Genomic DNA, 914,355 nt, shown 5'->3' on the forward strand with positions numbered 1-914,355 from the left:
GACCCGGTTCTCCCGCAGCCGGGGAAAGCCGGTCGTCTTGGGACCGTCGGACAGGGCGATCAGGGCGGGCGAACCGCCCTTCGCGGCGGCGCCGCGCTCGTCCAGCTCCCTGACCCCGTCGCGGCTGCTGCGGGCGTCGACGGTGACCTGGGAACCCGCGCAGTCCTTCTCGTACTTGGCCGCCAGTTCCTCGGCGACCGGCGCGAAGGCGGTCGATCCGGTGATGGTCAGGGTGCCCCGCGCACAGCCCATCGGCGGCGGGGAGTCGTCCCGCACGACGATGATCGACGCGAGGATGACCACGCACACGGTCAGCAGCACGGTGATCATGCTGGAGGCCCGGCTGAACAGCGGCGGGGTGTCGTCGGGCGTGGTGCTGCGGTTCAGGGCAACGTTCCCGTCCCGGAGCCCTCCCGCGACCCGGATCGGGTCGCCGACCGCCCCGCCGGTGAGCAGGACGAGCAGTTTGAAGTGCCGGCCCCGGTTGAGGGGGACGCGCGGGAGGTAGACGGTGTCGTCGGCGTGCCGCAGCCCGGCGGCCGGGGTGAAGTGGTCCAGCAGGTGTTCCTCGCCCGGCGGGGTGGTGACCGCCAGGCCGTGGATCGTCCGGGAGGTGAACACCGCGGTCAGGCCGTGCGGCTCCCGCCCGGTGTAGTCGCCGTCGCCGATGCTCTGCGAGCCGTCGTTCTCGATGCGCAGCAGGACGAGGGTGGCGTCGGACAGGTGCGGGTTGTCCTGGAAGAACCCGAGCCGTACGCCGGCCCGGCCGGTGCGCTCGGCGCTGCTGACCGGGGTGTCGAGCTGGATGCGGTAGCCGATGCGCCGGTGGGCGGGGACGCGGCGCTCGAACCAGAGGACGCCCAGTGAGGCGAGGATGCCGAGCAGCGCCGTGCCGAGGGCGACGACGTTCTCCGTACTGAGCCACTCCACGGTCCCCAGGCCCCCCTGAACACGCGACCCGCACACCCCGCCGGTCCGGATCGTCCGGTCACCGTACGGGGGGCGGGGGCGGCGGACGGCCGGTTTCACCGGCGCGTGCGCAGCTGTTCGTCCAGGGTTCAACAGCCGGGGCGGGGCCGGGCGCGGCGGGGGTCGTGCGGGGCGGTCAGAACTCCTCGTGGTGGTCCGGGTCGCCGCCGATCCTGTGACGCGGGCCGGACTGGATCCGGGCGATCTCGTCCTCGGTCAGCTCGAACCCGAAGAGGTCGAGGTTCTGTCGCCGGCGCTCGGGACTGCCCGACTTGGGGATCGGTACGGCGCCCAGCTGGAGGTGCCAGCGGAGCACGACCTGTCCCGGTGTGACCCCATGCGCCTCGGCGATCGCGCCGATCGCGGGGTCGTCGAGCAGGCCGGTGCCGTGGCCGAGCGGGGTCCAGCTCTCCGTACGGATCCCCTTGGCCTCGTGCACGGCGCGCAACTCCTCCTGCGGGAGCAGGGGATGCATCTCGATCTGGTTGACCGAGGGCAGGACGCCCGTCTCCGCCTCCAGGCGGTCGAGGTGCGCGGCGGTGAAGTTGGAGACGCCGATGGAGGCCACCAGCCCGTCGTCGCGGAGTTTGATCATCGCCTTCCAGGAGGCGACGTACTGGTCCACGCGCGGCAGCGGCCAGTGGATGAGGTACAGGCCGACGCGGTCCAGGCCCAGGGCGCGGCGCGACTCCTCGAACGAGCGGAGCGTCTCCTCGTAGCCCTGGTGGCGGCCCGGGAGCTTGGTCGTGACGACGATGTCCCCGACGGGTACGCCGGACCGCGCGATGCCCCGCCCGACGCTCGCCTCGTTGCCGTAGTTGACCGCCGTGTCGACCAGCCGGTAGCCCAGCTCCAGGGCTCCGGCGACAGCCGTCTCCGCCTCGCCGTCCTTGAGCGGATAGGTCCCGAGGCCGACGGCGGGCAGTTCGGTGCCGTCGTTGAGGGTGTGCGCCGGGGCGGTGCCGATACCTGTCACTGGCTTTCCCTTCGTCCTGCCGGGGGCGGGTCCTGCGGTGCGTCCGCCGCGCCCCGGGCGGTGTCCGCCAGGACCTCGCGGGCCGCGCGGGCCCCCGAGGCCAGGGCACCTTGTACGGAGCCGGTGGCCCGGTGGTCACCGCACACGTACCGCCCGGGGCCGGTCCTGGCCGGCCGGGACAGCGGCCAGGGCGGGGGCATGGCGGGCAGGGCGTCCTCGATCGTGTAGGTGGCGAGTGGTTCCCACTCGTCGGTGTGTTCACCGTACGCGTCGGCCAGAGCGGCGCGGAGCGCGGTCTCCCGTCCGGGGAGGTCGGGCCCGAGGACGGAGCTGGAGACCAGGGACCGGCCGGCGGGCGCGTAACCGGGCACGGCCTCACTGATCACACAGGTGTTGAGGAAGCGGCGGCGGGTGTCGACCACGAGGGTCGCCTCGCGCAGGGGCGGGGCGAGGGCCGCGTGGTAGTAGGTGGTGACCGTGCGGGTGTCGGGCACGTCGAGGCCCGGCAGGAGGCGCGCCGCCGCGCGGGGGCCCGTCGCCACCACGACGGCGCCGGCCGGCCACTCCGTACCGTCCTCGCAGCGGACGCCGTCGTCCGTCAGCTCGGCGACCGGCGTCTCCAGGCGGACGGTGTCCGGCGGCAGGCCGTCCGCGAGCTGGGCGGGTACGGCCCCGATGCCGTCGCCGGGCAGGCAGAGCGTGCCGCGCAGCATGCTGCGCCAGACGAGGTGGAAGAAGCGCGAGGAGGTCTCCAGCTCGTCCTCCAGGAACACACCGGAGAGGAAGGGGCGGAAGAACCGCTCGACGAGTTCGGGCGAGATGCCCGCGTCGGCGAGGGCCGTGAGGGTCGTGCGGTCCGGCTGCCGTTTCAGTCCGGCGACGGGCCCGAGCATGTCACGGGCGGTCAGGAGGCCGAGCGCCAGCAGGTCACGGCCGGGGGCGAGCCGCCCCGCCAGCAGGCCGGCCGCCGCGCCGGGCTGCCGGGTGGGGTCGGTGAAGCGCAGGACGCTGTCCTCGGTCCGTACGAGCGCGCCCGGGGTGAACGGCCGCAGGCGCAGGCCGCGCAGGTCGATGCGGCGTTTCACCTGGGGGTAGGCGGTGTTGAACACCTGGAAGCCGCGGTCGAGGAGGAAGCCGTCGTGCCGGTCGGTGCGCATCCGGCCGCCCACGGCGTCGGCGGCCTCCAGGACGCGCACCGTCCGGCCCGCCCCGATCAGGTCGGCGGCGCAGGCCAGGCCCGCCATCCCGGCTCCGATCACCACCACGTCGGTCCGGCGCCGCTGGTTGTCCGGCACGTGAGTCCCGCCCTTCGTTCCGCGTCTCGTCCGCGTCTCCCGCCCGGCGGGCTCGCGCTGTCGCCGGGCGCCGTCCGTCCCGATGGTGTCAGGCGGGAGCGGGGGCGGCGGCGCGCCGCGTGGGGCCGGACGGGTGGCGGTGGCGCGTGGCCGGGGCGGGGCGCGTCCGGTCCCGGACGCGCCGCCGCCGGGCGGCCCGTGGATCGGGCCGCCCGGCGGCGGGGGAACAGGTGGTGCGTGCGTGGTGCGGTCAGCGGTGGCGGTACGAGTTCACGTAGCCGCCCGCCGGGGTGCCGACGCCCGTCACGTCGTCGTAGCCGACGACGGCGGACAGCGAGCTGTCCTTGCCGAGGCTGCGGAGCGAGGTGAGGATGCCGTCACCGCTGTCGGTGCTGTTGGCGAAGTCGTTCCGCACGACGGCCAGTCCACGCCCCTGGCCCAGCGGGGTGTCGGTCACGTCGTGGTAGGCGGACGTGCCGTACCGCTGGTAGATGGCCGGGTTGGCGAAGCCGATCGGGACGCCGTGCCTGGCCTGCTGGGCGAGGGCCTGGACACCCGCGATGACGGGGGCGGCCAGGGACGTACCGCCGATGCGGTACTGGTCGTAGCCCTGGGTGCCGTCGGGCAGGGTCTGGGTCTGGCCCACCAGGAAGCCGGTGTTCGGGTCGGCGACCGCCGCGATGTCGGGGATGGTCCGCATCGGGGTGGTGCTGTTGGCCTTGGCGAGCGCGCCCGGGACGACACCCCGCTGGTAGAACGGCTGCGGCACGGTCACGCTGGTGCCGCCGCCGGCGCCGGAGGTGTAGGCGCCGGGGAAGTCCGTCCAGCTCTTGCCGTCGGCGGACAGGCTCGCCTTGTAGGTGCCCCAGCCCGTCTCCCACTGGTAGTTGTTCTTCTTGCCGACGGCCAGCGACGTACCGCCGACGGCCGTCACCCACGCCGAGTTGACGGGCATGTCGACCTGCTTCGTACCGGTCGAGACGACGTTGTCGCCGTCGTCACCGGAGGAGAAGTAGAAGCCGATGCCCTCGACGGCGCCCGTCTGGAACACCTGGTCGTAGGCGGCGGCCGACGCCGTGGTCTCGTTGGACTCCAGGTCGCCCCAGGAGTTGGAGACGATGTCGGCGAGCCGGCCGTCGACCACCTTGCCGAGCGAGTCCAGGAGGTCGTCGTCGAGGCAGGAGGCGCCGCCGACGTAGACGATGTCCGCGTCGGGCGCGACCGCGTGCACGGCCTCGACGTCGAGGGTCTCCTCGCCGTACCAGCCCGCCGCGTCGCACTCGACCGTGCTGTTGTAGTCGGCCGGGAGCACCTGGGACAGCTGCCCCTTGCCGTACTTCTTGTCGCCGTTGCGCTTGGCGTACGTGGCCGCGTCCTGGGCGATCGTCGGCGAGGCGTACGCGTCGGTGATGGCGACGGTCACGCCCTTGCCGGTGAAGTCCTTCGCGCCGTAGGCCGCACGCAGCTGGGTGCCGGTGTAGCCCTTGATCGCGTACGAGGCCTTCGAACCGTACGCCGACGGCAGCGACTTGTTCGTGTTCGACCCGAAGTAGGTCGAGAACGGACCGGCGTTGCGGAACACGGCGTCCGGGGGCGGCAGCGTGTCGTCGTGGCTCGCCTTGTGGGGCGCGTTGTCGAGCCCGGTGACGGTGAGGACCGCGCCGTCCAGCGAGTCGGGCACCGAGGGGGTGGCGTCCGGGGCGCGGTAGGTGTGGCCGCCCTTGGCGTAGTTGTGGAGCTGCGTGGAGAAGGCCTTCTCCACGGCGGCGGTGTCGCCGGTGACCGTGAGGTAGTGCGCGTTGGCGCCCGTCACCTTGAGCCCGGCGGACCTGAGCCAGGCGGTGACGCGCGCGACCTGGTCCGCGGTCGGGCCGAAGCGCGCGGCGGCCTGCTTCGCGCTGAGGTACTTCCCGTACGAGGCGGAGGAGGGGTCGGACACCTCCTGGGCGAGCCGGGCGAGGCCCGCGCTGTCCCGTCCCGCGAGGTACACGCGGGCGGTGACCTTGTTCGCGTCGGGGGTGCTCCCCCGGTCCGCCTTCTGCGTCGCCCAGAGCGGCTTGGTGCCGTGGAGCGTGTCCCGTCCGGCGGGGCCGGTGTCGGCACCCGCGGACTGGACGCCGAGTGCGAGAGCGCCGGCGACGAGCGGCAGAGTCGCCGCCCAGGCGAGTCCGGCGCGCAGGCGCGGTCGGCTGGATCTCATGTAACCCCCTGCGTTGTGGGTGGACGCGTGCGGCGGATCCGATAGATGGCCACCACACGCACAAGGAGTCACTCTTCCTATCAACTGTTCATCGGAGGGACATGCGTTGGCCAAGGCCCGATCAAGCCCGGACCATGTACAGCTCAACCCGGGGACGGGGGCGCGCACCGGACGCCGTGCGCGGGACCGGACGCGGCGGCACCGGACGACCCGTGGGGGGCCGCCCGGTGCCGTACGACGCGCGGAACGCGAACAGGGGCCGCTACGAGGCCGGGTGGAGGGTGCCCGAGCGGGTCAGGCGCCCGTACCAGTGCGCGCTGGACTTGGGGATCCGGCGCTGCGTCGCGTAGTCCACGTACACCATGCCGAAGCGCTTGCCGTAGCCGTACGACCATTCGAAGTTGTCGAGCAGCGACCAGAGGAAGTAGCCGCGGACGTCCGCGCCCGCCTCGATCGCGCGGTGCGCGGCCGCCAGGTGCGCGCGCAGGTAGGCGATCCGCTCCGGGTCGCGGACCTCGCCGTCGGGGCCCGCGTAGTCGTCGAAGGCCGCGCCGTTCTCGGTGATCATCATCGGCAGGCCGGGGTGCTCGCGCTGGACGCGCAGGAGCAGTTCGTACAGGCCCTCGGGGTCGATGGTCCAGCCCATGGCGGTCCGCTCCCCCGGCGTCTGGTGGAAGGCGACCTCGTCCGCGCCGGGCCAGGGGCTGTGCTCGCTGACGCCGTGGCCGTCGGACCGGTGGGCGGCGGGGCCCGTGTGGTGAGAGACCAGGGTCGGGGAGTAGTAGTTGACGCCCAGGAAGTCGAGCGGCTGGTGGATCAGCTCGGTGTCGCCGTCGTGGACGAACGACCAGTCGGTGACGGAGGCGGTGTCCGCCAGGACGTCGGCCGGGTAGGCCCCTTCGAGCATCGGCCCGGTGAAGACCCGGTTCGCGATGCCGTCGATCCGGCGGGCCGCGTCGGTGTCCGCCGGGCTGTCGGTCAGCGGCCGGACGTGGTGCAGGTTCAGGGTGACGGACACCTGGGCGGTGGCGGGGAGGCGCTCGCGCAGGGCCCGGACCGCGAGGCCGTGGCCGAGGTTGAGGTGGTGGGCGGCGCGCAGGGCGTCGGCGGGGTCGGTACGGCCGGGGGCGTGCACGCCGGATCCGTACCCGAGGAACGCGCTGCACCAGGGCTCGTTGAGCGTGGTCCAGGTCCCCACCCGGTCCCCGAGGGCGTCGGCGACGAGGCCCGCGTACTCGGCGAAGCGGTGGGCGGTGTCGCGCTCGGGCCAGCCGCCGGCGTCCTCCAACTCCTGTGGCAGGTCCCAGTGGTAGAGCGTGACAACGGGCCGGATCCCCTTGTCCAGCAGCCCGTCGGCCAGTTCGCGGTAGAAGTCCAGCCCCTTCGCGGAGGCGGGGCCGCGGCCGCCCGGCTGGACGCGGGACCAGGACACCGAGAAGCGGTAGGCGCCGACCCCGAGGCCGGCCATGATTTCGATGTCCTCGCGCCAGCGGTGGTAGTGGTCGGTCGCGATGTCACCGGTGTCGCCGTTGCGCACCTTGCCCGGCGTGCGGGAGTAGACGTCCCAGATGGAGGGTGTCCGGCCGTCGTCCTGCGCGGCGCCCTCGATCTGGTAGGCGGCGGTGGCGGTGCCCCAGAGGAAACCGGCCGGGAAGGTCAGGGGAGCCGCTGTTTCCAGGGCTCGCCCGGTGGTGGGTGCTGAGGTGGCCACAAGGGTCCTTCCGCGTGAAGGGGAGTCGGGCGTGTCGAACGGTCAGGAGTAGAAGGAGAAAGGGAGTGCGGTGTCCGGGCGGGGCGGGGGCGTCGTCAGCCCTTGACGGCGCCCTGCATGATGCCGCCGACTATCTGGCGGCCGAACACGAGGAACATCGCCAGCAGCGGCAGGGTGCCGAGCAGCGCGCCCGCCATGATCACCGACTGGTCCCGTACGTATCCCGCGCTGAGCTGGGTGAGAGCGACGGGGACGGTCGGGTTGGTCATGTCGAGGGCGATGAAGGGCCAGAAGAAGTCGTTCCAGGCGTGCACGAACGTGATCATGAAGAGCACGGCCATCGGCGGCCTGGCGATGGGCAGGACGATGCTCCAGAAGATGCGCAGCGAGTGCGCGCCGTCCAGGCGGCCCGCCTCGATGAGTTCGTCCGGCAGCGCCTCCGTCAGGTACTGCCGCATGAAGAACACACCGACCGCGCTGACCAGGGTCGGGAAGATCACGGAGGGCAGCGACTGCCCCCAGCCGAGGTCGGCCATCATCATGAACAGCGGTACGACTCCGAGCTGCGGCGGCACCAGCATGGTGCCGATGACCAGCAACAGCAGGATGTTACGGCCCTTGAAGCGCAGTTTCGCGAACGCGAAGCCCGCCAGTGTGGCGAAGAAGACCGTCGACAGGGCGATGACCCCGGCGACGATGAGGCTGTTGAGCATCGCCTTGCCCAGCGCGGCGTCCTGCCAGGCCGTGGCGAGGTTCTTGAACAGGTTGGGTCCTGGCAGGAACGGCGGCGGGGTCTGCGAGACCCGGGTGTTGTCGGTGGAGGCGGCCACCATCGTCCAGTAGAGGGGGAAGAGGGAGACCAGCGCGGCGAATCCGAGCAGGACGTAGGCGACGGGCCCGGCGTGGTGCTGGCGTCCGGCGCCGGGGCGCAGGACCCGGCGGAACCCGCTCCGCCGGTCGGGCGCGGTGGGGGTGGTCCGGCCGTGCGCGTCCGCCAGGACCGGTGCGATGTCGGTGGTCATGGGGCTGTTGCTCCCTGGTCAGGAGGTACGGGACGGACGGGCGCGGCGGGGCGCCTTCGCGGGGCGCGGGGTGCGGGACAGCACCCGGGCGAGGACACGCTGGAGCACGAAGACGAGAATGAGGATGAGGAACATGGCCCAGGCGATGGCCGAGGCCCGGCCCATCTGGTAGTTCTTCCAGCCCTCTTCGTAGAGCAGCAGCCCGAGAGTCTGGTACTGGTTGTCGGCGCCGCCGCTGATGCCGTTGGGGCCCTGGCCGAAGATGAGCGGCTCGCCGAAGAGCTGGGTCGCGCCGATGGTGGAGAGCACGATGGTGAAGACGATCGTCGCGCTGATCCCGGGGACGGTGACGGTACGGAACTGCTGCCAGCGGGAGGCGCCGTCGATGGCGGCGGCCTCGTACAGGTCCCTGGGGATCGCCTGCATGGCCGCGAGGTAGAGCAGCGCGTTGTAGCCGGTCCAGCGCCAGATGACGATGGTGGAGATGGCGAACTGGGCGGGCCACTTCTGGCTCTCCCAGTCGAGGTTGTCGACGCCGAAGAAGCCGAGCACCCAGTTGATCATGCCGAAGTCGCGCTCGAAGAGCATGGTGAAGACGAGGGCGGCGGCGGCCACGGAGGTCGCGTACGGGGTCAGGACGGCCACCCGGAAGAAGACCGAGCCGCGCAGGCGGTAGTTCAGCAGGTGGGCCAGGCCGAGGGCCATGAGGAGCTGCGGGACGGTGGAGAGGACGCCGATGGTGAAGGTGTTGCTCAGCGCGTTCCAGAAGCGGTCGTCCTCGAACAGCTCGGTGAAGTTGGCGAGACCTCGCCATTCCATGGTGTCCAGCGAGGAGAGCTCGACGCGGTGGAGCGAGATCCAGAAGGTGTAGAGCAGCGGGTAGAGGCCGAAGGCGCCGAAGATCAGGAAGAACGGGGCGATGAAGGCGTACGGAACCGCTCCGAGGTCCAGGCGGTGGAGGATGGTGCGCCGCGACTGCCGGGGATCGATGGAGGTGGCCACGCGGGCTTCCTTCCGTGGGGTGGGGGCGAAGTGGGGTGGGGTGGACGGTGATCGGCGGCCGCCGGACGGACGGTTCGGCCCGTCCGGCGGCCGGTGCGCGGGGCGCCGGGTCAGCGGGTGAGCTTCTGGATCCGTTCGTCCGTCGTCTTCCACGCCGCGTCGGGGCTCTTGCCCTGCGCCTCGATCAGCTGGAGGCCCAGGGAGAAGGTGTCCTTGATCGTGCCGTCCTTGCGGCCGAGGACCTGCTTCGCCGGGATCTCCTTCGCGGCGGCGCCGAAGATCTGGCCGATCGGCGCGTCGCTGAAGTACGGGGAGGTGCCGTTGGCGACCGCGGGCATGTCGAGCGCCGTCTTCGAGGAGGGGAAGTTACCGAGCTTCTCGAAGATGTACGCCTGCTGCTCGGGCGCGGTCAGCCAGGCGACGAGCTTCTCCGCCTGCTTCTTGACCGGGCTGTCCTCCATCACGCCGAGGAACGAGCCGCCCCAGTTGGCGCCCTTGGGGGCCTTGGCGACGTCCCACTTGCCCTTGTTCGCGGGGCCGGCCTTCTCGCTGATGTGGGCGAGCATCCAGGCCGGGCAGACGGCGGTGGCGAAGGTGCCGTTGGCCAGGCCGGGGTCCCAACCGGGCTGGAACTGGCGGAGCTTGGCGGTGAGCCCGGACGTGGCCGCGTCGGAGGCGAGCTTCCAGGCGTCCTTCACCACCGGGTTGTCCTGGTAGATCAGCTTGCCGTCCTCGTCGTAGAACTGCTTGTCCTCGCCGTAGATCATCGCGTTGAACAGTCCGGTGGAGGTGTCCATGTACGCGACCTTGGGGTTCTTCGTCCCCTGCTTGAAGGTGCGGCCGACGTCGACGTACTTCGCCCAGTCGCCCTCCCAGAGCTTCGCCACCTCCGCCCGGTCGGTGGGCAGTCCGGCCTGCTCGAACAGGTCCTTGCGGTAACAGACCGCCATGGGGCCGATGTCCGTGCCGAGGCCGATCACCTTGCCGTCGCCGGTGGTGACCTGGGACGACTTCCAGGGCAGGAAGTGGTCCGTGCCCGGGGTCTTCCCTAGGTCGGCGAACTTGTCGGCCTGGGTGTCGACCAGCTCCTTCGCCCGGCCGATCTCTATGCCCTGGATGTCCTTGAGCCCGCTGCCGGCGGCGAGGTGCGTCTGGAGCGCGGTGTAGTAGGTCTGCTCGTCCCCGGCCACGTCGGTCTCGATCGTGACGTCGGGGTTCTCCTTCATGTAGCGGTCGAGGAGATCGGTCTCCTTGTAGCCCATGACTCCGAAGAGGCCGAGGCTGATGACGGTCTTTCCGTCCTTGGTGCGCGCCTTGCCCCCGTCGTCGCCGCTTCCGCAGCCGGCGACGAGGACCAGGGACACCGCGAGGGCGGTGGCGGAAACGAAGGTGGATCCGAAGCGCTTGCGGGCAGTGCCCATGTGCTTCCTCCTAGCAGCGGCGCCCAGGCGCGCGCCTGCTGCGGCTCACGGTCGACTGGATCGGAGAGCTGTTCCCGGGATAAACTGGGAGCGCTCCCAAACGGTTGTGGAAGACTCTCGGGAGACGCCGGGCCGTGTCAAGGGCCGAAGTCGGTTCCGTTGCGCGAATGTGTCCGGACACCGCCTCCGCGCGGCCGTCGTCCGCACCACCGAGCACAATCACCACGTGAGCGCTTCGGCGCACCACCGGAGCGAGAGTCAGGAGACGTGATGAGCAGCCGCGACCCGCGAGGTCAGAGGCCGACCCTTGAAGCCGTGGCGGCACTGGCGGGCGTCGGCAGGGGGACGGTCTCCCGGGTCGTGAACGGCGCCCCCGGCGTGAGCGCCAAGGCCCGCGCGGCCGTGGAGGCGGCGATCGCGGAGCTGCACTACGTACCGAATCCGGCCGCGAGGAGCCTGGTCACCAGCCGGACCGACAGCATCGCGCTGGTGATACCGGAGTCGGAGAGCCGGCTGGCGGCGGAGCCGTACTTCAACGCGGTCATCCGGGGGGTCAGTACCGAACTGGCCGACACCGACATGCAGTTGCTGCTGATCCTGGTACGGAACCCGCGCGAGCTGGACCGGCTGACGCGGTTCGTGGAGGCGCGGCGGGTGGACGGCGTCCTGCTGGTCGCGGTGCACCAGGACGACCCGCTGGTCGCGTTCCTGGAGAAGACGCAGATGCCGACGGTGCTGGCCGGACGGCGCTCCCCCGACGAGTCGCTCAGCCATGTGCACTCCGACAACGTGGGCGGGGCGGCGCAGGCCGTACGGCATCTGCTCGGCCAGGGGCGTACCACCGTCGCCACGATCGCCGGACCGCTCGACATGGACGTGGGCCGCGGCCGTCTCCAGGGGTGGCGGGACGCCCACGCCGGGCACGGCACTCCCCCGGACGAGTCGCTGGCGGTCTCCGCCGACTTCACCGAGGAGGGCGGGCGGGCCGCGATGGGCGAGCTGCTGGACCGTCACCCCGGGCTCGACGCCGTCTTCGTCGCGTCCGACGTGATGGCGGCCGGCGCGCTGACCGAGCTGCGCGAGCGGGGGCGGCGGGTGCCCGAGGACGTGGCGGTCATCGGCTTCGACGACTCGATCGTGGCCCGGCACACCGTCCCGCCGCTGACGAGCGTCAACCAGGCCAGCGAGGACATCGGACGGGCCATCACGCGGCTGCTGCTGGAGGAGATCAACGATCCGGCCGCGCCCCGGCAGTACCTCACGCTCCCCACGACGCTCACGCATCGCAGGACCACCTGACGCCCCGTCCCGAGTCGGTAACAGGCGTCCGCGCCCGCGCAACCCCGGCCCCTTCCCGGCGCTCTTCCCAGGTGACGCCTGACCGGCGTCGACCTGGCCGGCGCCGTCGGCCGGGTCCGGCACGCGGGGAGCGGCGGGCGGCGGGCATCCGGCCGTCCGGCGCACGGAGAAAACGGGGGAACGACATGAGGTTCGGCATCAGCAGACGCGCGGCGGCCGTCGGGGCACTGGCGGCCGCGCTGGTCGGCGGTACGGCCCTGACGGCTCCGCCGGCGGGCGCGGCGGTGACGCAGGCGAAGTACAACGGGGTCTGCGGGCCCGCGTACCGGGTCGTGGACTCGGCGCCGGTGGGGACCCTGGGCACGGTGTTCCTGACCGTGGACCCGGCGCGGGGGACGCACTGCGTGGTCACGGTCCGCAGCAAGCCGGGGGCCAGGATGTACATGGCCGCGTACGTCAACACGAGCATGGACCCCGACCCGATCGACGACACCGGCGAGTTCACGACGTACGCCGGGCCCGTGTACGCCGGCTCGACGACGGACTGCGTCGGGTGGTGGGGGTGGATCGGGGCCACGCACGGGGAGGGGCCGGTCACCACGGGCTGCGAGTAGGCGGCGGGGCGCGGGGGTGCCGTACCTGGGTGGGGTTGGGGTACGGCACCCCGGGACCGCCGTGTCCTGGCGAGCTGTCAGCCGGTCGGGGACGGCGTTATGGCACCGCGTCCTGACGGGCTGCCACTCGGCCCGGGGCGTGGTTCAGGCCGTTGTCACGAACGCGTCGACTCCGGTCAGTTCGGCCGAGAGCGCCCACAGGCGCGCCGCCTGCTCGGGGTCGGTCGCGTAGGCCCGTACCCCGCCCGTGAACTCACCGTCACCCGCCGGCTCGGCGATGTCGCAGTCCTCGCAGTACACCCCGCCCCGGTCCGCCAGCAGGGGGGAGGTCGCCGCCCACACCTGCGTCGAGGCGCCCTGCTCGGGTGTCTTGAACGACGGGTTGATCAGGTTGCCGTCGGTGTCGATCCAGCCCGCGGCGACCATCTCCTCCTGGGCCAGGTGGCGTTGCAGCGGGGTGAGGATCCCGCCGGGGTGCAGGGAGAAGGCCCGTACGCCGGACTCCTCGCCCAGCTTGTCGAGGTGCACGGCGAACAGCGCGTTGGCCGTCTTCGCCTGCCCGTACGCCTGCCACTTGTCGTACCCCCGCAGGAAATGCGGGTCGTCCCAGCGGACCGGCGAGTTGCGGTGGCCGGCCGAGGAGACGGAGATCACCCGGGCCCGGCCGCGTACGAGCGCCGGCCAGAGCCGGTTGACCAGGGCGAAGTGGCCGAGGTGGTTGGTCGCGAACTGCATCTCCCAGCCGGGACCGACGCGGGTCTCCGGACTCGCCATGACGGCCGCGTTGTTGATGATCAGGTCGACGGCCCGGTCCGAGGCGAGGAAGCGCTCCGCGAAGGCGCGGACGCTGCCGAGGTCGGCGAGGTCCAGCTCGTCGACCTCGGTGCCGTCGATGCCGTGCAGCGCCTCGCGCGCCGCCGCCGGCCGCCTGGCGGGGACGACGACGTGGGCGCCGGCGCCGGCCAGGGCGCGGGTGGTCTCCAGGCCGAGGCCGGAGTAGCCGCCGGTCACGATCGCGAGCTTCCCGGTGAGGTCGATCCCCCGCAGGACCTCCTGTGCGGTGCTCCGGGCTCCGAACCCGGACCCGATCTTGTGCTGAGGCGTAGTCATGCGCCGAGGCTACGAATTGGAGCGCACTCGAAGTCAAGGGGATCCCCGCCGCCGTCCCGCCGCCGCCCCCGCTCGATCCGGACCGTGCGCCGGAGGGCGCGGAGGGCGCCGCGCGCCCCTGTCACCGGTCCTGCTGAGCGAGATTCGAATGGACCAGCGGACCGGGAGGCGCGAACCGCCCACGATCGGGTCAGTGATGTCCGGTCGGGGCGGGCCAACTGCTAGGCAGGGACGTTGTTGTCCGTTCCGGAGCTCTGGAGTCACCCATGTCCATCGACGCCGTCCTCGCCCAGGACCAGGAATCGCCCCGTGCTCGCCCGCTGATCCCGGGGCAGGCGGTGGACGGTCGCGGGGCCGGGACGACCGGCCGGGTCGAGGAGCGGGACCTCACGTTCGACGGCTTCCGCTACACGTGCCGCGTCGTCCATCACGACGACCCGGTGACGGAGCCGGTGCTGGTGCTGGGCGGCTCGTCCCAGGACCGCAACTCCTGGGTGCGGCACGAGAAATGGCTCGGTCCGCTGGGGCAGGTGATCACGGTGGACCTGCCGGGGTACGGGACCGCGGACTTCCTTCCCGCGATGTACGGGGTCGACTTCCTCGCCGCGACCGTCCGGCACCTGCTCGGCGAACTGGGGGTGCCGCGCGTCAACCTGGTGGCCGCCTGTTACGGCGGGGCGGTGGGGTTGCGGTTCACGCAGCACTACCCGGACCTCGTGGCGCGGCTGCTGCTGGTCGGCATGACCACCCGTATCCCGGCGGACTACGCGGCGGCGATGGAGCGTTGGGCCGTGATGATCGAGCGGGGCGAGACCGAGACGATCGCGCGTGAGCTGGCCGACCGCTTCATGTCCCCGCCCGGCACGGGTCACGTCCGCAAGCACGCGGCCGTGTCCCGTCTGGTGTACCAGCAGATCGCCGGCCAGGACCCGGAACAGTTGGGCAAGTCGGCGGAGCACAACACCCGGTTGATGCGGCACGAGTGGTACCGCCCGGAGCCGGTGCCGGCCCTGCCGAGCCTGGTGGTGACCGGGGAGCACGACACGCTCTGCACGCCCGCCATGGGGCGCGAGGTGGCGGCGCAGCTCCCGGAGGCGCGGTTCCTGACGATCGACGAGACCGACCACCTGGCGCCGGTGGAGCGGATCGCGGACTTCGCGGACCTGATGGCGCGCTTCTGCACGGACCGCCCGCTGGAGGGGCTGCCGTACGCGAGTGAGCCGGAGACGCTGGGGACGCGGGTGGCGGGGGCGGGTGGCGTCGTGGCGGTGGGGCCGGTGGAGTCCGTGGTTCCTGGGCTGGGTGGCGCTGTGGTGGCCGGGGCGGGTGTGGCTGCGGCTGCGGGGGCGGTGGGCCCTACGACGGCGGGGTTGGGGGCGTGTGCGCTTCCGGGGGTGGGCGTCGTGGGGGTCGACGTACCGTGAGCCGGTGCGCGGGTCCGTTCCGGCCGCTCCCGGGCGGGCCTGGTCTTCGGGGCAGGCCCCGGGGCGTGGGGTTCCCGGCCCGGGAGCGGCGGTCCTCGTGCGGGGCGCGGGGGTCAGCCGCCGAGCGGGCGCAGCGCCGCCAGTTGTTCGGTGCGGCGCTTCGTCACCTCGGCGGCGAGTTTCTTCGCCTCCGGGGCGCCGCCCGCGCTCTGTTCGCCCCGCGAGACGAGCACGCTCTGCTCCAGGTGCTCTCGGAGGTAGGTCAGGGAGAGGTCGTCGAACGCCGCGCCGCGCTTCGCGGTGATCGCGCGCAGTTCGTCGTCGGTCACCATCCCCTTCATGTCGTGGCCCTCGTGCGGATTGGCCCCGTCCGCCCCGGTCTTCCGCAGGATCGCGCGGAGACCGGTGAGTTCCGCCCGGTGCGTGACCGTCGTACGCCGGGCGAGGTCGGCCAGTCCCGCGTCGCTCGCGCGGTCGGCGATCAGGTCGAGCAGGAGCAGCGTCCGCTCGTCCATGGCCGCCATCAACTGGGCCCAGCCCCGGTCGGTGTCGTTGAACCCGACCGCCGCGACCGCCGACGCGGACGGCGCGGGAGCGGCCTGTGCGCCCCGTTCCGCCACCGCGGCCGTGCGCCGGGGGGTCGTGTCGGACGGTGCCGGCGAGGCACCGCAGCCGAGCGGCCCGAGGACCGCCAGGGCCAGCAGGACCGCGGGCAGTACGGAACCGCGACGGGGCGGCGGTCCGCCGGGATGCGGCCGGCCGCCGCCCCGCGGCATCACGAGGGGATTCCGTTGGCGCCGCACTTGATGATCGGCCGGATGCAGTCACGCACCCGGCGGTCCATCTCGGCGACGGGCCAGGCGTTGAAGAAGTCGCCGTGCATGGTGTACCCGGGTCCGGAGGCCAGTCTGAAGCCGGCCGGGTTGCCGTTCACCGGGTAGCGCAGGACCTGACGCAGCTTCGGGACCGGCACCGGGTGGCTCGCCGGGCACGTTCCGTCGACCGGGTAGGACATGTGGCTCTTGTGGTCGGCCGAGTCGAGGTCCCTGCCGTTCCAGCACTGCGGGAAGTCGAGGTACGACTCCAGCATCGTGCCGGCCGGGCAGTTGACGAAGTCCGTCGACGGGTTCACCTGTCCGGCGTGCAGGCAGGACCAGCGCGCCCGGGTGTTGTCGTTCGGACCGGTGGCCTTGGCGTTGCCCGCCACGATCTTGAGGCCCTCGGGTATGGGCTGGGTACGGGCGATGACGTCGTCACGTACCCCTTCACCCAGGTAGTAGAACGTCGTGCCGGTGGGCTCGACGGGCTGGTTGTTCACGTACAGAGTCGGCACCCAGTACGACGAGAGGTCGACCTGCGGGTCGCAGGTGGTGGCCGCCGTCTTCAGGTCCCCGAGGTTCGTGTACGCGTTGGTCGCGTGGCTCCCGAAGAAGCTGTGCATGTGCGAGCCGCCGGGGATGCCGGGCACGACGATGGGGTCGTCGGGCAGGCGGTGGCTGAAATTGCACTCGGCGAGGAACTCCGCCACGCGCACGACCTGCGCGCCGGCCGGTTGGGCCGCGGCCTTCTGGGGGACGCCGGTGGGCCCGAGCACGAGCTGGGCGGCGACCGCCAACGCCGCGATCAATCCCGCGAGAAGGGCCTTGCGGCGTCCCCCGCGGACGGGGCGGCCGTTCTCGGACCGCGTTGATCTCATGGGCGCTCCAAAGGGAGTCGTGGATCGCGCGCCCGGCACGCTCCGGCGGCGGGCCGGGGCACCGGCCGGACGGGAGATCCGGTGGTGGGGGGGAGAGGTTCCGTATCGGAGCCCCTGAGTGCCGGACGTTAGGGCTGCGTAAAGGGGGCGTCAAGGTGCTGCGTCAAGTTCCGGAACTGACGGACCGTCAGTTATTTAACACAAAGGAGACATTGGGGAGCGCCGCAGACCGGCCGGGAGGGAGAGCGCTCTCCCTGGTGGGAGGCTTCCGGCGGGGGTGCGGGCAGGGTGGTGTCCGCGCAGGTGGGAGGGGGTTTCGGCGGTGTGTACGGAGGCCCTTGCGCGAGCGCCGGAATCGGGGTCCGGGGTGGCCCTGCGAGGGCGTCGGGCGCCCTTACGGGCGGTCAGGAAAAAACCTCATGGCCCTTCAGTTGATGAACGCGGTCGGCCGCGTGGTCGTGGGCTCACTTCGACAAGCGAATTCCGGCCGTCCGCGAGGCGCCTTCCTGGGGCCCGCTCCAGGCGGCCGGTGAGATTCCGCTTGTGGGTCCGGTACCGGTTCCGGGACCGGTTTCACCTCCGGGGCGGAATCCGCGCCCCGATGAGCGTGATGTCGTCGCGCGTGTCGCCCAGGTGCCGGGCCAGGTCGACGCACAACCGGTCGAGCGGCTGGGTGTGATGGGCGGCGGCGTACCGGCGCAGCCGCAGCAGGCCGCTGTCGATGTCCTGGGTCCGGGACTCGATGAGCCCGTCGGTGTAGAGCAGGAGCGTGGAGCCCGGGGGCAGTTCGGTCGTGACCGTGGGCCGGGAGGTGCCCGGCAGCAGGCCGATGAGCATCGCGTGCGCCTCGTCGAGATAGCGGGTCGCGCCGTCGGCCGTGACGATCAGCGGCGGTGGATGGCCGGCGGTGGACCAACTGAGCCGCCAGGCACCGTCCTCGGCGGCCCGCAGGCGGGCGAGGACGACCGTGGCGGAGTCGGCGAGCCGGAGGTGCGCCTGGGCGCGGTCCAGGCGCCGGAGGATGCCGCCGGGATCCTCCTCGGGCCGGTCGACGGCCAACGCCCGCAGCATGTTGCGCAGTTCGCTCATCCGGGCGGCGGCCTGGATGTCGTGTCCCGCGACGTCGCCGACCACCAGGGCGAGATCGCCGTCCGGCAGCGGGAAGGCGTCGTACCAGTCCCCGCCGACCTCGGCGGTGTGCTCCGCCGGCTGGTAGTGCGCGGCCAGCTCCAGCGTCTCGACGAGGGGCAGGTCGGTGAGGAGGGCGCGTTGGAGGGTCGCGGCGATGTCGGCCTGCTGGGCGTGGAGGCGGGCGTTCTCCAGCGCGAGGGCGGTGCGGCGGGCGACCTCCTCGGCGAGCACCCGGTCGGCGTCGTCGAAGGGCGGGGTGGTGGCGGACCGGGTGAGGGTGAGCGCGCCGAAGGTGCTGTCGCGGAGGCGGAGCGGCACGATGAGGGCCTGGGCGGCACCGAGGCCGGTCAGCATCGCCGTGGTGGCCCGCCCGAGGGCGTCGGCGGGGAGCGGCGCGGGGGCGGAGGGGGGCGTGCCGGAGAGGCCCGTACGGAAGGGCGCGTTCAAGTGCTGGGTGGGGCCGCCCCGTAGGACCTTCGCCAGGGGGGCCGGCGAGGTGTCGCCGAAGAGGGGCGGATCGGCGTCCAGAACCCCCGCGGACACCTGGTCCGGTTCGCGGTGGGTCCACGCGGTCCTGCGGACCCGGCCGCGGTCGGCGATGAGGTCGATCACCGCCCCGTCGGCGAGCCGGGGCACCAGGAGCCGGGCGAGGTGCGCGAGCCCCTCCTCCGCCTCCAGCGTGCTCACCAGCGCCAGGGTCAGGTCACCGAGCCAGGTCGCCTCCGCGAGGTCGAACTCGGCCTGTTCCCGGGCGGTCTCGCTGTGCGCGTAGCGGTCGGAACGGCGTTTGTTGTGCTCCCCCTCGGCCCCGGTGTCGTGGAAGACCACGACCGTGCCCCGTCCGGGGAGCGGCGCGGACGTCCACCAGACGGGCAGCGGGGTGCCGTCGGCGCGGAGCAGGACGGCACGCTCGGCGCGCCCGGTGCTGTCGTGCGACGCGTGCAGGAGGCGCGTCGCGTCGCGGCCGGTGAGGCCGCCCGGGCGGTGGCCGAGGATCTGTTCCGCCCAGGGGTTGCAGGCCACGACCCGGCCGGCGCCGTCCACGGCGTACATCCCTGCGGTGGCATGGGCGAACAGCGCGGACAGCAGCTCGCCATCCGTCGTCCCGGTCCGTGCCGGGGCCCCTTCGGACATGCTTTCTCCCAGACAGTGCGCGCCGGACATCGGCGTCGAGTTCTCGATGTGGTGCGCGGTGCGGCGATCGCCGAGCCGGGTCTCACGGCCGGGGCCGGGGCCGGGTCGCCAGGACGGGAGCGGCTGCCCTCACCGTACGCGACCGTGGAGAGCACGCGCGGGGTCCGGGGGCATCCGGCTGGTGCGCGCGGTGCGCGGCGCCGCGGCCGGGCGCGAGCTGTCTCACGCGGGGCGGCGGAATGCTCCGTACCACTGGTTGGCGGCCAGTTCGTGAGCCACGGTCGCGTCGCGGTCGGGGTCGCCCGCGACGGCCTGTTGGGCGATCACGCGGAAGCCGCCGATCACGATGACCTGGCTGGCGGTCACCGGGTCGACGTCCGCGGCCGTCCGGCCCTGCGCCTGGGCCGTCCTGATCCAGTGCCGGCAGAGCTCCTGGAAGGGATCGAGTTCGTCGGCCCAGATTCGGCCCATCTCCGGATCACGGTCCGCCGATTCCAGCGTGGCGCGCAGCAGGTGACGGCGGCGCCGGTAGTAGGCGATGACGTCGCGGATGGTGTCGCTCAGGCGGTCGAGGGCGTCCGGCCCGTCCGGCGACCAGCTGCTCATCAGTTGATACGAGCCGTCCTTGAGGCCAGAGGACAGGCGGATCAGCAGGGCGTTCTTCTCCCTGAAGTAGAGGTACAGCGTCGACCTGGCGACGCCGGCCTCGTCCGCGATGCGCTGCATCGACAACCCGGAGTACGGGGTGCCGGCGGCCAGGAGCCGTTCGACCGCGGCCAGGGCCCCCGCCTCGATCACGGCGGCCCGGTCGTCGGCGGCGCGCACGTCGGTCACACCTCAGTCTATGCGGGCGGCCGGTGTGATCTGGGCAACGGGCCGACTCGACGGATCGTGCGCGGTGCTAGCGTGGCAGACCGCTTCGGACGCTGCGTCCGAAAGATACAAAAGCGGAGGAAAGATACATGGCTACGTACGTAATGATCCCGGGCGCCTGGCACGGTGGCTGGTCGTGGGTACCGGTCGCGAAGCGCCTGCGGGCCGCCGGCCACCAGGCGGTCACCCTGACGCTGCCGGGCCTGGGCGAGGGCGACGATCCGCGTGATCGCCGCCTGGACGCGGCGGCCGATCACATCGTGCGCGTGGTCGAGGACCGTGATCTGAGCGACGTGGTCCTGGTCGCCCACAGCTGGGGCGGCTATCCGGCCAACGGCGCGGCCGGCCGGCTCGGGGGCAGGCTCGCCGGCATCGTCTACTACGCGGCGCAGGTCCCGGTGGTCGGGCGCTCCCTCATCGAGGACAACCCGGCCGAGTCGCAGGCCATGCTCCAGGGCATGATCGACTCCTCGCCGACCCGGTCCATCGCGCCGGCGCTCGAATTCGTACAGCACATCTTCATGCAGGACGCCGCGCCGGAGGTACAGCAACTGGTCTCCGACCTCCTGACGCCCATGCCCGGCGACTACTTCCTCGATCCGGCGCAGGGGCCCGACGTCACGACCCTGGGCGTCCCCCTGCACTACCTGCTCGGCGACGAGGACCGTGCGCTGCCGCACCCGGGGGAAGTCTTCGCCGAGCGTGCCGGGCTGAAGCCGGTGAGCGTACCGGGGACGCACAACGGCCTTCTCACGCATCCCGACGACATCGCCCGGGCGATCCTCGCGGCCGGCTGAACCGAGCCCCAACCCGCCGGCGGTCCGCCCACAGGGCACCGGGAGGAATGGGCCGGCGGAATCGGCGCCGGCCCATTCCGGGCATGGCGTGGTCGAAATTTTACCGGGACCTGCCGAACGTTTTCATAAGTGGTGCGATCGATCCTCGGTGACGTGGAATGTGAACTTTCCTTTGCGCTCGATCGTGAATCATTCGAGGGGCGGTGCTCGCCCCGATCGAGTCCCCCGCCCTGTTCGAGCGGGCCGGCGCCGAGACAAAAGGAGAAGGGCATGACATCCGCATCGCTTGATTTCGCCACTTCCGTCTTCGACAAGGAAACCATCACTCTCGGAGGTCGTCGTGAGGCGATCGTCCGGGGTGGGCGTCATCTGTTCGACCGGCTGCCCGCCGCCTTCGAGGGAGTGAACCAGATCGGAGTTGTCGGCTGGGGCTCGCAGGGGCCGGCCCAGGCCCAGAACCTGCGTGACTCGCTCGGCGGCGCGGTCAAGGTCGTGGTGGGGCTGCGGGCGGGCTCCTCGTCCGTCTCCGCCGCCCGGGCGGCCGGTTTCCGTGAGGAGGACGGCACGCTCGGTGAGATGTACGAGGTCATCGCCGCCTCGGACATGGTGCTCCTGCTGATCTCCGACGCGGCTCAGGCCGAGTACCACCGCGAGCTGCTGGCCGCGCTCCGTCCCGGCGCGACCCTGGGGCTCTCGCACGGATTCCTGCTGGGCCACCTGACGGGCATCGGCGAGGAGTTCCGTTCCGACGTCGATGTCATCGCGGTGTGCCCGAAGGGAATGGGGCCCTCGGTGCGCGCCCTCTACGTGCAGGGCGCCACGGTCAACGGAGCCGGCATCAACGCGAGCTTCGCCGTGCACCAGGACGTCACCGGTCGCGCGACGGACCGCGCCCTCGGATGGTCGGTCGCGCTGGGCGCTCCTTTCACGTTCCAGACGACTCTTGAGTCGGAGTATCTGTCGGACCTCACCGGGGAACGCTCGATGCTCCTGGCGGGCGTCCACGGAATCGTCGAGAGCCTGTACCGGCGTTACCGTGACCACGGAATGAGCGAGGCGGACGCGTTCCGGAACTCCGTGGAGTGTGTCACCGGGCCGATATCGAAGACGATTTCCACCCGGGGGCTGATCGGCGTCTACGAGGAACTCGACGCCGACGCGAAGAACGTGTTCGCCGAGGCGTACGCGGCTGCCTACCCGATCGGTCTCGAACTGACCTCGGAGATCTACGACGAGGTGGCTTCCGGCAACGAGATCCGCAGCGTCATCCTCGCCGGGCAGCGCCTCGGCCGCTTCCCGATGGGGAAGATCGACCAGGCCGCCATGTGGCGGGTCGGCCAGGCGGTGCGCGCCGACCGGGAGGGCCACGAGGTACCGCTCAACCCGTTCACCGCCGGGGTCTTCTGCGGGGTGATGATGGCCCAGGTCGACGTCCTCCTGGAACGGGGCCACCCCTACTCGGAGATCGCGAACGAGTCCGTCATCGAGGCCGTCGACTCGCTCAACCCGTACATGCACGCCCGCGGTGTCGCCCACATGGTCGACAACTGCTCCACCACCGCGCGCCTGGGCTCCCGCAAGTGGGCGCCGCGCTTCGACTACCTGCTCAGCCAGATCTCGTACCCCGACGTCGATGCCGACACCGTCGACCGGACCCCGTTCAAGTCCTTCGAGGACCACGTGATTCACGACGTCCTGCGGGTCTGCTCCGAGATGCGTCCTTCGGTCGACATCTTCGTCGAGTAGCTCCCGGTGGCTCCCGGCCGGGCCGGATGGATCGGCGTCGCGGCGGTGAACCGGCCGGGCGGTAGGGTCGGTTCACCGTAGGCGCCGATCAGGGGGACGCATGGCCACGACGGGGACGCCGCCGATTGTCTTCGTACACGGGACACGTTTCAGCGCGGGTCAGTGGAGTCCGCAACTCGCCGCGCTGGAGCCGGACTTCGCGGTGGCCGCCGTCGACCTGCCGGGCCACGGCGCCCGCACGGCCGAACCCTGGGGTCTGGCCGCGGCGACGGAGATCATCGCCGCCGCGGTGGACTCCCTGGACCGGGGTCCCGCGCTGGTCGTCGGGCACTCGCTCGGGGGGTACGCCTCGCTGGAGTTCGCGCGGCGTACCCCGGAGCGGTTGCGGGGGCTGGTCCTCGCCGGGGCCAGCGCCTCGACCTCCGGCCCGTGGGCGACGCCCTACCGGTGGGTGGCCGGGCTCGTCCCCCGCCTGCCGGCGGACCGGCTGGCCCGGTGGAACGACCGGTTGCTGCGCCGGCTCTACCCGCCCGACGTGGTGGAGGCGACCATCCGGTCCGGCTACGCGTTCCACACCCTGCCCGCCGCCTGGGGCGAGGTGCTGGGCCGCTTCGACGCCGGTGCGATGCGCCATGTGGACGCTCCGGTGCTCGTCCTGAACGGCGAGAAGGACACCGTCTTCCGTTCCGGCGAGCGCGCGTTCGTCCGCGCGCACCCCCGCGCCCGCCTCGAACTGATCCCGCGTGCGGGGCATCTCGCGAACTTCGACGATCCGGACGCCTTCACCGCCGCCGTCCGCCGCTTCGCCCAGCAACTGCCCGCCCGCCCGTGACCGGCCGTTGCCTCCCAGGCAACGGCCAACGCGTCCGCGGGGCAGCTGAGTTACGGTGTCGCCGATGTTCCGGACCCACCTCGGGAGCGCAGCGAAACGTGATGGACGAATCACTCCGGGAAGGTTGTTCCGTGTCGATGGGATCGGCCGTCGGCACCGCCCGTCCGCCGGGGAAGCACCGCCGCCACCGCCCGGGCTTCCACTGGCAGACCCCAGGGGTCCTGGCCCCCCACGTGGTGTACGCGCCCCTGCCCTGGGACGGGGAGGTCGACGGGGCCGAGTCGGGCTTTCTCAGCGCCGACAATCCGGGATTCCGGGTGATCACCGGCAGACTCGGCCGCGACGGCCGCACGCCCGTCGAGCATCTGGACGTCCTCCTGCACCTGGACGCCATGGCTCCGTGGCCCCGGACGGAACTGGGCCTGCCCTCGGGCGAATCCCTGGTGAGTGTCACGGCCGGCGGCGCTCCCCTTCTGCGGCATTGCACGGTGCGGAAGGGAGCGCTGTCGATCGCCGACAGCGGCGACGGCCCGCGCGTCACCTGGGAGCCGGGGACGACGCTTCTCGTGGAGGACCTGCCGCGTACCTCCGTCGACCGCCTTCCCCCTTCCTGGTACTCCCCCTCTCGTTCCAGCGACGACGATCCGGCCGACACGCTCCGCAGGGAGGCCTTCTGCCTGCTGGGCACCAGGTACCACAGCGACATCCCGCCGGCCCCTCGCGACGCACGATCCGCGGACTTCACCGGGCAGGACCGGCGCGGCCACGAGCACGTACCGAGCGAGTACCCGGGATGGGCGGACAGCGCCGAGGTGTTCCTGGACGAGCGGGAGGCGGCGGTGGTCGTCCGGCGGTTCGGGTCCGCCGGGCACGGAACGCAGTACGTACTGCCCGCCACCGCCGACCGCCTCGACCTCATCCGCAGGATGCGCGAGGAGTACCTGTACTCGGCCTCCGCCTACGCCTCCGTGGGTGCCGACCCCGGCGCCGCCGACACCTTGGCGGGAACCCCGTGGAACCCGGTGGCCCTGCGGCGGCTCCTACCGGTCATGGCGGTCAGGACCGCCGCGGACGCCGCGTGTCTGATCTCCCGGACGCCGGACACGTGGCGCCGTCAGGGGTGGCCTGTCGACGCGACGGATGATTCCGGGCCAGGTCGCGACGTGCCGCCCGGCGGCGCCGCCCGGGACGCGGAGCCGGAGAACGCCTGGCGGGCGGGGCAGGCCGAGGCTCTCGCCGCGGCGGGCATCACGGCCGAGCGGGCCTACGAACTGAGGTCCGCCGGATTCCTGTCGGTCCGGGCCGCGATCTCCGCCCACGCGACGCGGCCGACCGCCGCCGCCCGGGACGCGGAGGAACTGGTCGGTACGTCGGAGACTCCCGTCCCCGCCAGGATCGCCGCGGAACTCGCGCGCGCCCGCGCTCACGACGCCGAGGAGGTGAGGTCCTGGGGGCGCGACCACCACGAGAGTTGCAGCATCGAAGGATGGGGGGTCTGGGTGACGCTGACCCGGCATCGTTTCGTGTTGCCGGGCGGCGACGTGCGCACGGTGTGGGACGTCACGAACGGGTGGTGGGCGATCAGCGACGAAGGGGACGAGGGCCGGAGCCGCTGCCTGTTCACCGATGCGAGGCAGGCGATGAGCGCCTGGCGGACAACGCGGGCCGAACTCCAGGCGTACGAGGCCCGGTTCTTGGAGGAGCGGCGCGCCTCGTCCGTGTGAGCGCCCGTCGTTTCCGGGCCCTCGGCGACACGGCGTCCCCGCTCATGTCCTTCAGGTATCACAGGGGTCGAAGTCGGTATTGGACGCTCCGGATTCCTCTCGCCACCATGGAAAGCGCCAGAATCCCAAGGATCGTCCCGGGAGCCCGCAGTGAGCGACTTCGCCCCTTCCCACCCGCCCCTCGACGACCGGGCCGTGCTGTGGTCCGTACCCGAGGGCAGGCGCGCCGGTCGGCCCCTGCTGGTGGCGATGCACGGGTGGAGCTACGACGAGGCGCATCTGTTCCGGCTCACCCGGTCCCTCCACGGCGAGTTGGTCGTCGCGTCGGTCCGCGGGCCCTTCGCGGAAGCCGGTGGATACGCCTGGTTCCCCAGCCGGGGAAACCCCATCGGGAACCCGCGGCCGTCCCTGGCGAACGCCATGGCCGACGCGGTCCTCACCTGGCTGGACGCCCAGCCCTCGTTCTCCTCGGTGGGGCTGATCGGGTTCTCCCAAGGCGGGGCGATGGCGCTCCAGATGGTGCGGCGGGATCCGTCACGCTTCTCGTACGCGGTCCAGCTGGGCGGGTTCGTCGTCGGTGACAGCCTGCCCGGGGACGCGGAGCTCGCGCGTACCAGGCCGCCGGTCTTCTGGGGTCGGGGCGGCCTGGACGGGGTGATCCCCCAGGACGCGGTGGCGCGGACCGACGCTTGGACGCGAAGGCACGCGGCCGCGGACATCCGGGTCTATCCGGAACTGGGCCACGACGTCGCGGGCCGGGAGGTGGACGACCTGACGGAATTCGTACGCCGTCGGATCGCCTGAGGCCCGCCGCTCCTTTCCGGTGCGGCCGGGCTGCGATCCGTTGCCCGGTGGAGGCTATAACGGAGCCATGATCTATCACGTGGTGTCGCTGGACGAATGGCAGAGCGTTCAGGACCGGCCCTACTCCCCCGCGTCCCTCGCGACGGACGGATTTGTCCACTGTTCCGGCGACGAGCCGACCACCCTGGCCGTGGTCAACGCCTTCTACCGGGACCTGCCGGGCACCCTCCTCGCGTTGGTCGTCGACGAGCGCAAGCTGCGCGCCGAGGTCCGCTGGGAGGCCGCCGACCCCGCTCCGCCTCCCGGAGTGGCGCCCGGCACGCTGTTCCCCCACGTCTTCGGAACCATCGACCGCGCGGCCGTCGAGAGGACGCTGCGGGTGGTACGGGACCAGGACGGCCGCGCGACCAGGCTGACGCCCCTGACCTGACCTTCGCGAACGGGACGCGGCGGGCTCGGACTTTCGTGGTTCGCTCACCGAACTGCGTGCTACGTTACTCCAGTTCACTGACTGAACTTGGCGCGTACGGACGCGAGGGTGACAAGAAGCCATGGGTGAGAAGGCGAACGCGGGTGCCGGGCTCGTTCGACTGGCGTTGTCCGCCGCGGGCGGTGCCGAGCGGTGGAGCCGGACCCGCACGGTGCGCGGCCGGCTCCGCATGCGGGGCCCGACCTGGGACCGCGTCGGGCAGCCCGGCATCCTGGACGGCGTCGGCGTCGAGGTCGACCTGCGCCAACAGCGCACGGTGTTCACCGGGTTCACCGGTCCGGCACGGCGTGGCGTCTACACCCCGGACAGGGTGACCGTCGAACAGGCGGACGGCACGGCCCTGCTGACGCGGGACCAGCCCCGGAAGGCCTACCCGGTCTTCGAGGCGCACGCGCGATGGGACGCGCTGCACGCCCTTCACTTCGCCGGATACGGCCTGTGGAACTACCTCACCGCGCCCCTCCTGTTGACCGTGCCCGGAGTCGGGACCGAGGAACTGGACCCGGTGGAAGTGAACGGCGAGCGTTGGCGCCGGCTCCGGGTGACGTTCCCGGAGAGCGTCGTGACCCACAGCTCGCCGCAGACCTGGTACTTCGGCGAGGACGGAACGCAGCGCCGGCTCGACTACGCGCCCCACGCCCTGGGCGGTCTGCCCGCCGCGCACCTCACGGAGGCGCACCGCTCCGTCTCCGGCCTGGTCTTCCCGACGCACCGTTACGTCCTGCCCCGGCCACCGGGCGGTCCTCTCGGTTCCACCCCGGTCATCACCGTGGACCTCGACGACCTCACCGTCGAGTTCGACGACGTCACGGCTCCGCCCGTCCAGGAGGAAGAATGAGCACCCGTCCCTACGCCGACAAGAAGTTCGCGGACATCAACGGCGTACGGATGGCCTACATCGACGAGGGCGAAGGGCTCCCGATCCTCTTCCAGCACGGCAACCCGACCTCCTCCTACCTGTGGCGGAACGTGATGCCGCACCTGGCGGGACTGGGCCGGCTGATCGCCTGCGATCTCGTGGGGATGGGGGACTCGGGACGCCTCGCGCCGTCAGGCCCGGACCGGTACACCTACCAGGAGCAGCGGGAGCACCTGTTCGCCCTGTGGGAGCACCTGGATCTCGGCGACGAGGTGGTGCTGGTCCTTCACGACTGGGGTTCCGCGCTCGGTTTCGACTGGGCGTACCAGCACCAGGACCGGGTCGCGGGAATCGCCTACATGGAGTCGATCGTGGCACCGATGAGCTGGGAGGACTGGAAGGAAGCCCCTCGCCGCACCTTCCGCGGCTTCCGCTCGCCCGCGGGCGAGTCCATGGTGCTGGACGACAACCTGTTCGTGGAGCGGGTGTTGCCGGCGGGGGTCCTGCGGGATCTGGACGAGGAGGAGATGGCGGTCTACCGCGCGCCGTACCTCGTCCCGGGCGAGAGCCGCCGCCCCACGCTCAGCTGGCCCCGGCATCTGCCGATCGCCGGCGAACCCGCCGAGGTGGTACGGATCGTCACGGACTACGGCGCGTGGCTGGCCCGGTCCCCCGTGCCCAAGCTCTTCCTCGACGCGGACCCCGGCGCGATTCTGGTCGGGGGTCCCCGCGCGTTCTGCCGGACGTGGCCCAACCAGGTCGAGGTGACCGTTCCGGGCGTGCACTTCGTCCAGGAGGACAGCCCGGACCTGATCGGCACCACTCTGGCGCAGTTCGTCCGGGGCCTGCGCGACCTCTGAACGACGGGGGGCGGCGTCGCCGCGGCCTTCCGAGAATCACGCCCCGTCATCCGTCATCGTCACCCGTCATCGAAAGGAGGTCGGCGGACATGTCGTCACGTCGCACCCTCGTGGAGCTCTTGGCCTCCGGGCTCACCGAGCGGTCGTTGCTTTCCGCCGCCGTCCCGGAGGCGGTGTGGGAGAGCGCGCTGACCGACCACCCGGGCCTGACCGGCCGGCAGGCGGCGCGACTGATCGCGGCGGAGGGGGCCGCGGTCCGGAAGGGTGAGATCACGGAGCACTTCGTGAGCGAGGGCCGGGAAGGTGTGCTGCGGTCGGGGGAGATCGAGGGGGAGCCCGTCGACCACCTGCTGCTGGCCACGTACGACGCCCAGGGGAGGCTGACCGGGCTCAAGAGCTTCCTCAACCGGATGTACGCCTTCACGCTGGTACGCGACCAGGTCAGGCGAAGCCTGCCGGACCTGCCGGTGGAGGTGTGGAACGTACCCGAACTCAGCCCCGACACCGGCGAGTTCCACGCCAAGCCCTCGCACGACTACAGTCCCTCGCTGCGCTTCCACAGCCCGGTTCTGCGCAGGAGCGTGTCCCCGGAGCCGATGTCCCGGAAGCTCCTCGGACACGCCAGCTCGGTCTACGGAGACAGGCAGTGGAGCGATCTCGCGCTGAACCGCGGCGACCAGCGCATGGCGCTCTTCGCCGGTGACATCAAGGGCCGGCCGATCGAAATCGCCGCCGTCCTGCGCTTCGACACCGACGGCCTCGCCGACATCAAGGCCTGCTCACGGCCCTGGGCCGCGTCGCTCGCCGTCTACTCCCGGATCAAGGCGAGAGTGGGCGACGAGCTGGGTCCCGCGTACTTCTGGGACGAACAGCCGGACTACACCTCCTATCGGTGAGCCCCGCCACCGCGGACGGGACACGACGAACTCAGGGAGAACGCCAGCCGTTCACGAAGTCGCGGAGCGCCCGCAGTTGGGCCGCGAGTTCGGGGCTGTCGGGGGCCGCGCGCGCGACGGTGAGGGTTCCCAGCAAGGCCGCGGTCATCAGGTTCGCGGTGGTGACCGGGTCCCGCACGTTCTCACCCAGGTCGCGGGCGCGTTCGGCGACGGCGCGGAACGCCGCCCTGATCCGTTCGCGATAACGCTCGGTCGCGGTCACGACGTACTCGTCGGCAGGTGCCGTCATCGCGGTGGTGGCCATGCATCCGAAGCGTCCGTACGCGCTGTCGAGTACGTCCGCGACGCGTGTGAGGGTCTCCAGGACGTCTTCCCGTCCTCGGACGCCGTCTTCGAGAGGTTCGAGGACCGCCCGCATCCGGAGCAGGTAGTCGTCCATCGCCTCCCGGTAGATCTCGGCCTTCGTACCGAACGTGTTGTACAGGCTGGAGGTCGACAGGCCGGTCGCGGCGGCCATCTGCTGCTGGGTGACCCGTTCGAAACCGGTCTCCCAGAACAGTGTCATCAGGCGGGTGAGGGCTTCGCTCCGGTCGAAGCCCAAGGGGCGGCCGGACCGGGCGGATTCCGAGGTCGCTTTCACCGGTTCAGTGTCGCCCCCGATCGCCCTCGATCCCGTCCGATCCCGTCCACCGGTGACCCGGAGTCCTGCCCCGGGACGCACGGGCGCCGGGTCATCGTCCGGTGGCGAGGCGGGCGTGGCGCAGCAGTGCCTCCACGGCGCGGTCGACGTCGTCCTCGTCTGTCGCCCAGTCCGAGACGGAGATCCGCATGAGGCGTTCGCCGCGGTAGGTGGTGCCGGTGAAGAACGCGGTGCCTTCGGCGCGTACACCGGCCATGACGGTGTCGGCCAGGCGTCCGTGGTCGCCGTCGGGTGCCTCCCAGCGCACCAGGACCTGGTTCGAGACGACGTCGTTGACGATCCGGGCGTATCCGCTGCCGCCGAGCGCGTCGGCGAAACGCCGGGCCAGGTGGGTGGTGCGCTCGACCAGTTCGGCGACGCCCTGGCGGCCGAGGGAGCGCAGGGTGGCGTAGACCGGGACCCCGCGGGCTCGGCGGGAGAAGTCCGGGCCCCAGTCGAGGGGGTCGCGGGCGGCGTTGTCCTGTTCCAGGTAGGCGGCCTGCACGCTCATCGCGGCCCGGTGGGCGGCGGCGTTACGGGAGATGGCGATGCCGCAGTCGTAGGCGACGTTCAGGAGTTTGTGGCCGTCGGTGGACCAGGAGTCGAGCCGGTCCAGCCCCTTCACCCGGTCGGCCATGGCGGGCGACGCGGCGGCCAGCAGCATGACGGCGCCGTCGACGTGCACCCAGGTCGGGTGGCCCGCCGCCCGGTGGGCCCGCGCCAGGTCGGCCACCGCGTCGAAGTCGTCGAAGGCCCCGGTGTTGACGTTCCCGCACTCCACGACCACGATCGTCGGCCCCTGGATGGTGGCCAGCGCTTCCTGGAGTGCGTCGGGCCGTATCCGGTCCTGGTCGTCGCAGGCCACGCTGACCACGGCCTGTTCGCCCAGGCCGAGGAACCGCAGGGCCCGCAGTACGGTGGCGTGGGCCCCCGACTTGACCACGACGGTCAGGGGCGGTGCCCCGGGCAGGCCGCGTGCCTCGACGTCCCAGCCCACTTCCCGCAGCACCTCGTGCCTGGCCGCGGCCAGGCAGGTGAAGGTGGCCATCTGTCCGCCGGTGACAAATCCGACGGAGCTCTGGGAGGGCAGGCCGACGAGGTCCACCAGCCAGCGCGCGGCGAGTTCCTCGGCGACCGAGACCCCTGGGGCGCCGGCGAACATCGGTGCGTTCTGGTCCCACGCCGAGACGAGAACGTCGGCTCCCAGCGCCGCCGGGTGCAGTCCGCCGACGACAAATCCGAAGTAGCGTCCGCCGGCCTGGGCGGTGATGTACGGCTCCAGATCGCGGGCGAGTTCGCCCACCACCCGCGCGGCGTCGACGCCTTCGCGCGTCAGCGGGCGGTCCAGCACGGAACGGATCGCCTCGTGATCCGCCGACGCCGGGAGGACCGGGCGGTCGGGCAGGGCCTCCAGGTGTTCGAGGGCCGCCCGGGCCGCCGCGTCCAGAACCGATTTCCAGTCCGACTGTCGCATCGAATCTCCCTAGCTCTCCGCGCACCGAACGTGCGGCCCCACGTCGCGTGGACCACTCAGGTCGGGGACTCACGTCGACAGCGCGATTCTGATTCGGTGGACTCAGAAAGTCAATCGCGGGCACCTTCGGATCGTCGCGCCGGGGCCTCGTCGGGGACGAACTCCGGTTTCAGGTACCACGCTTCGTCGGGTACGGAGTACATCTATGGCCGTCCGGCGGAGGGCGCCTGTCGGGGTGGTGGTCGGCAGGTGCCCTCCGTGGTGGGCGGGGGGATGGGGGGGACCCCGTTCCTGTGGGGTCCAGGGGTCTACGGCCTCGGCAGGAAGCCGGTGTCGTGGAAGTAGGTCAGGTAGCGGGTGAGGACCTCGTCGGTCAGGGGCGGGAGGTGGGCGCCGAGGGTCGCCGCCGCCTTGGCCGTCTGGGCCGAGTCGAAGTGGCGGTGGTCCGTCGTCCCGTGGTGGGGGTGGGCCTCGTCGCCCAGGAAGAGCTGGGCGGCGTTGTCGGGTCGGGCCGCGACGAGGGTCTGCCAGTCCGGGGCGGGGACCGTCCGCAGTACGTGGCCGAGGCGGGCCGCGGTGTCGAAGACACGGTCCAGGCCGGGGGCGTCCGGGTTCGTGAGGTGGTACGTCTCCGCCCCGGTCTGGCCCGCCGCGGACAGCGCCACGATCGCGGCGCTGACGTGGTCCACGGGCACCCAGTCGGTCGACCCGTACGGCAGGTCCGGTACGGCTCCCGCCTGGAGGCACCCCTTGATGAGCTGCCACAGCAGGTCCCGGTCCTGGCAGGCGCCGGTGGTGGTGTCGCCGCTGATACGGCCGGGGCGGTAGACGGTCACCGGCAGGCCGCGTTCGCGGGCCAGGCCGATCAGCCCCTCCGCGACCCACTTGCTGCGCGCGTACCCGTCGGGCAGGTCGGCGGCCGGGCCCGCCGGGGTCGACTCCGTGATGGTGACGGGGTCGGGGCCGGGCGCCGGCGCGTGGACGCCCGTGGTCGAGATGTAGTGCATCCCGGGTGAGGCGGAGTCGGCGAGCAGGCGCAGCAGTTCCTCGGTGCCGCCGACGTTCGGGGCGCGAAGATCACCGTACGGGGCGGCGAAGTTGACGCGCGCGCCGTTGTGCAGGACGGGGCCGAGGCGGCGGACCAGCGCGGTCCGGTCCGCCGGGGAGAGGCCGAGGCCCGGGGCGGCCAGGTCGCCGGGGACGGGGTGGATCAGGGTCTCGTACCGGGGGCGCCACAGGCCGTACCGCTCCAGGTTGCCCCGCAGCCGCTCCCCCGCGCTCCGCTCGTCCCGGGCCCGTACGAGGCAGTCGACCGGCCCGCCGGTGGTGTCGAGGAGGTCGCGCAGGAGGAACGCGCCGAGGAAGCCCGACGCGCCGGTCAGCAGGGGACGAGCGGTGGGGCGGGAGGCGGGGCGGGAGGGTCCGTGGGAGGCGGGCGCGGGGGCCGTGCGGCGGACGTCGCGGCCCGCGCCCGTGATGTCCGGGGCGAGGCGCACCTCCGCGGTCAGGTCCGGGGCGGCGGCGAGGTCGGGCGCGGCGGTGGGTGTCTCGGCCGCGGGATCGCACGCCTTACGCCCCAGGAGACGGTCGACGCCCTCGACGGTGGGAGCGGCGAACAGGGCGCGCAGGGAGACCCGGTGTCCGCACCGCTCCTCGATCCGCTGGACCAGCGTCACCGCCAGCAGGGAGTGGCCGCCCAGGACGAAGAAGTCGTCCGTGACGCCGACCTCGGGCCGGCCCAGTGTCCGCGCGAACACCTCGCACAGGGCGCGTTCCCGGTCGGTGCGGGGCGCTCGCCCGCCGGCCGTCACGGCCAGGTCGGGCGCGGGCAGGGCGCGCCGGTCGGTCTTGCCGTTGGGCGTGACGGGCAGGGCGTCGAGCCGTACGAACGCGGCGGGCACGAGGTGGGCGGGCAGCGTCGCGGTGAGGTGGGACCGCAGCGCGGCCTCGTCCGGCCCCGCCGTCCCGGCCTCGGGCACGGTGTACGCGACGAGGCGCCGGTCCCCCGGCCGGTCCTCGCGGACGACGGCGCAGGCCGCGCCGACGCCGGGCAGCGCGGTGAGTACGGCCTCGATCTCGCCCAACTCGATGCGGAAGCCGCGCAGTTTGACCTGGTCGTCGACGCGCGACACGTACACGAGTTGGCCGTCGGCGGTCCAGCGGACCAGATCGCCGGTGCGGTACATCCGGCCCCCCGGAGGTCCGAACGGGGCGGCCACGAACCGGGACGCGGTCAGGGCCGCCCTGCCGTGGTAGCCGCGGGCCAACCCGGCGCCGGACACGTAGAGTTCGCCGACGACGCCGGGCGGTACGGGTGCGAGCCGGTCGTCCAGGACGTGGACCCGGGTACCGTCGACGGGTACGCCGACGGGCACGGTCCGGTCGGGGGCGAGCGGCCCGTCCGCGTGCTGGAAGGCGCTCATGGTGGCGCAGACGGTCGTCTCGGTGGGGCCGTACGCGTTGGTGAGGAACCGGTCGCGGGCCCAGGTGTGCACGAGGGCGGGCGAGCAGGCCTCACCGGCGAGGACCATCGTGGTCCCGGCGGGCAGCGAGTCGGGCGGCATCACCGCGAGGGCGGCGGGCGGCAGGGTGAGGTGGGTGACGCCGCGGGCCCGGACGAGGGCGGCGAGGGTGGGCCCGGGGAGCAGGGCGTCGCGCTCGTCGATCTCCAGGCAGGCCCCGGAGAGCAGCCCCATGCACAGCTCCCAGAACGCGGCGTCGAAGCTCACGGACGCCAGGTGGAGCACCCGGCTCCCGGGGCCGACGCGCAGGCGCTCGCTCTGGGTCCTGGCCATCGCGCCGATGCCCCGGTGGGTGACCACGACGCCCTTGGGGCGGCCGGTGGAGCCGGAGGTGTAGATGACGTAGGCGGGATGGGCCGGGAGGAGGGACGGGGCGGGGGCGGGGCGGTCGGTGGGCGGGTCCCCCGCGTCCGCGGGGCCGGGGCGGGGTGCGTCCCCGAGGTCGTCGGCGTACAGGCACGGCACCGGGGAGTCCGGGAGCTCGCGGTGGACGGCGCGGGTGGTGAGGAGCAGCCGGGGCCGGGCGTCGTCGAGCATGTACGAGAGACGGGCGGCCGGGTAGGCGGGGTCCAGCGGGACGTACGCCGCCCCGGCCTTGAGGATGCCGAGGAGCGCCACGACGAGGTCGCGGGTACGGGGCAGGGCGACGGCCACCCGGTCCTCGGGGCCGATGCCCCGCGCGGTGAGGTGCCGGGCGAGCGCGTCGGCGCGGTGGTCCAGTTGGGCGTACGTGAGGGTGGCGTCGGCGTCGCGGACCGCCGGGGCGTCCGGGGTGCGCCGGGCCCAGCGGGCGAAGAGCTCGGGGACCGTCGCCGCGGGCCCGTCCTCGGCGGGGCCGGTCCCCCAGGCGGCGAGGCGGGCGCGCTCGGCGGCGGTGAGCACGTCGTAGGCGCGCAGCGGGCGCTCGGGGTCGGTCGTGACCGCGTCGAGCAGCAGGACGAGCCGTTCGGCGAGGCCGCGGACGGTGGCCGCGTCGAAGAGTTCCGTCGCGTAGTCGACGGAGGCGCCCATGCCGTTGCGCGTACCGGCCGCGTCGTACGTCTCGGTGAAGGTGAACGACAGGTCGAACTTGCTGACCCCGAGGTCGGCCGGTACGCCGGTGACGGTGAGGCCGGGCAGGTCGGCGGGGGCGGTGGGGGTGTGGTTCTGGAGGACGAGCGCGGTCTGGAAGAGCGGGTGGTGGTTCTGCGAGCGGGCGGGGTTGAGCAGTTCGACGAGACGCTCGAAGGGGACGTCCTGGTGGGCGTGGGCGGAGAGGTCGAACTCCTTGACCCGGTCGAGGAGTTCGAGGAATGTCGGGTCGCCCGTCAGGTCCGTGCGCAGGACGAGTGTGTTCACGAAGAAGCCGACGAGGTCCGAGGTGGCTTCGTCGGTGCGGCCGGCGACCACCGTGCCCAGGGGGATGTCGTCGCCCGCGCCGTGCCGGGAGAGGGTCATCGACAGGGCGGCCTGGAGCACCATGAAGACGCTGCATCCGCTGCCGCGGGCGAGGTCCGCGATCCGCCGGGCGGTGTCGGCGGGGAGGGCGAAGGCGTGGGTGGCGCCGGTGTGCCGGGGGGCCGCGGGGCGCGGCCGGTCCCACGGCAGGTCGATCATCTCCGGCAGTCCGCCCAACGCCTCTTTCCAATGCGCGAGTTGGCGGGCGACGAGGCTGTCCGGGTCGTTCTCGTCGCCGAGCAGCCGGCGCTGCCAGAGGGTGTAGTCGGCGTAGTCGACGGGCAGCGGGGCCCACCGGGGTCTCCCCGCCCGGGTTCTCGCGCGGTAGGCGACGCCGAGGTCCCGGGTGAGGGGGGCGAGGGACGAGCCGTCGGCGGCGATGTGGTGGACGACCAGGACCAGGACGTGCGCGTCGTCGGACAGGCGCAGCAGGGTGGCACGGAGCGGGAGTTGGTGTTCGATGTCGATCGGTTCGGTGACAGCCGATCCGATCCGGCCGGGGAGATCGCCCGGAGCGGCGGATTCGACGGCGAACGGGAGGCGGACGTCGTCCGGTGCGGTGACGTGCTGGCGCGGTCCGCCGCCGTCGCCGGGGAAGACGGTGCGCAGCGCCGGGTGCCGGGTGACGAGGTCGTGGAGGGCCCGGCGCAGGGCGTCCGTGTCGAGCGGTCCGTCCAGGCGCAGGACGAGGGGGATGTTGTACGTCGCGGACGGGCCGTCGAGCCGGTGGAGGAACCACAGGCGCTGCTGCGCGTAGGACAGCGGGAGCACGGCGGGGCGTTCCCCCGGGACCAGGGCGGGGCGGGCGGGCCGGGCGGCGTCCTGGAGGGCGGCGGCGAAGGTGGCGACGGTGGGGTTCTCGAAGAGGGTGCGGATCTCGCTCTCGGTGCCGAGGGCGGTACGGACGCGGCCGACGAGCCGGGTGGCGAGGAGGGAGTGCCCGCCGAGGGCGAAAAAGCTGTCGTCGACGCCGACGCGGGGCACGCCGAGGACGTCGGCGAACAGCCCGGCGAGGATCTCCTCGTGGGCGCCGCGCGGTGCCCGGCCCGCGACGCCGGGGGCGGTGGCGGGCGCGGGCAGGGCGGCGCGGTCGAGCTTGCCGTTCGGGGTCAGGGGCAGCGCGTCGAGCGGCTGGATCGCGGCGGGCACCAGGTAGGCGGGCAGGTGGTGGCCGACGTGCGCGGCGAGCCGGTCCGGGTCCGGGGTGTGTCCGGGCGCGGGGACGACGTACGCGGTGAGGGTGCGGTCGCCCGGCAGGTCCTCGCGGACGAGGACGCAGGCGGCGCGCACGGACGGGTCGGTGCGCAGGACCGCCTCGATCTCGCCGGGTTCGACGCGGTGGCCGCGCAGTTTGATCTGCTGGTCGGCCCGCGCCACGTGGTGCAGGGCCCCGCCGGTGTCCCGGCGCACGAGGTCGCCGGTGCGGTACATGCGGCTTCCGTCGGCGGCGAACGGGTCGGGGACGAAGCGGTCGGCGGTGAGGGCGGGGCGGCCCAGGTAGCCGCGTGCGACGCCGGGTCCCGCGACGTACAACTCGCCCTCGGCGCCGGGTGGTACGAGCCGCAGCGCGGCGTCCAGGACGTAGCCGCGCGTGCCGTCGAGCGGCCGTCCGATCGGCGGCACCCGGCCGGGGGTGTCACCGGCGCGGACGTGGTGCAGGGTGGCGAAGGTGGTGGTCTCGGTGGGGCCGTAGGCGTTGAGGAACACGGTGCCGGGGTGGGCGGCGGCGAGGCGCTGGAGCACGCCGGGCGCGGCGGCCTCGCCGCCCGAGGCGGCCAGGCGCAGCAGGCCGAGGGCGCCGGGGTCGGTCTCGGCGACGACGTTGAACAGGGCCGTGGTGAGGAAGGCAGCCGTGACGCCGTACAGGGCGGTGAGGTCGCGGAGCACGGCGGGTTGGAGGGTGCCTTCGGGGGCGACGACGACGCGGCCGCCGTTGAGGAGCGGGACCCAGATCTCGAAGGTGGAGGCGTCGAAGACGTACGCCGAGTGCAGCAGGACGGCGTCGGCCGCGCCGCCGCCCCAGGTCCGCTCCGCGGCGAGGGCGGTGATGTCGGCGTGGGTGACGCCGACGCCCTTGGGCAGGCCGGTGGAGCCCGAGGTGAACATCACGTAGGCGAGCCGGGTGCCGCCCGGGACGGCGGGGAGGGTTCCGGGAGCGGCGGGGCCCCCGTGCCGTACCCTTCCGGCGGCGTCGACGGTGACCACGGGGACGTCCGGGCCCAGCCGGTCCACCCAGGGGTGCGCGCGGGTGGACTCGTCGACGACCAGGGCGCGTACGGCGGCCACGCCGGCGACGCGGGCGAGGCGTTCGGCGGGCCAGCGCGGGTCGAGGGGCACGTAGGCCGCGCCCGCGCGCAGGGTCCCGAGGGAGCCGGTGACCAGGGCGGCGGAGCGGCCGAGGAGGATGCCGACCCCGTCCTCGGCGCCGATGCCGAGGCCGGTGAGGGTCCGGGCCAGCTCGTCGGACACCTCGGTCAGTTGACGGTACGTCAGCTCCTCGGCCGCGCCCGTCACGGCCACCGCGTCGGGGTGGCGGAGGGCGTGCCGGGCGACGGCGTCGGGAACGCCCAGGTCCAGGTCGGTGCCGGTGAGGTCAGCGCCCCGGCCGTGGGCGAGCAGGGTGTCGCGCTCGCCGTCGAGGAGGACGGGGACGGCGTCGGCGCGGGTGTCGAGCCCGTCCGCCATCACGGTGAGCAGACGGCGCAGGCGGGCGACGGTACGGGCCACCTCGGCGCGGTCGAGGACGGCGGCCCGGTAGCCGAACGTGATGCTCAGGGTGTCGCCGGGGGCGATGGTGAGGGTGAGCGGGTAGTGGGCGGCGTCGGTGCCGCTGAACCCGGTGACGGCGAGATCGGGCAGCCCCTGCTGGGCGGTGCGCAGGGCCTCGGCGTCCAGCGGGTAGTTCTCGAACACCGCGAGGGTGTCGAAGAGTTCGTCCAGCCCGGTGAGGCCGCGTATCTCGGTCAGGCCCACGAACTGGCTGCCGAGGAGCCGGCCCTGCTCCTCCTGGAGCCGGGTCAGGAGCGCGGCCAGGGTCTCGCCGGGTGCCGGGCGGAGCCGTACCGGCACGGTGTTGATGAACAGGCCGACCATCGACTCGACACCGGGGATCTCCGGCGGGCGGCCGGAGACGGTCGTGCCGAACAGGACGTCACGGCGTCCGGTGAGGTGCGCGAGTAACAGCCCCCAGGCCCCCTGGACCAGGGTGTTGAGGGTCAGCCGTTGGGCGCGGGCCGTCTCCCGCAGCCGCAGTGTGGTGGCCGGGTCCAGGTCGAGGACGAGCGTCTCGGGCAGTTCGCCGGCGTCCGGCACGTCGGCGCCCCGGCGCCCGGCGAGGAGGGTCGGTGCCTCGACCCCGGCCAGGGCGGAGCGCCAGGTGTCCAGGGCGGCGGTACGGTCCTGCTGGGCCAGCCACGCGAGGTAGGTGCGGTAGGGGGCCACGCGCGGCAGGGCGCTGTCGTCGCCCCGGCTCGCGTACAGCTCGAACAGCTCCCGGACGAGCACGGGCATCGACCAGCCGTCGAGCAGGATGTGATGGCTCGTCATGACGAGCCGGTGGCGCCTCGGCGCGGTGCGCACCAGGGTGAAGCGCAGGAGGGGCGGGGTGGTGAGGTCGAAGCGGCGGGTGCGGTCGGCGGCGAGGAACGCGGCGACGCGTTCCCCGGACGTTCCCGTCGCGTCCGCCCCGGACAGGTCCAACTCCTCCAGGGGGACGGCTACTTCGGCGGCGACGGCCTGCACGGGCTCGTCCAGGTCCTCGTGGAGGAAGCCGACCCGCAGGTTGGCGTGCCGGCGCAGCAGGCCGGCGATCGCGGCGCGCAGCGTGGGGACGCTGACGGAGCCTTCGAGGTCGAAGACGAACTGCGCGGTGTAGACGTCCACGGCGTGGGAGTCGTACAGCGCGTGGAAGTGCATGCCTGCCTGCAACGGCGTCAGCGGCAGTACGTCTTCCAGTTGGAACCCGGTCACTTGCGTCCACCCCACTTGTTCTGAAGTCGGTCGATCTGGGCCTGGTCGAGCGAGACCAGGGGAAGGTCGGACGGCGTCCAGCCGCCCGCGTCGGGTCGTTCGGTGTGTTCGGCGAGGGCCCGCAGGGCGCGGCCGAAGGTGTCGGACAGGGCCTCCACGTCCTCCTCCTTGAGGAGGTCGGTGGGCCAGGTCCAGCGGATCACCAGGCGCGGCCCTTCCGGCAGGTCCTCGGTGTGCGCGTTGATGTCGAGGACGTGGTGGACGGGCATGTCCGGGTCCTGGCTGCGCGGGCCGCCGCCGTCGAGCAGCACGTCCCAGTCGGCGGCCGCTCCCCCGTGCCCGTCGGCGTCGCCCGTGCCGGCCGGGTCGGACGGGGCGGCGTACCGGCCCAGGTAGTTGAAGCCGATCTGCGGTTCGGGCGCGGCGGCGAGCCGGGCGCGGGTGGCCGGGTTGAGGTGGCGCAGCATCCCGTAGCCGACGCCGTGGTCGGGGACGGTCCGCAGCTGTTCCTTGACGCGTTTGAGCGCGCGTCCGACGACGGCGTCGTCGAAGTGCCGGGGATCGCGGGCGTCGCCGGGGCCGGGGTCGAGCCGGACGGGGTAGAGGCTGGTGAACCAGCCGACCGTACGGGACAGGTCGAGGTGGTCGGCGAGCTGCTCGCGGCCGTGGCTCTCCAGGTCGAGGAGGACGCCGGTGTCGGCGGGACGGTGTTCGCCGCGGGCGGCGGCGCGTTCCGCGCGCCAGGAGCGGACGGCGAGGGCGAAGCCGGTGAGCAGGACGTCGTCCACCCCGGCGTGGAAGGCGGCGGGGACGGTGGTGAGCAGGGGCGCCGTCCAGGTGGTGGGCAGGTGGGTGGTCAGGGTGCGGGTCCGGTCGGCGGTGTCCAGGTGGGGGTCGAGCGGCCGGTATCCGAGCTGGGGGTCGGGGGCGCTCAACACCTCCTCCCACAGCGGTAGTTCGGCCTCGCGGTTGGCGCCGCGCGCCTGGGTGGCGAGGAGCTGCGCCCAGCGCCGGTAGGACGTGGTGACGGGCGGCAGGGGCGCGGGGACGCCGTCGGCGACGGCACGCCAGGCGGTGGCCAGGTCGGCGGCGAGGACGCGCCAGGAGACGGCGTCGACAGCAAGGTGGTGCACGACGAGGAGCAGGCGCCCGCGGGCGTGCGGTCCGGCGTCGGCCCAGACGGCTCGAACGACCTCCCCCTCGGCGGGCCGCAGCCGTCTGCGGGCCTGTTCGCCGGCCTCCGTGAGGGCGGCGCGGGTCGCGTCGGGGCCGAGGCCCGTGACGTCGACACGGGTGAGGCGGTGGCGGGCCGACACGGCGTCCGGCGGCAGGGCCTCCAGGACGGGTCCTCCCCCGGCGGGGCGGGTGACCCGCAGCCGCAGCATCGCGTGGTGGTCGAACAGGAGTTGGAGGGCGGCGGCGAGGGTGTCCTCGTCGGCCCCGGCGGGGGTGCGCAGCACCCCGGACTGGTTGTAGCCGTCCATGGCGCCCGGCCGCTCCAGGAGCCATGCGACGATGGGCGTGGGCGGCAGCTCGCCGATGCCCGGATCGGCCGGGGCGGCGGTCTGCTGGTCGAGCGCGGTGGCGGCGGCCGCGAGGGCTTCCGGCGTGCGGTGGGCGAAGACGTCGCGCGGGGTGACACCGAGGCCGGCGGCGCGCAGGCGGCTGACGAGCTGGATGGAGAGGATGCTGTCCCCGCCGAGCGCGAAGAAGTCGTCGTCGGTACGCACCGCCGGGGCGCGCAGGACGGACGCGAACACCTCGCACAGGACCTGTTCCCGGGCGGTACGGGGCTCTCCGCCCGGCCGGGTGGCGGCGGGGCGCTCCGGGACGGGCAGGGACCGGCGGTCGGTCTTGCCGTTGGGGAGCAGCGGCAGCGCGTCGAGGGTGACGAACACGGCGGGCACCATGTAAGGCGGCAGGACCGACGCCAGGCGGGCCCTCAGCTCCCGTTCGCCGGGCGGCGCGTCGCCGCTCCGGCTGCCGGGGACGGTGTAGGCGACGAGGCGCCGCTCGCCCGGCCGGTCCTCGCGGACGAGGGCGCAGGCTCCGGCGACGCCGTCGAGCGCGGTGAGGGCGGCCTCGATCTCGCCCAGTTCGATGCGGAAGCCGTGCAGCTTGACCTGGTCGTCGGCGCGGGAGACGTACGTGAGCAGGCCGTCGGCGTCCCGGCGGACGAGGTCGCCCGTACGGTACATGCGGCTCCCGGCGGGGCCGAACGGGTCGGCGACGAACCGGGACGCGGTGAGGCCGGGGCGGCCCAGGTAGCCGCGCGCGAGGCCGTCGCCCGCCACGTAGAGCTCGCCGGTGACGCCCGGCGGCACCGGGCGCAGCCCGGCGTCCAGGACGTGGGCGCGGGTGTTGTCGACCGGGCGGCCGAGCGGCACGCCGCCCTCCCGCGCGGGGCTGTCCGTCTCCCCGGCCCGGTGGTGGTGGGCGGTGGCGTCGATGGTCGTCTCGGTGGGCCCGTACAGGTTGTGCACCTCGACCCGCCAGGCGCGCCCGACGCGCTGCGCGAGGGACCGGGACAGCGGTTCGCCGCCGCACAGGACGGCCCGCAGGGTCGCGGGCGCGTCGTCGGCGCCGGTCTCGGTGAGGACGAGCGACAGGTGAGAGGGCACGAACTGGGCGACGGTCACGCCCGCGTCGCGCATCCGGGCCAGCAGTCCCGCCGGGTCGTGGTTGGCGCCGGGCGGCACCGGGCAGGTGGAGCCGCCGTGCAGGAGCGGCAGCCAGGTCTCCCAGACCGAGGCGTCGAAGCTCGGTGAGGTACGGGCGAGGACCCGGTCGTCCCCGGTGAGGCCGAGGTGCCCGGCCATCCACGCCATGTGGTTGGTCAGGGAGGCGTGGGTGACGACGACGCCCTTGGGGCGGCCGGTGGAGCCCGAGGTGTAGATGACGTACGCCGCGTCGCGCGGGTCCGGCGCGGTGCCGGGCGGCGCGGCGCGCCCGGTGGACCACGCGGCCCGGTCGTCCAGCGCGAGGCTGGGCAGGGACAGGCCGTGGCGTGCGGCGCGGTCGGCGCCGTGGGTCAGGAGCAGCGCCGGGCGGGCGTCGTCCAGCATGTGGGCGATCCGCGCCGCCGGGTACTCCAGGTCGACGGGCAGGTAGGCGGCGCCGGCCTTGGTGACCGCGAGCATCGCCACGACGTGGTCGGCGGTGCCTTCGAGGGCGAGCGCGACGAGGTCGCCGCGGCCGATGCCCCTGTCGTGCAGGTGGTGCGCCAAGTCGTCGGAGAGCCCGTCGAGTTCGCGGAAGGTGAGGCGGAGCGATCCGTCGCGTACGGCGATCGCGGCGGGCGTCCTGGCGCACTGCGCGCGGAACGCCTCGGGCGCCGTGGCCGGTGTCCGGGGCCGGACGGGGCCGTGGGCGGTACGTTCCAGGCTCCGCCGCTCGTCCATGTCGAGCACGTCGACGGTGTGGACGCGCCGGCCGGGGTCGGCGGCGAGCGTGCCGAGCAGCCGAGTGAGCCGGTCGGCCAGGGTGCGGGCGGTGGCGGGGGTGAAGAGTTCGGTGGAGAACTCCAGGACCCCGTCGAGGCCGGCGGGCCGGCCCGTGCCGTCGTGCCGCTCGGCGAAGGTGAAGGTCAGGTCGAACTTGCTGATGCCGGTGCGCACGGCCTGTTCCGTGACCGTGAGGCCCGGCAGGTCGACGGAGGCGTCCGCCTGGTTCTGGAGGACGAGCATGGTCTGGAAGAGCGGGTGGTGGTTCTGGGCCCGGACCGGGCTCAGGGAGTCCACCAGCCGTTCGAAGGGCACGTCCTGGTGGGCGTAGGCGGCGAGGTCGAACTCCCGTACCCGGTCCAGCACTTCCCCGAAGGTGAGGTCGCCGGTCAGGTCGGCGCGCAGGACCAGGGTGTTGACGAAGAAGCCCACCAGGTCGTCCAGGGCCTCGTCGGTGCGTCCGGCGACGGCGGTGCCGAGCGGGATGTCCTCCCCGGCGCCGTGCCGGGACAGCAGCACCGACAGGGCGGCCTGGAGCACCATGAAGAGGCTGCATCCGCGGGCCCGGGCGAGGTCCGCGAGGGCCCGGTGGGTGTCGGCGCCGACCGGGAAGGCGAAGGCGTCGCCGCCGTACGCCGTGACGGCGGGTCTCGGGTGGTCGCAGGGCAGTTCGAGCAGGTCGGGGGCGCCGGCCAGGGCGGTGCGCCAGAAGTCCAGCTGGCGGGCGGCCCTGCTGTCCGGATCGTCCTCGTCGCCGAGCAGGGCGCGCTGCCACAGGGCGTAGTCGGCGTACTGCACGCCCAGTTCGGTCCAGCCGGGCTCCTCCCCCTCGGCGCGCGCCCGGTAGGCGACGCCCAGATCGCGGGCGAGCGGAACGAGGGACCAGCCGTCCCCGGCGATGTGGTGCACGACGAGCACGAGGACGTGCGCCTCGGCGCCGAGCCGTACCAGCCGTGCCCGTACGGGGAGTTCGGCGCCCACGTCGAAGGCGTGGGCCACCTCGGCGGACAGCACCTCGCCGAGGCGGGCCGCGTCGGTGTCGCGGGGCGACAGGTCGATGTCGGCGTCATGGGCGTCCCGCACGAGCTGGCGGGCCACGCCGTCGGCGTCGGGGAAGACGGTGCGCAGGCTCTCGTGGCGTCCGACGACGTCCACGAGGGCGCTCTCCAGGGCGTCCGGGTCGAGAGGGCCGTCCAGGCGCAGCACGAGCGGCACGTTGTAGGTGGCGCTGGGGCCCTCGAACCGGTTGAGGAACCACAGGCGTTGCTGCGCGAAGGACAGGGGCAGCGGGTCAGGGCGGTCGGGGACGCGCTCCAGGCGGGTCCTGGCCTTCTCGGCGCCGTCCAGCGCGGCGGCGAGCGCGGCCGGGGTGGGGTGCTCGAAGAGGGTCTTGACCTGGGCCTCCACCCCGAGGATGGTGCGGATGCGCGCGGTGAGACGGGTGGCGAGCAGCGAATGGCCGCCGAGGGTGAAGAAGTTGTCGTCGACCCCGGCCGCGTCGAGTCCGAGGACGTCGGCGAAGAGTCCGCGGAGGATCTCCTCGCGGGCGGTGCGGGGGGCGCGTCCCGCGCCCGGCGCCCGGAGCGCGGGCGGTGCGGGGAGCGCGCGCCGGTCCACCTTGCCGTTGACGGTCAGCGGCAGCGCGTCGAGCGGGACGACGGCGGAGGGCACCATGTAGGCGGGCAGCGACCGGCCCACGGCCCGGGCCAGCTCCGCGGGGTCGGGGCTCGCGCCGGCGGCGGGCACCACGTACGCGACGAGCCGCCGGTCGCCCGGGGTGTCCTCGCGGATGACGGCGAAGGAGTCGGCGACCCCCTCGCAGCCGGCCAGCACGCCTTCGATCTCGCCGAGTTCGATGCGGTAGCCGCGCAGTTTCACCTGGCCGTCGGCGCGGGTGACGTAGGCGAGGTGCCCGTCGCGGGTCCAGCGGACCAGGTCGCCGGTGCGGTACATGCGCCCGCCCGCGGAGTCGAACGGGTCGGCCACGAACCGCGTCGCGGTGAGGGCGGGAAGGCCGGTGTACCCGCGGGCGACGCCCCGTCCGGCGAGGTACAACTCGCCCACGACGCCGGGCGGTACGGGGCCGAGGGAGGCGTCCAGGACGTACAGACGCATGCCGTCCAGCGGGCGCCCGACGGGCGGCGGGCCCGACGGCAGGTCGGCCGTCACCTGGTGGCGGGTGGCGAAGGTGGTGGTCTCGGTGGGCCCGTAGACATGCAGGACCCGGGTGTCCGGCGCGGTCCCGGCGACCCGCTGCATGGCGTCCGGGGAGGCCAACTCCCCGCCCGCGCAGACGAGTCGGAGTCCGGCGAAGGCGCCGGGATCGGTCTCGGCGATCACGTTGAACAGGGCGGTCGTCAGGAAGACGGCGGTCACTCCGTGCTCCTGGACGGCGACATCGAGGGTGCGCGCCTCCAGGACGCCGTCCGGTGCGACGACCACCCGGCCACCGTTCAGGAGCGGGGCCCAGATCTCGAACGTGGAGGCGTCGAAGACGTACGCCGAGTGCATCAGCACCGCGTCGGCGGCCCCGTCCCGCCAGGCGGAATCGGCGGCCAGCGCGATCACGTCCGCGTGGCTGACCCCCACGCCCTTGGGCAGACCGGTCGACCCGGAGGTGAACATCACGTACGCGAGGGCGTCCGGGCCCGGCACCCGGACCGGGTCGCCGGGCCGTTCGGGCGCGCCCCGCAGGACACGGCCGAGGCGGTCGACCACCAGGACCGGTATGTGGGCGGCTCTCGCGCGCACCCAGGGGGCGTCCGCGGTGTCCTCGCCGACGACGAGGACCCGTACGCCCGCCACGTCGGCGACCTGGTCGAGCCGCTCCCCGGGCCAGCGCGCGTCCAGCGGTACGTACGCCCCGGCCGCGCGGACCGCGCCGAGGGACGCGGACACCACGGCGGGCGAGCGGCCGAGCACGACGCCGACCCCGTCCTCGGGGCCGACGCCCAGGCCCGCCAGGGCGAGGGCGAGATCGGCGGAGATGCCGTCGAGTTCCGCGTACGTGAGGGTGGTGTCCTCGCCGGTGACGGCGACGGCGCCGGGCGTGCGCAGTGCCTGGGCCGCGAAGAGCGCGGGCAGGGTGGCGGTGTCCGGGGTGTCGGCGGGCAGGCCGCGGCCGGTGCCCCAGCGCGCCACCCGGGCGCGCTCGCCGGGGGTCATCAGGCCGTGGCCCGCGACGGGCCGGTCGGGGTCGGCGGCCACCTGCTCCAGGAGGCCGACCAGGCGGGCCGCGAAGCCCTCCACGGTGGTCCGGTCGAACAGCGCGGTGGCGTACTCGATCCCGGCGCCGATGCCGCCCTCGCGCGGCTCCTCGGTGAAGGCGAAGGTGAGGTCGAACTTGCTCAGGCCGTTGTGGACGAGCCGGTCCTCGACGGTGAGCCCCGGCAGGTCGGGGCGGGCGGTCTCCTGGTTCTGGAGGACCAGCATGGTCTGGAACAGCGGGTGGTGGTTGCGCGCCCGGACCGGGTTGAGGCTCTCCACGAGCCGCTCGAACGGCACGTCCTGGTGCCCGTAGGCGGCCAGGTCGAACTCCCGCACCCGTACGAGCAGTTCACGGAAGGTCGGATTGCCGGACAGGTCCGTGCGCAGGACGAGCGTGTTGACGAAGAACCCGACCAGGTCCTCCAGCCCCTCGTCGGTACGTCCGGCGACGGGTGAGCCGAGCGGGATGTCGTCCCCCGCGCCGTGCCGGTGCAGCAGGGTCGCGACCGCGGCCTGGAGCACCATGAACAGGCTGCTGCCCGACTCCCTCGCCAGGCCGAGGAGTCGTGCGTGCAGGGACGGTGGGACGTCGAAGGCGTGGACGGCGCCTCGGGGGTCGGTGGTCGCGGGGCGCGGCCGGTCCAGCGGCAGGTCGATCAGCCCGGGCAGCCCGGCGAGGGCGGTGTGCCAGTGGTCGAGCTGCCGCCGCAGCAGGCTCGGGGCACCGTCGCCGCCGTGCTCCGAGGCCGGGTCGGCGTCGCCCAGGGTCGCGCGCTGCCAGAGCGTGTAGTCGGCGTACTGGAGCGGTGTGCCGGCCGGTGGCTCGGGCGCCCGGCCCGCGAGACGGGCGCGGTAGGCCTCCCCGAGGTGGCGGGCCAGCGGCGCGAGGGACCAGCCGTCGCCCGCGATGTGGTGCAGGACCAGCACGAGGACGTGGTGGGCGGGCGCCGAGCGCAGGAGCAGGGCGCGCAGCGGCGGGTCCGTGACGACGTCGAACGGCTCCCGCACGGCGGCCAGGACGGCTGCCTCCAGGTCGCCGGGCGCGGTGCCGACGACCGGCAGCGGAGGTGTGGCGGTGTCGGCGGGCAGGACCAACTGGTACGGGACGCCGTCCCGTTCGGGGAACAGCGTGCGCAGCGCCTCGTGCCGTGCCACGACGTCGGCGAGGGCCGCGCGCAGGGCGTCGGGGTCGAGCCGCCCGCCCAGTTCCAGGACGAGCGGGATGTGGTAGGCGGAGCTGGGGCCTTCGAGCCGGTCGAGGAACCACAGGCGCTGCTGCGCGAAGGACAGCGGCAGGGGGTCGGGCCGCGACGCGGCGGGCAGCACGGGCGGGCGGGCCGGGCCGGGTGTGTCGAGGACGCGGGCGAGGCCGGCGACGGTGGGGTGTTCGAAGAGGGTGCGTACGGCGGTCTCGGCGCCCAGGACGGAACGGACGCGGCTGACGACCCGCATGGCGAGCAGCGAGTGGCCGCCGAGGTCGAAGAAGCTGTCGTGCGGGCCCACCGAGGGCACGTCCAGCACGTCGGCGAAGATCCCGGCGAGCAGGTCCTCGTGGAGGGTGCGCCGCCCGGCGGCGGCCGGGGTGTCGGGGCCCTGGGCGGGCGCGGGCAGGGCGCGCCGGTCCACCTTGCCGTTGGGCAGGAGCGGGAGGTCGTCCAGGAGGACGACACCGCCGGGGACCATGTAGTGGGGCAGGGTCTCGGCGAGGTCGTCGCGCAGGGCGGCGGGGCGGGGGGCCGGGTCGCCGGTGACCGCGTAGGCGACGAGGACGCGCCGGCCCGGCTGGTCCTCGCGGATCACGGCGCAGGCGGCCGTGACGCCGGGGCGGGCCAGCAGGGCCGCCTCGACCTCGCCCAACTCGATGCGGAAACCGCGGAGTTTGACCTGGTCGTCGGCGCGGGACACGTAGTCGAGCAGGCCGTGGGCGTTCCACCGTACGAGGTCGCCCGTCCGGTACATGCGGGCGCCGGGGGCGTCGAACGGGTCGGCGACGAAGCGTGCCGCGGTCAGGCCCGGGCGGTGCAGGTAGCCGCGGGCGAGGTTGGGGCCCGACAGGTACAACTCGCCGGTGACGCCGGGGGGTACGGGGCGCAGTGCGTCGTCCAGGACGTAGGCGCGCATGGTGTCGACGGGACGGCCGATCGGCACGGTCTCGGACGCGGTGCCGGGTCCTTCGGTGCCGGCGGCTTCGGTGCCGGGTCCTTCGGTGCTGGGGGCTTCGGCGCCGGGGGCGGCGACGCGGTGGGCGGTCGCGTCGACCGTCGCCTCCGTCGGCCCGTACAGGTTGTGCGCCTCCGCGTGCCACAGTCCGGTGATGTCGGCGGCGAGGGAGCGCGGCAGCGGTTCGCCGCCGCACAGGACGGCGCGCAGGCGGGGCAGTGGGGCGGCGTGCGCCGCCTCGGTGAGGACGAGCGTGAGGTGGGCGGGCACGAACTGGGCGACGGTGACGTCGAACCGGCTCATCCAGGAGACCAGGGCGTGGGGGTCCCGGTTGGCGTCGTCCGGCAGGACACAGACCGCGGCGCCGTTCATCAGCGGGAGCCACAGCTCCCACACGGAGGCGTCGAAGCTGGTGGAGGTACGGGCGAGGACCCGGTCGTCCGGGGTGAGGTCCAGATAACGGGCCATCCAGGCCATGTGGTTGGCGAGGGCGCCGTGCGGCACGACCACGCCCTTGGGGCGGCCGGTGGAGCCGGAGGTGTAGATGACGTAGGCGGGGTCCGCCAGGTGGGGGGTGTCCTCGCCCGGGCCGGTGGGGCCGGTGGGCCGGGCGGCCGGGTCGTCGAGGGCGAGCCACGGCACGTCGTGGGCGGGCAGGCCGGCCTGCACGTCCGTGGTGGTGAGCAGCAGCACGGGCCGGGCGTCGTCCAGCATGTGCCGGACGCGCGCGGCAGGGTAGCGCGGGTCGACGGGCAGGTAGGCGGCGCCGGCCCGCAGCACGGCCAGCAGGGCGACGAGGGTGTCGGCGGACGGCGGCACGGCGAGGGCCACCAGGTCCTCGCGGCCCGCGCCCCGCTCGCGCAGGACCTGGGCCAACGCGTCGGCGCGGGAGTCGAGTTCGGCGTACGTGAGGCTGGTGCGCGCGTCGCGTACGGCGACCGCGTGGGGGGTGCGTACGGCCCACTCGCGCACCGCTTCGGGGGCGGTACGGGCGGGTCGTGGCCGCTCCGTACCGCGTCCCCGGCCGAGGAGGGCGTCCCGCTCGCCCGGCACGAGCGGGTCGAGGTCGGCGACGGGCCGGTCGGGGTCGGTGACGGCCTGGGTGAGGACGTGGGCGAAGCGGTCGCAGAGGGCGCGGGCGGTGGCGGCGTCGAAGAGGTCGGTGGCGTACTCCAGGTAGCCGGCGAGGTGGGCGCGGCTCTCGGCGGCGGGGGCGCCCGGCGCGGGGAGCCCCACGCCTTCGGCGGATCCCACGACCTCGGTGAGGGAGAACGTCAGGTCGAACTTGCTGATCCCGGTGTGCCGGGAGCGGTCGTGGACGGTGACGCCGGGCAGGTCGAGGCCGGCCCGCTCCTGGTTCTGGAGGACCAGCATGGTCTGGAACAGCGGGTGGTGGTCGCCGGACCGCTCGGGGTTGACCGCCTCCACGACCCGTTCGAAGGGCACGTCGCCGTGGCCGAGGGCGGTGATGTCGAACTCCTTGACCCGGTCCAGCAGTTCGCGGAAGGTCGGGTCGCCGGACAGGTCCGTGCGCAGGACGAGCGTGTTGACGAAGAACCCGACCAGGTCGTCGAGAGCCTCGTCGGTGCGTCCGGCCACGGCGGTGCCGAGCGGGATGTCGTCCCCGGCGCCGTGGGCGCGCAGGGTCACGGCGAGGGCCGCCTGGAGCACCATGAAGGGCGTGCACCCGGCGGCGCGGGCGAGCCGGGTGAGCGCGGCGTGCGCGGGGGCGGGCAGCGCGAAGGGGACGGTGGCGCCCCGGTGGCTGGGCACGGCGGGCCGCGGCCGGTCGAGCGGCAGGTCGAGCAGGTCGGGGGCGCCCCGCAACGCCTCCTGCCAGAAGGCGAGCTGACGGGCCGCCAGGCTGTCCGGGTCGGCGTCGTCGCCGAGCAGCCGGTGCTGCCAGAGGGTGTAGTCGGCGTACTGCACCCGGGGGGCGGGCCGCGCGGGCACCGTCGTGGCAGAACCGGCGTCCTCGGTCCTGGCCCGGTAGGCGGCGCCGAGGTCACGGCTCAGCGGGGCGAGGGACCAGCCGTCGGCGACGACGTGGTGGAGCACGAGGACCAGGACGTGGCGGGCGGGGTCCAGCCGGAGCAGCCGGGCCCGGACGGCGATGTCCCCGGCCAGGTCGAAGGGGACGGCGGTCAGCCGGTCCACCGTGGCCTCGGCCCAGGCGTCGGCGGACTCCCCCGCCGGGGGCGCCTCGACGACCAGCGGGACGAGCGACGCGGCGTCGCCCGCGTCCAGGATCTCCTGGCGCGCGACCCCGTCGGTCTCGGCGAAGACGGTACGCAGACTCTCGTGCCGCGCGACCACGTCGGCCAGCGCGCCCCGCAGGGCGTCCTCGTCCAGAGGTCCGTCCAGTCCCAGCACGAGCGGGACGTTGTAGGTGGCGCCGGGCCCTTCGAGCCGGTTGAGGAACCACAGGCGCCGCTGCGCGAAGGACAGCGGCACCGCGTCGGGCCGGTCCTGGGGGACGAGGGGCGGCCGGGCCGCCCCGGAGGTGTCGAGGACGGCGGCGAGGGACGCGACCGTGGGGTGGTCGAAGAGGGTACGGAGCTCCACCTCGGCGCCCAGGGCAGTACGGACGCGGCCGATGAGGCGGGTGGCGAGGAGGGAATGGCCGCCGAGGGCGAAGAAGTTGTCGTCCACCCCGACGGTGGTCATGCCGAGGACGTCGGCGAACAGGCCCGCCAGGACTTCCTCGTAGGCGGTACGGGGGACTCCGCCCGTGGTGACAGCGGCGCGCGGCACGGGCAGCGCGCGGCGGTCGACCTTGCCGTTGGCGTTCAGCGGCAGCGCGTCGAGCGGGACGAACACGGAGGGCACCAGGTACGCGGGCAGGGTGCGGGCCAGGCCGCGGGCCAGGGCGGTGTCGTCCAGGCGCGCGCCCGGGGCGGGGACGACGTAGGCGACGAGCCGCCGGTCGCCGGCTATGTCCTCGCGGACGAGGACGCAGGCGGCGCGCACCTCCGGGTCGGTGACGAGGGCGTGCTCGATCTCGGCGGGTTCGATGCGGAAGCCGCGGAGTTTGACCTGTCCGTCCGCGCGCCCGACGTACTCGATGTCGCCGCGCGCGGTCCAGCGCACGAGGTCGCCGGTGCGGTACATGCGGCCGCCGCGCCCGTCGTACGGGTCGGCGACGAACCGGCCGGCGGTCAGCGCGGGGCAGCCCTGGTAGCCGCGGGCGACGCCCCGGCCGCTCACGTACAGCTCGCCGACGACGCCGGGCGGCACCAGGGCCAGGTTGCCGTCGAGCACGTACAGGCGCATGCCGTCGAGGGGCCGGCCGATGGGCGGCAGGCCGGCCGTGTCGGCGTCGACCTCGTGGCGGGTGGCGAAGGTGGTGGTCTCGGTGGGCCCGTACACGTGCACGACCCGCGTGGCGGGCGCGGCGGCGGCCACGCGGCGCATGACGCCCGGCGTGGCGCTCTCGCCGCCCGCGGCGACCAGGCGCAGCCCGGCGAACGCGGCCGGGTCGGTCTCGGCGACAACGTTGAACAGCGCGGTCGTGAGGAACAGCGCGGTGACGCCGTGCCGTTCCACCAGCGCTTCGAGGGTGCGCGCCTCCAGGACGCCGTCCGGTGCGACGACCACCCGGCCGCCGTTCAGGAGCGGGGCCCAGATCTCGAACGTGGAAGCGTCGAAGACGTACGCCGAGTGCATCAGCACCGCGTCCGAGGCCCCGTCCTGCCACGCGGAGTCGGCGGCCAGCGCGATCACGTCCGCGTGGCTGACACCGACCCCCTTGGGCAGACCGGTGGACCCGGAGGTGAACATCACGTACGCGAGGCGGTCGCCGTGGGTCACGGTCGGCAGGGGGCCGGGTCGCGGCGGGGCGCCGCGCAGGACGCCGCCGAGGGCGTCGACGACGATCACCGGCAGGGTGGCGGCCCTCTCCCGTACCCAGGGCTCGTCGGCCCGGGCCGCGTCGACCACCAGCGCGCGGACGCGGGCGACGGCGGCGACCCGGTCGAGGCGGTCGGCGGGCCAGGCCGCGTCCATCGGGACGTACGCGGCGCCCGCGCCGACCACGCCCAGCGTGGCGGGGATCAGGGCGGCCGAGCGGCCCACGAGGAGGCCGACGCCGTCCTCGGCCCCGACACCCCGGCCGGCCAGGGCCGCGGCGAGGGCGTCCGCCGACGCGGCCACCTCCCGGTACGAGAGCGTGGCGGCGCCGTCGACCACCGCGGGGGCGTCCGGCGTCGCCCGTACCCGCGCACGGAACGCCTCGGGCAGGGTGGCTCCGGTGGTCCACTCCGCCGGCTGGGCGCCCCGGCCCCGCGCCAACAGCGCCTCGGCGCCCGCGTCGTCGACGAAGGGCAGGTCGCGGAGGCGGACGTCGGCGTCCGCGCCGGCCAGCGCCGACAGGAAGGAGACGACGGCTCCCTGGTGCAGCCGGACGTCCTCGGCCCGGTACAGCTCCGGGTTGGTGTCGAAGCCGATCAACGGGTCCTCGCCCTCGGCCCGTTCGGAGACGAAGAGGGACAGGTCGTCGACGGGACCGAGGGACAGGAGCCGGGAGGGGGCGGGGGTCCCTGCCAGGTCGAGGTCGTAGTTGTAGCCCATGATGTTGACGACGATGTCGCTCAGGCGTGCGGCGGTGTCCGTCATCCGCAGCTCACGGGCGAGCTGTTCGCGGGAGAAGCGGCGGTGGCGCAGGGCGCCGCGCATCTCGGCGGCGACGGTACGGACGAGGGCGCCGACGGTCATGTCCCCGGTGACGGTCAGGCGCAGCGGCAGGACGTTGGAGGTCATGCCGACGATGTGGCGCAGCCCGCCGTGGCGGCCGTTGGAGGCGAGGCCCACGGTGACGTCGTGGTTCCCGGTGACGCGGGCCACGTAGGCGGCGACGGCGCTCACGAAGACGGCGGACCAGGTGGTGCGGTGGCCCGCGGCGAGGCGGCGCAGGTCGTCGAAGACGGCGAAGGGCAGTGTCTCGCGGGTGTGCAACCCGCCGGGTGTGCCGGAGAGTTCGTCCGCCGTCGGGGCGTCGGTCCGGCGGCGGATCAGCTCCGTGCCGTCACGCCCGGCTGTGGCGTCCGCCGTACCGGCGGTGTCCGTGCCGTCGCCTGCGGCCAGGTCGGTGAACTTGCCCGTCCAGTAGGCGCGGTCCGCGTCGTACTGGTCCGAGTCCCGGTAGGCCACTTCCCCGGCCACCAGGTCGCGCAGGGGCGCGGCGGGCAGTTCGACGGTGTCCAGGTCCTCGCCCCGTACGGCGCGGGTGTAGAGGTCGGCGACGGTACGGGTGAAGACAGCGCCGCTGAGGCCGTCGAGCGCGATGTGGTGGAAGCGGAGGTACCAGTAGTGCAGCCGGGGGGCGAGGCGCAGGAGCGCGAAGTGGTGGTGCGGGGCGTCGAGGCGGTCGACGGTGGCCATGTCGTCCGCCATGTAGCGCTCGGCGGCGGCGACGGGATCGCCGGCGCCGGACAGGTCGACCGTGCGGAGGCGGCCGGTCCGGGGCGGGTCGGGGCGGGTGACGCGCTGGCGAACCGTTCCGTCCCGGGTGACGATCTCGATGTTGAGGCTGTCACAGAGCGCGACGGCCCGGTCGAGCGCGGCGGCCAGTAACGCGCCGTCCAGGTCGCCGCGGATCTCGATGCATTCCCCGATATTGCACTTCGGGCTGTCCGGGTCGACGAGTTGCCCGTACCACATTCCCTGCTGGGCCGTGGTCAGTTCGAAAGTCTCTTCTGTCTCTTCGGGAGACACTTCTGACGAGAGGGGACTGTTTTCACGCATGCCGATCGACACCTTCGGGAAGATTATGAGGAACGGCGAGAAAGGCATGGCGAAACCAGCCTCGCCGTCGCACCCGTCGTTCATGACGGGCCGGTGAAAGCCATGAGGAATGCGCCGCGCCTTCACGCATGGCGGCGCGGCGGCCTCGTCGTACGCGCGTTACGGTCGTACGCGCGTTACGGACGGCGGCAGAGCGGGCCGCCGATGAATTATGGACAGCGCATGAAGGCGGGATGTCCTACGGACCGGACGCGACTGATCTTCGATCACCCCTGATCGATTTCGCTCGGAAAAGAGCAAAGCCAAGGAAGAAGTCGTTCCGGTGCCGCGTCGGCCGGGTCGGGTGGGGCCGGCCGCCGTCGGCGGCCCGGCCCCACCCGGCCCCGGGGGACGCCCGGCCGTCCGGCTACCCGGCCTCGCCCTCCATCGCCCGCACCAGGCCGGCGGGCCGCATGTCACTCCAGGCGCCCTCGATCAGGTCCAGGCATTCCTGTCGCGACTGCTCCGGCCCCTCGGCGCGCCAGCCACCCGGAATGTCGAGCCGCGCGGGCCACAGCGAGTACTGCCCCTCGGCGTTCACCAGCACCACGAACCGCTCGGATTCGTCGTCGAAAGGATTGGTCACGGTTTTCCCCCCACCTGTTCTCTGTCTTTCCACGGCGTGTTCATCACCCTTGTCCCCCGTACGCCGATTACGGCGTCGCCTCTCGGCGACACCGTTCGGCACTCGGCACCGCGCGGCCGGATCACGGCCACCCGGAACGGCGATAACACCCCCATACCGGCATGCACGGCAGACCGGGTACAAGTACCCCGCCTTCACCCGTTCACGCCAGTCACCTTAGAGGATCGCGGACACTCAAAGACGAACATTTGCGCCGTTACTGACAAGTACTTGGCGGGCGGCGATAAACAGGCTCGCCGAGGTCATATGCCAATCGGCACCCGGGGGTGCGTACCGGCCGAACACCGCCCGTTTTCGCCGGGTATCAACAAATGTGAAGGAGCCATTCCGGCCACCCCGCGCATTCACGAGTTCACATCATTCTTGAATGCGCCGGGCGCGCGCCCCTCCCCCCTCGTGCCTCCGTTGAACGCGGGCAGTAACCGGACAGAGCACGCCCGGAGGCGTGCTCTGTCGGTCATGGCCCGGCCCGGGCGGTGTCGGCCGCTGCGTCACTCCCCCGTCCGCGACGGAAGGCTCACGGGCACGGCGAACGCGCCGTTGTGGTGGACGAGGGCGTCCCCCTCGCCGTGGCCGCCGCCCGCGTCGATCTCGCCGACGACGAGGAGGTGGTCCCCCACGCGCTGGCGGAGCGTCACCCGGGCGCTGAGCCAGGCCGGGACACCGTCGAGCACGGGCAGCCCGTCGGCCTCCTCCGACCACGGGACCCCGTCGAAGCGGTCGATGCCGCTGCGCGCGAACTGCCGGGCCAGCGTGGTGTTCCCGGCGCCCAGCACGTGCACCGCGAAGCGGTCGGCGCGCTGCACGGCGGGGAACGTCGACGCCGTGAGACCGAGGCAGAAGGAGACGAGGGCGGGCTCCAGGGAGACGGACGTGAACGAGGTGGCGGTGAAACCGGCCAGCCCGGGGACCGTGATCACGGTGACCCCGGCCGCGTGCCGGCGCAGGGTGCGCCGGAGTATCTCGTCGGGGGTGCCGGGCACCGGCCCCCGGGTGATTCCGGCTGCGCGTTCGATGGACACGGTCATGCCGCTTCCCTTCCTCCGTGGTGGTGGTTCACGAACGCGCGCCTTCCGCGCCTTCTTCGACCTGTTCCGCTGCTTCCGGTTCCGCCGGTTCCTCGACGGTGAGGATCGGGCGCCCGGTGGGATCCGCGCGCAAGCGCTCCAGCCACAGGACGACCACCGCCGCCGTGGTGCGGTGCGAGGCGTCGTTGAGGACGTCGTGCAGCCCGTCGCGCACCACCCCGAGCGTGGCGCGCGGGAGCCGGGCCGCCAGCTCGCGCGCCTGCCCCAGGGGCGTGACCGGGTCGGCCGCGCCGTGCAGGACGAGGGCGGGCACGGCGGGCCGCGCCTCGGACCGCAGCCGGTCCGGTACGGCGGCGTCGAGGCTCCCCCGTACGAACGCGACGTCCTCGGTGAGCCGTTTGCGGTGCGCCGGGCAGGCGGTACGGGCCGCCAGCTCGGCCTGCCAGGGCCCCGCCGCGTCCTGCGGCGCCCCGGCTTCCCGGGCGGCCGTGGTCGGGGCGGCACCGGTAGCCGCGTCCGTCGTCGGGGCGGCACCCGCCACGACGATGCCCGCGACGGTCAGCCGGGGGTCGGCGTCGGCGGCCGTGTGGAGGGCCTGGAGGGCGCCCGTGTCGCTGCCGACGAGGATCACCGGGGCGACGGGATCGCGCCCCGCGGCCTCGGCCGCCCGGGCGAGGACGTCCTCGGTCCGGTCGCCGGGCGTGGTCGCGAGGGCGTGGACCTGGTAGCCGTCGGCGGCGAGCCGGCGCCCGAACCGCTCGTACACCAGCGGGTGTTCGCCCCGGCCCGGCAGTACGAGCAGCGTGCCGCGCGGGTCGATGCCCTCGGGCTGCCGCCAACTGCGCCCGAGGGTCGGGGTGCTGGGGGCCGGGGCGGTGAACAGGCCGGTCATCGGGCGCTTCCGGCGGGGGCGAGGGCGGGCCCGTCCGACACGGAGGCGGCCGCGGCGGCCTTCCGGTGGGCGAGTTCCTGGCGGACGAGCGGGAGGAGGTGGCGGCCGTAGTCGATGGCGTCGTCGAGCGGGTCGTACCCCCGGATGAGGAGGGTCGTCACACCGATGTCGACGTAGTCGAGCAGTGCCTGGGCGACGGTCTCCGGAGTGCCCACGAGCGCCGTGGTGTTGCCTCCCGCGCCGGTCGCGGAGGCGGTCGGCGTCCACAGCGCGCGGTCGTGCAGGTCGCCCTTCGCGGCGGCCGCGAGGAGCCGCTGCGAGCCGGTGTTCTGCGGCCCCTCGGGGCCCTGGTGGCGGCGCGACTCGGCGAAGAAGGGCTTGCCCGCACCGGACTTGATGGTGTCCAGGATGCGATGGGCGCGTTCCCAGGCCAGTTCCTCGGTGGGCGCCAGGATCGGCCGGAACGACACGCTGATTCCCGGGAGTTCGGTACGGCCCGCCGCGACGGCCGCCGCGCGGACGGACGCGATCTGCTCGGCCGTCTCGGCGAGCGGCTCGCCCCACAGGGCGAAGGTGTCGGCGTGCTTGCCGCCCACGCGGTAGGCGGCCTCGGAGGAACCGCCGAAGTAGAGCGGGATACCGGACGCGTGGACGGGCAGCACCTGGGAGCCGTAGTCCTCGAAACGGTAGTGGCGGCCCTGGTGGCTGAACGGTTCGCCGGAGGACCAGGCCCGGCGCAGGACGGAAAGATACTCGTCGGTGCGGTCGTAGCGCTCCTCCTTGTCCAGGTAGTCGCCGTCCCTGCGCTGCTCGGCGTCGTGGCCGCCGGTGATGGTGTGCACGGCGACGCGCCCGCCGGTGAACTGGTCCAGCGTGGCGAAGCTGCGGGCGGCGAGCGTCGGCGCGATGAAGCCGGGGCGGTGGGCGACCAGCAGGCCGAGCCGTTCGGTGTGCGCGGCGACGTACGCGGCGACCTGGGCGCCGTCGGGCCGGCCCGAGCTGTAGCCGATGAGGATCCGGTCGAAGCCGGCGTCCTCGTGGGCGCGGGCGAAGCGGGCGGTGTAGGCCCGGTCGATCTGGGGGCCGCTCGGGGGCCTGGTCTCCGAGGAGTCCTGCGTACCGATCATGCCGATGAACTCGACGGAGTGCGGGGCGCGGGCGGCGGAGGAGTGCTGCTCGGTCATGGTTCAGGTGCCTTTCGGTGCGGACCGGCGGTCGTGCGACCGGGGGTCGGGAGTGGAGGGGACGGACGGGCCGGGGACGGGGGCGGGCGCTGCGTGCCCGGCATCGGACTCGGGGTCGGCGCGGTCGGTGCTTGTTTCGTGGTCGGCACCGGTTTCGAGCGCCCGGGCGAGTGCGTCACGGCCGGCGGTGAGGAGCACCGAGTCGTCCTGCGGGGTGTGGACCCGGCTGCACAGGACGTCCCGGTAGTGCCGCTGGAGGGAGTTGGCGCGGGTCAGCCCGTGGTTGCCGGTCAGGGCCACCGCCTGTTCGACGGCGCCGATGGCGGCCCGGGTGGCGAGGACCTTGACGGCGCCCGCCTGTCCGGCCGCCGTACGGTCCCCCGCGTCGACCCGGGCGGCGAGCGTGTCCACGAGGGTGTCCGCGCCGAACAGCGCGGTCTCGATCTCGCCGACGGCGCTCTGGAAGCGGGGCAGGGTGGCCAGCGGCGCGCCGAGGGACGTCGGGACCCGCTCGTGGAGGAAGCGCGTGAGCCAGTCGCGGGCCGCCCCCGCCACGCCGAGGTACAGCGCGGACAGCCCGAGCGCGTTCCACGCGCCGGTCTCGGGATCGGGCCGGGCGCCGGGGGTCGAGCCCGCCTCGGCGAGGCCGAGGACGTCGCCGAGCGGTACGGGCACGGAGTCGAGGACGACGTCGTCGCTGCGGCTCGCGCGCAGGCCGACGTGGTCCCAGGTCGGCTCGATCGCCAGGCCCGGGCTGCCCGCGCGGACGACGAACGAACCGACGCGCACCGGGTCCTCGTCGGTCCGTGCGAAGACCAGCAGCCGGCTGAGGCCGACGGCCCCGGTCGAGTAGATCTTCCGGCCGGTGAGCAGCCACCGGTCGCCGTCGCGCCGGGCGGTGGTGGCGGGCAGGCCGCCCCGTACCGGACTGCCCAACTCGGGCTCCACACGCAGGGCGTTGACGAGGGCAGGGCCCTTCGCCGAGTGGTCCAGGAGGTCCGCGTAGAGGGCGGGCGGCCAGCCGCCGGGCGTACGGGCCTCGGCCGCGTGGGTGAACAGGGTCATCGCCGTGACGAGGGCGGCGGCGGGGTCGCCCGCGCCGAGCGCGCGCAGGATCCGGGCGGTGTCGGCGAGGCCCGCGCCGGGGCCGCCGTGGCGGGCGGCGACGGTGGCGGTGAGCAGGCCCGCCCCGTGCAGGAGGGGGAAGGCCTCGGCGGGGAAGGACGCGTCGCGGTCGTGCTCGGCCGCGCGGGCGGCGAGGCTCTCGGTGACGGCGGGCAGCAGGTCGAGGCGCAGGGGTGGCAGGGCAGGCAGAGGCGGGAGAGACGGCAGGGTGCGGTCCTGGTCCGCTGTCCGGTGGGTGGGGGTCACGGGGTCTCCGGCCGGTCGGGGTGCGGGTGGACGGTGGGGCGGTGGCGGTGTCGGTGGCGGGGCACGGTCGCCCCGTCGAGCAGGGGCGGCGGTCGCCGGACCGTCACGGGTGGCGGGTCGCCGGTGTACCTCTCCACCTCGACCAGCGCGTGCTGGCCGGTGCAGCCCTGGGTGAGGCGGGAGGTGGGGACGTCGGCCGTGAGGGTGTTGGGGTTGCCGTGCGCGCACAACGGCGGCTCTCGCGGGTCTTGTTGCGGTACGGGGTCGAACCACGCGCCGGTCGGCAGGCGCAGCACCCCGGGCCGTACGCCGTCGGTGAGGACGGCCCCGGCGAGCACGGCCCCGCGGTCGTTGAAGATCCTGACGACGTCGCCGTCCCGGATCGCGCGGGCCGCCGCGTCGGCGGGGTGCAGCTGGACGGCCTCGCGTCCGGCGACCTTGGCGTCCAGGCTCAGGGCGCCGACATCGAACTGGCTGTGGAGGCGGGTGGCCGGCTGGTTGGCGATCAGCAGGAGGGGGTGGCGGCCGGCCGCGGGGCCGCCGGTCCACTCGTCGGGTTCGAGCCAGACCGGGTGGCCGGGGCAGTCGGCCAGGCCCAGGGCGGCGACGGGCCCGGACGTGATCTCGATGCGCCCGCTGGGGGTGTCCAGCGGGTGCCGCACGGGATCGCGCCTGAAGTCCTCGAAGAGCGTGAAGTCCGCTCGTTCCGAGGGGAGTTCGTAGTCGCCCGCGGTCCAGAAGTCTTCGAACTCCGGTACGTCCGTGCCGTCGGCGCGCAGTTCCTCGCGCCAGGATCCGTAGAGGTGCTCCAGCCAGGCGCGCGGGGTCCGGCCCTCGGTGAAGCGCTCGCCGAAGCCGAGCCGGCCGGCGAGCCCGGCGAGGATGGCGTGGTCGTCCCTGGCCTCGCCGACGGGGTCGACGGCGCGGTGCATGGCGATGAGGTGGGTGTCTCGGCGTCCGCCGCCGAGGTCCTCGCGTTCCAGTGTGGTGGTGGCCGGGAGGACGATGTCGGCGTGCCGGGCGGTGGCGGTCCAGTGCGGTTCGTGGACGATCACGGTGTCGGGCCGGCCGAAGGCGCGGCGGAGCCGGCCGAGGTCCTGGTGGTGGTGGAACGGGTTGCCGCCGGCCCAGTGGACGAGCCTGATGTCGGGGTACGTACGGGTCTCGCCGTCGTACTCGTAGGTCCCGCCGGGGTGGAGCAGCAGGTCGGCGATCCGGGCGCAGGGGATGAACTCCCCCACCGGGTTGGGTCCTTGGGGCAGGTACGGCAGGCGCAGTTGGGGGCCGTGGTCGCCGACGTCGCCCATCGAGCCGTAACCGTGCCCGAACCCGCCGCCGGGCAGGCCGATCTGGCCGAGCATCGCGGCGAGCGCGAGGGCGGCCCAGACGGGTTGTTCGCCGTGCTGGATCCGCTGGAGGGACCAGGTGACGGTGACCAGGGTGCGGGAGGCGGCCATGCGGCGGGCGAGCGTGCGGATCCGGGAGGCGTCGAGGCCGCAGATCGCGGCGGCCCACTCGGCGCTCCTGGGGGTGCCGTCGGCGCGGCCGTCGAGGTAGTGGGCGAAGGTGTCGAAGCCGGTGGTGCAGCGGTCGAGGAAGGCGCGGTCGTGCAGGTTCTCGGTGAGGAGGGTGTGGGCGAGGCCGAGCATCAGGGCCGTGTCGGTGGCGGGGACGATGGCGTGCCAGTCGGTGTCGAGGCCTTCGGGCAGGTCGGCGCGGAGCGGGCTGATCAGGGCGACGCGGGTGCCGGCGGCGGCGAGGGCGTCGAGGTGCCCCGGGGTGCGGTGGCGGGTGACGCCGCCCGGGGTGACGTGGACGTTCTTGGCGGGGATGCCGCCGAACGCGACGATCAGCTCGGTGTGCGCGACCAGGGTGGGCCAGCTGGAGGCGGCGCGCAGCACGGCCTGGGCGCCGGCCGCTCCGACGAGGTGGGGCAGGAGGACGAGCGAGGCGCCGAGGCTGTAGGAGTTGCGGGAGGCGGTGTAGCCGCCGAACTGGGCGAGGAAGCGGTGCAGTTGGCTCTGGGCGTGGTGGAACCGGCCGGCCGAGGCCCAGCCGTACGAGCCGCCGAAGACGGCTGTCGGGCCGTGCTCGTCCCTGACCCGGGCGAGTTCGGCGGCCGTGAGGTCCAGCGCCTCGTCCCAGCCGATCTCGACGAACGGCTCCCGGCCGCGCCGGTCGGTGGGCCCGGGGCCGTGTTCGAGCCAGCCGCGGCGCACGGCGGGGCGGCGTACCCGGGTGGGGTGGCGCAGTGCCCCGTCGATGTTGCGCAGGAGCGGGGAGGGCGAGGGGTCGGCCGGGTGCGGCCGGATGCCGAGGTCCCCGTGGGGCGCGCCGCCGGGGCCGCCCCGGGCGCCCGTGCCGGGGCGCACGCTGTACGCGCCCCAGTGCGAGGTCGTCGGCAGGGAGCCCGGCGGGGAGGCGGGACCCGGCGCGGGCGGGGAGGTCATGCGGGGACCTGGAGGCGGCCGGCTCCGGTGCGTTCGGCGCCGGCGCGGACGAGGTCGATGAGCGTGCCGTAGTCGCGGGCGTCGGCGAGGGGCGAGAAGCCGCGGATGAGGAGGGTGGACACGCCGAGGGAGACGTAGTCGAGGAGGGATTCGGCGACCTGTTCGTAACTGCCGACCAGGGCGGTGGAGTTGCCCGCCGCGCCGGTGGTCCGGGCGATGGCGGTCCACAGCCGCTTGTCGTGGACGTCGCCCTGGGCGGCGTACTCCAGCAGCCGTTGGGAGCCGCGTTGGGTGGAGTGGTCGAGGTGGAAGGCCCTGGAGGTCTCGCCGACCCGTTCCTCGGTGAGCCGCAGGATCTCCGTGGCCCGTTCCCAGGCCTGCTCCTCGGTGGCGGCGGGGATGGGGCGCAGGCTCACGCTGAAGCGCGGTTCGCGGCCGTACGGCGCGGCGGCGGCCCGTACCTCGCGGATGCGCTCGGCGATCCCGGCGAGCGGTTCGCCCCAGAAGGCGTAGACGTCGGCGTGCTTGCCGCCGACGCGGACGGCGTCCGCGGACGCGCCTCCGAAGTAGACGGGGATGGGGGCGGCGGGGCGTACGGCGGAGAAGCCGCCCTTCACGCGGTAGAACTCCCCCTCGTGGTCGAAGGGTTCGGTGGAGTCCCACTCCTTGCGGACGACGTCGAGGAAGTCGTCGGTGCGGCGGTAGCGGGTGGGCTTGTCGCTGAAGTCGCCGTCGCGTGCCTGGTCGGCGTCGTCGCCTCCGGTGATGACGTGGAGGGCGACGCGGCCGGGGTGGAACGCGTCGAGGGTGGCGTACTTGCGGGCGGCGAGGGTCGGGGAGACGAAGCCGGGGCGGTGGGCGAGCAGGACGCCGAGCCGGTCGGTGTGGGTGAGGATCTGGTCGGCGACGGTGAAGCCGTCGGGGCTCGCGGAGGAGTGGGCGACGAGGACGCGGTCGAAGCCGGACTCCTCGTGGGCGCGGGCCAGTTCCCGGAGGTAGCCGGGCTGGACGACAGGGCCGGCGGCCTGTCCGGTCTCGGTCTGGGTGGAGACCCCGTCGCGGCCGGCGACGGGGGTGCGGGAGCCGCTCTCGCTGGTCTCCTGGGTGGCGGCGATGCCGATGAATTCGAGGGCCATGGCGGTGGGTTCTCCTGTTCAGCCGAGACCGCCGCGCCAGGTGGCGGCGTGGTGGCAGGCGACGGTGTGGTGCGGCCTGGACGGGTCGGGTCCCCCTGCGGGGGAAGGTAGTCGCGTCGCGGTGGGTCGAGCGGTGGCCCGGGCGGCGGTTTCGGGGGCGGTTCGCGCGGCGGTTTCGACGGGGGTCGGCGCGGCGGTTCCGGAGGCGGGGACGGGGATGGGGACGGGGACGGGGACGGCGGCCGGCTCCTCCCGGCACGCCGGGCCGGCGAAGCGGCAGCGGGGCGCGAAGACGCAGCCCTCGTCGTCGGGCCACGGCGTCCGTCCCGCCGCGAGGACCGGGTCGGGGCGCAACTGCGCGGGAAGCAGCCGGTGTTCGCGGCGCACGCTCGGCGCGGAGGCGGTGAGCAGGGCGGTGTACGGGTGCCTGGGGTGTTCCAGGACCTCGCTGATGGGGCCCTGTTCCACGAGCCGGCCGCGGTAGAGGACGGCGACCCGGTCGGCGATGCCCGCGAGTGAGCTGAGGTCGTGCGAGATGACGACGACGGCGAGGTCCAGTTCGCGGCGGAGCCGGTCGAGCAGGCTCAGAACGAGGTTGCGGTTGGAGGCGTCGAGGGCGCTGACCGGCTCGTCGCTGAGCAGCAGCCGGGGGCGGGTGACGATGGCGCGGGCCAGCGAGACGCGCTGGCGCTGGCCGCCGGAGAGCTGGGCCGGGGTGCGCGGGCCGAGCGCCCCGGCGTCGAGGCCGACGAGAGTCAGGGCCTCGTCGGCCCGCCGCGCGCGCTCCTGGCGGGTGGCGGCGCCGACCGACGCGAGGGGCTCCGCGACGACCTGACGTACCGTCAACTCCGGGTCCTGGGACCGGAGCGGGTCCTGGAACATGTACTGGACGCGTCCGGTGCGGCGGAAGCCCCGCAGGTCCCGGCGGCTCAGCCGGGTGACGTCGCGGCCCTCGAAGCCGATCTCCCCCGCGTCGGGGCGCACCAGGCCGACGGTGGCGCGGGCCAGGGTCGTCTTGCCCGAGCCGGTCTCGCCGATGATCCCGAGGATCTCCCCCGCCCGGACCGTGAGGTCGACCCCCGAAAGGACGCGGGTGCTGCCCGCCCGGCGCAGGGCGGTGGCGCGGCGGCCGTACGAGACGGTCAGTCCGCTGATCTCCAGCAGCGGGGCCCGGTTCTCCGGGGCGGGGGCGGAGGGGTTCTCGTCGGTGCGGACGGCGGTCATACGGCGGCTCCGGAGGCGGCGGGGCGCAGGCAGCGGGCGCGGCGCCCGTCACCCAGCTCGTGCAGGGCGACGGGTCCCGCGGTGCACTGCGGGGTGACGTGGGCGCAGCGGTCGGCGAAGCGGCAGCCGGGCAGGTCCGCGCCGGCCTCCGGCGGGCGGCCCGGGATGATGTCGAGCTCGCGGCGGCCCCACACCCCGAGGGACGCGACCCGCAGGAGGGCCTCGGTGTAGGGGTGGGAGGGCGCGGCGAGCACCTCGGCGGTGGGGCCGTCCTCGACGATCTCGCCGGCGTACATGACGAGGATGCGGTCGCAGCTCTCGGCGACGACGGCGAGGTCGTGGGTGACGAGGAGCAGCGCGAGGCCGCGCTCCGCCCGGAGCCGGGCGAGCAGTTCGAGGATCTCGGCCTGGATGACGACGTCCAGGGCGGTGGTGGCCTCGTCGGCGATGAGCAGTTCGGGCTCGCAGGAGACGGCGATCGCGATCAGGACCCGCTGGAGCATGCCGCCGGACAGTTCGTGCGGGAACTGGTGGAACACCTCGTCGGGGCGGTGCAGTCCGACGGCGCCGAACAGTTCGACGGCGCGCGTGTGGGCGGCGGACCTGGCGAGTCCGCGGCCGACGCGGAGCTGTTCGGCGAGCTGGCGGCCGACGGTGAGGGAGGGGTTGAGATACGAGGCGGGGTCCTGGAACACGGCGCCTACGCGGCTGCCGCGGACGGCGTTCCATTGCTTGCGGGTGAGGGAGCTGAGCTCGGTGGAGGTGGAGCCGTTGGCTCCGGTGGACGTGGAGCCGGTGGCTGCGGTGGCCTCCAAGGTGATACGTCCCGCCGTGACTTCGCAGCCCGCGGGCAGCACGCCGAGGGCGGAACGGCAGGTCAGGCTCTTGCCGCTGCCGGACTCCCCGACGAGGCCGACGGCCTCGCCGCGGCCGAGCGTGAACGACACGTCCCGCACGGCGCGCGCGCCGCCCGACACGGTGACGTCGAGCCCGTCGACGGTCAGGACGGCCCGCCGCAAGGTCTCAGCCGGTGCTGACATGACGCTCCACCTCCGCACGCTGTTCGCCGCCGACCGGTACAGCACCGGCCTCGTCGTACGACACCCCGCCCCGCTCCCGGACGCCCCCGCCGTCCCCGTCCCCGACGGACACGGACGCCTCCCCACCGGACGGAAGCGACCCCGACTCCGCAACCCTGGCCCCCTCCGGGACCACTGACCCGCCCTGGTCCTCGCGCCCCCGCGGCCCTGGGCTCCGAGCCGAATCCGGGGCCGGGGCCTGTGGCGACGTGCCCGCAGCAGCGCCGGGCCCCGTCGGTGCTGCTGCCGGGGCCACCCGCTGCCCGCGACGTGCCCTCAGCAGTGGTGTCCTCCTCGGGCGGTCGGCGGCGGTCCCGCCGCTGTCGCGTACCGCGTCTGCCAGGATGTTCAGGGCGCCGACCGTGAGCATGATGGCCGCGCCCGGGATCAGCGGGGCCCAGGGCTGCTGGGACAGGTAGGCCAGGTCCGAGGCGAGCATGCCGCCCCACGTCGGGGCGGGCGGCTGGACGCCCAGGCCCAGGAAGGTGAGCGAGGCGACCACCAGGAGCGCCTGGCCCACCGCCTGGGCCGTCGTCACCGCGACCGTCGGCAGGATCTTGCCCCAGACGTGGACCCGCAGGATCCACCACCGCGACGCGCCCATCAGCTCGGCGGCCTCGACGTACTGCGCCTGCTTGAGGCCCAGCGCCGCGGCCCGCGTCACGCGGAAGTACAGCGGGGCGAAGAGCACGCCCAGCGCCAGCATGGCCTGGTGCATGCCGTTGCCCAGCGCGCCGACGACGGCGATCGCGAAGACCGTGAAGGGCATGATCATCAACGTGTCGGCGGCGCGCTGCGCCGTCCATTCGACGGTACGGCCGAGCCACACCGAGGCGATGCCCGGCACGATGCCGAGCAGCATCGCGGCGCCGACGGCCTCCAGCGCGCCCACCACCGACCGCCCGGTGCCCGCCAGGAGGCGGCTGAGGACGTCGCGTCCCAGGTAGTCCGTGCCGAGCAGGTGCCCGGCGCTCGGGCCGTGGAGCATGTCCGCGGGACTCTGCGCCAGCGGATCGTGCGGCGCCACCGCGCCCCCGGCGACCGCGAGGAGGGCGACGACGGCGAGCACGGCCAGGGCGAGCCGGGCGGAACGCAGCTGCCACGTACGGCGGAGGGTCCTCATGACGCGCCCCCGTCCGCGGCGGGCCGGCGGCCGGCCGCCGCGCCTCTGCGCGCCGCCGGATTCAGCGCCGCGAGCGCCGCGTTGACCGCGATGTTGGCGATCAGCACCACCACGACCGTGACGAGCAGCGTCCCCTGGATGACCGGGATGTCGTGCTGTTCGGCCGACTGGAGCGCGAGCTGCGCGATGCCCGGCAGGTTGAAGATCTTCTCGGTGACGACCGCGCCGCCCAGGATCACCGGCACGCTCAGCCCGAGCACGCTCAGCGCTGGCCCGGCGGCGTTGCGCAGCACGTGTCCGAACAGCACCCGGCGCGAGGAGAACCCGCGCATCTCCGCCCCGGTCACGTAGTTCTCGCGCAGCGCGCCGACCAGCGACGTCCGCAACTGCCGTGCGATGGACGCCGCGGCGTCCAGGCTGAGCGCGAACGCGGGCAGGATCGCGTACCGCAGCCACTCCCCCGGGCTCTGGCCGAGCGGGACGTACCCGCCTGTCGGCAGCGCGCCGAGCTGCACCGCGAAGACGACGATCAGCACGATGCCGATGAGGAACGGCGGCAGCGTGGCGAGCACCGAGCAGACGAGCGTGACGGCCCGGTCGAACCGCCCGCCGTTGTTCAGCGCGGCCCCGATCCCGGCCCCGCCGCCGAGCAGCACGGCCAGGAGCAGCGCGAGACCGGCGATGGACAGGTCCACCGGCAGCGCCTGGGAGATGCTGTCGGCCACCGGCACGCTGGTGAACCAGGACACCCCGAGGTCCCCGGAGAGCGCGTGGCCGAGCCAGCTCAGGTACTGCGCGTACAGCGGCCGGTCGAGGCCGAACTGCGCCTGCATGCGGGCGATGTCGGCCGGGGTGGCCTGGTCGCCGAGCACGGCGGCGGCCGGGTTGGCGTCGGACAGCGCGCCGAGCGCGAAGGTCAGGAGCGACGCCAGGACGAACACGGTGGCGGTGACGGCGAGCACCCGGCCCGCCGAGCGCGGCGCCCCGGACAGCTTGCGCCGCAGCGGCGGGAGCCAGGACGGCCGGATGCCCTCGGGCGGTGACGGCCGGGCCGCCGGGGTCAGGACGGGGGCGGTCATGCGACGGTCACCCCCTCGAAGCGCTGGACGACGGTGTACGCGGGGATCTGGGACACCTTGGTGTTGCGGGCGAGGATCCGTGGCACGGTGTAGAGGAAGACGTTCGGCATGGTCCGTACGGCGATGCCGGTGGCCTTCTGAAGCACGGCCGGGTACTCGGCGGAGTCGAGCGGGGTGCGGCGGACCACGTCGAGGGCCTTCTCCAGCTCGGGTGACGTGGTGCGGCCCGGGTTCATCAGGCCCTCCTTGCCGAAGAGCACCTGGAAGGCCTGGGTCGCGGAGTCACGGCCGGCGAACTGGTCGACGAAGAGCGCCTTGCTCCGCTGGATGTAGACGAGTTGGGTCGCCTGGGCCTGCGGGACGGTGTCGATCCTGACGTTGATGCCGACCTTCTTGAGCTGGGCCTGGATCAGTTCCGGCACGCCCTCGGGGGTGGACGTGGAGAGGGTCAGGTCGAGCCCGCCGGCGTGGCCGGCCTTCGCGAGCAACTGCCGTGCCTTGTCGGGGTCGTACGGGAAGAGCTTGTCGAGCGCGTCGTCGTGACCGGCGTACCCCTGCGGGAAGGGCTGGACGGTGACCTCGCCGTGCCCGAAGGCCGCGGTCTTGAGCAACTCCTTCCGGTCGATCGCGTACTTGATGGCCAGCGCGACGTCCGGGTCGTCGTCGAACGGCGCCTTGCCGAGGTTGAGGTCGAGGACGGCGACCACCATGGAGGGGATGACCTGGACCTCCAGGCCGGCGGCCTTGGCGGCCTCGACCTGACTGCCTGGAATCTGGGCGACGTTGTACTGCCCGGAGGTGAGCGCGGCGACCACCGTGGACGCCTCGGGAAGCGGGTAGACCTCGAAGTTCTCGATCTTGATGTGGCTCGCGTCCCAGTACGTGGGGTTGCGGCGGAGCACGGCCTTGGCGTTCTGGACGTACGAGACCAGGGTGTACGGCCCTGATCCGGCGGGCTTGGTGGCGATGCCCGCCGCGTCGCCCTCGAAGGCCTTGGGGTTGACGATCATGCCGGTCTTGCCGGCGAGAAGGGCGGGGATCTGGAAGTCCGGCGCGGCAAGGGTCAGCCGGACGGTTCCGGCGTCGAAGGCGGTGACGTCCTTGACGCCGACGAGCTGGGAGGCGACCAGCGACTTGGCGTCGTCCCGGCCGCGTTCGATGCTCTTCTTCACGGCGGTGGCGTCGATGGGGGCGCCGTCGCTGAACTTCTGGCCCTCGCGGAGGGTGAAGGTGACGACCGTGCCGTCCGCGTTGTACTTCCAAGAGGTGGCGAGCGCCGGGACGGCCTGGCCGGTGAGGTCGAGTTTGGTCAGTCCGGCGTAGACGAGCGAGAGGGCGTGCACGTCCCACCCCGCGGACGAGGTGACCGGGTCCCACGAAGTGGGCAGCGCCCAGCCCCACTTGAGGGTGGCGGCCTGGCCTCCCGCGGTGGAGGCGGACCCGCCGCCGCAGGCGGCGAGGGTCAGCGCCGCGCCGGCGCCGAGCGAGAGCCCGAGGAAGGACCGCCGCCCGAGACCGGGGCGGGACGGGGTTCCGGGCAGCGAAGGGGCGGTGCTGCTGGTGGAGGGGCGGAGGATCGGCATGGGAGCGCCACCTTTCTCGGCCGTACCGGAGCGTTCGGGTACGCGGGCGGGCCTGGACGCCCGGTCGGGCGGCCCGGACAGAACGGGACATGGACACAGAAGAACGCGGAGCGGGGACGTCGGGAGCGACCGGCAAGGACGTCGGGACCTGCCGGAGGCACGCGTCAACAACGGTGTGGGCGCGGGATGTCGGCGTGGAGTTTCGGCGCGGGACGCCGGGAGCGGGCGGCCCCGGCCAGGAGCGCGGGAGGTTGCCCAGGAGGTACGGCGCCGGCCACCACGGCAGTGGGGCGGGGCGGCGCCGGGAGCTCCGGTCGCGCGGGAGCGGCGGGCGGGCCGAGATCACTTCCGCCGGGTACGGCCCCCGGGGGCACCGCCGTGGCGGTGCGGGGAACGGGCCGCGGCTGTCCGGCGGTCGCGCCGCGGGATCAGCTCACGGGCCGGTCCGCCGGACGGGTCCCGGCCCGGGGCGGGGCCGGGAGGCCGAAGTGCCGCGGCGGGTGGGCCGGTTCGGCGGTCGGGTCAGCGACAGAGGGCGCTGGAAGTGCGCCGGTAATCCACGTAGCGGCAGACCACACCGGGGTGCATCGAATGCATGCCCGTATCCTCACGGCCCGGCGCCCGACTGTCAATGGACACCTTTAGGTGTCTCATTGGACGAGACCCTGGCGACCTGCGGTTTCGTCGGCCGCGAGGGCGCTTTCCGCAGGATGCAGCCACAGCGGGCCGTGGCCCGTGTCGACGCGTACGGCGTCCGCCGGGGGCGCCGACTCCCGGGTGAGCAGGGCGACTTCGGGACCGGTCAGGGTGCGCCACCGCTCCAGGGCCTCCCGGGCGGGCAGCCGTACGGGAGGGGCCTGCGCCGCCGTCCCGGCCGCGGTGCGGGCCGCCTCCAGATAGGTCTCCAAGGGACGCCACCCCGGCACGCACACACGGCCCCCGGGGCCGTCGAGGAGGAGGGTCGGCAGGGCGTAACGGCGGTGGTCCCCGGCCTCCTTGGCGCGGCCCGGGTGCGGTCCCGGCGCTTCCAGGTCCACCACCTCGGGCAGCGGGCGCCGCGTCTCGGCCCAGTCGGCCCGGACCGCGTCCCGGGTCGCCGGGGCGGCCGCGTCCTCGCGCAGGCGGTGCACGTCGAGTCCGGGGACGCCCCGCACGGCCGCGAGGATGCCCTCCGGTGTGTCGGCGGGCCTGCCGAGGACGAACATGGTCTCGCGCAGGCGCCGCAGGACCCGTTCGGCGACCTCGGGCCCCTGCGCCTGCGCGGCCTTGGCGGCGAGTGAGGCCGGCCAGCTGCTGCGGGCCACCCGGTGCAGCCGCGGCGCGTAGGGCGCCCCGGTGTGGGAGCCGACGTCGTGGGTGAACCGTTCGTACCACCGCGCCTCGGCGTCCGGGTCGGGCGCGGGGTCCTCGTCGTCGTCGAAGAGGATGCCGAAGACCCGGCGCCACCGCACGGCGTCGCCCAGCTGGCGCCCGAGCCGCAGCCTGAGCAGGCGGAAGACAGGCTCGGAGCCCCAGGCCCAGGGACACACCGGATCGGTGTACTCGGTGATGTCCAGGGCCGGCCGGTACGTGCCCCGCGCCTCGGCCGGGGTCATGCCGGAACGGCCTCGGCCCGGGCCGACGGCGTCTCGCGCGCCGCCCCGGCCGCGAGCTGGGCGATCGTTGCGCTGCCCAGCACGGCCTGCGCGGCGGCCTCGGCGGCGCGCCACAGGTCCGGCAGCGACCCGGCGGCGCCCGGGTACCTGAGGTCGCCGGGGCGTTCGCCGCGCACGGTGAGGAACTCCCCGTCGACCGCCGTCATCACCTCGGCCACACTGATCGCGGCCGCGTCCCTGCCGATCCAGTAGCCGCCCTCGCAGCCGCGCTGGCTGCGCACCAGACCCGCCTGACGCAGGTCGCGGAAGACGGACTTGAGGAAGCGGAACGGGATGTCCTGGGAGGACGCGATCGACTCACAGGTGAGGGGCCGCCCGCTGTCGGCCGCGAGCTCCACGAGCGCCCGCACCGCGTAGTCCGCCTTCGCCGATATCTGCATCCGTACCGTCTCCCCGTAGCGTGCCGAGTCCAGCGAGCGCCGTCCGAGACGCGTCCGGAAACCGGTGAGGGCCGGCTCGGCGGCAATGGACACATCTTGACATCCATTCGCCGCGCTCTCTACGTTCGGTCCCGGTCACCCCCGTCCGCAGCCCCAGGAGCAGGAGTTCCATGGACGCGTTCCATCCCGATCTCCCCGGTCACGACCACGGTCCCGACCCCCGGGAGAGCGCGCTGCCGCTCCGCGCCCGCCTCCACCACGTCCGCGCCGACGCGCTCGACGGCGACACCGCGCAGACCGGCGGGATGCGCAGGTTCGCCGCCATCAGCGGCGGCAGTGTCGGCTCGGAGCGGATCTGGATGGGGCAGACCCACGTCGCTCCGGAGACCGCGTCCTCGAACCACCATCACGGCGAGTCGGAGACGGCGATCCATGTGGTGAAGGGGCACCCGGAGTTCGTGTTCCTCGACAACTCGGGCGGTACGGCGGAGGAGGTCCGGATCCGCACCTCGCCGGGCGACTACATCTTCGTACCGCCGTACGTCCCGCACCGCGAGGAGAATCCCAGCCCCGACGACGAGGCCGTCGTGGTGATCGCCCGCAGCACGCAGGAGGCGATCGTGGTCAACCTGCCCGAGCTGTACGTGCTGCGCGACGCGCCCGGGCCCGGCGCCGGCTGAACGGCCCTGCGGCGCGGGCCCGTTCGCCGCACCCGTCAGCGGGCGAGTTCGCGAACCGTCGCCATGTCGCTGAACGGCAGGAGCTGTTCGCCGACGATCTGGTACGGCTCGCTGCCCTTGCCCGCGATCAGCACGACGTCCCCGGGGCCCGCGGCGGCCAGCGCGTGGGCGATGGCGGCGCGGCGGTCGGCGAGCCGCTCGAAGGGCGTGCCCGTGGCGGCGAGGCCCGGCGCGATCTGGTCGAGGATGGCCTCGGGGTCCTCGTGGCGGGGGTTGTCCGAGGTGAGGACGCACAGGTCGGAGTAGGTCCCGGCGATCCCGCCCATCTCGGCCCGCTTGGTGATGTCACGGTCGCCGCCGCAGCCGAAGACGGTGACGATCCGGCCCTTGGCGTAGCCGCGGATGGTGGTGAGCACCTTCTCCAGCGAGTCGGGAGAGTGCGCGTAGTCCACGACGACCGAGGTGCCCGCGGGGGTCTCGAAGCGCTCGAAGCGGCCGGGGATCGGCGGCATCCGGTCGAGGGCGGCGACGAGTCCGCCCAGGTCGTGCCCGAGGAGGTGGCAGGCGGCCACGGTGGCCAGCGCGTTGGCGACCGAGTAGCGGCCGGGCACGGGGATGGCCGCCGGGTACTTGCGTCCCTCGTGGTGCAGGGTGAAGCGGGTACCGAAGGCGTCCACGGTGAGGTCGGTGGCGCGGAAGTCCGCGTCGGTGTCGAGGGCGTACGTCGTGACGGCCCCGGGCATCAGGGCGACGATCCCGGCGCCCACGGCGTCGTCGGCGTTGACGACCGCGCGGCGGCAGAGCCCCTGGAACAGCCGGAGTTTGGCGTCCCGGTAGTTCTCCATCGTGCCGTGGTCGTCGAGGTGGTCCTGCGTCAGGTTGGTGAAGACGCCTACGTCGATGAAGGAGTGGTCGACGCGGTGCGTCAACAGCCCCATGGACGTGGCCTCCAGGACGACCGTACCGACCTCGCGGTCCCGCATGCGGCCCAGCAGGTACTGGAAGTCCGGCGACTCGGGGGTGGTCAGCACGGACCTCGGCATGGGGATCAGCTCGTCGCCGATCCGGCTGCCGGCCGTCCCGATGACCCCGACCGTGGCGCCCTCGGCGAGCCGCAGCACCGACTCGACCATGTACGACACCGACGTCTTGCCGTTGGTGCCGGTGATGGCGACCATGTCCATGTCGCGCCCGGGCTCGCCGTAGTAGCGGGAGGCGACCACGGCGGCCGTCGTACGGGTGTCCCGGACGCGCACCACACAGACGTCGGTGTCCGCCCGCACGGAGGCGGGCAGGTCGGGGGCGCCCGCGTCGACCAGCACGGCGACCGCGCCCCGGGCGAGCGCGGGCCCGACGGACTCGGGGCCGCCCTCGCGGTGTCCCGGCACCGCGATGAACAGCGATCCGGGTGACACCCGGTGGGCGTCGAAGGCGGTTCCCGCGGTGATCACCGTCTCCGGGTCGCCCTGAAGGATCTCGTGGTCGTGCCCGGCGAGCAGTTCGCTCAACTTCACAGGGGTCCTCTCGAAGGCGCGGCGCGGCCGGTTCGCCGGGGCGCCGGGGAGGCGCCCGCGGGTCGCGGTGGCGTCGCGTGACTGGGGTGGTGCGGGCGGTGACGGTGTACGGGGCGGCCCGGACCCCGCGGGGCCGGTCCGGCGGGGCGGCGCTCCGCGGTGCGAGGCGGTGTGTCCGGGGGTGCTGATGTGCCCGGGGTGCGGGTGCGTCCGGGAGTGCGGGTGCGGCCGCGGGTGCGAGGTGGGGGACGTCCCGTGCGGCGGGCGGGGCGGGCGCGTGCGGCGTGGCGCGGGGAGAACTCAGGCGGGCGCGAAAGGAGTTCGCGGTCGCCCGGCGACGGCCGGGCAGGCGGGTCGGCGGTGCGGGCGGGGTGTTAGCCGTGACCGTGCAGGGCGCGGCAACCGGCCTCCGGCGCGGACGCCGGGCCGGGGCGCGAGGACGCCGCGTCGGCGGCGTCCGAGCACAGTGCGCAGGCGGCCTGTCGCAGGCACTCCCTCATCACACGTGTGCAACCCATGGGGCGAGTGTACGGCCAGAGGGGCGCTCCCGGCTCCGTCGTGCGCGGGCCGGCCGCCGCCCCCGGACACGACGACGCCGGGCGGACCGGTTCCGGTCCGCCCGGCGTTCGCGTGCGGGAGTGCGGCGCGGGCCGCGGGGGGTGCGCGGGCCGCGGGGGGTGCGTGGGTCGCGCGGGGTGCACGGGTGGGACGGAGAGGGTCAGACGCCCTGTCCGGTGCCGGTGCCGCCGCCCGCCGCCTTCTTGATCCCCTTGGTGATGTCGTCCATGACGGTCAGCTTCGGCGCCTTGCTGTTGACGTCGAACCCCGACCGTACGAGCACCATCAGCTCCGGGGTGGCCGGGGACGGGAAGGCCAGCGACTGGACGTACCCGTCGTCGCCCTTGCTCGTCACGACCTTCCAGCGCACCAGGTAGCCCTTCTGGCCCGCGACGGTCACCGCCTCGGCCTTGAGCTGCTCGTGCGAGGAGATCTTCCCGTACGAGGCACCGCCGTAGGACTCGGTGGCGTTGACCTCGATGTCTTTCTCCGCGGCCTCCTTGGCCGTCTTCGCGTTGTTCTTCAGCGCGGCGGCCGGGGCCGAGGACACCCCGCCGAGGACACAGGTCTGCGACGTCTGGCCTGGGCACGGGTAGTCCCCGGTCGTCACGCCGGCGCCGATCGGTCCCGACTCGCCCTTCCAGCCCGCCGGCACCGGAATGCTGATGCCGCTGGCGCCGTCGGTGGCGAAGCCGGCCTCGGTCTGCGGCTGGGGCAGGGAGGGACCGCCGTCCTCACCGCCACCCCCGCCGCCCTCACCGTCACGCGGCGGCGCGTCGGGGCTCTGGCCGCGCTCCCCCGGCCCGGGCTCGCCGGGTACGCCGGGCAGCGAGGGGGCCGCGGAGGAACCGTCGCTCGCCACGGTGTTGTTGTCGGTGGTGTCCGCCGTACCGCGCCCGAGGAGGAAACCGCCGCTCGCGACGGCCAGCACCACCACGGCGGCGATCGCCCCGAGGGTGATCCGGCGCTTGCGGTTCCGCGGGGCGGGCGCCGTGCCCACCGGGTACGGCGGGAAGTACGGCTGTCCCCAGCCCGTGCCGGGGGGCGGCGCGGGCGGTCCGCCCCAGCCCGCCCCGGCGGCGGCTGCCGGCACGGGGGCGGGGAGGGGGGTCGTGACCGTGGCGGGATGGCTGTGCGCCGGGTCCGGAACGGGTTCGGGAGCCGGGTCCTTGACCAGGTCGGCGCCCTGGGGCCGGTCGGCGCCGCCGTCGGCGTGGGTCCCGTCGGACGGGTCCGCCTCCTTCGCGGGTGCCGCGCCCTGCGTCGGCGCGGCGTCCTGGCCCGGTTCCGGGGTCTGGGCCGGTGTCCCGTCCTGGTCCCGGTCCTGCTCCCGGTCCGGCGTGGCGGAACGGAGTTCGTCGGTCCAGGCCGATCCGTCCCACCATCGTTCGCGGCGGGGGCCGTCGCCTGTGTGCCCTGGATCGGGATGCCAGCCGGGCGGAGTCGTGTAAGTCACGCGCCCCAGCCTAAGCATTTCATCTGAAAAGCCGGTGAGAGGGCCATGAGAATTGGCGCCGGGCGGACGCCGTTCACGGCACGATCCCGCGGATCGCGCCCAGCTCCAACAGATCCTGCGGCCGCAGCCCGAGCTGGTCGGCCGTCGTACCCGCCTCCTCCGGGGCGCGCTTGAGGATCGCCGCGGCGAGTTCTGGCGCGATGACGGAGAAGTAACTGTCCTTCGTGGCCCAGGTGTTGTCCGGCGCCGACAGGGCCAGCACACCGCCCGAACCGCCCTCGCCGATCAGCAGCGTGGTGAGCGGCACCCGGGCGGTCGCCATCGCCGCGAAGACGTCGGCGATCGCCGCCCCCGCTCCCGCACGTTCGGCCTCGGCGTCGTTGGCCGCGCCCGGGGTGTCCACCAGGGTGAGGACGGGGACGCCCAGCCGGTCGGCGAGCCGGATCAGCCGCGCCGCGGTGCGGTAGCCCGCCGGGAGCGTGGCCGTGCCGCACTGCGCCACGTAGGCGTACGTACGGCCCGCCCGGTGCCCGAACCCGCAGCGCGTGCCGGGGTCCGTACCGCCGCAGCGGTCGCCGGTGATCTCCTCCCGGTGGCTGAAGTAGGCGTCCAGGTACGCCCCGGCGCGCGGGCGCGCGGCGGACCGGGCGCGCCGGACCGCCTCGCGGCCGGTGGCGGGCAGCGGGGTGTCGCCGAGACCGCCGGGCGGCGGGGCCGCGTCCGCGCGTACCCCTCCGGTGAGCAGCGCCAGCCACCTGCCGACCGTGGCGCCCAGCTCCTCCCGCCGCACCACCGCGTCGATCTGACCGGCCGTCAACTGTCCCTGGGCGGTGTACGCATGGGGATCGGCGTCCGGGGGCCGTACCCGCGATCCCGCGAAGCCGATCTGGGCGTCCGGCAGGGCCAGGACCACGTCGGCCCCCGCGCCCAGGGTGGCCCACCCGCCGCCGGTGGTCGGGTCGCGGACGACGGCCACCTGGGGCAGCCCGGCTTCCCGGGTGAGCGCGGACTGCCGTGCCACGCGCTGGAGTTGGAGCAAGGCGCGCATGCCCTCCTGCATCCGGCTGCCGCCGGTGGCGATCAGCGAGACGACGGGCAGCCCCTCCTCCCGCGCCCGGGTGTGGGCGGCCTCGATCCGGTCGCCGGTCGCCTCGCCCAACGAGCCCCCGAGGAAGCCGAATTCGAAGGAGATCAGTACGGCACGGGTGGCGCCGACCCACGCGGTCCCGCAGACGACGGACTCGGCCTCGCCGGTGACCCGGCGGGCCCGCCGCCGCTGGTCGCCGTACCCCGCCCAGGCCAGCGGGCCGTCCGGCGCGGAGATGTCCTGGGGCGCGGGCAGTTCGGCGAAGTCACCGCCGCCGGTCACCAGGGCGACGGCCTCCCGGGCGCTCGTCCGGTCAGACACCGAGGGACCTCTTCATGACCTTGCCCATGTCGTTGCGGGGCAGGGCGTCCAGGTAGCGCACCACGCGCGGCCGCTTGTGGGCGGCGAGCTGGCCCGCGACATGGTCCGCCAACTCCGCCGCGGACGGCGGGAGCCCGGGGTCCCGCGGCACGATCCACGCCACGATCCGCTCGCCGAGGTCCGCGTCGGGCTCGCCGGTCACGGCGGCCTCCCGTACGCCGGGATGCTCCAGCAGGACGTTCTCGATCTCCCCGGCGCCGATCTTGAAACCGCCGCTCTTGATCAGGTCGGTGGCCTTGCGGCCGACGATCCGGACGTAGCCGTCGGGATCGCGGACCGCCATGTCGCCGGTGCGGAACCAGCCGTCGGTGAAGGCCGCCTCCGTGGCGTCCGGCCGGTTGAGGTAGGCGGTGAAGAGGTTCGGGCCGCGCACCTGGATCTCGCCCACCGTCTCGCCGTCGTACGCCTCGACCGGGTCGCCCGACTCCTCGACCAGCCGCAGTTCGACGCCGCGCAGCGGCAGGCCGACGGTCCCGGCGCGCGGTTCGCCGTCCGCGCGCACGCTCGTGTTCATCAGGGTCTCCGTCATGCCGTACCGCTCGACGACGGCGCGCCCGGTGGCGGCGGTGATCCGCCGGTGGTCGTGCACGGGCAGCGCGGCGGACCCGGACACCAGGAGCCGCGCCCCGGCCAAAGCCTTCACCAGGGCCGGGTCACCGGCCAGCGCCTCGGCGATCCGGTGGTACATCGTCGGGACGCCGAAGAGCATGGTGGCCCCGGAGGACAGCTCCCGTGTCACCCCGTCGGTGTCGAACCTGCCCAGGTGGCGCACGGACCCGCCCCTGCGCAGCGGCCCGAGGACGCCGAGGATCAATCCGTGGACGTGGAAGAGCGGCAGCGCGTGGACGAGGACGTCGTCGGCGGTCCACCGCCAGGCGTCCTCCAGCGCGTCCAGCGTGGCGGTCAGGGCCCGGCGCGGCAGGACGGCCCCCTTGGGCGGCCCGGTGGTGCCCGAGGTGTAGACGATCAGCGCGGGTGCCTCGGGGGACGGCTCGGGCGGCAGCGCCACGGGGGCGCCTGCGGTGGCGTGGTCCGTCCCGATGTCCACCCGTTCGAGTGCGGCCAGTGCGGGGGGCAGTACGGCGCCCGCCTCCGCCAGGACGAGGTCGGGGGCGCTGTCAATGACGATGTGGGCGAGTTCGCGTGCGCCGCTCCTCGGGTTGACGGGGACGACGGGCACCCCGGCGAGCAGGCCGGCCACCACGCCCACCGCCGTGGCCAGGGTGGGCGTGGCCCAGACCGCGACCCGCCGCGCGCCGGCGATCCGAACGGCCGGCGCGCCCGCCGCGTCGGCGAGTCCGGCGTAGGTCAGGGCCCGCTCGCCGAACCGGAGCGCGGGCCGGTCCGCACGCGCGGCAAGGGCGGGGAAGAGAGGGGTCACGCGTCGTTCTCCTTGACGTCGACACAGCCGGGAAGGACGGGGCACCAGTGTGCCCGCCCCCGCGGCCGGCGGGGAGTGTCAGACCCCTGCCCTAGAGTGCGGAGATGGCGGCCTCACCGGTCCTCACCTGGGACGTCGGCGGGAGCAAGGGGGTTCCTGACCGACCGGGTGACGCGGGGGCCGTCCCGGCGCCCGTGGCCGGGCCGTCGGCAGGATGCCGGAGCCATCCGGGACACGGACCGCCCGTCCGGCCACCGACGCACAGAGCCACCGCGCCCCAGGGAGAAACCAGTGCCCACCGCAGACGAACTCATCAGCCCCGCCGCGGCCGCCGGCCTGGTCCGCAGCCTGTCCGCCGTGGCCCCCGGGCCCGGGCTGCCCGCGCTGCACCGGGCCGCCGCGTCGCTCGCGGGGGTCGGGCTGCGGGCCCGCAACGACCTGCTGAGGGAGGCCCTGCTCGCCGATCTGCCCGCCTCGTACGCCGACTTCGACCGGACCGTGCGGTCGGCCATGGAGGACCCGGACTTCACGGGGTGGATGATCTGGCCGGTGACCGACGCGGCCGCGGTCCGGGCGCTCGCCTCGGACGACCCGCGCGCGTTCGACGACGCCTTGGCGCTGCTGGCCGACCTCACCCCCCGGCTGACCGCGGAGTTCGCCCTGCGCCGGCTGCTGAACGCCGACCTCGACCGCGCCCTCGCGGACATCCAGGGGTGGACCGCGCACCCGGACGCGCATGTACGGCGGCTGGCCAGCGAGGGGACCCGGCCGCGCCTGCCCTGGGCCGTACGGGTCAAGCCGCTGGCCGACCGGCCGGAGGCGACGGTGCCGATCCTCGACGCGCTGTACCGGGACCCGTCCGACTACGTGCGGCGGTCGGTCGCCAACCACCTCAACGACCTGAGCCACACCGCGCCGGAGCTGGCGGTGCGCGTCGCGACGGCGTGGGTGGCGGATCCCGACGACAACACCCTGAAGGTCGTCCGCCACGCCCTGCGGACCCTCGTCAAGCAGGGCCATCCCGGGGCGCTCGCGCTGCTGGGCTTCCCGCCGCCGGCGGCCCTCACGGTCGCGGGACCGGTCCTCGGCGCGACCTCGCTGTCGGTGGGGGACGAGCTGCCGTTCGAGGTGACGCTGACGAACGACTCGGCGGCGGAGACCCGGCTGGCGGTCGACTACGTGGTCCATTACCGCAAGGCCAACGGGAGCACGGCCCCGAAGGTCTTCAAGCTCACCACCGTGACCCTCGCCCCCGGGGAGACGGTCACGCTCGCCCGCCGCCGGTCCTTCAGGCCCATCAGCACCCGGACGTTCCATCCCGGGGAACACGCGCTGGAGGTCCAGGTCAACGGGGTGGCGCGGGGCAGGGCCGTGTTCCGGCTCCAGGTACCGCGGGAGGCATGAGGAAGGCCCCGGCCGGTTCGGGGGATGCCGGCCAGGGCCCTCATGTGTATGAACGCTCAACCACACCGGCGCGTTCCGTACGACCGGTCCCGGGCGGTGTGAAGTGTGCCACCCGGCCGGGGACCGGGGCGGTCAGCTGAAGGTGTCGGGATCGGGGCCCGTCCGCAGGCCCCGGTCGAGCGCCGCGATCGCGGCCAGGTCGCCGTCCGACAGCTCGAAGCCGAACACGTCGATGTTCTCGGCGATCCGGGCCGGGGTCACGGACTTGGGGATCACCACGTTGCCCAGCTGGAGGTGCCAGCGCAGGACGACCTGGGCCGGGGACTTCCCGTGGCGGCGCGCGATCCCGGTGATCGTGTCGTCCGTGAGCAGCGCGCCCTGGGCCAGCGGGCTCCAGGCCTCGGTGGCGATGCCGTGCTCGGCGTGGAACGCCCGCAGCCCGGCCTGCTGGAGGCCGGGATGCAGCTCGACCTGGTTGACGACGGGCACCACGCCGCTGTCCTCGATCAGCCGCCGCAGGTGCGCGGGCCGGAAGTTGGACACGCCGATGGAGCGGGTCCGTCCGTCGGCCAGCAGCTTCTGGAGCGCGCGCCAGGTCTCCAGGTAGAGACCGCGGGCCGGGGCGGGCCAGTGGATCAGGTACAGGTCCACGTGGTCGAGGCCGAGCTTGTCCAGGCTCGTGTCGAACGCCGAGAGGGTGGCGTCGTACCCCTGGTCGTCGTTCCACAGCTTGGTGGTGACGTACAGCTCGTCCCTGGGCACGCCCGAGGCGGCGAGCGCGCGGCCGACGCCGGCCTCGTTGCCGTACACGGCGGCGGTGTCGACGCTGCGGTAGCCGGCCGCGAGGGCGGCGAGGACCGCGTCGGTGGTCTGCTCGTCGCCGACCTGGAACACGCCGAAGCCGAGCTGCGGGATGCGCGCGCCGTCGTGGAGGGCGATGCGGGGGACGGGAACCATGAGGTGCCTTTCCTGGAAGAGGGTGAACGTGAGGGTGACGAGGGAGGTGGTGGGACGCGAGGTGGTGGGACGGGAGGAGTCGGGCTCAGGGGTGGGTCGCGGTGACCCGTCCACCGGTCGCTTCCGGCGCGCCGCCCGGCGCGGGCGCGCCCTTCGCCGCCACGACCCGGCCCGTACGGGGTGTCCCGCGGTCCAGCGCGCCGGACACGAGCGCCACGACGAGCGCGGATCCGGCCAGCGCGGCGCCCACCCAGTTGGCCGCGGTGTATCCGGAGCCGCCCGCGATGACCAGACCGCCGAGCCAGGCGGCCAGCGCGTTCCCGAGGTTGAAGGCACCGATGTTGACGGCGGAGGCGAGCGTGGGCGCCGCGGACGCCTGGTCGAGGACCCGCTTCTGGAGCGGCGGTACGGTCGCGAAGCCCAGCGCGCCGATCAGCGTGATCGTCACCGCGGCGGCGGCCTTGTGGTGGGCGGTGAGCGTGAACAGCGCCAGGACGACGGCGAGGGAGCCGAGTGTCACGTACAGCAGGGGCATGAGACGGCGGTCGGCGAACTTCCCGCCCAGGAGGTTCCCGCCGACCATGCCGAGGCCGAACAGGACAAGCAGCCAGGTCACCGACGAGTCGGCGAAGCCGGCCGTCCGCGTCATCATCGGGGTGATGTAGGTGATCGCGGCGAAGACCCCGCCGAAGCCGAGCACCGTCATCGCCATGGCGAGCAGCACCTGTACGTTCCGGAACGCGGCCAGTTCGTGGCGCAGCCGTACCCCTCGCGGCCTCGGCTGCTCGGGGACGAGGGCGGCGACCCCGGCCAGCCCCACGACGCCGAGTCCGGCGACGACGAGGAAGGTGACGCGCCAGCCGGCGTTCTGGCCGATGAAGGTGCCGAGGGGAACGCCCACGACGTTGGCGACGGTGAGGCCGGTGAACATCATGGCGATGGCTCCGGCCTTCTTGTGCGGGGCGACCAGGCCGGCGGCGACCACGGAGCCGATGCCGAAGAAGGCGCCGTGCGCGAGGGAGGCGATGACCCGGCCGGTGAGCATCAGGCCGAAGGTGGGGGCGAGGGCGGAGATCACGTTGCCCGCCACGAAGAGCCCCATCAGCAGCATCAGCATCCGCTTGCGGGAGATCCGGGTGCCGAGGACGGTCATCAGCGGCGCGCCCAGGACCACGCCCAGGGCGTAGCCGGTGACCAGGAAGCCCGCGGTGGGGATGGTGACGCCGAACTCGGCCGCCACCTCCGGCAGGAGTCCCATGATCACGAACTCGGTGGTGCCGATGCCGAACGCCCCGATGGCCAGGGCGAGGAGCGCGAGAGGCATGGGTGGGGACCTTCCCTGGAGATTGCGCGAGCGCCTTACGAGCGTCGACAATACTTGTGCACGCCTCTTACTTGCAAACGCGCTATATTGCAGACACGTCACATTCGGCATGTCGCCACGCGGCGGCGCACGCAAAAGCCGGCCCCCACCCGGTGCGGGTGGGGGCCGGCTTCGGTCTCCGAGAGGAGAGGTCGGACCGGTCAGTCCGTGGGATTCTCGCGCTTGCCGTAGCGGCGCTCGAAGCGCTCCACTCGGCCGGCGGTGTCCACGACACGGCCACGCCCGGTGTAGAAGGGGTGGCTCGCGGACGAGATCTCCACGTCGATGACGGGGTAGGTGTTGCCGTCCTCCCACTCCACGCGCTGGTCCGAGTCGGCGGTCGAACGCGTGAGGAAGGCGGCTCCGCCGGCACGGTCCCGGAAGACGACCGGACGGGAGACGGGGTGGATACGAGGCTTCATGCGGATTCCTTCCTCGGTACGGGTGGAGGGGGCGGCGCGTGTGGTGCGGTACGGCGCCGCGCGGTCAGCGCTCTTCGCGAAACGTGACGTGCCGGCCGGCGACGGCGTCGTACTTGCGCAGGACGAGCCGGTCGGGATCGTTCCGACGGTTCTTGCGCGTCACGTACGCCTGGCCGGTGCCCGCCGTCGACCGGAGGGTGACGACCGGGCGGGTCTCGCTGCGTGCCATGGGGGCTCCAGACTCTCGATATCGCTTCCATCGAGCGGTACGTCTCTGTAACACACCTCCCCCGTGTCACATTCCCGCCATGTCCCGCCCCTCCCGGCCCCCGCGACAGGGGAGACTGTGGTGACGGGCGACAGGATCCGCCGTGGAATGCGTCCACCGGCGGTCGGGTTCTCCCCTTCGGACCGGGGCGCGAGCCCGGGGCCTGGGGCCGCCGGGGACCACTCCGGACGGCAGGAGCGCGGACAGCAGGAAGCAGGCGTCAGTCATGGGTGAGTTGATCCTCGTACGGCACGGCGAGACGGCCTGGTCGCAGTCCGGGCAGCACACCGGGTCCACCGACCTGCCGATGACGGCCCACGGCGAGGACGAGGCCCGCGCGGTCGCACCGCTGCTGCGGGAGCGTCACATCGGGCTCGTGCTGGTCAGCCCGCTGGCGCGGGCCCGCCGCACGGCGGAACTGGCCGGCCTGGAGGCGACGCGCATCACCCCCGACCTGCACGAGTGGGACTACGGCGCCTACGAGGGCATCACCACCGCGGACATCCACAAGACCCGGCCGGACTGGAGCCTGTGGACCGACGGCGTGCCCCCGGGCCCGGCCGACCACCCCGGCGAGCAGCCCGGCGACGTCGGGGCCCGCGCCGACCGCGTGCTGGACGAGATCATGGACATCCTGCGGACGGGCGACGACGACGTCGCGCTCGTGTCGCACGGCCATTTCCTGCGGGTGCTGACCGCGCGTTATCTCGGACTGAGCCCGGCGGCCGGCGCGCTTTTCCAACTGGCCACGGGAACGGTGTCACGACTCGGCCTGGAACACGGCAATCCCGTCATCACGGCCTGGAATCTCACCGTTCCCGCCAGCAGCTTCCGAGCCGCTTCGCAGGGAACGGAAGACCTGTCCTCACGTTCAGCGGGCTGAATCCCGACCTCTTTCCGGGCTCAACTCCTGGGCCGTTCCGGGGCATTCACCCCTTACGTGCGTTCACGTTCCTGAACTTCGTCGACTTCCGCTGAATCCCTTGTCGGTCACCGCGCGCGCTCCTACTCTGTCGCCCAAGTCACTGGGGAATGGAGACGTGAGACGTGTCCCGGAAAACCCGTATCGTCACTGTCCTTTCCGCCACTTGCGCGCTTCTCGTGGCGGCTCCGGCCGCCCGCGCGGAAGTCGAACCGGGAGGGTGGAACGCGACGTCCCCCTCCTTCACCGTCCAGGAACGGGGCTGCGGCCAGGTCGACAACCTGACCTTCACGCTGACCTGTTCGACCGCGAGCGGCGACCAGCGCGCCGAACGGAGGTACGCCACCTACACCGGCGGCACCCGTCAGTTCGAGGGCTACTTCCGGATAGCCGCCATGGGCGGCACCCGGATCAGCCTGAAGCAGACGTTCAACGAGTCCGCCTCGGGGCCGTACTTCATGCTGGCGGCCGAGCGCGGCGGCCGGCTGTACGCGGTGCACGGCGGCACCACGCTCTCGACCGCGGGCACCGTCGGCGCCACCGTCCGGGTCAACACCGTGCACCAGGTGGGCACCTCGCACCGTACGTACGTCAACGGCTCGCTGAAGCACACCTACAGCAGTCCGGGCGGCAGCTTCTACGACAAGTTCGGCGCGTACCGCACCGACAGCGGCAGCGGTCCCGCCACCGTCGTGTGGAGCAACGTGAAGTTCTGGAGCAAGTAGCGCGCCCCGCGCCGGTGCCCCCGGGGCGTACCGGTATCCCGGCCCGGGCGGACACCGGCGCGGACCATCTCTCCCCCCACACGCCGAGAGGACCTCCTCCGTGCTTCCCCGACCGCGCCCCGCCGCCCTGGTGGTGCTCGTCCTCGCCCTCGCGGGCTGCACCGCGTCGCCCGGCGCGGCACCCGACCGTGCGAGGGCCGCGCGGCCGGCCCCGCACGCCGGCGGTCCCGTGCTGACCGGGAAGCTGGACTCCCCGGTGGACGTCACCCTGCGCTGGACGGGCGACGAGCCGGGAGCGGCCGGCCGCGTGCTGGAGTTCGCGACCGAGTCCACGGGCCCCTACACCGTGCTGGAGTTCCTGGCCCCCGGCCGGACGGACTTCGAGCACCCGGACCTCATGCCGCACACGCCCTTCTTCTACCGGCTGCGGCCCTACTTCGGCCCCGCGTCGGCGCCGGTCGAGGTCACCCTCCCGCCGGGCGAGCCCACCGCGAAGGACCAGGAGGACGACCACACCTGGACGGCGCCGCGCACCCTCGACGGGCCGCCGGTCACCACCCACCCGGTCGTGGACACGTCCGGCGGCCCGCTCTCGGCGGGGCGGACGCGGGCGGTGGACGCCGCCGCGCCCGGCGGCCTCCGGGCGACGGTCATGCACGCGGCGGGCATCAGGTTCACCTGGACCGACCACGCCGCGGACGAGGACGGCTTCCTGCTGGAGGCCAGGCCGTCGGGGAGCGGGACGTACCACCCGGTGGCCGTCCTCGACCCCGACATCAACTCCTTCGGCCTGATCACCCTCCCCGAGGAGAAGCGGGCGTCCTACCGCGTCCGGGCCTTCGTGTACGGGGAGCAGTCCAACGTCGTGCGCCTGGAGACCGGCTCCGACGGCCGGTGACCTCCGGTCCGCCCCGTCACGTCCCGTCCGGTGCCGGATCCCCCGCCCCGAGCCGCGCCGGCATCTCGTCCAGGGAGACGCGCATCAGTTCCTCGGCGCGGGTGAACCAGTCGACCAGGACGGCGATCTCCTCGGGCGCGTACCCGGCGAACAGTCCGTTGAGCCGGTCGTAGAGAGGGCCGTAGACCGCGTACAGCCGGGCGGCGGTGGACGGGTCGGCCACGACCCTGATCCGCCGCCGGTCGGCCGGGTCCGGTTCGCGGTGCGCGTACCCGGCCCGTTCGAGCCGGTTGAGGACACCGGTCACCCCGCCGGTGGTCAGGTTGGCCAGGGCGGCGAGTTCCCCGGCGCCGATCGGCGTCTCCCCCGCCCCGAGGATGTGCCCGAGGCAGGTCAGGTCGGTGATGTTGATGCCCAGCCGCTGGGCCACCCGATGCTGGCCGACGGAACTCAGCGCCATGACCCGGTCCATCCCCGCCAGCGCTTCTGCGGGGGTCGCCGACGGCCGGGGGTTGCCCTTGCCCACCATTCTCCTTAGCATCTAAGTTACTTAGCACGTGAGATACCTTCCCCACGGGGGAAGTCTAGGCGCGGCACGGGTGTGCCGCGTTCCTGGGACGCGTGCACGGACACACCTTCCGAGGAAGAGAGGAAGCCCATGAGCGCGCACGGCGATGTCGACCTGGGCCACACCGTCGCGGGATGGACGGGCACGGTGGTCGCGTGCGCCGGGACGGCCGGCGCGGGAGCCGCGCTGTGTGCCGCGTGGGTGCCCGGCATCTGGCTGGGGCTCGGGGTGGTGGCCGCCGGCGCGCTGGCCACCTGGGTCCTGCACCTCACCGGCTGGGGGAAGCCGCCGGGGCCGCGTACCGCCGACCAGTGGGACTGGCGGGTCCGTGACGTGACGGCGGCCGGGGGCCACGGCGCCTGCGTCGGCTGCCGGCTGGCCCTGCGCGGCACGGGCGGCGGGGAGTTGGGCCGTACGAGGGAGCCGCGGCCGGCGCCGACGGCCTGAGCCGCGCGGCCGGGCCCGCGGAACGGAGCGGGCGCCGGTCCGGCGGGGAGAACCCGTCGGACCGGCGCCCTGTCGTCCGTGCCCTCGCGGGCGGGCGGAACGGCTGCCCTTAGGCGGGGAGGATGTTCTCCGCCTGGGGGCCCTTCTGGCCCTGGGTGACGTCGAAGGTCACCTTCTGGCCTTCCTGGAGCTCACGGAAGCCGGAGGTCGCGATGTTCGAGTAGTGCGCGAACACGTCGGGGCCACCGCCGTCCTGCGCGATGAAGCCGAAGCCCTTTTCCGAGTTGAACCACTTCACTGTTCCACTGGCCATGCTGAATCTCCGTATCCGGGACGCATGGTCCCCCGCACGGTACGGGGAACCGGAGGTGATCGCCTTGGTCCGCAGAGACGCTGAACAGCACAAACGCCCGTGACGGTGCGTCACGGGCGAGCGGTACTTCGGAACCACGACAGCTGATCAAGACGCTACATGGCGCAACGCGATACAGCCACAGAAACGACCAACTCTTGCAGCCGTGCCGCACCCTGGCGCGGCAATCGGCCCACGATCATCCCGTTTTATCTCCCGATCAACGTGATTCCACCGCGTGCGGAGCCGGTGCCTACCAGCGCCCGTGGACCGAGGCGCGCAGCCGCCGGTCGTACAGGTCACGGACGGCGGCCAGGGTCGCCTCCGGCAGGGCGGGCAGCCCGGCGGCGGCGCCGTTGCTCCGGGCCTGCTCGACGGAACGGGCGCCGGGGATGACGGTCGTGACGCCGGGCTGCTGGACGATCCAGCGCAGGGCCGTCTGGGCCGGCGTGGCGCCCTCGGGGGCCAGTTCGCCGAACTCGACCGCCGCGGCGAGGCCGGTCTCGTAGTCGATGCCGGAGAAGGTCTCGCCCTGGTCGAACGCCTCGCCGTGACGGTTGTACGTGCGGTGGTCGTCGGCGGCGAAGACCGTGTCCTTCGTGTACTTCCCGGACAGCAGGCCGGAGGCCAGGGGCACCCGGGCGACGATGCCGACGCCCGCCTCGCGGGCGGCCGGCAGCACCTCTTCGAGCGGCTTGAGCCGGAACGCGTTGAGGATGATCTGCACGCTCGCGACGCCGGGCCTGGCGATGGCGGCCAGCGCCTCGGCGCAGGTCTCGACGCTCACCGCGTAGGCCGCGATCCGCCGCTCGTCCACCAGCGTGTCGAGCGCGTCGTAGACGGCGTCCGACGCGATGACGGCCGACGGCGGGCAGTGCAGCTGGACCAGGTCGAGGGTGTCGGTGCCGAGATTCGCCCGGGAGCGGTCGTTCCACGCCCGGAAGTTGTCCAGGGTGTAGTTCTCCGGGAGCTGCTCGGCCCGCCGGCCCATCTTCGTCGCGACGAAGACCCCGGCGTCCGGCCGGTCCTTGAGGTAGCGGCCGATCAGCTGCTCGCTGCGGCCGTCCCCGTACACGTCCGCGGTGTCGAAGAAGGTCACGCCCGACTCGACCGCCGCGTCGAGGACGGCGAACGCGTCCGACTCGGTCACGTCCCCCCAGTCCGCGCCCAGCTGCCAAGTTCCCAGTCCTACGACGGAGACGTCTCGTCCCGTCCTGCCCAGTACACGCTGCTCCATACGGGCGATGCTACGCGCTCCGGAGAGCGCTCCCCCGCCCCCTCCCCACCGCTCCCCGCCATCCCTCCCCCGATGAGACCGCGGTCACATCGGCATCTTATTGAACATGATTTTCATTCCTTATAGCTTTGGCATGTCCACTTCTCCTACCAGGAGGTCCGATGACCACCACCCTGACGCGCGCCGCACTCTTCACCGGAGCGGCCGCCGCCTCGCTCGCGCTGGCGGCCGCACCGGCGCAGGCCGCTCCGATCACGCTCTCCGCGGGGCATGTCGACGTCGTCGACATCGCCTACGAGGACGGCGCCCTGGAGCTGGGGCTGCACGACGAGACCACCGGTACGCCGGTGGAACGCGACCCGGCGGAGGTCACCCTGCGCGTGAAGCCGGAAGCCAGGACGCAGGTTCCGGCCAACCGCGCCTACGCGTTCCTCGGCGCCGCGGGCGCGCCCGTCTGGATCCTGCCGCAGACCAGCAATCCCAACCTGCTGTTCGCGGGCTGGGCCGCCCACGAGGTCCCGACGGGGGTGTTCCAGAACAACTCCGTGCGGCTGACGCTGGCTTCGGTCAGCGGGCCGGCCGACGTGAGCGTGTACGACGTCACCCTCGGCACGCCCGTGAAGAAGTTCGACAGCGGCGACGGCCTGCCCGACACGGTGGTCGCGACCGCCGGTGAACACCACCACACCAACTGGGCGTTCGAGGCCGCGGGCACCTACACGCTCACCTTCCGGGCCTCCGGAACCCTCACCGACGGCACGACGGTCACCTCGGCCCCGGTCGCGTACCACTTCACCGTCGGCTGAGCCGGGAGCCGGCCGGGCCCGGGCCCGGCGGCGCCCCCATGGAAGGGCGGGTGGCCCCTGAGACGTCAGGGGCCACCCGCCCGTTCACACGTCACGCGCACACCCGCGCGCGCCACCCTGCCTCAGTGGTCGTCCCAGTGCCCGTCGTGGCCGGCGTGCCGGTGGCCGTCGTGCACGTAGTCGACGTGGTCGCGGTGGGGCACCGCGACGTGGCCGCAGCCCTCGCCGTGCTGGTGACCGTGGTCGCCGTGCGTCGCGTGGGCCGCGGCCTCGCACTCGTCCACGTGGTCGCCGTGCACCTGGTGGAGGTGGCCGTCGTGCGCGTAGTCCACGTGGTCGCCGTGCGGGACGGCGACGTGGCCGCAGCCCTCGCCGTGGCGGTGGGTGTGGTCGGGGTGGGGGGCGTGAGCAGTGGTCATGTTCTCTCCGGTCGTCCGTCGGAGACCGGCCGGCGTCCGGCTTCCCGCACACCACCCGGCCTGATTCGCCTCCCCAACGACGCTCCGGGGATCACGTCACCTCGCGTGCGGCATTCGGAGTACGACCATAACCTCGTAATGGAATCCATTTTCATGTAGCGTGCGGAGTCACCCCGCAGCCGCGTATTCAGGAGGAAGCGCCATGGCCGTACCGAAGCGGAAGATGTCCCGCAGCAACACCCGTCACCGCCGCGCCCAGTGGAAGGCCAGCACCCCCGCCCTGGTCCCCGTCACGATCGACGGCACGGTCCATCTCGTACCGCAGCGGCTGGTCAGGGCGTACGAACGCGGGCTGCTCAGCCCGGAGAGCCGATAGCCGGGAGCGGTGGGACCGAGATCCGCGAACGGAGAGCGAGAATGCCCGGCATGACGTCGGAACGACTGCCCGTGACGGTCCTGTCCGGGTTCCTGGGGGCGGGCAAGACCACCCTGCTCAACCATGTCCTGACCAACCGCGAAGGCCTGCGCGTCGCGGTCATCGTCAACGACATGAGCGAGATCAACATCGACGCGGCGCTCGTGCGGGGCGGCGAGGCCGCGCTGTCGCGCACCGAGGAGCGCCTGGTCGAGATGACCAACGGGTGCATCTGCTGCACCCTGCGGGACGATCTGCTGGAGGAGGTCGACCGGCTGGCCAGGGAGGGCCGGTTCGACTACCTGCTGATCGAGTCCAGCGGTATCTCGGAACCGATGCCGGTCGCCGCCACCTTCGCGTTCCCGCGCGACGACGGGGCGACGCTCGGCGACCTCGCCCGGCTGGACACGATGGTCACCGTCGTGGACGCCGTGAACCTGCTGCCCGAGCTGGAGCGGGGGGACGGGCTGGCCGAGCGGGGGCTCGCCCCGTACGAGGACGACGACCGTACGGTCAGTGACCTGCTCGTCGACCAGATCGAGTTCGCCGACGTCATCGTCCTCAACAAGCTCGACCTCGTGGACACGGCGGCGGCGGACCGGCTGACGGCGACGCTGCTGCGGCTCAACCCGGTCGCGCGGATCGTGCCGGCCGTCCGGGGGCGGGTGAACGTGCGCGACGTCCTCGGCACGCACCTGTTCGACCTGGAGCGGGCGCAGCAGGCGCCGGGCTGGGTACGGGAGTTGAACGGCGACCATGTGCCGGAGACGGAGGAGTACGGCATCTCCAGCACGGTCTTCCGCGCCGAACGGGCCTTCCACCCGGGCCGGTTGTGGGACTTCGTCACGCGGCGGCTCGACAGCGGCGACTTCGGGGAGGTTCTCCGGTCGAAGGGCTTCTTCTGGCTGGCGGGCCGGCCGCACGTGACCGGTCTGTGGTCGCAGGCCGGGTCCGTGGCCCGCTTCGAGCCGTCGGGCGCGCGCGGCCCCGACACCGCGCAGGGCCAGGAACTGGTCTTCATCGGTACGGGACTTCGGGCCGAGGCGCTGCGGAGCGCGCTCGACGGGTGCCTGCTGGCCGACGGCGAGGGCGTACCCGCGTCGGATCCGTTCCCCGCGTGGGACACGTACGGCATCGACGACGCGTGCGAGCACGAGCACGCCGGACCGGCCGCCGCGCACGTGTGACCTGCGGCCGAGCGCCGGGCAGGGCCTGACGGCCTGCCCGGCGCTCCCGCGTGCGTGCGGTGCGCTCAGGGGCGGGCGGGCGCCTTCGTTCCGACGACCACCGTCGCGTACAGCTCGTCGGAGGTGGCCGTGCGCGCGAGGAGGCCGTCCCCGGTCACGGTGGCCACGGCGCGGGCGGCCTGGCGTTCGCTCGTCTCGAACAGCAGGCTGCCGCCGGATGCCAGCCAGCGCGCGGCCCCGGCGGTCACCCGCCGCAGGACGTCCAGGCCGTCCGCTCCCCCGTCGAGCGCCACCCGCGCCTCGTGCAGCCGGGCCTCGGCGGGGAGCAGGGGTATCTCGCCGGTGGGGACGTACGGGACGTTCGCGAGCAGGACGTCGACGCGGCCGGCCAGCCCGGCGGGCAGCGGCTCGTACAGATCGCCCTCGTACACCCGGCCGCCCGCGGCGGCGACGTTGGTCCTGGCGCACCGGACGGCGGCGGGGTCGATGTCGGACGCGTACAGCTCCACCCCGGCCAGCTCGGCGGCCAGCGCCGCGCCGAGGGCCCCCGTACCGCAGCACAGGTCGACGACCACGGCGCCGGGGCCCGCGAGCGCCAGCGCCTGGTCGACGAGGAACTCGGTGCGCCGGCGCGGGACGAACACCCCGGGATCGACGGTGATGCGGCGGCCCCTGAACTCCGCCCAGCCCAGGACGTGTTCGAGGGGAAGCCCGTCGACCCGGCGGTCCACCATGGCGGTGAGTTCGGCGGGGGTGCGGGCGGTGGAGAGGATCAGCCGCGCCTCGTCCTCGGCGAAGACACAGCCGGCAGCGCGGAGCGTGGTGACCACGGTGGGGAAGGTGAGAGGGGACGGTGGAACCGGCATGGGAGCCTTTCGGGAACGCCTACGGGCGCTCCCGCGGTCACCTGGGTCGGTCGGACCGCACGGCCGTGAGGGGGAGCACCCGGCCTGATACAGCGGTAATGGGGTCCACCTCCTCGGTCGGTCACTGCTGAAGGACGACCTCACTGTACCCGAGGCGGCGGCGACCCGACGCGATCAGGCCATGCCGGGGCGCGAACAGCCAGCACAGCACGAAGACGCCGGTCACGACGAGCACGATCAGGCCACCCGCGGCGAGGTTGTACGCGTACGACAGGTAGAGCCCGGCCGTCGCGGACGCGGCGCCGATCGCGGGGGCGAGGACCATCATCACGCCGATGCGGTCCGTGAGGAGCCGGGCGCAGGCGGCCGGGGTGATCAGCAGGGCGAGGACGAGGATGTTCCCGACCGCCTGGAGCGAGATCACCACGGTGACGGTGACCAGCGCGTACAGGACGACGTCGAGCGCGAGGACGGGCAGCCCGGCGGCCCGGGCCGTCTCGCGGTCCAGGCTGACGGTGACCAGTTCCCGGTGCACGGCCCCGGACACCAGGAGCAGGACCAGGCCGGTGACGGCGACGGTGAGGACGTCGGAGTCGCTGATGCCGAGGATCTGCCCGAAGAGGAACGACTCCAGGGAGCCGCTGTAGCCGGGGGCCGTGCTGAGGACGACGATGCCCAGGCCGAACGCGGCGGCGAAGAAGACCCCGATGACGCTGTCCTCCTTGAGCCGCCGGTTCTGCGAGAAGACCGCCACGGCGAGGGCGGTGAGCAGTCCGGCGGCGGCCCCGCCGAGAACGAGGTCGAGGTGGAGGACGAAGGCGATCGCCACGCCGGGGAAGACCGCGTGCGAGACGGCGTCCCCGATGAACGCCATTCCGCGCAGGACCACATGGCTGCCGACCACGCCGGAGACGATCCCGCACATGACGGCGACCGCGAACGCCCGCTGCATGAAGACGTGTTCCCAGGGGGCGGTGAGGAAGTCGAGGGTCGCGTTCATCGGGTGACTCCCAGGGAGGTCAGCAGCTGGTCGGAGGAGGTCACGCCGAAGGCGCGCAGCCAGACCGCCGGGTCGCGCAGTTCCCCGGGCGGCCCGTCGGCGACGACGGTCCTGTTGAGCAGGCAGAGCCGGCCTGCCATGCCGGCGGCGGCGGGCAGGTCGTGCGTCGTCATCAGCAACGCCTTGTTCTCCTGGCGCAGTTGGTGGAAGAGGGAGGTGAGCAGTTCTTGGGTGGGGACGTCGAGTCCGGTGAACGGTTCGTCGAGGAGGAGCAGCGAGGGGCGCAGGGCGAGGGCGCGGGCCACCAGGACCCGCTGGCGCTGGCCGCCGGAGAGTTCCCCGATGGGGCGGCGGCGCAGCGCGGTGAGGGCGACCCGTTCGATCGCCTCGGCCACGGCGGCGCGGTCGGCGGGGCCGGGGCGGCGCAGGAGGCCGATGCGGCGGGTGCGTCCGGTGAGGACGGCCTGTTCCACGGAGAGGGGGAAGTCCCAGGCGAACTCGTGCCGTTGAGGTACGTATCCCACGGAGCCGCGCCTGCGTTCCACCGGGCGTCCGTCGATCCGCACGCTGCCGGTGTGCGGGGTGAGCAGGCCGAGGATCGCGCGCAGGAGGGTGGTCTTGCCGGCGCCGTTGGGGCCGATCAGGCCGACCAGTTCACCGGCGCGGACGGTGAGGCCGACGTCGCTGAGGGCGAGCCTGCCGCCCAGTTCCACCGAGAGGGAGGACACCTCCAGGACCGGCGGGGCGGACGAGGTGGGCGGGGTCGTGTCCGGGGTCATGTCCGGGGTCATGTCCGGGTTCCTTCCTGGCGGCGGGACCGGTCGCGGAGCCGGCGCCGTACGAGCGGGGTCACCACGGCGGCCACGACGGCCAGCGCGCCGCCGGCTCCCCACCGGAGGAGCGCGGCGGAGCCGTCGGCCGGGCCGGCGGACGGTGGCGGGGCGAACGCCCGCCGCGGGTCCTGCGGGCCGACGGAGAACCGCAGGGTGCTGCTGTCCTCGTAGTGGGTGCCGTCCTTGTCCTCGGCGGTCATCCGTACGTCGAGGAGGTACGTGCCCGGCCTGGTGAAGGCCCAGTTGCCGTGCACGTGGCTGTTCAGCTCGATCCCGGTCTCCTGCGGCAGGGGCTTCCGCCCGTCGAAGAGGACCGTCGGGGTGCCGAAACTGCCGTTGAGGAAGAGGACGAAGTCGCCGGGGCCCCGCACACCGGTGAGCTGCCAGGTGACCTCGCGGTCGACGGTCGCCGCGACCTCCGGGTCCTGGCTGTTCCAGCCGGGCCACAGCACGCCCTCCCGCTGGACCTGCGGGAGGAGCCAGACGCGCGCGCCCGGCTCGCCGAGGAAGGCGAACGCCCGGTCGTCGGGAACGGTGATCCGGGCCGCGTCCCCGACCTGGAGCACCACGTCGTCGGGGGCCCGCCAGGTGGCGGGGTCGGCGGTGTCGTCGCGGATCTCCACGGCCCAGCGGCCCCGGTCGAAGCGGGGTCCCAGGTCGACGTGGCCGTCACCGACGACCGTACGGTCCCCGGGCGCCGCGACCCCCACCCGGTCGGCCGCGGTGCCGGGCGCGGCGGGGCCGAGGAGGAGCGCGAGAACCGAGGCGGCGACGACCGGGACGGCGGCGACGGAGCGCCGCGAGGTGGGGCGGCGTATGGCGGACCTGTGCGGGGTGAAGGTGGTCACCGGGTGCCTCCGAGGCAGGTGCTGAGCTCGTCGGCGTTGTGCCGCATCATGTCGGTGTAGTGGCGGACGTTCGCGTCGAAGGCGTCGCCGTACAGCGTGCAGACGTCGACGTGCTGGTCCTCCGCGACCTGGGTGAGCACCGTGGCGCGCCGGGCCAGGTTGGGTTCCATGAAGACGGCGGGGACCTTGAGGTTCTTGATGGTCCTGGTCAGCTTCTCCACGTCGTCCGCGCTCGGCTCCTGGGCGGGGTTGGGGACGACGAAGCCCGCGACGGTCATGCCGTAGGCCTCGGCGAGATAGCCGAACGCGTCGTGCGTGGTGATCAACTGCCGCCTTCCCGGCGGGATATGGGCGATGCGGTCGCGTACGTACGTGTCGAGGGAGTCGAGTTCGTTCTCGTACCGGCGGCTGTTCGCCGTGTAGGCGGCCGCGCCCGCCGGGTCGCGATCGCGCAGCGTGTCGCGGATCAGCTGGGTGTACGCCTTGGCGTTCCGCACGTCCTGCCACAGGTGCGGGTCGATCTCGCCGTGCACGTGTTTGCCGAGCACGGCCTGCGGGAGCTGGTGGATCTCCGTACCGCCCCTGCCCAGGAACGAGAAGCGGGGGTCGTCCGGGACCTTCACCAGGGTCCGGTTCGGGACCTCGACGACGACCTCGCCGGGCGGGATCTCCTCCTGGGTCCTGCCGTGGGTGCGGAGATCGGTGAAGGCGGAGAGCCGGCCGTTGTCGATGTTGACCGTCAGGTCGGTGTGCCCGCGGTCCAGGATCGTCGTCCCCGGTCCCGCCACGGTGTGCGGGTCGACCCCGACCGCGAGGGTGAAGGTGCCCCTGCCGACCGGGCGTGATGCTCCGTGGGCGTTCTTGAGCTTCGCCTCCAGGGTGAGGCGGTAGACGCCCGGCTCGGTGAAGGCCCAGTTGAGGTGGGTGTGCGCGGCGGGCGGCAGGCTCGTCGTGTCCTTGGCCGTGAGGCCGTCGCGCGAGTCGAAGAGGACGAGCGGCTGTCCGAGGGACTCCGTCAGGTACGCCACCAGCTTGCCCGGCCCCTGGACGTCGGTGGCGGAGAGCAGCACGTCGGAGGAGCGGGTCGCGCCGCGCGCGGCGCCGTCACCGCGGACCCGCAGGCCGAGCCAGAGCACGTCCAGGCCGATGTCCTCGACCAGGGGGATGACGTGCGCGCCGTACGTCTCGGACGCCTCGGCGAGGGACACGTTGGGCGTGCCCTTCCTGGCGTTGGCGTCGACGGCCTTGATGAGGGCGTGCTCCTCCAGCAGCAGGTGGTTGGTGAAGGTGACGTCGGCCCGGGACACGGTGTCCGCGTCGCGCGGGGTGGGTTCGTACGCGTGCGGGTCCGCGCCGGGCGGCACGATCGAGTCGACCTGGACGCGGTCCCCGCCGACCTGCCGGACGAGGTCGGCGAGGATCTCGGTGGTGGTGACGACCCGCAGGGCGGCGCCCGGGCGGTCCGTGTCGGCGCCGGGGCGGGCGTGTCCCGTGCACCCGGACAGGGCGAGGGCCAGGACGGCGGTGGTGACCAGCGCCCGCGGGGCGGGTCCGGGCATGCGCATGATGAGGGGACTCCAGGAGGCAGAGGGGGGCCGGCGCCGGTTGCATGGGGGAGGACCGGCGCCGGCCGGGGAAGGGGTGTGCGCGACCCCAGGCGTGGTCGCGGATCCCCGGGCGGAGAGGGCGGCCGGGGTCCGCCGGCCGTGGGGGGCCGGCGGGTCCATCGGTCCGTCGGTGGGTCAGGGGCGGGCGGTACGGCGCCGGGCGCGGGTGGCGGTGATCGCGGCGCCGCCGACGACGACGAGGACGCCGGCGCCGAGCGCCAGGGGCAGGGCGGGGCCGCCGCCGGTGTGCGCGAGACTGCCGCCGGGCGCCGCCTCGTCCGGGCCGGCCGGACCGCCCTTCCCCGTACCGGAGCCGGAGCCCGCGGGAGGAGTCGCGGTGGCACCCGGCCGCGCGCCGGGACCGCTCTTGCCGCCGCCGTCGCCGTCGCCGGTGGCGGTTCCGGGGGTGACGGCGTTCGGGTCGACGTCGCCGACCGCGAAGGTGTACGTACGGGTGTCGGTGGCGGACGCGCCCGACGCCAGGCGCCCGGCGAGCTGGAAGGTGACGCGGTAGACGCCCTCCTCGGCGAAGCCCCAGTTGGCGTGGGCGTGCACCCCGAGGTTGACCTTCCGGCCGTCCGGCAGTCCGTCGGCGCTGTTGTAGAGGACCTGGGCGCCGCCCAGCCCGGCCGTCTCCCAGATCGCGAGGGGGCCGGGCCCCGCGACCTTGGTCAGACGCAGGTCGACCGGGCCTTCGAGCGCGCTGCCGCGCAGCGACTCGGTGTTCCAGCCGGCCCACACCACGCCCGGCTTCTGCACCTGGGGGATGAGCCAGAAGGCTTTGCCCGCCGTGCCGAGGAACGCGTAGGCGCGGTCGGCCGGCACCTTCTCCTTCGCGGCGGGGTTGACGTGGAGGATCACCGAGGACGGTTCGCGCCAGACCACGTGGGCGGGGTCGCGGCTGTCCTTGAAGAGGGTCCGCAGGGTGCCGTTCACCATCTTCCCGGCGATGGCGTCGACGTGTCCGTCGTCGATGACCGTCCTGCCGGTGGCGATCGCGTCCGAGCCGGAAGGGGCGTCGGCGCTCGCCGCTCTGCCGGCCGCGGAGTGGGTGGTGGACTTCCGGGCCAGGAGCGGGGCGCCGGGCGGATCGGCCGGCGGGGACTGGGGGGTCCGTCCCGGGAGGAGCGCCGTGGGTGGGCCGGCGCTCGGGGACGGCAGGGGGGTGGTGGGGGCGTCGGGGCCGACGGGGGTACGGGCGGGCGCCGCCGCGACCCGTACCGTCCACTCCGTCTCCGCCGTGGCCGTCCCGCCGCCGGGCAGGAGGGCCGTGGCGCGGGAGGTCAGGCGGTACTCCCCCGGCCGGGTGAAGGCCCACCGCGTGTCGCCCTCGGTGGTGGCGGGCAGGTGCCACACGTCGGGCAGCCCGTCGGTGCTGTCGAACCGCACGGGCGGGGCGTCCGGGCCGTCGGCGGCCTCCGAGACGGTCAGGTCCCCCGGGCCCTCGATGCCGGTCAGGGCCCAGTCGACCGGGGTGCCGGCGGGTATGCCGGACGTGTCCCACGCGGGTGAGCCGGTGCCGTCCTGGCCGATCTCCAGGTCCGCCGGGACGGTGGTGTCCTGGGAGGCCGTGCTGTCCGGTGCGGACCTGAGGTCCAGCGCCAGGCGGTCGCCTTCGAGGGACAGGGCCATCCGCGGGGGCACGGCACCGTCCGGGGTGCCGGCGACCGCCGCGGGCGCGAGGCCCGCGCCCAGCGCGACGGAACCGATGACTCCGGCGGCGGCCCACCGCGCTGTCCTGGGTGTTGCCATGAGGTGTGTACTCCGTCTTCCGGCGAGTGGGGGTCGGACGCGTGGGGTCGGGCGACTGGGGGCTCAGAGGCGGGCGGCGCGGGCCGCGCGGCGGCGGAGGTGGACGACGGTGGCCGTGCCCGCGCCGAGGAGGAGCACGCTGCTCGCGCCGAGGGGGACGGTGACTCCCGAACCCGTCGCGGCGAGGGCGCCCGAGGGCGCGGCGGCGCCGCCGGACGCGAGGGGGCCGTCCGGCTCCCCGCCCGTCGCGGGCACCACACCGGCGCCGGAGGTGCCTTCGCCCTCGTCGCCGACCGCCGCGCCGGAGCCGGTACCGCCTGCCGCCGGACCTGAACCGGAGCCCGACGCCGAGCCGGAGCCCGAACCGGATGTCGTACCGGCCGTCGTACCGCCGGTGCCGCCGCCCGATGTTGTGCCGCCGTCGGCCGAACCACCGCCCGTGGCGCCGCTGTTGGAGCCACCCGGCTGGGCGCCGCCCGCGGCCGTACCGCCGTCGGCGCCACCGGGGTCGCCCTGCCCACCCGGATCGCCCGGATCGCCCGGATCGCCAGGCTCACCGGGATCGCCGGGACCGCCCGGGTCGGGGTCCCCCGGCAGGGTCACCTCCGCCGGGTCCACGTCACCGACGGCCATGGTGAAGACCTGGCTGTCCGAGACGTCCTCCCCGGAGGCCAGCCTCGCCCGGAAGGTGAACGTCATCCGGTAGACGCCCTCGTGGGTGAACACCCAGTTCGCGTGCTCGTGGGTGCGCGCGGGCACGTCGTACGCGTCGGGCAGCCCGTCCCTGCTGTCGAACCGCATCAGTGGTTCGCCGAACGGCGACCAGGCGAAGACCAACAGGCCGCCCGGGCCCTCGACCTTGTCGAGCGACAGGCCGAACTGCCCCTGGACGTCGGTGTCCTGGAACTCCTCGGTGTTCCATCCCGCCCACAGCACGTCCGGGTCCTGGGTCTGCGGAATCGTGTAGTACGTGTCACCCGCCTCGCCCAGGAAGGCCAGGCCGTCGGCGGGGTCGGGGACCGTCTCGCGGCCCTTGGAGGTCAGATGCATGACAACCGAGGTGGGTTCGTGCCAGGTGACGTCGTCCGTCCTGCTGTCCTTGAACAGCGTCCGGAACCTGCCGTTCACCATGCGCGCGGCGATCGCGTCGACATGACCGCTGTCGACGACGAGGCGCTGGTCCGCCACCTCGTCCGCCCCCTCGCCGGCCGCGCTGCCCGCCGGCGGAACCGCCGGTCCGGACAGCGAGACAACCGGCGGCGCCGACGCTCCCGTACCCCCGTCGCCGGCGGCCGCCCCGCCGGACAGCAGTCCGGCGGCGGCCAGCGCCAGCGCCCCCACCACACGCGCGGATCGCGCAGTCGAACCCATCGCCCCTCACCCACTGTTGACGTCACTCGCGACGCCACCCTAGGCGAGATGGTAATCATTTTCAATAACTGCCCGACCGTGCGCCCCGCGGAGGGGTGCGGACAGCGAAGCGCCCGCCCTTCCCCGGGAGCCGATCGGGAAGGACGGGCGCGACACCTGCGGCCTGACGGCGCCGCTGAGGGGGGCTCAGACGGCGCCCGGGCGCAGCGGGGAGGTCGTCCCGCGCCCGTGCAGCACCAGGGCGCGGGCGAGGAAACCCAGCGCCGCGGTGCAGACCAGGGTCCGCACGATGTTGGTGGCCACCCAGGTGTCCTTGAACTTGTCGACGATCGAGAAGTCGGTGATCTTCGCCGGGTCCCCGGCGGCGGCCAGCTCGTTGTTGAGCGGGATGTTGACGCTGAACGTGATGACGAGGGCGACCAGGTAGAGCGCCGCGGCGGCGGCGATCCAGAGCGCGGCGGACCGGCGGCCCTGGCGGTGTTCCAGGAAGACCGCGATGCCGGTGGCCAGGAGCGCCCCGACGAAGACCATGCCGAAGAGTCCGCTGCCGTCGATGAGCGCGTTGAAGTTCTGCATCGCGGCGACGTAGGTGCGGTCGTCGCCCTTCGCCAGGCCGGGCATGACGGAGACGTCGAAGGCGAAGAACAGGCCGGCCATGAGGCCCATGGTGATGGTCGCGATCATCAGCAGGGGGCCGGCCGCTCTGCTGCGGCGCACCGCCGGCGCGCCCACGGGGGGCGAGGGGTGGGCGACGTAGGGCTGGGGGGTGCCGGTCGGGAAGTGGCTCATGGGAGTTCCTTGTCTGACGTCCGCCTCATGGGACCAGTCAAGTGCACGGCGCTGAGACGGTACATGGTTGTAAAGCTCAGGTGCATGTCCCTGCGTCCAAGTCGGTGTCGCGGCGCGGGAATCGGACGGGCCGCCGCGGGTTCAGCGCGGGGCGGCGGCCGGTACGCGGGGCTCCCGCGCGGCCACCCCGAGGTTCTGGTGGATCTCCAGCGTGGCCGTGGACCGGTTCAGGGTGATGTAGTGCAGACCGGGGGCGCCCTCGGCGAGCAGCCGCTCGGCCATGGCCGTGGCGTGCTCGACCCCGATGCGGTGGCCGTCGGCCGGGCTGTCCCTGGCGGCTTCGAGGCGCCGGGCCAGGTGGTCGGGGAAGCGGGCGTCGCTGAGTTCGGCGAAGCGGCGGATCTGCCGTACGTCGGTGGCGGGCATGATCTCCGGGATGATCGGCGTCGTGCAGCCCGCGGCGGTGAGCCGGTCGCGCAGCCTGAGGTAGTCGTCGACGTCGAAGAACATCTGGGTGATGGCGTAGTCGGCGCCCGCGCGGCACTTGGCGACGAAGTGGCGGATGTCGGTGTCCCAGTCGGCGGAGCGCGGGTGGCGCTCGGGGAAGGCGGCCACGCCGACCGTGAAGTCGCCCAAATCCCTGATGAGGGAGACCAGTTCGCTCGCCTGGGCGAAGCCCTCGGGGTGGCGGACCCATTCGCCGCGCGGGTCGCCCGGCGGGTCGCCGCGCAGCGCGAGGACGTCCCGGATGCCGGCATCCGCGTACTGGCCGATGATGTGGCGCAGTTCGGCGACGGAGTGGCCGACGGCCGTCAGGTGGGCGACCGGGGTGAGGGTGGTCTCGGCGGCGATGCGCTTGGTGACCTCGACGGTGCGGTCGCGCGAGGAGCCGCCCGCGCCGTACGTCACGGAGACGAAGGTGGGGGCGAGCGGTTCGATGCGGCGGATCGCGTTCCAGAGGGTGCGTTCGCCCGCTTCGGTCTTCGGCGGGAAGAACTCGAAGGAGAACGAGCGCCGCCCCTCCGACCATCCCGACAGAAGGCCACGGGGGCCGGACGGGGAGTACGGCGGACGGTCTGCGGTCTCTGCCGCCATGGCGGAGGTCCTTCCTGTAGTCGGTCCCGGACAGGCCCGAGGCGCCTGTGGGTTCGCACAGTAGCCGTCGCGTGGCGCTGCGTTCCGCCGTGGCCACATCGTGATCACCCGCGCGGGGCCGCGCCCGCGGCCGTCAGCGCGTGCCGCCCGCCCGGCGGCGGAGCAGGCATTCCTCCAGGAACGCCACCGTCCTGAGGTGGTGGGTGGGGGCCGCGTACCCGAGGCTGATGTTGTGGCCCGCGGCGGGCAGCCGCTCCACCGTGACGTGCGGGGCGGCGGTGAGGAGGGCCGTCATCGCGGCCAGGTCGTCGTCGCCGAGCCGCCACCACAGTTCGTGTTCGGCGAACGTCAGCCGTACGGGGTTGGTGATCCGGCCCGCCAGGCGCGGGTACTGTCCGGGCCAGGAGGCGGTCTGGGCGGCCTCGTGCCGGGGGACGCGCTGGAGGAGGGTGCGGCTCGCCCGGAACGTACCGGGCGGATAGAGGTGCAGCGGGCCCCAGTTGAGGCGGGACGCGCCGCCGCCGAGGGTGTCGGGGAAGTGGCGGGCCTCCGGGTTGTACTGCCAGCCGCAGCCGTTGACGTCCACGCCGAGGAACGACCCGCCGGCCTCGGCGGCCGCCATGTGAAGGGCGACCTTGCCGCCGTCGGAGTGTGCGGCGAGGAAGAGGCCGGCCCCGGTGGGGTGGGTGAGGGCGAAGGCGGCGAGCGCGGTGTTCAGGACGTCGGCCTGCTCGCCGAGGGAGAGGCCGTCGGGGAGTTGGCGCGCGGACAGCCCGTACCCGGGGCGGTCCAGGGCCAGGACGGTGTGGCCGAGCCTCGCGCCCAGCGTGAGCAGGGAGTTGACCGGGTCGGCCAGGCCGTTGAAGTAGTCGGCGCACATGCCGCGGCCGTGGATCGCGACGACGACGGCGCGGGGTGCGCCGCCCTCGGCGACGGCGGCCGGCTCGGCGAGCAGACCGGACACCTGGACGCCGTCGGCGTCCAGGACGACGGGCCGGACGGCGGGGGCGGAATCGGGAGCGGGGCCGAGGGCGGGGCCGGGCGGCGGGGTGGTGTCGGCCGGGGCGGTCATGGGTGGTGGTCTCCAGGGGCGGTACGGGACGGGGTCAGGGCGTGCGGGCCGACGGCCGGGCCCTGGCGCGGTCCAGGTCCTCCAGCCAGGCGGCCGCGCTGTCGGTGCGCAGCAGCGACGTGCCCACCAGCAGACCCGCGTAGCCCGCGTCGAGGAGGCGCGCGGCGGCCGCGGGGCTGTCGATGGCACTGGCGCTCACCGGACACCGGGTACCGGACGCGCGGAGGGCGGGCAGCAGGGCCAGGCTCCTGTCCAGGTCTCCGCGATCCCTCTCCTTGGTCTTGATGTCCTTGTTGTTGACCGCGATCACGCACTCGTCGGCGTGCGGCAGCCCGTCGAGTTCGGCTTCCTGGGTCACCTCCACGAAGGGGGTGAGCCCCTCGGAGAGGCAGCCGGTGATCAGGGTGCGCATGCTCGACCTGGGGAGGAGGGCGGCGGTGAGGAGGACGGCCGACGCGCCCAGTTCCCTGGCGGCCGTCAGCTGGTCCTTGCGGGTGATGAAGTCCTTCTGGAGGAGGGGCAGGTCGGTGAGGGCGGCGACGTCGCGCAGCAGGGCCGTCGTCCCGCCGAACCAGCGGCCGGTCACCACCGAGACGCAGGGCGCGCCCGCTTTCTCGTACGACTCCACGATCGCGGCCGGGGTGCGGCCGCCGAGCAGGTCGTAGCCGTGCGCGTCGCGCCGTTTGACCTCCATGACCAGCGGGCGTTCCGCGGCCAGCAGGGCTTCCAGGAAACGGGCGGTCATCTGGTCTCCTCCAGGGGGTGTGTCGTCCGCCAGGCGCGGGCCAGGGCGGTGACGGCCGGCGCCGCCAGGCGGCCGTGGCCGTCGCGGGCCGCCGTGTCGACGTCGACCCCGCGGAAGCCGGGGTGGCTCACGACGGGGGCGAGGCCGGGGCGGTGGTCGGGGGTGATGCCCCCGGCGAGCAGGAACGGCCGGGTGAGGCGCGGCAGGAGGTCGAGCGCGTCCCGCGCGCGGGGGGCCTGTCCGGTGCTGCCGACACGGCCGTCCTCGGTGGTGGTGTCGAGGAGGAAGAGGTCGGTGCCGGCCCGTTCGTAGGCGCCGATCAGCGGGCGTTCCGGGCAGCCGCCCGCGCGCAGGTGGAGCACCTTGACCAGGACCGCGTCGGGCAGGGCGGCCCGCAGCGCCCTGACCACGCCGGGCGGTTGGTAGGCGTGGAGCTGGAGCCAGCGGAGCCCGGTGCGGCGGGCGAGCGCGGCGAGGGCCTCGGGGTCGCCGAGGAAGGTGACGAGGACCGGTTCGAGGCGGCCGGTGGCGTGGGCGGCGGAGACCAGGTCGGACAGCCGGTCCTCGGGCAGGTCGGCGTGGCCGCCGGGCACCCCGTGCCAGAGACCGACGTGGCTGGCCCCGTGGGTGGCGAGCAGGTCGATGTCGGCCTCTTCGGTGGCTCCGCAGATCTTGAGCACGGCGGCCGGCCCGCTCATGTGCCGAGGCCCATCATCGAGGCGATGCGGTTGTACTGGATCTCGCTGGTGCCCGAGTAGATGGTGCCCGCGACGGCGTTGCGTACGTCCTTCTCGAGGCCGTACTCGGTCATGTAGCCGTGTCCGCCGAAGAGTTGGACGGCGGTGAGGCTGGTGGCGAGGTTGGATTCGCTGGTGAGGAGTTTGGCGATGGCGAGGTCGGTGGTGACGTTCTCGCCGGCCGCGAGGCGTTCGCCGGTGTCGTACAGCCACTTGGCCGCCGTCTCCAGCCGGATCTTCGCGTCGACGATCTTGTTGGCGACGGCCTGGTAGGAGCCGATGGTCCGCCCGAAGGAGCGGCGGGTCCTCGCGTGGGCGACGCAGCGGTCCAGGCGGTGCCGCATCTCCCCCACATTGACGACGAAGGAGTAGAGGATCTCCCGCTTCATCACGTGGTCGAGGACGAGGAACCCGCCGCCGACGCGGCCGAGGACCTGGGTGGCGGGCACGCGGCAGCCGTCGAAGTAGAGCTCGCTGATGGGTGAGGTGCGCAGGCCCATCTTCTTGGTGGGCTTCCCGATGACCAGTCCCGGGGTGTCCCGGTCGACGAGGAACGCGGTGACGCCGAGGGCGCCGCCGTCCGGGCGGGTACGCGCGTAGACGACGAACACGTCGGCGATGGGCCCGTTGCTGACGAAGATCTTGCCGCCGTCGAGGACGAAGTGGTCGCCGTCGCGGACGGCCCGGGTGGTCATCGCCATGGCGTCCGAGCCGCTCTCCGACTCGGTGATCGCGTGGGCGCCGATGGCCTCGCCGGAACAGATCCGGGTGAGGTACGTGTCCTTCTGGGCGGCCGTGCCGAACTGCTCGACGGGGACGCCCGTGCTGGCCATGGTGGTGGTGACCGAGAAACTCAGCCCGGAGTCACGGCAGTTCTCGCCCAGGCCTTCGAGCACGTGCATGGTGGTGAGCAGGGACTGGCCGAGGCCGCCCCACTCCTCCCCGAAGGGCAGTCCGAGGATGCCGGTCTCCCGGATCAGTTTCCACTTGTCCCAGGAGAACGTGGCGTGTTCGTCCTGTTCTATGTGGCCGGCGCTGAGGGCCTCGCCCCACCGTGCCAGGCCCTCGCGCAGGTCGGTCTGATCGGCGTTCCAGCGGATCACGGTGAGCCTTTCGATGTACGTACGGACCGTGCGGGGTCTGGGGTGGATCAGTAGGCGGAGGAGCTGTGTTCGTCGAGCTGGTGGACCTCGTCGCCCTGGAGGGCCGGCGAGAAGACGCACACCAGGCGCAGGTCCTCGTGCGGGCTCGCCACGAGGTAGTGGGGGTCGTTCTCGTTCAGTGCGTAGAGGACGCCGGGCCGGAGCGGGTGGGACGTGCCGTCGAGCTCGACCACCTCGCCGGAGCCCTCGATGCAGTAGCAGGTCTCCAGGTGGTTGCGGTACTGGAGGCGGGACTTGGTGCCGGCGCGCACGGTGGTGTCGGTGACGCTGTAGTCGAGGCCGTCCGCGGCCGTGAGGAAGCGACGGCTCAGGCCGTTGCCCCATTCGACGGTCTTGACGTTCTCCAGGTCACGGATAATCATGTTCAACTCCCTGTTTTCGCGATGGTGTTGGTCGGGATGGGAGAGACGGACCGGACGAAGTCGCGGAAGGCGCGGACGAGGTCGTCGCCCTGGTCGAGTGCCTGCTCGATCGTGGCGACGCCCGCGGAACCGATGATCACTCCGTCGGCTCCGCAGGCGCGTACGGCCTCCACGTCCTGTCTGGTCCTGACCCCGAAGCCGACGGCTATCGGGGACGTCGTGTGCGCCCGGAGCGCGCTGACCGTGCCGGCCAGGTCCGCGTGGCCGGTGGCCGGCGCGGTGCCGCTGCGTCCGTAGTGGGCGACGAGATAGAGGTAGGCGGTGGCGTGGGCCGCCGCCTCCGCCCGAGTGGCGGGCGGGCTCTGCTGGTAGCAGGTGGTGACGACGGGCAGCCCCGCCTCGCGGGCGGCGGCGAGGTGGGCGTCGCGCAGCCGGGGCGGCAGCGCGTGGACGAGCAGGCCGTCCGCGCCCGAGTCGGCGACGGCGCGGGTGGTGGCCGCGAGGTCCCGGTGCTTGAGCGAGTGACTCCAGTCGGCGAGCAGGGCGATCCGCAGGGTGCGCAGTCCGGGGCGGACGGCGGCGATGAACTCCAGGACCTCGTCCAGGCCCACGCCGCGGGCGAGCGCGCGGTCCGCCGAACGGCGGATCACGGGTCCGTCGGTGACCGAGTCCGGGAAGGGCACCGCGAGTTCGAGGCAGTCGACGCCCTCGTCGTCCAGCATCCGCACGAGGTCGGCGAGGACGTCGAGCGGCGGGTCCCCGGCGTTGAGGAACAGCGCGAGGCCGGGCCCCTCACCGGTCGTCCTGGCGCGGGTGAAGAAGTCAGACACGGGCCGCTCCGCCCGTACGGGCCGGTGGCCGCGCCTGGTCGGCGCGGACGCGTTCGGCCAGGGCGCGGGCGGCGCCGCCGCGCACCGCTTCGCCGGCCGCCGCGACGGCCTGGGCCCAGTCGGCGAGGTGGCCGCTCGCGACGGCCAGGGCCGCGGCGTTGAGGCAGATCGTGCGGGTGGCCACCTCACCGGCGGCGCCGTCGAGGACGGACAGGAAGTGGTCGGCGGCCGAGGCGGGGTCGGCGGCCGGGCCGATGTCCTCGAACCCTCCGTCGGACGGCACCAGTTCACCGGCCTTGAGGGTCAACTCGCCGCCGTCGCCGGTGTGGACGGTGTTGTCGGTGAAGGGGAGCAGTTCGTCGGCCCCCCGGTCGTTGACGGTCAGCCACAGCGCGCGGTCGGTCACGGTCCCGGCGAGGGCGCGGAGTTCGGCGAGCGGCGCGCCCGCCGAGACCCCGGTGACCTGCGCCGTGACGGGCAGGTCGGCGAGGAAGGGGCCCAGCGCGTTCAGGAAGCGGCCGAAGGGCTTCATGCTCAGCGGCGCGACGGTCCTGGCGAGCCGGGTCAGCTGCGCGGGGTAGACGAACGGTCCGGCGAAGGCGATGCCGTACCGCTCCAAGGTCGCGCCCGTCTGCTCGTACGACGACGTGGGCCGGATCCCGAGCCGCTCCAGGAGGTCGACGGAGCCGAGACCGCTGGAGTACGCGCGTGAGCCGGTCTTGACGACCCGGACGCCCGCCGCGGCGGCGACGAACGCCGACGCGGTGGAGATGTTGAAGGTCCGGGGACCGCCTCCGGTGCCCACCACGTTGACCGTGCCGGGCCAACGCGCCGCCGAGCGGGCCGGCCGCCGTTCGGCGAGCGAGTCCAGCAGGTGCCGCAGGGTCTCGTGGTCGGGGAGCCGGGTGGCCAGGGAGGTCAGCAGGGCGACGGCCTGCGTACGGTCGAGGCCGCCGTCGCCGAGCTGGTCCCAGAACGACCGCCAGGTCTCGCGCCCCACCGGGGCGCGCTGTTCGAGCAGGCCGAGGATCGCGAGGTGCACGTCAGTTTCCCGCGACCTCTGGCCGGCGCGCGCCCGAGACGAACGCGTCGATCGCGGCGACACTGCGGAAGTTGTCCGGGTCGAGGTCCTCGTCGCCGATGGCGACCTCGAACCGGTCCTCGACCCAGGCGATCAGCTTCAGCACGCCTAGGCTGTCGATGACGCCGTCGGAGAGCAGGTCGTGGTCGTCGGCCAGCTCCTCCGCGCGGACGTCGGGCAGGAACTCCTCGATGACGAACTGCTTGATGGTGCCGACGTGGCTCATGACGTTCTTCCTTTCGCTGGTGACAGGGGGTGGAGCCGGTCGAGCGCCCTGCGGTCGACCTTTCCGGTGGCGGTCTTGGGCAGCGGTTCGTCGACGATCCGCAGCTGGGCGGGGACGGCGGCCCGGGGCAGGCCCTGGGCGCAGTGCCTGCGCAGTTCGAGGGTGCTCACGCCGCTGCCGGGCGCGCGCTGCACGGCGGCGATCAGGACGCGTCCCTCGATGGGGTCGGGCACGGCGGCCACGCCCGCTTCGAGCACGGCGGGGTGGTCGAGCAGGACCCGTTCCACCTCGGCGGTGTTCACCGCCACGCCCCGGACCTTGACCTGGTGGTCGCCGCGGCCGGTGAGGTGGAGCCGCCCCTCGGTGTCGCGCCGTACGAGGTCACCGGTACGGAACCAGGGCCGGTCGTCGTGCCCGAGGGGGTGGCCGGTGAAGACGCCGGCGTGCCGGGTCCTGTCGAGGTAGCCGGCCGACTGGAACGGCGTCGACACGTACAGCTCGCCGGAGCCGGGGCCGGTGACCGGCCGCCCGTCCGGGTCCAGGACCAGGGCCTCGACCCCGGGGAGGGGGACGCCGATCGGCACGGGTGCGGCGGTGGTGGCGGTCACCTCGTGGACGAAGCTGTCGTTGGTCTCGGTGCAGCCGTAGATGTTGTGGATCCGCGCCGAGGGGAACAGCCCGGGCAGCGCGGCGAGGGTGCGGTCGGGGATGACGTCACCGGTGAACATCGCGTGGCGGACGGCGGGCAGGGTCAGCCCGCGCCGCTCGGCCGCGTCGAGGAGCAGGCCGTAGAACATCGGCACCGCCTGGACGACCTGGACGTCGTGGCGCACGAGCAGGTCGAGGAGGTGTCCGCCGCGGGCGGCGAGGGCGGGGTCGACGAGGACGACCCGGCCGCCGTGGGCCAGGGTGGTCCACACGTCCAGCAGGCAGAGGTCGAAGTTGAGCGGGGCGTAGTTGAGGACCGTCGTGCCCGGGGTGATCGAGAAGGCGGGTCCGGCCCAGGCGGCGAAGCGGTTCACGGCGTCGCGGCCCAGCGGGACGATCTTGGGCAGGCTGGTGGAGCCCGAGGTGGTGAGCATGAACGACACCTCGGCGGCCTCGCGGGGCGAGAGCGGCTGCGGGGTGACGTCCGGGTTGGGGACGACGCCCGGGTCCCCGGCGCCGGGGGTGATCACCCGGCGGCAGCCCGCCTGGGCGAACAGGTCCGCGAGCAGGGCGGGGGCGAGGGCCGGGGACGGCAGGAGGAAGGGGCGCCGGGCGAGGAGGCAGGCCAGGACCAGGGCCACGGCGGCGGGCGACTTGGTGGCGAGGACGCCGACGGGCTCGCCGGGGGTGAGCCCGAGGCCCTCCAGCCGTTCGCGCTGCCGGCCCGCCTGTTCGTAGAGCTCGCGGTACGAGGTCTCCTCGCCGTTCCAGACGAGCGCGGGCGCGTCGGGGCGCTCGCGGACCTGGCGGAGGAATCCGCCGACGAGTCCGCCGGGGCCGGGGCTGTCACCGCTCATGGCTGCCTCCGGTGGCTGCGGCCCCGGAATCGGTGCCGGAATCGGTGCCGGGGCCGGCGAGCTGGACCCAGCCGCTCTTGACCGCGGGTCCGGCCGGGGTACGGCCGGTGAAGCGCACCACCCGGCCCGCGGCGTCCGGCTGGAGTTCGAGGCGCAGCGGCTCGCCGGGCGCCACGGGGGACGAGAAGCGGGCGCCGATGCCCCGTACCCGCGCCGGGTCGCCCTCGGCGTACCGGTCGGTGATCTCCTCGACGGCCAGGGCCACCACGCTCATGCCGTGGGCGATGACGGAGGCGAAGCCGGCCGCGCGGGCGGCGTCCCGGTCGAGGTGGATCGGGTTGAGGTCGCCGGAGGCGCGGGCGTAGCGGGCGATCCACTCCTCGGTCACCTCGTGGGTGGCGACGGCCGGTTCGCCGGTCCCCGCGGGTTTCGGGGCGGGGGCTCCGGCCGAGATGTCGCCGAAGGGGTCGAGTGCGGTGGCGCCGACGAGCAGGGCGCTGGTGAGCAGTTCGGCGAAGGGTTCCGCTCCCCCGTCGGCGTCCCCGGTGAGCCGGGAGCGCAGGGCGACGCGGGTGCCGCGCGGCTCGCGGCGGGCGCCGAGCACGTCGAGCCGTACCGTCACCCGCTCGCCGGGGGCGACGAGCCGCAGGCAGCGGATGTCCTGGCCGAGGTGGACGACGGAGACGGGTCCCGTCTCGGCGGCGGTCAGGGCGGTGACGGTCTGCTCGGCGACGGCGTGGGCGAGGACAAACGCGTGGACGGGCGAGGCGAGCCGGGCCGCCGGGATGTCGGTCGCGGGGAGCGCGGAGCGTACGGCGTCCCGGTAGGCGGCGAGGTGCGCCGCGGTGACGGTGGAGGCCGCGGCGGGGGCGAGTGCCTCGGCCGGGGTCGTCGCGGCGGTCGGGGTGGTGGTCATGCCGGCGTCACCACCAGCGTGGAGTTGTGGCCGCCGAAGCCGAAGGAGTTCGACAGCGCGGGGCCGGAGGCCACGGGGCGCGGGGCGCCGTGGACCACGTCGATTTCCATGCCTGGCTCCAGGTGTTCGTGGTTGGCGGTGGGCGGGACCTCGCACCGGCGCATCGCCTCGACGGTGGCGATCAGCTCGACGGCTCCCGCGGCGCCGAGAAGGTGGCCGATGACGCTCTTGGGCGCGGTGACCGGCGGTCCGCCGGCGCCGAACACCTTGGTGAGCGCGGCCGCTTCGGCGCGGTCGTTGTGCGGGGTGGAGGTGCCGTGGGCGTTGACGTGGACGATGTCGGAGGGGATCAGGCCGGCGTCGGCGATCGCCCCGGTCATCGCGTCGATGGCACCGGAGCCGTCGGGCAGCGGCATCGCGAGGTGGTACGCGTCGGAGGTCGCCGCGTATCCGGCGACGGTGGCGTACGTGCGCGCGCCGCGGGCCCGTGCGTCGTCGAGGCGTTCCAGGACGACGAACCCGCCGCCCTCGCCCATCACGAAGCCGTCGCGGTCGGTGTCGAAGGGCCGGGAGGCGTGCTCCGGGTCGTCGTTGCGCAGCGACACGGCGTTGAGGTTGCCGAACGCGGCGAGGGTGACCGGGGTGAGGGTGGCCTCGCAGCCGCCCGCGAGGACGACGTCGGCGCGGTGGGTCTGGAGCAGCATCAGCGCGTGGCCGACGGCGTCGGCGCCGCTGGCGCAGGTGGTGGCGATGGTCAGGGCGGGGCCCTGCCAGCCGAGCCTGATCGCGATCTGCGCGGCGGCGGCGTTGGGCATCGTCATCAGCGGCATGAGCGGGTTGACCCGGTGGGGCCCCGACTCGGTGAAGAGGCGGGACTGCTCGTCGCTGACGGTCCGGCCGCCGACGGCGTTGCCGACGACGATGGCGGTACGGCCGGGGTCGACGGTGGGCGAACCGGCGTCGCGGTGGGCGGCGAGCGCGGCGGTCGTCCCGTACAGCGCGAAGGGGTCCATCCGCCGGGCGTCCTTCTCGGGGACCAGTCCGACGGCATCGAGCCCGCGGACCCGGCAGCCGATCCTGAGCCGGTGTCGGGACAGGTCGAGGTGGGTGAGCGCGGCGGCGGTCGAGCGGCCGGCGCGCAGGGTGTCCCACAGGTCGTCGGGGGTGCTGCCGCCCGGTGTGACGACGCCCATGCCGGTGATCGCGACAGGCGCTGTGAGCGGTGCGTGCCTCGGTGAGGTTGGCATCTCGGATCCCGTATCCCGTGCGAGCGGCGGACGGCCGTCCGGCCGTTGTGGTGGTGGGTGGTGGCGGGCGGGCGCGCGTGCCGACCGGTGGTGGTACGGGTCGGTCACGTGCGCCGGCGGCCGCCGGCGCCGGCCCCGCTCCCGTCTGCCGGCATCGGCAGGGCGTCGGCCGTGCTTCTGCCGTGCGTCGGGGAGGGGCCGGGCCGGGGAGGGGTCAGGCGGGGATGAGCCCGCACTCCGCCGCGGCCTTGAGGAAGGCCTCCGCGGCGAAGTCGAGGTCGGCCTTGGTGTGGCGGGCGGTGATGGCGATCCGCAGCCGCGCCAGGTCGTTGGGGACCGCGGGGGTGACCACCGGCAGTCCGATCACCCCGGCCGCGCGGCACGCGGTCGCGTAGTCGTAGGCGGCCTCGTCGGAGCCCGCGATGACCGGCACCACGGCCGTCTCGCTGTCGCCCGTGCGCATGCCCCCGTCGTTCAGGGTGCGGCGGAAGCGGGCGGACTCCTCCTGGATGTGGGTGACCCGTTCGGGCTCCTGCTGGAGGATGCGCAGCGACTCCAGCGCGGCGCCGGTCTGGGCGGGACCGAGGGCGGCGGAGAAGAGGAACGGCCGGGCCGCGTACTTGAGATGGCCGATCAGTTCCTCGGGCCCCGCGACCCAGCCCCCCATGGAGGGGATGGCCTTGGACAGGGTGCCGAGCTTGACGTCGACCTTCGCCGTGTAGCCGAAGTGCTCCTCGATGCCCTTGCCGGTGGCGCCGATGACACCGAGCGCGTGGGCCTCGTCCACCATCAGCAGCGCGTCGTGCGCGTCGCAGACGCGGCGCAGCTCGGGCAGCGGGGCGATGTCGCCGTCCATGGAGTACACACTGTCGACGATGACGAGGCGGATGCCGTCGGGGCTCGCGGCGGCGAGCCGCCGGTCGAGGTGGTCGACGTCGTTGTGGCGGAAGCGGGTGACGGTGGCGCCGCTGAGGCGGCAGCCGTCGACGATGCTGGCGTGGTCGTACTTGTCGATCAGTACGGTGTCGCCCGCGCCGACCAGGGCGCCGACCGTGCCGACGTTGGCGGCGTAGCCGGAGCCGAAGACCAGGGCCCGGTCGCGGCCGGCGAACCGGGCGACCTCCGCCTCCAGTTCCTCGTGCAGCGGGATCGAGCCGGCCAGTGCGCGCACCCCGTGGTTGCCGGTGCCGTACAGCTCGACGGCGGCCTGCGCGGCGCGGACCACGCGCTCGTCACCGGCCAGCCCGAGGTAGCTGTAGCCGGACATCATCAGGAGGCGGCGGCCGTCGAGGTCGGCGTACGCGGAGTCCCGCTCGACCGTGTACGTGACGAAGCTGTTGCGGCGGGCGGGCTCCCATTCGAGGGACCGCACGCGACGGCGTGTCGCGTCCAGTTTCGGCGCGAGCCGTTCCCAGCCTCCGGATGCGTTCACGGACGTCTCCTCATCCACGTTTCGGACAATTACCGGAGTCCTCTCAACCCTGGACCCGAAGTACGTCGCAATTCAACGACCAGGCGCGCAAGGCGGGCGCAACACGCTTGTGAGATGGGGGAATTGGGCTCGCGCAACAAGAACGCGACACCGCGCGGCAATCGGAACTCAAGGCTCCAGCCATTCGCGTGGATTGTTCCCCGGCCACTGTTGACACACCGAGAAGGGTGGCCGGTATCGTCCCATTCCTGTGCGGGGGGCACACCCGAGACATGTCCCGCCTTCCCTTCACCAGGACGAGCGGGACGGCCCCCTGGCGCGTTCTCGACCCACCGTCGCCGGCGGTAGCCGGCGACGGAACTCCCGGCCCCAGGCCGACCGCTCAGGGAGTACAGCTTGCTCATCAGACTCGCTGGTCTCGTCACCATCGAACCCGACGGGACTGCCCCACAGCACCTGTCCAGCGCTCAGGCACAGGTGGCCTTCGCCCGGCTCGTCCTCGAACGCTCCGGGGGCACCAGCCGTGACCAACTCGCCGACACCGTCTGGCCCGACGGCCTCCCCGACACGTGGGCGTCCGCGCTCCGCAGTGTGGTCAGCCGGGTCCGTACGTTCGTCGGCTCCCCGGCGGACCGTCCCGACGTCACACCGCTCGTCGCCCAGGGCGGCCGCTACTTGCTGCACCTGCCCGCGGAGGCACTGGTCGACGTCGAGTGCGCGGAGGAGGCGGCCACCGAGGCGGCCGAGGCGTTCACGAACGGCTCGTACGGTGTCGCGCAGAAACTCGCGGCCGCCGCCGTGTCACATCTACGCGGGTCATTCCTGCCGGCCCACGAGGGCGAGTGGGTCAACAGCACCCGCGAACGGCTCGACGAGCTGCGGCTGTCCGCGCTGGAGACGGCGAGCCTCGCCTCGTCGGCCCTCGGCGACGAGCACCACGCGCTGCGCTACGCCGAGGAGGCCGTACGGCGCGCCCCGTTCCGGGAGAGCGCGTACCGGTGCCGGATGGCGGCGCACCGGACCGCCGGCAACCGCGCCGAGGCGCTGCGGACGTACCAGCAGTTGCGGGAGGTCCTCGCCGAGGAGCTGGGCATCGATCCGGCGCCCGAGAGCGAGGCCGCGTACCTGGAGCTGCTGCGGACGCCCGACCCGCGGCGGCGGCCCGAGCCGCGGGCGGTCACCCAGCTGGACCCGGTGCTGATGGGCATGTTCGAGGCGCCGTACCCGCGTCCGGCGGCGCCCCGCCCGCTCGCACCGCGCCGGCGTGTCGCGTAGGTCCTTCGACGGGGGACACCGGAAGGACATGGGGAAGAGGCGGCCCGGAGGATTCCGGACCGCCTCTTTCCGCGCGGGCGGTGTCAGGTGATGGAGACACCGCTGTCGATGCTGATGACCTGGCCCGTCATGCAGTCCTGGTCCAGGAAGAGCGCCGCGCTGCGCGCCACCTCCTCGACCGTGACGAACCGCGGGATGGGGGCCTTGTCCTCCATCCCCTCGATCACCCGGTCGGACAGGTTCTTCGTCATACCGGTGATCATGAAGCCGGGCGACAGGGCGTTGACGGTCACGCCGCGCCGGCCGCACTCGGCGGCCAGGGTGCGGGTGAAGCCGATGAGCCCCGCCTTCGACGCGGAGTACGCCGTCTGGCCCGCGGTCGCGATCAGGCCCGAGGGCGAGACCACGTTGATGATCCGTCCCCACCGCTGCCTGAGCATGTACGGCACGGCCGCCCTGGTCGTGTGGAACGAGCCGACCAGGTTGGTCTGGATCACCTGCGCCCAGTCCGCCGGGGACTGCATCGCCATCAGCGAGTCCTTGCGGATCGCGCCGTTGTTGACCAGCACGTCGACGGGTCCGAGGCGCTCGCTGATCTCCGCGTACAGGGCGGTGACGGCCTCCCAGGAGCCCACGTCGCCGGTCACCACGACCGAGTCGTTGGACAGCTTGTCCTGGACGGCCCTCGCCTGGGCCTCCGCGCTGTTGTAGTGGACGGCGACCCGGCAGCCGAGCGCGTCCAGTTCCAGTGCCAGCGCCTGGCCGAGGCCGCCGGACGCCCCCGTGACGAGGGCGACCGGCTGCTCCGGGCGGCTGCCCGGTGTGTTGTTACGGCTCATTTCTCCCCGCCCCACTCCAGGAGCATCGATCCCCAGGTCATGCCGGCGCCGAAGCCCGCGAGCAGGACCTGGTCGCCGCCGCGGATCCGGCCGCTGTCGAGCGCCTCGGTGAGGGCGATCGGGATGGACGCGGACGCGGTGTTGCCGTACCGCTCCAGGTTGGTGACCAGGGCCTCCTGGCGCAGGCCGGTGTGGCTGAGGATCGAGTTGATGATCCGGATGTTGGCCTGGTGCGGGATGACGTGGTCGACGTCGGCGGCGTCGACCTTGGCGCTCTCCAGCGTCTCCCGGACCGTACGGACCGTGTAGCGCACGGCGTTGAGGTAGATCTCGTTGCCGTTGATCTGGGCGTAGTGCAGACCGGCGCGCACGGTCTCCTCGGTGGTCGGCATCCTGCTGCCGCCCGCCAGTACCTTGAGGCTGCCCGCGCACGAGCCGTCCGCGCCGAGGTTCCACGCCTTGACCCGGTTCTCGGGTCCCGGCGTCAGGACCACGGCGCCCGCGCCGTCGCCGACGAGGATGGACAGGTCACGGTCGTCGGGGTTGGCCGTCAGGGTGTGGGTGTCGGAGCCGATCAGGAGGATCGGCCGGGGGTCGATGGCGATGAGCGCCATCGCCGACACCAGTCCGTAGACGAATCCCGCGCACTCCGAGTTGACGTCGTGCGCGCTGCCCGCGATGCCGAGGTCGTGGTGGACGAACGCGGACGTCGCGGGCGAGGGCTGCTCCGGGGTGGCGGTGGCGACGATCAGATGGGCGATGTCGGCACCGGTCAGCCCGGCCTTCTCCAGCGCGCGCCGGCCGGCCTCGACCGCCAGTGAGGCGGTTGTCTGGCCGGGACCCACGGCCCGGCGCTCCTGGATTCCGCACCGGCTGACGATCCAGTTCTCGTCCACACCGAAGCGCTCCGCGAGCTCCGCGCTGGTGACCTTGCGCTCGGGTACGGACATGCCCCACCCGGTGATGTCGAAGCCGTTCACGGGGCGCTCTCGCTACGCCTGCGCCGGCTGCGGCACGAGCGCGAGGATCCGCTCGTACACGTGGCGCAGCGTGGTGGTGTCGTCGAGGTCGGCGAACAGCGACTCGTCGGCGGGGATGTGCGGGTACTGGTTCTGGAACCCGTACAGCCACTCCATCAGGTCCAGCGAGTCGACGTCCGCGATGTGCTGGAGCGGTGCATCGGGGCTGACCTCCTGGGCGCCCGACACGGCCTCGAGCTGGCTCGCCAGTTCTTCGATGGTGGGCAGCGTCATGAGCTTCGGTCCTCTCTCGCGGTGCATCCGGTTTCGAGAGGCATGCAAGCGCGGCCCGCGCAACCGGCGCGCAACACCGGTGCCGTACGGCCGTGTTGCGCGTCTGTTGCGAGCCAACCGCTTTCCTCGTGACCGGATCGCAGGACCGGACCGCCCGGCGGGACCGGCGGCCGGCCCGGCTGTCGCACCGGCGGTCGGAACGAGCGGATCGCGGAACCAACACCAGGAAAGAGGTCGAGGATGACAACGGTCGCCCCCAGATCCGTGGACCCCGAGGTCGACGCGGTCAGGCACCACTACGAGGTGAGCAACGAGTTCTACGCTCTCCTGCTGGGCCCCTCCATGATGTACTCTGGCGGCTACTGGGACCCGGAGGAGACGCTCACCGGGGCGCTGGACGAGGCGCAGTTCCGCAAGCTCGACCTGTTCGCCGAGCTGGCCGGCGCCAAGGACGCGGCCCGGGTGCTGGACATCGGTTGCGGCTGGGGCACCATGCTCAACCGGCTGACGACGGAGCACGGGGTGCGCGAGGCCGTCGGGCTGACCCTGAGCCGTACCCAGGAGGCGTTCATCACCGGCCTGGACAACCCGCGGATCACCACGCGGGTGGAGAGCTGGGCGGACCACACCACGGACGAGAAGTACGACGCGGCGTTCTGCATCAACGCGCTGGAGCACTTCGTCTCCTCGAACCTGCCGCCGCGTGAGCGCACCAAGCGCTACCGCTTCTTCTTCAACCAGGTCGCCAAGGCGCTCAACCCGGGGGCGAAGTTCGTCCTGCACACGATGACCGCCGAGGCGCAGCCGATGAGCCGGGAGCTGCTCGCGGACCTCAAGTTCCTCCAGCGCAGCGAGTTCGAGGGGATGCACATCCCGCATCTGCACGAGCTGACGGCGGCCGCGGAGGGCCTGTTCGAGGTCGTGGAGATCGTCAACGAGCGCGAGTCCTTCGCCCAGGCGTGCCGCGCCTGGCTGGAGCGGCTGGCCGCGGAGCGCGACCGCGCCGTCGCCCTGGAGGGCGAGGAGGTCGTGGCCCGCTTCGAGCGCTACCTCGACATCTTCGCGTACACGCTCGAGGACAAGTTCTTCAACAACTTCCGCGTCACCATCGCGCGCAGGGGCTGAGGAGGCCACCGTGACGAGCATTCTCGAACCCGCCCACGGCGGCGGAGTGAGCGGTGAGGCGTCGGAGCCCGGCGGCCGGGGACCGACCCGTCACCTGCGGGTCGCGGTCATCGGCAGCGGCTTCTCCGGTCTGGGGACGGCCATCCGCCTGCTCCAGCAGGGCATCGACGACTTCCTGGTCTTCGAGCGGGCCGACGAGGTGGGCGGCACCTGGCGCGACAACTCCTACCCGGGGTGCGCCTGTGACGTGATGTCCCACCTGTACTCGTTCTCGTTCGCGCAGAACCCGCACTGGAAGAGCACGTTCGGCAAGCGCGACGAGCTGTACGCGTACCTGCGGGACTGCGCCGACCGGTTCGGGGTACGGCCGCACATCCGCTTCGGCCACGAGCTGATCGCCGCCCGCTGGGACGACGCGACCCGCCACTGGCACATCGAGACCTCCGGCGGCGAGTACACCGCGCAGGTCCTCGTCACCGGCACCGGGTACCTGAGCGAGCCGGCGCTGCCGGACATCCCGGGGCTCGCGGACTTCGAGGGGAAGGTCTTCCACTCCTCCCGCTGGGACCACGACCACGACCTGGCGGGCCGGCGCGTCGCCGTCATCGGTACGGGCGCCTCCGCCATCCAGTTCGTGCCGAAGATCCAGCCCGAGGTGGGGCAGCTGGACCTCTACCAGCGCACTCCCCCGTGGGTCGGCCCCAAGAACGACAAGGCCACCAGCCCGCTCCAGGCGAAGCTGCTGCGCGGACTGCCCGGCTACCAGAACTTCCGGCGCAACTTCAACATGTGGGGCCGCGAGATCCTGGCCTTCGTGATGGCGCGCCCGAAGGTCGCCGGGAAGATGCAAAAGATGGCGTCGGACCATCTGAGGAAGAGTGTCGAGGACCCGGCGCTGCGCGAGCGGCTGACGCCCGACTACGTCATGGCGTGCAAGCGGCTGCTGTTCTCGAACACCTGGTACCCGGCGATCCAGCAGCCCAACGTCGAGCTGGTCACCGACGGGATCGACCACATCAGGGCCAAGTCGGTGGTGGGCAAGGACGGCCAGGAGCGCGAGGTCGACACCATCATCCTCGGTACGGGCTTCAAGGCCGTGGACCGGCCGGTCGCGGCGCGGATCTGGGGCCGGGACGGCGTCCAGCTGCGGGAGGCGTGGAGCGGCGGCATGTCCGCGCACCGCGGCACCACCGTGGCCGGCTTCCCCAACCTGTTCATGCTGCTCGGCCCCAACACGACGCTCGGGCACTCCTCGCAGGTCGTGATGATCGAGGCCCAGATCGCCTACGTGCTCAGCGCGTTGAAGCAGATGGACCGGCGGGGCCTGTCCAGCGTCGAGGTCCGCCAGGAGGCCCAGACCGCGTACAACGCGGCGCTCGACGAGCGGCTCGACGGCACGGTGTGGAACGCCGGCAACTGCAAGAGCTGGTACCTCGACAGCAGCGGCCGCAACCCGTCGATCTGGCCGACGTACACCTGGCGGTTCCGCCGCCAGACCAAGCACTTCGATCTGGGCGAGTACCAGCTCGCGACCACGGTCGGCGCCGGAAGACCGGCTGTGAAACACGGATGACGACGAACGGGAGAACGGACCAGATGAGCAACAGCACCCCTTCTCGGCGCAGGGTCCTGGGCGGGATCGCCGCCACCGCGGCCACCGTGGTGGGCTGGAACGCCACCACCCAGACGTGGGCGACCGCGGCGGAGTCCGGCCGCGGCCACGGCGGCCACGGCGGCGGCCAGGTGGCGCCCGTGCCGACGCTGGACGGGACGCTGAAGACGTCCGGCGCCGAACTGGCCCCGTTCGGGCAGGACTTCGGCCGGCTCGTGACGGACGCCCTGCCGTGGGCCGTGCTGGTGCCGGGCTCGGACCGGGACGTCGTCGCGATGGTGAACTACGCCAGGGCGAACAACCTCAAGATCGCGGTCAACGGGCGCAGCGGCACCGGTGACGACATCGAGTCGCACTCCAGCTACGGCCAGGCCTCGGTCCGGGGCGGCATCTCGATCGACGCGCGCGGCCTGGCGAAGATCCACAGCATCGGTTCGACCACCGCGACGGTGGGCGCCGGTGTCACCTGGGGCCAGCTGACGGACGCGGCGGCGCCGAAGGGCAAGATGCCGCCGGCGGTGCCGGACTACCTGCACCTGTCGATCGGCGGCACGCTGAGCGTCGGCGGGATCGGCGGTACGGCGGGCAAGTACGGGCTGCTGGTCGACACCGTCCGGTCGCTCGACGTCGTCACCGGCGCGGGCCAGCTGGTCACCACCTCGCCGACGGTACGCCCCGACCTGTTCAACGCGGTCCTGGGCGGCGGCGGCCAGGTGGCGATCATCCTGCGCGCCACGGTGGACGTCATCCCGCTCAAGGAGCGGGCGGTCATCTTCAGCCTGTACTACAACGACGTGGCGACCTACATGGCCGACTCGGAGAAGGTCCTCGCGGACGGCCGGTTCGAGGTCCAGGCGGGCGAGTTGCAGCGCACCCCGGACGACACGGGCTGGCGCTACAAGCTGGAGGTCGGGGCCGTCTACAACGGCACCGCGGCCCCGGACCGCGCGGCGCTGCTCGCGGGGCTGCGGGACAACCGGGCGGACGCCGTCATCGAGGACATGACCTACCGGGACTACAACTTCCGCCTCGACGCGGCGGAGGCGTTCCTCAAGGAGACGGGGTACTGGTTCCAGCCGAAGCCCTGGCTGTCCATGTTCCTGCCCGCCTCCAAGGCCAAGCAGTTCCTGAAGATCGCCGAGGCCGAGCTGACGGCGAACGACCTGGGCGCCGGCTTCCTGCTGACGTACCCGTACCGCACGTCGAAGCTCAAGCGCCCGCTGGCCGTCCAGCCGAACGAGCCGGTCGCCTACCTCTTCGACCTGCTGCGCTTCCCCCACCCGGGGGAGCCGAACATCCAGGGGATGCTGGAGCAGAACCGCCGGCTGTACGACAAGGCCGTGTCGCTGGGCGCCAAGCGGTACCTGGTCGGGGCCGTCCCGCGGATGACGGAGACGGACTGGCGGCGGCACTTCGGCAACCGGTACGCCGAGTTCTGCAACGCCAAGCGGCGCTACGACCCGGCGGGCATCCTCACCCCGGGCCAGGGCTTCTTCGGCTGACCGGCCAGGGGGCGGGGTCTCTCCGCGGCCCCGCCCCCGCCGGCCCACCAGCCCGCCCGCCCGCTCCTCCCCGCTCCACCCCGACCCCGTACCGCTCCCCCATCCGCAGGACCGCACAGGGAGATCCCATGACCGGATACGACATCATCGACGAGGCGGTGGTCGGCGCCCCCGCCGACGCCGTCTGGGACGCGCTCGTCGCCGAGTTCCGCGGCGCCGCGGCCTGGTGGGTCCCGGCGAACACCTTCGAGACCGTGACCGGCGCGCCCGACGTCGTGGGGGGCGAGGTCGCGGTGACCGTCCACACCAAGGGCGTCGACAAGGGCGGGCTCAAGCTCCGCTTCACCTCGCGCACGCTGTCCGTGGACCCGGGCCGCCGGCTGGCGGTCGAGTACGTCGACGGGGTCTTCCGCGGTCCTGCCACGTTCGTCCTGGAACCACTGGACGGCGGGGCCCGTACCCGGGTCCGCATGCACTTCCGGGGCCGGCCGCACGGCAAGCTCAAGGTGATCTCCAAGCTGGCCGACATCGGCGCCGAGCACTCGAAGGCGACCCAGGCCGCCTTCGCGGCGCTGGACCGGCGGCTGGCCGGGGCGCGGGACGGCGCGTCGCGATGAGCGCTCCCACGCGGGTCCCGGTGGGCTCGTCCACCGGGGAGACGACGGTCCGCACCGACGACGGCGCCGCCCTCGCCGTCACCGTCCTCCGCCCCCTGCGCCCCGGCGCCGGCAGCGGCACCACGGTCGTGCTGGCGCACGGCTGGGCCGCGGGGCGCCGGGTCTGGGGCACGGTCGCCGACCGGCTGATCAGGGACGGCCACCGGGTGGTGCTGTACGACCACCGCGGGCACGGCGCGTCCGGCCTCGGCGCCGAACCGATCTCGGTCCGGCGGCTCGGCGCGGACCTGTCGGCCGTGCTGGGCGAGACCGGCTCGCGGGACGCGGTGCTGGTCGGCCACTCGGGCGGTGGTTTCGCGGCCATGGAGTACGCCACCGCCGAGCCCGCCCTCGCGCGGCGGCTGCGCGGACTGGTGCTGCTGGCGACCGCCGCGCACGACCAGGACACCCCGGACAGCGAGGTCCGCATGATGGGCAGCGCGCTGTTCTCCCGGGCCCTGAACCGGCCCGCGCTCGGCCGCAAGCTGCTCGGCCAGACCATGGGCAAGCGTGTCGACCCGTACGCCCTGGAGGTCAACCGGCAGATGTTCGCGGCGACGTCGCCACGGGTGCGCGCGGACTGCTTCCGCTGCTCGCGCGGCATGGACCTGCGGGCGAAGCTCGCGGCCGTCCCCACGCCCGCCGTGGTGCTGGCCGGCGACGGCGACCGGGTCATCGCGCCCGCGCTGGGCAAGGCGGTGGCGGCGGCGCTGCCCGAGGCGCGGTTCGAACAGCTGCCGGGCGCGGGGCACATGCTGCCACTGGAGCGTCCCGGCGACGTCGTACGGGCCGTGGCCGGGCTGTCGGCCCGTCCCCGGCCGTGACGCCGTCCACGATGATCGACGAGATCCTGCCTCCGGGCGTCAGGTCGGCCGAAGCGTTCGACGACCTGGCGCCCGCGCCGCTGTTCCCCGAGGAGGCCGCGCTGATGGCCGGCCGGTGGGAGCGGCGGCAGCGGCAGTTCGCGACCGCCCGCGCCTGTGCGCGCCGCGCGCAGGCCGAACTGGGCCTGGAACCGGGCCCGTTGCTGCCGGGGGCGGGCGGTGCGCCGCGGTGGCCGGACGGGGTGGTGGGGAGCATCACCCACTGCGACGGCTACCGGGCCGCGGTGGTGGCGCGCACCACCGACGTCGCGGCGCTGGGCATCGACGCGGAGCGCGCCGGGCCGCTGCCGCGCGGGGTGCTCGGCCTGGTGGCGTCGGACGGCGAGCGCGCGGTGGTGGAGCGGCTGGCCGCCGGGCGGCCCGGCGTGCCGTGGGACCGGCTGCTGTTCTCGGCGAAGGAAGCGGTGTACAAGGCGTGGTTCCCGGCGACGGGCCGGTGGCTCGGCTTCGCGGACGCCCGGGTCGAGCCGGCCGCCGACGGTACGTTCGAGGCGTGGCTGCATCCGGAGGACCCGCCCGCGGGCGCCCCGACCCACTACGCGGGGCGCTGGATGGTGCGGGGGGAACTGCTGTTGACGGCGGTGGCCCCGCGCGCGGTACGACCGGCGCGGCCGCTCCCGGCGCGCTCCCCCGCCTGCCCGGCCGGTACTACCCCGGCCGGTACCACCCAGGTCAGCGGTCCAGTACGACCGTACCGGCCGGGGCGCCCTGCCGCTGCGCCGACGGGGACCCGCCGCCCTTCCTGAACTGCTGCGGGCTCACGCCCCTCACCCGCTTGAAGGCCGCGCTCAGCGCGAACGCCCCGCTGTAGCCCACCCGGCGCGCCACCGTCGCCACCGTCGCGTCCGGCTCCCGCAGCAGGTCCGCGGCGAGGGTGAGGCGCCAGCCCGTCAGATACGCCATCGGGGGCTCCCCCACGAGCTGGGTGAAGTGCCGGGCGAGGCCCGCGCGCGAGACACCGACGGTGTCGGCGAGCGACGCCACCGTCCAGGCCTTCCCGGGCTGTTCGTGGAGCAGCCGCAGCGCGGGACCCACCACGGGGTCGCTCTGCGCGCGGTACCACCCGGGCGCGCCGGACTCGGGGACGGCGAGCCAGGTGCGCAGCACACTGACGAGCAGCAGGTCCAACAGCCGGTCGAGGACCAGCTCCTGGCCGATCTCGTCCTTGCCGATCTCGTCGGCGAGCAGGTGCACGAGCGGGTTGGGGCCGGCCTCGGCGGGCCGTACGAGCAGGACGGGCAGCGCGGCCAGCAGGCGCCTGCCGATCTCGCTGGGCGCCTGGTAGGTGCCGCTGAGCATGACGGAGGAGCCGGCCCTGCTGTCGTCGCCCCAGGTGCGCACGCCGAGGGCCATCGTCTCCGTGACGTCCTCGCCCTCGGTGGTGTTGCAGCGCTGTTCCGGGCCGACGACGATCTGGAGGGGTGTGTCCAGGTCGTCGGCGATGGTGTACGCGTCGGGGCCGCGCATGACGGCGACGTCGCCGGGGCACAGCAGGACCGGGTTCCCGTTGTCGGGGATCACCCAGGCGTCGCCGCGCACCATGGTGACCACGGAGATCGGGGCCCGGTCCTCGACCCGCAGCGACCAGGGCGGGTTGAAGACGGACTTGAGGAGGAACGCGCCGCGGGCCTTGGGACCTTCGAGGAGACCGGTCAGTGTGTCCATGTCATCACCTTAGACGACGCCGTATGAAATGGCACCGGTCCGGCAAGATCCGTCTCAACCCGGGGCGTTCGACCGGCCCGCGGCGGGTGGCGTGGTGTGCCGAGCGGTGTGCGGGTGGTGTGCGGGTGGTGTGCGCCCGCCCTCCCCGCGGGGGAACGAGAAGGAGGGCGGGCGCAGTTCCGGGGAGGGCGGGTGCCTCAGGCGCCGTGCGCGGCGCCCCGGCCGTGCAGGACCAGCGCGCGCCCGAGAGCGCCCAGGGCCGCCGTACAGGCCAGGGTGCGCGCGACGTTGGCGGACCGCCACGGCCGGTCGAAGGCCTTCCGTACGGCCGCGAGGTCGGCGCCGGTGGGTGAACCGGCCCGCGCCAGCCGCCTGTTGAGCGGGAGGTTGACGCAGACCGTGACGGCGACCGAGAACGCGTAGAGGGCGGTGGCCGCTCCGGTCCAGCGCGCCGCCTCCGGCCGTTCGCGGCGCCGCTGGAGGACGGCGGCGAGCCCGGTCGCCAGGAACACCCCGAGGAAGAGGAGGCCGAACAGCCCGCTGTTGTCGAGGACCCCGTTGACGCGGCGCATCGCGGTCACGTACGCCTCGTCGTCCCGCCGGGCGAGGCGCGGCATGACCGACACGTCGAAGGCGAGGTAGAGACCGGCCATCAGTCCGGTGCCGATGGTGGCGGCGACGAGCACGGGGCGGGTCGCCAGGTCGCGGGGGGCGACGGCCGCCAGCGCGCCGGCGGCCTCGGGGCGAAGGGAGTGCATCGGGCTTCCTCTCAGGACGGGCGGGTGACCCCGGTGAGGGTCCGTTCGTAGCGCCGGCGCAGCACGGTGTTGCCGATGACCCGGACGGGCGGTGGGATGGTCGCGGCGACCTGGGCCACCGACCGCTTGTCCGCCCCGTCGAACATCCAGGGCTGGAGCGCCGTCATGACCTTGAGGGGGGCGCTGGCGATCACCTTCCGCTCGACCGCGAGGTACTCCTCGGGCGAGAGCCGCGCGAAGACGGGGAAGGAGACCGCCTCCTCGTCCTTGAGGTGGTCCCTCAGCACGGAGTCGAAGCGGGTGGCGGCCTGTTCCACGGCGGCGGGGTCGCCGCCGGTCCGCAGTACGGCCGAGACCGCCGCCATGGCCCGGTCGAGCACCGCGTGGTCCTCGCCGAGCAGCCGTGCCTCGGCGGCGAACTGCGGCGCCCTGCTGAGCAGTCCGGGCCACAGGACGTCGTCCTCGCTGCGGTGGTGCCAGTCGATGATGTCGCGCAGCTGCTGCCACCAGGCGCCGGCCGGGCCGAGTCCGGCGCGGGTCAGCAGGGGCGCGGCGGCCAGCAGCCGCCGGGCGTCGCGGCGCATCGCGATGTGCATCAGCGCGAAGCCGTGGAAGTGACCGGGCAGGGAACCGAGCCCGTGCTCGCTCGACATGGGGGTACTCATGGCCGCCTCCTCGTGGCTGACACGACTCGTCAGGCGCGTCTCGTCAGGTACGTCTCGTCGTGGGGGTCGTCACGGGCCGGTGCGCGGGGTCCACGGACGCGGCCCGCCCGTGGCGGGGCCGCGTCCGTGGCGCGGGGTCCGTGACGTGGTGTCGGACGTTCTGACGTGGTGTCAGACGTTCCAGACGCCGGTGGCGGCGGCGTCCCGCGCGTAGTCGGAGAAGTCGCGCGCCTTGCGGCCGAGCGCCTCCTCCACACCGTTCACCACGTGCGCGTTGCGGCCATCGAGGATGAGGCCGAAGAGGTCGGCGAACTCGACCGGCAGCCCGTTCTCGGCCAGCACGGCGCGGTAGTCGTCGAGGGCGACGGGGATGTACGTGATCTGCCGCCCGGTGGCCTTGGACAGCTCCTCGGCGACGTCCTGGAAGCTCAGCAGCCGGGGGCCGGAGAGTTCGTAGGTCTTGCCGATGTGCTTGGGGTCGGTCAGGGCGGCGGTGACCACGTCCGCGATGTCGTCGGCGTCCGTGAACGGCTCGACGGCGTCACCGGTCGGAAGGGCCAGTTCACCGGAGAGGACGGGGTCCAGGAAGAAGCTCTCGCTGAAGTTCTGGTTGAACCAGCTCGACCGGACGATCGTCCAGTCCGCGCCGGATTCCTTCAGCTTGTCCTCGCTGACCTGCGCGCCCTCCTCGCCGCGCCCGGAGAGCAGCACCAGCCGGCGCGCGCCGCGCGAGACGGCGAACCGGGAGAAGGCCTCGACGGCCTCGGCCGCGCCGGGGAACGCGAGGTCCGGGTAGTACGTGACGTAGACGGCTCCCACGCCCTCCAGCGCGCCCTCCCAGGTGGCCGGGTCCTCCCACACGAAGGGGCGGTCCGCGTTGCGCGAGCCGACGCGTACGGGAAGATCCAGCGCGGCGAGCCGCTCGGCGACCCTGCGGCCGGTCTTGCCGGTACCGCCGATGACGAGTGTCGTCTTCTTGTCTGCCTGGGTGTCCTGCGGGGTCTGTGTCATGACTCCAGTCAAGTCCACCCGGCTGAGACGGTACATAGCCGCGAAGCTCAGTTCCATACGCGTGCGTCCAAGGATCCGCGGTCAGGAGCTGCCCAGGCCCCCGCAGACGTTGATCGCCTGGCCGGTGACGGACGCGGCTCCGACGCTCGCGAGATACCCGACGAGGCTCGCCACCTCCTCCGCCGTGGTGTAGCGGCCGAGCGGGATCTTCGCCTCGAACTGCTCCTGGACGAACTCCTCGGTGGTGTCCCAGGCGGCCGCGTACCCCTGTCTGACCTGCTCGGCCATCGGGGTCTCGACATAGCCGGGACAGACCGCGTTCACGGTCACCCCGGCCGGCGCCAGTTCCTTGCCGAGCGACCTGGTGAAGCCGATCACACCGTGCTTGGACGCGGAGTACGGGGAGCCCAGTAAGACGCCCTGTTTCCCCGCGACCGAGGCGATGTTGATGACGCGGCCGTGACCGGCCTCCAACAGGCCGCCGCTGCGCAGGACTTCACGGGTGAGCAGGAAGACCCCGTTGAGATTGGTGTCGATCACGTCGTACCAGAGGTCGTCGGTCATCTCGGCGAGCGGTCCCCCGCCGCCGCGGCCCGCGTTGTTCACCAGGACGTTGACCGGGCCGAACTCCCGTACCACCGCGGCCACCAGAGCCGCCACCGACCTCGGGTCCCGTACGTCGGCCGCCGCGCCCTCGGCCCGCAGCCCGCCCGCGCGCAGGTCCTCGACCGTCTGCTTGACGTGCTGCGCGGTGCGGGCGCAGACGAAGACACGATGTCCGCGCCGGCCCAGTTCCCGCGCTATGGCCAGACCTATCCCCCGGGTCGCGCCGGTGATCAGAGCGACCGGACGATCCGACTCCGCCATCGGCCCCGTCCGGTGCTCGACGGCCCCCCGTACCTGACTTTCCACGGTTTCCCTCCGTGTCGTCGCATCCCCGTCGGACAACCGCTCGTCGACTCGGAGACGTTATCCGCGCACGGAACGCTTTCCTTGAATTCTTGAGTACCTGTCGAGCACACCTCCACGCCCGCGGCCCGTGTCCGGGCCGGGTACGAAGGCGGTGTTCACCACCGGGGCGAGCGGGCCGGAGCGCGGTCAGCTCACCCGGACGAGCGGTTCGCGGGAGATCTCCGCGGCGGCGGACTCGGGGCCCGCCATCAGGATCGAACGCTGGAGCCGGCGCACCGCGGCGGACGGTTCCAGACCGAGCTCCTTCACCAGCGTGGAGCGCAGCCGCTGGTAGACGCTGAGCGCCTCGCCGCGCCGGCCCGAGCGGTGGAGGGCGAGCATGAACTGGCCGTGCAGGTTCTCGTGGGTGCGGTAGCGGCTGACGAGCACGGTCAGTTCGGCGAGCAGTTCGCGGTGCCGGCCCAGCCGCAGATCCGCCTCGATGCGCTGGTCGAGCGCGCACAGGCGCGACTCCTCCAGGCGCCTGATCTCCATGTCGAGCTGCGCCCCGCCCTGGACGTCGGCGAAGGCCGGCCCCGTCCACAGGGCGAGCGCCTCCCTCAACTGCCGTGCCGCGCGCGGGTAGTCACCGGCGTCCGCGGCCCGGTAGCCGAGCCCGGCGAGCCGGTCGAACTCCTTGACGTCGCTGGTGCCGCCGCCGGTGTCGAGCCGGTAGCCGCCGGGGAGGGTGATCAAGATGTCCTTCGCGGTACGCTGCTCCGCGCTCCCGGGCTCGCTCCCGAGCGCGGCCGCGATCAGGGAGCGCAGCTGGAGGACGTACGTCTGGAGGGTCGTCCGGGCGCTGCGCGGGGGCTCGCCCGCCCACAGTTCCTCGATCAGCGCGGCCACCGGCACGACCTGGTCCGCGTGGAGGGCCAGGACGGCGAGCACCTGGCGGGGCTTGGGCGCCGTCGGAGTGATCGACTTCCCGTTGTGTCTCACAGCCAATGCGCCCAGTACGTCGATGTCCACGCGTCTCCCCTATCCCTGCAAGGTGAAGTCAGTGCCGTTCGAGGCCGCTCACGGGGTGCGATTGCTGCGCATGGATTCAAAAACAGGACAGACGGTTTGTCAATATCAAACCGTCCAGACTGTTTTTTGTTAACACCGTGTACACCAATCCCACCCCTTCGTCACCGTACGGGCGCGAATCGGTCAGCGGGGACCCGTCAGACGGGCTCTTCGACCGGCACCTCGGGCACACCGACGACACAGCGGGAGCCGCAGGTCACCACGGTGTCCAGCGCGTCCCGCGCCGCCAGTCTCGGCAGCATCAGTTCCCAGAACCCGGTCAGCGTACGCCGAGAGATCCAGTCCTTGTCGCCCCTTGCGCCAAGTACCTGGAAACCGACCGTGGCGGCCAGGATCGCGCTCGCCGCATCGGCATATGACACTCCGTCGGCCAGTGCTCCCTGAGCCGCCGCCCGCTGTAGTACGGTCTCGATCCAGCACCGCCATTCACCCCGCAGGTCGACGCCGGTGACGCGGGAGAGGTCGCCGCTCAGCTCGAATCCGGCGCGTACGACCACGTCGTCGGCGAGTCCGCGCATCAGCGCGTGTGTGCTGTCCACGAGGAGCTGGAGCGCCGGGGGGCCGTCGGCGCCGGCCAGGACGGTGAGCCGCCGCACCCGCCGCGCGGCCTCCTCCTCCACTCCGCACGCCAGGCCGTTCTTGCTGTCGAAGTGGAAGTGCAGCGCCCCGTTGCTGACCCCGGCCCGGCGGCTGATCGCGGTGAGCGAGGCGGACACGAACCCCTCCTCCGCGAAGACCTCCGCGGCGGCGAGGATCAACGAACGCCGGGTACGGGCGGCGCGCTCCTGCTTGACCATCAACATCTCCAAGGTGTCGGGAGGACCGGCAGCGACGCGCAGGTTGCCGCACGAGATTAACAAACCGCCGAGGCGGTTTGTATATGGAATACACGACTCCACCGGTCGGGGGCATCCTCGGCCAACCAGCCGCTCAAGACCCGCTCGAGATTGGCCGGAGAACGTCTGGAGATTCGCTCGACCGGATGAACCACATCCGGACACCTGCACCGCAGTGACACGTGTGTTCACGTGCTCACTCGGCGTGGTGACCCAGTATTTACGCGGAAGCCGCCCAGAAGCCTGTCGACTATACCGGTCGGTATGTATATTTTCCGCTCCGAGGGAGATGCACCGCTCTCGTCCGTCACCCGTGATCCGTGCTCCTTGGGGAGGCCCCATGTCCGAAACGACCTTCCGGATGAACGACACGCCCGGCTCCGCCGGTCTCCACGGCCCGTCCTGCCCGTCCTTCCCGGCGGCGACGCCGCTGACCTGCACGGTCCCGAAGGAGTTCGTGCACCGCGCGGCGGTGGCGGAGGTCCTGCTCACCGGCTGGCGCCGCGTCGACGCCACCCACTTCACCGTGACGGCCCAGTGGCCCCGGCTGCACGGCTTCTACAGCGCCGTCCAGGGCCGGCACGACCCCCTGCTCACGGCCGAAACCATTCGCCAGGCGGGCGCCCTGCTGTCGCACGCCGAGTTCGGTGTGCCTCTCGGGCATCAGTTCCTCATGCGGGACCTGTCGTTCACCGTGGACCCGCGGCACCTCGCGGTGACGGGCGTCCCCGCGGACCTCGAACTCGACATCCGCTGCTCCGACATACGCAGACGCGGCTCCGAACTGGCCTCGATGCGCTACGAGGCCGTCCTCCACCGGGACGGCCAGATCGTCGCCACCGGAGGCGCCTCCTTCGCGTGCGCCTCCCCCGCCGTGTACCGGCGGGTGCGCGGGGAGCGCGCCGGTGTCAAATCGTCCGCGCACCGGCCCCCCATGGGGCCGCCCGTACCACCGCCGGACGTCGGCCGCGCCGCCGCGTCCGACGTGGTGCTCTCCCCCACCGACGACGCCCACGCCTGGCGGCTGCGCACCGACACCACCCACCCGGTGCTCTTCGACCACCCGGTCGACCACATACCGGGCATGCTGCTGATCGAGGCGGCCCGCCAGGCCGCCCTGGTGACCCTCGGCTCGGGGGACCACGTCCTGACGAGCTTCACCAGTTCGTTCGACCTCTTCGCCGAGCTGGACCTCCCGTGCCGCGTCGAGGCCGGGATCCTGCCCGAGGACTTCGCGGGCCTCTCCTCGGTCCTGGTGACCGGCCGTCAGGGCGACGCGCAGGTCTTCAGCTGCGTCGTGAACGCGCCCCGGGACCAGGGCCTGCCCGGGTAGCGGCGTTCGGCCGCCGGACCGTCACGGGACCCGGTCCGGCACGGGGCGCACCGCCGCGTGCTCCTCCACCTCGTCCAGGTACAGGACGGCCCGGGCCGCCGCGTCCTCGCGCTGCGCGGGAGGCACACCGCGCAGCGCGCGCCGGCGCGAGCCCCGGGTGAGCAGGGCCGGGGACAGGTCCGTCCCCGGCGACAGCAGGAAGGCGCGGGCCCGGGCCCGTACCCCGCGCCGCAGGGTGAGGTAGAAGCCCAGCGCGACCAGGAAGTTCAGCACCGCCTTGCCCGCGATGCCCGCGACGGACTCCAGGAAGGGCGAGTCGAAGAACCAGTGCATGGCCATCGCCGTCAGCAGGCAGAGCAGGGCCGCGAGATGGCGGCGCGGGGCCGGCGGGGAGCGGTGGGCGAGCAGGATCCCCACGCCGGTGCCCGCCACGGCGGTCATGGCCCAGTGCGAGCCCACCCCGGTGAGCACCACCCGCGTGGTGAAGGACTGGCCGACGGCCGCGCCCCCGTCGATCCCTCCGGCGACCACCAGCCCGTTCATCGCGAAGGTCCAGTTCTCCACGACCTGGAAGCCCAGGCCGGTGAAGGCGCCGAGGAAGAAGCCGTCCAGCGGACCGCGGACCAGCCGCCGCGAGCCGAGCGCGATGAGCAGCACCCCGGACACCTTGAGGAGTTCCTCGTTCAGCGGGGCGGTGAGGGCCGCGCCCCACCGGGTGCCGAAGTCGATCCCGGCGGTCTTGAACCAGACCCCCTGGAGCCCGGTGTTGGCGACGATCGCGCTGCCCGTCGCCGCGGTGCCGCCCCAGAGGACGGCGCTCCAGGCCCAGGGGCGGGGCGGCGGCCGCAGGGGACGTACCTGTTCCAGGATCCCCACCCCCACGAGGACGGTGAGCAGGAGCAGCACCGCGGCCAGCAGGGCGGACCCGGGGAAGACCCGGATCAGGCCCGAGAACTCGTAGACGATCAGCGCCGCGCCGGCCAGGCAGAGGAACGCCCACGTCAGGCCCACGACCCGGCGCCCGGCGGACGCGCGGAGGGTGGCCACCGGGGCCGGGGTCACAGGACGGCTCCGGGGAAGGCGACCTCGCGGGACTGCGCGAGCCCGTCGGAGAGGGCGCCGGGGTCGGCGTCCGGCTCGGCCAGTACGGTGATCTCCACGGCGTAGTCCTGCCCGGGCGACACCCACACGGCGGCCCGGCCCGCGCGCCCGTCCCTGCGCAGTGTGCCGGTCGCGCCGGGCGCTCCCCCGGCGCTGGTGGCCGTGGTCGGCGGGCCCAGCACACTGTCGCTGTCCACCGCCGACTGGATCCGGCGCAGCCCCGGCCACAGCTCTCCGGCGTCGGCGGTGGTGGTGAGCGGGACGGCGACGTAACTGGCGGTGAAGTCGACGCCGTCGCGGGAGAGGGACAGGCCGCTGCCGGTGTCGCTCCCGGCCTTGCTCAGCTGCCAGCCCTCGCCCACCACCCGCAGGACGAGGGTGTCGTCGCCGGGACCCAGGACCAGTTCGGTGTTGTCGCGGACGGGTTCGTCGTCGTCCAGGGCGCCGTCGGCCAGCGACCAGCCGACGGTCAGCGCCAGCACGACGAGGAGGATGCCCGCGACGGCCCACCGCGTCGACCGGGACGGCGGCGCCGGCGGGCGTCGTGTGACGGGTGCGTCGACCATGACCCTGTGCCCGTGCCCGTCCCCTTACTTCCCCGCTTCCTCCCGGGCGTCGTGCCGCAGGGGGGTGAGCTGCTGGATGTCGTAGCGCACGCGCAGCTCGGCGATGGCGCCCGGGTCGGGCGCGCCGTCCTCCTTGAGGATGTCGAGCAGTTCCTCGAAGTACCGCTCGTGGTCGGTGGGCGGGGACGACTGGAAGAACATGCGCGCGGGGTCCTCGCCCCGGTTGGCGAAGGCATGCGGGCATCCGGGCGGGACGACGATGACGGTGCCCGCCGTCGCCCGTACGACCTTGAGGCCGGAGGCGGACTCCCAGTGCCGCCAGTCGTCGCTGAGCACGCGCGGTTCAAAGGCGAGGACGTCCAGCTCGCCGTCGAGGACGTAGAACAGTTCCTCGCTGTGGGCGTGCCGGTGGGCGCCCACGTCGAAGCCGGGCGGGACGACGACCTCGAAGCTGGAGGACACCCGGGAGTGTTCGCCGGTGACCTTGAAGGTCACTTCCTGGGAGGCGGTACGGACGGTCGTTCCGCCGCCGGGCGGGACGACCAGGCCTTCGGTGCGCGCGAGCCCGGCCCGCTCGGTCAGTCGGGTCATGCGGATCCTCCGGGAGGAGACGGGACAAGAGGACGGCTGAGGAGGGAAGGGGGAAGGGGGAAAGGGGGAGAGACGGTGCGGGTCGGGCCGCTCACCAGAGGACGGGCAGCGCCTCGGGACCGCGGAGCAGGCCCCCGCGCCGCGGGCGCAGCGCGTCCGGCGGCACGGCGAGCCGCAGCCGCGGCAGCCGGTCCAGCAGGCTCGCGCCCATGGCCGTGGACCCCAGCCGGGCGAGCACCGGGCCGATGAGGTGGTGCGGTCCGGGGTCCGGGGCCCCGTCGTCGGTGGGGTACGGGACGTAGACGGCTTCGCCGGCCCGGATCCGTACCCCCCGGACCGTCACGTCCTCGGCGGCGATCCGGTCGAGGCGCACACGCTCGCGGTACGGGACGAGGCACAGCAGTTCCTCGACGGCCCCCGGCAGCAGCCCGGGCTCCGCGCGCAGGCGCGCCATGTGGTCGGGGTGGGTGAGCAGCGCGTGGAGGAGGGTGGCGCCGTGGGCGGTGACCGCGTGGGTGGCGCTGATCTGCACGAGGACGGCGGCCGCGGCCGCCTCCTCGGACGTCAGCTCGTCCGTCTCCACCGCGCGGGCCAGGACCGCCACGAGATCGTCGCCCTGCGTGCGGCGCCGGGCGAGGACGCCGGTGAAGTAGGCGTCGATCTCGGCCCTGGCCCGGTCGCGCGGGGCGCGGTGCGGGGCGGTCAGGAGGATGCCGGTCCACCGGTGCGTCAGGAGCCGGTCGTGCGGGGGCACGCCCGTGATCCCGCCGACCACGGCCGACGCCAGCGGCCCGTTGATCCGCTCCGTCAGGTCGGCGGGGCCGCCCGCCCGGAGCATGGCGTCGACGAGGTCGTCCATGATCCGCCGGGCGCGCTCCTCGGCGCGGGCGAGGGCCGGCGCGGAGAGCGCCTCGGCGAGCGGGCGGCGCAGCCGCTCGGGGGCGGGCGGGCCGGCGGGGCCCAGGGCCGCGTCGAGGGGGACGAAGTGCGGGGGTGTCCGGGTGTCGTCGTGTCCGGTACGGGCCCGGCGGCCGGGGTGCGCGTCGCCGGTGACGAGCGCGGCGTCCTCGTGCCGGGTGATCAGCCAGGCGCGTCCCGCGCCGTCCGGGAGCTCGATCGGGCCGACGGGGTCCTCGCGCAGGCGTTCGACGGGGACGGGGTCGAGGTCCGGTCCGGAGGGATGCGGCACCGACCAGAAGCGGACGGGGCGCGGGTCCTCCCGCGCGGCCGGCCCCGACCACGGCGGCCCGGTGTCGGGGGTGTCCCGCGGGTGGGCCGCCGTCTCGGGTGTGTCGGTGCTCATCTCAGCTCACCGGTTCCGTCGCGGACTCCCGGCCGGCGTGGGCCGGGGTGGTCAGGACGTGCCGCGCGGACAGGGCGGGCCCGGCGAGGGAGTCGGTGGACCAGCGTCCGAGGGCCATCTCGGCGGTGATGCCGGGGCCGAAGCCCGCGATGATCCCGGTGGCGCCGTCCTCGACGCCGCCCTCGTCGAACAGCCTGCGGACCGCGTCGAGGACCACGGCGCTGGCGATGTTGCCGTACTCGGTGAGGGTGGCGCGGCTGAACCGGAACGCCTCGGGCGGGACCTCCAGGAAGTGGCTGAGGTCGTCCAGGATGCGGGGGCCGCCCGCGTGGATGATGTAGAAGTCGAGGGCCGCCGCGTCCCAGCCGTGCTGGACGGCCATCGCGCGGAGCGCGGGGGCGAGGGGTTCCATGGTGCCGGGCACCCGCTTGTCCAGCAGGAAGTGGAAGCCGGTCGCCCGGACGCTGTAGGCGATCCAGTCGGTCGTGTCGGGCACGAGGTGCGAGCCGTTGCGCTCCAGCGCGATGCCGGTGCCACCCTTGCCGCGGACGACGGCGGCGGCCACGGCGTCGCCGAAGAGGCCGTTGGAGAGCAGCGAGCCGACCCCGAGATCGGTGGGCTGGTAGCAGAGCGAACAGAATTCGCACGCCACGATGAGCACGTTCGCGTCCGGGTACGCCTGGCAGAAGTCGTGCGCCCGGTTGACGGCGGCGCCGCCCGCCGCGCAGCCGAGCTGGGCGATCGGCAACTGCCGCGTGTGGCTGGGGAAGTCCATGGTGTTGATCAGCCAGGCGGTCAGCGACGGCATCATGAAGCCCGTGCACGAGACGTAGATGATCAGGTCGATGTCGGAGGCGCGCAGTTCCGCGTGGTCCAGGGCCCGGTTCACCACCGCGGGCACCCGCGCCTTCGCCTCGGCCTCGTACGTCCGGTTGCGGTCCTCGAAGCCGGGGTGGCGGAGGGTCTCCTCGATGGGCCGGACGAGGTGGCGTTTGGCCACGCCGGTGTTCTCGATCAGCCGGAGCGCCAGGGGTAGTTGCGGGTGGTCGGCGTGGAGCGACCGCGCCAGGGCGAGGGTGTCCTCCATGGTAATCACATGCTCGGGAACCGACACATCGGGCTTACACAGAGTCGCCACGACGCGCTCTCCTTCGTTGGTGTTCGCTGGGAACTGCGGCCCACACTCTGTGGTGGTCCACCACCCCGCAACCCGGGAAACAGCCGGGAATCGGCTGCCGGGAGCAGCGTCAGGGAAGCGAGGGGGCGGGATCCGAAGGACCGTCAGGGATCTTACCTATGACTACGGAACGTAAGCGCGAAATCGGCGCATCGTCCGTTCGTGGGCGCGGCGCCCCGGCCTCGGCCCTGGTCGTCACGCGCCGGGCGGGCCGGATGCCGAAAACCGGCCATCGCGCTCCGGTGACACCATGGGGTCCAGGGATCGCGGAGACCTCTCCCCGTCCCGACGATTTGGCGCGGGGGAGACATTCGGCGAGTCGTTGAGCCCTATAGTACGGGCTGGGCGGTTTGTTTTGTGCTGGTCAACGGGGCTGCGCGGAAGGGTCTTTCATGGCAACACAGGAGCGCGCCATCCGGACGCGCATGGCGATTCTGGAGGCGGCCGGCGCGGTCTTCGACGAGTACGGCTACTCCTCCACGACCCTCACCATGGTGCTGGAGCGCGCTCAGGTCACCAAGGGCGCCCTGTACTTCCACTTCCAGTCGAAGGAAGCCCTGGCCCAGGCGGTCCTGGACGAGCAGGTGCAGCTCGGCACCGTACCCCCGCAGGCCTGCAAGCTCCAGGAGGTCATCGACATGACCTTCGCGGTGGCCCACCGGCTCCTGGACAACGCGCTGCTCCGGGGCAGTGTCCGGCTCACCGTCGACCAGAGCGCCCCTCCCGGTGTCGACCACAGCGGCCCCTTCCGCCAGTGGCCCGTCCACCTGGTGTCGTTGATGGAAGAGGCACGCGCGCAGGGTGAGTTGCTCCCCAGCGTGCGCCCGCAGGAGACGGTGGAGCTGCTGGTGGGCGCGTTCGCCGGGATCCAGCTGATGTCCCGCGCGCTGACGGACCGCGAGGACCTCGGGCGGCGCATATCGATCCTGTGGGGGCACATCCTGCCGAGTCTCGCGGTGCCCGGCCTGATGCCGAGCATCGACACCGCGCCCGACCGCGGGGCGCGGGTGACCGCGGCGATGGTCGCGGTCTGACCCGTCCCGTACCGCTCCCGGGCGGGTACGCACCGTCACCGCCAGGGGCGCTCCGGCGGGCGCGCGGCACCCCTCCCGGAATAGGAGAGGGGCTCCCGGCGCTTCAGTTAAGGGCTTAGGGTGGCGAGTGCAGTTGGTTCGCCCTGTCAGCCAGGCAGCGGCGTCGTAAGAGGGAACCCGGTGCGAATCCGGGACTGCCCCGCAGCGGTGAGTGGGAACGACCGCCGTCATGAGCACTGGATCCGACCGGGTCCGGGAAGCGACGGCCAGTAGGTGTCTCGTCCGACGAGACGTGCCCGCGAGTCCGAAGACCTGCCACTGCCCGCGTACGAACACCGTGCGCGGAGATCCCGGTGACCTCGTGGGCGGGTCGGCGTACATATCAGGCGGTCGCGTGTTCCCGTACAGCCATGGGACGTGACCCGCCCGATCTGTGGCTCCTCTCGCGCCCTCGACCGTCCCCGGGACGGCAGAGAACCGCTCGCGAAGGAGAGTTCTGTGACAGACAAGTCCGCAGCCGCGGCAGCACGGGCGACCGTGCACGGCTACCCCCGCCAGGGCCTGAACCGCGAACTCAAGAAGGCCGTCGAGGGCTACTGGAAAGGCACCGTCGACGCCGGCGCGTTGCGCGCGACGGCGGCCGGACTGCGCCGGGCGAACTGGCGCCGGCTGGCCGACGCCGGGATCCACGAGGTGCCGACCGGCGACTTCTCGTTCTACGACCACGTCCTCGACACCAGCGTGATGGTCGGCGCGATCCCCGCCCGCCACCGCGAGGCCGTCACGGCCGACGCGCTCGACGGGTACTTCGCGATGGCGCGCGGCACGCAGCAGGTCGCGCCGCTGGAGATGACCAAGTGGTTCGACACGAACTACCACTACCTGGTGCCCGAGCTGGGCCCCGACACCGTGTTCACCGCCGACTCCGCCGAGCAGGTCGCCCAGCTGAGGGAAGCCGTCGCGCTGGGCCTCACGGCGCGCCCCGTGCTCGTGGGTCCGGTCACCTACCTGCTGCTGGCCAAGCCCGCGCCCGGTGTCGCCCCGGACTTCGAGCCGCTGACGCTGCTCGACCGGCTGCTGCCGGTGTACGCGGAGGTGCTGGCCGACCTGCGGGCGGCCGGCGCCGACTGGGTGCAGCTCGACGAGCCCGCGCTCGTCGAGGACAGGACCCCGGCCGAGCTGAACGCCACCGCCCGCGCCTACCGGGACCTCGGGGCGCTCACCGACCGGCCGAAGCTGCTGGTCGCGTCGTACTTCGACCGGCTCGGCAAGGCCCTGCCGGTCCTCGCCAAGGCGCCCGTCGAGGGGCTCGCCCTCGACTTCACCGGCCCGGCGGCCGCCAACCTCGACGCCCTCGCGGCCGTCGGGGGCCTGCCCGGCAAGCGCCTGGTCGCGGGGGTCGTCAACGGCCGCAACATCTGGATCAACGACTTCGCGAAGTCCCTGTCGGTGCTCGGCACGCTCCTCGGGCTCGCCGACCGGGTCGACGTGTCGTCCTCCTGCTCCCTCCTGCACGTCCCGCTGGACGTCACGGCGGAGCGGGACATCGATCCGCGGATCCTGCGCTGGCTCGCCTTCGCGCGCCAGAAGACGGAGGAGATCGTCACGCTGGCCCGGGGCCTTGCCCAGGGCACGGACACGATCGCCGCCGAACTCGCCGCGAACCGCGCCGACCTGGCCTCGCGCGCCGGATCCGCGCTCACCAACGACCCGGCGGTCCGCGCCCGCGCGACGGCCGTCACGGACGCGGACGGGCGCCGCGCCGCCCCGTACCCGGAGCGGGCCGCGGCCCAACGCGCCCACCTCGGGCTGCCGTTGCTGCCGACCACCACCATCGGTTCGTTCCCGCAGACGAACGAGCTGCGCGCGGCGCGCGCCGACCTGCGCGCCGGACGCATCGGCACCACCGGGTACGACGAGCGCATCGAGGCCGAGATCCGGGAGGTCCTCGCCTTCCAGGAGAAGGCCGGCATCGACGTGCTGGTGCACGGCGAGCCCGAACGCAACGACATGGTGCAGTACTTCGCCGAACAGCTCACCGGCTACCTCGCCACCCGGCAGGGATGGGTGCAGTCGTACGGCACCCGCTACGTCCGCCCGCCGATCCTGGCCGGGGACATCTCGCGTCCCGAGCCGATGACGGTCCGCTGGACCACGTACGCCCAGTCGGTCACCGACCGGCCGGTCAAGGGCATGCTCACCGGTCCCGTCACCATGCTGGCCTGGTCGTTCGTCCGTGACGACCAGCCGCTCGGCGACACCGCGCGGCAGGTCGCCCTCGCGCTGCGCGACGAGGTGGCCGACTTGGAGGCGGCCGGCACCCCGGTCATCCAGGTGGACGAGCCGGCGCTGCGCGAGACGCTGCCGCTGCGCGCCGAGGACCGCGCGGCCTACCTGGACTGGGCGACCGAGTCGTTCCGTATCACCACCAGCGGGGTCCGGCCGGCCACCCAGATCCACACGCACATGTGCTACGCGGAGTTCGGCGACATCGTGCAGGCCATCGAGGACCTGGACGCCGACGTGATCAGCCTGGAGGCGGCGCGGTCGCACATGCAGGTCGCCGACGAACTGGCGGCGGCCGGCTATCCGCGCGAGGTGGGACCCGGGGTCTACGACATCCACTCCCCCCGCGTGCCCTCCGCCCAGGAGGCGGCGGCCCTGCTGCGCAAGGGACTTGAGGCCGTGCCCGCGGAACGGCTGTGGGTCAACCCGGACTGCGGGCTGAAGACCCGCGGCTGGACGGAGGTGCGCGCCTCGCTGGAGAACCTGGTCGAGGCCGCCCGTGAGGTACGGGGCACCCTGCCCGCCACGGCCTCCTGACCCGGCGGCGGCCGGGGCGGACAGAGCGGATGTTTCCCGACATCCGGTCAACTGCTCCGCCCCGGCCGCCGTCAGGCGCTGTGGCGATCCCCGTCGACAGGCGGTACGGTCGCGTGGACATGACGACGGTGTGACGGAAGTCCGGTGAGAATCCGGCACGGTCGCGCCACTGTGTACCCGTACCTCTGCGGGAAGTCAGACCCGGCACCTTCGTCTCAGGCACCACGATCGGGACGCGTGTTCCCCAGGAGGTTCGGCCATGGCACACTCCGCCGCCCCCGCGACAGCCGCAACACCGGCTCTCACTCCCCTCTCGCTCAAGGAGATAGCCCCCTGGGCGCTCTTCTTCGGCGTGCTGATGCTCGTCCTGCTCTACTTCGTCGGCGCGGAACAGGGCGCCCTGTCGGTCATCTCCGGTGAGAGCGTGCACGAGTGGGTCCACGACGGACGCCACCTGCTCGGCTTCCCCTGCCACTGACCGGCCGGGAGACCTCCGCCCATGAACTCCATATCCGTCCGCGCCCTGCTCGTGCGCGGCATGCTCGCCGGGCTCGGCGCCGGTGTGCTCGCCCTGATCGTCGCCTACCTGCTCGGTGAGCCCTCCGTCGACGCGGCCATCGCGTTCGAGGAGAGCCACAGCCACGAGCACGGCGGCGAGGAACTCGTCAGCCGTTCCCTCCAGTCCACCGCGGGCCTCGCCACCGGTGTGCTGATCTTCGGCATCGCGGTCGGCGGCATCGCCGCCCTCGCGTTCTGCTACGCCCTGGGCCGCGTCGGCCGGTTCGGACCGCGGGCGACCGCCCTCCTGCTGTCCGTCGGCGCGCTGCTCACGGTGTACGTCGTGCCGTTCCTCAAGTACCCGGCCAACCCGCCCGCCGTCGGCAACGGCGACACCATCGGGAAGCGGACGACGCTGTACTTCCTGATGATCGTGCTCAGTGTCCTGCTCGCGGCCGCCGCGCTCCTGCTCGGCCGCCGTCTCGCCCCGCGTCTGGGCAACTGGAACGCCACCGTGGCGGCGGGGGCGGCCTTCGTCGCCGCCGTCGGACTGGCCTACGGCTTCCTGCCGACGATCAACGAGGTGCCCAAGGACTTCCCGGCCACCCTGGTCTGGGAGTTCCGGCTGTCCTCGCTGGCCGTCCAGGTCACCCTGTGGACCACGTTCGGCCTGCTCTTCGGCCACCTCGCCGAGCGGCTCCTCGTCCCGAGGACCGACCGGGTCACCGTGCCCGCCGGTACGCCGGCGGTGGAACCGAAGGCCACCGCCACGGCGGGCTGACCAGCGCCGCACCGACACGCCGATGCCCCCGGGAGTCATACCCTGGGGGCATCGGGCGTTTCGCCCTGTTCGGCCCGTCCGGCCCGTTCGACCTGGGAGAACCGTGGACGTCGATCTGAGGAAGCTCCGCTACTTCGTGGCGGTCGCCGAGGAACTGCACTTCGGGCGCGCCGCCGAGCGGCTGCACATCGCCCAGCCGGTCCTCTCCCGCCAGATCCGCGCGCTGGAGGAGGAGCTGCGGGTCCAGCTCCTCACCCGGGACCGGCGCTCGACCGCCCTCACCCCGGCCGGCACGCAGGTGCACCGGGACGCGGTGTCGTTGCTGGCCGCCGCCGAGGGCCTGCTGCGCCGGGCGCGGCGGGCCGCGGGCGGCACGGACCGGCTGACGGTCGGATTCATGCCCGGCATCACGGTCACCACCGCCGTCCAGGCCCTCACCGCCCGCCACCCGGGCCTGACGGTGGACGTCCTGCGGACGTCCTGGGAGGACCAGACGCAGGCGGTACGCGACGGGCGGGTCGACGTCAGTTTCGTACGGATGCCCGCCGACCGCTCCGACCTGAGCCTGCGCCCGCTGTTCAGCGAGCCCAGGGTGGCGGTCCTGCCGCGCGGACACCGGCTCGCGGGGAAGCAGTCCGTCGACATCGCCGACCTGGCGGGTGAGCGGCTGCTCCAGGACCCCGACGCGGTCCCCGAGTGGCGGGACCTGCCCCACCGGGTGCCCGACGAGGACCCCCGGCCGGTCCCCGCCGTCCGCACCGTCGAGGAGAAGCTCGAGTACGTGGCCGCCCTCCAGGGAGTGGTCGTGCTGCCCCGGTCCACCGCGCTGTACTACACCCGCCCCGACCTCTGCCAGATCACCGTCGCGGACATCGAGCCCGGTCAGGTCTGCCTGGCCTGGAGCGACCGGCACCCGGGGGCGCTGACCCTGGAGTTCGCGGACCTGGCCGCCGGGATCTACGCGGACGGTCCCTGAGCCCCCGTACCGCCGGACGCCCTTTACCTCCGGCGTAATCGACCCCGCCGGGGAGGCGAGGCAGGCTTGGACGCACCGGGTCCCGGGCGGCGCACTCCGCCCGGGGCCCGGGTCCCCGACCCACCGCACCTCGCCGGAGGCTGATCCGCCATGTCCGTGAACCCGTACGAGACCGCCGTCACCCGTTACTTCGAGGCCTGGAACGCGCCGTCCGCCGAGGCGCGGGCCAAGGCGGTGGCCGCCGCCTGGACCGAGGACGGCGGGTACACCGATCCGCTGGCGGACGTCAGCGGGCAGGAGGCGGTCACGGCCGTCGTCGCCGGGGCCCGGGAGCAGTTCCCCGGGTTCACGTTCCGGTTGGCGGGCGCGGTCGACGGCCACCACGGTGTCGCGCGCTTCGGCTGGGAGCTGGTCTCGGACGCGGACGGTTCGGTGCCGGTCACGGGCTCCGACGTCCTCACGCTGGCCGACGACGGCCGGATCGACCGGGTGTACGGCTTCCTGGACCGGGTGCCGGCCGGGGCGTGACCGGCACGTGACCCCGGGGGCTAGGGGGCGGGTACGGCGGGGGTGGCGGGGAGTCCGGCCCGGAGGCTTGTGAGAGCGCTCCCAGGGCGTCAGCATGCTCCGTATGAACGTGCCCGCCGCCACCCCGGCCCCCTCCTCCGCCGCCCCGTCCCCCTACGTCCGCGCGTACTGCCCCGGGGATCTCCCGGCGGTGTACGACATCTGCGTGCGGACCGCGCACGAGGGCCGGGACTCACGCCACCTGTACCCGGACCCGGAGCTGATGCCGAGCATCTTCGCCGCGCCCTACGCGGCGCTGGAACCCGAGCTGGCGTTCGTCCTCGACGACGGGCACGGCCGGGCCGCCGGGTACATCCTCGGCACGGCGGACACGCCCGCCTTCGCGCGGGCGTTCCGTTCCGTCTGGCTGCCGACGCTGACCGGCCGCTATCCGGCGCCGGCCGGGCCGCCCCGGACACCGAGCGAGGAGATGATCGCGCTCATGCACGATCCGGAACGGATGGTGCTGCCCGAGCTGGCCGCGTACCCCGCCCATCTCCACATCGACCTGCTGCCCGACCAGCAGCGGAAGGGACACGGGCGGGCGCTCGTGGTCCGGTTCCTCGGGGCCCTGCGGGAGCGGGGGGTCGGGGCGGCCCATCTCGCGATGGTCACCGCGAACACCTCGGCCCGGGCCTTCTACGACCGGCTGGGCTTCCGGCCGATCGCGGTGCCCGACCCGGGCCCGATCACGTACCTGGGGCGCTCGACGGCGGTGGACTAGGGGCACGCGACCGGTGCCGCCGGTCCCCACGTGCTCAGTGGCGGTGACCCGCCGCGCTGCCGTGCGGCGCCACCTCCTCGATCGACGCCAGGTCGTCGGCCGTCAGGTCGATGTCCGCCGCGCGGGCGTTCTCCTCCAGGTACGCGCGCCGCTTGGTGCCCGGGATCGGGACGACGTTACGGGCGATCAGCCAGGCCAGCGCCAACTGCGTCACCGTGACGCCCTTGGCCTCGGCCAGGGCGGCGATCCGGTCGGCCAGCGCGGCGTTCTCGGCGATGTTCTCCTCCGAGAAGCGCTCCAGGCCGCGCCGGGCGTCGTCCGGCGCCAGGTCCTCGCGGCGGGTGATCCCGCCGCCCAGGAAGCCCCGCCCGAGCGGGGAGAACGCGACGAAGCCGATGCCCAGCTCCCGTACGGTGTCCAGCACGTCGTTCTGCTCGACGTCCCGGCTGAACAGGGAGTACTCCGACTGGAGCGCGGTCAGGGGGTGGACCGCGTGGGCCCGGCGGATCTGGTCGGGGGTCGCCTCCGACAGGCCGAGGTAACGGACCTTCCCGGCCCTGACCATCTCGGCCATCGCGCCCACGGTCTCCTCGACCGGCACGTCGGGGTCCACGCGGTGCAGGTAGTAGAGGTCGATGACGTCCGTGCCGAGGTGCTTCAGCGAACGGTCCACCGCCCGGTGGGCGTACCCGGGACTGCCGTTCGGCCCGTGCGCCGTGCCGTCGTCGTCGAACTCCGTGGCGAACTTCGTCGCGAGGGTGATCTCGTCCCGGCGGGCGCCGAGGGCGCGCCCGACCAGTCTCTCGTTCTCGAACGGCCCGTACGCCTCCGCGGTGTCGATGTGGGTGACACCGAGGTCGACGGCCCGGTTGAGCGTGGCGACGGCCTCCCGCTCGTCGCGGGGGCCGTACCAGACGCTCATGCCCATCGCGCCCAGCCCTTCGGCGGAGACGGTCAGGCCCTGGGATCCGAGGTTCACGGTCTTCATCGGGAGGTGGTGCCCTTTCGGTAGTAGGCGATCTTGCGCTCGATGGCGGCCAGATGACCGCGGGTCTCCGCGAGCTGGTCGAGGACGCGCTCGCGGTGTTGCTCCAGGACGGCCAGCCGGGCGGCTTCGGTGCCTTCCGTGCGGCAGATCTCGGTGAAGGCCCGGATGGCGCGGATGGGCATGCCGGTCCCGCGCAGCATGACGACGCCCGAGATCCAGCCCAGGTCCCGAGCGTGGTACCGGCGCTGCCCGGAGGGCGCGCGGTCGGCGGGGGACGCCGTCAGGCCTTCGCGTTCGTAGTAGCGGAGCGTGTCGATGGTGAGGCCGGACACCGCCGCCGCCTCGCCGATCGTCAGCCCGTCGTCGGGGATCTCCACTTCCGGCGCCTGCCGGGGAACCGCTGCGTTCATGCGTCCAGCGTCCACCCTGGAGTGCGCTCCAGGGCAAATCCCCCGTGTGAGGCTCGCCGCACGGGCGGGGTGGCGCGGCCGGGTCCGTCAGCCGCGGAAAGGATCTGTTCTCTCGGCGTGTCGGGCCACTTCGTGGCAGGGTGTGTGCCGATCACGGACGCGAGGAGGCCCCATGGGCGAGAGCACCACCGGCACGGAAGCATGTCTGGGCTTCGACGACTGGACGTGGCTGAACCCGCCCGCCCGCTGGGCCCCGTACGACGACGCGCTCGACGTCACGACCGATCCGGACACCGACTTCTGGGTGACCACGCACTACGACTTCGTCCGGGACACGGGGCACGCGCTGCTGCGGCCGGTGCCCGCGCGGTTCCGGCTGCGGGCGACGTTCAGTGGTGATTACCACGAACAGTACGACCAGGCGGGGCTGTTGCTCCGGATCGACGAGAAGAACTGGATCAAGACCGGCATCGAGTACGTCGACGGCAGGCAGCAGTTGAGCGCGGTGGTGACGCGCGAGGTGTCCGACTGGAACGTCGTACCGCTCGCGTATCTCACCGACGCCCCGGGGCCGGTGACCGTCGAACTGCGGCGCGAGGGCGACACGGTGACGATCCTGTACGGCGTCGGCGGCGCCCCGGAGACGATGCTGCGCCTCGCGTACTTCCCGCCGGAGGTGCCCGCGCAGGCCGGGCCGATGTGCGCGTCGCCCGACGGGAAGGGCTTCACGGCGCGGTTCACCGCGCTGCGTCTCGACGCGCTCACCTGAGGTGACGTGAGGTGAGGTGGCTCCGGCCGCGGGAGGCCCTCTGGTGCCTGCCGCGGCCGGGCGCTTTGCTGGTGGGTGTCCCCCGTCGTCCGACCGCGAGGACCCGCCATGACGCAGCCGACCGAACCCGCCGGACCCGCCCCACTGCCGGCATCCGCCCCACTGGCAACATCCGCCCCGCCGCCCGTACCCGGACCGCGCCAGGTGCCCCTCCTCGGGAACCTGCCCGCGTTCGCCCGCGACCCGCTGGGCTTCTTCACCCGGTTACGGGGGCTCGGCGACCTCGTCGAGTGGAAACTCGGCCCGCAGCGTGCCCTGTTCCTCTCCCGGCCCGAGCACATCGGGGAGTTGCTCACGGGCGTCGAGACGCGCTACCGCCACCCCGAACTCGGCTGGGCGTTCAAGCTGGTGCTCGGCGACGGGGTGGTCACCTCGGAGGGGCCCGCCTGGCGCCGCAAGCGCGCGCTGGTGCAGCCCGCGGTACGTCCCCGCCGGGTCAGGGCCCACGCGGGCACGATGACGGACTGCGCGGCCGCGCTGGCGGCCGGCTGGCGGCCGGGCCGGCGCGTCGACGTCCGGCGGGAGATGCTCGGCCTCACCCAGCGCATCGCGGTACAGACCCTGTTCGGCGCCGACACGGCGGGGCGCGAGAGCGCGATCGGTCCGGCGATGGACGTCGCGCAGCGGGAGATCGGGAGTGAGTTCCGGGGGCTGACCCTCTTCCTGCCGCCGTGGGTGCCCACGCCGGGCCGCCACCGGCTCAAGAAGGCCGTGGCGGTCATCGACCGCGAGGTCGCGCGGGTCACCGACCACCGCAGGCGCGCCGGGGACGGGGAGGCCAGGGACGACCTGCTCAGCCGGCTGCTCGCGGCCCGGGACGAGGAGGGCGAGCCGCTCGGCGACAAGGAGATCCGCGACGAGGCGGTGACGCTCTACATCGGCGGCCACGAGACGACGGGCACGACGCTGACCTGGGCGTGGTACCTCCTGTCCCGCAATCCCGGGGCGCGGGCGCTGCTGGACCGGGAGCTGGCGGACGTCCTCGCCGGCCGGCCGCCGGGGCACGACGACGTCAAGGATCTGCCGTGGACCGAGCGGATCGTGAAGGAGACCCTGCGGCTCTACCCGCCGGTCTGGCTGATGACCGCGATCGCCAAGGAGGGTTCGACGCTGGCGGGGCGGCCGGTGGCGGAGGGCACGGTCCTGTGGTCCAGCCAGTGGAGCGCCCACCGTGACCCCCGTTGGTTCCCCGACCCCGAGGCGTTCCGCCCGGAGCGGTGGGACCCGGACGCCTCCCCCGCCGTACCGGACCACGCGTGGTTCCCGTTCGGGGGCGGCGCGCGGGCGTGTCTGGGCGCGCGGTTCGCGATGGTCGAGGCGGTGCTCGTGCTGGCGACGCTGGCGCAGCGTTTCCACATCGAGGTGGAGGGGGGCGAGAACCCGCCGAGGACGGGCCTCACACTCCAGCCGTCGCTGCCGGTACGGGGGACGCTGCGCGCGGCCGTCCCGCCCGGCGCCGTACCCCGGCAGGCGTGAACGGGCCGCGCGGGGCCGTCCACCGACCCGGCCCCGCGCGGGAGTTGTGGGGCCTGTCGGAGCGGCTCACGTCAGCGGCGTTTCCCCTCCTGGTCCCCTGAGGACAGGACGGCGCCGCGCCCGGCCGCGTCCGCCGCCGCGCCCATGGCGAGGCCCGCGACGACGAGGATCACCGACACGTAGATCTCGTAGCCGTCGAAGGCGTCGAGCCTGGCCACCAGGGACCAGATGCTGAACCGCCCGCCGGTCAGCTCGTGCAGGAGGCCGCCCACCCCCTGGGACAGCAGGACGAAGCAGAGGAAACCGAAGAAGGTCTTCACCTCTCCGAGGCTAGGGACGGCGGCGGGGCGCGGCCATAGGCCATCGGCAGCGGCCGCCGCGACCAAAGTCGCGGGCGGCCCGCCGGCCGGCCTACCGAAGTCTGCCCCGCGTCACCCCGTCCCCGTCCGGACGGCGGCCGGGACCGCCGGGTCCGCCGTCGCCTCGACGACCGTCCGGGCCGTGCGGGTCACGCCGTTGACCGTCACCGCGAGCGTCACCGTCCCGGGCCGCAGCGCGGTGAGCGTGCCCGTGGCCGGGTCGAAGAACGCCACGTGCCGGTCCCGTACCCCGCGCCGCCCGTCCCCGATCAGCACGCCGGGCGAGCCGGTCCAGTCCGCGCTGAGCGGGAAGGCCACCGGCACCCGCCTGCCGCCCTGGGTGACCTCCGCCGTCACGTGCGCCCGGTGTCCCGGGGCCAGCGCCGCCGGGGCGTCCAGGGCCAGCGCGTCGGTGTGCGCGCGGGTCCGGACCGAGATCCAGTCGGGGCCGCCCGTCCAGGGCGCCCGCCGGGCGGCGGTCCGGTCGCCCGGGGAGACCCGGTCCACGCCGATCAGGGACCACCCGGTGAAGCCGCCCTCGGCGGGCGGGGCGGCGGGCGCCTTACCCGCGTTGCCGTTGACGAGATACGGCACCCCGTCCACCCGCGAGGCGTCGAAGACCCCGACGTGGCCGCCGATCAGCGCGGCGCCCTTGCCGGTCGTACGGCGGAAGTCGGCGAGCCACCCTTCGAGGAGCGCGGCCTCCTTGCGGTCGCCGAGCTGGCTCGCCTTCTGGACGGTCGGGTCGCGGGGCGGTACGTGCTCGATCACCACGACCGAGCCCACGCGGTCGTCGCGCGCCGCCGCGTCCAACTGCGCGCGTGCCGCCACGATCTGGGCGAGGCCGCCGCCGCGCAGCGACAGGCTGGACGTGTCGAGGGTGAGGAACCGGGTCCCCCGGTGGTCGAACACCCGCTGGGCGGACCCGAATTGGGCGGTGAAGTGCTCGATGCTCCCGCCCATCACCTCGTGGTTGCCCGGCACGTAGTACCAGGGCAGCGTGTCCCCCAGCTCCTCGGTCAGCACCCGGCGCGCGAACGCCAGGTCCTCGGGCGCCCCCTCGTCCACCAGGTCCCCGTTGATCACGAGGAAGTCGGGCCGGGCCGCCTTGATCTCGCGCAGGGTGCGGCGGGCCTGTGCCACGAGCGCGCTGTCGGGGTCGCGGGCGACGAACTGGGCGTCCGACATCACCGCGAACCGCCAGTCCCGGCCTTCCGTACGGGCGGCGGTGGCGATCAACGGGTCGGCCCGGCGCGGCTGTTCGGGCAGGTCCACGGTGGGCGGCAGCCGTACCGTCAGGTCGTCCAGCACGACCTCCCCGGTGTACTGCTTCGTCGCCGCGGTCTCGGCGAGGTAGAAGCGGTACACGCTCAGCGGGGCCGCGGCGCCCTCGGGCACGGCGAAGGTCACCTGCCGCCAGCCGGTCCAGGTGACGTAGGGGCCGCGCAGCAACTGGTCGGAGCCCGCCGCGTCCTTGAGGTGCAGCGTGGGCCAGGCGCCCCGGCCGTCCCCCTTGATCCAGAGCGCGAAGGACTGCGGGCGGCCGGGGACCTGGACCGGCGCGGGCGGCAGCGCGTAGGCGGCGCGGGTCGCCGTCGACCGCGTGAAGTCGTAGCCGAGACGCAGGGCGGTGCCGGTACGGCCGTCCGGCACCGCGCCGACCGAGCCGTCCGCCCGCGCCTGGGCGAAGGTCCAGGACGCGGCGTCGTCGAAGCCGGTGACCGGCCGCTCCTCCAGTCCGACGGTGACGGCGAGCGCGGTGGTGACCCCGCCGGCGGTGACCGTGATCCGGCCGGCCCCCGCGCCCGTCAGGGAGCGGACGGTGAAGTTCCCGGCGCCGTCGTCGGTGACGGCGAACAGCGAGCGGTCGAAGTCCAGGGTGACGTCACGGGGTTCGACCGGGGCACTGGTGCCGTGGGCGTCGAACCCGACGATCCCGAAGGTGCCGGAGGCCGCCGCGTCCGCGAGTCCGACCCGCCGGGTCGTGGGGCTGATCCGGTCGAGCCGGTCGAGGACGGTCAGCTCCGTACCGCCGCCGGCCCGGCCGCGCTCGGCCCTCACCTCGGTCGTGCCGCTCGCGCGGGCGGTGAACAGGCCGTGCGCGTCGACCCGGCCGACGGCGGAGCGTACGGCCCGCCAGTGCGGGGTGCCGGCGGCCGGCCCGTACGTCTCGTCGTGACCGGCGGCGGTCAGTTGCCGGGTCAGGCCGGGGAAGACGCGCTCGGGGTGGCCGCCCCTGACGGGGTCGGCGGTCGGCGCGCCGCCCGCGGGGGTACGGGTTCCGACCCAGAAGCCGTCGAGCCGCCCGCTACCCTCCGGGGCGGTGAGGGCGAGGCCGTTGGGGACGGCGCGCTCGCTGCCGTCGGAGGGGCTGTTCTCCACGCGCAGGCCGTCCTGACCGGGGACGCGGGCGAGCAGCGTCGAGGAGCCGCCGCCGTCGAGGTTGAGCGCGCTGTACGAACCGGCGCGGCGCATCATCTCGCCGAGCCGGGTGAGCGTGACCCCGCCGCTGTCGGCCTGGCGGCCGTCGACGGTGAGGATCTGCATCACGGACCCGTCGCGCGAGAAGCCGACGGCGGTACGCGGGGCGGCGGAGTTGTTGCCCTCGCCGTCGTGGTTCTGCGCGACCCCGCCGACGACGAGCTGTTCCCGGCCGCCGACCGCGGTACGGGGCACCGGCCCGCCGTCGTCGGTGCGCGGGCGGTACTCGACCGTCACCGGGTCGCCCGGGCGCAGCGCCCGGAGCGCCTCGGCGCCCGCTTCCCGGCCGACCAGGACGGTGGTGCCGGGGGCGACGGGCCCGGCGCCGGGGCGGTCCGCCACGGAGACGACCCGGCCGTCGCGGACGACGGCCTCCGCGACGGGCGCCGCCCGGTCGACGGTCAGGGCGCGGTCGGCGCCGCCCCAGCCGGGTGTGTAGAGGCCGAGGGCGCCGGGCGGCACGTTCGCGGCGTTGTAGGCGGCCAGCGGGCGCGTTCCCGAGGGCAGGGTCACGGTCCCGTCGAAGTAGAGGCGGAGGATCCGGCCGGCGTTCCCGGGGCCGATCCCGGCGGCCCGCTCGGCGCCGGCCGCCGGGGAGTGGTCGACCTCGCCGTTCCTGATGCCGGGGCCCTGCGGCGCGCCCGTCTCGTTGATGTCGAAGAAGTCCGCGTTGATCGCGGCGACGGTACGGCGCCCGGCGCCCGGGTCGTGGAGCGCGGCCAGTTCGGAGACCGTACGCCGGCCGGAGACCTGGCCGGAGGACAGGTAGTCGGCCCGCGCCCCGGCGCCGAGGTCCACGGAGAGCGCGTCGACCCTCAGCCAGGCGGCCGCTTCGAGGCGGTCGTACGAGGTGAGCGTGACGCCGGGGGCGACGGGGCGGGAGGAGCGCGCCGTCTCCAGGCCTTCCGCGTCGCCGCCGGCGCTCGCCGTCACGGGTGGGCCGCCGGGCGCGCTCGCCGGCGGGGGCGCGACCGGCCGCAGGATCTCGGCGGCGGTCAGCGGCCGGGGGTCGGGGGTGGAGTCGGCGAAGGACGGGGAGACCGCCCCGGCCGTCAGGGCGGTCGCCGCCGTGAAGAGCACGACGGACCGCCAGGCGTTGCCTGGGCCCACAACTTCTCCTGGAGGACGGTGGATTGGCATGGGTGAGGACTCTCGGCGACCAGCATTGCCGTGCACACACCAATGAACCAGGGGTTCGGGGAAACGCCGGGGAGAACACGCGAGGGCGGAAACTTTCGGTGCGGTGTCGATCGCGGGGTCTCCCGTTCGACGTAAGGATGAGAGGCGGGACAAGCCCCGCCCCGGACCGAGGAGTCACCATGCCGCGCTTCCTGACGATGATCCGCGTCGACGAGCGGAACCCCCCGACCGATCCGCCGGGACCCGAGTTCGAGGAGCGCATGGGCGCGCTGCTGGAGGAGATCACCAAGGCGGGGGTCATGCTCGACACGGCCGGTCTGACGCCGACGTCCGAGGGCACCCGGGTCACCTGGGCCGACGGCAAGGTCCGCTACACGGACGGGCCCTTCACCGAGACCAAGGAAGTCATCGGCGGGTACTCGCTGATCCAGGCCAGGGACAAGGCCGAGGCCCTGGAGTGGGCCCGGCGTTTCCTGGAGATCCACCCGGCCCACTGGAGCATCACCGCGGAGGTCCGGGAGATCACCGAGGGCTGAGCGGTCCGGTGGCGCGGACGGGGCCCGGCGCCCCGTCCGCGCCCCGCGCCGCGTTCACAGGGGTCCCGCCGGGGGCGCCTACCGGGTCCGGCGGGGACGCGCCGCGCGCCGGGACCGCCCGTCCCGGACGTCCCGGCGCAGGAGCAGCAGCGCCATGTCGTCACCGCCGCCCTGGGTCCCCAGCCGGTCGAACAGCATGTCGGCGAGGTCCGGCAGCTCCTCCGGGCCCGTCCTGACCGCCTCCGCGAGCACGTTCATCCGCTCCCCGAGGTCCGTGCCCGGCTCCTCCACCAGCCCGTCCGTGCAGAGCACCAGCGTGTCGCCGGGCCCCAGCGTCCCCGTGGTGACCGGGTAGTCGATCCCGCCGTCCCCGGCGAACTCGGCGGCGAGGCCGAGCGGCAGCCCGCCGGTCGTGGTGATCCAGGCGCAGGTCCCGTCGGTCCCCCGCACCATCGGGTCGAGATGCCCGGCCCGTACGATCTGGAGGCCTCCCGTCGCCAGGTCGACCTCGACGTACGTGCAGGTCGCGAACCGGTCGGTGTCCAGCTCGTGCAGGAACGCCGCCGCGCGCGCCATGGCCGTGGCGGGCGGGTGGCCCTCGGCGGCGTACGCCCAGAGCACCATCCGGAGCTGCCCCATGACCACGGCGGCCTCCGTGTCGTGGCCCTGGACGTCGCCGATGGTCAGCCCCACCCGGCCGCCGGGCAGCGGGAGCACGTCGTACCAGTCGCCCCCGACGCTCCGCCCGATCCGCGCGGGCCGGTAGCGGACGGCCGTCAGCGCGCCCGGGATGTCGGGGATGCGGCGCGGGAGCATCGCCTGCTGGAGGCCGTCGGCGAGGTCGTGCTCCTGGTCGTACAGCATGGCCCGCTGGAGGCTCTGCGCGATGCTGCTGCCGAGCGCGACCAGCAGGGCGCGCTCCGAGTCGCTGAAGTCGCCGTGCCGGGGGTAGAGCATCGCGAGCACGCCGATGGGCCTGGACTGGGCGATCAGCGGCAGATACGCCCCCGAGGACACCACCAGGGGCTCGATGTGCGGCCAGAGCCGCGGGTACGCCGTGCGGAACTCCTCGCGTGAGGTGACGAAGCGGGGCCGCTCGGTGCGCACCGCCTCGCCCATCGGGAACCGCTCGTCGATCCGGGTGTACTGGAGCTCCGGCGCGAAGGGCCCGTTGCGCCCCTGCGCGACCAGCCTGATCCGTGTCCCCTCGACCACCCCGAGCGACACGCTCTCCGCCCTGAGGTGCCCGAGCGCCTCCTCGTCCTCCAGGACCTCGATGACGTCCTGGACGGTCTCGGCGGTGGAGAGCAGGGCGGTGGTGCGCTCCACCATGTCCGTCAGCCGGCGGCGGCCCTCGTCCAGCTCGCTCCTGGCGGCGGCGTCGGCGCGGTCGCGGTTCGCGATCCGGACGATGCCGATGACCCGCACGGCCTCGCCCCGCTCGTCGCGGCGGATGCGGGCCTGGGAGTGCGTCCACCGCTTCGACCCGTCGCGGCAGCGGATCCGGAAGTACAGGGCGTAGCGGTCGGTGCCGGTCTCGACGGCCCGCCTGACCACACGGTCGACCCGTTCCGCCTCCTCGGGAGGGATACGGGAGAGCAGTGACTCGCCCCGGCCGTCGAACTCGTCCTCGCGCAGGTCGAACACCTCGAGGGCGGGTCCGTCCAGATGGAGCGCTCCGCCGACGAGGTCCCAGTCGAAACCGCCCATGCGGTTGAGGGCGAGTCCCACCGCCGGATCGGCGGGCCAGTCGTCCGGCGGCGACACGGCGCCCGGCCGGGCGCCCTGATCAGCCATGCAGCCACCCTCTCACCGTTCGCCATTTCGCACGCGCCGAGCCCGGGGGGCGGGGACGGGCGTCCCGCCCTCGCCGGGTCTCCGGCGTGCCCACCCCCGACCGAGTGTCCCGCTTCGCGTCCACGGTCCGGAAACCGCTTCCGGTCCGGGGGCCGTCCGGAGGAGACTGCGGCCGCGCGCCGAGCGTGTACGACCGCCGCCGAAAGGGACTCCGCCCTCCATGCAGAAACCCGAAGCCGCTCCCCGTCCCGGTCCGCTGGACCACCACTACTCGGGGGAGCATCCGCTCCGTACCCTCGCCTACCTCTTCCGTCCCGACCGCGCGAGGCTCCTCCTCGTCGTCGCGGTGTTCACCGTCAAGCACATCCCGGTCTGGCTGCTCCCGCTGATCACGGCCAACATCATCGACGTGGTGGTGGAGCACCGGCCCGTGTCCGAGCTGTGGTTCAACGCCGGGGCGCTCGTCCTGGTCCTCGCCCTCAACTTCCCGATGGCGCTGCTCTACGCGCGCCTGATGAGCACCAGCATCCGTCGTATGGGGCGTGAACTGCGCTCCGCGCTCTGCCGCCGGATGCAGTACCTGTCCCTCGGCTACCACGCCCGGGTGAGCGCCGGTGTCCTCCAGACCAAGGTGGTCCGGGACGTCGAGGCCGTCGAGCAGATGACCCAGCAGAGCGGTGACCTCGGGCTCGGCGCGATCATGACGCTGCTCGGCGGACTGGTGGTGATCGGGTTCCGTACCCCGGTGGTGCTGCCGGTGTTCCTGGTGGTGGTGCCGCTGGCGGCGCTGCTGGTACGGCGGCTGCGCTCGCGGATCCGTACGAACAACGAGGAGTTCCGGCTGGAGATCGAGCGGCTGTCCTCGCGTGTCGGCGAGATGACCACGCTGATCCCCATCACCCGCGCGCACGGCCTGGAGCGTACGGCGCTGCACCGCGTCGACCGGACGCTGGAGCGGGTGCTGACCGCCGGTTTCCGCCTCGACGTGCTCAACGGGCGCTTCGGGTCGCTGTCCTGGATCCTGCTCAACACCCTGGCGGTCGGCTGCCTGACGGGCTCGGCGGTGGTCGCGTACTACGGGTGGATGGGGATCTCGGCGGGCGACGTCGTCATGATCAGTACGTTCTTCACCGCGCTGACCGCCTCGCTGATGACCCTGATGAACCTGACGCCGGTCATCTCGAAGGGGCTGGAGTCGGTGCGCTCGATCGGCGAGGTGCTCCAGGCGCCGGACCTGGAGAGCAACGAGGGCAAGACCTCCGTGGAGCGGGTCGAGGGGCGGATCGACTTCGAGGGGATGGGCTACCGCTACCCGGAGGCGGGCGAGCCGTCGGTGCGCGGCTTCGACCTGTCGGTGCGGCCCGGGGAGACGATAGCCCTGGTCGGCGCGTCGGGCGCGGGCAAGTCGACGCTGCTGAACCTGCTGATCGGCTTCATCCGGCCGACCGAGGGGCGCATCCTGCTGGACGGCGCGGACATGGCCTCGCTCGACCTGCGCACGTACCGGCGCTTCCTCTCGGTCGTGCCGCAGGAGTCGATCCTCTTCGAGGGGACGATCCGGGAGAACGTGACGTACGGCCTGGCGGGCGGCGAGGACGAGGCCGCGCTGCGGCACGCCCTGGACGCGGCGAACGCGACGGAGTTCGTCGACCGGCTGCCGGACGGGCTGGACACGGTGGTGGGGCAGCGGGGGGCGCGGCTGTCGGGCGGCCAGAAGCAGCGGCTCGCGATCGCCAGGGCCCTGATCAGGGATCCGCGGATCCTGGTGCTGGACGAGGCGACCTCCGCGCTGGACAACCGGTCGGAGGCGCTGATCCAGGACGCGCTGGCGCGGCTGGTGGCGGGCCGGACGGTGTTCGTCGTGGCGCACCGGCTGTCCACGATCCGCAACGCGGACCGGATCGTGGTGATGGAGCACGGGCGGATCGTCGAGACGGGCAGCCACCAGGAGCTGCTGGCGCGGGGCGGGGCGTACGCGACGACGCTCCAGCCGCGGCGGTCGGGGTGAGGGCGTTCACCCCTGGTGCGGCTCCGGGGGCTCCGACGTCATCCGGTCCACCTGGCCGGTGTCGAGGGGCGGCCGGCTGAAGGCGATGTACGGGGTACGCAGCCCGGCCATGACGAGGTCGAGGTGGCGCTGCCAGGCGTCGGGGGCGGCTGTTCCCGTCGTCTCCACGACCCCGCGGATCCCCCACACGACCATCGCGATGTCGGTGACGGTGACCTGCTCGTTGACCACGCCGGCCCGGCGCGCCTCGGCCAGCAGGCCGTCGGTGATCCCGCGCAGGTGGCCCACCTGGGCGGGGCGGGCCAGTTCCCCCCAGGCGCCGGGGAGGTAGCCCCGGCTGCCGGCGATGAGCCGGCCGACGGTACGGAGGAACAGGTCGAGGCCCTCGCCGGGCGGCTGCCGCGTGGCCTCCTCGGCGAGGGCGACGAGCCGGTCGTAGAAGACCTCGACCAGCTCGGCGACGAGGGCGTCCTTGGTGGGGAAGCGGCGGTAGAGCGTAGCCGGGCCCACGCCGGCGAGGCGGGCGATGTCCTCCATGCCGGCGCCGGGACCCTGCTCGGCGAAGGCCCGGCGCGCCGCGTCGATCATGCGGGCGCGGTTCTCGGCGGCGTCGCGGCGCAGGGCCGGGCGGCGCGGTCGAGGTCCGGGAGGCGGCGGGCTGTCGCCGTCGGGGCTCGGGGCCCCGGCCGTGCCCATCGCCCGTCAGCCCGTCGCGCCGGCCGCGGCGGGGAACGCCGTCGACCTGCTGACCTCGGCCCATTCGCGGGTCTCGCGGATCCGGGCCGCGGTCGACCTCTCCACGGCGTCGACCGCGTCCGCCCCGAGCAGCAGCCGCAGCGGTGGTTCCGCCAGCCGTACCGCGTCCAGGATGACCCGGGCGCCGCGGGCCGGGTCGCCCTCCTGTACGCCGTCGGTGCCGTCGCGGTAGCGGTGGATCGCGCCCACGCTGGCCTCGTAGTCGGGGCCGACCTCGGCGCGCCGCATGGTCGTGCTCTGCCAGTCGGTGCGGAAGGCGCCGGGTTCGACGATGACGACCCGTACGCCGAACGGCCTGACCTCGTTGTTGAGCACCTCGGAGAAGCCTTCGACGCCGAACTTGGCGGTCTGGTACGGGGCCAGGCCCGGGGAACCGCCGACCCGTCCGCCGACGGAGGAGAACTGGACGAAGCGGCCGGACCGCTGCTCGCGCAGCACCGGCAGCGCCGCCTTCGTGACGTTGATGACGCCGAAGAGGTTCGTCTCGATCTGGGCGCGGAACTCGTCCTCGGAGGTGTCCTCGATGGGGGCGGAGTTGGCGTACCCGGCGTTGTTCACGACCACGTCGAGCCGGCCGAAGGCGTCGAGCGCGAGCTGTACGGCGGCGCGGGCGGCGGCCGGGTCGGTGACGTCGAGCGCGGTGGTCCGCACCCGGTCGCCGTACGCGCGCACCAGGTCGTCGAGCTGCGCGGGGCGGCGCGCCGTGGCAACGACGTGGTCGCCGGACTCCAGCGCCGCGAGGGCCAGCTCCCGGCCGAATCCGCGGGAGCTTCCGGTGATGAGCCAGGTCTGTGACATGTCGGCTCCTAGGGGGGCGAGGGACGCGGGTGACGGTGACAAGCAAGCGATAAGCGAGAGACCGCCTCTCACTTCACGCTAACACGGCGACCCGGTCAGCGCGGCGCCCTGCTCGATGAGGGGGGCGCGGACCGCGCCGGGGCCTCGCCCGGAGCCGGGTCGATGCGGCGTGGCCTGACGTGCTCGTACGCCAGCGTCGTCTGGACGTCGGCGACCTCGCGGCGCTCGGTGAGCCGGTCGATGACAAAGGCGTAGACACCGTTGACGTCCGGGACGGCGATGTGGAGCAGGAAGTCGTGGGCGCCGGAGGTCACGAACAGGCCGATCACCTCGGGCAGCCGCGCCGCCCACTCCCGGAACCCCTCGATGACCGGACGGGCCGGCGGGCGGATGCGGACCGAGATCAGCGCCTGGACCGGGCGGCCGATCGCGTCGAGGTCGACGGCCGCGTGGTAGCCGGTGACGACGCCGTGCTCGCGCAGGAGCCTCACCCGCTCCAGCGAGGTGGACGGGGAGACGCCGGTCTTGGCCGCGAGGTCGCGGTTGGTCTGCCGTGCGTCGTTCTGGAGTTCCCGCAGCAGGGCCAGGTCGACCGCATCAAGTTTCATGGAACACCTTTCACGCCGCACGACGTACGGAAGGCGGCGACAGAACCGGGACGTGTGCCTAGCGTATCGGGATGTCCGTACACGAACGAGTAGCGACCAGCAGGAGCACCATGTCCCTCCCCCGGCTGACCGGCGACGACCTGACCACCCACCGGCCCACGCGGCAGGCCCGGCTCAAGTGGGTGATCGTCGTCGATCAGAGCCTCCCGGCGGGCCGGGCGGCCAACGCCGCTGCCTGCATGGCCGCCGCCGTCGGCAAGGCCCTGCCCGATCTCCTCGGACCCGGAGGCGAGGACGCGTCGGGCGTCGCGCACGCGGGTCTGCCGTGGGCCGGGTGCAGTGTGCTGGCCGCGGACGGGGAGGCGCTGCGCGCGCTGCGGGCGAGGGCGGCCGCGAAGGAGGACATCCTGATCGTGGACATGCCCGAGGCGGCGCAGACCGCACGGGTGTACGACGAGTACCTCGGGGTGCTCGCCGCGACCGGGCAGGACACCCTCGGTTACTGCGCCGTCAGCCTGGTCGGACCGCGCAACCGGGTGGACAAACTGGTCGGCGGACTCGCTCTGCTGCGCTGACCGGGGGGTTGATCCGGTGGATTCCACATCCGTTGGGCCACTATCCGTTACCCAGCGTGAGTCGCGGCGTTGAACGTGCGTGAAGGCCGCACAACGTGCGGCTGTGCTCGAAACGTTCAAGGAGAAACTTGATGTCGCGTATCGCGAAGGCAGCTGCTGTTCTCGCCGGCACGGGCGCCGTGCTGGCCGGTGGCGCCGGAATGGCCGCTGCCGACGCCGGTGCCGAGGCCGCGGCCGTCGGCTCGCCCGGTGTCCTGTCCGGCAACCTGCTCCAGGTGCCCGTGCACGTCCCGGTCAACGTCTGCGGCAACACCGTCAACGTGATCGGCCTGCTCAACCCGGCGTTCGGCAACACGTGCGCCAACATCTCGGGCCACCACGGCGGCGGCTACGGCGGCTGAACACGGACTGACGTGCCTGGCCCCCGGGCCACGCGTTCCCGTTGAACGACGGTGACAGGACGGCCTCCCGCGCTTCGGCGCGGGAGGCCGTCGTCCGGTCGGGGCGCCCGGCGGACACCGTGCCGCCGGGACGCCCGCCGTGTCAGGTGGCGTACCGGTAGATCGTGCGGTGGTCGAGCAGCGTGGACGGCTTGACGTTCCACGGCGGCAGCGGTTCCTCCAGGCTGATCGCCCGGCCGCTCTGCGGATCCCCCGCGGGCAGCTTCTTCCGCGGCAGGTAGGTCGCCTTCGGGTGCTTCTGCTGCCAGCGGTCCCACAGCAGGTCGACGAAGGCGTGGTGCAGCCAGAAGGCCGGGTCGTTGGGCGAGGCCGCGCCGAGCATGGCGCCGCCGATCCAGCGGTGCACGCGGTTGTGGTTGCGCCAGCGTTCGCTCCCCCCGGACGTCCAGCCTTCGAGGCGGTTGCGGAATCCGGAGGTGGCGGTCGAGTCCCAGGGGGCCGCGTCGTAGACCTTCTCGTTCATCGCCGTGGCCAGTTCCGCCTTGCTCGGCAGGGCGATCGGCGAGGAGGGGCGGCCCAGGTCCCGGGTGAGGAAGCGGTCGTCGGTCACCCCGCCCTTGATCGTCCAGTTCCCGGCGCTGTAGGCGAAGGGGCCGGTCATCACCTGCTGGTCCCTCTCCCGTCCCGTACCGCCGAGGAAGTCGTCACGCCACAGGGCGGCGGCGGGGGTGTTGTCGGTCGTCCAGTCCCAGTACGGGATCGTCACGGTGGCGTCGATCTTGCGCAGTTCGCGTTCGAAGTCGAGCAGGTAGCGCCGGTGCCAGGGCAGGAACGAGGGAGCCATGTGCCCGGCGCGTACCCCGCCCTCCGCGTCGGAGACGTAGTACCGGCTGTGCAGGCGGACGAACTCCTCGTACGTGCCTCGGCGTTTGAGCTCCAGGACGGCGCCGACAAATCTCTTCTTCTCGGCGCCGGTGAGATTCCGCTGGTTCTTTCTGGTGTACACCGGTGAAGGCCCTCCCGTGGTCGCTGGTGATGGAGGCCGGCCATGGCACGGGCCGGCGGTGACGGCCGCCGGGGACGGGCGGCGGCCGGCGGCGGCCGTCAGACGTGGTGGACCGGCCCCGAGAGTGACAACTGGGCGCCGCGGAGGTCGTCGACGGCCGCGCGGGCGGCATCGAGCAGCGTCGGGAACGACTCGTAGTGGTTGACCGCGCTCAGGTAGCTGCCGTCGGCGCGCCGCATGACGTGCAGGGGGCGGCCGTCGATCCGGATGTCGAAGGCGGAAGCGCCGGACGCGGCCGCGGCGGTGACGGCGCCGGTCCCCGCCGGACCCGCGCCCAGCCGGCCCGGGCCTCTGCCGACCTCGATCCGCCGTCCCTGGTACAGCTCCTCGAAGGCCCGGCCCGCCGCGTCCTGGGCGGCGCGGGCCGCCTCGGCCCCGGGAGCCGCCGCGCCGGGCGCGGGGTTGCCGGCCCTGACGACAGGGGCCAGGACCGCGGCGGTGCCGCCGACCACGCCCAGCGTGAAGAGCGACCGCAGGAAGTCGCGGCGGGTACGGCCGCGGCGGGTGGCCCCGCCCTGCGGCGGCGCCTGCGGTAAGGGGCTGCGCCCGGCCTGGGTTCCACGTGGCATGAAGGACCTCCGCTCGTCGGTGAGGGCGCGGCAGAAGACGGGCCACGGCCCCGCCCGGACAACGAGACGGGGACCAAACGGTTATCCGGCGCCGCCCGCGCCGGATCAACGCCCTTGTCCCGCACGGGGGTTCACGCCGTGCCCGTACGGCCGTTCGGCCCCCTGGCGGTCACCCCGGCAGGGATCCCGTCAGCTGTCCCCGCCCGCCGGGCGCTGCCGGGCCGGGAACGGGGTACACGGGTGGCAGCGGGGTCCGGGTCCGGCGACGCACCGCCGGGACCGCCGGGGCCGGACCGGGTGACAGGGCAGGATGTGCCGGGACCGGCACACGACGGTCGTACCGTACGAAAGCAGGAGGCAGCGTGCCCGCCGAGGAACCCGCACCGACGGCAGGCCGGTTCTGCCGCGCCCTGCGGAGAACGCCGCTCGCGATGTGGCACGACGACGCCACCGACACGGCCGCCGCCCTGACGTACTACGCGGTGCTCGCCATCTTCCCGGCGCTCCTCGTGACGGTCTGTTCGATCGGCCTGGCCGGACCGGACGCGGGCGGCACGCTCACCGCCCAGGTGGCCTCGCTCGTACCGGCGCAGTCCCGGGTCCTGGTGGGCGACGCGCTGCGGGAGATGGCCGAGCAGCGCTCGGCGGCCTGGCTGCTCGCGTCCTTCGGGACCGTCGGCGCGCTGTGGTCGGCGTCCAGTTACCTGGGTGTGTTCCGGCGGGCCCTGCACGCGATGCACGGGGCGGTGGACCACCGGCCGCCGTGGCGGACCGCGCCCCGGATCGCCCTGACCGCCTGCGCCTTGCTGGCCTTGCTCGTGACCAGCGCCTTCACGCTGGTGCTGACCGGGGAGGCGGCGGCCGCGCTCGGCCGGATCCTGGGGATGCGGGGGGCGGTGGACGCGGTGTGGGGCGGGTTGAAGTGGCCGCTGCTGCTGGCGCTCGCCGCGGTCCTGGTGCTGCTGGTGTTCCGTACCGGCCCGCCCGGCACCCGCCGGCTGCGGCGCGCGCTGCCGGGCGGGATCCTGGCGGTGGTGCTCTGGCTGCTGACGTCGGCGGGGTTCGCGCTCTACACGGCCCACGCCGGGACGTACAACCGGCTCTACGGCTCGCTCGCCGGGGTCATCGTGTTCCTCGTCTGGCTGTGGGTCACGAATCTCTCGCTCCTGGCGGGCGCCCGGTTCAACGCGGAGCTGGCCGGGGCCGGGGCGGGGCCACGCGCGAAGGCCGGCCCGACGGATTCGTCGGACCGGCCCGGTTCACCGGATGCGGACACCCGGCACGCGCTGTCAGGGGTTCAGCAGCTGAGGTTGGATCCCGCCGTGGTGCCGAGGATGCCGACGAAGCGCTGGTAGAGGTTGATCCGGCTCTGCACCTGGGCGGGGTTGCCGCCGTTGCACTCGATGCTGCCGTTGATGCTGCGGATGGTCTCGCCGAAGCCGCGGCCGTTGACCATCGCGTTGTGGGGCGTCATGGTGCCGGGGCCGTTCTGGGTGTTCCAGTACCAGAGACCGGTCTTCCAGGCGACGGCCGCGTCGGTCTGCACCAGGTTGGGGTTGCGGAGCAGGTCGATGCCGAGGGCGTCACCCGCGGCCTTGTAGTTGAAGTTCCAGCTCAGCTGGATCGGGCCGCGGCCGTAGTACGAGGCCTGGCCGGCCGGGCAGCCGTAGGACTGGCTGGTGTCGCAGTAGTGCGGGTAGTTCGCCGTGTTCTGCTCCACGATGTAGACCAGGCCACCGGTCTCGTGGCTGACGTTGGCGAGGAAGGCGGCGGCCTCCTGGCGCTTGACCGTGTCGGAACCGGTCTTCGCGAAGCCCGGGTAGGCGCTCAGCGCGGCGGTCAGGCCGCTGTAGGTGTAGAAGGAGTTCCGGCTCGGGAACATCTGGTTGAACTGGGCCTCGCTGACCACGAATCCCGACGGGTTGGTCGGCGGCGGGGTCGTGGTGCCACCACAGGTGCCCTGGTCGGCCCAGACATCGGTGGTGCCGGGGATCTCGCCCTGTGTCCACCACTTCGCCGACCAGTTGTGGCCGTTGTACGAGGCGCCGGTGCCACCGACGTAGACCTGGGAGGCGCTCCAGCCGGCGGCGCAGGCCGCGGCGGACGCGGAGGTGGCGGGGAGGAAGACCGCGAGGGCGAGGGCCGAGACCATCGCCGTGAGCAGTGCCAAGACGCGTTGCTTCAAGGGACTCACTCCTATCCACGGCGGGGCGGCGGAAGCCGTCCGGCCGTCATGGGGGGTGAGGGAACCAAAGCGGAAGGGCGTGCACCCTGTCAAGGTCTAGACCAAGGTGGACAGTTGGCCGGGCGACCGGCCCGAGGGAAGCGCGCAGGTCAGGCGGGGTGGGCCGACGCCCCACGGATCCGCCCCCGGCGACGGAGGCGTCCTTTGCCGGTCGAGCACGGCCAACGGGCCCCGGCGCTGGGGGTGTTCGCGAATCCCGCCGCTCGCGGCCGACGGCTCACGGGTTGGCCGATTAAAGAGCTGGCATGGCTGGTTTAAAGAGCAGGTCAACAAAGCCCCAATGTCAACCAATGGCCAACGATGTCACGGATAGTCTCCGGCCGTGATGTTCACCAGACATACGAAATCAGCCCCCGCCCCCCAGAACGCCACGCGCCGCAGCGTCCTGCGCGCGGCCGTCGCGGGCACCGCGGCCACCGGCGCCGCGGCTCTGGCCGCGCCCGCGGCTCTGGCCGCGCCCGTCGCGCGCCCCCGTCCCGAAGAGCCCCGCCCCACCACCCCCGCCGAAGCCCTCCGGGAGCTCAACGCGGGCAACCACCGCTGGCGCACCTTCCGGGAGCAGCACCCGCACGAGACCGAGGTCGTCCGCCGGACGCTCGTCACGGGCCAGCACCCGTTCGCCATCGTGCTCGGGTGCATCGACTCGCGGGTCGCGCCCGAACTCGTCTTCGACCAGGGCCTCGGCGACCTGATGACCGTACGGACCGCCGGCGAGGTCCTGGACGAGGCCGTCCGCGGCAGCATCGCGTACGGCGTCCTGGAGCTGGGCATCCCGCTCGTTGTCGTGCTCGGCCACCAGTCCTGCGGCGCCGTTTCAGCGGCGGTCGACGCGGACGCGTCCGGCTCGCTGCTCCCCGCCCACATCCAGTACCTGGCGGACGAGATCAAGCCCGCGATCGACCGCACCAAGACGGGCGACGCGCGCAAGGACGCCACGATCAACGCGAACGTCTCGCTGATCCGCGGCCGCCTCGCCGCCGATCCCGACCTCGCGGCGAAGATAGCCGACGGTTCCCTGGCCATCGTCGGTGCCCGGTACGAGCTGAACACCCAGCTGGTCCACCAGATCTGACCGTGTCCGCACCGGCCACGGCGTCCCCGCCGTGGCCGGGCGGCGGCCCGTGCGGTCAGGCCACCCCACCCGACGCCGCGTCAGGTCAGGTCAGGTCAGGGGACAATCGAGTCGATGTACCCGCCGTCGACCCGGACCGCCGCGCCGGTGGTCGCCGACGCGAGCGGCGAGCTGAGGTAGACGACCATGTGCGCGATCTCCTCGGGTTCGATCAACCGCTGGAGCAGCGACTGCGGCCGGTGCTCCCGCATGAAGACCCGCTGGGCCTCGTCCCAGGGCAGCGAGCGATCCACCAGCTCGTAGACGAAGTCCTCGACGCCGCCCGTGTGGGTCGGCCCCGCCAGGACGGAGTTGACGGTCACGCCGCTGCCGGCCGCCGCCTTGGCGAAGCCGCGGGAGACCGCGAGCAGCGAGGTCTTCGAGACCCCGTAGTGGATCATCTCGGCGGGGACAACAACCGCGGAGTCGCTGCCGATGTACTGGATCCGCCCCCACGAGCGCTCCATCATGCCGCCCAGGTAGGCACGGGTCAGCCGGATCGCGGCCAGGACGTTGACCTCGAAGTACCTCCGCCATTCGTCGTCGCCGATCTCCAGCGCGGGCCGGGACTCGTAGACGCCGAGGTTGTTGACGAGGATGTCCACCGACGGCAGGACACCGAGCACCCGCTCCGCGCCCTCCTCGGTCGCCAGGTCACCGGGCGCGGCCACGAACTCGGCGCCCGGCACCCGCGCGCGCATCCCTTCCAGCGCCTTGTCCACGGACTCCGCGCTCCGCCCGTTGACCGCGACCCGGGCCCCGGAGCCGGCGAGTCCGGCCGCAATGGCCGCGCCGATCCCCTGGGTGGACCCCGTCACGAGAGCCGTCCTGCCGGTCAGGTCGATCCGCACACTCCACATCCTTCCTCGCGCCCACGGTGAGCACGTCATTGTGCGTCAGGCCCCTACCCCCGCCCGGCGAGAGGATTCCGGCGGTGTGTCGCGACGGAGCCAGGGGGAGGAACCGGGCAGCCGACCGGCTTTGTGCGCCTGCCTCTTGATGTGGACCCGACACCTGTGTCATATATGTCTAGACCATTCCCCACGGATGGAGGACAGGCATGCAGGACAGGGCCCTGAGCAGAATCTTCCGCGTCGCCGCGCTCTCGTCCGTGGCCGCTCTCGGCCTCACCGCGTGCGGCTCCGACGACGCCCCGCCCGCCGCCCCGTCCGGGGTGACCGCCCAGGCCGGTACCGCCACCTCCGTCCACGTCATGTGGCGCCAGGCTCCGGAGAGTTCCGGCATCACCGCCTACGAGGTCTACCGGGGCAAGACCAAGGTCAAGGACGTCCCGGCGGACCAGAGCATGGTCGACATCACCGGCCTCGACCCGTCGACCCCGTACACCTTCACGGTCCGGGCCAAGGACGGTGACGGTACCTACTCCCCGCACAGCGCCGCCCGGTCCGCGACCACCCCCGCCGCCGTCCCCGAGGACAAGAAGGCACCCTCCCGCCCGGCGGGGCTGACCGCCAAGAGCGACGGCCCGCGCGGCGCCCTGCTGACCTGGACCGGGCTCCCCGGGGACGAGGGCGTCACGTCCTACGACATCTACCAGGGCGGCTCGAAGATCCACAGTGTGGCCGGGGGCGCGACCTCCGCGCGGATCACCTGGCTGCGGCCGGGAACCCACTACTCCTTCACCCTCGCCGCCCGCGACGCGGCCGACAACACCTCGCCCGTCAGCCGCTCCGTCGAGGTCACCACCCCGAAGGGCCCGGGCGACGACCCCGACACCGCTCCGACGGCGTTCCGCGCCGAGACCCACGCCGCCGGCGGCGCCTACTACGTCGACCTGTCGTGGGTGGCCCCCGAGACGGGCGCCGAGGTGACCACGTACGAGATCTATCTCGACGGTACGTTCGCCACCACCCTCATCTGGGGCGGCGAACCCCCGAAGGGCCGCGCCACGTACAGCGTGTTCGTGGGCAAGAAGGCGGGCGACGCGTATCGGGTGAAGCTCCGCGCCAAGCTGCCCGACGGCAAGTGGGGCCGGTTCTCCGAGGAGCGCTCCGTCGTCACCGGCAAGGCCTCCTGAGCCCCGGTCAGGAGGCCGGGGCGGGAACGTGCGTGTCCTCCCGCCCCCTCTCCTTCCTGAGGCGCAGCCGGGTGAGCAGCCCCTTCCCGGAGCCCCGCCGCAGCGGCTCGCCCGGGTCCGGGCGCGGCGCCGGACGCGCACGTCTTGCCTCGTCGAGCAGCGCGGCGAGACTGGCGCGGTGCCAGCGGATCTCGTCGGGGTGGTCGGCCAGCAGCAGCGGGCGCATCGCCGCCCGCGCGGCGTCCGAATCGGAGCGGCCGTGGGCGAGGGCGGGCTCCAGTCTGCCCAGGTAGGCCCGCTCGTAGGGATCGGGCACCAACTCGGCACGCTGCACCGGGTCCAGCACCGACCCGGTGATCGCCGCCCGCTCCCAGGGGTCCTCGCTCAGGTGCAGGAGGTGGCCGATGCGCCGCCCGCGCCAGTTCCGCGGCCGTACGTCCTCGTCCGGGTCGCGGCCGGCCGTGAGCGTCCTCGGGAACCGGCCCGCGAGGAGGGCCGCCTCCTCGGCGGCGAACGTCCGCAGCTCGTCGGCCAGATAGAGCCACACCACCGCCCGGTAGCGGTTCAAATAGAACTTGACCGGGGTCAGATACCCGGCCTTCGCGAGCCGGGTGAAGCGGCCGGGGCTGATGGCCAGGAGATCCGCCCCCTCGGCCGTGCCCACCGTCCGCACCCGCTCCCGCAACACGTCCGGGAACCCGTCGGCGGATCGCAGCCGCTCGATCTCCCGCCACTCGACCTCGCGCCGGGCTGCCACGCGCCGCCCCCCGCTCGCCGCCACCGTCGTGCGGATGTGTCCCAGCTGGGCCGCCAGCTCGAACTCGCCCCGCCTCAGCGCCAACTCCCGCGCGGCCCGCCCGAGGGCCACGGTCTCCGGCGGCCGCTCCGGCACGCTCCCCGGCGCCACGTCCGGCGCACTCCCCCGCGCCCTCTCCCCTGCCACCGCGGCCACGGCCGTCTCCGCCGACGCCCCGTGCCCGGTGAACCCAACGATGTCCATGACGGTCCTCCCCCGTGAGTCATCATTACTCTCGGTGACGACCGTAGCGCGACCCGGGCCCCTCCCGCTCAGCCTGTGGAAAACTCTCTTACGTACCAGGTCAGAGGCCACTCAGCGGAACAGGGCCCGGCTGCCTGGCGGCCACCCCGAGGCGTGCCCCGACCCGGTTGACGAGCAGTGTCATCTCGTACGCGACCTGCCCGACGTCGGCCTCGGCCGAGGCCAGGACGCACAGACAGCTGCCCTCACCGGCCGCCGTGACCACCATCAGCGCCTCGTCGAACTCCACCATCGTCTGCCGGGCGCCGCCCGCGCCGAAATGACGCCCCGATCCCCTCGCCAGGCTCTGCAACCCCGAGGAGACCGCCGCCAGATGCTCCGCGTCCTCCCGCGCCAGACCCGAACTGGCGCCCGTCACCAGACCGTCGTCGGACAGCACCAGCGCGTGCCGTACGTGGTCCACCCGCTCGGTCAGCTCGCTCAGCAGTCCGTCGAGTTCCTCGTCCAGCGGCATTGCCGGTCCTCCGCGCTCCTGTGATCCCATCCCGTGCTACGCCCGTAGCCTTCCTCACCCACCGCGCCCGGGCAAGCGATCGGCACACCTCCGGGGCGTCGCCGCGCCCCGGGCGCCCCGACGGCCGAAACTGACCTCATGGCATCTCACATGAGCAAGGACCAATGGCACGCGTTCGTCGGCGAGGGCACCCGGACGGCCAAGCTGTCCACCGTGCGGGCCGACGGCAGTCCGCACATCGCGCCCGTCTGGTTCCTCCTGGACGGCGACGACCTGATCTTCAACACCGGCAAGGAGTCGGTGAAGGGCCGTAACCTGCGGCGCGACAACCGCGTCGCGCTGTGCGTGGACGACGAGCGGCCCCCGTTCTCCTTCGTCGTGATCGAGGGCCGGGCCGAACTGAGCGAGGACCCGGAGCAGCTCCTGGCGTGGGCGGTCCGGCTCGGCGGGCGGTACATGGGCGAGGACCTCGCCCAGCAGGTCGGCGAGCGCAATGCCGGGCCCGGGGAGCTGCTCGTGCGCGTGCGGGTCGACAAGGTCGTGAGCCTGGCGGAGATCGCGGGCTGACCTGGGGGCTTTCGTCGGACCGCCGGCGCCACCGGCACCTCACACCGCGGGACCGGCCGTGTCCTCGCCACGTCCCCGACCGGGCGAGGACACACGGCCGGCCGCCTGGAGCTCCGCCGGCGGCTGCCGCATCCGCACCGTGAACGGCGGGCCCTGTACGGCGCAGGCCGCCGCGTGGCCCGGGATCGTGGGCACGTCGACGACGGTCCAGCCTGCGGGCAGCGCCGCCCGCCCCGTCGTCCCGAGGTAGTCGGCGGCCAGGTCGCGCCCCAGACCCGTACCGATGCCCTTGAGGTAGGCCTCCTTGCGGGTCCACACGCGGGTGAATCCGGCCGGCCGGCCGTCGGCGGGAAGCTCCGCCAACTCGGCCTGCTCGGCGGGGTGCAGGACGGCGGCGAGATCGCCGACCGCGCGCCGCAGGGCGACGGGCTCGACGTCGACGCCGATGGCCTCGGACGCGACACCGATCATGACCAGATCACCGCCGTGGGACAGCGAGAAGTGCACCGGGAAGGGCGGATCGGCCAGCACGGGCCTGCCGTGCGGGCCCCCGCAGCAGGGGCAGGTGTCCCTGCCCAGCTCGATCGCCTCCGGCGCGCGCCCCACGCACGCCCCGAGCACACGGCGCAACGCGGTGTGCGCGACGGCGTACCGGATCCGGTCGCGGCCGTGCACGAAGGCGGCCACCCGCCGGCGCTCCTCCGCGTCCAGTACCGACAGGTCGAGGGTCTCCTCCGTCTGCCGCGAGACGTCCAGCAGCCAGAGGTCCACCACTCCCGGGCGCGGCGCGCCGGGCCGCCCGGCGGGTGGTGCGTCGCGGCGCTGGATCTCGGACAGGACGGTCTCCCGGGACGTGCGGGTCGGTGGAACGCCCAGCGTAACCGCATCGGCCGCGCGACCGGCGCCCCGCGGCGCGGCCTGGGGGATCATGGGGCCATGGCCCATGACCACACGCATGTACAGCAGTTCTTCGGCGCGAGGGCGGCGGACTGGGACAGCCGCTTCCCCGACGACGGCCCCGCCTACGCGGCGGCCGTCGCGGACCTCGGCCTCCGGGCCGGCGACGCGGTGCTGGACGCCGGATGCGGGACCGGCCGCGCCCTGCCGGCCCTGCGGGAGGCGGTGGGTCCGGCGGGTGCGGTGCTGGGCGTCGACCTGACGGCCGCGATGCTCGACGCGGCCGTACGGGCGGGCCGCGACCGCAGCGGCCGGCTGGTGCGCGCCGACGTGGCCGTACTCCCGGTCAAGGACGGGGCGCTGGACGCGGTGTTCGCCGCCGGGCTGATCGCGCACCTGCCGCAACCGGCGCGGGGGCTGGCGGAGTTGGCCCGGGTCGTGCGGCCCGGCGGGCAGTTGGCGCTGTTCCATCCCATCGGCCGCGCCGCGCTCGCCACCCGGCAGAACCGGGTGATCACGGAGGACGACCTGCGCGCCGAGCCCAACCTCCGGCCACTGCTGGCCGGTTCGGGATGGCGGCTGGAGTCGTACGTGGACGAGGAGGCCCGCTTCCTCGCGCTGGCGGTCCGTCAGGACTGATTCCCCCACGGGACGCGGGCGGGCGGGGACGGCCTCTTCTGCCCGGGGCCCGGGGACCTTAGGTTGGAACGCCAGGCAGCGCCCGTCAGCAGGGAAGGTGGACCCGGTGTTCGACCGACTGCGCAGGATCTTCGCCTCGGACCACGCCATCGCACCGTCCGGATCGCGGCCCCCGGGAGGGCGGGGGGATACCCGGGGACGACAGCACAACCTCTTCGAGGCGGCGGCCACGTACGTGGCGGCGTGCGCGGAGGACGACCAGGGGCGGATCGACGAGGCCGCCGGGTGGGTCTCCCCGGAGGCGCTCTCGTTCGGTGTCAGCGAGCTGGCGTGCCGCGCCGTGATCGCCCTGGCCCGGGAGCGGGACGAGTCGCCGCAGACCGTGGCCCGCAGCCTCATGGGGCTGCCCGCGGCGTAAGGACGGCGGGTCCCCGCAGCGACCGCGGGGATATCGGGTCGTAGCGGACTCTCGACGTCCGGGTGGTCGACTGGCTAGGGTGCGCCGACAACCGGTCGAATCGGGAGGTGTCGTGACCGTGGCGGACGATTCCATCGATGAGGACACCATCGACGATGACACCCTGTATGTGCTCACTGCCGCTCTGTTGACCCCGGCGCGCTTCCCGGGCGTCCTCGGCGACGACTACCCGGAGGCATGTGCGGCGCTCGGGCTGGATCCCTGGGCGCGGGGCTACGGGCTGGTCCTGGGCCAGGACGGCGAGGGGGCGCGCTGGACGGTGGCGGTGGACGACGTGTCGCTCGTGGCCGTCGCGATCTCGTCGTGGGACTGCGGCATGGCGTACGACCTCTCGCCGGAGGAGCGGAGCGTGGTCTGCGCGCTGCCCGGCTGGCCGCTGGACGTGGCCGTGGCGGCGCCCGGCGTGCCCGCCCCTCACGACCCGGAGCCGGATCCGGACCTGGAGGTGGGTGCGGCGGCACGCGGCCCGGACGGTCGGAGCGACACCTGGACGCCGCTCACGCCGCCCGACACGACGGTCTGGGGCCCGGCACAGCGCCGGCTGGGCGCGGACGAGGTCGCGGCCGACTGGGCGGGCTGGCGGGAGCGCTACGACGCCGCCACGGCGGACGGACCGGAGGCGGGGGAGCCGCTGCCCGAGGTGCGGCGGGTGATCACGGAGCTGCGCGGTTACGTGGAGAGGACGCCGCCCCTGGGCCGGGTACGTTCCGGCTTCGCGCCCGGCGGCGCCCGGACGCTGCGCGCGGACGGCCCCGGCTGGTCCTTCGTCGCCAGGACCGACGACATGGCCTTCGTCCTGCTGGACGAGGAGCCCAACGAAGTGCTTCCGCTCGCCCGCGGCCCCGAGCTCCCGGCGCTGCTCGCGGCCCTCGACGCCATGGCCGTACGTCCCGCGTGAACCGTGGCGCCGCGGACACGGCAGAGCTGACCGGGGGGACCCGGTGGTCCCTCCGGTCAGCTGTCCGGCCCGGTCAGCGGCCGATCTGCTTGCGGTTGATCCGGCGCAGCCTGCGGCGCTGCGACGGGTCGAGCATCAGGTAGGTGGCTGCCGGCACACCCACCACGATCAACAGGGCCACCCAGAACGGTACGAACGCCCAGAGGATGAGGCCGACGGCCACTCCCCCGACGGCGATCTTTGCTTGTGTCGACATCCCGACGCCTCCTTCGCGGCCACGGGCCGCTCACTGCTCGGTGAACGCGTAGGAGCGTCCGCCAGTTCCACTATGCGCCTGTACGGAGCGGTTCGCCGACGTCGTGGAGGTGACCGAGGGCCTGGCGGTACGAGTCGATCAGTCCGGTCTCGGCGTAGGAGACGCCCAGCGCCTGGCAGTGCGCGCGCACCAGCGGCTGGGCGAGCCGCAGGTGGGGGCGGGGCATGCTGGGGAAGAGGTGGTGCTCGATCTGGTAGTTCAGCCCGCCGAGGAACCAGTCGGTGAACACACCGCCGCGGATGTTGCGCGACGTCAGGACCTGGCGGCGCAGGTGGCCCCAGTCGGCGCCGTTCTCGGCGTCGGGCATCTCCATGCCCTTGTGGTTCGGCGCGAAGGCCATGCCCAGGTGCAGGCCCAGGAGCATCTGGTGGATGAGCGCGAAGACGACGGCCTGGCCGACGGTCAGTGTGGTGAGCAGCAGGGTGACGTACGCGGCGACGTGGGCGGCCAGGAGCAGGCCCTCGACCACGCGGCGGCGGCCGGGCATGCGGGTGTCGTTCCGGCGCGAGAAGACGGCCTGGAAGCCGTACACCTTGAGGGCGATGCCCTCCAGGGTCGTCAGCGGGAAGAACATCCAGGCCTGGTGGCGGGTGAGCCAGCCCTTGAATCCCGTACGGCCGGCCGTCTGTCCCTGGGTGAAGACGAAGATGTCGGCGGCGACGTCCGGGTCCTTGTCGACGTGGTTGGGGTTGGCGTGGTGCCGGTTGTGCTTGTCGTTCCACCACTCCTGGCTCATCCCGAGCAGCAGGTTGGCGTGGACGAGCTGGATGACGCGGCCCTTGGCGCGGTCACCGGTGATCTGGGAGTGCCCCGCGTCGTGGCCGACGAACGCGATGCGGGCCGAGAGGAGCGCCAGCGGGGGCGCGAGGAGCATCGTCCACCAGGTGGGGCCGAGGAGTGCCATGGCGGTGACCACGGCGGCGACGAGAACCAGGTTGACCGTGATGCCCCGGGCGTACCAGGCGACCCGGCGCTCGAGGAGCCCCTGTTCCTTGACCGTCCGCAGCAATGGCGCGAAGTCGCTGCCCGCGCCGCGGCCGGTGGCCGGTTCGGATATGGGCTCCACGGCGGGGGGTGCGGTGGTGGCCTGGGGCATGTCGGTCTCCGGTCTGTCGGCCGATGTGCGGAAGAAGGGTCGCGCCGTCTGCGCTGACCTGGGGAAAAACGTACGGGCCCGGCGAAGGTGGCGACCATGGCGCCACCCCCCGGAAACGGGGGAGGCTTCCCGGGGGTCGGCAGTGGTGCTGGCTACACCCCGCCGCTTCGGTGTGAGCCGCGTCATGGAAACTCCGGGACCGCGTGGCTTCGCGGTCGGGTACCATCGGCGGCTCACCCGCAGTAGTCAAAGTTGAGGAATGCGTCTTCGCTGTGCACACGCTCCCCGCGGCAACGCTCTCCCGGGTCTCCGAACTCGCCCGCTGTTCCACGGTCTTTCTCCCGGGGGACCCGGCTCGCACCGGCCGGATCGCCTACTGGCATCCCGACGGCGCGGAACCGCCGTCCGCGCCGGGCTCCGTGGAGGAGCTGGCCGTCGTCGACACCGAGGCCCACCCTCTCATGGTCAGGGCGCTGCTGGTGCCCCTACGGGACGCTCTTCCGTGGCTGACCAGGGCCCGTGTGGCGGAGAATGTGTCCCCGTCCGCCGCCTTCTGGGGCGCGGCGACGCTGCTCGCCCTGCAACTGGCCTCCCGTGGACGGATGTTGCCCGGTCTCACCGGGACCGGGCACGACGCGTGGCGGGCGGGGCCGCTGACGGCCGAGGACCTGGAGGAGGTACGTACGCTCGCCGCCTCCATGCCGCCCTGCGCCCATGCCGTTCCGCTCGCCGGGACCACGCTTCTGCCCGAGCAGGAAGGGTTGTTGCGCGACTTCCTCGACGCGGTGGCCGACACGCTGCCGCGTACCCCGGCCGCGCCGCTCGCCGCCGGTGGTCCCGCCTTCGCCGCCGTGCCCGCCCGGCGTTTCCCCGAACTCCGGTCCTGGGCGGGCGATGTGGCCGCGGGTCATGACGCGGGGGTACGGCTCTCCCTGCGCGTCGAGGTGACGGGGCTGCCCGACGCGGACGACCCGGTCCTGGACGAGGAGGCACCCGGTCCCGTCTTCCGGGCCGTGGTGCAGATGCACAGTGTCAGCGACCCGGCCGTGGTGGCCGACGCGGCGGAGTTCTGGGCGGCTCCCGCGGACCGGGGCTCCCCGGGAGGAGCCGGGGCGGCCTTCGGGCCGCGCGCGCGGATGGACGCCCTGCTGGCGCTGCGCAGGGCGGCGCGCGCCTGGCCCCCGCTGGCGCCGCTGCTCGACGCGGCCGTGCCGGACGCCGTGGAGCTGGCCGACGACGAGATCGCCGAGCTGCTCGGCGAGGCCTCCGGGGCGCTCGCCGCGACCGGTGTCCAGGTGCACTGGCCCCGGGAGTTGGCGCGGACGCTCACGGCCCGCGCCGTGATCGGCCCGCGGCCGGCCGGGGACGGCGGAGAGGACGGCGGGGACGGTGCCGGCGGGACCGGCCGCGGGCGGAGCGGGAGCGACCTGCCCTCCTTCCTCTCGGCGGACGCGCTCCTCGCGTTCAACTGGCGCTTCGCGCTGGGCGATCAGCAGCTCACCCGCGCCGAACTGGACCAACTCGCCGAGGCGGGGCGCCCGGTGGTCCGGCTGCGGGACCGGTGGGTGCTCATCGACCCCGCCGAGGCGCGGCGCGCGCTGGAGAGCCGGGACCGCGAGGTCACCCCGCTGGACGCGCTCGGCGCCGTACTGACCGGCTCCACCGAGGTCGACGGACGCCGGTTCGACGTCGTCGCGTCGGGGTGGCTCGCCGCGCTGCGCGACCGGCTGGCCGATCCCGAGTCCGCCGGGGCCGACCAGGTGGTCCCCCAGCCCGCCGGACTCGACGCGACGCTCAGGGACTACCAGCTGCGCGGCTTCAACTGGCTGCACCGCATGACCTCGCTCGGCCTCGGCGCCTGTCTCGCCGACGACATGGGGCTCGGCAAGACCATCACGCTCATCGCCCTCCACGTGCACCGGCAGACCGACCCGTCCGCCGCGGGCCCCACCCTGGTGGTCTGCCCCGCCTCGCTGATGGGCAACTGGCAGCGCGAGGTGGAGCGGTTCGCGCCCGGCACACCCGTACGCCGCTTCCACGGCGCGTCCCGCGGCCTGGAGGACCTGCGGGACGGCGAGTTCGTCCTCACCACCTACGGCACGATGCGGCTGGACGCGGCACGCCTCGCCGACGCCGGCTGGGGCCTCGTGGTCGCGGACGAGGCCCAGCACGTCAAGAATCCCTACTCGGCGACGGCCAAGCAGCTGCGGACGATCGGGGCCAAGGCGCGGGTGGCCCTCTCGGGGACGCCGGTGGAGAACAACCTCTCGGAGCTCTGGGCGATCCTGGACTGGACCACCCCGGGGCTGCTCGGGCGCCTCGGGACGTTCCGTACCCGCTACGCGCAGGCGATCGAGAGCGGCGGTGACCCGGCGGCCGCCGAACGGCTCGCCGCGCTGGTCCGCCCGTTCCTGCTGCGCCGCCGCAAGTCCGATCCCGGCATCGCGCCGGAGCTGCCGCCGAAGACCGAGACCGACCGGGCCGTCTCCCTCACCCCGGAGCAGGCGGGCCTGTACGAAGCGGTGGTACGGGAGACGCTCGCGGCGATCGCCGGGGCCGACGGCATGGAACGGCGGGGCCTGGTCGTGAAGTTGCTGACCGGGCTCAAGCAGATCTGCAACCACCCGGCGCAGTTCCTCAAGGAGACCGCACCCCGCCTCGCGGACCGCTCGGGAAAGCTGGAGCTGCTCGACGAACTGCTCGACACCATCCTCGCGGAGGGCGCGAGCGTGCTGGTCTTCACCCAGTACGTGCAGATGGCGCGGTTGCTGGAGGCGCATCTCGCGGCGCGCGGGACCCCGACCCAGTTCCTGCACGGCGGCACACCGATCCCCGAGCGCGAGGTAATGGTCGACCGCTTCCAGAACGGTGAAGTGCCGGTCTTCCTGCTGTCGTTGAAGGCGGCGGGCACCGGGCTCAACCTCACCAGGGCGGAACACGTCGTGCACTACGACCGCTGGTGGAACCCCGCCGTCGAGGCGCAGGCCACGGACCGCGCGTACCGCATCGGGCAGAACCGTCCCGTCCAGGTGCACCGGATGATCACCGAGGGCACGATCGAGGACCGCATCGCGGGAATGCTGGCGCGCAAGCAGAAGCTGGCGGACTCGGTGCTCGCCGCGGGCGAGTCCGCGCTGACCGAACTGACCGACGCCGAACTGGCGGATCTGGTGGAGCTGCGAGGGAGTGCCCGATGAGCGGGAACACGTACGACGACGACCTCGACGCCAAGGGCACGGACGGCGACGGCGACACCGGCACCGATCGTGAGGAGCGGGTCTTCGCGGCGCTCCCGCCCGCCCAGGGCCGGGGCTTCGCCCGGTCGTGGTGGGGCCTGGCCTGGCTGAAGGCGCTGGAGGACACGGTCCTGGAGGGCGATCAGCTGCGGAAGGGACGCGTGCACGCCCGCCAGGGGGCCGTCGGGGCGGTGTCCGTCCAGCCGGGCCGGATCACGGCGGTCGTACGGGGGAAGGACGGGACGGCGCAGCGCAGCGACGTGCTGTGGCAGGCGCTGAGCGACGAGGAGTGGGACCGCTTCCTCGACATGGCGGTCGAGCGGGCGGGGCACATCGCCGCGCTGCTGGACCGGGAGATGCCGCCGCACCTGGTGGAGGACGCGGCGGGCGCGGGGGTCGAACTGCTCCCGGGCATCGGTGACCTGGAGCCGCGCTGCGGCTGCGAGGCCTGGGACCACTGTCCGCACACGGCGGCGCTCTGCTACCAGATGGCGCGGCTGCTGGACCAGGATCCGTTCGTGCTGCTGCTGATGCGGGGGCGGGGCGAGCGGCGGCTGCTGGACGAGTTGCAGCGGCGGAGCGCGGCGCGAGCGGCCGCCGGGGACGAGCCGGGCGGGGAGGCCGGGGACGGTGCCCCGGGGCGGCCGGGGGTGCCAGCCGGCGAGGCCTTCGCCGCGCGGGACATCCTGCCGCCGCTGCCCTCTCCCCCACCGCCGCCGCCCGCGCCGGGCCGGCCGCCGGCGCTCGACACCGACACACCGCCGCCCCCGGGCGTCGACGCCCGCGCGGTGGAGTTCCTGGCCGCCGACGCGGCGGCGCGGGCGTTGCGGATACTGTCGGACGCGCTGGCGCCGGGGCATGGACAGCAGCCTCCGGAGGCAGAGTTGACGTCACGTCAGGACGCTGTGCGGCTGGCGGTGTCCGCCGACGACGAGCGGCTCTCGGCACGGCTCGCGCAGGGCTCCGGCCGGCCGCGCGCCGAGCTGGACCTCGCCGTGCGGGCGTGGCGGTACGGGGGCGCGCCCGCGCTCGCCGCGCTGGAGGAGGAGTGGACCCCGGAGCCGGGGACGCTGGCCCGCGCCAGGGCCGCGCTGGACGGGGCGTGGGAGGACGGCGAGCGGCCCCGGCTGCGGTCCGGCGGATCCGCGCGCTGGACGGTGGAGGGCGCGGCGGCGCAGCTGCGCCTGGGGGCCGACGGGCGGTGGTGGCCCTTCCGCAAGGAGCGCGGCCGGTGGGCGCCGGCGGGGCCCGGGGACCCGGACCCGGCGGCGGCCCTGGCCGGCGCGCTCGGCGACGGGTGAGCCGGGCGGGCCCCCGGCCCGGCGAACCCGGACGTGTCCCGCGGCCCGGCGACGGGTGACCCGGACGAGTCTTCCGCCCGGCGGTGGGCGCGCCGTACGGTGATCGCCGGTGCGGATGCCGCGGCCCGGCCGGGGCGGGGGCACGTACACCCGTACCTCCGCATGTCCGATCGAGGGAGAGGCGCGCGCCCATGAGTGACCCGAGGATCCTGACCGTACGGCCGGAGAAGGGCGAGTACGCCTGGACGTTCGGCGGCGTCGCGCCCGTCGCGCGCATCACCCCGGGCACGGTCCTGGACCTGTTCACGGAGGACTGCTTCGCCGGGCGCGTGCGGTCCGTGAACGACCTGGTCTCCGAGGTGTGCGAGTTCCCGTTCCTCAACCCGCAGACCGGGCCGTTCTACGTCGAGGGCGCGGAGCCCGGCGACACGCTCGCGGTGCACTTCGTGTCGATCCGGCCCGCGCGGGACTGGGCGGCGTCCTCCACCGTGCCGCTCTTCGGCGCGCTGACGTCCACCACCACGACGGCGACCCTCCAGCCGCCGCTGCCGGAAGTGGTGTGGATGTGGCAGCTCGACCGGGAGCGCGGCACGTGTCTGTTCAGCGCGCGCGACAGCGACATCCGGATCGAGCTGCCGATGGATCCGATGCACGGCACGGTCGGGGTGGCACCGGCGAATCTGGAGGTACGGTCCGCGCTGGTGCCCGACGCGCACGGCGGCAACATGAACACGCCCGAGATGCGTGCCGGTGTGACCTGCTACCTCGGGGTGAACGTGGAGGGCGCGCTGCTGAGCCTCGGCGACGGGCACGCGCGGCAGGGGGAGGGCGAGACGTGCGGGGTGGCCGTCGAGTGCGCCATGAACACCGTGGTGATCGTGGAGCTGCTGAAGGGTGTGGCGACGCCCTGGCCGCGCATCGAGTCCGACACGCACATCATCTCGACGGGGTCGGCGCGCCCGCTGGAGGACGCGTTCCGCATCTCCCAGCTGGACCTGGTCCGTTGGCTGGCCCGCGACTACGGGCTGTCCGAGCTGGACGCGTACCAGCTGGTCACGCAGGCCGGTGAGGCGCCGCTGGCGAACGTGTGCGACACCAACTACACGTGTGTGGCGAAGATCCGCAAGGAGTGGCTGCCCGCGGGCGACCCGCACGGCGGCCTGCACCGCCACCTGCGCGAGACGGCGGCGATCCTGCCCACCGGGTGACCGCCGCCGCGGCCGCCCGCGGCGTGACCGCGCCGCGGCCGCCTTCCGGGTGATTCGGGGCGTGTCCCGCGGACGGTGCCGGGCGGGAGCCCGCGGGACCACCGGGGCGCTCCCGTGGGCTTCCTGACGGCCGCTCAGGTCTCCCGCCGCGCTCTGCCCGGCTGCGGACACGACCGGATCTCCCTACTGTCGGTCCGTGGGGCACCGCGCGGTGTGCCCGGCATGAGCGCGCGTTCGGACGACCGGACGTCCGAACCGGAGGAGTCACCATGCCGGAGCTGTTCATCGGCGGCCGGTGGACCGCCGCCCGCGACGGGCGGACCCGCGAGATCCGCTGCCCGGCGGACGGCTCCCTGGTCGCGACCGTCGACGAGGGCGGTGCGGAGGACGCCGCCGCGGCGATCGGCGCGGCCCGTGACGCGTACGACCGCGGGCCCTGGCCCGGCACCCCAGCCGCCGAGCGGGGCCGGCTGCTGCTGCGGGTGGCCGGTCTGCTGGAGCGCGAGAAGCACGTGCTCGCCCGCGCCGAGTCGCTGGACACCGGGAAGCGGCTGGTGGAGAGCGAGTTCGACATGGACGACGTCGCGAGCTGCTTCCGCTACCACGGCAACCTGGTGGCGGCGGGCGGCCGGGGCCGGATCGTGGAGACGGGCCGTCCGGAGGTCGACAGCCGGGTGGTACGGGAGCCGGTGGGCGTGTGCGCGCTGATCACCCCGTGGAGCTACCCGCTCCTGCGGACCGCGTGGAAGGTCGCCCCCGCCCTCGGCGCGGGCAACACGTGCGTCCTGAAGCCCAGTGAGCTGACTCCGCACACCGCGATCCTGCTGATGCGGCTGCTGACCGAGGCGGGTCTGCCCGACGGCGCGGCGAATCTGCTGCTCGGCGCGGGGGCCGCCGCCGGGGCGCCGCTGTGCGAGGACCCGCGGGTGGACCTGGTGTCGTTCACCGGCAGCCTGGTCACCGGGCGGCGGGTCATGGCCGCCGCCGCGCCCACGGTGAAGCGGCTCACCCTCGAACTCGGCGGCAAGAACCCCCACATCGTCTTCGCCGACGCCGACTACGAGACGGCGGTGGACCACGCGCTGACGGCCGCGTTCCTCAACTCGGGGCAGGCCTGCTCCGCCGGGACGCGGCTGCTGGTCCAGGACGAGCTGCACGACGGCTTCGTGGAGGACGTGGTGGCGCGGGCGCGCGCGATCCGGCTCGGCGGTCCTTTCGACGGCCACGCCCGGACGGGCCCGCTGATCTCCGCCGCGCACCGGGAGCGGGTCGAGGCGTACGTGGCGGCCGGCGTCGCCGAGGGCGCGGTGCTGCGGTGCGGGGGCGAGCGGCCCGACGACCCGGAGTTGAGCGCGGGCTTCTACTACCTGCCGACCGTGCTGGACGAGTGCGCCCCCGGGATGTCGGTGGTGCGCGACGAGTCGTTCGGGCCCGTGCTGACGGTCGAGCGGTTCCGCGACGAGCAGGAGGCGGTGGCCCTCGCCAACGACACCGTGTACGGGCTTGCCGGGGCGGTGTGGTCGCAGGACGTCGGCCGCGCCCACCGGGTGGCGTCGGGGCTGCGTACCGGAACGGTGTGGATCAACGACTTCGGATCGTCCGTACCGCAGGCGGAGTGGGGCGGGACGAGACAGTCGGGCTTCGGGCGGGAGTCGGGGCCCTCGGGGCTGGCGGAGTTCCAGCAGGTGAAGCACGTCTGGCACCACCTCGATCCCCGGCCGCTCGGCTGGTTCGAGTGACCGCGGGCCTCGCGGAGTGACCGCCGGGGGCGGCGTCCGGGACACGCGTCGTCCCGGGCGCGCCGCCGGACGGCCGGGGTCAGGGCCGCAGCTCGCCCACCACGTTGGCGGTGGCGGAGATGCCCTCCGCGATGCTCGGCGCCATGCTCGTGCCCGCCAGGAAGAATCCGAGCAGGACACAGGTCACGGCGTGTGACATCTTCAGTCCGCCGGTGCGGACGAAGATCACCGCGAGGACCACCAGCAGCAGCACCAGTGAGATCGAAATAGCCATGGCCAACCTCCTCCGCCGCAGCGCGATTGCGGCATTCGGCCGCCAGTGTGGCGGAGGAGGGGGTCCGGGCGGCCGACCGGCATGTCCGCCGAACGGGTGATTGACCGCGGGTGACCGTGATTACGTACGGTTGCTCCTGAGGAAGTGCTCGAGTCCCGCGAGATCGTCCGTGTTGAGGTGGTCGACGCCGGCGGACAGCAGTTCGGCCCACACCGCGTCGCGGGCCGGTCCCGGCAGGTCGGGCGTGCTCCAGAAGCGGACCCGCTGCCCGCGCCGGTGCGCGGAGTCCACGAGGGCGCGGAGGGTGGCGCGTTCGGCGGTGGGGATCGGGCCCACGCCGGTCCAGCCGAACGTCTGTGTCCAGTTGGCGCTGATGAGCGGGACGAAGTCGGCGCCGGCGGCCGTCCCGAGGTCGTCGAGGCGGCCGTCGTAGAAGGCGTGGCGCACGCGCTGCGCCTCCATCGGGACCCGCGCGGCCCGGTCGCCCGAGACGACGGGGGTGACCGCGCCGGGGCGTACCGCACCGTGCGCGTAGGTGGTCAACCACGATCGGTGCGCGGTGAGTTGGCGGTGCAGTTCGGCGTAGGCGGCGGCGCCGTCCGTCTTGATGTCGACGAGGAGCTGGACGGGACGGTGGTAACCCCGGTACACGAAGCCGTGGTTGGCCCGGACGCGGGAGCGCAGCGGGTCCAGGTAGAGCGCGCGGAGCGTACGGGTGGGGTCGAGGTCCGCGGCCTCGTGGGCGACGAGCAGGTCGCCGCCGACGAGGAAGACGTCGGCCTCGACGCTGGTGAAGCCGTGGTCCAGCGCGTCGTGGAGGGGGCGGGGGTGGAGGTAGTCGTTGTGCGCGTGGGCCTGGGGCAACGGCCGTGGTCCTGGGCCGGTCCGGGGGGTGTCGCCCTGCGCGGCGGTGGGTGCGGCGTGCGCGTACGAGGGGGCCGCGACCGCCGCCGTGAGGGCGGCGGCGAACGTGCTGACGGCTCTGCGGCGCGTGGGGAGGGGCATGGGGGGCTCCGTGGGGACGCGGTGGGGCGGTCCCGGTGAGTATCGGCACCGGCGGCGGTGCGGAAAACGCGGAGCGTGAAGTGTTCGGCCGCCCGACAACTGCCCGTCGCGCGCCCGTCGGTCGGGGTCGTGACGGGCCGACGGGGTGGCGAGGCGCGGGGGTACGCGTCGGAGCGCGGAGCCGGGTCGGAGCGCGGGGCCGGGTGGGGCGGCCGCCGCGCTCCGACCGGGGTGTCAGTGGGGTGCCGGGAGGTTGATCAGCCGCGACAGGGTCCGCTTGTGGTGGCCGGGGGTGCCGAAGGCGATCTCGTCGGACTTCGCCCGCTTGAGGTAGAGGTGGGCGGGGTGCTCCCACGTCATGCCCGTACCGCCGTGCAACTGGACGCACTCCTCGGCCGCGTGGACGGCGACCCGCCCGGAGTACGCCTGCGCGACGGCGACGGCGAGGGGTGCCTCGGCGCTCCCGGTGGCGAGGGCGTCGGCCGCGTTGCGGGCGGCGGCGCGGGCCGACACGACCTGGAGCCACACCTGTGCCATCCGGTGCTTGAGCGCCTGGAAGGAGCCGACGGGGCGGTTGAACTGGTGGCGTTCCCGGGTGTGCCTGACGGTTTCCTCCAGGCACCACTCGGCGATCCCGAGCTGTTCGGAGGCGAGCAGTCCGGCTCCCGCCGACAGGCCCCGGCGCGCGGCGGCTTCGGCCGTCGCCGCGTCGGCGATGCGGGTCCCCGTGCCGGGGGCGACGGTGACGGTGGCGAGCGGGCGGGTCAGGTCGAGGGGGGTGAGGGGGGCGACCGTGACCCCGGGCGCGTCCGTGTCGACGGCGTACAGGCCGTCGTCCCGCAGGACGAGCAGGACGTCGGCGCGCGCCGCCTCCGCGACGCCGCCGACCGGTCCGGTGCCGGTGGGCAGCGGCGCGTCGGGCGCGGTGGCGAGGGGTACGGCGAGCACCGCGACCCGGGCGCCGGTGGCGAGGGATCCCAGCAGGCCGGCGACGGCCGCGTCGCCGGTGTCGCAGGCGAGGAGCGTCTCGGTGGCCACCACGGCGCTGGTCAGGAAGGGCGCGGCGGTGACGTGGCGGCCCAGCTCCTCCAGGACGACGGCCGCCTCACGGTGGCTCGCCCCCTGGCCGCCGAGCGCCTCGGGGATCAGCAGGCCCGCGGCGCCGATCCCGCCGGCGAGCGCCGTCCACAGCCCGCTGTCGTACGGGTCCCCGGCCTCCGCGCGCACCAGCCCGGCCGGTACGTCGGCGCGGTCGGTGAGCAGGGAGCGTACGGCCGCGCGCAGGTCGTCCTCGGCCTCGGAGTACAGCAGGTCGGGTGCGGTGCCGGTCGTCCCGGTCGTGCTCGTGCCGGTCATGCGCGTCCCGGTCTCGGTCGTCTCGGCTTCGGTCGTCGGGGTCTCGGTCGTCGGGGTCATCGGGCGAGGTCCTTCCAGGCGACGTCCTTGTCGTTGCGCGGCTCGACGGGCAGGCCGAGGACACGTTCGGCGACGATGTTGAGCAGGACCTCGCTCGTGCCGCCCTCGATGGAGTTCCCCTTCGAGCGCAGGTAGCGGTATCCGGCGTCGCGTCCGGTGAAGTCGACCAGCTCGGGCCTGCGCAGGGTCCAGTCGGAGTACAACAGGCCCTCGTCGCCGAGGAGTTCGACCTCCAGGCCGCTGATCTCCTGGTTGAGCCGGGCGAAGGCGAGCTTCATGCCGCCGCCCTCGGGTCCCGGTTCGCCCGCGACGAGTTGCTGGCGCAGCCGCTCCCCGGTGAGCCGGGCCACCTCCGCCTCCACCCAGAGGGTCAGGAGGCGCTGGTGCAGGTCGTGGGTGCGCAGCTCGGGCCGCTCGCGCCAGGTCCGGGCGACCGGGCCGATCATGCCGCCCTCGCGGGGCAGCCGGGCGCCGCCGATGGAGACCCGCTCGTTCATCAGGGTCGTCCGGGCGACCTTCCAGCCCTCGCCGACACCCCCGAGGCGGTGGGCGTCGGGGATCCGTACCCCGGTCAGGAAGACCTCGTTGAACTCGGCCTCGCCGGTGATCTGGCGCAACGGCCGCACCTCGACACCGGGATCGGTCATGTCGCAGATGAAGTAGCTGATGCCCAGGTGCTTGGGCAGGGCGGGATCGGTACGGGCGATGAGGATGGCCCAGCGGGCCAGGTGCGCGCTGGAGGTCCACACCTTCTGCCCGTCGACGACCCAGTCTCCGTCGTCCGCGCGGACCGCGCGGGTGGCGAGCGCCGCGAGGTCGGAGCCCGCGCCCGGCTCGCTGAACAGCTGGCACCACACCTCCTCGCCGACCCAGAGGGGCCGCAGGAAGCGCCGCTTCTGCTCGTCGGTGCCGTACCGCAGGATCGTGGGCGCGGCCATGCCGAGGCCGATGCCGATACGCCTGGGGTCGTTGCCGGGCGCCCCCGCGGCCGCCAACTCGGCGTCCACGACGGCCTGGAGGGAGCGCGGCGCGTCGGCGCCGCCGAGCCCGGCCGGGTAGTGCACCCAGGCGAGCCCCGCGTCGAAGCGGGCCTTGAGGAAGTCGGTCCTGTCGGTGGTGGCCGGGGGATGCGCGGCGAGCAACTCGCGGGTACGGGACAGGAGTCCGGCGGCATCGGTCATCGGGTGGTGCTCCCTTCGGGGACCGCGTCCGGCGCGGTGTCCTGGGCCGTCCCGGGGACGACCACGATCCGTCCGGTGGTGACGCCGTCGGCGACCCGCTGGACGGCGTCCGCCGCGGCCTTCATCGGGACGCGCTCGCTGATGAGCGGCTTGATCGCGCCCCGCGCGGCGAGCGCGGTCAGTTCGTCGTGGCAGCGCAGGACCGCGGCCGGGTCCTTGGTGTTGTACAGGCCCCAGTGGAGACCCAGGATCGCGTAGTTCTTCACCAGCGCGTGGTTGAGGGCGGGGGCGGGGACCTCGCCGCCCGCGAAGCCCACCACCACGATCCGGCCCTCGAAGGCCACGCACCGGGCGGACGCGGTGTAGGCGTCGCCGCCCACCGGGTCGAACACGACGTCCGCGCCCCGGCCGCCGGTGGCTTCCTTGACCGCGGCGGCGATGTCCTCCGTACGGCGGTCGACGACGGTGTCGCAGCCCAGTTCCCGGGCGACGCGCGCCTTGTCCGGGCCGCCGACGACACCGATGACGGTCGCCCCGGCGGCCTTCCCCAACTGGACGGCGGCGCTGCCGACCCCGCCGGCCGCCGCGTGGACCAGCAGGGTCTCGCCCGGCTGGAGCCGCGCGCGGCGGTGCAGGGCGAACCAGCCGGTCTGGTAGCCGATGTGGAGGGCGGCCGTCTCCGCGTCGTCCAGCGCCCCGGGCGCGGGCAGGACGCCCGCGGCGTCCACGGCGGCGTACTCGGCGAAGCCTCCGGACGACGCCCCGGGGTCCAGGGTCGCGATCACCCGGCGCCCGTCCGGTGTCTCGCCGCATATCTCGATGCCGGGAGTGAAGGGCAGCGGCGGACGGACCTGGTAGTGGCCCCGGCAGAGCAGCGCGTCGGGGAAGTTGACGTTCGCCGCCAGGACCCGGAGCAGGACCTGCCCCTCACCGGGCACCGGCGGCTCCACCTCGTCGAGCCGCATCACCTCGCGCGGCTCACCGTTCCGGTGCACTCGCCATGCCTGCATACCAGGGCCTCCACACGATGGGCAGTAGCACTACGCCCCGCATACTAAGCGGTCGCTTGCCCACCTGGGAACCGTCCTTCGCCGGCCGCCCCGCACCGGCCCGCGCCTACGACGCCTTCGGCTTGGCCCGTACGTGCATCCGCTCGCCCTGCGGCCCGAACAGGCTGAGGAACTCGACCGGTTCGTCCGCGGCGGGCCCGAACCAGTGGGGTACGCGGGTGTCGAACTCCGCCGCCTCCCCCGCCCCCAGCACCACGTCGTGCTCGCCGAGCATCAGCCGCAGCCGGCCCGCGAGGACGTAGAGCCACTCGTACCCCTCGTGGACCCGCGTCTCGGGCACCTCGCCGTCGGCCCGGTGCACCACCTTGTACGCCTGGAGGCCGCCGGGCCGCCGGGTGAGCGGCAGCATGGTCCGGCCGCCGCGCACGATCGCCTCGGCCCGGACACGGGGGTCGCCGACACGCGGCGCGCCGACCAGTTCGTCCAGCGGGACCTGGTGGGCGCGGGCCAGCGGCAGCAGCAGTTCCAGGCTGGGGCGGCGCAGGCCCGACTCCAGCCGCGACAGGGTGCTCACGGAGATCCCGGTGGTGGCGGAGAGGCTGTTCAGGGTGGCCCCGCGCTCGCGCCTGATGCGGCGCAGCCGGGGTCCCACTTCGTTCAGTACGGCATCGAGGCCCGCGTCGTCGTCCATGCCCCCATTGCAGAAACAGCAAGCGCGTTTGTCAATCGCCGCTCAGTCGCGCACGCCCGGGGTGACGCTCTCCGCGCCCTCGGGGAAGATCGGGACGGGCTTGATACGGCGCAGGTACGCCTCCGCCTTGATGATCGCCTCGCGTGCCGTGCGCTGGCCCATCAGCACGCACAACGTGTAGGCGACGTCCTCGAACCGGCCACGTGTGGTCGTGTCCAGCGGGTCGGCGAGGACCAGCCGTTCCCACGCCCGGTAACGGCTCAGCAGATCGGCGACCAGATGCCTGTCCGGCAGCAGCATGTCGACCACTTCCAGCATCGGAGTCCGGTGGGTTCCACGGGGTGCGCGGGGCCGCTTCACGCACAGCGGTGCTCGCGCCCCCGGCTTCCATTCTCCACCCGCCGGCGCACATCCGCCCGGCGGCGGCGAAGGGGATCCGGCCGGGAATACGGTCCGCGCCCCGGCCGCTCGCACATGTATGAGCACTCTTGGACTGATCGGCAGTGGACACATCGGCAGCACCCTCGCCCGGCTCGGCGTGGCGGCGGGTCTCGATGTGGTCCTGAGCAACTCGCGGGGTCCGGAAACCCTCAAGGATCTGGTGGCCGAGCTGGGACCGCACGCACGCGCCGCGACGGCGCGGGAGGCGGCGGAGGCGGGTGACTGGGTGGTGGTGACGGTCCCGTTGAAGCACTACGACCAGGTGCCGGTGACACCCCTGGCCGGGAAGGTCGTCATCGACACCAACAACTACTACCCGCAGCGTGACGGGGCGATCGCGGAGCTGGACGAGGAGCGGACCACCACGAGCGAGCTGCTCCAGGGCCACTTGCCGCAGTCGTACGTGGTCAAGGCGTTCAACAACATCATGTACACGCACCTGGCGTCCCTCGCCCGGCCCGCGGGCGCGCCGGACCGGTCGGTCCTGCCGATCGCCGGTGACAACGCCGACGCCAAGGCGACGGCGGCGCGTCTGATCGACCAGTTGGGGTACGACACCTTCGACACGGGTGTGCTCGCCGACAGCTGGCGCTTCCAGCGCGACACCCCGGCCTATGTCGTCCCGTACGCGAAGAACCCGCTGGGTCTCGGCGCCTCCGGGGACGACCCGGGCGCGCCCTTCGACGTGGCGGGCCTGAAGGTGGCGCTGGACGCGGCGAAGCGGCCCGGCAGCTGAGCGGGAGTCCTCGGCCGGGCAGCTGAGGGGGCGTCCTCCGCCGGGCAGCTGAGCGGGCGTCCTCGGATCTCGTCAGATCTCGTTCCGGGTGAGGGCGAGCAGGCGGTCGAGGACTCGTGGGCCGCTGGTACGGACGCCGTCGTGCTCGTACTCGTCGGTGACCCAGGTGCGCAGGCCCCGGATCGCCCGCGCCGTGCGCAGCGAGTGTTCCGTGTCGACGTACATGTCGTCGTGGTAGACGGCGGCGGCGACCGGTACCTCGTTGGCGGCGAGGCGGTCGGTGTCGTACAGCGGCCGCCAGTCGGTGCCGGCGGCGAGCAGGTGGGCCGTCTCGCGCAGCGGGCGCAGCGCGGGGTCGCTCTCGAAGGTCCACGGGTGGACGCTCTCGCCGGTGAAGTACAGCGGTCCGTCGCCGGCCAGGGTGGTGGTGGCGTCGAAGCGCGCGAACTCGCCGCGGGTGCGTTCGGCGGCCCAGTCGGTGGGCTCGCCGCCCTGGGCGTAGATGGCCTCGTGGAGCAGCGCGTACAGCGGGTGCGCGGCGTACGAGAGGGCCGCGGCGGCGCCCTCCTGGAAGGCGTCGGAGAGCACCTGGCCGCCGGGCGCCCGGACGAAGGCGTTCTCCAGGAGGTAGTGGAGCTGGTGGCTGCCGTCCCCGCGGCCGAGCACGGTGCCGAGGGACTGGAAGGCCTCGGGGGTCAGGGTGTACCCGGTGGGCAGGACGACGGGGCTGTGCTCGGCGAGGTGTTCGGCGATGCGCCGGGCGCGGCCGATGTCCTGCGGGTAGCGCGCGTAGTGGGCCTCGACCTTGCGTGCGATCCGGGGGTACGCGGCGCGGTAGACCTCGTCGGCCGTCGCGTCCAGGGAGGGCAGGCCGCCGGTGATGAGGACGGTGCGCAGGCCTTCGGGCGCGGCGGAGAGGTAGTGGGTGGCGCAGAATCCGCCGAAGCTCTGGCCGAGGACGGTCCAGGGCGCGTCGCCGGTGAGCCGGGGGCGGATGGCCTCGCAGTCCCGGACGATCGAGTCGGCCCTGAAGTGGGCGAGGTAGTCGGCCTGTTCCCGGGGGCCGCCGCGCAGGGGCAGGGTCTGGCGGTTGGCGGGGGTGGACAGGCCGGTGCCGCGCTGGTCGAGGAGGAGCACCCGGAATTCCTGGAGCGCCCGGCCGAGCCAGGCCTGCCGGCCGGTGAACCGGCGGGCGCCGAAGCCGGGGCCGCCTTCCAGGTACACGAGCCAGGGCAGGTTCTCGCCGGTCTTCGCGCCGGCGACCACTTCGCGGGCGAAGAGCTCGATCCGCTCGCCCGACGGGTCGCCGTGGTCCAGCGGGACCGTGAAGCGGTGGTCGGTGAGGACAACTCCGGGCTGGGTGTAGCTGGTCACGGACGCTCCTGTTTCTCGGTCGCCCCCGCCGGGGCGCGCACGCCGGGACAGTACCGGGCCCCGGGCCGTGCGCGTACGGCCGGCCGCCGTCGCGCGTCCCGGCGGACCGGGTGGCCGGTCTTCAACCGCTGCCCGGTTGGTCGTACGGTGTGATCACCGGTTTCCCGACCAAGGTGGTCCGTATGTCCCTGTTCGACCTGCCGCTCGACGAGTTGCGCGACTATCGCAGCGCGTCCGCGGAGCCCGAGGACTTCGACGAGTTCTGGGCGAAGACCCTCACCGAGGCGCGCGGTCACACCCTCGACGCCCGTTTCGAACCCGTACCGACGGGGCTGACGACGCTCGACGTCTTCGATGTGACCTTCGCCGGTTTCGGCGGCCACCCGGTCAAGGGCTGGTTCGTGCTGCCTGCGGGGACGAGCGAGCCGCTGCCCGTCGTGGTGCAGTACCTCGGGTACGGCGGCGGCCGCGGCCTGCCGCACCTCCACCGGCTCTGGGCGTCGGCCGGTTTCGCGCACTTCGTGATGGACACCCGGGGCCAGGGCAGCGGCTGGAACGGCGGCGACACCCCCGACCCCGTGGGCAGCGCCTCCTCCTTCCCGGGCTTCCTCACCCGGGGGATCGAGGATCCCCACGACTTCTACTACCGGCGCGTCTTCACCGACGCCGTGCGGGCCGTGGAGGCGGCCCGCTCGCACCCGCTGGTGGACGCCTCGCGCACGGCGGTGGTGGGCAGCAGCCAGGGCGGCGGGATCTCGCTCGCGGTCGGCGGTCTGGTGCCGGACCTGGCGGCGGTGGCGCCGGACGTGCCGTTCCTCTGCGACTTCCCCCGGGCGACGACCTTCACCGACCGCGACCCGTACCGCGAGGTGGGCAACTACCTCAAGACGTACCGGGGCAGGACCGAACAGGTGGGCCGGACGCTCGCCTACTTCGACGGGGTCCACTTCGCGGCGCGCGGGCGCGCGCCGGCGCTGTTCTCGGTGGCGCTGGAGGACCGTACGTGCCCGCCGTCGACGGTCTTCGGTGCCTTCAACGTCTACGGGGGCGAGGACAGGACGATCGAGGTGTACGACTTCAACGACCACGAGGGCGGCGGCCCGTTCCAGGAGGCCGTCCAGCTGGACTGGCTGCCGCGGCGCCTGTCGGCCTGACGGTGTGAAGGTGTGACGGCCGCCGGTCCCGCCGCGTGTGCGAGGGGGGCTCATAAGGTGGGCGGGTGACTTCGAGCGCGGCCTCCCTCGTCCCGGTCAACCTGACCCTCGGCATCCTGCTCGCCGTCCTGCTCCTGGTGGCGGCGGGAGTCGCGGCCGTCACCCACCTCACCGCCGACGCGGGCCGGAGCCGGTCCCGGGAGATCCTGGTCGCCGGGGTGCGGGCGGCGGTCCAGCTCACCGCGGTCTCGTTCGTGATCGTCTGGGTGGTGAAGTCGGTCCCGGCGCTGGTGGCGTTCCTGGTCCTGATGTTCGCCGTGGCCGTACGGACGGCGGGCCGGCGCATCACCCCGAATCACACGTGGTGGCTGACCGCCGCGCCCCTCGCCGCCGGGGTGGTGCCGGTGGTCGCGGCTCTCCTGCTGACCGGGCTCGTGCCGCTCAAGGGCATCGCGCTGATCCCGATCACGGGGATCCTCATCGGGGGCGCGCTCACCGTGACCGTGCTGGCGGGGCGCCGGTCGCTGGACGAGCTGGCCCTGCGCCACGGCGAGGTGGAGGCCGCGATGGCGCTGGGGCTCACGGACCGGGACGCGCGGCTGGAGGTGGTCCGGCCGGCCGCGTCGGACGCCCTGCTGCCGGGCCTCGACCAGACCCGTACGGTCGGGCTCGTGACGCTCCCCGGCGCGTTCGTCGGGGTGCTCCTGGGCGGCGCGAGCCCGCTGGTCGCCGGGGCGGTGCAGTTGTTCGTCCTGATCGCCCTGATGGCCGTGCAGTCGGTCGCGGTCGCGGTGACGATCGAGCTGGTCGCCCGTCACCACCTGCACCGTCCGGAGCGCGGGGCCGGGGACGGGCCGTCGGCGGGGACGCGCGGGCCGGCGGGGCGCCGGCCGCGCGCCGCCGGGATCAGGCGCAGGCGCTCCCGTGGTCCCGGTGCCTCCTGAGGTCCTTCCGCAGGGTCAGGACGTCGCACGGGGTCGCGAGACGCCCCTCCGTGCACGGCCCGGACCCGCCGGGCGGGTCCACCGGGACCTCGCGGTAGCCGATCTCGCGGTAGCCCCTCCGGGTGTACCACTCGAAGAGGAAGTCCTTCGACGGGTGGGACCAGGTCCGGGGGACGAGCAGCTCGACCTCCATCACGGCGAGGCCGGTCCGCCGGGCCTCCGCCTCGGCGAAGGTGACCAGATCGCGCCCCACCCCGACCCCCCGGTGGCCCGTGGAGGCGGCGAGCAGACCGAATTCGCCGGTCCTTCCGGAGATCCGCCGCACCCGGACGCAGCCGACGACGCGGCCGTCCATCCGGGCGACCGCGATCTCACCGGCCGCGATCATTCCTGATACCTCCCGGGTGGTGGTCCGCGCGGTGTTCTCCGCCCACAAGCCGATTTCCGCCGCCGCGTGGACGTCGTTGATCAATGCGGTCAGATCGGCGACCAGACGGCGGTTGCCGCCCGCCTCGGCGGGCAACAGATCCGTTTCGATCTCCGGGGCGCACCTCTCGAATCCGCCCAGGAAGTGAATCGCGAGCAGCGGATCACTGATCGCGGAATTCTTCTCGCGGGCGGTGGCGGTCCGTTTCGCACCGGGGCGTGGATACGCAGTCACCTGGGAAGTGTGCGCCGACGGCAGTGCCGGTGTGGTGCCGAATGTCTGCCGATCCGGTGTCCGCGGCCGTTCGCGGCGGAAAAGGCCGTGCGCGAGGTCGTGACGGTCCGCGATGTGGAGCGCATACTCAACTGCTGGGACCGTACACCCCATGCCACCCGCGGCCGTGCGACGGAAGGGTGCGATGTCATCGCAGGACGAGTTGGCAGCTGTCAGGAAACGTCTGGACGACCTCATTCGTACGGTGGAACGGTTGGAGCGCGGTCTCGCCGAACTGCGCGACCAACGCTCCCCGTCCCCCGCGCCGAGCCGCGTGCCCGACCTCATCCCGATCCCCGACACTCCGTACGACAGCGCCCTCTGGACGGACTCGGACGACGAGGGGCTGGGCGCGAGCCACCGCCGGGCCCCCTGACCAGGCCTGCCTCCTGATCAGGTCTGCCCTCTGATCAGGCCTGAACGACCCGGCGTTTCCCTCCCCCTCGCTGTCGGCGGCGTCCTTCTCCCGAGGAGATCCTGTTGGCCACCGGTACGGAACCTCCCTCACTCGGCACGGGCGTGCGCGGCGCGGGACGTGCCGCCATCGCCGCCCGGCACCTGCGGACCGACCGCTGGTGGCTCGCGCCCGCCGCGACCGCGGCCGGCCTGTTCCTCTTCGTCGTGTACTCGACCTGGCGGGCCTTCGCCGACTCCCATTACTACGCGGCTCCTTACGTCTCGCCGTTCTACTCGCCGTGCCTCGCGGACAACTGCCTGACGATGCGCCAGGGCCCCAACTGGGAGCTTTTCGGCACCTGGTGGGGAATCTCCCCGGCGCTGCTGATCCTGGTCTTCCCGCTCGGCTTCCGGATGACCTGCTACTACTACCGCAAGGCGTACTACCGGAGTTTCTGGGCCTCTCCCCCGGCCTGCGCGGTCGCCGAGCCGCACGCGGCGTACAGCGGGGAGACGCGCTTTCCGCTGATCCTCCAGAACCTCCACCGGTACTTCTTCTACGCCGCCCTGCTGGTCGCCGGGATTCTCACGTACGACGCGGTGCTCTCCTTCCGGGACGAGGATTACGCCTGGGGCCACATGGGGCTCGGAAGTGTGATCTTCGTGGTGAACGTGGCACTGATCTGGGCGTACACGTTGTCCTGCCATTCGTGCCGCCATGTCGTCGGCGGACGGCTGCGGCATTTCTCGAAGCATCCGGTGCGCTATCGGCTGTGGGGCTGGGCCGGACGGCTGAATCACCGTCATATGCAGCTCGCCTGGGCGTCGTTGATCAGTGTCGCCGCGGCCGACTTCTACGTCTATCTGCTCGCCTCCGGAGCCTTCGCCGATCCGCGCTTCTTCTAGGTATCAAGGACAGGGAGAGCTTTCACCCATGACGCAACTCGAACGCCGTCAGTGGGACGTCGTCGTGGTCGGCGCGGGCGGCGCGGGGCTGCGGGCCGCCGTCGAGGCGCGCGAGCGGGGCGCCAGGACCGCCGTCATCTGCAAGTCGCTGTTCGGCAAGGCCCATACGGTGATGGCCGAGGGCGGGATCGCCGCCTCCCTCGGCAACGTGAACTCCGGCGACAACTGGCAGGTGCACTTCCGCGACACGCTGCGCGGCGGCAAGTTCCTCAACCAGTGGCGCATGGCCGAGCTGCACGCCCGGGAAGCACCGGACCGGGTCTGGGAGTTGGAGACCTGGGGCGCGCTGTTCGACCGTACGCCCGACGGCAGGATCTCCCAGCGCAACTTCGGCGGGCACGAGTACCCCCGCCTCGCGCACGTCGGCGACCGGACCGGGCTGGAGCTGATCCGTACCCTCCAGCAGAAGATCGTCTCCCTCCAGCAGGAGGACTTCCGGGAGACCGGCGACCACGAGTCGCGGCTGAAGGTCTATCAGGAGTGCACGGTCACCCGGGTCCTCAAGGACGGCGAACGGGTGGCGGGCACCTTCTGCTACGACCGGGAGACCGGGCGCTTCTTCGTGCTGGAGGCGCCCGCCGTGGTGCTCGCGACGGGCGGCATCGGGAAGTCGTTCAAGGTGACCTCGAACTCCTGGGAGTACACCGGCGACGGCCACGCCCTGGCGCTGCTGGCGGGGGCGCCGCTGCTGAACATGGAGTTCGTGCAGTTCCATCCGACCGGGATGATCTGGCCGCCGTCGGTCAAGGGGCTGCTCGTCACCGAGTCGGTGCGCGGGGACGGCGGGGTGCTGCGCAACTCCGAGGGCAAGCGCTTCATGTTCGACTACATCCCCGACGTCTTCAAGGAGAAGTACGCCGACTCCGAGGAGGAGGGCGACCGTTGGTACCACGATCCGGACCACAACCTGCGGCCGCCCGAGCTGCTGCCCCGTGACGAGGTGGCCCGGGCCATCAACGCGGAGGTGAAGGCGGGGCGCGGCTCACCGCACGGCGGGGTGTTCCTCGACGTGTCGACCCGGATGCCCGCGGAGGCGATCAAGCGCCGGCTGCCGTCGATGTACCACCAGTTCAAGGAGCTGGCGGACGTGGACATCACGGCGGAGGCGATGGAGGTCGGCCCCACCTGCCACTACGTGATGGGCGGGATCGCGGTCGACTCGGAGACCGCCGCCGCACCGGGGGTGACCGGGCTGTACGCCGCGGGTGAGGTCGCGGGCGGGATGCACGGCTCCAACCGGCTCGGCGGCAACTCCCTGTCCGACCTGCTGGTCTTCGGCCGCCGGGCGGGACTGCACGCGGCGGCGTACGTCGCGGGGCTCGACGCGCGGCCGGCCGTGGACGAGGCGCAGATCGACGCGGCGGCGGCCGAGGCGCTGCGCCCGTTCAGCGCCGAGGACGCGGGGACGGGGGCGCCGCCGGAGAACCCGTACACGCTCCATCAGGAGCTCCAGCAGGCGATGAACGACCTGGTGGGCATCATCCGGCGGCAGGACGAGATGGAGGAGGCGCTGGAGAAGCTGGCCGGCCTGCGGGTACGGGCCCGGCGGGCCGGGGTCGAGGGGCACCGGCAGTTCAACCCCGGCTGGCACCTCGCGCTCGACCTGCGCAACATGCTGCTGGTCAGCGAGTGTGTCGCGCGCGCCGCCCTGGAGCGCACCGAGAGCCGGGGCGGGCACACCCGGGACGACTGGCCGGGGATGGATCCCGCCTGGCGCCGGGTCAACCTGCACTGCCGCCTGGCCGGCCCGCCGGGCGCTCCAGGACCGGAGGCCGGAGCCGCCGGCCACCCGGCGGGAAGGATCACGCTGTCGCGGCACACGACCGAGCCCATCCGTCCGGACCTGCTCGCCCTGTTCGACAAGGAAGAGCTGGTCAAGTACCTGGCCGAAGAGGAGCTGCACGAGTGAGCCCGGATGTGAGCCGCGAGGCGGACCCTGAGGTGTCGACGGTGTACGAGGCGGCGTTCCGCGTGTGGCGCGGCGACGCGGCGGGCGGCGGGCTGACCGACTTCGCCGTGGAGGTGCACGACGGGGAGGTGGTCCTCGACGTCGTGCACCGGATCCAGGCCACCGTGGCCAACGATCTGGCGGTGCGCTGGAACTGCAAGGCGGGCAAGTGCGGTTCGTGCAGCGCGGAGGTCAACGGGCGGCCGCGGCTGCTGTGCATGACGCGGATGTCCGTGTTCTCGCGCGAGGAGACGATCACGATCACTCCGCTGCGGGCGTTCCCGGTGATCCGCGACCTGGTGACGGACGTGTCCTTCAACTACGCGAAGGCGCGGGAGGTGGCGTCGTTCGTACCGCCGCCGGGGGTGGCGGCCGGTGCGTACCGGATGCGGCAGGAGGACGTGGAGCGCTCGCAGGAGTTCCGCAAGTGCATCGAGTGCTTCCTCTGCCAGGACACCTGTCACGTGGTGCGGGACCACGAGGAGAACAAGACCGCGTTCGCGGGGCCCCGGTTCCTGATGCGGGTGGCGGAGCTGGACATGCACCCGCTGGACGCGGCCGCGGAGACGGGCGTCGAGCGGAGTGTCACGGCGCAGGACGACCACGGGCTCGGCTACTGCAACATCACCAAGTGCTGCACGGAGGTGTGCCCGGAGCACATCCGGATCACGGACAACGCCCTGATCCCGCTCAAGGAGCGGGCCGTGGACCGGAAGTACGACCCGCTGGTGTGGCTCGGGAGCAGGATCAGGCGGCGGGGCGCGTAGCGGGGGCGGCGCGCAGCCCGTGCTGGTCCGCCCAGGCGGAGAGGGCGGCGGCGATCTCCTCGGGGCGGTCCTCGGGGGCGTGGTGTCCCGCCGTGCCGCAGGCGACGGTCTCCAGCGAGGCGATGTGGGTCGCGCACCAGCCGGCCAGTTCCTCGCCGATGAGCAGGGTGGGTGAGCCCTCGAAGGTCAGGAGGAGCTTGGGTACGGAGGCGCTGGTGGCGAGCCAGGCGTCGTACGCCTCGATGCGGGCGACCAGTTCGGCCGGCTCGCCGCCGACGGGCATCTGGCGTGCCCAGGCGAGGAGGGGGCGGCGGCTGTCACGGGTCGGGTACGGGGCGAGGTACACGGCGAGGTCCTCCTCGGCCACCGGGGTGAGCACGCCTCCGGTGAACGCCTGCCGGACGAGCTGGTCCTGATCGAGCGCCAGCTCCTCGCCGACTCCGGGCGTGCGGAGCCGCTCGAAGCGGGCACGCGCCTGCGGGGTCAGGTCGTCCCGGTCCAGCGGCTTGACGAAGGTCTCCAGGAACGCGAGGCCGGCGACCCGGTCCGGGTGCCGGGCGGCCCGGTCGAAGGCGAGCGCGCCGCCCCAGTCGTGGCCGACGAGGACGACCTGGTCGAGGCCGAGGGCGTCGAACCAGGCGTCGAGGTAACGGGCGTGGTCGGCGAAGCGGTAGGGCAGGTCGGGCTTGCCGGAACGGCCCATCCCGACGAGGTCGGGCGCGAGGAGCCGTCCTTCGCCGACGCGGGGCAGGACGTGGCGCCACGTGTGGGAGGAGCCGGGGTTGCCGTGGAGGAACACGAAGGGGGTTCCGCTTCCGGAGTCCTCGTAGTGGAGGGTCGAGTCGAGCACGGGTATCGAGGGCATGGCCGTTGGTCCTTCCGCCGGTTGCCGGTACGGAGGTTCGCGTGGTCGGTACGGAGGTGTGTCGGTGCGGACGTCAGTGAGGAGGGTCGAGCGGAGCGTCGAGGAGAGCGGTCAGGTCGCGGACCAGCGCGGCCGTACGGAAGTCGTCGCGACCGCCCAGGGGGGCCAGGAGGCGGTCCATGAGCACCTGGACGGTGGCCATGGCCGGGCGGACGGCCTCGTCCCCGCTCTCCGTGAGGGTGAGCCGCACCGCGCGGGAGTCCTGGGGGTCACGGACCCGCTCGACGAGGCCGTCCGCCTCCAATGCGCGGGCCAACTTGGAGACGTACAGCGCCTCCAGGCCCGTGTGGTCGGCCAACTCACGCTGGCTGGGGTGCAGTCCGGCGTGCCGCATGCCGTACAGCGAGGACAGCACGGCGTACTGGGCGTGCGTCAGCCCGAGCGGCGCGAGGGCCCGGTCGACGGCGACCCGCCACTTGGTGGAGAGCCGCCAGACCAGGTAGCCGGGCGTGGGCCGGTGCGGCGCGTCGCTGCTCATGAAAAATAGCGTACATGGCTACTATCGCCATGGCTATGAGTTTCTGCCGGACAACCAGGAGGGTCAGTCGCCGGACAGTTCCGCGCCACTGGCTCCGAGCAGCTGTCGGCGCAGCGCCATCTCGGTCTCGGTGAGGGGGACTTCGGGGCACAGCCGCTCGGGGTGACCCGGCGCCGGGCCCGTCAGCTCGTGCGGGCCGGGCGGCGCGGGGGGACTCTGCGGCGTCTGTGCGGCGGGGGAACGGGGCAGCGGGGGGACGTAGACCCAGAGGTGCCCGAAAGCGACCAGCGCGTTAACCGCGGACCGCAGGCACCGGGCCAGGAGGAGACGCATACGGGGAGGATGCCCCCGGTCACGGATACCACGCCAGGGGTCCGGCACGACTGTTCGGGTGAGGTCGCGGGGCCGGCCGCGAACGGGCCCCGCCCTCGGGGAGGGTGAGGCCCGTCCTGGAGTACCCGCGTCCTGGGGCCTACCGCGCGCCGAGCCGTTCGTGGGGGATCTTCTCGCCTGCCTCGACCGCGACCGGCAGGCGGTTCTCCGCCGGGGGCAGCGGGCACGTGGCCAGGTCGGTGTACGCGCAGGGCAGGTTCGTCGCCCGGTTGAAGTCGAGGCGCACCCGGCCCTCGGCGTCGGGGGCCCCGACGGCCAGGGTCCGGTTCGCCGCGTAGGTCGTGACACCGGACGTGGCGTCGGTGAAGAGCACCAACAGGCTGCCGGGGGCGCTGCCGTTGAAGGCGGTCAGCCGGTGCGTCGCGCCGTCCACCTCGAACTCGACCTGTCCCGGCGCGTCGTACACGTGCTGGAGCCCTTCCACCGCCGCCCCCACCGTCACCGCGCGGGGAGTCCCGTACGGCAGGTAGCGCCCGGTACGGACCCAGCGCGGGTCGGGTTCGTACGCCGGGGCGGGCACGTGGGCGGCGAGCAGCGCGCTGTCGGGGTGGCGGGGGCGCACGATGTGGTGGCCGCCGCGCTTGGCGACCTCGATCACCGCGTCGCCCGCCCCCGCGTACACGCTGGCGCGCTCGGCGAGGATCCCGAAGCGGTACGTGCCGTGGACGGCCACGCCGTCGACGGTCAGTTCCTCGCCCTCGTCCAGCCGGACCTGCACGCCGTCCGCCGTGGCGGACCAGGCGCCGGGGGCGTCGGGGAACCGGGCCGGCTCGGCGTCGAGCCAGCGCAGGCTCGTGACGGCGAGGAAGCCGTGCGGGTCCGCGAGGCGCCGCTCGTGGTCGTCGCGCCACCGGCGCCACTCCTCGGCGAAGCCCGCCCGGTCGGCCTGGTAGTGGTCCTGGACCGTCACAGCGATTCCCTCACGTTCTCCTCTAGGCGCCGGAATCCCCCGGCGTGGAAGACCAGCGGGGGCACCCGGTGGTCGGCGTCCAGCTCGTGGATCCGGAGCAGGACGATGTCGTGGTCACCGGCTTCGACGTGCCGCTCCACGGTGCAGTCGAACCACGCGCTCGCGTCGTCGACCAGCACCGCCCCGTCGGGCGTGGCACGCCAGTCGAGGCCGGCGAACCGGTCGCCGTCGCGGGCGGCGAGCCGTCGGCAGGCCCGTTCCTGGTGGGCGCCGAGCACGGAGACCCCGAGCCGCGCCCGGTCACGCAGCACCGGCCAGGTGGTGGAGCTGTGGGCGACGCACACCGAGATCAGCGGCGGGTCGAGGGACACGGACGTGAACGAGCTGGCGGCGAGGCCCACCGGCCGGCCGTCCACGAGCGCCGCGACGGCCGTGACGCCGGTGGGGAAGGTCCCGAAGACCTTCCGCAGGTCGGCCGGGCGCAGGCTGGGGCGCTCCGGGCGCTGTTCGAGGCAGGGTGTACGGCTGATGCTCATCGTCGGCCCCATTCGCCGGCCAGCAGCTCGTAGCTGCGGACCCGGTCCGCGTGGTCGTGGGTGAGGGTGGTGACGATCAACTCGTCGGCCCCGGTGGCGTCGCGCAGGATCTCCAGCTGGTCGGCGACCTGCCGCGGCGATCCCACGAACTGGGTTTCGAGCCGGTCGGCGACCAGGGCCCTGTCCGCGTCGGACCACACATGGGCCCGGGCCTCGTCGGGTGTCGGGAACGGGATGGCGCCCTCCCCGCTGCGGATGCTCCGCACCCACAGGCCGTAGCCCGTCGCGCGTTCACGCGCGGTCGCCTCGTCCTCGGCGACGACGACGTCGGCGGAGACGCTGACGTAGGGCCGGTCCAGTTCTGCGGAGGGCTTGAACGCGGCGCGGTAGCCCTCGGTCGCGTCCAGCACGCTGGACGGGCTGACGTGGTAATTCGCCGCGAACCGCAGGCCGTTGGCGCCCGCGGCCTGCGCGCTGACGCCCGCGCTGGAGCCGAGGATCCAGACCTGGAGATCGGCGCCCTCGCCGGGCACGACGTGCGCCTCGACGCCGCCGTCCGTGGTGTAGGTGCCGCCGAGCAGGGCGAGGATGTCGGCTATCTGCTCGTCGTACGGCTGGGATTCGGCGCCCGGCTGCTGGAGCAGCCTCCGGTGCAGGGCGAAGAGCGGGGAGCGCAGGAGGTGTTCGAAGGAGAACGGGGCGGGGATCCGCAGCCCGCCGGGAGTGCGGCCGTCGACGACGGGGGTCGCGCCGGCCGGCGGGACGTCCTTGCCGGGGAGGGCGCCTCTGCCGCCGGAGCGGCCGAGGCCGAGGTCGAAGCGCCCCGGGTGGACGGCGTCGAGCAGTCCGAACTCCTCGACGGCGGACAGGGCGGTGCGGTGCCCGAGCTGGACGGCGCCCGACCCGAGCCGGATGGTGGAGGTCGCGGCGGCGGTGAGGGCGAGGAGGACGGCCGGGGAGGTGCCCGCGACCCCGGGGTTGAGGTGGTGCTCGGCGAACCAGTAGCGGGCGTAGCCGAGGCGTTCGGCGTGCCGGGCGAGGTCGACGCTGTTGCGCAGCGCCTGGGCGGCGGTGGACCCCGAGGAGATCGGGACGAGGTCCAGGACCGCCAGGGGCGTGCGGGGGGAGGCCATGATGATCGCTCCTTTCAGCGCGGGGCGGGTACGGGCGCGGCGGTGTCGTGCGTGCCGGTGGCGGACGGGTCCGTGGGCGCCGGGCCCTCGCCGGCCGCGTTGTCGTCGGCGGGCGCGACCGGTCCCCAGGTCCAGGGCGGGTCGGGGAGGTCACGGCGCAGGGTGGGGGCGACCTCGGCCTGGAACAGTTCCAGGCTCGCCCGGTGCTGGGCCGTGGTGAGGCCGGACGCGTCGGCCTGGAGGTGCAGCACGCTGTGGCCGAACCGCTCGTGGTAGCGGTACACCTTCTCGATGATCTGCTGGGGGCTGCCGACGAGGGCGGAGCTGCGGGCGACGAAGTCCTCCAGGGTGGGGAAGACCGGTTCAAGTCCGAGCCGCTTCTGGAACGCCAACTGCCCCTCGAAGACGGGCCGGTAGGCCGCCAGGGCCTCCTGCGAGGTGCGGGCCGCGTAGAACCCGGCCGAGCCGGCGCCGACGGTGGCGAGCGCCGGGTCGTGGCCGTAGTGCTCCCACCGCTCGCGGTAGTGGCGGACCAGTTCGGCGTACGGCTCGATCGGGTTGGTCACGTTGGCGGAGAACAGCGGGTCGCCGTAGCGGGCGGCGAGGTCCACCGATTCCCGGCTGGTCGCGCTGCCGTGCCAGACGCGGACGGGGTGCTGGTAGGGCCGCGGCCAGACCTCGGCGTCCTTCAACGCGCCGCGGAACACGGGCGAGGCGGTGACCTTGTCGTCGCGCCAGATCCGCCGGAACAGTTCGTACGACTCGGCGTTGCGCTCCCACTGGTCCTCGGGGGTGACGTGGTACAGCTCGCGCTGGGCGGCCCCGTTGCCCTTGCCGATGATCAGTTCGAGGCGGCCGTTCGACAGGTGGTCGAGCGTCGCGTAGTCCTCGTACGCCCGGACGGGGTCGAGCAGGCTCAGGGTGGTGACCGCCGTGAACAGCCGGATCCGCCGGGTGAGCGCGGCGAGGTGGCTCAGGACGACGGGGGGCGACGAGGAGATGAAGGGGCGCTCGTGGCGCTCCCCCACGCCGAAGCCGTCGAAGCCCAGTTCCTCGGCGAGCAGGGCGTTGTCGATCACCTCCCGGAAGCGTTCGTGGGTCGACTTCCTGACCCCGGTGACCGGGTCGGGCGCGTGCACGATCAGGGTGATGGCGAGGAACTTCATGACGCGGCCTTCCTGTCGGCGGCTCCGGCCCGGTCGTCCCGTACCGCACGGGCCGCGCCGAGCCCCAGGTGCTCGCGCAGGGTGTCGCCTTCGTACTCGGTCCGGAAGACGCCCTTCTCCTGGAGCAGGGGTACGACGGTGTCGGCGAAGTCGTCCAGGCCGCCGGGGGTCAGGTGCGGGGTGAGGATGAATCCGTCGCTCGCGTCGGACTGGACGAAGTGGTCGAGCGCGTCGGCGACGGTGGCCGGGGTGCCGATGAAGGACTGCCGTCCGGTGACGGCGATGATCAGCTCCCGGATCGAGAGGTGCTTCTCCTCGGCCAGGGCGCGCCAGCGGGCGGCGGTGGCGGTCGGGTCGCGGTGCATCCGTACGGAGGCCCGGCCGCGGGCGACGGTGTTCTCGCCGACGAGCGGGTCGACGTCGGGCAGCGGACCGTCCGGGTCGTACGCGCTCAGGTCGCGGTTCCAGAGCTGTTCGAGCAGCTTGATCGCGGTGGGGCCGCTGACCTGCTGGTGGCGGATGACGTCCGCCTTCTCCCGGGCGTCGGCGTCGGTGTCGCCGAGCACGAAGGTGACGCCGGGCAGGATCTTCAGCTCGTCGGGGGCGCGGCCGTACCGGGCGAGGCGCCGCTTGACGTCGGCGTAGAACGCCTGGCCGTCCTCCAGGGTGCCGTGGCGGGTGAAGATGGCGTCCGCGCCCGAGGCCGCGAACTCCCTGCCCTCCTCGGAGTCACCCGCCTGGAAGATGACGGGGCGGCCCTGGGGGCTGCGGGGCACGTTGAAGTGGCCGCTGATGTCGAACTGGTCGACGTGGTGGTCGAAGCGGCCGGGCGCGGGATCGGTGAGGAAGACCCCGGTGTCCTGGTCGGCGGTGATCTCGTCGCCGCGCCAGGAGTCGAACAGCTCCCACGTGGCGGCGAGGAACTGCCGGGCGCGCAGGTAGCGGTCCTCCTGGGCCAGGAAGCCGCCGCGCCGGAAGTTCTGTCCGGTGAACTCGTCCCAGGAGGTGACCACGTTCCAGGCGGCCCGGCCCGCGGAGAGGTGGTCGAGCGTGGCGAACTGCCGGGCCACTTCGTACGGTTCGTTGAAGGTGGAGTTGATCGTCCCGGCGAGTCCGAGCTTGTCGGTGACGGCGGCCAGGGCGGTCAGGACGGTGAAGGTGTCGGGGCGGCCGACGACGTCGAGGTCGTAGATCTCCCCGTTCTGCTCGCGCAGCCGCAGCCCCTCGGCGAGGAACAGGAAGTCGAACTTGGCGCGCTCCGCCGTCCTGGCGAGGTGCACGAAGGAGCTGAAGTCGATCTGGCTGCCGGCGGCGGGGTCGCTCCACACCGTGCTGTTGTTCACGCCGGGGAAGTGGGCGGCGAGGTGGATCTGCTTGACGGGCTTGCTCATGCGGGGTGTGTCCTCACGTGTCTTCGGAGCTCTCTTCGGAGCGGGCGAGGCCGGGGCGCGCTCAGAGCGCGGCGTACCGGTTCGCGGGCCGGGGCAGGCCGAGCAGGCCGCGCAGGGTGGCCGCCTCGTAGGCGGTACGGAACGCTCCGCGCCGCTGGAGTTCCGGCACCAGGCCCCGGGTGATCCGCTCCAGGTCGTGCGGCAGGACGGCGGGCCGCAGGCGGAAGCCGGTCAGCCCGGCCTCCTGGCCTTCGAGGAGCAGGTCGGCCAGCTCGGCGGGCGTACCGGCGAAGACCCGGGCGTCGCTGGTGTACGGGGCGCCCGCGCGCTCCTCCAGGCGCGCCCTGCGGTCGGCGGCGGCGCCGGGTTCGTCGTCGAGAAGGACGACCAGGTCGCCGAAGACGTGGACCGTCTCGTCGGCGCGGCCCGCGGTGGCCTGCGCCGCCCGGATCCGGGCCAGGATCGCCCGGGTGTCGGCGGTGTCCTGCGGGGTGACGAAGCCGACGTCCGCGGAGGCCGCGACCAGGCGGAACGGTTCTTCACGGTGGGCGAGGGCGGTGACGACCGGCTGTCCCTGCGGCGGGCGCGGGGTGATGGAGGGGCCCTTGACGCTGAACCGCTCGCCCGTGAAGTCGATGTAGTGGAGCTTGTCGCGGTCGATGAACCGGCCGGTGGCGGCGTCGCGGATCTCGGCGTCGTCCTCCCAGCTGTCCCAGAGCCGGCGCAGCACCTCGACGTAGTCGCCCGCCTCGTCGAACAGCTCCTTGAGCGCGGCCAGGCCCGCGGGCGAGTCCAGCTCGTCGGGACGGAACCGGATCGCGGGCCTGCGGCCGAAGTGCGGGGCCTCGTCGGCGCGTCCGGACACCTTGACCTGGACGCCGGCCCGTCCGGTGCTGACGAAGTCCAGGGTGGCGACGGCCTTCGAGACGTGGAACGGCTCGGTGTGGGTGACGACGGCGGTGGGGATCAGCCCGATGTGCCGGGTCAGGGGCGCGACCCGGGCGGCGACCAGCAGGGCGTCGAGCCGGCCCCGTACCTGATCGGTACGGCCGTCGGGACCGGCGAAGGACGAGGACTGGAGGCTCAGGGAGTCCTCGATGGTCACGAAGTCCAGCAGGCCCCGCTCGGCCTCGGTCACCAGGTCGGTCCAGTACCGCGCGGTGAACAGTTCGCGGGGCCGGGCGCCCGGCTCGCGCCAGGCGGCGGGATGCCAGCCCGCCGCGTCGAGGGCGACGGCGAGATGGAGGGGTGAGGGTGCTGAAGGCATGGCGGTATCGCTTCCCGCTCGGAAATCTCGTGGATTCGAGGTCACGTGGACGCGGAACTCCCCTGGCCGGGAGAGCTCCTGGACATGCCGAGTGCCTTCCGCGCCGGGTCCGTTCCCGGGCGGAAGTGTCGGCGGACGTGCGTCGGAGGGCGCTGTACGTCGGGGCCGTGCGGCGGAGAAGGTGCCGCTACGGGGTGTGCCGCGGCGCGGCGTTCACGTGACCCGGACACAGGGCGCCGGCGACACGCTGGAGATCGATGTGGCGCCGGGAGAACATGCCGACGGCGCGGGGGTGGCTCGTGACGGCGAAGGCCGTACGCGTGCCGGAGCGTCCTCGCACTGCCTTCACCTCCGCCTCGACCGGTCGTGCCGGTCCGAGCTCTCGCGCTTGCGCTGCCGTCATTGGCTCCGCCGGGTCGTCACCTGGAGCACCCCGCCGCGTCAGGAGGGTTGCCGGTCAGCAAACCCAGGGCTTGTCGCTGACTCTCATAACCTGCGTGAACGGTAACTCCGCACCGGCGTCCGGCACAATCCCCACTCGACGCGCCCGCGTGCCGGGCGACTTGTAACGGGAAGATCATCGGGACGCTGCGCCGGATTGCCGAATCGTGACGGCGTACGGACAGAACGTAACGCCCCATGTCGGGGTCATGTCATCTCCCGGAAACCGTTGTCCCGCCGGACCGGGCCGGTGCATCGTCACTGGGCGGCGTACGAACACCCGTACCCCACACCCCACTTGAGGCGCGCACACCAGCTCGCGCCACTGACGCGAAGGACCCCCCATGTCAGCAGTGCGTACGAACAAGCGGCGCTTCGCCACCGCGATCGCCACCGCGGCGACCGTGGTCGCGATCATCGGAGCGGGCACGGCCCTGCCGGCCCAGGCCGCCCCGGCCGAAGGCAGAGTCCTGCACGCCGGCGCCGCCGACGCCGTCAGCGGCAGCTACATCGTCACGCTCAAGAAGACGGCCGGTTTCTCGGCGCGGGCCACCCAGGGCAAGCAGCTCATCGCCGAGTACGGCGGCAAGGTGAAGCGGACGTACTCCTCCGCGCTCAACGGGTACGCCGCCACGCTCAGCGGCACCGAGGCGGCGCGGCTGGCCGCGGACCCCGCCGTCGAGTCGGTCGAGCAGGACCAGAAGGTCTACGCGACGGCCACGCAGACCAACGCCCCCTGGGGCCTGGACCGCATCGACCAGGCGAACCTCCCGCTGAACGGCACGTACACCTACCCGGATTCCGCGGGCGCCAACACGACCGTCTACGTCCTGGACACGGGCGTGCGCATCACCCACCAGCAGATCGCGGGCCGCGCCTCCTACGGATACGACTTCATCGACAACGACGCCACCGCGCAGGACGGTTACGGCCACGGCACGCACGTCGCCACCACCGTCGCGGGCTCCACCTACGGCGTGGCCAAGAAGGCGAAGATCGTCGCGGTCCGGGTCCTCGGCAACGACGGTTCCGGCACCACGGCCGGCGTCATCGCGGGCGTGGACTGGATCACCGCCAACCACGTGGCGTCCTCCGTCGCGAACGCCTCGCTCGGCGGCGGCGTCAGCACCGCCCTCGACAACGCGGTGAAGAACTCGATCGCCTCGGGCGTGACGTGGGCCGTCGCGGCGGGCAACGCCAACGTGCCGGCCACCAACTCCTCCCCCGCCCGGGTGCCCGCCGCCCTCACGGTCGGCGCCACCACCAGGACGGACGCGAGGGCCTCGTACTCCAACTACGGCTCGGCCGTGGACATCTTCGCCCCCGGCTCCGCGATCACGGCGGGCTGGAACTCCTCCGACACCGCCACCTACACCGGTGACGGCACCTCGTTCGCCGCCCCGCACGTCGCGGGCGCGGCCGCGATCTACCTGACCAACCACCCGGGCGCCTCGCCGGCGACCGTGGCCGCCGCGCTGGTGAACGGCGCGACGTCCAACGTCCTGACCGGCATAGGCACGGGCTCGCCGAACAAGCTCCTCCGGCTCGTCCCGTAACACCTGTCATCCCCGCGGCACCACCCGTAACGCCCGGCGGACACCGCCGACACGTGTGAGTCCCGCCGCCCGGACCCCGGGCGGCGGGACTTCGGCGCGCGGCGCGCGGGCGGCACGACGCCCCGGACGGAACCTACTCGCTGCTCCCCCGCCCGCTGGACGCCTCGTGCGTCGCCCGGGTGAGCGTCGGCGGCCGCGGCTGGAGTTCGCCGTCCAGGTACAGGTCGACCCGCTCGTTGTAGAAGGCGACCAGCCCGGCGATCGGCGTGAGCTGACGCGTCGGGAAGTCGTACGCCCACACCACGTCGTCGTGGACACCCGCGGGGGTCTCGACCGACCAGTAGCCGCTCGTCTTCCCCTTGTACGGGCAGGAGGTCACCGTGTCCGTGGGCAGCAGGAGGGTGAAGTCGACGTTCAGCCGGTCGAGGTAGTAGCGGGTGGGCAGGCCCGTCTCGAACACCATGACGGAGGAGTCCGCCTCGGCCAGCACGACCCCGTCCAGCTCGACCCGGATCTCACGCCCGGAGCGCAGGGCGTCGACCCGGGTGTACGGGCTCCTCGGGTGGACGAAGACCTGCTCGTCCTCCTCGTACCACGCGTCGAGCGCCTCCCACCGGAACCTGACCGTCCCCTCCAGGCCCTCCGACGCCCCCTCCGCCCACAGCCACCCCGCGTCGGGCACCACGGTCTCCCCCGCCTTCAGCCCCTGGCGGCGCGCGGGACCGGGGGCGAGCTTGAGTACGCGGTCCTCGTCCACCAGCTCGCAGTCGACCAGGTCGGCGACGGGGACCGAGTACTGCGGATAGCCGGGCCACTCCCACACGTACCGCGCCCGCAGGGTGTCCACGACGGCGCGCCCGCCCAGGAAGCCCCGGATGCGCCGGGGAACCGGCTCGACGTGGCCCGCCGGTGTGATCATCTTTGGCTGGTTCGGCACCGATTCGGTCATGATCCCCATTGTCCACCGGGGCCCGACCGCCCGCATCCGTCAGGCCGTGTGCAGGGTCAGCCCGTACCGGCTCAGCACCGGATTGATCGGCTGGTAGAACGACTGGCCGCCGCTGGTGCAGTTGCCCGAACCGCCCGAGGTGATGCCCTGGGCCTGGTCGCCGCTGATGTACGAGCCTCCCGAGTCACCGCCCTCGACGCAGACGCTCGTCCCGGTCATCGCGTACACCGCGCCCTGGCTGTAGTTGACGGTGATGTTCTTGCCCTGGATGACACCGCAGCGCCAGTGTGTCGTGGAGCCCGACCGGCAGATCGACGCGCCGACCGGCGCCTCGTTGGAGCCCCGGACCAGCTGGTCGGAGACCGTGCCCCAGCCGAGGACCACCGGGACGGTCCACCAGCCGCTGCCGACGTTCACCCACGCGTAGTCGTTGCCGGGGAACGTCGATCCCTGGAAGTTGCCGATGTACGAGCGGTCCCAGCCGTACACCGCGGCGCCCGTGCCGCCGCAGTGACCGGCCGTCACGAACCCGCCGTACACGGAGAAGCCGATGGAACAGCGGACGTTGCCGGTGTAGTACGGGTCGCCGCCGACCGTGCCCGCGGCCGTCGTACGGGGCGCCTCGGCGGTCTCCTCGACCGTGACGGGCCCGGTCGTGAGCGCCTTCGCGACAAAGGCGCGGACATCGTTGTCGTCCGCGTGCTCGGCGACCACGTTCACGACGACCCGGTTGGTCCTGGGGTCGACCTGCCAGCTGCTGACACCGGCCGGCGCGGAGAGCGCGTCGATCCGCTTCTTCGCCGCGTCGAGCTGCCGCTCGCTGTGGCGCACCAGGCGGACGGCCGCCCCGGTGGCCCGTACGGCGGCGGCCTTCCCGTCACCGGCGAGCGCGACGGTCAGGATGCCGTCGGCCGGGTCGAACCACGAGCCTCCGTAGGAGGATCCCGCCGCGCGGCGCGCCCGCGCGTCGACGGCCGTCGCCGTCCTCTCGGCGGCGAGGCGCGCGGTGGCCTGTTCCTCCGTCAGCCCGAGGTCCTTGCGGAGCGCGGACAGCAGACCCGCGGAGGCGGGAGCCTCGGCGGCGGGCGCGGACGGGGCGGCGGGGGCGGCGGCGGCCGGGGCGAGCCCGGCCGCCGACCAGGCGCCGAGCAGGAGGAGGGCGGACAGGCCGGTACGTAGGACGGTGTGACGTCGCATGGGAGGTGGCCCTTCTGTGTTCCAGAGATGTGGGGGTGGAACAGCAGGCGTCTGAGAGCGCTCTCAGGCGTGCCAGGCGGAGCCTAGTGGAGGTTCATGGTCAGGTCCATGCCAAGTTCAGGACTCGACCGATCCGGTCGCTTTCCCGCCGGGCGCTCGTCGTCGCCGTACGCTCACGCCCCGCCCGTCCGCGCCCTCCCGGCCCGCTCGCTCCCCCGCCCCCCGCCGCTCACTCCTCGCCCGCTCACCCTCGCTCCTCGCCCGCTCACTCCCCGGCGTGCGGGCGGAGCGGGTCGACCGAGCGCAGGGAGCCGTTCGCCAGCGTCACGATCGCACCGCCCGTCCGCATCGGAACCACCCCCTGCTGCATCCCCGAGGTGCTCGTCCCCATCGCGGCCGTCTGCCAGCGCTTGCGCCCCGTCCGCAGGTCGAGCGCCACCAACCGCCCGGTGTAGCTGGACAGGTAGAGCGCGCCCTCCCGCTCGGACGCCGTCGGCGGTCCCAGCAGGTCCACGCCGGTCTCCCGGCTCCACACCTGGTCACCGGTGCGCGGATCGACCATCGTGACCCGCCCGGTCTCCTGGACGAACACGACGTGGCGGCCCACCGCCGACGGCCTGCCCTCGGGACGCGAGGGCAGCTTCACCGTCCGCTTCCCGCCCGTACGGACGTCGACGTCCACGACGGAGGTGTACGCCGCCTCCGGGCCGCCCGCCGTCATCAGGAGGCGCAGGACGCCGCCCACGATGCCCGTCGAGTGGGTGACCCCCTTCACCTCGGCCACCTGCTCCGGCGTGCCCTTCGCCGGGTCCAGCCGCAGCAACGTCGTCCGCCGGCCGTCGGGGCCCACCGAGCACAGGGCGTACGGCACGTCGCCGGACACCAGGGGCTCGCAGTCCGCCCCTTCGGGCACCGGGGTCGACCACAGCCGGTCGCCGGTCGCGGCGTCACGCGCCACGAGCGAACCGGCGTAGAAGTCGTCGTGGGTCAGCACCGCGTCACCGAAGAACAGGGCCGCCCGGTTGGCCACCCGTTTCGTCCAGAGGAGTTTCCCGGATTCCCGCTCCAGGACGATCAGGTCGGCCCGCAACCCGTCGCCCGAGGCCGGTCCGACCACGAGCACCTGCCCCGACCGTACGTCGATCGCGCCGGGCGACCCCACGCCGGTGTACGGGACCCGCCAGACCACCTTGCCCGAGGCGGCGTCGAGGCGGGCGGCGGTGAAGCCGTCGCCGTGGCAGTAGAGCGCGAGCCCGTGCGCCCGGCAGCCCTCGACGGCGGCGAAGGAGGCGTTGCCGTTGGAGCTCGGCAGCGTGAGTTTCCACGGCTTCCACCCTGCGGGCAGGGCCGCCTCCCGCGAGGGGACGGACGTCGCCGGCGGCGCCGGCGGGCCGCCGGACGCGGCCGGCTCCTTGCCCGAGCCGTCGGTCAGCAGAGCCGCCCCGACCCCGAGGCCGGCCACGGTGACGGCGGCCGCGGCAGCAAGCGAGATCCGCCGCCGAAGCGCCCGCCGAGACCGCACCCCGCCCCCCAACGCGGAAGCACCCCCCGGCCCGGACGCACCCACGGCCCCCGCCCCTACTCCCGGGCTACCCGCCACCCCAGCGTCCACCACGGCCCCGACACCCTTGCCCGCCGACCCGGGCTCCACCACGGACCCGCCCGCCCCGGCCCCGGGGTCGCCCCCATCCCCGACGCCGACCGCCGGTCCGTCACCAACCCCAGCCCCAGAACCCGCCGCAGACATGACGCCAACCGCAACCGAAGGCCCACCACCCACCGCAACCCCGGAAACGGGCGCCGACCCAGAACCGGGCCCAGCGTCACCCGCAGCCCCAACACCCGCCCCAGGCCCCGAAACGGACGCAGCCCCAACACCCACCGCCGATCCGGCGCCACCCGCAGACCTGACCCCGGCCTCGGCCGCAGGCCCAAGATCAGTCGCAAGCCCAGCGTCAACCGCAGACCCACCGCCGACCCCGAGCCCCGGAACGGACGCAGCCCCAACACCCGCCGCCGGTCCGGTACCACCCGTAGCCCCGGCCCCGATCCCGACCGCAGGCGCGGGCGCAGGCCCAGAGCCCCCCACCGTTCCGGCTCCAACCGCAGACCCAGAACCTGCCGCCGGCTCAGCGTCTGCCGCGGGCCTGACGCCAGCCGCATCCCCGAGCTCAACCGGCGGCTCACCACCCGCCGCAAGGCCCGAAGGGGGCACAGACCCAGGGCCAGCCGCGAGCCCGGCCCCAGCCGCAGCATCCGCCGCACGCCCGGGCTCGGAACCAGAACCGGGCGCAGCCCCAGAGCCCCCCGCAAGCTCGGCGCCAACCGCGGACCCAACCCCGGTCGCAAGCCCGGGAACGGGCACAGGCCCAGAACCCGCCGCCGGTCCCACATCAACGGCAGACCCTCCGCCGGCGGCAGACCCAGGTTCCGGCACAGCCCCAACGCCCGCCGCAAGCCCCGCATCCCCGGCGGTTCCGCTGTCAACCGCAGCCGCAAGCCCGGAAGCGGGCACAGGCCCAAGACCAGCCGCAAGCCCAGCGCCAACCGAAGAGGCACCGCCCGCCGCAGGCCCCGGAACGGACTCAAACCCCACACCCGCCGCCGATCCGGCGTCACCCGCAGACCCAACCCCGACCCCGGCCGCAGGCCCAGGGTCGGGCGCAGACCCAGGTTCCCGCACTGGCCCAACGCCCGCCGTAAGCCCGGCATCCCCGGCGGTTCCGGCGTCAACCGCAGCCGCAAGCCCGGAGGCGGGCACAGGCCCAGGACCAGCTGTAAGCCCAGCGCCAGCCGTAGAGCCAACACCTGCCCCAGGCCCCGGAACGGACGCAGCCCCAACACCCGCCGCCGGTCCGCCGCCGCCCACAGACCCGATCCCGGCCGCAGGCTCAGGAACCGGCGTGGGCCCAAGACCAGCCGCAAGCCCGGCCTCAATCGCAGAGCCAACACCCGCGCCAGGCCCCGGAACGGACGGAGACCCCGCACCCACCGCCGATGCGGCATCAGCCGCAGACTCGACCCCGGCCGCAGGCCCAGGAACGGGCACGGGCCCAAGTCCAGCTCCAAGCCCAGCGGCAACCGCAGAGCCACCGCCCGCCGCGAACCCAGCAGCCGGCGCATGCCCAAGATCGGCCGTCCGCGGCGAGGCGGGTGGCGCGGCGGGCGCAGGAGTCGGGGCAGCCGTCTCGACGGACAAACCGGCCTCCCCGACAAATCCGCCCGCAAGGGCGGACCCCCCGTCCTCCGGCAGCTCCTCCAGCATCTTGGCCAGGTCGTCCAGCCCCGGCCGCCCCGACGGGTCCTTCGCCAGGCAGCGTTCGACGATCGCGCGCAGCGGCGGTGCCACGGCGTCCAGCTCGGGCCGCTCGTGCACTACCCGGTACATCGTGAGGTAGGGGTTCTCGTCGTCGAAGGGCCCCCGCCCGGTGGCCGCGTAGCTGAGCAGCGCGCCCAGCGAGAAGATGTCCGAGGCGGCGGTCACCTCGCGGGGGCGGCTCAGTTGCTCCGGCGACATGAACGGCGGGGTGCCGAGGACCCGTCCGGTCGTCGTGTACGACTGGTGGTCGGCCGCGCGGGAGATGCCGAAGTCGATGACCCGTGGCCCGTCCCCCGCCATCAGCACGTTCGCCGGTTTGAGGTCGCGGTGCACCACGTCGGCGCGGTGGATGTCGTCGAGCGCCTCCACCAGCCCCAGGGCCAGCCGCCGTAACTCCGCGGGCGGCAGCGGGCCTTCCCCGCCCACCCGGTGCGACAGCGTGGGGCCCGGCATGTAGAGCGTCGCCATCCAGGGCTGTACGGCGTCGGGATCGGCGTCCACCACGGACGCGGTGAAGGCTCCGCTGACCCGCTTGACGGCGGCGATCTCCTGCTTGAACCGGGTCCGGAACTCCTCGTCCCCGGCCAGTTGGGCGTGCACCACCTTGACCGCCACCCGCATGCCGGAGGCCGAACGCGCCAGATAGACCACGCCCATGCCCCCGGAGCCCAGCCGGTCCAGCAGCCGGTAGCCGCCGATCGACTCCGGATCCACCGCGTTCAGCGGCACCCGCCCACGCCCTTCCCCCACCGACTCGGCCCACCGACGCCACCCACCCGCCGCACCCTCGCGGCCGGCCGACGCCCGGGGCTGTCCCGCCCCATGCCCGACCGATGCCCCGCCGACGTCCGGCCGATTCCCGGCCAGCGTTCGACCAACGTCCGGCCGACGTCGGCCGATCCCCGGCGGGCGCGCGGCAACTCCTGGGCAGCAGTCTGCCGGGCGCCGCGATCTCCGTCACGTCGGCGGCCACATTTCCCGTCGTGTCCCTCGCGCCGACCCACCGGCCGACCCACCCCCCGCCCCGCCCACCACCTCGGTTCATCACGTCGGAATCGCCCCGACTCTTGACAGAAACGGCGGCGGATTACAGCCTATGGCAACGTTGTCAGGCGAGCTGAGCCAGGTCGCCTGCTCCTGCGGGCCCACCTGGAATGGACGTCTTGCACATGTCGAATCAGTCGCCACACCCCTCCCGTCGGTCTGTCGTCGCCACGGGATCGACCCTGCTCGCGGGCCTCGGCCTCGGGGTCGCGCTTCCCGGGACCAGCCGCGCCGCGACCTCCGCGGCCGGCGGCGCCACCGCCGCGCGCGGTGAACTCGCCGCCTACCGCCCAGTCTCCGTGTCCTCCACCGACTACGCGCCGACCCCGGCCGAGTTCGTCGTGGACAAGCTCAACTCCGGGGGTGTGCGCGGCACCGGCTGGCGCGCCGCGGCCGGCGACCCGCAGTGGATATCCGTCGACCTCCAGGCCGACTGCACGGTGGACTCCATCACGCTCACGTTCGAAGGGACGTCGGCGGACCCGGTCTTCGTGCCTCCCACGAGCGGCAACCCGCGCACCGACACCACCGGCCAGGAGATCCTGTCCAGCTACGCGGTCGACTTCGTGGTCGAGACGTCCCGTGACCAGCGCACCTGGACCACCGTCCAGCGCGTCACCTCGGGCAAGGGCGGGCTCGTGGAGATCAAGCCGGCCAAGCCGGTGCTCGCCCGGTACGTACGGCTCACGGTCAGCAAGCGCTCCAACGCCAACCCGCTCGGCCTCAACGGCTTCGAGGTGTACGGCACGGCCAAGGGCCACCGCCCCGCCGCGACCGGCTGGACCGACTGGGGCACCCACACCCACAAGGCCCCCGCGCTGGAGGTGGCCGACGACGGCACCGTACCGCTGGAGTCGGGGTGGACCCTGACCATGGACGACTGGGCCGGTGGCGAGGGCGCCGACCTGTCGCGTACGGCGGTGGACACGAGCCGCTGGCTGCCCGCGACGGTCCCCGGCACCGTGCTGGCGACGCTGGTCGACCAGGGCCATCTGCCCGACCCGGTGGCCGGCCTGAACAACCTGCACGTCCCCGAGGCCCTGTCCCGCCACTCCTGGTGGTACCGGCGCGGCTTCAGCCTGCCGAAGGGGCTGCGCACCGGCGCGGGGCGCCACGTCTGGCTGGAGTTCGACGGCGTCAACCACAAGGCGGACGTGTGGCTCAACGGCAAGCAGGTCGGCGGGGTGACCTTCCCCTTCGCCCGCTCCGCGCACGACGTGACGAGCCTGCTGGTGAGCGGCGAGCAGGCGCTCGCCGTGAAGATCTCGCCGATGCCCTTCCCCGGCAGCCCCGGCGACAAGGGGCCGGCCGGCGAGTCCTGGGTCGACGCGGGCGCCAACATGATGAACCGCAACTCGCCGACGTACCTCGCCTCCTCGGGCTGGGACTGGATGCCGGCCGTACGTGACCGCGTCTCGGGCATCTGGAACCACGTACGGCTCCGCTCGACCGGCCACGCCGTCATCGGCGACCCCCGGGTGGACACCAAGCTGCCCGACCTGCCGGACACGAGCAGCGCCGAGGTGACGATCGTCGTCCCGGTGCGCAACGCCGACTCCACCGACCGGCAGGTCACCGTCACCGCCTCGTTCGACAAGGTGAAGGTCTCCAAGAGCGTCACGGTGGCCGCAGGCGCCACGGCCGATGTCACCTTCGCCCCGGCCGACTACAGCCAACTGCGGCTGCGCAACCCGAAGTTGTGGTGGCCGAACGGCTACGGCGAGCCGAACCTGCACGACCTGACCCTGGTCGCGTCGGTCGGCGGCGCGGAGAGCGACCGGCGCACCACCCGCTTCGGCATCCGCCAGTTCGGCTACGACTTCGAGATCAAGCTGCCCTTCACCGGGGGCAGCGACGCGTACACGCAGTCCGTCGACCTGGGCAGCCGCAAGGCGCAGTACGTCCGGATCAAGTGTCTGACGCGCGCCACGAGTTGGGGCAACTCGCTGTGGACCCTTTCGGTCTTCGACAGCAGTGTGCCCGGTACGGACCTGGCCAAGGGGAAGACGGCCACCGCCTCGTCGGTGGACGACCCGGGGAACCCGGCGTCCCACGCCACCGACGGTGACCCGTCGACCCGGTGGTCCTCGTCCTTCGACGACAACCAGTGGATCCAGGTCGACCTGGGCGCGTCCGTCTCCTTCGACCGGGTGGACCTCACCTGGGAGCAGGCGTACGCGAAGACGTACGTGGTGCAGGTCTCCGCCGACGGCGAGACCTGGACGGACGCGAAGTCCGTCGACAACTCGGCCGTACCGCTGCCGTTCCAGAGCGGCGACGCGAGCCTCCAGACGGTCGACTTCACCTCCAGGACCGGTCGTTACGTCCGGATCAACGGCGGCGCCCGCGCGACCAGTTGGGGCAACTCGCTGTGGACGCTGTCGGTGATCGACACCGCCGCTCCCGGCACCGACCTCGCCCTGCACAAGGCGGTCACCGCGTCGTCGGAGGACGGGTCGAACAAGGCCGCGAACGCCACCGACGGCAATTCCGGGTCCCGTTGGTCCTCGGCCTACGAGGACAACCAGTGGATCCAGGTCGACCTGGGTTCGTCGGTCCCGTTCAACCGCGTGGTCGTGGTGTGGGAGGCGGCCTACCCGAAGACGTACACGATCCAGGTCTCGGACGACGGGAAGACGTGGACGGACATCACGTCCATCGACAACACTCCCGACCCGCTGAAGATCAGCGTGAACGGGGTACGGGTCTTCTGCCGGGGCGGCAACTGGGGCTGGGACGAGCTGCTGCGCCGCATGCCCGCCGCCCGGATGGACGCGGCGGTGCGGATGCACCGCGACATGAACTTCACGATGATCCGCAACTGGGTGGGGTCGGTCAACCGCGAGGAGTTCTTCGCGAGTTGTGACGAGCACGGGCTGCTCGTCTGGAACGACTTCCCCAACGCCTGGGCGATGGACCCGCCGGACCACGACGCGTTCAACACCCTGGCGCGGGACACCGTCCTGCGCTACCGCATCCACCCCAGCGTGGTCGTCTGGTGCGGCGCCAACGAGGGCAACCCGCCCGCGGCGATCGACAACGGGATGCGGGACGCCGTCGAGTCCCAGGCGCCCGGCATCTTCTACCAGAACAACTCCGCGGGCGGCATCGTCACCGGCGGCGGCCCCTACGGCTGGGTCGAGCACGAGCGCTACTTCTCGCCGTCCACGTACGGCAGCGGCAGCTTCGGTTTCCACACCGAGATCGGCATGCCCGTGGTGTCGACGGCGGAGAGCACGCGGAACATGGTCGGCGACGAGCCCGAGTGGCCCATCGGCGGCGCGTGGTTCTACCACGACTGGAGCACGCGCGGGAATCAGGCGCCGCAGAACTACCAGGCCGCCATCGAGACGCGCCTCGACACGGCACACGACCTGGACGACTTCGCGCGCAAGGCGCAGTTCGTCAACTACGAGAACACCCGCGCGATGTTCGAGGCGTGGAACGCCAACCTGTGGAAGGACGCCAGCGGCCTGATGCTGTGGATGTCCCACCCGGCGTGGCACAGCACGGTGTGGCAGACGTACGACTACGACTTCGACGTCAACGGCACCTACTACGGGGCGCGGTCGGCGTGCGAGGCCGTGCACGTCCAGGCCGATCCGCAGAGCTGGCAGGTCATCGCCGTCAACCACACGCCCGAGGCACTGAAGGGCGCGACGGTCTCGGCGCGGTACTTCGACCTGTCGGGGCGGCAGCTCGGCGCGACCCGCAAGGCGCGGGTCGACGTGTCCTCGTCGACGACGACGGACGCGTTCACCGCCGCCTGGTCGGCGGACCAGCCGGACTTCCACCTGCTGCGGCTGACCCTGGAGGACAGCCGGGGCAGGACGCTGTCGGAGAACACGTACTGGCGCTACCGCCAGGCCGCCGACATGAAGGCGCTCAACCGCGCGAAGGCCGTCAAGGTCTCCGCCGACCTCGGCCGGGTGACCAAGGCGGGGGCGCGCCGCGAGCTGACCGCGACCGTCCACAACCGCGGGTCCGCGGTGGCCGCGATGGTGCGGCTGTCGCTCCTGGACGCGACCAGCGGGGAGCGGGTGCTGCCGACGCTGTACAGCGACAACTACGTGTGGCTGCTGCCCGGTGAGTCGCGGCGGGTCACGCTCTCCTGGCCCGCCGAGGCGCTGCCGTCGGGCCGGCCGGCCCTGCGGACCGAGGGCTGCAACGCGGCGCGGGCGGTGACGCGCGCCTGATCTCCCACGCGATGTGAGAAGGGCCGGGAGCGAGCGCTCCCGGCCCTTCTCATCTTCAGGTCGCGGTCCGGCTCAGGCGCCGGTGCCCGCCGCGAACACACCGACGCGGGGGACGGACGCCTTGCCGGTGTTGGTCACCGGGCCGCCGGTCCAGGCGGCCTTCAGCGCGTCCTTCTCGTCGGGCGGGGTGATGAGCACCGACGCCGGGGTGACCGTCGTGACCCCGGTGATCTCGGGGTTCCCGAAGGTCATGGGCGCCCAGGCGCTGCGGCCGGGGGCGAGCTTGACGAGCGTGCCGGTCACACTGGTGCGCTCGGGGTCCACCGAGACCTGCTGTCCGGCCTTGTTGAGGAAGGCGAGCCCGGGGAAGCCGTCGACGGTGCAGGTGTGTCCGGACTTGTTGGTCAGGACGAGCGCGAAGTTCTCCTGCCCCGCTCCGGGCTCGTTGGGGCCGACGGACGCCTTGAGCTCCGAGGTGTGGCAGCGCTCGGTGCCCGCCGATCCGCTCGTGGCGCCGCCGCGCGTGGGCGTGCCGGTGGTGCCGGTGGTCTTCGTGGCCGAGCCGGTCGAGGTGGTGCCGGAGGTGGTCGTTCCCGCGTCGGGCGTCGGTGTGGCCGACGCGTCGCCGCTCACGGGGACGGCCGCGCCGCCGACGGTGTGCGGGGCCGAGGCGGCCGGGGTGTCCTTGCTCCCGCAGCCCGTCACCAGGGCGGCGACCGCGACCACCAGGGCGCCGCCCGCCGCGAGCCGCGTGCTCCGCCGGTGCCGCGCGAGCGCGGACCGCTGTCGTACGGGGAACGTCTCCTCGTTCTCGGTCATGTCTGCCGTCACTCCTTCTCCGTACGAGGTCCTTCCGGACCGTCATCCCCGCACCACCCCGTGCCCGGGCGCCTGTGGCCCGGTGCGGTGGTGCTCCACAACCGGTTCGATGACGGGCCCGGCCGGAAAGTTCACGGCTGTCGCGGGAAACTTCCGGCGGCCCCCGTACAGGGTCCTGGTCGTGCCTTTCGGATCCCGCCTACCCCGAGACGCGTAGGCTGTGCAGGATCCGGTCGGTCGGGTCGTCGCCGCCCGTACCGCGTCTGATCTGGACGTACGCCTGCGGGGCGCCGTCCCGTACCGGTGTGAGCCCGATCTCCTCCAGGGACCGGCCGGCCGTGCCGCAGGACGACCACGTCCGTACCCGGCCGCGCCAGGAGGCGTCCGTGTACGTACGGCTGCCCTCGTACCGGCAGGCGCGGTGGCCGATCGTACCGACCCGGTCCACCAGGCCGCGGTCCGCGCCGAGGCCCACGAACACCCCGCTGACCCCGCTGCCGAGGTCGGGCCAGCGTGCCACATCCCCGGCCACGGTCAGCCCCGCCGCGTGGTGGTCGGGCAGGCCGAGCGCCTCGGGCGTCCATCCCGACCCGGCCAACTGGCCTGCCCACGCCGTCGGTACGTCGACGTGGATACGGCCTGTGGCGTCGCTCACGCGCTCCACTGCGGGCGGCGCGGGATCGGCCTGCCACCGTACGGCGGCGACCGTGCCGAGCGCGACCACGGCGAGGGCGGTCAGCGCGGCGACCAGCCGCGCGGGGCCGATCCGGCGGCGTCGGCGACCCGCCTCGGACCCGGCCTGCCCGGCCAGCCGTTCCAGTTCGAGCGCGAACGCCGCCGCGGTCGGCCAGCGCCGCTCGCGGTCGCTCTCCAGCGCGCGCAGGACGGCCCGCCGGATCTCCGGGGGCAGCCCGGGGCGCAGCCGGTCCGGCGGCAGGATCTTCCCGGGCGGGCCGGGGACCACCCCGGTCAGCAGGTGGTAGAGCAGCGCGCCGAGGCTGTAGACGTCGGCGCGGGCGTCGATGCCGTCGCTCTGGTCGAGCTGTTCGGGCGCGGCGTAGCCGGCGGACCCGACGGTGAGGGTGAGCCCGGACGCCTGGGCCAGGCTCTTGGCGAGGCCGAGGTCCGCGACGAGGACCCGTTCCCCGCCGTCGGGGGCGGTCGCGACCAGGACGTTCGACGGCTTGATGTCCCGGTGGACGGCGCCGGCCCGGTGCAGGGCCGCCGCTCCCCTGGTCGCCGCCGCGGTGAGCCGCAGGGCCTCCGCCACGGGCAGCGGCCCGGCGGTGAGCCGGTCCTCCAGCGTGCCGCGGTCGGCGTACTCCATGACGAAGTAGGGCCGGTCCTCGGAGTGCTCGCCGATGTCGAAGACCTGGACGAGCCCGTCGGAGGCGGCGCGGCGCAGCAGCCGCGCCTCCGACAGGAAACGCTCCCGGATGTCGAGCCGGTAGGCCCAGTTCTCCGCCATGACCTTGATGGCGACGGGCGCCTGGAGCCGGTCGTCGTGGGCCAGCCACACCACGCCGAAGGCGCCCGTGCCCAGGCGTCGCTCGACGCGGTATCGACCGATCCACTGAGATGAGGACATGTGATTATCATGCCTGGGTGATTTCACTCTGCACGCACACCCCATGAGCGGGCCCCCCGACACCGAGGCGCTGGCGCGGCGCGCCGCGGCCGGTGACGCGGCGGCCCTGGACCAGCTCCTGCGGGAGATCTGGCCCGAGACCGTCCGGCGGTGCGGGCGCTTCCTGCTCTTCCGGGAGGACGCGGAGGAGGCGGCGCAGGACGTGCTGCTCCAGGTCTCGCGCAACATCCACCGCTTCGAGGGCCGCAGCCGGTTCAGCACGTGGCTCTACACGGTGGTGGCCAACTGCGCCCGGCAGAAGTACCGCGAGCTGAAGCGCCGGGCCGGCGAGATGCCCCTGTCGTCCGAGGTGACCGGCCGCGCCGATCCGCGGACGACCAGTGTGATCGCCGGGTCCCGCGTGGACCTGCTGGAGGCGCTGGAGCGGCTGGAACGGGACAGCCCGCACCTGGTGGAGCCGCTGGTCTACCGCGACATCTGTCAGATGGAGTACGCGGAGATCGTGGAGCGGATGGGGATCCCGCTGGGCACGGTGAAGTCCCGCCTGCACCACGCCCGCCGCCAGGTCAGACCCTGGCTGGCCGGGAACTAGGGCACCTCACCGCCGGGCCGCCGCCCGCCCCTCAGTGGATCCCCGCCGCGTCCAGCAGGGCGGTGGCGGTGGTCAGGGTGATGCCGTCCAGCTTCTCGCCTGCCGCGCCCGCGAGCGTGGCGCCGCCGTCGTACAGCATGATCAACTGCCGGGCGAGGGTTTCGGGGTCGGCCGCGCCGCCGCGCGCCGCCTCGTCGCGGAAGAAGTCGCGCATCCGGTTCTTGGCCGCCGCCGCCGCGCGGCTCGCGGGGTGCTCGGGGTCCTTCAGCTCGACCTGCACGGACAGGAAGGGGCAGCCCCGGTAGCCGGGCGTGGTGGCGAGCCGCTCCAGCTGTTCGAAGAGGTGGAGGATCCGCGCGCGGGGCTCGTCGGGCGCGCCGGTGCGCGGGATCAGGATGTCCAGCAGGCCCGGCGTCGCCTGTTCCACGGCGGCGGTGAGCAGCTCGTCCTTGCTCGCGAACAGCTCGTACATCGAGCGCTTGGAGACGCCTGCGGCCTTCGCCAGCGCCTGGATCCCGATGCCCACGCCCTCCTGGTAGAAGAGCTCGGCCGCGGTATCGAGCAGGCGCTCACGGGTCGCGTCCCCGGGGACGGGGCGGGCTCCGGTCCGTGATGCGGTCATGTGAGGAAGGTTACTACTCGGCATTGGACGCACAAAACCGATCGGTTTACACTCGGGCCCGAGAGAGATAAAACCGATCGGTTTTGGGCGTGCGCGGTGATGTGCGCGCACCCCGGACCCCTTCACAAGAAGGTTTCCCATGACTGTTCACGGCTCCGTGGCCCTCGTTACCGGCAGCAACCGCGGCTTCGGTGACAAACTCGTCCGCGCTCTGCTGGACACGGGAGCGAGCAAGGTCTACGCGACCGCCCGCGATCCGAAGAAGGTGACCATCGAGGGCGCCGTCCCCCTCGCCCTCGACGTGACCGACCCGGACTCCGTCCGTGCCGCCGCCGAGCAGGCGCAGGACGTCACCCTGCTGATAAACAACGCGGGCACCGACGCGCGCGCCTCGGTGCTGGAGGGCGACCTCGCCGACTTCCGGAACGACTACGAGACGAACGTGCTCGGTACGCTCAGCGTGACCAGGCAGTTCGCTCCGATCCTTGCCCGCAACGGCGGCGGCGCGGTCCTCAATGTCCTGTCCGCGGTGTCCTGGCTGACCTTTCCGGACGTGGCGTCGTACACGGCGTCCAGGGCGGCCTCCTGGTCGGTGACGAACTCCCTGCGACTCGCGCTGCGCGAGCAGGGCACCCTGGTGAGCGCGCTGCACGTCGCGTTCATGGACACCGACTTCACCAGCCACCTTCCCGACGTCCCCAAGTCGGACCCGGCGGACGTCGCACGGCTCGCGCTCAAGGCGCTGGACGAGGGAAGCCACGAGATACTCGCCGACGAGATCACCAAGCAGATCAAGTCCGGCCTGTCGCAGGATCTCTCCGCCCTCTATCCGGAGCTCGCACAGCACTGAGCGCGGCGGGCCCTCGCGGGCGCGGCGGGCGGCCCGGTCCCCGGTGGCCGTGGAACCGTTCGCCGCCCCGGGGGCCCGGCGGTCCGTCAGGAGACCGGGACGGGGTCGAGCGCCAGGTAGTAGTTCCCCACCTCCGACAGGTACGCGACGTCCGTCGTCTCGCTGTCCCTGGCGAACCGGGGCGCCGCCTTGATCTCCTCCCGGGCCCGCCCGACGATCACCCGCCGGGAGTCGGAGTCGATGCCGGTGATGAGGCCGGCGGGGATCAGGAGACTCGTCCCGAACACCCACATCCCGGTGTCCACGACCAGGTGCCGCATGCCGTCGTGGTCCGTCTGCCGCTCCACCTGCCCGACCACCCCGTCGGTCGCCTCCACCTCGAAGCCCACCAGGGACCGGTCCTCGCCGTAGCCGCAGTCCGCCGCGTACGCCCAGATGTTGTCCATGTCGTTCTCGCCCCTCGTCTCGTACAGGCTCGTACAGGCCCGATACCGCTGCCATCGCGTGACCGACACGTACCCCGCTCACAGACGATCATGAGCAGATTCACCCCGATGCCGAGCACGGATTCCGGCCGCGCCCCCGGCGAAGGGGGTCCGCGGGCACGGACCCGGTGAACGGCCCGGGCGCCCCGGCCGTAATGGACAGCACACTGTTACGCGCAGGGCCCCCGGGCCCGCCGAGGGAGCCCGTCCTGATGATCCGTCACCGCACCTCCGCAGCGGCCGCCTTCGCGGGCGCCGTCACGTTCCTGCTGGCGGGCTCGACGCTGCTGGCCGCAGCCCCCGCGTACGCGCACGGCGCGCCGACCGACCCGGTGAGCCGGGTCGCCGCGTGCGGCCTGGCGTCGGAAGGGCTCGCGGGAACGCCCGCGTGCCGGGCGGCCGTCGCCGCCAACGGTGGCCAGCCGCTGGGCAGTTGGGACAACCTGCGGGTCGCGGGGGTCAACGGCAGGGACCGGCAGGTGATCCCGGACGGGAAGCTGTGCAGCGGGGGAATCGCCGCGTACGCCGGGCTCGACCTCTCCCGCTCCGACTGGCCCGCCACGAAGTTGGCCCCCGGGGCCCCTTTCACCCTCACCTACCGGTCCTCCATCCCGCACGAGGGGACGTTCAGCCTCTACCTCACCCGGCAGGGCTACTCCCCGGACGCGCCGCTGACGTGGGACGACCTGGCTCCGGAGCCTTTCCTGACCGTCAAGGACCCGGCGCTGCGGAACGGCGCCTACCGCATCCCGGCCCGTCTCCCCGAGGGCCGGACCGGCCGCCACGTGCTGTACACGGTGTGGCGCAACACCAGCACACCGGACACCTACTACTCGTGCTCCGACGTCGTCCTCCCCGGCGGGAGTACGGACCGGGCCGAGGCCGCGACCACACCGCCCGCCCGCGCCGCCGTACCGCCGCCGCCCAAGGCGCCGACCAAGGCCCCGGAGCGCGCCCCGAAGCCCGCGGCCGCCTCCCCCTCGGCGTCTCCGTCCGCCGCCCCGTCCTCCCCCTCCCCCGCACCGGCGTCCGCGGCGGCCGAGTCCGCGAACACCGCCCCCGTCGCGGACACCGGGTCCCCGCTGACCCCGACCACCGCCGCCCTCGCCGGGGCCGCCGCGCTGGCGGTGGCGGCGCTGGGCACCGTCCTGCTGCGGAGGCGGCGGACGGCCACCGCCGGGCGGCCGCACCGCAGGCACCGTCGCTGACGCGTCCGCCCGCATGCGCCCCCAACACCGTTGACCTGCAAGCTTTCTGACGACTGATCACCACCAGCCCGGCCCACGCCGAGGCCGACCTCCCGTCGGCCTCGGCGTCGTCGCGTCACCCCCACGTAAACGATAGGAAACTTTACTAACCAACACCTTGTCGAGGTCATGACGGCGCGGCTAACTTCCCCACAACCCCCCTACCTCGGAGGCCCGATGTCCCGCAGTCGCCGTGCGAGATGCGCAGCAGCCCTGTCCGCCACCGCCGTCCTCACCACCTGCGTGTGGACCGGACTCACCCCGGCCGCCGGTGCGGCCGACGGCCCGGCCGTCCCCTTCGGCAGTCATTCCTTCGCCTACGCGGCCGGCACCCTGGCGCCCAGCGGCGGCCAGGCCGCCGCGGACCGCGCCGTGATCGACTTCTACACGAAGTGGAAGTCGAACTTCATCAAGCAGAACTGTGGCAACGGTTGGTACGAGGTGTACGCGGCGGACGCGGACCACCCGTACGTCGCCGAGGCCCAGGGCTACGGCCTGGTCATCACGGCGCTGATGGCGGGCGCCGACGCGGACGCCAAGAAGATCTTCGACGGCATCCTCAAGTACGTCCTGGCCCACCCCTCCGTCAACAACCCCGACCTGCACGCGGCCGAGCAGGACACGGGGTGCAGGAGCGTCAACGGGAGCGACTCCGCCACCGACGGCGACCTGGACATCGCGTACGGACTGCTCCTCGCCCACAAGCAGTGGGGCAGCGGCGGCACGTACAACTACCAGAGCCTGGCGAACCGCCGGATCAACGCGATCAAGGCGAGCGAGGTGCACAGCGGCTCCAAGCTGATGAAGCTCGGTGACTGGTCGTCCGGCAGCTACGACCAGATCTCGCGCACGTCGGACTGGATCCCCGGACACTTCAAGGCGTTCCGCAAGGCCACCGGCGACAGCACCTGGGACGCGGTCCTGACCAAGACCCAGTCGGTGATCGGCAGTCTCCAGTCCAAGCACGCGTCCGCCACCGGGCTGCTGCCGGACTTCGTCGTCAACACGACGACCACGCCGAAGCCGGCGGCGGGCGAGGTCCTGGAGGACGCGCACGACGGCGACTACAACTGGAACGCCTGCCGGGACCCGTGGCGCCTGGGCACGGACGCGGTCGTCAACAACGACAGCGCGTCCCGCACCGCCGTACGGAAGATGAACTCCTGGATCAAGACCAAGGCCGCGAACGACCCGGCCAAGATCCGGGACGGGTACAAGCTCAACGGCACCAGCTTCGGCACCGGCAACGAGCCCGCGTTCTTCGCGCCCTTCGCGGTCGCGGCCATGACCGACCCGGCCAGTCAGGCGTGGCTGGACGCGCTGTGGCAGAAGATGCTCGCCACCACGCCCAGCGGCACCGACTACTACTCCACCAGTGTGCAGTTGCAGACGATGCTCGTCGTCACGCACAACTACTGGACTCCCTGACCGCGCGTCACTCGGACCCCCACCTGAGGAGAACCAGCGACATGACGTCCTCGTACCACTCCATGCTCCAGCGGCGCCCCCGCCTTCTGGCGGTCTCCGCGGCCCTGTCCCTGGCGGCCACCGCCGCCCTGTCCGCGGCCACCACCGCGACCGCGACCGACGGCGGCGCGCCCGCCGCCAAGGCCGCGGCGGCCGCGCCGGTCGGGCTCAACGCCCCCTACCTGTACCTGGGTTGGGGCAGTCCCCAGAGCGCCACGTCGGTCATGAGCGCGACCGGCGTCAAGCAGTTCACGATGGCGTTCATCCTCTCCGACGGCGGCTGCAACCCCAAGTGGGACGGGAACAGGGCGCTGACGGGCGGGAACGACCAGTCCACGATCAACGCGATACGCGCCGCCGGCGGTGACGTGACCGTCTCCATCGGCGGCTGGTCCGGCAACAAGCTCGGTGAGAAGTGTTCGTCCGCCACCGCCCTCGCGGGGGCGTACCAGAAGACCATCGACGCGCTGAAGCTGAAGTCCATCGACATCGACATCGAGGACACCGAGTTCACCAACGCCACGGTCCGCGAGCGGGTGGTGGACGCGCTGAAGATCGTCAAGACCAACAACCCCGGGGTGGCCGTGTACGTCACCTTCGGCACCACCAGGACGGGCCCGGACGCGACCGGCCTCGACCTGATCAAGCGGGGGGCGAACAACAAGCTGGACATCGAGGGCTGGGCGGTCATGCCGTTCGACTTCGACGAGGGCACCATCGACATGGTGGCCGCCACCAAGGGCGCGGTGGACGGCCTCAAGAACGCGGTGGCCTCGGCGTACGGGCTCTCCTCGGACGCCGCGTACCGCAAGGTCGGCTTCTCCTCGATGAACGGCAAGTCGGACGTGCCGGGCGAGACCGTGTCCGTGGCCAACTTCAAGTCGATGGTGAGCTACGCGACCAGCAAGCACCTGTCCCGGGTGAGCTTCTGGGCGGTCAACCGGGACCGCTCCTGCGGGGGCGGCACCACGGACGCCGGCGCGGACTGCAGTGGTGTGAGCCAGAGCGCGCTCGACTTCACCAAGGCACTGGCCGCGTACACCGGCTGATCACCCCGCACACTCCGTACGAGCCCACGCGTCCGTACGGACTCCGTACGACAGGAGCGGCGCGGGGGACGGGGTCGGTCCCGTTCCCCGCGCCGCTCCGGCGTGTCAGCGGCTCAGCGGCGCGCGGTGTCGTTCGAGGAGGCGAGGGTGGTACGGAGGCGGTATCTCTCGCCGCTGTACTCCACCGTCGAGGCCAGCAGGGGCCGTTGGTCCGGGGCGTGGATCGTCTGGTCCAGGACCAGGACGGGCGCCCCTGGCTCGATCTCCAGCCGGACCGCCAGTTCGTCGTCGGCGCTGCGGGCCTCGATCGTGGCCATCGACCTGCTCAGCTCGATGCCCTGTTCGCGCAGCGCCTCGAACAGGGACGCGGTGCCGAAGTCGGTGGTGGTGAGGGACGGGACGAGGTCGGCGGCGATGATGGTGCGGTCGACCGCGATCCGTACGCCGTTGAGGAGCCGTACCCGCTCCAGGTGCAGCAGGGGGGTGCCGGCGGGAACCCCGAGCCGGTCCGCCTCGTCGAGCGAGGCCGCCTCCACCGCCTGGCGCAGGACGAGCGAGCTGGGCCGCATGTGCTTGCGGTGCGCGGTGGTGGTGAACGACTCCAGGTCGTTGGGCCACTCGCGGGCCGCCACCGGCTGCGCGACGAACCAGCCGCGGCCGTGCGACGCGGTCAGGACCCCCTGGTCCACCAGGTGCGAGAGCGCCTTGCGGAGGGTCACCCGCGAGATGTCGAGCTGGGCGCAGAGTTCCCGCTCGGGTGGCAGCTTCGCGCCGGCCGTCAGTTCCTGGCTCTCGATCTGTTCGAGGATCGAGTCGGCAGCCTGTGACCACAGCGGGTCGGAACTGCGTTCGCGCCGCGGAGCGCGGATCGAGACGGCGTCGATGCCCATCGGTGAACCTCCAGCAATCACCGGAAAGATACCACTATTGACCACTTGCCTTCCACTGCATACCTTGTCCGGGAACGGCGGCCGGACGGCCGCGGACCCCCACCGACGGAAGGCGCGGTGCTCACAGGTGATCTCCAGGGACGACACGCGTGCCAGGCCGACGATCCTGGCCGACCACCTCGGGTACGGCCTGGGCGGCGCCCCCGCCGTGGTGCTCGCCCTGCCCGGCGGGACGGCGCCGGCCGCGGTCGGCCTGCGGGCGGAGGACGGCTCGGCGCCGGAGCGCCCGCTCGTGCCCGGCCCGGTCGAGGCCGTCCCCGGCTGGAGCGCCGGGCCCTTCGCCCGGGTCGCGCTGCCCCCGGATCTGCCGCCCGGCCGGTACGTGGTGCGCGTCGTGGAGAGCGACGGCCGCGTCACCGTGTCGGAGCCGTTCGCGCGCTCCGCCGACCGCCTCCAGCGCGCGACGATGTCCGACGTGCTCAGCTACTTCAAGGCCATGCGGTCGAGCGGCGAGATCGACCGCAAGGACCGGCGGGCCGCGCTGTGGGGCGACACCACGGGACGGCACGTCGACGCGCGGGGCGGCTGGCTCGACGCGAGCGGTGACACCAGCAAGTTCCTGAGCCACCTCACGTACACCCGCACGATGAGCCCGCAGCAGATCCCGCTGTGCGCGTGGGCCATGCTCGCCGCCCGTGACGTGCTCGCCGCCCAACACCCCGCGCTGGTCGGGTCGTTGAGCGCCCGGCTGCGTGACGAGGCCCTGTGGGGAGCCGACTTCCTGGTGCGCTTCCGGGCGCCCGAGGGCTACTTCTACACGGGGATCTTCGACGCCCTGACCAAGCGGCTGGAGGAGCGGGTGGTGACGGCCCCGCTGCCCGAGTGCGTCCGCACCGACCGCTACCAGGCCGCCTACCGCCACGGCGGCGGCCTCGCGATCGCGGCGCTGGCCCGCGCCTCGCACGCCGACGACGAGGGCGAGTTCTCCCGGGAGACCTACTTCGGCGCGGCGCTCGACGGCTTCACCCACCTGGAGAAGCACAACACCGCGTACCTGGAAGACGGTACGGAGAACGTCCTGGACGACTACACCGCCCTGCTCGCCGCCGCCGAACTGGTCGCGGCGGGCGCCGATCCCGAGCACGGGGCGCACGACGCCGCGCGGCGCCGGGCCCGGTCGCTCCTGGAGCGGTACGTCCGGCCGGGCGACGGTCCCGGCTGGTTCGTCGCGGACGCCGAGGGCCGGCCCTTCTTCCACGCCGTCGAGGCCGGCCTGCCCGTCCTGGCCCTCCTGCGCTTCGCCGAGACCCTGCCCGGGGCGCCCGAAGCGGCCCCCGCGCGGGCGCTGGCGGTCGAGGCGATGCTCGACACCGTCGACCGCACCCACGCCGTACCGAACCCGTTCGGCTACCCGCGCCAGCGGGTGCGGCCCCTCGGCGGGACCGACCGGGACGCGTTCTTCTTCCCGCACGCCAACGAGACCGGCTACTGGTGGCAGGGCGAGAACGCCACCATCGCCTCGCTGTCCGCGGCGGCCTCGGCGTGCGCCACCGCCGACGGCGTGACGGAGGAGGGGCGCCGCCGGCTGACCGCGTTCGCCGACGACCAGCTGGCCTGGATCACCGGGCGCAACCCGTTCGACGCGTCCATGCTCCAGGGGCGGGGCCGGGGCAACGTCGACTACGCCTCGGACTTCCCCAACCTGCCCGGCGGCATCGTCAACGGCGTCACCTCGGGCTGGACCGACGAGGACGACATCGCGTTCCGCCCCCAGGACGCGCCGGAGGACGAGTCCTGGCGGTGGGCCGAGCAGTGGATCCCGCACACCGGCTGGTTCCTGCTGGCCGTCGCGTACGCCCGCTGACCCGTACGCCTCCCGACCCCGTACGCCCGCGCCTCACGGGCCGGGAGGCCGTTCGGTCAGCCCCGTCCCGGCCGCTTCACCGCGCGCCCCACCAGGATCGTCTCCGTCCGCGTGATGGAACGGCCCGTCAGCTCCTCCGTGAGGAAGCGGTAGAGGGCCCGCGCGTCGCGCAGCCACACCGCCACGCAGAGGTTGGCCGTACCCGAGGTGGCGAGGGCGCCGTGGACGGCGGGGTGCCGGGCCAGGGCGCGGCCCGCGGCGTCCAGGTGGTCGGGCGGCACCTCCATCCAGACGTTCGCGTCGATGCCCATGCCGAGGCGCCGGGGGTCGACCACCACCTGGGTGAGGAGGCGGCGGCCGGAGAGGAGCGCGGCCAGCCGGCGCCGTACCGTCGACTCCGCGAGCCCGGTCCGCGCGGCCACGGCCGCCGCCGTGAGCCGTCCGTCGCCCTCCAGCGCGGTGACGATGGCCTCGTCGGGCCCGTCGAGGGGTGACGGGTAGGCCGCCGGCCCGGACTCCGGTGTCAGGGCGGTGCGTTCGTCGTCCGTGAGGACGTCGAGGCGCCAGTCGGTGGCGTCGGAGAAGACGTGCAGCACGGTCTGCGCGGAGACGGACGTCACGGCGCCGGTGGCCGGCAGCTGTTCGAGGACAAGGCGGTTCCCGGGCCCGGCCCCGGGGAGCAGTACGGCCGAGATCTCGTCGCCGCTCGCCGACACGTCGATCAGGGGGATGTCGTCCCGGGCCGCGAGCGCGGACGTGATCGCCTCGATCCGGCCCCGCAGGACGCGGACGCGGAGCATCATCGCGCCGGCGGCGTCGTCGCGGGGGCGGCTGCCGAGGACCTGTACGCTCCCGTCGCCCAGCAGCTTCTTGAGGCTGCGGTGGACGTCGCGGGGACCGAGGCCGAGGACGGCGGCGGCGCGCTCGGCGGTGACCCTGCCGTCGCACTGGAGGGCCGCGATCACCCGCTGTTCCCGGACGGGGAGCGGCTCGGGCGTCCCGGGCAGGGGCATCGCGTCACCTTCTCGTTCTCGCCGGTGTCTGTGGAGGTACCTGTCGCGGATGCCTGTCGGGGGTGCCTGTCGCGGGTGCCACGAAACACCGCGATCGGGGCATGATCAGCCATCGAGTATGCCATCCCTGCCGGTTCCGCTCGGATTTACGGGTCTTCGGGGCCGTGATCGTCCGCCGGGTCCGAGGCTGGTGCGTGTCCGACCCACCCACGCACGGAGGCACCCGATGTCCGACCACGACCTGCTCCGCACGATGACCACCGCCGCCCGGACCGTCGGCAGACTGGTGGCCGCCACTCCCGTGCGGACGCCCGCCGCCACCTCGTGGGCGGAGTTCAGGGAGCGCTTCGAGCCGCTCGACCAGGACGCGACGGCGCTGTTCAAGGACCAGCTGGCGGGGCTGCGCCCGGACGCCGTGTGGGCCGGGGAACTCGGCGCGCACACGCCCGGGACCGGCGAGGTGTGGGTGGCGGACCCCGTGGACGGCGCCGTGCAGTTCCTCCAGGACATGCCGTACTGGTCCGTCAGCCTGACGCTCGTACGGGACCGCAGGCCGGTGGCGACCGTCCTGCACGCTCCGCTGCGCGGGGAGACCGTCACCGCCCTGGCGGGCCACGGCGCGTTCCGGGACGGCGTACCCCTGCGTCCGTCGCTCAAGACCGACCTGACGCTGGCGCTGCTCGGGACCAGCCAGCCGCCCCTGGTGGCCTCGCAGCCGTCGGCGGTACGGGAGGCCGGCCGCTCGCTGTCCGCGGTGCTCCCGCACGTCGGCGCCGTCCGGAACCTCGGCCCGACGTCCTGGCAGGTCGCCGACACCGCGGCCGGGCGGCTCGACGCCTTCTGGGAGTACGGGACGGACGACACCAACCTCGTCGGCGGGGCGCTCGTCGCCGCGGAGGCCGGGCTGCGGGTGACCGACCTCGGCGGGCGGCCCTGGAGCATCGGCGCCACCAGCTTCCTCGCCGCGCCCGCCCAGCTCCACGGCCGGCTGCTCGATCTGCTCGAAGCGCCGGCCGGTTGAACAGACCGGGCGGCCGACGGGAAAGTTCCCGCGGCCGGAGAGTGGGAACGGTCCTGCGCGAGCAGACTGTAGGTGTCGGTGGAAACGCGCCACCGGCCGTACGACCAGGTCACACGGTGTACGGAGGGCGCGTGACGCCGCCGGTGCCCGGTCGAGGAGGCGGCATGCGCCCAGACGACGAACCCCCCGCGGTGCCAGGGATCCGCCCCGGCCCCGTGGCGGCGGCGGTCGTGGATCACGCGGGCGTCGTGGTCCGCTGGTCGTCCGCCGCGCGGTCCCTGGTGGGACGCGGCGCGGAGGAGGTCTGCGGCCGGTCCCTGGGGCGCCTGCTCGTCCCCCCGCTGCCGCCGCCCTTCGGGTCCGGGCGGGGCGGCGGGGACCGGACGGAACGGGGTGCCGCGCTGCTGCGGCATTCCTCGGGACGGACCGTCGAGGTCGCCTACGAGGCCGTCCCGCTCGCCGGCGCGGACGAGTACCTGGTTACGGCTGTCCCGGCGGCCGACGCGGCGGAGTGGGCGCGGGGGGCGTCCCTGATGCGGGCCCTGTTCGCGCAGTCCCGCGTGGGTATCGGCATCCACGACACGGACCTGAACGTCGTACGGACCAACATCACGCCCGAGATGTTCGGCGGCCCGCCCCTGCCCGTCGGCAGCCGGCTGGGGGACGTGTTGGACGCCGAGGACGCGGAGGCCGTGGAACGGGTGCTGCGCGACGTGCTGGAGACCGGGGAGCCCGCGGTCCGGAGCAGCCACCTGGTCCGGGCGCGGAACGCCGCCGGGCAGAAGTGGGTCATGTCCCTGACGGCCTTCCAGCTCCAGGACGCGCGCGGGCGCCCGGACGGGGTGGTCGTCGCGGTGAACGACACCACCGCGCAGGAGAAGCTCCGCGACCAGATCGACCTGCTCCACACGTCCGCCAACCGGATCGGCTCCTCGCTCGACGTGGTGCGGACCGCGCAGGACCTGGCGGACGTCGTCGTCCCCGACCTCGGCGACGTCGTCACGGTGGACCTGTCGGAGTCCGTGCCCTCCGGGGAGGAGCCGCCGCCCGTCTTCGGCGGCGGCCGCCAGCACCTGACGCGCGCCGCGGTCGCGACGAGCGCCGGCGGGTGGCAGGCCGGCCTGCTCGGGCCGGGCGAGCCGTACCCTCCGCTGCCGGACAGCCGGGCCCTGCGCGGCCTCCAGGAGGCCGGCACCCTGCTGACGGACCGCGACGCGGTGATCGGCGCCCTGGGCGGTGACGACGACCTGATCCGGTTGCTGGTCCCCGAGCGGGCGCACTCCGTCCTGGTCGCGGTTCTGCGGGCCCGCGGACGGATCCTCGGGACGGTCTCGGTCTGGCGCACGGACCGGCGGCCCGAGCCGTTCGACGAATCCGACCGGCGCCTCCTGGCGGAGATCGCCTCGCGGGCCGCCCTCGGCGTGGAGAACGCCCGCCGCTACACCCATGAGCACCGCGCGGCGGTGGCGCTCCAGGAGCAGTTGCTCCCCCGGCCCACGACCGATCTGCCGGCCGTGGAGACCGCGGGCAGCTACCGCCCGGCGGAGGGCGAGATGAGCATCAGCGGCGACTGGTTCGACGTCATCGCGCTGCCTTCGTCGCGGGTGGCGCTGGTCATCGGGGACGTCATCGGCCACGGCCTCCACGCGACGGCGACGATGGGCCGGCTCCGTACGGCGATCCAGGCGTTCGGCGGGATGGAGCTGCCGCCCGAGGAGGTCCTCGGGCAGGTCGACGACCTCGTCCAGCGGCTGGCGGCCGAGGCGCCGCCGGGGCGGCGGGACGTGGTCGGCGCCACCTGCCTGTACGCCCTGTACGACCCGGTGTCGGGCCTGTGCACCTTCGCCAGTGCCGGCCAGCCGCCGCCCGTCCTGGTCCGGCCGGGCAGCGGGGCGGAGTTCCTCGACGTCCCGCCGGGGCCACCGCTGGGGGTCGGCGGGGTGCCCTTCGAGTCCGTGACCGTGGAGCTGGAGCCGGACACCGTGCTGGCGCTCTACACCGACGGCCTGTTCGGGCTGGAGGGCTTCGACGTCGAGCGGGCGATGGCGAGGATCAAGCACCGCCTGGACACCATGTACCGGCCGGGGGCCGCGCTCGACGAGGTCGGCCGGTCGCTGCTGTCGGGCGTCGGCGACGAGCCTCCCGCGGACGATCTCGCCGTCCTCCTCGCCCGTACCCGAACGCTGTCGTCCCACGATGTCGCCAGCTGGGAGTTCCCCGCGGGGCCCGCGTCCGTCGCCGTCGCGCGGGCGGCGGCGGTGCGGCAGCTATCGGCGTGGGGCCTGGACGAGCTCGCGCTGACGACCGAACTGGTCGTCAGCGAGCTGGTGACCAACGCGGTCCGTTACGCCGGCGGCCCGGTGGGCTTGCGGCTCATCCGGGAGAACGTGCTCATCTGCGAGGTGACCGACCCCAGCAACACCCAACCGCGCCTCCTGCGGGCCGCCGACCTGGACGAAGGGGGCCGGGGTCTGTTCATCGTCGCCAACTGCACGACACGGTGGGGCAGCCGGTACGGCAGGAGCGGGAAGACGATCTGGACCGAGCAGCCCTTCCGGCCCCGGCCCGCGGACGAGCCGGCGCTGCTCCCGCTCGCGGGGTGAGGGGCCGCCCGGGGCCGCGGGTGCGGACGGCGTCCCGGGGCCGGGCGGTCTTCGGTCGGTCGGCGTCAGTCGGCGTCCTCGGGCGCGAGGTCGGGGCGCAGCCGGTGCCAGGACGGCTGGCGCAGGAGGCCGGCGCGGGTACGGGTGCTGTACGTGACCTCGCCGACGAGGCGGGGCAGGACCCAGTGCGCCCCCGCGACGCGGGGCACCTGGTCGAAGGGGCAGTCGTCGATCCGCGCGGCGTGCAGCAGCCGGGCGAGCGTGGCGCGTTCGCGGTCGCTCCATCCGGTGCCGACGCTCCCCATGTACCGCAGGGCGCCCCCCTCCCGGCGTCCGACGAGGACGGCCCCGGGGAGCCCGCCGAGCTGGCCGCGCCCCGGGACCCAGCCGCCGACGATGGCGTCCACCGTCCGTACGTTACGGATCTTGATCCAGGCGCGGGAGCGCACGCCGGGCTCGTACACGGAGGTCAGGCGCTTGCGGATGATGCCCTCCAGGCCGTGCTCGCGGGTGGTCGCCAGGGCCGCGGCGCTGTGCCCGACGATCGCGGCCGGTGTCGACCAGGACGGCCCGGCGAGGCCGAGCGCGTCCAGCTCGTGGCGGCGGTCGGCGTACGCGACGCGGACGAGCGGGCGCCCGCCGACGTGGAGCGCGTCGAAGAGCATGAGGTGGGCCGGGACGGTACGGGCCAGGCTCGCGGCCTTGGCGGGTGATCCGGCCAGTCCCATCCTGGCCTGGAGGCGTTCGAAGTCCGGGCGGCCCCGGTCGTCGAGCGCGACGATCTCCCCGTCCAGCACCGCCGGCACCCCGGTGGGCAGGGCGGTGGCCAGGGCCCGCAGCTCGGGGTAGGCGGGGGTGATGTCGGCGCCCGACCTGGACCGCAGCAGGACGGAACCGTCGCCCGGCAGGTAGATCAGCGCGCGCTGGCCGTCGTGCTTGGTCTCCGCGGACCACAGCCGTTCCTCGGCCGCCGGGGGCAGGCCGCCCGGTGTGGCGAGCATGGGGGCGAATCGGGGCAGGGTCATGGCCCTACCCTCGACGGGCCGGGGAGCCTCCACACGCGCGCCGCGGGGAACTCCCCCGAACGGTGGCGCGTCCTCGCCGTGCGGCCCCGCGGTCTCTCCCGCCACCGGCTTCCCGGCGGTTCCCCACCGGCTTTCCGCTGGTCAGCGCCCTATGCCGAGCCCCCGGGCCGGTTCCGGGCCCCGGACTACACTGGAAAAACCGGAGGTCACATGGAACACGACAGGAACCCGACACCGGGCACTACGTCGTCCGACGCACTCGAAGCCGACCTTCGGGCAGAGCTGTCGATGGCCCTGGAGTGGAACGGCATCGGCGGATTCGCCTGGGACCTCGCCTCCGACCGGGTCCTGCTCGATTCCAGCGCCCTTTCCATCTTCGGCCTGGAGGCGGACGAGTTCGACGGACTCATGTCGACGCTCGCCGCGCGGATCATGCCGGAGGAACTGGACGAGCTGCGACAGCGGGCGGCCGAGGTCTTCGCGGACCCCCGCTACTCGATGAGCTACGGCAGCTACTTCCGGGTCCGCCACCCGGACGACAGCGTCCGATGGGTCCACACCCAGGCCGCCATCCGGCGGGACACCGAGGGGAAGGCGGTCCGCGCGGTCGGGGTGATCCGCACCGAGCTCCAGTACGCGGAGCGCAAGGCCATCCTGGAGTCCGACCGGCGGCACCACGCCGGCGTCGTCCGGGCGACGACCACCGCGCTGTCGCAGGCGCTCAGCGTGCAGGACGTGCTGGGGGCCCTGACGAGCAACGAGATCCTCGGTCCGGTGGGCGCCGTGGGGATCTCGCTCACGGTCATGGAGCAGAACAGGCTGCGCCGGCTGGCCGCCGCCGGGATGCCCCCCGACTACGTCCGCGACCTGGAGTTCGGCCGTATCGACGACGAGCGGCCCATCGCCGCCGTGTTCCAGAACAAGAATCCGCTGTTCATCACGCGGGCGGAGATCGAGGCCTCGTACCCGATGTTGTGGCCGTACATCAAGAAGACGGACTTCACGGCCTCCGCGGTGCTGCCCCTCATGGCGCAGGCCCGGCTCACCGGCGTCCTGGCGATCCTGTACGAGGAGAAGGAGGGCTTCTCCCCCGAGGAGCAGTACCTGCTGGTGGCCCTCTCGGCGACCGTCGCCCAGTCGCTCCAGCGGGCCCTGCTCTACGACGAGGAGCACGCGATGGCCGTCGGGCTCCAGGAGGCGATGCTCCCCGCGAGGATCGAGGACGTGGCGGGGCTGCGGGTCGCGGCGCGGTACCGGCCGGCGCGCGCCGGTCACCAGGTGGGGGGCGATTGGTACGACGTCCTGCCGCTGCCCGGCGGGCGGGTCGGGCTGGTGGTGGGGGACGTGCAGGGGCACGACATCCAGGCCGCCGCCGTCATGGGGCAGCTGCGGACGGTGTTCCGGGCCTACGCGGCCGAGGGGCACGCGCCCGCGGCGCTGATGTCGCGCACGTCGTCGTTCCTGCACGGCCTCGACACCGAGCGGCTCGCCACCTGTCTGTACGTCAGTCTCGACCCCGCGACCGGGGAAGCGGAGGCCGTCCGCGCCGGGCACCCGTGCCCGCACGTCAGGACGGCCGGGAAGAGCTCCCTGTTCGAGGTGGCGGGCGGCCTGCCCCTCGGGCTGTCGGACCTGAGCGCCGGGCCGTACCCCACCACGCGCTTCCACCTGGGCGCCGAGGAGACGCTCCTGCTGTGCACCGACGGGCTGCTGGAGTTCCACGACGCCGACATGGAGTCGGGGGAGCGCCAGATCCAGGCACTCCTGGACACCGGTCCCCTGGACCTGGACGCCATGGCCGAGCACATCGTCGCGAGCATCGAGGACCGGCAGGGCCAGGAGGACGACGTCGCCCTCCTCCTGGCCACGCGGGCGGGGGCGGGACCGGCTCGGTGAGAGGCGGTCGGTAGGGCGGAGGGTCAGGCGGGTCAGTAGGGCAGCGGGCGACCCGACGGAGTCCGCAGGTCGAGGGGCGGGGGCTGCTGAGGGCGCGGGGCACGGGGGGTGATTCTGATCCGCGTCATCGGTCGTCTCCTCGTCCTGGGAAAGCCTGATGGCGTGTGCGCCGCCGCCGGGCGGTGCGTGCCGGTGCACGCTTATTACCCAACGGGCGGGCGGGCAACCGGACCTGGCGGATCTCTCTCCCCCGCCGCTCCGTCAGAGCGTCCCGCGGCTCCACTCGGGGGCGATCCGGTCCCACTCCTCCGACCAGCGCCGCATCCGCTGCCGGTACAGCCGCTGCCGGGCCAGGGCGCCGAAGCAGAGGACCGTACCGCCGCTCACGAGGGCGGCCAGGCCGCCGAGGAGCGTCGCGTGGAAGTCCGCCTCGTCCGGTGTGGCGGGCGGCGGTACGGGCCTCCCGCGGGCGTCGACCCAGATCCGTACCGTGCTGCCGGCGCGCTGCCCGCCGGGCACGGAGATCCGGGCGGTTCGCGCGGCCCCGTCGGGTGCCGTCCAGCGCACCCGGGCCGGGACGTCGCCGTCCGCCCGGCCCGCCGACGCGGGCCCGACCGGGGTGTCGGCGAGGACCACGGCGCGGGTGCTGTGCCGCTGCGCCCGCTGCCCGTCGGCCGCGGCCCGTACCCCCTGGGACGCGAGCAGCCCGCCCAGTACCGCGATGGTCAGGGCGAGTGCCCCCACCACCGGCAGCATCCAGGCCTCGACCGCGTCACTGCGCCGCCGGAGCGGATTGCGCCGCCAGCGCCACCACAGTCCCGGCCCTGGGCGAAGGACTCTCATCATCCGCGCGTACCCACCTCTCCCCACTCCATGGCTCGTCCCCGACGCGGCGGGGCGCCGTGACGGGTGGCGGACCGGGCGCGTGTGGGCCGTTTGTCCCCCTTCCTTCGTAACACGTGAATGTTGCGGGCACGATCCACCGGCCGGGGGCTCGAAGGAATCTCACGGTACGAAACACAGCACGCCGGCGCGGAATCCGTTCACGGAGTGGGCTGACGCGCCCTCAGGCCAGGAAGGCCGCCGTGGTCGCCACGAACGCGCCGGGGTCGTCGAGCCAGGGGTAGTGGCCCGCTCCCGGCTGCAGGGCGTGGGTGGCGGCGGGGAAGAGCGCGGCGTACTCCGCCACCGCCGAGGGAGGCGTGTTCATGTCGAACTCCCCCGCGAGCAGCAGGACAGGGCCCGCGTGGGCGGCGAGCGCCGTGCGCGTGGCCTGCGGGGTGAAGGCGCCCTCCGACCCGAAGACGGCGACGGCCTCCTGGTTGGCCGGCCGGCTCCCGGCCTGGTGGCGCCGCGCGGCCTCGTCCCACCGGCCGGAGAAGAAGGGGGCGACGGCGTCCCAGTCGCCGCCGGTGCCCTCGGTGATCGCCTCCAGGGCGGCGTACGCCGACGGGAACCAGGGTTCGTCCTTACGGAGTCGCGCGAGCGCGCGGCGCGTCTCACCCGTGACGGTGATGCCGACGGCGGCGGGTCCGGGGGTGATCAGGGCCAGCCTGCCGGTGTGCTCCGGGTGGCGGGCCGCGTACTGCGCGGCGATGTTCGCGCCGCCGGAGTGCGCGAGGAGGTCGGGCCGGGTGAGTCCGAGGTGGGCGCGCAGGGCCTCGACGTCGTCGACGAGGCGGTCGCAGCGGTACGAGGAGGTGTCCTCGGGCTTCGCCGAGCCACCCGTGCCCCGGAGGTCCAGGAGGATCAGGCGCCTGTGGGCGGCCAGGCCACCGAGATCGCCGAGGTACGCGGAGTCGGTGGGGCCGCCGGGGACGCAGAGGACCGGCTCGCCGTCCCCGATCGTGCGGTAGGCGAGCAGGGTTCCGTCGGGCGCGGGGAAGGTGGGCATGCCGGCGATCCTCCCAACGAGGCCGGGCCGGAACAACCGGAATACGGGGGCGGGGTGGGGTTCGGGCGCGGGCTCGGTGGGCGCTGCGGGACCCGGGCGGTCTGGGCGCTGGGGTGGGGGGTCGGTTGGCTGCCTCGTGGGATCGGCGGCGGGGTGGGTGGGCTGTGGTGTCAGGTTGGGGTGGTCAGGGGGCGGTGTTCGCGCAGCCACTTGCTCGCGTACATGACCGCTTCCGCCAGGGGGAACAGGCGTGACTCCGCCGCGCCGACCCGGCCTCGTACCACCGGGTGGTCCCGCTCGAAGGCCGCCCCAAGATCCGCGAAGCCGTCGCTGGTGATCGCGACGTCGCGCACGGTGCTCCAGCGGCGGCCCCCGGGGGTCGTGACCGCGAAGGAGTTGTCGACCCGCGGGGCCGGTACGCGGTACTCGGCCAGGTGGAACGCCGTACAGGTGTCGAAGCCCGTGCCCAGCAGGAGGATCCGCGCCCCGGCCTCCTCCAGCCGCGCGAGCGGGCTGCGCTCCCCCAGCTGGCAGTCCAGGGCGTGGCCGGCCACGATCCCGCCGGCGCGCGGGCCGAGGGCCGCGAACGACGTCTGCGGGTGGGCGCTGCGGAGGGCGCCGGGCCAGTTCCGTACCGTCTCCGGGATCACACCGACCCCCCGCGTGGGGGTGAGGCGGGGGTCGTACGGCGGCATGGACGCGCGGATCGCCGCCCACCAGGCCTCGGGAACGGGCGGGTTGTTCCAGTCGGCGGGGTCGGAGTTGCCGCCGGAGTGCGCCGGCACCACCAGGGTCCCGTCCGCGCCCAGGGTGTCCAGCAGCGCCCGCACGACCGTCACCGCGCCGCCGCAGACCCAGCCGAGCGCGCTGAGGGAGGAGTGGACGAGGACGGTCTCGCCGGGGCGCAGGCCCAGGTCACGCAGTGCGGCGGTGATCGAGTCGCGGGTGCACAGCGGTCCGGCCCGAGGCGGTGGGGACATACCTCCCGAGTGTGCACGGACGGACGGTGGCGCACCACCCGCGCCCGGGCTCCCGCCGGGCGGGTCGGTCGCTCAGTCGCTCATCATGTCGCGGACCAGCGGCGCCACGCGGGTACCGAAGAGTTCGATGGCGCGCATCAACTGCCCGTGCGGCAGGCCGTTCATCCCGTACTTGAGGTCGAAGCGCGAGGCGTCCACCGCCTTGAGCGTGGCGCAGATCTTGCGTGCCACGGTCTCGGGTGATCCGACGTGGAGCGCGCCTCCGGGCCCGACGTCCCGCGTGAAGTGCTCGAACGTCGGGACGCGGAAGCCGCGCTGCCGGGCGACCATCGCCATGGTCGCCCGGTAGTACGGCCAGAACTCCGCCACCGCCTGCTCGTCCGTCGCGGCCACGTGGCCGGGCGCGTGCACGCCCACCGGGCGGTCGGGGTGGCCGAACCCGGCGAGTTCGCGCCGGAACAGCCGGGAGAACGGGGCGAACCGCGCGGTCTCCCCGCCGATGATCGCGAGCATCAGCGAGAAGCCGTGGCGTGCGGTCCGTACCACCGACTCGGGGCTGCCGCCCACGCCGATCCAGGTGGGGATCGCGCCCGATTCGCTGTGCGGGTACACCGGCATCTCCTTGAGCGCCGGGCGTACCGTGCCGGACCAGGTGACCGGCTCCTCCTTGAGCAGCTCGGCGAACAGCTCGACCTTCTCCTCGAAGAGCCGCTCGTAGTCGGCGAGGTCGTATCCGAAGAGCGGGAAGGACTCGACGCTCGAACCGCGCCCGAGGATGATCTCGGCGCGGCCGCCGGAGACGGCGTCCAGGGTCGCGAACCGCTGGAAGACCCGGACGGGGTCGTCGGAGCTGATGACGGTCACCCCTGATCCGAGGCGGATCCGGGACGTACGGGCGGCGATCGCGGCCAGCACGACGTCGGCCGCGGACAGCGGCATCCAGTCGGTGTGATGCTCCCCGATCGCGAAGTGGTCGACGCCCGTCTGATCCGCGAGCACCCCTTCCTCGACCAGTCCGCGGATCGTCCGTCCGTGCGACAGCGGATTCCCCGCGTCGTCGTTGGTCACGTCGCCGAAGGTGTCGAGACCGAGCGTGATCGGGTGTCCGCCGGGGGACGCCGCCGGGGTGTTCGTCATGATCGTGTTCCTCGTTTCGTTGCGCTTGCCGAAGCCCCTAGGACCTGTGTCAGGCGGAGGGGGCGATGGACCGCAGCGCGGCGGTCAGTCGGGCGAGGTCGGCGCCCTCCAGGTGGTCCAGGACGTGCCGTCGGACGCTGGCCAGGTGGGCCGGCCAGGCCTGCTCCAGCCGGGCGAGGCCGGCGTCCGTGAGGACGGCGTTCCACCCCCGGGCGTCCCCGTCGCACCGGACCCGCCGGACCAGGCCGGACCCTTCCAGGCGGGTGACCACCCGGGTCATCCCGCTGACCGAGAGGTTGCAGGCCGCCGCCAGCTCGCTCATCCGCATGAGCCGGTCCGGCGCCTCGGACAGGTGCATCAGCGTCGTGTACTCGCTGATCGGGATCTGCCGCTCGCGGATCATGTCGGCGTCGACGGCGCGGGGCAGGACGGACATCACCCGACCCAGCTCGCGGATGAGCGCTTCCTCGTCGGGATCCAGGGGCGGGAGCGGCGGTGTCTTGTCGGCGGTCATGCTCCCATCATAGTTGCTTGACGAAGCAAGTACCAAGGTGTTTGCTTGACGAAGCAAGGACCTGGCGGCACGCCGGGGACCGAGCACGGAAGCAGGACCAGCACCGAGCCAAGAAGGCAGGACCAGCAATGACCAGGATCGGGATCATCCTCGGCAGCACCCGCCCCGGACGTAACGGGGAGGCCGTGGCCCGCTGGGCGCACGAGGTGGCCGCACAGCGCTCGGACGCGGAGTTCGAGCTGGTGGACCTGCTCGACTTCGCGCTCCCCCATCTGGACGAGGCGTATCCGCCGGCGATGGGCCAGTACTCCCAGCCGCACACCCTGGCGTGGGCGGAGAAGATCGCCTCGTTCGACGGGTTCGTGATGGTGACGCCGGAGTACAACCACTCCACCTCCGGGGCGCTGAAGAACGCCATCGACTTCCTGTACGCGGAGTGGAACAACAAGGCGGTGGGCTTCGTGAGCTACGGCTCCGCCGGCGGCACCCGCGCCGTGGAGCACCTGCGCCTGATAGCCGGCGAACTCCAGATGGCGGACGTGCGCGCGCAGGTGGCCTTGTCCCTGTTCACCGACTTCGAGAACTTCAGCGTCTTCAAGCCCACCGATGTCCAGCGCCAGGCCCTCACGACCACGCTCGACCAGGTCGTCGCCTGGAGCGAGGCACTCGCGCCGCTGCGCAAGCGCTGAGGCCCGGCGGGGCGGCGGCCCGGGGGGTACGACCCTCCCGGGCGCCCCGCTCCTCCCGGGAACAGGCGCGACCCGTGGTTACGATGCCGCCATGGCTGTCCTCGGACTGGGTTTGGCGGCGCTGGGTCGCCCGGAGTACCTGACGGTCGGTCATGGTGGCTCCCTCGGCGCCGACCGCTCGGTCGGCGCCCTCCGCGCGCGCTGCGAGCAGGTCTGCGACGCGGCGTGGGCGGGCGGGATCCGGTGGTTCGACGCCGCCCGCTCGTACGGGCTGGCCGAGCGGTTCCTGTCCGGCTGGCTGACCGGACGCGGGGTGACCGCCGACCGGGTCACCGTGTCGTCCAAGTGGGGCTACGCCTACACCGCCGACTGGCAGGCGAACGCGGAGGTCCAGGAGGTCAAGGACCACTCGGCCGCCGCCCTGGGCCGCCAGTGGCCGCAGTCGAAGGCGCTGCTCGGGCCCTGGCTGCGCCTCTACCAGATCCACTCGGCGACGCTCGAATCGGGCGTCCTCGACGACAAGGGCGTCCTGCGCGGACTCGCCGCCCTCGGTGTGCCCGTGGGCCTCAGCCTCAGCGGTCCCGGCCAGGCCGACACCCTGCGCCGCGCCCTGACGGTCGAGGTGGACGGGGCGCCGCTCTTCTCCGCCGTACAGGCGACGTGGAACCTCCTGGAGCCCTCCGCCGACGCCGCGCTCGGCGAGGCCAAGGCGGCCGGGTGGACCGTGATCGTCAAGGAGCCGCTGGCCAACGGCCTGCTCGCGGGGCGGGGCCCCGCGACCCGGGCGCTCGGGGAGCGCCCCGACGTCACGGCGCTGGCCGCCGCCCTGGCCCGGCCCTGGGCGGACGTCGTCCTGTCCGGCGCCACCACGGTCAGGCAGATGCACTCGAACCTGGCGGCGGCCACCGCCCCGGCCCCCGATCCCGACCGCCTCGCGGCGCTCGCGGTCGACCCGGAGACGTACTGGAGCAGGCGGTCGGCCCTGCCCTGGACGTAGCCACCGCCCCGCTCCCCCCACGGATCCGCACCGGAACCACCTGCCACAATTGGCGCAGCACTGGTGTGTGACAGAGCATGCCGCGGACCACGGAGGATCCTGTGCCGCTGACTTCGGAGCCGCTGCGGAAGCTGGGCTTCCTGACCATCGGGCTCTTCGACGACGCCGACCCGCGCCGGGGCCACGAATCGACCCTGGAGATCATCGAGCTGGGCGAGCGGCTCGGCTTCGACAGCGCGTGGATGCGCCACCGCCACCTCCAGTACGGCATCTCCTCCCCCGTCGCGGTCCTGGCGGCCGCCTCGCAGCGCACCAGCCGTATCGAACTGGGCACCGCGGTCATCCCGTTGGGCTGGGAGAACCCGCTGCGGCTGGCCGAGGACCTGGCGACCGTCGACATCCTGTCGGGGGGCCGCCTCAACCCGGGCATCAGTGTCGGCCCGCCGATGCACTACGACCGGGTGAAGGAGGCGCTCTACCCGGACACCGCCGACGTCGAGGACTTCAGCTACGCCCGCGTGGAACGGCTGCTGGCCTTCGTACGGGGCGAGGCGGCCAGCGACTTCAGCGGCACCGAGGGCTTCGAGGTGTTCTCCGACCGTGTCCAGCCGCACGCCGCCGGGCTGGGCCGCCGCATGTGGTACGGCGGGGGCAGCCTGCGGTCCGCCCGGTGGGCCGGTGAGCACGGGATGAACTACCTGACCAGCAGCGTCGTGAAGGCGGAGGAGTCCGAGGACTTCGCCGAGATCCAGCTGTCGCACATCCGGACCTTCCGCGCCCACCACCCCGACGGGGAGCGCGCCCGCGTCTCGCAGGGGCTCGTGGTGATCCCCACCGACAGCGCCTCGGCCGGACAGCGCGCCAAGTACGAGGAGTTCGTGGCGAAGCGGACGCCGCGCACGACCACGCCGCAGGGGCCCGCGCGCATGCTGTTCGCGCGCGACCTGGTCGGTACGTCGGCGGAGATCGCCGAACAGCTGTACTCCGACGCCGCGTTCCGGGAGATCGACGAGGTCGCGTTCGCCCTGCCGTTCACCTTCGACCACGACGACTACGTGCAGATCCTCACCGACATCGCGACGAAGCTCGGCCCGGCGCTGGGCTGGCGGCCGCCGGTCGCGGACTGACGGGCGGTCGGAAAGACCGCCCGCCGACCGAACCGGCAGCCCCTCGCGGAACGTCCTCCCCGGTGACCGCACGACACACCGCACGACACACCGGACGTCACGCCGGAGACACTCCGGACTGTCTCCGGACCGGAGGGGAAGAGGGATCTTGGGTTCGAAAGAGGGAACAGCCTTGTCCCGCCGCCTGATGCTGGCGGCGGGCGCCGGGACCGCACTGGCGGGCGTCGTGCCCCTGGGCACCTCGGCGTACGCGTCCACGCCGCGCCACACCGCGCTCACCCGGCGGTTGCGCAACCTCGAAAGGGAACGGTCGGCCCGCCTGGGCGTGTTCGCCCAGGACATGGCGACGGGCAGGACCGTCGTCCATCGCGGGCACGAACTCTTCCCGGTCTGCTCGGTGTTCAAGACCCTGGCCGTCGCGGCCGTCCTGCGGGACTTGGACACGGACGGGACGTACCTGTCGCGGCGGATCCGGTACACGAAGCAGGACGTCGTACGGTCCGGGCACGCCCCGATCACCGGCCTGCCGGAGAACCTCGCCCGCGGCATGACGGTCGAGGCGCTGTGCGCGGCGACGATCACCCACAGCGACAACACCGCCGCGAACCTCCTGCTGGCGAAGCTCGGGGGCCCGTCGTCGGTCACCCGCTTCTGCCGCTCCGTCGGGGACTTCGTGACCCGGCTCGACCGGTGGGAGCCGGACCTCAACTCGGCCGAACCGGACCGGACGACGGACACGACCAGCCCGTACGCCGTCGGCCGGACCAACGCCCGGCTGATCCTGGGCGACGCGCTCGATCCGGCGGACCGCGACCGGCTGGCCGGCTGGCTGCTCGCCAACACGACGGGCGGCAAGCGGCTGCGCGCGGGCGTTCCCGGCGACTGGTCGGTCGCCGAGAAGACCGGGACGGGCGCCTACGGCACCACGAACGACGTGGGGGTGGCGTGGCGGCCCGGCCGGGGCTCCGTCGTCCTGTCGGTGCTGTCCACGACACAGGACCCCGACGCCCCGGCGGACGACGAACTGATCGCCCGTGCGGCCGCGTTGATCGCCGCCGAACTCACCTGACGGCCGCCCGCCGGTCGTGGTCACCGCGACCGGCGGGCGTCGCGTTCGGCGGCGGCGTGCCACCAGCCCGGCGGGGAGGGACCGGTGACCACCGAGGCCGGCTGGTCCGGGTGCAGTCCTAGGGGCTGCAGGTCGGCGGCGGGGACGCGTACGTCGAACCCGCCGTGCCAACGCCCGTCAGGGCCGGGGCCGCAGGCGAGGTCCACCCGGATCCGGGCCGGGTCGAGGGGCATCCAGTCGATGCCCCGGTCGCGCAGTCAAGCGCGAACGGCCGCGAGGGGCGGCGGACAGCCCCGGACGTTCTCATAGGCGGCGACGGTGACCCACGCGGCGCTGGACTCGTTCATGAGGTCCATGATGCCCGAGCGCCGCGGACCCCGCCGACCCCGCCGACCGTCGCGCGATAGCCTCGGGCCATGCCCGAGACATCCGTGGCGCGCTTCTACGACGAACTGGCCGACGACTACGACCGGATCTACGCGGACTGGGACGCGAGCGTCCGCCTCCAGGGCAGCGCCCTGGACGCCCTGATCGGCCAGGAGGGCGCGGCGGTCCTCGACTGTTCCTGCGGTATCGGCACCCAGGCCATCGGCCTGGCGCTGCACGGCCACCGGGTCACCGGGACCGACCTCAGCCCCCGCGCCGCCGCCCGCGCCGCCCGTGAGGCCGCCCGCCGGAACCTGACCCTGCGCACGGCCGCCGCCGACATGCGGCGCCTCCCCTTTCCCGACGGCCGGTTCGACGCGGTCGTCTGCGCCGACAACTCGCTGCCCCACCTGCTGACGGAAGGGGACGTGGTCGCCGCCCTGGCCGAGATGCGCCGCGTGCTGCGACCCGGAGGCCTGCTGCTGGTCAGCACCCGCCCGTACGACGAGCTGCTGCGCGACCGCCCGGTCTCGACCCGACCCCAGGTCCACGGCGACGCGGACCGCGACGGCGACGGGGAACGGACCGTCACCTTCCAGCTCTGGCACTGGCACGACGACGGAGAGCGTTACGACCTGGAGCACTTCCAGCTCCACCCGGCCGACGGGCAGTGGCGCGCCCAGGTCCGCCGTACCACCTACTGGGCCCTGGGCCAGGACCGGCTGACCGGCCTCGCGACCGACGCCGGCTTCGCCGCCCCCACGTGGCGGACGCCGCGGGAGACGGGCTTCTTCCAGCCCCTGCTGGTGGCCCGCTCCGGCGCGTAGAGGACCCCGCGACCCTGGTCGCGAACGGGCGTCGGACGTTCATCCGCATCACATACGTAACGTCCTACAGTGCGTATATGGAAAAGATCGCATTTCTGGGAACCGGCTCGATGGGCCTGCCCATGGCCCGGCGCCTGCTCGAAGCCGGATTCCCGCTGACCGTGTGGAACCGTACGCCCGCCCGCGCCGAACCGCTCGTCTCGGGCGGTGCCACCGCCGCCGCCTCCCCCGCCGACGCCGTGCGGGACGCGGACGTGGTCGTCACGATGCTGTCCGACCCGGCGGCCGTACGTGACGTCGTCGGCGCGTTCGCGTCGGCGCTGCGTCCCGGCGTCACGCTGGTCGAGGCCTCGACCATCGGCCCCGAGGCGCTGCGGGAGCTACGGGGCCTGCTGCCCGAAGGCGTCGCGCTCGTCGACGCGCCCGTCATGGGCAGTGCCGACCGTGCCGCGTCCGGCGAGCTGATGGTGCTGGCCGGGGGCGACGTGGCGAAGGTCCGGCACGTACTCGACGTGTTCGGCTCGGTGATTCCCTGCGGCCCGGAGGGAAGCGGCGCCGCCCTCAAGGTCGTGCTGATCAGCGCGGTGATCGCCGGAGTGACGGTGGTGGGCGAGGCGATGGCCCTCGCCGACGGGTACGGCATTCCGGAGGAGCAGGTGAAGCAGGCCCTCTCGCGCCTGCCGCTGGCCGGGCTGGCCGGCCGGGCCTTCGGCCAGGGCAGCACCTTCGCGCTGCGGCTGGCCGCCAAGGACGTGGCGCTGGCCACCGCGTCCGCGGACCTCCCGGTGGCCGAGGCGGTCCACGGGTGGCTCACCTCCTTCCCCGGCGCCGGCGACGAGGACCTCGGCCGCATCGTCCACCACATCCGCGAAGAACGCCGGGCCTGACGCCCTCTCAGGTACCGCGCACATCAGGGGAGTTACTGCCCGGGACGCCGAAGCGTCCCGGGCAGCGTCGTTTCCCGTCGGGACAATCGGCGCTTTTCCCGACCACCGCGCCGCCATCGGGAATTCATTTCCGCGGATCACGCGGTTCGTCCGCCGCAATGGTGCCGGTTTCCAGGGACAACCTTTACTTGCAACTCGCCACGCCCCGGGCTAATTTTACGCCGCGTCACACAGACGGCGCATCCCCCCGCACCCGCATGAGTCGTTAAGGCTGGTACGCACAGCATGCTGTTCTTTGCGAAGAAATCCGAGAACTCCGCTCCCCGCCCCGGACGTTCGAGGAGACTGCGCCGCTCCGCGCTCGTCAGCGGTCTCAGCGCCTTGGCGCTGGTCGTAGCCATTCCGGGCAGCGCGAACGCGAACGTCCTCCCCCTCCTCCCGCAGAACGCCGACGGGCTGGAGCAGACCTTCTCCCCCGCGTACGACTACGACAAGGACGGCTGCTACGCGACCGCGGCCATCGGCAGCGACGGCACCCTCAACCCCGGCCTGAGCCTGGGCGGAGACGTGAACGGCCACTGCCGTGACGCGGCCCAGCTCAACAACGCCAACACGTACTCGCGCGAGAAGTGCAACAACGACTGGTGCGCCATCGTGTACGCGAGCTACTTCGAGAAGGACCAGGCCACCCTGGGCCCCGCGGCCATCGGGCACCGCCACGACTGGGAGCACGTAGTGGTGTGGGTCAAGGACAACGTGCCCCAGTACGTGTCGGTGTCGCAGCACAGCGGCTACCAGGTGGCCGACCGGTCGGCCATACGCTTCGACGGGACCCACCCCAAGATCGTCTATCACAAGGACGGCGCCTCCACCCACGACTTCCGCTTCGCCAACAGCAACGACGAACCGGCGGAGAATTTCACCGGCAACTGGTTCTTCCCGCGTCTCGTCGGCTGGGAGGGTTACCCGCCCGGATTCCGCGACAAGCTCCTGAGCGCGGATTTCGGCGCCGCCACGATCAAAATCAAGGACGGCGACTTCGAATACGCGCTGGCACATTCCATGCCGGCCGGGATCTCCTTCGATCCGAACGCCTGACACAACGTCGCGGGGTGACGGTCACGCCCCGGTGGTCGAGCCAGGACGGACGATCATCAGGACCGTGACCGTCGCCCAGAGCAGGTTGAAGACACCGGTCAGCATCGCCAGCCGCGCGGTCGTGGCACGCTCGACCGCCGGCTGCCCGGGACCGGCGCCCGCGAGGGTGTCGAGGACGCTCTCCTGGGAGGGCAGGATCAGCAGGCCCAGGACACCCGCCGCCACCGCGGTGAGCACCATCGACGTGATCAGCCAGGGGCTGCCGAGGACGCCCATGGACCGGGCCGTCGCGAAGCCGAACAGCGGTACGGCGAGGCCCACTCCCGCGTAGACGCGGCACACGCGGTGCAACACCCGTACGGTGGCCAGGCCCTCCCCCGCACCCAGGCTCTCCCCCATACTCATGCCCTCTCCGGCACCCGCGCTCTCCCCCGTGCCGGGGACGGAGGCCGGGGCGGGAACCGCCCGGCGGGCCGCCGCGGGGAACATGCTGGCCGCGACGGTCACCGGACCGATGGCGACGATGGCGGCCAGCACGTGGACGGACAGCAGGAACGTGGTCATTCGTGTCTCTTTCCGGAGGGGTGGCCGGGATCGTCGGGGGCCACCTCGCTCACGCTAGGGCCGGCGCATCGCCTCCCCCATGGCCGGGAGCGACAGATGTCGACGGATTCTCGCCACGCTCGCCGTACCCCTCGGCGTACCGGTGGAAGCCGCTCGTCGTCCACGTGGAGCCGTCGGCGGTGATCGCGAAGGCCTCCGTGTCGGGCAGGGCCTCCAGCCAGTCGCGGGCCCGCCCGCCCATGGCGTACGCGGCGGTCGCCCGTACGTCCGCGACGGTCAGCCCCTCCCGGCAGACCACCGTGATCGACGCGAGTCCGCCGACCGGCGCCTCGCCCGTACGCGGATCGATGATGTGGCACCCGCGCTCGGCGGGCCCCGAGGTGGCCACGCCCAGGTCGTCCGCCGCCTCGACCACCAGGGCCAGCGCGCCCGGTCGCAGCGGGTCGGCGATGCCCACCCGCCAGGGCCCGCCCAGCAGTTGGACGTCCCCGCCGCCGTTGAGGCAGACCGCGCCCGCGCCGGCCCCGGCGACCGTCCTGGCCGCCCGCTCCACGGCCCACCCCTTCACCAGGCCGGTCGGGTCGAGTCCGCCCGCGTAGCGGGTCGTGAACCAGCCCTCGCTCTCCCGCTCGGCCTCGGCGCACAGCGCCAGCACCTCGCCGACCTCGGCGGCGCAGTCGGCCGCCGTCAGTTCGCCCCGGGCGAGCCGGGTGATCTCGCTGTCCTGGCGGTACGTCGAGAAGATCGCGTCGGCGCGGTGGAGCGAGGCGACGGCGGCGCGCAGCGCGGTCCGGACCCGGCGCTCGTCGCGCACGTCCCGTACGTCGAAGGAGAAGACCGTCCCCATCGACTCCTCGACGTGGCGCAGGCGTTGGCCTTCCTCCGGCATCAGGCCCCTGCCTTGTCGAGGGCGCTCTGGAGGGAGTCCTGGTAGCCCTTGCTGGTGTAGCTGGCACCGGAGACGGCGTCGATCCGCGCGCTCTGCGCGGTGACGGCCGCCTGGTTGAGCTTCGGTACGGCGTTGGCGGTGACGGACTTGCTCTGCGCGTCGGATCCGGGCGCCTGGACCGCCGCCGCGCTGACGATCCGCGTGCCGCTGAGGGTCAACCGCACCTGGACCGGCCCGTACTGGGTGTCGACGGCGTCGCCGAGCACCGTCCGCTCACGCGGCGGCGCGGCCTTCGTCGGCCGGTTCGCGGCGGGGGCCTTCGAAGCGGGGGCGCCGGAGGTGTCGGCACCGGCCTCGTCGGCGGCGGAGTCGTCCGGAGCACCCGCCGCCGGGGCGTCGGCGGCCGGTACGTCGGCGGCCGGGGCGCCCTCCGACGGGGCACCGCCCGCCGTTCGCGGAGCCGCCGCCCCCGGAGCGGCCGCCCCGCCGGGCGGCACGGTGGCCACGGCCACCGACGACCCGCTGGGCTGCTTCAGCGCGAGCAGCAGGACAACGCCCGACGCCGTCGCGGCGACACCGATCATGATCCGCCGCAGCGGATGTCTCCTCTTCACGGGGTGTGCCTCACATCTCGAAGGATTCGTGGTGGATGCGGCGGGCGGGCACGCCCGCCGCGCGCAGGGCCTCGTAGGACTGGCTGGCCAGCCCGGGGGGACCGCAGACGTAGACGTCGTGATCGTCGATGTCCGGCAGCAGTTCGCGCAGCCGCTGCGGGGTGATCTCGGGCCGGACGCCGTCGGGTCCGTTGACCGCGTACAGGAGCCGCGCGCCGCGCGCGGACGCGATCCGCCGCAACTCGCCCCAGAGCGCGAGGTCTTCGGTCTTGCCGGCCCGGTAGAGCAGGGTCAGGTCGCCGGGTTCGCCGGGCAGGGTCTCGAACAGCGCCCGCATCGGGGTGATCCCGGCACCGCCCGCGATCATCAGCACCTTCTCCTGGCTGCGCCGGGCCGCCGTCATCGCGCCGTACGGACCCTCCGCCCAGACCCGGGTGCCGGGCCGCAGTCCGGCCACGGCCTCGCTGTGCTCGCCGTTGGCCTTGACGGTGATGCGCAGCAGGTCGGGGCGCGGCGGCGCGGACAGCGAGTACGGGTTGGAGCTCCAGCGCAGTCCGTCCGTGAGGAACCGCCAGCGGAAGAACTGGCCCGGCTGGGCGCCGAGCCGGTGCAGCCGCCGCCCCGTGATCAGCACGGAGACCACGCCGGGTGATTCGTACACGGTCTTCTCGACCCTCATGCGGTGGCGCCGGTTGAGCCGGATCGGCGCGAGGACGCGGTACCAGAGCAGCAGCAGGCCGGCCGCGCCGTAGAGCACGTACCAGGCGGTACGGGCCATCGGGTTCGCCACGAACTCGGCGCCGGCGGCCAGTTGGTGCCAGAAGGTCAGGTAGACCGCCACGTAGGTGAGGAGGTGCAGGTAGTACCAGGTCTCGTAGCGCATCCTGCGCCGTACCGCCCGCGCCGAGACGAAGCCGATCAGGAGGAGGATCGCGGTGCCGATGGTCGCCTCGACCATGCGCGGGAAGTCGAGGACGACGATGACGGTCTGTTCCACGAAGCCCGTGTTGGCCTGGACGGAGTAGCCGCCGATGGTCAGCAGGAGGTGGGCGAGGACCAGACTGACCGCGTACCGGCCGCTCATCGCGTGCCAGCGGGTCACCCGGTCGGAGCCCACGCGCCGTTCCAGCGCGGGAACGCGGGCCATCAGCAGGATCACAATGGCGATCGTGTAGCCGCCGAGCAGTCCGGTGAGCCGGCCCGCTCCGATCAGCCACTCGGCCAGATCCACGTGGACGACCGGGGTGTTCTGCCACCACAGCGCCATGACGGCCACGGCCCCGGCCCAGCACACCGCCAACAGGGTTCGCGCGCCCGACCGTTGAGGGCGTATCGCGCGCATGGTCTGCCGTCGCGCGGCCCGGCCGTTGTGCATCATCGCCAAGGGAGTGCTCCTCGATTCGCCCGTGTGCCCGCCCATACGGATGTGAGGGGCGGCGAGTTCAATCGGAGCGCGCCCGGGGGCGGCGACCTGCCCGCCGGGCCGTTCTTCTGACGGCACCTGTACGGATATGCGGCCGTACGTTCTCCCGCGACGATCGACGGCGGCCGACAGCGGCAACGCGACGCGCGGGCGCGGGCGCGGTCCCCACCGTGGCGGCCGACACCCCGGTCAACCGGGGACAGCGGAAAGCCCCGGACTCGAAGGACGAGTCCGGGGCTTCCCGGTGGAGCGCTGGGCAGGCCTTGCACCTGCATTTCCCCGCAGGAAGCGGGGCGTCTTTCCTTGGACGACCAACGCCGGGCCCGTTGACCGGAGTTCCGGTCGCGAGCACATGATCAATATAACGTACGGACCCGGCGCTCCGCACCTCGGCGGCGGCCCCGCCGACGCCTCCGCCGCACCCCGCACCGAGGTCCGGAATCGGCCAACTCCCCCACATCGGGACAGAAGTGATCCGCGCGGGCCGGTGGATACGGGACAGTATGAGCCGTGATCACTAGGGGTGTCCGTCCGCACACGGAGGGACGTCATCAGGGGAGGACCGCAGTCGTGGAAGGCGCTTTCGGGGCCGCGTTGAAGAAGCGGCGTGAGGCGAGGGGGCTGACGCTCCGGGAGCTCTCCGCTCTCGTGTCGTACAGCGCCGGGTGGCTGAGCAGGATCCAGGCCGGGAAGGCGATGCCGACGGCGGCGCTCGCGCGGGCGTGCGACGAGGCGCTGGAGACGTCGGGCGAGCTGGTCGCGCTGGCGCGGACGGAGCTGGACGGCGTTCCGCGTCCGGAGCAACTGCCCATGACCACCACGGGGTTCACCGGGCGGGAGGCGGCGCTCGCCGCGCTGGACGGGACACTGCGGCGCGCCAGGGCGGCGGGCGCGCCGCTGGCGGTCGCGGTGGACGGCTCGCCCGGGGTGGGGAAGACGGCCCTGGTGGTGCACTGGGCGAGGAGCATCGCCGGGCGGTTCCCCGACGGCACGCTCTTCGCGGACCTGCGGGGCCACTCCGACCGCGAACCGGCCGATCCGCGGCTGGTACTGGGCGCGTTCCTGGCGGCGCTCGGCGCGGAGGGCTTCCCGGAGAGCGTGGAGGACCGGGCGGGGCTGTTCCGTACGGTGGTCGCGCAGCGGTCCCTGCTGATCGTCCTCGACAACGCGCGGGACCTGCGGCAGATCGAGTCGTTGCTGCCGGGGGCCGCGTCCTGCGGGCTGATCGTCACCAGCAGGCGCCGGCTGACGGGCCTGTCGGTGGTGACCGGCGCGGAGCGGGTCTCGCTGGAGCCGATGACACCGGCGGAGTCGGCGGGTCTGTTGCGCGCGGTGGTGGGCGAGCGGCGGATGGCGGCGGAACCGGACTCGGCGCGGGCGCTCGCCGAGCGGTGCGCCCACCTTCCGCTGGCGCTGCGGCTGGCCGCCGAGCAGCTGGCGACGCATCCGCACCGGCCGCTCGCGCAGACCGTGGAGGAGCTGGCGGAGGCGCCCCTCAGCGCGCTGGCCGACCACGACCGGTCGCCGCTGGCGGTCCGCCGGGCCTTCGACCTGTCCTACGACGGGCTGGGCCCGGAGACCGCGGGGATGTTCCGGCTGCTGGCGATGGCGCCGGGGGCCCGGATCAGCGGGGCGATGATGGCCGCGGTGTCGGGGTACTCACGGGCGCGCACGCGGCGGCTCCTGGACGAGCTGGTGGCGCTGCACCTGCTCCAGGAGACCGGGCCCGACCTGTACTGGACCCACGATCTGCTGCGCGAGTACGCGGCCGAGCAGGCGGAGGCGCACCAGCTGCCGGGCGAGGTCCGGGCGGCCGCGGACCGGCTGACCTCCTGGTACCTGCACACGGCCGACGCGGCGAACGCGGCGCTCGCGCCGTACCGGTGGGTGCCCTCCCTGGGCAGTCCGCCGGCCGGGGTGGAGCCGCTGGTCTTCGCCGGCCCCGGCGCCGCGGCGGCCGCCGCGCGGTGGCTGGACGGCCTCGGCCGCCAGGACCTGGTGGCGGTGGTGGAGCTGGCCGAGGCGCACCGGCTCCCGGCGGCGTGGCAGGTGTGCGTACGGATGTGGAACTGGCTGCTCCTGCGCAAGCCGTGGGACATCTGGATCGCGAGCCATCTGGCGGGGCTGCGGGCGGCGACGGCGTACGGGAACCGGGACGACAAGGCGTGGGTGTCCGTCAACCTCGGCGACGCCTACCGCCAGCGGGGCGACTTCGCGCTCGCGCGCCGCCATACGACGAACGCGCTCGAACTGCGGCAGCGGGCCGGCGACACGCTCGGGGAGGCGTGGGCGTACGCGTCCCTGGGGCTGACCGCCGCCGACCAGGACGATCCGGACGCCTACCACCACTTCGCGGACGCCCTGATCCGGTTCCGCGAGGCGAAGGACGCGCACGGCGAGGCGGTGGCCCTCTGCAACGGGGCCGCGGCGGCGGGGCGCCTCGGCAGGAACGCCGAGTGCGACGACGGGTTCCGCGAGAGCCTGGCGATCTTCCGGGCGCTGGGCGACCTGTACGGGGAGGGCATGCTCTGGGACCGGCGGGCGGCGCTCGCCCTGCACCGGGGGGACCCCGAGCAGGCGGCGGGCTATCTCCAGGTGGCGGTCACCCGGCACCGCGACGGCGGCAACCTCTGGCCGGAGGCGGACACCCTGCACCGGTACGCCGACCTCCTGACCCGTACGGACCGCCACGAGGAGGCCGCCGCGGCCCGTCAGCGGGCCGGTGACCTGTTCCGGGACCTGGGCGACCCCCGCGCGCACACGCTGCTCCCCGAGGCCGGGCGGCGCGGCGCCGTACCGGAAGGGCGATGACACCGGGCCTCGCGGCGGCGGAGGTACGAGGGGGCGGAGGTACGGGGGCCGCCCTCCGGCCGGGAGCACGGTACCGGCGGTTCCGCAGTTGAGGTCGGGGCGTCCAGGCAGCACCCTTGGCGTATGGACCATGGTGGCGCCGCCGCGATCATCGATCCCCACGGCACCGTGACCGGGTGGAGCGAGGGGGCGCGGTCGCTCACGGGCTATTCGGCCCAGGAGGCCGTGGGGCGGCCCGCCAGGGAGCTGCTCGCGCAGGACGCTCCGGCGGCCGTGGTGGCCGCGCTGACCGGCCGTGTCGTCCTGCGCCACCGGGACGGTCACGCGCTGCCACTGACCCTCACCGCCTCCCCCGTGACCGGCGCGGCCGGGGAACCGCTGGGATTCCTCGTCGGGGGCGCGCCGGCGGGCGGTCCCGAGCCCCCACTGGCCGTCGGTACCGTCGAGCAGGCGTCCGTCATCATCACCGTGTTCGACAGGGATCAGCGCTACGTCCTCGCGAACGCCACGGCCTGCCGGATCCTGGGGGTCCCCGAGCACGAGGTGGTGGGGCGCCTCGCCGCCGACGTCATACCGGAGGACGGGGGCGGCAGGGAGCTGACAGAGCACCTGGCCGAGGTGATCCGTACCGGCGAGCCGGACCAGTACGACGTCGAAGTCCCCGCGCCGGCCGACGGGCGGGAGCGGGCCTGGACGATCTACCTGTGGCCGGTCCTGGACGCCGACGGCCGGGTGTCGGTGGTGGGCCTGGTCGCGTTCGACCGCACCGAGCAGCGCGGGCTGCGCCGGCGGGTGTCCCTGCTGAACGAGGCGGCGACCCGGATCGGCACCACCCTGGACGTGGTGCGCACCGCCGAGGAGCTGACGACGCTGGTGGTGCCCCGGTTCGCGGACTTCGCCAGCGTGGACCTGCTGCACTGGGTGCTCGGCCCGGGCGATCCGTCGTCGCCGGCCGCCGACGGGGTGACGCTGCGGCGCGCCGCGTACACGTCGAGTGTGAGGAACGCGCCGCCGCCGGGCCTCAAGCTGGGTGCGCCGAGCGTGCACCCCGCGTTCTCCCCCACGGCGCGGGCGATCGCGGAGGGGCGGGTGACGCGGGTGAACGCGGGGGATCCGGAGTTCGCCCGGTGGATCGCGGACAGCGACCGGCGCTACCCGAGCGGGAGCGACTTCCGCGCCCGGATCCGCTCGCTGCTGGCCGTGCCCCTGCGGGCCCGGGGCACCACGCTGGGCGTCGCGATCTTCTCCCGCCTCACCCACCCCGACGAGTACACCGACGGCGACATGGGCCTCGCGGAGGAGCTGGCGAGCCGGGCGGCGCTCAGCGTGGACAACGCGCTGCGCTACTCCCGGGAGCGCGCGACCGCCCTGACCCTCCAGCAGAGCCTGCTCCCCAAGGCGCCGCGCGCCCAGGCGGCGGTCACGGTCGCGCACCGCTATCTGCCCTCCCGGTCCGCGGCGGGCATCGGCGGCGACTGGTTCGACGTCATCCCGCTCTCCGGGAGCCGGGTCGCCCTGGTCGTCGGTGACGTCGTCGGGCACGGGATCCAGTCCTCCGCGACGATGGGGCGCCTGCGCACCGCCGTACGGACCCTCGCGGACGTCGACCTGCCGCCGGACGAGCTGCTCACCCATCTCGACGACCTCGTCACCCACCTGGCCGCCGACGAGCACAACGCCGAGATCGCCGAGCTGGGCGCGACCTGCCTCTACGCCGTCTACGACCCGGTGGCCCGGCGTCTGACCATGGCCTCGGCGGGGCATCCGCCGCCCGTCGTCGTGCGGCCGGGCCGCGCCGGACGCGTCGTCCAGGTCGCGACGGGCCCTCCCCTCGGCATCGGCGGCCTGCCGTTCGAGTCGACGGAACTGCTCCTTCCCGAGGGCTCGCTCCTCGCCCTGTACACGGACGGGCTCATCGAGGGCCCCGACCGTGACATCGACGAGGCCACCGCCCAGCTGTCGGCGGCGCTGTCGGCCCCGGCCGACGACCTGGACGCCGTCTGCGACACCGTCCTGCGCACCGTGCTACCCGAGCGGCCCGGCGACGACGTGGTCGTACTCCTGGCCAGGACGCATGCGCTGGGTACGGACCGGGTCGCGACCTGGGAGATCCCGGCCGAGCCCGCCAGCGTGGCGACGGCCCGGCAGGCGGCGACCGAGCAGCTGGCCGCCTGGGGGCTGACCGCGGCCTCCTTCATCACCGAGCTGGTGGTCAGCGAACTGGTCACGAACGCCATCCGCTACGGCGAACCGCCCATCCGGCTGCGGCTCATCCGGGACCACACCCTCATCTGCGAGGTGTCCGACGCCAGTTCGACGTCGCCGCATCTGCGGCGCGCCCACGCCTACGACGAGGGCGGCCGGGGGCTGCTGCTGGTCGCGCAGCTGACGCGGCGGTGGGGCAGCCGGCAGACGGGCGGCGGCAAGACCATCTGGGCGGAACAGGTGCTGCCGCCTCCCGACTGAACGCGGTGTGCCCGTCGAGCGGTGTGTCCGTCGAGCGGTGTGTCCGTCGAGCGGTGTGTCCGTACGGCGCGGCGGCCCGGCGGCCCGTACGGTCAGCGGCCCAGGTACCGGGTCGAGCCGCGTACCACCAGCTCCGGCCGGAGCACGACGGACCGGTGGGTGTGGGGGCCCCGGTCCGGCTCGGTCTCGTCGAGCAGCATCTCCGCGGCGGTACGGCCCATCCGCTCGGCCGGCTGCCGTACGGAGGTGAGCGGGACCACCGCGGCCGCCGCGAACTCGATGTCGTCGTACCCCACGATCGAGACGTCGCCCGGGACGTTGACCCCCGCCCCGTACATCGCCTGGAGCACCCCCAGCGCCAGCAGGTCGTTGGCGCAGAACACGGCGGTCGGCCGCGCCGCGAGCCCCAGCAGCCGCGCCCCCGCGTCGATCCCCGACGCCACGTCGAGGCGGGCCGTCTCCAGATGGCCCAACGCCGCCTCGGGCAGGCCCGCTTCACGCAGGGCGGCGAGCGCGCCGGTGCGGCGGTCCCGGCACTGCGGGAGGTCCATGGGGCCGCTGACGTACGTCACCGAGCGGTGGCCGGCGGCCAGCAGGTGCCGGACCGCGAGCGCCCCGCCGGTCACGTCGTCGACCGAGACCGAACAGCCCTCGGCGGTCGGCACGGCGCGGTCGACGTGCACGAACGGGATGTTCTGGCGGGCGAAGTCCCTTACGTTGCGCCCGGTGGCGTCGGCCGGGGTCAGCAGCACCCCGCGCACCCGCTGCTCGGCGAAGAGCGACAGGTACTCCGCCTCCTCGGAGGCGCTGCCCGCGCTGTTGCAGAGCATCACCCCGAGCCCCGCCTCCCGCGCGGCGCGCTCCGCGCCCTTGGCGACGGCGACGAAGAACGGGTTGGCCATGTCGAGCACGAGGACCGCCAGTATCCGGCTGGTCCCGACCCTGAGCTGCCGGGCGGTCTCGCTGCGGACGAAGCCGAGTTCGTCGATGACCGCCCGGACCCGTACCCGGGTCGGTTCCGACACCTTCTCGGGCCGGTTGAGGACGTTCGACACCGTACCGACCGAGACCCCGGCCCGCCGGGCCACGTCCTTGATGCCTACGGTCCGGTCCACGTGTCCTGTCCTGTGCGTCTCGTCGGAACCCGGCCGTGTCCCGTCGGAACCCCGGCCGGACCTCGCATCCTATGTCGCGGGAATGTGCCGCTCCGCGCCGAGGAAGCGCCGGGCCGCGCTCTCCCAGGCCGCCCGGTCGCCGGACGGCTCGTACCGCCGGAGTTCGAGCGTGCCCCGGAGCAGCGCGCGCAGGTCGGCGAGGTCGCCGCGCACGGCGCCGGCGGTACGCGCCTGCACCAGTACGTTGCCGAGGGCGGCGGCCTCGGCGGGGCCCGCGACGACGGGCAGTCCGCAGGCGTCCGCGGTGAGTTGGCACAGCAGTGTGTTGTGCGCGCCGCCCCCGACGACGTGCGCCGTGCGCACGGTACGGCCCGCGAGCCGCTGGGCGTCGTCGAGGGCGCGCCGGTGGGCGTGGGCGAGGGAGTCGAGCACGCAGCGGGTGGTCTCGGCCGGGGTCACCGGGACGGGGGCGCCCGCCCGGCGGCAGGCGTCGGCGATGCGGCGGGGCATGTCACCGGGGGCGAGGAACGCGGGGTCGCCGGCGTCCACGAGCGTGCGCAGGCCGGGCACGTCGGCCGCCTCGCGCAGGAGGCGGTCCAGCCGCTGCGGCGCTCCCTGGGCCTCCCAGGCGCGCAGGCATTCCTGGAGCAGCCAGAGCCCCATGATGTTGCGGAGGTAGCGGACCGTGCCGTCGACGCCCAACTCGTTGGTGAAGTTGGCCTCCCGGCTCTCCTCGGTGAGCACGGGAGCGCGCAGCTCCAGGCCCGCGAGCGACCAGGTGCCGGTGGCGATGTACGCGAAGTCCTCGCCGGACGCGGGCACGGCGACGACGGCGGACGCGGTGTCGTGGGAGCCGACGGCGGTCACCGGTACGGGGCCCGCGAGGCCGGTCTCGGCGAGGACGTGGGGCAGCAACTCCCCGGCCGGGTCGCCTGGTTCGCGCAGGGGCGCGAAGAGCGTCAGGTCGATGCCGGCCGCGTCGGCGACCTGCCGGGACCAGTACCGGGTGAGGGGGTCGAGGAGTTGGGTGGTGGAGGCGTTGGTGAGTTCGGTGCCGGCGACGCCGGTGAGCCAGTGGGCGATGAGGTCGGGGACGAGGAGCAGGCGGTGCGCGGCTTCGAGCGCGGCGCTGCCGCGGGCGGCGGTGAGTTGGTAGAGGGTGTTGAACGGCAGGTGCTGGAGGCCGGTGGCCGCGTACAGGTCGCGGGGCGGGAGGACGGCCGCCAGTTTCGCCGCCTCGCCCTCCGTGCGCGGGTCGCGGTAGTGGACGGGGTTGCCGAGCAGCGCGCCGGACGCGTCGAGCAGGCCGTAGTCCACGGCCCAGGAGTCGATGCCGACGCTCGCGAGGGGTCCTGACGTGTGCGCGCCCGCGGCCCGCAGGCCGTCGAGCACGCCCCCGTACAGGGACAGGATGTCCCAGTGCAGTGTGTCCCCCGTCCGCACGGGGCGGTTGGGGAAGCGGTGGGCCTCGTGGAGGCGCAGGGTGCCCGCGCCGCGGTCGGAGGCCTGGGCGGCCATGACCCGGCCGCTGGAGGCGCCGAGGTCGACGGCCGCGAAGGTGGGGAGTTCGGGGAGGGACACGGGCGTACCTCGTCGGTCGGCGGGGTGGGTCAGGGGTGTCGCTCCCCGCGCGTCACCGCAGGAAGGCCGCCGCGACCCCGGCGTCGACCGGGATGTGCAGCCCCGTGGTGAGGCTCAGGTCGCCGCCGGTGAGGACGAAGACGGCGCCGGCCACGTGCTCGGGCAGGACTTCGCGCTTGAGCAGGGTGCGCTGGGCGTAGAACTCGCCGAGCTTGTCCTCCGCCACGCCGTAGACGGCGGCGCGCTGGGCGCCCCAGCCGCCCGCGAAGATGCCCGAACCGCGCACGACACCGTCGGGGTTGACTCCGTTGACGCGGATGCCCAGTCCGCCCAGTTCGGCGGCGAGCAGCCGGACCTGGTGGGCCTGGTCGGCCTTGGTGGCGGAGTAGGCGATGTTGTTGGGTCCGGCGAAGACCGCGTTCTTGGAGGTGATGTAGACGATGTCGCCGCCGAGGCGCTGTTCCGTCATCAGCCGGGCCGCCTCGCGCGAGACGAGGAACGAGCCGCGGGCCATGATGTCGTGCTGGAGGTCCCAGTCGGCGGCGGTGGTCTCCAGCAGGGGCTTGGAGAGGGAGATGCCGGCGTTGTTGACGACGAGGTCCACCCCGCCGAAGGCGAGCGCGGCGGCGGCGAACGCCGCCTTGATCTGCTCCTCGTCGGTGACGTCGACCGTGACGGCGACGGCCCGGTCCGCGCCGCCCAGCTCCTCGGCGACGGTCGCGGCGCCCTCCGCGTCGCGGTCGGCGACGACCACGCAGGCGCCTTCGGCCACCAGCCGGTGGGCGACGGCCCGTCCGATGCCCGAACCGGCGCCGGTGACCAGGGCGACCCGGGTGGCGAGGGGCTTCGGCGCGGGCATCCGGCGCAGCTTGGCCTCTTCCAACTCCCAGTACTCGATGCGGAACTTCTCGGACTCCTCGATGGGCGCGTACGAGGACACGGCCTCGGCGCCGCGCATCACGTTGATGGCGTTGACGTAGAACTCCCCGGCGACGCGGGCGGTCTGCTTGTCCTTCCCGAAGGAGAACATGCCGACGCCGGGCACCAGGACGATCGCCGGGTCGGCGCCGCGCAGGGGCGGCGAGTCCGGGGTCGCGTGCCGTTCGTAGTAGGCCCGGTACTCCGCGCGGTAGGCCTCGTGCAGGGCGGTCAGCCGCTCCTTCACCTGTTCGGGCGGTGCGGTGGGGGGCAGGTCGAGGACGAGCGGGCGGACCTTGGTGCGCAGGAAGTGGTCGGGGCAGGAGGTGCCGAGGGCCGCGAGCCGGGGGTGCGCGGCGCGCGCGAGGAAGTCGAGGACGGTGTCCGTCGCCGTCCAGTGGCCGACCTGCGGCCGGTCGGTGGAGGCCAAGCCCCTGAGCTGCGGGGCGAGTTCAGCGGCTCGCGCGCGCCTCTCGTCCTCGGGCAGCGGCTCGTACCCGTCGAGTACGGGTCCGAAGGGCTCGGCGACGCCCTGGGCGGCGAGGAAGGCCTCGGCGGTGCGGATGATGTGGAGGGAGTTGTTCTCGCACTCCTCCGAGGTGTCGCCCCAGGCCGTGATGCCGTGGCCGCCGAGGACACAGCCGATCGCGCGCGGGTTGGCCTCCTTGACGGCGGCGATGTCGAGGCCGAGTTGGAAGCCGGGGCGCCGCCAGGGGACCCAGACGACGGTGTCGCCGAAGCACGCGGCGGTCAGCTTCTCGCCGTCGGCGGCGCAGGCGAGGGCGATCCCGGAGTCGGGGTGGAGGTGGTCCACGTGGGCGGCGTCGACCAGCCCGTGCATCGCGGTGTCGATGGACGGGGCGGCGCCGCCCCTGCCGTGGAGGCAGTGGTCGAAGGCGGCGACCATCCCGTCCTCGCGCTCGACCCCCGGGTAGGCGCCGACCAGTTGGCGGAGCCGGTCGACCCGCAGGGCGGCCAGTCCCCCGGCGGTGAGGGTGCCCAGGTCGCCGCCGGAGCCCTTGACCCACATCAGTTCGACGGCGTCGCCGGTCACGGGGTCGGGGGCGGATCCCTTGGCCGAGGTGTTGCCGCCCGCGTAGTTGGTGTTCCTCGGGTCCGCGCCGAGGCGGTGCGAGCGGGCGATCAACTCGGCTGCCGCGGGGTGGAGTGGGGGCTGGTCGGTCATCATGTCCCTCGGTGGGTGGGCCACTGCGGTGTACGGGGGTCGGGGGCGGGCCGGGTCGCTCAGGCGCCCCAGCCGGCCGCGGTGCCGCCGACCCGCTCGGCGACGATCTTCTCCCCGTACCCGGAGGCGTGGTAGGCGGCCACCGGGTCGGCGTCCGCGCCCAGTTCGGTCCGTACCTCCGCCACCAGGGGGCGTACGTCGGTGTTGAAGGCGTCCATGAGCACGGCGTGGGCGGCCAGGACGTCACCGGCGCGCTGCGCCGCGGCCAGCGCCTCCGCGTCCACCAACAGGGCCTTGGCGGTGGCCTCCTGGACGTTCATCACCGAGCGGATGACCGCGGGGATCTTCTCCTCGATGTTGTGGCACTGGTCGAGCATGAAGGCGGTGTCGGGGGTGAAGCCGCCGCCGCGGATGACCTCGTACATGATCCGGAAGAGCTGGAACGGGTCGGCCGCCCCGGCCATCAGGTCGTCGTCCGCGTAGAAGCGGGAGTTGAAGTCGAAGCCGCCGAGCTTCTTCTCCCGGAGGAGGACGGCGACGATGAACTCGATGTTGGTGCCCGGCGCGTGGTGGCCGGTGTCGACGACCACCTGGGCCCGGGGGCCCAGTCGCAGGCAGTGGGCGTACGCGGTGCCCCAGTCAGGGACGTCCATCGTGTAGAAGGACGGCTCGAACAGCTTGTACTCCAGCAGCATCCGCTGATCGTCGCCGAGCCGCTCGTACACCGCCGACAGCGCTTCGGCCAGGCGGCCCTGGCGCGCCGAGATGTCGTCCTGGCCCGGGTAGTTGGTGCCGTCGGAGAACCAGAGCTTGAGGTCACGCGAGCCGGTGGCGTCCATGACGTCCACGCAGTCCAGCAGGTGCGCCAGCGCCTTGCGGCGTACCGCCGGGTCCGGATGCGTCACGGACCCCAGCTTGTAGTCGTCGTCCTGGAAGACGTTGGAGTTGATCACACCGACCCGTACGCCCAGGTCCCGGGCGTGCGCGCCGAGCGCGGCGTAGTCGTCGACCCGGTCCCAGGGGATGTGCAGTGCCACCGAGGGGGCCACGCCCGTGTGGGCGTGCACCCGGGCGGCGTCCGCGAGCTTCTCCTGCGGGGTGCGCGGCACGCCGCGCTGCGCGAACACCTTGAACCGCGTGCCCGAGTTCCCGAACGCCCAGGACGGCGTCTCGACGGCCTGCGACTTCAGCGCCGCCTTCACAGCGGACACGGCGGATCGACCCGTCATCTCTCAGCGCTCCCGTGGTGCGGACGTGTGGTGCGAGTCCCGGCGCCCCCCGGCGTGCGAGCCGGGAGGTGCCGTGAATCGTTTCATCGCGGCGAAGCTATGGGAGGGGTGAGGGTGTGTCAACCCTCCTCGCGGCGGGTTGCGCACACCGGACGGCAACTCACCGGACGGCCCGTCGTACGGCGCGAGATTGCGGGGCGCGCGCCCATTGACGCCGCTCCCCCGCGCCGTCTAGCTTCCCAACAACCTCGTTGAAACCTTTCACCGAGGAGCGCGCGACCGGTCCCCGCCGCGGAGCCGTCCTGCGTGTCGCACCGGCCGTACGGCGCGTCTGCCCTGCCATCGTCGTTCCTGCCGCCGCCGACCCCGGGCCCGGTCCACCACGCCGAAGGAGCCGCCATGACCGTCCGTACCCCCGCTGTCGCCCGCAAGCCCCGGATCGGGCTCGTCGCGGGCGGACTCGGCGCGTACTGGCCGCAGTTCCCCGACCTCCTCCCCCAACTCCGGCGCTCCGCCGCCCGGGTCACCGAACGCATGCGGGAGTTCGACGCCGAGGTCGTCGACGTCGGTTTCATCTCCGACGCGCGGGAGGGCGCCGAGGCGGCGGAGAAACTCCGGGCGGCCGACTGCGACTTGATCGTCGGCTTCCTCACGACGTACATGACGGCGAGCATGCTCGTACCCGTCGCCCGCCGCGCCGACGCGCCCGTCCTGCTCATCAACCTCCAGCCCGCCCCGTCCATGGACCACGCCTCGTTCGACACCGGTCAGTGGCTGGCGTACTGCGGGGCCTGCCCGCTGCCCGAGATGGCCAACGCCTTCGAGCGGGTGGGGGTGCCGTTCCGCTCGGTGTCCGGGTACCTGGAGGACGAGCGGGCGTGGCGGCGCATCGGCCGGTGGATCCGGGCGGCGGGCGTACGGTCCGTGCTGCGCCACGGGCGGCACGGCCTGATGGGGCACCTGTATCCGGGGATGTACGACGTCTCGACCGACCTCACGATGGTCACCGGGAATCTCGGGGGCCACATGGAGGTCCTGGAGTTCGACGACCTGAGGGTCAGGGTGGAGGGGGTCGGGGACGGCGAGCTGGCGGCGAAGCTGGACGAGACCCGCGCGGTGTTCGAGCTGGCCGACTCGGTGGTCGAGGAGGACCTGCGCTGGGCCGCGAAGGTGGCGGTCGGGCTGGACCGGCTGGTCGAGGACTTCGACCTCGACTCGCTCGCGTACTACCACCGCGGCCTGGACGCCGAGATCCACGAACGGCTCGGCGCGGGGATGATCCTCGGCGCGTCGCTGCTGACCGCGCGCGGGGTCCCGGCGTGCGGGGAGTACGAACTCCGCACCTCGCTGGCCATGTTGATCGCCGACCGGCTCGGCGCGGGCGGCTCGTTCACCGAACTCCAGGCGCTCGACTTCACCGCGGGGGTGGTGGAGATGGGCCACGACGGGCCGGGGCACCTGGCGATCAGCGAGCACAGGCCGCTGCTGCGGGGACTCGGCGTGTACCACGGGAAGCGCGGCTGGGGGGTGTCGGTCGAGTTCGACGTACGGCACGGGCCGGTGACGCTGGTGGGCCTGGGGCAGACCCGTGACGGGCGCTACCGGCTGGTCGCGGCCGAGGGCGAGGTGGTGCCTGGGCCGCTGCTGGAGATCGGCAACACCACGTCGCGGGTCGACTTCGGGTGCGACCCGGGCGAGTGGACGGACGCGTGGAGCGGGAGCGGCGTCGGGCACCACTGGGCGCTGGCGACGGACGGCCTGCTGGCGGAGCTGCGGTGTGTGGCGGGGCTGACGGGGCTGGAGCTGGTGGAGGTGGCGGTCTGAGGGAGGGCGGGGTCGGGGGCGGTCCGCTGTCCGCTGTCCGCGCGGGGCGGTCAGGGCAGTACGGCGGTGGTGGCCCGTACCGCCTGCACGGACCGCCTCGGCTTTGCCGGCCCCACCGGCTCCCCTGGTCCCACCGCCTCGCCCGACCGCGCCGACCTGCGTAGCCGGGCGGCGTCCTGGCTGGGCGGGGCGCCGAACTGGCGTCGGTACTCCCGGCTGAACTGCGAGGAGTTGTCGTAACCGACCCGCTGTCCCACCCCGGTGACGTCGTTGGGGTGGGTGGCCAGCAGCAGCCGGGCCTCCTGGAGCCGGATCTGCTTCTGGAACTGGATGGGGCTCATCGCCGTCACCACCTGGAAGTTGCGGTAGAAGGCGGAGACGCTCATGCCGGACAGCCGCGCCACGTCCTCGACGCGGAACGGCTGGGTGTAGTGCTCCCGGATCCAGCGCACCGCCCGCGCGACGTGGCTCAGGCTGCTGTCGGCCAGGCCGAGTTGACGGACGATGCCGCCCTGCTCGCCGGTGATCAGGCGCCACAGGATCTCGCGCTTGACGAGGGGCGCGAGCACCGCGCGGTCGCGCGGCTCGTCGATCAGGCGCACCAGCCGGATCACGGCGTCGAGCAGGTCGTCCGGCGCGTCGTTGACGGCGATGCCGGGCAGCGCGCTCCCGCCGGCCCGGGGGATGTCACCCGGGCCGGCCAGCAACAGCAGCTCGGCGACGGCGGACGGCTCCAGCGTGAGCCCGAAGCCCACGGCCGGGTGCTCGGGGCTCGCGCCGACGAAGTGGCCGGTGACGGGCAGGTCGACGGACGTGACGAGGTACTGGCCGGCGCCGTAGTCGTAGACCCGCTCGCCCAGCGCGAGGCGTTTCGAGCCCTGGGCGACGACGGCCAGGACCGTGCCGGACATCGACACCGACGGCGGGTCCGACCGCTCGACCTTCGAGATGAGTACGCCGTCGATGGGCGTGGTCCAGTCGGGCCGCGCGTGCCGGAGCAGCAGGGTGCGGAGCTCGTCGAGGTGCATGCCTCCATTGCAGCACAACAGTCGCCTCGCTCTCCTGCGAAGGAGAGGATCGTGCAAGCCGTTGAGAGGATCTCTCTATCATCTGCGCAGCTCACAGCGCTTCAATGGAGTCACCACCTCACCACTCCTCCCCTCCGGAAGTAGGACCCTGTGATCGCCACCTACGGATTCAACGCCACCTTGACCGCCAGGCCCGGCAGGGGCGACGAGCTGGTCGACGTCCTGCTGACCGGCCTGGACGAGGGCAGCCCCGGCGCGAGCGAGCACTGCGTCGTCTACCTCGTCTGCCGTTCGGCGGCCGACCCGGACGTCGTGCACGTCACCGAGGGGTGGACCAGCGAGGAGGACCACCACCGGGCCTTCGCCGGGGAGGCCGCGCAGGCCATCGTGGCGCGGATCGCGGGCATGCTGGCCGGGGAGTCCGCGTACACGGACTACGTACCGGTACGCGGCAAGGCCGCCTTCTGACCCCGCCGCCCACCTCGCCCGACTCCCGTCCTTCTCGCCCCGCTCCTGTCCGCCTCGCCCCACCTCCGTCCGCCTCAGGCCACTCCCACGCAAGGAACCCGCCATGACGCTCCCCCGCCCCGACATCGATCCCGAACTGCGCACGCTGATGGCGGACATGCCCCTCATGTCCGAGCTCACCCCGGAACTGCTGCGGCAGTTCCCCTCGGCCCCGGTCGACGCGCTCCTCGAAGGCCGGAAGGTCGAGCGGCGCGAGGTCACCGCGCCGGGCGGGGACGGTACCCGGATCCCCCTGTCGGTCTTCACCCCGACCGGTCCCGCCTCCACCCCCGTCGCCCCGCCCACCGGGGCGCCGTGTGTCTACTGGGTGCACGGCGGCGGGATGGTCATGGGGGACCGCTTCGCCCAGCTCGACATCCCGCTGGAGTGGCTGGACCTGTTCGGCGCGGTTGTTGTCTCCGTGGAGTACCGGCTGGCACCCGAGGCCACCGGCACGGCCCTGGTGGACGACTGCTACGACGGCCTGCTCTGGGTGGTCGAACACACCGAGGAGCTGGGTGTGGACCCCGCCAGGATCGTCGTCGCGGGCGCCAGTGCCGGTGGGGGCCTCGCCGCCGGGCTCACGCTGATGGCCCGCGACCGGGGGACCCCGGCGATCGCCGCCCAGATGCTGATCTACCCGATGCTCGACCACCGCAACGTCACCACGTCCAGCCGCCAGTACGCGGGCGGGCCCGGGGTCTGGACCCGCGAGATGAACGCGTTCGGGTGGCGGTCCGTCCTCGCCGGCCTCCCCGACGAGGAGGTGCCGGGTTACGTCTCCCCCGCCTGCGCGGACGACCTGTCCCGCTTGCCGACGACGTACATCGACGCCGGCTCGGCCGAGGTGTTCCGCGACGAGGACGTCGCGTACGCGGGCCGCATCTGGGCGGCGGGGGGCCAGGCGGAACTGCACGTGTGGGCGGGCGGGTTCCACGGGTTCGACGCGCTGTACCCGAAGGCCCAGGTCGCGGAGGCGGCCCGGCGCGCTCGTACCCACTGGCTCACCCGCGTGCTCGACGCGTCGTCCGACGCATAGCCGTCGTCCGACGTACAGCGGCGACCACCGCGGCCCGAGAACCCCGCTTGCCTCGCACAGGGACAGGGACTAGCCTGAACTAGTCACTGAAACTGACTATCCATTCCGGTGACCACCCGGGACGGCGAAGCGATGCGCACCCTTCGAGGAGAAGCAGACATGTCCGACAGGTCGAAGTTCCTGGAGTTCCTCACGGCCGACAACGCGGCCGTCGTCATGGTCGACCATCAGGTCGGCCTCTACAGCGGCGTGCGGGACACCGGGCTCCTGGAGCTGAAGCACAACGTGAGCGCCCTGGCCCGGGCGGCTCGGGCGCTCGGGGTCCCGATCGTGGTCACCACGACCGCGGCCGACAGCATGTGGGGCCCGCTCGTCCCCGAACTGGCCGACGCGCTGCCGGAGGGGACGGACGTCATCGACCGGAGTTCGGTCAACGCCTGGCGCGACAGCCGGGTCCGGGCCCGGATCGAGGCGACCGGCCGCCGGAAGCTGATCTTCACCGGCATCTCGCTGGAGGTCTGCGCCGCACTGCCCGCCCTCGCCGCCACGGCCGACGGTTACGACACGTACGTGGCCGTCGACGCCTCGGGGACGTTCTCGCAGACCAAGCGGGAGGCCGGCATCGCACGCCTCCAGCAGGCCGGGGTGATCGTCAGCGACTACGCGACCCTGATGGTCGAGATCCTCGACGACAACGCGTCGCCCGCCGCCGGTGAGGTCTACGCGGCCTTGGACATGCCGTTCGCCGTACTGGTGGGCCAGATGTCGGCCGCGTACGCCAAAAACACCTGACACCGGCCCGGCCGGTCTACCCGGCCGCGCCGGAATCGGCGTCCCGCGCCGCACGCTCCAGCCGGCCCCGGTAGTCCTGCCACCACGCCTTGTCGCCGGGCGGCATGCCGGCGTTCCCCGCCGACATCCCGACGGCTCCGTCGACAAGCTCCCGGACGATGTCGGCATGGCCCGCGTGCCGTTGGCTGTCGGCGATCACACGCACGCAAACCTGGTGCAGCGTCACCCGCGCGCGCTCCTCGGGCCACCACCGCACGTGCCCGACGGCGTCGAGCGGCAGCGTGGCGATCGTGCTGTCCGAGTGCTTCCACACGTCGCGGTAGAGCCCCACGATCTGCTCGCGGGACTCGTCGGCGGTGGCCCACATGTCCGCGCCCGGCTCGGCCCCTTCCGCGTACCAGGACGGCGGCCGCTCGAAGAACGGCCGTCCGAACGTCTCGCCGAAGTAGCCCGCTTCCACGCCGGCGACGTGCTTCACGAGCCCCAACAGGTTCGTTCCGGTCGGGGTCAGCGGGCGGCGGATGTCGTACTCGGAGAGCCCGTCGAGCTTCCACAGCAAGGCTTCGCGGGCGGCTCGCAGATAGTGGAGGAGGTCGTCCTTGGCGCTCGACTCGATCATGCGGACCAGTCTCGCACCCGCCACTGACAACGGGCCGGGAGCGCGACCGCCGCCCCTGTGCGACCGGCCGGCGACCTCGCCGCTCCTAGGAGGCGTCGGGGCGCGGATGGCTCCTCTGGTGCTCCGTCACATCGGCCAGGACGGCCTTGAACTGGGCGAAGGCCTCATGGCCGACGCGGTCGGCGTGCCGTTCCTGGAGGTCGGCCATGATCTGGTCGGCGGCGCGCATCTGGCTCAGGCCGCGCTCGGTGGGAGAGATGAGCTTGGCGCGGCGGTCGGCGGGGTCGGGGCGCCGTTCGACGTAGCCGAGGCCTTCGAGTTCGTCGATCATCGTGCCGATCACCTGCTTGTGCTGACCGGACAGCCGGGACAGCTCGGTGGCCCGCACCCCGCCGGCATCGAGGTAGGCGAGCACGGCGCCGTGCCGGGGGTGCAGATCGTCGAACCCCCGCGCCGCGAGGGTCGCGAAGAGCTCACGCTGCACCGCGAACAACAGCCGCCCGGCGAGGACCCCGAGGTCCGGGTCCAGCCGGTTCCTCTGCTCACGAGTGACCACCGGAAGATCCCCTCGTCACGCTCGGGCCACCGCTGACGGCGGCGGCCCTCCACTGCTATTCCACGGTTGATAAGAAACGTAGATTATCACGAGCATTGACTACTCGGAAGGTCGGGAAGGTGATGCGAACGATCAGGTCAGGACGATCGGGTTGGAGAGCGCGGCCGCGTGCCCGTCGGGGTGGCGGATCTCGACGCGCACGAAGGACGAGTCCTCCGCCCTGGTCCCCCACCGGACCTCACCCCGCGTGCCGCCCGGGAGAGACGCACGGTGGGCCTTCCCCCGATCCGTGTGGAAGCTGACGCTCCCGCTCGGCACCCCGCTCACCGCCACCTTCACGTCGACCCGCCCACCCCGGGTCGCGAGCCGCTCCCCCACCCCGGCGACGCGACCGCCGGCCTCGGCCGTGAACAACAGATCCACGTCCGCCGACCCGGCGATCCAACTGCGCCCCGACCGGATTCCGGCCAGGATCGCCTCCGTACCCAACTCCTCGGCGAAGACAACGGTGTGAGGAATGCCGATCTGCCCCTCCAGGTGCGTGTCACTGTTCCCCATCGCCGCCCGCCACGAGCCCGTCCGGACACCGGCCGCGAGACCCCGCCCCCACTCCGCCAGGGCGGCCTCGTTGTCGGCGTTCCAGGGGCGGTCCGAGGTCCACGCTCCGTTCCACACCTCCACCACGTCGAAGTCCCCGAACGGGAACATGAAGTCGCCCGACGGATACGGCGCATGCGGATGCGCGGCCACGCACAGGCCCCCCACCCGGTGGACCTGCTCCACGTACCGTCCCACCGACGCATCCCTGACCTGGTGGTTCCAGTCGACGACCTGGCCGGGTTCGATGCCGAGCGCGAGCCAGTGGCCGGTCTTCGTGGTCACCTCCTCACCGAGGACGATCAAGAAGTCGTCGGCGGCGAGATGCCCCCACGAGCCGGGCGCCGCGGGCGAGTTGTGCTCCGTCGTCGCCATGAAGTCGAGCCCGGCGGCGCGGGCCCGGACGGCCAGCTCCGCAGGGTCGAGTTCCCCGTCCGAGTGGACGGAATGGACGTGGCAGTCACCGCGGTACCAGGCCGCTCCGCGCCCCACGGCCCGTACCGGCGGAAAGCTCGAACTCGACAAGGTCATCCCCTCCAAGCCCCGTGGACCCTGTGGACCGCGTGGAACCGAGGCGCTCGTACGACGCCGTCCCCATCGTCCCCCGCGCGCACGGAAACCTGTTGCGGTGGCTTGGGGTGGGCCGTTAGCTTCCGGCTGGTCGCGGGGCGGTGCGGGAAGCAGCAGACGAAGGGAGTCCGGCGTGGAGATCGGGGGCGTACGGACCGATCGTTTGGGGCTGTTGCTCGGTCAGTTCGACCAGGCCAGGGAGATGGCCCAGGTACGGCTGGCCGGGCTCGGCGACGAGGAGTACCTGTGGGAGCCGGTAGCCGGGTGCTGGTCGATCCGGCGTCGCGGCGAGGCTGTGACGCCCAGGGCGTTCGGGCCGGGTGAGTGGGTGCTCGACAAGGGGGCCCCGGAGATCCCGGCGAGCGAGTACGCGGAGGTGGCCCGGCAGGCCGCCGGTGGGATGTCGGTCGCCAAAATCGCCGATGACTGGAGTGTGAGTGTCGAGCGGGTCGAGGAGGTCCTCGCGCACACCGGTGAGCCGGAGCCCGACGACGTACCGGTCACCACCATCGCGTGGCGGCTGGCCCACCTGCACGTCAACTTCGCGGGCCAATGGGAGTGGACCTTCGGCGAACGACGCGCGGATCCGAGGCAGTTGGTGGACTTCACCCCTTCCCCGCCTTGGCCCTCGACCGGTTCTGGGCGGTGATCGACCGCTGGCGCGAGAGTGTCGGCGCGGTCACCGAGGAACAGCTCGACACGGTGGGCTTCTCGCGGTACCCGTACGGCTCCGACCCCGACGACCCGTACGCGGCCGTGCTGGCGGGGGCCAACCTGGAGTTCATCCACCACATGTCCGAGATCGCCCTGCTCCGCGACCTGTGGAGGACCCGCGCGGGCGCCGTGGGGTAGACGCGGGCGACAGCGACGGTGAACGGCGAGGACCCGCTGAACGTGATCCCCGTCTTGAACAGCCCTGCCACGGAGGCTCGTTGAGGGTACCGGTGAGAACGGCTGCCTCTACGACCGACAGGCGGCCTTCACCGCGTGGTGGCGGGCTCGTCGAGGAAGCCGAGCAGCACCGCGGCTTCCGCCCGCAGGCGCGCCGCCCGGTCGGCGTGGGCCGGGGCCGTCAACTGCGCCGCGGCTTCGAGCCGTTCGGCCGCCTCCGCCCGTACGATGTCCACCACACCGCCCTCGCTCAGCTCCTGCCGGGCCACCTCCGCCGCGCCCGCGCCGACCGGGGACTGCTCGATGGCCATACCGCGGAGTTGAGACTCATCCGCCGGTACGGCCTCGGCGTTGTCCAGCACGCCGAGTGTCGCGCGCAGGGCGCTCACCGCGGCCTTGTCACGGGCGCGCATCGCTTCCGGCAGAGCCTGGCGCATGCGAAGACGTAGAGACATGCCGGTGACCCTATGACGGCGCTTCCGGACCCCACAACACGGTTTCCCCGCAGCAGGCAGCGAGGTGGGGCGGGACCGAGGCCGGGTCCGGCCGCGTATGACCCAACTCGACATTAGCGGCCGCATTCTGCCCGCGTTTCCCGCATGAAAACCTCCTCATTTCCGAGGCGTTTCCAGGTGTGGGACGAACAAGCCCGGGCACCCGCTTCTCCGAAGGGCAATCACCGAACACGATGACGCTCTTGCAAGGTATGTACCGCCGATCGAGGAGCCTTTTATGAGCGACAACATGTGGGGATACCAGCCGACGGTCGGCCACACCGCGGGCAACACCCTGACCGGTTACAAGGTCGAGGCGAGCGACGGAAGCATCGGCAAGGTCGACAAGCACTCCGACGAGGTCGGCTCGTCCTACCTGGTCGTCGACACAGGTGTCTGGATCTTCGGCAAGCACGTCCTGCTGCCGGCCAGCACCGTCACGCGGATCGACACCGCGGAAGAGACCGTCTATGTCGACCGGACGAAGGCGGAGATCAAGGACGCCCCCGAGTTCGACAAGGACAAGCACCTCGGCGATTCCGCTTATCACGAGCAGGTCGGCGGGCACTACGGCAAGCACCGCCGCGTCTGACACTTCGACTCCCGACGGGGGCCGCCCGGAGCCTATTCGCTCCGGGCGGCCCCCGTCCGCGTGCGCGATTAATGATTTCGGGCGCCCATTCGGAATCAATGGCACGTTGCACGCGACAATTGACGCAGGGCAGGCACAGGCAGCCTGTGCAGATCAGACTGTACAACCCAGCCTGCATGTTCTAGTGTCCCTTACATGAATCAGAGCCCGCGCCTCTCCCCCTCCGCGGTCCAGGCGTCACGCGAGGTGCGTACGGTCATCGGCCGCCTCCGCCGCCGCATCCTCAGAGCCGCCGGGGCCGAGGACGTCACGTTCGGGCAGGCGTCCGTCCTGGGCCGTCTGTCCGACAAGCCCGGCGTCACGGCCAGTGAGCTCGCGGCGGCCGAGGGCGTACGGCACCAGTCGATGACCACGACCGTCACGTCGCTGGCCGCGCTGGGGCTGGTGGAGCGGCATCCCGACCCCGAGGACGGGCGCCGGCTGCTGATCGCGCTGACCCCCGAGGGGCAGCGGCGGGTCGAGGTGGGGCGGCAGGCCCGGCAGGAATGGCTCGCCGGTGAGCTCCAGGACCGCTGCACCGAGGAGGAACGGCGGGCGGTGATCGCCGCCATGACCGTACTGGAGCGCCTGACGCATGACTGAGCAGAAGACAGTGGGGCCCGCCAGGACGGCGGGGGCGGGCTTCGACCGCCGGCTGCTGCCGCCGATGATGCTGGGCTCGATCCTCAACCCGATCAACTCGACGATCATCGCCGTCACCCTCATCCCGATCGGGGACGCCCTGGGCGCCCCGCCCGCGCAGACCGCGTGGCTGGTCTCGGCCCTCTATCTGGCCACCGCCCTCGGACAGCCCGTCGTGGGCCGGCTCATCGACATCTTCGGGCCGCGCAGGCTCTTCCTCGTCAGCACGAGCCTGGTCGGCGTGGCCGGTGTGATCGGCACCCTGGCGCCGAATCTGGGGGTGCTGATCGGGTCGCGGGTCCTGCTCGGGTTCGGCACCTGCGCCGGGTACCCCGCCGCGATGGCGCTGCTGCGCAGCGAGGCGAGACGTACCGGGCAGGACAGTCCCGGCGGCGTACTGACCGCCCTGGCCGTCACCAACCAGACCATCGCCGTGATCGGCCCGCTGCTGGGCGGTCTGCTGGTCGGGCTCGGCGGGTGGCGCTCGACGTTCGCGTTGAACGTGCCGCTGGCCGTCGCGGCCGTACTGCTGGGACTGTTCCGGCTGCCCAAGGAGACCGCCGCCGCGCGGTCCTCGGAACGCGGGCGCCTCGCCGAGCGGCTCGATCTGCCCGGCATGGCGCTGTTCGCCGCGATGCTGGTGTCGTTGCTGTTGTTCCTGATGAACCTGCATCTGCGTGACTGGTACCTGCTGGCGATCGCCGCGGCGGCGAGTGTCGCTTTCGGGGTACGGGAGTTCCGGGCCGCCACCCCGTTCATCGACCTGCGGGTGCTGGGCGGCAACACCCCGCTGCTGGTCACCTACGGGCGGGCGCTGGTCGCGTACGTCGTCTCGTACTCCTTCCTCTACGGGTTCACGCAATGGACCGAGGAAGGCTTCGGGCTGTCGCCCTTCCACGCCGGGCTGGTGCAGATCCCGATGTTCCTGGTGGCCATCGGGGTCTCGATCCTCTCCGGGCGGCGCGAGGGCGTGCGCGGGAAGCTGCTCGTCGGCGGGGTCGGGCAGGTGATCGCGTGCCTGGTGATGCTGACGCTGACCGGGAGCAGCCCCGTGTGGATGCTGGTACTGGTCGCCCTGATCTTCGGCCTCCCCCAGGGGCTGAACAGCCTCGCCCTCCAGAACTCCGTCTACTTCCAGGCCGATCCCGAGCGCACCGCGTCGTCGGCCGGCCTGCTGCGCACCTTCGCGTACGTGGGCTCGATGGTCGCCTCCTCCACCACGGCAGCGTCCTTCGGGCAGCGCGCGGACACGGGCGGCATGCACCACCTCGCCTGGATCATGCTCGGCGCGGGCGCGATCTACCTCCTCCTGACGCTCTTCGACCGCGCGCTGGGCCGTTCCTTCGGCGATGCGTGAACCGGCGGTGCGTGGGTTCTCGGGCGGCGGGGCGAGGTCACGACGGTCGAGGGGTGGGGGTGTGGCCGTGGGCGTGATCGTGCGGGTGGCCGTCCGTGCTCCCGTCGCGCAACCAGTGGTCGAGCGCGACGAAGTCCGTGTCGGTGAGGCCGATCATGGCATCGACCCGGTGGAGGAGGGCGCGCCCCGGGTGGTGCCCGGCCACCCACGCACGATCGAGGTCGGTGATCTCGTCGTCGACCCAGACGAACGCGCGTCCGGCCGCCAGTTCGACAAGCGCCCGGGTCTTCCAGTGCAGCCGACCCACCTCGTCCTCCTCCGGCGCGTCCGGCAGTTCCACGACGGGCAGTTGGGGCAGCCCGAGCAACGGGGCGATCACTACGTTGGCGTCGGTCATCCAGGCCGTGGCCCACATCAGCGCACAGGGCAGCGCGAGCAGGCGCGGCCCGTGCGCGCGGTCGATCTTCGCCAGCTGGGGATTCCCCGTGTCCTGCCACTCGTCCCATCCGTCGGGGCTCGCCGGAAGCCGCGCTCCGCCGTACGGCAGGAGCGTGCCGTCGACGTCCAGGAAAAGGAGTGGGGACTCGGACTCCCTGTCGTCAGTCATGAAGGCACACTAACGGCGCGTTAACCGGATCGAACATCGTCGTGGGGAGCGCGCGGAGGCCGCATGCCCGGTCCCTGGCCTGGGAAGCGACGTTCACGAACTGCCCGCGATCGGCCGTGACGGGACCTGGTCCGGCGCGTTTCGTGGGTACCCGCCTCGTACACCGGAAGAGAAGGCATCCACGTGACACCTGTCCCCGTGCCCGCCCTGCCCGCGCGATCCGATGTCCGCGCGCTTGTCGAGGACTACCTCGCGCGCCACCCGGCCGAGCGGGTCCCTCTTCGGCCCCTTCTCGCCGTGCTCGACGCGGCGGCCGAGCCCACGAGCCGCGCGACGCTGCCGGGGCACGTGACGTGCAGCGCCGTGGTGGTGGACCGGAACCGGCGGATCCTGCACGTCCGCCGCCGGGCCACCGGCCTGGTGCTGCCCCCGGGAGGCCACGCGGAGCCGGGCGATCGCACCCTCCTCGCCACGGTCCTGCGCGAGGTGGCCGAGGAGACCGGAATCAGGCCCGGAGCCCTGTGCCTGACGGCGCGGTACCTGGGTACGCCGATCGACATCGACGTCCAGGAGGCCGCCCCCGACCCGCTTCGCGGCGAGAGCGCCCACCGGCACTACGACGTCCGCTTCGTCCTCTGCCTGGCCGACGACGAACCGCAGCCTCTCGCGCTGGACGACGCGGGGGTCCCCCACGCCCAGTGGCGCGCCTTCGCGGACGTCACCTCCCCGAGCCTGCGCGCGAAGCTCCTGGCCGCCGAGGACCACGGGATCGACGGGGTCGACAGAGGCGACGCGGGTGACGGCCTCGACGGACTGCCCCGACCGGTCAACGCCTCCGCCCTGATCCACGACAACTCGGGCCGCTACCTGCTCCACCTGCGCGACAACTACCCCCACATCTGGGAGCCGGGCGCCTTCGCCCTGCTCGGAGGCGGCCGGGAGCCGGACGACAAGTCGCTGGAGGAGACGCTCCTGCGCGAACTCGCCGAGGAGGTACCGGAGTTGCGCCTGTCCGACCTGACGCCGTTCGCCGTGGAAAGGGCGACGGGCGTCGACGGCCTGTGCCTCCCGGTCCAGGTCTTCGCCGGTCGCTGGAACGGCGACCCGGACAGCCTCACCCTCAACGAGGGCGTCCTGCTCCGCTGGTTCGCGCCCGACATGCTGCACCGGCTGCGCCTGCACCCCTCGACGATCGCCCTCGTGCACCGACACGCGGCCCAGACGGACCCGCCCGAACGGCCCATCGACGCCTAGACGGTACGCGACCTCGTCCAACGTGACCGAGAAGGTCCACCGGGTCTGCCCTGGTGCACTCCCCCGGATACCGTGAGGGTGAACGTGGACGGTCAGGTGGAGGGGTGGGGGTTGTTGTGGCCGAGTTCGAGGTGCCTGGGCCGGAGCCGGACTGGAAGAGTGCTCCGTCGTACCAGGGCGGCAATCGCAATCCCGCGTTCCAGGCGAGCGTGTGGAGGTACGCGGCCGACTCATTCCGTCTGGTGGCGGGGCTGAGGCCGCCGTTGGGGGCACTTGCGGCCCGTTTGCGGCTGACGTCGAGCGTGGCTGGGAAGACCTGGGCTATGTCGATGCCGCCATGTTCCGCATCCGGCGTGTGGACTTCGCCCTCAGCCGGCTTGAGGGGAGCCCCGATCCGAGTACGTTCGTGTGGGTGGGGCGGTCGGAACAGGACGTCGACGCGGCGCTGGGCATCCTGCTCGACGCGCTCGGCATCGGCCGTGACGCGCTGAGTTTCCGCTGTGACGAGGAGACCGGCTTCCACTACTTCGACGGCTCGCCGCTGTAGGCGGCCCTGTCGGAGCCGGGTGCTAGCTTTCGGCGGAATGCACCGGGCTGGTACGCCAGGCCGGTCTGCCGGGCCGATCTGTGGGGAGAGTCGTGGGCGTGCGTGCGGTGGAGCGGGTTCTGTCGGAGGAGTGGCAGGGCTACGTCACGGATACGGACCACGACCCCGAGGACGTGGCCGAGGCCGTCGCCCCGTTCGGCCTGGAATGGCCGGGGCTCGCGCCCGTCGTGCCCGGGCCGTGGGCCGATGCCGACGCGCCGGCGCTGAAGGTGCTGGCGGAGGTGGTGGAGTGGCAGCGGCGTCAGCACGCGGAGTGCGCGGGTGACGAGGCGCGCGGTGTCTTCGGCGGCCAGGAGGAGTTCGCCCTGCGCCGTCCGTACCGCAGCGCCGAGATACCCGCCCTGTTCGAGGAGCGCGGCCCGGGGTTCGCCTTCCCCTACGACGCCTCCGACCTGGTCGCCGTCCTGGCCTCCTGGGAGGAGCGCTTCGGCACCCGTCTGGTGGGCCTCGCCCCCCACCGCCTGATCGTCTCGGTGGCGGCGCGGGTGCGGACGATCGCGGAGGCGGAGCGTATCGCCGTCGAGCACTTCGCCTTCTCGCCCGACACCATCGTCCAGGACGACGACGAGGTCCTGTCCGCCCACGCGGCCAACCAGGTCCTGGGCCGCGACGTCTGGTCCTTCTGGTGGGACTGAACCCGGCCCGCGCGACCGCGTCCCCGCCGCCGTCCCTCCTCGGCGTGTTCGCCCACCCCGACGACGAGTCGCTCCTCTCCGGCGGAGTCCTCGCCCAGCACGCGGCGGGCGGCGCGCGTACGGGAGTTGTCACCACCACCTGGGCCCCCACCGGTCACCGGTCCGCCGAACTCGCCGACGCCCTCGGCGTCCTCGGCGCGGGCGCACCCCGCATGCTCGGATACGGGGACGCACGCGACAACGCGTCGGCCCCAGGACGCCCGCGGCTCCTCGACGCCCCGCTGGACGAGGTCATCGCCCGACTGGTCGCGCAGGTACGGGAGTTCCGCCCCGCCGTCGTGATCACCCATGACGCTCTGGGGCAGTTGACCGGCCACCCCGACCACCGGCACACCCACCGGGTGGCCCTGCTCGCGGTGGAGGCCGCCGCGTACGCGCACCTCTACCCGGAGGCCGGCGCGCCCTGGCAGACCGGCGCCCTCTACTCGGCCACCCACCCGCACTCCGGGGTCGGTGGTCTCGGGCCGCTGCTGACCAGGGTCGGCAAGGCCGTGCTGAGCACTCCCGACGCGTACGCCACCGTGACCGTCGACGTGGCGGCGTGGCTCGACCGGAAGTGGGCGGCGATCCGGGCGCATCGCAGTCAGGTGGCGGGAGAGCGGCCCCTGCCCGGGATCCTGTCCCGCCTCGGGCAGGAGGCGCGGGACAGGATTCTCGGTACGGAGTACTACACCCGCCCGAGCCTCACCCCTCCCCCGGCCGGTACGGGGCAGGGGCGGTTGACGGCCTGAGTCAGCGGACCTTGACGAAGACCGGGTTCGAGTAGAACCACAGGTCGTCCCACGGGCTCTCCTTGCCGTCCGCGAGCGGTTCGGCCTCGTCCGTGCTCGTGCCGCGCACGCGGGCGTAGAGGTCGGCCTCCACGTCGCGCAGGGTGTGCCGGATGACGTACTCCTTGCCCTCCCTGCGCCAGTCGCGCGGGCCGAACCGCGCCACCACCTTGGTTGTCGGGTTGGTGTCGGTGTCGAGGCTGGCGCTCGGGCCCGTGACGCGGCCCGTGATCAGGTCGACGCGGCGGACCTCCGGGCGGTCGCCGTTGGCGTTCTTGCCCTCCAGGGGGCGGAACCTGATCTCGATCTCCACGTCCGTACGGTTGCGGCGGCTCACGGTGAGCGTCTCGCCCACCGACGCCTCGTTGCCGCGGTTGCTCGCGCTGACGTCGAGGCTGGTGATCAGGTCGCCGGTGCCCACCCAGATCCGCCCGTTGCGCAGGCCGTCCATGATGTCGGCGTAGTCCTGCCTGGCCAGCACGTGGGTCTTGCTGTACTCGCCCGGCCAGAAGTCGGAGCCGCCGCGCGTCCAGTGCACGTGCGAGTCGGAGGTCGCGGTGATCCACCAGTGGCGGCCCTCACCGAGCAGCGAGTCCCAGACGCCGCCGAGGCGCGCCGTCATCTGGTCGAAGCCGCCGTGGGTCGGGTAGTTGCCGTACCCGCCACGCGCGCCCCCGTTGAGCGGCCCCGCCTGGTGGCCCGGGGCTCCCTCGAAGCCGACGTAGATGTCCGGCGCGGCGTTGTTGCCGTTACGGAACTCGCGCGGCGTGTCCTGTCCGTACACGCCGAGGCCGGTCGCCGACCGCGAGGTGTGGTGGGCGATCACCAGCGGCTTGCGCCGCATGTCCTTCGCGGCCTTCAGGAACTCGACCATCTTGGCCTCGGTGTCGCGGCCCGGGTCGGCGGGGAAGGGGTCGTTCTTCGCGAAGCGGCTCTCCAGCTCGTACAACTGCTGTGCCTCGTCGGCGTGGTGAGGGATCATCAGCGTGTGGTGGTCGAGCGCGGGCGCGTCGAACTCCATGCCCCAGAACTGGAGCACACCGGGCACCAGCAGGCGGGACCGCAGCAGGTCGGGGTAGGCCTGCTCCAGGTTCACCTTGGAGTGCGTCGGGCCGCCGTGGTCGGTGCACATCACCCAGCTGAGGCCGAAGTGCTTCGCCATGATCGCGTTGGTGACGATCGGGTAGACGGCGTCGCCGCCCTTGATGAACTTCGGCGGGTTGGTCGACGTGTCGAACGAACCGCTGTACTCGGAGTGCACGTGGTGGTCGCCGGCCCGCCACACCCGCTTGCCGGAGTCGCCGTGCCCGCCCTGGTCGCGGCTGTTGTCGTCGGCCGCGGCCGGCCCGGCGGCCGCGAGCGGGCTCGCCGCCGCCAGCGTTGCCCCGACGCCGGCGTACTTGACCAACCGGCGGCGCGAGATCGCCGAGAACTCCGGGTCCTGGCCGTTCCTGTTCTTCACGATGAGGCCTCTCGTTCAACTACTGGGGGGCAACACTGGGGGGCAACGAGGAGTCTCGGGTGGCCAATCGAACGGAACATGAACAACGTTCGCGTCGATCGAGAACAACACCTCCCGGTCCGTGCTTGGGGCACCGTTGAACTGTGCTTTACCTCCGGGGGCGCTCCCGGGCACGCCCCCGCCGACCCGACCGGCGACACAAGGTAACGTGAGCGTCACTGTGCGAAGTCGGTCGGAGCATCTCCGTGAGTACGGCACCTGGGTGGTCACCCTGGTGCTGGCGGCTCTGGCCGCCGTGTTGCTGGGCGCGTGCGACAGCGGCGGCCATCACCGGCTGCTCGACCCGCCCGTCGCCCGTACGACCGTCTCGGCGTCGGACGGGTCAGCGTCGGACGCCTCGGACTTCCGGTCGGGGTGCGGCGACCCGGATCCGTCCTGCGCGCCCGTGGTGGAGCACCATCTCGCCGCCCAGCCGGACCAGTTCCGCCCCCTCGCGGCGCTCCCCCCGACGGTCGGCGGCCGGTGGTCCGGGACCACGGTCCCCTGGTGTGCCGGAACCCCACGGCGCGGGCCACCCGACGGCGGAGGTCGGGACGTGCTGAGCCGGGTGTGCGTGTCGAGGACGTGACCGGGCCGGACCGCTCCGTCGTACGGCGGTCTCCCGCCGCCCGGCGAGCGGTCGGCCGTCCCCGAACGCTCCTCCCCCGGGGCCGCCGTCGTGCCCCGGGCCGCACGAAAGACATCCGCCCGATGACCGGACTCTCCCTGCCCGTCCCGCCCCTCACTCCGATCAGCACCACCGCTCCCACCACCCCTCCCCCGCGCAGCGTCCTGGGCGCCGTCGGCAACACGCCCGTCCTGTGGGTCGACGAACCCTTCGCGGCCTCCCCCGCCGGGTTCTGGGCGAAGCTCGAAGGGTTCAACCCCGGCGGCATCAAGGACCGCGCCGCCCTGTACATGGTCGACCGCGCCCGGGAGCGCGGTGACCTCCTCCCCGGCGCGCCCGTCGTGGAGTCGACCTCCGGGACGCTCGGCCTCGGCCTGGCACTGGCCGGGGTCCTCCTCGGCCATCCGGTGCACCTGGTCACCGATCCCGGCATGGAACCCCTCATGCGGCGGATGCTCACCGCCCACGGAGCCACGCTGTACGTCGTCGACCGGCCCCACCCGGAGGGCGGTTGGCAGGAAGCGCGCCGCCGGAAGGTCGCCGCGCTCCTGTCCGCGCACCCCGGGGCATGGAGCCCGGACCAGTACCACAACCCGGACAACGTGGCCGCGTACGCCGGACTCGCCGACGAACTGGCCGGTCAACTGGACCACATCGACGTACTGGTGTGCGCGGTAGGCACCGGCGGCCACTCCGCCGGGATCGCCCGGGGCCTGCGCGAGCGGATGCCCGCGATGCGGCTGGTCGGGGTCGACACCATCGGCTCGACGATCTTCGGCCAGCCCGCCAGGACCCGGCTGATGCGCGGCCTCGGCTCGTCCATCCACCCCCGCAACGTCGACTACGGCGCCTTCAGCGAGGTCCACTGGGTCGCCCCGGCCGAGGCGGTCTGGTGCGCCCGGCGCCTGGCCGCGCGGCAGTTCGCCACCGGCGGATGGAGCGTGGGCGCGGTCGCGCTGGTGGCCGGCTGGCTGGCCCGTACACAGCCGGAAGGGACCCGGATCGCCGCCGTCTTCCCCGACGGGCCGCACCGCTACTTCGACACCGTCTTCAACGACGACTACTGCCGCGCCCACGGTCTCCTCCTCACCGAGGAACCCACCGGCCCGCGCACACTCGCCAGTCCCGATGAGGCCGAGGTGTCGGCGTGGGCCCGATGCGGTACGGTCACCGACCCCTTGGCGGCCCCCGGGAGCACCCGGGCGACTCCGACGGTGAGGGGAGACCGGCCGTGAACTCCCTCTGGCGCCAGGCGCGTTCCTTCGACACCACGGTCCAACTCCTGCTGGTGAACCAGCTCGCCATCAACCTGGGCTTCTACATGCTCATGCCCTATCTGGCCGTTCACCTGTCGGGCACCCTGGTCCTCGGTGCCTGGGCGGTCGGGCTGGTCCTGGGCCTGCGCAACCTGTCCCAGCAGGGCATGTTCCTCGTCGGCGGCCTGCTCGCCGACCGGTTCGGCTACCGCCCGCTGATCGTCGCGGGGTGCGCGCTGCGTACGGTCGGCTTCGCCGCGCTCGGCGTCGTCGACAGCCTGCCCGGCCTCCTGGCGGCGTCGGCCGCCACGGGTCTGGCCGGCGCCCTGTTCAACCCGGCCGTCCGCGCCTATCTCGCCGCCGGGGCCGGGGAGCGCCGGGTGGAGGCGTTCGCGCTCTTCCACGTCTTCTACCAGACCGGGATCCTGCTCGGTCCGCTCGTCGGACTGGCCCTGACGGCCGTGTCGTTCCCGGTCACGTGTGCCGTGGCGGCGGTGCTCTTCGGCCTGCTGACGCTGCTTCAACTGCGGTGGCTACCCGCCAGGAAGGGGGCGGCGGACCCGGCCGGGGCGACCTGGCGGGAGCAGGCCGGCGCGGTCCTGCGCAACCGGCCCTTCTGGCTGTTCGCCGCCGCGATGACCGGCTCGTACGTCCTGTCCTTCCAGATCTACCTGGCGCTGCCGCTGGAGACGACGCGCCTGGTGGGCGACGGTACGTACGGCACCGCGGCCACCAGTGCGCTGTTCGTCGTCTCGGGCCTGGTCGCGCTCGCGGGACAGATGCGCATCACCGCGTGGTGCGGGCGTACGTGGACGCCCCACCGCTGCCTGGTCGCCGGACTCGCCCTGATGGCGGCGGCGTTCCTGCCGCCGGCCCTCACGGCGGGCGCGGTGCCGGTGCGAGGCGGCTGGGAGGCCGCGCTCGCGCTCGTGCCGCTCCTGGCCTGCGCCGGGCTGCTGGCGGTGGCGACGGCGGTGCTGTACCCGTACGAGATGGACACGATCGTCGCCCTGTCCGGCGGCCGGTGGGTCGCGACCCACTACGGCCTGTACAACACCGTCTGCGGGGTGGGCATCACCGTGGGGAACCTGGCCACCGGGGCGGTCCTCGACGCGGGGCGCGACGCCGGTGCGGCCGCCCTGCCGTGGCTGGTGCTGGTTCTCGTCGGGGCGGGGTGCGCGGGCGCGGTGGCCGCCCTGGCCCGTAGCGGGAACCTCGGTGTGACCGCGGGGGCGGCGGTACGGGCGTGAAGGAGGGGGTTGGTACGCGGCGACCGTCGCGTACCAACCCCCTTGCTGCTGGCCCTGGTTACGGTCGCATCCGGCCCCGGCGCGCTGAACGGGTGCCCGGCGGCATCCGTATCCCTTCACGCATTCGGACTCCGCCGATCTCACGACTCGTAAGGGGACAACCGGTGACCGCCCACCGCCCGCACCACGCCTGCGGCGCCCTGCTCGTGGCCGTGCTCGCTCTCGCCTCGCTGACCACGGCCTGCTCGGCCGACGGGAAGGCCGCGCGGCCTTCCGCGTCGCGGGCCGGCGGGATACCGGCGGCCGCCCCGGCGGACATCGAGAGGATCGCGGCGCTGACCGATTGCGAGGCCGACATCCGCACCGACGCGGACGAACTCAGGGAAGGCGTGTGCGTCACGCCCAAGGGAAGCTGGACCGTGACGACCTTCCCCGCCGAGAAGTTCAAGCGGACCTGGCTGGACGCGGCCGCCATGTACGGCGGGACCTACCTGGTCGGACCGCGCTGGGCCATCGGCGGCACACCGGAACTGCTCGCGGAGCTGCGGAAGAAGGTGGGCGGCGACCTCCGGAAGCTGCGCGACATGAACGCGCCGCCCGTCACGGCCCCCGGCTCGACCCCCTGACCGCAGGAAGCGCTACGGGCGCGGCAGGGTCGCCGTGTCGAGGAAGAAGGCGTCGATGCCCTGCACGGCGGTGATGAACTCGTCCAGGTTGACCGGCTTGGCGACGTACGCGTTGGCGTGCTGGCGGTAGGCGCCCTCGATGTCGTCGGGCGCGGCGGACGTGGTGAGGACCACCACCGGGATGGGGCCGAGGGCCGGGTCGTCCTTGAGGACCGCGAGGAGCTCCCTGCCGTTCATCCGCGGCATGTTCAGGTCCAGGACGATCAGGTCGGGGCGCTCCGTTTCGGGGTCGCGCAGGTGCTCCAGGGCGGCGATGCCGTCGGTGACCTGCGTGATCGTACGAGCCATGCCGCGCGCGACGAGCGCCTCCTCGACGAGCAGCGCGTCGGCGAGGTCGTCCTCGACGAGGAGCACGCTGTAGGGGCGGTCGATCGAGAAGGGGTTCACGGCTGTGCTCCTGTGCTGGGTGGAGGGAAGGGGGCGCGAGGCGGGCTGGGCGGTGAAGACGAGTCCGGGCCAGCGGCGGCGGGCGCCCTGCCGGGTGATGCCCCACGCGTCGCCGAGCTGGGGGTAGTTCGCGCCGGCCTGCGCCGCGGCGGCGGCCTGGTCCCGCGCGCACCGCTCCACGGCCCGGCTCAGGTAGGACAGCGCGCGCAGCCGGTCCAGCTCCGTCAACGCCTCGGGGGCGGGTTCGCCGGTCGCCGTCGCGATGCCGTCGGTCCCTCCCTCTCCGTCCGGGGCCCCTCGGGCCTGTGCCGCCAGCTGGTGCGCCAACGCCCTCACCGCTTCCTCGGCGAGGCCGGTCAGCACATGGTCGTCGGACACGGGGGCAACGTCGGGGACCATGGGAGAACCTTAACCAGGTGCCGCTCTCGACAACAGTTGTTGTCGGGCAACGGTACGCTGCCCGCGCCCGGCGCCGCCCGCCGGGGGTGCCCCGGCGGGCGGCCGACCGGGCGGAACCGCCCGGCCGGCGCCCCGGGACCGGGTCAGAGCGCGACGATGCCCTCGCCGCCGACCCCGTCGGGAACCACGGTCGTGCCGATCTTGGTGAGCCCGCCGTCCCTGCCGATACGGAAGGCGTCGACGGCGCCCGCGCCACCGGTCTGCACGTAGAGGTAGCGGCCGTCAGGAGTGACGGCCGAGTCGACGGTGCCGGCGCCGGTGGGGGTGTTCCCCAGCGGTTCGAGCGCGGCGCGGCGCGTCTGGCGGAAGGCGGAGAGGGTGTTGCTGCCCGCGTTGGAGACGTAGAAGTGGTCGCCGACGCGGACGACCCAGCAGCTCGCCTGCTGGCCGGTCGGGGCGTCGTCGACGAGTTCGGCGTCGCCGTCCTCGCGCAGGCGGAACGTCAGGAGGCTGTTCTCCGCGCCGTCGGCGACCACGAGGCGGTGGCGGGCGTCGAAGGTCAGCCCGAACGGCTGGGACCCTTCCTTGCTGTTCACGACCGGCTCGGGGGCGGGCGCGCCCGAAGGGCCGAAGGGGAAGACCGCGATGCTGTTGCCGCCCAGCTTGGTCGTGACGACGAGCTGGGAGCCGTCCGGGGTGAACGCCACCTGGCCCGGGGTGTGGGTGAACTCGGGTGCGGTGGTCGTGTCCAGACCCAGTTCGCGGTGCCAGGCCGCGACCCGGTGCAGTCGTCCGTCCGCCAGCCGGTAGCCCTGGACGGAGCCGCCCTCACGTGCGTTGAGCACGTACACCCGGTCCCCGTGCGCGGCGACGCTGACGGGGAACACCCCGCCGGAGGTGATGATCTGCTCGCGGTGGAGGCGGTCGCCGTCGACCGAGAAGACGGTGAGGGTGTTGCTGCCCGCGTTGACCGCGTACAGCAGCTTGTGGTGGGGCTCGTACGTCAGCGAGCCCTGTGAGGCCAGGTGGTCGACGACGGAGCCGGCGAGGACGCCGCCCTTGCCGCCGGTGCCGTAGACGGTGCGCCCGTGCAGCGACCCGTCGGCGGCGCGCCGGTAGGCGATGACCTGGTTTCCCGCGACACGGTCGTTCTGGACGAACACGGCCCTGCCGTGGTCATGGGCAGACGGGGTCGACGGGGCGGAGACCGCGGGGGTCGCGAACGCGGTGGCCGCGAGGGCCACGGTCACGGCGGCCTTGAGGGTGCGGGCGAATCGGCGGGGAGGGGTCGGCATCTGTCTTCTCCTGAGTACGGCCGGCCGCGCGACTCCTGGGTAAGGCATGCGTCGGGGGCCGGCAGAGAGCGTCGTTCCGCCGTCATCCTGGAGCGGGGTACGCCCGGAGCGGGGCGCCCCGCTCCGGGCGTACCTCGTTAGGATGATCGGTTGGCGGCGAACGGTCGCAGGTGTCGCGTCCCGGCCCGTTCGACGCCTCCCAGGCCCGCTCCCGGCCGCCGCACCTCCCCCTCCCCCTGCCCCCGCCGCCGTCTACGCCGGTGCCGTCCGGGCGAGTCCGTACGCCGTCGCTTCGAGCAGGTGGCGGAGTTTCGGGGCGAAGTCGAGGGCGACGTGGGCCCAGCGCGGCTCCTGCTCGTACAGGGCGGCGAGTGTCGGGGTCGGGTGCGACACCTGCCAGAAGGTGGCCGCGAGGGACAGTGCCGTGGTCAGCAGGCCCTCGATCTGCGGGAGCGTCATGCTGCCCGCACCGGCCAGCGCACTCGCCATCTCGTCGTAGGCGGCGAAGGAGTTGGTCTTGTAGCGGCGGGCCCGCTCGATGTCGACATCGCCTTCGAGGGACAGCGGGACATGGGTCAGCAGGTCGCAGAAGACCGGCAGCGAGACCAGCGTCTCGGTGAGGACCTCGGCGACCTGGGCAGGACCGAGGTCGGTACGGTCGCCGACCTCGTCCTTGACCGCGCCGCGCCACCTGCCCCACCCCCGCTCGGCCAGCTCCAGGAGCAGTTCCTCCTTGCTGGCGTAGTAGCGCCGTACGCCGGTGCGGTGCAGCCCCGCGCGTTCGGTGACCGGCGCCAGGGTGAGGTGGCGGACGCCGCCCAGCTCCAGGGCGAGCGCCTCGGCCGCCGCCAGCAGGTCTTCGGAGCGACGCGTCTTGTCCTCGGTCGATCGGGCTCTGCGGTGCATACGGGAACTATAACGCTCGCGAGGTGCGCTAAGACGCCTCCCGTGTTACGTTCGTCGTAACGCATCACAAGGAGCGTTATGACCTCGGCTTCGACCCTCAAGAGGAAACAGCGATGAAAGCCATTCACGTCACCCGCTTCGGCGACCCCTCGGTGCTGGAAGCCGTCGACCTGCCCGACCCCCGGCCGGGCCCCGGACAGCTCACGATCGACGTCACCCACGCGGCCGTCGGACTCATCGACGTCTACTTCCGCCAGGGGCTGTTCAAGGACCACGAAGGCCTGCCCCGGCCGCCGTTCGTCCCCGGCCTGGAGGTCGCGGGTACCGTGCGCGCGCTCGGCGAGGGGGTGACCGGGTTCGCGGTGGGCGAGCGGGTGGTGACGCTCTCCGCCACCGGCACGGGCGGCTACGCGTCGGTGCTCGTCAGCGACCAGGCGTACGTCGTGTCCACGGAGGGGTACGACATCGACCCCGCGCTCGCCGTGGCGATGGTCCCCAACGCCGCGATGGCCCACATGGCCCTGACCGGCGTCGCCCGCCTGGCCCCGGGCGAGAGCGTCCTCGTCCACGGCGCCCTGGGCGGCTTCGCGTCCGCCGTTCCGGGTGTCGCACGACAGCTCGGCGCTTCGCGGGTGGTCGGTTCGGTCCGCGCGGGCAAGCTGGGGGTGGCCGCCGCCAGCCGGCTGCCGTACGACACGATCGTCGACTCCGCCGAACTGCCCGAGGCCCTCGACGGGCAGCTGTTCGACGTCGTCATCGACCCCGTGGGAGGGGCGCTGCGCACCCGGAGCCTCGACCTGCTGGCCCCGTCCGGGCGCCTCCTGCTGGTGGGGAACGCCAGTGGCGACTGGGACAGCGTGATCGACAGCAACCGGGTCTGGGTGAGCAGCGTGACGGTCTCCGGCTTCTCGGCGGGCGTGTACGTCCCGAACCACCTGGACGAACTGCGCCCCGCCGCCGAGGCCGCGCTGAGGGCGGTGTCGGACGGGCTGGCGCACACCGAGGTGGACGTGCTCCCGCTGGCCGACGCCGTGACCGCGCACGAGCGGATGGAGAACCGGTCGGTCGACGGCCGTATCGTCCTGGCCCTCTGAGCCACCACTCCGACCCTCGCCAAGTGTGCTGTGGACAGGCCGGATTGACGACCCGTCAGTGTGACTGCGGGGCCGGCCCCGTGGACTCCCGCACCACGAGGCGCGGTACGAGGGTCTCCTGCCGCCGGGGCGCCCCGGGATCGGCGAGGCGCGCGGCGAGGATGTCCACCGCGCGTTCGCCCAGCTCCTTCTTCGGCGGCGAGACCGCCGTCAGCGGGACCTCGCACAGATCGGCGATCTCGTCGTCGTAGCCGATCACCGACAGGTCCTCGGGCACGCGCACCCCCCGCCGCCGCGCGGCGGCGACCAGCAAGGTCGCCTCGTGGTCGGCGAAACAGATCACGGCCGTCACCCCGCTCTCCACCGCCCGCCCGACGACGGCCTCCGCGTCATGAGCGGTCCAGCGCGGCAGCGACACCGTGATCACCGGATCCGCGGGCAGGCCGGCCCGCTCCAGCGCCGCGGCCAGCCCCGAGCGGATCTGCGGCGCGGTGTGCGGGGCCGTCCGCTCCAGGTAACCGATGCGCGTGTGCCCGAGGGCCAGGAGATGCTCGACCGCGAGCAGCGCGCCTGCGGCGTGGTGGGAACGGACGAACTCGTCGAGGATCGGGGGGAGATGGGTTCCCCGCTCCACGAGCACGGCCGGCGGGCCGAGGGGGGCCAGGTCCGCGTTCCCGGGCCGGGAACCGTCGTCGTCGAGCGTCGGCACGAGGACCAGACCCGCCGCGCCCGCCGCGACCAGCTCGTCCACGGCCTGCCGCTCCCGCGCGGTGTCCCAGTCGGTCGAGCGCAGCAGCATCCGGCAGCCGCGCCGGGCCAGTTCGCCCTCGATGCCCGCGACGACGCGCGGGTAGTAGTACGTCAGCGACGGCACGACGACGCCGACCGCGTAGCCGGTGCGGGTGGCCGGCGTGTCGGAGACGTAGGTCCCCGATCCCTGCCTGCGGTAGACCAGGCCCTCCTGGACGAGCAGGTCGACCGCCCGCCGCACGGTGTTGAGGCTGACCCCCTGGTCGCGCGCCAACTGCTGCTCGGTAGGGAGTCTCCCGGCCGGCCAGCGCAGTTCGGCGATGCCCCGGCGCAGTTCGTCGGCCAGGTGGCGGGTCTTCCGGCCTCGCGCCACCGAGCCGGCCGGCCCCACAGGATCCGCCGGCCCCGCCGGGCCCGCGGCCCCCTCCGGCTCTGCCGGAACGCGCGGCGAACCCATCCACATCCCCCTTCGGTCCGCGTCCGTGATGACGCGTCGGACCACCCTACTGGCGGCCCGTTCGGCCCGAAGGGGCGGCCGGACACCGGGGAGGAATTCATTCCAATGAATCTGTTGACGCGCGGTACGGCGTGGCCCACACTCCTGGCAGGCGGATCACCGCCCACCCCCAATTCCCCCCACAAAGCCGAGGTTTGTCGTGATCGTCCCGGCCCGTCCGTCGCCCGCCAGGAGGAACCGCCGCGTCGCGCTCCTCACCTGCGCCCTCCTCGTCATCGGCCTCCAGACCGGGCGCACGGCGTCCGAAGCAGCCGCCGCGCCCGCCGTCTACTACGTGGATCCCGCGACCGGCTCCGCGAGCAATCCCGGTACGGCGGACCGGCCCTGGCGTACCCTCCAGGAGGTCTTCGCCTCGGGCCGCACGTTCGCCGCGGGTGACACCGTCTACCTGCGCAGCGGGAACCACGGCAGCCCGGTCGTCACCGGCGGCGCCACGGGCGCGCGGACCATCAAGGCCGCCCCCGGCGCGACACCCCGCATGAAGACACTGCGCTTCGCCTCCGGGGCCACCCGCTGGACGGTCGACGGAGTTGTCGTGTCACCCCAGGAGGCCGACGGTACGTACACCACCGGCGACCTCGTGCGGTTCGACGCGGGCGCCACCCAGAACATCCTGCGGAACTCACAGGTCCGGGCCGCGAGCGACGCCGCGGCCGACACCTGGTACAACAACGACTGGGTCAACCGCAGCGGCACCGCCGTCGTGGTCGTCGGCAGCGACAACCAGGTGCTGGACAACCAGATCCGCAACGTCCGCAACGGTGTGATGGCCGAGCGGACCTCCCAGGCCGGCGCCGGCGCCACGGGTGTGGTGATCCGGGGCAACAGCATCAACCACTTCTGGGAGGACGCCTTCCGCTGCAAGGTCAGCGGCTGCCTGGTCGAGTACAACTCCGCGGTGAACAGCTACGCCGTCGTGCCGCCCGGCACGGAGAACGACCCGCCGCACCGCGACATGTTCCAGAGCTACCGCGGCGACGGCAGCTTCACCCCGGTGTCGAACGTGGTCCTGCGCGGCAACGTCTTCATCAGCCGCACCGGCACGCGCTACGCGAAGATCCCGTTCCAGTACAACGGCAAGTACACCATCCAGGGCATCGGCGCCTTCGACGGCCCGTACAACAACTGGACCATCGAGAACAACGCCGTCCAGGTCGAAGTCGGCCTCGCCATGGGCCTGTACGGCATGAACAACAGCCGGATCGTCAACAACACCGTCGTGCCGCGCTCCCCCGCCAACGACAGCGAGATCCGCCTCACCAACCAGAAGGACGGCACCCCCTCGAACGGCAACATCGTCCGCAACAACCTGGCACGGACCTTCAACACCGGCGCCGGGACCAACACCCAGCACTCCAACAACATCACCGTGGGCACCGCCTACTCCACGTACTTCGTCAACTACCCCGCCGGGGACCTCCACCTGAAGTCCGGATCCCCCGCCATCGGCGCCGGAACCAACAGGGACGCGCCCACCACCGACGCCGACCGCAAGCCCCGCTCCACCACGTTCGACGTGGGCGCCTACGAGTTCTGAGCCTCCCGGCCGAGAAGGCGGCGGCCCGGAGCGGTGGCCTTCGTCATGCGGGGTAGTCGACCCCGCATGACGAAAGGAGGTCGCACATGCCGGACGACACGTCATTGAGAGCGGTGGGCTGGGCCCGGTCCTTTCCCGTATCGGGTGGGGTCCGGGCCGGCCGCACGTGGGCGCGCGGACACCTGGACTCGCTGGGATGGTGCACGGACGCGCCCGACACCGTGGACTCGGTGCTGCTCACCGTCTCGGAGCTGATCACCAACGCCCACGTGCACGCCCGGAGCACCGCCCAGCTGGTACTGACCTGGGACAGCGTCTGCCTGCACGTGAGCGTGCACGATTCCGGGCAGGGCACGCCCGTGGCGCGCGAGGCCGGTGATTCCGAGCCCTCCGGGCGCGGCCTCGCCATCGTGAACGCGCTGGCCGACAGCTGCGAGACGCGGAACCAGGCCGACGGCAAGACCGTCATCGCCTGCTTCCATCCCCCTGGCGGGCCGGTACGGCACCACCACGGCAGCTGACACGTCCCGGGTCCGGACCTCGCGTCCCCGGCGCGGCGCCGGATTCCCCGACAGGACCGATGAGCGATTCGACGGCAAAATAACCGTTCTGATCGGAAATGTCGGCCATCATGTCGGGAAGAGGAACAGGAACAGCGGTTCCCGGCGTGCGTGCGGCGCGGGGCGCGGCCGGGTGGTACGGCCCGGTGTCCATCTCGCACGAAGCTTCATCCAAGGAGAGCACGGCATGGCGAATGAGCGATCCCAGTCCCGCGGCCCGGCGGGCCGCGCATCCGAACTGGCCCTGCCCGTGGCGGGCGGGGCCGGGTGGGACACCGTGGACGTACGGGCCGTGGACACCGTACGGGTGCTGGCGGCGGACGCGGTCCAGAAGGTCGGCAACGGCCACCCCGGCACCGCGATGAGCCTGGCCCCGCTCGCGTACCTGCTGTTCCAGAACGTCATGCGGCACGATCCGGCCGACGACCAGTGGCTGGGCCGGGACCGCTTCGTCCTCTCGTGCGGCCATTCGAGCCTGACCCTCTACATCCAGCTGTACCTGGCGGGGTACGGGCTCGAACTGGACGACCTGCGGCAGCTCAGGACGTGGGGCTCGGCGACGCCAGGGCACCCGGAGTACCGGCACACGCGCGGGGTCGAGATCACGACGGGCCCGCTGGGCCAGGGCCTCGCGAGCGCCGTCGGGATGGCCATGGCCGCCCGCCGGGAGCGCGGCCTGCTGGACCCCGACGCGGCCCCGGGAAGCAGCCCGTTCGACCACCACGTGTTCGTGGTGGCGTCGGACGGCGACATGATGGAGGGCGTGACCGCCGAGGCCGCGTCCCTGGCCGGCCATCAGGAGCTGGGCAACCTGGTCGTCTTCTACGACTCGAACCACATCTCCATTGAGGACGACACCGACATCTCCTTCAGCGAGGACGTGGTCGCGCGCTACGCGGCGTACGGGTGGCACGTGCAGTCGGTGGACTGGACCCGTACGGGTGACTACGTCGAGGACGTCGACGCGCTGCTGACGGCGGTGAAGGCCGCCAAGGCGGAGACGTCCCGGCCCTCGTTCATCCAGCTGCGCACGATCATCGGCTGGCCCGCGCCCACCAAGCGCAACACCGGCAAGGCGCACGGCTCCGCGCTCGGCGACGAGGAGGTCGCGGCGACCAAGTCCCTCCTCGGCTTCGACCCCGACGTGACGTTCGCCGTCGAGGACGACGTCCTGGCCAGGACCCGCGCGGTGGGCGAGCGGGGCCGGGAGGCGCGCGCCGCCTGGCAGTCCGCGTACGACGCGTGGCGCGGGGCCAACCCGGAGCGCGCCGCGCTCCTGGACCGGCTCCAGGCCCAGCGGCTGCCCGACGGCTGGACGCGGGCGCTGCCCTCGTTCCCGGCCGACCCCAAGGGCATGGCCACCCGCAAGGCGTCCGGCGAGGTCCTCACCGCGCTCGCGCCGGTGCTGCCCGAACTGTGGGGCGGTTCCGCCGACCTGGCGGGGAGCAACAACACCACGATGGAGGGGGAGCCGTCGTTCGTGCCCGCCGAGCGGCAGACGTCGGAGTTCCCCGGCGGCCCCTACGGGCGGACGCTGCACTTCGGCATCCGTGAGCACGCCATGGGCTCGATCCTCAACGGCATCGCGCTCCAGAGCCTGACCAGGCCCTACGGCGGTACGTTCCTGACGTTCAGCGACTACATGCGGCCCGCCGTCCGGCTCGCGGCGCTGATGAAGCTGCCCGCCACGTACGTGTGGACGCACGACTCCATCGGGCTCGGCGAGGACGGCCCCACCCACCAGCCGGTCGAGCACCTGGCCGCGCTGCGCGCCATCCCCGGCCTGGACGTCGTACGGCCCGGGGACGCCAACGAGACCACCGTGTGCTGGCGGACGATCCTGGAGCACACCGACCGGCCCGCCGGGCTGGTCCTGACCCGACAGAACCTCCCCGTGCTCGACCGGGCCTCGGACGGCGGCGCGCCGGCGACCGGGGCGAGCGGCCCGTACGCCCCGGCCGAGGGCGCGGCCCGCGGGGGTTACGTCCTGGCCGACGGGTCCGGGGACGTACCCGACGTCATCCTGGTCGCGACCGGGTCCGAGGTGCAGATCGCCCTGGACGCGCGCACCCGGCTGGAGGGCGAGGGCCTGTCCGTACGGGTGGTGTCGATGCCGTGCCGGGAGTGGTTCGCGGCGCAGCCCGTGGCGTACCAGGACGAGGTGCTGCCGCCGTCCGTGCGGGCCCGGGTGAGTGTCGAGGCCGCCGTGGGTCAGGGCTGGCGGGACGTGGTCGGCGACGCCGGTCGTATCGTCAGCCTGGAGCACTACGGGGCCTCCGCCGACTACGAGCGCCTCTACCAGGAGTTCGGCATCACCCCGGAGGCGGTCGCCGCGGCGGCGCACGACAGCATCCGGGACGCGGCGGCCCCTCCGTACCCCGGCGGCCACCAGCGGATCTCCGCCCCCTCGGAGGGGAGCACGGGCGACCTGCCGTCCTGACCCGCGCACCCGCCGTACCGCCCCCGCCCCCGCCCTGCGCCCGCAGGCGGGGGCGGGGGCGGTACGGTGTTGACTTCCCCATCTGGTGCAGATTCACTAGTCGACGACTGGTGTCCACGCACTAAACAGAGGTCATGATGCGACAGGTGACGGCGTGGGCGTGGCCCGCGGGGTGGGCCACGCCGTGAACGCTCCTCCGCCCTTCACGGTGTCGCGCGCCGTCACGCGGGCGGGAGACGCGCACGTCGCGCTCGCCGGCGAACTCGACCACACCACCGCCCCGCAGGTCAGGGAAGCGGTGGCGGCCTGCATGGCGGAACGGCCGAAGAGCCTGCGCCTCGAACTGAGCGGTGTCGAGTTCTGCGACTGCTCCGGGCTCGGCGTCCTGCTGGAGACGCGGCTGTGCGTCCTGCTGGCCGGCGCGGATCTCGTGGTGGCGGGCATCGGGACGCAGTTGGCGCGGCTGATCTCCCTGATCGGAGCCGGGGATATCCTGGCCGAGGGGTACGTGAGGGCGGACTCGATCCTGGCCCGCAGCGAATGAGGACCGCCGGTCGTCGCGGCCCGGCCCCCTCCGTCCTGACCGTACGGCCCTCCACCAGCAAGGACGCCGCCATGCCCGCACCGCAGGACCGACCGGTCCGGGTCCTCCTGGTGGAGGACCACGACATGGTGGCCGAGGCGATAGGCCTGGCCCTGGAGCGTTCCCCCGGTCTGGAGATCGTGGGCCGCTCGGCGTCACTGGCCGCGGCGCTGGCCGATACGGAACGGCTCCGGCCCGACGTCGTCCTGCTGGACCGGCGGCTGCCGGACGGCGACGGCCTCGGCGCCATCCCCCGCCTGGAGGCGCTCGTTCCCGGTGTGCGCGTGCTCGTCCTGACCGGTGACGGCAGCGCGTCGGTGGCGGCGCGCGTGGCGGAGGCGGGCGGGGCCGGCCTGCTGTTGAAGACCAGCGGCCTGGGTGAGCTGGAGGACGCGGTACGGCGGGTGGCGGCCGGCGAGGTCGTGTTCGGCCAGGACCTGCTGGGCGGCGTGCTGGACCGGCTCAGCGGCCGGACGCCGGCGCTCGGCGCCACACTGACCCGGCGTGAGCGGGAGACGCTCGACCTGCTCGGCGAGGGCTTCACCACCTCGGACATCAGCGTCCGGCTGGGGGTCGCGCTCAACACGGGGCGCAATCACGTCCAGCGCGTCCTGGAGAAGCTGGGCGCGCGGTCCCAGCTGGAGGCCGTGACGATCGCGCGCCGCGAAGGGCTCCTCACGTGACGCCGCTGCCGCCCCTGCCGGAGCAGCCCCGGAAGCAGGCGGCTCCGCTGGCGGACGCCGCGTTCTCGCTGCTCGTCCAGGGCGTGCTCGACTACGGCATCTTCATGCTCGACCCGCAGGGGTACGTGATCAGCTGGAACGCGGGAGCGGAACGGATCAAGGGGTACTCCGCCGCGGAGATCGTGGGGAACCACTTCTCGGTCTTCTACCCGGAGGAGGACAAGGCGGCGGGCAAGCCGGGGTGGGAGCTGGAGACCGCCGTGGCGGACGGCCGGCTGGAGGACGAGGGCTGGCGCATCCGCAAGGACGGCTCCCGGTTCTGGGCGAACGTGGTCATCACCGCGCTGTGGGACGACACGGGCCGGCTGGCCGGGTTCGGCAAGGTCACCCGCGACATGTCGGAACGGCGGGCGGCGCAGAACGCGCTCAGCGAGCGCCGGCGGCTGTTCGACCACCTCGTCCAGGCCCAGGAGACGGAACGCCGCCGCATCGCGTGGGACGTCCACGACGACTCCATCCAGGCCATGGTCGCCGTGGGGATGCGCCTGCAACTGCTGGCGGAGCGCGTACCGGAGCCGTACGCACCGGAGCTGGAACGTCTCGACCTGTCGGTGCGCGGCGCGATCGGCCGGCTCCGGAACCTGACCTTCCGCCTGCACCCGCCGGGGATCGACCGCAGCGGGCTGGTCGAGGCGCTCTCCAACCACCTGACCGAGGTGACGCGTTCCTGGGGGATGACCCCGACGTTCGAGCACCGGCTCGACCGGGAGCCCGGACCCGAGACGGCCGTCACCATCTTCCGTATCGTCCAGGAGGCGCTGCTGAACGTGTACAAGCACGCCGGCGCGCGTTCCGTCGAGGTACGGGTCGAGTCGTCCGACGGGGGCATCGTGACGAGCGTCGCCGACGACGGCAACGGGGAGCCCATGGCGCGGGACGCGGGACGCGAACACTTCGGGATCGTCGAGATGCGGGAGCGGGCCGAGACGGCGGGGGGCTGGTGGTCCATCCGCAGCCGACCCGGGACGGGGACGACGGTCGAGTTCTGGGTGCCGAACCCGCCGCCCGCGGTGGCGGCGGAATCCGCGGCACCCGGCCCGCCGTGACAGCGGCCGGCCCCGGCGGGGACGCGCCGCTGCGCGTGCTCCTCTGCGACGACAACACTCTGCTGCTCGACGTCCTGTGCGAGGTCGTGGACGCGGAGCCGGACATGCGGGTGGTGGGCACGGCGACGGACCCCGGTACGGCGATCGAGCTCGTCCTGCGTCATGGGCCGGACGTGGTGGTCCTGGACGTCCGCTTTCCCGGCGGCGGCCACCGGGTCGCCCGGGAGATCGCGCGCCGCGCGCCGGACAGCCGCGTCGTCGCGTTCTCCGCGTACGGGGACCAGGGCTCGGTCGACGGAATGAAGCGCGCCGGGGTCTTCGCGTACGTCCTCAAAGGGGTGACGAACCGCGAGTTCCTCGACGCGCTGCGCCGCGCGGGACACCGCTCCGACGCCCCGCGCTGACCGCCGGCCCGGACGGGAGACCCCTCGGCCGTCTGGCGGGGCCGATCGGGGGTAGGGGCAGGAGATCGCAGCGACGCGCCGGCTCGCGCCGGACGGCACAGGGGGAGATTCACATGCACCGGGTTCACGACACAGCAGACAGCCACCGGGCCGTGACACGGGCCCCCCGGCGCGGCGCGGCCTTCGACGGGGAGCCGGGGATGATCGCGGACGCGCGCCGGCTGGCCCGCGAGTTCCTGGCCCAGGTGCAGGGGGAGTACGGCGTCCCGGTGTCGGTCCGGCTGCTCGGTGACACGCAGCTGGTGGTGAGCGAGCTGGTGACCAACGCGCGCAAGTACGCGCCGGGCCCGTGCCTGGTGGACCTCGAACTGCTCACCGACGCGGTCGAGATCACCGTGTGGGACAGCGAGTCCGCGCTGCCGATCGCTCGGGCGGCCGAGCCCGGCCGTATCGGACAGCACGGCATCGAGATCGTGCTGGCGCTGTGCGAGGGATTCGACGTCCGGCGCGAGCCTCTCGGCAAGCGGATCAAGGTGCGGCTCGCCCTGACGGACGGGCTCCGCTGACCGGCGAAGGTCTCGGAAGAACACGTGGACGAGGACGGGGTCATGAGCGGGATGCTCGCCGGGTTGCGGCGGTACGACCACCGGCTGACCCGGCGGATCGCGGCGTGGGACCACCCGTGGATCCGGACGGCGCTGCCGACCGCGCAGGACGCGGCGGAACACACCCTGCTGTGGTGGGGCGCGGCCGCGGCCGTGGCGGCCACGGGCGGACGGCGGGGCCGCGTCGCGGCGGGGGCGGGGCTGGCCGCGATGGGACTGGCGGAGGTGCTGTCGAACACGGTGGGCAAGCAGCTCGTGGAGCGTCGCCGTCCTCCCAAGGAGTGGATTCCGAACGAGGAGGTGGAGGACCGGCCGACCAGCTCCTCCTTCCCCTCCGGTCACACGGCGGCGGCCGTCGCCTTCGCCGCGACGGTCGCCGTCGTGTCGCCGCGTGCCGGTGCCCTCTGCGCGCCCGCGGCACTGGCCGTGGCGCTGGGGCGGGTCCACAGCGGGGCCCACTACCCCTCGGACATCGCCGCAGGGGGCCTCATCGGCCTGGCGGCCACGGCCCTGGTCCTCACCGGCCGGCACCGGGCCACGAGGCGTTGGCGGTAGCTCCGGGGGCGGCGGATCCTCCCCGTACCCGGCCGGTTACGCGACGGGTGCCGGCCACGCGGGCGTCGGCCTCGGCCTGGCCATCGTCCGGACGATCGCCGAGGCGCACGGCGGAATGCTCACCCTCGTTCCGCGCCCTGCGGGCGGGATCCGGGTCACCGTGGAACTGCCGGCGGGACCGTCCCCGTAACGGAGAACGGGAGAACGTGAAGGCAGGGAGCCGGGAGGACGGGCGGACGCGAGAACGGGAGGATCGCGCACGTGACGGAGAGGATCGTTCTTTCCGCCCGCCCGGCGCGGCGGTTGTCTGGGAGTAACAGATTCCGCACGGAGTTCCCGGACTCCGCAGGCCCAGGAGGCACCCATGGACGTGGCCGTCGTCACCGGCGCGAGCTCAGGCATCGGTCAGAGCGCGGCGCTCCGGATCGCCCGGCGGGGCACCGGCGTCATCCTGACGTACAGCTCGAACGCGGACGGGGCCGGGGACACGGTCGCGCGGATCGAGCGGCAGGGCGGCACGGCCGTGGCACTGCGCCTGGACCTCGCCGACACCGCGGGATTCCCGGCCTTCGTGGCGCAGGTGCGGAGCGCGTTGCGCGACACCTTCGAGCGGGACTCCTTCGACCACCTGGTCAACAACGCCGGGTTCGCCGGCATGGCGATGATCGAGGACACCCGGGAGGAGGACTTCGACCGGCTCACCCGCGGCCTGTTCAAGGGCCCCTTCTTCCTCACGCAGGCCCTGCTGCCGCTGCTGGCCGACGGCGGAGCGGTCGTCAACCTGACCAGCAACTCCACGCTGCCCCAGGTGACCGCGCCGGGCTACTCCGTCTACGCGGCGCTCAAGGGCGCCGTGGTGGTGCTGACCCGCTACATGGCGAAGGAGTTCAGCGCCCGCGGCATCCGCGTCAACTCGGTGGCCCCGGGGGCGACGGTCACGCGTTTCGCCGACGACGCCTTCGCGAAGAACCCCGAGATCATCCCGGAGATGGCGAAGTCGTTCGCGCTCGGACGGGTCGGCGAGCCCGACGACATCGGCATGGTCGTGGCCATGCTGGTATCCGAGGAGGGCCGGTGGATCACCGGCCAGGACATCGAGGTCTCCGGCGGCCAGAACCTCTGACCCGGCGCCGGGGCGAGCGTCGCCGGCTTCTCCGGCGTCCCGCAGGCGAACCGCGCCGGCGCCCCCCGCTTTGTCAAGATCGCGTTCCGAGTGATCGGGTGCGGTCTCAGGGATGTCTCAGGCCTGTCATCGGGTGAGCAGGGCCGGGGAGCCGGGCCGTGTTGAGGGGGACGGACCGCGCGACAGTCGCGGTCGCACCATCCGAGAGGCCGCAACAACCATGAACACCAAGCGTTTTGGCATCATCGCCGCGTCCGCCGTCGCCGGCGCGCTCCTGCTCACCGCGTGCAATGGTGACGACACGGCGACCGGGCCCGGCGCGAGCACGGCGGCCGGCAGCCCCACCGCCGCAGGACACGCGTCGGGCGGCACCGAGCACGCCGCCGGGGGCGCGGCGGCGCAGACGGCCGGCCGGTGGGACAAGAACGCGTCGGACGCCGCCTTCTTCGGGTCGGTCCTCAGCGGCGCGAACGAGGTACCGGTCGCGGGCGGGCCCGCCACGGGCGACAAGGACGGGCACGCGCTCGCCCTCATGCGGATCCAGGGCGACCAGGTGTCGTACGCGTTCACCTTCACCGGGGTCGGGACGCCGACCCTCGCCCACCTCCACAAGGGGGTCAAGGGTGTCAACGGGGACGTGAAGATCCCGTTCTTCACCGAGAAGCTGGCGGACGGGACGAAGTTCGCGTACGGCACCGTCACGGTCGCCGACCACGACCTGCTGGAGGGCATCAAGGCCAACCCGCAGAACTGGTACTTCAACCTCCACACCGCCGAGTTCCCCGGCGGCGCGGTCCGCGGCCAGGGGTACAAGCTGCCCGCCGGTGTCCACGTCCCCGACACCATGACGGAGGACACCCTCAACTCCGTCGTCAAGAACACCAAGTAGACCGGCCGCCCCGCCGGCCCGACGACCTCGGCTCCCTCCTCCCCGCGCGCGGGGAGGAGGGAGCCGTCCGTGCGTCCGGGCGTGCGGGCGTCCGCCGGGGCCAACGGATAGGTTGAGCCCGCGACCTGAGGACCGGTGGGGGTGAGCGGGGTGGCGGAGCAGTCGCGGGACTGGGTCCGCGTGCCGGTGGGGGACGAGGCGAGCCGGTGGTCCACCCGGGGGCGCTGCCGGCGTGTGCTGCTCGTCATGCACAACGTCACGTCCGCGACGCGTCTCCTGGACGTGCTCCCCCTGTTCCGTGACGACCTGCGGGTCCAGTTGCTCGCGACCTGCACCGGCTCCTCCCCGTTCCAGAGCGGCGTGACCGAGCTGCTGGACGCGGTCGGGGTGCCGGTACTGCCCTGGGAACAAGCCGTGAGCACACCGGTGGATCTCGCCATCTCCGCCAGCCTGGGCGGCCAACTCGACCGGATAACGGGCGCGTTAGTCGTGGTCTCCCACGGCGTCGGCTACAACAAGACGCTGCGGTCGGCGGCCAGTGACGCGTCGGCGGGCAATCCGCCGTTCGGGCTCGCCCCGGAATGGCTGCTGGCCGACGGCGTGCCCGTCGCCGACGCGATGGTCTTCTCGCATCCCGAGCAGATCGCGCGGTTGGCCAGCTCCTGCCCCGCCGCCGTCCCCACCGCCGTGCTGGGCGGCGACCCGTGCTTCGACCGGATCCTGGCCGCCCGGCACCACCGCGAGCGGTACCGCAGGGCGCTCGGGGTACGGCCGGGCCAGCGTCTGGTGCTCCTGAACTCGACCTGGAACCCGGACTCGTTGTTCGGTGACAGCGGATCGGACGACGTACTGCCCCTGCTGCTGCGGAGGGTGGCGTCGGACCTGCCCGTGGACGAGTACCGGGCCGCGGCCGTCCTTCATCCGAACATCCGGGCCGCGCACGGCCCGGGCCAGGTACGGCTGTGGCTGGACCGGGCCGCGCGGGCGGGCCTGGCGCTCGTGGACCCGCTGGACGGCTGGCGGCAGGCGCTGATCGCCGCCGACCTGGTGATCGGCGACTTCGGCTCGGTCAGTTACTACGCAGCGGCCCTGGGCACGCCCGTCCTGCTCGGCTCGGCTTCCCTGGACAGTCTCGGGCCCACCTCGCCCGTCGCCGACTTCGTCCGTACCGCACCGCGCCTCGATCCGTACGCGCCCCTGTTGCCGCAGGTGGAACACCACCTGGCCACCCACCGGCCGCTCGCGGCGCCGGCCGAGATGACCACGTCGTCCCCGGGTGGATCGGCGGTCCTGCTGAGGGACCTTTTCTACGGCCTGATCGGCATCCCGGAGCCGTCCGGACCCGCGCTGCTCGACCCGCTGCCCCTGCCCCCGTACGAACCCGCCCCGTACACCGCGCCTCTGCGGGTCGTGACCCGGGTCGGCGAGGACGGCACGATCGAGGTCCGCCGGTTCTCCGACCCCGTGGCCGAGCCCGACGGACCCGGTGACGGGCACCTGGCGGTGCACGAGGACACCCTCGATCCCGGCATGCTGCACCTCGCCGACCTCATCTGGCGGCACGGCGCCCCGTACGACCCCCGCCTCGGAACCCCCCACCAGTGGGCGGCCGAGGTCCTCGACCGCTACCCGGGCTGCGCCCTGGCCGCCTACGTCACCGGCCCCCACACCTGTACGGTCCGCCACCGCGACGGCCTGACACGCGAACTGACCGCCCACCCGGACGCCGACCCCGCCCTGTACGCATCGGCCTTCCTCGCCCACCTGGCCACCGGCGCAACCGGCGACGTCAGGGTCCGCACCGGGACGGGCCGGTGACGGCGGAAGGTGGTCGGCCAAAGCCGCCCGTCCGGTGCGCAGTTGTCGGGGGCGCCGGGCGTGGCACGGTGCCGCTCACCCGGTTAGGGTGGGAAGGGTATGGAATGTGGAGAATGGGGGGTTCAGGGGCGAAACGGGGAAGGTGCGGGGCGCCTCGGGGATTCGAGACGAGGAGGGACCAACAGTGACCGGGACCGTGCGGGACCATTCCCCGAGCACACCGACGTACGAGAATCTCCTGATCTGCGCCGTCGACCACCGGGCGAGTCTGGAGAGCGACCTCTACGGATTGACCGCCCCTCCCACTCCCGCGCAGGCCGCGAAGATCGCCGGTGACAAACTGCTGGTCTACGAAGGCGTGGTCGACGCGCTGCCGCAACTGCCCGGATCGACCCGCGCGGGCCTTCTCATCGATGAGCACTACGGGGCGACGGCGGCCGAGCTGGCGAGTCTGACCGGGCGGATCGATCTGGCCATGCCGGTCGAGGAGAGCGGACAGGAGTGGTTCCACTTCGAGTACGGGGAGGACTGGCGGCGGCATGCCGAATACTTTCCGGCCGCGTTCTCGAAGATTCTCGTGCGGGACAATCCGCGCTTCGGGGATTCCGACCGGAACGCGCAGGCCGCGAAGCTCTCCCAGGTGATCTCCTGGAGCCGGGAGGTCGGCAGGCCCGTCATTCTCGAACTGCTCGTGCCGGCCACACCGGCCGACCTGGCGACGGTGGACGGCTCGGCCGACCGGTACGACCGGGAGGTGCGCGGCGCGGCCACGGTGCGGGTGATGGAGTACTTGCAGGACCGGGGCGTGGAGCCGGCGATCTGGAAGGTGGAGGGCCTGGAGAGCCGCGCGGACGCCGAGGCCGTCGCCCGGACCGCGCGGCGTGGCGGACGGGCGGGGCGTTGCGTGGTGCTGGGCCGTCACGCCCCCAGGGAGAAGCTGGATCGCTGGCTGGCGATCGCCGCGCCCGTGGAGGGGTTCGTGGGCTTCGCCATCGGCCGGAGCATCTGGTGGGAGGCCCTCGACCACTACGTCCGCGGGCGGACGGGACGTGACGAGGCGCGCGCCGCGGTCACGGAGGCGTACGTCGGGTACGCGCGCTACTACGTGCGGGCGCGCGCGGGTGAGGTGAACGTGCCTGCCTGAGAACGCCGATGACGGCGCTTGGGGCCTAACGGGGCGGCTCCGGGGGGATGTTGTGGTTCACCCGCAGCATGTTCTCCGGGTCGTAGGCCGCCTTGAGCGCCCGCAGCCGTGCATAGAGGCCCGGCTCGTACACGGGCCTCGTCCCGTCCACCGTGGCGTCGGCCGGCCCGACGAAGCCGGGATGCTTCCCGGAGTGGAGCCAGGGGGCGAGCGCCTCGACGAGTTCCCTGCCGGAGTCGGCGTGGTCGGCCACGGCCTCACCGGGCGGTACGACGGTGAGGCCGAAGAACGCGTAGGCGGCGTCCCGCGCCCCCACCGCGTTCCCGGTCGCCGGCGGGTGGGCGTAGGCACCGCCGAGGTGGCGGATGTCGACGAGGTTGACCGAGCTGCCCGACCCGGGCCCGACCGTGCCGAGGAGGGCGTCGACCGTGCCGGGCGCCATCTCGTCCAGCAGGCCGAAGTGCTCGACCGCGGCGGCCGGATCGGTGGGGTCCATGGAGATGGCGGCGAACTCCGAGAAGGGCATCTCGCCCACCGTGTCCATCAGGACGGGCGCCGCGTCGCGGAGAGGCGCGACAAGCCGCTCCCCCTCGTCGGGCGGCCCCGCGAAGGACACCCGTACAGTCAGCGCCAACTTCCCCTGGAGGAAGGGCGGAAGCGACGGCAGGGGCGGGAAGTTGAGCAGGGCGAGGCCCGAACTCATCGCGTCGGGCGCCGATCCGGTGAACCGCCGGTACGCCTCCAGTACGGCGCGGGCGTCCTCCCCCGCGAAGAACAGCGCTCCCGCGTAGAGCCGCGCCACCGGGAAGAGCGTGAACTCCATGGCGGTCACCACACCGAAGTTGCTCTTCCCGCCCAGGAGCGCGCCGAAGAGCTCCGCCTCGCTGTCCGGGGACACGTGGTGCGTCTCGCCGTCGGCCGTCACCACGTCCATGGCGGTGACGTGGTCCGAGGCCCAGCCGTACAGGCGGCCCAGCGTCGGACTGGCCCCGCCGCCGAGGGTGTAGCCGACCACCCCGACCCCGGGGGACGATCCGGCCAGGGGGGCGAGCCCGTGCCGGGCGGTCTCCTCGACCAGCGGCCCGAAGCGGACGCCCGCCTGGACCCGGGCGGTACGGCGCTCCGCGTCGATCACGATGTCCGTCATGCGGCGCGTGGTGATGAGCAGCGTCTCGTCCGTGGCGCCGAGGGACGGGCCGTGGCCGGTGTTGAGGACGGCCACGGCGAGCCCCTGGGCCCGGGCGTAGCGCACGGCGGCGGACACGTCCCCCGGGCTTGCCGCTCCGACGACCAGGGCGGGGTGGTGGGCGACGGACTGGTTGTAGACCGCCACTTCCTCCTCGTATCCGGGCGCTCCTGGGGTCAGTACGGGCCCGTCGAGGCTCCGCTGGAAGGTGTCCAGGTCACGGTTCATGGACGGCCTGCTTTCTCTGCGTACGGAGGTGGTCACGCTCCCGGATCACGCTCCGGATCACGCTCCGGGTCCCGCTTCCGGATCCAGTCACTTTCCATTATAGTCAAGATTACTTACTACATCTGGGAGGATGCCGTGCCCACCGTCGAACTCACCCGTTTCCGCGTGGAACCCCCTCGTGTCCCCGCCCTGCTGCGCGCCCGCACCGCGATGCTCGCGGACTTCCGTGCCGACCGCGTCGGATTCCTCGACGCCCGTCTCGTCCGGCTCCCGGACGACCAGTGGCTCGACATCGTGACCTGGGCGAGGCCCGAGGACTTCGCCGCGTCCCGGGCCAAGGGCGCGAACCTCCCGGGGATCGCCGCCTTCTTCGCGGAGATCGCCGAGCTGGTCGGCGCCGAGGAGGGCACCGAGCCCCCGATCGGGGAGGCCGGATGATCCGCCGGGCCGCTGATGCGGTGCCGTAGGACCTGTTGTTCCATGGAAGGCAGGACTTCTCGCTCCGTCAAACGGAACGAGTGTGCAGGGCGAGTACGGCGCGGTCCGCGCACCCGCGGCGCCACCGCGACGCGGAAAGGGCGATCCCGGTGACGGTTCCCGCTTCCACCCCAGACCCCTCCCCCGGCCTCCCCGCCGAGGACATCGCGGCCCTGAGGGCCGCTGTCGCCGGCGAGGTCTTCCGCCCCGGCGACGCCGGGTACGCGCACGAGTGCGCCACGTTCAACCTCGCGGTCCCGCAGCGGCCGGCGGTGGCGGTGGGCGCCGCCCGGCCCGCGGACGTACAGGCGGCGGTGGCCTTCGCGAGCGCCCACGGGCTCCCCGCCGCCGTGCTCTCCACCGGCCACCAGTCCATGGTTCCCTCGGACGGGGCCCTGCTGATCACCACCGGGCGGATGTCGGACGTGACCCTCGGCCGCGACGCCCGCACGGCGGTGGTACGGGCGGGGGCGCGCGCCCAGCAGGTGATGGACGCGGCGGCCCCGTTCGGCGTGACACCGACGGTGGGCTCGTCCCCGACGGTCGGCGTCGTGGGGTTCACACTCGGCGGCGGCCTCAGCCCCACCTTCGGCAGGCCGTTCGGATGGGCCGCCGACTACGTGCGCGCGATCGACGTGGTCACCGCCGACGGGCGCCTGCGGCACACCACCGCGGACGAGGAGCCCGACCTGTTCTGGGCCCTGCGCGGGAGCAGGAGCAACATGGGCGTGGTCACCGCGCTGGAGGTGGAACTCCACGACGTGACACGGCTGTACGGCGGCGGGCTGTTCTTCCGGGGCGAGGACACCGAAGCCGTCCTGCGCGCCTATCTGCGGCTCACGGCCACCGCCCCCGAGGAGCTGACCTCCTCGATCGCCCTGCTGCGCCTGCCGGACGTCCCGGCCGTGCCCGACGTCCTGCGCGGCGGGTTCATGGTGCACGTACGGATCGCCTACCTCGGGACGCCCGCGGAGGGCGCGGACCTTCTCCTGCCGCTCCGGCAGGCCGCCACGCCGGTACGCGACACGGTCGGCGACATGCCGCTGACGGACTTCGCGTCCATCCACCTGGACCCCGTCGACCCCATGTTCTTCCGTGAATGGACCGCGATGCTGGCCGAGTTCCCCCCGGAGGCCGCCGACGTGATGACCGCACTCGCCGGGCCGGGGGCGGAACACCCGGTGGAGTTCGTGGAGTTGCGCCACCTCGGCGGCGCCCTGGGGCGGCGGAACGGCCCGCCGAGCGCGGTGGGGAACCGCGACGCCGCGTTCGCCCTCTGGATCATGTCCATGGGCCCACCCGCCGAGGGCGACCCGCAGACCGCCTACGCGGAACGGGTGTTGGCGGGACTCGAACCGTGGAGCACCGGGCACACCTACCTCAACTTCTCGTCGTCCGAGCCGACCGCGGCGCGGGTGAAGGAGGGCTACGGCCCGGAGACGTACGCCCGGCTGCGCGCGGTCAAGGCGGCCTACGACCCGGAGAACCTGTTCCGCCTCAACCAGAACGTCCCGCCGGAGGTCACTTCCGCGGCCGGGCGAGAACGACCAGCATCGCCGTGACGAGGGCGGCCGTGACGAGCCCCGTCACCAGGACGGGGTCGGACGCGAAGGTGGCCGCGAGGATGCCCAGGACGGCCACCACCCACAGGGCGTCCAGGGCGCGGGACGGGTCCGGGTTCCGGCGGAGCAGCCTGAGCACCGTCACGTAGATCGCGACGGGCACCGTGTACACCGCCGCCGCAGTGGTGGCGCCGATGTGGGTGTGGTGGCCCGTCTGGGCGACGTTCACGGCGAGGCCCGCGCCGACCGCCGCCGCGGAGGTGAACACGGCGTAGTGCCCGTATCCCCAGCGCAACGAGGCGGCCAGGGAGTCCAGTTGGCTGGGCGTCTCGTCGTTGAAGTACAGCCACCACATGGCGAAGACCGTCAGGATCCCACCGACCGCGAGCGGAATGATGCTGCCGTACGAGGCGTCGGCGGCGAGCGCGGTCTGCACGGCCGCCGTGGCGGCGGTCACGGTCTCCCCCAGCACGATGAGGGTGAACAGGCCGAACCGCTCGGCGATGTGGCTCGGGTGCCAGATGGTGTGCACGGCGCGCTCCGCCCAAGGGGGCACGGCCAGTTCGACCACGACGAGGACCCCGAAGGACCACCAGCCGGCCTGCTCGTCGAACCCGAGGCGGACCACCCAGCCGACCTGCGCGACGAGGATCCCCGCCACGTAACGGAGGCAACACCGCCGGCGCTCGGGGTCGGAGTGGGCGGCGCGCAGCCACTGGCCGACCATGGCCAGCCGCATGATCACGTATCCCAGTGTGATCACGGTGAAGTCGGCGTGCTCCAGGGCTCTCGGCGCCCCGGCCGCCAGGGTGAGCGCGCCGGCGATCTGGATCAGGGTCAGCAGCCGGTAGGGGACGTCGTCGGTGTCGTACGCGGAGGCGAACCAGGTGAAGTTCATCCACGCCCACCACACCGAGAAGAACACCGCCGTATAGCCGGCCAGCCCGTTGCCGACACGTCCGGCGGCGACCTCGTGCTCGAACGCGGCGGCCGCCTGGGACACGGCGACGACGAAGCACAGGTCGAAGAAGAGTTCCAGGGCGGTGGAGGTGCGATGCCGCTCGTCGGCACTGCGCGCCCGCATCGGCCGGTACCAGCTCCGGTTCCGAGGCTCGGGAAGGGGCTGACTCACTGGGGGTGCGCTCCTGCCGGTTTGAACGGATTCGCCCCGACTTTATGCCACCCCGGCGATCACACGGCGCAGGCACCGGCCGGGCCGGGCCCGATCCGATACAGCCCGATACGGCCCGACAGCAGGCTGCCCCCGAGCGGGTCGCTCGGGGGCGGCGTACGAAGGAACGAGGCGTACGTTCAGTTGTTGACGTCCTGCTTGTAGTCGTCCGCGCACCGGTCCTTCTCGGACTGGCTGTTCGCGTGGCGCACGCAGTCGTTGAAGTCCTTGAACTCGTCGGAGTTCAGCAGCGACACACCGATGGTGACGATCACCGCCGACACGATCAGCCCCAGGCCGCCCAGCACCGCGCCGACGATGGCCATCGTGCGGCGGGGCGCCCGGCCGCCACGGGCCCGGCGGGCGCCGAGGATGCCGAGCACGACCGCGGCCAGGCCCAGCACGATGCCGCCGACGACCGTCCAGAAGAACACACAGGCGGCGATCCCCAGGACGAGGGCCGCGATCGCGAGGTTGTTGCCGCGCGCGGGGGCCGGATCGGTGTGCGGGACCGGTCCGGTGTGGGGCTGTCCCTCGGGGGCCGACTGCTGCGGGTAGTGGGGCATGGACATCGGTCTCACACTCGTCTCTTCGGCTCGACCTGTTCGGGTCTCCCCCGTCTGCCCCCCAACGGGCGGCGCACGCATGCCCGTTCACCGGCCGTCCCGTATGCCCGTTCACCGGGCCGGGCGCGTACGTCCGCTCACCGGACCGGGCGCACGCGTCCGCTCAGGCGCCGAAATGGGTGAACGATCCCCAGGCGGTGGGACGGGCCCCCTCGGCCGCGGCGCGTGTCACGGCGTGGCCGAGCGCGGCGGACGGCAGGACCCCGCGGTGGAGTTCCTCGTGGAGGGAGGCCATCAGCTCGATGGTCTGCTCCGAGTCGGGTACGGCCCAGAGCGCGGCGATCACGGAGCTCGCGCCCATCGCCAACAGGGCTGCAGGGAAGCCGAGTTGTTCGCCGGGGAGCCGGACCCCGATGCCGGCGAGGTGGCAGGCGGACAGCACGACGGTCGTGCCGCGCCGCAGGTCGTGTCCGAGGAGCGAGGACAGGGGCAGGGGCCCGCCCAGGAGGATGGTGGACTCCAGCGGGCGGTGCGCGTCGAGGGATCCGTGACCGGCCAGGTGGATGAGGTTGGCCGACGTCATCCGGCGGGCCAGGTCCACCGGCGCGAGGCCGGGGCGCCGGGTGACACCGCCGGAGGACCGGCCCAGTCCGCGCACGCGCTCGGGTCCCCCGGGGTCGGCGGCGGCCGTGTTCTGCTCCCGGAGGATCGTGGGCGCCACACCGTGGACGGCCGCGACCCTGCGGGCCTCGGGCACGGTGCAGGGGATAGGTCTCCCGCCGGCCCCGTCGTGGTACCAGGGGTCCGCCACGACCAGCGGGTCGACGCGGGAGGGCCGGGGCCATGCCGCCGCGAACATGAGGGCGTTGCCGGAGGGGACGACGGTGAGGTCGAGGAGTCCGCACACCGGGATGCCGTCCACCGGCGCGGTGTACAGCGGCAGCAGGGCGCTCTGCCCCAGCGGTACGAGGGCGACACGGCCTCCCAGGAGGTCCGGCCAGGCGTCGAGTACGGGCTTCCACACCGCGTCGGTGACGGCGGCGTGCGCCGTACGGACCGCCCGGTCACGGGCCTTGACCAGCGGCGGTTCCGACGCGAGGGATCCGCGTAACGTGTCGAGACAGGCCTGGACCTCGCGGAGTCCCAGGCCGGGCAGGGCGATGCTCTCGCACAACCGCCGGCCGCTCTCCGGCCCCTCCAGGCGTATCACCGTGCCGCCCTCGACCCCCGGCGCGAGGTAGAGGACCGAGCGCGCCGTCCTGTCCGCGGCGAGCACGCCGGACACCGTACGGGCGCCGGAGTGGAGTCCGTCCCCGCTCGCCAGCTCCTCGATCGTCCGGTCCAGCTCCTGGACCATCATCAGGTCCGCCTGGGCCCGCAGGGCGACGACGGTGTCGACCGCGTCGGGCAGGTCGGCCATCCGCCCGGCCGCGGCCCGCACACTGCGGCGCAGCCCGCGGAGGCGGCGTACGGCGTCCTCGCCGCCCAGGAATTCGGACAGTTCGCGGGCGATGGTCCGGTCACCCATCTGACGGCCCGTCAGCCCTTCTGCGACCAGGTAGCCGGCCAGTGGCACACCGGCGCGGTGTGCCACGTCCACGGACAGGTCCGCCATCACCTGGATGTCGGGCAGCGCGTCCTCGGGGAAGTCCACGCCGTTCTTGGTGTTCTGCGCGTCGATGACGGCCACCGCGCCGGTGAACAACAGGCTGGACACGGACGCGAAGAACCACTGGCCCAGTTCGGCGTGCACACCGAAGGAGATGCGGGCCGTCCGGAAGACGAGCCGGGCGAACGCGGGGTCGCCCTGGACCATCAGGTCCACGCAGTGCCGCATGAGCCGCCAGACGTCGTCCGCCACGGCGGCGGGGCCGTCGCGCCTGCCCCGTACCCGGATCGCTTCGACGGCCTGTTGGATCCGGTCGAACTCGGCCTCCTGCGGCGACGCGGACCGCCTCATCACTCGGCCGTACGGGACGGGGGGTTCGCAGGCGGGGCGTTCATCGCGGACACGACGGCGCCGGTGAGTGCCGCCGTGTCGAGGACGGGCCGCCCGTCGGGTCCGGGCGTGGAGCGGATCTCGATACGGGTCTCGGCGCCGCCCGCGCCGGTGATCGTGAACACCAGCGTCGGCGGAGGGCCGTCGGCCGGGGCGCGGAAGCCGAACCAGGCGGCGGCCCCCTGGACAAATTCCTTGATCCGGTCCCGGGCCAGGTAGACCCCCACCACGTTGGCCGTGACGGCCAGCCCCTCGTTCCCGACGGACACCACGGCCTGCGCCACCGACGCCCAATGATCGGCCGAGCGCGACCGGACGTCCACCTCGTCGAAGTCGGCCCGGTCGAGCAACTCCCAGAAATCATCCGGTACGTGCACAAACATGTGGTCGCCCATGAGCCGAGCGTAACCCTCCACTCACCACCGGGAGGGGCTTTGCGCGAACCGCTCCGGCACCGGCCCGTCCGGACTCGCCCCCACCGCGAAGGCGACCACACGAGAGCGGAGGACATACCCGCCCGATGCGGCCGAATCGGGCGCGTTGTAGCATCGCCGTACCGCGCCCCGGGTGGAGGAACAGGCCTCGAGCGAGCGGGTCCCGAACGAACAGGACGAGTGACATCGACACGCAAGACACCTCGCTCCGGCGGTTCTGCCGGGAGCTGCCGAAGGCCGAACTCCACGTCCACCTCGAAGGCTGCCTGGAGCCCGGCCTGCTGCTGGACCTCGCCCGGCGCAACGAGGTCGACGTCCCGTGGCGGACCGAGGACGAGCTGCGCGCGGCCTACCGGTTCCGTGACCTCGCGTCCTTCCTGGACCTGTACTTCGCCGGCTGCCGGGTCCTGCGGAAGCGGCAGGACTTCTACGACCTCACCACCGCCCATCTCGACCGGGCGCACCAGGACGGTGTCGCCCACACCGAGCTGTTCTTCGGACCCCAGACCTTCACCGAACAGGGCATCGCACTGGAAACCGTCCTGGACGGCGTCCTGGACGCGATCGCCGACGCGGGCGAGCGCACCGGCATCAGCGCCTCCCTCCTGGTCAGCGCCCACCGCCACCGCGGCGAGGACGAGGCGTTCGCCCTGCTGGACAGCGTCCTGCCCTGGGCCGACCGCGTCGCCGGCTTCGGCATGGGAGGCGCCGAGACCGGCAACCCGCCGGAGAAGTTCGTGAGGTACTACGCCGAACTGCGCCGCCAGGGGTTCCGTACCTGCGTCCACGCAGGCGAGGAGGGCCCGGCCGCCTACGTACGCCAGGCCTTCGAACTCCTGGCGCCCGACCGTATCGACCACGGCATCACGATCCTCGACGACCCCGGCCTGGTCCGCGAGATCGCCGCCGCGGGCACACCGCTCACGGTGTGCCCGGTCTCCAACGTCCGCCTCCGGGCGGTCCCGTCCCTGCGGGAACACCCCCTGCCCAGGATGCTCGACGCGGGCCTCAACGTCTCCCTCCACTCCGACGACCCCGCCTACTTCGAGAGCGGCCTCGCCGACACCTTCGCCACGACCGCCCACGACCTCGGCCTGGACCGGCCGACCCTCACCGCCCTCGCCCGCAACGGCGTCCGCTCCTCCTTCCTGCCACCCACCGCCCGACACGCCCTGCTGACCCGCATCGACACCTTCACCGCCCCGCCCCCCGAACCGGGGGCTGCTGGGGGACGGTGACCGCGTCGAGCGGTACCTCACCCTGGTCGAGAGGGACGGGCGCCGGGGCCGGGGCCGGTTCGCCGGAGAGCACGGACTTCGCGACGGCGACGTCCAGGGCTCCTTCCCACTTGGCGACCACGAAGACCGCGACGCAGTTGCCCAGCAGGTTGGTCACGACCCGCATCGAGTCCATGATCCGGTCGACGCCCAGCAGCAGCGCCACGGCGCCGGCCGGGATGACACCGAGCGTGGACGCGGTGGCGGAGAGCGCGAGGAAGGCCGAACCGGGCACGCCCGCCATCCCCTTGCTGGTGAGCATGAGAACGAGCACGACGGTGATCTGCTGACTCAGGCTCAGGTCCACCCCGGTGGCCTGGGCGATGAAGAGGGTGCCGACGGAGAGGTAGATCGAGGCTCCGTCGAGGTTGAAGGAATACCCGGTGGGCAGGACGAGCCCCACGGCGTCGTCGCGCGCGCCGGCCGCCCGCAGCTTCTCCATCATGCGCGGCATGACGGTCTCGGACGACGCGGTGCCGAGCGCGAGCAGCAGCTCCTCGCGGGTGTGGCGGACGAAGGCCCACAGGCTCAGGCCGGTCAGCAGCCGCAGGGCGACCGCGAGCAGCCCCAGGAAGAGCAGGGCGACGGCGTAGCAGACCGCGATGAGCTTGCCGTAGGTTGTGATGACGTGCAGACCGTACTGGCCGACGAGGTGGGCGGCGGCGCCGAAGACCGCGATCGGGGCGAGCCGCATCACGTACCCCACGACGGCGAAGACGACGTGCTGGACCTGCTCGATCGCGGGGAGGACGGCGGGCGCCTTGGTGTGGCCGATGTGCAGGAGCGCGGCGCCCACCAGGCAGGCGAGCACGAGCACTTGGAGGATCGCGTTGTCGGCGAACGCGCCGACCGCGCTGGTGGGCAGCGCCTCCAGGATGAACTGCGAGGTGGACAGCAGGTGCCCGCCGCCGGTCTTGGCGTCCACGGCGGCCGGGTCGAGCTGGGACGGGTCGGCGTGCATCCCCTTGCCCGGCCCGACGGCGTTGGCCGCGAGCAGGCCGAGGACCAGCGCGAGGGTGCTCGCGACCTCGAACCAGACGAGCGCCTTCACCCCGATCCTGCCGAACGCCCTGAGGTTCCCGGCCTGCGCGATGCCGGTGACGACAACGCAGAACACGAGCGGCGCGATCAGCGTCTTGATGAGACGGGTGAAGCCGTCGCCGAGCGGTTGGAGCGACGTACTGACATCGGGCCAGAGCTTGCCGACGAGAATTCCCAGCACCAGCGCGACGGCGACCTGGGTGAACAGCGAGGTGCGCAGCAGCGCGGCGGCACGACGTACGAGCACGGGCGTTTCCCCTCCGAGTCTTTCCGTGAAACGGAATATGAATTTCACAGTTCCGCTGCGCGCACTCTGCCGAAGAGACGTTGCGGCCGGGAAGCCGCACGTTACGATCATGAAAACTCAGCCGGGCCGACTGCCAGAATGGGTGGCATGACAACGATCTACGGTGAGGCGGCGGCCGGGTTCGAGGCCGTCGGGGAAGCGTTCGCGGCGAACTTCGACAAGAACGGGGACGTCGGCGCCTCCGTATGCGTGTACCAGGACGGCCGCCCGGTGGTGGACCTGTGGGGCGGTGTCGCCGATCCCGGGACCGGGCGGCCATGGGCGCACGACACACTGCAACTGGTGTACTCGGCGACGAAGGGCGTGACCGCGACCGCGGCCCACCTCCTCGTCCAGCGCGGCGCCCTGGACCTGGACGCGCCTGTCGCCCGCTACTGGCCCGAGTTCGCCGCTCACGGCAAGGCCGACATTCCCGTGCGCTGGTTGCTGTCCCATCAGGCCGGCCTCGCCGCCCTGGACCGGCCGGTGCCGCTGGCGGAGGCGTTGGCCTGGCATCCGATGGCGGCCGCCCTGGCGGCGCAGCGTCCGCTGTGGACTCCGGGGACCGCGCACGGCTACCACGGCCGGACCTGGGGCTGGCTGGCGGGCGAGGTGATCCGCCGGGTGTCGGGCCGCACGGTGGGGCGGTTCTTCGCCGAGGAGATCGCCGCGCCGCTGGCCCTGGACTTCTACATCGGGCTTCCGGACGACCGGCGCGAGCGGGTCAGCCGCATGGTCTATCCGCAGCCGGACGTCGATCTCGGCGCCGTACCGCTGGAGGCGCTTCCCGAGGAGATCCGGCCCCTGGTCGCGGCCATGCGTGACCCGGACTCGCTCACCAACAGGGCCTTCGCCGTCACCGATCCGGTCGAGATCGACTTCAACTCCCCCGACGTGCAGGCCGCGGAGATCCCGGCCTCGAACGGCATCGGCACCGCCCAGGCCCTGGCGCGCATGTACGCCGCGCTGATCGGCGAGGTGGACGGCGTGCGCCTCCTCAGCCAGGACACCGTGGCGGCCGCGACCGAGGAACAGGCCGCGGGCATGGACCGGGTGATGATGATGCCGACCCGCTTCAGCGCGGGATACATGCTGCCGACCGAGGCCACCCCCCTGACCTCCCCGCACGCCTTCGGTCACCCCGGCCGGGGCGGTTCCCTCGCCTTCGCCGATCCCGAGCACGGCATCGCCTTCGGGTACGTCATGAACAGCGTCGTCGAGGGCGCGAACGACGTGCGGGCGACGTCGCTGGTGGAGGCGCTGCGGGACTCGCTGGGCTAGGACACCGCGACCTCCCGCGCGGCGGCGAGGTAGGCGAGCACCAGGGCGCGTGTGTCGTCCCAGTGGGCGGCCACGGCCAGTTGGGACGGGGAGATGCCCCGTACCGGCACCGCGATCATGCCGTCCCGGACGACCAGCGGAGCGTTACGGCTCGCCGGCAGCGCCACCCTCTGGCCGCCGACGACCGCCTCGTGGGTCTCCTCGGGGTCGGACGTGGCCCGCGCCGCCAGGGGGTGTCCGTCCGGCAGCGCGACCCACCGCGGCTCGCGGGCAGCAGCCCGCGGCCCGGGCTGGTGGACAGCGGTTTCGGGCGGGCCATCGCGGAGGCCGCGGTCGCCGCCGGTGACACGGTGATCGGCACCGCCCGGCGGACCGGAGCCCTGGCCCGCTACGGCAGGGTGTCCGTGCTGGTGAACAACGCCGGCCGGACGCAGGTGGAGGCGTTCGAGGAGACCACCGACCGGGAGCTGCGCGACCTGTTCGAACTCCACGTGTTCGGCCCGGCGCGGCTGACCCGGGCGCTGCTGCCGCAGATGAGGGAACGGCGCGGTGGGTCGGTCGTGAACATCAGCAGCTTCGGCGGGCAGCTGTCGTTCGCCGGGTTCTCCGCGTACAGCGCGACCAAGGCGGCACTGGAGCAGCTGTCGGAGGGCCTGGCCGACGAGGTGGCGCCGTTCGGCATCAAGGTGCTGATCGTGGTGCCCGGCGCGTTCCGTACCAACCTGTTCGGCAAGGGCGCGGCGTACTTCTCCGTGGAGAACCCGGCGTACACAGAGAAGGTCAGCGCGACCCGGCGGACGGTACGGGGCGGCGACGCGGTCGACTTCCTGACCGCACACCTGGAGTCCGTGCGGGCCGAACTCACCGAGTGGGAGGGGGTCTCCCGGGGGACGGACTTCGACACGGAGTGACGGCCTAACGGACGCCCCGGGGCAGAGAGCGATCCGCGCCCGTCGGCCGCCGACTGATCCGCTGTGGTACGCGGGAGCGGCCCGCACCGGTGGTGCGGGCCGTCCCTGTGCGTCCCGTCTCACCGGGAGGGGCGTCCGCGCAGTGCCGCGACGGCCCAGATGGCGAAGCCCAGCGAGGCCATGGCCGTACCGAGCACGGTGACGCCGGACCAGCCCCTCTCGTCGTAAGCGAGGCCGCTGAGGCCGGAGCCGGTCGCGCCGCCCACGAACACCGTCGTCATGAACACCGTCGTCACACGAGCGCGCGCGTCCGGGCGGAGCGTGTAGATCTCGCGCTGGCTGAGCACGATGTGGCACTGCACCGCGATGTCGAGGAGGACCGCCGCCACGGCGAGGAGTACGAGGTTTCCCGCCCAGATGCCGGCCAGCACCATGGACACGGCGGCCAGCGCGAGGGCGATCCCGCTCGCGGACCGGCCGAGACCGCGGTCGCCGAGGCGCCCGGCGACGGGAGCGCCGATCGCCCCCGCGGCGCCCACGAGCGCGAACAGCCCGATGCCGACCTGACCCAGGTGTTCCCGGTGATCCAACTGCACGGCGACCGAGGTCCAGAAGGCGCTGAACGCACCGAAGACCAGGGCCTGGGTGATCGCGCGCCGCCGCAGGACGGACTCCTCGCGCGCGAGCCGGACGATCGAGGCCAGCAGCGCCGGATAGCTTCCACCGCTGCTCGGACCGCGCCGGGGAAGAATCCTCGCGAGTACGACGGCGAGCGCGGCCAGCAGGCCGGCCGAGATGAGGTAGATCGCGCGCCACCCCCACGCCGCCGCCACCAGGCTGGACACGGTGCGGGCCAGCAGGATGCCGAGGAGCAGACCGGTCATCACGTTGCCGACCACGGCTCCGCGTTCGCCGGCCGACGACGTGTTGGCCACGAAGGCGATGAGAATCTGGGCGACGACCGAGGTCATGCCCAGGACCACCGCGGCCGCGAGGAACGGCCCGAACCCCGGGGACAGGCCCGCGGCCAGCGCGGCGAGCGCCGTGACGAGCAGCATGCGCGGGACGAGCCGGCGATTCTCCACGAGGTCCCCGAGGGGAAGCAGGAGGGCCAGGCCGAGCGCGTACCCGATCTGGCCCAGGGTGATCGCGAGCGCCGTGCGCCCCTCGCTGACCCCGAAGGCGGCCGCGATCGGGGTCACCAGAGGCTGGGCGTAGTAGATGTTCGCCACGGCGATGCCACAGGCCAGTGCGAGGACGAGGATCAGGCCTCGGGGCCGCGCGACCGGCGTAACCGGGGCGTGCGACCGCGGCGGGTCCGGTGCGACGCCGGCCTCCACCGTGGCGCCCACGGGGGATGTGTCCCTGTCAGACATGACTTCCTTCTTCGGTCGTCCCCGTCCGGCACTCCCGCTCACGGAGCGCGGAGAACCAGGCGCGGTGGGTCCCGCTCTCATCGGAGGGTGGTGGCGACGTACTTGGTCTCCAGGTACTCGTCGATGCCGGTCGGGCCACCCTCTCGACCGAGTCCGGACTGCTTGACACCGCCGAACGGCGCCGCCGGGTTCGCCACCACGCCCTGGTTCAGGCCGACCATGCCGGTCTCCAGGCGTTCCGAGACGCGCAGCGCACGGTTCAGGTCGCTGGTGTACAGGTAGGCCACGAGGCCGAACTCGGTGTCGTTCGCCTCCCGTACCGCCTCGTCCTCGGTGTCGAAGACGGTGATGGGCGCGACGGGGCCGAAGATCTCCTCGGCCAGCAGGCGTGTGCCGGGAGGTACGTCGGTGAGCACCGTGGCGGGGTAGAAGTGGCCGGGCCCCGGCTCCGGGGCTCCGCCCGTCAGGACCCGCGCGCCGCGGCGTACGGCTTCGGACACCAGGCCGTCGACCTTCTCCACGGCAACCGCGCTGATCAGGGGTCCCAGCCTGACGTCGTCCCGCGTGCCACGGCCCAGCGGCAGGGCGGCGGCCCGGGCGCTGAGGCGGCTCGCGAACTCGTCCGCGACACCGCGCTGGACGAGGAAGCGGTTGGCCGAGACACATGCCTCGCCCGCGTTGCGCATCTTGGCCAGGAGCGCGCCTTCGACGGCCTCGTCGAGATCGGCGTCGTCGAAGACCACGAAAGGCGCGTTGCCCCCCAGTTCCATCGAGGTGCGCAGCACGTGCTCCGCGCATTGCCTCAGCAGGCGGCGGCCGACGGCCGTGGAGCCGGTGAAGGACAGCTTGCGCGCCCGCCCGTCCAGGATGAGGGGTTCGACGACGGCTCCGGCGGCGGTCGTGGTGATCACGTTCAGGACGCCGGCGGGCACTCCGGCGTCGGCGAGCACCTGCGTGAGCGCCAGGGCGGTCAGCGGTGTCTGGTCGGCGGGTTTGAGGACCACCGTGCAGCCGGCGGCCAACGCGGGGCCGATCTTGCGGGTCGCCATGGCCAGCGGGAAGTTCCACGGTGTGATGAGCAGTACGGGTCCGACGGGCTGGCGCATGACCAGGACGCGGCCTCCGTTGCCGGCCGGCGCGGTCCCGTACCCGCCGTCGACGCGCACGGCCTCCTCGGAGAACCAGCGCAGGAACTCGGCGGCGTAGGCCACTTCGCCGCGCGACTCCGCCAACGGCCGGCCCATCTCCAGGGTCATGAGCAGCGCCAGTTCCTCGGTGCGGTCGACCAGACCCTGGTACGCGCGGCGCAGGATCTCGCCCCGCTCGCGGGGAGCCGTGGCCGCCCAGGCCGGCTGGGCCCGCGCCGCGGCGTCCAGTGCGGCCAGTCCGTCGGAGGGCGACGCGTCGGCAACCCGGGCCAGCTCCTTCCCGGTGGCCGGGTCCTCCACGCCGAAGGTGCGGCCGCCGGCGGCGGTCAGCCAACGCCCGTCGAGGTACAGGTCCTTGGCGACGGCGGCGATGACGCTCTGCTCGGTGACGATGCTCATGGTGTCTCCGTTTCCGTGCTCGACGCCGCCGTCAGCGGTTGGTGTTCAGGCGTTCGGTGTTCAGGCGCTCGGTGTTCAGGTGCTTGGCGAGGAAGTCGGCGGCGGCCGAGGAAGCGGCCTCGAACTGCTTGACGTACGGGTCGAAGTGGCCGCCGGGGATGAGGCGCAGCTCCTTGGGCTCCCGGGCCCTGCCGTACGCCTCGAGCTGGAGGTCGGTGCCGGACAGGGTGTCGTCGTCCCCCACGATCATCAGGAGCGGACGCGGGCTGACCATCTCGATGTACGAACCGGCGTTGTAGGCGCGGCTCCACTCCCCGGAACGTACGGTCACCTCGTTCCGGTACGAGGGGGCGACGGCGGTGTCGTTCAGGAAGAACTCCAGCGCGTCCGGGGCGGTGTAGACGGGGCCCTCCGACGGGTCGCCCGCGACCGGGCGCGTCCGGGCGGGCTCGCCGCTCATCCGGGCCAGGCGCTCGGCGGCGAAGGCGCGTCCCAGGTCGCCGATCTGCGCCATCGGCGTACGCCGCCACCCCGTTTCGACGCCGTTCATCGCCGGGACCTGGGCCACGACCGCTTTCACCCGCAGGTCGGTGGCGCCCACCACGACGGCGTGCGCCCCGCTGTAGCTGGTGCCCCACACCCCGAGGCGGTCCGCGTCCACCTCCGGCAGCGTCGACAGGAACGTCAGCGCGTGCCGGTAGTCCTCGATCTGACGCCAGGGGTCGATCTCCTGACGGGGCGTGCCGTCGCTGGCCCCGAAGTTGCGGTGGTCGTAGAGGAGCACGGAGAGCCCCGACGCGGCGAAGCGCTCGGCGAAACGGTCGAGGTAGACCTCCTTGACCAGGGAGAAGCCGTGGGTCATCACGACCGCGGGCCCGGGGGCGCCCTGGCGGTCGGCGGCCGGGTAGAACCAGCCGCGCAACGTCGTTCCGTCGGCGTCGAACGCGACGTCCCGACGCTCGGTGCCGGCGGTGGGGTCAGTCATGGGGCTCTCCTCGAAGCTGAAGGCGCGGCACCGGTTTCCGGGCCACACACCCAGCCTCGGGCCGCCCGCGCGATAAGGCAAAGACCGTTTCCGTCTAGGACGAATAAGGGAAACTGATAGCTTTGCGGTATGGAACTTCGGACGTTGGGATACTTCGTCGCCGTCGCGGAGGAGGAGTCCTTCAGCCGCGCCGCCGAGCGGTGCCGGGTCGCGCAGCCCGCCGTGAGCCAGCAGATCCGCAGCCTTGAGCGGGAGCTGGGCGAGCAGCTGTTCGAGCGGCGGCCGCGGTCGGTGGTGCTCACCCCGGCCGGCCGCGTCCTCATGCCCTACGCGAGGGACGCGCTGGCCGCCGTCGCTTCGGCCAAGGCGGAGTTCGCCGCCCGTGAGGGCGTGCTGACCGGTGACCTGACCCTCGGGAGTGTCGACGGCGTCGAGATCACTCCCCTGCCCCGCATGCTCGGCACCTTCCGGAGCCGCTATCCCGACGTGACCGTACGTCTCGTGGGCGGCACCAGCTCCGCGCTGCTCGACCAGGTCCGCCACGGCGCGCTCGACGCCGCCGCCATCGCTCATCCGCTCCAGCCGCTGGAGGACTCCCTCGGCCATCGCACGCTCCTGCGCGACGAGATCGTCGCCGTCGTGCGGCGCGACCGCCGGGAGGCCCGCCAGACCTCGATCACGCTGCAGGAACTGGCCGGCACGGCGCTGATCAGTTACGGGCCGGACAACGGCCTGCACCCGGCCATCGACGAGGCCTTCCGGCGCGCGGATCTGAGGTTCGCCCCGGCGTACGCCACGAACGACGTCGCGCTCCTGGTGGCCCTGGCCGTGGAGGGGGTGGGGATCGCGGTCGCGGCGGGGGCCGACCCGGAGGTGCACCTCGACCCGCGGGTGATCGCCGTTCCCGTCACGCCGCGCATCCCGTACCGGAAGGTGCTGGTGTGGCGCCGCGTACCTGCTCCGGCCGCCCCGCTGCGCGCGCTGCTGGCGCTGTCGGAACCGTACCTGGCGGAGTGAACCGCCCGGGCGGGTGACGCGCGGTTCGTTGGAGTAGTCTCTAATGAATAGAGGAGCATACTCTGACGAGAAGGGAAATCTCGCATGAAGACAGGCATGGGGCTGCCCAATTCGGTGCGCAACGTCCGGGCAGAAACGATTCCCCGATGGGCCGCACAGGCCGAGGCGGCGGGGTTCTCCTCGGTGGGAACCACCGGTCGCTTCACCTACCCCGGGGTCATGGACCTCGCCGCGCTCGCGGTGGCCGCCGGCGCGACCAGCACCGTGGGTCTCATCTCCACCGTCCTGGTCGCTCCCGCGTGGCCGGCCGCCCTCCTCGCCAAACACGTCGCGGGCATCAACGAGATGTCCGGCGGCCGCCTCACCCTGGGAATCGGCGTCGGCAGCCGCCCGGACGACTTCATGGTCGAGGGGCTCGGCACGGAAGGACGGGGGGCGCGACTCGAACGTGACATCGCCGTCTACCGGGACATCTGGAGCGGCGAGCCGAGCGACGGGACGGACGGGCCGGCGGTCCCCTCGGGCACCCGGCAGGTCCCGTTGCTCTTCGGCGGATACTCCGCCAAGACCTTCAGCCGCATGGCACGCTTCGGCGACGGCTACATAGGCTCCGTCACCCCTGAGCGCGTCGCCGCGGCCTTTGAGTCCGCCAGGTCCGCCTGGCGGGACGCAGGCCGGGCCGGGGCGCCGCGGCTCGTGGCGGTCACCTATTTCGGCTTCGAGGAGTACGCCGACGAAGCCCGCGCCAACACCCTCGACTACTACCGGTCGGCCGGAGCCGACATCGCGAAGAGGGCGGCGGACTCCATGGCCACCTCCGACCACGCCATCCGCGCGACCCGGGACGCCTACGAGGCGGCGGGAGCGGACGAACTGATCTTCTTCCCGGCCGTCGACAGGATCGATCAGGTCGCGCGCCTCGCGGACCTCGTGCTCTGATCCGGTCCTCCGCTGCCCGAGCGGCCCGGAAGGCTACGCGAGGATGGCCCGCTTGGCCGACGCCGCGAGCCATTCCTCCGCGCGCCCGAACTCCCAGCCGCGTTCCCCGACCAGAGCGAACCACGCGCCCTGACCGAGGTAGAACCAGAGCAGGTCGACAACGTCCCCGGGCCCCAGATCGGACCGGACACCCGTCAGGGACACCAAGCGGTCCGCCACCTTCTCCAGAGCGAGGAGGTAGGCGGACATCCCTTTGTCCAGGACCGCGCCGGCGGAGGGTTCGGCCGGGCCCCGATGCAGCAGACCGTAAAGGACGGTCCAATGCTGCTCATGGGCCATCCGCGTGCCGGCCGCCACGATATCGATGATCTCGGACGGATCTTCGCTTTCGCTCACCGCGAGCAAGGACTGCCGCGCGACGGAACCCTGGATGGCGGGCGCGATGATCGCCCCCAGAATGGCCGACTTGCCGCCCGCACTGCTGTACACGGTCTGTGGGGCGACCCCCGCGGCCCTGGCGATATCACTGACCGTCACATCGTCATAGCCTCGGGAGAGGAAGAGTTCGGTCGCCGCCTGGATGATGGCGGCATGAGTGGCGGCGGCCCCCTCGGCCCTGCGGGGAGATTTGTAGGCTTTCAATCCCTCTACCTTTTCCTGTGGAATGCCGGCTCCACCCACGTGGCCGCCGCACGCGTCCGCAGGTCAGGGACGTCCAAGTGTAGCCACGGGTACGGGACCCGCTGTCGCGACGTTCCCGGGAGTACGTACGGCGCCGAGTGGCGGAATCCGTCACACCCCTTTGCGTCAGCACACAAACCCTGGCGCCGCTGGGCCGCGGACACCAAATTGATGCCAGGCAACGGCCGGGCAACCCTCCGGCCGGCCCCTCCCACAACGCGCGAACTCCGTTGTCGCCGCCCGCGTCTACGTCTGCCTGGGCACGAAGTCGCCCGGTACCTCCGGCGCCCGCTGCGCGTCCGCCTCCGCGTCGGCCTGACCCGGCGGACGCGTCCAAGTCCCGTACCCCATCCGCGCACGGACCCCGAGGAGAACCAGCACCATGAACGTACGCCGCCTCGTCGCCACCGCCGCCGCGACGACCGCCCTGGTCGCCGGCAGTGTGATGCTCGCTCCCGCCTCGCAGGCCACCGTCGCCTCCTGCTACGGCGACGCCAGCAGCTACAGCAAGCCCGCCGGCACCTTCTGGCTGCCCGCCGGCCGCACCTTCACCACGTCCAGCTCCTGCACGGACATCAACATCAGGTCCAACACCAACCGGTACGTGAAGGTGTGCTTCGAGACCAACGGGTCCTTGAACTGCCAGGCCAACTACACCCTCACCACCGCCGGTCAGTGGACGACCGTCGCCACCAACGTGAATGACGGGGTGCAGTTCGCCTTCGAATTCCGGTCGGACGCCCTCTCCAACGGAAGCTGGGCAGCCTGACCCACCCCGCGGAAGCACCGGACACCTGCCCGGCGGCGAAAGCCGCCGCGCAGGTGTTTCCACGTGGTCACCATGTCTCGGGCATCGCTGCCGCCGTCGAGCTTCGTCGCCGGGACGTCGGTGGAGGCCCGCACCCTCATCCCGCTCCTGCCCTCTCGCGGCGGCCACCCCGTCCGCGAAACACGCCGGACCTGACAACCTTTCAAGAGCCGCCGATGGCGTCGTAGCTCTCCTTGACGAGCGAGAAGGAGCGCGGGCGGTCTGCGAGCACAGCGGCTTCAAGGGCGAGGGGGATGAACGGGGGTCAGCGAAGCCTGACGGGCCCGGCGTCGATGGGCAGACGGACCAGGAGGTACGGCTTCTGGCGGAGGTCCTGGCGCCCCGGGCTTCGGCAATGGTGCGGTACGAGCCGTCCGTGTTCCTGCGCCAGATCGAGTTGTGCTCCTGGTCGCCGCCGTAGAGCCGGCCCTTGGTGTCGCTCTCCAGGCCGTCGGCCATGGGCTTGAACCCGAGGCTCTTCACGGTCGAGGCGACCTGGGCGTTGGTGGCGCGCGGATCGGAGAGGGCGTCGACGGACACACTGGCGAGGCGCCGGCTGGAGAGCGGCGAGCAGAAGAGGCGTTCCCCGTCGGGGCTCATGGCGATCCCGTCGGAGCCGAACTCACTGGCGAGGGGCTTGCCGTCGAGGATGGAGACGAAGTCCTTGTCCGGGACCGTCGAGGGGTCCCCGGCCAGGCGGCGCCAGGATCGGCCCGTGGCGAGGTCGACCGTGATGATGCCGAAGGGGCCGCCCGGTCGGTGATGTACACCTTGCCCGCCTTGCCGCGGCGCAGGTCGAAGCGCATGTCGTTGATGTAGCTGTCCGCGGGCACCACGGAGGTCGGGAAGACGATCCTCCGAACGATCTTGTTGGTACGCAGATCGATCGCCACGATCTTGGGGCCGCCGTAGGAGGAACCGGCGAATCCCGGGATTCCGGTGTCGAGGACCCACAGCCGGTCGGCGGGATCGACGATGACGCCCTGGACCGACTGGAAGTGTCCGGGCAGGTCGGCGGGGTCCTGGCGGTCACTTCGGCGTTCGGGTACGGGACGGGCTTGCCGTCCCGCAGCTCCGCGACGGTGAACGGCACGTTGTCGCCCAGGCGGGGGAAGCACACGAACTTCCGGCCGTGGCGTGAGACGGTGACACCGGTCGGCATCGCGCCGAAGAATAGGTCGACGACCTCGTACCCCCGCCCGTGGACCGTTCGGTGCCGGGCCCGCCTGCCGTGGCCCGCCCGGGTGTCGCCGAGGCGGAGCCGGTGAGTTGGGCGGCGGCCAGCGACGCCGCGGCCACCGCGAGGGCGGCCGCACGGAAGAGTCTGCCGTGTCTCATGTCGGGGTCTCCTGCTGAGGTCGATCGCCGTGATGCGCGGCGCATAGCCGCCGAGGGCGCACGGGGCACTGCCCCACATCCGGTGACCTCGGTTGATCCGATCGGCGCAGTCCGTGTTCAGCAGGCGGGAAGTGCTTCGCAGCGGCGACTCGTCACGCCTTCGCGGCGGCGCCGCTTTCGACATTCCCCTTCATGAGCCACCTCGGGCCTTCGGCATAAGTGCTCACTTCGGCGAAGAAAGCACCGAAGTACGGGCCCTCGGCGTGCTTGTTGAAAGCAGCGAGGTCCGCGTACGCCTCGTTCAGATAGAGAAGATTCTGGTTCTCCTCATCGGTGAGGACCTCGAACCGGAGGGAGCCCGCCTCGTTGGCGAGAGAGTGACGACCGGTTGTCTGTGCCGCATGGATGAAGTCCGTGCGGTGTTCGGGCTGGACGTTGAAGGAAACGAGGAACTGATACATGGCAAAGCCCTTCCCTCGATCGCACAAAGTTCAGTTCACTGACAGAACCAATCAATCCAAAAATAACATGGCGCGGTTCAGTCAGCGAACCGGTGCGGGTTACGCTCGTCCTATGACCCTTCCGAGTGCTTACGCGGACCGCGACTGCTCGATCGCCCGGGCCCTGGAGGTGGTCGGGGAACGATGGACGCTGCTCATCGTCCGCGACGCGTTCTACGGGGTACGGAGGTTCGGGGACTTCGCCACACAGCTCAAGATCCCGCGAGCCGTGCTGGCCGGCAGGTTGAAGCTCCTGGTCAGGGAAGGTGTGCTCAGCCGGGAGGAACGAGGGCCGGGCGGGATCGAGTACCTGCTGACGGCCAAGGGCGTCGGATTGTGGCCGGCCGTCCGGGCGCTGATGAACTGGGGGGACGAGTACTACTCCCCGGACGGCGCGCCCCGCGCCCTGCGGCATGCGCGGGACGGGGGCGTCCTCGACCGAGAGGGACGTTGCGCGGAGTGCGGCCTGGCGGTCCCGGTCCGGGACATCCGTATCGAACCGGGCCCCGGATTCGGCGGGACACCGCAGGCCGCCGACCCCGTGTCCCGCGCGATCAACACCCCGCAAAGGCTCCTCGAACCGCTGACCGGACCCGCGTGACGTCCGTAGGCACGGGTGAAAGTTCCGCGTCGTAACAGCAGGCTCGACCGAAGGGAGGTAATGAGATGGCCAAATCCGCGGCCTCGAGCAATGGCATGACGATAGCGATGGTCACAGTGGGCTCGGGTGGCACCATCACGGGATGGACGGATGGTGCCGAAGGGCTTCTTGGTTACCGGGCGACAGAAGTCGTCGGCCGGTCGCTCGGACTCCTTTTCGGTCCGGATTTCGTGACCCGGTGCCTGGAGCATTGGTCGGGGAGGGCTCGGCTGCGGAAAGCGTGGGCGGGCACCGCGGAAGTCAGGCACCGGGACGGGCCCGGGATCCAGGTCTTCTTCCAGGCGTTTCCCCGTGACGGCGACGAACCCGACTGGGTGGTGACGGCCGCCGCGACCCCTTGCGGGGAAGAGGTCCCTGCCCGGCGTCGAACGTCGCTGACGGCGGCACTGCTGGCCCGGGCACCGGTCGCGGTGTCCATCTGCGACGGCGACGGCCGTTACATCTGGGGAAACGAGGAGGCCGAGCGCAGGCGCCGGATCAGGGAGGTCCTCCAGACGGACAAGGAGCTCACGGAGTTCTGGTCCGGCAGCGAGTGCGGGAGTACCGCGGCCCTGGTCAGGCGGGTGTTCGAAACGGGTGAACCGGTGGTCGAGCACGAGCAGAGGTGGTCCCTGCCCGGCTCGGACGAGGAGTTCACGCTGTCCTCGACGTACTTCCGCCTCGACGACGCGCAGGGCTCGCCGCTGGGCGTGTGCCGCATGACCACGGACGTCAGCGGGGCCGACAGCCGGACACACCTCCTCGTGCTGAACGAGGCCGGGAAGAGCATCGGCACGACCCTCGATGTCATCCAGACCGCGCAGGAGCTTGCCGACTTCGCCGTCCCGCGGCTCGCCGACTACGTCACGATCGACCTCGCGGAATCGGTTCCGCTCGGAGGCGAGCCCCTCCAGCGCCTTCCCGCCTCGATGGAGCGGGTGCCGGTGTTCCGCCGTGCGGGAGCGGCCTCGATCCATCCGGAGATGCCGGAGTCGCTGTGGGACATAGGCGATGTGGTGTACGCCCTTCCCTCGTCGCCCTTCACACGTGCTGTCCACTCGGGACAGACACACTACGAACCGGTCATCGACACCTCTCCGGGCACCTGGCTCGACCGGGACCCGGAGCGTTTGAACACCATCCGTAAGACCGGGATGCACTCCCTGATCATCGTCCCGCTCCGGGCCCGCGGCACGCTCCTGGGCGAGGCGGTGTTCGTCCGCACCGACAACCCCCGGCCCTTCAGCCGGAACGAACTGCTCCTGTGCGAGGAAATCGCCGCCCGGGCCTCGCTGAGTCTGGACAACGCCCGCCGGTTCACCCGGGAACGGGCCGCCGCCCTGACCCTCCAGCAGAACCTGCTCCCGCAGAACGTGAGGGGTGGCAAGGCGCTGGAGGTCGCCTCGCGGTACCTGCCCGCCGATACCCACGAGGGGGTCGGAGGCGACTGGTTCGACGTCATCGCGCTTCCCGGCAACCGCACCGCACTGGTCGTCGGCGACGTCGTCGGCCACGGCATCAACGCCGCCGCCCGCATGGGGCAGTTCCGGACCATCGTCCGCACCCTCGCCGAACTCGACCTCCCGCCCGACGAACTCCTCACCAAACTCGACCACCTGGTCGCCCGGCTCGCCGAACAGGACAACCCGGAGAACGCCGGGCACCCTTTTCCCTCGCAGGCTCTGGGCGGCACCTGCGTCTACGCCGTCTACGACCCGGCCTCCCGGATCTGCACCCTGGCACGAGCCGGACACCCACCGCCCGCGGTCCTGCACCCCGACGGCACGGTCACCTTTCCCGATCTTCCCGCCGGAACACCGATCGGTGTCGGCCTGGGCTCGTACGAGTCCGTGGAGATGGAGCTGTCCGAGGACAGCATCCTCGCCCTGTACACGGACGGACTCATCGAGTCCCGCGAGAGCGACCTGGACGAAGGACTGAGCCGGCTCGCCTCGGCCTTGCAGAACAGCGGGATCCCGCTGGAGGACCTCTGCGAACACGTGACCAAGACGATGTCGTCCAAACCCCGGCAGAGTCCTGATGCCGCTTACCGGGACGTCAGGACACCGCCGCCCCTGGACGACGACATCGCCCTTCTCCTGGCGCGCCCACGCGGCCCGTCCGTCGAGGGGAGCCGACCCCACCCGTCGCGGGCGAACTCAGCCACCGCTGAGCCGACTTACCCGTAGTCACGGACAGCGTCCCCGGCGCACGCGAGGCTGCTCCAGGCGCTCGTTCGACGAGGCTGCGGTCCGTTGACGACATGGTTCGGGCGCCGTCCCTGTCCATTGGGCGCGTCCAGGAACTGGGCTGCCGGAGCGGCCGGATACGGATGCTGGGGCGCCGGCCGGTACTCCACGCCCACCTAAGCCCCCGGGAGTGCGATCCTGTCGTCAGGTCCGCGGGGTGACCCTGTTGTTCGCGACCTGGAGTCGGACGCGTGCCGCGTTGAGCAGCGGGGCCGGGACGTTGTGGTTCTCGGCTCGGAGAGCGAGGTCGTCCAGGATGTCGATCTCCGCCGGCCGCCCGGCCACCAGATCGCGGTAGAGGGATGGTGCGAAACGTGAGGACGGATCACTCAAGGCGGAGCCCAGGGCTTGGAGTGCCCGCTCAGGCAGAACCACGTCCTCGGTGGCCGTGATTCCGCGCACTTCGCCGAGAACCGCCCGCGCAAGTTCCGGGCCTGTGGGCGTTGCGGCGATCTCGTCGATCCGGCCGTCGCCGATGATCGTCACAACCGCGGTGCCGACGATGAAGACCCATTTCAACCACATGGCCGTCACGATGTCCGCTCGCACCTCGACGTCGAGGCCGGGAACGCGCAGTTCGTCGGCGAAGCGGTCAACTCCGTCGCCGTACCGCAGAGGGCCGATCTCCAGCCCGGCCCCCGGCGCCAGGACCTGCACCGTGCCATCAGGGTGCTGGGTGGCAGCGAGCCGGATCGCGCCGCCGAGAACCCTGCGGCTGCCGAACGTCCGCTCCAGCACGTCGAGGTGCGCCATCCCGTTGAGCAGCGGCAGGAGACGGGTCTCGGCACCGACCGCGCCGTTGTCGACCAGGGTTCGTACGACCGAGGGAAGCGCTGAGGCCCGGGGGGCGAGGATGACCAGGTCGTAGGGTTCTTCCGTGCTGCCCTCCAGTACGGCGACGCTTTCCTGGTGGAGCGTTCCGTCGGCGGTGCGTACCTTCAGGCCTTCGTTCCGCAGGCGCTGCGCCGACGCCGGACGGGCGAGGAAGGTCACGTCACGGCGGGCACCCTGGAGCAGGTGCCCTACATAACCGCCGACCGCTCCGGATCCCGCGATGAGAATGTCCATGACTGCCTCCTTGGACGCGCTGTCCAGGCGGCCGCAGCCGCGGGAAGCACGAGGGTCGTACGTCAGTTGTGGTGCCGCTGGGTGGTGAGGTCGGCCAGCGTGGTGAGGTCCTGGACGCTGTACGTGATCGTGGCCTTGAAGCCGGCGTCGACGCTGATCGGCGCGAGCGCGGACGTCTCGTTCCCGGGTGCGTCCGGCAGGCTGAACTCGGCTGTGCCGGCCCAGGCGTTGACGACCTGGAGGTCGTGGAGGTCGGCCCGTACCAACTCGTCCACGGCGGATTCCTGGTGGTGCCCCGCCGCGAGCCGGGGGAAGTAGCGGCGGTTCACGAGGGGCCGCCCCACCAGCGCCGCCGGGAACGAGCGGGTCTGGTGGATCGTCCCCATCTTCTTGGGGAACCCCTGGACCCACCCGCGGGCGAGGGAGGCGTCGTTGTCGACGTAGATGTACGGGCACCAACTCACCGGCGTCCCCTGCCACGTGGCGTCGACGAGGAGCAGGAACTCCCGGTACTGGCTCACGGGATCCAGGTACGTCTGGTCCTCGGAGGAGAACTGCCAGTCCATGAACAACGCCGTGGCCCCGCCCGGACTGTCCGGATCGACGGCCAGCCCGGGCGGCAGCGTGGCCGCCGCGGCGTCCGGGTCGGCCCGGAAGCGGATCCCGAGCGCGTCACCGGCGTAGTGCCAGGGTGGCGCGGACACCAGACCCGACTTCCCCGACGGACTCAGCGGAGGAAAATATCCTTGAAGCATGACGGAAGCCCTTTCACGCGTGCTCGTGCTCGATTGACCGATCGCGCTGTTGCGGGCGGACCGCTCCGGGGGCGAGCGGCCCGATGACGCTCCGGCTCCGGAGTGAACGTCAGGGGCCGCTCATCGAGGACGATGCTCAGCCGATGGGGTTGACCGCGAGCAGGATCTTGCCGACTCCCCGGTTCAGGTGCTCCAGCGCGGCGCCGATCTCGTCCAGCGAGTAGACGCCCGCCACCGGAACGCTCAGCTTCCCTGCCGCGATGAGCGGGGCCGCCTCGCGGATCGCGGGCGCCGTCTTGGTGGCGTAGTCCCACCCGCCGGCGAAGAAGCCGCGTACCGTCAGCTGCTTCCCGGTCAGGTCGAAGTACGGCACCGACAGCGGCGATCCGGACTCGGCCGAGTACGCGATCAGCGCGCCGCCACCGGTCAGCAGGGCCGTCAGGTTCTCCGTGGACCGGCCTCCGAGAGCGTCGATCGCGACCCGCACGGGCGCGTCACCGATGAACTCGCGGGCCACGGCGACCGATTCGGGCCGGTCGGGCAGCACCAGATCGGCACCGGCCGCGGTCAGCTCCGCGTACGTGGCCTCGTTGCGGGCGAAGTTGACCGTCCGCAGCCCGCGCGCGTGCGCCAGGGCGATCATCGAACGCCCCACCCCCGAGTTCGCGGCGTCCTGCACCACGAACGAGCCGGGCGGCACCTCCACGAACTCGTCCAGCGCGAGCACCGCGGTGGGCGGGTTGCTGCCGATCATCGCCAGCTGCTGCGCGTTCGCGTCCGGCAGCGGGAACATGCCCTCCGCCGGGACCACCAGCTGCTCGCGCCACGTACCGCTCATGAGCGGCAGCGCGACCCGGTCGCCGGCGGATACCTCCCCCACGCCGTCGCCGACGGCGGCGACGATGCCCGTGCCCTCGTTGCCGGGGACCCACGGCGGGGGCGGTACCGGCAGGTAACCACCGATCGCGAGCAGATCGTGCCTGTTCAGCGGGGCGTACTCGACATGGACCAGAACCTCGCCGGCCGCGGGCGGACCCGGCGGCTCGAGGTCGACCACACGAAGAACCTCCCGCGCGTCGCCACGGGCCACAGCCTGTACAGCTTTCATGACGTACTCCTGGTGTCTCGTCGGAAGGACGGCCAGGGGGCACCCCCCGGGCAGGACGATCCCCGCCACCTCCTGATGCCGCTCGGGTCGCTCGCTCACCGGGCGGATACGGCTACGCCGGGGCGCCGACCTGCGGGTAGAGGGCTTCGATGCCGAGGGAGAGGCCGTCCTTGATCTGCTGGGTGAAGCCGTCGGCGATGATCTCCAGCCGACCCTTCTCGACGCCCTCCAGAGCGATCCTGGCGATGTCGGCCGGATCGGCGGCCCCCTCGATGCCCTTGCCCGCGATCATGTCGGTGTCCATGCGGCCCATGTGCAGGGCGGACACCTGCGTCCCCTGCCCGGCCAGCTCGACGCGCAGGGCGTTGGTGAAGGACCACTGGGCGGCCTTGGCCGCGCCGTACCCCGCCTCGGTCGGGAGCGACGCCCAGGACAGGACCGACAGGACGTTGAGGATCGCACCGCCCCCGTTGCGGCCCAGGACGGGCGCGAAGGCCCGCGTCACGTCAAGAGTCCCCAGCGCGTTGGTCTCGAACTCCCGCCGGACGTCGTCGAGTTCGCCACCCAGGATGGTGGTGAACCGGTGAATGCCCGCGTTGTTGACCAGCAGCGTGACGTCCCGCGCCTGTTCGGCGGCGGCGACGACGGAGGCGTGGTCGGTGACGTCGAGCCGGATCGGTACGGCGCCCTCGGCGACGGTGCGGGGGTCGCGGGCCGCCGCGTACACCTTGCTCGCACCCGCCTCCAGGAGGGCACGGACGAGCTGAGCGCCGAGGCCGCGATTACCACCGGTCACGAAGGCCACCGAGCCGTTGATGTTCATGATCCTCAACCTCTTCCCAACTGGACGGACGAATCGGCATGAGATCAGAAACCACATGGTTTCTGAACCCTCGTTCCTACCGTAAACCCACCAGTTTCCCCTGTCCACCCGGCAAGGTACCCGCGGGCGTTACCGCCTTGCCCGAGTTCCCGGCGGAAATGGTGGGACTCGTCGGAGAAGGCTGAACACCTCGGACGAGAGCGGCATCCCACCTGCGCGGCCGGCGTATCGGGCGCCGACCGCGTACCGGTGGGTGTGGACGACGCCGGGAATGACCGGTACGAACCCCCCGATCACCGCGACGTCAGAATTCAGGGCGTACGTGGCTGAATCAGGAGGGGCCCGTATTCGTCGAGTGCGCGATCCATGGAGACCATGACATGGGTGCAGGCGGTCTCGACGTCGCGCCAGACGCGCTCGACCGGGTTGCTCGTCGCCATCCCGTAACCGCCGAAGACGGTGAGAGTGCCACGGACCGCATCGCGGAGGTCCGCCGCCGCGAGGGCGACCAGCATCCGGACGCGGCCGCGGAACAGCGCGTCGGCCGGTTGCTGTGCTTCGTGGCTCCGTTCGACGTCGGTCAGGAGGCTGTCCAGGATCCTGTGCGCCCTGTCCACGCGGGAGGAGGCGTCCGCGAGAGCGTTCAGCACCGCGGAGGACGTGGCGCGCTGGTTCCCCTCGCCGGCTCGTCCCCGCAGCCACTCGCGGGATTGCTCGACCGCGAATTCGGCCATCCCCAGGAGTGGTGCGGCCACCCCCACCAGTGCCGCGGGGAGGAACGAAGGCGCGGTGCGGGCGGGGTGAGCGGGGTCGCGGACTCCGGTTATGAGCGATTGCATGGGCAATACGCGGCGTCGGGGGACGAAGACATCGTCGAGGACGAGGGTGTCGCTTCTCGTGGCGCGCAGTCCCGTTGTCGCCCACGTGGGTTCCACCACCCCCGCCTCTACCGGCACCACCGCCAGTACCGGCGAGTCGCCGGCCCGCGAGGCGGCGACCACCGCCCACCGCGACTGGTGCACTCCCGAGGCGGGGAACCACCGGCCCGTGACCGTCACCCCTTGGGGAGACTCGACTGCTGTGCCGGTGAGGGGAAGACAACTACAGACACCGGCGAGCGGATCGGTGCCCCACAGCTCCTGGCGCGCCTCTTCGCCCAGTTGGGAGGCGATGAGGGAACTCCCGGAGAGGATCATGGCAACCCAGGCAGCCGATCCGCATCCGTGGGCGAGATTCCGGTGAACCTCGAACGCGATACGCAGATCGGCTTCCGGCCCACCGTTGACCGCGGGCACACGGAGGGACAGAAGCCCGGCCTTCCTCATCGCCGTGATGACGGTCTCCGACAGTCTCCCGGTGCGGTCGGCCTCGGCGGCGTGCTCGCGCAGCAGGGGTATCAGTTCCCGCGCGGAGCGCACCGGAGCGGGCAGTCGGGACGCATCATGTGCCCCGCTGGATACGACGACATCTGGCATATGAGGCTCCGGTTTCGTTCACAGCGTGTGCATGGGGGGAACCGCCTGTGTGGGACGGCCGCGGGGCCCCACTCAGGTCAGGGGAATCGTGTTCGGGAGATCGTGTTACGACAGCAATCGGTGGACCAGGTCGTCGATCTGGTCGTTCAAGTCGGGCCAGGGGAAGTCCGGTCGCACGGCGCGCAGGGTGACGATGCCGTGCAGTGATGTCCACAGCTGTGTCGCGGCCAGGTCGGCGTCGACCGTGCCGTCCAAGGCAGCGGCGACGTCGTCGCGGACGACCCGGTACACGGACAGCCCCGCCATCTCCGTGTCGTACGACTGGTAGTCCGGGACCTCGGCGGCGGAGAACATCGTCCGGTACTGCCCACCGTGGGCGAGTCCGTAGGCGACATAGGCCCGCGCCCGCGCGAGCACGACGTCGGCCGCCGTGCCCTGGACCGACGCCGCCGCCCGGTCGAGGACCGCCCCGAAATCGGCGAAGAAGCGCTTGCGGACGGTGTGGATCAACTCACCGAGTGAGGAGAAGTGCGGGTAGATCGATGTCGTGGCGACACCGACCGCTCGGGCGACGGCACGCAAGGACAGATCACCCGGGTCGGTGCCTTCCGCAAGGATCCGCTGTGCGGCCTCGAGGATCTCCTCACGCAGCCGCCCGCCTTCCCCGCGCCGGGACCTGCGGCGGCGAACCTGCTCCTGCACCGGATCTCTCCAGACTTACGGGCGTAGCGCTACGGGTGTACACCTAACTTACCCGAGGCTACACCCGTGACGAGCGGTCCGAGTCATGGCCGACATGGCGGGGCCAAGTCCCGGAGCGGAGAACTCCGCGCTCGGCTGTCCGCGGCGTTCGCCTATGCTGGCCGCGCTACGGCGGAACCTCCGGTGCGCGAAGGCGGTACTCGATGGCGAACGAACCGGCTGCTCAGGGCCTGACCGGCAACTGGTCGCAGGCGTTCGAGGGCAAAGGGCCCGGCGGCTTCGCCGCTCTGCTGGCGGAGAACGTGGTCCTGGAGGCGTCGGCGATCCGGAAACCCGCCGTCGGCCGTGAGGCCGTCCTGGCGATCATGGGGGCGGGCAGCCGCCTCTACCGCGAGATCACCTTCAGCGACCCGGCGACGGCGGGCGACAAGACGTACGCCGAATGGCACGCGATCTCCCAGGACGGTGACACCGCCTACGACGGCGTCACCGTCCTGACGACCGACAAGAACGGCGCCATCGTCCACGTCGCCGTCCATCACCGCCCGCTCGACGCGTTGCTGCGGTTCTCCGCGGAGATCGGACGCGCACTGGACGGCAAGCTGCCGGCCGCGCTCTTCCACGACGACGAGTAGCACTCACGCGGTGGGGTCGGCCGGGCGGCGGTAGACCCCGTACCACCAGATCCGGGCCATCTCCCGGGCGAACACCGGGTCGGTGGCCACCGGCCGGGTGGTGACGTGTCCGACGATGGCCTGTTCGCCCCCGGTGACGATCACCTGGGTGGCGCTGGGGAGGTCCATGTCCGGGGAGGTCCGCCCCTCCTCCTGCTCGGTGCGCAGCAGGGCGAGCGTCCAGTCCGTGAACTGCGTGATCTCTCGGTTCCAGAAGTCGCCCACCGCCGCTTCGTACGGGGCGATCTCGGAGAGCGCGCGCCGTACCGCGTAGTGCCGCCGATAGATCTCCAGCATGCGCTCGAAGGTCTCCGTGAGTGCTTCGAGACCGTCGGACGGCCGCCACGCCGAGGCTGCGTCGAAGGTCGGTGTCAGCAGGCGCGCGCCCAGGCGTACCAGCAGGTCGGCCTTGTCGCGGAAGTGGATGTAGAAGCTGGAGCGCGCGACGCCGGCCGCCGCGGTGATCTGCTGGACGCCGAGCGCGGTGAAGCTCGCCCCCTCGACCAGGAGTCTCTGCGTGGCGGCCAGGATGTCCGACTCGGCGGAGAGGGGCCGGCCGAGGGGGGCCTTGGGCCGCGGGGCGCGGGAAGTCATGGTCGGGGTCTCCGGGTCGTCGATCGGCGGCGACATCACCCTACGCCGCGGCGGCGTGTAGCCTACTTTTCGGACAGCGTGTTCAAAAAAGCGAACGGGCCCCGTACGGCACCCGATTGCCCCTGAGCGAGGAGTGACTGTGAAATATCGTCTGCTGGGCCGGACCGGGGTCTGGGTCTCCGAGATCTCCTTGGGCGCCATGACCTTCGGCGGCAAGGACCATCCCGTGTACGGCCCCCACGGAGCGCTGGGCCAGTCAGAGGTGGACCGGCTCGTCGGCACCGCGCTCGACGCCGGGATCAACTTCTTCGACACGGCCGACGTCTACGCCGACGGCGAGAGCGAGGAACTGCTCGGCCGGGCCATCGGGGACCGCAGGCAGGACGTCGTGCTCGCGACCAAGCTCTACGCGCCGGTCGGCCCGGGGCCCAACGATCAGGGGCTGACCCGGCGGCATGTGATGCGGGCCCTGGAGGACAGCCTGCGCCGGCTGGGCACCGACTACATCGATCTCTACCAGATCCACAACTGGGACCAGCTGACGCCGCTGGAGGAGACACTCGGCGCGCTCGACGACGCCGTCCGGATGGGCAAGGTGCGCTACATAGGCTGCTCGAACCTGGCGGCCTGGCAGGTCAGCAAGGCCCTGGGCCTGTCCGCGCTGCACGGCCGGTCGCAGTTCGTCGCCAACCAGATCACCTACTCGCTGGTGTCCCGCGACGCCGAGCGCGACCTGGTGCCGATGGCCGAGGACGCGGGACTGAGCCTGACCGTGTGGCAGCCCCTGGCGGGCGGGTTCCTCACCGGCAAGTTCGAACGCGGGGGCGTGACGACGGAGGAGGATTCGCGCCGGGCCCGTAACGGATTCGACTTCGTCCCCTTCGACGAGGAGAAGGGCTTCGACGTGGTGGACGTGCTCCGGGCCGTCGCCTCGCGGCACGAGGTGAGCCCGGCCAGGGTCGCACTGGCCTGGCTGCTCAGCAGGACCGCCGTCACCAGCGTCATCGTCGGCGCCCGGAAGCTGGACCAGCTGCAGGACAACATCGCCGCGAGCGGGCTGGCGCTGACCGAGAAGGACCTCGCGGAGCTCGACGAGGTCAGCGCCCCACCGGTCGCCTACCCCAACTGGATCCAGGCCGGGTTCTCCCCGATCCGCATCCCGGCGGCCAACCAGGTCTGACCTGAGGGGCGCCGGCCCGAAGGCACCGGCCACGGCTCGCCGGGGCCCTGGACCCGGCCCCCGTCGGTGGTCCTCCCGGCGCGGCGAAAGCCCGCCGCGCCGGGAGGGCGGTCAGTCGCTCGTCCAGGAATCGATCGCGAACCCGCCCGCGGCCTCGCGGATCCTCGCTCCTCTGCCGCCGTGGAAGTGACCGCCGAAGACCCAGGCGGAGGTGTCGGCCGCCCAGCCGAGGATCTTCACGCGGGACTGCCTCGCCGCGACCACGTCGTCGTCGAGCACGTCACGCTGCCGCGGGTCGAGGATCTGCATCGGATGGTGTATCAGGTCGCCCACGAGGGCGGCGCTCTCGCCGCCGGACGTGATGGTGAGGACGGAGGAGCCGGGTGAGTGGCCGGGGGCGGCGACCAGCTTCAGGGCGTCGTCGACGACGTGTTCGGTGCCGCTCCACACCTCCGTCCTCGCGTCGCGCAGGACCGGTACGACACTGTCCCGGAACGCGGGAACCAACCCGAGCGGATCCGGCCGGCCCGGGTCCTCCGCCATGGCCGACAGCAGGTCGACCTCCGTCCGGGGCAGCAGGTAGGTCGCGTTCGGGAAGGTGGGACGCCACGCGCCGTCCTCCCACATGGTGTTCCAGCCGATGTGGTCCGGGTGGAGGTGCGTGTTGATCACCAGGTCGACGTCCTCGGGCCGTACCCCCAGGGCTGCGAGGTGTTCGAGGTAGGGGGTGCTCAACCGGTCCAACGGCGGTACGTCCGGGTACGGCTTGCCGTTGCCCACGCCCGAGTCGACGAGGATCGTCCGCCCTCCGCCGCGCACGAGGAAGCTCCCGATGCACAGCAACGCCCGGTCCGAGTCCGGGGCCCACCAGAGGGGTTCGAGCCAGGGCCTCTCCTCCTCCCACGCCTCTCGCGAGGAGTCGGGCAGCAGTCCGGACCGGGTGAACAGGCTGCCCTCCCATTCCGGTACGTGTGCGACGGAGACGTCCCCGATGGATACGGGGCCCGTACGGTCGGTCCTCGGCATGTTCATCCCAGCTCCTTGCGGCGATGCGGCGGATGGTCTTCCGGTGGCGGGAGGCGTACGACCGCGCCCGGGGCGCGGGGTATCCAAATCAGGAGACCGGGGCGGCGGCGGCGCTCGGCGCGGCACCCGCGAGCGCCGCCCGGCCCGCGGCGAACGTCGCCGCCTGCGTGGCGATCCGCCTGCCCAGGTGCTCCGCGGTGGCGATGTCGGAGGGGTGAACCGTTTCGACGCTCCCGTCCGCGGGGGTCTGGGCCCCTGCGCCGGTGAAGAAGCCCAGGCGGTTCATGTCCTCCTCGCTCGCGGTGGTCTTGTTCCAGCCCGGAGAAAGACCGAGGCCGACCCAGATCATGTGGTGCTGCGCGGCGAACGCCGCCAGGAAGTTCAACGTGTTGAGCTTGTCGCCGCTCTTGGCCGACGAGTTCGTGAAGCCCGCGGCGAGCTTGTCCGCCCACGCCTTCCTGACGTACCGCCCCAGGGTGGCTTCGGCGAACCCGTGGAAGACGGACGAGGCGCCTCCCATGTAGGTGGGCGATCCGAAGACCACGGCGTCCGCCGCGTCGATCTGCTCCCACTGCTCCTCGGAGACGCCGCCGACCGGGACGAACGCGACGTCGGCTCCGGCCGCCTCGGCGCCGCGGCGGACGGCTTCCGCGAGGACCGCGGTGTGGCCCTGACCGGAGTGGAAGGCGACGGCGACGCGGGGCCGCGGGGTTATGGACTCGGACATGAGATGGCTCCTCATCGATATCTGGTAACTTTTGTAGACCATAACCCTGGAAGAGTTCAAGTGTGTCCTGGGGTAGCGGGCGTACGATGACTGGTATGTCACGTGAATCCTCGACACCGACAGCGACCGGGAACGAGCCGGTGATGGACGTCCTCCTGGCCGGGTGCCGCAGCAGGGACGTGTTCGTCGACCTTGCCGACAAGTGGTCGCTGCTGATCCTGCTGAGCCTGCTGAGGCAAGGTCCGCAGCGGTTCTCGGAGCTCCAGCGCTCGGTGGGGGGCATCAGCCGCAAGATGCTGTCGCAGACTCTGCGCACGCTCGAACGTGACGGGGTGCTCGTGCGCACGGTCCATCAGGACCGCACTCCCCCTCTGGTGATCTACGGGCTCTCCGAACTCGGGGCGGAGGTCGCCGAGGAGGCGCGGAGCCTGTGCTCCTGGGCCCAACGCCGGGCGCTGCGCGTACACGAGGCCCGCGCGGCGTTCGACGAAAGGATGCGCGCGTCCGAGAGCGCGACCGGCCGGGCGCTGCCGCAAGGCGTCGCGGCGCGATCGGAGTCCCCTGCCGGGTAGGACAAGGCCGGGAAGGACGAGAGCTGATACGGCGTCACAGTGTGCGCGGGCGCGCCCGGGCCTGCGGGCAGCCGGGGTCAGGGCAGCACAGACGCCTTGGGCGGTGCGGTCTTCGCGACGGGGAGCGGGCGGAGGGCGCCGAGCAGCGCCGTCATCGCCCGGTTGAGGGGCACGTCGATCCCGTGGCGCTCGGCCAGCGCGACCACGGCGCCGTTGAGCGTCTCGTACTCCAGCGGCCTGTCGGCCAGGCGGTCGTGCAGCATGGATGTCCCCCCGGTGGCGAATACCGAGGTGGACTCAAGCGTTCGCTGTACGTCCTCCTCCGTCAGGCGGGCGCCCTCCGCGACGCCCACCGCGGCGGTCTCGCGCATGAGCCCCAGCGCCAGTTCACGTATCCGTTCCTCCTCGAAGACCTCCATGGGGCGCAGGGTGAGCGTGGTCAGGGAGTTCGTGGCGACGTTGAGCATGAGCTTGAGCCACGCGGCGGTTGTCAGGTCCCGCCGCGGCCGGACCTCCACACCGCTGCCGTCGAACAGGGCCAGCACCCGTTCCGCCTCGCGGTCGGCGGGGATCTCGATGCCGTTGTTGTAGTTGAGTCGGACGCGGCCCGGGGACTCCCGCTCGGCCTGGATGTACACGAGCGCCGGCACGACGGTCGCGTACGGCACCATCCGACGGACGCGTTCGGCCCCGTCGATACCGTTCTGCAGGACAACGACCGTGGTGTCCTCGTCGCACAGAGCCGTGAGCCACTCCTTGGCACCCAGCGTGTGGAACGCCTTCACGGCGAACAGAACCCACCGGACCGGCCTGGCATAACAAGCGTCCGCGACGATCCGTACCGGGATCCGCTCTTCCAGAGGGCCCGCCATCACGACCAATTCGTCGAACGGTGACCGGACACAGAGCGACACGTCGTGGCCGGCCTTGGCCATCGCCCCGGCGAGCATGCCTCCGACGGCCCCGCCGCCGACGACCGCCACGGACGTACGAGGTCGTGTCCCACCGAGCGGGAAGAACGCGTCAGTCATGAAACCGGTTCCTTTCGGGCGTTTCCTCCTCCCAGCGTCGGACGACACCACCCATATGTCCAATACCGCACACACCAGCTATCGATAGGCTGCATATATGGATAGGCAGGTCGAAACACGCCATCTGCGGTACTTCCTGGCGGTGGCCGAGGAGCTGCACTTCGGCCGCGCCGCCCAGCGACTGCACATCGCCCAGCCCGCGCTCTCCCAGCAGATCCGGCAGCTCGAGAGGATCGCCGGGGTGGAGCTGTTCCGGCGGACTTCCCGAAGTGTCCGCCTCACCGAGGCGGGGGCGGTCTTCCAGCAGAGGGCCCACGATCTCCTGGCCCGCCTGGCGGCCGACCTCGACGAGGCCGGCCGTATCGGCCGGGGCGAGGCCGGCAATCTGAATGTCGCCTTCAGCGCGTCCGCCGCCACGATCGTCGGTGAGCGCCTCAGGGCGTTCTCCCGCCTTCGCCCCGATGTCCGGGTCACCTCGCACGACGGCCTGACCGCCGACGTCATGGAGACCCTGGAACGGGGCACGGCCGACGTCGCGATCGTGCGCGACGTACAGGAGCGGGAGAACGTCACCCTGACCCCGCTCACCTCCGAACGGCTTGTCGCGGTTGTCCCCGAAGGGCACCCGGCAGCGGGGAAGGACCGTGTCGAGGCAAGGGCGCTCGCCGCCGACCCACTGATCCTTTTCCCGCGTTCGGCGGCGGCTCACGCCTACGACGTCTACACCCGGCCGCTGCGCCACGCGGGCTTCGACGTCCACGTCGCGCAGGAATGCTCGAACTGGTACACCATCCTCACCTTCGTCGCCGCGGGCCTGGGCGTCAGCATCGCCCCCTACAGCGTCACGAGCCTGCTCCCCCCGGGCGCCCGAAGGGTCGAGCTCGCGGACCCGGTCACGGAAAGCAGGGTCAGCATGGCCACGCGCCGGGGTGACGACCGCCCCGTCGTACGGGCCTTCATCGCAGCGGTGGACGCACCCCCACCCACCGCCACACCGTGAGGGCCCTCACGCACACCGGACTTGCGACAACCGCGCTCCGCCGCCGCACCCTGCCCCCGCACCCTTCCGGACCAGTTCAGTGACTGAACTTGTCATGTTACGGTGAGCCGACCGAGTGAGTCGGATAAACGAACTCGCCCGGGCACCAGCGCCTTTGAGGCCTTTCGTGACGTATCGACAGCCCCAGAACCCGAGCCGGAACCGCCGCTCCGCTCCCCCACCGCCGGACGCCGCCCCGCGGCTCCCCGCCGGTGGCCGGTCCCGGCGGACCGCACAGCGATTGGACACCTCATGACCGAGACACGGGCCGCGCTCTTCCGCCGGATCGGCGCCCCTCTTTCGGTGGAGACCATCACCCTCGATCCCCCCGGCCCGACCGAGGTGCGGGTGCGGGTGCGGGCCGTCGGCCTGTGCCACACCGAACTGCACGTCCAGCGGGGCGAGCGCCCGGTCGGCATGCGGCCGATGGTCCTGGGCCACGAAGGCGCCGGCATCGTCGAGGAGATAGGCGCCCAGGTACGCGGCATCGGCGTCGGCGACCACGTCGGCATGACCTGGATCCCCGCCTGCGGTGTCTGCCGCTCGTGCGTGCGCGGTGAGCACCAGCGGTGCGCGCAGAGCGCCCGCATCGCACTCGGCCCGCAACTGGCGGGGGGCTTCCGCCGCCGCGACAGGGACGGGCAGGACGTCGGCTCGTTCTGTCTGATCGGGGCGTTCGCCGAGCGGACCGTCGTCGACCAGGCCAGTGTCGTGGTCGTCGAGGACAAGTCCCTGCCGTTCGCGGCGATCGCCCTGGCCACCTGCTCCGCCCCGGCGGCCGTCGGCGCGGTGACGACCGCCGCCCGCGTCCAGCCGACCGAGAGCGTCCTGGTCATCGGCACCGGCGGCACCGGGATGAACGTGGTCCAGGCCGCACGCAACGCCGGCGCCACCACGATCATCGCCGTCGACCCCCACCAGTGGAAGCTCGACCTCGCCCGGCGCCTGGGGGCCACCACCGTCATCCGGTCCCTGCCCGGGCTCGACCTTCCGGCGGCCGTCCTGGAACTCACCGGCGGCCTGGGAGTCGACCACGCTTTCGTCTGCGCCGACCCCGTCGCCATGGCCGGTCCCGCGATGCGCTCCACCGTCCCGGGCGGAGGCGTCGTGGTCACCGGCGCGGCGCCGGCCGACGCCGGCCCGATCGAAATCCCTCCGGCCGATCTCCTCGGCGGCCAGAAGAGGCTGACGGGCTCGGTGTTCGGCTCCTTCAGCCAGCTGCGCGGCGTGCCGCGCGTGCTCGGCCTGTACCGCGGCGGACAGCTCGACCTGGACGCACTGGTCACCCGGACCTACGGCCTGGACGAGATCAACCAGGGCTATACGGATCTCTCCGAAGGACGCATCCTGCGCGGCGTCCTCGTCCCCTCGTAGAGGGCTCGCGCGCCCGTCGGCCGCCGCCGTCCAGGAAGGCGGGATCAGCCGCCGACCGTGCCGGCCGCCCGGTCGGCACCGCGGGCGCCGGTGACATGGCGCTCGCCCCAACTGCGCAGGGCGTCCAGTACGGGGAACAGGGAGAGGCCGGCGTCAGTGAGCCAGTACTCGTCCCGAGGGGGATGCTCGCAGTAGCGCCGACGCTCGATTATCCCCTCGCCCTCCAGCTTCCGCAGCCGCACGGCGAGGGTCTCGCGCGGAACACCGGTGTTGACCTGGATGTCCTTGAAGCGACGCACCCCGGAGCCCAACTCCCGCACGACGAGCAGACTCCACCGCTCGCCGACCACCTGGAGCGCGTCCGCGATCGAGCACACGCGAGGAGCCCCGAGGTTGGTCGGTTCGTCTTCCCGCTTCACCTGAGCACCGTATCTCACGGTACGGAGACGGAAGAGGCCGCGAGCAAGGGGCGTACCGACCCCGCAGGGGTGACCGCCGCGGGACGGTCTCGGCGGCGATCGCCCGGCCAGGTCGGCAACTCCCTTACGGCGTGGGTGAGTTCGAATGCTAGAGTCACTCCGCATCAGTTCGCTGACCGAACTCACCTGACAGGCAGGAAGCCTCATGGGATCCATCGACATCGGAGATGTCAGCGTCACCCGTGTCTTCGAGTGGGCCGGCGACATCGCCACGCGGGAGCAGCTCATCCCCTCCAGCGACCGCCGCGACTGGGAGGCGAACGCCTCCCTCCTCGTCCCCGATTTCTGGGACCCCGCCACCGAGAGCGTCAAGTTGTGCGTCCAGACGTTCGTCGTGAAGAGCGGCGGCAGGACGATCCTCGTCGACACCGGCATCGGCAATGACAAGGAACGTCTCTGGTTCCCCACCCTCCGCACCGAGTTCCTCGACCTGCTGACGAAGGCCGGGGCCGCACCGGAAGAGGTCGATCTCGTGGTGGCCACCCATCTGCACACCGACCACGTCGGCTGGAACACCACTTTGACCGACGGCCGGTGGGTGCCCACCTTCCCCAACGCCACCTACCTCTTCCCCCAGGAGGACTTCGACTACTGGAACCCCGAAGGGGACGACGAACCACCGGGAGGTCCCGCGTACAGCGACGCGTTCAAGGACAGCGTCCTTCCCGTCGTCCACGCCGGTCAGGCCCAGTTCTTCAGCGGCGAACACGTCATCGACGGGAACGTGAGCATCACCCCCGCCCCGGGCCATTCCCCCGGATCCGCCGTCGTAGAGGTCACCTCACGAGGAGAGTCGGCACTCTTCACCGGCGACCTCGTCCACAGCCCCATGCAGATCCTCGGCCACGAACACGCCTCCTGCTTCGACGATGACCCCGCACGGGCGGCGACGTCCCGCGACCGCGTTCTCCACCGAGCGTCCGAAACGCGAGCCGCCGTATTCACCGCGCACTTCGACGTGGACAAGGCCGCCCGCATAGCCAGGCAGGGCGGGCGATACGTTGTGGACAGCTGGACAGAGCTCGACTGATCTCCGCTGTCGGACTCACGCCCCACACGCTCTCGCACCTCCCCACGCGCACCAAGGAATGGTAGGACCGGCGCGCGGCCCCGGCCCCCGTGCCCTCGCCGTCGGCCGCCAGGGGAGAGCCCGGCCGGATCACGTGCCCAGCCAGGGCCCGGACCGTCCTCACGTGCTGGCGCACGGCGTCCGACGCCCACCAGGATCTCCGGGCCCGGGTCGGCGAGTCGGCAAAGGGGCCGTGTCCGGCAGCATGAGGAGGCTTTCCGTGCCCGCCGGTACGTCGCGGTGAGCGCCCGCTGGGTGACGGAGGTTCCGGAGCCCAGCAACACGCAGCTCGCGTCGACCGTCGAGAACCTCGGGTTCAAGCCCATGAAGCCGTACCCTCTGGTTCGTCTGTCCATCGACGCCGGGCCCATCAGGCTTCGCTGACCCCCGTTCACCTCATTCAACGGATCCGCAGTAGGGCGCTCGGACCGGCAAGCTCACTCGTACAGGCGATCGATAGGGTGACTTCATGTCTGTCACCCCCCTCTCCGCCCTTGAAGTCGCTGTGCTCGAAGAAGGCGTTCCCCCGGCGAAGGTCCTGCACGACGTCGCGCCGTTCGCCGCTGAGTTGGAGAATCTGGGCTATCACCGGATCTGGTACGCCGAGCACCACCATTCACCCGCCATCGGATCGTTCCCGCCCGCGGTGCTGACGGCACACACCGCCGCCGTGACCTCGCGTATCCGTGTCGGCTCGGGAGGTGTGCTGGCGCCGAATCACGCGCCTCTCATGGTCGCCGAGCAGTTCGCGACGCTCGCCGCCCTGCACCCGGGCCGTATCGACCTCGGCATCGGCCGGGGGCCCGGTACCTTCGACGAGGCCACCGCGAAGGCGCTGCGCCGGGGAGCCGGGCCGGCCACCGACACGGAATACCGGAGCGACATCGCCGCGACCCTCTCCTTCCTGGCCGACGAGGTGGCGATGGGTGAGCTGCCGGAACCATGGCTCCTTGCCTCCAGCACCGCCGGCGCGGCTCTGGCGGCCGCGCTGGGCCTGCCGTTGGCCGTCGCCCACCACATCCGCCCGGACAACACCGCCGCGGTGGTCGCCGAGTACCGCGCCGCGTTCACCCCGTCGCGGTGGTGCGCGCGTCCAAGGGTGCTCCTGTGCGTCATGACGGTCTGCGCGGAAACGGAGGAGGAGGCACTGGCGCTCGCGGCCCCCATGGACGTCATCCACACCGGTCTGCTCAAGGGACAGGCCGAACTGCCCTTCCCCACACCCCGGAACGCCGCCGCCCATCACTTCACGGACGAGGAACGCCGGACCCTTGCCGCCATCCACGCACAACAGGCCGTGGGCACGCCGGCGACCGTCGCGGGCCGACTCGTACGCCTGGCCGAGGAGACGGGAGCCGAGGAGCTCATGCTGACAACCCCGGTCGCCGGCCTCGCAGACCGCCTGCGCTCCTTCTCGCTCGTCAAGGAGAGCTACGACGCCATCGGCGGCTGAACTCCCGAGCCGGTCACGCGAACGTCCGAGGACGGCGACTCCCATTCCCTGGCCGGAACGGAGAGATACCCGCTGAGCGTGTGGAACCGTGCGGCCGAGCGGACCAGGGCCTGGCCTCTCTACAGCCCGGCCGCGCTCATCGCCTCGGACCTCGGGCCACCCGGCCTCGCCAGGCGTCGCCACCTGCTGCACCTCGGCCGGGTTGCCGGAGGCGTGGTGCAGACCTGCGAGGGTGCGGCCGTCCGCGATTGCTACCGGTCGGCCTTGGGCTCCTCGGCGTTCCGCCAGATCGTGAAGTCGACCGTAACGTACCTGCTCGGGTCGGCGGCCCCCGATGTGCCGCGGTAGGTGGCCACCGCGATGTGGCCCGCGTCGCTGAGGAGGCAGATCTGCGAGCCGTCGCTGAGTTGGTCGAGGCGGATCTCTTCGGTGTAGCGGGTCTCGGAACGGCAGGTTTGCAGGGAGCCTTTACGCGCGTTGTTCAGCAGGACCATGGTGCCGTTCCTGGTGCGGATCTGGTCGCTCTCGACGACGTTGAGGGTCTTCGGCTCGAAGAACAGATCCGCGCTGTCCGTGATGCCGTCGGTCGGGCGGGGCGGGCTGTCCGCCAGCATGACGGAGTAGTTCTCGGGGATGTCGATCCCCTTGTAGGAGACGGGTTCGGGGTCCGTAAGGCCAGGTTTCCCGCCGGAGGCATCTCCGCCCGTACCCCTACTGGCGCTGCTGCCGGGCGACTTGGACTCGTCCCCGCCCGAGCGGTCGGTCAGCAGCGAGCCGACCACTCCGAGGACAACTACCGCGCCGACGATCGAGGCGCCGACGATCAGCCCGCGCCTCGCCCCGCGCGGCCGCGGCGGCACGTAGGGAGCGGGGCCGGCGGTGGGCTGGATCCGGTGGCCGGGTGGCGTCGGGTATCCCGGGGGCGGCAGCGTACCGGGGTTCCCGGGCCCGGTCTGTACCGGGTATCGCGGCGGAGGCGGCGTGTCGAAACGCCGCTGCCCGGTCTGCGTCGGCGCGGCGGCGTCGCCGTGGTGGGCACCCGGTGCCGGGTCCCATGGCCTCGGCGGCGCGTGGGGAGGAGAGACCTCGGTCGGCGTCGGCGTGACGGAGGGCGGGGGCACAGGTCCGGGCATCCGCAACCGCTCGGTGATCGAACCGGCCACTGCCCGCGGCAACCAGTCCTCGCCCTGGCGCAGGGCGACCGGTGAGATGGCGTGGCAGAGTTCGATGATCTCCGTCAGGCCCGGCCGGGCGGCCGGATCGCGGTGCAGGCAGCGCGACACCAGCGGCAGCAGTTCCGCCGGGACGCCCGTGAGGTCCGGATCCTCGTGCACGATCCGGTAGAGCACCGCGGGCGAGGACCCGTTCCCGTACGCCGGCGAGCCGAGTGCCGCGAAGGCGGCGATCTGACCCAGGGCGAAGACATCGGTGGCGGGGCTGACCGGGCCGGCCGAAGCCTGCTCGGGCGCCATGAACGCCGGTGTGCCCACGCTGACGCCGGTCCCGGTCAGGGAAGTGGCGTCGGCCGCGCGGGCGATCCCGAAGTCGATCACGCGGGGGCCGTCGGAGGCGAGCAGCACGTTGGCGGGCTTCAGATCCCGGTGGATGATGCCCGCCCCGTGGATGACGTGGAGGGCCTCCGCGACCCCGGCGGTCAGCAGCAGCACGGTGCGCAGCGGGAGCGCGCCGTGCCGGGCGACCGCCTCGGCCAGCGAGGGCCCCGGTACGTACGACGTCGCCAGCCACGGCTGCGTGGCCTCGGTGTCGAAGTCGATGACAGGCGCGGTGTACAGGCCCTGCACTCGCTGCGCGGACTGGACTTCCTGGTGGAAGCGCCGCCGGAACTCCGGATCCTCGCTGAACTCGGGCCGGATCACCTTGAGCGCGACGGGGCGGCCGCCGGGGGTGTACGAGAGGTACACCTTTCCCATGCCACCCGCACCGAGCACTGCTGCCAGGCGGTATCCGCCGACCACCGGCGGATCGCCCTCACCGAGTGGTTTGAAATGGGCGGCTGAAGGCGTATCGGTCATGATTCGGTCATCCCCCGTGAATCGTGAATGACGGCTGAGCCGCTGTCGGCACCGCATGGTCATCCGGGAGCTTATCCAGCGCCCGGCCCTCATGTGCCGTAGTCAGCGCGCTTCTTCGTCGGCCCCCGCGGTCGGGGACGCTTTGAGTGGGGACGCTTCGAGTGGGGACGCTTCGAGTGCGGATGCGCTCGCATTCCCCGCGTAGGCGGGGGCTCTCAAGCGGGGGTTACGCGTGCCTCGACCGCGGCGGGCAGGGAGTGGACGAGTTCGTCCCCCAGGCCTTCGAACACACGGCGCAATAAGGGGTCGGCGAGCTTGGCGAAACCGTTGAACGTGACGGTGGCCTCGTAGACCACCAAGGTTGTCGCTCCCTGGTCCTTGAAGGTGATGTCGTCGATGGAGGTCGCTGTGTCATTGGTGCCGACGAACGTCAGCCGGTTCGGGTCCATCCGGGTGAGCCGGTAGGTCAAGGAGGTGCGCCGGCCGCGTAGCTCGGAGACGTTGTGCCAGAGGGAGCCCACTTGCAGCGGACCTTGGTCCTGGCGCGTGCACTCACGCGTGCCCGGGTCCCATTCCAGGGCGTTGGAGAAGTCGGCGAGGTAGGCGACGACCGGGCCGAGCGGCCTGTTGACGGTCATCGAGCGTACGACGTGAACCATGGTGGGCACCTGTCTGTAGGGGGACCGGCTCTCGCGGCGGTCATCGCAAGTCAACGGATACCCGATCGACGCCTTCTGCATCGCCGGGAGAGAGCCTTTCCCCTTGATCTCCCGGGCCGACCTGCAATTCGCTGCCGGCATCTACGCGCTGTTCATGGCCTGTCGGGGCGTGCCCACCCGCTGAGGGAGTCAGCGTCAGGTCGAGGCGGGCATGGGGGCGACGCTCGGGATTCGTTCTCGGACAGCGGGGTCCTCTCCCGGGCCCTTTCGTACCTCACCTGGCTGCCCTCCACGCGCTTCGAGTTCGAGGCGCTGGTCAGAGGGAAGTTGGGGTCCGGGGCGGTCGAATCGATCGACTGGCGCAACCCGCGAGCCGTCCGCGTCGCCGCCGGGTTCCCCCATCGCGACAGGGTGGAGGCTGTGCGTCGGTCGGCTGACCTGCCCCCTTCGTACCACGAACGCCGAAGACTGGGCCGTAGGGACCCACCGCTACCGGTGGACCCCTACGGCCCGGTGCGCCCGGCACCCCCACCGTCGCCCCTGAGTCACAGCGCCGCGGCCCTGGCCCGGGCGTGGGCGACGTACCGGACGGTGAACAGCATCGGGACGGCGAACCCAGCGATCTGGATGAGCGTCGCGGTGATCGAGTGCGCGTTCCCGGCGTGCGCCACGAAGGCGAGCACGACGGCGCTCACGGCGAAGGCCGCGGTCCACACGGCGGTGATCACTACGTTGATCCGGACGAACGGAGCGAGCTCCCAGAACTCGCGCGGGGTGGTGCGCTTGGCTATGCCCAGCGTGAACGGCCTGCCGATGGCCAGTGAGAGACCGGCAATCACCGCCAACGTGCCTGACGACAGGGGCGAGGCGTAGTCGTGCACGGCCGAGTGCGGGTCGGCGAAGGCGATGGCGGCCAGGACCGCGAAGAAGGCCGCGGAGCCGAACTCGATGATCAGAGCGTCGGGTCCGGCACCGGCCCGTAGCTGCTGGACGATCACCGCCACCGCCACCACCAGCGCGATCAGCGCCGCCCACTGCCAGTTCCCCGAGGGAAGCACGGCGAAGACGATCCACGGGAGGAAGGTGCGCAGGTACGACATGAGGGCTCCGCTACTCGGCGTTTCACTTCTGACATGTCGAAAGTAGAAGGTCGCTCAATGACGTGTCAATACTGGAAGGTAGACTGAGCGCATGAGCCTTCGACACGCACTGCTCGGGCTCCTCTCTGAGCGCCCGGCCAGTGGCTACGACCTGCTGAAACTCTTCGAGACGTCGCTGGCCAACGCCTGGCCCGCGACCCAGAGTCAGATCTACACGGAGCTGACCAAACTGGCGGCCACCGGGCTGGTCACGGTGTCCGCCGAGGGCCCTCGGGGCCGCAAGGAGTACACCCTCACCCCCGAGGGACTGGCCGAACTGCGGCACTGGCTGACCGAGACCAAGCCGCAGCGAAACTCCCGCAGCGAAACTCTCCTGCGGGTTTTCTTCCTCGGGGTGCTGACACCGGATCAGGCGCGCGACTACCTCACCGAAATCGCCGAACGGGCCGACAAGGGCTACCAGGGCCTGCGTCTGCTGGAGGAGTCCGTCGACTGGACCGACGACGAACTCTCGGTCTACGGCCGGATCGCCCTGGAGTACGGCCTACGGTTCCACACCATGCACCGCGAGTGGGCCGAGTGGGCCTCCGATCAGATCTCCTGACGCCCGGCCCGCGCACTTCGCGCACCCTCAGCGGGTCTCCGTGAGGGCGCCCTGGATCGACATGGCCACTTCGACGCGCCCGATGATCAGCAACGTACGGGCGACCAAGGCCTTCGGACGCACTGCGAGGACGCCGGTCTCCGCTTGCTGCCTTGGCCGTGCCGTACGGGATGATGGATCCGGGAGACAGGACTCGTCGTAGTGGGTTCGGCCCTGCCGCTCGACGCGTTGATCACGACGCGAGGGTTCACCTCCGCCATGGTGGGCGTCCAGATTTGCCACCTCTCGCAGATCGAGGAGGCGCCACGAACTGGGGGAAGTAGTGCCCGGCTTCGTCGTGTACGTGGCGACGGCGGCGTGTCCCGCCGCTCTCGCCTGCCGGATCAGCTCGGACCCCAGGAAGCCGGACCCACCGACGATCAGAATGGTCATGCGCGCGTAACCGTAGCTCCGCGCGCCCCACGATGGCGGCGATCATCCGGTGAGGGCCGCCGGGAAGCTCGCGCGGCCGCCGCGCTGGCGCGCCGCGGCAAGTAGGCCCGCACGTGGGTCCCGGGGTACCGTACGTCCCGAGGTCTCGCACTGTCGGCGGCCGGGAGCGGCCGTGCCAACGGGGAACCACCCGGGGTCTTCTACCCGACCGCTCCTGCTACCCGCGACGCCCGAGCAGGCCGCGGTCCTCTTCGTCTCCGCTTCCGCCGCCTGCCGTTGGCGCAGTGCGCGCATCGACTCCATGCATCAGTACGGGGGCGCATGTCCGCAGGGTGCGCGCCCCTCCGAACGGGCTATGGCGGCCGAAAGCGAGCGGCTGGACAGTCATACAACAGGCAGGGCACGGGAGTCCCGGCCTCTTTCGTATCGGGGGAATCGCGTGCGTCTCATCCTGCGTACCGCACTCACCGCCGCGGCCGCGGTTGTCATGGCCGTCGCGTCCGCAACGTCCGCCGGCGCCGGCGCACAGGCCAAGGCCACCGGCACGTTCTACTACTCCGGCCTGATCACCGGCGCCGGTCAGATCAACAACCCCACCCTCGGCCCCTGCTACATCGTCGACGTGCTCTCCTTGAGCGGTTTCAACGACACAGACGCTGTCGCCACCGTCTACAGCGACCTCAGCTGTGTCCTCCAGGGCTTCCGAGTCGATCCCGGCAACAACGTGCCCTTCTTCCAGTACGCCTCGGTGAAGTTCAGCGCCAACTGACCCCACCATGCACCACGTCGAATCGGTGTCGATCGTGTCGAACAGGGGCCGGTGACGAAACTACCGCCACCGGCCCAGCTGCGGTGGGCACCGGTTCGGACGAGAGGCCGGACTTCGGCCCCAGCCCGGTGACGTGTCGGTCTGCGGCCGGATCGGCCGCGCCCTCCGGACGCCGAGGCTCGTTTTCGACGACGTTGACACCCACGCCACCAGATTCTTCGTTTCTGCGGACTGCTTGGCTCGTTTGCCAGATCATGCGCTCTCGCACGGTTGTGACCGTACTGACTCTCACCTCGGCTGTCACTGCAGGAGTCCTTCTGACCTCGTCTCCAGTCTTTGCCGGCGGGGTCGGCGATGTCCTTTCTCCTGCTTTCGGAACTGACTGCGCCAATCGCAATGTGGGCTCTCGGGCGGCAGGAGCCACCGTATCCGGCACCGGAACCGCGAGCAGCAATGTACTTGGGCTCCCCCTGACGAGCGCACTCAACCAGTGCGGGGGCGCCGACATGCCCATCGAATCGACATCTTTCCTGAAGAAGCTGCACGGGAATCTCGCGGGCACCCACTCAACCGTCAAGCTGAGCAACCTGTTCAACGGTGACAACGCGTTGGGGACTGCGACGCAACAGTTCCTGGCCGGTACGTAACTGAGCGTTTCGCCCTAACTCATCGCAGCTGTGAATCCCCTGGCCCCACGGGCGTGTGGGACGATTCCGAGGTCGATGCCGAGAGCGACGGCATGCTCGAAGAGGTGCTTGCGCAGCCGCCGTCGACCCAGACCTCGCGACCGGTGGGGTGATCGGCTGCGGCCTGCTCCAGGAGGGTGCGGCCAGCGGTGGAGTCCTGGACTCCGGCGGCGGCGACCAGCACCGCGAGCAACAGACCGTATTGCCTGCGTCGACGCCCTGCGTCAAGGCCGGGGCTGTTGCAGGTGCGGGAGGCCGGAGCGTACCCGGAGTGAAGAGGTACCTTCAGCTGCGGATCGCCGCTCGACTCGCCTAAGCCCAAGCTCGGGAAGCCGAGCCGGCCGCGCCTGATTTGAAGGTCAGGAACAGTCACTGAGCTTGTTGTTTAACTCCATCAGGGACTGAAGTAGTCGCCCCACCAGAAAGTTGCCACGTAGGCCCGTCCAAGTGCCTCTCCGCCGCGTCCGCCCCTGATATAGATTACGATCAATGCCAAGACCAACCAAGCGGTGAAGCATCCCGCGACAATCAAAGTCGCCCGAGGGCTCGCGACGATAGCAATGACGATCAAGGCAATGATTGTCACAGCCAGTCCTATGTGGCCGTCGCTGATATCCGTGCCGGGCTTGTTGTCGCCTGTCATGGGTGCTCCCGCTGAAGATCACGCCGTCCTGCGCCAGAGCAGCCTACGGGGCTCTGTCTGCACTTTCAGTACCCCTTGAACGACGGGGCTTGGTGCCCCTTTTGTGGTGAGCGGGGCGGCTGTACGCCTCGCCGGTCGTGAGGCCACGACCCACATCGCGACGGGTGGCCGGACGGCGGTTCCTCGAACCAAATGGCCTGCCTGGTAAGGGTGTTGAGGGTTGCGGCGCACTGGCCGGGGAGCCGGTCTTCGTGACGCCGCAGGAAGGACTGCCAGCAGCGGTCGACGTCCGCCGCGCCGGCGCCGGCGCCCGACCACCAAAGCCAGACCGGCTTGTTCACCCCGCCCGACGGCAGCTTCTCGACGGCGAGGCGGATGACGGTACTCTCGATGAGGGGCAGTGGTCCGTCGTACTCGATCCAGGCCGCCCGCCGGGTCAGCCTTGGGTGCAGCCTGTCCCACGCCTGCGCGGTCGCCTTGCCGTAGAGGCGGGTGTCGGTGACCGTCACGGCCTGCTCGATGCCCCAGGTAAAGGAGTCGCCGAAGACGAACTCGCCGCCGTGCTTGGGTGGCCGGCCGCCTTTTGGGGTTGGCCAGGGCGAACTCATTTCGGGAGGGGGCCAGACGCCGCATCACCCGATCTGAGCGCAGTCGGCCGAGGATCTCGACGGCCAAGCCGGCCAGCAGGTAGGCGATGCGGGGCGCGTCGTATCCGGCATCGAGCACGACCAAGACGTGCGGGTCCCCTGGCTTCACTGGCCAGGCGCGACGAGTTGCTCGACGACCTCGCGGAGCTGGACGGTGGTCACCGCGGCGACGCCCGCGCCGGGCTCCAGGCGGACCGCGTCCAGCACCGCCGTCCCCGACGTGCGGCCCGCATCCAGCGCGGCCACGATCGAATACGGCCAGCCGGGCACCATCTGATGCTTACCCTCACGCCGGCCGAACGTGTGGCAAAAGGACCGGTCACGACAGGTGTTGGCGTCCGGCCGCAGCCACGGCGAGACGTCTGCGGCCAGCACGATCCGACCGTCCGCAGCCCTCGGTAGCGGCGTCGACACAAGGTTCCGACGTAGCCGGGCGACGTCGATCTGCCCCTGGTTGAGACCGCCGTAGAGAGCGCCATGCCCGCGGCGGTGTTCCGGGGCCAGTGCCAGGTCGACGAGCGTCCGCACCCGCCGGTCCGTGCGCAACAGGGCGTCGCACAACTCGAACAGAGTCGCTCTGGGCGATCAGACACGCGAACAACTCCGTCCGGAAGCGCGACACTTCCGCGAACGCGTCCCGCAGAACACCTGGGTACTTCAGACTCACGACCACGGCCTTCGTACGGTTCCTCTGTCTCTGTGACGAAGCACAGGATCAGACGGAGGCCGCCCTCACATTCGCTGAACTGCGAAAACACCGACCAGGTTCGAGCCGCGTTCGACGCCGAACCCTGAATGACAAGCTCAAGCGGCTGGCCGAACGCGGGATCCTGATCGAGCCCGAGCAGGAGTTTTCCACCCAGCCACGGCCATAGCCACACGGAAAGGCCACCACCAGCCCGACAGCTCCAGCCGCAAGCGCGAAACAGGCAGCACGTTACTTACTGCCCTCTCAGGCTAATCAGCCCAATGGCGGCTTCCAAGCAGTCCTCAGCTGATCAATGCTGTTCTCTTGGACACGCCTCTCGGCGGGGCCAGGACATGACCCAGTACAAGGGAGCGGCATAATGGGATACATCCGCAAGACAGCCTCCGCACTCGTTTGCAGCGTTCTTGTTGGATTGGCCGGCTCGATGACGGGCGGGACGGCATCGGCCGCCACAGAGTCCTACGCCGTATCGGGGTGGCCAGGAGAGGCCTACTCGGCGGCATACGCCGAGTCCTACGCGGAATCATCCTCGTACGCGGAGGCATCGGCACACGCGGCGTCCTACGCCGAATCCTACGCGGAGTCCTACGCCGCATCCGAGTCGTCAGCAGAGTAGGACAGGGAGCCGCCGGGCCGTAAGGTAAGTGTCCGTCCGGTAAACGGCTGTTCTGCCTTGTTTAGTTGGTTACTGCGATTGAACTCGTGGTGTCGCCGCTCTTCAGCTGGGTCTGATTGTCAGGCCGGTCTCGGTGAGACAACCGTCGATGAGGTTGCTGTGGTACTGGATGTTCCGAGGCAGCGTCGAACACACTGGATGAGGTGTTCGGGGGGGGGAGGCGACGTTGGACAGCCAGCCCCGCCGCGGCAGTGACCAGATGCCTTCGGCTGGGTTGAGGTCGGGAGCGTAAGGCGGCAGGTAGTAGATGGTGAGCCAGTCCCGGGAGGCGGCGAACTTCCCGAGGCTGGCGGCCTTGTGGACGTTGAGGTTGTCCCGGACGAGGACGATCGGGCCGCCGAGTTGCTGGTGTGCGGCGGTCAGCAGGTCGCGGTAGTCGCGGCCAGGAGAAGCTTTTACGTCCGCCGCGGTTGCCGTCGTCGCGGCGGGGCCGGTTGATCAGCCGGGAGCGGTGGCCCGGTTTGTAGCAGGTCAGCGCAGCAATGGATATCCGTCTGCGGGATCGGCCACGGATTCTGACCACCGGAGTGTGTCCGCGCCTGCCCCAGGTCCTGGAGTGCGGGCGGCGTCGTGGAGAATCCGGCCTCGTCCTCGAAGACCAGCCAGGCTCCGCGGGCCGCCGCGAGGCTTCCGCGCGGGGCCGTACCTCCTTCACCCAGCCGGCGACCGCATCGTCGTCGCATTCCAGGGCCCGCCGGACATGCCGTCCGGGTACGTGTGTACGGCGAGGACGCGGTGGAGCGTCTGGCCTTCATCTCCTCGGTCAAGCTTGGGCCTGGCCCTGGAAAAGAAAGTTGCACGCCAAGCTGAGCCCAGCGGGAGACCGGGACACCCGTCGCCAGCGGACATCCCTGGGAGCGAGTGCGGTTCTCAGCCGGATGAGGACAGCACGATGCGCTGGCCTACAGCACGGTACGGCCGCTGCTCATAGTGGAGTTCCGTGCTGGTAACCGCCTTTCGACCACAGCCGTTACCGGCACCCGCTGCGCTTCCTGCGCGCCCAGCAACCTCACTGCGAACGACATCCCGGTCCTAACTACGAGCAGGCTGGCGCTCTGACCCGGCTGCTGGAATATCGGGGGGGGGGGGAGGGTCCCCCGCGGCGGCACTGCCGCAGCGCCGCCGCCAGGGGGACCCTCACTCGTCACGGCCCGAGACCCCCGGGACCTCCGCACCTCCGTGCCCCCGTCATGTGCGCCAGACGCGGGGGCGATGGCGACGACGCTCGCGAGGCCTCGCTGTGCGCGGTCAGCTGCCGGTCAAGGTCCCGACCACGCGGCCTGCGGTCTGGGCTACCTCCTGGGCGGTGTGGTCGATGACGTTGCCGTTGGTGCAGTTGTTGGTGTCGGTCGCCCACGAGCCGGCGACGGGTACGACCGCGAGTTCCTGGTAACAGACCGCGGCGGCGGTGAAGTTCCAGTTGTTCGCGGCGTTCACGCCGGGGCCGAAGTTGCTGTCGTTGTCGGCGAACGCCGTCGGAGCGGCTCCCGCCAGCGCGGCTGCGGCGAGCAGCCCGCTCGTGATGATCTTCTTCATGGCGGGTCCAACGAGCGCCAGGCCGAACGCGACACGGCCCTTCACCCTCGCGGACCGGCGCCGGCCGCTCCGTCGTGTCGCTACTGACCCTCGAAGCGAACCGAACGGTCGAGGGGCGCTCGGTGGCGGGTCGGCCACGCAGCCCTACTAGCCGGGCTGTCTCACGACCGGTCAAACGGTCCGCAAGCAACCCTGCCTGCACGACGCCCTCAACGCCAGTATCGCCCGCGACAAAACCGCCACCAGCCACCGGCTCCGCTCTTCGGACTGACGCAAGGGCGTGCGCTACCACCGATTTCCGGGCGGCCCAAACCCCGAGATCTGCGGATCCTCTCCCCACAAGCCCTAACCTGGGCACAGCGCTTCCTCCCGGGGTCCGTCTTGTAATCGCACGCCTTCATCGCGCCCGCAACACAGCCGGTCTGCTCGCCTACCTGTATGGCGGGCCGGGCGAACGCGGTGACCCCGCCTGATCCGCACCTTGTGGCCGTGGACGGCCACGGCGCCTCGTTCTTTCACACTGTCCAATGCCGACACACCGCCTGAGCTGGCGCAGTACCTGAACGAGCCTGTCCTCCGCCTGGGCTACCGGGCGCCCAAGCGGGCGGTTTGGGTCTGCTCGGTCCGCGCCGCCCCGCACCACCCCGATCTGGGCGACGGCCAGTGGGGCAAGGTTGCCCGCCGCCTCGTGGCCGCGACCGTCGCACCCGACGGCGACCGGGACGCCTGCCGCTGGATCGCCCTCCGTACCCGCCCCCGCCAGGTACGCATCGTGGCGACCCTCGTCCGCGAGGACGGCCGCCTCCACCACGCCCACCGCGAGGCCTTCCGGCTGCAGCGCGAGTGCCGCCTCATCGCCACCGAACTCGACCACCAGCCGGAACCCAACAGCCCGACCGCGCCGCCCCGTGCCCAGGAGTCTCCCGTGCCCCTCACCGTCACCATCACCCCTGAACCGAGCGGCAGCGTCGTCGCCCGCGGCGGCGACAGCCTCGCCCAGTCCCTCCTTACCCACGCCGGTTTCCCCTTCACCAGCGACTGGTACGGCCCCCGCCACCGCCTCCCCAGCTCCATGAGCAGCTTATTCGGTCCGTCGGTGACAACTACTGAGCCTCGACCGATTGATGGGCTTGTCGTCGGTAATGCTTGTCCGGGATCGGGCCTGGTGGCGGCGGCGCAGCTTCGTGGCCTTGGTGCCCCGGCCACGACCGGAGCGGACGAGGCGTTCCTCCGGGCGAGCGCGTAGAGAATCCCCTGCCGACCCGCTCGTTCGTGACCCTCGGCGTCGGGTGGCGGCGCTACCGGTTCTGCATCTTGTCGGGACTCAACAAGAGGGCGGGCCCGAGGGTGAGGGGCCACTCGAATCTCGGCGCGACCATGATCGCGATGCCTCCAGCGTCGAACGCCCACCTGCGGCCGGCCGTCCCGTTCACGGGCGGCCGAGACGTCCCTGGCTCCAGGAGCTGTTCGCGGGAGGCGCCTTGCTGGCTGACGGTCAGTCAGGAAAGTCAGCATTGAGTCAGCATTGGTCTGACTGGACCTGCCCGCACACGGCGAGACGTGCGACTCTCGGCACGCCCGGCGAGCCGGCTTCGGTAGGCGTCCGACTTGTCACGCGGGCCCGTCGGCCGGGAGGGTCGCCGCTCCGCACGGGACACCAGGTCAGCGGACTCGGCCTCGGGATTTCAGGGGGACCGGGGGGAGGGCGGGGGCGGGGAGTGGGGGGCCGTCGTAGCCTTTCACCTCGCCGAAGCGGGTGCCTGAGGTCCAGTCCGTGCGGGCCTGTTTGATCTCGTCGTTCGACCGCCCGATGAAGTTCCACCACATGACGATCTCTTCCTCGAACGGTTCGCCGCCCAGGAGCATCAGGCCCGCGTCCGAGTCCGCGCGGAGGGGGAGGTGGGTGCGGCCGCTGCCCAGGTAGAGCATCGAGCCGGGCAGGACCGGTACGCCGTCGACCTCGGCCGCGCCCGACATGGCGAGGATCGCGTACTCGAAGTCCGGGTCCAGGGGGAGGCGGGCTTCCGTGTCCGCCGTGAGGGCGATGTCGGCGCCGACCAGGGGGGTGTACGTCGTGCCCGGGGAGGTCGTGCCGTCCAGCGTGCCCAGGATGACCGTCGCCGTCAGGCCGGGGGCGGTGACCGCCGGGAGGTTCGCGTGGTGCTGGAAGTGCGGCTCGACGTTACGGTGCGCGTCGGGGAGCGCCACCCAGAGCTGGGCGCCGTGCAGGAAGCGGGCGTGGGGGCGGGGGCTCTCCTCCGAGTGGGAGATCGCCCGGCCCGAGGTCATCAGGCCCAGTTCGCGCGGACGGACGGTCTGGAGGCTGCCGAGGCTGTCGCGGTGCAGGACCTCGCCCTCGTGCAGCCAGCTGACGGTCTGGAGCCCCATGTGCGGGTGGGGCGGGACCTGCATCCCGGACTCGTCGGCGATGTCGTCGGGACCGTAGTGATCGACGAACGCCCACGCGCCGACCATGCGGCGGCCCAGGTTGGGCAGCAGCCTGCGGACCTCCGTGGACTCCCCCAGCTGGACCCGGCGCGGGCTCAGCAGCTCGCGCACCGGCTCCGCCACGACAAACCCGCGACCGCCGCAGACGGTGAGGGCGGCCTGACGATCAAGATTGCTCATGCCGCCCAACCTAATCCCGCGCGCGGACCGACACGCCCGCCCCGGCGAAAGAAGTGGTGGAATCTTCAACCACGCCGTGCTGTTACAGCGGACATGAACGAGGTCATGAACGAGACCGGCTACTACGAGTACGGGACGGCCGCCGAGCGCTGGGATCGTGCCCAGCTGTTCTTCGAGGCGAAGGAGTACGGCACCGCCGCGCGCATCCTCGGTTCGCTCGTCGAGGAGGTCCCGGAGCAGGTGGCGCCGCGCCTGCTGCTCGCCCGCGCCTACTACCACTCGGCGCGCCTCGCCAAGGCCGAGGCCGAGCTGCTGGCCGTCCTGGAGCGCGATCCCGTGGAGCACTACGCGCGGCTGATGCTCGGCCGCACGCTGGAGCGCCAGGGGCGGCCCGCCGACGCCGCCCCCCACCTGCGCCTCGCCGCCGCGTTGGGCGGGGAGTTCCCCGCCGGAGGGTGAGGCAGAAGGGGTAAGCGCCTCAGGGCTTCAGGGACTGGAGGAGTTTGCGGGCCGGGGTCAGGGACCTGCCGCGGGCCGGGACCTGCGACCACGGGCGCGTCCTCGCCTGGTCCAGGACGTCCCGTACCGTCCAGCGCCTCGCCGTCACCCGCGGGTCCGCCAGCTGGTCCCAGCTGATGGGGGTGGCGACCGGGGCGCCCTCCCGCGCCCGTACGGAGAACGGCGCCACCGCCGTCTGGGCGTATCCGTTGCGCTGGATGTCCAGGTACAGGCGGCCGCCGCGCGCCCCGGTCCGTACCTCCGTGGTCAGGTGGTCGGGGTCGCGGGCGGCCAGTGTCCGGGCGACGTCGCCGGCGAAGGCGCGCACCTCGTCGAAGCCGCTGCGGCCGTCCAGCGGGACGATCACGTGCAGTCCTCGGGAGCCGGTCGTCAACAGGGCGCTGGGCAGCCGCAGTTCGCCGAGGAGTTCGCCGAGCTGGGTGGCCGCGCGCCGGACGGGCTCGAAGGTGTCCTCCGCCGGGTCGAGGTCGAAGACCAGCCGGTCGGGGGCGTCGGGACGGTCGGCGCGGGACTGCCAGCGGTGGAAGGTCAGGCACGCCTGGTCGGCGAGGAAGACCAGGGTGGCGGTGTTGTCGCAGACGGGGTGGGTGACCGTCCCGCCCTTCTTGGCCAGTTCGGCCCTGCGCACCCACTCCGGATAGCCGTCCGGGGTGTTCTTCTGCATGAAGCGGGGGCCGTCGAGCCCGTCCGGGTGCCGCTCCAGCATGAGCGGCCTGCCCTTCAACTCCGGCAGCATGTACGGCGCGACGGACCGGTAGTACTCCACCAGATCGGCCTTCGTCAGGCCCGTGTCGTCGCCGGTGGCGGGGAACAGCACCTTCGCCGGGCGATGGATCGGTACGGTCCTGTTCCCCGCCCGTACGGAATCCGTCGCCCCCGAGTCCGTCGCCCCGGCGCCCTTCACCCCGACCACGTCCATTCCTCGACCTCCGGCAGGTCCGTGCCGTGTTCGCGGATCCAGGCGTGGTGCCTGGTCCGTACGTCCGCCATGGACTGGCGTACGGCGGCGGCGCGCACCGCCAGTCCCGGGACGCGGTCGATGACGTCCATGACCAGCCGGTACCGGTCGAGGTCGTTGCGTACCACCATGTCGAAGGGCGTGGTGGTCGTGCCCTCCTCCTTGTAGCCGCGCACGTGGAGGTTGGCGTGGCCGGTACGGCGGTAGGCGAGGCGGTGGATCAGCCAGGGGTAGCCGTGGTACGCGAAGATCACCGGCCGGTCGGTGGTGAACACCGCGTCGTACTCGGAGTCCGTCATCCCGTGCGGATGCTCGGTGTTGGGCAGCAGCCGGGCCATGTCGACCACGTTGACGACCCGCACGGTCAGCTCCGGCAGGTGCTGCCGCAGCAGGTCGGCGGCGGCCAGCGTCTCCTGCGTCGGTACGTCCCCGGCGCAGGCGAGCACCACGTCCGGCTCGCCGGTGCCGTCCTCCGTACCGGCCCACGGCCAGACCCCCGCGCCGCGCGCGCAGTGGGCGTTGGCCTCCTCCAGGGTGAGCCAGTCGAAGCTGGGCTGCTTGCCGGCGACGATGACGTTGACGTAGTCGCGGCTGCGCAGGGCGTGATCGGCCACGGAAAGCAGGGTGTTGGCGTCCGGCGGCAGGTAGACCCGTACCACTTCGGGGCTCTTGCTGAGGACGTGGTCGACGAAGCCGGGGTCCTGGTGGGAGAAGCCGTTGTGGTCCTGGCGCCAGACGTGCGACGTGAGCAGGTAGTTGAGGGACGCGACGGGGCGGCGCCAGGGCAGCCGGCGTGAGGTGCGCAGCCACTTGATGTGCTGGTTGACCATCGAGTCGACGATGTGCGCGAACGCCTCGTAGCTGGAGAACAGCCCGTGACGGCCCGTCAGGAGGTAGCCCTCCAGCCAGCCTTGGCACAGGTGCTCGGAGAGGACCTCCATCACCCGTCCGTCGTGCGCGAGGTTCTCGTCGGTGTCGAGCGTCCGCGCCTGCCAGGCCTTGCCGGTGGCCTCGTAGAGGGATTCGAGGCGGTTCGACGCGGTCTCGTCCGGACCGACGACCCGGAAGTTCCGGTGGGCGGCCGTGTCCTTCATGACGGCTCGGAGCAACCCGCCCAGGATCTTGGTGGGTTCGTGGAGCACGGTGCCGGGCTTGTCGACCCGTACCGCGTGTTCCTCCAGCGCCGGGATCGGCAACTCCCTCAGCAGCAGGCCTCCGTTGGCGTGCGGAGTGGCGCCGAGCCGCCGGGTGCCCTCCGGTACGAACTCCAGTACCTCGGGGCGGGGCGCGCCCGTCGCGTCGAACAGTTCCTCCGGGCGGTACGAGCGCAGCCACGCCTCCAGTTGGGCGAGGTGGGCCGGGTCGGTGCGGACGCCGGCGAGGGGGACCTGGTGCGCGCGCCACGTCCCCTCCACCGGCAGCCCGTCGACCTCGCGGGGCCCGGTCCAGCCCTTGGGCGTGCGGAGCACGATCATGGGCCAGCGGGGGCGCTCGGTGGAGCCGTTCTCGCGCGCGTCCCGCTGGATGTGGGCGATGCGGTCCAGGGCGCGGTCCATCGCCTCGGCCATGGCGCGGTGGACGGCGAGGGGCTCGTCACCGCCGACGTGGATCGGCTCGTGGCCGTATCCGCGCATCAGCTCGTCGAGTTCGGCCTCGGGGACGCGGGCGAGCACGGTGGGGTTGGCGATCTTGTAGCCGTTGAGGTGCAGGATCGGCAGGACGGCCCCGTCGTGGACGGGGTCCAGGAACTTGTTGGAGTGCCACGACCCGGCCAGCGGCCCGGTCTCCGCCTCGCCGTCGCCGATGACGCACGCGACCAACAGCTCCGGGTTGTCGAAGGCGGCTCCGTACGCGTGCGCCAGCGAGTACCCCAGCTCGCCGCCCTCGTGGATCGAGCCGGGCGTCTCCGGGGCCACATGGCTCGGCACCCCGCCGGGGAAGGAGAACTGCCGGAACAGCCGGTCCATGCCCGCCCGGTCCCGGCTCACGTCGGGGTACGTCTCCGAGTACGTGCCCTCCAGCCACGAGTTGGCCAGGACGGCGGGCCCGCCGTGCCCGGGACCCCACACGCACAGCGCCGACAGGTCCCGGTCCCTGATCACCCGGTTGAGGTGGGTGTGGACCAGGTTCAGCCCCGGGGACGTGCCCCAGTGCCCCAGCAGCCGCGGCTTGATGTGCTCGGGCGCCAGCGGCTCCTGGAGCAGGGGGTTGCCCATCAGGTAGATCTGCCCCACCGCGAGGTAGTTGGCCGCCCGCCAGTGCGCGTCGAGGGCCGCCACCTCCGCGGTGGTGGGAGCGGTGGGGCCCGCCCCGGTGGTCGCCTTGCGGAGCATGCTCGTTCTCCCTCGTCTCCCCGGCCGTGGAACCAGGGGTTCGCTTCCGGATCGGGCCCCTCGCACCCATCAGGCCATCAGGCCGAGTGCCACACCGTGGTGATGTTGCAGAACTCGCGGATCCCGTGGCCCGACAGCTCACGCCCGTACCCGGAGCGCTTCACACCGCCGAACGGCAGGGCCGGGTGCGAGGCGGTCATGCCGTTGAAGAAGACACCGCCCGCCTCCAGGTCCCGTTCGAAGCGGTCCACCTCGGCCGCGTCCTCGGTCCAGACGTTCGAACTGAGCCCGAACGGGGTGTCGTTGGCGAGCGCCACGGCCTCGTCCAGGTCCGACACCCGGTAGAGGGTGGCGACCGGGCCGAACGTCTCCTCGTGGTGGATCCGCATCGCCGCCGTGATGTCGGCGAGGACCGTCGGGGCGTAGAACCACCCGCCCTCGACCTCCGCCGGGCGCTGCCCCCCGCACAGGGCGGTCGCGCCCCGGCGCAGGGCGTCCTCGACCAGTTCCTCCAGGTCGGCGCGGCCCTGCTCGGTGGCGAGCGGTCCGACGTCGGTGGACTCGTCCAGCGGGTCCCCGACGGTCAGGTCGCGCATCCCGGCGGTGAAGCGGGCGGCGAAGGCGTCGTAGACGTCCTCGTGGACGATGAAGCGTTTCGCGGCGATGCAGGACTGGCCGTTGTTCTGCACCCGGGCGGTCACCGCCGTCCTCGCGGCCCGCTCGATGTCCGCCGACGGCATGACGATGTACGGGTCGCTGCCGCCCAGCTCCAGGACCGTGTGCTTGACCTCGTCACCCGCGACGGCGGCGACGGCGCGGCCCGCCGGCTCGCTGCCGGTGAGGGTCGCGGCGGCCACCCGGGGGTCGCGCAGGATGTCCTCGATCGCGCCGGAGCCGACCAGCAGCGTCTGGAAGCAGCCGGTGGGGAAGCCGGCCCTGCTGAACAGGTCCTCCAGGTACAGCGCGGTCTGCGGGACGTTCGAGGCGTGCTTGAGGAGGCCGACGTTGCCCGCCATGAGGGCCGGCGCGGCGAACCGTACGACCTGCCAGAGCGGGAAGTTCCACGGCATCACCGCGAGCACCACGCCGAGCGGGCGGTAGCGGACGTGGGCGCGGGACGCGCCGGAGTCCTTCACGTCGGCGTCGGACGGGTGCTCGTCGGCGAGCAGTTCCGGGGCGCGCTCCGCGTACCACCGCATCGACTTCGCGCACTTGAGCGCCTCCGCGCGGGCCGCCGCGACCGGCTTGCCCATCTCGGTCGTCATGGTGCGGGCGATGTCGGGCGCGTCCTGCTCCAGCAGGTCGGCGGCGCGGTTCAGGAGCCGGGCGCGTTCGTCGAATCCGGTCAGCCGGTACTGCCGGAAGGCGGCGTGGGCGGTGGCGAGACGCTGCTCGATCTCCTCGGCCCCCAGAGCGTCGAAGGTCTTGAGCGTCTCTCCGCTGGCGGGATTCACCGTCGCGATGGGCATGGGCGATTCCTCCTAGATTCGACAGTCCGACCCTTCCGCGACCTGCCCGCGCCCGCAACACGGGCCGCGGCGCCGCGCCGGGCGCGGGGCGGGCTCAGGGGCGGCGGGAGCGGCCGGGGCCCGACGGCTGGGTATTGCGGGCCGGGGCCACCTGGGGCATCCGGCGCCGGTCGCTCCTGCGCCGCAGCCGGCGCCGCTCCTCCTCGTCCGTACCGCCCCACACGCCGGAGGTACGGCCGGTCTCCAGCGCCCATTCGAGGCACTCGCGCTCGACGGGGCAGCGGTGGCAGACCTCCTTGGCGCGCCGGGCCTGTTCGGCGGCGGGGCCGGACTCCCCCACCGGGAAGAACAGCTCGGGGTCGGCGTCGACACAGGCCGCGTGTCGCAACCACGCCCAGGTGTCCGTATCGGGGCCGAGGCTCAGGTGTTCCGTGGGCAGCCGCACAGTCGCTCGTTCCTTTCGCTCGGTGGGGGTCTCTCTGTCTTCGCGTACCCCTCACCGCGCTGCGAAACGGAGACAGTGCTTCTGTTTCCGGATCAGGGCTTCGGTTTCCGGATCAGGGTGGTGGTCTCCGCGTGGAAACGCGGCTCAGGACGACCCGGGCGGTCCGCCCGGCACCTTGGCCAGCTCGGGGGACGACGATTCGAGCGGTACGGTCCAGGCCCTGACCAGGCCGAGCTGGACGCCCTGCCGCGGCAGGACCGCGTCGAGCAGCCAGTCGGCGGCGACGCGCACCCGGTTCCCCGGCATGGCGGCGAGGTGGTAGCCACGCGTCACGGCGCCCGCGAGGGGACCCGACAGGGGTACGCCGAGCGGGTTGGCCGCCGCCTTGACCCCGCCGAGGTCGACCACGAACCCCAGGTCGTGGTGGCTGTACGCCTCGGGCACGCCGTACCCGAGGGACGCGGCGACGTTGCGCCCCGCCACCTTCCCCTGGCGGCTCGCGTGCTGGGCCGTCATCGGGGTGTACTGCCCCGGCCTGGTCAGGTCGGGTACGGCGGCGGCGTCGCCGCACGCGAACACCTCGGGATGCCCCGGCACGTTGAGCTGCGGGTCGACCACCAGGCGGCCCCGCTCGACGGCCAGTCCGACCCCGGACACCAGCGGGTCGGGGCGCACCCCCACGCACCACACCAGCGTGCGCGTCTCGACGAACTCGCCGGTGTCCAGGGTGACCCCGGCCGTGGTGGCCTCCTTGACGGACGTCTTGGTCCGCACGTCCACACCGCGTTCGCGCAGGACGCGGCCGGCGGTGTCGGAGAGCCTGCGGTCGAGCTCCGGCAGGACCCGGGGCGCGACGTCCAGGAGCATCCAGCGCGGTTTCGCGGCCCGGCTCCACTTGCGCTGCTTGCTCATCAGGGCGTCCGTGAAGAGCTTGCCCTGGGCGGCGACCTCGGTACCGGTGTACCCGGCGCCGACCACGACGAAGGTCGAGCGGGCCGCCGCCTCCGCCGGGTCGGCGGTCGTCGCGGCCAGCTCGATCTGGCGGGTGATGTGGTCGCGCAGGTAGAGCGCTTCCGGCAGGCCCCGGAAGCCGTGCGCGTGCTCGGCGACACCGGGGATGGGCAGCAGCTTGTTCACACTGCCCACGGCGAGGACGAGCCGGTCGTACGGCAGCTCTCCCCGCTCGCCCTCCGGGCCGGTGTACCGGACCGTGCGGGCCTCCAGGTCCACGTGGTCGGCCTCGCCCAGGACGAGCCGCACCCGTGGCAGCGTGCCGGTGAGGGAGACCGTCACCCGGCGGGCCTCCAGGATGCCCGCGGCCACCTGGGGCAACAGCGGGAGGTAGAGGAAGTAGTCGGTGGGGTTCAGCAGGACGATGTCGGCGGCGCCCCGCACCTTGCGGCAGAGGGTGCGGGCGGCCTCGTAACCGGCGAACCCGGCTCCGACGATGACAATGCGTTCTCGGCTCACGTTCGACTCCGGACAGTCACATATCGGGTCGTACCGTCGGAACCGTCACGTGCCCGCCACCGGCGCCGACAAACACCGCGGGCGTCGCGGGACCCCTTCCCGGGGGCCGCTACAGGGCCTTTCACCTGCCGTTTGACACGGCGGTGATTGGTGGGAAGGTGGGGACAAGGACCGGCGTGGACGCCGACGGCGGTCCCGGCCGCCGCATCGGGCGGGGCGGGACGCACGTCAGGTGAAGGTGTCACGCCCAGTGCCGCTTGCCGAGGCTTCCGAGGGGTACGGGCACGGGGTCCCTGCCCGCCGGACAGGGACCGGATGTCCCCAGGGACGGCTACGGAGTGAGGGAGGCCGACGTGAGCGGCGACGGAGGCGAGAGCATGGGCGACGAGGTGTACCAGCCCAACCATGACGACGGTGACGGCGTGTTCGAGGACGAGGGCATCCTCGACCCCGAGGACACCTTGGTGGACCGCGGGTCCGACCCCTTCGACGAGGGCTGGTCGCCGCCCGAGCGGCCGCTCGGTGTGGAACACACCGGGACGACCGCCGCGGAACAGGTCGCGGGCGAGTCACTGGACGAGCGCCTCGCGGAGGAGATCCCGGAGCGCGCCGTCCCGTTCGGGGACGGCATCGGTGATCTGGCCTACGGCGAGGGCGAGTTGGTGGACGACGAGGTAGGTGACGACCGGTCGGGGCGCTTGGTGGCGCCGGACGAGGGCGCCCACGCGGATGCCGAGAAGGACATGATCGCGAGCGATGTCGGCATCGACGGCGCGGCCGCCTCGGCGGAGGAGGCCGCGGTGCACCTGGTGGCGGAGGACGACGAGGCCGACGCGTACGAGTAGGACCCTGGGGACGCGTACGAGACCCGCCCGGGACACGTACGGATAAGACCAGGGCGCGTACGAGTGAGGCCCGCCCGGGCCTCAGGCCACCGCGTCCGCGAGGGACTCCCGTGACGCGGCGGGCGCGCCGAACGGCAGCGGCCGCGGGTCCGGCTCCCGGCGCAGCTCCGCCGTCCCGATGCCGCCGACCGGGGCGCGGGGCACGCGGAAGAGGTCCTGCGGGGACTCGACGCTCCGGGTGAACCAGACGACCTTGCCCTCGGCCGTGGGGCAGGTCCCCCAGCTGTCGCTGAGCGCGGCGACGCGCGCGAGCCCCCCGCCGCCGGCGGTGAGCAGCCGGGGCAGCCGGGGGCCGTTGTCCTCCACCGAGGCCGTGAGGTGGCGGCCGCGCCACCGCAGCTCCACCACGCAGGTGGCGGCCTCGCCGACGTGCCGGTGGACGTTGGCCATGAGTTCGTCGAGGCCCTGGCGGACGGGGTCGACGTGCAGGTCGAGTCCCCAGTGCCTCAGGTGGGCGGCGACGATGCGCCGCAGCTGGGAGACGCGTTCCGGGGAGGGGTGCAATTCCACCGCGTACCGCCGGCCGTCGAGCCGGTCGAGTGGAACTGTCATGTCGGGGCTCCTCACAGAGAGGCCCTCATGCTTCACCACGTTGTACCAACGACCCCCCGGGTACGAAGCGTGAGCGGCGATCACTTCTGGGTCACCACCAGATTGCGGCCGGGGCGCCGGACGCGCAACACGAACGGGGGGCGGCCGTACGGGAAGAGGAGCGCGGCGTACGGGAGCGGGGCAGGCCGCGGGGCCGGTCCCCGCGCACCCGCGAGGGCCGGCCGTGTGCGCCGGAAAGCGGCCCTGGGGCGGCCGACTACCTGCTCTCCAGGCGGAGTTGGACTTCCTCCTCCTGGTCCCCCGAGGCCGTGCCGACCATCCGTACGGCGAAGGCGGCGGTCAGCGCCCGGCGCAGGCTGTCCACGGCGGTGTAACCCCCCTGGAGGGTGGCGGTGACGGGCGCGGAGAGCCGGGCGGCGGCCGGCTCGTCCCGTACGTCGTCCGCGTCGAACGTGGCCGTCCACACGGCCGGCCTGCCGCCGGACGCCGCCTGTGGTACGTCGTCGGCCGGGCGGTCGGACCCGAACGCCGTCCTGAGCGCGGAGAACACCGTGTGCGCGTCGTTCTGGTCCTGTCCGCTGAGTGCCACGACGACCTGCGCCGCCGGCCGGTCCGCTGTCTTCACCTGGAATCGCCTCTCTCCGTCCGTGCCCCCCGCCCTCTTCACCCCGTACCCAGGTGTCCCCGCTCAACCGCCGAACGCGGGCACGAAGGTGGCGTTGAACGCCTTGAGGTCGCCGGGGTTCCGGCTCGTGATGAGCGTGTTGGGGCCCGAGGTACAGACGTGGACCTGTTCGTCGACCCAGGTGGCCCCCGCGTTGCGGAGGTCCGTGCGGAGGCTGGGCCAGGACGTCAGCGTCCTGCCGCGCAGGACACCGGCCTCCACGAGCGTCCACGAGGCGTGGCAGATCGCGGCCACGGGCTTGCCCGCGTCGAAGAAGCTCTTCGCGAACGCGACGGCGCCGGCGTCCGTGCGCAGGTCGTCCGCGTTGGCGACGCCGCCGGGCAGGACCAGTCCGTCGTAGTCGGCGGCGGAGGCCTCGGCGACGGTCAGGTCGACGGGGAAGGACGCCGCCTTGTCGAGGTGGTCGAACGACTGGATCTCGCCGGGTTCCGTCGAGATGAGCACCCGCTCGCCGCCCGCGTCGCCGACGGCCTGCCAGGGTTCGGTGAGCTCCACCCGTTCCACGCCTTCGGGAGCCACCAGGAATGCCACACGCATGGGATACACGTCCCTTCGTCTTCAGCGGAGCGATGTGTCGCGCCTGCCCGCAGGCGCTCTCCTCACACAGGAGGCGCGGGCAGGCGCGGGGAACAGTCCCTCTGTCGAGTCTGGTGGACGCGGAGCGATCAGGCGCGTCGAGCGGCGGGCCGCGCCGAGGGGGCCGTGCGGTGGCCGGGCTGGAACGGCGGGAGGGCGGCGGCGGAGGGCCTGCGGGTGCCGTACGGGCCCGCGGACTGGGCCGGGAGCGGGAGGACGGGCAGGGGGCCGGGCACGGTGACGGGGACCGTCACGGGAGCGGTGGCCGGGGCCGTGGCCGGGGCGGCCAGCTGCGGGTCGACGGTGAGGGCGGTGACGCCGAGCGGCTCGGTGAGGTCGCGCACGGCGTGTTCCGAGAGCCTGATCCAGGACTGCTGGGGGCCCAGTGTCGCGGCGAGTCCGTTCGCGGTGGTGAAGGCCACCGCCGTCCTGGCACCGAGGGCGGTACGGAAGAGGCGGACGCTGAAGCCCGCCGGTCCCGGCCGGACCGGGACGAACAACGTTCCGGCCGGGGCCGGATGTGAAGGCTCCGGATCCTCGCTGTTCTGATGCTCCGACATGGTGTCGCTCCTGAGGACAGAATGACTGCCCCGGTCCGCGGGTCGCGAGCGGGGCATACCAGCGATGGTATGCCCGTACGGCACGCTCCGGTCCCGGGCGCTGACGCGTCCTTGATCCACCGCGCCCTTCCCCTGACGCGCGCTTGACGGACGCGGGGTCACTCCGGGCGGCGTGAGACCCGCGCCTCGACCCTGCCGCGCTCGACGGGACCGCCGCAGTGGCGGCACACGTGGTCGATGTCCAGCTCGTGCCCGCACTCGTGCAGGAGCGTCAACGCCGGCTCGTCCACGGCCCACTTGTCACCCCACCGGAAGAGCGAGAGCAGCACCGGGTACAGCTCCCGGCCCGCCTCGGTGAGGTGGTACTCGTAGCGCGGCGGATGCTCGCTGTACCGGCGCCGCTCGATCACGCCCACGGCTTCGAGCTTGCGCAGGCGGTCGGCCAGGATGTCGCGGGAGGCGCCGGTGTAGCCGGCGATGCGTCCGAAGCGGTGGACGCCGTATCCCATCTCGCGGATGGCCAGCAGCGACCAGCGCTCCCCGAGGACGTCCAGCGAGGCGGCGAGCGAGCAGGGCCGTACCCCGAGGGGGTGGCGCGCCATCACGGACAGGTCGACGACCGTCTCCCCGGCGGCCGCGGTCTCCGCGCCGCCCGTCCCGTTCCCGGGCCCCTGTCCCGGCCCCGGCCCTTCCTTCGTCTCCATGCGCCCACCATAACCGGTGGTTGGTTGTCTTTTCCAACCGACCGCTGTTAGCGTCCACCAGGTAAGTTGGAAATCACAACAGACTCTGTGAGGGTCCTCCATGTCCACTCCCCCGTCCGTCACCGACGAGCCGGCCGAGGCGAAACGCCATGCCCTGCGGGTGCTGGCCCTGGGCAGCCTCGGCGTGTTCGTGGTCTTCCTCGACACGACGATCGTGAACGTCGCCTTCGAGACGATCAGCCGCAGCTTCGACACCACGACCGGACACCTCGCGTGGGTCCTCAACGCCTACAGCCTGGTCTTCGCGGCCATGCTGATCCCGGCGGGACGCCTGGCCGACCGGTACGGACGCAAACGGGTCTTCCTCATAGGGCTCGCCGGGTTCGCCGCGATGAGCGCCCTGTGCGGTCTCGCGCCGAACGCCGGCTTCCTGATCGCCGCCCGGGCACTCCAGGCCGTCTTCGCGGCACTGGTGGTCCCGACGTCGATCGCGCTGATCCTGCCCGAGTTCCCCGCCGCCCGGCGGCACGTGGCGGTCGGCACCTGGGGCGCGATGGGCGCGGCCGCGGCCGCCCTCGGCCCCACCATCGGCGCGCTCCTCACCGAGTACGCGTCCTGGCGGTGGATCTTCCTGGTGAACGTGCCGATCTGCGCCGTCATGATCTTCTTCGGGGCCCGGCTGCTGCGCGAGTCCCGCGACCCGCAGGCCTCCGGCATCCCGGACCCGATCGGCGTGGTGCTGGTCGCGGCCGTCCCCGCGCTGCTCAGCTACGCCATCATCGAGGGACCGTCCCGGGGCTGGTCCGACCCCTGGGTGATCGCGGGCTTCGTCCTGGCGGCGGCCCTGCTGCCGGTCTTCGTCCGGCGCTCCGCCACCGCGGCGCGGCCGGTGATGGACCTGGCGCTCTTCAAGGTCAGGCAGTTCCGCCTGGTCAACGCGGCGACCCTGCTGTTCGCCACCGCGTTCTACGGCATGCTGCTCAGCAACATCATCTTCCTCCAGACCGAGTGGCACTACTCGGTGCTGCGGGCCGCGCTGGCCAGCACCCCGGGGCCGCTGGTCGTCACCCTGATCGCCCGTCCCGCCAGCAAGCTGGCCGACTCGATCGGGTACCGGCCCGTGCTGCTCGCCGGCGCCGTCAGCTGGGCCGCCGCCGCGGCCACCTTCGCGCTCGCCGTCACCTCGTCGCCCCACTGGGCCACGCACTGGCTGCCGGCCAGCGTGCTCCTGGGGATCGGCATCGGCCTGACCCTCCCGGTGCAGTCCGGGGCGGCCGTCGCCTCGCTCCCCCCGGCGCGGTACGGGCTCGGCTCGGCGGTCAACGCCAGCTTCCGCCAGCTCGGGGCGGTCCTCGGGATCAGTGTGTTCGTCGCCGTCCTCGGCACCCCGGGCGCGGACACGGCCGTCGGCGCCTTCCACCGGGTCTGGTGGGTGTTCGCCGCCATCGGGCTGGCGGCCGGCGCGGTCCTGCTCGCCCCCCGGCTCGGGCGCGGCGGGTCCGCCGAGGAGGCCCCGGCGGAGCCCGTACCCGCCGGGGCGCGCTGAACGGCGGCCGCGACGCCGAACGCGGCCGTCAGCTGCCGGACTTGGCGTCCTTCCGCCGGTCCGGCAGCGCGGGCGCGTCGGACGCGGTGGCCGTACGGAGGCGTCCGGCCAGCGCCGCGCTCTGCCGGCGCAGCCGTTGCAGGGGGGTGGGCGGCAGCTCGCGGGCCGCGCCGCGCGCGTAGTACCGCTCGACGTAGAACTGCCCGGCGGACAGCACACTGGTGACGGCGATGTACCAGATGGTCGCGACCATCAGCAGGGGGATGACCTGGTAGGTGCGGTTGTAGATCAGCTGGACGGAGAACAGCAGGTCCTGGACCGCGAGGACGCTGACGATGCTGGTGCCCTTGAGGGTGCCGATGAGCATGTTGCCCGCGGTGGGGACGATCGAGCGCATCGCCTGCGGCACGACGATCCGACGCAGCACCCGCCACCGGCCGAGCCCGAGGGAGGCGGCGGCCTCGGTCTGGCCGGAGTCGACGGACAGGATGCCGCCGCGCACCACCTCGGCGGCGTACGCGGCCTCGTGCAGGGTGAGGCCGATCAGGGCGGTGAGGCTGGCGCCGAACAGGTTCACGGTCTTGACGGTCAGGAACTCGGGGCCGAAGGGGATGCCGAGGCCCAGGGTCGGGTAGAGGGCGCCGATGTTGAACCAGAACAGCAGCTGCACGAGCAGCGGTGTGGAGCGGAAGATCCACACGTAGCCCCAACTGATCGTGCGCAGCACGGGGTTGGCGGACAGGCGCAGGACGGCGAACACCGTGCCGATGAGGAAGCCGAGGACCATCACGGCCGCGGTGAGCCAGAGGGTGAGCAGCAGGCCGTCCAGGACGGCCGGGGTGGTGAAGTACTCGCCCACCACGGACCACTGGAACCGGCGGTTGCGTACGACGGAGTTGACGACCATGGCGAGGGCCAGCAGGGCCACGACGGCCGACAACCAGCGGCCGACGTGGCGGCGGGGCACGATGCGGGTGGGATCGTCGGCGGACGGGGGGACATCCGCGCGGTGCGGCGAGGAGGCGCCGGCCGCGGGCAGGACGTCGGGAGAGACGGACATGGAGGGGCTCCCACGGGAGAGGTGGTCGGCGGTGGCAAGCGGGTGTCATCACGCGCACCGCGTCCCTCAACACGGCTGTCACGTCACGGTGTTTCCACCGATCCGTCATCCCTTCGATCGTACGTGCGGAAACGGGAGGTCTGTCAAGAAGTGCTTCCGGGCCCGCCCACAGTGCGAACGCCGGTTGACTTCCCCGTACGCGCCATGCTCAATTGGCTCCATGCAGAAGCAGCTGCCGTTGGTCACCCGCGGACACATCGACTTCGGTCGAGTGTGGTCCGCCTCTTGTTGCGCCTGACCCGGCAGCGGGCCGCCTGACCGGCCCCTCCCTCCCTCGGTGACCCCTTCGCGGGCCGAGACTCCTCTCCTCACCGGGCGCGCGCTGCCGTCGACCCCGTCTTCGCCCTGACGCTCGTCACGCCTCGTCACGTCATCACGTCGTCGCGCCTGCCCGGTCCCACCCTGTCGGGTCTCTCCCTGCCCCGGTCCGCGTCCCGCGGCCCTGTGGCATGACCACGACCGGTCTCTCCCTCGTTTCCCCGTACGCCGTCGTACGCGTTCCTCCCCTTCCTCACCCTCTCCTGCGCGAAAGGCCCGCCATGCCTGTGGAGTTCCTCGGGATAGCCGCCACCCACGACGGTTCGGAGACACATCCGCGCTCCGGTGCCTCGTTCGACAAGGAATACACACTCAAGCTCGCACGGGCCCACGAGGACCACGGCTGGGACCGGGTGCTGTTCGCGTACGGGTCGGGCTCCCCCGACCCGGCGCCGGCCGCCGCGTACATCGCCGCCCGCCTGGACAAGCTCCAACTCCTGCTGGCGCACCGGCCGAACGTGTCGTACCCGACGTTCGCGGCGAAGACGTTCGCCACGCTGGACCGGATCAGTGACGGCCGCCTGACGGTCCATTTCATCACCGGCGGCAGCGACCGGGAGCAGGGGCGCGAGGGGGACACGCTCACCAAGGACCAGCGGTACTCCCGCACCCGCGAGTACATCGAGATCGTGAAGCGGATCTGGACCACGCACGAGCCCTTCGACCACGAGGGCGAGCATTACCGGTTCCACGACTTCGTCAGCGACGTCTTCCCGGTCCAACAGCCGCGGCCGAACGTCTCGTTCGGCGGCTCCTCCGACGCGGCCTACGCCGCCGGCGGGGCCGAGGCGGACATCTACTGCCTGTGGGGCGAGCCGCTGGAGAGGACCGCCGAGCAGATCGAGGCGGTGAAGGCCGCGGCGCGCGCCGCCGGCCGTACGACCCCGCCCCGGATCCAGGTCGCGTTCCGGCCGATCATCGCTCCCACCGAGGAGCTCGCCTGGGAGAAGGCTCACCGCACGGTGGCCGCCATCAACGCCCGCAAGGAGCAAGGGGGTTCCGTGGCCGGGCGCGGCCGGGGGGCTCCGGAGAACACCGGCTCGCGGCGGCTGCTCGCGATCGCGGAGGCGGGCGAGCGGTACGACCGCGCGCTGTGGACGCCGACCGCCGCCGCGACGGGCGGCGCGGGCAACTCCAACGCGCTGGTGGGCACACCGGAGACGGTCGCCCAGGCGCTGCTCGACTACTACGACCTCGGGGTGGACATCCTCTCCGCGCGCGGCTACGACCTGCTGGGCGACGCCGTCGACTTCGGCCGCCACGTGATCCCGCTGGTCCGCGAGGAGGTCGCCAAGCGGGACGCCGCGCGTGCGGCCCTGGCCGTGGACGGCGCCGAGGACGGCGCGCGCAGACCGGTGGGGGCCGGACGATGACCTCCGTGGCCGAGCCGGGCGGGCTGACCTGGGTCACGGCCGCCGTGACGGACCCGCTGGCCGGGCCGATGCTGCGCGAACTGGGCGACGAGTACTCCGCGCGGTACGGGAAGGACGCGCACGCCGAGATGGCGCGCTACCCGGCCGAGGAGTTCGACGCGCCGCACGGGGTGCTGCTGCTGTTGCTGGAGCGCGGCGAGGCGGTCGCCGGAGGCGCGTTCCGCCGCTACGACCCCGGCACGGCGGAGCTGAAGCGCATCTGGACCCACTCCGCCCACCGGCGGCGCGGGCTGGCCCGGCGGGTGGTCGCCGAGCTGGAGCGGGTGGCCGCCGAGCGCGGCTACCGGCGGGTCTACCTCACCACCGGGCCGCGCCAGCCCGAGGCCAAGGGCCTTTATCTGCGCACCGGTTACACACCGCTGTTCGACACGACGGCCGACCCCGAGACCGTCGGGCCGCTCCCGTTCGAGAAACACCTCGCTGCGTCGAGGGGAAAGAGATGACACCCGTGCGCGCTCAGGTATCCGCCGTCCTCGCCGCCGTTCTCCTGCTGCCCGCCCTGGCCGCCTGCGGATCGGACGGAACGTCCGGCAAGGAGCCGGCCGGCGCCGCGTCCGCCGCGCCCTCGGGCGACGTGGTCGCCGCGCTCAAGAAGGACGAGGCGCTGGCGAAGCTGCTGCCCGCCGACGTCCGCGAGCGGGGCACACTCAAGATCGCCTCGTCGGTGGGAGCCGCTCCCAGCGCCTACTTCCCGGACGCCACGGGGAAGAAGCCGGTCGGCCTGGACATCGACCTCGCCGACGGTGTCGCCAAGGTCCTCGGGCTGCGGCTGGAGCGGGAGGAGGCCAGCTTCGAGGCGATCCTGCCCGCGCTCGGCAGTGGCAAGTACGACGTGGGCACCGGCAACTTCGGTGTCACGGACGTGCGTCGCAAGACGATCGACTTCGTCACGTACATCAACGACGGACAGGGCTTCGCGGTCAGCAAGAACGACACGACCACCAAGGAGGTGACCCGGCTCGACCAGCTCTGCGGCAAGACCGTCGGGGTCGGGGCGGGCACCACCTTCGAGGCGACCCTCGACGCGAACAAGTCCGTCTGCGCGAAGGCGGGCGAGAAGCCGTACACGGTGAAGGTCTACTCGGACAACGGCGCCATCCTCACCAGCCTCCAGCAGGGCCGCATCGACATCGTGATGTCGACCATCAACGGGCTGCGCTACCAGGCGGCCCAGCCGGCGGCCGGCGTCAAGTTCCTCGGCGAGTTCCACCGGCTCGACGTGGGATTCGCCTTCAAGAAGGGCTCTCCGCTGCTCAAGGCGTTCCAGGGCGCGGTCGACGAACTGATCGCCGACGGCACGTACCAGAAGATCCTCCAGCGGTGGGGCACGCAGGACTCCGCCATCAAGACGTCCGAGATCAGTCCCCCCGAGAAGAAGTAGCGGCAGGAGCGCCCACCATGGAAACCGCAACCGGCACCGCGCAGGCCGCGCCGCCGACAGGAACACCCGTACCGCCGGGCCCCGCCCAGGACGGCGGGGAGCCGGCCACCCTCAAGGTGGTGCCCGCCCGCCACTACTGGCGCTGGGCCGCCGGGGTCGCCGCCCTCGTGGTCGTCGCCCAGTTCGTCCACGGCCTGGTCACCAACCCGGGCTGGGACTGGCACACCTTCTCGCTCTACCTGACGGCCGACAGTGTGCTCAAGGCCGTCTGGGTGACCCTCCAACTCACCGCGTACGGGACGGTGCTGGGCTTCGCGCTCGGGATCGTCCTGGCCTTCATGCGGCTGTCGCGCAGTGCGATCCTCCAGACGGTCGCCTGGACGTACATCTGGGCCTTCCGGTCCATCCCGCTGATCGTGCAACTGCTGTTCTGGTTCAACCTGGCCTATCTGTACAAGGAGTTGGGCGTCGGGATCCCCTTCGGTCCGGTGCTGTGGAGCTTCGACACACTGAACCTGGTGGGCGCCCTCTCGGCCGCCGTCATCGGCCTGGCGCTGCACCAGGCCGCGTACGCCGCCGAGATCGTCCGCGGCGGGATCATCTCCGTGGACGGCGGACAGCTGGAGGCGGCCGCCGCACTGGGCATCCCCCGGCTGCGGCAACTGCGCCGGATCCTGCTGCCGCAGGCGATGCGCGGGATCCTGCCCAACGCCGCCAACGAGGTCATCTCCCTGTTCAAGGGCACGTCGATCGTGTCCGTGATGGCCATCGGCGAACTCTTCTACCAGGTACAGGTGATCTACGGCCGCAACGGGCGGGTGGTGCCCCTGCTGATGGTCGCCACCGCCTGGTACATCCTGCTCACCACCCTGCTGTCCGTCGTCCAGTACTACGTGGAGCGGCACTTCGCGCGGGGCGCCGAGCGCACTCCCCCGCCCACCCCGCTCCAGCGCGCCCGCACGTTCGTCCACAAGCTGCGGGCCACCGCCGCCACCGGAGGTTTCCCGCGATGAGCCACACCGACAGCAAGAGCCAGGGCCCGGACACCGGGAGGGGCACGGCCGCGGTCGCCGAGCGGTCCGGCGGCGGTCTGATGGTCGACGTGCGCGGGGTCCACAAGAACTTCGGCACCCTCGAAGTGCTGCGCGGGGTGGACCTACAGGTCCGCACCGGCGAGGTCACCGTGGTGCTCGGGCCGTCCGGCTCGGGGAAGTCGACGCTGCTGCGCAGCATCAACCACCTGGAGAAGCTCAACAAGGGCTACATCAGCATCGACGGCGAGCTGATCGGTTACCGCAGGGCCGGCAACAAGCTGCACGAGCTGAAGGAGCGCGAGGTGCTCAAGCAGCGCCTCCACATCGGTTTCGTCTTCCAGAACTTCAACCTCTTCCCCCACCTCACCGTGGTGGAGAACATCATCGAGGCGCCCGTCTCGGCGCTGCGGGTCCCGCGCAAGCGGGCCCTCGAACAGGCCCGGGTGCTGCTGGAACGGGTCGGCCTCGCCGACAAGGCCGACGTCTACCCGCGCCAGTTGTCCGGTGGCCAGCAGCAGCGGGTCGCCATCGCCCGCGCCCTGGCGCTGGAGCCGAAGGTGCTGCTCTTCGACGAGCCCACCTCGGCGCTCGACCCCGAGCTGGTCGGCGAGGTCCTCGACGTCATCAAGGACCTGGCGCGGTCGGGCACCACCATGATCGTCGTCACCCATGAGATCGGCTTCGCCCGCGAGGTCGCCGACACCGTCGTCTTCATGGACGGCGGAGTGATCGTCGAGCAGGGGACGCCCGCGGAGGTGCTCGACCGGCCGCGGCACGAGCGCACCAAGGCGTTCCTCTCCAAGGTCCTCTGACTGCTTCGGTACGTCCCGGACCACAGCCCCCGTCCCCTTCTCTTTCCCGTCACCGTCCCCGTCAAGGAGCCCCTCGTGTCGCCCCGTCGCGCCTTCCGCCCCGCCGCCGCCCTGCTCGGCCTCGTCACCGCCCTGACCCTCACCGCCTGCGGCGACCCCGCCGACGACACCGTCAGCAACGCCGCCCCGGCCGCTAAGGGCGCCAAGAAGGCCGAGTTCGACCTGAGTCCGAACCAGAAGCGGATCACCACGCCCAAGGTCGACGCGGTCGCCGCCCTCCTGCCCGCCGCCATCCGCGAGCGCGGCACGCTGGAGGTCGTCAACTCGGCGGGCTCCGCGCCGCCCCTCGACTTCTACGCCACCGACGACAAGACCGTGATCGGCGTGGAGACCGACATCTCCGCGCTGATCGCGAACGTGCTGGGGCTCAAGCTGGAGTCCAACACGGTCGACTGGGCGAACATCTTCGTCGGGCTCGACAGCGGCAAGTACGACCTCGGCCTCAGCAACATCACCGTCACCGAGGAGCGCAAGGAGAAGTACGACTTCGCCACCTACCGGCTCGACAACCTCGCGTTCGAGGCCAAGAAGGGCGCGGGCTGGAAGGTCAACGGCCCCAAGGACGTGGCGGGCAGGACGATCGGGGTGAGCTCCGGCACCAACCAGGAGAAGCTGCTGGTGACCTGGAGCGAGGAGAACGTGAAGAACGGCCTCAAGCCCACGGACATCAAGTACTACCAGAACGCCACCGACTACTACCTGGCGCTGGGCTCCGGACGCCTGGACGCCTACCTCGGCCCGAACCCGGTCGCCGCGTACCACTCCGCCTCCACCGGCCAGACGGAGATCATCGGCACCTACTCCGGTGGCGGTGCCGACGTCCAGGGCAAGATCGCGGCCACCACGAAGAAGGACAACGGGCTGATCAAGGCGGTGCACGAAGCCCTCAACACCGTCATCAAGAACGGCACTTACGGGAAGGTCCTGAAGCGCTGGGGCCTGTCCAACGAGGCCGTGACGTCCTCGGAGCTGAACCCGCCCGGGCTGCCGAAGACCAACCAGTGACGACGAACGAAAAGGTGTGGACCCGGCCGGTGACCCACCGACCGGCGCGGACCGGCCGGTAGACGCCGGCCGGTCCACGCACCGGCCTGCTCAGCCCAACTGCCCCTTGCCCGTGCCCGGCGAACCCGCCGGACACGGGCATCGCGCGTGGTACTTGGCGGCGACGGCCGCCAGGTCCAGGTGCGCGCCGAAGGCGGGCAGCGCCGCCAGCCGGCGCGCGTAGTCCCACAGGCGCGGGTAGTGCGAGACACACCGCGCCGCCACGGTGTCCAGATGGGGCCGGTGCACGGTGTCCAGCTGCACCAGCGTCACCCACAGCTGGACGTCGGCGGCGGTCGGCGCGGCGCCACCGAGCACGAACTGCCGTCCTTCGAGGCGTTGTTCGAGGTCGTCCAGCGCGGCGAAGAGGGTGTGCAGGGCGCGGTCCCCGGCCTCGGGCCCGGTGGCGGGCCGCCCCGCGATCTCCGCGTTGCCACTGATGTCCCGGGCGCACAGCAGGGCGAGGGCCCCGATCTCGTCCTCGGAGCCGCGGGGGCGCAGTTCGGGCCCCGCGCCGCCGAACCGTACGGACAGGTCGTGCAGGATGTCGGGGACGTACGTGCTGACGATCCGGCCCGTCCAGCCGTCGCTGAGCACGGGGGCCGCGGCCGGGCCCGGGTAGTGGTGCGAGGTGGCCTCGTACAGCGGGAGCAGCGCCGCGTACCCGCCGCCGGGGGCGTCGGGCACGGCGGGGAGCAGGGTCACGGGGAGGGTGTCGCCGAGGTCGAGCAGGCTGTGGGTGACGGCGATCTCCAGACAGGTGGGACAGGCCGGTGCCAGGTACAGGCGGTAGCGGCGCGGCACGGCGTAGTGGCCGCTGCGGGCGTCGCACCCGATCCTGCCGCGGATGGAGGACTCGACTGCCGGTGAGGTGAGGGACATGCGTCTCCCTGCGTGGATGCGTACGGACGGACGGACGCTCACGACACGCACAGGGGCAGCGCGGACCACGGGCCCGGCGGGGCACACGGGCGCGGTGACGGGAGAGCGCGACGCGTGGTGCCGGCCGGAGGAGGGCGTGCCTGTGCGGTGTCAGCTCGGAGGATTACGCGGCGCTGCAGACACGCAACAGGTCGATGTGGCGACGGGAGGTCAGCAGGGGCAGCGACCGGGCCGTACCGGCCCCGCGATCGATGTCCAGCCCCGAACGACCCATTTGTCCCTACCCGTTCGCTAGATGCCCACGGTCGAGTGTCCGGCCGTACGGAGGCCTCGTCAAGGGTGCCCGCGCTCCTCGGCCGGGCCGTCTCGCATGGTGAGAGCGGGGGCGGTGACCGGTGTGCGGGGCGCGCCGGGTGTGGCGGGCGGTGTGCCGCGTGTGAACGGCGCCCGTGTTGTGTTTCCGCACGATGTCGGATTCGTGGCCAGACCGGCCGGGCGCTTCCGCGTGCCGCACGGCTCTCCCTATCGTCCGTCACCAGGCCGGGGATTCTCTCGTCCCGCCTCTCCTTCTCCTTTTCGCCTTCCCTCACCACCGCCGCCCGACCCGAAACCGTGCGAGGCAAGCAATGAGTCAGCCCGTCGACTCCGTCACCGCGGGGCACACCCCCGAGGACCACTCCCGCCAGGAGCCCGCCGCGGCCTGGTCGTTCGAGACCAAGCAGATCCACTCGGGCGCCGCGCCCGACCCGGCGACCGGCGCCCGCGCGACGCCGATCTACCAGACGACGTCGTTCGTCTTCAAGGACACCCAGCACGCCGCGGACCTCTTCGCGCTGGCCGAGCCGGGCAACATCTACACCCGGCTCCACAACCCGACCCAGGACGTCCTGGAGCAGCGGATCGCCGCGCTGGAGGGCGGGGTGGCCGCCGTCGCCCTCGCGTCGGGCCAGGCCGCCGAGACCCTCGCGATCCTCACGCTGGCGAGCGCCGGGGACCACATCGTCTCCAGCACGTCGCTGTACGGCGGCACGTACAACCTGCTGCGCCACACGCTTCCGCGCTTCGGCATCGAGGTGTCCTTCGTCGACGACCCGGACGACCTCGACGCCTGGCGCGCGGCCGTCCGCCCGAACACCAAGGCCCTGTTCGCCGAGACGCTGGGCAACCCGCGCGGCAACGTCCTGGACATCCGGGGCGTGGCCGACGCGGCGCACGACGCCGGGGTGCCGCTGATCGTCGACAACACCGTGCCGACGCCGTACCTGCTGCGTCCGCTGGAGCACGGCGCCGACATCGTGGTCCACTCGGCGACGAAGTTCCTCGGCGGGCACGGCACCACGATCGGCGGTGTGGTGGTCGACGGCGGTACGTTCGACTTCGGCGCGCACGCCGAGCGGTTCCCGGACTTCAGCGAGCCGGACCCCAGTTACCACGGCCTCCGGTACTGGCCGGCGCTCGGCCCCGGCGCCTTCGCGATCAAGCTCCGGGTGCAGTTGCTGCGCGACCTCGGCCCGGCGCTCTCGCCGCACTCCGCGTTCCTGCTGCTCCAGGGGGTGGAGACGCTCAGCCTGCGCGTCGAGCGCCACACGTCCAACGCGCTGGAGCTGGCGCGGTGGCTGGAGCAGCGCGACGAGGTCTCGGCCGTCCACTACCCGGGGCTGGAGTCGAACCGGTGGTACGAGGCCGGGCAGCGCTACCTGCCGAAGGGCGCCGGCGCGGTCCTCGCCTTCGAGCTGCGGGACGGGGTGGAGGCGGGCAAGCGGTTCGTGGACGGCGTGGAGCTGTTCAGCCACCTCGCCAACATCGGTGACGTGCGCAGTCTGATCATCCACCCGGCGTCGACCACGCACAGCCAGCTCGACGAGGCGCAGTTGGTGGCCACCGGCACCGCTCCCGGCCTGGTGCGGCTCTCGGTCGGCCTGGAGAACATCGACGACCTCAGGGCCGACCTGGAGGCGGGTTTCCGCGCCGCGAAGGCGGCGTCCTGACGATGCGGGCCGAACCGGCCACGCGCCCCCTCCCGCCGGCCGCCGCCGGCTGGCAGGAGGGGGACCCGGCGGGCCGCCGCGCCTGGGTGTCGCTGGAGCGCCCTCTCGCGCTGGAGGCGGGCGGCTCGCTGCCCGGCGTACGACTCGCGTACGAGACGTGGGGGCGCCTCGCCCCCGACGCCTCGAACGCGGTGCTGGTCCTGCACGCGCTGACGGGAGACAGCCATGTCGCGGGACCGGCGGGGCCGGGGCATCCCACCGGCGGCTGGTGGGATGCCCTGGTCGGCCCGGGGCTGCCGTTCGACACCGACCGGTGGTTCGTGGTCGCGCCGAACGTCCTGGGCGGCTGCCAGGGTAGTACGGGTCCCTCCTCGGCCCGCCCGGGCCGTCCCGGCGAGCGGTGGGGGCCCGGCTTCCCGTACCTGACCCAGCGTGACCAGGTCGCCGCCGAGGCGGCGCTGGCCGACGCGCTGGGCATCGGCCGGTGGGCCGCCGTCGTCGGCGGCTCCATGGGCGGGATGCGGGCGCTCGAATGGGCGGTGAGCCGACCGGAGCGCACCGGCTCCCTGCTGGTCCTCGCGTGCCCCGCGGCCGCCTCCGCCGAGCAGATCGCCTGGGGCGCCGTCCAGATCGAGGCCATCAGGGCCGACCCGGGCTGGCGGGGCGGGCGTTACCACGACGCACCGGCCGGCGGCGGGCCGTACCGCGGCCTCGGGGTCGCCCGGCGGATCGCCCACGTCACGTACCGCAGCGAACCCGAGCTGGCGGCCCGCTTCGGCGGCACCCCGCAGCCGGGCGAGCACCCCTGGCGGGGCGGGCGCTACCAGGTCGAGTCGTACCTCGACCATCACGCGGCCAAGCTGGCGCACCGGTTCGACGCGGGCAGCTACGTGACGCTGACCGAGGCGATGAACGGCCACGACGTGGGCCGGGGCCGCGGTGGCACCGCCGCCGCGCTGCGCCGGGCCACGATGCCCGCGCTGGTGGCGGGCGTCGACTCCGACCGGCTGTACCCGCCGTCGCAGCAGGCGGAGCTGGCGGCCGGGCTGCCGGGCGCGGACGGGCTCCGAGTCGTCGAGTCGCCGTACGGGCACGACGGGTTCCTCATCGAGACGGAGCAGGTGGGGGCGCTGGTACGGGAGCTGCTGACGTGACCGGACCCGCCCCGGCAGGCCCGGGCCCTCACCGCGGCGGCGAGGCGCGGGCCGTACGCCCGGACGGGTGATCGGCCCCGCTGTCCGGGTGTCGCGCGCGGCGGGAGGGACCGGGGGCCACCCCAGCAGAAGAGACTCGCGCATGTGACGGACACAGAGGGTCAGGACGAACGGGGCAAGGAGAGCACCGGCGCACCGCACGGCATGGCCGGTGGCGCGGTGATCATGCCGAAGCTGGACGCCGAGCAGTCGGGGCTCCTGCGGCGGGTCGGCGAGGAGTGGGGGCGGGTGTCCGCGCCGCCCGAGGCGTGGCGCCGGGTCCTGCCGGTGGATCCCGACGTCGGCAGCTACCCGGAGCCGGGGCAGATCGTGCCGGCCCGGTTCGGACGGGTCGTCAGCGTGCCCACGCTCAGCGGCGGACCCACCACGGCCGAGGCCGGCGGGGGCGGCGGCGCGGAGGCGGCGACGGCCGCCGAATGGGAGCGGCCGGGCGGCCTGGCGCTCCGCCTCCGGCGCACCCTCCTCGGGGCTCCCCTCGCGAACACGGCGATCGTGCGGGAGCGGATGCGCAAGCTGGTGGCGCTGCCGGTGCTGTCGGCGGACGCCCTGTCGTCGGTGGCGTACGGTCCCGAGGCGCTGCTGCTGGTCCTGGTGCTCGCCGGGACCCCCGGGCTCAACGCGTCGGTGCCGGTGGCTCTCGCGATCGTGTTCCTGATGCTGGCCGTGGGGTTGTCGTACCGTCAGACGATCCGCGCGTACCCGCTCGGCGGGGGCTCGTACATCGTCGCGACGGACAACCTGGGCCGGATCCCGGGGCTGGTGGCGGCCGCGGGGCTGATGACGGACTACATCCTGACCGTGGCCGTCTCGGTCTCCTCCGGCATGGCGGCGGTCACCTCGGCGATCCCGAGCCTGTCCCCGGAGATCGTCCCGATCGGCGTGCTGGTCATCGCCGTGCTGCTGGCGGGCAACCTGCGCGGGGTACGGCAGGCGGGTGCCCTGTTCGCCGCGCCCACCTACGCGTTCATCGTCGCGATCCTCCTGCTGGTGGCCACCGGCCTGTACAACGCGGCGGGCCGGGACTTCACCCCCACACCGCACCCGGTCGTGAACGCGACCGAGGGGCTGGGCGTGCTGCTGGTGATGAAGGCGTTCGCCTCCGGGGCCACGGCGATGACGGGCATCGAGGCGATCTCCAACGCCGTCCCCGCCTTCAAGCCGGTCGCGTGGCGCAACGCGCGTACCACCCTGTCGTGGATGATCGTGCTGCTCGTCGTGCTGTTCGCCGGGGTGATCACACTGATCCACTACGAGGGCATCGTGCCCGAGACGCAGGAGACGGCGCTGTCCCAACTGGCCCACCGCAGCTACGGGTCGAACGGGTTCTACGTCTTCACCCAGGCGGCGACCGCGCTGGTGCTGCTGCTCGCCGCGAACACCGCGTACAACGACTTCCCCCGCGTCCTGTTCCTCCTGGCACGCGACGACCACGCGCCGCGGATCTTCCTGCGGCTCGGCGACCGGCTGGCGTTCTCCAACGGGATCATCGTGCTCTCGGTGGCCGCCGCGCTCGTCTACATCGCCTTCGAGGGCAAGACGGCGTCGCTGATCCCGCTGTACGCCGTCGGGGTGTTCCTGGCGTTCACCCTGTCGCAGTGGGGCATGGTCGTGCACTGGTGGCGCAAGCGCGACCGGCACTGGCGCAAGAGCCTGTGCTTCAACGCCACCGGCGCCGTGCTGTCGGCGGCCGTCTTCATCACGGCGGGGATCACCAAGTTCACGGCGGGGGCGTGGCTCGCCATCCTCGCGGTGGGCGCCTTCCTCCTGGTGACGACGCGGATCCACCGCCACTACGCGAGGGTGCGTCAGGCGCTGCGGCTGCACCCGCAGATGATCGAGATCCCCGGGCACTCGATCACGCCCCACCAGCGCCCCGACGCCGGTTCCGGCCGGTCCTCCGCGTCCCGCGGGCCCGTGCCGCCCGGTCCGGCCGCACCCGCGGAGGCGGATCCCACGGCCTCGGCGGGCCGGGAACGGGACGCGGAGACGGAGGACACGCCGGAGGAGATCCGGCACCTGTCGGTCGTGCCGATCGACGCGCTGCACCAGGCGAGCATGCGCGCCCTCGCCTACGCCGCCTCCCTCCAGCAGCCGGTGCTGGCGCTGCACGTCAGCCCGGGCGAGGAGGAGGCCGAGGTCTTCCGGGACGCGTGGCGGCTGTGGGGGGACCGGCTGCCGCTGGCGGTCGTCGTCTCGCCGTACCGCGCGATCGTGGCGCCGATGATCGGGTACATCGAGTCCCTGCACCGGCAGCGGCCCGATCTGACGATCACGGTGATCCTGCCGGAGATCGTCGTACGGCACTGGTACCACCGGATCCTGCACAGCTACCTCGGCGGGCGGCTGCGGCGCTCGCTGCGGCCGCTGCCGAAGATCGTGGTGACGACGGTCCCGTTCCATGTCTAGGGGCCTGTACGCGGGGCGGGGCGCGGGGCGCGCCCGTCGCCGGTCTCGCTGGTTCGGGATTGAACTTCCGTATTGAAGTATCAACTATCCGGCCAATTGGCCGATTTGCCCGACTATGCCTAGAGTTGACTGTGTCATTGCCGAACGGGCAATCGCGTCTACACCGAGGAGCTGACATGCTTTCTCAGACCATCAGGGCCGGAGAAATCACCCTTGACGGGCACGCGTTGGGGGTGGCCATGACCGAGCCCGAAGCCCCGCAGAGTGACGCGCCCGTCTACTCGCCGGAGGCCGCGGGCGGCCTTCTTCTCGGGCTGCTCATCTCGCCCAAGGAGCCGAAGGAACCCAAGGGCCGGTGATCCCGGACCGGTCGCGGACCGCATACCAGGAATCGGCGGCCGGCCTGGCACGGCGTGCCCTCGGTGCCCTACGGGGCACCGGGGGCACGGCCATGGTCGCCGAACACGTCGAACAGGCCGAGGACCCCGGAGCGGCACTGGCCGCCGTCCGGATCCTGGGCGCCGACACCTTCGCCCCGGTGCTGCTGACGGGCGAGGCCCTCCCTCCCCAGGACGCCGAGGCCGTCGCCCTGGCACTCACCGCCTTCCCGCCCGCGCGGGACGTGACCCCCGCGCCGCCCGAGGGCCCGGAAGGGCCGTGGGTGATGGCGTGGCGGGACTGGGGCACGGCGACGCTGCTGGCCCTGTTCGACGGCGGCGCCACGGGCGCCCCGCCGACGGCCCCGGCGCCACCGCCGCCCCCGGGGGCCGCACGGTCCGCCGCGTCCGGCGGCGCGGAGGACTGGGCCGGCTGGTCGGTACGGATGGGCCAGCTGTCCACGCTGGCGCTGCCGGCGCTGGACGGACCGGTTCACGACGCCGCCCGCGCCGCTCCCCTCGCGCTGGCGCGGGGCGCGACCCGCGCGGTGCTGCGCCGTGACTACCCGACCGCCGCGCGGATCACCCGCTGGCTGGCCTGGCTGCGGGCGGACGGGGTGTCCCTGGCGCTCGATCCGGTGCCTCTGGCCGAGCACATCGAGGTGATGGCGGGCGGGGACCGCGTCGCGCTCGACGCGGCGATCGCCCGACGGCTGATGGCCGGAGGCTGACGGCTGACGCCGGGCCCCGGATCGGTGGCCGGCCCGCCGGCCACGACCCCGGCCACCGGCCACCGCCGCCCGGCCACGACCCCGTCCCCGACCCGGATCCCGACCACCCCCGCCCGACCTCGACCGGATCGGACCGAGACCCCGATGGACCTGCCCGTCACCCACCTCGCCCACCAGGTCGCCTCCAAGGCCCTGACCTGGCTCCACACCCACCGGGAGCACGGCGCGCTGCCCCCGGACAGCACCGCCCAGCTGGCCGAGCCCGACAGCGTCTACAAGCCGCTCGGCGAGACCGCGCTCGCAGCCTCGCTCGTCGTCCGCGAGGCGGTGGCCGGGACCCAGGAGCTCAAACTCGCCCGCGAGCTCCTCGACTTCTGCTGGGAGCAGCTCGGCGAGGGCAGCATGCTCCACGAACGGCTGCTGCGGTACCCGCTGATGAGCGACCCGCTGGAGACGTACGCCCACTTCGCCCGGAGCGGCTACCGCCACCGCGCGCTGGAACGGCTCGTCGCACACACCACCTCGCTGCGCTCCGCGCGGGCGGTGGAGGTCCTGCCCAACCGGCGGCTGGCCGTGGCCAACGCCGCCCGGGTCGCCGGGCTCGACCAGGGGCCGGTGCCCTTCGACTGGGCCGCGCTGACCCGGGAGACCTGGCTCGGTTCCTTCCCCGAGCCGTGGCTCGTCGACTGGTCGACCGCGTACAACATGACGCACACCGTCTTCCACTGCACCGACTGGGCGCGGGTGCCCACCGGTCTCGCCGGCGACCTCACCGCGTACGTCGGCGACTGGCTGCCGGTGTGGACCGACATCTGGGCCGAGATCGGCGAGTGGGACCTGATGGGCGAGCTGATGATCGTGGGCAGCTGTCTCGACGAGCCGCGCTGCGACGCCGCGGACTGGGAGCGGCTGGCGTCGCTCCAGCACGAGGACGGCCTGTTCCCCCGCGACGCGCAGCCCGTCGCCGATGATCCCGCGGAACGCTTCTCCGACCAGCACCATCCGACGGTGGTCGCGGCGATCGCGGGCACCCTCGCCCTCTCCCGTACCCTCGGCTCCCGGGCATGACCCGGGGGCCGGCCGGGACCCGCGACACGCCGGGCACGGTCCGTCCGTACGAGACGGGCGCGCCGCCCGGCGCGCCCGGGGAGTGGGCTCTCGGTCCCGCGCGGCCGCTCGGCGCCGCCGCGCGGGGCGCGAGCGCCGTCGCGGTGGGGCTGCGGCAGGGGCACCGGCGGGCCGTCGTCACGTACGGACGGACCGCACGCGAGGGCGGGGCGCCGGTCACCGCCGACACCCGGTTCGAGATCGGCTCGCTGACGAAGTGTCTGACGGCGCTGCTGTTCGCCGAACGGGTGGCCCGCGGTGAGCTCGCGCACGACGACCCGCTGTCCCGGTTCCTGCCCCCGGAGGCCCTGCCGGAGCCGCGCGGCGGCCCGGTCACCCTCCTCCACCTGGCCACCCACACCTCCGGTCTGCCCCGGCTGCCCCCGGGGCTGTTCGCCGGCGCGACGGGGCACTGGTGGACCGACCCGTACGCCCGGTTCGGCGCGGACGACCTGCTGGACGCCCTCGCGAGGACCCGGCTCCGCTCCCGGCCCGGCGAGCGGGTGCGGTACTCGAACTTCGGGGTCGGGCTCCTCGGCCAGCTCCTCACCGGGACGGACCGCACGGCCGACGGCACGGGCCGGTACGGGGACGTCCTCGCCGCCCGGGTCCTCGGCCCCCTCGGCCTGCACGGCACCTCGTGCGTCCCCGGCCCTCCGGGGGCCATGGCCACCGGCTACGGGCACGGCCGCGCCCGCCCGCCGTGGGAGATCCCGGGCCTGCCGGGCGCGGGAGCCGTCCGCTCCACCGCGCGCGACGTCCTCGCCCTCCTCGACGCCTTGCTCGGAGCCCATCCGGACACGCCGCCCGGGATCCGCCCGGGATCCGTACCTCTCCCCCTGGGTACGGCACCGCTCCCCCTGGGTACGGCCCTGGCGGACGTCACCCGCCCGCGGCTCTCGGTACGGGGCGGCGCCGCGCGCATCGCGCTCGTGTGGAACATCCGGGTACGGCCCGGCGGCGCGGTGTACCACCACTCCGGTGGCACCAGCGGTTTCACCGCGTTCGCCGGATTCTGCCCGCGCCGGGGCACCGCGCTCGTCGCGCTCGCCAACACGGCGCCCGGCGCGGGACACGGCTTCGTCCAGAGCGCGTACGAATCCCTGCTGGCCCTGGGCGCGCCCGGCTGACGACCCGTGAGGGCGGTGTCGTACGGCCGGACGGCCGATGCGCGGTGGCCCCGTCGCGGGGGCTGTCCTCCACTGGGAAGGTGCGACCCCGATCGGACGGGTCGTCTGCTGCCCCGAGCGGGCGGCCCTCTCCCCAAGGAGCCCACCATGACACAGCGCCGCACCAGATTGCTCACCGCCGCCTCCGCCGTCGTCCTGCTCGCCGGGGCGGTCACCGCCTGTTCCGACAGCGGGAGCGGCGGCGGCAGTTCGACCCCGGACTCGGCCGCGACCACCGCCGCGACCGCGGCCGCCTCGGCGCCCATGGCGGAGGAGGCCGCGGTCCACGCGTCGCCCTCCCCCGCGCCGAAGCTGACCTCGGCCAAGGGGCCGCTCGGCACGATCCTCTTCGACCAGAAGGGCCGGACGCTCTACCTGTTCCTCAAGGACAAGACGTCCAAGTCCACCTGCACCGGGGCGTGCGCCACGGCGTGGCCGCCGTTCATCGTCACCAAGAAGCCGGCCGCGGGTCACGGGGTGAAGTCCAAGCTGATCTCGACCAGCACCCGCAGCGACGGCAAGAAGCAGGTCACCTACAACGGTCACCCGCTCTACCGCTTCGACGGCGACCAGAAGGCCGGCAACACCAACGGGCAGGGCGTCACCGCCTTCGGCGCCAAGTGGTGGGTCGTGGGCACCAACGGCAAGAAGATCACCAAGCAGGCGACGAACCCCACCGGCGGCTACTGATCCACGGCCCCCGCCCTCACGACCGATTCCCCGGAGACCTCCATGCCGTCCCGCCGCCCCGCACGCCTCGCCCTCGCGGTCGCCCTCCTCTGCCTCACCGCCGTGGCGGGTTGCTCCGACAGCGACAACAACAGCAGTTCGTCGGACTCCTCCTCGGCCCCGGCGACGTCCGCGCCCGCGTCCACGGCGCCCGCGTCCTCCTCCCCTCCGGCGTCGGCCTCGCCGTCCGGCAACGCCAAGACGAAGATCACCATCAACAACTTCAAGTTCATGCCGGACACGATCACCGTGGCGCCCGGCACGAAGATCACCGTGACCAACAACGACACCACCACCCACACGCTGACGGCCATCACGGACAAGGCCTGGAACACCGGTGACATCGCGCCCGGCAAGTCGGCGACGTTCACGGCGCCGACCAAGCCGGGCGCCTACAAGTACATGTGCACCATCCACCCCTTCATGAAGGGGACGCTCACCGTCCGCTGACCGGCCCGTCCGGTAAGGGGTCCGCCGGCCCCGGTGCACCTGGAGACGTCATGGCATCAGAACCCACCGCCGTACCCCGCCGTACCCGCCTGGTCACCCGGCTCGTCAGGGAGGCCGCGCGGCTGCTCGCCGCCGCCGGGCTGGCGCTGGACTCCTACCTGCACGCACACCTGGCCGACCGGTACGACCTCGTCAGCGCCGACATCAGCCAGGGGACCCTGTTCCGGATCGAGGCGGGCTTCGCCGCGGCGGCGGCGCTGCTGATCCTGGTGTGGCGGCGGTGGCCGGCCGAGCTGTTCGCCTGGTCGGTCGCCACCGGCGGGCTGACGCTCCTGCTGATCTACCGGTACGCGAACATCGGCGCGTGGGGGCCGTTCCCCAACATGTACGAGCCGATCTGGTACGGGGACAAGGACTTCACCGTCGTCGTCCAGGCGGTGGCCATCGTGGCCACGTCGTACCTGCTGATCACCAGTTTCCTCATGTGGTCCCGGGGCGGACGGCGGCGGGGGCGCGGGCGGCGGCGCGCCCACGCGGCCGGCAGCCACCGGTTCTGAGCCGGGCCCCGGGGCGACCCCGGGCCCGGACCCGGCGCGTTCAGTCGCCCGGCGCCAGGGCGGCACGCTGCCGGGCCGCCCGTACCGCCGCCGAGAGGTGGCCGATGTCGTACGCGCCCCGGTGGCGCCGCCCGTTGATGAAGAACGTCGGCGTCCCCGACACCCCGCTGAGGTCGGCCGAGTCCACGTCCTCGCCGACCCGCGCGGCGCCCTGGTGCCTGCGCAGGTGCTTGCGGAAGCGCTCGACGTCCAGGCCCAGGTCCTCGGCGTAGCGGTGCAGGTCCGGGGGGCGCAGCGCCTCCTGGTGGTCGAGCAGGACGTCGTGCATCTCCCAGAAGGCGCCCTGTTCGGCCGCCGCCTCGGCCGCCTCGGAGGCGAGCTGGGCCTGGGGGTGGACGTCGGTCAGCGGCAGGTGCCGCCAGACGTACCGGACGTCCCCGAAGTCGGCGAGGAGGTCCCGGATCACCGACTCGGCGCGGCCGCAGTACGGGCACTCGAAGTCGCCGTACTCGACCACCGTGACCGGCGCGTCCATCGGGCCGCGCACCTTGTCGCGTTCGGGATCGACGGGGACGGCGAGGTCGACGATCTGTTCGGAGGTGCCGAGCAGGGCGCGGTTGCGGCGCTGCCGGGGCAGCAGGCCGATGACGGCGGTGACCGCCCAGGCGACGAGGAAGGCGCAGATCAGGGCGGAGAGGGTGCCGATCTTCGCCTCCTCCAGCTGGTCCCCGTGGAACGCCAGGGTCGCGATGAGCAGGGACACGGTGAAGCCGGCCCCGGCGATCGTGCCGCCCGCCGCCGTGGCGCCCCAGCCGACCGGCGGGCGGAGCTTCCCGCCGCTGAGGCGGGTGGCCAGATAGGAGGCGGTGAGGATGGCGACCGGTTTGCCGACGACGAAGCCGAAGAGGATGCCGAGGGTGATCGGTGAGGTGAACGCCTGGGACAGCTCGTGCGGGGTGATCCGGATGCCGGCGTTGGCCAGGGCGAACAGCGGCACGATCACATAGCTGCTCCACGGGTGGTACATCCGCTGGAGCCGCTCGTTCGGCGAGATCGCCGAGGCGAGCCCGATGCGCGCGGAGCGCTCCAGCTCCGGGGTCGGCTGTTCGCGGAAGCGCCGGAAGAGACCGCTCGCGCGCTCCAGGTCGGAGCGGGACGCCGGGTAGGCGAAGGTGAGCAGCCCCACCACGAGGCCGGTGACGACCGGGTCGACGCCCGACTCGAAGAGGGCGATCCACACCCCCACGGCGAGGACCGCGTAGACCGGGCCCTTCCGCAGGCCCGTGGCACGGACGACGACGATGACGGCGAGCAGGCCGATCGCGGAGAGGAGCGCGGCCATGTCGACGTCCTCGCTGTAGGCGACGGCGATGACGGCCAGGGCCACGAAGTCGTCGACGACGGCGACGGAGAGGATGAAGGCCCGCAGCCCGCCGGGCAGGCGCCGGCCGAGCAGGGCGAGCATGCCGAGGGCGAACGCGGTGTCCGTGGACATGGCCGCGCCCCAGCCGTGGACGCTCGCGTGTCCGGCGTTGACGGCCAGGTAGATCACCACGGGGAGCGCCATGCCGCTGATCCCGGCCACCAGGGGCAGCGCGACGCGGCGCCGCTCCCGCAGTTCGCCCATGTCGAACTCGCGGCGCGCCTCCAGGCCGACGACGAAGAAGAAGATCGTCATCAGCCCGCTGTTGATCCACCCGCGCAGGTCCATCGACAGGCCGTAGGACCCGATCCGTACGGACAGTGTGTTGCGCCAGAAGGTCTCGTACCCAGGGAGGCTGATGTTCGCCCAGGTCAGGGCCGCGATCACGGCCGCCAGCAGGACCGCCGCGCTGCCGGTCTCGGTGCGCAGGAACGTTCTCCACGGGGTGCGCACCTCCGCGCACTCCGTCCGTCCCGCGTAGCCGGACTCCGCCGATGCTTCCGTCACGTCGCGATTCTCTCCTCCCGGTACGGTCATGGCGCGGCTGCGCCACGGACCGCACGGCGTGAAACTCACGCGGGTCGTGGCTCATTCCCGCCGGGTCCGGGCCGGGTCGCCGTCCGGGACCGGTCGGGTTCCCGCCGGACCGGTCGCCATACGGTCCAAAGCGTGGCAAATGCCGCTTCCCGGTCAGCTCGCCGAGGTCAGCGGGTAGGGGTGTGTCATGGCAATCGACACACACGGTCCCGCGCTGCCGGCCGCGCGCGGTGAGCTGTCCGCGGCGGTGATCGGCTTCCTGCGCGACGGGGGCGCCCTGCCGCCCCGGGAGGCGGCGCGCGCGGCGGATCCGTACGGGGACGACCTCCAGCTGGCCCTGTACGTCTGCTACGAACTGCACTACCGGGGCTTCGCCGGGGTGGACGCCTCCCTCGAATGGGACCCCGCCCTGCTGGCGGCGCGGGCCGGGCTGGAGGAACGTTTCCTGGAGGCCCTGCGCCGGGACGCCCCCCGGCACGACGATCCGGCCGAGGCGATGGCGGACCTGCTGGTCGAACCGGTACGGGACGGGGGGACCGGCGTGTCGCTGTTCCTCCAGGACGAGGGCGAGCTGTGGCACGTGCGGGAGTACACGGCGCACCGCTCGCTCTACCACCTCAAGGAGGCCGATCCGCACGCCTGGGTGCTGCCGAGGCTGTGGGGCCGGGCCAAGGCCGGGATGGCGGCCGTGGAGTTCGACGAGTTCGGCGGGGGCCGGGCGGAGCGGGTGCACGCGCGGCTGTTCGCCGAGCTGATGACCGACCTGGACCTGGATCCGGCCTACGGGCGCTATCTCGACGCGGCGTGCGCGGAGATGCTGGCCGTCGTCAACCTGATGTCGCTGCTGGGGCTGCACCGGGAGTCGCGGGGCGCGCTCGTGGGGCACTACGCGTGCGTCGAGATCACGTCGTCGCCCGGTTCCCGGCGGCTGGCGCTGGCGATGAAGCGGACGGGGGCCGGGCCGGCGGCGGAGTTCTTCCACACCGAGCACGTGGAGGCCGACGCCGTGCACGAGCAGGTGATGCGGCACGAGGTGGTCGGCGGGCTGCTGGAGGAGGAGCCGCATCTCGCGCCGGACGTCGCCTTCGGGATCGACGCGACGAACCACCTGGAGAACCGGTTGGGCGAGCGGCTGCTCGGCTGCTGGCGGGTGGGCGGCACGTCGTTGCGTACCGGCCCGGAGGAATCACGTACAGCCCCGGAGACGTCGCATGCCGGTCCGGCGGAAGGGACGGTGGCCGCCCGTGGCGCGCGATCCCGCTGAGGAGCCGGAACCGGGCCGCCTGCCCGACCGGCCGCCCGTCCGGCTCCGCGTCCAGCGCGACGGCCCCACGCTGGTCGACGGGCCGGTGACGGTGGAGCTGGACGACGGCACGACGGCGACCTCGGACCGGTTCCGGGTCGCGCTGTGCACCTGCCGCCGAAGCCGGCGCTTCCCCTGGTGCGACACCAGCCACCGGAGGCGCGGCCGCGCCTGACTCCCCGCCCGGCGGCTTTACTGCGACTTTGTTGCAGTTGCGGCCCGTGGGCCATTGGGTGGGTGTAGCGCACACGGACCGATGAAAGCAGCTCCATGACGATCACCTCCACCCCGCCGCGGCCCGCCACCGGATCGCGGGGGCGGCGCCTGCGCGCCTCGATGACCCGTGAGGAGTGGACCCGGCTCGGCGGGATGGGCGCGTTCATCCTGGCGCTGCACGTGATCGGCTGGTTCACGCTGGTGGCGATCGTGGCGCCCGAGCACCACAGCATCGGGACGAAGTCGTTCGGCGTCGGCATCGGGGTGACCGCGTACACGCTGGGCATGCGGCACGCCTTCGACGCCGACCATATCGCGGCCATCGACAACACGACGCGCAAGCTCATGAACGAGGACAAGCGCCCGCTGTCGGTGGGGTTCTGGTTCTCGCTCGGCCATTCCAGCGTCGTCTTCGTCCTGGCCTTCCTGCTGTCCCTGGGCGTCAAGGCCCTCGCCGGGCCGGTCAGCGACGACAGCAGCCAACTGCACGACACCACCGGCCTGATCGGGACGACGGTCTCCGGGGTCTTCCTCTATCTCATCGCCGGGATCAACATCCTGATCCTCGTGGGGATCTGGAAGGTCTTCCGCAAGATGCGGTCGGGGCACTTCGACGAGGCGGCGCTGGAGGAACACCTCGACAACCGGGGGCTGATGAACCGGCTCCTCGGGCGGCTGATGAAGTCGATCACCAAGCCGTGGCAGATGTACCCCCTGGGCCTGCTGTTCGGGCTGGGCTTCGACACGGCCACCGAGATCGCGCTGCTGGTGCTGGCCGGGTCCGGCGCCGCCTCCGGGCTGCCGTGGTACGCGATCCTCTGCCTGCCCGTGCTCTTCGCGGCCGGGATGTCCCTCCTGGACACCATCGACGGCTCGTTCATGAACTTCGCCTACGGGTGGGCCTTCTCCAAGCCGGTGCGCAAGGTCTACTACAACCTCACGATCACCGGCCTGTCGGTGGCCGTCGCGCTCATCATCGGGACCGTGGAACTGCTCGGCCTGCTCACCGAGAAACTGGACCTGCACGGGGCCTTCTGGGACTGGGTGGGCGGACTCGACCTCAACATCGTCGGATTCGTGATCGTCGGGCTCTTCTTCGCCACCTGGGTCGTCGCGATGGCGGTCTGGAAGTTCGGCCGGATCGAGGAGAAGTGGACGGCCGGACTCCACGGCGGCGACGAAGAGCCGGACGTCACTTCACCTCGTTGAGCCGGCCGCGCTTCACGTCGAGGACGAAGCCGCGGATGTCACGCTTGTGCGGCACGAACGGGCTGGCCCTGATACGGCGCACCGACTGCCGCACGTCACCCTCCTCGTCCCGGAACGCCTCCGGCGACCACGCGGGACGGATGCCGGTGTCCTCCTCGACCTGCTGCTTGAAGCCGTCGTCCGTGAAGGTGACCATGCCGCAGTCGGTGTGGTGGATCAGCAGGATGTCCGTGGTGCCGAGCAGCCGCTGACTGATCGTCAGGGAGCGGATGACGTCGTCGGTGACCACGCCGCCGGCGTTGCGGATGACGTGCGCGTCGCCCTCGCGCAGGCCGAGGACGCGGTACACGTCGATGCGCGCGTCCATGCAGGCGACCACCGCGAGGCGGCGGGCGGGCGGGAGGGCGAGCGGCCCGGCGAAGGCGGCCGCGTACGCGTCGTTGTTGGCCAGGTACTCGTCGGTGACGGACACGTCGGTCCCACTTCCTCTTGGTGGAGCCTTCACCGTAAAGCGCCCGAACGGGGCACAGGAGGCGCCGTTCCGCACGGCCACAGGAATGCAACACAGTGTCAACAATCGCGACATGTCCGACACCGAACCTCTGAGGTCGCTCAACTCCCTTGACGGTACGGCGGCTTCGGCGGCCACCATGGTCCACGGTCCGAGGACGGGGAGAACGCATGCGGCGGAACGTCAGAACGATCACGGGTGTCGCGGTGGCCACGGCGGCGCTTCTCGCGCTGTCGGGGTGCTCGAAGGAGTACAACGACGAGCGCGGCAAGGGGGACGCGCCTGTGCAGGGCCAGCAAGGGGACAACACGGCGGCGGAGGTGTTCAACTTCCCGGACGGGTTCGGGAACCTCGCCACCAAGTGCGTCGGCCACGGGAACCGGGCGTACGTCACCACCAACGCCACCGGCCCGTCCAACGTACAGATAGTCAAGGACGACACATGCGGGTGAGGCCGGCGGGGCGCGTCCCGGCCGCCGTCGCGCTCTGCGCGCTCCTCGCGCTCACGGTGGGCTGCTCCCGGGAGCACTACGAGGAGCGCGGCAAGGCGGACGCGCCGGTGCGGGGGAAGCAGGGGGACAACACGGCGGCGGAGGTCTACAACTTCCCCGACGGGTTCGGGAACCTCGCCACCAAGTGCGTCGGGGCGGGGCAGCGGGCCTACACGACCACCCGGTCCTTCCAGAACCAGGACGGCGACGACGAGATCGAGATCATCCCGGCCCATCAGGTGGTCGTGGCCGATCCCGAGTGCACGGGCGGTCCTTGAGGGAAGGCACGCCCTACAGCCGCCGGGCTGTACGAAGGTGCCGCCCCAACTGCCGATCCGGGGCGTTCCGCGGTCCTACCGTCGACTCCAGTACGTGTCACCCGACTTCATGGAGGAGACGAATGAACAACAACCTTCGTACGGCCGCGGCGGCCGTGGCGCTCGTGACCGGGCTCGTGACGGCGGGCGGCACGGCCTCCGCCGCCGCGGCCGAGCGGCCGGAGCGCATCACGTCGCAGGAGCAGCTCACGGCGAGCATCGCCAAGGCGGTCGCCGCGGAGCAGGAGAAGGGGGACGCCAACGGTGGTGTCATCACCGTCGGCATGATCTCCGAGGTCACGGCGAGCGTCCGCGCCCTTTCCTGCTGACGAGAGGGAGGTGAGCACCGTGGACAGCTCAGTGGACCGTGCTCAGGACGGGCGGGAGACCCCCGTCGCCTGGTGTCCGAGCGGTGAGGCGAACCGCCCGGAGAGTGTTGTCCTCGGCGTCCGGTCGGGGGACGGCGACCAGGTCGTGTACCTGGCCGACCCTGTGCCGGCGGCCGACGTGCTCGGCGGCATCCCGGAGGGAATCGCGCCCAGCCGGGTGCTCCGGTTCGCCTCGCACTGCGTGTCGGACTGCGCTAACCGGGTCGGTGAGGCCTGCGGGCTGATCGAGCGCATCAAGGTCGTGCCGGCCGGGACCGCCGCGAGCGCCGTGCCGCGGTGCCACCTCCGTCCGCACTGCAAGTGGTGGGGCCAGGCCGGTGTCGAGGCCTGCCACCGCTGCCCCGCCGTCTCCACCCTGAACTCCCGCGACGACGAACTCACCGTTCTGGTCGCGGACCCCGCCACCACCCGTGAACAACTCGAAAGTTGGGTAGCAGCGGGAGGGTGAGCGGGCCCGGTACCGGACCTGGACCGGGACCGACACCATGACGAGAGAAGGGATGTTGTGGACAACTGGACACAGTGCTTCCGGCCGGCTCCCGGAGCCCCGGCGCGGTTGCTGTGCTTCCCGCACGCGGGAGGCTCCGCGTCCGCCTACCTGCCGCTGTCGACCGCGGTCGGGGGGACGGCGGAAACACTGGTCGTGCAGTACCCCGGGCGGCACGACCGCTTCGCCGAGCCGTTCGCAGAGCGGCTCGGCGATGTCGTGGACGCCGTCGTGGCCGGACTCCCCGAGGACGGGGGCCGGCCGTTGGTGCTGTTCGGCCACAGCATGGGCGCGCTCCTCGCCTACGAGACCGCGCGCCGGCTCGAACGCGAGGGCCGCGGGCCCGTGGCGCTGTTCGTCTCGGGGCGCGAGGGCCCGGAGTTCCCCCTGCGGCTACGGCTGCCGGACCCGCCCAGCGACGACGACCTGGTCGCGGAGATGCGGCTGCTGTCCGGCACGGAGGACGAGTTGCTGAGCAACCCGGAGATCCTTCAGCTGGCGCTGCCCCCGCTGCGCGCCGACTACGCGATGCTCTTCGCCCACACCCACCGTCCGGGGCCCGCGCTGCGCTGCCCGGTCGTCGCGCTCACCGGGGACAGCGATCCCCGGGTGTCCGTCGAGCGCGTCCAGGCCTGGGAGCGGGAGACCGGGGGCCCGTTCGAGCGGCACGTGCTGCCCGGCGGGCACTTCTTCCTGGGCGACCACCTGCCGTACGTGGCGGACCTGGTCGCCGGGGTCCTGGCGCGTACGACACCGGGCACCGACCGCCGTACCGCCACCGGCACGTCCGTCTGAACCCCCCTCACGGGGGGGGGAGGGCGGCGGGGAACACACCGGAGCACACCGCGAAAGGCCTGGGGCCGGATCCCGAAAGGGATCCGGCCCCAGGCCTTTGGTGTGCCGCCTCTCACTCCGCCTCGAACTCCGCGAGCAGCGCGTCGAGGGAGTCGTCCCCGACGCGGGCGGCGGCGATCCGGCGGGCCATCTCGTGCAGGGTGAGCTGTTCCAGGAACAGGGTGATGGGGACGTCGATGTCGAAGTCGTCCCGCAGGCAGCCCACCAGGTGGACGGCGGTCAGCGAGTCGCCGCCCGCCGCGAAGTACGTCATCCCCGGGTCGTCCGCGTCCTCCAGGCCCAGGGCGTCGGCGAGCAGCGCGCGGACCGCCTGCTCCAGGCCGGCGCCGGACTCCCCCGCCTCGGCGGCCTGTTCCGGCACCTCGTCGCGGACCACGCGGGGCGTGAGGTCGTACGCGCCGAAGCTCTCGCCCGCGAAGGGGTAGGCCGGCAGGGAGACCCTCCGCCCGCCGCCCGCCTCGGGCGCGGGGCCGCCGCTGAGCCAGGTCTCGCCCAGCGGGTCGAGGCCGCCGGCGGTCCGTCCCGCTCCCCCGGCCAGTGCGGCGAGCCCGGCCGCCGCGCCCGCCGGGTCGGCCGCCCGCACGTACCCCCGGACGTCCATCGGGGCGCGCCCCACCCGCAGCGTGTGGGCGGTGTCGGCGAGGGACGGGGCGCCGGGCGCCCGCAGCGCGTCCGCCAGCCGTCCGGCGAGGGCGGCGAGATCCTCCGGCGTACGGGCGGACAGCAGCAGGACCTCCTGTACGGATCCCGCGTCCGGCTCCCCGGCGGCGGCGCGCCCCGGCGCCTGCTCCAGCACGACGTGCACGTTCGTGCCGCCGATGCCGACCGAGCTGACACCCGCCCGGCGCGGGCCGCGCTCGGGCTCGGTCCAGGCGGCGGCCCGGTCGACCACGTGGAACGGCGAGTCCTCGAAGGCCATGTCGGGGTGCGGGCGGCCCGCGTTGGCATTGGGCACCAGGGTCGCGTGCTCCAGCATGAGGACGGACTTGATGAGCGCGGCCACCCCCGCGGCGGCGTCCAGGTGCCCGATGTTGGACTTCACCGAGCCGATGCCGATCCGGCCGGTGCCCAGCGCCCCCTTGAAGGCGGCGGTCGCCGCCGCGGCCTCGACCCGGTCGCCCAGCGCCGTGGCCGTACCGTGCGCCTCCAGGTACTGGGCGTCGGCGGGGTCGAGCCCGGCGGCAGCCCACGCCTCGACGATCGCGGCGGTCTGCTGGTCGACGCCGGGCGCGGTGAAACCGACCTTGGTGGCGCCGTCGTTGGTGACGGCACTGCCCCGGATGACCGCGCGGATCGGGTCGTTGTCGGCGAGCGCGTCGGACAGCCGCCGCAGCACCACCACGCCGACGCCGTTGCCGGGTACGGTGCCGCCGGCCCGCTCGTCGAAGGGGCGGCAGCGGCCGTCGGGCGAGAAGATCCCGCCCTGGGTGTGGACGTAGCCGCGTTTGCGCAGGGTGTCGACGGCGACGCCGCCGGCCAGGGCCGTGTCGCACTCGCCGAGCAGCAGCGACTGGACCGCGAGGTGGACGGCGGTCAGCGAGGTCGAGCAGGCGGTCTGCACGGTGAGGCTCGGGCCCTCCAGACCGAGCCGGTACGAGATCCACGGGGCGAGGAACTCGCGGTCGGTGAGGATGCGGACCTGGAGCGCCCCGACCGACGCGGCGAGCCGGGGGTCGGTCGCGGCGGCCAGCATGTGTGCGGTGGAGCCGCCGCCGACGTACACGCCGGTGCGCGCGGAGCCGCCCCGCGGGTTGCGGCCGGCGTCCTCCAGGGCGGCCCAGGCGGTCTGGAGGAGCAGCCGGTGCTGGGGGTCGAGCACGGCGGCCTCGGTGCGGTTGAAGCCGAACAGTTCGGCGTCGAAGCGGTCCGCGTCGGCGAGGTGGCCCTTGGCCGGTACGTAGTCGCGGCCGCGCACCTCGCCGGGGTCGGCGCCGTCGGCGAGGAGTTCCTCCTCGGTGAAGTCGGTCACCGAGCAGACCCCGCCGAGGAGGTTGCTCCAGTAGGCGTCCAGGTCGGGGGCGCCGGGGAAGCGCCCGCTCATCCCGACGATCGCGATCGCGGACTCGGCCGGGGTGGTGTCGGTGGCTGCTGCGTTCTCGGTCATCGTGTGGAGCCTTTCCGGGAGCTGAGGCGGTGGGCGGCGGCGGTGCGGCGTGCGTGCCGGGCGACACCGCGCGCGGCGGCGGTCTCGGCGGGGTGGGCGGGGGCGGGGGCCGGCCCGGTGGGCGCGGCCTTCGCGCGGTCGAGGTGGGCGGCGAGGGCGACGACGGTGGGGTGGCGGAACAGGTCGACGAGGCTGAGGGCGCCGAGGTCGGGCCGCTCGCGCAGGGCGGACAGGACGCTGAGCATCCGTACCGAATTGCCGCCCAGGTCGAAGAAGTTGTCGTGGACGGCGACCCGGTCGAGGGTCAGGACGCGGGACCAGATCCCGGCCACCAGCCGCTCGGTGGGGGTGCCCGCGACGGCGGGCGGGCCGTCCTGCGGGGCCGGGAGGACGGCGGGTGCGGGGAGCCGGGCCCGGTCGATCTTGCCGTTGCGGCTGAGCGGCATCTCGTCGAGCCGGACGAACACCTCGGGCACCATGAAGCCGGGCAGCCGAGTGACGAGGTGGGCGCGCAGGGCGGCGTCCGGGGGCGCGGCGCCGTCCCGGCCGACGACGTACGCGACGAGGCGCTGCTCGGTGCCGGTGCCGTGGACGGCGGCCGCCGCGAGGGCGACGCCCGGTGTGGCGGCCAACAGGGTCTCGATCTCGCCGAGTTCGATGCGTACGCCGCGCAGCTTGACCTGGAGGTCGCTGCGGCCGAGGTAGTGGATGAGGCCGTGGGCGTCGATGCGGCCGAGATCGCCGCTGCGGTACATCCGGGTGCCGGGCCCGCCGTGCGGGTCGGCGACGAACCGTTCGGCGGTCATGCCGGGCTGTCCGATGTAGCCGCGTCCCAGGGAGGCGCCGGCGATGTAGATCTCGCCGGTGACGCCGGTGGGTACGGGCCTGAGCAGGTCGTCCAGGACGTAGATCCGGGCGCCGGCGACGGGGCCGCCGAGGACGACGGGCTCGCCGGGCTCCAGGTCGGCGGTGGTGGCGTAGACGGTGACCTCGCTGGGGCCGTACGCGTTGACGATCCGCCGTCCCGGGGCACTGAGCCGCTCGACCAGTTCGGGCGGGCAGGGCTCGCCGCCGACGCCGACGGTCCGCAGGTCGGGGAGGTGGCCGGTGAGGTCGGGCAGCAGCATCGCGGCGGACGGCGGGAGGAACACGTAGGTGATGCGGGAGTCCCGCAGCTTGTCGAGCAGGGCCTCGCCGATGCGTTCCTCCTCGCTCGGGATGTGCAGCTCGGCGCCCGCCACCCAGGGGAAGAAGAGGTCGGAGACGGCGACGTCGAAGCCGAACGACACGAATTGCAGGACCCGGTCCCCGGCGTCGACCGGGAAGGAGTGCCGGACGGCGCGGGTGAGGTTGACCAGGGCGCGGTGTTCGACGGCGACGCCTTTGGGCACGCCGGTGGAGCCAGAGGTGAACAGGACGTACGCGAGGTCCCCGGGGCCCGGTGGCGGGACCGGTCCGGTGGGGGCCGCGCCCGGCATGACCGGGTCCGTGACGGCCGGCCGGTCCAGGCGCAGGCACGGCACGTCCAGGCTCTCGCCCTTCTCGGCGGTCCCCCGGGAGGTCAGGAGCAGCCCGGTGCCGGAGCTCTCCACCATGTGGCGCAGCCGCGCGGACGGGTGGGCCTGGTCGAGGGGGACGTACGCGCCGCCCGCGCGCAGCACCGCGAGGGCGGCGATGCCCTGGTCGGCCGAGCGGGGCAGGAGCAGGCCGACGCGGAAGCCGGGGCGTACGCCCGCGGCGCGCAGCCGGGCGGCCAGGTCGTCGGCCCGGGCGAGCAGGTCGCGGTAGCTGAGCCGGAGGTCGCCGCTGACCAGGGCGGTGGCGTCGGGGCGCGCCGCCGCGACGTCGGCGATCAGGTCGGGCACCAGGCGGTCCGGCGGCGCCGCCTCGGCCACGCGGTCGGCGACGGCGAGGGTACGGCGGCGTTCGCCGGCCGGGACCAGGTCGACGGTGGACAGCGGGGCGGCCGGGTCGGCGAGCAGCGCGTCCAGCAGGGTCCGGAAGTTGACCGTCCAGCGGCGTACGGTCGCGGCGTCGAGGAGGTCGGCCCGGTAGATGAACTGGGCGGCCAGGTCGGCGCCCCAGCGCTCCACGAAGAGGAGGAAGTCGAACTTGGCGGTGTCCAGGGTGAGGGCGAGCCGCTCGGTGTCCGCGCCGGACAGGCGGAGCGCGACCTCCGCCTCGTCGTCGTAGGTGAGGGCCACCTGTACCACCGGGTCGTGGCTGGTCTCGCGGACCGGGGCGAGGGCGTCGACCACCGCCTCGAACGGGGCGTCCTGGTGCGGGCGGGCCGCCAGCAGCGCGGCGCGGACGCGGTCGGTGAGCCGGTCGAGGGACGGGTCGCCGGAGACGTCGACGCGCAGGGCGAGGGTGTTGGCCAGCATGCCGATCATGCCGCCCAGTTCGGGCCGGTCGCGGCCGGAACTGGGGTAGCCGACGACGAGGTCGTCACGGCCCGACATCCGGGCGAGGAACGCGGCGTACACCGCGAACATCGTCATGAACGGGGTGGCGCCCCGCTCGGCGGCGACCTCCGCCAGGCGTTCCCTGACCCCGGCGTCGAGCAGGAAGCGCTCGACACCGCCGGTGGCCGTACGGACCGGGGGGCGCGGGCGGTCCAGGGGCAGTTCGGCGACGGCGGGCGCGCCGCGCAGGCGGTCGGCCCAGTGCGCCACCGCGTCCTCGAACGCGCCGCCCGCCTGGCGTTCCCGCTGCCAGGCCGCGTAGTCGGCGAACTGGAGCGGGAGGTCGGCCGGCCGGTACGGGGCGCCGCCGGTCTCGTGCCCGTACGCGGCGGACAGCTCGTCCAGCATGAGGCCGAGCGACCAGCCGTCGCACACGAGGTGGTGGGCGACGAGCAGGACGCGGTGGGTGCCGTCGTCCACGGCGTACACGGTGCAGCGCAGCAGGGGTCCGGTGCCGGTGTCGAAGGGGCGGGCGGCCTCCGCGCGGACCAGCGCGTCGACCTGACCGGCCGGCACGTTCCGTACGACCGTGAGCCCGGCCTGCCCGGCGGCGGCGACGATCTGCGCCTGGGTGCCGTCGGCGGCGGTACGGAAGACGGTGCGCAGGGACTCGTGGCGGGCGACGAGCGTGTGGAGCGCGCGGCTGAACGCTGCGGTGTCGAAGGGGCCGCGGACGGCGAACGCGGCGGGGACGTTGTACTGGGCCGTGCCCGGGGCCATCTGGTCGAGCACGAGCAGGCGGCTCTGGGCGTCGGAGGCGGGGAACTCGTACTCCTCGCCCGCCCAGGCGTGGAGGTCGATGAGGTCTACGGCGTCGATGGTCATCGGTTCAGTCCCCTCGGAGGGCGGTTTCGAGGACCGCGGCGATCTCGGCCGCCGGGCCCGGGGTCAGGACGTGGCCGTGGCCGCAGTCCAGGTCGTGCACGTCGAGCGCGGCGGACACGCGGTGCCAGGCCGCCTTCTTCTCGGCCGGGGTGGGCCAGGTGTCGCGGGTGGCGGAGAAGAGCGTCACGCGTCCCTCGTAGGGGGTGGGGCTCCAGTTCCTGACGAGCCGGGTGTGGTGGGTGCCCGCGTCGACGAGGGTGTGCAGCAGGGGGTCGGTCAGGGCGTCGAGGCCGCCGCGGCGGACGGTGGCGAACACCCGGGCGCGGTCCAGCGGTCCCGGTGGCACGGGCAGGTCGGGGGCGTGGCTCTGGAGCAGGATGTGCAGCAGTTCGTCCTCGACGGCCACCGGGTCCAGCGGGGTGCCGAGGATGGTGTCCGGCATCGGCATGGCGTCCACCACGGCGAGCATCCCGACCTCCTCCCCCGCCCGGCGCAGCCGGACCGCCATCTCGTGGGCGAGCGCGCCGCCGAAGGACCGGCCGAGGAGCAGGTACGGCCCGTGCGGCCGGACCGCGCGCAGGCGTGCCACGTACAGGTCGGCCATCGCGCCCATGGAGGGCGGGAGCCGGTCCACCCCGGTCAGCAGGGCGGGGCTCTGGAGGGTGTGCACCGGCCGGGCCGGGTCCAGGTACGGGAGCAGGTTGGCGAACGACCAGCCGAGGCCGAGCCCCGGGTGCACGCAGAAGAGCGGGACGCGGTCGCCTCCCGCGCGGAGGGTGAGCACCGGCTCCAGGCTGTTCCCCGACGGGTCGTCGGATCCGGCGGCCGGCCCGGTGCGCCGCCGGGCGGAGCGCAGCGGGATCCTCGGGGCGCGGCCGGCCGCGGCGGGCGGTGCGTCGAGGCGGGCGGCGAGGGCGGCCGGGGTCGGCGCGTCGAACAGGACCGAGACCGGGATGCGTACGTCGAGGACCGTCTCGATCTTCGACCTCAGGCGCAGCGCGGTCAGCGAGTGGCCGCCGGCCGTGAAGAAGTCGGTGTCGGGGCCGACGGCGGGGAGGCCGAGCACCGTACCGAACAGGGCGCACAGCTCCCTCTCGCGTGCGGTGCGCGGGGCCCGTTCCGTCACCCGGCCGCCGGTGGGTCCCGGGGCGGGCAGGGCGGCGCGGTCGACCTTGTGGTGGCGGGTGAGCGGGATGTGGTCGACGCGCGCCCAGAGGGACGGGACGAGGTGGGCGGGCAGGTGCCGGGCGGCGTGCTCGCGGGCCCGGGCGAGGGTACGGTTCCACCGGTCGTCGCGGGTGTCGGCCTCGGCGCTCTCCGGGCCGGCCTCGTCCAACAGCAGCCAGGCGGCGAGGAGTTTGCCGCCGGCGGCGTCGCACCGGGCGCCGACCACGGCCCGTGCCACGCCGGGGCAGCCGGCCAACGCGACCTCCACCTCGGCGGGTTCGACGCGGAAGCCCCGTACCTTCACCTGGTCGTCGGCGCGGCCGGCGAACTCCAGGACTCCGCCGGCCGTGCGGCGGGCGAGGTCGCCGGTGCGGTACATGCGGCTGCCGGGCGGCCCGTACGGATCGGCGACGAACCGCTCGGCGGTGGCGGCGGGGCGGCCGAGGTAGCCGTGGGCGAGCCCGGTACCGGCGAGGTACAGCTCGCCGGTGGCGCCGGCGGGCATCGGGCGGAGCGCGGCGTCGAGGACGTGGGCGCGGGTGTTGTCGAGGGGGCGGCCGATGGGGACGGTGCCGGGGTCGGCAGGGGTGTCGGTGTGAACGGGGTCGGCGGTGGGGCGGGGGGCGTGCGCGGTGTGCGCGGTGTGAGTGAGGTACGCGGTGTGAGTGGGGTGAGTGGGGTGGGCGGTGTGTGCGGTGGCGAACACCGTTGTCTCGGTGGGGCCGTAGCCGTTGACCACCACGGCCCCCGGGCAGTGCTCCTGGACGCGCCGCACGGTGTCGGCCGCGAGGACGTCCCCGCCCGCCCAGACCTCGCTGAGCCCCGCGAGCGCGTCCGGCGCGATCTCCGCGACGGTACGCAGCAGTTCGGGCGTCAGCATCAGCGCGGTGACGCGCCGGTCGGGCACCACCCGCTTGAGCAGGTCGGGAGTGACGGCCTCGGCGGGCGCGACCACCACCGTCCCGCCGTTGAGGAGCGGGACCCACACCTCGTAGGTGGAGGCGTCGAACGTGTACGGGTTGTGGAACAGCACCCGCCGGTGCGCGCCGCCCGCGAAGCGGCCGTCGGCGGCCAGTTCGGTGATCGCGCGCTGCGGGACGACCACGCCCTTGGGCTCCCCGGTGGAGCCGGAGGTGTAGATCACGCAGGCGGCGGACTCCGGGTGGGCCGGGGGCCCCGCGAAGTCCCTGGGCACGGAACCGTCCTCCTCGATGTCCAGCACCGCGAGGTCCGCGGGCAGCCGGACCGAGGAGGCGCGCGGGGTGAGGGCGAGGACCGGCTCCGCCGCCTGCACCAGGCGGGCGAGCCGCTCCGGCGGCTGGCCCGGGTCGAGCGGCAGCCAGCAGGCCCCCGCCTTGAGGACCGCGAGCTGCGCGACGACCACGGCCGCCGAGCGGGGCAGCAGCAGGGCCACCGTGTCGCCCGGTGCCACGCCCGCCCGGACGAGCCGTCCCGCCAGCCGGTCCGACGCGGCGTCGAGCCGCGCGTAGCTGAGGATCTCGCCGTCCGCGTCGACGGCGGGCGCGTCCGGGGTACGGGCCGCCTGCGCGGCGAACCCGCCGGTCAGGGTGGTGGGTCCGGCGACGGTACGGGACGGGCCCGCGGCGAGCGCGAGCAGCCGGTCGTGCTCGGCCTCCGGGAGGGCGTCGATGTCCTCGGCCGACCGCCCCGGATCCGCGGCGAGTTGTTCCAGGACGCGCACGACACTCCGGGTGACCCCGGTGGCGGAGATGCCCCGGCGGCAGCTCACGGACAGCAGCAGCCGGTCCTCGGCGACGACGGCGAGGGTGACGGGGTAGTGGGTGGCGTCCCCCACGTCCACCAGGCGCACGGAGTCGGGGCCGTCCTGGCTCGCCGGGCTCTGCGGGAAGTTCTCGAAGGCGAGGATCGAGTCGAAGAGTTCTCCCGCCCCCGCGGCCCGCTGCACCTCGGCGACGCGGGCGTGGTGGTGGGCCAGCAGCCGGGACTGCTCGTCCTGGACGCGGCGGAGCAGTTCGCCGGCGCTCTCGCCGTCGCGCAGCCGCACCCGTACCGGCAGGGTGTTGATGAACAGGCCCACCATGGACTCGACGCCCGGCAGGTCGTGCGGGCGTCCGGAGACGACGGCGCCGAAGACCAGGTCGCGGGAGCCGGTGAGCCGGGCCAGCACCAGAGCCCAGGCGACCTGGACCAGGGTGTTGAGGGTGACGCCCTCCTCGGCGGCCCGTGCGGTGAGGGTGCCGGTGAGCGCGGTGGACAGCCGGATGCGGGTCCGGTCGGGCGCGGTGTCGGGACCGTCCGGGGCAAGCAGCGCGGGCCGCTCCAGGCCGTGGAGCGACTCGGCCCAGGCGGCGTCGGCCCGTCGCTGGTCCTGTCCGCCCAGCCACACCAGGTAGTCGCGGTAGGGCACGGGGGGCGGCAGCGGGCGGCCCGCGACGAGGGCCGCGAGGTCCCGTTCGAGGATCGGCAGGGACCAGCCGTCGAGCAGGATGTGGTGGAAGGACACGATCAGTTCGGCGCCGGTGTCGTGCCGCAGGAACGTGGCGCGGACCAGGGGCGGGCGGGCCAGGTCGAAGCGGAGTGCCGCGTCCTCGCGCAGCGCCTCCTCGGTTCGCGCGGTGACGTCGTCCAGGCCCAGGCCGGTCAGGTCGACCTCGGTCCAGGGCAGCCGGACGGCCTTCGGGACGACCTGGACGGGCCGGTCGAGGCGCTCGTGCCGGAAGCAGGCGCGCAGGTTGGGGTGGCGGTCGAGGAGGGCGGCCACTCCCGCCCGCAGCGCGTCGGCGGTGACGGCCGGGCCGATGAGGAAGCGGGCCTGCACCAGGTAGGGGTCGGGGCCGCCGGTGTCGCGGGCGGCGTGGAAGAGCAGTCCTTCCTGGACCGGGGAGAGCGGTAGTACGTCCGCGATGCGCGCGTTCATCGCCGTTCTCCTTCGTAGGCGGGGGTTACGGTGCCGTGGATGCCGGTGCCGGGGTCGTCGGCGTGTCCGAAGTCGCCGGATCCGTCGAAGTGGTCGGGGCCGTCGAAGTGGTCGGGGCCGTCGAAGGTGCCGAAGTCGTCGAAGTCGCCGGCGCCGTCCACGTCGAGCTCCTCGCCGAGGAGGTCGAGCTGGTCCCCGGTGAGGTCGACCAGCGGGAAGTCCGACGGGCTGTGGACCGCCCCGCCGCCCGGCCCGCACCGGTCCGCGAGGACGCCGAGCGCCTCGGACCAGGCGGCCGCCAGCGCCCGTACCTCGTCCTCGGTGAACACCTCGGCCGCGTAGGAGAAGGTCGCCTCCAGCAGGAGGGCGCCGTTCTCCTCGCGGGACAGCACGTCCACCTCCAGCGCGTGGCCGAGCGGTACGGCGTCGGGGCCGACGTCGAGCAGCCGCCCGCCCGCCGCGTCGGACTCGGCGAACCGGCCCAGGTAGTTGAAGCGGACGTCGGGGACGGTGAGCGCGGCGAGTGCCGGCCCCGCCGTGGGGTGGAGGTAGCGCAGGAGTCCCCAGCCGAGGCCGCCCGCGGGCACACCCCGCAGTTGCTCCTTGACGTTTTTGAGCGCCTCCCCCGGCCGGCCGCCGGACCGTACGGCGGCGGCGCCGAGGTCGAGCCGGACCGGGTACTGCGTGGTGAACCAGCCGACGGTGCCGGACACGTCCACCGGAGCGGAGATCACTTCGCGGCCGTGGCCCTCCAGGTGGACCAGCAGGGCGGATCCGCTCCCGCGCCGCTGGACGGCCGCCGCCGTGAGCGCGGTCAGCATCACCGCGTCCGGGCGGCAGTTGAAGACGCCCGGCAGGGTGACGAGGGCGCTCCTGGTGAGGTCGGGGCCCAGTTCGACGGTGAGGGTCCGCCGGTGCCCGCCGGTCCCCCGGCCGTCGGCGATCCGGGCCGTGTCGTCCGTCAGTTGTCTTTCCCACCAGGGCAGTTCGCCGATGCGCCGGTCCGCCTCCTGGGACAGCAGCCGGGACCAGCGGGTGAACGACGCGGTCCGCGCGGGCGCCGGGTCGCCGGCCGCGCCGGGGTGGCCGAGCGCCGGGGCGAGTTCCTGGCCGATGACCCGCCAGGACAGTCCGTCGACGGCCAGGTGGTGGACGGTGACGAGCAGGGCGCCGGGGCGGCCGGGGCCCGCGTCGAGCCACACGGCCCGCAGCATCTCGCCGTCCTCGGGGCGCAGGGCGGTGGTAACCGCCAACTTCCGCGCCCGCTTCAGGAGATCGGCGTCCGGGGGGACGGCCGTCCGGAGGGTGCGGGCGTTGCCCGGGGCCGCCTCGGCGGGCACCTCCAGCTCCCAGTCGGCGTCGTCGTGGCGCACCAGGCGCATCCGCAGCGCGGCGTGGCGCGCGGCCAGTGCGGTGACGGCCGCCGCGAGCGTGCCGACGTCGGTGCCCGCGGCCGCCGGGAAGACCATGGACTGGGTGAACGCCGAGGTGTCCGGGCCCTGTTCGCGCCACCAGCGCATCACGGGGGTGAGCGGCAGGCGGCCGTACCCGGTGTCCTCCTCCACGGGGAGGCCGTCGTCGGGGGTGCGGGCGAGCACGGCGAGCCGGGCGGGGGTGCGGACGGTGAACACGTCGTGGGGGGAGAGCACCAGACCGGCCGCCCTGGCCCGTACCGCGAGCTGGATGGCCATGATGCTGTCGCCGCCGAGCCGGAAGAAGTCGTCGTCCGGGCCCGCCTGTTCGAGGCCGAGGAGGCCGGCGAACAGGCCGCAGAGGATCTCCTCGCGGGCCGATCCGGGCGTCCGCACGGTGTCGTCGGCACGCTGCTCGGGCGCGGGCAGCGCCGCCCGGTCGAGCTTGCCGCTCGACAGCAGGGGCAGGGCGCCGAGCGCCACCACGGCGGCGGGGACCAGGGCCGCGGGCAGGCGCCCGGCGGCGTGGAGCAGCAGCGCGTCCGGGTCGATCTCCCGCCCGGGGGCGGGGACGACGTACGCGACGAGTTGCGCGGCGCCGGCGCGGCTGTCCCGTACGACGGCCACCGCCCGGTCGACGGTGGGGTGTTCGGTGAGCGCGGCGGCGATCTCGCCCGGCTCGATGCGCAGTCCGCGCAGCTTGACCTGCTCGTCGCCGCGCCCGAGGTAGTGGGTGGTGCCGGTGTGGTCGCGGTGGGCGAGGTCGCCGGTGCGGTACATGCGGCTGCCGGGCGGCCCGTAGGGGTCGGCGACGAACCGCTCGGCGGTGAGCGCGGCGCGCCCCAGGTAGCCGCGGGCGAGGGCGGGCCCCGCGAGGTACAGCTCGCCGCCCACCCCGGCGGGCACCGGGCGCAGCCGCGCGTCGAGGACGTAGGCGCCGGTGCCCGGCAGCGGGGTGCCGATGGGCGGGGTGGTGCCGTCGGCGGCGAGGGGGGCGGAGAGGGTGGAGACGACGGTGGTCTCGGTGGGCCCGTACGCGTTGAGGAGGCGGCGGCCCCCGGTGGCCCAGCGGGCGACCAGGTCCGGCGGGCAGGCCTCCGCGCCGACGAGGAGGGTGCGCAGCTCCGGGTGGGGGGCGAGGGGCACGGTCGCGAGCACCGACGGCGGGACGAAGGCGCAGGAGACACGGCGTGCGGTCAGGACGTCCCCGAGGGCGTCGCCGACGAGGGGGCCGCGGGGCGGCAGGACGAGGGTGCCGCCGGAGCCGAAGGCGAGGCACATCTCGCCGACGGAGATGTCGAAGGACGGCGGGCCGAGCTGGAGCACCCGGCTGTCGGCGCCGAGCGCCGCGCCCGCCACCAGGCCCTGGGCGAGGGCGGCCACCCCGGCGTGGGTGACGACGACGCCCTTGGGGGTGCCGGTGGAGCCGGAGGTGTGGATGACGTGGGCGGCGCCGGCGGGGTCGGGCCGGCCGGGCGGCAGTGGTGCGTCCGCCCAGGCGTCCGGGTCGAGGACCAGGGTCGGGAGGTCCGTCCCGGCGGGGGGTGCGGCGCCGGGTGCGGTGACCAGGAGGGCGGGCGCGGCCTCGGCGAGGAGGCGGCGCAGGCGCTCGGCGGGGTGCGCCGGGTCGACGGGCAGGTAGGCGGCGCCGGCCCGCTGGGCGGCGAGGGCGGCGACGGGCCAGTCGGTGCCGCGGTCGAGGGCGAGGGCGACGATCCGGCCGGGGCCGGCTCCGTACCGTGCCATCCTGGCGGCCAACCGGTCGACCCGGTCGGCGAGTTGGGCGTAGCTGAGGGTCCCGTCCGCGGTGTCGAGGGCGGGGGCGCCGGGGGTGCGGGCGGCCTGCCGGGCCACCAGTTCGGGGAGCGAGGCGGGGGCGGGCGCGGCGGGTCCCGCCGAGTCGGCGAGGAGCCGTACGCGCCGGGCGGCGGGCACGAGGTCGATGTCGCCGACGAGCGCGGTGGGGTCGGCGGTGATACGGCGGAGGAGTTCGACGTAGCACTCGGTCCAGTGGGCCACGGTCTCGGGGGCGAAGACGTCGGTGCGCAGCCCGAAGCTGCCCTCCATGCCGTCGTCGCAGTCCTTCACGACGCCGACGAGGTCGTGCTCGCCGCCGGTGTGGATGCGCTCGGGCTCCGCGAACTCCTTCATGACGGAGACGCTGGGCTGCTGCGTCAGGTGCATGAAGACCCACTGGTAGAGCGGGGCCCGGCCCGCGCTGCGCTCGGGGGCGGCGGCCGACACGATCCGGCCGACCGGTACGTCCGCGTTGGCCATCAACTCGGGGAAGTCGACGGCGAATCCGGCGAGGACGTCGGCGAAGGAGCGGTCGGGCCGCACCCGCCAGCGGGTCGGGACGGCGTTCATGACGTACCCGATGACCTGGTCGAGGCCCTTGGCGGCGCGGTTGGCGATGGGCGTGCCGAGGACCAGGTCGTCGGCGCCGCTGACCCGGTGCGCGAGGACGGCGAAGGCCGCCATGAGGACGACGTAGACGGAGGCCCCGCGCTCGCGGGCCAGGGCGCGTACGGCGGCGGCGGTCGGCGCGTCGATGTGGAAGGGGACCTGGGCGATGCCGTCCCCCTCGGTGACGGGGGTCCCGCCGCCGCCGGGCACGGTGAGGGGCCCGGGCGGGTCCGCGAGGTAGCGGCGCCAGAAGTCGAGGCGGGCCCCGAAGACCCCGGACTCCGCCAACTCGTCCTGCCAGGAGGAGAAGTCGGCGTACTGGACGGCGGGCCGCGTCAGCGGCGGCTCCTTGCCGTCGCGCAGGGCCCCGTACGCCTGGGCGAACTCGTTCTGGAGGACGTCGAACGACCACCAGTCGCTGATGGTGTGGTGCAGGCTGAGCATCAGGGTGGAGCGCCGCTCGTCGACCCGGACGAACCGGGCCCGGATCAGCTTGTCCCGGGCCAGGTCGAAGGGGCGGGCGCGGAAGGCCTCGAAGGCCGCGTCGATGGTCGTACCGGTGCCGCGGAGGTCCTCGCGCTCCAGGTCGAAGGGGCCGTCGTCGGGGAACTCGACCCGCAGCCCGCCTTCTTCGTCCGTCCTGATGCGGGTGCGCAGGACGTCGTGGTGACGCTGGATCAGTGTCAGCGCCGCCGCCAGGTGCTCCGGGTCGGCGGGGCTGTCGAAGTGGTAGGCGGAGCACAGGTTGAGGGCGGGGGTGCCGGGATAGAGCGAGTCGTACACCCACAGGTCGTGCTGGGCGGGGCTGAGGGGCACCGGCCTGCCGGGGTCGCGCGAGGGGATGACGGCGGGTATCTCGCGGGCGCGGCCGGCTTCCAGGAGGCGGCGCATCAGGCGGACCCGCTGCTCCCTGCCGAGGGCGCCGAACCGGTCGGCCATGGAGGGGGACGCCGCGGCGGGGGCGGCGCGGAGGACGGTGGGGGCACTCATCACAAGGTCTCTTTCAGTTCGGCCAGCCGGTGCAGTCCGGCCAGTACGTCGTCCCGTCCGATGCCGAAGTCGATGAAGCAGGCGACCTCGTCGACGCCCAGCTCGGCCAGATCGGCGAGCATCTTGGCGCAGTGGCCGGGCGAGCCGAGGAGACTGCCCCAGCTCAGGTAGCGCTCGAACGCGAACTCGGCGAGCATCGCGGCCTGTTCGTCGGTGAGCCGGGCGGTCGCGGCGTCCGCGGACCGGTTGGCGGCGGTCTGGCGGACGTACGAGGCGAGGTAGGCCCTGAGGGGCGCGCCGGCCTGGCGGCGTACCTCCGCGTCGTCGGTGCCGACGTAGGTGTGAGCCATCAGGGTGACCCGGCCGTGCGCGTCGGTGCCCCGCTGGTCGGGGGCCCCGGCGCAGGCGGCGCGGTAGCGGGCGATGCGGTCGGCGAGTTCGTCCCGGGTCTGTCCGACGGTCGCGCCGAGCACTCCGGCGCGCAGCCGTCCGGCGGCCTCCCAGGTCTCCGGGTTGCCGGAGGTGGTGACCCACAGCGGCAGGGTCTCCTGAACGGGCCGGGGCTGGGGCACGACGGAGACCGGGGTGCCCGTCCCGTCCGCGTACTCGGCGGGTTCGCCCGCCCACAGGGCGCGCAGCCGGGGGATGGTCTCCAGGGTGGCGCGCCTGCGGTCCTCGTACCGCTCGGGCGCGAGGGTGAAGTCCTTGGAGTGCCAGCCGGTGGCGACGGACAGGCCGGCCCTGCCGTGGGAGAGGTTGTCGACGACGGCCCAGTCCTCGGCGACCTTCAGCGGGTGGTGGAGGGGCAGGACGACGCTGCCGGCGCGGATCGCGATCCGCTCGGTGGCGACGGCGAGGGCCGCGCTGAGCACCGGCGGGCTGGGGAACACCTGTCCCACCTGCTGGAAGTGGCGTTCGGGGGTCCAGACGGCGTGGAACCCGAGCCGGTCCGCGGTCCTGGCCACGGTGAGGATGTCCTCGTACGTCTCGGCGTGCCGGGTCTCCCCGGCGGTGGTGCTGTCCGCACCGAAGAACATCACACTGAGGTCCACTGCCACTCCTCCTGGGGGGTGCCGGGCCGGCCGGGGGTCTGGTGCTGTCGTGCCGGGGTGGTGTGCTGTCGCGGCACCCGGGGGCGGCGCGTGATGGGGGCCGCCGCGGGTGCGGCCTGGGCGGCCGGGCGCGCCAGCTCGGCGGCGAGGGCGGCGACGGTGGGCGCGGCGAAGAGCTGGGCCGCGGTCACGGGGCGTTCCTCGGTGCTGAGGCGGGCGGCGACGCGGACCGCGCGCAGCGAATTGCCGCCGAGCGCGAAGAAGTTGTCGTGCGGTCCGGCCGCCGGCACGCCGAGGACGTCGCACCACACGGCGGCGGTCCGCCGCTCCAGGTCCGTCAGGGGGCGGGACCCGCCCTCCGGGGTCCTGGCGGGTGCGGCGACGGTGTCACCGACGCCGGCGCGCCGGGGCGGTGGGGTGAGGCCGAGGCGGGAGAGCGGGGTGGCGGGGGCGGCGGCCGCCGCTTCCAGGGCGTACGGGAGGGTGTCGGCGAGCCAGTCGACGAAGCCGGCGTCGAGGGTGTCCTCGCGGTACTCGAAGGTGAGTGTCAGTCCGTCCGGTGAGCCGTCGGGGCCGGTGGAGTCGGTGACGTCCACGAGGAGTTCGAAGCGGGCGGCGCCGGTACGGACGACCTCGACGCCCTGGTCGGCGCCGGGCAGGGTGACCTCGGCGCGCGCGTTGTTCTGGAGGGCGAGGACCACGTCGGTGAACGGCTGGCGGCCGGGTGTGCGGGGTGGGTTGAGGGCGCCGACCACGTCCTCGAACGGCACGTCCTGGTGGGCGAAGGCGGAGAGGTCGGTCTCCCTGACCCGGGCGAGCAGCTCCCCGGCGGTGGGGTCGCCGGACAGGTCGGTGCGCAGGACCAGCATGTTGACGAAGAACCCGACGACGTCCTCGACGCTGCCGTCGCCGGACCGGCCCGCGACCGGGGCGCCGATCGCGGTGTCCTCGTGGGCCCCGGCCCGTACCAGCACGGTGGCGAGCGCGGCGTGCAGGGCCATGAAGAGGGTGGCGCCCTGTGCGCGGGCGGCGTCGACCAGCCGGGCGTGGGCGGCCGCGCCGAGGCGGCGTACCACCACCCGGGCGGCGGGGCCGGGGACGGCGGGGCGGCCTGAACGGCGGGGCAGCAACGGCCCTTCGGTGGGCAGGCCGTCCAACTCCTTCCGCCAGTAGGTGAGTTGCCGGGCGGCGAGCGCGTGCGGGTCGGCGGGCGAGCCGAGCCGATCGAGCTGGTGGCGGGCGTGTTCCGCGTACGGGACGGGGAGCGGGGGCAGTACGGACGTGTCCTGGCCGCCCCCGGCCCGCGCGCGGTAGGCGCGGGACAGGTCACGGAACAGCGGGCGCAGCGACCAGCCGTCCCCGGCGATGTGGTGGACGAGCACCAGCAGCGCGTGCTCGTCGGGGCGCTCCCGGCTGGTGAACAGGGTGGCGCGCAGCGGGAGTTCGGTGCGCAGGTCGAAGCGGTGGGCGGCCTCGCGCCCGATCTCCCCGGCCAGGTCGGCGGCGGGCAGCCGGACGTGCTGGAAGGGCGGCCGCGCCTCCGTGCCGGTCCGTACGTCCCGTACGGGCGAGCCGTCCGCCTCGTCGAAGACGGTACGGAGCACCTCGTGCCGGCCGGCGACGTCCGCGAGGGCGTCGCTCAGCGCGTCCGGGTCGACGTCGCCCCGCAGGCGGACGAGCATCGGCAGGTTGTACGCGGCGCCCGCGCCGATCCGGTCCAGGAACCACAGGCGGTGCTGGGCGGGGGACACCGGGAGCGCGGCGGAGCCCGGTGCGCGGGCGGCGGTGGGCGTCGCGGGGAGGGTCCGGGGCGCCGTGTCGACGTAGGGCGCGAGCAGGGCGGGGGTGGGTGACCCGAAGAGGGTACGGAGGTCCAGCTCGGCGCCGAGGGTGGCGTGGATCCGGCCGAGCAGCCGGGCGGCGAGGAGGGAATGCCCGCCCAGGGAGAAGAAGTTGTCGTCCGGGCCGACCGGGCCGGTACGCAGGACCTGGGCGAAGAGGTCACGCAGGGCGGCCACCGTCCCGCCCGCTTCCTCGCCTCCCGGGGCGGCCGTCGTGCGGCCCGGCTCCGGGAGGGCGGCCCGGTCCAGCTTCCCGCTGGGGGTCAGCGGCAGCGCGTCCAGCGGGACGAACGCGGCCGGTACGAGGTACTCGGCCAGGACGGTACGGGCGTAGGCGCGCAGCTCGTCGGCGGAGGGCGCCCGCCGTCGTCCGCCGCGCGGGACGACGTACGCGGTGAGCTGCCGGTCGCCGGCCGGGTGCGCGTGGGCGACGACGGCCGCCCGGTCGATGTCCGGGTGGCGGGCCAGGACGCTCTCGATCTCGCCCGGCTCGACCCGGAAGCCCCGGATCTTCACCTGGCTGTCGGCCCGGCCCAGGTAGGCGAGGACCCCGTCGGGGCCGCGCCGTACGAGGTCGCCGGTGCGGTAGAGGCGCTCGCCGGAGGGGGCGGCCACGAAGCGTTCGGCGGTCAGCGCCGGCCGGCCCCGGTAGTCGCGGGCGACGCCCGCCCCGGCGGCGTACAGCTCACCGGTCTCCCCGTCCGGCACCGGCCGGAGGTGCTCGTCGAGGATGTGCAGGCGCTTGCCGGCCAGCGGACGGCCGATGGGGACCGGTCCGCCGTCGCGGACGTCCTCCGGGGTCACGGGGTGGACGGTCAGGAAGATCATGCACTCGACGGGGCCGTAGCCGTTGCTCAGCCGCAGGCCGGGGTGGCGCTCCAGGGCGCGGGCCGCGTGCGGCGCGGACAGCGCCTCGCCGCCCACGACGAGTTCGCGCAGTCCGTCGAGGGCCCGCGGGTACTCGTCGACGATGACGTTGAAGAAGGACGCCGAGAGGTACAGGGACGTGACGCCGTGCTCGGCGACGAGCCGTGCCATCACGAAGGGTTCGGGACGGCGTCCCGGGTGCAGGACGCAGGTCCCGCCGCCCAGGAGGGGGCCCCACAGTTCCAGGGCGAACGCGTCCCAGGACAGCGGCGCGCACTGGAGCCACACGGACCCCGGGCCGAAGGAGGCGAAGTCCTGTCCGGTGAGGGTGGCCGTCACGGCGTGGTGCGAGGCGGCGATGCCCTTGGGCCGTCCGGTCGATCCGGAGGTGAACATCACGCAGGCGATGTCGTCGGGGCGTACCGGGACCGCGCCGCGGGCCAGCGGGCGGGCGGAGGGGGCGTCCTCGACGTACACGCGGGGGACGCCGGGCACGCCGGGGTCGGCGTCGCGGGTCGACACCACCGCGGCGATCCCGGCGTCCGCCGCCATCGCGCGCAGCCGCTCCGCGGGGAAGGCGGGGTCGAGGATCACGTATCCGGCGCCGGCCTTGAGGACGCCGAGGACCGTCACCACCAGCGCGGCGGAGCGCTCCAGGAACACCCCGACCGTGTCACCGTGCCGGACGCCGCTCGCCATGAGCAGGCCGGCGAACCGGTCCGCGCGGGCGTCGAGTTCGGCGTAGCCGAGGCGCTCGTCGCCGTCGATCAGGGCCGTCGCGCCGGGGGTCCGTACCGCCTGTTCCTCGAACCGTTCATGCGTGCACTTCATCGCGCTCACCTCCTGGGTGGCTGCTCTCCGCGCGGGGCGCGGGGCGCGCCTCGGGCGACACGGACGCCTCGGCGTTCCCGGGTGCTCCGATCGCCGCGGACGCTCCGGTCGCTTCGGGTGCTTCGGGCGCGTCCGGGGCTCCGGGCGCGTCGTGGTCGAGCAGCAGGTCGTCGATGTCCCTGATGGAGCGGCTGGCGAGGCCCCACAGGGCGATCGCGGTCCCGCCGACGCCGGCGAGGAACAACATGGCCGCCATGCCACTGCCGGGCCCGTCGCCGACGAGCGGGCCGAGGACGGTGAAGATGCCGGAGCCGTCGGCGGCGGCCGGTTCGAAGACGTGGTCCGCGAGGGGCCCCGAGACCGCCATGGCCACGGGGACGGAGATCTGCGACAGGAACATGACCGCGCCGAAGACCCGGCCCTGCCACGCGTGGGGGACCTTGGTCTGCACGATCGCCTGCATCGACGCGTTGACCGTCGTCATGAGCAGGGCGCCGATCAGGATCGCCACGCACCAGCCGGCCACTCCGCCGGCCAGACCCATCGCGACCAGGCCGGACAGGCACATGCCGACCACGCCGAGCATCATGCCCCGGCCGCGGTTCCTGGGGCCGCCCCAGGCGGCCATCAGGAGCGCGCCGGCCACTCCGCCGACCCCGATCGCGCTGTTCACGGCGGCGAGCGCGCCGGTGTCGGCGCGCAGCAGCACCATCGGCGAGATGAGGGCGAAGCCGAAGACCATGACCAGGTTGACCAGGCAGAAGTTGACGATCAGGTCGCGCAGGCTCGGTACGCGGAACAGGTAGCGCAGCCCCTCGACGGCGTCGGCCGTGATCCGCCGCCTCGGCGCGCCGCCGGCGTCCTGGACGACCACGTCGCCCTTGAGCCGCACGAGGCGGATCCCGACGAGCGCGAAGGCGTAACTCGCCACGTCCACCAGGAGCGTGGGGCCGATCCCGAAGAGCGCGACGAGGAGGCCGCCCAGGGCGGGGCCGCCGATGCCGGCCGCGCTCTTGGCGCCGGCCAGCAGGCCGTTGGCGCGGCCGAGCTGGTCCTTGCGGACGAGGAGGGGAACCGCCGAGGACAGGGCCGGGAACTGGAACGCGGCGCACACCCCGAGCAGTACGGTGGCCGGATATATCTGCCAGGACTGGAGGGCCCCGAGGTAGTGGAGAAGAGCGAGGGAGCCGACGACGACCAGGCCGCCGGCGTCCGCCAGTTGGAGCGCGGTCCGCTTCGGCATCCGGTCGACGATCGCACCCGCAATCGGGCTGAACACCGCCTGGGGGAGCATCGCGCACAGGGAGAGGACGGTGACGGCCGTCGCCCGTTCGCCGCTCGACCACACCTCGACGATGAAGGCGAACCGGACCGCGGCGCTGCCCACCAGGGACACCGCCTGACCGGACCAGACGAGCATGAGCGGCCCCATCCCGGCGAGAGCACCGGGAATGTCCGCTGTTTTCCGGGCGGCCCTCACGATCCGGGCCCCCTGTCCACGGGGGCCGGGTACCTCGTACCGCGGCCTTCGAACGGTTTGATCGCCACGCCTCAATCCCCCAGGGTTGTCGCTGTCCACGCGGATCACCACGGATCCCGGCCTGAATCGAACGGGGTCAGCATGCGTCGGGGGATTACCTCCGCGTTCCCTTCGCGAACACCGGAACGGGAAGCGGGCGGGAACGGATCGGGAGGCCATCGGGACCCGGACCGGCCAGGGTCGTCACGTAGTTGTCTGCACAGAAGGAGTACTCCCGTGAAGAACCCCAGGGACCATTCGCCCGACGGGGCGGATCTGCGCCACGCCCTCCAGGACCTGACCACCGTGGAGCGGTGGGCCGAGCGCGTGGCGTCGGGCGGCCGTCCCGAGCCGTACGCCGCGCAGGAGTCCCTGGACGGGCCCCAGTTCAGTGTGGAGACCGAGACCGAGAACGGCATGCACACCGTCGCCGCGATCGTGGCGCTGCCGCCCGGCCAGGACGCCGGGGCCGGGGCATTGGGCGAGACGGACCGCGCGGTGCTCCGGTCGCTCGTGCGGTCGCTGCTCGACCTCGCCGGCCACGAGGCGGGCCCGGCCCGTACGCATGTGGTCCTGACCCCGGGAGGACCCCGGGTGGCGGCCTGCCAACTGGGGCCGCACCACCTGGTGTTGGACCGTTCCCGTAGCCGTTCCCCGGGCCGGTAACGGGGCGGGAACGGTCAGGGAACGCCCGCCAGCAACATCAGTGGTGTCGGGAAGCGGAACACCGCGAACCACCGGAAACACCACATCTTAGGGGCGGACCATGGGACGTAAGCTTGCTGGACTCTTCGGGATCATCGCGGCGACGCTGGCCTTCGGCTTCGGTACGGTGACCCAGGCGGCGCACTCGCAGGGCCCGCAGAGCACCCAGCAGGTTGTCGCCGACGACAAGGGCCCGACCATCGTCCCGGCGGACGACAAGGGTCCGACCGCGGTGCTCGCCGACGACAAGGGCCCGACCGTGATCGTCCGTACCTTCGACGACAAGGGCCCCACGTCCGCCGCTCTCTGAACCACTCCCCCGCCCCACCCGCACCACCCGCTCGACCCGAACAGCTGAGCCCCGTACCGGAGTTCCGGTACGGGGCTCGGTGTCGTACGGGTACGTGTCAGGTACGGCGGCGGTCCTCCGGGACCCCCATCCCGGCGAAGAGCTTCTCGGCCGCCGCCCGGTGCGCGGCGGCCTCCGCCGTGTCCCCCAGGGCGTCGGCCATGCCCACTAACGCGTAGGCCTCCTCGATGCGGTAGCTGATCGCCGCCGAGAGGTCGAAAGCGTGCTGGTGCAGGGCCAGCGCCGCCGCCGCGTCCCCCTGGCGCAGCCGCAGCCGGCCCACCGTGTTCTCCACCTTCGCGAGCCGCAGCGGCGAGGAGTTCGTCCGCATCAACTGAAGTGCGCCCTCCGCGTGGTCCGGCGTGCGGGGCGGCTTGCCGAGCCGGTCCTCCACGTCGGCGGACAGCGCCAGGGTCAGCGCCAGGTTCACCTGGTTCCCGGTGTCCCCGTACAGCGCGCGGGCCTCGGTCAGGCAGCGGTCCGCCTCCGCGTACTCACCGAGGCCGAGGTGGGCCAGGGCGAGATCGGTGAGGGCACCCGGCAGCCCCTCGTGCTGTCCGAGCTGGAGGCTCAGCTCCGCCGACCGCTGGGCGGCGTCCCGTGCCTCCTCGTACCGGCCCCACTGTTCGTAGAGCGTGCTGAGGATGGTGAGGCTCTCGGCCTCCGCGCGCGGGATGCCCAGCGAGCGTTCGTGGGCGATCGCGGTCTCCATGTGGCCGAGCGCCTCGGCGAAGTTGCCGAGGAGGCTGTTGAACTGGCCGAGGATGCTCTCGCTGTGCGCCTGGGTGTGCCGGTCGCCGAGGCGGATCGCGACGTCCCGGCTCTCCCGGGCCGCGTCGAGCCCCTCGGCGAAGCGGCCCAGTTTCCAGCAGGCGACGCCCAGGTTGGACAGGCTCACCCCGAGCAGCGCCAGGTCCTGCAACCGCTCGGCGGCGGCGACCGCGACGCGGCCCAGTTCGCCGAACTCCTCCAGGTGTCCACGCGCGTTGAGCTGGAAGACGAGGTTGCGGGCGAGGCACACGACGTACCGGTCGTGGCCCCTGCGTTCGGCGAGCGTGACGGCGGCGAGAAGCGCCGTCTGCTCGCGCAGGAACCACTCCTGGGCACGGTCGGCGGTGCTCAGGTCGGGCAGTTCCGCCGTACTGGGGAGCAGGCCGGTGGGGCGGTGGCGCCGCCCGGAGTAGAGGAGGTCGCACGCCACCTCGGTGGCGGTCAGGTAGTAGCAGAGCAAACGTTCCACCGCGACGGCGTCCTCACCCTCCGCCGACTCGCCGAGCTGGCTCTGCGCGAAGCTGCGGACCAAATCGTGGAAGGTGTAGAGGCCGATCTCGGGCTGCTGCACGAGATGGACGTCGAGCAGCATCTCAAGCAGGTCCTCCGCCTCGCGGGTGCCCGAGCCGAGCAGCGCGCCGGCCGCGTGGACGTCCATGTCGCCGCCCGGGTGGAGGGCCAGCGTCCGGAACGCGGTGCGGCACTCGTCGTCCAGGGCCTGGTAGGACAGCCGGAGGGTGGCGGAAACGCTGCGGGCGCCCGAGCTGAGCTCGTCGAGTCTTCGGGTCTCGTCGCGCAGGCGTTCCGCGAGGTACTGGAGGGTCCAGCGGGGGCGGTTGCGCAGCCGGGCGGTGGCGATGCGCAGGGCGAGGGGGAGGTGGCCGCAGAGGCGGGCGAGTTCGGCGGCGGCCTCCGGTTCGGCGGCGACCCGCTGGGCGCCGAGGGTCTCGGCGACCAGCGTGGCGCTCTCCTCGGGCGGCATCACGCCGATGGAGATCCACCGCGCGCCGTCCAGGTCGACCAGGCGGGCCCGGCTGGTGACGAGGACGAGGCAGCCCGCGGAGGCGGGCAGCAGCGGGCGGATGCCGGCCGCGTCGCCCGCGTTGTCAAGGAGGATCAGCAGCCGCCGGCCGACCAGGGTCGCGCGCCACAGGGCGGTGCGGGCCGGTACGTCGTCGGGGATGCGGTCGCCGGGGATCCCGAGGGCCCGCAGCAGGCTGTCGAGCGCGGTGCCGGCGGTCACCGGCTGGTCGCCGGGGGTGTAGCCGCGCAGGTCGATGTGGAGCTGGCCGTCCGGGTAGTCCGGGGCGAGGCGGTGCGCGGCCCGGACCGCGAGGGAGGTCTTGCCGCAGCCGCCCATGCCGTCGATGGCGACGATCCGGGGGCCCTGTTCGCCGGCTTCCCCGGCGCTGCCGAGGATCTCCGCCAGTTCCCGTTCGCGTCCCGTGAAGTCCGACAGGTCGTACGGGAGGGTGCTGGGCGGTTCCGCCGGCAGCGGTACGGGGGCGGCGGGCGCGGGCGCCGGTGCGGGGCCGGCCAGTTCGGGGCTCTCGCGCAGGATCCCCTCGTACAGCTTGGTCAGGTGGGGCCCCGGGTCGATGCCGAGTTCCTCGACGAGCAGCTCGCGGACCTTGCCGTACTCCTCCAGGGCCTCGGCCTGGCGTCCGGAGCGGTAGAGGGCGACCATCAACTGGCCGCGCAGGGTCTCCCGTAAGGGATGCTGCTGGACCAGGTCCTTGAGGTCCACGACCAGTTCGGCGGCCTCGCCGAGCGCGAGATGGAGCTCGAAGAGCTGTTCCGCGGCGGTGAGCCGGCGTTCCTCGATGGAGGTCGACGCCGCCTGGATGACCGGTCCGCCGCTGCCCGACAGGACCGGGCCGCGCCACAGGGCGAGGGCTCCGCGCAGGATCTCGGCCGCGTCGGCCGGGCGGCTCTCGGCGGCGGCGATCTTCGCCTTGCGCGTCAGCAGGCCAAATTCGGCCAGGTCGATCTCGCACTGTTCGAGGGCGACGCGATATCCGGGGCCGTCGGTGAGAAGGACCTCCGCGCCGCCCGGTATCCGCCGTCTCAGGTCCGCTATGGCCTTGCGCACTTGGTGGGAGGCCGTGGTCGGCGGCTCCTCGTCCCAGGCCGCCTCGACCAGTCGCGAAACGGGAAGCACCTTTCCCGGGTCCAGGAGCAAAGTGGCCAGAACTCGCTCCTGAATCACTCCTCCCAGTCGAAGTCGTGTCCCGTTCGACCAGCCCTCGATCGGGCCGAGAATGTTGAAACGCAGCCGATCCCCTGCCGCAGTTGTCATACGGCCTCCCTCCCCATCAGCTCTGCACAGACGCAGACCCTCCCCAGCGCGAAGCGATCGTAGCCCCTACCAGGAAAAGCGCGGTACTGCTCCGGGAAGAGTTCGGGAATGGCGCGTTGCAAGCTGTTGACCGACGGCGGGCCTTCGCCGCCGCGGAGGATACGGAGCGTGAGCAGACCGGGGAAACAGCGGTCCGGACCGGTGCGTTCGGGCAGTCCTGGGAGATCGCCCCACCGGCCATCGCATTTACCGAGATTTTGGGGACCAAGGAGAGAATGATGAATTCCCAGACGGCGCCCGGACTTGACGTACTGCTGCAGAATGCGCGCCGGCGGGCGGGGCTCACCCAGGAACAGCTGGCGGGTCTTTCCACCGTGAGCGTACGGGCCATTCGGGACCTGGAGTTGGGCCGCGTGCAACATCCCCGCAAAGAAACTCTCCGGCTCCTCGCCAATGCCATGCGCCTCACCGACGCGCGGCGCATCGAGCTGGAACTCGCCGTCGACGCCCAGGCCGCGGGGCGGGTATTCCAGGACATATACGGAGCAGACCTCGCCGTGCCGCCCGCTCCCCTGCGCCCCCTGGCGGGCCGGCGTCCCGAACTGGAGGCGCTGACGGCCCGGCTGTCCACGGAACACGAGCGGCTGCTGACCCTGGTGGGGCTGCCGGGGGTGGGCAAGACCCGGCTGGCCCAGGAGGCCGCCTCGGTGCTCCACACCCGGGACCGGGTCCCGGTGCTCTGGGTCGCCATGGACGGTGCGGCCGAGACCACCGGGGCGGCCGCGAACAGCCCGCTGTCGACCATGACCGGGTGGGTGCGGGCGTTGGTCCGCGACGGCGAGAAGCTGGACGAACTCGCCACGGTCATAGGGGCGAAGCCCACCCTGATCGTACTCGACGGTTACGATTCGTCACCCTCCGCGATCAGGCCGCTGCTGAACCTGCTGCGGGTCTGCGAGCGGGTGAAGATCCTGACGACGACCTGCCGGCCGGTGCAGCTGCCCGGCGGGCGGCTGCTCCCGCTGGCCCCGCTGCCCGTGCCCGGCCCCGCCGAGGTTGCCTCGTCCCTGCCGGGCGACTCCCTCGTGACGGACCGGCCGGCCGTGGAACTGATGCTGTCGCATGTCAGCCACATGCGGCCCGACTTCCTCCCCACGGACACCGTCACCACCACCGCCGCCCACATCTGCCGGGCCCTGGACGGCATTCCGCAGGCGCTGGAGGCGGCGGCCTCCTGGCTGCTGCTCTACTCCCCCGAGCAACTCCTCGACATCGCCCTGACCGTGCCGCTGGTCCTGGTCGACGGGGTCACGCCCGCCGACCCCGCCGCCGGACCGGCCCTGAGCGAGCGTCTCGTCGCGGCGGTGTCCGGCCTGGGCCCGCGCGCGACGGCGCTGCTCCGCACGCCCGCCGACCTGTGGACCGTGGACGACGCCGCGCGGGCGCACGGCACGTCCCTCGCCGAGACCGCCCGCGACACCCACGCCCTGCTGGTACGGGGGCTGATCCGCCAGCTCCCCACCGCGCCGGGCGGCCCGGTGGGCTTCACCGTGCCCCACCTGGTGCGCGCGGCGCTCGCGACCGAGCGGGACCGGGAGCGCGGCTCCCTGGTCGACGCGCTCGCCGACTAGGAGCCGCCGGGCCGGCTCCACCCCCTGTCCGTACGCCTCCGCTCCCCTCCCGTCCCCTCCCGCCTCCCGTCCCCTCCTCCCCCCTTCTCGTGAAAGGCAACGCCCCCATGCGCAACCTGATCTCCCTCGCCGACCTCACGCCCGCCGAACTGCGCCACCTCGTCGGGCGGGCCGTCGCGTTCGGCCGTGACGGCGTCCACACGAAGTCGCTCGCCGGGCGCCAGGTCGGCGTCTACTTCCGCAAGTCCTCGACCCGTACCCGTACGTCCTTCTGGAGCGGCGCGACCCGGCTCGGCGCCGACGTGATCACGTTCGGCCCGAACGAGCTCCAGCTCAGCACCGGGGAGACGGTGGAGGACACCGCCCGGGTCCTCGGGCAGTACCTCGACGCCCTCGTCGTACGCACCAACGGGGACATGGAGGAGATCCGCCGGCTCGGCGGCAGCCCGGACCTGGCGGTCGTCAACGCCCTGACCCTGGACGAGCACCCCACCCAGGCGATCGCCGATCTCGCCACGCTGACCGAGGAGTTCGGCTCGCTGGACGGTCTGCACCTGCTGGCCGTCGGCGAGGGCAACAGCTCGGGCGCCGCCCTCGCGCTGGCCGCCGCCCTCACCCCCGGCCTGCGGCTGACCCTGCTGTGCCCGCGCGGGTACGAGGTGCCCAAGGACACCCTGGACCGGGTGGCCGAACTCAGCGGCGGGCGGGCCCTGGTGAGCCAGGTCGTGTCGGCCGACGAGGTCGAGGGCCCGGTGGACGCGGTGTACACCAGCCGGTGGCAGACCATGGGCGTGACGAAGGAGAACCCCGACTGGCTCCGTGACTTCGAGGGCTTCCAAATCGACCGCGCCTTCCTGGAGCGCTTCGGCGGCCCGCGGACCGTCTTCCTGCACGACCTGCCCGCGGTCCGGGGCGAGGAGGTCACCGACGAGGTGCTCGACGGCCCGGCGAGCCGCGCCTGGCGGCAGGCGCACCACAAGATGACGGCGGCCGCGGCGGTCCTGGAGTGGTGCGTGGTGGGCGCCCAGGACTGACCGCGCGCCCGCCCCGCCCCCGCGCCCCCGGCCGTCCCCGGCCGGGGGCGCCGCGCGTACCGCCGCAAACGCCCGCCCCGGGCGACGCGTGCACCGACCGGGAATAACCGCGGCAGCGGAAAGGGCGGGTACGAGGCATTTCGCGCCTCGTACCCGCCCTTCGGAAACGGGAGGAACCGGTGGGATCAGCCACCCATCGCCGCGACCACCGAACGCGGCCGCATATCGGTCCAGTTCGCCTCGATGAATTCGCCGCACTCCTCCTTGCTGCCCTCGCCCCTCATCAGCTCCCAGCCGGCGGGCTGCTGGATCCGGGCGGGCCACAGCGAGTACTGGCCCTCTTCGTTGGCCAGCACCACATAGCGGCCGTTGGGGTCCTCGAACGGATTGGTTGCCATGTTCTCCACCTCGGTTGGACGAAGGTATGCGTTCGGTCGTGGGGTGCGCCTGAGTGGTCCGGCTGAGTCAAAGACTAGGAGCCGCGCGCCGCGTCACCGGGCAGAAGTCCAGGCAGATCGGCGGCACCACGCGGGCCCCGGTCAGGCGAGCATCCGGGCCCTCTGGTGCGCGTGGGTGAGCGCGACCCCGGTGGCCACGGTCGCCGCGCGGACCGCGCCGAGCGCCTCGCGCACCAGCTCGGAGCGCTCCAGGGGCAGGCCCTCGAACCCGGCCTGACCGGCGCGGACGATGTTCAGCGCGGCCTCCAGCACGGCGATCTGGGCCTCGCCCAGCGCCTCGCGCCGGTCGACCCGCTCCCGCACCTCCTCCAGGACGTCCGCGAGTACGTCCGCCACCAGGACACTGTGGCCGGTCTCTGCCATGTCATCACTCCTCGGTCGTTCGCCGGCGGTGGGTACGGAGCCGGAGCCTGAATTCCGCGGGCGCGGTGGGTTCAGTCTCGCGCCCCGAGAGCGCCCCGGCACGGTCCTGTCGTCCAACTGCTCCTTTCCTGCCGGGTGGTTGCCGCACGGGGCGCCGGAAACCGCTCCCGCGCGAATCTACGGTGGTCCTCGAAAGGAAGTTCCGGCACTCCAGGGCCTCCTTTTCCCCTTGTCATCCAATGATGTGGACGAAGCGAACAATGAAGCCTGCGGAATGGGCGGCTCGTCATCGATCCGGGCCGCTGGACGTTGTTGTCACCGGACTCCCCTCCGATGCGCACACCTGGAATCTCATCTACATCCAATTGCTGCTCGAAGACCTCGGGCACACGGTGGTCAATCTCGGTTCCTGTGTTCCGGAGGACGAGATCGTCGAGTCCTGCTGCAAGTTCCAGCCCGACCTGCTGGTGGTCAGCAGCGTCAACGGGCACGGCTTCAACGACGCCAGGCCGCTCATCGGCGCCCTCCGCTCCCGCTGGGAACTGGCCGGGCTGCCCGCCGTCATCGGCGGCAAGCTCGGCGTGTCCGGCGGGCGGCAGGACGAGGCCGACGAGCTGATGCGGGCCGGTTTCGACGCGGTCTTCCAGGACGGCGCCGACATCACCGCCTTCGAGTCGTACGTCGGCTCCCTGCCCCGAGAGGTGGAACGATGACCGCACCGGTCCGCGACGACGTCCCGCTCCGCCCCGGCGCCCCGGTCGGCCGCACCGCCCTGCACCGGCGCCCGCGCTCCTTCGGCCGCTTCGTTGCCGAGGCGCAGGCCCGCGGCGCGCTCGTGGTGCAGCCCCGCATGGGGTTCTCCGACCCCGCGCTGATGCGGGCCGGCCTGCTGGCCACCAAGGGCGCGGCCGACGCCGTCGTCGGCACGATGACGATCGACAGCTACACCCGCGTCAGTGACGAACCGTCCGCGGTCAGGGCGCTGACCGGCGGGGTCCCCCTCAACGGCTTCCCCCTCACCTCGTACAGTCCGCACACCTCGCGCTGGGTGCTGGACGGGGTCCGCGACGCGGGCTTCCCCGTCCAGATCCGGCACGGCTCCGCGCGACCCCAGCGGATCGTCGCCGCCCTGGCGCGGCTCGGCCTGGACGCGACGGAGGGCGGGCCCGTCTCGTACTGCCTGCCGTACGGGCGCACCCCGCTCCTGGACTCGGTCCGCAACTGGCAGGAGACCTGCGACTTCCTGGCCGGGCTGCGCGGTACGGGGGCGGAACCGCACCTGGAGACCTTCGGCGGCTGCATGCTCGGCCAGCTGTGCCCGCCCGGACTGCTCGTGGCGATCAGCGCCCTGGAGGCGCTGTTCTTCCACCGGGCGGGGCTGCGCAGCATCTCGCTCAGCTACGCCCAGCAGACCAGCCCGGCGCAGGACCGGGACGCGGTGCACGCGCTGCGGCGGCTGGCCGCCGAGCTGCTGCCCGACACCGACGCGCACATCGTCCTCTACACGTACATGGGGCTGTACCCGCAGACCCGGCGCGGTGCGCTGGACCTCCTGGAGCGGTCGGCCGAGCTGGCCGTGGAGACGGGGGCGGCGCGGCTGATCGTCAAGACGACCGCCGAGGCGCACCGGATCCCGACGGTCGCCGAGAACGTGGAGGCCCTGCGGGTCGCCTCGCGGGCCGCGGCCCGGTACCGGGCGGGGAACCCCGTCCGCCGGGGGCCGGCCCCGGGCGCGGACCCGGCGGACAACGCGGTGTACGCGGAGGCCCGCGCCCTGGTGGACGCCGTGCTCGACCTCGACGACGACCTGGGCCAGGCGCTGTTGAAGGCCTTCGCCCGCGGCTTCCTGGACGTGCCGTTCTGCCTGCACCCGGACAACGCGGGCCGCAGCAGGAGCCACATCGACGCGTCGGGGCGGCTCACCTGGTCCGAGATCGGGGCGATGCCCATCGGGCACGTCACCGACCGGGGCCGGCGCCTCACGGCCGCCGGGCTGTTCGAGGCGCTGTCGTTCGTGCAGCGCCGGCACGACAGGACCCTGCCCTCCCCGTCCTCTCCCCCTTCCTCGTCCCGTCCCCCGCTCCCCACGGCGGCCCGTCGCCCGGCAGTCCACCGTCAGCACACCCAGGAGGTAGCACCATGACCAGCACGATCGCCGCGCCCGACGGCCGCACGGCTCCTTCGTTCCCGGCCTCCCCGGACGCGCACCTGAGCGCCGAGCCGACCCGTGCCACGCTGCGGGTGCAGAGCCGGATGCTCGCGGCGACCCGGGCCTTCCTCACCGGCCAGGGCTTCCAGGAGCTGCTGCCGCCGGTGATCGGGCCGGTCACGGACCCGGGCATCCGGGGTTCCAAACAGGTGGACATCGATTTCTACGGCCACAAGTACAAACTGATGACCAGCGCGATCCTCTACAAGCAGGCGTCGCTGCTGGCCTTCGACAAGATCTTCTACATCGCGCCCAACGTGCGGCTGGAGCCGCTGGAGACGGCGGTCACGCACCGCCATCTCGCGGAGTTCCACCAGATCGACGTGGAGATCAGGGACGCCCGGCGCGACGACGCGATGGAGCTGGCCGAGCGGCTGGTGGCGTACGTCGTCGCCGAGGTCGTCCGCGAGATGCCGGGGGACCTGGAGCTCCTGGGGCGGGACAAGGACGCGTTCCGGGAGGTCGTCCGGGGGGCGTTCGGCAGGACCACGCACGCGGCGGCGACCGCGGACCTGGTGGCGCTCGGCCACCCGCAGGACCCGGGCGCCGAGATCGACTGGGAGGGCGAGGAGATCCTCTCCGCCAAGTCGAGCCGCCCCTTCTTCGTCGTCGACTACCCCAAGGGGTCGCGCGGCTTCTACGACCAGGAGGACGCCGAACGCCGGGGCGTGCTGCGGAACTTCGACCTGATCGCCCCCGAGGGGTACGGCGAGCTGGCCAGCGGCAGCGAGCGCGAGCACGTGTACGCGGCGCTGGTGACGCGGATGCGGGAGACGGGCGAGAATCCGGCGAAGTACGGCTGGTACCTGGACCTCGCCCGGCGCGGCATCCCCGCCAGCTCCGGGTTCGGCATCGGCCTGGAGCGGTTCACCCGGTACGTGACGGGCCGCACGGCCGCCTGGGAGGCCAGCGCCTACCCGAAGCTCCCCGGAGTGGTGTCGGCATGAGCGCCGTACTGACCGCCGCCGGCTTCCCCGAGGAGCAGGTGCGGCACCGGGCCAGGAACGGCGAGGCTGCCGTGTTCCCCTCACTGGAGTCGTACGGCACCGGCCTGCTGGGCGCCGCGCCGGCCGCCCACTATCCGTACGACCTGCTGGAGCGGGCCAGGATCGTACCCCCGGTGTTCATGCCGGAACGGCTGAAGAAGCTCATCGACCTGGCCAGGGAGCCGCTGTACACGGACGTCGAACTCGACACGGTGATCGGCGGGTTCACCTCCCGGCTGCCGCTGTACGTGTCGGCGTTCGGCTCGACGCGGGTCGCGAGCCGTGACCTGGGCGAGGCGGCGGGACGGCAGGCGGGGCGCCTCGGCATCCCGATGGTCGTCGGGGAGAACGTGGTGCCGGTCAACGGCTACCGTGCCTCGTCCGGTTCCGGGGTCTCCCCGCTGCTCGGCCGGATCGCCGCCTACACGGCCGCCGCCGGTGAGGAGTACGGCGGGGTGGTGGTGCAGCAGTCCACCGAGGACGCGGACGCCGAGGTGTGGAACCTCGTCTACAGCGACCCGGTCTCGGAGCCGCTGCTCGCCTCCGGACGGCTGGCGTTCGAGCTGAAGGTCGGCCAGGGCGCCAAACCGGGCCTGGGCGGGCTCACGGTCCTGGGCCGCGAGGCCGCGGGCCGGGTGGCCGAACAGTACGCCACGGACGCGGTGTTCGGCGCGGACACCGACGCCGTCCTGCGGATCAGCAGCCCCGGCACGTTCACCGAGGAGATCCTGCGCCAGCAGATCCGGCTGATGCGCAACAACTTCCCGCGCGTGAGGGTGTGGGTGAAGCTGCACCCGGGCCGTGACGTGGCGCTCGCGGCGGCCACCGCGTGGGCGGCCGGCGCGGACTCCGTCACGGTGGACGGCGCGGAGGGCGGTACCGCCTGGGCGCCGCACGCCTTCCTCGGCCAGGTGGGACTGCCGCTCGGCGAGTGCCTGGCCCGCATCGGACCCACCGGCCACTGCCTGCTCGCCAGCGGGCGGATGTGGGAGGGCGGCCGGGCCACCAAGGCGCTGGCGCTCGGTGCCCGCGCCGTCGGACTGGGCCGGGCGGCCCTGCTCGCCGTGGACGAGGACGCCGACGCCGGTCTCGTACGGCTGGCCGAGAGCATCGCCCTGGAACTGCGCCTGCTGATCAGCTCCCTGGGCAAGTACCGCGCGAACGCCCTCGACGCGGACGACGTGTTGCTGCCCTCCGGGGCCGCGTTCGCGTCCCGTACCGGCTGACGCCCCCGTACCGACTGACGCCCCGCAGGGCCGACTCCCCCCGTACTCCAGCGACTTCGCACCATCCGTACGTCATCCACCGTGGCTCCGTCGGTCTCCCGGCACGCCGCGAGACCACGAGATCCGAGCTACCAAGAAGGTGTCGAGATGTCCCGACCGCAGGAAGATCCCGCTCTCTCCCCCGGCGCCGGCGTGCCCGCGCGCGTCGCCGCGTACAACACCACGGCGACGGCACTCCCCGAGGGCGCGCTGCACGATCTCTTCGCCGCGCAGGCCGCCCGCACCCCGGACGCCGTCGCCCTCGTCCACGAGGACCGGCGGCTCACCTACCGGCAGTTGGACCACGCGGCGAACGCGCTCGCGCACCGGCTCGTCGCCGCCGGGGTGGGGCCGGGCGACGCGGTCGGCCTCCTCTTCGACCGCTCCTTCGCCTATGTGGTCACCGTCCTCGCCGTGATGAAGAGCGGCGGTGTGTACGTGCCGCTGGACCCCCGCCAGCCCGCCGAGCGGCTCTCCTGGATCCTCGGGAACACCGGGGCCGTCCTGCTGGTGACGGACCGCCCCGCCGGGGACACCGCCTTCGCCGGCGGCCTGACGGCCCTGCGGCTCACGGACACCACCGCCACCGCCGACACCTCGGCCACCCCTCCCGCGGTCACGGTCCACCCCGACCAGCCGCTGTACGTGATGTTCACGTCCGGCTCCAGCGGCACGCCCAAGGGGGTCGTCAACACCCATCGCAACGTGGTGGAGCTGGCCCTCGACCCGGGCTTCGGGGCGTCGGCGCACGAGCGGGTCCTCGCCTACTCGCCGCTGCCCTTCGACTCCTCGACGTACGAGCTGTGGGTCCCGCTGCTGCGCGGCGGGCTGGCCGTCGTGCTCTCCGCGCCGAAGGTCGACATCGGCGAGCTGGGCGAGGCGATCGCCCGACACGGCGTGACCGCCGCCTACTTCACGACCGCGCTGTTCGACGCGATGGCCGGCGAGGCGATCGACGGCCTCGCCCTGCTGCGGGAGATCTGGACCGGCGGCGACGTCCTGTCCGCGACCGCCCTCCAGCGGGTCCTGGACCGCTGCCCCGACACCACCGTCGTGCACGTGTACGGGCCCACCGAGGCCACGGTCTTCTGCAGCTACCAGACCTTCACGCCCGAGGTCCGCACCCTCGACCGCCTGCACCTGGGCGTCCCGATGGCGAACACCGCGCTGTACGTGCTGGACGCCGGACTGCGCCACACCGCGCCCGGCGAGACCGGTGAACTCTACGTCGCGGGACCGCACCTGGCGCAGGGGTACGGCGGGCTGCCGGCCCTGACCGCCGAGCGGTTCACCGCCGACCCGTACGGCCCCGCGGGCACCCGGATGTACCGTACGGGCGACCTGGCGGCCTGGAACGAACACGGCGAGATCGTCTTCCTGGGCCGCGCCGACCAGCAGGTCAAACTGCGCGGCAACCGCATCGAACTCGGCGAGATCGAGACCGTCCTGACCCGCCACCCGTCCGTGGCGCGGGCCGCGGTCGTCGTCCGCGAGGACCGTCCCGGCGACAAGCGCCTGGTGGCGTACGCCGTGCCCGCCGAGGAAGGCGTGCTGGACGCGGCCGAGCTGCTGCGGTACGCGGGCGAGGAGCTCGTCGAGTACATGGTGCCCTCGGCGGTCGTCCCGATGGGGGCGCTGCCGCTGACCCCGAACGGGAAGCTGGACCGGCGCGCGCTCCCCGCGCCCCGGGTCGGCGCGGCGCCGGGCGGGCGGGCCCCGCGCACCCCCGTGGAGGAGGTGCTGTGCGGGCTGTTCGCGCACACGCTCGGTCTGCCGTCGATCGGCGTCGACGACGACTTCTTCGGGATCGGCGGGCACTCGCTGCTGGCGACGCGGCTGGTCAGCCGGGTCCGCACGGCCCTCGGGGCGCAGCTGACCCTGCGCGAGTTCTTCCTCCACCCGACGGTGGCGCTGCTCGCGGAGTACGTCGCCACGGACGGCGGGGGCCCGGCCCGGCCGGCGTTGACGGCCCAGGAGCGTCCCGAGCCGCTGCCGCTCTCGGCGGCGCAGCGGCGGCTCTGGTTCCTCGACCAGTTGGAGGGTCCGTCGGCGACGTACAACATCCCGCTCGCCGTGCGGGTGCGCGGTGAACTGGACCTGGCCGCGCTGGAGTCGGCGTTCACCGACGTGGTGGGCCGGCACGAGAGCCTGCGTACGGTGTTCGGGCAGAGCGGGGGGCCGGACGGCGGGCAGGCGTACCAGCGGGTGCTGCCGGCCGACGGGGTCCGCGTCGGGCTGCCGCTCACCCCGGCGACCGAGGACACGGTGGGCGCGCTGCTCACCGCCGAGTCGGAGCGGGTCTTCGACCTGACGTCCGATCTGCCGTTCCGGGCACGGCTGTTCGCGCTCGGCGAGCGGGAGCACGTCCTGCTGGTGGTGATGCACCACATCGTGTCCGACGGCTGGTCCTACCAGCCGCTCATGCGGGACCTGAGCACCGCCTACACGACCCGCTCGCGCGGTGAGCGCCCGAGTTGGGAGCCGCTGCCGGCCCAGTACGCGGACTACGCGCTGTGGCACCGGGACCTGCTCGGCGACCCGGCGGACGCGGAGAGCGTCGGGGGCCGTCAACTGGACTACTGGAAGCGGACGTTGGCGGACCTCCCGGAGGAGGTCACGCTGCCCGCCGTACGGCAGCGGCCGGCCGCCGCCTCCTACCGGGGCGCCACGCACACCGTGCACTGCCCCGAGGACGTCCACGCGGCGCTGGCGGAGCTGGCGCGAGAGTCGGGTGCCTCGGTGTTCATGGTGGCGCAGGCGGCGGTGTCGGCGCTGCTGTCCCGGTCGGGCGCCGGGCACGACATCCCGCTCGGCTCCCCGATCGCCGGCCGCACCGACCAGGCCCTGGACGACCTCGTCGGCTTCTTCGTCAACACCCTGGTGCTGCGCACGGACCTGTCGGGCGACCCGAGCTTCCGGGAGCTGCTCACCCGGGTCCGAGAGACGGACCTCGCCGCGTGGGCGCACCAGGACCTCCCCTTCGACCGGCTGGTCGAGGCCCTCAACCCCGACCGGTCGGCGGCCAGACACCCGCTGTTCCAGGTGATGCTGACGCTGACGGACGCGGCCACGCCGACGCTCGTCGCCGACGGCCTGGACACGGAGTCGGAGTTCACCTGGCTGCGGTTCGCGAAGTTCGACCTGACGTTCTCGTTCGCCGAGCACCGGTCGGCGGACGGCCGGCCCGGCGGCCTGGACATCACCGTCGAGTACGCCACGGACCTCTACGACGCGCCCACCATCGAGGCGACCGGCGAGCGGCTGGTCCGGCTGCTGGCCGGAGCGGCGGCCGCACCCGATCTGCCGGTCGGGGAGGTGGAGTTGCTCTCCGCGCGGGAGCGGAGGCTGCTCCTGGAGGAGTGGAGCGGGGCGGCGACCGGCGTCCCGGACCGGAACCTCGCGGAGCTGTTCGCCGCGCAGGCCCGGCGGACCCCGGACGCGGTCGCCGTGGTCGCCGGGGACCGTGAACTCACCTACCGCGAGCTGGACGCACGGGCCAACCGGACCGCACGTCGCCTGATCGCCGAGGGGGTACGGCCCGGCAGCCGCGTCGCGCTCCTCCAGGAGCGGTCGCTGACCGCCGTGGTCACCACCCTCGCGGTGGTCAAGGCGGGCGCCACGTACGTCCCCCTGGACACCCGCCACCCGGGTGACCGCATCCAGCTGATCACCGAACAGTCCGCGATCACCCACCTGCTCACCGACCGCGACCCCCGCCACCTCGCCCTGCCGCCCGGCATCACCACCCTGACCACAACGGCCCCCGACGCCGGTGACAGCTCCGACCCCGGCGTGCCGGTCCACCCGGACCAGCCGGTGTACGCCATGTTCACCTCGGGCTCCACGGGAGTCCCCAAGGGTGTCGCGGTCACCCATCGCAACGTCGCCGACCTCGCCGCCCAGACCCGGTTCGCCAACGGCAACCACCACCGCGTCCTCTTCCACTCCGCGATGGCCTTCGACGCCTCCACCTACGAGATGTGGGTCCCCTGGCTCAACGGCGGCACCCTCGTCGTCGCCCCGGCAGGCCACCTCGACACCGCCACGTACCAACGCCTCCTCGCCGAGCACTCCGTCACCGCACTCTGGATGACAGCGGGGCTGTTCCGGGTCATGGCGGAGGAGGCTCCGGAGGCGTTCACGGGGGTACGGGAGGTGTGGGCGGGCGGCGACGTCGTCCCGCCGGAGGCGGTCGGCCGCGTCCATGACCACTGCCCGGACACCACCGTCGTCAACGGCTACGGCCCGACGGAGACCACCACCTTCGCGGCCACCCACCGCATCCACCGCCCGTTGGACCACCCCGGGGCGGTCCCGATCGGTGAACCCCTCGACAACCACCGCCTCTACGTCCTGGACGCCGGACTGCGGCTCGTCCCGCCCGGCACCCCCGGCGAGCTGTACATCGCGGGTACGGGTCTCGCGCAGGGCTACCTCGACCGCCCGGCCCTCACCGCCGACCGCTTCGTCGCCGACCCGTTCGGCCCGCCGGGCACCCGGATGTACCGCACCGGCGACCTCACCCGGTGGAACCACGACGGAGCCCTCGACTACCTCGGCCGCGCCGACCAGCAGGTCAAACTCCGCGGCTTCCGCATCGAACCCGGCGAGATCGAGACCTATCTGACTACGGATCAGAGGGTCGCCCAGGCCACCGTCGTCGTCCGCGAGGACCGCCCCGGCGACAAGCGCCTCGTCGCCTACCTCGTCCCCGCCGACGGCGCCGGCATCGACCTCACCGCGCTGCGCCGCACGATCTCCGGCGCCCTGCCCGACTACATGGTCCCGTCCGCCTTCATGGTCCTGGACGCGATCCCCCTCACCACCAACGGCAAGATCGACCGCCGCGCCCTGCCCGCGCCCGAGCATCACGGCGACACCGACGGGCGCGCGCCCCGCACCCCCGCCGAGGAAGTCCTCTGCGCTCACTTCGCGGCCGTCCTCGGGCTGCCGTCCGTCACCATCGACGACCACTTCTTCCACCTGGGCGGCCACTCCCTCCTCGCCACCCGCCTCATCAGCCGCGTCCGGGAGACCTTCGGGGTCCGGATCACCGTCAAGGACCTCTTCCAGGGCCCGACGGTCGCCGGCCTCGCCGCCTTCGTCGAGGCGGGCGGGGAGAGCGGCGGCACGGCAGCGGCGCGCCCCGCGCTGCGGGAGTCGGTCCGCCCGCGGCGGGTCCCGCTCTCGTCCGCCCAGCAACGCCTGTGGTTCCTGCACCACTTGGAGGGCCCGTCGGCGACGTACAACATCCCGCTCGCCCTGCGCCTCAGGGGGGCGCTCGACCGGGAGGCGCTGCGACTCGCCCTGACCGACGTGGTGGTACGGCACGAGAGCCTGCGCACGCTGTTCGGGACGGCCGACGACACCGCCTACCAGTGGCAGGTGCCGGCGGACGAGGTCCGGGTGGAGCTGCCGGTCACCACCGTGACCGCGGAGAGCCTGGACGCGGCCCTCGGTGCGCAGGCCGCCAGGAGCTTCGACCTCGCGTCCGAACTGCCCTTCCGCGCCTGCCTGTTCGACCTGGGCCAGGAGGACGCGGCGCTGCTGGTCGTGATGCACCACATCGCCTCGGACGGCTGGTCCACCGCCCCGCTCCTGCGTGACCTGACCGCCGCCTACACGGCCCGTACCCAGGGGCAGGCACCCGAGTGGGAGCCGCTGCCGGTGCAGTACGCCGACTACACGCTGTGGCAGCGGGAGCTGCTCGCGGCGGACGGTGAGCGCCAGGCGGAGTTCTGGCGCCACGCGCTGGACGGGCTGCCCGACGAGGCCACCCTGCCGACCGACCGCCCCCGCCCGGCGGTCGCCAGCTACAAGGGCACCACCCACGGGGCGCACGTCCCGGCCGAGCTGCACCGGGCGCTGACCGAACTGGCCAGGGAGACCGGCACCACGCTCTTCATGGTGGCCCAGGCCGCGGTCGCCACCGCCCTGTCCCGGTCGGGCGCGGGCGAGGACATCCCCCTCGGCGCCCCGATCGCGGGCCGTACCGAACAGTCGCTCGACGACCTGGTCGGCTTCTTCGTCAACACCCTGGTGCTGCGGACGGACCTGTCGGGCGACCCGAGCTTCCGTGACCTGCTGGCCCGCGTCCGGGACACCGACCTGGCCGCCTGGGCCCATCAGGACCTCCCCTTCGACCAGTTGGTGGAGGCCCTCAACCCCGAGCGCACCACCGCCAGGCACCCGCTCTTCCAAGTGGTCCTCACCCTCCAGGAAGCGGTCACCCCGGCGCCCGGACTGCCGGGCCTCACCGCCGAGTCGGGCTTCGCGCCGCTGGAGATCTCCAAGTTCGACCTCACCTTCTCCTTCCACGAGCACCGCACGGCGGACGGCCGCCCCGGCGGACTGGACATCCGGGTCGAGTACGCCACCGACCTCTACGACGCCGGAACCGTCGAGGCGGTCACCGACCGGCTGGTACGACTGCTCGGCGCGGCCGTCGAGAACCCCGGACTGCCCGTCGGCGAGCTGGCGTTCATGAGCCCCGGCGATCGTCACCTGCTCCTGGAGGAGTGGCACGGCACGGTCACCCGCGTCCCCGACGGAAACCTCGCGGAGCTGTTCGCCGCGCAGGCCGCCCGCACCCCGGACGCGATCGCCCTCACCGACGGCGGCCGGAACCTGACGTACGCGGAGCTGGACGCCGCCACCAACCGGCTGGGCCACCACCTCATCGGCCTCGGGGTCCGGCAGGAAAGCGTCGTCGCGGTCCTGATGGAGCGCTCGGCCGACCTGCTCGTCGCCCTGCTCGCGGTGGTCAAGGCCGGCGGGGTGTACGCCCCGCTCAACCACGCCGACCCCGCCGGGCGGCTCGACCAGATCGTCGCGGAGACCAGGGCGCCGGTCCTGATCACCGACACCCCCCTGTCCGACCACCCGATCGTGGCCAGGACCACCGCCCACGTCGTCGTGCTCGACGGGACCGGCGCGTTCGACCACCTCCCGGCGACCCCGCCGGCGTACCCGGCCCATCCCGACCAGTGGCTGTACGTCATGTACACCTCGGGTTCGACCGGCCGGCCCAAGGGCGTCGCGGTGACCCACCGCAACGTGGTCGACCTGGCCTTCCAGCGGGTGTTCGCCAACGAGAACCACCGGCGGGTGCTGTTCCACTCGCCGCACACCTTCGACGCGTCGACGTACGAGATGTGGGTGCCGTGGCTGAACGGCGGCACCATCGTGGTCGCACCTCCGGGCCACCTGGATCCGGCGACGCTGGGCGCGCTGCTCAAGGGCGCCGGTCTGACCGGGCTGTGGCTGACGGTGGGCCTGTTCCGGGTCGTGGCCGACGAGGCACCGGAGGCGTTCGCGGGGCTGCGGGAGGTCTGGACCGGCGGGGAGGTCGTCCCGCCGGAGGCCGTACGCCGGGTCATGGAGCGCTGCCCGGGCACCACCGTCTTCAACGTGTACGGGCCCACCGAGACCACCACCTTCGCCACCACCCACCCCGTCCCCCGCCCCCTCGGTCCCGGCGCGCTCCCCATCGGCGGGCCGTTCGACAACCACCGCCTCTACGTCCTCGACCCCGGGCTGCGTCTTGTCCCGCCGGGCACCCCCGGTGAGCTGTACATCGCGGGCGCCGGCGTCGCGCGCGGCTATCTCGGCCGGCCCGGCCTGACGGCGGAGCGCTTCACGGCCGACCCGTACGGTCCCGCGGGCACCCGCATGTACCGCACGGGCGACCTGGTCCGCTGGAACGGACAGGGGGAGATCGAGTATCTCGGCCGCACCGACCAGCAGGTCAAACTGCGCGGCTTCCGCATCGAACTCGGCGAGATCGAGAGTGCCCTGATCGCCCACCGGACGGTGGGCCAGACCACGATCAGCGTCCGCGAGGACCGCCCCGGCGACAAGCGCCTCGTCGCCTACCTCGTCCCCGCGGAGAACGCCACCATCGATGTCACCGCGCTGCGCCGCGAGATCGCGGACGCCGTACCGGAGTACATGGTCCCGTCGGCCTTCGTGGTCCTGGACCGGATCCCTCTCAACACCAACGGCAAGGTGGACCGGGGCGCCCTACCCGCCCCGCAGGTCTCCCAGCTCACGCAGGGAAGAGCGCCGCGCACCCCGCGGGAAGAGGTGCTCTGCGGTCTGTTCGCAGCCGTCCTCGGGCTGCCGTCCGTCACCATCGACGACCACTTCTTCCGGAGCGGCGGGCACTCCCTGCTGGGCACCCGGCTCATCAGCCGCATCCGGCAGGTGTTCGGCGTCCAGCTCGGCGTCAAGGACCTCTTCCAGCATCCGACGGTGGCCGCCCTCTCGGAGCAGGTCACGGCGGGCAACGGCGAACTGCCGCGCCCGGCGCTGACGAGCGGGGAGCGCCCCGGGCTGATCCCGCTCTCGTCCGCCCAGCAGCGCCTGTGGTTCCTGGACCAGATGGAAGGCCCCTCCCCCACCTACAACATCCCGCTCGCGCTGCGCCTCACCGGACCGCTCGACCACGAGGCCCTGCGGCTGGCCCTCACCGACCTCACCACCCGCCACGAGGCCCTGCGCACGGTCTTCCCCACCCATGAGGGCCGCCCCCACCAGCAGGTGCTTCCGCCGGCCCCGGTCGGCCTGCCGCCGACCTCGACCACGGAGGAGGCGCTGCCGGCGCTCCTCGCCGAGCTGTCCGCACGCACCTTCGACCTCGCCACCGAGCCCCCCGTCCGCTCCCACCTCCTCGCCCTCGGCGAGCGGGAACACGTCCTGCTCGTCGTCATCCACCACATCGCCTCGGACGGTTGGTCGAACGGACCGCTCTTCGAGGACCTCACCACGTCCTACACGGCCCGTACGGACGGCAGGGCGCCGGACTGGGAGCCGCTCCCCGTCCAGTACGCCGACTACAGCCTCTGGCAGCAGCGGCTCCTGGAGGGCGACGAGGAGCGTCAACTCGACCACTGGCGGCAGACGTTGGCCGACCTCCCGGAGGAGGCGACCCTCCCCACCGACCACGCCAGGCCCGCCACCGCGTCCAACCGGGGCACCACGCACACCGTGCACTGCCCCGCCGACCTGCACGGCTCGCTCGTCTCACTGGCCCAGGACACCGGCAGCACTCTCTTCATGGTGGCCCAGGCCGCCGTCGCCACCCTCCTCTCCCGGTCCGGCGCCGGACACGACATCCCCCTCGGCTCCCCCGTCGCCGGCCGGACCGACCAGAAGCTCGACGGTCTGATCGGGTTCTTCGTCAACACCCTGGTGCTGCGGACGGATCTGACGGGTGACCCGAGCTTCCGCGACCTGCTGGCCCGCGTCCGGGAGACCGACCTCGCGGCCTGGGCGCACCAGGACCTCCCCTTCGACCGCCTCGTCGAGGCACTCAACCCCGAACGCACCACCGCCCGGCACCCCTTGTTCCAGGTCATGCTGACCGTCGGCGACACCACCACCGAGGCGCCCCGGCTGCCCGGGCTGGAGGCGGCGTACGAGTACTCGGCGGTGCGGATCGCCAAGTTCGACCTGACGTTCGGCTTCGAGGAGCACCGTACGGACGACGGCCAGCCCGCCGGTCTGGACATCACCGTCGAGTACGCCACCGACCTCTACGACCCCCGGACCGTCGAAGCCACCGCGGAACGCCTCGTCCGGCTCCTCACCGGAGCCGTCACCACCCCCGATCTCCCCGTCGGCGAGCTGGAGTTGCTCTCGGCGAGCGAGCGCGGGCTCCTCCTGGAGGAGTGGCACGGCCCGGTGACCGAGGTGCCGGGCCGGAACCTGGCGGGGCTCTTCGCCGCGCAGGCCCGGCGCACCCCGGACGCGGTCGCCGTCGTCGCCGAGGGCCGTGAACTCACCTACCGCGAGCTGGACGCGCTCGCCAACCGGACGGCCCACCACCTGATCGCCGAAGGGGTACGGCCCGGCAGCCGCGTGGCCCTCCTCCAGGAGCGGTCGCTGACCGCCGTGGTCACCACCCTCGCGGTGGTCAAGGCGGGCGCCACCTACATCCCGCTCGACACCCGTTACCCCGCCGACCGCATCCAGCTCATCACCGAACAGTCCGCCCTCACCCACCTCCTCACCGACCGCGACCCGGGCCATCTCACCCTCCCGGCCGGCATCAGCACCCTGACCACCGTGACCCCCGGGGCGGGCGACAGCTCCGACCCGGCCGTGCCGGTCCACCCCGACCAGCCGGTGTACGCCATGTTCACCTCGGGCTCGACCGGCGTCCCCAAGGGCGTCGCGGTCACCCACCGCAACGTCGCCGACCTCGCCGCCCAGACCCGGTTCGCCAACGGCAACCACCACCGCGTCCTGTTCCACTCGCCGATGGCCTTCGACGCCTCGACGTACGAGATGTGGGTCCCCTGGCTGAACGGCGGCACCCTCGTCGTCGCCCCCGCGGGGCACCTCGACACCGCCACGTACCAACGCCTCGTCACCGAGCACTCCATCACCGGCCTCTGGCTCACCACGGGTCTCTTCCGCCTCATCGCCGAGGAGGCACCGGAAGCCGTCGCGGGGGTGAGGGAGGTGTGGACCGGCGGGGACGTCGTGCCGCCGGAGGCCGTACGCCGGGTCATGGACCGCTGCCCGGGCACCACCGTCTTCAACGCCTACGGCCCCACCGAGACGACGACCTTCGCCACCACCCACCCCATCCCCCGCGCCCTCGACCCCGCCGCCGGCGCCCTGCCCATCGGCGGCCCGCTCGACAACCACCGCCTCTACGTGCTCGACGACCACCTCCGTCTCGTCCCGCCGGGCGCGCCGGGCGAGCTGTACATCGCGGGTACGGGTCTCGCGCAGGGCTACCTCGACCGGCCCGCGCTCACCGCCGACCGCTTCGTCGCCGACCCGTACGGCCCGCCGGGGTCCCGCATGTACCGCACCGGCGACCTCACCCGCTGGAACCACGACGGAGCCCTCGACTACCTCGGCCGCGCCGACCAGCAGGTCAAACTCCGCGGCTTCCGCATCGAACCCGGCGAGATCGAGGCCGTGCTCACCGGCCGGCCCGGGGTCGCGCAGGCCCTCGTGGCCGTCCGGGAGGACCAGCCCGGCGACAAGCGCCTGGTCGCCTACCTCACGGCGGAGGACGGGGCGCGCCTGGACACCGAGGACGTACGGCGGCAGACGGCCGGGCTGCTGCCCGAGTACATGGTCCCGTCCGCGTTCGTGGTCCTGGACGAGATCCCCCTGACCGTCAACGGAAAGATCGACCGGCGCGCCCTGCCCGCCCCCGGGATCGCCCCCACCACCGGGCGCGCCCCGCGCACGGTCAGGGAAGAGGTCCTGTGCGGCCTCTTCGCGGAGGTCCTCGGACTGCCGTCGGTCACCATCGACGACCACTTCTTCCACCTGGGCGGCCACTCCCTGCTCGCCACCCGCCTCGTCGGCCGGATCCGCTCCGTCCTCGGGGTCGGGGTCTCCGTGGCGACGCTGTTCAAGAACCCGATCGTGGCAACGCTCGTCGAGAAGCTCGACGGCGCCGAGGCCGCAAGGCCCACACTGCGGCCGATGCGCCGGATGGGAGCGACCAAGTGATTCCGTTGTCCTTCGCCCAGCAGCGGCTGTGGTTCATCGCCCAGATGGAAGGGCCTTCGACCACCTACAACATCCCGCTGACCGTGCGCCTCGGCGGCGCGCTCGACCGCGACGCGCTCCGGTCGGCGCTCCTGGACGTGATCGGCAGGCACGAGAGCCTGCGCACGCTCTTCCCCGACCAGGACGGCACGCCTTTCCAGCAGATCCTCGCCGAGGAGGAGGTGGACCTCCCGCTGCCGGTGATCCCCGCCGACGAGCTGAGCCTGCCGGCGGTCCTCGCCGAGGAGTCCGCGCAGGTCTTCCACCTGGCGGTGGACCTGCCGATCCGGGCCCGGCTGATCGCGCTCGGCGAGCGGGAGCACGTCCTGCTCGTCGTGATGCACCACATCGTGTCGGACGGCGGTTCGACCGGGCCGCTGCTCAGGGACCTGGCCGCCGCCTACGGCGCCCGCGCCGCCGAGGGGCGGGTCCCGGACTGGGAGCCGCTGCCGGTGCAGTACGCCGACTACACCCTGTGGCAGCAGGAGCTGCTCGGCGAGGGCGACGACCCGGCGAGCACCGGGGCCCGCCAACTGGGCTTCTGGCGCGAGACGTTGGCGGACCTGCCGGAGGAGGCCACCCTGCCGGCCGACCGGCCGCGCCCGGCCGCCGCCTCGTACGGGGGCGCCACCTGTGACGCCCACCTGCCCGCGGACCTCCACACCGCGCTGACGCACCTGGCGCGGGAGTCGGGCGCCACGGTGTTCATGGCGGCCCAGGCCGCCGTCGCGACGGCCCTGTCCCGCTCGGGCGCGGGACTCGACATCCCCGTCGGGTCCCCGGTCTCGGGGCGCGTCGACGAGGCGCTGGACGACCTGGTCGGCTTCTTCGTCAACACCCTGGTGCTGCGGACGGACCTGTCGGGCGACCCGAGCTTCCGGGAGCTGCTCAAGCGGGTCCGGGCGACGGACCTGGCGGCGTGGGACAACCAGGACCTGCCCTTCGACCGGCTGGTCGAGGTGCTGAACCCGGAGCGCTCCGCCTCCCGGCACCCGCTCTTCCAGGTGATGCTGACGATGGGCGAGGCCGGTTCGGACGCGCTCGGGTTCCCCGGGCTGGACGCCAGGACCGAGTACAGCGCCCTCCAGATCGCCAAGTTCGACCTGACCTTCGGCTTCGCCGAGCACCGCACCCGCGACGGCCGCCCCAACGGCCTGGACATCACCATCGAGTACGCCACCGACCTGTACGACGCCCGGACGATCGACGCGCTGATGGCGAGGCTGTGCCGGCTCCTGGAGGCGGTGCTCACCTCGCCCGACACCCCGGTGTCCGTGCTGGACCTGCTGGGTGAGCACGAGCGGCGGCTGCTCCTGGAGGAGCGGGCCGGCGCGGTCACCGGTTCGGCCGGCCTGAGCGTCGCGGAGCTGTTCGCCGAGCAGGCGGCCCGCACCCCGGACGCGATCGCGCTGGTGGACGAGGCCCACGACCTGACGTACGCGGAACTCGACGCGGACACCAACCGGTTGGCGCACCACCTGATCGACCTGGGCGTCCGGCGCGACGACGTGGTCGCCGTCCTGATGGAGCGCTCGACGGACCTGCTCACCGCGCTGCTCGCGGTGGCCAAGGCGGGCGCCGTGTACGCGCCGCTGAACACCACGGACCCGGACAGCCGGCTGGTCCGGATCCTCGCCGACACCGGGGCGCCCGTCCTGCTCACCGACGAGGCCCTCGCCGGCCACCCGGTGGTCCTGGAGACCGACGCGCGGGTGGTCGTCCTGGACGGCGCCACCGGCCTCGGCCACCTGCCGGCCACGCCTCCGGCGCACACCATCCACCCCGACCAGCCGCTCTACGCCATGTTCACCTCGGGCTCCACGGGCGTCCCCAAGGGCGTGGCGGTCACCCACCGCAACGTCGCGGACCTCGCCGCCCAGACGATGTACGCGAACGGCAACCACCGACGGGTGCTGTTCCACTCGCCGGCCGCGTTCGACGCGTCGACGTACGAGATCTGGGTGCCGTGGCTGAACGGCGGCACGGTGGTCGTCGCGCCCCCGGGGCACCTCGACCCGCCCGCGTACCGGCGGCTGCTCACCGAACACCGCGTGACCGGGCTGTGGTTGACGGCCGGGCTGTTCCGCCTGATGGCGGAGGAGGCTCCGGAGACCTTCGCGGGGGTACGGGAGGTGTGGGCGGGCGGCGACGTCGTCCCGCCGGAGGCCGTCCGCCGCGTCCACGAGCACTGCCCGGACACGATGGTCGTCAACGGCTACGGGCCCACCGAGACCACGACCTTCGCCACCACCCACCGCATCCACCGCCCCTTGGACCACCCCGGGGCGGTCCCGATCGGCGAACCGCTCGACAACCACCGCCTCTACGTCCTGGACGACCACCTCCAGTTGGCCGCGCCGGGCGCGCCGGGCGAGCTGTACATCGCCGGTACGGGTCTCGCGCAGGGCTATCTCCACCGCCCCGCGCTGACGGCGGAACGCTTCACGGCCGATCCGTACGGGCCGGCGGGGTCGCGGATGTACCGCACCGGCGACCTGGCGCGCTGGAACCACCAGGGCTCGCTGGAGTACCTGGGCCGCGCCGACCAGCAGGTCAAGCTGCGGGGCTTCCGCATCGAACCCGGCGAGATCGAGAGCGCCCTGACGCGCCTTCGGGCGGTCGGCCAGGCGACGGTCGCCGTCCGCGAGGACCGCCCCGGTGACAAGCGCCTCGTCGCCTACCTCGTCGCCGCCGACGGCGCCGCCCTCGACACCGAGGCGGTGCACCGGGAGATCTCCGGGGCGCTCCCGGAGTACATGGTCCCGTCCGCCTTCGTGGTCCTGGACGCGATCCCCCTCACCGCCAACGGCAAGATCGACCGCAGGGCCCTGCCCGCCCCCCAGGAGACGGGCGGCACCGACGGCCGTCCGCCCAGGACCCCGGCCGAGGAAGTCCTCTGCGGTCTCTTCGCGGCGACCCTCGGGCTGCCCTCGGTCACCATCGACGACCACTTCTTCCGGCGCGGCGGCCACTCCCTGCTCGCCACCCGCCTCATCAGCCGCATCCGGGCCGTGTGGGACACCGGCATCACCATCCGGGACCTGTTCCAGTACGCGACCGTCGCCCAGCTCGCCGAGCGGATCGCCGCCGAGGGCGGTGACGAACGGCGGCCTGCGCTCGCGCCCGGGGAGCGCCCGGAGCTGATCCCGCTGTCCTCGGCGCAGCAACGGCTGTGGTTCCTGGACCAGATGGAGGGTCCGTCCGCGACGTACCACATCCCGCTGGCGCTGCGTCTGACCGGGCCGCTCGACCAGGAGGCCCTGCGGCTCGCGCTCACGGACCTCACCGCCCGCCACGAAACGCTGCGGACGGTCTTCCCCACCCACGAGGGCGTCCCGCACCAGCACGTCCTTCCCCCGGTCGCCGCCGGCCTCCCGCTAGTCCCGGCCACCGAGGAGTCGCTGCCCGCGCTCCTGGCCGAGGAGGCCGGCCGTACCTTCGACCTGGCCGCCGAACTCCCCTACCGGGCTTCGCTGTGGGGCCTGGGCGCCGAGGAGCACGTGCTGCTGCTGGTGGTCCACCACATCGCCTCGGACGGCTGGTCGAACGGGCCGCTCTTCCAGGACCTCGCCACGTCCTACGCCGCCAGGTCCGAGGGCCTGGCGCCGGAGTGGGAGCCGCTCCCGGTCCAGTACGCCGACTACACGCTCTGGCAGCAGCGGCTGCTGGAGAGCGACGAGGAGCGTCAACTCGACCACTGGCGGCAGACGTTGGCCGACCTTCCCGAGGAGGCGACCCTCCCCACCGACCACGCCCGCCCCGCGACCGCCTCCAACCAGGGCCGTACGCATGTCGTGCACTGCCCCGCCGCGCTGCACACCGGCCTGCTGGCGCTGGCGCAGGACACCGGCAGCACCCTGTTCATGGTGGCCCAGGCCGCCGTCGCCACCCTCCTGTCCCGGTCCGGCGCCGGACACGACATCCCCCTCGGCTCCCCCGTCGCGGGACGCACCGACCAGAAGCTCGACCAGCTCGTCGGCTTCTTCGTCAACACCCTCGTCCTGCGCACCGACCTGACCGGCGACCCCACCTTCCGCGACCTCCTGGCCCGCGTCCGGGACACCGACCTCGCCGCCTGGGCGCACCAGGACCTCCCCTTCGACCGCCTCGTCGAAGCACTCAACCCCGAACGCACCACCGCCCGGCACCCTCTCTTCCAGGTCATGCTGACCGTCGGAGACACGAGCGGCGAGGCGCCCCGACTGGCCGGTCTGGAGAGCGAGTTCGCGTTCCCGCCGGTGTCCGTCGCGAAGTTCGACCTCACCTTCGCGTTCGCCGAGCGCCGCACGGCGGACGGCTCCCCCGACGGGCTCGACATCCTGGTCGAGTACGCCACCGACCTCTACGACCCCCGGACCGTCGAGGCCACCGCGGAGCGCCTCGTCCGGCTCCTCACCGGAGCCGTCACCACCCCCGATCTGCCCGTCGGCGAGCTGGAGTTGCTCTCCGGGGAGGAGCGGGCGCGGGTCCTGGAGTGGAGCGGGCCGCCGTCCGCCGCGCCCGGTCTCGGGCTCGACGGGCTCTTCGCGGGCCAGGCCGCCCGCACCCCCGACGCGGTGGCGCTGGTGCACGAGGAGCAGCGGGTCACGTACCAGGAGCTGGACGTCTGGTCCAACCGCCTGGCCCGGCACCTGACCGCGCGCGGGGTCACCCCGGGCAGCATCGTCGCCGTCCACCTGGAGCGCTCGCCGCAGCTGATCGCGGCGCTGCTCGCCGCCCTCAAGGCCGGGGCCGGCTACACCCTGCTGGACCCGCAGTTCCCGGCGGACCGGCTCACCACCGTGCTCGGCCAGACCGGTCCGTCCGCGCTGGTCACGCAGAGCCACCTGGTGGCCCTGGAGACGACGGCCGCCCTGGTCGACCTGACCACCGACACCCCGGCGATCAGCGCGCTGCCGGGGACGCCGGTGGAGACCGGCGGGCACCCGGAGTCCGTGGCCTGCGTGATGTTCACCTCCGGCTCGACCGGCGTCCCCAAGGGCGTCGCGGCCTCGCACCGGGCGCTGGCGGCCACCTTCATGGGCCCCGACTACCTGAACTTCGGCCCGGAGCAGACGTACCTCCAGAGCTCGCCGGTGTCCTGGGACGCCTTCGCCCTGGAGGTCTTCGGACCGCTGCTCCACGGTGGGGTCTGCGTCCTCCAGCCCGGCCAGCACACCGACCCGCACCAGATCGCGGAGCTGGTGGAGCGGCACCGGATCACCACCCTCCAGATGTCGGCGAGCCTGTTCAACCACATGCTGGACGAGCACCCGGCGGTTTTCTCCCGGCTCCGGGAGGCGATGACCGCGGGCGAGAGCGCCTCGCCGGCGCACACCGCCAAGGCGCTCGCCGACCACCCTCACCTGCACCTGGTCAACGGGTACGGGCCGGCCGAGAGCATGGGCTTCACCACCGCCCACCTCATCGGCGGGCCGGCCGCCGCCGTCCCGATCGGCCGGCCGGTCGCGGGCAAGCACGCGTACGTCCTGGACGAGAACCTCCGCCTGCTGCCGCCGGGGGTGCCCGGGGAGCTGTACGTCGCCGGGCACGGACTCGCCCAGGGCTACATCGGGCAACCGTGGCTGAGCGCGCAGCGGTTCGTCGCCGACCCGCACGGCGCGCCGGGCGCGCGGATGTACCGCACCGGCGACCTGGCGCGGTGGAGCCAGGACGGGGCGCTGGAGTACTTCGGGCGGGCGGACCAGCAGATCAAGCTGCGGGGCTTCCGCATCGAGCCGGGCGAGATCGAGTCGGCGCTGCTGCGGCACGCCTCGGTCGCGCAGGCGGCGGTGCTGATCCGCGAGGACCGGCCGGGCGACAAGCGCCTGGTGGCGTACGTGGTGGCCGCCGAGGGCCACACCCCGGACCTGCCCGGGCTGCGGCGGCACGCGGGGGCGGCGCTGCCCGAGTACATGGTGCCGGCCGCGATCGTGCCCCTGGACGCGCTGCCGCTGACGGTGAACGGCAAGCTGGACCGGCGGGCGCTGCCCGCGCCGCGCGCGGCGGACACGGCCGGGGGCCGGGCGCCGCGTACCCCGGCCGAGGAAGTGCTGTGCGGGCTGTTCGCGGCGACCCTGGGGGTGCCGTCGGTCACCATCGACGACCACTTCTTCCAGTTGGGCGGCCACTCGCTGCTCGCGACCCGGCTGATCGGCCGGATCCGGGCGATCTGGGACACCCACGTCACCATCAGGGACCTGTTCCAGTACCCGACGCCGGTGCTGCTCGCCGAGCACATCGGCGGCGACGGGGGCGGCAACCCGCTGGAGACGGTGCTGCCGATCCGGGCCGCGTCCGGCCCGGGCGCGCCGGCCCCGCTGTTCTGCGTGCACCCGATCTCCGGGATGAGCTGGTCGTACGCCGGGCTCCTGCGGCACCTCGGCGACGGGCGGCCGCTGATCGGGCTCCAGGCCCGGGAGCTGACCCGGCCGTCGGAGCGGCCGGCCGGGGTGGAGGAGATGGCGGACGGGTACGTGGCCGAGATCCGCGCGGTCCAGCCGCACGGCCCGTACCACCTGCTCGGGTGGTCGTTCGGCGGCCTGGTGGCGCACGCGGTCGCGGCCCGTCTCGAGGAGCTGGGCGAGGAGGTGGCGCTGCTCGCGCTCCTGGACTCGTACCCGCTGCCGGACGGCTTCGTACCGCCCGCGATCACCGGCCGGGAGGTGCTGACGGCGCTGCTCGGCGGGCGCGGCGCCGAGCTGGACGTGCAGTGCGCCGGGACCGCGCCCGACGCGGCGGAGCTGGCGGCGGTGCTGCGCGCGGAGGACCCGGTCCTGGGCGCGCTGGAGCCGGCGCAGGCCGCCGCGGTGGTGGAGGCGACGGCCGGGAACCTGGAGATGCGCTACCGGTACGTCCCCGCGCGGCGGTTCGGCGGCGACATGGTGTTCTTCAACGCGGCCCGTACGCCGGCCGCGGCGACCGGCGCCCGGTCCTGGGCACCCCATGTCCTCGGCCACGTCGAGGAGCACGACGTGGACTGCGCGCACTGGGACATGACGGGCGCGGAACCACTGCGCGAGATAGGAAAGGTGCTGGCCGAGGAGCTGCGGGGGGTGCGTCACTGATCTCTTCGCCGGCTGTCCCGCGGATCACCGGACGGCCCCCCGGCCCGCAGCGCTTCGCCCCGCCGGACGAGATCCGGCGGGGCGAAGCCCTGTTGCGCACGTTCATGTCGTAGGCGAGTCTCAGGCCACGCAGACCAGCAGGCTGTAGACGGGAGTCCAGTTGGCGGTGGTGTCCTGGGAGGGGGCGTTCGGTGTGGTGTAGATCCGGTTGCCGCCGCTGCCGAACATCGCCACCTTCTTCCTGGTGCCGGTCAGATTGTTGTACCACCAGCCGCCCCCGGACCACGAGATGCCCGTGCTGCCGCAGCCCCAGGAGAGTCCGTACCCGGCCTGGGAGCTGTAGCCGCAGAACTGTCCGGAAGCACAGGACGCCGCCAGCTGCGCCTGCGACTTCACCCCGCGCAGCATGGTCACACCATTGCCGAGGTCGATCCGTTCCACGCCGGAACGGACCTCCTGCGTTCCACCCGAGTCGGTGCTGGCGTTGGCTCCGCCGACGGTGAGGGTCACCGCCAGCAACGACATCGCGAGAGCCGATACCGTCGTGCGTATCCTGCGCATGTTCATCCCCTTTTTCTTTGGTGTTCCCACCGGTGGTGCAACCCTGGCCGCCTGGCTGGGGGCATACCTTGGACCGACCTTGAATCCCCTGGTGAGCAAGGGCGCCCGGTGGCTAACGTGAGCGAGGGGGGAAGGGGGCAGGGAATGGCAATGGAGTTCGGACTGCTCGGAACGATCGAGGCGCGTCTGGACGGCCGTTCGGCGGACATGGGGCACATGCGGCAGCGCCGCGTGCTGGCCGTGCTGCTCCTGGACGTCAACCGGGAAGTCGCCGTGGACGCGCTGATCGGGCGGGTGTGGGGGGATCACGCGCCGCAACGGGTCAAGGGAACCCTGTACGGATACCTGTCCCGGCTGCGCGGGGGCCTGGTGGACGCCCCGGAAGTGACCATCTCCCGGCGTCCTGGGGGCTACGTACTGGAAGCGGATCCGCTGTCCGTGGATCTTCACCTGTTCCGGGACCTGGTCGGCCGGGCCCGTACGGCCGACGACGCGCAGGCGGCGCCTCTGATGCGGGAGGCGCTCGAACTGTGGCGGGGCGAGCCGTTCACCGGCGTGGACACCCCGTGGTTCAACGACCTGCGGCAAGCTCTGGAACGCGAGCGATTCTCGGCGGACGCGCACTACGTCGACATCCGATTACGTGCCGGACAGCACGGCGAGCTGCTGCCCGGGCTCACGACACTTGCCGACGCCCACCCGCTGGACGAGCGACTGACCGCCCAGATCATGCTCGCCCTGTACCGGGCCGGGCGTACCGCCGACGCCCTCAACTGCTATCAGGCCATCCGCCGGCGACTGGCGTATGAGCTGGGGGCCGACCCGGGAAGGCCGCTGCGCGATCTTCACCAGCGGATCCTGGCCGACGACCCCGCACTGGCCCTTCCCCGGGCGGCGCCTCCGCGGAGTCGTCCCGCGGAAACGACGACCAGGTCGCCATCGCCCCGGCAGCTGCCGGCTCCGCCGGCCCACTTCATCGGCCGCGACGCCGAACTCGCCGTCCTGGACAAGGCGCTCACCACCAGGACGAACCTGCGGACCACCATGCCGCTGGCCGTGATCTGCGGCACCGGCGGAATCGGGAAGACCTCGCTCGCGCTGCACTGGGCCCACGGCCGCAACGAGTACTTTCCCGATGGCCAACTCTTCGCGGACCTGAGGGGGTTCACCCCCTCAGGAGAACCCGTGGACCCTTTCACGGTGATTCGCGGATTCCTCGAGGCCCTCGGCGTCGCTCCCGGGCTCATACCGGTCACCCCCAACGCCCAGGCGGCCCTGTACCGCAGCCTCCTGACGGACCGCCACATGCTCGTGGTCCTGGACAACACCTCGAACACCGAGCAGATCCTGCCGCTGTTGCCGGGCACGCCCACCTGCACCGTCCTGATCACCAGCCGCGACCAGCTCACCGGACTGACCGCCTCGCACCAGGTCGCCCACCTGACGGTCAACGGCTTCGACCCCACCACGGCACGGCAGTTACTGGCCGGCCGACTGGGCGCCGAACGCGTCGCCGCGGAACCCGCCGCCGCCACCGCCCTGGTGGACCAGTGCGCCGGTCTTCCCCTCGCGCTGAGCGTCCTGGCCGCACGCGTCACCACCAACCCGGTCTGCACCCTGACCGCCCTGACCGAGGAGCTGCGCGAGAGCAGCACCCGCCTCGATGCCCTGGGAACGGGGGAGAGCGCCACCGACGTACGCACCGTCATCTCCTCGTCGTACCGCGCCCTCGCCCCGGAGGCCGCCCAGGTTTTCCGCCAGCTCGTACAGGCCCCCGGCCCCGACATCGGCCGGCCCGCCGCGACCAGCCTCACCGGGCTCGCTCCCGCGCGCACGCATACCGCGCTGGAACGGCTCCGGGCCTCCCACCTCATCCAGGAGCACTCCCCCGGCCGGTTCAGCTGCCACGACCTGCTGCGTACCTACGCCGTCGAGGTCGTCAGCTCCGCAGGCGGCGCGGAGGGCCGGGCCACGCGTATCCGGGTTCTCGATCACTACTTGCACACCGCCTGGTCTGCCGACCGGCTCCTGCACCCGCATCGGGACCCCATCGGCCTGTCGCGGGCGGCCGACGGTGTGCGCCCGGAGGCTCTGGCCACCCACGAGCAGGCGATGGCCTGGTTCGCGCGGGAACACCCCGCACTCGTCACGGCGGTGAACGAGGCCGCGCGGCACGGGCACGACGTCCACGCCTGGCAACTGGCCTGGTCCCTGTCGACCTTCCTGACCCGGCGCGGACAGTGGAGCGACGTCGCCCGCGTCCACACCACAGCGCTGACGGCCGCGGCCCGGCTCGGTGACACGGCCGCCCGGGCCGAGTCCCTCCGCGCACTCGCCTGGGAACGCATCGAGGCAGGCGATCACGACTCGGCCCAGGAGCACCTGACCCGGGCTCTGTCCTTGGCCGAGGACGCTGGTCAGGCACTGTCCGAGGCCCACACCCGCCTGGCCCTCGGCTGGCTCCACGAACACACGGGCGACCGGGCGGCGGCCTTGCGCCACGACAACCAGGCGCTTCGCCTGTTCCGACAACTCGGCCACCCGGCCGGCCTGGCACGCGCGCTGAACGCGGTGGCGTGGGACCACCTGCAGCAGGGCGACCACCGACAGGCCGTGGCCCACTGCGAACAGGCCATGACCATCCAGGAGGAGCTCGGCGACCTGCGAGGACAGTCCGACACCCTGGACACCCTCGGGCACGCCCACCAGCAGCTCGGAGAGCACTCCTTGGCCCTCACGTGCCACCGGCGCGGCCTGGCGCTCCACCGCGTCCTGGGACACCGCTCCAACGAGGCCGAGACTCTCGTACACCTCGGAGAGACACACCGGGCCATGGGCGAACGGGACACCGCCAGAAGAACCCTGGAGCAGGCTCTGGACATCTACCGGGACATCGAGGCCCACCCGTCGCGCCAGGAACGGGCCCGCGCGCTGCTCGACGCACTGGGCAGGGACGACACCACCGCACGGTGACCGCGGGTGCCTCCGCACGCGCCCGCGGGGGTGGTGCGGCCAATTGCCCTCGGGCTGCCGCTCCTTGTGCCGGGCGGCGGGTTCCGGCCTGCATAGCGTGAAGTCATCCGCAGGTCACGGCTTCACCGGCAACAGAAAGTCAAGGAAATGGTGGATCATTCCGACTGGCGTGTCGGGGTAGCTTCGGCCCCCGTCCATCATGGCGAGATCCTGCAAGGTGTGTTCACCGGTGACGGTGGGCTCACCCGCGGTCTGGTCACTCTGCCCTGCACCATCCACGCGACCCGCGCGACCTTCATCCCCGCCCCCGGCGCCGAGGTCACCGTCACGCCGGAGTGGAAGGGCAAGGCGCGGCGCGCGGCCGAACTCGCCGTGCGGGCCGTCACCCCGGCGGACGCCGGGCCGGTGGGCGGTCATCTGGAACTGACCGGGGACGTGCCGCTGTGCCGGGGGTTCGGCTCGTCGACGAGCGATGTCCTCGCGGCCATCTGGGCCGTCAAGGACGCGTTCACCAGTCCGCTGCCGCCGCAGGACGTGGCCCGGATCGCGGTACGCGCGGAGACCGCGTCGGACTCCTTGATGTTCGAGGAGTCGACCGTGCTCTTCGCGCAGCGCGAGGGCACGGTGATCGAGGACTTCGGCTACCGGATGCCGGAACTGCGGGTCCTCGGCTTCGGGGCCCGGCCGGAGAACGGCGGCCGGGGCGTGGACACGCTGGCGTTCACGCCGGCCCGGTACGACCAGGACGAGATCGGCCTGTTCACCCGGCTCCAGGCGATGCTCCGGGAGGCGATCCAGATGAAGGACGTCGCCCTGCTCGGGTCGGTGGCGACGGCCAGTACGGAGATCAACCAGCGTCATCTGCCCATCCCCAAGCTGGACCTGATCCGGAACGTCGCACGGGCCTCCGGGGCGCTCGGGGTGCAGGCGGCGCACAGCGGCGACATCGCGGGGCTGCTCTTCGACCGGGACGACCCCGAGGTCGAGGAGCGGACCGGTCTGGCACAGCGCCTCCTGCAAGAGCTCGGAATCCACGAGCAGTGGAACTACACAACGGGTGACTGACATGACGACGACCACGCTCACGACGACGACCCCCACCGCTCCCGCGGCGGCTCCCGCCCCCCTGACACGCGCTCACTCCTCGATCGTCGAGGCCACCGAGCTGCCCCGCATCATCAAGGTGACCGACAACCTGTACGCGGCGGCCTTCACCCTGATGAAGCTGCTGCCCGCCCGCTACATCCTCGACCGTGCCGAGGCGGCGGGGATCATCTCGCCCGGCACCCCGGTCATCGAGACGTCCTCGGGCACGTTCGCGCTGGGCCTGGCCATGGTCTGCCGGCTGCGCGGCTACCCGCTGACCATCGTCGGCGACTCGGCGATCGACCGGGACCTGCGGACCCGGCTGGAGATGCTCGGGACGACGGTGGAGATCGTCGAGCACACCGGCCAGCCCGGCGGCATCCAGGGCGCGCGGCTCGCCCGCGTGGAGGAGCTGCGCCGTCAGCACCCGGACGCCTTCGTCCCGGGTCAGTACGACAACCCGGACAACCCGGGTGCGTACGGCGTGGTCGCCGACCTCATCGGTGACACCGTCGGTTCCGTGGACTGCCTGGTGGGCCCGGTCGGTTCGGGCGGCTCCACGGGCGGGCTCGCCGCCGCGCTGCGTCCCGCCGACCCCGCGCTGCACCTGGTGGGCGTCGACACGCACGGCAGCATCATCTTCGGCAACCCGGACGGCCCGCGCACCCTGCGCGGCCTCGGCAGCAGCATCCACCCGGGGAACGTCTCCCACCGCGCGTACGACGAGGTGCACTGGGTGACGGCTCCCGAGGCGTTCCACGCGACGCACGAGCTCTACCGGGCACACGGCCTGTTCATGGGCCCGACCAGCGGCGCGTCGTTCCAGGTCGCGTCGTGGTGGGCGGAGCGCCATCCGGAGAGCACGGTGGTGATGGTGCTGCCGGACGAGGGCTACCGCTACCAGTCCACGGTCTACAACCCCGCGTGGCTGCGCGAGCAGGGCATCGTCCCGGCCCCCGCGGCCGGCGGCCCGATCACCGTCGAACACCCCCTGGACGCCACCGCCGCCTGGTCGCGGCTGCTGTGGGCGCGCCGGGGCTTCGACGACGTGGTGATGCCGGCGGTCGGCTCATGAGCGAGCGCCTGCTGCTCCTGGTGGAGAGCAACACGACCGGTACGGGGCGGCTGTTCGCGCGGCGCGCCGCCGACCTCGGGGTGGTGCCGGTGCTGCTGTGCGCGGACCCGGGGCGTTACCCGTACGCCGCCGAGGACCGGGTGCGTACGGTCACGGTGGACACCTCGGACGAGGGCGCGCTGTGGGCGGCCGTCGAGGCGCTGGCCGGTGAGGACCGGGTGGCCGGGGTCCTGACGAGTTCGGAGTACTACGTGCCCACGGCCGCCGCGCTGGCCGCCCGGCTCGGGCTGCCGGGTCCGTCGGCGGAGGCCGTCCGGGCCTGCCGCGACAAGGCCGAGCAGCGCCGGGTCCTGGCCGCCGCCGGGGTGGGGGGTCCTGGCTTCGCCGTGGTCTCGCAGGAGTCGGGGGTCTCGCAGGAGTCGGGGGTTACGGGGGTTACGGGGGTTACGGGCGCGGTGGAGGCGGCCCGGGCGATCGGGCTGCCCGTGGTGGTCAAACCGGTGCAGGGGTCGGGGAGTCTGGGCGTGCGGCTGTGCGCGGACCTGGACGAGGTCGCCGCGCACGCCGGGACGCTGCTGGCGGCCACCGTGAACGAGCGGGGAGTCGCCGTCCCGGCCCGGATCCTGGTGGAGGAGTACCTGACGGGCCCGGAGTTCTCCGTCGAGGTGTTCGGTACGGAGGCGGTCGTGACGGTCGCCAAGCACGTCGGCCCGCTGCCGGTGTTCGTGGAGGTCGGCCATGACGTGCCGGCCCCGCTGCCGGGCGACCGGGACCGGGCCCTGCGCGAGGCGGCGGTGGCCGCCGTCGAGGCCCTCGGCCTCGGCTGGGGGGCGGCCCATGTGGAGCTGCGGCTGACCGGGACGGACTCCGGGGCGGTGCGGGTCATCGAGGTCAACCCCCGGCTGGCCGGGGGCATGATCCCCGAACTGGTGCGCGGGGCCTGCGGGATCGACCTGGTGCTCGCCCAGGTGCAGGCGGCGCTCGGGGGCGTACCGGAGCTGGGGCGGGGCGGGTACGCCCGTGCCTCGATCCGGTTCCTGACGTCGGGGCGCGACGGTGTCCTCGCGCCCGCCGCCGTCGTGGCGGACGCCGTGGAGCGGGCCCGGGCGGTGCCGGACACCGTGGAGGCGGTGCTGTACCGCGCCGCGGGGGAACGGGTGGGCCCCGCCGAGGACTTCCGGGGGCGGTTCGGGCACGTCATCGCCGTCGCCGACCACGGGGGGCTGGCCGCGGAGGCCGCGGACCGGGCCGTGGCCCTGCTGGGCGGAGCCGTGTCGTACCCGGAACCGCAGGGCGAGGCCGCGTCGTCGACCGATCAGCACGACGGAGGCGACCGGATGAGCACCACGGGCGACCCGGCGGCGAACGAGGCCCGGGGCGTGGACACCGGGCGGCTCAAGGCCGCGCTGGACGCCGAGGCGCACCGTATCGTCTACGACCAGTACCTCCCCGGCGCGGCGGGTGACGGTCTCGGCGAGGAGCTGCGCTGCATCAGCGAGGTCGACCGGGCCCACCTGATCATGCTCACCGAGTGCGGGATCGTGGACGCCGGCCGGGCCGCGGCGCTGCTGCGCGCCATCGAGGAGCTGCGCGGCCAGGACTTCGCGGCGGTGCGGGCGGCGCCCATGCCGCGCGGGGTGTACCTGGCGTACGAGGGCCGTCTCATCGAGCAGTTGGGCGACGGGACGGGCGGCATCCTGCACACGGGCCGCTCGCGCAACGACCTCAACGCCACCACGACCCGGCTGAAGACACGCGGGCCGTACCTGGCGCTGCTGGACGCAGTCGAGCGGCTGGCCGGGGTGCTCCTGGCGAAGGCGGCGGAGTACCAGGACGTGGTCATGCCCGCGTACACGCACGGGCAGCCGGCCGTCCCGATCAGCTACGGGCACTATCTGGCGGGTGTCGCCGGGGCCGTCCTGCGCGCGTACGAGGCGCTGCTCGACGCGGGCCGCCAGCTCGACGTCAACCCGCTGGGCGCGGGCGCGATCGGCGGGACGTCCGTCCCGATCGACCCCCGGCGTACGGCCGGACTCCTCGGCTTCACGTCGGCGGCGCCCAACTCGGTGGACGCGGTGGCCTCCCGGGACTTCGTCCTGGACCTGCTGTCGGCGTCCGCGGTGCTCGGGGTGACGCTGGCGAGGGCCGGGCGGGACCTGAGCACCTGGACGTCGGAGGAGTTCGGGCTGCTGCGGGTGGCCGACACCCTGGTCGGCTCCAGCTCGATGATGCCGCAGAAGCGCAACCCGTTCCTGCTCGAACACATCCAGGGCAGGTCCACCGCGAGCCTCGGCGCCTTCGTGTCGGCGGCGTCCGCGATGACCACCGGCGGTTACACCAACGCGATCGCGGTGGGTACGGAGGCGGTACGTCACCTGTGGCCGGGGCTGAGCGGCGCGACCGACGCGGTGACCCTGCTGAGTCTGGTGGTGGCGGGTACGGAACCGGAGCGCGGGCGGATGGCGGAGCGGGCCGTGGACGGCTTCACGTCGGCGACGTACCTGGCGGAGCGGCTCGTCCTGGACGGGATGCCGTTCCGGGCCGCGCACCACCTGGTGGGCGAGACGGTCCTCGGCGCCCTGGACTCGGGGCGGTCCCTGGTGGACGCCGCGGAGTTCTCCGCCGTCGGGGACGGCGGGCTGGCGCCCGACCGGGTCGCCGGGGCGTGCGTGCACGGCGGCGGGCCGGGCTCCACGGCCGCCGGAATCCAGGAGATCGACGCACACCTCGCCTCTCTGCGAGCGGAGTTGACGGCCCGTCGGACCCGTTGGTCGGATGCCGCGACCCTGCTCTCGCAGGCCGTGCTCAAGGCGGTGACGTCATGACCGCCCAACTGGAGGAGCGCCTCCCCGGCGGGGAGCGGCCGCGCCCGCCGCGCGGCGGGCTGCTCGGCCACCGCGACTTCCGGCTGTTGTGGTTCGGCGAGACGACCAACCGCGTCGGCATCAACATCACCGCGGTCGCCATGCCCCTGGTCGCGGTGGTGACACTGAACGCGAGCACGTTCGCGGTGAGTGTGCTGGCCGCCGCCCCCTGGCTGCCCTGGCTGCTGATCGGCCTGCCGGCCGGCGCCTGGGTGGACCGGATGCGGCGGCGGCCCATCATGCTCCTGTGCAACCTGGCGCCGCTGCTGCTCCTGGCGAGCGTCCCGGTGGCCGCGTGGCTCGGCGTCCTGACGATGCCGCACCTGCTGGTGGTGGCGCTGCTGAACGGCTTCGCGGCGGTGTTCTTCGGGATCTCGTACAAGGTGTACGTGCCGTCCATCGTCGACCGCGAGGATCTCCAGGAGGCCAACGCCAAGCTCCAGGGCAGCGAGTCGGTCGCCCAGGTCGCGGGGCTCGGCGGCGGCGGCCTGCTGGCGCAGGCGTTCGGCGCGGCCTCCGGGCTGCTCGTGAACGCGGGGACGTTCCTCGTCTCGGCCCTATGCCTGCTCGCGATCCGAAGCAGGGAACCGGTCCCGGAGCGGCCGAAGGAACGCCCGGCGCTGCGCCAGGACATCAAGGAAGGCCTCCAGTACGCGCTGAAGGACCCGTACCTGCGTGTCCTCACCGCGTACGGCACCGCCACCAACCTGCTCCTGACGGCCCATGCGGCGATCCTGCCGATCTTCATCATCCGTGAGCTCGGGGTGCCCGAGGGCGCGACCGGCTGGCTCCTCGCGTCGGGCAGTGTCGGCGGGATCCTCGGGGCCACCACGGCCAAGCACCTGACCGCCCGGTTCGGCACGGCCCGCGGCCTGCTGGTGGCCACCGCCGCCAGCGCCCCGTTCGCCCTGCTCATCCCGCTGGCCGGGCCGGACTGGACGCTGGTCGCTCTGGTCGCGGGGAGCGCGATGCTCGCGTTGGGCGTGGTGCTCGCCAACGTGATCCAGGGGGCGTTCCGTCAGCGGTACTGTCCGCCGCAGCTGCTCGGCCGGGTCTCGGCCAGCATCTCGGTGGCCAACTTCGGCGCCATTCCCTTCGGTTCGCTGTTGGGCGGGATTCTCGGCACCGCCCTCGGCCTGCGGCCCACGCTGTGGCTGCTGGGCGCCGGGCTCGCCCTGACCCCGCTGCTGCTCCTGATCGGCCCGATGCGCGGACGGCGGGACCTGCCGGCCGCGCCGGGGCCGGCATGAGACGCGATCCGCCCGTCGGCGTGAGATCCGGCCTGCCCGTCGGCGTGAGACCCGGCCCGCCCGTCCCCTCGGTACGAACAGGAGAGACCCCGTGGAACACACCCTGCCGTGGGTCGTCCGTGAGCTGCCACCCCCCGGCTCGCCGGCCCTCTGGCTGCTGAGGGTCTCGGACGTCCCCACCGGCATCCTGGACGAACAGGTGCTCGACGCGACCGAGCGCCGGCGCGCCGCCTCCCTGATGCGCGCCGCGGACCGCAACCGGTTCACGGCCGCGCACGTCGCCCTCCGCCGGCTGCTCGGCTCCTACCTGGGCCTGCGCCCCGAGGACATCCACTTCGGCCGGGACACCTGCCCGTGCTGCGGCGGTCCGCACGGCCGCCCGACGGTGCTCGGCACGGACCACGAGCTGTTCTTCTCCCTGTCCCACCGGGGTGACCTGGCCCTCGTCGGTACGGCGGCCGCCCCCATCGGCGTCGACGTCGAACTGGTGTCGGACCAGGACACCACCGCCGAGCTGGCCACGATGCTGCACGTGGACGAGCAGGCCGAACTGGCCGCGCTGGCGCCGGCGTCACGGCCCCGGGCGATGGCCAGGCTGTGGACCCGCAAGGAGGCCTACCTGAAGGGCCTCGGTACGGGCCTGGGCCGCGACCCCGCCCTCGACTACGTCGGCTCGGGAGGCCCGCGGGGCCCGTACCCGCCGTCCGGCTGGACCCTGCTCGACGTCCCGGTGGACCGGGGCTACGCGGCGGCGATCGCGGTGCGCGGCCCGCTCGACGTCGGCGGTCCCACGGTCAACAGGCTCTCCGTCCTCGATGTCGTACGGCACACCTGGGACGCCCCGCTGGCGGTGGGAAAGCCGCCCTGACCCCCGCGCACGGTCCGCCGGGTGCACCGTTCCGGTGCTCGCACGGCGGTGGGCACACACCACCGGGCCGTCCTCGCGCGGCCCCCGATCACCGGAACGCCACCACCCCTACGGACTTTGGGAACCGACCATGCCACACACCGTGCAGCAGGCCCCCGCGGCCCTCCGCCCGCCCGTGCGGGTCCGTACCACCGCCCAGCCCGCCACCGCCCAGCCCGCCACCGCGACCACTGCCGCCGTCTCCGTCTCCGCCGCCGTCTCCGTCGAGGAGGTGACCGGTGCGCAGTCCCTCATCCGCTCGCTGGAGGAAGTGGGAGCCGACACGGTGTTCGGTATCCCGGGCGGTGCGATCCTCCCCGCCTATGACCCGATGATGGATTCGACGCGGGTGCGTCATGTGCTGGTCCGCCATGAGCAGGGGGCGGGTCACGCGGCCACCGGGTACGCCCAGGCGACCGGCAAGGTCGGGGTGTGCATGGCGACGTCGGGTCCGGGGGCGACGAATCTGGTGACGCCGATCGCGGACGCGCACATGGATTCGGTGCCGCTGGTCGCGATCACCGGGCAGGTGGCGAGCGCGGCGATCGGGACGGACGCCTTCCAGGAGGCGGACATCGTCGGCATCACCATGCCGATCACCAAGCACAACTTCCTGGTGACCAAGGCCGAGGACATCCCGCGGACCATCGCGGAGGCCTTCCACATCGCGTCCACCGGCCGCCCGGGGCCCGTCCTGGTCGACATCGCCAAGGACGCCCTCCAGGCCCGTACCACCTTCAGCTGGCCCCCCGTCCTCGACCTCCCCGGCTACCGCCCCGTCACCAAACCGCACCCGGGGCAGCTCAGGGAGGCCGCCCGCCTGCTGAGCACGTCGCGGCGCCCGGTCCTGTACGTCGGCGGCGGCGTCCTCAAGGCACGGGCCACGGCCGAGCTGCGCCTCCTCGCCGAGCTGACCGGGGCGCCCGTGGTCACCACGCTGATGGCGCTCGGGGCGTTCCCCGGCAGCCACCCGCAGCACGTGGGCATGCCCGGGATGCACGGGGACGTCGCGGCGGTCGCGGCCCTCCAGAAGGCCGACCTGATCGTCGCGCTGGGCACCCGCTTCGACGACCGGGTCACCGGCAAGCTGGACAGCTTCGCCCCGTACGCCACGATCGTCCACGCCGACATCGACCCGGCCGAGATCGGCAAGAACCGCGCCGCGGACGTCCCGATCGTCGGCGACGCCCGCGAGGTGCTCACCGGGCTGGTCGCCGCCGTGCGCGCGGAGCACGAGGAGGGCAACCACGGTGACTACACCGCCTGGTGGGGGGACCTGGACCGCTGGCGTACCACCTACCGCCGCGGCTACGACCGGCCCGCCGACCCCGGACTGCTCCTGCCGCAGCAGGTCATCGAGCGCGTCGGCCAACTCGCCCCCGAGGGGACGCTGTTCGCCTCCGGGGTGGGCCAGCACCAGATGTGGGCGGCGCAGTTCCTCCCGCACGAGGAGCCGGGCACCTGGTTCAACTCCGGGGGCGCCGGGACCATGGGGTACGCGGTGCCCGCCGCGATGGGCGCGAAGGCGGGCCGGCCCGACCGTACCGTCTGGGCGATCGACGGCGACGGCTGCTTCCAGATGACCAACCAGGAACTCACCACCTGCGCCCTGAACGACATCCCCATCAAGGTCGCGATCATCAACAACGGCGCGCTCGGGATGGTCCGCCAGTGGCAGAACCTGTTCTACGGCGCCCGCTTCTCCAACACCGTGCTGCACGACGGCGCCACCGGCGCGGCCACCGGTTCGACCGTCGGCGTCGGCTCCGCCCCCCACCGCGGCACCCGCGTCCCGGACTTCGTCCGGCTCTCCGAGGCGATGGGCTGTGTGGGCCTGCGCTGCGAGAACCCCGACGAGCTGGACGCGGTCATCGACAAGGCCAACTCGATCAACGACCGCCCGGTCGTCGTGGACTTCATCGTCCACGAGGACGCGATGGTGTGGCCGATGGTCGCCGCCGGCACCTCCAACGACGACATCATGGCCGCCCGTGGCGTCCGCCCCGACTTCGGCGACTCCGCGGACGACTGAGAGGACCCTCCGACATGTCCCAGCACACACTCTCCGTCCTGGTCGAGAACACACCGGGCATCCTGGCCCGGGTCGCCGGCCTCTTCTCCCGGCGCGGCTTCGACATCGACTCGCTCGCGGTCGGCACCACCGAGCACCCCGGGCTGTCCCGCGTCACCCTCGTCGTCCGGGTCGACGAGCGACTGCCCCTGGAACAGGTGACGAAGCAGCTCAACAAGCTCGTCAACGTCGTCAAGATCGTGGAGTTGGAGGCGGACTCCGCCGTCCGGCGCGAACTGGTCCTGGTCAAGGTCGCCGCCGACAACACGACGCGCGGCCAGATCGTCCAGATCGCCGAGCTGTTCCGCGCCGGGGTCGTCGATGTCTCCCCCGAGGCGGTCGTCCTCGAAGCGACCGGCTCCGGGGACAAGCTCGACGGGATGCTCCGGATGCTCGCGCCCTTCGGCATCAAGGAGTTGGTGCAGTCCGGAGCGATCGCGATCGGGCGCGGCCCCCGCGCCCTGGCCGACCGGACCGTACGCGAGGCGCGGCCGATGCGCCTGACGCCGGCCACCGCGGGCTCCACCACGGCCGCGAGCGCCGTGACCGCCGCGACCGCGCGGAGCGCCTGACACCGCGGGCCGCGCACCACCCCCGTACCCCACGCCCTCCCTCCGCCGCCCCACCCCTTCCCGCCAGACCCCCATCACCGACCGAGGAGTGACCCTCATGCCCGCCGAGCTGTTCTACGACGACGACGCCGACCTGTCCATCATCCAGAACCGCAAGGTCGCGGTCATCGGCTACGGCAGCCAGGGCCACGCCCACGCGCTGTCGCTGCGTGACTCGGGTGTCGACGTCAGGGTCGGTCTGCACGAGGGCTCCACGTCCAGGGCCAAGGCCGAGGAGGAGGGGCTGCGCGTGGTGTCGGTGGCGGAGGCCGCCGCCGAGGCCGACGTGATCATGATCCTGGTCCCGGACCCGCTCCAGGGCAAGATCTACGAGGAGTCCATCAAGGACCAGCTCAAGGACGGCGACGCGCTGTTCTTCGGCCACGGCCTGAACATCCGCTACGGCTTCATCAAGCCGCCCGCCAACGTCGACGTGGCGATGGTCGCGCCCAAGGGCCCGGGTCACCTGGTGCGCCGCCAGTACGAGGAAGGCCGCGGCGTGCCGTGCATCGCGGCGGTCGAGCAGGACTTCTCGGGCAAGGCGTTCGCGCTCGCGCTCTCGTACGCGAAGGGGATCGGCGGTACCCGCGCGGGCGTCATCAAGACGACGTTCACCGAGGAGACCGAGACGGACCTGTTCGGTGAGCAGGCGGTGCTCTGCGGCGGTACGGCGGCGCTGGTCAAGGCGGGCTTCGAGACGCTGACCGAGGCCGGCTACCAGCCGGAGATCGCGTACTTCGAGTGCCTGCACGAGCTGAAGCTGATCGTGGACCTCATGTACGAGGGCGGTCTGGAGAAGATGCGCTGGTCGGTGTCCGAGACCGCCGAGTGGGGCGACTACGTCACCGGCCCGCGGATCATCACCGACCAGACCAAGGCCGAGATGAAGAAGATCCTCGCCGAGATCCAGGACGGGTCCTTCGCCCAGACCTGGATGGACGAGTACCACGGCGGCCTGAAGAAGTACAACGAGTACAAGAAGGCCGACAGCGACAGCCTCCTCGCCACCACCGGCGCGGAACTGCGCAAGCTCATGAGCTGGGTCGACGCCGACGCGTAACCCCTGTCCACCCCACCGGCGCGCCCCCTGCCGCACGCGGCAGGGGGCAGCCGTGGGAGGGGGCGGCCATGGGAGGGGGCGGCCATGGCAAGGGGTAGCCGTGACAGGGGGCGCCGTGGCACCTCACGCCGGATCAGGTCCCGCCCGCGCCCGGCCCCCCTCGCCCCGCGCGGGGCCGCCGGGCTCTCCCCCACCGGCCCGGGCCGGATCGCCGTGGACCACGCCCTGCCCTTCACCCGCGACAACCGCCTGCGCGACGGCGTCGTCAGCATCGCCCTCGGAGCAGCCGCCGCCGGCCTCACCCTCCTGGTCCGCAACTGACACCCCCGCGACCGCCCGGGGTACGGCCCCCGGGCGGTCGCGGCCCAAACGGCCGACATGGGTGACGACCACCCGACCTACCCCGGCCGCGGCGGCGGTGCCGCCAGCGTCTTCGGGTGTGTGGTGCACAGAGCACACGTGGGCGACTTCCGCGGGCGTGATTACCCGGACCCGGCACCGGTGTGTGGGCCGGGGCGCCGACCCGTCGCGCACTAGCGTGAGACCACCCCTGCCCGCCCGGTTCAGGGGCTTTCGTCCACATCGGCGTTAGAGGTCATCCGTGGTCGACGTGCCGTTCTGGCTCTGGGCGGCGTTCGCCGTCACCGTGATCGTCGCGCTGGCCGTGGACCTGCTCGCGCATCGCGAGGCGCATGTCATCGCGTTCAGGGAGGCCGCGGCCTGGAGCGCCGCCTGGGTCGGACTGGCCCTGGTCTTCGGTGCGGTCGTCTTCGTGGTGCTCGGCACGACTCCGGGGGTGGAGTACACCACCGCGTGGCTGCTGGAGAAGAGCCTGTCGGTCGACAACCTGTTCGTCTTCGCGCTGATCTTCACCTACTTCAAGGTGCCCCGCGCCTACCAGCACCGCGTGCTGTTCTTCGGTGTCATCGGCGCGCTGGTGTTCCGAGGGCTCTTCCTCGCGGCCGGTGTGGCCGTCGTCAGCCGGTTCACCGCGGTGCTGTTCGTCTTCGCCGCCATCCTCTTCTACAGCACCTACAAGATCCTCAAAGGGGAAGAGGACAATTTCGACCCCGGCACGAGCATCGCGGTCCGGCTGCTGCGGAAGGTCGTGCCCGTCCGCGACGAATACGCGGGGATGAAGTTCTTCGTCATGGAGGCCGGCAAGAGGGTCGCGACCCCGCTGCTCGCGGTCGTCGCCGCGATCGAGGCGGCCGACCTGGTCTTCGCGGTGGACAGCGTGCCGGCCGTTCTGGCGGTCAGCGACAACGCGTTCATCGTCTACACCAGCAACGCCTTCGCCATCCTCGGTCTACGGGCGTTGTACTTCCTGCTCGCGGGACTGCTGGACCGGTTTCACTACCTCAGCAAAGGCCTTGCGCTGATCCTTTCCTTCATCGGCGTGAAGTTGATCCTCCAGGCCTCCCACAAGCTGTTCAGCACCAGCATCCCGGAAATCCCCTCACTGCTCAGCCTTGCGGTCATCGTCGCGATCCTGGCCGCCTCCGTCCTCCTGAGCGTCCGGCGCCCCCTCCCGGCGTCCGAGGACGAGCATCGGGAGAACCCGTCCGAGGACAGCTGACCTGCGCGCTACCCGCGCGCCGCACCCCCGGCGCCTGCCGACCGAAGATCATCGGCGCAGTGCCGCCGTCAGCATCGGCAAGGCGCGGCGCCGCTCGGGGTGGCCATAGGTGCCGGTGTGGCCGCCTGCGTAGAGATGCGTGGTCACGGGTGCGCCCAGGGACGTGAGGCGGTCGCTGAGCATGCGTGTCTCTTCGCTAGACGGGTGTGTGACGGAGTCCTCGGGCGTCATGGTACGGATCCCAGTCGAGCCAGGTCTTCCACTGCTCCCACGGGTCACCGAAGAGCGCGTAGCCGTCCACGCCGACGAACTTCGCACCCGAGAGCCACATTTCGGGGTGCCGGACCGGGTGTACGGGTGCCCCGAAGGCGGCGACGGCGCCGAACAGGCCCGTGGCCACGGGCGGCGAGTCCCAGGGCCCCGAATCCGCCCTGGGACTCACCTGCCGCCGCCCTGTTGGGCCCGGCGCCGTAACTCCGTTCCACCAGGGGCACGACTTCCAGAGCCGCCTTCGCCGTGGTTCCACCAGCCGGTCCAGAAGCCGAAGAGCGGCATGCCCGGCATCACCACCAGGACATCGCACAGCTCCGCGAGGTCCTGAACCTCGGAGTGCGGCTCCGGCGCCCAGCAAGGCACCGGTGGCGAGAACGTCACGACGAGAGCGTGCGGAGTGTGCGTGCGACATATACGGGTCATCAGCCTGCGGCATCACCGCCTTGAACAGGCCCCGCTGGGGGCTGTTCAGCCACCGACGAGTCGACAGCGCGACCCGTAGCCCGCGGGGCAACGGCTCGGGGTGCCTCGGAAGGATACCGGGCCTTCCGACAACTGCCCTGATCGAGCCACGCGTTGGGAAGGCCGCTGCCCCACCAGGAGGTCGGCGCTCTCCCTCTTCCTTCGCCCGCACCGTCACGCGGGGGTGGTTGCACCCCACCACGACCGACCCGCCCCGTGGCGTACGCGGTAAGGGCCACTCACAGGCCGAAGCCTCCACCCTCGATGAGGATGAGCAGGTCGACCGGTACCCGCGCGGCGCACCGCGTCGGAGATCGTCAGGAGCAGTTGCGCGACCGGCGGTGGGTGCCTGTTCCGAGCCCTCGGACCAGCGGACGTCTGCGGTGACGGCGGCGGCGTGGCCGGTCAGCCGGCGGCCGATCTGCTCGCGGTAGGGGCACCCGTCAGGGCGAGCAGTCCGGAGCCCGGCGGTCACAGTACGTGTGTCATTGTTCCGCATGGGCGCTTTCGTACTGAACGCTTAGTATCCTAGGCGCATGAATCCTCCTCACCAGCGCCGCGACATGCGGGCGGACATCCTCGACGAAGCACGGAAGCTGTTCGGGACCAAGGGCTACACCGTGACCTCGATCGCCGACCTGGCCGAGGCCCTGGGTGTCACCAAGGGGGCGCTCTACTACCACTTCAAGTCCAAGGAGGCGATCCTCTCCGCCCTGGTCGCCGAGCCCGCCGCCGAGATCGCGGTCATCGCCGAGGACGCCGCCGGCCGGACACCGCGGGAGCTGCTCGGCGCCCTGATCGATCTCCAGGCCCAGCACCCGGCCGCCTACATGGCACTTCAGTCCGGCGACGCCTCCGTACTCCAGGAACACTCCCAGCGTCACGACTTCGCCGGGAAGACCGAACTGATCATCATGGCCGTCGCCGGGGAGCACCCCTCACCCCTCCGCGTCATCCGCGCCCGCATGGCCGTGGCCGCCGTCAAGGAAGGCACCATGGCCGCGCTCGTCGCAGGCCACGGCAAGTTGACCGACCAGACGCGACTGACCCTGCTGGAGGCCGCGATGGCCACGCTCGACGCGGGCGGTGAGTCCTGAAGCTCACCACATCAGACCTACTGAACGACTGGTATGTTAGATTCTCGACCACCGGTCCGCATCCCGCGCCCGGTCTCCCGACACCCCTGGGACCACGGTGAACAGAACGACGTCCGCACTCATCCCGAACACCGCCCCCGGCGGCACACCCCTTCCACCACAGGGCGTGACGTCGTGACCACCACCGATCCAACGGCACTCGAACGGCTCGCATCAGGCAAGTACCTGCTGGTCACCACCTTCCGTCGGGACGGCAGGCACGTACCGACCCCCGTGTGGGTGATCCGCGACGGTGACGCCCTCGGCATCTGGACGGTCGCCGACTCCGGCAAGGCCAAGCGGATCCGCAACCGGTCCGACGTCCTGGTCGGCGCGTGCGACATACGCGGCAATCCCTCGGGCGAGCAGGTCCCGGGCCGGGCCGTGTTCGTCGACGGCCCGCAGACCAAGCGCTATCGCGGTCTCGTGGGACGCAAGTACGGTCTGGCCGGGCGGCTCACCGTGCTCGGCAGCCGACTGCGGCGCGGGAGCGAGGGGAGTGTCGGCATCCGGATCACTCTCGACTGAAGGCCTCCGGTGGGCCGTAGCAAACAAGCGCGGTCGGCACGGCCACACGCCGGTACGGAACGCCTCCCCCGGTACGTGACGCTCCCCCGGCCGTACGCGTGATGAGCAACCGGCCCGCCTCGCGGCCCAGTTCGGCACTGTCGTACGCGACCACGGTCAACGGCAGGCCGAGCAGGTCCGCGGCGGCGCTCGCCGCCGCGCCGGCCTGCTCCGCGATGCTCCGGTCACCAGTCCATGCCCTGCTGCCAGTGCCTGTCTCGGTTCCGTACGGGTACATGGCCGCCAGGTGAGGTTCCGGATATCAGATCCGCGGCCTTCTCGGCTATCGCGAGGACGGTCGCGTTGGTGTTGGCCTCGGACAGCGTCGGCATGACCGAGGCATCGACCACCCGCAGCCCCTCGATCCCCTTCACTCGCAGGTGCTCGTCGGTGACCGCGGCCGCGTCCGCGCCCATCCGGCACGTGCCTCCGGTGTGACAGTACGAGATGACCGACTCGCGCAGGTAGGCGTGCAGGTCGCGGTCGTCGCGCACCGACGGACCGGGAAGCACCTCGTGGTCGCGCCAGGGCCCGAGGGCCCTGGAACCGCCTGCCTGGCGTGCCCGGCGAAGACCGGCGGTCATGCGGTCGATGTCGCGTTCGTCGGTGAGGAAGCCCGGATCGATGGCGGGCGCGGCGTCCGGGGCTCCCGAGACGAGCGTGACCGAACCACGGCTGTACGGCGACAGCAGTCCCACACCGATGGTGTAGCCACCGACCAGGTCGGGCGGCGCCAGCGGCACGTCCATGAAGAAGAGGTGCAGGTCCGGCCGGGTCACGTCCTCGCTGCTGCGCACGGCGGCGACGACATCGATGTGATTGCTGTGGCCGGGAGTCAGGTCCGCCGCGTAGGTGGCCAGCCCCACAGGGTGGTCGGACAGATTGGCGCCGACTCCGGGCAGGTCCAGGACCACCTCGATGCCGTGTTCACGGAGCATGTCCGCGGGTCCCACCCCGGACAGGTGCAGCAGGTGCGGCGAGCCGACGGCTCCGGCGCTCAGCACGACCTCGCGGGTGGCCCGTACCTCGGACTCCACCCCGCCCTCGACATAGCGGACCCCGGTGCACCGATCGCCTTCGAAGGTCAGCCCCACCACCAGGGTGTCGGTGACCACGGTGAGACGAGGGCGGCCGGCGGCCGGCGTCAGGTAGGCGTCGGCGGCGGATTGCCGGACCCCGCCGGCCACGGTGAGCTCCGTCCAGGTGAGGCCCTCGGGGTCCGCGCCGTTGAGATCGTTCGACACAGGGATACCGAGGTCCCGGAACGCGTCGAAGGCGGCCCGTGACGCGGGATGGGGGGTGTCCACGGGCTTGGGCCGCACCGGGCCGCCGGTTCCCCGGTAGGCGGGGTCGAGCCCCTCGGTCCGCTCACTGCGCCGGAAGTACGGGAGCAGGTCGGCCGATCCCCAGCCGCGTACCCCCCAGGCATCGAGCGCCGCCGGATGGCCGCGTACGTGCATCATCGCGTTGATGGCGCTGGAGCCGCCCAGCACCTTGCCTCGCGGGTAGACGATCTCCCTGTTGTTCAGCCCCGCCTGTGCGACGGTCCGGAACCCCCAGTCCACCTCACCGCCCCACAGGCTGAACCAAGCACCCGGCACCGCCATCGCCGGCGGCCCCGTCGCCCGCCCCGCCTCGATCAGCAGGACCCGGACGTCCGGGTCCTGCGACAGACGCGCCGCCAGTACGGAACCGGCCGTGCCGGCCCCCACCACCACGTAGTCGAAATCCTGCGCTGCTTCGGTCATGAGGGACATCCCTTCGAAATAAATCAGACAAAACGACCTCCTCACTAACATACCAGTCGTTCAGTAGGCAGGCCAGCTCGACCTCGAAGGGGGTCCTGGAAACTCGCATACCAATCGTTCAGTACGCCGTTGACATACTGAACGATTGGTATGTACGTTGGTCATGCGGTTCAGGGGATCGGCCCCTGCAAGCCGAGGAGGAACGACATGACGCACGAGCAGACGTGGGACGTGGTGCGCCGCTACCACGAGGCGTGGACCACGACCAAGGACTTCGACGCGGCCTCGCGACTCCTCGCGGAACGCCTCGAGACGGACCTCCCCGTCAACACGTACGTGGACAAACGGGAGTTCGTGAAGGCGATCCGCGGCTTCGGCAGAAGCATTTCGAGCGTCCAGCTCCTGTCGGCTTGCGCTGGCCCCGGTCCGGGCGAGGCGCTGATGATCTACGACTTGGTGCTCGACCCGATCGGGACCCTTCGGATCGCCGAGCAGTTCAAGGTCGCCGAGGGCCGGATCACCTTCATCCGTCAGGTCCACGACACGGCGACCATGCGGGCGGCAGGGTTCGCACCCGCCTTGTCGCTGTGACCGGCGGAACTCACCGTCCGATCCCGCCGAAGCCAACAAGCACATCCAAGGAGATGAAGTCAGAGCAATGACCGAATACAACGAGCGCGTGGCCGAGGTGTCGGGCGAGCTTCTCCAGGCGATTCGCGGCGTCCTGCTCGCGAAGAAGGTCCAGTACGACGAGTACTCGGCCGCGGTCCTGTGGATTCGCGATCTCGTCGACGCCCGCGAGGTGCCGATGTTCATCGACAACCACTTCGAGGCGACGGTCGAGAAGGCCACGTTCGACGGCCTGCCGGGCTCGCAGGGAACGGTCGAGGGCCCGTACTACGTCGAGAACGCGCCCCTCCTGACGGAGAAGCCGTACGTCATGCCCATGCGCGACGACGAGCCGGGTGAGGCGATGGTGCTCAGCGGCCAGGTCCTCGACCTCGACGGCAAGCCCGTTCCCGGCGCACTCATCGACATGTGGCACGCCGGCAACGACGGCACCTACTCCAGCTTCGTCGGCGACGCTCCCCCGCTGAACCTCCGGTGCAAGCTCGTCACGGACGACGAGGGCCGCTTCCGGATCAGGACGATCAGGCCGCAGCCGTACCAGATTCCCACGGGCGGTCCCACAGGACGCTTCCTGACCATGATCGGCCGCCACGCGTGGCGGCCCGCGCACTTCCACCTCAAGGTCTCGGCCGAGGGCCACCAACTGGTCACGACACAGCTCTACTTCCGTGGCGGGGACTGGCTCGAAGGAGACGGCGACGTATCGGGAGCCGTCAAGGAGAACTTGAAGATCGACGTGATCCGGAACGAGGACAAGGACCTGGCAGCCCTGTACGCGCTGAGCACCCCGTTCAACTCGTGCGAATACACCTTCCACCTGCGACCCGCGGCGTGACGACGTGCCACGGGCCAAGGAAGAACACCACCACAGGAGGACAAAGATGAACGTCACAAGCAACGGACTCGAAACGATGGCCGGTCCCCCCGAAGGGTTCGCCGGGGACGTCTACATCGACGTGATCAGCAAGCCCCTGCCGCCTTCCCGGATCATGGGCGGAGTGGTCCGCTTCACGCCCGGAGCCCACACGGCGTGGCACAGCCACCCTCTCGGCCAGACGATCTACGCCACCGAGGGCGTCGGCCTGGTCCAGCGCGAGGGCGGACCGGTGGAGGAGATCCGGCCGGGCGACCGCGTCTCGATCGAGCCGGGCGAGAACCACTGGCACGGTGCCGCCCCCGGGTGTTTCCACACCCAGATCGCCTACCAGGCCGCCGACGGGACCGGCACCCACACCACTTGGGGCTCCCACCTCACCAAGGACGAGTACCCCGGGTAGATCCCACAGCGGCGCCGGCGACGGGCACCCCAAGGCGTCATCCCCTCCGGATGACCAGGTGGTCCCCGGACTCACAGGTCCCCGGCCCTCACGCTCAACCGGCGGCGCCGCTCCACCCCGGCCGTCCCGGCCGACGCCCCAGGGTCCGTACGGAGCAGGGATTGACACCTTCCGTGGCCCACCCCCATCCCCACGTCCAACGACCACTTACTGACCATCACCACCCAGAACTCCACCACCCCAATGGAGGACACCATGCGCGCAGCACTCATGTACGGCGCCGGCGATGTCCGTGTCGAGAATGTCGCCGATCCCGTCATCAAGCACCCCACCGACGCCGTGGTCCGCATTACGGCGGCCGCCGTCTGCGGCAGCGACCTGCACCTCTTCAACTCACTGAGTCCGACAGCCGGGCCCCTCCGGATGGGCCACGAGTTCGTCGGCGTCGTCGAGGACACCGGCTCCGAGGTCACCACCGTCAAGCGCGGCGACCTGGTCGTCTCCCCGTTCGCGATCTCCGACAACACCTGCGAGTTCTGCCGCGAGGGCCTGCAGACCTCCTGCACCCACCCGGAGGCGAACTACTGGGACTTCAAACCGGACGAGGGCGCCCAGGCCGAGGCCATCCGCGTGACCCTGGCCGACGGCAGCCTCGTCAAGCTCCCCGTCGCCGCGGACTCGGCTCTCGTCCCCTCCCTGCTGACCCTGTCGGACGTGTACTGCACCGGCCACCGGGCCGCCGTGCTGGGCGGTGTCGACGAGCACACCCGCGTCACCGTGATCGGCGACGGCGCCGTCGGCCTGATGGCGGTACTCTCCGCCAAGCTCCTGGGCGCCGAGCAGATCATCCTCATGGGACGCCACCCGGACCGCACCGACCTGGGCCGCGAGTTCGGCGCCACCGACATCGTGGCCGCCCGCGGCGCCGAAGGCATCGAAGCGGTCCGCGAACTCACAGGCGGACAGGGCACGCACACGGTCATCGAAGCCGTCGGCCACCTGCCGGCCTACGAACAGGCGGTCGGCGTCGTGCGCGCGGGCGGCATCATCAGCCGCATCGGCGTCCCGCAGTACGAAGAGGCACCGATCGGCATGGCCAGCCTCTTCATGCGCAACGTCTGCCTCACCGGTGGACTCGCCCCGGTCCGCGCCTACATCGACGAACTCATGCCCGCCATCCTGGATGGCACCATCGAACCCGGAAAGGTCTTCGACACCACCACGGACGTCGACGGCGTCCCCGCCGGATATCGGAGCATGGCCGACCGGCAGAGCCTCAAGATCCTCGTCAAGCCCTGACCTCCGGACACCGGTGGAGGCCGGACAAGGCCACACCCACAGACCGGGTGGCCCGCAGTGCCTGCGCGAGGAAGCTCAGGGCTCCCAGCCGTTCAAGTGCGTGTTGCGCGGTCATCTCGTAGGGAGCGATGTTGCGGACGGTCGTATCGAGTCCGGTTGCGTACTTGGACATGCCCTTCCGCATGAAGCTGACCGTGCGGCCGCTCGGGCCCCCCGGCCACCTAAGCGCCGGCTTTCGGTCGTCGAGGACCTTCTCGCCCGTCGAGCCAGTTCCCGCTCGGACCGGTGGTGCCGTCCCCACACACGACCGGCGGCCCTCGAAGTGCGCCGGCCCCAGGGCCCGCTTCATCTCGCGCCCCACGGGCTGGAGGTCACGAGACGCGCCGGCGCTTGACGCCTGTCTGGTCGAGGAGTTGGCCACGTCGTGGCAATCCGTACTCAAGGGTGGACGTCATGGCGCACAAGGCGGCACAGGAGGCGGGCCGCAGGAGCCGGCGACCGGCCGGTACCGCGGCCCGAGTCCCGCGTGCCGGGGCCCATTCTCACCCACCTGTTGACGGCCCCCTGTCGATCTGCGCGTGACGCTCGGTCGCCCTGAACCGACCCCTGCCGGGACCATGGTCGGTGGGTCGCGGCCAGAACCGCGCGGTCATGGAGCGGTGATCACCGTCATAAATTCCTGTGTTTCGAATCCGATCGACGCGTAAACAGATTCGGCCGCACCGCTCACCGCATGCAGATACGCGGCATCCGCCCCGGCGGAAAACCCTCTTCTCACTATTTCCGCAGTGACCATCCGCGCATAGCCGCGCCGTCGATATTCCGGCAGCGTACTGATGGTGAATATTCCGATCTGCCCGCCGGTGGATGCCGTCATGCCCGTTCCGACAGGCACTCCTTTCAATTCCGCCAAGTAGAATGAGAACCCTTCGAGCTTCAGGGAAGGATTGGCGAGTACGTGGAAAACCTCACGGGGAACCTGATACCCAGCGGCAACGGTCTCGGCGTACAGAACCAGCTCGTCAGCCGCCAAGGCCCGCACGCGCAGCGGATCAGTGGTCAGTTCGCGCAGCGCTCCGCTTCTCGAGCTCAGTGTCATCAAAGGCTGCCGCTCGTATCGGGTCAGCCCGTGCGCTGCCGCCACTTCGGCGACGTCTCGATCCGGCACTCCCCGCACCCTGATGCTCCATGGGAGTCTCTGCGCACCCGCCAGGGAAGTAAGTGAAGAAATTTGACTGACATCCGGCGACAAAAGGGGGCTCACGATCCCGTTCAATGAAGCAATGGGCGCGCCGGACATCGCGAAGAGAGTCCCATCCGGACTCCTCTGCGTTCGCCCCGTCAAAGCCGTGGCCAAGTTCTCAAGTGCGGCCACATAGGAAAAGGTGACCGCTTCCAGGGGATCGTCCACTGGATTCATCATTCGCCTCGCCTCACTCGATCCTGCCTTGCGGCCCTTCGATAGTCCTCGCGATTTCTCGGACACGGTCCGACCACGGCGTCGGCTGTAGCGTGATGCTGTCGAGGCGGACGACGGTGCGACTTCCGTGCGCATATGTGGTGACCCCGTCGATCGAGCACACCCGGAAACCTACGGTGGCGGAGGTGTTGCCCATGCGTTCCATCCACAGGTGAACGGCGTGTTCGCCATACGCCGTCACGGGCGCGTCATAGATGACAGTAAACGCCTTGACGACATTGAAGGCGTCCTTTTCCAGACCTGTCGAACCACCTATGCCTACATCCCGCCAAAAGGCCACGAAGGCTCGCTCGACCAGTATCTGGTACCGACTGTTGTGCAACATGCCAAAGGGATCGAAGTCGTCGAAGAAAACATTCACCGGCATCAGAACACCGAACTCGGACTTCGGCAGGGCAGTGTCTTGAACAGTACGTGCCATCACTTTTCTCCTTCGTTGCGTACAGGCCGACTTCGGACGCTGATCCCACAGCAGCAGTGGCCGGCCCATGGATGCCACGCTACGCAAGTTTGCCATCTGTGGCAAACTTGCTTTGGGAGGCATCCAGGTCGACCGACCTCATGCCGCCGAGGACGACGTGGCAGCCCCTGACCCTTGCCGCGGGCCGGTCGTCGGCACCCGAGAACGCCTTCGGACCGGAAGCGCGTCGCAACGCCTTCCGTTCCTCCGGCACCACTAGATTCCGAGCAAAGCGGATCGCGAAGAAAACGGAGCAGTCATGTCTCATCACCTCGACACCCCGCTGGCGGCGCAGAACGGCCAGCTGTTCATCGACGACCTCTATGTCTTCCCCGGCGAGGACAGCACGGTGTTCGTCATGGACGTGAACTCGAACATCACCGGCGTATACGCCGAGCCGGGCTTCCACCACGAGGCGCGCTACGAGATCAAGGTGCACTTCGACGGCGCCGACCACGAGGCCCTGACCTACCGGTTCTCCTTCGGCGAGCCCGGCGCGGACGGCCGGCAGTCGCTGCGCCTGCACTCCCTGACCGGCGCCGACGCTCAGGGGGACGCCGCCGAGGGGGAGTTGGTGCTGGAGGGCCGTACCGGTGAAACCGCGTCGGGGGCCGGAATCCGCGCCTGGGCCGGGCGGGTCCAGGACGCCTTCTACGTCGACCTGTCCCTGCTCTCCCTCGTCAACGGCGCCGTGGGGAAGGGCACCGCGGTGGACCTGTCGTCCTGGAACCCCCGGGAGGCGCAGAACACCTTCGCCGGTACGACGGTCGAGGCGATCGTCCTCGACGTCCCGCACACCCACGACCGGTTGCGGCCCGGGGCCCGTACCGGCGTGTGGTGCGCGACCAAGCTGGCCACCGACGCCGGCGGGTGGCGGCAGATCAACCGGGGCGGCAACCCGATGATGTGGCCGATCTTCTGGCCCGACGACACGGACTTCTCGAACCCGGCCAACACCCGCCACCCGTCCGAGGACGTCGCCGCCGACGGCCGGGCGATCGCCGGCCGCATCGCCACCGTGGTCGCCGCCACCGGCACCTCCGCCGACCCCGCCGGATACGGGCAGACCGTCGCCCTGCAACTCCTCCCGGACGTGCTGCCCTACGTGATCGGGACCCCCGCCTCCTTCGGCTTCGCCGCCCGCAACGGCCGCACCCGCGCGGACAACTCACCCGAGGTGATGATGTCCCTCGTCACCAACCTGCCCGTGCCCAGCGGCCTCTCCCCCGCCACCACCAAGGACCAGCGGAACGACCGTTTCCCCTACGTCGTACCGCAGTGAATGCCCGGTTCGCGAAGCGGTGACGCCTAAACCGTATCCAGCCGCTTCGCGCCCCGGCAGGACGAGCAGCCGCCACAGCGGGATCAGATTTCGCACGAACGGCGATTGGGTCGCTCATTGACCAAAGACGCCCAGTGTCAGCAGGCGGTCCCTCGTCAGGTGGATTCCCCGCCACGACGCCGTGCCGTCAACGCACCGAGTCCCGCTTGGAGAAACACCCTCACCGTGGCCACCGCATCGTCGAGTTCGTCGTCGGGTGTGTTGTCGAGGATGTCAATGGCAATGGCCGCAGCTGCGGCCGACGCGATCCGTGCCGTGATATCTCCTGGGGAAATTCCCAGTTCCTTCGCCAGCGCTTCGGCACCGAGTGCGACAGCCTCCTCCATCCGTGCCGCACGTAGTGCACGAAGGTTCGGGTTGGTCTTGTACATCCTGCGAGTCAGCGCACGGATCCCGTCCGGGTCGTCGCTGTCGTGCTTGCTCAGCAGCCATGCTGTCAGTACGTCCAGCGCCGACTCGTCGGGCTTGTGATTGCGGAAGGCATGAGCCAACCGATCAGCCGCCTCGGTGAACCGCACCAGAGCGATTTCCTCCTTGGAGGGGAAATAGCCGGTCACGGTCCGAGGTGCGACTTCGGCCCGTTCCGCGATGTCAGCAATGGTGGTCGCGGCATATCCCCGCTCGCCGAACAACTCATGAGCGGCACGGATGATCGCAGTGCGGCGCTTGGTCTTGCCGCGTTCACGCAGTCCAGAAGCCATAAGCGATATTCCCATTCTCGACCCCGCGCCTGGGGTGGAAACTTACGATACCTTTACGGTTGATAATTGTACAGCCCTAGGACCACGGCCTGGTATGGCGAAAGTCGCCGAACGAAGCCTTTCAGCCGACCGGGCGTCGATTTCGGCGTCAGGAATCCTCGCGGAATCGACTCAGGCCGTCGATGATCAGGGTGAGTCCGAACGAGAACTCGTCCTCCAGCGGTACGGGGATGAAGTCGGCGACCCTCATCGTGGCCGGGTACTGGGACGGACCGGCGAGGCGGATGGCCGCTCTCGCCCGTTCTTCGTCGGACCGGTCGGCGGTTCCCTGGCCGCCGAGCTGCATGGCGAAGCCCAGGACGTAGCGGGCGAGCGTCGCGTACGCCTGTGCTGCGATCTTCGGCGGGAAGCCGCTGTCCAGCAGGATGGCGACGCACCGTTCGCGGACCGCCATCGCGTTCGGGCCGGCCGGGGTCTCCTCGATCAGCAGCGGAGCGACGTTACGATGCCGGCGCAGGACCGCGAACACACTCTCCATCATGGTGCGGCACGCCTCACGCCAGTCGGTGTCAGCCGGCGGCGGTCCGACCTCGATCATGCCGAACAGCCGGTCGGCCACCTGGGCGACAACCTCCGACCGGTTCTCGAAGTGACGGTAGAGCGTGGCGGTGCCGGAGCCCAGGCGCTTGGCGAGCGTCCGCATCGACAGGGCCTCGGCGCCCTCCTCGTCGACGATTCGCATCGCGGTGGCGACGATCCGGTCCAGGGGGACAGGCGGCCGGCCCGGAGAGCGCCGCGTGGGTGGCTCGCTCCGTCGCGGTTGCTCACGTGGTATCTGCACCCGGCAAGTATGCATTGATCCGCCTACGACAATCGGGCGCCGGGCTTGACCCGATATTCATATCGGCAACACCGCAGGCGCTACGAGTGCCTGGTCTCCGAGCCTTTGAATTCGCCGGGCCCCACTATTGCCGCGGGCGTCGCCTGCGGAGAGTGCTCTTGGGCCGGGAGGGCGCTGCACCCTCCCGGCTTGCCTGGTCAGGCTTTTAACGGCTACGGTGTATCCGAAAGTTGTGGATACGCCGTAGCCGAATCCGAGAGCCCGAAGGGGCGACAGGGCCTGCCGATCACCGGGACCCCGTGACGTTCGCCGCCCCTCGAAGGCTCGGCACGGCCGCTCTTGCCATCCTGCTGACAGAATCAACGAGGTCGACCACCGTGACAGATCCGAACGCAATCGATGTCGTCGTCGCCGGAGCTGGTCCTACCGGTTCCACCCTGGCGGCCGACCTGCTGAGGCGCGGTTTGCGTGTCCGCGTGGTGAACAAGGCGCCACACGCATTCGAGGGTTCCCGCGCGAAGGGAATCCAGCCGCGCACCCAGGAAGTGCTCGAGGACTTCGGGGTGCTCCACGAGGCGCAGGCGGAGGGCGGCCCCTACCCGCTGGCGGGACTTCACCTGGGGCCCGTGACCGCGCCCTGGAAGATGCAACAGCGGAACAGGCCCACCCCCGATGTGCCGTACCCGAATGTCCTGTTGCTGCCCCAGCACCGGACCGACGCGATCCTGCACCGTCTCCTCGACCGCCTCGGACTCGGCATCGAGTACGGGGTCGCCCTGGACGGCTTCGAGCAGGACGCCGACGGCGTCACGTCGACGCTCTCCACCGGGGAGCGGGTCCGTAGCAGGTATCTCGTGGGCGCCGACGGTGGCTCCAGCGCTGTGCGACAGGCGGCCGGTCTCGGCTTTCTCGGTGAGACGGACGACTCGGACAAGACGCTCCTCATCGACTGCACGGTGGACGGGCTGTCCCGCGACAGGTGGCACATGTGGCCCCGAACATCGGTAGGGGCCTGCCCGCTGCCGCACTCCGACCAATTCCAGGTGATGATCCGGTTGAAGCCGGGTGATACGCCGGATCTCGACCATGACGCCCTGACCGCCCGGTTCAAGGCCCTCACGGGCCTCGGGCTTCGCGACATCACCTGGACGTCCACGTTCCGGCCCAACGTCCGACTCGTGGAGCACTACCGGGCCGGACGGGTCTTCCTTGCCGGCGACGCCGCCCATGTGCACACGCCGGCCGGCGCGCAGGGGCTCAACACCGGTGTCCAGGACGCGTACAACCTCGGGTGGAAACTCGGACAGGCGCTCGCCGGTGCGCCGGACGGTCTGCTCGACACCTACGAGACAGAACGACTGCCGATCGCCGCGCGCGTTCTCGGCAAGTCGAGTCAGCTCTACGAGAGCCTCAGCAACCGCCGTGTGGCAGGTCTCAAGCGCGGGGACGAGGAACGACAACTGGGGCTCACCTACCGCGGCGGACCGCTCGCCCCGGCAGACGCTTCGGCCACCAGGACCCTGCACGTGGGCGACCGGGCACCGGACGCGCCGTGCGCAGCCCGCGGCACCAGGCGGCTCTTCGACATCTACCGAGGGCCGCACTTCACCCTGCTGGCCTTCGGCTCCGAGGCTGCCGACGCTCTCCCCAGCCTGACCTGGCCCGCCCAAGGTGCTGAACTGCGCCGCTACGCCGTCCGTAGTGGCCGGGGTATCGACGGTGACCACCTCACCGATGACACCGGTCAGCTGGCCGGCATCTACGGTGTTGACGGTGACGCTCTCGTTCTCGTCCGGCCGGACGGGTACGTCGGCGCCATCATCACGGCCGACTGGGCCAGTGCTTTCACCGCCGCGGTCAGGGCATTCACTCCGTAGGGATGCCTGTTCGCCGGAACAGCTGGACGCCCCGCAACGCCGCGCCTTCCACGACCTGCTGACGCGGATCTTCCCAAGGGAGAGGCCAGGCGGCCCGGTGGCGGGCCGTCGCGGACGGTGGATCAGGAACCGTGGTGCGCCGTCGGATCGGGGCGACGTTCCGCGGCCGCAGTCCACCCCGAGACCCGTTGGCGCAGGGTGACCGCCTCCGGAGCGGTCAGCTCGGCCAGCAGGTCACTGGCGCGCCGCCAGGAGTCCAGGGCGGCCGCCGTGTCGCCCTTGGCCGCGTGGGCGTCGCCGACGTACGCGAAGCTCTCCGCGACCAAGTAGGTCACCTCCGGCTCCGCGAACGAGGTCGGCGCCGGTCGCGGCGCGGGCGGCGACGCCTCGGGGCGGCCCGTCCGCGAGCGCACCCGCGCGAGGCTGTCGCGGAGGGCCGACATCGCGAGGTCATCACCGAGTTCGCGGTGCAGGGCGATGCCGGCCTCGTAGTGCCGAACCGCCGTCCCGAACTGCTCGAGCGAGGCGGCCGCGTCGCCCAGGCTGCCCAGGGCGTCGGCCTCGCCACGCCGGTGCCCGGCAGCCCGGTACTCGTCCACCGCCGCGGCCGCCGCCGCGCGGGCGGCCTCGTGGTCGCCCAGCAGGTGCCACGCCTTGGCGAGGGAGTGGTGCGCCCCGGCCTGCATCACCACGTCACCCAGGTCCCGGGCGCACTGGAGCGCGACCCGCTGGACCATGGTCATCTCCGTCCAGTCGCCGACGCGCGTCTGGAATGTCTCCAACTCCCGGGCCAGATGCCATGCGTGGTGCGGGAACCCGGTCGTGGCCGCGGCGGTCACGGCGGCCAGCAGGACCCTGTGTTCACGGGCCGTCCAGGCCAGCGCCTCGGCGTAGTCGGCCGGGCGCTCCGCCACGACGTCGCCGACCGGGAGGTCCGGGACGTACCGCGTACGGGACGGGTCCAGGACGGAGGCCGCGTTCGTCGCGCTCCGGAGAAGCTGGTCGAAGAACCGGCGTCGCGCGGCGTTCCAGCGGTCCGCCCGGTCGATCCCGGTGTCGATCTCGCCCGCGTACGCCTGGAGCAGGTCGTGCCAGCAGTACCGTCCCGGCCGCCGCTCCTCCAGGAGCAGGACCGCCTCGGCCAGTTCCCGCAGGGCATGGCGGGCCGTGCGCTGCGGCACGTCCGCCAGCGCCGCGGCGGCGGCGACGGTGATGCCCGGTCCCGGATGCAGCGCGAGCAACCGGAAGACCCGCGCGGAGGATTCGCTCAGGGCGGCGTACGACGCGGAGAACACACTGCGGGCGTCACCGGCCGGGTCACCGCCCGCCCCGAGGGCGTCGAGACCGCCGCCGGAGACCTCGGCCGCGATGTCACGGAGCTTGAAATCGCGACGCGACGCGGCCCGGGCCGCGACCAGGGCGAGGGCGAGCGGAAGTCCCGCGCACAGTTGTACGAGCTCCCGCACCGCCTTCGGCTCCGCCACCATCCGCCGGTCACCCAGGCGGCGCCTGAGCAGGTCGGTGGCCTCGGCCTCGGTGAGCAGGTCCAGATGGATCGGATGAGCACCGTCGACGGCCACGATCCCGCCCAGCTGCGCCCGGCTGGTGACGATCACCAGACACCCGGGTCCGCCGGCGAGCAGCGGGCGGAGCTGCCGGGCGTCGCGTGCGTTGTCGAGCAGAAGGATCAGCCGGCGCTCGGCGAGCATGCCGCGGTACAACGCGTGCTGCGCGTCGCGATGGGCCGGAAGCCGGTCGGCCGCGACGCCGAGCGACTGGAGGACGATACGCACCGCTTCGTCCGGGGGCGTCGGAGTGCCGGTCGGATCGAATCCGCGGAGATTGACGTACACCTGGCCGTCCGGGAAATCGTCCTCCACCGCATGGGCCCAGTGCACCGCGAAAATGGTCTTGCCGACCCCCGCGGTGCCCGTCACCAGGCCCACCGTGGGGCCGGGTCCGGTGCGCGGCCGGGCGTGCAGCCCCACGGCCTCGCGGAGATGCTCCGCCCGGCCGGAGAAGACACTCAGGTCCGGCGGCAACTGCGCCGTCGCCGCGACGGGAACGGGCGGGGGCACCGGCTCCTCGTCGGGGCTCGGCACGACCGTCAGCTCGGGATCGGCTCTCAGGACGCGTTCCTGGAGGGTCCGCAGCCCCACTCCCGGATCGACGCCCAACTCGTCGGCGAGCGCCCGGCGCGCCTCCTGATACGCGGACAACGCCTCGGCCCGGCGCCCGCATCGGTAGAGCGCGACCATCTGCATCTCGCGCAGCCGTTCGTCGAACGGCCGGTCCGCGACCAGGGCGGTCAGCTCGTCGACCACCCAGGCGTGTCCGCCGCGGTCCAGCTCCGCCTGGAGCAGAGCGTTACGGGCGGACGAGCGCATCCGGTCCAGCGCGTCGCGCTGCCGTTCCGCGTAGGGGCCGGGCAGCCCGGCCAGCGGAGTCCCCGGGAACAGGTCGAGTGCGGCCCGCAGCTCGGCGACGACCCGTCCGGCGGCGCCGGCGCGCCGGGCGGACTCGGCCTCGGCGGCGTGCCGGCGGAAGACAGCGAGGTCGAGCTCGCCGGGCCAGAGGGGAAGTTCGTACCCGCCGAACGCCGAACGGATCACGGGCGCTCCGCCGCCGTCGCCCAGGGCACGGCGCAATCGGTAGACGTAGGTCCGCACCACTCCGGCGACCGTCGCCGGAACGTCGTTGCCCCACAGGGCGTCGGCGATCTCGTCGATCGACATGGGAGCGCCTTCACGCAGCAGCAGCGCGGCCAGCAGGGCCTTCTGCTGCGGCGATCCGAGAACGAGTTCGACGCCGTCCCGGCGGGCGGTCACCGGGCCGAGAACGGTGAACGACAGACCTCTGCTCATCGGCGTTCTCCTTGATCTCCGCGACCTCCGCGGCCTCCGCAACTTCCGCGGCCTCCGCGATCACGCCGCTGACCTCGGTGGTGATCCAACGGTGATACCGCGTCGACACCGCGCGGCTTGACTGCGGGACATGGCCGACCGAGCCGGACGGCCGTGAGACTACCGCTCATTTGGAGAACCACCATCATGACAACCGCGCAGGACATGACCGGCAGGAACGCGCTCGTCACCGGATCGACCAGCGGTATCGGCAGGGCCACCGCCCTGCTCCTGGCCGGCCGGGGTGCGCACGTACTGGTGACCGGGCGGGACCGGCAGCGGGGCGAGGAGGTCACGGACACGATCCGTGCCGCGGGCGGCAAAGCCGATTTCCTCCTGGCCGACCTGTCCGACGCCCGCTCGGCCGACGATCTCGCCGAACTGGCGCTGGCGACAACCGGGGGCCGGGTCGACATCCTGGTCAACAACGCCGCGATCGGCGCTCTCGGCGCCACCGCCGGCTTCGACGAGGCACTGTACGACAGTCATTTTACCCTCAACGTGAAGGTGCCGTTCCGCCTCGTCGGCGCGCTCGCCCCCGCGATGGCTGAGCACGGCAGCGGCGCGATCGTGAACATCACCTCGATGGCCGGCCAGTTCGCCATCCCGGGCATGGCCGTGTACGGAGCGTGCAAAGCGGCCCTGGGCATGCTGACGAAGCACTGGGCCGCCGAGTACGGCTCCTCCGGCGTACGCGTCAACGCGGTCAGCCCGGGCCCGACCCGCACCCCCTTCGTGGCCCCGCTGGGCGACGCGCTGGAGGAACTGGCCGCGCAGGCTCCGCTCGGCTACATCGCCGACCCGGCCGAGATCGCCGCGGCGATCGCCTACCTCGCCGGCGACGAGGCCAGCTTCGTCAGCGGTGTCGTCCTCAACGTCGACGGCGGTCGCACCGCCCTCTGACCGAGGTGGCACGGCGGGTCGGTGTGATCCCCGCGCGGAGATCACACCGACGCACGTGTACTAGACGCACGGGTACCAGGGGTCCGCCCCGGGATCGCTGCCCTCAGCCCCGGTACGTCTCCAACAGGCGCAGCCAGATCTCGCTGATCGTGGGGTAGGCCGGGACCGCGTGCCACAGGCGGTCGATCGGGACCTCGGCCACCACCGCGATCGTGGCGGAGTGGAGCATCTCGCCGACTCCCGGGCCGGCGAAGGTGACGCCGCGCAGGATCTCGCGGTCCAGGTCGACGATCATGCGGGCGCGGCCCGTGTAGCCGTCGGCGTACAGGCTGGCGCCCGACACGGAGCCGATCTCGTAGTCGACCGCGCGGACCCGGTGGCCCGCGGCCTCCGCCTCCGCGAGGGTCAGGCCGACCGAGGCGACCTCCGGGTCGGTGAAGACGACCTGGGGCACCGCCGCGTGATCGGCGGTGGCGGCGTGGGCGCCCCAGCGGTCGGTCTCCAGCAGCGGGACCCCCGCCGCCCTGGCCGCGATCGCGGCGCCCGCGATCCGCGCCTGGTACTTGCCCTGGTGGGTGAGGAGCGCGCGCCGGTTGACGTCACCGACCGCGTACAGCCAGTCACTGCCCTCGACCAGGCAGCTGTCGTCCACCGTGAGCCAGGAGCCGGGCCGCAGGCCGACCGACTCCAGGCCGATGTCCTCGCTGCGCGGGGCGCGGCCGGTGGCGAAGAGGATCTCGTCGGCCTCGACGCGCTCGCCGCCGTCCAGCACCACCGTCACCGGGCCCGTACCGCCGTCGCGCTCGACGGAGGCGACGGCGACGCCGTACCGGATCGAGACGCCTGCCTCGGTGAGCGCGCCGGCGACCAGTTCCCCGGCGAAGGGCTCCATCTTGGGCAGCAGCCCGCCGCCCCTGATCAGCAGCGTGACCTGGGAGCCCAGCGCCCGCCACGCGGTGGCCATCTCGACCCCCACCACGCCGCCGCCGACCACCACGAGCCGCCCCGGCACGTGCTGCGAGCTGGTCGCCTCGCGGCTGGTCCAGGGCCTGGCACCGGCCACACCCGGCAGGTCGGGCACCACGGCGCGGGTACCGGTGCACACGGCGACGGCGTGGCGCGCGGTGAGCGTCTGCTCCGTACCGTCCGGGCCCTTGACGACCACCCGCTTGGGCCCGTCCAGCCGGCCGTGGCCCCGGTAGACGTCCGCGCCGATGCCCTCGACCCAGCCGACCTGGCCGTCGTCCTTCCAATGGGCGGTGAAATCGTCGCGGCGCGCCAGCACCGCGGCCGCGTCCAGCGGGCCCTGCACCGACCCGCTCAACCCGGGCAGCTTCCGGGCTTCCGCCCGGGCGATCGCCGGGCGCAACAGCGCCTTGCTGGGCATGCAGGCCCAGTACGAACACTCACCGCCGACCAGTTCGCTCTCCACCACCGCCGTGCGCAGCCCCGCGGCCCTGGCGCGGTCGGCCACGTTCTCCCCGACCGGTCCCGCGCCGAGCACCACGACGTCGTACTCCATAGCTTCACTCATGGGGTCATTCTGTTCCCGGGCCCCTGACATGGCCACACGATCGTGGGGAACGGTCGAGGAATACGGCGGTGCCACACACCGTTCCATCTGGCGGCTTCCCCCGGAGAGCAGGAAGAGGTATCAGGTCATGGCCACTGTGGAACTCACCAAGGAGAACTTCGACCGGACCGTGTCGGAGAACGATTTCATCCTCATCGACTTCTGGGCCTCGTGGTGCGCGCCGTGCCGCCAGTTCGGCCCGGTGTACGAGAAGGCTTCGGAGCGGCACGGCGATCTGGTCTTCGCCAAGGTCGACACGGAGGCGCAGCAGGAGCTGGCCGCCGCGTTCGACATCCGTTCGATTCCGACGTTGATGATCGTCCGCGACAACGTCGCGGTGTTCGCGCAGCCGGGCGCGTTGCCCGAGTCGGCCTTGGAGGACGTGATCGGCCAGGCCCGCGCGCTGGACATGGACGAGGTACGCAAGTCGGTGTCCGAGGCGGACGCGAAGGGCCCGCAGGGCGCCTGAGAGCGGGCTCCTCTGAGCGCGCGCTCCCGGGGCCGCTGACGGCCGGGGCCGGGCCCCGGTGGTGATCCGGGTGGAAGGGGACGGGCGACGCCCGTCCCCTTCCTCGTGTCCCCCCTGAGGCCCTAGACCGCGTCGACCACCAGGGCCGACAGGCCGTAGTCCAGTTCCTCGCCGTCCACGAGCAGGGCCTCGACCGTACGCGTCTCCGCGTCGATGTCGGCCTCCATGCCCTCGCCCGCGTAGCGCGGGTACCCGGAGGCGCCCAGGTCGCCCGTCGCCTCCACCACGGCGGAGCGCAGGGCGCTCTCCGGCTCCTGCGGGCCCTCGTGGCCCTCGGCGTACTCGGGGACGAGCAGGATCTCGAAACGCTGCGGCACGATCGTCATGGACGTGACGCTAGCTCGATTCGCGGGCGACGGCCCGGGCGCCCATCAGGTCGTGGCGTTCCGGTTCCCCGCCGGGGTCGCGGACGACGCGGTCGACCAGCTCCGCGAGGCGCTGCCCGGTCACCAGGTCCACCCGAACGGTCGAGAGGCGGGGCCGCAACAACCGGCCGAGCAGCAGGTCGTCCGCGCCGATCACCGAGGTCTCCCCCGGGACGTCGATGCCCTCGTCCTGGAGCGCCCGCATCAGCAGCATCGCGTACTCGTCGTTGTACGCGTACACCCCGTCCAGGCCGAGCGCCCGCCAGCGCCGGGCCAGCGCCGCGGCCGACCGCTCCGTGTAGGCGAGCGGTACGGGTTCGACGTGCGCGCCGGACGCCGCCGCCGACGAACGGGCCCCGGCCAGTCGCGGCTGGGAGAAGAACCCGAGGCCCGGCTCCTCGGGCATCACGACACCGATGCGGCGCCGGCCGCGCTCGACCAGGTGGGACACCGCGCCGCAGCCGATCTCCCGCTGGTCCATGACCAGCGCGTGCGCGCCGGCGACGCGCTGCGGCCCGAGGGTGATGACGGCCTTCGCGCCGGAGCGCTTGAGGACGTTCACGCCGTGCGGCGTCAGGGAGATCTCGCCGAGCGAGACGACCGCGACCGGCCGCAGCTCCGCCCAGGCGCGGGCCGCCCCGTCGCCGTCGAGCCCGAGGCTGCCGTACTGCACGACGGTGTAGTCGAGGCGGCGCAGCGCCCACTGGAGGTCGTTGAAGAAGCCGCTGTAGAGCGGGCCGACGGGGATGTGGGCGGAGGGCAGGAGCACCATCCGGGTGTGGCCGGAGCGCAGGCTGCGGGCGCCCGCGTGCGGGACGTAGCCCAGTTCGTCGGCGGCCTCACGGACCTTGCGGCGGGTGGGTTCGCTGATCCGGACGGCCGCGGCGTTGTTGAGGACGTACGAGACGGTGGCCCGGGACACCCCGGCCCGGCGGGCGACGTCGGTACTGGTCGGAACGGCGCGCTCGGGGGGCTGGCTCATCGCTCTCGGCACCTTTCCAGGCGGGTTCGCGGCGGGATCCGGCGAACGGCTCCTGGGTAGTACGCATTTCAAGCGACGATGACTCAAGGTCCTCGGGGGCAATTCGCGAAGCGCCCGTCAGGCCGCGTCCTCGGCCCGTACCCGCCCGGTCTCCACCGCCTGCACCAGGGCCCGGTGGTCGCTCTCGTTCTGGTCCGCGTAGCTCTCGCCGAACTCGGCCAGGGCGCGGTCGAACGTGTCGCCCCCGCCCAGGTACGCGGCGACGGCGATCCGGTCGCCGGAGCGGGCGTGGGCGCGGGCCAGGGTCGCGCCGCAGACCTCGCCGAAGGCGCGCATGCCGTCCGGGACCATGATCTGCAGCTCCACGATGCCCTTCCAGTCGTGCAACTGCCGTACGTAGAAGTCGCGTTGTTCGCCGTCCAGGCCGATCACCCGGTCCCAGCCGAGGAAGATGTCGCTCACGGCCTGCATGAGCCGCTGGCCGGCGACGACCCGCTGTCCCTGGTTGTCGTAGGCGCTCGCGCCGACGTGTTCGGCGAGGACGGAGTCGTCGGCCTGTTTGGCCTGGAGGATCAGCGGGTCCTCGTCGTCCCTGCCGAGGAGCAGGATGATCCAGCAGCGGGTCCCCACGCTGCCGACCCCGACGACCTTCCGCGCCATGTCCACCACGCGGTACTGCCGCAGCAGGTGGGCGCGGTCCGTGGACAGCGACTCGGCGTACTGGCGGACCAGTTCGCGCAACTGCCGCTCGATCTCGTCCCGTTCGGCGCCGGGGAGCATGTTCTCGATCGGTACGACCAGGGGCGGGTCGTACACGAACCTGCGCTCGCCCCGGACCACGTGGGTGAGCTTCCCGAAGGCCTGGAGGTTGTCCTTGGTCCGCGCCTTGGACAGGGCCTTGCTGAGGCGCCCCCGGCCGCGCTTGTCGAGTCTGCGGTCCCCCAGGACCTTGAGCTGGTCGGCGTCCGCCCGGGCGTACCAGACGTCGAGGTTGCCCTGGCCGGCGAAGAGCCGGGTCCGTTCGCGGTACGAGCGGACCGTGGCGCGCACGATGTCCGCCCGCACGCCCTGCGGGTAGCCGTTCTCGCGTCCGGCGATGACCAGGCTGGTGACGAGGCGTTTGACGTCCCACTCCCAGGGGCCGGGCAGGGTCTCGTCGAAGTCGTTGATGTCGAAGACCAGTCGGCGCTCGGGAGACGCGAGCAGCCGGAAGTTCAGCATGTGCGCGTCCCCGCACAGCTGGGCGGTGAAGCCGGAGCGGGGTGTGGCGGCGAGGTCGGCGGCCATGATGGCGGCCGCGCCCCGGTAGAAGCGGAACGGCGACTCCGTCATCCGGCCGTACCGGATCGGTACGAGCTCGGGCACCCGGGACGCCGACTGCTCCTCGACCACGATCACGGGGTCCCGCCGCGCGGGGGCCGCCTCGTAGACGGCGTGGCTCGACCGGGGGGTCCGCTTGCGGGCCGCCCGGCCCAGGTCCGCGCGCTCGCGCGGCGACAGGTGGGCGGTGCCGTCCGGGGTCCCGCTGCCCTCTGCCATGGAACGCTCCCGTTGCTGTGCGGCTGTGACCTCCCATTCTCCGGACGCGGGGGCGGACCGCATCTCGGCCGGGCGGGTCCCGGGGCGGGGGTCGGGGCGGGGACGGGGCCGGTGCCGCCGGGGGACGGCACCGGCCCCGCCGCCGGGTCAGGGCACCAGGCGGCTGACCAGCTGGCCCCGGACGCGGGCCGGCAGGTCGGGCGCGAAGCGCTTCAGGTAGAGGTCGAGGTGGGTGTCGTCGGCGAGCAGGAACGGCAGGTCGAAGAGGAGGAGCTTGCGTACCGCCAGCAGCGGCACGGGCGCCCTCAGCGGGCGGAAGGCGGCGTTCCAGAGGCCCGGTTCGTCGCACACCGGATGGAACTGCCCGATCATCAGGCCGTCGGCCACGAACTCGTCCTTGGCCTTGCGCTGGAGTTCGTCCAGCTCGGCCGAGTCGGAGCGGTCGAACCGCGGCAGCACCAGCAGCAGGGTGAGCAGCTCCCGGTCGTCGTCGTCCAGGTCCGCCGAGATCCGCTCGTGCCACGCGCGTAGAGCGCCGACAGCGGCGGACAGGTCCCCGTCCTGCCCGTCGGCGGGCACCGCCAGGTGGAACAGCCCCTTGCGCAGGGACGGCTGGGTGTACGGGCACACCGGGCCGCCCCGGCCCAGCTCGGGATGGCCGGAGACGAGGAAGTCCTCGCTCCAGTCGAGGACTTCGCGCAGGTACGGCAGGTGCCGGGCCGGCACCTCGCCGCGCGCCACCTCGGCCGCCGGCCACACGTGGATGCGCTCGTCGCCGCTCACCGGGGGTCCCGCCACATCGGTCGCAGGGACGGGCCGCCGCCGGGGAGCACGATGTCCTCGCCGAGCCGGGTGAAGCCGCCCGCCCGGCACGACGCCTCGCCGCCCGGTGAACTGGTCTCGGCGTAGGTCCCGTACCCGCCCCGGTCGGCGCGGGCGAGTAACTCGGCCAGCAGCGCGGAGAGCAGGCCCCGCCGCCGGTGCGAACCGCGTACGGCGGCGAACGACGCGTAGTAGTGGTCGGGTCCGGCCGGGTGGCGTTCGGCCTGGAGGCGGACGATGGTCCCCAGTCTCGCCGCGTGACCGCCCAGGGCGGCGCCGAACCGCGCGGTGAGTTCGTCCTCCCGCCCGTCCACCTCCCGGGAGGCGCCCGGAGGCAGGAACAGGACCACCGCGTTGCCGCAAGGGGAGACGGAGACCCCGTCGTAGTCGTGCGAGATCTCGACGAAGACCTTGAAGAGGCCGGGCAGCAGTTCGGCCCGGCGCGCGTCGTCCGCGACGATCCAGCGGGTCAGTGGGTCGTCGTGGAAGGCCTCGGCCATCAGTGCGGCCAGAGCGTCCGTATCGGACCTGGCGGGACGGCGCAGGACACCGCGTGGCGGACGTTCGATCGTGGACAACGGATTCCCTCCGGAAGGCGTTGCGGGGGCCGGACTACCGCTCGCGGCCGCTGACCGCGAGCTGCTCCACCGTGGCGTGGAGGTGGTCGAGGTAGTGCTCGGCCTCCGGCTTGATCAGGACACTGCGCATCACCCGTGCCGTTTCGGCGTCGCGGACGATCCGCGGATGCCGGCGTACGAACGCCTCGGCGTCCGTGCGCAGCACGCTCAGGAAGACCGGCTCCTCGGGAGCGGTCATGCCGTCTCGCAGGAGACGGGCGGACGCTGCGTCCACGGCGGACAGCGTGGCCGGCCGGGTCGCGGGGAAGTACGTGACGATGTCCAGGTCGGGCCGCTGGTAGAGCTCCAGGGCCGGCGAGTCCTCGATCAGGTCCGCCCACCGCACGGCCGCGCGGCGGTCGGCCGCGAGGATCGCCCCGAACCCGTCGGGGGTCAGCGGGAGCAGTTGGAGCGTCAGCCACAGGGCGGCCGCCGCGGCGCCCGCCCGCGAGCACTCCAGGCTGATCTCGCCCAGGTGCAGTTCGGCCTCGGTGAAGTAGGTGTACGACGAGTCGTGCGCGAAGTGCCGTCCGGCCCGCGGGTCGGCGAACAGGACCGCGCCGCATCCGTAGGGCTGGAGGCCGTGCTTGTGCGGGTCGACCACGACCGAGTCGCACGCGGAGATCGCCTGCCAGGGCCGCGGGTCGATGCCACCGGACCCGGACCCGTCGGTGCCCGGCCGTCCGAGCAGGGCGTAGAAGCCGCCGTACGCCGCGTCGACGTGCACCCGCGCCCCGTACCGCCGGGCCAGCGGCAGGACCTCGTCGACGGGGTCGACCGTGCCCAGCCCCGTGGTGCCGGTCGTCACCACGACGGTGCCGACCCGGCCCGTGCGCAGCAGGCTCTCCAGCGCGTCGAGGTCGATCCGGCCGTGCCCGTCGACCGCGACCCGGTGGCCCTCGACGCCGAGCACGCGGCACATCCGCTCGTGCGTGTAGTGGCACTCGGAGCTGTACGCGACACCCCGGTCCGGGTGGAGGAGGCGGGCCACGTAGAGCGCTTCGAGGTTCGCGATGGTCCCGCTGGTGGTCAGATGCCCGACGTGCGCGGGCAGTCCGAACATCCCGGCCAGTGCGGCGACGCACTCGCGCTCCATCTCCGTGGTGGCCGGACCGCCCTCCGCCGCGTGGTTGTTGGGGTTGAAGAGCATCGCCGTGAGGTAGCCGACCACGGCCGCCGGGTGCGGCGGCTTGACCATCTGGCCCGCGTAACGGGGGTGGAAGAACGGGTAGTTGTCGTCCATCCGCTTGGCGAGGCGCCCGAACGCCTCACCGAAGGCGACGTCGTCCACCTGGTGGGAGGCGTGCGGCTGGAACGGCCCGAACTGCTCGCCGAACCGCTCGGCCACATCCACCGCACGCGGCAACCAGTAGCGCAGATCCACCGTCAGCTCTCCCCCGCACCCGACTCGGACGTACGACGCGCCGTACGACCGCGCCGTACGCACGAGTACGTATACGCGCGCGCCCGCAAGCACCGCGCAACGCCGCGGTGCCCGCCCCGCCCGGCCGTCTTGCGCCCCTGGTGCCGGACGGCCCGGTGGAGAACGGACTAGGACCCGTCGCAGCGCGCGGCGACGTGGCCCGGGCGCCCGGCCGGTTCCAGGTCGCGGTCGCGCAGCAGGACCGCGAGCCGCTTCCCCCACTGACGGCAGGCGCGGGTGAAGTCCTGCTTCCGGTACTCGACCACCAGCACCGCGTCGTCGTAGGCCTGGGCGTACGTGTCGCACTCGTCGTAGCGCGCGCACTCCTCGGCCACGGCGAAGTCGAAGCCGATCCGGTCGCGCAGCCCGGTCATCTCGGCCGCGTTCTTCTGACCGAGCGCCAGGCCCGCGCGGTGGGCCCGCGTGGCGAGCAGCCGGGCGAACGCGACGGCCTCGCCGCGTCCTATCAGGCCGTCGGAGCGCAGGTACGAGTCCAGGTTGTCGGCCTCCACCGCGTCGTACCCCCGGTCGGCGCAGCCGTCGATCCAGCCGCCGACCACCTCGGCCAGCCGCTCGCGCCGGTCGGCGGTCCTGACGTCGAGCAGCGGCTCGTCCCAGTCCTCGTCGACGACCAGCGCGTGGTCCGCGTCGCGCAGCAGCAGGTCCGGGTGGTGCTCGCGCCACCACCCCACGGCGTCGGGCTGGGCCTGGAAGGCGTTGACGTAGCAGATGTTGTACGCGCCGGGCGCGGGCGCGGCCGTGCGGTCCCGCACCACCGTGCCCACCCCGGCGGGCAGGTCGTAGGGGCCGCCGAGCTGGTAGTCGAACGGATCGCCCGCGACGGGCGGCCGCACCTGTGGACCTGCGTGGGTGCTCTCTCCCGCACCCGGACGCGAACCGGAATCCGGACCGGAGCCGCACCCCGCGAGCAGCAGGGCGAGACAGGTGAGGGTGACGGCGGCGAGGAGGGGCGCGGCGCGGTGACCGACGGGGCGGACGTACACCTCAGACCAGCCTCCTGATCTCGCCCCGTACCCGGTAGAAACCGGACGCCGGGTGCAGCGCGTCGACCACGTAGCGCGTGCCCGCCTGGCGCATCCCGCGCGGGAACTGCACGTTCCACGACGGCTCGAAGCCGTCCGACACGACGTGGACCCGCAGCCGGGTCCCGTCCTGGACACACTCGACGACCACACCTCCGGGCGGCGGCGAGGTGACGGTGGCCACGGCCGCCGCCGGGCTGTAGGTGGGCAGCGCCGCCGCCGACTTGATGTCCGCCGCGACCGGGACCGTACCCTGCTGGGCGGCCTCCACGGCGGCGGGGCTCGCGTCGACGCAGACCAGGGAGCCGTCCGTGGTGACCATGTACAGCTTGTCGTCGAAGAACTGCATGGAGAGCGCCGAGCCGCCGCCCGTACCGAGCTTCCACAGGCGGGTGCCGTCCGCGTCGAAGCAGTACACCGACGACGAGCTGTCGCCCGCGAAGACGAACCGGCCGCCGGGCGCGGTCGCGCACGCGTACACGGCGGCGTCGCAGCGGAAGGTCGCCTCCACCACGCCCGTGGCCTTGGAGAGGCGCTGCACCGCGTTGCGCGCCGTGCCCGCGTACACCGCCACGTCCTCCTGCCAGCCGAACAGCACCTGACCGGCCGTCGGGGTGTGCCACAGCTCCCCCGAGCCGTCCGGCGCGTAGGCCGTCACGCCCTTGTGGTGGCCGTGGTAGACGGCCCGGTCGTCGGCGCGGACCATCCAGCCGTGCCCGCCGGTGGACTTGCGCGCCCACTGGTACTCGTCCTCGTGGTCGATGACCGTCAGGCCGCCGTTGCCGTCGGAGACGTTGAGCACCCCCTCGTGGATGTCCAGCCAGAAGATGTCCACGTCGGCCGCGATGTCGTAGGCCGCGAAGGGCAGCTTCGAGGAGAGGTCGTAGACCTTGCCGTCGTCGCACCCCGCGTAGATCCAGAAGTCGTCCGCCACCAGGCACTTGACGCCCTCGGGCAGGTTGTAGCGCGCCAGGACCTCGCCGCCGTGGCTCACGGTGTAGACGTCCCCGTTCTGGTTCCCCACCCAGCAGCGGTCCTCGTCGACATGGATCCCGAAGGCCGCCGCGCCGGTCCTGAACCGCCACAGCACGGGTGCCACGGCGCGGGCCGTGGAGGGCGCCGAGGTGACCTGGCGGCGGGTCACCGCCCGCGCCTGGCGCTGCCCCTGGACCGCGGGCGCGTATCCCTTGCGGACCTTCTCGCCTATCTTCTTGGCCGCCGCGGCCTGCGCCTTGGCCTCGGCGGGGAAGGAGGAGGTCTGCAACTGGCCGCCGGCGCCGATGCGTCCGTACCGCACCGAGACGACCGTCCCGTCCACGGTCACCTCGTAGAACTTGTGCGCCCCCGCGCCGTCCTGCGACAGCTCCAGATACGTGGTGGCACGCGACATGGCAGACCCCTCCCCGAGATGGACCCGGCGCTCCGTTCGCACCGCGTCCGACAGGGAGAACGCTACGAGACACCACTGACAACGCGACCCGCCGCCCGGCTCCGGCGCGCCACGTTCTAACGTCGTCCGGATGACGACCTCTTCGCACTCCCGGGGCCCCGGCGCCCCCGAGCCCGACCGTGACTTCCCCGGCCGTACCGGCCCCGCCGCCACCACCGAGGCGGACCCCCGTGAGGTGGGCGAGGTCCGCACCTCGTACGCCCCCGAGCACGACGGCGACCCCGACCCGGGCGAGATCGTCTGGACCTGGGTTCCGTTCGAGGAGAACGACGGCCGGGGCAAGGACCGTCCCGTGCTGGTGGTGGCCCGTGAGGCGGCCGGCACGCTGCTCGCCGTGCAGCTGTCCAGCAAGGGGCACGACGGCGACCGCGACTGGGTGCCGATCGGGGTGGGCCCGTGGGACCGCGCGGGCCGCGAGTCCTGGGTGGCGGTCGACCGGGTGATCCGCGTCCACGAGAAGGGCATGCGGCGGGAGGCCTGCGCGCTGGACCGCCAGCGCTTCCACCTGGTCGTCCACGCGCTGCGGCTGCGGTACGGCTGGAACTGAGCCGCGGCGGTGACTCCGGGCCGGCTCCCTACGGGACCGGCTGCCCCTGGAACACCCGGCGGAACGCCTCCAGCGTCGTCCCGCCGGGTGTGCGGTCGAGCACCCCGAAGACGATCTCGTCGAAGTGGCCCGCGAACCGGCCCGCGCCGGTGAGCGACGCCCGGAACGCCTCGGCCACCTGCGCCGGGTCGTTGCGGAAGACCCCGCACCCCCAGGCGCCGAGCACCAGCCGCCGGTAGTCGTGCGCGACGGCCGTCTCCAGCACCCGTTCGGCGCGGGCGGCGAGTGCCGCCGGGATCCGGGGGACCTCCGCCGGGGCGGTGCGGGCGATCACCCCGGCGTTCGGCGCCGCCGAGGTGAGGAAGCCGACCTGGTACGGGGCGGCGAGGAAACGGCCCCGGTCGTCGCGGAAGACCGGCACGCCGGGTGAGTGAATCACCCGGTCGGTGTAGAACGGGCCGCGGTTCGCGCGGTGGTGCGCGTAGAACTCCGGTGCGCGCAGCAGGGTCGCGTAGAGCGCGGAGGCCCGGCAGAGGGCCTCTTCCTGGGCCTGCGCGCCGTTCAGGTAGCCGCCGCCCGGGTTCCTGGCGGAGGAGAAGTTGAGCACCGCGACGGCGCCGGGACCCGACCGGGTGAGCCGGTGCGCCGCTTCCAGGCTGCTCTCCCCGGTGACCTCGAAGGACGGCGTCCGGTCCGTGCCGGGGGTGACGTCGACCGGCTCGGGGCCGTACATCCTCGTACCGGCCAGTGCCGCGTCGAGCGCGGAGCGTATCCGCACGTCACGGCCTTGCGCGTCCCGGTAGCCGCCTGCGGCGACGACGTCCTCGGTCTCCTTGGCGATCCCCCGCAGCCGTGCGCTCATGCGAGGCATCGTGCGTGAAGGATCACGGACGGGGCAACCGAATTTCTGACGAAATGATGACCCCAGGGGCACTCTTGTGCGAAGCGGCGGGAGTGGCTTTAGGTTGGACCGGAGTGCTTCGCCCCGAACCCGGTGCGGAGTCCGGTCAAGATCTTCGACAGGAGGATCCGACCATGCCATCCGACTGTACGACCGACGACGGGCAGGCCCTCGGCGAGACAGAGGCCGAGGACCTGTTGCGCGGTATCTGCTTCAAGACGGGCCCGCCCCGGAAGGTGGGGGTGGAGCTCGAATGGCTTGTCCACGACCTGAACGACCCTGAACGACCTGTACCGACCGACCGCCTCGAAGCGGCCTTCCGGAGCCTGCGGGAGCTGCCTCTCGAGTCGGCACTGACCTTCGAACCCGGCGGCCAGCTGGAGCTCAGCTCGCAGCCCGCCTCCTCCCTGATGGAGTGCGTCGCCTCCGCGTCCGCGGACCTCGACGCCGTACGCCCCGTCCTCGCGAAGTCGGGACTGGCCCTCGCGGGATACGGACAGGACCCCTGGCGCACACCGGACCGCCTCCTGCGCGAGCCCCGGTACGACGCCATGGAGACCTACCTCGACCGCATCGGCCCGGCCGGGCGGGCGATGATGCGGACCACCGCGTCCGTCCAGGTGTGCCTGGACGCGGGCACCGAGGAGCCGGGACCGCTCGGGTACGGGCGGCGCTGGCAGCTCGCCCACCTGCTGGGGGCGGTGCTCGTCGCCGCCTTCGCCCACTCGCCGATGCGGGAGGGGCGCGAGACCGGCTGGCGCTCCACCCGGCAGGCGATGTGGACCCAGCTCGACCCGGCCCGTACGGCCGCGCCGGTCACCGGCCGCGAACCGCGCGCGGCCTGGGCCGCGCACGCCCTGGACGCGCCCGTGATGTGCGTGCGCGCCGACGACGGGCCCTGGCACGTCCCCGAGGGGCTCACGTTCCGTGAGTGGATCCGGTCGGGGCTGCCGCGCCCGCCGGTCCGGGCGGACCTCGACTACCACCTCAGCACCCTGTTCCCGCCCGCGCGCCCTCGCGGTCACCTGGAGCTGCGCATGATCGACGCGCAGCCGGGCGAGGACGGCTGGATCGTGCCGCTCGCGGTCACCACCGCCTTGTTCGACGACCCGGAGGCCGCGGAGACCGTCTACCGCACGGTCAAGTCACTCGCCGAGACCGCGGGCACCCTGCCCGCCCCCGGCAATCTCCTGTGGGTCAACGCCGCCCGGTACGGCCTGGCCGACCCCGAACTCCACACGGCCGCGCTCTCCTGTTTCGCGACCGCTCTCGAAGCACTACCGCGTGTCGGTGCCACACCGGCCGTGCAGGCGGCCGTCGCCGCGTTCAACGACCGGTACGTCCTGCCGGGCCGCTGTCCCGCCGACGATCTGCGCGCACCCGTCACCGGGAAGGAACTCCTCACATGACCGTCGACACCTCCTCCGAAGAGCTGCGACGCCGCGCCGTCGACACCCTGACGAGGGCCCGGGACCGTACGACCCTGCTGACCTCCTCCGTGGAGGACAACGACCTCACCGCGCAGCACTCGCCCCTGATGTCGCCCCTGGTGTGGGACCTGGCCCACATAGGCAACCAGGAGGAGCAGTGGCTGCTGCGCACCGTCGGCGGGCGGGACGCGATACGCCCCGACATCGATTCCATCTACGACGCCTTCGAGCACCCGCGCTCCGAACGGCCCACCCTGCCGCTGCTCGCGCCCGCGGAGGCGCGCGCGTACGCGCGTGACGTACGCGACCGCGTCATCGACGTCATCGAGCGGACCCCGCTGCACGGCGCCCCGCTGCTCGACGCGGGCTTCGCCTTCGGGATGGTCGCCCAGCACGAGCAGCAGCACGACGAGACCATGCTCATCACCCACCAGCTGCGCCGGGGACCGGCCGCGCTGACCGCTCCCCCGCCGCCCGCCGGGGACGTCACGGGTCTGCCGCCGGAGATCCTGGTGCCGGCCGGCCGGTTCACCATGGGCACCACCGCGGAGCCCTGGGCGCTGGACAACGAACGGCCCGCGCACCAGCGCCTGGTGCCCGCCTACTACATCGACACGGTGCCGGTGACGAACGGCGCGTACCTCCACTTCGTCGAGGACGGCGGCTACGCCCAGGAACGCTGGTGGGCGCCCGAGGGCTGGGCGCAGATCCAGCAGCACGGGATCAAGGCGCCGCTGTTCTGGCGGCAGGAGGGCGGCCAGTGGCTGCGCCGCCGCTTCGGGGTGGTGGAGGCCGTGCCGGCCGACGAGCCGGTGCTGCACGTGAGCTGGTACGAGGCCGACGCGTACGCCCGCTGGGCGGGGCGGCGGCTGCCCAGCGAGGAGGAGTGGGAGAAGGCCGCCCGGCACGACCCGGCGACCGGCCGGACCCTGCGCTACCCGTGGGGCGACGGCGAACCCACCGCCGAGCACGCCAACCTGGGTCAGCGCCACCTCCAGCCCGCCCCCGTGGGGAGCTACCCCAAGGGCGCCTCGCCGCTGGGTGTCCAGCAGCTGATCGGGGACGTGTGGGAGTGGACGTCGAGCGACTTCCTGCCGTACCCGGGCTTTGTCGCCTTCCCGTACCGCGAGTACTCCGAGGTGTTCTTCGGCAGTGAGCACAAGGTGCTGCGCGGCGGTTCGTTCGCGGTGGACGCGGTGGCCTGCCGGGGTACGTTCCGCAACTGGGACCTCCCGGTCCGCCGGCAGATCTTCTCGGGGTTCCGTACGGCCAGGGACGTCTGATGTGCCGTCATGTGGCCTATCTGGGGCCGCCGGTGGCGCTCGGCGACCTGCTGATCGCACCGCCCCACGCCTTGTACCGGCAGTCGTGGGCGCCGCGCAGGCAGCGCAACGGGACCGTCAACGCGGACGGTTTCGGGGTGGGTTGGTACGCCGAGGGCGACCCGGTCCCGGCGCGCTACCGGCGGGCGGTGCCCATCTGGTCGGACCTCGGGCTGACGGACCTGGCGCGGGTGGTCAGGAGCGGCGCGCTGCTCGCGGCCGTCCGGGACGCCACCCTGCCCGGCGCGGACGGCGAGGCGGCCGCGGCGCCCTTCGCCGCGGACCGCTGGCTGTTCAGTCACAACGGCGCCGTCGGGGGGTGGCCCGCGTCCCTGGCGGACGTGGCCCGGGCGCTGCCCGCCGAGGAGTTGCTGTCGCTCCCGGCGCAGACCGACTCCGCACTGGTGTGGGCGCTGCTGCTGCACCGGTTGCGGACCGGGGACGAGATCGGCCAGGCGCTGGCCGACACCGTCCTCGACGTGGCGAAGGCCGCCCCGGCGTCCCGGCTGAACCTGCTGGCGACGGACGGGGAGCACATCGCCGCGACGGCCTGGGGGGACTCGCTCTGGTTCCGGGCCGAACCGGGCCACCACGTCGTGGTGGCCTCGGAGCCGTACGACGACGATCCGCGCTGGCGCGAGGTCCCCGACCGCACCCTGGTCGTGGCCACCCGCGCCGACGTGTCGCTCACCCCCCTCAAGGAGCCACTCCCGTGAGCCCGTTCCTGCTGACCCGCACCCTGCCCGAGGACGCCACCGACGCCGCGCTGCGCGCCGACGTGCTCCAGGGGCTGACCCGTACGCCCAAGGTGTTGCCGCCCAAGTGGTTCTACGACGCCCGGGGCAGTGACCTGTTCGAGGAGATCACCCGGCTCCCCGAGTACTACCCGACCCGGGCCGAGCGGGAGATCCTGATCGCCCGCTCGGCGGAGATCGCGGAGGTGACCGGCGCCCGCACGGTGATCGAGCTGGGGTCCGGGTCCTCCGTGAAGACCCGGCACCTGCTGGACGAGCTGCCGGACCCGCTGCACTACGTGCCGGTCGACGTGAGCGAGAGCGCGCTGTCCGGGGCGGCGGAGAGCCTGTTGGCCGCCCGGCCGGAACTGCGGGTGCACGCGCTGATCGCCGACTTCACCGCCGGTCTCGCGCTGCCCGGCACGCCGGGCCCGCGCCTGGTCGTCTTCCTCGGCGGCACGATCGGCAACCTGCTGCCCGCCGAGCGTGCCGCCTTCCTGACGTCGGTGCGTTCGCTGCTGGAGCCCGGTGACGCGCTGCTGCTCGGCACGGACCTGGTGAAGGACACGTCCGTACTGGTCAGGGCGTACGACGACGCGGCCGGGGTGACGGCCGCGTTCAACAAGAACGTGCTGTCGGTGATGAACCGCGAGCTCGGCGCGGACTTCGACCCCGCCGATTTCGCGCATGTGGCGCTGTGGAACCAGGAGCACGAGTGGATCGAGATGCGGTTGCGGGCCCGCCGGGATCTCACGGTGAAGATCCCCGAGCTCGATCTCGTCGTGCACGTCGACGCCGGTGAGGAGGTACGTACGGAGGTGTCGGCGAAGTTCCGTCAGGAGGGCGTCCGGGCGGAGTTGAGCGCCGCGGGCATGGAGTTGACGCACTGGTGGACCGACAGCGAGGGACGGTTCGCGCTGTCGCTGGCGACGGCACGCTGAGGCGCGTCGGCGGTGACGGCCCGCCGGGTGGTGTCACCGGTGACGGCCTGGTGGGCCGGCCCGCCGGCGACGGCCTGGTGGGCCGCCCGCGCGAGTGAGCGCCGGTCGGTGTGGCGACCGGCGGGGATCAGCGGGAGGACCGTGATCTCCGCCGTGAGCCCGCCGGCCCGCGCGACCCGCCACAAGGAGGCGGGCAGGGTGTCGTCGCCGACGAACGCCGGGGCGCCCGACGGCGTTCCGGCCGGGGTGCGGTAGGTGATCCGTACGGGCCTGACGGGCGCTCCCGCGTCGATCGCGGACTGGAAGACGGCCCGGGTGAAGGGCCCCTGGTCGCGCCCGCACCACGTGCAGCCCTCGGGGAAGACGACGACGCGGGAGCCCTCGGTGAGGGCGCCGGCGAGGGTCCGTACGGTCCCGGGCAGGGCCCGCAGCCGTTCGCGCTCGACGAAGAGGGTGCCGCCGCGGGCGGCCATCGTGCCGAGGACCGGCCAGTGCCGTATCTCGCTCTTGGCCAGCACCCGCCCGGGGAAGAGCGCGGCCAGCAGGGGGATGTCCAGCCAGGAGATGTGGTTGGACACCACGAGCACACCGCCCCCGGTCCCGCGCGGCGCGGCCGGCGCGCCCACGACGCTGATCCGCAGGCCGAAGACGCGCAGGACGTTGCGGGCCCAGAGCCGGGTGAGCCGGTCCCGGGCGCCGGCGCCCAGCAGCGCCACCGGGGTGGAGAGCAGGGCGCCGGCGAGGACGAGGAGGAGGCCCGCCGCCACCCGGACGGCCGCCACGGCCGCGGCGGCCACCGGGCCGTGGTGGGCGCCGCATTCCCGGGGCGTGCAGGGCGCGACGGGCAGCCAGACGCTCATGCCGCGGGGGCGAGGGAGAGGAAGTGCCGCAGGTACCGGGGGTTGGTGCGGCGCATCGACAGCAGGACGTAGAGGTCGGCGACGCCGAACTCCGGGTCGTGGGCGGGCGCGCCGCACACCCAGGCGCCGAGCCGCAGGTAGCCGCGGAGCAGCGGGGGCAGCTCGGAGCGGGCGGCGGCCTCGGGGGTGTGCTCGGGGGTCCACAGCCGGTGGGGGGTGACCCGGTACTCCTCGGGCGACAGGTTCCGTTCCTTGACGGTGGCCCAGGTGGAGGCGGCGAGCGCTCCCCCGTCGGCGAGGGGGACGGAGCAGCAGCCGGCGAGCCAGTTGTGGCCGCTGCCGGTCATGTAGCGGGCGAGTCCGGCCCAGATCAGGCTGATGACGGCGCCGGTGCGGTGGAGCGGGTGGACGCAGGAGCGGCCGACCTCGACGAGGTCGTCGCGGATCGGGCCGAGGCGTCCGAGGTCGAACTCGCTGTCGGAGTAGAGGCGTCCGGCGGCCCGGGCGCGGTCGGGCGGCAGGAGCCGGTAGGTGCCGACGACCTCGCCGGACGTCTCCTCCCGTACGAGGAGGTGGTCGCAGTACGCGTCGAAGGCGTCGCCGTCCAGGCCGGGTTCGGGGCCGTCGAGCCGGGCGCCGAGCTCGCCGGCGAAGACGAGGTGGCGCAGGCGCTGCGCGGCCCGGACGTCCCGCTGGTCGCGGGCGAGGCCGACGACGTAGCGCGGGGAGGTGGCGGAGTCGGGGGGGAGGACCTGCGCCGGGGCCGGAGCGGGGGCCGGGGCGGGGGTCTGCGCGGGGGCCTCGGTGGGGAGGTGAGGGGCGCGCGGGGAGGGGAGGGTGAGCGTGCGCGGGGCGGGGACGACGGCGGACATGGAAGTCTCCTGTGCCGGTAGGGAAGGCAGGCGCCGGGGGCCGCCGCTCGCGCGACGGCCCGGCACCTTGTTTCTTCCGTGACCGGCTGGATTCGACATGACCGCACGGCGGAGTGCGGATGTGGGACGGCTGAATGCCGGGAGTCCCCCGCCGCGCCGCGCCTACTCGTCGGAGTTGAGGGCCCGCGTGATGCTCTCCGAGGCGGCCTTCGCGGTCGCCTTGGGGTCCGCGCCTTCCAGGACGGCCGTCATGTAGGGCTTGATCGGGTTCTTGGCCTCCACGTTCGCCCACTGCGGGGAGTTGGGCGTGGCCCGCCCCTGCGCGGCGCCCGCCGCCATCGCGGCCGTGCTGGCGTCGCCGCCGATGACGCCGGCGAGGGTCGTCTTGTTGGGCACGTAGCTCATGGTCCGCGCGAGGTCGGTCTGCCACTTCTGGCCGGCCAGCGCCTTGACCACGTCGGCGGCGGCCGAGTGGTGGTGGGAGTTCTTGGAGACGATCAGGTCGGAGCCGCCGGTGAAGACGGCTCCCGGCTTGTCGGCGGTCTTGCCCGGGATGGGGAAGAAGCCGATCTTGTTCTTGAGGTCGGGGTTCTGCTCCTCGATGAGCCGCGCCGAGCTGGGCGTCGAGATCATCTGCGCGACGTCGCCCTTGGCGAAGATGTCCGCCTGCGGCGGCTTGGCCTCGTCGGAGTTCTTCGGCCCGTTGCCCAGGGACTGGAGTTCCTTGTAGAAGGCCATGCCCCGGAGCGCGGCGGGGGTGTCGACCGTACCCGTCCAGTCGCCGCCGTTCTGGACGGCGAGTTCGCCGCCCTCGTCCCAGATGAACCCGGCGAGGGTGTACCAGTCCTGGCCGGCCAGGTAGATGCCCTGGGTGCCTCCGGCGTTCAGTTCCTCGGTGTCCGCGATCCACTCGTCGCGGGTCTTCGGCGGCTTGTCGATGCCCGCAAGCGCGAACAGTTCCTTGTTGTAGATCACGATGCGGTTGGCCGCGTACCAAGGGATCCCGAACTGGGCGCCGTTGATGCTGCCCGGCTGGGCGAGGCCGGGCAGCCAGTCCTCGCTGCCGAGGTCCCGTACCGACTCCAGGGTGAGATCCCGGAGGTTGCCACTCTCCGCGTACTGGGCGACCTGGGTGTTGCCGACCTCGATGACGTCGGGGGCGCTGTCGCTGTCCAGCGCGGCGAGCACCTTGTCGCCGATCCCGGTCCATTCCTGGATCTTGACGTCCAGTTCGATGGACGGGTGCTCCTTCTCGTACGCGCTGACGAAGCGGTCGAGGAACTCGTCGGAGACGCTGTCCTTCATCAGCCACACGGTGACGGTGGTCGAGTCGCTGCCGCCGGGCAGCAGCCCGCAGCCGCCGAGCGCCGTGCAGGACACAAGAGCGACGGAGCTGACGAGACATCGGTTTTTCACGTAGGTCACCTTCTGGCATGAGCGCACGGAGAGGAGCCCGACGTGGGGGGAGCGAGCGATCATGACTCGCACGGGTGTGTCGGATTTTGGTATGTACCAAAGGAGCGGTCAAGTCCCGCCTGAAAGACGAAACAGGGGCGAACACCCCGTGAACGACGGCCCGTTCCCCCTCCGGACCCCGCCCTGACCTGGGCGGACACCGGTGCGGAGCCGCGCGGCGGACCGCCCGGGGATACGCTGATATGTATGGCGACCTCTCACCGGGCCCATGGGTGACACCGGCCTCCCCGGAGGCGGCCGGGCCGGGCCGAACGCCCAGGTCGACGCCCTGAGCGGGGCGGTCGAGGACCTGGCGGGGCAGTTCGCCCTCCAGCCGCTCCTGCACCGCATCCTGAGCCGGGCCGTGAGCCTGCTGGGCGCCGACGCGGGGTCGATCAGCACGGTCGACGAGCGGGCGGGCACGTACCGCAAGGAGGCCGACCTCGGGGTCGCCTGCCAGGAGGGCGCCGTCTTCCCGCTCGGGGAGGGCGTGACGGGCGCGGTGGTCGCCCACCGGGGACCCCGCCTCTTCGACCGGTACGGCGATGTCCCCGGCGGCCATGTGGGGGCCGGGGACCGCGACCGGCTGCACGCCACGGTCGGGGTGCCCATCGTGTGGCAGGCCGAGATCATCGGGGTGTGCGTCGTCTTCAGCACCGATCCCGGGGTGCGCTTCGGCAAGGAGGACGTGGACCTCCTCGACGTCTTCGCCAAGCACGCGGCGATCGCGCTGGCCAACGCCCGGCTGCACCAGCGGTCCGAGGAGCGGGCCCGCCGCCTCGCGGTCGGCGCCGAGCGGGAGCGGGTGGCGCGGGACGTCCACGACACCGTGGCCCGCGCGCTCGGGTCGATCCTGCTGCACATGGACGGCCCCGGGACCGCCGACCGGCCGGCGCGGCTGGCCGCCGTGCGGGCCGCCGCCAGGGCCGCGCTGACCGAGACCCGCAGGACCGTGCTCGGCCTCGGCCCGTCCCTGCTGGAGGACCGCCCGCTGGACGAGGCCATCGGCGTCGAGCTGGGCTGGGTCCGCTCCACCGCCGGGGTCCGGACGGACCTGGTGGTCACCGGCGAGCGCCCGGCGCTGGCTCCCGAGGTCGCCGCGCACGCCCTGCGCCTGGTGCAGGAGGCGCTGACCAACGCCGTCACGCACGCGGGCGCCGCCCTGATCCGGGTGGGGGTGATGTACGGGGCGGACGACGTCGCCGTGGTCGTGGAGGACGACGGGCGGGGGTTTGACCCCGGGGACACGGAGGTGCGCCGCAGCGGGCTCGGGCTGAGCGGCATCGTGGCCCGGGCCGACCAGCTGGGCGCCGACCTGCGCATCGAGTCCACGCCGGGCTGGGGCACCCGGATCCGGGCCAGGATCCCGCGTACCCCGGCGGACGAGGACCGGTCCGCGGGCACGATGACGCCGTGGCGGGTCCTGGTGGTCGACCGGCGCCCTGTCGTACGGGCCGGTCTGGTGCGGCTGCTCGACCGGGCGGGGCCGGAGATCCAGGTGGTGGGAGAGATCGCGGACGCCCGTGAGGTGGTCGACGCGGTACGGGTCCTCGAAGCGGACGTCGTTCTGCTGGACCTGCGGATGCCGGGCCTCGACGGCGCCCGCCTGACCTCGTACGTCCGCTCCGCGAGCCCCGGTACGGCGGTGCTGGTGATGACCGACGACCTCGGCGACCCGCTGCTCCCGGAGGCGGTACGGGCCGGTGCGCGCGGGTGTGTGGGCTCGGACCTGGACGGGGCGGGCCTGGTCCGCGCGGTGCTGGCCGCCGCCCACGGTGACGTCCTGCTCAGCCAGCGGGTCCTGCGGAGCATCACCGACCGCGACCACCCGGCCCCGGATCCCCTCACCGGGCGGGAGCGGGAGGTGCGCTCGCTCGTGGAGCGCGGGCTGCCGGACAAGCGGATCGCCACCGCGCTGGGCATCTCGGTGAAGACGGTCGAGAAGCACGTCGGGGCCGTCCTGCGGAAGACCGGGGCCCCGAACCGTACGGCGCTGGCGCACCGCGCGGCGTCCGACGGAGACTGAGCGCCGCCTACCGGAGTGGGGGGATTCCCTACCCGGGGATGGGGGAATTCCCGGCCGACCCGCGGTCCTTTCACGGCTAGCCTCGAAAGCAGAGGGAAAGAAAGAGGGAGAGGGAAAGGCGGGGGGAGAGCAGGGAAACGCGGGGGAAATTCCGATCCCGGGAGTTCACGTGTCCGTCGTCCCGCTGACCGACATCCTGTCCGGCGCCTTCAAGGAACGTTACGGCGTGCCGGCCATCAATGTGTTCAACGATCTGACCCTGGAGGCGGTGCTCGCCGCGGCGGTGGAGAATTCCTCGCCGCTGATCGTGCAGACCTCGGTGAAGACGGTGAAATCGATCGGCAGCGACGTCCTGTACACGATGTGGACGTCCATGACGGCCGGTATCGAGGTGCCCGTCACGCTGCATCTGGACCACTGCCCGGAGCGCGAGGTCATCACGGAATGCCTGGACCGGGGCTGGAACTCCGTCCTGTTCGACGCCTCGCACCTGCCGGTCGAGGAGAACATGCGGCAGACCGTCGAGGTGGTCGCGGAGGCCCGGCGGCACGGCGCGCACGTGGAGGGCGAGATCGAGTCCATCACGGGCGTCGAGGACGGCGTCGGCAGCGACGCCGCCGCCGCGCAGCAGGATCTGGACGTCGCGCTGGAATTCCTCGACACCACACACGTCGACGTCTTCGCGCCCGCGATCGGCAATGCCCACGGTTCGTACCGGAAGACACCGGTCCTGGATTTCCAGCGCGTCTCCGACCTGGTGGCCGCCCGCTCGATTCCCATCGCCCTGCACGGCGGCAGCGGAATGTCGGACGAGCAGTTCCGCGACCTGATCGGCCGGGGATGCGCGAAGGTCAACATCTCGACCGCGCTCAAGGAGACCTTCATGAAATCGTCTCTCGCCTTCCTGGAATCGGCCGCGGAGAAACGGAAATGGGATCCGCCGTCGTTGTTCAGGTCGGTGCGCCAGGACGTCGTCGACCTGGCCGGCTCGCTGATGACCGTGTTCGGCAGCGCCGGCCGGGCGAGGTGAGTGCCGTGCCCGCGCTCGTCTTCGACTGCGACGGCGTCCTCGCGGACACCGAGCGGTACGGGCATCTGCCGGCGTTCAACCGGACCTTCGAGGAGTTCGGCCTCCCGGTGCGCTGGAGCGACGCGGACTACGCGGAGAAGGTGAAGGTCGGCGGCGGCAAGGAGCGGATGCGGAAACTGCTGACCCCGTCCTTCGTCGCCGAGGCCGGGCTGCCCGCCGATCCCCGCCTGCTCGACGAGGAGGTCGCCCGCTGGCACCGGCGCAAGACCGAGATCTATGTCGAGATCATCGCGGCCGGGACGATCCCGCCCCGGCCGGGGGTCCGCCGCATCGCCGCGGAGGCGGACGCGGCCGGGTGGACGCTCGCGGTCGCCTCGACGTCGGCGGAGCGGTCCGTGCGCGGGGTGCTCAACCTCGCCGTCGGCCCCGAACTCGCCACCCGCTTCAGCGTGTTCGCCGGGGACATCGTCCCCCGCAAGAAGCCGGCTCCCGACATCTACGACCTCGCCGTGGCCCGGCTCGGGCTCGACACCACCGCGACCCTCGTGATCGAGGACAGCCGCAACGGCCTGCGCGCGGCGCGCGACGCGGGGCTGGGCTGTGTGGTCACGACCAGCGCGTACACCGCGGAGGAGGACTTCACCGAAGCCCTGCTGGTCATGTCGTCGCTGGGCGACCCGCCGGGGCAGGGACCCGACCCGGCGGGGACGGCCGCCGACGTGCTGAGCGACCCGTTCGGCGCGGAGCCCGGCCCGTACGTACGGCTCGCCGCTCTCGAATTCCTGCTCGCCGCCGTGCCCGGCGCGCACTGATGTCAGGCCAGGTGAGGAGAGACATGTCGACCGCAACCACCAGTGACCTCGAATTTGTCGTACGGACGATCGCGAGGACGGCCGTCGAGAACGAACGCGCCTTCTCGGATCTCGACGCCGTCGTCGGCGACGGAGATCTGGGCTACTCGCTCGCCCGGGGGTTCGAGATCGTCCTCGCCGACTGGGACTCCTTCGACCGCGACACCCCCTCGGACTTCCTCAAGAAGATCGCCCTGGTGATCTCCAAACGGGTGGGCGGGACGTCGGGCCCCTTGTGGGGCACCGCGTTCCTCCGGGCGGCCGGGGCGATCTCCGACCGGTCCGAGCTGACCGCGCTGACCGGCGAGGACGCCGTGGCGATGCTGCGCGCCGCCGCCGAGGGCATCAAGAAGCGGGGCAGGTCCGATCTCGGCGACAAGACGCTGCTAGACGCCCTGATCCCGATGACGGACGCCCTGGAGAAGGCGCTGGGCGGCGGCGGGGACGGGGCCGACCTGTCCGCGGTGGTCGCGGAGAGCGCCCGCGCGGCCGCCGAGGCGACCACCCCCATGCAGGCCATGCGGGGACGGCCGAGCTACACCGGGGAGCGCAGCATCGGCTCCCCCGACGCGGGCGCCATGGCCGTCGCGGTCATGGCGGAACGGGTCGCCGACGAATGGCCGGCCCACGTGTGAAGCGTCCGTCGCGCCCCGGGACACGAGGCCCCGGGACGCGGCGTCCCCACCCGACCCGATCGAGGAGAGCGACCTGATGAAGAAGTTCGTGAACGACCCGAAGAACTACGTCCCGGAGATGCTGGAGGGCCTCGCCCTGGCCAACCCCGACACCCTCCGGTACGTCCCCGAGTACAACCTGATCATGCGCGCGGACGCGCCCCGGGAGGACAAGGTGTCCCTCGTCCAGGGCTCCGGCTCCGGGCACGAACCGGCCCACGTGATGAGCGTGGGACCGGGCATGCTCGACGCGGCCTGTCCGGGTGACGTGTTCTCCGCGCCGCCCACCGACTACGTGTACGAGACGGTGAAGCGCGTCGCGTCCCCCAAGGGCGTGCTGTTGCTGGTCAACAACTACACCGGTGACCGCATGGCCTTCGAGATGGCGGAGGAACTGTCGGACGCGGACGGGGTGACCGTACGCACGCTGTTCATCGACGACGACGTGTCCGTGCAGGACTCGACGTACACCGTCGGACGCCGTGGGGTGGCCGGCAACTTCTTCGTCATGAAGGCGTGCGGCGCGGCGGCCGAGCGGGGCGCCGATCTCGACGAGGTGTACCGCATCGGCGAGAAGGTCAACGCCGTCACCCGCACGATGGGGCTGGCGCTGACCGCGTGCACCCCGCCCGCCAAGGGGGCGCCGCTGTTCGACCTGCCCGACGACGAGATCGAGATGGGCGTCGGCATCCACGGCGAGCCGGGCAGGCGCCGGGAGAAGCTGCGGTCGGCGGACTCCCTGGTGGAGGAGCTGCTGACCGCGGTGGTCGAGGATCTCCCGTACGTGTCGGGCGACGGCGTGGCGCTGATGGTCAACGGCCTCGGCGGCACCCCGCTCGGTGAGCTGTACCTGGTGTACGGGCAGGCCCACAAGCAGCTGGTGGAGCGCGGGGTCGAGATCCGGCGCAGCTACGTCGGCGAGTACTGCACGTCGCTGGACATGGCGGGAGCGTCGCTGACCCTGGTGCGGCTGGACGACGAGATAGCGGACCTGCTGGCCGCGCCCGCCGAGATCCCGGTGCACGTCTTCTGAGTGGCGGTCCCGGGAGCGGGTACGCGGGGTTCCTGGTCTCGCGGAGCGCCCCGCCCTGGGGCACCGTGGAACCACAGCCCCGCGACATCCGCGACGCGTGCAGAGGAGACCGCTCCATGTCGAACCACACCTACCGGGTCACCGAGATCGTCGGCACCTCCCACGAGGGCGTCGACGACGCCATCCGCAACGCCATCAGCCGTGCCTCCACCACGCTGCACGGCCTGGACTGGTTCGAGATGACGGAGGTCAGGGGCCATATCGAGGACGGCGTGATCGAGCACTTCCAGGTCGGCCTGAAGGTGGGGTTCCGGCTGGACCCGGCGGACGACGGCTCCTGAGACACCGGTCAGGTGTCCCGGGCGGGCCGCACGCGCCTCAGGTGCGTCCTTCGCGCCCCTGGCCGTCCTTGAGGGCCTGTGACGTGCTGGCCCAGTCCGCCCGTACGACCCGGAAGCCCGCCCGTTCGGCGGCGGCGCAGACCAGTTCGTCGTCGTCGACGAGCACACGGACCTCGCGCTGCCGCGCCAGCTCGCGCAGGACTTCCAGCTTGGTCGTACGGGCGGGGCGCCGGTCCTCGTTGCGCCGCATCCGCACCGGCCCGTCGGGCAGGCCGTGCGCGGCCAGCCAGGCGAGGGTGTCGCGGCGGCAGCGTTCGGGCCGTCCGGTCAGGTAGAGGAGGTCGCACTCCTCGGCGGCGGCCACGGCCAGCCGTACCCCCTCGGCGAGCGGTGTGTCGTCGCCGGCCGCGCCGAAGAAGCCGTTCCAGTCCTTGGGCGCGCGCTCCAGGAAGTGCTGGCGGTGGCCGGTCTCCGCGAGGGTCCCGTCCAGGTCGAACACGGCCACGGGCCGCCGTACGGCACCGGTCTTCTTCGTCGTCACACCGTCAGCCTAGGCAATCCACCCGGGGAATCACCGGCCGGAGAGGGTGTTGAACGATACGTGAGCATCTCCCCCGGCATCCCGTTCTCCGTCCTCGACCGCTCCCGTACGCGGGAGGGCAGCGACGCCCCCCAGGCGTTGCGGGACACCGTGCGCTTCGCCCAGGAGATCGAGGCGCTCGGCTACCACCGCTTCTGGGTCTCCGAGCACCACGGGGTCCCCGGGGTCGCGGGGTCGGCGCCGACGGTCCTCGCGGCGGCCGTCGCCGCCGCGACGTCGACCGTCCGGGTGGGGACCGGCGGGGTGATGCTGCCGAACCACCGGCCCCTCGTGGTGGCCGAGCAGTTCGGCGTCCTGGAGTCCCTCTTCCCGGGGCGTGTCGACATGGGGCTCGGCAGGTCCGTGGGCTTCACCGACGGCGTACGGAAGGCGCTGGGCCGGGACAAGGAGGACGCCGACCACTTCCCCGGCCAGATCGAGGAGCTGCTCGGCTACTTCTCCGGCACGCCGGGCACCGGCCCCCGCGTCCGCGCCCGGCCCGCCGAGGGCCTGCGCCCGCCGCCCTTCGTCCTGGCCACCGGCAAGGGCGCGGCGGTGGCGGCACGGGTGGGGCTGCCGCTGGTCATCGCGGCCGTGCGGGGCGAGGACGCGATGCTGCGGGCGGTGGCGGACTACCGGCGCGACTTCCGCCCCTCGGCGTGGGGCGAGCGGCCGTACGTGATGCTGTCCGGCACGATCGCGGTGGCGGCCACCACCGAGGAGGCCCGGCGCCTGCTGCTCCCCGAGGCCTGGTCGGCCGCCTGGTCCCGCACGCACGGCGAGTTCCCGCCGCTGCTCCCGGTGGAGACCGTCCTCGCCACCCCGATGACCGACCGCGAACGCTCCCTGTTCGAGGAGTCCCGGCGGGGCCACCTGTACGGCACCCCGGACGAGGTGGCCGAGTCGCTGGGAAAGCTCCTGGCCCGCAGCGAGGCGGACGAGTACCTCGTCACGACCAGCACGTACGACCTGGACGCCCAACTGGACTCGTACCGACGACTGGCGGGGCTCCTGGGGCTCTCGGGCTGAGGGGGACCTGCCCGGACGAAGGGGGCCTTGAGGCTCCCGGCGATCGGGTAAGTTGGCGGACCGCGCCGGTCACCCAACGGCGCTGTGTCAACTGACCATTTCGGGGGCCGCGTTGCTCGACGCAGCGGAAGTTCAGGACACGCCGGGCGTCGCTGTGGTGTCCATCGGTGTGGGAACGTTCGAGGACGGCTCGGAGTGGGAGGAGCTGGGCTTCGTCCCCGAGCGTATGGCGGAAGTCGCCGGGGCCTTCGGACGGTTCGGCGCACAGGTCGAGTCCGTGACCGATCCCTCCGAGGAGGAGATCGAGACGTTGCTGCGGTCCTGGCTCGTCACCAAGCGACCGTCCGCAAACGTCCTCGTCATCCATCTCATCGGGCACGGCGTCAAGGACCGGAGCGGACGGCTCTCCTTCATCGGCCGGGACACGCACGAGGTCGATGTCGACCGGTGGATCGGCCGGGCGCAGCGCGAGGCCGACCGCCAGGGTGACGGCAAGCGGGTGGTCTTCCTCGTGGACACGTGCGACGCGGGTACCGCCACCGGGCGGCAGTCGCTCACCGATCTGGGCGACGAGCGGGCCGTCTGGTCCCTGGGCGCCACGGTCAGCGGTTCCCCGACGGAACGCGGCCGGTTCAGCGGCTGGGTCGCGACGGCCCTGCACCGCCTGGCGGACACCGACTTCGCCCTCGAATCGCGCACGCTCGACTTCTCCCAGTTCGTCGGCCAGGTGACTGCCGTGGTCAAGGCCGACAGCGACTGGCGGATCTCTTTCGGCTTCAGCGTCGAACAGGGCGACGGCGACTGGCCGTTTCTCCCCAACCCGAAAGCGGTGGAGCTCTCCCAGCAGGAGATCGAGCGCCGCCGCGAGTCCTTCTGGTACGTGCCCGGCCAGGACTTCGGCACCCAGGTCGCCACCGGGGCGGAGATCAGCGACGCCGTGTACTTCACCGACCGGGCGTCGGGCCGGGGCCTGGTCTCCGCGTCGCCGACCACGGGCTTCTTCTCCGGACAGGCCGGCCCGCTGGCGGAGTACCGTCGGTGGCTCGAAGGGGACAGTCCGCTGCTGATCGTCACGGGCGCGGCGGGTTCCGGGAAGTCGGGGCTGCTGGGTGTGCTGGTCTGTGCCGCGCACCCGCATCTGCGTCTGCGGTTCAGGGCCTTGTGGGAGGCCGCCGACCATGATCTGCCCGAGATCCCCGACATCATCTCGCTCCACGCGCGGCAGCGTACGGAGCGGCAGGTGATCGACATGATCGTGGGCCAAGGAGGACTGACGCCTCCGGAACCCGAGGAGGGGCGGAACGCGCACGACGACAACGGCGCCCTCGACACCTTCCGGTGGACGGCCTACAGCCTCCGCGAGGCTCTTTTCGCGGAGGAGAAGCGGCGTCTGATCGTCATCGACGCGGTGGACGAGAGCGCGGAGCCGAATGCCGTGGTCAGACTGATCGAGGTGTTGACGGCACCGCCCGAGAAGGACGAACGCCCGGGACAGCCCTGCCGGGTGCTGGCCGGAAGCCGGCGGACGGCCGTCCCGGACGTGGCGGCGGAGGTGGACACACCGTCCCGGGTCACCTGGCTCGACCTGGACACCGCCGACCCGGCCGTCGTCGAGCGGGACATCCGGTCCTACATCAAGGCGTTGCTGCGATCGGACAGGCGGTACGCGCCGGGCACGGCGTCGTCCGACTACGTCGACCTGCTCGCCGACACGGCGTCGCGGCGGATCGTCCGTGACGGAGGGCCGGGCGGTTCCTGGGGCCCTTTCCTGTTGGCGGGCATGTTCGTCCACTACCTGGTGACCCTGGACAACCCTCCGCAGGACCTGGTGTCGGCGTCGGCGCACGCCTTTCGAGCGGCCGGGGATCTCCCCACCATCCTCGAAGCGGTGCTGACGGCACGTCAGTCGAGCCTGCCGCTGCTCCGGCCGGTCCTCGCCGCGCTGGCGCGGTCGAAGGGGGACGGCATGCCGTTGACCGTGCTGCGACGGTGTGTGGCTGTGTTCCGCGAGACACCGGACGGGCCGGAGACCGACTTCGCGGAAGAGGACTTCGTCCGGACCTTGAGGGAGGCCTCGCCCTATCTGCGTACCGGCCGGGACCCCGTCGGCGACGTGGCGCTCTACCGCCTGTTCCACCAAGGGCTGACAGACCACCTCCGGGACCATCCGCACGCGGGGCTGGAGCCCGTCGACGCGCCCCAGGCTCTGGTTCTGGAGAAGGAACTGCTCGCCGCGATCACCGGACCGTACGCGCCGAATCCCGCACAGCCCGACTCCTGGGAGACGGCCGAACCGTACGTGCTGCGGCACGCGTTGGAGCATGTCGTCGAGGCCGAGTCGCCGGACCACGCGGAACGGCTCCTCACCGACCCGCACTTCCTGGTCCGGTTCGACACCCGCCGTGACTTGAGGGCCTTCGATCTGACGACGTCCGCACGCGCCTCGGACTATGTGAGCCTGCTCGGTACGTCGTGGGCCGCGCACGGCCTGTTCACCAACGCGGCGGACCGGGCGTCGGTGCTGGCCTACGACGCGCTGCGGCTGAACCTCGACGGCATGCACGACGAATTCAGCGCCATCGCGAGGTCCCTGTCGGCCCATCAGCGGGGAACCGGCCATCCCGTCCTGTGGGCGGAGGGAGGACACCTCGACACCAGTGCGCGGCTCGTGATGTCCGAGGGGCTCATGGTGCACGACCTGGTCTTCTCACCGGACGGGAAGTTACTGGCGGCGGCGACCCACGAAGGGGTGCAGGTCCGGGAGACGAAGACCTGGCAGCTCACTGTCCGCCCCTTCGGGGCCCCCGAGGGCTGGGTGTCCGCGGTGGCCTTCTCACCGGATGGCAGACGGCTCGCCTTCAACACCGGTGCCGACGGCCGTCAGCTCCAGTTGTGGGACGTGGAGAACCAATGCCTGATCGGCTCCCCCTGGCCCTACCATTCCAACCACGTCGTCTCCTTGGCCTTCTCGGCGGACGGATCGCTGCTCGCCGCGGGAAGCGAGGACCACTCGGTCTCTGTCTGGGACGTGACCAGCGGTCCGCCCGGAATAGTGGCTCGGCTTCAACACGATCACCCGATCAGCGTGGTGGCGTTCAGCCCTGACAGCCTTCGCCTGGCGGCCTGCGGCCGCGACGGTGTCACGCTGTGGAACAGCACCGACCAGTGGCAGCAACCGAAGCGATTGACCACGAACTGGACTGCGGCGGTCGCCTTCTCGCCCGATGGTGCGCTCCTCGTCGCACTCGACTCCGACGGAATACTGACGGTGCGATCGGCCGCGAGCGGCGAGATCATCCGGTTCGCCCAGCTCGATGAGGAGGACATCACGGGTGCGCTCGCGTTCTCCCCCGACGGGGCCCTGCTCGCCGTCGGCTACGCACGGACGGTCTACCTCCTCGATGTGGCGTCCACGGAGATCGTCGGTCACTTGCGCGGGCACACCGATGACATCTCTGGGTGCGCCTTCCATCCCATGTCGCCCTTCCTGCTCCTCACCGGTGACGGGGACGGTGACATCCGCCTCTGGAACAGAGTGGTCGACACCTCCGCGGCCGCCCCGCTCGTCCAGTTCCCCGCCGACATGGTCCGCTGCTCCTCGGACGGCCGTCTGCTCGTGGCGGCAGAGAACGAGGGCAGAACGCTCCGCCTGTACAACCCCGCGACAGGTGAGGTGCTGTCCGAGATCTCGCTGGGTAGGCACGCCGCCACGCGCCTGCTGGAGATCTCCCCCGACGGCGACCTGATCGTTCTCCTGGGTACCGACCAGAATCTCCTGTTCGCCCGCATCGGATTCCCGTCCCGCTCCACGATCGTGGAGATCCCCTCGGCGGAAGCGATTCCCGGGACGAGGCCGGTTGCCTGCTTCTCTCCCGACGGGGGACTACTCGCTGTCCTCCTGGCGACGGACGCGGACCAGTTTCGCGGCGGGCCCACCCTGATCAGGGTGTGGGACACCCAAAGCCTGCGCCCCACAGGGCGAATTCCGCTGCCCACCCGGCCCGACCGCTTCCACTTCGCCGGCCCCGACAAACTCTTCGTCTCCACCCGTGGAGCGATCGCCGTCTACGACTGCTCACGCTCCGGAGAGGGTGCCCCATGACCCGCGTCCTCGCCTTCCACGGCGTACGGAACTACCGCGCCGCGGACACCACCCCCCGCGCGGGAGGAGCACGCCTCAAAGCCGAATGGCTGGCGGCCCTCGGCCCCACCGCCGCCGGGCTCGACCTGGAACACGCTTACTACGCCGACCTGTTGCGCAGTCAGAAGCAGAGCGGAGAGCTGACCGACGACGACCTCGACCTCGTCGCCTCCTGGGCCCGCGTCTGGGGGATCGAGCCCGACGGGGTCCAGGGCCGCGCGACGGGGTGGCTCCGGTGGGTCTGCGGCAGGATCGCCCAACGCACCGGCGAGCGCCCCGCCGTGGTGGAGAAGTCGGTGCGCCTGTTCTTCCCCGAGGTCACGCGGTACTTCGCGGCCGGACGTGACGGTGTACGGGAGCGGGTGAGGGCCGCTCTCCTGCGGCACCGGCCGCGGGTGGTCGTCGCGCACTCACTGGGCAGCGTCGTCGCGTACGAGGCCCTGCACGACCTGGCGGACGAGATGGAGGTGGAGCTCCTGCTCACCCTGGGGTCCCCGCTCGCGCTCCCCCACGCGATCTTCCACCGGCTCGACCCAGCCCCTCTGCACGGTCGCGGGGCCAGGCCCGCCAACGTCGGACGCTGGGTCAACATCGCCGATACCGGGGACTTCGTGGCGGTGCCCAAGGGCGCACTGGCCGAGCTGTTCTCCGGCGTGGAGGAGCGGCCCGACATCAGCATCGCACCCCTGTGGCCGCACAGCGCGCTCGACTATCTGCGTCATACGACGGTACGCGAGGTCCTCACCCCGAAAGGGCCGGGAGGCGGGTCGTCCGACCACCGGGCGGACACGCCTGGTTAGCGCGCCGCCTTCCTCGTGGCGCGCAGCCATTCCTTGTTCATCGCCGTGATCGACGGGAGCGGGATGCCCTTCGGGCAGGCCGTGGCGCATTCGCCGGCCAGGGTGCAGCCGCCGAAGCCCTCCTCGTCCATCGTCGCCACCATGTCCAGGACCCGGGTCTCGCGTTCCGGGGCGCCCTGGGGCAGGACGTTGAGGTGGTTGACCTTGGCGGAGGTGAAGAGCATCGCCGAGCCGTTGGGGCAGGCCGCCACGCACGCGCCGCAGCCGATGCACTCCGCGTGTTCGAACGCGAAGTCGGCGTCGGGCTTGGGGACGGGGGTGGCGTGGGCGTCGGGGGCGGAGCCGGTGGGGGCGGTGATGTAGCCGCCCGCGCCGATGATCCGGTCGAACGCCGAGCGGTCCACCACCAGGTCCTTGACGACCGGGAACGCGCCGGCCCGCCACGGTTCGACGTCGATGGTGTCGCCGTCGTCGAAGTGCCGCATGTGCAGCTGGCAGGTCGTGGTGCGTTCCGGGCCGTGGGCGTCGCCGTTGATGACCACCCCGCAGGCGCCGCAGATGCCCTCGCGGCAGTCGTGGTCGAAGGCGACCGGCTCGTCGCCCTTGAGGATCAACTCCTCGTTGAGGGTGTCGAGCATCTCCAGGAACGACATGTCCTCGGAGATCTTGTCGACCTCGTAGGTGACCATGGCGCCGGGGGCGTCGGCGTCGTGCTGGCGCCAGACGCGCAGGGTGAGCCTCATGCGTAGCTCCGCTGGGTGGGGTGGACGTACTCGAAGACGAGGTCTTCCTTGTGCAGGACGGGGGCGGCGCCGGTCCCGGTGAACTCCCAGGCCGCCGCGTAAGAGAACTCCTCGTCGCGGCGCTCCGCCTCGCCGCCCTCCGTCCGGTACTCCTCGCGGAAGTGGCCGCCGCAGGACTCCGCGCGGTGCAGGGCGTCGAGGCACATCAGCTCGGCGAGTTCGAGGTAGTCGACGATCCGGTTGGCCTTCTCCAGCGACTGGTTGAACTCCTCGCCGGATCCGGGCACCTTGATCCGGCGCCAGAACTCCTCGCGGATCTGCGGGATCCGGCCGAGCGCCTTGCGCAGGCCCTCTTCCGTACGGGCCATTCCGCAGTGGTCCCAGAGCAGTTCGCCGATCTCCTTGTGGAAGGAGTCGGGGGTACGGTCGCCATCGACGGCCAGCAGGAGCCGCAGCCGGTCCTCGGTGTCGGCGACGGCCTCGACGGCCACCGGGTGGGTGTCGTCGACCGGTTCGAGGTGCGGGTTGCGGCCCAGGTAGTCGTTGACGGTGGCCGGCAGGACGAAGTACCCGTCGGCGAGGCCCTGCATCAGGGCGGACGCGCCGAGGCGGTTGGCGCCGTGGTCCGAGAAGTTGGCCTCGCCGATCGCGAACAGGCCGGGCAGGGTGGTCTGGAGGTCGTAGTCGACCCAGAGTCCGCCCATCGTGTAGTGGATGGCCGGGTAGATGCGCATGGGGACCTGGTACGGGTCCTCCGCGGTGATCCGCTCGTACATCTCGAAGAGGTTGCCGTACTTGTCCTCGACGGCCTTGCGGCCGAGCCGGGCGAGGGCGTCGGCGAAGTCGAGGTAGACGCCCTGGCCGCCGGGGCCGACCCCGCGGCCCTCGTCGCAGACGTTCTTCGCGGCCCGGGAGGCGATGTCGCGCGGGACGAGGTTGCCGAAGGCGGGGTAGATCCGCTCCAGGTAGTAGTCGCGCTCGTCCTCGGGGATCCGCCCGGGCGGCCGGGTGTCGCCGTGGGCCTTGGGGACCCAGATGCGGCCGTCGTTGCGCAGGGACTCGCTCATGAGCGTCAGCTTCGACTGGTGCTCGCCGGAGCGCGGAATGCAGGTGGGATGGATCTGGGTGAAGCAGGGGTTGGCGAAGTACGCGCCGCGCCGGTGTGCGCGCCAGGCGGCGGTGGCGTTGCTGTTCTTGGCGTTGGTGGACAGGTAGAAGACGTTGCCGTAGCCGCCGGAGGCGAGGACGACGGCGTCGGCGAAGTAGGTGGAGACCTTGCCGGTGATCAGGTCGCGGGCGACGATGCCGCGGGCCCGTCCGTCCACGACGATCAGGTCGAGCATCTCGGTGCGCGGGTGCATCTCGACGGCCCCGGCGGCGATCTGCCGGGAGAGCGCCTGGTAGGCGCCGAGGAGCAGTTGCTGCCCGGTCTGGCCGCGGGCGTAGAACGTACGGGAGACCTGGACGCCGCCGAAGGAGCGGGTGTCGAGGAGGCCGCCGTACTCGCGGGCGAAGGGCACGCCCTGCGCGACGCACTGGTCGATGATCTCGACGGAGACCTCGGCGAGCCGGTGGACGTTGGACTCGCGGGCGCGGAAATCGCCGCCCTTGACGGTGTCGTAGAAGAGGCGCTGGACCGAGTCGCCGTCGTTGCGGTAGTTCTTGGCGGCGTTGATCCCGCCCTGGGCGGCGATGGAGTGGGCGCGGCGCGGCGAGTCCTGGTAGCAGAACTGGACGACGTGGTAGCCCTGTTCGGCGAGGGTGGCGCCGGCGGCGCCGCCCGCCAGGCCCGTACCGACGACGATCACGGTGTGCTTGCGGCGGTTGGCGGGGTTGACGAGCTTCGCCTCGAAGCGGCGGCGGTTCCAGCGCTCGGCGACCGGTCCGTCCGGGGCCGTGGTGTCGGCGACCGGTGCGCCGGTGGCGTAGTCGGTGTAGTCCATGTCGGCTCCGTTCATGTCAGCTCACGACCCCGCTCATGACGCCCACGGGCACGGCGATGAACCCGGCGGTCAGCACCACGGCCAGGACGTCGGCGGACGCCTTGAGGATCCGTTCGCGGGTGGGGCTGCCCACGCCCAGGGTCTGGGCGGCGCTCCAGAACCCGTGCCGGACGTGCAGTCCGAGGGCCAGCATCGCGACGATGTAGATGGTGTTGCCGTACCAGGTCGAGAAGGTGTCGACGACGTTCTGGTACGGGCGCCCCTCCTGGAAGCCCCCGGAGTGCACGGTCCCGGTGGTCAGGTCGAGGATGTGCCACACGATGAACAGGGCGAGGATGATCCCGCCCCAGCGCATGGTGCGGGTGGCGTACGAGGTGCGGCGCTTGCGGTGCGCGTATCCGGTGGGGCGGGCCGCGATGTCGCGGCGGCTCAGCTGGTATGCGCAGACGGCGTGCAGGACGACGGCGGCGACCAGGGCGATCCGCAGTCCCCACAGGGCCCACTCGTAGTGCAGGACGGGTTCCCCGATGGTCCGCAGCCAGTGCGCGTATCCGTTGAAGGAGTCCAGGCCGAAGAAGATCTTGAGGTTGCCGTACATGTGCGCGACGAGGTAGGCGAGCATGAAGAGGCCGCTGACGGCCATGATCACCTTTTTGCCGACCGTCGATCCCCAGAGGGTGCGCGGGAGGGACGCGCGCCGGTCCGTCCGCGTTGCCAGAGCCATGTACCCGACGGTAGGCGCGCCGTGACCAGAGGTCCAAGACATGGTCCGGCTCATGTCCATAGGGCGTGCCTATGATGAGGGGATGCAGTTCCACCAGTTGCTCTACTTCGTCGCCGTCGCCGAGACCCGGCACTTCACCCGCGCCGCCGAGCGGGTCCACGTCTCCCAGCCGTCCCTTTCGCAGCAGATCAGGGCGCTGGAGAAGGAGCTGGGCGCCGAGCTGTTCAGCCGGGCCCGCGGCAATGTCACGCTGACGGACGCCGGCGAGGCGCTGCTGCCGCTCGCCCGCCGGATCCTGGCCGATTCCGAGACGGCCCGCCTGGAGGTGCAGGAGCTGGCGCAGCTGCGGCGGGGCCGGGTCAGGCTGGGGGCGCCGCCGAGCCTGTGCACCGGGCTGCTGCCGGAGGTGTTGCTGGCCTTCCACGAGCTGCATCCGGGCATCGAGCTGCTGATCGAGGAGAACGGCTCGCACGATCTGGTACGGGCGCTGGCCCGCGGCGATCTCGATCTGGCGCTGGTGGTCCTGCCGCTGCCGGCCCCCTCCCCCGCGCTGACCACCGTCGAGCTGCTCCACGAGGACCTGGTCGTGGTCTCCTCGGCGTCCGCGCCGGCGCCGCGCAGCCCGCTGCGGATCGCGGATCTGGCGGACCGGCCGCTGGTGATGTTCCGGCACGGCTACGACCTGCGCGACCTGACCGTGGCCGCCTGCCGGGCCGAGGGCTTCGAGCCGTCGTTCGTCGTCGAGGGCGGCGAGATGGACGCCGTGCTCGGTTTCGTCCGGGCCGGCCTCGGGATGGCCGTCGTCCCGAGCATGGTCGCCGGGCGGACCCGCGACCTGCGGGTCACCCCGCTCGCGCGGCCGGGCCTGAGCCGTACCGTCGCCCTCGCCCACCGCAGCGACGTGGCGCCGCCGCGGGCGGCCCGCGAGCTGCAACGCGTCCTGCTGTCCACCCGTACCGGCGCCCCGATGCCGGCGGAGACCCGGGCCGCCGCGTCGGCGGAGGCCCGGGAACCGGACGCGGCGGGGCAGGGCGGCGCGGCGGGCGCCCGCGAGGGCCTGACCGATCCGCCCTAGACCGCATCCAGCAGCGACAGCCTGTGGAGGTGTTCCGGCGGGCCCGGGCGCGCGTAGAACCAGCCCTGCGCGGTGTCGCAGCCCAGCCGGCGCAGATGGTCGGCCTGCGCGCCGGTCTCCACGCCCTCCACCGTCACCGCCAGGTCGAGGCTGTGCGCGAGCGAGACGATCCCCTCGACGATCTTCAGGTCGACCGGGTCCGCCGGGTGCTGCTGCATGCCCTGGGTGAAGGAACGGTCCAGCTTGAGCACGCTCACCGGGAGCCTGCGCAGGTTGGCCAGGTTCGAGTAGCCGGTCCCGAAGTCGTCCAGCGCGATGTCCACGCCCATCTCGGCGAGCTGCCGCAGCGGCTTGAGCAGGTCCTCGTCGGCGCCGATCAGCGCCGATTCGGTGACCTCCAGGCAGAGCGCCCCCGGCGCGAGCCCGATCCGGTCCAGCACCTCGACCGTCTCGGCGACGAGCCCCGGGTGGTGCAGCTGGGTCGGCGAGAGGTTCACGTTGATGCGCAGCGGCCGGCCCGCCGCCGACCCGGGCAGCTGGTCCTGCCAGGCCTTGGCCTGCCGTACGGACTGTTCGAGCACCCAGCGGCCGAGCGGCACGATCAGCCCGGTGTGCTCGGCGAGCGGGATGAACCGGTCAGGACCGAGGATGCCGTGCTGCGGGTGCAGCCAGCGCACCAGGGCCTCCGCGCCGTGGACCGTACCGTCGTCCAGGTGCACCAGCGGCTGGTACTCGATGAAGAACTCGCCGCGCTCCAGGGCCGCGGGCAGCGCCGTCGTCAGCCCGTGCCGGGTGATCGCGCGCGCGTCGGCCTCGGCGTCGGCCAGCTCGAAGCGGTTGCCGCCCGCCGCCTTGGCGCGGTACATGGTGATGTCCGCGCTGCGCAGGACCTCGGCGGGGGCGCGCCCGGCGACCGGCCCCTCCACGATGCCGATGCTGCCGCGGACCGTGAACTCGCGGCCGTCGAGCCGGATCGGGGTGGCGAGGACGCCGAGGATCCGGGAGGCGAGGTCGGCCACCTCGCCGCACGACGTGTGTCCGGTGGTCAGCGCCACGAACTCGTCGCCGCCGATCCGCGCCACCATCTCGCCCGGGGCCGTGGCGCAGCTCTGGAGCCGGTCCGCGACCTCGACCAGCAGCCGGTCGCCCGCCGAGTGCCCGAGGCTGTCGTTGATGGCCTTGAAGCCGTCGAGGTCGAGGTAGCAGAGCCCGAAGCGGCTGCCGCCCGGCGCGGCGAGGGTCTTCTCCAGCCGCTCGAAGAACAGGGTCCTGTTGGGCAGGCCGGTCAGGGCGTCGTGCGTGGCCTCGTAGCGCAGCCGCAGGTTGAGCAGCCGCCGCTCGGTGGTGTCCTCCATCAGCGCCAGCTGGTACTGCGGCGCGCCCTCGGCGTCCCGCAGGAGCGAGACGGTCAGGTTGGTCCAGAGCACCGTGCCGTCGTTGCGGTAGAAGGGCTTCTCGACGCGGAAGTGCTCGCGCTCGCCGCGGACCAGCTCGCCGTACATGCGCCAGACCTGGGGGACGTCCTCCGGGTGGACCCACTCGCTGACGTTGCGGCTGCGGACGTGGTACTCCAGCCCGCCGAACATCTGGGTGAGGGTGTCGTTGACCTCCAGGACGTTGCCGTCGAGGTCGGCGATCCCTATGCCGACGGCCGCGCCGTCGAAGACCGCGCGGAACCGCACCTCGGTGGCGTGCAGGGCCTGTTCGGCGTGGCTGCGGGCGGTCAGCGCCGAGCGCGCGATGGCCTCCTGCTCGGCGAGGGTCCGCTCGCGCAGCGCCTGGGCGAAGCCGGCGGCCAGCGCGTGCTGGAGCCGGGCGCACCTGGCCCTGGCCTCGTCGGCGGCCAGCGCGTCCGTACCGCAGTACAGCACGAGGTACGAGTCGACGACGCCGAGCGTACGGCCGAGGGCCTCGGGGTCGGTGCAGTGCGCCGCCACCAGGGACGCCCCGACACCGCCCGCGGGCGCGGGGTCGAAGTGGCGCGCGTGCAGCGCGCCGCTCAACTCCCGTGCCAGCGGGAGGAGGAGCGCCGTGAACTCGGTACGGGTCAGCGTCGTCGCGCTGGCCGGGAAGATCGCCCGGCTCCAGATCGTCGCGAGCCGCCCGAGTCTGTCCTCCGGACCGTCGGGGTCCGACGAGGGTCCCGCTGTCTCCTGCGCCGGCATCATCACGCCTTGCGTCCCACTCCGGCGAAGCCCGAGAAGGCGTAAGGATCCTCCTGGTCGGCGGGGCTGTCGGGCCGCCAGTCGGGCATGGCCACCAGGCCCGGTTCGACCATCTCGAACCCGTCGAAGAAGCGGGCCGTCTCCTCGCGCGAGCGCATCACCAGCGGGTTGCGGATGGTGCGGTAGACGCCGACGGCGCCGCCCGCCTGCTCCCGCGGGACCGGGAGGCCCTCGTACGAGGCGTGGGTGAGGACGATCAGGCTGCCGGGCGCGAGGGCGTCCCGCAGTTCGGCGACCGCGCCGTACGGGTCGTCGGCGTCCTCCAGGAAGTGCAGGACGGCGACGAGGAACAGCGCCACGGGGCGTTCCAGGTCGAGCAGTCCCGCGGCCTCGCGGCTGCCGAGGATCGTGTCGGGCTTGCGCAGGTCCGCGCTCACGACGGCGGCGTGGCCGACCCCGTCGAGGACGGCCTGGCTGTGGGCGACCGCGACCGGGTCGTGGTCGACGTAGAGCACCCGGGCGGCCGGGTCGACGGCGTGGGCCACCTCGTGGACATTCCCGTACGTCGGAATGCCGGAACCGATGTCGAGGAACTGGTCGACCCCGTCGGCCAGGGCGAATTCGACCGCGCGGCGCATGAACGCGCGGTTCGCCTTCATGATCGTGGGCAGCCCCGGCATGAACTCCATTGCCTTGCGCGCGGCTTCCCTGTCCACCTCGAAATTGTGCGAACCGCCCAGATAGTAGTCGTAAATGCGGGAAACGCTCGGCACCGATATGTCGATGCCCTGCGGGGCCCAGGCGGGACGCTCCATCGATGTCTCCAACAGTCGCCACGGGGTCACGGCCATGTACATGGCCGGTTGTTCGAGCCGAGGCTACTGATCGCCCGCCAAGAGAGCGAGCCCAAACGGAAATTAACGGTCCGTTCTTCGTCACACGTCTTGAACACGTCTCTTGACCGCATGCCTTACCGGCGACCGCTGTTGACACCCCCTCAGACGCACCCGGTCCGCCGTCACGCGGGGGGCGTGGGACGGCGGACCGGGCGGGCCGGAGGCGACGGGGAGACTACTTCGGCGCTCCGACCAGCTTTGCCTGCGGGGACACCGCGTACCAAGTGCCGCCCACACCCTGGCCGTTGGTGTCACCCGGCTTCTTGTCGCCGCTGAAGGTGTACACGGGCCAGCAGTCGATGCTCTGCTGCTTGATTCCGTCGGGCCGGTCGAAGGTCACAAAGCCCTTCTCGATGATCCCCTCGGTGTCATTCTTGTCGACGGGGGCGACAACCGGCCACTTGTCGAGGCAGGGCCCGACGCAAGCCGACTTCATCGGCCACGCGGAGTCCTTCTTGAACCGGTAGACCGTCATGCCCTTGGAATCCACGATGATCTCACCGAGCTTCGGGTCCTTGCGGACCGAAAGCCCGGGCAGGTCGGCGACGGTGACGTCGGCGGCGGCGTCGGCCGGGGCGGCCTTCTTGCCGTCGGGGGCGGAGGCGAACCAAGTGCCGCCGACACCCTGGCCGTTGGCGTCGCCGGGGCTCTTGTCCTGCGCGTAGCGGTACATCGGCCAGCCGGCGATGGTGAGCTGCTTGGTGCCGTCGGCGCGGGCGACCTCGCCCAGCAGGGAGGGGTCGACACCGGCCGGGGCCTTGGCGCCCTCGGCGGACACCACGGGCCAGGCCTTCTCGCAGTCGCCCTCACAGTTGGACTTGGGCGGGCTGGCGGTGTCCTTGTCGAAGCGGTAGAGCGTGAAGCCCTCGCTGTCGGTGACGACCTCGCCGAGCTCCTTGCTGTCCCAGACGGCGAGTTGACCCGCCGCCGTGGCCTCGGTCTTGGCCGCCGTGTCCGAGCCGTAGGCGTCGGAACCGTAGCCGTCCCCCGCCGCGGCCGCGGCTCCGACCGGTTGTCCGTTGGTGGTGGTGGTGCCCTGCTCCTGACCGCACGCCGTCGTCAGGGCCAGTACGGCCACCGCGGTCACCGCGAGCGAGGCGTTCCGCCAGGTGTTCATATCAACTCCGCTTGTGAGTAAGTCAGTTGGGCGCCGGGGTGCGCCGGTTCATGGCCCTAAGTACGGGCCGGGCCCCGCCCCGCGTTCAACGCGGCCGGAAAAACTTTTCGGCGTCCAAACCTCCGCCCCGCCAAATCCCCCTATCAGGGGGAATTCTTCCGACTTTCCGCGTGTCGGAAAAATTTGAGGAACAAGATCCTGCCCGTGTACGGATCCCAAGTCGGCCGGCTGGTGGCGGCCGCCTCACTCATCTGGCTGTTCGCCGCGCCCGTACCGGCCGCCGCCACCAGCTGCGCCTACGCGTCCATAGGCCCGGACGGTTCGATCCGGGCGGTGGTGAGTACGGGGGGCGGGCACTGCCCGCCCTGGCCGCCGCATCCACCGCACCACTCGCACCCGCCGAAGCCGACACCGACGCCCACGCCCACACCCACCCCTACACCCACGCCCACTCCTACGCCGACACCCACCCCGACACCCACGCCCACCCCGACCCCGACGCCAACCCCGACACCCACCCCGACCCCCACCCCTGAGCCGACTCCGCCCGCCCCCGAGCCGACGCCCACCCCCCGGCCCGTGCGGCCGCCCCCACCACCGCCCGCACCCGCCCCCGAACCCCCGCCTCCACCGAGGCCGGCCCCGCCGGCCCCGTCGCCCAGCCCGTCACCGACCCCCTCGCCCACCCCGTCGGCCCGTCCGGCGCCGACCCCGATCGCCCTGCCCGCCTTCCACAAAGCAGTGCGCAAACAACCGCGCGGGGGCCCGTCCCCCGTCACGTTGATGCTGCTGATCACGGCCCCCGCGGCACTCGCCGTGGCCGTGCTGCGCCCCCGTTCCCGCTGACCCACGGAGGCTCCATGTCGGAATGGCTCGTTCTGAGCATCGCCATGGCGGCGGCCAGCGCCGTCGTGCTCACCATCGTCGTCATCAACAACCGCCGGCTGCCGGAGGACGACGACCCCACCGGAACCCCCGACGTCATGGAATACATGACGATGATGATCGGAGTGATCTACGCGATCGTTCTCGGCCTCGCGATAGCCGGCGTCTGGGAGGGCCGCAGCGCCGCCCAGGAGAACGTACGACAGGAGGCCCAGGCCCTGCACGAGATCCAGCAGCGGGTCCAGGTCTACCCCGCGGACATCCGCGAGCGGATCCGCGCCGACGTCGACGCCTACGCCTCGTACGTCGTGCACACCGAGTGGCCCCACATGTCCGAGCACAACGCGCTCAGCGCCAGGGGCACCCAGCTGTTCGAGCGGATCCGCTCGGACGTCTCGCGGTACGAGCCCCGCACCGAGCTGGAGGGGCAGACGTACCAGCCGCTGGTCGAGCAGGTGGCCGTCGCCGACGACGCGCGGGGCGCCCGCGGCCAGAACGCCGGGGCCACCATGCCGGGGGTCGTCTGGTTCGGCCTCATCGTCGGAGCCGTCGTCACCGTGGGGCTGATCTTCGTCCTCCAGATCAGACGGACGGCCAGGGAGCTGTTGCTGGCGGGACTGTTCAGCGTCCTGATCGCCTTCCTGCTCTTCCTCATCTGGGACTTCGACGCCCCGTACGGCCGCGGCATCGCCGCGACGGCCGCGCCGTTCGTCGATCTGTTCCCCTCCATCGGGAACTGACGCTCCCCCTTCACCGGTCGGCCCGGGACGGCTCCACCCGAGGCACGGCTGTCCGCCACCCGGGGGACGGCCGTGCCCCATTCGCCCGACAGCGATCGCGGCTGTGATAGTGCGCTCCTAGCGTTTCCGGCATCGAGGTGCATTCCGTGCCATTTGTGGAAATCGTTCCGCAGTTGCTCCTCGGGGACCCGGAGGATTCACCATGCGCGCGATACGAGCCGCGTCAGCCGCTCTGCTGGGAGCGACCGCACTCGCCCTGACGGCACCCACCGCGGTGGCCGCGCAGCGAGGCGGCGGCCTCGGCTTCACCGTCACGCCCTCCACGGTCGCGGCGGGCGGCCGGCTGACCCTGGCCGCCCCGGGCTGCCGTGCGTCCGGAACCGCGTCCTCCGCGGTGTTCGACACGGTCACGGTCCCCTCGGGCGGGACCGCGGCCGCCACCGTCGACTGGGACGCCAAGCGCGGCGCGACCTACCGGACCACCTTCACCTGCGGGTCGGGCGGAAGAGCGGCGGCCTCGTTCACCATCGCGGGCGGCGCGACGCCGACCCGTCCCCCCACCGTGCGGCCGACCCGCACCCCGGCGCCGGTCACCTCCGCCACCTCCGTCGCGCCCGGCGGCGTCCGGGGTGGTCTCGGCGGCAGCATCGGCGGGATGAACACCGCGGAGATCCTGGCGGGTACGGCGCTGGTGGTGGCCGCGGCCACCGGCACGATCTACGTCGTACGCCGCCGCGCGGAGACCCGCGGGCACTGACGCCCCGCCGGCCCACCGCTCGCACCGACGCCCGTCGCCCCGGGTCCTCGTACAGGACTCGGGGCGACGGGCGTCGGAGGTCGTGGCGACCCCGGGAGTGCGCGGGAGCCGGTCAGATCTGCCCGGCGGACGCGCGGCGGCGGCGCGCCAGGAAGAAAGAACCGCCGACCGCGGCCGTGGCGACGAGCCCGGCGCCGATCCCGACCTCGGTCGAGCTGGGCCCCATGGAACCGCCGAGACCACCCTGCGCGCCGCGCCCGGCGAGCACCTCGAACTGGTGGGTCTCAACGCGCGGGTTGTCGCTGCACCTGACGACCAGGTTGTAGCGGCCGGGCGTGGCGTTGTCGCGGATCCGCGCCGTGGCCGACACGTTCCCCGACGGGTTCACCGGGAAGCGGACCTGCCGGAAGGCGTTGGAGTCGACGGTGCCTCCGTGGCCGCAGCCCTGGGCCGAGATGTGGATCGTGCCGCCCTGGTGGACCGCGAACGGGTTGACGGTGACATTGCGGGGACCGTTGGTGGCGCCGGCCAGCGGGGCGGAGAGCGCCACGGCCGCGCATGCGGTCGCGGCGACCGCGAGAGCGCGTGAAGCACGCATCGTTGAACCTCCAGCGGAAGACGCCCCAAAGCGGTGCTCCGGGAAGATCGACGAGTACGCCTTCCATGACGAACCCTCACCGGGCCGCTCATTCACCGCATTTCGGCACTGGTCCACCCCGGTGAGGCGACACGCCGACAGAACGCCTCCCCGGCCGGTGGATACGCAGGTCACGGACCGTCAGAAGTTTTATACGGCGATTACTCGGATGGGCCAGCACCCCTCCTCCCGCCACCCGTTCGCCCCTCAGTGATCGCCGCCTCCGCACCCGGCACTTAGCGTGCCTACAGGCGCCCACGAAGGGAGAACCATGGGCCAGGACCACACCGTCCCGGAGTCGAGGAAGCGCGCCCCCTGGGGCGTGCTGGCTCTCGTCATGCTCAGCGGGATCGCGCTGATGCGGAACGGGGTGGAGGCGCCGCTGGGACCGCCGCAGCCCGCGGCGGCGGCCGCGCCGGCCGGCCAGACCGACCCGGCCGCCCTCGCCGTCCCCATGGCGGCCGTGAAGCCGCTGCCGTACGCGCCGATGTCCCGGGTGCGGATCCCGGAGATCAAGGTCGACGCCCCGGTGGTGGACGTGGGCCTGGACCGGGACGGCTGGATCGCGGCCCCCGCGCCGGAGGACCCCAACCTGGCGGGCTGGTACCAGAACGGGGTGGCGCCGGGGCAGCGCGGCACGGCGGTGGTGGTCGGCCATGTCGACAACCAGGCCGGTCCCGCCGTCTTCTACGGGCTGGGCTCGCTGGAGAAGGGCCAGCACGTGGAGGTCAGCCGCTACGACGGCCGGGTGGCGGTGTTCGAGATCTACGGCGTCGCGGTCTTCGCGAAGGACAACTTCCCCGGGCCCCGGGTCTACGGGGACAACGGCCAGCCCGAGCTGCGGGTGATCACCTGCGGCGGCGGCTACTCGAAGGCGGGCGGCTACGACGGCAACGTGGTCGTCTTCGCCCGGCTGGTCAGGACGCGCTGAGCAGCCGGGCGGGGACGGGGGGCTAGGGGCGGGCGGGGACGGCGGCTCGGGGCCGGTGGCGGGGTGGCGCCTCCTACGGATGCGGTACGCCGATCCCGTACCCCTCCGCGATCAGCTCGGGCAGGTAGCGGCGCAGCGCCGCCACGCTCTGCTCGCGGTTCCCGCCCGCGTCGTGCGAGAGCACGACGACGCCGGGTCCCGCGCCGTCCCGGACCGCCTTGACGATCCTGTCGGTGCCGGGGGTGGTCCAGTCGAGGGTGTCGACGGTCCAGGCGAGGGGTTCCATGCCCAGTTCGGCGCCGATCTCGAAGGAGTGCCGGTTCCAGGCACCGTAGGGGGCGCGGTACCAGACCGGCGGGGTGCCGGTGGTGTCCTCGATGACCTCGCTGGTGCGCTCCATCTCCTTGCGGATCGCGGACGGCGCGAGCTTCACCATCTGCGGGTGCGACCAGGTGTGGTTGCCCACGATGTGCCCGTCGGCCGCCATCTGCCGCACCAGGTCACGGTTGTACGAGGCCATCTCGCCGCAGACGAAGAACATGGCGCGGACGTCGTGCGCGCGGAGGGTTCTCAGGATGTCGGGGGTGTAGCGGGGGTCGGGGCCGTCGTCGAAGGTGAGCACCATCGTGTGGCCCACCTGGGGCAGTTCGAGGAACGGCTTCCGGCGGACCGGCGGCGCGGGGGTGAGGCGGCCGGAGGGGGCGTCGCCGGTCATGGGCAGGAGCCGGTAGGCGGCGGGGTTGCGGGCGGCCCCGGCCGGCGGGCGTGCGGCGGGCGGTCCCGCGGCGGGCGCCGGGGCCGCGGCGGCGCCCGGGGCCCTGGTCTCGCCCGGGAACATCACCCGTGTGGTGACGACGGCGCCGAGACAGGCCGCGATCCGGAGGAGGGCGCGGCGCCCCGGAATCATTTCTTCCTTTTTCATGACTAATGGCTCGCACAGCCGACGCGCCGGACCGCACACCGACACGGCCGCGCGGGCGAAAGCACCCGATGGGACCAGGATGCCCCCACCACCCAGGGCGGGCCCTCCGTCGGGGAGTTCACGGGCAGCGGATAGCCTGCGTGCCGTGACCGAGCAGCAGCCCACCTCATTCGAACGTGGCACCGACGGACCGAAGGTGATCGTCGTCGGCGTGGACGGTTCCCAGTCCTCGTACCGCGCCGCCGCCTACGCCGCGGGGCTCGCCCGGCGGCAGAGGGCCCTGCTCGCCATCGTCTACGTCCAGCCCGTGGTGTCGGCGGGGGCCGCCCTCGGCGCCCCGGCGACCGGCACGACCGGGGAGATCGCCGAGGAGCTGGTGGCCGAGATCCGGCTCGCCACCGAGCGGTTCAAGGACATATGGGACGTCCGCTGGGAGTTCCACACCTTCCACGGGGACCCGTACAGCGGCCTGGTCACCGCGGCCGACGAGCTCACGGCGGACGCGGTGGTGGTGGGCGCCTCGGAGTCGGCCGGGCACCGGATCGTGGGGTCGGTGGCGGTACGGCTGGTCAAGGCGGGCCGCTGGCCGGTGACGGTCGTCCCGTAACCCCCGTAACCCCGTGACCTGCCAGGACACGCCCCCGGACACCCGCTAGCGGGCCCTCGTGAGCCCGTCCGCCGCCGCGCCCCGGCCGAGGACCGCCTCCGTGATCGCCGCCTGCGCCTCCCGGTGGTCGGCGCGGCCCGGTGAGCGCCGCAGCGCCGCCGGCAGGTCGACCACCCGGCCCGCCCCGGTGTCCATCCACTGCGGGACGAACTCCGCCTTCACCACCGGCCAGCGCGCGCCCGGCGCGGCGGGCGGCGCGAAGGTGAAGCGGGCGATCGAACCCTGATTGCCCCGGGGGTCGTGCGCGCCCTGGTGGTTGACCATCGAGCCCGCGATCTGGTCACCCATGCCGTACACGATCCAGGTCCCGTTGACCTTCTCGTACGCCTGCGGCACGTGCGCGTGCGTCCCGAGGATCAGGTCGATGTCGGGCCGCCCGCCGGTCCGTGACGCGGTGAGCCGCCGCCCGAGGTCGAGCTGCGTGGCGTCCGGAGCCGTCTGCCACTCGGTGCCCCAGTGCAGGCTGACCACCACCACGTCGGCGCCGGCCGCGCGGGCGGCGCGCGCGTCGGCGACGATCCGCCGCCCGTCGATGCCCCGGACCGCCCAGGGCTGCCCGTCGGGCAGCGGATACCCGTTGGTGCCGTACGTGTAGGCCAGTTGGGCGACCGTGGCGCCGCCCGCCGTCATCAGCGCGGGGCGGGCGGCCTCGGCGGCCGTACGGGCCGACCCCGCGTGCCGGACACCTGCCCGGTCGAGCGCGTCCAGCGTTCTGCGTACGCCGGCCGCGCCGTCGTCCAGGGTGTGGTTGGACGCGGTGGAGCAGGAGTCGTAGCCGGTGTGGCGCAGTGCCTCGGCCACCTCGGGCGGGGACGTGAAGGCCGGGTAGCCGGTGTAGGGGCCGCCGTCCGCCCCGTACACCGTCTCCATGTGACAGATCGCCACATCGGCGCGTGACACCACGGGACGCACCCCGGCGAGCATGGGGCGGAAGTCGTAGCCGCGCCCGCCCGCGTCGGCGTGCGCCCGGCCGATCACGGAGTCGTGCGGCAGGACGTCACCGGAGGCGACCAGGGTGAACGCGCGGCGCACCACCCCGCCGCCGGCCGCCGAGGGCGGCGCGGACCCGGGCGGCGGGCGGTCCCGCGCGGCGCCGGGCGCGTCGTTCCGGTCCGGCGCGGCGCAGGCCGCCGCGGTGCCGAGGAGCAGGACGGCCGCGGCCAGCGCCGCGCCCTGTCGTCCGCGCTGGGTCATCGGCCGGACTCCGTTCCTGGAGGAAACCGAGGGAAACCACCTTGCATACATATAGTCACATAAATGGATGTCAGGTGATCAAGCCACCAAGGGACCCGAAAGGGACCGATCACCCGCGACGGGACCGTTCACCGCACCACTCGCCGCAGTGAGCGACCGCTCGTCGCACGCCTCCGCGCACCGTCTGTCCCCGGCCGCCGCCATGCGCTCGTATACGCGGGGCGACAGCGACGTCACCGGGAAGGGCGTGCACCATGACCACAGCGACAGCGACAGCGGCTGCCTCCGCGACGGCGACCGCCACGACCGACGAACGGGACCTGGCCACGCTCCAGCGCGAACACGGCGCCGCCCTGCTCCACTTCCTGCTGGGCCTCACCTACGGCGACCGGCAGCGGGCCGAGGACCTGCTCCAGGAGACGCTGGTACGGGCCTGGCAGCACCCGGAGGCGTTCACCGCCCCCTTCGAGTCCATGCGGCCCTGGCTGTTCACCGTCGGCCGCCGGCTGGCGATCGACGCGCGCAGGTCCCGGCTGGCCCGCCCTTCCGAGGTGGGCGACGAGATCCTGGCCGCCACCCCCGATCCCCGGGACCCGACGGAGTGCGCGGTCGAGGGGCTCGACGTACGGCAGGCGGTCCGGGCGCTGAGCCCCGAGCACCGGGCGGTGCTCGTGCAGATCTACTTCCGCGGGCTGAGCGTCGGCGAGGCCGCGCTGACCCTCGGGATCCCGCCGGGCACGGTCAAGTCCCGTTCGTACTACGCGCTGCGGGCGCTGGGCCGCTCACTGCCCGGCTACAGCCGGTCCTCGCCGCCGCCGGGGAGCGGCGGAACGTGCGGTTCGCGGCCCGCCGCGACCCCCTCGGCCACACCCGTCACAATCCACTCCCGTCGGCCGTCCGATCCCGCTCTTCTGGCCACGCGGGACGGCCACCGCCGGTTCAATGCTCCCTGAGGCAGGCTTCGGGGAAAGGAAGGAAGGCGGAAAGCATGCGTCCGGAATGTACCGAAGGGGCGGGCGGCGGAGGCCTGTTGGTGCCGATGGCTTGGATGTACGCGGAGTACGTCGCGGACGAGCTGCTGCGCACCGGCGACCTGATGCCGCCCACCACGCTGGAGTACCGGGCCGGCCGGGACGCGCTGGCCCTGACCATCTTCCTCTCCGACGGGTCCGTGACCGGGCCGGGCGGCGGGGCCAGGATGGCGGAGTGGCGCTCCCTCACGGCGTACGGGACGTCGTGGAGCGAGTGGGTGAGCCGCCGGCTGCGCGCCCTGGAGGCGGCCGGGGCGGGTGCCGGGGCCGCCGACCCCGATCTGGAGCTGGCGGGGGCCGCCTGGCGGTGGCTGGAGGAGACCGAGCTGCTGGCGCCGGACCTGGACGCGGTGGGGCCCCCGGGCCCGGTCGGTGAGGAGCCGTTCCCGGGCGCGGAGGAGGAGGGGCCGCAGGTGTGGACCCCGGCGTGGCAGCTGGGGCTGCCGCTGGGACACCTGGCGATCCAGCTGTTCTGAAGCCGTACGGGCCCCCGCGCCCGGGCGCGGCGGTCAGGTGCCGTGCACGCCCGCCCGGTACTTGGGGATGCGCACGGTGATCCGCATCCCGGCGCCGACGCCGGTCTCGATGACGAGGCCGTACGCGTCCCCGTACACCTGGCGCAGCCGCTCGTCCACGTTCAGCAGTCCGATGCCGGTGGACGCGCCGCCCTCGCCGCGCAGGATCTGCCGCAGCCGGTCCGGTTCCATGCCGACCCCGTCGTCCTCGATCACCACCTCCGCCTCGGACCCCGCGTCGAGCGCGCTGATGGTGATGCGGCTCGTGGTGACCGCGCCCTCCAGGCCGTGCTTGACCGCGTTCTCGACCAGCGGTTGCAGGCAGAGGAAGGGCATGGCCACCGGCAGCACCTCGGGCGCGACCTGGAGGGTGACCGAGAGCCGCTCGCCGAACCGGGCCCGGACCAGGGCCAGGTACTGGTCGATGGAGTGCAGTTCGTCGGCGAGGGTGGTGAAGTCGCCGTGCCTGCGGAAGGAGTAGCGGGTGAAGTCGGCGAACTCCAGCAGGAGTTCCCTGGCCCGCGCCGGGTCGGTGCGGACGAACGAGGCGATGGCGGCCAGCGAGTTGAAGATGAAGTGGGGGGAGATCTGCGCGCGCAGCGCCCGGATCTCCGCCTCGATGAGCCGGGTGCGGGAGCGGTCCAGCTCGGCCAGCTCCAGTTGTACGGACACCCAGCGGGCCACCTCCCCCGCCGCCCTGGCGAGGACCGCCGACTCGCGGGGCGCGCAGGCGACGAGGACGCCGAGCACCCGGTGGTCGACGGTCAGCGGGGCGGCGACGGCCCACCGCAGCGGGCAGTCGAGGTCGTCGCACCGGACGGCGAAGGCCGTGCCCCGGCCCCCGCCGAGCACCCCCTCGACCTGCTCCATGACGTGGGCCCCGTGGTGCTCCCCCAGCCCGTCCCAGACCAGCACCCGGTCCCGGTCGGTCAGGCACAGCGCGTCCGTGCCGAGCAGCGAGCGCAGCCGCTTGGCGGCCTTGCGCGCGCTCTCCTCGGTGAGCCCGGCGCGCAGCGGCGGTGAGGCGAGGGACGCGGTGTGCAGGGTCTCGAAGGTCGCGTGCTCGACGGGTGTGCCGACGTCGCTGGTACGGACGGGGCGGGCGGTACGGCGGCCGAGCAGGAACCCGCCCGCGAGCAGCAGCGGGCCGAGCACGATCAGGACGGCGAGGGCGGCGGCTCCGCTCATCGGGCGCCGCCCTTCGCGCCGGGGGCTCCCGGGCGGGGGCGCGGCATCAGGGTCTCCGGGAGGTGGAAGCGGGTCATCGCGGCGTTCGTGCCGGGCGGTATCCGGCTCCGGGTGGCCAGCGAGACCAGGATCATCGCGAGGAAGCCGACGGGCACCGACCAGACCGCGGGCCAGGCGAGCAGCGCGTGCGGCCAGCCGGAGGTGACGGCGCCGCTGACGGTGACGAGCGTGGCGACGAACGCCAGTCCCCCGCCGAGCAGCAGTCCGGCGACCGCGCCGGGCGGGGTGAGCCGGCGCCACCAGATGCCGAGCACCAGCAGCGGGCAGAAGGAGGACGCGGAGACCGCGAAGGCCATGCCGACGGAGTCGGCGACGGGCATCCCGCTGACCAGCAGCGAGCCGCCGAGCGGGACGGCCATCGCGAGCGGGGTCGCCAGGCGGAAGTGGCGGACGCCCCGGGAGGGCAGGACGTCCTGGGTGAGGACACCGGCGACGGCCATGGTCAGCCCCGAGGCGGTGGAGAGGAACGCGGCGAAGGCCCCGCCGGCCACCAGCGCGCCGAGCAGTTCGCCGCCGAGCCCGCCGATCGCGCGCTCCGGCAGGAGCAGGACGGCCGCGTCGGCGTCGGTGCCGTACGGCAGCTCGGGGACGTACAGGCGGCCGAGGGCCCCGTAGACGGGCGGCAGCAGGTAGAAGGCGCCGACGAGGGCGAGGACGACCACCGTGGTGCGGCGCGCGGCCCGGCCGTTGGGGCTGGTGTAGAAGCGGACGACGACGTGCGGCAGGCCCATCGTGCCGAGGAAGGTCGCCACGATGAGTCCGTACGTCGCGTAGAGCGGGTGGTCGGCGCGCACGGCGACGGCGGTGAGGGCGAGGTCGACGCGCGGGCGGCCGTCGCCCTGCCAGGCGAGCAGCAGGAAGATCGCGGGGACGAGCAGCGCGGTGAGCTTCAGCCAGTACTGGAACGCCTGGACGAACGTGATGCTGCGCATCCCGCCCGCCGCGACGGCCACCACCACGACGACGGCGACGAGGACGCCGCCGAACCAGTAGGGCGCGCCGGTGAGGATCTTCAGCGTGAGCCCGGCGCCCTGGAGTTGGGGGATCAGGTAGAGCCAGCCCGCGCCGACGACGAAGACGCTCACGAGCCGGCGCACGGGGCGGGATTCGAGCCGTCCCTCGGCGAAGTCGGGGAGGGTGTACGCCCCCGAGCGGCGCAGCGGGGCCGCGACGAAGACCAGCAGCACCAGGTAGCCGGCGGTGTAGCCGACGGGGTACCAGAGCATGTCGGGGCCGTGCAGCAGGACCAGCCCGGCGACGCCGAGGAAGGAGGCGGCGGAGAGGTACTCGCCGCTGATGGCGGCGGCGTTGAGCGCGGGGCGGACGGTGCGGGAGGCGACGTAGAAGTCGGAGGTGGTACGGGATATCCGCAGCCCGAAGCCGCCGACGAGGACGGTCGCGACCACGACGACGGCGACGGCCGTGACGGTGTAGCTCTGGCTCATGGGAAGGGCCGGCCCTTCACGAGCCGGGCGAAGTCCCGTTCGTTGCGTTCGGCGCGGCGGACGTACCACCAGCCGAGGAGGGTGAGCAGCGGGTACGCGGCGACACCGAGCACCACCCAGACCGCCGTGGCGTCGTGCAGGGCGGCGAACGCGAGGGGGAGGGTGCCCGCGACGAGGGCGAGGACGCCGAAGGCGGTGAGGCCGGCCCGGAGCTGACCGCGCATCAGGGAGCGGACGTAGGCGTCACCGAGCGCGGTCTGCTCGTCGATCTCGGCCTGGGGCCGGTAGCGCGGCAGCGGGCGCACACGCCGGGGCTCGCCGGTGACGACCTCGCGCTTGGGCGTGGTTTCCCCTGCCCCTGTCATGGTGGCTCCCCGTTTCGGCGTCACGCGGCCCGCGACCGGCGGGCGGTCGGGGTCCGGGTCGGAGGTCGGGCGGATGGAGGTCGGGCGGATGGAGGTCGGGCGGATGGAGGTCGGACCGTAGCAGGACGGGCGGTCCGGGTACGGTCAGCGGCCGGCCTGGCGCATCAGGAGGTCCCGCAGCCCGCGGGCGTGGCGGCGGCTCACGGCGAGTTCGGCTTCCCCCACGCGAACGCTCATGGCGCCCGCGTCGAGCCGCAGTTCGTCGATCCGGGCGAGGGCCACGAGGTGGCGCCGGTGGATCCGGACGAACCCGCGGGCGCGCCAGCGCTCCTCCAGGGTGGTGAGGGGGACCCGTACCAGATGGCTGCCGGTGTCGGTGTGCAGCCGGGCGTAGTCGCCCTGGGCCTCGGCGTAGGCGATGTCGGCGACGGCTACGAAGCGGGTGACACCGCCGAGTTCCACGGATATCTGGTCGGCGGCGGTGTCGAGGACCGCGGGCCGGTCCCCCGCCAGCTCGGCGACCCGGCGGACGGCCTCGGCGAGCCGTTCCGTGCGGACGGGCTTGAGGACGTAGTCGACGGCCTTGAGGTCGAACGCCTGGACGGCGAAGCCCTCGTGGGCGGTGACGAAGACGATGAGGGGCGGTTCGGCGAAACCGGCGAGGAGCTTGGCGACGTCCAGACCGGTGAGGCCGGCCATGTGGATGTCGAGGAAGACGACGTCGACGGCCTCGGGGTCGTGGGGGCCCGCGTCGAGCGCGGCCCCGATGCGGCGCAGGGCCTCGGTGGCGCTGGTGGCACCCTCGGCGCTGCGGACCCGCGGGTCGGCCCGCAGGAGGTACAGCAGCTCTTCGAGGGCCGGTTCCTCGTCGTCCACGGCCAGTACACGCAGCATGAGGCGGGAGTTTAGACGGAGAGGGCGGGTCCTCGGCGGTGTCGTCGAGCGAGAGCGCCGGTTCGTTGAGTGATTCGGCGCCGCGCTGCGTACCAGACGGCATGCGGACCTTGGACCTCCATCGCGATGTCGGTGCCTATTCACTGGGCGTGCTCGACGCCGCGGACGCCTTCCGCTTCGAGGATCACCTGATGGAATGCCCTCAGTGCACGCTGCTGCTGGCCGACTTCGGTGGTGTGAAGGCGCAACTCGACGAGTACTCCCGGCGGACACCGGCCGAGGTGGCGCCCTTCGCCGCCGCGAGCCCCGGGCTGCTGGCCGGCCTGATCGACCGTACGGCCGAGGCGCGGCGGCGCGGTCACCGGCGGCGCCTCGCGCTGGTCGCCGCCGTCGCGGTGCTGGTGGCCGGCGGTCCGCTCGCGGTCCTGCTGGCGGCGGACTCCGCGCCCGGCTCGTCCCGGGTCGCGACCGCGTCTCGGTGGACGGCGACGGATCCGGTGACCGGGACGAAGGCGGCGGTGACGGCCCTCGCGACGACGTGGGGGACGGACGTGGGGCTGGAGATGCTCCGTTCCGACACGGCGGGGGTGTGCGCGCTGGTCGCGGTCGGCCGCGACGGGTCGCGCCAGACCGTGACGACCTGGGAGGCACGGGCGGACGCGGCGATGCCCCTGGTGACCCGGGGCGGGGCGGCACTGCCGCCGGAGGGCATCGACCACTTCGAGGTCAGGACGGCGGACGGGGTGCGCTTGGTGTCGCTCGGGGGGATGGGGCGGGAGGAGTAAGCGGGGGTGCGGCCGTCCGGCCGGGTGCTCGGGGGGGCCTGGGGCTGGCCGGTGCCTGCAGCCGGTGCCCGGAACTGGGCCGGTGCCCGGGGCCGGGATCGAGGCGGTGCCTGGAGCTGGGCCGGTGCCCGGGACGGCCCCCCCGGGGAGTGGGACCGGGCGGCACCCGGGGCCAGGTGCTGGGCCGGTGCCTCTGAGGCCGATGCCCGGGCCGGGCTGGTGCCTGGGGCTGAGCCGGTGCCCGAGGCCGGGATCGGGGCGGTGCCTGCGGGTGGGGCCGGTGCCCGGGGCGGCCCCCGGCGGCGGGACCGGGGCGGCGCCCAGGAGCCGGGCAGGCGCCTGGGACGGGGCCTAGGCCGAGCCGGTGCCAAGGGCAGGCCGGTGCCTAGGATCGGTGCGTGGGACCGGGCTGGGGCTGTGACCCGCGCCTGGGACCCGGCCGGTACTGAGACCGGTACCTGGGGACCCGGCCGGTGCTGAAACCCGTGCCTGGGGACCCGGCCGGCCCTGAGACCCGTGCCCGGGACCGGGCCGGTACTGGGACCGGTGCCTGGGACCGGGCCGGTGCCGGGGCGGGTGCCCGGGACCCAGCCGGGGCTGAGACCCGTGCCTGGGACCGGGGCGGTGTTGAGACCGGCGCCTTGGAACCGGCCGGTGGTGGCGTCGGCGCTCGGGGGTCTCCTTACTTGAGGAGGCGGGACAGCCTTCGGTCTGCCAGGGGTTTGCCGCCCGTCTGGCAGGTGGGGCAGTACTGGAGCGCGGAGTCGCTGAACGACACCTCGCGGATCGTGTCGCCGCACACGGGGCAGGGCTCCCCCTTGCGGCCGTGCACCCGCAGGCCGCTCTTCTTCTCCGCCTTGAGCCGCCCGGCGGCCACCCCGCGCGAACGCTCGATCGCCTCGGTGAGGGTCGCGCGCATCGCGTCGTACAGCAGCGTGATCTCCTCCTCGGTGAGGTTCTTGACCGGTTTGAACGGGGACATCTTGGCGGCGTGCAGGATCTCGTCGCTGTACGCGTTGCCGATCCCCGCGATGAGCCGCTGGTCGCGCAGGGCGCCCTTGATCTGGCGTCGTTCCCCGTCGAGGAGCCGGGCGAGCGCGTCCCGGTCGAAGGAGGGGTCGAGCGGGTCGGGGCCGAGGCGCTCGATGCCCGGCACGTCGGAGGGGTCGCGGACCAGGTGGACGGCGAGGCGCTTGGTGGTGCCCGCCTCGGTCAGGTCGAAGCCGTCGCCCTCGGCGAGGACGACGCGCAGCGCGAGCGGCCCCTTGCCGGGGCGGGGCGGCGCCGGGGGGAACGTGTCCTTCCAGCGGAGCCAGCCCGCGCGGGCGAGGTGGACGGCGAGATGCAGCCCCGCGTCCGCCGCGACGATGTCGAGATACTTGCCGAACCGGGCCACGGAGGTGACCGTGGAACCCTCCAAGGCGGAGAGTGGCGGATCGTAGGTCTTGAGGACGTTCACCGTCAGGGGCAGGACACGCACGATCTCCTTGCCCACCAGGTGGCCGTCCAGGAACTCTCGGAGGGCTTCGACTTCGGGTACTTCCGGCATGCTTCCAAGCGTGCCGGAAGCGCGGTGCGAACGCCCGGCGAGCCCGTCGGCGCGCCGGGCGGAGGCCGGGAGCCCCGGCCGGGCAGTCCTGGCGGCCGCCGGCGACGAATAGATCCGGAGGAGGCGGGCCCGGTCCGGGCGCGCCCGTCGGAAGGAAGGCATTTCCGTGCCCGTACGTGATCGCCGAGCGAGCGTCTCGCCGGCCCTGGTGCTCGAGAGCACCGCCACCCGGCCCCGCGCGGCCGTCCTGCTGATGCACGGGGGACGCTCGGAGGGCGAGGAGCCGCCGTCGCGGCTGAACCTGCCGGGGGCCAGGATGTGGCCCTTCACCCGGGCGGTGCTGCGGGCGACGGCGGGGCTCGACGTGGTCGTGGGCCGGGTGCGCTACCGCCACCGGGGCTGGAACGGCTCGCGCGCGGACGCGGCGCGGGACGCGTGCCGGGCCCTGGACGAGATGGAACAGCTGATCGGTCTGGTGCCCGTGGTGCTCGTGGGGCACTCGATGGGGGGTCGCGCGGCGCTGTCCGTGGCCGGGCACGACCTGGTCACCGGGGTGGTGGGGCTGGCGCCGTGGTGCCCGGTGGACGAGCCGGTGGCGCACCTCGGGGGCCGGGGGGTGGTGTTGCTGCACGGCGACCGCGACCGGGTGACGGACCCGCGCGGCAGTGTGGCGCTCGCGGCCCGGGCCCGCGAGGCGGGAGCGCGGGCGTGCGCGGTGCTGCTGGCGGGCGGCGACCACGCGATGCTCCGCAGGGCGACGGCATGGCACACCCTGGCGACCGAGTCGGTCACGGGACTCCTAGGCGTGGGTCCCCTTCCGGACGCGGTGGGCCGGTCACTCCTGGACGGCGGAGCACCGTCGACGGTGTGAGGGGGGCGGCCCTGGGGCGCGTAACCGGACCCGGTCCGACCAGGACACACCCGAGCGGTACGGGTCCGTGTGCGCCCAACACCCCGACACCGGGACCCCGCCCACACGGTGACGCCCGAGCCGGGCGACGCAACACGACGTACCCCACCGGCCCGGCCCACCGCACCACGTGACAGCCCGCCCCGCGCGGCACGGCCGCACCCCGACTGTCGGGAGCCCTCCCGCACGGTGATGGGCGACGTGGCGTACCCCGACCGCCGGAAACCCGCCCCGTCCGTGAAGGCGGTCGCCGCCGGGCACGTCATCTCGGCCGGCTGGGCGGGGTCGTACGGCTACGAGGTCGTCATCCGGCACGCGGACCCACAAGGCGGGAGCCTGGGCGAGCGGTTACCACACGGGAGTCGACTTCCCCGTCCCCACCGGCACCCGCGGTGACGGTCCGTCCCACACGACGCGGCGCGACGCGGCCCCGCGCGCGGTGACGGTCAGTCCCGGGCGGCGGTGACGTTGCCCTAGGCCTCCGTCGGCCTACCCCGGACGAACGTCCTCAGAGGCCGTACACGCGGCGGGCCGTGGTGGTGAAGACCTCCGTTCGTTCGCTCTCGCTCAGGCCGTCGGTCACGGTGCGGGCCGCGTCCAGGACCTCGGTGTACGAGGCCGCCAGGCGGGACACCGGCCAGTCGGAGCCGAACATGAGGCGGGACGGGCCGAAGGCGCCGATGACGATGTCGGCGTAGGGGCGCAGCCCGTTGGGGGTCCAGGAGTCCCAGGCCGCCTCGGTCACCATGCCCGACAGCTTGCAGACCGTGTTGGGCCGGGCCGCCAGCGTCTCGACGTGGTCCGCCCAGGGCTGGATGGCGCCGGAGGCGATGGGCGGCTTGCCGAGGTGGTCGAGGACGAAGGTGAGGCCGGGCAACAGTTCGGCCGCCTTGGCGGCGGCGGGCAGCTGGGAGACCTGCACCACCAGGTCGTACACGAGCCCGGCCTCGGCGACGGCGGCCAGTCCGCGCCGGACGTCGGGCCGCAGCAGCCACTCGGGGTCCGGTTCGCCCTGGACCTGGTGGCGGATGCCGACGAGCCGGTCGCCGCCGGGCAGCTCGCGCAGGGCGGCGAGGGTGTCGGCGACGTCGGGCGCGGTGAGGTCGGTCCAGCCGACCACCCCGGCGACGAGGTCGCTGCCGTGGGCGAGGGCGAGGAACTCCGGGGTCTCCTCGGCGACCGTGATCGTCTGCACGACGACGGTGGCGCTCACCCCGGCGGCCCGTGCTTCCGGCTCCAGGTCGGCGAGGGTGAAGTCGCGGCGCAGGGGCGCCAGGTCGGGTCCGGTGATCCAGTCCTGGTCGCGTACCGACAGGTCCCAGAAGTGGTGGTGGGCGTCGACGACGTTCGCGGGCGGGGTCATCATGCGTCAGGGCTCCCAGACGACGGGCGGGCCGGCGCCGGCGCCGGCCGCGGGGTGATCGTGCACGGTGTCGAGCGGCCGCGCCGGGCGGGCAACAGGCGTGCCGAGCGGCGCCAGCCGGCGGCCGTACGTGCGGACGGCCCCGTCCGCCGGGCGCGGCCGGGGCGCACGGGGCCGCCGGCACGTACGGGGCCTGCGGCGCGCACGGGACCGTCCGCACGTACGGGGCCGTCCGCACGTACGGGGGTGTTGGCACGTACGGGGGTGTTGGCACGTACGGGGGTGTTGGCACGTACGGGACCGTCTGCCAGCACAAAGCCCTCGGCGCGCACGGAGCCGTCCTCACGTACGGGGCCGTCGGCGCGCACAGGACCGCCGGCCAGCACCGGCACCTCGGCGCGCACAAGGCGCTCGGCCCGCACGGAGCCGTCCGCACGTACGTGGCCCTCGGCGCGCACGGGGCCGTCGGCCGGCACCGGGCCGCTGGCGTGCACCGGGCCATCGGCGCGTACAGGGCCGCCGGCACGTCCGGGGCCATCGGCCAGCACCGGGCCCTCGGCCCGCACGGAGCCGTCGGCCAGCACCGGGCCCTCGGCACGCACCGGGCCGTCGGCGCGTACAGGGCCACCGGAGCGCACGGAGCCGTCCGCACGTACGGGGCCCTCGGCACGTACGGGGCCGCCGGCACGCACGGAGCCGTCCGCACGTACGGAGCCGTCCGCACGTACGAGGCACTCGGCGCGTACCGACGTGCGCGGCCGCGTCGGGCTCATGCCTCCGTCCCGTCCTCGGCCAGTAGGCCGCCCGCTCGCAGCTCCGCCCATACGTCCTCGGGGACCTCCCGGGCGAACTGCTCGGCGGAGTCCCGTACCTCGGCGGCCGAGCGGGTGCCGACCAGGACGCTGGCGACGGCGGGGTGCCGCAGCGGGTAGTGCAGGGCGGCGGCGCGCAGGGGCAGGCCGTGGCGCCGGGTGACGGCGTCCATCCGCAGGGCCCGGTCCAGGACGGCGGCCGGGGCCGCCGCGTAGTCGTAGGTCGCGCCGGGCCGGGGGTCGGCGAGCAGGCCGGAGTTGAAGACCCCGCCCACGACGACGCTCTTGCCGCGCGCGGCGGCCTCGGGGAGCAGCGCGGTGAGGGCGGATCCGTCGAGGAGGGTGAAGCGGCCCGCGCAGAGCACCACGTCGACGTCGGTCTCGCGCAGGAAGCGGGTGAGCATCCCGGTGGTGTTCATCCCCGCGCCGATCGCGCCGATCACCCCCTCGCCACGCAGTTTCTCCAGCGCCGGGTAGGCCTGGCCGAAGGCCTCGTCCTCGTGGTGGTCGGGGTCGTGCAGGTAGACGATGTCGATCCGGTCGGTGCCGAGGCGGCCGAGGCTGGCCTCGATGCTGCGCCGGACGCCGTCGGCGCTGAAGTCCCAGACACGGCGGTGCGTGGCCGGTACGGCGAAGCCGGTGGCGAGGTCGTCGCCGGGGCCGTCCGCGGGGATCTCGTCGGCGGGTACGGGTTCGAGGAGGCGGCCCACCTTCGTGGAGAGGGTGTACTCGTCGCGCGGCCGGTCGCGCAGCGCCTCGCCGAGCCGGCGCTCGGAGAGCCCGAGGCCGTAGTGGGGCGCGGTGTCGAAGTAGCGGATGCCCGCGTCCCACGCGGCGTCGACCGCGGCGGTGGCCTGCTCCGGTTCGACCGGGCTGTAGAGATTGCCGATCCCGGCCGCCCCGAAGGACAGTCCGGTCACCTGGACCGCACTGTGTCCGAGCGTGGTGTGCCGCATACCGCTGGTGCCTCCCCACATGTCCGCCGGTGGCTTCCGAGCCGCCGGTCACGTCGTCTACGACGATCACGACGAATATTCATCGGATGACTGGGTGGCGTCAACACCTCGGGGTCAGCAGTTTCGCACCGATCTGTGGCGATCACTCCGATCTCTGAGTCTACGGTGCGAGGTCTATGGTGCGATCCGCAGCAGCTCGTCCAGTTCCTCGTTCATCCCCCGGGCCAGCCGGGCCAGGTCCGGTACGGCCTTCCCGTCGGCCACGAGCCCCACGTACACCTGCCCTCCGTAGGAGGAGAGGGCGATCGCGAGCGACTGGCCGCGGGCCAGCGGCGCCATCGGGTACAGCGCGCGCAGCGGGCAGCCGCCGAGGGAGAGGGAGGAGCGGGGCAGCGGCACGCTCGTCACGAGGATGTCGAAGAGCACCCGGGCCGCGTTGCCCGCGAGGGGCGCCCCGAGCCGGTGGGCGAGCGGCGGCAGGGCGTCCGCGAGGAGGGCGACGGCCCCGGCGCCCCGGGCGGGGCCCTCGGACTTGTTGCGGTCCATCGCGCCGCGCACCGCGCGGAGCCTGGCCCGGGCGTCGCCCTCGGCGACCGGCAGGCCGAGCAGGTACGCGGAGAGCTTGTTGGCCGATCCCGCCGGGCTGCCGGGCCGCCGCCGGGAGACCGGTACGAGCGCGCGCGGCGCGGCGGCGGGCAGCGGTTCGCCGCGCTCCAGCATCCAGCGGCGCAGGGCGCCGGCCACGGTGGCGAGCAGGACGTCGTTGGCGGAGCCGCCCGCGGCCTTGCGGACGAGCTGGACGTCCGCCAGGTCCAGGACGGCCGTGGCGAGGCGGCGGGTCCCGCTGGAGCCCGCGGTGAGCGCGGCGACCCCGCGGGGGTCGAACCGGCTGGCCCGTACGACGGACGCGCCGATGCCGAGCGCCCTGCGGAGGTCTTCGAGCCGGTCCCTGGCGAGCCCCGCCGCCTGCCACGGCCCCGGCAGCCAGGAGCGTGGCGGCACCGGGCGCGCCCGCCGGGCCCCCGCGGCCCGGACGTCGGCGATCTGGTCGAAGATCCCGGCGCCGATGGCGACGGCGCGCATGCCGTCCGCGAGGGCGTGGTGCATCTTCACGAGGACGGCGAACCGGCGGTCGGCGCCGGCAGGGGGCCCTCCTGCGTGCGAGGCACCAGGGCCGGTGGACGCGGCGGGACCGCTGCCGCCGCGCTCCCGGCCGCCGTCCGCCGGCGTCAGCACGTACATCTCCCAGGGCGGGACCCCGCGTTCCAGCGGGCGTTCCATCAGCTCCCCGGCGAGGAGTTCGGCCTGCGCGGCGAAGTCGCCGGGCGGGAGGGGCAGTACGCGTACGTGGCGGTGCACGTCGAAGTCCTTGTCGACCGCCCACGCCGCCCCGCCGACGGGCAGCAGTACGTCCCGTACCCGCATCCGCAGCCGGGGCACGGCGGCGGCGCGGGTGGCGAGCAGCTCGGGCACGCCTTCGCCGGGCGTGGTGCCGGGGACGGCGGTGAAGACGGCGAGCGCGCCGAGGTGCATGGGGTGGTCGGGCGATTCGAGGTGCCAGAAAGCCAGATCGAGAGGTGCGAGCAGCTCGGTGGTCAAGGGGTCCTCACGTTCCGCTCAGTTACGGTCATGATCTGCCACTTCACGTACGACTAACGACGCGTACCGCTCAATGTGACGGCCCGTCCTGGACCAGGAACTCGCTCCACACACACTTGCCGCTGCCCCGTGACTCGACGCCCCAGGCGTCCGCGAGCCGGTCGACGAGCAGCAGCCCGCGCCCGGACACCCCCGCCTCCCCGGCGTCCCTGCGCCGCGGCAGCGCGCTGGAGCGGTCCTCGACCTCGACGCGCAGCCGCCGTACGGTCCCGGCCAGGACGCGTACGGTCACGATCGCGCCGCCGTCGGTGTGCATGAGCGCGTTGGTGATCAGCTCGTCGGCGGACAGCTCGATCTCGTCGGACCGGTGGCCCGCGCCCCAGGCGCCCACCGCGGCCCGGATCATGTGCCGCGCCGACCTGAGCGCCTCGGGGTCGCCCTGGGCGACGTGCTGCTGGAGGCGGCCGCCGGTCTGCGGGGCGTGGGCGCCCCTGCGGCGCAGCAGCAGGACCGCGACGTCGTCCTCGCCGCCCCGTTCGTCCACCACCTCGCAGAGCTTGTCGGCGAGCATCTGGAGGTCGCGCGGCCCGTCGCGGACGAGGGAGGACAGCAGGCGCATCCCGTCGTCGAGGTCGGCGCCCGGCTGTTCGACCAGTCCGTCGGTGAACAGCAGCAGGGTCTGCCCCGGGTCCAGTTCGAGTGTCCTGACCGGGTAGTCGAGCTCCCCGAAGAGCGCCGAGAGGCCGAGCGGCATCCCGCCGCCCACCGGGAACCGCCGGCAGCTGCCGTCCATGCCCCTGATCATGGGATCGACGTGCCCGGCGCGGACCAGCTGGACCACGCCGGTCGTCAGGTCGGCCTCGGCGTAGAGGCAGGTCGCGAAGCGGTCGGTGTCCAGTTCGTGCAGGAAGACGGAGGCGCGGGCCATCACCGTCGCCGGGGTGTGCCCCTCGGCGGCGTACGCCCGCAGCACGATGCGCAGCTGGCCCATCACCGCGGCGGCGTGGGTGTCGTGGCCCTGGACGTCCCCGATGACGGCGCCCACCCGCCCGCCGGGCAGCGGGATGACGTCGTACCAGTCACCCCCGATGTCCCGGCCGAGGCGGGCGGACCGGTAGCGGACCGCGATCTCGGCGCCCGGGACGGCGGGGATCCGGCGCGGCAGCATGGCCTGCTGGAGGCCCTCGGCCAGGTCGTGGTCCTGCTCGAAGAGCACGGCGCGCTGGAGGCTCTGGGCGATGCTGCTGCCGAGGGCGACGAGGAGGTTGCGGTCCTCGCCGCTGAAGCCGTTCTTGTCGCCGTAGAGCAGGCCGAGGGCGCCGATGGGGCGGGCCTGCGCGATGAGCGGGAGGTACGCGGCGGCGGTGATGCCGAGTCCGCTGATGTGCGGCCACAGGTCGGGGTACGACTCGGCGAACTCCTCGGCGGACTCGATGAAGCGCGGCGTGAGCGTCCGTACGACGTCGCTCATCGGGTACGGCTCGTCGATGCGGGTGACCCGGGTGCCGGGCACGAAGGACCCTTCGGGCCCTTCCGCGACCAGGTGGATGCGGCCCGACTCGACCAGGCCCATGACCAGGCTGGTGGCGCCGAGGTGCTCCAGGCCGTGGGACTCCTTGAGGACGTCGATGACGTCCTGGACGGTCCTGGCGTGGGCGAGCGCGGCGGTCGTGCCCTCGACGACGCTGGTCTGCACCCTGCGCACCGCGTCCAGTTCGAGCCGGGCGGTGGAGTCGGCGAGTTCCTGGCTGGCGTCGCGGACCACGCCGATCACGCGATGGGGCCGGCCGCCGCTCTCGCGGCGGATACGGCCCTGGGTGTGGATCCAGCGCAGCGTGCCGTCGCGCTGCCGGACGCGCATGTAGGCGCCGTAGGTCTCGCTGCCGTTCTCCATGGCCTCGGTCGCGACGGCGTACAGCCGGATGCCCTCGCTGTACGGGATCCGGCCCCTGAGCCCGCTCGGGCGGCCGTCGTACTCCTCGGCCGTGAGGTCGAACACGGCGAGCGCCGAGCCGTCGAGGTGCAACAGCCCGCTGTCGAGGTCCCAGTCGAAGATGCCCATCCGGTTGAGGGACATGCTGAGATCCGGAGGGGCGGGCCAGTCATCAGGGAGCGACAGGGCGCCCGCTGCCCGTTCAGCCATGGAGACACTCTGTCATCATTTGTCGGATTCTTCGAGCGGTCCGGTCATTCCTGGGGGGCATCGGGGCCGGTCAGGACGTCACTGACCTGTTCCTTGTCGGGCTCGACGGGGAGCATCCCGTCGTCGCCGGTCGGGACGGGCTCCGGCTCAGGCTCCAGGGGCTGCTCCCCCGGCGGTTCCTCCGAGGGGGGCTCGGGGGGCAGGGTGTCGCCGGGCCGCAGCGTCGTGCGGGTGGGGACGCCGGACTCCCGCGGGGTCCTGTCCGGCTTCGCCGGGGCGGACGGCTCCGGAGTCGCGGACGGGCTGGCCTCGCCGGGCGGCCGTACCGCGTCGGGGTCGGTGATGTCGGCCTCGGGGCCGTACGGCGGCAGGATGTCGGGGAGCGCGTCCTCGTCCCCGTCCGTGCCGGTCCTGCGCTGCATCCATGCGACCTCGACCAGGTCGACGACGACCAGGCCGTCGACGGCCGCGTCCGCGCGGTTGATGACGACGACGCGGCCGGGGGCGTACCCCGGCCAGCGCTTGCCCCGGTTCACGACGGCGCCCCGCACGGGGACCGGCGGACGCAGCGGGTTCCCGCACGCGCAGCGCACCCGCGGCAGTCCCCGCTCGTCGACCATGACGGCGGTGCCGGCCTGGAGCACGGACTGGTACGGGGCGGCGGCGCCGTCGCGGTAGCCGTGCCCGGTCACCCGGGCGTCGGCCCGCAGGACCACCGGGGTGAGGCCGCGCAGGAAGGCCGGGACGCCGCTCCCGCCGATGCCGGCGCCCCGGGCGAAGGCGCGTGACCGCGTCCGGTCCTCGGTGAGGAAGCGGATCTGCCGTTCCACGTCGCAACTGGAGACGGAGCGGGCCGCCCCGTAGAGGCCGGGGGTCGAGCCGGGGAGGGCGCGCGCGGCGCGGACGGGCCCGGCGGAGGCCCGGGCGGCGGGCCGGCCGGCGGCGGGCGCCCCCTCGGACGTCACGGTCACGGTCGACGGGGTGAACGGGTCGCCGCCCCGGTCGCCGGCCGACTGGAAGAAGAGATCCTCGGCGCGCGGCTTCCCCGCCCCGCCGCCCCCGCAGCCCGACAGGACCAGCGCGCCCGCGGCCAGCGCGGACAGCGCGGCGAGTGGGGCGTACCGACGACGGTTGGGTGAGCGCACCGGTGTCTCCCGCCTCTTCCTCCGAAGGGTGTCCCCTCATGTCTGACGGAACCTCATCCGGCGCGCAAGCGGGGACCACCATGGGGGACCCCGGACTTGAACGCGTTCAAGGGACGACATAGGCTGCGCGCAGGAATTGAACATGTTCAAGTCTGGGGGTGGCATGAGATGTCCGTGCTGGTCAGCCTTGTCGTGATGCTCGGCATGCTGGTGATCGTGCCGGTGGGGCTGCGGCTGCTGGAGACGCCGGGCGCGCCGCCCGCGCCCGGTCTGTCCGCGCTACGCCGCCTGTGGCCCCTGCCCGCCTCGCTGGGCGCCGTCGCGCTCTGGCTGCCGCGCGGCGGGACGGCCGTCGCCCTCGCCGCCTGCTACGCGCTCGCCACCCTCGTGCTGGCGCTGCACGCCCCGCTCCGGCTGATGAGGACGCGGTCCCTGGCACCGGCCGAGATCGCCGCGCTCACCGCGCTGGTGACCCCGGCCGTGGCGGGGGTCTCGCTCGTCGCCGAGCGAGGAGGTCACGCGCTCCTCGGCTTCGGCCCGCCGGTGCTGCGGCTGACCGTCGCGCACTTCCACTTCGCGGGCTTCGCGGCCGCGCTGGTGGCGGGGCTGGTCTGCCGGGCGGTGGACGGGCGGGCCGGGCGGTTCGCCGCGCTGAGCGTCCCCCTCGGCACGCTGCTCGTCCTCACCGGGTTCTTCACCGGCGACCGGACGGAGCTGGCCGGCGCGGTCGTCCTGACGGCGGGCATGTGGACCGTGTCGCTGCTGACCTGGCGGGACATCAGGACCCGCGGCGGGACCCGCGGCGTCCGCGCCTTCCTCGCCGTCTCCGCGTGCGTCCTGCCGGTGACCATGGCACTCGCGCTGAGCTGGGCGCTCGGCGAGGCCACCGGACTGCCCCACCCCACCCTCACCTGGATGGCCGCCACCCACGGCCTCGGCAACGCCCTCGGCTTCGCCCTCTGCTCGGTCCTGGCCTGGCGACGACTCAAGGAGACCCCCGCATGAACGACCCGCTCGTGGAACCCGCCCCCGCCGACGCCCCGTTCAGCTACCCCGAGGTCGGCGCGACCCGGCTCGGCCCGCTCCCCCGCGGCTACAGCCACCTCTTCCACACCGCCAGGATCGGCCGGGGCCGCCCCGCCTTCGAGGCAGCGGGCACCGCCGTGACCACCTGGGCGATGCACCGGCGGACGGGCGCCGGGATCCGGGCCCGCTCCTCCCGCGCGCTCCCGGGCACCGCCGTCGAGGTCTCCGTGGGCGCGGCCCGCTGCGGCTGGCCGTGCCGTGCCGGGTGGTGTGGGCGGTGTACGAGGAGAACCGCACCGGCTTCGCGTACGGGACGCTGCCGGGGCACGCGGAGCGCGGCGAGGAGTCCTTCGTGGTCGATCTGCACGAGGACGGCACGGTGTGGTTCACCGTGATGGCCTTCAGCCGGCCGGCCCGGTGGTACACCAGGCTGGCGGGCCCGCTGGTGCCCGTCCTGCAACGCGCCTACGCCGCCCGGCTGGGCCGCGTCCTGGCGCGCATGGCGGCCTGAGACACGCGGACGCGGGTGTGCGGGGAGGGGCAGCGCCGCCCCTCCCCGCACACCCGCGCGTACGGACGTCGGTCCGCCGGCAGGTAAGACCGCCGGCACGTCAGGCCGCCGCGCGATCCCGGCCGCGACGGCGCACGAGCGCCCCGCCACCGATCGCGACGAGCAGCGCCGCGCCGATCGCGGTCGGCAGCACCACGGACGTGGAACCGCTCGACGCCGCCAGACCCGCCCGGTCGAGGTTGCCCCCGGCCGGACCCGTGATCTTCGACTTGACCGGCTTCGCCGGGTGCTTCGGGATCGACTTGATCGAGGAGACCGAGCCGTCCTTGCTCAGCAGCACCTGGACGTTGTTCGGGTGCTTGAAGTCGAAGGCGTTGAGGAGCGTGCCGCCCCGGACGTCGAACGAACCGTCACCGATCCGGCCGGTCTTCCAGTTGTTCTCGATGAACGAGGTGATCGACGTCTGCTCGGTGAGCGTGTGGTCGATGTGGTTCGTCTTCGAGTACGGCGAGATGACCAGCAGCGGCTGGCGCGGGCCGGGGCCGCACCGGTCCTGGTAGCCGGCCTTCGCGACGGGGCCCTGCTGGCAGGCCTTGGCGTCGGTGGGCAGGCCGTTGGAGCCCAGCGTCTTGTCCTTGGACCCGTTGAGGACCGGCGGGGTGACGTGGTCGTACCAGCCGTCCGAGTCGTCGTAGGCGACGACGATCGCGGTGTCCTTCCACTGCGCGGACTTCTGGATCTTGTTGATCTCAGTGGTCAGCCACTGCTGCTCGTCCAGCGGGTCCGAGGTGCCGGGGTGGCCGTCCTGGTACTGGCCCGCCTTGAGGAAGCTCACCGCGGGCAGCTTCTGGGCGGCCAGGGCCGCGTCGAAGTCGGTGAGGTCGTAGTTGTGGTTGGCCCGCCCCTGGTGCCCGATCTCGTCGACCGAGGCCGGCGCGAGGTGGTGCGGGTTGGAGGTGGACTTGTAGTACTCGAACGGCGAGTGGTGCGGGCTGTAGTCCTTCACAGCCGTGCCGCCCACGTTGTTGTGCGTGGTGTCGCACTTCGCGTACGTGCCCGGCGTACCGTCCCACGCGGTGCTCGGCCGGAAGCCGCCCTGGAACCAGCCCCAGGTGTCGCCCTTCTCGTTCAGCAGGTCACCGATGTTCTTGCCCTTGAGGGCCGCGAGCGCGCTGGTGCTCGTGTGGTCGCTGTCCGAGCAGTCGTCGTACGCCGGGTCGGGGTCGGCCACGACCGTGCCGACACCCTTGGCGTCCGGCGAGACCAGCACGGACGAGCTGGGGGTGGCGGTCTGCTTCGGGTTCTCGGTGCCCGAGGCCGGGTCGACCGAGATCGCCCCGTGCGTCTGGCCCGAGACCAGGTTCAGCGCGCCGGGGGTCGAGGGACCGAAGGAGGAGCTGTACGAGTTGTCGCTCAGCGTGTAGTGCTGGGCGTAGTTCCACAGCGCCGTGACGGTGTTGCCGTCGTAGTAGTCCATGACCGAGCCGGGCTCGTTGAACAGACCACCGCTGCACGTGTCGTTCTCGGTGTTCTGGACGAACTTGTCGGCCTTGCCGTTGTTGTACGCGAGCTGCTCGGGCCCGTAGTTGTGGTTCTGCGAGCAGGTCAGCGCCTGCGACGGGGTGAGCCGCTTCGGCAGGTACTGGTTCGGGTTCTTCTTCAGCAGGTTCGCGCTGGCGAGGTTGTTGACCGCCTTGGGCGTCTTCTTCGAGGCGACGAAGGGAGTGCCGTCGGTGTTCGCGGCCTTCGGGTACGTCGCGAAGTAGTGGTCGAAGGACTCGTTCTCGTCGAAGAGGACGACCACGTGCTTGATCGGGGTCGTGGTCTTCGCGCTGTTGTCCTTTGGCTGGTGGGCGGCGGCCGCCGAGGCGGGCGCCACCGAGCCGCCGAGCGCGATGAGGGCGGCGGCGGTGGCGAGCGTCGCGGCCCGTCCCGTCCCGCGCCTGCCCTGGCGCGCTATGGCTCTTGCACTGAACATCTGTCACCTATCGCTGCGTGCGCGCCCGGCCGCCCCCGTCGGACGCCCGGGTGGTGCGCGCCGTCTGTTTTGTCGTCTGCATGGTCGGATGCCTGTACGCACCAATGCGTGGCTCGACCATGTATCCGGGGTGAATGGTTGGTCAGGGAATGCAAATGTCTTTCACGCCAGGAGGGCGCGGCCCAGCCAGTCGGCGCTGTCGCGTATGCCGGGGAGGGCGAAGAAGTAGCCGCCGCCGTACGGCTTGATGTAGTCCACCAGCGGTTCGCCCGCGAGCTTCTTCTGCACGGCGGCGAACTGCCGGTCCAGGTCCTGCTGGAAGCAGCAGAACACCAGGCCGGTGTCGAGGTCGCCGTTGTCCCGTACCCCGCGGTCGTAGTTGTAGCCGCGCCGCAGCAGCCTGCTGTCCGCGGTCGCCGCGGTCCTGGGGTTGGCCAGCCTGATGTGCGCGTCCAGCGGGATGACGTCGCCCTGCGGGTCCTGGGGGTAGCGGGGCAGGTCGGTCTCGTGGCGGCCGTCCAGGGGGGCTCCGCTGTCGCGGGAGCGGCCCATCATCCGCTCCTGCTCGTGGATGGACACCCGGTCCCAGAACTCCACCATCATCCGGATCAGCCGCACCACCTGGTAGCTGCCGCCGGCCGTCCAGGCCGGCTCGCCCGCGCCGGGCCGTACCCAGACCAGTTGGTCCATGAGGCGCGCGTCCCCGGTGTCGGGGTTGGCCGTGCCGTCCTTGAAGCCCATCAGGTTGCGGGGGGTGCCGGAGGGCCGCGGCGGCGACACGAAGCCCTCCATGCGCCAGCGGACCTGCATCAGCCCGCGGGTGTGCCGGGCGACGTCACGCAGGGCGTGCGCGACGGTGTCGGGGTGGTCGGCGCAGAGCTGGAGCATCAGGTCGCCGTGGCACCAGGCGTCCTCCGGGTCGTCGTCCGGGAAGACGTCCATCGGGCGGAGCCTGCGGGGGCGGCGGGAGGCGAGGCCGAAGCGGTCGTCGAAGAGCGAGGCGCCCACCGCGACGGTCGCGGTGAGCCCGTCGGCGGGGACGACCGGGCCCAGCACACCGGAGTCGGGCAGCGGCGCGGAGATGCCGAGCGGCTCGGGGACGCCGCCCGCGGTCAGGAACCGCAGGCGTTCGGTCAGGGTGCGCAGCAGGGTGGTCAGTTCGGCGCGGTCGCGTGCGGTGACGTCGAAGGAGGTGAACACGGCGTGGCGCTGGAGGGGCGTCAGGATGCCGGCCTGGTGGGCGCCGTGGAAGGCGATCGTGTGCCCTTCCGGCCGCGCCGACACCGGCTCGTCGTCCGCGCGGGCGACAGCGCCCACTCCCCCGGCGCCGACGGCGGCCCCGGCGGCGCCCGCCACCAGGGCCCGGTGGAGGAAGGACCGCCGCCGTACGCCGGACGGGGCGGTCCCCGCGGGGTCCGCGTCGCCGTGGGGCGGGGTGAGGGTGGGGTCGGTGGTCATGAGGTCCTCCGTACGTCGAAGATGACCGCCACGGAGGCCAACTGTTCCGCCAGGTCGCCGAAGTCGGCGTCGATCCGTTCGCGGTCGGCGCGGGGCAGGGCCGTCGGCGCCCGCCAGCCGCCGCGGGACGCCAGGGCGTCCAGGTCCTTCCCGGTGGTCCGCAGTCCGCCGTCGATCCGCGGCAGCCCGGTGTCGCGGGGCGTCAGCAACGGGCGCAGCAGCGTCACGAGTTCGGCGGTGCCGTCCAGTCCGGCGCGGGCCGAGGCGAGGGAGGTGCCGCTGCCGAAGTCGGAGCGGCCCGTCAGGTCCTGCTGGATGCTGTCCTCGGTGATCTCGTGGGTGCGCAGGCCCAGGTCGAGCGGGTCCATGCGGGTGTCCGCCCACTCGCTCCGCAGGGTCCCCACGTCGGCGGCCAGCCGGTCGGCGGGACCGCGCAGCGTCTTCGCCGGCTCGCCGTGCCACAGCCCGTACTCGACCCGGTGGAAGCCGGTGAAATCCGGGTCGTGCGGGCCGCCGGGGAGCCCGGCGTCGGTGCCGTCCACGGCGGAGCCGAGGTCGCCGAACGCGCCGTACGCGCCGCCGAGCCGGACGAACGCCAGGTGCGCGGGGAGCCAGGCCTTGCGGGCGGCGGCCAGGTCGCCCCGGTCGACCGCGTCGCGCAGTGTGTCGACCCGGTCGACGACACCGCCGAACCCGCCGGCCACCCACTTCTGGTAGGCGAGGGCCACGGGGATCAGGTCGTGGTTGTTGACGGGCAGCACCGCGGGTCCGCCCCGGGCGGGTCCGGCGCTGATGCGTACGGGCGCGCCGGTGACGGCGTCGGTGTCCTCGACCAGGCAGCGGAAGGTGTAGGTGCCGCGGCCCAGGGTGACCCGGATCGGGCGGGTGGTGCCGGGCGCGAGCCCGTCCACCTCGCCGAGCAACGCGCCCGTGGTGTCGGTGAGATACACCTCGGCGGCGCTGGTCGTGTTGTTGCGTACGTCGAAGACCTGGAGTCCCGCGCGGGGGTGCTGCCAGCCCTTGCCGCAGGTCTCGGAGGCGTCGGACGCCTCGACGGCGGTGTGCGGCAACCCATCGGCGGGCGCGTCCGGCGCGTCGGCGGGGTCCGTCCGCTCGGCGACGGTACGCGGGGCGTCCGTGCCGGGGAGTGCGAGGGCGAGCGCGCCGCCCGTACCCGCCAGGGCGAGGCACACGGCGAGGGTCACCCGCCCGCGTCGGAGACGGCGGACGGACGGGGCGTCCGCCCGCGGTCCCGGGGGGACGTGGTGGAAGAGGTCACGTAGCGGCACGAAACTGGATGGTAGTTGCAGTTACCGTGGTGACCAGGGGCGACTCGGTGAAGTTCGCCCGAAGTTCAGGTGTCCGGCCGACGCCGGGGCGCCGGCCGGACGGGCGTCCCGCGACGCCCCGGCCCGTGGGCCGGCCCGGTCAGTCGATGCCGGGCAGGATGTGCGGTTCGGCGAGGTCGTCCTCGTAGCCCGCCAACCGGATGGGGGCCGACCTGGCCCACACTTCGAGGTTGCCGAGCTTCTCGGGTCTGCGGGTCGGCTCTCCGGGCTCGGCGGCCCGTTCTTCGCTCGTCTTGATGTCTGGTGTCACGGCGCACTCCTCTGTGTCGCGCAACTCTGGGACAGGGGCAGTTCCGTCGCGGTGGCGCCGTCTACTCGGGCGGGACCGCGGCCGTGGTAGTGGGCCTGTCCCCGCGCGGCCGTGAGGATGGTGTATCCCCGGTGTTGGCCGCGTGTGCCCCTCAGATTAACCAGATGAGCGGCCGTGCGCTCGACCGGGCTCACCGGAGAGTGAGGTTTCCGGCCGAACGGCCCCCTACCAGTTGGCGGGCGCGTAGTCCTTGAGGAAGCAGCCGTACAGCGCCTCGCCGCGCTCGCCGCGCACGATCGGGTCGTACACGCGCGCCGCGCCGTCGATGAGGTCGAGGGGGGCGTGGAAGCCCTCGTCGGCCAGGCGCATCTTGTCCGGGTGCGGGCGCTCGTCGGTGATCCAGCCGGTGTCGACGGCCGTCATGAGGATGCCGTCGGACTCGAACATCTCCTGGGCGCTGGTCCGGGTCAGCATGTTCAGCGCGGCCTTGGCCATGTTCGTGTGCGGGTGGCCGGCGCCCTTGTAACCACGGCTGAAAACGCCCTCCATGGCGGAGACGTTGACCACGTACGTGTGGGTCGCCGCGGCGGCGGCCATCGCCTGGCGCAGCCGGCTGATGAGGATGAACGGCGCGGTGGAGTTGCACAGCTGGACTTCGAGCAGCTCGACCGGGTCGACGTCGGAGACCGTCTGCACCCAGCTGTTGGTGTCGTGCAGGTCGGGTACGAGCCCGCCGGCGTCGATCGCGGTGCCCGCCTCGATCCTGGCGAGGGTGGCCGAGCCGCCGACGAGCGCGAGCCCGGTGACGTCCGTGGCGAACAGCGCCTCGGCGGTGCCGGAGGGAAGGACGGCCTGGGCGCCGCTGCCGAAGGCTCCGATGACGTGGGAGGCGGGCAGTTCCCCGGCCGGCAGCGGGGCGGACTCGGCGGCGAGCAGCTCGCTGTAGGCCTGCGGGGAGCGGCGTACGGTCTGGGCCGCGTTGTTGATCAGGATGTCCAGCGGGCCCTCGGCGGCGACGGAGTCGGCGAGCGCGACCACCTGGGCGGGGTCCCGCAGGTCGATGCCGACGATCTTGAGCCGGTGGATCCACTCGTCGCTGTCCTCCATCGCCTTGAAGCGGCGGATCGCGTCGGTGGGGAAGCGGGTGGTGATGGTGGTGTGGGCGCCGTCGCGCAGCAGGCGCAGCGCGATGTACATGCCGATCTTGGCCCGGCCGCCGGTGAGCAGCGCGCGGCGGCCGGTGAGGTCCGTACGGGCGTCGCGGCGGGCGCGGTTCTCGGCGGCGCAGCTCTGGCAGAGCTGGTGGTAGAAGGCGTCGACCTCGACGTAGCGGGTCTTGCAGATGTAGCAGGAGCGGGGGCGCCGGAGGACGCCCGCGATCTCGCCGGCGACGGACGACGACGGCAGCAGGCCCTGCGTCTCGTCGTCGATGCGTTCGGCGGAGCCGGTGGCGGTGGCCTCGGTGACGGCGCGGTCGTGGGCGGTCTTCGAGGCGCGGCGCTCCTGGCGGCGGCGCTGCTTCACGGTCCGGTAGATCCCGGCGGTGGCCCGGCGCACGGCGATCGCGTCGGGGTGGTCGACGTCGATCTTGTCGAGTTCGTCCAGCACGCTCAGACAGACGGCCAGCCGGTCGGGGTCGATGCCGGGGCCGTGCGTCAGGCTCTCGCCGTACGCCGGGTTGTCCTCTGTCACCGTCATCGCCGCTGCCGTTCCTCGCTCGCCCGTGCGCCCGTGCGCAGTCACTCGTGCGCAGGTCAGGAGCATACCGATGTGTCGGGTGTCAACAAAATCCCTCGGGTCACCCGGCGCTGACCCGGCCGGCGTCCGGCAGCGGGACGCGGGCCTCGAGGAAGGTGACCTTCCTGCGGAGCCGGAAGCCCAGCGATTCGTAGAGCCTGATGGCGTTGGTGTTCCTGGCGGCCGTGTGCAGGAAGGGAATGTCACCGCGCTCACGGATGCCGTGGGCGACGGCCAGGACGAGCCGTCCCGCGAGTCCCTGGCCTCGATGCGCGGCGTCGGTGCAGACCGCGCTGATCTCGGTGTGGCCGACCGGCCGCAGCCGCTCCCCGGCCATCGCGACAAGCGCCCCGCCGCGGCGGATGCCCAGGTAGGTGCCCATCTCGATGGTGCGGGGCAGGAACGGTCCCGGCTGGGCGCGCGCGACGAGGTCGAGCATCTCGGGGACGTCCTCGGTGCCGAGACGTACTGCTTCCTCGTCGGGGGCCGCGGCCACACCGTCGTCGATCATCTGCACCCCGCCGATGCTGAAAGTGATCTCCCAGCCTTCCGGCGGGGGAACCTCCAGGGCGGCCAGCCCGACGGTGTTGCCGGGCCCGGTGAGGGCGGCGACGTCCGCCCAGTCCTCGTCGTCCGGTTCGTCGGGGAGCCCCAGCCAGGGCGAGACCTCCGGCGGGTAGCGCAGCAGCCGGCCCCGCCGTTCGGCGAAGTGCGCGTGCGGCCCGGTCAGCGAGGAGTAGGCGGGGTTGTCGAGCGGGTGCGACACGGCGTTCATGCTCCGATCTCGATGACGATCTTGCCCTGGGCGTGGCCCTCTTCCACGGCGCGCAGCGCCTCGCCGGCCCGCTCCAGGGGGAAGGTCCGGGTCACGTACGGCCGCAGCGCCCCGCTCACGGCGAGTTCGGCGACCCGGTCGAGGACCTCGGCGTTGCGCAGCCGCTGCACGGGCTGTCCGCCGAGGCGGGTGACGGTCGCGTAGTCGCCCGCGGTGATCAGTTTCGTGCGGTCCTCGACCAGCTCGGCGACGGCCTCCAGGGCGGCGCCGCCGACCAGGTCGTACACCGCGTCGATCCCGTCGGGCGCCACGGCCCGTACGCGCGCGGCGACGTCGGGGCCCGGGGTGACGTGCGTGGCGCCGAGCGACTCGACGAACTCCTTCTTGCCCGCGCTCGCCGTGCCGACGACGCGCAGGCCGCGCGCGACCGCGATCTGGGCGGCGGCGACGCCCACCCCGCCGCCGATGCCGGTGATCAGGAGGGTGGCGCCCTTGGGCAGGTCGAGCTGGTTCACGCCGTCGTAGGCCGTGGCGGCGGCGACCGGCAGGGTGGCCGCGTCCGTGAAGGACAGCGCGTCCGGCTTGTGCGCGGCGACGGCGGCGGGGACGAGGGTGGACTCGATGTAGCCGCCGGTGACGGCGGAGCCGAAGACGGCGTCGCCGACCGCGAAGCCGGTCACGTCGGGTCCGACCGCCTGGACCACGCCGGCGACCTCACCGCCGAAGACGGCGGGGAACTGGGTCGGCGGGGCACCGGGGAGCTGGAAGCCGGTACGCAGTTTGTGGTCGAACGGGTTCACACCGGCGGCCCGGACGGCGACGAGCAACTGTCCGGGGCCGGGTTCCGGCTGGTCCGGCAGCTCCAGGAGTGCTTCCGTCTCGGGACCGCCGTGGCTGGTGAAGACATAGGCCTGGGTCATGGGAACTCCTCGGTTCGGCCGACGGTGTCGCGGGGCCCCGGCCCACGGGGTCGGGCCCCCACACCCATGGAAAGCGGATCACCGGACGGCTATTCCCGGGATCACACGCTGTTCATGATCCCGCAACGAAGCGCGAGGAGGGACGGACGGCGTCCCGGGCGGCGGGCGGGGTCAGGCGACGACCTGGCCCTTGCCGAGGGCGATGATGCCGTTCTTGGAGACGGTGTAGAGCGCCGCGTCGCGCTCGGGGTTGACGCCGATCGTCGCGCCGGGCGGTACGTCCACGTTCTTGTCGAGGATCGCGTTCCTGACGACCGCGCCGCGGCCGATCCGTACGTTGTCGTGGAGCACCGAGCCCTGCACCACCGCGCCCTCCGAGATCACCACCCCGGGCGAGAGGACGGAGCGGGTGACCTGGCCGCGGATGACGCAGCCGGGGCTGACGATCGACTCGCCCGCGATGCCGCCGGCCACGAAGCGCGCGGGCGGCAGCTGGGTGGAGTGGGTGTAGATGGGCCAGCGGCGGTTGTCGAGGTTGAAGGCGGGCTGGGGCGAGATCAGGTCCATGTGCGCGTCGTAGTACGAGTCGAGCGTGCCGACGTCGCGCCAGTAGCCGTGCTCGGCGGGCGTCTCGCCGGGGACGTGGTTCTCGGTGAAGTCGTACACCTGGGCCGCGCCGCGCTCGGTCAGCATCGGCAGGATGGAGCCGCCCATGTCGTGCACGGAGTTCTCGTCCTCGGCGTCCCGGTGCAGGGCGTCGACGAGGACCTTCGTCGTGAAAAGGTAGTTGCCCATCGAGGCGTAGACCCGCCCGGGGTCCCCCGGCAGACCGGGCGGGTCGGCCGGCTTCTCCAGGAAGCTGTCGACCTGGACGCCGTCGGAGGCGGGGGTGATGATCCCGAAGGAGGAGGCCTCGGCGCGGGGCACTCTGATCCCGGCGACGGTGACGCCCGCGCCGTTCTCGATGTGCTGCTGGAGCATCTGGCGGGGGTCCATGCGGTACACGTGGTCGGCGCCGAAGACCGCGATGTAGTCGGGCTGTTCGTCGTGGACGAGGTTGAGCGACTGGAGGATCGCGTCCGCGCTGCCCAGATACCAGTGCGGGCCCAGCCGCTGCTGGGCGGGGACCGGCGTGACGTAGTTCCCCAGCAGGCTGGACATCCGCCAGGTGGTGGTCACATGGCGGTCCAGTGAGTGCGACTTGTACTGCGTGAGCACGCAGATGCGCAGGATGTCCGCGTTCACCAGGTTGGACAGGACAAAGTCGACGAGGCGGTACGTACCGCCGAACGTCACCGCCGGTTTGGCCCGGTCCGCCGTGAGCGGCATCAGGCGTTTGCCTTCCCCGCCCGCCAGAACGATTCCGAGCACCGAAGGTCCACCGCGCATCGCCGCTCCCTACTCGTCCGTACTCTCAGAAGCCCTGATCGGACTTCAGCAGCTTCCGGTACACCTCGCGCGTACGGAGGGCGACCTGGTCCCAGCCGAACTCGCGTACGGCGCGCTCCCGTCCCGCTACCCCCATCGCGGCCGCCGACTCCGGATCGTCGAGAACCCGGTTGAGGGTTTCCGTGAGGGCCGACTCGAATTCGACGGGCGTTCGGGCGTGCTCGTCGTACGGCACGAGCAGGCCCGTACGCCCGTCGTCCACGACCTCGGGGATGCCGCCCACCGCGGAGGCGACGACGGCCGTCCCGCAGGCCATGGCCTCCAGGTTGACGATGCCGAGCGGCTCGTACACCGACGGGCAGACGAACACCGCGGCGTGCGTGAGCAGTTGGACGACCTCGGGGCGCGGCAGCATCTCGGGGATCCAGTGCACCCCGTCGCGGGTGCGCTGCAACTCCTCGACCAGCGCGCGGAACTCGCGCTCGATCTCCGGGGTGTCCGGCGCGCCGGCGCACAGGACGAGCTGGGCGTCGGGGTCCAGGGCGCGGGCGGCGCGCAGCAGGTGCGGGACGCCCTTCTGGCGGGTGATGCGGCCGACGAAGAGGACGTACGGGCGGTCCGGGTCGAGGCCGATCCGCTCCAGGACGTCCGTGGCCGGATCCGGGCGGTACAGGCGCGTGTCGATGCCGTTGTGGACGACGTGCACCCGGTCGGGGTCGAGTGCCGGGTACGCGGCGAGGATGTCGGCGCGCATGCCGTGGGAGACGGCGATGACGCCGTCCGCGGCCTCGATCGCGGTGCGTTCGGCCCAGCTGGAGAGCGCGTAGCCGCCGCCGAGCTGCTCGGCCTTCCAGGGCCGCAGGGGCTCCAGCGAGTGGGCGGTCATCACGTGCGGGATGCCGTGCAGCAGTTTGGCGACGTGGCCGGCGAGGTTCGCGTACCAGGTGTGGGAGTGGACCAGCTCGCGGCCGTCGAGCGCGGCGGCCATCGCCAGGTCCACCGAGAAGGTGCGCAGCGCGTCGTTGGCGCCGTCGAGCCCGGGGGCGGCGCCGTGGCGGAACACCCGGTCGCGGGCGTCTGCCGCGGGGTCGGCGCTCTCGCCCCAGCAGTGGACGTCGAGGTCCGTCAGGGACCGCAGCTCCCGGGCCAGGAACTCCACATGGACACCCGCCCCGCCGTAGACGTCCGGCGGATACTCCCGCGTCAGCAGCCCCACCCTCACGCCGTACCCCTGTCGTAGCCGCTGGTTCGAAGCAGTGCCGGTCAGCCTGCCACACGCGGTGTCAGGTGCCGACGCCAGTCATGGTCACCCGGAATCGGCCCCGGCGGAAGACCGTCGCGGGGGCCGGTCGAAGACGCAGTCCCCGCACAGCCCGCCACCCGGACACCGGTAGTGGAGACAGCAGCTCCGCCGTCGGAAGGACCCTGCCCCGTAATCACCCGTGGCACGCAGGTCCCGGTGATCGAAAAGCTCGGCGGCGAGGGTGTGGGCCCGCGCCGCCACCTCGGGGCGGCCGTGGCGGTGCCCCCAGGCGGCCAGTTCCCGGGCGGCCCCGGCGAGGGCGGAGGCCGCGTTGCCCCACAGCAGCCGGGGCGAGACGTGGCCGTCGCGGCGCAGGGCCCGGGCGAGCGGGACGAGATGGCCGTACTGCACCACCTCGCGGACGGTCGCGGCGGTGGCGGGGAGGAACCGGGGGCCGGCCAGCCAGAGGTCGTCGGGGGTGGTGAGGTCGGGGTCCCAGTGCAGCCGCCCGGGGTCCAGATCGGGCACCCCGTCCCCCAGAACGGCGCAACCGAGGGCGATCGACCAGAGGCGGGCCGCCAGGCCGAGCTGGGCGACGGACGCGGCGACCCGGCGCTCGGGCGCGCGCAGCCGGCCGGCCACCTTGTCGACGCGGGCGGAGAGGGGCGCGATGCCGCCCTCGTACACCCGGGCCAGTGCGCCGTGCGCGCCGGCCGGTGGGGTGGTGCGCAGCGCGAAGAAGCCTCCTACAGAGGCGACTTCCGCCAGATCCGTCGAGCCCATGCGTACCTCTCTCCCGTCGGCTTTCCGGTCACTCGTCGTGACGCTCCGGCCGTTCCTTCACGGACCGTGACCGCTCCCGGCCGTTCGGGCGGAGCCGGTCGGCACCCGTTTCCCCGGCGCTGACCTGCACGACCCTCTCTGGGTGGACGTGACGGAGCCCCCCGTACTACGACCGTAGTACGACGGATTGAGCCCTTCAGGACGACGCCGAATCCGTCCGGACGAGAGATCGTGGAGGCATGAGTGCACTTGCGCTGTCCGTGCTGCTGTCGCTGGTCTCCGCGGTCGCCTACGCGGCCGGGGCGATCCTTCAGGAGCGCGTCGCGGCGGACACCCCCGACCGTCCCTACGCCCCGCTCCACCACGGTGTGTGGTGGGCGGCGGTGGGTCTGAACGGGGTGGGGGCGCTGCTGCACGTCGTGGCGCTGGCGTACGGGCCGCTGAGCCTGGTGCAGCCGCTCGGCGCGCTGACGATCGTCTTCGCGCCGCCGATGGCCGCGCTGTTCGTGGGACGCAGGGCGGGGCACACGGCGTGGCGTGGCGCGATCATGGCGACGGTGGGGCTGGCGGGGCTGCTGGCCCTGACCGGCGGCACCGACTCGCACTCGCTGGGCGGGACGGAGCGGCTGATCCTCGGGGCGGCGACGTTCGGCGCGGTCGGGCTGCTGTTCCTGGTCGCGCAGTTGGTGCACCGGCCGATCGTACGGAGCATGCTGCTGGCCGCCGCGGGCGGTGTCGCGTTCGGCATCGCGTCGGTGTTCACCAAGACGGTCGCGGTGGACTGGACGTCGGACTCCGCGACGGTGCAGGTGCCGAGCCTGCTGGTGATCGGCCTGCTGGCGGCGACGGGCCTGATGCTCTCCCAGGCGTCGTACCGGGGCGCCGGACTGGCGGCCCCGCTGGCGACCGTCACGGTCGTCAATCCGGTGGTGGCCGCGGCGGTGGGCATCACGCTGTTCGGCGAGACCTTCCGGTACGGCGTGCCGGGCACGGTGCTGGCGCTGGGGTCCGGGGTGGTCGCGGCGGGCGGGCTGATCCTGCTCACCACCGAGCGGCTGGGGTCGTCGCGGGAGCCGCGCGACGAGCCGGCGGCGCCGCCGTCCGGGCCCGCGGGCCCCGGGCCCCGGCGCGGGGGTCCCCCGGGCGGCGCGCGCCCGGAGGACGTACAGCCCGAGCAGCCCGGGGACATAGCCACCGGCACCCGCCAGGACACCACCCCCCGGCCGGACGGGCCGCGCGCGGACGGCACGCGGCCGGAGGGGGGATCTCAGGAGGAGCGGCGGGCGTCAGATGCGGACGCCGCGCGCCCTCAGCCAGGCGAGGGGGTCGATGTCGCTGCCGTAGCCCGGCCCCGTACGCATCTCGAAGTGCAGGTGCGGTCCCGTGCTGTTGCCGGTGGATCCTGAGCGGGCGATCCGCTGGCCGCCGCTGACCTGCTGGCCGGCGCGTACGGTCAGCGCGGACAGGTGCGCGTACTGGCTGTACTTGCCGTCCGCGTGCCGGATGACGACCTCGTAGCCGTACGACCCCGCCCAGCCGGCCGAGACGACGTGCCCGGCGGCGACCGCCTTCACGGACGTGCCGGTGGGGACGGGGAAGTCGACGCCCGTGTGGTAACCGCTCGCCCAGGCTCCCGCCTTGTGGTACGGCGTGCCGGTCGAAGCGGATACGGGGGCGGTGACTCCACCGGTGGTCTGCGTGCCGGTCCGCGCGGGCGCCTCGGTCCTGCGCTTCTCCGCCTGCTTCGGCTGGGCGGTCCGCTTCGGTTCGGCGGTCCTCGGCTTCTCCGCGGTCCTCGGCCTCTCGGCCGTACGGGGCTTCGCCGCCTGCGCCGGCTTCTCGGCGGGCTCGGCCTGGGGCTTCGTGGCGGGAGTCGCGCGCTTCGCCGGAGCGCTCTTCGCGGGGGCGCCCTTCGCCGGGGCGCTCTTCGCCGGGGCCTGGAGGACCAGCTTCTGGCCGGGGAAGATGAGGTCGGGGTCGCTGCCGATGACGCGGCGGTTGTCCTCGTACAGGCGCTGCCAGCCGCCCTTGACGGACTCGTCCGCGGCGATCCCGGAGAGGGAGTCGCCCCGGGCGACGGTGTACCCCTCGCGGTGGGTGGGCACGGAGGTCGGCGAGGCGGCCTGCTCGGTGGAGCGCGCTTTCGGCTCGGCCCGGGGCCCGGACTTCGACTCGGGAGCCGTCCCGGCCCTCGCCGTCCGGCCGTCCGGCGCGGAGGCGGGCCGGGTCTTCTCGCGCACCGGCGTGATGTCGGGGGCGTCGCCGCCGCGGGTGAGCCCCGCCTTGACCGAGCAGGCCGGCCAGGCGCCCGGGCCCTGTCCCTTGAGGACCTTCTCGGCCACGGCTATCTGCTGGTCCTTGGTGGCCAGGTCGGCGCGCGGGGCGAAGCTCCGGCCGCCGTACGCCTCCCAGGTGGACTGGGTGAACTGGAGCCCGCCGTAGTAGCCGTTCTCGGTGTTGATCTTCCAGTCACCGGTCGACTCGCAGGCCGCGACCTTCTCCCAGACGTCCACGGAGGCGGCGTGCCCCGCGCCCGCCGCGATGAGCGGCAGCGCCATGCCGGCGCCCCCCACCCCCACGGACAGCGACACACGGTTGATGCGGCTCGGCTGGTACCTGCGGTGCCGACCGGTAGCGGCCATGACTTGCTCCCCCGTTGACAGGTAGGACACGTCGCAAACCGCCAACTTAAGGGAGGGGTACGGACGGTGACAAGAGCTCACTCTCCGCCCGCCCTCTTTCCCCCGAATACGCCCCCTACGAGAGCGCTCTCCGTCTGGTGCTACAAATGGCCCATGACGGAAGACGTGCGATCGGCCGCCGCGCCCACCCTGGAGGACGTGGCACGGGCGGCCGGAGTCTCCCGCGCCACGGTCTCCCGGGTGGTCAACGGGGTGCGCAATGTCGATCCCGCGATACAGGAGGCGGTACGGCAGGCCGTGGCCGCCACGGGCTACACACCGAACCGCGCGGCCCGTTCGCTGGTCACGCGGCGCGCCGACGCCATCGCCCTGGTCGTCTCGGGGGCGGCGGCGGACGACGCGATGGAGGAGGCGGGGCCGTCGCCCTCCGGCCGGGAGAACGGCGCCGGTGAGGGCCAAGGGCGCGACGATGGCGGGGGCGTGGACGACGAGGACGGGGAGACCGACGGCGGGAGTGTCTCGTTCACCGCCCGGGTGTCCGCCGACCCGTTCTTCGGCAGGGTGGTGACGGGGGTCGTCAACCACCTGCGGCCGCGCGGGATGTACCCGATGCTGATGTTCGCGGGGACCGCCCGCGCGCGCGACGAGGTCGTCTCGTACATCCGGCAGGGGAACACGGACGGCGCGCTGGTCGTGTCCGCGCACGCGGAGGACCCGCTGCCGTCGCTGCTCACCGAGGCGGGGCTGTCCGCGGTGCTCTACGGCCGGCCCACGCGGCCGGTGCGCATCAGTTACGTGGACCTGGCCCAGCGGGACGGCGCGCGGCTGGCCGCGGAACGGCTGCTGGAGCGCGGCTGCCGCCGGATCGTGACGATCACCGGGCCGCTGGAGGCCCCGGTGGGGCAGGACCGGTTGACGGGGTTCCGCGAGACACTGGCGCGCCGGGGGCGTCCCGACGCGCCGGCGGTGGAGGGGCGGTTCAGCCAGGAGAGCGGTGAGGTGGCGATGGCGCGGCTGCTGGCGGAACACCCGGACCTGGACGGGGTGTTCGCGGCCAACGACCTGATGGCGGTGGGCGCGTGCCATGTGCTGCGCGAGCACGGGCGGCGGGTGCCCGAGGACGTCGCGGTGATCGGCTTCGACGACAACGGGGTGGCCGCCGCGTGCCGGCCGCCGCTGACGACGGTGCGGCAGCCGGTGGAGGAGATGGCGGGGGCGATGGTGGATCTTCTGCTGGAGCGCCTGGCCCGGCCGAGCCTCCCGGTCACCTCGGTGATCTACGAACCGACCCTGGTGGTACGGGACTCCGCGTAGCGCGGCGCTGTCCTCGATCGCCGGACGGGCCGGTGGTGTCCTCAATCGCCGGACGGGCTTGAATTGCCCGCCTGTCCGGGATCGCGCACGCCGGGCGTGGAACGAAGGCCGGCCCGATCAAGCCCGTCCGGCGATTGAGGACAACGGGGCCGGGCGTTCAGGCCGAGGCGTCCGGGGCTGGGGTGCGGCGCCAGCGGTGGGGGGTCGCGAGGACGCCGGGCTCCACGGGGCCGGCCGGCGCGGGGACCCGGGGGCGGCTGCCGCCCCGGGCGAGGAACGCGGCCAGCGGGAGCGTCGCCGCGCCCACCGTCACCGCGTCCGGGCCCAGTTCGCCCAGTTCGATGCTGGTGCGTGCCGACGGGTGCTTCAGGGAGTACGCCTCCGCGTGCCGCCGGATCGCGGGCAGCAGGTGCGGCCCGATGAGCAGCCCCGCCCACCCGCCGAGCAGGATGCGTTCCGGCAGGAAGAGGTTGATGAGGTCCGCGACGGCGGCCCCGAGGCACTCCGCGGTGTGGTCCAGGAGCGAGACGGCCACCGGATCGGGCGGCGGCCCGTCGGGTCCGGGGAACGCCGCTTCGAGCAGCGCGGCCAGCGCCGTCTCGTCGTCGGCGTCGTCCGGCAGCGGCCCGCCCGCCTCGTACCACCGCTCGCGCATCGCCTCGGCGCCCGCGTACGCCTCCAGGCAGCCGATGGAGCCGCAGCGGCATCTGCGCCCGCCCATCTGGACGGTGGTGTGCCCCCACTCCAGCGCGCTGCTGCGGCGGCTCTCCTCGACCAGGCTGCTGCCGTGGATGACGCTGGCGCCGACCCCGGAGCCGATGAGAGCGATCGCGGCCGTGCCCGCGCCCCTGCCGCCGCCGAACCACATCTCGGCCTGGCCCAGGGTCTTGGCGCCGTTGTCGATGAACAGCGGTACCTCGGGCGGGATTTCGAAGCCCTCGCGCAGCAGCTTCTCGAAGGGGACCGCGCTCCAGCCGATGGTCTGGCCGTGCACCACCGCGCCGTCCGGCCCGTCCCGTTCGATGATGCCGGGGACGCCGATGCCGATGCCGAGGAGCCGGCCGGGGTCGGCGCCCGCGTCGCGCAGGACGTCGGCGACGCCGGAGCGGACGTGGGAGACGATGCGTTCGACGTCGTAACCGTGCTGGGCAAGGAGCCGCTCGGTCCTGGCGAGTTCGGTGAGTGACAGGTCGAAGAGCTCGACGCGGACCCGGGTCTCGCCGATGTCGATGCCGATGAGCAGGCCGCCGTCGGCGGCGACACGGAGCAGGGTACGCGGACGGCCGCCGTCGGAGTCGACGACGCCGGCCTCTTCGAGGAGGCCCTCCGAGGCCAGTTCGGCGACAACGTTGCTGATGGAGCCCGAACTGAGTCCTGTGGCGGATCCGAGCTCCTGACGGCTCAGCGGACCGTCGAAATACAACCGTTGTACAACCCTGGCACGATTGCCCCGGCGCAGGTCACGCACTGTCCGTCTGCCGCGCTCAGCCATGTTGCTCCTTCCCGGCAGGCAACATACCCCGGCCCCAGCCCTTGACGCGACCTTCTCTCACCTCTTAAATCACGTCATAAATTAAGTCATGGAGGCCGTTCGACTCTCGAACGCTGCCATCCCCGGAAAGGGGCCACCTCACATGCGCAAGGCCAGAGCCGCAGCAGCAGTAACCATCGTCAGCGCTCTCGCGGCAGCCGTCACCGGCTGCGGCGGGGGATCGTCAGAAGGTGGAAGCAACGAATCACCGAAGACCCTCACGTACTGGGCGTCCAACCAGGGTCCCAGCATCGAGGCCGACAAGAAGATCCTGACCCCGGAGCTCGCGAAGTTCGAGAAGCAGACCGGGATCAAGGTCAAGCTCGAGGTCGTGCCGTGGTCGGATCTGCTCAACCGGATCCTCGCCGCCACGTCGTCCGGCAAGGGCCCCGACGTGCTGAACATAGGCAACACCTGGTCGGCCTCGCTCCAGGCGACCGGCGCGCTCCTCCCGTGGGACACGAAGAACTTCGACGCGATCGGTGGCAGGGACCGGTTCGTCGACTCGGCCGTGGCCTCGGCGGGCGCGGAGGGCAAGGACCCCTCCGCCGTGCCGCTGTACTCGCTGGCGTACGCGCTCTACTACAACAAGGCGATGTTCAAGGACGCGGGCATCACCAAGCCGCCGGCCACGTGGGACGAGCTGGTCGCCGACGGCAAGAAGATCTCCAAGGACGGCAAGTGGGGCCTGGCCACCGAGGGCGGTAACCTCTCGAACAACATCCACCAGGTCTTCGTCCTCGGCAAGCAGCACGGCGCGGACTTCTTCGACAAGGACGGCAAGCCGACCTTCACGTCGGACGGCGCGGTCGCCGCCGTGAAGCAGTACGTCGACTTCATGGCCAAGGACAAGATCATCGCTCCGGGCAACGCGGAGTACGCCCAGAACCAGTCCCTCCAGGACTTCTCCAAGGGCAAGACGGCCATGGTCCTGTGGCAGGCCGCCGCGTCGACCTTCGCCTCCCAGGGCATGAAGCCCGAGGACTGGGGCGTCGCCCCGGTGCCCGTCCCGTCCGGGGTTCCCGGCACGGGCGCGCAGACCAACTCCATGGTCGCGGGCATCAACATCGCGGTGTTCAACAACACCAAGAACATCGACGGCGCGAAGAAGTTCGTGAAGTTCATGACGAGCGACGCCGAGCAGACGCTGCTGAACAAGACCTACGGCTCGGTCCCGCCCGTCAAGGCCGCGCAGTCCGACCCGGCGTTCAACGCCTCGGACGTGAAGGTCCTCAAGGACACGCTGGCCACCAGCGCCGCCCCGCTCCCCCAGGTCGCGAACGAGTCCCAGTTCGAGACGACCGTCGGTACCGCCGTCAAGGGCCTGTGGGCCGACGCCGCGGCGGGGAAGCCGGTGACCACCGAATCCGTCAAGGCAGCACTGACCAAGGCCCAGCAGCAGATGACTCCGTGAGGCTCTCTCCATGACCGCCACCGTGACACCCAGCAGTGGGCACCAAGCGGGCGCCGTGGAGAAGACGGACAACGGGGGTGCGCGCGGACGACGATTCCTCCCGCGCATCCCCGACCGGATCCGTCAGGGCGGCCTGCCCTACCTCCTCCTGCTCCCCGCCGTCGTGCTCGAACTGCTCATCCACATCATCCCGATGGTGATCGGGATATGGGTGAGCTTCCGGCAGCTCACCCAGTTCTTCATCCGGAACTGGGGCAATTCACCCTCCGCCGGTTTCGACAACTACAAGGTCGCCATCGACTTCGATGCCCCGATCGGTCAGGCGCTGCTCCACTCGTTCCTCGTCACCTGCGCCTTCACCGTGCTCTCCGTGGGGCTCTCGTGGCTGCTCGGGGTCTCGGCGGCGATCATGCTCCAGGAGAACTTCCGCGGCAGGAGCGTCCTGCGGACGATCTTCCTGGTCCCGTACGCCCTGCCGGTGTACGCGGCGGTCATCACCTGGGCGTTCATGTTCCAGCACGACAACGGCGTGATCAATCACGTCCTGCACGACCAGCTCGGCCTCACCGACAAGCCGTCGTTCTGGCTGATCGGCAACAACAGCTTCATCGCGCTGGTGATCGTCTCGCTGTGGAAGTCCTGGCCGTTCGCGTTCCTGATGCTGATGGCCGCGCTCCAGAACATCCCGCGTGACCTGTACGAGGCCGCCTCCATCGACGGGGCGGGCATCTGGCAGCAGATCCGCAAGATCACGCTGCCGTCGCTGCGCCCGGTCAACCAGGTGCTGGTGCTGGTGCTGTTCCTGTGGACGTTCAACGACTTCAACACGCCGTACGTGCTGTTCGGCAAGTCGGCGCCGGAAGCGGCGGACCTGATCTCGATCCACATCTACCAGTCGTCGTTCGTCACCTGGAACTTCGGTTCCGGCTCGGCGATGTCCGTGCTGCTGCTGCTCTTCCTGCTGCTGGTCACGGCGGTCTACCTGTTCATCACCTCACGGGGAAGGAAGGGCAGTGATGTCTAGCCCCCGCTCTCCCATGGCACCGCCGCAGTCGTTCCTGTGGACGCGCCGCGTCGTCCTGACGGTGCTGGCGGTCTTCGCGCTGCTGCCCGTCTACGTGATGGTCAGCAGCTCGCTCAAGCCGCTCCAGGACGTGTCGGGGAAGTTCCAGTGGTTCCCGACGAACCTCACGATCCGCCCGTACTTCGACATCTGGAAGACGGTCCCGCTCGCCAAGTACTTCCTGAACTCGCTGATCGTGGCGGGTTCGGCGACGGTCCTCTCCGTGGTGATCGCGGTGTTCGCGGCGTACGCCGTGAGCCGCTACAAGTTCCGCGGCAAGCGGACCTTCACCATCACGGTGCTCTCCACCCAGATGTTCCCGGGGATCCTCTTCCTGCTCCCGCTGTTCCTCATCTTCGTGAACATCGGGAACAGCACCGGCATCGAGCTGTACGGCTCGCGCGCCGGGCTGATCCTCACCTACCTGACGTTCTCGCTGCCGTTCTCCATCTGGATGCTGATCGGGTACTTCGACTCCATCCCGCGTGAGCTGGACGAGGCCGCCATGGTGGACGGCTGCGGGCCGATCCGCGCCCTGTTCCAGGTCGTGGTCCCGGCCGCCGTCCCGGGCATCGTGGCGGTGGCCGTGTACGCGTTCATGACGGCCTGGGGCGAGGTCCTCTTCGCCTCCGTCATGACCGACGACCAGACCCGTACCCTCGCGGTCGGTCTCCAGGGCTACGCGACCCAGAACGACGTGTACTGGAACCAGATCATGGCCGCGTCGCTGGTCGTGAGCGTGCCCGTCGTCGTCGGGTTCCTTCTCCTCCAGCGCTACCTCGTCGCCGGCCTCACCGCGGGCGCCGTGAAGTGAACCACCCCGAAAGGCAGTTCGTGAACGACCTCAACGCCCTTCCTCCCGATTTCACCTGGGGCGTCGCCACAGCCGCGTACCAGATCGAGGGGGCCGTGGCCGAGGACGGCCGTGCCCCGTCGATCTGGGACACGTTCTCGCACCTCCCCGGCACGATCGACAACAACGACAACGGTGACGTGGCCTGCGACCACTACCACCGGGTCCCCGAGGACATCGGGCTGATGAAGCGGCTCGGCGTGGACGCCTACCGCTTCTCGCTGGCCTGGCCGCGTGTCATCCCCGGCGGGGACGGGCCGGTCAACAAGGCGGGCCTCGACTTCTACGACCGCCTGGTGGACGGGCTGCTGGAGGCCGGCATCACGCCGTTCGCCACGCTCTACCACTGGGACCTGCCGCAGGCGCTCCAGGACCGGGGCGGCTGGCCGGTCCGGGAGACCGCCGAGCACTTCGCCCGGTACGCCTCCGTCGTCGCCGAGCGCCTGGGCGACCGCGTCAAGGACTGGGCGACCCTCAACGAGCCGCTGTGCTCGTCGTGGATCGGCCACCTGGAAGGCACGATGGCGCCCGGCGTCACCGACCTCGAAGCGGCGGTGCGCACCTCGTACCACCTGCACCTCGGGCACGGGCTCGCGGTCCAGGCGATCCGCGCGGTCTCCCCGGACGCGCGGATCGGGATCGTCAACAACCTCAGCCCGATCGAGCCGGCCTCGGACAGCGAGGCGGACCGCGCGGCGGCCGTCCGCGCGGACGGGCACACCAACCGCTGGTGGCTGGACCCGATCCTCGGCCGGGGCTACCCGCAGGACATGGTCGACCTGTACGGCGTGGAACTGCCGATCCGTCCCGGCGACCTGGAGACCATCGCGGCGCCGCTGGACTGGATGGGGCTGAACTACTACTTCCGCCAGATCGTCCAGGACGACCCGGCGGGGGTCGCGCCCTTCGCGAAGCAGGTCGACGGGCCGAACGAGCTCCACACCCACATGGGCTGGGAGGTGCACGCGGAGGGCCTGGAGCAGCTGCTGCTCCGTCTCACCGACGAGTACGGCGTCCAGCGCATCTTCGTGACGGAGAACGGCTCGGCCTTCCCCGACGTCGTGCGCGAGGACGGCACGGTCGACGACTCCGAGCGGACCACGTACCTGGAGGACCACCTCGCGGCGTGCGCCCGCGCGGTGGCGAAGGGCGCGCCGCTCGCGGGGTACTTCGCCTGGTCGCTGATGGACAACTTCGAGTGGGCGTACGGCTACGACAAGCGGTTCGGGCTGGTCCACGTGGACTACGAGACGCAGGTCCGTACGATCAAGGCCAGCGGCCACCGCTACGCGGAGATCATCCGCGAGGCGTCGGCGAAGCGCGACGCGTCCGCCTGACGGCGTTGTCCTCGATCGCCGGACGGGAGCACATCGAGCCCGTCCGGCGATCGAGGACACACCGCGGCCGGAGGCCGCGCACCCTAGGGCGCCGCGGCCAGCACCGGCAACGTCCCTTCCTGGCCCACCACGGACGCCGCGACCCGGGACGCGAACCCCAGCATGGAGGCCACCTCGCCGGGCGCCAGGTCCGCCGCCCGCGCAAACGCCCCCTCCCTGGAGAGCCAGTTGAGGACCGCCGCCATGAACGCGTCCCCCGCGCCGATGGTGTTGACCACCTCGACCGGCACCGCCGGTACCGTCACCGGCTCCCCGGCCCGGGTGTAGGCCGTCGCGCCGCGCGCCCCGCGCGTGAGCAGCACCAGCCGCCCGTCCCGCGCCAGCCGCCCGCACGTCTCCTCCGGGTCGGCCCCCGGCCACAGCCGCAGCACGTCCTCGTCGCTGGCCTTGACGATGCCCGCCGCTGCGCACAGCTCCCGCAGCCGCCGCGTGCCCGACTCCGCGTCGAGCGTGCGGTCCTCCCGTACGTTGGGGTCGACCACCAGCACCGAGCGCTCGGCCGCCGCGCGGGCGGTCGCCGCCACCGCCTCGGCGGCCGGGGAGACCACCGCGGCGAGCCCGCCGACGTACACCGCCCCGAACTTCCCGGCGTCGGCGGCGCGTTCGGCGATGCGGAAGGTCGCCGTGTCGTGGAGGTGGAAGTGGTAGCCCGTGCCGTCCGGTCCCGGGTCGGCGACCGCGAGGGCGGTGGGCAGCTCCGACCGTCCGCACAGGCCCAGTTCGGCGCCGGCCGAAACGAGCCGCTGTTCGATCGCCCGGGCGAAGCCGTCACCGCCGAGGGTGCCGGCGAACCAGCCGGCGGTGCCGAGCCCGGCCAGTCCGGCGGCCACGTTCGCGGGCGCGCCGCCGGGCTGGGCGTGTAGGGTCCCTAGGTCGCGCGGGGACGGTACGAGGTCGATGAGCGCCTCCCCCATCACCAGCACGGCGCCGGGCCCACCGGTCACGGCTCGACCACGATCTTGCGTCCCTGGCCCGCCTTGAAGCGGTCCAGCGCCTCGGGGTACGACTCCAGCGGCATCCGGTCGCTGATGAACACCGCGGGGTCGAGCACCCCGGTGGCGAAGAGCGCGGCGGCCCGCTCGTAGCTGTGCAGCACCGCCATCGAGCCGGTGATCGTGATCTCCTGGTTGTAGATGCGGTACGGCTCGATGACCGCGGTCGTCGCGTAGTCGGCGACGCCGAACTGGAGGAACGTACCGCCCTTGGCGACCCGTCCCAGGCCGTCCTGGATGGCGCCCGCGTTGCCGGTGGCGTCGATGACGACGTCCCAGCCGCGCGGGGTGTCCAGTTCGTCGGCGGAGGCGGCGGAGCGCGAGACGCCGAGCGTGGACGCGGTCGCGAGCCGCGCCGGGTTGACGTCCAGGATGTCGACGGAGGCGGCGCCGGTGCGCTTGGCCAGCTCCAGCATCATGAGGCCCATCGTGCCGGAGCCGTAGATGAGCACCTGGGCGCCGAGCGTGGAGCGCAGGACGTCGTAACCGCGTACCGCGCAGGACAGCGGCTCGATCAGCGCGGCGTCCTTCACGTCGATGTGGTCGGGCAGGCGGACGCAGTTGGCGACGGGCGCGACGGCGAACTGGGCGGCGCCGCCGGGCTTGCTGACGCCGATCGCGTTCCACCGCTCGCACAGGTTGCCGCGGCCGATCCGGCAGTAGTGGCACTCGTGGCAGTAGAGCGAGGGGTCGACGGCGACCTTGTCGCCGACGGCCAGCTCGGTGACGTCGGAGCCGATCTCCACGATCTCGCCGGCGAACTCGTGCCCGGGCACGATCGGCAGGGTCGGCGCGAACTCGCCCTGGAGGATGTGCAGATCGGTGCCGCAGAGCCCGCACGACGCGACGGCGACGACCACGTCCCGGGGGCCGGGGGTGGGGTCGGGCACCGTCGTGACGGACACCTTGCCGGGGGCTTCGATGATCGCGGCCCTCATTTGACTGCTCCAAGCGAGAGGCCCTGGACGAGCTTGTCCTGGGCGGCGAAACCTGCGGCGAGCACCGGCAGGGACACGACGACGGCGGCGGCGCACAGCTGGGCCAGGAAGAGGCCCTGGCTGGTGACGAAGCCGGTCAGGAAGACGGGCGCGGTCTGCGCGGTGACGCCGGTGAGCACCCGGGCGAACAGGAGCTCGTTCCAGCTGAAGATGAAGCAGATCAGCGCGGTGGCGGCGATGCCGGGCGCGGCGACCGGGGCCACCACGCGGGCGAGGACGGTCGGCAGCCGGGCGCCGTCCATCTGCGCGGCCTCGATGATGGAGACCGGGACGTCCGCGAGGAAGGACTGCATCATCCACACGGCGATCGGCAGGTTCATCGAGGTGTAGAGGATGACGAGCAGCCAGATGTTGTCCAGCATGCCGATGTTCTTCGCGAAGAGGTAGATCGGCAGCAGTCCGGCGACCACCGGCAGCATCTTGGTGGAGAGGAAGAAGAACATCACGTCCGTCCACTTGCGGACGGGCTTGATGGACAGCGCGTACGCCGCCGGGAGGGCCAGCAGCAGCACGAACAGGGTCGAGAACAGCGACGCGGTCAGGGAGTTGATGAGCGGCGGCCAGGGGCTCGCGCCGCCGTCCGAGCCGAAGAACACCTTGTAGCTGTCGAGGGTGAGCGGCGCCGTGAACGAGGGCGGGTTGGTGGCCGCGTCCGTCTCCGAGTGGAAGGACGTGAGCAGCATCCAGAGGGCCGGCAGGCAGAAGCCGAGTCCCACGACCCAGGCGAGCAGGCCGAGGCCGGCGGAACGCCGTCTGGCCCTGCGGGTGGCGGGCGCGTAGGCCGTCGTGGCCGGGGCCGCCTTCACGGGGGCGGTGGTGGTGCTCATGCGCGGCTCGCCTCCTCACTGAAGAGGGACGAGACCACGCGGAGGGCGAAGGTGGCGATCACGATGGTGCCGATCACGACCACGACTCCGGCCGCGGAGGCAAGTCCGTACTCGTGAGCCTGGTAGAAGGTCTGGTAGATGGTGTACGGCAGGTTCGCGGTGCCCAGGCCGCCCGCCGTGATGGTGAACACGGCGTCGAAGTTCTGGACGACGTAGATCGCGCCGAGCAGGGTGCCCAGCTCCAGGTAGCGGCGCAGGTGCGGCACGGTCAGGAAGCGGAACATCTGCCAGGTGCCGGCGCCGTCGAGGCGCGCGGCCTCCATCATGTCCAGCGGCTGGCTCTGGAGTCCGGCGAGCAGGATGAGCATCATGAACGGCGTCCACTGCCAGACGAGGGATGCCTCGACGGCCAGCAGCGGCATGTCGGTGATCCAGTCGGGCTGGGCGGGGGTGGAGTCCCCGAACAGTCCGGTGAACCAGGCCCAGCCTCCGTTGAGCAGGCCGTACTCGGGGTTGTAGAGCAGGTGCTTCCACATCAGCGCCGCCGAGACGGGCACCAGGAGGAACGGGGTGATCAGGAGCGTGCGGACGAAGCCGCGGCCCACGAACTTGCGGTTGATCAGGAGCGCGAGCAGCAGGCCGAGCACCACGCTGACGATCACGACGGTCGCCGTGAGCAGGACGGTGGTGAGGATCGACTCGCGCAGGGACGCGTCGGTGACGACGGTCTTGTAGTTGGAGAGGCCCGAGAACGCGCGCTCGTCGGGGGCGAGGGAGTTCCAGTCGAAGAGCGAGATGAACAGCGTGGCCACGAAGGGCAGTTGGGTGACCGCGATGAGGAAGATCAGCGCGGGCAGCAGGGGCGCCCTGGTGGCCCAGGCGCGGGCCCTGGCCGAGGGCCCCCGGCCGGCGCGGCGCGGCGCCGGGGGCCGCGTCACGCCGGCCGGGGAGGCCGGAGGGGTACGGACGGGGGAACTCACTTCTGCTCCTTGCCGACCTTCTCGGCGAGCGCCTGCGACGTCTTGAGCGCTTCCGCGACGGACTGCTTGCCCGCGATGGCGGCGCTGATCTCCTGCGAGACCTTGGTGCCCAGGTCGGTGAACTCGGGGATGTCGACGAACTGGATGCCGACGGTGGGCCGGGGCTGGGTGCCCGGGTCGGTCGGGTTGGCCGAGGTGATGGCCTGCTGGGTCACGTCGGCGAAGGCGGCCGCGTCCTTGAGGTAGGCCGGGTTGGCGTACGTCGAGGCGCGCTTGCCGGCGGGCACGTTGGGCCAGCCGATCTTCTCGCCGACGAGCTGCTCGTACTTCTTGCTGGACGCCCAGGAGATGAACTTCCAGGCGCTCTCGTCCTTGGTGGACGCCTTCTGCATGCCCCAGGCCCAGGTGTAGAGCCAGCCGGAGCTCTCGGTCTTGTCGACCGGCGCGGGGACGTACCCGATCTTGCCCTTGACCGGGGAGTCGGCCGCCTCCAGCGATCCGGCGCCGGCGGTGGCGTCGTACCACATGGCCGACTTGCCCTGCGTCATGTTGTTGAGGCACTCGGAGTAGCCGGACTGCGCGGCGCCCGCCTCGCCGTGCTTGCGGACGAGGTCGACGTAGAACTGGGTGGCCTTGGTGAACTCGGGCGAGGTGAGCTGCGCCTCCCAGTCCTTGGTGAACCAGGTGCCGCCCATGGTGTTCACGACCGTGGTGAGCGGGGCTATGACCTCGCCCCAACCGGGCAGCCCGCGCAGGCAGATGCCCTTCATGCCGCTCTGCGCGCCGTCCGCCTTGGCGGCGAGGTCGGCGACCTGCTGCCAGGTGGGCTTGGCGGGCATGGTCAGGTTCTTCGCGGCGAAGACGTCCTTGCGGTACATCAGGAACGACGACTCGCCGTAGAAGGGCTCGCCGTACAGCTTGCCGTCGGCGGCGGTCAGCGAGTCCTGGAGGGGCTTGAGGATGTCGGGCTGGTCGAAGGCCTTGTCCTTCTTGACGTAGTCGTCGAGCGGGTGCAGCCAGCCGTTCTTGGCGAAGAACGGGACCTCGAAGTTGCTGATGGTGGCGACGTCGTACTGGCCGGCCTGCTCGGAGAAGTCCTGGCTGATCTTGTCGCGGACGTCGTTCTCGGGCAGGACGGTGAAGTTGACCTTGATGCCGGTCTCCTTCGTGAAGTTGTCCGCGGTGAGCTTCTGCAACTCGACCATCTGCGGGTTGTTCACCATGAGCACGTTGATCGAGTCGCTCCCGCCGGCGGACCCGCCCCCGCCGGCTCCGCTGCACCCGGCGAGCAGGGCCGCCAGGGCGGCGCCGGCTCCCACACGGACGCTGATTCCACGTCGTCTTTGCTGGACGGGCATGAGTTGTCTCCTGATCACTTCGTTGTGAGGGTGGTTCCGTGGGGTGTGCGGACCCGCGTCCCGGCCGGGCCGGGGAGCTCGGCGGGTACGGAACGGTGGGGGCGTTCGGGGTCTCAGACGCGGATGACCTGAGGCCCGAGCAGGGAGTACCGCTGGGCCTCCGCCGAGGGGAGGCCCGCGTCCGTGACGATGGATTCGAAGTCGGCGACCTCGGCGAACCGGCAGAAGCTCACCGCGCCGAACTTGGTGTGGATCCCGGCGAAGACCCGGCGCCGGGAGCTGCGCATGGCCTGCGCCTTGACCTCGCTGACGGCCGGATCCGGGGTGGTGAGGCCGTACTCGCGGGAGATGCCGTTCGCTCCCACGTAGGCCAGGTCGATGACGAACTCGGAGAGCATACGAGTGGTCCAGTGGTCCACCGTGGCCATGGTGGACCCGCGGACCCGGCCGCCGAGGAGCAGCACCGCGATCTTCTCGGCGTCGGCGAGCGCGGTCGCCACGGCGAGGGAGGCGGTGACGACGGTCAGCGCCCGGTCCCTGGGCAGGGCCTCGGCGACGAGTTGCGGGGTGAAGCCCTCGTCGACGAAGACGGTCTCCGCGTCGCCGAGGAGATCGGCGGCGGCGGCCGCGATCCGGGACTTCTGCGGGACGAGACGGGTGGTCCGTACCGCGAGAGTGGTCTCGAAGCCGGCGGACTCGACCGGGTAGGCGCCGCCGTGGGTGCGCCGTACCAGGCCGTGTTCCTCCAGGGCGTGCAGGTCGCGCCGGACGGTCTCCTTGGCGACGGCGAGCTTCGAGGCGAGCGCGTTGACGTCGACGGCACCGTCACGTCGGGCGATCTCCAGGATTTCTCGTCGGCGTTCGTCGGTGTCCACGACACACACTTCCCTGTTCCGCTGCGGCTCGGGCTCAGCACCCGTTCGGGCTCATGCGTCGTTTGTACAAGCAAAGGGCCCGTCACGACCAGGTTCTTCGCTGTTCCGACTGCGCCCGTTCATGCCCGCTTGGCCGAGAGCGTCGTCGCAGGTCACGGGGGTGACAGCGGTCGCTGTCGCGCAGATCACCGCCCGATTCGGTACCGGTCCGTGCCCGAACGGCGCCCGAAACGGAATCTCTGTTCCCCGCAACCCGGGCGGTTACACGAGAAGCCGCTCACATCGGCCCCTGCCCGTTCGGACACGATCGGTCGATCACGTCGCATACGCGGCGGGAACACGACACGATGCGACGGACCCGGAATGCGGATGGCTCCGGGCACCTTGAGGATTGACGTAACAGGCTCACTACCTTCAGGAGCGTTCCATGAGTGGTACCGCCCAGATCGGCGTCACAGGGCTCGCGGTGATGGGCCGCAACCTGGCCCGCAACTTCGCGCGCAACGGTCTCACGGTCGCGGTGCACAACCGAACGGCCGCCAAGACCCGGGCGCTGGTCGAGGAGTTCGGCGACGAGGGCACGTTCGTGCCCGCGGAGAGCGCCGAGGAGTTCGTCGCGGCCCTGGAGCGCCCCCGCCGCCTGATGATCATGGTGAAGGCCGGTGACCCGACGGACGCGGTGATCCAGGAGTTCGCGCCCCTGCTGGAGGAGGGTGACGTCATCATCGACGGCGGCAACGCCCACTTCGCCGACACCCGCCGCCGCGAGAAGGAGCTGCGCGAGCGCGGCATCCACTTCGTCGGGGTGGGCGTCTCGGGCGGTGAGGAGGGCGCGCTGCACGGGCCGAGCATCATGCCGGGCGGCTCCCCCAAGTCGTACGAGTCCCTCGGCCCGCTGCTGGAGAGGATCGCGGCGAAGGCTCCGGACGGGGCGCGGACGGTCGCGCACATCGGCCCCGACGGCGCGGGCCACTTCGTGAAGATGGTGCACAACGGCATCGAGTACGCCGACATGCAGCTCATCGCGGAGGCGTACCACCTGCTGCGGTCGGTCGCGGGCTACTCCCCCGCGCAGATCGCCGAGACGTTCCGTACGTGGAACACCGGCCGGCTCGACTCGTACCTGATCGAGATCACCGCCGAGGTACTGGCCCATACGGATGAGGCGACCGGCAAGCCGTTCGTGGACGTCGTGGTGGACCAGGCCGAGCAGAAGGGCACCGGGCGCTGGACGGTGCAGATCGCCCTCGACCTGGGCGTGCCGGTCTCGGGGATCGCCGAGGCGGTCTTCGCCCGTGCCGTGTCCGGGCACGCGGCGCTGCGCGAGGCGTCGCGCGGGCTGCCGGGGCCGACCGCGCGCCCGCTGGACGCGGCGGAGGCGGCGCGCTTCGCGGATCAGGTGGAGCAGGCGCTGTACGCGTCGAAGATCGTGTCGTACACGCAGGGCTTCCACCAGATCCGGGCGGGCAGCGACGAGTACGGCTGGGACGTCGACCTCGGTTCCGTCGCGGCGATCTGGCGGGCGGGGTGCATCATCCGCGCCGCGTTCCTGGACCGGATCCGGGCGGCGTTCGACGCGCGGCACGACCTGCCGAGCCTGCTGTCGGACAAGCAGTTCGCCGAGGAGATCGGCGCGGCGCAGGACGACTGGCGGGCCGTGGTGGCGACGGCGGCGGTGCAGGGCGTCCCGACGCCGGGCTTCTCCGCGGCGCTGTCGTACTACGACGCGCTGCGCGCCGAGCGGCTGCCCGCGGCGCTGACGCAGGGCCAGCGGGACTTCTTCGGGGCGCACACCTACCGGCGTACGGACCGGGAGGGGTCGTTCCACACCCTGTGGGGCGGCGACCGCTCGGAGGTCTCGGGCGCCTGACCTTCCCGGCCCGGCCCGTCGGCGGTGTGCGGCCCGCCGGGGGGCCGGTACGCCGTGCCGCTACGCCGACCGGCCGACCGCGTTCGTCGCGGTCGGCCGGTCGGCGTTCCGGGCCCGGGCGCCGGGGCCGCGTCACGGCCTCGGAGGCCGGCGTTCCGGCTCCGGGCGCTACGGCACGTCGGTGAGGGGGCCCGGTGCGGGGTCCGGTTCCGGTACGGGGTCGGGGCCCGGCGGGTTCGGTACCGGATCGGGCCGCGGGGGCGGCGAGGGCCGCGGCGGGGGCGCGGGGGCGGGGGGCGGGGAGGGGACGGGCGCGGGGCCCGGGCCCGGCAGCGGTCCCGGTTCCGGCGCCGGCGGTCCCGGCGTGGGGACGGGCGACGGCGGTACCGGATCGGGAAACGGGCTGGTCATGACTGACCTCCTGTGGTGCGTGGTCGTACCTTCCCAATGTCTCCCGGTGCGCGTGCCCACGCGCGCCGGGTCCACGCGTCCGGCGAGCGCCCGTCGGCGATCTTTCCCCGATCGGCCCCCAGGAGGTGGGGTGCGGGACGACGGCCAGGGCCGCGTACGTCAGGAGAGGGCGGCGGCGGCCACCGCGGCCGCGTTCAGGCCCGGGCGGGGGCTGGAGAGCACCGGGACGGTGGTCGCGGCCCGGTCCGCCGCGCCGGCCATCGACGCCTGGGCCAGCACGATCACGTCGGCCGCCACGACCGCGTCGACGGAGGCGGCCACCGCGTCCAGGTAGCCGTCCAGGTCACCGGCCTCGAACCGCTCCCAGGCGCCGTCGACCAGCACCGTACGCAGGTCGACGGGCCGGCCCGCCGCCTCCTCGCGGATCAGGGTGAGCGTCGGCTCCAGCGTGCTCTCCACGGTGGCGACCACCACCACGCGGCCCGCCTCCGCCGCGGCGGCGGCCATCGGCCGGTCGACCCTGAGCACCGGTACGCCGAGGGCGCGGCCCGCCTTCTCCGCGACCTCCCCGAGCGTCGAGCAGGTGCAGAGCACGGCGGCCGCGCCCTCGGCGACCACGTCCTCCAGCGCCGCCTCCACCGCGTCCGCCACGGCCTCGGGCCCTTCGATCCTGGCCCGGCCGAGCAGTTCCTCGGCCACCACGTGCCGCAGGACGAGGCCCGGGTGGTCGGAGTCGCGCAGGGCGTCGAAGACCGGGACGTGGGCGGGAGAGGTGTGCAGCAGCGCGAGCATGATCACGATGCTAGACGCGGGCGGCGCGGGCGGCACGCCGGTCCCGGGGGCGCGCCTCGGGGGTCGTACCGCCGGTCGTACGGCCCAGGAGGTCACCAGACCTTTGGGCTCGCCTTCAGCTGCTCCTCGGCGGCCGCCACCGTGTCCGCCGGCGCCGGGGGTGCCTCGTCGGGGTGCCGCTCGGCCCAGGAGGCCGCGTACGGGCAGAGGGCGACGACGGGCACGCCCTCGCGCGCCGCCGTCGCGTAGAACTCCCGTACGAGCGCGCCCGCGATGCCCTTGCCCTCGTGCCCCTGCTCCACGACGGTGTGCACGGCGACCAGCGCGGCGGGGGCGGCGTCGAGGGTGAAGTAGGCGACGACGCCGACGGCCTGGCCGTTCTCGTACGCCTCCAGGCGGCCCTGCGCGCGGTTGTCGCGGATCTCGATGTCGGCCATGGCGACGGACTCCCTGGTGCTCGGCGGGAGTGGAGAGCCACTCCCGGGTGACCGTTCCAGCCTACGCAACCCGCCTGTGGAGCGGCCCGTTCGGGCCACGGGGGCAGAGGATCCGGACAGCCGTGCGATACATTTTGCGTCGCTTTTACCACGATCCACTTCTGCGGCGGAGACGAGCACTCAATGAGCGACATTCTCAACGGACTTGGCCGGGCCGGCGCCTACGGGGCGCTCGGTGTCGTCCTGTTGATCCTCGGCATCGTCCTGGTGGACCTGCTGACCCCGGGCAAGCTCGGGAAGCAGATATGGGAGGAGCGCAACCGCAACGCGGCGGTCCTCCTCAGCTCCGCGCTGCTCGGGATCGGGGGCATCGTGTTCACCTCGATCTGGACGACGTACGACGACTTCGGCAAGGGCCTCGCGTCGACGGCGGCGTTCGGGGTGCTCGGGCTGGCGATGATGGCCGTGGCCTTCCTGGTGGTGGACCTCGTCACCCCGGGCAAGCTCGGCGCCACCCTGGTGGAGGCGGAGCCGCACCCGGCGGTGTGGGTGACGGCGTCCTGCAACCTCGCGGTGGCCGCGATCATCTCGGCGTCCATCGCCTGACCGCAGGCCCTTCCTCCTCCCCCTTCGCCTCCACCCCTTCCCTTCATATCGTCATCTTGACGACAAGGAGCCGCCTTCGATATCGTCGCCATGACGACAACAAGGGGGGCCTCCATGGCCGACATCACCCGGCGCCTCGGCTGGCGCCACCTGCGCTCCGCGCCCACCGCGTACGTACGCCACCACCGGCGCGGACAGCTCGCCCACGACGGCACGGGGCTCAGCTTCTGGTTCCGGGCGCTGAGCGCGGCCCTCTCCGAAGTGCCCGTCGACGACCGCGAGTTGGCCATGGCCTTCCACGCCCGTACGGCCGACTTCCAGGACGTCACCGTGCAGGCGACGGTCACCTACCGGATCAGCGACCCCGGCACGGCCGCCGGCCGGATCGACTTCTCCGTCGACCCGGACACCGGGGCCTGGCGGAGCGCCCCGCTGGAGCAGATCGCCACCCTGCTCACCGAGACGGCCCAGCAGCACGCGCTCGACGTGCTGGCCCGTACCCCGCTGGCGGCGGCGCTGGCCGACGGGGTCGCGTCCGTACGGCAGCGGATCTCCGACGGCCTCGCGGCCGAGCCCCGGCTGCCGGCGACCGGCATCGAGGTGGTGGCCGCGCGGGTGGTCGCCATCCGCCCCGAGGCGGAGGTGGAGCGCGCCCTGCGCACGCCCGCCCGGGAGTTGATCCAGCAGGAGGCGGACCGGGCCACCTACGAGCGGCGGGCCGTGGCCGTCGAGCGCGAGCGGACCATCGCCGAGAACGAACTCGCCAGCAGGATCGAACTGGCCCGGCGCGAGGAGCGGTTGGTCGAGCAGCACGGCACCAACGCCCGCCGCGAGGCCGAGGAGAGCGCGGCGGCCGACGCCGTACGCGCCGAGGCCGAGGCGCGCCGGATCGTGAAACTGGCCACCGCGCAGGCCGAGGCGGCCCGGCAGACCGGTGAGGCGCGGGCGGCGGCCCAGTCCGCCTGGCTGCGGGTGCACGGCGAGGTGGACGCGGCGACGCTGCACGCGCTGGCCGCGACGCGCCTCGCGGAGAACCTGCCGCGCGTCGACAGCCTGACCCTCTCCCCCGACGTTCTCACCGGCCTGCTCGCGAAGCTGGGACGTCCCGGGGACGGCTCCGCGTGAGCCTGGCGCCGCGCGCGGTGCTGGTCCACCGCACCAGTGAGTACGAGGAGTTGCTCGCCCGGCACGGCACGCACGGCCAGGCCGCGTTCTACCTCTCCTCGCGCGGCCGGTCGCTGGACGAGGTGGCCGCGCGGCACCACCGGGCGCTGCGCGCGCTGACCGAGGTGGCCGCCGCGGTGCCGTTGTCGTGGCGCCAGGCGCGGGTGGAGCGCGCGGACCTCGACCGGTTCCTGTTCGGCCCCGAGGACGTGGTGGTCGTGGTGGGCGCGGACGGGCTGGTCGCCAACACCGCGAAGTACCTGGCGGGGCAGGTGGTGGTGGGGATCGACACGGATCCGGGGCGGGGGCTCGGGGTGCTCGTACGCCACCGCCCGGGCGACGCGGAGGCGTTGCTCCGGGCGGCCGGGCCGGGGCGGGCCGTCCGGGTCGACGAGCTGACGATGGTGGAGGCGGTCGCCGACGACACACAGCGGCTGCTCGCGCTGAACGAGATCTACCTCGGTCGGCCCGACCACCGGACGGCGCGCTACCGGCTGGGCCCGGACGACGGGACGGGTCCCGCCGAGGCCCAGGCGTCCTCGGGCGTGCTGATCGGTACGGGCACTGGCGCGACGGGCTGGCTGCGCTCCCTGGGCGCGGGCGCGTCCCTCCCGATGCCGTCGCCGACCGATCCCGTCCTGGTCTGGGCCGTACGGGAGGCCTGGCCGTCCCCCACGACCGGCACGTCCCGTCTGACGGGTGTGCTGACCGGGACGCACCGGCTGCGCCTGACGGTGGAGTCGGAGCGTCTGGTCGCCTTCGGCGACGGGATGGAGGGCGACGCGCTGGACCTGACATGGGGCCAGACGGTCCGGGTGGGCCTGGCGGAGGTCGCCCTGCGCCTCCTCGCCTGACACCCTCGCCTGCCCCCTCACCCGACCCCTCGCCTGACCCCTCGGCAGGCCTCCCGTGGAAGGCGGATTCCGCTGGGCGGAGTCGGGCGGTCGGAAACGGTCAATCGGCGCGCCAGGACGCGCAATTGAGGCAAGCAAAGTTCCGGTCGAGCTTTCTTTACGAAAGACCTAGTGCCATGCTGGTGCGCCGGGACGCAGGGCCACTGAGCGAGAACCCTCGGTGATGGACGGCGTCCTGTGCGGACCCCCCTGCTAGAAGGAATGGCGATGTCTCCTGTGCTGCCGTTACCCCGGTCCTCCGCGCCCGGCGGAGTCGGGGGCCGGTGTCGGTGAACGCCATGGGGACGGGCGACAGGCCCGGGCGCGGGTTCCGGCTGTCCACCGGTCCGGCCGGGGACGACCACGAGTTACGCGCGGTGCTCCAGGACGTGGCCTCGGGCTACTGGATGTCCATGCAGGACCTGCTCCTGCGCACCGCGACCGACCCCGACTGGGCGCGGTGGACGTTCCGTACGCAGGTGCTGGGTGCCGCGGCGGCGGGCACCACCGTGGTGCAGACGTGGCAGCGGGAGGTGCCGGACAGCCGGCCGGCGTCGGTGATGCGCGCCCGCGTCGCCGTGGAACGCGCGCTGCGGGCGAACCGTATCGGCGACCTCCAGCACCTCCAGAGCCTGTGGTGGACCGCGAGCGCCGCCTGCGCGGCCGCCGCGGAGGTGGCGCCGTACGACCCGGTGCCGTTCGTCTGCCGGCTGGCCCTCGCGGACCTGGACCCGGACCAGGTGGATCCGGAGCACCGGCGCCACGCCCCCGACCCGCAGCTGTTCCCCGGACCGTGGGGGCTGCTGGAGGAGGTCGACCGGCGGGACCCGGGCAACCGTGAGGCGTACCACCGGATGGCCCGCTACTTCCTCGTCCGCAAGGGCGGCTCGGTCGCGCACCAGGACTACTTCGCGCGGTGGGTGGCGGACGGGGCGCCCGCCGGCTCGGCCCTGCTGGCGCTGCCGCTGTACGTGGCCGTGGAGCGGTGGCGGGCGACCCACACCGGGCGCGAGTCGCTGGACGCCAGCCTCTACTGGGTGACCGACCGGGCGATGGCGCGGGCGCGGGTGGCGTACGAGGGCTGGTTCGCCGTCACGGCGTCGCGGCGTCTGACACAGGACATGAACTACCTCGCGCACGCCCTGTGGTCGAGCCAGCAGTACGGGCCCGCCGCGGAGGTGTTCCGGGCGCTGGGCCCGCACGCCTCCCCGCGTCCGTGGCTGTACCTCGTCGCCGAGGGTGCCCGGTGGGAGCGTCTGTTCCTCGACGCGTACGACGCGGCCCTGTCGAACGGCTCCCCCTGAGCCCTCACCCGTCCGGGCCGTCGTCCGACGCGCCTTCCGGGCCGTGTCCCGAACCGGCTCCCTGACCGATCCCCGAACCGTCTCCCGTGACGATCCCGTTCCGCCCCATCCCCCGATGCGTGTGTCCCATGAGGAGGACCTCAGTGTTTGGTGCGACCCGACCACAACCCGTCCCCGGAGCCGAACAGGTCTCCGACGACAACAAGCAGTTGGCCGACCTCGGTTACGAACCGGTGCTGGCCCGGCGGATGGGCGGTTTCGGCAACTTCGCGGTGAGCTTCAGTGTCATCTCGGTGCTGGGCGGCTGCATGGCGCTGTACGGGCCCGGCCTGATCGCGGGCGGTCCCGCGGTCATGCTGTGGGGCTGGGCGGCGGTGGGCTTCTTCGTGCTCTTCGTCGGGATGGCGCTCGCCGAGGTGACGAGCGCGTACCCCACCTCGGGCGCGATGTTCTACATGGCCGACCAACTCGGCGGCCGGCGCTGGGGGTTCTACACCGGGTGGCTGAACCTGCTGGGCCTGATCGGCGGCATCGCCGTGATCGACTACGGCGCCGCCCTGTTCACCGGCGCCGTCCTGGACCTCCAGTGGGGCATCGCGGTGACAGCGGAGGAGACCATGGTCATCTTCCTCGTCATCCTGCTGTTCCACGCCATCCTGAACCTGGCCGGGGTCCGGCTGGTCAGTGTGCTGAACTCGATCAGTGTGTGGTGGCACCTCGCCGGTGTGGCGGTCATCCTCGGCGTGCTGTGGATCGCCCCGGACAGCCACCAGCCCGCGTCGTTCGTGCTCGGTGAGTTCAGCAACGGCACCGGCTGGGCGAACCCGCTGTACGTCACCGGCATCGGCCTCGCGATCGCCCAGGGCACGCTGGTGGGCTACGACGCCTCGGCCCACATGTCGGAGGAGACGAGCCGCGCGGCGGTGTCCGCGCCGCGCGGCATCGTGCGCTCGATCTGGGTCTCGTGGGCGGTGGGCTTCGTCCTGCTGGCCTCCATGGCTTCCGCGATCCAGGACTACGCGGCCACCGCCGCCTCCCCCGTACCCCCGGCGCAGATCTTCGTCGACGCGGTGGGCACGGACGGGGCGACCCTGTTGCTCGGTGTGGTCATCGTGGTGCTGCTGTGCGGCGGCAACGCCGAGGTCGCGGCGGGCAGCCGCATGGTGTTCGCGTTCTCCCGCGACGGGGCGCTGCCCGGCTCGGGCCTGTGGCGGCGGCTGAGCCGCAACCAGACCCCGCACCTGGCCGTGTGGCTGGTGGTCGCCGCCGCGTGCCTGATCACCCTGCCGAGCCTGTACTCCCCCACCGCGTTCACCGCCGTCTCCGCGATCAACATCATCGGGATGACGCCCGCGTACGCCATCCCGATCTTCCTGCGCCTGCGCCACGGCAAGAAGTTCCGCAAGGGCCCCTGGCACCTGGGGCGTTGGAGCAGGCTCGTGGGGTGGGTCGCGGTGATCTGGGTCGCCTTCGTGACCGTGCTGTTCTGCCTGCCGCAGCGCAACCCCGTCACCGTCGAGACGTTCAACTACGCGCCGGTCGCCCTCGTCGTCGTCCTGCTGCTCGCCGAGCTGCGGTGGCCGTTCGCGCGCCGCGCCTACAACCCGCCCACCCCCACCCCGGCCGCCCAGGACCGGGTCCACGTCGAGGAGTACATCTGATGACCGCCGACCAGGCCCGGCCCGCGCGGGCCGTCGGGCTCCTCACCCTCGACCAGTTGCGGACCGAGGTCGACGAAGGGCGCGTCAGGACCGTGGAGTTGGCGCTCGCCGACATCCAGGGCCGGCAGCAGGGCAAGCGCTACCACGCCCGGTACTTCCTGGACCGGGTGGCCGGGAACGGCGCGGACGTCTGCGCCTACGTCCTGGCCACGGACGTCGACATGCTGCCCCCGTCCGACTTCGAACTGGTCTCCTGGGACACCGGCATCGGCGACTTCCAGCTCCGGCCCGACCTCACGACGATCCGGACCGCGCCCTGGGACCCGACGACGGTGGTCGTCCAGGCCGACGCCTTCCTCGACGACCGTCCCGTGGAGGTGTCGCCGCGCCGGATCCTGCGCCGCCAGCTCGACGTGCTCGCCGAGCGGGGCCTCCAGGTGAAGGTGGGCGTCGAGGCGGAGTTCGCCCTCTACCGCGGCACCCACCAGCGGCTGGAGGACACCCTTCACCGCTCGCTGCGCCCGGTGTCGGGGAAGAACCGCGACTTCGCCCTGGAGCTCGACCCGCGGACCCGCCGCTACCTGCGGCTCCTGCAGGATCACCTGGAGTACGCGGGGCGGCCCATCGAGGCGGCCAAGTCCGAGGCCGCGCCGGGGCAGGTGGAGATCACCTTCCCGTACGGTGACGCGGTGGAGGCCTGCGACGGGCACGTGCTCCTCAAGCGGATCGCCCGCCACACCGGCGACCGCACGGGACTGGCCCCCACGTTCATGCCCACCCCGCAGCCCGGCACGGCGAGCGGACTGCACCTGCACGTCTCCCTGTGGCGCGACGGCGAGCCGGTGTTCGTCGCCGCCGAGGGGGGCCTGTCGTCCGTGGGCCGCCAGGCGGTCGCCGGGCTGCTCGCGGTCCTGCCCGACCTCACCCCGCTGTGGGCGCCCAACGCGAACTCGTACCGCCGCTACCAGCCGGACACCGGCGCGCCCACCAGCTTCACCTGGGGGTACGACAACCGGACCTGCGCGGTACGGGTGGTGGGGCGGTCCACGCCGCACCTGGAGGTACGGCTGCCGGGCGCGGACGCGAATCCCTACCTGGCGCTGACGGCCGCCCTGGCCGCGATCGAGCACGGCATCGAGAACGCCCTCACCCCGCCGGAACCGGTCCCGGGCAACGCGTACGCGGACCACACCGCACCCCCGGTCCACACCACCCTGGGCGCCGCGCTCGACGCCTTCCGCTCGGCCCCCCTCCCCGACAAGATCCTCGCCCCCGGCGTGGCAAAGCACTACGCCCAGGTAGCCCAACTCGAACTGGACGCGCTGCCGGACGAGTTGGGCGAGGAGATCACGGAAACGGAGATCACCCGCTGGTTCGCCCGAGCCTGACCCACCCCCGAACGATGCCTCGGCCACCTCGCCGTTCGGGGCGGGTGGCCGAGGCGTTGTGCGTGGTCAGGGCTGGGGGCGGTCGTCCTGCGGGGGGTCCTGGGTGCCCATCTGGTCGTTCATGCGCTTCTGGGCACTGTCGGTCTGGCCGCTGTACTTGTTGTCCGTCTTGGAGTCGAACGCGTCGCCTGCCTTGTCCACGCCCTGACGGCTCGCGTCGTCGTGGCCCTTCATGAGGTTCTTCAGCTTGTCCATCATCGACATTGCTTGCTCCTCACTCGGAACGTGCTCACACCTCACCATCCCCGTTGGTCGGCGATCCCGCATCCGGAAGGAGGGAGGAGGGAGGGAGGAGGGGGGAAGGGGGTGGGAGCGCGTCAGCGGGAGTACGCGCGGTTGTGGCGGGTGCACGGGTCCGTCACGACCCCCGTGCCGCCCTCCTCGGGCAGCCCCGCGACGGCCTGGAGGGCCGCGCTGACCAGAGTGGCGAGCAGGTCGATGTCCGCGCCGGTGTCGAGCCGGACCGTGACCCAGCCGGAGCCGGCCCGCAGTCGCAGCGCGGTGGACCGCTTGAGCGCGGGGCGCAGCTTGGCGATCATGGGGTTGGTGAGGTGCACGTCGGCCTCGTTCTCGCCGTGGAAGTGCACGATCTCCTGGGACTCGGTGCGCACGCACAGGTCCGAGCCGCAGTAGGCCCGGCCCCGGCTGAGACCCGGCCAGGTCATCAGGCGTTCGCCGGCATGTCTGGCAGCGTTCATGCGTCCAGCGTGCCGTAAGGCGGGCACGCACAACAGGGGAAATGGCGAACAAAATACGGTCGGTTTTTGTTCGTCGGCTGTTCAGGAGGCCGCGCGTCGATCCGTTCACCGTTCCGTGATCTGCTCGGCAGGGCGACGGCAGGCATTCCAGGACGGGAACAGACGGGAAAGGGCCACCCATGGCTGCGAACTCGGTCGACGAACTGATGGATCTCCTCCACGCGAGCCGGGGCGCCTGGGACACCCCGGACCGCTCCGGTGACCCCGTCGACCTCCACGACCACGCCTTGCAGACGGCCGCGCTGCTGCGCCGGCGGCGTCCGGCCGACAAGGAGCTCCAGATCGCCGGCCTGGTCCACGACCTGGGCCGGCTGCTGCTGCCCGGCGACGACGCGGGGCACGCGGATCTCGCGGCGGACGCGGTGCGCCCGCTGCTGGGCGTGCGGGTCGCCCGGCTCGTACAGCTGCATGTCCCCGCCAAGCGCTACCTGGCCGCGGTCGAGCCGGGGCGGCTGCTGTCGGCGCACAGCGCGGCCACGCTCCGGCTCCAGGGCGGCCCGATGAGCCCCGCGGAGGCGGCCGCCTTCGCGCGGGACCCGCTGGCCGAGGACGCCGTGGCGCTGCGCCAGGCCGACGACGAGGGAAAGGCCGTCGGCCTGGACGCGGGGGTGATGGAGGACTGGCGGCCGGTGCTGGAATCGGTGGCCGCCCGCCGTCTCACGGAGACGCCCTACGACGTCACAGGGTCGCGCTCGCGTGGTCCTTCGGCGTCGGCCGGTCTTCGCGGCGGGCCGCGGACAGCTTGGGAGGCGTGACCGTCCAGTCGGGGTGACCGGGCATGCGCGGGGTGGTCGTGCCGTACAGCCACTCCGTGAGGAACCCGGTCAGGTCCTGGCCCGAGACCTCGGTGGCGACCGCGATGTAGTCCTTCGTGGAGGCGCTGGAGTTGCGGTACCGGTCGAGGAAGGTGCGCTCGATACGGGAGAAGACGTCCTCGCCGACCAGCGACCACAGCGCGTACAGGACCAGCACCCCGCCGGTGTAGCGCTGGTTGTCGAAGAGGTTCGCGGCCGTCGGGGCGGCGACGGGACCGGAGTCCTTGCGCCACTGGTCGCCCCGGGAGTAGACGTCCTTCATCCGGGCCTCCATGGACGTGAGGCCGATGGAGTCCGGCCAGCCGCGCTCGTAGCGGTAGAGCAGGCCGTAGTAGTCCGCGTGGCCCTCGTTGAGCCACAGGTCGGCCCAGGTGGCCGGGGAGACCAGGTTGCCGAACCAGGTGTGGACCAGCTCGTGCATCATGTGCGAGCCGATCGCGCTCTCCTTCTGGAGGAGGTAGTTCGGCTTGTAGATCGTGAGGGTCTGGGTCTCCAGGCCGGTGAAGTCGAAGGCGTCGGGCGCGTCCGTGTTGGCGGGCAGGATGCCGTACGCCTCGAACGGGAAGCGGCCCAGCCGCTGCTCCAGCCAGGTGAGTTGACCGGGCGTCAGGGCGAGGGCCGGCTCCAGGGCCTCGGCCCGCGCGGTCGGTACGACGTCGCGCAGGCGCATCCCGCTGGGTCCCGGGCGCTCGACGATCCGGTAGTCGCCGACGGTGACCTGGATGATCTCCGTGGCGATCGGGTCGCGCGAGTGGTAGACGGCCGTGGTGGTGCCGTCGGCGTTCGTCCGGGTGGAGACGAGGGACCCGCTCGCGACGGCGGTCAGTCCGGCCGGCGCGGTGATACGGAAGGTGAAGTGCGCCTTGTCCGAGGGGTGGTCGTTGCAGGGGAAGACGGTCCGCGCCAGGTCCGGCTGTCCGGCGACGGCGAAGCCGTCCGGGGTGGGGACCCAGCCGTTGTACGGCGGCGCGATCTTGCGCGGGTCGGCGGTGTAGTCGACCCGCACGACCAGCTCCCCGTGCTCGCGCACGCGGGTCGGCGGGGTGACGACGAGCTTCTCGGCCTGCTGCTCGAAGACCGCGCGCCGGCCGCCCACCCGCACCTCGTGCACGACGGGGCCGAGCAGGTCGAGCGAGAAGCGGGAGAGGTCCTGGGTGGCGCGGGCGACGATGGTCACCTGTGCCTCGACCAGCTTGGTGTCGGCGACGTAGGTGAAGTCCAGCAGGTAGGCGGAGACGCGGTAGCCCGTGTTGCCGAGGACGGGGTAGACGGGGTCGCCGAGGCTGTCCCCGCCGGGGGCGCCCCTGCCGTCCGTGCCGGCGCCGGGGCGGCCCGTGAGGGGGGCCGCCTGTGCGGCGGAAGGGGTGAGGGCGAGTGCGGCGGTGCCGAGGAGTGCGGCCGCCGGGGCCGTCACTCGGGTGCGATTGCGCATGAGTCTCTTTCCGGTTCGTTCCGTTGAGATAGGAACGCGCAGGACGGGGCCGGGCGGGGAGCCCCGCCCGGGCCCACGTCATGACGCTCCCCCGTAACCACGGCCCGGTCCGGTGCCGGGGGGTCGATCCCGGCCCGGATCCGGGGCCTGACCAGCATGATCGTGCCGTCGGAGAGACACCGTCAACCGTCCTCGGGCGGTGGAGAACAGCGCACATCTCACACCGTTCCCACGGAACCGGCGAGCGGTCCGCGACCGTCTGTGTCCGACGGGCCGCGCACCGAATTCCCCCTGGCCGAACCGGCGTTCGGCGCCGGGCGGGTCCTCAGATCCGGTGGCCGCGCTCGCGTCCGTACGTGTCCCGCTCGGGCGGCGGCCAGGACGGGGCGCCCGCGGCGAGCGCCTCGTCGATCTCCCTGACCGTGTCGTGGTTGAAGACCTCCGCCACCTGACGTACCAGCAGCAGTGCCTCGGTCACGGCCGGTTCCAGCGGGCGGTCCGTACGGCTGATGCCGGCGGGGAGGTTGCCGAGGTGGCACGCGCTGCGGAGCTTCCAGCCGGCCTTCGCGTCGAGGCCCGCGGTGGCGAAGCCGAGGGCGGAGGCCATCGTGACGGCCGCCTCCGAGGCCCCCGCCGTGAGGAGGGCGAGCCCGGCCTCGTGCTCGACGGCGGTGCCGGGGGCGGTGAGCGTACGGCAGGAGGTCTCGGCCTCCTTGAACAGGTGGCGCGCCTGTTCGAGGAGGAGCACCGCCCAGGCGAGTTGGGCGACATCGGCGTACGGGGGCGGCGTGCCTGGCGTCTCCATCACGGGCTCCCTGGGGTCGGCTGCCCCCGAGCCTAGGGAGCGCGGCCCCCCGGCGGGAGTGATTTCGCTCAGAGCAGCGCGAACGGGGCGGATCGGCACCCCGGGTGCGGCACGGTGGCCGGAAACAGCCGTCCGCGGGTTCCGTACCGCCGGCGCGGATCCGTCCGTCGTACAAATCCGTGGCACTCAGGTGAATCCATTGGTACTCCTGGGGTATTCATTCTGTCGGAATTGAGCTGATGCGGCATCACTGGACACTCTTGTGTCACGGTCCGGCCGGGTGAAATTGGGTGCCTGTGTCAGTTGACCTGACACCTTCTCCGCGGCTATGCCGCAATGAGAAGGGAACCCCCATGCCCGAACTCGCCCGCCGCCGCCTGCTGATGGCCGGTGCCGCCACCGCCGGCGCCGTCGCCTCCGGACAGTTGCTGACCGCCACCGCCGCCCACGCCACCGCCGCCTCGCGCCCGCTCGAGGCGCCGCTCCCGGACGGCCTCTTCACGCTCGGTGTCGCCTCCGGGGACCCGCTGCGCACCTCCGTCGTCCTGTGGACCCGGCTCGCGCCCGACCCGCTGCACGGCGGTGGGATGCCGGACAGATCCGTGCAGGTCCGCTGGCAGGTGGCCCTGGACGAGCGGTTCCGTACCGTCGTCCGGCAGGGCACCGCCGTGGCCTCGCCGTCGCTGGGGCACAGCGTCCACGTGGACGTGCCGGGGCTGAGCGCCGGCCGGGAGTACTGGTACCGCTTCCGGGTCGGCTCGCAGCTCTCGCCCGTGGGGCGCACCCGCACGGCGGAGGCGAACCCGTCGAAGCTGCGCGTCGCGCTGGCCTCGTGCCAGAACTGGCAGAACGGCTACTTCACGCCGTACGCGGACATGCGGCAGCAGGACCCCGACGTCGTGCTCTTCGTCGGCGACTACATCTACGAGAGCGCCCCGGCCGCGTCGTCCGTACGCCGCCACGAGGGCACCGGGGAGCCGGTGGACCTGGTCGGTTACCGCAACCGGTACGCGCAGTACAAGACGGACCCCGACCTGCTGGCGATGCACGCGGCGGCCCCGTGGATCGTGACCTTCGACGACCACGAGGTCGACAACGACTTCGCCGGGGAGGTGCCGCAGGACCCGGGCAAGCAGCCGCACGACGCGTTCGTGGCCCGGCTGACCGCCGCCTACCAGGCGTTCTACGAGCACATGCCGGTCAGGGCGTCGGCCGTGCCGAACGGCCCGCACATCCAGATGTACCGGCGCTTCGACTTCGGCCGGCTGGTCCGGCTCAACGTGCTGGACACCCGGCAGTTCCGCAGCGACCAGGCCGCCACGAAGGAGGCCGCCCTCGACCCGTCGCTGACCATGCTGGGCGCGAACCAGAAGCGGTGGCTGCGGTCCGGTCTCAGCACGTCGGGGGCCCGGTGGAACGTGCTCGCCTCGCAGATCATGATGGCGGAGACCGACATCCTCGCGGGTCCCGGCAAGGAGTGGTACTACGACGCCTGGGACGGCTACCAGGTCGAGCGCAACGACCTGTTGGCCCGCTTCCGGAACGTCTCGAACCCGGTGGTGCTGAGCGGTGACCGCCACCTGACGATGATCAGCGACCTGAAGCGGGACTACGCCGACCCGAAGTCGGCCGTCGTCGGCGCCGAGTTCGTGGGGACGTCCATCAGCTCCAACGGTGACCAGAGCGTGGCGGCGTTCGACGCGCAGTGGGATCCGCTGCGCGCCGACAACCCGCACTGGAAGTTCATCGACTGCCACCGCGGCTACCACCTCTTCGACATCGGTACGCGGGGGATCGACGCGCAGGTACGGACCGTCGGTACGGTCCTGCGGCCGCAGTCGCCGTCGGTGGCGCTGGCCCGGCTGCGGGTCGAGGCGGGGCGCCCGGGGGTGACGAAGGTCTGACACGCGGGTCCCGCCGCGCGCGGAACCGGCGCGCGGCGGGACGGGTGTGCGGGGGCTCCGGCGGCTCCTGTCGCGGCCTTGTGGTTCGTTGTCCTGTCCATGACCATGGAGCGCCACGCCCTGCCCCGCGCCACTCGCGCACCGGCAGACCCGCACACGCATCCGTGGAAGGGACCCGCCATGCCCCAGCACCCCACAGGGACGCCCCGCAGGACCGTACTGTCGTCCGCCGCCGCCGTCGCGGCCGGAGCCGCCGTCGTCACCTCGGCACCGGCGGCGGCCGCCGCCGGGTCCGGTGGGCGGGAGACGGGCGACAGACCCGCCGCGACCGCCCAGCATCCCGACCGGGAGCTGCGGGAGCTGCTCAAGGAGGTCGACCGCGACCGGATCGAGGCGACCGTGCGCCGCCTCGCCGCCTTCGGGACCCGGCACACCCTGTCCACCCAGGACGACCCCGAGCGCGGCATCGGCGCCGCCCGCGACTGGATCCTCGCCGAGCTGAAGCGGTACGCCGCGGCCTCGGGCGGCCGGATGACCGTCGAGCTCCAGTCGTACATACAGCAGCCGGCCTCCCGGATCCCGGTGGCCACCCGCATCACCAACGTCGTCGCGACCCTGCGCGGCGCGGTCGACCCGGGCCGGGTCCACGTCGTCTCCGGGCACTACGACTCCCGCGCCACCGACGTCATGGACGCCACCGGTGACGCGCCGGGCGCCGACGACGACGCCTCCGGGGTCGCGGTCGTCATGGAGCTGGCGCGCGTGATGGCGCGGCGCCGGCCCGCCACGACGCTCGTCTTCGCGGCCGTCGCGGGCGAGGAGCAGGGCCTGTACGGGTCGGCGTACCTGGCGGAAAGCTTCAAGGCGGCGGGGACGAACGTCCAGGCCATGTTCACCAACGACATCGTCGGCAGCTCGCGGGCGGACGACGGCACCCGTGAGCCGTACACCGTGCGGCTCTTCGCGGAGGGCGTGCCGACGTCCGAGACGCCGCAGCAGGCGGACACCCGCCGCTCGGTCGGCGGCGAGAACGACTCGCCCAGCCGCCAGCTCGCCCGGTTCGTCCGCGACGTCGCGGACAACGACGCGACGGGGATGAACGTCCGGGTGGTCTACCGCCGCGACCGCTACCTGCGGGGCGGCGACCACATCCCGTTCCTGGAGCGCGGGTACGCGGCGGGGCGCTTCACCGAGCCGGCGGAGGACTTCGCGCACCAGCACCAGGACGTGCGGGTCGTCGACGGCAAGCAGTACGGCGACCTGCCCGAGTTCTGCGACTTCGGCTACATCGCCCGCGTCGCCCGGGTCAACGGCGCGGTCCTGTGGTCCCTGGCCCAGGCCCCCGCCGCGCCGCGCGGGGTGAAGATCGTCACGAGCGCGCTCACCAACGACACCCAGCTGGTCTGGGACGCGGGCACCGAGCCCGACCTCGCGGGGTACGAGGTGGTGTGGCGCGAGACGACCGCGCCGGAGTGGACCGCGGTGATCGAGGCGGGCACGGCCACGAGCCACACCGTGGACCTGTCCAAGGACAACGTCTTCTTCGGGGTCCGCGCGGTGAACCGGGCCGGGCGGCGCGGGCCGGTGGCCTTCCCCGTACCGCAGCGCTGAGATCCGGTCACGGACTCTGCCCGGCGGAGCACGGAAGGGTGACGTGCGTGCGGGGCCGGGTAGAGTTCGTGACCGCTGGTCAGCGCGCCGGTGGTGCCGCCGGACCGACCCGGGTCCGGGGTCCGGCCCGTGGCGCGGGCCGGCGCGGTGCCCAGGCAGGGAGGAGTCGCTGATGCTGTTCCGTCAGCTGGAGTATTTCGTGGCGGTCGCCCGGGAGAAGCACTTCGCGCGGGCCGCGGAATCCTGCTACGTCTCGCAGCCCGCCCTCTCCGCGGCGATCGCCAAGCTGGAACGGGAACTGAACGTCACCCTCATCAACCGGGGGCACAACTACGAGGGCCTCACCCCGGAGGGCGAGCGGCTCGTCGTCTGGGCCAAGCGGATCCTCGCCGAGCAGGACGCGTTCAAGGCCGAGGTGGCGGCCGTCCAGTCCGGCATCACCGGGACGCTGCGGCTGGGCACGGAACCGACCGCGTCGACGACCCTGGCGCTCCCCGTGGCGGCGTTCTGCGGGGCGCACCCGCTGGCCAAGGTGCAGGTGCAGTCCCGGCAGTCGGCCAAGGAGCTGCACCGCCAGCTCCGCGAGTTCGAGCTCGACGCGGCGATCGCGCACTTCGCGCCGGACGACCGGGAGAGCCTCCAGGTGGTGCCGCTGTACCAGGAGCGGTACGTCCTGCTCGCGTCCGGCGACCAGTTGATGCCCCAGAGCGACACCATGGCGTGGGCGGACGCGGCGCAGCTGCCGCTGGCCCTGCTGACGCCCGACATGCGCATCCGCCAGCTGATCGACCGGGTGTTCGCGGAGAACGGGGTCGTGGTGACCCCGCAGGTGGAGACGGACTCGGTCGCGTCCCTGTACGCGCACGTGGGCGTCGGCGAGTGGGCGAGCATCGTGCCGCACACCTGGCTCCGCGCGATGCCGGTGATCGGCAGGCCGCGCGCCGTCCGGCTGGTGGAGCCGGACGCGCGGGCGCAGATCTCGGTGGCGATCCACGCGGCGACGCCGGGCTCGATCGCGGCGCGGGCGTTCGTGAACGCGGCCACGGAACTGTCGCTGGACGACTTCTTCGACCAGTCGATGCCGGGCGACCACCGGATGCGGTAGGCCTTTCCGGCCGACGCGGACCGTACGGCCCCGAAGCGGACCGTACCGCCCCGGGTCGGCCTGTACGGCCGCTCAGTGCCCGTACAGGCGCTCCACCGCCGGCCGGTCCAGGCCGCCCTTGGCCGTGTGCGGCAGCGAGCCGACGACGTCCAGCCGGTCGGGCACCTCGGCGGCGGGCAGCCGGTTGCGGCAGTACTGGAGGATCTCGGGCCCGGTGGACTCCCCGTCGCTGACGACCACCACGGCGCCCATCCGCGGCCCGTCCCCCTCGTCGGGCAGGGCGAAGACGGCCGCCTCGGTGACGCCGGGGCACCCCGCGAGGATGTCCTCGACGTGCTCGGGGGAGATCGTCGTACCCCCGCGGACGATGAGGTTCTTGATGTGCCCGGTCAGGAACAGGTACCCGTCCTCGTCCAGGGAGCCCAGGTCCCCGGTGCGGAACCAGCCGTCGGTGAAGGAGCGCGCCGTCTCGGCCGGGTCGCCCAGGTAGCCGCGGGCGACGGTCGGGCCGTGCACCCACACCTCGCCCGTGGTGCCGACGGGGCAGGGACGCCCGTCCGGGTCGAGGACCCGCAGGTCCACCCCGGTCGACCGGCCGACGGAGCCGTGCTTGAGGAAGCCCTGCTGCGGCAGCGGTTCGCTGGTCGCCTGGTGCGTGGACTCGGTCATGCCGTACGCGGACAGCAGCGGCGCGCCGAGCGTGCGCTCCAGCGCCCGCTGGGTGGCGGTGTTGAGCGGCGCGCTGCAACTGCGGACGAACTTGAGCGGCGCGAGCCGCGGCCCCGGGTACTCGGTCGCCGACCGCTCCAGGAGGATCTCGTGGACGGTGGGCGCCGCGGTGAACCACGAGGCGGACACGGCCCGTACGTCGTCCCAGAAGGTCGGCGCGGAGAAGCCGCCGCGCTCGGGCAGCAGGACGCACCCGCCGCTGGCCAGCGTGGCCAGGAGGCCCGCGAACAGGCCGTGTCCGTGGAAGAACGGCATGACCGCGACGGTCGCGTCCTCGGGACCCAGCTCGTAGGTGGCGCAGATGTCCCGCACGGACGCGGCCACGTTGGTGTGCGTCAGCGGGACCATCTTGGCCTGGTCGGTCGTGCCGGCGGTGAACAGGACGACGCTGTCGTGGTCCGTGAGCTCCCGGGCCGCGCCCCGTACCCGGCGTACCACTCCCGCGCCTGTGTCGAGGCCCGCGGTCGCCGTCCCGGCACGGGAGACGTCGACGCGCAGGGTCCAGGCCGGGACACCGACCGGGGCGAGCGGTACGGCGTCGGCGGCGGCCGGCCCCACGAGGACGGCCCGCGCGCCCAGCGCGTCGAGCCGCGCGGACAGGTGGGGCCGGGGCAGGGCCGGGTCGACGGGGGCCGCCACCAGTCCGGCCCGCGCGGCGCCGAGCAGCGCGACGACGAACTCGGCGGTGTTGGCGCAGACGACGGCGACGGCGTCCCCCGGGCGCAGCCCGGTGGCGGCCAGGCGTCCGGCCACGTCGTCGGCGAGGCTCGCGAGGACGCCGTACGACAGCGGCACGCGGTCCGCGGTGACGACCAGCGCCCGGGCCCGCGGACGGTCCCGTACCTGCCGGTCGAGGAGATCGATGAGTCCTGTGATCGTTGGGGGCCGATACCGGTTCTCGTCGCGCACGGATGCTGCGGTCGGAACCGCCATGACCACCTCCTCCTCGCACCAGGCCTGTTTGAAGACGTCAGGAGCGAGCCTGCGCGGGCGCGGGGTGCCCGTCCAATACGCGATGGCGAACAGCCGATAGCGCGTGTCTATCAAACCAGGCGGAGGGTGAAGTGCGCCCCCTGGCACGGCAGTCGATAAATGTTGTTTATCGGCTGGTCGCCGATAGGTCTTGGACGGGACGCCGCCCGCTGCCGATGGTGTGAAAGAGAAGCCGAACAGGCATGCCTGCCCAAGGAGGACCCCGGACCATGACCGCCCCTTCCGCACCGGAGACAGCGGCGACCGCCGACGCTCGGGACGAGCTCACCGACGGGTACCACCTGGTCGTCGACGCGCTCAAGCTGAACGACATCGACACGATCTACGGGGTCGTCGGCATCCCGATCACCGACCTGGCCCGGCTCGCGCAGGCGCGCGGCATCCGCTACATCGGCTTCCGTCACGAAAGCAACGCCGGACACGCGGCGGCCGCGGCCGGCTACCTCACGAAGAAGCCCGGTGTGGCCCTCACGGTGTCCGCGCCGGGCTTCCTCAACGGGCTCGTCGCGCTGGCGAACGCCACGACCAACTGTTTCCCGATGGTGCAGATATCGGGTTCCAGCGAGCGCCACCTCGTCGACCTCAAGCAGGGCGACTACGAGGAGATGGACCAGCTGGCCGCCGCGCAACCGTTCGTCAAGGCCGCGTACCGCGTGAGCCGCGTGGAGGACATCGGCCGCGGCATCGCCCGCGCCCTGCGCACCGCGATCTCCGGGCGCCCCGGCGGTGTTTATCTCGACATTCCCGCCGCGGTGCTCGGGTCCATCATGGACAAGGAGACGGGTGACAAGACGCTGAGCCGTCTCGTCGACCCCGCGCCGCGCCAGCTGCCCGCGCCCGAGGCCGTGGACCGCGCGATCGAGCTGCTCGCGGGCGCCCAGCGCCCCCTGATCCTCCTCGGCAAGGGCGCGGCGTACGCGCAGGCCGACGACCAGGTACGCGACTTCGTCGAGTCGACGGGCATCCCGTACGTACCGATGTCGATGGCCAAGGGCCTGCTGCCCGACAACCACGTCCAGTCGGCCGCGACCGCCCGTTCGCTGGCGCTCAAGAAGGCCGACGTCGTGGTGCTCGTCGGAGCGCGCCTGAACTGGCTGCTGAACCACGGTGAGGCGCCGTCCTGGAACCCGGACGCGAAGTTCATCCAGATCGACATCGAGGCCAAGGAGCTGGACAGCAACCAGCCCATCGCCGCCCCGCTGGTCGGTGACATCGGTTCCGTCCTGGAGGCGATCGCCGAGCGCACCAAGCCCGGCCAGATCGCGGCCCCCGCCGCCTGGCGCGAGGAGCTGGCGGCCCGTTCGGCGACGAACGTGGCGAAGATGGCGGAGCGCCTCAAGGCCGACCCGTCGCCGATGCAGTTCATGGGCGCCCTCAAGGCCGTACGGGACGTCCTGCACGCCAACCCGGAGGCGTACCTCGTCAACGAGGGTGCCAACGCGCTGGACATCGCGCGCAACGTCATCGACATGCACGTGCCGCGCCACCGCCTCGACAGCGGTACCTGGGGCGTCATGGGCATCGGCATGGGGTACGCGATCGCCGCGGCCGTCGAGAGCGGCAAGCCGGTCATCGCGGTGGAGGGCGACAGCGCCTTCGGCTTCAGCGGGATGGAGCTGGAGACCATCTGCCGCTACAACCTCCCGGTCATCACCGTCATCATGAACAACGGTGGTGTCTACCGCGGTGACGACGTCAACCCGCTGGAGACCGACCCGTCGCCGACGACGCTGATGCTCGCGGCGCGCCACGACAAGATGATCGAGGCGTTCGGCGGCAAGGGCTACCGCGCGACCACGCCCGCCGAGGTCACCGCCGCGCTCAACGAGGCGCTCGCCTCGGGCGGCCCGGCGCTCATCGACTGCGAGATCGACCCCTCGGCCGGTACCGAGAGCGGCCACATCGCGCACCTCAACCCCAAGGGCATCACCGTCGGCAACATCACGCCGGCGAAGAAGTAAGCCACCGCACCGCACTGCCCACCGCACGAGTTCATGACACAGAAGGAAGCGAAACATGAGTGAAAAGCCGCTCGCCGGAATCAAGGTGATCGACTTCACCGGAGTCCAGGCCGGGCCCGCGTGTACACAGATGCTCGCCTGGTTCGGAGCTGACGTCATCAAGGTCGAGCGCCCCCAGGGCGGCGACGTGACCCGCGGTCAGCTGCGCGACATCCCCGAACTCGACGCGCTCTACTTCACCATGCTGAACAGCAACAAGCGTTCGCTGGCGATCAACACCAAGACCCCCGAGGGCAAGGAGGTCATGGAGAAGCTCATCCGCGAGTCGGACATCCTCGTCGAGAACTTCGCCCCGGGCGCCCTGGACCGCATGGGTCTCGGCTGGGACTACATCCACGAGCTGAACCCGCGCCTGATCTTCGGTTCGGTCAAGGGCTTCAACGACGACTCGTCGTGGTCCGACCTGAAGGTGTACGAGAACGTCGCGCAGGCCGCCGGTGGCGCCGCCTCCACGACCGGTTTCTGGGACGGCCCGCCGACCATCAGCGGTTCGGCGCTCGGTGACAGCAACACCGGCATGCACCTGCTGATCGGTCTGCTCACCGCGATCATCCAGCGCGACAAGACCGGCGTGGGCCAGAAGGTATCGGTGTCCATGCAGGACGCCGTACTGAACCTGACCCGCGTCAAGCTCCGTGACCAGCAGCGCCTGGAGAAGGTCGGCTACCTGGAGGAGTACCCCCAGTACCCCGCGACGGAGTTCGGCGACACGGTGCCGCGTGGCGGCAACGCGGGCGGCGGCGGCCAGCCGGGCTGGATCCTGAAGTGCAAGGGCTGGGAGACCGACCCCAACGCGTACATCTACTTCACGGTCCAGGAGCAGAACTGGAAGCGGACCGCCGAGGCCATCGGCCGGCCCGAGTGGGTCGACGACCCGGAGTACACCACGGCCAAGGCGCGTCAGCCGCACATCTTCGAGATCTTCGCCGAGATCGAGAAGTGGCTGGCCGACAAGACCAAGTACGAGGCCGTCGACATCCTGCGCAAGTGGGAGGTGCCCACCGCTCCCGTGCTCAGCATGAAGGAGCTGGCGGAGGACCCCGACATGCGCAAGAGCGGCACCATCGTCGAGGTGGACCAGAAGCTGCGCGGCAAGTACCTGACGGTCGGCAGCCCGGTGAAGTTCTCCGGCTTCAAGCCCGACATCGAGGGCGCGCCGCTGCTCGGTGAGCACACGGACGAGGTCCTCGCGGGCCTCGGGTACGACGAGGACGCCATCGCGAAGCTGCGCGAGGGCAACGTCGTCGCCTGACGTCGGCCGACGCACACCACAAGGCGGTACCGGACGTGTCCGGTACCGCCTTCGTGCTGCCGGGCGCGGGCCGGTCAGCTGATCGTGACGCGGAAGATCCTGTCCGAGCCCGGTCCCTGGCCGCCGTTGGCGTCGGCGTTGGTGGTGGTGAGCCACAACTGGTCGGCGCCCGGGGCCTTCGTGACGGTGCGCAGCCGTCCGTACGTGCCGATGTAGTACGCCGTGGCCGTGCCGACGTTCTCCGTGTCACCCGTGATGGGGACGCGCCACAGGCGCTCGCCGCGCAGCGACGCCATGTAGAGGACGTTGCGGACGACGGCGATGCCGCTCGGCGAGGCCTCGGCGGTGCTCCAGGTCTTCTTCGGGTTGGTCATGCCCGCGACGTTGCAGGTGCCCTCGCAGGTCGGCCAGCCGTAGTTGTTGCCGGACTTGATCAGGTTGAGTTCGTCGGTGGTGACCTCGCCGAACTCCGAGGCCCACAGACGGCCGTTGCGGTCGAAGGCCATGCCCTGCGGGTTGCGGTGGCCGTAGCTGAGGACGTGGGTGCCGAACGGGTTGCCGGGGGCCGGCGCGCCGGTGGTGGTCAGGCGCAGGATCTTCCCGTTGAGGGAGTTCCGGTCCTGGGCGAGGGCGGGCTGCTGGGCGTCGCCGGTGGACGCGTAGAGGAAGCCGTCGGGGCCGAACAACAGCCGTCCGCCGTTGTGGTAGCGGTTCTTCCTGATGCCCTGGAGCAGGACGGTGTAGCCGCTGAGGGTGGTGCCGTTGTACGTCATGCGGGCGACGCGGTTGCCCTCGGCGGCGGTGTGCATGAAGTAGACGTACCGGTTGGTGGCCCAGTTCGGGTCGACGGCGACGCCCATGAGCCCGCCTTCCCCGCCGGTGCCCACTGTCTGGGGGACGGTGCCGACCTCGGTCCTGGTGCCGGCGGGGGTCACCTTGAAGACCTTGAAGGTGTCCCGTTCGGTGACGAGCGCGGAGGTGCCGTCCGGCATCCAGTACGTGCCCCAGGGGACGGACCAGCCGCCGGAGAGCGTGGTGGGGGTGCCGGGGACGCCTCCGTCGGCGGCCTGGCAGGCGGCGGTGGAGAAGGACACGGGTCCGCTCGCGGGCGAGGAGTCGCCGGCCGCGTCCCTGGCCACGACGGACAGGGTGAAGCGCGTGGCACAGGCGAGTCCGGTCACGGTGGCCGAGGTGGTGGGCGGGGTGCCGGTCAGGGTCTTGAGTACGGTGTCGCCGCCGCGGATCTCGTACGCCACCACGTCCTGGTCGTCCGTGGCGGCGGTCCAGGCGAGGCGCGCGCTCGTGGCGGTGGTCGCGGTGACGCGGATCCCGCCGGGGTCCGCCGTGCCGGCGGCGCCCGCCGGGGCGGGCAGGCCCACTAACACGAGGGTCATGAGGGCTGTGGCCACGGAGGCGGGTGACCACCGGGAGGTCCGCTTCCCGGGGCTGGTTCGTTTCATGAGCCGTACCTGCTTTCCTGATGTGGGGGTTTCAGGAGGGAACGGTGGGGCCGAGAACCGTTCTTACCGAACGCGTGTCCACAGGGGTGAATCGCGTTCAGTCGCATGCGCGATCGAGCATGGCCGCTGGGCGGACGACGGTCAATGGTCCGCGCCACGGATCGTCAGGCGAGCATCGCCGCCATCCCCGCGACCATCACGGCGCCGCCCAGCTCCTCCCGGACCACCCGCCGCCATGGTCGCGGCGGGGTGGGCGGCGCGGACTTCATGAGCCGGGTGAGGGGCACGCAGGCGCGGGCCAGGAGCCAGCAGGCGACGAGGAAGAGGAAGAACCGCGGGTCGTACGCTCCCGGCATGCCGGTCATGTGCGCCCCGGCCGCCGGGTGGCCGGGACTCCCGGCGGGGCGGGCGGCGAGCGCGGTGAGCAGGGCCGTCGTGGCGAGGTCCACGACGGCCGGGGCCCGGCGGTGGGCCGGGCCCGTGCGCGCGGCCCAGAGGCACGACCCGGCGACGGCGACCGCTCCCGCCGTCAGGGCCGTACCCCCTGCTCCGCACGCCATCAGCGCCATGACCACCAGGACGACGGCGGACGGGCCCCAGCAGCGGGCGGGGCCCGTGAGCCGCTCCGCCATGCACAGGACGGCCCCCGACAGGCCCACGAGAAGGGTCAGTTCATGCATCGCGCGGCCTGGTCGCGGTGTCTAGTACGGGTAGTGCGCGGGGGTGCTCGCGACCGTGCGCCAGCGCCGTTCGGTGAACTCCTCCAGATTCGCGTCGCCGCCGGCCCGGCCGCCCAGGCCGGACTGGCCGACCCCGCCGAACGGGGCGAGCGGCTCGTCCTGCGGCGTCGCGTCGTTGACGTGGACCATGGCGCTGGTCAGGCGGCGGGCCACCTCGGTGGCCCGGTGCACGTCGGCGCCGACGACCGAGGAGACCAGTCCGTACGGGGTGTGGTTGGCCAGGGCGACGGCCTCCTCCACCCCGTCGACGACCGCGACCGGCGCGATGGGGGCGAAGATCTCCTCGGTCCACAGCGCGGCGGCCGGGTCGACGTCCACGACGACGGTGGGACGGAAGAACCGGCCGTCGTTCGTGCCCCCGGTCAGGATCCGCGCCCCGCCCGCCACGGCCTCGTCCAACAGGTGCCTGGCCCGGGCGAGCTGGGCGTCGTTGATGATCGGGCCCAGGCCCGTCCCGTCCCGCAGCGGATCGCCGACGGTGATCGCCGCCGCGCGGTCGGTCAGGTCGCGGAGGTACGCGTCGGCGACCGCGCGGTCGACGATGTGGCGTCCCGCGCTGATGCAGGTCTGCCCCTGGTAGTGGAAGCTCGACCAGGCCCCGATCATGGCGGCCTGCCCGGTGTCCGCGTCGTCCAGGACGACCAGCGCGTTGTTGCCGCCCAGCTCCAGGGAGGTCTTCTTGAGCAGGGATCCGGCGGTACGGGCGATGTCGCGGCCGACCGCGGTCGAGCCGGTGAAGTGGACCATCGCCACGTCCGGGTGCTCGACCAGCCGGAGGCCGGCCTCCTCGCCGCCGGGCAGGACCTGGAAGATGCCGGGCGGCGCTCCCGCCCGCGCGAAGAGTTCGGCGATCGCGAGGCCGCCGGACAGCGGGGTCTCCGGGGAGGGCTTGAGCAGGACGGTGTTGCCGAGCGCGAGCGCGGGGGCGATCACCCGCATGCCCAGGACCAGCGGGAAGTTCCACGGCGTGATCGCCGCGACCAGGCCGACCGGCACCCGCTCGGACACCGAGAAGCGCCCCTCGTGGCCGGTCTGCAGGACCTCGCCGACCGGCCGGGAGGCCAGCGCGGCCGCCTCGGTGAGCTCACCGACGGCGGACGCGATCTCGTAGTCGGCCTTGCCCGCGATGCTGCCGGTCTCCCGCATGATCAACTCGCGGAAGCCGTCCGCCTGTTCGAGGGCGGCCGCGACGTCGCGCAGGACCGCGGCCCGCTCCGTGTAGGGGCGTGCGGCCCAGTCGCGCTGGGCGGCGAGGGAGGAGGCCACGGCCACGTCGACGTCCGAGGCGTCGGCGCTGCCCGCGACGCCGAACACCTCGTCCGAGGACTTGTCGCGCACGGGGAGGGTGTCCCCGGCGGCCGGCGGCCGGAACCGGCCGTCCACGTAGATGGCCCCCGACCAGGGGGGATTCTGCTCTGCCATGGTCAGCTCCTTGAGTATGGGTCCCTGTCCGGAAGAAGGCCCGGGAGAGGGATGCGGGGCGTGCGGGGGCGTCCGTCCCCCGCACGAATGCCCGCGGGTCGAGTGGTACGGGTCGTGTCGGGGCGTGGCGGCGGTATCAGGCGGCCCGGTGTCACGCCCCCGGTGTCAGGCCGCCCGGTGCCGGGTCCTCGCCAGCGCCACCGCGCCCGCGACCGGAGGCACCTCCAGCAGGCGCAGGGTCAGGTCGGGGTGCGCGGCGCCGAGCCGGGCCCGCAGCCGGCCGGCGAGCAGCGGCTGTCCGAGCACCACACCGCCCGCCGCGACGACGGTCCCGCCGACGGCGCCGCGGGCCCGCAGCCGGGTGACGAGGGCGCACAGCTGCGCCGCGGCCTCGTCCACCACGCCGAGGGCGAGCGGGGAGCCCGCCGTCGCGGCCCGGAAGACGGCGGGCGCGGCCGGCCCCCAATGGTCCGTGTCGGGGCGGTCGTTGACCGCGCGGGCGAGCCCCGGGGCGTCGGGGACGCGGAAGTGGGCGAGCAGCGCGGACAGCAGCCCGTCGTCGCGGCGGTCCGTGTCGTACGCGGCCAGGGCGGCCCTGGTCGCGTCCCGTACGAGCGCGGGCGCGCTGCCCTCGTCGCCGAGCACCCAGCCCCAGCCGCCCGCGAAGAGCACGGTGCCGCCGGCGTCCTCGCCCACGGCGATGGACCCGGTCCCCGCGATCACCCCGATGCCGTGCTCCAAACCGGCGGCGGGGACCAGCAGCGCGGCGTCGTTGACCACCGTCGTCGGCACGCCGAGGCGCTCGAAGGCGGCGGCGAGGCGGGCGCAGTGCTCCTGCGTGTCGCAGCCCTGGGCGCCCACGCCGAGGGCCGCGATCCCGTCCCCGGCGGGCAGGACGGGGGCCACCCGGCCGAGCAGCCAGCGCGCGGCCCGGTCGACCGGGGTGGCCTCCCAGCCGGTGGCCGGGACCTCCGTGTCGACCCGTACCGTGCCGTCCGGTGTCTCCACGCGGAGCGCGAGCTTGGTGCCGCCGATGTCGGCCCCGACGAGGACGTTCATACGGCGGGCCGCCCCTCGGGCACCTTGATGTCGGCGTTGTGGAACACGAACTCCTCGATGGCCACCCCCCGGACCTCGGCCACCGCCTCGACCAGGATCTGGACGACCAGGATCTCGACGACCGCGCGCTGGGCGGCGGGCAGCCGGGGCACCCGTACCACGTGCAACAGGGGCCGCCCGGCGGGCGGTTCGGCGGTGACGAGCACCACCGGGTGTCCCGCGTCCGCCAGGGTGGCGGCGGTGGCGTGCTCGCGTTCGTCGCCGAACAGGACGTGGACCCCTCCCCCGGCGGACTCCATGGCCCCGTGGAGGTACTGGCGGGTGCTCATGCCGGTCGACGGGATCCGGGCGACCTCGCGGAAGAGCAGGGCCCCGGCCTCCGCGGAGCCCACGGCGGGCCCGGTCCCCACGAAGTCGGCGGAGGTGGCGGTCGCGAAGAGCGGCGCCAACGCCCGTACCCCCTCGGTCAGTTCCTTCTCCGTCGCGGCGAAGAGGGCGCCGAGCCGGGCCCAGCCCTCGTCGGGCGCGCCGCCGTCCCAGACGTCGGCGAGCAGGCCGAGCGCGGCGACGGTCGCGGTGTAGCCGATCGTGGACGCGTAGCTGTCGGGGACGCTCCCGATGTCGACCAGGCCGGTGGCGAGGTCCGCGATCGGGGACGGGGTCATGTTGACCACGGCGTGCCGCAGGGACGGGTCGACGGACTCCAGGACGGCCAGGGTCTCGGCGCTGCGGCCGCTCTGGGAGACGCCGAACACGGGGTGCGCGCTGACCGGGAACGGGAGCGGGTGGTCGCCCGCGCCGAGCCGCCAGGAGTGCACGCCCCGGGCGCGCAGCGACCACACCGGGGCGCACGCCGCCGCCAGGCTGGCGCCGATGCCGACGAACACCGGCCCGGGACCCGCGAGTTGGCCTCTCGCGGCGAGCGAGGTGACCGATCCGGTCAGCCGGGCGATCGCGGCCTCCAGCTCGTCGGCCTGGGTCGCGCGGGCCGTCGCGTAGGCGAGGTAGCCGTCGGTCATGACTGTTCCGTTCTGTCGGGTGCGTCGAGGGTCGGTGCGGCCGGGTCCCAGCCCGGTGGGACCGGGGGCACCTCCGGTGCGCCGCTCGCCACCACGACCGGCGCTCCGAGGGCGGCGGACTCCTCGACCGCGAGCATGATGTCGAGCACGTGGTAGGCCAACGCGCCGCTGGCGCGCGGCCGTTCGCCCGCCCGCAGGGCCCGGGCCAGTTCGAGGACGCCGACGCCCCGGTCGGCGGGGGCGCCGTCGGCGGGCACGGTGGTCCAGGTCGCGCCGGACGGGGGGCCGGTCAGCAGCCGGGTCGGTCCGTCGAAGCCGCTGACCGGGACCTCCATGACGCCGTCGCTGCCGGTGATCTCGAACAGCTGGCGCCGCAGCGGGGAGTCGAAGCTGTAGACGGAGGTGCCGACCGTTCCGGAGGCGAACGTGGTCACGACGCTGAGGTGGGTCGGCACCTCGACCGGGAAGGCCGTGCCGGCGTCCGGTCCCGAGCCGACGACCCGTTCGGCGCGCGGGATCTGCCCGACGGCGCTCACGGAGACGACGGGGCCGAGGAGTTGGACCAGGGCGGTGAGGTAGTAGGGGCCGATGTCGAAGAGCGGTCCGGCCCCCCGGGCGAAGAGGAACTGGGGTCGCGGGTGCCAGTGGTCGGGCCCGGGTCCCTGCATGAGGGTGAGTACGGTCCTGGGCTCGCCGATCGCGCCGTCGGCCAGGAGCCGCTGCGCGGTCTGTATCCCGGGGCCGAGGACGGTGTCCGGCGCGTTGCCGACCACCACGCCCGCCGCGTCGGCGGCGTCGAGGACGGCGCGGGCGGAGGCCCGGTCGAGGGCGAGCGGCTTCTCGCCCCAGACGTGCTTCCCGGCGGCGACGGCGGCCAGCGCGACCTCGGCGTGGGCGGCGGGGACGGTCAGGTTGACGACGAGGTCGACGTCGTCGCGTCGCAGCACCTCGGCGGTGGTGCCCCAGGCCGGTATCCCGTGGGCCTGGGCGCGGGCCCGGGCGCGGGCGGGCACGAGGTCGGCCACGGCGGTGACGACGACGTCCGGGTAGCCGGTCAGGGTGGTCAGGTACTGGTCGGAGATGTCCCCGGCGCCGATGACCGCGACGCGGACCGGGGCGCTCACGCGTGTGCTCCGGCCAGGAAGTGCGCGGCGTTGCGCGCGACGAGCGGCCATACGTCGCTGTGGTGGGCGACCACCTCGACCACGGGCAGCTCCACCGTGCCGGCGGTCAGGGCGAGCACCTCGTCCATCCGGCCGGCGGTGTCGACGCCGAGGACGGGGCGGTCGTTGCCGGGCTCGCGCTCGTGCACGACGTGCAGGAACCGGACCCGGTCGCCGAGGCGCGGGAGCAGGTCGAACACGTCGGCGCCGCCGACCCCGGCCCAGTAGACGTCGACCTCCAGGACGACGGCCGGGTCGAGGAGGCCGGTGAGCAGTTCGTACGCCGGAATGCCGTCGACGCTCGTCGCGAACTCGAAGTCGTGGTTGTGGTAGCCGATCCGGATGCCCCGGGGGGCGGCGAGGGCGGCGGCGTCATTGAGCGTCGCGGCGAGCTGTTCGACACCGGCCCGGTCGGCGATGCTGTCCGGGTCGACGTAGGGGGTGACGACGGTGCCGATGCCCAGGGCCTGCGCCGCGTCGAGGACCTGCGTCACGTCGTGCCGTACCACCGACGCGTGGGCGGTGGTGGCGGTCAGTCCGGCGTCCCGCAGGGCCGTACCGAGGCGGTCGGGGTCCGTGAGGATGTCGTACGGCTCCGCGTGGGTGAAGCCGAGGCCCGCCAGGCGCGCGAGGGTGGGGCCGAGGTCGGCGGGTGCGAGGTCGTCGCGCACGCTGTAGAGCTGGATCCCCAGCGGCTGTCCGGTCGTCATGCGCCGGCCTTTCCGTGGTCGTGGTGGTGTTCGTGGTCGTCGGGCGCATGGCCGTCGTGGCCGTGGTCGTCGTGTCCGTCGTGCCCCGCGCCCGCCGCGTGTCCGCCCGGGTGGCAGTGCGCGGCGGTGGACGCGGGGATGTCCAGGGTCGGGTTGCGGTCGAAGAAGCCGTACGGCTTGAGCACGAAGCCGGTGGAGTCGACCGGCATGACCGGCCAGTCCTCCGGCCGGGGGAAGTGGGTGAGCCCGAAGGTGTGCCACAGCACGATGTCGGTGTTGTCGACGTCCCGGTCGGCGGCGGTCCACTCGGGCAGTCCCGCGCCGCCCCGGTGCAGGTTGACCAGGTCGCCCGCCGGGTAGTTCTCGTCCGGCGCGTACGGCGTCACCCACAGGTGCCGGGTGGCGAAGGTGGCCCGCCGGTGGATGTCGGACTCCTCGTCGGCCAGCAGCAGCGGCCTGCCCTCGGGGTGGAGCATGTAACCCACGGGGTTTCCCAGCCGGTTGGTGACCGACGGGTTGGTGACCAGCCAGGACCGGTTACGGCTGTTGTCGGCGACCCGCTGGGCCTCCGATTCGGTACGGAGCCGGCTGACGGTCTGGGTGAAGCCGGTGCCGGTGGGGTTGCGCGGCCCCCGGGGCACGAGCACCGACTCCACCTCGTCGACCGCGTTGTCGGTACCGTCCACGGCCATGTCCAGCCGGGCGCTGAACAGGTGCTGGTGGTACGGGGCACCGAGGCCGGGCGCGAGTTCGGAGGCGAACGGGTAACCGGGGCCCGGGTACGCGGAGGTGAAGACGACGCCGGTCGCCTTGACCTCCAGCTCGATGGCCCCGTCGAGCGAGAAGTACCAGTAGAAGCCGTAGTCGTAGTTGCCGACGGTGACGAAGAAGGAGACCACCAGGCGCCGGTTGCGGCGGGAGTCCGAGGAGCCGTTCCAGTTGTCGAAGTGCTTCCAGAGGATCCCGGTGTCCTCCTCGTGGACGCAGATGGCCTGCGGGACGACCCGCACCCCGCCCGCGCTGTCGGCGAGGACGGCGTCCAGGTAGGTGATGTCGCCGACGCAGTCGCAGCCCAGTTCCAGGGAGTTGGCGAAGCCGCCGAGCAGGTACTCGCCGCAGTCGAAGAAGTTCTGGAACCACCGCTGCGGGCTCGGGTCGCCGTACGGGACCATCATCTCGGCGACCGAGGCACGGTGGAGCACCGGGCGCCGCCGCCCCGCGTCGTCGATGGAGACGTCGTGCAGGACCAGGCCCTCCCGCTGGTCGAAGCCGACCTGGAGCGACCAGCCGAGCCAGTCGATGACACCGTTCTCGTCGACGGTGAAGCTGGGGCCCTCGGGCTGGGTGATCTCGATCGGCCTCAGCCCGGCCCGCGGCGGCCGGTCCACCCACCGGGGATCGTGGAAGTTCCCGTCCTCCTCGGGCACCGGCAGGTCCAGGTGGTCGGCGACGTCGAGGACCTCGCGGGTGACGACGTCCACGACGACGGTGACCCCGTCCACCGGGTGCGCCCAGCCGAGGTCGTCCGGTGTCTTCTGGACGAAGGTGAAGCAGCGCTGGAGCCGCCGGCCCTCCTCGCCCTCCCCCGGCACCCCGGCCGACAGCGGGTTGACCCGGAGCTGGGTGAGGTCCGTCAGGCCCCGCCTGCGCATCGCGGCCAGCCAGCGTTCGTCGGCGTGGACGATCTCCTCGACCATCCCGAACTCGGCGAGGACCACGGGGACATGGCCGTCGGTGGCGACGTCCAGCACCCGGGTGGAGACGAGGCGGTCCTCGCCCGGGCAGGCGACGATGTCGTGCGAGAGGCCGGTGCGCAGGTCGACCAGCATGACGCGGAAGCGCCTGGGGGCGATCGCGCCGGCGAGCAGTTCGCGCTTGTCCTGTTCGGCCAGGCCGAAGTAGGAGACGTGGGTGTCGGGGCCCAGCAGGCCGTCGCGTCGCAGGAGGGCCTGGCACGCCGTGATCTCGTCCGGGCGGGGCGAGGCGAGGGCCCGCGCCCGCGCGAGGGCGCTGTCGGTGCCGCCGTCGGGGGCGGGGGGTCGTGTCTCTGTGGTCACGGGGGCTCCGCTTCTGCGAAGGGGGTGGGGTGGACGCCGGCTCATGCGCCCGCGTTCCGCGTGAAGGAGGTGCGCAGGCGGTAGCGGTCGCCGGCGTAGCGGATCGAGGAGGACAGCAGCGGGCGCCCGGTCCGGTCACGGACGATCTGCCGCATTTCGAGGACCGGCGTGCCCGCGGCGATCGCGAGGTGCCCGGCGAGCGCCGCGTCGGCGGGGCGCGCCTCGATGGTGGTGTCGGCCTGCGCGAGCTCGAAGCCCAGGCGGGCCATGGTGTCGTAGAGCGAGCGGGTGGTGAAGTCGACCTCGTCGAAACCGGTGGCGAGGTCGGCGGGGACGAGCGAGTGGTCGACGGCGATGGGGACGCGGTCGAGCATCCGGACGCGGTCCAGCCGGTAGAGCGCGGTGCCGGGGACGACCCGGAAGGCCTCCGCCTCGTCGAAGGTGGCCGGGCCCGGCTCGCGGCGCAGGACGCGGGACGTAGGGACGAGTCCCATGCGGCGGGCGGTCTCGGAGAACGACTCCAGGGTGTTGGGCCACTCCTTGCGCTCCGGGGCCGTGACGTACCAGCCGCGGCCCTGGGCGGGGCGCAGGGTGCCCTCGTCGACAAGGGCGGTCAGTGCCTTGCGCAGGGTGACGCGTGAGATGCCGAGCATCCGGCACAGTTCGCGTTCGGGTGGCAGCCGGGAGCCGGGTTCGACCTCGCCGAGGGCGATACGGCCCTCCAGGGCGGACTTCGCCTGGATCCACAGGGGTTCGGGGTAGGCGCCGGTGAGTTCGGGAGGCGCCGCCCGGTCCGGCCGCCGGGGGCCGCTCTGATCCGTGATCATGCCGGGACCTGGACCCTTTCCCATGTGCCGGTGCGCATCGAGGTGTAGCAGGCGTCCAGTACGTGGTTGACGACCACGCCGTCCTCGAAGGTCTCGCGTGGTGCGACGCCCCGGGCGAAGCAGTCGGCGAAGTGCCGCATCTGCTGGCTGAAGCCGTAGGCGCGGGCCTCCTCGGGGACGGGGTAGACCCAGCCGGTGTCGGCGTCCGCCTTCTCGACCAGGTAGTCGACGGGGTGCTCGATGAAGCCCCAGACGGGGGTGGCGGAGGTGTCGGTGACCAGGCGGCCCGCGCTGCCGACGAGTTCGTGCCGCAGTTGCATGCCGCCCTTCTCGATCCAGGACGACTCCACGGTGGCGAGCTGGCCGCCGGCGAACTTGAGGAGGGCGATGGCGGTGTCCTCGCCGGTGGTGCGGTCGGCGTGGGCGAGGGTGGCGCCCCACGCGAAGACCTCGGTGATGGGGTTGTCCTTGCCGAAGAAGTGGCGGGCGGACTCGACGGTGTGGCAGCCCATGTCGAGCAGGGCGCCGCCGCCGGCGGTCTCCGCGTCCCAGAAGTGCGGGGCATGCGGGCCCGAGTGCGCTTCGCGGGCCCTCATGGTGAGCAGGTCGCCGATCGCGCCGGCGGCGACCATCTCGTGCGCCTTGGCGATGTTGGGCGAGAAGACCGAACTCTCCGCGTAGCCGTGCCAGATGCCGGCCTCGCGGACGACGTCCAGGATGTCGCGTGCCTCGGCGCCGTTGCGGGCGAGCGGTTTGGTGCACACCACGCCCTTGCCGGCCGCGGCGACGGCCCGTACCGCTTCCAGGTGTGCTTCGTTGGGGACGGCGACGACCACCAGGTCGACGGCGGGGTCGGCGCACAGGGCCGCCATGTCGTCGTGGGCGCGGGCGTCCGGTGCCCACCGGGCGGCGAGCGCGGTGGCGCGTGCCAGGTCGCGGGAACAGGTGGCGACCAGGGCGGCGTTGCGGACGTCCTGGAGGGCGTCCGCGTAGGTGTCGCCGATGAATCCCGAGCCTATGAGTCCTACGCCGATCACGTGTTCCTCTTCCCTCGTCCTGCGGTGGCCGGCCGCGTGCGGCGTCTGCCCCGGACTTTCATGGTAGCAAGTGGTATCTCATTGGTATTACGCGGATCGGTGCGACAAGGACCACACATGACCAGTGGGTCCAGGCCTCCGGTCCCTCCCGCGGCCGTCAGCTCTCCAGCAGCGCGTCGAAGGCCCGGGACAGCTCCTGGTCGACCGACTTCAGCTCCGGGTGGGCGTCGTGGTGGGCCAGTGCTTCCCTGGCCCCTTCCGCGAAGGACACCCGGGGCGCGAACCCCGGTACGAGCGACCGCAGTTTGGACGTGTCGAAGAGCATCGAGTGCCGGAAGTCGTGCTCCAGCACCTCGCCCCAGCCGGGCACGTGCACGGCGATCGACTCGCTGGAGCGGTGGCGCAGCACCGGGGCGCGTACCCCGGCGGCGGCGGCGAGGGTCAGGTGGATCTGGTCCCAGGTGAGGATGTCGCCGCCGACCACGTTGACGCTCTCCCCCACCGCGTGGTCCAGACCGAGCAGCGGGACGACGGCGCGGGCCACGTCCCGGGTGTGGGTGAGGGACCACAGCGACGTGCCGTCGCCGTGGACCACCACGGGCCGCCCGGCGCGCATCCGGTCGATCGCCGTCCATCCGGCGAGGACCGGGATGACCGTGCGGTCGTACGAGTGGAAGAGCCGCGCGATCGTCAGCGGGAAGCCGGTCGAGCGGTGGGCGTCCTCCAGCAGCAGTTCGCAGGCGATCTTGTCGCGCGCGTACCCGAACACCGGCTGGCGGCGCGGGCTGGACTCGGTGATCGGCAGGTTCGGCACCGGCCGGCCGAAGACCGAGCAGGTGCTGATGAAGACGTACTGCCCGGTCCTGCCGTGGAACAGGTCCGGGTGGGCGCCGATGTCGTCGGGGGTGTAGCCGACCCAGTTGACCACCGCGTCGAACTCGTCGCCGCCCAGGGCCGCCTCGAGCGCCTCGGCGTCGCGGATGTCCGCGCGCAGTTGCCGCACGCCGTCGGCGACCGGCCGGGTGGGTTCCGAGCGGGTCACGACGGTCACGTCGATCCCGGCGGCGACCGCCCGGGCCGCGACGGCGGAGCCGATCAACCCGGCGCCGCCCAGGAACAGTACGTTCATGCCCGCTCCTCGGTGGGTTCCGGGACGCGTGCGCCGCGCGACAGCCCGCGGCCCACGAGGTGGTCGTACGAGCGCCGCAGCGCCTCGAACGTGTCGATGTGCAGCCGCTCCAGCTCGACGAGGTGCCACCGCACGCCGGACGGTGTGTTCAGTGTGCGGGCCCAGTCGGTCCCGCCCTCCCCGATGGGGACCATCACGTCGTTCTCGTAGCTGACCGCCGGGCCGTCCTTGACGTGCACGAGCCGCACCCGGTCGCCGAGCCCGGCCAGCACGTCGGCCGGGTCGGCGCCGCCCATCCGCGCCCAGTACGCGTCGAGTTCGACCAGGACGCGGTCGTCCAGCAGCTCCAGCAGCAGGTCGTAGGCCGGCCGGCCGTCGAACTCCTGGGAGAACTCGGCGAAGTGGTTGTGGTAGGCGATGCGCATCCCCCGCCCCGCCGCGCGCTCGGCGGCCTCGTTGACCCGCTCCACACCGCGCCGGACCGCGTCCGGCGAGTCGAACTCCTCGCGCTCCATGCTCCACACGAGGATCCCGGCCCCCAGCTCCTCGTTGAGGTCGAGCGACGCCTCGGCGTCCGGCCCCGCGGGGAACGGGGTGTGGGCGCTGGTCAGGGTGAGCCCGGCGGCGGCGACGGCGTCCCTGACCCGGGCGGGCCCGAAGTGCTCCACCAGGCCGTAGGTCTCGACGCCCAGGTAGCCCAGGGCGGCCAGCCGGGCGAGGGTGCCCTCCAGGTCGGCCCGTGCCTGGTCGAGCACGGTGTACGTCATGACGCCGAGGCCGGCTGTCACGTCTCCTCCTCCGGCCGGCCCCGCGGGGCCGGTGCGTGTCGTCTCAGTCACGGCCGGCCGCCCATCGCAGGGCCTGCCTGACCAGGGTGCGGACCGGTGGTTCGCCCCAGGAGCGCAGGTCGTGGCCGAGCGCCAGGTAGACCACCCGGCCGGCCCCGACCTCGCGGGCGTACAGCACCGGGACGACCACACCGTCCGCCCGGTGCCGTTGCGCCAGTACGGTGAGGTCCTCGTCGGCCGTCTCGAACTCGTAGTACTCGTCGAAGAGTTCGAAGTCGGAAAGCCCGCGGGTGACGGGGTGGTCGGCGACGATCTCGACGGTGTGCCGGCCCTCGTGGTGGCCCGGGCCGTGCGAGAGGTAGCGGTTGCCGAGCAGCTCGAAGAGCGGCCGGTCCGCCGGGTCGAGGCCGTCCCCCAGCACCCCCATGATGTTGGCGCCGTGCACCCCCACCAGCCCCTTGCCGCCGCGAACGGCGTCGGCCAGGGCCCGCTGCTGGTCCGTGGCGAAGTGGCCGCCCGCGGTGTAGAGGAGGTAGACGTCCGCCTCGGCGGTCTCGGGTCGCGGGTCGGCGAAGCGGCCGGTGCCCATGGCCTTGCGGGTGACGAACCCGGCCTCCACGCCCAGCTGTTGGAAGACTCCGGCGGCGCCGAGCAGGTCGTGGTGGATGTCGTCGCCGTTGACGACGACCATGGCTCTGGGCGTCGAGAGGTGTGGCATGGCTCTCCTCGCGGGGGTGCGGCAGGGGTGGAGCGGGCGGTGGGGTGGCGGCGCGGCCGGACCGGGCGGCCCGGCGGCGCGCGGGCGGCTCAGGCGGGCTTGAGGCGCAGGGCGACCACGGGGTTGGGGATCGGGCTGAAGTACGGGTCGTCCGGCGAGGGGAAGCCCGTGGCCTTCGCGGTGCTCCAGTCGCTGTAGCTGCCCCAGTAGAACATCGGGATCCAGGGCAGGTTCTCGACGAAGATCTTCTCGATCCCGTTCAGGATCTGCTGGCGCTGGGCGTCCGTGGTGGCCTTGGGGTACTCCTTGAACAGCGCGGCGGCCTCGGCGTTCTGGAAGCGCTCGATGTTCTGGTAGGTCGGTGTCGCCTTGCCGATCGGGTAGTAGAGGTTGGGGTTGATCGTGTCGTTGTAGTACGAGAAGGCCCGCGGCGCCGAGTTGACCGGGTAGCCCATCGTGGAGTCGAAGTCACCCTTGGCGGTGAGGGTGTTGATCTCGGTCACCGTCGTGGTGTCGATGTTGAGCTTGATGCCGATGTCCTTGAGCTGCGAGACCAGCACCTGGCAGCGCGCGGCGATCTCGGTGTACGCGGAGGGGAAGGTGATGGAGAACTCGACGCGCTTGCCGCCCTTGGCGTAGTAGCCGTCACCCGCCTTGGCGTAGCCGGCGTCCTTGAGGATCTGCTCGGCCTTGGCGGTGTCCTGTTCCAGGTTGAGGCCCTTGTACTGCGGGGCGATGTTGGCGGTGTAGGCGGGCATCGGCAGGCCGGTGATGCTGGTGGCGGGCACGTCGTTGCTCGCGGCCGCGACCTGCTTGCGGTCGACGCCGAGGTTGATCGCCTTGCGTACCGCGAGGTCGCTCAGGGGCCAGCGCTCCAGGTTCGGGATCAGGCCGTCGGTCCCGGCGATGGGCGCCCAGTAGTGGTTGTGCTTGCTCCGGCTGACGAACGTCTTCTCGGCGTTGGCGATGAACGTGCCGCCCCAGTCGGCCTGGCCCTGGACGAGCGCGTTGGTCATGCTCACGTTGTCCTTGTAGGCCACGAAGCGCAGCGCGTGTATCTGGGCCTTGGTCTGCCAGTAGTCCTCGTTGCGGACGAGCAGGAAGCTCTGCGGGGAGAACGTGGAGAGGGTGAACGGGCCGGTGCCGACCGGGTTCTTGTCCGGGTACGTCGTCGGGTCCTTGACCTTCGACCAGAGGTGCTTCGAGACGATCGGGCAGGACACGATGTTGGTGAAGTACTGCTGCGAGGGCACCGCGAAGGTGAACACCACCTGCTGCGGGGTGGGCGCGCTGACCGTGGCGAAGTCGGCGCCGAGGAGGTTCATCCCCGGGTGCGACTTCAGCATGGTGTACGTGAACACCACGTCGTCGGCCGAGAACGGCGTACCGTCGCTCCACTTGACGCCCGAGGCGAGGTCGAGGGTGAGGGTCTTGTTGCCGTCCGACCAGCGCCACGCCTTGGCGAGCCAGGGCAGGTCGTGGCCGATGTTCACGGTGTTGATCTGGACGAGCGGCTCGTAGATGAAGCCGCTCTGCCCGGGGGACGAATAGGTCAGCGCCTGGGCGCTGTTGGGGAGGAACGGGTTGAAGACCTGGGTGAGGTTGTCGGACTGGCCGGCCACCGTGAGGGTGGTCTTGCCACCGCCCGAGCCGGCGCCGCCCGAGGACGGCTGACAGCCCACGAGGGCGAGGGCGGCCGTACCGGCCAGGGCTCCGGCGAGAACGCCTCGTCTTGTCATGCCTGACTCGATCGGCGAGGAGGAAGTCGTCACGTTCGTCTGCTCCTTGAAAGAGGGGGACAGCGGGAGAGATACGTGGGGGTGTGGGTGGGAGTCGGTCGCCGTTCAGGCGGTGGGGGCGGCCGGACGCGCGACGGCCTCGGTGTTCTCGGCCCGTTTGGCACGGGCCTCGGGGTCGTCGGCGTAGAGCCAGCACCGGACGGTGTGTCCGGCGGTCAGGGGGAACGGCTCGGGTGCGGTGGTCGCGCAGCGCTCCATCGCGTACGGGCAGCGCGGGTGGAAGCGGCAGCCGGCCGGCGGGTCGATGAGGCTCGGCGGCTGGCCGATGTCCCGGACGCGGTCGGCGCCGGACCTCGACGGGTCGGGTGCGGAGGCGATCAGCAGTTGGGTGTACGGATGGGCCGCCTCCTGGGTCACCTCCTCCGAGGGGCCGCTCTCGACGACCTGCCCGGCGTACATCACCGCGGTGTCGGTGGCGAAGTAGCGGGCGGAGGCGATGTCGTGGGTGACGTAGAGCATCGCGGCGTTGCGTTCCTCGGTGAGGCGGCGCAGCAGGTTGAGGATGCCGAGGCGGATGGAGACGTCGAGGCTGGAGACCGGTTCGTCGGCGAGGAACACCTCGGGGTCGGCGGCCAGCGCGCGGGCGATGGAGATGCGCTGGAGCTGTCCGCCCGACAGTTCGTGCGGGTACTTCGCGGTGAACTGTCGGGGCGGCACGAGGTTGATCTGCGTCATCAGGTCGTCGATGACGGCGGCCTGGTCCTTGCCGCGCTTGCCGGGGTGGTGCAGGGCGACGGCCCGCTTGAGGGTGCCGGCGATGGTGGCGACCGGGTTGAAGGAGCCGAACGGGTCCTGGAGGATCAGCTGGACCTTGCGGACGTGGTCGCGGAAGGCCCGGCCGCGCATCGCCCTGACGGGTTCGCCGTGCAGCCGCACCTCGCCGCTCGTGAGCGGGTAGAGCTGGGCGAGCAGGCGGGCCAGGGTCGACTTGCCGGACCCGGACTCGCCGACGAGCGCGGTGATCCGCCCCGCGTACAGGCTGAGCGAGACGTCGTCGACGGCGTGCACGACCTTGCGGGTGGCGCCGCGCCGGGGCAGTCCGCTCCGTACGGGGAAGTGCTTGGTCACGTGGACGGCTTCCAGCACGGGCCGCTGCCCGGCCGTGGTGCCGGTGGTGGTCCCCGTCCCGGTCTTCGTGTCACCGCTCATCGTGTCTCACCTGTCGCCAGTTCGTTCGGGGTGTTCCGGGGGTGCGGGCCGCCGGGGTCGGCGGGAGTGCCCGCGCCGGTGTCCGCGTGCAGCAGGCAGGCCGCCAGGGACGTGCCGCCGCCGGGCCCGGTGACCTGGAGGAGCGGGGGCACCTGGGTGGCGCAGGCGTCGAAGGCGTGCGGACATCGGGGGGCGAACGCACACCCGCTGGGGAGTCTGCGCAGGTCGGGCGGGGAGCCGATGATGCCGGTCAGCTCCCGCTTGGGGCCGCCGAGGGTGGGGAAGGAGCCCAGCAGGCCGCGGCTGTACGGGTGTTGCGGGCGGCGGTAGAAGTCGTCGGCCGGGGCCATCTCGACGACCTTGCCGCCGTACATCACCGCGATGGTGTCGGAGAGTTCGATCAGCAGGGACAGGTCGTGGGTGATGAACACGACCGAGAAGCCGAGCCGGTCCTTCAACTCCATGATCTTCTCGATGATCTGACGCTGGATCACCACGTCGAGCGCGGTGGTCGGTTCGTCCATCACGATGATCTCGGGGTCGAGGGCGAGCCCGACGGCGATCATCGCGCGCTGCCGCATGCCGCCGGAGAGTTCGTGCGGGTAGGAGTTCGCGCGGTCGGCGGGGATGCCGACGATGCCGAGGAGTTCCACCACCCGGGCGGCGCGTTCCCGGGCGTCCATCTTCGGCCGGTGGGCGACGATGACGTCCTCGATCTGGGCGCCGATCCGCAGGATCGGGTTGAGCGCGTTCATCGCCGACTGGAAGACGATGGACAGTTCCTCCCAGCGGAAGCCGCGCAGTTCGTCCTCGTCCATGGCGAGCACGTCGACGGTGGTGCCGTCGGGCTTGGTGTAGTGGATCTCGCCCCGGGATATCTCGGCCGGCGGCTTGTGCAGCCGGGTGATGGCGTAGGCGAGGGTGGACTTGCCCGAGCCCGACTCCCCCGCGATGCCCAGCACTTCGCCGCGCCGCAGGGTGAACGAGACGTCGCTGACGGCCGGGGTACGGCCGCTCTCGCCGACGTACTCCACCCGCAGGTCGCGGACGTCGAGCACGACGTCGGTGCTGTCCTGGGTGAAGGGCGTCGCGGCGGGCCGCCGTACCACCGGGCCCTGGTGGCGGACACGGCGCGGGCGCTTGGCCGACACCTGGCCGCGCTGGGCCTTCTTGGTGCCGATGCCGGCCTGCCGCAGCCGGGGGTTGATGAACTCGTCGATGCCGAAGTTGACCAGGGACAGGGAGGTGCCGAGCACCGCGATGGCCAGTCCCGCGGGGACGAACCACCACCAGGCGCCGGTCAGCAGCGCGCTGCCGGTCTGGGCCCAGTAGAGGATCGTGCCCCAGGACCACTGGGTGACGTCGGCGAGGCCGAGGAACGCCAGGCTGGCCTGGGTGAGGATGGCGAAGATGACGGTGCCGAGGAACGAGGCGGCGATCACGGCCATCTGGTTGGGCAGGATGTCCTTGAGGATGATCCGCCAGGTCTTCTCGCCGGTGGCGCGGGCGGCCTCCACGAAGTCCCGTTTGCGCAGGGACAGCGTCTGGGCGCGCAGCACCCGGGCGCCCCAGGCCCAGCCGGTGACGGTGATGACCAGGATGATCCCGAGCGACCCGCTGTGCGGGAGGTACGCGGCGAGGATGATGGTCAGCGGCAGTCCCGGCAGGACGAGGAACACGTTCGCGAGCAGCGACAGCAGTTCGTCGCCGATCCCGCCCACGTACCCGGCGGTGATGCCGACCCCCACCGACAGGACGGTGGTGATGACGGCGGCGCCGAGGCCGACCACCATCGAGGCGCGGGCGCCGTACAGCATCTGGGACAGGATGTCCTGTCCGTTCTGCGTGGTGCCCAGCCAGTGGGAGCCGGAGGGCGGGGCGAGGGCCGCGTCGCTGACGGCGGAGGGGTCGTACGGCGAGATCCACGGCGCGATGACGGCCAGGACCACGAAGACCAGCAGGATCACCAGGCCGGTGAGGGTCATCGGGGAGCGCAGCAGGCGCACCCAGAGCCGGGTGAGGTTCCCGGAGGACTCCACACCGGTGTCCGCCTCGGCCAGGGCAGCGGGTTGCAGGGCCATGGGTCAGCTCTCCCTTGTCCTCGGGTCGAGGAACACGTACGCGATGTCCGCGAGGAGGTTCGCGACGAGTACCAGCACGGTGATGAGCAGGAAAATGGCGGACATCAGGGGGTAGTCGGCCGCCTGCGCGGCCTTGAAGAGCACCGACCCGATGCCGGGGTAGTTGAAGACGACCTCGGTGACGATGGAGCCGCCGATGACGAAGCCGAGCGACATCGCGAAGCCGGAGAACGACGGGAGCATCGCGTTGCGGGCCGCGTAGGTGTACATCACCCGCCGCTTGGAGAGGCCCTTGGCCTCGGCGAGCCGGACGTAGTCCTCGCCGAGCGTGGTCAGCATCATGTTGCGCATGCCGATGAGCCAGCCGCCGACCGAGGCGACGGTGATGGTGGCGGCGGGCAAGACCGCGTAGTTGACCGCGCTGGCGAGGAAGCCGCCGTTCAGCCCGATGCTCTGGTCGAGCGCGTAACCACCGGACAGCGGGAACCAGTTGAGGGTGATCGCGAAGACGTAGACCATGATGATCGCGAACCAGAAGTAGGGGATGGACGACAGGAACGTCGTCACGGGCACCAGCGAGTCGAGCCAACTGCCGCGTTTCCAGCCGGCCAGCATGCCCAGCGAGGTGCCGAGGACGAAGCCCAGCACGGTGCAGATGGTGACGAGGATCAGCGTCCAGTACATGCTGCTGCCGAGGACCGTGCTGACCTTGGACGGGTAGTACGCGTACGAGATCCCGAAGTTGCCGGTGAACACGCTGTGCCAGTAACTGACGTACTGCTGCCAGAGGTTCTGGTCGGGCTGGCCGAAGAGAACCCGCAGGGCGTGCACCGCGGACGGGCTGAGTTTGCCGTGGAACTGGTTGATCAGGTTGTCCGCCGGATTGCCCGGCATGACACGCGGGATGAGGAAGTTGAGGCTGATCGCAGCCCAGGCGGTGAGCAGGTAGAAGGCGATCTTCCTGAGGAGTGTGCGCACGGATCAGTCCCCTTCACCGGCGGCCGTCGCTTCCATAGCCGACTCGCTCTCTTTCGGCCGATTTAGTGGTGTGCCAAATGCATACCACTTGCCGACATCTTAATACGAACGGCGATCCTGTCTAGAGGTGGAACAGGAGAGAACGCGGCGTAAATTCGCTGCCTAGTTGGCTACTTTAGCCACAAAGAAGGACATAAAGGGCGGGCGAATCCGGCCAGTGCCCGCAGATGGGGTTCGGATTGGTGCTTACCACTTAGGACCACATCGCTACACTGATCCGCACCACTCGGACAGGAACGCGGACTGGAGTCCCCTCATGAAGATCAGTCAACTCGTCGGCCGTCGCACCTCCGAGGTCGTCACCGCGGACGACCCCGTGCCCGCCGACCACCAGGTGCTGGTGGACGTACTGGCCTGCGGGGTGTGTACGTCGGACATCGGGGCGTGGCGGGACCACGACCCCGCCGGCGCACCGGTCCGGCTGGGTCACGAGATGGTGGGCCGTGTGGTCGGCGCGGGGCGCGACGCGGGGCGGTGGGTTCCGGGCGATCTCGTGACGGGCCTGGGCGGCGAGGGGTTCGCGACGCGGGCGGTCATGGACGCGAACGCGGTCCTGCCGGTGCCGGCGGGCATCGAGCCGGCGCACGCGCTGGGCGAACCGGTGGCCGACCTGGAGGAGGCCCTGTCCCGTACCGGCGTCGGCCCCGGTGACCGGGTGGCCGTGGTGGGTCTCGGCTTCATGGGCCTCGGCCTCGTCCAGCTCGCCAAACGGCACGCGCCCGGTCTGCTCATCGGCGTGGACCCGGACCCCGCCCGGCGCCGGCGGGCCCTCGCGCTCGGCGCCGACCTGGTCTTCGCACCCAACACACTGCCGGAGGAGTACCGCTCGGACACCGGCCGGGCCACGGACGCGCGGCCGGCGATCGTGCTGGAGGCGACCGGGGCCACCGGCGGGCTGCGGACGGCGGGCAGCATGGTCCGGCCGTTCGGCACGCTGGGGGTGGTGGGCTACCACCACACCGGCGACGCGATGATGGACATGGACCTCTGGTACAAGGCCGTCACCGTCGTCAACGGCTTCTGCCCCGACCGCACCCGGCTGGTCGCCGCGATGCGGGAGACCCTCGCCCTGATCGCCGAACGGCGGTTCAGCTACGAGCCGTTGATCACCCACCGGTTCGGCCTGGACGACGTCGACGAGGCGTTCCGGACCCTGGAGGCGGCGGGCCCGGACTTCGTCAAGGGGGTGGTGCTGTTCTGAGCGGGGCCCCCGCGCGCACTACGAGCGCGCGAACGAGGTACGCAACCGGTAGCGGTCGCCCGCGTACTGGATCGTCGAGACGAACAACGGTTCCCGCTGTCCGCCCAGCGCGACCTGCCGCATGACGAGCACCGGGTCGCCGGACGCCAGGTCGAGGTGCTCGGCCGCCCGTTCGTCGGCCTTCGTCGCCTCGATCGTGCTGTCCGCGCGCACCGGTTCGACCCCGGCCGCCGCGAGGGTGGCGTACAGCGACCGCTCCTGGAAGTCCACCCGCTCGATGTCCGGTACGAGTGCCTGCCGCAGGCGCGTCACATCCAGCGCTATCGCCACGCCCTCCAGCAGGCGCACCCGCTCCAGGCGGAAGAGCGGCGTCCCGGGAGCGATGGCCAGTTGCTCGGCCTCGTCGATGGTGGCCGGGCTCGTCTCGGCGCGCAGCACCTTGGAGTGGGGGGTGAGCCCCATCCGCGCCGCCGTCTCGCTGAACGACTCCAGTGTGTTGGGCCATTCCTTCTTCCGCGCGGCCGGGACGGTCTTGGCCACGTACCAGCCACGCCCGTGCGAGGGGTTCAACACCCCAGTCTCGACCAGGCTGTTGAGCGCCTTGCGCAACGTCACGCGGCTGATGCCCAGTTGCTGGCACAACTGGCGTTCGGGGGGCAGCCGGCCGCCGGGCAGGAGCACGCCCCGGTCGATCTCCCCCTGGATCACCTGGACCGCCTGGATCCACAACGGCTCCGGATATCCGGGCACCATGGCACCGGAGACCTCAGGCGAGTCGTTCATACAGTGAGGCTCCCATGGTGATGTGCTCCGGTGAACAGGCGCGGATCACCTTAGCGGACGCGGTCAGCGCGCCGGGCCGCGCCGGGTCACCTCGCCCTTCGCGTCCGCGTCGAGGAAAGCCGAGCCGTCGGGTCCCGTCACGGTGACCCGGAGGGTGAGGGCGCCGGTGAGGTGCTCGGCGGTGACCTGCCAGCTCTGCGGGGCGCCGACGCCGAGCGTGGTACGGGCCCGCGCGACCAGGTCGGGCACGCGCGCGCACGGCAGGGAGCGTACGTCGAACCGGACGAGCGGGGTGTCGGCGGGGGCGAACACCACGGTCAGCAGCCGTTCCTGGACGCTGACGGTGAGTGCCTGGCGCGCGTCCGCCTCCTTCCCCTTGGTCAACGAGTCGACGGCCCGGCACAGTTCGCCCCGGTCGAGCAGCGACTGCCCCGGTCCGACGGAGACCGTGCCGAGCCCCGCCGACGAGGTGACCGTGGTCGAGGTCGTGGTGGAGACGGAGGGTTTCGCGGAGGACGGCGGCGGCGCGGACGCCTCGTCCCCGAAGAGGTCGGCGCGCAGCGGCACGATCACCGCGGCGGCGCCGAGCAGCAGGCCGAGGAAGCGGAGAAGACCGGCCCCGCAGCCCTCCGGGGGCTTCTTCACGAGAGCGGATTCCGGCGCGGAGTCGATACGGGCCTCGGCGGCCCGCGCCTTCCATTCGGCGGGAGGCCGCGTGACGAGCCGTACCTTCCAGGGCCGGTCCACGTGGTAGGTGACCACCACGATCCCGCGCGGACGGTGGTCGGGGAGGTCGACCAGGTTGATGTTCGCGGTGGTCTCGACGCGGTACGCGGACGCGTCGTCCGGCGCGACCGTCAGAACGAACTGGACGGGTATGTCCCCCGTCTCGCCCCCAACGGCGTGCGCGCTCTCGATCACCGCGAGCGCCGTACGGGCCCCCGCGCCGGCCTCGCGGAAGCGCCGCGGCAGCCCGGCGGCGAAGAGCAGCAGGGCGTACGCGAGGGGCAGGGCCAGGCCCCCGGCGACCAGCGGAACGCTCTCGATGACGGCGCCGCAGACCAGCGCGGCCAGGGAGGCGCCGGTCACTCCCCCGGACAGGAAACCCCGGAGGAGAGCCACCGGTCGGTGGTGGGTGGGAGGCGCGCTCTCCGTGATCGTCATGCGCACGATTGTCTGTGGTCCGGGCGTCCACCGGAATGCCTGTGCGTGACCATCCGTGGCCCGGGAGGGATCGGCGGGGTGCCGCGGATTCGGCGCCGCGACACCCTCAGGCCACCGCTACGACAGCACCGCGTCGCCGGTCCGCGGCTCGTCGGGCTCCGACACCGGGGGCGGGTCGGCGAGTTGCTCGCGCAGGTAGTTCCAGACCACCGCCACCAGCGCGGCCACCGGCACCGCGAGCAGGCTGCCCACCACACCGGCGAGGCTGCCGCCGAGTGTCACCGCCAGCAGGACCACGGCGGCGTGCAGGCCCAGTCCGCGGCTCTGGATCATGGGCTGGAGCACGTTGCCCTCCACCTGCTGGACGACGACGATGATCGCCAGCACGATCAGCGCGTCGGTCAGGCCGTTCGACACCAGCGCGATGAGCACCGCGACCAGGCCCGCGAACAGCGCGCCCACGATCGGCACGAACGCGGAGACGAAGGTCAGCACCGCCAGCGGGAGCACCAGCGGCACCCCGAGCGCCCACAGGCCGATTCCGATGAACACCGCGTCGAGGAGACCGATGAGGGCCTGCGACCGTACGAACGCGCCGAGCGTCTCCCAGCCGCGCTCGGCGACGATCGGGACGTCGGTGGCGAGCCGGCCGGGGAGCTGGCGGGCGAGCCACGGCAGGAACCGCGGGCCGTCCTTGAGGAAGAAGAACATCAGGAAGAGCGCCAGGACACCGGTGACCAGACCGTTGAACACCGTGCCCACGCCGGTGACCACGGCGCCCACCATGCTGCCCACACTGCCCTGGATCCGGGCGACGGCGGCGTCGAAGGCGCCCGCGATCTGGTCGTCGCCGATGTTCAGCGGCGGCCCGGAGGCCCACTCGCGCAACTTCTGGATGCCGTCGACCACACCGTCCGTCAGCTCGCCGGACTGGGACGCCACCGGCACCGCGATCAGCGCCACGATGCCGAGGGAGACCAGGAGGAAGAGGAGGGTCACCGCCGTCGCGGCGAGCGCGGGGGCCCACCCGCGCCGGCGCAGGAAAGCGGTCAGGGGCCAGGTCATGGTCGTGAGGAACAGCCCCACCACCAGCGGCCAGACGACCGGCCACATCCGGCCCAGGAGCCACAGGCCCACCGCGACCATCACGAGGACCGCCAGCAGTTCGACGGAGACGCGCGCCGATCTCCGGAGCGCTGCGGCGGTTTTGGTGGAACTCAGCGTGGCAGACATGGGGGCCACCCTATGGGGCCACGGACGCGCGTACGTCCGGAAGGCCGACGTCGTCGGGGAGGCGGTGGCCGAGGGCGGTGAACCGCGCCGCGACGTCCGCCGGGCTCCTCCCCGTGAGGCCCGCGCTGCGCAGGACGTGCTCCAGGTGAACCTCGTCCAGGTACGAGCGGTCGAGCGTCGCGAGCAGGCGGACGTCCGCCTCGTCGGCCGTCTCGGGCAGGATCGCGTTCTCGTGCAGGCAATGGCCCATCTCGGCCAGCCGCGCGGCGACGTCGGCGGGGGTACGGCCCGTGGCGAGGGCCGCGCGCAGCACGTGGCGCATCGGCAGCCCGACCGTGGTCTCCCGCCCCAACCAGGGTGCGCGGCCGTCGAGTTCCTCGCTGAGGAGGACGGGGTCGTCGGGCTCCGGGGTGTCGGGCACGGGCGGGGCGGGGTGGCCCAGCTCCGCCAGCCGGGCGGCGACGTCCGCCGGGGTGCGCCCGGTCTCCCGGGCGACCTCCAGGATGTGCCCGACGGGCGGTGTCCGGTAGTGCCAGCCGGTGACCACCTCCCCCGCGGACCTCAGGAGCGGCTCGTCCGAGGGGTCGGGGGTGTACGGCAGCCGGAGGCCGAGCGCGACCAGGCGCAGGGCGGCGGCGTACGTGCCGCGCCGCGTCTCGCCGCCGGACTCCACCACACAGTACGCGGGCACCTCGTCGCCCCAGTCGGCCCACGTCCGGTAGCGACCGTAGCCGCTGCTGATCAGCACGGCGTCGCCGCGGTCCGCGGTCTCGGGCAGCGGCCGGCCGGTGCCGCCGAGCCGGTAGCCGAGCGCGGTCAGCCGCCGGGCGACGTCGGCGGGAGAGCGGTCGGCCCGGCCCGCCGATTCGAGTACCTGGCGCAGGGACACCGGCCTGCCGACGTCGAGCCAGGTGGGCGAGTATCGCGCGGCGACGTCCCGGAGCAGCGGGACGTCCGCGGGGTCGACGGTCCCGGGCAACGGGGCTTCGGGAAGCTCGATGTCGGCGTATCCCAGGGCGGTCAGCCGGGCGGCCACGTCGGCGGGAGTGTGGCCGAGGACGGCGGCGGCGTGCAACACGTGCCCGTACGGGACCTGGCGGGCGGGGTCCAACCAGGGTCCGCGGCCGTCGAGTTCACGGCTGGCGGCCTTGATGTCGTCCGGGTCCTGCGAGTCGGGGGCGTCGTACATGGCGGGGCCTTTCCATGGCGCGGGGAGAGGAAGGGGGCGGCGGTCCGGCGCCGGTGGGCGCCGGCCGCGGTCATTCGCCGACCGCGACGTACCGGCCGTCCTCCTCGTCCCAGTCGGGATCGTCGCCCTCGTCCTCCTGACGTGACGTCAGGTCGACCCGGACGCCGTGCGGTTCCAGTTCCGTCCAGAGGCGCAGCATCATGGCGTGGCTGAGGAAGTGGTGCGAGAGGTCCAACTCCCGCAGATGGGTGAGGGGTTGGCCGAGGAGCAGCGCCTCCGCGCCCTCGTCGCCGAGTGTCCCCATCGACAGGCTCAGGGATGTCAGCCGGGCCACGACGGGCGCCGAGGCGAGCGCGGCGGCCAACTCGTCCTGGATCGGGCTGTTCTGCAACCCCAGGTGGCGCAGGGCGGGTTTGCCCCGGCCCGTGAGGAGCGGGGCGAGGTGCTCGACCGTCGTGCCCCCGCCGTAGTCGTCGTCGCCCAGCCACAACTCCAGGCGTTCCAGCGACGGCAGGTCGGCGGCGGCGATCTGCGCGGCGGCCTCCGGGGGCAGCCCGCCGGACTGGACGCGCAGCACCCTCAGTTCCTCGTGGCCCGTCACGGGGAACGCCAGGCCCTCGCCGCCCCGTACGGCCAGCTCCCGCAGACCGGGGAACGCCGCCAGCACGGGCGCGACGTCCTGGAGGTAGATCGTGGAGATCATCGCCTCGTCGTCCTCCAGGTCGCCGAGGAACACCGCTTCGAGGCCGGTCAGGCGGGGAGCGAGGTCGAGCAGCGTCTCGTCCGCGAGGCCGCCGTCGCCGTACCAGGGCTCGCCGAACACCATCGCGCGTATCTTCCCCAGGTCGACCGACTCGGTGAAGCGCGCCGCATAGGCGTCGCCGCGCGCCCCGTAGTCGGTCTCGGCGGGCAGTTGCCCGCACTGGAGACGCCAGGCGACGGACTCGGCGGCGGGCAGGTCCCCCGGGTTCACGTAGGGCGAGAAGGTGTAGGTGGGCAGTCCGTGGAACTGCTCGACGTGGTGCACGTACGACAAGACGTGGCTCCCGACACTCCGGACGCGGCGGCTGTTCCCGTTGTTCTACCAGCCCCTTCCGACACACGAGGCCCTTCCGTATCACTGTGCACGTACGTACCGACTTTCGGCGCTGACCGAAGACAACGGCGCGGATCGATCGCCCCGCCTAGGCTTCCCCGCATGCTGCTTCGCCGGACGCTACGGATGACCATGGTCCTCGCCGCGGCCCTCACGCTCCCCCTCACCGGGGTGGCCGAGGCCGGCACGGGGACGCCGGAGGCCGGGAACACCCGGCCGGTGACGGACCGTCAACTCCTGTTCTTCAACCACGCCTACGGAGTGCTCGACCGGGAGACCGCCGACGCCGTCGAGCACTCCGCCTATCTGCGGGACTTCGCCAACTTCCAGGTCCGCACGACGACCGGGGCGGACGGACAGACCTGGACCGGCCGCTACCTGATGGGGCGTGAGACCTACCTCGAACTGTTGGGGGTCGGGGACGTGGCGGGCCAGGACGGCACCCTCGGCTCCGCCGGGATGGGGATCTCGACGGAGCGGGCCGGCGACCTGCCGACGGTCCTCGGGCGGCTGCGCGACGAGGGGGTCGCCGAGCCCGTCGAGTTCGGCCAGACCCGCGACTTCGGCGACGGGGTGCCGGTGCCGTGGTTCGACGCCCTCCTCACGACCACCCAGTACGACGCCTTCGGCGCCTGGGCGATGGAGTACCGGCCGGAGTACTTCGCGGATCCGCGCGGCAACACCGAGCCGCCCGGCCACCCCGGTGACGTCGGCCGGGAACGCTATCTGTCCGACGACTACCGCGCGCATCTGATGCGCGACGTCACGGCGATCCGCCTGGGCGTCACCGAAGGCGACCTCGCCGACACACTCCCGCTGCTCAGGGCCGGTGGGTTCGACGTCCGCACCACCCCGGCAGGCGGAGTGACCGCACAACGCGGCGGCACCACGATCCGCCTGGACGCGGTGCCACGCGCCGAGGCGGGCCTGCGGCGGATCGACCTCTCCCTGAACCGCCCGGCCGACCGCCACCGGGAACGCATCGGCAGGTCGACACTGACCGTCGGCCCGGGCAGCACCGCCGTGTGGACGTTCACCACGGGCCCGGCGACGGGCAGTTGACACCGGGACCGCCCCTGACCCCGGCCGCGCCCCGGTGCGTCCGTACGGGTGGTCGCGGGCGCCGTCGGCGTGTCCCCGGACCCGCCGGGGCTAGGTTGCTGGGCGACCGCAGCCGCCTCCTGGAGGACACGATGGCGATCCCCGCCCTGGACCACACGACCACCCGCTACTCCCTCGCGCACGCCTACTGGATGGCACGGGCGGCCGGCCTGGCCGCACTGGCGCCGGCCGCCCTCGAAGCCCAGGCGCACGCCTGGGGTTTCGGCGAGGTACGGCACTTCGAGTCGGCGCACCGGATGCCGTTCCCGATCGAGGACACCCAGGCGTACGTCATGGCGAGTGACCGCATGATCGTCGCCGGTTTCCGGGGCACCGAGGTCCTGAAGATCTACGACTGGCTGACCGACGTCACCACCCCGCCGGTCCCCGGGCCGGCGAACAAGGGCTTCGTCCACTACGGCTTCCACCAGGCGCTCCAGTCCGTCTATCCGCGGATCCGCGACACCGTTCAGGAGTTACGGACGAACGGGCAGAGCGTCTGGTTCACCGGCCACAGCCTCGGCGGCGCCCTCGCGATGCTGGCCGGCACGCGCTGGTACCTGGAGGAGCCGCGGCTCCTGCCGGCCGGTGTGTACACCTTCGGCCAGCCCCGTACCTGCGAACGGCTCCTCGCCGGGGTGCACAACAAGGCCTTCACCGACCGCTGTTACCGCTTCGTCAACAACAACGACATCGTTCCCCACCTGCCGCCCGAACCGGCGTACACCCACGTCGACGCGCTCCGCTACTTCGACGCCGACGGCACCCTCCACCCCGGCATGCCCCTCAAGGCGCGGCTGCTGGACCGCGCCAAGGGAGTGCGGGCCGAGTTCCTCGCTCCCGAGACCGACGCCGTCAAGGACCACCACCTGCGCAACTACCTCGCCGCGTTCGAGAAGAACCTGGCCGCGTCCGGCTGACCGGCGCCCCACGACAAGGTCCGGGCACCCACCACGGGGGATGGGTGCCCGGACCTTCTTCCTCCTCGGACGGCCGGGCCGTCCCTACCAGGCGACCGGGAGCGTCACCGGCCCCCTGATCAGGGCGTCCTTCTGGAACTCCACCTCCTCGGGCGGCACCGCGAGGCGCAGCCCGGGGAAGCGGGTGAAGAGGGCCGGCAGGAGGACGTGGGCCTGGACACGCGCCAGGTGGGGGGCCACGCAGTAGTGCGGGCCGTGGCCGAAGGCGAGGTGGTTCGGGCCGGGGCGGTGGGCGTCGATCTCCGCCGGGCAGGCGAACACGCCGGGGTCGCGGTTGGCGGCCCAGTACTGCACGTAGACGACGTCCCCGGCGCGGACGGTGACCTCTCCCACCGCCACGTCCTCGACCGCCACGCGGGGCTGGCCGATGCCGTTCTTGTGAGGGATCCAGCGCAGCAGTTCCTCGACCAGCAGGGGGACGGACAGGTCGCCGGCGCGCAGGGCCTCGACCAGGTGGGGCCGGCGCAGCAGCGCGAAGACCATGTTGGCGAGGTTGTTGCGCACCGGGTGCCAGCCGTTCAGCGCGGTGAGGGAGGCCATGGCGAGCGCCTCCTCGCCGGTGACCCGTTCCTCGTCGACGGCGCGGGCGACGTCCGACATCAGGTCGTCGGCGGGTGCGGCGCGGCGCCGCTCGATCAGGTCGCGGAAGTACCCGGCCGCCTCGTCGCGCAGGGCCCGGGCCCGCGCCGCGTCGGCCTCGTCCCGGGGCCGTACGAGAATGCCCTCCGCCCAGCTCCGGATCCGGGGGCGGTCCGCGGGCGGGAAGCCGAAGATCTCGCCGACCAGGGTCAGCGGCAGCGGGGAGACGACGGCCTCGATGAGGTCCGTGGGCGGCCCGGCCGCCTCCAGGCCGTCCAGCAGCTCGGCCACCAGCGTCTCCACGCGGGGGCGCAGGGCCTTCATGCGGGCCTCGGAGAAGGCGGGGGTGACGACGGAGCGGATCCGGGTGTGGTCGGGCGGGTCGATGAAGCTGACGCTGGCGCCCATCGGGATGAGGTGGCGGTTCATCGTGGGGAAGGGCCGGCCGGTGATGCGGCGGCTGAAGCGGGGGTCGGACGTCACGAACCGGACTTCGTCGTACCGGGTGACGAGCCAGCACTCCTTCAGTTCCTCGCCCTGGGGCAGCAGGATCTTCATCGGAGGTCCCTGCTCCAGCGCGTGGGCGAGGAACGGGTCGAAGTCCAGTCCTGGCAGGTCGGGGGGCCCGTACTCGGGGGGGCTCATCAGGGACACGGCGTTTCCTCCGGCACATGAGCGTCCCGGCCGCCGGGGCGGCCGGGCCTGGTCGGTGCTCCATCGTGTCGCACCAGGGCGGCGGAAGACCGGGGCCGGGCGGGGCACCACGCGGTGTGTCACCCGTGCGAGTGACGGCGGTACGGGACCGGCGCGGCCCCGCCCGGTCCCGTACCGGATCAGGCGGTACCGGCCGCGGGGGCCGGGGCCCGCGCGGTGAGGAGGAGGTCCTCGTACGCGTGGTGGTGGCGGGTGCCGGTGCGGTGGTGCAGGAGCGCGGCCGCCCTGGCGGGTTCGCCCGCGTCGACCAGGGCGCGGGCCAGGGTGTCCTGGACGATCTCCCGCTCCACCCGTACCCCGCCGATCCGCGCGGTCCGGTCGCCCAGCGCCTCCAGCAGGCCGGCCGCCTCCCGGGGGCGCCCCGCGGTGATCTCGGCCAGGGCCAGGACCACGGGGGCGAGGACGTCGCGGTGGTCGGGGCGCGGGTCGGCCGCCGCCCGGCGCGCCAGCCGCTCCAGGTCGTCGGTCGCGGCCTCCACCGCGAGGGCGAGGGCCAGGTTGAACGTGTGGAAGACCTCCGCCGTACCGCCGGGCGCGGCGAGCAACTCCCGTACGTGCTCCAGATCGCTGCGGCCGGCCGGGGCCTGCCCCACCAGCAGCAGGCGCCAGTTCGTCGCCGCCCGCATCCCGACGTCCTCGCGCGGAAGCGCCGCGTCGGCGCGGCGGCGGGCGTCCTCGAAGTCGCCGCACGCGATCGACCGCAGCGCGGCGTGCCAGCTCAGATGCCGCGTCTGTACGGCCCCCGGGTCCGCCGCCAGCCACCGGTCCAGGAAGGCGGTCGACGCGGGGCCCGTCCCCCACTCGTGCTCGGCGTGCGCGAGGGCGTGCACCGCCACGCCCGACCGGGGGTGGAGGGCCAGGGCCCGCTCGGCCAGGCCGTGCGCCTCGCGCACCCGGCCCTGCTCCGCCCGGACCGACGCGAGCCAGCTCGTCCACGGCCAGTTGTCCGGACCGGCCAGGGCGGCCTGCCGCTCCACGAGCGCGTCGCCGCGCTTCCGGTAGGCGTCGTCCTCGCAGGAGGAGAAGGCGCCCACCATCAGCCCGGCCGGCTCGTCGGCCGGCCAGCGCGCGAAGTGCGCCTCCAGGTGATCGGCCGTCAGCCGGTACTGCCGGTGCGTGTAGAGGAAGATCCCGTACACGAGGCTGGCCTCCCGCTCCCCGGCCGCGCACGCGTCCCGGTGGGCGAGGACGAGCTGTTCCCTCAGTACGGTGTCGTCGAGCCGGTCGGCGGTCGCCAGGGTCAGCAGGCCCCGCGCCACCCCGCAGTCCGGCTCCCCGCCCACCCACTCCCGCAGCAGGGGCAGCGCCCGCCCGCTCAGGGCGAGCAGCGCCACCGCCGCCCGGTCCCCGAGCGTCCCGCCCGTGGTCACGGTGTCCATCGTGTCACCGTGCGCGCCCGCATCAGTACGCGGCCGGGATGATCGCGGTGCAGACGATGCCGCTGTTGCCGCAGTGGTTGCGCGCGAGGTGCAGCGGCAGCCCGACGTGGTTGCCGCTGCCCAGGCCGCTCCCCGCCACCGTCGCGCCCGCCGCCCGGGCGCCGCCCTGGTTGGCGCAGGTGTTGCCGAACGCCGCGTTCCCGACCCCGACCACGTTCGCCTGCGCGGCGCCGGCGGGGAGTAACGCCGCCCCGGCGACCGCGCCCAGCACCGCCGCCCGCGCGACCGTGGTCCCCGTGTTCCGTGTCTCGACGCCCATGGCGCTCCTCCTTCGCCCGGGACCGCGTCCCGGCTCGTCACCGATCACACCCAAGCCGGGCATAACGGCCCGTCTCGCGCATCAACGACAGAACGCGCCTTCCGACACGCGGCCATCGCTTGACAGGACCCCAGAAACGATCCTGCGGACGGGCGGGCGTGTCCCGTGCGAAAAGAGTTCGCGGAACTTCGGCGGGCGATGTCGAGAAGCCGCGGGCGGCTCCGTCCCCGGGGTGAACGCGACGACAATGGGTCGCACCAGCACCGAGGAGAACGACCATGGCCAAATACCTGCTGCTCAAGCACTACCGAGGCGCGCCCGCACCGGTCAACGACGTCCCCATGGACCGGTGGACACCGGAGGAGATCTCGGCCCACGTCCAGTACATGAACGACTTCGCGGCGCGGCTGGAGACGACCGGCGAGTACGTCGACAGCCAGGCGCTCTCCGCCGAGGGGACGTTCGTCCGCTACGACGGCGAGGGGCGCCCGCCGGTCACCGACGGGCCCTTCGCGGAGACCAAGGACGTCATCGCCGGGTGGATGATCATCGACGTCGACAGCTACGAGCGCGCCGTGGAGCTGGCCGGCGAGCTGTCGGCCGCGCCCGGGGCGGGCGGCGAACCGATCCACGAGTGGCTGGAGCTGCGCCCGTTCCTGGGCGTGCACCCCACCGTCACGGAGTGACCGGCGGCGTGGACGAGGCACTGCTCAGGAGCCTGACGCCGGGGGTGCTCGGGATCCTCGTCCGCCGCGGGGCGGACTTCGCGGCGGCCGAGGACGCCGTACAGGACGCGCTGGTCGACGCGGTCCGCGCCTGGCCGGCCGACCCGCCGCGGGACCCGAAGGGCTGGCTGGTCAGCGTGGCGTGGCGGCGGTTCCTCGACGCGACCCGGTCGGACGCGGCCCGCCGCCGGCGGGAGGAGCGCGTCGAGGAGGAGCCCGTACCGGGGCCGGTGGCCGCCGCGGACGACACGCTCCAGCTCTACTTCCTGTGCGCGCACCCGTCGCTGACGCCGTCGTCGGCGGTGGCGCTCACGCTGCGTGCCGTGGGCGGGCTGACCACCCGGCAGATCGCCCAGGCGTACCTGGTGCCCGAGGCGACCATGGCGCAGCGCGTCAGCCGGGCCAAGCGGACCGTCTCCGGGGTGCGCCTCGACCGGCCCGGCGACGTCGCGACCGTGCTGCGCGTCCTCTACCTGGTCTTCAACGAGGGGTACTCCGGGGACGTCGACCTCGCGGCCGAGGCCATCCGGCTCACCCGCCAGCTCGCGGCGGCGATCGACCACCCGGAGGTGGCGGGGCTGCTCGCGCTGATGCTGCTCCACCACGCCCGGCGCGCGGCCAGGACCGCGCCGGACGGCAGCCTCGTACCGCTGGCCGAGCAGGACCGGAGCCGGTGGGACACCGGGGCGATCGCCGAGGGGGTCGCGATCCTCCAGGGGGCGCTGGCCCGGGACCGGTTGGGCGAGTTCCAGGCGCAGGCCGCCGTCGCGGCGCTGCACGCGGACGCGCCGACCGCCGGGGAGACGGACTGGGTGCAGATCGTGGAGTGGTACGACGAGCTGGTCGGCCTGACCGGCAATCCGGTCGTCCGGCTCAACCGCGCGGTGGCGGTCGGCGAGGCGGACGGGCCGCGCGCCGGCCTGGCCGCGCTCGCGGAGCTGGACGACACGCTCCCCCGCCACACCGCGGTGGCCGCGTACCTGCACGAGCGGGACGGCGATCCGGTGACGGCGGCGCGGCTCTACGCGGAGGCGGCCCGGAAGGCCCCGAACCTCGCCGAACGCGACCACCTGACCCGTCAGGCGGCCCGCCTCAACGCGGGGCGCGGCGGCTGACGGGGCGTGGTGGCCGAGCTCGGTGGCCGACCGGGCGTGGCCGGACGGTGGAGCGTTACGCGCCCGCTCACCACCAGGTGGTGGGGTACACCTCGCGCTGCACCCGGGAGGACACCATCTGCACCAGGACGAGCAGCGACGCGCCCACGGCCAGCAGGGGCACGAAGTGGCTCGCGCGGGGTTCGGTCAGCATGATCGTGATCACGGTCGCCATGGCCGGCGGGTGGGCCATCTTGAGCACGAGCGCCAGGCCGATGGCCACCCCGCAGGCCACGGCGGCGGCCCAGGGGCCGTGCCAGCCGAGGCCGAGGACGCCGAAGCAGACCAGGCACGCCAGCATGTGCGCGCCGAGGACGTGCCGGGGCTGCGCGAGGGGCGCGGCGGGGGTCGCGGTGATGATCGCCGTGCTGGCCGCGAGGGGCGGTATCAGCACCGGCTGGCGCAGGGCCGTCCCCACGGCGACCAGGACGGTCAGCGCGACCCAAGTGGTGACGGCCGCCGACGCGGCCGTACGCCGGGACGGGCGTGGCTCGGCGACCCGCCACCAGCGGGGCTCGGGCTCCGGCGCCGGATCGTCGGCGGCCTCGTTCTCCTGGGTTCCCGACGGGCTATGCGCCATGGGTACGACGCTCCCGCCCGTGGATCTCGGGACGGGCAAGCGGCGGGTACGCCCTCGCGGCGTGGCAAGTCAGCACAGTGCTCCTCCGAAGCGCCCTCGCTCACGGCCCACGGCGGCTCGTCGCCCGCGACGTCGGAGGACGCCCCGGAATCGTGACGTCCGCGAGGCCGGTCCGTCCAAGACCTCTTGTCGATCAGGTCATCGACGCCGCCGATCAAACGCCCCCGGCCTCCGGCCCCGCCTTCGCATCCGCGACCCGGCAGGCGATCATGGGCGGGCAGATGTGAGCTGATCGGCAGGGGGTTGGGCATGACGGTCGACACGGCGGGGTCCGGGGAGGCCCGGCGGGTGGCGGGTCTGGTCGCGGCGCAGGAGAAGGCGATCGCGCTGTTCGCCGAGGTGGAGGCGCGGGGCCTGGTCGCTCCCGGCGTCGGGGAACGCGAGGCGAGCGACCGCGTCAGGGACCTGGCGAACGAGCTGTTCGGCACGACGAGGCACTGGCACAAGCGGATCATCCGCTCGGGCCCCAACACCCTGCTCCCCTACCGGGAGACGCCGCCGGACCGCGTCATCGGCGAGGACGACATCGCCTTCGCCGACTTCGGCCCGATCTTCGAAGAGTACGAGGCGGACTTCGGCCGCACGTACGTGTTCGGCGGCGACCCGGTCAAGCACCGCCTCCGCGACGACCTGCCCCGGATCTTCGACGCCGGGCGCGCCGCCTTCGCCGCCGACCCGCACATCACCGGCGCCCGCCTGTACGCCGAGGTCGAGCGCCTGGCCGCCGAGGCGGGCTGGAGCGTCGGCATCTGGCACGCGGGTCACCTCGTCGGCGAGTTCCCGCACGAGACGAACGACGGCGCGAAGGCGGAGTCGTACATCACGCCGGAGAACCACCACCCGCTGCGCCGCACCGACCGCGCGGGGCGGGTCTGCCACTGGATCCTGGAGCTCCACCTCGTCGACGAGCGGCGCGGCTTCGGCGGCTTCTACGAACAGTTGCTGGACCTGGCGTGACCGCCGCCCTGCTGGGGTTCGCGCTGTTCGCGCTGGTGGTGACCGTCGTACCGGGACCCGACCTGCTGCTGGTGCTGCGCAACTGCCTGCGCGGCGGGCGCCGGGCCGGGGCGGCGACGGCGCTCGGCGCGGCGGCGGGTTCGCTGGTGTGGGCGGTGGCCGCGGCCGCGGGGCTGGCCGCCGCGCTCCAGCGGTGGGACGCGGCGTTCCTGGCCGTACGGCTGGCCGGGGCCGCGTACTTGACGGCGCTGGGCGTCCAGGCGCTGTGGTCCCTGCGCGCCGGTCCGGCCGCCGGTGGCGGCGCGCCCGCGTCACCGGGGCCGGCGGAACGGGAGGAGACCTCCGTACCGCACGCCCTGCGCCAGGGGGTGGTGAGCTGCCTGCTCAACCCGAAGGTCGGGATCTTCTTCGTGGCGGTGGCGCCGCAGTTCCTGCCCGAGGGGCACGCGGTGCTGACGACGACGTTGCTGTTCGGCCTCGTCGACGCGGTCGTCGCCGCTTGCTGGCTGCTGCTCGTGGCCTTCTGCGCGGACCGCCTCCTGGCCGCGCTGCGGCGTCCCCGCGTGGCCCGGGTGCTGGAGGGCACGGCGGGCGGGGCACTGGTGACGCTCGGCGCGCTCACCGCCGTCGAGGCCGCCCGCGCCTAGGGCCTGTCCGGCGGATCTTCGTGGATCAGCCTGCGGCGTCTGGTGCCGTGCCTCGCAAGGCGGAGGACCGACCATGTACTGGATGTACTTGGTCGGTCCGACAACGCCGCGAGGTGCGGTGCCAGGCGTCGCAGGCCCACGAAGATCCGCCGGACAGGCCCTAGGGCCGGCCCCTGGGGGATGTCCTGCGCGTTCCCGGGGGCGGCCTTCCGGGGCGGTCCGTTACGGCGTCCGGGGCGGTCCCCGCGGTATGCGGGGACCGCCCCGGAGGTGGGTGCCGGACGGGAGGGCCGTGCGGGCGCCGAACCGCGTCAGACCTCCAGATCGGCCTCGATCCGCATCAGCTGGTGGCGGGCCATCGCCAGATTCGCGCGGTTCTTGTCCAGCGCGAGGTAGAGGAAGAGGCCGTTCTTGCCCCGGCCCTTGAGGAGCCGGATCAGGTGGTACTGGGTGCCGAGCGTGATGAGGATGTCCTCGATCTCGTCCTTGAGGCCCAGCATCTCCATCGTGCGGACCTTGGCGCGGACCACGTCGGTGTTGCCGGCGGCGGCGACCGTCAGGTCGAGGTCCTTGCCCCCGCCGAGGGTGCCGAGGGCCATACCGCTGGAGTAGTCGACGAGGGCGGCGCCGAGGGCGCCTTCTATGGATGTGGTGGCTTCCTTGAGAGCGGCTTCGGTGGTGACCATGGTGAGTGCACTTCCCTTTCGTCTTCTGCGTGGGCGTTCTGCCGGGGTGTTGGGGGGTTGGGGTGGGGATGGAGGTGGAGGTGGGGCGGGATCGGTCACGGGCGGGGGTCAGCTCCTCGATCGCCGGTCGAGCGCGTCGTCGACCAGTTCGCCGATGCGGGCGCTGGAGCGGCGCGCTTCGAGATGGAGCCGGCCCACGTTGGTCCGGGGCTCGGCCAGCAGCGTCAGGACCGCCGAGGAGCCGGCCGCGTACGTGGCGACGTAACCCCGCTCCCCACGGACCAACTGCTCCCGGAACGGGCCCTGTTCGGTGGACTCGGTCAGCCGGAGCGCGACACCCAGCGCGGCGGCGGTGAGCGCCGCCATGGACTCCGCCTCGACGCCCGGGGCGTCCTGGGCCAGCACCAGCCCGTCGGTGGTGGCGGCGAGCGCGCCGGTGAGTTGCGGGAGTACGGCGCGCAGCCGTCTCAGTTCGCCGAGCACCTCGGCTTCCGCCGTCATCAGTTGTCTCCTCTCGGCGCGTTGGCGCAGTGCGCGCCTCATGACGGAAGGTCGGAAGAGCGGACCGACGGGGTGCCGGGCGCGGGGGTGCGGGCGCGGGGCGGTGGGGCGCCGGGCGCGGTGGTACGGGTACGGGGCGGCGGCGGGGGGCCGGATCGGGGCGTCACAGATAGGCCTCCAGGGCGTCGCGGAGCCGGCGCAGCAGGGCGATGTCGGGATCGGTGTCGACCGCGGAGACGGTGGCGACCCAGGACGGGACCGGCGGCGGGGCGGCCTCCGTCCCCTCCGGCGGGGTCTCGACCAGACCGGCGGCGGCGAGTCTGCGGATGTCGAGCAGGGTGTGGAACGCCGGGCGGCCGAGCGTCCACGCGATGTTCAGCGGCGTCCGCGCCCCGTCGGCCAGTTCCAGGAGCGCGCGCTGCCTGCGGGTGACGGCCTGGCCGGCCGCGGGGGCGCGCGCGACGACCGGCGCGGTGTCGACGGCGGCGTACGGCCAGACGTCGTCCAGCAGCCGCCGTCTGCGGAGGGTCTCGCGCTGGACGGCGTCGGCGGGGACCGGCCGCACGGGGCCGAACCAGTGCGCGACGCCGTAGCGGAAGCGGGTCGGACCGCTGCCGGGGGCCAAGGCGAAGAACGCCGCGTCGAACAGCGCCCCGAGGTGGCATATCTCCAGCTCGCCGTCGCCCAGGAACCCGCTCTCCACCAGGAACCGCCCCACGGCCCCGCGGCTCCCGGCCTGTTCGATGCCCTTCTCCCACGCCTCGTACGGCAGCCGGCCGCCCGCCGTGAGCATCACCTCGACACCGGGCGCGGCGGGGCTCTCGGCGTGCACGACCAGGCCGTCGGCGAGGTACAGCGTGCCCTGGTCGCGCAGGAGGGCGCCGGTGGCCCGCTCCCCCGCGAGTCTGACGAGCATGGGCGACACGGCGGCGGTCATGCCAGCACCAGCCGGGCGGCGAGCTGCTGGAGGCGTAACCGGGCGAGCGCGAGGTTGCCGGTGGCGCGGTCCAGCCACAGGTGGAGGAACACACTGCTGTCGAAGGTCGTCTCGACGAAGCACAGGATGTGGTAGGCGGTCCGGGTGGTGAGGATGAGGTCTTCGACGGGCGGCCCTCCGTCGGCCGCACCGCCTTCGTCGCGCGCGGCGGTGTCGTCGGGCGCGTCGGGCGCGAAGGCCGGGTACTCCGCCGCCGCCCGGGCGAGCTCGGCCGTCTCGGCCGCCGTGGCCTCGTGGTCGCCGTTGGGCGACTCCCCCGCCGTACCGAGCGCGAGTCCGCTCGTCCAGTCGACCACGGCCGCCCCGCGCGCTCCCGGCAGGTCCATGGCCTCCTGGAGGCATGCGTCGATTCCGGGCACGCGCAGTCCCTCCCCAGCCTTGCGTGCAGCCGTACGTGCGCACGGCAGTGACCGTGAGATTACGTAACGTGCCGCGCCCGGTGGGGAGTTCTGGCATTTTCCTTCGGAACATGCCAACCGCCGATAGGGTCCGCACAAGGCGTGTCGTGACCACCCGGATCCCCCGGCCGGTCACGGTGTGTCGCGAACCCGCAACCGGCGTGCGTATGTTCACCTCCGAGCGGTCGAATGTTCCCTAAGCTACGTGCGTGGCAGACACCCTGGACGAACTGGTCGAATTGCAGCGCGCCGCCGACAAGGCACAGGACCGCGCGGGAGAGTTACGTGCGGCGTTCGGGCCACCGGCGGTCGAACCCTGGACCGAGGGGCAGAGATCCACGTACGAGACGGCCTGGCGGGCGTGGCGCGACCTCGACCGGGACATCAAGGACGCGATCACGCGGTACGCGAAGCGGGAGACGCTCGACCGGGCCACCGTCGAGCGGACCGTACGGGCGCGCGTGGAGGGCCGCCCGGACGAGGCGTCGGACGACGGGTAGGGGTGCGGCGGTACGCGGCGGGCGGGGGTACGCGGCGGCGGGCGCCCGCTGTCAGTAGCCGAGGGCCTCGCGCAGCTGCTGCTTGTTCATCGACGAACGCCCGTCGATGTTCTTCTTCCTGGCCTCCGCGTACAACTGGTCCCTCGTCGGCCCCTGGGATCCGCTGTGGGAACGCTCGCCGCCCCGCCGGGACGCGGACTTCGGGTCCCGGAGAGAGGTGTCGCTCGCCGTCCTCGCCTCGCCCGACCGCGCCCGCTCCTTGTTCACCGTCCGCGCGGCGATCTCCTTCGCCCGCTTCTCCGGGGTGCCGCGCTTCTCGGCGCCTTCCTTGATGTGCTCGTACTGACGTTCCCGCTTACGACTCGATCCTGCCGGCATGGCGCTCTCCTCCACGGTCCGAACCGGTCACACGACAACTCGGTGCTTCTCGGCGCCTGCCCGGTCCTGGCGTCCTTCACGCCGCGCCCGTCGTTCCGTTGGGCCATCTGGACGCGGCGCGTGCGCGCAGCCTAGGGTCGTGTCACTCGTACGTCCGAGACCACTGACACCTCTGCCCGGTGACGGAGTCGGCGTGGGGCGCGCGTCCCCTCCCCACGCCAGCACTGGACGGTTCCAGGCGATGACCACGGGTCGGCACCTCAGGACGCCGACGACCCCGGGTGGTCCGCCCCGCCGGGCAGCGAAAGAGACGCGCCGTGTTGTCGGCGAGCTATCGTTCCCTGCTCCGCACCCCCGGTGCGGCCGCCTTCTTCCTCTCCGCCACCCTGGGCCGGGTCGGCATCGCCATGACCGGCCTCGGCATCATCTGGCTGGTGCACGGCCGGACCGACTCCTACGCCGTGGCCGGCCTGGTGACCGGCGCCTTCGCCGTCGCGGAGGCACTCGCCGGGCCCCAACTCGCCCGGCTGGTCGACCGCTTCGGCCAGACCCGGGTCCTGCCGCCCCTCCTCCTCGCCCACACCGCCGCCATGGCCTCCCTCGTCGCCCTGGCCGGCAGCGGCGGTCCTCACGGGCCCATGGCGGCGGCCGGGGCGTTCGCGGGCGCCACCGTCCCCCAGCTCGGCGCGCTGTCCGCCGCCCGCTGGACGGCGCTGCTCCAGGGCGACCGCCCCGAGGCGCTGCCCAGCGCCTTCGCCCTGGAGTCGCTCGGCAACGGGCTGTGCTACCTGGCGGGCCCCGCCCTGGTCACCACCGTCGGCGTGCGCACCGACCCGGCGCACGGGGTAGCGCTGGCTACGACCCTGGTGGTGGGCGGCGGGCTGGCCCTCGCCGCGCAGCGCCGTACGGCGCCCGCGACGGCGGGCGCCGCCGAGCGCCGGCGGGCGGGGCGTTCGCTGCTGCGGCCGGGGTTCGCGGCGCAGGTCGGCGTGAACCTCGCCCTGGGCCTGTACTTCGGCGCCACGCAGGTGTCGGTGACGGCGTTCGCGGTGGGGCACGGCGCGGCGGGCGCGGCGGCGCCGCTCTACGCGGTGTCGAACGGCGCGAGCCTGCTGGCCGGGTGGGTGTACGGGCTGCGCCGATGGCGCGGTGCGCCGCGGGTGCAACTGGCCTGGGTGACGGGCGGGGCGGCGCTCGGCTCCCTGCCGCTGCTCGCCGCCGGCTCGGTACGGGGGCTGGGGCTCGCGCTCGCGGTCACCGGGCTGGCCGTCCCGCCGATCCTGGTGCTGTCCTCGGTGCTCACGGCGGCGTCGGTGGACGGGGCCGCCCTCACCCAGGCGTTCACCTGGCTCAACTCGGCGAGCGCCGCGGGCGCGGCCGGCGCGGCGGCGCTCGCCGGGCGGGCGGTGGACGCCCACGGGCCGACCGGGGGCTTCGCGCTCGCCGCCGCGGCCACCACGGCGATGGCGCTGGTGGCGGCGGCCGACGCCCACGCCACGGGCCGGCGCCGACCCGCGCGCCGCGCGCCCGCCGGACGGCCCTGCGGGTCCCAGCCGCGCGGGTCCCGGCCCCGTGGGTCCCGGCCCCGCGGCGGGGCATGAGTGGGGCCTGAGCGGAAAGCCGCAGGGTATGGCACACCTTTCACCGAAGCCGGACCACGCGCGGGACCGCGGACGCGAACGCTCCGGGACGGGCCGGGACCCGGTCGTGGGTCCGGACGAGCGCGTGAAGGAGGCGTCGCCCGACCGGCCCACCGACTTGCCCGCCGGGTCCTGGTGGGCGGCGCTGCGCGGCACGGTCAGGGAGTTCAAGGAGGACGACCTCGCCGACCGGGCCGCCGCCCTGACGTACTACGGGGTCCTCGCGCTCTTCCCGGCCCTCCTGGTCCTGGTCTCCCTCCTCGGCGTCGCCGGCGAGTCGGCGACCCGGGAGGTCCTCGACAACCTGCGGCGGCTCGCTCCCGGCTCGGCCCGCGACGTCGTCACCGACGCGGTGGAGCAGGTGCGGAGCAACGGCAGCGGCGTGGGCTCGCTCCTGGCGGTCGTGGGGCTGGCGCTGGCGGTGTGGTCGGCGTCCGGGTACATCGCCGCGTTCATCCGCGCGGCCAACGCCGTCTACGACATGCCCGAGGGCCGGCCGGTGTGGAAGGTGCTGCCGCTGCGCCTGGCCCTGACCGTCGTCCTGATGGTCCTGGCGTGCGCCGGCGCCCTGATCGTGGTCTTCACCGGCGACCTGGCCCACCAGGCGGGAACCGCCCTGGGGATCGGCGACAGCGCGCTGACGGTGTGGTCGGTCGCCAAGTGGCCCGTCCTGCTCCTGCTCGTCGCGATCATGATCGGGCTGCTCTACTGGGCCGCGCCCAACGCCAAGGGCGGCGGGTTCCGGTGGGTGACCCCGGGCAGTTTCCTCGCCCTGCTGATCTGGATGGCCGCGTCGGCCGGCTTCGCCCTCTACGTGGCCGACTTCGCCTCGTACAACAAGACCTACGGCACCCTCGCCGGGGTGATCATCTTCCTGGTGTGGTTGTGGATCACCAATCTCGCGGTGCTCCTGGGGCTGGAGTTCGACTCCGAGCTGGCCCGCCGGCGCGCGATCGCCGGGGGCAGTCCCCCGGACGAGGAGCCCTACGTCGCGCCGCGTGACACCCGCTCGTGGACCGACCAGGAGCGGCGCCGGATGGAGTGAGGGCGCGGGTGGGGGCGAGGCCCCGCCTGGTTGCGCGGCGGGTTGCGGGGTAACCGGAACAGACCATCGACAGCGTCAAGGCCACCGGCCGAGATCAAGGAGAAGGCACACCGATGACTCAGCGAGACAGCGACAATTCCCTGCCCACTCCCGAGGAGTTGCGCGCGCGGGTGGAGCACACGGTGGACGAGGTCGGCCGGACCGTCGACGAGTGGGCGGCCCGGGCCGACGTCCAGGAGCGGGCCGCCGCCGTCCAGGAGCGGGCCGCGGCGGCGAAGGACCAGGTGGCCGACCAGGCCTCCGTGGTCAAGGACCAGGTGGCGGAGAAGGCCGCGCAGGTCGGGGATCAGCTCCGCGGCGGGACCGACCGGGCCGCGCGGCTGGTGAAGGACAACACACCGGATCCCGTCCTCGACACGGCGGCCACGGCTGCCGCGCGGGTACGGGAGACCGCCTCGCGCGTCGGGCGGTTCGCCGCGGACCGGGCGCCCGCGCCGCTCAGCGACAGCGCGGGCCGGTTCGCGGCGTCCGCGCGGAACAACCGCGCGCCGCTGATCGCCGCGGGCCTGGTGCTCACCGCGTACCTGGTGATCCGTCACGGCGGACGGACCCGCTGACCGCGGCCCGGCCCGCGACCCGGTACCGACGAGGCGGGCACCCGGCCCGCCCGGCCTCATCCCCGCGCGGCAAGGGCCCGCTGAGCGGCGGTCAGGAAGCGCGCCGGCCCTTGCGCGCGGAGGGCGGCGCGCGCCGCGTTGGCTCCGGGGGCGCCGTGCACCCCGCCGCCGGGGTGGGCGGACGCCGAGGCGAGGAACAGACCCCGCACGGGCGTCTCGGGGCGGCCGGTGCCGGGGAGGGGCCGGAAGACCAACTGCTGGTGAAGGCTGGTGGTTCCGGCGTTGATCGCGCCGCCCCGCAGGTTGCTGTCGGCCGCCTGGAGGGTGGGCGGCGCGAGGATACGGCGGGCCAGGACCCGCCCGCGGAAGCCCGGGGCGTACCGCTCGATCTCCTCTTCGAGGCGGTCGGCCATCCTCTCCTGCTCCGCCGCGTCCCAGCGGCCGGTCAGGCCGTCCGGGCCCGCGTCGCCCTTCACGTGGTGCGGGACGTGGGTGTAGGCCCAGGCCGACTCCGTGCCGGCCGGTGAGCGGGTGGCGTCGGCGGTGGTCATCTGCCCGAACAGCGCGAAGGGCCGGTCCGGGATCAGCCCTCTGGCGATCTGGGCGGCGAACCGGGTCAGCGCGTCGACCCCGTCCGCGAGATGGACCGTGCCGGCCGAGGCGGCTTCGGGGGCGGTCCAGGGCACGGGCCCGCCGAGCGCCCAGTCGACCTTGAACGTCGCGAAGTCCCACTGGAAGCGCCGCAGGTCCTCGAAGACCCGGGCCGGCAGGTGCTCGGCGCCGACCAGCTCGCCGTACAGCGCGGGCGCCGTGACGTCGGCCAGGACCGCGCGGCGGGCGGGGATGCCCTCGCCGCGTGCCGTACGGACGCCGACGGCCCGGCCGCCGCGGACGACGATCTCGGAGACCCGCTCCCCGCAGCGGACCGTGCCGCCCCGTTTCGCCAGGCGGTCCATGAGGGCGGTGGTGAGGGAGCCCGCCCCGCCGACCGGCACGGGAAAGCCGTACGCCTGCCCCAGCATCGACATCAGCCACCCGAATCCGCCGCTGACGGCGGCCTCCGGGGGCAGGTCGGCGTGCAGCGCGTTGCCCGCCAGCAGGAGCCGGCCGCCCTCGCCGTCGAACTCCTCCTCGCCGAGCCTGCGGACCGGCAGGAGCATGCTCCGGGCGAAGCGCAGGCCGCCCGCGCCGCGCAGCCGGGCCGCGAGCCGCGCGCCGGCCCGTACCGGCGGGAAGGTCGTGAACAGCGCCGCCAGCAGGTCGTCGCCCAGCCGGTCGAAGGTCGTGCAGAGGCCTTCCCAGGCCCGGCCGTCACCGGGCGCGAAGGCCTCCAGCGAGGCCGCGGTGACCTGCCGGTCGCGGTCCAGCACCGCGCAGCGCCCGTCCAGGAGGGGATGGGCGAGGACGTGGGGCGCGTGGGTCCACAGCAGCCCCTCCTTGTCCAGGTCGAGCGCGGACAGGACCGGGGAGGCGGCGGCGAGCGGGTAGAACGAGCTGAACAGGTCGTTCACGTACGCCGGATGGACGCCGCGGTCGCTCTTGACCGCGCCTCCCGGCTCGTCCTCGGCCTCCAGGACCTCCACGGTCCAGCCCGCGTCGGCGAGGAGGTTGGCGGCGACGAGCCCGTTGGGACCGGCCCCGACGACCACGGCGTCCGTCATCGTCAGCCCTTCCGGGCGGCCGCGGGCCGGGCGTCCGCCGCGTACGTCTCCCCGGGTTCGCGCGACTCCTCGACCACCTTCGCGAGCCGTCCGAGCATGCTGCGGTGGCGGAGCTGGATCAGCGCGTCGAGGACGACGTTGTGGGCCAGGGCGCCCCAGCCGCGCAGCGGGTGCTCGTCGAGGATCACGAGGGTCTGCTCGCCCCAGGGCCGTACGTCCAACGCGATCCGGGCCGTCCCGAGGGGGCCGCTGTGCGCTTCGAGTTCGAGGATGCGGGGCTCCTCGACGCGCCGTACGACGGTGCGCCCCTCGAAGGACCGGGGGCCCAGCGTCACGGTGTACGCGAGCGACGAGCCGACCTCCGGCCAGTCACCCCCGGCCGGCTCGGTCCCGGACGTCCCGACGACCCAGTCGGCGTAGCGGGACGCGTCCGACAGGACGGCCCAGACGGCGTCGGGGTCGCGGGCGATGAGCTGGTGCCGAACGGCCATGAGTGCGCTCCTGCGGGTTTCGGCGCGGCGGGTGAGAGGGTCCGGGTGCCCGGTTTCCCGGGCCTGACACCCGCGCGGCACGTATCCGGCGGTACCGGCACATACAAACAGCTGACGACCCGCTCCGCCCGTCGGGAGAGGGCGGCGCGACCACTCCGCTCCGCCCTCCGACGGGCCGCCTCGCGGTGTCAGGCCCGCAGCCGCAGCAGGGCGATGGCGCCCTCCGTGAGGGTGACCACGAGGGTGGTGGGGCCGTGGCGCAGCGTGCCGGACAGGTCCGCCTCGACGACGATGTCCCCGCCGAGCGCGCTCACGGGGTGCATCCGTGTCGGGGTGATGTGACCGCCGTGCGCCAGGAACTCACGCTCGGCCCAGGCCGCGATCGCCTTCCTGCCGCGTATCTCGCGCCCCGCGTCGTTGACGATGGCACCTTCGGCGAAACAACCGGCCAGCCGGTCGAGGTCGCCGGCGTTGAGCGCCGCGACGAAGGTGTCGATCAGCGGGGTCTCGGCCTCGGGGGCGTACCGGTCGGAAAGTTCGTCCACATTCGTCATGCCGTTCGCCTGCCCCTGCTGACGCCGCCCATGCGAGGCCGAGGTGGGCGCGGTACGGGGCGTTGGTCACGTACCCCCCGAAAAGCGGTCATCCGCCCGGGGTGTCAGGGTGGGTGGGTACGTCCGTACCGCTTTCGAGACGTCGTAGGTGAGGCCTTCCCATGTCCGCTCCCGCGTTCCGTGTCCCCGCCGTGGTGGTCGGCGCCGGCCCCGCCGGGCTGGCGACCAGCCACCACTTGGCCCGGCTCGGTGTCGAGCATGTCGTGCTGGAGCGCGACAGTGTCGGCGCCACCTGGCGCTCGGCGCGGTGGGACAGCTTCACCCTGGTCACCCCGACCTGGTCGTTGAGGCTGCCGGGCCTGCGGGCACCGGACTCCGACCCGGACGCCTTCCTTCCCCGCGACGCCTTCGTGGAGCTGCTCGACGGCTACGCGCGGGACGCCGGACTTCCCGTCCGTACGGGAGTCGAGGTGCGCCGGCTCCGGGGAGAGGGCGGCGACTACGTGCTGGACACGTCGGAAGGCGCGTGGTCCACGCGGGCGGTGGTGATCGCGAGCGGCGCGCTGCGGGTGCCGAACGTCCCGGCGGGCATGGACGTACCCCCCGGCCTCACGGCGCTGCACGCCGTCGACTACCGCCGTCCCGGGCAACTGCCCCCGGGCGCGGTGCTGGTGGTCGGCAGCGGGCAGAGCGGCACCCAGATCGCCGACGAGCTGCGCCGCGCGGGGCGGCGGGTCCTCCTCGCCACCAGCGCCGCGGGGCGGGTCCCCCGGCGGTACCGCGACCGGGACGTCTTCGGCTGGCTGCGGCAGCTCGGGATGCTGGAGCAGTCCACCGAGCAGGCGCCCGCCGAGGCGCGGCGCGCACCGCAGCCGGCCGTGAGCGGCGCCCACGGGGGCCGCACGATGGCGCTCCAGCAGCTGGCCAGGGACGGGGTGGTCCTCCTCGGCCGCCTCACCGGCATCCAGGGCGGGCGTTTCCACTTCGCCGACGACCTCGCGGACCACATGCGGGGCGCGGACGCCTTCGCGGAGCGCTTTCGCGGCCAGGTCGACCAGGCCCTCCAGGGCCGCCCGGCGGGGGCGGAGGCGGGTCCTGAGGCGGGTCCTGAGGCGGGTCCTGAGGCGGGACCGCCCGACACCGATCCCGCCGAGCTGCCCCTCGACGCCGTTCCGGCGGCTCCGACGGAGATCGACGCCCGTGGCGAGGGCATCTCGACCGTGCTGTGGTGCACGGGCATGGGCCCGGACACCGCCTGGCTGCCGGACGACCTGCTCACCCCCACCGGCGTCCCGAAACACCGGCTGGGGGCCACCCCCCTCCCCGGCGTCCACATGGTCGGCTTCCCGTGGCTGACCCACCGGGCCTCCGGGATCCTGTACGGCATGGGCGCGGACGCCGCCCGGGTCGCGGAGCGGATCAGGGCGGACCTCGCGACGTGACGCCGTGAGGGGAGGCGGTCACCCGCGCCGCGAGGCCGGCGCCGGAGCCGCCCGTGTCCGAGCCGTACGCTTTCCCCGTGACCGCTCCCTACCTGCAACGTGTCGCCGTCCTCGTCCTCGAAGGGGCGAAGCCGCTCGATGTCGGCATTCCCGCGCAGGTGTTCACGACCCGCGCGAGCATGCCGTACGAGGTACGGGTCTGCGGCGCGGCACCCGGTCTCGTCACCGGGGGCGACGGGTTGTCGTACTGGGTCGACCACGGTCCCGAGGCGCTGGCGTGGGCCGACATCGTCTTCATCCCCGGCTACCGGTTCCCGGGGCGCGAGGACCCGCCGCGGGCCGTGCTCGACGCCCTGATCGAGGCCCACGGCCGCGGCGTACGGCTCGCGGCCATCTCGACGGGCGCCTTCGCCCTCGCCGCCACGGGCCTGCTCGACGGCAGGCGCGCGACGACCCACTGGCACTACACGCGGGCGCTGGCGGCGCGGCACCCGCTGGTCCGGGTCGACGAGAACGTCCTGTTCGTCGACGAGGGCAGTGTGCTGACGTCCGCGGGCGCCGCCTCGGGCCTCGACCTGTGCCTGCACATCCTGCGCCGCGATCTCGGGGTGTCCGCGTCGAACCACGCGGCGCGGCGGCTGGTGGCGGCGCCGTACCGCAGTGGCGGTCAGGCGCAGTACGTACGGCGCAGCGTGCCCGAGTCGCTGGGCGAGCGGTTCGCCGCCACCCGGGAGTGGGCGCTGCACCGGCTCGGCGAGCCGCTGACCCTCGACGCGCTGGCCCGGCACGCGGCGGTGTCCCCGCGCACGTTCTCCCGGCGCTTCACCGAGGACACCGGGTACACGCCGATGCAGTGGGTGATGCGGGCCCGGATCGACCTGGCCCGGGAGCTGCTCGAACGGTCCGATCGCGGGGTCGAGCAGATCGCCGCCGACGTCGGCCTCGGCACGGGCGCCAATCTGCGGCTGCACTTCCAGCGCATCCTGGACACCACGCCGAGTGAATACCGGCGGACCTTCACCAAGGGGGAATAGCGGACCGCCGCCCTCGGCCGCCGGCCCACCCGTGGCGTGCCGAGCGGCAGTGGCGTGATCCTTTCGAACCGTGGCACTCGCGCCGCTGCCGTCGGCGCACCCCGCGCGCGAGACTTGAGGGGAACCGAAGGGACACCACTCATGACTCGCATCGCCATCAACGGATTCGGCCGCATCGGGCGCAACGCGCTCCGCGCCCTGCTCGAACGTGACACCCGCCTCGAGGTCGTCGCCGTCAACGACCTCACGGAGCCCGCCGCCCTGGCCCGGTTGCTCGCCTTCGACTCGACGGCCGGCCGCCTCGGCCGCCCGGTGACCGTCGACGGGGACACCCTCGTCGTGGACGGCCACCGCATCAAGGTGCTCGCCGAGCGCGACCCGTCCCGGCTGCCGTGGGCGGAGCTGGGCGTCGACATCGTGCTGGAGTCGACGGGCCGCTTCACCTCCGCCGAGGCCGCCGGCGCGCACCTGACCGCCGGCGCCAAGAAGGTGCTGGTCAGCGCCCCGGCGAGTGGCGCGGACGTGACGCTGGCGTACGGCGTGAACAACGACGCGTACGACCCGGAGGCGCACACGATCATCTCGAACGCCTCCTGCACGACCAACGCGCTCGCGCCGCTGGCCGCGGTGCTCGACGAGCTCGCGGGCATCGAGCACGGCTTCATGACCACCGTGCACGCGTACACCCAGGAGCAGAACCTCCAGGACGGCCCGCACCGCGACCCGCGCCGCGCCCGCGCCGCCGGTGTCAACATCGTGCCGACCACGACGGGCGCCGCCAAGGCGATCGGCCTGGTGCTGCCCAACCTGGAGGGCAAGCTGTCGGGCGACTCGATCCGCGTCCCGGTCCCGGTGGGCTCGATCGTCGAACTGAACACGACCGTCGCCCGCGACGTGACGCGCGACGAGGTGCTGGCGGCGTACCGCGCGGCGGCGGACGGGCCGCTCGCGGGGGTGCTGGAGTACTCCGAGGACGCGCTCGTGTCGTCCGACATCACGGGCAACCCGGCCTCGTCGATCTTCGACTCGGAGCTGACCCGCGTCGAGGGCCGTCACATCAAGGTCGTCGCCTGGTACGACAACGAGTGGGGCTTCTCGAACCGCGTGATCGACACACTGGAGTTCCTGACCCGCTGATCCGGAGCCGATCCGACGCCGGGTCGACGGCGGGGTCAACGTCAGGTGGACCTGCCGGCCGCGTCGGCCCGGCCGGCCAGGTCCTCGGCGAGGTCGTCGCGCCACCGGACGGACAGGCGGTCGTACAGGATCGTCGCCGCCGCCTCCGGCAGGGGCAGGAGGACGAACTCGCGCAGCGCCCCCGCCGCCGCGTTCCGCGCCACCCACGCGCCCAGGTCGGCCTTGGTGACGGGCGCTGGGGGGTCCGACTCGTACCGGGACGCGTCCAGCAGCCCGCGTGCCGCGCGGGATTCCGCCGCGAGGGTCCTCATCCGCAGGTCGAGGGGCGAGTCGGCGGACAGGTCCACCGGTTCGTCACGGCGGATTCCCTCCAGCGCCCGCACGATCTCCGGGTAGCCGTCGATGCCGGTCTCGGACGCCAGCCGGGCGAGCTGCGAGGCCATCGCGGAGCGCAGCCGTTCCGGCGTCGTCCGGTCGACCAGCCCGCCGAGGTCGAATTCGCGTACCCAGGAGACCGGCTGCCGCGTCTCCCGCACGTCGTCCAGGACCGGCAGCAGCAACGCGCTCGCCAGCGGCGTGTCGTGGTCGCTCGCCGGATCCCAGGTGATGCCGTGCTCCGCCGCGAGCTCCGCCGCCAGCCGGGCGTACGCGGCCGTCGAACCGGGCCAGGGGTCGGCGCCGACGGTCTCCCACACCTGTCCGTCGGGTCCGGTCACGTAGTCCTCGCGGGGCGAGTCGACCCGTTTCTCCCCCTCGGACCGCTCCACACCGTCCTGCACGACGGTGAGGCGCACCTCGGGCCCCTGCTTCGTCAGCCGCACGACCCGGGTCCCCCGGGACAGCCGGCGCAGCACCTCCGGACGTCGGAGCTGGGGGTCGCCGCCCTCCTGGGTGACGTACGACCATCCGCCGCCGCACGAGCCCGTCCGGACCAGCGGACGGTACGCCGCCCAGGGCGCGGCGGCGGACAGCCGCGCCTGCTCGCGGCTCCGCGGCCCGGCGGTCGCGGGCACGGCGCCGAGCCTGGCGGGCAGTTCCTCCGGGGAGACGCCCGCCACGAAGACGACGTCCGGCTGCGCGGGTGGCGCCTCTGCGGTCGGGCCCGCGTCCATGAAAACGGCGTAGTACCCGTGGTCCGGCGGGACAAGCCGCTCGGGTTCGGCCGCGACCGGGACCCGCGGCTCGTCGGCCTCGGCGGCGAGGGCGAGCGGCGAGAGCGGATCGGGGATGATCGTCCTGTCGTCGTCCCAGATGACCCGGTCCTCGACGGCGAGCGGTATCCGCCCGTTGAACAGCGTGCCGTTCTCCAGAGCCGTGGCGAAGTCGGCGAGGACGCTCCCCAGCTCCTTCCACGGGGTGAAGGACGGCAGGTCCTCGTCGAAGTACCGCCCGACGCGCCCCAGGTGGGGGCCGGGGCGCGAGACCAGGAACATTCCGTCGGACGAGTGCCAGCCGATGCCGAGGGTGATCAGGAGCCGTTCGTGCGGCCAGTACGCGTGCTCGTCCCGCGCCTCCTCGTCGAGCTCGGCCTCGTCGTTGTCGTCGTCCTCGGCGTCCTCGGCGCCGAGACCCCGCAGGAACTCCGTGCTCCTGACGATGTCCTCCACGCCGGACAGCGGTCCGTAGTACCCGAGCGTCAGGGTCCCCTCCTCCAGCCGCACGCCGTCGTGGCGCAGCAGCGACGCCCTCAGGTCGGACGGGAACGTCACTCCCAGCCTGCGCTCGGCCACCTCGATGTCCTCCGGCAGGGCCGGCGGCCGGAGCAATCCGTGAGTGTGGGAGGCGTGCTGCGCGAGCCATGCCTCGATACGGGCCCAGGACTGCTCGACGGTCGAAGTGATCATGTCGGCACACTAGGGCGCGGCACTGACAATCCCGTGCCCGGCGTTCGGCGCCGACCTAGTGGGGGGCCTGTCCGGCCAGCGCGGCGGCGACGACCGCTTCCGGGTTGTCGCGGTGGACGGAGTGGCCCGCCCCCGGGACCGTCGACCACGTGAAGTCCGCCTTGGCCGCCGCGAGGCGCAGGCCTTCGGCGGCCGTGAAGGTCGGGCCGCGGTCCGGGTCCGCGGCGAGGACCGTCACGGGGCAGGCGGTGGCGGCCAGGGTCTCCTCGTACGACCAGGGCACGTTGTGGCGGAAGAAGCTCTCCACCACGTGGGGGGTGGTCTGCCGGGCCGCCTGGGCCTTGAGGAAGGCGTCCTCGGGATGCCAGAGCGGGTTGGCCGCCGACAGCGCCTCCTGGGACGCGTCCAGCTCGGCCGTCACCTCGGCCGCGAGATCGGTGGCGACCGTGATCACGGGGTCCACGAGCAGCAGGCGTGCCGCCCAGCCGGGCTCGGTGCCGGCGGCGGCCGTGGCGACCACGCCTCCCAGCGAGTGCCCGACCACCAGGTCCCACGGCCGCGGCGCCCCGTCCGGGGACGGCGGGGTCAGGTCCAGGACGTCGGCCGCGAAGCCGGCGATGTCGTACCGGACGGTACGCGGAGCGTCTCCGTGCCCCCGCAGGTCGGGAGCGGTGACCACCCACCCCGCGGCGGCCATCTCGTCCGCGACCCGCCACCAGCACGCGGCCGAGGACGTCAACCCGTGAAGCAGGAGCGCATGCCGCACCCCGTCCGGGCGACCCCACCTCCGAAGAGGCAGCTGAACGGGCACGGGAGCGAGCTGTCGATCAGTCATGCGCGCATACAAACACACCCCCAACACGCACGGCGCCGCCCCTCACGCAGCCACGTGCCCGGGCGACGTTCCGGGCAGGGACCAAGACCTCGTAGCCGCGAGGCGATCTGCCCTACAGGAAGACCGATTCGACGGGGTTGCCCATGAGGGAGGAGCCGAGCAGGCCGAGGTTCGCCTCGTAGTTGAGCAGGGCATGGTTGCTCAGGACGGCGAGGTCCCGGTTCATGCGCTGGCCCGCGACGTCGAGGCCGAAGGCGCTCGCCCCGCCGATGCGGGAGAGCTTCGTCGCCGCCTCGGTCGAGCAGCGCGTCACGTACGCCACGGTGGCGCGGACGTGCACGCGCTCCTCGGGGGTCATGTCGGTTCCCGCGACGGCGTGCCCCTGCACGAGGTCGACGGCGTCGCGGGCGAAGGCGAGGGCGGACTTGATCAGCATGTCGATCTCGCCGACCTGGTACTGGGCGACAGGGCTCGCCGACTGCGGCGCGAAGTCCTCGAACGACGTGGCCCGGCCGGGAGCCCGCTCCAGGAAGGACCGCAGGGCGCCCTGCGCCATGCCGAGGAGCGTGCCGGCGCTCGCCAGCAGCAGGAACGGGAACACCGCGTACGAGTACTCGACCTCGCCCCTGTTGGCGTCCGACGCGTGTGCTCCGGCCAGGAGCGGCGGGAAGAACACCGCGCGCTCCGCCGGGACGAACAGATCGGTGGCGACGGAGGTGTTGCTTCCCGTTCCGCCCATCCCGCTCATGTTCCAGTCGTCGAGGACCGTCATCTCCGGGGTGGGGACCAGCACGAGGTACGGGGCCATGGAGCCGTCGTCCTGCGGCAGGAGTGTGGCGAGGACGTTCCAGGTGGAGTCCAGGACGCCGGTGTTCCACGGCCAGCGGCCGTTCAGCACGAAGCCGCCGTCCACCGGGGCGAGGGTCCCGGCGGGGGTCGAGATGCCCGCAACCCGGGCGCCCGGGTCGGCGAAGACCTCTTCCTGCACGGAGTCGGGGAACAACGAGGCCCAGTACCCGCACAGGGCGTACAGCGCCGTCACCCAGGCCGTGGAGCCGCAGGCGGTGGCGAGCGTACGGGTCACCTCGAACTCCGTCGCCAGGCTCGCCTGCGACCCGCCGAACCGGGCGGGCGTGGTCAGCCGCGTCAGCCCGGCCGCCTCCAGGGCCTCGACGTTCGCCGCGGGCAGCCGCTTCCCCCGCTCCGCCTCGGCGGCGTTGCTCCTCAGCAGGGGGAGCAGCCCCTCCGCCGACGCGACCGCCTTCCGGTCCACCGTTCCCGACACCACGCCGAATTCCCTGACGGTCATCTCTGTCTCCTGTACGAGCCCTGCACGGTCTCCGCGTACGGCCCGGGCGCGCGGAGCGCCGAGTGCCGTCCTTTGTTCAACGACCTCGCCGGTCGTTCGGTTCAATCCGGGCATCGGCGGCCGGAACCGGCCAGGGGTGAGGACTACAGGTCAGGGCCCCGGGTCACAGTGCGTCGAGTGCCGAGCGCTCGCTGTCGTCGAGCGTCAGGTCGGCCGCCGCCGCCGAGTCGCGGGCGGTCTCGGGCCGGGTGGAGCCGGGGATGGGGACGACAAGCGGGGATTTGCCGAGCATCCAGGCGAGGACCACCTGCTGAGGGCTCACCCCGTGCGCCTCGGCGACGCGGGTGAACCGGTCGTGGACGGGGGTGCCGGCGTCGGAGCGGGAGACCCCGTGCAGCGGACCCCAGGGCAGGAACGCGATCCCCAGGGAGTGGCAGAGCTCCAGTTCGGGTTCGCTGGAGCGGAACGCGGGCGAGAACTGGTTCTGCACGGCGACGAGGCGTCCGCCCAGGATGTCGTTGGCGAAGGAGATCTGCTCGGTGCCGGCGTTGGAGATGCCCGCCATCCGGATCTTCCCGGCGTCGAGCAGGTCGCGGATCGCGCCGACGGAGTCCTCGTACGGCACGTCCCGGTCGGTGCGGTGCAGGAAGTACAGGCCGATCGCCTCGACCCCCAGCCGCGCGAGCGAGCCCTCGCAGGCGGCCTTGATGTGCTCGGGCCGCCCGTTCACGGGCCAGATGTACGGGCCCGGGTCGAGGTCGGGGCGCGAATGACCGCCCTTGGTGCAGACGAGTACGTCCGCTCCGCCGCTGTGGGAGGCGAGCGCCTTGGCGATCAGTCTCTCGTTGTGCCCGAGCTCGTCGTGTCCCGCCAGGTGGTAGGAGTCGGCGGTGTCGATGAGGGTCACCCCGGCGTCGATCGCCGCGTGAATGGTGGCGATCGACCGCGCCTCGTCGGGCCGGCCCTCGATCGACAGGTTCATGCCGCCGAGCCCCACGGCGCTGACCTCGGCGTCACCGATCCGGCGTGTCCGCATTCTGATCCACCTCTTCCAGAAGGAATGACCGTTACCAGGCTTTTGTACCTTAATTCTAGATCAGTCCCGGGCCCCGCCGCCCTGGTGCTGCGCGGGCGCCGCGGCAGGGGTGTCACGCCCCCGGCGGACGGTACGGTCCGGGCCGGCGTACCCACGCCAGACGTCAACGGCCCCCGCCGGAAGGACCATGGGCCGGTTGCCACGACAACTCGCCATGAGGGATGGTTGCCTGACGGCAACGTTCCTTCGAGTTGATGAGGTGAGGGATTCGCACAGCGGGTCCTGAAGATTTGGTCTCCACCCACGTGCAGGCCGGCGTCGGTTCGTCCCACGGTTCCCCGTGGGGCCACGCCCCGTACCCCGTTCTGGTCGCCGACATCGAGGGCACGCTGGTGAGGCGCAACGACGCCGCCCGCGTCCTCCTGCCCGCCGCCCGCCCCGGAAGACCCTTCGCGCAGGGGGTGCCCTCCTGGTTGTCGGCGGCGCACGACCGCCTGCGGCACACACACCGGGAGACCGGCCGGGCCCCGGGCGCACCGCACTTCGGGCCGATCGGCGAGCGCAGTTACGAGGCCCACCCCAGCGTCCAGGACGACGGCGCCGTCGCGTGGTGGCTCCTCGACGACACCGATCACCGCCTCGTCCGCGAGGCCCTCCACCAGGAGCGTGAGCGCACGGCGTTCCTGGTCCAGGCGTCCAACACCCTGCTCTCGTCGCTCAATCCGGGACGCTGCATGGACGTGATCGCGCAGTTGGCCGCGGAGCACCTCGCCGACGCGGCGCTGGTCGTCGCGCCGTCCCGGGGGCACCAGTTGCCCGTCGTGACCTGCGTGCGCGGCGGCGCCCCCGTACCGTCCCACGAACCGGTGGTCCCGGACGACGTGCCGGGACTCGGCGAGGCGCTGCGCGGCTTCCCGCCGGTGCCCTCGCGGTGGATCGATCCCGCGGCCGCGCCCGCCTGGCTGGTGCCCGAGGGGTTCGGCCCGGTCGGCTCGATCGTGATCACACCGCTGCCCGGCCACGGAGTCCCGGCGGGGGCGGTCGTCCTGCTGCGGGGCCCGGAGGCGGAGGCGTTCAGCGAAGGGGAGGAGGTGTTCGCCCGGCTGTTCGCCGCGCGGGCCGGCGCCGCCCTCTCGGCCGCGCGCATGTACGCCGAGCAGTCCTCGATCACCGAGGTGCTGATGCGCGAGCTGCTGCCCCCGTCCCTCCACCAGATCTCCGGGGTGGACTTCGCCGGCGGCTACCGCCCGTCGGCCGACCACGAACGGGTCGGCGGGGACTTCTACGACGTGCACCCCGCGCCCGTCGAGGGCCAGGCGTCGCTGGCCACGCTCGGGGACGTGTGCGGCAAGGGGCTGGAGGCCGCCGTGCTGACCGGCAAGATCCGCAACACCCTGCACGCGCTGCTGCCGATGGCCGACGACCACCAGAAGATGATCAGCCTGCTCAACACCGCCCTGCTGAACTCCCATCACACCCGGTTCGCCACCCTGGTCCTGGCGTCCGCCGTGCGGGAGGGCAGCGGGGTCAAGCTGCGCCTGACCAGCGCCGGACACCCGACCCCGCTCATCCTGCGCGCCGGCGGGACCGTGGAGGAGGCCGAGACGCGCGGCACCCTGGTCGGTGCGATGCCGAGCGCCCCCGCCCGTACCGCGGCGCTCACCCTGGCACCCGGGGAGGCCTGCGTCCTCTACACGGACGGCATCACCGAGGCCAAGGGCGGGCCGATGGGCGGTGTGCAGTTCGGCGAGAAGCGGCTCCAGCGCGCGCTGTCGGAGTGTGCGGGCATGCCGTCGGAGAGCATCGTGGAGCGGGTGCAGATGCTGGCCTCGCAGTGGGTGGGCCAGGGCGCGCACGACGACATGGCCGTCGTCGTGATCTCCGCGCCCCGTTCCCACCACCTGAGTGCGGTGAACGGCCGTACTCGGGGCAGATTCACCGCATGAGTACCAGTACCCGACACCGGCCTCCCGGCGGCACACAGGTCCCGTACCTGGTCGACGCGCTCTGGGAGGCCGTCTCAGCGGCGGACGAGTACCTGGCCACCGGTGTGGTCCTGGACGCGCTGGAGGAAGGCGCGGACCCGGAGAGCCTGTTGCTGGACGTGATAGCCGTGGTGCAGGCCAGGGTCGGCGAGGAGTGGGCCGCGAACCGCATGGGTGTGGCCCAGGAGCACGCGGCCACGGCCATCAACGAGCGGGCCGTCGCCGCCCTCTCGTCCCACCCGGCCGCCCGTGCCGCCCGTACCGCCCCCCGCCTGGGCAGGATCACCGTCGCCTGCGTGGACGGCGAATGGCACGCGCTGCCCGCGCGCCTGCTCGCCGAGGTCCTCGCACTCCGCGGCTGGCGGGTGGACTACCTCGGCGCCCAGGTCCCGGCCCCGCACCTGATAGCCCACCTGCACCGCACGGACGCCGACGCGGTCGCGCTCTCCAGCTCGATCGCCACCCGGCTGCCGACGGCGCACGCCGCGATCACCGCCTGCCAGGCCGTGGGCGTTCCCGTACTCGTCGGAGGAGCCGCGTTCGGGGCCGCGGGACGGTACGCCCGCCCGCTCGGCGCCGACGCCTGGGCGCCCGACGCCCGTGCGGCGGCCGACCGGCTGGCCCGCGGCCCCCTGCCCCGCCCCCGGCCGGGCCATCTGTCGGTCGACGACCTGCCCCACCTGGCCGACCAGGAGTACACGACGGTCGCCCGCAGCGCCCCCGCACTCGTACGCACGGTGTTCGGCGCGCTCGAGGACGCGTTCCCCGCCGTGCGGGCGTACGACGAGGCGCAGCGCGAGCACACCGCGGAGGATCTCGCGCACATCGTGGAGTTCCTCGCCACGGCGCTCTACCTGGACGAGGACGAGCTCTTCACCGAGTTCGTCCTGTGGACCACCGGGATCCTCACCGCTCGCGGCGTACCCGCGCACAGCCTGCCGCCGGCCCTGGACATCCTCGCGCGCGAGCTGAGGGACTTCCCCCGGGCGACCAGGATCCTCGCCCACGCCACGCGCGCCCTGACCCCCGCTCACCCCAGCACCGCCAGGAATCCCGTATGACCACCACACCCTCCCCCCGCCTGCGGCTGACGACCGTGGACACCGACGCGACGGTCCACATCGAGCTGCACGGCGATCTCGACTACGACCAGGCCGACCGGCTCCTGGAGGCCGTGACGGCGAAGCTCGCCGAACACCCCCGTCTGGAGGACCTGCACCTGCACTGCGCGGGGCTCGGGACCGTCGACTCCATGGGGCTGTCCGCCCTGCTCATGATCCACCGCCGGGCCGCCGCGGCAGGGGTACGTCTCCATCTGGACGACCGCACGACGACCCTGGACCGGCTCCTGACCCTCACGGGCACCCGGGAGCACCTCACGTCGTTCCCCGCCGACGCCGCGCACCCGTCCCGCACGCCCCTCTCCGCGGAACCCCCCGGGGCGGCCGGGAACGCCCGGACGGCGGCCCGTACCTCCGAGCCCGACGGCACCACCTGACGTCACGGTCGGCCCCTTCAATTCGCCTGCCATGCCGGTCATATGGTGGGATCACCTGGCGCTGGACGTGGAGCGTCACGCTCACGTCCGGGCGGTACGACGCGAAGGGGCGGGCGGGCCCGACGGCCCGGCCGGGGGTGGGGGGATCATGGGAACGCCGACCGCTGCCGTGGGGCAGGTGGAGTCGTGTCCGGAATGCGGCACCGGGATGGCGGTGCACCGGGGGTACGTCACGTGGTGTGCCTCGTGCGACTGGAACGTCGACCCCGGTACGCCCGAACCGGCGGCCGGCCGGGTCGAGGCCTTGCGGCGGCGCCTGGCCCGGCGGCACGGCCAACGGCTCTTCGAGGAGATGGCCGGCGGCGTGGATCCGCGCCCGCACCGCGACACGTCCAGTGTCCTCGCGTACCTCGTCGCGCTGGCGGTCCACGGCAGCACGGTGGTGCTGGCGGCGGCCGGCGTCACGCTGATCGTGGCGGGCTGGGAGACGGTGAGCCAGCCGGTCCTGGGGGCCGTACTCCTGCTGCTGGCCGTCACCGTCCGGCCCAGGACCGCCCGTGCCCGACGACGTCCCGGTGCTGAGCCGGGACGAGGCGCCCCGGCTGTTCGCCCTCGTGGACGAGGTCGCGGCGGCCGTCGGCACCACCGGCGTGCACCGCGTGGTGGTCGTACCCGACGCGAACGCCTCGGTCGGCACGTACGGCCTGAGGGGCCGTCGGGTGCTGCGCATCGGGCTCGGCCTGTGGGAGATCCTCACCCCCGCCCAGCGCGTGGCGCTCCTCGGCCACGAACTGGGACACTACGCGCACGGCGACACCCGCCGCTCGCGGGTCGTCGGCACCGCCCTGCGGACCCTCGCCGTCCTGGTGAACCTACTGACACCGGACCCGCCCGACGGGCTGCTGGAGCGGGTCGCGGTCAGCACGCTGCTGGCGCCGCGCGCGGCGGCCCTGGGCCTCCTCACCGTGCTCGACCATCTGACGCTGCGGGCGTCGCAACGGGCCGAGTACCTCGCCGACGCGGCGGCCGGACGGGTCGCCTCCACCACCGCCGTCGTGGAGTTGATGGACCGCCTGCTCGTCAGCGACACGGTCGGCGACAAGCTGCGCCGCGAGTCGGTCCTCGCCCAGACCCGGATCGGCGGAATCCGGCCACGCGACGCCGAGGACGGGTTGTGGGAGCGGATCGCGGCGCAGACCGGGGCCGTTCCGGCGCGGGAGTACGAGCGGCTGCGCCGGGCCGGTGAGCGGCGCGGCCACAGCGCCGACTCGACGCACCCGCCGACCCACCTGCGCCGGCGGCACCTGGCCGGAGCCGCACCCCGCCCGGCCCGCGTGACGTGCGACGAGAGCGCCTCCCTGGCGATCGCGGCGGAACTGGCCCCGGCACGGGCGGCGATCGCGCGGCGTGTCATCCGCGACTGCGCGGGGTGAGCACCGCTCGCGCGCGGGCCGCCCACCGGTCCGGATGCGGTACGAAGAGCGGTGTGAACGAACGTACCCGGCCCGCGGGCATCCGTGTATTCGTCGCCCTCGCCCCGCCGGACGACGCCAAGGAAGAACTGCTCGGGGAGGTGCGTCCCGCCTACGCCACGCATCCCGGCATGCGGTGGAACCGCGTGGAGGACTGGCACATCACCCTGGCGTACCTCGGGGAACTGCCCACGGAGACGGTGCCGCCGCTGCGCCGGCCCCTCGCCGACCTCGCGGCGCGCCGCCGCCCGCCCCGCCTCGCGCTGCGCGGCAGCGGCACCTTCGACGACCGGGTGCTGTGGACCGGGCTCGACGGCGATCTGGACGAACTGCGGGCGCTGGCCGCGGACGTGCGTACCGTCGTAGCCGCCTGCGGGATCGTCTTCGAGGACCGGCCCCTGCGGCCTCATCTGACACTCGCCCGCGCGCGCCGGGGAGACCTCGCCTCGGTGGGTGAGATCGCGGGCGGGCTCGCCTCGTTCACCGGGCGCCGGTGGGCCGCCGAGCGTCTGCATCTGGTGGGCAGCAACGCCGCCCGCGGCGACGGGCCGATCCGGTACCGGGACATCGAGGCGTGGCCGCTCGGTCGCGCCCTCCCCTAGAACCTGCCCGGTGCGCGCCCGCTGGTCGGCCATGGCCTGATTCCCTCCCCCAAGTTTCTGGGATGGGCGTCCCTTCCCCTCCGCAGCAGTCTTGAGCACGACACGAACGGACGTACATCCCGTACGTCCGCGACGAGGGAGAGACATGTCCATGCGCAGAAGGCTTGTGGGGGCGGTGGCCGCGGGTGCGGCTCTGGCCGGGATGGCGACCGCGGTCGCGCCGGCGGCCGGAGCGGCCGAGCGGGGCGCCGGAGCGTCGGCGAGTGTGTGGCGCAACATCGTGATCGACGGCACGTACACCATCCGGGACGACGAGGGCCTGTCGGCCGGCACGTACTGCAACGGCAACGTGGCGACCGAGAGCTGGGTCAACGAGGAGCGCACGCCGTACCTGTGGTGGTCCACCACCTGCGGCGGCGAGATCCGGACGGAGATGCACGTGTCCGCGCAGACGGACGCGGGTGGCGGGGCGCGGGTGTTCGTCACACTGATGCTGTTCGAGGGGACGACGGACACGAACGACGACCGGGACGCGTTCGTCGAGTTCGACCGGTACATCCCGGCCGACAAGCTGACCCGGCCCGGGGAGATCGCGCTGCTCAGCGTGGAGAACGGTGGCAAGGACTGGGCCAAGTTCAACCTGACCCTGCGCAACACCGCCTGACCGTTCCCGTCCGCGCCACCTGGGGGTTGGGCCGGACGCGGCCCGCGCCCCCCGAGAGCCCGGTGGCGCGGCGGCGCGCGCACCACGCCGAACCTCTCCGCTTCGGAAGCGGCCGCCGCTAATCTGACCGAATGGGGCGGTACGGGGGAACCGAACGCACAGTCAGGGTCCGGGACTCGGTGGTCCGGGCGGCGGGGGCCGCGCGGACCGTCGAGGACTTCTTCGACGCGGTCACGCGGGCCATGGCGCCCGCCCTGCGCTTCGACGTATGGGCGGGCGTCACCGTCGACCCGGACACGCTGATCAACACGGGGGGCAACTACCGGAACGCGGTGCCCGACACGTTGATGCCGCGCATGCTCGACATCGAGTACCGGGAAGGAGACGTCAACTCGCTGCCCGAACTCGCGCGGCGGCCGGTGCCGGTGGGGCTCCTGAGCGAGGCGGTGGGCGGCGACCTGCACCGTAGTCCGCGCTACCGGGACATCGCCGGGCCGCTGGGTTACCGGGACGAACTGCGGGTGCTGTTACGGGACCGGCACGGCGCCTGGGGCGCGCTGGTCCTCGGCGTCGGGGACGACGGCGAGGGGTTCGGTCCGGCCGCCACGTCGTTCGCCGCCGCGCTCGCGCAGCCGCTCGGGGACGCGTTGCGGCGGCTCCACCTGACCCGGCGGGCACAGGAGGAGCCGGCGGGCACGGCACCCGGGCTGATACTGCTGGACGACGCCTACCGGCCGGTGCACCTGACGCCGGCGGTCGCCCGGTGGTTCGACGACCTCCCGGAGGGACCGGCGCCCGCCCCGCCCCTCGGCGCGGTTCGCGGGCCGGCCGCCGGGGGCGCCCCCGGTGAGGGCGCGGGGCCAGGGGGCCGGCCGCCCGGGTTACCGCCCGCGGTGTACGCGGTGGCCGCGGCCGTCCGGGCGCCCGGCGCGCGGGAGACGCTCACCTCGTGGGCCGTCACCCGGAGCCGCGGCCGGGTCCGGCTGCACGCCTGGCAGGTCGACGGGCCGGCCCCGGCGCGGGTCGCCGTGGTCGTCGAGCAGGCCGCGCCCGGCGAACACATCGCGCTGATCGTGGCCGCGTACGGGCTCACGCCGCGCGAACGGGACATCGCCACCCTGGTGCTGCGCGGCCTGCCGACCGCGGAGATCGCGCGCTACGCCCGGCTCTCCCCGCACACCGTGCAGGACCACCTGAAGTCGGTGTTCGACAAGACGGGGGTACGGAGCCGCCGCGACCTGGTCGGCGCCCTCTTCGCCCGCCACTTCGGGCCGCGGCGTCCCTGACCCGGCCGACCTCGCCGCGCCACCGGCCCGCCCCGCCGCGCCACCGGCCGGCCGGGACGTGAGAACGGGTCCCTGGCCGGCGACGACCACCCGCGTGGCGATTCCCGCTCGATCACGGTGCTTGAATGGACCTTCGTTCCTGATCCGGCAAGGAGAAGCGCTGTGCCCCTGGTATCTGTCGTGATGCCCGTGTACAACTCCGCGGCCACCCTCGGCGCGGCGGTCCGATCGGTGCTCACCCAGACCCACGCCGATCTGGAGCTGCTGGTCACCGACGACCGGTCCACGGACAGTTCCATGGACCTGCTCCGCGAGTTCGCCGAGCGGGACGAGCGCGTCCTGCCGGAGTCGGCACCCGAGCAGGGCGGTGCGGGCCGGGCCCGTAACCTCGCGATCCAACGGGCCCGCGGGGACTACATCGCCTTCCTCGACAGCGACGACATGTGGCTTCCGGAGAAGACCGAGAAGCAGCTCGCGTTCGCCGCCGAGGCCACCGCGCCGTTGACGTTCACGTCGTACTTCAAGATGGACGCCGACCACGACGGCGAGAGCACGGAGTGGGTCCCGAACGGCCGGGTGATCCGCGCGCGGGGGCACGTGGACTACCGCGCGATGCTGGTCCGGGACCACATCGGCGCCCTCACGGCCATGTACGACCGCAACGTCCTGGGCACGAGGCTGATGCCGGAGATGCGCAAGCGCCAGGACTACGCCCTCTGGTTGTCGATCATGCGGGACGGGGCGGACGCCCGGGGCCTGGCCGAGCCGCTCGCGGTGTACCGGGCCCACCAGGCGGGGTCGCTGTCCTCCAACAAGCTCTCGCTCGTGCAGTACAACTGGTCCCTGTACCGCGAGCACGAGCGTCTGTCGGTGCCGCGGGCGACACGGGCGCTGACCGGGGCCGTGTGGCAGTCGCTGCGCAACTCGCGCGTCTGACGCGCACCGCTGCGCGTCCGGCGCGCACCGCTCCCCCGGGGCCGCTCCACCGGGGCGCTCCACCGGGGCCGGGGCCGCACAGAACGCCGTCTCAGGCCGCCGTGAGCGGCGCGGTGGCCATGATGCGCTCGCGGATGACCGCCGCGGCGGCCGGGTCCGCCTCCACGACCACACCGACCTTCGGCACGCCGGGGTCGTCGACGGCGACCGTCCGCCCCCGGTCCTCCGCCTCCAGCAGAACGTCGAGCGCGGTCCCGCGCACCTGGGTGGTGGCGACCTCGCCGACGGCGATCGCGGCGGCGAGGGGATCGTGCAGGGGCGCGCGACGGCCGGATCCGATGCTCTCGTAGAAGCCGACGTAGTGGCGCAGCATCTGTCCCAGGGCCGCGTGCAGGGGCGGGCCCGCGTGGGTGAACAGGTCGGCGTCCGTGTCGTCGAAGTGGTGCCGCAGCGTGACGTCCAGGGGCACGAGCAGGGTACGGAACCCGGCGCGCAGCACGACGCGGGCCGCTTCCGGGTCGTTGGCGACGTTCGCCTCCGCGACGGGCGTGACGTTCCCGGGAACCCAGACCGCGCCCCCCATGACCGTGAGGTTCGCGACCAGGGCGGGCAGGTCCGGCTCGATCCGGAGCGCTTCGGCGATGTTGGTCAGCGGCGCCGTGGTCAGGACGTGCAGGGTGTGCGGGTGCTCGTGGGCGAGACGAACGAGCATCTCGGCCGCGGTCTCCGCGCCCGGGCGGTGGCCGGGGGGCAGGTCGACGCCGCCGACGCCGTTGTGGCCGTGCACGTGACGGGCGCCGCCGCCGAACGTACCGGCGATCGGGTCGTGCGCTCCCACGGCCACCGGCACGTCGGACCGGCCCGCCAGGCCGAGCAGGGCGGCGGTGTTCGCGGCGCCCTCCGCCGAGGTGACGTTGCCGAAGACCGTGCCTACGCCGGCGAGCTCGGCGGCGGGGGCGTTGAACAGGTAGGCGAGGGCGAGCGCGTCGTCGACCCCTGTGTCGCAGTCGAGATACAGCGGGATGGGGGCGGTGTTCATGCGTGTCCTCGGATCCTGGTGGAGATGACGGGCGGACGGGCGCGCGGCGCCGGTGGTCAGCCTCCGTGCGCGGGCCGCGGAGCCCTGCGCAGTCGCGCCTCCAGCTCGTCCAGCAGCGTGGGCAGGTCGGGTGCGACGGCGAGGTCGTCCAGGGTGGACGCGGGAAGGAATCCGGAGTCGGCGATGCCGCGCAGGGCGTCGACCAGCGGCGTCCAGAAGCCCCCGGCGTCGAGGAGGCCGACCGGCTTGGCGTGGAACCCCAACTGGCGCCAGGACCACACCTCGAAGATCTCCTCCAGCGTGCCGAGCCCGCCGGGCAGGGCGACGAACCCGTCGGCGAAGTCGGCCATCATCGCCTTGCGCTCGTGCATCGAGTCGCAGACGTGCAGCTCCGTCACTCCCTCGTGCGCCCACTCCCGCTCGACCATGCTGCGCGGGATGACCCCGATGACCTCGCCGCCCGCCTTCAGCGCGGCATCCGCCACGACGCCCATCAGCCCCCGGCGCCCGCCGCCGTAGACCACGCCGATCCCGCGCCGGGCCAGCTCCGTGCCCACGTGGGCGGCCACCGCCGCGTACGCCGGGTCCTTTCCGTCGGACGAGGCGAGGAAGACGGCGAGGCGGCGCATGAGGACCTCCGGCGAACACGGGCTGAGCGGCTGGGTAAGGGTCTTCCCCCACGTCGGCGGCACGGCGACGCCTCGGCGGCACGGCGACGCACGGCGCCGGCCCAGGGAACACAGGACACCTAACCCCATGCCCATGCGCCAGTCAAGCGCTTAACTGCGGCCGAAAGCATGCGTCCGCTACGATCCGCGGCATGCGAGGGCAGAGTGGCACGCGCCGGGTGACCGCCGCCGACGTGGCCAGGGCGGCGGGGGTCTCGGCGGCGACCGTGTCGCTCGTGGTCAACGGCAAGGACACCGGGCGGGTGCTTCCCGAGACCCGCCGGCGCGTGCTGGACTCCGCGCGGGAGCTGGGTTACGAGGTCGACCGGCGGGCCCGCAGTCTCGCGACGGGACGGTCCGGAATCGTCGGCTTCGTGTACAGCGGGCTGTTGAACCCCTTCTTCGCCGAAGTCCAGCTGGGACTGCTCGAACGGTTCGGTGAGCGGATCCAGATGCTGTCGGTCGGCACGGAGGTCGGCCACACCACGGCCCGCAGCAACATCTCGGCCATGTTCGCGTTCGGCGTCGACGGAGTGATCGTCGACCCCATCGCCCACGAGTCGCTGGGCGCCCGTCCCACCGGGCCGGTGGTGCTGCTCGACTCCCCCGGCGGCCCGGCGGACCGCGTCCGGGTGAGCTTCGACCTCCGTACCGGCGCGGAGGCCCTCGCCGACCACCTGCTGGGACTCGGGCACCGCAGCCTCGGCTACCTGGACAGCCCCTTCGGGACGGCGACCTACCAGCTACGGCGCCAGGCCCTGGAACAGCGCGTCCGCTCCGCGGGCGGCACCGTCTCCACGGCCACGTCACACCTCACCGTGGAAGCGGTCCGGGAGCGCACGCTACGACAATGGCCTTCCTGGCACGCGCAGGGTGTGACCGCGATCGTCTGCGCCAGCGACGTGATGGCCTACGGGGCCCTGGAGGCGCTGCGCACCCTCCAGGTCCCGGTCCCCGAGGGGGTCTCGCTCGCGTCCTTCGACGACCTCCCGACCTCGCACCTGCTCGCCCCGTCGCTGACCTGCGTACGCCTGCCCGCCCTCGACCTCGGCCGCCACGCCGCCACGGCCTTCCTGGACCTCCTCGCCGGCGACACGACGCCACACGAGATCGTCCTGCCGACCGAACTGATCGTGCGAGAGTCCACCGGCCGACCCCTGACGTCGTGAGCGGCCCGACCTCGCGGCCCGGGGCCTCAGGAGCCTCCGTCGGTGGACCCGGCGAACTCCGGATGCCGGCTGGCCCACGGTCTCGCGGAGGTGGAGGAAGGCGAGGCCTCTGGGCGCCGGACAAACGCCGGGGCCCGCCAGACGAGGTCGCCGTCGACCGACCCGAGCAAGACTGCGGCCGCGCGACGTTCGCCCGCAGCTCTCGGCCTCGGGGCGCGGCCCGTACCAGAGGGACTCGCCGCCCACGGTCCTCGGGCCCTCCCGGAGCTTCTGGACGACATCGGCGCCCCGTTCGGTAATCTCCCCGGCCGCCGAGTGGGTTCCCACCAACTGATAGGGATCGATCTCACAGGCTCGGAGCGCCTCGGGAGTTCAACTTCGCAGGCCGTCGGCTCCTGAGCCGGTGGCGAGGGCCAACGCACGAAATGCCTCGACGGGGCGGACGCGTTCCTCACTCCCTACGAGGACCTCGCCACCCGCCGTACCCACAGCTCCACCCTGGCCCGGCTGGGTCTCGCCCGCGGACGGCTCACCGCCGCCCACCTGCCACTGCCCTACGACCGGGCCCGGGTCAACTTCGCCTACGGCCAGACCCTGCGGCGCGCCGGCAAACGCCGCGAGGCCGAAGCGGTCAGGAAGAGGCCGTGGCCCAGCTCGTCGCCGCCGGGGCGACCAACCAGCAGACCGCCCTCGACCTGTTCATCTCCGTGAAGACCGTCCAGTACCACTTGACGCACATCTACGCGAAGCTCGGCATCCGCTCCCGCAGCGAACTGGCCGCCCGCTTCCGGGAGGCGCCCCGCGTCGAGGACTGACCGAAACGACCTCCGAGGGGGGGGTGGCCCTCCCTCAGACCCCGCCGTGGCGGGTACGAGGGGCCGTACGGGCGCAGGCGCCTTGCGTGGTGGCGCCGTAGCGGGCGATCTCGGCGTCGATGTCGAGTTCGCCGTGCCGGGCGCGGGCCTCGTCGTCGACCAGGTCGGGGGGTACCAGCCAGCAGACCTCGAATTCCAAGCCGTCCGGGTCCTTGGCGTAGACGCCCTTGGTGGTGCCGTGGTCAGTCGCGCCGACCAGAGCCCCGTGCGCGGACAGCCGCTCGACGACGGTGCGCAGATCGCTCAGTGTCGGGACCTCCCAGGCGAGGTGGTAAAGCCCGGTCCCTCCCCGCCCGGCCGTTGTCTCCCCCGCCTGTGCCCCGATGCCGAACAGGCCGAGATCGTGGTCATTGTCGGATTCCGGCGCCCGGAGGAAAACCGCCTTCCGCGGCGCCTCACCGGATTCGGCGACCACCCGGAATCCGAGGGTTTCCGTGTAGAAACGGGTGCTGGTGTCCGCGTCACGAACCCACAGCACCGCGTGATTGATTCCTCGGACCGGCACGGAATTCCTCCGAAATACTCTGGGGCACAGCTAATTCGGCTCCGCCTCGCTGCCACCATTGTGCGTACACGTCGTCGGCCTCAACAAGGGTGAGGTATCCCTCAGCCATGTGCGCGCACAGCGCGTCCACCGCGGGAGCGACCGGCGAGTCGGTGCGCCAGGCCAGGACGAGGTCGCGGACGAGCGGGTCGCCGGCCAGGGTGAGGGTGGCCAGTGACTCGCGCGCCTTGCCCAACGGGTAGAGCACGCAGACCGCGTCACCGGCCGCGGTCAGCTCGAACGCGACGTGCGCCTCGTCGGTGACGTGCGCGATGCGCTGCTCGAACCCCGCACGCCGGCAGGCGTCGGCCACGTGGTCGTTCATGCCGCTGTCGTCCGGGTGCGGCATGACCCAGACGTCGTCGGCCAGGTCGTTCAGGGCGATCCGCCCCGCGCCGGACAGATGATGGTCCAGGGACACGCCGACGAAGATCGGTTCGGTGAGCAGGACCCGGTGCGCGACTCCGGGCGGCAAGGTCACCGGTGTGCCGGGGAACCGGCGCAGCACCGCCACGTCGAGTTCGCCGGAGGCGAGCAGTGCGGTGACGGTGTCGGTGCGCCGTACCGTACGGCTGGTCGTGGCTCGTTCGGGCAGCAGGACACCGAGTGCTCTGATCAGCAGGTTGAAGTGCTGCGCGGGCACCCCGCCGACGCGCACCGGCGTCGCCGCGTCGGCGTGGAGGGCGCGGCGGGCGACGTGGGGCAACTCCTCCAGGTCCGTGCGGATGCGAGTGGCCTCGCGGACGAAGACGGTGCCCGCGAGGGTGAGCACCACGCCGTCCCGGAGGCGGACGAAGAGTTCGCCGCCCACGTGCTTTTCTATCCTTTTGAGTTGCGCGGTGACCGCGGGTTGGGTGAGGTGCAGACGGGCGGCGGCGCGCCGCACGCTGCCCGCCTCGGCGATGGCGAGAACCACATCCAAATGCCGTATGTCCAGGCGCATGGCTGGATCGTACAGCGGGTGCGGGTTACGGGACAGAACTGTTATCGCCGAATGCGATACGGCCCCGAAACGGGACAGCGGTCGATAATCACGGCTCTTCGGGCGTCCTCCGGCGGAGCTGTCGGTTGCCGCCCCCGACGCCCGGTGGCAGGGTCGCAGGCCAGCCTCCGGAGAGCCGGTTTCCAGCTAGGTGGGTTACGTGCTGACGCATATCAGGACCGCCAGTGACCAAATGGCGCGCTTCGCGGAGAGTTCCTCCGTACTGTTCTCCGAGTCCGCCCTGGACCGGTTTCTCGCGGCGGCCTTTCGCGAATACGCGCACATCACCGAGAACGACCCGGTGCCGTGTTTCGCGGTGTTGTTGGGAACAGCGGCGGACGGTGACTGGCTGGTGCACGACGTGGCGTTCGGGCGCAACGTCCGCACTACCGACCCGAGCGCGCGCCAGGAGTTCACCTCGATGATCGTGCCGCGCTTCGGAGCGGCCTACGAGAACCCGGTCCGCGCGTGGTGGCTGGACCCGGCGGACCTGCTGCGCATCACGCGCGACGCCGACCGCCGGGGACTGGATGTCCTGGGTTCGGTCCACATGCACCCCGACTGGCACCGGCTCGGCCCCTCGCAGGCCCGTGCTCGTCCGCTGGACGAGTGCCCCACCGATATGGACCGTTACGTGTTCCGCAGCAGCGGCTGGCCGGTCAACGTCGTCTGTTACGTGGAGCGTCGACACGGCGCGCACGGCTACGCCCTTTCGGCATGGGACGCGGAGTGCCGGCAACTTGCCCTGCGCGTGCACCGGCTGACGGAAGGTTCCCTACCCGAAGGCGGAGGCGGCAATGACTGACGACGACGCGGACGCCGTACGGGCTCTGTGGCGGTTGATGGCCGACGGGTGGCGGCACGGTGACGCCGAGGCGTTCGGCTCGGTCTTCACCGAGGATGTGGCCTTCGTGTCCGTGCGCGGCGAGGAATTGCGCGGGCGCGCCGCGGTGGTGGCCAGGCACGCCTGGCTCTTCGCCGGCGCCTTCCGGAGCACCCGGCTGATCCCCGACATCCGGCTGGTCCGTCCGGTCGGCGGCGGACTGACGCTGGTCCACGTGGTGACGGCGATCGAGCCGGACGGGCCCTCCACGCACGCGCAGGCACTGGTGGCCGCCGAGGAGTCCGGCCACCGGATCGCCGCCTTCCACAACATGACCGTCACCGCACCTCAGGGAGAGCAGACATGAGCCGGCCCCGCCTCAGGCATGTGGCCCTGGTCGTCCAGGACGCCGCTGCCGCCGCCGCCTTCTATCGCGAGACACTCCAGATGGAGGAGTTCCACCAGGACCCGGACGGCAGTCGGTTCATGACCGACGGCTACATCAACCTGGCGCTCATCCAGCACCGCCTCGACGGCGATGTGCCGACCGGGTTCAACCACTTCGGGTTCGAGGTGCCGGACGTCGACTCGGTCGCGGACCGGATGACGCAACGCGGCGTCGCCCGGCCCGTGTTGCGCGGCGGCGACCGTCCCTTTGCCGAGTATCGGGCGATCGACCCGGAAGGAAACTGGTTCGACCTGTCCTCACACGGGTTCCTGCCCCCGGGCACGGCCCCGTGACACCACCCGGATTACTTGACAGACCCAATCATTGAGGATTACCTCCAAGCGGATCGTCCTGGAGCGCCCGGGAGACAGTCATCGGTGCCACCCCGGCGTGCCTGGCCACGTCGGCCATCGTCGGCGCCGGCTCCGCCCCCGATCCGGAGCTTGCGCCGGAGAAGGATTCTTCTGGCTCGCCATGGCCGACCGGCCATCGTTTCGCCGACCGCACCAGGGCCCGGCACGCCGACGTCCACGCGCTGCCGGAAGCCGGGCACAGCCGCCGCTCGGTCCAGCGGCAGCTCGGCGTGACCCGGCGGACCGTCAAGCAGTTCGCCGAGGCCAAGGCTCCGGAGGAGTCGACCGGTGGAACGAGGGCCGCACCAACGCCTGGAAGCTGTGGGAAGAGATCCTGCCGCTCGGCTACAGGGGCAGCTACCAGCGCGTCCGCGCCTACCTGCACAAGAAGCGGACTTCCCCACGACCGGTAGTCGCCCGGCCGGATCGACGCGCTCACCCGACACGTCCGCGCTTTCGCCGTCACGCTGACTGCCCTGGAGCTCGGGCGCGGTTGAAGGCCATGTCAACCGCATCAAAATGATCAAGCGGCAGATGTATGCAACCGATCTGAACTCGCCGAGCTGTGGGCCGAAGCCGCGAACCGGTCGAAGTGGCGCCAGGACATCACCCGCCTCCGCGACGTCCTCGACCCTCCGATCCCGCCACAAGAGGAAGCCCTGTTCGAGATCCGAACGCTTCCTGGCCTTCATCGCCGTCCCACCAGCCTCATCCACTACCGCAGACTCACCAACTGAAACGACGTCTTAGTGGTCGAGCGAGGTGATGCCCACGGAACCTCTGGTGATGGGCACAGAGGGCGCATGAGAATACGTCACCACCCGGGCCGTCCCCACCAGCCCGGAGCCGGTACGGACCACGCCGGTCGACGTGCGCCACGTGGCCGGTGGGGAGGGGCACACCGGGCGTCACGCCTTGGCGTTGCGACCGTTCCGCTCGACCGGGATCCACAGCTGGGAACCGGTCGCGGTGCCGGTCTCCACCGGCCGCGTCCGCAGGAGTTCGGGACCTTGCCGGCTCATGTACGGGTTCGAGGGGAACCACTGCGTGAACACGTCCCGCCACAGCTCCTGGAGAGCGTTCGGGTAGGGCCCGTGGTTGTCGAACACCGCCCAGGCGCCGGCCGGTACGTCGAGCACATCGAGCTCCTCGGCGACCGTCCCGGGGGCGGTCACCACTCCGATCCAGTGGTCCGCCCCGGCACCCTCCTCCCGGCTGTCGGTCAGGTACACGGCCGCCGACAGGATCCCCGCCGGCTCCTGGCCGGCCGCCTGCCGGTCGGCCAGCTCCTTCATGCGTGTGACCGCCCGCTCGTCCAGACTCTCCACGTGCGCCGCGGCGACCGCGTTGACCCCGTCGTGCACGAGAGGGACCCGGGCCTTGCTGCCGACGACCCGGAACGGGTCCTTCTCCACGATCCGGTACCGCATGGCCGTAGCGCCTTCCACGACGACGCGGAAGGACATGCGCGGCTGAGCGGTGAGCACCGCACCGGTGCGTCGGGCCTCGCCCGGCCCGACGCCGTGCACCGACCGGAACGCCCGGGCGAACGCCTCGCCCGAGCCGTACCCGTACCGGACCGCGATGTCGAGCAGGGTCGGTTCACCGGCCAGGACCTCGGCCCCGGCGAGCGTCATCCGCCGGCGGCGCACGTAGACCGGGACCGGCATTCCGGCGAGCGCCGAGAACAGCCGGCGGAAGTGGTACTCCGACACCGCGGCGACGCGGGCCACCTCGGCGATGTCGACCTCCCGGCCGAGGCAGGCCTCCAGGTGGTCCAGCGCCTGATTCAGCCGCTCCAGCACGCGCATCATCCTCCGTGGTCGTGGGCGCCGCGGTCGCGGAGCCTTCGTGCAGCAAAGGGGATTCCTCCCGCGCCGGCCCGACAGAACCGGCGCGGGAACGGCCGGGTGGGAAGCCGCGGCGTCACGTGAGGCTTGCGGCCATGACTGATGTTAAAGGGCTGTGCCGGCCGCGGTTCTCCGCGGTCCGCGAGGCGTTCGGAGCGTTGCTCGCCAAGGACGACGTGGGCGCCTCGGTCGCTGTCCACCTCGGCGGCGAGCCGGTGGTGGACCTCTGGGGCGGGTACGCCGACGCGGACCGTTCCGTCCCCTGGGACCGCGACACCCTCACCGCCGTGAACTCGACGACCAAGAACATGACCGCCCTCTGCGCGCTGATCCTTGCCGACCGGGGCCGCCTCGACCTGTCCGCGCCGATCGCCGCGTACTGGCCCGAGTTCGCCGCCGCCGGCAAGGAGAACGTACTGGTACGGCACGCGCTGTCGCACACCGCGGGACTGCCGGACCTGGCCGGGCCGATCGCGGTGGAGGAGCTCTACGACTGGGAGGGCGTGACGGCGGGGCTGGCCGCGCAGGCCACCGAATGGGAGCCGGGGACCGCCGCCGGCTACCACGCGCTCACCTTCGGGTTCCTGGTCGGTGAGATCGTCCGCCGCGTCACCGGCCGTGGCATCGGCGAGTTCTTCGCCGAGGAAGTGGCCCAACCGCTGCGGGCGGACTTCCACTTCGGGCTCTCCGAGGAGCACGACCACCGCGTCGCACCGCTCATCCCGCCGCCGTCGCTGACCGACGCGTACGCCTCCAGCGCACCGCCGGCAGCGGACGGCACCCGCCGCGAGTCGACGAGTCCCGCGGTGCGGGTCAGGGACGCCAACTCCCTGGCGTGGCGCCGTGCGCGGCTTCCCGCGGTGAACGGCTTCGGCAACGCCAGGTCCGTCGCCCTCGTCCACTCGGTCCTGGCGAACCACGGGTCGGCCGGCGGAGTACGACTGCTGTCCCCCCGGGGCTGTGAGCCCGCGTGGCAGGAGGAGTTCCGCGGTAACGACCGCGTACTACGGACGCCGATGGCCTGGACCGCGGGCTTCGGCAAGTTCGGCAACAGCTTCGGCTGGGGCGGCTGGGGCGGCTCGCTGGTCGTGAGCGACCCCGACTCGCACCTGACGGTGGCGTACGTCATGAACCAGATGGTGGACCGCGGCCGGGAGGAGGACAACCGGGGCATGGAAATCCTCCTGGCCGCGTACGACGGACTGCGGTGACCACCAGGCGGGGGGGGCACGTCCCCACTGCGCAGAGAGCGTGGTGGCGCCCCGCTACCTCGGCCCGCATTGTCTGCTTCACGACGTAGCGATGTCGAGCTCGGCAACGATCCGAGGTAGTACGGCGCTGGCAACCTGTTCCTTCGCGAGGTTCTCCGTAACGGCCGCCAGCTTCTGCTTCACTGCGCTGTACTTGTCCGCCAGCTCTTGCATGGCAGCCGGCGTGGTGTTCTGCGCCTTCACGCGGGCTTGGAACTCATCGACGAGGGCGGGGAGCGGACGTGTCGGGCCTGACCAACCATCAGGCCCCACTCCCGGGACCCCGGCGCCCTCATGCCCTCGCCCTCAGGGCTGCCCCCTCACCGGATTGCGTTCATAGAGTTCGCGGACTCGACGCGACGTGCGCCACGACGCCTCTCCGCTTCCCTGCCCCCGGCTTGACCTGCCCTTTTGCGCCGTCATGGATGGCCAGGACAGTGCCGGCCGCAACCGATGGGCGACATGTAACGACGGCAAGTGGGCGGAAAAGTGTGACCGGGCCGTGTCGCGCGGCCGCGAAGTGGCGCTACGGTCCCGGCCGACGGTCCTCGTGAGAGCCGCCGTCACCATGGCCGGCACCGCGCACCGTGCCCCATGCGCCTCGTACCCCCACGTCCATCGCGCCGACGGGCCCCACCCGGCCCGGCGCTTCCGATCCTGATCGGAGAGCACATGTCCCGCTGTGCCCGGCTGCTCATGAACACCGCAGCCGTCGTCCTCCTGAGTGTGGCCGCCCTCTCCCCCACCTCCTCGGCCAACGCGGCCGCTTCGGCGGCCGGTTGCGCCGGCCCCAACTCCCAGATACCGCCTGGGAAGACCACCAGCCGGACCCTCACCGTCGGAGGCATCCAGCGGACCTACCGGGTCCACGTTCCCGCGACGTACACCGGGATCAATCCCCGTTCGCTCGTCCTCTCCTTCCACGGTCACGGTCGCACCGCCGCCTTCCAGGAGAGCCTGACGCAGCTGTCCGCGGTCAACGCCCTCGTCGTCTATCCGCAGGGTGTCACCGGCACCGACGGCGAGAGCGCCTGGCAGGGCGCTCCCTACTCCGCCCCGGGTGTGGACGACATCGCGTTCACCAAGGCGCTGATCACGCGGTTGCAGAGCGACCTGTGCGTCGACCCCCGCAAGGTCTTCGCCTCGGGGAAGTCCAACGGCGGGGGGTTCGCGGCCCTCGTCGGCTGCCGTCTCGCCGACCGGGTGGCCGCGGTGGCCACGGTCGCGGCCGCCTTCTATCCGCAGGGCGGCACGTGCAAGCCGCAGCGCCCCGTCGCGGTGCTGTCCTTCCACGGACAGGCCGACGACACCATCCCGTACAACGGGGACACCTCGAAGGGCCTGCCCTCCCTCCCCTCGTGGCTGGCGGCCTGGGCGCAACGCGACAGCTGTGCGGCGACTCCGCGGACTTCCCGGATCAAGCCGAACGTCGTCCACCAGGTGTGGTCGTCGTGCGCCGGCGGCAGCACGGTGGAGCACTACCGCATCGAGGACGGCGGACACGTGTGGCCGGCGACAACTCCGAACGGCGACACGGCCACCCCGACCACCATCGACGCGACGCCTCTCGTCTGGGACTTCTTCCTCGCCCATCCGATGCCGGCCACGTAGGCGCCTGACGAGCGGCCGTCACCGACGTTCCCTACGCCGGGGACGGCCGCGCGTGCCCGCGGGACGAGTCCCGCCGTTGTCGAACACGGCGGGATGCCTGCCGCGCGGCTTCCGTCTGCGTATCGTCGGGGCAACCGGAACGGCCGGGCCCTCAATGTCCCAGGGCCGCCTTCGCCGCCACCAGGACCAGCCCCAGAATCAGATTGCCCATGCCCTCGATGCCCGCCTGAGTGCGCGACGCCCCGGCATGCAGTGCCCCGACGAAGGCCCAGGCAACCAACTGCGCGATGGCCACGGCCAGTCCGAGCCATCCCGCCCCGTCCACCCCCAGCCCCAGGAGGGGACTCACCACCACGGCCACCGCGGGCAGCACGGCCGCCTCGACGATGGGCCACTCGTGCCGTCCGACCGCCCGGACGTCGGACCACCCGATGCGCCGGCCGACCACGCGTTCACCGGCCAGCTGCGCGTACACATGGGCGGCCCAGAAGACCACTCCGGTCACCAGGAGCAGCGCCATCACCTGGAGCCGCGGGAAGTCGCCGACCGTACTGGCCGTGGCGACCACGGAGGCGGCGAGGAGCGAGCCGTAGAGGGCGCCCGCGAAGTCCGTGCGTACCGCCGGCTCACCCTCCGGGCCGGACCTCCGCCGACGGGGAAGAAGGCTGTTCACCAGCCCAACCTACAGACCCGGCGCGCCCCGGCCACTCCTCCGGCAAGTGTGTCCTCTTCCGACCTGCCGGGCGCTACCGCTGAACCGTGTCGGGCACCGATTCCGCCCCCACCCCGTCAGGGACCCCCGTCAGGGGCGGATCTCGTACACGCGGTTTGTCATCGACTCCGTGGCGAGCCGCCAGGAGCGCAGACCCGCCTCCGCCGCGATCTCCCGCAGCGCCGCCTCTCCGGGGTGGTTGCCGAGGGCCTGCGGGCCGTGCTGGGCAACCGCGCCCGGGAGGCAGAGCGTCGCGGACGTGGCCGCGAAGGCGCGGCCGATCGGGCCGACCAACTCGGACGGCTCGGCGGAGGCGTTGGGTTCGACCGCGAGTACGGTGCCGTCCTCGGCCAGGGTTTCACGGGAGCGGCGGAACGCGGCCCCGGGATCCCCGAGGTCGTGGAGGCAGTCGAAGAACGCGACGAGGTCGTACCCGGAGCCGGGGAACTCGGCGGCCGGAGCGACGTCGAACATGACCCGGTCACGCAGCCCTTGCTTCTCGGCCTCGCGCCGGGCGGCTCCGATCGAGTGTGCGTGGTAGTCGAACCCGTGGAACCGGCTGTTCGGGAAGGCCTGGGCCATGAGCAGGGTCGAGACGCCGAATCCGCAGCCGACGTCCGCGACCCGTGCGCCCCGCTCCAGCTTGGCCACAACACCGTCCAGGGCCGGAAGCCACTCCTGGGTCAGCATGCCCACGTAGCCGGGGCGGAAGAAGTCCGCCGTGCCCTCGTACAGTTCGGGACCGTGTTCGTCCCAGCCCACGCCCTCGCCGGTACGGTAAGCCCGCATCAAGTCGTCCTCGACCGCGTACAGGGGCTTGAGCATCCTGAACGCGCCGACGAAGTAGGTCGGCGCCGACGGATCGGCCAGCACCGCCGCATGCTCGTCCGGCAGGACGTAGGTGTCGGCGGCGGGGTCGCGTCGCACGTACTCGCCGGCCACCTGGACGGCCAGCCACTCCCTCACGTAACGCTCGGCGAGCCCGGTCCGTTCGGCCAACTGCCCCGAGGTGAGAGCCCCAGCGCCGGCCATGGCCTCGTACAGGCCGAGCCGCGCCCCGATCGACGTGGCCAACGCCGCGAACGCGGCCGCACCGTCCCCCGCCACCCGCTCCAGGAACTCCCTCACCTGGTCCTGATCCAGCTCACCCGTGGGAGTCGCCATCATCCCCGCCACCCTTCCTGCGGTCCGTCGCGTGTTTCCGCGCGGGGAAAGTCCTCACACTCGCATCACCACTAATCGTACAAAAGTACGCAGTACTTGTATGGTACATATACGTACGTACGGGCCCCGCGCCGGCACGACCTCCGCCCCAGGAACGACGGAAAGGCGGTACCGGATTGCTCCGATACCGCCTACGACCCGCGTAAACGCTGGTCGGGACGACAGGATTTGAACCTGCGACCCCTTGACCCCCAGTCAAGTGCGCTACCAAGCTGCGCCACGTCCCGATGGATCCCGGGTCACCGGGGCGAACCCCGCGTGACCACGTAGGAGAACATTACCGCACTTCGTGGGGCGTCGGGACGTAGGTGGTCCGGGGCGGACAATGGGGGAATGACGGAGAACCCGCGGGACCGCGACGGCGAGGGGCGGGCGCGCAACGCGCGGCCGCGCGACGGGTTGGGGCGGCCGCTGCCCTACGGGGCGACGGGGGTGGAGCGGCAGCCGGAAGGCGTGGTGCGTACGCCCGCGGAGACCGTACGGGAAGCGCAGGCGCTGCTCGACGCGGGGAAGCCGTTCCACGCGCACGAGGTGTTCGAGGACGCGTGGAAGTCCGGTCCCGAGGAGGAGCGGGCGCTGTGGCGGGGCATGGCGCAGCTGGCGGTGGGGCTGACCCACGCCGCCCGCGGCAACACGGCCGGCGGGGCGCGCCTCCTGCTGCGCGGGGCCGGCGGCATCGCGCCGTACCGCGACCCGCACGGCCTCGACATCGGCGGACTGGTCGCGTGGGCGCGGGAGTTGGCGGCGCGGGTCGACGCTTCGGAGGATACGGCGGACGGGGGTACGACGGTCCGGGGTGTCGACGCCGCTCGTGAGGCTCCTCGGCTGAGCTGAGCTGACCTGAGCTGATCCGCACCCGCCGCCCCGCGCGATCAGCCCTCCACCAGGACCACTTCCAGCGTGCGCGGCCCGTGCACGCCCTCCACGCGGTCCAGTTCGATGTCGCTCGTGGCCGACGGGCCCGAGATCCACGTCAGGGGGCGGGTCGGGTCGAGCCGCGGCATCGCCTGCGGTACGGATCCCACCACCTGGTCGGCGACCCGCACGACGCAGATGTGGTGATCGGGTACGAGGGTGACACGCCGGCGCCCCTGGTCGGGTGAGCCGTCGAGGACGAGCGTGCCGGTCTCCGCGACGGCGAGCGCGCACCCCGTGACCACGCTGTCCACGAGGTCCAGCTCCCGGGCGGTGGAGTCCGGGTTGTCCTCGATCCGGGTGATGCCGGGGCCCAGCGCGGCCAGCCACGCGGGCGGCACGCCCGGCGGCGCGAGGACGGTGGCCGAGCCGCGGTCGGCCAGCAGGGACGCGATCAGGCCGGGGAGTCCCTTCTCGTCGGTACGGTGGACCAGCGCGCGGTAGTCGGCGAGGTTCTCCGCCAGCAGCTCCACGATCCGCTCCGGCGCGGTGTGCGTGGTGCGGTAGTCCCGGGTGGCCGGGGGCGCGTCGGGGGCGTCCGCCACCGCGGCGCGTACCCGCGCGAGGATCTCTTCCCTGGCGCTCATGTGGCAGTTCCTTCCCCGCGGTTGTTCTTCCCGCCCTGGTCGTTCTTCTCGCCGCGGTTCTCCTCGCCGCGATTCTTCTCGCCACGATTCTTCTTCCACCAGTCGCGGAAGGGGGCGGCCGGCAGTTCCGGCAGGTCGCGGCTGTCCGTCCAGGCGGCCCCGCCCGGCACGCGCGACGGGTGCAGCTTGCGGGTCAGGGACGCCGCCCGCTCCCCCGCCGCCAGCACCTTGGGGTGGTCGAAGACCCACCCGGACGCCTTGATCGCGGCCTTCTCCAGCCGGTGCCCCTTCCCACCCCGGTCGGCGATCCGCTCCCGCAGGTGGACGAGCACCTCGGGGATGTCGATGGCGACCGGGCAGACCTCGTAGCACGCGCCGCACAGCGACGAGGCGTACGGCAGGGAGGCGTCGACCTCGCTGCCGATGCCGCGCAGCTGCGGGCTGAGGATCGCGCCGATCGGCCCGGGGTAGACCGAGCCGTACGCGTGGCCGCCCGCCCGCTCGTACACCGGGCACACGTTGAGGCAGGCGGAGCAGCGGATGCACCGCAGCGCCTGCCGCCCCACCTCGTCGGCGAGCGTGTCCGTGCGGCCGTTGTCGACCAGGACGAGGTGGAAGGCGCTCGGGCCGTCGCCGTCCGTGGTGCCCGTCCACATGCTCGTGTACGGGTTCATCCGCTCCGCGGTCGAGGAGCGCGGCAGGGTCTGGAGGAACACCTCCAGGTCCTGCCAGCTCGGCACGATCTTCTCGATGCCGACGACGGAGATGAGCGTCTCGGGGAGGGTGAGGCACATCCTGCCGTTGCCCTCGGACTCGACGACGACGAGCGTGCCGGTCTCGGCGACCATGAAGTTCGCGCCCGAGATACCGACCTTGGCGCGCAGGAACTTCTCCCGCAGGTGCAGCCGCGCGGCCTCCGCCAGGTCCGCGGGGACGTCGGAGAGGTCCTCGGGGGCGGCCCGGCCCCAGGCGCCCATCCGGTCGCGGAAGATGTCGCGGATCTCGCCGCGGTTGCGGTGGATGGCGGGGACGAGGATGTGCGAGGGCAGGTCGTCGCCGAGCTGCACGATGAGTTCGGCGAGGTCCGTCTCATACGCGCTGATGCCCTCCGCCTCCAGGGCCTCGTTGAGGCCGATCTCCTGCGTGGCCATCGACTTGACCTTCACGACCTCGGTCTCGCCGGTCGCCTTGACCAGTTCGGCCACGATCCGGTTGGCCTCGGCCGCGTCCCCGGCCCAGTGCACCACGCCGCCGGCGGCCGTCACCGACTCCTCCAACTGGACGAGGTAGCGGTCCAGATGGCGCAGCGTGTGGTCCTTGATCTGCTTGCCGGCCTCCCGCAGCAGGGCCCAGTCGTCCAGCTCGGCGACCGCTTTCGCCCGCTTGTCGCGGATGGTGTGCGTGGCGTGCCGCAGGTTCCCGCGCAGGGTCTCGTTGCCGAGCGCGGCCTTCGCCGCGACCGGGAAGGCCGGCATCCCCAGATACGTACCGCTCATGACCAGGGCTCCTCTTCGGTGGACGCAAGGATCTCCGCCAGGTGCAGGGCCCGCATCGGGGCGTCCTCGCGGCTCAGGATGCCGCCGATGTGCATCAGGCAGGAGTTGTCGGCCCCGCAGAGCACGTCGGCTCCGGTGGAGACGGCGCTGCGGACCTTGTCCTGGCCCATCGCGGCGGAAACATCGGAGTTCTTGACGGCGAAGGTGCCGCCGAAGCCGCAGCACTCCTCGGCGCCGGGCAGCTCGCGCAGCTCCAGGCCCCTGACCGCCTCCAGCAGCTTGCGCGGCCGCTCGCCGAGGCCGAGCATCCGCAGGCCGTGGCAGGAGGGGTGGTAGGTGACGACGTGCGGGAAGTACGCCCCGACGTCCGTCACGCCCACCACGTCGACCAGGAACTCGGTCAGTTCGTAGGTGCGGGAGGCGAGGGCCGCGGCGTCGGCGCCGCCGATCTCGGGGTAGTGCCGGCGCACCATCGCGGCGCAGGAACCGGAGGGCGTCACGACGTACTCGTACCCCTCGAAGGCCTGGGTCGTCCGGCGGACGAGCGGTTCGGTCTCGCGGCGGTAGCCGGTGTTGAACTGGGGTTGTCCGCAGCAGCTCTGCGCCTCGGGAAAGTCGACTTCCACACCCAGGCGTTCGAGGAGCCGTACGGTCGCGATCCCGGTGGACGGGTATACGGCGTCATTGACGCAGGTCACGAAGAGGGCGGCACGCATGGGCGGAGCATATGCCGCGCACGGGAGCATATGAAAGACCTTCCGGCGACTGATGGTCCGTCAGACATCCGAGGGGTGATCGGGCGGGTCCCGTGACGTCCGCACCCCGGTCGGGCGGCGGCGCGGCATGGGGCAGACTCGGTGCGGTGAGAAAGATCTATGTCATCGGCATCGGGGCGGGCGACCCGGACCATCTGACGCTTCAGGCGGTCAAAGCGCTCAACGAGGTCGACGTCTTCTTCCTGCTCGACAAGGGTACGGAGAAGTCGGACCTGATCGACCTCCGGCACGAGATCCTGGAGCGGCACGCGACCGGCGCGTACCGGCTGGTCGAGGCCCGGGACCCGGACAGGGACCGGGACCGCGCGGCCGACGGCGCCGCGTACGCGGGGGCTGTCGACGACTGGCGGAGCAGGCGGGCCGACCTTTACGCCCGCATGATCTCCGACGAGCTGGACGAGGGCACCGGGAGTGTGGGGGCCTTCCTGGTCTGGGGCGACCCCTCCCTCTACGACTCCACGCTCGCCATCCTGGAGGAGATCCTGGAGCGGGGCACGGTCGGGTTCACGTACGAGGTGATCCCCGGCATCAGCAGTGTCTCCGCGCTGGCCGCGAAGCACCGCATCGGGCTGAACCGGGTCGCCAGGCCGGTCCAGATCACCACGGGCCGGCGGCTGGCCGAGGGGTGGCCGCAGGACGCGGACGACGTCGTGGTGATGCTGGACGCGCACCAGTCGTTCCGCCACCATCTGGCGGACGATCCGGTCATCTACTGGGGCGCCTATGTGGGGACCGAGGACGAGATCCTGGTCTCGGGGCGGCTCTCGGAGGTCGCCGGGCGGATCGAGGAGCTGCGGGCCGAGGCGCGGGCGCGCAAGGGCTGGATCATGGACACGTACCTGCTGCGCCGGGACTGACCCCGCCCCGGTACGGCCCGGGGTCACCGGCCGCTGTCACCGGGGGGCGTCCGCCGCAACCCGGAGAACGCCTTCCGGCGCCCTCCGGGCCTGGTCCACGACGTACGACCCGGTGACAGCGGCCGGCGGTTCCCCCGTGGCCCGTTCCCCCGCCGGGTCCCCGCTCCCGCACCCGCTGGCGCGGACGGTGCGGCGACCATAACCACCGCGCGCCGCCGTCCGACAGCCTTTGCGCGCAGACGCAAAGGCCGCTCGCCGACGCCGTCGGCATGATCACGTCCACTTGCCGCCTTCGGCCTGCTTTTTGCACCGGCCGCCGAGCCGGTCGCCTCCCGGGATTCCCCGCCATTCCCTGCCCTCCCCCGCCTCAAGCCCGAGCGCCCGTGGGGAAGTTGGGCACCTAAGACCGGTATGCCCTCTTCCGCATGCTCGTTCGGGTCGATGATTTTTACGTCAGGCTTCATTTCTTGCGCAGATTCATAGACTTCCTGCGGTCCCACTCCTAGCCTTTTCGCGTCCGCAGAGTCCCCACGAGCCGCAAGGACGTATGTCTGTGACACTCCCCCCGAGACGCCGTCTGCTTCGGCGCGGCATATCCGCATCGGTCTCGCTGGCCCTGGCCGTGGCCGGGACGGCCACGGCCGTGGTGCTGTCGACCGCCCCCGCCGCGCAAGCCGCGGCGGTCCCCGCCCCCTCCCCCCTCGACGTCCCCGGCCGCGGCGCGAGCGTGCCGTTCAAGGAGCAGGAGGCCGAGTACGCCGCCACCAACGGGACCCTGATCGGCCCCAACCGCCTCTACGGCTCGCTGCCTTCGGAGGCGTCGGGCCGTCAGGCCGTGACGCTGGACGCGGTCGGTGAGTACGTCGAGTTCACCCTCACCGCCCCGGCGAACGCGATGACGTTCCGCTACTCGCTGCCGGACAACTCCGCGGGCACCGGCCGGGACGCCGCTGTCGACCTGCGGGTCAACGGCAACACGCTCAAGAGCGTGCCCGTGACGTCCAAGTACGGCTGGTACTACGGCGGTTACCCCTTCAACAACAACCCCGGCGACACCAACCCGCACCACTTCTACGACGAGACCCGCACGATGTTCGGGTCGACCCTGCCCACCGGCACGAAGATCAGGCTCCAGGTCTCCTCCACGGCCGCCTCGCCGACCTTCACCATCGACCTCGCCGACTTCGAGCAGGTCGCGGCCCCGATCGGCAAGCCGGCCGGCGCGCTGGACGTGGTGACCGACTTCGGCGCCGACCCGACCGGGGCCACCGACTCCACGGCCAAGATCCAGGCCGCGGTCGACGCGGGCCGTACCCAGGGCAAGCAGGTCTACCTGCCCGAGGGCACGTTCCAGGTCCGCGACCACATCGTCGTGGACCAGGTGACCCTCGCGGGCGCGGGCCCCTGGTACAGCGTGCTGACCGGACGGGACCCGTCGAACCGGGCCAAGGCCGTCGGTGTGTACGGCAAGTACGCCAACCAGGGCGGCAGCAGGAACGTCACCCTGAAGAACTTCGCCATCATCGGGGACATCCGCGAGCGCGAGGACAACGACCAGGTCAACGCCATCGGCGGGGCCATGTCCGACTCCACCGTCGACAACGTCTGGATGCAGCACACCAAGTGCGGCGCCTGGATGGACGGCCCGATGAACAACTTCACCATCAAGAACAGCCGCATCCTCGACCAGACCGCGGACGGCGTCAACTTCCACATGGGCGTCACCAACTCCACCGTCACCAACACCTTCGTACGCAACTCCGGTGACGACGGCCTGGCCATGTGGGCCGAGAACGTGCCCAACGTGAACAACAAGTTCACGTTCAACACGGTGATCCTGCCGATCCTGGCGAACAACATCGTCACGTACGGCGGCAAGGACATCACCATCTCCGACAACGTCATGTCGGACACCATCACCAACGGCGGCGGGCTGCACGTCGCCAACCGCTACCCCGGGGTCAACTCCGGTCAGGGCACGGCCGTCTCGGGCACCACGACCGCCGCGCGCAACACCCTGATCAGGACCGGGAACAACGACTACAACTGGCAGTTCGGGGTCGGCGCCGTCTGGTTCAGCGGTCTCAACGAACCGGTCAACGGCACCATCAACGTCACCGACAGCGAGATCCTGGACAGTTCGTACGCCGCGATCCACCTGATCGAGGGCTCGACGAACGCGCTGAACTTCAACAACATCCGGATCGACGGCGCGGGAACGTACGCGCTCCAGATCCAGTCGCCGGGCAAGGCCACGTTCACCAACGTCAAGGCCACGCACATCGCCCAGCCGAACCCCATCCACAACTGCGTCGGCAGCGGCTTCCAGATCACCCAGGGCACGGGCAACTCCGGCTGGTACGCCAACCCGCCGGCCTGCACCGGCCAGTGGCCGGCCCCGGTGTGGACCAACGGCGGTGTCCCGCAGGGCGGTACCAACCCGCCCACCGACCCGCCCACCACACCCCCGACCACACCGCCCACGACCCCGCCCACCACACCGCCGACCACACCCCCGACCACACCGCCGGACACGGGCAACCAGGCCCAGGGCCGCCCGATCGCCGAGTCCGGTCACGCCGACGTGTACGGCGCGGGCAACGCGGTGGACGGCAACGCCAACACGTACTGGGAGAGCACCAACAACGCCTTCCCCCAGTCCGTCACCGTCGACCTCGGAGCGGCGAAGGCGATCAAGCGTGTCGTCCTCAAGCTGCCCCCCGCGACGGCGTGGGCGACGCGCACCCAGACCCTGAGCGTGCTGGGGAGCACCAACAACTCCTCGTTCAGCACCCTCAAGGCCTCGGCGGGCTACACCTTCAACCCGTCGGCGAACGGCAACTCCGTGACGATCACCCTGGACGGCACGTCCACCCGCTACCTGCGGGTGAACATCACCGGTAACACCGGTTGGCCGGCCGGGCAGCTCTCCGAGCTGGAGGCCTACACCAGCTGACGCTGGTACGTCTCCGCCCGGAACACGCGTGCGGGCCCGTCCGAGGAGGTCGGGCCCGCACTGCCGTACCGTCACCTGATCACCGGTCAGGTCGGATCAGGTCAGGCGTCGGGCTCGCAGTCCACGTCGAGCAACTGGATCGTGCGCGTGGCGTCGAGGTCCACGTACGCCTTGAAGGAGCTGGTGTTCTCGCCGCTCCCGCCCCAGTGCGTGGTCACCGTGGCCCAGCCGCGCCCGAGGGACTGCGCGGTCGTGGCGGGGCCGATGTCGATGGACCGCGGGGTGTTCTGCGCGCAGAGCAGCAGGTCGTACCCGTCGGTGTCCTTGACGCGCTGGGCGAGGTACGGGGAGATGCCGTACGTGCGGGCGAAGTGACCGGGACCCTGCTCGCCGTAGAAGTCCTGGAGGAAGGTGCGGATCTCGGCGGCCGTGTAGCGGTTGTTGGGGTCGGTGGCCGGCGCGGCGGAGGCCGGGAGGGTCGCGGAGAGGACGAGTCCGACGGCGGCGGCGACGCCTGCGGCGGCCGCGGCGGAACGCCTGGCGGAACGTGCGGTGATGCGGAACATGTGGGTACCCCGTGTTCTGTGCTGCGCCCGTGGTCGCGGGCCGGTCACCGGATCAGACAGGGCCCCGGGGGTACGGGTTGTGCTCCGCCACGCGCTGTTGCCGTTCCGGGACGTTCGGCGCCGTTCCCGTACGTCCGGACGGCGTACCGCTCATACGTCGCCGGCCCGGTCACCGGCGGCGGCTCCGAGGTCGTAGGTGTCCAGCCGCCCGCACATGCCGAAGCGCCCCCGCGCGTCCGGTGTCCGGGACCGCAGCCGCGCCCCCGCCAGGTGCGAGGAGTCCCCCGCCGCCAGCCGGTCGAGCTGGTCCCCGGTGGCCCGCGCCGCCTCGGCCGCCCCCGCCTCCCAGCGGGCCCGCCAGTCCGCCAGCCGGGGCCGGACCAGCGCGGCGGCGGCGCGGTGGAACGCCCGCAGCGGCTCCGGGTCGCCGCGCCCGGCCGCCGTACGCAGCGCCCCGTAGCCCTCGACGGCCAGGTCGCGCCGCCGGCGGGCGGCGGCCGCCTGCTCGGCCTCGGTGCCGTCGGGTATGCGGACGGCTCGCGCGTACGTCCCCGGGTCGGTGAGGTACGGCGGCGGCAGCGTCAGCACCGCGTCCCCGGCCTCCGGCAGTCCGTTGTTCTGCATCAGCACGACCAGGCGCAGACCGTCCTCGTTGACGAGGCGGTGGACGGTCCCCGGGGTGAACCACACCAGGGCTCCCGGCTCCAGCGGCGTGGTGGCGAGGCCGCCGGTGCCGGTCAGGGTCTGGACGGCCCCGCGGCCCGCCGTCACGACGTACCCCTCCGAGCAGGTCAGGTGGATGTGCGGGGTGCCTCCCCGGAGGCCGTCGGCGGCCTCCCAGTCGTACACGGTCAGGTGCGAGACCGCGACCGCCCCCGGCAGCCCGGCGAATCCGGCCGCCGCCTCGCGCGTGCTGTGCTCTCCCCGCTCTCCCATGGGGCTCCTTCCGTCTCACCGGAAGGATGCGCGCCCGGGAGGCGGGGAAAACGCGGGGCGCGGGTCCTTGGCGTGGATCCGCCGCCGGAGGCCGGGAGGCGCGGTCAGCGGGCGAGCACGGCCCGGATGGTCTTCCCGCCGTCCGCGCGGGGCAGGACGGTGACCTTCTGCGCCAGGCGCTGGATCATCGGCCAGCCGAACCCGCCCGTCCGGCCGGTGAGGTCCGGCGTACGGTCCTGCGGCTGCGCGGGGCTGGGGTCGTCCACGGCGACCTGGAGGCTGCGGCAGTCCGCGCGCAGCCGCAGGGAGGTGACGTCGCCCGCGTGCCGCAGCGCGTTGGCCACCAGCTCGGACACGACCAGGATGACGTCCTGGGTCCTGCGGGGCGAGGGCGCCGGGCTGAGGCCCGCCAGGAAGCCGTACGCGGCGTCACGGGCGTCGGCCGCCAGCTGTGGCCGGGAATCGCACTCCGCGGGCGGGGGGAAGGGGCTGTCGCGCGGCTGTGGGCGCGGCGCGTGGTTCGAGTGGTTCGTGTGCGAGGGATGGTGCGGGTGGTACATGTGGCTCACCCCGAAGATCGGTCACGTCTTGCGGCGTCGGTCGTTCCGACGTCTACCCCCGCAACCGCGAGCCAAGGCCCTCAGGCGAGGTGAGCGGCCCGGCGGCCCGGTTTCCTCCCCGGCGTCACCGGGCCTCCCGCTCGCCGGCGTCCGCGCCGAGAGCGGCCTCGACCGTCTCGTACAGGGGCAGCGCGGTCTCCAGGCCGATCACGGCGAACAGGCGCCGCACGAAGGCGGAGGGCCGGGCGAGGCGCAGCCGGGGGCCGAGGGCGGCGCGGGCCTGGAGGAGCACGTTCACCGTCGTGGAGTCGGCGAAGCCGACAGCGGAGAGATCCACCACGACCGCGCCCGTGACGGACCCGCCCGACTCGGCGAGCGCCGTGGTGAGGGACCCGACACTGTCGAGGTCCAGTTCGCCGGAAACAGTGAGAACGGCCGATCCGCCCTCCTGTCGCACCGTCACTCCCACGGTCCGGCCTGCGTTGTGAGGAGGTAGCACGGTAGTTCCTTCGGGGCGGCGGAAGGGGCGTTCACAACACGGTGGCACCCACGATAGAAGTGATAGTTGCCATTTGACAACATTCTCTGGTGAGCAACAATCTGTTCACTGCTCCGGAGCCGCCCCGCGCGCCTCCTGAGCGGCGATGTCGTGCGCGAAGTGATGTCGCGCGGAGTAACGTGCCCATCCCAGGAAGTAGGGGCTGAATGAAGCTACGCGCTGTCCGCCACGTGGTCCCGCGCGGGCTCCTCGGCCGCGCCGTCCGCGGCGCCGAGGCGTTCGGTCGCCGCGGCACGGAACGCGGTGAGGCCCTTCGCCAGCATCAGGATGTCCGACGGATCCATCTGCTCCAGCACCAGGGCGACCTCGCGCGTCCGGAAGGCGCGGTACTCGTCCAGCACCTGGTGGCCGCGCCGGCTCAGCCGCAGCTCCACCTCGCGGCGGCTGGTCGGGCTCGGCGAGCGGACCACCAGCCCCATGGCTTCCATCCGGTCGCAGAGCCGGCTCAGCGACGACGGCCGGGAGCCGAGGACCTCACCGAGGGTCCGCAGATTGGCCCCCTCGTACTTCTCCATGACGAGAAGGGCACGTAGTTGGGAAGGCGAGACGGGCCCCGAAGGCGCGGCCTCCTGACCTCGCCCCCACAGCACCTCGAGCAGTTCCGAGGCATCGGACGCGGCCTCGGCAACCTGCTCGGGCTGGCGCGGCTGACCGGTGAAGCGGGACATCGATTCACTCTTTCATCCGGCACGGGCCTTTGTCAGCCCAGACGGACCCGACCCTGGCAGAGAAGGCCCGAACAACAGTGACTCTACTCGCGGACGTCGAAAGAGCGGTTCGCACAGCGGCGCCGCACGCTCTGATGGACTCGCTCAGCGGTGCGCTCGCCCCGTACGGAGCGACCTCCGTACGGCTGTACCTCGCCGACTACGGTCTCACGGTGCTCCAGCCCGTCACGGGCGTCTCGGGCGCCCCGGACCCCGACGAGGCCCTGTCGCTGCACAACACGCCGGAGGGCCGGGCGTTCGGCAGCCAGGAGCCGAACGGCGAGCAGGTGAGGCACCGGGACGCGGTCGACCACCACCTGCCGGTGACCGTGCGGGGCGAGCGGCTGGGGATCCTGACCGTACGGCTGCCGGGCGACCGCTCGACCCCCGGGACCGTCGAGGAGCTGACGCAGGTCGCCGAGCTGCTGGGCCACGAGATCCTGGTGGCGGAGCGCGACACCGACCTGTACCGGCGGGCGCGCCGGGTGAACCGGCTCACACTGGCGGCGGAGATGCAGTGGGAGCTGCTCCCGGCGCGGGCCTGCACGGCGCTGGAGTACGCGATCGGCGCCCAGCTGGAGCCCGCGTACGCCATCCACGGCGACAACTTCGACTGGTCCTCGGACGGCGACCAGCTGACCCTCGCGGTGACGAACGGGATGGGCGAGGGCATCCAGGCGTCCCTGCTGACCAATCTCGCGGTCAACGCGCTGCGCAACGCCCGCCGGGCCGGGATCGGGATCGCCGACCAGGCGGCGCTGGCCGACCAGGCGCTGTACGAGCAGCACCGGGGCGCGTCGTACGTCTCGACGCTGCTGCTGCGCTTCGAGCTGGCGACCGGCATGGTCGAGGCGGTGGACGCGGGGTCGCCGCAGCTGTGGCGGCGGCGGGACAGGACGGTGGAGCGGATCGACTTCGACGCGCAGCTGCCGCTCGGCATGTTCGAGGAGTCGGACTACCGGGTGCAGACGTTCCGGGCGCTCCCCGGTGACCGGTTCTTCTTCGTCAGCGACGGGGTGTACGCGGCGGTGTCGCCGCAGGGCGAGATCTACGGGGAGCGGGCACTGGCGCGGGCGATCAACGCGACGAGCCTGTTGCCGGCGGCGACGGTGCCGCGCGCGGTGCTCCAGGAGCTGGCCACGTACCGGGAGGCCGATTCCACCGACGACGCGCTGGTCCTGTGCCTGGACTGGTTCGGGCGCCAGGGGGCGAGCTGAGGCCGCCGGGTGCCGTCCGGGGCGTGTCGCGGGAGGCGGCTCGGAGCGTGTCTCGTGAGGCCGCTCAGAGGTCGAAGACCGCCCGGACCCGCTTGCCGACCGGGACCAGTTCCGAGGTGAGGCGGTCGCACAGGGCGTGAACGATCTCCAGGCCGTGCCCGCCGAGGCGGCCGGGGTCGCGCTCGAAGCGGCGCGGCAGCGTCGCGCTGCTGTCGTACACCGTCACGGTCACCTGGCGGTCGGTGCCCTCCAGCTCCAGGAGGTACGGGCCGTGGCTGTGGCGCTCGGCGTTGGTGACCAGCTCGCTCACGACCAGGAGCAGGTCACCGCGCCTGCGCTCCCCCACGTCGGCCAGCCACTCGGCCTCCAGCTGCTGGAGGAAACGGTCCGCCAGCATCCTGGCCTCCGCGATGCAGCCGGGCTCGCCGGTGAACTGGCTGGCCCGGACCAGGGGCTGCACGTACGCTCCCGCGCCGGACGCGAAAGCCGAATCACTCATTCCACTCATTGTCTGTTCGTTCATCGTGCTCCTGCCCACGCACCCGAGGGCGTCGGGCACCCCCCTTGTCTCGGGACGGCTTATGCCCCCCGATGCCAGGGGTATGCCCGGCGATCGCCGTGAAGGCTGTCACGTCCGCCCGGGGAGGCGGACCACGGAGACGAAGAACTCGTCGATCTGCCGTACCGCGGCGATGAACTGATCGATGTCGACGGGCTTGGTGACATAGGCGTTGGCGTGCAGTTTGTAGCTGCGGAGGATGTCCTCCTCGGCCGACGACGTGGTCAGGACGACCACGGGGATGAGCGCCAGCTCGGGGTCGGTCTTGATCTGCTCCAGCACCTGACGGCCGTCGTACTTGGGCAGGTTCAGGTCGAGCAGCACCAGGTCGGGCCGGGGAGCGTCCGTGTACGGGCCGCGCCGGTAGAGGAAGTCGAGCGCCTCCTCCCCGTCACGCACCACGTGGAGGTCGTTGCGGATCTTGTTGTCCTCGAACGCCTCGCGGGTCATCAGCTCGTCGCCCGGGTCGTCCTCCACGAGGAGGACGGCGATGGGCTGCACCGGCACGATGGGTGAGTTCACTGGGCGGCTCCCGGCGGAAGGGTGAGAAGGGCGTCCTGAGGCGGTTCCTCCGAGGGCGCGCCTTCCGGAGAGGATACGTCGAGCGCGGGCACGGTGAAGTGGACCCGGGTGCCACCGGTCTCCACGGGCTCCAGCCAGATCCTGCCGCCGTGGAACTCGACGATCTTGCGGCAGAGGGCGAGACCGATGCCGGTGCCCTCGTAGGTGTCGCGGGCGTGCAGCCGCTGGAAGATGACGAAGACCTTCTCGGCGAACTCGGGGGCGATCCCGATGCCGTTGTCCGTGACGGTCACGTGCCACTCGTCACCCTCGCGGGCACAGCCGACGACGATGCGGGACGGCACGCCCTCCCGGCGGAACTTGACGGCGTTGCCGATGAGGTTCTGCCAGAGCATGGCGATCGTGGTCGGGTCGCCGTTCATCCGGGGCAGCGGGTCCGTCCGTTCGACGGTGGCGCCGGACTCCTCGACGACCAGGGCGAGGTTGGCGAGCGCGCGGTCCAGCGTGTGGTCGAGGTCGACGGTCCGCCACGCGTCGTGGACCCTGCCCACCCGGGAGAAGGTCAGCAGGTCGTTGATCAGGATCTGCATGCGCTTGGCGCCGTCGACCGCGAAGTCGATGTACTGCTTGCCGCGGTCGTCCAGTTCGTCCCCGTACCGCTTCTCCAGCAGCTGGCAGAACGAGGCGACCTTCCGCAGCGGCTCCTGGAGGTCGTGCGAGGCCACGTACGCGAACTGCTCCAGCTCCGAGTTGGAGCGGCGCAGCTCCTCGGACTGTTCGGCGAGGCGGTCCTCGCGGAAGCGGGTCGAGGCGAGCTCGTCGGCCAGGCGGCGGCGCATGTCCTCGACGGCGTCGCCGACGGCCCGCAGGTCGGAGGGGCCGCCGACCTCGATGCGCCGGTCGAACGCCCCGGCGCGCACGCCGTCCGACGCGGCGCGCAGCGCGTTGAGCGGCCGGCCGACCATGCGGTGGAGCACGAGCGCGAACACGCCGACCGCGAGGAGGAAGACGACGAGGAGGGTGAAGAACACGACGTCGCGCAGCGTGCGGGCGTGGTTCAGCTCGTCCCGGGCCCGGTCACGGGCGGTGTCCAGGTGGGTCTGCTGTACGGCGAAGAGGCGGCGCAGCTCGTCGAAGGCGGCCTTGCTCCGGGTGAGCCGGTCCGCGGAGGCGGCTTCCGCCCCCCGTGCCCGTACGGAGGCGATCAGCGGTTCGGCCTGCCCGGTGCGCCACTCGTCGGCGGCGCGGGAGATACGGCTGAGGTCGGCCTTGAACTGACGGTCGGAGGCCACCTCGGCGGCCAGGGCCCGGGTGTAGCGGCGCTCGTCGGCGCGGCCCTGGTCGTAGGGGGCGAGGAAGGAGGGCTCCGCGGTCAGGGCGAAGCCCCGTACGCCGGTCTCCTGGTCGAGCAGCGACCTCTGGACGAGGAGGGCACCGGCCCTGGCGGGCTGGATGCGGTCGACGAGTTCGTCGGTGCGGGCGTTGGTGGTGGAGAGCAGCACCCCGCCGACGGTCGCGCAGACGCAGACGACCAGCACCACGGCGGCGAGGATCAGGCGGACCCAGCCCTGCACGGAGAGGCGGGTGAGCGCGGCGCGCCGGGCCGAGGGGGCCGCGGAGGGGTGGGGTGGCCGGGCCGGGGGCGTACCGCCCTGCCCGGGAATCCGTTCCTTGTGCGTATGCGTCACATCCTCCGTGCTCGTCCCGGTCCAGGTGCTCGTGCCGGCCCCGGTCCCCGTGCGGTCCGCGCCGTCACGGGGCCGCTCGTACGGTCCCGCGCGCCGGCGCCTCTCACCGTGTGCCCCAACCGAGGTGAAGTACGGCCACGTCGTCCGCGAGACCTCCGTACGGGGCGGCGCCCTCCGCCGCCTCCTCCACCAGCGCGTCCACGAAGGCGCTCGCCGGCAGGGTGCCGTGCTTCCTGGCCAGGGCGAGCAGGCCGTCCTCGCCGAGGCGCGACGACGGTCCCGTACGGCCCTCGAAGAGCCCGTCGGTGAAGAGGACGACCTGTCCGCCGGGCGGCAGCGCCAGCTCGGTCCTGCCCCAGCGGCCGACCCCGGGCAGCAGCCCGAGGGCCATGCCGACCTGGGGTTCCTCCCACACCACCGAGGACCGGTCGCGGACGAGCAGTCCCGGGTGGCCGGCCCGCACGACGCGGACGCTCCGGCCGCCGGGCACGAAGTCGAGCGAGGTGACCGTGGCGAAGACGTGCGGGTCGGAGCGCTCCGCGACGAGGATCTCCTCCAGGAGCCGCACCTGTTCCAGCTGTTCGGTGCCGCACAGCACGGCCGTGCGCCAGGCGACCCGCAGGCAGACGCCGAGGGCCGCTTCGGCGGCGCCGTGGCCGGACACGTCACCTATCACCGCGTGGACGGTGCCGTCGGCGGTCTGCACGACGTCGTAGAAGTCCCCGCTCAGCAGCCCGTGGGCGCGGCCGGGCTCGTACCGGGCGACCGCCTGGAAGTTGTCGTCCCGCAGCAGCGGCACGGGCAGCAGGCCGCGCTCCAGCCGGGCGTTCTCCTGGGCCATCAGCTCGTTCACGCGGAGCGCCGCCGTGGTCCGCTCGACCTGCTTGCGCTGGAGGGCGTAGCGCACCGCGCGGCTCAGGGTCTCCGGGTCGAGGCGGCCCTTGACCAGGTAGTCCTGGGCCCCGGTCGCCACGGCCATGAGCCCGGCCTCGCCCTCGGCCGTGCCGGTGAGGACGACGATCGCGGCGTCGGGGGCGGTGCGGACGATACGGGTGACGGCGTCGAGGCCGTGGACGTCGGGCAGGTGGAGGTCGAGAAGGACACACACGGGGGTCGTACAGGCGTCGAGGAACCGCTGCGCCTCGGCGAGCGACTTGCACCAGGTCAGCGACGAGTCCAGGTCGCTGTCGGCGAGCATCTCCTCGACCAGCAGCGCGTCACCGGCGTCGTCCTCGACCAGCAGGATCACCGTGTCGACGGCGTGTGCGGCATCGCCGTCGAGCGCGGAGTCGTCCTGCGCGGGGACCGCTCCCCGGGTCCGGGGGACCCGCGCGGAACGCGACGACAGGTCAACGGGCAACTCGACCACACTCCACCCCCTCGTGCGAACGACGCGGCGTTCACGGCGTCGTTTCCGGGCGGAAGCATATGCGACAACCGGAGCATCATTCCGGGCGTGTCGGGGCCACACCGCTTCCGGCGGTCCGTACGGGGACGGCGGGAGGGCCGACGGGCGGCGGCGGCACACGGGGCGGGCGGCGGCGGGGCCGGGCGGCGGGACCGGCGGTGTGAGGAATCCGACGGCGAGAATGACGTGAAACATGCGATGCTCTTCGGCGGACAACTCCGCGTTTTTCGCCGGACGCCGGATGGGACGTCCGACGGGTCACCTGGCGCCTCACGGGGCACAGGGAAGACACAGGGAAGAAACAGGTACCAATCGGCTCGCACGACGGCCGCGTACGGGGGTGCGGGGATGACCACGGTCGACGACGGGGCGGACAACGCCGTCACGGGAGCGCCGGTGTGGTTCGACGCGCGCCCGGCGGACGCGGCGGAGGCCCGCGCGCTGACGCGCGCCTTCCTGGCCGGGCACCCGGCCCCGGACCGTACGCTCGGCGATGTGCTCCTGGTCGTCTCGGAGTTGGTGACGAACGCCCTGCGGCACGCCGGTGGTGTGACGGCGTTCCGGGTCGCCGTCCGGTCCGGCGCGGTGGAGATCGTGGTGCAGGACGCCAGCCCGGTGCCGCCGGTCGCCCGGGAGCACCGCGGGCAGTGGCTGCCCGGGGGGTACGGCTGGCCGCTGGTCAACCGGCTGGCCGAGGTGACCGTGGTGCCCCTCGGCGACGACGGGAAGATCGTGCGGGCGTCGCTCCGCCGTCCGGGGCCGTAGGGCTCGCCCGCGGCGCCCCCGCCTCCCGGTGGCGAGGCTCCGCCGAGGGGCGTTGACTGGGAAGTCCGGTCCCGGCAGCGAGAGAGAGGGCACCGTCATGCCGTTCGTGAACGTCGGCCAGGAGAACAGCGGCCCCATCGACATCTACTACGAGGACCACGGCAGCGGCCGGCCCGTCGTCCTGATCCACGGCTATCCGTTGAACGCGCACTCGTGGGAGAAGCAGGAGCGGGTGCTGCTGGCGGCCGGGTACCGCGTGATCACGTACGACCGCCGGGGCTTCGGCAACTCCAGCCAGCCCGTCGTGGGCTACGACTACGACACGTTCGCCGCCGACCTCAACGCCCTCCTCGACCACCTCGGGCTCCCGGAGGTGACCCTGGTCGGTTTCTCGATGGGGACGGGCGAGGTCACGCGCTACCTGGGTACGTACGGTTCCGGCCGGGTCGACAAGGCCGTGCTGATGGGCGCGATACCGCCGTACCTCCTCAAGACCGACGACAACCCGGAGGGGGTCGACAAGGCGGTCTTCGACAGCATCAAGGAGGCGGTGGTCGCCGACCGGCCCGCGTACTTCAAGTCCTTCCTGGACAACTTCTACAACGTCGACCAGTACGCCGGGACCCGGATCAGCGACCAGGCGTGGGCCAACAGCTTCAACGTGGCGGTGGCGGCCTCGGCGCACGCCGCGTACGCGTGCGTGGACACGTGGCTGACGGACTTCCGCGAGGACCTGCCGAAGATCGACGTGCCGACGCTGCTCGTGCACGGCAACGCGGACCGGATCCTGCCCTACGACAACACGGCGAAGCGGCTGCCGGGGCTGATCAAGGACCTGACGTTCGTGACCGTCGACGGCGGGCCGCACAACGTGGCCTGGACGCACCCGGAGATCGTCAATCCGGCGCTGCTGGACTTCCTGGCCGGCTGAGCGGTCCCTCTGCCCGTCCCGCTCACTGCCCCTCCCGGGGTGTGCCGCGCGCGGCCGAGACCTCCACGAACTCCGCCCGCCCCGTCGCCGTCAGCCGCAGCACGGGGACGGCCTTGTCGCGCGGGTTGCCGTTGTTCTGGAAGGAGAGGAAACCGCTCGCCCCGGCGACCTGCTGGCCCCCGTTCATCTGGTGGAACATCCGGGCCACCGCGTCCCCGGTGACGGTGACCTTCCCCTCGCTCGCGGCCATCTGGATCCCCCGCGCCGCGGTCAGGACCGCGTCGTGCGCCATGATCGCCTGGCCGTCCTCCCGGGAGTTGTTGGGGAACGTGGTGTCGAGGAAGCCGCCCGCGGCGAAGTAGCGCGCGGACGGCGCCGAGACCGCATGCGGGTCGGTGCGGTACATGTCCGGGTGGGCCAGCCCCGTGTAGAGCACCCGCACCTGGGTCTTCGCGGCGGCGGCGAGCTGCTCCCTGGTCAGGTTGGTGGTGTCGTCACCGGCGATGACGGTGAACTCCACGTTCTGGCAGGCGCGGTTGGAGAGCGCGTCGAGGAACCGCATGAGGTGGGTGCCGCGCCCGGCGAAGTAGATGACCTGCGGCTCCTCGTCGCAGAGCTGCGACGACATGAAGTTCATCTCGCTCTCCCAGGCGTTGGCGACCGACGAGTCGTACGTCATGGTCTCGGCGACCAGCCGGTGACCGGTGGCGCGGTTGGGGAAGGCGCGGGTGAACTCCGAGCCCAGGGTGGTGGCGTAGAGGTTCCCCTTCGCCGCGTCCTGCACGACGACGGCCGTACGGAACTTCTTCCGTTTGAGGTACGCGGCGGCGGCGTACGCCTCGTCGGCGTTGGTGGGCGACACCCGGACGAAGTTGTGTATGTCCTTTATGCTTGTCGCCGTCATCGTGGACGCGACCATGGCGATGCCCTGCTTCGAGAGCAGGTCGACGGCCGCGCGGTTCGCGTCGGTGCTGGGGCCGAGGCCGGTGACCGCGACGAGCTTGTCGCCGGTGTTCTTGCGCTTGATCAGCTCGCCGACGGTGTAGCGCCAATGGGCCGAGCCGCCACCGGTGTTGGCGATCAGCAGCCGGATCTTCGGGGACGCGGCCAGGTCACCGCGGTTGTGCCGGTACTGCGCGAGGTAGGCGCCCTGGAGCTCGTGCCGCACCGATTCGTCCGAGTTGCTGTCCGTACCGTCGAGGGTGAAGGACGTCATGTAGGCGACGCTGACGTACGGCTCGTCGCCGTTCTCGACGCGGTTGTTCTCCTTCTCGATCTCCTTCTCGACCGGGGTGAGGTGGCCCCGGAAGACGTACGAGCCGTCCGTCACCCCGACACACTCCTGGTCCTCCCCGCGCTTCACCACCCCGTCCCCGCACCGCGCCCTGCTGTCCTCCAGCCAGGACACCGCGAACCAGCCGCCCACGGCGAGGACGGTGGCGGCGACGACGGCGAGCACGACCCGGCGCACGATGTGCAGCGGCCATTCGATTCTGACCATGGGATCAGACCTCCCCCGTCGTCTGCGGATGCCGCCAATGGCGGTACCGTTCGGCCTCGTTGAAGAGCGGCACGATGTCGTTCCTCCGGAGTTGGGACAGCTGGGTGAATCCCTCGGCGATCAGGTGGGACAGCCGCATCCCGGGGTCCGCCAGCGGATCGCTCCACACCCACCGCGCGACGACCAGCCCCTGGATGACGGAGGCCGCGTCCACGGCCAGGGCGGCCCCGCGCCGCGAGCCCAGCGCGGCCAGCAGCTCCAGCGGACCGCCTTCGTCAGGCAGGCGGTTGGGGGCCGAGGTGACGGCGTCGAACTCGCTGATCCACTGGGCCGCGGGCACCGCGGTGAAGCGCCGCAGCAGCTCGTCCGCCACGTCGTCCACCCGGTGGGCGGCCAGGCGGTGGTACATCTCCTGGACGGGACGGCCCTGGGACCGGTAGTGCTCGGCGAGCCGTTCGTGCGCCCGGTCCCAGTCGTCCGGGCGGCGGGCGAGCTGCCAGAGCAACAGGCGGCGCAGCCAGGGGTGGAGGGTGGGGACGAACGTACCGGGCCCGGCCAGCAGCCAGCGTGAGCGCATCTCGCCGAACAACTCCTCGCCGTGGCCGAGGACCTGCGTACCCACCGAGAGGTCGCGGGCGGCGGCGCACTCGGCGAGCACGGCCCGCTCGACCGGGTCGATGCCCCGCAGCAGATGGCCGAGGGCGGTCTCGGCGAGGGTCGAACTGACCTCGCCCGTACGGAGTTGGCGGTCGGGCAGCTTGCGCAGCCAGCGGTCCTGGTCGGGTCCGGACTCGGCCGGGGCGCCCGACTGGCGTAACACGTCGAGGATCTGCTGCACCGCGCGCGGCAGACCGCCCGTGAGCCGGTGCACGAACGGGGTGAGGCGGGTGTACGGCGCCAGCTCCGGGTGCCCACCGAGCTGGAGTTCGAGCCGGATGCGCACCTCGTCGAGGTTGAGGTCGCGCAGGCGCAGCGGGTACCACCAGGTGTCCTCGCCGTCCCGGGTGGGCCGGTAGGTGTGCCAGTCGGAGAGGGAGGCGCGGTCGGGGCCGCGCAGTTGCCACGGCCAGGCGTCGCCGGTGGCCGGGCCCCAGCGGGGCAGCCAGCGGTTGGCGCTGGCGACGACGGTGAGCGGGTCGCACGCGCCGCCCGTGACGACCGTGTCGTCGTGGCGGGCCCGTACGAGCAGGTCGAGGAAGCGCCTGCCGTACGGGGCGTGGGTGTTGTCCAGCAGGAGCAGGTGGGAGCGGGGCATGAAGTTGCGGGCGGTGTTGCGGCGCAGGTCCTCCAGGAACGCGGAGAACAGCACCCGGTCCAGCCGCTCCTGCTGTTGTTCGTCGCCGTCGTGGCGCCACATGTTCAGCTCGACGAGCGCCTCCCACCGGTCGCCGCTGCGGATCAGGGGGTGCGCGCCGAACCACTGCGCCCCGGTGGTGAGCCGCCCGGCGAGGCCGCGCACGGGCAGGCGCCGGCCGCGCCGCAGGGCGTCCTGGAACACCGCGAGGGCGAGGGACGAGGCGCCTTCGGGAAGGCCGAGGGCCTCGACGCCCACTTCGAAGAACGCCGCGAGGTAGTCGCCGTGCCGGGCCTCGTTGGCCTGCTGGAAGTGGTCGAGCTGGCGCTGCACCGCGCGGCGGCCCTGCGCCATGCTGTGGCCCTGCGCCATGCCGCGGATGTTGAGCAGCTCGTCCGAGGCGAGCAGCCCGAGGCTGAGGAGCGGGAAGCGGGAGCGGCCGTACCGGGGCAGCTTGCGCTCCAGCTGGCGGGCGAGCAGGGCGAGGGCGTAGCGGGGCAGCAGCGACTGCGCGGTGCCGAAGTTGACGTACGCGAAGGGGTGGTCGGGGCCGAAGTGCTCCATCAGGGCGCTGTGGGCCTCGCTGGCGCCGCTGCCGCGCGGGCCGAGCAGCATCGTGATCGGCCGGTCGGCAGTGGGCGGCTGTTTCAGGCACTCGTCGACGAGCGACACGATGCCGCTGCGGCCGCGCAGTCCCAGGCCGCTCCCGGACTCCATGACGGATCCCCCCTCCGCGGCCCGCCGTGCGCCCCCGTGACGGCCGGACGTCCCGCGACTGCCCACGGTAGGCGGACGTACCCGTCAAGTCACGCGCGTTGGCGTTTCCTCAGCCACAGGGGGCACGGGGGGAGCGGGGGGGGGGGAGCGTCGTGGACGGCGCCGGCCGTCGTGGCCGTCGTGGCGTCAGCTCAGGACGCCGGTGCCGAGGAGGCCGAGAAGCAGGACACCGATGATGATCCGGTAGATCACGAAGGCGTTGAAGGAGTGCTTGGCGACGAACTTGAGCAGCCAGGAGATGGACGCGTACGCGACGACGAAGGAGACGAGGGTCCCGGCGATCAGCGGGGCTGCGCCGACCCCGGTGCCGAGGGCGTCCTTCAGCTCGTAGATGCCGGCGCCGGTGAGGGCGGGGATGCCGAGGAAGAACGACAGGCGGGTGGCGGCCACCCGGTCGAGGTCGAGGAGGAGCGCGGTGGACATAGTGGCGCCGGACCGCGAGAAGCCGGGGAAGAGCAGGGCCAGGATCTGCGAACTGCCCACCAGCATCGCGTCCTTGAACGAGGTGTCGTCCTCACCGCGCTTGTGCCGGCTCATCTGGTCGGCCACCCACATCACACCACTGCCGACGATCAGGGAGGCCGCCACCACCCACAGCGAGGCCAGCGGGCCCTGGATCAGTGGTTTGGCGGCCAGCCCGACCAGCACGATCGGGATCGTCGCGTAGATGACCCACCACGCGAACTTGTAGTCGTGGTGGTAGCGCTCCTCCGGTTCCCGCAGACCGGTGACCCAGGCCGTGAGGATCCTGACGATGTCCTTGTAGAAGTAGACGAGCACGGCGGCGATGGCACCGACCTGGATGACGGCGGAGAAGCCGATGACGGCGTCGTCGTCGACCGGGATGCCCATCAGGCCCTCGGTGATCTTGAGGTGGCCGGTGGAGGAGACCGGGAGGAACTCGGTCACCCCTTCGACGGCTCCGAGGATGACGGCCTGGCCGACGCTGATCACGCTCATCGGATCTCTTTCCGGAGGGTTTCGAGGGGTACGGGAGGGGGCGGGGACTCGTGCGCCGACCGCCCGTACGTCTACTGCACTGTAGACGATGCGGGAGGCTGCGACGCTCCGGGGCCTCCCCGCAGCGTGTCCCGGGCCGCTCGGCCGGAGCGCCCGGCCCGTGGCGGCCGGCCTGCGGTGGCCGGCCTGCGGTGGCCGACCCGTGGCGGCCGGCCCGTGGCGGCCGGCCCGTGGCGCCCGGCTCTGCTGCCCCTAGCATGAGCCCATGCCGCCCGTACCTCACATACCCCCCGTGTCTCCTTCGTCTCCTGTGTCCCCCGCGCCTCCCGCTTCTCCCCCGGGGCCCGCGACGTCGCGGGTCGAACTGAGCCCGCTCACCCTCGCCGACGAGGACGAGTTCTGCGCGCTCGTACGGGCCAGCGCCGAGCTCCACGCGCCGTGGATGCGGCTGCCGTCGACCGCGCGGGAGTTCCAGGAGTGGATGCGCCGCTTCGACGACGGCACCAACCTGGGCTTCCTGATCCGTGTCCGGGAGACCGGCGCGGCCGCCGGTACGGTCAACATCAACTCGGTCATCCGGGGCCGCTACCAGGGCGCGTCCCTCGGCTACGCGGCCTTCGCCCCGTCCGCGGGGCGGGGCTACATGAGCGAGGGGCTCGCGGTCACCCTGCGGCACGCCTTCGACGACCTGCGGCTCCACCGGCTGGAGGCGAACATCCAGCCCGCGAACAAGGCGTCCTTGGCGGTGGTCCAGCGCCTGGGCTTCCGTTACGAGGGCCTCTCGCCCGCCTACCTCTACATCGACGGCGCCTGGCGCGACCACGAACGCTGGTCCCTGACGGCCCCGTCCCCCTGGACGCCCGACGCCTCGCTTCCCGAGGTCTAGTCCGGCGCCTGCCCTCGCGGGGCCGGGGAGTCCGTTACAAGGGGTCCCTTACGAGGGGTGGCGTCCGGCGGCGGCCTTTCCCACACTGGTGGACATACCGGCGACGGTGGGGGGCACAGACATGGCGACGCGCGCGGAACCGGCGCTGGGACCGCTGCCGGAGCGCCGGCCGGAGCTGGACGCGATCCGGACGCTGGTCGTGATCGGCCTGGTCTTCTTCCACTCGGCGCTCGTCTTCGCGACCGACGACAACTTCTACGTCAAGAACACCGAGACCACCGGAACCATCATGATCATCGCCGGGTTCGGGGTGGTCTGGGCGATGCCGCTGCTGTTCCTCATCTCCGGCCTCGGCGCCTGGCACTCGCTCCGGCGCCGTGGCGCGGGCGGCTTCGCCGGCGAGCGGCTGCTGCGGCTCGGCGTCCCCCTGGTCTTCGCGACCCTCGCGCTGAACCCGCTGCCGCAGTGGCTGCGGCTGCGCTCGGCCGACGCCGGCTACCACGAGTCGTACCTCGGCTTCCTCCCCCGCTTCTACGACGTGCGCCTGGAGCTCCGGGAGTTCCCCTTCCTCGTCCAGGGCGAGCATTTCGAGACCGGCCATCTTTGGTTCGTCGTGCTCCTGCTGGCCTTCTCCCTGATGCTGGCGCCGTTCCACCGGTGGGTGCCGCACGAGCGCCTGAGCCGCGTCGGCGACCGGGTGGCGGAGGCGGCGCTGCGCCGGCGGGGCCTCGTGTTCCTGCCTGCCCTCGCCTTCGCGGCGATCTGCGCCTTCGCGCGGATGGAGGAGGACTACGCGGGCTGGCACCGCTGGTCGTACCTGCTGTTCTTCGTCGCCGGCTTCGCGCTCGCCGCCGACGACCGCTTCCGCGCCGTGATGCGGCGCAAGGCCCGGGCCGCGGCCTGGCTCGGCGCCCTGCTGTTCGCGGCGGCCGGCCCCGGCTTCGCCCTGGCCGACGAGCCCTTCACGGAGATGACCACCCTGGCCACCGTCTCGCGAGCGCTGTTCGGCGCGGCCGGATGGTGCCTGGTGGTCGCCATCCCAGGCCTCCTCGACCGGCGGCGGCCGGAGCGACCGCGTACGGCGCCGGACCCGGCCCCGTCGACACGCGGGCGGCTGTACGGCTACCTCGCCGCGGCCGTGCTGCCGCTGTACGTCCTGCACCAGCCCGTCGTGGTCGCCGTCGCCTACTTCGTGACCGGCTGGTCCGCGCCGATCGTGGTCGAGTACGCCGTGCTCGTGGTGATCTCGCTCGCCCTGACCCTCGGTCTGTACGAGCTGCTGGTCCGCCGCACGCGGGCGACCCGCTTCCTGTTCGGGATGCGCCCCTAGCTCGTGTCCCGCCACGGGACGGTGCGCACGAAATGTCCCCTTCTGTTGGCTTCCGCGGTGGAACAATGCCGACGACCGTCACCTGCGGAGGAGCGCGCGCCTTGGCCACCCAGCGGATCCCGCTCAACTTCTTCGGCTCGTCCTTCGGCCTGGCGGGCCTCGCCGGCTGCTGGGTGACCGCCGCCGACCAGGGCCACGTCTCCCACCGGGTCGGGGACGCCCTGCTGGCGCTGGCCGCCCTGGTCTGGCTGGTCACCGTGGTGTTCTACCTGCGGTACGTCCTGACGACACGCGGCGCCTTCGCGGCGGACCTGTTCGACGACGTGGCGAGCCCGTTCGCCTCGCTGGCGGTCATCACACCGATGGCCCTCGCGTCCCAGGGCGTCGCCCCGTACGCCCCGACCGCAGGGAAGGTCCTGGTGGACATCTTCCTCGTACTCACCGTGCTGGTCGGGGGGTGGTTCACCGGCCAGTGGATCTACGGACCGCTCGTCCTCGACCGGTTCCACCCCGGATACTTCCTGCCCACGGTGGCCGGCGGATTCGTCGCGTCGGCCAGTGCCGCGACCGTGGGCCAGGAGCGGCTGGCCCAGGCGATGTTCGGGCTCGGGGTCGCCTGCTGGTTCATCCTCGGCTCGATGATCATGGCGCGGTTGTTCTTCCGGCCGCCGCTGCCGCCCCTGCTCATGCCGACCCTGGCGATCGAGGTGGCGCCGCCGACCGTGGGGAGCGTCGCCTACTTCGCCCTCGACGGGAACCGCCTGGACATCGTCGCGGCGGGTCTGGCGGGGTACGCGCTGGTGATGGTGGGGGCGCAGGTCAGGCTGCTCCCGGCGTTCCTGCGGCTCAGCTTCGCCGCCAGCACCTGGTCCTTCGTCTTCTCCTGGGCCGCGGTGGTCACCACCACGCTGCACTGGAACGAGCTGGGGCGGCCGGACGGGCACACCGTCTACACGTACCTGCTGCTGGCCGCGATCACCGCGTTCGTGGGCGGGATCGCGGCCAGGACGGTGCTCGCGCTCGTACGGGGTCAACTGCTGCCGAAAGGTGCCTGACGGCGGGCCGGTCCAGGGCGGGCCGGTCGAGGGCGGCCCGGTCAGCCCTCGAAGCCGTTGGCGTCCAGGATCTGGTCGATCCGGGCGCGGTGTGCCGCCTCCCACGCGTCGAGGGACTCACCGGCCTCCTTGGCCAACTTCGCGCGGGCGTCGAGCAGTACGCGTTCCTGGCGGGCGTGAGGGACGACCACGACGCCCTCCTCGTCGGCCACCACGATGTCACCGGACCGTACGTCCACACCGCCGACGCGCACCGGCTGGTTCAGCGGTGCGACGGCCGCCTTGACCCCGGGGATGGGAATCACACCGCGGGCGAAGACGGGAAAGCCGCTCTCGCGCACCTCGGTGAGGTCGCGGATGACCCCGTCCACCACGAAGGCCGCGATGCCCCGGCGCTGGGCGACGGCGCAGACGTTCCCGCCGGCGACCGCGTAGTCCACGTCACCGGCCTGGACGACGATGACGGACCCGGGCTCGGCGCGGTGGATGGCCGCGTGCAGCATGAGGTTGTCGCCCGGAGGGCAGCGGACGGTGAACGCCGGCCCCGCGACGCGCGGGGGCGAGGGCCACAGGGGGCGGATGCCGATGTCCATGACCTGCTCGCGCCCGAGCACGTCGGCGAGGGTGGTCGGCGGGATGCTCTGGAATCCGGTGGCGTCGTCCATGGCTCTTCCTTCGTCCGGGCGGCCCCTCGCGCGTGGTGGGAGGGGCGTGGTGCACGGCCGTCGAGACTACCGAAGCGCCGAGAGCCCTCAGTAGAGTGCGTCGCCGAAGCTCTTCCGGGACGGATCGCGGCATGTACGAGTACCACGGGTGGATCACGGTCAGGGCGAGCCCGGCCGGGGACGACGAGGCCGAGGACCGGTTGCCGGGGATCGTGGACGGGCTCCGGCTCCACATCGCCGCGATGGCCGACCCGTACCTCCTCGACCTGAGGTGGATGAACGGCGAGCCGTTCGTCCACCTGGGCGGCCACTCCAACCACAGCTCCGCGACGGACGTGGTCGGCCTCTTCACGCGGGTGGCGGTGGTGGCTCCCGGCTCGTACGGGCTCCTCCACATCCGCGACGACGAGGACCCGGAACACGGCGACGAGGTACGCGTGGTGAGGCTCGCCCGGGGCCTGGTCACCCACCACACGGAGAGCTTGCTGTCCCCGTGCGTCCCGACCCTGGAGGACCCGTTCACCGGCCCGGGCACTCTATAGGGCAGCCCCGCCGATCCGGCACCTGACCTGAACTGGCAGGACAGCTCGACGCTGCGCTGGACCGAGCGCCCGGAGGACGTCGACGCCGCGTTCGACCGGGGCGAGCCGCTCGTCGGGGTGGCCGTCATCGCCCTCGCCCTGAACCACGCGGACGCGGACGCGATCCTGCCCCGGGTCAACAGGGCCCTGGAGTCGGAGAACGCGGAGACCCGCCGCCAAGGAGTCATAGCCCTGGCCCACACCGCCCGCCTCCACCGGACCGCCGACCGCCGATCCCTCGATCTCCTGCGCGACTTCCCCCGCGGCAACGAGGCCGACGACGATCTGTGGAGTTTCGTGGCCCACCGCCAACTGCCGTGGTGGCTCTGGCGACACCACTACGCCGACCGCCTGACCTGCCTGTTCCGCAACTGGCGCCACGGCTGACCCCACCACCTGCCGACGCCCTACCCCCGGTGGCAGCGGGCCCGTACGCATAGGGAAGGATGCGGGGCGGAGGGGATTTGAATGTGTTCAAATCTGCTGGAGCCGGTGCACCCGCAGCTGCGGGTGCGGAACAAGTTCGGTGCGGTGCTGACCGCTTCGGTGGCGACGTTCGCCGTCGAGGTCGCGATCGGGATGATCGCGCTCGCGATGTGGCGGCAGACCCAGGAGAGCCCAGGCTTTCCCTACAACGGGTTCACGCTCTTCATCCTGATCATCGTGGCGCCGTTCCTGGCCGTGGTGGGAGCCGCCCTGGGCGCCTTGCTGACGGTGGGACTGGTGATGCCGCTCCTCGTCGGGGCCGGGTGGCTGGGCCGCGGGCTCTCGGGGCGTGAGGCGTGGTGGTGGGTCCCGGCGCTGGCGGCCGCCGGTGCGGCCGCGCTGACCGCGCTCGCGGCCGTACCGACCGGGGACAGCCTCCTGCCGGTCCTCGGCGGTTGGCTCGTGGTGACGGCGGCGCTCTCCGCCCCGGCGCTGGTGGCCCGCAGGCTGTTGCTGCCGGACCGCCCGCCGCTGTCCGGCGGTGTCATGTTCGGGCGCGTGGTGCTGTACGGGACACTCGTGGTGGTCACCGCCGGCTCGCTCGCCGGCATCGGCACGTACGCCGGGATCGTTCACGCGTACGAACCTCCGCGGCTGAACACGCAACGGGCCGCGGGGACATGGACCGACGGGGACGGCGGCACGCTTGTCCTCACGGCGGACGGCCACGCCACCGCGACCCGGATCAAGACGTTCGACATCGTCGACTCCGGAACGGTCACACATCGGTGCACCGGCACCGGCACCTGGAACTTCGACCCGGGCGACGGACCGTGGGCCCAGGAGATCCCGGTGTCCGTGGACAACTGCTCCATGGACAACTGGGCGGTGTCCGGGACCCCCGAGCACCCGAAACTGTTCGTCTACATCGGCGACCCCGACAGCTGGGACCTGTACATCCTCCAACGCCCCCGGCACCGCTGACCGATGAGGAGCTGGCACCTGAGTTACATTCAGGAACAAGGCGCGGAGACATACTCAGGGAGGTAAGCGGCAGCACCGAAGGAGAATTCATGCTGATGAAGCGAACAATCACGTCCGGCACCCTGATCATGATGGTCATGGGTGGACTGGCAATCACCGCGGGGACAGCCGATGCGGCTCCCTCGACGACGCGTGGGGCGGTCACCGCGGCGCGGGACGCGGGTACGGAAGGGGGCGCTTCCACGAATGCCGCCGGCCCGTGGACCGTCGAACCCACCATCTACTACTCCTATTTCGACTGCCTTCAGACAGCCTCGATCATCCAGCAGTCCGCCGCGGACAACGGGCGCCTCATCGAGACGAAATGCCCGACGGTGCTCGTATCCCCGAATCGCTGGATGGTCTACTGGAGGAACATCGGGACGACCACTCCCCCCTGCCGCGTATGCGGAAGGGAAATCGGGGGCGAAGACACCGGCGAGGTCACCCTTGTCGGCCGGCACGAAATCCACGGAGCATGAGGTACACGCGGGTACGCAGAGTTGTCGCGGCCGGCGCGCTGGCGCTGGTGGCCGCCGCCGGAACGGTGACGACGGCCGGTGCGGCCCAGGCCGCTCCCGTGATCCGTAGCACCACGTCGGCGAACGTCTCCCCCGGCGAATCCCGTGCCTCGGAGTGGAGATTCGACAGCGTCTGGCCCACGGTGGCCGCGTGCTCCAACGCCGCCATCAATCTCTACGACTACTACTACTCCGACGGTTACGAGATCGAGGTGCAGTGCAGGGGGGCCGGTACGCAGTGGCAGCTCTGGTTCAGGCGGCTCTTCCCCGGAGACCCTTGCCACGCGTGCAGAACTGAAAGCGTGGAAGATCGGCGAGTCTAACCGGATGACGTGACGATATCGCGATGCGCTCGACCGTCCACCGGTCGAGCGCATCGCTGTGCGGTCAACTCTTCAGGGTTCTCAGGTAGGCCGCCGGAGTCGTGCCGTAAACCGATCTGAAAGTCTTGATGAAGTGGCTCGCGTCGGAGAAGCACCACCGGGCCGCGACATCGGAAATCGCCACCCCGTCGCGTACCTGCGCCAAATCGGCATAAGCCCGTTGCAAGCGGCGCCGGCGCGCGAACGACATGAGGGAGTCGCCCAGCGCCGAGAACTCCCGGTGGAGAGTGCGCAGGGAAACGCCGACGGTTCGGGCGACAAGAGCGGGGGAAAGATCAGGATTGTCCAGATTCATCTCCACGACATTCATCGCCTGCCGCAGAATGTTCGATCGGGAATCATCCGGGTTCATTGCAGTCATGCGTCTTCCTTCGTCCAACAGGCGTATCCACCGACAGTGCGGAGGCATCGCCCCGGCGGGCTGCCCGGTAAAGGCAACCGGTCGGGCGTTCACAGCCGATTCACCGCCGATCCATGGAGCGCCTACGCCTGCCCACCCCCCTCTCGCCGGGCGACACCCGCCGCGTCCGCCGTCGCGGGGCTGCTCGGCCTGTCGAGGTCACGCAATCTCGTGCGGAGACGCTCGGCGAGTCGCTCGACGTCGGTGTGGACGAGCCGCTCCATGATGTGCAGCCCCTCGGTCCACACCGCGCGGGCCGCGGCCGGCTGGCCGGCGCTGAGGTGGGTGTCCCCGAGGCGCATGAGGGTGCCGACCACGAACCAGTCGCTACGGCCCGTCCGTTGGTAGAGGGACAGGGCGTCGCGATAGACGACGAGGGCCTCGTCGTACCGTCCGAGTCGGTGCAGCGCGAAGCCGATGCTGTCCCAGGTGTCCGATGCGCCGACGTCGTGTCCGAGTTCCTGGTAGCGGGCCAGCGCCTGACGGCAATGGTCGAGGGCTTGCCGGGGCTGCCCGAGCAATACGTGGAACCAGCCGACCGCGTTGAGCGCGCTGGCGGTCATGGCCCGGCCCCGCCGGGTGTCGCCTCCGCGGTTCTCATGACTGCGGAAGAGCGCAAGAGACCGCTGCGCCGCGTCGAGCCCGGCTTTCAGGTCGCCCACCCTTTCGGCGATCACGGCCAGAAGGCGATAGCTCTGGGCGCGGCCGCTCATGTCGTGCGCCTCGGCGAACAGTTCGGTCGCCCGCTCCGCGTGAACGCGTGCCTGGTCGAAGCGGCCCAGGTCCAGCGCGACGACACCGAGGGAACGGTGGGCGTGTGCCTGGGCGCTCAGGTCTCCCAGTCGGTGCGCCGCTTCCATGGCCGCACGGTTCACCGCCTCCAGCTCCCGTGCCAGGCCGAGCCGGTGCAACTGGTTGCTCAGGGCCCAGGCGAGTTGCCAGGTGTGGACGTCGTACCGGCCGTTGACCGCCTGTTCGGCAATCGCCAGCAGCGCCGCCTGTTCCGCGTCGAGCCAGGCCTGGGCCCGAGCGGGGTCCCCGGCGAATTCTTCGCCGCGCACGCCCTCCGCCGGGGGCGCGAGCGCGATCAGTACGCGTTCGGAGGTGAGCGCGACGGCCCCGTGAGCGGTGTGCAGGTAGTGGTCGAACATCCGGTGCCGGGCCTCGTGCAGGTGAGAGGGCGTCTCGAGCGTTTCGGCCAGTTCGGTGGCATAGGCGCGCACCAGGTCGTGGGAGGCATAGCGGCCGGGGGCGACCTCGTCCGTGAGGTGGGCCTGTACGAGTTCGCCGAGCAGTTGTCCGGTACGACGTAGGGTGAGCCCGGCCAGGCTGGCGACGGCCGCCGGAGCGATGTCCGGGCCGGGGTGCAGGGCGAGGAGCCGGAACAGCCGGGCGGCGTCGGGGCTGAGCGCCAGGTACGACCAGGAGAAGACGGCACGTACGTCGGCCGTCTCGTCGCCGTCGTGGAACGCGTCGAGGCCCTCGGCGCCGGCGCGCAGCTCGGCCGCGATCGCCGCGAGGGGGAAGGCGGGGCGGACGGCCGCGCGGGCGGCGGTGATCGCCAGGGCCAGCGGCAGCCGCGCGCACCAGGCGACGATCTCCTCGACCGCCTGGGGTTCGGCCGCGACGCGCTGTTCGCCGAGGCGGCGGGCGAGCAGTTCGCGGGCCTCGGCCGGGGAGAGGACGTCGAGGTCCTGGAGGTGGGCACCGTCCAGGGCGATCAGTCCGGAGAGCCGGTTGCGGCTCGTGACGACGACCAGACAGCCGGGCGCCCCGGGCAGCAGGGGCCGCACCTGCGCGGCGTCGCGTGCGTTGTCCAGCAGCACCAGCACCCGTCTGCCGGCGAGCCGGGTGCGGTAGAGGCCGATGAGCACGTCGATGTCCTGGGGCAGGCCGCGCGGGTCGGTGCCCAGCGATTCCAGCAGAACGCGCAGCGCGTGCTCCGGCGGAACGGGCACACCGGCCGGGTCGAAGCCCCGGAGATTCAGGTACAGCTGACCGTCCGGGAAGCGGTCCGCGATCTGCCGCGCCCAGTGCACCGCGAAGGCGGTCTTGCCGACACCCGCCATGCCGGCGATGGCGCTGATCACGACGGTGCCGCCCGAGGGCAGCGCGGAGACCTCGGCCAGCTCGGCGTCACGGCCGACGAACATCGGCATACCGGCGGGCAGTTGAGCCGGAACGCTGATGTCCGGCGCGGGTACGGGTCGGGCCTGGCCGGGTGGACCCAGGAGCTCCGGGTCGGCTCGCAGGACACGCTCGTACATCTGCCGCAAGGCCGGCCCGGGATCCACCCCCAACTCCTCGACGAGCACGGTCCGTGCCTCGCGATACGTTTCCAATGCCGCCGCCTGTCGCCCCGACCGGTACAGGGCGAGCATCAGAAGCTCCCGGAACCGCTCGTCGAGCGGATGCTCGGCGACCAGGCCCGCCAGCTCCGAAGCGGCCTTCGCGTGGGCACCGCAGTCGAGTTCGGCCGTGAGACGGGCCGCTCGCGCCGACAGACGCAGCTCGTCCAGTCGCTGTCGCTGACCCCGCGCGTACTCACCCCGCACACCGGCCAGCGGCGTTCCCTGCCACAGGTCCAGCCCTCGTCGCAGCAGCTCCGCCGCCCCCGCGGCGTCCCCCGCGCACCGCGCCTCGTCGGCCCGGGCAAGGAACTCCCTGAAGGCGTGGAGGTCCAGTCGGCCCGGCGGCACACGAAGCTGGTATCCGTCCCCGGTGTAGCGGATCACCGACGCCGCGATCTCCCCGCCGGGCTCCAGTGCCCTGCGGAGCCCGTGCACGTACGTCCGCAGGATCCCGACGGCGGACGCGGGTGGCCGCGTCCCCCAGACCGCGTCCACCAGCCCGCTCGTCACCACCTGCGACCCTTCCGCCAGCAGAAGCACGGCCAGCACCGCCCGCTGCTGCGCGGGCCCGAGCCCGATCTCCTCCGCACCGCGCCACGCCCTGACCGGCCCCAGCACCGAGAACCGCACCTGCTCCCGCACCCCACATCCCCCTCGGAGCCCTGATCAACGCCCCCTGGCACGCTACTTGACCCGTTGCCGCATGATCGGCCGCCGAAAGGGGCCGGCCGCGGCAGCGCCGGGCTGTCCAGCACCCACACGGGAACGGATACCGCCGGGGCCACACCGCTTCATCACAACTCGGCCACCAATAAAGCGCATTCCTCACATCGGTCCAATCCGGACCGCTACGTTCATGCCTCCACGAAACACCCCTGCTCCACGAAACACCCCTGGGGGACACATGTCGTACAACCAGCCGCCGCAGCCGCAATGGGGGCAGCCGCCCGCCGGGCCCCAGCCGTACACGCCGCCGCCGGTGCCGGGTGGGCGGCCGGGGTGGGCGCGGAAGCGCGTTCTCATCCCGGGCGCGTTCCTGCTCCTCTGTCTCGGCATCGGGATCGGCGGGGCAAGTGACACCACGAAGAACACCGAGGCCGTGGCCGAGTCGAAGGCCGTGCCCGCGGCGACCGTGACCGCGACGGCGACACGGACGGAGACGGCGGCGCCGGCCGCCACGCCCGCGCCCACCGTGACCGCGACGGTGACCGCCAAGGCGAAGCCGGCCCCGACCGTCACCAGGACGAAGACGGTACGGGTCACGGTGGCACCGGCGGCGGGCGGCAGCGGCGGGGGCGACGATTCCGGCGGGGACGACAGCTCGTCGACGTACTACGCGAACTGCACCGCGGTCCGCGCCGCCGGCGCCGACCCCATCCGCCGCGGCGACCCCGGCTACGGCTCCCACCTGGACCGCGACGGTGACGGGGTCGCCTGCGAGTAGACGGACGAGGAGCGGGGCCGGCCGACCGGATCGGGTCCGGGGGTCCCGCGCTGGTAAAATGGGGGGACGCTTCGACGTGGCAGGGGCCCGTACCGCTTGAGGTACGGGCCCCCGCCCGTTCCGGGCGCCACACCGAGGAAGGTTCCCCATGAACGCGAAGTCGTCCGCCTCCGGGCGCTCCGGTGCCGGCAGGTACGACCGTGCCACGGCGCCGCGCGGCGAGCTCGCGGTGCCCGGGACCGTGGTCCCGGGCCGGCCGCCGGCGCGGTCCTTCGCCGAGCTGGACCTGCCCGCGGAGCTGGTCAGGGCGATGACCGGCCTCCAGGTGCGGGAGCCGTTCCCGATCCAGGCGGCCACCCTGCCGGACGCCCTGGCCGGCCGTGACGTGCTCGGCCGCGCACAGACCGGCTCCGGCAAGACGCTCGCCTTCGGGCTCGCGCTCCTCGTCCGCACGGCCGGCCGCCGCGCCGAGTCGAAGCGGCCCCTCGCGCTGGTCCTGGTGCCGACCCGGGAGCTCGCCCAGCAGGTGAGCGACGCGCTCGCCCCGTACGCGAAGGTGCTCGGGCTCCGGCTCACGACCGTCGTCGGCGGGCTGTCGATCTCGCGGCAGGCGGCGGACGTCAAGGCCGGCTCCGAGGTGGTGGTCGCAACCCCCGGCCGGCTCGCCGACCTGGTCGGACGGCGGGACTGCCATCTGGACCGGGTGGCGATCACGGTCCTGGACGAGGCGGACCAGATGTGCGACCTGGGCTTCCTGCCGCAGGTCTCGGAGGTCCTGGAGCAGGTACGGCCCGACGGGCAGCGGATGCTGTTCTCGGCGACGCTCGACCGCAACGTGGATCACCTGGTACGGGAGTACCTGCACGACCCGGTCTTCGCCTCGGTCGACCGGGCGGCGGCCTCGGTCACGACGATGGAGCACCACGTACTGAACGTGCACCCGGCCGACAAGTACGCCACCGCCACCGAGATCGCGGCCCGCGACGGGCGGGTGCTGATGTTCCTGGACACCAAGGTGGGCGTGGACCAGTTCACCCGCCACCTGCGGGGCAGCGGGGTCCGGGCCGCCGCCCTGCACAGCGGCAAGTCACAGCCCCAACGCACGCACACGCTGGCCCAGTTCAAGGACGGTGAGGTCACGGTGCTGGTCGCCACCAACGTCGCGGCCCGCGGCATCCACATCGACCACCTCGACCTCGTCGTCAACGTCGATCCGCCCGCCGACCCGAAGGACTACCTCCACCGGGGCGGGCGCACGGCGCGCGCGGGCGAGTCGGGCCGGGTGGTCACCCTGGTCACCCCCGGTCAGCGGCGGGACGTGAACAAGATGATGTCGGACGCCGGGATCCGGCCGACGATCACGCAGGTGCGGTCCGGCGAGGAGCAGCTGACCAGCATCACCGGCGCCAAGCGGCCGCCTGTGGTCGACCAGGGCAAGACCGGCCGCATCCCCTTCCAGGGCATGGGCAACCGGACGGGCCGTCCCCCGAAGGAGTCCCGCAAGGCCGCCGACGCCCGGCGGACGGCCGAGGCCCGGCGCGCCGCCCAGGTCCGCAAGGCTCGCTGACCGGCCGGGGTGCCGGACCGCCTCCCTCCTCGGAAGCGGCCCGGCACACGGTCCGGCATGAGTCCGCGCGTCACCGTCCCGGCGTCAGTCCGCGCGGGTCGTCGGCGGGCGGCTCACCCCCGGGCCCGTGAACGTGTAGCTGTCCAGGTCCAGGATGGCTCCCGAGCCGCCGGTGAAGACCACGTAGATGTCCCGCGGCCCGTCCACCGCGCCGGTGATCGGCGCGCTGACCTCGGTGTACGTCTCCCAGCCCCCGGTGTTCGGCACCGTCACCCGCGCGAGCACGGGCCCGGTGACGGAGTCGTACCGGAACGTCGCGACGTTGCCCGCCTTGTCCGAGGAGACGCGCGCCCTGACCCCGGTGATGCCCTTGAGGCTCACGGGGTGGTAGCGGACCCATTCGTTGTTCTGTACGTCTCCGAGGCGCTTGCCGCCCTCGGCGCCGGCGGCGGTGATGATCTGCGGTCCTGACAGCTGCGCGAAGTGCTCGGCCTGCCACCGCTTGGGCCACAGGGTCTGCTGGCGTTCGCCGGTCAGCGGGACGGTGCCCGGGGCGCCCTGGTCGGTGTAGGTCGCGCGCACCACGTAGAACTGGGTGGCGTCGAGCCCCGAGTGGAGCGGGCCCGTGTTGAACGTCATCGAGCAGCCCGTGCCCTCCGCGATCTCGTGGGCGTGCTCCTGGTGGCCGAGCGCCACGCGGACGATCACCTTCGAGCAGTCGACGGCCCCGTCCTGCGGGTCCGTCGCGGAGGCGGTCACGGTGACGTTCTCGTTCCACTCGTACGTGGCGCCGTCCGGTGGTGCCCCGATGGTGAGGGTGGGGCGGTTGTTGCCGACCACGACCGGGATCGTGGTGGTGCCGCTGCGCCCGGTTCCGTCGCTGACGGTCAGCCTGGCCTGGAAGCTGCCGTTGGAGGTGTACGTGAACGACGGGTTGGCGGCCGTCGAGTCGGTGCTGCCGTTGTTGGTGAAGTCCCAGGCGTAGCTGAGCGGATTGCCGTCCGGGTCGCTGCTGCCCGCGCTGGAGAACGTGACGGCCAGCGGCGCGAGGCCGTTGTCCCGGTTCACCGAGGCCTTGGCGAGGGGCGAGCGGCCGCCCTGCACGTAATTGATCTTGTAGAGTCCCGCGTCCTCCGCGCCCGAGAAGTAGCCGCTGCCGTATTCGAGCAGGTACAGCGAGCCGTCGGGGCCGAACTCGGAGTCGATGGGGTGGACGAACCGCATGCCGTCGAGGACCGGTTCGATGGCGGTGGGGGTGCCGGTGGCGGGGTTGCCGTTGTTGAACTGCACCTCCTTGATCCAGTTGCGGCAGTACTCGGATATCAGCAGCTTGTTGTCGTAGTACTGCGGCCACTTGACGTCGGAGTTCAGGTTCGGGTCGTAGTGGTAGACCTCGGTGTGGTTGGGCGAGCCGCAGCCTCCCGGGGTGTCCAGCTGGGGCCATTCCCTGCTGCCGCCGTGCTGTTCCCACACGAGGGCGGGCTTGGTCGGCGGGAGCTGCTGGATGCCGGTGTTGCGGGGGGAGTTGTTGACGGGTCCCGCCGAACCGCCGCAGGGGAACCAGCCGCGCGGGGCGTTGGCGGCGAAGTCCCAGTCGTTGTAACTGACGTTGGGGCCGCCGCAGTACGGCCAGCCGTAGTTGCCGGGGCCGGTGGCGCGGTTGAACTCGTCGTACGCGGCGGGGCCCCGGTTGGCGACCGTCGCCCCGGCGTCGGGGCCGACCTCGCCCCAGTACAGGGTGTTGTTGGCCTTCTTGTCGACCCAGACGCGGTACGGGTTGCGCACGCCCATGACGTACACCTCGTTGCGCGTACCGGCGGCGCCCTTGGCGAAGAGGTTGCCGTCGGGGACGGTGTACGTCCCGTTGTCCTCCGGGTGGATCCGGTTGATCTTCCCGCGCAGGTCGTTGGCGTTGCCCGAGGTGCGCTGGGCGTCGTACTGGGCGTTGCGCGAGGTGCGTTCGTCGATGGGGGCCATGCCCGCCGAGTCGCCGCCGGAGTTGGTGTTGTCACCGACCGCGAAGTAGAGGTTCCCCGCGGTGTCCCAGGACATGGATCCGGCGGAGTGGCAGCACAGTTCGCGCTCGGTCCGCCACTCGATGATCATGTCCTCGCTGGCCGGGGCGATCGTGTTGGTGGCGGCGTTGAAGGTGAACCGGGAGATGCGGTTGACCAGCGGGGTGACCTTCGGGGAGTAGAACAGCATGACCCAGCCGGTGGTGGCGAACCTCGGGTGCAGGGTGATGCCGATCAGCCCGTCCTCGAACCGGGCGTCGAGCGGGAGGGTGAGCGCGACCGTGGTCGCCTTGGTGGCGGGGTTGTAGACGCGGACCTGGCCGCCGCCGTCGCTGGTGCCGCGGTTGATGTAGAGGACCTTGCCGTCCGGCAGGACGGCCAGTTCGATCGGCTCCCCCATCGGGAGTCCGCCGTCGAGTTTCACCTTCTCGAAGCCGCTGGTGGGCGGGGGCGCGGCGACGGCCCTCGGCTCCGCGGTCGTCCGGGGAAGCGCCGTCGCCTGGGGCGCGAGGAGGAGTGCGGACAGGGTGAGCAGGGTGGCGAGGAAGGAAAGTGTGCGCGATGACACGGCACCTCCATGGGCCGTTCGCGGGTGGGGGGATCCGGGTCGTGGGCACGGCGGCCCGAGGCGGCTCGCCCCAGGTCGCCGGTGCCGCTCTAGCGTCCGAGTACGGCCAACTCCCAGAGCGAGTAGCCCCATGAGGTGGCGCGGGCGGTGCCCTGGACCCGTACGTACCGGGCCGTGGCACCCACGGGGACGGTGTCGAGCCCGCCGTCGCCCGCCGTGGTGGTGGCGACGGTGCGCCAGGTCGTGTTGTCGGGTGAGATCTCGACCGTGTACGCCCTGGCGTAGGCGGTCTCCCAGGTGAGCCGGACCTGGTCGACGGTACGGACGGAGCCGAGGTCCACCGTGATCGCCTGGGGATCGGCGTAGGCGCTGCCCCAGCGGGTGGCGGGGTCGCCGTCCACGGCGTTGGCGCCGACGTGCGTGCTGCCGGGCTCGACGCTGGTGACCGTGACCGGCCGGCCGCGCGCCAGGTCGGTGCTCTGGGCGCCGTCCTGTCTGATCCTGATGTCGCGGTAGTTGATGTCCATGCCGGCGCCGTCGTTCTGGACGCCGAGGTGGCCGGTCGCGATGTCGCGGGTGCTGGTGTAGTCGTTGATCTTCACGCCGTTGAGATGGATCTCGATCCGCTTGCCGTGCACGGCGATCTCGTAAGTGTTCCAGGTACCGGGCGGGTTGAGCGCGGCGGCGCGGGCCGCGGTGTCCGGGGCCTTGAGGCTGTAGACGCTGCCGGTGGTACGGGAGGCGTCGGCGTCGGTCGCGTCGATCTGGATCTCGTGGCCGAGATCGACCGGCCGCCAGGGGTCGCCCTGGGGATCGGGGAAGCCGATGAAGACACCGCCGTTGTCGTCCCCCGGCATCATCCAGTCGACCTTGAGCGAGTAGTCGGCGAACGGCGTCACCGGGTACCAGAGCAGTCCCATGCCGCCCACGGAGGTGAGGGTGCCGTCGGCCAGGGAGAATCCGCCGGGGCCCGCCTGCCGCCACCGGTCCAGGCTGGCCTGCGTACCGTCGAACAGCCGGGTGTACCCGTTCTCCGGGCGGCAGTCGGCGGGGCTCGCGCCGGCGGCGGTCCGGATGCCGCCGAGCAGCATGGTGGTGAAGGCGGGGTCGGCGTACGACTCCTCGGTGTGGCCGAGACCGGTGTACCAGGACCGGCCGCCACGGTAGTTCTGGCACCAAGTGATCGGATGATCTCCCATGGTGCCGCCGGTGTACGAGGTCTCGTCCAGGCTCGCGAGCACCTTCACGGCGGAACGCGGACTGGCGCGGTAGTTGTACCACTCGTCGGTCCGCGTCCAGCGCTGCGGCAGGTGCGCGGTGGAGGGGGAGGAGCGGTCCTCGACCTTGACGGTGGCCGGCTGGGTCGCCGGGTGGGAGGCGAAGTAGGCGCCGACGAGGCCGCCGTACCAGGGCCAGTCGTACTCGGTGTCGGCGGCGGCGTGCACGCCGACGTAGCCGCCGCCGGAGGCGATGTACGACTCGAACGCCGTCTGCTGGGCGGCGTTCAGCACGTCCCCGGTGGTCGAGAGCCAGACGACGGCCTGGTAGCGGGCCAGGTTGGCGGTGGTGAAGGCGGTGGCGTCCTCGGTGGCGGTGACGGAGAACCCGTTGGCCGTGCCGAGCCGCCGGACGGCGGCGATCCCGGCCGCGATGGCCGAGTGCCGGAATCCGGCGGTCTTGGAGAAGACGAGCACGCTGGTCAGCGGGGCCGCGGGTGCGGCGGCGGGGGCGGCGCGGGGGACGGAGGCGGGAAGGGCGGCGGCGGACCGGTCGGCTCCGGTCGCCTGGGCCGCCTGGGGTAACACGGCGAGGGACAGGACGAGCGGGAGGAGCACGGTCACGACGCGGGACAGGAGGCGCACTGTTTGTCCTCTCTCGGTGCGCCCGGGGGCGCCGACGGAGGTACTAGTACGTGGCCCCCTGAGTGAACATCGGAGGTTTGGGAGGGTCAAGGGGCGGCGTCCAACTATCGCAACTTTGTTGCGCTCATGCCAATATCACCCGTCCCCGACGGTCTCGGATCGCCGGTCACCGACCGCCGGAAGCCGGCGCCCCGTTGGCCGCGACGGCACGTTCCAGCAGATGGGGGTCCGCCAGGGTGAAGGGGTGGCGGAGCATGAACGAGACCTGGTTGAAGGCCTGGGCGACGTCACCGTCGACCACGGTCGCGCCGATCACCTGCTGGAGCGCCCAGCGCTGCTGCCGCACCTCCTCCGGCACCTCGACGCCGTTCTCCGCGTCCAGGCGTGCCGCGTCGCCTCCGGCGGACACGGCCCACGCGGCGTCCACGACCACGTCCTGCAAACGGAAGAACTCCTCGGCGCCCCGGTCGAGTCGAGGGCCGCCCTCAAGGAACTCGGCCAGGCAGGAGGCGTGCAGCGCGGCGGAGGACATGCCCTGCCCGTAGACGGGGTTGAAGGACGCGACGGCGTCCCCCACGCTCACCAGGCGTGCCGGGAACCGCTCCAGACCGCTGAACCCGCGCCGCCGGCTGTCGGCCTGACGGTACGTCACCACCTCACGCACCGCCGCGCCGCGCGCGGCCTCCTGGTAGACCGGCGGAAGCTCCTCGCACACCGCCCGGAAGTCCTCGACCGACCGGCCGGGCCGGTCCTCCCCGAAGCCGACCAGCAGCGCCAGCCACTTGTTGTCCTCGATCGCGTTCACCGCCGCCACGGCGGTCCCGCCGCGCGGGTACGGGGGCGAGTACACCGCCAACGCGCACGCCGCCGACAGGTCTTCGGCCTGTGTGGAGCGCTCGAAGAGGGCGGACGCGTAGTGGATGCCGGAGGCCAGCCGCTCCAGACGGGGCTTGTCGTAGCCGTCGGCGTGCACCCACTCCGCCAGCCTGCTGGAGCGGCCCATCGCGTCCACGACGAAGTCCGCCGCCAGGACCTCTTCCCCGTGGTCGGTGGTGTGCCGGACGCCGCTGACGGCGCCGTCCCGGTACGTCAGACCGGTCGCCCGGCTCCGTACGGCCGAGACGTTGGGCAGCGCCAGGACCCGGGCGCGCAGCCGGGATTCGAGGAACGGGCGGCTCGCGCCGAGCAGCGCGTGTGCCGCGCCGGGGGCCTGCGGACGGCCGTCGAGGCAGGTGAGGGACTGCTCCGGAGTGGCGAGGACGGCGCCCAGGTCCTGTGCCTCCCGGGTGAATCCGGGGAGCCACCGCTCGATCCACAGGCGTCCGCCGGGCAGCAGTGAGTGGACCTGCTGGTCCTGCGGCACACCCGCGCGCGGCCGTCCGTCCGTACCGGTCTCGTCGCGTTCGACGACGATCACCTGGCGCGCGTGGTCGGCGAGCACACGGGCCGCCAGCAGCCCGGCGATGCTGCCGCCGAGCACACAGGCGGTGTCGACGGTCGTGCGCGTGACCCCGGGTGCGGGAGGCCCCGCGTTGACCAGTCGATCGAACACGGATATGGGCGATTCGGCCATCAATGACCCTTTCCTTGCTGCCCGGTTGTCAGGACGCATCGGGTGCGTCCCTCAGGCTCGTGGAGCGTAGTGGCGCGTTCACGGGGACACCAAAGCTCCGGGACGGCACGGCGTGGCGCGCGCCTTCACCTCGGTTTCGGCGCCGGGCCCCCGGCTGTTGTCGCCCCGGCCTCCGTACGCGGCTGGAATGACAGCGCCTCTCCCGGCAGGCGTGCGCGAAGGCCGGGCCGTACCGAGCCACCGATCTGCCGAGGGAATCACATGTACGAGCACGACGGAGAAGTCCCGCGCGGAGTGCGCGCGCCCCGGAGCGCCCTGCGCGGACGCCTCACCGTGGCCGCCGCCTTCGGACTCGCGGCCGCCGTCGCCCTGGCCGTCCCGGGGGTCGCACAGGCCGGCACCCCGAGGGCGCTCACGCGGACGACCGCCCCCGCGTCCGCCTCCCCGCAGGTCCGGTGGAGCACGGAGACCGTGGCGCCCGGCGTCCAGGTGCGGACGGGCGTCCTGCGGAACACCGGTGTCGCGCCGGTCTGGACGATCACCGTCCAGGCCCCGGCCGTCAACCGGCTGACGGGCGCGGCGACATGGGCCCCCCTGGGCGACCGCGCCTGGGCCGACGCCACCGAACAGCGGCTGCGCGCCGCCGGGTTCGAGCCGCGCGCGGAGAAGGTCGTCTGGGACAGGTACGCGGACACCCCGCGCGGCACGATGGGATGGCAGGTACGGGTCGGCTCGTACGACACCCAGGCCGCGGCCCAGTCCGTCAACCCGGCGGTCGCGGCGACCGGCCTCCGTACGGCGGTGGAGTGGACCGGCTACGACGGGAGGCAGCTCGCCGACCGGGAGAGCGTCCATGTCGCGGTGATCGACCCGGCCCGGTTCCGCGGCACCGTGGCGGGCACCCACGACGGCGATGTGGCGGACCGCGAGACGACGTCGTCGGTCGCCGTACGCGACGGCTCCCTGGTCGCCGTCAACGGCGGCTTCTTCATCACCGCCGACGCGGACGGCGTGCAGGGCACGGTGGCCGGGATCGGCGCCTACGACGGCGAGTTGGAGTCGATGGCGGCGGGCTCCCGCGCCGCGCTGATCCTGGCCGACGGCGGCCGGCGTCCCCGGATCGCCGACCTGTCGACAACGGTGACGGCCCGGGCGCGGTCGTCCGCGTACGCCGTGCAGGGCATCAACCGGCTCCCCGGCAAGGTGCGTAACTGCGGACGCCCCGGGGCCACCCCCACCGCGCTCCCCCGGCACGACACCACCTGCGCCCTGCCCGACGACCTGGTGAAGTTCACCCCGCGGTTCGGCGCGGCCCTGCCCGAGGGCGCCGGCGCGCAGGTCGTGCTCGACTCCGGCGACCGCGTGGTCTCGTCCGGCCCGCGCGGCGGTAGGGTCCCGGCCGGCGGCTCCGTCCTGCAGGGGATCGGCGGCGCGGCGGACTGGCTGGCCACGCACAGCCGCGAGGGCGAGCGGATCTCGGTACAGGAAGACATACGGGACTCGGCCGGGCGGCGGGTCGAACTCGGCGCCCACGACAGCATCGTCAGCGCCGCGCCGACCCTGGTGAAGAACGGCCGGACCGCCGTGGACGCCGCGACCGAGGGCACGCTCGACCCGCTGGACCTGTCCTTCGGCTTCGCGTGGTCGAACGTGCGGCAGCCCCGGACCATGGCCGGAATCGACGCGCGCGGCCGGCTGCTCCTCGTCACCGTCGACGGGCGCCAGCCGGGCGTCAGCGAGGGCTTCACCCTGGCGGAGGCCGCGGAGTTCATGCGCTCCCTCGGGGCGGAGCAGGCCCTCAACCTGGACGGTGGCGGTTCGAGCGCGATGGTGGTCGGCGGCACGCTCGTGAACATCACCTCGGACGCGACGGGCGAGCGTGCGGTGGGGGACACGATCCAGGTGATCCCGGCCCCGCGCCGCTGAGGCACGGGGGTGGGAGCGGTCTCCCGCTCCCACCCCCGCTCACCTCTCTCGCCTTTCTCGCCTTTCTCGCCTTTCTCACCCGACGAGTTGCTGACCTCCGTCGATGTCGTACGTGGCGCCGGTCAGCGCCGTGTTCGCCATGATGTGCACGGCGAGCGCCGCGACGTCGTCGGCCCCGACCACCCGGCCGATCGGCAGGGTGGTGCGCAACTCGTCGCGCCGGGCGTCGAGTCCGTCGCCGAGCAGCTCCGCCGACAACGGCGTGTCGACGAAGCCGGCGGCGATCAGGTTGACGCGGATCGGTGCGAGTTCGAGCGCCAGACTCGCCGTGAGCACGGGCATCGCGACGGTGACCGTCGGCAGGATCCCCAGGTCACGCTTGATCCGCCGGCCTCCGGTGCCGCCCATGAACAACAGCGTGCCCCCCGCTTCCACCCGCTCCACGGCATGGCGCGCGACCTCCAGCGGCAGCACCATGTGGTCGGTCATCGCCCGGCGCGCCTGCTCCGCGTCCATGTCGAGGAGCGGCCCGTACGACGGCCGGCCCGCCGTGACCAGCACATGGTCGACGCGCTGGGGCAGCCCCTCGAAGAACCGCGCCAGCTCCGCCGGGTCGTTCGCGTCGAAGGCGGCGCTGCTGACCGCGTCGAGGTCCGCCGCCGCGCTCCGCAGCCGCTGCGGGTTCCGCCCGGTCAGGATCACGCCGGCGCCCTCGGCCCGCGCCTGCCTGGCCGTGGCGAGCCCGATGCCCGCACTGCCGCCGATGATCACCACGGTCTGCCCGAGCAGGGCCGGCTCGCGGTGGCCGGCAGAAACGGTGGTCGCGGTGCCCATGGTGCCTCCACTGGTGTGTGTCCCGCCTCCACCACCGTCGCCCCTTTCGCGGTACGCCGCACCTTCGCGCCTCCTCGGGCCCGCCGCCTCGGCTGATCGACGAGCCGCCACGCCGGGCCGTCGATAGAGTGAAGGCGACCGGACGGGAAGGGTGATCACGCGATGGCGGGATCGTTCAGCTACCGGAGGATCTACGAGGTGAAGCCTCCGCCGCACGGTGGCAAACGGGTGCTCGTGGACCGCCTGTGGCCGCGCGGGATGAGCAAGGAACGCGCCCACCTGGACGAATGGCTCCGCGAGGTGGCACCGTCGGCCGACCTCCGCGAGTGGTACCACCACGATCCTCGGCTCTTCGCCGGCTTCCGGGACCGCTACATCGCCGAACTGGGCGACGCCGACCACCGCCCGGCGGTGGAGCACCTGCGGGACCTCGCCGCCCACGACCGGGTCACCCTGCTCACCGCCACGAAGGACCTGGACCACAGCGAGGCGGCGGTGCTCGCCGAGTGGCTGGACAACGCGGGCAGCGCACCCACCTGACCGCGAACAGCGTCACCCCTCGGTGGGCCGCCCGCCGTCCATCCCGCCGTCGTCCATCCCGCTGTCGCCGGTCCCGCCGGCCGACCTCGCGAGCGCGAGCGCCCGCCGTTCGATGCTCGCCGCGAAGCGCGGGGTCTCCCGGCGGTTGTGGTCGCCGGACGCGGCCTGCCGGTCCGCCGCCGCCCGCTCGAAGCTGATGCCGTGCTCCTCGTTGAAGGCCAGGAACTCCACCGTCGGGTGGCTGACCACCTGATTGGTGTACGTGAGGGTCCCGTCGCCGTTGTCCGTGACGGACAGGTCCCAGATCACCTGAACGGTCGTCCAGCCGTGCGGGGTGAGCACGTCCGAGGTGGAGACCATGTGGCAGTGGTCCCGGTCCAGGATCTCCCCGACGTAGTGCTGGATCACCAGGCCACTGCCGATCATCTCCACATTGATCGACATCGGCCTGCCGTCGTCGGTGGTGGTGTAGCCGGCCGCCTTGTGGTCCGGCGGGGCGCAGCGCCGGTACTCCTCGTCGGGCAGGTTCAGGAGCCAGTTGCCGATGTCCACGGCCTCCAGGGGGGCGTTGATCGTGGCCGTCTCCGTGGAGGACGACAGGAAGAGATCGGAAAGAATCTCGCTCTGCACGGTCATCGGACGTTCTCCCTCTCGGCCGGAACACGCCATACGCGGGCATATCCACCCTAACGCCGCCGCCCCGGAGAGCGCCCGGGCACGGCCGTAACACCAGGACACCACGCCACCCCTCGTACACCGCCGCCGTCAACGCCCTTGCCCCGAAAGGGCGTTACCGGACCCTGCGGGGAACCGGCGCGCTTCGCCGAGGACTTGCGGCACGGGTCTTGCGCCGCCCGAGGGGCGCCCTTACCCTCCCGTTAACTGTTAGGAAGGTTTCCTTTCGGTTGTGCGCGCGCAGTCCTGTCACTCCACGCCACCTCTCCAAGGACACTCATGCCACTTGGACATCGCACCCCCCACCCCGCCACTCCTCCGCCCCGCCCGAGGAACCGCTGGTCAGTGGTCCTCGCGGTCACCCTCGCCGGCGTCACCGCGGCCGCCGGCCTCGCGGGTACGAGCAGCGGCCCCGCCCCCGCGAACCTCACGCCCTCCCTCGCGGCGGCCGCCGCGATCCCGGACCTCAGCAGCGCGAACCGCCGCGCTCCCGTCGCCGGGCTGCCCGACTGGAGCAAGGCCGGGTACCGGGGCGGAGCCCCCCTGCCCGGCCCCTCGGAGGCCAACCCCGACCCGGCGTGCAACGTCACCGCCCAGGAGCTGGCGACGCAGTACAACGTCCGCGCCGACGGCAGCGATGCCACGACCGGCATCCAGGCCGCCGTCGACGCCCTGCGCACCGGCTGCTCGCCCACGGCGGGCTACACCAAGCTGTCCTCGATCACCCTGCCCGCGGGCACTATCAAGGTCACCCGCCAACTCGCCCTGGACGCCGACTACCTGGTGCTGCGCGGTGCCGGCCAGGGGCAGACCACACTGAGCTTCCGCCCGGACGCCAACACCCGCTACGACACCCTCACCGAGGACGGCAGCGACTGGGACGAGGACGGCGCGACCCACGGCGCCGGCAAGGGCGGTTGGACCTGGCCGGGCCGTGGCCTGCTCCGCGTCCAGACCCGTGAGGTGTCGCCCAAGTACGCCGCCGACTTCGCGTCCGCCCCCGCCAACCGCAAGGACCTCTTCGAGGGGAGTGTCAACCAGCACTGGGCCAGTGGTGTCCCGCTGCGCGCGGCGTCCGCCGAGGGAACGACCAGGATCCAGCTCGCCACCAGCGCCGACATGAACCGCTTCAAGGCCGGCGGATACCTGTGGGTGGGCGCGGCCAACACCGCGAAGTTCTACCGGCAGCAGACGGTCACCGACCCGTCGACGTACATGAACCTGCACATGCGCCAGCAGATCTTCCAGATCGCGTCGGTCGACACCGCGGGCAGGAACCTGACCCTCGAAAAACCGCTGGAGTACGACCTGCCGGTCAACTCCACCTCCGACGGCTCGGCGGCGATCGACGGCACGGTCTACCCCAGCCGGGTCACCCCGCTCAAGGTCGTCCAGGGCGTCGGCATCGAGGACCTGACCCTCACCCAGGACATGACCGGGATGCCGAAGCTGGGCGGAGGCACCTACAACCTCGACCCGGCGGACGCCAGGAACAACTACGGCAACATGGCGCCCGAGTACGCGCAGCACGGCATCGTGCTCAAGTGGGCGGCCAACGTGTGGATCAGGCGTGTCGGGACGAGGATGACCGGCTCGCACCCGATCGTCACGGAGAGCGCGAAGAACATCCAGGTCCAGGAATCGACGTTCGACGGCTCCTGGAACAAGGGCAAGGGCGGCAACGGCTACTTCCGCGGCTCGCGCGTGTGGGACTCGTTGTACGCGTACAACACCAGCCGGAATCTCCGGCACTTCACGTTCCAGTGGTCGGCGTCGGACAACGTGGTGCTGGGCAACACCTTCGACTCCGACCTGAACCTGCACGGCGGTTGGGAGCGGCGGAACCTGTTCGAGAACAACAAGGCCACCGTGCCGTACGAGCACTCCTCGAAGAACTGCCGCGCCAACTGCGGTGAGGAGGGTGGCGGCGCGCCCGACGACTCGACCTGGTACCCGATCTGGTGGGCCGCGGGGCCCAAGGCCATCAAGTGGTCCGGTTCCAGCGGCCCGCAGAACGTGTTCTACAACAACGACCTCACCAAGCAGCGTACGCAGGGCGGCGCGTACACGGCGTACTACCCGGACCGCCAGCGGCTCTACCAGTTCGGCAGCTCGGCGACCGACCCCAAGGCCTTCCAGCACCTGGCCGTGAACGGCGCGACGATCCCGGACTGGGCGAGCAGGGAGACGCTGGACTACACCCGCTCCCCCAACTCCGGTGTCAACGCCTCCCGGACCGACAGCTCCGGCTCGCTGTTCCTCAAGTCGGCCGCGGTCGGCGCCAGCGGTGGCACCCGCGTGGCGGCGGCCGCCGACGGCCTGGTCTCCCGGGGCAAGCCCGCCACGGCCTCGTCGACCGAGGGCAGCGGCTTCGAGGCGGCGCAGGCCGTGGACGGAAGCACGACAACCCGCTGGGCGAGCGCCGAGGGAGCGGATCCGCAGTGGATCCGCGTGGACCTCGGTGGTCCGCACACGATCTCCCGGGTGAAGCTGAACTGGGAGGACGCGTACGCCACGTCGTACCGGATCCAGACCTCCGCCGACGGCGTCACCTGGACGGACGTCCACACGACGACCACCGGCGACGGCGCCACCGACGACCTCACGGTCAACGGCACCGGCCGGTACGTCCGGGTGAACGGCACGGCCCGGGGCACCGCGTTCGGCTACTCCCTCTGGGAGTTCGAGGTCTACGGATCCGCCGCCGGCGGCGGGACCGACACCACGGCCCCCTCGACCCCCGGCGGTCTCCGGGCGACCGGCACCACGGCGAACACCGTCTCGCTGGCCTGGAACCCCTCCACCGACAACGTCGGAGTCACCGGCTACCGCGTCTACCGGGGCACACAACTCGTGGCGACCGTGACGGGCACCACGCACACCGACTCCGGCCTCAGCCCCGCGACCTCCTACTCCTACACCGTCCGCGCCGTCGACGCGGCCGGCAACGCCTCCCCCGCCGGCACCGCCCTCACCGCCACCACCCAGCCGGGCGGAGGGGGCGGAACGACGATCGACGTGGCGACCTCGGCCCAGTTGGCCGGCGCGCTCGCCGACGCCCGGCCCGGACAGACGATCCGGCTCGCGGCCGGCGAGTACCACGGGGCGTTCGCCACCCAGCGCGCCGGTACGGCGGCCGCGCCGATCACCCTGACCGGCCCGGAGAGCGCCGTGCTCGTCAACGACGGGCCGTCCGGTGACGCGCCCGACTGCCCGGCGCCGACGGCCGGTTGGGACTCCGGGTACGGTCTGTGGCTCTACGGCGCCCCGTACTGGAAGCTCACCGGCTTCACCGTCAAGGACTCCAAGAAGGGCATCGTCCTCGACAACTCGCCCCACGCAACCCTCGACCGGGTGTACGTGCACCACGTCGACGAGGAGGCCGTGCACTTCCGGCGCTCGTCGTCCGACGGTGTGATCCAGAACTCCCGGATCAGCAACACCGGTCTGGTGCAGAAGGGGTACGGCGAAGGCGTGTACATCGGGTCCGCCGGCTCGAACTGGGGCTGCCACGGCAACACCGGCGGGGTGGACCGGGCGGACCGCGTCCAGGTGCTCGACAACCGGTTCGGCCCGGACATCGCGGCCGAGCACATCGACGTGAAGGAGGGCACGACCGGCGGGGTCATCCGCGGCAACACCTTCAACGGCACCGGCATCAGCGGGGAGAACTCCGCGGACTCGTGGGTGGACGTGAAGGGCATCGGCTACCTCGTCGAGAACAACACCGGCACCTTCTCCTCGCCCGGCACCTTCGCCAACGGCTACGAGACCCACAACCCCTCCACCAGCCCGTCCTTCCGGAACGGCTGCGGCAACGTGTGGCGGGGGAACCGCTCCGACCTCGGCGGGACCGGCGCGTACGCGATCAGGATCACCTCCACGTCCCAGTGCGCGGGCGACCCGAACGTCGTCCACGCGAGCAACACGGTCACCAACGCCACCTCCGGCCTGACCAACATCCCGGTCACCCCCTAGGCGGCCCCTGTCGCGTGGACCGCACCGGCCGGACCCGTGGAGGGTCCGGCCGGTGCTGTGCCGCCCACTCCGGTGCGTGCTGCTGACCGCTCAGCAGCACGCGCCCGCGCGCAGAGGGGGTGGCAAGGCCGCTGTCGATATACTTGGACACATGCCTCGGGGAATCACCGCCAAAGGCCTCGCGACGAGGCAGCGCATCGTCGAAGGCGCGGCGGAAGTGATCCGGACGCGCGGGGTGGCGGCGACGGGCCTGGAGGACATCCGCGAGGCGACCGGGACCAGTGGCGGTCAGATGACCCACTACTTCCCCGGCGGCAAGACGGAACTGCTCCTCGCCGTCGCCCGCCACGAAGGCGAGCAGATCCTTCAGGAGCAGCGCCCTCTGCTGGACGACCTCACCTCGTGGACCGCGTGGCTGGCGTGGGCCGACGATCTGGTGGCACGGCACGAACGGCAGCGTGAGCACTGCGGCCTGAGCACCTTGCTCGGCCAGCTCGAACCGGGTGACCTCGGCGTCCGCCAGGTGTTGCTGGAGCTGTTCGAGAGCTGGGGCAACGCTCTGGAGCAGGGGATCCGGGCGATGCAGCGTGCCGGCGAGATGGACCCGGGCGCGGATCCGCGGGAGTACGCGCGTGCCCTGCTGGCGAGTGTCCAGGGCGGTGTGGTGATGCTGCTGGCGACGGGTTCGTCGGACTACTTCCGGTCCGCCCTGGACACCTGGTTCGCCCGCCTGCGCGTCGGCTGACGGTCGTCGCGGGGCGCCGGCCCGCCGTACACCGGTCACGCGCCCCCGGGCCGCCGCACCCCCGGAACATCCGTCACACCCCTCACACGGCCAGGAATCCGCCGTCGACCGGCAGGGTCGCGCCGTGGATGTGCGCCGCGTCGTCGCCGACGAGGAAGACCACGGCGGCGGCCACCTCCTCGGCGGTCCCGGGCCGGCGCTGCGGGTGGGCCTTGGTGAGGCCTTCCAGCATCTCGCTGTACGCCGCGTTGTGTTCCGTGACCGTGGGGCCGGGCGCGACGGTGTTGACCCTGACGCCCTGGGCCGCCAGTTCCGCCGCCCAGGACTTCGTCAGGGAGTGCAGTGCCGCCTTGCTCGCCCCGTACAGCGCGGCGACGGACATGCCGGTCTCCCCGTTGATCGAGCCCATGTTGACCACCGCGCCGCCGCCGCGCTCCACCATCGACGGCACCAGGGCGGCGGTGAGGAGGAACGGCGCCTTGACGTTGACGGCGAGGGCCCGGTCGACCTCCTCCTCGGTGGCCTCCAGCATGGACTGCGCCGGTATGAGGACGGCGGCGTTGTTGACGAGCACGTCGATCACGCCCACCGCCTCGGTCGCGTCGCGGGCCAGGTCCCGTACCGCCTGACCGCCCGCACTCAGGTCCGCCCGTACGAAGACGGCCTTGCCGCCCTCGTCCTGAACCCGGCGCACGATGTCCTCGCCGCGCTCCGCGTCCCGCCCGGAGACCACGACGGTGGCACCCTCCCGCGCCAGGGCCAGGGCGACGGCCCGTCCGATCCCTCCGGTCGACCCGGTGACCAGTGCGTTACGTCCCTGCATACGGCCTGCTCCAGCCATGGCGCGCCTCCATTATGGGTTGGTGAACCCATAATGTTGGAGCGAAGAATGGGTTGTCAAACCCAGAAGTACCGCGCCCCCACCAGGGCCGGGCGGGCGCCACCCCCGAATGCGATCATGTGCGGATGAACGCTCTCGGTGACGCCAGCACCCATCGCATAGTGATGGGCTTCCTGGCCGTCCTCGCGGCCGACACCCAGGACCAGTTCGCCTGGCTGGGCGGCACCCACCTGGCGACGGAGGCCTTCGTGGAAGAGGTGGAGTTCGCCTGCGCCGTCTCCGACGGTCTCGCGGAGCGCGGCGTGCTCGAACCGGGGCACCTGCCCACCCTCCGGGCCATCGGCCGCCGCGTCGGCGAGATCGATCCGGACCGGCACGCCGACCCCTTGGCCGACGCGCTCGCCACCGACCCCGCGTGGGACGACGTACGGCGGCTCGCCCGCCAACTCCTCGTCGCCGAGCTGGGCGACTGGCGTCAGCCGCTCCCCCGGCGGGCACGCGATATCTGAATGCGCGCCGCCCTTCCGGACTGAGAGACTCCGCTCATGTCGATCGTGGAAGTGTCCCCAGGAGTGTCCCTCGCGTACGAGACGTTCGGCGATCCTTCCGATCCCGCCGTCCTGCTGGTGATGGGCCTCGGCGCGCAGATGATCGCCTGGCACGAGGACTTCTGCCGTGCCCTGGCGGAGCGCGGGCGCTACGTGATCCGGTACGACAACCGCGACTGCGGCCTTTCCACCACGTTCGACGACCACCCCGTCGACGTGGGGCGGCTCATCCACGCCGTGAGCTCGGGCGACATCCCCGCCGCCCTGGCGATGGTGCCGTACACGCTGCGGGACATGGCCGACGACGGCCTGGGCCTGCTCACCGCGCTGGGTGTCGAACGGGCCCATGTGGTCGGATCCTCGATGGGCGGCATGATCGCCCAGACCATGGCCGTCAGCCGGCCGGAGCGGCTGCTGACCCTGACGTCGATGATGTCGTCGACCGGCGAGTCCGAGTACGGCCGCCCGAGCCCCGCGGCCCAGGCGGTGATCTCCGCCCCGAAGCCGGCCGATCGCGAGGGGTACGTCGCGGCGGCGGACGCGGAGCTGGTGTGGGCCTCGAAGCGGTACGGCAGCGCCGCGCCGCTGCGCGAGCTGGCCGCCCGGAGCTACGACCGCGCCTACTACCCGGCGGGCGCCGGACGCCAGCTCGGAGCGATGGTCCTCGGCGGCTCGCGCGCCGACGCGCTCCGCGAACTGCGCGTACCGACGCTGGTGATCCACGGTCTGGACGACACACTGATCGACCCCAGCGGCGGGAAGCGCACGGCCGAACTCGTCCCCGGTGCGGAACTCCTGCTGCTCCCCGACATGGGGCACGACCGCCCGCGTGAACTCTGGCCCGAGATCATCGACGCCCTGGAAGCGCACACACGCTGAGACTCCCGGCTCCGCGCACGGCGGCGTGTCAGGTGATCGAGATCACCTGTCACGCCGTTCAGGCGCCCGCGGGCAAGGGCAGATGACCGGCGAATCCCCGAGTGGGCGTACTCCTGAGGCCCCCGCCCACCCCGCGGGGTGGAGGAAAATGAATCCCACACCACGCGCGACGGAAGTTCGTCCTTAATCGCGGGCAAAACCTTGCCCTCCGCGACCGCACCGCTTAAGGCGATTCTGTGCGCACCGTGATGCATCGGTGTGCAAATCAAGGAGTGTTGACGGGCCGGGAGTTGAGCAGTTCAATCACGGGCGTATAGTCGAACTGCCAGCACAGAGGGCGGGGTATCCCCACCGCCTCGATGCCCGGACATTCCCTTCGGGCAATACCCGCTCGCGGTTTGGCGATCCCCCACAGTCGCCCATCCCATCAGAGGGTAAAGAATGTACCGCAGAATAGTGCCTGGCCTGTGCGGCGTCGCACTCCTCGCCGCAGGCGCGCTCACCCTGCCGAACGTCGACCTCCCCAGCGGGTCCGTCGCAACGGCCGCGAGCCGCACGGCTCTCGCACCGGCGGCGAAGTCCGCGGCGGAGATCACCGCCGCGGCCGGTGCCACCACCCCCTTCGTGACCGTGGAGGCCGAGACCGGAACCCTCGGCGGCGGCGCGCGCGTCCGGGCCATCGCCCCGGGCGCGACGGCTCCGACCGGTCCCACCCTGGAAGGCGAGGCATCGGGTTATTCGCTCGTCGAGTTGAAGGCCAACGGCGATTCGGTGACCCTGCCGAACAACACCGGAAAAGCGGCCAACACCGTTGTCGTCCGCGCCTCGATTCCGGACGCGCCGGCCGGCGGCGGCATCGACGCCTCACTGAATCTTTACGTCAACGGCACCTTCCGCCAGGCAATCCAGCTGAGTTCCCGCCAGGCGTGGAACTACCGCAACTCGACCACAACCCAGGACGACCCCCACGGCGGCGGACAGGCCTACCGCTTTTACAACGAGTTCCCCGTCTGGGTCACGGGTGCCCCCATCCCGGCGGGCAGCACCATCAAGCTCCAGAAGGACTCGGGAAACACGGCCGCCGTCTACGACGTCGATTCCGTGGATCTCGAGAACGTCGGTCCCGCGCTGACCCAGCCGGCCAACTCGATCTCGGTCGTGAGCAACGGCGCCGACCCGAACTTCTCGAAGGATTCGACGGTCGCCATCCAGACGACCGTGGACGCCGCCCGGACGCAGAAGAAGTCCGTGTGGATCCCGGCGGGCAAGTACCTGACGAACAGCCTGGTGTCCAAGGCGCTCGACTTCACCGGGGTCAAGGTGCAGGGCGCCGGCATGTGGTACACCACGCTCTACCGCAAGGCCCCGCTCAAGCCCGGCACCTGGCACTCGCAGCTGACGGTGGGCACGGGCACCACACTGACGGACTTCCAGGTCGACACCAACGCCATCTGGCGGGGCAACGACGGTACGGGCGGCGGGGACTACGGCATCAACTCCGGTGGTACCGGCTGGCTGATCGACCACATCTGGACGCGGCACACCGACGCCAACTGGCTGTCGGGCACCAACGGCGTCGTGCAGAACAGCCGGACGGCGGACAGCTACGGTGACGGCTTCAACATCAACAACGCCAACACACCGAACCCGGAGAAGCTCGGCCAGAACATCACCGTCAAGAACTGCTTCGCCCGCAACACCGGTGACGACGGCTTCGCGACGTACTCCGACGCCGGCGCCAGCGGTACGAACGGCCAGGTGACCGGGGCCAAGATCCTGAACAACACCGCGATCGCGCCCTGGTGGGCCAACGGCATCCGGATCGCCGGCGGCAAGAACGTGGAGGTCAGGAACAACCTGGTGAACAGCGCCTCGTCGAACAACGCCCTGGAGATCAGTGTGTACGGCGACACGGGACGCCCCCTGGAGTCGGCCGCGATCACCGGGAACGTCCTCAACGGCGGTGGCGGCTGGAACGGCCTCCGTACCGGCGTGAACATCGGGTCCCCGGGGCCCACCTCGCTGTACCCGACCGCCCCCACGACCGTCGACATGAGCGACAACGTCATCCACGGGTCCCTCACCTCCGGGCTCAGGATCAGCGGGCCCCGCGTGAACCTGACGTTCACGAACAACACCATCGACCGCCCGGCCAAGCAGGGCGTCTGGGTGGCGAAGGGTGTGACCGGCACCGCGACCTTCACGGGCAACACGGTGAAGAACCTCTTCCCGGGCCAGGTCGCCCAGCAGAACGACTCACCGTCCACCTTCAAGATCACCACCAACTGACGTTTCCGGCTCCACCCCGATCCATCTCGCGGTCGGGTCCGCGTCCCGGTTCTCCCGGGCGCGGGCCCGGCCGCGGTGCGTCGCGCCCCGCCGTACGCGTACCGGATGACGCCCCGCGACTCCCCACCGCCGCCACTCCCCCATCGCTACCACGCCCCCGCCGCACGGCGTCCCTGACATCCGTCAGGACACACGGCGGGCGCCCGCGTCTAGGTTCCTGCACAACGGCCCGCCCAGGGCCGGTCCGGGACCGGGAGGGGAACATGACGGCGCGTGGCGCGGGAGACGGCGGACCGGGTGGCACGGTGGCACGGTCGGCGGCCCTGGCCCTGACGGCGGTGGTGTCCTCGCTGCTCCTGCTCGGCTGCGGCGAACGGCCCGCAGGGGGCGAGCGCGTCCACGTTCCCGACGCCGAGCTGCGGACCGAGGTCAGCCCGCGGGAACGGGACACCCTCTACCTGGCCGAGCAGCGGCTCATCAGCACCTGCATGGACAAGAAGGGCTTCCGCTACTACGTGGTCCCTCCGACCGCGGTCTCCGCGTCCCCGATGGAACGCCCCTTCGGCAGCGACGACGTCGCCTGGGCGGAGGAACACGGGTACGGCATCTCCGACGGCGAACAGGACCGGCGGAACCGGGAGGAGAGCCGCCCGAACCCGAACGGCCGGTACATCTCCTCGCTGAGCGACGCACGCGGCCGGGCGTTCCAACGGGCGCTCGACGGTACGAATCCCGCCGCGATCACCGTACAAGTCCCCTCCATGGGCAGCGTGTTCACCAGCGCGGACGGCTGCCAGGCCGACGCGCGCGCACACCTCTACGGCGACCTCGGACGCTGGACGGCCGCCAAGGCCACCGTGGTGAACCTGCGGGCTCTCGTCCGGCCGCGGCTGGACAAGGACCCGCGCTACGCCGGGGCGTTGGCGTCCTGGCGCCGGTGCATGGCACGCCACGGTTTCCCGTACGACGGCCCCTCCGACGCGGTCATGGCCATGCGGGACGCGCGGTCCGCGCCCGGGACGCCGGCTCCGGAGCAGGGGCCGCGGGCCCCGCACCCGAAGGAGCGGGCCACCGCGGTCGCCGACGCCCGGTGCAACGGCGAAAGCAAGCTGGCCACCGTCGGTGAACAGGTGCTGCGCGGTCAGACCCGGAAGGCCGCCCGGGGGCCGTACCGCGAGGCAGCGGCCGATTACACCACCGCCGTGGCCCGCGCCCTGGTCACGGCGCGGGACATCACCGCGGCGGAGTGACGGGGCGCCGCACCCGGCCCCCACAAGCCGACCACCCGTTTCACCCCCACCGGACAACCACTCCACGAAAGAGGACCCGACCCATGCGACCCATGAGTGTGACCCGACGTGCCCTGGCGGCGGCAGGCCTGGCGTTCGGCCTCGTCGCGCTGTCCTTCTCCCCGGCCCAGGCCTCCACCTGGTTCTTGGGCCCGGCTCCCGCCGGGTGCCAGCTCGGCGCGCTGTGCGTCTACAAGGACATCAACTTCGAGGCCGGGGGCTGGGGTGTCGCCAACTTCCACGCCAGCAACGTGGACTGGACCCAGACCAGCAACGCGTACATCGCGGGGAACGACTCGTCCTGGTACAACAACGGCACACCGGGCGGCAAGACCTCGGTGATCGTGATGACCCGCCCCGACCTCCCCAACTCGGGCAGCCCCGAGTTCTGCCTCGACCGGGGCTGGGGCAACACCTGGGACCTCGCGTCGAACGACGCCGGCCGCTCGAACCGGTGGGTGTTCGGCCCCTGCTGAACCCGGACCTGAACCTCAACCTGAACCCGTACCACTGAGGCACGCCTCGCGCCCGGCCCCCTTCGAGGGGCCGGGCGCTTTACTATGTCGCTCGGCATATAGACGGGCGGGAGCGGCACCGTCGCGACGGCCCGCGCGGACGTACGCCTACGACGGCGTCCGGGCTCCCGCGGTGAGGCTCCGGGCGCGGTCGGTCAGCGCCACCCGCATCGCGTCGAACGGCTGCGGACTCCGCAGCGCCCGCGACGTGACCATGGCGCCTTCCACCCCCGCCATCACGGCGTGCGCCAGCTCCCGCGCGTCGGCGTTCCCCACCCCGTGGACGATCAGCTGGAAGGCCATGCCGTCGACCATCGCCGAGAACGAGCGGCGACTGGCGTCGTGGAGCCCCTCGGACTCCTCGCTCGCCTCGATCACCAGCGGCGCGATGGCGCATCCGCGCTGATAGTTGCTGCCGACCATGCCTTCACGGGCCAGGTCGAAGTAGGTACCCACGAGGTCCTCCGCCGACGACGCGGAGTCCCCCGCCCGGTTGATCACCTCCACTTGGTCCTGGGCGTGCCGGGCGGCCGCCTCCGCGGCCATCTGCCCCTTGCCCTCCGGGAAGTGGTAGTAGACCGATCCGCGCGGTGCCGCGCTCCGGCTCACCACGTCCGACAGCGCCGTGCCGTGGTAGCCCCGCTCACGGATGAGCTGTCGCGCGGCTTCGACCATCCGCTGCCTGCTGTCCGAGTTCCTGCCCATGACCCCAGTCTAGCCGATCCGGGACTTGCTATATATACCGAGCGACATAGTATGAAGTCCTGAGCCTCCCAAAGGCTCCCCACACTCCACGCCGGAAAGGATCGTCATGCCCTTCGTGACCATCGACCTGCTCCGGGGGAAGTCCCCCGCGTACCTGGAATCCGTCTCCGACGCCGTGCACGAGGCGCTGGTCGAGGGGCTGGGGATGTTTCCCGACGACCGCTTCCAGGTCATCCACCAGCTCGCGCCCGGTGAACTGGTCTTCAGCCGCACCTTCCGCGGCGGCCCGCGTTCCGACGACTTCATCGTCTTCACCATCACCGACGGCCTGGATCGCGGCGACGAGGCGAAGAAGGCCTTCTACCTCGCCCTGACCCGCAACCTGGCGGCATCCCCCGGCGTCCGCCCGGCGGATGTGTTCGTCAAGATGCTCGTGACCCCGCCGATCAACTTCTCGTTCGCGGACGGCGAGGCGGCCACGGACACGACCGCCAGGGAAGCGCGGGAACGGGCGGCTCTCGCCTCCACGCCGACACCGGCGACGTAACGGCCGCCGACCGGCCACCACCGTCCCGACAGCACCCTCACCGCGGCAGCTTCCCCCACCGCACCTTCTCCACCGCACCACGAACCGGACAGGAGACTCACATGACCTCCGTACTCATCACCGGCGCCTCCCGGGGCATCGGCCGGGCCGTCGCCACCGAACTCGCCGGCCGCGGCCACCGCGTCGTCGCCACCGCCCGCCGGCCGGAAGACCTCAAGGATCTCCCCGTCGACCAGCGGCTGCGCCTCGACGTGACCGATCAGAAGAGCATCGACGACGCGATACGCGACGCCGGGGAGATCGACGTGCTCGTCAGCAACGCCGGCGACACGATCCGGGCGCCTCTGGAGAGCGTGCCCATGTCCGCGGTCGAAGCGCTGTTCCAGCTCAACACCTTCGGCCCGCTGCGCATGGCCCAGGGCGTGCTGCCCGGCATGCGCGAAAGGGGCACGGGCCGGCTCATCTTCGTCTCCAGCATCCAGGGCCGCATGGTCGTGCCGATCATCGGCCCCTACGCCGCCAGCAAGTGGGCCATGGAGGCCTTCGCCGAGACCATCGCCGCGGAAGCGGGCCACTTCGGCGTCAAGGTGACCATCCTCCAGCCGAGCAGCGTCTCCTCGGGCGGGCCGGAGCGCGCGAAGTCGTACTTCTCCGAGAACGACCCGTACACCCCGCTGTTCCAGCAGTTCGCCCCGCTGCGCGGCACGTCGATCTTCGAGCCCGTCACCCCCGAGGACGTGGCCGTCGCCCTCGCGGACACGCTCGAGAAGCCCGATCCCCCGCTGCGCCTCCCGGTGGGCCGGCCGGCCAGGACCGCCCTCGCGGCCCGCAAGGCGGCGCCCGACGACGCCCCCTTCCTCCCGCTGCCGCTCGACTGGTAAGTCGGCCCGAGAGGGCCCCACAGGGTTCCGGGTGGTCCTTACGGTGTCCCGGTGGTCTCTACGGTGTGACGACGGCGCCGTCGTAAACGTGGTCCGGGGTGGCGACCGCCGTCACCGCGCGCGCGAGCACGGTGGACGGCTCCTGCCCGTCCGCGGTGGTGGTGTCCGTGTTGATCATGATCACCAGGGTGGCCTTCTGCGACGGCAGGTACACGGTCACCGTCTCGTACCCCGGGATGGAGCCGTTGTGCCCGATCCACCCGTTGGTCTCGAAGATCCCGAGGCCGTAGGTGGTGCCCGGGAAGCTGGTCGGCAGTGTCTTGAGGCGCTCCGCCTGGGTCCGCGGGCTGAGGAGCTCCCCGGTGGCGACGACTCCGGCCCACCGCCGCAGGTCGTGGAGGTTCGAGATCATCGCCCCGGCGGCCCAGGCCCAGCTGGGATTCCAGTCCGTGGCGTCGGCGGTCGCTCCGCTCAACGTCTGGTCGGTGTATCCGCGCGGATGCGGTGCGGGGAACTCGTCCCCGTCCGGGAACAGGGTGGAGTGCAGGTGCGCGGGGCGCAGCACCCGGTGCTCGATGACGTCGGCGAGCCGGTGACCGGTGACCTTCTCGATCACCAGGCCGAGGAGCACCAGGTTGGTGTTCGAGTACTCGAACTGCGCACCCGGCGCGAAGGTGTTGGCGTGCCGGAAGCCGTACGCCAGTACCTCGTGCGGGGTGAAGGTGCGGTACGGGTCGCTCAGCAGCGCGTGGGTGAAGTCGGTGTCGGAGGTGTACGGGAACAGGCCGCTGCGCATCTCGGCGAGCTGGCGCAGTGTGATCCGGTGGCCGTCCGGCACACCGCGGACGTACCGGGAGATCGGGTCGTCCAGGCGGACCTTGTGGTCGTCCACGAGCTGGAGCAGCGCGGTGACGGTGAAGGTCTTGGTCTCGCTGCCGATCCGTACGTACGGGTCGACGGTCATCGGCTCGCGGGTGGCGGTGTCGGCGACGCCGGTGGCGCGGACGTAACTTCCCTTGCCGGGCATCCACAGCCCGACCACCACTCCGGGGATGCCGGCCTGTCGCCGGGCGTCCTCGATCGCCCGGTCGAGCCGGGCGGTCAGCTCCGGGCCGAGACCGCTGCCGGGGTGGTCGGTGGTCGTGGTGTGGGGAGCGGTGTGCGATGTCGTGGCCGCGGCGTGGAGTGTTGCGGCGGGCGCCGCCGTGACCGGGACCACCACGGATGCCACGAACAGCGTCGCGGCGAGCAGCCGGCGGCGGCGAGAAGTGCGTCGCATTCCGTGGGACCTCTTCCAGTCAGGGTTCGGGCGGCCACATCACCACCGGAAACCGCCGGCGGGGACCCGCTTCCTGACGTGTTCGGCCGAATCCACCCGTTCGGCGCCCCACGGCCCTGACGGCGGTCGGCGCGGACGACAACAGGGAGGCGCCGTGGAGGCGCCTCCCTGTCGGAGTCGGCGGCGAGGAAAGCGAAGGAACTCGTTTCTTTTGCAGAGAAGTTGAGAAGGAAGCCCCTTCATGGCCTCGCCGTGGGACCACGCTAGCACTCAGCCCGGGATCAGGTCGCGCAGATTTTCGAGGGTGACGACCCGGGAATCGGGGTGCAGGCCCTCGGGCCGTTCGAGGCCGATGTACGTCACGGGCTCGTCCGGGGCCGACCGGCCGTCCCACAGCTCCACGGCGGACGTACCGCCGGACATCAGCTCGACCAGGTTCCACACCGTCAGGTACTCCCGCTCCACGACGGCGCGCACCACCTTGGACACCGACACCTGGTGCTCCTCGACCCGGTTCTCCGAGGAGAGGCCCGTCAGGTAGAGGTGCAGCCACTTGGCGCGCCACCGGCCGTTGTCCTCGCGCCGGAACACCAGGGGCAGCGCGACCCGGCCCGCGCCGCGAAGCTCCGACTTCACGCGGACCGTACGCGGCTCGAAGGGGCGGCCCTTCTGTTCGGCGTCGCGCAGCATGAAACCGAAGAAGGACTCCTCGGCCTCGTCGAAGCCCTCGCCGGCGTAGATGTGGACCTGCGGGACGACAAACGTGCTCCGTACCCGGTCCAGGGACAGGTTGATGAACTCCGAGGCGCCGTCGGGCGCCTCCGTGATGTCTCCCGAGTGCTCACCCCCGACCGCGGTGAGAGAGGTGTACGAGAGCCAGGCGTCGGTGCTGTAGTCGGACCGCAGCAACACCGCCGACAGGTCGTAGTCGGTCCGGTCGCCGGTCTCCTTCCAGTACACGAAGAAGCGGAGCAGGTCGCCGTCGACCACCGAGAGCGACCCGCGCGGGAGCACACCGAGCCCGGCCGCGGTCGCGCGGCCGCTGAGCGGGAGCGCCACGTCGAGGACGTCGGGGTCGAGCAGGAGCCGGCCGGGCGCCGGAAGCCGGCCGCGTATCTCGGCGTCGAGGGCGGCGATCAGGCGGTCACGGTCGGCGGCGGGGACGGGCGGCCGGGCGTCGGGGGCCGCCAGGCCGCGGCCCCGGGCGTCGACGAAGATCCGGGGCGCGCCGGTCTCCCGCTCCCGGTTCTGGAAGTGTTCGCGTACGGAGAGCACGACCCGGCCGGAGACCTCGGGGGCGGCCCGTACCGCGGCGGCCACCACCGCGTCCCGCTGCTCCTGGTCGGCGGCGAGCCGCAGCAGGTGGTCGAGGGCGCGGAACAGCTTGCCGGGGGCGGACGACAGCAGCCGCGCCGCGCCGACGACGTCGCTCGCTTCGAGGAGCTTCTCCACGCGGCTGTCGAAGGTCGGCGCCTCCTTCTCGCCCCGCGCCACGGCGAACACGTCGGCGGCGTCCGGCCACCGGGGGTACTCGTGCGGGTGGAGGCGCTCACCGAGCCGCTTGAAGGGCTCGCGGTGTACGTGCACGTCGGCCAGCTTGGCGGGGCTCGCGGCGATCAGGGCGTCGAGGCCCGCGAGCAGCGCGCGGCGGGCCGGCCGCGACAGGGCGCGGAACCGGGTCGGCTCCCGCAGTGTCACGTCGCCGCCGGACAGCGCGCAGGCCAGCCGCAGTACGTCGGTGACCGTGTCGAGCAGGAGGTCCGCGCCGACCGCGAGGCGGGCGGCGTTGACGACCGCCTTGTTCTCGCGGACCGGGATCGACTCCGGCTGCGGGCCGTGCGCCGCCCACTCGGCGAGGGTGGTCAGGTCGCGCAGGTGCTCCTCCCCCAGCGGCGTCGTACTGCCCGCCAAGGCCAGGTACAGATCGGTGAGTTCGGCGTCCGGGTCCCGCCCGAGGTGCAGGACGGTCACCCGGTCCCCGGCGGCGGCGACCAGTTCGTCCTGTGCCGCCAGCATCTCGTCGTATGTGTGCTGGTAGCGGCCGTAGGCGGGGAGGGTGAGCAGGTCGACCACGCCGTGGGCCAGTTGCCTCAGCACGTTCCCGCGCGCCTCGGGGTCGGCGAGCGCCTTCGTGACACACCGTACCCAGAACTCCTCGGTGTCCGGCACGTTCGCGGGGAAGTCGATGAAGTACGTGTTGTGCCGCACGTGGTCGCCCACCAGCTCGCCCACGGTGCGCAGCGTCCACTCGGCGGTGTGCAGGACCACGTCCCGGGACAGTCCGGACAGCCGGTCGAGCAGCTCCGCGGACAGCTTGAAGCCCGCGGACGCCAGCGCCGCGTCCAACTGCCGTGCGGCGGCGGCTCCGTCGCCCGCCGGGCCCTCGGGAACCGGGACGCGACGGGTGTGCCGGACGACCAGCGATGCGAGAGGGTGCGCCATGGGGCGATGATCGCAGAGGTGTACGAGTCGGCGCACAGGGGTTTCGGGCCGCGGCCCACTGCCCCGCCCCGGCCCGCGCGGTGGGGTGGTCAGGGGGACGCGGGAAGGCTCTGGGTCCCTACCACGGTGAGGAGTTGGAGTTTCTCGTGGTCCTCGGTGCCGGGGGTGGCGGTGAAGACCAGCAGCGCCTGGTCCTGGTCGAGGTCGTACAGCATCTGGCAGTGGACCGCGATGACGCCGAGGTGGGGCGTGGTGATGCGTTTGTGGTGGCCGCGATGGCCGGTGACCTCGTGCTGGGTCCAGAGGCGGGCGAACTCCGGGCTGTCCGCGCGGAGATGGCGGACGAGGGTGGCGGCGCGGCTGCGGGGGCCGTGGCGGGCGGCGAGGGCGCGCAGGTCGGCGGTGAAGTTCCGGCTGAGGCCGTCGTGGTCCTCGGGCGGGTAAGCGTGGCGGGATTCCGGGCGGGTGAACCAGCGGTGGAACATGCTGCGGTCCTGGCCGGTCCAGACGGTCTCGTCGCCGAGGAGGGCGACGGCGGGCGGGGTTTGCAACAGGGTCTCGCCGAGGCTGGTGACCACCTGGGCGGGGGTGTCCTGGAGGCGGTCCAGGACGTGCATGAGACCGGTGTCGACGTGTTCGAGGCGCAGCTCGCGGGTGGGCGTGGGGTGTCCGGCGAGGCGGAAGAGGTGGTCGCGTTCGTCGAGGGACAGGTGCAGGCCGCGGGCGAGAGCGGCGAGCATGGGCTCGGAGGGGCGGGCGCCGCGGTGCTGTTCGATGCGGCTGTAGTAGTCGGTGGACATGCCGCAGAGGGCGGCGACCTCTTCGCGGCGCAGCCCGCCGGTGCGCCGGCGTCTGCCCCGGGGCAGGCCCACGTCCTCGGGTTGCAGGGCTTCGCGGCGGGTGCGCAGGAAGTCGGCGAGCTGGTCGCGGTCCATGTCAGTGGGCGGTCGCGGCCGCCGGGAAGCCGACGCCGGCCAGTCGCTCGGCCTCGGCCCAGATCCGGGCCGCCGCCTCGTGGTCGCCGGCGCTGCGGTAGAGGGGCTCCTCGGCCGGGCCGCCGGTGAGGTGCGCGAACCCGTCGGGGCCGTAGAAGGCGCCGCCCCGGGCGTCGGGGCTGGTCGCGGCGTACAGCGGGGGCAGCGCCCCGCGGTCGGGCCACTGCACCAGGAACGGCACGAAGCGGGGGGCCGCCCGGAAACTCCTCGTGCGCAGGTTGATCCTGTCGGTGCCCATGTTCCACCCCGAGGCCTGGAGGTTGGTCGCCGTCAGCCCCGGGTGGGCCGTGTTGGACACGATGCCCCAGCCCGCCGCGCGGCTGCGCCGGTCCAGCTCCAGCGCGAACAGCATCTGCGCGAGCTTGGACTGCGCGTAGGCCTTCATCGGCGCGTACGAGTCCTGGTACTGGAGGTCGTCCCACCGGAAGGACCCGGCGCGGGCCGCGAGCGCGGACATGGACGTCACCCGGGCGGAGGCCTCGCGCAGCAGCGGAAGGATACGGGCGGTCAGCGCGAAGTGCCCGAGGAAGTTCGTCCCGAACTGGAGCTCGAACCCGTCCTGGGTCTCGTGCCGCGTCGGCGGGGTCATCACGGCCGCGTTGTTGAGGAGGAGGTGGATCGGGCGTCCCTGGGCGAGCAGCCGGTCACCCAGCGCGCCCACCGACTCCAGAGACGCGAGATCGAGGTCGGCGAGGGAGACCGCGGCGCCCGGCGCGGCCTCGCGGATGCGGTCCACGGCGGCGGCGCCCTTGCGCCGGTTGCGTACCGGCAGCACCAGCTCGGCCCCCGCCGAGGCCAGCCGGACGGCGATCTCCAGGCCCAGTCCGTCGCTGGCGCCCGTGACGACCGCCAGCTTCCCGGCCTGATCGGGAATCTCGTACGTGGTTCTGGCCATGTCGATCGGCTCCTTCGCACTACCCGCGCGCACTACCCGCACGGCCGGCTTGCACTACCCGCGAGGACGGATGTCTCTTCGCTCTCTTCCTCCACCCTGCCGGAACGCCGTGACCGGAAACAGGGACACCTTGTCCCTGGATACCAACATCCCCCATGGGGCCAGAACCACAACCGCTCGGGGATCCGCCGCGCGCCGACCCCCGCGTCGAGGGCACCGCCGGGACAGGATATAGTTGCGTGATACACGCAACAGGTTGCTGGTGTGAGGGGAGGTGTGAGCATGGACGATTCGGTTCCGGAAGGGGATCACGGCTCGTCACCCGGGGCGTCCGGCGGTCCCGGGGCGTCCGGCGGTGACGAGACCGTCCGGCAGCTCGCCGAGGGGGTCGACCGCCTCATGCGGATGTTCATCCGTACGCGCGCGCAGTTGCTGGACCGCGCCCGCGACGACGTCGACTGGTCGGTCCAGATCGTGATGGGCGTCCTCGTCAAGAACGGGCCCATGCGCGTCAAGAGGCTGGCGGAGCTGGTCCACTCCGATCCCTCCACCGTCAGCCGTCACGTGGCGCAGCTCGTCCGTGACGGCTTCCTCGAAAGACGCGCGGACGCCGACGACGGCCGCGCCTTCCTCCTGGTGGCCACCGACAAGGCCCGGCGTGCCGTCGCCGACCGGACACGGTCGCGCGACGTGCACTTCGAGAAGATGCTCCACGCATGGAACGACCACGACCGTGAGCGGCTGGCCGCACTGCTGGTGCGATTCATCGACGATTTCGAAACGTACAAGAACGTCCTCGCCGACAAGGACTGGAAGGGCTTCGGTCCGCCGGCGAGCCGAGAGGAGACCACCGCATGAGTTCCACCAGCGCCGCGTCCGCCGACATCGGCCCGGCCGGTACGGCGGACGCGCCAAGAACCGGGTACACCCACCGGCAGATCATGGTCATCCTGTCCGGTCTGCTGCTCGGGATGTTCCTGGCGGCCCTGGACCAGACCGTCGTCTCTACGGCGATCTACAAGATCGGTGAGAGCCTCGACGGGCTGACCGCCCAGGCCTGGGTGACCACGGCGTTCCTCATCACGTCGACGATCGCCACGCCGATGTACGGCAAGCTGTCCGACCAGTACGGGCGCAAGCCGTTCTTCCTCTTCGCCATCGCGGTGTTCATCACCGGCTCGGCGCTCTGCACGCTCTCCACCTCGATGTACATGCTCGCCGGGTTCCGCGCGTTCCAGGGCATAGGCGCCGGCGGCCTGTTCTCCCTCGCCTTCGCGATCATCGGCGACATCATCGCGCCGCGTGAACGCGCGAAGTACCAGGGCTACTTCATGGCCGTCTTCGGCACGTCCAGCGTGCTCGGCCCGGTCGTCGGCGGCGCGCTGGCCGGCCAGAACACCCTGCTGGGCATCGACGGCTGGCGCTGGATCTTCCTCATCAACGTCCCGATCGGCGTCGTGGCGCTGATCGTGGTCGCCAAGGTCCTCCACCTGGAGCACAACCGGCGCGAGCACCGCATCGACTTCGCGGGCGCGATCGCGCTCGTGGTCGCGCTGGTGCCGCTGCTGATCGTCGCGGAGCAGGGCAGGACGTGGGGCTGGGGGTCCGGCTCCTCGCTCGCCTGTTACGTCATCGGCGTGCTCGGCGTCGCCGCCTTCCTGCTCGCCGAGCGCCGGGCCGGGGACGACGCGCTGCTGCCGATGCGGCTCTTCCGCAACGGTGTGTTCGCCGTCGGGGCCGCCCAGTCGACGATCATCGGCATCGGCATGTTCGGCGGCATCACCCTGCTGCCGCTCTACCTCCAGCTCGTCAAGGGCAACTCCCCCACCAAGGCGGGTCTGCTGACCCTCCCGCTGGTGCTCGGCATCATGGCGCTCTCGGTCGTCGCGGGCCAGATCACCTCACGTACCGGCCGTTACAAGATCTTCCCGATCATCGGCGGCGCACTGCTCGTCATCGGCATGCTGATGCTGTGGCGGCTGTCGGCCGACAGCGGCCTCGTCTACACGGACATCTCGATGTTCGTCGTCGGCGCCGGTCTGGGGCTGAACATGCAGACCATCGTCCTCGCCATGCAGAACGCGGTGCCGCCGCGTGACATCGGCGTAGCCACCTCGTCCACCACGTTCTTCCGGCAGATGGGCGGTACGGCGGGGGTCGCCGTGTTCCTGTCGATCGTCTACTCCGTGGTGGGCGGCAAGATCAGCGACGCCTTCGCCGACGCCCGCGGCACAGCGGCCTTCCAGGCCGCCGCGAAGGCCCATCCCGAGCAGCTCAAGACACTGACGGAGGCGTCCTCCGGCTCGGCGGGCACACTCAACAACACATCGTTCCTGAGCCACCTCGACCCGGTCCTCGCCCACCCCTTCAAGGTCGGCTTCACCAACGCGGTCACGGTCGCGTTCCTGGTCGGCGCCGTGGTCCTGGTGTTCGCCTTCGTCCTGGCCTTCTTCATCAAGGAGGTACCGCTGCGCACCACGGCGGCGGCCTTCACGAAGGACCCGGCGGAGAGCGGGGCGAAGCAGGGGTAGCGGGTGCGGGGACGGTTCTCTCCGACGAGTCCACCCGCGAGGGGACCTCGGACCGGACACACCCTGACGGGCTGCCACGCGGGCCGTCAGCCGGACGAGGTCCCCTAGCCCCTCGCCGATGAGCGGGCAACCCTCGGCGCGCCCCGCGATCCCGCCGGGGCCGGCACCGGAGCCGCGTACCGACGGCGGCCGCCCCTGGCCCGACGGGCCGATAGCGACGCTTACCGTGGTCAAGTTGTACGTACGCGATGTTCCCGGCCCGAGTCCGCCCGCAGGGTCCGACGCCGATGTCCTCACCACACCCCCGGAGCAGATCACCGAGTACCCCCATCTCGGGGAACTCGGGGGCTGGAACGGGTGGCGGACGGCCGACTCCGGGGCGGAGGCCACGGACAGCTCGGACGCGCCCTGGCGGCGTGGGCCGACAGTGTGCCGTTCCTCGCGCGCGGACGCGTCGAGGACGAGCGGACCGGGTTGGGCGAGGCCAGGCGCTTCCTTCTCGCGGGACGCCCTGCCCCTCGGTCACTCGTTGTCCGGGTCCTGATCGAGCAGGGCGAGCAGCGCGTCGAGTTCGGACAGGCGCGGGATGTCGAGCGAGCCGAAGAGGTCACTCAGTATCCGCGTACCGGCGCGCTCCCCCGACACCAGTGCCGCACGCCCTTCGGCCGTTACGGAGACCGTCTTGCGGCGGCGGTCCCCGGGGTCGACGGTCCGCGCGATCAGGCCGGCCCGTTCCAGGGCTTCCACTGTCTGGCTGACGGATCGCGGTGCCTGTCCGAGGAGTGCGGCGAGCTCGGCCTGGTGCAGTGCGCCGTGTCCGGCGAGCAGGCGCAGGACCTTGGCGCGCGACAGGGACAAGCCGGCGGCCGACATGTGCTGGTCGACCTTCTCGCGTACCCGGTAGGCGACGGACAGGAAACGCAGGCCCACCTGCTCGGGGGCGATGGCGCCGGGCCTTGCCTCGTACTCACTCATGGTGTCGGGTATCGTCCCACAGGATATTAATGAGGTACCTCACGAATGGAGTGCGTGATGGATCGTCCCGTCGCGGTGATCACCGGCGCCACCTCCGGGCTGGGGCGAGTCGCCGCCCTCGAACTCGCGGGCCGCGGCTACCGCGTCGGCGTGGTGGCCCGCTCCCGGTCCAAGGCGGACGCGCTCCTCGGTGAGCTTCGCGGGAAGGCCGCGGATGTGCGGGCCGACGTCTTCCATGCGGACCTGGGACTCGTCGCGCAGGCGCGCGGGGTGGGCGAGGAGATCGCGGCGCGGTATCCGCGTCTGGACGTGCTGGTCAACAACGCGGGAGTGCACGCGTTCTCCCAGCGCGTCACCGTCGAGGGCTTCGCCGAGATGACCGCGGTCAACTACCTGGGCCCCTTCGTGCTGACGCAGACCCTGACGGACACACTCCTGGCGTCCGGCCCGGCACGGATCGTCAACGTCGCCTCCGAGGCCGCGCGGCAGGCCACGTCCGTGTCGCCAGGACCGGATCTCCGCAGCACCGAGCCCTACACGCGGAGGGAATCCATGGCGCTGTACGGGCGGACGAAGCTGATGACCATCATGTGGACCCAGGAGCTGGCCCGGCGGCTGGCCTCCTCGGAGGTCACGGTGAACTGCTGCGACCCCGGGTTCAACACCACCGGTCTGGGCCGGGACCTGCCCGGTGCGGGGGTGCTGCGGCGTGTACTGGAAGCGCTGAGCGTGGGCGACCCCCGCAAGGGCGCCGGGATCATCGTGCGCCTGGCGACCTCTCCGGCTCTGGCGCACACCACCGGAGGCTACTTCTCCGTACGCGACGCCGCGGTCCTGGCGTGCCCGGAGCCCGGGCGGAGCGAGCGCGTACAAGAAGAGTTGTGGGCGGAAACGGTGACACTGCTCTCCGGGCTCGACGCGCGGTAGGCCGGCGGCACGCTTGTCAGCCCCGGCACGAACGCCGCCGGTACGGCCGTACCGGCGACAGGCGGTACCACGGTGCCGGTCCCCCGCCCATGGGGTCCCGTGGTAGCTCCCCCCAGGAGTCTCCGCTTCCTAAGTTCAGTCCAGGGGCTTTCCCGACCCGTCTCGCGCGACCTTTCTTCTCCTGGTGGGAGTACTTCTTCGTGGCCACTTTCCTCTACCGCCTGGGCCGGCTCGCCTTCCGGCGACGCCGCTTCGTCCTGCTGATATGGATCGCCGTCCTCGCGGCCGTCGGTATCGGTGCCGGCAGTGTGTCGGGCAGCACGACGGACAACTTCACCCTGCCGGGCACGCAGTCCCAACAGGCCATCGACCTGCTGGAGAAGGAGTTTCCCCAGGCGTCGGCCTCCGGCGCCACGGCCCGCGTCGTCTTCGAGGCCCCGGACGGGCGGAGCCTCGCCTCCTCACCGCACAAGGCCGCGGTAGACGCCCTGGTCGCCGCCCTGAAGAAGGCGCCGCACGTCGCGACGGTGTCGGACCCCTTCACCAGCGGCCTGGTGAGCGGGTCGGGCACGATCGCCTACGCCCAGGTCACCTACGCCGTGCCGCCGGCCGACGTCACCCCGGCCGTGTCCGACGCCCTGCGTGACATCGCCGAGCGGGGCGAACGCGCCGGGCTGACGGTCAGCCTGGGCGGCAACGCCGTACTGGACGAGGAGGGAAGCCGCGCTGCCGAGCTGATCGGCCTGGTGGTCGCGGCGTTCGTCCTGGTGATCACGTTCGGATCCGTCGTCGCGGCAGGGCTGCCGCTCCTGTCCGCGATATTCGGCGTGGGTGTCGCCCTCAGCGCCATCACCATCGTGTCGTCGTTCGTCGACATGGCGTCCAACGCCCGGACCCTGGCCCTGATGCTCGGCCTGGCGGTAGCCATCGACTACGCCTTGTTCATCGTCTCCCGCTACCGCGGTGAACTGCGGAACGGGCACGCGCCGGAGGAAGCCGCCGGCCGGGCGCTGGGAACCGCCGGCTCGGCGGTGGTCTTCGCCGGCCTGACGGTGATCGTCGCGCTGGCCGGCCTGAGCGTCATCGGCATCCAGATGCTGACCGCGATGGGTCTGGCCGCCGCCTTCGCCGTCACCGTCGCCGTCCTGGTCGCGCTGACCTTGCTCCCCGCCACCCTGGGCTTCACCGGCACCCGCCTGGTGAACGGCCGATTCGGCACCCGCCGGACGAAGGTCGTGGAAGGCGGCCGACGCGTCACCCTGGGGGTGCGGTGGGGGTCGTTCGTCACTCGCCACCCATGGAAGGCACTTCTCGCTTCCGTGGTGAGCCTGGGAGTGCTGGCGATCCCCGCCCTCTCCCTGCGGCTGACACTGCCCGACGACAGCATGGCTTCTCCCGGCAGCACCCAGCGGGTCGCGTACGACACACTCAGCAAGGGATTCGGACCCGGGTTCAGTGGGCCGCTGACCGTTGTCGTCGACGCGCGGACCAGTGACGACCCGGAGGCCGCCGCCGAAGACATCTCCCGCATGCTGGACCGGCTCGACGATGTGGCCGCCGTACGCCCCGCCGTCTTCAACCGGGCCGGCGATGTCGCGCTGATCAGCGTCGTCCCGGACAGTTCGCCCACCAGCGAGGCCACCGTCGACCTGGTCGCCGACATCCGCGACCGCAGCGGCGCGCTGGAGAAGGCCGGTGGTGCCCAGCTGATGGTCACGGGCACGACCGCCGTCAACATCGACGTCTCCGGCAAGCTCGGCGACGCCATGGTCCCCTACCTCGCCGTCGTCGTCGGCCTCGCCCTGCTTCTCCTGCTCCTGGTGTTCCGGTCGGTCCTGATTCCCGTCAAGGCGGCCCTCGGCTTCCTCCTCAGCGTGGCCGCCACCCTCGGCGTCCTGGTCGCCGTCTTCCAATGGGGTTGGCTGAAGGGCCTGTTCGGCGTCGACGAGACCGCCCCCGTCGTCAGCCTCCTGCCGATCCTGCTGATCGGTGTCGTCTTCGGACTCGCCATGGATTACGAGGTCTTCCTCGTTTCCCGGATGAGAGAGGAGTACGTCCACGGCGCCACCCCCACGGAGGCGATCCTCGCCGGCTTCCGGCACAACGCCCGCGTGGTCACGGCCGCCGCCGTCATCATGATCTCCGTGTTCGGGGGCTTCCTCCTCGACGACGTGGCCCTGGTCAAGTCGATCGGCATGGGGCTCGCCTCCGCCGTCCTCTTCGACGCCTTCGTGGTCCGCATGACGATCGTCCCCGCCCTGATGACCCTGCTCGGCCACCGCGCCTGGGCCCTGCCCGCCTGGCTCGACCGCGTCCTGCCCGACGTCGACGTCGAAGGCCAGAAGCTGCGCGACACCCTGGCGGCGCGCGACGAGGACGCGGGTACCCCGGCCCGGAGCCCCCACGAACCCACCGCCACACCGGTCGGATAGGACGGCGCACCACCCGCGCGCATCACCCGCTCGCCTCACGCGCCCACACAACACGCCCATGGCCGACGCCCGCCCGCCGACCCGATTCCCCGCGGCCGGCGGGCGGGCCGGCAGTCCGATGCCCGGAGACGAAGGGCGCCTCACCATGACAACACCGAGCACAGCCACCCCCTCGGAAACCGACGACCCCCGCGCCTCCCGGTTGCCCCGAGCCCTGACGAGCGACCCGGGCCAGCGCGTCACCGTCTCCATCATCACCGGCCTGGTCACCTGGCGCGTGACCGATCAGGCCCACCCCCAGCTGCGCCGGTGGGCCGTACCGGTCTTCTGCGCCGCACTCGGACTGCCCTCGCTGCTCAATCCCACCAACCGCGCCCACCTTCCGGCCGAGCTCGCCCTCACCCTCGCCTTCACGCTGCCACTGCTGTGGCGCGAGAAACGACCCGGGCTCGTGTTCGCCGTCACCACCCTCGCCTCGGTCGCCGCCTTGCAGTTGAACATCCTCAACGGTGCCGATGCCGCGCGCATCGTGGCGCTCTACAACGTGGGCCGGTACGGCACTCCCCGCCAGCTGGCCACGGCCTGCGCGATCACCGCAACCCAACTCGTGCTCTGGGCCTCCGTCTTCTGGAACAGCGGGCACCTCCAGCACGCGAAACGACCGGAGATGGTGACCGTACTGGCGATGCTGGCCGTGACCGCGTGCGCCGGCATCGCCATCACCGGCCGCCTCGCGAAGGCGTACATCGTCGCTCTGGAAACCGAGCGGAACCAACAGGCGCGACTCGCCGCCACGCACGAACGCGCCCGGGTCTCCCGCGAGATGCACGACGTACTGGGCCACACGCTCGCCGTCATCATCGGCCTCGCCGACGGGGCCGCGGCCCTGGCCAGAACCCAACCGGACCGGTCGGCGGACACGTTGCGCATCATCGCCGACAGCGGTCGTGGCGCACTGGCCGAGCTACGGCGCCTGCTCACCGTCATGGACGAGCGGCAGGGACCGCACGACGGCGCCACTCCTCTCACCCCTCAGCCGGGTCTGGCCGACCTCGACAGCCTGCTGGACCGCGTCAGGGCCGCGGGCCCGACCGCCACCCGGCACACCGAGGGAGAACTCGCCCGACTGACCCCGGGACTGCAACTCACCGTCTACCGCATCGTCCAGGAGGCGCTGACCAACACCCTCAAGCACGCCGCGCCGGACACCGTCGTCACCGTCAGCCTCCTCGCCCGCACGGACACCGTACGTGTGACCGTCGAGGACACCGGTCCCCCGCGCTCCGCACCCGCGCGGTTCGAGGGGAGCGGCGGCGGTCAAGGTCTGCTCGGGATGCGGGAACGCGCCGCCCTCTATCAGGGACGCATCACCGCCGGCCCCACCGAGGGCGGCGGTTGGAGCGTCGACACCGTCCTCACCCTGCCCCGCACGATCCCGGCCCCTTCCACGGAGAACCTCCCCGCATGACCACCGTCCTCATCGTCGACGACCAGACACTGCAACGCCTCGGTTTCCGCATGCTGTTGGAGGCCCAGCCCGACATGACCGTCGTCGGTGAAGCGGCGCAGGGTCACGACGCCGTCCGGATGACCGCCGAACTCCGCCCCGATGTCGTCCTCATGGACATCCGCATGCCGGGCATGAACGGCATCGAGGCCACCCGCCACATCGTCGACTCGGGCGGCCGTTCCCGTGTCCTGGTGCTGACCACCTTCGACCTCGACGAGTACGCCTACGAAGCCCTGCGCGCCGGCGCCGCCGGCTTCTTCCTCAAGGACGCCCGCCCCGAGGAACTCGTGGTGGGCATCAAAACGGTGGCCGCTGGGGACTCAGTGGTCTCCCCCGGACTCACCCGCAGGCTCATCGACGCGTTCACCGCACGTCACGCCGAGCTGAACTCGGGGCAGTTGTCCCACCCTCTCGAGCTCACGCCCCGCCAGCGAGACCAGTTGGAGAACCTCACGCACCGCGAACGCGAAGTGCTCTCGGCGGTCGCCACAGGCAGGACGAACCCGGAGATCGCCGTACACCTCCATCTGGCCGAGTCCACCGTCAAGTCCCATGTCAGCCGCGTTCTCGCCAAGATCAACGCCCGCGACCGCGTCCAGGCCGTCATCTTCGCCTACGACGTCGGCCTCGTTCACCCCGCCTGATCCAGGAGATCCCGCTGAACACCGATGCCCTGAGCCTCGAAGGCCCGGACACCCACACCACGGAGGCGGCATGAGCGACACAGCCCAACAGGGCGTCATCGCGGCCGCGAGCCTGCTCATAGCGGCCGTCGCCCACCGGTACCTGTACCTCCGGCTGGTCAGGGACGTCACCGCCTCGGCCCGGTGGCGCGGTGCCGGGCGGGCGACAGGCGTCGTGCTCACCCTGCTCGTTCCCACCGGTGTGGTGGCGGCCCAGTACGCCGATCCCACCACGATCGCCTGGCTCACCTGGCCCGCGTTCGCCTGGGTGGGCTGCGCCGCCTACCTCCTGATGATCCTGGCGGTGCTGGAGATCCCGCGACGCGTCCTCACCCGGACGCTCGGCCGGCGTGCGAGCGGAAACCCGGCCACGTCACAAAGCGCCCGCCGGAACGGGACCGGCGGCGCGGCCCGCCCGGTGCGGTCCGAATCGACTGCGCCGGCCTCCGTCCCCGGCCCGTCGTGGGCCGCCGACCGGCGCACACTGCTGGCCCGTTCGGTGGCGCTGCTCGCCACCGGCACCGCCGTCGCCACGACCGGTTACGGTTTCCGGCGCGGACTAGGACCGCCCGACGTCAGGACCGTACGCGTGGGGCTGCGCCGGCTCCACCCCTCGCTCACCGGCCTGCGCATCACCATGGCGAGCGATCTCCATCTCGGTCCCTTCTTCGGCCGTGACCACACCGCACGCCTGGTCCGCATGATCAATGACACGTCTCCCCACCTGGTCGCGATCGTCGGCGATCTGTCCGACGGCAGGGCCGATGACCTCGGCCCCCACGCAGAGCCACTGGCACGGCTGAACTCCACCCACGGCGCCTACTTCGTCACCGGCAACCACGACTACCGTCACGACGTCGACGCCTGGATCGGCGCGCTCGCCGGCTTCGGCGTGACGACGCTGCGCAACACACGCACACCCATCGAGCACCGCTCCGGTGTCATCGACCTCGCCGGCGTCACGGACGTGGAAGGCGAACGGGAGCACGACGCCCCGGACTACGACCGGGCACTCGGCGGCCGGGACTCCTCCCGTCCTGTTGTCCTCCTGGCCCACCAGCCCGCCCAGGTCCATCAGGCGGCTCGTCACGGGGTGGACCTGCAACTGTCCGGCCACACGCACGGCGGAGCGTTCTTCCCCGGGAACCTCCTGGTCCCCCTCTCGCAGCCGGTCACGGCGGGACTGGCCACCATCGGCGGCACTCAGCTCTACGTGTCCCGGGGAGCGGGAGCCTCGCTACCGCCCATGCGGGTGGGGGCACCGCCAGACATCACCGTGGTCGAACTCCACGCGCGGTGAGGAAAGTGGCCGAATGAGCCGAGTGAGCCGGGTGACTGGACAGGCGACGAAACCCCCGCCGACGCCGGGACGCCGCTGTGCATGTGATCCGCGTCTCACGTGTCAACCGGTTGGATCCCCCGGCGCGTAGAGGTAACAGAAATCGAACTTGCTGCGAGGAGCCACTGTTGACTGAGGAGGAGTTCACCGAGTTCTACGCCCACTCGGTCAATCGGCTCATCGGACAGTTGTACGTGATGACGGGAGATCTGCACGAGGCCCAGGACGTGGTTCACGAGGCTTTCGTACGCGCCTGGGGCGATCACCGGCACCTCTCGGTCGACAAGGCGCCCGAGGCGTGGATACGGACGGTGGCGTGGAGGCTGGCGGTCAGCCGATGGCGACGGGTACGCGGGGGGCGTCACGCCTGGATCAGGCGCGCCGACATGACCACAGTGCCTGAACCCGGGACGGCCGCGGTCGATCTGGCCACCGCCCTTCGCTCGCTCCCGACGCGCCAGCGTCTGTGCGCCGCGCTGTTCTACGTGTGCGACCTGCCGGTCGAGCAGATCGCCGCCGAGACCGGGATGGCCGTCGGGACTGTGAAGACGCATCTTTCGAGAGCTCGGGCAGCGCTCGCCGGCTCGCTCGCCGAACACTCGAACCGGGAGGACCGAAGTGACCGACGCCGATGACGCGGTGGAGAAGTCCCTGCGCGCGGCCGCGAGAGCGGCCGCCCGGCACGCGGCTCCCGCCGACGTGCGGGTGATCATGAAGGCGGGACGCCGTCGCCGTCGGAACAGGGCTGTCGCCGCGGGTGCGAGTGTTCTTGGACTGACCGGTGCCGTAGTGGCTGCGGTCCTCCTGGCGAGCGGTGCTCCCGACCCGGCTGTGCCCGCCACCACGCCCTCTGTCACCTCGCCCTCGGTTCCGGCCGATTCCCTTCCCCCGACGCCGGCCTCACCGCGAAGCGGGACCGCGGGGGACTCGATGTCGACGGAAACACCCAGTCGTGGAAGCTCGGAGGACCCGACGGCCCGAGAACCCTCGCACGTGGGCGGCGCCACCCGAGCCGCCCCGTACACACTCGTCCCGTACGTACGGCGATCGGCGCCGAACCGGTGACTCCGATCAGCACCGAAGAAGCGGAGTCGGTCGCGTGCGGTTCCGCGACGGTGGCGACCGTACCGCTCCCTCGGCAGGCCCAGTTCGTTCGCCGCCTCGCGGACTCAGCCGTCCGTCCGTCCCGCACGCATCTTCGCCGGGCCCGTCGTCACCTCTGGCCCGTGATGGTGGTGTACGCCGGGGCCGCGACGCTTCACCTGGTGGCCCTCGCCGTGATGAGACCGCCCGGCGGTGCGGGAATCCGGGACCGGCTCCTCGCCTGGGACGGGCAGTGGTATTCCATGATCGCGGCCAAGGGCTATCCCGACGCCTTCACCTACACCCCTGACGGCCGCCTGACCGGTAACAACCTGGCGTTCTTCCCCCTGTTTCCGGCGCTGGCCCGCACCGTTCACCGCTTGACCGGCCTGGACCAGGACACCGCCACGATCGTGGCCGCCCACCTCGCCCTGGTCGCGGCCCTCTTCATGGTCCACCTGCTGCTGACCCGGCTCCACGGACAACGTGCGGCCACGATCGCCCTCGTTCTCCTGACCGCGGCACAGCCCATGTCCATCGCTTTCTTCATGGCGTACAGCGAGTCGTTGTTCCTCGCCCTGGCCATCGGCGCACTCCTGGCCGCCCACCGGAAGGCGTGGCTCACGGCGGGTGTTCTGGCCCTGCTCGCGGGCCTCACCCGGCCGGCCGCCGTGGCCGTCGCAGCTGCTTTGGTCACCGCCGCGGTCATGCATCTCGTCCAGGCACGCCGACTGATGTGGCGGCCCGTTGCCGCCGTGGGGCTGGCGTGCGCCGGCACTCCGTCGTACCTGTGGTGGGTAGGACACCGGGTCGGCCGTCCGGACGCGTGGTTCGTGATACAGCGGGCCGGCTGGGGCACGCGCTGGGACGACGGCGCGTCCTTCGGCCGCTACCTCGGGTACGCCCTGAGCAAGGCTGATCAGTGGATAGCCGTCAGCACGGCAGTCCTTCTCCTTTCCCTCACCGCCGCCGCGCTTCTCGCCTGTTGGCAGCACACCACCTGGCCGCCCCTGCTCGTCCACGGAATGGGCGTGCTCGTCCTCACCTTCGGACAGAGCAACTACTACCACTCGAAACTTCGGCTGCTGATTCCCTGCGTGATCTTTCTGCTCCCCATCGCGTCGGGGCTCGCCCGTGCGCGGACGAGCACGGTGGTCACCGTCCTGCTCCTGACTTCGGCTTTCGGCTGCTGGTACGGCGCGTACATGCTCACGACCTGGCATTACGGCGTCTGAGCCGGAGATTCGAGCCCGCCGGTGGGAGCGGACGCCCGACCTGGCGCATCAGGGCCCCCGAAGGACGCGTCCGGGGTGGTCGCGCGGATCGCGTCGATCGTGGTGTGTGGCGTAGACCGTGACGCCGCGGGACCTGCCTGGCGAATACCTTCAGTCGGGCAGTCCCCAGAAGGGCCCGTGCAACCCGACCTCGGCGAAGTAGGCCGCGGCCGAGACGGGGTCGCGGCGGACGTACCCGCGTTCCATGCGTCCGGCGTACCAGCCGCGGGCGAGTCGCCAGAGAGTGGGCAGGTCCATCACGTAACCGCGGGGCCGCCCCGTGGCCTCCAGCCAGGAGTCGACGCAGTCGGGTGAGCAGAACAGGCGCTGGTGGGCGCAGCTGTGGACGACGTCGTCCCAGATATGGGCGGCGGGGGTGAGGAAGTGTGCCACCTGTACGCCCTCCGGCGGTGCTTGGCGGCCGACCACCCAGGCGTGGGGGGTGTCGCAGGCGGGGCAGCGGGTGGCGACCAGGACGTCGGGTTCTCCCGTGAGGAGGTGGGGAAGGGCGAAGGAGTCCCACGCGCACCCTCCCCACCACAGGGTGTCCCGGCCCATGACGGAGAAGCCGAGCGGGACGGTCGCGAAAGGGTGCGCCATGACGACTCGGTCGTGATCCTCGGGGTCGAGGACCACGTCGCGGTGCGCGTGGAGGTCCTCCAGCGCCCGGCGGGCCTCGCCGGGCGTGACACCGGCCGCGCCGGCCAGGTCCTGGGGGGTGGGGGCGGCGCCGGTACGGGCGAAGTGCGCGTAGAGGGCGACCCTCACCTCTTCGGTCCGGGCCGCCCGGGACACGGCGGATCCATTCATGGCGGGTGCTCCTGAGGTACGTACTGACGGGTGCGCGCCCCAGCCTGCGGCCCGGGAGGCTGGAAGTCTTGAACGCTGGTGCGCACACTGGAGACATGTCGTCCGTCCCCGCCGAGCGAGCCGCCTACTGGCGGGTGGACGGCCTGGGGCTGGAGGCGATGGGGGCGCGCTTCCATCACTTCGCGTACCCGACACACTCCCACGACACCTACGCGTTCGGGGTCACCGACCAGGGGGCGCAGTCCTTCCTCTGCCGGGGTGAACGCGCGACGAGTGCCCAGGGGCACGTCATGGCCTTCAACCCCGACGACCCCCACGACGGGTACGCCGCAGCGGACGGCGGCTACCGCTACCGCATGCTGCACATCCCCGAACACCTCGTCCGGGACGTGCTCGCGGACACCGCCGGGGCCAGGGCGGGGCTGCCGCTCTTCTCCCGGCCCGTCGTGAACGATCCCGCCCTGGCACGCACCCTGGTCCGCCTGCACCGGGCGATCGTGGACCGCGAACCCCGGCTCGTCGTCGACGAGCGGCTCACCGCGGCCGTGATCGGCATGACCGGCCACGCCACCGCGGGCCCCGCCCGCCGCGCCCAGGAGCACGGCCGGGCCGGCACTGCCGCCACCCGCGCCCGCGCCCTCCTTGAGGAACGCTTCACCGAGAACGTCGGCGCCGACGAACTCGCCGCGGCCGCGGGATGCAGCCGCTACGCCCTCTACCGCGGCTTCCACGCCGCGTACGGCCTCGCCCCCAGCGACTACCAACGCGACCTGCGGCTGCGCCGCGCCCGAAGCCTGCTGGCGGCGGGTCTGGCACCGTCCGCGGCGGCGGCATCCGCGGGCTTCGCCGACCAGGCCCACCTCTCCAGGTGGTTCACCCGCACCTACGGCATCCCTCCCGGCGCATACCACCGGGCCGACGGCACACCCCGCCCCCCGCCTTGACCGACCAGACGAATCAACACCAGCACAGAACAAGCAGGTTGCGCGGTGCACGGACCTCGGAGCCCTGGTGTGCCTCGCTGTCGGTCGGGCTGAGCGAGGTGTCGTCGAAGGACACGTCGACCGCATCAAGATGCTCAAGAGGCAGATGTTCGGTCGCGCAGCCTCCGGCCTCTGCGGACGCGCGTCTCCTCACCTGACGGACAGTCACAGCGCCACGGCAGTTGGGCCGGAACCGTAACCCGTAAACAACGCCGGCCTCCTGATCCTCACTCACCCATGAGGATCGACGCACCACGTTCGGCGATGGCGTAGACGGTCGCGTTGGTGTTGGCGGAGACGATGGTGGGCATGACGGAGGCGTCGATCACTCGGAGCGCTTCGATGCCGCGGACCCGTAGTGCTGTGTCGACGACGGCCATGTCATCGGTGCCCATACGGCAGGTACCCACCTGGTGGGAGTACGTACGCAGGCTCTTCCGCAGGTAGTCGTGGACGTGTTCCGTGCCCTGCACGCCGGGTCCCGGTAGCGATTCCTCGTAGCGCCAGGGCGCCAGAGCCCGGGACGTCCCGATGGCCCTCGCGACGCGCAGGCCGGCGGTCATCACGGTCAGGTCGTGCGGGTGGCTGTAGTAGTTGGGGTCGAGGAACGGGGGTGTCGTAGGTCCGTTGGTGGCCAGCCGGATCCGGCCTCGGCTGCGCGGGGTGACCACGGAGAAGGCGATGGAGTAGCCCTGGCCGGGGATGGGGAGGTCGGGTGGCAGCGGCGGCGCGAAGTAGGGAATCTCCACCAACTGGACCTGGAGATCCGGTGCTCCCGCGGACTCGTCGCTGTGGATCAGACCGATCACCTCGGCATGGTTCGCGTCCGTCGCCGGAATGGGTGACGCCGCGCTGTAGACCACCGTCGACCGGGGATGGTCCTGAAGGTTCTCGCCGACCCCGGGCAGGTCCAGGACCGGAGTGATACCGACTCCGCGCAGATGGGGTGCGGGTCCGATGCCGGACAGCATCAGCAACTGGGCGGAGCCGACCGTACCCGCGCTGAGTACCACTTCTCCTCGGCACCGGGCCTGGAGGACCTCGGTGCCCACGCCGTACTCGACTCCGGCGCAGCGCTCGCCCTCCAGCAGTACACGCCGCGCCACCGCTCCGGTGACAACCTCCAGATTCGGCCTGTTGAGTGCCGGGAAGAGATACGCGTCCGCGGCGCTCTGCCTACGCCCTTGCACGATGTTCAGGTCCGACCAGCCGAAGCCGGTCTCCAGCCCGCTGTTGATGTCGGCCACCCTCGGGTAGCCGGCCTCCTCGGCGGCGAGGAGCGCCGCTTCGGCCAGCGGAAGATGGGATGGCGCGGGTCCTACGGTCAGAGGTCCCTCTGTGCCCCGTACGGCGGGATCCCGGCCGGTCGTCCGCTCGCTGCGGCGCATGAACGGCAGAAGGTCGTCGAACCCCCAGCCTTCCGCGCCCGCGTCCGGCCAGGCGTCATAGCTGGCGCGGTGTCCCCGGATGAAACACATCCCGTTGATGGCGGAAGAACCCCCGAGGACGCGACCCCGCGGCCAGGGAACGCTGGTGCCTGTCGAGGCCTGGACCACCGTTGAACCAGCCCAGTCGAGGCTGCTCCCCTGCAAGCTCCGAGTCCACGCCGCGGGATCACTCACAGCGTCCGTGGGCTGCCCGCCGGCTTCCAGGAGCAGCACATGCGCCGCGCCGCTCTCGGACAATCGCGCGGCCAGTACACAACCTGCCGTGCCGCCGCCTACGACGATGAAGTCGAAAGTCTTCATATAGGTCATATAGGTCACCTCGACCTCTCCGGGGAGAGGGATGTCTGACATAGCCATGCGGGCTGCGGTTACATGGCGTTTCGCTTGTCTGCGTAGTCCAGCAGGTCCTGGTACAAGTGACATCTTCGGCCAGATTGTGATTCACTCACCTACAAGAACAACGTAAGCACCATGGAAGTGCTTACGTCAAACGGGCGAGGTGCGCGTCTGGGTGGTCCGCCGGGGTCGGCTACAACCACCACCGCGACCACAGCGTATTCCCAGTCCAAGGCGCCCTTAAGGCAGGTCCGGCGCCTTGGCGGAGCGCTTGCGCGCGCGGGAGGCCCGGAGATTGCTGAGGTTTCCGCAGGTCTTGGTGTTGTGCCAGGCGCGGGATCGGTTCGGGGAGGAGTCGTAGAAGCAGGCGCCGCATTCGGGCCGGGCGCACGTCTTGAGACGGCCCCAGGTGCCGGCCGTCTGCGCCAACAGGATCTCCACCGCGATGAGCCCGGCGACGGCAGAGGCGCCGACACCCAGCGGCCGGTACGACACGCGGCCGTCCGAGGCGATGGTGAGCCGGACATCGGCGGCCCGCTCCAGGAAGCCGGGTTCTGCGGACAGGGCGAGGTTTCCGCTGCCGTCGCCCGCGCTGCGGCTGTACGACCTGTCGGTGGTCGCGCCGCCGGCGCTCGTGCTGGTGGCGCTCGCCCGGATGCGTTCGCGCAGTCCCTCGCGTAGTTCTCCGAGCCTCGCGAGATCGGATCTCTCCAGCTCCACCTCGGGGACCGGCGAGCCCGTCGCGTCCGCCCAGTCAGCGAGGGCCCGCCCCAACCAGGCCTGAGCTGCCTCGCTGTCGGCGAGGTGGTCGGAGCCGGGGTCTCCGGCTCTTTCGCGGAGCGTCGTGTTCACCAGGTCCTGGGCCAGCCGCAGCCCGGCGGGGGCAGGTACCAGATTGAAGCGTCCCACCGTTCGGTTCGCCACCTTCATCACGCCTCCGTACTCGCCGCCTCGGTGACGCCATCTTAACCCCAGTACCTCTGTCGATGCGGCGACCATGGCGGCTGCAAGCTCGCATCTCTCTCCAGCGTGACGCAACTAATGGAGCTGGAGCTACGTTGCTGCTGAGCAGTTCCCACGGAGTCGTCCCGGAGCGGCCGGTGTGGCTGGTCCACGCGCACACGGACCCGACGGTCGTGGCGACGCGCAGACGCGGATCGTCGCGCTGGGACTCCTTCTTGAGCGTGCGCAGAAATGGCATGACCGGGGTGGTACGGGAGTTGAGGGAGCCGGTACGCGACATCCGACCCCCGGCCCTGGACGACGGACTCGAAGCCGCGCCGGCCGTGCTTGCCGGTCGGCAACTCCTGGGGCGGCGCACTGGTGGCCCACTACATGGCCGCGCACCCCCAGCACATCGAGAAGGCCGCGGTCGGGTCCCCGGGAGTGATGTGGGCCCCCGCCTACGCCGCGAACGTCGGCGACCTGGTTCCCTGGAGCACTACGCGTTCGCGCCCGACGCGTTCTGCTCGTCCGTATAGGCCAGCAGGTCCTGGTACGCCTGCCCTTCGGGACGGTAGAAGCGGTCGGGGTCCGACTGCGCGCCGATCGCGGACTCGGCGAGCAGGCGGGAGAACGTGAGCGCCGCGGACAGCGGACGGTGGTTCACGACCACCGCGTCGATCTTGCCATCGGCGTTACGGCGCATCGTCGCGGTGGCCTTGATCGGCCGCCCGGCCACCACCGCCTCGTACTCCTCGACGTGATATTCACCCGCGTCGAAGCTGAAGTGGTCGACACGATCGCTGTAGAACTGGCTGACGACCGCCAACTGGGCCAGTACGGCCTCACGACCCTTGAGCACGGCGTTCATGACCGATCCCTCAAGGGTGACGTCCTCCGCCAGGTTGTCCGTGAACGATGACATCGCCTACCCCTCTCCTCGCATGTCCGTGACGCAATCATATTCACCACACCTATGTCGACTGCAAGGCCGACATAGGTCGGAGTCCAGCACATCCCGCCGGTTCCAAGCCCTCCTAGGGCCAGTCGCCTGGATCTCCCCGCGCGCTAACCACTTTACGCCCGCACATACCGACAGGACCATCGGGCGTATGGTTAGGTCACGGAGTACCGACCAACAACGGACCGGGAGTTCCACCATGAGCACTCTGCGTTACGATGTCCATGTGTCGGGCATGGCACCCGTCGCCACAGCGGCGCTGACCCTGCCGGACGGTTCGGAGGGGGCCTGGTCACCGCTGGCCCACACCCTCATCCACGGACCCACCGAGGCCGCGCTGGTCGACCCGCCAATCACACTCGGCCAGGCGGTCGAACTCGGCGACTGGATCGAGAGCTTCGGCAAGCGGCTGACCGCCATCTACCTCACCCACGGACACGCCGACCACTGGCTCGGGACCCAGCCGCTCGTCGACCGTTTCCCCGGCGTCACGGTCTACGCCACACAGACCACGATCGACGCGATCCGCACGACAGCGCCGGACGGGCAGGCGACCGGGATCTGGCCGGCGCTCTTCCCCGGCCAGATCCCGGCCACGACCTTCGAGGCGGTGACCGTGCCGGAGGACGGGTTCCAGGTCGACGGCCACACACTGCACGCGGTCCGGGCAGGCCACAGCGACACGGACAACACCACCGTCCTGCACGTCCCCTCGATCGGGCTGGTCGCCGCCGGCGACGTGGTCTACAACAACGTTCACCTGTACCTCGCGGAAGCTGCGAACGGCGGACTCGACGCCTGGCGGCACGCCTTGAACGTAGTCGAATCACTTGCCCCTGCCAATGTGGTGTCGGGCCATCAGGACAAGTCCCGGGGCAACCACCCGTCCGACATCGCCGAGACCCGCCTCTACCTGGACGCTACGGAAACCGTCCTGGCCGGTCGGCCCAGTCGGCGTGAGTACTTCGACCGGACGGTCGAGCTGTTCCCCGACCGGGTGAACCCCCTGACGGTCTGGCTGTCAGCGATGCGCCTGCTGCCCGAGACCGTTGAATGAGACAGGACCCGTTGTCACCGGGCCATGAGGGCGGCTTCCTCACGCCCCACAAACCCCTCGGCTGGGGAAGAGCGACACCGCTCCGCGAGGAGACGCATGAGCTCCAGCAACGGCTCGTCCCGGTCGACACCCGGGACCGCGTAGACGGCTTTCGCCGACAACATTCACGACTGCCCGACGGCGACCAAGGTTGCCCCGGGGTGTCGGCTGTCGGCCCGCCACCGCACGAGACCGCGGTACGGACGGAGTCCGCCGTCAGTGAGTTCCTGACTCGCATCGCCGGGCCCAAGGCCCCGTGCATGGCACAGCGACTGATCGACGTCATATTCGACGCACTCGACGAGCAGACCGTCGTCGTTCCGGGGCCGGTCCTGTCACCAGTTCCCATCGATGTCGGGACCGGCGCAGTCCTGCTCGTCGCCGTCGGCGACGGCACCAACTTCCCCACCGCCGCCCACCTCGCCCCCGCCAACCCACCGGCGTCCTGATTCGCCGTGCTTCGCGAGGCACCTTGTGTACGAATCTCGGACACAGGAACCTTGACGAAAGACATAGAGGCACCCCCTCCGACTGTGCCGACGAACTATTCTCATGGGGGAACAGGCACGTCTGGGTCGGGGGGACGCATGAGGTTCGTCTTTGTCCATGGGACCGGTGTCCGCCGGGAACGGTTCGAGGAACTGTTCGCGCTGGTCGAGGCCGGACTACTGAGGGAAATCCCGGAGGCCGAGGTCGAACGCTGCTACTGGGGCGCGGAGTTCGGTGCGGAGCTCAGCGCGGGCGGCGCATCGGTTCCCGGCATGAGGCCCCACCCAGGGCCGGAGGCGGATCCCGAGACCGCCGAGTGGCTGCTGCTCCTCACCGATCCGCTGTGCGAGCTGAGGGTTCTGGCCAAACTCGGCACCGAGGCCCAGGACGACGGATTCGGGCTGCTGGGGGCGCCGTCGCCCGGCGAGAACGTGGGCAACGCCCTGCGCGCCCTGCCCGGTGTCCTGGCACCGGACGACGAACTCGCCGTGCTGTTACGGGAGACCGGTCTGGCCGACGGCTACCGGAACGCGCTGCGGACGGCGGAGCGCTCCGACGAGTTCCATGCCGCGTGCCTCGTCGCCGAGGACGACGCGGCCGCCGCCGAACTCAGGGTTCACACCGGCCGGGCCCTGGTGGCCGTGATGCTCGCCGAGGCCCGCGACACCGCCCTGTGCACCGACGCGGAACGGGACCGGCTCGTCGACTTGCTGAGCGGGCGGCTCGGCGGGACCGCCCGGGGCATGCTGACGCGCACGGCGAGCGTCCTGTCCCGGCTGGCACAACGCGTGGCCACCCAATCCTTTCTGGACCGCAAGCGGGGCGAGGTCACCTCCGAGAAGGCATCCGAGATCGGTGACATCCTGCGCTACCAGGCACGAGGGCAGCATCTGCGCGCCCACCTGGAGCGGGTGATCGGCAACAGCCCGGAGCCCCCGGTCGTCATCGGCCACAGCCTCGGCGGTATCGCCCTCGTGGACACCCTCGCCCTGGCCGCCCGACGTCAATCTCCCTTGCCTGTGCGCCTGTTGGTCACCGTCGGCTCCCAGGCCCCCTTCCTGCACGAACTCGGCGCCCTGGCCGGCCTGGAGCCCGGCGACCGGCTGCCCGCCGACTTCCCGCGCTGGCTCAACATCTACGACCGTCGGGATGTCCTCTCGTACCTCGCCGAACCGGTCTTCCCGGGCGACGGCCGGATCACCGACCACGAGGTCCGTAGCGGAATGCCGTTCCCCGTCTCGCACAGTGCCTACTGGAAGCTCCCCTCGGTCTTCGAGCGCATCGCGGAGGCACTGCGGTGACGGACGGCTCCCCAGCTGCCGAGCCGCGGATCACACCGGAACGGACCTTCGCGCTCGTGGTGGGCGTCGAGTCCTACGAGATCAACGCCCGGCTGAATCTCCCCGGCCCGGCCCGCGACGCCGTCCGCTTCGCCGATTGGCTCACCGGCACCGGCGTACCGAAGAGCAACGTACGCCTTCTGCTGTCGCCCCTGGCCGGCGCCGGGGTCGAGGGGCTGGCCAAGCCCGCGACACAGAAGAACGTCGAGGAGGCGCTCTTCACGGACCTCCCCCAGTGCGACGGTGACCTGCTGTGGATCTACTGGGCCGGACACGGCTTCCTGGACCGCCGCCACGATCTGCTGCTGCCGTACGCCGACGCCACCGCTGGTCTCTTCGCTCACCTCAATCTCAGCTCGGCCCTGCGCCGGTGGAAGTCCGACGAGATCGCGGCGGGGCGCTTCCGCCGTACCGTCACCGTGGGTGATGCCTGCCGGCTCGACATCGGACGGCTCACAGGGAAGTTCCCCCAGGTGAACTATCCGGCGGGCGCCCCCACCCGGCGCATGCAGTTCACGCTCTACGCGTCCCGGGTCGGTGAGCCCGCGAAGAACACCGTCCAGGCGGGCCAGTTCACGGATACCCTCCTCAGACGTCTGGAGGGCCGAACGCTCGAACTGGCGACGCTCGAACTGGCCGACATCGCCAGGGACGTGCAGGCTGACTTCACCGTCATGCGCGCGAACGGCACGGCCTGGCAACATCCGCAGTTCGACATCGCTCTGGGCTGGGACGGTTCCTCTCTCCACGGGGACGCCTGGGTGGACGGCGGTAGGGCGAGTGGGCCGACCGGCGGCCTTGTCCTCGACCAGGTGGCCTGGACGGAACTGGGGCAAGTGATATACGAGGGAACGGAGTTACCGCCTGACACCTACGCGGCGTACCGCTGGGCCTTCGAGGTGACGGGCTGCGCCCCGCCGATGGATCACAGGTTGCCGTCGGCGGACCTGGTGGAGATCGTGCGTGATCTCGACGACCGGCAGGGCATCAGCCGTGCCGTTCCGCTCGCTCTGCCGTTCGTCAAGCACCTGGCATCCCGCGCCGCGCCCTCTCCCTGGGTCGTGGCCGCGAACGGATGGGTGGAACGTACGCGTGAACGCCTCGGGGCGGATCCCGTTCCCGCTCCGCCCTCTCGCCCGGTCGAGCCCACCGCGCTGCACGTGCGGTTGACCGAGGAGGACGACAACTCCTACCGACTGCAACTCTGGTCGTTCCAGGGGGGCTGGGACTACGTGGGCGACTTTCCGAACCCCATGGACCTGGAAGCCGTACGGAAGGTACTCACCGATCACCTCCTGACCGAAGCGACAAAGCCTGCGCGGATCGAGTTCCACGTTCCGTTCGACCTGTTGGATGTGCCGTTCGAGACCTGGGCGGTGCCGCGCCCTGCGCGCAAAGGGCGCGGTGAGCGGGCCGTCCAGCTCGGCTGCCGCTACGAGGTCGTGCTGCGCTGCCCCGAGGAACGCGAGGATCTCGAACTCTGGCTGGCCAAGTGGCAGTGGTACGAGACTCACGGCGGCCTGCATCCCGACGCCGTGCGGGACATCACGGACCGCGATGTGTCCGGCAACCTGACGGACGAGCTGCAACTGAACGCGTCCCCGGTCTGCGTGCTGGCCGACGTGACCGAGGAACTGGTCTTAGACGTCCTGGAAGCCGTGGTGGACGGCGGGATACCGATCGCCGTTTGGCGACGCCGCTCCCCCGCGCTCGGCACGGCCATACGTACAGCACTCGACCCCGATCCTCCCCACGCACTCGACGTGGCATCGCTGCCCGCCGGAATCAAGCGGGCCCGGGTGAATCAACACCCGGTCGCACTGCTCTACGACAACCCCGGTCGGGTGCCCCTGAGGCGGTCGCTGTCCTCGTGAACCGTCGTCTACGAGAGGAAGTCCGATGAGCGCCGCCAAGGACTGGTGGATCTACCGGGGCACGGGCACGGTCGCGGACAAGCGCGCCCGGCTTGACGAGAACCGGCCGCCGTGGCGGGAGTTCAGAGGCGTCCCCGACCCGGAGTACGCCCCGCCCGGCACCGCCGGACCTGCTTGGGCCGACACCTGGCAACGCGGCGACGGATACGTACCGGACGACGCGGAGATCAACGCCGTGAACACGGCCATCTACCTGCGCCGCCCGCTCCTCGTCACCGGCAAGCCCGGAGTCGGCAAGTCGACACTGGCGCACAGCATCGCGGCGGACCTGGAACTCGGGCCGGTCCTGCACTGGCCGGTGACCAGCCGCAGTTCCCTGCGGGACGGGCTCTACCAGTACGACGCGATCGGGCGTCTGCACGACGCGAACCTGCGCCACCTGAAGGCCGGCCGGAGCGCGCCGCCCCGGCGGCTGCAAGGCGGGCGCCCCTCCTCGGGCAGCGCCATCGCGCCGTACCTGCGTCTTGGCCCGCTCGGCACAGCGCTGCTGCCGCAGGAGCGCCCCCGTGTGCTGCTCGTCGACGAGATCGACAAGAGCGATATCGACCTGCCCGGCGACCTGCTGACCGTGTTCGAGGAGGGTTCCTTCGAGATCCCGGAGCTGGCACGGATCGCCGCCCGTCAGCCGCGGGTCAGGGTGGGCACGCAGGACGATCCCGAGGTGTGTGCGGGGATCGACCGCGGACTGGTCCAGTGCAACGCGTTCCCCGTCGTCGTACTGACCAGCAACGGCGAGCGCGACTTCCCGCCACCCTTCCTGCGTCGCTGCATTCGCCTGCACGTCGAGCCGCCGTGCGAGGAGAAGCTGAAGAAGATCGTCCGGCAGCGGCTGAGGCTCGACGACACGACCCGGGACGACCGCTACCAGGATCTGATCGTCGACTTCATCGAGCGCCGCACGGAAGGCGACCTGGCGACGGACCAACTACTCAACGCCGTCCAGCTGCGGTTGAGCGGCGCGTGGTCGGGAGCGGGCGAGCGCAAGGACTTCCTGAACGCCGTACTGCAACGGCTGACAGGGCCGTTGGCGTGATCGAGCGGCTGCTGCGGGCACTGGAGGAGTCCGGCGCGAACGCCGGACCGGAGGAGCTGACGGACATCCTCTGGCTGGCGGCGCGCGTCGGTGGCGCCGCGGACCCGGACGCGGTTTCCGCTCGGGACGGCCTCGACGAGCCCGAGGCGACGTCGCCGACCGAGTACCCGGCCGTGGGCCCCGAGGAGGAAGACCCGGCGCCGGAGGAGGAGTTCTACACCGCGGGCGATCTCACGGACGCGCCCGGCCCGGCGCGGCAGGGCATCGAACTGGTCCGCGTCCGCCGAGCCTCGTCCGTCCGGGATCCGCTCGCGGTGATGCGGGCTCTGCGCCCCCTGGGTCGTTCGAAGGACACCTCGGGCGGGAACCCAACCGACTGCGAACTCGACGAGGAGCTGACGGTCCGCAGGACCGTCGAGCAGCGCCTCCCGACGCCGGTGCTGCGGCCGCGCAGGGGCCGCTGGCTGGACCTGGCCCTCGTCGTGGACGCCCACCACTCGATGCTGCTCTGGCACGACCTGGTCGGCGAACTGCGGCGAGTGTTCGTGCAAACAGGCATCTTCCGCGACGTACGCACCTGGCACCTTCTCGGCACCGGCCCGGACGCCGACGAGCCGCTGTCCGTGGCCCGTACTCCCACCGGTGAGCGGCGCAGCGTGCAGGAGGTGTCCGACCCGTCGGGGCACCGTCTGGTCATCGTCGTCACGGACGTGGTGGCGCGCGGCTGGGCCGAGGCGGACGTCGCGCGCATGCTGCGGCAGTGGGCGTCCCACGGTCCGGTGGCACTGCTCAACGTACTGCCGCGCCGGCTGTGGGACCGTGGCGCGGTGCGGCCACGCTCGCTGCCGTTGCGTTCGGTCGGTCCGGCGTCGCCCAACACGTCGTGGCGGGTGGGCGCGCCCGCACGGAGCCGCCGCAGGAGCGTACGGCCGCGGCCCACCGCGCAGTTGCTCGCGATCCCGATGGTGGAGGCCGAACCGGCGTCCGTGCTGCTCCTGGCGAAGCTGGTGGCCGGCAGCGGCCAGTGGACGCGGGTGCCCTGCCTGGCGCTCCCCCGTACGCCGTCGTCGCCGGCGCCGCCGGCGGCCGAGCCCTTCGCTCCCGCCCGCGAGGAGGTTACCGACGTACTGCGCCGCTTCAGGGCAAGTGCGTCCCCCCTCGCCCAACGGCTGGCCGGACATCTGTCCGCCGTACCTTTGAGCCTCCCGGTCATGAACCTCGTCCGCCAGACAATGCTCCCCGCGGCGGAGCACGGCCATCTGGCAGAGGTCGCCCTCGGAGGCCTCTTCACCCCCTGGGGCCAGGAGGCGACGGCCGACCCGGACCGCGTTCCCTTCGACTTCCGCCCCGGGGTCCGGGCAGCACTGCTGGGCGGCCAGCGCCGGGACGACATCACGTCCGTGCAGCAACTGGTACGGCGCGAGATGGGCACGGGGATCAGCGAGTACGGCGCGACCAGCGGCGGCGACTTCCTCGCGGGGCGCGGAGTCGGGGACGGCACCGGTGAGCGGGGGCTCGTGCCGGAGGCTGCGCCGTTCGCGACTCGGGAGGCCGGGGCAGACGCGGCCGCGCCGATTGCCGGGGCGGGAAGCTGGGTCTCGGACCCCCCGCCCGGGCTCCAGCCCATGCCCGAACTCGTCGACCGCTACGTGGACGAACAATTGCGGCGGGTACTGGCTAGGGCAAAGCGCGGGCACAGCTCGTTCACGGTGCTGCTGGGCGATGCGGGGTCGGGGAAGACGACGGCCATCACCCGAGCCATGGCCGGCCTGCCGGACGACTGGACGTGGTGGGCTCCGCGGTCACCGGACGAACTGGTCGATGCGGGACAACGGCTGCGCCCTCGAACGGCTGTGATCGTGCCCGACCTCCACTCCTTCCTACTGGGGTCCGACCGTAGGGCGCCCACGACGACCGCCGATCTCATCAATCTGATGTCCGCACCGGGCCCCGTGCTGGTGCTGAGCGAACTCAGACCCGAGGACTTCCATGTACTGAGAACGGACCACTCGGAGCAAGCCGAGTCCTTTCAATCCGCCCTCGGCCGAATCGACTTGTTACGGGTGTATTCACTGACCGCGGAGGTGGAAACTCTCGCGCGCGTCCGCAATGCTCCCTCCCTCGCCAGGACACTGCTCGTAGCGGCGCTGGACATCCGGCGCCTGGGACACACAGCCAAGATGTCACGCCGGCTGCTGGAGGCAGCGACACTGATCTACCGGTCTCCCGGCTCCGACCGGGACGCCGCTCCGCACGACTGGCTTTCGACAGCGCTGGAATATGCCTGCGCAGAGGTGCCCGACGGCCCGTCGGTGATGGCCGGCGGGGATCACTACGAGCTGAACGACTTCGTGGAGTGGGCCGATCGACAGGACCGACCGGACCTCGCCCCACCCGACGCACTCTGGCCCGTGCTGGCCCGCTTCGCCCAGCCGTCGTCACTGGACGTCCTGGCCCGGACCGCTCGGGAGCGAGGTCTGCCCGAGGCGGCCCGGCTCCTCAGGAACGCGGCGGCATTTCACACCGACACCCACTCCCCCGTGATCCAGAGCCTGACCCGAGCCGCCGAGAACCGGCTGGTGAAGATCAGCCGGGACCGTGAGGAGCTGGGCTCGGGAATCCTTCTCGCAGCCGGGCAGATAGCTGTGCCGGCCGCTCTGCTCCCGGCGGGCAGCGTCGCCCCCCTCCTGCGCCTCGAAGGTCGCCCATGGAAGGACTCGCGCACGTGGCATGCCCAATTGGCGGCCGGGACGGCGCATTCGGTGCTGGCCCTGCTGACGAACGTGGGACCCGAGCGCGCCCCGCAGGAGCCGCCCCTGCCGTCCGCTCCCTCCCCGACAGTGGGGGACTGGGCCCTGGTCTGCGGGCTCAGGCGGGACCGCACCTCTCGACCCACGCTTCCGGTACTGGCCCGCTATCGGGTCACGTCCGTGCGGGGCGACAGCTTCGTACTGGAGTCAGCAGCGGCAGACCCCGTGCCCCCGCCCGGGGCGGCAGTTGTCGACCTGCATGGTGCTGTGATCGGCATGGTGTACCGGAGCACGGGTGACGTCGAGCACCGGCTCCACGCCACACGGATCCCGCCTTCCTCGCAGGCGGCCTCCCGGACCCCTGAGTCCACGTCGAGCCGACTCGTGCTCGAACCGGCGCGTTCACGCGCCGTACTGATCGGAGCCGACAGATACGAGGAGTTCCCGGACCTCCCCGGCTCCCACGAGCAGGCGCTCGTGCTGGCGCGCGCGTTGGGACGGACCCAGGATTCCGGCCCGTTCGACGATGCCAACGTGTCGCTCGTCTGGAACCAGCATTTCCCCCAGCCTCTCGTCCCTTCGCTGGAGAACCTTTTACAGCGGGCCGAGCACACACTTCTCGTCCACTTCACGGGTCACCTGCTGGAAACACCCCACGACACCTTTCTCGCCTTCCCCAATTCCCGTCGCGAGCTGCCCGCTGTCACCGCACTGTCCGTCCGGCGCCTGATTTCGCTGATGGAGGACAGTCCCGCCCGGTTCAAGGTTCTCATCCTCGACGCCTACCTGTCGGACGCAGAGAGAATATGGTCGTGGCTGAACCCCCGACACATGCGGGGGAGCTGGTCGCTGGTCACCGCTCCCCAGGGGCTCGCGCGACCGCGGTTGACACTCACGAACGAGTTCGCCGGCGTGCTCACCGAAGGAATTCCCCAGGCACCGGAGTTCATCAGCCTCAGGGACATGACTGCTCGCATCAGCGACCGCAGTCTTGCCAGTCCTATTCAAATCTTTGAGGCCACCAGCTCCGATTCCCGGGGTCTCCTCCTGCGCAACCCGGCTTCCGCACCACCACTCGAAGGCACCGTCAAATGGTTCAACAAGGATAAGGGTTTCGGATTCATCGCTGTCGACAACGGACATGATGTCTTCGTCCACTACTCGGCCATCCAGATGGCCGGCTTCCGCGGGCTCGAGGTCGGCCAGCGCGTCCAACTCCGGATCGCCCAGGGCGACCGCGGCCCGCAGGCGGAGGGTGTTCGCCCCCTTCCGTCCGACGTGTGACGCGAGCGTGCTGCGTCTGGGTACTACGGAGGCCAGGACTCCATGTCTACAGCGCTCACGACGTCGAGCGCTGGATCGCCCGGCACCGTACGATCCCCGAGCGTGCGGTCCGATGCCCCACGCCGAGACCGTTCTCCTCGGTGGGCATGTGTCCAGTGACATCGAGCACCGCCCCCACCATCCCTCCCCTTGTCGAGCCACCGTCCGCGGGAAAGGCCGGCGCCCGACCGGTCCCCCGGAACGACGGAAAGGCGGTACCGGATTTCTCCGATACCGCCTGCGACCTGCTGATAAGCAAGTCGGGACGACAGGATTTGAACCTGCGACCCCTTGACCCCCAGTCAAGTGCGCTACCAAGCTGCGCCACGTCCCGAGCCTCGCTGACCTGGGGTTTCCCCTGGCCGAACGCGCATGAGAACAATACCGCACTTGAAGCGGTGGTCACGAACCGCTTTTCCGGGGCGCGTCCGGCTTGACCTCAAGTGCGGTTGACGTCGCAGCGTGGACCCATGACCACCAAGACCTCCACGAGCACCCCGGCGCCCGCCCTCGGCCACCAGGATCTGAACCGGCTGCTCGCCATGATGACCGGCGACGAGAAGCACGGCCCCGCCGCGACCTCCACCCTCGACACGCTCTGGGTCCTCTACGACCGCGTCCTGCGGGTGACCCCCGCGACCGTCGACGCGCGCGACCGCGACCGCTTCCTGCTCTCCAAGGGGCACGGGCCGATGGCGTACTACGCGGTGCTCGCCGCGAAGGGGTTCCTGGCCGTGGACCTGCTCCCCGGGTTCGGTTCGTACGACTCCCCCCTCGGCCACCACCCCGACGGGACGCTGCTGCCCGGCGTCGAGATCGGCAGCGGCTCGCTCGGGCACGGGCTGCCGCTCGCCGTGGGGACCGCGCTGGGGCTGCGGGCGCAGGGCCTCGACGGGCCCCGGGTGTGGGTGCTGATCGGTGACGCCGAGCTGGACGAGGGCAGCAACCACGAGGCCCTCGCCTTCGCCGGGCACGCCGGGCTCGGGCAGCTCCACACCGTCGTGATCGACAACGGCTCCGCGAGCCACGGCCGGCCCGGCGGGATCGCGGCGCGCTTCGAGGCCGCCGGCTGGTCGGTCCTGACCGTCGACGGCAGGGACCACGAGGCGCTGTACGGCGCCTTCACCGCGCCGCACGAAGGCGTCCCCCTGGCGGTCGTGGCGCGGGTCGAGCCCAAGTCATGACCGCCGACACCTCCGGCAGCCCCGGCATCCCCGTCATCCCTGGCACCGACGATCCACGCTCATCAGGAGTTACTTCCATGGACACCATGCGGGAACGGTTCATCTCCACCACCTCCCGGCTGCTCGACGACCACCCCCGGCTCGCGGTGGTCCTCGCCGAGATCAGCAGGGACGGCTTCGCCCCGGCCGCGCGCCGCCATCCCGACCGGGTCATCAACGTCGGCATCCGCGAGCAACTGCTGATCGGGGTGGGTGGCGGACTCGCCCTCACCGGGATGCGGCCGGTGGTGCACACCTTCGCGAGCTTCCTGGTCGAGCGGCCGTTCGAGCAGGTGAAGCTGGACTTCGGCCACCAGGGCGTGGGGGGCGTGCTGGTGAGCGCGGGCGGATCGTACGACTGGCCGGCCGGTGGTTTCACCCACATGTCGCCGGGCGACGTGGCGCTCATGGACACCCTCGACGGCTGGCACATCCATGTGCCGGGCCACCCCGACGAGGCCGAGGCGCTGATCCGGCGCGCCGCCGCCGGCGACGGCCGCGACTACGTGCGGCTGTCCGAGCAGAGCAACGCCCGGCCGAGGCCCCTCTCGGGACCCGGGTTCCACACCGTGCGCGAGGGGCGCGGCGGGGTGGTGATCGCCGTCGGGCCGATGCTGGACAACGTACTGGCGGCGACGGAGGGGCTCGACACGACCGTGCTGTACGCGACCACCGTGCGGCCCTTCGACGGCGCGGCGGTGCGCCGGGCGGTGGCGGCCGGGGACGCGGCGGACGTGGTGATCGTGGAGCCGTACCTCGCCGGGACGTCCACCGCCGCCGCGAACGACGCCCTGTCCGACATCCCGCACCGGGTGCTGGGGCTCGGGGTGGCACGCCGTGAGCTGCGGCGGTACGGGCAGCTCCACGAGCACCTGGCCGCCCAGGGGCTCGACCCGGCGTCCCTGCGCGAGCGGATCTCGGCGTTCCTGGGGCGCTGAGGAGGACGGGGCGGGGTGGCAGGGTGCCGGGAATGTCGGGGAGCGTCTTCGGGGCCGCCGGGGGAACCTGTACGGGAGCCGTGTCGCGACGTCGTCACGGACGGCGGACGGATACGGGTACGGATACGCGTACGGGCACAGATAAGGAGTCAGCCATGAACGCCAGCGGGGACCTGCTCATCGACGCCTTCGGCCGTATCCGCGAGGTGGTGCACGACGTCGTCGCCGACCTCACGCCGGAGGAGCTGGCCACCCGGCTGGACGACGGCGCGAACACGATCGCCTGGCTCGTCTGGCACCTGACCCGCATCCAGGACGACCACGTCTCGGACGCCGCCGGGACCGGCCAGGTGTGGACGTCGGGGGGCTGGGCGGAGCGGTTCGAGCTGCCGTTCTCGCACGGGGCGACCGGTTACGGCCACTCCGCCAAGGACGTGGCCAAGGTCGCCGACGTCCCGGCGGAGCTGCTCACCGGCTACCACGACGACGTCCACGACCGGACGGTCGAGTACATCGGCACGCTCAAGGTCTCCGACCTCGACCGGATCGTGGACGACACGTGGATCCCGCACGTCACCCTGGGGGTCCGGCTGGTCAGCGTCGTCTCCGACGACCTCCAGCACGCCGGGCAGGCGGCCTTCATCCGGGGTGCGCTGGGGCGGCGACGCTAGGAGCCGTACGCGGGGCGGGGATGGTGGGGGTGGCGGGGATGGTGGGGGTGGAGCGGGAGGCGGGGAGGGCGGGGCTCGCGAGGGGGTCGGGGCCCTCCGCCTGGCACGTCCCGCCCGGCGGTGTGCTGGGCAGGTACGAGAGCAGCTCGCGCGCCGCCGGGCCCGTGCGCCGGTCGTCCGGTAGCGCCGCCGACACCTCCCAGTAGTGGCCCTCCGCGCCGGTCAGCGGGACGGTGCGCAGGGCGGCCGCCTGCGTCTTACGGGCGACCGGGAGGGGAACGACCGCGATGCCGAGGCCGTGCCCGACCAGCTCGATCAGGCTGTGCACGTCGTTGACCTCCAGGGCGACACGGCGTGCCGTACGGGCGGCGGCGAAGGCCCGGTCGTTGAGGCCCCGGGCTCCCCAGTCCTGGTGGAAGTCGACGAAGACCTCACCGCCGAGGTCCGCCCAGCCGATCCCGGCCGTCCCCGCCAGCGGGTGGTCGGGGTGGCAGAGCAGCACCATCGGTTCGCGCGCCAGGGGTACGAGCCTCACCCCGTCGGGCGCGGGTCCCGACAGGGCGACGAACGCGAGGTCGAGGCGGCCCTCCGCGACGTCGTCCACGAGCGCGGCCGAACCCGCCTGCCGGAGCCGTACCTCCACCTCGGGGTGCTCGGACCGGAACCGGGCCAGCAGTCCCGGTACGTGCACGCCGGTGATGCACTGCTCGGTGCCGACCACCAGCGTGCCCCGCAGCAGGCCCTGGACCGCCGCGACCGCCTCCTTGCCGGCCCGTACGCTGGCGAGCGCCCGGTGTGCCTCCACCAGCAGGGCCCGTCCCTCGCCGGTGAGTTCGACGCGGCGCGTGCTGCGGACGAACAGCGGGGCTCCCAACTCCCGCTCCAGGGCCCGGACCGAGGCGGACAGCCCCGACTGGGAGACCATGAGCCGGTGGGCCGCGCGCGTGAAGTGACGTTCCTCCGCGACGGCGACGAAGTATTCGAGATGCCTGAGTTCCACGATTCAGAAGCGTAGTCGCTGAATGCGTTCGCTTTCTTCTGTTGGACGTGCCGGTGGGGCGCTTGCCAGGCTGGGTAGGCCCCGCCGGAACCGGCGGGACCCGCAGCAGAAGGGTTCCCCCACCATGAAGACTCGCCGCATCGGGACCGTCGACGTCAGCGCGATCGGTCTGGGCGGTATGCCCATGTCCATCGAGGGACGGCCGGACGAGACCCGTTCGGTCGCCACGGTCCACGCGGCACTGGACGCCGGTGTGACGCTGATCGACACGGCCGACGCCTACCACCTGTACGCCGACGAGGTCGGGCACAACGAGTCGCTGATCGCCAAGGCCCTCGCGTCCCACGACCGGGGCGGCGAGGTGCTCGTCGCCACCAAGGGCGGCCACCTGCGGCCGGGCGACGGCTCGTGGACGCTGGACGGCAGGCCCGAGCACATCAAGGCCGCGTGCGAGGCGTCGCTGGGGCGGCTGGGGGTCGAGGCGATCGGGCTGTACCAGTTCCACCGCCCGGACCCGAAGGTCCCGTACGCGGAGTCGGTCGGCGCGATCCGGGACCTGCTCGACGCGGGCAAGATCCAGCAGGCCGGCATCTCGAACGCGGACCCGGACATGATCCGGCTGGCGAACGACATCCTCGGCGGGCGGCTGGTGTCCGTGCAGAACCAGTTCTCCCCCGCTTACCGCTCCAGCGAACCGGAGTTGGAGCTGTGCGCGGAGCTGGGCATCGCGTTCCTGCCGTGGAGTCCGTTCGGCGGCATCACGCGGGCCGGTGAACTGGGGTCGCGGTTCGCCCCGTTCACCCGCGTGGCCGAGGCGCACGGGGTGAGCGCGCACCAGGTCTGCCTGGCGTGGCTCCTCGCCAAGTCCCCTACGGTGGTGCCGATTCCGGGCTCCAGCCGCCCGGCAACGGTCCGCGACTCGGTCGCGGCGGCCGATCTGACCCTGACGGCCGAGGAGTTGGCGGAGCTCGACGCGGCGTAGCGCCGCGCGGCGGGGTGCCGCGTGGCGGCGTGGCGGGTGCCGCTTGGCGCCGTGGGGCGCGGCGGCGGGGGGCGCGGCGAGCTGGGGCCGGGTGCACCAGGGCGAGGTGTTCCGAGGCCGGGTGCCGGGGCCTGGTGTGCTGGGGCGAGGGGTTCCGGGCCCAGGCGTTCCGGGCCAGGTGGTCCGGGCCCAGGGCTTCCGGCCCAGGCGCTCCAGGCCCAGGTGCTCCGGAGCGAGGGGTTCCGGCGCAGGTACTCCGGGCCCAGGCGTTCCGGGGCGAGGGGTTCCAGGTTCGGGCGTACCGGCCCTGGCGTACAGGGCCGGGCGTACAGGGCCGGGCGTACAGGGCCATGGTGGTCCGGCCCAGGCGTTCCGGGCCCAGGTGCTCCTGCCCAGGCGTTCCGGCCCGGGTGCTCCGGGCCCAGGTGCTCAGGGCCAGGTGGTCCGGGCCCAGGTGGTCCGGGCCCAGGTGTTCCAGGGCGAAGGTTTCCAGGCCCGGGCGTACCGGGCCACGGTGGTCCGAACCCAGCGCGCCGAGCCCAGCGCACCGGGCCTCGCGCCGACGTCAGCGCCCGCCGGGCGGGTCCGAGCGGCCCGGCCGGCGGGCGCCGGCGCCACGAGGTCGCGTAACTCCCCGCCCCGTCCGACCCATTGACCCCCTGTAATCCCGCGACCTACTCTGTGCGACGTACTCCAGAAAGCGCTTTCTAACCCGCCGGCTCCACCAGCACCCGGGAGCGCCCATGAGAACCTCGTCGCCCATTCTTGTGCTCACCGCGCTACTGGCTCTTGTCCTCGGGCTCGGGATGGCCTCGCCGCCCCGGGCCGACGCCGCGCCGTTCCGCGTCCTGGTCTTCTCGAAGGTCACCAACTTCTCGCACGACTCGATCCCCGCCGGGGTCGAGGCCGTCAGGCAGCTGGGCAGTGAGAACGGCTTCGAGGTCGAGGCCACCACCGACGCCACCGCCTTCACGACGGCCAACCTCGCCCGCTTCCAGGCGATCGTCTTCAACAACACCAACTCCACCCCGGAGAGCGGCGATCTGCTCGACGCCCCGCAGCGCGCCGCGCTCCAGGGGTTCGTGCGCGCGGGCGGTGGCTGGGTCGGTCTGCACGCGGCCTCCGCCAGCGAGCGCGACTGGGGCTGGTACGAGGGGCTGGTCGGCGCCATCTTCGACAAGCACCCCGCGATCCAGACCGGCCGCGTCAAGGTCCTCGACCAGGCCCACCCCTCCACCAAGGGGCTTCCCGAGCTGTGGGAGCGCACGGAGGAGTGGTACAACTGGCGCACCAATCCGACCGGCAAGGTCCACACGCTCGCCCAGATCAAGGTGAACGACGGAATCACCGGTCTGGACGAGGGCGTCGACCACCCGTGGTCCTGGTGCCAGAACTACGACGGCGGACGCTCCTGGTTCACCGCCGGCGGCCATGACGCGGCCGCCTTCCAGGAGGCCGCCTTCCGCAAGCACCTCCTCGGTGGCATCCAGTGGGCGGCGGGCAACAAGCCGGGCGACTGCACGGCCACGAAGACAGGTTCGTTCCAGCGGACCGCGCTGGCCACCGAGGACCTGGCCGACCCCTTCGAGCTGGCCGTCGCCCCGGACGGCCGGGTGTTCTTCATCCAGCGCACCGGCAAGCTCAAGGTGATCGACCAGAAGACCCTGAAGGTCTCCACGGCCCTGGACTTCGCCTACACACCGGAGATGACGAGCCAGTCGGACGGTCTCCTCGGCCTGGCGCTCGACCCGGACTTCGCGACAAACAACTGGCTCTATCTGCTGAACTCCGACAAGACCGAGAAGCAACTGAACCTCTCGCGCTTCACGGTCACCGGCAACACCGTCGAACCGGGCTCCGAGAAGCGGCTGTTGACCGTCCCGACCCAGCGCGACGAGGGCCGGGCCAACTCGCACATGGCCGGGTCGATCGCCTTCGACAAGAACGGCGACCTGTACATCGCGACCGGCGACAACACCGACCCGTTCGCCTCCGACGGCTTCACGCCGATCGACGAGCGCGAGGGCCGCCGCGCCTGGGACGCCCAGCGCACCTCGGGCAACACGAACGACCTGCGCGGCAAGATCCTGCGCATCACCCCCGAGGACGACGGTACGTACTCCGTCCCGGAGGGCAACCTCTTCGCGCCCGGTACGGCACAGACGCGGCCCGAGGTCTACGCGATGGGCATGCGCAACCCGTTCCGCATCACCACCGACCCGCGCAGCGGGGCCCTGATGGTGGCCGACTACGGCCCCGACGCCCGGGCGGCCGTCGCCGACCGCGGCCCGGAGGGGACGGTCGAGTACAGCCGCATCACCGAGGCGGGGAACTACGGCTGGCCGTACTGCACGGGCAACAACACCCCGTTCAACGACTACGACTTCGCCACCAGGACCTCGGGCCCGAAGTTCGACTGCGGCAACCTCGTCAACGACTCGCCGTACAACACGGGCCTGCGTGATCTGCCCCCGGCCAAGCCCGCGACGGTCTGGTACGCCTACTCCGCGTCGCCGCGCTTCCCCGAACTGGGCACGGGCGGCGGCGGACCGATGAGCGGACCCGTCTACGACTACGACCCCGCGAACCCCAACCCGGCCAAGTTCCCCGAGTACTTCGAGGGGAAGTGGTTCAACTACGAGCTGACCCGGACCTGGTTCAAGACCTTCTCGTTCCACGAGACGGACCAGACCTTCAAGGACCCGCGGTTCGCCCCGGTCGAGGCGGGCGATCTCCAGTCCATCAACGGCGTGTTCGCCGACATGAAGTGGAACCAGCCCTTCGACGCCGACTTCGGCCCCGACGGCGCGCTGTACGTCATCGACTTCGGACTCGGCAGCGGTACGGGCCGGGGTGGCACCAACGAGGGCTCGGGCATCTACCGCATCGACCACGTCGGTGACAACCGGCTGCCCACGGCCAAGGCCACCGCGACCCCGGACAGCGGCGTCTCCCCGCTGCGGGTGGCGTTCTCCAGCAGCGGTTCCGGCGTGCCCGGCGACCTGCCGGCCACCTACGCCTGGGACTTCGACGGGAACGGCACCATCGACTCCACGCAGGCGAACCCGTCCCATGTCTACCGCGCCGACGGGCAGTTCACCGCGCGGCTGACCGTCACCGGGCCCGGCGGGCTCACCGCGAGCTCGGTGCAGGACATCACCGTGGGCAACACCCGGCCGGTGGTGACCATCCAACAGCCGCCGGACGGGGGGATGTTCAGCTTCGGCGACACCATCCCGTTCCAGGTGAGGGTCAAGGACCAGGAGGACGGGAAGACCGGCGAGGGCGGGACCATCGACTGCTCCAAGGTCGTCGTGCAGTCCCAGCTCGGCCATGACAGCCACCTGCACCCACTGGACAACTACCAGGGCTGCGCGGGCGAGATCGCGACGGACGCCGGGGACAGCCACGGGCCCGGGCAGAACCTGTACTACGGCATCACCGCCACGTACACGGACAGCGGGGCCGGGACCGTGCCCGCGCTGACCGGTTCCTCCGCGCTCACGCTGCGCACGACGTTCCGCGAGGCGGAGCACCGTACCGAGACCGGCGGCGCCAACGGCGGCGCGGTGACGGGTGACCGGGCGGACGCGTCGGGCGGCAAGCGCCTGACCGAGATCGAGCACGGCGACTGGATCGCGTTCTCCCCCGTCAACCTCAAGGGCATCACGTCCGTCACCGTGGGCGCGGCCTCGGGCGGCATCGGCGGGAAGATCGAGTTCCGTAACGGCTCGCCCACCGGGCCGCTGATGGGCACGGTGACCGTCCCGAACACCGGCGGTTGGGGCAACGTCGTCTCGCCGAGCGTCAACCTCCGGCCGGTGGGCACCACCGTGAAGATGTACGCGGTGTTCGTCAACCCCGAGTGGTCGGCGGAGAAGGCGGACCTGTTCGCCGTGGACTGGCTGCACTTCAACGGCCCCGGTGTGGAGGCCAAGCCGGCGACGACGGTCACCGTGACGGCGGCCGCCGTGAGCGCCACCGATCCGCTCACCCGCCAGCTGACCGCCACGGTCGCCCCGGCGGCCGGACGCACGATCGCCTCCTACCACTGGGACTTCGGCGACAACACGAAGCCGACGGGCGTGGAGGGCCCGTCCGCACGTCACACCTACGCACGACCGGGTCCGTACACGGCCCACCTGACCGTCACCGACAACAAGGGTGACACCACGACCGGCGCGGTCCGGATCAACGCAGGCGGAGAGGACAGTTGAGATGACCGGCACGCGACGCTCCTTCCTCGGCAGAGCGGTGGGTACGGCGGTGGGTCTGGCCGCACTGGGGGCCGGCACCGCGGCGAGTACGGGGACGGCCTCGGCGGCCCCCGCCTCGGCCGCCTCCCGCCGCTGCTCACGGCGCATCCCGCCGTCCGGGATCGGCATGCACCTCTACACGATGCGCACCCCCCTCGCGACGGACTTCAAGGGCACGCTGGAACGGCTGGCGCGCATCGGCTACGCGACGGTCGGGGTCAGCGGCAGGCACGGGCACACCGCGGCCGACATCCGGCGGATGCTGGACGAGACGCGGCTCAAGGCCGTCCTCGAACACGTCGGGTACGGCACGGTCGCCGGCAGCGGCCTGCCGCAGGCGATCGAGGACGTCAGGACGCTCGGCGGCAAGTGGGTCGTCGTACCGAGCCTGCCCGCCGAACTGCACTCCCCCGCCGGATACCGGGAAGCGGCACGGCAGTTGAACAAGGCCGGGCTGCTCGCCCGGGAGTCCGGGCTCAAGGTGCTCTTCCACAACCACGACGCCGACCACGTGGTGGTCGACGGCGAGAACCTGTTCGGGATCCTGCTCAAGGAGACCGACCCCGACCTGGTCGGGTTCGAGCTGGACCTGTACTGGGCGGCGAAGGGCGGCGACGACCCGGGCCGGCTGTTCACGGAGCACCCCCGCCGCTTCCCGGCGCTCCATGTGAAGGACATGGCGCCCAACGGTGGTTTCGAGGACGTCGGTTCGGGGGTGCTCGACTTCCCGGCCATGTTCGACACGGCGCGCAGCGGAGGTGTCAAGCAGTGGCTCGTGGAGCACGATTCCCCGCCGGACCCGTTCGTCAGCGCGCTGAACAGCTACCGCTACCTGTCCCGGCTGCGGTACTGAACACACCGCTGGGCCCCTTGTAGAAGAAGGTGGTCGGGCGGAGCGTCCCGCCCGGGTCCTCGGCGTGGCCGGGGACCACACCGAGCACGGTCCACCCCGCCGCGCGGTACAGCCGCTCGGCGGGGCTGTCCGTCTCGGTGTCCAGCATCAGCAGGGTGACCCCGGCCTCGGCCGCCGCCGTCTCGGCGGCGGCCAGCAGGGCCCGGCCGAGGCCGCGGCCGCGTGCGTCGCGGTGGACCATGAGCTTGCGGATCTCGGCGCGGTGGCGGGCGTTGGGCTTGTCGGCGTACGCGACGGTCACCGTACCGAGCACCCGGTCACCGTCCCGGCAGACCCGCACGGACAGCTCCCCCGCCCGGACGGCACCCGCCTGGGCCCGCCACCACGCGACGGCGTCGGTACGGTCCAGCGGGTGCAGGAAGCCCACGGACGCGCCGCCCGCCACGGTGTCGACGAGCAGGTCGGCGAGGGTCCCGGCGAGGGCGAGCAGGTCGTCGGCGCCGAGGATCTCGACGGCGGGGCCCGTGCGGGGGCCGCCGCCCCGGGCGGAGCGGCCGCTCACGGCAGGACCACCACCACTCCGTACCTGACCGGCTCCGTTCCGAGGCACCGGAAGCGGGTCGGGCCCCACAGCCGCGTCCGCAGACAGTCGCCCGCGCGCAGGGTGTGCGCCGTACCGTCCACCGTCATCTCGACGGACCCCTCCAGCACCCAGACGTGCTGCTCCATGCCGGGCACGGGCGGCCTGTCGTACGACACGTCCGCGCCGGGCCGCAGGGTGCCCTCGACCACCTCGGCCCGCAGCCCCGCCTGCGGCGGTGACACCGACCGGCGTACGAAGCCGGAGGCCGCGTCCGTCCAGACGGTCTGGGCACCGGCCCGCACCAGGTGGGCGGGCTCCGTCTCCACCTCGCTGAGGAGCTGCGACAGGGTGCGCCCGTACACCGCGCAGAGCCGGCCGAGCAGCGCGGCCGTGGGACTGATCTCGCGGCGCTCGGCCCGCGACAGGGTGGAGCGGCTGACGCCACTGCGCCGCGCCAACTCCTCCAGGGACCAACCGCGTTCACCCCGCAGCTCGGCGAGCCGCGCGGCCAGCAGCACGTCGACCCGGTCGTCCCCGGGCCCGGCATCCTCGTCTCTCACATCCGGGATGATATCCCGGATCCGGGATCGCCGCGAAGTCACCCGCCCCGCGGTCAGTCCTCGTCGCGGTACGTGACCCGCCCGCCACTCCACGACCACACCCGACGGTGGGAGGACAATCTCCAGGTGTCGTCGGCCGTCGCGGTCCCGAGGACCCACTCCCTGAGTTCCGGGAGGGCGAGGGCCCGCAACACCGCACGGACCCGGGCCCGTTCGGCCGCGCCGACCGTTCCGACACCGATCCAGGCACCCACCGCGTCCGGATGTGGTCCCCGACCGTGGTTCCTGGGCCCCACGGGCGGACATGCCGGAACCATGACAGGGATCGGCCGCCAGGTCCTGCTCATTTCGCCGCGCCCGGCCGTCGCGCACGCCGGAGGGCGCCCCCGCTCAGTCCGCCGCGGAGGCCGCGCCCAGCAGGTCGCGGATCCGGGAGGCCGCTTCGCGGAACTCGGGGCGGCCGAGCGTCTCCGTGTAGTCGCGTTCCGCCGGGAGTCCCACGTCGATGATCTCGGTGACCGTGCCGGGCCGCGGGCTCATCACCACCACCCGGTCCGCGAGATAGACCGCCTCCGAGATGGAGTGGGTCACCAGCAGCACGGTGGTGCCCGTCTCGCGCCAGATCCGGTGCAGTTCCCGGTTCATCTGCTCGCGGGTCAGCGCGTCGAGCGCGCCGAACGGTTCGTCCATCAGCAGGACCGGCGGTTTGTGCAGCAACGCCCGGCACAGCGCCACACGTTGCTGCATCCCGCCCGACAACTCGTGCGGGTACGCGTCCTCGAAGCCCCTCAGCCCGGTCATCTCGATGAGTTCGTCGGCCCGTCGGCGGGCATCGGCGCCCGGCATCCGGCGCATCTCCGCCTGGAGCAGGATGTTGCGCCGGGCGCTGCGCCACTCCAGGAGCGCCGCCCGCTGGAAGACGTACCCGATGTCGGGGCGCGGGCCGTGAACCTCCTCGCCGTGCAGCCGCACGGACCCGGCGGACGCGTCGAGGAGGCCGGCGACCAGCTTGAGCAGCGTGGACTTGCCGCAGCCCGAGGGGCCGACCAGGGCGACGAACTCCCCCGCCGCCACGTCGAGGGAAATGTCGCGCAGGGCGGTGACGTCCCGGTTCTTCGTACGGAAGCGGACGGAGACGTCGGACAGTCCCACGGCCGCCGCACCGGTCACACCGGCCACCGCTCCGGCCCTGCCGGTCCTGCCGGTCGCGCCCGTGTCGCGGAGCTTCGCGTCGGAGGCCATCGTCATCCCTTCAGCGCCGTGCCGCGGTCCCAGTACTCCGTGACCGCCTTCGGGCTCTTCACCAGCCCGGCCTCGGCGAAGACGTCGATCGTCTGCTGCCAGTCGGCCTCGGTGTTCACCCCCGGCGCCTTGCCGTTCGTCGCGTCGGTGTGGAGCAGGGTCAGCGTCGTCGTGAACTGCTCCGACAGGACGCCGTGCGGCGGCAGTTGCTCCGACGCGCCGTGCATCGCGGCGACGGCGGGCCCGGGCGCCTTCTCCGCCGCCGTCCACGCCTCGCTCACCGCCCGGGCCATCCGCCCGGCGAGTTCGCTCCTGCCCGAGAGGATCTTCTGCCCCGCGATGAGGCCGTTGGAGTAGAAGTTGAGACCGTGTTCCGAGAAGCGGAGGTACGACACCGGCTTCTTGGCCTTGTCCTGCATGGTCGGGCCCTGGTCGCTGGCGTACCCGAGCAGCGCGTCCGTCTTCCCGGAGATCACCGCCGCGATCTTGCCCGCCGGATCGGTGTTCTGGATCTTGACGTCCGACGCGGCCAGGCCGTTCTTCTCCAGGAAGATCGGGAAGGTCTTGCTGAGCGCGTCACCGGCCGTGCCCGCGATCGTCTTGCCCTTGAGGTCGGCCGGTGCGGTCACCTTCTGGTCCGCGAAGTACTGCACGGACGACGGTGTGGTCTGGAGGAACACCCCGAGGCTCTTCACTTTGACGCCGCTGTCGACCCCGCTGAGCAGCGCCGGGGTGTCGGCCCAGCCGAAGTCCGTCTGGCCCGCGCCGGTCGCCTGGACCGTCTTCTGCGAGCCCTGCCCGGCCCTGATGGTGAGATCGATGCCGTGCTTCTCGAAGATCTTCTGCTGCTTCCCGTAGTAGAACGGCGCGTGTTCGCCGTACGGGTACCAGTTGAGCGTCAGCGTCACCTTGTCGAGCTTCTTGCCGGAGTCGCTGGTCGAGGTCGCGGGTCCGTCGTCGCCGCAGGCGGAGACGGTCGCGACGAGGAGCAGCGGTACGAGGCCGGTCAGGAGTCTGCGCGCGTGCATGGCGAGAGGCCCTTCGCTGGACGGGGTCGGGCGGATCGGAATCGGGGTACGGCGGTGAGGGGGTACGGCTCCGGATGTCGGAAAGGTGCTCGGAAAGGGCGTCAGAACGCCGTCGTGGCGCCCACGTCCCGGCGGCTCGCGTGCCAGGGCAGCAGCAGCTTCTCGGCGATCTCGACCAGGACGAAGAGCACCACGCCGATCAGTGACATGACAAGCAGCCCCGCGAAGAGCATCGGGGTGTCGAGGTTCCCGTTCGCCTGGAGGATCACATAGCCGAGGCCTTCGTTGGCCCCGACGAACTCGCCGACGACCGCACCCGTCACGGCCAGGGTCACGGCGACCTTGAGGCCGGAGAACAGGTGCGGCAGCGAGGCCGGGAACCGGATCTTGACGAAGGTCTGCCAGGGCTTCGCCCCCATGGTCGCGGAGAGTTGGAGCATCTCCGGGTCCACGGCCTTGAGCCCGGTGACCATCGAGATCACCACGGGGAAGAACGCGATGAGCACGGCGATCAGGATCTTCGGTGTGATGCCGAAGCCGAGCCACACCACGAACAGCGGCGCGACGGCGATCTTCGGCACCACCTGGGCGAAGAGCAGAATCGGGTACAGCGTCTTCTCGACGGTCGAGGAGTAGACCATCACCACCGCCGCCAGCACCCCCACCGCGACGGCGATGGCAAAGCCGAGCAGGGTCTCGTAGGTCGTCACCCAGGTGTGCTGCCACAGGTAACTCGTCTTGCCGGTGAGGACGTCCAGCGTGGCACCGGGGGACGGGACGAGGTACGGCTCCACCAGCTCGGCCGCCGCGACGATCCACCAGGCGGCGAAGCAGGCGATCAGCAGGACGGCGGGCCGCCATCCCGCGTCCACGACCCGGGCCAGCCGCTCGCCCGCCCCCGGCCGGTCGCGCGCCGACACACCGGACACACCCGGGGTGCCGCTCGGCACTTCGCTCTGTGTCCCGCTCTGTACCTGGCTCGGGCTCGCGCTGGGAGACTGGCTCGGGCTCACAGTGAACTCCTCGGGTGATCCGGGCAGTTACAAGAGCTAAGCGCTTTCAGAAAGCGCTTTCTGGTACGGTGATCGCCACGCTAATGACTGCGCGTCCATACGGTCAATAGGTCGTCCCTAAATTCCGGGGGTCGAGTTGAGTGAACGGGAAGCACGCAGACCGGAACCGCTCGCCGCGCACGCCCATGTCACCCTCGACGCCGTCGCCCGCCGCGCCGGGGTCTCCCTGGCGACCGCCTCGCGGGCCCTGAACGGCACCACCCGGGTCCGCGAGGAACTGCGCCTGCGGGTACGGGCCGCCGCCGACCTGCTGGGCTACATCCCCAACGCCCACGCCCAGGCACTGGCCGGAGCCGCGGGCAACACCGTCGGGGTGATCTGCCACGACGTCGGCGACCCCTACTTCGCCGCGATCGCCGGCGGGGTGATGCGGGCCGCCGCCGAGCAGGACGTGCTGGTGATGCTCGCCAGCACCTTCCGGGAACCGGCCAGGGAGATCGCGTACGTCTCCATGCTCCGCGCCCAACGGGCCCGCGCCATCCTGCTGATCGGCTCGGGCTTCGAGGACCGCGCCTGGGAACGCACCCTGGACGCCGAACTCGCCCCGTACGTCCGGGCGGGCGGCCGGGTCGCGGTCGTCAGCCGGCACCGGAGCCTGCGCGCCGACGCCGTACTGCCGGAGAACAGGGGCGGCGCCGCGGCGCTGGCCCGCGCGCTCCTGGCCCTGGGACACCGGGACTTCGGCGTTCTCAGCGGGCCGCCCGCGCTCACCACGGTCGCCGACCGGCTGGCCGGGTTCCGCGAGGGGCTCGCGGAGGCCGGCGTAGCCCTGCGCCCCGGCGCCGTCGTGCACGGCGCGTTCACCCGGGACGGCGGATACGCCGCCGCCCGGGAGCTGTTGGCCGGGCACCCGCTCCCCACCTGCGTCTTCGCGGTGACCGACGTCATGGCGGTGGGCGCGCTCGCGGCCTTCCGCGAGGCGGGGGTACGGGTCCCGCACGACCTCTCGCTCGCGGGCTTCGACGACATCCCGCTCGTACGGGAGTTGACGCCCGCGCTCACCACCGTGGCCCTGCCGCTCACCGAGATGGGCCAGCACGTCATCTCGCTCGCCCTGCGCGAGCCGCGCGGGACCCGGGCACGGGTGCTGCGCGTGGGCGGTGACGTGGTCCTGCGGGGCAGCACCGCACCGCCCCGGCCGGCCGGTCTCACACCGTCATGACCACTTTCCCGCGCGCGTGGCCCCGCTTGACATGGCGGATCGCCTCGGGCAACTCGCCCAGTGGGTAGGTCCGGTCGAGGACGGGGACCACCGTGCCCGCCGCGACGAGGCCCCTCAGGAACTCGAGGTCCTCCGCACGCTGGGTGCCGACAAGACAGCGGAGGTTCTGCCGCAGCCACGGGGACAGCAGGAGCGCGCGGATCTGACGGTCCGTCCCTTGCAGCCACCGGCCGCCGAGTTCCCCGCCCACGATGACCAACGTGCCGCGTGGCGTGAGTACTTGGCGCAGCCGGGTCAGGGACCGGTTGCCCGCGGTGTCGAGCACGAGATCGTACGGGCGGCCGCCCGCCGTGATGTCCTCGCGGGTGTAGTCGACCACCTCGTCCGCGCCGATCGACCGGACCAGCTCCCCCTTGTCCGGGCCGCACACCCCGGTCACGTGCGCGCCGAACACCTTCGCCAACTGCACCGCGAACGCGCCGACCCCGCCCGCCGCGCCGATCACCAGGACCCGCTGCCCCTCCCGTATCCGCCCCGCGTCACGCAGCCCTTGGAGCGCGGTCTGCGCGGAGAGCGGGACGCACGCCGCCTGTTCGAAGGTGAGGTTCGCCGGCTTGGGCGCGAGGCGGTCCTGCCGGGCGCGGGTGTACTCGGCGAAGGAGCCCTCCGCCGTACCGAACACCTCGTCACCGGGCCGGAACCGGGTGACGTCCGCGCCGATGGCCTCCACCCGCCCCGCGACGTCCATGCCCCGGACGCGGGCCTTGGGGGTACGGAGTCCGTAGCCGCCGAGGCGTACCACGTACGGGAGACCGGCGACGAGGTGCCAGACCCCGGGGTCGACGGCCGCCGCGTGGACCCGTACCAGCACCTCGTCCGGCCGGGGCTCGGGCCGGTCGATGTCCCGCAGTTCGAGCACGTCGGGCGGGCCGTACGCGTCCTGGACCATGGCCTTCACGGCGTTTCCTCCTCGCTGTCGGGGTACTGGAACACGGCGTCGAGCGGGGCCCCGAACACCCGGGCGATCTGGAACGCCATCTCCAACGACGGGGAGTAGCGGCCCTGTTCGATCGCGATGACGGTCTGGCGGGTGACGCCGACGCGGCGCGCCAGTTCGGCCTGGGTCATCTCCCCGTGGGCGAAGCGGAGCGACCGGATCGTGTTGGTGACCCGGGTCGGCTTCACCACGGCTGGAAGCCCCGGCGGTAGGCGACGAGCTTCGCCGCGGATCCGAGGATCGAGGACAGGACGAAGGCGAGGTAGACGGCGTTGGCGATCCAGAAGTAGTCCAGTTCCGCCATCGCCATGACCAGCGCCGCCACCCCTCCGACGACGAGGAAGGACTGGCCGACGTATTCGCCGAACCGGTTGATCTCGCGGTCGCGTTGGTCCTTGCGGCCCGCGTCCTCGGGCGAGGCGAGCGCGACCGCGATGTTCAGGACGATCGACAGCAGGATCGCGGCGCCGACGGTCCAGAGCAGGGCCGGTACGTACGACACGTCGGCGAGCGGGCCGCCGCCCGCCCGCCCTCCTATGACGGCCAGGTAGACCCCGTAGGCGGCGACCGTGACCACCGCCATGATCCAGGCGCGTTTCTCTTCGGATGACATGCTCCGAAGGTAAAGAATCTCAGACATGAAGTCAAGAATTACTGACATCACCTCGCCGATCCGGGAAGCCCGGGAGCAGGCCGTCCTCCCGGCGCCGGATCTGTGACATCAGCTCCGCCGAGAACGACTTGATGGTGTCGAGGCCGGTACGCCCCCACCGCCGCGGCTCGGTGTCGACCACGCACACCGTGCCGAGCGCCAGGCCCGTACGGTCGATGAGCGGGGCCCCCAGGTAGGAGCGGATGCCGATCTCGTCGACGAGGGGGTTGCCCGCGAAACGGGGGAAGTCCCGGACGTCCTCCAGGACGAGCGCCTTGCGGCGGACGACGACGTACGGGCAGTAGCCGTGGTCACGGGCCATGAACCGTTCGTCGCCCGTCCCCCGTGTGGTGTGCAGCCCCGCGAAGAACTGCCGGTTCTCGTCGATGAAGTTGACCATCGCGTACGGAGCGCCCGTCATCTGCCCCAACTGCCGCGCGAAGGCGTCGAAGGCGGGCTCCGACCGCTCCCCCAGACCGAGACGCCGCAGTCGCCGCACGCGGTCGGGCGCCTCCTGGTCGACGGGCGTGAGCAGCAGGCGGGCGATCGGGTCGTACCTCATACGGGTGCTCCGTCGCTCGGGGACATCGGGGGCGGCGGCGTCATTCGGCGTGCTCGGGGGCGGGGCCCGGGGACGGGACGGGGATCGGGGTGAGGCTCAGCCCCGCGACGCCCCCCGGAGCCGTGCGCTGACCCGGGGCGGAACCCTGCTGGGGCACCGTTCCCTCGCCCGGGGCCGTTCCCTCGCCCGGCACGGCGCCCGGGGACGGTCCCGGCCCCGCGTCCGGCACGGGACTCGCGTCCGCCGCCGGACCCGCGCCCCCCACCGTCGTCAGCAGGTGCTGGACGAGCGTGACCAGCGTCTGGATCCCGGAGCTGGCGATGCGCGCGTCGCACATCACGATCGGCACGTCGGGCCTGAGGTCCATCGCCGCCCGCACCTCCTCGGGGCCGTAGCGGTACGAACCGTCGAACTCGTTGACGGCGACCACGAACCCGATCCCCCGCTGCTCGAAGAAGTCGACCGCGGAGAACGAGTATTCGAGCCGCCGCGTGTCCGCGATGACGATCGCGCCGAGCGCACCGCGCGACAACTCGTCCCACATGAACCAGAAACGCTCCTGGCCCGGCGTCCCGAAGAGGTAGAGCACGTGCCGCTCGTCGAGGGTCAGCCGCCCGAAGTCCATCGCGACCGTCGTGGACGTCTTGGCCTCCACGCCCGTCAAGTCGTCCGTCGCCGCGCTGACTTGTGTGAGTAACTCCTCCGTGCTCAGCGGCGCGATCTCGCTCACCGCGCCCACGAAGGTGGTCTTGCCGACCCCGAACCCACCCGCGACCAGGATCTTGAGAGCGGTGGGGAAGGATTCGGAGCTGAAGGATTCAGAGCTGTCGTCGTAGGCCATCGAGCACTGCCTCCAGCAGGAAAACGTCAGTGGGATTGTCGAAACTGTCCGGTGGCCGCGCGGTGACAGCCCCGCAGTCCACCAGGTCGGAGAGCAGCACCTTGGTGACGGTCACGGGCAACCGCAGGTGCGCCGCGATCTCCGCCACGGAGGTCGGCCCCTGGCAGAGACCGACGGCCTGGGCGTGCTCGGGCCCCAGGTGCGCGTCCGGCACCGAGCCCGTGGACATCACCAGCGTCAACAGGTCGAGGGCCGTCGAGGGCCGCGTCCTGCCCCCGCTCACGGTGTACGGACGGATGAGCCGGCCGGCTGCCTCGTCCAGCCAGGGCCCGTCCGTCGTGGCCGACACCCTCACAGCCCCGTGGCACTCTGCGTCGTCCCCGCCACCTGTCTCAGCGGGGTGATCAGGTACGGCCGGACGCTCTTGACCAGCATCGCCATCTCGTATCCGAGGACGGCGGCGTCGGCGTCCCGGCCGGCCAGCACGGCGAGGCAGGTGCCCGAGCCGGCCGTCGAGACGAAGAGCAGGGTGGAGTCCAGCTCCACCACGACCTGGCGGACCTCACCGCCGTCGCCGAACCGGATCCCGGCACTCCGGCCGAGGGAGTAGAGGCCGGAGGCGAGGGCGGCCATGTGGTCGGCGCTGTCGGCGTCCATGCCGTGCATGGACCTCACCAGGCCGTCGGAGGAGAGCAGCACCGCGCTGCGGGTGTACGGGACACGCTGGACCAGACCGCTCAGCAGCCAGTCGAGGTCGGAGACATGGCCGGTCGGCACATCGCTCGCCATGGTGCATCTACTCCTTGGAGGTGGTGTCGTGGCGCTGCGGTTCCGGCTGTTCCGGGAGCGGGTCCGACAAAGGGTCGGGCCGGGAGGCCGGCAGAGGCTCCGGCAGGCGCTCCGGCAGGGGTACGGACAACGGATCCGGCAGCGGGTCGGACAGGAGGCCTGGCAGGGGGGTCCGACAGGGGATCCACCGGCGCGGCGGACGAGGGGCCGGGCAGCGAAGCCGCCGGTCCCTCGGTCCGGGGGGCGGTGACGGTCGGCTCGGCCGCCTCGGCGAGGCCGATGCCGCGCTGGAAGGCCGCCATGAGACCCGGATCGTGGAGGACCGGTTCCGCGGCGGGGGGCGGGGCCGGGCGATCCCGCAGCTGCGGGACGAGGTGCTCCTGCCCCCGGCGTCTCGGCAGTTGCGGCCTGCTGGCCGTGGACCGCAGGGTGCCGTCGGCGGCCGGTTCGGGCGACGGGTACGTGAGCGCCGGGACCCTGTTCCCGGTGCGGGTCGCGGACGGGTCCGCGCCACCGTCGGCCGGGGGCCGCGGCCGGGGATGCGTGACGCCGGGGCGCGCGGCGGCCGGTGTGGGGCGGTCGGGCCGCTCGCCACGGACGGGCAGCGGGGCGGGGCCGCCGGTTCCGGGCGCGCGGTGCGAGGGGCGCGGCGGTGCCTCCTGCGTCCGGTGCCGCGCCTGGTGCTGGGGCAGGGGCGGGCGGCCCGGCGCGGCGGCGGGAGGCGGGGGTACGGCGGCGGACGGGGCGCCGGGGACCGTACCGGCGCCAGGGACCGTACCGGTGGCCGGGGCCGCCGCGCCCGTACCCGTACTCGTACCGACGAGGTGACCGGCGCCCGCGCGCGCGTCGGCGGCTCCGGGGCGGTCGTCGAGGCCCGACGGGTCGGCGCCGAGCAACGCCTGCGGCAGCACGAGCACCGCCTGGGTGCCGCCGTAGATGTTGGACTGCAACCGGACCGCGATACCGTGCCGGCGTGCCAGCGCGGAGACCACGAACAGTCCGATGCGGCCGTCCTGGAGCAGGTGCGCGACGTTGACCTGGTCGGGGTCGGCGAGCAGCCCGTTCATCTTCTTCCGCTCGTCGGACGCCATCCCCAGCCCGCGGTCCTCGACCTCGATGGCCAGACCGGCCGTCACGTACTGCACGCGCAGCAGGACCTGGGTGTGCGGGGCGGAAAACAGGGTCGCGTTCTCGACCAGTTCGGCGAGCAGGTGGATCACGTCGGCGACGGCGTGGCCGCGCAGCGTGCCGTCGATCGGCGGCACCAGTTTGATGCGGGGGTACTGCTCCACCTCGGCGATCGCGGACCGCAGCACCTCGGTCATGGTGACCGGCTTACTCCACTGCCTGCGCGAGATCGCGCCGCCGAGGACGGCGAGGTTCTCCGCGTGCCGGCGGATACGGGTCGCCAGGTGGTCGACGTGGAAAAGCCCCTTGAGCAGCTCGGGGTCCTCGACCTCGTTCTCCAGGTCGTCCAGCAGCTGGATCTCGCGGTGCACGAGGGACTGGAGACGCCGCGCGAGGTTGACGAAGACCTCGACCTTCTGCTCGTTGCCGACGCTGCTGGACAGCCGGGAGGCCTGCACGACGGAGGTGACGGCGGTCTCCTGGGACCGCCTCAGTTCCTCGGCGAGCAGGTCGAACTCGTCCCCGCCGGCGGGGGCTGGCGGCGGCGTACGGCGCGGGGGCACCCGCTCGCCGCGCCTGAGCTGCTCCACGACGGCGCGCAGGTCGGCCTGTCCGCGCGCGCTGGAGCGGCGCAGGGCGTTGCAGCGGCCGATGAGCGACCTCGCCGTGCGTTCCGCGCCGAGGGCGGCCGCCGCGACGGCGGCGAAGGCGACCAGGGCCGTGCCGAACAGGGCGGCCCAGACCTCGGCGGTCGGCTCGGCCCCGGTGGAGCGGAAGGTCAGGGCCACGGCGGCCGCGCCGCTCAGCGCCGCGACTATCGCGGGCAGGACGGCGGTGCGCAGGAGTTGGGGACGTATACGGGTGTCCGGCGGGGCGGGCCTGTTCTGCCTGCCCGGAGAGGGCAGCGAACGGGCGCCCGGCCGGCCGTGCCGCCCGCCTTCGCGGCGGTCCGGCCGCGCGGCGGGTGCGCGAAGTTGAGACATCAGTGTCAGTGTCCTCGGTACGTGGGGCCCCAGGAATCGGCGTTGCTGGTGGTCGGGTGCGATGCCGACGACGGGTCCCGCGCATGCCGCAGGAGCCCTCCGTTGATCACCGCGCACTCACAGTAGTTGCCAAGAGTTCGGGCGCGGTGGACAGTTGACGAAGTTGCCCACAGAGCATCCCGCTCTGGTATGAGGCATCGCACACCAGCACGAAATGCCACGCGCCCCGAAGGGGGTACCGATGAGCGCCCGCCCTACCGGCCGGGACCGGCGGGCAGGATCACCGAGCGGGTCAGGTGGCGGGGCCGGTCGGGGTCGAGGCCGCGCCGGTCCGCGAGGGCGAGGGCGAGCCGCTGGATCCGTACCAGCTCGGCCAGCGGGTCGAGCGCGCCCGCCACCCACAGTCCGCCGGTGGCGGCGACCTGCTCGGCGAGGCCGTCGGGGGGCGGCCCGATCATCCAGGTGGCGGTGCCGGCGGTGGTGACGCTGATGGGGCCGTGGCGGTACTCCATGGCCGGGTACGCCTCGGTCCACGCGAGGGCCGCCTCCCGCATCTTGAGCGCCCCCTCCTCCGCGAGGCCGACGGTCCAGCCGCGGCCGAGGAAGGTGAACTGGGTGCTGTCGACGATCCCGGCGGGGAGCGGCTCGGCGAGAGCCGTCCTCGCGTCCGCAACGGCGGCCTCGGTGTGCAGGCCGAGGTGGGCGCGGAGCAGTGTCAGGGCGGTGGTGGCGAACCGGGTCTGGACGACGGACCGTTCGTCGGCGAAGTCGAGCACGACGAGGTCGTCCGCGGCGGTACGGATCGGGGTGCGGGGGTCCGCGGTGACGGCGGTGGTACGGGTGGAGCCGCGGACGTCCGCGAGCAGGCGCAGCACCTCGCTGGTGGTACCGGAGCGGGTGAGGGCGACGATCCGGTCGTAGGAGCGGCCCGCGGGGAACTCGGAGGCGGGATACGCGTCGGTCTCCCCCAGCCCGGCCCCCTCCCGGAGGGCGGCGTACGCGCGCGCCATGAAGAACGAGGTGCCGCAGCCGACGACGGCGGTGCGCTCCCCGGGCGCGGGCAGTTGTGCTGCGAGGCCGTCGGCCAGCGCGGCCGCCCGGGTCCAGGATTCGGGCTGGTCGGCCAGTTCCGTCGCGACGAAGCTCATCCGGATCTCCACTCCACTAATCCACTATGATTGTTTCCGCATGCTAGTGGACACTTTCGATCAGAACCACGCATGAATCAGGTCCGAAACCTACGCGCGAAGAGGATGCGGTGAACCGGCACGAACGGCACACGGCCCTGCTCGACCTCCTGGCCGCCCGGCACCGGCTGGAGGTGGAGGCGGTCGCCGCCGAGCTGGGCGTGTCCGTGGCGACGGTCCGCCGCGACCTCGACCACCTGGGCGAGCAGCAGTTGCTGACGCGCACGCGCGGCGGGGCCGTGGCGCACTCGGTGTCGTACGAACTGCCCCTGCGCTACCGGGCGGTGCGGCACGCCTCCGAGAAGGAGCGCATCGCGCGGGCCGCGGCGGCGCTGGTGGACCGGGGCATGGTGATCGGCCTCAACGGCGGGACGACCACGACGGAGGTGGCCAGAACGCTGGCGACCCGGGGCGACCTGACGGGTGACGCCGCCGACCCGGCCTTCACGATCGTCACGAACGCGCTGAACATCGCCCACGAGTTGGCGGTGCGGCCGCACATCAAGATCGTGACGACGGGCGGCGTGGCGATGCCTCAGTCGTACGAACTGGTGGGCCCGCTGGCCCGTCACCTGCTGGACGAGGTCCACCTGGACCTGGTGTTCCTGGGCGTGGACGCGGTGGACGCGACCACGGGTGCCACCGCGCACGACGAACGCGAGGCTCAGGTGAACGCCCTGCTGGCGGCCCGGGCCCGGCACGTCGTCGTGGTGGCGGACCACTCGAAACTCGGCACCCGGGCCTTCACCAGGATCTGCCCGCCGGAAACGATCGGCACCCTGATCACCGGCACCGAGGCGGAAGGCCTGACGGCGCCGTTCTCAGCACACGGGACAACAGTGACCCACGCCTGACCCCGCACGCGCCTCGTACTCGGAAGCCCCGCCGGAACCAACCTGACGGGGCTTCCGAACCGAACCCGAACTCACTCACCCTCGCCGGACGTTGGCGCGCCCTCTCAACTCTTCCCCGACGACGCGACGTCGGCCGTCTCCGCTCCCGCGGAGGAGGTCTCCACGCCGCCCCCGCCCGCGGACGCCCCCGCGGGCAGCGCGGGCCAGCCGTCCGCCGGGGTCACCGCGACCGGACGCCACCAGGGGTCGGTCGGCACGGCCTCGCCGCCCGGCTCGAAGGGCTCGCCCGGCCGTGGGAGCGCGATCGCGGCGCCCGCGTCGGCCGCCGCGGCGATCGTGCCCTCGCCCGGCTCGGACCACGGGTGGGGGGCCAGGTTGAAGGTGCCCCAGTGGATCGGCAGCATCACGCCCGTGGGGCTGCCGCCCTGGAGGTCCAGGTGGGCCTGGATGCCCTCGGCCGGGGTCATGTGGATGTCCGGCCAGTACTCGCTGTACGCGCCGATCTGGATCATCGTCGCGTCGAACGGGCCGTGTTCGGCGCCGATCTCCTGGAAGCCGGGGAAGTACCCCGTGTCGCCGCTGTGGTAGACCCGGTGCTCCGGGCCGGCCGCGACCCAGGACGCCCAGAGGGTGACCTGCTGGTTGCGCAGGCCCCGGCCGCAGAAGTGCCGGGCCGGGGTGGCGGTGAGGTTGATCCCGGCGACCTCGGTGGTCTCGTTCCAGTCCAGCTCCCGCAGGCGCGACGGGGGCACGCCCCACTTCTCCAGGTGCGCGCCGACGCCGAGCGGGACGGCGAAGACGGTGTCCGTGGAGGCCAGCGCCTTGATCGTGGGCAGGTCGAGGTGGTCGTAGTGGTCGTGCGAGATCACGATGACGTCGACGGGTCCGAGCGAGGCGAGCGGTACGGGCACGGGGTGCAGCCGCTTGGGGCCCGCGAACGCGAACGGCGAGCACCGGTCGCCCCAGACCGGGTCGAAGAGCACCCGCCGCCCGTCGATCTCGGCGAGCACGCTCGAATGGCCCATCCAGGTGAGCCGCAGCCCGGAGGCCGGGGGTGTGGCCAGCTCGGCGAGCGTCGTGGGATAGACGGGAATGGTGCCGGCGGGGGACCGCAGGGCCCGCGCCTCCTTCTCCAGATACGTCTTCGCCAGTTCCTTGCCGACGCCGGACGGCCTGATCCGGGCACCCACCGGGTTCTGGAAGACGCCGTCGGCGAAGTTGGGCGAGCCGAGGATCCGCTCCAGCCGCTTCCCCGCCGAATCGGCCCCGAAGGCCGCGGGTCGCAGCGAGCGCAGTCGGGAACGCAACGTGGGGGGAGAACCAGCGCCTGTCACAGCACCTCCTGGAGGTCGGTGTCGTCCCCATTATGGCCGGGGACGTGCGTCTGTGCCGGGGCGAGCGGGACAGGACATCCCGCGCCCCGGACACGCGTGTGCAACGTCCACCGTGCCCCTGGGATTCCCCGGCACGCCTCGGATCGGAAATCAGAACGATCTCTTTGACGAACCCCGAAGGGACAACCCCACGCACCGCCGGGCACGACCCGGTCGTACTGTGACCGCGAACGGACATCCGGAACCGGAAAGGCAGACGGTGGCCCAGCAGCAGACCGACCAGACCGATCAGTCCGATCAACCCCCACAGCCCGTGTCCGCGGGAGCGGACCGGGCGGCGGGCGCGTCCGAACCGCCCCCGCTCGACGTGCTGGTCATCGGGGGCGGCGGGGTGGACACGGTCGTCCGCGTCAACTCGCTGCCCGTGCCGCTCGCGGACTCCGTCGGTGTGGGTCCGATCCACGAATGGCCGGGGCACACCGGCGGGAACGTGGCGCTCGGCCTGCGGACCCTCGGACTGGGCGTGAAGTTCCTCGACTTCCTCGGGGACGACTGGCCCGGCGAGCAGGTCCGCACCCGGCTCACCGACGGGGACGTCGACTTCGAGACGCTGGCCTCGCCCGCGGGCACCCGGCGTGCCGTGAACCTGGTCGACAAGACGGGCCGCCGGATGTCGTTCTTCGACGCCAGGGATCCGGACGACCTCCGGATGCCGCGTGACTTCTACCTGCCGCACCTGCGGCGCGCCCGTCATGTCCACCTGTCGCTCAGCCACTTCACCCGGTTCCTCTTCGAGGACGTCGAGGCGCTGGGGGTGCCGGTGTCGACCGATCTCCAGGACTGGAACGGATTGGACGACTACCACCGGGAGTTCGCCTTCCGCGCCGACCTGGTGTTCCTCAGTGCCGCGGGAGCCCGCGAACGCATAGCGTCCGTGATGCGGGAGATCCTGCGTGAGGGCCGGGCCGAGGCGGTCGTCGCGACGGCCGGTGCGGGTGGTTCGTACCTGATGACCCGGGAGGGCAGCCGGACCCCGCGCCCGGTGCGGGCCACCGCCCCGCCCGGACCGGTGGTGGACTCCAACGGCGCGGGGGACGCGTACCTCTCCGGTTTCCTCTACGGCCGGCTGGCCGGGCGGGACCTCGAGGCCTGCGCCGCGCTCGGCGCGGTGGCGGGTGCCTACGCCTGTACGGGGCAGGGCGACGCGGGCCTGATCGGACTGGACGAACTGCTGGCGGCGAGAGTCTGACCACGCGGCGCCGGTGCGGCGGCTCAGGTCTGCCGCACCGGTTCGTACGCGTCGGACGACAGCCCGAAGGTCCACGCGACCCCCTCCTTGGCGGTCCTGGTGGTGGGTGGGACACGCAGCCAGTACGTCCGGCTCGTGCCGTCGGGCTCCGGTGTCGAGTTGACGACCTCGACCGTCACGACGTCCTCGTCGTCGGCGAGCGCTATCCGCCACAGGATGCCCGTCTCGTCGCGGTGCACCGGCTTCGCGCCCGAGTCGGCGAGGAAGCGGTCGTAGCCGTAGTGCTCCAGCATGACGCGGCGCAGCTCGGCGTTGCTCTCGCCGCGGATCCGCTCGGGCGTCAGGGACGCCAGTTCGTCGAGGAATTCGGCCGGAACGGGCATGCCCCGCCACGCGTACAGGGCGAAGCCGTCCGGGTAGGCGAGGGCGGGGCCGTCGGAGCGGTCGAGGCGGCCCGCCTCGTCGCGGTGGAGCGCCGTGGGGCGTTCGCAGATCACCACCGCGTTCTCGTACGGCCACCACCAGCCCGCGTGCCTCGCCACCGCGGCGAGTCCTTCGAGCGGCTCGCTGCGTCCGTCGAAGGCGGCGAGCCAGGCCGCGTCGTGCTGTCCGAGGACGGCGTCGAGCAGCACCGGGCGCAGCTCCGCCGCCTCCTCCGGCTTGCCGGCGAGCGAGTCCAGCACACCGCCCCGTATCCGCTCGGCGAGCGCCCGGGTGGTGTCCCAGAGGCGGGCCCCGGTGGTGTTCCAGTGCGCGGCCCAGCCCGCGGGGCCCAGCGCGTCGTGCATCCGGCGCCGTTCGGCCGCCCAGGGCCGGGTGCGCACCGCGTCGCGCACGGACCGTCCGCCGCCGTCGAGCGACCGGGCGGCCGTCACCCCGGCGAGCGGCGAGTCGGCCCAGATGATCCGCTCGGGCTCGGCCAGCCCCGCCGTGCGGTACGCCAGCCGTACGCCCCGCTCGGCCGCCGCCCGGTCCGCCGCGCCCGTCGCCGCCGCGACGCCCCGCCATGTGTTCACGTCATTCATGTCCGCTGCCCCATCCGTCCATCTGTCCGTGTGCCGTGTGCCCGTGCTGTCCCCGCCGCGCCGCGCGGCCCTGCCCACCGTGACGCTTCCCGCCGTGCTCAGTCGGCGACGATCCGCACCGAGCCCGGCAGGTACTCCCGCTGGCGCACCACGCGGAACCATCCGCGCGGCAGCGGTATCGCCGCGTGCTCCTCGTGCACCACCCGCCCGCCCTCCGGGAGGTGGAGCAGCATCGGCCCGTCCGCCGGGCCCGGTTCGCGGATCAGCCGGCCGCGGCCGGTCACGGCGTGGGCGTGGCCGGTGACTTCGCCGAGCGCCAGGATCAACCGGCCCCGGGCGTCCCGCGGTTCGCCCGCCGCTTCCGCGATGCCCGCCGGAACCGACTCCTCCGCCACGGGCATGATCAGGACATCTCCCTGCCGGAACATGGCTCTCCCCTCCGCCGTCGGCACCGAGTGCGCCGACCTGGGAACGACGCTAGAGGCAGGGTCTGACAATCGGCTCCCGGCGGCGGCGGACCCGCACACTCCGGTGCCCCGGCGACGGGTGTTGTCAGTGGGAGTTGGTAGAACTGCTCGCACACGCCTACCGACCAACGCCGCACGGTGTCTGGAGCCTTCATCATGGCCATTTCCACCCACATGCAGGAGCTGTACGGCCTGCCCGCCCACGACTTTCCCACCGGGGAGCCGGCCGGCGGGCTCCCGGACGCGGCGTCCGTGGCCTGGCGCGTCTCGGTCGACGCGTACGAGTCGGACGAGGCGTGGGAGGAGGCCTTCGCCCGCTTCACCGCGGCCGTGGATCCCGGCGCGGTCACCGCACTGGTCGTCGGGGCCTGGAGCGACGTCTACGACTCCGCCCCCGACGAGGTCGTCGAGGCCCTCGTGGCGTCAAGTCGCCAATTCCCCCGGCTGCGCGCCCTGTTCCTCGGGGACATCACCTTCGACGAGTGCGAGATCTCCTGGATCCACCAGGGCCTCGTGACACCGCTGCTCGACGCCTTCCCCGATCTGCACGAGTTCGGGGTCCGCGGCGGGCAGGATCTGCGGTTCCCCGCCGTCCGGCACGAGCACTTGCGCTCCCTCACCATCGAGACGGGCGGCCTGGACGCCGAAGTGGTGCGGGGGGTGGCGGCGAGCGACTTCCCCGCCCTGGAGCGGCTGGACCTCTGGCTCGGTACGTCGTGGTACGGCGGGACGGCGGAGCCGGCCGACCTCGCGCCGATCCTCGCCGGGGCCCGGCTGCCCCGGCTGCGGTACCTGGCCCTGCGCAACAGCCAGATCCAGGACGAGATAGCGACCGCCCTGGCGGGCGCCCCGGTCGTCGCGGGACTGGAGACGCTCGACCTGTCGATGGGCGCGCTCGGCGACGACGGTGTGGAGGCGCTGCTCGCGGGCCAGCCGCTCACGCATCTCAAGAAGCTCGACCTGCACCACCACTTCGTGGGCGAGGCGTTGCGTGAGCGGTTGCGCGCCACGCTCGGCGCGGCGGGCGTGGAGATCGACCTGTCGGACGTTCAGGAAGAGGAGGACCGCGAGGACCGCTACACCGCGGTCGCGGAGTGACCATGCCCCCCGACTCCCCGCGCTCGCCGCGTCTGGTTGTCGTCGGCAATCCGGCCAACCGCCGCGTCACGCTGTTCCAGGACGCGGTACGGGCCGCCGCGCTGCCGCCCGCCCGGGTGGTGGCCTGGCGCGACGTGCTGCGCGCGGACGGCGTGGCGCGGGCCGGGTTCGCGGCGGGAGAGACCGTACGGATCGATTCGCCGGGTGAGGACCTGGAGGTGGAGTCGCTGCTGCGCGGCGCGGACGACCCCACCCGGGTGGAGGGCACGGCCCGTTGGTACGGGCGCTTCACGGCCGCCGCGGGCTCGCTGGCGCGCGCGGCGGCGGCCGCCGGTGCCACCGTGCTGGACGATCCGGGCGAGCTGGCGGTCCTCTTCGACAAGCGGCTCTGCCACGGTGTGCTGGACCGCGCCGACGTGCCCGTCCCGCTCTCCCCCACCTCGGGGGCCGCCTCGGGGGCCACCTCCGGGCCCGCCACCCCCGCCGTGTCCGGCTGGGCCGACGTACGTGCCCGGATGGCGGACGCCGGGCTGCGGCGGGCCTTCGTCAAGCTCGCGCACGGCTCGTCGGCGTCCGGGGTCCTGGCCGTCGAGACGGCAGGACCGGGCCGGGTCCGCGCCACCACCTCCGTCGAACGCGATGCCGAGGGGCGGCTGTTCAACTCGCTCCGCGTGCGGACCTACGGGACCGAGAAGGAGGTGGCGGCGATCGTCGACACCCTCGCGCCCGACGGTCTGCACATCGAGCGGTGGCTCCCCAAGGCCGGGCAGGACGGCCGGATGGCCGACCTGCGGGTCGTCGTGGTCGCGGGCCGCGCCACCCACGCCGTCGTCCGGACCAGCCGCTCGCCCATGACCAATCTGCACCTCGGCGGGGCCAGGGGGGATCTCGACGCGGCCCGCGCCGCGATGGCCGCGGCGGGCACCGGCCTCGACGAGGCGCTCTCGGTCTGTGAGCGGGCGGCGGCCTGCTTCCCCGGCACCCACTGCGTCGGCGTCGACCTGCTGCCCTACGCGAACTGGCGGCGCTTCGCGGTCGGCGAAGTGAACGCCTTCGGCGACCTCCTGCCGCGCCTGACCGGGCTGCCGGGCAGCGGGGCCGAGGGCCTGGACACGTACGGGGCGCAGGTCGCCGCACTGGCGGACGCCCCCGGAGCACAAGGAGGGCGGGCCCGTGTCGGCGCCTGACATCAGCACGGACACCGGGCCTGCCACGGCCCCCGGCGCGGACCGGGCCACGGACCCCGACATGAACGACGTCGTGGGCCGGGACGACCTGCTCCTCGTCACCCTGGACACCCTGCGCTTCGACGTGGCGCGGGAGCTGGCCGAGGCGGGCCGGATCCCCCACCTGGCCCGGCACCTGCCGGGCGGACGCTGGGAGAAGAGGCACGCGCCGGGCAGTTTCACCTACGCCTCGCACCAGGCGATGTTCGCCGGGTTCCTGCCCACCCCCGCGTCCCCGGGCCCGCACCCGCGGCTGTTCGCCGCGCGTTTCGCGGGCAGCGAGTCCACCGCGGGCCGCACCTTCGTGTTCGACACCCCGGACCTGGTGTCGGGCCTGGCCGCCGCCGGCTACCGCACGGTGTGCGTGGGCGGGGTCGGGTTCTTCAACCGGCGGGGCGCGCTCGGCTCGGTCCTCCCCGGCCTGTTCCAGGAGAGCCACTGGGAGCCGGAGTTCGGGGTGCCCTCGCCCACCTCGTTCGAGGCTCAGGTCACCCGGGCCGAGGAGGTCGTCGCGGCCCTGCCCGCCGAGCGACGGCTGTTCCTCTTCGTCAACGTGGCGGCGCTGCACCAGCCCAACTGGTTCCACCTGCCGGGCGCCACGCGCGAGGCGGGTGACTCGCGGGCCACGCACGCGGCCGCCCTCGAATACGTCGACCGGCACATCGGGCGGCTCTTCGCCGCCGCGAGCAGCCGCCGTCGCTGCTTCACGATCGTCTGTTCCGACCACGGCACGGCGTACGGGGACGACGGCTGGACCGGTCACCGGCTGGGCCACGACAGCGTCTGGACCGTGCCGTACGCACACTTCTTCCTGGAACCGGGGGCCCTCTCATGACCGATCAGCACCGACCACGCCCCTACGAGAGCTACGTGTACGCCTACCCGCACAAGACGGCGTACCGTCCGCTCCCCGACCGGCCCGTCCTGGCCGACGAGTGGGCGGGCGAGAGCAAGGACGCGCTCTCCCTCTACGTCCACATCCCGTTCTGCGAGGTGCGGTGCGGCTTCTGCAATCTCTTCACCCGGATCGGCGCGCCGGACGAACTGACCACCCGTTACCTCGACGCGCTGGACCGGCAGGCGAGCGCCGTACGGGACGCGCTCGGTGACGCCGAACCGGTGCGGTTCGCCGCGGCGGCGTTCGGCGGCGGCACGCCCACCTTCCTCGACGCGGGCGAGCTGGAGCGGCTGTGCGACATCGCCGAGAAGCGGACGGGCGCCGATCTGCGGGCCGTTCCCCTCTCGGTCGAGACGTCCCCCTCGACGGCCACCGCCGACCGGCTCGCGGTCCTCGCCGACCGGGGCGCGACCCGGCTGAGCATCGGCGTCCAGAGCTTCGTCGACGCGGAGGCGAGGGCGGCGGTACGCCCGCAGCGCCGCGCCGAGGTCGAGGCGGCCCTCGGCCGGATCCGCGACGCCCGCGTCCCGGTCCTCAACATCGACCTGATCTACGGCATCGACGGCCAGACCGAGCGGTCCTGGCGTCATTCCCTGGACGCGGCGCTCGCCTGGCTCCCCGAGGAGCTGTACCTGTACCCGCTGTACGTCCGCCCGCTCACCGGCCTCGGCAGGACGGGCGGCGACGGCGACCGCGCGGAGGACGACGGCGCGTGGGACGCGCGGCGGCTGCGCCTCTACCGGCAGGGCCGTGACCACCTTCTCGCCGAGGGGTACGAGCAGGTGTCGATGCGGATGTTCCGCCGCCCGGGATCCCCCGCCGAGGGGCCCGGCGACCACGCCTGCCAGACGGACGGCATGATCGGCCTGGGCTGCGGCGCCCGTTCGTACACCTCGCGCCTGCACTACTCGTTCGACTACGCGGTCGAGATGCGCGAGATACGGACCATCATCGACGCCTACACAGGGACCCGGGACTTCTCCCGCGCCGAGGTGGGCCACCGGATGGACGGGGACGGCGACGAGGCCCGCCGCCGTCACCTGCTCCAGTCGCTTCTCCAGGCGCGGGGCATGGAGACGGCCGACTACGTGGCGCGGTTCGGCACCGGTCCCGCCGATGACTTCCCCGCCGAGCTGGCCCGGTTCGAGGCGTACGGCTGGCTCGACGCGGGCGCGGGCCCCGGCCTGCTGCGGCTCTCCCCCGAGGGCCTCGCGCACTCCGACGCGCTGGGCCCGGCGCTCTTCTCCCCCGCCGTACGGGCCGCCATGGCCGCGTACGCGCTGAAATGAGTCCCGCGATGGACCTGACGATCCTCTACCGCGGTCCGCTCGCGTCCTGCGACTACGACTGCCCGTACTGCCCGTTCGCCAAGCGGCGGGACAGCAGGGCCCAGTTGCTCGCCGACCGGACCGCCCTCGACCGGTTCGCCTCCTGGGCCGCGGAGTCCACGGACGACCGGCTGTCGGTGCTTTTCACCCCGTGGGGCGAGAGCCTGGTCCGGTCCTGGTACCGGCGCACGCTCACCGAGCTGTCGCACCTGCCGCACATCCGCCGGGTGGCCGTCCAGACGAACCTGAGCTGCCGCACCGACTGGCTCGCGGACGCCGATCCGGGGAAGCTGGCCCTGTGGTGCACGTACCACCCGGGACAGACGCCCTACGACCGGTTCCTCGCCAAGTGCCACGACCTGGCGGCCCTCGGCGTGCGGTTCAGCGTCGGTGTCGTCGGCCTGCCCGAGCACCTGGAGCACGCGCGCCGGCTCCGGGCGGAGCTGCCGGAGCACGTCTACCTCTGGATCAACGCGGCCGAGGGGCACACGTACGGCGACGACGAGGCCGCCCGCTGGACGGAGCTGGACGCGCTGTTCCCGTACAGCCGCCATCCGCACCGCTCGGCCGGACTGCCGTGCCGCACGGGCGAGTCGGTGATCTCCGTGGACGGCGACGGTACGGTACGGCGCTGCCACTTCGTCCGCGCCGAACTGGGCAACCTGTACGACGGTTCGTACCGCGCGGCCCTCGGCCCCCGGGGCTGTCCGCTCGCCGTGTGCGACTGCCACATCGGCTATGTGCACCTGGAGACGCTGCCGTTGTACGACGTGTTCGCGGGCGGCGTCCTGGAGCGGATCCCGGCCGTTCAGCACTTGAGCGGCAGCAGGTCCGGACGCTTGGCCGCCACATGATCACCGGACGACTCGCCGCGCAGCCGCCGCCCGATCCACGGCACGAGGTGCTCCCTGGCCCAGTGGATGTCGTCGCGCCGCACCTCGAACGTGCCACGCGGCGGCTGCGGCGGCCACGGCTGGTCCGGGTCGGCGGGCACGTCCAGGCCGAGCACCTGCCCGGCGCGCAGCGCGACCCGGGTGTGGCCCTCGGGCGAGAGGTGGAGGCGGTCGCTGTCCCAGGCCCGCCGGTCCTGGACGGACCTGAGCGACCACAGGTCGAGGACGGGGCAGTCGTACCGGTCGGCGATGGACCTGACGTGCGCGGTGTAGGTGGCGATCTTGCCGCGCAGATGCCGCAGCACCGGTACGTTCCGGGTGTCGAAGCCGGTGGTCACCATGACCGTGCCGACCGCGCCGGTCAGGTCGGCGACGGCCCGCTCGAAGCGCTCGGCCACGTCGTCGGGGTCGGAGCCCGGCCGGATGATGTCGTTGCCGCCCGCGCAGAAGGTCACCAGGTCCGGGGCGAGTTCACGGGCCCGCGGAATCTGTTCCGCGACGATGTGGTCGAGCAGCCGGCCCCGTATCGCGAGATTCGCGTACCTGAAATCGCCGTGGACGGTGTCCGCGTCCTTTTCCGGCCCGCCCGCGGCGGGGAGTTGGTCGGCGAGCAGAACGGCCAGCCGGTCCGCCCAGCCCACATAGGTCCCGTCCGGTCCCGGATCCCCCACGCCCTCCGTGAAACTGTCACCGAGCGCTGCGTACGACCCGAATGTGCCACGTCTTCTTGTTCTCGAATCGTCTCCCACAGGAGGACATGATTCACCCGGGGATGTGACCTACGCGACCGTAAGAAGTGGTTGACGCGGGGTGAGATACCCCATCGGTCAAGTTTGGCCCAAACGGGAATAGCCCCGCTCCGGTGAAAGGGAATCACCGGAGCGGGGCGGAAGGAACCCGGAGGGGATCAGACGGTGACGCCCTGGTCCCGCAGGAAGGCCAGCGGGTCGACGTCCGAGCCGTAGTCGGGACCGGTGCGGATCTCGAAGTGCAGGTGCGGGCCGGTCACGTTGCCGGTGGCGCCGGAGAGCCCCAGCTGCTGGCCCTCGCTGACGGTCTGTCCGGCGGAGACGGCGATCGAGGACAGGTGGGCGTACTGCGAGTACATGCCGTCCGCGTGCCGGACGACCACCTGGTTGCCGTACGAGCCGCCGTCACCGGCGGTCACGACGGTGCCCGCGCCGACGGCCTTCACCACGGTGCCCGAGGGCGCCAGGAAGTCCACACCGGTGTGGTAGCCGCTGGACCAGTTGCTGCCCGAGGCGTGGTACGGCGTGCCGATGGCGATGCCGTCGACCGGCAGCGTGAAGGCGGAGGACGCCTTCTCGGCGACCGGGGCGGCCTTCGCCGCGGGCGCGGCCTCCTTCTTGGGCGCGGTGCGCTCGGCGGAGCGGGAGGCCGTGGTGGGGGCCTCGGCGCGGTCGTCCGCGCGGGCCTGGGTGCGGAGGGTCAGCTTGAGGCCGGGGTGGATCAGCGACGGGTCGGAGCCGACGGCGCGCTTGTTGTCCGCGTAGAGCTTCTTCCAGCCTCCCGCGATCTTTTTCTTCCTGGAGATCTTCGCCAGGGAGTCGCCGGGGACGACGGAGTAGGTCGCGGCGGTCCCGGAGGCGCCGGAGGTCCCGGCGGCCCGGACGAGGGACACGGGGGCGGCCTGGGCGGCGGACGCGGTGACGGATCCGGCGGCGGCCGGTGCGGCGTTGGCCCCGGTGGCGCCGACGAGCGGAAGCACGACCGCGGCTCCGCCCGTCCCGGCCAGGACAAATCCTCGGGTGATCGGGTTCTTCTTGGGACGGCGGTGCTTACCCTTCGCGGGCATGGTGAATTCCTCTCCGGCGCCTACGAGGTGAGCTGTCGGGTTCGGGCTGGAGATGCCCGGTCGCGGTTGCTCCGCGACTTCACCCCTAGCCGTCCGCGGAAACGGAACGGCGTACTACCTGGGTCCCCCGCTCCTGCCACGCGTGGATGGTGGGTGGGTGCGAATTCCGGGCGGCGGCAGGATTAGGCGTTCCGCTCGGATTGAGGGTGAACGTAAGCCGCCGCGGACGGCCGGTACAAGCCGCCGGCTCCCCTCTCCCGTGCACGCTCCGATATCTTCCGGCCTTTCCGGTCACCCTGCGTGGATATGCGATCTTCGCTTTCCTTCTGACGTCGTAATTCCGTTTCCGCTGACCGCCACGCACCGTCACGGATATGATCCTGCTCACGGATAGGAGCCCATCTCCCCCTTGACCGGGGCAGGTTGGTTGCAATCCCTCAATACGGACAGATGCGATCAATTGCCCGGGCGGCCATGTCGTAAGGTCGCAGTCGACATCGTCGGCGAGCCGCGCCGACGGCAGACACGGAGGAGCAGCCCGTGACCCAGAATCTGCCGCACGTGCCGCCGGTCGAGCCGGAGCTGACCGGCGTACGCAACTTCCGCGACGTGGGCGGGCTGCCGACCACGGACGGCAGGAAGGTGCGGTACGGGCGGCTCTACCGCAGCGGGCACCTCGCGGGGGCCACCCCGGCCGACGCCGCCTTCCTCACGTCGCTGGGTCTGCACACCGTCTTCGACTTCCGCAACGCGGCCGATGTGCGTCTCGACGGGGAGGACGTCGAGCTGCCCGGGGTACGGAACGTGAACATCCCGCTGACCGACCCGGCGGACGGCGCCGAGTTCTGGCGGATGGTGCGGGACGGCGACCTCGGCCAGCTGCGGTCGCTCCTCGCCGACGGGAAGGCGGCGGCCCGGATGGTCGATTCGTACCGCACGATCATCCGGGAGCGTACGGCCGAGCACAGCAGGGTCCTGCACGCGCTCGCCGACAACAACGTGCCCGCGCTGATGCACTGCGCGGCGGGCAAGGACCGCGCGGGCCTGTCGGTCGCGGTGTCGCTGCTCGCGGTCGGTGTGGAGCGCGACGCGATCGAGGAGGACTACCTCAAGTCGAACGAGCCGAGCCGCCGTTACAAGGTCCGCCGCAGTGACACCTCACCCGCCGGGATGTCCGCGGAGGTGATGGAGCTGCTCGGCCCGCTCTTCGACGCGCGCGCCGCGTACCTGGAGGCGGCCTTCGACACGATCACGACCACCTGGGGCTCCACCGACCGCTACCTGTCCGAGGGCCTCGGACTCGCCCCGGAGACGCGGGAGCGGCTGCGCGAGGGCCTGCTCGACGCGTCCTAGGACCCGACGCTGAACAGCAGGTAGAGGAAGCCGGCGAAGAGGTGTCCGGCGATCAGGTAGGCGAAGAGGCGGATGACCAGCCCTCGGGGCAGCGTCCAGTTCCTCTTGTTCTGCGGCACATTGTTCTCCGGCATGGTGTCGAACCTTTCTCGAAGGCCGTCAGTGGAGATCGGCGGTGGGGCTCTGGAGCAGGGTGTGGACGAACAGCAGCTCGGTCCCGCCGGGGTCGGCGGCGGCGAGGCGGTGCGGGGTGAGCGAGTCGAAGTGCGCGCTGTCCCCGGGGCCGAGGACGTGCACCGCGTCCCCGAGGCCGAGCCGCAGCCGCCCGCCGAGGACGTACAGCCACTCCTCCCCGGGGTGCACGCGCACGAGGTCGCCCTGCGCGCCGTACGGCACCACGACCCGCAGCGGCTGCATGGCCCGGCCCGAGCCGCCCGCGCGGTGGTACGTCCAGCCGTCGGCCTCGACCGGTTCCTGGCGTCCGGCGCGGACGACGGGATCGCGTTCGGCGGGCGCCTCGCCGAGCAGGTCGGAGACCGTCGTACCGTAGATGCGGGCGAGGGCCAGCAGCATCGGCAGCGAGGGCTGGCGCCGGCCGGTCTCCAGCCGGGAGAGGTGGGCGGGTGACAGACCCGCCCGCGCGGCGACGGTCTCCAGCGTGAGGCGGCGGTCGCGCCGCAGCTCGCGCAGGCGGGGGGCGACATCGGGGAGCACTTCCGGCAGGATGGTCGGCGGCGCGTCGGACCGGCCGGGAGCCGCGCCCTCAGGCGTGTTCATGCCTCCATTGCGCCAGGAACGTGCCCCGGAGGCAACTTTTTTGCCTCCGAGGCAAAAGCATCCAGGCAGCAGCCGGAGTCCGGGCCCCTACCGGTTCGCGACGGCCTGCTTCACCAGCGTCCTGCCGAAGTCCCACATGAGCCCGCCGCCCCCGTGCGCGTCGTCCATGACGGCGGTGAAGGCATCCACGAAGCGCTCGACCTCCGGTTCACCGATGGTCAGCGGCGGGATCAGCTTGATCACTTCGAGGTGGTCGCCGGAGACCTGCGTGAGGATCCGGTGCTTCTGGAGCAGCGGGACGACCACCATCTGGGCGAAGAGACCCTTGCGGGCGGCCTGGAGCATCGTCCAGCGTCCCCGCAGCTTGATCGAGCTGGGCCGGCCGAACTCGATCCCGATCATCAGCCCGCGCCCGCGCACGTCGTGGAGCAGTTCGTAGCGGTCCACGAGCGCGGACAGCCGCGTCCTGAGGAGGTCGCCGGTGGCCCGGGCGTTGGCCACGATCTGCTCGTCCTCGATCACCGACAGGACCGCCAGGCCCGCCGCCATGGCCTGCGCGTTGGAGCCGAAGCTCGCCGAGTGGACGAGGACCCGGTCCATGGACGAGTAGACCTTCTTGAAGATCCAGTCCCGGCCGAGGGTCGCGCCGACGGGCACGTACCCGCCGGACAGCGCCTTGGCCACACAGATGAGGTCGGGCTCGACGCCGTCCTCGTGCTGGTACGCGTAGAAGTCGCCGGTCCTGCCGAGGCCGGTCTGCACCTCGTCCACGATGAGCAGGCTCTTGTACCGGCGCAGCAGCTCCTGCGCGCCCCGGAGGAAGCCGGGCGGGGCCGCGTACACGCCCTTGCCCTGGATGGGTTCGACGACGAACCCGGCCACGTCGCCGCGCTTCAGCTCGCGCTCCAGCGCGTCGAGGTCGCCCATCTCGATCGCCGTGTCGGGCAGCAGCGGCGCGAAGCCGTCCCGGAAGCCGTCCTCGCCGTTGACGGACAGCGAGCCGGTGGTGAGCCCGTGGAAGGCGTGGGAGCAGTACAGGATCCTGGGGCGCCCGGTGGCGTACCGCGCGAACTTGAGCGCGGTCTCGACCGCTTCCGTACCGCTGTTACCGAAGAACACCCGGTCCAGGTGCGGGCTGTGGGCGAGCAGCTTCTCGGCGAGCAGCCCGGGCAGCGGCTGGCAGTCGAAGCGGGTGAGGTCGGCGAGCGAGGCGTCGAGGACGTCGTGGAGCGCCTTCCGTACGACGGGGTGGTGGCGTCCGAGCCCCATCACCCCGAATCCGGCGAGCATGTCCAGGTAGTCGTTGCCGTCCGCGTCCCAGAAGTAGGCGCCCTCGGCGCGTTCGTAGACCCGGTCGAAGCCGATGGTGTGGAGCATGCGCGGGAGTTGGTGGTTGAGGTGCTTCGTGTGCAGGTCGTACCGCTCGGCGCCGCGCTCCGCGAGCAGCCGTGTCAGGTCGAAGCCCTTGGTCATGCGTTGGTCTCCTTGTGTGCCAGGACGGCGCTGATCCGTCCTGCGATCTCCACCGGTGTGAGGCCGATGTCGGCCGGCACCTCACTGCGCTTGGCGTGGGAGAGGAACTGTTCCGGGATGCCGAACGTCCGCAGCGGTACGTCGACGGGCTTCACCCAGCGGGCGTCGACGACGGTGCTGGGGATGCCGCGTTCCGCGAGGTACACCGGCGCGAGGGCCCCGAGGGAGACGAGCAGCACGTCGGCGTCGTCCGCGTGGCGCAGGACGTCCATGCCGCCGACGCGCGCCACCGCGGGCACCGGCTCGCCGGCGGACTCCTTGGGAAAGCGGACGACGGTCGGCGCGTCGTCCACGGCGACGGCCTGGCGCAGCTGGGCCCGCAGTTGGCCGGCGTCGCGCGGGGCGGCGATGTTGTTCAGCGCCTCCCAGGCCACGCCACCGGTGAGCGCCCCGTCGCCGATGACGGCGACGACGTGGTCGTCCTTCCCCCGCACCTCGTTGGCCTTGGCGAGTCCGTCCGCCCAGCCCAGCACGGTGAACGCGTGCGAGTTCTCGATGACGTCGTGGTCGGACTCCGCGCGGGAGGGGTAGCCGGACAGCCCGCCCTTGCCGCGCAGCTTGGAGAAGTCCTGACGGCCCGTCAGGAGCTTGTGCACGTAGCTCTGGTGGCCGGCGTCGTGCGGCCCCCGGATTCCCTCCAAGATCGACACGATCGAGCCCCCTCTCCCCTGCTTCTCGGCCCACCACACCCTCACCCCGGCGAGGGCGCCCCGGCCCACCGCCGCCGGACGGGCCGGCGGCGGTGGGCGGAGCGTTCCGTCAGTGTGCTCCCGCCTGGGTCAGCGTGTTCCGCCGACCGTCTCGCGGACCGCCCGCAGGGACTCCTTGAGGGATCCCATGGTGGCGAGGACGGCCGTCGGCTCGTAGCCGCAGTGCGCCATGCAGTTGGCGCACCGGGGGTCCTTGCCGCGCCCGTACTTGTCCCAGTCGGTCTCCTCGATGAGCTGCCGGTACGTCGGGACGTACCCGTCGCTCATCAGGTAGCAGGGGCGCTGCCAGCCGAAGAGCGAGTAGTTCGGGATGGCCCAGGCCGTGCAGGGGAAGTCGGCCTTGCCTTCGAGGAAGTCCAGGAACAGCGGCGAGTGGTTGAGACGCCACCGCTTGCGGTTGCCGCCGGAGAACGCCTTCTTGAACAGCTCCCGGGTCTGTTCGACACCCAGGAAGTGTTCCTGGTCGGGGGCCTTCTCGTAGGCGTACGCGGGCGAGATCATCATCTCGTCGACCTTCAGGTCGTCGTTGAGGTAGTTGAGCACCTCGATGATGGTCTGCGGGGTGTCGGTGTTGAAGAAGGTCGAGTTGGTGGTCACCCGGAAACCGGCGGCCTTGGCCGCCTTGATGGCCTCCACCGCCTCGTCGAACACCCCCTCCTTCGCGACGGACTCGTCGTGCCGCTCCCGCAGCCCGTCGATGTGCACCGCGAACGCGAAGTAGGGCGAGGGAGTGAACTTGTCGAGCTTCTTGCGCATCAGCATCGCGTTGGTGCACAGGAAGACGTACTTCTTCTTGGCGACCAGCTGCCGGACGATCTCGTCGATCTGTGGGTGCATCAGCGGCTCGCCGCCGGCGATGGACACCATCGGCGCCCCTGACTCCAGCACCGCGCCGACCGCCTGGGCAACGGGCATCCGCTGCTTGAGCACGCCGGCCGGGTGCTGGATCTTGCCGCAGCCCTCACAGGCCAGGTTGCAGGCGAACAAGGGTTCGAGCTCGACGATCAGCGGGAACTTCTCCCGCTTCCTGAGCTTCTGTTCGGCCAGATAAGTCCCGACCCTGATGGTCTGGCGAAGCGGCATGGCCATCTAGCTCACCTCCTGGGGAGCAGCAAAGAACGGTGCCATTCGTAAAAAGCTGGAAGGACGGCACGAAGAACGCGGAAAGCTGATATTCCACCGCGCACCGTGCCGATACGGACGAGCTCGTGCTCCGGGGCGTCCACGACCACCCGGACGGCCGCAACCGGACGGGGTCCGGCACGCAGAGCGGTACGGAGTGTCGTGGCGGACTCCATGTCCACCGCGACCGCCCCGGTGGTGCGCAGCGCGACACGTTCCTCGCCGCGCACCACGTGATCGGAGCCGGTCAGCGGTCCGGTGTGGACCGCGTGTCCCGGTACTGCGCGGGTCAGCGCCTCGACGAGCAGCTCGGTGGCCGTGCAGGGCGTGGAGCCACCGGCTCCCCGGGTCTCGTCGGCGACGATCAGGTCCCCGGGGTTCATCCCCGGGGCGAGGCCGGCACAGAAGCCGGACGCGATGACGGCCGCGTCCCTGTGCCGGGCCTCGCCGAGCGCGCGGGCCACCGCGTGCTCGGCGTTCTTGGGCCCCATGCCCGTCCGCAGGACGGTCACCGGACCGGGCGCGTCGGCGCGTCCGCCGCTGCGCAGGGCGAGCCGCTCGATGCCCAGGGCGCAGGCGATCAGCAGCCCGGAGGAGCGTTCCATCAGCTCCCCTTGCGGCTGATCGCGCCGCTGGCCAGGGGCTCTCCGTTGACGTACCGGCCGAGAGCCGTGAGCGGGAAGACCTGCCGGTACAGGTGGTAGTTGATGGAGAAGTCCCACGGGAAGCCGGTGCCGGTGAAGTACGGCTCGTCCCACGAACCGTCCTCGCGCTGGGTCTCGGCGAGCCAGGCGACGCCCCGCTCGACGGACCGGCTCTCCCGGCCGCCGGCCGCGAGCAGCGCCAGCAGCGCCCACGCGGTCTGGGAGGCGGTGGAGGCCCCGTGCCCGATCCACTTCTCCTCACGGTACGAGCGCAGGTCCTCGCCCCAGCCGCCGTCGTCGTTCTGCACGGATTCGAGCCACCGGACGGCCCGGCGGATCGCGGGGTGGGTGACCGGCAGCCCGGCGGCGGTCAGCGCGGGGACCACCGAGCCGGTGCCGTACACGTAGTTGACGCCCCAGCGGCCGAACCAGGCGCCGGAGGCCTCCTGTTCCGCGAGGAGCCACTCGATGCCCCGGCGGGTGTCCGGGTGTTGGGCCATGCCCTCGTACGCCAGCATCTCCACGACGTGCGCGGTGACGTCGGCGGACGGCGGGTCGATGACCTCACCGAAGTCGCAGAACGGCATCCGGTTCGGGAACGGGCTGGTGTTGTCGGCGTCGAACGCCGCCCACGCCCCGTTCCTGGACTGCATGCCGAGCGTCCACCGGGCACCGCGCTCGACGGCGGCGTCGAGCCGCGCCGGGACCGGGTGCCTGACCCGGCGCAGCGCGAGGATCACCTCGGCGGTGTCGTCGATGTCCGGGTAGTTGTCGTTGTGGAACTCGAAGGCCCAGCCGCCGGGGGCCAGTTCGGGTCTGCGTACGGCCCAGTCCCCCGGCCGGGAGATCTCCTCGGCGATCATCCAGTCGGCCGCCTTCACCAGCGCCGGGTGGTCCGGGCTCAGGCCCGCGTCGGCGAGGGCGATGGTGGCCAGGCAGGTGTCCCACACCGGGGACTGGCAGGCCTCGATCATCCGGGCGCCGTCCTCGCGCCACACGGCGAACCGGTCGAGCGATTCGAGGCCCGCCCGCATGATCGGGTGGTCCAGGTCGTAGCCGAGGAGGTGCAGGGCGATCACCGAGTAGACGGCGGGCGGCTGGATCCCGCCCCAGGCACCGTCGTTCTCCTGCCGCTCGATGATCCAGCGGGCGGCCGCGTTCATCGCGATGCGGCGCACCCGGCGCGGCGCCACCTTGTGGTAGGCGTGCAGGACCTTGTCGAGACGCTGGAACATGCCGTCCCAACTGGCCACCGGCGCCAGCGGCTTGACCGGGTTGGGGGCGTCGGCGTCGGTGTGCAGCTCGTCCAGGGCGAAGGGGGCGGGCCGCACGGGCCGCTTCGCCGAGACGATGGTGAGCGGCACGATCGTCTGCCGGGCCCAACAGCCGAAGTCGTAGATGTTGAGGGGGAACCACTTGGGGAAGAAGATCAGTTCGGGTGGCAGCTCGGGGAGGTCGTCCCACTTCCACCAGCCGAAGAGGGCCAGCCAGATCCGGGTGAAGACGCGGGCGGCGGCGATGCCGCCCTGCTCCCGTACCCAGGTGGCGGCGCGTTTCATGTGCGGGTCGTCCGGGCTGTCCCCGGCGAGCCGCAGGGCCACGTACGCCTCGATGGTGGCGGAGAGTTCGCCCGGGCCCCCGTAGAAGGTGGCCCACGTGCCGTCGGCGCGCTGCTCGCCCCGGATGAACAGACCCGCCGCCTCGGTGGTGCGCGGGTCCAGGACCCCGAGGAACTGACGGAGCAGCAGGTCCTCGGCGTCCATGGTGACGTTCGTTTCCAGGTCGCCCTTCCACCAGCCCTGGGCGTCCTGCCGGCCGAGCAGGTGCTCGACCGATCGTGCGGTGGCCCGCCGGGCGGCGACCAGGAGGTCGCCCGCCGCGGCGGTGGTCGTGTCGGTCGGTTCACTGGCCGCGGCTGCGCGGGGTCCCACGGCCCCGGTGCTTCCGTCGGTCGTCGCTGTCATGGCTTCCCCTTCGTGCAGTGGTGCTTCTGCTGTGCTGGGGTCTCCGTCGTCCACGCCCTGACGGGCTGTGCCCTAGGGGCCGTGGACGGCGACTGCGAGGCATATGGGAATAATGATCATCTCTTTCGTACGACGACGAAGTCGGCGAGCGCGGTGAGCTGCGCCCTGACCTGTTCCGGCATGTCCACGCCGTCCAGGGCGTCGATGGCGACGGTGTGCTGCCTGCGGGCCTCCTGCGAGGTCCACTCCCGGCCGCCCGCCTCCTCGATCAGTGCCGCCCTGGTGGCGAACTCCTTCTCCGAGAAACGCTCGAAGTCGTTGCTCTTGGCATCGGCGGCGAGCAGTTCGCCGAGTCGTTCCGACGCCGGACCGCCCGCCGCTAGCGCGGCGACGACCGGCAGGGACTTCTTGCGCTGGCGCAGGTCGCTCCAGGTCTGCTTGCCGGTGGCGTCCGGGTCGCCCCAGATGCCCAACAGGTCGTCCACGGCCTGGAAGGCGAGGCCGAGGTGGTGGCCGTACGCCTCCAGGGTGTCGGCGGTCCGGTCGTCGGCGCCGCCGAGGACGGCGCCGATGGAGGCGGCGCAGGCCAGCAGCGCGCCGGTCTTGTTGCCCTCCATCTCCAGACACTCCGCGACGGTGACCCGCTCGCGGTGCTCGTACGAGATGTCCTGGGCCTGGCCGTCGATCAGTTTGCGGCTCGCGGCGGTCAGCCGGCGGGTCGCCCGGCCCGCCTCGACGGTGCCGAGCTCCAGCAGCACCTCGTTGGCGAGGGCGAAGAGCGCGTCGCCGACGAGGATCGCCTGGGCGGGGCCGTGCACCTTCCAGACGGTGTCGCGGTGGCGGCGCTGCTCGTCGCCGTCCATGAGGTCGTCGTGCAGCAGCGAGAAGTTGTGGACCAGCTCCACGGCGACGGCGCCGGGGATGCCCGTGCGCGGGTCGGCGCCCGCCGCCTCGGCGGAGAGCAGCGCGAGCGCCGGGCGCACGGCCTTGCCGCCGTCGCCGTCGGCGGGCCGACCCTCGGCGTCGATCCAGCCGAAGTGGTAGGCGGCGACGGTGTCCATGGGCGGGGCCAGCCGGTCGACCGCGGCGCGCAGCACGGGGGTCGACATGCTCCGTCCGCGCTCCAGCAGTGCGTAGACGTCGGCGGTGTCGACAGCCGGGTTCGCCGGGGGCACGGTCGGCACGGTCTCTCCTCTTGTTCCAATACTCGTGGGGGCGGTACTCGGGCTCATGCCGCCTCCTCCAGCGGGTGTGCGTGGCGGACGCCGAACCCGGCCAGGACCGCGCCCGCGGCGCTGAAGCCGCTCCTGACCGCGCTTTCCATGGTCGCGGGCCATCCGGTGGCGGTCCACGCGCCGGCCAGGAAGAGGCCGGGGGCCTGCGTACGGGCTCCCGGGCGCAGCCGTCCCACGCCCGGGGTGGGGGCGAAGGTGGCGGTCCGCTCGCGGGTGACGAAGAAGTCCCGTACCTCCGCGCCCCTGGCCGCAGGGAGCAGTCGCTCCAGCTCGGGCAGGTAGCGCGCGCGCAGCTCGGAGACGGGTGTGTCGATCTCGTCCTCGGCCGCGGACTGGGACAGGGCCAGGTACTGGCCCTCCTTGAGTCCGGAGGCGGCCGTACGGTCGAAGACCCACTGGACCGGGCTGCCCAGCGCGGCGAAGAACGGCCGGCGGAGCACCGTGCGGTCGTAGACGACGTGGACGTTCAGGATCGGCGCGGTGCCGATGTCGAGCAGCCGGTCGGCGTCGTCGAGGGCGCCCTCGGGCAGCAGCGCGTGGGTCTCCCGCTGCGGTACGGCGAGGACGACGGCGTCCGCGTCGAGCCGCTCGCCGTCCACCTCGACGTGCCAGCCGCCGTTCCCGTCGCGGGTGACGGAGTGGACGCGGGTACGCAGCCGCGTGTCCACGCCCGCGGAGTCCAGGGCCTTGCGGGCCAGCGTGTCGTGCAGCTCGCCGAGGGGGACGTGCGCCCAGCCGATGTCGGCGGCGCCGGGCTCGGAGAGCAGGCCGGTCTTGAAGACCATCGCGGCGAGCCCGAGGGAGGCGTTCGGCGCGGTGGCGTTGAGGGTCGCGACGCCCACCAGGTCCCAGAGGGCCTCGATCGTCCGGTCCGACTGGCCGTGCCGGCCGAGCCAGGTGGCGAAGTCGACACCGTCCAGCGCCGGGTCGGTGGGGTCGAGCCGCTTGAGGGCGAGCGCGGCGCGTCCTACGGAGGCGCGCTCGGCGAGCGAGAGGTGCGGGTACGTCGCGAGTCCCGCGGCGAGGTGCAGCGGTACGGGCAGGCCGTTGCGGCGGATCCGGCCGAGGCGCGGCCTGCCGGGCGTGCCGATGTCGAGCACGGGCACGTCCAGGCGGTCCTGGAGGGGGGCCAGCGCGGCGCCGTCCACCCGGTCGAGGAGCCACCGGTAGGCGGTGCAGCAGCGCAGGTAGACGTGCTGGCCGTTGTCGACGTCGAGGTCGCCCCGGCGGAAGGAGAAGGCGAGGCCGCCGAGCCGGGGGCGGCCCTCGACCAGGGTCACGGACAGTCCGGCGTCGGCGAGCTGGAGCGCGGCGGTGGTCCCGGCGAGTCCCGCGCCGACCACGACCGCGTGCCGGGGCCGCGTGCCGTCGGCTGTGGTCATGCCTGCTCCCCTCGGAGTGTCGCAGTCAGGGACGCGTGGGCCCGGCGGATGGTTGACAGTGCCGAGCGGCTCGGCGGGGCGGGCACGGCGCCCGGGGGCGTCCGGACCCCGGCGGCGGTGGCGCGCCACGTCATGCGCGCCTCCTGACCGTCTGGCGGGTGACGTTCCTGGCGTCGAGGCCCGAGAGGCCGCGCACCGCCACGTACGCCTTCTCGCGTCCCGGGAGCGAGACCCGCCCGCGCAGGACGGCCTCGGGGTCGCGCTCGATGCGGTCGAGGAGCCTGCGGTAGATCCCGGCCATGGCGGCGACACACGCGCCGCTGCGCCGGTCGAGCATGGGCAGCAGCCGGTAGCCCTCGGCGAACAGGGCGCGTGCGCGGCGGACCTCGAAGTGCACGAGTCCGGCGAAGTCGGCGCCGGGGGCGGGGGTGTTGCTGTGGAAGCCGTCGGAGCAGCCGAACTTGGCGAGGTCGTCGGCCGGGAGATACGTACGGCCGTTGCCCGCGTCCTCCCGTACGTCCCGGAGGATGTTCGTGAGCTGGAGGGCGAGGCCCAGTGTGTCCGCGTACTCGGACGCGCGCTCGGCGCCGGGGGCGCCGGGTGACGTGCCGAACACGCCGAGCGAGAGGCGGCCGATGGCGCCCGCGACACACCGGCAGTACACCTTGAGCCCGTCCCAGGTCTCGTACGTCTCGCCGCGGACGTCCATCAGGACGCCGTCGATCAGCTCGTCGAGGCCGCCGACGGGGATGGGGAAACGGCGGGCCGCGTCGGCGAGCGCGACGGCCACCGGGTCGGTGTCGTCCTCGTCGACGGTGCCTTCCCTGATCCGGTCGAGGAGGACACGGGTGTCCTCCAGTCTGGCCTGCTTGGCCGCCGGCTCCAGTGTGCCGTCGCCGATGTCGTCCACCCGCCGGGAAAGGGCGTACAGCGCGGACATGGCCTGCCGCTTGTCGGTCGGCAGCAGCCTGATGCCGTAGGCGAAATTCCGGGCCTGCTGGCCTGTGACGGCCTCGCAGTAGCTGTAGGCCGCCAATACCGGCGCGGACATCGGCGTCTGTCCCTCCACGTTCCGGCTCACCCCTCTCTGTGCGCTCGTCGCAAGACAGCTCCCACTTCGCGCAGCAGGCGCGCTTTGGTGGGCTTGGGCGGTCCGGGGAGCACATCGTGCCCGGCGGCCGCGATCGAAGCGAGGGCGGCGCGCCCTCCGGCCACAAATCCCGCGAGCAGCAGACGGAGCCTGCCGTGGACGCTACCCACCAACAGGGTGCCTTCATTCAACAGCTGCCCCGCGCGTTCGGCCTCGTACGCCACCAGCTGGCGCACCGCGGCGCCCGCGCTGGGGACGGCGAGGTCCGCCTCGGTGACACAGAACCGCTTCATGTCCTCGGCGGGCAGGTAGATCCGGTCGCGCCCGAGGTCCTCGGTCACGTCCTGGAGATGTTCGATGATCTGGAGTGCGGTGCAGACGGCGTCGGAGAGGCGGATCCGCTCCGGGGTCGCGGTGCCGCTGATGCCGAGGACGAGCCGGCCGACCGGGTTCGCGGACAGTTCGCAGTACGCGAGGAGGTCGTCGTACGTCTCGTAGCGCCGGACCAGCTGGTCCTGGCGGTTGGCGCCGATCAGGCCGAGGAACGGCTCGGGTGTCAGCGAGCTGTTCCGTACGGTCGGGCCGAGCGCTCTCAGCAGGGGGTGACCGGGGACGGGGCCCGCCGGATCGAAGACGCGCCGCAGGTCGGCCTCGAACGCGTCGAGCATCACGAGCCGGTCCTCGGCCTGCCCGGGGTCGACACCCAGGTACCGTGCGTCGCCGCCGCCGGGGGCCAGGTCCCCGTCTCCGATGTCGTCGACGAGCCGGGCGAATCCGTAGACCGCCATCAGGTCGTCGCGCCAGGCGCGGGGCAGGAAGAACGGCGCCACGGGGAAGTTCTCGTCCGCGGCCTTGTCCAGCGTGTTCCGCGCGGTGGCGTCGGCGCGCACCTCTGGGGTGCCCGTCACAGCGAGCTTCCCGGTGCAAGGACGGCGAAACCCTCGCGGAGCTGGAGATTTTCCGTCATTGCCGTCACATCTCCCGTTCTACACTGCTGACCCAATACATCCCATTTCGGACACGCCGCCCGCTCGGCCCAGTCCCCCCGCGCCGCCGCGCACCTGGGCGCTCCCGCGCCCGGAGGTCACCGGCGGGCAGGAAGCCCCCGGGGGAATCGCCCCACATGCCACGAATCAGCACCCGCACAGCTTACGTTGTACAACGAAGAGGAACACGCGGGGGTGTTGAGCGCATAACAAGAACATCGCAATGCCGGTCAACCTTCCCCCGACCCGGCCGACTTGACCGACGTTTGACGAACACGGCCGCCGGCCGCGCCCGGCCGTCCCGGTCCCGCCCCGGTGAGAGCCCCGTACGCCATGATGCTCCCGGCCGGCCGGGGATCGCCGGGGGCGCGCCGGGCCGCCGTCACGGCGCGGCCCCCGCCGCGGTGTTCCGGCGGGGGCCGCGTCACGCCCGGGGGCGCGGTGGCGACGGACTACTTGCCCGTCTCCTTCTCGTACGCCTTGATGACCTCGTCGGTCGGGCCGTCCATGAGCAGCTCGCCCTTCTCCAGCCACAGCACGCGGTCACAGGTGTCCCTGATCGACTTGTTGCTGTGACTGACCAGGAAGACCGTGCCCGCCTCCTTGCGCAGCTCGCGGATCCGCTCCTCGGAGCGGATCTGGAACTTGCGGTCGCCGGTCGCCAGCGCCTCGTCGATCATCAGGACGTCGTGGTTCTTGGCGGCGGCGATGGAGAACCGCAGCCGCGCCGCCATGCCGGAGGAGTACGTCCGCATGGGAAGGGTGATGAAGTCGCCCTTCTCGTTGATGCCGGAGAAGTCGACGATCTGCTGGTACCGCTCGCGGACCTCCTCGCGCGACATGCCCATGGCCAGTCCGCCGAGGATCACGTTGCGTTCGCCGGTCAGGTCGTTCATCAGCGCCGCGTTCACACCCAGTAGCGAGGGCTGGCCGTCGGTGTAGACCTTGCCCTGCTCGGTCGGCAGCAGGCCGGCGATGGCTCGCAGCAGGGTCGACTTCCCCGAGCCGTTGGTGCCGATCAGGCCGATCGCCTCGCCGCGGTACGCGGTGAACGTGACGCCCCGGACGGCGTGGACCTTGCGGACCCCGCGGGCCTCGCCCTTCTCCTTCGTCCGGCGCACGATCCGGCTCAGCGCGGCCGTGGCGGTGCCCCGGCCGCCGCCACCGGCGTTGACGCGGTAGACGATGTGCACGTCGTCGGCGATGACGGTGGGCGTGCGTCCCTTGTCGATGTCAGCCACGGCCGTACTGCTCCTCAGCCTTCCAGAAGTACACGAAGCCCCCGACGCCCAGGATCAGGGCCCAGAGCAGGGCGACCGACCAGACGTGCGCGGGCAGATTCTCCCGGCCGTAGCCGTCGATCAGCCCGAACCGGACCAGATCCATGTAGATCGCGGCCGGGTTGTACTGGAGGATGTCCCCGATCCAGCCCGGCTTGTCCTTGAGCATGATCGGGATGGAGAACATCACACCGGACGCGTACATCCACGTACGCATCACGAACGGCATCAGCTGGGCGAGGTCCGGGGTCTTGCTGCCCAGCCTCGCCATGATCAGCGCGAGGCCGGTGTTGAACACGAACTGGAGCACCAGCGCGGGCAGGATCAGCAGCCAGCTCAGCGCCGGGTAGCTGCCGAAGGCCACCGCCACGACCACCAGCACGATCATGGAGAACATCAACTGCTGGAGCTGCTGGAGCGCGAAGGACACCGGCAGGGCGGCCCGCGGGAAGTGCAGGGCCCTGACCAGGCCCAGGTTGCCGGAGATGGCACGCACACCGGCCATCACCGAACTCTGGGTGAACGTGAAGACGAACACACCCGTCACCAGGAACGGGATGAAGACCTCCGACGGGATGCCCCGGTTGCTCTGGAGGATCAGGCCGAAGATCAGGTAGTACACGGCCGCGTTGAGCAGCGGCGTCGCCACCTGCCACAGCTGGCCGAGCTTGGCCTGGCTGTACTGGGCCGTCAGCTTGGCACTGGAGAAGGCCAGGACGAAGTGCCGGCGACCCCACAACTGCCGCACGTACTCGGCCAGTCCGGGGCGCGCCCCACTCACCGCCAGGCCGTACTTGGCGGCGACCTCCGCCGGGGAGAGTCGGTCGTCGGGAGACGGCGGGGCGCTCATCGCGATCGCACCGTCATGGGTTGTCTCACTCACAAGTTGAAACTTTCGTGTTCAAGATGCGCAGACGAACAGGCGCCGGCACGAACGGCCGGGCCTCAGGGACAGGGGGATGAGCTGTTCTCGGACCCCGGATGTTCGCGGACCCCAGATGCTCCGAGAGCCCGAGCATCTCAGACGACTGGTGGACGGCCCAACCGGGTCAGTCGCCAGACCGTACGCCATTTCATCGGCCGTCGTGGCCCGCACGGCGTCGACCAGCCCTCCCTGAAGCCGCCCCACCACGCCTTGAGGGCCGGCGCCGACGGCCGCCTGACCAGCGTCAGCAGCGTCCAGACCCCGAGATAGACCGGTACGACCGGGGCGGGGAGGTTACGGCGGGCCAGCCACACCCGGTTGCGCGCCACCATCCGGTGGTACACCGCGTGCCGGGACGGCGGCATCGTCGGGTGGTGCAGCACCATGTCCGCGCGGTAGTCGATCATCCAGCCGGCGTCCAGCGCCCGCCACGCGAGGTCGGTCTCCTCGTGCGCGTAGAAGAAGTCGTCCGGCAGGGGCCCGACCTCCGCGAGGACCCTGGTCCGTACGGCGTTGGCGCCGCCGAGGAAGGTCGTCACCCGGGAGGACCGCAGCGGGTCGGAGGCGCGCAGGCGCGGGACGTGCCGGCGCTGCGTCAGGCCGGTCTCCGGGTCGGCGATCCGGAAGCTGACGATGCCGAGGGCGGGATCCTCCGTGAAGGCCTCCCGTACCAGCCGGGCCGTGTCGTTGAGGGGAAGCGAACCGTCGTCGTCCAGGAAGAGCAGCGCGTCGACCTCCGAGCCGGCCGCGCCGAAGGCCTCGATGCCGACGTTGCGGCCGCCCGGGATGCCCAGGTTCTCGGGCAGCTCCACCGTCCGTACCCCGTCGGGAACGGGTCCCACCGGGGCGCCGTTCCCGACGACGACCACCTCGACCGGGTCGCCCTCCTGGCGGGCGACCGAGTCGAGGAGCGCACGCAGTTCGGCGGGGCGTTCACCCATCGTGATGATCACCGCGCCGAGCCGCATGTCGCTCACTTCAGCCTGCTGGACGCCAGGATGGAGACCAGGTGGAGCAGTGTCTGGACGAGGGCGATCCCGGCGAGGATCGCGATGCCGAGGCGGGTGAAGAAGAGGTCGCCCTGGACCTGGTCGATGATCGCGACGACCAGGATGAAGAGGCTGGCCTCGATGCCGCCGACGAGCCGGTGGAACTTGAGCATGGCCGCCGCGCGGCGGGCCAGCGCCAGACCGGACGAACGGGGCACGGACGCCTCGTCCTTGACGGCGGGCAGGCCGCTGCGCTGGCGGGCCACGTCGACCAGGTCGGTCTCGGCCTTGATCAGGATCGCGCCGAGCGCGGCGAGCGTACCGAGGAACGCCCACAGCCAGTTGGTGGTCGGGCCGTTGTCGTGGAAGACGTCGGCGCCGCGGATCCCGAAGCCGACCAACAGGGCCGCCTCGCACAGGTAGTGGCCCACCCGGTCGAGGTAGACGCCGGTGATCGAGGTCTGCTTGCGCCAGCGGGCCACCTCGCCGTCGACGCAGTCGAGGAGCAGGTAGACCTGGAAGAGGACCACCGCGAGGATCGCGCCGGTCAGTCCGGGCACGAGGAGCGTGGCGCCGCCTATGACACCCACGACCACCATGAGGTACGTGAGCTGGTTGGGCGAGATCCGGGTGTTCACCAGGAACGGGTCGATGTGCAGCGAGATCTCCCGCATGTACATGCGCCCGGCCCAGTGCTCCCCGCTGCGCCGGTCCTTCACTCCGTCGGGGTGTACGACGGGACGGAGTTCAGCTACTGATGGTCTTGGCATAGTCGGCGTACGCGTCCCTGATCTGATCGGTGGACAGGTCGAGGTGTTCGAGGATCGTGAAGCGGCCCGGGCGGGTCTGCGGCGCGTACGCCACGGCCCGTACGAACTCGTCGACGGTGAAGCCGATCTGCTCGGGCAGGACGGGCAGTCCGTGCCGGTGCAGGACCTCGACGAGCAGGCCCGACTCCTCGTGGGCACCGCGCAGGTGCATGGCGAACGCGGCTCCGAGGCCGACCTGTTCGCCGTGGAGCGCGGAGCGCTTGGGGTGGAGCAGGTCGAAGGCGTGGCTGATCTCGTGGCACGCGCCGGACGAGGGGCGGGTGTCCCCGCTGATCGACATGGCGATGCCGGTGAGGACCAGCGCCTCGGCCAGGACCGTCAGGAACTCGTCGTCGCCGACCCCGCCGGGGTGGCGCAGCACCGCCTCGCCGGCCGTGCGGGCCATGGCGGCGGCCAGGCCGTCGACGGGCTCGCCGTTGGTCCGGTGCGAGAGCTCCCAGTCCGCGATGGCGGAGATGTTGGAGACCGCGTCGCCGATGCCGGAGCGGACGAAGCGGACGGGCGCGTCCCGGATGACGTCGAGGTCGATGACGACGGCGATGGGGGTCGGCACGCCGTACGAGCCGCGGCCGTTGTCGTTGTCGAGCGTGGCCACCGGTGAACAGATGCCGTCGTGCGCCAGGTTGGTGGCGACGGCCACCATCGGCAGGCCGAGGCGGGCCGCCGCGTACTTCGTCACGTCGATGATCTTGCCGCCGCCGAGGCCGACGACCGCGTCGTACCGCTTGCCCTTGATCCCGTCGGCGAGCCGGACGGCGGAGTCGATGGTGCCGTCGGCGACGGCGAACCAGTCGGCGTCCGGCAGGACCGGCGCCAGCTTCTCGCGCAGCGCCGTCCCCGATCCCCCGCTGATGGCGAACGCGAGCCGTCCCGAGCTGGAGATCCGCTGGTCGGCGAGGAGTCCGGCCAGGTCGTCCATCGCGCCGCGGCGGATGTCGACGGAGACCGGGGAGGGGATCAGCCGGGTCAGTACTGGCACGCGATCTCACGGCCCTTCGCGAGGTCGGCGTGGTTGTCGATCTCGACCCAGGGGACGTCGCCGATGGGGGCCACGTCGAGCGTGAAGCCGCGGTCGACCAGTTCCTGGTAGCCGTCCTCGTAGTACAGGTCGGGGTCGCGCTCGAAGGTGGTCCGCAGGGCGTCCGCGAGGTCCGCCGCGGCCTCGGCCTCGATCAGGGTGACGCCGATGTACTCGCCGGTGGCGGTGGCCGGGTCCATGAGCTTGGTGATGCGGCGCACCCCCTTGGCGCCCTCGGTGATGACCTTCATCTCCTCGTCGGCGAGCTGCTTGACCGTGTCGAGGGCGAGGATGATCCGCCGGCCCTCGCCGCGCGCGGCGAGCAGGGTCTTCTCGACGGAGACGGGGTGCACGGTGTCGCCGTTGGCGAGGATCACGCCCTTCGCCAGCACGTCACGGGCGCACCAGAGGGAGTAGGCGTTGTTCCACTCCTCGGCCTTGTCGTTGTCGATGAGGGTGAGGCGGATGCCGTACGTCTCCTCCAGGGCGGCCTTGCGCGCGTAGACGGCCTCCTTGCGGTAGCCGACGACGACGGCCGCCTCGGTCAGGCCGACCTCGGCGAAGTTGGCGAGGGTCAGGTCGAGGACCGTGAGGGTCCCCTCCCCGGCCGCGTCCACGGGCACGAGGGCCTTCGGGAGCGTGTCGGTGTAGGGGCGCAGACGCCGTCCGGCACCGGCGGCCAGTACGAGGCCGATCATGCGGGTTCTCCTTCGTCGTGTACGGCGGGGGCTCCGGAGGACACCCAGAAGCGGACGGACTCCACGAGCGCGACCAGCGCCACGGCGGACGCGAGCACGGTCAGGGCCACGGTGAGGTCCGTGCCGCGCGTCGCGAGGACGGCGGCGAGGGCGGTGACCACCAGCGTGCGGCCCTCGTGTCCGAGGATGGTCCTGACCAGCCAGCGGGGCGGGGCGCCGGTGCCTCCGCGGATGCGGTACACCGTGTCGTAGTGATGGTAGGCGACGGCCGCCACCAGCCCGAAAGCCGCCGGCAACGCGCCGTTCACGTCGGAGCGCGCGGCGAGGACGAGGACGGTGGAGTACTCGGCGGCCCGGAGCACCGGCGGGACGAGCCAGTCGAGCGCGCCGGTGAGCGGCCCGGTGACGGCCGCGCCGGCGAGCACCGCGTACAGCGCGGCCGCCAGGACGACCCAGGAGCTGCCGAACGGCTCGAAGCACGCGGCGGCCACCAGCAGGGCCCCGCCGGCGAACGCGACGAACGGGCGCAGGCCGAAGGGCGGGTAGGCCTTGAGGCGGCCCAGGAGACGGGAGACGGTCTCGGCGACCGGGCCGGAGTCGGCGAGGTCGGCGAGGGCCCGCGCGGCGCGTTCGGTGCGGACGGCCCTGCGGGTCACCGAGCGCAGAATGCGGCCGGCGCTGGTGTAGCAGGCGGCGAATCCGCACCCGATGAGCAGCGCGTAGAAGACGACGCGCGGGGTGGTCACGGCGGTCAGGACGGCGATCATCGCCCAGCGCTCGCCGATGGGGAGGACGATCATCCGGCGCACCCAGACGGTCCAGCCGACGCTGTCGAGCTTGCTGGAGAGCGCGGCGGTGGGGGTTCCGACGACGGCCTTGCCGGTGGAGGTGGCGGCCGTGGCGTCGACATTCGCCTCGTTGAAGGAGAAGTCGACCACATGGCGGCAGGTCTGGAGGATCATCGCGCCGAGCGCGAGGGCCCACACGTCGTCGCCGTTCCTGGCGGCGCCGAGGGCGAGGCCCGCGTAGTAGGCGTACTCCTTGGCCCGGTCGAAGGTGGCGTCGAGCCAGGCGCCCATCGTCGAGTACTGGAGCGAGTAGCGGGCGAGCTGTCCGTCGGTGCAGTCGAGCACGAAGGAGAAGAGCAGCAGCACGCCGGCGGCGACGTAGCCGCCCCGGGTGCCGGTGGCCGCGCAGGCCGCCGCGATCAGCGCGGTGACCAGGGACGCGGTGGTGACCTGGTTGGGCGTCAGGCCGCGGCGGGCGCACCAGCGGGCGAGGTAGCGGGAGTAGGGGCTGATGCAGTAGGTCGTGAAGAACCCGTCGCGGGCCTTCACGGCGGAGCGCAGCCGTACGGCCTCGTCGTCGACGGCCGCGACGGCGGCGGCGGCCTCCTGCCGGGAGGCAGTGTCGAGGGGGACGGTGGCGACGAGCGAGCCCAGCTCGGGCCGCTGTACGCCGGCGCCCTCGGCGTCGAGCGCGGCGGCGGCCCGGTCGGCGAGGGAGGCGCCGTCGGCCAGGACGGCGGAGGCGGCCTGGGTGGTGCCGGTGGTCCCGGCCGGGTGGTCCGCGGTGGCCGGGGAGAGCGCGGCGCTTCGTTCGACGGCGCCGACGGCGCGTACCAGCGCGGTGCGGGCCTCGGGCTGCGCGGTGAGCGCGCCAGGCACGGCGGCGAGCGGGAAGCGGGGGTCGGTCAGCGCGAGGCGCAGGGCGTGGAGGTGGCCGACGAAGCGGGGGTCGACGAGCGCGACACGCTCGGCCGGCGGGACGTCGGCGAGCAGGCCGGCCGTCTCGGCGGTGCTGGTGGCGGTGCGTACGTCGAATCCCAGCGACCGCAGATCGTGCGCGAGCGACGATCCGGGTACCGGGAGACCGGTGAGGATGGCGGTCGACAGACGAACTCACTCCTTGGCACTGATCAGGGTTGGGTGCGCGGCGACTTGGCCCGGGATTCCGGGCGGCGGCACGTCGGCAGAGGCTATCGGATGAACGGAAGCCTGAGTTCACCGGGCGTTTACGCCCAGGACGCCATGGTCTGAACGCGGTCCCGGGCCGAGATCATCATTGTCGATCACCGCCCCGCCCACAAACCGCCCCCGGCCGTTCCTCGGTCCGGCCCGGCGGATCGGACAGGCCCTAGGGTGGCGGGCATGACGTGGCTGATCACAGGTGGGGCGGGTTACATCGGGGCGCACGTGGCGCGGGCCATGAGCGCGGCGGGCGAGCGGGTGGTGGTGCTCGACGACCTGTCGACGGGCGTCGCCGGGCGGCTGCCGGCGGAGATCCCGCTGGTACGGGGCTCGCTGCTGGACCGGGAGGCCGTGGACGCGGTCCTGGCCGGGCACGAGGTCACCGGTGTGGTGCATCTGGCGGCGAAGAAGCAGGTCGGCGAGTCCGTCGAGCAGCCGCTGCGGTACTACCGGGAGAACCTGCACGGGCTGACGGTGCTGCTCGACGCGGTGGTCGCGGCCGGGGTGGGGCGCTTCCTCTTCTCCTCGTCCGCCGCCGTGTACGGCGTACCGGATGTGGACTTGATCACGGAGGGGACGCCGACCGTTCCGATCAACCCGTACGGCGAGACGAAGCTCGCGGGCGAGTGGCTGGTGCGGGCGACCGGCAGGGCCCACTCGATCGCCACCGGCTGCCTGCGCTACTTCAACGTCGCGGGCGCCGCGCGGCCCGAGCTGGCCGACACCGGGGTGTTCAACATCATCCCGATGTTCTTCGACCGGATCAGCCGGGGGGAGGCGCCCCGTATCTTCGGCGACGACTACCCGACGCCGGACGGCACAGGTGTGCGGGACTACATCCATGTGGCGGATCTCGCCGACGCGCATCTGGCGGCGGCCCGGCGGCTGGCCGGCGGGCCGGGGGCGGGTGACCTGACCCTGAACATCGGCCGGGGGGTCGGCGTCTCGGTCCGGGAGCTCGCCGACCTGGTCGCGGACGTCACCGGCCACCGGATCCCGCCGGTGATCGAGGCGCGGCGGCCCGGGGACGCGGCGAAGGCCGTGGCGTCGGTGGAGCGGATCGGGCGCGAGCTGGGGTGGACGGCGACCCGCGACGTACGGGAGATGGTCACGTCGGCGTGGGAGGGCTGGGAGTCGCAGCACCGGCCGGCGCCGGTCGCGTAATCCCGTCGGTATCCCGTCGGCGCTCCGGGCGGTGGGCTCCCGGGGCGCCCCGGGGATCACTCGGACGGGCGTCGGGCGGGCGTTTCCGCAGGTCGCTCCCACGGGCCGTTTCCGCAGGTCAGAGCATATGACAACGGTGTTCAGTCCCGTGTTGTCGGATACCCCCCGTCCGTAGTTCACTGACGTGGTCGGCAGTTCACCGAGACGACCGGGAGGCGTCCCCATGGGGGCAGGGCACGACCACGGCCACACGCACGGAGGACCACCACCGACGGGGACGGCCGCGGCCGCGTACAAGGGCAGGCTGCGGATCGCGCTCGGCATCACGCTGTCCGTGATGGTCGTGGAGATCATCGGTGGCATCGCGGCCGACTCGCTCGCCCTGGTCGCCGACGCCGCGCACATGGCGACCGACGCCGTCGGCCTCGGCATGGCCCTGCTGGCCATCCACTTCGCGGCCCGGCCCGCCGACACGAACCGCACCTACGGCTACGCGCGCGCCGAGATCCTCGCCGCGCTGGCCAACTGCCTCCTGCTGCTGGGGGTGGGCGGTTACCTGCTGTACGAGGCGATCGAGCGGTTCGTCTCGCCGCCCGACACGCGGGGCGGGCTCGCGATCGTCTTCGCGCTGATCGGCATGACCGCCAACCTGGTCTCCCTCACCCTGCTGATGCGCGGGCAGAAGGAGAGCCTCAACGTGCGCGGCGCCTACCTGGAGGTGCTCGCCGACACGCTCGGCTCGTTCACCGTGCTCGTCTCCTCCGTGATCATCCTGACCACCGGGTGGCAGACGGCGGACCCGATCGCGGGCCTGCTGATCGGTCTGATGATCGTCCCGCGTACGGTGAAACTCCTCAGGGAGACGCTCAACGTGTTGCTGGAGGCGGCGCCGAAGGATGTCGACATGGCGGAGGTACGGGCCCACATGCTCGCGCTGCCCGGCGTGGCCGACGTCCACGACCTGCACGTCTGGACGATCACCTCGGGCATGCCGGTGCTCTCCGCGCACGTGGTGGTGGACCAGGACGCCCTGGACTCGGTGGGGCACGAGAAGATGCTGCACGACCTGCAAGGATGCCTCGGGACCCACTTCGACGTGGAGCACTGCACGTTCCAGCTGGAGCCCCGGGGGCACGCCGAGCACGAGGCGAAACTCTGCCACTGAGGCGCACGGCCGACCGGCCCGCCGAACAGACATGCCCACACGTTCGAAGTGCGGACACGAGGCTTTTGTACGGCAGACTTGGGGCTCGAGGCCCGAAGCGAAGGATGGTTATGCCGACCACACCAGTCACTGCGGCGAGCAGCTCGCCGAACGGGGTACCGGACTCGTCGAACGGGGGACCAGAACCAATCCTGCTGGAGCTGGTCGACGAGCTCGGCAACACCATCGGCACCGCCGAGAAGCTCTCGGCCCACCAGGCGCCCGGGAAGTTGCACCGGGCGTTCTCCGTGTTCCTCTTCGACGAGCAGGGCCGGCTGCTCATCCAGCGCCGCGCGCTCGGCAAGTACCACTCCCCCGGCGTCTGGTCGAACACCTGCTGCGGGCACCCGTACCCGGGCGAGGCGCCGTTCGCCGCCGCCGCCCGGCGGACCCACGAGGAGCTGGGCATCTCGCCGTCGCTGCTCGCCGAGGCCGGTACGGTGCGCTACAACCACCCGGACCCGGCGTCCGGGCTGGTGGAGCAGGAGTTCAACCACCTCTTCGTCGGCATGGCGCAGGCGCCGCCGGCACCCGACCCGGAAGAGGTCGGCGAGACGGTGTTCGTCACCCCCTCGGAGTTGACGAAGCGTCACGAGGAAGTGCCGTTCTCGGCGTGGTTCATGACCGTGCTGGACGCGGCGCGCCCGGCGATCAGAGAGCTCACAGGGCCGGCCGGGGGCTGGTGACACCTCCCCGGAGCGGGGGATCGTCGAGCGGCGACCTGAGGGGAAGCGCCGCCCAGATGATCTTCCCGCCGCCGGCGGTGTGTTCCACGTCGCAGCTCCCGCCGGCCTCACGGACGATCTCCCGTACGAGGAGCAGTCCGCGCCCGCCGGTCTGCGCGTAGTCGGCCTCCAGCGCCTTCGGCCGGTACGGGTGGTTGTCCTCCACCGACACCCGGATCCACTCCGCCTCGATGGCCACCTCGACGGCGACCTCCGGCGAGAGCAGGGCCGCGTGCCGCACGGCGTTGGTGACCAGCTCGGAGACGATCAGCAACACCCCCTGGACGACGTCGTCCCTGACCGGCACGCCCTGGCGCTTCAGCAGGTCACGTACGGCATGCCTGGCCTGCGGCACGGAGACGTCGACGGTGGGCGCGGTGAACCGCCACACTCCTTCGTACGACAGCGGCCGGGCCGGAACACTCCCGCGGCTCTCCACCATCCTGCGGCACCCACCCTCGGCTTGACCGGCTGTTTCCGCCGGCGACGTCCATCGGACACCGAGTCTTGGGAACGGGCGGTGCCCGCCCGGCCTACTGAACAGAAGTCAGCCGTTATTGGTGATCTGCGATCGCCTTGTTACGGACGCCTCGGACACCTGACCGGTCCTGACCGTGCGGTGTCGTTCCGTGTCCGTACGGCGGCGCCGGACCGCGGGGCGGTGCCCGAGGGCGCTCCCCCGCGCCCCCGCGCCCCCGCGCCCCGGATCCCTCCGGCTCCAGTCCGGATCCCGTCCGGATACGGCCCGGCTACCATCCGGCGCATGGAGCCCCAGCTGCTGCACAGCGTCGCGGACGGCATCGCGACCGTCGTCATCCACCATCCGGCCAAGCGCAACGCGATGACGACGCGGATGTGGCGGGACCTGCCGCCGCTGCTCGGGCGGCTCGCCCCGGATCCCGCCGTACGGGCGCTGGTGCTGACCGGCGAGGGCGCGCACTTCTGCGCGGGCGCGGACATCTCCACGCTGCGGGAGCCGGGTGAGGACCCGCGGTCGCTCGCGGTGGCGGCGGAGGACGCGCTGGCGGCCTTCCCCAAGCCGACGCTGGCCGCCGTGCGGGGGGCGTGCGTGGGCGGGGGCTGCCAGTTGGCCGCCGCGTGCGATCTGCGGTTCGCCGAGGAGGGCGCGCGGTTCGGGGTGACGCCGGCGCGGCTCGGGATCGTCTACGCGGCCTCCTCCACGCGGCGGTTGGCGTCGCTGGTGGGTCCGGCGACCGCCAAGTACCTGCTCTTCTCGGCCGAGTTGATCGACACGGAACGGGCGCTGCGGACCGGGCTCGTGGACGAGGTGCTGCCGGTGGGCGAACTGGACGCGCGGGTGGGGCGTTTCGCCCGGGTGCTGGTGGCGCGCTCGCAGTTGACGCAGGCGGCGGCGAAGGAGTTCGCCGCCGGTCTGGAGGGGCGGGACGCGTACTGGACGGAGCAGGCGCGCGGCAGCGGCGACACCGCGGAGGGGGTCGCCGCCTTCCTGGAACGCCGTGAGCCGCGGTTCAGCTGGACGGCGCCGTGACGGTGGCGGGCGGCCGGCCTGCCCGGAACTCCGCCACGAGGTCGGCGGGCGCCTTCTCGGGCGACCCCGCGTCGTAGGGCGGGCGCGGGTCGTACTCCGTCAGCAGCTGTACGGACTGGGCGACCCGGTCGCCCGCGATCCGCCCGAGCAGGCCGAGGCCCATGTCGATGCCGGACGAGACGCCGGCGGCGGTGACGTACTTGCCGTCGAAGACGAAGCGCTCGCCGGTCGGTTCGGCCCCGAGGGCCGCGAGGCGGTCGAGCGACAGCCAGTGCGAGGTGGCGCGCCGCCCCGTGAGCAGCCCGGCTGCGGCGAGCAGGAGGGAGCCGGTGCAGACCGAGGTGGTCCACGTGGTGGTGGCGTCCACGGCCCGCAGCCAGCCGAGGACGGCCTCGTTCTCCATCTGCGCGCCCTGCCCGGGCCCGCCGGGCACCACGACGATGTCGGGGCGCGTCACCTCGGCGAGCGTGCGCTCGGCGACGAGCGAGAGGCTCCCCAGGTCGTTGGCCACGGGCCCGACCCGCTCGGCAACGAACTCGGTGCGCGCGCCGGGGGTGCGGCAGAGGATCTCGTAGGGCCCTACGGCGTCGAGGGCGGTGAACCGGTCGAAGAGCAGGATCGCGATCTGCATGGGGGTTCGCCTTTCGGTGGCGGTCCGCGGTTTGCGGCCGGGCGGGGGTGTTGCGCGGGGCGGGGGTCAGGTGGGTCGCGGTCGGGCGGGGGTCGCCGTTGAGCGGCGGGCGCGGTCGGGCGGGGTCGGCGTTGCGCCGGGTCGCCGGCGAGGGGCGGTCGGGGCTGAGCGGGGGCGCGGTCAGGGGGCGGGCGCGGTCAGGCCGGGGTCGCCGTTGAGTGGCGGTCAGGGTTAGGCCGGGTTGGCGTTGCGCCAGGTCCCGGTTAACCGGCGGTCGGGCCGGGATCACGGTCGGGCGGCAGTCGGGGGCAGGCGGGGTCGCGGGCAGGTCGGGCCGGCATCGCGCCGGGTCGATGTTGCGCGGGTCGCGGTTGAGCGGCGGGGGCGGGCGGGTCGGGTTGGCGTTGCGCCGGGTCGCGGTTATGTGGCGGCCAGGCCGGGATCACGGTTAGGCGGGGGTCGCGGGCCGGGGGGCGCGGGCAGGGCAGGTCGGCATCGTGCCGGGTGGGCGTTGCGGCGGGCGCGGGCAGGTGGGGCGGTGGTGAGGGGCGGGTGGGGTGAGGGGGCGTTGGGGTCAGGGGTGGGTGGGGTGGAAGCGGTGGCGGTACTCCGCGGGGGACGTGCCCAGGGTTTTTACGAAGGCACGGCGCATTGCCTCCGGGGTGCCGTAGCCGCTCGCGCGGGAGATCTCCTCGACGCCGTCGGCGCTGTCCTCCAGCAGCATGCGGGCGTGTTCGAGGCGAACGCGGTCCACGTACCGGCCCGGCGTGGTGCCGGTCTCCGCGCGGAAGGCGCGGGCGAAGTGACGGGGCGACAGCCGTGCGCGCTCCGCCAGCGACTCGACGGACAGATCGCCGCCGGGGTGTTCCCCGATCCACGTCTGCACGTCCCGCAGCGGGCCGCGCTGGGCCGTCTGGGCCGCGAGCCGGACGCTGAACTGCGCCTGGTTGCCCGGGCGCCGGAGGAACACCACCAGGTGGCGGGCGACGGTGAGCGCCGCCTCCCGGCCCAGGTCCTCCTCCACGAGCGCCAGGGCCAGGTCGATGCCCGACGTCACCCCCGCGGAGGTGGAGACCCGGCCGTCCCGTACGAAGATCGGGTCCGGCGCGACGTCCACCGCCGGGTACATCCGGGACAGCCGGTCCGCCGCCGCCCAGTGCGTGGTCGCCCGCCGCCCGTCGAGCAGCCCCGCCTCGGCCAGCAGCAGGGCGCCGGTGCAGACCGACACCAGCCGCCCGGCGCGATCCGCGTTCTCCCGCAGCCAGGCGATCAACCTGGGATCGGGGCTGCGGGTGCCCGCTCCCCCCGGTACGAGCAGGGTGTGCGGCGCCGCGGCCGCGTCGAGCGTCGTGTCGGGGACGAGCGTCAGCCCGCTGGAGGTGCGGACGGGGCCGCCGTCCAAGGAGGCCGTACGGATGCGGTACGCGTCGGGGTCACCGGTGAAGCGCGCGGCGCCGGAAAACACCTCCACCGGACCGGTCACGTCGAGACTCTGCACGTCGTCGAAGAGGACGACCAGCACGGATCGCTCTGTCATGCCCGCCATCCTTCGCGCTCCCGGCGATGGCCGCAATGACGGATACCCCTCCTTTCCTGCCATCTCCGCCACCCCCTCCTCGCCGTACCGACCGGTCAGTAATGTAGGGGCATGACGACTCTGCCCGAGCGGGCCGCGCGACGCTGCTACTCCGCGATGAACCCGATCCACTCGACCCTGTACTTCTCCCCCGACCTCGGGCGGGAGTTCGGCGAGAAGGGCGTCCGGGACTCCGACGCCGTCTACTTCGCCGCGCGGGCGGCGCCCCTCGGCCCGGTCGGCGCGGGGGTCGTCGCCGCGACCTTCTACAACTTCAACCACGAGCTGATCGCCCGGCACGTGCCCGCCGTCTGGGACACCGTCTCCCCGCAGGCCGCCCTGGACGCCCGGCTGCGGGCCGTGGACACCCTGCTGCGCCGGCTCCTCGGCGACGAGGCCGTGGCCTCCCCGGAGATGGCCGAGGCGGCCGGGCTGGCGCTGCGTGCCGCCGAGGGGTGCGCCCGCCACGCCCGCCCGCTCTACGCGGCCAACGCCGACCTGCCCGTACCGGACGCCCCGCACCTGGCGTACTGGCACGCCACCACCCTCCTGCGGGAACACCGCGGCGACGGGCACCTGACCGCCCTGCTCGCGGCCGGCCTGGACCCCGTGGAGGCGCTGGTCAGCCACACCGCCAGCGGGCGGGGCATGACGCCGAAGTGGGCCACCACCAGCCGGGGCTGGTCCGCCGGCCAGTGGGAGGCGGCCGGGGAGCGGCTGCGCGAGCGCGGACTGCTGGCGGCCGACGGGGAGCTGACCCCGGCGGGCGAGGACCTGCGCAAGGCCCTGGAGGACGAGACGAACCGGCTGGACGTGGCGCCCTACGCGTGGCTGGGCGAGGCGGGGGTGGCCCGCCTCACCGAGCTGGCCGGCGGCTTCACCGGTACGGCGCTCGTGGCCGGCGCGTTCCCGGCGGACCTCATAGGCAAGCGCTGACGGGCCGAGCGGTCGTCCAGGGCGCGCGAAGGAGGACACTGGAGGAGAAAGGGGCCGACCGCGCACCGCCCGGTCCCCGCAGTCGCCGGCCCCGCGACCGAATCCTGGAGGCCCCCGTGTTCCGTGCCATCGCAGACGTACTCAGCGCGATCGGATCGACGCTCGCCTCCGTGGTGACGCTGCCCTTCCGGGCCCTCGCCCGCCTCTTCGGCGGCGCGTCCCGTCACGCCTGACGCCCACGCCCGACATCCAGGCCCGGCGTCCACGCCGGACGTCCGCGCCTGACGACCTCCCGACCCGCCGGCCCGGTCCCGATCCGCTCTCGGGACCGGGCCGGCGGCTGTCCGCACCGCCGGTCGCGCCCTCCGGTGTCACAGCCACCTGCCACAATGCAGGCGGCGGACCACAGAACAGCGGAGCGTGATCGTGACGACGTCCATCGAAGGCAGGATCGCCGAGGAAATCGGCGTACGGGAACGACAGGTGAGGGCGGCCGTCGAGCTGCTCGACGGCGGGTCGACCGTGCCGTTCATCGCTCGCTACCGCAAGGAAGCGACCGAGATGCTCGACGACACGCAGCTGCGCACCCTGGAGGAGCGGCTGCGCTACCTGCGCGAGCTGGAGGAGCGGCGGACGGCGATCCTGGAGTCCGTACGGGACCAGGGGAAGCTGGACGCGGCCCTGGAGGCGCAGATCCGGGGCGCCGACACCAAGGCGCGCCTGGAGGACATCTACCTGCCGTTCAAGCCCAAGCGGCGCACGAAGGCGCAGATCGCCCGGGAGGCCGGGCTCGGGCCGCTGGCCGAGGGCCTGCTGTCCGACCCGTCGGTGGATCCCCTGGCGGCGGCAGCGGCGTTCGTGGACGCCGACAAGGGCGTCGCCGATCCGGCCGCCGCGCTGGAGGGCGCGCGCTCGATCCTCACCGAGCGGTTCTCCGAGAACGCCGACCTGATCGGCGAGGCGCGCGAGCGGATGTGGAGCAAGGGGCGGCTGACCGCGAAGGTGCGGGCGGGCAAGGAGGAGGCGGGCGCGAAGTTCGCCGACTACTTCGACTTCGCCGAGCCGTTCACCGCGCTGCCCTCGCACCGCGTGCTGGCGATGCTCCGGGGCGAGAAGGAGGACGTCCTCGACCTGTCCCTGGAGCCCGAGGAGCCCTCGGACCTGCCGGGGCCGACGCTGTACGAGAGCATGATCGCGCGCCGCTTCGGCATCGCCGACCGGGGGCGCCCCGGTGACAAGTGGCTGGCGGACACGGTGCGGTGGGCGTGGCGCACCCGGATCCTCGTGCACCTCGGGATCGACCTGCGGCTCCGGTTGCGGACGGCCGCCGAGGACGAGGCGGTACGGGTCTTCGCGTCGAACCTGCGCGACCTGCTCCTCGCGGCGCCGGCGGGGACGCGCGCGACGCTGGGCCTGGACCCCGGGTTCCGTACGGGCGTGAAGGTCGCCGTGGTGGACGCGACGGGCAAGGTCGTCGCCATCGACACGATCTACCCCCACGTCCCGGCGAACAAGTGGGACGAGTCCCTGGCGAAGCTCGCGCGGCTCGCGAAGGACCACGCGGTGGACCTGGTCGCCATCGGCAACGGCACGGCGTCCCGCGAGACCGACAAGCTCGCGGGCGAGCTGATCGCGGCGCACCCGGAGCTGAAGCTCACGAAGGTGATGGTCTCGGAGGCGGGCGCCTCCGTGTACTCGGCGTCGGCGTTCGCCTCGCAGGAGCTGCCCGACCTGGACGTGTCGATCCGCGGCGCCGTCTCGATCGCGCGGCGGCTCCAGGACCCGCTGGCCGAGCTGGTGAAGATCGACCCCAAGTCCATCGGCGTCGGCCAGTACCAGCACGACCTGTCCGAGGTGAAGCTGTCCCGCTCGCTCGATACGGTGGTCGAGGACTGTGTGAACGGAGTGGGGGTCGACGTCAACACGGCGTCCACGCCGCTCCTCGCCCGGGTCTCCGGCATCAGCGCGGGCCTCGCGGAGAACATCGTGGCCCACCGCGACGCCCACGGGCCCTTCCGGTCCCGGCGGGCGCTCAAGGACGTGGCCAGGCTCGGCCCGAAGGCGTACGAGCAGTGCGCGGGGTTCCTCCGGATCCGCGACGGGGAGGACCCGCTCGACGCGTCGTCGGTCCACCCGGAGGCGTACCCGGTGGTCCGCGCCATGGTGAAGTCGGCGGGCAGCGGGGTGGCGACGCTCATCGGCAACACGTCGGTGCTGCGGTCGCTGAAGCCGGCGGACTTCGTGAACGACTCGTTCGGGCTGCCGACCGTGACGGACATCCTGCGCGAGCTGGAGAAGCCGGGGCGGGATCCGCGTCCCGCGTTCCGGACGGCGACGTTCAAGGACGGCGTCGAGAAGCTGGCGGACCTGGAGCCGGGCATGATCCTGGAGGGCGTCGTGACGAACGTGGCGGCGTTCGGGGCGTTCGTGGACGTGGGGGTGCATCAGGACGGGCTCGTGCACGTGTCGGCGATGTCGCGGACGTTCGTGAAGGATCCCCGGGACGTGGTGAAGCCGGGGGACGTGGTGCGGGTGAAGGTGCAGGAGGTCGACCTGCCGCGGAAGCGGATCTCGTTGACGCTGCGGCTGGAGGACGAGGCGTCCGGGTCCGCGTCGGGGCCGGGGCGGCCGGAGCGGAAGTCCGCGTCCCCGTCGACACCGCGCCAGCGCGGTGGCCGCTCCAGCACGCCTCCGCCCGCGGCGCGGGGAGGCCGCCAGGGCGGGGCCGCGTCGGCGCCGGCGCCTTCGAACAGTGCGATGGCGGATGCGTTGCGGAGGGCGGGGTTGGGGTAGCGGGGGCGTTGTTCAGGGCTTGGTTTTGGCTCGGGCCCGTTGACCGTGCGGGTCAAAGACGTCCTCAAACGCCGGACGGGCTTGGGTTGTCGTGGTGACGGGGGGCGGGGCCTGCGGAGGCACGTATGTCCGGACTGCATGTTTTACGTCGCGCGCAACCGGTTGTCGGCGGCAACGCCCGTCACGCGACACAAAACACGCTCTACGTCCGGACACACGCACCTCCTCCGACCCCACCCCCCTCACACCGCCGGGGAGCCGCCTCGGCGGTCGGCGATCTCTACGGACAGGTGCGGCCAGGGTGTGACGAGCTGCGACAGCTCGTCCACCAGGGGGCGGGCCACCGCGCGTACGGGGTCGTCCGGGCGGAAGTGGACGGTGGTACCTGTCGTGCCGTCGGCAGCGATCGGTGTCAGGTCCGTCGTGGGGATGCCGGACTCGTAGCGTTGGGTCCAGGCTCCTTCCGCGCGGCGGTTGGTGTGGACGAGCCATTCGCTGAGCGCGGCGACGACGGACATGCCGCGGCGTGGATGGCCGTCGGGAAGCGACTGGGCCTCGGGGTGGTCGAAGAATCGAAGGTCCTTGGACGCCATCACGGGCTTCTTCACGGCTCGGCCGTGGTCGTCGGCGCGGGTGTCAGTGCCTCGGCCGTTGTCCGTGATCGAGACCGATCCGTCGGCGTGGAGGGTGATCACGCAGGCTCCGGCACCCCGCGCCTCCGCCTCGTCGGCCGCGTAGGCGACAACTTCGAGGATGAGGTGCCTCGTACCGCCCGGTGCGAACGTGGGTCGGTCGTCGCGGATACGCGTGAGGTGCGGGGCGTCCACGGTGCTCGTCCAGTCATGCGTCGTGTTGCGCCACGGAGCTGTTGGTCTGTCCATTCGGGAAGTATCCCGGCCACGGCCGTCCTGAACGCTTGAGTCTCCCGTGGGGGGAGACCGCAAGGTGGAGCACATGAACGGTGACGCGCTCTACGCGATCGGTGACCTTGCTCGGCGTACCGGGCTGACGGTGAAGACCATTCGGTTCTACTCCGACGCGGGAATCGTGCCGCCGACCGACCGGAGCCCGGCCGGCTACCGGCTCTACGACATCGACGCCGTCGCACGACTGGACCTCGTACGCACCCTGCGCGACCTCGGGCTCGACCTCTCCGCCATCAGGAAGGTCCTCGACCGGGAGGTCTCCGTCCCGGAGGTGGCCTCGGCGCACGCCGATGCCCTGGACGTGCAGATTCGTACGCTGCGTCTGCGGCGGGCGGTGCTGAGGGCGGTGGCCAAGCGTGGTCCCACACCTGAGGAGTTGAATCTCATGCACAGACTCGCCAAGCTCTCCGACAGCGAACGGCAGCGGCTCGTCAACGACTTCATCGACGACACCTTCGGCGGGCTCGATGCCAGCCCGGAGTTCGTGGCCATGATGCGTGCGGCCATGCCGCAACTCCCGGACGATCCCTCACCCGAACAGGTCGAGGCGTGGGTCGAGCTCGGAGAACTCTGCCAGGACACGGACTTCCGCGCCGCCGTCCGGCGCATGGCCGAGCACCAGGCGGCGGAGCGGGCGGAGGGGGACACGACCGGTCTGCATCACGATCTGACCGCGGCGGTGCGGGAGCGGGTGGAGGGGGCTCTCGCGGCGGGGATCGCGCCTGCGTCCGAGGGGGCGGCGCCCGTGGTGGATGCGCTTGTCGGGCTCTACGCGGAGGCGTTCGGGCGGGCTGATGGTGCCGAGATGCGGGGGTGGTTGGTCACTCGGCTGGAGACGGGTGCGGATCCTAGGGCTGAGCGCTACTGGCAGCTTCTGTCGACCATCAACGGTTGGCCGCCGGCGCCCAGTCTCGCCCCCATCTTCGCCTGGTTCACCACCGCGCTGCGCGCGGCCCACCCGTGTCCTCAAGCGCCGGACGGGCTGGAGGGGGTTGCGCCCGGGCTGTGACCGTTGCGGTGGCCCGGGCCCGTTGCCCGTGCGGGTCAAGGATGTCCTCAAACGCCGGACGGGCTTAAAAACAAGCCCGGGGCGGGCCCCATTGTTTGGACGCGCGCCTGGAAGGGGGGCGGGCAGGGGTCGTGTCCGGAACGTAGAGCGTGTTTTGTGTCGCGTGATGGGGGTTGCCGTTGGCAAGTGGTTGCGCGCGACGTAAAACATGCAGTGCAGGACGCGGCCCCTGGCCGACCCCCGGCGACGAGCCGAGGGTCGGATCCGGGCCGCAGCGGGCACCATCAAGCCCGTCCGGCGATTGAGGACAGTTGGTAAGCCGCGGCCGGTCAGGACAGGGACCACTTGTGGGTGCGGGACGCCCACGTGCGGGCCCTTCGGCGGGCCCCGCGCGGCAAACTCCGCCCCACCCGAAGCGCCACGCGACGCCCCCCGGGGTGGGATGCCGTCGCCGCGAGGGTGCGGCGTACCAGGGTCAGCGGGCGGGCCCCGACACCCCCTGCCGTCAGGCGGAGTTGGGCGTGCGGGCCCGCCCAGCGAGGCGCCACCACCTGGCCGCCCGCCCGCCCCACCGCCACGTGGGGGCGGGAGTGGGACGCCACCCGGGCCCGGCGGCCGACGCCGAGCATCTGGGAGTTCAGCCACACCTCGTGGTGGCCGGGCGCCAGCGGCTCCCCGCCCGACAGCAGCGCCGGGTCGATCAGGGTCTCCCCCTCCATGACCACCTGGTGGCGCCCGTCCCCCAGCGCCCGCAGCGACGGCGTCAGTTCGGCGTCCGGGTACCACCAGTGCCCGGTGGTGGTGTCCTGGAGGAGCAGTTCGCCCGCCGCGTACGCGAAGGGGTCCTCGACCTTCCAGTCCTCCGCGCCCTCGATCCCGCGCAGCAGCTCCGGGTCCAGGTACCAGTCGCCGTCGCGGCGCACGAGGCCGAGGGGTTCGCCGTCGCCGCGCACGTGGTGGACGACGACCCGTACCGCCAGCTTGCCGTCCCGCCACACCGGCGGCTCCACCGCGACCCTGGGCTTGATCCGGCGCGTCCTGGTGGCCAGCTCGACCAGCGAGTCCAGGCGGCCTTCCTCCAGGAGGGCCGCGCGCAGCCCGGTGACGGCCGGCAGGCCCTGCCGGACGCCCGGCGGGTAGCACTCCAGCGCCATGCGGCGGACCACGTCGAAGTACTCGGCCAGGTGCTTGCCCTTGCGCTGGAGGACACGCGGCTCGGTCACCGGCCGCAGCAGCTCCACCCGGTAGGAGCGCCGCAGCAGGTGGTCGCGCAGTTCGCCGGGCTCGGTGCCCTCGTGGATGGCCCGGACGACGGCGCGCAGGTGCCCGTAGTAGTCCGTGGCGGTCGTGGCGCCCCCGCTGTTGTTCCCGCCGTCCTCCCGGCGCACCCACTGGTAGGCCGGGTAGTCCCCGAGGATGGACACCGTCCTGGCCCGTACGTAGGCACGCGCCATGAACAGCTGGTCCTCCAGCCGCACCCGGCCCTCGGGGAACGTGATGCCGTGTTCCCGCAGGAAGGACGTACGGAACATCTTGTGCGGGGTGAGGCTCTCCATCAGCGGGGCGTCCTTGACGGTGCAGCGTTCAACTGTCCGTTTGAAGACGTTGCTCGGTCCCGCCATGGTGCCGAACACCTTGCCCAGCACGATGTCCGACTGGTTGCGCTCCGCGAGCGCGAGAAGGCGTTCGAGGGATTCCGGCGCCAGTTCGTCGTCCTGGTCGACGAACTGCACGTAGGCGCCGCGGGCCAGCGCGACCCCCACGTTGCGGGGTTTGCCGGGCCAGCCGGAGTTCTCCTGGTGGTGCACGCGTACATGGGCGTGCTCGGAGGCGATCCTGTGCAGCCGGTCCGCCGAGTCGTCGGTCGACCCGTCGTTCACGAAGAGGATCTCGTAGCTGTCGGGCGACAGGGTCTGGGTGGTCAGGGACGCGGCACACCGGTCGAGGTGTTCTCCCGCGTTGTACACCGGAACGACAACACTCGCTCTGAGCATCGGACCTCCCTCAGCGATCCGGCCGCCGGGGGGAACCGGCGACCGGGCAGGGCTGTGGCGGGCGTCATGTCATTCCGATGATCGTATCCGCAGGGCGCCGGGTCCGCATGCGGGGCGGATACGGGCCGTACGGGGACGTACGCGCACGTCCCCGTTACATCCCCGTACGTCCGCTCAGGATTCCGTGACCCGGCCCCCCGCCACCGTCAGGCGGCGCGTCGTGCGGACCGCGTTCAGCATGCGGCGGTCGTGGGTGACCAGGAGGAGCGTGCCGTCGTAGGAGTCCATCGCGGATTCGAGCTGCTCGATCGCGGGGAGATCGAGGTGGTTGGTCGGTTCGTCCAGGACGAGGAGGTTCACTCCGCGGCCCTGGAGGAGGGCGAGCGCCGAGCGGGTCCGCTCCCCCGGCGACAGCGTCGTGGCCGGCCGGGACAGGTGGTGCGACTTGAGGCCGAACTTGGCGAGGAGGGTGCGGATCTCCGCCGGTTCCGTGTCGGGGACGGCCGCCCGGAAGGCGTCCAGCAGGGTGTCCTGGCCGTGGAACAGCGCGCGGGCCTGGTCGACCTCGCCGACCACCACACCGGAGCCGAGCGTCGCGTGCCCCGCGTCCAGCGGCAGACGGCCCAACAGCGCGGCCAGGAGCGTGGACTTGCCGGAGCCGTTGACGCCGGTGATGGCGACCCGGTCGCCCCGGTCGACCTGGAGCGTGACGGGCCCGAAGCGGAAGTCGCCGCGGGCGACCTGCGCGGAGTTCAGGGTCGCCACCACGGCGCCCGAGCGGTCCGCGGAGGCGATCTCCATCCGGAGTTCCCACTCCTTGCGGGGTTCCTCGACCACGTCGAGGCGCTCGATCATGCGCTGGGTCTGGCGGGCCTTCGCGGCCTGCTTCTCGGTGGACTCGGTCCGGAGGTTGCGGCCGATCTTGTCGTTGTCCGTGGCCTTGCGCCGGGCGTTCTTGACGCCCTTCTCCATCCACGACCGCTGGGTGTGGGCGCGGGCCTCCAGGGACGACTTCTTGTCCGCGTACTCCTCGAACTCCTCGCGGGCGTGGCGCCGCGCGGTCTCGCGCTCCTCCAGGTACGCCTCGTACCCGCCGCCGAAGAGGGTGATCTTCTGCTGGACGAGGTCGAGTTCGAGCACCTTGGTGACCGTACGGACGAGGAACTCGCGGTCGTGGCTGACCACGACGACACCGGCGCGCAGTCCGGAGACGAAGGATTCGAGACGTTCGAGCCCGTCGAGGTCCAGGTCGTTCGTCGGCTCGTCCAGCAGGAAGACGTCGTAGCGGGAGAGCAGCAGGGACGCGAGGCCGGCCCGGGCGGCCTGGCCGCCGGACAGGGTGGTCATGGGCTGGTCGAGGTCGACGGTGAGGCCGAGGGAGGCGGCGACCTCCTCCGCGCGTTCGTCGAGGTCGGCGCCGCCGAGGGCGAGCCAGGTGTCCAGGCCCGTGGCGTACGCGTCGTCCGCGCCGGGGGCACCGTCCACCAGCGCCTGGGTGGCTTCGTCGAGCGCGGTCTGCGCGGCGGTGACACCGGTGCGGCGGCCCAGGAAGGCCCGTACCGTCTCGCCGCCGCGCCGTTCCGGCTCCTGCGGGAGGTGGCCGACGGCGGCGGTCGGCGGGGAGAGCCTCAGCTCCCCCTCCTCGGGGGTGTCGAGTCCGGCGAGCAGCCGGAGCAGGGTCGACTTCCCGGCGCCGTTGGCACCGACGAGCCCGATCACGTCTCCCGGGGCGACCACGAGGTCGAGTCCGGAGAAGAGCGAGCGGTCGCCGTGTCCCGCGGCGAGGTCCTTGGCTACGAGCGTGGCAGTCATCAGACCGTTGATCCTAACGGGGTGGTACGGGAGGGCGTCCAGGACGGCCACCCGTACCACCCTCCCGGCGGATTTCGGCTACGGTCCCGGCATGAACGGCGATGTGATCGTGGTCGGGGGCGGGGTCATCGGACTGACCACCGCGCTGGTGCTCGCGGAGAACGGCCGCCGGGTCCGGCTGTGGACGCGCGACCCGGTCGCGCGGACCACGTCGGCGGTGGCCGGCGCGCTGTTCTGGCCGTACCGCATCGAGCCCGAGCGGCTCGTGGGCGCGTGGCTGGAGCAGTCGCTGACCCGGTACGAGGAGATGGCGCGGCGGCCGGACGAGACGGGGGTCCGGGTGGTCCCCGGGGTGATGGCGGACACCTCGCCGGACGGCCTCGGGTCCTGGGCGTCCCGGCTCGGGGAGTTGCGCGAGGCCCGCGAGGACGAGCTGCCCGACGGCTACCGGCAGGGGCTGCGGGCGGCCGTTCCGCTGATCGACATGCCGACCCATCTGCGGTACCTGAAGGGGCGGTTGAGGGCGGCGGGCGGCACGGTCGAGGTGCGGACGGCCACGGCGTTGCGCGAACCGGCCGCCGAGGCGCCGGTGGTGGTCAACTGCTCCGGTCTCGGGGCGCGCGAGCTGGCGGCGGACGCGTCCGTGCGGCCGGTGCGCGGGCAGTTGGTGGTGGTGGCGAACCCGGGCATCGACGAGTGGTTCGTCTCCGCCGTCGCGGGCGCCGCGGAGACGACGTACATGCTGCCGCAGCCGTACGGGGTCCTCCTCGGCGGTACGTCGACCGACAACGCCTGGGACCTGAGCGCCCATCCGGCCGACGCGGCGGCGATCGTCGCGCGCTGCGCGCGGATACGCCCCGACCTGGCGGGCGCACGGGTCCTGGAACACCGGGTGGGCCTGCGCCCGGCCCGGCCACGGGTCCGCCTGGAGGCGGTCCCGCTGCCGGGCGGCGGACGGCTGGTGCACAACTACGGCCACGGCGGCGCGGGCGTCACGGTGGCCTGGGGCTGCGCCGAGGACGCGGCACGGCTCGTGGCGGGTCCTGGCCCGGCCGGTCCGGTCAGCACTTCTCCACCGGCTGGGCGGGCGTGAGGTGGTAGGTGGCTCGGGCGTCCAGGAGGAGGGGGACCAGGGCGCGTCGTGACTGGCGGAGGGGGACGAAGGCGCCGGTAGTGGTCGGGGTGAAGTGGACGCCGTGCAGGGTCAGTTCGTCCTTGACGTCGTGGTACTGCGCCGCGTCCAGGCGGTAGCCGCAGGGTGGGTCCTGGAGGATCGCCGCGGGGGGCGCGGGTTCGTTGTCCGCGCCGCCGAGGTAGACGGGGCCGCGGTCGGCGAGGCCGGCGGCCCTGGCGGTGGCCGTGGCGGTCGCGATGCGGGTGCGGCGCCGGTCCGTGAAGTCGAACAGGCCGGTCAGGGCGGTGAGTTGGCTCTGCACCCGGCGGCGGTTGTTCAGCGCGGGGTCGGCCTTCTCGGCGTCGGTCACCGGGTCGGTGCGGCTCTCGATGAGCAGGCCGAGGGCGTGCTTGATCCCGGCCGCGTTGCGCAGGATGCGTTCCTGGCCGTCGCCCGCGGTCTGGCGGATCGGATCGTCGGTGACGGGGTCGGTCCAGATGCCGTACGTACCGATGGAGAAGCCCCCGGCGCGCGCGGCGGGGCGGACGTACGCCTCGGAGAGGGTCTTCGACTCGTCGTGGACCCGGGCGTCGGTGTTGAGGTTGCGCGGCCAGAGGTCGAAGAGGTCCTTGTCGTAGTACGGCGGGGTGGCGCCGTACTCGTGCAGGTCGTAGATCACGTCGGGGCGCCGGTCGCGGATGACGGCGGCCAGCGCGCGGGCCTCGGCGGTCTTCAGCGCGATGTGGTCGCGATTGACGTCGACCCCGTCGGAGTTGCCCCGGGTGTCGGCGGCCCGCCCGTCGGGGTTGGCGGTGGGGACGACGAGCACGGTCGTACGGTCCAGGAAGCGCCGGGTGTCGCGGTCCCGCGTGTAGGCGAGGTCGCGGACCTCGGTGAGGCAGGCCTCGCGGCCCGCCGGTTCGTCGCCGTGCTGGCTGCACACCAACAGGACGGTGGTGGGGGCCCGTTCGGCGCCCACCCGGACGAGCTGGAGCGGGCGGCCCTGCGCGGTCGTCCCGATCGTGGTGAGCGAGGCGCGGTCGCTCCCCCGGTCGACGGCGGCGAGGAAGTCCTGTTCCTCGGCCTGGCCGGTCCAGCGGGCCCCGCCGCCGGTCTCGAACGGGGTGCGGGGCGGGGTGTGGGCGGCCTGGGCCGGGACGGTCGCGGTCAGGGGCATGACCAGGGCGGCCGCGGTGGCGGCGAGGGCGAGGGTACGGAAGCCGGGGACCATCAGGAGCGCTCTCCGGGGATCGGGGGTGTACGGCGGAGCTCGGCCACGCCGTCGGGGCGGGACCGGCCGGGGGCGAGGTCCGTGGGGGCCGCGCCGGTCGTGGCCCGGGTGAACGCCCGCGCGCCGCCGACGAGCGGGAGGTGCGCGGAGGTGCGGGCCAGGTCGAGGGTGAGGGTGGGCGTGGTGGACGGCGGGTCGATGAGGCCGCGGTCCGTACCGGCAACGATCAGGGCGAGCCGGTGGCCGGCCGGTACGACGTGATCGGTCGCGGCGAGGTCGACGGTGAGGGTGTACCGCTTGCCGGGGGTGAGGGGGCGGCCGTGGCCGGCCGACGCGTAGGTGCCGAGGTCGGCCCAGCCGCGGCTGAACACCGTGTGGCCGACGTCGGCGGTGCGGGGCGCGGTCTCGCGGTAGCAGGAGCTGTCGGCGGGGGTGCTCGGGCCCCAGCAGGTGCGTGCGGTGAGGGTGGTGATGCCTTCGCCCGGCGCGTTGTAGTCGCGGATCGTGTCGGGGCCGAGGTCCACGAGGACCGCCGAGAGGTGGGCGGTCGCGGTGGACGGGGTGGCGGTGACCGTGACGGTGGAGGAGCCGGAGAGCCGCAGGTCGTGGCTGAGGGGGCGGGTCACGAACCCGGCCTTGGCGGGGGTGTCCAGGTCGATGTCCCGCGCCCAGTCGTCCTCGTCCAGGGCGGGGTCGTCGGTGAACGCCGCGGTCGCGCCGGGCCGCGCGGGGGCGCGGCCGAGGGTGCCGGCCCCGGCGGACGGGCCCGGGGCGGGGCGCAGGGTCGTGGTGTCCGTGGTGCGGGGCGGCCACACCCGGTCGGTGGTCCACTGTCCGGGGGCGCGCTCGATGTCCGCCATGGGCGCGCGCTCGACGCCGTTGTCGTAACCGAGCAGGTAGTGGTCGAACCACCGGTGGAGGGTGTCGACCCACTCGGTGCGGCGGAAGTCGAACGGGTCGACGTGGCCGGTCTGGGAGAGCCAGATCTTGCGCTCGACGCCCGCGTCGCCGAGGGCGTCCCACCACTGGCCGAGGTGCTTCGTACGGACGTTGAGGTCCTGCATGCCGTGGACGGCGAAGACGCTGGCGGTGACGCGGTCGGCGTGCTTGACGTAGTCGCGCTCGTCCCACAGCGGGGTGAGGTCGCCGGTACGGGGGGCCTCGTCCACCAGGCGTTGCTGGACGGCCTGGCAGCGGGTGCGGGCCTCGGGGCTCTCCACGTAGTCGGAGAGCCATTCGGGGCCGGAGTCGTAGAGGGGGGCGCCCTGTTGGAAGTAGTAGTCGTACCACGAGCTGATGGCGCTGATCGGGACGATGGTCTCCAGGCCGCGGACGCCGGTGGCGGCGACGCCGTTGGCGATCGTGCCGTCGTAGCTCTTCCCGATCATGCCGGTCCTGCCGTTGGTCCAGCCGGCCGTGACGCGGGTGGTGCCGGTGCGGGTGGCGTAGGCGCGGGCGCGGCCGTTCAGCCAGTCCACGACGGCTTTGGCGGACTGGATGTCGGAGCGCCCGCCGACGTCGACGCAGCCGTCGGAGCGGTTGGTGCCGGCGAGGTCGACGGCGACGAAGGCGTAGCCGCGCGGGACGAAGTAGTTGTCGTAGTGGAGGGGGAAGGAGAGGGGGTTGCCCTCGGCGTCGTACGTCTTGCGCTGGCTCTCGTTGCCGCGTCCGCAGCAGGAGTAGTACGGGCTGGCGTCCATGATCACGGGGACCTCGCGGCCCTGCCGGGCCGGTTCCGCGGGCCGGACGATGTCGACCGCGACGCGGTCGGACACGCCGTCGGCGTCGCCGTCGAGCCCGGTGTCCACCCAGACGGACTCGCGGACGGCGTCCGCGTAGGAGTGGACGGGCTGACTCACCTTCACCGCGTCGTGGGCCGGGCGTGGTGCGCCCTGGGCCCCGGCCGGGGTGAGCAGGACCCCCAGCAGCGCGGCGGAGGCAGCCGCGACCAGTGTTCTGTACGACCAGCGGGCTCCCCGCGCACGGATCTCCATGGGGCTGCAAGGTACCCGGGTCAACTCCCGTGCGACAGGGGGCAGTCGGGGGGTGAAGGGATGTGCCGTGTCCGTCGGATGGCAATCGTGTGACGGAGGGAGCCATGAGCATGACCACGCGGGAGGCGCTGCCTACAGTCGGAGGGATCTTCGACCCCCACACCTTGGAGCTCTTCGTGCACCGCAGACTCATCGTCCCCGGCGTCCTGGCGGCCTCCCTCCTGCTGGCCGTCCCCGCGTCGGCCGCGGACTTCGCCCCGGGCGCGCCGGGCATCGGCGACGCCTACTACCCGGCCAGTGGCAACGGCGGGTACGACGTGTCCCACTACGACCTCCGGCTCACCTACCAGCCCGCCACGGACCTGCTCCAGGGCACGGCGACCCTGCTCACCACCGCGACGCAGAACCTCTCCCGGTTCAACCTCGACTTCGGCTTGTCAGTCGACGAGGTGCTGGTGAACGGAAAGAAGGCGGCGTTCGCGAAGAGCGGGAGCCAGGAGCTGGAGATCACCCCGGCGACCCCGCTGAAGCAGGGCCAGTCGGCCACGGTGGTCGTACGGTACGCGGGCAAGCCCTCGTCGTTCTCGGTCGACGGCTACACCGCGTGGCAGCGCACCCCGGACGGCGGGGTCGCGGCGCAGGAGCCGGATTCCGCGGCGTGGTGGTTCCCGTCCAACGACCACCCGCTCGACAAGGCGACGTTCGACGTGTCGGTGTCGGTGCCGGACGGTACCCAGGCGATCAGCAACGGGGTGCTCCAGTCGCAGACGTCGAAGCTGGGCTGGACCCGCTACAGCTGGCGCTCGAACAAGCCGCAGGCGACGTACCTGACCACCCTCGCGGTCGGCAGGTTCGACATCACGACGGACACGACGGCGAACGGGCTGCCGATCGTCAACGCGTACAGCAAGGACCTGGGCGACAACGCGGGCGCGGCGCGGGCGAGTGTGGAGCGCACCGGTGAGGTCGTGGACTGGTTGAGCGGTGTGTTCGGCCCGTACCCCTTCAACGCGGTGGGCGGGTACGTGCCCAACGTGCCCAGCGGGTTCGCCCTGGAGACGCAGACCCGGGTCTTCTACAGCCCGCGGCAGTTCGCGCGCGGCTCGAACGTCTCGGTCGTCGTGCACGAGCTGGCACACCAGTGGTACGGGGACAGTGTGTCGGTCAAGGGCTGGAAGGACATCTGGCTCAACGAGGGCTTCGCCAGCTACAGCCAGTGGCTGTGGTCGGAGAAGGAGGGCGAGGGTACGGCGCAGGAGCTGGCCGACTACGTGTACGCGGTGCACCCGGCCGACGACCCGTTCTGGACGGTGAAGCCGGGCGACCCGGGGCCGGAGAACCAGTTCGCGGGCGCGGTGTACGACCGGGGCGCGCTGGCGCTCCAGGCGCTGCGGAACCGGATCGGTGACGAGGACTTCTTCGCGATCCTCAAGGGCTGGCCGGCGGAGCGGGCGTACGGGAACGCGTCGGTGGCGGACTTCGTGGCGTACGCCGAGCGGGTGTCCGGCGAGCGGCTCGGCCCGCTGTTCGACACGTGGCTGTTCCAGCCGTCGAAGCCGGCGGCGGGATCGGCGCCCGCGTCCGCCGCGTCCGCCTCCGCCTCCGCGCGGGATGCCGGGGCCGCCGCCGTCCCCGTCCCTCCCAAGTCCTGGAAGCGGATCGCCGCGACCCACTCGGTCCACGGCGGCTGACGCCCGTCACTCCTCCCCGCCCCCGCCACCCGCGGGGGCGGGGAGAAAGCGCTCTCACGCGCGGGCGGGCCGGATACCCTGGCGTCGTACGACGGCGGGTCGAACCCGCCATGTCCGCCGACGAGGAGCACGCCTTGCCCGAGTCGCTCGCAGGCGCCCGGCCCACCCTGGAAGCCGTCGCCGCCCGAGCCGGTGTCTCGCGGGCCACGGCCTCGCGGGTGGTCAACGGGGGCGCGGGCGTACGCCCGCCCCTCGTGGAGAAGGTGACCAGGGCCGTCGAGGAGCTGGGTTACGTACCGAACCACGCGGCGCGCACCCTGGTCACCCGGCGGACCGGCGCGGTCGCGGTGATCATCGCCGAGCCGGAGATCCGGATCTTCTCCGACCCCTTCTTCTCCCAGCAGATCCGCGGCATCAGCAAGGAACTGACCGCGCACGACACGCAGTTGGTGCTGCTCCTGCTGGAAGGTCCGGGCGACTACGACCGGATCGCGCGCTATCTGGCGGGCGGGCACGTGGACGGCGCGCTCGCCTTCTCGCTGCACACCGACGACCCGATCCCCGCGATCACCCGGCGCGCCGGGATCCCGGCGGTGTACGGCGGCCGGCCCAACTGGAGTGAGCCCGCCGAGCACCGGACCGTGCCGTACGTCGACGCCGACAACCGCGGGGGCGCGCGGGCCGCCGTGCGGTACCTGGAGGACCTGGGGCGGCGGCGGATCGCGCACATCGCGGGGCCGCGGGACCAGACGTCGGCCACCGACCGCCTCGACGGCTACCGGGACGTGCTGCCCGACGCCGATCCGGCGCTGATCGCCGAGGGCGCGTTCACGGCGGCGAGCGGGGAGCGGGCGATGGCGGAGCTGCTGGAGCGGTGCCCGGACCTGGACGCGGTGTTCGCGGCCAACGACCTGATGGCGTCGGGCGCGCTGCGGGTGCTCAAGGAGCGTGGGCGGGCGGTGCCCGGGGACGTGGCGCTGGTGGGTTTCGACGACATGGACGCGATCGCGGAGGGCACGGACCCGCCGCTGACCACCGTCCGGCAGGACATCGAGGGCCAGGGCCGGCTGATGGCGCGGCTGCTGCTGCGCGGCCTGGACCACGAGCGGGCGGGGGCCCCGGCGCCGGATCCGGTGATCACCGCGACGACGCTGGTACGGCGGGCCTCGGCCTAGACATCGGCCGGGACCCGCCGTCGGGGGGGGGTGAACTCCTGCCTACCTGCTGGCCGTCGAGCGGGCCGGGACCGTCAGGGTGGCCCCGTCCGAGAAGGTGACGGTCCTGGCCACCGACTCGAAGTTGTGCGCCGCGTAGGTCCGTACCCCGCCCTTCGAGAAGACGGCGGACGTCGGGATCGATCCGGTGACCGTGAGGTCCGGGGCGCCCACCGCGGCCAGGGTGTTGATCCAGTGGTACGTGTGCGCCCTGGACTCGCCCGCCTCGGGGCCGTACCCGGCGTTGCCCGCGTCCCACTTGGTCTTCGCGGTGGCGGGGGTGGAGAGCGCCTCGAACTCCCAGAGGATGTCGCGCCATTCGACGGCCGGGCCGCCGTTCTCCCGTTGCAGCTCGGCGAGGTTGCGGGTGATCGCGTCCTTCCTGCGGGCCAGGTGGAGCGAACCGCCCGTCACCGGGAGGACGTTGATGCCGTGGATCTCCTCGGGGTTGGCGGTCCACCAGGTGGAGTACGCGCCGCCGCTGCCCCACACCATGCCGACGGTGTCGTGCCCGAAGGAGCCGGGGAAGACCTGCTGGTCGGCGTCGAACCAGTACTGGGCGATCGCCTCCGACTCGGTGGCGAGGAGGTAACTGCCCAGGTCACGCAGCTCGTTGTTGCCGGTGGCCGAGCCCCACAGCACCAGCGCGGCGCTGAGGTTGGTGGACTCCGACGACGACTCCTGGTTGTTGCCCGCGGCGAAGCCCTGGTGGCCGGAGGCCCAGCTGTGGCCCGCGTACACGTCGAAGCCGCGCAGGAACGGGAAGTCGGCGTCCGTACGGCTCGGGTTGGCCGCGTCCCGTACCAGCGCCCTGACCATGCCGCCCCAGGCCGGGTCGGCGGCCCACTGCTGGTCGTACTGCGCGACGATCGCCGCCGCGTACACGTAGTAGCTGTAGTGGAAGTGGTGGTCGTTGAGCTCGGTGTCGCTGCCGTACGACGCCGGGTAGCCGATCAGCGTCTTCCACGTCCGGTCGTACGAGAACTCGCTCGCGCCGCCGGCCGTGAACCACTCCTGGAGCCTGCCCTTGAGCAGCCCGAGGAGCTTGTCACGGGTGGCGGTCTCGCCGATCTGGTCGGCCATGGGGACCAGTTGGGCGAGCTTGCCGAGCGCCTTGCCCGTCCAGTACGTGTCCCGCGCGCCGGAGAACGGGTCGGCCGCGTTCGCCACCTCGTCCAGGTAGCCCTTGAGGCGGGCCCGGTCGACGCCGGTCGAACGCGGCAGGGTGGGCAGCACCCCGGAGCCCTGCTGGCTCGTGGTGAACGAGGCGCCTTCCCTGACCTTCATCGTGCCGCGCGGCGAGACGTAGGTGTACGGCGTCAGCGCGTCGGTGGTGTGCAGCCACTGGTGGCGGTAGAGGGCCTGGAGCGTGCCCGTCTCGGTGCCTTCCTGCGGCGCGGTGGTGAGGCTGTAGGTGGCCCTGACCGTGCCGCCCGTGTTGCTCCACGTCACCTTGGAGCCGGTGACGAAGCTGTACGCGTACTTCCGGTACGTGGCCAGGGCGTCGGTGGAGGGCAGGACGGCGACCGAGAAGTAGTCCTTGGTGCCGAGGCCGGCCGTGACGGTGGAACCGGAGACCGTCCAGTCGGCGCCGGTCGGCGCGAACAGCGCGTAGTGGTGGCCCGCGACGGTGATGCCGAGGACGTTGCCCTGGTCGGCGAAGACGGCGGGGGCCGCGGCGGTGGTGATCCGGGCGTCGCCGCCGGTGCCCTTCGCGTATACGAACGGCAGGCCGTGGCCGATGGTGGCGCGCAGGGTGCGGGCGCCGTCGGACCAGTAGGGCGTGACCGTCCAGTCGGACCAGGCGTCGGCCTTGGTGTCGGCGGAGTTGAGCCCGGTCAGCCCGAGGGTGAGGTCGCGTTTGTGCGCGTACTCGTACTGCCGGCCGTCGCCGCTGACGGTCGGCGTGGTCGGGTACCCGACCTCCAGTCCGCCGGCCACCGCCTGGTACGTGAGCGGATGACCGTACATCGGGGTGGACCAGGGGTTGTCGGCGTAGCGCTGGAAGGCCAGCGAGGACCACCAGTCGTTGGTGGGCAGCGGCTTGTTCCGCGCGGCCGTGGTCACCTTGGGCGTGACCGGGGTCCCGGTGCCGGTGGTGGGACCGGAGGTCCCCGCGGGGCGCGCGTCGGAGTAACTGCCGGATCCGACGGGGATGGTGGCCGCCGCCGCGGGCGTGGCCGCGGGGACCAGGCCGACGGCGGCGAGCGCGGTGACGACCACGAGCGCGGAGACGGGCCGGGCACGGGAGAAGGACATGGGACGGCACCTCGAAGACGTGGGGGGAAGGGTCGTCGGAGAGCGCTCTCTTGAGTACAAGGAACGTAAAACTCTGGAAACAGGAGTGTCAATACAGCTGACGCACAAGGCCGTTGTGGTTCATGGACGCGCTGGGCCATGGACATGCCCGCCCCGGCGACCGGGCTCAGGCATCGAGGTCGTACACCGTCACGGGTATCCCCTCCGCCACCAGGCGCGCCGTCACGAGCGGCTCGATCCTGGACCACTTCCCGCCCGCCAGCCCGCAGCCGATGCGCGGCATGTGGACGGAGGCGCCCCGCTCCGCCGCGCGGGCGGCCACCGCCCCCAGGGCCGTGTCGACGGCTTCGTAGCGCACCGGCACCCCCTTGCTGCCCGTCCGCATCCCTCGCTGGCCGATCATGTTCGCCACCTCGACGTACGGCCCCACCGGGACGAACTGCACCGCGCCCAGGCCGAAGTCGTTCCGGGCGCGGTCGCGGTGCCAGCGGCGGTACTCCCTCTCCGGCTCGGGCCAGCGGCGGGACACCGCGACGACGAAGCCCTTCCCCCAGCCGCCCAGGTCGTTGCAGACGTGCGCGATCAGCTTGAGGCCCTTGCCCTGGGGCGTGGTCGCGTCCCCTCGTACATACGTGATCCCCGACATGTCACCACCGTACGAGGCACCACTGACACCGCTGCCCGTCCGTGCTAGCCGTCCGTGAACGTCTCCCCGTTCGCCGCCTTGTCCACCAGCAGGGCGGGCGGGGTGAAGCGGTCGCCGTAGCGGTCCGCCAACTCCCGGGCCCTGGCGGCGAATCCGGCCGGGCCGCCCTCGTACCCGTTGATGTACTGGAGCACCCCGCCCGTCCAGGCCGGGAAGCCGATGCCCATGATCGAGCCGATGTTGGCGTCGGCCACGGACGTCAGGACGTTCTCCTCCAGGCAGCGGACGGCGTCCAGTGCCTCGGAGAACAGCATCCGCTCCTGGAGATCGGCGAACGGGATGTCGGAGGAGGGTGAGGTGCCGGCGGGCGGGGTGTCGGCGGGCGGGCGGGCGAAGTGCTCGCTCAGGCCCGGCCAGAGGCGGGTACGGGTGCCGTCCTCGGCGTACTCGTAGAAGCCGGCGCCTCCCCCGCGTCCCGTCCGGCCGAACTCGTCGACCATCCGGTCGATCACCGCGTCCGCGGGATGGCCGGTCCACGTACCGCCCGCCTCCTCCACCGCGCGCCGCGACTCCTCGCGGATGCGGCGGGCCAGGGTCAGGGTCAGCTCGTCCATCAGGGAGAGCACCTTGGCCGGGTAGCCGGCCTGCGCGGCCGCCTGCTCGATCGACGCGGGCGCGATGCCCTCACCGACCAGGGCGACACCCTCGTTGAGGAACTGACCGATCACCCGCGAGGTGAAGAAGCCCCGCGCGTCGTTGACGACGATGGGGGTCTTCTTGATCCGGCGGACCAGGTCGAACGCCCGGGCCAGGGCCTCGTCGCTCGTCCGGCCGCCCCGGACGATCTCGACCAGGGGCATCTTGTCGACGGGCGAGAAGAAGTGCAGCCCGATGAAGTCGGCGGGGCGCGCGACGCCTTCGGCGAGGGCCGTGATGGGCAGCGTGGAGGTGTTGGAACAGAGCAGCGCGTCGGGCGCGACGATCTCCTGGACCTCTTGGAACACCTTGTGCTTGAGCGCCGAGTCCTCGAAGACCGCCTCGATCACCGTGTCGCAGTCCGCCAGGTCGGCGGGGTCGGCGGTCGGGGTGATGCGGGCGAGCACCCGGTCCCGCTCGGCCTCGGTCGTACGGCCCCGGGCGACCGCCTTCGCGAGGAGCTTCGCGGAGTGCGCCTTGCCGCGTTCCGCCGCGTCCGGGGTGACGTCCTTCAGCAGCACGTCGAGCCCGGCGCGGGCGCACGCGTACGCGATGCCCGCGCCCATCGCGCCGGCGCCGAGGACCGCGACCTTGCGGACCTCGCGCGGCGGGACCCCGCGCGGGCGGCTGCCGCCGGAGTTGACGGTCCTGAGGTCGAAGAAGAACGCCTGGATCATGTTTTTCGCGGTCTGGCCCGTGACCAGCTCGGTGAAGTAACGGGACTCCACGGTCTGCGCGGTCGCGAAGTCGACCTGCGAGCCCTCGACGGCCGCCGCGAGGATGTTGCGCGGGGCGGGGAAGGGGGCGCCGGCGAGCTGCTTGCTCAGACTGGCCGGGAACGCGGGGAGGTTGGCGGCGAACCGCGGGCTGGACGGGGTGCCGCCGGGGATGCGGTAGCCCTTCTCGTCCCACGGCTGGCGGGACTCGGGGTGGGCGTCGATGAACGCGCGCGCCCGGTCGAGCATCTCCTCGCGGGTGGCGGCGACCTCGTGGACGAGACCCTGGTCGAGGGCGGCGCGCGGGGTGTACTGCGTGCCCTGGAGAAGCACCTTGAGCAGGGCGTCCGCGACGCCCAGGAGCCGTACGGTACGGGTCACCCCGCCGCCGCCCGGGAGCAGTCCGAGCGTGACCTCGGGCAGGCCGATCCGGGAGCCCGGCGCGTCGAGCGCGATGCGGTGGTGGCAAGCGAGGGCGATCTCGTAACCGCCGCCCAGGGCCGCGCCGTTGAGGGCGGCGACGACGGGTTTGCCGAGGGTCTCCAGGCGGCGCAGGGCGTCCTTCATGACCAGGCCGCCCTCGAAGATCCGCCGGGCGTCGCCGGGGCCCGCCTTCATCATGTCCTTGAGGTCGCCGCCCGCGAAGAAGGTCTTCTTCGCGGAGGTGAGGATGAAACCGCGGACCTGGTCCTTCTCGGCCTCGGCGCGGTCGGCGGTCGCGACGAGGGAGCGGCGGAAGGCCTCGTTCATGGTGTTGGCGGACTGGCTCGGGTCGTCCAGGACGAGGGTGACCACACCGGTGTTGTCCTGCTCCCAGCGGATGGTGGGGGACGCGGACTCGTTCATGCTGCTGCTCCGTTGCTCCGTAGGGGTCTGGACGGGCCGGACGGAAAGTAGGGGGCGGGGCGATGGGGACGCGGCGGGGCGGAGGGGGCGGGACCGCCGGGTCAGAGGCGTTCCAGCACGGTCGCCACGCCCATGCCGCCGCCGACGCAGAGGGTGACGAGGCCGTACCGCTTGTCCTGGCGTTCCAGTTCGTCGACGAGCGTGCCGACGAGCATCGCGCCGGTCGCGCCGAGGGGGTGGCCGAGGGCGATGGCTCCGCCGTTGACGTTGACCTTGTCGAGGGGGATGCCCATCTCCCCCACGAACCGCAGGACGACCGCCGCGAAGGCCTCGTTGATCTCGACGAGGTCGATGTCGTCGATGGTGAGCCCGGCCTTGGCGAGGGCCTTGCGGCTGGCGGGGGCGGGTCCGGTGAGCATGATGGTCGGCTCGGACCCGGAGACGGCGGCGGAGACGATCCGGGCGCGGGGCGTGAGCCCGTACCGCTCCCCGATCTCCCGGGAGCCGATGGTGACGAGGGCGGCGCCGTCCACGATGCCGGAGGAGTTGCCCGCGTGGTGGACGTGGTCGATCGCCTCGACCCAGTGGTACTTCTGGAGGACGACGGCGTCGAAGCCGCCCGCCTCGCCGATCCCGGCGAACGACGGCTTGAGCGCGGCCAGGGTGTCGGCGGTGGTGCCGGGGCGCAGGTGCTCGTCGTGGTCGAGGACGGTGAGTCCGTTGCGGTCGAGGACCGGTACGACGGAGCGCCGGAAGCGGCCTTCCTTCCAGGCGGTGGCGGCTCGCTCCTGGGAGAGCGCGGCGAATTCGTCCACGTCGCGGCGGGTGAAGCCGCCGAGGGTGGCGATCAGGTCCGCGCCGATGCCCTGCGGGGCGAAGCCGGTGGCCAGGTTGGTCATCGGGTCCATGGCCCACGCGCCGCCGTCGGAGCCCATCGGGACGCGGGACATGGACTCGACGCCGCCGGCGAGGACCAGGTTCTCCCAGCCGGAACGGACCTTGGCGGCGGCGAGGTTGACGGCTTCGAGACCGGAGGCGCAGAAGCGGTTCTCCTGTACGCCCGCGACGGTGTCGGGGAGTCCGGCGGCGACGGCGGCGATGCGGGCGATGTCGGAGCCCTGGTCGCCGAGCGGGCTCACGACGCCGAGCACGATGTCGTCGATCGCGGCGGGGTCGAGGCCGGGGAAGCGGGCGCGCGTCTCGTGGATGAGCCCGACGACGAGGTCGATCGGCTTGGTCCCGTGCAGGGCGCCGTTGGCCTTGCCGCGGCCGCGCGGGGTGCGGATCGCGTCGTACACATACGCTTCGGTACTCACGGCAACTGCCTTTCCGTGGACGGTCACTGGGGCGGGGCGGGCGGGGTTGCGGGGTTGCGGACCGCGGGGGTGCCTGCGGGGCGCGGCGGGCCGTTCAGCGGGTGGGCAGGTCCCAGTCGCGTGCCACCTCGGCGGTGTCGGCGCCGGGCAGCGCGGGCCCCGTGCGGACCGATCCCGGTGTGGCGGAGAAGCGGGGCGCGGGCGCGGGCTGGACGACACCCGCGTGCTCGGTGAAGGTGCCGCGTACCGCGAGGTGCGGATGCGCGGGGGCCTCACGCAGGGTCAGTACGGGTGTGACACACGCGTCCGTCCCCTCGAAGACCCGGGTCCACTCGGCGCGGGTCCGCTCCTTGAAGCGGGCGGCGACGGCGGCGCGCAGCTCGTCCCAGCGTCCGAAGTCCTTGCGGGCCGGGACGTCGTCCTCGATGCCGAGCAGCTCGATGAACCGGTCGTAGAAGCGGGTCTCCAGGGCGCCGACCGCCATGTACGCGCCGTCGGCGGTCTCGTACGACCCGTAGAAGGGGGCGGCGCCGTCCAGCAGGTTGGCTCCGCGCCGGTCCTGCCAGCCGCCGGCGGACATCATGGCGTGGATCATGGTGGTGAGGTGGGCGGTGCCGTCGACCACGGCCGCGTCGACCACCTGGCCCGTACCGTCCGGCGTCCTGGCGTGCTGGAGGGCGGCGAGCAGCCCGATGACGAGGTAGAGGGCGCCGCCCGCGTAGTCGCCGAGGAGGTTGGCGGGCAGGGCGGGCGGCTCGTCGGCCTCGCCGATCATGGAGAGGGCGCCGGAGAGGGCGATGTAGTCGATGTCGTGCCCGGCGCTCTGGGCGAGCGGGCCGTCCTGGCCCCAGCCGGTCATCCGGCCGTACACCAGGCGGGGGTTGCGGGCGAGGCACTCCTCGGGGCCGATGCCGAGGCGCTCGGCGACGCCGGGCCTGTTGCCCTCGATCAGGAGGTCGGCCCGTTCGACGAGGTCGAGGACGCGGGCGGCGCCGTCGGGGGTCTTGAGGTCGATGAGGACGGAGCGCTTGTTGCGGTTGGTGAGGTCGGCGGCGGGGTCGATGCCGAGGCCGGTGCCGCCGGGACGGTCGACCCGTACGACATCGGCGCCGAGGTCGGCGAGCGTCATGGCGGCGAACGGTCCGGGACCGATGCCGGCCAGCTCGACCACGCGTACCCCGGCCAGCGGACCGATCCCGGGCGCGGCCCTGTGGACGCTGTGATCCCTGTGGTCCGTGCGGTCCATGTGGCTCTCCTCAGCACTGGGGCACAGCCGCTGGAACAGCCGTGATGGTAGGAACGGGTCTCGCGACGCCCGAGCCTCCCGGCCCGAGCAAGCGCTTAGCCTTCCCGATAGTACGAGGGGTACGCCACCGATCCGGCCCCCGCCTCCCGGTCGGCGCGGTTCCAGCCATGATCCACCGCCGGGAAGCGCCCCCGACACGCCGTCAGCAGTCCTGCCGCGCGCCGAACGATTCCGCGGGGACGCGCCCGGCGCTCACTGCACTACGTCGAGCAACTCCAGAACCAGCTCAGCGACCGCCTCCGGGCGGCCGACGAACGGGGAGTGCCCGGTCGGCCACTCGCGGACGGAGTCGCAGCGCGCGGCCATGGCGCGTTGGAGCGCGGGCGCGATCGCCCGGTCCGCCGCGCACACGACGACCGTGGACGGGGTGCGCTTCCAGCCCTGGCGCTCCGGGACGCCCCGCCCGCAGCCGGGTGCCTGGGCGCGCAGCAGTGCCACGGCCCGGGCGGCCAGGTGCTGGGGGCAGTCCGCGTACAGCGCGTCAGCGGCCCGGCTGGGTTCGAGGCGTGTGGAACCGTCGTCCTGCGGCTCGATCGCCGACCGCAACTGATCGGACGCACCGCCCAGGCTGGCCGCGCTCTCCCCCGTGTCCGGTACGAAGGCCGCCAGGTAGACCAGCCGCGCGGCTCCGCGCAGACCGGTGATGACGGATCCTCCGTAGGAGCAGACCGGTGATGACGGATCCTCCGTAGGAGTGGCCCAGGACCAGGGGAGGTTCCGCGAACGCGTCGACGGCGGCCTGCACCGCCACGGTGTCGGCGGCCAGCGAGCCCCGGTGGAGTTCGGGGGTCACCACGCCACGCCGGCCGCCCGCAGGCGCTCGGCGGTGGGGGCGAAGTGCTCTGGCCATGCCGTTGGAGGGGGCTGAGTCAGAATCAGGGAATGGACGTACCTGGTGAAACGCCGTTCCTGATGTACGTCGAGGACGTCTTTTGGCGTGACCGGGGCCGGGGGGTGCTGGTGGCCGGGCGGGTCGGGCGGGGGTGGGTTCGTAGGGGGGATGTGGTGGAGCTCGTCGGCTTCGGGGGTCAGGTGGTTGTCACCGTCGTGGAGGTCGAGGACTGTGGTCGGGCCGTCGACGGGGCGGGTGCGGGCATGAACGTGGGTCTGGTGGTACGGGGGGTGGGAGTCGGCGTGGTCGAGCGGGGGCAGGTGCTCGTGGCGCCGGGGTCCGTCCGCCAGTGCACCCGTTTCGCGGCGACCCTCGCCCTGCTGTCCGAGGAGGACGGCGGTGCCGAGGTGCGTACCGGTGCGCGACTCCGCTTCCACATCGGTGCCGCCGTGGTGGCGGGTGAGGTGACGCTCGCCGGGGACATGGACGTGCTGCGTCCGCTCCACGTGGGCGACGTGACTGTCGCTCTCGAACGGCCCGTCGTCCTGGAGAACGGCCTGCCGTTCGCTTTCCGGTACCTCGGGCGGGCGGCCGGTACGGGGGTCGTGACGCTCAGGCGCTAGTTCACGCCGTAGGACAGGAGGGCGACGACGGCTATCGCCGCGATGGTGCCCACCAGCATCAGAACGCCCGCGACGACGGTCACCACGGTGAGGACGCGCGTGACCTTGCTGGGTTCCACCGATCCGGCGCAGATCTGCTCGTTGGTCATCCGCCCAGGTTGCCGGGCGCCGACGCGGTGCGATATCCGTACACATACTCAGGTTGTTTTTCCCCCGGCTCCCTTGCGGCGGTTTCGGTGGCGCGGCCGGTGCGGAGTGCCGAGTGCGGAAGGACGTGTACGTGTACGACCTCGCCGGGCGGCTCCTCGCCGAGCAGTTCCCGCAGTGGGCGGGCCTCCCCCTCACCTTGCTCGATCCGGCCGGTTCCGATCACGTGATCTTTCGCCTCGGCGCCGACATGGCGGTGCGGCTGCCCCGGGGCGACTGGGCGGCCGGGCAGGCCGAGAAGGAGCATCGCTGGCTGCCGCTCCTCGCGCCCGGGCTGCCGCTGGCCCTCCCCGTACCGCTGGGTCTGGGGAAGCCGTCGCCGGAGACCGGGTACCCGTGGAACTGGTCGGTGGCCCGATGGCTGGACGGTACGGTGCCCGACGCCGGCACCCTCGATGGGCCCGGACGCACGCGACTCCGGTCCGTCGCATACCAGTTGGCGGGCTTCCTCACCGCCCTCCACCACCTCCCCCCGGCGAACGCGCTCCTTCCCGGCCCGCACCCCGACCTCGTCGGCGAGTCCCTCCACGCGCGTGACGCGGGGACCCGCTCGGCCATCGCCGCCACCGCGGACGTCTTCGACGCCCCCGCCATGACCGCCGCGTGGGACGCGGCCCTCGGCGCCCCGCCGTGGTCCGGTCAACCGCTCTGGTTCCACGGTGACTTCCACACCGGGAACCTGCTCGCCGGACCGGACGGCCGCCTGAGCGCGGTCATCGACTTCGGCGGCCTCGGCCTGGGCGACCCGGCCTGCGACCTCACGATCGCCTACACCCTTCTGGGCGCCGACGCGCGAGCGGCGTTCCGTACCGCGCGGGCCACCGACGACGCCACCTGGGCCCGCGGCCTCGGCTGGGCGCTCTCCACCGGGCTCAACGCGTACACGACCTACGCCGCGACCCACCCCCTGGTGGCCGCCCGGACCACCCGGCAGGTCACCCAGGCGCTGACCGAGTTCCGCCGCACGGCGTGACAGCCGCCGTCGGCCGACGAACGGCCGGGCGGCGGACGGCCGGGCGGTGTGTCGGGTCAGGGTGCCGTTTCAGGTCGCGGTGCCGAGGATCTCTCCGATGACGTACCGGGCGTTGGCCGAGATGATCGGGTTGGTGGTCCGGTAGTAGGGCAGTTGGATGACCGCCATGGACAGCGCCCAGCCCCGGCTGCGGGCCCAGGTCGCGTCGTCGGCGTCCACGGCGTCGCGGTACGCCGCGCGCGCCAAGGCGGGCAGCAGGTTCCAGGCCGGGATGAGGTCGGTGGCCGGTTCCCCCATGCCCAGGGTGCCGAAGTCGATGACGGCGGCGACCCGGTCACCGGCCAGCAGCAGGTTGCCCGGCATCAGGTCGCAGTGGGTCCAGCAGGCCGGGCCGGTCCACGGGGGCGCGCTCAGTGCCTCCTCCCAGGCCGCGGTGATCGCGTCGGCGTCGAAGGGTTCGTCGGTACGGCGCAGGGCCTCGATCGCCTGGCGCGTCTCCCGGTCCTCGGTGATCAGCGGCCCGCCGCGGTGGGCGGGCGGGCCGCAGGGGAGGTCGATCCCGCGCAGGGCGACGGCGAACCCGGCGAGGTCACGGGCCACGCGCTCGGAAACGTCGCCCTCGACCGGGGTGCGCCCCCCGATCCACCGGTGCACCGACCAGGCCAGCGGGTAGCCCTCGCCGGGGGCGCCGGTCGCCACCACCTCGGGGACCGGCAGCGGCAGCAGCGGGGCCAGCCGGGGCAGGAGCGCCGCCTCCCTGGCGACGGCCTCGGCGCCGCCGGGGCGCAGCGGGAGCCGGACGGTCAGGTCCTCGCCGAGCCGGTAGATCGCGTTGACCGTTCCCCCGGAGGCGAGCCGGGTGACCGGCAGGTCGGCCCACCGGGGGAACTGGGCCCGTAGCAGCCTCCGGACCAGCGCGGCATCGGTCTCCGCCTCGTCGGCGTGCATCTTCCCCATGTGCCCCTCGGCCCTCTCGATCGCTGCCGGGATCGTGGCATGCGCCGCCCCGCGCCCGGTTGTTCAGGTGGTCGCCTCGCGCAGGGCGCGGCGGCAGAGGGCGTCCGCCCTGCGGGTGGATTCGGGGAGGCGGTAGTCGGCGGCCAGGCGCAGGGTGTGGGCGCAGGCGGTGGCCAGGTCGACGCGGTGGCCCACGGAGACGAAGACGGGTTTGACGCCTTCCTGGGTACGGAGGGCGCGGCCGACCTCCTCGCCGTCGTCGGCCAGGAGCGGGGTGAAGTCGCCGCGCCGGGGGCCCGGTTCGTCGTACGTGAAGAGGAACGGGTTCTTCGCGACACCGATCGCCGGCAGCCCCGTGACGACGCCGAGGTGGCTGGCGAGCCCGAACCGGCGCGGGTGGGCGCGGCCGTAGCCGTCGCAGACGACGAGCCCGGGGGGCGAGGTGAGCGCGGCGAGGGCGGCCAGCACGGTCGGGATCTCGCGGAACGCCAACAGCCCGGGTACATAGGGGAAGGTGACGCGGCCGACGGCGGTCGCCTCGTCCACCACGGCGAGGGTCGCGGCGTCCAGCACCACGGCCGCCGCCGCGACGACGTCCCGTTCGTCGTCGTACGCCACGTCGACGCCCGTCACCAGGCCGGTGCCGGGCTCCGGTCCCGGCTCGTCCAGGACGACCCTCCCGCGCAGTTCGTCCTGGACGGCGCGGGCTGCCGTCTCGTCGGCGGGCATCTCGAACGGTGTCATGATCCGCCAGTTTAGGCCGCTCCGCGGAACGCGGTTCGATAGTCTGGTGATCATGTTCGTACTGGAAGTGACCTATACCGTCCCCCTCGAACAGGTGGACCCGCTGCTGGCGGCCCACGTGTCGTGGCTCGACGCCTCGTACGACTCCGGCGTCTTCCTCGCCTCCGGCCGCAAGAACCCCCGCGACGGCGGGGTGATCCTGGCGGTGGGCGGCGACCGCGCTGAGATGGAACGGCTCGTCGCGACGGACCCGTTCGTGACCGGCGGGGTGTGCGACTACCGGATCACCGAGTTCACCGCGACGAAGACCGCCCCGGCCCTCGCCTCGTACCGGGAGGAGTTGCCCGGCTAGAGCGTGTCCGGCGAAGATCCGCCGGACACCTTTTTCAGGGCGCGCCCGGCACCGACCGGGCCACCCGGCCCTTCTCGCCCGCCGCCCAGCAGCCCCGGTCCGGGGCGCAGTCGACGGTGTCGTACGAACCGGTGTCGATCGTGCGCCAGGTGCGGCCGCCGTCGGTCGTCAGGTCCGTCCCGGTCGGGCCGACGGCCAGGGCCGAGGAGCGGCTGTACGGCAGCCACGCGACGCCCGAACGGTAGGCGGGCGGCGGGGTCGTGGCCTGCCGCCAGGTCCGCCCGCCGTTCCCGGTGACCGACGCGGCGCGCGGTGACGCCTGGTCGGCGCGGTAGTCGCCGCCGACGGCCAGGCCGTGCGTACGGTCGCGGAAGGCGAGGCCGAACACGCCGCGCGCGGGGTCGCCGGCCGGGATCGTGGAGTCGGTGACGGTCCAGTGCAGCCCGCGGTCGGCGGAGTGCAGCACCCGCGCGGTCGCCGCGCCGCCGGTGGCCAGCCAGACGTCCTTCGGCCCCGACGTGACCAGGCACTGACCGCTCGCCGCGAAACCGGCCTCGCCGGGGAGGGCGGCCGGCATGCCCGCGTCCGGCAGGACCTTCCAGGACGCGCCGCCGTCCCGGGTGGAGAGGATCCGGAACTTGCCGTCGACCGGGTCGCTCATGGCCAGCCCGTTCCGGCTGTCGAAGAAGGTGACGCAGTCGTAGAAGGCACGCGCGTCGGTGTTGCGGAACGACTCGGTCCAGCTCCTGCCGCCGTCCTCCGTACGGAAGATGCGGGACGCCTCACCCTCGCCGATCGCCAGCGCCACCGCGCGCCGCCCGTCGAACGCCTCGATGTCCCGGAACTCCAGCGCCGCTTCCGCCGCGCCCGCGGGCGACACGTCACGCCACGTACGGCCTCCGTCGGAGGTGCGCAGCACGGTGCCCTTCGAGCCGGCGACCCAGGCGCTCGTACGGCTGACGGCGGCCAGGCCGCGGAACCGGGCGTCGGTGCCGGTGCCGGTCGGGCGCCAGCCGAGCCCCGCGCCTCCGGTCCGCTCCCCCGGCCCGCCCGTTCGGTCCGCGCGTGACGCACCGTCCCGTGCGGCGGAGCCCCGTGACGCACCGTCCTGTGACGCGCCGGCCGCGTGGGCCGGTACGGCGAGCGCGGCGGCGAGCGCCGTACCGCTCACCCCGACTGCCAGTCCCGCCAGCACCGTTCGCCGCAACTTCCCCATGGGTCTCATGGCGCTGGAAGCTAGCCCACCCGCCCCGCGCCGTCCAGAGCGCTCCGTTCGCGCCACGACACCCGGCACCGCGCCGGAGGTGACGTAGGTCACTCCCGATTTCGAGCACGGATCGGGCCTCCCGGCCGTCTTCCAAGTAGCAGTCGACCGCTCGCGGTCCATGTCAGATCCGTCGAAGGGGAGCACGCCGTGTCACCCGTCATCGAACAGGCCGTGCAGGCCCGGCTGGTCGCGTCCGTGCCCCGGATGGAGACCGTCCCCGCGACGCTGCACTACGACCAGGGGGACCCCTTCGCCGTGCGCATGGCGTTCCCCCCACCGGCGACACTCGAAGGCACCGACGTCACCTGGGAGTTCTCGCGCGAGCTGCTGGCGCGCGGGATGACAGAGGCGTGCGGGGTGGGGGACGTGCGCGTGCGCCCCTTCGGGTACGGGCGGACGGTCGTGGAGTTCCACGCCCCGGAGGGGACCGCGATGGTCCACCTGCGGACGTCCGAGCTGCGCCGCTTCCTCGACCGCACCCAGGGGCTGGTGCCCGTGGGCCGCGAACACCTCTACCTGGACCTGGACCACGACCTCAAGGTCCTGCTGCGCGACGCCTGCTGAGGCGTCGTCGCGGAGGGGGGCCGCCCGTCGTCGGCGGTCGGCACGATCCGGCGCGCCCCGACTGCGGCGGCGGCGTGCCCGGCGGTCGCGCCTGAAGTGAGCGCGGCACGTGGGGAGTTCGCCGACGGGACTCGCGTACGCCCCTGCGCCTCCCGTACCCCCGTACCCCCGTACCCCTTCCATGATCAGGCACCACGTCGTGCACGGACACAGGCATGGGCATGGGCATGGGCATGGGCATGGGCACAGGCTTGGGCAGAGGCACGCGGGTGCGTCCGCGCGGGCACGCGCGGAGGGTCGCCCGGCGGCGTCCGGGGGGCCGTGGAGCGGCCGCGGGGCCCGGGCGTCCGGAGCGGCGTCGGTCACTCCCTGAGAGCGGCGGGAGGGCGCGGAACGGCGAAACAGGGGTGATTTCGCCCCCTGCGCACACATTCGTCCACCGGTTCGTCCTCGCAGGTCAGCACGTACGGGACGGTCCGTGGTTCCCGAGGCTTGGCCTGCGGCTTACCGTGGCTTTAACCTACGGTCTCGTAACCTACGAATCCGTAGGTAATATCTCCCGTCCCCAGGAGCACCCGTGACGATCACCTCTCCCCACCTCGGCAGTTCGGACGCGTGGACCGACGCGCGGCTGTTGTACGCGCTGGAAGAGGTCGTGGAGAAGGAGCTCAACCGTCACCTGAAGGTGGCGAAGGACTGGATGCCGCACGAGTACGTCCCCTTCTCGGACGGCCGCAACTTCACCGGGATCTTCGAGGACGGTGAGGCCTGGGACCCCGCTCAGTCCAAGGTCACCGACATCGGCAAGATCGCGCTCGTGGTGAACCTCCTGACCGAGGACAACCTCCCCAGCTACCACCACGAGATCGCCTCCCTCTTCGGCCGCGACGGAGCGTGGGGCACCTGGGTGCACCGCTGGACCGCGGAGGAGGGCCGGCACGGCATCGTGATGCGCGACTACCTGCTCACGTCGCGCGCCGTCGACCCGGACAAGCTGGAGCAGTTCCGGATGACGCACATGTCGGAGGGCTTCACGTCCGACAACCGCCACTCGATGCTGCACTCGGTGGCGTACGTGGCGTTCCAGGAGCTGGCGACCCGCGTCTCGCACCGCAACACCGGCCACCAGTCGGGCGATCCGGTGTGCGACCGGATGCTGGCGCGCATCGCCACCGACGAGAACCTGCACATGGTCTTCTACCGGAACCTGCTGGGCGCCGCCTTCGAGATCGCCCCCGACATGACCATGCAGGCCGTGCGGGACGTGGTCGTGGACTTCCGGATGCCGGGACACGGCATGCCCGGCTTCGAGCGCGCGGCCGCGCAGATGGCCATAGGTGAGATCTACAACATGCGGATCCACCACGACGACGTGCTCCAGCCGGTGCTGCGCTACCTCAAGGTCCTGGACATCGACGGGCTCGGCCCCGAGGGTCTCAAGGCGCAGGAGGAGCTGGGGTTGTACATGGGCGGGCTGGACAGCGAGGCGCGCAAGTTCGACGAGAAGCTCGCCGCCCGCAAGGCGCGGATGGCGGCGCGCGCCGCCGGCTGATCAGGGCGCGCCTGTTCCGGGGCCGCCCTCACTCCCCCGTACGGCACCACCGGCCGCCTCGCGGCCGGTGGTGCGGTCAGGCGCGGTTCCTGCGCAGGCGCAGGCGCTCCTTCTCGGAGAGTCCGCCCCACACCCCGAACCGCTCGTCGTTGTCGAGCGCGTACGACAGGCACGCCTCACGGCCCTCGCAGGCGCCGCAGAGCTGCTTGGCCTCGCGGGTGGAGGAGCCGGGGGCGGGGAAGAAGAAGTCCGCTCCGGTCTGGGCGCACAACGCGCTTTCCTGCCAGGAGAGTTCACGTTCCGGGCCGGGGGCGCCGGCCGTGGCGGTACGGGTCCCGATGGTGTTGATCGACATGCCGCCCAGGCTGCCGCAGGGCGATAAACGTCTGATGGACGAAAGATCGCCGACCGGGCGGACCGGTCGGCTCGGCGGGCCGGGCGGGCGCCGTCACATCGCCTGAGCGACACCTTGCATGATCGCGAAGGAAGCCCCGGAGGGGTCGGTGAGCTTCGCGAACCTGCCCACCCCCTCCACGTCGGCCGGCGCCGTCAGGACCGTACCGCCGAGGGTGCGTGTCCTCGTGACGGTAGCGTCGCAGTCCGTGACCGCGAAGTAAAGAAGCCAGTGCGGATCACTTCCCGCCTCGGGCGGGTCGGAGCCGAGCGGTACGAAGCCGCCGAACATGGCGTCCGGGCCCCGGCCGGCCGGATTGACCATGCGGTACGTGCCCCGGCCGCCCGGGATCGGGGTGCTGAGGGCCTCCCAGCCGAAGACAGCGCTGTAGAAACCGAACGCGGCGTCCTCGTCCGGGGTGTACAGCTCGACCCAGGTGAGACCGCCGGGCACGTCGACCAGGTCGAGGCCCTCGCCGGTGCCGGGCTCCCAGACCACGAAGGCCGCTCCGGCCCCGTCCGCGAGGGTCGCCGTCCTGCCGAGGTCCAGGACGTCCGCCGGGGGACGCACGACGGACCCGCCCGCGGCCTCGGCGGCCTTCGCCGTGGCGTCGGCGTCCGGCGTCAGGAAGGACACCGACCAGACCGGCGGCGCCTGGCCGCCCCCGGCGGGCAGCACACCCGCGACGGTGCCGCCGCCCAGCCGGAACAGGCCGTAGCCGCCGGTGCCGGGGCCCGCGGACGCGTACTCCCACCCGAAGACGCCCCGGTAGAAGTCGCCCGCCCCCGCCGGGTCGGGCGTGGCGAGCTCGGTCCAGTTGGGGGAGCCGGCGGCGAACGGGGTGGTGAGCATGGCGTGCGCTCCTTCGTGGGTCCCCTCGTCGGGCCCCTCGGATCCCCCTGCCTTTCCGAGTCTCCCCCTGATCCCGGGCGGCCGCACCGCGCCCGCGCCCGAAGAACGCACGATCGTGCGTTCAGTAGACTGGACGGATGAGCGGCGCACGGACGGAGAAGCAGACGGAGAGACAGGCCGGGAGAACAGCGGCCGGGAGCGGCGCCGGGCGGGCCCGGCGGACCGGACCCGCGGACGGGCGCGTCGAGCGCGGGAACCGGACGCGCCGGCTGGTGCTCGACCACACGATGGACGTGGCGTCGGTGGAGGGGCTCGAAGGCCTCTCCCTGGGCCGCATCGCGACCGAGCTGCGCCTGAGCAAGAGCGGTGTGTTCGCCCTCTTCGGCTCCAAGGAGGAACTCCAGCTGGCGACGGTACGGGCGGCGGTGGACGTCTACGTCGCGCATGTCGTGCGGCCGGCCCGCGAACTGCCGCCCGGACCGGAGCGGGTGTGGGCGCTGTGCCGCAACTGGCTCGCGTACTCGGCGAACCGGGTCTTCCGCGGGGGCTGCTTCTTCCACGGTGTCTCGGCGGAGTTCGACGCGCGCGGCGGCCCGGTGCACGACGCGATCGCCGAGGCCCGTACGGAATGGGTGAGTTACGTGGAGCGCGCCCTGAACGCCGCCCGGCGGGCGGGGGGTCTCGCGGCGGACACGGACGTACCGCAAGTGGCCTTCGAGATCATCGCGTTGATGGAGGCGGCGAACGCGCGGTCGGTGCTGCACGGCGAGGCGGTCGCGTACGAGCGGGCGGGCCGGGCCGTCCTGCGCCGCCTGCGCGAGGTGGCGACCGATCCGGGGGCGCTGCCGGAGGAGCCCGGGGAGATCGGGGGGCCGGGAACGGCCTGATCCGTACGGTCCCCGCCTGCCCCGCGTGCCACGAGCGCCGGTACGCGATGGGTGCGCCCCGCACGAAAGAGTGAATCGCTCCCCGGACACGGCGTGTTCGGCTGCCGGAGGCAGCACTGTGCAGGGGCGGGCGACCGACTCCGCGCCCGCCGCACCGGCAGGGGAAGGGGTGGGAGTGGGACGCACCGAGGGGCCGGGTCCGGCCTCGCTGCGGGACCGGGCACGCTACCGGTTCGACCGTACGCTGGCCCGCAGCACCGGCACCCTGATGGGCTGGCTGATGCTCACCTGCCTGGCCGTCGTCGTGCCGGTGAGCGTACTGCTGGTGTGGACGGACCCCGAATCACCGCATTCGCTGTCGGGCCGGCTGACGGCGGCGTGGCGGACGAGCGCGGAAACACTGCGGCTGGGCGCGATCTCCGGAACACCGCTGCGCATGGTCCTGTCGGCGCTGCTCGGACTGGTCGCCCTGCTGTGCGTGTCGACCCTGATCGGAGTGATCACCAACAGCCTGGCCGAACGGATGGCGGAGTTGAGCCGCGGGCGGTCGACGGTTCTGGAGCACGGCCATGTGGTGGTGCTCGGCTGGTCCGACCAAGTGGCCACCGTCGTAGGAGAGTTGGTGGCGGCCCAGGCCTCCCCCCGGTCCCGGGCCATCGTCGTGCTGGCCGACCGGGACAAGACCGGGATGGAGCAGGCCCTGGCCGCCCGGGCCGGCCGCGCCCGGCTCATCTGCCGCAGCGGGCCGCCGAGCGACCCCGCCGTGCTGGCCCTGGTCAGCCCGCGGACGGCGAGCACCGTGCTGGTGCTGCCCCCGGGCGGTCCGGCGTCCGACCCCGAGGTGCTGCGGGTCCTGCTCGCGCTGCGGGCGGTCGCCGGCGAGGGGCCGGACGGCCCGCCGGTGCTGGCGGCGGTACGGGACGACCGCTACCGCGCGTCGGCCCGGCTGGCCGGGGGGCCGCGCGCCACGATCCTGGAGACGGACGCGGTCACGGCCCGGCTCGTCGCGCAGTGTGTCGGCCGCCCCGGTCTGTCGCTCGTCCTGCGCGACCTCCTCGACTTCGCCGGTGACGAGTTCCACGTCACCGACGCCACCGCGTTCTCGGGCGCCCCGTTCGGTACGGCGGTGCTGGGCCACGCCGACGCGTGTGTGATCGGGCTGCTCACCCCGGGGGGCCACACTCTGCTGAACCCGCCCGCCGACACGACCGTCGCGCCGGGGAGCCGGCTGATCGTCCTGGCCCGCGACGAGGCCGGGACGCGCCCCGAGGACTGTGCGCACCTGGTCGACGCGGCGGCGTTCGCCGGGGACCGGCCGCCGCCGGAGCGGCCCGCGCGCCTGCTGATGCTCGGCTGGAATCGCCGGGCTCCGCTCGTCGTGGAGCAGCTCCGGCTGACGGCCCGGCCCGGTTCGGTCCTCGATGTCGTGACGGACCGGACCCTGCCGGGGCCACGGGAGCCGGAGCCGGTGGTGGCGACGGCCCCGGAGGCGGGGACGGGGACCGAGGCGGGGAGCGGCGCGGGGGCCGAGCGGGCGCGGGACGTGGACCGGCTGGCCGTACGGTTCCGGTCGGCCGCGCTGTCGCGGCCCGAGACCCTGCTCGGCCTCGACCTCGCCCCGTACGACGGTCTGGTGGTCCTGGGACCCGACCCGGGCGACGGGCCGGACCGCCCCGACGACTGGACGCTGGTCGCCCTGCTGGCGCTGCGGCTGCTGGAGGAGCGGGCCGGGGGGCGGGAGTTACGGGTCGTCAGCGAGCTGACCGACGACCGCAACCGTCCTCTGGCCCCCGTGGACCCCGGCTCGGACGTGATCGTCAGCGGCGAACTGACCGGACTGCTCATGGCGCAGATCGCGCAGAACCACCATCTGGCGCCCGTGTTCGACGAGTTGTTCTCGGCGGAAGGCAGTCTGCTGTGCCTGCGTCCGGCCGGGGCGTACGTCCGCGCGGGGTGCGAGGCGACCTTCGCGACGGTCGTGGCCGCCGCCCGCGACCGCGGCGAATGCGCCATCGGCTACCGCCGTCACGACCGGAGGGCGTCGGCGCCCGACTACGGGGTCCGGCTGAACCCGCACAAGGGGGAACGGCGTGTGTGGGCCGCCGGGGACCTCGTGGTGGTCGTCACGACCGACCCGACCGTGCCCGCCCGTGGGACCGGGACGGCCGGGGCCCACGCGGCGGCCGACACCACCGCGCGGGCCCGAGGAGAGGAGGAGGACGGGGCGGGCGGGGAAGGGCGTTCACCGGAGCGCATCCACCCCGGACCCGGGGCCCGGTGACCCGCCCCGACTCCAGGCCCCGGTCCCGCGCCGGCCCGGTGGGCCGGCGCGGACCGGGTGCCTCAGTGGCCCGTGTGGTCCCCGTCCGCCGGGGTTCCGGGGTGGTGCGGCTCGTACCCGGGGATCGTGCCGTCCGGTTTCGACACCAGGAGGAGTCCCGCCATGCCCATGTCCGAGTGGCTCTGGACGTGGCAGTGGTACATCCACGCGCCCGCGCCCACGTGTTCGCCCGCGATGATCTGGAAGCCGAACGAGTCCGCCGGCCCGGTGATCTTGTTGTCGACCACCCGGCTCGGGTCGTCAGGACCGGTGAGCAGGCCCGTCCTGTTGTCGGCCCAGCGGTGACCGTGGATGTGGAACGTGTGGTAGTACTCGCCGTGCGTGATCATGATGATCTCGACCCGGTCGCCCACGGTGGCCGCGAAGTTGGGCGTGGCGGCGCCGGTCTTGTTGTTGATCGTCATGTCGTTGAAGACGATCGTGAACTGCTTGTCGGGCAGGATGTCGCCCTTCCTGCGGACGACGACGGGACCGTACAGGCCCTTGCGGATCCCGCCGGTGCCGTGGTCGGTGCCCACCACGTGGTCGTGGTAGTGCCAGTAGCCCGCGCTGCCCGGCCGCCAGGTGCCGTCCGCGCGCTTGCCGGGCGTGTGCGTGCGCCAGGTGTACGTCCGGGTCGCGCCCGGCTCGACATGGCTGCGGTTCATCCGGGTGCCGTCGCTGGCGATGTCGTAGTCCACGCCGTGGACGTGGAGGCTCGCCGCCACGTCCGTCGTGTTCTCGAACTCGATGTGGAGGGTGTCGCCCTCGGTCAGCTCGATCAGCGGGCCGGGAATGCTGGCCTTGCCCTTCTCGAAGCCGTAGCCCAGCTGGCCGTCCGCCAGCTTCTCCGCGTACAGCTTGAGATGGCGCACCTGGCCCCCGGCGGGCGCGGTGGGCGGCGGGGGCTCCGCCGAACTCGCCGGGGGCGCGGACGCCACCGACAACGAGGCCGCCCCGGTGGCGGCGACCGCACCGCCCGCCAACAGGCGCCGGCTGAAGCTCCTTCTGTCCATGGCCATGACGAACTCCCCTGTGCCGTAAGGAGATGGACGGGGCGCAGGAGTCCCCGGGGACGGCCACACGGTAGAGCAGTGATCTTCGTTTATCCACACTCAGGACAAAGTTGGTGGGATTCCGTCCATACCTATTGGCGGGCCGCCGAAAGCCGTCTAGCTTCAAGCGCTGTTGCTGTGACCAAAGTTGGGTGGGTGAACAATGCAGCGCGCACCACATCACCGGTCAAGATCCAGGCGCGGGGCGGCCGCGGTCCTGGTCGCCGGCACCATGGCGGCGTCCCTGCTGGGCGGCACCGCCGCCACGGCGAGACCCCCGGAAGCATCACCGACGGCGTTGGCGCTCCCGTCGCCGCCCGGCGGCCAGAACGTCAAGGTCCTCGTGTTCCACGCCTCGGCGACCGAGGAATCCCCGATCGTGAACGCCGGAATCGAGGCCATCGAGGCCATCGGCCTCGCGGGACCGGCGGCCGGACGCTTCAAGACCGAGGCCACGGACGACGGTTCGGTCTTCACCAATGCCAAGAAGCTCGGCAAGTACAACGCCGTCGTCTTCCTGACGGGCGGCGGCGACGTGCTCGACCCGGAGCAGGAGGCCGGGCTCGAGTCGTACGTGGAGGCCGGCGGCGGCTTCCTCGGCATCCATGACGCGGCCCGTACCGAGCCGTACTCCGACTGGTTCACCGGTCTGATCGGCGCGCGGCCCGCGGCCACCAGCCCGACCACCGTCCAGCGCGCGACCGTCGAGGTCGCCGACCGGGTGAATCCGGCCACGAAGAGCCTTCCCGTGGAGTGGAAGCGGCCCGACAAGTGGATCAACTGGGCCACGAACCCGACCGGCAAGGTGCACACGGTCGCCAAGGTCCGGGAGAGCAGCTACCGGCCGGGCACCGGCGCCAACGGCGTCGACCACCCGGTCTCCTGGTGCCGTGACTACGACGGCGGCCGGTCCTTCTACACCGGCATGGGCGGTACGCCCGAGTCGTACGCGGAGACCGACTTCCGCGAGCACCTGCGGGGCGCCCTCCAGTGGACGACGCGCCTCTCGCGCGCCGACTGCAAGGCGACCATCGACGCCAACTACACGGCGGCGAAGGTGACCCAGCCCAACCAGGCGGGTCAGCAGGACCAGATCGGCGAACCGCACGGCCTGGTCGTCGCGCCCGACGGACGGGTGCTGTACATCGGCCGCGGCGGCGGCGTGAACGGCGCCCCGGTCGTCACCGACTGGAACAGCCCGGAGATGGGCAAGGGCCTCGGCCAGGTCCACATCTACGACCCCGCGACCAAGAAGGTCACCCTCGCGGGCGCGCTGACCGTCTTCGGGAACAAGGGCGGCGGCGACGAACTGACCAAGGTCGAGGAGGGGTTGCTCGGCATCGAGCTGGACCCGGCCTTCGAGACCAACGGCTGGGTGTACCTGCACTACACGCCGCACTCCGGGCTCGACCGTGACAAGCGGATCGCCGAACGGCGCGTCTCGCGCTTCACGTTGGACCCGGCGACGAACAAGCTGGACCTGGCGTCCGAGAAGGTCCTGCTCAAGTGGCCCGTCCAGGTGCACAGCTGCTGCCACGCCGGCGGCGGGATGGCCTGGGACTCGAAGGGCAACCTCTACATCGCGACCGGCGACAACAACTCGTCCGGGTTCAGCGACGGTTACTCGGGCAACAACCCGCAGCCGAACTACAAGGGCCTGTCCTTCGCGGACGCCCGGCGGACCGCGGGCAACACGAACAACCTCAACGGCAAGATCCTGCGCATCCACCCGGAGGCCGACGGCACGTACACCCTGCCGGCCGGGAACCTCTTCACGGGCGAGGAGCAGGACGAGGGCGGCGACAAGACCCGCGGCGAGATCTACGTGATGGGCGTGCGCAACCCGGCGCGCATCTCGGTCGACCAGAAGACCGACATCCTGTACGCGGGCTGGGTCGGCCCCGACGCGGGCGCCCCGAGCACGACGTGGGGTCCGGCGAAGTACGACACGTTCGCGGCGATCACCAAGTCGGGCAACCACGGCTGGCCGTTCTGCATGGGCAACAAGCAGCCCTACCGGGACCGCAACCTGCCCGACCCGACGAAGCCGTTGGGCTGGTACAACTGCGACGCCCCGAAGAACGAGTCCCCCAACAACGACGGCCTGGTGAACCTGCCGCCCGTCACGGGCAACACCATCTGGTACTCCCCGCAGGGCGGCGGACCCGACTTCCCCCGGGACGCCAACGGGGTGCCCAGCTACAAGGCCGCGGAAGGCACCTTCCTGCTGCCGTGGCTCAAGGGCGGCGGCCAGGCCACCATGGACGGCCCGGTCTACCGCTACAACGCGGCGACCGCGGGCGCCGAGGCGTGGCCGGAGTACTGGGACGGCAAGTGGTTCGTCGGTGACTTCTACGACGCCGACAACCCGCGCCACGCGGTGCTGACCGATCCCAAGACCGTCGGCAAGGGCGGACTGCCCATCACCGCCGAGTCGTTGAAGAAGATCATCCCGGTCGGCAACGGCGGCATCCGCAACCTCATGGACTGGAAGTTCGCGCCGGACGGCTCGCTCTACGTCCTGGACTACGGGCGCGGGTTCTTCACCTCCGACTCCCAGTCCGCGCTGTGGCGTGTGACGTACAAGGGCGGCGAGGCGACGCCCGCCGCCACGGATCTGGCCAGGAAGGCGACTCAGTGAGACACCCATCAGTGAGACACCGACCTCTGCGCCTGTGGACGGCCCTGGTGGGCGCGTTGCTGATGGTGCTGGGGCTGACGTCGACGACCGCGTACGGGCGGACCGCCGACCGTACGGCCGGCAGCACGGCCGCGGCGGCGCAGGTGCTCACCTGGACGACCAGCGGCCGCACCGACCGGTACGTCACCTTCCCGACCACCGCGGTGGCGGGGCCGACGACCCTCGTCTTCGAGAACAGCGCGGCGACCGGCAACGACATCGGGATGCCGCACACGCTGACCTTCGACGTGTCGGACCCCGAGTACAACCACGACGTGCCGATCAACATCCTCGCCAATCCGAGTGACGACAACGGCGGCAAGTACACCGTCGACGTCACCCTGACCCCGGGGCGCTACCGCTTCTTCTGCACCATCCCGGGCCACGGCCAGATGCAGGGCATCCTGACGGTGACCGAGGCGGGCGGCGGTGACGACACCACCGCGCCCACCACGTCGGCGGCGGTCACCGGCCAGCAGAACACGGAGGGTGCGTACGTCGGCTCCGCCACGGTCACCGTGTCGGCGACCGACGAGGGCTCCGGCGTCGCGGCGACGGAGTTCGCGCTCGGCGCGGACGGCGCGTGGCAGCCGTACACCGCACCGGTGGTGGTCGACACGGTCGGGTCGCACACCGTGCGGTACCGGGCGACCGACCAGGCCGGCAACGCGGCGGCGGAGAAGTCCGTGTCATTCGCCGTGGTGGCGCCACCGAGCGGTGACTCCACCGCGCCGGAGACCTCGGCGACGGTGAGCGGGGACAAGAACCCGGCCGGCGAGTACCTGACGATGGCCACGGTCACCGTCACCGCCTCGGACACCGGCTCGGGCGTCAACACCATCGAGTACGCGCTCGGGGCGGGCGCGGCGTGGCAGCCGTACACCGGGCCGGTGATGGTCCACCAGACCGGCGCGCACACCGTGCGCTACCGGGCGACCGACAAGGCGGGGAACGTGGCGGCCGAGAAGTCGGTCTCCTTCACCGTCGTGGCGCCGCCCCCGCAGGACACGACCGCGCCGGTGTCCACGGCGGCCGTCAGCGGCACCCTGAACTCCAGCGGTGCCTACGTGACGAGCGCCAAGGTCACCCTGTCGGCGACCGACGCCGGGTCCGGGGTGGACCGGACCGAGTACTCGCTGGACGGCGGCCCGTACCTCGCGTACACCACCCCCGTCATCGTCGACGCGCTCGGCTACCACACGCTCGCGCACCGGGCGACGGACAAGGCCGGCAACACCTCGGCGGCCAAGCAGCTGTCCTTCACCATCGCGCAGGGCGGCGGCGTCCCGGCGCCCAACTGCCCCGAGTTCGACGAGCGGTTGACGGTCATCGTGGGCGCGGTCGACACCGGGGTGCCGAACCGGCTGACCCGGAGCCGCTGCACGATCAACGAGCTGATCGAGGACGAGAAGGACTGGTCCTCGGCGGCGCTGTTCCTCAAGCACGTGGACGGTGTGCTCGACAAGCTGCTGGCCGACAACGTCATCGACCAGCGCGAGTTCAACAAGATCACCAAGGCTGCCAAGCAGTCGAAGATCGGCAAGCCCGGCCAGACCGAGGGCTACCGCGACCTCTTCGACGGTACGGCGGCGTCCCTGGCCAAGTGGGAGCAGGTCGGCGGCGGCAAGTTCGCGCTGTCCGGCGAGGGTGCCATCACCAGCAGCACGACGGTGAACGGCATGGGCATGCTGTGGTTCCCGGAGCGCAAGTACGGCGACTTCTCGCTCAAGCTCCAGTTCCGCGACGACGCCCCGGGCACGGGCAACGCCAACGGCGGTGTGTTCGTCCGCTTCCCGAACGTCCACAACCACCCCGAGGAGTCCCGGCCCGAGTGGGTCGCCATCAACTACGGGCACGAGATGCAGATCCTCGACAACCCCGTCGGCGACATGTACAAGACCGGCTCGGTCTACGGCTTCGACCGCGTGGGCCTGGGCGGCGCGGGGGTCACCCCGAAGGGCACCTGGAACGACTACGAGATCCGCGCGGAGGGTCAGCACTTCACGATCCTGCGCAACGGTGTGGTCATCAACGAGTTCGACAACGTCGGCGGACAGGCGTTCACGCCGCCGCGCGCCGGTGACCCGGGGACGGACGGCCGGCGGTACGCCACCGGTTACGTCGGCCTCCAGGTGCACAGCACGACGGACGTGATCTCGTACCGCAACATCCGGATCAAGGAGCTGTAGCACGAGGCGTCGCGCACCGAGGCCCTCACCGCACCCGGCGGTGGGGGCCTTCGCCGTGCCGCGGGCACGTCCCCGGTCAGCCCTCGTCCTCCGGCCGCGCCCGGCTCGGCTGGACCCGCTTCGGCTCCCCCGGCATCTTCGGGTAGTCCGGCGGGTACGGCAGGTCGCCGAGGCCCTGGTCCCGCTCGTGCCGGTCGGCCAGCTCCAGCAGTCCTTCCAGGCTGTACGCGTGCTCCTCCATGTCCGCGTGCACGTCGCCCTGTTCGGCGAAGCGCACCGGCATCGTCGCGATGTCGAAGTCACGCGGGGCCACGTCGTCCAGCTCCTCCCAGCGCAGCGGTGCCGAGACCGGGGCGTGCGGACGGGGCCGTACGGAGTAGGCGCAGGCGATCGTGCGGTCCCGGGCCGTCTGGTTGTAGTCGACGAAGATCTTCTCGCCGCGCTCCTCCTTCCACCACGCGGTGGTCACCCGGCCCGGGTTCCGGCGCTCCAAGTGCCGGCCGATCGTGATCGCGGCCCGCCTGACCTCGGTGAACGTCCAGCGCGGCTCGATCGGGACGAACACGTGGAGGCCGCGTCCGCCCGACGTCTTGGGCCAGCCGCGCATCCCCAGGTCGTCGAGGAAGGCGCGCAGCTCGTGCGCGGTCCTGACGGCGTCCTTGAAGTCCGTGCCGGGCTGCGGATCGAGGTCGATCCGCAGTTCGTCGGGGTGATCGACGCGCCCGCGCCGTACCGGCCAGGGATGGAAGGTGAGCGCGCCGAGGTTCGCCGCCCAGAGGACGGCCGCCACCTCGGTCGGGCAGATCTCGTCGGCCGACCGGCCGCTCGGGAACTCGATCCGGGCGGTGGGGATCCAGTCGGGCAGGTTCTTCGGGGCCCGCTTCTGGTAGAAGAACTCGCCCTCGACCCCCTCGGGGTACCGCTCCAGGGTGGTCGGCCGGTCCCGCAGCGCCCGCAGGATCCCCGGGCCCACGGCCAGGTAGTAGCGCGCCACGTCGAGCTTCGTGAAGCCGCGCTCGGGAAAATAGACCTTGGCCGGGCTGGACAGCCGTACCGCCCGGCCGCCCGCCTCCAGCTCCACCGCCGCACCCGCTGCACCCATGAGCGCCACCGTAGGCCGGGCGGCGCGGGAGCGCATATCGGGCGGAGCGGACGGTTCCCGCGCACAATCGGGACATGGACCTGCCGGTGATGCCTCCCGTGAAACCCATGCTCGCCAAGTCCGTGTCCGCGATCCCGCCCGGGATGCAGTACGAGGCCAAGTGGGACGGCTTCCGGGCGATCATCCACCGCGACGGCGACGAGGTGGTGATCGGCAGCAGGACCGGGAAGCCGCTGACCCGCTACTTTCCCGAGCTGGTGACGGCGGTACGGGAGCGGCTGCCCGAGCGGTGCGTGGTCGACGGGGAGATCGTGATCGTCCACGAGGGGCGGCTCGACTTCGACCGGCTCACGGAGCGCATCCACCCGGCGAAGTCGCGCGTGGACACGCTGGCCGGGCGCACCCCGGCGAGCTTCGTCGCCTTCGACCTGCTGGCCCTCGGGGACGGCACGCTGGTCGACATCGAGCAGGCGCAGCGCAGGGAGGCGCTGGAGGCGGCCCTGATCGGCGTGGAGGCGCCGGTGTACCTCGCGCCCGCCACGACGGACATCGAGCGGGCGCGGGAGTGGTTCGAGCAGTACGAGGGCGCCGGGCTCGACGGGGTGATCGCCAAGCCGCTGGACCTGCCGTACCGGCCGGACTTCCGGGCGATGTACAAGATCAAGCACGAGCGGACGGCGGACGCGGTGGTCGCCGGGTACCGCCTGCACAAGAGTGGTCCGGTGGTGGGCTCGCTGCTGCTCGGCCTGCACGACGCGCGGGGTGTGCTCCAGCACGTTGGGGTGTGCGCGGCGTTCCCGATGCGGCGCAGGGCGGAGCTGGTCGAGGAGCTGGCGCCGCTGCGGATGGAGACGGCGGAGGGCCATCCGTGGGCCGCGTGGGCCGAGGAGGCGGCGCACGAGGGGGCGCGGCTGCCGGGGGCGCCGAGCCGCTGGTCCGGCACGAAGGACCTGTCGTGGATCGCGCTGCGGCCGGAGCGGGTGTGCGAGGTGGCGTACGACCACATGGAGGGCGACCGGTTCCGGCACACGGCGCAGTTCCGGCGGTGGCGTCCGGACAGGACGCCGGAGAGCTGCACGTACGCGCAGCTGGAGGAGCCGGTGGGGTACGACCTGGCGTCGGTGCTGAGCGGGCTGGCGTAAGGGGCGGAAGGCGGGGAGGGCGAGGCGCGGGCCGGGGGTGGGGGCGGTCCGGGGGCCGGGGCGGGTGGTGCGGACGGGGCGCGGGAGGGGCGCGCGTCCGGCGGGGCGCGATCTTACGGACCGGTGACGCACCGGCGTGCGTCGGCGCCGTGGGGCCGTTCGGCGCATAGCGTCACCGGCATGCGTGTACTCGTCACCGGAGGAGCCGGCTTCATCGGCTCCCACATCGTCTCGGCCCTCAGGGCGCACGGCCACGAGGCCGTCGTCCTGGACGCCCTGCTGCCGTCGGCGCATCCCGTGCCGCCCGCGCGCCCCCCGGAGGTGGAGTGGATCCACGCCGACGTACGGGACCGGGCGGCCGTCGACGCCGCGCTGCGCGGGGTGGACGCGGTGTGCCACCAGGCGGCGATGGTCGGCCTCGGCAAGGACTTCGCCGACGCGCCGGACTACGTCGGGTGCAACGACCTGGGGACCGCCACCCTGCTGGCCGCGATGGCGGGCGCGGGGGTACGGGACCTGACGCTGGCCGGGTCGATGGTCGTGTACGGGGAGGGCCGGTACGACTGCCCCGCGCACGGCCGCGTGGCGCCGGGCCCCCGGGCCGGGGCCGATCTCGCGGCGGGCCGGTTCGAACCCGGATGCCCCGTGTGCGGGGCGGAGTTGACGCCGGGTCTGATCGACGAGGACGCGCGCACCGACCCGCGCAACGTGTACGCGGTGACGAAGCTGGCCCAGGAGCACCTGGCGGCGTCCTGGGCGCGGGCGACCGGCGGCCGGGCGCTGTCGCTCCGCTACCACAACGTGTACGGGCCGGGGATGCCGCGCGACACCCCGTACGCGGGGGTCGCTTCGTTCTTCCGCTCGTCGCTGGCCAGGGGCGAGGCGCCGCGGGTCTTCGAGGACGGCGGGCAGCGGCGGGACTTCGTGCACGTACGGGACGTGGCGTCGGCGAACGCGCTGGCGCTGGCGTTCGTCCGGACGAGGGAGCCCGGCACGCTGGCCGCGTACAACACCGGCAGCGGTGAACCGCACACCGTCGGCGAGATGGCCGGGGCGCTGGCGGCGGCGCACGGGGGCCCGGACCCGGTGGTCACCGGGGAGTATCGGCTCGGGGACGTACGGCACATCACCGCGTCGTCGCTGCGGCTGCGGACGGACCTGGGGTGGCGGCCCGAGGTCGGGTTCGCGGCCGGGATGGCGGAGTTCGCCCGGTCGGGTCAGCGGGCGGCGGCGGTGCCGTGAGCGGGACATGAGCGGCACGTGAGCAGCACGTGAGCGGGCGCACGGCGTCCGGCGCTCCGGCCCGTACCACCCGTCCGGGTCAAGGTCGGTCCGGGCGTGATCCGTCCTGCTCGCGCGGCGGGTTGGGCCGAACGGGCCGGGCGGCTCGCACCCGTGGCGCTGTCCGTGTTTCGTAAGACCTCTCATCCTTTATGTCGGTTTCTGAATCCCTACGGTGATGGACGTGACGCACTCGATCCCCACGACGGTTGACGTCGTACTTCCCTGTCTCGACGAGGCCCGGGCGCTGCCCTGGGTGCTGGACCGGCTGCCCGCGGGCTGGCGGGCGATCGTCGTCGACAACGGCTCGGCCGACGGCTCGGCGGAGATCGCCGCGCGGCTCGGCGCGACCGTCGTGCACGAGCCGCGGCGCGGCTTCGGCGCCGCCTGCCATGCCGGACTGCTCGCCGCCGAGGCGGAGTTCGTCTGCTTCTGCGACTGCGACGCGTCGCTCGACCCGGGGCTGCTGCCCGCGTTCGTGGCGGAGGTGGCGGCCGGCCGGGCGGACCTGGTGCTGGGGCGCCGCCGGCCGCGGGCGCGCGGGGCGTGGCCGGCGCACGCCAGGGCCGCGAACCTCGCGCTGTCCCTGCTGCTGCGCCGCAGGACCGGCCTGCGGCTGCGTGACCTGGGCCCGATGCGGGCGGCCCGCCGGGAGGCGCTGCTCGACCTGGCGCTCACGGACCGGCGCAGCGGCTATCCGCTCCAGATGGTCGTCCGCGCCGCCGACGCGGGGTGGCGGGTGACGGAGCGGGACGTGCCGTACCTGCCGCGTGCGGGGAAGTCGAAGGTGACGGGTACCTGGCGCGGGACGTGGCAGGCGGTGCACGACATGCGGGCCGTGCTGGCGCAGGAGCCGGTGGCCGGGGTGCCCGGGCCCTCCGGGGACGGTCGGGATGTACGGGACGTACAGGACGTACGGGACGAGCGGGCGGGTGTGCGGTGACCACGATCCTGGTGCTGGCCAAGGCCCCCGTACCCGGGCGGGTCAAGACGCGGCTGACCCCGCCCTTCCGGCCCGAGGAGGCCGCCGCGCTGGCGGAGGCCTCGTTGCGGGACACGCTGGCGGCCGTCCTGGCGGCGCCCGCGCGGCGGCGCGTGCTGGTGCTCGACGGGGCGCCCGGCGTGTGGCTGCCGGACGGGATCGAGGTGGTCGGGCAGGTGGCCGGGGGGCTGGACGAACGGCTCGCCGCCGCGTTCGCGGGGTGTACCGGTCCCGCCGTCCTGCTCGGCATGGACACCCCTCAGGTCACCCCCGAGCTGCTGGAACCGGCGCTGGCGCCGGACGCGTGGCTGGGGTGCGACGCGTGGTTCGGTCCGGCCGTGGACGGCGGCTTCTGGGCGCTCGGGCTCGCCGTACCGGATCCCTCGCTCCTGCTGGGCGTGCCGATGTCCGTACCCGAGACCGGTGCGGTGCAGCGGGCGCGGCTGACGGACGCGGGTCTCGCGGTACGGGACCTGCCGCTCCTGCGGGACGTCGACACCGCGGAGGACGCGAAGCTGGTGGCGGCGGAGGTGCCGGAGAGCCGGTTCGCGGAGGCGCTCGGACGGTTCCGGGGCGCGGGTACCGACGGCGCGGCGGCGCCGGTCCGGGACGCGGCCCGTACCGACGGCGACGCGCGGGCCCGGGTGACGCGGGCCGGGGTGCGGTGACCATGGGCCTCGCCAAGATCCGTACGGTGTCCCCGGCGGCGGTGCCTCGGCCGGCCGGGCCGCGGGGCCGGCGGCGTACCCCCGACGCGCCCTGGCACGCCGACCCGTACACGGACGCGCTGCGCGCGGGGCGCGGCCCGCTCTTCCTGCGCCGCTCGGACGGGTGGTTGCTGCCGCTGGAGGTGGAACGCTGGTGCGGGGGTCCCGACAGCGCCGACCTGACCGTGCTGGAGCGGTGCCGGGGAACGGTCCTCGACATCGGCTGCGGCCCGGGCCGGCTGGTCACGGCGCTGGCCGCGCGGGGACGTACCGCGCTGGGCATCGACATCAGCCCGGCGGCCGTGGCGCACACCGTGCGCGGCGGCGGGAGCGCGCTGCTCAGGTCGGTGTTCGATCCGCTGCCCCGGGAGGGGAGTTGGGACACGGCGCTCCTGATCGACGGCAACATCGGCATCGGCGGCGACCCGTCGGCGCTGCTGCTGCGGCTCGCCGGGATCGTCGGGCCGGGCGGCTCGCTGATCGTAGAGACGGCGGCCACCGGGATCGACGCGGATCTCGACGAGCGGGTCAGGGTCCGGGTGGACAACGGCAACGGCGCGCCCGGGGAGGCGTTCTACTGGTCCCGCCTCGGGGCGCACGCGCTGGTGCGCCGGGGCCGTACCGCCGGCTGGGTCCCGTCGGAGCAGTGGACGGCGGAGGGGCGGCGGTTCGTGACGCTGCGTCGGGAAGGTTCCGGGGGAAGGCCGTAGGGAGGCCGGTGGGGAATCCGGTGTCGGCGGGGAGGGTTACCGCCCGGGCCGGGGCAGGCGGACGACCGCGGTGCGCCCGTCCAGGTCGACCGTGGTCCGGTGCGGCGGCGCCCCGTCCTCCTCGTCGTCCCGCAGGACGAGCGCCGACCGGCGCTCCTTCAACTCGTTCTGCTTGCCCGGCGAGAAGGTCGCGTGGAGCTGCTCGAAGCCGGTCGCCGATATCTGCCCCTGCCGGACGCTGTTCCGCCACGGCAGCAGACCGGCCCGCCCCACGCGCAGGAGCAGTTGGTCGGCGAAGGCGGCGGCGGTCAGCAGGATGACCAGTCCGGGCAAGGTCATGAAGACGAGGAATGCCATACGCCAGTATCCGGGCGGACCGTCTTCCTAGTCCAGGTACGTGCCGTCCGCGTACACCCACGCGCCGTCGTGGCGGGTGAAGCGGCTGCGTTCGTGGAGGGCGCCCGGGTGGCCCTGCTGGGTGTACGAGGCGCGGAAGGTGACCGTGCCCGTGGTGTGGAACGCGGTGCCTTCCGTGGTGCCCAGGATCTCCAGACCGGTCCAGCGGGTGGTGGGGTCCAGTTCGAGGCCGTCCGGGCGGGTGGCCGGGTCCCACGTCCTGAGCAGGTACGACGCGTCCAGCACCACGAACGCGCTGTAGCGGGACCGCATCAGCGCCTCGGCCGTCGGCGCGGTGGCCGGGCCCACGTGGTAGCGCCCGCAGCACTCCCCGTACGGCGCGGGCCGGCCGCACGGGCAGGGCGAGGCGGCCGAGGGCGAGACCGGGGAAGGGGCGGGGGCGGGCGGGGAGTGGGGGGTGCGCGCGGGGCGCGCCGGGCGGTGGGGGCGTCGGGCCATGGGGCCATTCTGCCTCGCGGGCGGGCCTGTCCGGGCCGGGCGCGTCCCCGGGCCGGGCGCGTCCCGAGCCGTGCGCGGCGACCCGGGACGCGCGCCGACCGGGACGGGCCGCGCGCCGACCGCCGGGTCCCGGGCCGTCAGCCCGGGCCGAAGCGGCGGCGGTACGCGGTGGGCGGCAGGCCCGTGCGGCGTTTCAGCTGGGATCTCAGGTTGGTGGCCGTGCCGAGGCCGCTCAGGCGCGCCACTCGGTCCAGGCGCACTTCGCCCTCCTCCATCAGGCGGCACGCCAGGGCCACGCGCTGCGCCGTGAGCCAGGCCAGCGGGGTCGTGCCCAGTTGGGTGCGGAAGCGGCGGTGCAGGGTGGCCTGGCTGATCGTGGCGTGGGCGGCCAGGGCCTGTCCGGCGGATCTTCGTGGATCAGCCCGCGGCGTCTGGTGCCGTGCCTCGCAAGGCGGAGGACCGACCACGTACTGGATGTACTTGGTCGGTCCGACAACGCCGCGAGGTGCGGTGCCAGGCGTCGCGGGCCCACGAAGATCCGCCGGACAGGCCCTGGGTCGGCGGTGGTGAGCGCGGTCGCCAGGCGGGTGGCCGCCCAGGTCAGGAGGGGGGACAGTGAGGTGTCGGGGACCTCGGGGAGCGGCTGCTCGACGAACTGCCGCTGGCCCCCGTCGCGGTGCGGCGCGAAGACCAGGCGGCGGCTGACCGCGGCGGCCGTCCGCGCCCCGTGGTCGTGGCGGATCAGCTGGAGGCACGCGTCGAGCGCGGCCGCGCTGCCCGCCGCCGTGACGATGTCCCCGTCGTCCACGAAGAGCACGTCCGGGTCGAGCCGTACGGCGGGAAACCGCTCCGCGAACAGGTCGGCCCACCGCCAGTGGGTCGTCGCCCGGCGCCCGTCGAGCACGCCCGCCGCCGCGAGGACGAAGGAGCCGGTGCAGAAGCTCGCCAGCCGGGCGCCACGCGCCGCCGCGCCGCGTACCGCGTCCAGGACCGCCGGGGAGGGGTCGTTGCCGGGGTCGGGGCGGTTCGGGACGATCACGGTGTCGGCCCGGTCGACCGCGTCGAGACCGGACACCCCCGAGAGCCGGAAGAACCCGGCGTGCATCGTCACGGACGGGTTCTCGGCGCAGAGCTCGAAGTCGTACCAGGGGGTGTCGAGCTCCGGCCGGGCCAGGCCGAACAGCTCGGTCGCCACCCCCATCTCGAAGGGGTTCGAGCCCTCCGCGACGATCATGACCACCCGGTGCGAGAAATCTTGCGGCATGTGCGATTCCTAGCACTGTTCCCGTGCCCGGCGCCACGGCGAGGATGGGGTCATGACCACAGAACCCGCCGAGCCCATCGGTCTGACCTCCGCCCTTTCCTCCTTCGACGCCCTCTGGAGTCCGCGCATCGTGACGCGGGTCAACGACTACGACGTGCGCGTCGCGAAGGTCGCGGGCGAGCACGTGTGGCACGTCCACGAGAACACCGACGAGTTCTTCCAGGTCCTCGACGGCGAGCTGCTCATCGCGCTGCGCGAGAGCGGCGCCGAGCGGACCGTCACCCTCCCCCGCGGCTCGGTGTTCGTCGTGCCGCGCGGTGTCTGGCACAAGCCGTCCTCGGCGGCCGGCGCGTCGATCCTGCTGTTCGAGCCGAGCGGCACGCTGTCGGTGGGTGATCAGCACGAGGAGGTGCCGGACCACGTGGACGTGACGGTGGGACACGTCCTCCCCTGACCCTGACGGCGCCCTCGACGGCGCCCTTGACGCTCCGACCGTCCGGGCCTAGCCTCCCTCACCGTCGTACTTCATACGTCATATATGAGGCGCCCATGGTCTTCACGCCGGTCCCGATCCCCTCCCGCACACAGTTCGTGCTGGAGGCCGTCCGCCACCAGATCCTGACCGGCGGGCTGCCGCCGGGGCAGCCGCTCGTCGAGGCCGACCTGGCCGCGCGGTTCGGCGTGTCGAAGACCCCCGTGCGCGAGGCGCTCAAGACGCTCGCGGGCAGCGGTCTGGTCGTGATGAGCCAGTACAAGGGCGTCACGGTCCGTGCGGTCGACGCGGCGATGGCCCGGGAGGTGTACGACGTACGGCTGCTGCTGGAGCCGGAGGCCCTGCGCCGCTCGGTCGCCGCGGCTGCCCCGTTCGACGCGGCGGCGGACGCGCTGGTACGGGCCGGGGCCGCCGCCGACGCGGCCGAACGGTCCCTCGCCAACCGGGACTTCCACCGCGCGCTGTACCTCTCGTGCGGGAATCCCCTGCTGGTACGGATGCTGGACGAGGTCAGCGACCAGGCCGCGCTGGTGGCCACGGTCGCCTGGTCCGCCGACGCGACCTGGGAGCGCGAGGCGGCCGAGCACCACGACGTCCTGCGGCGGGCGCGCGCGGGCGACGCGGAGGGCGCGGCGGGGGCGCTGCACGACCACATCGCCCGCTTCGTCCGGGGAGCGTTCCCGGACGAGGCGGGGGACATACCCTCGCCGTCGCGGGGGGAGGCGTGAGCGACCTCTCCCGGGCGCGGGCCGCGCTCGCCGACGTCGTGGCCATCCCCGTGACCCCGTTCGCCGCCGACGGGAGCGTCGACACCGCCGCGTACCGCCTGCTCCTGCGCCGGCTGCTGGACGCGGGGGTACGGACCGTCACGCCCAACGGGAACACCGGCGAGTTCTACGCCCTCTCCCCCGAAGAACGGCTGCTGGTCACGGAGTTGACGGTGGCGGAGGTGGGCGGCCGCGCCGAGGTGGTGGCCGGGGTGGGCCACGACCTGGCCACGGCGGTCGCCGCCGCCCGGCACGCCAGGGACGCCGGGGCGGCCATGGTCATGGTGCATCAGCCGGTGCACCCGTACATCTCGCAGGAGGGCTGGATCGCCTACCAGCGGACCGTCGCCGACTCCGTCCCGGGCCTCGGGGTCGTCCCGTACCTCCGCGACCCGCTGATCACGGCCGGAACCCTGTCCCGGCTCGGGGAGCTGTGCCCGAACGTCATCGGTGTGAAGTACGCCGTCCCGGACGCGACGCGCTTCGCGGCCTTCGCCCGGGACGCGAGCGGTCCGGGCGGCCCCGGCCGCTTCGTGTGGGTCGCGGGTCTCGCCGAGCTCCACGCGCCCGCCCACTGGACCGGGGGCGCGACCGGCTTCACCTCCGGGCTCGTCAACGTGGCGCCGCGGCTCTCCCTCACCCTGCTCGCCGCCCTCCGCGCGGGGGACGCGGAGGCCGCGCGGGACGTGTGGGAGCGGGTCCGCCCGTTCGAGGAACTGCGCGCCGCCCGGCATTCGGCCGACAACGTGTCCGTCGTCAAGGAGGCCCTCGCCGTGCTCGGCCTCTGCCGCCGCGACGTACGCCCGCCGAGCAGCCCGCTGCCCGCCGCGACCCGCGCCGAGGTCGCGGCGCTCGTGACGGCGTGGGGGGTGTGAGGGCGTGGGGGGTGTGAAGGACCCGCGCGACCTGCGCAGCCACCAGTGGTACGGGACGGACGGGCTGCGGTCGTTCAGCCACCGCGCCCGGACCCGGCAGCTCGGCTACCTCCCCGAGGAGCATCTCGGCAAGCCGGTCGTCGCGATCCTCAACACCTGGAGCGACATCAACCCCTGCCACGTCCACCTGCGCGAGCGGGCGCAGGCGGTGAAGCGGGGCGTGTGGCAGGCCGGCGGCTTCCCGCTGGAGTTCCCGGTGTCGACCCTGTCGGAGACGTTCCAGAAGCCGACGCCCATGCTCTACCGCAACCTTCTCGCCCTGGAGACCGAGGAGTTGCTGCGCTCGTACCCGGTGGACGGCGCGGTCCTGATGGGCGGCTGCGACAAGACGACCCCCGCCCTGCTGATGGGAGCGGCGAGTGTGGACCTCCCGGCGGTGTTCGTACCGGCCGGGCCCATGCTCCCGGGGCACTGGCGCGACAAGGTGCTCGGCTCGGGGACCGACATGTGGAAGTACTGGGACGAGCGGCGGGCCGGCCTGATCGGGGACCGTGAACTCGCCGAGCTGGAGAACGGCCTCGCGCGCTCCCCCGGCCACTGCATGACGATGGGCACCGCCTCCACCCTGACGGCGGCGGCCGAGGCGCTGGGGGTGACCGTGCCCGGCGCGTCGTCCGTACCGGCGGTGGACTCGGGGCACGAGCGGATGGCGGCGGCGTCGGGCCGGCTGATCGTGGATCTCGTCGGGCGGGACCTCACCCTGTCGCGGGTGATGACGCGGGAGGCGTACGAGGACGCCGTAACGACCGTACTGGCCCTGGGGGGTTCGACCAACGCCGTCATCCACCTGATCGCCATGGCGGGGCGCAGCGGGGTACGGCTGACGCTGGACGACTTCGACCGGATCGCCCGGACGGTTCCGGTGCTGGCCGATCTGCGCCCCGGCGGGCGGTACTTGATGGAGGACTTCCACTTCGCGGGCGGACTCCCGGCGTTCCTCGGGCAGTTGACGGACCTGCTGCACCTGGACCGGCCGACGGTCGCGCACCCCACCCTGCGCGCGCAGCTGGCCGGCGCGGTGGTGCACGACGCGGAGGTGATCCGGCCGCGCGAGCGGCCGCTCGCGGCGGAGGGCGGGGTGGCGGTGCTGCGCGGCAACCTGTGCCCCGACGGGGCGGTGATCAAGCACATCGCCGCCGATCCGGCGCTGCTCCGGCACACCGGCCCCGCGGTGGTCTTCGACGACTACCGCGCGATGCAGCGGACCATCGACGATCCCGCGCTCGGCATCACGGCCGACCATGTGCTGGTGCTGCGCGGCGCGGGCCCCAAGGGCGGGCCCGGCATGCCCGAGTACGGGATGCTGCCGATCCCGGACCACCTGCTGAAGCGGGGGGTGCGGGACATGGTGCGGATCTCCGACGCCCGGATGAGCGGGACGAGTTACGGCGCGTGTGTGCTGCACGTCGCGCCCGAGTCGTACGTCGGGGGCCCGCTCGCCCTCGTCCGGACGGGCGACCTGATCACACTGGACGTGGCGGGCCGCTCGCTGCGGCTGGAGGTGCCGGACGAGGAGCTGGCCCGGCGGCGCGCGGCGTGGGTCGCGCCGGCGCCGCGGTACGGGCGGGGGTACGGCGCGCTCTACACCGAGCACATCACGCAGGCGGACACCGGGTGTGACTTCGAGTTCCTGTCGCGGGAGGGGGCGGTGCCGGATCCGTACGCGGGGTGAGGCGTCGGGGACGGTGGTCCGGTAGGGGCGTCCGGGCTGTCAGCCCGCGAAGGGGGTGGCCGGCAGTCCCTGACCCGCGTCGGGGAGGACCAGCAGGGAGCCCGACAACGGGTGCGGGCGGGCGAGGCCGACGCGGGCCGAGGTGATGTAGAGGTCGCGCAGGCCGGGACCGCCGAAGGCGCACGACGTCGGGCGGCGTACGGGGAGTTCGAGCACGCGGTCGAGGGTGCCGGACGGGGTGTAGCGGCGGATCTGGCCGCCGTCCCAGAGGGCGGCCCAGACGCAGCCGTCCGCGTCGACGGTCAGCCCGTCGAAGACACCGGCCCCGTCCTCGGCGACGGCGAAGGTGCGGCGGCCGGTGAGGCGGGGGCCGTCCGGCGCGGCGCCGCCCGGTCCGGAGCCGCCGCCGCCCGGGCCGTCCTCGACGCGGAAGGCGTCGATGCGGTGGGTGAGGCTGTCGATGTAGAACATCGTGCCGCCGTCGGGGCTCCACCCCGTGCCGTTGCCGACCCCGACCGTGAGCTGCCCGGTCGCCGTGCCGTCCGGCGCCACCCGGATCAGGCTGCCGCCGCCCGGGGCCTCGTCGTCGCGCATGCTCCCCGCCCAGAGCGCCCCGTCGGGCGCGACCGCCGCGTCGTTGCCCCTGCGGCCCGGCACGGGGTCGTGGACCAGCCAGGAGAACGAGGCGTCGGGACCGTACAGCCCGACGCCGTCCCGGAGGTTGACGACCAGGCCGCCGCCCGCCCGGGGCGCGGCGGCGCCGACGTGCTGCCCGGTGGCCATGACCGTGCGCGTGCCGTCGGCCGGGGTGTGGGTGTGGACGCGGGAGCCGAGGATGTCGACCCAGATCAGGCGGCCGGTCGCCGGGTCCCAGGTGGGTCCCTCGCCGAGGACCGCGCGTTCCCGTACGGCGACCTCGACGCGGGTGCGCCGGCGGGCGCGCGCCGTCATCGCCGGCCCCGGTGGCCGAGGCGTACGGAGAGCGCGTCCGCGCCCTCGACGGCCAGGCGGGCCAGTTCCTCCTCGCGCCCGTCGCTCCAGCGGATCATCGGGACGGAGATGGACAGGGCGGCGACGACCCGGCCCGCGCTGTCGCGGACGGGCGCCGCCACGCAGCTGACGTCCGGGTTGGACTCGCGGTGCTCGACGGCGACGCCGCGCTCCCGGGTCCTCGCCAGCTCGGCCCGCAGCACCGCGGGGTCGGTGATGCTGTCGGGGGTCATCGCGGTCAGGGTCAGCGTCGTCTCCGCCGACATCGCCGTCGAGCCGTCGTCCGCGAAGCGCCGCGCCAACTCGTCCTCGGGGAGGGACGCGAGGAGCATCTTGCCGACGGACGTGCAGTGGGCGGGCAGCCGGCGGCCGGCCGCCGAGACCATCCGGACGGCGTGCGTGGAGTCCACCTTCGCGATGTAGATGACGTCCGTGTCCTCCAGGACGGCCACGTGCACGGTCTCGTCGCAGGTCTCGGCGACCTCGCGCGCGACCCGCTGCCCCTCGGCCGCGAGGTCGAGCTGTTCCGCGTACCGGCTGCCCAGTTGGTACGTACGGACCCCGAGGCGGTAGCGGCCGGGCTGGCCGGGGAGGGGGTCCAGGTAGGCGCGGGCGGCGAGGGTGGTGAGCAGTTCGTGGACGGTGGTGCGCGGGAGTTGGAGTCTGCGGATCACGTCCGGCGCGGAGAGCGGCCCCTCGCTCTCCAGGAACAGTTCGAGCACGTCCAGGGCCCGCGTGACCGCGGGGACCAAGCGTCCCATGACGGACCACCCATCCCTTCGTTTCCGGTAGTCCGGCCGTCGGCTGTTCGATCCCTCGGTCGTCGGCCGGAATGACGAACACAGGCTAGCCGCCGCGCGACCCATTGACACCCTCACGTGCCCTGAATACGGTCACGCCACGATTTCGAACGACTGACGAAATCTCGAACATCTCCATCGGCCGGACGAGGGGTAACCGCAGTGCGCATCACGGGAATCAGTACTCATGTCGTCGGCACTCCCTGGCGCAACCTCACCTACGTCCTCGTCCACACCGACGAGGGGCTGACGGGGGTCGGCGAGACCCGGATGCTCGGCAGGACCGACGCGTTGATCGGCTATCTGCGCGAGGCCGAGGCCAACCACATCGCGGGATCGGACCCGTTCGCGGTGGAGGATCTCGTACGGCGCATGAAGTACGGCGACTTCGGGCGGGCCGGCGAGATCGTGATGTCGGGCATCGCCGTGGTGGAAATGGCCTGTTGGGACATCAAGGGCAAGGCGCTCGGCGTGCCGGTGTGGCAGTTGCTCGGCGGCAAGGTCACCGACCGGGTGAAGGCGTACGCGAACGGCTGGTACACCACCGAGCGCACCCCGGACGCCTACCACAAGGCGGCGCGCGCGGTGGTCGAGCGTGGCTACCGGGCCCTGAAGATCGACCCGTTCGGGACCGGGCACTTCGAGCTTGACCGGCCCGCGACCCGCGACGCGGTGGCGCTGATCGAGGCGGTCCGGGACGCGATCGGGCCCGACACCGAGCTGATGCTGGAGATGCACGGCCGGTTCAGCCCGGCGACGGCGGTACGGCTGGCGCGCGAACTCGCCCCGTACGACCCGGCCTGGCTGGAGGAGCCCGTACCGCCGGAGAACGTCGACGCGCTGCGCAAGGTCGCCGAGAAGGTGGACATGCCGATCGCGACCGGCGAACGCGTCCACGACCGCATCGAGTTCCGCGAGCTCTTCGCGTCGCGGGCCGTCGACATCATCCAGCCGGACGTGGGGCACATCGGCGGCATCCTGGAGGCGAGGAAGCTCGCCGCCACCGCCGAGACCCACTACGTCCTGGTCGCCCCGCACAACGTCGGCGGGTCGGTGCTCACGGCGGCGAGCCTGCAACTGGCCGCCTGCACACCGAACTTCAAGATCCTCGAACACTTCAACGACTTCGCCGACGCGGAGATCAAGAAGGTGGTGAAGGGCGCGCCCCAGGTCGACCCCGTGGACGGGTGCTTCCCGGTCTCGCACGCGCCGGGACTCGGCGTGGAGTTCGACGTGGAGGCGGCGGCCGAATTCCCCCAGCAGCGGGCGCGGTTCGACCTGTGGGCCGAGGGCTGGGAGAAGCGCGCGCCGAAGGACTCCCGGTGACCCCGCCCGGGCCGGCGACGACCCCTCCCGCGCGGGGCAGCCGGGCGATCGTCGTGGACCGGCCCGGCGTCCACCGCCTGCTGACCGGCGAGGTGCCCGGGCCGGGTCCGGGCGAGGTGCGGGTACGGGTGGCCGCCGCCGGGGTGTGCCTGAGCGACCGCGAGGTGTACGAGGGCCGGCGCGACGCGGCCTACGTCCGCTACCCGGTGACCCCCGGCCACGAGTGGTCGGGCACGGTCGACGCGGTGGGCGCGGGCGTCGGGGCGGAGCTGGTCGGCCGGCGGACCGTGGCGGAGGGCTTCCGCGCGTGCGGGGTCTGCGTCCGGTGCCGGTGCGGCGAGACGTCGCTCTGCTCGGCCGGGTACGACGAGACGGGCTTCACCCGCCCCGGCGGCTTCGCGGACCATGTGGTCGTCCCCGTACGGCTGTTGCACCTCCTCCCCGACGACGCCGACCTGCGGGCCGCCGCGCTGCTGGAGCCGGCCGCCGTGGTCGCCGCCGCCGTGCGGGCCGGGGCCCCGGAACCGGGTGCGCGGGTCGCGGTGGTGGGCGCGGGGACCCTGGGGCTGCTCGCCGTCCAGTTGCTCGCCGCCCACTCCCCCGGCGAGCTGACCGTCATCGACCCCCGGGCCGAACGGGCCCGCCTGGCGGCGGACTTCGGGGCGACCGAGGTGCGCGGCCCGGAGGAGGCGGAGAAGCTCCACGGGCACTTCGACCTCGTCCTGGAGACGGCGGGGGCGCCCACCACCGCCGCCTCGTCGTGCCTGCTCGCCCGGCGCGGCGGCCGGGTGGTGCTGACCGGCATGTTCGCGGCGGGCGCCGCCGGCATCGACCCCGTGCACCTCTCGCTGAGCCAGCTGACGGTCCGCAGTGTGTTCGGCGCGCCGTCGAGCGCCTGGACCTTCGCGGTCCGGGCCTTCACCACCGGGCTGCTGGACCCGGGACCGCTGATCACCCACACGTACCCGCTGGAGCGGTACGCGGAGGCGATCGCCCGCGTCGGCGGCGGCGATCCCGCCACGGGGAAGGTGCTGCTACGGCCCTGACGACCGGTCCGCCGGGCGGAGAAGCCCGTCAGGCGGACCCCGGACCCACCCACGCCCGACTTCCCGAACCATGTTCGGTATCTCGAACGACCATGTAAGGACGTGTCCGTGATCGACGCCCCCTCCCCCGGCCCCCGGCGCCCCGGCGACCGGGCGCTCGCCACCCTCGGCCTGGCCGCGCCCCCCGACCACCCCCGGGACGCCTCCCCCCATTCCTTCCCCGACGGCGGCCTCTGGCGCACCGAGATCCCGTCCGTAGAAGGCCCCGAGGCGCTCGCCGAGGTCTTCAAGGAGGCCTCCCGGCTCGACGTGCCGGTCCACCGCGTCAGCCAGGGCAGCGGCATCTGGATGCTCTCGGACGCCGACATCACCGAGATGGTGGACGCCTGCGCGGCAAGGGACGTGGAGCTGTGCCTGTTCACCGGACCGCGCGGCACCTGGGACATCGGCGGCTCCACCCGTACCGGATCGGGCGGGGCCGGACTGCGCGCCCGCGGCCACGACGGAGTGGCGGGCTGCGTCGAGGACGCCCTGCGCGCCGCCGAACTCGGCGTCCGCTGCCTGCTCGTGGCCGACGAGGGCGTCCTGTGGTCGCTGCACCGGCTGCGCGCCCGGGGCGTCCTGCCCGCCGACACCACGCTCAAGGTCTCGGCGCTGATCGGCCCCGTCAACCCGGCGTCGTACGCCGTGTTCGAGCGGCTCGGCGCGGACTCCGTCAACGTCCCCTCCGACCTCTCGCTCGCGCACCTCACCGAGATCCGCCGGGTCAGCCGCGCCCCCATGGACCTGTACATCGAGGCGCCCGACGACCTCGGGGGCTACGTGCGGATGTACGAGACGGCGGAGCTGATCCGGCGCGGCGCCCCGCTCTACCTCAAGTTCGGCCTCTCGAAGGCGCCCTCCATCTACCCGTACGGCGCGCACCTGCGCGACACCGCCCTCAGCGGCGCCCGGGAACGGGTGCGCCGCGGCCGGCTGGTCCTCGATCTGCTCGGCCGGCACGGCGCGGACGGCGCGATGTCGCCGCTCGGCTCCCGCCTCCCGGGCCCGCTCACCCGCTTCCCCGCCACCGAAGAACCCGTCACCGAAGAACCCGCCACCGAAGACCCCGCCACCGAAGACCGCCCCACCGAAGACAAGGACTGATGCCCTCATGCGTATCCGCCGAGCCGTGCTCACCGCCACCGCCGCGTCCCTCGTCCTGTCCCTCGCCGCCTGCGGGCAGAGCGGCGAGGGCGGCGGCAAGGAGAAGAAGGAGGGCGGCGAGGGGGCGACCATCGGCATCGCGATGCCCACCAAGTCGTCCGAACGCTGGATCGCCGACGGCAACAACATGGTCGCCCAGTTCAAGAAGCTGGGGTACCGGACGGACCTCCAGTACGGCGAGGACGACGTCGACCAGCAGGTGTCCCAGGTCGAGAACATGATCACCAAGGGCGTCGACGTGCTGGTGATCGCCGCCATCGACGGCCGGGCGCTCGGGGACGTCCTCCAGCAGGCCGCCGACCAGGACATCAAGGTGATCTCCTACGACCGGCTGATCCTCGGCAGCCCGAATGTGGACTACTACGCGTCCTTCGACAACGAGAAGGTCGGCGTCCTCCAGGCCTCGTACCTCGTCGACAAGCTCGGCCTCAAGGACGGCTCCGAGAAGGGCCCGTTCTCCATCGAGCTGTTCGCGGGCTCGCCCGACGACAACAACACGCGCTACTTCTTCCAGGGCGCGTGGAAGACCCTCAAGCCGTATCTCGACGCGAAGCAACTGGTCGTCAGAAGCGGCCAGACCGCGCTGGACCAGGTCACCACTCTGCGCTGGGACGGCGGTACGGCCCAGAAGCGGATGGACGACCTGCTGACCAAGGCGTACGGCTCGGTGGACGTGGACGCGGTGCTCTCGCCGTACGACGGCATCTCGATCGGCATCCTGTCGGCCCTGAAGTCCGACGGGTACGGGACGGCCGCGAAGCCGTACCCGCTGGTCACCGGGCAGGACGCCGAGGTGGCCTCGGTGAAGTCGATCATCGCGGGCCGGCAGACGATGACCGTCTACAAGGACACCAGGGCGCTGGCCAAGCAGGCCGTGCAGATGGCGGACGCCGTACTGAACGGCAAGAAGCCCGAGGTCAACGACGAGAAGACGTACGACAACGAGAAGAAGGTCGTGCCGGCCTTCCTGCTGGACCCGGTCAGCGTCGACAAGTCCAACTACCAGGCCGAGCTGGTCGACTCCGGTTACCTCAAGGCGAGTGACCTGAAGTGACCTCCCCCGTACTGGAGATGCGCTCCATCGTGAAGACCTTCCCCGGGGTCAGGGCGCTCTCCGACGTCAGCCTCACGGTCGCGCCCGGGGAGGTGCACGCCGTCTGCGGGGAGAACGGCGCGGGCAAGTCCACCCTGATGAAGGTGCTCAGCGGCGTTCATCCGCACGGGAGTTACGAGGGCGAGATCCTCTTCGAGGGAGCCCCCTGCGCCTTCAAGGACATCGGTGCCAGCGAGGCCCGCGGCATCGTGATCATCCATCAGGAACTGGCCCTGATCCCGTACCTGTCGATCGCGGAGAACCTCTTCCTCGGCAACGAGCACGCCACCCGGGGGGTCATCGACTGGAACAGGACACTCCTGCACGCCACTTCCCTGCTGCGGCGGGTGGGGCTGGCCGAGCATCCGCAGACCCGGGTCGCGGACCTCGGGGTCGGCAAGCAGCAGCTCGTGGAGATCGCGAAGGCGCTCGCGAAGAAGGTGAAGCTGCTGATCCTGGACGAGCCGACCGCCGCGCTCAACGACCGCGACAGCGCTCATCTCCTGCTCCTCATCAGGGAGTTGAAGGCGCAGGGCATCACCTCGATCATCATCTCGCACAAACTGAACGAGATCGCGGAGGTGGCCGACTCCGTGACCGTCCTACGGGACGGCAGGACGGTCGAGACCCTCGACGTGCGGGCGGAGTCGTTCACCGAGGACCGGATCATCCGGGGCATGGTCGGCCGCGACCTCGACCACCGCTTCCCCGAACGCACCCCGTACGAAGGTGATCCGGCGGCGCGGCCGGCGCTGGAGATCCGGGACTGGACCGTGCACCACCCCCTCGACCGGCAGCGCAAGGTCGTCGACGGGGTGTCGGTGCGCGTGCGCCGGGGGGAGATCGTCGGCATCGCCGGACTGATGGGCGCGGGCCGCACCGAGTTGGCGATGAGTGTGTTCGGGCGCAGCTACGGCCGCGACATCAGCGGGACGGTCCTCAAGGACGGCCGGGAGATCCGGACGCGGACGGTGCCCGAGGCGGTCGCGCACGGCATCGCGTACGTCACCGAGGACCGCAAGAAGTACGGCCTCAACCTCATCGACACCATCGGCAGGAACATCACCCTGGGCGCGCTGTCCAAGGTGGCCCGGCGCGGTGTGGTCGACGAGCACGAGGAGACCCGCGTCGCCGAGTCGTACCGCAGGCGCATGAACATCAAGGCGCCGACCGTCTTCGAGCAGGTGGGCCGGCTGTCGGGCGGCAACCAGCAGAAGGTCGTCCTCAGCAAATGGATCTTCGCCGGTCCGGACGTGCTGATCCTGGACGAGCCGACACGCGGGATCGACGTCGGGGCGAAGTACGAGATCTACACCGTCATCGACCGGCTCGCCGCCGAGGGCCGGGCCGTGGTCCTCATCTCCTCCGAACTCCCCGAGCTTCTCGGGATGTGCGACCGCGTCTACACGATGGCGGCCGGCCGGCTCACCGGCGAGATCGCCCGGGCGGACGCCACCCAGGAAGTCCTGATGCGCCACATGACCAAGAACACGAGGTAGTCGACATGGGTCCGGTCACCACCGACACACCGAGCGGCACACCACCGAAGGGCACGCCCCCCGCCGCGCCCGCCGCCGGGCGCGCCACGACCGGCGCGCTTCTGCTGGACGCCGCCCGGCGCAACATGCGGCAGTACGGGATGCTCGTCGCGCTCGGGCTGATCGTCGTGCTGTTCCAGATATGGACCGACGGGGTGCTGCTCAAGCCGAACAACGTCACCAACCTGGTCCTCCAGAACAGCTACATCCTGGTCCTCGCGATCGGGATGATGATCGTCATCATCGCGGGCCACATCGACCTGTCGGTCGGCTCACTGGCCGCGTTCGTGTCCGCCGCGTGCGCGGTGATGATGGTCGAGCACCGGATGCCCTGGGTGCTCGCCCTGGTCCTCGGGCTGCTCATCGGGGCGGTCGCGGGGGCCTGGCAGGGCTTCTGGATCGCGTACCTCGGCATCCCGTCGTTCATCGTCACGCTCGCCGGCATGCTGCTCTTCCGGGGCGCCACCCAGATCTTCCTGGGCTCCCGCTCCCTCGGCCCGTTCCCCGAGGGCTTCCAGAAGATCTCCACGGGGTACCTCCCCGAGGTCGGGCCGGCCACGGACTACCACAACCTGACCCTCCTGCTGGGGCTGGCGCTGCTCGCGTTCGCGCTGTTCCAGGAGGTCAGGGACCGGCGGCGGCAGCGGACGTACGACCTGGAGGTGCTGCCCCGCAACCTGTTCCTGATCAAGTGCGTGGCGCTGACGGCCGCCGTGGCCGCCTTCACGATGACGCTGGCCAGCTACCGCGGTGTGCCGGTCGTGCTGCTCCTGCTCGCTGCGCTGCTCCTCGGCTTCGGCTTCGTGATGCGCAACGCGGTGATCGGCCGTCATGTGTACGCGCTGGGCGGCAACCAGGCGGCGGCGAAGCTCTCCGGGGTCAAGGACCGGCGGGTCACCTTCCTGGTCTTCGTCACCATGGGCGTGCTCGCCGCCCTGGCCGGCATCGTCTACGCGGCCCGCCTCGACGCGGGGGTGCCGCAGGCGGGGGTGAACTTCGAACTGGAGGCCATCGCGGCCGCCTTCATCGGCGGGGCGTCGATGAGCGGCGGGGTCGGCACGGTGTTCGGGGCGGTCATCGGCGGGCTGGTGCTGGGCGTGCTCAACAATGGCATGTCGCTGGTGGGCGTCGGCACGGACTACCAGCAGGTCATCAAGGGCCTGGTGCTGCTCGCGGCCGTCGGCTTCGACGTCTGGAACAAGCGCCGGGTGGGTGCCTGACGCGCCGGGCCTCCGGACGGTCCCGCGGTCGTTTCGTGGATGATCGGTCCATGCAGGCGACCGAGGTGGAGGCGGACCGGGTATGAGGCTGACGATTCTGGGCGGGGGCGGTTTCCGGGTGCCGCTGGTGTACGGGGCGCTGCTCCGCGACCGGGCGGCGGGCCGGGTCACGCACGTCACGCTGTACGACGTGGACGCGGCCCGGCTCGGGGCCGTCGCGCGGGTGCTGGCCGAGCAGGCCGACGGGGTGGCGGACGCGCCGGAGGTCACCGTCACCACGGACCTGGACGACGCGCTGCGCGGCACGGACTTCGTCTTCTCCGCGATCCGGGTGGGCGGTCTGGAGGGGCGGGCCGCCGACGAGCGGGTGGCGCTGGCGGAGGGGGTGCTCGGCCAGGAGACCGTGGGGGCGGGCGGGATCGCGTACGGGCTGCGGACCGTGCCGGTCGCGGTGGACATCGCGCGGCGGGTGGCGGCGCTGGCCCCGGACGCGTGGGTCATCAACTTCACCAATCCGGCCGGGCTGGTGACGGAGGCGATGTCCCGGGTGCTGGGCGACCGGGTCATCGGCATCTGCGACTCCCCCGTCGGCCTGGGCCGCCGGGTCGCCCGGGTGCTGGGGGTGGATCCGGACCGGGCGTGGTTCGACTACGTGGGGCTGAACCACCTGGGCTGGCTGCGCGGGCTGTGGGCGGGCGGCCGTGACCAGTTGCCGCGCCTGTTCGCCGATCCGGAGCTGCTGGGCTCCTTCGAGGAGGGCAAGCTCTTCGGTCCCGAGTGGCTGAGGTTGATCGGCGCGGTCCCCAACGAGTACCTGCACTACTACTACTTCAACCGCGAGGCCGTGCGCGCCTACCAGGGCGCCGAGCGGACGCGCGGCGCGTACCTGAGGGACCAGCAGGCGGGGTTCTACGCGGAGTTGGCGGGCGGCGGAGGCGGTGGCGGCTCCGCGCTCGGCGCGTGGAACCGTACCCTCGCCGATCGTGAGGCGACGTACATGGCGGCCAACCGGGACGCCGCCGGGGTGGGCGAACGCGACGACGAGGACCTGGGGTCGGGCGGGTACGAACAGGTAGCACTCGCCCTGATGCGGGCCGTCGCGCGCGACGAGAGCGCGACGCTGATCCTGAACGTCCGCAACCGCACCACCCTGGCGGTCCTGGACGCGGACGCCGTGATCGAGGTGCCGTGCCTGGTCGACGCGAACGGCGCGCACCCGGTGTCGGTCGAGCCGCTGCCGTACCACGCGGTGGGTCTGGTGACGTCGGTCAAGGCGGTGGAACGCGCGGTGCTGGCGGCGGCGGGGAGCGGATCACGCGAGGACGCGGTACGGGCGTTCGCCCTGCATCCCCTGGTCGACTCGGTGGCCGTGGCCCGGCGGCTGCTGGACGCCTACACGGACGTCCACCCCGGGCTGGCGTACCTGCGGAACTGAACGGAAGCACACCCGCGTACCCACGGAACTGAGCGGGACCGGCGCCGGCCCCCCAAGACCGGCGCCGGTCCCCTGCGGACGGGAGGGGACGCGCGAGGCGCCGCAGCGCACCTGAAAAGTGCTGCGGCGCCACCCGCCCGTACCCCACCCACTTACGGTTTGCGTGCCACGCCCGCGTATCCGGGGATGGGCCCGTCGCCGGAGAGAGGGACGACCTCACCCAGCTCGGGACGCCAGTCCGTGGCAAGGGAGACACCCGGGCCGACCAGGTCGAGTCCTTCGAAGAAGGCCGCGAACTCGTCACGGGTGCGCGGGACCAGGGTGAGGCCCCGCTGCTTGTACAGCTCGCGCGCCCGCTCCGACGTGTCCGGATCGAAGTCGCCGGTGACGTGCGACAGGACCAGGTAGCTGCCGGGCGCCAGCGGGGCGAGGAGCGCGCGCACCAGCTCGTGCGCGCCGTCGTCGTCCGAGACGAAGTGGAGCAGCGCGATCAGCGAGAGCGCCACCGGCCTGTCCAGGTCGAGGGTCTTGCCGGCCGCCTCGATGATGGCGCCGGGCTCCCGCGCGTCGGCCTGGACGTACTCCGTCACGCCCTCCGGGGTACTGCGGAGCAGGGCTTCCGCGTGCCTGAGGACGATCGGGTCGTTGTCCGTGTAGACGATCCGGGAGTCGGGGGCGACCTGCTGGGCGATCTGGTGGAGGTTGGGCTCGGTCGGGATGCCCGTACCGATGTCGAGGTACTGCCGCACCCCGCCCGTCATGCCGAGCCAGCGGGTGGCGCGGTGCATGAAGGCCCGGTTGACGCGCGCCATCTCCGGGGCCCTGGAGTCCAGCGCGAGCAACTGCCGCGCCATCTGCTCGTCGACCGGATAGTTGTCCTTGCCGCCGAGAAGCCAGTCGTACACCCGGGCCGGATGGGGCCTGCTGGTGTCGATGGCGTCGTGCCCGGTCATGTGCGCTCCATGAGTCTCAGGGTCTGTGAGCGAGAACTACGGTCGGTGAGCGGGGACTTCGGTGCTTCGGTCGGTGTGCGGTGTCGCGGTGTCGGGGTGTTGCGGTGATCAGGTCAGGAGGAAGTCCGCCTGGCCCGACTTGGCGCCCTGGATGAAAGCGGCGATCTCTCCGGTGGTGTAGATCAGTGCGGGGCCGTCAGGGTCGGCGGACTGGCGCACCGCGACCCTGCCGTCGGCCAGCTTCATGGCCTCGATGCAGTTGCCGCCGTTGCCGCCGCTCCACGGCTTGTGCCAGCCTTCGGCGCCGAGGTCGGCGGCCGGCATGCCGTTGTATATGGGATCCATTCACAGCTCCTTGCGGACATCCCGGAGGATCTCCTTCGTGCGTGGTGCAGTGGCGGCCTGGGCCGCCATCCGGTCCATGACCTCCAGGTGAGTGGCCACCTCGGGGCGCGCGTCGAGGTAGACGGCGCCGGTCAGGTACTCGCTGTAGACCATGTCGGGCAACTCCGGTACCGCGAAACGGAAGATCACGAACGGCCCGTACGTACCGGGATGGTGTCCGCTCGAGAACTCCGCGATCTGGAGGGTCACGTTGGGCAGGGCGGACGTCTCCAGCAGCCGGTCGATCTGCTCGCGCATGATCTCCGGACTGTCACCCACCGGGCGCCGCAGGACCGTCTCGTCCATGATGACCCAGAATCTGGGCGCGTCGGGACGGGTGAGCAGCGACTGGCGTTCCATGCGGAGCGCCACGTGCCGTTCGATGTCGTCGGGCCTGGCCTGCCCCACGGCACCGGCCCGCATGACGGATCGCGCGTAGTCCTCGGTCTGGAGCAGTCCGGGGACGAAGTGCGGTTCGTACGCCCTCAGGAGGGCCGCGGCGCCCTCCAGGCTGACGTACATGCTGAACCAGTCCGGCAGGATGTCGTGGAACCGCTGCCACCAGCCGGGCTTGTTCGCCTCCTCCGTGAGCTCGACGAACGCCTCGGCCTCCGCCTCGGCGATCCCGTACGCCCTGAGCAGCACCTGCACATAGGGGATCTTGAGCGTGACCTCGGCGGTCTCCATCCTGCGTATCGTGGCCGGGGCCACGCGCAGAAGCTTGGCGGCTTCCTCGCGTTTCAGGCCGGCCCGCTCACGCAGGTCCTGCAGACGTCTGCCGAGGACGACCTGACCCACGGTCGGGGCTGACCGCGGTTCACTCACTTGGGACCTCCCCCGTACACGGATGCCAGCAGTCTGCCACGTCCGGAGCACGAAGAACACGGCACTCTGGAAAATTCAGAGTGCTACTTGCCAAGTGTCCCCGACGGGTGGAGAGTGGTCGAGTGAACCAGTTCACACGGTCGCCGCGCCCTGCCACGGGAGAGGTTTTGTGCGCGTCTGCCGGCTCCCCACCGTTAGGAATCGGTCGTGGCACCTGGTAACGCGCCCACCCCCCAGCTCATCACCCAGCGTCCTGGCAACGTTGTCCGGCGGTACGGATTCGAATTGCCGGCCCGCGCCGAGTCGGTCGGCCGGGCCAGGAAACTGACCGAGGAGCGGCTCGTACGCTGGGGGATGGACGAGGACACCCGCCAGACCGCGGTCCTCGTGGTGTCGGAACTGGTGACCAACGCGATCGTGCACGCCGCCGGGAACCACGTCATCTGCGAGATACGCGAGGGCGAGGGCCACCTGCGCATAGCGGTGGAGGACCAGGGGTACGGCCCGACCGGGCCCCAGATGCACCGGGCGTCGGACGACGAGGGCGGCCGCGGACTCTTCCTGATCGACTCCCTGTGCACGGGCTGGGGGGCCCATGACACATCGGGATACGGCCCCGGGCGTGTCGTCTGGGCCGAGCTGCCGCACGGAGCACGTCAGGCCCTGCCCGCCCGCGCGTCGGAGCCGGTGTGCTGAGGACGGCGCTGCACCGCCTCTCCCGTGGGCTGCGCGGCGAAGACCTCCGGCGTTCCGGACGGATCGAGCTGGCGCTGCCGGCCGCGCTGCCCGCCTCGCTGGGCTGTGACGCGGTGGGCGTCCCGGCGCGGCACGGCTTCCGGCTGCTCTCCCGGCTGCCCCGGTCCGGCTGCGTCTTCGCCGACACCGACTGGTGGTGGTGGATCGTGCCGTCCGGCTCGGACCTGGACCTGGCGTGGCCCGCCCCGGCGCGGTACGTGGTGGGGACGAACGTACCGGCGGAGCATCCCCGGCTGATCCACTGGCCGGACTCGCCCTCGCCGTACACGCCGCCGATCCCGTTCTACCTGATGGTGTGCCAGCTGGCCGGCACGGCTCCCGCGTGGGGGCCCGAGGCGCGGGCGCAGGACACCGGGACGGTCGCGGCGCAGTAGGGCCTGTTACGGGGCGACCGCCGCCCGTCGCGTCACGGGTGGCCGCCGCCCGCGGGCCGGCGTCACGGGGTCGCCGCCGCCCAGGTGTTGTCGTCCGCCGCCAGCAGGTGGCGCACGCGGGCCGCGGACGGCAGGGGGCCGTGGTCCGAGGAGACCTGGAGCGCGGACGCCGCGGTGAGGTGGCCCAGGCGCAGGGCCCGTACCGGATCGCCCGCGTCCCGCAGCCCCGCCAGGAAGCCCGCCGCGAAGGCGTCCCCCGCGCCGACCGGTTCGACGACCGCGACCTTCAGGGCCGGCACGGTGTACGGCACGGGGCCGAGGAACGCCGTGGCCGCGCGGGAGCCGTCCTTGACCACCAGGGTGTGCGGGCCGGGCAGCAGCGCGCGGACCGCCGCCGCGTCCGTGACGGCCGCGCCCCACAGCGCCTGCGCCTCGTCCAGGCCGACGAGGACGAGGTCCGCGCGGTCGGCGAGCGCGCGCAGGATCTCCGGTGCGGGCCGGTCCTTCCAGAGCGCGGGGCGGTGGTTGACGTCGAAACTGACGGGGTACGGCCGGTCCGGCGCGAGCGCCGCCTCCACCAGGGCCAGGCAACTGGCCGACAGGGCCGGGGTGATGCCGCTGAGGTGGACAAGTCCCGCTCCCTGGAGCGCTGTTGAGTCCAGCACCTCGGGTCCGAGCGCGGCGGCGGCCGAGCCGCTCCGGTAGTAGTGGACGTAAGTCCCTTCCGCTCCGGGGTTCTTGACGAGCAGTCCGGTCGGGCGCGTCGCGTTGGTGCGTACCCCGGAGACGTCCACGCCGAAGGCCGCGACCCGGCGCCGTATCCGCCGGCCGAACGGGTCGTCCCCGACCGCCGACACCCAGCGGGCGGGCACGCCGTGGTCGGCCAGGTAGGTCGCGACGTTGGACTCGGCGCCCGCGATGTCGAGGCGCAGGAGGTCGGCGTCGTCGAGCGGGGCCACCGGCTCGGGGGCCAGGGCGGCCATCGTCTCGCCGACGCACACGACGGGGCCGGGGCCGAAGGGGCGGGGCGTGTGCCGCGCGGGGCTCATGAGGCGCTCGCCGGGCGGTAGGACGCGGTCGGCTGGCCCGGGACCTCGACCCGTACGGCGAACACCGCGCCGTCCAGGGGGCCGGGGCGCGCGAGTCCGACGCGCGCGCTGGTGACGTAGAGCGTGCGGCCGTCGTCCCCGCCCAGGCACACCCCGGCGGGCTGCGCGGCAGGCAGGGCGACGACGCGGTCGAGCGTGCCGTCCGCGCGGTAGCGGTGGACGGCGCCCTCGCCCCAGACGGCGGTCCACAGCCCGCCCTCGCGGTCGACGGCCAGGCCGTCGGGGCTGCCCCGGCCGAGTGTGGTGAGGACGGACGGCTCGCCCAGACCGCCGGTGGCCGGGTCGACGGGGTAGGTCCTGATGACGCCGCGCGCGCTGTCCGCGAGGAAGAGGACCGTCCCGTCGGCGGAGAACGCGGGGCCGTTCGGGACGGTGATGCCCGTCAGGACGCGGGTGAGCGTCCCGTCGCGGTCGAGCCGGTACAGCGATCCCGCGCCGTCCACGGCGTCGTACGCCATGCTCCCGGCCCAGAACCGGCCCTGCGGGTCCGCGGCTCCGTCGTTCATCCGGGCGGCCGGGGACGCGCCGTCCTCCGGCCTGCCCCGCCACGCGGTCGAACCGTCCGCCCCGAGCAGGCAGACACCGGTGCCGGCCGCCGCGACCCAGCTGCCGGGGCGCCCCTCCACGGGGGCGACCGCGCCGAGGGGGACCGGCAGGTGGGCCAGCACGTCCAGGGAGCCCGTTCCGCCGGGGTCGCCGGGCGGGGCGGCGAGCAGGCGGCCGGTGAGGATGTCGGTCAGGACGATCCGCCCGTCGACCCAGCGGATCCCCTCGCCCAGTTCCAGGCGGTCGGACCAGCGGGAGACCGGGGCGTAAGCCGGGGGGTGCGGGTCCGCGCTCATCGGGGGTCCTCCCCCGCATCCCGGACGACGGCGAGGAAGGCGCGCGCCCGCTCGCGCAGCGCGTCCTGGCTCCCGCCGTCCGCCGCGTCCCCGATCAGCGGCGAGCCGACGCCGACCGCCGTCGCGCCGTACGCCAGGTAGGCGCGGGCCGCCGCCGCGTCCACGCCCCCGACGGGGACGAACGGCAGCTGGGGGAAGGGGCCGCGCAGTGCCTTGAGGTACTCGGGCCCGCCCGCCTGCGCGGCCGGGAAGATCTTGAGCGCGTCGGCGCCGAGGCGCCGGGCGGCCAGGACGTCCGTCGGGGTCATCACGCCGGCGAGGACCGGCAGGCCCAGCTCCTTGGCGGCGGTGACGCCGTCGCCGAGCGCCGGGGTGACGACGAAGTCCGCCCCCGCCTCGTGCGCGGCCCACGCGTCCTCGGGGGTGAGGACCGTGCCCGCGCCGAGCGGGGCGCCGGGGCCGAGCGCCGCGCGGGCGCCCTTGATGACGTCGAGGGCGTCGCGCCCGGACAGGGAGACCTCGACCAGCTCGACGCCTTCCTCGACCAGGGTCAGTACGGTCCGCAGCGCGGCCTCGGGGTCCCAGCCGCGCACGATGGCGACCAGGCGGTGGGCGCGGAGCGCGCTCAGCAGATCCACGGGGTGGTTCCTCTCTCGTTCTGGTTCAGGGGCGGACCGAGCCGGCGGACCAGCGGTGGCGGGTCGGCTGTCACCGTGGCGGGTGGCCGTCACCGTCAGCCGCCAGCGGACCTCGCCGGACGGCCCGACGCGGGCCGCGTCCGCCTCGCCGGCCGCGGCGAGGTCGAAGACCCGGCCGAGCATGGGCTCGACGCCGATCGAGCGGTACGGCGTGTCCTCGGGGAAGCCGCCCAGGTTGCGCCACAGCGCGACGGAGACCGGCTGGTCCCCCGCGTCCAGGGCGAAGCGCAGGGTGTCGGCGCCGTCCCGTACGGACACCTCGCGCGCGTCGACCACCGCGCCGAGCGCCGTGCCGTCGTCGGGGCCGAGGCGGTCGAGCCGTACCCCCGCGGCCTCCGGCCAGTGGCCCGGCAGCCACCGCGCGCCCCCGTCGGGGTAGAGGCGGACGCCCGCTCCCCCCGGCATCACGGCCCGCGCCTGCCCGGAGACCTCCAGGAGCGCGTGCGCCGCCCAGAGGAAGCGGTAGCCGGGCGCGGCGGTCAGCCGGTAGTCGGCGACGGTCCCGCCCGCCCCGGCGGTGACGCGCCGGGTGAGGCGGAAGTCGGAGCAGTCGACGGACTCGGACCCGTCGTCGTCGCGCCGCCAGGGGCGGGACCAGGCGTCCCCGTGGTCGGGCGTCCCGCGGACGGTGGGGACACACTCCTCCAGTCCCCCGGCGTCGGCGAACGGGTCCCCCGGCCTGACCACCGCCCGGCGCGGCTCGTCACGGTGCCAGAGCCATTCGCGGCCGCCGGCGGTCAGCGAGGTCCAACGGCCGCCGTGGGCAGGGTCGGTGACCACCCGGGGCGCGGGGAGGGCGCCCGGTACGGACGCGGGCAGGCCGCCGGGTACGGACGCGGGCACGGCGCCGGACGGGGGCACGGCGCTCACCATTCCGCGAACGAGCCGTCCGCGTGGCGCCACACCGGGTTGCGCCAGGCGTGCCCCGTGCGGTCCGCGGCCCGTACGGCGGCCTCGTCCACGGTGATGCCGAGCCCGGGCAGGTCGGAACGCCGGGCCTGGCCGCCGACGAAGCGGAACGGCTCGGGGTCGACGACGTACGACAGCAGGTCGGCGTCCTTGTTGTAGTGGATGCCCCTGCTCTGCTCCTGGATGAGGAAGTTCGGTGTGCAGAAGGCCACTTGGAGGCTGGCGGCGAGCGCGATCGGGCCGAGCGGGCAGTGCGGGGCGACCTGCGCGCCGTACGCGTCCGCGAGGGAGGCGATGCGGTGCACCTCCGAGATGCCGCCCGCGTGCGAGAGGTCGGGCTGCGCGACGGCGATGCCCGCGGCGAGCGCGGGCAGGAACTCCGCCCGCCCGTAGAGCCGTTCGCCGGTGGCTATCGGCACCTCGGTGGCGGCGACCAGGGCCGGCAGCAGGTGGCCGTGCTCGGGCAGCAGCGGTTCCTCGGCGAACAGCGGGTGCAGCGGGCCGATCTCGTGCAGGACGCGGCGCGCGCTCGCCGGGGTGAACCTGCCGTGGAAGTCCACGGCGACGTCGCGGTGCGGGCCGAGGACGGCGCGGGCGGCGGCCACCCGGTCCACCACCGCCGCGGTCTCGGCGGGGGTGGTGAGGCGGGAGGTGCGGCCGGCCGCGTTCATCTTCACGGCGGTGAACCCGGCCTCGACCTGCTCGGTGATCTCCTCGGTGAGCCGGGCCGGTTCGTCGCCGCCGACCCACGCGTACACCCGGACGGAGTCCCGTACCGGCCCTCCGAGCAGCGCGTGCACGGGCGCGCCGTACGTCTTGCCCGCGATGTCCCACAGGGCCTGGTCGATGCCCGCGACGGCGCTGGAGAGCACCGGGCCGCCCCGGTAGAAGCCGGCCTTGCTGAGCACCTGCCAGTGGTCCTCGATCCGCAGCGGGTCCTGGCCGATCAGGTACTCGGCGAGGACGTCGACCGCGGCCCGTACGACCTCGGCGCGGCCCTCGACCACCGGCTCCCCCCAGCCGACCACCCCCTCGTCGGTCTCGATACGGCAGAACAGCCAGCGGGGCGGGACGAGGAACGTCTCGACGCGAACGATCTTCACTTCGCCTCGGCGCCTTTCGTGTCGGTGGTGGTGTCCCCCGGCGTCCCGTGGACCTTGTCGAGGTCGCGTACCGCCTGGTCGAGCAGGGCGCGCATGGCCGCCTCGGCCGCGTCCTGGTCCCGGGCCCGTACCGCGTCGAGGACGGCGCGGTGGCTCGGTACGGGGTCCTCGCCGTGCGGGGAGCTGTGCACGATCTGGTCGCGGTGGGCGAGCCCGGACTCGATGACCATCTCCATGCGTTCGAGCAGCTCGTTGTGGGTGGCGGCGAGCAGCGCCCGGTGGAAGGCGAGGTCGGCCTCGACCGCGTGGGCGGCCTCGCCCCCGCCGTCGCCCATCGCGGCCAGCGCCGCTTCCAGCTCGGCGAGGTCGGCGTCGGTGCGGCGGCAGGCCGCCAGCCGTACGGCGGCCGGTTCGACGATCCCGCGCACCTCGCCCAGGTTGCGCAGCAGGCCGAGGTCGGCGTCCGAGCTGGTGCCGCCCGCGAACTGCCAGCGCAGCACGTCCGCGTCGAGCAGGTTCCAGTCGGCGCGCGGCCTGACGAACGTCCCCCGTTTCTGGCGCGCGTCGACCATCCCCTTGGCGGCGAGCACCTTCAGCGATTCGCGCAGCGCGGTCAGACTGACGTCCAACTCGCCCTGCAACGCCACGAGATCGAGTGTCGCCCCCTCGGGAATCTCCCCGCTGAGCACCCGGCGCGCAAGAGTCTCCACGGTCTGGCCGTGCACTCCGCGGCGCGCGTATGGCGTCATGTCGTTATGCCTTTCTGCTGGTCGGTCGGGTCCGGCGGTGGGGTGGTGTGCTGGCGGGCGGCGGCGGTCAGGCCGACGCCTTCACGACACTCCAGCCGCCGTCCACGAGCAGGCTCGATCCGGTGATGTACGAGGCTTCCCCGGCGGCCAGGAACGCGATCGCGGCGGCCACCTCCTCCGGTCTGCCGAAGCGGCGGGCGGCGGTCTCGGCGACGCTGCGCTCCCGGTCCTCGGGCGGCACCCGGTCCCAGGCGGCGGTGAGGACCGGGCCCGGCAGGACCGCGTTGACCCGCACCTCGGGGCCGTACTCCACGGCGAGCTGTCCGCACAGCGAGAGCAGCGCGCCCTTGGAGGCGGCGTACGCGGGGTGTCCCGGGATGCCCTTGTGGGCGTGGACGGACGAGGTCAGGACCACCGCGCCATCGTGTGCGCGCAGGTCGGGCAGGACGGCGCGGAAGCCGAGGAACGCGCCGGTGAGGTTGACGGCGAGCTGCCGCTCCCAGGAGGCGACGGTCATCGTGTGGGCGGGCGTGACCTCGACGGTGTAGGCGTTGCTGACGAGCACGCCGACCGGGCCGAAGGTGTGCGCGGCGGCCACGATCCGGTCCCAGCCGGCCGGGTCCGAGACGTCGGCCGTGACGGAGGCGGCGCGTCCGCCGGCGGTACGGATGCCGGCCGCGACGGCCTCGCCGCGTTCGGTGGCGACGTCTGCGAGGACGACGGCGGCGCCTTCGGCGGCGAGCCGTTCCGCGGTGGCGGCGCCGATGCCCGAGGCGGCTCCGGTGACCACGGCGACGCGGTCGGTGAAGCGGGCGGTTCCGTTCATGGGGCGGGTCGACTCCTTGGGGTGCGGTGGGGCGACGTGAAGACTTTAGTGATCGGGGGTCCGGGACCGGTCACTCTTCGGTGAGCACGACCAGCTCGGCGTCGTAGCGCTCGGTCCACGCGAACGGGAGGCCGGAATGGACCAGATGGGCGCCGCTGTAGGCGACGCCTGACGCCGTGTCGACGTAACGGGCCGTCGGTTCCAGTCCGCGCAGCCGAAGCCGGGCCGGGCGCCCGGGGACCAGCGGCGCCCCGTCGAGGCGGCCCGTGTTCCAGGCGGTGACGACCACCCGGGCGCCGCCCGGTTCGTCGTACTGGATGCCGCAGGTCGCGTCGGCCGGGGTGTTCAGGAGGCGGACCTCCCCGTGGTGGACGACGTCCCGGATCTCCTTGTAGCGGGCGATCCACCCGGCCGCCTCGGCGCGCCGCTCGGGCGGCCAGGTGCGGATGTCGGCGCCGATGCCGAGGACGCCCGCCATGGAGTTGACGAAGCGGAAGCCGAGGGAGCGGGGCCGCGGGTCGAAGACGCCGGGCGAGTCGGTGACCCAGGAGCTCATGGTGTGCGGGGCGTGCGCGTGCAGGTAGCCGTACTGGATGGCGAGCCGGTCGAGCGGCGCGGTGTTGTCGCTGGGCCACACGACGTCCGTACGGGCGAGGGTGGCGTGCTCGATGCGGGCGCCGCCGCCCGCGCAGCCCTCGACGGTGACGTGGGGGTGGCGGGTACGGAGGTGGTCGAGGACCCGGAGGTAGCCGGCGACGTGCGCGGCGTCGAGGTCCTGCTCCTCGACGGGGCCGCCGCCGGGCCTGCCGCGTTCGGTCGGCGGGCGGTTCATGTCCCACTTGAGGTAGCTGATGTCGTGGTCGCCGAGCAGCCGGTCGAAGGTGGCGAGGACGAAGTCCTGGACGTCCTCGCGGCCGAGGTCCAGGAGGAGTTGGTTGCGTACGAGGGTGGCGGGGCGGCCGTCGATCCGGTAGACCCACTCGGGGTGGGCCGCGTACAGCGCGGACCGGGGGCTGATGGCCTCGGGTTCGACCCAGAGCCCGAAGTCCATTCCCAGGGCGCGGACTTCGCCGATGAAGTGGTCGAACCCGTCCGGGAACGAGGCCGGTTCTGGGGTCCAGTCGCCTAGGCCGCCGGTGTCGTCGTCCCGGCCGGGGAACCATCCGTCGTCGACGACGAACAGTTCCGCGCCCATCTCGGCGGCGATCCCGGCCAGTTCGAGCTGGGTCGCGGCGTCCACGTCGAAGCCGGTGGCCTCCCACGAGTTGTAGAGCACCTTGCGGGGGCGGTCCATCCGCTCGCCGGTCAGGACGCGTTCGTACCGGTGCCAGACCCGGGCGAGGCCGTCGAGCCCGTCGGGGCTGAACGCGCAGGCGAGCCGCGGGGTGGTGAGGGTGGCGCCGGGCGCGAGCCGTACGGCGCCCTCGTGGGGCACGCGTCCGGCGCGGACCCGGACGGCCCCGCCGGGCTCGGCGTCGGTGGTGAGGTGCCAGTTGCCGGACCACTCCAGGGCGACCCCGTAGGTGGGGGTGGCGCCTTCGGCGGGCGACGCGAGGTCCTGGACGGCGAGCCAGGGGGCGTAGGCGTGTCCCGGCACCCCCTGGGTGGAGGCCATCTCGAAGCGGCCGCGTGTCAGGTCGAGTTGGGTCCGCCGGAACTCCTGCGACCACTGGCCGGTGAGGTACGTGAGCCGGGCGCCGCCCGACACGGGGATGTTCACGGCGGCGGAGTCGAAGCGCTCCAGGCGCAGTGCGGTGTCACCGGTGCAGGTCAGCTCGGTCCAGCGGAGGATCACGTCGGTGCCGGGCACGGCCTCGTAGTGGAGGGCCGCCGTCAGGCCGAGGGTGTCGTCGGCGAAGACCAGCCGGAGCGTGCGGTCGCCGTCCTGGGCGGCCCCGGTGAACCGCCACCACACCCCGCGCTCCTCGCCGGGCCGCTGGGCTACCAGGTCCGCGCCGGTGAACGGCCGCAGCCCGTACGGGATGTACTCGGCGGGGGCCGCGTCGGCGGGGGTGATGAAGTGGGTGCGGCGCGACCAGTCCAGCGGTGAGGGCCCGGTCTCGGCGCCGTGCGGCCCCCAGGCGGTCAGCTCGGCCCACCGGCCGTCACCGGCGAGGGCGACCGCGTAGGTGGTGTGCTCGGTGCGCAGCAGCCACGGGTCGTCCGGCAGCCCCGTACCGGCCGGCGCGGTGCCGGTGGTGTCGGTCGTGCCGGTGGTGTCGTGCGGGCTCACTTGACTGCTCCCAGATTGAGTCCGGCCACGAAGTGGCGCTGGAACCGCAGGAATACGACGACGGTGGGGGCGGCGGCGATGACCGAGCCGGCCGCGATGACGTTCCACATCGACACGAACTGGCCCTGGAGCCCGATCAGTGAGGCGGTGATGGGCATCTTGGTGTCGGTCCGCAGCACGGTGATCGCCCACAGCAGGTCGTTGAAGATCCAGGTGAAGGAGAGCGCCCCGAGCGCGGCGAGGGCGGGGGTGGTCAGCGGCATGATGATGCGCCGGTAGATCTGCCAGGGTCCCGCGCCGTCGATGACGGCGGCCTGCTGGATCTCGGGCGGGATGGACCGCATGAAGCCGTGGAGCACGAAGACGTAGAAGCCGACGCCGAAGCCGACCTGGACGCCGATGAGCGCGTACAGCGAGTCGTACAGGCCGAGCGCCTCGCTGATCTTGGAGACGGGGATGAGCAGGATCTGCGGCGGCAGGAGGTTGCCGCCGAGCATCACCAGGAGCAGGGTGCGGCGGAACGGCAGGTCGTAGCGGGCCAGTCCGAAGGCGGCCATGGAGGCGAGCGCGAGGGACAGCAGCACGGTCGGTATCGACACGATCAGGCTGTTGAGGAGGGCACGGCCCTGTCCGCCGTCGACCCACGCCTGGTGGAAACCGCCGAGAGTGAAGGAGTGCGGCAGGCTGCCGAGGCCGTTGGCGGCGATGTCGTCGAACGACCGGGTGCTGGTGACCAGGACGAGCGCGATCGGCACCAGCCACAGGAGGGACAGCGCGCCGGCTCCGGCGTGGAAGCCCGCGGTGGCCCAGGCGCGGCGCCTGGCCTGCCGGTTCATGGCGGTCATCAGTCGGCCTCCCGGAAGGCGCGGACGAGATAGGACACGATGACCCCGAAGGCCAGCACGAAGATCACGACCGCGAGGGCGGAGCCGTATCCCAGCCGCAGGGACTGGAAGGCGGTGGAGTACATGTAGGTGGAGAGCAGTTCGGAGGAGTGGTACGGGCCGCCGCGGGTGAGCGCCCAGACGACGTCGAACGAGCGCAGCGAGTCGATGACGATGACCGACAGGACCACCGCGTTGACCCCGCGCAGCTGGGGGATGGTGATGTGCCGGAACTGCTGCCAGCGGGTGGCGCCGTCGACCTTCGCGGCTTCGTAGAGCACCGGGTCGATGCCCTTGAGGCCGGCGAGGTAGAGCACCATCACGTAGCCGATCTGGCGCCACAGCGCGGGCACGATCACGGCGTACAGGGCGGTGTCCTGGTCGGCGAGCCAGGCGTGCCGGAGGCTGCCGAGCCCGAAGAAGTCCAGTGTGTTGTTGATGAGTCCGTCGGGCTGGTACATCGCCTGCCACACCAGGGCGGTGGCGGTCAGCGAGAAGACCACGGGCAGGAAGAGCGCGGCCCGGTAGAAGCCGACCCCGCGCCGCTCCTGCTGGAGAAGGAGGGCGGCGCCGAGGCCGAGGAGCGCGGAGAGCCCGCCGAAGAGCAGGAGCCACAGGACGGTGTCGAGCAGCGCGGTGCGGAACACGCTGTCGCCGAACATCTCGTGGTAGTTGCCCACTCCGACGAACTTCGGCGCCGAGACGCCGTCCCAGTCCGTGAGGGAGAGGTAGAAACCCTGGACGGCGGGCCAGAACACCCAGAAGGCCTCGGCCAGGAGTGGTACGAGGACGAAGGCGAGGACCACGGGCGGGACCCGCGTCGCTCCCCGCCTCCGCCGCCGTGCCGCGGTCAGGACCGCCATGTCACTGTCCCCAGATCTTCTGGGCGTCCCGCTGCCAGGTGGTGAGGATGGAGTTGATCTCCTTGGGCTTGGCGAGGAAGCGGGTGAGCGCGGTGTCCGCCGACGGCTGGAGGGCGTCGCTGGAGTCGCGGTTGAAGAACTGGGTGACGTCCGCGGCGCCCTCGATGAGCGCGCGGCCCTTCTTCACCAGCGGCGTCCCGGTGTCCTTGGCCTCGGGGTTGGTGGGCAGCGCGGTGCCGGAGGAGCCCTTGAGGTAGATCTCCTGGGCCTCGACGGTGGCCATGTAGGTCATCAGTTCCTTGACCTCGTCCTTGCGGCCGGTGTGGGCGCTGGCGAAGTAGCCGTCGGTGGGGCCCTCCTCGGCGAGCGGGACCTTCGGGTCGATGACCGGGAAGCGGAAGAAGTCGATGTCGTCGAGCATGTCCTTGGGGGCGGAGTCGGCGAAGAAGGTGCCGATCAGCATCATTCCCGTACGGCCCTGGAGCAGGGAGGTGGTCGCGTCCTGGAAGGCCAGGGCGGTGCCGTTGGGGTCGAAGTACGGGAGGGCCTCGGCCCAGCGGTCGAAGACCTTGTGGACCTCGGGGTCGTCGAAGCGGTGCTTCCCGGCGAGCAGGTCGCGGTGGTACTGGGCCCCGTTGATCCGGATGTTGAGGTAGTCGAACCAGGAGGACGCCACCCAGGCGGTGTTGCCGCCGGCGCCTATCCCGATCGGGGCGACGCCCTTCTTCTTGAGCTTGTCGCACAGGTCGAGGAACTCGTCCCAGGTGGTGGGCTCCTGGACGCCCCACTTGGCGAAGTTCGACTTCCGGTAGAAGCAGCCCCACCAGTAGTAGGTGGCGGGGACGAAGACCTTCTTGCCGTCGGACGAGGTGCAGAGCTTCTTGAGCGCCTCGCTGTAGCCCGACAGTTCGGGCTTGGTCCAGATGTCGCTGACGTCGAGCAGGAGGCCCTTCTTCGCGTACGAGTCCGCGACCGAGCCGGGGTACCAGGTGAGCAGGTCCGGCGGCTGGGAGGAGGTCAGGTACGTGGGCAGCTGGGTGCGGAAGGTCTCCGAGGCGACGGTGTTGAGCGTGGCCTTGGCGCCGCCGCGCTTGTTGAAGCCCGCCACGAGGTCCTGCATCGCCTTCTTCGCCTGCGGCGAGGAGAGGTTGGACTGGAGGGTGACGGGGCCGCCGCCGGACGAGGTCTTGGTGCTCGGGCCGGAGGTGACGCAGCCGCTCATCAGCGCGGCGGCGCCGACGGCGCCGGTGCCCGCGAGGAACCGCCGGCGACTGGGGACTGAGTTGATCATGGAGGAACTCCCTGGCTAAGGCCCACGGAACGGGGCCGGGCCCCCTGACGGCCGGGCCCTCGTTCGGCGGGTACAGATTGACGCGGCGCGGATGCCGGCGTCAAGATTAATTACTAATTTATTCCTGACGGGCCGGAAGATCCCCGAGGGATCCCCCGGCCCGCCCCGTGAAGGGTCAGAGCCTGCTCTGATGGACGGCTCCGGCCACCCCGCGATAGGCGATCAGCACGGTGTTGTCGGGCGCCGCGACCCCGCCGAGGGATCCGTCGAACACCCCGCTGACGAACTGCGAGCGGGGGAACCAGCCGCCCCACGCACCGTCACCGCCGGCGTCGCCGGCCGAGTAGTTGCGCTGCCAGAGCGTGTAGTCACTGGCCCGCGCGAAGAGGTAGACGCTGCTGCCCGCGGCCACCAGCGTCGGGCTGCCGCTGACCGTACCGCCGAGGGAGGTCCAGTCCGACCAGGCCCCGGAGGCCGAACGCACGCGCTCCCAGACCGAGTCGTCGGCCGCCCGTACGGCGACGTGGGTCCGGCCCGCCGCGTCGGTGACGGCCGAGGGCCGCCCGTACACCGGCGCGTCAGCGGGCGCGCCCACCGCGGTCCAGCCGCCGGACGGGCCGCGCGAGGTGATGCGCCCGTCGGCGCCGCGCGCGAACAGGGTCCAGTCGTCGGGGCCCCGGAAGGCGACCCCCGGCGCGTCCGTGATCCGGCCGCCGAGGCTGCGCCAGGCGCCCCACTTCCCGTGGGCGCCGCCGCTGAACGTACGGTGATACGCGGCGTCGTCCGTACCCCGTACGAACACGTCGATCCGGCCGCCTGCCGAGCCGTACGCGGCCGGCTGGCCGAGGATCCGCCCCTGCGTGGGACCGCCCAGGCGGACGGACTTGCCGTTCCACGCTCCGTCCCGGCCGGTCTGCTGGACCAGCGCGCCGTCGGTGGCGCGGGTGAAGGCCGTCAGCGTGTCGCCGTCCGCCACCAGCGCGGGGCTGGCCGAGGACGTCGTACCGAGCGCGGCGCCCGGAGCGGCGTCCGTACCCGACAGCTTGAGGAAGGCCGTGCCGTGCGCCGGGACCGTGACGGTGTACGAACCGGTGTGCGTGCCCCGGTCCTGGCGGGCCCGCAGGTCGCGGACGGTGATGTCGCCGGTCAGCCCGGCGTCGGCGAAGGTCACCGTGCGCTGCGCCGGCTGGTCCGAGCGGTTGAGCAGCGCGACCGCGCGCTTGCCGGCGCCCTGGAGGACCTTGCTGTAGACGTCGCCCGTGGCGTCGGAGGCGACCCGGACGCCCTGGATGGCCAGCGGGTCCTGGTCGACGGCGAGGATCTCGGGGTTGCGCAGGGTGTCGATCATCGACTGGGGCAGGGTGCGCGGGTCGGAGCCGATGACCAGCGGGGCGCCCATGACCGACCAGAGGACGAGCTGCGAGGTGGACTCCTCCTCGTTCAGCTCGTACGAGCCGTCCGCGGTCTTCCGCATGGGCAGCAGGTAGTCCGGGTCGTTGTAGTGGCCGGGGCCCTGGGCCTCGGGGTGCGCGGCGTTGGCGTCCGCGCTGCGCAGGATGTTGGGCCAGTTCCCCGGGTACGGCGTACCGAAGGCGAGGTCGGTCCCGGTGCGCCAGGAGTCACCCGTCGTCGGGCCGTAGGTGTACGCGTTGTGGGCGTCCTGGGCCGGGGTGTGCGGCAGGCCCCAGTCGTCGGTGAGCGGGTTGCAGAGGTTCAGCAGCATGGGCCGGCCCGCCTTGGCGAGGGCGTCGCTGAACTCCTTGAACGCGGGGCCCGGATCGAGCTTCGCGGAGATCCCGCACAGGAAGTCGATCTTCACCGCGTCGAACTTCCACCGCGCGAACTGCTGGGCGTCCTGCTCGTAGTACCCGCGGCTGCCGAGCCCGCAGCTCTTGCCGCCGTCGTAGGTGCCGGCGTCGGTGTAGATCCCGGCCTTGAGGCCGCGCTGGTGGAGGTACGTCACCAGCGACGGCAGCCCGGACGGGAAGCGGGTGGGGTTGGCGGTCAGCCGCCCCTGGCTGTCGCGCGGGTTGTCGGCCTGCCAGCCGCCGTCCAGCCAGACGATGTTGTAACCGCTGTCCCTGAGGCCGCTGCTGACCAGGTGGTCGGCGACGGACTTGACCGCGCTCTCCGTCGGGGCGCCCAGGCCGTAGTACGTGTTCCAGCCCATGTAGGGCGTCGGGGCCAGACCGCTGTTGTAGTAGCGCGGCGCGCCCTGGTCGACGGCGCCCTGGTCGACGGCCCCCCGCGCGGTCTGCGCGGCGGCGGGTGCGGCCGGAGCTGCGGCGTGTGCCCCCGGCGCGGACACCCCTACCAGCGTGGCGGCCCCCAGGGCCGCCGCGGCCCGCCGGGCACGCACCATCCCTGCACGATGCGAAGTCACTGTGTCTCCCGAGAGTTGGGGAATCGTCGGCGCCCCGCCCAACGGGGAGTCCCCCGGGATCACGGCGGCGGCGCCACGACGAAGACTGTGGCCGGGCGCCCGAACCCTGTCAACGTTTATTACTAATTAACTTAAACAAGTCGGCGAGCGGCAGGGGCCCGCCGATCACATAGGCTCGTCGGCGAGATGAACAGCAATCACACTTCCCTCGGCCCCAAGGCCGACAAGGAGACGGTGCGCCGGCACAACCTGAGCCTGGTGCTGCGCGCGGTACGGGACGAGGGAGAAGCGACCAGGGCCGGCGTGGCGGCGCGGGTCGGCCTGACCCGGGCGGCCGTGTCCTCGCTGGTCGAACAGCTGCTGGACAGCGGCTTCCTCTCCGAGTCCGGCAAGACCTTCAGCGGGCAGGCCGGGCGTCCCGGCACGGTCCTCAAGGTGACCCGCGCGGGTCCCGCCGGCATCGGCGTCGAGATCAACATCGACTACGTGTCGGTGTGTGTCGTCGACCTGTCGGGCACCGACCGCGTCCGGCTCACCGAACACATCGACAACCGCGGCGCGCTGCCCGCCGAGGTGCTGGCCCGGGGCGCCCGGATCGCCGCCCGCACCCTGGAGTCGGCGGCCGAGCAGGAGCTGCTGCCCGTCGGGGTCCAACTGGCGCTGCCGGGACTGGTGTCGGGCGGTACGGTGCGCCAGGCGCCGAACCTGGGGTGGAACCGCGTCCCGGCCGAGGACCTGTTCGCGAAGGCCCTCGCCGAACTGCGACCCGACCTGCCCCTGCTGCCGGTGAGTTCGGAGAACGAGGCCAACCTCGCGGCGCTGGCCGAGCTGTGGTTCGGCGGCCTCGGCCCGTTGCGCACGTTCCTCTACCTGACCGGTGAGATCGGCGTGGGCGGCGCTCTGGTGCTGGACGGCGAACTGCTGCGCGGGGCGCACGGGTTCGCCGGCGAGATCGGCCATGTCGTCGTCGACGCCGAGGGGCCGCTGTGCCGGTGCGGGTCCCGGGGCTGCCTGGAGCAGTACGCGGGGCAGTCGGCGCTGCTGCGGTCCGCCGGGATCGACGAGAACGCGGGCGTGCCGGGGGTCGCGGAGCTGGAGCGCCGGGCGCGTCGCGGTGACGCGCGGGCGGTGGCCGCCGTCGAGCAGGCCGGGGTGATGCTGGGCCGGGTGCTGTCGGGCGCGGTGAACCTCTTCGACCCGGACGCGGTCGTGCTGGGCGGGATCTACCGGGACCTGATGCCCTGGCTGTCGCCGGCCGCCGACCGGGAGCTGACCGCCCGGGTGGTGTCGGGCCTGTGGCCGCGGGACAGCGGGCGGCTGCGGGGGTCCTCGTCGGCGGGGGACGCGGCGCGCGGCGCGGCGGCCCTGGTGGTCCGGGCGGTGCTGGCCGACCCGGTGGCGTACGTACAGCGCACGGCGCACTGACGGGCGGCGGACGCAGCGCCCGTACGGCACATCACGTCGCCGCGGGCAGACGCACTGCGCGGGGCGGGCTGACAACAGCCCGCCCCGCGCGCGTTCCGTACGGCGTCCCTCCGTACGGGGTCCGACAGGTGGTGCGGTGACCGGTGGTGCGGTGTGCGGTGCTCGCCGCTCAGCGGGCGCCGAGGAGGTGGTCCATGGCGAGCTGGTCCAGGTGCTCGAACGCCATGCCGCGCGCTGCGGCGGCCTCGACGTCGAACTCCTCGTACGCGCCCGCGTCACCGAGCAGCCCGGCCAGGCCGTCGGCGGCCGTGGGCAGGGCCAGCTCGTCCAGGCGCGCGGCGCGCAGCGCCTCCTGGACCTGCGGGTCGGCGCGGAAGGCCGCGGCGCGCTCCTTGAGGATCAGGTAGTTGCGCATGCAGCCGGCGGCGGAGGCCCACACGCCGTGGAAGTCCTCGGTCCGCGGCGGCTTGAAGTCGAAGTGCCGCGCGCCGTCCCAGCCCGCGGTCTCCAGCAGGTCGACGAGCCAGAAGGCGGCGCGCAGGTCGCCGGCGCCGAAGCGCAGGTCCTGGTCGTACTTGATGCCGTTCTGGCCGTTGAGGTCGATGTGGAAGAGCTTGCCCGACCAGAGGGCCTGGGCGATGGCGTGCGGGAAGTTCAGCCCGGCCATCTGCTCGTGGCCGACCTCCGGGTTGACGCCGAACAGCTCGGGCCGGTCGAGGCGCTCGATGAACGCGAGGGCGTGGCCGACGGTGGGCAGCAGGATGTCGCCGCGCGGCTCGTTCGGCTTGGGCTCGATGGCGAACTTGAGGTCGTAACCCTTCTCGGTGACGTAGTCGCCGAGCAGGTCGAAGGCTTCCTTCATCCGGTCCAGCGCGAGCCGCACGTCCTTCGCGGCGCCCGACTCGGCGCCCTCACGGCCGCCCCAGGCGACGTAGACCTTGGCGCCCAGCTCGGCCGCGAGGTCGATGTTGCGGATGGTCTTGCGCAGCGCGTACCGGCGGATGTCGCGGTCGTTCGCGGTGAAGCCGCCGTCCTTGAAGACGGGGTGGGTGAAGAGGTTGGTGGTGGCCATCTCGACCACGAGCCCGGTGGTGTCCAGCGCCTGCCGGAACCGCTTGATGTGCGACTCGCGCTCCGCGTCGGACGAGCCGAAGGGGATCAGGTCGTCGTCGTGGAACGTCACGGCGTACGCGCCCAGCTCCGCGAGGCGCTGGACGGACTCGGCGGGGTCCAGGGCCCGGCGGGTCGCGTCACCGAACGGGTCCCTGCCCTGCCAGCCCACCGTCCACAGGCCGAAGCTGAACTTGTCCTCGGGGGTGGGCGTGTAGCGTTCCGTCATTCTCTGGCCGCCTTCGATACCTCAGGTCCGGCACGTGCCGACCTTTTTGTTTCCTGACATGACTAATAAAGCATGCCGCTGCCGGTGCGCAAAAGCCCCTGGCTCCGCTCATCCGTGTCCGCCGCTGTTCGAGGCTCCGAACACGCACGAGCGAGGGGTGCCGGACAGGATGATCCGACCGCCCGTTCCCGTCGGGCGCCCGATCGCGTAATTTGTTCCTCCGACGTTCAAAACCGCGCCGGACGGCCGCACCGACCGGTCCAGGGAAGAGGTACGCGCATGCCGCAGAGCCCGGTCGTCATCGGCGTGGACAGCTCCACCCAGTCCACGAAGGCGGCTTTCACGGACGCCACCACCGGCCGGCTGCTCGCCGTGGGGCGCGCGCCGCACCGGGTGACCGGTGAGGGCGGCGCCCGCGAGAGCGACCCCGAGGTGTGGTGGAACGCGCTGCGCGACGCCGTCGCCGCGGGCCTGAAGGAATCCGGGGTCGAACCCTCCGCGGTCGTCGGCATCGCGGTCGCGGGCCAGCAGCACGGGCTGGTGGTCCTGGACCGTACGGGCCGGCCGCTGCGCCCGGCGCTGCTGTGGAACGACACCCGGTCCGCGCCGCAGGCCGTCGCGCTGACCGACGAGCTGGGCGGCCCCGACGCGTGGACGGCGCGCACCGGGTCCGTACCGGTGGCGTCGATGACCGCGACGAAGTGGCGGTGGCTGCGCGAGAACGACCCGGCCCTCGCGGACGCCACGGCCGCGGTCCGGCTCCCCCACGACTTCCTTACCGAACGCCTCGCGGGCACGGCGGCCACCGACCCGGGCGACGCGTCGGGCACCTGCTGGTACTCGACCGCCACCGGCGCGTACGACCCCGAGCTGCTCGACCTCCTCGGCCTGGACGTCTCGCTGCTGCCGCCCGTCGCGGAGACCGGGGCGACCAGGATCGGCTCGCTCACCGCGGGCTCCGCGGCCGAGCTGGGACTGCCGGCCGGGATCGCCGTCGCGGCGGGCACCGGCGACAACATGAGCGCGGCCGTGGGGCTGGGCTTCGGCGGGGCCGGGCTGCTGGACCACCCGGTGCTCAGCCTCGGCACGTCGGGCACGGTGTTCGCCGCGACCCGCACCCGCCCGGCGTCCGCCGCGCTCGCCGGGTTCGCGGCGGCCGACGGTACGTACCTGCCGCTGGCCTGCACGCTCAACTGCACGCTCGCCGTGGACAAGGTCGCGGACCTGCTGCGGCTCGACCGCGAGGACGCGGCGCCCGGCGGCGAGGCCGTCCTCCTGCCGTACCTCGACGGTGAACGGACCCCGGACCTGCCCGCCGCCTCGGGTCTGCTGACCGGCCTGCGCCACGACACCACGCCGCAGCAACTGCTGGGCGCCGCCTACGAGGGCGCGGCGGTCACGGTCCTGCGGGCGCTGGACGAGGTGCTGCGGGCCGGCGGCCTGGACCCGGCCGATCCCGAGGTGGCGCGGCGCCCGCTGCGGCTGATCGGGGGCGGGGCGCAGGGGCGGACGTGGGTGGAGACCGTACGGCGCCTGTCGGGCCGTGCCCTGATCGTGCCCGCGAGCGGCGAGCTGGTCGCCCTGGGCGCGGCGGCCCTCGCGGCGAGCGCCGCGACGGGCGACGACCCGGTGGCGATCGCGTCGTCGTGGGGCACGGGCGCGGGACCGGAACTGGAGGCGGTGGAGCGCGACGTGGAGACGTGGGAGCGCGTGGGCGCGGTCCTGGACCGGGCGGCGCCGTCGCTGCTGTCTTAGGCAGGTGCGGTGGCGGGGCCGGGCGGATCACCGTCCTCGAACGGACTGACAGCCGGCCCCGCCACCGGGGGGAATCGCGCCGCACGACGGCGGGTGCGACGGCGGCAGGTCCGACGAACCGCGGAACCCTGGTTGCCCCCGGATTCCCTGGCCCCACCGGCCCGGCGGCCGTGGAGCACGCGTCGGGGAGCGGCCGTGGCTCTTCCGCGCGTACCACGGAGGCTCCCTAGGGGGCGAGTTGCGCGGCCGAGACCAGGTACCCCGGCGTCCCCGCCGCGTACGGCGGCCGCGACGGTCGGCGCGGTACGCCGTCGGACTCGCGGGCCTGGTGCCGGAGAGTGCGCTCCGGGCGGGGTACGTCACCGGCCGCGACCGAGTCGCCCGCTGCCCCGTCGTGGCCCGCGAGCAGGGGCGCCGGGGGAAGCGGACCCCGAGGCGCCACGTTGAGCGCGGCCCGGTGCGGGTGTCCTACTCGTGGAGTTCGGCGCGGACGCGGCGGGAGGGGTTGAAGGTGTAGAGGTCGAGGATGCCGGGTGGCTCGGCGATGCCGGGGCCGCCGCTCTCGACCCAGGCGGCGATGTCGGCGGTGGCGTCGCGGTCGTTGACCAGGCCGAGCCAGACGGGCCGGCCGCCGGCCGCGCGCCCGGCCGCGGAGGGCTGGACGACAACGACGTCGGCGCGCTCGCAGGCGTCGAGGCAGCCGGTGACGCGAACGGTCGCGGTGCCGTCCAAGGCCTCCCGCAGGTCGCGGAGTTGGGCGGCGTGGTCGACGCCGGGGACCTTCGGTGTGCCGCAGCAGCAGCCGCGGCACACCGTGACCGTGGGCCGGGCCGGACCCGCCCCGGTGCCCGGCGCGGCAGCGGCGCGGCGGGAGCGTCGGCTCATGCGGCACCTCGCCGGACGGCGTTCTTCCAGGCGGTTTCGCGCAGCAGGCGCAGGCCGTTGAGGCCGACGACGACGGTGGAGCCTTCGTGTCCGGCGACACCGAGCGGCAGCGGGAGGGTGCCGACGAGGTCCCAGGCCACCAGGGCGGTGATGAAGACACCGGCGACGGCGAGGTTCTGGACGACGAGGCGGCGTGCGGCGCGGGAGAGGGCGACCACGGCGGGGATGGCGGCGAGTTCGTCCCGGACCACGACGGCGTCGGCGGTCTCCAGGGCCAGGTCGGAGCCGGCCTTGCCCATCGCGACGCCGGTGTGCGCGGCGGCCAGCGCCGGGGCGTCGTTGACGCCGTCGCCGACCACCAGCACCTTCCGGCCCTCGGCCTCCCACGCCCGTACCGCCGCGACCTTGTCCTGCGGGAGCAGTCCGGCGCGCACGTCGGTGATGCCGACCTGGGCGGCCAGGTGGCGGGCGGCGCGTTCGTTGTCGCCGGTCAGCAGGACCGGGGTGCGGCCGGTCAGCGCGGTCAGGGCCGCCACGGTGGCGGCGGCGTCCGGCCGCGGCCGGTCGGCGATGCCGATCACCCCGACCGCGTCGGCGTCGCGCAGGACGAGGACCGCGGTCTGCCCGGCCTCCTCCAGCTCCGCCACCGCCGCGGCCGCGGTCCCGGTGGCGGCCGGAAGGCGGGCGGGGGACCCGACCCGGACGGTACGGCCTTCGACGCCGGCGCTCACGCCCTGCCCGGGCACGGACGTGAAGCCGAGGGCATCGGGCGGCGACAGGCGGCGTTCGCGGGCGGCCCGTACGACCGCGCGGGCGAGCGGGTGCTCGCTGGGGTGCTCGACCGCGGCCGCCAGCGCGAGCAGACCGTCCTCGTCCAGCCCGGAGCCGGGCAGCGGCCGGATCCCGGTGACCCGGGGCGTGCCCTCGGTCAGGGTGCCGGTCTTGTCCAGGGCGACCGCGTCGACCTGGCCCAGGCGTTCCATCACGACGGCGGACTTGGCCAGGACACCGTGGCGGCCGGCGTTGGCGATGGCGGACAGCAGCGGCGGCATCGTGGACAGCACGACCGCGCACGGCGAGGCCACGATCATGAACGTCATCGCGCGGAGCAGGGCGGGCTGGAGGGCGG

The 914,355-nt window shown here is 72.5% G+C and carries 788 protein-coding genes, 2 tRNA genes, 19 pseudogenes and 3 riboswitches (2 of these 812 only partly in view); of the genes and pseudogenes, 363 read left to right on the forward strand and 446 right to left on the reverse strand.

From position 1 onward, the window contains the following. The 8 genes from HA039_RS00770 to HA039_RS00805 all read right to left on the reverse strand — a co-directional run. Positions 1-930: the 5' portion of a PstS family phosphate ABC transporter substrate-binding protein gene (locus tag HA039_RS00770; RefSeq protein WP_167022219.1), read on the reverse strand. 618 nt of this gene lie to the left of the window's left edge; only the first 930 of its 1,548 coding nucleotides appear in the window; the start codon lies at positions 928-930; the stop codon falls past the left edge of the window. Positions 931-1,105: 175 nt separating this feature from the next. After that, entirely contained in the window at positions 1,106-1,936 is an 831-nt protein-coding gene (locus HA039_RS00775) for an aldo/keto reductase (RefSeq protein ID WP_167035903.1), read from the reverse strand. A 5-nt stretch (positions 1,937-1,941) separates the two neighbouring features. Beyond that, positions 1,942-3,240: an NAD(P)/FAD-dependent oxidoreductase gene (locus HA039_RS00780; protein WP_167022221.1), complete on the reverse strand. Its 1,299-nt coding sequence runs from the start codon at positions 3,238-3,240 to the stop codon at positions 1,942-1,944. Positions 3,241-3,490: 250 nt separating this feature from the next. Continuing rightward, on the reverse strand, positions 3,491-5,440 hold the full coding sequence (locus tag HA039_RS00785; protein ID WP_167022223.1) for a S53 family peptidase: 1,950 nt from the start codon (positions 5,438-5,440) through the stop codon (positions 3,491-3,493). 262 nt (positions 5,441-5,702) lie between these two features. Next, complete coding sequence (locus HA039_RS00790; RefSeq protein ID WP_167022225.1) at positions 5,703-7,151, reverse strand: GH1 family beta-glucosidase; 1,449 nt, start codon at positions 7,149-7,151, stop codon at positions 5,703-5,705. A 95-nt stretch (positions 7,152-7,246) separates the two neighbouring features. Further along, on the reverse strand, positions 7,247-8,173 hold the full coding sequence (locus HA039_RS00795) for a carbohydrate ABC transporter permease (protein WP_167022227.1): 927 nt from the start codon (positions 8,171-8,173) through the stop codon (positions 7,247-7,249). Between the two features lie 18 nt (positions 8,174-8,191). Next, positions 8,192-9,175: a carbohydrate ABC transporter permease gene (locus HA039_RS00800; protein ID WP_208298508.1), complete on the reverse strand. Its 984-nt coding sequence runs from the start codon at positions 9,173-9,175 to the stop codon at positions 8,192-8,194. A gap of 110 nt (positions 9,176-9,285) precedes the next feature. Beyond that, on the reverse strand, positions 9,286-10,596 hold the full coding sequence (locus tag HA039_RS00805; RefSeq protein WP_167022229.1) for an ABC transporter substrate-binding protein: 1,311 nt from the start codon (positions 10,594-10,596) through the stop codon (positions 9,286-9,288). A 270-nt stretch (positions 10,597-10,866) separates the two neighbouring features. Here HA039_RS00805 and HA039_RS00810 point away from each other — a divergent pair, with 270 nt between their 5' ends. Further along, entirely contained in the window at positions 10,867-11,895 is a 1,029-nt protein-coding gene (locus tag HA039_RS00810; RefSeq protein WP_167022231.1) for a LacI family DNA-binding transcriptional regulator, read from the forward strand. Between the two features lie 185 nt (positions 11,896-12,080). Beyond that, positions 12,081-12,509: a spore-associated protein gene (locus tag HA039_RS00815; protein ID WP_167022239.1), complete on the forward strand. Its 429-nt coding sequence runs from the start codon at positions 12,081-12,083 to the stop codon at positions 12,507-12,509. A 144-nt stretch (positions 12,510-12,653) separates the two neighbouring features. Here HA039_RS00815 and HA039_RS00820 read toward each other — a convergent pair whose 3' ends face one another. Then, on the reverse strand, positions 12,654-13,619 hold the full coding sequence (locus tag HA039_RS00820) for an SDR family NAD(P)-dependent oxidoreductase (RefSeq protein WP_167022241.1): 966 nt from the start codon (positions 13,617-13,619) through the stop codon (positions 12,654-12,656). A 266-nt stretch (positions 13,620-13,885) separates the two neighbouring features. Here HA039_RS00820 and HA039_RS00825 point away from each other — a divergent pair, with 266 nt between their 5' ends. After that, complete coding sequence (locus HA039_RS00825; protein ID WP_208298509.1) at positions 13,886-15,043, forward strand: alpha/beta fold hydrolase; 1,158 nt, start codon at positions 13,886-13,888, stop codon at positions 15,041-15,043. Positions 15,044-15,156: 113 nt separating this feature from the next. Here the strand turns inward: HA039_RS00825 and HA039_RS00830 are convergent, their stop codons facing one another. The 4 genes from HA039_RS00830 to HA039_RS00845 form a co-directional block, all read right to left on the reverse strand. Beyond that, positions 15,157-15,819: a DUF305 domain-containing protein gene (locus HA039_RS00830; protein ID WP_167035908.1), complete on the reverse strand. Its 663-nt coding sequence runs from the start codon at positions 15,817-15,819 to the stop codon at positions 15,157-15,159. Then, entirely contained in the window at positions 15,819-16,739 is a 921-nt protein-coding gene (locus tag HA039_RS00835) for a DUF1996 domain-containing protein (protein ID WP_167022243.1), read from the reverse strand. The genes HA039_RS00830 and HA039_RS00835 overlap by 1 nt, the downstream gene beginning before the upstream one ends. Positions 16,740-17,312: 573 nt before the next feature. Further along, entirely contained in the window at positions 17,313-19,004 is a 1,692-nt protein-coding gene (locus HA039_RS00840; protein WP_167022245.1) for a SpoIIE family protein phosphatase, read from the reverse strand. Positions 19,005-19,226: 222 nt separating this feature from the next. Then, a complete protein-coding gene (locus HA039_RS00845; RefSeq protein ID WP_167022247.1) occupies positions 19,227-19,838 on the reverse strand; it encodes a TetR/AcrR family transcriptional regulator in 612 nt (203 codons plus the stop codon). 128 nt (positions 19,839-19,966) lie between these two features. Here HA039_RS00845 and HA039_RS00850 point away from each other — a divergent pair, with 128 nt between their 5' ends. From HA039_RS00850 to HA039_RS00890, 9 genes are all read left to right on the forward strand, one after another. Next, a complete protein-coding gene (locus tag HA039_RS00850; protein WP_167022249.1) occupies positions 19,967-20,674 on the forward strand; it encodes an alpha/beta fold hydrolase in 708 nt (235 codons plus the stop codon). Positions 20,675-20,944: 270 nt separating this feature from the next. After that, the gene (locus HA039_RS00855; RefSeq protein WP_167022251.1) at positions 20,945-22,420 is read left to right on the forward strand and encodes a ketol-acid reductoisomerase; all 1,476 of its coding nucleotides are present in this window, start codon (positions 20,945-20,947) and stop codon (positions 22,418-22,420) included. A gap of 100 nt (positions 22,421-22,520) precedes the next feature. Continuing rightward, positions 22,521-23,252 carry an alpha/beta fold hydrolase gene (locus HA039_RS00860; RefSeq protein WP_167022253.1) on the forward strand — a complete coding sequence of 244 codons (732 nt, stop codon included), beginning with the start codon at positions 22,521-22,523 and terminating at the stop codon, positions 23,250-23,252. 131 nt (positions 23,253-23,383) lie between these two features. After that, positions 23,384-24,976 (forward strand): hypothetical protein, encoded by a 1,593-nt coding sequence (locus HA039_RS00865; protein ID WP_167022255.1) that lies wholly within the window; start codon positions 23,384-23,386, stop codon positions 24,974-24,976. 150 nt (positions 24,977-25,126) lie between these two features. Next, positions 25,127-25,780: an alpha/beta hydrolase gene (locus HA039_RS00870; protein WP_243868977.1), complete on the forward strand. Its 654-nt coding sequence runs from the start codon at positions 25,127-25,129 to the stop codon at positions 25,778-25,780. A 67-nt stretch (positions 25,781-25,847) separates the two neighbouring features. Further along, positions 25,848-26,210: a DUF952 domain-containing protein gene (locus HA039_RS00875; RefSeq protein ID WP_167022259.1), complete on the forward strand. Its 363-nt coding sequence runs from the start codon at positions 25,848-25,850 to the stop codon at positions 26,208-26,210. 121 nt (positions 26,211-26,331) lie between these two features. Continuing rightward, entirely contained in the window at positions 26,332-27,108 is a 777-nt protein-coding gene (locus tag HA039_RS00880; RefSeq protein WP_167022262.1) for a hypothetical protein, read from the forward strand. Beyond that, on the forward strand, positions 27,105-27,989 hold the full coding sequence (locus HA039_RS00885; protein WP_167022265.1) for a haloalkane dehalogenase: 885 nt from the start codon (positions 27,105-27,107) through the stop codon (positions 27,987-27,989). The genes HA039_RS00880 and HA039_RS00885 overlap by 4 nt, the downstream gene beginning before the upstream one ends. Positions 27,990-28,078: 89 nt before the next feature. Continuing rightward, positions 28,079-28,885, forward strand: a complete 807-nt coding sequence (locus tag HA039_RS00890; protein WP_167022268.1) for a hypothetical protein — start codon at positions 28,079-28,081, stop codon at positions 28,883-28,885. A gap of 31 nt (positions 28,886-28,916) precedes the next feature. Here HA039_RS00890 and HA039_RS00895 read toward each other — a convergent pair whose 3' ends face one another. The 18 genes and pseudogenes from HA039_RS00895 to HA039_RS00980 all read right to left on the reverse strand — a co-directional run bounded on the left by HA039_RS00895 (position 28,917) and on the right by HA039_RS00980 (position 70,387). Next, positions 28,917-29,525 carry a TetR/AcrR family transcriptional regulator gene (locus HA039_RS00895; RefSeq protein WP_167022271.1) on the reverse strand — a complete coding sequence of 203 codons (609 nt, stop codon included), beginning with the start codon at positions 29,523-29,525 and terminating at the stop codon, positions 28,917-28,919. A gap of 91 nt (positions 29,526-29,616) precedes the next feature. Then, complete coding sequence (locus tag HA039_RS00900; protein ID WP_167022274.1) at positions 29,617-31,038, reverse strand: pyridoxal phosphate-dependent decarboxylase family protein; 1,422 nt, start codon at positions 31,036-31,038, stop codon at positions 29,617-29,619. A gap of 308 nt (positions 31,039-31,346) precedes the next feature. Then, positions 31,347-38,966 carry a non-ribosomal peptide synthetase gene (locus HA039_RS00905; protein ID WP_167022277.1) on the reverse strand — a complete coding sequence of 2,540 codons (7,620 nt, stop codon included), beginning with the start codon at positions 38,964-38,966 and terminating at the stop codon, positions 31,347-31,349. Then, positions 38,963-53,518, reverse strand: a complete 14,556-nt coding sequence (locus tag HA039_RS00910) for a non-ribosomal peptide synthetase (RefSeq protein WP_167022280.1) — start codon at positions 53,516-53,518, stop codon at positions 38,963-38,965. Before HA039_RS00910 ends, HA039_RS00905 begins: the two co-directional genes overlap by 4 nt. A 406-nt stretch (positions 53,519-53,924) precedes the next feature. Continuing rightward, a complete protein-coding gene (locus HA039_RS00915; protein ID WP_167022283.1) occupies positions 53,925-54,143 on the reverse strand; it encodes an MbtH family protein in 219 nt (72 codons plus the stop codon). Positions 54,144-54,694: 551 nt separating this feature from the next. Further along, complete coding sequence (locus HA039_RS00920) at positions 54,695-55,231, reverse strand: flavin reductase family protein (protein WP_167022287.1); 537 nt, start codon at positions 55,229-55,231, stop codon at positions 54,695-54,697. A 28-nt stretch (positions 55,232-55,259) separates the two neighbouring features. Next, the gene (locus HA039_RS00925) at positions 55,260-56,123 is read right to left on the reverse strand and encodes an alpha/beta hydrolase (RefSeq protein WP_167022290.1); all 864 of its coding nucleotides are present in this window, start codon (positions 56,121-56,123) and stop codon (positions 55,260-55,262) included. Further along, positions 56,120-57,307, reverse strand: a complete 1,188-nt coding sequence (locus HA039_RS00930) for an LLM class flavin-dependent oxidoreductase (RefSeq protein ID WP_167022293.1) — start codon at positions 57,305-57,307, stop codon at positions 56,120-56,122. Before HA039_RS00930 ends, HA039_RS00925 begins: the two co-directional genes overlap by 4 nt. 3 nt (positions 57,308-57,310) lie before the next feature. Continuing rightward, positions 57,311-58,678 (reverse strand): acyl-CoA dehydrogenase family protein, encoded by a 1,368-nt coding sequence (locus HA039_RS00935; RefSeq protein ID WP_243868980.1) that lies wholly within the window; start codon positions 58,676-58,678, stop codon positions 57,311-57,313. Continuing rightward, positions 58,675-61,128, reverse strand: a complete 2,454-nt coding sequence (locus HA039_RS00940) for a molybdopterin-dependent oxidoreductase (protein WP_167022297.1) — start codon at positions 61,126-61,128, stop codon at positions 58,675-58,677. The genes HA039_RS00935 and HA039_RS00940 overlap by 4 nt, the downstream gene beginning before the upstream one ends. Then, positions 61,125-62,264, reverse strand: a complete 1,140-nt coding sequence (locus HA039_RS00945; protein WP_167022300.1) for an LLM class flavin-dependent oxidoreductase — start codon at positions 62,262-62,264, stop codon at positions 61,125-61,127. The genes HA039_RS00940 and HA039_RS00945 overlap by 4 nt, the downstream gene beginning before the upstream one ends. Before the next feature lie 18 nt (positions 62,265-62,282). Further along, positions 62,283-63,488: an ABC transporter ATP-binding protein gene (locus tag HA039_RS00950; protein ID WP_167022303.1), complete on the reverse strand. Its 1,206-nt coding sequence runs from the start codon at positions 63,486-63,488 to the stop codon at positions 62,283-62,285. After that, the gene (locus HA039_RS00955) at positions 63,485-64,528 is read right to left on the reverse strand and encodes an ABC transporter ATP-binding protein (RefSeq protein WP_167022306.1); all 1,044 of its coding nucleotides are present in this window, start codon (positions 64,526-64,528) and stop codon (positions 63,485-63,487) included. The genes HA039_RS00950 and HA039_RS00955 overlap by 4 nt, the downstream gene beginning before the upstream one ends. A gap of 277 nt (positions 64,529-64,805) precedes the next feature. Further along, positions 64,806-65,690, reverse strand: a pseudogene (locus HA039_RS00960) (ABC transporter permease); the annotation flags it as partial. Further along, entirely contained in the window at positions 65,687-66,769 is a 1,083-nt protein-coding gene (locus HA039_RS00965) for an ABC transporter permease (protein ID WP_167022312.1), read from the reverse strand. The pseudogene HA039_RS00960 and the gene HA039_RS00965, both read right to left, overlap by 4 nt. Then, complete coding sequence (locus HA039_RS00970) at positions 66,766-68,352, reverse strand: ABC transporter substrate-binding protein (RefSeq protein WP_167022315.1); 1,587 nt, start codon at positions 68,350-68,352, stop codon at positions 66,766-66,768. Before HA039_RS00970 ends, HA039_RS00965 begins: the two co-directional genes overlap by 4 nt. A 650-nt stretch (positions 68,353-69,002) precedes the next feature. Further along, positions 69,003-69,947, reverse strand: coding sequence for a DsbA family protein (locus HA039_RS00975; RefSeq protein WP_167022318.1), 945 nt, complete (start codon positions 69,945-69,947; stop codon positions 69,003-69,005). Continuing rightward, positions 69,944-70,387, reverse strand: a complete 444-nt coding sequence (locus HA039_RS00980; RefSeq protein WP_167035917.1) for an RrF2 family transcriptional regulator — start codon at positions 70,385-70,387, stop codon at positions 69,944-69,946. The genes HA039_RS00975 and HA039_RS00980 overlap by 4 nt, the downstream gene beginning before the upstream one ends. Positions 70,388-70,557: 170 nt before the next feature. On the opposite strand from HA039_RS00980, the gene HA039_RS00985 reads away from it, so the two are divergent. Beyond that, entirely contained in the window at positions 70,558-71,067 is a 510-nt protein-coding gene (locus HA039_RS00985; RefSeq protein WP_243868983.1) for a cupin domain-containing protein, read from the forward strand. A gap of 35 nt (positions 71,068-71,102) precedes the next feature. Here the strand turns inward: HA039_RS00985 and HA039_RS00990 are convergent, their stop codons facing one another. The 5 genes from HA039_RS00990 to HA039_RS01010 form a co-directional block, all read right to left on the reverse strand. Then, positions 71,103-72,581: a UDP-N-acetylmuramoyl-L-alanyl-D-glutamate--2,6-diaminopimelate ligase gene (locus HA039_RS00990; RefSeq protein ID WP_167022321.1), complete on the reverse strand. Its 1,479-nt coding sequence runs from the start codon at positions 72,579-72,581 to the stop codon at positions 71,103-71,105. Between the two features lie 374 nt (positions 72,582-72,955). Next, positions 72,956-73,099 (reverse strand): hypothetical protein, encoded by a 144-nt coding sequence (locus tag HA039_RS00995; protein WP_167022324.1) that lies wholly within the window; start codon positions 73,097-73,099, stop codon positions 72,956-72,958. Positions 73,100-73,299: 200 nt separating this feature from the next. Next, positions 73,300-74,595, reverse strand: coding sequence for a DUF2510 domain-containing protein (locus HA039_RS34560; RefSeq protein WP_425086306.1), 1,296 nt, complete (start codon positions 74,593-74,595; stop codon positions 73,300-73,302). Positions 74,596-74,668: 73 nt separating this feature from the next. Beyond that, the gene (locus tag HA039_RS01005) at positions 74,669-76,003 is read right to left on the reverse strand and encodes a carboxyl transferase domain-containing protein (RefSeq protein ID WP_167022330.1); all 1,335 of its coding nucleotides are present in this window, start codon (positions 76,001-76,003) and stop codon (positions 74,669-74,671) included. Then, positions 75,996-77,444, reverse strand: a complete 1,449-nt coding sequence (locus HA039_RS01010) for an acyl-CoA synthetase (protein WP_167022333.1) — start codon at positions 77,442-77,444, stop codon at positions 75,996-75,998. Before HA039_RS01010 ends, HA039_RS01005 begins: the two co-directional genes overlap by 8 nt. 291 nt (positions 77,445-77,735) lie before the next feature. On the opposite strand from HA039_RS01010, the gene HA039_RS01015 reads away from it, so the two are divergent. After that, positions 77,736-78,848, forward strand: a complete 1,113-nt coding sequence (locus HA039_RS01015; RefSeq protein WP_167022336.1) for a DNA alkylation repair protein — start codon at positions 77,736-77,738, stop codon at positions 78,846-78,848. 132 nt (positions 78,849-78,980) lie between these two features. Here the strand turns inward: HA039_RS01015 and HA039_RS01020 are convergent, their stop codons facing one another. From HA039_RS01020 to rpmG, 4 genes are all read right to left on the reverse strand, one after another. Continuing rightward, positions 78,981-79,805 (reverse strand): aldo/keto reductase, encoded by an 825-nt coding sequence (locus tag HA039_RS01020; RefSeq protein WP_167022339.1) that lies wholly within the window; start codon positions 79,803-79,805, stop codon positions 78,981-78,983. 85 nt (positions 79,806-79,890) lie between these two features. Beyond that, positions 79,891-81,129 (reverse strand): MFS transporter, encoded by a 1,239-nt coding sequence (locus HA039_RS01025; RefSeq protein ID WP_167022342.1) that lies wholly within the window; start codon positions 81,127-81,129, stop codon positions 79,891-79,893. A gap of 200 nt (positions 81,130-81,329) precedes the next feature. Next, positions 81,330-81,590, reverse strand: coding sequence for a type B 50S ribosomal protein L31 (locus HA039_RS01030; RefSeq protein ID WP_167022345.1), 261 nt, complete (start codon positions 81,588-81,590; stop codon positions 81,330-81,332). Positions 81,591-81,654: 64 nt separating this feature from the next. After that, positions 81,655-81,819: a 50S ribosomal protein L33 gene (gene rpmG / locus HA039_RS01035; RefSeq protein ID WP_167022348.1), complete on the reverse strand. Its 165-nt coding sequence runs from the start codon at positions 81,817-81,819 to the stop codon at positions 81,655-81,657. Between the two features lie 265 nt (positions 81,820-82,084). Between rpmG and HA039_RS01040 the strand changes: the two genes are divergently transcribed. From HA039_RS01040 to HA039_RS01050, 3 genes are all read left to right on the forward strand, one after another. Further along, entirely contained in the window at positions 82,085-82,741 is a 657-nt protein-coding gene (locus HA039_RS01040; RefSeq protein WP_167022351.1) for a histidine phosphatase family protein, read from the forward strand. A gap of 218 nt (positions 82,742-82,959) precedes the next feature. Beyond that, positions 82,960-83,505 (forward strand): hypothetical protein, encoded by a 546-nt coding sequence (locus HA039_RS01045; RefSeq protein ID WP_243868986.1) that lies wholly within the window; start codon positions 82,960-82,962, stop codon positions 83,503-83,505. Positions 83,506-83,605: 100 nt separating this feature from the next. After that, complete coding sequence (locus HA039_RS01050) at positions 83,606-84,403, forward strand: fibronectin type III domain-containing protein (protein WP_167022356.1); 798 nt, start codon at positions 83,606-83,608, stop codon at positions 84,401-84,403. A gap of 16 nt (positions 84,404-84,419) precedes the next feature. Here HA039_RS01050 and HA039_RS01055 read toward each other — a convergent pair whose 3' ends face one another. Continuing rightward, the gene (locus HA039_RS01055) at positions 84,420-84,932 is read right to left on the reverse strand and encodes a MarR family winged helix-turn-helix transcriptional regulator (RefSeq protein ID WP_208298511.1); all 513 of its coding nucleotides are present in this window, start codon (positions 84,930-84,932) and stop codon (positions 84,420-84,422) included. Between the two features lie 129 nt (positions 84,933-85,061). Between HA039_RS01055 and HA039_RS01060 the strand changes: the two genes are divergently transcribed. Beyond that, a complete protein-coding gene (locus HA039_RS01060; protein ID WP_167022362.1) occupies positions 85,062-85,418 on the forward strand; it encodes an HGxxPAAW family protein in 357 nt (118 codons plus the stop codon). 109 nt (positions 85,419-85,527) lie between these two features. Here HA039_RS01060 and HA039_RS01065 read toward each other — a convergent pair whose 3' ends face one another. Continuing rightward, entirely contained in the window at positions 85,528-85,731 is a 204-nt protein-coding gene (locus HA039_RS01065) for a cold-shock protein (protein WP_167022364.1), read from the reverse strand. A gap of 292 nt (positions 85,732-86,023) precedes the next feature. Beyond that, a complete protein-coding gene (locus HA039_RS01070) occupies positions 86,024-87,007 on the reverse strand; it encodes an aldo/keto reductase (protein WP_167022367.1) in 984 nt (327 codons plus the stop codon). Between the two features lie 161 nt (positions 87,008-87,168). Here HA039_RS01070 and HA039_RS01075 point away from each other — a divergent pair, with 161 nt between their 5' ends. Further along, the gene (locus tag HA039_RS01075) at positions 87,169-87,813 is read left to right on the forward strand and encodes a choice-of-anchor M domain-containing protein (protein WP_167022370.1); all 645 of its coding nucleotides are present in this window, start codon (positions 87,169-87,171) and stop codon (positions 87,811-87,813) included. Positions 87,814-87,935: 122 nt separating this feature from the next. On the opposite strand, the gene HA039_RS01080 is transcribed toward HA039_RS01075, so the two are convergent. Continuing rightward, positions 87,936-88,232 carry a hypothetical protein gene (locus HA039_RS01080; RefSeq protein WP_167022373.1) on the reverse strand — a complete coding sequence of 99 codons (297 nt, stop codon included), beginning with the start codon at positions 88,230-88,232 and terminating at the stop codon, positions 87,936-87,938. A gap of 202 nt (positions 88,233-88,434) precedes the next feature. Between HA039_RS01080 and rpmF the strand changes: the two genes are divergently transcribed. Beyond that, positions 88,435-88,608 carry a 50S ribosomal protein L32 gene (gene rpmF / locus HA039_RS01085; RefSeq protein WP_167022375.1) on the forward strand — a complete coding sequence of 58 codons (174 nt, stop codon included), beginning with the start codon at positions 88,435-88,437 and terminating at the stop codon, positions 88,606-88,608. 50 nt (positions 88,609-88,658) lie between these two features. Continuing rightward, positions 88,659-89,834, forward strand: coding sequence for a GTP-binding protein (locus HA039_RS01090; protein ID WP_167022378.1), 1,176 nt, complete (start codon positions 88,659-88,661; stop codon positions 89,832-89,834). Positions 89,835-89,899: 65 nt separating this feature from the next. Here HA039_RS01090 and HA039_RS01095 read toward each other — a convergent pair whose 3' ends face one another. The 21 genes from HA039_RS01095 to HA039_RS01195 all read right to left on the reverse strand — a co-directional run bounded on the left by HA039_RS01095 (position 89,900) and on the right by HA039_RS01195 (position 111,311). Then, on the reverse strand, positions 89,900-90,700 hold the full coding sequence (locus HA039_RS01095) for a putative protein N(5)-glutamine methyltransferase (RefSeq protein WP_167022380.1): 801 nt from the start codon (positions 90,698-90,700) through the stop codon (positions 89,900-89,902). A 121-nt stretch (positions 90,701-90,821) separates the two neighbouring features. Further along, entirely contained in the window at positions 90,822-91,700 is an 879-nt protein-coding gene (locus tag HA039_RS01100; RefSeq protein WP_167022384.1) for an anchored repeat-type ABC transporter permease subunit, read from the reverse strand. Continuing rightward, positions 91,697-92,491, reverse strand: a complete 795-nt coding sequence (locus HA039_RS01105; RefSeq protein WP_243868989.1) for an anchored repeat-type ABC transporter ATP-binding subunit — start codon at positions 92,489-92,491, stop codon at positions 91,697-91,699. The genes HA039_RS01100 and HA039_RS01105 overlap by 4 nt, the downstream gene beginning before the upstream one ends. Beyond that, on the reverse strand, positions 92,488-93,381 hold the full coding sequence (locus tag HA039_RS01110; protein ID WP_243868992.1) for a TIGR03773 family transporter-associated surface protein: 894 nt from the start codon (positions 93,379-93,381) through the stop codon (positions 92,488-92,490). Before HA039_RS01110 ends, HA039_RS01105 begins: the two co-directional genes overlap by 4 nt. Next, on the reverse strand, positions 93,378-94,946 hold the full coding sequence (locus tag HA039_RS01115; protein ID WP_167022387.1) for an anchored repeat ABC transporter, substrate-binding protein: 1,569 nt from the start codon (positions 94,944-94,946) through the stop codon (positions 93,378-93,380). The genes HA039_RS01110 and HA039_RS01115 overlap by 4 nt, the downstream gene beginning before the upstream one ends. 177 nt (positions 94,947-95,123) lie before the next feature. Next, positions 95,124-96,740 carry a TIGR03773 family transporter-associated surface protein gene (locus tag HA039_RS01120; RefSeq protein ID WP_167022390.1) on the reverse strand — a complete coding sequence of 539 codons (1,617 nt, stop codon included), beginning with the start codon at positions 96,738-96,740 and terminating at the stop codon, positions 95,124-95,126. A gap of 63 nt (positions 96,741-96,803) precedes the next feature. Next, positions 96,804-98,111 carry a choice-of-anchor M domain-containing protein gene (locus HA039_RS01125; protein ID WP_167022393.1) on the reverse strand — a complete coding sequence of 436 codons (1,308 nt, stop codon included), beginning with the start codon at positions 98,109-98,111 and terminating at the stop codon, positions 96,804-96,806. Positions 98,112-98,297: 186 nt separating this feature from the next. Continuing rightward, positions 98,298-98,900, reverse strand: a complete 603-nt coding sequence (locus tag HA039_RS01130; protein ID WP_167022396.1) for an anthrone oxygenase family protein — start codon at positions 98,898-98,900, stop codon at positions 98,298-98,300. Between the two features lie 141 nt (positions 98,901-99,041). Continuing rightward, positions 99,042-99,995, reverse strand: coding sequence for a methylenetetrahydrofolate reductase [NAD(P)H] (gene metF / locus HA039_RS01135; RefSeq protein ID WP_167022399.1), 954 nt, complete (start codon positions 99,993-99,995; stop codon positions 99,042-99,044). Between the two features lie 133 nt (positions 99,996-100,128). Continuing rightward, on the reverse strand, positions 100,129-101,067 hold the full coding sequence (locus tag HA039_RS01140) for an alpha/beta hydrolase (protein ID WP_167022402.1): 939 nt from the start codon (positions 101,065-101,067) through the stop codon (positions 100,129-100,131). 34 nt (positions 101,068-101,101) lie between these two features. Beyond that, entirely contained in the window at positions 101,102-101,812 is a 711-nt protein-coding gene (locus HA039_RS01145; RefSeq protein ID WP_167022405.1) for a beta/alpha barrel domain-containing protein, read from the reverse strand. Next, on the reverse strand, positions 101,809-102,510 hold the full coding sequence (locus tag HA039_RS01150) for a phosphoribosylanthranilate isomerase (RefSeq protein WP_167022408.1): 702 nt from the start codon (positions 102,508-102,510) through the stop codon (positions 101,809-101,811). The genes HA039_RS01145 and HA039_RS01150 overlap by 4 nt, the downstream gene beginning before the upstream one ends. Then, positions 102,507-103,652: an acyl-CoA dehydrogenase family protein gene (locus tag HA039_RS01155; protein WP_167022411.1), complete on the reverse strand. Its 1,146-nt coding sequence runs from the start codon at positions 103,650-103,652 to the stop codon at positions 102,507-102,509. Before HA039_RS01155 ends, HA039_RS01150 begins: the two co-directional genes overlap by 4 nt. 47 nt (positions 103,653-103,699) lie before the next feature. After that, a complete protein-coding gene (locus tag HA039_RS01160) occupies positions 103,700-104,074 on the reverse strand; it encodes an ectoine synthase (RefSeq protein ID WP_167022414.1) in 375 nt (124 codons plus the stop codon). A gap of 2 nt (positions 104,075-104,076) precedes the next feature. Next, positions 104,077-104,904: a tryptophan synthase subunit alpha gene (gene trpA, locus HA039_RS01165; protein WP_167022417.1), complete on the reverse strand. Its 828-nt coding sequence runs from the start codon at positions 104,902-104,904 to the stop codon at positions 104,077-104,079. After that, entirely contained in the window at positions 104,897-105,946 is a 1,050-nt protein-coding gene (locus HA039_RS01170) for a hypothetical protein (protein ID WP_167022419.1), read from the reverse strand. Before HA039_RS01170 ends, trpA begins: the two co-directional genes overlap by 8 nt. Position 105,947: 1 nt before the next feature. After that, positions 105,948-106,211 carry an acyl carrier protein gene (locus HA039_RS01175; RefSeq protein ID WP_167022422.1) on the reverse strand — a complete coding sequence of 88 codons (264 nt, stop codon included), beginning with the start codon at positions 106,209-106,211 and terminating at the stop codon, positions 105,948-105,950. Beyond that, positions 106,208-107,716: an AMP-binding protein gene (locus tag HA039_RS01180; protein WP_167022425.1), complete on the reverse strand. Its 1,509-nt coding sequence runs from the start codon at positions 107,714-107,716 to the stop codon at positions 106,208-106,210. The genes HA039_RS01175 and HA039_RS01180 overlap by 4 nt, the downstream gene beginning before the upstream one ends. After that, positions 107,706-108,632, reverse strand: a complete 927-nt coding sequence (locus HA039_RS01185) for a MaoC family dehydratase (protein WP_167022428.1) — start codon at positions 108,630-108,632, stop codon at positions 107,706-107,708. Before HA039_RS01185 ends, HA039_RS01180 begins: the two co-directional genes overlap by 11 nt. Further along, positions 108,629-109,879: a beta-ketoacyl-[acyl-carrier-protein] synthase family protein gene (locus tag HA039_RS01190; RefSeq protein WP_167022431.1), complete on the reverse strand. Its 1,251-nt coding sequence runs from the start codon at positions 109,877-109,879 to the stop codon at positions 108,629-108,631. Before HA039_RS01190 ends, HA039_RS01185 begins: the two co-directional genes overlap by 4 nt. Positions 109,880-110,093: 214 nt before the next feature. Beyond that, entirely contained in the window at positions 110,094-111,311 is a 1,218-nt protein-coding gene (locus tag HA039_RS01195) for an aminotransferase class I/II-fold pyridoxal phosphate-dependent enzyme (RefSeq protein ID WP_167022434.1), read from the reverse strand. Between the two features lie 396 nt (positions 111,312-111,707). Here HA039_RS01195 and HA039_RS01200 point away from each other — a divergent pair, with 396 nt between their 5' ends. Then, entirely contained in the window at positions 111,708-112,586 is an 879-nt protein-coding gene (locus HA039_RS01200; protein ID WP_167022437.1) for an AfsR/SARP family transcriptional regulator, read from the forward strand. A gap of 83 nt (positions 112,587-112,669) precedes the next feature. Here HA039_RS01200 and HA039_RS01205 read toward each other — a convergent pair whose 3' ends face one another. The 3 genes from HA039_RS01205 to HA039_RS01215 are packed head-to-tail and all read right to left on the reverse strand — an operon-like array spanning position 112,670 to position 114,678. Next, entirely contained in the window at positions 112,670-113,425 is a 756-nt protein-coding gene (locus HA039_RS01205) for an SDR family NAD(P)-dependent oxidoreductase (protein ID WP_167022440.1), read from the reverse strand. Then, complete coding sequence (locus tag HA039_RS01210; RefSeq protein ID WP_167022443.1) at positions 113,422-114,405, reverse strand: 3-oxoacyl-ACP synthase III family protein; 984 nt, start codon at positions 114,403-114,405, stop codon at positions 113,422-113,424. Before HA039_RS01210 ends, HA039_RS01205 begins: the two co-directional genes overlap by 4 nt. A 12-nt stretch (positions 114,406-114,417) precedes the next feature. Beyond that, positions 114,418-114,678 carry a hypothetical protein gene (locus HA039_RS01215; protein ID WP_161308102.1) on the reverse strand — a complete coding sequence of 87 codons (261 nt, stop codon included), beginning with the start codon at positions 114,676-114,678 and terminating at the stop codon, positions 114,418-114,420. A gap of 240 nt (positions 114,679-114,918) precedes the next feature. On the opposite strand from HA039_RS01215, the gene HA039_RS01220 reads away from it, so the two are divergent. From HA039_RS01220 to HA039_RS01245, 6 genes are all read left to right on the forward strand, one after another. After that, the gene (locus HA039_RS01220; RefSeq protein ID WP_167022446.1) at positions 114,919-115,803 is read left to right on the forward strand and encodes a class I SAM-dependent methyltransferase; all 885 of its coding nucleotides are present in this window, start codon (positions 114,919-114,921) and stop codon (positions 115,801-115,803) included. 10 nt (positions 115,804-115,813) lie between these two features. Further along, a complete protein-coding gene (locus tag HA039_RS01225) occupies positions 115,814-117,376 on the forward strand; it encodes a flavin-containing monooxygenase (protein ID WP_388332058.1) in 1,563 nt (520 codons plus the stop codon). Between the two features lie 23 nt (positions 117,377-117,399). Further along, a complete protein-coding gene (locus tag HA039_RS01230; protein WP_167022449.1) occupies positions 117,400-118,917 on the forward strand; it encodes an FAD-binding protein in 1,518 nt (505 codons plus the stop codon). Positions 118,918-119,045: 128 nt separating this feature from the next. After that, positions 119,046-119,534 (forward strand): SRPBCC family protein, encoded by a 489-nt coding sequence (locus HA039_RS01235; RefSeq protein WP_243868999.1) that lies wholly within the window; start codon positions 119,046-119,048, stop codon positions 119,532-119,534. After that, positions 119,531-120,397, forward strand: a complete 867-nt coding sequence (locus HA039_RS01240; protein WP_167022452.1) for an alpha/beta fold hydrolase — start codon at positions 119,531-119,533, stop codon at positions 120,395-120,397. The genes HA039_RS01235 and HA039_RS01240 overlap by 4 nt, the downstream gene beginning before the upstream one ends. Positions 120,398-120,408: 11 nt before the next feature. Then, complete coding sequence (locus tag HA039_RS01245) at positions 120,409-121,203, forward strand: 4'-phosphopantetheinyl transferase family protein (RefSeq protein ID WP_167022455.1); 795 nt, start codon at positions 120,409-120,411, stop codon at positions 121,201-121,203. On the opposite strand, the gene HA039_RS01250 is transcribed toward HA039_RS01245, so the two are convergent. From HA039_RS01250 to HA039_RS01280, 7 genes are all read right to left on the reverse strand, one after another. Continuing rightward, positions 121,130-122,122, reverse strand: coding sequence for an AraC family transcriptional regulator (locus HA039_RS01250; RefSeq protein ID WP_167022458.1), 993 nt, complete (start codon positions 122,120-122,122; stop codon positions 121,130-121,132). The two genes, HA039_RS01245 and HA039_RS01250, sit on opposite strands and share 74 nt — an antisense overlap. 197 nt (positions 122,123-122,319) lie before the next feature. After that, positions 122,320-122,880, reverse strand: a complete 561-nt coding sequence (locus HA039_RS01255) for an anthrone oxygenase family protein (protein WP_167022461.1) — start codon at positions 122,878-122,880, stop codon at positions 122,320-122,322. A gap of 11 nt (positions 122,881-122,891) precedes the next feature. Continuing rightward, entirely contained in the window at positions 122,892-123,545 is a 654-nt protein-coding gene (locus HA039_RS01260) for a hemerythrin domain-containing protein (protein ID WP_167022464.1), read from the reverse strand. A gap of 171 nt (positions 123,546-123,716) precedes the next feature. Continuing rightward, entirely contained in the window at positions 123,717-124,556 is an 840-nt protein-coding gene (locus HA039_RS01265; protein ID WP_167022467.1) for an NmrA family NAD(P)-binding protein, read from the reverse strand. Between the two features lie 81 nt (positions 124,557-124,637). Continuing rightward, positions 124,638-125,423: a 3-oxoacyl-ACP reductase FabG gene (gene fabG, locus HA039_RS01270; protein ID WP_167035935.1), complete on the reverse strand. Its 786-nt coding sequence runs from the start codon at positions 125,421-125,423 to the stop codon at positions 124,638-124,640. 231 nt (positions 125,424-125,654) lie between these two features. Continuing rightward, positions 125,655-126,479 (reverse strand): AfsR/SARP family transcriptional regulator, encoded by an 825-nt coding sequence (locus HA039_RS01275; RefSeq protein WP_167022470.1) that lies wholly within the window; start codon positions 126,477-126,479, stop codon positions 125,655-125,657. Positions 126,480-126,676: 197 nt separating this feature from the next. Continuing rightward, positions 126,677-127,336, reverse strand: a complete 660-nt coding sequence (locus HA039_RS01280) for a ScbR family autoregulator-binding transcription factor (protein WP_167022473.1) — start codon at positions 127,334-127,336, stop codon at positions 126,677-126,679. Between the two features lie 379 nt (positions 127,337-127,715). Here HA039_RS01280 and HA039_RS01285 point away from each other — a divergent pair, with 379 nt between their 5' ends. Next, positions 127,716-128,708 (forward strand): ScbA/BarX family gamma-butyrolactone biosynthesis protein, encoded by a 993-nt coding sequence (locus HA039_RS01285; protein ID WP_243869002.1) that lies wholly within the window; start codon positions 127,716-127,718, stop codon positions 128,706-128,708. A gap of 21 nt (positions 128,709-128,729) precedes the next feature. Here HA039_RS01285 and HA039_RS01290 read toward each other — a convergent pair whose 3' ends face one another. The 5 genes from HA039_RS01290 to HA039_RS01310 all read right to left on the reverse strand — a co-directional run bounded on the left by HA039_RS01290 (position 128,730) and on the right by HA039_RS01310 (position 133,407). Then, complete coding sequence (locus tag HA039_RS01290) at positions 128,730-129,755, reverse strand: PrsW family intramembrane metalloprotease (protein WP_167022477.1); 1,026 nt, start codon at positions 129,753-129,755, stop codon at positions 128,730-128,732. Positions 129,756-129,766: 11 nt separating this feature from the next. Next, positions 129,767-130,375 (reverse strand): hypothetical protein, encoded by a 609-nt coding sequence (locus HA039_RS01295; protein ID WP_167022480.1) that lies wholly within the window; start codon positions 130,373-130,375, stop codon positions 129,767-129,769. Positions 130,376-130,399: 24 nt separating this feature from the next. Beyond that, positions 130,400-130,966 carry a cupin domain-containing protein gene (locus HA039_RS01300; RefSeq protein ID WP_167022483.1) on the reverse strand — a complete coding sequence of 189 codons (567 nt, stop codon included), beginning with the start codon at positions 130,964-130,966 and terminating at the stop codon, positions 130,400-130,402. A 91-nt stretch (positions 130,967-131,057) separates the two neighbouring features. Beyond that, entirely contained in the window at positions 131,058-132,269 is a 1,212-nt protein-coding gene (locus HA039_RS01305; RefSeq protein WP_167022486.1) for a cytochrome P450, read from the reverse strand. Between the two features lies 1 nt (position 132,270). Then, on the reverse strand, positions 132,271-133,407 hold the full coding sequence (locus HA039_RS01310) for a type III polyketide synthase (protein ID WP_167022488.1): 1,137 nt from the start codon (positions 133,405-133,407) through the stop codon (positions 132,271-132,273). Between the two features lie 431 nt (positions 133,408-133,838). Here HA039_RS01310 and HA039_RS01315 point away from each other — a divergent pair, with 431 nt between their 5' ends. From HA039_RS01315 to HA039_RS01345, 7 genes are all read left to right on the forward strand, one after another. After that, complete coding sequence (locus HA039_RS01315) at positions 133,839-134,480, forward strand: ScbR family autoregulator-binding transcription factor (RefSeq protein ID WP_167022491.1); 642 nt, start codon at positions 133,839-133,841, stop codon at positions 134,478-134,480. 116 nt (positions 134,481-134,596) lie between these two features. After that, a riboswitch (cobalamin riboswitch) is annotated at positions 134,597-134,814 on the forward strand. Positions 134,815-134,978: 164 nt separating this feature from the next. Beyond that, positions 134,979-137,303 (forward strand): 5-methyltetrahydropteroyltriglutamate--homocysteine S-methyltransferase, encoded by a 2,325-nt coding sequence (gene metE / locus HA039_RS01320; RefSeq protein WP_167022494.1) that lies wholly within the window; start codon positions 134,979-134,981, stop codon positions 137,301-137,303. Between the two features lie 259 nt (positions 137,304-137,562). Next, positions 137,563-137,781, forward strand: a complete 219-nt coding sequence (locus HA039_RS01325) for a CbtB domain-containing protein (RefSeq protein WP_161310109.1) — start codon at positions 137,563-137,565, stop codon at positions 137,779-137,781. Between the two features lie 21 nt (positions 137,782-137,802). Next, the gene (locus HA039_RS01330) at positions 137,803-138,582 is read left to right on the forward strand and encodes a CbtA family protein (protein ID WP_167022497.1); all 780 of its coding nucleotides are present in this window, start codon (positions 137,803-137,805) and stop codon (positions 138,580-138,582) included. A gap of 103 nt (positions 138,583-138,685) precedes the next feature. Continuing rightward, positions 138,686-139,558 carry a LysR family transcriptional regulator gene (locus HA039_RS01335; RefSeq protein WP_167022500.1) on the forward strand — a complete coding sequence of 291 codons (873 nt, stop codon included), beginning with the start codon at positions 138,686-138,688 and terminating at the stop codon, positions 139,556-139,558. 150 nt (positions 139,559-139,708) lie between these two features. After that, complete coding sequence (locus tag HA039_RS01340) at positions 139,709-140,086, forward strand: nuclear transport factor 2 family protein (protein WP_167022503.1); 378 nt, start codon at positions 139,709-139,711, stop codon at positions 140,084-140,086. A gap of 103 nt (positions 140,087-140,189) precedes the next feature. Continuing rightward, positions 140,190-140,849: a GNAT family N-acetyltransferase gene (locus HA039_RS01345; protein ID WP_167022506.1), complete on the forward strand. Its 660-nt coding sequence runs from the start codon at positions 140,190-140,192 to the stop codon at positions 140,847-140,849. A 34-nt stretch (positions 140,850-140,883) separates the two neighbouring features. Here HA039_RS01345 and HA039_RS01350 read toward each other — a convergent pair whose 3' ends face one another. Further along, complete coding sequence (locus tag HA039_RS01350) at positions 140,884-141,837, reverse strand: aldo/keto reductase (protein WP_167022509.1); 954 nt, start codon at positions 141,835-141,837, stop codon at positions 140,884-140,886. Then, positions 141,834-142,247, reverse strand: coding sequence for a MerR family transcriptional regulator (locus HA039_RS01355; RefSeq protein ID WP_167022512.1), 414 nt, complete (start codon positions 142,245-142,247; stop codon positions 141,834-141,836). Before HA039_RS01355 ends, HA039_RS01350 begins: the two co-directional genes overlap by 4 nt. A gap of 172 nt (positions 142,248-142,419) precedes the next feature. Between HA039_RS01355 and HA039_RS01360 the strand changes: the two genes are divergently transcribed. Both HA039_RS01360 and HA039_RS01365 read left to right on the forward strand, forming a co-directional pair. After that, positions 142,420-143,016, forward strand: coding sequence for a DUF1349 domain-containing protein (locus HA039_RS01360; RefSeq protein ID WP_167022515.1), 597 nt, complete (start codon positions 142,420-142,422; stop codon positions 143,014-143,016). A gap of 108 nt (positions 143,017-143,124) precedes the next feature. Continuing rightward, positions 143,125-144,552 carry a cytochrome P450 gene (locus HA039_RS01365; protein ID WP_167022517.1) on the forward strand — a complete coding sequence of 476 codons (1,428 nt, stop codon included), beginning with the start codon at positions 143,125-143,127 and terminating at the stop codon, positions 144,550-144,552. A gap of 71 nt (positions 144,553-144,623) precedes the next feature. On the opposite strand, the gene HA039_RS01370 is transcribed toward HA039_RS01365, so the two are convergent. Next, the gene (locus HA039_RS01370; RefSeq protein ID WP_167022520.1) at positions 144,624-144,872 is read right to left on the reverse strand and encodes a hypothetical protein; all 249 of its coding nucleotides are present in this window, start codon (positions 144,870-144,872) and stop codon (positions 144,624-144,626) included. A gap of 111 nt (positions 144,873-144,983) precedes the next feature. Further along, on the reverse strand, positions 144,984-148,502 hold the full coding sequence (locus HA039_RS01375; RefSeq protein ID WP_243869005.1) for a phosphodiester glycosidase family protein: 3,519 nt from the start codon (positions 148,500-148,502) through the stop codon (positions 144,984-144,986). Between the two features lie 209 nt (positions 148,503-148,711). Between HA039_RS01375 and HA039_RS01380 the strand changes: the two genes are divergently transcribed. After that, positions 148,712-149,068: a YciI family protein gene (locus HA039_RS01380; RefSeq protein ID WP_167022526.1), complete on the forward strand. Its 357-nt coding sequence runs from the start codon at positions 148,712-148,714 to the stop codon at positions 149,066-149,068. A gap of 132 nt (positions 149,069-149,200) precedes the next feature. Here HA039_RS01380 and HA039_RS01385 read toward each other — a convergent pair. Then, a pseudogene (locus tag HA039_RS01385) lies at positions 149,201-150,865 on the reverse strand (SpoIIE family protein phosphatase); the annotation flags it as partial. A 220-nt stretch (positions 150,866-151,085) separates the two neighbouring features. On the opposite strand from HA039_RS01385, the gene HA039_RS01390 reads away from it, so the two are divergent. Continuing rightward, positions 151,086-152,873 (forward strand): ABC transporter ATP-binding protein, encoded by a 1,788-nt coding sequence (locus tag HA039_RS01390; RefSeq protein ID WP_167022532.1) that lies wholly within the window; start codon positions 151,086-151,088, stop codon positions 152,871-152,873. A gap of 6 nt (positions 152,874-152,879) precedes the next feature. Here HA039_RS01390 and HA039_RS01395 read toward each other — a convergent pair whose 3' ends face one another. The 3 genes from HA039_RS01395 to HA039_RS01405 form a co-directional block, all read right to left on the reverse strand. Beyond that, on the reverse strand, positions 152,880-153,569 hold the full coding sequence (locus HA039_RS01395; RefSeq protein ID WP_167022535.1) for a TetR/AcrR family transcriptional regulator: 690 nt from the start codon (positions 153,567-153,569) through the stop codon (positions 152,880-152,882). Between the two features lie 6 nt (positions 153,570-153,575). Beyond that, positions 153,576-154,427 carry an SDR family NAD(P)-dependent oxidoreductase gene (locus tag HA039_RS01400; protein WP_167022538.1) on the reverse strand — a complete coding sequence of 284 codons (852 nt, stop codon included), beginning with the start codon at positions 154,425-154,427 and terminating at the stop codon, positions 153,576-153,578. 95 nt (positions 154,428-154,522) lie between these two features. Next, positions 154,523-155,035 carry an Lrp/AsnC family transcriptional regulator gene (locus HA039_RS01405; RefSeq protein ID WP_167022541.1) on the reverse strand — a complete coding sequence of 171 codons (513 nt, stop codon included), beginning with the start codon at positions 155,033-155,035 and terminating at the stop codon, positions 154,523-154,525. Between the two features lie 71 nt (positions 155,036-155,106). On the opposite strand from HA039_RS01405, the gene HA039_RS01410 reads away from it, so the two are divergent. Both HA039_RS01410 and HA039_RS01415 read left to right on the forward strand, forming a co-directional pair. Next, the gene (locus HA039_RS01410; RefSeq protein ID WP_243869008.1) at positions 155,107-155,610 is read left to right on the forward strand and encodes a DUF2000 domain-containing protein; all 504 of its coding nucleotides are present in this window, start codon (positions 155,107-155,109) and stop codon (positions 155,608-155,610) included. A 131-nt stretch (positions 155,611-155,741) separates the two neighbouring features. Further along, positions 155,742-156,011: a chaplin gene (locus tag HA039_RS01415; protein WP_167022544.1), complete on the forward strand. Its 270-nt coding sequence runs from the start codon at positions 155,742-155,744 to the stop codon at positions 156,009-156,011. Between the two features lie 142 nt (positions 156,012-156,153). On the opposite strand, the gene HA039_RS01420 is transcribed toward HA039_RS01415, so the two are convergent. Both HA039_RS01420 and HA039_RS01425 read right to left on the reverse strand, forming a co-directional pair. Continuing rightward, entirely contained in the window at positions 156,154-157,017 is an 864-nt protein-coding gene (locus tag HA039_RS01420; RefSeq protein WP_167022547.1) for a tyrosinase family protein, read from the reverse strand. Positions 157,018-157,115: 98 nt separating this feature from the next. Then, positions 157,116-157,646: a tyrosinase family oxidase copper chaperone gene (locus HA039_RS01425; protein ID WP_167022549.1), complete on the reverse strand. Its 531-nt coding sequence runs from the start codon at positions 157,644-157,646 to the stop codon at positions 157,116-157,118. A gap of 362 nt (positions 157,647-158,008) precedes the next feature. On the opposite strand from HA039_RS01425, the gene HA039_RS01430 reads away from it, so the two are divergent. Further along, the gene (locus HA039_RS01430) at positions 158,009-159,001 is read left to right on the forward strand and encodes a YihY/virulence factor BrkB family protein (RefSeq protein WP_243869011.1); all 993 of its coding nucleotides are present in this window, start codon (positions 158,009-158,011) and stop codon (positions 158,999-159,001) included. Here the strand turns inward: HA039_RS01430 and HA039_RS01435 are convergent. Further along, complete coding sequence (locus HA039_RS01435; protein WP_425086397.1) at positions 158,944-159,798, reverse strand: glycoside hydrolase family 19 protein; 855 nt, start codon at positions 159,796-159,798, stop codon at positions 158,944-158,946. The genes HA039_RS01430 and HA039_RS01435 overlap by 58 nt on opposite strands. Before the next feature lie 418 nt (positions 159,799-160,216). Here HA039_RS01435 and HA039_RS01440 point away from each other — a divergent pair, with 418 nt between their 5' ends. Further along, complete coding sequence (locus HA039_RS01440) at positions 160,217-160,963, forward strand: carbonic anhydrase (RefSeq protein ID WP_167035947.1); 747 nt, start codon at positions 160,217-160,219, stop codon at positions 160,961-160,963. Between the two features lie 95 nt (positions 160,964-161,058). Here the strand turns inward: HA039_RS01440 and HA039_RS01445 are convergent, their stop codons facing one another. Continuing rightward, positions 161,059-161,853, reverse strand: coding sequence for an SDR family NAD(P)-dependent oxidoreductase (locus HA039_RS01445; RefSeq protein ID WP_167022554.1), 795 nt, complete (start codon positions 161,851-161,853; stop codon positions 161,059-161,061). Positions 161,854-162,062: 209 nt separating this feature from the next. Here HA039_RS01445 and HA039_RS01450 point away from each other — a divergent pair, with 209 nt between their 5' ends. After that, a complete protein-coding gene (locus HA039_RS01450; protein WP_167022557.1) occupies positions 162,063-163,040 on the forward strand; it encodes a fibronectin type III domain-containing protein in 978 nt (325 codons plus the stop codon). Positions 163,041-163,047: 7 nt separating this feature from the next. Here the strand turns inward: HA039_RS01450 and HA039_RS01455 are convergent, their stop codons facing one another. Together HA039_RS01455 and HA039_RS01460 are read right to left on the reverse strand one after the other, a co-directional pair. Beyond that, positions 163,048-164,040, reverse strand: a complete 993-nt coding sequence (locus tag HA039_RS01455; RefSeq protein WP_167022560.1) for a DUF6397 family protein — start codon at positions 164,038-164,040, stop codon at positions 163,048-163,050. Positions 164,041-164,140: 100 nt separating this feature from the next. Further along, positions 164,141-164,554 carry a roadblock/LC7 domain-containing protein gene (locus HA039_RS01460; protein ID WP_167022562.1) on the reverse strand — a complete coding sequence of 138 codons (414 nt, stop codon included), beginning with the start codon at positions 164,552-164,554 and terminating at the stop codon, positions 164,141-164,143. Positions 164,555-164,692: 138 nt separating this feature from the next. On the opposite strand from HA039_RS01460, the gene HA039_RS01465 reads away from it, so the two are divergent. Then, positions 164,693-165,121 (forward strand): PPOX class F420-dependent oxidoreductase, encoded by a 429-nt coding sequence (locus HA039_RS01465; protein WP_167022565.1) that lies wholly within the window; start codon positions 164,693-164,695, stop codon positions 165,119-165,121. 39 nt (positions 165,122-165,160) lie between these two features. On the opposite strand, the gene HA039_RS01470 is transcribed toward HA039_RS01465, so the two are convergent. Continuing rightward, complete coding sequence (locus HA039_RS01470) at positions 165,161-166,051, reverse strand: 4'-phosphopantetheinyl transferase family protein (protein WP_167022568.1); 891 nt, start codon at positions 166,049-166,051, stop codon at positions 165,161-165,163. 6 nt (positions 166,052-166,057) lie between these two features. Here HA039_RS01470 and HA039_RS01475 point away from each other — a divergent pair, with 6 nt between their 5' ends. From HA039_RS01475 to HA039_RS01485, 3 genes are all read left to right on the forward strand, one after another. Continuing rightward, positions 166,058-166,657 carry a class I SAM-dependent methyltransferase gene (locus tag HA039_RS01475; RefSeq protein ID WP_167022571.1) on the forward strand — a complete coding sequence of 200 codons (600 nt, stop codon included), beginning with the start codon at positions 166,058-166,060 and terminating at the stop codon, positions 166,655-166,657. 148 nt (positions 166,658-166,805) lie between these two features. Continuing rightward, positions 166,806-167,075 (forward strand): hypothetical protein, encoded by a 270-nt coding sequence (locus HA039_RS01480; protein ID WP_243869965.1) that lies wholly within the window; start codon positions 166,806-166,808, stop codon positions 167,073-167,075. Positions 167,076-167,187: 112 nt separating this feature from the next. Further along, positions 167,188-168,033: a hypothetical protein gene (locus HA039_RS01485; RefSeq protein ID WP_208298512.1), complete on the forward strand. Its 846-nt coding sequence runs from the start codon at positions 167,188-167,190 to the stop codon at positions 168,031-168,033. Positions 168,034-168,106: 73 nt separating this feature from the next. Here HA039_RS01485 and HA039_RS01490 read toward each other — a convergent pair whose 3' ends face one another. Further along, the gene (locus HA039_RS01490) at positions 168,107-168,289 is read right to left on the reverse strand and encodes a hypothetical protein (RefSeq protein ID WP_167022577.1); all 183 of its coding nucleotides are present in this window, start codon (positions 168,287-168,289) and stop codon (positions 168,107-168,109) included. A 70-nt stretch (positions 168,290-168,359) separates the two neighbouring features. Beyond that, positions 168,360-169,445: an acyl-CoA desaturase gene (locus HA039_RS01495; RefSeq protein ID WP_167022580.1), complete on the reverse strand. Its 1,086-nt coding sequence runs from the start codon at positions 169,443-169,445 to the stop codon at positions 168,360-168,362. A 272-nt stretch (positions 169,446-169,717) separates the two neighbouring features. Here HA039_RS01495 and HA039_RS01500 point away from each other — a divergent pair, with 272 nt between their 5' ends. The 4 genes from HA039_RS01500 (at position 169,718) to HA039_RS01515 (ending at position 176,929) form a co-directional block, all read left to right on the forward strand. Further along, positions 169,718-172,642 carry a DEAD/DEAH box helicase gene (locus tag HA039_RS01500; protein ID WP_167022583.1) on the forward strand — a complete coding sequence of 975 codons (2,925 nt, stop codon included), beginning with the start codon at positions 169,718-169,720 and terminating at the stop codon, positions 172,640-172,642. Further along, positions 172,639-173,982 (forward strand): SWIM zinc finger family protein, encoded by a 1,344-nt coding sequence (locus HA039_RS01505; protein WP_167022586.1) that lies wholly within the window; start codon positions 172,639-172,641, stop codon positions 173,980-173,982. The genes HA039_RS01500 and HA039_RS01505 overlap by 4 nt, the downstream gene beginning before the upstream one ends. Before the next feature lie 191 nt (positions 173,983-174,173). Beyond that, positions 174,174-175,190: an acetamidase/formamidase family protein gene (locus HA039_RS01510; RefSeq protein WP_167022589.1), complete on the forward strand. Its 1,017-nt coding sequence runs from the start codon at positions 174,174-174,176 to the stop codon at positions 175,188-175,190. 269 nt (positions 175,191-175,459) lie between these two features. After that, positions 175,460-176,929: an aldehyde dehydrogenase family protein gene (locus tag HA039_RS01515; RefSeq protein ID WP_167022592.1), complete on the forward strand. Its 1,470-nt coding sequence runs from the start codon at positions 175,460-175,462 to the stop codon at positions 176,927-176,929. 79 nt (positions 176,930-177,008) lie between these two features. On the opposite strand, the gene HA039_RS01520 is transcribed toward HA039_RS01515, so the two are convergent. The 7 genes from HA039_RS01520 to HA039_RS01550 form a co-directional block, all read right to left on the reverse strand. Beyond that, positions 177,009-177,203, reverse strand: coding sequence for a hypothetical protein (locus HA039_RS01520; RefSeq protein ID WP_167022596.1), 195 nt, complete (start codon positions 177,201-177,203; stop codon positions 177,009-177,011). A gap of 120 nt (positions 177,204-177,323) precedes the next feature. Continuing rightward, a complete protein-coding gene (locus tag HA039_RS01525; protein WP_167022598.1) occupies positions 177,324-178,208 on the reverse strand; it encodes a phosphatidylinositol-specific phospholipase C/glycerophosphodiester phosphodiesterase family protein in 885 nt (294 codons plus the stop codon). A 234-nt stretch (positions 178,209-178,442) separates the two neighbouring features. Beyond that, on the reverse strand, positions 178,443-179,564 hold the full coding sequence (locus HA039_RS01530; protein ID WP_167035953.1) for an acyl-CoA dehydrogenase family protein: 1,122 nt from the start codon (positions 179,562-179,564) through the stop codon (positions 178,443-178,445). Positions 179,565-179,620: 56 nt separating this feature from the next. Then, a complete protein-coding gene (locus tag HA039_RS01535) occupies positions 179,621-180,805 on the reverse strand; it encodes an acyl-CoA dehydrogenase family protein (RefSeq protein WP_167022601.1) in 1,185 nt (394 codons plus the stop codon). Then, positions 180,802-181,815 (reverse strand): NADPH:quinone oxidoreductase family protein, encoded by a 1,014-nt coding sequence (locus HA039_RS01540; RefSeq protein WP_167022604.1) that lies wholly within the window; start codon positions 181,813-181,815, stop codon positions 180,802-180,804. The genes HA039_RS01535 and HA039_RS01540 overlap by 4 nt, the downstream gene beginning before the upstream one ends. 106 nt (positions 181,816-181,921) lie before the next feature. Then, positions 181,922-182,506: a helix-turn-helix domain-containing protein gene (locus HA039_RS01545; protein WP_167022607.1), complete on the reverse strand. Its 585-nt coding sequence runs from the start codon at positions 182,504-182,506 to the stop codon at positions 181,922-181,924. 42 nt (positions 182,507-182,548) lie between these two features. Continuing rightward, the gene (locus HA039_RS01550; RefSeq protein WP_341829999.1) at positions 182,549-182,824 is read right to left on the reverse strand and encodes a DUF5133 domain-containing protein; all 276 of its coding nucleotides are present in this window, start codon (positions 182,822-182,824) and stop codon (positions 182,549-182,551) included. A gap of 160 nt (positions 182,825-182,984) precedes the next feature. Between HA039_RS01550 and HA039_RS01555 the strand changes: the two genes are divergently transcribed. Then, on the forward strand, positions 182,985-183,683 hold the full coding sequence (locus HA039_RS01555; protein ID WP_167022610.1) for an NADPH-dependent F420 reductase: 699 nt from the start codon (positions 182,985-182,987) through the stop codon (positions 183,681-183,683). Positions 183,684-183,755: 72 nt separating this feature from the next. Here the strand turns inward: HA039_RS01555 and HA039_RS01560 are convergent, their stop codons facing one another. Then, positions 183,756-185,057, reverse strand: coding sequence for an alpha/beta fold hydrolase (locus HA039_RS01560; protein WP_167022612.1), 1,302 nt, complete (start codon positions 185,055-185,057; stop codon positions 183,756-183,758). 182 nt (positions 185,058-185,239) lie between these two features. Here HA039_RS01560 and HA039_RS01565 point away from each other — a divergent pair, with 182 nt between their 5' ends. Both HA039_RS01565 and HA039_RS01570 read left to right on the forward strand, forming a co-directional pair. Beyond that, on the forward strand, positions 185,240-186,211 hold the full coding sequence (locus HA039_RS01565) for an acetylxylan esterase (RefSeq protein ID WP_167022615.1): 972 nt from the start codon (positions 185,240-185,242) through the stop codon (positions 186,209-186,211). A gap of 65 nt (positions 186,212-186,276) precedes the next feature. Then, entirely contained in the window at positions 186,277-187,155 is an 879-nt protein-coding gene (locus tag HA039_RS01570) for an ABC transporter permease (protein ID WP_167022618.1), read from the forward strand. Here the strand turns inward: HA039_RS01570 and HA039_RS01575 are convergent. Beyond that, positions 187,118-187,816, reverse strand: a complete 699-nt coding sequence (locus tag HA039_RS01575; RefSeq protein ID WP_243869014.1) for a GNAT family N-acetyltransferase — start codon at positions 187,814-187,816, stop codon at positions 187,118-187,120. The two genes, HA039_RS01570 and HA039_RS01575, sit on opposite strands and share 38 nt — an antisense overlap. 184 nt (positions 187,817-188,000) lie before the next feature. Between HA039_RS01575 and HA039_RS01580 the strand changes: the two genes are divergently transcribed. The 4 genes from HA039_RS01580 (at position 188,001) to HA039_RS01595 (ending at position 191,932) form a co-directional block, all read left to right on the forward strand. Next, positions 188,001-188,231, forward strand: coding sequence for a hypothetical protein (locus HA039_RS01580; protein WP_167022624.1), 231 nt, complete (start codon positions 188,001-188,003; stop codon positions 188,229-188,231). A 104-nt stretch (positions 188,232-188,335) separates the two neighbouring features. Beyond that, the gene (locus HA039_RS01585; RefSeq protein WP_167022627.1) at positions 188,336-189,157 is read left to right on the forward strand and encodes a hypothetical protein; all 822 of its coding nucleotides are present in this window, start codon (positions 188,336-188,338) and stop codon (positions 189,155-189,157) included. A 28-nt stretch (positions 189,158-189,185) separates the two neighbouring features. Further along, entirely contained in the window at positions 189,186-191,126 is a 1,941-nt protein-coding gene (locus HA039_RS01590; protein ID WP_167022629.1) for a fumarate reductase/succinate dehydrogenase flavoprotein subunit, read from the forward strand. After that, the gene (locus tag HA039_RS01595) at positions 191,123-191,932 is read left to right on the forward strand and encodes a succinate dehydrogenase/fumarate reductase iron-sulfur subunit (protein ID WP_243869016.1); all 810 of its coding nucleotides are present in this window, start codon (positions 191,123-191,125) and stop codon (positions 191,930-191,932) included. The genes HA039_RS01590 and HA039_RS01595 overlap by 4 nt, the downstream gene beginning before the upstream one ends. Here HA039_RS01595 and HA039_RS01600 read toward each other — a convergent pair. The 10 genes and pseudogenes from HA039_RS01600 to HA039_RS01645 form a co-directional block, all read right to left on the reverse strand. Beyond that, a pseudogene (locus tag HA039_RS01600) lies at positions 191,913-192,803 on the reverse strand (haloalkane dehalogenase); the annotation flags it as partial. The gene HA039_RS01595 and the pseudogene HA039_RS01600 overlap by 20 nt on opposite strands. Positions 192,804-192,870: 67 nt before the next feature. Then, positions 192,871-193,335 (reverse strand): MarR family winged helix-turn-helix transcriptional regulator, encoded by a 465-nt coding sequence (locus HA039_RS01605; protein ID WP_167022635.1) that lies wholly within the window; start codon positions 193,333-193,335, stop codon positions 192,871-192,873. A 63-nt stretch (positions 193,336-193,398) separates the two neighbouring features. Beyond that, a complete protein-coding gene (locus HA039_RS01610; RefSeq protein WP_167022638.1) occupies positions 193,399-193,668 on the reverse strand; it encodes a DUF6059 family protein in 270 nt (89 codons plus the stop codon). 139 nt (positions 193,669-193,807) lie between these two features. Next, positions 193,808-194,638 (reverse strand): DUF1684 domain-containing protein, encoded by an 831-nt coding sequence (locus tag HA039_RS01615; RefSeq protein ID WP_167022641.1) that lies wholly within the window; start codon positions 194,636-194,638, stop codon positions 193,808-193,810. Beyond that, positions 194,635-195,174, reverse strand: coding sequence for a flavin reductase family protein (locus HA039_RS01620; protein ID WP_167022644.1), 540 nt, complete (start codon positions 195,172-195,174; stop codon positions 194,635-194,637). Before HA039_RS01620 ends, HA039_RS01615 begins: the two co-directional genes overlap by 4 nt. Then, a complete protein-coding gene (locus HA039_RS01625) occupies positions 195,171-196,307 on the reverse strand; it encodes an LLM class flavin-dependent oxidoreductase (RefSeq protein WP_167022647.1) in 1,137 nt (378 codons plus the stop codon). Before HA039_RS01625 ends, HA039_RS01620 begins: the two co-directional genes overlap by 4 nt. Before the next feature lie 14 nt (positions 196,308-196,321). Then, positions 196,322-197,473 (reverse strand): LLM class flavin-dependent oxidoreductase, encoded by a 1,152-nt coding sequence (locus tag HA039_RS01630; RefSeq protein WP_167022650.1) that lies wholly within the window; start codon positions 197,471-197,473, stop codon positions 196,322-196,324. Further along, positions 197,470-198,864 carry an NtaA/DmoA family FMN-dependent monooxygenase gene (locus HA039_RS01635; RefSeq protein ID WP_167022653.1) on the reverse strand — a complete coding sequence of 465 codons (1,395 nt, stop codon included), beginning with the start codon at positions 198,862-198,864 and terminating at the stop codon, positions 197,470-197,472. The genes HA039_RS01630 and HA039_RS01635 overlap by 4 nt, the downstream gene beginning before the upstream one ends. Positions 198,865-198,925: 61 nt before the next feature. Beyond that, on the reverse strand, positions 198,926-200,131 hold the full coding sequence (locus HA039_RS01640; protein WP_167022655.1) for an LLM class flavin-dependent oxidoreductase: 1,206 nt from the start codon (positions 200,129-200,131) through the stop codon (positions 198,926-198,928). Between the two features lie 187 nt (positions 200,132-200,318). Continuing rightward, a complete protein-coding gene (locus HA039_RS01645) occupies positions 200,319-200,471 on the reverse strand; it encodes a putative leader peptide (RefSeq protein ID WP_167022658.1) in 153 nt (50 codons plus the stop codon). Between the two features lie 39 nt (positions 200,472-200,510). Further along, positions 200,511-200,625: riboswitch (SAM riboswitch) on the reverse strand. A gap of 291 nt (positions 200,626-200,916) precedes the next feature. On the opposite strand from HA039_RS01645, the gene HA039_RS34300 reads away from it, so the two are divergent. Next, positions 200,917-202,128, forward strand: a complete 1,212-nt coding sequence (locus tag HA039_RS34300; RefSeq protein ID WP_167022661.1) for a S8 family peptidase — start codon at positions 200,917-200,919, stop codon at positions 202,126-202,128. Positions 202,129-202,261: 133 nt separating this feature from the next. Here the strand turns inward: HA039_RS34300 and HA039_RS01655 are convergent, their stop codons facing one another. The 4 genes and pseudogenes from HA039_RS01655 to HA039_RS33730 all read right to left on the reverse strand — a co-directional run. After that, positions 202,262-203,077 (reverse strand): DUF427 domain-containing protein, encoded by an 816-nt coding sequence (locus HA039_RS01655; RefSeq protein ID WP_243869018.1) that lies wholly within the window; start codon positions 203,075-203,077, stop codon positions 202,262-202,264. Positions 203,078-203,116: 39 nt separating this feature from the next. Further along, positions 203,117-204,274 carry a S1 family peptidase gene (locus HA039_RS01660; protein WP_167022667.1) on the reverse strand — a complete coding sequence of 386 codons (1,158 nt, stop codon included), beginning with the start codon at positions 204,272-204,274 and terminating at the stop codon, positions 203,117-203,119. Positions 204,275-204,539: 265 nt separating this feature from the next. Then, positions 204,540-205,796 (reverse strand): outer membrane protein assembly factor BamB family protein, encoded by a 1,257-nt coding sequence (locus HA039_RS33725; protein WP_243869970.1) that lies wholly within the window; start codon positions 205,794-205,796, stop codon positions 204,540-204,542. Positions 205,797-207,386: 1,590 nt separating this feature from the next. Then, positions 207,387-208,250: pseudogene (locus tag HA039_RS33730) on the reverse strand (serine/threonine-protein kinase); the annotation flags it as partial. A 512-nt stretch (positions 208,251-208,762) separates the two neighbouring features. Here HA039_RS33730 and HA039_RS01670 point away from each other — a divergent pair. Beyond that, entirely contained in the window at positions 208,763-212,833 is a 4,071-nt protein-coding gene (locus HA039_RS01670; RefSeq protein WP_167022673.1) for a discoidin domain-containing protein, read from the forward strand. A gap of 72 nt (positions 212,834-212,905) precedes the next feature. On the opposite strand, the gene HA039_RS01675 is transcribed toward HA039_RS01670, so the two are convergent. Together HA039_RS01675 and HA039_RS01680 are read right to left on the reverse strand one after the other, a co-directional pair. After that, entirely contained in the window at positions 212,906-213,652 is a 747-nt protein-coding gene (locus HA039_RS01675; RefSeq protein ID WP_167022676.1) for a DUF4232 domain-containing protein, read from the reverse strand. A gap of 199 nt (positions 213,653-213,851) precedes the next feature. Beyond that, the gene (locus tag HA039_RS01680; RefSeq protein WP_167022679.1) at positions 213,852-215,240 is read right to left on the reverse strand and encodes a serine/threonine-protein kinase; all 1,389 of its coding nucleotides are present in this window, start codon (positions 215,238-215,240) and stop codon (positions 213,852-213,854) included. Between the two features lie 43 nt (positions 215,241-215,283). Between HA039_RS01680 and HA039_RS01685 the strand changes: the two genes are divergently transcribed. Beyond that, positions 215,284-215,832: an RNA polymerase sigma factor gene (locus HA039_RS01685; RefSeq protein ID WP_167022682.1), complete on the forward strand. Its 549-nt coding sequence runs from the start codon at positions 215,284-215,286 to the stop codon at positions 215,830-215,832. 31 nt (positions 215,833-215,863) lie between these two features. Here the strand turns inward: HA039_RS01685 and HA039_RS01690 are convergent, their stop codons facing one another. Beyond that, positions 215,864-216,454 (reverse strand): TetR/AcrR family transcriptional regulator, encoded by a 591-nt coding sequence (locus tag HA039_RS01690; protein ID WP_167022685.1) that lies wholly within the window; start codon positions 216,452-216,454, stop codon positions 215,864-215,866. A gap of 139 nt (positions 216,455-216,593) precedes the next feature. Here HA039_RS01690 and HA039_RS01695 point away from each other — a divergent pair, with 139 nt between their 5' ends. Further along, on the forward strand, positions 216,594-217,304 hold the full coding sequence (locus HA039_RS01695) for an SDR family oxidoreductase (RefSeq protein WP_167022688.1): 711 nt from the start codon (positions 216,594-216,596) through the stop codon (positions 217,302-217,304). A gap of 86 nt (positions 217,305-217,390) precedes the next feature. Here the strand turns inward: HA039_RS01695 and HA039_RS01700 are convergent, their stop codons facing one another. Continuing rightward, complete coding sequence (locus HA039_RS01700; RefSeq protein ID WP_167022691.1) at positions 217,391-217,750, reverse strand: PRC-barrel domain containing protein; 360 nt, start codon at positions 217,748-217,750, stop codon at positions 217,391-217,393. 251 nt (positions 217,751-218,001) lie between these two features. Between HA039_RS01700 and HA039_RS01705 the strand changes: the two genes are divergently transcribed. The 3 genes from HA039_RS01705 to HA039_RS01715 all read left to right on the forward strand — a co-directional run bounded on the left by HA039_RS01705 (position 218,002) and on the right by HA039_RS01715 (position 221,552). Then, positions 218,002-218,997 (forward strand): lytic polysaccharide monooxygenase, encoded by a 996-nt coding sequence (locus HA039_RS01705; RefSeq protein WP_167022694.1) that lies wholly within the window; start codon positions 218,002-218,004, stop codon positions 218,995-218,997. 216 nt (positions 218,998-219,213) lie between these two features. Further along, a complete protein-coding gene (locus HA039_RS01710) occupies positions 219,214-220,464 on the forward strand; it encodes a family 8 glycosyl hydrolase (protein ID WP_167022697.1) in 1,251 nt (416 codons plus the stop codon). Between the two features lie 41 nt (positions 220,465-220,505). After that, complete coding sequence (locus tag HA039_RS01715) at positions 220,506-221,552, forward strand: chitinase (RefSeq protein ID WP_243869020.1); 1,047 nt, start codon at positions 220,506-220,508, stop codon at positions 221,550-221,552. A gap of 113 nt (positions 221,553-221,665) precedes the next feature. Here HA039_RS01715 and HA039_RS01720 read toward each other — a convergent pair whose 3' ends face one another. Next, positions 221,666-222,442 (reverse strand): GntR family transcriptional regulator, encoded by a 777-nt coding sequence (locus HA039_RS01720; RefSeq protein WP_167022700.1) that lies wholly within the window; start codon positions 222,440-222,442, stop codon positions 221,666-221,668. Between the two features lie 127 nt (positions 222,443-222,569). Between HA039_RS01720 and HA039_RS01725 the strand changes: the two genes are divergently transcribed. Then, a complete protein-coding gene (locus tag HA039_RS01725) occupies positions 222,570-224,306 on the forward strand; it encodes a glycoside hydrolase family 9 protein (protein ID WP_243869022.1) in 1,737 nt (578 codons plus the stop codon). A gap of 56 nt (positions 224,307-224,362) precedes the next feature. On the opposite strand, the gene HA039_RS01730 is transcribed toward HA039_RS01725, so the two are convergent. Then, positions 224,363-225,319 carry an Lrp/AsnC family transcriptional regulator gene (locus HA039_RS01730; RefSeq protein ID WP_167022704.1) on the reverse strand — a complete coding sequence of 319 codons (957 nt, stop codon included), beginning with the start codon at positions 225,317-225,319 and terminating at the stop codon, positions 224,363-224,365. Positions 225,320-225,545: 226 nt separating this feature from the next. Between HA039_RS01730 and HA039_RS01735 the strand changes: the two genes are divergently transcribed. Together HA039_RS01735 and HA039_RS01740 are read left to right on the forward strand one after the other, a co-directional pair. Then, positions 225,546-226,340 (forward strand): inositol monophosphatase family protein, encoded by a 795-nt coding sequence (locus HA039_RS01735; protein WP_167022707.1) that lies wholly within the window; start codon positions 225,546-225,548, stop codon positions 226,338-226,340. A 164-nt stretch (positions 226,341-226,504) separates the two neighbouring features. Next, on the forward strand, positions 226,505-228,943 hold the full coding sequence (locus tag HA039_RS01740) for a SpoIIE family protein phosphatase (RefSeq protein ID WP_167022710.1): 2,439 nt from the start codon (positions 226,505-226,507) through the stop codon (positions 228,941-228,943). A 65-nt stretch (positions 228,944-229,008) separates the two neighbouring features. Here HA039_RS01740 and HA039_RS01745 read toward each other — a convergent pair whose 3' ends face one another. Then, positions 229,009-229,968: an ATP-dependent DNA ligase gene (locus tag HA039_RS01745; protein WP_167022713.1), complete on the reverse strand. Its 960-nt coding sequence runs from the start codon at positions 229,966-229,968 to the stop codon at positions 229,009-229,011. A 210-nt stretch (positions 229,969-230,178) separates the two neighbouring features. On the opposite strand from HA039_RS01745, the gene HA039_RS01750 reads away from it, so the two are divergent. Further along, the gene (locus HA039_RS01750; RefSeq protein WP_167022716.1) at positions 230,179-231,864 is read left to right on the forward strand and encodes a SpoIIE family protein phosphatase; all 1,686 of its coding nucleotides are present in this window, start codon (positions 230,179-230,181) and stop codon (positions 231,862-231,864) included. Between the two features lie 261 nt (positions 231,865-232,125). Here HA039_RS01750 and HA039_RS01755 read toward each other — a convergent pair whose 3' ends face one another. From HA039_RS01755 to HA039_RS01775, 5 genes are all read right to left on the reverse strand, one after another. After that, a complete protein-coding gene (locus HA039_RS01755; protein ID WP_167022724.1) occupies positions 232,126-232,710 on the reverse strand; it encodes an Rv1733c family protein in 585 nt (194 codons plus the stop codon). A 220-nt stretch (positions 232,711-232,930) separates the two neighbouring features. Continuing rightward, positions 232,931-233,758, reverse strand: a complete 828-nt coding sequence (locus HA039_RS01760; protein ID WP_167022727.1) for an alpha/beta fold hydrolase — start codon at positions 233,756-233,758, stop codon at positions 232,931-232,933. Between the two features lie 170 nt (positions 233,759-233,928). Then, a complete protein-coding gene (locus HA039_RS01765) occupies positions 233,929-234,738 on the reverse strand; it encodes an AAC(3) family N-acetyltransferase (protein WP_167022730.1) in 810 nt (269 codons plus the stop codon). 72 nt (positions 234,739-234,810) lie between these two features. Further along, positions 234,811-235,875 carry an LLM class flavin-dependent oxidoreductase gene (locus HA039_RS01770; protein WP_167022733.1) on the reverse strand — a complete coding sequence of 355 codons (1,065 nt, stop codon included), beginning with the start codon at positions 235,873-235,875 and terminating at the stop codon, positions 234,811-234,813. A gap of 49 nt (positions 235,876-235,924) precedes the next feature. Then, positions 235,925-236,389: a MarR family winged helix-turn-helix transcriptional regulator gene (locus HA039_RS01775; protein ID WP_167022736.1), complete on the reverse strand. Its 465-nt coding sequence runs from the start codon at positions 236,387-236,389 to the stop codon at positions 235,925-235,927. A gap of 128 nt (positions 236,390-236,517) precedes the next feature. On the opposite strand from HA039_RS01775, the gene HA039_RS01780 reads away from it, so the two are divergent. The 4 genes from HA039_RS01780 (at position 236,518) to bla (ending at position 240,271) form a co-directional block, all read left to right on the forward strand. After that, entirely contained in the window at positions 236,518-237,078 is a 561-nt protein-coding gene (locus tag HA039_RS01780) for an NADPH-dependent FMN reductase (protein WP_167022739.1), read from the forward strand. Positions 237,079-237,169: 91 nt separating this feature from the next. After that, on the forward strand, positions 237,170-238,075 hold the full coding sequence (locus HA039_RS01785; protein ID WP_167022742.1) for an aldo/keto reductase: 906 nt from the start codon (positions 237,170-237,172) through the stop codon (positions 238,073-238,075). A gap of 101 nt (positions 238,076-238,176) precedes the next feature. Further along, the gene (locus HA039_RS01790) at positions 238,177-239,202 is read left to right on the forward strand and encodes an LLM class flavin-dependent oxidoreductase (protein ID WP_167022745.1); all 1,026 of its coding nucleotides are present in this window, start codon (positions 238,177-238,179) and stop codon (positions 239,200-239,202) included. A 187-nt stretch (positions 239,203-239,389) separates the two neighbouring features. After that, positions 239,390-240,271 (forward strand): class A beta-lactamase, encoded by an 882-nt coding sequence (bla, locus tag HA039_RS01795; RefSeq protein WP_167035965.1) that lies wholly within the window; start codon positions 239,390-239,392, stop codon positions 240,269-240,271. Between the two features lie 20 nt (positions 240,272-240,291). Here the strand turns inward: bla and HA039_RS01800 are convergent, their stop codons facing one another. Continuing rightward, positions 240,292-240,504 (reverse strand): hypothetical protein, encoded by a 213-nt coding sequence (locus HA039_RS01800; RefSeq protein ID WP_167022748.1) that lies wholly within the window; start codon positions 240,502-240,504, stop codon positions 240,292-240,294. Between the two features lie 183 nt (positions 240,505-240,687). Between HA039_RS01800 and HA039_RS01805 the strand changes: the two genes are divergently transcribed. The 3 genes from HA039_RS01805 to HA039_RS01815 all read left to right on the forward strand — a co-directional run bounded on the left by HA039_RS01805 (position 240,688) and on the right by HA039_RS01815 (position 243,449). Further along, the gene (locus HA039_RS01805; RefSeq protein ID WP_167022751.1) at positions 240,688-241,464 is read left to right on the forward strand and encodes a class I SAM-dependent methyltransferase; all 777 of its coding nucleotides are present in this window, start codon (positions 240,688-240,690) and stop codon (positions 241,462-241,464) included. Between the two features lie 77 nt (positions 241,465-241,541). Next, positions 241,542-242,351: an NAD(P)-dependent oxidoreductase gene (locus tag HA039_RS01810; RefSeq protein WP_167022753.1), complete on the forward strand. Its 810-nt coding sequence runs from the start codon at positions 241,542-241,544 to the stop codon at positions 242,349-242,351. Between the two features lie 285 nt (positions 242,352-242,636). Further along, complete coding sequence (locus HA039_RS01815) at positions 242,637-243,449, forward strand: NPP1 family protein (RefSeq protein WP_167022756.1); 813 nt, start codon at positions 242,637-242,639, stop codon at positions 243,447-243,449. Positions 243,450-243,470: 21 nt separating this feature from the next. On the opposite strand, the gene HA039_RS01820 is transcribed toward HA039_RS01815, so the two are convergent. The 4 genes from HA039_RS01820 to HA039_RS01835 are packed head-to-tail and all read right to left on the reverse strand — an operon-like array spanning position 243,471 to position 246,894. Next, positions 243,471-244,013 carry a hypothetical protein gene (locus HA039_RS01820; RefSeq protein ID WP_167022759.1) on the reverse strand — a complete coding sequence of 181 codons (543 nt, stop codon included), beginning with the start codon at positions 244,011-244,013 and terminating at the stop codon, positions 243,471-243,473. Between the two features lie 49 nt (positions 244,014-244,062). Then, positions 244,063-244,902 (reverse strand): FAD:protein FMN transferase, encoded by an 840-nt coding sequence (locus tag HA039_RS01825; RefSeq protein WP_243869024.1) that lies wholly within the window; start codon positions 244,900-244,902, stop codon positions 244,063-244,065. Next, the gene (locus HA039_RS01830) at positions 244,902-245,516 is read right to left on the reverse strand and encodes an FMN-binding protein (RefSeq protein ID WP_167022762.1); all 615 of its coding nucleotides are present in this window, start codon (positions 245,514-245,516) and stop codon (positions 244,902-244,904) included. Before HA039_RS01830 ends, HA039_RS01825 begins: the two co-directional genes overlap by 1 nt. 10 nt (positions 245,517-245,526) lie before the next feature. Continuing rightward, on the reverse strand, positions 245,527-246,894 hold the full coding sequence (locus tag HA039_RS01835; RefSeq protein WP_243869972.1) for a ferredoxin reductase family protein: 1,368 nt from the start codon (positions 246,892-246,894) through the stop codon (positions 245,527-245,529). A gap of 615 nt (positions 246,895-247,509) precedes the next feature. Here HA039_RS01835 and HA039_RS01840 point away from each other — a divergent pair. Together HA039_RS01840 and HA039_RS01845 are read left to right on the forward strand one after the other, a co-directional pair. After that, entirely contained in the window at positions 247,510-249,750 is a 2,241-nt protein-coding gene (locus HA039_RS01840; RefSeq protein WP_167022765.1) for an ATP-binding protein, read from the forward strand. Positions 249,751-249,873: 123 nt separating this feature from the next. Continuing rightward, positions 249,874-252,216, forward strand: coding sequence for a SpoIIE family protein phosphatase (locus tag HA039_RS01845; protein WP_167022768.1), 2,343 nt, complete (start codon positions 249,874-249,876; stop codon positions 252,214-252,216). A 92-nt stretch (positions 252,217-252,308) separates the two neighbouring features. On the opposite strand, the gene HA039_RS01850 is transcribed toward HA039_RS01845, so the two are convergent. From HA039_RS01850 to rhaI, 4 genes are all read right to left on the reverse strand, one after another. Then, complete coding sequence (locus tag HA039_RS01850; RefSeq protein WP_167022771.1) at positions 252,309-253,331, reverse strand: LacI family DNA-binding transcriptional regulator; 1,023 nt, start codon at positions 253,329-253,331, stop codon at positions 252,309-252,311. Between the two features lie 69 nt (positions 253,332-253,400). Further along, complete coding sequence (locus HA039_RS01855) at positions 253,401-254,912, reverse strand: rhamnulokinase (protein ID WP_279592810.1); 1,512 nt, start codon at positions 254,910-254,912, stop codon at positions 253,401-253,403. 52 nt (positions 254,913-254,964) lie between these two features. Further along, entirely contained in the window at positions 254,965-257,016 is a 2,052-nt protein-coding gene (locus tag HA039_RS01860; RefSeq protein WP_167035974.1) for a bifunctional aldolase/short-chain dehydrogenase, read from the reverse strand. Between the two features lie 59 nt (positions 257,017-257,075). Continuing rightward, positions 257,076-258,245: an L-rhamnose isomerase gene (rhaI, locus tag HA039_RS01865; protein WP_167022774.1), complete on the reverse strand. Its 1,170-nt coding sequence runs from the start codon at positions 258,243-258,245 to the stop codon at positions 257,076-257,078. Between the two features lie 399 nt (positions 258,246-258,644). Here rhaI and HA039_RS01870 point away from each other — a divergent pair, with 399 nt between their 5' ends. Then, the gene (locus HA039_RS01870) at positions 258,645-260,069 is read left to right on the forward strand and encodes an L-fucose/L-arabinose isomerase family protein (RefSeq protein ID WP_167022777.1); all 1,425 of its coding nucleotides are present in this window, start codon (positions 258,645-258,647) and stop codon (positions 260,067-260,069) included. Between the two features lie 50 nt (positions 260,070-260,119). On the opposite strand, the gene HA039_RS01875 is transcribed toward HA039_RS01870, so the two are convergent. Beyond that, positions 260,120-261,097, reverse strand: a complete 978-nt coding sequence (locus HA039_RS01875) for an AraC family transcriptional regulator (RefSeq protein WP_167022779.1) — start codon at positions 261,095-261,097, stop codon at positions 260,120-260,122. A 150-nt stretch (positions 261,098-261,247) separates the two neighbouring features. On the opposite strand from HA039_RS01875, the gene HA039_RS01880 reads away from it, so the two are divergent. The 3 genes from HA039_RS01880 to HA039_RS01890 all read left to right on the forward strand — a co-directional run bounded on the left by HA039_RS01880 (position 261,248) and on the right by HA039_RS01890 (position 263,435). Beyond that, a complete protein-coding gene (locus HA039_RS01880; RefSeq protein ID WP_167022782.1) occupies positions 261,248-261,565 on the forward strand; it encodes a putative quinol monooxygenase in 318 nt (105 codons plus the stop codon). A 103-nt stretch (positions 261,566-261,668) separates the two neighbouring features. Further along, positions 261,669-262,643 carry an alpha/beta hydrolase gene (locus HA039_RS01885; protein ID WP_167022785.1) on the forward strand — a complete coding sequence of 325 codons (975 nt, stop codon included), beginning with the start codon at positions 261,669-261,671 and terminating at the stop codon, positions 262,641-262,643. 159 nt (positions 262,644-262,802) lie between these two features. Then, positions 262,803-263,435, forward strand: coding sequence for an isochorismatase family protein (locus tag HA039_RS01890; RefSeq protein ID WP_167022788.1), 633 nt, complete (start codon positions 262,803-262,805; stop codon positions 263,433-263,435). Between the two features lie 16 nt (positions 263,436-263,451). Here HA039_RS01890 and HA039_RS01895 read toward each other — a convergent pair whose 3' ends face one another. From HA039_RS01895 to HA039_RS01905, 3 genes are all read right to left on the reverse strand, one after another. Continuing rightward, the gene (locus tag HA039_RS01895; RefSeq protein WP_167022791.1) at positions 263,452-264,054 is read right to left on the reverse strand and encodes a DinB family protein; all 603 of its coding nucleotides are present in this window, start codon (positions 264,052-264,054) and stop codon (positions 263,452-263,454) included. Positions 264,055-264,139: 85 nt separating this feature from the next. Then, on the reverse strand, positions 264,140-264,610 hold the full coding sequence (locus HA039_RS01900; RefSeq protein ID WP_167022794.1) for a MarR family winged helix-turn-helix transcriptional regulator: 471 nt from the start codon (positions 264,608-264,610) through the stop codon (positions 264,140-264,142). A gap of 132 nt (positions 264,611-264,742) precedes the next feature. After that, complete coding sequence (locus tag HA039_RS01905; RefSeq protein ID WP_243869026.1) at positions 264,743-265,732, reverse strand: CehA/McbA family metallohydrolase; 990 nt, start codon at positions 265,730-265,732, stop codon at positions 264,743-264,745. 178 nt (positions 265,733-265,910) lie between these two features. On the opposite strand from HA039_RS01905, the pseudogene HA039_RS01910 reads away from it, so the two are divergent. Beyond that, positions 265,911-266,629: pseudogene (locus HA039_RS01910) on the forward strand (DinB family protein). A gap of 128 nt (positions 266,630-266,757) precedes the next feature. Here the strand turns inward: HA039_RS01910 and HA039_RS01915 are convergent. Next, complete coding sequence (locus HA039_RS01915; protein WP_167035980.1) at positions 266,758-267,081, reverse strand: hypothetical protein; 324 nt, start codon at positions 267,079-267,081, stop codon at positions 266,758-266,760. A gap of 319 nt (positions 267,082-267,400) precedes the next feature. Between HA039_RS01915 and HA039_RS01920 the strand changes: the two genes are divergently transcribed. The 3 genes from HA039_RS01920 to HA039_RS01930 all read left to right on the forward strand — a co-directional run bounded on the left by HA039_RS01920 (position 267,401) and on the right by HA039_RS01930 (position 269,792). Then, entirely contained in the window at positions 267,401-267,754 is a 354-nt protein-coding gene (locus HA039_RS01920; protein ID WP_167022801.1) for a PRC-barrel domain containing protein, read from the forward strand. 195 nt (positions 267,755-267,949) lie between these two features. Beyond that, positions 267,950-268,396: a MarR family winged helix-turn-helix transcriptional regulator gene (locus HA039_RS01925; protein ID WP_167022804.1), complete on the forward strand. Its 447-nt coding sequence runs from the start codon at positions 267,950-267,952 to the stop codon at positions 268,394-268,396. Beyond that, positions 268,389-269,792 (forward strand): MFS transporter, encoded by a 1,404-nt coding sequence (locus HA039_RS01930; RefSeq protein ID WP_243869028.1) that lies wholly within the window; start codon positions 268,389-268,391, stop codon positions 269,790-269,792. Before HA039_RS01925 ends, HA039_RS01930 begins: the two co-directional genes overlap by 8 nt. A gap of 37 nt (positions 269,793-269,829) precedes the next feature. Here the strand turns inward: HA039_RS01930 and HA039_RS01935 are convergent, their stop codons facing one another. Then, entirely contained in the window at positions 269,830-270,399 is a 570-nt protein-coding gene (locus HA039_RS01935; RefSeq protein WP_167022807.1) for an HAD domain-containing protein, read from the reverse strand. Positions 270,400-270,582: 183 nt separating this feature from the next. Between HA039_RS01935 and HA039_RS01940 the strand changes: the two genes are divergently transcribed. From HA039_RS01940 to HA039_RS01950, 4 genes are all read left to right on the forward strand, one after another. Then, entirely contained in the window at positions 270,583-271,653 is a 1,071-nt protein-coding gene (locus HA039_RS01940; protein ID WP_243869031.1) for an NUDIX hydrolase, read from the forward strand. A gap of 412 nt (positions 271,654-272,065) precedes the next feature. Continuing rightward, positions 272,066-272,200 (forward strand): hypothetical protein, encoded by a 135-nt coding sequence (locus HA039_RS34305; protein ID WP_279592811.1) that lies wholly within the window; start codon positions 272,066-272,068, stop codon positions 272,198-272,200. A 98-nt stretch (positions 272,201-272,298) separates the two neighbouring features. Next, positions 272,299-272,895, forward strand: coding sequence for a DUF4253 domain-containing protein (locus tag HA039_RS01945; protein WP_167022810.1), 597 nt, complete (start codon positions 272,299-272,301; stop codon positions 272,893-272,895). Beyond that, positions 272,892-273,686, forward strand: coding sequence for a PIG-L deacetylase family protein (locus HA039_RS01950; RefSeq protein ID WP_243869974.1), 795 nt, complete (start codon positions 272,892-272,894; stop codon positions 273,684-273,686). The genes HA039_RS01945 and HA039_RS01950 overlap by 4 nt, the downstream gene beginning before the upstream one ends. Position 273,687: 1 nt before the next feature. Here the strand turns inward: HA039_RS01950 and HA039_RS01955 are convergent, their stop codons facing one another. Next, a complete protein-coding gene (locus HA039_RS01955) occupies positions 273,688-275,187 on the reverse strand; it encodes a CehA/McbA family metallohydrolase domain-containing protein (RefSeq protein ID WP_167022813.1) in 1,500 nt (499 codons plus the stop codon). A 208-nt stretch (positions 275,188-275,395) separates the two neighbouring features. On the opposite strand from HA039_RS01955, the gene HA039_RS01960 reads away from it, so the two are divergent. The 4 genes from HA039_RS01960 (at position 275,396) to HA039_RS01975 (ending at position 278,986) form a co-directional block, all read left to right on the forward strand. Beyond that, positions 275,396-275,815, forward strand: coding sequence for a hypothetical protein (locus HA039_RS01960; protein ID WP_167022817.1), 420 nt, complete (start codon positions 275,396-275,398; stop codon positions 275,813-275,815). A 122-nt stretch (positions 275,816-275,937) separates the two neighbouring features. After that, complete coding sequence (locus tag HA039_RS01965) at positions 275,938-277,089, forward strand: PLP-dependent cysteine synthase family protein (protein ID WP_167022820.1); 1,152 nt, start codon at positions 275,938-275,940, stop codon at positions 277,087-277,089. Then, the gene (locus tag HA039_RS01970) at positions 277,086-278,360 is read left to right on the forward strand and encodes an MFS transporter (protein ID WP_243869033.1); all 1,275 of its coding nucleotides are present in this window, start codon (positions 277,086-277,088) and stop codon (positions 278,358-278,360) included. The genes HA039_RS01965 and HA039_RS01970 overlap by 4 nt, the downstream gene beginning before the upstream one ends. 164 nt (positions 278,361-278,524) lie before the next feature. Beyond that, positions 278,525-278,986 carry a hypothetical protein gene (locus HA039_RS01975; protein ID WP_243869036.1) on the forward strand — a complete coding sequence of 154 codons (462 nt, stop codon included), beginning with the start codon at positions 278,525-278,527 and terminating at the stop codon, positions 278,984-278,986. 12 nt (positions 278,987-278,998) lie between these two features. On the opposite strand, the gene HA039_RS01980 is transcribed toward HA039_RS01975, so the two are convergent. The 3 genes from HA039_RS01980 to HA039_RS01990 form a co-directional block, all read right to left on the reverse strand. Then, positions 278,999-279,832, reverse strand: a complete 834-nt coding sequence (locus HA039_RS01980) for a response regulator (RefSeq protein WP_167022823.1) — start codon at positions 279,830-279,832, stop codon at positions 278,999-279,001. Positions 279,833-279,975: 143 nt separating this feature from the next. Beyond that, on the reverse strand, positions 279,976-281,127 hold the full coding sequence (locus HA039_RS01985; protein ID WP_167022826.1) for a lactonase family protein: 1,152 nt from the start codon (positions 281,125-281,127) through the stop codon (positions 279,976-279,978). Positions 281,128-281,379: 252 nt separating this feature from the next. Then, positions 281,380-282,033, reverse strand: a complete 654-nt coding sequence (locus HA039_RS01990; protein ID WP_167022829.1) for a TetR family transcriptional regulator — start codon at positions 282,031-282,033, stop codon at positions 281,380-281,382. A gap of 113 nt (positions 282,034-282,146) precedes the next feature. Here HA039_RS01990 and HA039_RS01995 point away from each other — a divergent pair, with 113 nt between their 5' ends. After that, positions 282,147-283,127: a quinone oxidoreductase family protein gene (locus HA039_RS01995; RefSeq protein ID WP_167022832.1), complete on the forward strand. Its 981-nt coding sequence runs from the start codon at positions 282,147-282,149 to the stop codon at positions 283,125-283,127. A gap of 55 nt (positions 283,128-283,182) precedes the next feature. Here HA039_RS01995 and HA039_RS02000 read toward each other — a convergent pair whose 3' ends face one another. Next, entirely contained in the window at positions 283,183-284,250 is a 1,068-nt protein-coding gene (locus HA039_RS02000) for a GntR family transcriptional regulator (protein WP_167022835.1), read from the reverse strand. 283 nt (positions 284,251-284,533) lie between these two features. Between HA039_RS02000 and HA039_RS02005 the strand changes: the two genes are divergently transcribed. From HA039_RS02005 to HA039_RS02065, 14 genes and pseudogenes are all read left to right on the forward strand, one after another. Beyond that, the gene (locus HA039_RS02005; protein ID WP_167022838.1) at positions 284,534-285,931 is read left to right on the forward strand and encodes a choice-of-anchor Q domain-containing protein; all 1,398 of its coding nucleotides are present in this window, start codon (positions 284,534-284,536) and stop codon (positions 285,929-285,931) included. An 86-nt stretch (positions 285,932-286,017) separates the two neighbouring features. Further along, positions 286,018-286,452, forward strand: a complete 435-nt coding sequence (locus HA039_RS02010; RefSeq protein ID WP_208298514.1) for an ATP-binding protein — start codon at positions 286,018-286,020, stop codon at positions 286,450-286,452. A 226-nt stretch (positions 286,453-286,678) separates the two neighbouring features. Further along, the gene (tkt, locus tag HA039_RS02015) at positions 286,679-288,931 is read left to right on the forward strand and encodes a transketolase (RefSeq protein ID WP_167022841.1); all 2,253 of its coding nucleotides are present in this window, start codon (positions 286,679-286,681) and stop codon (positions 288,929-288,931) included. A 184-nt stretch (positions 288,932-289,115) separates the two neighbouring features. Continuing rightward, the gene (locus tag HA039_RS02020; protein ID WP_167022844.1) at positions 289,116-289,475 is read left to right on the forward strand and encodes an STAS domain-containing protein; all 360 of its coding nucleotides are present in this window, start codon (positions 289,116-289,118) and stop codon (positions 289,473-289,475) included. A 71-nt stretch (positions 289,476-289,546) separates the two neighbouring features. Beyond that, positions 289,547-290,197, forward strand: a complete 651-nt coding sequence (locus tag HA039_RS02025) for a response regulator (protein WP_167022847.1) — start codon at positions 289,547-289,549, stop codon at positions 290,195-290,197. After that, positions 290,194-291,303, forward strand: coding sequence for a PAS domain-containing sensor histidine kinase (locus tag HA039_RS02030; RefSeq protein ID WP_208298515.1), 1,110 nt, complete (start codon positions 290,194-290,196; stop codon positions 291,301-291,303). Before HA039_RS02025 ends, HA039_RS02030 begins: the two co-directional genes overlap by 4 nt. Further along, a complete protein-coding gene (locus HA039_RS02035; protein ID WP_208298516.1) occupies positions 291,300-291,707 on the forward strand; it encodes a response regulator in 408 nt (135 codons plus the stop codon). Before HA039_RS02030 ends, HA039_RS02035 begins: the two co-directional genes overlap by 4 nt. A gap of 200 nt (positions 291,708-291,907) precedes the next feature. Continuing rightward, on the forward strand, positions 291,908-292,273 hold the full coding sequence (locus tag HA039_RS02040) for an ATP-binding protein (RefSeq protein ID WP_208298757.1): 366 nt from the start codon (positions 291,908-291,910) through the stop codon (positions 292,271-292,273). Positions 292,274-292,315: 42 nt separating this feature from the next. Beyond that, positions 292,316-292,867 (forward strand): phosphatase PAP2 family protein, encoded by a 552-nt coding sequence (locus HA039_RS02045; RefSeq protein WP_243869039.1) that lies wholly within the window; start codon positions 292,316-292,318, stop codon positions 292,865-292,867. Positions 292,868-292,922: 55 nt separating this feature from the next. Continuing rightward, positions 292,923-293,057, forward strand: a pseudogene (locus HA039_RS33545) (ATP-binding protein); the annotation flags it as partial. Positions 293,058-293,231: 174 nt separating this feature from the next. Further along, positions 293,232-293,990 carry an SDR family NAD(P)-dependent oxidoreductase gene (locus HA039_RS02050; protein ID WP_167022853.1) on the forward strand — a complete coding sequence of 253 codons (759 nt, stop codon included), beginning with the start codon at positions 293,232-293,234 and terminating at the stop codon, positions 293,988-293,990. A gap of 220 nt (positions 293,991-294,210) precedes the next feature. Further along, a complete protein-coding gene (locus HA039_RS02055) occupies positions 294,211-294,879 on the forward strand; it encodes a CHRD domain-containing protein (RefSeq protein WP_167022856.1) in 669 nt (222 codons plus the stop codon). A 150-nt stretch (positions 294,880-295,029) separates the two neighbouring features. Next, on the forward strand, positions 295,030-296,697 hold the full coding sequence (locus tag HA039_RS02060; protein WP_425086398.1) for a hypothetical protein: 1,668 nt from the start codon (positions 295,030-295,032) through the stop codon (positions 296,695-296,697). A 184-nt stretch (positions 296,698-296,881) separates the two neighbouring features. Next, on the forward strand, positions 296,882-297,841 hold the full coding sequence (locus HA039_RS02065; RefSeq protein WP_167022862.1) for a 2-deoxy-5-keto-D-gluconate 6-phosphate aldolase domain-containing protein: 960 nt from the start codon (positions 296,882-296,884) through the stop codon (positions 297,839-297,841). 25 nt (positions 297,842-297,866) lie between these two features. On the opposite strand, the gene HA039_RS02070 is transcribed toward HA039_RS02065, so the two are convergent. After that, a complete protein-coding gene (locus HA039_RS02070; protein WP_167022865.1) occupies positions 297,867-299,255 on the reverse strand; it encodes an FAD-binding oxidoreductase in 1,389 nt (462 codons plus the stop codon). Between the two features lie 135 nt (positions 299,256-299,390). Here HA039_RS02070 and HA039_RS02075 point away from each other — a divergent pair, with 135 nt between their 5' ends. Next, complete coding sequence (locus tag HA039_RS02075) at positions 299,391-299,693, forward strand: hypothetical protein (RefSeq protein ID WP_167022868.1); 303 nt, start codon at positions 299,391-299,393, stop codon at positions 299,691-299,693. A 149-nt stretch (positions 299,694-299,842) separates the two neighbouring features. Continuing rightward, positions 299,843-301,294: an FAD-binding oxidoreductase gene (locus tag HA039_RS02080; RefSeq protein ID WP_243869042.1), complete on the forward strand. Its 1,452-nt coding sequence runs from the start codon at positions 299,843-299,845 to the stop codon at positions 301,292-301,294. Here HA039_RS02080 and HA039_RS02085 read toward each other — a convergent pair. The 4 genes from HA039_RS02085 to HA039_RS02100 form a co-directional block, all read right to left on the reverse strand. After that, the gene (locus tag HA039_RS02085) at positions 301,254-302,378 is read right to left on the reverse strand and encodes a low temperature requirement protein A (protein ID WP_167022871.1); all 1,125 of its coding nucleotides are present in this window, start codon (positions 302,376-302,378) and stop codon (positions 301,254-301,256) included. The two genes, HA039_RS02080 and HA039_RS02085, sit on opposite strands and share 41 nt — an antisense overlap. A gap of 227 nt (positions 302,379-302,605) precedes the next feature. Beyond that, a complete protein-coding gene (locus HA039_RS02090; RefSeq protein ID WP_167022874.1) occupies positions 302,606-303,037 on the reverse strand; it encodes a DUF4190 domain-containing protein in 432 nt (143 codons plus the stop codon). Between the two features lie 157 nt (positions 303,038-303,194). Beyond that, positions 303,195-304,991, reverse strand: coding sequence for a CHAT domain-containing protein (locus tag HA039_RS02095; RefSeq protein ID WP_167022877.1), 1,797 nt, complete (start codon positions 304,989-304,991; stop codon positions 303,195-303,197). After that, the gene (locus tag HA039_RS02100; protein WP_167022880.1) at positions 304,991-305,425 is read right to left on the reverse strand and encodes a hypothetical protein; all 435 of its coding nucleotides are present in this window, start codon (positions 305,423-305,425) and stop codon (positions 304,991-304,993) included. The genes HA039_RS02095 and HA039_RS02100 overlap by 1 nt, the downstream gene beginning before the upstream one ends. 125 nt (positions 305,426-305,550) lie before the next feature. Between HA039_RS02100 and add the strand changes: the two genes are divergently transcribed. Further along, positions 305,551-306,702, forward strand: coding sequence for an adenosine deaminase (add, locus tag HA039_RS02105; RefSeq protein WP_167022883.1), 1,152 nt, complete (start codon positions 305,551-305,553; stop codon positions 306,700-306,702). On the opposite strand, the gene HA039_RS02110 is transcribed toward add, so the two are convergent. Next, positions 306,659-308,029, reverse strand: coding sequence for a cation:dicarboxylate symporter family transporter (locus HA039_RS02110; protein WP_243869044.1), 1,371 nt, complete (start codon positions 308,027-308,029; stop codon positions 306,659-306,661). The genes add and HA039_RS02110 overlap by 44 nt on opposite strands. A 147-nt stretch (positions 308,030-308,176) precedes the next feature. Here HA039_RS02110 and HA039_RS02115 point away from each other — a divergent pair, with 147 nt between their 5' ends. Further along, positions 308,177-309,349, forward strand: coding sequence for a serine hydrolase domain-containing protein (locus HA039_RS02115; RefSeq protein ID WP_167022889.1), 1,173 nt, complete (start codon positions 308,177-308,179; stop codon positions 309,347-309,349). Here HA039_RS02115 and HA039_RS33735 read toward each other — a convergent pair. After that, positions 309,346-309,516 carry a hypothetical protein gene (locus tag HA039_RS33735; protein ID WP_243869046.1) on the reverse strand — a complete coding sequence of 57 codons (171 nt, stop codon included), beginning with the start codon at positions 309,514-309,516 and terminating at the stop codon, positions 309,346-309,348. The two genes, HA039_RS02115 and HA039_RS33735, sit on opposite strands and share 4 nt — an antisense overlap. Before the next feature lie 123 nt (positions 309,517-309,639). On the opposite strand from HA039_RS33735, the gene HA039_RS02125 reads away from it, so the two are divergent. Continuing rightward, positions 309,640-310,260, forward strand: coding sequence for an SDR family NAD(P)-dependent oxidoreductase (locus tag HA039_RS02125; protein WP_167036012.1), 621 nt, complete (start codon positions 309,640-309,642; stop codon positions 310,258-310,260). Positions 310,261-310,379: 119 nt separating this feature from the next. On the opposite strand, the gene HA039_RS02130 is transcribed toward HA039_RS02125, so the two are convergent. The 3 genes from HA039_RS02130 to HA039_RS02140 all read right to left on the reverse strand — a co-directional run bounded on the left by HA039_RS02130 (position 310,380) and on the right by HA039_RS02140 (position 314,168). Then, on the reverse strand, positions 310,380-311,636 hold the full coding sequence (locus tag HA039_RS02130; RefSeq protein ID WP_167022892.1) for an MFS transporter: 1,257 nt from the start codon (positions 311,634-311,636) through the stop codon (positions 310,380-310,382). A gap of 77 nt (positions 311,637-311,713) precedes the next feature. Next, the gene (locus tag HA039_RS02135; protein WP_167022895.1) at positions 311,714-313,183 is read right to left on the reverse strand and encodes an NAD-dependent succinate-semialdehyde dehydrogenase; all 1,470 of its coding nucleotides are present in this window, start codon (positions 313,181-313,183) and stop codon (positions 311,714-311,716) included. A 31-nt stretch (positions 313,184-313,214) separates the two neighbouring features. After that, positions 313,215-314,168 (reverse strand): alpha/beta hydrolase, encoded by a 954-nt coding sequence (locus tag HA039_RS02140; RefSeq protein ID WP_167022898.1) that lies wholly within the window; start codon positions 314,166-314,168, stop codon positions 313,215-313,217. Positions 314,169-314,297: 129 nt separating this feature from the next. On the opposite strand from HA039_RS02140, the gene HA039_RS02145 reads away from it, so the two are divergent. Beyond that, positions 314,298-315,185, forward strand: a complete 888-nt coding sequence (locus HA039_RS02145) for a LysR family transcriptional regulator (protein ID WP_167022901.1) — start codon at positions 314,298-314,300, stop codon at positions 315,183-315,185. An 84-nt stretch (positions 315,186-315,269) separates the two neighbouring features. Further along, a complete protein-coding gene (locus HA039_RS02150) occupies positions 315,270-316,124 on the forward strand; it encodes an LLM class flavin-dependent oxidoreductase (RefSeq protein ID WP_167022904.1) in 855 nt (284 codons plus the stop codon). A 33-nt stretch (positions 316,125-316,157) separates the two neighbouring features. On the opposite strand, the gene HA039_RS02155 is transcribed toward HA039_RS02150, so the two are convergent. Then, complete coding sequence (locus tag HA039_RS02155; protein WP_167022907.1) at positions 316,158-316,766, reverse strand: TetR/AcrR family transcriptional regulator; 609 nt, start codon at positions 316,764-316,766, stop codon at positions 316,158-316,160. Positions 316,767-317,187: 421 nt separating this feature from the next. Between HA039_RS02155 and HA039_RS02160 the strand changes: the two genes are divergently transcribed. Next, positions 317,188-317,574 carry a hypothetical protein gene (locus tag HA039_RS02160; protein ID WP_167022910.1) on the forward strand — a complete coding sequence of 129 codons (387 nt, stop codon included), beginning with the start codon at positions 317,188-317,190 and terminating at the stop codon, positions 317,572-317,574. Positions 317,575-317,637: 63 nt separating this feature from the next. Then, positions 317,638-317,769 carry a hypothetical protein gene (locus HA039_RS34310; protein WP_279592812.1) on the forward strand — a complete coding sequence of 44 codons (132 nt, stop codon included), beginning with the start codon at positions 317,638-317,640 and terminating at the stop codon, positions 317,767-317,769. Between the two features lie 264 nt (positions 317,770-318,033). Here the strand turns inward: HA039_RS34310 and HA039_RS34315 are convergent. The 3 genes and pseudogenes from HA039_RS34315 to HA039_RS02170 form a co-directional block, all read right to left on the reverse strand. Further along, a pseudogene (locus HA039_RS34315) lies at positions 318,034-318,309 on the reverse strand (L-dopachrome tautomerase-related protein); the annotation flags it as partial. Beyond that, entirely contained in the window at positions 318,210-318,929 is a 720-nt protein-coding gene (locus HA039_RS02165; RefSeq protein WP_341830000.1) for an L-dopachrome tautomerase-related protein, read from the reverse strand. The gene HA039_RS02165 and the pseudogene HA039_RS34315, both read right to left, overlap by 100 nt. 174 nt (positions 318,930-319,103) lie before the next feature. Beyond that, the gene (locus HA039_RS02170; RefSeq protein WP_167022913.1) at positions 319,104-319,412 is read right to left on the reverse strand and encodes a putative quinol monooxygenase; all 309 of its coding nucleotides are present in this window, start codon (positions 319,410-319,412) and stop codon (positions 319,104-319,106) included. Between the two features lie 112 nt (positions 319,413-319,524). Between HA039_RS02170 and HA039_RS02175 the strand changes: the two genes are divergently transcribed. Beyond that, positions 319,525-320,052 carry a winged helix-turn-helix transcriptional regulator gene (locus tag HA039_RS02175; RefSeq protein ID WP_167022916.1) on the forward strand — a complete coding sequence of 176 codons (528 nt, stop codon included), beginning with the start codon at positions 319,525-319,527 and terminating at the stop codon, positions 320,050-320,052. 107 nt (positions 320,053-320,159) lie between these two features. Further along, the gene (locus tag HA039_RS02180) at positions 320,160-322,280 is read left to right on the forward strand and encodes a SpoIIE family protein phosphatase (protein WP_279592877.1); all 2,121 of its coding nucleotides are present in this window, start codon (positions 320,160-320,162) and stop codon (positions 322,278-322,280) included. Positions 322,281-322,484: 204 nt separating this feature from the next. Here HA039_RS02180 and HA039_RS02185 read toward each other — a convergent pair whose 3' ends face one another. The 6 genes from HA039_RS02185 to HA039_RS02210 form a co-directional block, all read right to left on the reverse strand. Continuing rightward, positions 322,485-323,408, reverse strand: a complete 924-nt coding sequence (locus HA039_RS02185) for a ketopantoate reductase family protein (RefSeq protein WP_167022922.1) — start codon at positions 323,406-323,408, stop codon at positions 322,485-322,487. A 62-nt stretch (positions 323,409-323,470) separates the two neighbouring features. After that, positions 323,471-324,163: an acetoacetate decarboxylase family protein gene (locus HA039_RS02190; protein ID WP_167022925.1), complete on the reverse strand. Its 693-nt coding sequence runs from the start codon at positions 324,161-324,163 to the stop codon at positions 323,471-323,473. 136 nt (positions 324,164-324,299) lie between these two features. Then, a complete protein-coding gene (locus HA039_RS02195; protein WP_167022929.1) occupies positions 324,300-325,271 on the reverse strand; it encodes a zinc-dependent alcohol dehydrogenase family protein in 972 nt (323 codons plus the stop codon). Positions 325,272-325,383: 112 nt separating this feature from the next. Further along, complete coding sequence (locus HA039_RS02200; RefSeq protein WP_167022931.1) at positions 325,384-326,094, reverse strand: SDR family oxidoreductase; 711 nt, start codon at positions 326,092-326,094, stop codon at positions 325,384-325,386. 311 nt (positions 326,095-326,405) lie between these two features. After that, complete coding sequence (locus HA039_RS02205; protein ID WP_167022933.1) at positions 326,406-327,569, reverse strand: acyl-CoA dehydrogenase family protein; 1,164 nt, start codon at positions 327,567-327,569, stop codon at positions 326,406-326,408. Between the two features lie 105 nt (positions 327,570-327,674). Beyond that, on the reverse strand, positions 327,675-328,271 hold the full coding sequence (locus tag HA039_RS02210) for a TetR/AcrR family transcriptional regulator (RefSeq protein ID WP_167022936.1): 597 nt from the start codon (positions 328,269-328,271) through the stop codon (positions 327,675-327,677). A 203-nt stretch (positions 328,272-328,474) separates the two neighbouring features. Between HA039_RS02210 and HA039_RS02215 the strand changes: the two genes are divergently transcribed. Further along, positions 328,475-328,906 carry a nuclear transport factor 2 family protein gene (locus HA039_RS02215; RefSeq protein ID WP_167022938.1) on the forward strand — a complete coding sequence of 144 codons (432 nt, stop codon included), beginning with the start codon at positions 328,475-328,477 and terminating at the stop codon, positions 328,904-328,906. Positions 328,907-328,909: 3 nt separating this feature from the next. Here HA039_RS02215 and HA039_RS02220 read toward each other — a convergent pair whose 3' ends face one another. Then, a complete protein-coding gene (locus HA039_RS02220; protein WP_167022941.1) occupies positions 328,910-329,539 on the reverse strand; it encodes a TetR/AcrR family transcriptional regulator in 630 nt (209 codons plus the stop codon). 139 nt (positions 329,540-329,678) lie between these two features. Between HA039_RS02220 and HA039_RS02225 the strand changes: the two genes are divergently transcribed. Then, entirely contained in the window at positions 329,679-330,719 is a 1,041-nt protein-coding gene (locus HA039_RS02225; RefSeq protein WP_167022944.1) for an aldo/keto reductase, read from the forward strand. A 111-nt stretch (positions 330,720-330,830) separates the two neighbouring features. On the opposite strand, the gene HA039_RS02230 is transcribed toward HA039_RS02225, so the two are convergent. Both HA039_RS02230 and HA039_RS02235 read right to left on the reverse strand, forming a co-directional pair. Continuing rightward, a complete protein-coding gene (locus HA039_RS02230; RefSeq protein WP_167022947.1) occupies positions 330,831-331,751 on the reverse strand; it encodes an MBL fold metallo-hydrolase in 921 nt (306 codons plus the stop codon). Positions 331,752-331,833: 82 nt separating this feature from the next. Continuing rightward, positions 331,834-332,472, reverse strand: coding sequence for a flavodoxin family protein (locus tag HA039_RS02235; RefSeq protein ID WP_167022950.1), 639 nt, complete (start codon positions 332,470-332,472; stop codon positions 331,834-331,836). Between the two features lie 95 nt (positions 332,473-332,567). On the opposite strand from HA039_RS02235, the gene HA039_RS02240 reads away from it, so the two are divergent. Continuing rightward, complete coding sequence (locus HA039_RS02240) at positions 332,568-333,044, forward strand: winged helix-turn-helix transcriptional regulator (protein ID WP_243869048.1); 477 nt, start codon at positions 332,568-332,570, stop codon at positions 333,042-333,044. 77 nt (positions 333,045-333,121) lie between these two features. On the opposite strand, the gene HA039_RS02245 is transcribed toward HA039_RS02240, so the two are convergent. After that, positions 333,122-334,075: a 2-dehydropantoate 2-reductase gene (locus tag HA039_RS02245; RefSeq protein WP_167022953.1), complete on the reverse strand. Its 954-nt coding sequence runs from the start codon at positions 334,073-334,075 to the stop codon at positions 333,122-333,124. 97 nt (positions 334,076-334,172) lie between these two features. Here HA039_RS02245 and HA039_RS02250 point away from each other — a divergent pair, with 97 nt between their 5' ends. Together HA039_RS02250 and HA039_RS02255 are read left to right on the forward strand one after the other, a co-directional pair. Continuing rightward, positions 334,173-335,075: a LysR family transcriptional regulator gene (locus HA039_RS02250; RefSeq protein WP_167022956.1), complete on the forward strand. Its 903-nt coding sequence runs from the start codon at positions 334,173-334,175 to the stop codon at positions 335,073-335,075. 291 nt (positions 335,076-335,366) lie between these two features. Next, the gene (locus HA039_RS02255; RefSeq protein WP_167022959.1) at positions 335,367-336,488 is read left to right on the forward strand and encodes an alcohol dehydrogenase catalytic domain-containing protein; all 1,122 of its coding nucleotides are present in this window, start codon (positions 335,367-335,369) and stop codon (positions 336,486-336,488) included. A 44-nt stretch (positions 336,489-336,532) separates the two neighbouring features. Here the strand turns inward: HA039_RS02255 and HA039_RS02260 are convergent, their stop codons facing one another. After that, positions 336,533-336,907 carry a winged helix-turn-helix transcriptional regulator gene (locus HA039_RS02260; protein ID WP_208298517.1) on the reverse strand — a complete coding sequence of 125 codons (375 nt, stop codon included), beginning with the start codon at positions 336,905-336,907 and terminating at the stop codon, positions 336,533-336,535. 205 nt (positions 336,908-337,112) lie between these two features. On the opposite strand from HA039_RS02260, the gene HA039_RS02265 reads away from it, so the two are divergent. After that, a complete protein-coding gene (locus tag HA039_RS02265) occupies positions 337,113-337,997 on the forward strand; it encodes an MBL fold metallo-hydrolase (protein ID WP_167022965.1) in 885 nt (294 codons plus the stop codon). Positions 337,998-338,505: 508 nt separating this feature from the next. Then, positions 338,506-339,489 carry an MsnO8 family LLM class oxidoreductase gene (locus HA039_RS02270; protein ID WP_167022968.1) on the forward strand — a complete coding sequence of 328 codons (984 nt, stop codon included), beginning with the start codon at positions 338,506-338,508 and terminating at the stop codon, positions 339,487-339,489. A 251-nt stretch (positions 339,490-339,740) separates the two neighbouring features. Here the strand turns inward: HA039_RS02270 and HA039_RS02275 are convergent, their stop codons facing one another. From HA039_RS02275 to HA039_RS02285, 3 genes are all read right to left on the reverse strand, one after another. Beyond that, entirely contained in the window at positions 339,741-341,522 is a 1,782-nt protein-coding gene (locus HA039_RS02275; protein WP_167022971.1) for a serine/threonine-protein kinase, read from the reverse strand. A 215-nt stretch (positions 341,523-341,737) separates the two neighbouring features. After that, complete coding sequence (locus HA039_RS02280) at positions 341,738-342,181, reverse strand: SRPBCC family protein (RefSeq protein ID WP_167022974.1); 444 nt, start codon at positions 342,179-342,181, stop codon at positions 341,738-341,740. Between the two features lie 545 nt (positions 342,182-342,726). Beyond that, positions 342,727-343,281 carry a hypothetical protein gene (locus HA039_RS02285; RefSeq protein WP_167022977.1) on the reverse strand — a complete coding sequence of 185 codons (555 nt, stop codon included), beginning with the start codon at positions 343,279-343,281 and terminating at the stop codon, positions 342,727-342,729. A 91-nt stretch (positions 343,282-343,372) separates the two neighbouring features. Here HA039_RS02285 and HA039_RS02290 point away from each other — a divergent pair, with 91 nt between their 5' ends. After that, the gene (locus tag HA039_RS02290) at positions 343,373-343,885 is read left to right on the forward strand and encodes a PadR family transcriptional regulator (protein ID WP_167022980.1); all 513 of its coding nucleotides are present in this window, start codon (positions 343,373-343,375) and stop codon (positions 343,883-343,885) included. Positions 343,886-343,912: 27 nt separating this feature from the next. Here the strand turns inward: HA039_RS02290 and HA039_RS02295 are convergent, their stop codons facing one another. Beyond that, positions 343,913-344,317 carry an NAD(P)-dependent oxidoreductase gene (locus HA039_RS02295; protein WP_167022982.1) on the reverse strand — a complete coding sequence of 135 codons (405 nt, stop codon included), beginning with the start codon at positions 344,315-344,317 and terminating at the stop codon, positions 343,913-343,915. Positions 344,318-344,756: 439 nt separating this feature from the next. Here HA039_RS02295 and HA039_RS02300 point away from each other — a divergent pair, with 439 nt between their 5' ends. Continuing rightward, a complete protein-coding gene (locus HA039_RS02300; protein WP_167022985.1) occupies positions 344,757-345,086 on the forward strand; it encodes a hypothetical protein in 330 nt (109 codons plus the stop codon). A 1,080-nt stretch (positions 345,087-346,166) separates the two neighbouring features. Here the strand turns inward: HA039_RS02300 and HA039_RS02305 are convergent. The 4 genes and pseudogenes from HA039_RS02305 to HA039_RS02320 all read right to left on the reverse strand — a co-directional run bounded on the left by HA039_RS02305 (position 346,167) and on the right by HA039_RS02320 (position 349,983). Then, complete coding sequence (locus HA039_RS02305; RefSeq protein ID WP_167022988.1) at positions 346,167-346,415, reverse strand: hypothetical protein; 249 nt, start codon at positions 346,413-346,415, stop codon at positions 346,167-346,169. 43 nt (positions 346,416-346,458) lie between these two features. Continuing rightward, positions 346,459-347,723 (reverse strand): annotated as a pseudogene (locus tag HA039_RS33740) (transposase). Between the two features lie 766 nt (positions 347,724-348,489). Beyond that, positions 348,490-349,115 (reverse strand): annotated as a pseudogene (locus HA039_RS02315) (transposase); the annotation flags it as partial. A gap of 580 nt (positions 349,116-349,695) precedes the next feature. Continuing rightward, complete coding sequence (locus HA039_RS02320) at positions 349,696-349,983, reverse strand: hypothetical protein (protein ID WP_167022990.1); 288 nt, start codon at positions 349,981-349,983, stop codon at positions 349,696-349,698. Between the two features lie 688 nt (positions 349,984-350,671). On the opposite strand from HA039_RS02320, the gene HA039_RS02325 reads away from it, so the two are divergent. Further along, positions 350,672-351,229 carry a hypothetical protein gene (locus HA039_RS02325; protein ID WP_167022993.1) on the forward strand — a complete coding sequence of 186 codons (558 nt, stop codon included), beginning with the start codon at positions 350,672-350,674 and terminating at the stop codon, positions 351,227-351,229. A gap of 416 nt (positions 351,230-351,645) precedes the next feature. Here HA039_RS02325 and HA039_RS02330 read toward each other — a convergent pair whose 3' ends face one another. Next, complete coding sequence (locus HA039_RS02330; protein WP_167022996.1) at positions 351,646-352,611, reverse strand: pirin family protein; 966 nt, start codon at positions 352,609-352,611, stop codon at positions 351,646-351,648. Between the two features lie 105 nt (positions 352,612-352,716). On the opposite strand from HA039_RS02330, the gene HA039_RS02335 reads away from it, so the two are divergent. Continuing rightward, positions 352,717-353,070: a tetratricopeptide repeat protein gene (locus tag HA039_RS02335; RefSeq protein WP_167036018.1), complete on the forward strand. Its 354-nt coding sequence runs from the start codon at positions 352,717-352,719 to the stop codon at positions 353,068-353,070. Between the two features lie 19 nt (positions 353,071-353,089). Here HA039_RS02335 and ligD (HA039_RS02340) read toward each other — a convergent pair whose 3' ends face one another. From ligD (HA039_RS02340) to HA039_RS02360, 5 genes are all read right to left on the reverse strand, one after another. Further along, positions 353,090-354,049, reverse strand: coding sequence for a non-homologous end-joining DNA ligase (gene ligD, locus HA039_RS02340; protein WP_167022999.1), 960 nt, complete (start codon positions 354,047-354,049; stop codon positions 353,090-353,092). Beyond that, positions 354,031-356,421, reverse strand: coding sequence for a phosphoketolase family protein (locus tag HA039_RS02345; RefSeq protein ID WP_167023001.1), 2,391 nt, complete (start codon positions 356,419-356,421; stop codon positions 354,031-354,033). Before HA039_RS02345 ends, ligD (HA039_RS02340) begins: the two co-directional genes overlap by 19 nt. Positions 356,422-356,498: 77 nt before the next feature. After that, complete coding sequence (locus HA039_RS02350) at positions 356,499-357,890, reverse strand: NADP-dependent succinic semialdehyde dehydrogenase (RefSeq protein ID WP_167023003.1); 1,392 nt, start codon at positions 357,888-357,890, stop codon at positions 356,499-356,501. A gap of 94 nt (positions 357,891-357,984) precedes the next feature. Beyond that, positions 357,985-358,314, reverse strand: coding sequence for a WhiB family transcriptional regulator (locus HA039_RS02355; RefSeq protein WP_425086400.1), 330 nt, complete (start codon positions 358,312-358,314; stop codon positions 357,985-357,987). Positions 358,315-358,479: 165 nt separating this feature from the next. Further along, a complete protein-coding gene (locus HA039_RS02360) occupies positions 358,480-359,805 on the reverse strand; it encodes an NAD(P)/FAD-dependent oxidoreductase (RefSeq protein ID WP_167023005.1) in 1,326 nt (441 codons plus the stop codon). A 377-nt stretch (positions 359,806-360,182) separates the two neighbouring features. Here HA039_RS02360 and HA039_RS02365 point away from each other — a divergent pair, with 377 nt between their 5' ends. Further along, positions 360,183-360,650: a DUF5709 domain-containing protein gene (locus HA039_RS02365; protein ID WP_167036024.1), complete on the forward strand. Its 468-nt coding sequence runs from the start codon at positions 360,183-360,185 to the stop codon at positions 360,648-360,650. Between the two features lie 81 nt (positions 360,651-360,731). Here HA039_RS02365 and HA039_RS02370 read toward each other — a convergent pair whose 3' ends face one another. From HA039_RS02370 to HA039_RS02390, 5 genes are all read right to left on the reverse strand, one after another. Next, positions 360,732-361,262 (reverse strand): ATP-binding protein, encoded by a 531-nt coding sequence (locus HA039_RS02370; protein WP_167023007.1) that lies wholly within the window; start codon positions 361,260-361,262, stop codon positions 360,732-360,734. Positions 361,263-361,518: 256 nt separating this feature from the next. After that, on the reverse strand, positions 361,519-361,887 hold the full coding sequence (locus HA039_RS02375) for a hypothetical protein (protein WP_167023009.1): 369 nt from the start codon (positions 361,885-361,887) through the stop codon (positions 361,519-361,521). 63 nt (positions 361,888-361,950) lie between these two features. Then, on the reverse strand, positions 361,951-362,484 hold the full coding sequence (locus tag HA039_RS02380) for a type 1 glutamine amidotransferase domain-containing protein (protein WP_167023011.1): 534 nt from the start codon (positions 362,482-362,484) through the stop codon (positions 361,951-361,953). Between the two features lie 128 nt (positions 362,485-362,612). Continuing rightward, positions 362,613-363,083, reverse strand: coding sequence for an SAV_915 family protein (locus tag HA039_RS02385; RefSeq protein ID WP_208298519.1), 471 nt, complete (start codon positions 363,081-363,083; stop codon positions 362,613-362,615). A gap of 158 nt (positions 363,084-363,241) precedes the next feature. Beyond that, positions 363,242-363,787, reverse strand: a complete 546-nt coding sequence (locus tag HA039_RS02390) for a winged helix-turn-helix transcriptional regulator (RefSeq protein ID WP_243869050.1) — start codon at positions 363,785-363,787, stop codon at positions 363,242-363,244. A gap of 100 nt (positions 363,788-363,887) precedes the next feature. On the opposite strand from HA039_RS02390, the gene HA039_RS02395 reads away from it, so the two are divergent. Continuing rightward, positions 363,888-365,333 carry an MFS transporter gene (locus tag HA039_RS02395; RefSeq protein WP_167023013.1) on the forward strand — a complete coding sequence of 482 codons (1,446 nt, stop codon included), beginning with the start codon at positions 363,888-363,890 and terminating at the stop codon, positions 365,331-365,333. A gap of 28 nt (positions 365,334-365,361) precedes the next feature. On the opposite strand, the gene HA039_RS02400 is transcribed toward HA039_RS02395, so the two are convergent. After that, the gene (locus HA039_RS02400) at positions 365,362-366,393 is read right to left on the reverse strand and encodes an amino acid ABC transporter permease (protein ID WP_167023015.1); all 1,032 of its coding nucleotides are present in this window, start codon (positions 366,391-366,393) and stop codon (positions 365,362-365,364) included. A 599-nt stretch (positions 366,394-366,992) separates the two neighbouring features. Between HA039_RS02400 and HA039_RS02405 the strand changes: the two genes are divergently transcribed. The 6 genes from HA039_RS02405 to HA039_RS02430 all read left to right on the forward strand — a co-directional run bounded on the left by HA039_RS02405 (position 366,993) and on the right by HA039_RS02430 (position 372,496). Beyond that, positions 366,993-368,144, forward strand: coding sequence for an LLM class flavin-dependent oxidoreductase (locus HA039_RS02405; protein ID WP_167023017.1), 1,152 nt, complete (start codon positions 366,993-366,995; stop codon positions 368,142-368,144). Continuing rightward, the gene (locus HA039_RS02410; protein ID WP_167023020.1) at positions 368,141-368,647 is read left to right on the forward strand and encodes a GNAT family N-acetyltransferase; all 507 of its coding nucleotides are present in this window, start codon (positions 368,141-368,143) and stop codon (positions 368,645-368,647) included. The genes HA039_RS02405 and HA039_RS02410 overlap by 4 nt, the downstream gene beginning before the upstream one ends. After that, the gene (locus HA039_RS02415) at positions 368,644-369,585 is read left to right on the forward strand and encodes an ABC transporter substrate-binding protein (protein WP_167023023.1); all 942 of its coding nucleotides are present in this window, start codon (positions 368,644-368,646) and stop codon (positions 369,583-369,585) included. The genes HA039_RS02410 and HA039_RS02415 overlap by 4 nt, the downstream gene beginning before the upstream one ends. 17 nt (positions 369,586-369,602) lie before the next feature. Next, positions 369,603-370,598 (forward strand): amino acid ABC transporter permease, encoded by a 996-nt coding sequence (locus tag HA039_RS02420; RefSeq protein WP_167023026.1) that lies wholly within the window; start codon positions 369,603-369,605, stop codon positions 370,596-370,598. A gap of 80 nt (positions 370,599-370,678) precedes the next feature. Further along, positions 370,679-371,431, forward strand: coding sequence for an amino acid ABC transporter ATP-binding protein (locus tag HA039_RS02425; protein ID WP_167036030.1), 753 nt, complete (start codon positions 370,679-370,681; stop codon positions 371,429-371,431). A 75-nt stretch (positions 371,432-371,506) separates the two neighbouring features. Then, on the forward strand, positions 371,507-372,496 hold the full coding sequence (locus tag HA039_RS02430; RefSeq protein ID WP_208298520.1) for an ABC transporter substrate-binding protein: 990 nt from the start codon (positions 371,507-371,509) through the stop codon (positions 372,494-372,496). A gap of 90 nt (positions 372,497-372,586) precedes the next feature. On the opposite strand, the gene HA039_RS02435 is transcribed toward HA039_RS02430, so the two are convergent. Next, positions 372,587-373,417: a glutathione S-transferase C-terminal domain-containing protein gene (locus tag HA039_RS02435; RefSeq protein WP_167023028.1), complete on the reverse strand. Its 831-nt coding sequence runs from the start codon at positions 373,415-373,417 to the stop codon at positions 372,587-372,589. A 163-nt stretch (positions 373,418-373,580) separates the two neighbouring features. Continuing rightward, the gene (locus HA039_RS34475; RefSeq protein WP_327233060.1) at positions 373,581-373,691 is read right to left on the reverse strand and encodes a putative leader peptide; all 111 of its coding nucleotides are present in this window, start codon (positions 373,689-373,691) and stop codon (positions 373,581-373,583) included. Between the two features lie 352 nt (positions 373,692-374,043). On the opposite strand from HA039_RS34475, the gene HA039_RS02440 reads away from it, so the two are divergent. From HA039_RS02440 to HA039_RS02485, 10 genes are all read left to right on the forward strand, one after another. Continuing rightward, positions 374,044-375,405 (forward strand): bifunctional o-acetylhomoserine/o-acetylserine sulfhydrylase, encoded by a 1,362-nt coding sequence (locus HA039_RS02440; RefSeq protein WP_167023031.1) that lies wholly within the window; start codon positions 374,044-374,046, stop codon positions 375,403-375,405. A gap of 2 nt (positions 375,406-375,407) precedes the next feature. Next, a complete protein-coding gene (gene metX, locus HA039_RS02445) occupies positions 375,408-376,559 on the forward strand; it encodes a homoserine O-acetyltransferase MetX (RefSeq protein WP_167023034.1) in 1,152 nt (383 codons plus the stop codon). Positions 376,560-376,763: 204 nt separating this feature from the next. Then, positions 376,764-379,025, forward strand: a complete 2,262-nt coding sequence (locus tag HA039_RS02450; RefSeq protein ID WP_167036036.1) for an APC family permease — start codon at positions 376,764-376,766, stop codon at positions 379,023-379,025. Positions 379,026-379,201: 176 nt separating this feature from the next. Next, the gene (locus HA039_RS02455) at positions 379,202-379,384 is read left to right on the forward strand and encodes a hypothetical protein (RefSeq protein WP_167023038.1); all 183 of its coding nucleotides are present in this window, start codon (positions 379,202-379,204) and stop codon (positions 379,382-379,384) included. Positions 379,385-379,476: 92 nt separating this feature from the next. Beyond that, complete coding sequence (locus tag HA039_RS02460; protein WP_243869052.1) at positions 379,477-380,133, forward strand: hypothetical protein; 657 nt, start codon at positions 379,477-379,479, stop codon at positions 380,131-380,133. Between the two features lie 144 nt (positions 380,134-380,277). Beyond that, positions 380,278-381,201 carry a DUF6895 family protein gene (locus tag HA039_RS02465; RefSeq protein ID WP_167023044.1) on the forward strand — a complete coding sequence of 308 codons (924 nt, stop codon included), beginning with the start codon at positions 380,278-380,280 and terminating at the stop codon, positions 381,199-381,201. Further along, on the forward strand, positions 381,198-382,370 hold the full coding sequence (locus HA039_RS02470) for a serine hydrolase domain-containing protein (RefSeq protein ID WP_167023047.1): 1,173 nt from the start codon (positions 381,198-381,200) through the stop codon (positions 382,368-382,370). The genes HA039_RS02465 and HA039_RS02470 overlap by 4 nt, the downstream gene beginning before the upstream one ends. Before the next feature lie 147 nt (positions 382,371-382,517). Next, positions 382,518-383,099 (forward strand): COG4315 family predicted lipoprotein, encoded by a 582-nt coding sequence (locus tag HA039_RS02475; protein WP_167023050.1) that lies wholly within the window; start codon positions 382,518-382,520, stop codon positions 383,097-383,099. A 42-nt stretch (positions 383,100-383,141) separates the two neighbouring features. Continuing rightward, positions 383,142-383,588: a cupredoxin domain-containing protein gene (locus tag HA039_RS02480; protein WP_167023053.1), complete on the forward strand. Its 447-nt coding sequence runs from the start codon at positions 383,142-383,144 to the stop codon at positions 383,586-383,588. Between the two features lie 50 nt (positions 383,589-383,638). Further along, positions 383,639-384,145, forward strand: coding sequence for a hypothetical protein (locus tag HA039_RS02485; protein WP_167023056.1), 507 nt, complete (start codon positions 383,639-383,641; stop codon positions 384,143-384,145). 40 nt (positions 384,146-384,185) lie between these two features. Here HA039_RS02485 and nhaA read toward each other — a convergent pair whose 3' ends face one another. Next, positions 384,186-386,075 (reverse strand): Na+/H+ antiporter NhaA, encoded by a 1,890-nt coding sequence (gene nhaA / locus HA039_RS02490; RefSeq protein ID WP_243869055.1) that lies wholly within the window; start codon positions 386,073-386,075, stop codon positions 384,186-384,188. Between the two features lie 217 nt (positions 386,076-386,292). On the opposite strand from nhaA, the gene HA039_RS02495 reads away from it, so the two are divergent. From HA039_RS02495 to nicT, 3 genes are all read left to right on the forward strand, one after another. Next, a complete protein-coding gene (locus HA039_RS02495; RefSeq protein ID WP_167023059.1) occupies positions 386,293-387,369 on the forward strand; it encodes an iron-containing redox enzyme family protein in 1,077 nt (358 codons plus the stop codon). Beyond that, a complete protein-coding gene (locus tag HA039_RS02500) occupies positions 387,350-387,583 on the forward strand; it encodes a CDGSH iron-sulfur domain-containing protein (protein ID WP_425086307.1) in 234 nt (77 codons plus the stop codon). The genes HA039_RS02495 and HA039_RS02500 overlap by 20 nt, the downstream gene beginning before the upstream one ends. Before the next feature lie 161 nt (positions 387,584-387,744). Further along, complete coding sequence (gene nicT, locus HA039_RS02505; protein WP_167036042.1) at positions 387,745-388,833, forward strand: Nickel transporter NicT; 1,089 nt, start codon at positions 387,745-387,747, stop codon at positions 388,831-388,833. Here nicT and HA039_RS02510 read toward each other — a convergent pair. Continuing rightward, positions 388,817-389,305 (reverse strand): beta-class carbonic anhydrase, encoded by a 489-nt coding sequence (locus tag HA039_RS02510; RefSeq protein ID WP_167023065.1) that lies wholly within the window; start codon positions 389,303-389,305, stop codon positions 388,817-388,819. The two genes, nicT and HA039_RS02510, sit on opposite strands and share 17 nt — an antisense overlap. A gap of 209 nt (positions 389,306-389,514) precedes the next feature. On the opposite strand from HA039_RS02510, the gene HA039_RS02515 reads away from it, so the two are divergent. The 5 genes from HA039_RS02515 to HA039_RS02535 all read left to right on the forward strand — a co-directional run bounded on the left by HA039_RS02515 (position 389,515) and on the right by HA039_RS02535 (position 391,823). After that, positions 389,515-389,796, forward strand: coding sequence for a hypothetical protein (locus tag HA039_RS02515; protein ID WP_167023069.1), 282 nt, complete (start codon positions 389,515-389,517; stop codon positions 389,794-389,796). After that, on the forward strand, positions 389,787-390,113 hold the full coding sequence (locus tag HA039_RS02520; protein ID WP_208298521.1) for a hypothetical protein: 327 nt from the start codon (positions 389,787-389,789) through the stop codon (positions 390,111-390,113). Before HA039_RS02515 ends, HA039_RS02520 begins: the two co-directional genes overlap by 10 nt. A gap of 122 nt (positions 390,114-390,235) precedes the next feature. Further along, positions 390,236-390,481, forward strand: coding sequence for a hypothetical protein (locus HA039_RS02525; protein ID WP_167023072.1), 246 nt, complete (start codon positions 390,236-390,238; stop codon positions 390,479-390,481). Between the two features lie 19 nt (positions 390,482-390,500). After that, a complete protein-coding gene (locus HA039_RS02530) occupies positions 390,501-390,989 on the forward strand; it encodes a hypothetical protein (RefSeq protein WP_243869060.1) in 489 nt (162 codons plus the stop codon). 57 nt (positions 390,990-391,046) lie between these two features. Beyond that, positions 391,047-391,823 (forward strand): thioesterase II family protein, encoded by a 777-nt coding sequence (locus HA039_RS02535; protein WP_167023075.1) that lies wholly within the window; start codon positions 391,047-391,049, stop codon positions 391,821-391,823. A 112-nt stretch (positions 391,824-391,935) separates the two neighbouring features. Here HA039_RS02535 and HA039_RS02540 read toward each other — a convergent pair whose 3' ends face one another. From HA039_RS02540 to HA039_RS02570, 7 genes are read right to left on the reverse strand one after another with little or no spacing between them, the layout of a single operon-like run. Further along, positions 391,936-393,987: a type I polyketide synthase gene (locus tag HA039_RS02540; protein ID WP_167023078.1), complete on the reverse strand. Its 2,052-nt coding sequence runs from the start codon at positions 393,985-393,987 to the stop codon at positions 391,936-391,938. Further along, positions 393,984-397,277, reverse strand: coding sequence for a non-ribosomal peptide synthetase (locus HA039_RS02545; protein WP_167023081.1), 3,294 nt, complete (start codon positions 397,275-397,277; stop codon positions 393,984-393,986). Before HA039_RS02545 ends, HA039_RS02540 begins: the two co-directional genes overlap by 4 nt. A gap of 4 nt (positions 397,278-397,281) precedes the next feature. Beyond that, entirely contained in the window at positions 397,282-401,343 is a 4,062-nt protein-coding gene (locus HA039_RS02550; protein WP_167023084.1) for a non-ribosomal peptide synthetase, read from the reverse strand. Next, positions 401,340-406,151, reverse strand: a complete 4,812-nt coding sequence (locus tag HA039_RS02555) for a non-ribosomal peptide synthetase (RefSeq protein ID WP_167023087.1) — start codon at positions 406,149-406,151, stop codon at positions 401,340-401,342. Before HA039_RS02555 ends, HA039_RS02550 begins: the two co-directional genes overlap by 4 nt. Continuing rightward, positions 406,151-407,203, reverse strand: a complete 1,053-nt coding sequence (locus HA039_RS02560; protein ID WP_167023090.1) for a MupA/Atu3671 family FMN-dependent luciferase-like monooxygenase — start codon at positions 407,201-407,203, stop codon at positions 406,151-406,153. The genes HA039_RS02555 and HA039_RS02560 overlap by 1 nt, the downstream gene beginning before the upstream one ends. Further along, positions 407,188-410,742 carry a non-ribosomal peptide synthetase gene (locus HA039_RS02565; RefSeq protein ID WP_167023093.1) on the reverse strand — a complete coding sequence of 1,185 codons (3,555 nt, stop codon included), beginning with the start codon at positions 410,740-410,742 and terminating at the stop codon, positions 407,188-407,190. Before HA039_RS02565 ends, HA039_RS02560 begins: the two co-directional genes overlap by 16 nt. Further along, the gene (locus tag HA039_RS02570; protein ID WP_167023096.1) at positions 410,726-412,162 is read right to left on the reverse strand and encodes an MFS transporter; all 1,437 of its coding nucleotides are present in this window, start codon (positions 412,160-412,162) and stop codon (positions 410,726-410,728) included. Before HA039_RS02570 ends, HA039_RS02565 begins: the two co-directional genes overlap by 17 nt. A gap of 336 nt (positions 412,163-412,498) precedes the next feature. Here HA039_RS02570 and HA039_RS02575 point away from each other — a divergent pair, with 336 nt between their 5' ends. Together HA039_RS02575 and HA039_RS02580 are read left to right on the forward strand one after the other, a co-directional pair. Beyond that, on the forward strand, positions 412,499-412,927 hold the full coding sequence (locus HA039_RS02575; RefSeq protein WP_167023099.1) for a hypothetical protein: 429 nt from the start codon (positions 412,499-412,501) through the stop codon (positions 412,925-412,927). Positions 412,928-413,027: 100 nt separating this feature from the next. Continuing rightward, positions 413,028-413,276, forward strand: coding sequence for a hypothetical protein (locus tag HA039_RS02580; RefSeq protein ID WP_167023102.1), 249 nt, complete (start codon positions 413,028-413,030; stop codon positions 413,274-413,276). Positions 413,277-413,373: 97 nt separating this feature from the next. Here the strand turns inward: HA039_RS02580 and HA039_RS02585 are convergent, their stop codons facing one another. Further along, positions 413,374-416,295 carry an AfsR/SARP family transcriptional regulator gene (locus tag HA039_RS02585; RefSeq protein ID WP_341830001.1) on the reverse strand — a complete coding sequence of 974 codons (2,922 nt, stop codon included), beginning with the start codon at positions 416,293-416,295 and terminating at the stop codon, positions 413,374-413,376. A gap of 365 nt (positions 416,296-416,660) precedes the next feature. Here HA039_RS02585 and HA039_RS02590 point away from each other — a divergent pair, with 365 nt between their 5' ends. Beyond that, on the forward strand, positions 416,661-418,016 hold the full coding sequence (locus HA039_RS02590) for a helix-turn-helix domain-containing protein (RefSeq protein ID WP_167023108.1): 1,356 nt from the start codon (positions 416,661-416,663) through the stop codon (positions 418,014-418,016). Positions 418,017-418,123: 107 nt separating this feature from the next. After that, on the forward strand, positions 418,124-419,050 hold the full coding sequence (locus tag HA039_RS02595) for an ornithine carbamoyltransferase (protein ID WP_167023111.1): 927 nt from the start codon (positions 418,124-418,126) through the stop codon (positions 419,048-419,050). Positions 419,051-419,235: 185 nt separating this feature from the next. On the opposite strand, the gene HA039_RS02600 is transcribed toward HA039_RS02595, so the two are convergent. Both HA039_RS02600 and HA039_RS02605 read right to left on the reverse strand, forming a co-directional pair. Beyond that, positions 419,236-419,448 (reverse strand): MbtH family protein, encoded by a 213-nt coding sequence (locus HA039_RS02600; protein ID WP_167023114.1) that lies wholly within the window; start codon positions 419,446-419,448, stop codon positions 419,236-419,238. A gap of 141 nt (positions 419,449-419,589) precedes the next feature. Then, a complete protein-coding gene (locus HA039_RS02605) occupies positions 419,590-419,871 on the reverse strand; it encodes a hypothetical protein (RefSeq protein ID WP_167023117.1) in 282 nt (93 codons plus the stop codon). A gap of 260 nt (positions 419,872-420,131) precedes the next feature. On the opposite strand from HA039_RS02605, the gene HA039_RS02610 reads away from it, so the two are divergent. The 6 genes from HA039_RS02610 to HA039_RS02635 all read left to right on the forward strand — a co-directional run bounded on the left by HA039_RS02610 (position 420,132) and on the right by HA039_RS02635 (position 442,897). After that, positions 420,132-420,584, forward strand: coding sequence for a cobalamin B12-binding domain-containing protein (locus HA039_RS02610; protein ID WP_167023120.1), 453 nt, complete (start codon positions 420,132-420,134; stop codon positions 420,582-420,584). Beyond that, the gene (locus HA039_RS02615) at positions 420,581-422,014 is read left to right on the forward strand and encodes a methylaspartate mutase (RefSeq protein ID WP_167023123.1); all 1,434 of its coding nucleotides are present in this window, start codon (positions 420,581-420,583) and stop codon (positions 422,012-422,014) included. The genes HA039_RS02610 and HA039_RS02615 overlap by 4 nt, the downstream gene beginning before the upstream one ends. Then, positions 422,011-423,027, forward strand: a complete 1,017-nt coding sequence (locus tag HA039_RS02620) for an asparagine synthetase A (RefSeq protein WP_167023126.1) — start codon at positions 422,011-422,013, stop codon at positions 423,025-423,027. The genes HA039_RS02615 and HA039_RS02620 overlap by 4 nt, the downstream gene beginning before the upstream one ends. Next, on the forward strand, positions 423,024-424,292 hold the full coding sequence (locus tag HA039_RS02625) for a glutamate synthase-related protein (RefSeq protein ID WP_167023130.1): 1,269 nt from the start codon (positions 423,024-423,026) through the stop codon (positions 424,290-424,292). Before HA039_RS02620 ends, HA039_RS02625 begins: the two co-directional genes overlap by 4 nt. Before the next feature lie 147 nt (positions 424,293-424,439). Then, complete coding sequence (locus tag HA039_RS02630; RefSeq protein ID WP_167023133.1) at positions 424,440-435,812, forward strand: non-ribosomal peptide synthetase; 11,373 nt, start codon at positions 424,440-424,442, stop codon at positions 435,810-435,812. Continuing rightward, positions 435,809-442,897 carry an amino acid adenylation domain-containing protein gene (locus HA039_RS02635; RefSeq protein WP_167023138.1) on the forward strand — a complete coding sequence of 2,363 codons (7,089 nt, stop codon included), beginning with the start codon at positions 435,809-435,811 and terminating at the stop codon, positions 442,895-442,897. The genes HA039_RS02630 and HA039_RS02635 overlap by 4 nt, the downstream gene beginning before the upstream one ends. Positions 442,898-443,017: 120 nt before the next feature. On the opposite strand, the gene HA039_RS02640 is transcribed toward HA039_RS02635, so the two are convergent. Beyond that, the gene (locus HA039_RS02640) at positions 443,018-443,458 is read right to left on the reverse strand and encodes a hypothetical protein (RefSeq protein WP_167023141.1); all 441 of its coding nucleotides are present in this window, start codon (positions 443,456-443,458) and stop codon (positions 443,018-443,020) included. A 144-nt stretch (positions 443,459-443,602) separates the two neighbouring features. On the opposite strand from HA039_RS02640, the gene HA039_RS02645 reads away from it, so the two are divergent. The 11 genes and pseudogenes from HA039_RS02645 (at position 443,603) to HA039_RS02700 (ending at position 458,934) form a co-directional block, all read left to right on the forward strand. After that, entirely contained in the window at positions 443,603-446,431 is a 2,829-nt protein-coding gene (locus HA039_RS02645; protein ID WP_167023144.1) for an AfsR/SARP family transcriptional regulator, read from the forward strand. Between the two features lie 219 nt (positions 446,432-446,650). Further along, complete coding sequence (locus HA039_RS02650) at positions 446,651-447,496, forward strand: GHMP family kinase ATP-binding protein (protein WP_243869063.1); 846 nt, start codon at positions 446,651-446,653, stop codon at positions 447,494-447,496. A 1-nt stretch (position 447,497) separates the two neighbouring features. Then, complete coding sequence (locus HA039_RS02655) at positions 447,498-448,592, forward strand: PLP-dependent cysteine synthase family protein (protein ID WP_243869064.1); 1,095 nt, start codon at positions 447,498-447,500, stop codon at positions 448,590-448,592. Further along, positions 448,589-451,417: a lyase family protein gene (locus tag HA039_RS02660; protein ID WP_167023150.1), complete on the forward strand. Its 2,829-nt coding sequence runs from the start codon at positions 448,589-448,591 to the stop codon at positions 451,415-451,417. The genes HA039_RS02655 and HA039_RS02660 overlap by 4 nt, the downstream gene beginning before the upstream one ends. Further along, positions 451,414-452,706, forward strand: coding sequence for an MFS transporter (locus HA039_RS02665; protein ID WP_167023154.1), 1,293 nt, complete (start codon positions 451,414-451,416; stop codon positions 452,704-452,706). The genes HA039_RS02660 and HA039_RS02665 overlap by 4 nt, the downstream gene beginning before the upstream one ends. Before the next feature lie 91 nt (positions 452,707-452,797). After that, complete coding sequence (locus tag HA039_RS02670) at positions 452,798-453,574, forward strand: 4'-phosphopantetheinyl transferase family protein (RefSeq protein WP_243869067.1); 777 nt, start codon at positions 452,798-452,800, stop codon at positions 453,572-453,574. Between the two features lie 130 nt (positions 453,575-453,704). Further along, a complete protein-coding gene (locus tag HA039_RS02675; protein WP_167023157.1) occupies positions 453,705-455,645 on the forward strand; it encodes an acetolactate synthase large subunit in 1,941 nt (646 codons plus the stop codon). Positions 455,646-455,659: 14 nt separating this feature from the next. Then, positions 455,660-456,166: pseudogene (gene ilvN / locus HA039_RS02680) on the forward strand (acetolactate synthase small subunit); the annotation flags it as partial. Between the two features lie 187 nt (positions 456,167-456,353). Continuing rightward, entirely contained in the window at positions 456,354-457,355 is a 1,002-nt protein-coding gene (gene ilvC / locus HA039_RS02685; RefSeq protein WP_167023166.1) for a ketol-acid reductoisomerase, read from the forward strand. Positions 457,356-457,439: 84 nt separating this feature from the next. Then, positions 457,440-457,676 (forward strand): hypothetical protein, encoded by a 237-nt coding sequence (locus tag HA039_RS02690; RefSeq protein ID WP_167023169.1) that lies wholly within the window; start codon positions 457,440-457,442, stop codon positions 457,674-457,676. Positions 457,677-457,956: 280 nt separating this feature from the next. After that, complete coding sequence (locus HA039_RS02700; protein ID WP_167023172.1) at positions 457,957-458,934, forward strand: TerC family protein; 978 nt, start codon at positions 457,957-457,959, stop codon at positions 458,932-458,934. A gap of 48 nt (positions 458,935-458,982) precedes the next feature. Here the strand turns inward: HA039_RS02700 and HA039_RS34320 are convergent, their stop codons facing one another. Genes HA039_RS34320 through HA039_RS02710 form a run of 3 tightly spaced genes read right to left on the reverse strand, consistent with a single transcriptional unit; the run spans position 458,983 to position 459,588 of the window. After that, positions 458,983-459,117 (reverse strand): hypothetical protein, encoded by a 135-nt coding sequence (locus tag HA039_RS34320; RefSeq protein ID WP_279592814.1) that lies wholly within the window; start codon positions 459,115-459,117, stop codon positions 458,983-458,985. A gap of 13 nt (positions 459,118-459,130) precedes the next feature. Continuing rightward, positions 459,131-459,334 (reverse strand): hypothetical protein, encoded by a 204-nt coding sequence (locus tag HA039_RS02705; RefSeq protein ID WP_167023175.1) that lies wholly within the window; start codon positions 459,332-459,334, stop codon positions 459,131-459,133. Positions 459,335-459,372: 38 nt separating this feature from the next. Continuing rightward, on the reverse strand, positions 459,373-459,588 hold the full coding sequence (locus HA039_RS02710; RefSeq protein WP_167023178.1) for a hypothetical protein: 216 nt from the start codon (positions 459,586-459,588) through the stop codon (positions 459,373-459,375). Positions 459,589-460,205: 617 nt separating this feature from the next. On the opposite strand from HA039_RS02710, the gene HA039_RS02715 reads away from it, so the two are divergent. Both HA039_RS02715 and HA039_RS02720 read left to right on the forward strand, forming a co-directional pair. Next, a complete protein-coding gene (locus HA039_RS02715; protein WP_167023181.1) occupies positions 460,206-460,766 on the forward strand; it encodes a TetR/AcrR family transcriptional regulator in 561 nt (186 codons plus the stop codon). 174 nt (positions 460,767-460,940) lie between these two features. Then, on the forward strand, positions 460,941-461,333 hold the full coding sequence (locus tag HA039_RS02720) for a PPOX class F420-dependent oxidoreductase (RefSeq protein WP_243869070.1): 393 nt from the start codon (positions 460,941-460,943) through the stop codon (positions 461,331-461,333). A gap of 224 nt (positions 461,334-461,557) precedes the next feature. On the opposite strand, the gene HA039_RS02725 is transcribed toward HA039_RS02720, so the two are convergent. Then, positions 461,558-463,120: a GMC family oxidoreductase gene (locus tag HA039_RS02725; RefSeq protein ID WP_167023186.1), complete on the reverse strand. Its 1,563-nt coding sequence runs from the start codon at positions 463,118-463,120 to the stop codon at positions 461,558-461,560. A 207-nt stretch (positions 463,121-463,327) separates the two neighbouring features. Between HA039_RS02725 and HA039_RS02730 the strand changes: the two genes are divergently transcribed. The 4 genes from HA039_RS02730 (at position 463,328) to HA039_RS02745 (ending at position 466,326) form a co-directional block, all read left to right on the forward strand. Next, positions 463,328-463,711, forward strand: a complete 384-nt coding sequence (locus HA039_RS02730) for a hypothetical protein (protein WP_167023189.1) — start codon at positions 463,328-463,330, stop codon at positions 463,709-463,711. Between the two features lie 67 nt (positions 463,712-463,778). Then, positions 463,779-464,585 carry a dioxygenase family protein gene (locus tag HA039_RS02735; RefSeq protein ID WP_167023192.1) on the forward strand — a complete coding sequence of 269 codons (807 nt, stop codon included), beginning with the start codon at positions 463,779-463,781 and terminating at the stop codon, positions 464,583-464,585. 46 nt (positions 464,586-464,631) lie between these two features. Further along, entirely contained in the window at positions 464,632-465,027 is a 396-nt protein-coding gene (locus tag HA039_RS02740) for a (R)-mandelonitrile lyase (protein ID WP_167023194.1), read from the forward strand. 255 nt (positions 465,028-465,282) lie between these two features. Next, positions 465,283-466,326: a zinc-binding dehydrogenase gene (locus HA039_RS02745; protein WP_167023197.1), complete on the forward strand. Its 1,044-nt coding sequence runs from the start codon at positions 465,283-465,285 to the stop codon at positions 466,324-466,326. 649 nt (positions 466,327-466,975) lie between these two features. Here HA039_RS02745 and HA039_RS02750 read toward each other — a convergent pair. Both HA039_RS02750 and HA039_RS02755 read right to left on the reverse strand, forming a co-directional pair. Beyond that, on the reverse strand, positions 466,976-467,737 hold the full coding sequence (locus tag HA039_RS02750; RefSeq protein WP_243869073.1) for a GNAT family N-acetyltransferase: 762 nt from the start codon (positions 467,735-467,737) through the stop codon (positions 466,976-466,978). 22 nt (positions 467,738-467,759) lie between these two features. Continuing rightward, entirely contained in the window at positions 467,760-468,227 is a 468-nt protein-coding gene (locus HA039_RS02755; RefSeq protein WP_167023200.1) for an acyl-CoA thioesterase, read from the reverse strand. Positions 468,228-468,525: 298 nt separating this feature from the next. Here HA039_RS02755 and HA039_RS02760 point away from each other — a divergent pair, with 298 nt between their 5' ends. Beyond that, the gene (locus HA039_RS02760) at positions 468,526-469,548 is read left to right on the forward strand and encodes a DUF4331 family protein (protein WP_167023204.1); all 1,023 of its coding nucleotides are present in this window, start codon (positions 468,526-468,528) and stop codon (positions 469,546-469,548) included. A 155-nt stretch (positions 469,549-469,703) separates the two neighbouring features. Here HA039_RS02760 and HA039_RS02765 read toward each other — a convergent pair whose 3' ends face one another. Together HA039_RS02765 and HA039_RS02770 are read right to left on the reverse strand one after the other, a co-directional pair. Further along, a complete protein-coding gene (locus HA039_RS02765; RefSeq protein ID WP_208298522.1) occupies positions 469,704-470,309 on the reverse strand; it encodes a TetR/AcrR family transcriptional regulator in 606 nt (201 codons plus the stop codon). 148 nt (positions 470,310-470,457) lie between these two features. Further along, the gene (locus HA039_RS02770; RefSeq protein WP_243869075.1) at positions 470,458-471,051 is read right to left on the reverse strand and encodes a TetR/AcrR family transcriptional regulator; all 594 of its coding nucleotides are present in this window, start codon (positions 471,049-471,051) and stop codon (positions 470,458-470,460) included. A 476-nt stretch (positions 471,052-471,527) separates the two neighbouring features. Between HA039_RS02770 and HA039_RS02775 the strand changes: the two genes are divergently transcribed. Next, a complete protein-coding gene (locus HA039_RS02775; RefSeq protein WP_167023213.1) occupies positions 471,528-473,027 on the forward strand; it encodes an FAD-dependent monooxygenase in 1,500 nt (499 codons plus the stop codon). Between the two features lie 122 nt (positions 473,028-473,149). Here HA039_RS02775 and HA039_RS02780 read toward each other — a convergent pair whose 3' ends face one another. After that, positions 473,150-475,891 (reverse strand): AfsR/SARP family transcriptional regulator, encoded by a 2,742-nt coding sequence (locus HA039_RS02780; protein WP_167023216.1) that lies wholly within the window; start codon positions 475,889-475,891, stop codon positions 473,150-473,152. Between the two features lie 186 nt (positions 475,892-476,077). Between HA039_RS02780 and HA039_RS02785 the strand changes: the two genes are divergently transcribed. Then, a complete protein-coding gene (locus HA039_RS02785; RefSeq protein WP_243869077.1) occupies positions 476,078-476,833 on the forward strand; it encodes an SDR family NAD(P)-dependent oxidoreductase in 756 nt (251 codons plus the stop codon). A gap of 103 nt (positions 476,834-476,936) precedes the next feature. On the opposite strand, the gene HA039_RS02790 is transcribed toward HA039_RS02785, so the two are convergent. Continuing rightward, entirely contained in the window at positions 476,937-478,367 is a 1,431-nt protein-coding gene (locus HA039_RS02790) for a dihydrolipoyl dehydrogenase family protein (RefSeq protein WP_208298523.1), read from the reverse strand. Positions 478,368-478,494: 127 nt separating this feature from the next. Here HA039_RS02790 and trxA point away from each other — a divergent pair, with 127 nt between their 5' ends. Beyond that, positions 478,495-478,875 carry a thioredoxin gene (gene trxA / locus HA039_RS02795; RefSeq protein WP_167023219.1) on the forward strand — a complete coding sequence of 127 codons (381 nt, stop codon included), beginning with the start codon at positions 478,495-478,497 and terminating at the stop codon, positions 478,873-478,875. A 122-nt stretch (positions 478,876-478,997) separates the two neighbouring features. On the opposite strand, the gene HA039_RS02800 is transcribed toward trxA, so the two are convergent. From HA039_RS02800 to HA039_RS02835, 8 genes are all read right to left on the reverse strand, one after another. After that, positions 478,998-479,261: a hypothetical protein gene (locus tag HA039_RS02800; RefSeq protein ID WP_167023222.1), complete on the reverse strand. Its 264-nt coding sequence runs from the start codon at positions 479,259-479,261 to the stop codon at positions 478,998-479,000. 10 nt (positions 479,262-479,271) lie between these two features. Continuing rightward, entirely contained in the window at positions 479,272-480,282 is a 1,011-nt protein-coding gene (locus HA039_RS02805) for a LacI family DNA-binding transcriptional regulator (RefSeq protein ID WP_167023225.1), read from the reverse strand. A gap of 117 nt (positions 480,283-480,399) precedes the next feature. Beyond that, entirely contained in the window at positions 480,400-481,821 is a 1,422-nt protein-coding gene (locus HA039_RS02810; RefSeq protein ID WP_167023228.1) for a DUF2252 domain-containing protein, read from the reverse strand. Positions 481,822-481,968: 147 nt separating this feature from the next. After that, complete coding sequence (locus tag HA039_RS02815) at positions 481,969-482,604, reverse strand: DUF6875 domain-containing protein (RefSeq protein ID WP_167023231.1); 636 nt, start codon at positions 482,602-482,604, stop codon at positions 481,969-481,971. Further along, entirely contained in the window at positions 482,601-483,221 is a 621-nt protein-coding gene (locus HA039_RS02820; RefSeq protein ID WP_167023234.1) for a GNAT family N-acetyltransferase, read from the reverse strand. Before HA039_RS02820 ends, HA039_RS02815 begins: the two co-directional genes overlap by 4 nt. A gap of 34 nt (positions 483,222-483,255) precedes the next feature. After that, on the reverse strand, positions 483,256-484,644 hold the full coding sequence (locus HA039_RS02825) for a pyridoxal phosphate-dependent decarboxylase family protein (protein WP_167023237.1): 1,389 nt from the start codon (positions 484,642-484,644) through the stop codon (positions 483,256-483,258). Positions 484,645-484,811: 167 nt separating this feature from the next. Next, positions 484,812-485,687 carry an endo alpha-1,4 polygalactosaminidase gene (locus HA039_RS02830; protein WP_243869079.1) on the reverse strand — a complete coding sequence of 292 codons (876 nt, stop codon included), beginning with the start codon at positions 485,685-485,687 and terminating at the stop codon, positions 484,812-484,814. A gap of 1 nt (position 485,688) precedes the next feature. Further along, complete coding sequence (locus HA039_RS02835; RefSeq protein WP_167023240.1) at positions 485,689-487,116, reverse strand: WGR domain-containing protein; 1,428 nt, start codon at positions 487,114-487,116, stop codon at positions 485,689-485,691. A 130-nt stretch (positions 487,117-487,246) separates the two neighbouring features. On the opposite strand from HA039_RS02835, the gene HA039_RS02840 reads away from it, so the two are divergent. Next, positions 487,247-487,723: a type II toxin-antitoxin system PemK/MazF family toxin gene (locus HA039_RS02840; protein WP_167023243.1), complete on the forward strand. Its 477-nt coding sequence runs from the start codon at positions 487,247-487,249 to the stop codon at positions 487,721-487,723. Between the two features lie 28 nt (positions 487,724-487,751). On the opposite strand, the gene HA039_RS02845 is transcribed toward HA039_RS02840, so the two are convergent. Then, positions 487,752-488,585 (reverse strand): TIGR02452 family protein, encoded by an 834-nt coding sequence (locus HA039_RS02845; protein WP_167023246.1) that lies wholly within the window; start codon positions 488,583-488,585, stop codon positions 487,752-487,754. 173 nt (positions 488,586-488,758) lie between these two features. Here HA039_RS02845 and egtA point away from each other — a divergent pair, with 173 nt between their 5' ends. The 4 genes from egtA to egtD are packed head-to-tail and all read left to right on the forward strand — an operon-like array spanning position 488,759 to position 493,051. Next, entirely contained in the window at positions 488,759-490,033 is a 1,275-nt protein-coding gene (egtA, locus tag HA039_RS02850; protein ID WP_167023250.1) for an ergothioneine biosynthesis glutamate--cysteine ligase EgtA, read from the forward strand. Beyond that, complete coding sequence (gene egtB, locus HA039_RS02855; protein ID WP_167023253.1) at positions 490,030-491,337, forward strand: ergothioneine biosynthesis protein EgtB; 1,308 nt, start codon at positions 490,030-490,032, stop codon at positions 491,335-491,337. Before egtA ends, egtB begins: the two co-directional genes overlap by 4 nt. Then, a complete protein-coding gene (gene egtC, locus HA039_RS02860) occupies positions 491,337-492,092 on the forward strand; it encodes an ergothioneine biosynthesis protein EgtC (protein WP_167023256.1) in 756 nt (251 codons plus the stop codon). Before egtB ends, egtC begins: the two co-directional genes overlap by 1 nt. Beyond that, positions 492,089-493,051, forward strand: a complete 963-nt coding sequence (gene egtD, locus HA039_RS02865; protein WP_167023260.1) for an L-histidine N(alpha)-methyltransferase — start codon at positions 492,089-492,091, stop codon at positions 493,049-493,051. The genes egtC and egtD overlap by 4 nt, the downstream gene beginning before the upstream one ends. Here egtD and HA039_RS02870 read toward each other — a convergent pair. The 3 genes from HA039_RS02870 to HA039_RS02880 all read right to left on the reverse strand — a co-directional run bounded on the left by HA039_RS02870 (position 492,946) and on the right by HA039_RS02880 (position 496,199). Continuing rightward, complete coding sequence (locus HA039_RS02870; RefSeq protein WP_167023262.1) at positions 492,946-493,911, reverse strand: lysophospholipid acyltransferase family protein; 966 nt, start codon at positions 493,909-493,911, stop codon at positions 492,946-492,948. The two genes, egtD and HA039_RS02870, sit on opposite strands and share 106 nt — an antisense overlap. Further along, complete coding sequence (locus HA039_RS02875) at positions 493,908-494,783, reverse strand: GNAT family N-acetyltransferase (RefSeq protein ID WP_167023265.1); 876 nt, start codon at positions 494,781-494,783, stop codon at positions 493,908-493,910. Before HA039_RS02875 ends, HA039_RS02870 begins: the two co-directional genes overlap by 4 nt. A gap of 162 nt (positions 494,784-494,945) precedes the next feature. Further along, the gene (locus HA039_RS02880) at positions 494,946-496,199 is read right to left on the reverse strand and encodes an extracellular solute-binding protein (RefSeq protein WP_167023268.1); all 1,254 of its coding nucleotides are present in this window, start codon (positions 496,197-496,199) and stop codon (positions 494,946-494,948) included. A 268-nt stretch (positions 496,200-496,467) separates the two neighbouring features. Here HA039_RS02880 and HA039_RS02885 point away from each other — a divergent pair, with 268 nt between their 5' ends. From HA039_RS02885 to HA039_RS02910, 6 genes are all read left to right on the forward strand, one after another. After that, a complete protein-coding gene (locus tag HA039_RS02885) occupies positions 496,468-498,264 on the forward strand; it encodes a response regulator (protein ID WP_167023271.1) in 1,797 nt (598 codons plus the stop codon). Positions 498,265-498,433: 169 nt separating this feature from the next. Continuing rightward, complete coding sequence (locus HA039_RS02890) at positions 498,434-499,294, forward strand: class II fructose-bisphosphate aldolase (RefSeq protein ID WP_167023274.1); 861 nt, start codon at positions 498,434-498,436, stop codon at positions 499,292-499,294. A 5-nt stretch (positions 499,295-499,299) separates the two neighbouring features. Continuing rightward, positions 499,300-500,106, forward strand: coding sequence for an HAD-IA family hydrolase (locus tag HA039_RS02895; RefSeq protein ID WP_167023277.1), 807 nt, complete (start codon positions 499,300-499,302; stop codon positions 500,104-500,106). 23 nt (positions 500,107-500,129) lie between these two features. Further along, entirely contained in the window at positions 500,130-500,780 is a 651-nt protein-coding gene (gene dhaL / locus HA039_RS02900; protein ID WP_167023280.1) for a dihydroxyacetone kinase subunit DhaL, read from the forward strand. A gap of 76 nt (positions 500,781-500,856) precedes the next feature. Next, on the forward strand, positions 500,857-501,852 hold the full coding sequence (gene dhaK, locus HA039_RS02905; RefSeq protein ID WP_167023283.1) for a dihydroxyacetone kinase subunit DhaK: 996 nt from the start codon (positions 500,857-500,859) through the stop codon (positions 501,850-501,852). Between the two features lie 116 nt (positions 501,853-501,968). Beyond that, positions 501,969-502,193 (forward strand): dodecin, encoded by a 225-nt coding sequence (locus tag HA039_RS02910; RefSeq protein WP_167023287.1) that lies wholly within the window; start codon positions 501,969-501,971, stop codon positions 502,191-502,193. Positions 502,194-502,230: 37 nt separating this feature from the next. Here HA039_RS02910 and HA039_RS02915 read toward each other — a convergent pair whose 3' ends face one another. Continuing rightward, positions 502,231-502,734: a phosphatase domain-containing protein gene (locus HA039_RS02915; protein ID WP_167023290.1), complete on the reverse strand. Its 504-nt coding sequence runs from the start codon at positions 502,732-502,734 to the stop codon at positions 502,231-502,233. Between the two features lie 60 nt (positions 502,735-502,794). Between HA039_RS02915 and HA039_RS02920 the strand changes: the two genes are divergently transcribed. The 3 genes from HA039_RS02920 (at position 502,795) to HA039_RS02930 (ending at position 508,743) form a co-directional block, all read left to right on the forward strand. After that, positions 502,795-503,802 carry an LLM class flavin-dependent oxidoreductase gene (locus HA039_RS02920; protein WP_208298524.1) on the forward strand — a complete coding sequence of 336 codons (1,008 nt, stop codon included), beginning with the start codon at positions 502,795-502,797 and terminating at the stop codon, positions 503,800-503,802. 169 nt (positions 503,803-503,971) lie between these two features. Further along, entirely contained in the window at positions 503,972-507,904 is a 3,933-nt protein-coding gene (locus tag HA039_RS02925; RefSeq protein WP_167023296.1) for a P-loop domain-containing protein, read from the forward strand. After that, a complete protein-coding gene (locus HA039_RS02930; protein WP_167023299.1) occupies positions 507,901-508,743 on the forward strand; it encodes a serine peptidase in 843 nt (280 codons plus the stop codon). Before HA039_RS02925 ends, HA039_RS02930 begins: the two co-directional genes overlap by 4 nt. On the opposite strand, the gene HA039_RS02935 is transcribed toward HA039_RS02930, so the two are convergent. The 3 genes from HA039_RS02935 to HA039_RS02945 are packed head-to-tail and all read right to left on the reverse strand — an operon-like array spanning position 508,740 to position 512,153. Next, the gene (locus HA039_RS02935; protein WP_167023302.1) at positions 508,740-509,486 is read right to left on the reverse strand and encodes a succinate dehydrogenase/fumarate reductase iron-sulfur subunit; all 747 of its coding nucleotides are present in this window, start codon (positions 509,484-509,486) and stop codon (positions 508,740-508,742) included. The genes HA039_RS02930 and HA039_RS02935 overlap by 4 nt on opposite strands. Continuing rightward, complete coding sequence (locus HA039_RS02940) at positions 509,483-511,429, reverse strand: fumarate reductase/succinate dehydrogenase flavoprotein subunit (protein WP_167036070.1); 1,947 nt, start codon at positions 511,427-511,429, stop codon at positions 509,483-509,485. The genes HA039_RS02935 and HA039_RS02940 overlap by 4 nt, the downstream gene beginning before the upstream one ends. A 16-nt stretch (positions 511,430-511,445) precedes the next feature. Further along, the gene (locus tag HA039_RS02945) at positions 511,446-512,153 is read right to left on the reverse strand and encodes a succinate dehydrogenase (protein ID WP_167023305.1); all 708 of its coding nucleotides are present in this window, start codon (positions 512,151-512,153) and stop codon (positions 511,446-511,448) included. 82 nt (positions 512,154-512,235) lie between these two features. Between HA039_RS02945 and HA039_RS02950 the strand changes: the two genes are divergently transcribed. Then, a complete protein-coding gene (locus tag HA039_RS02950; protein ID WP_208298525.1) occupies positions 512,236-513,228 on the forward strand; it encodes a LysR family transcriptional regulator in 993 nt (330 codons plus the stop codon). On the opposite strand, the gene HA039_RS02955 is transcribed toward HA039_RS02950, so the two are convergent. The 3 genes from HA039_RS02955 to HA039_RS02965 form a co-directional block, all read right to left on the reverse strand. Further along, positions 513,225-515,399, reverse strand: coding sequence for a putative bifunctional diguanylate cyclase/phosphodiesterase (locus tag HA039_RS02955; protein WP_279592815.1), 2,175 nt, complete (start codon positions 515,397-515,399; stop codon positions 513,225-513,227). The two genes, HA039_RS02950 and HA039_RS02955, sit on opposite strands and share 4 nt — an antisense overlap. Continuing rightward, positions 515,396-516,208, reverse strand: a complete 813-nt coding sequence (locus tag HA039_RS02960; protein ID WP_167023314.1) for an SAM-dependent methyltransferase — start codon at positions 516,206-516,208, stop codon at positions 515,396-515,398. The genes HA039_RS02955 and HA039_RS02960 overlap by 4 nt, the downstream gene beginning before the upstream one ends. 256 nt (positions 516,209-516,464) lie before the next feature. Further along, a complete protein-coding gene (locus HA039_RS02965; RefSeq protein WP_167023317.1) occupies positions 516,465-517,406 on the reverse strand; it encodes an SCO0930 family lipoprotein in 942 nt (313 codons plus the stop codon). Between the two features lie 860 nt (positions 517,407-518,266). Between HA039_RS02965 and HA039_RS02970 the strand changes: the two genes are divergently transcribed. Both HA039_RS02970 and HA039_RS02975 read left to right on the forward strand, forming a co-directional pair. Further along, a complete protein-coding gene (locus HA039_RS02970; protein WP_167023320.1) occupies positions 518,267-519,031 on the forward strand; it encodes a bestrophin-like domain in 765 nt (254 codons plus the stop codon). A gap of 202 nt (positions 519,032-519,233) precedes the next feature. Then, a complete protein-coding gene (locus HA039_RS02975; protein WP_167023323.1) occupies positions 519,234-519,788 on the forward strand; it encodes a hypothetical protein in 555 nt (184 codons plus the stop codon). Between the two features lie 112 nt (positions 519,789-519,900). Here HA039_RS02975 and HA039_RS02980 read toward each other — a convergent pair whose 3' ends face one another. Then, entirely contained in the window at positions 519,901-520,386 is a 486-nt protein-coding gene (locus HA039_RS02980) for a hypothetical protein (RefSeq protein ID WP_167023326.1), read from the reverse strand. 310 nt (positions 520,387-520,696) lie between these two features. On the opposite strand from HA039_RS02980, the gene HA039_RS02985 reads away from it, so the two are divergent. Next, positions 520,697-521,356 carry a class F sortase gene (locus tag HA039_RS02985; protein WP_167023329.1) on the forward strand — a complete coding sequence of 220 codons (660 nt, stop codon included), beginning with the start codon at positions 520,697-520,699 and terminating at the stop codon, positions 521,354-521,356. A 73-nt stretch (positions 521,357-521,429) separates the two neighbouring features. Here the strand turns inward: HA039_RS02985 and HA039_RS02990 are convergent, their stop codons facing one another. Continuing rightward, positions 521,430-522,278: a polysaccharide deacetylase family protein gene (locus HA039_RS02990; RefSeq protein ID WP_167023332.1), complete on the reverse strand. Its 849-nt coding sequence runs from the start codon at positions 522,276-522,278 to the stop codon at positions 521,430-521,432. Positions 522,279-522,423: 145 nt separating this feature from the next. Here HA039_RS02990 and HA039_RS02995 point away from each other — a divergent pair, with 145 nt between their 5' ends. Next, the gene (locus HA039_RS02995) at positions 522,424-522,885 is read left to right on the forward strand and encodes a universal stress protein (RefSeq protein WP_167023335.1); all 462 of its coding nucleotides are present in this window, start codon (positions 522,424-522,426) and stop codon (positions 522,883-522,885) included. 45 nt (positions 522,886-522,930) lie between these two features. Here HA039_RS02995 and HA039_RS03000 read toward each other — a convergent pair whose 3' ends face one another. Further along, positions 522,931-524,139, reverse strand: coding sequence for a CapA family protein (locus HA039_RS03000; protein ID WP_167023338.1), 1,209 nt, complete (start codon positions 524,137-524,139; stop codon positions 522,931-522,933). A 254-nt stretch (positions 524,140-524,393) separates the two neighbouring features. Between HA039_RS03000 and HA039_RS03005 the strand changes: the two genes are divergently transcribed. Together HA039_RS03005 and HA039_RS03010 are read left to right on the forward strand one after the other, a co-directional pair. Then, on the forward strand, positions 524,394-525,092 hold the full coding sequence (locus HA039_RS03005) for a sigma-70 family RNA polymerase sigma factor (protein WP_167023341.1): 699 nt from the start codon (positions 524,394-524,396) through the stop codon (positions 525,090-525,092). A 35-nt stretch (positions 525,093-525,127) separates the two neighbouring features. Continuing rightward, positions 525,128-525,646 (forward strand): hypothetical protein, encoded by a 519-nt coding sequence (locus tag HA039_RS03010; protein ID WP_167023344.1) that lies wholly within the window; start codon positions 525,128-525,130, stop codon positions 525,644-525,646. Between the two features lie 33 nt (positions 525,647-525,679). Here the strand turns inward: HA039_RS03010 and HA039_RS03015 are convergent, their stop codons facing one another. From HA039_RS03015 to HA039_RS03030, 4 genes are all read right to left on the reverse strand, one after another. After that, the gene (locus HA039_RS03015) at positions 525,680-526,873 is read right to left on the reverse strand and encodes a sensor histidine kinase (protein ID WP_167023346.1); all 1,194 of its coding nucleotides are present in this window, start codon (positions 526,871-526,873) and stop codon (positions 525,680-525,682) included. Continuing rightward, positions 526,870-528,378: a sodium/solute symporter gene (locus HA039_RS03020; protein ID WP_167023350.1), complete on the reverse strand. Its 1,509-nt coding sequence runs from the start codon at positions 528,376-528,378 to the stop codon at positions 526,870-526,872. The genes HA039_RS03015 and HA039_RS03020 overlap by 4 nt, the downstream gene beginning before the upstream one ends. Further along, a complete protein-coding gene (locus HA039_RS03025) occupies positions 528,375-528,683 on the reverse strand; it encodes a hypothetical protein (protein ID WP_167036073.1) in 309 nt (102 codons plus the stop codon). The genes HA039_RS03020 and HA039_RS03025 overlap by 4 nt, the downstream gene beginning before the upstream one ends. A gap of 204 nt (positions 528,684-528,887) precedes the next feature. Then, positions 528,888-529,637, reverse strand: a complete 750-nt coding sequence (locus HA039_RS03030; RefSeq protein WP_167023353.1) for a LytR/AlgR family response regulator transcription factor — start codon at positions 529,635-529,637, stop codon at positions 528,888-528,890. A gap of 149 nt (positions 529,638-529,786) precedes the next feature. Between HA039_RS03030 and HA039_RS03035 the strand changes: the two genes are divergently transcribed. Then, a complete protein-coding gene (locus HA039_RS03035; protein ID WP_481906678.1) occupies positions 529,787-530,422 on the forward strand; it encodes a hypothetical protein in 636 nt (211 codons plus the stop codon). Positions 530,423-531,104: 682 nt separating this feature from the next. Here the strand turns inward: HA039_RS03035 and HA039_RS03040 are convergent. Continuing rightward, the gene (locus HA039_RS03040) at positions 531,105-531,971 is read right to left on the reverse strand and encodes an Fpg/Nei family DNA glycosylase (protein ID WP_167023358.1); all 867 of its coding nucleotides are present in this window, start codon (positions 531,969-531,971) and stop codon (positions 531,105-531,107) included. A gap of 253 nt (positions 531,972-532,224) precedes the next feature. Here HA039_RS03040 and HA039_RS03045 point away from each other — a divergent pair, with 253 nt between their 5' ends. Both HA039_RS03045 and HA039_RS33745 read left to right on the forward strand, forming a co-directional pair. Continuing rightward, positions 532,225-532,842: an alpha/beta fold hydrolase gene (locus tag HA039_RS03045; protein WP_167036076.1), complete on the forward strand. Its 618-nt coding sequence runs from the start codon at positions 532,225-532,227 to the stop codon at positions 532,840-532,842. Positions 532,843-533,112: 270 nt separating this feature from the next. Continuing rightward, a pseudogene (locus tag HA039_RS33745) lies at positions 533,113-533,202 on the forward strand (M23 family metallopeptidase); the annotation flags it as partial. 187 nt (positions 533,203-533,389) lie between these two features. On the opposite strand, the gene HA039_RS03055 reads toward HA039_RS33745, so the two are convergent. The 5 genes from HA039_RS03055 to HA039_RS03075 form a co-directional block, all read right to left on the reverse strand. After that, complete coding sequence (locus HA039_RS03055) at positions 533,390-534,244, reverse strand: amidohydrolase family protein (protein ID WP_167036079.1); 855 nt, start codon at positions 534,242-534,244, stop codon at positions 533,390-533,392. 769 nt (positions 534,245-535,013) lie between these two features. Then, positions 535,014-536,012, reverse strand: coding sequence for an aldo/keto reductase (locus HA039_RS03060; protein WP_167023361.1), 999 nt, complete (start codon positions 536,010-536,012; stop codon positions 535,014-535,016). 174 nt (positions 536,013-536,186) lie between these two features. Beyond that, positions 536,187-537,611 carry a wax ester/triacylglycerol synthase family O-acyltransferase gene (locus HA039_RS03065; protein WP_167023363.1) on the reverse strand — a complete coding sequence of 475 codons (1,425 nt, stop codon included), beginning with the start codon at positions 537,609-537,611 and terminating at the stop codon, positions 536,187-536,189. Positions 537,612-537,681: 70 nt separating this feature from the next. Then, a complete protein-coding gene (locus HA039_RS03070) occupies positions 537,682-539,754 on the reverse strand; it encodes a SpoIIE family protein phosphatase (protein WP_167023367.1) in 2,073 nt (690 codons plus the stop codon). A 44-nt stretch (positions 539,755-539,798) separates the two neighbouring features. Then, the gene (locus HA039_RS03075; protein WP_167023372.1) at positions 539,799-540,899 is read right to left on the reverse strand and encodes a DUF6777 domain-containing protein; all 1,101 of its coding nucleotides are present in this window, start codon (positions 540,897-540,899) and stop codon (positions 539,799-539,801) included. 168 nt (positions 540,900-541,067) lie between these two features. Here HA039_RS03075 and HA039_RS03080 point away from each other — a divergent pair, with 168 nt between their 5' ends. Together HA039_RS03080 and HA039_RS03085 are read left to right on the forward strand one after the other, a co-directional pair. Beyond that, the gene (locus HA039_RS03080; protein WP_167023375.1) at positions 541,068-541,904 is read left to right on the forward strand and encodes a YndJ family protein; all 837 of its coding nucleotides are present in this window, start codon (positions 541,068-541,070) and stop codon (positions 541,902-541,904) included. Then, a pseudogene (locus tag HA039_RS03085) lies at positions 541,901-542,436 on the forward strand (DUF1990 family protein). The gene HA039_RS03080 and the pseudogene HA039_RS03085 overlap by 4 nt, the downstream one beginning before the upstream one ends. 100 nt (positions 542,437-542,536) lie before the next feature. Here the strand turns inward: HA039_RS03085 and HA039_RS03090 are convergent. From HA039_RS03090 to HA039_RS03135, 10 genes are all read right to left on the reverse strand, one after another. After that, complete coding sequence (locus tag HA039_RS03090) at positions 542,537-544,414, reverse strand: phospholipase C (RefSeq protein ID WP_167023378.1); 1,878 nt, start codon at positions 544,412-544,414, stop codon at positions 542,537-542,539. 162 nt (positions 544,415-544,576) lie between these two features. Next, the gene (efeB, locus tag HA039_RS03095) at positions 544,577-545,872 is read right to left on the reverse strand and encodes an iron uptake transporter deferrochelatase/peroxidase subunit (protein WP_167023381.1); all 1,296 of its coding nucleotides are present in this window, start codon (positions 545,870-545,872) and stop codon (positions 544,577-544,579) included. Next, complete coding sequence (locus tag HA039_RS03100) at positions 545,869-547,161, reverse strand: EfeM/EfeO family lipoprotein (protein ID WP_243869082.1); 1,293 nt, start codon at positions 547,159-547,161, stop codon at positions 545,869-545,871. The genes efeB and HA039_RS03100 overlap by 4 nt, the downstream gene beginning before the upstream one ends. Positions 547,162-547,300: 139 nt before the next feature. Continuing rightward, complete coding sequence (locus HA039_RS03105) at positions 547,301-547,471, reverse strand: hypothetical protein (protein ID WP_167023384.1); 171 nt, start codon at positions 547,469-547,471, stop codon at positions 547,301-547,303. A gap of 225 nt (positions 547,472-547,696) precedes the next feature. After that, entirely contained in the window at positions 547,697-549,169 is a 1,473-nt protein-coding gene (locus tag HA039_RS03110; protein ID WP_167023387.1) for an SDR family NAD(P)-dependent oxidoreductase, read from the reverse strand. 100 nt (positions 549,170-549,269) lie between these two features. After that, positions 549,270-549,983, reverse strand: coding sequence for a GNAT family N-acetyltransferase (locus HA039_RS03115; RefSeq protein WP_167023390.1), 714 nt, complete (start codon positions 549,981-549,983; stop codon positions 549,270-549,272). Further along, entirely contained in the window at positions 549,980-550,903 is a 924-nt protein-coding gene (locus HA039_RS03120) for an NADP-dependent oxidoreductase (protein ID WP_167023393.1), read from the reverse strand. Before HA039_RS03120 ends, HA039_RS03115 begins: the two co-directional genes overlap by 4 nt. 171 nt (positions 550,904-551,074) lie before the next feature. Continuing rightward, positions 551,075-552,292 carry a glucose-1-phosphate adenylyltransferase gene (gene glgC, locus HA039_RS03125; protein ID WP_167023396.1) on the reverse strand — a complete coding sequence of 406 codons (1,218 nt, stop codon included), beginning with the start codon at positions 552,290-552,292 and terminating at the stop codon, positions 551,075-551,077. 25 nt (positions 552,293-552,317) lie between these two features. Then, positions 552,318-553,514, reverse strand: a complete 1,197-nt coding sequence (gene glgA / locus HA039_RS03130) for a glycogen synthase (protein WP_243869085.1) — start codon at positions 553,512-553,514, stop codon at positions 552,318-552,320. 84 nt (positions 553,515-553,598) lie between these two features. Next, entirely contained in the window at positions 553,599-554,318 is a 720-nt protein-coding gene (locus HA039_RS03135; RefSeq protein ID WP_167023399.1) for a (2Fe-2S)-binding protein, read from the reverse strand. A gap of 239 nt (positions 554,319-554,557) precedes the next feature. Between HA039_RS03135 and HA039_RS03140 the strand changes: the two genes are divergently transcribed. Continuing rightward, positions 554,558-555,724, forward strand: coding sequence for a DMT family transporter (locus tag HA039_RS03140; protein WP_167023401.1), 1,167 nt, complete (start codon positions 554,558-554,560; stop codon positions 555,722-555,724). Here the strand turns inward: HA039_RS03140 and HA039_RS03145 are convergent. Continuing rightward, complete coding sequence (locus tag HA039_RS03145; protein WP_167023404.1) at positions 555,605-556,960, reverse strand: transglycosylase family protein; 1,356 nt, start codon at positions 556,958-556,960, stop codon at positions 555,605-555,607. The genes HA039_RS03140 and HA039_RS03145 overlap by 120 nt on opposite strands. Before the next feature lie 153 nt (positions 556,961-557,113). On the opposite strand from HA039_RS03145, the gene HA039_RS03150 reads away from it, so the two are divergent. Next, a complete protein-coding gene (locus HA039_RS03150; RefSeq protein WP_167023407.1) occupies positions 557,114-558,274 on the forward strand; it encodes a LacI family DNA-binding transcriptional regulator in 1,161 nt (386 codons plus the stop codon). Positions 558,275-558,431: 157 nt separating this feature from the next. Here the strand turns inward: HA039_RS03150 and HA039_RS03155 are convergent, their stop codons facing one another. Then, entirely contained in the window at positions 558,432-559,766 is a 1,335-nt protein-coding gene (locus HA039_RS03155; RefSeq protein WP_167023410.1) for an ROK family transcriptional regulator, read from the reverse strand. A 142-nt stretch (positions 559,767-559,908) separates the two neighbouring features. Here HA039_RS03155 and HA039_RS03160 point away from each other — a divergent pair, with 142 nt between their 5' ends. Genes HA039_RS03160 through HA039_RS03175 form a run of 4 tightly spaced genes read left to right on the forward strand, consistent with a single transcriptional unit; the run spans position 559,909 to position 564,472 of the window. After that, a complete protein-coding gene (locus HA039_RS03160) occupies positions 559,909-561,219 on the forward strand; it encodes an ABC transporter substrate-binding protein (RefSeq protein WP_167023413.1) in 1,311 nt (436 codons plus the stop codon). Positions 561,220-561,229: 10 nt separating this feature from the next. Further along, entirely contained in the window at positions 561,230-562,243 is a 1,014-nt protein-coding gene (locus tag HA039_RS03165; protein ID WP_167023416.1) for a carbohydrate ABC transporter permease, read from the forward strand. Continuing rightward, positions 562,236-563,096, forward strand: a complete 861-nt coding sequence (locus HA039_RS03170; RefSeq protein ID WP_167023419.1) for a carbohydrate ABC transporter permease — start codon at positions 562,236-562,238, stop codon at positions 563,094-563,096. The genes HA039_RS03165 and HA039_RS03170 overlap by 8 nt, the downstream gene beginning before the upstream one ends. A gap of 20 nt (positions 563,097-563,116) precedes the next feature. Next, on the forward strand, positions 563,117-564,472 hold the full coding sequence (locus HA039_RS03175; protein ID WP_167023422.1) for a GH1 family beta-glucosidase: 1,356 nt from the start codon (positions 563,117-563,119) through the stop codon (positions 564,470-564,472). Positions 564,473-564,555: 83 nt separating this feature from the next. On the opposite strand, the gene HA039_RS03180 is transcribed toward HA039_RS03175, so the two are convergent. The 6 genes from HA039_RS03180 to HA039_RS03205 form a co-directional block, all read right to left on the reverse strand. Then, positions 564,556-565,476 (reverse strand): PfkB family carbohydrate kinase, encoded by a 921-nt coding sequence (locus HA039_RS03180; protein WP_167023425.1) that lies wholly within the window; start codon positions 565,474-565,476, stop codon positions 564,556-564,558. Continuing rightward, positions 565,473-566,462: a zinc-dependent alcohol dehydrogenase family protein gene (locus tag HA039_RS03185; RefSeq protein ID WP_167023429.1), complete on the reverse strand. Its 990-nt coding sequence runs from the start codon at positions 566,460-566,462 to the stop codon at positions 565,473-565,475. The genes HA039_RS03180 and HA039_RS03185 overlap by 4 nt, the downstream gene beginning before the upstream one ends. After that, positions 566,459-567,349, reverse strand: a complete 891-nt coding sequence (locus HA039_RS03190) for a carbohydrate ABC transporter permease (protein WP_167023432.1) — start codon at positions 567,347-567,349, stop codon at positions 566,459-566,461. The genes HA039_RS03185 and HA039_RS03190 overlap by 4 nt, the downstream gene beginning before the upstream one ends. Next, positions 567,346-568,287 carry a carbohydrate ABC transporter permease gene (locus HA039_RS03195; RefSeq protein WP_167036085.1) on the reverse strand — a complete coding sequence of 314 codons (942 nt, stop codon included), beginning with the start codon at positions 568,285-568,287 and terminating at the stop codon, positions 567,346-567,348. Before HA039_RS03195 ends, HA039_RS03190 begins: the two co-directional genes overlap by 4 nt. 38 nt (positions 568,288-568,325) lie before the next feature. Further along, positions 568,326-569,687, reverse strand: a complete 1,362-nt coding sequence (locus tag HA039_RS03200; protein WP_167023435.1) for an ABC transporter substrate-binding protein — start codon at positions 569,685-569,687, stop codon at positions 568,326-568,328. Between the two features lie 113 nt (positions 569,688-569,800). Next, positions 569,801-570,562 carry a DeoR/GlpR family DNA-binding transcription regulator gene (locus tag HA039_RS03205; protein ID WP_167023439.1) on the reverse strand — a complete coding sequence of 254 codons (762 nt, stop codon included), beginning with the start codon at positions 570,560-570,562 and terminating at the stop codon, positions 569,801-569,803. Between the two features lie 427 nt (positions 570,563-570,989). Between HA039_RS03205 and gndA the strand changes: the two genes are divergently transcribed. Next, positions 570,990-572,432 carry an NADP-dependent phosphogluconate dehydrogenase gene (gene gndA / locus HA039_RS03210; RefSeq protein WP_167023442.1) on the forward strand — a complete coding sequence of 481 codons (1,443 nt, stop codon included), beginning with the start codon at positions 570,990-570,992 and terminating at the stop codon, positions 572,430-572,432. A gap of 570 nt (positions 572,433-573,002) precedes the next feature. Here the strand turns inward: gndA and HA039_RS03215 are convergent. Together HA039_RS03215 and HA039_RS03220 are read right to left on the reverse strand one after the other, a co-directional pair. Beyond that, complete coding sequence (locus HA039_RS03215) at positions 573,003-573,635, reverse strand: aspartate/glutamate racemase family protein (protein WP_208298527.1); 633 nt, start codon at positions 573,633-573,635, stop codon at positions 573,003-573,005. Positions 573,636-573,727: 92 nt separating this feature from the next. Further along, positions 573,728-574,072 (reverse strand): GNAT family N-acetyltransferase, encoded by a 345-nt coding sequence (locus tag HA039_RS03220; RefSeq protein ID WP_167023446.1) that lies wholly within the window; start codon positions 574,070-574,072, stop codon positions 573,728-573,730. Positions 574,073-574,255: 183 nt separating this feature from the next. Here HA039_RS03220 and HA039_RS03225 point away from each other — a divergent pair, with 183 nt between their 5' ends. The 6 genes from HA039_RS03225 to HA039_RS03250 all read left to right on the forward strand — a co-directional run bounded on the left by HA039_RS03225 (position 574,256) and on the right by HA039_RS03250 (position 581,088). Then, complete coding sequence (locus HA039_RS03225) at positions 574,256-574,678, forward strand: DUF350 domain-containing protein (protein ID WP_167023449.1); 423 nt, start codon at positions 574,256-574,258, stop codon at positions 574,676-574,678. A 114-nt stretch (positions 574,679-574,792) separates the two neighbouring features. Continuing rightward, complete coding sequence (locus HA039_RS03230) at positions 574,793-575,803, forward strand: SPFH domain-containing protein (protein WP_167023452.1); 1,011 nt, start codon at positions 574,793-574,795, stop codon at positions 575,801-575,803. Next, the gene (locus HA039_RS03235; RefSeq protein ID WP_167023455.1) at positions 575,800-576,696 is read left to right on the forward strand and encodes an NAD(+)/NADH kinase; all 897 of its coding nucleotides are present in this window, start codon (positions 575,800-575,802) and stop codon (positions 576,694-576,696) included. Before HA039_RS03230 ends, HA039_RS03235 begins: the two co-directional genes overlap by 4 nt. A gap of 323 nt (positions 576,697-577,019) precedes the next feature. Beyond that, on the forward strand, positions 577,020-578,039 hold the full coding sequence (locus HA039_RS03240) for a hypothetical protein (RefSeq protein WP_208298528.1): 1,020 nt from the start codon (positions 577,020-577,022) through the stop codon (positions 578,037-578,039). Positions 578,040-578,167: 128 nt separating this feature from the next. Then, positions 578,168-579,700, forward strand: a complete 1,533-nt coding sequence (locus HA039_RS03245; RefSeq protein ID WP_167023458.1) for an amino acid permease — start codon at positions 578,168-578,170, stop codon at positions 579,698-579,700. After that, a complete protein-coding gene (locus HA039_RS03250; protein ID WP_167023461.1) occupies positions 579,700-581,088 on the forward strand; it encodes a glutamine synthetase family protein in 1,389 nt (462 codons plus the stop codon). Before HA039_RS03245 ends, HA039_RS03250 begins: the two co-directional genes overlap by 1 nt. Before the next feature lie 66 nt (positions 581,089-581,154). On the opposite strand, the gene HA039_RS03255 is transcribed toward HA039_RS03250, so the two are convergent. Both HA039_RS03255 and HA039_RS03260 read right to left on the reverse strand, forming a co-directional pair. After that, on the reverse strand, positions 581,155-581,352 hold the full coding sequence (locus HA039_RS03255) for an antitoxin (protein WP_167023464.1): 198 nt from the start codon (positions 581,350-581,352) through the stop codon (positions 581,155-581,157). A 113-nt stretch (positions 581,353-581,465) separates the two neighbouring features. Next, the gene (locus HA039_RS03260) at positions 581,466-581,846 is read right to left on the reverse strand and encodes a luciferase domain-containing protein (RefSeq protein ID WP_243869090.1); all 381 of its coding nucleotides are present in this window, start codon (positions 581,844-581,846) and stop codon (positions 581,466-581,468) included. A gap of 179 nt (positions 581,847-582,025) precedes the next feature. On the opposite strand from HA039_RS03260, the gene HA039_RS03265 reads away from it, so the two are divergent. Then, positions 582,026-582,661: an inositol oxygenase family protein gene (locus tag HA039_RS03265; RefSeq protein WP_167023467.1), complete on the forward strand. Its 636-nt coding sequence runs from the start codon at positions 582,026-582,028 to the stop codon at positions 582,659-582,661. Here HA039_RS03265 and HA039_RS03270 read toward each other — a convergent pair. Further along, entirely contained in the window at positions 582,585-584,153 is a 1,569-nt protein-coding gene (locus HA039_RS03270) for a M1 family metallopeptidase (RefSeq protein WP_167023470.1), read from the reverse strand. The genes HA039_RS03265 and HA039_RS03270 overlap by 77 nt on opposite strands. A 325-nt stretch (positions 584,154-584,478) precedes the next feature. Next, positions 584,479-584,958 (reverse strand): hypothetical protein, encoded by a 480-nt coding sequence (locus HA039_RS03275; protein ID WP_167023473.1) that lies wholly within the window; start codon positions 584,956-584,958, stop codon positions 584,479-584,481. 353 nt (positions 584,959-585,311) lie between these two features. On the opposite strand from HA039_RS03275, the gene HA039_RS03280 reads away from it, so the two are divergent. From HA039_RS03280 to HA039_RS03290, 3 genes are all read left to right on the forward strand, one after another. Further along, positions 585,312-586,862 carry an alkaline phosphatase D family protein gene (locus tag HA039_RS03280; RefSeq protein ID WP_167023476.1) on the forward strand — a complete coding sequence of 517 codons (1,551 nt, stop codon included), beginning with the start codon at positions 585,312-585,314 and terminating at the stop codon, positions 586,860-586,862. Positions 586,863-587,042: 180 nt separating this feature from the next. Then, entirely contained in the window at positions 587,043-588,473 is a 1,431-nt protein-coding gene (locus HA039_RS03285; protein ID WP_167023479.1) for a M20/M25/M40 family metallo-hydrolase, read from the forward strand. 172 nt (positions 588,474-588,645) lie between these two features. Next, complete coding sequence (locus HA039_RS03290) at positions 588,646-589,578, forward strand: LysR family transcriptional regulator (protein WP_167023483.1); 933 nt, start codon at positions 588,646-588,648, stop codon at positions 589,576-589,578. A gap of 72 nt (positions 589,579-589,650) precedes the next feature. Here the strand turns inward: HA039_RS03290 and HA039_RS03295 are convergent, their stop codons facing one another. Continuing rightward, positions 589,651-591,240, reverse strand: coding sequence for a FadD7 family fatty acid--CoA ligase (locus HA039_RS03295; RefSeq protein WP_167023486.1), 1,590 nt, complete (start codon positions 591,238-591,240; stop codon positions 589,651-589,653). Positions 591,241-591,509: 269 nt separating this feature from the next. Here HA039_RS03295 and oxc point away from each other — a divergent pair, with 269 nt between their 5' ends. Together oxc and frc are read left to right on the forward strand one after the other, a co-directional pair. After that, a complete protein-coding gene (gene oxc, locus HA039_RS03300) occupies positions 591,510-593,261 on the forward strand; it encodes an oxalyl-CoA decarboxylase (RefSeq protein WP_167023489.1) in 1,752 nt (583 codons plus the stop codon). A 55-nt stretch (positions 593,262-593,316) separates the two neighbouring features. Continuing rightward, positions 593,317-594,573, forward strand: a complete 1,257-nt coding sequence (gene frc, locus HA039_RS03305; protein ID WP_167023492.1) for a formyl-CoA transferase — start codon at positions 593,317-593,319, stop codon at positions 594,571-594,573. Positions 594,574-594,647: 74 nt separating this feature from the next. Here frc and HA039_RS03310 read toward each other — a convergent pair whose 3' ends face one another. From HA039_RS03310 to HA039_RS03390, 18 genes and pseudogenes are all read right to left on the reverse strand, one after another. Continuing rightward, entirely contained in the window at positions 594,648-595,967 is a 1,320-nt protein-coding gene (locus HA039_RS03310; RefSeq protein ID WP_167023495.1) for a PQQ-dependent sugar dehydrogenase, read from the reverse strand. 230 nt (positions 595,968-596,197) lie between these two features. Then, a complete protein-coding gene (locus tag HA039_RS03315) occupies positions 596,198-596,713 on the reverse strand; it encodes a hypothetical protein (protein WP_167023498.1) in 516 nt (171 codons plus the stop codon). A gap of 21 nt (positions 596,714-596,734) precedes the next feature. Then, complete coding sequence (locus tag HA039_RS03320; RefSeq protein WP_167023501.1) at positions 596,735-598,195, reverse strand: aldehyde dehydrogenase family protein; 1,461 nt, start codon at positions 598,193-598,195, stop codon at positions 596,735-596,737. A 165-nt stretch (positions 598,196-598,360) separates the two neighbouring features. After that, positions 598,361-599,254: an N-acetylglucosamine kinase gene (locus HA039_RS03325; protein WP_167023504.1), complete on the reverse strand. Its 894-nt coding sequence runs from the start codon at positions 599,252-599,254 to the stop codon at positions 598,361-598,363. After that, positions 599,251-600,273, reverse strand: a complete 1,023-nt coding sequence (locus tag HA039_RS03330; protein WP_167023507.1) for an SIS domain-containing protein — start codon at positions 600,271-600,273, stop codon at positions 599,251-599,253. Before HA039_RS03330 ends, HA039_RS03325 begins: the two co-directional genes overlap by 4 nt. Then, positions 600,270-601,397: a Gfo/Idh/MocA family protein gene (locus HA039_RS03335; RefSeq protein WP_243869092.1), complete on the reverse strand. Its 1,128-nt coding sequence runs from the start codon at positions 601,395-601,397 to the stop codon at positions 600,270-600,272. Before HA039_RS03335 ends, HA039_RS03330 begins: the two co-directional genes overlap by 4 nt. Continuing rightward, a complete protein-coding gene (locus tag HA039_RS03340) occupies positions 601,394-602,146 on the reverse strand; it encodes a sugar phosphate isomerase/epimerase family protein (RefSeq protein ID WP_167023513.1) in 753 nt (250 codons plus the stop codon). The genes HA039_RS03335 and HA039_RS03340 overlap by 4 nt, the downstream gene beginning before the upstream one ends. After that, positions 602,143-604,203, reverse strand: coding sequence for a primary-amine oxidase (locus HA039_RS03345; RefSeq protein WP_243869094.1), 2,061 nt, complete (start codon positions 604,201-604,203; stop codon positions 602,143-602,145). The genes HA039_RS03340 and HA039_RS03345 overlap by 4 nt, the downstream gene beginning before the upstream one ends. Before the next feature lie 41 nt (positions 604,204-604,244). Beyond that, entirely contained in the window at positions 604,245-605,030 is a 786-nt protein-coding gene (locus HA039_RS03350) for a GntR family transcriptional regulator (RefSeq protein ID WP_167023519.1), read from the reverse strand. Then, positions 605,027-606,067 carry a Gfo/Idh/MocA family protein gene (locus HA039_RS03355; RefSeq protein ID WP_167023522.1) on the reverse strand — a complete coding sequence of 347 codons (1,041 nt, stop codon included), beginning with the start codon at positions 606,065-606,067 and terminating at the stop codon, positions 605,027-605,029. Before HA039_RS03355 ends, HA039_RS03350 begins: the two co-directional genes overlap by 4 nt. A 157-nt stretch (positions 606,068-606,224) precedes the next feature. Next, positions 606,225-607,196, reverse strand: coding sequence for an NAD-dependent epimerase/dehydratase family protein (locus HA039_RS03360; RefSeq protein WP_167023526.1), 972 nt, complete (start codon positions 607,194-607,196; stop codon positions 606,225-606,227). Next, a complete protein-coding gene (locus HA039_RS03365; protein WP_208298530.1) occupies positions 607,193-607,984 on the reverse strand; it encodes a sugar phosphate isomerase/epimerase family protein in 792 nt (263 codons plus the stop codon). The genes HA039_RS03360 and HA039_RS03365 overlap by 4 nt, the downstream gene beginning before the upstream one ends. Positions 607,985-608,027: 43 nt before the next feature. Beyond that, positions 608,028-608,702, reverse strand: a complete 675-nt coding sequence (locus HA039_RS03370) for a ThuA domain-containing protein (RefSeq protein WP_167023529.1) — start codon at positions 608,700-608,702, stop codon at positions 608,028-608,030. An 89-nt stretch (positions 608,703-608,791) separates the two neighbouring features. Then, a complete protein-coding gene (locus tag HA039_RS03375) occupies positions 608,792-610,474 on the reverse strand; it encodes an ABC transporter substrate-binding protein (RefSeq protein ID WP_208298531.1) in 1,683 nt (560 codons plus the stop codon). Positions 610,475-610,546: 72 nt separating this feature from the next. Next, positions 610,547-611,650 (reverse strand): ABC transporter ATP-binding protein, encoded by a 1,104-nt coding sequence (locus tag HA039_RS03380; RefSeq protein WP_167023532.1) that lies wholly within the window; start codon positions 611,648-611,650, stop codon positions 610,547-610,549. After that, complete coding sequence (locus HA039_RS33750; RefSeq protein WP_425086401.1) at positions 611,647-612,759, reverse strand: ABC transporter ATP-binding protein; 1,113 nt, start codon at positions 612,757-612,759, stop codon at positions 611,647-611,649. The genes HA039_RS03380 and HA039_RS33750 overlap by 4 nt, the downstream gene beginning before the upstream one ends. Before the next feature lie 141 nt (positions 612,760-612,900). Next, positions 612,901-613,731: pseudogene (locus HA039_RS33755) on the reverse strand (ABC transporter permease); the annotation flags it as partial. 3 nt (positions 613,732-613,734) lie between these two features. Beyond that, a complete protein-coding gene (locus HA039_RS03390; RefSeq protein WP_167023538.1) occupies positions 613,735-614,709 on the reverse strand; it encodes an ABC transporter permease in 975 nt (324 codons plus the stop codon). Between the two features lie 316 nt (positions 614,710-615,025). On the opposite strand from HA039_RS03390, the gene HA039_RS03395 reads away from it, so the two are divergent. Further along, complete coding sequence (locus HA039_RS03395; RefSeq protein ID WP_167023541.1) at positions 615,026-615,970, forward strand: zinc-dependent alcohol dehydrogenase; 945 nt, start codon at positions 615,026-615,028, stop codon at positions 615,968-615,970. 18 nt (positions 615,971-615,988) lie between these two features. Here the strand turns inward: HA039_RS03395 and HA039_RS03400 are convergent, their stop codons facing one another. The 5 genes from HA039_RS03400 to HA039_RS03420 all read right to left on the reverse strand — a co-directional run bounded on the left by HA039_RS03400 (position 615,989) and on the right by HA039_RS03420 (position 621,375). Continuing rightward, complete coding sequence (locus HA039_RS03400; protein ID WP_167023544.1) at positions 615,989-616,753, reverse strand: GntR family transcriptional regulator; 765 nt, start codon at positions 616,751-616,753, stop codon at positions 615,989-615,991. Between the two features lie 63 nt (positions 616,754-616,816). Further along, a complete protein-coding gene (locus HA039_RS03405) occupies positions 616,817-617,917 on the reverse strand; it encodes a hypothetical protein (protein WP_167023547.1) in 1,101 nt (366 codons plus the stop codon). 117 nt (positions 617,918-618,034) lie between these two features. Continuing rightward, complete coding sequence (locus HA039_RS03410; protein ID WP_167023550.1) at positions 618,035-619,150, reverse strand: AI-2E family transporter; 1,116 nt, start codon at positions 619,148-619,150, stop codon at positions 618,035-618,037. Positions 619,151-619,160: 10 nt separating this feature from the next. Continuing rightward, entirely contained in the window at positions 619,161-620,339 is a 1,179-nt protein-coding gene (locus HA039_RS03415) for a wHTH domain-containing protein (RefSeq protein ID WP_167023553.1), read from the reverse strand. Positions 620,340-620,409: 70 nt separating this feature from the next. Continuing rightward, entirely contained in the window at positions 620,410-621,375 is a 966-nt protein-coding gene (locus HA039_RS03420) for an STM4015 family protein (protein ID WP_208298532.1), read from the reverse strand. Positions 621,376-621,537: 162 nt separating this feature from the next. Here HA039_RS03420 and HA039_RS03425 point away from each other — a divergent pair, with 162 nt between their 5' ends. Both HA039_RS03425 and HA039_RS03430 read left to right on the forward strand, forming a co-directional pair. Then, positions 621,538-622,497, forward strand: a complete 960-nt coding sequence (locus HA039_RS03425) for a DUF5829 family protein (protein ID WP_243869096.1) — start codon at positions 621,538-621,540, stop codon at positions 622,495-622,497. Positions 622,498-622,628: 131 nt separating this feature from the next. Next, complete coding sequence (locus HA039_RS03430) at positions 622,629-623,456, forward strand: lipase family protein (protein WP_167023556.1); 828 nt, start codon at positions 622,629-622,631, stop codon at positions 623,454-623,456. Between the two features lie 84 nt (positions 623,457-623,540). Here HA039_RS03430 and HA039_RS03435 read toward each other — a convergent pair whose 3' ends face one another. From HA039_RS03435 to HA039_RS03445, 3 genes are all read right to left on the reverse strand, one after another. After that, the gene (locus HA039_RS03435; protein WP_167036107.1) at positions 623,541-624,740 is read right to left on the reverse strand and encodes a cytochrome P450; all 1,200 of its coding nucleotides are present in this window, start codon (positions 624,738-624,740) and stop codon (positions 623,541-623,543) included. Positions 624,741-624,928: 188 nt separating this feature from the next. After that, positions 624,929-626,188, reverse strand: coding sequence for a tetratricopeptide repeat protein (locus HA039_RS03440; protein ID WP_167023560.1), 1,260 nt, complete (start codon positions 626,186-626,188; stop codon positions 624,929-624,931). Between the two features lie 22 nt (positions 626,189-626,210). After that, positions 626,211-626,507 carry a chaplin family protein gene (locus HA039_RS03445; RefSeq protein WP_167023563.1) on the reverse strand — a complete coding sequence of 99 codons (297 nt, stop codon included), beginning with the start codon at positions 626,505-626,507 and terminating at the stop codon, positions 626,211-626,213. Positions 626,508-626,785: 278 nt separating this feature from the next. Here HA039_RS03445 and HA039_RS03450 point away from each other — a divergent pair, with 278 nt between their 5' ends. Together HA039_RS03450 and HA039_RS03455 are read left to right on the forward strand one after the other, a co-directional pair. Then, positions 626,786-627,193: a YciI family protein gene (locus tag HA039_RS03450; protein WP_167023566.1), complete on the forward strand. Its 408-nt coding sequence runs from the start codon at positions 626,786-626,788 to the stop codon at positions 627,191-627,193. Positions 627,194-627,201: 8 nt separating this feature from the next. Next, a complete protein-coding gene (locus tag HA039_RS03455) occupies positions 627,202-628,347 on the forward strand; it encodes an RNA polymerase sigma factor (protein WP_167036110.1) in 1,146 nt (381 codons plus the stop codon). A gap of 67 nt (positions 628,348-628,414) precedes the next feature. On the opposite strand, the gene HA039_RS03460 is transcribed toward HA039_RS03455, so the two are convergent. Further along, positions 628,415-628,966 (reverse strand): HPP family protein, encoded by a 552-nt coding sequence (locus tag HA039_RS03460; RefSeq protein ID WP_167023569.1) that lies wholly within the window; start codon positions 628,964-628,966, stop codon positions 628,415-628,417. Between the two features lie 309 nt (positions 628,967-629,275). Here HA039_RS03460 and HA039_RS03465 point away from each other — a divergent pair, with 309 nt between their 5' ends. Then, entirely contained in the window at positions 629,276-629,983 is a 708-nt protein-coding gene (locus HA039_RS03465; protein WP_167023572.1) for a M24 family metallopeptidase, read from the forward strand. After that, positions 629,980-630,630 (forward strand): LysE family translocator, encoded by a 651-nt coding sequence (locus HA039_RS03470; RefSeq protein ID WP_167023575.1) that lies wholly within the window; start codon positions 629,980-629,982, stop codon positions 630,628-630,630. Before HA039_RS03465 ends, HA039_RS03470 begins: the two co-directional genes overlap by 4 nt. Before the next feature lie 311 nt (positions 630,631-630,941). On the opposite strand, the gene HA039_RS03475 is transcribed toward HA039_RS03470, so the two are convergent. The 4 genes from HA039_RS03475 to HA039_RS03490 form a co-directional block, all read right to left on the reverse strand. Next, positions 630,942-631,316 carry a hypothetical protein gene (locus HA039_RS03475; protein ID WP_167023578.1) on the reverse strand — a complete coding sequence of 125 codons (375 nt, stop codon included), beginning with the start codon at positions 631,314-631,316 and terminating at the stop codon, positions 630,942-630,944. 108 nt (positions 631,317-631,424) lie between these two features. Continuing rightward, the gene (locus HA039_RS03480) at positions 631,425-631,859 is read right to left on the reverse strand and encodes a roadblock/LC7 domain-containing protein (RefSeq protein WP_167023581.1); all 435 of its coding nucleotides are present in this window, start codon (positions 631,857-631,859) and stop codon (positions 631,425-631,427) included. 121 nt (positions 631,860-631,980) lie between these two features. Then, complete coding sequence (locus tag HA039_RS03485; RefSeq protein ID WP_167023584.1) at positions 631,981-632,754, reverse strand: transcriptional regulator; 774 nt, start codon at positions 632,752-632,754, stop codon at positions 631,981-631,983. Beyond that, positions 632,751-633,173, reverse strand: a complete 423-nt coding sequence (locus HA039_RS03490) for a hypothetical protein (protein ID WP_167023587.1) — start codon at positions 633,171-633,173, stop codon at positions 632,751-632,753. The genes HA039_RS03485 and HA039_RS03490 overlap by 4 nt, the downstream gene beginning before the upstream one ends. A gap of 248 nt (positions 633,174-633,421) precedes the next feature. On the opposite strand from HA039_RS03490, the gene HA039_RS03495 reads away from it, so the two are divergent. Next, the gene (locus HA039_RS03495; RefSeq protein WP_167023590.1) at positions 633,422-633,712 is read left to right on the forward strand and encodes a hypothetical protein; all 291 of its coding nucleotides are present in this window, start codon (positions 633,422-633,424) and stop codon (positions 633,710-633,712) included. A gap of 51 nt (positions 633,713-633,763) precedes the next feature. Here the strand turns inward: HA039_RS03495 and HA039_RS03500 are convergent, their stop codons facing one another. Further along, entirely contained in the window at positions 633,764-634,090 is a 327-nt protein-coding gene (locus HA039_RS03500) for a plasmid stabilization protein (RefSeq protein WP_167023592.1), read from the reverse strand. Positions 634,091-634,407: 317 nt separating this feature from the next. On the opposite strand from HA039_RS03500, the gene HA039_RS03505 reads away from it, so the two are divergent. The 3 genes from HA039_RS03505 (at position 634,408) to HA039_RS03515 (ending at position 637,392) form a co-directional block, all read left to right on the forward strand. Then, a complete protein-coding gene (locus HA039_RS03505) occupies positions 634,408-635,691 on the forward strand; it encodes an MFS transporter (protein ID WP_243869098.1) in 1,284 nt (427 codons plus the stop codon). Between the two features lie 28 nt (positions 635,692-635,719). After that, entirely contained in the window at positions 635,720-636,775 is a 1,056-nt protein-coding gene (locus HA039_RS03510; protein ID WP_167023595.1) for a YihY/virulence factor BrkB family protein, read from the forward strand. 113 nt (positions 636,776-636,888) lie between these two features. Continuing rightward, positions 636,889-637,392, forward strand: coding sequence for a hypothetical protein (locus HA039_RS03515; RefSeq protein ID WP_167023598.1), 504 nt, complete (start codon positions 636,889-636,891; stop codon positions 637,390-637,392). Positions 637,393-637,448: 56 nt separating this feature from the next. Here HA039_RS03515 and HA039_RS03520 read toward each other — a convergent pair whose 3' ends face one another. From HA039_RS03520 to HA039_RS03530, 3 genes are all read right to left on the reverse strand, one after another. Then, complete coding sequence (locus tag HA039_RS03520) at positions 637,449-639,053, reverse strand: phytoene desaturase family protein (protein WP_167023601.1); 1,605 nt, start codon at positions 639,051-639,053, stop codon at positions 637,449-637,451. 2 nt (positions 639,054-639,055) lie between these two features. Next, positions 639,056-639,544, reverse strand: a complete 489-nt coding sequence (locus tag HA039_RS03525) for an SRPBCC family protein (protein WP_167023604.1) — start codon at positions 639,542-639,544, stop codon at positions 639,056-639,058. A gap of 188 nt (positions 639,545-639,732) precedes the next feature. Continuing rightward, positions 639,733-640,098 (reverse strand): nuclear transport factor 2 family protein, encoded by a 366-nt coding sequence (locus HA039_RS03530; RefSeq protein WP_167023607.1) that lies wholly within the window; start codon positions 640,096-640,098, stop codon positions 639,733-639,735. 161 nt (positions 640,099-640,259) lie between these two features. Here HA039_RS03530 and HA039_RS03535 point away from each other — a divergent pair, with 161 nt between their 5' ends. The 3 genes from HA039_RS03535 to gap all read left to right on the forward strand — a co-directional run bounded on the left by HA039_RS03535 (position 640,260) and on the right by gap (position 643,711). Next, complete coding sequence (locus HA039_RS03535; protein ID WP_167023610.1) at positions 640,260-641,540, forward strand: flavin-containing monooxygenase; 1,281 nt, start codon at positions 640,260-640,262, stop codon at positions 641,538-641,540. Positions 641,541-641,617: 77 nt separating this feature from the next. After that, positions 641,618-642,574 (forward strand): GlxA family transcriptional regulator, encoded by a 957-nt coding sequence (locus HA039_RS03540; protein ID WP_167023613.1) that lies wholly within the window; start codon positions 641,618-641,620, stop codon positions 642,572-642,574. A gap of 141 nt (positions 642,575-642,715) precedes the next feature. Beyond that, positions 642,716-643,711, forward strand: coding sequence for a type I glyceraldehyde-3-phosphate dehydrogenase (gap, locus tag HA039_RS03545; protein ID WP_167023616.1), 996 nt, complete (start codon positions 642,716-642,718; stop codon positions 643,709-643,711). Positions 643,712-643,752: 41 nt separating this feature from the next. Here gap and HA039_RS03550 read toward each other — a convergent pair whose 3' ends face one another. The 4 genes from HA039_RS03550 to HA039_RS03565 all read right to left on the reverse strand — a co-directional run bounded on the left by HA039_RS03550 (position 643,753) and on the right by HA039_RS03565 (position 648,735). Further along, positions 643,753-645,555 (reverse strand): SMI1/KNR4 family protein, encoded by a 1,803-nt coding sequence (locus tag HA039_RS03550; protein ID WP_167023619.1) that lies wholly within the window; start codon positions 645,553-645,555, stop codon positions 643,753-643,755. 55 nt (positions 645,556-645,610) lie between these two features. Continuing rightward, the gene (locus HA039_RS03555) at positions 645,611-646,390 is read right to left on the reverse strand and encodes an alpha/beta fold hydrolase (protein WP_279592816.1); all 780 of its coding nucleotides are present in this window, start codon (positions 646,388-646,390) and stop codon (positions 645,611-645,613) included. 112 nt (positions 646,391-646,502) lie between these two features. After that, positions 646,503-647,699, reverse strand: a complete 1,197-nt coding sequence (locus HA039_RS03560) for an acyl-CoA dehydrogenase family protein (RefSeq protein WP_167023625.1) — start codon at positions 647,697-647,699, stop codon at positions 646,503-646,505. Between the two features lie 163 nt (positions 647,700-647,862). Continuing rightward, entirely contained in the window at positions 647,863-648,735 is an 873-nt protein-coding gene (locus tag HA039_RS03565; RefSeq protein ID WP_167023628.1) for an aldo/keto reductase, read from the reverse strand. 392 nt (positions 648,736-649,127) lie between these two features. On the opposite strand from HA039_RS03565, the gene HA039_RS03570 reads away from it, so the two are divergent. From HA039_RS03570 to HA039_RS03605, 8 genes are all read left to right on the forward strand, one after another. After that, positions 649,128-650,681 carry a PP2C family protein-serine/threonine phosphatase gene (locus HA039_RS03570; RefSeq protein WP_167036113.1) on the forward strand — a complete coding sequence of 518 codons (1,554 nt, stop codon included), beginning with the start codon at positions 649,128-649,130 and terminating at the stop codon, positions 650,679-650,681. Continuing rightward, positions 650,678-651,781, forward strand: a complete 1,104-nt coding sequence (locus HA039_RS03575; RefSeq protein ID WP_167023631.1) for a cobalamin B12-binding domain-containing protein — start codon at positions 650,678-650,680, stop codon at positions 651,779-651,781. The genes HA039_RS03570 and HA039_RS03575 overlap by 4 nt, the downstream gene beginning before the upstream one ends. Next, entirely contained in the window at positions 651,778-652,218 is a 441-nt protein-coding gene (locus HA039_RS03580) for an STAS domain-containing protein (protein WP_167023634.1), read from the forward strand. The genes HA039_RS03575 and HA039_RS03580 overlap by 4 nt, the downstream gene beginning before the upstream one ends. A 557-nt stretch (positions 652,219-652,775) precedes the next feature. Next, positions 652,776-653,651 (forward strand): M48 family metallopeptidase, encoded by an 876-nt coding sequence (locus HA039_RS03585; RefSeq protein WP_341830002.1) that lies wholly within the window; start codon positions 652,776-652,778, stop codon positions 653,649-653,651. Positions 653,652-653,704: 53 nt separating this feature from the next. After that, complete coding sequence (gene thpR / locus HA039_RS03590) at positions 653,705-654,292, forward strand: RNA 2',3'-cyclic phosphodiesterase (protein ID WP_167023637.1); 588 nt, start codon at positions 653,705-653,707, stop codon at positions 654,290-654,292. A gap of 151 nt (positions 654,293-654,443) precedes the next feature. Beyond that, positions 654,444-654,956 carry a hypothetical protein gene (locus HA039_RS03595; protein ID WP_167023640.1) on the forward strand — a complete coding sequence of 171 codons (513 nt, stop codon included), beginning with the start codon at positions 654,444-654,446 and terminating at the stop codon, positions 654,954-654,956. Between the two features lie 131 nt (positions 654,957-655,087). Further along, positions 655,088-656,242 (forward strand): helix-turn-helix transcriptional regulator, encoded by a 1,155-nt coding sequence (locus HA039_RS03600; protein WP_167023643.1) that lies wholly within the window; start codon positions 655,088-655,090, stop codon positions 656,240-656,242. Positions 656,243-656,404: 162 nt separating this feature from the next. Continuing rightward, positions 656,405-657,178 carry a glycosyltransferase family 2 protein gene (locus HA039_RS03605; protein ID WP_167023646.1) on the forward strand — a complete coding sequence of 258 codons (774 nt, stop codon included), beginning with the start codon at positions 656,405-656,407 and terminating at the stop codon, positions 657,176-657,178. Positions 657,179-657,269: 91 nt separating this feature from the next. Here HA039_RS03605 and HA039_RS03610 read toward each other — a convergent pair whose 3' ends face one another. Both HA039_RS03610 and HA039_RS03615 read right to left on the reverse strand, forming a co-directional pair. After that, positions 657,270-658,217 carry a nucleoside hydrolase gene (locus HA039_RS03610; protein ID WP_208298533.1) on the reverse strand — a complete coding sequence of 316 codons (948 nt, stop codon included), beginning with the start codon at positions 658,215-658,217 and terminating at the stop codon, positions 657,270-657,272. Positions 658,218-658,273: 56 nt separating this feature from the next. Beyond that, on the reverse strand, positions 658,274-658,846 hold the full coding sequence (locus HA039_RS03615; protein WP_167023649.1) for an LOG family protein: 573 nt from the start codon (positions 658,844-658,846) through the stop codon (positions 658,274-658,276). Positions 658,847-659,037: 191 nt separating this feature from the next. Here HA039_RS03615 and HA039_RS03620 point away from each other — a divergent pair, with 191 nt between their 5' ends. Next, entirely contained in the window at positions 659,038-660,054 is a 1,017-nt protein-coding gene (locus HA039_RS03620; RefSeq protein ID WP_167023652.1) for a LacI family DNA-binding transcriptional regulator, read from the forward strand. 644 nt (positions 660,055-660,698) lie between these two features. Further along, entirely contained in the window at positions 660,699-660,869 is a 171-nt protein-coding gene (locus HA039_RS34480; protein WP_341830003.1) for a helix-turn-helix domain-containing protein, read from the forward strand. Between the two features lie 34 nt (positions 660,870-660,903). Here HA039_RS34480 and HA039_RS03630 read toward each other — a convergent pair whose 3' ends face one another. Both HA039_RS03630 and HA039_RS03635 read right to left on the reverse strand, forming a co-directional pair. Continuing rightward, on the reverse strand, positions 660,904-661,407 hold the full coding sequence (locus HA039_RS03630; RefSeq protein ID WP_243869099.1) for a VOC family protein: 504 nt from the start codon (positions 661,405-661,407) through the stop codon (positions 660,904-660,906). Then, positions 661,391-662,416, reverse strand: coding sequence for a LysR family transcriptional regulator (locus HA039_RS03635; protein WP_167023658.1), 1,026 nt, complete (start codon positions 662,414-662,416; stop codon positions 661,391-661,393). The genes HA039_RS03630 and HA039_RS03635 overlap by 17 nt, the downstream gene beginning before the upstream one ends. A gap of 199 nt (positions 662,417-662,615) precedes the next feature. On the opposite strand from HA039_RS03635, the gene HA039_RS03640 reads away from it, so the two are divergent. From HA039_RS03640 to HA039_RS03650, 3 genes are read left to right on the forward strand one after another with little or no spacing between them, the layout of a single operon-like run. Beyond that, the gene (locus tag HA039_RS03640; protein ID WP_167023661.1) at positions 662,616-663,260 is read left to right on the forward strand and encodes a M67 family metallopeptidase; all 645 of its coding nucleotides are present in this window, start codon (positions 662,616-662,618) and stop codon (positions 663,258-663,260) included. Next, positions 663,253-663,645, forward strand: a complete 393-nt coding sequence (locus HA039_RS03645; RefSeq protein WP_167023664.1) for an SgcJ/EcaC family oxidoreductase — start codon at positions 663,253-663,255, stop codon at positions 663,643-663,645. The genes HA039_RS03640 and HA039_RS03645 overlap by 8 nt, the downstream gene beginning before the upstream one ends. Continuing rightward, the gene (locus tag HA039_RS03650) at positions 663,642-664,019 is read left to right on the forward strand and encodes a VOC family protein (RefSeq protein WP_167023667.1); all 378 of its coding nucleotides are present in this window, start codon (positions 663,642-663,644) and stop codon (positions 664,017-664,019) included. Before HA039_RS03645 ends, HA039_RS03650 begins: the two co-directional genes overlap by 4 nt. A 28-nt stretch (positions 664,020-664,047) precedes the next feature. Here the strand turns inward: HA039_RS03650 and HA039_RS34565 are convergent, their stop codons facing one another. Continuing rightward, positions 664,048-664,137, reverse strand: a complete 90-nt coding sequence (locus HA039_RS34565) for a LacI family DNA-binding transcriptional regulator (protein WP_425086308.1) — start codon at positions 664,135-664,137, stop codon at positions 664,048-664,050. Between the two features lie 850 nt (positions 664,138-664,987). Further along, positions 664,988-665,884: an AraC family transcriptional regulator gene (locus HA039_RS03660; RefSeq protein ID WP_167023670.1), complete on the reverse strand. Its 897-nt coding sequence runs from the start codon at positions 665,882-665,884 to the stop codon at positions 664,988-664,990. A gap of 140 nt (positions 665,885-666,024) precedes the next feature. Between HA039_RS03660 and HA039_RS03665 the strand changes: the two genes are divergently transcribed. Beyond that, positions 666,025-667,140, forward strand: coding sequence for a serine hydrolase domain-containing protein (locus HA039_RS03665; protein ID WP_167023673.1), 1,116 nt, complete (start codon positions 666,025-666,027; stop codon positions 667,138-667,140). A gap of 78 nt (positions 667,141-667,218) precedes the next feature. On the opposite strand, the gene HA039_RS03670 is transcribed toward HA039_RS03665, so the two are convergent. Continuing rightward, a complete protein-coding gene (locus tag HA039_RS03670; protein WP_167023677.1) occupies positions 667,219-667,383 on the reverse strand; it encodes a hypothetical protein in 165 nt (54 codons plus the stop codon). A 468-nt stretch (positions 667,384-667,851) separates the two neighbouring features. Here HA039_RS03670 and HA039_RS03675 point away from each other — a divergent pair, with 468 nt between their 5' ends. Beyond that, on the forward strand, positions 667,852-668,790 hold the full coding sequence (locus HA039_RS03675) for a CE1 family esterase (RefSeq protein WP_167023680.1): 939 nt from the start codon (positions 667,852-667,854) through the stop codon (positions 668,788-668,790). Positions 668,791-668,941: 151 nt separating this feature from the next. On the opposite strand, the gene HA039_RS03680 is transcribed toward HA039_RS03675, so the two are convergent. The 3 genes from HA039_RS03680 to HA039_RS03690 all read right to left on the reverse strand — a co-directional run bounded on the left by HA039_RS03680 (position 668,942) and on the right by HA039_RS03690 (position 670,953). Continuing rightward, a complete protein-coding gene (locus HA039_RS03680) occupies positions 668,942-669,463 on the reverse strand; it encodes a hypothetical protein (protein WP_243869100.1) in 522 nt (173 codons plus the stop codon). A gap of 129 nt (positions 669,464-669,592) precedes the next feature. Beyond that, positions 669,593-670,669, reverse strand: a complete 1,077-nt coding sequence (locus HA039_RS03685) for a class I SAM-dependent methyltransferase (protein ID WP_243869101.1) — start codon at positions 670,667-670,669, stop codon at positions 669,593-669,595. A 207-nt stretch (positions 670,670-670,876) separates the two neighbouring features. Beyond that, positions 670,877-670,953: transfer RNA gene (locus HA039_RS03690), tRNA-Pro, on the reverse strand. Positions 670,954-671,059: 106 nt separating this feature from the next. Here HA039_RS03690 and HA039_RS03695 point away from each other — a divergent pair. Then, positions 671,060-671,560: a DUF309 domain-containing protein gene (locus HA039_RS03695; RefSeq protein ID WP_167023683.1), complete on the forward strand. Its 501-nt coding sequence runs from the start codon at positions 671,060-671,062 to the stop codon at positions 671,558-671,560. Between the two features lie 38 nt (positions 671,561-671,598). On the opposite strand, the gene HA039_RS03700 is transcribed toward HA039_RS03695, so the two are convergent. Genes HA039_RS03700 through HA039_RS03710 form a run of 3 tightly spaced genes read right to left on the reverse strand, consistent with a single transcriptional unit; the run spans position 671,599 to position 674,440 of the window. After that, complete coding sequence (locus tag HA039_RS03700; protein ID WP_167023686.1) at positions 671,599-672,228, reverse strand: LutC/YkgG family protein; 630 nt, start codon at positions 672,226-672,228, stop codon at positions 671,599-671,601. Further along, positions 672,225-673,724, reverse strand: coding sequence for a LutB/LldF family L-lactate oxidation iron-sulfur protein (locus HA039_RS03705; protein ID WP_167023689.1), 1,500 nt, complete (start codon positions 673,722-673,724; stop codon positions 672,225-672,227). The genes HA039_RS03700 and HA039_RS03705 overlap by 4 nt, the downstream gene beginning before the upstream one ends. Continuing rightward, a complete protein-coding gene (locus tag HA039_RS03710) occupies positions 673,721-674,440 on the reverse strand; it encodes a (Fe-S)-binding protein (protein WP_167023692.1) in 720 nt (239 codons plus the stop codon). The genes HA039_RS03705 and HA039_RS03710 overlap by 4 nt, the downstream gene beginning before the upstream one ends. Before the next feature lie 146 nt (positions 674,441-674,586). Here HA039_RS03710 and cobF point away from each other — a divergent pair, with 146 nt between their 5' ends. Together cobF and HA039_RS03720 are read left to right on the forward strand one after the other, a co-directional pair. Continuing rightward, positions 674,587-675,357, forward strand: a complete 771-nt coding sequence (gene cobF / locus HA039_RS03715) for a precorrin-6A synthase (deacetylating) (RefSeq protein ID WP_167023695.1) — start codon at positions 674,587-674,589, stop codon at positions 675,355-675,357. Between the two features lie 553 nt (positions 675,358-675,910). Next, positions 675,911-678,313 carry a galactose-binding domain-containing protein gene (locus HA039_RS03720; RefSeq protein ID WP_167036128.1) on the forward strand — a complete coding sequence of 801 codons (2,403 nt, stop codon included), beginning with the start codon at positions 675,911-675,913 and terminating at the stop codon, positions 678,311-678,313. 101 nt (positions 678,314-678,414) lie between these two features. Here the strand turns inward: HA039_RS03720 and HA039_RS03725 are convergent, their stop codons facing one another. From HA039_RS03725 to HA039_RS03745, 5 genes are all read right to left on the reverse strand, one after another. Continuing rightward, positions 678,415-678,879 (reverse strand): hypothetical protein, encoded by a 465-nt coding sequence (locus HA039_RS03725; RefSeq protein WP_167023698.1) that lies wholly within the window; start codon positions 678,877-678,879, stop codon positions 678,415-678,417. 150 nt (positions 678,880-679,029) lie between these two features. Next, the gene (locus HA039_RS03730) at positions 679,030-679,815 is read right to left on the reverse strand and encodes a cupin domain-containing protein (protein ID WP_167023701.1); all 786 of its coding nucleotides are present in this window, start codon (positions 679,813-679,815) and stop codon (positions 679,030-679,032) included. 104 nt (positions 679,816-679,919) lie between these two features. Beyond that, a complete protein-coding gene (locus HA039_RS03735) occupies positions 679,920-680,375 on the reverse strand; it encodes an ATP-binding protein (RefSeq protein WP_167023704.1) in 456 nt (151 codons plus the stop codon). A 124-nt stretch (positions 680,376-680,499) separates the two neighbouring features. After that, positions 680,500-680,844, reverse strand: a complete 345-nt coding sequence (locus tag HA039_RS03740; protein ID WP_167036131.1) for an STAS domain-containing protein — start codon at positions 680,842-680,844, stop codon at positions 680,500-680,502. Between the two features lie 242 nt (positions 680,845-681,086). Next, positions 681,087-681,602, reverse strand: a complete 516-nt coding sequence (locus tag HA039_RS03745) for a MarR family winged helix-turn-helix transcriptional regulator (protein WP_167023707.1) — start codon at positions 681,600-681,602, stop codon at positions 681,087-681,089. A gap of 134 nt (positions 681,603-681,736) precedes the next feature. Here HA039_RS03745 and HA039_RS03750 point away from each other — a divergent pair, with 134 nt between their 5' ends. Then, a complete protein-coding gene (locus HA039_RS03750) occupies positions 681,737-682,858 on the forward strand; it encodes a PP2C family protein-serine/threonine phosphatase (RefSeq protein WP_167023710.1) in 1,122 nt (373 codons plus the stop codon). Positions 682,859-682,922: 64 nt separating this feature from the next. On the opposite strand, the gene HA039_RS03755 is transcribed toward HA039_RS03750, so the two are convergent. The 4 genes from HA039_RS03755 to HA039_RS03770 form a co-directional block, all read right to left on the reverse strand. Further along, positions 682,923-683,357, reverse strand: a complete 435-nt coding sequence (locus HA039_RS03755; protein ID WP_243869103.1) for an ATP-binding protein — start codon at positions 683,355-683,357, stop codon at positions 682,923-682,925. A 129-nt stretch (positions 683,358-683,486) separates the two neighbouring features. After that, entirely contained in the window at positions 683,487-683,939 is a 453-nt protein-coding gene (locus HA039_RS03760; protein WP_208298534.1) for a response regulator, read from the reverse strand. Beyond that, positions 683,936-685,513, reverse strand: coding sequence for a sensor histidine kinase (locus HA039_RS03765; protein ID WP_167036137.1), 1,578 nt, complete (start codon positions 685,511-685,513; stop codon positions 683,936-683,938). Before HA039_RS03765 ends, HA039_RS03760 begins: the two co-directional genes overlap by 4 nt. A gap of 217 nt (positions 685,514-685,730) precedes the next feature. Further along, entirely contained in the window at positions 685,731-686,987 is a 1,257-nt protein-coding gene (locus HA039_RS03770) for a PP2C family protein-serine/threonine phosphatase (RefSeq protein WP_425086402.1), read from the reverse strand. A 396-nt stretch (positions 686,988-687,383) separates the two neighbouring features. Between HA039_RS03770 and HA039_RS03775 the strand changes: the two genes are divergently transcribed. Further along, positions 687,384-687,800: an ATP-binding protein gene (locus tag HA039_RS03775; protein WP_167023719.1), complete on the forward strand. Its 417-nt coding sequence runs from the start codon at positions 687,384-687,386 to the stop codon at positions 687,798-687,800. Positions 687,801-687,897: 97 nt separating this feature from the next. Next, positions 687,898-688,731: an alpha/beta fold hydrolase gene (locus tag HA039_RS03780; protein ID WP_167023722.1), complete on the forward strand. Its 834-nt coding sequence runs from the start codon at positions 687,898-687,900 to the stop codon at positions 688,729-688,731. Positions 688,732-688,753: 22 nt separating this feature from the next. Here HA039_RS03780 and HA039_RS03785 read toward each other — a convergent pair whose 3' ends face one another. The 3 genes from HA039_RS03785 to HA039_RS03795 all read right to left on the reverse strand — a co-directional run bounded on the left by HA039_RS03785 (position 688,754) and on the right by HA039_RS03795 (position 693,263). Further along, positions 688,754-690,232, reverse strand: coding sequence for a type 1 periplasmic-binding domain-containing protein (locus tag HA039_RS03785; RefSeq protein WP_167023725.1), 1,479 nt, complete (start codon positions 690,230-690,232; stop codon positions 688,754-688,756). 4 nt (positions 690,233-690,236) lie between these two features. After that, a complete protein-coding gene (locus HA039_RS03790) occupies positions 690,237-692,243 on the reverse strand; it encodes a hypothetical protein (RefSeq protein ID WP_167023728.1) in 2,007 nt (668 codons plus the stop codon). Positions 692,244-692,429: 186 nt separating this feature from the next. Continuing rightward, positions 692,430-693,263, reverse strand: coding sequence for an undecaprenyl-diphosphate phosphatase (locus HA039_RS03795; RefSeq protein WP_167023731.1), 834 nt, complete (start codon positions 693,261-693,263; stop codon positions 692,430-692,432). A 292-nt stretch (positions 693,264-693,555) separates the two neighbouring features. On the opposite strand from HA039_RS03795, the gene HA039_RS03800 reads away from it, so the two are divergent. From HA039_RS03800 to HA039_RS03810, 3 genes are all read left to right on the forward strand, one after another. Beyond that, complete coding sequence (locus HA039_RS03800) at positions 693,556-694,149, forward strand: GNAT family N-acetyltransferase (protein ID WP_243869104.1); 594 nt, start codon at positions 693,556-693,558, stop codon at positions 694,147-694,149. A gap of 121 nt (positions 694,150-694,270) precedes the next feature. Continuing rightward, positions 694,271-695,479 carry an acyltransferase family protein gene (locus HA039_RS03805; RefSeq protein ID WP_167023737.1) on the forward strand — a complete coding sequence of 403 codons (1,209 nt, stop codon included), beginning with the start codon at positions 694,271-694,273 and terminating at the stop codon, positions 695,477-695,479. A 101-nt stretch (positions 695,480-695,580) separates the two neighbouring features. Further along, the gene (locus HA039_RS03810) at positions 695,581-696,534 is read left to right on the forward strand and encodes an SLAC1 family transporter (RefSeq protein ID WP_243869106.1); all 954 of its coding nucleotides are present in this window, start codon (positions 695,581-695,583) and stop codon (positions 696,532-696,534) included. Positions 696,535-696,575: 41 nt separating this feature from the next. On the opposite strand, the gene HA039_RS03815 is transcribed toward HA039_RS03810, so the two are convergent. After that, positions 696,576-697,199, reverse strand: coding sequence for an RraA family protein (locus tag HA039_RS03815; protein ID WP_167023743.1), 624 nt, complete (start codon positions 697,197-697,199; stop codon positions 696,576-696,578). Positions 697,200-697,330: 131 nt separating this feature from the next. Between HA039_RS03815 and HA039_RS03820 the strand changes: the two genes are divergently transcribed. The 5 genes from HA039_RS03820 to HA039_RS03840 all read left to right on the forward strand — a co-directional run bounded on the left by HA039_RS03820 (position 697,331) and on the right by HA039_RS03840 (position 700,073). Continuing rightward, positions 697,331-697,741, forward strand: a complete 411-nt coding sequence (locus tag HA039_RS03820) for an Imm7 family immunity protein (protein WP_167023746.1) — start codon at positions 697,331-697,333, stop codon at positions 697,739-697,741. A 117-nt stretch (positions 697,742-697,858) separates the two neighbouring features. Next, entirely contained in the window at positions 697,859-698,167 is a 309-nt protein-coding gene (locus HA039_RS03825; protein WP_167023749.1) for a hypothetical protein, read from the forward strand. A gap of 81 nt (positions 698,168-698,248) precedes the next feature. Further along, the gene (locus HA039_RS03830; RefSeq protein WP_167023752.1) at positions 698,249-699,190 is read left to right on the forward strand and encodes a hypothetical protein; all 942 of its coding nucleotides are present in this window, start codon (positions 698,249-698,251) and stop codon (positions 699,188-699,190) included. Between the two features lie 89 nt (positions 699,191-699,279). After that, positions 699,280-699,711, forward strand: coding sequence for a hypothetical protein (locus tag HA039_RS03835; protein ID WP_167023755.1), 432 nt, complete (start codon positions 699,280-699,282; stop codon positions 699,709-699,711). Next, positions 699,708-700,073, forward strand: coding sequence for a hypothetical protein (locus HA039_RS03840; RefSeq protein WP_167023758.1), 366 nt, complete (start codon positions 699,708-699,710; stop codon positions 700,071-700,073). The genes HA039_RS03835 and HA039_RS03840 overlap by 4 nt, the downstream gene beginning before the upstream one ends. A gap of 64 nt (positions 700,074-700,137) precedes the next feature. Here the strand turns inward: HA039_RS03840 and HA039_RS03845 are convergent, their stop codons facing one another. After that, a complete protein-coding gene (locus HA039_RS03845; RefSeq protein ID WP_243869108.1) occupies positions 700,138-700,494 on the reverse strand; it encodes a helix-turn-helix domain-containing protein in 357 nt (118 codons plus the stop codon). 122 nt (positions 700,495-700,616) lie between these two features. Then, complete coding sequence (locus HA039_RS03850; protein WP_243869110.1) at positions 700,617-703,526, reverse strand: AfsR/SARP family transcriptional regulator; 2,910 nt, start codon at positions 703,524-703,526, stop codon at positions 700,617-700,619. Between the two features lie 262 nt (positions 703,527-703,788). Here HA039_RS03850 and HA039_RS03855 point away from each other — a divergent pair, with 262 nt between their 5' ends. Next, a complete protein-coding gene (locus tag HA039_RS03855; protein WP_167023762.1) occupies positions 703,789-704,328 on the forward strand; it encodes an excalibur calcium-binding domain-containing protein in 540 nt (179 codons plus the stop codon). Between the two features lie 148 nt (positions 704,329-704,476). Beyond that, positions 704,477-705,895, forward strand: a complete 1,419-nt coding sequence (locus tag HA039_RS03860; protein ID WP_167023765.1) for a DEAD/DEAH box helicase — start codon at positions 704,477-704,479, stop codon at positions 705,893-705,895. Positions 705,896-705,979: 84 nt separating this feature from the next. Here the strand turns inward: HA039_RS03860 and HA039_RS34325 are convergent, their stop codons facing one another. From HA039_RS34325 to HA039_RS03875, 3 genes are all read right to left on the reverse strand, one after another. Next, on the reverse strand, positions 705,980-708,478 hold the full coding sequence (locus tag HA039_RS34325) for a carbohydrate-binding protein (protein WP_167023768.1): 2,499 nt from the start codon (positions 708,476-708,478) through the stop codon (positions 705,980-705,982). Positions 708,479-708,567: 89 nt separating this feature from the next. Beyond that, complete coding sequence (locus HA039_RS03870; RefSeq protein ID WP_425086403.1) at positions 708,568-710,295, reverse strand: ThuA domain-containing protein; 1,728 nt, start codon at positions 710,293-710,295, stop codon at positions 708,568-708,570. A gap of 211 nt (positions 710,296-710,506) precedes the next feature. After that, a complete protein-coding gene (locus tag HA039_RS03875; protein ID WP_167023774.1) occupies positions 710,507-711,913 on the reverse strand; it encodes an FAD-dependent oxidoreductase in 1,407 nt (468 codons plus the stop codon). Positions 711,914-712,174: 261 nt separating this feature from the next. On the opposite strand from HA039_RS03875, the gene HA039_RS03880 reads away from it, so the two are divergent. After that, positions 712,175-713,839: a phosphodiester glycosidase family protein gene (locus HA039_RS03880; RefSeq protein WP_167023777.1), complete on the forward strand. Its 1,665-nt coding sequence runs from the start codon at positions 712,175-712,177 to the stop codon at positions 713,837-713,839. Between the two features lie 75 nt (positions 713,840-713,914). Here HA039_RS03880 and HA039_RS03885 read toward each other — a convergent pair whose 3' ends face one another. Beyond that, positions 713,915-714,673 carry an SDR family oxidoreductase gene (locus HA039_RS03885; RefSeq protein WP_167023780.1) on the reverse strand — a complete coding sequence of 253 codons (759 nt, stop codon included), beginning with the start codon at positions 714,671-714,673 and terminating at the stop codon, positions 713,915-713,917. A gap of 162 nt (positions 714,674-714,835) precedes the next feature. On the opposite strand from HA039_RS03885, the gene HA039_RS03890 reads away from it, so the two are divergent. Continuing rightward, positions 714,836-715,213, forward strand: coding sequence for a DUF488 domain-containing protein (locus HA039_RS03890; RefSeq protein WP_167023783.1), 378 nt, complete (start codon positions 714,836-714,838; stop codon positions 715,211-715,213). Positions 715,214-715,225: 12 nt separating this feature from the next. On the opposite strand, the gene HA039_RS03895 is transcribed toward HA039_RS03890, so the two are convergent. Then, entirely contained in the window at positions 715,226-715,849 is a 624-nt protein-coding gene (locus tag HA039_RS03895; protein ID WP_243869112.1) for a hypothetical protein, read from the reverse strand. Positions 715,850-716,167: 318 nt separating this feature from the next. On the opposite strand from HA039_RS03895, the gene HA039_RS34570 reads away from it, so the two are divergent. Together HA039_RS34570 and HA039_RS03905 are read left to right on the forward strand one after the other, a co-directional pair. Beyond that, the gene (locus tag HA039_RS34570) at positions 716,168-719,866 is read left to right on the forward strand and encodes a discoidin domain-containing protein (RefSeq protein WP_167023786.1); all 3,699 of its coding nucleotides are present in this window, start codon (positions 716,168-716,170) and stop codon (positions 719,864-719,866) included. A gap of 151 nt (positions 719,867-720,017) precedes the next feature. After that, entirely contained in the window at positions 720,018-720,611 is a 594-nt protein-coding gene (locus HA039_RS03905; protein ID WP_167023789.1) for a TetR/AcrR family transcriptional regulator, read from the forward strand. A gap of 82 nt (positions 720,612-720,693) precedes the next feature. On the opposite strand, the gene HA039_RS03910 is transcribed toward HA039_RS03905, so the two are convergent. Beyond that, positions 720,694-721,434, reverse strand: coding sequence for an SDR family NAD(P)-dependent oxidoreductase (locus HA039_RS03910; protein ID WP_208298535.1), 741 nt, complete (start codon positions 721,432-721,434; stop codon positions 720,694-720,696). Positions 721,435-721,577: 143 nt separating this feature from the next. On the opposite strand from HA039_RS03910, the gene HA039_RS03915 reads away from it, so the two are divergent. The 5 genes from HA039_RS03915 (at position 721,578) to HA039_RS03935 (ending at position 726,933) form a co-directional block, all read left to right on the forward strand. Further along, positions 721,578-721,961, forward strand: a complete 384-nt coding sequence (locus HA039_RS03915) for a hypothetical protein (RefSeq protein WP_167023795.1) — start codon at positions 721,578-721,580, stop codon at positions 721,959-721,961. Positions 721,962-721,997: 36 nt separating this feature from the next. Further along, a complete protein-coding gene (locus HA039_RS03920; protein ID WP_167023798.1) occupies positions 721,998-722,879 on the forward strand; it encodes an alpha/beta fold hydrolase in 882 nt (293 codons plus the stop codon). A 441-nt stretch (positions 722,880-723,320) separates the two neighbouring features. After that, a complete protein-coding gene (locus tag HA039_RS03925) occupies positions 723,321-725,168 on the forward strand; it encodes a right-handed parallel beta-helix repeat-containing protein (protein WP_167023801.1) in 1,848 nt (615 codons plus the stop codon). 263 nt (positions 725,169-725,431) lie between these two features. Beyond that, on the forward strand, positions 725,432-726,418 hold the full coding sequence (locus HA039_RS03930) for a hypothetical protein (protein WP_167023804.1): 987 nt from the start codon (positions 725,432-725,434) through the stop codon (positions 726,416-726,418). Positions 726,419-726,510: 92 nt separating this feature from the next. After that, positions 726,511-726,933 carry a peptidase inhibitor family I36 protein gene (locus HA039_RS03935; RefSeq protein ID WP_167023807.1) on the forward strand — a complete coding sequence of 141 codons (423 nt, stop codon included), beginning with the start codon at positions 726,511-726,513 and terminating at the stop codon, positions 726,931-726,933. A 147-nt stretch (positions 726,934-727,080) separates the two neighbouring features. Here the strand turns inward: HA039_RS03935 and HA039_RS03940 are convergent, their stop codons facing one another. Continuing rightward, positions 727,081-727,677 (reverse strand): TetR/AcrR family transcriptional regulator, encoded by a 597-nt coding sequence (locus HA039_RS03940; protein ID WP_167023810.1) that lies wholly within the window; start codon positions 727,675-727,677, stop codon positions 727,081-727,083. A 106-nt stretch (positions 727,678-727,783) separates the two neighbouring features. Here HA039_RS03940 and HA039_RS03945 point away from each other — a divergent pair, with 106 nt between their 5' ends. Beyond that, positions 727,784-728,224: a tautomerase family protein gene (locus tag HA039_RS03945; protein WP_167023813.1), complete on the forward strand. Its 441-nt coding sequence runs from the start codon at positions 727,784-727,786 to the stop codon at positions 728,222-728,224. Between the two features lie 101 nt (positions 728,225-728,325). Next, positions 728,326-729,105 carry an SDR family oxidoreductase gene (locus tag HA039_RS03950; RefSeq protein WP_167023816.1) on the forward strand — a complete coding sequence of 260 codons (780 nt, stop codon included), beginning with the start codon at positions 728,326-728,328 and terminating at the stop codon, positions 729,103-729,105. A 58-nt stretch (positions 729,106-729,163) separates the two neighbouring features. Here HA039_RS03950 and HA039_RS03955 read toward each other — a convergent pair whose 3' ends face one another. From HA039_RS03955 to HA039_RS03970, 4 genes are all read right to left on the reverse strand, one after another. After that, positions 729,164-730,384, reverse strand: coding sequence for a serine hydrolase domain-containing protein (locus HA039_RS03955; protein WP_167023819.1), 1,221 nt, complete (start codon positions 730,382-730,384; stop codon positions 729,164-729,166). A gap of 270 nt (positions 730,385-730,654) precedes the next feature. Further along, positions 730,655-732,826 (reverse strand): TerD family protein, encoded by a 2,172-nt coding sequence (locus tag HA039_RS03960; RefSeq protein ID WP_167023822.1) that lies wholly within the window; start codon positions 732,824-732,826, stop codon positions 730,655-730,657. An 89-nt stretch (positions 732,827-732,915) separates the two neighbouring features. Then, entirely contained in the window at positions 732,916-733,761 is an 846-nt protein-coding gene (locus tag HA039_RS03965; protein WP_167023825.1) for a helix-turn-helix transcriptional regulator, read from the reverse strand. A gap of 1 nt (position 733,762) precedes the next feature. Continuing rightward, entirely contained in the window at positions 733,763-734,716 is a 954-nt protein-coding gene (locus HA039_RS03970; protein WP_167023828.1) for an SDR family oxidoreductase, read from the reverse strand. 282 nt (positions 734,717-734,998) lie between these two features. Between HA039_RS03970 and HA039_RS03975 the strand changes: the two genes are divergently transcribed. Together HA039_RS03975 and HA039_RS03980 are read left to right on the forward strand one after the other, a co-directional pair. After that, a complete protein-coding gene (locus HA039_RS03975; RefSeq protein ID WP_167023831.1) occupies positions 734,999-735,574 on the forward strand; it encodes a MarR family winged helix-turn-helix transcriptional regulator in 576 nt (191 codons plus the stop codon). Beyond that, complete coding sequence (locus HA039_RS03980) at positions 735,571-737,247, forward strand: MDR family MFS transporter (RefSeq protein ID WP_243869115.1); 1,677 nt, start codon at positions 735,571-735,573, stop codon at positions 737,245-737,247. The genes HA039_RS03975 and HA039_RS03980 overlap by 4 nt, the downstream gene beginning before the upstream one ends. A 522-nt stretch (positions 737,248-737,769) precedes the next feature. Here the strand turns inward: HA039_RS03980 and HA039_RS03985 are convergent. Next, positions 737,770-738,222 carry a MarR family winged helix-turn-helix transcriptional regulator gene (locus HA039_RS03985; RefSeq protein WP_243869118.1) on the reverse strand — a complete coding sequence of 151 codons (453 nt, stop codon included), beginning with the start codon at positions 738,220-738,222 and terminating at the stop codon, positions 737,770-737,772. A gap of 57 nt (positions 738,223-738,279) precedes the next feature. On the opposite strand from HA039_RS03985, the gene HA039_RS03990 reads away from it, so the two are divergent. The 7 genes from HA039_RS03990 to HA039_RS04020 all read left to right on the forward strand — a co-directional run bounded on the left by HA039_RS03990 (position 738,280) and on the right by HA039_RS04020 (position 747,431). Further along, positions 738,280-739,149, forward strand: a complete 870-nt coding sequence (locus HA039_RS03990) for an SDR family NAD(P)-dependent oxidoreductase (protein WP_243869120.1) — start codon at positions 738,280-738,282, stop codon at positions 739,147-739,149. A 200-nt stretch (positions 739,150-739,349) separates the two neighbouring features. Further along, on the forward strand, positions 739,350-741,581 hold the full coding sequence (locus HA039_RS03995) for an MMPL family transporter (protein WP_167023834.1): 2,232 nt from the start codon (positions 739,350-739,352) through the stop codon (positions 741,579-741,581). A gap of 145 nt (positions 741,582-741,726) precedes the next feature. Then, the gene (locus HA039_RS04000) at positions 741,727-743,049 is read left to right on the forward strand and encodes a sensor histidine kinase (RefSeq protein WP_167023837.1); all 1,323 of its coding nucleotides are present in this window, start codon (positions 741,727-741,729) and stop codon (positions 743,047-743,049) included. Then, complete coding sequence (locus HA039_RS04005) at positions 743,046-743,735, forward strand: response regulator (protein ID WP_167023840.1); 690 nt, start codon at positions 743,046-743,048, stop codon at positions 743,733-743,735. The genes HA039_RS04000 and HA039_RS04005 overlap by 4 nt, the downstream gene beginning before the upstream one ends. 70 nt (positions 743,736-743,805) lie before the next feature. Then, positions 743,806-745,074 carry a metallophosphoesterase gene (locus tag HA039_RS04010; RefSeq protein ID WP_167023843.1) on the forward strand — a complete coding sequence of 423 codons (1,269 nt, stop codon included), beginning with the start codon at positions 743,806-743,808 and terminating at the stop codon, positions 745,072-745,074. 167 nt (positions 745,075-745,241) lie between these two features. Next, positions 745,242-745,748 (forward strand): SigE family RNA polymerase sigma factor, encoded by a 507-nt coding sequence (locus HA039_RS04015; RefSeq protein WP_167023846.1) that lies wholly within the window; start codon positions 745,242-745,244, stop codon positions 745,746-745,748. A gap of 594 nt (positions 745,749-746,342) precedes the next feature. Further along, positions 746,343-747,431 (forward strand): hypothetical protein, encoded by a 1,089-nt coding sequence (locus tag HA039_RS04020; protein WP_167036155.1) that lies wholly within the window; start codon positions 746,343-746,345, stop codon positions 747,429-747,431. A gap of 150 nt (positions 747,432-747,581) precedes the next feature. Here the strand turns inward: HA039_RS04020 and merB are convergent, their stop codons facing one another. Continuing rightward, a complete protein-coding gene (gene merB, locus HA039_RS04025) occupies positions 747,582-748,280 on the reverse strand; it encodes an organomercurial lyase (protein ID WP_167023849.1) in 699 nt (232 codons plus the stop codon). A 95-nt stretch (positions 748,281-748,375) separates the two neighbouring features. Between merB and HA039_RS04030 the strand changes: the two genes are divergently transcribed. Continuing rightward, positions 748,376-749,224 (forward strand): AraC family transcriptional regulator, encoded by an 849-nt coding sequence (locus HA039_RS04030; protein ID WP_167023852.1) that lies wholly within the window; start codon positions 748,376-748,378, stop codon positions 749,222-749,224. 266 nt (positions 749,225-749,490) lie between these two features. On the opposite strand, the gene HA039_RS04035 is transcribed toward HA039_RS04030, so the two are convergent. Together HA039_RS04035 and HA039_RS04040 are read right to left on the reverse strand one after the other, a co-directional pair. Further along, entirely contained in the window at positions 749,491-751,011 is a 1,521-nt protein-coding gene (locus tag HA039_RS04035) for a GMC family oxidoreductase (RefSeq protein WP_425086404.1), read from the reverse strand. A gap of 276 nt (positions 751,012-751,287) precedes the next feature. Next, the gene (locus HA039_RS04040) at positions 751,288-751,956 is read right to left on the reverse strand and encodes a CGNR zinc finger domain-containing protein (protein ID WP_167023858.1); all 669 of its coding nucleotides are present in this window, start codon (positions 751,954-751,956) and stop codon (positions 751,288-751,290) included. Between the two features lie 414 nt (positions 751,957-752,370). Between HA039_RS04040 and HA039_RS34575 the strand changes: the two are divergent. Continuing rightward, a pseudogene (locus HA039_RS34575) lies at positions 752,371-752,454 on the forward strand (hypothetical protein); the annotation flags it as partial. 34 nt (positions 752,455-752,488) lie between these two features. On the opposite strand, the gene HA039_RS33770 reads toward HA039_RS34575, so the two are convergent. Continuing rightward, a complete protein-coding gene (locus tag HA039_RS33770; RefSeq protein WP_243869122.1) occupies positions 752,489-752,914 on the reverse strand; it encodes a hypothetical protein in 426 nt (141 codons plus the stop codon). 235 nt (positions 752,915-753,149) lie between these two features. Between HA039_RS33770 and HA039_RS04050 the strand changes: the two genes are divergently transcribed. From HA039_RS04050 to HA039_RS34330, 6 genes and pseudogenes are all read left to right on the forward strand, one after another. Continuing rightward, complete coding sequence (locus tag HA039_RS04050) at positions 753,150-754,007, forward strand: MBL fold metallo-hydrolase (protein ID WP_243869125.1); 858 nt, start codon at positions 753,150-753,152, stop codon at positions 754,005-754,007. 266 nt (positions 754,008-754,273) lie between these two features. After that, positions 754,274-754,471, forward strand: a pseudogene (locus HA039_RS04055) (IS110 family transposase); the annotation flags it as partial. Positions 754,472-754,633: 162 nt separating this feature from the next. Then, positions 754,634-755,836: an RBBP9/YdeN family alpha/beta hydrolase gene (locus HA039_RS04060; protein WP_167023864.1), complete on the forward strand. Its 1,203-nt coding sequence runs from the start codon at positions 754,634-754,636 to the stop codon at positions 755,834-755,836. Continuing rightward, complete coding sequence (locus HA039_RS04065; RefSeq protein ID WP_167023867.1) at positions 755,833-757,749, forward strand: VMAP-C domain-containing protein; 1,917 nt, start codon at positions 755,833-755,835, stop codon at positions 757,747-757,749. The genes HA039_RS04060 and HA039_RS04065 overlap by 4 nt, the downstream gene beginning before the upstream one ends. A gap of 25 nt (positions 757,750-757,774) precedes the next feature. Continuing rightward, complete coding sequence (locus HA039_RS04070) at positions 757,775-758,842, forward strand: AAA family ATPase (protein ID WP_167023871.1); 1,068 nt, start codon at positions 757,775-757,777, stop codon at positions 758,840-758,842. After that, positions 758,839-762,876, forward strand: a complete 4,038-nt coding sequence (locus HA039_RS34330; protein ID WP_279592817.1) for an SAV_2336 N-terminal domain-related protein — start codon at positions 758,839-758,841, stop codon at positions 762,874-762,876. Before HA039_RS04070 ends, HA039_RS34330 begins: the two co-directional genes overlap by 4 nt. Positions 762,877-763,175: 299 nt before the next feature. Here the strand turns inward: HA039_RS34330 and HA039_RS04080 are convergent. Continuing rightward, positions 763,176-763,249: transfer RNA gene (locus tag HA039_RS04080), tRNA-Pro, on the reverse strand. Positions 763,250-763,385: 136 nt separating this feature from the next. Here HA039_RS04080 and HA039_RS04085 point away from each other — a divergent pair. The 3 genes from HA039_RS04085 (at position 763,386) to HA039_RS04095 (ending at position 765,747) form a co-directional block, all read left to right on the forward strand. Then, positions 763,386-764,099, forward strand: a complete 714-nt coding sequence (locus HA039_RS04085) for a thiamine pyrophosphate-dependent enzyme (RefSeq protein ID WP_167023874.1) — start codon at positions 763,386-763,388, stop codon at positions 764,097-764,099. Positions 764,100-764,176: 77 nt separating this feature from the next. After that, entirely contained in the window at positions 764,177-765,076 is a 900-nt protein-coding gene (locus HA039_RS04090; RefSeq protein ID WP_167023877.1) for a transketolase family protein, read from the forward strand. Positions 765,077-765,231: 155 nt separating this feature from the next. After that, a complete protein-coding gene (locus HA039_RS04095) occupies positions 765,232-765,747 on the forward strand; it encodes a mycothiol transferase (RefSeq protein WP_167023880.1) in 516 nt (171 codons plus the stop codon). Here HA039_RS04095 and HA039_RS04100 read toward each other — a convergent pair. Continuing rightward, positions 765,716-766,747, reverse strand: coding sequence for a LysR family transcriptional regulator (locus HA039_RS04100; protein ID WP_167023883.1), 1,032 nt, complete (start codon positions 766,745-766,747; stop codon positions 765,716-765,718). The genes HA039_RS04095 and HA039_RS04100 overlap by 32 nt on opposite strands. 124 nt (positions 766,748-766,871) lie before the next feature. On the opposite strand from HA039_RS04100, the gene HA039_RS04105 reads away from it, so the two are divergent. The 3 genes from HA039_RS04105 (at position 766,872) to HA039_RS04115 (ending at position 772,838) form a co-directional block, all read left to right on the forward strand. Next, positions 766,872-767,729: an aldo/keto reductase gene (locus HA039_RS04105; protein WP_167023886.1), complete on the forward strand. Its 858-nt coding sequence runs from the start codon at positions 766,872-766,874 to the stop codon at positions 767,727-767,729. A 743-nt stretch (positions 767,730-768,472) separates the two neighbouring features. Next, entirely contained in the window at positions 768,473-771,946 is a 3,474-nt protein-coding gene (locus HA039_RS04110) for a ThuA domain-containing protein (protein ID WP_167023889.1), read from the forward strand. Positions 771,947-772,112: 166 nt separating this feature from the next. Then, a complete protein-coding gene (locus tag HA039_RS04115) occupies positions 772,113-772,838 on the forward strand; it encodes a sugar phosphate isomerase/epimerase family protein (protein WP_341830051.1) in 726 nt (241 codons plus the stop codon). Here the strand turns inward: HA039_RS04115 and HA039_RS04120 are convergent. The 5 genes from HA039_RS04120 to HA039_RS04140 all read right to left on the reverse strand — a co-directional run bounded on the left by HA039_RS04120 (position 772,792) and on the right by HA039_RS04140 (position 777,201). After that, positions 772,792-773,400 (reverse strand): GNAT family N-acetyltransferase, encoded by a 609-nt coding sequence (locus HA039_RS04120; RefSeq protein ID WP_425086309.1) that lies wholly within the window; start codon positions 773,398-773,400, stop codon positions 772,792-772,794. The two genes, HA039_RS04115 and HA039_RS04120, sit on opposite strands and share 47 nt — an antisense overlap. After that, a complete protein-coding gene (locus HA039_RS04125; RefSeq protein ID WP_243869128.1) occupies positions 773,397-773,981 on the reverse strand; it encodes a helix-turn-helix domain-containing protein in 585 nt (194 codons plus the stop codon). Before HA039_RS04125 ends, HA039_RS04120 begins: the two co-directional genes overlap by 4 nt. A gap of 390 nt (positions 773,982-774,371) precedes the next feature. Beyond that, entirely contained in the window at positions 774,372-775,229 is an 858-nt protein-coding gene (locus HA039_RS04130) for an ABC transporter ATP-binding protein (RefSeq protein ID WP_167023898.1), read from the reverse strand. Continuing rightward, positions 775,226-776,251 (reverse strand): ABC transporter substrate-binding protein, encoded by a 1,026-nt coding sequence (locus tag HA039_RS04135; protein WP_167023901.1) that lies wholly within the window; start codon positions 776,249-776,251, stop codon positions 775,226-775,228. Before HA039_RS04135 ends, HA039_RS04130 begins: the two co-directional genes overlap by 4 nt. A gap of 101 nt (positions 776,252-776,352) precedes the next feature. After that, positions 776,353-777,201, reverse strand: a complete 849-nt coding sequence (locus HA039_RS04140) for an ABC transporter permease (RefSeq protein ID WP_167023905.1) — start codon at positions 777,199-777,201, stop codon at positions 776,353-776,355. Between the two features lie 199 nt (positions 777,202-777,400). Between HA039_RS04140 and HA039_RS04145 the strand changes: the two genes are divergently transcribed. After that, a complete protein-coding gene (locus HA039_RS04145) occupies positions 777,401-778,486 on the forward strand; it encodes a LacI family DNA-binding transcriptional regulator (protein ID WP_167023908.1) in 1,086 nt (361 codons plus the stop codon). On the opposite strand, the gene HA039_RS04150 is transcribed toward HA039_RS04145, so the two are convergent. The 9 genes and pseudogenes from HA039_RS04150 to HA039_RS04190 form a co-directional block, all read right to left on the reverse strand. Continuing rightward, a complete protein-coding gene (locus tag HA039_RS04150; RefSeq protein WP_208298536.1) occupies positions 778,473-779,444 on the reverse strand; it encodes an NAD(P)-dependent alcohol dehydrogenase in 972 nt (323 codons plus the stop codon). The genes HA039_RS04145 and HA039_RS04150 overlap by 14 nt on opposite strands. Further along, positions 779,441-779,674, reverse strand: a complete 234-nt coding sequence (locus HA039_RS04155; protein ID WP_167023911.1) for a helix-turn-helix transcriptional regulator — start codon at positions 779,672-779,674, stop codon at positions 779,441-779,443. The genes HA039_RS04150 and HA039_RS04155 overlap by 4 nt, the downstream gene beginning before the upstream one ends. Next, positions 779,668-780,096, reverse strand: a complete 429-nt coding sequence (locus HA039_RS04160; RefSeq protein WP_167023914.1) for a hypothetical protein — start codon at positions 780,094-780,096, stop codon at positions 779,668-779,670. Before HA039_RS04160 ends, HA039_RS04155 begins: the two co-directional genes overlap by 7 nt. Before the next feature lie 31 nt (positions 780,097-780,127). Further along, positions 780,128-780,697, reverse strand: a complete 570-nt coding sequence (locus HA039_RS04165) for a GAF domain-containing protein (protein WP_167023917.1) — start codon at positions 780,695-780,697, stop codon at positions 780,128-780,130. A 229-nt stretch (positions 780,698-780,926) separates the two neighbouring features. After that, positions 780,927-781,538 (reverse strand): annotated as a pseudogene (locus tag HA039_RS04170) (GTP-binding protein); the annotation flags it as partial. Continuing rightward, positions 781,516-781,887 (reverse strand): DUF742 domain-containing protein, encoded by a 372-nt coding sequence (locus HA039_RS04175; protein WP_167023923.1) that lies wholly within the window; start codon positions 781,885-781,887, stop codon positions 781,516-781,518. The pseudogene HA039_RS04170 and the gene HA039_RS04175, both read right to left, overlap by 23 nt. A gap of 2 nt (positions 781,888-781,889) precedes the next feature. Beyond that, on the reverse strand, positions 781,890-782,327 hold the full coding sequence (locus HA039_RS04180; protein ID WP_167023926.1) for a roadblock/LC7 domain-containing protein: 438 nt from the start codon (positions 782,325-782,327) through the stop codon (positions 781,890-781,892). Next, complete coding sequence (locus HA039_RS04185) at positions 782,276-784,438, reverse strand: ATP-binding protein (protein WP_208298537.1); 2,163 nt, start codon at positions 784,436-784,438, stop codon at positions 782,276-782,278. The genes HA039_RS04180 and HA039_RS04185 overlap by 52 nt, the downstream gene beginning before the upstream one ends. Before the next feature lie 254 nt (positions 784,439-784,692). Continuing rightward, positions 784,693-785,586, reverse strand: coding sequence for an SIS domain-containing protein (locus tag HA039_RS04190; RefSeq protein ID WP_167023929.1), 894 nt, complete (start codon positions 785,584-785,586; stop codon positions 784,693-784,695). A gap of 110 nt (positions 785,587-785,696) precedes the next feature. Between HA039_RS04190 and HA039_RS04195 the strand changes: the two genes are divergently transcribed. Beyond that, positions 785,697-786,479, forward strand: coding sequence for a DeoR/GlpR family DNA-binding transcription regulator (locus HA039_RS04195; RefSeq protein WP_167023932.1), 783 nt, complete (start codon positions 785,697-785,699; stop codon positions 786,477-786,479). A gap of 104 nt (positions 786,480-786,583) precedes the next feature. Here the strand turns inward: HA039_RS04195 and HA039_RS04200 are convergent, their stop codons facing one another. Further along, complete coding sequence (locus tag HA039_RS04200) at positions 786,584-787,813, reverse strand: MBL fold metallo-hydrolase (protein ID WP_167023936.1); 1,230 nt, start codon at positions 787,811-787,813, stop codon at positions 786,584-786,586. 313 nt (positions 787,814-788,126) lie between these two features. Here HA039_RS04200 and HA039_RS04205 point away from each other — a divergent pair, with 313 nt between their 5' ends. Beyond that, complete coding sequence (locus tag HA039_RS04205; protein WP_243869131.1) at positions 788,127-789,062, forward strand: carbohydrate kinase family protein; 936 nt, start codon at positions 788,127-788,129, stop codon at positions 789,060-789,062. Between the two features lie 23 nt (positions 789,063-789,085). On the opposite strand, the gene HA039_RS04210 is transcribed toward HA039_RS04205, so the two are convergent. Both HA039_RS04210 and HA039_RS04215 read right to left on the reverse strand, forming a co-directional pair. Next, positions 789,086-790,087 carry a DUF6745 domain-containing protein gene (locus HA039_RS04210; protein WP_167023939.1) on the reverse strand — a complete coding sequence of 334 codons (1,002 nt, stop codon included), beginning with the start codon at positions 790,085-790,087 and terminating at the stop codon, positions 789,086-789,088. Positions 790,088-790,185: 98 nt separating this feature from the next. Continuing rightward, complete coding sequence (locus HA039_RS04215) at positions 790,186-790,515, reverse strand: hypothetical protein (RefSeq protein ID WP_167023942.1); 330 nt, start codon at positions 790,513-790,515, stop codon at positions 790,186-790,188. 195 nt (positions 790,516-790,710) lie between these two features. Between HA039_RS04215 and HA039_RS04220 the strand changes: the two genes are divergently transcribed. The 5 genes from HA039_RS04220 to HA039_RS04240 all read left to right on the forward strand — a co-directional run bounded on the left by HA039_RS04220 (position 790,711) and on the right by HA039_RS04240 (position 795,958). Beyond that, complete coding sequence (locus tag HA039_RS04220; protein ID WP_167023945.1) at positions 790,711-791,652, forward strand: STM4015 family protein; 942 nt, start codon at positions 790,711-790,713, stop codon at positions 791,650-791,652. Between the two features lie 2 nt (positions 791,653-791,654). Continuing rightward, positions 791,655-792,839 carry an STM4014 family protein gene (locus HA039_RS04225; RefSeq protein ID WP_167023949.1) on the forward strand — a complete coding sequence of 395 codons (1,185 nt, stop codon included), beginning with the start codon at positions 791,655-791,657 and terminating at the stop codon, positions 792,837-792,839. A gap of 61 nt (positions 792,840-792,900) precedes the next feature. Further along, positions 792,901-793,713 carry an STM4013/SEN3800 family hydrolase gene (locus tag HA039_RS04230; RefSeq protein WP_167036177.1) on the forward strand — a complete coding sequence of 271 codons (813 nt, stop codon included), beginning with the start codon at positions 792,901-792,903 and terminating at the stop codon, positions 793,711-793,713. Next, positions 793,710-795,065: an STM4012 family radical SAM protein gene (locus HA039_RS04235; RefSeq protein ID WP_167023952.1), complete on the forward strand. Its 1,356-nt coding sequence runs from the start codon at positions 793,710-793,712 to the stop codon at positions 795,063-795,065. The genes HA039_RS04230 and HA039_RS04235 overlap by 4 nt, the downstream gene beginning before the upstream one ends. 8 nt (positions 795,066-795,073) lie before the next feature. Then, on the forward strand, positions 795,074-795,958 hold the full coding sequence (locus HA039_RS04240) for an STM4011 family radical SAM protein (RefSeq protein ID WP_167023954.1): 885 nt from the start codon (positions 795,074-795,076) through the stop codon (positions 795,956-795,958). Here the strand turns inward: HA039_RS04240 and HA039_RS04245 are convergent. Continuing rightward, positions 795,913-796,746 carry an SGNH/GDSL hydrolase family protein gene (locus HA039_RS04245; protein WP_167023957.1) on the reverse strand — a complete coding sequence of 278 codons (834 nt, stop codon included), beginning with the start codon at positions 796,744-796,746 and terminating at the stop codon, positions 795,913-795,915. The two genes, HA039_RS04240 and HA039_RS04245, sit on opposite strands and share 46 nt — an antisense overlap. Before the next feature lie 158 nt (positions 796,747-796,904). Further along, positions 796,905-797,813, reverse strand: coding sequence for a M23 family metallopeptidase (locus HA039_RS04250; RefSeq protein ID WP_167023960.1), 909 nt, complete (start codon positions 797,811-797,813; stop codon positions 796,905-796,907). 2 nt (positions 797,814-797,815) lie between these two features. Continuing rightward, positions 797,816-797,979: riboswitch (cyclic di-AMP (ydaO/yuaA leader) on the reverse strand. Between the two features lie 374 nt (positions 797,980-798,353). Between HA039_RS04250 and HA039_RS04255 the strand changes: the two genes are divergently transcribed. Next, the gene (locus tag HA039_RS04255) at positions 798,354-799,166 is read left to right on the forward strand and encodes a tyrosine-protein phosphatase (protein WP_167023963.1); all 813 of its coding nucleotides are present in this window, start codon (positions 798,354-798,356) and stop codon (positions 799,164-799,166) included. Here the strand turns inward: HA039_RS04255 and HA039_RS04260 are convergent. The 18 genes from HA039_RS04260 to HA039_RS04345 form a co-directional block, all read right to left on the reverse strand. Then, positions 799,163-799,300: a DUF6126 family protein gene (locus HA039_RS04260; RefSeq protein WP_167023966.1), complete on the reverse strand. Its 138-nt coding sequence runs from the start codon at positions 799,298-799,300 to the stop codon at positions 799,163-799,165. The genes HA039_RS04255 and HA039_RS04260 overlap by 4 nt on opposite strands. 25 nt (positions 799,301-799,325) lie before the next feature. Further along, on the reverse strand, positions 799,326-799,943 hold the full coding sequence (locus tag HA039_RS04265; protein WP_167023969.1) for a helix-turn-helix domain-containing protein: 618 nt from the start codon (positions 799,941-799,943) through the stop codon (positions 799,326-799,328). A gap of 87 nt (positions 799,944-800,030) precedes the next feature. Then, on the reverse strand, positions 800,031-801,416 hold the full coding sequence (locus tag HA039_RS04270) for an aspartate aminotransferase family protein (protein WP_167023973.1): 1,386 nt from the start codon (positions 801,414-801,416) through the stop codon (positions 800,031-800,033). Continuing rightward, a complete protein-coding gene (locus HA039_RS04275) occupies positions 801,413-802,126 on the reverse strand; it encodes a 1-deoxy-D-xylulose-5-phosphate synthase N-terminal domain-containing protein (protein ID WP_243869134.1) in 714 nt (237 codons plus the stop codon). Before HA039_RS04275 ends, HA039_RS04270 begins: the two co-directional genes overlap by 4 nt. 129 nt (positions 802,127-802,255) lie before the next feature. Further along, a complete protein-coding gene (gene hpnH / locus HA039_RS04280; RefSeq protein WP_167023976.1) occupies positions 802,256-803,275 on the reverse strand; it encodes an adenosyl-hopene transferase HpnH in 1,020 nt (339 codons plus the stop codon). Positions 803,276-803,280: 5 nt separating this feature from the next. Further along, a complete protein-coding gene (locus HA039_RS04285; RefSeq protein ID WP_167023981.1) occupies positions 803,281-803,913 on the reverse strand; it encodes a phosphorylase family protein in 633 nt (210 codons plus the stop codon). After that, positions 803,913-805,916, reverse strand: coding sequence for a squalene--hopene cyclase (shc, locus tag HA039_RS04290; RefSeq protein ID WP_167023984.1), 2,004 nt, complete (start codon positions 805,914-805,916; stop codon positions 803,913-803,915). Before shc ends, HA039_RS04285 begins: the two co-directional genes overlap by 1 nt. Before the next feature lie 116 nt (positions 805,917-806,032). Further along, the gene (locus HA039_RS04295) at positions 806,033-807,091 is read right to left on the reverse strand and encodes a polyprenyl synthetase family protein (RefSeq protein WP_167036180.1); all 1,059 of its coding nucleotides are present in this window, start codon (positions 807,089-807,091) and stop codon (positions 806,033-806,035) included. A gap of 53 nt (positions 807,092-807,144) precedes the next feature. After that, the gene (gene hpnE, locus HA039_RS04300) at positions 807,145-808,533 is read right to left on the reverse strand and encodes a hydroxysqualene dehydroxylase HpnE (protein ID WP_167023989.1); all 1,389 of its coding nucleotides are present in this window, start codon (positions 808,531-808,533) and stop codon (positions 807,145-807,147) included. A 130-nt stretch (positions 808,534-808,663) separates the two neighbouring features. Beyond that, positions 808,664-809,614, reverse strand: coding sequence for a presqualene diphosphate synthase HpnD (gene hpnD, locus HA039_RS04305; RefSeq protein ID WP_388331527.1), 951 nt, complete (start codon positions 809,612-809,614; stop codon positions 808,664-808,666). Then, positions 809,611-810,531 (reverse strand): squalene synthase HpnC, encoded by a 921-nt coding sequence (gene hpnC, locus HA039_RS04310; protein WP_167023996.1) that lies wholly within the window; start codon positions 810,529-810,531, stop codon positions 809,611-809,613. The genes hpnD and hpnC overlap by 4 nt, the downstream gene beginning before the upstream one ends. Positions 810,532-811,061: 530 nt before the next feature. Then, positions 811,062-811,850, reverse strand: coding sequence for an ABC transporter ATP-binding protein (locus HA039_RS04315; protein ID WP_167024001.1), 789 nt, complete (start codon positions 811,848-811,850; stop codon positions 811,062-811,064). Then, entirely contained in the window at positions 811,843-812,772 is a 930-nt protein-coding gene (locus HA039_RS04320) for an ABC transporter permease (RefSeq protein ID WP_167024005.1), read from the reverse strand. Before HA039_RS04320 ends, HA039_RS04315 begins: the two co-directional genes overlap by 8 nt. Before the next feature lie 137 nt (positions 812,773-812,909). Beyond that, positions 812,910-813,782 carry a glycosyltransferase family 2 protein gene (locus HA039_RS04325; RefSeq protein ID WP_167036183.1) on the reverse strand — a complete coding sequence of 291 codons (873 nt, stop codon included), beginning with the start codon at positions 813,780-813,782 and terminating at the stop codon, positions 812,910-812,912. A gap of 5 nt (positions 813,783-813,787) precedes the next feature. Further along, entirely contained in the window at positions 813,788-814,573 is a 786-nt protein-coding gene (locus HA039_RS04330; protein ID WP_208298539.1) for a CDP-alcohol phosphatidyltransferase family protein, read from the reverse strand. Continuing rightward, positions 814,551-815,612 (reverse strand): iron-containing alcohol dehydrogenase family protein, encoded by a 1,062-nt coding sequence (locus HA039_RS04335; protein WP_167024008.1) that lies wholly within the window; start codon positions 815,610-815,612, stop codon positions 814,551-814,553. Before HA039_RS04335 ends, HA039_RS04330 begins: the two co-directional genes overlap by 23 nt. After that, positions 815,600-816,349 (reverse strand): phosphocholine cytidylyltransferase family protein, encoded by a 750-nt coding sequence (locus HA039_RS04340; protein ID WP_167024012.1) that lies wholly within the window; start codon positions 816,347-816,349, stop codon positions 815,600-815,602. The genes HA039_RS04335 and HA039_RS04340 overlap by 13 nt, the downstream gene beginning before the upstream one ends. Next, positions 816,346-818,187: a DUF5941 domain-containing protein gene (locus HA039_RS04345; RefSeq protein WP_243869989.1), complete on the reverse strand. Its 1,842-nt coding sequence runs from the start codon at positions 818,185-818,187 to the stop codon at positions 816,346-816,348. Before HA039_RS04345 ends, HA039_RS04340 begins: the two co-directional genes overlap by 4 nt. 312 nt (positions 818,188-818,499) lie before the next feature. Between HA039_RS04345 and galE the strand changes: the two genes are divergently transcribed. From galE to idi, 3 genes are all read left to right on the forward strand, one after another. Further along, positions 818,500-819,483: a UDP-glucose 4-epimerase GalE gene (gene galE / locus HA039_RS04350; protein ID WP_167024016.1), complete on the forward strand. Its 984-nt coding sequence runs from the start codon at positions 818,500-818,502 to the stop codon at positions 819,481-819,483. Between the two features lie 223 nt (positions 819,484-819,706). Further along, a complete protein-coding gene (locus tag HA039_RS04355) occupies positions 819,707-820,648 on the forward strand; it encodes a cation diffusion facilitator family transporter (protein WP_167024020.1) in 942 nt (313 codons plus the stop codon). A 110-nt stretch (positions 820,649-820,758) separates the two neighbouring features. Further along, a complete protein-coding gene (idi, locus tag HA039_RS04360) occupies positions 820,759-821,373 on the forward strand; it encodes an isopentenyl-diphosphate Delta-isomerase (protein ID WP_167024024.1) in 615 nt (204 codons plus the stop codon). On the opposite strand, the gene HA039_RS04365 is transcribed toward idi, so the two are convergent. Next, entirely contained in the window at positions 821,348-821,851 is a 504-nt protein-coding gene (locus tag HA039_RS04365; RefSeq protein WP_167036192.1) for an ATP-binding protein, read from the reverse strand. The genes idi and HA039_RS04365 overlap by 26 nt on opposite strands. A 324-nt stretch (positions 821,852-822,175) precedes the next feature. On the opposite strand from HA039_RS04365, the gene HA039_RS04370 reads away from it, so the two are divergent. After that, on the forward strand, positions 822,176-822,922 hold the full coding sequence (locus HA039_RS04370) for an enoyl-CoA hydratase/isomerase family protein (protein WP_167024027.1): 747 nt from the start codon (positions 822,176-822,178) through the stop codon (positions 822,920-822,922). On the opposite strand, the gene HA039_RS04375 is transcribed toward HA039_RS04370, so the two are convergent. After that, positions 822,903-823,553, reverse strand: coding sequence for a DJ-1/PfpI family protein (locus HA039_RS04375; protein ID WP_167024030.1), 651 nt, complete (start codon positions 823,551-823,553; stop codon positions 822,903-822,905). The genes HA039_RS04370 and HA039_RS04375 overlap by 20 nt on opposite strands. Before the next feature lie 574 nt (positions 823,554-824,127). Further along, a complete protein-coding gene (locus HA039_RS04380) occupies positions 824,128-825,090 on the reverse strand; it encodes a GlxA family transcriptional regulator (RefSeq protein ID WP_167024033.1) in 963 nt (320 codons plus the stop codon). 111 nt (positions 825,091-825,201) lie between these two features. On the opposite strand from HA039_RS04380, the gene HA039_RS04385 reads away from it, so the two are divergent. From HA039_RS04385 to HA039_RS04390, 3 genes are all read left to right on the forward strand, one after another. Beyond that, positions 825,202-826,065, forward strand: a complete 864-nt coding sequence (locus tag HA039_RS04385) for an SCO6745 family protein (RefSeq protein WP_167024036.1) — start codon at positions 825,202-825,204, stop codon at positions 826,063-826,065. Positions 826,066-826,181: 116 nt separating this feature from the next. Continuing rightward, positions 826,182-826,298, forward strand: coding sequence for an LPFR motif small protein (locus HA039_RS34335; protein ID WP_279592818.1), 117 nt, complete (start codon positions 826,182-826,184; stop codon positions 826,296-826,298). A 193-nt stretch (positions 826,299-826,491) separates the two neighbouring features. Next, entirely contained in the window at positions 826,492-828,858 is a 2,367-nt protein-coding gene (locus HA039_RS04390) for a Tex family protein (protein ID WP_167024039.1), read from the forward strand. A gap of 242 nt (positions 828,859-829,100) precedes the next feature. Here the strand turns inward: HA039_RS04390 and HA039_RS04395 are convergent, their stop codons facing one another. Beyond that, the gene (locus HA039_RS04395; protein WP_167024042.1) at positions 829,101-829,739 is read right to left on the reverse strand and encodes an ATP-binding protein; all 639 of its coding nucleotides are present in this window, start codon (positions 829,737-829,739) and stop codon (positions 829,101-829,103) included. A 73-nt stretch (positions 829,740-829,812) separates the two neighbouring features. On the opposite strand from HA039_RS04395, the gene HA039_RS04400 reads away from it, so the two are divergent. Further along, complete coding sequence (locus tag HA039_RS04400; protein ID WP_167024045.1) at positions 829,813-830,793, forward strand: MerR family transcriptional regulator; 981 nt, start codon at positions 829,813-829,815, stop codon at positions 830,791-830,793. A gap of 329 nt (positions 830,794-831,122) precedes the next feature. Here HA039_RS04400 and HA039_RS04405 read toward each other — a convergent pair whose 3' ends face one another. Next, a complete protein-coding gene (locus HA039_RS04405; RefSeq protein ID WP_167024048.1) occupies positions 831,123-832,787 on the reverse strand; it encodes a glycosyltransferase in 1,665 nt (554 codons plus the stop codon). 174 nt (positions 832,788-832,961) lie between these two features. After that, positions 832,962-834,599: an ABC-F family ATP-binding cassette domain-containing protein gene (locus HA039_RS04410; protein ID WP_167024050.1), complete on the reverse strand. Its 1,638-nt coding sequence runs from the start codon at positions 834,597-834,599 to the stop codon at positions 832,962-832,964. A 91-nt stretch (positions 834,600-834,690) separates the two neighbouring features. Here HA039_RS04410 and HA039_RS04415 point away from each other — a divergent pair, with 91 nt between their 5' ends. Further along, positions 834,691-835,692, forward strand: coding sequence for an NAD(P)/FAD-dependent oxidoreductase (locus tag HA039_RS04415; RefSeq protein ID WP_167024053.1), 1,002 nt, complete (start codon positions 834,691-834,693; stop codon positions 835,690-835,692). On the opposite strand, the gene HA039_RS04420 is transcribed toward HA039_RS04415, so the two are convergent. Then, on the reverse strand, positions 835,661-836,944 hold the full coding sequence (locus HA039_RS04420) for a M14 family metallopeptidase (RefSeq protein ID WP_167024057.1): 1,284 nt from the start codon (positions 836,942-836,944) through the stop codon (positions 835,661-835,663). The genes HA039_RS04415 and HA039_RS04420 overlap by 32 nt on opposite strands. After that, positions 836,944-838,938 (reverse strand): Xaa-Pro dipeptidyl-peptidase, encoded by a 1,995-nt coding sequence (locus tag HA039_RS04425; RefSeq protein ID WP_167024060.1) that lies wholly within the window; start codon positions 838,936-838,938, stop codon positions 836,944-836,946. Before HA039_RS04425 ends, HA039_RS04420 begins: the two co-directional genes overlap by 1 nt. 176 nt (positions 838,939-839,114) lie before the next feature. On the opposite strand from HA039_RS04425, the gene HA039_RS04430 reads away from it, so the two are divergent. Further along, a complete protein-coding gene (locus HA039_RS04430; RefSeq protein ID WP_167036195.1) occupies positions 839,115-840,629 on the forward strand; it encodes a M1 family metallopeptidase in 1,515 nt (504 codons plus the stop codon). Positions 840,630-840,763: 134 nt separating this feature from the next. After that, on the forward strand, positions 840,764-841,804 hold the full coding sequence (locus tag HA039_RS04435; RefSeq protein WP_167036197.1) for a LacI family DNA-binding transcriptional regulator: 1,041 nt from the start codon (positions 840,764-840,766) through the stop codon (positions 841,802-841,804). A gap of 48 nt (positions 841,805-841,852) precedes the next feature. Here the strand turns inward: HA039_RS04435 and HA039_RS04440 are convergent. The 6 genes and pseudogenes from HA039_RS04440 to HA039_RS04465 all read right to left on the reverse strand — a co-directional run. Then, positions 841,853-844,102, reverse strand: a pseudogene (locus tag HA039_RS04440) (glycosyl hydrolase); the annotation flags it as partial. 166 nt (positions 844,103-844,268) lie between these two features. Next, positions 844,269-844,748 (reverse strand): macro domain-containing protein, encoded by a 480-nt coding sequence (locus HA039_RS04445; RefSeq protein WP_167024066.1) that lies wholly within the window; start codon positions 844,746-844,748, stop codon positions 844,269-844,271. A gap of 44 nt (positions 844,749-844,792) precedes the next feature. Further along, positions 844,793-847,006 (reverse strand): 3-hydroxyacyl-CoA dehydrogenase NAD-binding domain-containing protein, encoded by a 2,214-nt coding sequence (locus HA039_RS04450; RefSeq protein WP_167024069.1) that lies wholly within the window; start codon positions 847,004-847,006, stop codon positions 844,793-844,795. A 101-nt stretch (positions 847,007-847,107) separates the two neighbouring features. Continuing rightward, a complete protein-coding gene (locus HA039_RS04455) occupies positions 847,108-848,322 on the reverse strand; it encodes an acetyl-CoA C-acetyltransferase (protein WP_167024072.1) in 1,215 nt (404 codons plus the stop codon). Positions 848,323-848,416: 94 nt separating this feature from the next. Then, positions 848,417-849,568: a CaiB/BaiF CoA transferase family protein gene (locus HA039_RS04460; RefSeq protein ID WP_167024075.1), complete on the reverse strand. Its 1,152-nt coding sequence runs from the start codon at positions 849,566-849,568 to the stop codon at positions 848,417-848,419. Positions 849,569-849,820: 252 nt separating this feature from the next. Continuing rightward, a pseudogene (locus HA039_RS04465) lies at positions 849,821-850,507 on the reverse strand (alpha/beta hydrolase). A 3-nt stretch (positions 850,508-850,510) separates the two neighbouring features. On the opposite strand from HA039_RS04465, the gene HA039_RS04470 reads away from it, so the two are divergent. Continuing rightward, complete coding sequence (locus HA039_RS04470; RefSeq protein ID WP_167036200.1) at positions 850,511-851,083, forward strand: EF-Tu C-terminal domain-related protein; 573 nt, start codon at positions 850,511-850,513, stop codon at positions 851,081-851,083. Here the strand turns inward: HA039_RS04470 and HA039_RS04475 are convergent. Then, positions 851,080-851,232: a hypothetical protein gene (locus HA039_RS04475; RefSeq protein WP_167024078.1), complete on the reverse strand. Its 153-nt coding sequence runs from the start codon at positions 851,230-851,232 to the stop codon at positions 851,080-851,082. The two genes, HA039_RS04470 and HA039_RS04475, sit on opposite strands and share 4 nt — an antisense overlap. 113 nt (positions 851,233-851,345) lie before the next feature. On the opposite strand from HA039_RS04475, the gene HA039_RS04480 reads away from it, so the two are divergent. Then, positions 851,346-852,263, forward strand: coding sequence for an aminoglycoside phosphotransferase family protein (locus tag HA039_RS04480; protein ID WP_167024081.1), 918 nt, complete (start codon positions 851,346-851,348; stop codon positions 852,261-852,263). 69 nt (positions 852,264-852,332) lie between these two features. On the opposite strand, the gene HA039_RS04485 is transcribed toward HA039_RS04480, so the two are convergent. Both HA039_RS04485 and HA039_RS04490 read right to left on the reverse strand, forming a co-directional pair. After that, positions 852,333-853,211, reverse strand: coding sequence for an aminoglycoside phosphotransferase family protein (locus HA039_RS04485; RefSeq protein ID WP_208298765.1), 879 nt, complete (start codon positions 853,209-853,211; stop codon positions 852,333-852,335). Positions 853,212-853,283: 72 nt separating this feature from the next. Then, on the reverse strand, positions 853,284-853,964 hold the full coding sequence (locus tag HA039_RS04490) for an endonuclease V (RefSeq protein WP_167024088.1): 681 nt from the start codon (positions 853,962-853,964) through the stop codon (positions 853,284-853,286). A gap of 52 nt (positions 853,965-854,016) precedes the next feature. Between HA039_RS04490 and HA039_RS04495 the strand changes: the two genes are divergently transcribed. Next, positions 854,017-854,316, forward strand: a complete 300-nt coding sequence (locus HA039_RS04495) for a YciI family protein (RefSeq protein WP_167024091.1) — start codon at positions 854,017-854,019, stop codon at positions 854,314-854,316. A gap of 34 nt (positions 854,317-854,350) precedes the next feature. On the opposite strand, the gene HA039_RS04500 is transcribed toward HA039_RS04495, so the two are convergent. Continuing rightward, on the reverse strand, positions 854,351-855,541 hold the full coding sequence (locus HA039_RS04500; RefSeq protein ID WP_243869138.1) for a WD40/YVTN/BNR-like repeat-containing protein: 1,191 nt from the start codon (positions 855,539-855,541) through the stop codon (positions 854,351-854,353). Between the two features lie 189 nt (positions 855,542-855,730). Between HA039_RS04500 and ssgD the strand changes: the two genes are divergently transcribed. Both ssgD and HA039_RS04510 read left to right on the forward strand, forming a co-directional pair. Beyond that, the gene (ssgD, locus tag HA039_RS04505) at positions 855,731-856,147 is read left to right on the forward strand and encodes a spore wall synthesis regulator SsgD (protein ID WP_167024094.1); all 417 of its coding nucleotides are present in this window, start codon (positions 855,731-855,733) and stop codon (positions 856,145-856,147) included. A 577-nt stretch (positions 856,148-856,724) separates the two neighbouring features. Then, a complete protein-coding gene (locus HA039_RS04510) occupies positions 856,725-857,699 on the forward strand; it encodes an acyl-ACP desaturase (RefSeq protein WP_167024097.1) in 975 nt (324 codons plus the stop codon). A gap of 76 nt (positions 857,700-857,775) precedes the next feature. Here HA039_RS04510 and HA039_RS04515 read toward each other — a convergent pair whose 3' ends face one another. Together HA039_RS04515 and HA039_RS04520 are read right to left on the reverse strand one after the other, a co-directional pair. Further along, on the reverse strand, positions 857,776-858,054 hold the full coding sequence (locus tag HA039_RS04515) for a WhiB family transcriptional regulator (protein ID WP_167024100.1): 279 nt from the start codon (positions 858,052-858,054) through the stop codon (positions 857,776-857,778). Positions 858,055-858,147: 93 nt separating this feature from the next. Further along, entirely contained in the window at positions 858,148-858,945 is a 798-nt protein-coding gene (locus tag HA039_RS04520; protein ID WP_167024103.1) for a VOC family protein, read from the reverse strand. A gap of 137 nt (positions 858,946-859,082) precedes the next feature. Here HA039_RS04520 and HA039_RS04525 point away from each other — a divergent pair, with 137 nt between their 5' ends. Continuing rightward, entirely contained in the window at positions 859,083-859,832 is a 750-nt protein-coding gene (locus HA039_RS04525) for a TetR/AcrR family transcriptional regulator (protein WP_167024106.1), read from the forward strand. Positions 859,833-860,007: 175 nt separating this feature from the next. Then, positions 860,008-862,113, forward strand: coding sequence for a CASTOR/POLLUX-related putative ion channel (locus tag HA039_RS04530; RefSeq protein WP_425086310.1), 2,106 nt, complete (start codon positions 860,008-860,010; stop codon positions 862,111-862,113). 62 nt (positions 862,114-862,175) lie between these two features. Here the strand turns inward: HA039_RS04530 and HA039_RS04535 are convergent, their stop codons facing one another. Beyond that, positions 862,176-863,168 (reverse strand): multicopper oxidase domain-containing protein, encoded by a 993-nt coding sequence (locus HA039_RS04535; protein ID WP_167036205.1) that lies wholly within the window; start codon positions 863,166-863,168, stop codon positions 862,176-862,178. 202 nt (positions 863,169-863,370) lie between these two features. Between HA039_RS04535 and HA039_RS04540 the strand changes: the two genes are divergently transcribed. After that, complete coding sequence (locus HA039_RS04540) at positions 863,371-865,848, forward strand: ThuA domain-containing protein (RefSeq protein WP_167024109.1); 2,478 nt, start codon at positions 863,371-863,373, stop codon at positions 865,846-865,848. A 62-nt stretch (positions 865,849-865,910) separates the two neighbouring features. Beyond that, on the forward strand, positions 865,911-868,076 hold the full coding sequence (locus HA039_RS04545; RefSeq protein WP_425086405.1) for an OmpL47-type beta-barrel domain-containing protein: 2,166 nt from the start codon (positions 865,911-865,913) through the stop codon (positions 868,074-868,076). Between the two features lie 76 nt (positions 868,077-868,152). Here HA039_RS04545 and ligD (HA039_RS04550) read toward each other — a convergent pair whose 3' ends face one another. Further along, positions 868,153-869,178, reverse strand: a complete 1,026-nt coding sequence (gene ligD / locus HA039_RS04550) for a non-homologous end-joining DNA ligase (RefSeq protein ID WP_208298540.1) — start codon at positions 869,176-869,178, stop codon at positions 868,153-868,155. A 74-nt stretch (positions 869,179-869,252) separates the two neighbouring features. Between ligD (HA039_RS04550) and HA039_RS04555 the strand changes: the two genes are divergently transcribed. The 5 genes from HA039_RS04555 (at position 869,253) to HA039_RS33780 (ending at position 874,000) form a co-directional block, all read left to right on the forward strand. After that, positions 869,253-870,320, forward strand: coding sequence for an ATP-dependent DNA ligase (locus tag HA039_RS04555; RefSeq protein ID WP_167024117.1), 1,068 nt, complete (start codon positions 869,253-869,255; stop codon positions 870,318-870,320). A 180-nt stretch (positions 870,321-870,500) separates the two neighbouring features. Continuing rightward, positions 870,501-871,562 (forward strand): NAD-dependent epimerase/dehydratase family protein, encoded by a 1,062-nt coding sequence (locus HA039_RS04560; RefSeq protein ID WP_167024121.1) that lies wholly within the window; start codon positions 870,501-870,503, stop codon positions 871,560-871,562. 217 nt (positions 871,563-871,779) lie between these two features. After that, positions 871,780-872,544 (forward strand): glycosyltransferase family 2 protein, encoded by a 765-nt coding sequence (locus HA039_RS04565; RefSeq protein WP_167024126.1) that lies wholly within the window; start codon positions 871,780-871,782, stop codon positions 872,542-872,544. Further along, on the forward strand, positions 872,541-873,251 hold the full coding sequence (locus HA039_RS33775) for a TIGR04282 family arsenosugar biosynthesis glycosyltransferase (protein WP_243869140.1): 711 nt from the start codon (positions 872,541-872,543) through the stop codon (positions 873,249-873,251). Before HA039_RS04565 ends, HA039_RS33775 begins: the two co-directional genes overlap by 4 nt. Before the next feature lie 2 nt (positions 873,252-873,253). Beyond that, a complete protein-coding gene (locus HA039_RS33780) occupies positions 873,254-874,000 on the forward strand; it encodes a class I SAM-dependent methyltransferase (protein WP_243869142.1) in 747 nt (248 codons plus the stop codon). A 36-nt stretch (positions 874,001-874,036) separates the two neighbouring features. On the opposite strand, the gene HA039_RS04575 is transcribed toward HA039_RS33780, so the two are convergent. The 4 genes and pseudogenes from HA039_RS04575 to HA039_RS04590 form a co-directional block, all read right to left on the reverse strand. Beyond that, on the reverse strand, positions 874,037-874,357 hold the full coding sequence (locus tag HA039_RS04575) for a DUF6191 domain-containing protein (RefSeq protein ID WP_167024129.1): 321 nt from the start codon (positions 874,355-874,357) through the stop codon (positions 874,037-874,039). Positions 874,358-874,384: 27 nt separating this feature from the next. Continuing rightward, entirely contained in the window at positions 874,385-874,855 is a 471-nt protein-coding gene (locus tag HA039_RS04580) for a YchJ family protein (RefSeq protein ID WP_167024132.1), read from the reverse strand. 137 nt (positions 874,856-874,992) lie between these two features. Then, a pseudogene (locus HA039_RS33785) lies at positions 874,993-875,247 on the reverse strand (helix-turn-helix domain-containing protein); the annotation flags it as partial. Continuing rightward, on the reverse strand, positions 875,130-876,119 hold the full coding sequence (locus tag HA039_RS04590; RefSeq protein WP_243869144.1) for a DJ-1/PfpI family protein: 990 nt from the start codon (positions 876,117-876,119) through the stop codon (positions 875,130-875,132). The gene HA039_RS04590 and the pseudogene HA039_RS33785, both read right to left, overlap by 118 nt. Before the next feature lie 52 nt (positions 876,120-876,171). On the opposite strand from HA039_RS04590, the gene HA039_RS04595 reads away from it, so the two are divergent. The 4 genes from HA039_RS04595 (at position 876,172) to araD (ending at position 879,986) form a co-directional block, all read left to right on the forward strand. Beyond that, the gene (locus HA039_RS04595) at positions 876,172-876,573 is read left to right on the forward strand and encodes a cupin domain-containing protein (protein WP_167024135.1); all 402 of its coding nucleotides are present in this window, start codon (positions 876,172-876,174) and stop codon (positions 876,571-876,573) included. Positions 876,574-876,668: 95 nt separating this feature from the next. Further along, complete coding sequence (locus tag HA039_RS04600; RefSeq protein ID WP_167024138.1) at positions 876,669-877,340, forward strand: GntR family transcriptional regulator; 672 nt, start codon at positions 876,669-876,671, stop codon at positions 877,338-877,340. Continuing rightward, a complete protein-coding gene (locus HA039_RS04605; RefSeq protein WP_167021921.1) occupies positions 877,337-878,254 on the forward strand; it encodes a dihydrodipicolinate synthase family protein in 918 nt (305 codons plus the stop codon). The genes HA039_RS04600 and HA039_RS04605 overlap by 4 nt, the downstream gene beginning before the upstream one ends. 4 nt (positions 878,255-878,258) lie before the next feature. Then, positions 878,259-879,986, forward strand: coding sequence for an L-arabinonate dehydratase (gene araD / locus HA039_RS04610; RefSeq protein WP_167024141.1), 1,728 nt, complete (start codon positions 878,259-878,261; stop codon positions 879,984-879,986). Between the two features lie 39 nt (positions 879,987-880,025). On the opposite strand, the gene HA039_RS04615 is transcribed toward araD, so the two are convergent. Together HA039_RS04615 and HA039_RS04620 are read right to left on the reverse strand one after the other, a co-directional pair. After that, positions 880,026-880,937 (reverse strand): SMP-30/gluconolactonase/LRE family protein, encoded by a 912-nt coding sequence (locus HA039_RS04615; RefSeq protein ID WP_167024144.1) that lies wholly within the window; start codon positions 880,935-880,937, stop codon positions 880,026-880,028. Then, entirely contained in the window at positions 880,934-881,737 is an 804-nt protein-coding gene (locus HA039_RS04620) for an IclR family transcriptional regulator (RefSeq protein WP_167024147.1), read from the reverse strand. The genes HA039_RS04615 and HA039_RS04620 overlap by 4 nt, the downstream gene beginning before the upstream one ends. A 201-nt stretch (positions 881,738-881,938) precedes the next feature. Here HA039_RS04620 and HA039_RS04625 point away from each other — a divergent pair, with 201 nt between their 5' ends. From HA039_RS04625 to HA039_RS04655, 7 genes are all read left to right on the forward strand, one after another. Next, entirely contained in the window at positions 881,939-883,102 is a 1,164-nt protein-coding gene (locus tag HA039_RS04625) for a mandelate racemase/muconate lactonizing enzyme family protein (protein WP_167024151.1), read from the forward strand. Beyond that, on the forward strand, positions 883,099-884,148 hold the full coding sequence (locus HA039_RS04630) for a zinc-dependent alcohol dehydrogenase (RefSeq protein WP_167024154.1): 1,050 nt from the start codon (positions 883,099-883,101) through the stop codon (positions 884,146-884,148). The genes HA039_RS04625 and HA039_RS04630 overlap by 4 nt, the downstream gene beginning before the upstream one ends. A 108-nt stretch (positions 884,149-884,256) precedes the next feature. Further along, positions 884,257-885,294 (forward strand): hypothetical protein, encoded by a 1,038-nt coding sequence (locus HA039_RS04635; RefSeq protein ID WP_243869147.1) that lies wholly within the window; start codon positions 884,257-884,259, stop codon positions 885,292-885,294. Between the two features lie 7 nt (positions 885,295-885,301). Beyond that, positions 885,302-886,408, forward strand: a complete 1,107-nt coding sequence (gene chvE / locus HA039_RS04640) for a multiple monosaccharide ABC transporter substrate-binding protein (protein WP_167024157.1) — start codon at positions 885,302-885,304, stop codon at positions 886,406-886,408. Then, positions 886,405-887,946: a multiple monosaccharide ABC transporter ATP-binding protein gene (mmsA, locus tag HA039_RS04645; RefSeq protein WP_167024160.1), complete on the forward strand. Its 1,542-nt coding sequence runs from the start codon at positions 886,405-886,407 to the stop codon at positions 887,944-887,946. The genes chvE and mmsA overlap by 4 nt, the downstream gene beginning before the upstream one ends. Positions 887,947-887,951: 5 nt before the next feature. Beyond that, a complete protein-coding gene (gene mmsB, locus HA039_RS04650; protein ID WP_167024163.1) occupies positions 887,952-889,205 on the forward strand; it encodes a multiple monosaccharide ABC transporter permease in 1,254 nt (417 codons plus the stop codon). Positions 889,206-889,287: 82 nt separating this feature from the next. Continuing rightward, positions 889,288-890,640 carry a 6-phospho-beta-glucosidase gene (locus HA039_RS04655; protein ID WP_167024166.1) on the forward strand — a complete coding sequence of 451 codons (1,353 nt, stop codon included), beginning with the start codon at positions 889,288-889,290 and terminating at the stop codon, positions 890,638-890,640. Between the two features lie 152 nt (positions 890,641-890,792). Here HA039_RS04655 and HA039_RS04660 read toward each other — a convergent pair whose 3' ends face one another. The 3 genes from HA039_RS04660 to HA039_RS04670 all read right to left on the reverse strand — a co-directional run bounded on the left by HA039_RS04660 (position 890,793) and on the right by HA039_RS04670 (position 892,802). Beyond that, positions 890,793-891,593, reverse strand: a complete 801-nt coding sequence (locus HA039_RS04660; protein ID WP_167024169.1) for an SAM-dependent methyltransferase — start codon at positions 891,591-891,593, stop codon at positions 890,793-890,795. Positions 891,594-891,701: 108 nt separating this feature from the next. Then, the gene (locus HA039_RS04665) at positions 891,702-891,938 is read right to left on the reverse strand and encodes a DUF397 domain-containing protein (RefSeq protein ID WP_161312563.1); all 237 of its coding nucleotides are present in this window, start codon (positions 891,936-891,938) and stop codon (positions 891,702-891,704) included. Further along, positions 891,939-892,802, reverse strand: a complete 864-nt coding sequence (locus tag HA039_RS04670; RefSeq protein WP_167024172.1) for a helix-turn-helix domain-containing protein — start codon at positions 892,800-892,802, stop codon at positions 891,939-891,941. Between the two features lie 207 nt (positions 892,803-893,009). Here HA039_RS04670 and HA039_RS04675 point away from each other — a divergent pair, with 207 nt between their 5' ends. Then, positions 893,010-893,498: an ATP-binding protein gene (locus HA039_RS04675; RefSeq protein ID WP_167024175.1), complete on the forward strand. Its 489-nt coding sequence runs from the start codon at positions 893,010-893,012 to the stop codon at positions 893,496-893,498. Continuing rightward, a complete protein-coding gene (locus tag HA039_RS04680) occupies positions 893,492-893,932 on the forward strand; it encodes a hypothetical protein (RefSeq protein ID WP_167024178.1) in 441 nt (146 codons plus the stop codon). Before HA039_RS04675 ends, HA039_RS04680 begins: the two co-directional genes overlap by 7 nt. A 62-nt stretch (positions 893,933-893,994) precedes the next feature. On the opposite strand, the gene HA039_RS04685 is transcribed toward HA039_RS04680, so the two are convergent. The 11 genes from HA039_RS04685 to HA039_RS04740 all read right to left on the reverse strand — a co-directional run bounded on the left by HA039_RS04685 (position 893,995) and on the right by HA039_RS04740 (position 907,801). After that, positions 893,995-894,981, reverse strand: a complete 987-nt coding sequence (locus tag HA039_RS04685) for a sugar kinase (protein WP_167024181.1) — start codon at positions 894,979-894,981, stop codon at positions 893,995-893,997. Beyond that, positions 894,978-895,883, reverse strand: a complete 906-nt coding sequence (locus HA039_RS04690; RefSeq protein ID WP_167024184.1) for an SMP-30/gluconolactonase/LRE family protein — start codon at positions 895,881-895,883, stop codon at positions 894,978-894,980. The genes HA039_RS04685 and HA039_RS04690 overlap by 4 nt, the downstream gene beginning before the upstream one ends. Further along, complete coding sequence (locus HA039_RS04695; protein WP_167036220.1) at positions 895,880-896,521, reverse strand: bifunctional 4-hydroxy-2-oxoglutarate aldolase/2-dehydro-3-deoxy-phosphogluconate aldolase; 642 nt, start codon at positions 896,519-896,521, stop codon at positions 895,880-895,882. Before HA039_RS04695 ends, HA039_RS04690 begins: the two co-directional genes overlap by 4 nt. Positions 896,522-897,447: 926 nt before the next feature. Beyond that, complete coding sequence (gene dgoD, locus HA039_RS04705) at positions 897,448-898,593, reverse strand: galactonate dehydratase (RefSeq protein ID WP_167024187.1); 1,146 nt, start codon at positions 898,591-898,593, stop codon at positions 897,448-897,450. Continuing rightward, positions 898,590-899,342 (reverse strand): FadR/GntR family transcriptional regulator, encoded by a 753-nt coding sequence (locus tag HA039_RS04710; RefSeq protein ID WP_167024190.1) that lies wholly within the window; start codon positions 899,340-899,342, stop codon positions 898,590-898,592. Before HA039_RS04710 ends, dgoD begins: the two co-directional genes overlap by 4 nt. A gap of 67 nt (positions 899,343-899,409) precedes the next feature. After that, on the reverse strand, positions 899,410-900,168 hold the full coding sequence (locus tag HA039_RS04715) for an SDR family NAD(P)-dependent oxidoreductase (RefSeq protein ID WP_167024193.1): 759 nt from the start codon (positions 900,166-900,168) through the stop codon (positions 899,410-899,412). A 70-nt stretch (positions 900,169-900,238) separates the two neighbouring features. Then, positions 900,239-902,338, reverse strand: a complete 2,100-nt coding sequence (locus HA039_RS04720; protein WP_167036223.1) for an alpha-galactosidase — start codon at positions 902,336-902,338, stop codon at positions 900,239-900,241. A 59-nt stretch (positions 902,339-902,397) separates the two neighbouring features. Beyond that, on the reverse strand, positions 902,398-903,246 hold the full coding sequence (locus tag HA039_RS04725; RefSeq protein ID WP_167024196.1) for a carbohydrate ABC transporter permease: 849 nt from the start codon (positions 903,244-903,246) through the stop codon (positions 902,398-902,400). Then, on the reverse strand, positions 903,246-904,148 hold the full coding sequence (locus tag HA039_RS04730) for a carbohydrate ABC transporter permease (RefSeq protein ID WP_167024199.1): 903 nt from the start codon (positions 904,146-904,148) through the stop codon (positions 903,246-903,248). The genes HA039_RS04725 and HA039_RS04730 overlap by 1 nt, the downstream gene beginning before the upstream one ends. A gap of 1 nt (position 904,149) precedes the next feature. After that, positions 904,150-905,439 carry an ABC transporter substrate-binding protein gene (locus tag HA039_RS04735; protein WP_167024202.1) on the reverse strand — a complete coding sequence of 430 codons (1,290 nt, stop codon included), beginning with the start codon at positions 905,437-905,439 and terminating at the stop codon, positions 904,150-904,152. Between the two features lie 175 nt (positions 905,440-905,614). Beyond that, positions 905,615-907,801: a DUF8189 domain-containing protein gene (locus HA039_RS04740; RefSeq protein WP_167024205.1), complete on the reverse strand. Its 2,187-nt coding sequence runs from the start codon at positions 907,799-907,801 to the stop codon at positions 905,615-905,617. Positions 907,802-908,008: 207 nt separating this feature from the next. On the opposite strand from HA039_RS04740, the gene HA039_RS04745 reads away from it, so the two are divergent. Next, complete coding sequence (locus HA039_RS04745) at positions 908,009-909,247, forward strand: ROK family transcriptional regulator (RefSeq protein ID WP_167024208.1); 1,239 nt, start codon at positions 908,009-908,011, stop codon at positions 909,245-909,247. Between the two features lie 169 nt (positions 909,248-909,416). Here HA039_RS04745 and xylA read toward each other — a convergent pair whose 3' ends face one another. Beyond that, entirely contained in the window at positions 909,417-910,586 is a 1,170-nt protein-coding gene (gene xylA, locus HA039_RS04750) for a xylose isomerase (protein WP_161308227.1), read from the reverse strand. Between the two features lie 279 nt (positions 910,587-910,865). Here xylA and xylB point away from each other — a divergent pair, with 279 nt between their 5' ends. Continuing rightward, complete coding sequence (gene xylB, locus HA039_RS04755; RefSeq protein ID WP_167024211.1) at positions 910,866-912,341, forward strand: xylulokinase; 1,476 nt, start codon at positions 910,866-910,868, stop codon at positions 912,339-912,341. A gap of 468 nt (positions 912,342-912,809) precedes the next feature. Here xylB and HA039_RS04760 read toward each other — a convergent pair whose 3' ends face one another. Next, on the reverse strand, positions 912,810-913,226 hold the full coding sequence (locus HA039_RS04760; protein ID WP_167024214.1) for a (2Fe-2S) ferredoxin domain-containing protein: 417 nt from the start codon (positions 913,224-913,226) through the stop codon (positions 912,810-912,812). Then, positions 913,223-914,355, reverse strand: the 3' portion of a protein-coding gene (locus HA039_RS04765; protein ID WP_167024217.1) for a heavy metal translocating P-type ATPase. 841 nt of this gene lie beyond the right edge of the window; the window shows 1,133 of its 1,974 coding nt (coding positions 842-1,974); its start codon lies beyond the right edge, outside the window; it ends in the stop codon at positions 913,223-913,225. Before HA039_RS04765 ends, HA039_RS04760 begins: the two co-directional genes overlap by 4 nt.

The organism is Streptomyces liangshanensis, assembly GCF_011694815.1.
Taxonomy (GTDB): domain Bacteria; phylum Actinomycetota; class Actinomycetes; order Streptomycetales; family Streptomycetaceae; genus Streptomyces; species Streptomyces liangshanensis.

Bases quoted from the DNA above. Each gene is read 5' to 3' on its own strand.
- HA039_RS00785 (WP_167022223.1), bottom strand. From the start codon at position 5,440: ATGAGATCCAGCCGACCGCGCCTGCGCGCCGGACTCGCCTGGGCGGCG.
- HA039_RS00795 (WP_167022227.1), bottom strand. From the start codon at position 8,173: ATGACCACCGACATCGCACCGGTCCTGGCGGACGCGCACGGCCGGACC.
- HA039_RS00805 (WP_167022229.1), bottom strand. From the start codon at position 10,596: ATGGGCACTGCCCGCAAGCGCTTCGGATCCACCTTCGTTTCCGCCACC.
- HA039_RS00810 (WP_167022231.1), top strand. From the start codon at position 10,867: ATGAGCAGCCGCGACCCGCGAGGTCAGAGGCCGACCCTTGAAGCCGTG.
- HA039_RS00815 (WP_167022239.1), top strand. From the start codon at position 12,081: ATGAGGTTCGGCATCAGCAGACGCGCGGCGGCCGTCGGGGCACTGGCG.
- HA039_RS00820 (WP_167022241.1), bottom strand. From the start codon at position 13,619: ATGACTACGCCTCAGCACAAGATCGGGTCCGGGTTCGGAGCCCGGAGC.
- HA039_RS00825 (WP_208298509.1), top strand. From the start codon at position 13,886: ATGTCCATCGACGCCGTCCTCGCCCAGGACCAGGAATCGCCCCGTGCT.
- HA039_RS00830 (WP_167035908.1), bottom strand. From the start codon at position 15,819: ATGCCGCGGGGCGGCGGCCGGCCGCATCCCGGCGGACCGCCGCCCCGT.
- HA039_RS00835 (WP_167022243.1), bottom strand. From the start codon at position 16,739: ATGAGATCAACGCGGTCCGAGAACGGCCGCCCCGTCCGCGGGGGACGC.
- HA039_RS00840 (WP_167022245.1), bottom strand. From the start codon at position 19,004: ATGTCCGAAGGGGCCCCGGCACGGACCGGGACGACGGATGGCGAGCTG.
- HA039_RS00850 (WP_167022249.1), top strand. From the start codon at position 19,967: ATGGCTACGTACGTAATGATCCCGGGCGCCTGGCACGGTGGCTGGTCG.
- HA039_RS00855 (WP_167022251.1), top strand. From the start codon at position 20,945: ATGACATCCGCATCGCTTGATTTCGCCACTTCCGTCTTCGACAAGGAA.
- HA039_RS00860 (WP_167022253.1), top strand. From the start codon at position 22,521: ATGGCCACGACGGGGACGCCGCCGATTGTCTTCGTACACGGGACACGT.
- HA039_RS00875 (WP_167022259.1), top strand. From the start codon at position 25,848: ATGATCTATCACGTGGTGTCGCTGGACGAATGGCAGAGCGTTCAGGAC.
- HA039_RS00880 (WP_167022262.1), top strand. From the start codon at position 26,332: ATGGGTGAGAAGGCGAACGCGGGTGCCGGGCTCGTTCGACTGGCGTTG.
- HA039_RS00885 (WP_167022265.1), top strand. From the start codon at position 27,105: ATGAGCACCCGTCCCTACGCCGACAAGAAGTTCGCGGACATCAACGGC.
- HA039_RS00890 (WP_167022268.1), top strand. From the start codon at position 28,079: ATGTCGTCACGTCGCACCCTCGTGGAGCTCTTGGCCTCCGGGCTCACC.
- HA039_RS00900 (WP_167022274.1), bottom strand. From the start codon at position 31,038: ATGCGACAGTCGGACTGGAAATCGGTTCTGGACGCGGCGGCCCGGGCG.
- HA039_RS00910 (WP_167022280.1), bottom strand. From the start codon at position 53,518: ATGCGTGAAAACAGTCCCCTCTCGTCAGAAGTGTCTCCCGAAGAGACA.
- HA039_RS00920 (WP_167022287.1), bottom strand. From the start codon at position 55,231: ATGACCGTGTCCATCGAACGCGCAGCCGGAATCACCCGGGGGCCGGTG.
- HA039_RS00925 (WP_167022290.1), bottom strand. From the start codon at position 56,123: ATGACCGGCCTGTTCACCGCCCCGGCCCCCAGCACCCCGACCCTCGGG.
- HA039_RS00930 (WP_167022293.1), bottom strand. From the start codon at position 57,307: ATGACCGAGCAGCACTCCTCCGCCGCCCGCGCCCCGCACTCCGTCGAG.
- HA039_RS00940 (WP_167022297.1), bottom strand. From the start codon at position 61,128: ATGACCTCCCCGCCCGCGCCGGGTCCCGCCTCCCCGCCGGGCTCCCTG.
- HA039_RS00945 (WP_167022300.1), bottom strand. From the start codon at position 62,264: ATGGCCCTCGAATTCATCGGCATCGCCGCCACCCAGGAGACCAGCGAG.
- HA039_RS00950 (WP_167022303.1), bottom strand. From the start codon at position 63,488: ATGACCGCCGTCCGCACCGACGAGAACCCCTCCGCCCCCGCCCCGGAG.
- HA039_RS00955 (WP_167022306.1), bottom strand. From the start codon at position 64,528: ATGTCAGCACCGGCTGAGACCTTGCGGCGGGCCGTCCTGACCGTCGAC.
- HA039_RS00965 (WP_167022312.1), bottom strand. From the start codon at position 66,769: ATGACCGCCCCCGTCCTGACCCCGGCGGCCCGGCCGTCACCGCCCGAG.
- HA039_RS00970 (WP_167022315.1), bottom strand. From the start codon at position 68,352: ATGCCGATCCTCCGCCCCTCCACCAGCAGCACCGCCCCTTCGCTGCCC.
- HA039_RS00975 (WP_167022318.1), bottom strand. From the start codon at position 69,947: ATGACCCCGGCCGAGGCGCGGGGCACGTACCGGCCGGCCCTGGACATC.
- HA039_RS00980 (WP_167035917.1), bottom strand. From the start codon at position 70,387: ATGCAGATATCGGCGAAGGCGGACTACGCGGTGCGGGCGCTCGTGGAG.
- HA039_RS00985 (WP_243868983.1), top strand. From the start codon at position 70,558: ATGGACGCGTTCCATCCCGATCTCCCCGGTCACGACCACGGTCCCGAC.
- HA039_RS00995 (WP_167022324.1), bottom strand. From the start codon at position 73,099: ATGGGTTGCACACGTGTGATGAGGGAGTGCCTGCGACAGGCCGCCTGC.
- HA039_RS01020 (WP_167022339.1), bottom strand. From the start codon at position 79,805: ATGGTTCCCGTCCCCCGCATCGCCCTCCACGACGGCGCGCGCATCCCG.
- HA039_RS01025 (WP_167022342.1), bottom strand. From the start codon at position 81,129: ATGCCTCTCGCGCTCCTCGCCCTGGCCATCGGGGCGTTCGGCATCGGC.
- HA039_RS01030 (WP_167022345.1), bottom strand. From the start codon at position 81,590: ATGAAGCCTCGTATCCACCCCGTCTCCCGTCCGGTCGTCTTCCGGGAC.
- rpmG (WP_167022348.1), bottom strand. From the start codon at position 81,819: ATGGCACGCAGCGAGACCCGCCCGGTCGTCACCCTCCGGTCGACGGCG.
- HA039_RS01040 (WP_167022351.1), top strand. From the start codon at position 82,085: ATGGGTGAGTTGATCCTCGTACGGCACGGCGAGACGGCCTGGTCGCAG.
- HA039_RS01055 (WP_208298511.1), bottom strand. From the start codon at position 84,932: ATGGTGGGCAAGGGCAACCCCCGGCCGTCGGCGACCCCCGCAGAAGCG.
- HA039_RS01060 (WP_167022362.1), top strand. From the start codon at position 85,062: ATGAGCGCGCACGGCGATGTCGACCTGGGCCACACCGTCGCGGGATGG.
- HA039_RS01065 (WP_167022364.1), bottom strand. From the start codon at position 85,731: ATGGCCAGTGGAACAGTGAAGTGGTTCAACTCGGAAAAGGGCTTCGGC.
- HA039_RS01070 (WP_167022367.1), bottom strand. From the start codon at position 87,007: ATGGAGCAGCGTGTACTGGGCAGGACGGGACGAGACGTCTCCGTCGTA.
- HA039_RS01075 (WP_167022370.1), top strand. From the start codon at position 87,169: ATGACCACCACCCTGACGCGCGCCGCACTCTTCACCGGAGCGGCCGCC.
- HA039_RS01080 (WP_167022373.1), bottom strand. From the start codon at position 88,232: ATGACCACTGCTCACGCCCCCCACCCCGACCACACCCACCGCCACGGC.
- rpmF (WP_167022375.1), top strand. From the start codon at position 88,435: ATGGCCGTACCGAAGCGGAAGATGTCCCGCAGCAACACCCGTCACCGC.
- HA039_RS01090 (WP_167022378.1), top strand. From the start codon at position 88,659: ATGACGTCGGAACGACTGCCCGTGACGGTCCTGTCCGGGTTCCTGGGG.
- HA039_RS01095 (WP_167022380.1), bottom strand. From the start codon at position 90,700: ATGCCGGTTCCACCGTCCCCTCTCACCTTCCCCACCGTGGTCACCACG.
- HA039_RS01100 (WP_167022384.1), bottom strand. From the start codon at position 91,700: ATGAACGCGACCCTCGACTTCCTCACCGCCCCCTGGGAACACGTCTTC.
- HA039_RS01105 (WP_243868989.1), bottom strand. From the start codon at position 92,491: ATGACCCCGGACATGACCCCGGACACGACCCCGCCCACCTCGTCCGCC.
- HA039_RS01115 (WP_167022387.1), bottom strand. From the start codon at position 94,946: ATGCGCATGCCCGGACCCGCCCCGCGGGCGCTGGTCACCACCGCCGTC.
- HA039_RS01120 (WP_167022390.1), bottom strand. From the start codon at position 96,740: ATGGCAACACCCAGGACAGCGCGGTGGGCCGCCGCCGGAGTCATCGGT.
- HA039_RS01125 (WP_167022393.1), bottom strand. From the start codon at position 98,111: ATGGGTTCGACTGCGCGATCCGCGCGTGTGGTGGGGGCGCTGGCGCTG.
- HA039_RS01130 (WP_167022396.1), bottom strand. From the start codon at position 98,900: ATGAGCCACTTCCCGACCGGCACCCCCCAGCCCTACGTCGCCCACCCC.
- metF (WP_167022399.1), bottom strand. From the start codon at position 99,995: ATGGCGGCAGAGACCGCAGACCGTCCGCCGTACTCCCCGTCCGGCCCC.
- HA039_RS01140 (WP_167022402.1), bottom strand. From the start codon at position 101,067: ATGACCGCCCCGGCCGACACCACCCCGCCGCCCGGCCCCGCCCTCGGC.
- HA039_RS01145 (WP_167022405.1), bottom strand. From the start codon at position 101,812: ATGACCGCCCGTTTCCTGGAAGCCCTGCTGGCCGCGGAACGCCCGCTG.
- HA039_RS01150 (WP_167022408.1), bottom strand. From the start codon at position 102,510: ATGAGCGGGCCGGCCGCCGTGCTCAAGATCTGCGGAGCCACCGAAGAG.
- HA039_RS01160 (WP_167022414.1), bottom strand. From the start codon at position 104,074: ATGATTATCCGTGACCTGGAGAACGTCAAGACCGTCGAATGGGGCAAC.
- HA039_RS01175 (WP_167022422.1), bottom strand. From the start codon at position 106,211: ATGAGCCACGTCGGCACCATCAAGCAGTTCGTCATCGAGGAGTTCCTG.
- HA039_RS01180 (WP_167022425.1), bottom strand. From the start codon at position 107,716: ATGAGCGGTGACAGCCCCGGCCCCGGCGGACTCGTCGGCGGATTCCTC.
- HA039_RS01185 (WP_167022428.1), bottom strand. From the start codon at position 108,632: ATGACCACCACCCCGACCGCCGCGACGACCCCGGCCGAGGCACTCGCC.
- HA039_RS01190 (WP_167022431.1), bottom strand. From the start codon at position 109,879: ATGCCAACCTCACCGAGGCACGCACCGCTCACAGCGCCTGTCGCGATC.
- HA039_RS01205 (WP_167022440.1), bottom strand. From the start codon at position 113,425: ATGAGCCGTAACAACACACCGGGCAGCCGCCCGGAGCAGCCGGTCGCC.
- HA039_RS01215 (WP_161308102.1), bottom strand. From the start codon at position 114,678: ATGACGCTGCCCACCATCGAAGAACTGGCGAGCCAGCTCGAGGCCGTG.
- HA039_RS01220 (WP_167022446.1), top strand. From the start codon at position 114,919: ATGACAACGGTCGCCCCCAGATCCGTGGACCCCGAGGTCGACGCGGTC.
- HA039_RS01230 (WP_167022449.1), top strand. From the start codon at position 117,400: ATGAGCAACAGCACCCCTTCTCGGCGCAGGGTCCTGGGCGGGATCGCC.
- HA039_RS01235 (WP_243868999.1), top strand. From the start codon at position 119,046: ATGACCGGATACGACATCATCGACGAGGCGGTGGTCGGCGCCCCCGCC.
- HA039_RS01240 (WP_167022452.1), top strand. From the start codon at position 119,531: ATGAGCGCTCCCACGCGGGTCCCGGTGGGCTCGTCCACCGGGGAGACG.
- HA039_RS01245 (WP_167022455.1), top strand. From the start codon at position 120,409: ATGATCGACGAGATCCTGCCTCCGGGCGTCAGGTCGGCCGAAGCGTTC.
- HA039_RS01250 (WP_167022458.1), bottom strand. From the start codon at position 122,122: ATGGACACACTGACCGGTCTCCTCGAAGGTCCCAAGGCCCGCGGCGCG.
- HA039_RS01255 (WP_167022461.1), bottom strand. From the start codon at position 122,880: ATGCACTCCCTTCGCCCCGAGGCCGCCGGCGCGCTGGCGGCCGTCGCC.
- HA039_RS01260 (WP_167022464.1), bottom strand. From the start codon at position 123,545: ATGAGTACCCCCATGTCGAGCGAGCACGGGCTCGGTTCCCTGCCCGGT.
- HA039_RS01265 (WP_167022467.1), bottom strand. From the start codon at position 124,556: ATGACACAGACCCCGCAGGACACCCAGGCAGACAAGAAGACGACACTC.
- fabG (WP_167035935.1), bottom strand. From the start codon at position 125,423: ATGGCGGAGTCGGATCGTCCGGTCGCTCTGATCACCGGCGCGACCCGG.
- HA039_RS01280 (WP_167022473.1), bottom strand. From the start codon at position 127,336: ATGGTCAAGCAGGAGCGCGCCGCCCGTACCCGGCGTTCGTTGATCCTC.
- HA039_RS01285 (WP_243869002.1), top strand. From the start codon at position 127,716: ATGTCCGAAACGACCTTCCGGATGAACGACACGCCCGGCTCCGCCGGT.
- HA039_RS01295 (WP_167022480.1), bottom strand. From the start codon at position 130,375: ATGGTCGACGCACCCGTCACACGACGCCCGCCGGCGCCGCCGTCCCGG.
- HA039_RS01300 (WP_167022483.1), bottom strand. From the start codon at position 130,966: ATGACCCGACTGACCGAGCGGGCCGGGCTCGCGCGCACCGAAGGCCTG.
- HA039_RS01305 (WP_167022486.1), bottom strand. From the start codon at position 132,269: ATGAGCACCGACACACCCGAGACGGCGGCCCACCCGCGGGACACCCCC.
- HA039_RS01315 (WP_167022491.1), top strand. From the start codon at position 133,839: ATGGCAACACAGGAGCGCGCCATCCGGACGCGCATGGCGATTCTGGAG.
- HA039_RS01325 (WP_161310109.1), top strand. From the start codon at position 137,563: ATGGCACACTCCGCCGCCCCCGCGACAGCCGCAACACCGGCTCTCACT.
- HA039_RS01330 (WP_167022497.1), top strand. From the start codon at position 137,803: ATGAACTCCATATCCGTCCGCGCCCTGCTCGTGCGCGGCATGCTCGCC.
- HA039_RS01340 (WP_167022503.1), top strand. From the start codon at position 139,709: ATGTCCGTGAACCCGTACGAGACCGCCGTCACCCGTTACTTCGAGGCC.
- HA039_RS01345 (WP_167022506.1), top strand. From the start codon at position 140,190: ATGAACGTGCCCGCCGCCACCCCGGCCCCCTCCTCCGCCGCCCCGTCC.
- HA039_RS01350 (WP_167022509.1), bottom strand. From the start codon at position 141,837: ATGAAGACCGTGAACCTCGGATCCCAGGGCCTGACCGTCTCCGCCGAA.
- HA039_RS01355 (WP_167022512.1), bottom strand. From the start codon at position 142,247: ATGAACGCAGCGGTTCCCCGGCAGGCGCCGGAAGTGGAGATCCCCGAC.
- HA039_RS01360 (WP_167022515.1), top strand. From the start codon at position 142,420: ATGGGCGAGAGCACCACCGGCACGGAAGCATGTCTGGGCTTCGACGAC.
- HA039_RS01365 (WP_167022517.1), top strand. From the start codon at position 143,125: ATGACGCAGCCGACCGAACCCGCCGGACCCGCCCCACTGCCGGCATCC.
- HA039_RS01380 (WP_167022526.1), top strand. From the start codon at position 148,712: ATGCCGCGCTTCCTGACGATGATCCGCGTCGACGAGCGGAACCCCCCG.
- HA039_RS01390 (WP_167022532.1), top strand. From the start codon at position 151,086: ATGCAGAAACCCGAAGCCGCTCCCCGTCCCGGTCCGCTGGACCACCAC.
- HA039_RS01395 (WP_167022535.1), bottom strand. From the start codon at position 153,569: ATGGGCACGGCCGGGGCCCCGAGCCCCGACGGCGACAGCCCGCCGCCT.
- HA039_RS01400 (WP_167022538.1), bottom strand. From the start codon at position 154,427: ATGTCACAGACCTGGCTCATCACCGGAAGCTCCCGCGGATTCGGCCGG.
- HA039_RS01405 (WP_167022541.1), bottom strand. From the start codon at position 155,035: ATGAAACTTGATGCGGTCGACCTGGCCCTGCTGCGGGAACTCCAGAAC.
- HA039_RS01410 (WP_243869008.1), top strand. From the start codon at position 155,107: ATGTCCGTACACGAACGAGTAGCGACCAGCAGGAGCACCATGTCCCTC.
- HA039_RS01415 (WP_167022544.1), top strand. From the start codon at position 155,742: ATGTCGCGTATCGCGAAGGCAGCTGCTGTTCTCGCCGGCACGGGCGCC.
- HA039_RS01425 (WP_167022549.1), bottom strand. From the start codon at position 157,646: ATGCCACGTGGAACCCAGGCCGGGCGCAGCCCCTTACCGCAGGCGCCG.
- HA039_RS01435 (WP_425086397.1), bottom strand. From the start codon at position 159,798: ATGGTCTCGGCCCTCGCCCTCGCGGTCTTCCTCCCCGCCACCTCCGCG.
- HA039_RS01440 (WP_167035947.1), top strand. From the start codon at position 160,217: ATGTTCACCAGACATACGAAATCAGCCCCCGCCCCCCAGAACGCCACG.
- HA039_RS01450 (WP_167022557.1), top strand. From the start codon at position 162,063: ATGCAGGACAGGGCCCTGAGCAGAATCTTCCGCGTCGCCGCGCTCTCG.
- HA039_RS01455 (WP_167022560.1), bottom strand. From the start codon at position 164,040: ATGGACATCGTTGGGTTCACCGGGCACGGGGCGTCGGCGGAGACGGCC.
- HA039_RS01460 (WP_167022562.1), bottom strand. From the start codon at position 164,554: ATGCCGCTGGACGAGGAACTCGACGGACTGCTGAGCGAGCTGACCGAG.
- HA039_RS01465 (WP_167022565.1), top strand. From the start codon at position 164,693: ATGGCATCTCACATGAGCAAGGACCAATGGCACGCGTTCGTCGGCGAG.
- HA039_RS01470 (WP_167022568.1), bottom strand. From the start codon at position 166,051: ATGATCCCCCAGGCCGCGCCGCGGGGCGCCGGTCGCGCGGCCGATGCG.
- HA039_RS01475 (WP_167022571.1), top strand. From the start codon at position 166,058: ATGGCCCATGACCACACGCATGTACAGCAGTTCTTCGGCGCGAGGGCG.
- HA039_RS01490 (WP_167022577.1), bottom strand. From the start codon at position 168,289: ATGTCGACACAAGCAAAGATCGCCGTCGGGGGAGTGGCCGTCGGCCTC.
- HA039_RS01495 (WP_167022580.1), bottom strand. From the start codon at position 169,445: ATGCCCCAGGCCACCACCGCACCCCCCGCCGTGGAGCCCATATCCGAA.
- HA039_RS01505 (WP_167022586.1), top strand. From the start codon at position 172,639: ATGAGCGGGAACACGTACGACGACGACCTCGACGCCAAGGGCACGGAC.
- HA039_RS01510 (WP_167022589.1), top strand. From the start codon at position 174,174: ATGAGTGACCCGAGGATCCTGACCGTACGGCCGGAGAAGGGCGAGTAC.
- HA039_RS01515 (WP_167022592.1), top strand. From the start codon at position 175,460: ATGCCGGAGCTGTTCATCGGCGGCCGGTGGACCGCCGCCCGCGACGGG.
- HA039_RS01520 (WP_167022596.1), bottom strand. From the start codon at position 177,203: ATGGCTATTTCGATCTCACTGGTGCTGCTGCTGGTGGTCCTCGCGGTG.
- HA039_RS01525 (WP_167022598.1), bottom strand. From the start codon at position 178,208: ATGCCCCTCCCCACGCGCCGCAGAGCCGTCAGCACGTTCGCCGCCGCC.
- HA039_RS01530 (WP_167035953.1), bottom strand. From the start codon at position 179,564: ATGACCGGCACGAGCACGACCGGGACGACCGGCACCGCACCCGACCTG.
- HA039_RS01535 (WP_167022601.1), bottom strand. From the start codon at position 180,805: ATGACCGATGCCGCCGGACTCCTGTCCCGTACCCGCGAGTTGCTCGCC.
- HA039_RS01540 (WP_167022604.1), bottom strand. From the start codon at position 181,815: ATGCAGGCATGGCGAGTGCACCGGAACGGTGAGCCGCGCGAGGTGATG.
- HA039_RS01545 (WP_167022607.1), bottom strand. From the start codon at position 182,506: ATGGACGACGACGCGGGCCTCGATGCCGTACTGAACGAAGTGGGACCC.
- HA039_RS01550 (WP_341829999.1), bottom strand. From the start codon at position 182,824: ATGCTGGAAGTGGTCGACATGCTGCTGCCGGACAGGCATCTGGTCGCC.
- HA039_RS01555 (WP_167022610.1), top strand. From the start codon at position 182,985: ATGAGCACTCTTGGACTGATCGGCAGTGGACACATCGGCAGCACCCTC.
- HA039_RS01565 (WP_167022615.1), top strand. From the start codon at position 185,240: ATGTCCCTGTTCGACCTGCCGCTCGACGAGTTGCGCGACTATCGCAGC.
- HA039_RS01580 (WP_167022624.1), top strand. From the start codon at position 188,001: ATGTCATCGCAGGACGAGTTGGCAGCTGTCAGGAAACGTCTGGACGAC.
- HA039_RS01590 (WP_167022629.1), top strand. From the start codon at position 189,186: ATGACGCAACTCGAACGCCGTCAGTGGGACGTCGTCGTGGTCGGCGCG.
- HA039_RS01605 (WP_167022635.1), bottom strand. From the start codon at position 193,335: ATGAGCAGCGACGCGCCGCACCGGCCCACGCCCGGCTACCTGGTCTGG.
- HA039_RS01610 (WP_167022638.1), bottom strand. From the start codon at position 193,668: ATGCGTCTCCTCCTGGCCCGGTGCCTGCGGTCCGCGGTTAACGCGCTG.
- HA039_RS01620 (WP_167022644.1), bottom strand. From the start codon at position 195,174: ATGAGCATCAGCCGTACACCCTGCCTCGAACAGCGCCCGGAGCGCCCC.
- HA039_RS01625 (WP_167022647.1), bottom strand. From the start codon at position 196,307: ATGGCCTCCCCCCGCACGCCCCTGGCGGTCCTGGACCTCGTCCCGATC.
- HA039_RS01630 (WP_167022650.1), bottom strand. From the start codon at position 197,473: ATGAAGTTCCTCGCCATCACCCTGATCGTGCACGCGCCCGACCCGGTC.
- HA039_RS01635 (WP_167022653.1), bottom strand. From the start codon at position 198,864: ATGAGCAAGCCCGTCAAGCAGATCCACCTCGCCGCCCACTTCCCCGGC.
- HA039_RS01640 (WP_167022655.1), bottom strand. From the start codon at position 200,131: ATGCCTTCAGCACCCTCACCCCTCCATCTCGCCGTCGCCCTCGACGCG.
- HA039_RS34300 (WP_167022661.1), top strand. From the start codon at position 200,917: ATGTCAGCAGTGCGTACGAACAAGCGGCGCTTCGCCACCGCGATCGCC.
- HA039_RS01655 (WP_243869018.1), bottom strand. From the start codon at position 203,077: ATGACCGAATCGGTGCCGAACCAGCCAAAGATGATCACACCGGCGGGC.
- HA039_RS01660 (WP_167022667.1), bottom strand. From the start codon at position 204,274: ATGCGACGTCACACCGTCCTACGTACCGGCCTGTCCGCCCTCCTCCTG.
- HA039_RS01670 (WP_167022673.1), top strand. From the start codon at position 208,763: ATGTCGAATCAGTCGCCACACCCCTCCCGTCGGTCTGTCGTCGCCACG.
- HA039_RS01675 (WP_167022676.1), bottom strand. From the start codon at position 213,652: ATGACCGAGAACGAGGAGACGTTCCCCGTACGACAGCGGTCCGCGCTC.
- HA039_RS01680 (WP_167022679.1), bottom strand. From the start codon at position 215,240: ATGTCCTCATCTCAGTGGATCGGTCGATACCGCGTCGAGCGACGCCTG.
- HA039_RS01685 (WP_167022682.1), top strand. From the start codon at position 215,284: ATGAGCGGGCCCCCCGACACCGAGGCGCTGGCGCGGCGCGCCGCGGCC.
- HA039_RS01690 (WP_167022685.1), bottom strand. From the start codon at position 216,454: ATGACCGCATCACGGACCGGAGCCCGCCCCGTCCCCGGGGACGCGACC.
- HA039_RS01695 (WP_167022688.1), top strand. From the start codon at position 216,594: ATGACTGTTCACGGCTCCGTGGCCCTCGTTACCGGCAGCAACCGCGGC.
- HA039_RS01700 (WP_167022691.1), bottom strand. From the start codon at position 217,750: ATGGACAACATCTGGGCGTACGCGGCGGACTGCGGCTACGGCGAGGAC.
- HA039_RS01705 (WP_167022694.1), top strand. From the start codon at position 218,002: ATGATCCGTCACCGCACCTCCGCAGCGGCCGCCTTCGCGGGCGCCGTC.
- HA039_RS01710 (WP_167022697.1), top strand. From the start codon at position 219,214: ATGTCCCGCAGTCGCCGTGCGAGATGCGCAGCAGCCCTGTCCGCCACC.
- HA039_RS01715 (WP_243869020.1), top strand. From the start codon at position 220,506: ATGACGTCCTCGTACCACTCCATGCTCCAGCGGCGCCCCCGCCTTCTG.
- HA039_RS01720 (WP_167022700.1), bottom strand. From the start codon at position 222,442: ATGGGCATCGACGCCGTCTCGATCCGCGCTCCGCGGCGCGAACGCAGT.
- HA039_RS01730 (WP_167022704.1), bottom strand. From the start codon at position 225,319: ATGCCCCTGCCCGGGACGCCCGAGCCGCTCCCCGTCCGGGAACAGCGG.
- HA039_RS01735 (WP_167022707.1), top strand. From the start codon at position 225,546: ATGTCCGACCACGACCTGCTCCGCACGATGACCACCGCCGCCCGGACC.
- HA039_RS01740 (WP_167022710.1), top strand. From the start codon at position 226,505: ATGCGCCCAGACGACGAACCCCCCGCGGTGCCAGGGATCCGCCCCGGC.
- HA039_RS01745 (WP_167022713.1), bottom strand. From the start codon at position 229,968: ATGACCCTGCCCCGATTCGCCCCCATGCTCGCCACACCGGGCGGCCTG.
- HA039_RS01750 (WP_167022716.1), top strand. From the start codon at position 230,179: ATGGAACACGACAGGAACCCGACACCGGGCACTACGTCGTCCGACGCA.
- HA039_RS01755 (WP_167022724.1), bottom strand. From the start codon at position 232,710: ATGATGAGAGTCCTTCGCCCAGGGCCGGGACTGTGGTGGCGCTGGCGG.
- HA039_RS01760 (WP_167022727.1), bottom strand. From the start codon at position 233,758: ATGCCCACCTTCCCCGCGCCCGACGGAACCCTGCTCGCCTACCGCACG.
- HA039_RS01765 (WP_167022730.1), bottom strand. From the start codon at position 234,738: ATGTCCCCACCGCCTCGGGCCGGACCGCTGTGCACCCGCGACTCGATC.
- HA039_RS01770 (WP_167022733.1), bottom strand. From the start codon at position 235,875: ATGACGAACACCCCGGCGGCGTCCCCCGGCGGACACCCGATCACGCTC.
- HA039_RS01775 (WP_167022736.1), bottom strand. From the start codon at position 236,389: ATGACCGCCGACAAGACACCGCCGCTCCCGCCCCTGGATCCCGACGAG.
- HA039_RS01780 (WP_167022739.1), top strand. From the start codon at position 236,518: ATGACCAGGATCGGGATCATCCTCGGCAGCACCCGCCCCGGACGTAAC.
- HA039_RS01785 (WP_167022742.1), top strand. From the start codon at position 237,170: ATGGCTGTCCTCGGACTGGGTTTGGCGGCGCTGGGTCGCCCGGAGTAC.
- bla (WP_167035965.1), top strand. From the start codon at position 239,390: ATGCTGGCGGCGGGCGCCGGGACCGCACTGGCGGGCGTCGTGCCCCTG.
- HA039_RS01800 (WP_167022748.1), bottom strand. From the start codon at position 240,504: ATGCCCCTCGACCCGGCCCGGATCCGGGTGGACCTCGCCTGCGGCCCC.
- HA039_RS01805 (WP_167022751.1), top strand. From the start codon at position 240,688: ATGCCCGAGACATCCGTGGCGCGCTTCTACGACGAACTGGCCGACGAC.
- HA039_RS01810 (WP_167022753.1), top strand. From the start codon at position 241,542: ATGGAAAAGATCGCATTTCTGGGAACCGGCTCGATGGGCCTGCCCATG.
- HA039_RS01815 (WP_167022756.1), top strand. From the start codon at position 242,637: ATGCTGTTCTTTGCGAAGAAATCCGAGAACTCCGCTCCCCGCCCCGGA.
- HA039_RS01820 (WP_167022759.1), bottom strand. From the start codon at position 244,013: ATGACCACGTTCCTGCTGTCCGTCCACGTGCTGGCCGCCATCGTCGCC.
- HA039_RS01825 (WP_243869024.1), bottom strand. From the start codon at position 244,902: ATGCCGGAGGAAGGCCAACGCCTGCGCCACGTCGAGGAGTCGATGGGG.
- HA039_RS01835 (WP_243869972.1), bottom strand. From the start codon at position 246,894: ATGATGCACAACGGCCGGGCCGCGCGACGGCAGACCATGCGCGCGATA.
- HA039_RS01845 (WP_167022768.1), top strand. From the start codon at position 249,874: ATGGACCATGGTGGCGCCGCCGCGATCATCGATCCCCACGGCACCGTG.
- HA039_RS01860 (WP_167035974.1), bottom strand. From the start codon at position 257,016: ATGACCGACCAGCCCCCACTCCACCCCGCGGCAGCCGAGTTGATCGCC.
- rhaI (WP_167022774.1), bottom strand. From the start codon at position 258,245: ATGACGGGTCGATCCGCCGTGTCCGCTGTGAAGGCGGCGCTGAAGTCG.
- HA039_RS01870 (WP_167022777.1), top strand. From the start codon at position 258,645: ATGACCGTCCGTACCCCCGCTGTCGCCCGCAAGCCCCGGATCGGGCTC.
- HA039_RS01875 (WP_167022779.1), bottom strand. From the start codon at position 261,097: ATGCACCTCGACGAGCTCCGCACCCTGCTGCTCCGGCACGCGCGGCCC.
- HA039_RS01885 (WP_167022785.1), top strand. From the start codon at position 261,669: ATGACGCTCCCCCGCCCCGACATCGATCCCGAACTGCGCACGCTGATG.
- HA039_RS01890 (WP_167022788.1), top strand. From the start codon at position 262,803: ATGTCCGACAGGTCGAAGTTCCTGGAGTTCCTCACGGCCGACAACGCG.
- HA039_RS01895 (WP_167022791.1), bottom strand. From the start codon at position 264,054: ATGATCGAGTCGAGCGCCAAGGACGACCTCCTCCACTATCTGCGAGCC.
- HA039_RS01915 (WP_167035980.1), bottom strand. From the start codon at position 267,081: ATGCGCGCCCGTGACAAGGCCGCGGTGAGCGCCCTGCGCGCGACACTC.
- HA039_RS01920 (WP_167022801.1), top strand. From the start codon at position 267,401: ATGAGCGACAACATGTGGGGATACCAGCCGACGGTCGGCCACACCGCG.
- HA039_RS01925 (WP_167022804.1), top strand. From the start codon at position 267,950: ATGAATCAGAGCCCGCGCCTCTCCCCCTCCGCGGTCCAGGCGTCACGC.
- HA039_RS01930 (WP_243869028.1), top strand. From the start codon at position 268,389: ATGACTGAGCAGAAGACAGTGGGGCCCGCCAGGACGGCGGGGGCGGGC.
- HA039_RS01935 (WP_167022807.1), bottom strand. From the start codon at position 270,399: ATGACTGACGACAGGGAGTCCGAGTCCCCACTCCTTTTCCTGGACGTC.
- HA039_RS01965 (WP_167022820.1), top strand. From the start codon at position 275,938: ATGACCGGACTCTCCCTGCCCGTCCCGCCCCTCACTCCGATCAGCACC.
- HA039_RS01980 (WP_167022823.1), bottom strand. From the start codon at position 279,832: ATGGTCCCCGACGTTGCCCCCGTGTCCGACGACCATGTGCTGACCGGC.
- HA039_RS01985 (WP_167022826.1), bottom strand. From the start codon at position 281,127: ATGCCGACCCCTCCCCGCCGATTCGCCCGCACCCTCAAGGCCGCCGTG.
- HA039_RS01990 (WP_167022829.1), bottom strand. From the start codon at position 282,033: ATGCACCGCAGAGCCCGATCGACCGAGGACAAGACGCGTCGCTCCGAA.
- HA039_RS01995 (WP_167022832.1), top strand. From the start codon at position 282,147: ATGAAAGCCATTCACGTCACCCGCTTCGGCGACCCCTCGGTGCTGGAA.
- HA039_RS02010 (WP_208298514.1), top strand. From the start codon at position 286,018: ATGCCGGACGACACGTCATTGAGAGCGGTGGGCTGGGCCCGGTCCTTT.
- tkt (WP_167022841.1), top strand. From the start codon at position 286,679: ATGGCGAATGAGCGATCCCAGTCCCGCGGCCCGGCGGGCCGCGCATCC.
- HA039_RS02025 (WP_167022847.1), top strand. From the start codon at position 289,547: ATGCCCGCACCGCAGGACCGACCGGTCCGGGTCCTCCTGGTGGAGGAC.
- HA039_RS02040 (WP_208298757.1), top strand. From the start codon at position 291,908: ATGATCGCGGACGCGCGCCGGCTGGCCCGCGAGTTCCTGGCCCAGGTG.
- HA039_RS02045 (WP_243869039.1), top strand. From the start codon at position 292,316: ATGAGCGGGATGCTCGCCGGGTTGCGGCGGTACGACCACCGGCTGACC.
- HA039_RS02050 (WP_167022853.1), top strand. From the start codon at position 293,232: ATGGACGTGGCCGTCGTCACCGGCGCGAGCTCAGGCATCGGTCAGAGC.
- HA039_RS02055 (WP_167022856.1), top strand. From the start codon at position 294,211: ATGAACACCAAGCGTTTTGGCATCATCGCCGCGTCCGCCGTCGCCGGC.
- HA039_RS02070 (WP_167022865.1), bottom strand. From the start codon at position 299,255: ATGAACCGTGACCTGGACACCTTCCAGCGGAGCCTCGACGGGCCCGTA.
- HA039_RS02085 (WP_167022871.1), bottom strand. From the start codon at position 302,378: ATGCGGGCGCGCAGTGCCGACGAGCGGCATCGCACCTCCACCGCCCTG.
- HA039_RS02090 (WP_167022874.1), bottom strand. From the start codon at position 303,037: ATGTCCATGCCCCACTACCCGCAGCAGTCGGCCCCCGAGGGACAGCCC.
- HA039_RS02095 (WP_167022877.1), bottom strand. From the start codon at position 304,991: ATGAGGCGGTCCGCGTCGCCGCAGGAGGCCGAGTTCGACCGGATCCAA.
- HA039_RS02100 (WP_167022880.1), bottom strand. From the start codon at position 305,425: ATGGGCGACCACATGTTTGTGCACGTACCGGATGATTTCTGGGAGTTG.
- add (WP_167022883.1), top strand. From the start codon at position 305,551: ATGCGGCCGAATCGGGCGCGTTGTAGCATCGCCGTACCGCGCCCCGGG.
- HA039_RS02115 (WP_167022889.1), top strand. From the start codon at position 308,177: ATGACAACGATCTACGGTGAGGCGGCGGCCGGGTTCGAGGCCGTCGGG.
- HA039_RS02130 (WP_167022892.1), bottom strand. From the start codon at position 311,636: ATGTCTGACAGGGACACATCCCCCGTGGGCGCCACGGTGGAGGCCGGC.
- HA039_RS02135 (WP_167022895.1), bottom strand. From the start codon at position 313,183: ATGAGCATCGTCACCGAGCAGAGCGTCATCGCCGCCGTCGCCAAGGAC.
- HA039_RS02140 (WP_167022898.1), bottom strand. From the start codon at position 314,168: ATGACTGACCCCACCGCCGGCACCGAGCGTCGGGACGTCGCGTTCGAC.
- HA039_RS02145 (WP_167022901.1), top strand. From the start codon at position 314,298: ATGGAACTTCGGACGTTGGGATACTTCGTCGCCGTCGCGGAGGAGGAG.
- HA039_RS02150 (WP_167022904.1), top strand. From the start codon at position 315,270: ATGAAGACAGGCATGGGGCTGCCCAATTCGGTGCGCAACGTCCGGGCA.
- HA039_RS02160 (WP_167022910.1), top strand. From the start codon at position 317,188: ATGAACGTACGCCGCCTCGTCGCCACCGCCGCCGCGACGACCGCCCTG.
- HA039_RS02170 (WP_167022913.1), bottom strand. From the start codon at position 319,412: ATGTATCAGTTCCTCGTTTCCTTCAACGTCCAGCCCGAACACCGCACG.
- HA039_RS02175 (WP_167022916.1), top strand. From the start codon at position 319,525: ATGACCCTTCCGAGTGCTTACGCGGACCGCGACTGCTCGATCGCCCGG.
- HA039_RS02180 (WP_279592877.1), top strand. From the start codon at position 320,160: ATGGTCACAGTGGGCTCGGGTGGCACCATCACGGGATGGACGGATGGT.
- HA039_RS02185 (WP_167022922.1), bottom strand. From the start codon at position 323,408: ATGGACATTCTCATCGCGGGATCCGGAGCGGTCGGCGGTTATGTAGGG.
- HA039_RS02190 (WP_167022925.1), bottom strand. From the start codon at position 324,163: ATGCTTCAAGGATATTTTCCTCCGCTGAGTCCGTCGGGGAAGTCGGGT.
- HA039_RS02195 (WP_167022929.1), bottom strand. From the start codon at position 325,271: ATGAAAGCTGTACAGGCTGTGGCCCGTGGCGACGCGCGGGAGGTTCTT.
- HA039_RS02200 (WP_167022931.1), bottom strand. From the start codon at position 326,094: ATGAACATCAACGGCTCGGTGGCCTTCGTGACCGGTGGTAATCGCGGC.
- HA039_RS02205 (WP_167022933.1), bottom strand. From the start codon at position 327,569: ATGCCAGATGTCGTCGTATCCAGCGGGGCACATGATGCGTCCCGACTG.
- HA039_RS02215 (WP_167022938.1), top strand. From the start codon at position 328,475: ATGGCGAACGAACCGGCTGCTCAGGGCCTGACCGGCAACTGGTCGCAG.
- HA039_RS02220 (WP_167022941.1), bottom strand. From the start codon at position 329,539: ATGACTTCCCGCGCCCCGCGGCCCAAGGCCCCCCTCGGCCGGCCCCTC.
- HA039_RS02230 (WP_167022947.1), bottom strand. From the start codon at position 331,751: ATGAACATGCCGAGGACCGACCGTACGGGCCCCGTATCCATCGGGGAC.
- HA039_RS02235 (WP_167022950.1), bottom strand. From the start codon at position 332,472: ATGTCCGAGTCCATAACCCCGCGGCCCCGCGTCGCCGTCGCCTTCCAC.
- HA039_RS02240 (WP_243869048.1), top strand. From the start codon at position 332,568: ATGTCACGTGAATCCTCGACACCGACAGCGACCGGGAACGAGCCGGTG.
- HA039_RS02245 (WP_167022953.1), bottom strand. From the start codon at position 334,075: ATGACTGACGCGTTCTTCCCGCTCGGTGGGACACGACCTCGTACGTCC.
- HA039_RS02250 (WP_167022956.1), top strand. From the start codon at position 334,173: ATGGATAGGCAGGTCGAAACACGCCATCTGCGGTACTTCCTGGCGGTG.
- HA039_RS02255 (WP_167022959.1), top strand. From the start codon at position 335,367: ATGACCGAGACACGGGCCGCGCTCTTCCGCCGGATCGGCGCCCCTCTT.
- HA039_RS02265 (WP_167022965.1), top strand. From the start codon at position 337,113: ATGGGATCCATCGACATCGGAGATGTCAGCGTCACCCGTGTCTTCGAG.
- HA039_RS02270 (WP_167022968.1), top strand. From the start codon at position 338,506: ATGTCTGTCACCCCCCTCTCCGCCCTTGAAGTCGCTGTGCTCGAAGAA.
- HA039_RS02275 (WP_167022971.1), bottom strand. From the start codon at position 341,522: ATGACCGATACGCCTTCAGCCGCCCATTTCAAACCACTCGGTGAGGGC.
- HA039_RS02280 (WP_167022974.1), bottom strand. From the start codon at position 342,181: ATGGTTCACGTCGTACGCTCGATGACCGTCAACAGGCCGCTCGGCCCG.
- HA039_RS02285 (WP_167022977.1), bottom strand. From the start codon at position 343,281: ATGTCGTACCTGCGCACCTTCCTCCCGTGGATCGTCTTCGCCGTGCTT.
- HA039_RS02290 (WP_167022980.1), top strand. From the start codon at position 343,373: ATGAGCCTTCGACACGCACTGCTCGGGCTCCTCTCTGAGCGCCCGGCC.
- HA039_RS02295 (WP_167022982.1), bottom strand. From the start codon at position 344,317: ATGACCATTCTGATCGTCGGTGGGTCCGGCTTCCTGGGGTCCGAGCTG.
- HA039_RS02305 (WP_167022988.1), bottom strand. From the start codon at position 346,415: ATGACAGGCGACAACAAGCCCGGCACGGATATCAGCGACGGCCACATA.
- HA039_RS02320 (WP_167022990.1), bottom strand. From the start codon at position 349,983: ATGAAGAAGATCATCACGAGCGGGCTGCTCGCCGCAGCCGCGCTGGCG.
- HA039_RS02330 (WP_167022996.1), bottom strand. From the start codon at position 352,611: ATGAGCAATCTTGATCGTCAGGCCGCCCTCACCGTCTGCGGCGGTCGC.
- HA039_RS02335 (WP_167036018.1), top strand. From the start codon at position 352,717: ATGAACGAGACCGGCTACTACGAGTACGGGACGGCCGCCGAGCGCTGG.
- ligD (WP_167022999.1), bottom strand. From the start codon at position 354,049: ATGGACGTGGTCGGGGTGAAGGGCGCCGGGGCGACGGACTCGGGGGCG.
- HA039_RS02345 (WP_167023001.1), bottom strand. From the start codon at position 356,421: ATGCTCCGCAAGGCGACCACCGGGGCGGGCCCCACCGCTCCCACCACC.
- HA039_RS02350 (WP_167023003.1), bottom strand. From the start codon at position 357,890: ATGCCCATCGCGACGGTGAATCCCGCCAGCGGAGAGACGCTCAAGACC.
- HA039_RS02365 (WP_167036024.1), top strand. From the start codon at position 360,183: ATGGGCGACGAGGTGTACCAGCCCAACCATGACGACGGTGACGGCGTG.
- HA039_RS02370 (WP_167023007.1), bottom strand. From the start codon at position 361,262: ATGACAGTTCCACTCGACCGGCTCGACGGCCGGCGGTACGCGGTGGAA.
- HA039_RS02380 (WP_167023011.1), bottom strand. From the start codon at position 362,484: ATGCGTGTGGCATTCCTGGTGGCTCCCGAAGGCGTGGAACGGGTGGAG.
- HA039_RS02385 (WP_208298519.1), bottom strand. From the start codon at position 363,083: ATGTCGGAGCATCAGAACAGCGAGGATCCGGAGCCTTCACATCCGGCC.
- HA039_RS02390 (WP_243869050.1), bottom strand. From the start codon at position 363,787: ATGGAGACGAAGGAAGGGCCGGGGCCGGGACAGGGGCCCGGGAACGGG.
- HA039_RS02395 (WP_167023013.1), top strand. From the start codon at position 363,888: ATGTCCACTCCCCCGTCCGTCACCGACGAGCCGGCCGAGGCGAAACGC.
- HA039_RS02400 (WP_167023015.1), bottom strand. From the start codon at position 366,393: ATGTCCGTCTCTCCCGACGTCCTGCCCGCGGCCGGCGCCTCCTCGCCG.
- HA039_RS02405 (WP_167023017.1), top strand. From the start codon at position 366,993: ATGCCTGTGGAGTTCCTCGGGATAGCCGCCACCCACGACGGTTCGGAG.
- HA039_RS02410 (WP_167023020.1), top strand. From the start codon at position 368,141: ATGACCTCCGTGGCCGAGCCGGGCGGGCTGACCTGGGTCACGGCCGCC.
- HA039_RS02415 (WP_167023023.1), top strand. From the start codon at position 368,644: ATGACACCCGTGCGCGCTCAGGTATCCGCCGTCCTCGCCGCCGTTCTC.
- HA039_RS02420 (WP_167023026.1), top strand. From the start codon at position 369,603: ATGGAAACCGCAACCGGCACCGCGCAGGCCGCGCCGCCGACAGGAACA.
- HA039_RS02425 (WP_167036030.1), top strand. From the start codon at position 370,679: ATGGTCGACGTGCGCGGGGTCCACAAGAACTTCGGCACCCTCGAAGTG.
- HA039_RS02435 (WP_167023028.1), bottom strand. From the start codon at position 373,417: ATGTCCCTCACCTCACCGGCAGTCGAGTCCTCCATCCGCGGCAGGATC.
- HA039_RS34475 (WP_327233060.1), bottom strand. From the start codon at position 373,691: ATGGGTCGTTCGGGGCTGGACATCGATCGCGGGGCCGGTACGGCCCGG.
- HA039_RS02440 (WP_167023031.1), top strand. From the start codon at position 374,044: ATGAGTCAGCCCGTCGACTCCGTCACCGCGGGGCACACCCCCGAGGAC.
- metX (WP_167023034.1), top strand. From the start codon at position 375,408: ATGCGGGCCGAACCGGCCACGCGCCCCCTCCCGCCGGCCGCCGCCGGC.
- HA039_RS02450 (WP_167036036.1), top strand. From the start codon at position 376,764: ATGGCCGGTGGCGCGGTGATCATGCCGAAGCTGGACGCCGAGCAGTCG.
- HA039_RS02455 (WP_167023038.1), top strand. From the start codon at position 379,202: ATGCTTTCTCAGACCATCAGGGCCGGAGAAATCACCCTTGACGGGCAC.
- HA039_RS02460 (WP_243869052.1), top strand. From the start codon at position 379,477: ATGGTCGCCGAACACGTCGAACAGGCCGAGGACCCCGGAGCGGCACTG.
- HA039_RS02465 (WP_167023044.1), top strand. From the start codon at position 380,278: ATGGACCTGCCCGTCACCCACCTCGCCCACCAGGTCGCCTCCAAGGCC.
- HA039_RS02470 (WP_167023047.1), top strand. From the start codon at position 381,198: ATGACCCGGGGGCCGGCCGGGACCCGCGACACGCCGGGCACGGTCCGT.
- HA039_RS02475 (WP_167023050.1), top strand. From the start codon at position 382,518: ATGACACAGCGCCGCACCAGATTGCTCACCGCCGCCTCCGCCGTCGTC.
- HA039_RS02480 (WP_167023053.1), top strand. From the start codon at position 383,142: ATGCCGTCCCGCCGCCCCGCACGCCTCGCCCTCGCGGTCGCCCTCCTC.
- HA039_RS02485 (WP_167023056.1), top strand. From the start codon at position 383,639: ATGGCATCAGAACCCACCGCCGTACCCCGCCGTACCCGCCTGGTCACC.
- HA039_RS02495 (WP_167023059.1), top strand. From the start codon at position 386,293: ATGGCAATCGACACACACGGTCCCGCGCTGCCGGCCGCGCGCGGTGAG.
- nicT (WP_167036042.1), top strand. From the start codon at position 387,745: ATGACCCGTGAGGAGTGGACCCGGCTCGGCGGGATGGGCGCGTTCATC.
- HA039_RS02515 (WP_167023069.1), top strand. From the start codon at position 389,515: ATGCGGCGGAACGTCAGAACGATCACGGGTGTCGCGGTGGCCACGGCG.
- HA039_RS02520 (WP_208298521.1), top strand. From the start codon at position 389,787: ATGCGGGTGAGGCCGGCGGGGCGCGTCCCGGCCGCCGTCGCGCTCTGC.
- HA039_RS02525 (WP_167023072.1), top strand. From the start codon at position 390,236: ATGAACAACAACCTTCGTACGGCCGCGGCGGCCGTGGCGCTCGTGACC.
- HA039_RS02540 (WP_167023078.1), bottom strand. From the start codon at position 393,987: ATGACCGAGAACGCAGCAGCCACCGACACCACCCCGGCCGAGTCCGCG.
- HA039_RS02545 (WP_167023081.1), bottom strand. From the start codon at position 397,277: ATGACCATCGACGCCGTAGACCTCATCGACCTCCACGCCTGGGCGGGC.
- HA039_RS02550 (WP_167023084.1), bottom strand. From the start codon at position 401,343: ATGAACGCGCGCATCGCGGACGTACTACCGCTCTCCCCGGTCCAGGAA.
- HA039_RS02555 (WP_167023087.1), bottom strand. From the start codon at position 406,151: ATGAGTGCCCCCACCGTCCTCCGCGCCGCCCCCGCCGCGGCGTCCCCC.
- HA039_RS02565 (WP_167023093.1), bottom strand. From the start codon at position 410,742: ATGAAGTGCACGCATGAACGGTTCGAGGAACAGGCGGTACGGACCCCC.
- HA039_RS02570 (WP_167023096.1), bottom strand. From the start codon at position 412,162: ATGCTCGTCTGGTCCGGTCAGGCGGTGTCCCTGGTGGGCAGCGCCGCG.
- HA039_RS02580 (WP_167023102.1), top strand. From the start codon at position 413,028: ATGGGACGTAAGCTTGCTGGACTCTTCGGGATCATCGCGGCGACGCTG.
- HA039_RS02590 (WP_167023108.1), top strand. From the start codon at position 416,661: ATGATGAATTCCCAGACGGCGCCCGGACTTGACGTACTGCTGCAGAAT.
- HA039_RS02595 (WP_167023111.1), top strand. From the start codon at position 418,124: ATGCGCAACCTGATCTCCCTCGCCGACCTCACGCCCGCCGAACTGCGC.
- HA039_RS02600 (WP_167023114.1), bottom strand. From the start codon at position 419,448: ATGGCAACCAATCCGTTCGAGGACCCCAACGGCCGCTATGTGGTGCTG.
- HA039_RS02605 (WP_167023117.1), bottom strand. From the start codon at position 419,871: ATGGCAGAGACCGGCCACAGTGTCCTGGTGGCGGACGTACTCGCGGAC.
- HA039_RS02610 (WP_167023120.1), top strand. From the start codon at position 420,132: ATGAAGCCTGCGGAATGGGCGGCTCGTCATCGATCCGGGCCGCTGGAC.
- HA039_RS02615 (WP_167023123.1), top strand. From the start codon at position 420,581: ATGACCGCACCGGTCCGCGACGACGTCCCGCTCCGCCCCGGCGCCCCG.
- HA039_RS02620 (WP_167023126.1), top strand. From the start codon at position 422,011: ATGACCAGCACGATCGCCGCGCCCGACGGCCGCACGGCTCCTTCGTTC.
- HA039_RS02625 (WP_167023130.1), top strand. From the start codon at position 423,024: ATGAGCGCCGTACTGACCGCCGCCGGCTTCCCCGAGGAGCAGGTGCGG.
- HA039_RS02630 (WP_167023133.1), top strand. From the start codon at position 424,440: ATGTCCCGACCGCAGGAAGATCCCGCTCTCTCCCCCGGCGCCGGCGTG.
- HA039_RS02640 (WP_167023141.1), bottom strand. From the start codon at position 443,458: ATGCGCAGGATACGCACGACGGTATCGGCTCTCGCGATGTCGTTGCTG.
- HA039_RS02645 (WP_167023144.1), top strand. From the start codon at position 443,603: ATGGCAATGGAGTTCGGACTGCTCGGAACGATCGAGGCGCGTCTGGAC.
- HA039_RS02655 (WP_243869064.1), top strand. From the start codon at position 447,498: ATGACGACGACCACGCTCACGACGACGACCCCCACCGCTCCCGCGGCG.
- HA039_RS02660 (WP_167023150.1), top strand. From the start codon at position 448,589: ATGAGCGAGCGCCTGCTGCTCCTGGTGGAGAGCAACACGACCGGTACG.
- HA039_RS02665 (WP_167023154.1), top strand. From the start codon at position 451,414: ATGACCGCCCAACTGGAGGAGCGCCTCCCCGGCGGGGAGCGGCCGCGC.
- HA039_RS02675 (WP_167023157.1), top strand. From the start codon at position 453,705: ATGCCACACACCGTGCAGCAGGCCCCCGCGGCCCTCCGCCCGCCCGTG.
- ilvC (WP_167023166.1), top strand. From the start codon at position 456,354: ATGCCCGCCGAGCTGTTCTACGACGACGACGCCGACCTGTCCATCATC.
- HA039_RS02690 (WP_167023169.1), top strand. From the start codon at position 457,440: ATGGCAAGGGGTAGCCGTGACAGGGGGCGCCGTGGCACCTCACGCCGG.
- HA039_RS34320 (WP_279592814.1), bottom strand. From the start codon at position 459,117: ATGCTCAGCGACCGCCTCACGTCCCTGGGCGCACCCGTGACCACGCAT.
- HA039_RS02715 (WP_167023181.1), top strand. From the start codon at position 460,206: ATGAATCCTCCTCACCAGCGCCGCGACATGCGGGCGGACATCCTCGAC.
- HA039_RS02725 (WP_167023186.1), bottom strand. From the start codon at position 463,120: ATGACCGAAGCAGCGCAGGATTTCGACTACGTGGTGGTGGGGGCCGGC.
- HA039_RS02730 (WP_167023189.1), top strand. From the start codon at position 463,328: ATGACGCACGAGCAGACGTGGGACGTGGTGCGCCGCTACCACGAGGCG.
- HA039_RS02735 (WP_167023192.1), top strand. From the start codon at position 463,779: ATGACCGAATACAACGAGCGCGTGGCCGAGGTGTCGGGCGAGCTTCTC.
- HA039_RS02740 (WP_167023194.1), top strand. From the start codon at position 464,632: ATGAACGTCACAAGCAACGGACTCGAAACGATGGCCGGTCCCCCCGAA.
- HA039_RS02745 (WP_167023197.1), top strand. From the start codon at position 465,283: ATGCGCGCAGCACTCATGTACGGCGCCGGCGATGTCCGTGTCGAGAAT.
- HA039_RS02755 (WP_167023200.1), bottom strand. From the start codon at position 468,227: ATGGCACGTACTGTTCAAGACACTGCCCTGCCGAAGTCCGAGTTCGGT.
- HA039_RS02760 (WP_167023204.1), top strand. From the start codon at position 468,526: ATGTCTCATCACCTCGACACCCCGCTGGCGGCGCAGAACGGCCAGCTG.
- HA039_RS02765 (WP_208298522.1), bottom strand. From the start codon at position 470,309: ATGGCTTCTGGACTGCGTGAACGCGGCAAGACCAAGCGCCGCACTGCG.
- HA039_RS02770 (WP_243869075.1), bottom strand. From the start codon at position 471,051: ATGCGAATCGTCGACGAGGAGGGCGCCGAGGCCCTGTCGATGCGGACG.
- HA039_RS02780 (WP_167023216.1), bottom strand. From the start codon at position 475,891: ATGAGCAGAGGTCTGTCGTTCACCGTTCTCGGCCCGGTGACCGCCCGC.
- HA039_RS02785 (WP_243869077.1), top strand. From the start codon at position 476,078: ATGACAACCGCGCAGGACATGACCGGCAGGAACGCGCTCGTCACCGGA.
- HA039_RS02790 (WP_208298523.1), bottom strand. From the start codon at position 478,367: ATGAGTGAAGCTATGGAGTACGACGTCGTGGTGCTCGGCGCGGGACCG.
- trxA (WP_167023219.1), top strand. From the start codon at position 478,495: ATGGCCACTGTGGAACTCACCAAGGAGAACTTCGACCGGACCGTGTCG.
- HA039_RS02800 (WP_167023222.1), bottom strand. From the start codon at position 479,261: ATGACGATCGTGCCGCAGCGTTTCGAGATCCTGCTCGTCCCCGAGTAC.
- HA039_RS02805 (WP_167023225.1), bottom strand. From the start codon at position 480,282: ATGAGCCAGCCCCCCGAGCGCGCCGTTCCGACCAGTACCGACGTCGCC.
- HA039_RS02810 (WP_167023228.1), bottom strand. From the start codon at position 481,821: ATGGCAGAGGGCAGCGGGACCCCGGACGGCACCGCCCACCTGTCGCCG.
- HA039_RS02835 (WP_167023240.1), bottom strand. From the start codon at position 487,116: ATGTCGCGTGCCACCACGTATCTGGAGCTGTCGCAGGACGGCGCGGGG.
- HA039_RS02840 (WP_167023243.1), top strand. From the start codon at position 487,247: ATGACGACCTCTTCGCACTCCCGGGGCCCCGGCGCCCCCGAGCCCGAC.
- HA039_RS02845 (WP_167023246.1), bottom strand. From the start codon at position 488,585: ATGAGCGCACGGCTGCGGGGGATCGCCAAGGAGACCGAGGACGTCGTC.
- egtA (WP_167023250.1), top strand. From the start codon at position 488,759: ATGCCATCCGACTGTACGACCGACGACGGGCAGGCCCTCGGCGAGACA.
- egtB (WP_167023253.1), top strand. From the start codon at position 490,030: ATGACCGTCGACACCTCCTCCGAAGAGCTGCGACGCCGCGCCGTCGAC.
- egtC (WP_167023256.1), top strand. From the start codon at position 491,337: ATGTGCCGTCATGTGGCCTATCTGGGGCCGCCGGTGGCGCTCGGCGAC.
- HA039_RS02870 (WP_167023262.1), bottom strand. From the start codon at position 493,911: ATGAGCGTCTGGCTGCCCGTCGCGCCCTGCACGCCCCGGGAATGCGGC.
- HA039_RS02875 (WP_167023265.1), bottom strand. From the start codon at position 494,783: ATGTCCGCCGTCGTCCCCGCCCCGCGCACGCTCACCCTCCCCTCCCCG.
- HA039_RS02885 (WP_167023271.1), top strand. From the start codon at position 496,468: ATGGGTGACACCGGCCTCCCCGGAGGCGGCCGGGCCGGGCCGAACGCC.
- dhaL (WP_167023280.1), top strand. From the start codon at position 500,130: ATGTCGACCGCAACCACCAGTGACCTCGAATTTGTCGTACGGACGATC.
- dhaK (WP_167023283.1), top strand. From the start codon at position 500,857: ATGAAGAAGTTCGTGAACGACCCGAAGAACTACGTCCCGGAGATGCTG.
- HA039_RS02910 (WP_167023287.1), top strand. From the start codon at position 501,969: ATGTCGAACCACACCTACCGGGTCACCGAGATCGTCGGCACCTCCCAC.
- HA039_RS02930 (WP_167023299.1), top strand. From the start codon at position 507,901: ATGACCCGCGTCCTCGCCTTCCACGGCGTACGGAACTACCGCGCCGCG.
- HA039_RS02935 (WP_167023302.1), bottom strand. From the start codon at position 509,486: ATGAGGCTCACCCTGCGCGTCTGGCGCCAGCACGACGCCGACGCCCCC.
- HA039_RS02940 (WP_167036070.1), bottom strand. From the start codon at position 511,429: ATGGACTACACCGACTACGCCACCGGCGCACCGGTCGCCGACACCACG.
- HA039_RS02945 (WP_167023305.1), bottom strand. From the start codon at position 512,153: ATGGCTCTGGCAACGCGGACGGACCGGCGCGCGTCCCTCCCGCGCACC.
- HA039_RS02950 (WP_208298525.1), top strand. From the start codon at position 512,236: ATGCAGTTCCACCAGTTGCTCTACTTCGTCGCCGTCGCCGAGACCCGG.
- HA039_RS02960 (WP_167023314.1), bottom strand. From the start codon at position 516,208: ATGGAGCGTCCCGCCTGGGCCCCGCAGGGCATCGACATATCGGTGCCG.
- HA039_RS02965 (WP_167023317.1), bottom strand. From the start codon at position 517,406: ATGAACACCTGGCGGAACGCCTCGCTCGCGGTGACCGCGGTGGCCGTA.
- HA039_RS02970 (WP_167023320.1), top strand. From the start codon at position 518,267: ATGTCGGAATGGCTCGTTCTGAGCATCGCCATGGCGGCGGCCAGCGCC.
- HA039_RS02975 (WP_167023323.1), top strand. From the start codon at position 519,234: ATGCGCGCGATACGAGCCGCGTCAGCCGCTCTGCTGGGAGCGACCGCA.
- HA039_RS02980 (WP_167023326.1), bottom strand. From the start codon at position 520,386: ATGCGTGCTTCACGCGCTCTCGCGGTCGCCGCGACCGCATGCGCGGCC.
- HA039_RS02985 (WP_167023329.1), top strand. From the start codon at position 520,697: ATGGGCCAGGACCACACCGTCCCGGAGTCGAGGAAGCGCGCCCCCTGG.
- HA039_RS02990 (WP_167023332.1), bottom strand. From the start codon at position 522,278: ATGAAAAAGGAAGAAATGATTCCGGGGCGCCGCGCCCTCCTCCGGATC.
- HA039_RS03000 (WP_167023338.1), bottom strand. From the start codon at position 524,139: ATGACCCAGCGCGGACGACAGGGCGCGGCGCTGGCCGCGGCCGTCCTG.
- HA039_RS03005 (WP_167023341.1), top strand. From the start codon at position 524,394: ATGACCACAGCGACAGCGACAGCGGCTGCCTCCGCGACGGCGACCGCC.
- HA039_RS03010 (WP_167023344.1), top strand. From the start codon at position 525,128: ATGCGTCCGGAATGTACCGAAGGGGCGGGCGGCGGAGGCCTGTTGGTG.
- HA039_RS03015 (WP_167023346.1), bottom strand. From the start codon at position 526,873: ATGAGCGGAGCCGCCGCCCTCGCCGTCCTGATCGTGCTCGGCCCGCTG.
- HA039_RS03020 (WP_167023350.1), bottom strand. From the start codon at position 528,378: ATGAGCCAGAGCTACACCGTCACGGCCGTCGCCGTCGTCGTGGTCGCG.
- HA039_RS03030 (WP_167023353.1), bottom strand. From the start codon at position 529,637: ATGCTGCGTGTACTGGCCGTGGACGACGAGGAACCGGCCCTCGAAGAG.
- HA039_RS03040 (WP_167023358.1), bottom strand. From the start codon at position 531,971: ATGCCGGAAGTACCCGAAGTCGAAGCCCTCCGAGAGTTCCTGGACGGC.
- HA039_RS03045 (WP_167036076.1), top strand. From the start codon at position 532,225: ATGCACGGGGGACGCTCGGAGGGCGAGGAGCCGCCGTCGCGGCTGAAC.
- HA039_RS03055 (WP_167036079.1), bottom strand. From the start codon at position 534,244: ATGACCCCGCCCGCGAACGTCGTCGACGCCCACCACCACTTCTGGGAC.
- HA039_RS03060 (WP_167023361.1), bottom strand. From the start codon at position 536,012: ATGCGGCACACCACGCTCGGACACAGTGCGGTCCAGGTGACCGGACTG.
- HA039_RS03070 (WP_167023367.1), bottom strand. From the start codon at position 539,754: ATGGCTGAACGGGCAGCGGGCGCCCTGTCGCTCCCTGATGACTGGCCC.
- HA039_RS03080 (WP_167023375.1), top strand. From the start codon at position 541,068: ATGTCCGTGCTGGTCAGCCTTGTCGTGATGCTCGGCATGCTGGTGATC.
- HA039_RS03090 (WP_167023378.1), bottom strand. From the start codon at position 544,414: ATGTTCAGTGCAAGAGCCATAGCGCGCCAGGGCAGGCGCGGGACGGGA.
- efeB (WP_167023381.1), bottom strand. From the start codon at position 545,872: ATGACCACCGACCCCACCCTCACCCCGCCCCACGGCGACGCGGACCCC.
- HA039_RS03110 (WP_167023387.1), bottom strand. From the start codon at position 549,169: ATGACGGTGACAGAGGACAACCCGGCGTACGGCGAGAGCCTGACGCAC.
- HA039_RS03115 (WP_167023390.1), bottom strand. From the start codon at position 549,983: ATGAACGCCGTGTCGCACCCGCTCGACAACCCCGCCTACTCCTCGCTG.
- HA039_RS03120 (WP_167023393.1), bottom strand. From the start codon at position 550,903: ATGACCCAGGCCTATGTCTTCACCAGCCACGGCGGTCCCGAGACGGAA.
- glgC (WP_167023396.1), bottom strand. From the start codon at position 552,292: ATGCGCGGTGGACCTTCGGTGCTCGGAATCGTTCTGGCGGGCGGGGAA.
- HA039_RS03135 (WP_167023399.1), bottom strand. From the start codon at position 554,318: ATGGGCTCGACGGATCTGGCGGAAGTCGCCTCTGTAGGAGGCTTCTTC.
- HA039_RS03140 (WP_167023401.1), top strand. From the start codon at position 554,558: ATGAGTGCACTTGCGCTGTCCGTGCTGCTGTCGCTGGTCTCCGCGGTC.
- HA039_RS03145 (WP_167023404.1), bottom strand. From the start codon at position 556,960: ATGGCCGCTACCGGTCGGCACCGCAGGTACCAGCCGAGCCGCATCAAC.
- HA039_RS03150 (WP_167023407.1), top strand. From the start codon at position 557,114: ATGACGGAAGACGTGCGATCGGCCGCCGCGCCCACCCTGGAGGACGTG.
- HA039_RS03155 (WP_167023410.1), bottom strand. From the start codon at position 559,766: ATGGCTGAGCGCGGCAGACGGACAGTGCGTGACCTGCGCCGGGGCAAT.
- HA039_RS03160 (WP_167023413.1), top strand. From the start codon at position 559,909: ATGCGCAAGGCCAGAGCCGCAGCAGCAGTAACCATCGTCAGCGCTCTC.
- HA039_RS03165 (WP_167023416.1), top strand. From the start codon at position 561,230: ATGACCGCCACCGTGACACCCAGCAGTGGGCACCAAGCGGGCGCCGTG.
- HA039_RS03170 (WP_167023419.1), top strand. From the start codon at position 562,236: ATGTCTAGCCCCCGCTCTCCCATGGCACCGCCGCAGTCGTTCCTGTGG.
- HA039_RS03185 (WP_167023429.1), bottom strand. From the start codon at position 566,462: ATGAGGGCCGCGATCATCGAAGCCCCCGGCAAGGTGTCCGTCACGACG.
- HA039_RS03190 (WP_167023432.1), bottom strand. From the start codon at position 567,349: ATGAGCACCACCACCGCCCCCGTGAAGGCGGCCCCGGCCACGACGGCC.
- HA039_RS03200 (WP_167023435.1), bottom strand. From the start codon at position 569,687: ATGCCCGTCCAGCAAAGACGACGTGGAATCAGCGTCCGTGTGGGAGCC.
- gndA (WP_167023442.1), top strand. From the start codon at position 570,990: ATGAGTGGTACCGCCCAGATCGGCGTCACAGGGCTCGCGGTGATGGGC.
- HA039_RS03215 (WP_208298527.1), bottom strand. From the start codon at position 573,635: ATGCTCGCGCTGCTGCACACCTCTCCCGCCCACGTCCCGGTCTTCGAC.
- HA039_RS03220 (WP_167023446.1), bottom strand. From the start codon at position 574,072: ATGGCCGACATCGAGATCCGCGACAACCGCGCGCAGGGCCGCCTGGAG.
- HA039_RS03225 (WP_167023449.1), top strand. From the start codon at position 574,256: ATGAGCGACATTCTCAACGGACTTGGCCGGGCCGGCGCCTACGGGGCG.
- HA039_RS03230 (WP_167023452.1), top strand. From the start codon at position 574,793: ATGGCCGACATCACCCGGCGCCTCGGCTGGCGCCACCTGCGCTCCGCG.
- HA039_RS03245 (WP_167023458.1), top strand. From the start codon at position 578,168: ATGAGGAGGACCTCAGTGTTTGGTGCGACCCGACCACAACCCGTCCCC.
- HA039_RS03250 (WP_167023461.1), top strand. From the start codon at position 579,700: ATGACCGCCGACCAGGCCCGGCCCGCGCGGGCCGTCGGGCTCCTCACC.
- HA039_RS03255 (WP_167023464.1), bottom strand. From the start codon at position 581,352: ATGTCGATGATGGACAAGCTGAAGAACCTCATGAAGGGCCACGACGAC.
- HA039_RS03260 (WP_243869090.1), bottom strand. From the start codon at position 581,846: ATGAACGCTGCCAGACATGCCGGCGAACGCCTGATGACCTGGCCGGGT.
- HA039_RS03265 (WP_167023467.1), top strand. From the start codon at position 582,026: ATGGCTGCGAACTCGGTCGACGAACTGATGGATCTCCTCCACGCGAGC.
- HA039_RS03270 (WP_167023470.1), bottom strand. From the start codon at position 584,153: ATGCGCAATCGCACCCGAGTGACGGCCCCGGCGGCCGCACTCCTCGGC.
- HA039_RS03275 (WP_167023473.1), bottom strand. From the start codon at position 584,958: ATGGAGACGCCAGGCACGCCGCCCCCGTACGCCGATGTCGCCCAACTC.
- HA039_RS03280 (WP_167023476.1), top strand. From the start codon at position 585,312: ATGCCCGAACTCGCCCGCCGCCGCCTGCTGATGGCCGGTGCCGCCACC.
- HA039_RS03285 (WP_167023479.1), top strand. From the start codon at position 587,043: ATGCCCCAGCACCCCACAGGGACGCCCCGCAGGACCGTACTGTCGTCC.
- HA039_RS03290 (WP_167023483.1), top strand. From the start codon at position 588,646: ATGCTGTTCCGTCAGCTGGAGTATTTCGTGGCGGTCGCCCGGGAGAAG.
- HA039_RS03295 (WP_167023486.1), bottom strand. From the start codon at position 591,240: ATGGCGGTTCCGACCGCAGCATCCGTGCGCGACGAGAACCGGTATCGG.
- oxc (WP_167023489.1), top strand. From the start codon at position 591,510: ATGACCGCCCCTTCCGCACCGGAGACAGCGGCGACCGCCGACGCTCGG.
- frc (WP_167023492.1), top strand. From the start codon at position 593,317: ATGAGTGAAAAGCCGCTCGCCGGAATCAAGGTGATCGACTTCACCGGA.
- HA039_RS03310 (WP_167023495.1), bottom strand. From the start codon at position 595,967: ATGACCCTCGTGTTAGTGGGCCTGCCCGCCCCGGCGGGCGCCGCCGGC.
- HA039_RS03315 (WP_167023498.1), bottom strand. From the start codon at position 596,713: ATGCATGAACTGACCCTTCTCGTGGGCCTGTCGGGGGCCGTCCTGTGC.
- HA039_RS03320 (WP_167023501.1), bottom strand. From the start codon at position 598,195: ATGGCAGAGCAGAATCCCCCCTGGTCGGGGGCCATCTACGTGGACGGC.
- HA039_RS03325 (WP_167023504.1), bottom strand. From the start codon at position 599,254: ATGAACGTCCTCGTCGGGGCCGACATCGGCGGCACCAAGCTCGCGCTC.
- HA039_RS03330 (WP_167023507.1), bottom strand. From the start codon at position 600,273: ATGACCGACGGCTACCTCGCCTACGCGACGGCCCGCGCGACCCAGGCC.
- HA039_RS03340 (WP_167023513.1), bottom strand. From the start codon at position 602,146: ATGACGACCGGACAGCCGCTGGGGATCCAGCTCTACAGCGTGCGCGAC.
- HA039_RS03350 (WP_167023519.1), bottom strand. From the start codon at position 605,030: ATGATCACGGATCAGAGCGGCCCCCGGCGGCCGGACCGGGCGGCGCCT.
- HA039_RS03360 (WP_167023526.1), bottom strand. From the start codon at position 607,196: ATGAACGTACTGTTCCTGGGCGGCGCCGGGTTGATCGGCTCCGCCGTC.
- HA039_RS03370 (WP_167023529.1), bottom strand. From the start codon at position 608,702: ATGCCACACCTCTCGACGCCCAGAGCCATGGTCGTCGTCAACGGCGAC.
- HA039_RS03380 (WP_167023532.1), bottom strand. From the start codon at position 611,650: ATGAGCGGTGACACGAAGACCGGGACGGGGACCACCACCGGCACCACG.
- HA039_RS03395 (WP_167023541.1), top strand. From the start codon at position 615,026: ATGAAGATCAGTCAACTCGTCGGCCGTCGCACCTCCGAGGTCGTCACC.
- HA039_RS03400 (WP_167023544.1), bottom strand. From the start codon at position 616,753: ATGAACGACTCGCCTGAGGTCTCCGGTGCCATGGTGCCCGGATATCCG.
- HA039_RS03405 (WP_167023547.1), bottom strand. From the start codon at position 617,917: ATGACGATCACGGAGAGCGCGCCTCCCACCCACCACCGACCGGTGGCT.
- HA039_RS03410 (WP_167023550.1), bottom strand. From the start codon at position 619,150: ATGTCTGCCACGCTGAGTTCCACCAAAACCGCCGCAGCGCTCCGGAGA.
- HA039_RS03415 (WP_167023553.1), bottom strand. From the start codon at position 620,339: ATGTACGACGCCCCCGACTCGCAGGACCCGGACGACATCAAGGCCGCC.
- HA039_RS03425 (WP_243869096.1), top strand. From the start codon at position 621,538: ATGCTGCTTCGCCGGACGCTACGGATGACCATGGTCCTCGCCGCGGCC.
- HA039_RS03430 (WP_167023556.1), top strand. From the start codon at position 622,629: ATGGCGATCCCCGCCCTGGACCACACGACCACCCGCTACTCCCTCGCG.
- HA039_RS03435 (WP_167036107.1), bottom strand. From the start codon at position 624,740: ATGAGCCCCCCCGAGTACGGGCCCCCCGACCTGCCAGGACTGGACTTC.
- HA039_RS03440 (WP_167023560.1), bottom strand. From the start codon at position 626,188: ATGGACACCGTGACCACGGGCGGGACGCTCGGGGACCGGGCGGCGGTG.
- HA039_RS03445 (WP_167023563.1), bottom strand. From the start codon at position 626,507: ATGGGCGTCGAGACACGGAACACGGGGACCACGGTCGCGCGGGCGGCG.
- HA039_RS03450 (WP_167023566.1), top strand. From the start codon at position 626,786: ATGGCCAAATACCTGCTGCTCAAGCACTACCGAGGCGCGCCCGCACCG.
- HA039_RS03460 (WP_167023569.1), bottom strand. From the start codon at position 628,966: ATGGCGCATAGCCCGTCGGGAACCCAGGAGAACGAGGCCGCCGACGAT.
- HA039_RS03465 (WP_167023572.1), top strand. From the start codon at position 629,276: ATGACGGTCGACACGGCGGGGTCCGGGGAGGCCCGGCGGGTGGCGGGT.
- HA039_RS03475 (WP_167023578.1), bottom strand. From the start codon at position 631,316: ATGGTCACCACCGAAGCCGCTCTCAAGGAAGCCACCACATCCATAGAA.
- HA039_RS03480 (WP_167023581.1), bottom strand. From the start codon at position 631,859: ATGAGGCGCGCACTGCGCCAACGCGCCGAGAGGAGACAACTGATGACG.
- HA039_RS03485 (WP_167023584.1), bottom strand. From the start codon at position 632,754: ATGACCGCCGCCGTGTCGCCCATGCTCGTCAGACTCGCGGGGGAGCGG.
- HA039_RS03500 (WP_167023592.1), bottom strand. From the start codon at position 634,090: ATGCCGGCAGGATCGAGTCGTAAGCGGGAACGTCAGTACGAGCACATC.
- HA039_RS03510 (WP_167023595.1), top strand. From the start codon at position 635,720: ATGGCACACCTTTCACCGAAGCCGGACCACGCGCGGGACCGCGGACGC.
- HA039_RS03515 (WP_167023598.1), top strand. From the start codon at position 636,889: ATGACTCAGCGAGACAGCGACAATTCCCTGCCCACTCCCGAGGAGTTG.
- HA039_RS03520 (WP_167023601.1), bottom strand. From the start codon at position 639,053: ATGACGGACGCCGTGGTCGTCGGGGCCGGTCCCAACGGGCTCGTCGCC.
- HA039_RS03525 (WP_167023604.1), bottom strand. From the start codon at position 639,544: ATGGCCGTTCGGCACCAGCTCATCGCCCGCGACCCCGACGCCGTCTGG.
- HA039_RS03530 (WP_167023607.1), bottom strand. From the start codon at position 640,098: ATGACGAATGTGGACGAACTTTCCGACCGGTACGCCCCCGAGGCCGAG.
- HA039_RS03535 (WP_167023610.1), top strand. From the start codon at position 640,260: ATGTCCGCTCCCGCGTTCCGTGTCCCCGCCGTGGTGGTCGGCGCCGGC.
- gap (WP_167023616.1), top strand. From the start codon at position 642,716: ATGACTCGCATCGCCATCAACGGATTCGGCCGCATCGGGCGCAACGCG.
- HA039_RS03550 (WP_167023619.1), bottom strand. From the start codon at position 645,555: ATGATCACTTCGACCGTCGAGCAGTCCTGGGCCCGTATCGAGGCATGG.
- HA039_RS03555 (WP_279592816.1), bottom strand. From the start codon at position 646,390: ATGACTGATCGACAGCTCGCTCCCGTGCCCGTTCAGCTGCCTCTTCGG.
- HA039_RS03560 (WP_167023625.1), bottom strand. From the start codon at position 647,699: ATGACCGTCAGGGAATTCGGCGTGGTGTCGGGAACGGTGGACCGGAAG.
- HA039_RS03565 (WP_167023628.1), bottom strand. From the start codon at position 648,735: ATGCGGACACGCCGGATCGGTGACGCCGAGGTCAGCGCCGTGGGGCTC.
- HA039_RS03575 (WP_167023631.1), top strand. From the start codon at position 650,678: ATGAGTACCAGTACCCGACACCGGCCTCCCGGCGGCACACAGGTCCCG.
- HA039_RS03580 (WP_167023634.1), top strand. From the start codon at position 651,778: ATGACCACCACACCCTCCCCCCGCCTGCGGCTGACGACCGTGGACACC.
- HA039_RS03595 (WP_167023640.1), top strand. From the start codon at position 654,444: ATGCGCAGAAGGCTTGTGGGGGCGGTGGCCGCGGGTGCGGCTCTGGCC.
- HA039_RS03600 (WP_167023643.1), top strand. From the start codon at position 655,088: ATGGGGCGGTACGGGGGAACCGAACGCACAGTCAGGGTCCGGGACTCG.
- HA039_RS03610 (WP_208298533.1), bottom strand. From the start codon at position 658,217: ATGAACACCGCCCCCATCCCGCTGTATCTCGACTGCGACACAGGGGTC.
- HA039_RS03615 (WP_167023649.1), bottom strand. From the start codon at position 658,846: ATGCGCCGCCTCGCCGTCTTCCTCGCCTCGTCCGACGGAAAGGACCCG.
- HA039_RS03620 (WP_167023652.1), top strand. From the start codon at position 659,038: ATGCGAGGGCAGAGTGGCACGCGCCGGGTGACCGCCGCCGACGTGGCC.
- HA039_RS03635 (WP_167023658.1), bottom strand. From the start codon at position 662,416: ATGCGCCTGGACATACGGCATTTGGATGTGGTTCTCGCCATCGCCGAG.
- HA039_RS03645 (WP_167023664.1), top strand. From the start codon at position 663,253: ATGACTGACGACGACGCGGACGCCGTACGGGCTCTGTGGCGGTTGATG.
- HA039_RS03650 (WP_167023667.1), top strand. From the start codon at position 663,642: ATGAGCCGGCCCCGCCTCAGGCATGTGGCCCTGGTCGTCCAGGACGCC.
- HA039_RS34565 (WP_425086308.1), bottom strand. From the start codon at position 664,137: ATGGCCGACGTGGCCAGGCACGCCGGGGTGGCACCGATGACTGTCTCC.
- HA039_RS03665 (WP_167023673.1), top strand. From the start codon at position 666,025: ATGACTGATGTTAAAGGGCTGTGCCGGCCGCGGTTCTCCGCGGTCCGC.
- HA039_RS03675 (WP_167023680.1), top strand. From the start codon at position 667,852: ATGTCCCGCTGTGCCCGGCTGCTCATGAACACCGCAGCCGTCGTCCTC.
- HA039_RS03685 (WP_243869101.1), bottom strand. From the start codon at position 670,669: ATGATGGCGACTCCCACGGGTGAGCTGGATCAGGACCAGGTGAGGGAG.
- HA039_RS03695 (WP_167023683.1), top strand. From the start codon at position 671,060: ATGACGGAGAACCCGCGGGACCGCGACGGCGAGGGGCGGGCGCGCAAC.
- HA039_RS03700 (WP_167023686.1), bottom strand. From the start codon at position 672,228: ATGAGCGCCAGGGAAGAGATCCTCGCGCGGGTACGCGCCGCGGTGGCG.
- HA039_RS03705 (WP_167023689.1), bottom strand. From the start codon at position 673,724: ATGAGCGGTACGTATCTGGGGATGCCGGCCTTCCCGGTCGCGGCGAAG.
- HA039_RS03710 (WP_167023692.1), bottom strand. From the start codon at position 674,440: ATGCGTGCCGCCCTCTTCGTGACCTGCGTCAATGACGCCGTATACCCG.
- HA039_RS03725 (WP_167023698.1), bottom strand. From the start codon at position 678,879: ATGTTCCGCATCACCGCACGTTCCGCCAGGCGTTCCGCCGCGGCCGCC.
- HA039_RS03730 (WP_167023701.1), bottom strand. From the start codon at position 679,815: ATGGGAGAGCGGGGAGAGCACAGCACGCGCGAGGCGGCGGCCGGATTC.
- HA039_RS03735 (WP_167023704.1), bottom strand. From the start codon at position 680,375: ATGTACCACCCGCACCATCCCTCGCACACGAACCACTCGAACCACGCG.
- HA039_RS03745 (WP_167023707.1), bottom strand. From the start codon at position 681,602: ATGTCCCGCTTCACCGGTCAGCCGCGCCAGCCCGAGCAGGTTGCCGAG.
- HA039_RS03750 (WP_167023710.1), top strand. From the start codon at position 681,737: ATGGACTCGCTCAGCGGTGCGCTCGCCCCGTACGGAGCGACCTCCGTA.
- HA039_RS03755 (WP_243869103.1), bottom strand. From the start codon at position 683,357: ATGAGTGATTCGGCTTTCGCGTCCGGCGCGGGAGCGTACGTGCAGCCC.
- HA039_RS03775 (WP_167023719.1), top strand. From the start codon at position 687,384: ATGACCACGGTCGACGACGGGGCGGACAACGCCGTCACGGGAGCGCCG.
- HA039_RS03780 (WP_167023722.1), top strand. From the start codon at position 687,898: ATGCCGTTCGTGAACGTCGGCCAGGAGAACAGCGGCCCCATCGACATC.
- HA039_RS03785 (WP_167023725.1), bottom strand. From the start codon at position 690,232: ATGGTCAGAATCGAATGGCCGCTGCACATCGTGCGCCGGGTCGTGCTC.
- HA039_RS03790 (WP_167023728.1), bottom strand. From the start codon at position 692,243: ATGGAGTCCGGGAGCGGCCTGGGACTGCGCGGCCGCAGCGGCATCGTG.
- HA039_RS03795 (WP_167023731.1), bottom strand. From the start codon at position 693,263: ATGAGCGTGATCAGCGTCGGCCAGGCCGTCATCCTCGGAGCCGTCGAA.
- HA039_RS03805 (WP_167023737.1), top strand. From the start codon at position 694,271: ATGGCGACGCGCGCGGAACCGGCGCTGGGACCGCTGCCGGAGCGCCGG.
- HA039_RS03815 (WP_167023743.1), bottom strand. From the start codon at position 697,199: ATGGACGACGCCACCGGATTCCAGAGCATCCCGCCGACCACCCTCGCC.
- HA039_RS03820 (WP_167023746.1), top strand. From the start codon at position 697,331: ATGTACGAGTACCACGGGTGGATCACGGTCAGGGCGAGCCCGGCCGGG.
- HA039_RS03830 (WP_167023752.1), top strand. From the start codon at position 698,249: ATGTGTTCAAATCTGCTGGAGCCGGTGCACCCGCAGCTGCGGGTGCGG.
- HA039_RS03835 (WP_167023755.1), top strand. From the start codon at position 699,280: ATGCTGATGAAGCGAACAATCACGTCCGGCACCCTGATCATGATGGTC.
- HA039_RS03840 (WP_167023758.1), top strand. From the start codon at position 699,708: ATGAGGTACACGCGGGTACGCAGAGTTGTCGCGGCCGGCGCGCTGGCG.
- HA039_RS03845 (WP_243869108.1), bottom strand. From the start codon at position 700,494: ATGACTGCAATGAACCCGGATGATTCCCGATCGAACATTCTGCGGCAG.
- HA039_RS03855 (WP_167023762.1), top strand. From the start codon at position 703,789: ATGTCGTACAACCAGCCGCCGCAGCCGCAATGGGGGCAGCCGCCCGCC.
- HA039_RS03860 (WP_167023765.1), top strand. From the start codon at position 704,477: ATGAACGCGAAGTCGTCCGCCTCCGGGCGCTCCGGTGCCGGCAGGTAC.
- HA039_RS03875 (WP_167023774.1), bottom strand. From the start codon at position 711,913: ATGGCCGAATCGCCCATATCCGTGTTCGATCGACTGGTCAACGCGGGG.
- HA039_RS03880 (WP_167023777.1), top strand. From the start codon at position 712,175: ATGTACGAGCACGACGGAGAAGTCCCGCGCGGAGTGCGCGCGCCCCGG.
- HA039_RS03885 (WP_167023780.1), bottom strand. From the start codon at position 714,673: ATGGGCACCGCGACCACCGTTTCTGCCGGCCACCGCGAGCCGGCCCTG.
- HA039_RS03890 (WP_167023783.1), top strand. From the start codon at position 714,836: ATGGCGGGATCGTTCAGCTACCGGAGGATCTACGAGGTGAAGCCTCCG.
- HA039_RS03895 (WP_243869112.1), bottom strand. From the start codon at position 715,849: ATGACCGTGCAGAGCGAGATTCTTTCCGATCTCTTCCTGTCGTCCTCC.
- HA039_RS34570 (WP_167023786.1), top strand. From the start codon at position 716,168: ATGCCACTTGGACATCGCACCCCCCACCCCGCCACTCCTCCGCCCCGC.
- HA039_RS03905 (WP_167023789.1), top strand. From the start codon at position 720,018: ATGCCTCGGGGAATCACCGCCAAAGGCCTCGCGACGAGGCAGCGCATC.
- HA039_RS03910 (WP_208298535.1), bottom strand. From the start codon at position 721,434: ATGCAGGGACGTAACGCACTGGTCACCGGGTCGACCGGAGGGATCGGA.
- HA039_RS03915 (WP_167023795.1), top strand. From the start codon at position 721,578: ATGAACGCTCTCGGTGACGCCAGCACCCATCGCATAGTGATGGGCTTC.
- HA039_RS03920 (WP_167023798.1), top strand. From the start codon at position 721,998: ATGTCGATCGTGGAAGTGTCCCCAGGAGTGTCCCTCGCGTACGAGACG.
- HA039_RS03925 (WP_167023801.1), top strand. From the start codon at position 723,321: ATGTACCGCAGAATAGTGCCTGGCCTGTGCGGCGTCGCACTCCTCGCC.
- HA039_RS03930 (WP_167023804.1), top strand. From the start codon at position 725,432: ATGACGGCGCGTGGCGCGGGAGACGGCGGACCGGGTGGCACGGTGGCA.
- HA039_RS03935 (WP_167023807.1), top strand. From the start codon at position 726,511: ATGAGTGTGACCCGACGTGCCCTGGCGGCGGCAGGCCTGGCGTTCGGC.
- HA039_RS03940 (WP_167023810.1), bottom strand. From the start codon at position 727,677: ATGGGCAGGAACTCGGACAGCAGGCAGCGGATGGTCGAAGCCGCGCGA.
- HA039_RS03945 (WP_167023813.1), top strand. From the start codon at position 727,784: ATGCCCTTCGTGACCATCGACCTGCTCCGGGGGAAGTCCCCCGCGTAC.
- HA039_RS03950 (WP_167023816.1), top strand. From the start codon at position 728,326: ATGACCTCCGTACTCATCACCGGCGCCTCCCGGGGCATCGGCCGGGCC.
- HA039_RS03955 (WP_167023819.1), bottom strand. From the start codon at position 730,384: ATGCGACGCACTTCTCGCCGCCGCCGGCTGCTCGCCGCGACGCTGTTC.
- HA039_RS03960 (WP_167023822.1), bottom strand. From the start codon at position 732,826: ATGGCGCACCCTCTCGCATCGCTGGTCGTCCGGCACACCCGTCGCGTC.
- HA039_RS03965 (WP_167023825.1), bottom strand. From the start codon at position 733,761: ATGGACCGCGACCAGCTCGCCGACTTCCTGCGCACCCGCCGCGAAGCC.
- HA039_RS03970 (WP_167023828.1), bottom strand. From the start codon at position 734,716: ATGGCCAGAACCACGTACGAGATTCCCGATCAGGCCGGGAAGCTGGCG.
- HA039_RS03975 (WP_167023831.1), top strand. From the start codon at position 734,999: ATGGACGATTCGGTTCCGGAAGGGGATCACGGCTCGTCACCCGGGGCG.
- HA039_RS03980 (WP_243869115.1), top strand. From the start codon at position 735,571: ATGAGTTCCACCAGCGCCGCGTCCGCCGACATCGGCCCGGCCGGTACG.
- HA039_RS03985 (WP_243869118.1), bottom strand. From the start codon at position 738,222: ATGAGTGAGTACGAGGCAAGGCCCGGCGCCATCGCCCCCGAGCAGGTG.
- HA039_RS03990 (WP_243869120.1), top strand. From the start codon at position 738,280: ATGGATCGTCCCGTCGCGGTGATCACCGGCGCCACCTCCGGGCTGGGG.
- HA039_RS04000 (WP_167023837.1), top strand. From the start codon at position 741,727: ATGACAACACCGAGCACAGCCACCCCCTCGGAAACCGACGACCCCCGC.
- HA039_RS04005 (WP_167023840.1), top strand. From the start codon at position 743,046: ATGACCACCGTCCTCATCGTCGACGACCAGACACTGCAACGCCTCGGT.
- HA039_RS04010 (WP_167023843.1), top strand. From the start codon at position 743,806: ATGAGCGACACAGCCCAACAGGGCGTCATCGCGGCCGCGAGCCTGCTC.
- HA039_RS04020 (WP_167036155.1), top strand. From the start codon at position 746,343: ATGGTGGTGTACGCCGGGGCCGCGACGCTTCACCTGGTGGCCCTCGCC.
- merB (WP_167023849.1), bottom strand. From the start codon at position 748,280: ATGAATGGATCCGCCGTGTCCCGGGCGGCCCGGACCGAAGAGGTGAGG.
- HA039_RS04030 (WP_167023852.1), top strand. From the start codon at position 748,376: ATGTCGTCCGTCCCCGCCGAGCGAGCCGCCTACTGGCGGGTGGACGGC.
- HA039_RS04035 (WP_425086404.1), bottom strand. From the start codon at position 751,011: ATGAAGACTTTCGACTTCATCGTCGTAGGCGGCGGCACGGCAGGTTGT.
- HA039_RS33770 (WP_243869122.1), bottom strand. From the start codon at position 752,914: ATGTCATCGTTCACGGACAACCTGGCGGAGGACGTCACCCTTGAGGGA.
- HA039_RS04050 (WP_243869125.1), top strand. From the start codon at position 753,150: ATGAGCACTCTGCGTTACGATGTCCATGTGTCGGGCATGGCACCCGTC.
- HA039_RS04060 (WP_167023864.1), top strand. From the start codon at position 754,634: ATGAGGTTCGTCTTTGTCCATGGGACCGGTGTCCGCCGGGAACGGTTC.
- HA039_RS04070 (WP_167023871.1), top strand. From the start codon at position 757,775: ATGAGCGCCGCCAAGGACTGGTGGATCTACCGGGGCACGGGCACGGTC.
- HA039_RS04085 (WP_167023874.1), top strand. From the start codon at position 763,386: ATGACCACCAAGACCTCCACGAGCACCCCGGCGCCCGCCCTCGGCCAC.
- HA039_RS04090 (WP_167023877.1), top strand. From the start codon at position 764,177: ATGGACACCATGCGGGAACGGTTCATCTCCACCACCTCCCGGCTGCTC.
- HA039_RS04095 (WP_167023880.1), top strand. From the start codon at position 765,232: ATGAACGCCAGCGGGGACCTGCTCATCGACGCCTTCGGCCGTATCCGC.
- HA039_RS04105 (WP_167023886.1), top strand. From the start codon at position 766,872: ATGAAGACTCGCCGCATCGGGACCGTCGACGTCAGCGCGATCGGTCTG.
- HA039_RS04110 (WP_167023889.1), top strand. From the start codon at position 768,473: ATGAGAACCTCGTCGCCCATTCTTGTGCTCACCGCGCTACTGGCTCTT.
- HA039_RS04115 (WP_341830051.1), top strand. From the start codon at position 772,113: ATGCACCTCTACACGATGCGCACCCCCCTCGCGACGGACTTCAAGGGC.
- HA039_RS04130 (WP_167023898.1), bottom strand. From the start codon at position 775,229: ATGACGATGGCCTCCGACGCGAAGCTCCGCGACACGGGCGCGACCGGC.
- HA039_RS04135 (WP_167023901.1), bottom strand. From the start codon at position 776,251: ATGCACGCGCGCAGACTCCTGACCGGCCTCGTACCGCTGCTCCTCGTC.
- HA039_RS04160 (WP_167023914.1), bottom strand. From the start codon at position 780,096: ATGTCATCCGAAGAGAAACGCGCCTGGATCATGGCGGTGGTCACGGTC.
- HA039_RS04165 (WP_167023917.1), bottom strand. From the start codon at position 780,697: ATGAGGTACGACCCGATCGCCCGCCTGCTGCTCACGCCCGTCGACCAG.
- HA039_RS04180 (WP_167023926.1), bottom strand. From the start codon at position 782,327: ATGGCGAGCGATGTGCCGACCGGCCATGTCTCCGACCTCGACTGGCTG.
- HA039_RS04185 (WP_208298537.1), bottom strand. From the start codon at position 784,438: ATGTCTCAACTTCGCGCACCCGCCGCGCGGCCGGACCGCCGCGAAGGC.
- HA039_RS04190 (WP_167023929.1), bottom strand. From the start codon at position 785,586: ATGAGCTTCGTCGCGACGGAACTGGCCGACCAGCCCGAATCCTGGACC.
- HA039_RS04210 (WP_167023939.1), bottom strand. From the start codon at position 790,087: ATGAATGACGTGAACACATGGCGGGGCGTCGCGGCGGCGACGGGCGCG.
- HA039_RS04215 (WP_167023942.1), bottom strand. From the start codon at position 790,515: ATGTTCCGGCAGGGAGATGTCCTGATCATGCCCGTGGCGGAGGAGTCG.
- HA039_RS04220 (WP_167023945.1), top strand. From the start codon at position 790,711: ATGGCCATTTCCACCCACATGCAGGAGCTGTACGGCCTGCCCGCCCAC.
- HA039_RS04225 (WP_167023949.1), top strand. From the start codon at position 791,655: ATGCCCCCCGACTCCCCGCGCTCGCCGCGTCTGGTTGTCGTCGGCAAT.
- HA039_RS04230 (WP_167036177.1), top strand. From the start codon at position 792,901: ATGAACGACGTCGTGGGCCGGGACGACCTGCTCCTCGTCACCCTGGAC.
- HA039_RS04235 (WP_167023952.1), top strand. From the start codon at position 793,710: ATGACCGATCAGCACCGACCACGCCCCTACGAGAGCTACGTGTACGCC.
- HA039_RS04240 (WP_167023954.1), top strand. From the start codon at position 795,074: ATGGACCTGACGATCCTCTACCGCGGTCCGCTCGCGTCCTGCGACTAC.
- HA039_RS04250 (WP_167023960.1), bottom strand. From the start codon at position 797,813: ATGCCCGCGAAGGGTAAGCACCGCCGTCCCAAGAAGAACCCGATCACC.
- HA039_RS04260 (WP_167023966.1), bottom strand. From the start codon at position 799,300: ATGCCGGAGAACAATGTGCCGCAGAACAAGAGGAACTGGACGCTGCCC.
- HA039_RS04265 (WP_167023969.1), bottom strand. From the start codon at position 799,943: ATGAACACGCCTGAGGGCGCGGCTCCCGGCCGGTCCGACGCGCCGCCG.
- HA039_RS04270 (WP_167023973.1), bottom strand. From the start codon at position 801,416: ATGACCAAGGGCTTCGACCTGACACGGCTGCTCGCGGAGCGCGGCGCC.
- hpnH (WP_167023976.1), bottom strand. From the start codon at position 803,275: ATGGCCATGCCGCTTCGCCAGACCATCAGGGTCGGGACTTATCTGGCC.
- HA039_RS04285 (WP_167023981.1), bottom strand. From the start codon at position 803,913: ATGGAACGCTCCTCCGGGCTGCTGATCGCCTGCGCCCTGGGCATCGAG.
- shc (WP_167023984.1), bottom strand. From the start codon at position 805,916: ATGACAGCGACGACCGACGGAAGCACCGGGGCCGTGGGACCCCGCGCA.
- hpnE (WP_167023989.1), bottom strand. From the start codon at position 808,533: ATGACCACAGCCGACGGCACGCGGCCCCGGCACGCGGTCGTGGTCGGC.
- HA039_RS04325 (WP_167036183.1), bottom strand. From the start codon at position 813,782: ATGCGGCTCGGCGCGGTGATCATCACGATGGGTGAACGCCCCGCCGAA.
- HA039_RS04330 (WP_208298539.1), bottom strand. From the start codon at position 814,573: ATGCCAAGACCATCAGTAGCTGAACTCCGTCCCGTCGTACACCCCGAC.
- HA039_RS04340 (WP_167024012.1), bottom strand. From the start codon at position 816,349: ATGATCGGCCTCGTACTGGCCGCCGGTGCCGGACGGCGTCTGCGCCCC.
- galE (WP_167024016.1), top strand. From the start codon at position 818,500: ATGACGTGGCTGATCACAGGTGGGGCGGGTTACATCGGGGCGCACGTG.
- HA039_RS04355 (WP_167024020.1), top strand. From the start codon at position 819,707: ATGGGGGCAGGGCACGACCACGGCCACACGCACGGAGGACCACCACCG.
- idi (WP_167024024.1), top strand. From the start codon at position 820,759: ATGCCGACCACACCAGTCACTGCGGCGAGCAGCTCGCCGAACGGGGTA.
- HA039_RS04370 (WP_167024027.1), top strand. From the start codon at position 822,176: ATGGAGCCCCAGCTGCTGCACAGCGTCGCGGACGGCATCGCGACCGTC.
- HA039_RS04375 (WP_167024030.1), bottom strand. From the start codon at position 823,553: ATGCAGATCGCGATCCTGCTCTTCGACCGGTTCACCGCCCTCGACGCC.
- HA039_RS04380 (WP_167024033.1), bottom strand. From the start codon at position 825,090: ATGACAGAGCGATCCGTGCTGGTCGTCCTCTTCGACGACGTGCAGAGT.
- HA039_RS04385 (WP_167024036.1), top strand. From the start codon at position 825,202: ATGACGACTCTGCCCGAGCGGGCCGCGCGACGCTGCTACTCCGCGATG.
- HA039_RS04395 (WP_167024042.1), bottom strand. From the start codon at position 829,739: ATGGACAGACCAACAGCTCCGTGGCGCAACACGACGCATGACTGGACG.
- HA039_RS04400 (WP_167024045.1), top strand. From the start codon at position 829,813: ATGAACGGTGACGCGCTCTACGCGATCGGTGACCTTGCTCGGCGTACC.
- HA039_RS04405 (WP_167024048.1), bottom strand. From the start codon at position 832,787: ATGCTCAGAGCGAGTGTTGTCGTTCCGGTGTACAACGCGGGAGAACAC.
- HA039_RS04410 (WP_167024050.1), bottom strand. From the start codon at position 834,599: ATGACTGCCACGCTCGTAGCCAAGGACCTCGCCGCGGGACACGGCGAC.
- HA039_RS04415 (WP_167024053.1), top strand. From the start codon at position 834,691: ATGAACGGCGATGTGATCGTGGTCGGGGGCGGGGTCATCGGACTGACC.
- HA039_RS04420 (WP_167024057.1), bottom strand. From the start codon at position 836,944: ATGGTCCCCGGCTTCCGTACCCTCGCCCTCGCCGCCACCGCGGCCGCC.
- HA039_RS04425 (WP_167024060.1), bottom strand. From the start codon at position 838,938: ATGGAGATCCGTGCGCGGGGAGCCCGCTGGTCGTACAGAACACTGGTC.
- HA039_RS04445 (WP_167024066.1), bottom strand. From the start codon at position 844,748: ATGTCGGGGATCACGTATGTACGAGGGGACGCGACCACGCCCCAGGGC.
- HA039_RS04450 (WP_167024069.1), bottom strand. From the start codon at position 847,006: ATGAACGAGTCCGCGTCCCCCACCATCCGCTGGGAGCAGGACAACACC.
- HA039_RS04460 (WP_167024075.1), bottom strand. From the start codon at position 849,568: ATGGACCGCACGGACCACAGGGATCACAGCGTCCACAGGGCCGCGCCC.
- HA039_RS04470 (WP_167036200.1), top strand. From the start codon at position 850,511: ATGGACGTACCTGGTGAAACGCCGTTCCTGATGTACGTCGAGGACGTC.
- HA039_RS04475 (WP_167024078.1), bottom strand. From the start codon at position 851,232: ATGACCAACGAGCAGATCTGCGCCGGATCGGTGGAACCCAGCAAGGTC.
- HA039_RS04485 (WP_208298765.1), bottom strand. From the start codon at position 853,211: ATGCACGCCGACGAGGCGGAGACCGATGCCGCGCTGGTCCGGAGGCTG.
- HA039_RS04490 (WP_167024088.1), bottom strand. From the start codon at position 853,964: ATGACACCGTTCGAGATGCCCGCCGACGAGACGGCAGCCCGCGCCGTC.
- HA039_RS04495 (WP_167024091.1), top strand. From the start codon at position 854,017: ATGTTCGTACTGGAAGTGACCTATACCGTCCCCCTCGAACAGGTGGAC.
- HA039_RS04500 (WP_243869138.1), bottom strand. From the start codon at position 855,541: ATGAGACCCATGGGGAAGTTGCGGCGAACGGTGCTGGCGGGACTGGCA.
- HA039_RS04515 (WP_167024100.1), bottom strand. From the start codon at position 858,054: ATGTCGATCAACACCATCGGGACCCGTACCGCCACGGCCGGCGCCCCC.
- HA039_RS04520 (WP_167024103.1), bottom strand. From the start codon at position 858,945: ATGCTCACCACCCCGTTCGCCGCCGGCTCCCCCAACTGGACCGAGCTC.
- HA039_RS04525 (WP_167024106.1), top strand. From the start codon at position 859,083: ATGAGCGGCGCACGGACGGAGAAGCAGACGGAGAGACAGGCCGGGAGA.
- HA039_RS04535 (WP_167036205.1), bottom strand. From the start codon at position 863,168: ATGGACAGAAGGAGCTTCAGCCGGCGCCTGTTGGCGGGCGGTGCGGTC.
- HA039_RS04540 (WP_167024109.1), top strand. From the start codon at position 863,371: ATGCAGCGCGCACCACATCACCGGTCAAGATCCAGGCGCGGGGCGGCC.
- HA039_RS04545 (WP_425086405.1), top strand. From the start codon at position 865,911: ATGGTGCTGGGGCTGACGTCGACGACCGCGTACGGGCGGACCGCCGAC.
- ligD (WP_208298540.1), bottom strand. From the start codon at position 869,178: ATGGGTGCAGCGGGTGCGGCGGTGGAGCTGGAGGCGGGCGGCCGGGCG.
- HA039_RS04555 (WP_167024117.1), top strand. From the start codon at position 869,253: ATGGACCTGCCGGTGATGCCTCCCGTGAAACCCATGCTCGCCAAGTCC.
- HA039_RS04560 (WP_167024121.1), top strand. From the start codon at position 870,501: ATGCGTGTACTCGTCACCGGAGGAGCCGGCTTCATCGGCTCCCACATC.
- HA039_RS04565 (WP_167024126.1), top strand. From the start codon at position 871,780: ATGGACGTGACGCACTCGATCCCCACGACGGTTGACGTCGTACTTCCC.
- HA039_RS33780 (WP_243869142.1), top strand. From the start codon at position 873,254: ATGGGCCTCGCCAAGATCCGTACGGTGTCCCCGGCGGCGGTGCCTCGG.
- HA039_RS04575 (WP_167024129.1), bottom strand. From the start codon at position 874,357: ATGGCATTCCTCGTCTTCATGACCTTGCCCGGACTGGTCATCCTGCTG.
- HA039_RS04580 (WP_167024132.1), bottom strand. From the start codon at position 874,855: ATGGCCCGACGCCCCCACCGCCCGGCGCGCCCCGCGCGCACCCCCCAC.
- HA039_RS04590 (WP_243869144.1), bottom strand. From the start codon at position 876,119: ATGCCGCAAGATTTCTCGCACCGGGTGGTCATGATCGTCGCGGAGGGC.
- HA039_RS04595 (WP_167024135.1), top strand. From the start codon at position 876,172: ATGACCACAGAACCCGCCGAGCCCATCGGTCTGACCTCCGCCCTTTCC.
- HA039_RS04600 (WP_167024138.1), top strand. From the start codon at position 876,669: ATGGTCTTCACGCCGGTCCCGATCCCCTCCCGCACACAGTTCGTGCTG.
- HA039_RS04615 (WP_167024144.1), bottom strand. From the start codon at position 880,937: ATGACGGCGCGCGCCCGCCGGCGCACCCGCGTCGAGGTCGCCGTACGG.
- HA039_RS04620 (WP_167024147.1), bottom strand. From the start codon at position 881,737: ATGGGACGCTTGGTCCCCGCGGTCACGCGGGCCCTGGACGTGCTCGAA.
- chvE (WP_167024157.1), top strand. From the start codon at position 885,302: ATGCGTATCCGCCGAGCCGTGCTCACCGCCACCGCCGCGTCCCTCGTC.
- mmsB (WP_167024163.1), top strand. From the start codon at position 887,952: ATGGGTCCGGTCACCACCGACACACCGAGCGGCACACCACCGAAGGGC.
- HA039_RS04655 (WP_167024166.1), top strand. From the start codon at position 889,288: ATGAGGCTGACGATTCTGGGCGGGGGCGGTTTCCGGGTGCCGCTGGTG.
- HA039_RS04660 (WP_167024169.1), bottom strand. From the start codon at position 891,593: ATGACCGGGCACGACGCCATCGACACCAGCAGGCCCCATCCGGCCCGG.
- HA039_RS04665 (WP_161312563.1), bottom strand. From the start codon at position 891,938: ATGGATCCCATATACAACGGCATGCCGGCCGCCGACCTCGGCGCCGAA.
- HA039_RS04685 (WP_167024181.1), bottom strand. From the start codon at position 894,981: ATGAGCCCCGCGCGGCACACGCCCCGCCCCTTCGGCCCCGGCCCCGTC.
- HA039_RS04690 (WP_167024184.1), bottom strand. From the start codon at position 895,883: ATGAGCGCGGACCCGCACCCCCCGGCTTACGCCCCGGTCTCCCGCTGG.
- HA039_RS04710 (WP_167024190.1), bottom strand. From the start codon at position 899,342: ATGACGCCATACGCGCGCCGCGGAGTGCACGGCCAGACCGTGGAGACT.
- HA039_RS04715 (WP_167024193.1), bottom strand. From the start codon at position 900,168: ATGAACGGAACCGCCCGCTTCACCGACCGCGTCGCCGTGGTCACCGGA.
- HA039_RS04725 (WP_167024196.1), bottom strand. From the start codon at position 903,246: ATGACCGCCATGAACCGGCAGGCCAGGCGCCGCGCCTGGGCCACCGCG.
- HA039_RS04730 (WP_167024199.1), bottom strand. From the start codon at position 904,148: ATGGCGGTCCTGACCGCGGCACGGCGGCGGAGGCGGGGAGCGACGCGG.
- HA039_RS04735 (WP_167024202.1), bottom strand. From the start codon at position 905,439: ATGATCAACTCAGTCCCCAGTCGCCGGCGGTTCCTCGCGGGCACCGGC.
- HA039_RS04740 (WP_167024205.1), bottom strand. From the start codon at position 907,801: ATGGTGCGTGCCCGGCGGGCCGCGGCGGCCCTGGGGGCCGCCACGCTG.
- HA039_RS04745 (WP_167024208.1), top strand. From the start codon at position 908,009: ATGAACAGCAATCACACTTCCCTCGGCCCCAAGGCCGACAAGGAGACG.
- xylA (WP_161308227.1), bottom strand. From the start codon at position 910,586: ATGACGGAACGCTACACGCCCACCCCCGAGGACAAGTTCAGCTTCGGC.
- xylB (WP_167024211.1), top strand. From the start codon at position 910,866: ATGCCGCAGAGCCCGGTCGTCATCGGCGTGGACAGCTCCACCCAGTCC.
- HA039_RS04760 (WP_167024214.1), bottom strand. From the start codon at position 913,226: ATGAGCCGACGCTCCCGCCGCGCCGCTGCCGCGCCGGGCACCGGGGCG.